This is a genomic window from Pseudomonas cannabina, assembly GCF_900100365.1.
GTDB classification, from domain to species: Bacteria; Pseudomonadota; Gammaproteobacteria; order Pseudomonadales; family Pseudomonadaceae; genus Aquipseudomonas; species Aquipseudomonas cannabina.
The window spans coordinates 1,605,129-2,527,874 of sequence record NZ_FNKU01000001.1; the positions used below are offsets into that span (position 1 = coordinate 1,605,129).

A 922,746-nucleotide genomic window follows, 5' to 3' on the forward strand; every position below is an offset into this window, starting at 1 on the left:
TTTTTGTTCAGCGCCTTGGCGATTTCAACCAGTTGTTGATAACCGCCGCCGTACTGCGACACCGGCAGCGCAACGTTCATGTCGGGGACTTTGAGCTCGCGCATCAGTGCTTCGGCACGGTGAATCATCGCCGGGTAGTTCATGCGACCGCCCGCCAGGGTCAGCTCGTGGCCCATGAAGATGTTTTCAGCCACCGACAGGTCCGGGACCAGCGTCAACTCCTGATGGATGATGACGATTCCGGCAGCCTCGGTTTCGCTGATCGATTGCGCCCTCAACGGCTGGCCTTCCCAGAGAATCTCGCCTTCCCAGGTGCCGTAGGGATAGACCGCCGAGAGAACCTTCATCAGGGTCGATTTACCGGCCCCGTTTTCGCCGCACAGACCGACGCATTCGCCGGGTCGAACCTTGATATCGATGCCGTTCAGGGCTTTGACGCCGTCAAAGGTTTTGACGATGCCGTTCATTTGCAGCAAATAGTCGGACATGGTGGTTAACTCGCACGCAGGCCACGGGCTGGCGCAGGCAGAGCACCTGCGGGGCCGGATTCAGCGGGTCCCGCAGGGCAGCGCTCAGGTTATCGGTCGATGCTGTTCAGCCCGACCGGTCATTTCCCGTCAATCTGTGCCTGAGTGTAAAAGCCGTCGGTGACCAGCAGGTCGATGTTGTCTTTGGTCAATGGCGTCGGTGCCAGCAGAATGGTGTCGACCTTTTTGCTACCGTTGTCGTACTGCGAACTGAAGGCCGGCTTTTCGCCGCGTGCCAGTTGTACCGAGAGTTTGGCGGCCTCGGTGGCAATCAGTTTCAATGGTTTGTAAACGGTCATGGTCTGCGTGCCATCTTTTACTCGCTTGATCGCCGCCAAGTCAGCGTCCTGCCCCGAGATGGGCACCTTGCCCGCCAGCTTTTGCGTGGCCAGCGCTTGTATGGCCCCTCCGGCAGTCGCGTCATTGGAGGCGACGATGCCAGCAATCTTGTTGTCATTGCGGGTCAGGGCGTTTTCCACAATGCTCAGCGCCTCGATTGGGTTCCATTCCTTCACCCACTGTTGCCCGACAATCTTGATGTCGCCCTTGTCGATGGCCGGCTGGAGCACTTTCATCTGACCTTCGCGCAGAATCTTCGCGTTGTTGTCTGTCGGCGCGCCACCGAGCAGGAAGTAATTGCCCTTGGGCGCGGCGGCGAGCACACCACTGGCCTGCATTTCGCCGACTTTTTCGTTATCGAAAGAGATGTAGGCGTCGACGTCAGCGTTCAGAATCAGCCGGTCATAAGACACGACCTTGATGTTGGCTTTCTTGGCTTCGGCAATGGCGTTGGTCAATACCGTGGCGTTGAACGGCACGATGACAATCACATCCACGCCTCGGGAAATCAGGTTCTCGATCTGCGAAATCTGCTTTTGCTCGTTGGCATCAGCTGATTGCACAAAGACCTTGGCGTCCAGCTTTTCGGCCGCTGCAACGAAGTAATCCCGGTCTCTTGCCCAGCGCTCCAGGCGCAAGTCGTCAATCGAAAAGCCGATCTTCGGGAGGGCAGAATCGGCCATGACCGGCAGGGACAGAAGTGCCAGTGCACTGGCCAACAGCGTGCGTTTCAGGGTGTTCATGAGGTGCGTCCTTTTATTGTTGTTGGAAGACACTGCCAGGCATCGGTGAGGATGCCGATAAAACGGTAGAGCGTTAACGGGCGCCGCGTGCGTGGCGTTGTCGCAAGAAGTCACGGCGACCCCCGGCCTGGCCTGTCATCAGGTATAGACAAACCGGTTGACCAAGCCTTCGAGCCATTCCTGTCGACCGCTGACCGCCTGTGGGTTCAGTTCATGGGCGAACGCATGCTCGGCCAGTGAAGCAAGACTGAATTCGCCCGCAAGCACCGATTGTCCGAACGGCTGCTGCCAACCGGCATAGCGCTGATCCTTGAACTGTTGCAACACGTCGTTCTGCAGCATGGCCGCAGCCCGCTCCAGCGACAGGGCGAGCACATCCATCGCTGCAACATGGCCGTAAAACAGATCGACTTCGTCGAGGCTTTGACGCCGCACCTTGGAATCGAAATTGTAGCCGCCATTGCCGAAACCACCGGCCTTCAGGATTTCATAGGTGGCAAGGGTCATTTCCTCGACGCTATTGGGAAACTGGTCGGTGTCCCAGCCGTTCTGCGGATCGCCACGATTGGCGTCGATGCTGCCGAAAATGCCCAGCGAGACGGCAGTGGCGATCTCGTGATGAAAGCTGTGTCCGGCCAGCGTGGCATGGTTGGCCTCGATGTTGACCTTGATCTCGTTTTCCAGGCCGTACTGCTGCAGAAATCCGAAAACCGTGGCGCTGTCGTAGTCGTACTGATGCTTGGTCGGCTCCTGTGGTTTAGGCTCGATCAGCAGGTCGCCTTTGAAACCGATCTTGTGCTTGTGCTCGACCACCATGCGCATGAATCGCCCCAGTTGTTCGCGTTCGTGCTTCAGGTCGGTGTTAAGCAGCGTTTCATAACCCTCGCGACCGCCCCACAGCACATAGTTGGCGCCTTTGAGACGCAGGGTCGCGTTCATGGCACTGAACACCTGGGCTGCGGCATAGGCGAACACCTCTGGGTCGGGATTACTGGCCGCACCTGCGGCAAAGCGCGGGTTGCTGAAACAATTGGCGGTGCCCCACAGCAGTTTGATCCCGCTCTGTTCCTGATGGCGCTCCAGATGATCGATCATCTGCGCGAAGTTGTGGCGGTATTCCTTGATCGAGCTGCCTTCTGGAGCAACGTCTGTGTCATGGAAGCTGTAATAGTCGATGCCCAGTTTGGAGAAGAACTCGAACGCCGCTTCAGCCTTGCCGATGGCCAGCTCCATCGGATCACCGACGCGCTGCCAGGGGCGCTTGAACGTGCCGACACCGAACATGTCCGCGCCTGGCCAGACGAAGGTGTGCCAATAGCAGGCAGCCATGCGCAAGTGTTCGCGCATGGGTTTGCCGAGGATCAGCTGGTCGGCGTTGTAATGGCGAAAGGCAAGGGGCGAGTCGCTGTCGGGGCCTTCGTAGATAACCTTGTCGACAGTGGGGAAGTACGTCATCTGCGTTTTCCTTGTTGTTATGGGCGATGCCTCGATACTAGGCTCTGTACGAAAAGTGGCTGCGCTCGGTGATGCTGCGTTAAAAACAGGCTCGGAATGCTCATTTACAACCCGTAGACTCCGCTTCCTCGCCTGTTTTTGCCTTGCCTGACCTTCGCTCGCCGACTTTTCATACAGAGCCTAGCAACGGCCCTGTGCCTGCTGATTATGAAAATCATCAACCGACAGTGCGATTTTGAGTATTGAGATTCGCCGTGCACGCGCCTAGGCTGTCGAAAAGCTTCGCGCTTCCGGATCGGTATAAAAACAATGAAAACCGTACCTCCTGTGCACCGTATCGCGCTGTTATTCAATGGCAGCAAAATCTACGATCGCGGCATTATCAGTGGCATTGGCAATTACCTCAGCAGCACTCGCGTATCCTGGGATCTGTTCCTCGAAGAAGATTTTCTCTGTCGCCTGAAAGGCATCGAGCGCTGGCAGGGCGACGGAATCATTGCCGACTTCGACGACCCGTTGATCGGCGAGGCACTGGCCGGCATCAGATTGCCGGTCGTGGCGGTCGGTGGCTCTTATCAGGATGCGCGTGCCTACCCGAAAGGCATTCCGTATGTCGCCACCGACAATCACGCGCTGATCGAGGCGGCTTACCAACACTTGATCGAAGCCGGGCTGACACGGTTTGCCTGCTTCAGCCTGCCTGAGGCGCAAGCCAATCGCTGGGCGCAGGAGCGGGAGACAGCCTTTCGCCGGTTGCTTCAGCGCGATGGGCTGCAGGTCGAGATCTATCGCGGCATGGGCACCAGCGCTCCGCTTTGGGACAGTGCCGTCGAGCAGCAGATCGCCTGGCTGCACAGCCTGCCTAAACCCGTCGGCATCATCGCCGTGACCGACGCGCGCGCCCGGCAATTGCTACAGGCCTGCCTGACCGCCGGGATTGCCGTGCCCGAGCAAGTGGCACTGATCGGCATCGATAACGACCCGCTGACCCGAACCCTCACCCGCGTACCCCTGAGTTCGGTGATTCAAGGCACCGAGACCATGGGCAGAACCGCTGCGCGCCTGCTTCACCAGATGTTGCACGGCATGCCGTCCACCGGCACACAGATCCTGATTCCACCGGATGCGGTTAACGTGCAGGCTTCAAGCTTGCATCAACCATTGGGTAATCCGTACGTGATGCAAGCCATGCTGTTCATCCGCCAGTACGCCTGTCAGGGCATCAAGACAGCGCAAGTCGCCGCGTATGTGGGCGTATCGCGCTCATCACTGGAATCACACTTTCGCAGGGCGCGCGGCTGCAGCGTGCATGACGAGATCCTGCGCTTCAAACTGGCCGCTGCCGCCAACGGCCTGGAAAGAACCGACTCGGCGATTGCAGAGATCGCCCGCGATTGTGGTTTCAAATCGGCGCAGTACCTGCATACCGTGTTTCGCCGTGAGTTTGGGTGCACGCCGAGGGAGTATCAGGTGAAGGGGAGTGTGGCGGAGCACCATTAGCCGAGCTCCACCCATCAAGCAGCCACCAGGCGTATTGTCCAGAAGTCAGACGACAGATTCGGGTCCATCAGGTAACTGTAGGGCATGGTGAAGTAGCCCTCCATGCCCCATGCGACACCCCATGAGTTACGTACTATGAAACGCTGGTGAGCATCGTCATAACCGACCACCAGCACGCAGTGCCCGCCGAGCATCTTTTCCGCATGGGCGGGCATCGGTGCGTGTCCGGTCTCGGCAACTTTCTTGCTTTCAAAGCTTTCGTACACCGCAAAACCAATGATGAACGGGTATCCCGACGCCAGACAGCCTTTCATTTGATTGAGGTGTTGCGCCACTTTCTGATAAGAAACGGCTTTGTATTTTCTGGCGTCTTTATAACAGGCGGGTGGAGGTTTGATTGCGAACTTGGCAATGTCGTAGGGCCACTCTTTTTCCGGGCAGTCGCCTTGGGCTGCAACCGTTTTGATGCCGTTTCGAATCATCGCACCGCTGTCCGACTTCACGGTATGTTGGATCACGCGTTCGTTGTAATAGATAAATAAACGCGATGGCTCGAAGGCGGGCTTCAGTTTCTGTTTCATCCGGTCAAACTGAATGGCTGCTGCAATGCCATTGGCCGTGCAACTGCCAAGTTGTCCCTGGTCATAGACGGGAGGGCAGTGTTTTCTCAGGTCAATCGAGTGCGGAAGTGCTGTCAGCGTAGCAATGGGGGCCGCGTATAAGTGGTCGCGATGATCCGGCAGGTCTCGAATCCAGCCATACTGCTTTACGGTATAGGTCATCATCTGTGTCCTGTTGAAAGGCGATGAAAACATCATTGAACGCAGGTGCGAACAATAAGGCCGCTGGCACCATGTAAGCAGGTTTGACTCAGTGAATCAGTGAAGATATTTTTAGTGCTTAGTGTGCTAAATGTCGCCCAGATAGCCATCATTGATGATGTTTTGCGATTGGCAATAAGGCTTCTTGATACGGATGTTTGATAGTGTATTTTGGCATCTACAGTGCGCGTCCAGCCCCACTCATAAACATCCTGACCGCCTGATCTACCAGTCTCTCCACCTCGGACATCGGCATGGGTGCAGGTTCCTGCTGGAACAGCCGCTCGCCGGTTTCGGCTGTTAATAGAGACAAGAATTGCCTGGCCCTCAATCCGGGGCAGGCGTCGGCCAGGTCTCCACTCGCCATTGCACGCGACATCAGGTCCGAAAGTACGTCGATGCACTGACTGGGGCCGCTGTCATGGAACAGCTTGCCGATGTCTGAACGACCGGATTCCGACAGAACCAGTCGGTAGACATTGATGGCTTTTGAGTCGTGGGTGAGCACGCTCATCATCTTGCGCCCGAAGCGGACCAGTGTTTCGTGCAGCGCACTGTCGTCCGATGCCTGCAGCAGAGAGGCCAGAGCATCATACAAATGGGAGGTTGCGTACATCTTCACCACGGCGCCGAACAGATCCTCTTTGCAGCGAAAGTATCCGTAGAGCGTCGCTTTCGACCCGCCCAAGCGTCGTGACACCTCGGTCATCGAGGCGCCGTCGTAGCCGAGTTCGAGAAATACATCGGCGGCGACTCCGACAATGGTCAGGTGACGTGCTTCGGTGCGTGCTTTCATCAGTCCTCCATAAGCGTACCGAATGGTACATTTAAATTGACAGCGCGTCAGCTCCGGGCTAAAACATACACCGCCGTACACTTATGAGTTTCCGGTGCCGGGAGGCAGCAGCTTTTCACTGCACAGCCTGTAATCGTCGAGTGTGTGCTCGACAGTGACGTTGCAAAACGGCGACGTTGCAAGAAGAGAGGTAGAGGCATGCAAACGATACAGTTACATGAAATGCTGACTGTCCATTTACACATCGACACGCCGCAATCACTATTCCAGCCTCGGCAAGGCCAACGCAGCAGCAGCAGCAGCAGCAGCAGCAGCAGCAGCAGCAGCGGGATACTGGGAGGTGAGTTTCAGGGCCAATGCCTGCGAGGCAAGGTTGTTCCGGGGGGCAGTCTTTTTCTGGTCGCGCAGGATGAAGAACTTGTGCGATTCAGCCTGTATTACACATTGTTGACCGACGACGGCGTCAGCATCGATGTCGTTGGCGAAGGGCTTACTGCCATTGATGGCACTCCCGGCAAGGAGCCGCAGGACAGCGTATTACGGATAGCGGCGTCCTTCAGTCGCTGTACCTGTAATATCCAGTTCAGCGTCCCGGCAGGTGACTATCAATACCTGCAAACACATCTTTACATAGGCCGGGTCCATGTCATGACCGGCAGCGACGAGATGACGATTAGTATCTTCCAGGTTGACGAGACCTGAGGCCTCGCCAACGCTTCACGCCTGATCATTACTTCGCGGCAAAGAAACTCAGCCCCTTACCGATCGCACAGGCATAACTTACCGCGTTGCCCACTGGCTGATACCCCGGAACACTCAGCGTCGTCATGCTGAAATCAGCGGTACCGTTGGAACGGATCTGATAGCGGATGAATTGCTCGATAGGCTTGTTATCGCGGTCCAGAGTGAAATGGGTATCGGAGAACGCCAACGTACCGTCCGCCGTGATGCGGTAGGTTTCTATGCGTTTGCCGCCTTTGGTCTTCGAGGGCTCTGCGCCTTCGACCGAGGATTTGCACTGCCCCAGGTCAATCACGACGGCTACCGATTCTCCGGTATTCAGCGCCTGGGTGATGGCGGGGTAGCTTTTGAGTTCTTCACCTGCATGGGCGAGGGTGGGCAGTGAGAGTGCGAGCAACAGCGCGAAGTGACGTTTCATGGCTTCTCCAGCAATGCAGACTGGCCAGGTGCGCCAGTCAAGTCCGGGGTAGGGTTAGGGGCAAGGGTAATAAAAGCAGGACCAACCCTAGCACAAGGTATTTCCCCGGTGGGCCGCAAATAACAGTGGCACCGCTCTGGCACGGTATTCTTCATCCTTTCTGATCGATGGCCGATAGCGTTGCAGGCGCTAATCTTATCGTCAACCACTGGAAGGGATTGAACATGCTGAGACAGCTGAAGATTGCCGCGCGGACGTCTGTCTGCTTTGCGCTGATGGTCGTTCTGGTAGTAGGGCTCGGTATTTTCAGCCTCGTGCAGCTCCACAGTATTCGTGAACAATCACTGGAGATTGAAAACGACTCGCTGCCGGGTATTGCACTGGGTGATGACATCGCTCTGGCATTCGAAAAAACCCGTACCGCCGTGGTCAAGATGCTGGCGATTCAGGACGCCGCTCAGGTGGCTGAAGCCCACGCAGATTTCATCGATAAAAAGGCCGGCTTTCAAAAAGCCATTCAGGCGTACAGCCCTGTCATCACCGCTGATGACGAAAAAATGCTCGTTACAGGGCTGGCAAACGATTATCAGACCTACACCGACAAGGCCGAGCAAAGCTACGAGCTGGGCAATGACAGCCAGGCGACTGCGGGCAGGCAGGCTGCATGGACCGACATGAGGAGGCTCGCTGACACGATTGAGGCGTCACTTGGCAAACTGGAAAAAATCAACGATGACTCCGAGGCTGACTCCAGCGCGGCCGCTTCGCAAGTCTTCGATAGTGCTCTGGTGGTGACCCAAGTGGTCATGCTGTTGACAGTGTTGATTACCGTGCTGCTTGCCTGGCGCCTGACAAAAAGCCTGGCGGTGCCCATCAGTCTGGCACTGCTGACCTCGGAAACCATTGCAGCCGGTGACCTGCGCCCGACCTCGATCAACCGGGAAGGCGTCGACGAGGCCGCCTTGCTGTTGCAGTCCATGGAGCGCATGCGCGGCAGCCTGAGCAAAACCCTGACCCAAGTGGGTGATGCCGCTCACCAACTGGCGTCTGCCACTGAGGAGATGAGCGCGCTGATGGTCAACAGCAATGCCGACCTGGTGGTGCAGAACAGCGAGATTGAAATGGCCGCCACCGCCGTGACCGAGATGAGCCAGGCGGTGGATGAAGTGGCACGTAATGCGGTGACGACTTCAGAGGAGTCGAAGGCCTCTTCGCTGTCCGCTCGCAAGGGGCAGGATGAGCTGGCCCAGACCGTTACCTCCATTCTCGAGTTGACCCGTAACGTCGGCACGGCATCGGTCGAAGCCCAGGCACTGGCGACCCGCACACTGGACATCAGCAAGGTGCTGGATGTCATTCGCGCTGTCTCCGAGCAGACCAACCTGCTGGCCCTTAACGCAGCGATCGAGGCGGCGCGAGCAGGCGAGGCAGGGCGTGGGTTTGCGGTGGTGGCAGACGAAGTGCGTGCTTTGGCACATCGCACCAGCGAATCGACCCGCGAGATCGAGACCATGGTCGGGCATATTCAGATGGGCACCAAAAGCACGCTGGCGGCGCTTGAAGTCAGTACCGAACAGGCACAGCGCACCAAGCAGCAGGCCGAATCGGCGAATGCCGTACTGGCGACCATTGCCAGCTCGGTCGTGATCATCGACGAGCGCAACACGATGATCGCCAGCGCCTCGGAGGAGCAGGCACTGGTTGCCAGAGAAGTGGACCGCAATCTGGTGCGGATTCGCGACCTGTCGACGCAATCGGCAGTCCGCACCGGGCAAACCGGCAGTGCCAGTCAGTCGCTGGCGGAGCTGGCCAGTGGCCTGACCACCACCTTGAGGCAGTTCAAACTCAGTTAACCGTAAGCGCGTCGTCGCTGTTGTCCAGGCAACAGCGAATCGACAATGTGTTCGGCACCTGCGCCCGCAAACTCCCGCTGATGCTCAGGTCTTGTGGGGCGAACTTGCTCGCGAAGCGGTCAGTCCCCCGAAAAATATGGCGTCTGGACCCTTGTTTTCATGAGCGATGCGGATTGCCGCCCCGGTCACTCCTGCAGGCGCCTTCGGTCACATCGCGACTGCAGCCAAAGCCCTGTTTTTCGGGTTCTTCAACCTTTGTGCAAAACAATAAGTGCGTAGCGCCAAGGCTTTGGGCATGACCTGTGCACTGCTGATCGGGATCGTTTTCCTGAGCCAGCGGAGCTACCCGAATGCCTGATGCCGTTCCTGTTGCCAAGCCAACCCCTTCCACGCCAACCCGCCTGTCTGCACTTTGGCGCACTATGGCGCTGACCCTGTTTGCCACCAGCCTCGCTGCAACGGCGCATGCCGATGACAGTGACGTGCCTTCGCTGGCGGGCAAACGCATTGCGATCAGCATGACTGGCACTAGTCACTACTTTGATATCAAGACGTTTCAGGCTCAGGTCGATGAGGTCAAACGCCTTGGCGGCACGCCGATCACGCTTGACGCAGGCCGCAATGACAAGAATCTGGTCAATCAATTACAGACCGTGGTCACGCAAAAACCGGATGCAGTCATCCAGACCCTGGGCACGCTCAGCGTTATCGATCCGTGGCTCAAACGCATCAGCAAGGCAGGCATTCCGCTATTCACCATCGATGCGCCGTCGCAGTACAGCCTCAACAACACCACGTCCGACAACGTCGCGACCGGCAAGGCGCTGGCCGGGCAGTTGATCAAGGACGCAGGCGGCAAGGGCAATATTCTGGTATTCAACGGTTTTTATGGCGTGCCGGTCTGCGCCATTCGTTATGACCAGCTCAAGCTGGCGCTCAAGGATCATCCGGAGCTGAAAATCATCGAGCCCGAACTGCGTGATGTGATTCCCAACACGGTTCAGGACGCTTACTCGCAAGTAACGGCGTTGCTCAACAAATACCCCAAAGGCAGCGTTACGGCGATCTGGGCAGCCTGGGACATTCCGCAACTGGGTGCCAGCAAGGCACTGATCGATGCCGGGCGTACCGAGATCAAGACCTATGGCGTCGATGGCACGCCGGAAGTGCTGGAACTGATGCGCCGTGACAACTCGCCAGTCGGTGCAGTGGTTGCGCAACAGCCTGCGCTGATCGGCAAGACCGCCGTGCAGAACGTCGCCCGTTATCTGGCCGGGCAGCGTGATCTGCCCAGGGAAACACAGGTTCCGACGTTGCTGACCACCGCGGCCAACCTGCCGGACGTACAAAAGCTGCGCGGCGACAACTGACGCGAGGGGGTTGATCATGGTTTCAGCGAAGATGCAGGCTGCAACGCTGCCTGCCTTGCACCTGACAGGCATCAGCAAACGCTTTGGCGCGACGCAGGCGCTGGACAGCGTCAATCTGCGCGTCGACCCGGGGACGATTCACGGTCTGGTCGGTGAGAACGGCGCAGGCAAGTCGACGCTGATCAAAGTGCTGGCCGGCATTCATCGTGCAGACGCAGGCAGCCTGAGCATTCACGGTCAGCGGTTCGATGCTGTCACGCCGCGCCAGGTCGAGGCCCTGGGGGTGCATTTCATCCACCAGGAGCGGCTGCTGCCGGGCAGTTTCACAGTGGGCGAGGCGCTGTTTTTTGGTCAGGAGATCAAGCGCGGTCTGTTCGTCGACCGGCGTGCCCAGGATCGCGAGGCGACCCGGCTGCTGGAGGATTACTTTGCCATGCGCCTGCCAGCGGGAGCACTGGTACGCGATCTGGACAGCGCTCAGCGGCAGGTCCTGCAGATCACCCGCGCGCTGCTGGCCAAACCCAGGGTGCTGGTGTTCGACGAGCCGAGCGTATCGCTGGTCAAGCAAGAGGTGGATCGGCTGCTGGCCATCGTGCGCCGTTTGCGCGATGAAGGCCTGACGATTCTGTACATCTCCCATTACCTTCAGGAAATCGAATCGCTCTGCGATCAGGTCACGGTGCTGCGCAATGGCCGCGATGTGGCCGTGGTCGATCCGGCAACCACCAGCACCGCGCAGATTGCCCGGTTGATGGTCAATCGCGATGTGGGCGAGCAGTACATTCGCGCACCGACTGTTCCCGGTACCGATGTCCTTCAACTGCGTGGGCTTGGGGCAGGGCGGTACTACGATGCTGTCGACCTCAGCATACGGCGTGGCGAAGTGGTCGGCCTGACCGGACTGGTCGGCTCGGGCGCCAAAGAGCTGCTGAAAAGCCTGTTCGGGCTGCTCAAGCCGGAGCGCGGCGAGCTGCTGTTGAATGGCCAGCCCTTGCAACTGAAATCGCCCCGCGATGCAGTGCGCCACGGCATTGCGCTGGTCCCCGAAGAGCGCCGCACTCATGGCGTGGCACCAGCCCTTTCCGTGCTGGAAAACATCACGCTGGCCAGCCTCGGACGATTCAGCCGCCGTGGCTTGCTTGATGGCCCTGCTCAGGCCCGAGAGAGTGAACGGCTGATCGCTGAACTGGCGATCAAGACGCCTGGTGCTGATGCCGCAGTACAGCTGCTCAGTGGCGGCAATCAGCAAAAAGTCGCGCTGGCCAAGTGGCTGAGTCGGCATTCTTCACTGTATTTGCTGGACGAGCCCAGCGTGGGTGTCGACATCGGTGCCAAGGTGGAAATTTACCGGCTGATCGCGCGGCTTGCCGAGGCTGGCGCAGCCGTACTGGTGCTGTCCTCTGACTTGCCGGAACTGATCGGCATCACCCATCGCATCGTGGTCCTGCACCGAGGGCGCATTGCCGGCGAGTTCGATTCTCAAGCGACCGACAGCGACCAATTGCTGGCCTGTGCCACCGGAGCCAGTGGTAGCGATGAAAACGTTGAACTGATGATTGAGGAGGTCAGGCATGTCCACGCTTGAAGTATTTGCCAGCCCGACCATTGATCCACCCCGGCGGCTGCTTGTGCGCGTGGCGCAGCGTGGTTCGCTGCTGGTGTTTCTGGTGATTCTGCTGGTATTCGCCCTCAGCGCGCCGGGTTTTCTCAGTGTCGGCAACATCAGCAATGTGTTCGCCCAGTCGGCCGTGCTCGGCATTCTGGCGCTGGGCCTGACTTGCGTGGTGATTGGCGGTGGCTCCAATGTGGTCAGCGGCGGGCTGGATCTGTCGCTGGCGGCCAATCTCGGGTTGTGTGCGGCGGTTTACAGCAGCCTGAACAACGCTGGTTTCGAGGCTTGGCAAGCCATATCCCTGACGTTGGCGTGTGGCCTGCTGGTCGGCGCGTTCAATGGTCTGGCGGTGGTGCTGTTACGCCTGCCGCCACTGTTGGCGACCCTCGCGAGCATGAACCTGATCGCCGGGCTGGAACTGGTGCTGACCCAGAACACGGTGCTGGCCACTGATTCCGGGCTGCTGGACAGTCTGGCTTCAGGGGGCTGGCTCGGCATTCCGGCGCTCGCCTGGGTGCTGCTAGGCGTCGCGGCATCATTGTGGTTTTTGATTCAGCACAGCGCCTTTGGCCTGCGCCTGTATGCCATCGGCGAATACCCGCAAGCCGCAAAGGCGGCGGGCCTGAACCTGCAACGCTATGTGTTTGCCAGCTACCTGATCGCCGGTGGCTGCGCGGCCATCGCAGCCTTTTGCTCCGCGGCATTTTTCAGCGGCAGCACCACGGGCTCTGGCGACCTGTTGCTGTCGGTGGTGGCTATCGCCTTTCTCGGGGTAGTGTTCTCGCGCCGTCTGACGGCGAACATTCCCGGCACGTTGCTGGCAACGTTGCTACTGGGTTTCCTGATCAATGGCTTTCAATTACTGAACATTTCCAACTTCTGGGTCAACGGCGTGCAAGGCGTGTTGATTCTGCTGGTGGTGGCATTTTCCGGAGCACTTGACAGACGGGACGGTGAACAATGAGTACCTTGACCCTGAATACGTCGTCGACACTGGTAAAGGTGCTGCCGCGTCTGCTGCCAGCGGTTCTGCCGTTGCTGGTGCTGATCATCCTGCTGTTTTTCGCCATCAATGCACCGGGGTTTCTCAGCTGGGGCAACCTGTCGAGTCTGGTGCTGAACAATTTCGTGCTGCTGGCCATCGTCGCTGTCGGCATGACTTGGGCAGTCGCCGCTGGCGGCATTGATCTGTCGGTGGGCACGGCACTGGATTTTGCCAGCCTTGGTTTTGTGGTGGCACTCAATGGCGGTTACGGTCTGACGGCTGCCATCGCAATTGCTGTGCTGGCGGGCGTTGCGGCCGGTGTGTTCAACGCGCTGCTGATTGCCGGGCTGCGTATTTCGCCGTTTCTGGCAACCCTGGGCACCTTGTTCATCGGCACCAGCGTGCAGCAATTGCTCTCCGACGGCGGCCAGCCGATCTATATCGCTCAAGGCGTGCTGCCGGGGATCAGCGGCGTGGCAATTGTCGGCGTGCCGTTGCCATTGGTGATCGTGGCACTGCTGGCGGGTGTCGACGGCCTGGTGCTGGCGCGCGGACGATTAGGGCGGGAGATTCTCGCCGTGGGGACTCAGCCGCAACTGGCGTACTACTCGGGCCTGTCCACCCGACGCATCGCCGCGCTGGTATTCATCGGCAGTGCGCTGGCCTGCTCGGTGGCAGGCATTCTGCTCAGCGCCACCGTTAACGCCTACGTGCCGATGTCCGGCAACGCCTATCTGATCAACGCGATTGGCGCAGTCTTTATCGGCACGACGCTGAGCCGTCAGGGGCGCCCCAACATTGTCGGCACGCTGCTGGGTGTGTTGTTCATCAACGTCATTGCCAACGGTTTGCTGTTGATTGGCTGGAATTTCTATTGGCAGCAAGTGGCGACCGGGGCGCTGATCTTCGTGGTGCTGGCTTTCAGCTTTGCCAGCCGCCACCTGCTGCGTAACGCGGCCTGAGTGACGTTTCAGGCGCTACCTGTGCCGCCGCCGATCTGCCAGACGAAAGGCGGCTCGGTGCCGTTGATACGCCAGTCACCGACAATCCGCGCCTTGTAAATCAGCGGATTGTGCGACGCCGCCGTTCGCGCATTTCGCCAGTGGCGATCCAGCGCCTTGGTGACGCTGACACCCGACGCGCCCAAGGCGTTGAACAGCTCGGTGGCGGAACGTAGCACCAGTTCCGAGACGATCACCTGTGCTTTGGCGGTCTCGATTTCAGCGGCGATGTTGGCGTTTTTTTCCTCCTGCGCATCGTTGCCGAAGCGCGCCACATAAGCGCGCTGCAAGGGCTCGGTGGAACGCAGGGTAGCGGCTTCTGCGGCATACACTTGCGCGGCGATCTGCCCGACCACCTGTTGCACCTGTGAATCCTGGCTGACGCTGCTGGCATTGCCGTGGCTGAAGATGCGTTTGCGATCGCGTACTTCCTGAGCGATGTCGCGCTCGACCGCCCGACCGATGCCCGCCAATACCGCCAGCAGCACCAATTGATAAAACGCGGTCTGGTACTTGAAGCGCTCTTCGAACGGGATGACATGGGTCGCAGGCAGCGGCACATTGTCGTAGACCGAGGTGCCGCTGCCGGTGGTGCGCTGGCCGAATCCGTCCCAGTCATCGCTGTGGCGCACGCCAGCGTGCCGGGCATTGACCACCGCAATCACATCGGCGCCGTTGTCGGCGCGCTGTGCGTAAACGTCGATCCAGTCGGCGAAGATGCTGCCGGTGCTGTAGAACTTGGTGCCGTTGAGCACAAAACCGTCGCCTTGAGGACTGACCTTGGTGATCACGTCACCGATTTTTACCGCGCCGACTTCGGTCCAGCGATTGCCGACCAGATCCCCTGCGATAAAGCGCGCAAACCACGTGTCACGGTCTGTACCCGGTGGCGCATTCAGGCGGTCTTCGACAAAGGCGAAATGCGCCCGCAAGGCCTGCGGAATGTTCGAGTCGGCTTCCGCCAGTTCTATCAACAGCTGAAAGAGCTGACCGACCGATGCACCTGCACCGCCATATTCGGAGGGGACACGCACGGCGCCGAACCCGGCTTTCTTCAGCCATTCAATTGGTTCGTAGGGCAGGGTACGGGCTTTTTCACGTTCAACGTTGCCCGCGCTGATCTCACGGAAGATCGGCCGGAAGCGGTTGGCCAGCGTTTCGTAATCGGTGCCCAGCGAGAGTGGGTTCGAGCCGGTTGATTGAGTCATGGAGTGCTCCTGAGCAGATCGGGCCCTTGAACAAGTCGGGCCGGTGAATGGATCGTTCAGCTCGGTGCATGCTTCGTGCCTGGAACTAAGTCATTGAATACAAGGTTTATTTTTCCAGCAGACAGGCTTGCCTGTTGCGAAGGCAACAGTTACGCAACAGCTTGCCAGCAAACCGCACATCAGAGCTGCGCCGCGCGGGCCGCTGTTCTTCCAGCAACAGTGTTCGGACATTTTGTCGGTTGTGATGCCGCCAGCTATTAAGACACTTACGTAACTATCTGTTTTTAATCATTAATATTTTCGGCACGTACTGTGCACTGTTCAAGGCCAAGCGTGTTGAGTGTCCTCAACCTGTCGCCAACGATCAGGAGCCAGTCCATGAGCAACCCAGTCGCAACTCCACTTGCCACACCGCCCCGAGCGCATGTAATTGCCTCTGACGCCGAAGCCATCGAGATCGCCAAAGCACTGGCCAGCCGCTTTGCCGAACAGGCTTCGTTACGTGACCGCGAACGCCGTCTGCCGGTTGCCGGTTGCCGAGCTGGATGAATTCTCGGCCAGCGGCCTGTGGGCTATCACCGTGCCCAAAGCTTATGGCGGTGCTGGCGTTTCCTACGTCACCGTTGCTGAGGTGATCAAGATCATCTCGGCCGCCGACTCTTCGCTCGGGCAAATCCCGCAAAACCATCTTGGTGTACTCGACGTTCTATTGCAGACCGGCACCGAGGAGCAAAAGCGCCATTACTTCGGCAAGGCGCTGGCGGGTTACCGCTTCGGCAACGCGTTCTCGGAGTCGAAAAGTAAAAACGCCGGAGCCTTCCAGACGCGCATTCGTTTTGAGGGCGAACACGCGGTGCTGGACGGCGAAAAGTTCTACTGCACCGGCGCATTGTTCGCGCATATCGTGCCGGTAGCCGGCGTCAACGAACAAAACCAGGCCTTCTTCGCCTTTGTCGAACGTGACAATCCGGGCCTGACCATTATCGATAACTGGGACGGCTTCGGGCAGCGCACCACAGCCAGCGGCGGCGCGGTGTTGAAGGATGTGCGCGTGCCATCCAGCGCGGTGATTCCGGCTCATCGGGCGTTCGATGAGCCGACCGCCGACGGGCCGATTTCGCAGATCATTCAGGCCGCAGTGGACACCGGCATCGCCCACGGCGCCTTCGAGGAAACCCTCAAACACGCCCGTCTGGCCCGGCCCTGGATCGACAGCAAGCAGGATTTCGGCTGGCAGGACCCGTTCAGCATTGCCACCATCGGTGATCTGCAATGGCGGCTGCATGGCACCGACGCGATTCTCGCCAAAGCCGGGCAGGCCATCGATCAGGCGCTGGCCGAGCCAAGCGAAAGCAGCGTTGCGCACGCTTCAGTGATTGTCGCTCAAGCCAAAGTGCTGTCGGCGCAGATCGCCTTGCTGGTCAGCAGCAAATTGTTCGAGCTGGCGGGCACCCGCTCGGTGTCGGGCACGCTCAACCTTGATCGCTACTGGCGCAATGCCCGTACCCACACGCTGCATGACCCCGCGCGCTGGAAATATCACCTGATCGGCAATCACGTACTCAACGGTATCGCGCCGCCGCGTCACGCCTGGAACTGATCAAGGAGCACACTCATGCCTCATCCCGCTGTCACCGCACAACTGGCGGTCGCCACCGAAGACCTCGGCCTTGCTCGTCACGGCCTGCAACTCATCCTCGATGACCTGCGTGAGCGCGGCCAGCCATGGCCGCTCAGCAATCTGCAACGCATTGTCGATGACCCCTACGTGATCAGCAAAATCGGCGATCTGCAGATTCGGCTGGACGTCGCCGCCGCATTGCTGGAGCGCGCCCAGGGCCTGGATGGCCCGCCCGAGCAGCGCCTGATCGCCAGCAGCGAGGCGGTGATTGCCAGTGCCGATGCGTTGCAGGCGGTCGGCAACGTTCACCGGACAACGCCTTGCGCTGCCAGCACAGGCCGGTCGCGAACCGTTGCGCTGGCACTATCAGGTCATCGGCAATCAACGCCTCAACGGCGTCGTACCGCCGCAGCTTCAGGAGTAAGTGTATGTCTCGTCAAATACGCCTTAACGCCTTCGACATGAATTGCGTGGGTCATCAATCGCCGGGGCTGTGGGCGCATCCGCGGGACCGTTCGTGGCAGTACAAGGACCTCGAATACTGGACCGATCTGGCCAGAATTCTTGAGCGCGGCAAGTTCGACGGGCTGTTTATCGCTGACGTGCTGGGCATTTACGACGTTTATCGCGGCAACGGTGAGGCGGCGATTCGCCAGGCTACGCAAGTGCCGGTCAATGACCCGTTGCAGTTGATCCCGCCCATGGCGCTGGTGACCGAGCACCTGGGCTTTGGCCTGACGGCGTCGCTGTCGTTCGAACACCCGTACCCGTTCGCCCGCCGTCTTTCGACGCTGGATCACCTGACCAAGGGCCGTGCGGGCTGGAATATCGTCACGTCTTATCTGGAAAGCGGCGCGAAGAACCTGGGGCAGAAAACCCTGACCGAGCACGATGCGCGCTACGACTATGCCGAGGAGTACCTGGAGGTTTGCTACAAACTCTGGGAAGGCAGCTGGGAGGACGGCGCGATTCTGCGTGACCGGGAGCGGCGGGTGTTCAGCGACCCGAGCAAAATCCACGAGATTCGTCACGTCGGCAAACACTTTCAGGTGCCCGGCATCCACTTGTGCGAGCCTTCGCCGCAACGCACGCCGGTGCTCTATCAGGCGGGCGCTTCGAGCCGGGGCAAGCAGTTTGCCGCCGAGCATGCCGAGTGCGTGTTCGTCGCGGCACCTTCCAAAGTCCTGTTGAAAAAGACTGTGGCCGATATCCGTCGTCGCACCGCCGAGGCGGGTCGCGACTCGTCCAAAGTGCTGATTTTCAATTTGCAGACGGTGATCCTCGGCGAGACTGACGCCAAGGCGAAAGCCAAATTCGAGGAGTACAAAAGCTGGGTCAGTTATGAGGGTGCAATGGCCCTGATTTCCGGCTGGACCGGCATCGACTTCAGCCAGTTCAAGCCCGATGAGCCACTGCGGCATGTGCACACCAACGCCATCCAGTCGGCGGTCGAGACCTTTTCCACTGCCGACCCGAACACCGTCTGGACGCCGCGGGCACTGGCTGACTGGGTCGGTATCGGCGGTTTCGGGCCCTTGTTTGTCGGCAGCCCGGAAACCGTGGCGGACCTGTTGCAGGAATGGGTTGAGGAGACGGACGTCGACGGTTTCAATCTGGCCTACGCGCTGACCCATGAAACCTTCATCGATGCGGTCGATTTGCTGGTCCCGGAGCTGCAGAAGCGCGGTGTTTACAAGAACGAATATGCCAAAGGCACTTTACGCGAGAAGTTGTTTGGCGACGGGCCGAGGTTGGAAACCGGGCATCCGGGTGCCGGCTTTCGGGACCTTGCTGCGCTGAATCGCAATCGCCAGACGGAGAGTGCCTGACGGCGCGCAGTCAAGATTGGACGCAGAGCGTCCAGAACGGCATGCCGACGCGGAGCGTCGCACGATAATCGCGACTATTGTTCCTCTCGCTCCGCGTCCGATTCTCAGCGCGGCCTGCCTCACAGCTCTAGTTTGTACCCCACGCCATAAAGCGACTGAATCGGGTCTTGCCCAGGGCAGGCCTGTTCCAGTTTGCGGCGCAGGTTGCGGATGTGGCTGTCGACGGTGCGGTCGGTCACTACGCGATGGTCCGAGTAGAGCCTGTCCAGCAGGTGGTCGCGGGAAAAGACCCGGCCCGGTGAGCGGGCGAAGGTGGCCAACAGGCGCAGCTCAACCGGGGGCAGGTCCAAAGCGACGCCGTTGAATGAGGCATGATAATGCGCTTCGTCAACCTGCAAGCCTTTGGCGGCCTGCGGATCGGCGGCTGACGTGCGACGCAGGATGGCTTTGACGCGGGCGACCATTTCACGCGGGCTGAAGGGCTTGCAGATGTAGTCATCCGCACCCAGATCCAGGCCCAGCAGACGGTCGATTTCCTCGACCCGTGCGGTGATCATGATGATCGGCACAGCGCTGAAACTGCGCAGCTCCTTGCAGATGTCCATGCCGTCGCGACCGGGCAGCATGATGTCGAGCAGAATCAGTTGCGGGTCATGAGGCAATTCGAGGCTTACATGCTCAAACAGCCGGAAGTCGATGCGTTGATCAGTATTTCCGGGCTCGGGATGGGAGGTAACAGTCAGAACACCGCCAGGGCGCTCATCAAGTTGAAGGACTGGAGCGAGCGAAGCGGTAAAGGGCAAAGTGCGGCGCAGGTTGCCCAACGGGCGACCATGGCCATGGCCAGCATCGGCGACGCCAGTGTGTTCGTCATGCAGCCGCCCGCTGTGCGTGGTCTGGGGCAGAGTTCGGGCTTCGACGTGCAACTCAAGGACCTGGGCGGCGTCGGGCACGAAGCGCTGGTCGAAGCCCGTGAAACGTTTATTGAAAAAGCACGAAAGGACCCGAACATGCTCGGCGTGCGCAGTAATGGTCTGGATGATACGCCGCAGTTGAAGGTGACGATCGATGACCGTAAAGCGGGTGCACTGAGTCTCTCGACCAGCGATATCAATTCGACCCTGTCCACGGCGCTGGGCGGCAGCTACGTCAATGATTTCCTCAATCAGGGACGTGTGAAGAAGGTCTATGTGCAGGGGGAGGCCGCTTCGCGCATGCAGTCGGCGGATCTGGACCATTGGTTCGTGCGCAACGCCAATGACGAAATGGTGCCGTTCTCATCGCTTGCCAGCAGTGGCTGGAGTTACGGCTCACCCTTGCTGGAGCGTTATAACGGCAACTCGTCGCTGGAAATCGTCGGCGACCCTGCGCCTGGCGTCAGTTCCGGCACCGCTATGGATGCGGTTGAAGCAATAATCAGGCAGTTGCCTGAAGGCATTGGTTACGAATGGACCGGGCAGTCTTATCAGTTGCGGCTGTCCGGCTCGCAGGCACCCATGCTCTATGCCATTTCTGTGCTGTTCGTGTTCCTGTGCCTGGCAGCGTTGTACGAAAGCTGGTCGGTGCCGTTCTCGGTCATGCTGGTGGTGCCACTGGGTATCGTCGGTGCGGTTCTGGCAACCAAGGCCAGTGGCCTGAGCAACGACGTGTACTTTCAGGTCGGGCTGCTGACCACCGTCGGCCTTGCGGCGAAGAACGCCATTCTGATCGTCGAGTTCGCCAGGCATCTGCAAGAGCAGGGCAAGACTTTGCACGAAGCCACCCTGATCGCTGCACGGCAGCGCTTGCGTCCGATTCTCATGACGTCGCTGGCGTTCATGTTCGGTGTGCTGCCGTTGGCGCTCAGCACTGGCGCGGGCTCCGCAGGGCGTCAGGCGATAGGTACGGGCGTACTGGGCGGCATGTTCAGCGCCACGCTGCTGGGGATTTTCCTGGCACCGCTGTTCTTCGTGGAAGTCCGTCGGCGCGTCAATCGTACGTCAGGCAGTGTTCCCGCAGCTCAACCCACTTCTAAAGGTGAAGCATGATGCGTCTTTTCTGGCTTTCGCTGGCAGTCATAGCGCTGCTTGCCGGCTGCGTGAACCTGGCCCCTGACTATCAGCGTCCGGAAGCACCGGTGCCTGAACAATGGCTGCCGGCGACAGCGCCTGAACCTGCCGCGTCGGCCGGTATGCCGACCGATATCGAATGGCAGGACTTTTTCATCGATAAACGTCTGGTACGCCTGCAAACCCTGGCGTTGACCAACAACCGCGACTTGCGGGTAGCGGCCCTCAACGTCGAAAAAGCACAGGCCCAGTACCGTATAGAGCGTGCGGCAAGCCTGCCGACCATTGATGCCAGTGGCAGCGGAACACGCACTCACACGCCAGCCTCCACCTCCGCGACCGGGCGTTCGTCAACCACTAACGAGTACAGCGCACAGCTTGGTTTGAGCAGCTACAAGCTGGACGTTTTCGGTCGCATAAAAAACCTTCAGGACGAAGCACTTGAAGACTATCTGGCGTTGACCGAAACACGGCGCAGCACGCAGATCAGCCTGATCGCGGAAGTCGCCACAGGCTGGCTGACGCTGGCCGCAGACAATCAACTCCTGAAACTGGCGCAAGACACGCTGACCAGCCAGCAGCAGAGCTATGACCTGACCCTGCGCAGCCATGGTCTGGGCGGTTCCTCCGGGCTGGAAGTGGCTCAGGCGCAAACCACGGTCGAATCGGCCCGTGGCGACGTGGCGCAGTATCGGAGCCAGGTTCTTCAGGACCGCAACGCGTTGCGCCTGCTGGTAGGCAGTGAGATCCCGGACGAGCTTTTGCCGGGTGCCGAAATGCAGACTGTCGCGCAATGGGTTCAGGTACCTGCCGAGCTGCCTTCCAGCCTGTTGCAACGTCGTCCTGATGTATTGAGCGCCGAGCACAGCCTGAAGTCAGCGAATATCGACATTGGTGCAGCGCGTGCAGCGTTTTTCCCCAGTATTACGCTGACGGCCAGTGCGGGCTCCAGCAGCACCAGCCTGTCCGGGCTATTCAAGTCCCGGACCGGAGCCTGGAGTTTTGCACCAGGCATCAGTGTGCCGATCTTCGACGGCGGGTCCAATCGGGCTACGCTGGACTCGGCCAAAATCGAAAGCAAAATCCAGATCGCGACGTATCAGCAGACGATTCAGACTGCTTTCAAGGAAGTCGCCGACGCGCTGGCGGTGCGCAGCACTCTGGATGAACGGGTCGCTGCACAACAGGCCTACACCGATGCCAGCCGCAAGCGCTACGAACTGGCTGATGCCCTGTATCGCGGTGGCTCGCAGAGTTACCTCGAAGCGCTGGAGTCGCAGCGCTCCCTGTATGCCGCCGAGCAGGATCTGATCTCATTGCGCCTGACCGAGCAGAGTAACCGGGTGACCCTCTATAAGGTCATGGGCGGAGGCTGGAATCGATAACGTTTTTCCGGATTACACCTGAATAACTATGCTGCTGGAACGTTTTACCCGTACCGAGTGTAAGGCCTTTGAAGCGGCGCACTGCGGTTTGATCCTTTGTGAACAGGAGTTCTCATGAAACCAGCCCTACCCAGATACACCGATGTCCTGATAATACTGGTCAGCTCAGTCATCTTTCAGGTTCAGGCTCAGGCCAGAACGTCGGTTTCGGCGGCTACCGGCAACATCGCTCAACTCGCAGTGGTCACGCCGGTCAAAACCTGTGCTGCGTTACGCGATGCAGACCTCAGTGATATTGGCGGGCAGGGTAGCCGCGTGGTGACAGCCAGCGAATCCACGCGCGATGGCATTGCAACGTGTGTGGTGGAGGGGCGGCTGGCACCGGAGATCGGTTTCAGGCTTGAACTGCCAACCGGCACTTGGGCGCAACGTTACCTGCAAGTCGGATGTGGCGGGCTGTGCGGCAACATCAACACCACCGTGCGTGCCGCCGAGCGTTGCAGGCCGCTGAACACCGGCGCGTTCGCGGTGGCAGCCACCGATATGGGGCATCAGGCAGCAGATGCCACCTTTGGCGATGATCCGCAAAAGCGCGTCGACTTCGCCCACCGCGCCGTTCACCTGACGGCGCTGGCGTCGAAGAGGCTCATCACAACCTTTTACGGGCAGAAGGCCGAATATGCCTATTTCAGCGGCTGTTCTGATGGCGGACGCGAAGCCCTGATCGAAGCTCAGCGTTACCCTGACGACTTCGACGGCATCATTGCCGGTGCCCCGGCGCTCAACTTTCAGGTGCAGAAAACGCTCTATCACGGCTGGATGACCCAAGCCAATACCGGACCGGACGGCAAACCCATCCTGCTGGCCTCAAGACTGCCGCTGCTGCACAAGGCGGTACTGACCAAGTGCGATGTGCTGGACGGGCAGATTGATGGCCTGATAGCAGACCCGCGTGTCTGTGATTTCGACCCTGCTGTAGTGCAATGCACGACAGCTGCGGACACCGCGCATTGCCTCAGCGAGGCGGAAGTCACTGCGGTCAAGCGTTTCTACGATGGGCCGAAAGACCCTGCCAGCGGTGAGCGCTTGACCCTCGGTGGCCCGCAGCCCGGCTCGGAGCTGGCCTGGGCAGGCGTGTTCATCCCGGTGACCGTCGACCAGACGGTCTATAGCGAAAAGGCTGCGTCCGAAGCCATTCGCAATGTGGTCTTCGAGAAAAACCCCGTAGCGGACTTCGATCTGCGCACGCTGAGCATCGACAAAAGCACCTTTGACAAGCTGCGCCCGTTGCACGCGCTGTACGACGCCACCAGCCCTGATCTGTCCTCATTTGCCAACCGTGGCGGCAAGCTAATCCTCTGGCACGGCTGGGCCGACCCGAACATATCGCCGATCAATACGCTGGCCTACCACGAAGCCGTCGAAGCGCAGATGGGCAAGGCCCGCACTGAATCTTTCGAGCGTCTGTACATGCTGCCCGGCGTTTACCACTGCGGCGGCGGGGAAGGGCCGAGCCTGGTCGACCTGCTGACACCGGTGATGGCCTGGGTCGAAAAAGGCTAGGCACCCGACGCCATCGTCGCTCGGCAGGCGACACCGGACAAGGCGAGCAACAGACAGATCCCGGCACCGCAGTCGGCGGCTGCGTCCCTGATCAAGGATGACGTCGCCAACCGGGGTCGCACTCGCCAGGTGTTCCCCTATCCGTACCTGGCCGAATATGACCACAAAGGCTATTCAAAGCGCGCCAGCAGCTATCAGCGTGCAGAGCCTCTGACCACAGTAAAAACACCGCAATGGATGGGTTCGGCATTTTTCCGGCCATATGCGCCCCTTGAACGCTATACCGACCGGTAATTATTTTCTCCTCGTTCTTGACATGGCCCGCGAAGCAGTAGAGAATTGCGTCCATTCCTGAACGCGGAATTGAAAAAAACCCTTTAGATTCAATGGGTTGGAAGCCAAAGAAATAGTGGTTTCCATGCAGTTCAAAATACGTTCAATGTTGAAGTGGAACATTTGACGTTTGAGGCCGAGTAGCAAAATGGTTATGCAGCGGATTGCAAATCCGCCTACGCCGGTTCGATTCCGACCTCGGCCTCCACTATTTGAAAGCCCCGCAGATTAACGTCTGCGGGGTTTTTTATTGGGCGGCGTTTTATATTTCCGATGTAAAAGGGCAATCCTGGGACACTGCCAAAGTTGATTCCCTCGCTAATACGGTGGCCTGCATCTCGTGAAGCTCCGCCTCATCTGTCTTCATATACCTGTCTGCTCGATGATGAGCTGCACGATTATTGCTAGTCAGGCCTGTCCAGCCCAATAAGCTCAATCGAGGTGATGTCCATGAGCAAGCCCCTTGTCCGGTGGCCGATCAATCCGCTTAGGGAGGCGCTGATTTATTCGATTTTTCGTCCCTGCAACGCTCTGGAGGCCTTGATTTATCTGGGGGCAACAGCTGGGTTTTAGAATAAATCAGCGTCTCCTTAGAACAGCCGTCATCGTGGTCGACATGCAAAAAGTCTTCTGCGAGCCCGCTGGTGCACTGTATGTAAAAAATACCGCTGACATTATCCGGCCTATCCAGACGTTGCTGGACGCTGCGCGCGCCGCTCAGGTGATGGTGATCTATCTGCGCCATACAGTGCGTGGCGATGGTTCGGATACCGGGCGTATGCGCGACCTGTATCCGAATGTGGACCAGATACTTGCGCGCCACGACCCTGATGTCGAAATCATTGATGCGCTTGCGCCCGAGTCGGGCGATGTGATCATCGACAAGCTGTTTTACAGCGGCTTCCATGACACTGATCTGGACACGGTACTGCGCGCCAGAGACGTCGATACAATCATTATTTGCGGGACGGTGACCAATGTGTGTTGCGAAACCACCATCAGGGATGGCGTGCACCGTGAATACAAGGTTATCGCGCTGAGTGACGCAAACGCGGCGATGGATTACCCGGACGTGGGGTTTGGCGCTGTTTCGGCGGAAGAGGTTCAGCGCATATCGTTGACAACCATTGCCTACGAGTTTGGCGAGGTCACTACCACGGTGGATGTCATCCGGCGTATCGAAGGCGCATAGCGGCAGCGGTGCGACCGTGCGCAGTTATGGCTCGTTTCGGGTGTTTACGCATTCAAACCATGCGCTCTGTTTCAGACCGTTTGATCTGATCATAACGCATGGTTTGGCTAACTCTTTGTATATCTGACAGATTCATCCGGTGGCACAGTTTCTGCTCTTGCCTCGCTGACCTTCACCCTCGCCGGTGAGCCTTGTCCGTGTTGTGTCAGCTAGAGGAATCAGCCGTATGACTCTGCACTATGTGCCCATCATCAACCTTGCACCCTATTTTTCAGGAACACCGGACGGCAAGGCAGCCGTGGCGCAGGCGGTCAATCAGGCGTGCAAGGACATCGGATTTCTGGTGATCACCGAACACCAGATTCCCACGGAATTGATTGAGCGAGTCTCGTGCCTGACCCGACAGTTCTTCGATTTGCCGCTCGCCGAAAAGCGCAAGGTCGACCGGCCAAGCCCGGAAATGGTGCGTGGCTACAGTGCAGTGGCCGAGGAAAGCCTGTCGTATTCGCTGGAAGAAAGCGCCCCGGGTGATTTGAAGGAGTCCTTTTCTATCGGGCCCAGTGACGTGCCCGATGAAGACTACTATCACAATGCCGTGGCCGGCCCGCACTTCGCGCCTAACGTCTGGCCTGCCGAGGAGCAGGTACCAGGCTTTCAACAGGCATACCGGGAGTATTTCGAGGCGATGAGCCAACTGGCGCAGTCATTGATGCGCCTTTTTGCCTTGGCGCTTGAACTGGACGAATGTTTCTTCGATGACAAGATCGACCGGCATATCAGCATGTTTCGCAGCCTGAGCTACCCGGACATCAAGACCGAAGTCGAGGCAGGGCAATTGCGTGCCAGTGCGCACACGGACTACGGCAGCCTGACCATCGTGCGCCCCGACAACGCGCTGGGTGGCCTGCAGGTCCGTAACCAGCAAGGCGAATGGGTCGATGTGCCCTAGGGTCTGTTCCCGTTTCACATTGGTAGCCACAGAAAAGCGCAGGCCATTGCTATGACGCTTTCATAGTTTCTCTTGAGTTTGTCAAATCGAGAAGCCACCGCCCGGAAATGCTTCAACCGGGCGAAGGCGTTTTCTACGAGATGTCGATTGCGATATAACCCTTTGTCCAGATCTGCGTTCCCTTTCAGAGAATTGCGCTTTCGTGGAATCACCACTTTGCTGCCTTGCTGCTCGACCTGAGCCCGTATCGCTTCAGTGTCGTAGCCCTTGTCCGCAATGATCACTTCTGCATCGGGCACCTTGGCAATCAACGAGGCCGCCTGCGAACAATCATTGGTCTGGCCTGCGGTCACGTCAAATGCAATAGGCAGCCCACAAGCGTCTACAGCCAGGTGAATCTTGCTGGTGTTACCGGCTCGGCTTTTTCCGATGGCCTGGTCCTGCGTGCTGGCAGCACCTGCGCTGTGCTGATGAGCCTTGGCATAGCTGCCATCAATGAAGACCCACTCCATGTCAGGATCAGTCATCAGCACCTCAAGCACCTTGACCCACTTGCCTGAAGCAGACCAGGCATTGAACCGCTTGTAGACCTTGCTCCAGTTTCCAAACGCTTTCGGCAGGTCTCGCCAAGGGCAACCCACACGCATGCGATACAGCATGCCTTCAACCGTGGTGCGCAAATCTCGCTTGTTGTAGATCGATTCGTGTAGCAAAATTTCTCGTAGCTTCGGCCAGTGCTCATCACTGAGCATTAATCGGGGCATTGCAGGCTCGTATTGGTGTTGTGTGAGAACTCCAACAATACGGGGCTGTTCTCATAAGGATCAATGGGTTACGTGCAAACGGGAACAGACCCTAGGTCGAGAACGGCTTCGTGGTCAATATCGGCGATCTGATGATGCAATGGACCAACGATCAGTGGATTTCCACACTGCATCGCGTGATCAACCCGCCCATGACCAGCGAGCAGGACAACCGCCGCCAATCGCTGGTGTTTTTTCACCAGCCCAACTACGACACGTTGATTCAGTGCCTGCCAGGCTGCCTGCAACCCGGCGCAACACCTCGGCACGCGCCGGTGACCTCGGGTGATCATCTGCTGGCCAAGTTCGTCAAGCAGACGACCTTCGGTGGCAGCAAGGTGGCCTGACATGAACACATTGTCTTACGTCAACGTGTTCGCGCAGGACATCGTCGCCCTGAGCGGTTTCTACTCGGAGCTGTTCGGCTTCAGCGAGGTAGAATCCATCCGCTCGCCGATCTTCCGCGGGCTGGACACCGGCAAGTCCTGCATTGGCTTCAACGCTGCGGATGCCTATGAACTGCTGGGGCTGGGTGAATTCGCTGGCAGCAGCGAGTGCAGATTTCTGCTCAACATCGACGTCGATGAGCAATCCGACGTCGACCGCCTGACGCCGCTGGCAGTGGCTTTGGGGGCAAAGTTGATCAAGGAACCGTATCTGACGTATTACAACTGGTATCAGGCGGTACTGCTGGATCCGGAGGGCAATATATTCCGGATTAACTTTATGCGTTGAGTGCAGCCTTTTCGGATTAACTGCGGGGGCAGGGCGCTGGTAAGTGCCCCCCGTTTCATGTTTTTATCGGAAAATCTACTGGCTGAACTGCTAGCTATCTCGTTCCTGAAAGCAGGTCTTCAATTGATAAACAGGCAAGGCATGCCTGACTCAACAATTGGGGATATGAACATGCATAAATATGATACAGAGCAAGCCAAGCACGGTATGGTGACCAGTCCTGCATCCCGTGGTTCTCACGCCATACTGAAAGAACTGTTGCTGGCATGGGAAGTGGTTGTCATGGAAGGGGGCAAAAATTTTCCGGACGAGAAAGCTGGGCTTGCACACGACTATGAAGGCGTCGATGAACCTAAAACACTCACTCCAATTCCTCCGCTACTGCCGCCTATTGATCCCCCGGCAGACGGGCTCATATTGAGCGGAGGGCAAATTCAGCGGTGGGAATGCGTGAACTTTACGGATGACGAGATTGTTGAAGAAATCAGGAAAAGAGGTAAGGGTGCGGCCGAAAGATGGCCTCGCTTGATCGTTACGCGTGGAACCGACTTTACAGTTGAATGGGCTTACCATGCTGAACATGTTACACGCGGTTATCGGTGGTTTATTACCAAAGAAGGTTGGGATGATACCAAGCGCATCACCCGAACTGCCTTTGAGGGGAAAAACTACGTCGGCGATAACCATTTTAAAATCGACGGCCATGAGGGTCTGATGTGGAGCGATATATCAGATCTGAGTCCTTTCGATAAACATCGGAATGAACTCGCGCCGAAAGATTTCACGTCCGCCAGACTGCCTGACGATAAGTACGGGCATCACGTCATTCTTCTTGTCTGGATCGTTGCCGAAACCGATAAAGGGTTTTATCAAGCGTTTGATGTTGATTTTGGACCGCAGCCTGTTTCTGCTTAGATCGGCAGCGTGACAGCTTGGCGTAACGAAGCTCAGGTTCAATCTGAGGCATGGCTGTAGAGTTGCTCAGGAACCGGCATTGTAGGGATGCCAAACGCATCAAGGGCCTACGCACATAAGCACGTAAGCCCTTGATCTATAAGTGGTGCCCCGAGCCGGGGTCGAACCGGCACGTCCAAAGGACGAGGGATTTTAAGTCCCTTGCGTCTACCAATTTCGCCATCGGGGCGGTAGCGCCAAGGCAGGGAATATATACACCCGGCCCCCATGAAGCAAGCTGGAAAACGACTCAAATGCCACAAGATGCGGCTTTCCTGCCGGTGAAAATTGCTTGGCAAATCATAAGGCTACACTTTCCTGCGGGAGCGAACGCTCAACTTGCCGCTCGACAAGGCTCAGGATTTGCCTTCTTTGGCCACGACGCCGACTTTGTCCGCCAGTAGTCGCAGGTAGCTGGCCAGCGCTACTTCTTCGAGGCGCAAGCCTTTGCGTTGTCTGGAGCGCGGGAGTTTGGCCAGGTTGCCGAGCAGGAAGCCTTCCAGCACTGCCGGATGAATGTAGCATTTGCGGCAGATGGCCGGGGTGTTGCCCAGTTGCTTGGAGACGGCCTTGACCATGTCGACGATGTGCCTCTTGGCGTCGGCTTCCGGCTCCCAATGCAGTTTTTGCAAGGTGGCCAGGGCCAGTGCGCTGGCGGCCCAGGTCCGGTAGTCCTTGGCGGTGAAGTCCGAGCCGGTGAGGCTCTGCAGGTACGCGTTGATGTCCGAAGAGGTCACGGCATGGCGCACGCCGTCTTCGTCCAGGTACTGAAACAGATTCTGCCCCGGCAGTTCCATGCAGCGCTTGATCACAGCGGCGAGCTTGCGGTCTTTTACGCTGACTTTGTGCTCGACGCCGCTTTTGCCGCGAAACTCGAAGAGGATCTGCCCACCTTTGACCGCCACATGCTTGTTGCGCAATGTAGTCAAGCCATACGAGCGGTTTTCCTTGGCGTACTGGCTGTTGCCGATGCGGATCAGCGTCGCGTCGAGCAGTGAAATAACCGTCGCCATGACTTTTTCCCGGCCCATGCCGGGCTGGGCCAGCTGCGCTTCGATCTGCCTGCGGACTTTGGGCAGCGCATGGCCGAACTCGATCAGGCGTGAATATTTGTCCTGATCCCTTATTTCGCGCCAGCGCGGATGATAGCGATACTGCTTGCGACCCCGCGCATCCCGCCCGGTGGCCTGCAAATGCCCCATCGGGTCGGCGCAGATCCACACGTCGGTGTAGGCGGGTGGCACAGCCAGCGCGTTGATGCGCTTGACCTCTGACTCATCCTTGATGCGCTGACCTTTGGTGTCGAAGTAGGCGAATTTTCCGCGCAGTATCTTGCGCGTAAAACCCGGCTGGGTGTCGTCTACGTAGTGCAGGTCACTGGCGGGCTGGCTGAGGGCAGTCGAGTCAGGCATGGCTAAATTCCGAAGGCAGTTAAAAACACTGACCGCGACGCTTGACCGTGGTGCCGTTTATTTCCGCGCAGTACCGGACCTGAGCTACGCCAGCACCGCGACCGCCTTGATCTGCGCCCACAGCGGCTGACCCCGATGCAGGTGCAATTGATCCCGTGAATACCGGGTGATACGGGCCAGCAGGGGCGTGCCGCCTGCGTCCAGTTTCACCAGAACATGCGCCGTGTTGTCGGCCGGCATTTCTTCCAGCACCGTGACCGGCAGTCGATTGAGAATGCTGCTGTGATCTTCGGGCTGCAGGTTCAGGCTGACATCGCGGGCCTGCACCTTGATGCGCAGCGCTGTGCCCGGCGGCATTTCGGCATGGGCGACGCGTATGCACAGCGTGCTGCCGGGCAGCGTGACGCTCAGCAAGTGATACTCGCGGTCATAGGCGCTGACCAGGCCTTCGATGACCACGCCCGCGTCGCCGCCCATGGCCAGTGGCAGGTCGAGTCGCGCCAGGGTTTCCTGAATGGGACCACTGGCCAGCACCTTGCCTTCTTCGAGCAGCACCAGATGGTCAGCCAGGCGTGCGACCTCGTCCTGAGCGTGGCTGACGTACAGCATCGGGATGTCCAGCTCGTGGTGCAGACGTTCCAGATACGGCAGGATTTCGTTTTTACGTCTCGCATCCAGCGCGGCCAGCGGCTCGTCGAGCAGCATCAGGCGGGGACTGGTGAGCAGGGCGCGCGCGATGCCGACGCGTTGACGCTCACCTCCGGACAACGTGTCGGGGCGACGTTCCAGCAGGTGATCGATGCCGAGCAACTCGGTCGCCTGTCGCATCTCAATGCGGCGTTGCGGGCGCAGGATGCGCTTCATCCCGAACTCAAGGTTTGCCCGTACCGACAGGTGCGCAAACAGGCTCGCCTCCTGAAACACGTAGCCGATGGCGCGCTTGTGCGGCGGCAGGAAGATACCTTTTGCGCTGTCCTGCCAGACTTCATCATGGACACGAACAAAGCCGTGTCCGGCTTTTTCCAGGCCGGCAATACAGCGCAGGCAGGTGGTCTTTCCCGAGCCGGAGGGCCCGAACAGTGCAGTGATACCGAAGCCGGGCAGGGTCAGGTCGGTGCTGACGGTGAACTCGGGGTATGCCATTTCCAGGCGCACTTCAATCGGCGAGACCATGACTCAACTCCATCCGGTTCTGGATTTGCTGCTGGAATAGAGCGCCAATAGCACCACAAAGGAAAACACCAGCATCGCGCCGGCCAGCCAGTGCGCCTGCAGATACTCCATAGATTCAACGTGATCGAAGATTTGTACGGATACCACGCGGGTTTTCTCGGGAATGTTGCCGCCGATCATCAGCACCACGCCGAACTCGCCGACGGTGTGAGCATACCCCAGAATCGCACCGGTGATGAAACCGGGCCTGGCCAATGGCAGGATTACAATGAAAAACGTGTCCCACGGCCCGGCGCGCAGGGTCGCTGCCACTTCCAGAGGGCGATTGCCGATCGCGGCGAAGGCGTTCTGCAACGGCTGCACCACGAACGGCATCGAATACAGCACCGAGCCGATCACCAGGCCGGTGAAGCTGAAGGTCAGCGTTCCCAGGCCCAGACTCTGGGTCAGTTGGCCGATTGGCCCGTTGGGACCGAGCAGCAACAGCAGGTAGAAGCCGATCACCGTCGGCGGCAACACTAGCGGCAAGGCGACCACCGCACCGATCGGCCCCTTGAGCCATGAGTCAGTACGCGCCAGCCATAAGGCGGTGGGCGTGCCGATGATCAGCAGGATGACCGTGGTCAGCGACGCCAGCTTGAGTGTCAGCCAGATCGCCGCGATGTCGGCACTTCCCAGTGGCATTTACAGCTGGTATCCGAAGGACTTGATGATCGCCGCGGCTTTCGGGCCCTTCAGGTACTCGACCAGCGCTTTGGCGGCGACGCTGTCCTTGCCCTTGGTGAGAATCACCGCATCCTGCTTGATCGGGTCATGCAGCGAGTCCGGCACGATCCACGCCGAGCCGCTGGTCAGTTTGCCGTCTTTGTAGACTTGCGACTGCGCTACAAAACCCAGCTCCGCATTGCCGGTGGAAACGAATTGATACGCCTGGGTGATGCTCTGTCCCTCGACAAGCTTCGCCTGGGTGGCTTCTGTCAGCCCCAGCTTGCTCAGCACTTGAGTTGCTGCCAGGCCATACGGTGCGGTCTTCGGGTTGGCGATGGACAAATGCTGATACTGATTGGCCTTGAGTACCTCACCCTTGTTGTCGACATAGCCTTCTTTGGCAGACCACAGCGCCAGCGTGCCCACTGCGTAGGTAAAGCGCGAGCCTTTGACGGTATCGCCTTCCTGCTCAAGTTTCGCAGGCGTGGTGTCGTCGGCCGAGAGGAAAACTTCGAACGGCGCGCCGTTCTTGATTTGCGTGTAGATCTGGCCCGTGGCACCGAACGCGGCAACCAGCGTGTGGCCCGTGTCTTTGTCGAAGTCTTTGGCAATCGCTTGAATCGGCGCGGTGAAGTTAGCCGCTACGGCAACCTGCACTTCATCGGCGAAAGCGGAGGAGGTCACCAACGCCGTCAGGGCCAGTGCAGAAAACGTCAGTGTGGCGCGCAGCGTGGTTGATCGCATGAAACAGCTCCTGGGTGACAAAAACGCACGCCATTGAATGAGGCGAATCGCTATATATTAAAATATATAGCGATTAAGCGCTGGTCCGAAAGCACTCTTTCAGCCGCTGCTGAGAATTTTCAGCGCGGTTTCAGCCAGTCGTCGTGTCAATTCGGTGGCTCCCAGGTATCCTCTGAAAAAGCCCATTTTTTTGGAGAGGAACCGGGCTGGAGCGCCTGTATTTACTGGCTTCGACTTTTGAAGAAAAGGCTTTTTCAGACCTTCCCCAGGTGATGCTCCAGCTTCTTCGACGGTGGAGGCTGAAGAAATGATTGTCGCGCCCGTCGCCCTGACCCGATCCAGCAATGCCTGCTTGGGCAGGCCAAAGTGAAAACTCACCACCTCCGGCCGCAGATTCTCGACCAGTGCGCAACTGTCACTGTCGAAAGGCGCACGACTGGATACGGGAGTGGGGGCATCGAAGTCGGCGCCCAACTCTTGGTAGTAAGGTTTGAGAGCCAGTTTCCAGCGTTCAGCGCGGGCATCGTCGCGGGGTGGCGGTTGATGGCAGAAGAAATTCAGATTCAGCGGGGCATTGCTGCTGTGCTGCCGGAAGATCGCCACTTCCTCGAGGATCTGGTCCGGGGTGAGCATGGCGCATGGCAACGAACCGAGGCCACCCGCGTTGGCGACGGCAATCGCCATAGCCGAGCCGGTCGCGCCAGCCATCGGAGCCTGGAGAATGGGCAATGCGATGTTGAATAACTCGAGAATTCGGGTGTCCGGCCAGCGGTTCATACCTGTCTCCGTCGATGGCGCGCGGCGTTAAGCGCCATTGAGCGTGAGGCCGTGACATTTGGCAACCGGCAACGTCGATTGACATAAGAGACGATCAGTCTACTATTGCCCTCATGACTGAATTACCCGTTAAGGCCAGGCGTCCAGGTCGGCCGCCCAAAGTAGACCGTGACAACCTCGAAACCCGCGAGGCGCTTTTGCGTCGCGGTCTGGAAGTGCTGACCGAACAAGGCTTCTCTGCCAGCGGGCTGGATTACATTCTCAAGGAAGTCGGGATACCCAAAGGGTCGTTCTATCACTATTTCGCCAACAAGGAAGCGTTCGGCAGGGCAGTACTGGATGAGTACGCCCGCTATTTTGCGCAACGCCTCGACCGCTGGCTACTCGACGAGTCGATGTCACCGCTTGAGCGTCTGGTCGGCTTCGTGCAAAGCGCCAAAGGCGGCATGGCCCGACACGATTACCGCCGTGGTTGCATGGTCGGCAATCTGGGACAGGAAATCTGCCTGTTGCCGGAAGGGTTTCGTGAGCGTCTGGAGCAGATTTTTCTTGATTGGCAGCTGAAACTTGCCTGCTGCCTGCGCGCCGCTCAAAGCAGTGGCGAGTTGTCCAGCGACGCCGATTGTAACGAACTGGCGGCTTTTTTCTGGATTGGCTGGGAAGGGGCGGTGCTTCGCGCACGGCTGATGAAAAGCGATGTTCCGTTGAATACATTCATCGCCGGTTACCTTCGCGGGTTGCCGCAGTGATTTTTCAGGGCTGATTAAAGACGATCGGTCTAAATTGGAGGCGCACATGTTCAAAGGCATTTTGATCGACAAGGGCGAAGCAGGGTATCGAGTCGACCTGAGCGATATCGACGACGCGCAACTGCCAGCCGGCGATGTAACCGTGCGGGTGTCGCACAGCACGCTCAACTACAAGGATGCGCTGGCGATCACCGGTCAGAGCCCGATCGTGCGCAGCTTTCCCATGGTGCCGGGCATTGATCTGGCGGGCACTGTGGAAGTCAGCGATTCTGACGAATTCAAGGTCGGCAACAAGGTCCTGCTCAACGGCTGGGACGTCGGCGAAATCCACTGGGGCGGCCTGGCGCAAAAGGCCCGCTTGAACAGCGCCTGGCTCATCCCGCTGCCGGATGCGTTCACTGCCGCGCAGTCCATGGCCATCGGCACGGCGGGTTATACGGCCATGCTCAGCGTCATCGCCCTGGAAAAGCATGGTTTGACGCCCGATCACGGCGAGGTGCTGGTGACCGGTGCCAATGGCGGCGTGGGCAGTTTTGCCATCGCTATTCTGGCCCGCTTGGGCTATCGGGTGATTGCTTCTACCGGGCGCGTCTCGGAAAGTGAATACCTGCACACGTTGGGCGCAGCGAAGGTCATCGACAGGGCAAGCCTGTCAAAACCAGGCCGGCCGTTGGGCAAGGAGCAGTGGGCGGCGGCGATTGACTCGGTGGGCAGCCACACGCTGGCCAATGTATGTGCCGGGATTCGTTATCGCGGAGTGGTGGCTGCGTGTGGTCTGGCGCAGGGCATGGAGTTTCCGGGTTCGGTCGCGCCCTTCATCCTGCGTGGCGTGACGCTGGCTGGCATCGACAGCGTTCACCGGCCACGGGCTGACCGGCTGCAAGCCTGGTCAAGGCTGGCGACCGATCTGGACCCCGCGCTGCTTCCTTTGATCAGCCGCGAAATCGGCTTGAGCGAGGTGATCGACATCGCCCCGCAACTGATCGCTGGTCAGGTGCGCGGGCGCGTGGTGGTAGATACCGGACGTTGACGCGACTGTTTGCCAGAGCTCAGGCAGATTCCAGTGCAGCCAGTGTTCTATGCGCCTGAGCGCTGCCGATTCCGGTCTCGCAGGCTTGCAGCGGAGTGTGGCCGGCGAGCGCTGCATTGGCCGTGATCATCCAGCGCCCGGCACACTCGGGCGTGACAAATATGCGCAAGGCATGACTGGCGAGCATCACTACGCGATCCAGACGCTCTGAGGCTACTGCGCCCACGGACTGCTGCTGGCGCTGGCGACGTTCCAGCGTCGAAGCCGACAGGTTGAACAGGCTTTCCATTTGCCGCGGACTCAGGGCGAATGCATCGCGCATCGTGCGCACCCAGGCGGGCGCGAAACCGGCCTGAATATGCGCCAGTCGTTGCGTTTCGCTGCGCTGGCTGAGCTGCGAGGCCAGTAACCAGAAACCGGCCGCTGCCTGGCGATGTTCGGATAGGTGGGTAGCAAAAGTCACAATCAGAAGGCCTGTTGAAAGTCGGCCCAAAAGCCTAACCCAGACGAGGTTGTGTTCAAGCGTCAGGATGTTACCGAGGATTGCTTTCAAGGCCGTGCTAAAGTCATGCGCTTGAATATCGCCGTCTAGGGTCTGTTCCCGTTTCATCGGCCGCGATGAAACCGGAACAGGCCCTGGAATGAATCAGAAGTGCAGGAGCCGCTCGCCTGCACGCGTACCGGAAAAGGCGTTGTTGCACATGCCGGAAGACCCCCACACCGACCTGCCGAAACCCGTCGTCAGCCCGTTTGCGCTGCCGGACGTCAACAAGCCGCTGCGGCTCTACCTCGACCGTCTTGCCCCTTCAAGCCGACTGACCATGACCTACGTGCTTCAGGATGCTGCCGACCGGTTGGGCATGGCCGATGTCGATATCCATGACATCCCTTGGCACACCTTGCAGCCGGGCCACGTGACGGCACTGGTCGCGACGCTGCGCCAGGATGATTACGCGCCCAACACCACTTCGTTGTACGTAAACGCTATTCGCGGCGTGATGAACGAAGCCTGGCGGCATGACCTGATCACCCATGACCAGTTGTTGAAAATCCGCTCGATCGAACCGGTCAGCGGCACACGGCTGGCCAAGGGACGCAATATCCGCCGCACTCTGATTCGTGAGCTCATGGAGACCTGTGCAGCTGACCCGCGCCCTCAAGGACGGCGCGACGCTGCGATCATCGCCATTCTGTATGGATCCGGCATGCGCAAGTCCGAGTCGGTGAACCTCGACCTGGCGCAGATCGATTTTGCCGAGCGCAGCCTGCGGGTGCTGGGCAAAGGCAACAAACAGTTGATCAAATACGCCCCGGAATGGGCGTTCAGGGCACTGAACGACTGGCTGGAGCTGCGCCGTTCGTGCCTGCAGCCGGGGCAGGGCGACGACCCGTTCCTGTTCAACCGGATCCGGCGCGGCAGCCACATCACCCGCGAACGCATCACCAAGCACGCCATTTACTTCATCGCCAAGCAGCGCGGGCGGGAAGTCGGGGTCAACATCATGCCCCACGACTTTCGTCGCTCGTTCATCACCCGCGTGATCGAAGAATACGATCTGTCGATTGCCCAGAAACTGGCGCACCACACGCATATTTCAACCACTGCCAGCTACGACATGCGCAGCGAGAATGAACGCAGAAATGTAGTGGACGGCTTTGAGCTGTAAGCCCAAAAAAAAGCCACCTCACGCAACGTGAGATGGCTTAAAGATCTAACCAAAGGAGTGATGAAGCAGAGCAGTGATTCACAGGCCTTGCGACGCGGATTCGCAGGGCCGGGAGACGTGTTCGTTTCATCGCCGCCAACGGTAACACCGTCGCCCTCGATTCGATTATTAGCGTTATCGATACCAGCCATTAGCGAAAAAAATGGCAAACCTGACGCTGTCGACGACCATCCGAAAATTCGATACCTCACCTCTGACCTATCCGCCGATCGGATAGCCAGCATCCCATAACGATTTCATGCTTTGCCGACCTGGAAATGTACGGAAAAGAGCATGGAAAAGTTCGAGATACACCGTAAAACCGCGTTCGATGCGCTGGTGCCCGAGTACGGGCTCGAGGGCAGCCGTCTATTGCCGTGGGACGGCTATCCAATGCCGTTCGCGGGCGGCTGGTGCGTGGTTCGTCCCGGCACCCGCAGCGAAGCGCATACGCAGATCGATCAAGAAATCTTCATTGCCATCAAAGGTAGCGCCCGGCTTGTGGTGGGTGACAGGCAGATGGATCTCAACGTCGGCGATATCGCTGCGATTCCAAAGCACACCAATCATTACATGATCAACGATTCTGCCGAAGACTTCCACTTTTACGTGGTGTGGTGGGATATGAACTACGTCAACGCCTTCGTCGCGCAGCACAGCGAGACCACGGGGTGCCTCGATGACTAAGTTCATTGTCACGATCACGCCGCCGACGCCCAACGGCGATCTGCACATTGGCCATATCGCCGGTCCGTTTCTGGCCGCCGACGTGTTCACCCGCGTGCAACGCCAGCGCGGTCACGAGTGTGTGCTGGTGTCCTACTCGGATGACTACCAATCCTACATGCTGCGCAAGGGCCGGGAACTGGACCTCGACCCGATGGCGCTGGCCCGTTGCAACTCGGACCGCATCGAAGCGTCGCTCGCAGCGATCAATATTCAGCCTGACAACTGGATGCGCCCCTACAACAATCCCTGGTTCGCCGAGGCGGCCGGCGAGGTGTTCAACACACTGCGCGAAGCAGGCTCGATCGAGTTTCGCGACGCCAGCGAGCCTTATTGCCCTGACTGCGAGGTCTGGGGCTACGAGGCGTTCGCTCGGGGTCGCTGCAATTACTGCGGCGCCGAGTCCGACGCCAGCCAATGCGAAAACTGCGCCCAGGCACCGGATGCCGAACTGATGACCGGGCTGCACTGCAAGCTGTGCAAGCAGCCTTCGCAGTGGAAAATCGCCCATCGCGCCTTTCTCAAACTGGCGACGTTCAAGCCGCTGCTGGGCGAACGGCTGCTGGGGCATCAGTGGCGCAAACCACTGAACGCCTGGCTGCGCGACACGCTTGAGCATGTACATGACTGGGGCGTGACGCGTCCGGGTGACGGCGGGCTGGATCTGCAAGCGGACGGCTCATGCCGCGTGCACACCTGGTTCATGGGACTGGCCGGGTACATGGCGGCCTTTCGTGAATACGCCGACAAGGTCGGGCGTCCTGAACTGTTTCGCCAGTACTGGCAGTCGGGGCAGGGCACGCTGGTGCATTTTCTCGGTTTTGATTGTGTGTTCAGTCACGCCGTGGTCTACCCGGCGCAATTGTCGGCGCTGCGTGGCATCAAGGTGCAGCAGCGCTTCATGCCGAACCGGTTTCTCAAACTCGATGGCCTGAACCTGTCCACCAGCCGTAATCACGCGATCTGGGTCGGTGATCTGGCACGCGAGGCCTGCGCCGACAGTGCGCGTTTATACCTGGCCAGCATTGCGCCTGAGGAAGACGAGGGCGATTTCCGCCTGCAACACTTTCAACACTGGCGCAAAAGCCTGTTCGAGGAGTTTTTCCCCGCCTTGCTGAAGGCTGGGGAAAACCACGATCACAGCTGGTGGAGCGGCATCTGCGGGGTGGATGCCGGGTTGCTTGAAGCGTTGCGCCTGCAATGGAACCGGGCTGCCGACCCCGCGCAGTTCTCCATGAAGCGCATGGCCCAAGTGCTGCTGGATGTGATTGCCATTACTCGCACGCGGCTCGCCGAAGACCGTCCGGTCAGTCATCTGACAGCGTTCATTGCGCTGGCGGGCAAAGCGCTGATCCCGGACATGTCAGCGCGCCTGGTCAGCGCATTCGAGCTGCCCGAAGCCCGGGTGAACGCCACGCTCATGAACGGCTCGGCCGCTGAATACTCCATCTGAACGGACCCACCACTATGTTGCTCGACTATGAGATTGCGGTGATTGGCGCCGGGATAACCGGTGCCAGTATCGCGGCAAAACTGTGCAGCGCGGGTGTGTCGGTAGTGCTTATCGACAAAGGAGCTGCCGCAAGTCTGGGTGCCAGCAGCTATTCCGGCGGGCTGGTGCGGCTGTACGACACCGACCCGTTGCTGATGGAACTGGCGGCCTTGTCCATCGACCAGATGAACGAGGGCGTGTTTGCCAGCACCTACGCCAGTGCGTTACAGCGTACCGGAATGATTTACCGCGCGGCTGCCGATCAGCGGGACGCGCTGTGCAACGCTATCGAGCAGCATGCCAGCGCGCGTTACCCGATGCGCCTGCTGGCCCGGCACGAGCTGGGCGGCGGCGGTTACCCGCGGTGCCCGGACGAAGAAAGAGTCAACCTGTTTGAGCCGAACGCGTGCGTCGGCAATGTGCGCCTGGCGGTCTCGGCGCTGTGCCAGGTGGTGCGTCAGCAAGGTGTAGTGCTGGAACACCGCGACATCAAGGCAATCGAGTGTCGAACTCCTGACCGGGTAGACATCGAGCTGGGTGACGCGACCTTGCGTTGCCGGGCGGTCGTGGTTGCAGCGGGCGCCTGGACCCGGCATTTGCTGCCGCAAGCGCGGCTTGACGTGCGTTCAATCCCCTTGGCGCGGGTACTGACTGACAACGATTGGTCGATGCCGATCATTGACTCGGTCGCCCAGAGCTATGCCATTCCACTGACCCGCAACCTCGTGCAGACCGGATGCGGGCCGCGGCACAATGCGCTGTGGCCGGAGCAACTGGCGCAGCCCGATGCGCGGCATGCCGAAGATGCTTGCCGGCGCATCGAGCAGTTGTGCGGCTCTGCAACCAACGCCCGCGTATTGGATGTGTTGCCGGGGTTCGACAGCTACAGCGCCGATGGCCGTCCGATGCTGGGGTTTTGTGCCGAGCAAAGCCCGGTCTATCTGGCTGCCGGCATGTCGGGGCTGGGTTTCAAGCTGGCGCCCGGCATTGCCCGGATTGCTTGCGATCAGTTGCTTGGCCGCTTGCTTGGCGGCGATCACCCGTGTTCCGACTGGTCGGCGCTGTCACCGCAGCGGTTCATGCCTGATATCAACTCGTCGAGCGTGCAGCCATGATGCGGCCGCTGGTGCCTGTGGCGAACGGGCTACGGGTCGGCGTCAGCGCGCTGTTCGACCCTGACGATACGCCGCATGCGCGAACCTTCATGCGCGCGCTGGCCGTGGCGCGCAACTTCACTGTGGAGCTGGCGCAGGTGCAGTGGCACTTTCTCGACGATGGCGCCAACGCTGCTCGCGGCGCCGACGTAGCGCAGCACATGATCGACTGGCAGGCCGATCTGGTGATCGGTCACTTTTCATCCGACGCCGCCGTCAGTGCCGCGCCGCGCTATGAAAAGGCCGGTATTGCGCTGCTGACCCCGGCGGCAACCCTCGACCGGCTGACGCTGGCGCATCGCAACGTCTTTCGTTTCTGCCCTTCAGACCGCCAATTGGCGGGCGATCTGGTGAATTGGCTGGCGGTTCGACAGTGGGCGACTGTGCATGTGGATGCGGACGGCAGCGCACACGGTCAGGCGCTGGCGGCGGCGATTGGCACAGCGCTCGCTGGCGCCGGCCTGCACCGGGTCAACGACCGGGACAGCGCTGATGTGGAGGTATTCGCCGGGCGTCTAAAGACCAGCCACGCGCATTGGCAGGCCCGACGCCAGGCAGGCAGTGTTCGGCCGCTGGTGCTGACCGACGACGCCGCGTCGCCGCATCTGGGCACTGCCCCGGCACACGACCGCAACACGTTCGTCATCGGTTTCGCCACGCCAGACCGTCACCACTGCCCGGCAAGCGTGTTGCACCGAACGTTGTTTGCGGCCGAGCCGCACACCTATTTCCGCGAAAGCCTGCTGATGCTCCAGGTGCTGGCTGTTCTGGCCTGCAACACCGCGCGCGGTCAGGCCCTGCTGGACACGCTGCATCACACCACGTTCAGCACCCGGCTCGGCATCGTCAGTTTTGATCAGGGCGAATGCCGAACCGCTGCGACCCGCGTCTGGACGCTCGGCCCCGCAGGGCTGAGCGCCGCCGCTGACTGAGCACTCACCGTTTCAAAACCATTCTAAGGACAGGAACCTCATGGGTAACTCGACGCCACATTCTTTTCATTCCGATGCCCTGTGTATCGGCTTTGGTCCCGCCGGGATCGCACTGGCCTGCGCCTTCGAAGACGCGCGCGAAGCGAACGACCCGCTTGGCAGGCTCTCCCTGCGTTATCTGGAAGCTGCCGCCGACACGCACTGGCACCGCGAGCTGCTGCTGACCGGGACGGACATCAATCACCATGTGTTTCGTGATCTGGTGACGCCGCGCAACCCGCGCAGCCGCTTTTCCTTCGCCATGTACCTCAAGGACAAGGGCCGAATGTTCGATTTCGGCCTGCTGGGTCGCCCGGCCAGTCGCCACGAGTGGTCGGATTACCTGGCCTGGGTGTCCAGCCAGGTAGACCGCCACACGCGGTTCAATGCGCCGGTCACCGAGATCGATCCGGTGGTCCGCAACGGCCGGTTACACGAATTGCGGGTTCGCACGCCAGATGCCAGCTTCACCACGCGCAATCTGGTGCTGTCCAGCGGCAGCGCAGCGCATATCCCTGAGCCGTTTCGGGCGTTGCTCGGCCCGAGGCTGTTTCACACGTCGCACTTTCTGACCCGCCTGAAAGCACTGGGTGAGCCACTGCCCAAACGCTGGCTGGTGCTGGGTTCAGGGCAAAGCGCCAGTGAGTCGGTGCTGGAACTGATCAGCCGTCGTTGCGACATCGAAGTGCATTCGGTGCACCGCTCGGCCGGTTTCAAGCTCACGCAACTGGGCCAGTTCCCCAACCGGGTGTTCGCGCCGGACCATGTCGATTACTTCCACAGCCTTGAACCCTTGGCGCGTCAGCGTTTTCTCGACCGGAGCCGCTCGACCAATTACGCCGGTATCGATCCGGACGAAAGCCAGAAGCTGTTTTCGCTGATCTACGAAGATGCCATCGCCGGGCGCAAACGCTTGCAGACCTACGCCTACAGCGAGATCACCGGTATTGAACACACCGGCGACGGCTATATGGTCACGTTGACCGACACCTTCAGCCAGCGCACTCAGGTGCTGGAAGTCGATGTGCTTGTGCTGGGCACCGGCTATCAGCAGTACCTGGTGCCGCCGCTGTTGAGCGGGTTACAGCCGTGGCTGAAGACCGCCACGGACGGCGGCTTGCTGATCGACCGCGACTACCGCGTTGCTACCGAAGGCGAGTGCGACGTGACTGTCTGGGTCAACGGCCTTTCCGAACGCAGTCACGGGATCAGCGACAGCCAGTCGTTCTCGCTGATGGCGCTGCGTGCCGAGCGCATCGTCAATGCCCTCGGGCAAGCCATCGAACCGGTAGCCGATACCCCCATGCTGGCACAGTGGAAGTGACCCTTATGCACAACGCTTCTGAATACCAGAGCCTCTGCGAGATCGTTCACGATCAGGCTTTTCTGAAAGTCACCGGCCTGGGGCACGACTTTTTCCTGAAAATGGAGTCGCTCAACCCGGCGGGCTCGATCAAGCTCAAGACAGCTGTCGGCCTGATCAATGACGTGCAGGCGCGCGGTCTGCTTGGTCCCGAGACGATTCTGGTCGAGTCGTCGTCAGGCAATCTCGGCGTGGCACTGGCGATGATCTGCGCCGAGCGCGGGATTCCGTTTACCTGCGTAGTCGATCCCAACAGCTCCAGCCACAACATCCGCATGATGCGCAGTTACGGCGCCGAGGTCATTCAGGTGGAAACCCCGGACGCCAATGGCGGTTTTCTCGGCACGCGCATCGCACTGATTCGTCACAAGGTGGCCAGTGATCGGCGTTACGTGTGGCTCAATCAGTATGAAAACCCTGCCAACCCGCGTGCCCACGCACGGACCACGGCGAGTTCGATCAGCCGGCATTTCGGTCATGTGGACTATCTGTTTGTCGGGGCGGGGACTACCGGGACGTTGATGGGCTGCATTCAGCATTTTCAGCGTCATCATCCGGCCACAAAAATCATTGCCGTGGACAGCGTAGGGTCGGTGACCTTCGACACCCCGGCCGGCCGCCGCTTCATACCGGGGCTGGGCACCAGTCAGCGTCCACCGATCTTCGATTCCGGCGGTATTCATGCGCTGGAAATGGTCCCGGAAGCGCGCACCGTCGCCATGTGCCGGATTCTGGCACGCAGCAAAGGCCTGCTGGTTGGCGGCTCGACCGCGACAGTGATTGCAGCGGTGCACGCATGGCGCGAGCGCATCGAACCCGGCTCGGTGGTCGTGGCATTGTCGCCGGACTGGGGCGAGCGTTATCTGGACACGCTGTATGACGATCACTGGGTCGAACAGCGTTTCGGCCGCGACGTGCTGAACATGTCCCTGGCAGACCTCTCTGACTCAGCCGCAATCCCTTGTGGGAGCGAGCCTGCGCAGGATTTTTCCTCGTGGACCGTCTGGCTAGCTGCCGAACGTCTGCAGAACGCGCCGTTTCATGTGGTTGACGGGGAGGTGGCAGCGCGTTTGCTGGCGGCTGATCCTCTGGCCTGTATCAATGACGTGCAGACGGCCTATCTGGAGCACGACGCCGGTCGCACGATCAATCCCGACAGCTATTTCCTGCGCTTTCCAGAGGCTCCGGCCAATCGCATCATTGCGCTGCCGGCCAGCCTGACGGGGGAGCAGCCGGTCAGTGGTATCAAGTGGATCTCCAGTTTTCCGGGCAATGTCGACAGGGGGCTGCAACGCGCCTCTGCGGTGCTGATCCTCAATGATCCGGCCACCGGCTACGCCGTCGCCTGCCTGGAAGCCTCGCGAATCAGTGCCATGCGCACCGCTGCGTCCGCCGTGCTGGGTGCGCGCTGGATGAATCGCCACCAGCGGCACGTCGGGCGCATGGCGTTTGTGGGCGCCGGTTTCATTGCGCGAACCATTCTCGACATGTTCGTCAGCGATGGCTGGACGATGGGCACCGTCAACGTCTTCGATCAGCACGAGGACTCGATGCGCGCCCTTGTCGAGCATGCGGCCAGAAGCCATCACTTGAACTGTGAAGCGGCGGATTTGCCGGGCTGCCTGCAAGCCGACGTGGTGGTGTTCGCCACCACTGCGCCCAGCCCGTATGTGCTGGAACCGCTCTTTCGGCCGGGGCAAGTGCTGCTGAATATTTCCCTGCGCGATCTGGGGCCGGAGGTTATTGCCCAGGCCAACAACATCCTGGATGACGTCGAGCACTGCCTCAAGGCGCAGACGTCTCCCGACCTCGCGGTTGAGCATTATCAGGACCGCTCGTTCATCACCGGCACGCTGGCACAACTGATTAACGGGCAGATCGAGTTGGCCCCGGATCGGCCTGCCATCTTCTCGCCATTCGGCCTCGGCGTGCTGGACCTTGCGCTGGGCCAGCGGCTGTATCGCCAGGCACTGGCGGAAGGCAGTGCATTGCCGGTGCCGCGATTTTTCTTCGAATCGAGTCGCTGGTGATGGCCGTGCCTACCATTGCGATCATCGGCATGGGCTCGCGAGGCCTGAGCATTCTGGAGCAGTTGATCTGCATGAGCCGCCACGCCACTCAGCAACCGCTGCATATCGAAGTCTTTGACCCGCAGCCGCCGGGCAGCGGGTTGCACCACGCGCAGCAGGCGGATTACCTGATGCTCAATACCATGGCGGGGCAACTGTCAGCGTTTTCTTCGGCATTTCCGGCCTGCGAGCCAGCAGGCTGGACGTTTCTGCAGTGGTGCGGCGCCCATGGCGTACGCCTTGACGAGCGTGGCCATGTTTGCGCTGAGGGGCAGGGCAGGCCTGTCGGTTTTGGGGATTTCGTGCCGCGTCGCTTACTCGGGCGCTACTTGCAGGACAGCTACCGCTTTGTGCTGCAACAGTGCCCGGCACACGTGCGGGTGCGTCACTACGCCGAGCGGGTCGACGCTTGCCGCGCGTTGCCCGACGCGAGCGGTTTCCGGCTGCGCGGCCAGCAGCGCCAGATGCAGGTTGACGCCGTGTTCCTGACCAGCGGGCACGCTGCAGACAGCGCTGAACAGCAGCCCTCTGGCGAAACGGTTGCTATCGAAGGACTTGGGCTAACGGCCATGGACACTCTCGCAAGCCTCACCCAGGGGCGTGGCGGGCGATACGTGCGCGATGGTGGCTTTGCAGGCTGGCGATACCTGCCATCAGGACGCGAACCCAAGGTGTTTTTGTACTCGCGTTCGGGTCTGCCGTTCCACGCGCGGCCGCAGTGGCACTCGCCAGGCGAGGCGCCGCTGCCCAGGCTGTTTCTTGGCGCAGAGGTGATCGCCGGGCTGCGCCAGCAACGGCCAGCCGGGCAGCTGGACTTTCGGCGCGACGTGCTGCCGCTGATCAAGGACGAAATGCGCGCCGTGTTCTATCAGGCCAGAGTGCGCCTGGTCGCGCCCCGGCAATTGCCGTCAGTCCAGCGTCTGCTGCGTGAAGCAACGTCGAGGCCCGCGCTGTTTGCTCTGCTGGCCGAACAGTGGGGCGAGTTCGAGCCTGATGAGTGGCTGGTGACCGAGCGCTGGTCAGGCTCGGCCGAGTCCTACGCGACCTGGTTCGTCGAGTGGATCGAGCGCGGTCTGGCGCTGAGCAGACTGGGTACTGCACGCAGCCCGATCCGTCTGGCGCTGGAAGTCTGGCGGGATTACCGCGACGTGCTGCGGTTGGTCGCCGGGCGCAATGGGCTGAGCGAGGCCTCGACCCTTGATTTTTATGGCACGTGGGCCGGGCTGTCGAACCGGCTGGTCGGCGGGCCACAAAAGGAACGGCATGAGGACCTGCTGGCGCTGATCAAGGCGGGCGTGGTGGCGGTGCTGCCGCCAATGGACGAGGCGCGACAGTTCGACTGCGTCATTCCGGCGCGGGTTGCCCATAACGGGCTGTCACGTCCTGCGCGGGGCCTGATCGGCGATTTGCTGGAGCAAGGGCTGATCCGCGCGGCACACGCCTGGCCCGCCGATGGCATCGAAACCGATCGGACGGGCCGTGCGCTGGGCCGTGACGGCTCGCCGCAACCCAGGCTCTGGGTGCTCGGCCCGGTCGTCGAAGGCTGTACGTTTTACAACCATTACATCCCCACGCCAGACCCCACCTGTCACGCGCTGATCGAAGCGCGGCGGGCCGTCGAGTCGTGCCTGGCAATGCTCGCAGAGCCTGACTCCAGATACCTCACGTGCTCATTTAAAAAAGTGCTGTAACTCACTCACCCAAAAGGAATCATTCATGTACGAACTGACGTTACTGACGGCGCTCGCCGGTGCATTCATTGTGCTGATCATCAGCCCTGGTCCGAACTTTCTGGTCATCACTCAATTGTCGTTCAGCCAGTCCCGGCAGCAGGGGGTTTGCGCCGGGCTGGGCGTGGCTTCAGGGAGCATTCTCTGGGCGTTGCTGGCGGCCACTGGCCTGGGGCTGATTTTTCAGCAGTTGCCCTGGCTGCAACCGGCCCTGCAACTGCTCGGCGGTGCTTACCTGACCTGGCTTGGCACTAAAAGCCTGCGCAGCGCGGGCAGCCAGCCCAAGCCACGGGACATCGGCGCGCTGGGCATCGGCAGCCTCGGGCGCGCCTATCGCTTCGGCCTGTTGACCAACCTGACCAATCCCAAGGCGCTGGCGTTTTACACCAGTGTCTTCACCACCGTCACCACGCCCGGCATGCCGATGTGGGTGCGCACAGCGGGGGTGTCGATCATTGCAGTACTGGCCATTTCCTGGTTCGTGCTGCTGGCCACGCTGTTTTCGATTCCTGCCGTGCAGGCTCGCTACCAGCGCATGAAAAAAGCCATCGACATTGTCACCGGGCTTTTCATGATCGCCTTCGGCCTGCGCCTGCTGATCGGGCTGCTGCCTGTCGGCTTGTTCAACTGAAGCGCTGACCTGATCGATTTTCAAAGGAATACACCTATGCACAGCAATGATTGGCACTATCCGACTTCAATCCGGGCCGGCGCAGGACGCGTCCGTGAGCTGGCCGACGCCTGTCGGGTGACGGGCATCAAACGGCCGCTACTGATCACCGACCACTTTCTCGGCGGCACTGACATGATCGCCAGTGCCGTAGAAGACTGCCGCCGCCAACTGGGCCACTGCGGGCTGTTCGACCGGGTCAAGGGCAACCCGACCGGAACCAATGTCGCCGACGGGCTGGAGGTTTATCGCACCGGTGGTTACGACGGCGTCATCGCATTCGGCGGCGGCTCGGCGCTGGATGCCGCCAAGGCCGTGGCATTAATGTCCGGCCAAAGCCGTCCACTGTGGGATTTTGAAGACATCGGCGAGAATCACCTGCGTGCCGATCCACAAGGCATCGCCCCGGTCATTGCGCTGCCGACCACTGCCGGGACGGGCTCCGAGGTGGGCCGGGCATCGGTGATCACGGATGAGCAAGCGTGCGTCAAACGCACCATCCTGCACCTGCGCATGATGCCGCGTATTGCGATTCTGGACGCCACGCTGACGGTCGATCTGCCGACGCAACTGACGGCCGCCACCGGAGCCGACGCCTTGACCCATTGCATGGAGTCCTGGTGCTCACCGGTCTGGCACCCGATGGCCGAAGCGCTGGCGGTCAAGGGCATGCAAATGATCAAGCAGTTTCTGCCGCGCGTGGTTGCCGACGGCCACGATCTGGAAGCGCGTCAGCAGATGCTGGTGGCGTCGAGCCTCGGTGCTGCGGCGTTTCAGCGGGGGCTGGGCGGCGTGCACGCGATTGCACAGAGCCTGGGCGCGCTTTATGACCAGCATCATGGCCTGGTGAATGCGATTTTGCTGCCTTACGTGCTGCACGCCAACCGCGCGTCGCTGCTGAGGCACATGGAGGAACTGGCGGTTTATCTACGCCTGCCGGAACCGGGCTTCAACGGCGTGATGGCGTGGGTGTTGGACCTGCGCGAGCAGATCGGCATTCCGCCGACACTGGCCGCTATCGGTATCGATGATCGCGATGCCGAACGGGTCGGCAGGATGGCATTTGCCGACTGCTGTTCGCACACCAACCCGATTCGTCATTCGGCGCAGGAGTACGCGCAGATCTTCCGCCGCGCGGTGCAGGGGCATTGAGGCATGGCGCACCTGGATGAAAGCGCCGTACAGCGCCTGGCGGAGGTCTGGCAGCAGTTCATCGATCAAGGCCGAATCGTTGGCGGCGTCATGCTGCTGGCTGAGCATGGAACGCTGCGTTATGCCTGCGCCAGAGGCTGGGCTGATCGGGAACGGCAACTCCCGGTCAGCCGCGACACACGCTTTCGTCTCGCCTCGCTGACCAAGCTGCTGACCTCGGTCACGGTCATGCGCCTGTGTGAGCTGGGCGTCGTAAGTCTGGACGCTGCCGTAAGCGACTGGCTGCCAGCCTTTCGCCCAAAGCTGGCAAACGGTCGGGAGCCGGTGATCAGCCTGCGGCATTTGCTGTCGCACACCTCGGGCCTGAGCTACGGTTTCGAACAACCGCCCGGCAATGCCTATCATCAGGCTGGCGTCTCGGACGGGCTGGACGGTGTCGCGTTCGATCTGCAGGAAAACCTGACCCGACTGGCACGCGTGCCACTGTTGTTCGAGCCTGGCAGCGCGTGGGGCTATTCGCTGGCCACCGATGTGCTGGGCGCGGTGATCGAACAGGCCAGCGGCCTTCGGCTGTCGGACGCCGTGGCCCGATGGGTCACTGAGCCTCTTCGGATGGGCAGGACATCGTTCAGTCACGCGTCGAGTCAGCCGCTGGCGGCTGCCTACAAAGACGGCGCTCGCGGGCCGCAACGTATCGGTGACAACGATGCAGTGATGCTCGACAGCGGACAGGCACGGCTGTCATCGGCTCGCGCGTTTGACCTGACAGCTTATGAGTCGGGCGGGGCGGGCATGTTGGGCACGGCGGATGACTATCTGCGCTTGCTGGAATGCTTGCGTCTGGGCGGCGCGCCGTTGCTGAGTCCGGCCAGTATCAGACTGCTGTTGAGCAACGCCATGGGGCAGCGCACGGTCGAGAACCGCGGGCCGGGCTGGAAATTCGGTCTGGGGCCGATGATTCTGACCGATCCGCTGGCTGCCGGGCAGCGACAGGGTGCGGGTAGCTGGTCGTGGTGCGGCGTGTATGGCAGCCATTATTGGGTGGATCCGGTTTCGGCCATCAGCCTGGTCACGGTGACCAACACCGCCGTCGCCGGGGCGTGGGGCGAGTTTGCCGAGGCGCTGGTCGACGCGCTGTACCTCAGACCCGGGCAAACTGCTTGCGGTAGCTGCTCGGACTGATCCCCACCAGGTTGCGAAAGTGGCGGCGAAAGGACTCTTCAGAACCGAAACCGGCCCGGTCGACCACCTCATTGAGGCGCAGCTTCGAGGACTCCAGCAGCTCCTTGGCGTAAGCCACCCGCTCGCCGAGCAGCCAGTCGTAAGGCGTCAGACCGGTGCTTTCCATGAAACTGCGGTGCAGGGTGCGGGTGCTGAGTGCTGCACGTGAGGCCATGTCCTTGATGGTGTGCGGGCGCTGCAGGTCGCTGCGAATCCAGTCCATCAGATTGGAAATCGGCCCGTCGCTGGCGGCAACCAGTTGCCGTGACGCGTACTGCGACTGACCACCTTCGCGATGCGGCGGGATCACCATGCGCTGCGCCACCATGTTGGCGACACGCGAGCCATGATCGTTGCGCACCAGGTGCAGCATCATGTCCAGCCCGGCAGCCGAGCCTGCAGCGGTGACAATCGTGCCTTGATCCACATACAACTCGTTAGGCTGGATGGTCAGGGCCGGATACATGCTGGCCAGCAGGTCGGTGTAACGCCAGTGGGTGGTGACTTTATGCCCGTCAAGCAGACCGGCCGCCGCCAGCACGAAGGCACCGGTGCAGATCGAGCAGATCCTCGCGCCCCGGGCGTGCGCCGCCTGAAGCTGTTCGATCAGGCGCGGTGGGACAGCAGATTCAACACCGCGCCAGCCTGGCACGATAATCGTGTCGGCATGTTCCAGCAGCACGTCGCCCGGCGTTGGCACGATGGTGATGCCGCCTGCGGCAGTGATCGGCCCATCGTCGACCGGGGAGGTCGCGAACTCGTACCAGTTGACCCCGAGCTCGGGCCGTTTGAGGGCGAATACCTCGACTGTGCAGCCAAATTCGAAGGTGCACAGCTGGTTATAGATAAGGGCGACGACGAGATGATTTTTCATGGCGCGATGTTACCGGATATTGGCATTTCAGCCAGTAGTTTGGCGCGATGCGACTGCGTAATCTGCAATCCAGGTGAAACATTAACATGCAAGCGGTCTGGCAAGCAGACCCTGGAGCCAACTCGTGCCACTCAATATCGGTATCTACGTCTACGACGACGTCGAAGTCCTCGACTTCGCTGGCCCCTACGAAGTATTCACCACTGCAACCCGCATGCACGCGCGCACCAGTCGCAGTGACCGGGCGCTGTTCAACGTCTTCACCATCGGTCGCAGCACCACGCCGGTGCGCGCGCGGGCCGGGCTGAAGGTCGACCCGGATTTTTCGATCAGCGATCACCCACCCATGGATTGCCTGATCGTGCCGGGCGGGGTGGTCAATGCCGAAATGGAAAAAGCCGACGTCATCCGCTGGATCAGTGACCAGTCAGAACCGGGTCGTGTCGTCGCTGCGGTCTGCACCGGTGCCTTCATGTTGGCCAAGACCGGCAAGCTGGCCGGCAAGCAGGTCACCACGCATTGGGAAGACATCGGCGACCTCAAGGAAATGTTCCCCTCGGTGGATGTACTCAGCACCCTGCGCTGGGTAGACGAAGGTTCATTCGTGACCTCGGCCGGTATCTCCGCCGGTATCGACATGAGCCTGCACCTGGTCGAGCGTTTGCACAGCCGTGAGCTGGCTGAGCGCACTGCGCTGCAAATGGATTTCGACTGGACCGAAAACGACTGATTCATTGCCGTGACCCGGTGTGCCTCGTTCCTTTTTTCGCGGCAGGCATCGGGTCCGATAGCCATAGCGACTCGATCCATAGCGGCCAGAAGACGCCCGTCTTGCCCTGGATGTCATTGATGACGGCGTGCGCCCGAAATCTGCATGACTGATCCCTTTCGGGAAGCTCAGTAGTTGCATTCCTCCGCCTGACCCATCACTGCCGACTGCCGATGACTTCGGCGATCTGGCGTGCCAGCCGGAAATTCCTGCATTCCGATCACTTTCCCGTCCAGAGACAGGCCGCACCCAACTTTTGCAAAACCAGAGTGCAGGACACATGAAAACCCACTTCTTCAAAGTCGTTCAAACGGTCGCACAGCACGGTTCGTTCTCCGAGGCTGCGGCCATCCTGGGGTGCAGCCAGTCAAACATCAGTTACGCGATCAAGGAGGTCGAGGATTTCTTTGAAAAGCGCCTGTTCATCCGCAGCCGCACGGGCTGCACCCTGACCCCGGAGGGCAAGGTCATTACCCAGACGCTCGGCAACATCATGGCGACGCTGGAGCAACTAAAAAAAATGGGGTCAGTGGTAGTGTAACCATTCACTACCACACGCATATTCGCGAGACCAGCCTGCCCGCAGCCCTGGATTTTCTGGCCCGCCATTATCCGGACATCCACCTGAACGTGCTGCACGGCAGCGAGCAGAATCCGTCACTCGACGCGTTGCGCAAAGACATTGCCGACATCGTGATCCTTCCGACAACCGTCCTCGGCGAGCATCATCTGCAACATCATCAGTGGTCGGATCATTACGTGCTGGTTGCTGCGCGCAGCGAACAGGCTGCACAGCGCAGTTTTGTCGAGCAGGTGCAGAGCGCCCGCTACGTGGCCTGGCGCCACTCGGGGGTCGAGCGTCTGCATCAGCAATTGGCGGCGGTGCAGGTGCGGCTGGTGCATCGTGGCGAACTCAGTTGCCTGGAGACGCTGCTGGACCTGGTTGCCAAGCGGCACTGCATTTCGATCCTGCCCAGCGCGCTGGTGAACGCTCACTCTGGCGAGTTCCAGCAGATCGCGCTGCCATTGACGGTGACGCGCCAGATCAGCATTGTGGCTCGCCCGACCTCACTGTTGTCCAACGCGGCCAACGCGGTGATTCAGGCGCTGAAGAAGCCGTCCGGCATGCTGGCTTCGCGCTATTGATCGCGCTGGCTTTCGACACTGATGCAACGTTTTCGGTCCAAAGGGCTCATACCCATAGGTAAAACATTCACAACGCTCCGCTCGCGGAGCGTTTCAGGTCGCCGATTCAAGAGGAAGACTGAACGCTATGACGATACCGGACAAGCAGTATGTGGAATGGCTGGTCGAGCAATCGATGCTGAACGCCGCCCGGCAGCGCGCCAAGACCTATTCGGGGCAGGGCAGGCTCTGGCAACGTCCGTTCGCTCTGGCCCGCCCGAGAGACGCCTCCGCTATCGCTTCGGTCTGGTTCACCGCCTACCCGGCGTCGATCGTCACCCGCGAAGGCGGCTCGGTGCTGGAAGCGCTGGGCGACGAAACCTTGTGGCATGCGCTGTCGGAAATCGGCATTCAGGGCATTCACAATGGCCCGCTCAAGCTTTCCGGCGGGCTGCAAGGGCGCACCCGCACGCCCAGTATCGACGGCAACTTCGACCGCATCAGCTTCGGCATCGACCCGGACCTGGGCACCGAGGCGCAATTGTTGAGCCTGACGCGCATCGCCGCAGCGCACAACGCGGTGATCATCGATGACATCATCCCGTCGCACACTGGCAAGGGCGCGGACTTCCGGCTCGCCGAACTGGCTTACGAGGATTATCCCGGCCTTTTTCACATGGTCGAGATTCGCGAGGAAGACTGGCAGCTGCTGCCCGACGTCCCGGCAGGCCGTGACGCCGTCAACCTGATGCCCGAGGTGGTCGATCAGTTGCGCGACAAGCATTACATCGTCGGCCAGTTGCAACGGGTGATTTTCTTCGAGCCCGGTGTCAAGGAAACCGACTGGAGCGCCACGGATGTGGTGCAGGGCGTTGATGGCAAAGCGCGGCGCTGGGTGTATCTGCACTATTTCAAGGACGGCCAGCCTTCACTGAACTGGCTGGACCCGAGTTTTGCGGCGCAGCAGATGATCATCGGCGACGCGTTGCACGCCATCGACGTCATGGGCGCACGCGTACTGCGTCTGGACGCCAACGGCTTCCTCGGCGTCGAGCGTCGCGCTGAAGGCACGGCCTGGTCGGAAAGCCATCCGTTGTCGATCACCGGCAACCAGTTGCTGGCGGGTGCAATTCGCAAAGCGGGCGGTTTCAGCTTCCAAGAATTGAACCTGACCATCGACGACATCGCCTCGATGGGCAACGGCGGCGCTGACCTGTCCTATGACTTCATTACCCGGCCGGCCTATCAGCATGCGTTGCTGACCGGCACCACGGAGTTCCTGCGCCTGATGCTGCGCCAGGTTCATGCCTATGGCATCGATCCGGCTTCGCTGATCCATGCCTTGCAGAACCATGACGAGTTGACGCTGGAGCTGGTGCATTTCTGGACGCTGCACGCCCACGACACGTTCCACTATCAGGGCCAGACCTTCCCGGGCAACATTTTGCGCGAGCACATTCGCGAAGAAATGTACGAGAAACTGTCGGGTGAACATGCGCCTTACAACCTCAAGTTCGTCACTAACGGCGTGTCCTGCACCACGGCCAGCATCATCACGGCCGCGCTGGGCATCCGCGATCTCGACACTATCACTGACGCCGATATCCAGCAGATCCAGCACATTCATTTGTTGCTGGTGATGTACAACGCCATGCAACCCGGCGTGTTTGCCTTGTCCGGCTGGGACATGGTGGGTGCTTTGACGCTACCAGCCGAGCAGGTCGAGCACCTCATGCAGGACGGCGACACCCGCTGGGTCCATCGGGGTGCCTACGACCTGGTCGATCTGGACCCGGAAGCCGAGTTCTCTGCGGGCAACATGCCGCGTCCAAGGTCGCTGTATGGCAGCCTCGTCAGCCAGCTGAAAAGGCCTGATTCGTTCGCCTCGCAGTTGAAGAAGATTCTGGCCGTGCGCCGCGCCTATGACATTGCCGCGAGCCGTCAGATTCTGATTCCGGACGTCGAGCATCCGGGCCTGCTGGTCATGGTGCATGAATTGCCGGCCGGCAAGGGGACGCAGATCACGGCACTCAACTTCAGCGCCGAGACCATCGTCGAGACCCTGCATCTGCCAGGCATTGCGCCCGGCCCGGTGGTCGACATCATCAACGAGCGTGTTGAAGGCGATTTGACCGAGCAGGGTGAGTTCACCATCACCCTCGACGCCTACGAAGGTCTGGCATTGCGCGTGGTCAGCACCCTGCCGATATAAGCGCGGCGCGCCGCCTTCCGGCTGCGCAACGCCGGGTGCCGTTCATGCCGTCTTGAACCGGTGCTTTTTCAGGCGATAGGCGAACTGGGCGCGACTCAGTCCCAACAAGCGAGAGGCCGCCGCCAGGTTGCCCTCGCTTTTTTGCAGGGCTTCATCGATCAAGCGTCGCTCGAGATCGTCGATGGAGAACGCGTTCTCCAATTCGCTCAGCGTATCCAGTAGCGGCTCGTCGACCTTCAATCGTGTAACGGCCCCTGTCGCCTGCGAAAGTGCGCCATCGTGGTTCAGCGAGTAGGAATCCACAGGCAGGGATTCGTTGCGGAAGATATGCACCAGATCGATAGCCTGGCCTTCATCGCTGGCGATCAGGCCGCGTTCGATCAGATTCTGCAATTCCCGCACGTTGCCGGCGAACTCATAGCGGACCAGAGTTTTCAGGGCGCGCATGGTCAAGCCAGCCGGGGTCCTGTCGTATTCCCGACAGAACCGTTTGAGAAATGCACTGATCAGCAGCGGAATGTCATCACGACGCTCGCGCAGCGGGGGCAGGGCGATGGGGTAGACGTTCAGCCGGTAGAACAAGTCTTCGCGAAAATCGCCGCTGGCCACGGCCTTGCGCAGGTCGACATTGGTCGCTGCCACCACGCGAACGTTGACCTTGATGCCGTGCCCGCCGCCGACGCGTTCGATCTCGCGCTCCTGCAAGGCGCGCAGCAGCTTGCTTTGCCCGGCCAGGCTCAGGGAAGTGATTTCATCGAGGAACAGCGTGCCGCCGTTTGCGCGCTCGAAGCGCCCAGGCCTTGAATGGGTCGCGCCGGTGTAGGCACCGCGCTCGACGCCGAACAGCTCCGCCTCGATCAGGTTGTCCGGAATGGCCGCGCAGTTCAGCGCAATGAAAGGCCCATTCTGCTGACGACTAAGCTGATGCAACTGGCGAGCGAACATTTCCTTGCCGACGCCCGACTCGCCGCTGATCAGCACCGTTGCCGGCGTCATCGCCACGCGCTGCAAGGCCTGAGTGGCCGCAGTGAATGCGGCGCTGGCGCCAATCAGGTTCTGGTCGGCAGGCGTGGCAGCACCTGCGTCGTCAGGAGCGCTGGCCAGCCCCCCTGTTTGCGCAGGACTGGTCGAGTTCACGACATTCAGGTAACTCAGGTCACGTTCGACATCCCCCCATTGCTCTGCGGTCTTGCCGACCACCCGGCAGTTGGCGTGGCCCATGCCACGGCACTCGATCTCCCGAAAGATCACCATCTGCCCGAACAGGCCGCTGACGAAGCCGATGGCATAGCCGATTTCGGTCCAGCAAACCGGGTCTTGCGCGATGCCATAGGCCGCTATGTGCTCGTCCGCTTCGCAGGAGTGATGCCAGAGAAATTCCCCTTCGTAAAACCCGGATTCAGCATCGAATTTGAAATGCAGTGGCTCGACCTTGGTCATGCCTTCGAGGGTGTGCAAGTGCGTTCCGGCGCGAAACGCCGAGGTGGCATCGGCCAGTGGCCAGCGCTCACGAATCAATCGTGCATCCCGCGCGCCGGACAGATAACCGGCCCGGGTAAACATTCCGCGTGCCGGCTCGCTGCCAAGACGTTCGATGATTTCGCGGCGCAGGTTGCCGAACGATGAGCTGTGGAGCAACAACATGCGCTGATCGTTAAGCCAGATGCGGCCGTCTTCGGGCGAGAAAAACAGGCAGTGGGTCAGCTCTTCGGCGGTAGGCGAACCGCTGACGTCCGGCTGTCTGCTGTCGCCTCGCGGCGAGAAGTGTTCGGTGGCAACGCTGTGATCGGGCAATTGGCAGTGCGGAGCGTTCATGGTCTGGCCTCGGACGGGCGATAGTATTCAAATGATCATGTGACGTGCAGTTCATTAAGCATGGCTTTATCAAATGAACAAGCCTGCAAGGCATTCTGCGGAGTCTTTTGGTCTTGTCAGCAGTTGGCATGCAGCGCAAAGGCCCGATCCAGAGCTGTCTAGCCTATATATGACAAAGTCGTTGCAATCCCGGCACAGGCTTTGCTCTTGATGAGGGACGGCGCGTGCTTTCCAATTGAACGGGTGCAGGCGATTAAAACCATAAAAACCGGAGTCTGAACATGTCAGCGTCTGATGCCACCCCTTTGCTGCAACGCGCCATTGAAGCCGAATGCGTCTTCAATGGCAGCTGGATTCCTTCTTCCGCACCTGGCTTGCCGGTCATCGAACCGGCCACCGGCGAGCTGCTGATGAACACTGCCATGGCCGATGCTGCCGATATTGCGGTTGCCTGCCGCGAGGCCGCACTGGCCCAGCCCGCATGGGCGGCGATGGGGCCGCGTGAGAAGGCCGAAATCTTTCTCCTCGCCGCTGATCATGCGGTCTGTGCCTACGATGAATTGTCGCTGTATGTGGCCCGCGAAACGGGCGGCAGCCTGCACAAGGGGCAGCATGAAGTGAACGAATGCATCGTGCTGCTGCGCCAGGCGGCGGGCATGCTGTCGCAGGCACAGGGTCACGGCCTGATGCTGCCCAGCGCGGCAGGCCGTCTGTCCTATGCACGCCGGGTGGCGCATGGCGTGGTCGGGGTCATCTCGCCGTTCAATTTCCCTCTGGTGTTGTCCCTGCGCTCGGTGGCCCCGGCGCTGGCCGCCGGCAATGCGGTGGTGCTCAAACCTGATCCGCAGACCCCGGTCAGCGGCGGGTTTCTGATTGCCCGGTTGTTCGAGGAAGCCGGTCTGCCCAAAGGCTTGCTGCATGTTCTGCCGGGTGCGGCGGACGCGGGCGAAGCGCTGTGTCGTGACGCCAATGTGCAAATGATCACTTTTACCGGCTCGACTGGCGCAGGCCGTAAAGTCGCCGAAGTCGCCGGGCGCAATCTGAAAAAGGTGTCGCTGGAACTGGGCGGTAAAAATCCGCTGATCATTCTCGAAGACGCCGACCTGGATCTGGCTGCCAGCAACGCAGCGTTCGGTGCCTGGCTGCATCAGGGGCAGATCTGCATGGCGACCGGTTTGATTCTGGTTCACGAATCAATCGCTGCCAGCCTGACTCGCAAGCTGGCGGACAAGGCACGCGCGCTGACGGTGGGCAATGCGGCGCGTGGCGAAGCCGCGCTGGGGCCGATGATTAACCAGCGTCAGTTGCAGCATGTTCAGCAGGTGATCAATGACAGCCTGCACGCCGGCGCTCAGTTGGAAACCGGCGGCGAATACGAAGGCCTGTTCTACCGGCCGACCGTGCTCAGCGGCGTGAAGCCGGGTATGCGCGCCTTCGACGAGGAAATATTCGGGCCGGTGGCCGTCGTCGCCAGCTTCGCCTCCGATGAAGAAGCCATCGAATTGGCCAATCGCTCTGAATACGGTCTGGCAGCCGCCGTCATCTCGCCTGATGTGGGGCGTGCCATGGCAATTGGCGACCGCCTCAGGTGCGGCATGCTGCACATCAATGACCAGACCGTGGCCGACGAATGCATCAACTCATTCGGCGGCCGTGGTGCGTCGGGCAATGGTGGCAGCGCCGGCAGCCCTTCGGACTGGGACGAGTACAGCCAGTGGCAGTGGGTGACGATCAAGCAGAAGGCTCCGACTTATCCGTTCTGAGCGCCATCGCAGCCCGTGTTTCAGAGAAGATGTTTCAAACAAGACGTGATTCAAAACAACAATAAGAGCGCGTGATTATGAACCTGAACAGCAAAACACTGATCATCACTGGCGTGTCATCCGGCATTGGCGCCGAGGTAGCGCGCCTGGCGCGCTTCCAGGGCGCCAAAGTCATTGGCATCGACCGTCACGAACCGCAGCTGACCGTGGACGGTTTCTTTCAGGCCGATCTCGGCGACCCGGACAGCATCGATGCGCTGATCGAGCGTCTGCCCAGGCAGATTGACGGGCTGTGCAACATTGCCGGCGTACCCGGCACCGCGCCGGTCAAGGCGGTGGCCGAGATCAACTACCTCGGCTTGCGGCATCTGACCCAACGCCTGCTGCCACGCATGGCGCCGGGCGGCAGCATCGTCAACGTCTCCTCGGTACTCGGTTCGCAATGGGCCGAGCGTCTCGAACTGCACAAGGCGCTGGCTGCCACTGCAAGCTACAGCGAGGGGCAGAAGTGGCTGGCGGCCAATCCTGTCGCGCAGGACAGTTGCTACCAGTATTTCAAAGAGGCGCTGATTGTCTGGAGCTTTCAGCAGGCGCAGGAGTGGTTTCGCGAACAGGACGTCAGGGTCAACTGCGTCGCACCGGGGCCGGTGTTCACGCCGATTCTGGGCGACTTTATGAGCATGGTCGGCGAAGCACGAATCGTACGCGACAGCCTGCACATAAAGCGACCGGCGCTGGCCGATGAAGTGGCGGCGGTGATCGCCTTTCTCTGCTCGGACGGGGCGCGCTGGATCAATGGTGTCAACTTGCCGGTAGACGGAGGGCTGGCCGCGTCCTACGTGTAATAACGATGTCGGTTGTCACCCCGGCGGCGCGGTCGCGACGCCGGGGCTCTGGAAAATAACAACAATAAATACAGGAATCACAAGATGCAGACGTCTATCTTGCGTACCGTTGCGACCGTTTCACTCGCCACCTTGTCAGCCACCGCTTTTGCCTATGACTTGCCTGGCCTTAACCTGGGCAGCACCAGTTTCTACGACGGATCGCCAGCCCCGGCGGGGCCGGGCTGGTATCTGGAGGAATACCTCGTTGCGTCCAGAGCCGACCGTTTCAACGACGTCAACGGCAATAAACTGCAACTTCCGAAACAAGACGTCGATGTTCTGGCAATGACGACGCAGATCATCTATGTCGGCCAGCCGCTGGCCAACGGCGCGATGCCGGGGATCACCGCGATCAACACCTCACTGGCCCATGTCGATGTGGACGATGGGCTGGACAATACGGTGTTGAGTTCGCGTGCCGGGTTTGGCGACGTGGTGATCGGCCCGTTTCTGCAACTGCCCACCCTGACGCGCGCCGACGGCAGCCCCTTGTTGGCCCAGCGGATCGAGGCGGATATTGCGGTGCCGGTGGGTGCTTATAACCGTAACCGTTCGATCAACCCTGGCAGCAACTTCTGGTCGTTTAACCCGTACTACGCCGCGACCTACTGGTTTTCGCCAAAATGGTCAGCCAGCGGTCGCTTCATGTACTTGTGGAACGGCAAGAACGATGACCCGCAGGCAGGTTTCGGTAACGTCTCCGACACCCAGGCCGGTCAGGCACTGCATGCCAACCTGACTTTGCAATATGCGGTAACCGAGCAATTGTCCCTGGGACTGAACAGCTACTGGCTCAAGCAGTTCACCGATACTCAGGTGGACGGCCATGACGTCAGCGGTCGCAAGGAAAAAGTCTGGGCCATCGGGCCGGGCTTTCTCTATTCGTTCAGCAAAGAGAACGTGCTGTCGGTCAACAGCTACTTCGAACAGGGTGCGCAAAACCGTACCGAAGGCAACAAACTGGTGCTGAACTTCCTGCACAGGTTGTAGCGGTCATGCAGGACTCTTCTGCCAACGCACGGTTGTACCTCTCGCGTCTCACGCCAGTGGCGCCTGTAATGCGCTGGCGCGAGAGGTATTCGGACTGTTTATGACTGGTAGACCTTTTTCAGCAGCCGGAGCAGGTCCTGGCGTTCCTGATCATTCAGCGCCGAGGTGGAATCCAGATCGCTGTCGATGGCGATCTGTTTCAGTTCGCGCAGCAACGTTTCGCCGGTCTTGCTGAGAAATATGCCGTATGAGCGTTTGTCTGGCTTGCAGCGTACCCGCACGGCCAGTGCGCGGCTTTCGAGCTTGTTGAGCAACGGCACGACTTGCGGCGGCTCGATCGCCAGCGCCTTGGCGAGGTCAGCCTGCATCAGGCCGGGGTTCTGTTCGATGATAGCCAATGCTGAAAACTGTGCAGGTCGCAGATCGTGCGCTGAAAGGCGCCCGATCAGGTTCTGGAAAAGCTTGAGTTGCGCCCGCCGCATGGCATAACCGATCAGGTCGTCCAGAGCAGAATCCGTGGGCGGCGAAGCCTCTTCAATCAGTGCGGTAGCCTGGCAGACGTCGTCGAGGTCGGATGGCTTGGCCATTGAGAAGCGGTCCTTTTGCTAAGTGTTTAACGGGTCAGCCGTGCAGTTTGCCGAGGTTGGCAGATGATGGCTATCGAACGTGCAGAAGTGTGACCGGGATATTTGGGCGGAGTGCCAAGAATTTACTTTACATGACTAATAGTTAATTGACATAACTATATTTGCCGCCTAATTTGAAGTCATCTCCACAATCAAGAATAAGAGAGCACTGCCATGAACCATTACGAAGGTCGCTGGACAACCGTCAGGGTCGAGATCGAACAGGGCATCGCGTGGGTCATTCTCAACCGGCCGGAAAACGCAACGCCATGAGCCCGACCCTCAACCGGGAAATGATCGATGTGCTGGAAACCCTCGAGCAGGACCCTGATGCAGGTGTTTTGGTATTGACCGGTGCGGGGGAGGCCTGGACTGCCGGAATGGACCTCAAAGAATACTTTCGGGAAGTGGACGCCGGTCCGGAAATCCTTCAGGAAAAGATCCGCCGCGAAGCTTCCCAATGGCAGTGGAAACTGCTGCGCATGTACGCCAAGCCGACCATCGCCATGGTCAACGGCTGGTGCTTCGGCGGTGGCTTCAGCCCGCTGGTTGCCTGTGACCTGGCGATCTGCGCCGATGAGGCAACCTTCGGCCTGTCGGAAATCAACTGGGGCATTCCGCCGGGCAATCTGGTGAGCAAGGCAATGGCCGACACCGTAGGGCATCGCCAGTCGTTGTACTACATCATGACCGGCAAGACCTTCGACGGTAAGAAAGCCGCCGAGATGGGGCTGGTCAATGAAAGCGTACCGCTTGCACAGTTGCGTCAGGTGACCATCGATCTGGCACTCAACCTGCTCGAAAAGAACCCGGTAGTGCTGCGTGCCGCCAAGCATGGCTTCAAACGTTGCCGCGAACTGACCTGGGAACAGAACGAAGATTACCTGTACGCCAAACTCGACCAGTCGCGCCTGCTGGACAAGGAAGGCGGTCGTGAACAAGGGATGAAGCAGTTCCTGGATGACAAAAGCATCAAGCCCGGGTTGGAGACCTATAAGCGGGAGCTTTGAGCTTTGAACTTTGAGCTTTTAGCTTTTAGCTTGCGGTTGCTTTTGAGCTTGCAGCTAGAGTCTTACCGCTGCTCCCAAAACAATAATGAGGAATCACCCATGCTGGATGTGCCCCTGTTGATTGGCGGCCGGTCGTGCCCGGCGCGTGACGGACGTACGTTTGACCGCTGTAACCCGGTAACCGGCGAGGTAGTGTCGCGGGTGGCGGCTGCGACGCTTGAGGATGCGGACGCTGCGGTGGCTGCGGCTCAGGCTGCATTTCCGGGCTGGGCGGCTCTGGCGCCCGGTGAGCGTCGTCACCGCTTGCTCAAGGCTGCCGAGCAATTGCATGCCCGCAGTGCCGATTTCATAGCCGCTGCTGGAGAAACCGGAGCGATGGCCAACTGGTACGCCTTCAACGTGCAGTTGGCGGCCAGTATGTTGCGTGAAGCGGCGTCGATGACCACCCAGATCGTCGGCGAGGTGATTCCTTCCAACGTTCCCGGCAGTTTTGCCATGGCTTTACGCCAACCCTGCGGCGTAGTGCTCGGCATCGCACCGTGGAATGCGCCGGTGATTCTTGCCACTCGGGCCATCGCCATGCCGTTGGCGTGTGGCAATACCGTGGTGCTCAAAGCCTCGGAGATGAGTCCGGCCGTGCATCGGCTGATTGGCCAGGTGTTGCAGGATGCCGGGCTCGGGGACGGGGTGGTCAACGTGATCAGCAACGCGCCGGCTGATGCTGCAGCGATTGTCGAAAGGTTGATCGCCAATCCTGCGGTGCGCCGGGTCAATTTCACCGGGTCCACCCATGCCGGGCGCATCGTTGGTGAACTGGCGGCCCGTCTTCTGAAGCCTGCACTGCTGGAACTGGGCGGCAAGGCACCCTTTCTGGTACTGGACGACGCCGATCTGGATGCAGCGGTCGAAGCGGCGGCATTCAGCGCTTATTTCAATCAGGGCCAGATCTGCATGTCGACCGAGCGCCTGATCGTCGATCAGAAGGTTGCGGACCGCTTTCTGGCCAAACTGGCAGCCAAGGTCGAAACCCTGCGGGCTGGCGATCCGCATGACAGTGATTCGGTACTGGGGTCGCTGGTGGATGTCGGCGCCGGCACGCGTATCAAGGCGCTTATCGACGATGCGGTCGGTCTGGGAGCCACGCTGGTGGCAGGCGGCCAGTTGCAGGGCAGCATTCTGCAACCGACGCTGCTCGACGGGGTAACGGATCGCATGCGCCTGTACCGCGAAGAATCGTTTGGGCCAGTCGCCGTCATGATTCGCGGGGAAGGGGACGAAGCGCTGCTGCGCCTGGCCAATGATTCGGAGTTCGGTCTGGCTGCGGCAATATTCAGCCGCGACACCGGCCGCGCACTGGCACTGGCCCAGCGGGTCGAGTCGGGCATTTGCCACATCAACGGGCCGACCGTCCACGACGAGGCGCACATGCCGTTCGGCGGGGTCAAGTCCAGCGGCTATGGCAGCTTTGGCGGCAAGGCCTCGATCGAGCAGTTCACCCAGTTGCGTTGGGTGACCTTGCAAAACGGCCCGCGACACTACCCGATCTGATATTCCCTGCACTGACAGCACGTCTTGTAGCCAATGCGTTATTGTCAGTGAGCCACGCATAACAATAACAAGGCCGCAGCCCGGCGCTGCTGCGCTCATCCCCCGACGGCCAGGTGTTGTCCGGCGAATGCGCGCCTTGATGGAGAGAACGCACGTGAGTTCCGAAATCAGATCATCATCCCGCGAGCCCCGTTACCGTGAGGTCGCCATCGGCCACCCGGCCATCGAGGTCCGCGAAGAGCAGGGTATTGTGCACATGCGCTCGCTTGAGCCGCTCGCCGAATACCCCGAGCGATTGCTCGAACGCCTGGTGCATTGGGCCAGCGTTCGCCCGCAACAGACCTTCATTGCCGCCCGCGACAGTTTCGGCGGATGGCGCAAGGTCAACTATGCCGACATGTTGATCGACGTCCGGGCCATTGCCCAGGGTTTGCTCACATACGGCCTGTCAGCCGAAAGACCGCTCGCGCTGCTGTCGGGCAACGACATCGAGCATTTACAGATTGCGCTGGGGGCGATGTACGCCGGGATTCCGTATTGCCCGATTTCACCGGCCTATTCGGTCCTTCTCAGGATTTTGCCAAATTACGCCACGTCTGCGATGTATTGCAGCCAGGCCTGATTTTCGTCAGCGATGCAGCGCCTTTCCAGCGCGCGATCGATGCGGTGATTCCAGCCGACACACCGATCATTACGGTGCGCGGCCGATTGAGCGGCCGGCGACAGGCGAGTTTCACCAGCCTGCTCGAAGAGGCGGGTGGCCCGGAAGCCGAGGCCGCTTTTCAGGCCTGCGGGCTGTTCAGCGCATCGTCGACGCTGCGCAGAATCACGTAGGCGCGATTGAGAAAGTGCCGGCCGGCTTCGGTCAGGCTCATGCCTTGCGCCGAGCGCTGAAACAACAGCGTGCCGAGCATGCCTTCCAGTTCCTTAATTGCCGTGGTGACGGCCGACTGGGAGATATTCAGGTGAATGGCCGCCTGCGAAATCTGCCCGATCTCGGCGGTTGCAACGAAATAGCGAACCTGGCGCAGGGTCAGGGACATAGTGACTCCAGTCAGCGTTATTACAGTTGGCGGAGTATCTGTTTTTCAGAAGACAGCGTATCTGTTAATAGATCTTCCCAAGGGGTGAGGGTGAATCTAACGTGGTTTCCATCAACTCGATAGCCTCAGGAGCAACGCCATGCAGGTGGATTTCAACTCGGACATGGGTGAAAGTTTTGGCGCATGGACCATTGGCGACGGCGTGGATACCGAACTGATGGCGTTCATCAGCTCGGCGAATATCGCCACCGGTTTCCATGCCGGCGACCCCGGCACCATGCGCCGCACGATCGAGCAGGCCAAGCGTCTGGGTGTCGCCATCGGTGCGCACCCCGGTTTCCGCGACCTGGTGGGTTTCGGTCGGCGGCACATCAATGCCCCGGCGCAGGAACTGGTCGACGACATGCTCTACCAGTTGGGCGCCCTGCGTGAACTGGCGCGGGTTCAGGGTGTGCCACTGCAACATTTCAAACCTCACGGCGCGCTCTATATGCACCTGGCCCGTGACGAAGAAGCAGCCCGGCTGCTGGTGGAAAACCTGCAACGACTGGAGCCTGATTTGCTGCTTTACTGCATGCCCGGCTCGGTAATCTGCAACATCGCTGAAGAACTGGGCCAGCCGGTGATCCGCGAGTTCTATGCAGATCGCGACTATGACCTGAGTGGTTCGATTGTGTTTACCCGCAATGTGCGTGCTCATGACCCGGCCGACGACGCGGCGCGTGTGGTTCGTGCCTGTCAGCAAGGGTTGGTGCGGACGGTCGAAGGGCAGGATCTGGCCATCGCGTTCGATTCCATCTGCCTGCACAGCGACACGCCTGGAGCCCTGGCACTCGCCGAAGCCACGCGGGCCGCGCTGGACCAGGCCGGCATCGAGGTGCGCGTGCCACGGTGAATCACGCACGTTGAATCCTGATGGCATCGTGCGCACAGACACACGAGCCCGTTGACCGATCTTTGCCTGCCTTTCTACAACGATTCCAAAAGGAACAGACATGGCTGATCCGATTCGCTACAGCTTTGGTGCCGACGAGCACTTGTTTGCCGAGGTCAGTGACAGCATGTCGCTGGAGGCTTTTTTCACCGGCATGGCCGTGACCCGCGCGGTCGAGCGTCTGGCGCTGGACGGCGTGCTGGACGTGTGCCTGGCAAACGCATCGTTTCAGATCCGCTTCGATCCGGACCGTATCGCCCCTCACGCATTGCTCGAGGCGGTACGCGAAGCCGAGGCCGGGGCGATCGCCGAGCGAACCCTGCAAACCCGGATCATCGAGATTCCGGTGCTCTACAACGATCCTTGGACTCACGAAACCCTGATGCGCTTTCGCGACCGCCATCAGGACCCGAGCGCCACGGATCTGGAGTACGCGGCACGGATCAACAACCTCGCCGATGTGGAGGCCTTCATCGCAGCGCACAGCGGCGCGCCGTGGTTCGTGTCGATGGTGGGTTTTGTCGCCGGTCTGCCGTTCATGTTTCAGATGGTCGAGCGTGAACGTCAGCTGCAGGTGCCCAAATACCTGCGTCCGCGCACTGACACGCCGAAATTGACGCTGGGCCACGGCGGGTGCTTCGGCTGTATCTACTCGGTACGCGGGGCGGGCGGTTATCAGATGTTCGGCGTCACCCCGGCCCCCATTTACGACCCGCAACAAAAACTGGCGTACCTGAAAGAGCACATGGTGTTTTTCCGGCCGGGCGATATCGTGCAATTCAAGCCGGTCGACCGTGAGGCTTATGATCGTGCCGTGGCCGAGGTGGAAGCGGGGCGCTTCGATCTGCGCATTCGTCCGGTCGAGTTTTCCCTGGATGCCTTTCTGGCCGATCCGGTCGGTTATCCCAAATCGTTGCAGGAGGTGCTGGCATGATCAAGGTCATCAAACCGGGCCTGGCCACGTCAGTTCAGGACCTTGGCCGCGAAGGCTATTACCACCTGGGCATTCCACCGTCGGGCGCGCTCGACCAGTACGCGCTCAGTGCGGCCAATCAACTGGTCGGCAATCCGCCAGGCGCCGCAGGGCTGGAGTGCACACTGGTCGGGCCGGAACTGGAATTTCAGTGCGACACGCTGGCAGCCGTCTGTGGTGCACACATGGCCGCGCGTCTGGACGGTGTGGAGATGCACCATGACACTGCTTTTTCGGTCAAGGCCGGGCAGGTATTACGTTTCGACTTCCCCAAGGACGGTGCGCGTACCTACCTTGCAGTCGCGGGCGGTATCGATGTGCCGCTGGTGCTGGGCAGCCGTTCAACCTACACACTGGGCGCGCTTGGCGGTATTCAGGGCCGCAGGCTGGAGGCTGACGACCAGTTGCCGATAGGCACTCCCAGCGGCAAGGGGCGGGTAGGGGCGAGCTTGCCCATGGCGCTGCGCCAGTCGCTGGGCGGCGAGGTCTACCTACGCGTGGTGCCGGGCCTGTATTACGAGCGTCTGACCGAGTTTGCCGCGACTAGCTTCTTCTCCGAGTCGTGGACGGTAGGTTCTGAAGCCGACCGCATCGGTTATCGCTTCAAGGGTGGCCGTGCATTGACCTTTCAGCCTCGCGAACAGCCGTTCGGCGCAGGCTCCGATCCCTCGAACATTGTCGACAGTTGCTACCCGATAGGTTCGATTCAGGTCCCGGCCGGACTGGAGCCGATCGTGTTGCACCGGGATGCCGTTTCGGGCGGCGGTTACGCCATGATCGGCACCGTGATCAGCGCCGACCTTGACCTGATCGGCCAGATGCAGCCGAACCAGAAAGCCCGCTTTGTTGCGGTCACTCTGGAAGATGCCTTGCTGGCGCGAAAATCCTACAAAAAGAAACTCGCCTGCCTGAGCAAGCTGTTTGCGTCCTGACGCGATCAGCGGGCAGGGCGCCAGGGTAGCGTCCTGCCAGCTGTTCTTCGCGAGCCCGTCAGTCGGCCTGCGCGGGCGTCAGTTGCTTGAGCAATCGGGTGCGGCAGACATCGAGTATCTCGTCCGCCAGCGGTGAGTCGTCCGGGCAACTGCGCGACAGCAGTACCGCGCCGAGCGCATGGGCGAATGTATCAATGGTGATTGCCCGTGCTCGCTGGCGTGTCGCGTCGTCAGCATCTGCGGGCGCAAAGGCCGCCAGCATCTGCTCGATGCCGTCCGCAAAGGTCTGTTTGACATCAACCGACTGTCGCGCTGCGTCGCCGCAGAGCGCAGCCATGGTGCAACCTGTTCCGGGGTTGTCGCGGTGTTCTCTGGACAGGTAGAAATCGATGAACTGCACCGGATCGATAGCCTTCGATTTCTCCGCCGTCTGCGAGATCGCGCAGGCCGCCGCCTCAGCCATCAGATCGGATTTTGAACCGAAGTGCTTGTAGAACCCGCCATGGGTAAAGCCTGCCGCTGCCATCAGATCCGCCACCCCGACACCGTCGTAGCCGTGCTCGCGAAACTGGACGGCTGCCGTCTCGACAATATGTGCCCGGTTCGCTTGAGCCTGCGCTTTGGTGACTCTCATGTGCGTTGCCTCTTTCGTCTGTTCCGTTCGACAGGCTGTCAATATAGCATTGATGTTGACCATCATTAAAGTGATTGACAGTTAAGATGTCGATCGTAATTATATTGACGGCCGCGGCGCTGCTTGCACCAGGCCGCTTCCCGATGACTTTACCGAGAGACAGCAAGCATGAACTATCAACTGTTCGGAAAAACCGGGCTCAGCGTTTCCCGGGTCGCACTGGGTACGGGAAACTTCGGCACTGGCTGGGGTTACGGCGCCGACCCGGACGCCAGCAAGGCGATCTTCAATGCTTACGCCGATGCGGGCGGCAATTTCATCGATACCGCGGACGTCTACCAGTTTGGTCAGTCGGAGGAGTTGCTCGGTACGTTGCTGCAAGGCCGGCGCGATGATTTCGTTCTGGCGAGCAAATTCACCAACAGCGCCGCACCTGCGCCCAACCGCCTGGCGACAGGCAACAGCCGCAAAGCGTTGGTGATCTCAGTGGAGGCAAGTCTCAAGCGCTTGAAGACCGACCGGATCGATCTCTACTGGGCGCATCACCCGGACGGCGTCACGCCCATGGAAGAGATTATTCGGGGCTTTGAAGACTTGGCTCGCGCCGGAAAGATTCTTTACGCCGGGCTTTCCAACTTCCCGGCATGGCGGCTGGCCCGCGCGGTGACGTTGGCCGAGATCAGTCGCACACTGCCTGTCGCGGCAGCGCAGTTCGAGCACAGCCTGGTGCACCGCGAGCCTGAAGCCGATCTTTTCCAGGCCTCGCATGCGCTGGGTCTTGGCGTCGTGACCTGGTCGCCGCTGGGCGGCGGCATGCTGACCGGCAAATACCGCCAGGGCGAGACAGGCCGGGCGGAAGGCTTTGGCGGCAAGGTCTTTCAGGCGGAAAACTCGGCGCAGCGTACGCTGATCCTTGATACCGTCCTTGAAATAGCCGCCGAGCTTGGCGTCAGCGCCAGTCAGGTTGCCATCGCCTGGGCGGGCACGCACGGCGCGGTGCCGATCATCGGGCCCCGTACGCACGAGCAGATTGTCGACAACCTCGGCGCCTTGTCACTGACTCTGGCCGACGAGCAGCTCAAGCGACTCGATGCATTCAGTGCTCTGGATCCATCGGTCCCGGCAAGGTCATTACCGGTAGCTGCTTGACCATCGATAGCGTACAGAGCCTAGGGAAAAGCCCGATCGTCGGGCTTTTTAGCGCTCAGGCAAGCCGACGAGCACGTATCTTCAATCTTTTGTTGAAAGTGTTAACGTATTCCCCGCGTTTTTCTTTGCGACCAGCAAGACCAAACTGTCCGCCGTCCTGTCTACCCCATCATGCTTGAGCAGCGTGTCCTGAGGAACGTCATTACACGCTGTGAGCACCAACCGTCCCAGACTGTGTAAAAACTACTGCGCTTGGCAATACTGCGTTAAAAACAGGCGAAAAATGCTCATTTAGAACACCTAGGGAGACGCTGATTTATTCTAAAACCCAGCTGTTGCCCCCAGATAAATCAAGGCCTCCAGAGCGTTGCAGGGACGAAAAATCGAATAAATCAGCGCCTCCCTAGACTCCGCTTTTTCGCCTGTTTTTGCCTTGTCTTACCTTCGCTCGTAACGTTTTTACACACTCTGGTCCTGTCGATGAACAGCCTGGCTGGCTCATCAGGAGAAAAAACATGCATCGAAAAACCCTGTCCGCAGCATTGGCGATCCTTTCGGCAACCAGTCTTGCAACCTCATTGGCCTATGGCATGACCGCCACCGCACTGCCTGAAAACGCGCCTGCGGACAAACACATTGGCACGCTTGAGCAGGTTCATGCCTTCTATGATGCGATGCCTACCGGCGTGACAGTGTCCGAAACCGGGCGAATCTTCGTCAACTTCCCTCGCTGGGGTGACAAGGTGCCGTTTACGGTGGGCGAGATTCGCGACGGCAACGTGTTGGCTTATCCGGATCAGGCCGTCAATCAGGAAAACCCGAAAGACCCCGGTGACGGTTTGATCAGCGTGCAAAGCGTGGTTGCCGATGGCAAGGGCCGCGTCTGGCTGCTCGACACCGCGGCACCGGAGTTTTCTTCTCCACGGCCACGTGGTGCCAAGCTGGTTGCGGTTGACCTGGCCAGCAATCGGATCGTCAAACGGCTGGTATTCCCGGACAACGTCATATTGCCTGGCACCTATGTCAACGACATGCGTTTCGACTTTCGCAAAGGCCCGGAGGGAACGGTCTACGTCACCGACTCGTCGGTGAGCGGTCCGGGAGCGATCATTGTCATGGACATTGCCAGCGGGCATGCGGTGCGGCGGTTGAGCGGGGCGAAAGCGACGTCCGCAGACCCTGATTTCGTGCCGGTCGTGGAAGGCGTGCAGGTGCTCGGTCAAGGCCCGGACGGAAAGCGCAAGCCTGTCACCGTAGCCTCTGACGGGATCGCGCTGTCGGCAGATGGCAAAACTTTATATTTCTCGCCCTTGTCCAGCCGTCATCTGTACTCGGTCGCCACCGATCTGCTGAATGATAGCCAGGTGACCGAGCCGCAACTGGCGGCAGCGGTCAAGGATCTGGGTGAAAAGGGCGCTTCCGACGGCCTTGAATCTGATGCAAACGGCGCTGTATACGCCGGTGATTACGAGCACAATGCCATTCGCAAGCGTCTGCCGAGCGGCGTCTGGCAGACCGTCGCGCACGATCCGCGCATGCTGTGGCCGGACACGCTGTCGGTGGGTCCGGACGGATACCTGTATTTCATCGTCAATCAGTTGCACCGTCAGGCGGGTTTTAATGCAGGCCAGGACAAACGTGAGAAACCGTACAGTCTGCTGCGCGTGAAAATCGACGCCAGGCCCGCGCCGACGCATTGATCGAACTGAATCAAAACTGAATCGAATAGCGGAGAGTGGATAATGAGCACGCCGACACAACAAGTGGTCTTGATCGCGGTACTGAAAGCCAAAGCGGGCAAAGAGTCCGCATTGAAAGACGCGTTATCGGCGCTGGTGCCACCCACCCGGACAGAGCCGGGAAATGTCGAATACGTGCTGTTCGAACAGCGTGACGAGCCGGGGACGTTCTACATGCGTGAATGTTTCAAGGATCAGGCCGCACTGAATGCCCATGTTGCAGCACCCCACTATCAACAGTTTGCCGCTGCCAGCAGCGAGTTGCTTGCAGAGCCGCCGCAACTTGTTTTTCTTGATCAGGTATCAGACTGAGTCCGTATCAGGGCCCGGCATGTTCGGGCCCGTCGGGCACTTCCAGCGCTTTGGCGGTATACCCGAACTGGCCGTGAAAACACCTTCGAACGTATGACGGGCAACATCTCTCAAGAGATAGGTATCATCGCCGATACACGTTTCAATCATTACTTGAGAGAGAACTTCCGTGCTTGCTATCAACCCCAATACCCGTACCGGGAATGAGCTGTCATTGCTCAAGGACGCCGCGAAAGCAGAACCGGCAGAACTGGCAGACCAGGCAATCACGTCTTCGACGAACTCGCAAACCGCCGTAGCGCCAGAAGGCGTGAAAGTTTCTCTGTCGACTGCCAGCCTCAACAAGTCTGCTGCCGAGAGCGACCCGAACCGTGATATCAAAGAAAGCAATCTGCCGGATAACGTCAAAAACACGCTGATCCGTATTCGTGAGTTAAAGCAGCAAATTGCTGAAAAAACCGCCGAGTTGCAAGCCGTGATGGCAGATAGCAGCCTCTCGCCTCAAGCAAAGCAGGCCAAGGCAGGTTCACTGCAAACGGTTCTGGCGACACTGAATGCAGGACTGATGACCGCCAGCGCTGCGCTGGAAAAAGCGTCGAACAGTGGCCAGATGACTGACGATCAGGTCAGTCAGACTGCCATGTTGTCGATGAAAGGCTGAGCACTTCGACGGTGATGTGGTTTCTATCAATGTCATTGTTTGCAGGTTTCTTCAAGCAGACAGGGCTTAGTACTGTCCGGGCCTTGTTTTCCGGACCAATGCTCAATACCTCGGTTTGACGGCCTTCCAGTCTGGCTGGTACTTCTGCATCTGTTTCACATCATCGCGCTGACGAATGCCGCAGCTGTGGTACTGGTCGTTGAGCTTGCCGAGCTGGTCGTAATCCAGTTCAAGGCCCAGGCCGGGCGCGCGGTTGATGCTGACGCAGCCGTCGACAATCGGCAGTTTGCCGCCTTTGATGACTTCTTCGTCCGCTTCCTGCCAGGGGTAATGTGTGTCGCAGGCGTAATCCAGGTTGGGCACCGATGCAGCCACATGAGCCATGGCCATAAGGCTGATACCCAGATGGGAGTTGGAGTGCATCGACACGCCCAGGCCAAAGGTGTCGCACATTTTTGCCAGCGTCTGGGTGTCGCGCAAACCGCCCCAGTAGTGGTGGTCGGCGAGGACGATCTGCACGCTGTCCAGCGCCACGCTGCGGCGGAACTCATCGAAATCGGTGACCACCATGTTGGTCGCCAGCGGCAGGCCGGTGCGTTTGTGCAGTGCTGACATGCCGTCCAGGCCTGTGGTCGGGTCTTCGTAGTACTGCAGGTCATCGCCGAGCAGTTCAGCCATGCGAATCGAAGTCTCCAGCGACCAGTTGCCGTTGGGGTCGATGCGCAGCGGGTAGCCGGGGAAGGCCTTCTTCAAGGCCTTGATGCACGAGACTTCGTGTTCCGGGTCCAGTGCGCCGGCCTTGAGCTTGATGCTTTTGAAGCCATAGGCCTCGATCATGCGCCGGGCCTGAGCGACGATCTGTTCCTCGTTCAGTGCTTCGCCCCAGCTGTCTGGTGTGTAGGGCGCGTCGACGTGTTGCGCGTACTTGAAGAACAGGTAGGCGCTGAACGGGATCTGATCACGAATCGCGCCGCCGAGCAGGTCCACCAGGGGCAGGTTCATCGAACGCGCCTGCACATCCATAAAGGCCACTTCGAATGCCGAGTAGGCGTTGCTCACTGCTTTGCTGGCATGCGAACCCAGCGCCAGTTCCGCACCGGCCAGGCTGGCAGGTTTGTGCGCTGCAACAGTCGCCTGAACGATGCTGCGCAATTGATTGAGGTTGAAGGGATCAAGGCCAATCAACTGGTGCTGCACCTGTTGTTGAATGGCCAATGCCGGAGCGTCGCCGTAGCTTTCGCCGAGGCCAATGTAACCGCTGTCGGTTTCTATTTCGATGATCGAGCGCAGCGCAAAAGGTTCATGAATGCCGCTGGCGTTGAGCAGTGGCGGGTCGCGAAAGGCGATGGGGGTCACGGTGACACGGATGATTTTCAAAAGGCGGTCTCCCAAGTGTTCAAGATTCAGGGTTTGAGGCTGGAAGGGGTGGCGAGCGGAACAGCTTTGTGCAGCCCGGCTGATTCGGCGTTTGGCGGGCGACGCGTGCCACTCCGCGGCGTGGTGCGGGCGAAGAAGATCACGATGGCGGCGAGCAGCGAGGTGGCGGCAAGCCCGTACAGACCGCCCTGAATCGAGCCGGTGGTCTGCTCCAGAAAGCCAAAGGTGGTGGGCGCGACGAAGCCGCCGAGGTTACCGATGGAGTTGATCAGCGCGATCACCGCAGCAGCGATGCGTGCGTCCAGATAGCCCTGCGGGATCGGCCAGAACAGCGCGGACGCGGCTTTGAAGCCAATCGCGGCGAAACAGATGGCAACGAACGCAAAGACCGGGCCGCCAACGGTCGACATGAACATGCCGACCGAAGCGATCACCAGTGTCACCGCAACCCATGCCTGTTGATGCTTGAAGTGTGCGGCGAGGGCGGCGAAGCCGTACATGGCGACAATCGAGATGATCCACGGCACCGAGTTGAACAGCCCGACCTCGAAGTCACTGAAACTGCCCATGTTGCGGATCATGCTCGGCAACCAGAAGGTTGCGCCGTAGATGGTCAGCGCTATCGAAAAATAGATGAAGCAGAACAGCATGATCTGCCGGTCCGTGAGCAGCCTGAGCAGGGTCGGCCGAACGGTTTGGGAGGCTTCGCGCAGCCGTTGTTCTTCGGCGATAGCGCTGGTCAGTGCGGCTTTTTCGTCATCGCTGAGCCAGGTCGCCTCGTGCGGATGCGACTGCAGCCAGAACCAGACGAAGCCGCAGAGCACGATGGAGGCGAAGCCTTCGATTAAAAACATCCACTGCCAGCCGTGCAGGTTCAGCCCTTCCACGCCCAGCAGCGCGCCCGACACCGGGCCGGAAATCACAGAAGCAATCGCCGAGCCGCTGAGAAACAGCGCCATGGCCTTGCCACGATCACTCGAAGGCAACCACTGGGTGAAGTAGTAAATAATCCCCGGAAAGAAGCCAGCCTCCGCTGCACCGAGTATAAAGCGCAGCACGTAGAAGCTGGTTTCGCCCTGCACGAAGGCCATCGCCATGGCGGCCGCGCCCCAGGTGAACATGATGCGGGTCAGCCAGGCGCGGGCGCCGTAACGTTGCAACAGCAGGTTGGACGGTACTTCAAACAGCGCGTAGCCGACGAAAAACAGGCCCGCGCCCAGCCCGTAGGCTGCAGCGCCGATGCCCAGATCGGTTTCCAGATGGCTGCGTACAAAGCCGATGTTGACCCGGTCGATATAGTTGACGATGAACATCACCACAAACAGCGGCAGTATGTGGCGTTTCACCTTGGACGCGGCGCGAGCAAGCACTGCGGTGTCTGTAGCGTGAGGGGCGGTATTCAAGAGGCGACTCCCATTCATTGTTTTTTTTGGGGATGAGCCGATCATGGACGCCCTGATTATTCCCGTCTAATCTAGTTTTTGACTTGATTGATACCTGGAATGAATCAATGTTCGAGCTTTCTCAGCTTCGATGTTTCACCACCGTTGCCACTGAGTTGAATTTCCGGCGCGCCGCTGAAAGGCTCAACATGACCCAGCCACCGTTGAGCCGACAGATTCAGTTACTGGAACACAACCTGGGCGTCGAACTGTTCACGCGCAGCACCCGCAGCGTGGCGCTGACCGCCGCAGGCCGGGCTTTTTTCATCGAGGCGCAGACCTTGCTGGAGCGCGCGCAGCAGGCAGCACTTTCCGCCCGGCGCTTTGCGGAAGGCGACATCGGTTCGGTGACCATCAGTTTTGTCGGCAGCGCGGTATACGAATTTCTGCCCAGAGTGATTGCCGAAGCGCGGCTCAAGCAGCCGCAGGTAAAGATTTCCCTGACTGAAATGAATACCTATCAGCAGCACGAAGCGCTCAGGGCGCGGCGTATTGATCTGGGTGTCGTGCGTGCGCCGCTTTTTCAACCGGGTTACGAGAGCGAGTGCCTGGTGCGCGAGCCCTTCGTGCTGGCGGTGCCGGGCAGTCATCCGCTGGCCCGTGCGCAGTCGGTCAGGGTTGAGGACCTCGATGGCGCGCCGTTTCTGATGTATTCGCATTCGGCCTATCCACCGTTCAACGAACTGCTGACCGGTATGTTTCGTTCCGCACGAGTTGCGCCGGAGTATGTCCAATGGCTTGGATCGTCACTGACCATTCTTGCCCTGGTCAACGCCGGGATGGGCCTGGCACTGGTTCCGCGTTGCGCTACCAATGTGGTGTTCAAAGATGTGGTGTTCCGCGACATCGATCTGGGCGAGGGCGTACAGAGCGAGCTGCACCTGGTCTGGCGCTCCGACAATGACAACCCGGCCTGCAGGATGCTGCTTGAAGCGATTCGCGCAGCGGTCAGGGCGGATGAAAGGTGAAGCGAAAGGCCATGCGCGGTGCTGGCATCAACTATCATTGGTCCAGTCGATAGTCATCATCAAGCAAGGCAAGTTCTGTTTTTCCGGCAAAGGAGGAGTATGGCGTCATAGCCACTTGCTCCAAAGGGAGACGATGCGATGAGAATGCTCAATCTGTTGACGCTTGCTGCCGTATTAAGCACAGGCTTTGCGGTCAGCGCGCCAGTCAATGCTGCCGTTTCTCCCGCGTTTGTCTCCGCCGGACAGTCCTGCCATTTCATGCCGGTGGCCGACAGCGCCGCGACGCTTCAGCACAGGCAGTCGGTAGGCGTGATGTACAGCGAAAACACGCTCAGCAATCTGCAATACTTGAACAATTACCACTCGGTTGCGCTACGCAGCGGTCAGAACGGCGCGCTGGATTCGCGCATTCGTAATGCATTCATCAACAGTTCTGATCCGAAGCTGGCGACTGACTGGCTGATTGGCTCACTGCAAAAAGAATTTGCCACGGTGACCGTCTACGACACGCTCGACGCGTTGATGCAAGCGCGCCCGGACGTGATCGTAATGCTCGACACTTACAACCGACTGGTGAGTAAACGCAACAGTCAGGTCGAAGCGCGCTTCATGGCCCGTTTCTACGATAACAACCTGCAATACATCGGCAAGGCAGAAGGTGAAGTGGTGCGGGAGCTGACGTCGGTCTGGGTGCAAGGCAAGGCTGCCCCGGAAATCGCTGCGCAGATCGACCAGCAACGCGAGTTGCAGGTGAATGCCTTGAAACAGTTCGATGCGTCGCTCAAAGCGCTGGTGGTGCAGGCGGATCGTGATCAGGTGGCGGCGAACTAGCTGGCACCTCTATCCCACTCGAGCACGCGCAATGAGTTGCGCCCGGATTTGCTGTTTATCCAGTCAAACCGATGCACGGCTACTTTTCACTGTAAAGAATAAGCCACACCCGCCGACAGTATGACGAGCAGCATGCCACTTGCGCGCCTTGAATGTGGTAATGAGAAGCCTTGCGATGCCGAAAAAAGTATTGGGTGCCTTGCGCACCTTGATGTCCGTGCCCCACGATAATCCCAGGCTGTTGGAGGCCCAATATGTAGCGCTGTCCCGTCAACTGCCGTTGATGTACTTCGTGCTGCTGGTCAATACCTGGGCGTTGGCTTTTACCCCTTGGTCGACTGCCCCGACATGGCTGACCCTGCTGATACCCGCGCTGCTGACGATTATCTGCGGTATCCGGGCGCGCAAATGGCTGCGCACGGTCAATAAACCACCGCCGTCGCCGCAGATCATCCTCAAGACACTGCGTGGCACCAATAGTCTGGCGGGCGTGATCGCGGCCGGATTCGCGGCATGGTCGCTGTCGCTTTACCCCTATGGCGATGCCTACGCTCAGGGACATGTCGCCTTTTTCATGGGCATCACCGTTATTGTGTGCATCTTCTGCATGATGCACCTGCGACCCGCAGCCCTGACGACTGCGGTAGTCGTCAATACCGCGTTCGTGATCTTCTTTGCCTCCACGCACAACCTGACGTTTATCGCCACTGCCGTGAACATTGTGTTGGTGTCGATCGGCATGTTGATCATTCTTCAATATCAGTACCGCGATTTCACCAGCCTGGTGGATGTACAGGTCAAGACCGAACAGCTCAGTAATGAAAACCTGCTTTTGGCCAATCAGGACAGCCTGACCGGCCTGCCTAACCGCAGGCAGTTTTTTCATACGCTGGACACGGCGATGCAGGAAGCCATGCAACAGCAGACAGGGCTGGCGGTGGGTGTTCTGGATCTGGACGGGTTCAAGCCGGTCAATGACTTGTACGGGCACCGCACCGGCGACCGGCTGCTGATACTGGTGGCCGAGCGCCTGATGACGGCGGCGAGCGACACGGTGCATGTGTCGCGCCTGGGCGGTGACGAGTTTGCGCTGGTCATAAAAGGGGATGTCGGCAAGGACGCACTGCTGAACTTCGGCAAGCATCTGTGCAGGCTCATGCACGACAGTTTCGAACTGTCGGACATGCCGATCCAGATTGGCGCGACGCTGGGCATCGCGACCTTTCCCGGCACTGCCGATAACGCGACGCAGTTGTTCGAATATGCCGACTACGCGCTGTATCAGGGCAAGAACCATAATCCCGGAGCGACCTGCCTGTTTTCCGCCGCTCACCGCGAGCAACTGCACGCCGATGGCGTCACCGAGCAGGCGTTGCGCCGGGCCAATCTCGACACCGAGTTCCACGTGCTGTTTCAGCCGATCATCGAGAGTTGCACCCGTGAAACCGTTGCGTTCGAAGCGCTGGCACGCTGGAACAGCCCGGAGCTGGGCTCGGTATCGCCTGCGCATTTCATCCCGATTGCCGAGCGCATCGGCATGATCAACAAGCTGACCGGGCCGTTGCTGACTCACGCGTTGCAAAAGGCGCTGTTCTGGCCGGCGCCGATCAGGTTGTCGTTCAATCTCTCGGCGCATGACTGCGCGACCTGCGAGAGCGTAAATCTGATTGTCGGGATCATCGAGAGCAGCGGCTTCGATGCCTCTCGCCTCGACCTGGAGATCACTGAAACGGCCATCATGCAGGACATCGCGCAGGTGCAGCAGGCGATTACCCAGTTTCGCCAGTTGGGCTGCGGTATTTCGCTGGATGACTTCGGCACGGGTTATTCCAGCCTCAGCCAATTGCACGCGCTGGCGCTGACCAAACTGAAGATCGACCGCAGTTTCGTGACCGGTGTACACAACAACCCGGCCAGCTACAAGATCGTCAAATCGCTGGTTGCGCTGAGTCTGGACATGTCTCTGGGCTGCGTGATCGAAGGTGTTGAAACCCAGCATGAGCTCAACGCGCTGACCTCGCTGGGCTGCACCATGGTGCAAGGCTTCTTCTACAGCCCGCCGATCAGTTTCGAAGAAACCCTGATCTGGCTCGACACACCGGACGAGGAGCGCACATTCGGTTATGCCGCGTCCTGTCGTATCTGATCGCTTCGCTTGCAGCATTCGCTCGCGTGTTCGTGGGTTAAGATGCGCCTTTCGACGCTCTGAGAATCCCGTTCATGACCAAGCCCGGACAGACTGTCCTTGTCGCGCTGCGCAAGATGATTGCCTCCGGCGAGCTGGCGGCTGGCGCACGATTGATGGAAGTGCCGACTGCCGAACTGTTTGGTGTTTCGCGTATGCCGGTGCGCATGGCGTTCCGCACGCTGGAGCAGGAGGGGTTGTTGGTGCCGTCTGGCGGCCGGGGCTTTCAGGTCCGTTCGCTCAGTGCGCAGGAAATTGCCGGGGCGGTGGACGTCCGTGGTGTGCTGGAAGGCCTGGCGGCGCGGCAGATGGCCGAGCGCGGGGTCACGCCGCAGGCCAGGGGCGAGCTGGAACGGTGCCTGGTGCAGGGTGATGAGTTGTTCGACAAGGGTCACGTCACCGAAGACGACCTTGAGGTGTATCACGACATGAACATACGTCTGCATCGGATCATCGTCGAGGGCAGTGGCAACCGGGCAATCGCGGACGCACTGGCCCGTAACGATCATCTGCCGTTTGCGTCGGTTACCGCGCTGGCGGTGGATCGGAACAATCTGATTCGCGAGTACCGCCGCTTCAATTTCGCGCACATGCAGCATCACGCCGTGGTCGATGCCCTGATCAATGGCGAGGGTGCGCGTGCCGAAGCGATCATGCGCGAGCATGCCAATGCGACGCTGCGCTACGCCGAGATTTTCGGCACCGGCCTGCATGAACGCATCAGGGTCATCCAGCGCGCCGAGTGATCAGAGGTCGATGACCAGCAATGGGGTCTTCGAGCGCGAGCAGCATGGCGTGAACTGATCGTTGAGCGCCTGTTCTTCCTCAGTCAGAAACAGGTCGCGGTGATCCGGGACGCCTTTCAAGACCCGTGTCAGACACGTCCCGCAGACACCTTGCTCACACGACAAAGGGATATCGATGCCCTGGCTTTCCAGCACTTGGGCGACGGTTTTGTTGGCCGGGATGGCAATGACCTGGCCGGTGCTGGCGATTTCGATCGAAAAGCTGCCGTCGGCACTGGTATCGATCGGCTCGGCAGTGAAGTACTCGCGGTGCAGCGTGTCTTCAGGCCAGCCAGCCGTGCGCGCGGTGTCGAGAATATGTTGCATGAAGCCGTTCGGTCCACAGACATACAGGTGGGTGCCGGGCTGCGGGGCGGCGAGCACGTTCAGGGCGTTCAGCGCAGTTTGCGGTTGCTCGTCCAGATGCAGTGTTACCCGTTCGGCGAACGTCGATTGCTGCAAGCGTTGAATGAAAGCACCTCGTTCGGCGGAACGAACGCAATAGTGCAGGTCGAAATCAGCGTGCTCCATGGCCAGTTGTTCAGCCATGCACAGGATCGGCGTAATGCCGATACCACCTGCGAACAGCACGCTGCGGCGCGCGTCTTGTGCAAGCGGGAACAGGTTGCGGGGTTCGCTGATGCGCAACCGCGCGCCGGGATAAATGTGCTGGTGCAGGCTTCTGGACCCGCCGCGAGAGGCCGGGTCGTTGAGGACTCCGATCAGATAGCGATGCCGCTCGCCGGGCGAGTTGCACAACGAATACTGCCGGATCAGGCCGTCAGGCAGGTGGACGTCGATGTGCGCACCGGCGGTGAAGGGCGGCAGTGGTTGGCCGTCGCTCTGCACCAGTTCATAGCTGCAGATATCCAGCGCTTCGTCATTACGCGATGACACGGTCACGTCAAGCATGGTGTTTCCTCGGGTGACCGCAGCAAGGGTCACTTCTGATTGTTCTATAGCCGTTTCGGCGTGACTGTTATTTGGTCGCCATCACCGGAATCTGTTCGCCAGTGGCATGCTGTTCGGCATCGATCAAGCGTTGCAGAATCTTGCGCGACTGTACGCCGCCCGCGTCGATATTGAGCTTGAGCAGATTGCGCTGCGGGTGCTGGAGCAGGTTCTGCTGCTGGCGCTCAAGCATTTCCAGGTCTTCGCTGAAAATCTTGTGTTGGCCTTCGCGGATGGTTGTGGTCAGCGCTTCATCGCTCGGGTTGAAGTTGCGCGCCATGCCCCAGAAGTACCAGATCGAGGTGTCGGTTTCCGGGGTGATGAAATCCACGACGATGCTCGAGGCCTTGACGTCGTTCGGCGCGTGATAGCCACCTTTGCCCGCGTGAGCCACACCGACTTCGATCATGACGTGGCTGGGCGGGGTGAAACGGCAGATCTGCCAGCGATCGACCGGCACGTCATCTGCCAGGTTGTTGCCACGTAGCGCCATTTTCCAGAACGGCGGCGGCATGATGTTTTCCATGTGCCGTGCGGTCACCACTTCCTCGCCTTCAACGGTGGTAACGGGCGGCGCTTCGTCGATTTCCTTCTGGCCAATGCTCGTTGCATGCACATAGGTTTCGTGGGTGAGGTCCATCAGGTTGTCGATCATCAGGCGATAGTCGCACTGAATATGAAACAGCCCGCCGCCATACGCCCAGTCATCGCTGACCGCCCAGTGCAGATGATGAATGAGTGCGGGATCGGCGTTTTCCCGGTCGCCCGGCCAGACCCAGATAAAGCCGTAGCGCTCGACCGCCGCGAACGTCTTGTTGCACGGAAAACCGCGCACGCGCTGTCCAGGCATAGAAGCCGTCTTGCCGTCGCTGCCCATCACCAGGCCGTGGTAGCCGCACACCAGTTGGCCGTTTTCGATATAACCCAGGGAGAGCGGCGCGCCGCGATGCGGGCAGAAGTCCTCGACGGCAGCGATCTGCTGATTCTCATCACGATAGAACACCATCTTTTCGTTGCAGATCTGGCGTCCCAATGGCTTGTCGGTGACTTCATCCGCTGTACAGGCGACGTACCAGGCGTTTTTCGGATGCATGAGGGTTCTCCACGGCTCGGTTATTAGTCTTATGGATCCACTGGTGAAAAGCTTTCTATGGCTCTGGTTTTATTAATGCCACAACAGAAGATTAAAGCCAATGATTAATTAAGTTAACTATTTTTAATGGATCCATCGACTCACTTATTGCGTGGAGCAATGCCGATTGGCAGGAGTGCTTCGCGGAGCAGCGGCGCTAGCGCCTCAAGCAGGGTCTGCACCGAGCGCAGTGCGCGGCAATCAGGGCGCGTCAGCAGCCAGAGGTCCGTGCGGCAGCCGATCAGTGGTTCACTGAGACGAACCACGCCCTCAAGCCCGCGAGCCGCGAAATCGGTGACGGCTGCGACGCCCAGTCCTGCGGCCACCAACTGCGAGACAGCTGACATGCTGCTGTAGCGATAGCGTGGCACGACCGCCGGGAACGCCTGTTTGCGCCAGATCACTGAGGTGTGTTCCGGCATCGAGTCGTCAGGGCTGATCCATGGTACAGACGCGGGGTTGTGCTCCAGCGCCTGGCGAAATTCTGGACGACCACAGATAACGTAGTCGGCGCTGCCCAGACAGCGGCCGATCAGGTGTTCGGGCGGTGTGTTGGTCAGGCGCAAGGCGATGTCGGCATCGCGACGACTGAGGTTGGCGAAAGCATTGGAGGTGGCCAGTTCCAGCGTGATGGCGGGGTAGTGCGGCATGAATCGCGCCAGCGCCGGTAACAGCAGGCTGTGCAGTACCGCGTCGGTACAGGTAAGGCGCACCGTGCCGCTGACCACCTGCTGACCTTGCTGCAAGGCCACACGCGCAGCGGCGAGTGCCAGTTCGGCGTGTTCAGCCTGCTCGGCCATCGCCTGCGCGGTGTCGGTGGGCATGTAACCGCGTCGGTTCTTTTCGAACAGCGCCGTGCCCAGTGCCGCTTCGAGGCGCCGGATCGAGCGAAATACCGTGGAAACATCGACCTGCAGCAGCCCGGCGGCGCGCGCCAGTGTACGACCGCGTACCAGTGCCAATACCAGCGCAAGGTCGGCGTGACTGATTTCATATTGCATCGCTGCACAGTTCCTTTGCCAGATTGCCTATGTAGATTGCGCTGACGACTATCCTAGACTGGTTTCACTCGTATCGGTTAGCAGCGCGTCTGCAGACCATTGACCAGATTTTTCAGACAGGGCCCAAGCATGTCGCGTCTCCCTTTGATCGGTGTCACCGCCTGCCGCCAGCAGCTAGGCAAGTATTCCTCCCACACCGCAGGCGATAAGTACGTTGAAGCCGCCGCGTTCGCAGGTGTGCCGGTGATTCTTCCGGCACGCACTGTGCCGAGCGAACCCGAGCAGCTGTTGGCGTCGCTCGACGGGTTGTTGTTCACCGGCTCGCCGTCCAACGTCGAGCCACGCCATTACGGCGGTACACCGAGCGCAGAGGGCACCGCGCATGACATGTTTCGGGATCGCACCACGCTGCCATTGCTCAAGGCCGCTATTGCGCAGGGCGTCCCGGTGTTCTGCATCTGCCGTGGTTTTCAGGAGCTGAACGTGGCTTTGGGGGGCAGCCTTCATCAGCGCGTGCAGGAATTGCCGGGCTATCTGGACCATCGCGAGCCGCAAAGCGAGTCGCTGGCCGTGCAATATGCCCCGCAACACGCCGTTTCAGTGCAGCCGGGTGGTGTGCTGGAGGCGCTGGGTCTTGCGCCGGGCTTCGAGGTCAACAGCCTGCACAGCCAGGGCATCGACCGGCTGGCGTCAGATCTGCGTGCCGAAGCATTGGCACCGGATGGCCTGGTGGAAGCGGTTTCGCTGCCGGGTGCGCCCGGGTTCGTACTGGGCGTGCAGTGGCATCCGGAGTGGGAATTTCTCGACAATCCGGTATCGCTGAGCCTGTTCACGGCGTTTCGTGCGGCCTGTCTGGCCTACGCCCAGCGCCCTCGGGGCGTGTGAAGCGATCATCTGCTGAGCGTTGTTGGCAAACGTGATTTAATATCTGCATCGAGGCTCCCGGCCAAGGGTCAAACCTTTGCCGGGCGCCTGCTCATTTCATCAGATACTTTTCGCATAAGGCAACTATGGATACGGGAGCACGACTGAAGCTGGTGCGTGAAAGCTACAAGCTGTCGCAACGCGAACTCGCCAGACGCAGTGGTGTGACCAATGCCACGATCTCCCTGATAGAACAGAATCGTGTAAGCCCTTCGATCAGTTCCCTCAAGAAACTGCTTGAGGGCATCCCCATGACACTGGCGGATTTTTTCACCTTCGACCAGCCGCCCGGTCAGGATCAATACGTTTTCCGCGCAGGCGATCAGCCCGATCTGGGCCGCAATGGGGTGCGTCTGCTATTGGTCGGTGCGACGCTGCCCAGTCGGCAGATGCGTTTTCTGCGCGAGCAGTACGCGCCGGGTGCCGATTCGGGTGAAGAACCGATTGTCCACAGTGAAGGCGAGGAGTGCGGGCTGGTGATCCGCGGCACTGTGGAATTGACCATCAATGGTCAGGTCAACATTCTTGGCCCCGGTGACGGTTACTATTTTCCGACCACGCTGCCGCATCGCTTCCGCAATATCGGCCAGGATGAGGCCGAGATTGTCAGTTCCAATACGCCTGCGAACTTTTAGGCCGCTTGATCGGTTTGCAACATTGCCTGTTTCATCCCTCCTTAGCCCGCCAAAGCCTTTTGCGCATAGCCTTGCGGGTTCATGCACTGCCAGCGCCAGGCATCGGTGAGCATTGAGTCCAGGTCATGACAGGCTCGCCAATCCAGCTCACGCGAGGCTTTTTCCGGATTGGCCCAGCAGGCTGCGATGTCACCCGGCCGCCGGGGCTCGAAGACCAGCGGCACGCTTTTCCCGGTGATACGTTCGAAGGCCCGCACCACTTCCAGCACCGAGTAGCCCTGGCCCGTGCCCAGATTCCATATGGATACACCGCGTTGGTCACGGATCCTGTTCAGCGCCTTGAGGTGACCTGCTGCCAGATCCAGCACATGGAGGTAATCGCGCACGCCCGTGCCGTCGTCAGTCGGATAGTCGTTGCCGAAAACATGCAGGGCAGGGCGCTGCCGGTTGGCTACTTGCAGCAGAAACGGCAGCAGGTTGTTGGGCGTATTACGCGGTGACTCGCCCAGCAGCCCGGTCGGATGGGCGCCAATCGGATTGAAGTAGCGCAACAGGCCGATCGCCCAGCGCGGGTCGGAGCGGGCCAGGCTCTTCATGACGTGCTCGGCCATCTGTTTGGAGTGCCCGTAGGGGTTGGTTGGCAGACCCAGAGGGCTGTCTTCGTCGAGCGGCATACGTTCGAACTCGCCGTAAACGGTTGCGGACGAGCTGAACAGCAAGTCGAACACACCTGCTTCGGCCATCGTCTGGCACAGGGTGACGCTGCCACTCACGTTGGTGTCGAAATAGCGCAGTGGCTCCCGGACGCTTTCACCGACCGCCTTGAGCCCGGCACAGTGCACCACCGCATTGATCGGGTAGTGGGCGAACAGCCTGTGCAATGTGGCCTTGCTGCGAATATCACCGTGGATGAAATCGAAATGCCGTCCGCTGATTTTCGCCACCCGCTCAAGCGTCTCTCGTGAGCTGTTGCAGAGGTTGTCGAGCACCAGCACGTCGCTGCCGTCTTCGAGCAGCTCCAGCACAATATGAGCGCCAATGTAGCCCGCACCACCGGTCACCAGAATCATGGTTGTCGTTCCTTTGATTTTCGCCATCTCGGAAGGAGACGGGCTAATGGCTCCCTGCCGCGTTTTATGAAAAACAGGCGGCATGGGGGCATTGCTTGCGAAAATCAGAACCAGATGACTTGTTGCAGGTACCAAAAAGCATTCGCTTGAGAATAGGGGCATTTCGTTCAGGCGAGTTCAACGATTGTTCTCAACGGCACAGACCCTTCATCGGAACCCTTGAACGGCGTGCCTGAAAAGACCCTCGATAGTTCTGCGAGCGTTGAAATTCGTCTATTTCATACATGACGGACGCTGCCGCTCTTCACTCATGAATGCAGTCGAAGCTCAGCCATCGATGGCGCCCTTCAGTTTCATCCGGGACTTTTTATAGAAGGGAAACTCCATGAACGGTCTACAAACGATCAATTCTGATGCACCGACTGCAACGAGAGTCGAGACTGCGATCCGCCCATTGCTTTTGTGCCTTTCCCATCTCCGGTGGGGATTTGTCTATCAGCGACCTCAGCACATCATGTCGCGGTTGGCAAAAGACTACGACGTACTGTTTTTCGAGGAACCGGTGCTGTCGGATTCACCTGACATCTGGCTGGAGCAATCGCAGCAGTCCTCCGGCGTCAGCGTGCTGGTCCCTCATTTACCCCGAAACCTTGCGCCTGAGGCTGTCAATGCGGCCCAGCGCAGGCTGATCGACGAGATGCTCGGAGAACGTCGATTCAGTGAGTTGATGCTCTGGTATTTCACGCCGATGAGCCTGGCGTTCACTGATCATCTCACTGCGCAGGTGACGATTTTCGACTGCATGGACGAACTGTCGGCCTTCAAAGGTGCACCGCCGGAACTGGTCGGGCAGGAACGTGAGCTGATGAAGCGCGCGGATGTAGTGTTTACCGGTGGTATCAGTCTGTGGGAGGTCAAGCGGTTGCAACACGCGAACGCGCACGCCATGCCCAGCAGCGTCGATATCGGGCACTTCGCCACGGCACGTCAAGGCCTGAGCGAACCGCTCGATCAGCAGCACATACCCCATCCACGTCTCGGTTTTTTCGGTGTCATCGACGAGCGCTTCGACATCGGGCTGATTCGCGAACTGGCTGAGTCACAGCCGCAATGGCATATCGTGCTGATCGGTCCGGTGGTCAAGATCGACCCGCAAAGTTTGCCGCAACTGGCCAATATTCATTATCTGGGCGGCAAACGCTATGAACAGTTGCCGGCTTATCTGTCTGGCTGGGACGTGGCATTGATGCCGTTCGCCCTGAATGAATCGACCCGTTTCATCAGCCCGACCAAAACCCCGGAATACCTGGCCGGCGGTTGCCCGGTGATCTCGACACCGATTACTGACGTGGTCAGGAGCTACGGCGCTTGCGGTGCAGTCCGCATCGCCGAGGATGCGCGAGGATTTGTGGTGGACATCAACGATGCGCTGGGGCAAAAAGGCACCGCCCGGTTCCTGCGTGAGGTCGACGCGGCGTTGGCTGGCATGTCGTGGGACAGCACCTGCGCCGCCATGAAAGCGCAAATCAGCCTGGTGGCTGTGCAGGAGCAGATCCAATGCCTCGGATAACGCTTGAATCAGCGTCTCAGACAGACGCGCGCTATGACTTTTTGATCGTCGGCGCAGGTTTTGCCGGCAGCGTGCTGGCCGAACGGCTGGCGGCAGGCCTGGGCAAACGCGTGCTGCTGATTGATCGACGCCCGCATATCGGCGGCAATGCCTACGATCAACTGGACAGCGCTGGCGTGATGGTTCATCAGTATGGACCGCACATCTTCCATACCAATGCCGAGCGCATTGTCGAGTACCTGTCGCGGTTTACCGAATGGCGCAACTACGAGCACCGGGTGTTGGCCAGGGTGGACGGTCAACTGGTGCCCATCCCGATCAACCTCGATACGCTCAACAGCCTGTACGGCCTGCAGATGAACGAGCAGCAAGCCGAAGCCTTTCTTGCCAGCCGTGCCGAGCCGGTGGAAACGATCCGCACGTCGGAAGATGTCGTGATCAATCAGGTCGGCCGCGAGTTGTATGAAAAGTTTTTCCGTGGCTATACCCGCAAGCAATGGGGGCTTGATCCCTCTCAGCTGGATAAGTCAGTCACGTCGAGAGTGCCGACCCGGACCACCACCGACAGTCGATATTTCACCGATACTTTTCAGAAAATGCCGCTGCACGGTTACACCCGCATGTTCGAACGGATGCTGGATCACGAACTTATCGATGTGCTGACAGGCGTCGACTTTGCTCAGGTTCGCGATGCGGTGAACTACCGGCATCTGGTGTATTGCGGGCCTATCGACGAGTACTTCAAGCACCGTTACGGAAAGCTGCCCTATCGGTCATTGCGTTTCGAGCACAAAACCGTTGATCAGGAACAGTTTCAATCGGTTGCGGTGGTCAATTATCCGGACGAAGCGACGCCGTACACGCGCATTACGGAATATAAACACCTGACCGGGCAACAACATGCCCGGACCAGCCTGACCTATGAGTTTCCGAGTGCCGAGGGCGACCCGTATTATCCCATCCCCCGGCAGGAGAACACCGAGTTGTACAAGCGCTACAAGGCGCTGGCCGACGAGTCTGATGAGGTGACGTTTCTCGGGCGGCTTGGCACGTACAAGTACTACAACATGGACCAGGTGGTGGGGCAGGCTTTGGCGCTCTATCAACGTTTGGTGGACGCTCAGACAGTCACCGTGTCTGAGCCAGCGCCGGGCGAGTCTGCCGAACAGCCTGTGCGGGGTTGAGCGTGCCTCGCGTGTTCAACAGTTTTGTCATGGGCGGCTTCGAATGCGCCAGTCAACGCCGTCGTGACGGCGTAAGACTGGACCTGCTGCACTCCACCGCGCATGACCGCTGGGCCGACGAGGACTATGCGGCCATGGCGGCCTGCGGAATACGCACCGTCCGTGACGGGCTGCGTTGGCATCTGATAGAAACGTCGCCTTACCACTACGACTGGAGCAGTTTTTTACCCATGTTGCGCGCCGCGCGGCGTCAAGGCACACAAGTGATCTGGGACCTGTGCCATTACGGCCTTCCTGATGACATCGACATCTGGAGGCCGCAGTTCGTGGAGCGCTTCGCGCACTTTGCTGCAGCGGTCGCGCAGTTGATCAAGGACGAAGGAGAGACGGCGCCGTTTTATTCGCCGATCAACGAAATCTCGTTCTGGAGCTGGGCCGGCGGTGAGGTTGCTTACTTCAACCCGTGCGCGACGAGTCGCGCGATGGAGCTCAAACAGCAACTGGTGCGGGCCAGTATCGCGGCAATCGAAGCCATCCGCGAGGTCGAGCCCAATGCGCGCTTTATCCAGGCCGAGCCGCTGATTCATGTGGTAGCGGCCAGCCGCCGTAGCAGTGACATCGAGGCTGCGGAACGTTATCGGCGGGCGCAGTTCGAAGCCTGGGATCTCTTGTCCGGGCGTCTCTGGCCCGGGTTGGGAGGGCAGCCGGACTACCTCGATGTGCTCGGGGTCAACTTCTACCCACACAACCAATGGGTGCTCAATGGCAGGCGCTTGACGCCTGATGAGCCGGAGTACCGACCCTTTCGGGGCATGCTCAGGGAACTGTCGACGCGCTATGGCAAACCGTTGTTGATTTCCGAGACAGGCGCCGAGGGCGACCAACGTTTACCCTGGTTGAGGTACGTCAGTGAAGAAGTCAGAAAAGTCATGATCAATGGCGTGCCGATAGAGGGCATGTGCTGGTATCCGATACTGGACTACCCCGGTTGGGACGATAACCGCCATTGCCCGGCCGGCTTGCTGGGTTATGCGGACAGCCAGGGGCAGCGCGCCGTGCTCCAGTCGTTGCAGGAGGGTTTGAACAACAGTGCGGAACTGTTTGGTGCGCTGATCCTTCCCGACTGAACCATTCCAAATGGATAGCTAAATTCTATGCAAACGGGTTGTTCTGATCTGTTTCGGCCGCGTAATGAATATATATTTGGCTTTTATCAGATAATTTAGAACCCTTTTGAGGGGCATCAGTCCTAGCTTCAAGAGTATTGGCTCTAATTTACCCAACATTTCTTGGAGTTTCTGGCGTGTCGGAAAATAAAGCCCGTGTCGACAATGATGCAACAGGGAACATTGAGCATCAGGGCCGGGATATCTTCTTCGCGGCGGTAGAAACGACGCGCATGCCGATGATCGTGACCGACCCCAATCGTCCGGATAACCCCATCATTTTTTCCAACCGTGCCTTTCTGGAAATGACCGGTTATTCGTCTGACGAAATCATCGGCACAAACTGCCGGTTTCTGCAGGGCCCGGAAACCGACCAGTCAGTGGTGCAATCGCTTCGTGATGCGATTCGGGAGCGCACGGACATCTCCGCAGAAATCCTCAATTACCGTAAGGACGGTTCGTCGTTCTGGAACGCGTTGTTTATTTCTCCGGTGTATAACGACGCGGGGAGTCTGATCTACTTTTTTGCCTCGCAGCTGGATATCAGCCGCCGCAAAGACGCCGAGGAAGCATTGCGCCAGGCTCAGAAGATGGAAGCGTTGGGGCAGCTCACTGGAGGCATCGCTCACGACTTCAATAACCTGCTTCAGGTTATGGGCGGTTATATCGATCTGATTGGCAGCGCCGCAGAGAAACCGAATATTGATGTGCAGCGCGTCCAGCGCAGTGTTCATCACGCCAAATCTGCGGTGGAGCGTGCCAGCACCTTGACCAAGCAATTGCTGGCGTTCGCTCGCAAACAAAAACTGCAGGGCAGGGTGTTGAACCTCAACGGTCTGGTTTCGACGACCGAATCATTGCTCGAACGCACGTTCGGGCCGGAAGTCCTGATCGAGACCGACCTTGAGCCGGCGCTCAAGAACTGCCGCATCGATCCTACCCAGGCGGAAGTTGCCCTGCTGAATATCTTCATCAACGCCCGTGATGCACTGATTGGCAGACCCAACCCCAAGGTATGCATCGAGACGCGTAATCTGGTGGTGGATGAACTGATCAATGTGTCTTATGACGGCTTGCTGCCGGGACGTTATGTCAGCATTGCGGTGACCGACAACGGTATCGGCATGCCCGCCAGCATTCGTGATCGGGTCATGGACCCGTTCTTCACCACCAAGGAAGAGGGCAAAGGCTCCGGGCTGGGCCTGTCTATGGTGTACGGCTTCGCCAAGCAGTCGGGTGGTGCCGCGCGTATTTACACTGAAGAAGGTGTCGGGACGACGCTGCGTCTGTATTTTCCGGTCGATGAAGCCGGGTTGACCCATACCGAGTTGCCACAGGCAACAGAAAGGCATCGCGCTAGCAGCGAACGCATTCTCATTGTGGAAGATCGCGCTGACGTCGCCGAGCTGGCAAAGATGGTGCTGGACGACTACGGCTATGTGTCCGATATCGTGCTGAATGCGCGTGAGGCGCTGAAGAAGTTCGAGTCCGGCAGCCATTATGACTTGCTGTTTACCGACTTGATCATGCCAGGCGGGATGAACGGAGTGATGCTGGCCCGTGAAGTCAAACGCCGTTATCCAAAGGTGAAGGTGCTGTTGACCACCGGTTATGCAGAAAGCTCGATTGAACGAACCGACCTCGGAGGTTCGGAGTTCGAAGTGATCTCCAAACCGTGTATGCCCCACGATCTCGCCCGGAAAGTTCGCCAGGTGCTGGACGGGCCGAACGGTATCGCCTGACGATTGTCCTTCGGTTAATTGAACAGCTATTAAACAGCCTGGGTTGCATGCGGCACAGGCTGTTTTTTAATACTGATTAACGGTCGAGTCAGCATGAGCGGATTGGCGTGTCCGTTTAAGTGCAGTTGATATCAACGGACAACAGACAACTCTCAGCGACGATACATATTGAATGGCCGGGCGCCTGAATTTCAGGCAAGTCTGGAACATCAATGAAGCGTTACGTTCCGTTAACAGTCAAGGTTGTCGTGCTTTTTTTTAACGGTCGAAAAAAAGTGAATAAAAGTTTTAAACTTCTTGAGTGGTGCTCGGGTCATTGAACTGTACGCCAAACAATTTCGCGTTCACTGCCAATGACTCAAAGGACTCTTATTATGATTCGCGACGACCGTATCGCCCCAGGTGCCTCCGTGTACCAAGAAACTAATGCAATGGCTCCGCTGCTTAAACGTATTTCCTGGAGTGCGATTCTGGCCGGTGTGGTACTGGCCATGGTTGTTTCGCTTTTACTGAATCTGTTGGGTACGGCCATTGGTAGCGCCAGTATCGATCCGATGCAGGAAGCCAATCCACTGTCCGGTATCGGCACCGGTGCAGGTATCTGGGTAGTGGTCAGCTCAGTGATCTCACTGTTTGTCGGTGGCTGGGCTGCCGGTCGTCTGGCTCAACGCGAAGGCGCTTTTCATGGTCTGCTGGTATGGGCCTCAGTGTCGCTGATCACCGTTTATCTGGTCTCTAGCGCAGTGACGGGTGTCGTTCGTGGTGGTCTCAACCTGGCCGGCAGCGGCATGTCGGCACTGGGCAGTGGTATTGCTCAGGTCGCTCCGGCAGTGGGCAGCAAGATTCAGGACCAATTGCGTGCTCAAGGCATCGACTTCAATCTGGATGATATCCAGGGCGAAATCGAAACTGCGATGCGTCAGACCGGCAAGCCTGAGCTGAACCCGGACAACGTCAAGCAAGAAGCACAAGCCACTCAGCAAGACGCCCAGAACACAGCCAGACAAAGCGCGCAAAACCCTCAGCAAGCCGACGAGCAGTTGGGCGGCCTGATGGATCGCATCAAAGCCAAAGGCGACCAGGCTTGGGACGCTGCTGACCGTCAGGCGCTGGTTAACCTGATCAAGGCACGTGGTAACAAAACCGATGCTGAAGCCAATCAGATCGTCGATCAGGCCCAAGCCAGTTATCGTCAGGCTTATGCCAAGTATCAAGAGCTGAAGGCTCAGGCAGAACAGAAAGCCCGTGAAGCGGCTGAAGTCACCGCCAAACGTGTTTCCCAAGGTGCCTGGATTCTGCTGATCACGCTGGTGATTTCGGGGCTGGTCGCTGCCGGTGCCGGTGTACTGGGTCGTCGCACTCAGCCGCCAGCCAAGGTTGTTGCTGCGATCTGATGTTCTGACACAATACAGTCAGACTTGAACTGATATATAAAAATGGGGAGCGTCTATCGCTCCCCGTTTTATTTCAGAACCCGCAGGGCTGATGCAGAAAGCGGTTGAGTTGCAATAGTTAAAGCGCGCTATCCACCTCATCGTGCGGCAGATGAAGTGTATGGCGCACATTGGCCACTGATGCAGTGGACTGTTCCGATCAAGGTTCCATTCCTTCACACCATCAATCTTCCACCCCCTCATCGTCCCGCTGCACGGCCTGCTCGATAAAAGAGCGTTCAAAGAGCAAGTGATCTGCCAAAGAGCTACCTGGAATATGACTGATCTCAAGAGTGGCCCCTGTGTCATCGATATGGCTGACAGTGATCCGTTTTCCCGACAATACGTCGTCTGCCGACGCACCTGGACGCAAAGGGGCGTCACTCATGCCATGTATACCTGTTGGCGTCGTGTCTACGAGCGTGTTGGAAACGGAGTTGCCACTAAATCGAGCTATTCTTACAATCACGCCATTGACGAATGGATCATCGGCGGGCCAGTTTTCAGAGCCCGGTGAAGGCGTGCGCAATTCCAGCGTAAGGTAACTGCCATCGCTACGAAACAAGCGTAAGCCTTTGACAACCGTGGCATTGGCTTTTTTAAACAACGGTGCAATTTCATAGGTGCCATTGTTTATCACTTCAGGGAATTGCTCATCAGTAAGCCAGCCTGCGTAATACAGATAAGGAATGGGGTAAAGACGTGAGCCTCCGCCATCAAGGTATCCGATGGATCATCCGCGGCAGTGACTGCGCACCCACTGCCACTGATTTGCACTACTTCTCGATTATCATTCGGGCAACGTTCCAGCGATTTCGCATGCGGTCCGCCGAGGCTATGACCGAATTCGTGTTGCCCCATCCATGGTTACCAACCCACACCGTTACCCATGGCCCACAGACCGGCATCGCAGCAAGGCCGCCCCAAGAACACGAAGTAGAAGGAATCTCGACGGCAACATAATCGTAAATTCCTGTCAAATCCCTTATCGCGTGCGAGGTCTCTCGCCTTGTTCCTCAACTCAGTTGAAGGGCAACCTGGAGGTTTTGGGCCCAGGTCAAGATCGGTTATCGCATCCCCTGTGAACTCCAGATGATCACCGGAGGAAAAAGTGACTGCGTTGACAAATAAATAATTGTCACGAGGCTCTCCGAAGAAGGCTTGCTTAACAGGATCGAAGCCGGTTTCCGGCTTATCACTGTACTGGGTATGCAGCAGTAGAACTTTTCTATCGCCAACGATGGGGCGCGTGGTGATCATAGGTACCGCTAATTCAAGGTTCCACGTCACTGCATTTGACCGTGACTCCGGCACCATCTGAACAGTGTTTCCTGAAAAGCCCAGAACCTCCTTGTCGCCAGCGAGGTCGTTGCGATATTTATTGGCCAGAATAAGACCTTGTGTGGACGGCACGAAGTTCCTGCTGTAGCTCCAGGAACGCTCTGAGGTATACCCGGTACCTTGACAGTTGATTCCTGAAATAAAAGTTCGCGGTTAACACAGGATTGACTGACGCGACCAGGTTATGACTGAGCATGACGTGCGTCAAGTTGGCTTATCTATCAGATTAGTAGACCTGCCCAGAGATTTATTTTGCCCGATTGCCGGTCGTATCCGAAATGTCGGACGCGTCCTTGGCCACGGCGGATCTGCGCCAAGTCAGGCGTTTTCGCGGAATTGTGAACCCTGAAGACTGGAAGCAACTGGCGCAACTGAACCTGCGTTGAACGGTTGCCTGATATGCCGGCGGTTAACAACTCTTCAACATTTGGCGACATATAATTCTTGTTAGACTGACTCGTTTCTTTGCTTGCCACCCCCCGTCAACCCGGTGCCTCCCTTGATGACTTCTCGTGTGCGTTCACCGTTGCTGTTGCTGCTGAGTGCCTTGTTGTTTTTCCTCGCGCTGGGCAATCATCAACTGCAAAATTCAACAGAACCGCGAGTTGCCGGTATTGCCATGGAGATGCACCTGAGTGACAACTGGGTAACGCCAAAGCTGAACGACCAACCCTTTCTTGAAAAGCCGCCGCTGAGTGTCTGGCTGGACGCGGCGGCTATTCTTGTATTCGGCGCTACACCGTGGGCGGTAAGACTGGCTTCCGCATTTGCCGGATTGTTCAGCGTGTTGTTGCTGTACAAGATGTTGCGACTGCTGGGGCGGCGCGCATCGCTGGCCTGGCTTGCCGCCTTCATGCTTGCCACGCAGGCCAGTTTCTGGAGCAACTCGCGGCAGGTGGGCGAAGACGCTCTGTTGGCGTTAGGCGTCAGCACTGCGCTGCTGGCGTTTTTTTATGCCAGTGCCGGTCACAAGGGCGCGCCGAGGATCGGCGTATGGCTGCTGTTTTCGCTTGGCATCGCAATCTCCACTCTCAGCAAAGGGGTGCTGGGGCTGGCCATGCCTGGCGTGGTGATTTTCGCCTGGCTTGTCTGGGACGCTGTGCAGCACAGGCGTCTGGTCATTGCCGACTGGCTGCGTCCTGCAATGTTTACTGCCCTGGCACTTCTACCGTTGTGTACCTGGCTTTATCTGCTGTACGGGCAGGGCGGAACTCAGTCGCTGAAAGACGTACTCTGGATCAATAGCGTCGGCCGGTTCAGTGGCTCTTTCGAGGAAGCGGGTCATTACGAACCTTTCTACTATTACCTGGCAAAACTGCCCGAAGCATTTTTGCCCTGGAATATCCTGGTGTATCTGGGGCTGTGGCATTTCCGTAAGCAACTGGCCGCCAATCGTTACCTGTTTTTTTTAGCCTGTGGCTGGTCGTTCAGTTTTTGCTGCTGACCCTCGCCTCCAGCAAGCGCGTGGTTTACTTGATGTCGCTGGCGCCTGCCGCCGCCGTGATCGCGGCAGAATACGCGTTCGTGCTGGGCGAGAAGTTGCGGGCACAGTCTGCTTTTCCCGGGGTTATCACGAAAAACCGCAGGGTACTGAGCGCCGCAGGCGTGTCGCTGATCGTGATCTGTTACCTGAGCGCAGCGCTGTGGCTGGTGCCGCGAGCGGATAGCCAGTATTCGTTCGTGCCGTTGACTGACAAAACCCGCGCCCTGCAGGTTCAAGGGCGTCACGTCGCGCTGTTCCGGCCCACTGAACGGTTGGCGGGAGCCAGCGTGTTCTATGGCCAGAGCGTGCTGGACGCCTTGATGTCCAGCGCTGATCTGAATACGTATCTTGATCGCTCAGTCGATAACGTCGCCATCCTGGAAAACCTGTCAGCCGCTGCGCCGCCGTTACGGGTCGTCGACCAGGTGAAAGTCGGCGAACGCACCTATTATTTCGTCAGCCGCTGACGAGGACGCGAACAATGCACCCTGAGCTGCCCGGCTACAGCATCAGGTACGCAGGGAAAAAGCTTATAGATGCTGGACGCCGGCCACGGGTTGGAAAGCAGTCCACTGCTTCTGTGGAATCGGCAAATCACAGGATTCACCCCGGCCGATGGGAAAGTAGTGAAAACCGTGTTTCGCAAGCCGTTCGGTGTCATACAGGTTTCGACCGTCGAAGATGACCGCTGCGCCCAGGCGCTGCTGGATCAGCTCGAAATCCGGAGCCTTGAACTGCTGCCACTCGGTGCAGATGATCAATGCATCGGCCTCGTCGAGCGCCGATTCCGGCGTGCCCATTAGAATCAGATCCTTGCGATGGCCATAAATACGCTGGGTCTCCTGCATGGCTTCTGGGTCAAATGCCCTGACCGTGGCACCGGCCTGCCAGAGTGCTTCCATCAGCACCCGGCTGGGCGCATCGCGCATGTCATCGGTGTTTGGCTTGAACGCCAGACCCCACAACGCAAAGGTCTTGCCGCGCAGATCGCCCTGATAGAAGGCATTGACCCGCTCGAACAGTTTGCTCTTCTGCCGTTCGTTGATGGCCTCGACCACCGACAGCAGGTCGTTGGAGCAGTTGGCTTCTTTCGCGCTGTGGATCAGCGCGCGGATATCCTTGCCAAAACACGAGCCGCCGTAGCCGCAACCAGGGTAGATGAAATCGTAGCCGATGCGTGAGTCGGCACCAATTCCCAGCCTGACGGATTCGACGTCCGCGCCGAGGTGTTCCGCCAGTTCGGCTATCTGGTTGATGAAGCTGATCTTGGTCGCCAGCATGCAGTTGGCGGCGTACTTGGTCAGCTCGGCGCTGCGCAGGTCCATGAACATGATGCGGTCATGGTTGCGGTTGAACGGCGCATACAGTTCGCGCATGACTTTCTGCACCGCCTCGTTTTCGCAGCCTATGACGATTCGGTCCGGACGCCGGCAGTCATTGACCGCCGAACCCTCTTTGAGAAATTCCGGGTTGGACACGATATCGAACTGCAGCAGACGACCGGCCTGGCGCAGGGCCTTGTCAATGTGTGCGCGCAGGGCGTCGCCGCTGCCGACCGGCACAGTGGACTTTTCGACGATGATCAGCGGTTCGCGGCGATGCCTCGCAATCGCATCGCCAACCGCAAAAAAACCGCTCAGATCGGCCGATCCATCGGCTCGGGAGGGCGTGCCGACGGCGATGAACAGCACTTCCGCGTGTTCCACGGCGACGTGTTCGTCGGTGGTGAAGTGCAGGCGTTCGTGATCCAGGTTTTCACGCACCAGGTTCGCCAGCCCCGGTTCGTAAATGTGCACCTGACCCTGACGCAGTTGCTCGATCTTTACTGGATCGATGTCCATGCAGACCACGTCGTGGCCCACCTCGGCAAGCACGGTCGCTTGTACCAGGCCAACATATCCACTACCGAAAACGCTGATTTTCATGGGAAACATCCTGAAGTTGGTGGCCCGGATTGCGCCGTAGGTTGATAATCAAGACACCTGCCACGATCAGCGTGACACCGACAGTTTTCGATACCGTGAACGTCTCGTGGAAAAATGGCAGGAGGGTGGCCAGCGCATACACCAGCGCATAGCTGAGGCTGAGCAGCGAATAGGCACGGCTCAGCGACAGGTCGCGAAGCGCCAGCAGCCAGGCGAACATGGAAAGTGCATAGGCCATCATCGAGGCGCCAATTACCGCGACGGCGCTTGCATCGATCTGGCTCCAGATCTGCATATCGAGCCACTGGCCGGGCGAGGGCAGGCGGCTCATGCCCCAACGCATGCCCAGTTGTGCCGAACTGACCAGTGCAACGCTGGTCATCGCCCGGCGTATGCCTTGGCGACGGCTCACGCCTGATACCCCAGCAGAAAGACGCCGATAATGATCAGCGCTACCCCTGTCCAGTGCCGCGCGTCTACGGGCTCGCTGAAAAGAAAGTGCCCCACCAGAGTGATCAGCACGAAGTTGATGCCCAGCATCGGGTAAGCAATGCCGACGTCCATTCGCTGCAAGACCACCAGCCAGCTCAGCAGCCCCAATGCCAGGCAAGTTACGGCCAGCCACAACCAGGCGGAACGAAGGGCCGCGAGCACGCCTGCGCTTTTCCAGCGTTCTGCCGTGTATTTCTGTGCAATCTGCCCCACGCAGGTGAGCAGGCACGTGGCTGCAAGCATCAACCAGGTCATGGCGCTGACTGTTCGTAGATGAGAATGACCAGATTGCCTTCGTCGTAGCGCTTACAATCGCTGGGCAATGACTCGAGTTCACGCAGTTCGTCGTCACTTTTGCCGCGCATGATCACGCCGACCTGACCTTCACGTCGGGCCCTGGTCATCCATTCGTCTATATCCTGAAGGCGGACTTCTCGCTTTTCGACGTCGGGATAACCAAGTCCGTACTCAAGTTCGCCCCAGGTATTGAAAAACGTAACGTCTGGCCGCTTCAGTTGCCAGGCTAGCGCCGAGGCCGCACCCAAGTCGTTACTCAGCAGAGACGTGCTGTCTGCCAACTCCGCCTGATGCCTGGCGATGAATGAATCGGGTGTTTTGTTGTACACCACGGCATTGGGCAACGCCGCTGGCAGCAGTGCGATCAGCAATCCGCTACCCGCAGCGGGCAAGGCCCAGAGGGTCAAGGGTCGTACGACCTGGAGGGCGTTGGCAAGAATCCATCCGCCAAGTAGTGCGATTGCCAGTAACAGATGCAGCGGTTCATCTTCATACACGGCGTGTTTCGATTGCAGATACAGCAACGTTGCCAGCCCGACGACAGCTGCGGCCACATTGAATAGCCCGTTCGCACGCAGCGCGGTAACGCGGCGATGCTCAAGACGCTGGACCAGGACATCGGCCATTAACAGCGCCAACGGCAACAGACAGGGCAATAGATAGGTCGGCAGCTTGCCCTTGCTCAGGCTCAAAAATGCCAGCGGTACCAGCAACCACAGCGCCAGAAAGGCCGTATCAGTTCGGTGTCTCTGAAGCCATATCTGCTTGAATGTAACTGGCAGCAATAGCGTCCACGGCACGCAGGCCGCGATCAGCAGCGGCGCATAGAACCACCAGGGTTCGGCGTGCTGAGCGTTCTCCGCGGCGAAGCGATGGATGTGCTCGTGCCAGAAGAAATAGCGCCAGTAGTCGGGCTCCTGGACATGCACCGCCAATGCCCAGGGCAGGCTGACTGCGACGGCGATGACCACCGCGAGCGGGCCGAACCGGAATAACTCCGTCAGGCGTCGTTGCCAGATCATGTAGGGCACAACAACGATTGCCGGCAGCACCCAGGCGAGTAAACCCTTGGTCAAAAATCCCATGCCGCAGGCCACGCCGATCAAGGCCCAGGCTGTGAGGCGGGCTCGACCGACACGGTGACTGGCATGCCAGAACGCTGCCAGTGTCAGGTTGGTCCACAGCGTGAACTGCGGATCAAGGTTGCTGTAACCCGCCTGGCCGGCCACAAAAGCAAAACTCATGAACAACAGCGCGCTGGCAATGCTCTTGCGCGGGTCGTTCCACATTTTTTCGGCCAGCCAGTAGGCGAGTGCGACGCTCAAGCCGGTGCTTAGCGCCGACGCGATCCGTACACCGAACAGGTTCTCCCCGAAAACCGCCTGCCCCAGGGCGATGAACCAGTAGCCGGCAGCCGGTTTTTCGAAGTAGCGCAGGCCCATGAAGTGAGGTACGACCCAATCGCCACGGTGGAGGATTTCCTGACTGATCTGTGCATAGCGGGTTTCATCGGGAATCCACAAGCCATGAAAACCGAGCGGTACAAGGCAGACGAGGGCAAAGGCCAGTAGCAACAGCGCGATATGAAGCGTTCTGCTGCCGTTCATCGCTGCACGCCCAGCCAGCCCTCGCGACCGGCGATGGTGCCACGAATAATCTGTCCGGCAGGCAGTTGTTCGATGGATTCAGGCAGCAAATCGCCCAACGGATTGAAATGAATGCCTCGGGCATTGGCCTGCTCTAACAACCGCCGGAACGCGTCGGCCATGACAATGCCTTCGACTTCGGCATGGATGGTGTAGATGTTGAGGTTCTGCTCAGCGAAACGCGCCAGGATGAAGTCGTTGAAAGTTTCCACCTTGAGGTGCGGCCCGGTTACTTCGTCGAAGGTTGGCAGATCCACCGGAATCTGCGGCGTGCCCAGACTGCCATCGGCCAGTAGGGGGCGGAACAGCGAAGTGCCGCGACAGTCACTGTTGTAACGCAGGTTGAAAGGCTGTTTGGCGCGCACGACATGCTCATCGGCGCGCCAGCCTGCAGCCGCGGAGCAGGTGACCGGGCAATCCAGAATAGTGCTCAGGCAGTCCAGACCGAGGCGTAGCTGTTCGCTCAACTGTGCGTTGCTCCAGCGCCCGGCGTTGGCTTGCCAGCGGTAATGATCCCAGGCATGCAGCCCGATCTCGTGCCCGGCATCGCGTGCGCGGCGTATCAGTGGCCCCAGATCACGACCAATCGGCCTGCCTGGCCAGGCAGTGCCCGCCAGCAAAATGTCCCAGCCATACAGACTGGCCGCGCGCGACCTGATCATCTTCCAGAAAAACCGGGGACGCGCGAGGCGCCATAGATGACGGCCCATGTTGTCGGGGCCGACGCTGAAAAAGAACGTTGCCTTGACCTGCGCTTCGTCGAGCATGTCCAACAGCCGTGGCACGCCTTCCCGGGTACCACGATAGGTGTCGACATCGATTCTCAGGCCTGCCTGCATCAGCACTGATCCGCTTTTTCAGCCATGGCTTCCCGGAGGAAGAAATCCAGTGTTTTGCCGATGGTTTCGCTCAGCGCAATGCCCGGGGCCCAGCCAATCAACTGACGCGCATTATCGATGCCAGGTTTGCGGTGGCTGACGTCCTGATAGCCCTTGCCGTAGAACGACTGACTTTCGACGTCGCGAAAGCCGGCAAAGGGAGGGAAGTTATCGCGCAGCGGATGGGCCTCGAACTGACGCAGCAATTCCTCACCCAATTGGCGAATACTGGCTTCGTTGTCCGGATTTCCGATGTTGATAATCTGACCATTACAGCGCCCATCGCGATTTTCAATGATTCGCGCCAGTGCCTCGATACCGTCGGCTACATCGGTGAAACAGCGCTTCTGGGCGCCGCCATCCGCCAGTCGAATCGGTGTGCCTTCTACCAGATGCAGAATCAATTGGGTGATCGCCCGGGAACTGCCAATGCGTGCAGAATCCAGCCGGTCCAGACGCGGGCCCATCCAGTTGAACGGCCGAAACAGGGTGAATTGCAGGCCTTTCTGCCCATACGCCCAGATCACGCGGTCCAGCAACTGCTTGGAAACCGAATAGATCCAGCGCTGTTTGTTGATCGGGCCGACCACCAGGTTCGACGTGTCTTCGTTAAAGCTTGCGTCCTGGCACATGCCATACACTTCGGACGTCGACGGGAAGATCACGCGCTTGTTGTATTTAACGCAGCAGCGAACGATTTTCAGATTTTCTTCAAAATCCAGCTCGAATACGCGAAGGGGATTGCGGGTGTACTCAATGGGTGTCGCAATCGCCACCAGCGGCAGGACCACGTCGCATTTCTTGATGTGGTATTCGATCCACTCGGTATGGATGCTGATGTCGCCTTCAATGAAGTGAAAGTTCGGCTTGGCGCGCAAGCGCTCTATGGCATCCGAGCCGATGTCCATACCGTAGATTTCGTAACGGTCGTCCTGCAACAGCCGTTCCGACAAATGATTGCCGATGAAGCCGTTGACGCCCAGAATCAACACACGCGTACGCCGAACCGGGCGCTGCATCTTCGCGTCGCGCAGCTGCGAACCTTGTACCAGGCCGAACTCGCGGGCCAGTTGCGCGCCGCTGAGGTACAAGCCTTCATTGCCGCGTTGTCCGGCATGGATGATCAGCGAACCCTCACCACACGCGATGCGTAACGGGTCGTGGCTGATGACCGTGCCCGGCGCGGCACCGTTATTCGACGGTTCGACACGGGCGGCCCAGATGATCAGCTTGTGATCGCCCACCGGGAAAAACGCGCCGGGGTAGGGCTGTGTGACCGCGCGAATCAGGTCGTACAGGCGAGCCGCCGGAAGTGACCAGTCGATCAGACCGTCAGCCGGAGTGCGCCGGCCGAAACAGGTTGCCAGAGACTCGTCCTGAGGCGTGCCTGACAGCTGATCCCGGGCGAGTGAAGGCAAGGCGTCCGAAAGCAGCGCGATGGCGGCTTCACGCAACTTGCCGTGAAGCGTCAAAGCAGTGTCAGTGGCGCTGATCGAGATGCGTTGCTGAGCGAAAACGGGGCCCGCGTCGGCGCGTTTGACCATCTTGTGCAAGGTCACACCGGTTTCGGTTTCGCCGTTGACCAGCACCCAGTTGACCGGTGCCCGACCGCGATAGCGCGGCAACAGCGAGCCGTGCAGATTGAACGCGCCTCTTTTTGCGCAGGCCAGCAGAGGTTCACTCAGAAGCGCGCGGTAATAGAAGGAAAAGATGAAATCCGGGGCCAGTTTACTGACACGTTCTATCCACAGCGGATGGTTGGGGTCTTCGGGCGCATGCACCGGAATATCATGCCGGGCACACAGTTGCGCCACAGAGCCAAAGAAGGTTTTTTCCTCTGGGTCATCGGCATGCGTGAATACCGCAGCGATTTCGTAATCCGCGTCCAGCTAATGCTTGCAGACCCGCGCAACCAATATCGTGATAAGCAAAAACGACCACTTTAGTGCTCATGGCGCAACCCTGTTCATATGGGGAGTTACAACGCTGTCGGTGGCAGTCTCGGACGAACTGCGCACGACTTTCTCGATGAAGAAACGCGGACGCGCACGGACATCGCTGTACATCCGGCCGAGGTATTCGCCCAGCAAACCCATGCCGATGAATTGTCCGCCGGTAAAGACAAACAGCACGGCGAACAGCACGAAGGTGCCATCACCGGCCCAGGATGCCCCGAACATCAGCCGCAGGACGATCAGCAAGACGGCGAACAGGCCACCCAGGAGCGCCATGCTGAAGCCGATAATGCTCAGTAACCGCAGAGGCGTGGTGGTCATGCAGGTGATAAGGTCAAACATCAGATTGACCAGCCGCATCGGGCTGTATTTGGAGTCGCCGTGCTCACGTTCGGCATGCTCGACCAACACTTCGGTCGTATGCCGCGCGAAGCTGTTGGCCAGAATCGGGATGAAGGTGCTGCGCTCCCGGCAGGCCAGCATCGCGTCGACGATCGTTCGGCGGTAGGCCCTGAGCATGCAGCCGTAATCGTTCATGGCCACGCCGGTAGAGCGCTGCACAGCCAGGTTGATGAGTTTCGATGGCCAGCGCCGCCAGGCCGAGTCCTGCCGATTGCTGCGCACAGTGCCGACTACGTCATATCCTTGCTCGGCAAGCGCTACCAGACGGGGGATTTCCTCGGGAGGATTTTGCAGGTCAGCGTCGAGGGTGATCACCACGCCACCGCTGCATTGCTCGAACCCGGCCATGATCGCGGCGTGCTGACCGTAGTTGCGGTTCAGGATCACCGCAACAAAAGGGCTGCCGCTCCGCTCGGCTGCGTGCTGCAGAATCTCCGCCGAGTCGTCACGGCTGCCATCATCCACCAGGACGATTTCGTACGCGTGACTCAGCTGTGCGCAGGCCGCTTCGGTCCTTCGCAGTAGCTCCGGCAAACTTTGCTGCTCGTTGTAAACCGGAATGACGACCGACACACAGTTGATTGGGTAAGGTTTCACTGGCGGGTTTCCAGAATGGATTCAATGGCACAGACCACCCGCTCGACATCATCGAGGGTCATGTCGGGGAACAGCGGAATGGAGCAAAGCCGCGACGAATTCCATTCGGTATCAGGCAAACGAACATCCGGAAATCGCTTGCGGTAGTAGCTGTGCAGGTGCGTTGCGATGAAATGGATGCCAGTGCCGATGTTTCGCGCCTGCAAGGCTTTCATGAACGCATCGCGATCCAGCCCGCAGCGCTCGGGATCGATGCGCAAAATGAACAGGTGCCAGGCGTGTTGTTGCGCGTAACGGGGCAGGGCGAGGGGCAGAACAGCGCTCTCGGCGAGACGCTGAAGGTAATGTCGGGCAAGCATCTGGCGTTTGGCGTTGATTGCATCCAGACGTTGCAACTGCACCCGCGCAATACTGGCATTAAGGTCTGCCAGGTTGTATTTGAAGCCAGGTTCGATGACCTCGGCCTGGGGTTTTCTGCCCAGTGTCAGACGGTCGTACGCATCGACACCTAAACCGTGAAACTTCAGCTGCCGAACGCGATCTGCCAACTGTGGGTCGTGGGTTACCAACATTGCGCCTTCGGCACAGGTCATGTTTTTGATCGCGTGAAACGAGAAAATCGCCGTGCCATGGCTTCCGATCGGACGGCCTTTGTAACCGGTGCCAACGGCGTGGGCGGCGTCCTCAATCACCGCAATCCCGTGCCGCTCGGCCAGCGTATAAAGCGGATCAAGATCGAACGCCGCGCCAGCGTAGTGAACCGGAACGATAGCTTTGGTACGCGGGGTTATGGCGTGTTCGATCTGCGCTGCGCTGGTCATCAGAGTGTCGCGATCTACATCGACGAACACAGGAGTGGCACCCAGCAGACAGATCATGTTTGCCGTCGACACCCAGGTTTGCGACGGCGTAATCACCTCATCACCGGGGCCGATACCGAGCGCAAGCAGCGCGACATGCATCGCTCCGGTGGCCGAAGACAGCGCAACAGCATGCCGGGCACCCACCCGTTCAGCGAATTGCTCTTCCAGTTTCTGACATTCAGGCCCGGTGGTGATCCAGCCGGAGCGCAGCACGCGAGTGACCGCGGCAATTTCTTCATCGCTCATGGAAGGGCGCGAAAAAGCCAGAAAAGCTTCGCTCATGTCGCTAGGGAGGCGCTGCAAAAATAGCCAACTGTCCCCACCCTTGGCACACTAAGTTCCTTCAACAGCCTCCCTCTCCGTGAGCGTTACGCGCGTGCAGAAGACCTTCTCCGAACTCGAATATACCGGCAAGAAAAAGCAGACTCGCCGAGATCGCTTCCTGGCTGACCTTGAACAGTTGGTGCCCTGGGCCCTGCTGGAGGCGCAAGTGGCGCCGTTTTATAGCAACACCGCAGGCAAGCGCGGACGCCCTGCGATAGGGGTGTCGCGCATGTTGCGCATGTACGTCGTGCAGCAGTGTTTCGGTTTCTCCGATGAAGGTTGCGAAGATGCCGTCTACGACAGCCAGGCCATCCGCGGTTTTATGGGTATCGACCTGGGTCGCGAGTCTGCACCGGATGCCACCACCTTGCTGCGTTTTCGCCGCTTGCTGGAAGTCCATCAGCTAACCCGGCTGCTGTTTGAAACGATTAACCAGCATCTGGCCAGCCGGGGGCTGCTGCTCAAGGAAGGCACTATCGTCGACGCTACTCTGATCGCCGCGCCGCCCTCGGTCAAGAACCGAGAAGGCAAGCGTGATCCTGAGATGCATCAGGCCAGGAAAGGCAATCAATGGCACTTTGGGATGAAGGCCCACATTGGTGTAGACGCCACGTCGGGGCTGGTGCACAGCGTAGTAGGGACGGCCGCTAACGTGGCGGATGTCACCCAGGTTGGCCAGTTGCTTCACGGTGACGAAACCTATGTTTCGGGTGACGCTGGATACACCGGTGCGGCCAAGCGACCGGAGCATGCTGAACGGGACGTTATCTGGTCGATTGCAGAACGGCCAAGCAGTTACAAGCAGCACGGCGAAGGCAGCGTGCTGTATCGGGTCAAGCGCAAAATTGAATATGCCAAGGCGCAACTGCGTGCCAAGGTCGAGCACCCCTTCCAGGTAATCAAGGTGCGCTTCAATCATCGCAAGGTTCGCTACCGTGGGCTGGAAAAGAATACAGCGCAGTTGTTCAGTTTGTTTGGGTTGGCCAATCTGATGCTGGCCAAGCGGTATTTACAACAGACGGCAGGATAAATCCGTCTGAAAGGCGGGACTGGCCCGCCTTTCAGCAAAATGAGGGCAGAAATCTGCTCGAGAAACGTAAAATAAGGCCGGCAGGTTGAAAAAAACCGGCTTGGAAATGGGGACGGTGCGAACGGGTTAATTGTTCAGCGTCTCCCTAGCCTTCCCCATTACAGGGTCGGCACCATTTGGCGCAATGGTCGCTGCATTTCTGACACCGAGCTCGACACCGAGAGGCTTGCGGTCAACTTCAATGCAGGGAAGTGGCGGACTACCTCACGCAGAGCGCTCATCGCTTCAGGTCAAGGGCACCTCTTTGCAGATGAGGAGTATCCGCTAATCTTGGGAAACGACGATCGCTGCAAACTTCTCAACTTCTCAACTTCTCGCTCGATGATGGTCGCAATCTGCTGATCCCGTGCACCGAATACTTTGTACGTGCCTATGCCAGAAACATGGAGATTTGCAGGGCTTTAGCCAATTTGCGCTGGAGCGATGTTTCTAACGTTCTTTTTCAGAACCCGGTAGCAGAACGTAATCTGCCAGTCTGGCTGGTTCGCCCCGGCCCGAGAATGCGTTTCTTCGATGCGGTGTTTCTGGCTCATATACTTTATGACCCACGCACAACCAGCGCTGTAAAGAGAGTGAATTCGCAGTTTATTTCCCAGTCACCGGGCAAGCCCATACTCCTCGAATGCCGACCCTGGCTCGAAGGCCCTGGTGAAATCCTCGCCCGGGGTAAATGGCTGAATGGCGGGAAAACGTTTTTGTGCTTGGATCTTATGGGAACGAACATGCCCAAAGGTCCGGAAGTTGAATTTCAGAAGCTAAGGAGACGCTGATTTATTCTAAAACCCAGCTGTTGCCCCCAGATAAATCAAGGCCTCCAGAGCGTTGCAGGGACGAAAAATCGAATAAATCAGCGCCTCCCTAAGAGGGTGTAGACAAAATCATGTAGTGAGTCGGCGCGCGAGTATTCGAGCCTCGGCCAACCAAACCCATGCCTCGCTTACCGCAAAAAGGCGATCATGATGCATGATCAGTCGCCGAGCTCTCTCATTCCAGGCATGAGTTCGCTCCACTACCCATCGCTTGGGCATGACCACAAATCCAGTCTGAACAGGCTCCACGGAAAATAGATCGCCTTGTTCAGAGTGCCATTGCCCTGTTCTTCTGTTATTCGGGCCACGGATCACTTGAACATCGATAGCGTGCAGTTGATGGGTGCGCTGTGCCCATTTTCCTGCGTACGCACTATCAACAAAAAGCGTGCTCAGTGACGGATATTTTTCCTTCGAGTACGCCACCGCATCATCCGCCGCGTCACGATCCTGCACGCTTGCAGCACTGATACTGACAGCCAGCAGCAGGCCCAATGTATCGACAATCAGACTTCGTTTACGCCCCTTCACTTTTTTGCCTGCGTCGTAGCCGCTGTCACCGCCTTGAGGAGAACTGCGGGTCGACTGTGAATCCAGGATCGCTGCTGACGGGCTGTCAGCGCGTTCTTCCCGCTCACGCCATTGAGCTCGCAAGCGATCATGCATTTGCTCGAACTTGCCTTGAGCGCTCCACCGGCGGAACGTTTTGTAGACATTGTCCCAATGAGGAAAATCGCGGGGTAGCATTCGCCATGAGCACCCCGTGCGTACGACATAGCAACAGGCTTCCAGCAACGTGCGCCGAGAGTGAAGCGGTGGCACTCCTCGTCCGCCCTGGCTTTCAAACAGGTCGGCGACCAGTGCCCACTCGGTATCTGTCAAGCAACTCGGATATAGCTGCTCCGGCAGTTGGCGGCGGTGGGTTTCATTGTAGCCATAGGCTTTATTAGGTTCAGGTGACTGAAAACTTCCCTTGGCCCGCTGCTTTACACGCGTAATCCCTGCCATTTTCAACGCTTTTGCAAAGGTGTCGGGATGCGCAGTGATACCGGTTTCGGCGAAGAATACGAGCGCCAATTCGGCCTGGCTGGAATAGGGCTGTGCATGAGCGAGTTTCACCAGCACGGGATAGTGCTCGGCGGCAATCGAGCGAGGACGTCCGGTTTTAGGCATGGCTTGAGGGCAAGGGAGTGAAAGTTTAATTTATTTTGTCTACACCCTCTAAGGAGACGCTGAACAATTAACCCGTTCGCACCGTCCCCATTTCCAAGCCGGTTTTTTTCAACCTGCCGGCCTTATTTTACGTTTCTCGAGCAGATTTCTGCCCTCATTTTGCTGAAAGGCGGGCCAGTCCCGCCTTTCAGACGGATTTATCCTGCCGTCTGTTGTAAATACCGCTTGGCCAGCATCAGATTGGCCAACCCAAACAAACTGAACAACTGCGCTGTATTCTTTTCCAGCCCACGGTAGCGAACCTTGCGATGATTGAAGCGCACCTTGATTACCTGGAAGGGGTGCTCGACCTTGGCACGCAGTTGCGCCTTGGCATATTCAATTTTGCGCTTGACCCGATACAGCACGCTGCCTTCGCCGTGCTGCTTGTAACTGCTTGGCCGTTCTGCAATCGACCAGATAACGTCCCGTTCAGCATGCTCCGGTCGCTTGGCCGCACCGGTGTATCCAGCGTCACCCGAAACATAGGTTTCGTCACCGTGAAGCAACTGGCCAACCTGGGTGACATCCGCCACGTTAGCGGCCGTCCCTACTACGCTGTGCACCAGCCCCGACGTGGCGTCTACACCAATGTGGGCCTTCATCCCAAAGTGCCATTGATTGCCTTTCCTGGCCTGATGCATCTCAGGATCACGCTTGCCTTCTCGGTTCTTGACCGAGGGCGGCGCGGCGATCAGAGTAGCGTCGACGATAGTGCCTTCCTTGAGCAGCAGCCCCCGGCTGGCCAGATGCTGGTTAATCGTTTCAAACAGCAGCCGGGTTAGCTGATGGACTTCCAGCAAGCGGCGAAAACGCAGCAAGGTGGTGGCATCCGGTGCAGACTCGCGACCCAGGTCGATACCCATAAAACCGCGGATGGCCTGGCTGTCGTAGACGGCATCTTCGCAACCTTCATCGGAGAAACCGAAACACTGCTGCACGACGTACATGCGCAACATGCGCGACACCCCTATCGCAGGGCGTCCGCGCTTGCCTGCGGTGTTGCTATAAAACGGCGCCACTTGCGCCTCCAGCAGGGCCCAGGGCACCAACTGTTCAAGGTCAGCCAGGAAGCGATCTCGGCGAGTCTGCTTTTTCTTGCCGGTATATTCGAGTTCGGAGAAGGTCTTCTGCACGCGCGTAACGCTCACGGAGAGGGAGGCTGTTGAAGGAACTTAGTGTGCCAAGGGTGGGGACAGTTGGCTATTTTTGCAGCGCCTCCCTAAAGTTCGACAGCAGCGAAGGTGTGGATGGCTTGGGAAGGCTCGTGCTGCCACGCCCAATCAAAAGCGCCGCTCTCGAAGAGTTTCTCCAAGAACGATCCACGGTTGAGCCGGATCGGCATGCCGAAATCTATGAGGCGAAAGCGGCGCCTTTTAAAGTACTCGGCGCAAAGCGCCCAGTGAAGAAAACAAAATCCGTGGTGAAGGCCAACAAAAGCCGCCTTGGGCCAGCACCACCTGAGGCAGATGGAGTTTCCGCAGGTACCGGCACGGGAAGTGGAAAGCAAGTTGGCAAGTTAGAGACGGTATCGGATGAGGAGCATGAGGCTGCGCTCGACGTGGTGCTCGAAACCCAAGGCTTTTTCATGGACATCTGGAAAGCGCTCAAGTCGATTGGCGCTGAAAATCCGAAACAGATTCTGCGCGTGGACTGGTACACACCCGTGGCGCGATTCAGCAGTAAGCCGCCCCTCGGTATTGTTGAACTCGCGGTCGAAAATGAAGAGGATCTGCCATCAGATGTGCGGTCCTGGCTGTATCTGGACCGGAGCGCTGGACTGCGACGAGGCATACTGATCGTGCGCATCAAAACCATCAAGGCAGACTGTGTGAAAACACACTGATGAAGGCCCAAGCAAACGCCCCGACTTGTTCGGGGCGTTTTTTTTGTATTGGCAGCAGACGAAAAAAATGTCCGCTCAGCCCATCAAAGCCATCAGATGGCGCACACCGAGCACTTTAATCGCTCGTTTCAGGTTATAGGCATTCACCGCCAAGGCCATTTCAGCTTTTGTACCCTCCAGTTGTCGCAGCAAGAAACGGCCATTACCAAATAGCCATTGCTTGAGGTTGCCGAAGGGGTGCTCAACGATGGATCTTCGGTTGGCCATCATCTCAGGATGCGCCTGCATTCTTTGCTCCATCCGCTCGAAAGCCTCTTCATGGGCATGTCGTGAGACATAACGGCGCCGGGCTCGAGTGCATTGCGTTTTCAGCGCGCAGTTGGCGCAGTCATCGACCTCAGCCTGATAGATCCGATCACCTTTGTTGTGCTGTTTTAGCGTTAACCATTTGCCTGCCGGACACTGGAAACGATCGTGTCCGGTCTCATAGATAAAGTCTTTTCGCTCAAAGAGCTGCTCTTCCTGACTGCCAGGGTTTTTCGAACGATTGGGCGGTACATAGGCCGTAATCGAAGCATCCTCGCAGGCCTGAAACTGCTTGCCATTGGAGTAGCCGGCATCGGCAGTGACCGTCAGATCATCTTGCTGTAACTCTGCTTTGGCGGCCTTGGCCATCGGCTCCAGTTGCTTTCGGTCATCGCCATCTTGGGTGACCTCATGATGCAAAATCAGGCAATGCTCGGCGTCCACGACGGTTTGCACGTTGTAGGCCACACGTGGCCCTTTGGCCGTGCGCATCATTCGGGCATCGCTTTCATGGGTGTTGAACTGCTCGATGCCCATCGAACGCATCAGTGCCTGGCAACTCTGATTATCCTGTTGTCGAGCCTCAAGCTGTGCCAGGGCTACCTTGATTGCGCTGCGATCAATTGAATCTGTGGTTTCAGCCTTGTCGGCCTCATCCAGCTCGGCCAGATACTGAGCGATGCGCTTATCCAGTTTTTCTTCCTGGCGCTTGAGCTGCTTCAAATTCACATGACGCCGTGAGGATGCGACCGCCTGAAACTTGCTGCCGTCGATGGCCACCAACTCACCGGCGATCAAGCCTGCCGTGCGACAAAACCGAACGAAAGCACGGCAGGTCGCGATGAAGGCGGGTTTATTGTTCTTGCGAAAATCGGCGATGGTCTTGAAGTCGGGCTTGAGCCGGTTGATCAGCCACATCACTTCGATGTTGCGCTGACACTCGGCTTCAAGACGTCGCGATGAGCGAATCCGCTGAAAATAGCCGTAGAGGTAGAGTTTTAGCTGATCGGCGGGATCATAAGCAGGGCGCCCCGTGCTTTTTGGAATCGCTTTATCGAAGCCCAGTTGCACCAGATCGAGCCTGGCAACGTACAGGTCAATGACACGAACGAGGTGATCCTCGGGGATCAACTCTTCCAGCGAGACCGGGAATAGGCTGGTCTGGCTGCGGGACTCACCTTGGATGTAGGCCATAACGAAAAATGCTCTGTATCTTTCGATACGGAGCATTTTCTTTGAGCGCTGCGCAGATTGCTAGGTTTTCACACAGTCTGAAGGGCAACTATTTTTGCGTCGAGGTTCAGCGCAAGGACGGCAAAAAAGGTGAAATACCCCCCGGATCTGCCGGACTGTTGATGAAATTCAGCGAAAATGAAGAGGCGTTCAAAAATTTCGTCAACGAGCTGTGCCGAAGAATCGTTGGCTACAGAGGGGTGTTCAGCAAGCTCAACAAGCTCTACCCAGCAGACTACGTCACCTTCAACCACGGCAAACACGATAAAGAAATTCTTTACCGGAGCATCCTCATCAACAAATTCAGCGAGCTTGGGATCACGCTCAGCTAACCTGGATCTCTGTCCCGTCACCACTAGTGTCCCGCGGTGGTCAAGCGCGAGAGGATTGAGGTTTCAGCAAGCTTTTTCCAAGGAAGACCGCCATGCCTGTAAATCTCCACGTGGCAGTCAGGTCGAAAGCAAACAGCAGGTCAGCCTCCATGACTCACCATCATTCTTCTATGGTTCGCTCATAGGTGCTCGCTGATGGCACCCAGAGCCCCCTTTGTGAGCATTCGATGTTGAATCCAGCAGTCCCCTGGTAGGTTGCCGGCGTATATACCAGCCCCTTGCGACTGACCCTGCCAATCCCATGGAAATAAGCCAAGGCTTTAACGATCCATCGTGACTCAAAATCGCTAGTCTCGTCGCGTTGTGGCAGCAATTCGACAAGCTCTCTCTCGCGCTTCGCTTGTTTCTGTTGCCTTGCCCACCTCGGATCCGGGCGAGAGTTCAGCCCTGCGTTGTAGACCTGATTCAAGTACCCGACGAACCCCGTGACACTTGCCACATGCCCCGGCGACTTACGCCAATAGCCGTCGAGTACTTTCTGGTCAATCATGGCGGCAGCCTTCAGTCGCGAATGATCCAGAAGGTCAGAAGCAGATCGCAAGGCGAGCCTGATGGACCGTAAACTGATGTCACCGGCCGCCAGCCGACTTTGCAACATACGGTGATAACCAGTGATCAACTGCTGAGGCCAAGACTCTCGGGGTTGCTCCATGATGCCCTGCACACGTCGGTGCTCCGAATCCTCCTCACGGGCTTGTTCGCACACCACTAATCCGTCGAACTCGCTCAGCCAGCTCATCGGCACACGAGAACGGCGCAATCCTTCGGCTGAGAAATGCCGCAGCAGCTGAGAGTACTGAGGCACACCCTGCCAGACGTTTTCGAGCTCTTTAAAGAACTTGTAATAGGTGTTGATTTTCAAGGCCGCAGCCTTGGGTCCGAGCTCAAGCAAAACCCAGTTTCCGAAACGCTCAAATCGCTGCGCCATAGATAGCACGCTTAAACCGCTGGTATTGATTGCCAGGCGCTTTTGGAAGGTTCGCTCCCAATAGCACCTCTCACATTCCTTGCCTCGCCCGGCTGGTGTGCTGACACCACAAGTCGCGCACGCAAGCACACCCTGCTCAATGCATACCTTGCAGCGCTTGCGACCATCAAGTTCCGAAATCAGTACGCGATGGCGCCGGCAATCAGGACAGGTTTCGGCAGCAGGGCCGCTGCATTTTGGGCAGAGCAATCTGCCGGTCAGCGAGTTCCTCGCTGTTCGCTGAGAAAGCGTTCCACAGGCGTCACAGATTGCCGGTTCACGAAAGTGCACTGCGCAGGGTTTGCATACAGGCCCATAGGGGGTGATCCGCCCTATCTTAAAATCGACTTTGTTGCATCGGGCACAAGAACCGCGTCTTAAACAGGCACTGCAGCGAGCGGTCTTATCGAATGTCGGGAGTCTGGCGAAATTGCCACAGGCAGGACATAGTCGACGCTTGAACAGCCGCGGGTAGCAGTTGCCGCAATAGCGCTTTTCTTGGTAAATCCTCTTAGGCTGCTCAATGGCACGGCCGCAGCCGTCGCATTCACAGCGAGCCAAATGTTCAACGGATACCACGTCGTCTGACCTTTCGTTTCAGTCGCAACCACATACGCAGCGTTTGCGCGGGGCTACTGGGATGTTCACGGTCAACACCGCTCACCAGATGATGCCTGGGCGACTGCAATGCGGCGACCAGATCCAGCAAAACTGGAGGAGAACCACTGGTGGGTAAATGCAGCGTCGAGGCTGGAAGTGACTCATGCCGTGCCGCTTCGATAAATCTTTGTGGCCCGGCTGACATTATCACCCACACGATGCTGAGCAGGACAGAGCGCTCAGCGGGAGACAGGTATTCAAGGGGCAACCCCAACGGAATCGGTTGAAGGGACTCAAGCGGTATACCTAGTGATTCGAAGAATCTTTCAGCCGCAGCGCTATGGCGACGCACTGCTGCCTGAGCAAAGCTCACCAAAGTTCGTGCAACAGTTAACCAATCGCGAAAGTCGAGTGGCGATGAGCCGTACAAGGGCCAGCGGCCAATGTTTTCGTCCACGTATATCTGGAAAGCCAGCGCAGCTTCTGCAGCGTCGCACCGAGCGCCATCGCTTAGCGCAGCACCGCACCTGTAGCAATCACTGAGCGAAGCACCGGCTCTCAGCAGCTCCGGTTGCATAGGCGCCAGACAATGCCCGCACCGCTCAATCAACTGCACCCCATGTATAGGGCAGCAGGTATGCCAGGCCAAACGCCACTGGATGAAAAAACGTGAATTGGATTGCGCAATGCAATCCGGGCAGCATTGCAGCCCTCCGCTATGATGACCGCCTCGACAACCCAGTACCGTCAGCCAAGGCCAGCTTGCGCGCAGTAATCTGTGCGGCTGACGCACAATCGAAGTCATAACATTTTTGAGGGTAGCAGACTGCAAGCTTGCGCAGGGCACACCCGACTGCTTACTCAGAACCGCAAGCCTACTCACTGAAACAGATCGATCCAAATCACTTGCCCAAGCCCTAGTGCCAGGCCATGCGATTGCTGTCAACGCTGCTGGTGAGCAGCCGTGAGCCAGAGCCATCCTGATAATCCAGGAAGTCAGAAGCTCGTCCGTAAGCAGCGGTTTACTAAGAGGCCAGACCGGGTTTACAGAGACTGCTCCCGGATGCCACGAGTAGGACGCAACCATGACATGCTCTCGATGAGTTCTATGTCAATGCATTCCTTGCCGGAGACTATGGCCTGCTTCGAGCACTCCATCAGAAGCCGGTGTACATTCCCAAGGTTACCGCCGGAAATCGCGTGTACACGCCGAGCCTTGTCTGGATGTGCCAGCCCAGAAGGCTTTTTCAAAGGCAGTATCGACTCAAAGCCTTTGAGCATGCGCTGAAATTCGGGATCGAGCTTCCATTGATCGAGCTTGATAACATCGAAGCGACTGGCATGTTGTGGATCATGATGGAGGATGCGAACAGCATCCGTGGTTCCAACACCAATGATTGGAATCACCAGCTCGTTGCAGAGGGACTTCAAAGCGTTCATCACCTCACGCTGCTTGATTGCAGAGCCTGTGAGCAATGAATGGAACTCATCAATGATCAGCATTCTGACCTTAAGCTCGCGGAAGGAGTGAATAACCTGGTAGCGCAACGCCAACTTGGTATCCGTGATCCTGTAAGGCATCCATAGCTGTTCCAAAAGAGCCACATACAGCGCCTTCTCGTCAGCAGTCGATGGGGCCTCTGCCAAAATCAGGGGGCGGACCGGATCATCATTTTCGTCGACGTACCCTTCGCCATGCGTTTTCTGAAATCGCCTGATAACGGTCGTCTTACCGTTATTGGAATCCCCCACGATCAGCAAATTAGGCATGCGGGCTCGCTTGGGCATGACAATCAGATCATTGAGCGTGTCGAGGATTGTGCGAGCCAATGCATAACCTATCCAACGTTCCTCTCCTATGAAGAGGATCCGTTCCCGGTCGCTCAACTGCAACACTGGTCGAAAATCAGGATGGATGTGGTCGTATGTGCTCATTCGACTTCACCTGTCGATTCGACTTCCGAAAGCATAAGCAGGTCAGAATCCTCCTGCACGAGATCCAGCACCAGCTTGGCTACGGGCTTTGTGGGTTGGGCCGGTGTACCTTTCTTGCTGTGGGTACGACTCTTCTGAGCGTCTTTGCGAGCTCTCTTGCTGGTCGCAGAAGCCTCCTCGACTAGCTTTCGGTTTTCGACGGCGTACTCGGCGATCAATGCATCGTCAATGTTCCCCCGCCCTTCGCTGACAGCTTTATCCTTGGCAGCGTGATATTCCCAAAGCGTCACCGCAGGGAATGCCTGGTATGAGGCCGGTACGCGAAAATACTGCTTCAGAACAGGGTCATAGAACCAAATGACGCTGACATCCCTCGGGTCACGCCTGAAGAGCAACTTGATTGCCTTCCCGGTCGCGGGATCCTTTTGATTGATCCAATGACGCAGCGCTTCGGAATAGTAGAACAGATCCCACTGCACACCGTACGTCTGCACAGTCCTGCGAACCGATGGTAGGAAATCCAACTGGACAGCCAAAGGATCGGTGGGCCGCGCCGGCACACTGACCAGAGGATCAACCTCCCGATTGCCGAAGAACGCCAACTGCCACTTGCGAGCAGGGCTCATGTGGATCTTTTTGTGATAGGTCTGGTGGTACTTCAAAATTGATCGAACCAGCCATACCTCGAATTCCGCCATCGTGAGAACGGCTTTAGCATCCGAATCATAGCCCTCGCGTTCCTGAGGGTTACTGAAGGTAGTGCCTGGCAGCTCATGCACCATTCTCATGAAAGTGCCAAGCACCCGCTCAATTCGACCACCGTATTTTGGAACTTTGGATGGCCGGAAGACGCTGTCTATCCCGTAGTTCTTACAGGAATCCACGATGTTCTGCGCCCGGAAGTCAGCACCGTTGTCAGTATGAATTGTTCGTGGAAACCCCCAAACAGGCCATTCACCACGAATGTCGTGAGCAGCCAGCCAAGCCTCCTTGGGAAGTATTGAATGTGCGATGCACATCGCCACAGATGTCTCGGAAGGCGCCTCGAACGCCAAGTAGTAACCAACGATCATGCAGGAGTAGACGTCGATGGCGAGGGTGAGCCAAGGCCGGCCAATTGGCTTACGATGTCGTTCGTCCACCACAATGAGGTTGACCGGGGTATGGTCGATCTGCACAACGGCCAGCGGATAGCCCTCATCCGGAAACTGTCCGACTGAAGGAGTGTGTCTGTTGTTCGCCTGCTCGGCATAACCACGCCGACGAAGCTTCACCACCTCGGGAATCTGCCTAATCCGCGCCCTGATAGCAGATGCGCCAGGAGGCTGGATATCGAGCGCTCGCGCTCTGCGCTCAATCTCCGAAATCGTGGACTGAACCGTGTACCTCTGCACCGTCAGGTAGTAATCATCCAGCACGTCCTGTACGAGCTTTTCTCCTTCGACAGAAAGACGTGTGCTGCCCTCGCGCCAACCGCGCTTGCGCGGAACAAGAGCCAGAACCTCATTCCATCGACTGTAACGATCCAGCCAACGATAAAGGGTTGCCGGGCTGATCCCGGTGGCCTTCGCACGCGCTGCCACTGTCTCTTTGGACAACACCGTGTTGCCCAATAAAGGCAGAATCGCGGAATAGCGCTTTTGCGCTATAGCCCAGGCATCCGAACTGATGCTGCTGATATCGTGGTTAACGTACAGCCCGTCCAGTTTCTCCGGATCTACAGCTCTGAGGTCGATAATTTGAAGGGCCGCACTGCGGCCCGTCTCGACCTCGGTCCCGATCACCGTTTGTAGATCTAGGATTTGAACGATCCGGTAAATTTCCTTGTCCCGGCGCACCATCGCGCCGACTTCAATGGCAACGCGTGACCGAGCAGGTTCAAACGGAACCAGGTGCTCGCTGGTGTCGTCTTCATACAGTTTCATTATCGGGGACCCACAGTTCGAGATCGTGGTTCAGAGGTTCGGTGATGTCGCAGTCGACCTGACGCGTGGCGATCAAGTGCCAAAGCAGCGACACGCCCCGGTCACGGAAAATACCATTGAAGTGCCGTGCCAGAAGGTAGTGCACTGGGGCGACTTCCATCTCACGCAGCGTCTTCAACACAGCAACGATGTCGCCTTGTTCAAAAATCATTCGCTCGAAACGTTCCAGGAACACAATGTTTTCGAGCGGGAGACCGCGAATGCGCGATTCATCATAAATGCGGAACTGCCACCCCTGGCTACGGGCCAACCGGCGAGCCTCCTTCCATTTACCTGACCAGTCTCGCCAATTTTCTACCCATTGCTCCCTCGGCTTGACCTCCACCAGCAGCGGTTGCATTGCGCCGAAATAGGGCAGGTGCTGCTGGTGATAGAAAACAAGGTAATCAGGAGTGTAGATCTGGGGACGGCCCAAAGAGTCGGTGAAAGGAACCTCAACCGGTTGGGAGATAACCGACTCGACCTGGTGAGAGAACCGCATCCGTTTCAAAAAATCCCTTTCCAACGACGATTCGAAAGCAACACCACCGAGCCCCTTGAAAGCCATCACTCCTGAAATGCTACGGCGAGTCGGCTTGATCTTCCGGACCGGTTTAATTTGGTCGCATTTATTTCCGATCATTTTTTATCTGGTCTCATTTATTACCGACATTCTTCTCAGTAATTTCAGAAGCGTTTTATGGCCAACAAAGGCCTCTAGCCTAGCCCTTTCTCAGTTATTTCGAAAGCCGACACTGGCATCAACAACAATGTTCAGGTCGAAATCATCGACGGTCTCGCCGAGGGCGACCGCGTAGTGATCGGTGATCCGGCTGCCGCCGTGGCGGGAGCCTGAGCATGAATCAGAAGGTAGACACTGCGGGCCTGCACGATACGCGGCTCGACAGCGACCGACCGCTGCCGCACCTGCAAGGCGTCAGCCGCAGCTTCATGGCGGGCGAGCGCGAGTTTCAGGTACTCAAAAACATTGATCTGGCCATTAATGCAGGCGAGCTGGTTGCGATCATCGGTGCGTCTGGCTCGGGCAAGTCGACGCTGATGAACATCCTCGGTTGCCTGGACCACGCCAGTACCGGCAGCTATCAGGTCAATGCTCAGGAAACGCGTGACCTCGATGACGATGCGCTGGCAGCACTGCGCCGTGACCATTTTGGCTTTATTTTCCAGCGTTACCATCTGCTGCCGCACCTGGACGCTGTGCGCAACGTGGAGATTCCGGCGGTTTACGCCGGCACGCCGCAGTCACAGCGTCATCAGCGCGCTCAGGCATTATTGACGCGTCTCGGGCTGGGCGGGCACCTGGAGCACCGGCCGAGCCAGATGTCCGGCGGTCAGCAGCAACGCGTGAGTATTGCCAGAGCCTTGATGAACGGCGGTCAGGTGATCCTCGCCGACGAACCGACCGGCGCGCTGGACACAGCCAGTGGGAAGGAGGTCATGCGCATCCTGCTGGAACTGCACGCCGCCGGGCATACGGTGATTCTGGTCACCCACGACCCCAAAGTCGCGGCCCACGCCGAGCGCATCATCGAGGTCAGCGATGGCGAAATCATCAGCGACCGGCGCACCGCCTTGCAAACGCTGAACGCCGCCGAGCCACAAGAGGCCACTCAGAAGAGCCTGGCGCCGAGACGGCTGGTCGCCGGTTTCGGGCTGTTTCGCGAAGCCTTCAATATGGCCTGGATCGCACTGATTTCGCACCGTATGCGCACGCTGCTGACCATGCTCGGTATCATCATCGGCATCACCTCGGTGGTGTCGATTTCGGCCATCGGCGAAGGCGCCAAACGCTACGTGCTCAAGGACATCCAGTCGATCGGCAGCAATACCATCGACATTTACGCCGGCAGCAACTTCGGCGACAGCCGGGCCAAGTCCATCGAGACCCTGCTGCCCGCCGACGTGGCGGCGCTCAATCAGCTGTATTACATCGACAGCGCGACCCCGGTCGTCGGGCGCAGCATGCTGGTGCGCTACCGCAATATCGACGTCGATGCGCAGCTCAACGGCGTCAGCAATCGCTATTTTCAGGTGCGCAACATCCAGCTGGCGGCAGGCATCACCTTCAGCGAACAGGATGCGCGGCGTCAGGCGCAGGTCGTGGTGCTGGATCACAACACCGCGCAACGCCTGTTCGGGGCGGGCGTGAATCCGCTGGGGCAAGTGATTCTGGTCGGCAAGCTGCCATGTACGGTGATCGGCGTGACCAGCGATCACAAAAACCTGTTCATCGCCGGTAACACCTTGAATATCTGGATGCCCTACGAAACAGCGGCGGGACGTCTGCTGGGCCAGCGCCATCTGGATAGCATCAGCGTGCGGGTCAAGGACGGCATGCCGAGCAAGGCCGTCGAAGAACAGATAAAAACGCTCATGCTGCAGCGCCACGGCACCAAGGACTTCTTCACCAATAACCTAGACAGCGTCATGCAGACCGTGCAGAAGACCAGCCGCTCACTGACCCTGCTGCTGTCACTGATCGCGGTGATATCACTGGTGGTCGGCGGCATAGGCGTGATGAACATCATGCTGGTGTCGGTCACCGAACGCACCCGCGAGATCGGTATACGCATGGCCGTGGGGGCACGCCAGTCGGATATTCGTCAGCAGTTTCTGGTGGAAGCAGTGATGGTGTGCCTGATCGGAGGGGTGATCGGCATCGGCCTGTCCTACGGCATCGGTTACCTGTTCACCCTGTTCGTAAAACAATGGGAAATGGTCTTCTCTCTGGCCTCGGTGGTCACGGCATTTGCCTGTTCGACCCTGATTGGCGTGCTGTTCGGCTTTGTACCGGCACGCAATGCCGCACGGCTGGACCCTATCGAAGCACTGGCGCGGGACTGATGGCGGCCGGCAGGTTTCCATGCCTGCCGCCCGGCGTGATCGTCAGGCCGAAAAGGCACCCTCGGAAGAAGCATACATTCAGCGCATCAATGCGTTTCGGCCGCTGATCCCCAGCTTGATCGCGGCCCGGCGCTGGTAGCTGCCGACCGTGTTGACCTTGAGCATCAGCCGCTCGGCCTGCTCAAGTGCGGTACGCCCGGCGAGCAGCCCGAGGCAGACCTGGGTTTCCCGTTCAGACAGTGTCTGACCGGTTTCGCGCAGCCGTTCGTGAAAGCGCTCCTCGAAACTGTCCGGTCTTATGATTTCAGCAGTGGGCATGGCCAGTTGCAGCGCATTGACGTGCTTTTCCAGTATCGAAAACAGCAGCGGCGCAATGTCGCTTAGTTGCCGACGCTCGCCGGGTGAAAACGCCTTGGCGGGCAGTGCGCGGAACACCGTGATCTTGCAGGCAAAACTTTCCGACGCCTGAACCGGATAAAGATGGATCGAGTCATTGAGCAGCAACGTGCCACGCGACGAGGTCACCGTTTCATTGAAAATCGGCACTTCCGAGCCGGCTGGCGATTGCCAGGGCTGTGGTAACGAGGACAGGTGCGTGGCGTCCACGGCGAGCTGCGTGTCGATCAAGGTGTGAAACAGGCTGGAAAACTGGCCGCTGCCAATGCTGGCAATGGCCCGCCCTATGTGCGGAAGTAGTGTATGTGGCATGAGGTCATCCATGAGATCAGGAACTGCTGACAAGAGTGTAGACGCGACAAAAGCAAGGCAGTCACATCAACTTAGTCATAAAAAACATTACGACTGAATATTGACGTTAGATGGACGCTTAGAGCGCGACTATTGCTCACTACAGCAAATCATAACGCCTCGATGTTACCTAAATACTTCATCATCACAAGCAGTGATTATTACTGGTAATTCTGCACAGAACTGCTAGCTGCCAAGCATCAGCCGGGTCACCAGCCGCGTCAGTCGCCCGTAGGGTGCCGAGACTTTGTCGGACAGGTTGAAGCGACTCAGGGTGAGCACGCTGCGCGCATGGGATAAGCGGACGAAACCCTCGTAGCCGTGATAGGCACCGGTGCCACTTTCGCCGACGCCGCCAAAAGGCAGGTCATCCTGAGTCGCATGCAGCATGGTGCCATTGACGGTCACACCGCCGGAGCGTGTCCGGCTCAGTACCTGATCCACGGACGCCTGCCGGTTGGAGAAACAGTAAAGGGCCAGCGGGGCCGGGCGGGCGTTGATGAAGGCAATGGCTTCAGCAAGTGTGTCGTAGGCGATGACAGGCAGCAGCGGACCAAAAATTTCCTCCTGCAGGATGAGCGCATCCGATGGCACCTGGGTGAAGGCCACAGGTGCAATCTTGCGCTCGCACGGCGTCACAGGCGCGTCGTGCTGCCAGGCCCTGGCACCGACTGCCACCGCCTGCATGACCATGGCCGACAGCCGCTCATGATGGCGCGGCGAAATGATCGAGGTGTAGTCCTGATTGCCTTCGAGGGTCGGATAGAGCTTTTTCGCGGCCGCCAGCCACTCGCTGGCAAAGCTGTCCACGAGGTCGCGCGGCACCAGCACATAGTCTGGTGCTACGCAGGTCTGACCGGCGTTGAACAGCTTACCGATCGCGATCATGCGCGCGGCCTTGCTGACCGGAAAGTCGGCGCAGACCACCACCGGTGATTTACCGCCCAGTTCCAGCGTCACCGGCGTCAGACTGCGCGCGGCGGCGGCCATGACCTGACGGCCGACGTGGGTCGAGCCGGTGAACAGCAGGTGATCGAAGGGCAGCTCGCTGAACTGGCTGGCCAGCGTGGCGTCGCCAGTGACCACCGCCACCTGATCGGCAGGAAAGGTTTCGCCGAGCAATTGCCTGAGCAGTTCTGATGTTCTTGGCGTCAGCTCCGAGGGTTTGATCATCACTCGATTACCCGCTGCCAGCGCTTCGATCAACGGCACCAGCGTCAGGGTCAGCGGGTAGTTCCAGGGCGCAAGAATACCGACCACACCCAGAGGCTGATAGATGACTTTGGCGCTGGCGGGCCTGAACACGATACCGGCCTTGCGACGCGCAGGGCGCATCCAGCGTTTCAGGTGCGAGCGGATGTGCTTGATGCCATTGATGATCGGCATCAGCTCGCCAAGCCGGGTTTCGGCGAAGGAGCGATTGCCGAAATCTGCACTGACGGCCTCGAGCAATCGATTCTGATTGCCACTCACCATGCGCATGACCGCGTCGAGGTCGGCGATCCGTTGGGCGTAAGCCGGCACGCCCTGCGCGAGAATCGCCGCTTGTTGTGCTGCGAACAGCGCGCGGAGCGCCTCGGCGGGAGACGTCGTGGGAGGCTGGACCTGTGCTGGCTGGCTCATGACGCTGTTCCTGAAAGGGGTTTGGCAAGGAGCATACCGAGCGAATCGATCAGAACGAAGCAGCTGTAGATCAACTGAGGCGGCTCAAACCCGGATGTACGCTGGCTGACATTGTTTTCTGGCACCGGCAGATTGTCTGCACGCGGCGCAGATCAATGCGTTGCGAGCCAGTGACCGCCGATTCGCGTAACGAAAACGGGCGTTTTACAAAAAAAGAGCATGGACTCGGGATATAACACTAATTAGAATCAGTCTCATTTGGCGCATCCATCGCTCAAGGCTCTTGTCATGATTGACACAGCGACCGTACCTTCGCAGACCCTGCATTCCCTGTACCGCGATCACCACGGCTGGCTTGAAAGCTTGCTGCGCAAGCGCATGGGCAATGCCTGGGATGCTGCCGACCTGAGTCAGGATACCTTCTTGCGCGTGCTGTCCAGCTCGCAACAAATCGCTGACATGCAGGAGCCACGGGCGTATCTGCTGACTGTGGGCAAGCGCCTGCTGAGCAATTTCTACACCCGTCGCAGCCTTGAACAGGCGTATCTGGAGGCGCTTTCCCGTTTACCTGAAGACAGCGTGCCGTCTCCCGAACAGCGCTGGTTGCTGCTGGAAACCCTGCAGGCACTCGACGAGTTGCTGGACGGTTTGCCGGCGGCGGTACGCCGGGCGTTTCTCTGGAGTCAGCTCGAAGGCCTGGGCTACCGTGACATCGCCGAGCGCTTGCAGGTGTCCGAACGCACTGTCAAACGCTACATGGCGCAGGCCTACGAGCACTGCCTGCTGGTGGATTGGTGATCCGCTCGGCACCTTCGAACGAAGAACGCGAGGTGGTCCGCCGGGCAGCTCAATGGCTGGCGTTGCTGGAATCTGGCGGTGCCAGTGAAGAAGACCACGCCATGCTTCAGCACTGGCGCGACAGTGCGGCGGGCAACGAACGGGCCTGGCAGAAGGCCCAGCAACTGCGCCAGCGCTTTTCGGCCGTGCCGGCGAATCTGGCGATGGCAACCCTGGACCGTCCCGACAAGGCCCGACGCGCCGCGCTGAAAAGGGTATTGGGCTTTGCCGCAGTAGCTCCGGCCGTGTGGCTGCTGGGGCGCCAGTTACCCCTTGATGTCTGGCGCGCCGACCTGCACACCGCCGTCGGCGAACACCAGCGCCTGACGCTGACTGATGGCAGCGTCCTGCAGCTGAATACGGACAGTGCCGTCAATGTCGACCTGGGTGCCCGACAGATAAAACTGCTTCGCGGAGAAATCGCACTCAAGGTGCCGGGCAGCGCGCCGCTGACCATCGAGGGGCCTTACGGTCGCATCGTCGTCAGTCAGAGTGAAGTCTGTGTGCGCCTCAATGAACGCGATTGCCGGGTTTCGGTGGTCAGCGGTGCGGTGCAGATCCATCCGTTGCAGGGCCCTGCGCTGATGTTACAGGCGCAACAGCAGATCAGCCTGCAAGCAAGCGGGGCGGGGCCTGTCGCAGCCTTTGATGCGATGCTGCCCGGCTGGCGTGACGACATATTGACCGCGCAGAACCAGCCGTTAGGCAACTTTCTGCGCGAACTCGGCCGATACCGGCCCGGCCTGCTGCGCTGGGAGCCCGAGCTTGAAGGCTTGCGTGTGACGGGCAGTTTCCGCCTCGACAATACCGACCGGATTCTGTCGCTGCTGGCAGCCAGCCTGCCGGTAGACGTCCACATGCGCACACGCTACTGGGTCACGCTGGCCCCTCGAAAAAGCACACCACAAAAAAATAATGCGTGAAGCCTGTCCCTTTTTTTCTTCTCACTGGTCATTCCAGGTAGTGAACAAAATTACGAGAGCTTCCCTTTATGCCTGCAGTTTCTCCTTACCGTTTGCGTCCGCTGTTGCGTTTCAGTCTGTTGCTGACCCTGAGCTCCAGTCCGCTGTTCGTGTCGACCAGTTGGGCCGACACCGCGAGCAGGCGCGCCTATGAAGTACCGGCTGGCACCCTGAGTGCCGCACTGACCCGCTTCGCCGGGCTGGCCGGGGTCAACCTGTCCGTCGACCCCTCGTTGGTGAACGGACGCAACAGCGCCGGGCTGTCGGGCGACTTCGCAGTCGAAGAAGGCTTTGCGCGGCTGCTGCAGGGCAGCGGTCTGCAACTGGTGTCGGTCGGCGATCAGGCCTATACGCTGATCCCCGCCGTGCAGAGCTCGAGCATGCAGTTGGCGCCGACTTCGATTGTCGGTGACGGCGGTTCGACTGACGGTCAGGAATACGCAGGTGGTCAGGTGGCACGCAAAGGCTCGCAAGGGATGCTTGGCTCGCGGGATTTCATGGAAACCCCGTTCAGCATGACCACCTACACCAAGGACGCCGTGAAAAACCAGCAGGCCCGGACGCTGGGAGACCTGATCGCCAGCGACCCCTCGGTGCGCTCTACCAACCCGGCGGGCGGGCGTTACGAACAGTTCACCATCCGTGGTTTCAGCCTGTTCAACAGCGACGTTTCCTACAACGGCCTTTACGGCATTCTGCCCACCTACACGATCGACATGGAAATGGCCGAGCGGGTGGACATCCTCAAAGGCCCGAGCCAGATGATCAATGGCATTTCGCCGCGTGGCAGTGTCGGCGGCGGGATCAACGTGGTGCCGAAACGGGCGACCGACAAGCCCATCACCGAATTCACCACCAGCTATGCCTCCAAAGGGCAGGTCGGTGCGGCGGTGGACGTGGCTCGCCGGTTCGGTGAGGACGACAAGTTCGGTATTCGCTTCAACGGCGTGAAGCAGTCTGGCGACACCGAATGGGATCATCAGAGCGTTGATCGTGACATGGCCGTGCTGGGCCTGGATTTCCGTGGTGAGCGCCTGCGCCTGTCGACCGATATCGGCCACACCGAACGCGACACCGATGCGCCGCAGGAACGCGTGCAGGTCGGTGCCAATGCCAAAGTGCCGAACGCCAACGATGTGCGCGACAACTACGCGCAGGCCTGGAGCAAGGCGCGCACCCGGGACACCTTCGGTGCGGTGAATGCCGAATACGACGTCAATGACTCGGTCATGCTCTACGGCGGTGTCGGCGCTCGTAAAAGCAACCATGATTTCCTGCGCCATGCGGTGTCGGTGACCAACAATGCCGGCGACTTCAGCGTCCAGCCGCGCGACTTTACCCGTGACGAAAACGTCCGCACGGCCAACGCCGGGGTGCGCAACTGGTTCCATACCGGACCGGTCAGCCACGAGGTCAATCTGGCCGCCAGCTATTTCTACATGGACTTCGAAAACGGCGGCGCGCGCTATGCGGCCTCGCCCAGCAACCTGTACGACCCGATCGAGACGCCGACACCCCGTAACCCGACTCGCCAGGACGCGGAGGTCTATACCGAGAATCGCTTCACCGGCCTGGCGCTGACCGACACCATGGGCTTCTTCGATGACCGCCTGTTGTTGACACTCGGCGCCCGCTGGCAGCGGGTCAAGGTTGATGACTGGACTGACAATGTCAAAGGCGACACGTCGTACGATGAGGAAAAGGTCTCGCCGTCAGGCGGCATTCTGTACAAGGTCACCGAAGACTTTTCGGTGTACGCCAACTACATGGAAGGCCTGAGCCAGGGCAAGATCGCGCCGTCGACCTCGGTCAACGAAGACGAGATTTTCCCGCCGTTTGTCAGCCGTCAGGTTGAAGTCGGGGCCAAGTATGACCTGGGATCGTATGCGTTCACTGCCAGCGTGTTCCGGATCAAACAACCGGCTTACGAGACCAATGTCACCTCGCGGGTCTTCGGACCGAACGGCAAGCGGCAGAACGACGGTGTCGAGCTGACCATGTTCGGCGAACCGCTCAAGGGCTTCCGTCTGCTGGGAGGGGTGATGTACATCGACAGCGAGCTGACGCAGACCGTCAACGGCGCGTTCGATGGCAACCGTGCACCGGCCACGCCCAAATACAACGTCAACCTCGGTGCCGAATGGGATGTGCCGCAGGTCAACGGCCTGACCCTGACCGGGCGGGGCATCTACACCAGTTCGCAGTACCTGGATCAAGCCAACAGTAAAAGTATCGATTCTTCCGAGCGTTTCGACGTAGGTGCGCGATATGCCTTCAAGGTCGATCAGAAGGACATCACGCTGCGGGCCAACATCGAGAATGTGATGGACAAGCGTTACTGGGCTTCCGCCGGAGCCTCGGATGACAGCGAGCCCGGCCTGACGCTGTCGCCCCCCAGAACCTATCTGCTGTCAGCGACCGTCGGTTTCTGAACACAGTTGATTGCCTGGCCCAGGGAAGGGCCGCTGACAAACGGATCAAAACCGGCCAATCCTGCATGAGGGATAACCTGTGTATCTGAATAGCTGAATAGCTGCGCACTACGCCACTTGATAAAAAGTAGCGGCAGAGGCTGTTACATACATTAAAGCGCCCATTTAGATAATGGCACTTTGAACAATCCCAATAAAACATTGGGGCTTTAGAGTGCCTGTACACTTATGGATTTCTTATTTTATTTTCATGTTTTTTTCGACGCAACAGGTTGCACTTTTGGCTAAATGATAATAGTTTGCATCTCGAACTTAGCGAGGGTTAACAGATGTTGAATGATGGCTTATTGCACTCTACTACGTCGCAGAAAACCAATGCCAATTATCTGGATCGACAGAGCAAGTTTGAATCCAATGTGCGAAGTTATCCGCGCAAGTTGCCACTGGCAATTGCCAAAGCTCATGGCGTCTGGGTAACCGATGTTGAAGGGACTACTTATCTCGACTGTCTGGCCGGTGCCGGCACGCTGGCATTGGGTCATAACCATGAAGCGATCATGGCCAGCCTCGACAGCTTTCTGACCTCGGGCATGCCGATGCATACCCTGGACCTGACCACCGCCGTCAAGGATGCCTTCAGTGAAACCCTGCTGAGTCTGTTGCCGGGGCAAGGGCGCGATTACTGCCTGCAATTCTGTGGCCCGTCCGGTGCCGATGCTGTCGAGGCCGCAATCAAACTGGCCAAGACCGCGACCGGTCGCCATAACGTCATCAGCTTTTCCGGCGCGTACCACGGCATGACCCACGGCGCGTTGGCGCTGACCGGCAACACCGCGCCGAAAGATGCCGTCGCCAACCTGATGCCCGGCGTGCAGTTCCTGCCGTACCCGCACGAATACCGTTGCCCATTGGGCATTGGCGGCGAGACTGGAATCGAAGCGCTGAGTTACTACTTCACGCAGTTCATCGAAGACGTCGAAAGCGGCGTGTCGCTGCCAGCGGCGGTTATTCTCGAGGCCGTGCAGGGCGAGGGTGGCGTCAACCCTGCGCCGACCGCGTGGTTGCAGCAAATACGCGAAGTAACCCGCAAGCACGGCATTTTGCTGATTCTCGATGAAGTGCAGGCCGGCTTCGGCCGCACCGGCAAGATGTTCGCTTTCGAGCACGCCGGGATCGAACCCGACATCATCGTCATGTCCAAAGCGGTCGGTGGTGGTCTGCCGCTGGCAGTGCTCGGCTTCAAACGCGAGTTCGACGCCTGGTCGCCGGGCAATCATGCGGGCACCTTCCGTGGCAATCAGATGGCGATGGCCACCGGTCTTGCGACGCTTGAAGTCTTGCAACGGCAGAACCTCGCCGGCCAGGCCGCGAAACGCGGGCAGTGGCTCAAGGAGCAGCTGCACGGCCTGCAACAGCGCTATCCGGCCATGGGTCAGGTGCGTGGACGCGGGCTGATGCTGGGTATCGAAATCGTCGACGAGCGCAAGCCAGCCGACCGCCTCGGCAGCTTCCCGACCGATCCGGAACTGGCGGTGGTCATTCAACAGCACTGCTTCAAACAGGGACTGTTGCTTGAGCGCGGTGGGCGCAACGGTAACGTGATCCGGCTGTTACCGCCACTGATCATTACCGAAGAGCAATGCCAACTGGTCGTTCAACGATTTGAAGAAGCACTCAAGGCCGCGTTGATTCAACTGCGCTGATTCAATTACGTCAATAAGTACGCCACCGCGTGATCAGCAAAGTGAAATTGAATCAGAACTTTCGATGAACAGACAGCGCGACTGCGCTGAGGGCTTATCGGCAATTTTTTGCCCGGCAACGCCCGCAGAAAGTTTGGCTGTTATGTGGCAGACATTGAAATCAGTACCTGTTACCGCGCCATTAAAACAGTAAGCGTATAGCGACTGTGGAGCAGACATGACTAATACCGATCGCACCGTTTTATCCAACATGGTGAGCGAGCTGGCGACGACACGTGCCTTACTCAATTGCCTGATCAAGGAATTCGCCCTGCCTGAAAACTGCCTCCAATACACGTGGCCGCAAGACACGCAGGGCATTGCGCCAGGCAGTTTTGTCGACGGCGGACACTGGAAAGGCATTCCACTGACCATCAGCCTGCCCAATCAACAGCAGTTCTTTGTGCTGGTGGATCGCCAGGACCGCCTGGGCAGTCACCGCTACCTTTCCGATGTCTACGCTCGCCATGGTCAGGGCACGTGGCGTTGCCTGGCATTTCCGGAGTTTGCCCGTCAGTTGCTGACGGCGTGTGAGCACATGACCCGCGCCAGCAACGACGAACTGCTGGATCAGGTGCTGCAAAGCCAGCACCTGACCGCTGCCATCGTCGCGCATAACATGACCGGTCAGCACCCGGCACCGCTGAGCGGCTATCTGGCCAGCGAGCAGGGCTTGTGGTTCGGCCACCCCAACCACCCGGCGCCCAAGGCACGTCTGTGGCCTGCTCACCTGGCTCAGGAAACCTACGCGCCGGAGTTTCAGGCGCAGACCGCGCTGCACCTGTTTGAAGTGCCGCTGGAGGGCTTGCGTATCACCGCCAATGGTTTGAGCGAAGCAGAGGTGATGGCCGGCTTCGCCGATCAGTCCCGGGCTCGACCCGGGTATGCGTTGATCTGTATGCACCCGGTGCAGGCGCAGTTGTTCATGCAGGATCGCCGCGTGCAGCGTCTGCTCGAACTGGGCGAGATCGCAGACCTGGGCGCCAGCGGCCTACTGGCCAGCCCGACAGCTTCGATGCGCACCTGGTACATCGAAGGTCACGACTATTTCATCAAGGGCTCGCTGAACGTGCGCATTACCAACTGTGTCAGGAAGAACGCCTGGTACGAGCTGGAAAGCACATTGATCATCGACGACCTGTTTCAGCGCTTGCAGCAGAACTGCCCGGAGACGCTCGGCGGCCTGTCGACGGTTGCCGAACCCGGCTCGATGAGCTGGGCCCCCAAAGGCGCCACTGAGGCAGACGGCCACTGGTTCCGTGAGCAGACCGGGGCGATTCTGCGGGAAAACTTCTGCCGCCGTTCCGGCGCTGATTGCAGCGTGATGGCCGGCACCCTGTTCGCACGTGATTTGCGTTCAAAGCCGCTGGTGCACGATTTCCTTCAGCGTTTCAAAGGCAGCGAGCTGGAAGACGACGACCTGATCGACTGGTTCGACGCGTATCAGGCCTTGCTGCTGCGCCCGGTCATGGCGCTGTTCTTCAACCACGGCATCGTGATGGAGCCGCACCTGCAGAACGCGGTAGTGATTCACGATAACGGCCAGCCACAGCAGTTGCTGTTGCGCGACTTCGAAGGCGTCAAGCTGACCGACGAGCTGGGTATCGACGCCATTCAGGTCGGCCTGCACCCTCGGGTGCGTCAGTCGCTACTCTACAGCCGCGAACAGGGCTGGAGCCGCATAACCTACTGCCTGCTGATCAACAACCTGTCCGAAGCCGTGCTGGCCCTGAGCTGGGAACGCCCGCATCTGGCAGCGCTGATGTGGCAAAAAGTCGAGCAGCAACTGCGGCGCATACGCGAAGAACTGGTGCTGTCTGCGCCAGAGCTGGACGCGCTGATTGCCGGCCAGCCGATTGCCTGCAAGACCAACCTCAAGGTGCGCCTGGCCGCCAAGGCCGACCGGGAGGCCAATTATGTGCGCCTGGCGTCACCGTGGAGCACGGAGGCGCGTTATGCATAAGGTGCCGGAAACCGTACTAGCGGCCATTCACGAGGCCCGTGCTCTTGAAAGCGATCCGCTGGCCGCGTTTATCTACGATCTGGACGCGCTGCAACAGCATGTGAGCGAAGTCATGGCGGCGCTGCCGGCTGGCGTGGAGCTGTATTACGCGATCAAGGCCAACAGCGAAGCGCTGATGCTGGAAACCCTGGCGCCGCTGGTCAGCGGCTTCGAAATCTCTTCAGGCGGCGAGATCGAACGGGTCATGGCCTGTCCGACGTGCAAGCCGTATGTGTTTTCCGGCCCCGGCAAACTCGACTCGGACCTGCGCTCGGCGCTGCTCAACAAGGTCGAAGCCGTTCACCTGGAAAGCCTCAACGAAATCCAGCGCCTGCAACATCTGGCGGAAGAAGCAGAACGCGTGCAGCCGGTGTTCATCCGCATCAATCCACAACTGCCGGCAGCACAATCGAGCAAGCTGGCAATGGCCGGCACCGCGACCCCGTTCGGCATCGATGAAGCAGATCTGGCCGACGCCCTGCGCCTTGTGGACAGCGCCACGCACCTGACGCTCAAAGGGTTCCATGTGCACGCCATGTCGCATCAGATGTCGGTGGAGCGCCACGAGCAACTGCTGGATTTTTACCTGCAACGCTGGCAGGCATGGAAAGCGCTGGCCCGTTACCCTGAGCAACTGACCCATTTCAACGTCGGCGGCGGCATTGGCGTCGATTACCTGAACAATCCGCAATTCGACTGGCAGCGCCTGTGTCGCTACCTGGAAAAACGCTTGGGCGAGCAGCCTGATGCGCCGATCCTGCGCTTCGAGCCGGGACGCTTCATCAGTGCGTATTGCGGCTATTACGTCATTGAGGTGCTGGACCGCAAAACCAGTCACGGCGAGCATTTTCTGGTCTGCCGGGGCGGTACGCACCAGTTCCGCCTGCCGGTTGCGCAGGGCCACGATCATCCGGTTATCCACTTGCCGAGCGTACCACCAATCGCTGCATCGCCGGAAAAGGCCTACACCGTTGTCGGTCAGTTGTGTACGCCCAAGGACGTGCTGAGCCGCCGTCAGCCCTTCAAAGACGTGAGCATCGGCGACCTGCTGGTCCTGCCAATGGCGGGTGCTTATGGCTACAACATCTCGCACGCCGACTTTCTGTGCCATCCCAGACCGGCACAGCACTTCGTGCGCAACGGCGAACGGGTCAGCCAATGAGTGTGAAGGTTCCACGCAGTTGGGTGGTGATCAACGTGCTGCTCGGCACGCTGACGGTCAGCCTCAGCAACAGTTCGCTCAACCCGGCGCTGCCGACGTTCATGGAGGCGTTTCAGATCGGCCCGCTGCTGGCCACCTGGATCGTTGCAGGCTTCATGACCAGCATGGGCATGACCATGCCGCTGACCAGTTTTCTCAGCCAGCGAATCGGCCGCAAACGCCTGTACCTGTGGGGTGTAGCGCTGTTTGTCGGCGGCTCGTTGCTGGGCGCGCTGGCCAGTTCCATCGCCTTGGTCATCACGGCGCGAGTGGTGCAGGGCGTGGCCAGCGGGCTGATGATCCCCCTGTCGCTGGCGATCATCTTCTCGGTGTACGAAAAGCATGAACGGGGCAGGGTGACCGGGTTGTGGAGCGCAGCAGTGATGCTCGCTCCGGCGCTGGGTCCGCTGTGCGGCAGCCTGTTGCTGGAGTGGTTCAGCTGGCGCTCGCTGTTCCTCATGAACGTGCCCATCGGCCTGCTGGCGTTGCTGCTGGGCATCGGCGTGCTGCCAGACTCGGAGCCTGCCGAGCGCAAGCCGTTCGACCTGATCGGCTACCTGCTGATTGCGTCGGGCATCGGCCTGCTGATGATTGCCATCAGCCGCATGCATCACGCCCAGGCGCTGCTCGATCCGTTCAATCAGGCCATGGTGCTGGTCGCCTTGGCCTGCCTGATCGCTTTTGTGCGGGTGGAACTGCGCCGTGAAGCGCCGCTGCTCAATCTGCGCCTGTTCAACCTGCGCGGTTACCGGTTAAGCGTGATCATCGCCGTGGTGCAATCGGTGGGTATGTTCGAGTGCCTGGTGCTACTGCCGCTGCTGGTCCAGACCGTGCTGGGTTACAACCCGATCTGGACCGGTCTGGCACTGCTGTGTACCGCTGCGTTTGCCAGCCTGTTCGGGCAGTGGGGCGGCAAGGCGCTGGACCGCCACGGCCCGCGCACGGTGGTGGCCATCGGTTTGTTGCTTACCGGGCTGGCCACGCTGGCACTGGGCATGCTCAACGCCCATGCATCGATCGGCGTGGTGTTCGTGCTGATGATGGTGCGTGGCGCAGGCCTCGGGCTTTCCTACATGCCGGTGACCACGGCGGGGCTGAATGCCTTGCCCGAACCGATGGTCACGCAGGGCGCCGCGATGAACAACATCTCCCGCCGTCTGGTCGCGTCGCTGGCCATTGTCATCGCCTCACTCTGGCTGGAATTTCGCCTCAATAGCGCAGGGCCGCTCGCCACGCCGTCGGCCATCAGCGAAGTATTTATCGTCACCGGCGTGCTAATCCTGCTGGCGTTGCCCTGTGCGTGGCGCTTCCCCCTTAACGACGAGCGCGCCGAGGCCCAGCCCGACGCGGTCGAACCCCGATAATTTCTCCTTCGAGGTATGAACATGGCGACTCCTTTACCGCTGCAACGTCACGCTGCTTCACCCACAACAGCCACCGGTGACTGGCTGGCTGCTATCGACATCGCGCGTTACGAAAAAGTACAGCGCCGGGTCATCGGGCAATTGCTGCAAACCCTGCTGTATGAAGCCGCGCTGCCTTACCGTTGTGAACCACTGGGCGAGCATCTGCATCGTTTCAGCGTGCCGCTCGGAGATGGCGTGGAGTACCGCTGCAATGGTCTGCTCAGCACCAGTTTCGAGCTGATCCGGCTGGATCACGCCAGCCTTGAACGCGTCGACAGCGCGGGCCAGCGCTCGACGCCGGACCTGCACCTGGCGTTGACCGAAGTGCTCGCGCCGTTCAAGGACAGTCCGCACTTGGCGCGCTTCATTCAGGAAATCGAGCAGACCCAGCTCAAGGACCTGCAAGCGCGCAATCAGGGTTATAAACCTGCCATGCCAGCCCACGAACTGGACGTGGATGCGCTGGAGCAGCACTTCATGGACGCCCACAGCTACCACCCGTGCTATAAGTCGCGAATCAGCTTTTCTCTGGCCGATAACCGCAACTACGGGCCGGAGTTTGCCACGCCCTTCGCGGTGGTCTGGCTGGCGGTCGCCAAATCGAGTGCTTCAGTGGGTCATTCGCGGAACATGGATGTGCAGGCATTTATCCGCGATGAGCTTGGCGCACAACGCTGGCAGGAATTTGCCGGCATCCTGGCTGCACAAGGCAAATCCATCGATGACTATCAGTTGATGCCGGTGCACCCGTGGCAGTGGGACAACGTCACGGTGTCGACCTTCTACCCCGAGCTGGCCAGCGGCGAGCTGGTGTATCTGGGCACCTCGGCAGATCATTACAAGGCGCAACAATCGATCCGCACGCTGGCCAACGCCAGCCAGCCGCAACGACCTTACGTCAAGCTGGCGATGAGCATGACCAACACCTCCAGCACGCGGATTCTGGCGCGGCATACGGTGCTCAACGGCCCGATCATCACCGACTGGCTGCACCAGCTGATTGCCACCGACAGCACCGCCAAAGCGCTGGATTTCGTGATTCTTGGCGAAGTGGCGGGGGTCAGTTACGACTACCGTCACCTGCCCGAATCCCGTTCGGTACAGACCTACGGCACGCTGGGTGCCATCTGGCGCGAAAGCCTGCATCAGTACCTCAAGGACGATGAGCAAGCCGTGCCGTTCAACGGCCTGAGCCACGTGGAAAACCGCTACGGCGACGGCGAGCAAGCACCGTTCATCGACGCCTGGATCGGCCAGTACGGCCTCGAGGCGTGGACCCGTCAGTTGTTGCAGGTGACCGTGCCGCCGATCATCCACATGCTCTACGCCGAAGGCATCGGCATGGAGTCCCACGGCCAGAACATTGTGCTGATCGTCAAACAGGGCTGGCCACAGCGCATTGCGCTCAAGGACTTCCATGACGGCGTGCGTTATTCGCCTGCCCACCTGGGGCGTCCCGAGCTGTGCCCGGAGCTGGTGCCGCTGCCTGAAAGCCACGCAAAACTCAACCGCAACTCGTTCATCATCACCGATGACGTGAACGCAGTACGCGATTTCTCCTGTGATTGTTTCTTCTTCATCTGCCTGGCGGAAATGGCGATCTTCCTGCGTCAGCAGTATCAGCTCGACGAGGCACTGTTCTGGCAGATGACCGCTGAGGTGATCCTCGACTACCAGCAGGCGCATCCGCAGCACCGCGACCGTTTCGGGCTGTTCGACGTGTTCGCGCCGACGTATGAAGTGGAAGAGCTGACCAAGCGCCGCCTGCTAGGTGACGGCGAGCGGCGCTTCCGTTCGGTGCCCAACCCGCTGCATGCCTACAGGCCGCAATGATGCTGAGGACCAACACACTCAAGGGCAAACTCGGCAGCGGGCAGCCGGTGTACGGGCTGATCAGTTCGATTCCGGCCCCGGCGGCCATCGAGCTGATCGCCGAGGCCGGGTTCGATTTCGTGATCATTGACATGGAACACGTGCTGATCAACCCGGAAACCGTGGAAAACATGATCCGCGTGGCAGAAAGCTATGGCCTGACGCCGCTGGTGCGGGTCGCCGATCTCAACCCGAAAACCCTGCTGCGCCTGCTTGATGGCGGCGCTCAGGGCATCGTTTTGCCGATGATCGAGTGCCCCGAACAACTGGCAAACGCCATTGCCGCCTGCAAGTACCACCCGCTGGGCCGCCGCAGCCTGAATGCCGGGCGACCCGGCTCGTTCGGCAAGCACAGTCTGGCGCAGTACGTCGAAGCCGCCAACCAGCAAATCATGGTCGTGGCGATGATCGAAAGCGCCGAAGGCGTGCGCCGCGCTGCCGAGATCGCCGCTGTGGCGGGGCTGGACATGATTCTCGAGGGCGCGGCCGATCTGTCGCAGTCGCTGGGCATGCCGTGGCAGATCGACCAGCCCGAGGTGCAACAAGCCTTGTCCGACACTTGGCAGGCTGCGCAGGCCGCAGGCGTTGCCTATTGCACCATCCCCCGGCAACCCGGCGATGCCGCCCGTTGGCAGGCGCGCGGGGTCAACGTTTTTGTTCTCGGGGATGAGCGCGGTATCGCTTTTCGTGCGCTGCAGGCCCGTTTGAACCACATTTCAGCAGAAGGAAAATAACCCGATGAACTTCACTTCACTCGCCGCTGAGCTGGTCATGCAGGATCTGGTCGATTGCCTGCTGGCCGAAGACTTTTTTGGCCAGCAGCCCTTGAGCCTGCAAGACACCGCTCACTGGCAAGCACGCCATCCGCAGGCGCCGCAACTGGCGGAGCAGAGCCCAGCGCAACAGGTCTGGGAATGGTGCTGCGATGCTGCGGAGCAGCGCTTCATCAGCATCGCGTTGCGCCCCGGCATCACCCAGCAATGGGAACAAGTGCCTGGCACGCCGGTGTTGGGCCGCCAGGACGAGCGCTGGACGCAGTTATCCCCGGAAGACTTCATGAAGTGGGTGTTTGCCGGCAAGGCAACCCAGCTTCAGGACAGCGAGCGCCAGGAAAACGAAAAAGGTATCGCGCTGTTTCTCGATGTTCTGCGCATCAGTGTCTGGCAAACCGCGCTGTCGCTGGATCACAAGGTTGACCATCAACACCTGATGGCGCAGGACGGCGCCACGTTCTTCCGCACCATGGAACAGTGGGCGTCGCTGCGTGACCGGCCTTATCACCCGCTGGCCAAGGCCAAGCAGGGTCTGAACGAGCAGGAATATCAGCAGTATCAGGCCGAGTTTGCCCAGCCGGTGGCGCTGAACTGGGTCGCCGTCGACAAGACCCTGCTGCAATGCGGGGGTGGCGTAGGGGACCTGAGCGCCTCGTTCCCGGCGCGTTACCTGCTGCCGAAAAACCTGCAGGCCGAGCTCGACCAGGAGCTGCAACAGCGCGGCATTGCCGACAGCCACGTGGCGCTGCCGGTCCATCCCTGGCAGTTCGAGCATGTTCTGGACGCACAACTGGGCGACGTATTCGCCAAAGGCGAGTGCCAGCGCCTAACGTTCAGCGCGGCCACGGTGTATGCCACCTCATCGCTGCGCTCGATGACGCCGTGCTTCAACAGCGCCGACTACCTCAAGCTGCCGATGGCGATCTATTCCCTTGGTGCGTCGCGTTACCTGCCTGCGGTCAAGATGATCAACGGCGAGCTGAGCGAGAAACTGCTGCGCGAGGTGGTCGGCAAGGACCCAACCCTGAGCCGTTCGCTGCACCTGTGCGACGAGGGCAAATGGTGGGCGTTCATGCCGCCGCAGGCCACGCTGTTTGACGAAGCGCCACGCCACCTGTCGGCGATGGTGCGCCAGTACCCTTCGGCCTTGCTGGATGATCCGGACTGCCGCCTGCTGCCGATGGCCGCCTTGGGCACACCGTTGCCAGGCAGCAATCGGCATTTCTTCGATGAATGGATGGACTACCGCGACCTGCCGCGCAATCAGGCTTCGGTACTGACTTTGTTCCGAGATCTGAGCCACAGCTTCTTCGACATCAACCTGCGCATGTTCCGCCTCGGCATGCTCGGCGAGGTACACGGTCAGAATGCGGTCATGGTCTGGAAAGCCGGTCAGGCACAAGGCCTACTGCTGCGCGATCACGACTCGCTGCGTATCTTCGTGCCCTGGCTGGAACGCAATGGCATGCACGACCCGGAATATCGAATCAAGAAAGGTCATGCCAATACCCTTTATCATGACCGCCCTGAGGATCTGCTGTTCTGGCTGCAAACCCTAGGTATTCAGGTCAACGTGCGGGCAATCATGAACACGCTGGCCCAGGTTTACCAGATGCCGGTCACAGCGTTGTGGACTGTGTTGCGCGATGTTCTGGATAATCTCATCACCACCATCGAATTCGACGACGAGGCACGTGCCATGATCCGGCATCAACTGTTCGACGCTCCGAACTGGCCACAAAAGCTGCTGCTCACGCCAATGATCGAGCGCGCTGGCGGGCCGGGCAGCATGCCGTTCGGCAAAGGCCAGGTGGTCAACCCGTTCCACAGGTTGCGCCGTGACACCTGACCGAACCCTGCAGCCATCGCGGCGCACCGTATTGCGCCTGTCGCTGGGGTTACTGGCGCTGCCCGGCATTGTCCGGGCGGCGTCATTGCGCTCAGACCCCTTGAGAGTCGTCACCCTGTTTCAGGGGGCTTCCGACAGCGCCGTGGCATTGGGGGTGACGCCGTGCGGTGTGGTCGACTCCTGGAGTGAAAAGCCGATGTACCGCTACCTGCGCCCGGCGCTGGTCGCGGTACCGCACGTGGGCCTGGAAACCCAGCCGAGTCTGGAAGAGATCGTGCTGCTCAAGCCGGATCTGATCGTCGCGTCACGCTTTCGCCACCAGCGCATTGCACCGTTGCTGGAACAAATCTGCCCGGTGTTGATGCTGGAAGAGGTGTTCGAGTTCAAGCGCACGCTGGCGATGATGGGCGCGGCAATGAATCGTCAGCAACAGGCCATGCAACTGCTCGGCGAATGGCAGCGCCGTGTGACTGAACTGCGCGGTCAGTTGCAGGCGAAATTCGCCGGGCGCTGGCCGATCACGGTGTCAGTGCTCGACATTCGCGAGGACCATATACGCAGCTATCTGCCTGCCAGCTTCGCCGGCTCGGTGCTTAGCGAACTGGGCTTTGCCTGGACACCCGCTGCCCGCGAAGCAACCGGCGTTTCCCTTAAACTCAGCAGTAAAGAGAGCTTGCCTGTGGTCGATGCCGACCTGTTCTTTATCTTTCAGCGTGCGGACAGTAAAGCCGCACAGCAAAACTACGACAAACTGATCCAGCACCCGTTCTGGCAACAATTGCGCGCCCCTCAGGACAAACAGGTCTTTCGCGTCGATGCGGTTGCCTGGAGCCTGTCGGGCGGCATTCTGGGCGCCAACCGCATGCTCGATGAAATCACCCGCGTGGCGATGGCGGACAACGCCTCATGACGGCAGCCATGAAACTGGGCCTGGGACTGTTGATGCTGGTGGCGTGTATGGGGTTGAGTCTGGCCACCGGGGCCAACTGGATCTCGCCGTCTGCGATTGTCGCAAGCCTGTGGCAGCCAGACGTGTTGAATCCTGTTCAGCATGTGTTGCTCGACACGCGGCTGACGCGGACCTGTATGGCCGTCGCCGTGGGTTCGAGTCTGGCCGTGGCCGGCGCGCTGATGCAGGCCCTGACGCGCAACACGCTGGCCTCGCCGGGGCTGTTCGGCATCAATGCCGGGGCGACATTTGCCATCATTGCCTGTTCTTCGCTGTTTGCCCTGACCTCAATGAGCCAATGGCTATGGTGCGCCTTTATCGGTGCGGCGGTGGCGGGGACGATTGTCTGGGTGATTGGCAACCGCGGACAGGGCAGTCTCAATCCGTTACGTATCGTGTTGGCCGGGGCTGCCATTACCGCGCTGTTCACGGCGTTCAGTCAGGCGCTGCTGGTGGTCAATCAGGACGGTCTGGACACCGTGCTGTTCTGGCTGGCGGGTTCTCTTTCGGAACGTGATCTGACCACCGCAGCACCGCTGTTGTTGTGCGTGGTGCTCGCCCTGTGCGGATCACTGTTGCTGGCCGGGCAGGTCAACGTGCTCAATACCGGCGAAGCCATCGCCACCGCGCTGGGCCAGCGGACCGGGCTGATTCGCCTGCTGATGAGCCTGGTGATCATCGTTCTGGCTGGCAGCGCCGTGGCGTTGGCGGGCAGCATCGGTTTCATCGGGCTGCTGGTGCCACACATGGTGCGTAAGACGCTGTCCATCGACCATCGCTGGCTGCTGCCCGGTTGCGCGGTGTTGGGCGCCACACTGTTGCTGCTCGCCGATACGCTGGCGCGCGTCGTGATCCTGCCTCAGGAGGTGCCGGTGGGCGTCATGACCGCGCTGTTCGGCGCGCCATTCTTCATTGCACTGGTCCGTCGCGGGGCGCGTTATGGATAAGCACCTGAGGCTGCGTTATCGCGGTTTTTCCCGGCAGTTCAGCCTGACCGTGCTGATGCGTCTTACCGTTGCCGTGGCGCTCACAGTGCTGGTGGCACTGGGTTCGCTGGCGGTGGGCAAGATCAAACTGTCGCCTGCGACGTTGATAAGCGTGTTTGCCGGTCATGCCGACGCCAGCCTGCTATTCATCGTCGAGCAACTGCGCCTGCCGCGCCTGGCGCTGGCCGCTTTGGTGGGGGCGGCATTGGCCATGTCCGGGCTGATTCTGCAAAGCATCATTCGCAACCCGCTGGCCTCGCCGGACCTGTTGGGCATCACCAGCGGTGCCAGCGCTGCGGCGGTGCTGTATCTGTCATTTTTCTCGGCCGCACTGGGCGCGCAGTTTTTGCCGCTGGCGGCCATTTCCGGGGCTGGCCTTGCTGCGCTGGTCATCTACCTGCTGGCCTGGAATCAGGGCGCTTCGCCCTTGCGCATGGTGTTGATCGGGGTCGGAGTATCGGCACTGCTGGCGGCTGTGACCACGTTCATTCTGGTGTTCAGCCCACTGACCACAACCTTGTCGGCCTACGTCTGGCTGACCGGGAGCGTGTATGGTGCCAGTTGGCCGGAACCTCGCGCGCTGGCCGGCTGGCTGTTGCTGACCCTGCCGCTGCTGGTGCTGCTCGCCCGTCAGGTGCGCATGCAACAACTGGATGACAATCTGGCCCAAGGCATTGGCGTGCGTGTCCAATGGCTGCGCGCCGGACTGCTGCTGGTCAGCGTTGCGCTGGCGGGGCTCGCGGTCGCCTGGGGCGGGGCAATTGCCTTTGTCGGGCTGATTGCGCCGCACATCGCCAAGCGCCTGATGCCTCCGGGGTTTACCGGTCAGGCAATAATGGCCGCATTGATCGGTGCCAATCTGGTGATGCTTGCCGATCTGGCCGGCCGCACGTTGTTCCTGCCGATGGATTTGCCCGCAGGGATTTTTGTCGCGGTGCTGGGCACGCCGTTTTTTCTGTATCTTTTGATCAACCAGCGGCATTAAGGAATTACCGATGGCGTCCATCGCAACCCATGATCTGACCTTGAGTTACCAGCGCCAGGTGATCATCGACAGCCTTGATCTGCAATTGCCCGAAGGTCAGGTAACCGTATTGATCGGCAGCAACGGCTGCGGCAAAAGCACCTTGCTCAAGTCGCTGGCACGGCTGCTCAAGCCACAGCAGGGCACTGTAGTGCTCAATGGTGCGGACATCCATCAGAAATCCACTGCCACGGTGGCCCGGGAACTGGCGATTCTGCCGCAGATGCCCAGCGCTCCGGAAGGCATCAGCGTGCGTCAGTTGGTGGCGCTGGGGCGTTACCCGTATCAGAACTGGATGCAGCAGTGGTCCGAGCAGGATGAAGCGATGGTCGAACGGGCCCTGGCGCAGACCGGCATGCAGGATTTGGCCGAGCGACCGGTGGATGCCTTGTCCGGTGGTCAGCGTCAACGCGCATGGATCGCCATGACTCTGGCGCAGGATACTGACATCGTATTGCTGGACGAGCCGACGACCTTTCTCGATCTGGCTCATCAGATCGAAGTGCTGGACCTGCTGCGCGATCTCAATCGTCAGGAAGGCAAAACCATCGTCATGGTTTTGCACGACCTGAACTTGGCCTGCCGTTATGCCGATCACATGGTCGCCGTGCACGAGCACACCGCGTTTGCTCAGGGGCGACCTGCCGACATCCTCAGCGAAGCGCTAGTCAGGCAGGTGTTCGGCCTCAACTGCCGGATCATCGCCGATCCCTTCTTCGGTACGCCGCTGTGCATTCCCTTTGGCCGGGAAATGCCGCAATGAGTGTCGCGCAGGCCTTCAGCGAGTCGGAGTGGGCGCTGTTATCCGGCGCGCTACAACTCAGACAATCCAATGCCCGCGACCCACGTTCATTGCCCGCAAGGGCATTGCTGGACGATCAGGTCTGCGAACAGTTGCTGGCAGCCTTGGGGCCGATCATCGGCTCCCCGACTGTAGCGATCACTGCGTCACTGCTGGCCAAGCGCTTTTCCTTCCTGAGCACGGGCGCTTGCCTGTACGCCATGTCGGTCTACGACAAGGGTCTGATCCTGTCGCTGGACAACAGCGTGGTCGAGTACGCACACGATGATGGCCTGTGGACCTCTTCCATGCCCCTGGTAGACGTGACGCCTGTGGGCTATGAGCCGGGTAAGCGCGAGGCGTGGCGTGACATAATCGTCGCCACCCTGTTTCGCGACCTGCTTCAGCCACTCTGGGAAACCTTCAATCGTGTCACCGGTATTTCCCGGCGCATTCTTTGGGAAAACACCGCCGTCCGCGTCTACTCGCTGTACGACAAACGCATGGACAAGGTCGAAGACCCGCTGGTTCGCCAGCGTTATGAGGCCGATTTCGACTGGCTGCTGAATCAGGCCGACCCGACACTGTTCGGGCTGAGCTACAACCCCTTGAAACACTTTCGGCGCCCGCCGACAGTGCTGGAAACCGAGGGCAAAAGCATCCGCTTTCGTCGCACCTGCTGTTTTTATTACGACGCCAGCAACCCTGTCGAATATTGCTCCACTTGTCCGCTGCTGAGGCCCAGAAAATGTCGATGAACAAACAGATTGCACACCGTCAGCAACAGCTCAGTGACGCCGTCATCGAGCAATTCCGTGGCATCGCCGCGTCTACCATCGGCCACCTGACCGACAGCGGCTACCTGCGCGGCATCAGGCCCTTGTTCGACGGCGCGCGACTGGTCGGCAACGTCGTCACCGTCAAAGTCCACCTGCCCGACGGCAGCATTCTGCGCGACGCGCTGCTCAACAGCCTGCCCGGCGACGTGCTGGTGATCGAATGCATAGGCGACGAGCACTGCGCCTGCTGGGGCGAACTGCGCACCCTGGCTGGACTCATCAAAGGCCTGGCCGGCGTAGTGGTGTCCGGCGCAGTCACCGACGTCGCCGCCTTGCGCGAACATCGCCTGCCGGTATTCAGCCGTGGCATCAGCGCCGTCACGACGCGCAGCCTCGGGGAAAGTGGTGAACTGAACGGGCAGGTCAATATAGGCGGGGTTGTTGTGAGTCCGGGCGACATTGCGATTGGTGATGACGATGGGGTGTTTATCTTGAGCCCGCAGCGGGCGAATGAATTGTTGCCCGGGTTGTTGGCGAAGGAGGGGGCGGATAAAGCGCGGAGAGAGGAATTATTGGAAAGGCTGACTGGAGAAAACACAAGTACCAGATGTCAGCATTAAAAATAAAAAATGTTTTTCAACGTGTAAGGTGCATGCTCGCAGAGCTCATAATAACATCACACATTTTTCAATCACTGAAACAGCACTTTGGGATCCCAAGTACTCATTAAACTGCTGAATCAGCCATTTTTATATTAAGTTTTACAGCGAAGCTCAAGATTGCTGTTGGGTGACCGATGAAGATCGCAAACCCAATCTGTTTCGGATAGCCGCAATGTTTAAGGAGACGCTGATTTATTCTAAAACCCAGCTGTTGCCCCCAGATAAATCAAGGCCTCCAGAGCGTTGCAGGGACGAAAAATCGAATAAATCAGCGCCTCCTTAGAGGGTGTAGACAAAATCATGTAGTGAGTCGGCGCGCGAGTATTCGAGCCTCGGCCAACCAAACCCATGCCTCGCTTACCGCAAAAAGGCGATCATGATGCATGATCAGTCGCCGAGCTCTCTCATTCCAGGCATGAGTTCGCTCCACTACCCATCGCTTGGGCATGACCACAAATCCAGTCTGAACAGGCTCCACGGAAAATAGATCGCCTTGTTCAGAGTGCCATTGCCCTGTTCTTCTGTTATTCGGGCCACGGATCACTTGAACATCGATAGCGTGCAGTTGATGGGTGCGCTGTGCCCATTTTCCTGCGTACGCACTATCAACAAAAAGCGTGCTCAGTGACGGATATTTTTCCTTCGAGTACGCCACCGCATCATCCGCCGCGTCACGATCCTGCACGCTTGCAGCACTGATACTGACAGCCAGCAGCAGGCCCAATGTATCGACAATCAGACTTCGTTTACGCCCCTTCACTTTTTTGCCTGCGTCGTAGCCGCTGTCACCGCCTTGAGGAGAACTGCGGGTCGACTGTGAATCCAGGATCGCTGCTGACGGGCTGTCAGCGCGTTCTTCCCGCTCACGCCATTGAGCTCGCAAGCGATCATGCATTTGCTCGAACTTGCCTTGAGCGCTCCACCGGCGGAACGTTTTGTAGACATTGTCCCAATGAGGAAAATCGCGGGGTAGCATTCGCCATGAGCACCCCGTGCGTACGACATAGCAACAGGCTTCCAGCAACGTGCGCCGAGAGTGAAGCGGTGGCACTCCTCGTCCGCCCTGGCTTTCAAACAGGTCGGCGACCAGTGCCCACTCGGTATCTGTCAAGCAACTCGGATATAGCTGCTCCGGCAGTTGGCGGCGATGGGTTTCATTGTAGCCATAGGCTTTATTAGGTTCAGGTGACTGAAAACTTCCCTTGGCCCGCTGCTTTACACGCGTAATCCCTGCCATTTTCAACGCTTTTGCAAAGGTGTCGGGATGCGCAGTGATACCGGTTTCGGCGAAGAATACGAGCGCCAATTCGGCCTGGCTGGAATAGGGCTGTGCATGAGCGAGTTTCACCAGCACGGGATAGTGCTCGGCGGCAATCGAGCGAGGACGTCCGGTTTTAGGCATGGCTTGAGGGCTATTCAGACAAGGGAGTGAAAGTTTAATTTATTTTGTCTACACCCTCTTAACTCTCAGTTGAAAAAGACCAACCAGGCATTGGAGCGCCGCCTCGCCATGCTTGAACAAGCCGGGCAAATCCTGAATCTGGAGACTGTTGCCGTCGTTCTCGACGGGTTGGGTAAAGTGCAGACCGTCAACGCCTTGTTCGAGACGGAGATGAGCTATTCACAGGGCGAGATTGCTGGTCGTAGTCTTTCCGAGCTGAGCCCGCCGGAGCTGAGCGGTGATACGCATCAGAAGCGCGCGCTGGCTGCGATCCGCGACGGCAAACACTTCAGTGGCACGTTGCGGTTGGTCAGCAAGACAGGCGCCAGGGTCTGGTTGAGGACCGTGGTCGTGCCTTTTAAAAATGAAACGGGCGGCGTCGAGCAGATCACGTTGTACTCCAGTGTCCTGACCCGAACGATTGAGGCCTCACGTGAAAATGAGGCGCTGGTCAATGCATTGCAGCGCTCCACCGCCGTTATCGACTTCACGCTGGAAGGGATTGTCATTGGCGCCAATGATAACTTCCTGAAAGCAATGGGTTATGAGCTGAATCAGATAAAGGGCAAACACCACAAGATCTTCTGTTTGCCGGAAGAGTCCGCCTGCGAAGCGTATAGCCACTTCTGGGAAAGGCTGCGTCGCGGTGAGTTCATCGTCGATCGCTTTCGACGGATTGACAAGTCCGGCCGCGATGTCTGGCTGGAGGCGTCCTACAACCCGATTACCGACGCAAACGGCAAACTCTATAAAATCGCAAAGTTTGCGACGGTTATTACTGAACAGGTCGAACGTGAAAAAGCCGTAGCCGAGGCGTCGGACATGGCCTATCAGACGTCTATTGATACTGACAGCAGTGCCCAACAAGGGCGCAAAGTGATCAAAGACACACTGCACACGTTAGGCCAACTGACGATCTCGATGGAGGAGGCCACACAAGGTATTCAGGCGCTGGACTCGCAAAGCCAGGTGATCGGCACGATTATAAAAACCATCAGCGGGATCGCCGAGCAAACCAATTTGCTCGCCTTGAACGCGGCCATTGAAGCGGCCAGAGCGGGCGAACAGGGCAGGGGGTTCGCGGTGGTGGCCGACGAAGTACGGCAGTTGGCTTCACGCACGACCAAGGCGGCAGAAGAAATTGTCAACGTGGTGAAAAAGAATCAAAGCCTGGCGTCAGAAGCCGTGGCGGTCATTGTCCGCAGCACCGAACAGGCTTCAGAAGCGCTGGTACTGGCCAACGACGCAGATCGTGTCATTCAGGAAATTCAACAGGGCGCGAATACGGTAGTCACGGCCGTCAGTCGTTTCGTTAATCAACGCTCGAGTTAATTGCACGTTATCAGACAGGTTTGACAGGAAGTCCATTTTAATCTCGTGCCAACGTGATCTGGGCACGAGGTAAGGGGCGACCGTCTGGTTTTTCGGGCTCATCAACAATTGAACCTGACATAAAGTTTAATGGACTGTTTTATAAACGTTGTGGAACAGCGACACACGGGTGCAGTGGACAACGTGGGTATTCGGAGCTATCTCTCTTAAAGCCTGACGCCTGACTACCGATAACCTGCCTATAGACGTAGCATCCGTAGTCATTCGAGCGTAAATCCATGTCATTCATCCGCAGCCCGCAAATGGTTCGTAAATACCTTTACACCGTGTTGTGGCTTTATTTCTTTTCTATCTTCCTGCTGGCGGTGGTATGGGAATTCAAGCTCGAATCCGTTGCCATGTACATGCTGAACTTACCTTATGACCCGGACTTCGAAGACGCCGAGCGCTGGCGGTTCGTGTTGACGTCGACCGGCTTTGCGCTGCTGTCGATGGTCGTACCGTTCATTCTGTTGATGCGCCTGATGCAACGGTTGCAAGGCAGCTACAACGATTTGCTCGCGGCGCAGGCGCTCAGTGACTCTCTGGCCCGTCACGATCCCTTGTCCGGGCTGCTCAATCGTCGCGTGTTTCACGAGCAACTGGTTGCACGCGTGCAGCAAGCTTCTGTGCAGACGGCTGTTTTCCTGATTGACCTGGATAAATTCAAACTCATCAACGACACCCACGGCCATGCGGTGGGCGATGCCGCTATTTGCGCCGTCGCGGACAGCCTGCGAGAGGCAACGATGGGCTGGCAGGCCTCAGTGGCAAGGCTGGGAGGAGACGAGTTCGGTCTGGCGGTCAGTGGTGACTTCAGTCAAATCGAACTCGCGACACTGGCGGAAAGTGTCTTGGCCAACATCGCAGCGTCCAGTGCCTGTTTGCCGCGCATGACCCTGACTGCGACCTTGGGCGTTGCCATCTCGCCACTTGATGGCTCCGACGCGGAAATACTGCTGCAACGTGCTGACAGCGCCATGTATCGCGGTAAAAACAGCGGCCGTGCCACGTTTCATTTCTATGAAGTCAGTTATGAGCGCGAACAACGCCAGCAAGAGTTATTCGCCCAGGAACTGAGGTACGCCATTGCAGAGAAACATATACAGCCGTTCTATCAGCCTATCGTCAGTCTTCCCGACCAGCGCCTTGCGGGGTTCGAACTGCTGGCGCGATGGTTGCACCCCGAGCGCGGTATCATCCTGCCGCTCGATTTCATCCCTGTGGCGGAACAGTTGGGGCTGATCAAGCAGCTCACTGAAAGCCTGTTGCTTCAGGCCTTTGATCAGGCGCGTGAGTGGCCGAGCGACTTTACCCTGTCGATCAACGTGACGTCGCTGATGATAGAGAGCCTCGACTTTCCCGACTGGCTGGAGCAGTTGGCACGCGAAGGCAACTTTCCGCTGAACCGGCTGGAAGTAGAAGTGACAGAGAATGCCCTTGTGGCCAACGTCGACAGTGCACGCTTGAACCTGGAACGTCTGCGCGCGATGGGGGTGAGTGTCGCTCTGGACGATTTCGGTACCGGCTATTCAGGGCTTTATCACTTGACCAAACTTGCTATCGATAAAATCAAGATTGATCGATCTTTTTTTGACACGTCGCTGGATAACCAGAACGAGATGATCAAGGCCATTCTTGCCCTGGGTAAAAGCCTGCGCATGAAAATCACCGCAGAGGGTGTGGAGCACGAGGAGCTGGCAGACTGGTTAGCCACTCATGAGTGCGACTTTGCTCAGGGTTACTTGTTTGGACGGCCTTTGCCGTTGGCTCAGGTGACAGCGCTGCTGGCAATGAACGAGCTTGCCGGGCCGGTCAGGGCGCAAGCCCGCGCTGGATAGCGCAATGATTTCAGGCAACTCTCTCGTAATGTTCCGGGCCGGTATGCATGTGAGGCGCTTATCCAGACCTGTGCATACCGACGAGTGCACAGCGTGGGCATGGCCACCGGCACCGTTCAAACCTTCTGATTTATAAACAGTTCCCTAACATCGATTACTCATGGACTATATGCGCATTTGGCTGCCTCTTTATGAGGTCAGCGCTCGCAGCTCCAGGAGCCCGTGGATGAACATCAAGATTGAGGCGCTGATCGCCCGGAAGATCGGTTTCGCCTCCCACCAGAACGCCGTGCCGCTGGTACGTGAATTGAGTATCTGGAACCTGGAAGAAACCAGCTTTGAAAACCTGACCCTGAGTTTAAGCACCGACCCGGATTTCGTTGAAAATCGTACCTGGCACATAGACCGCATCCATGCAGGTGATCGCCTCAGCATCTCTGAACGCGACATCAAGCTCAATGCGGGTTACTTGTCCGGGCTGACTGAAAGCCTCAGCGCCGATGTCACTATGCGCCTGTCCCAAGGCGACAACCTGCTAGTCGAGCAGCGCTTCCCGACCGAACTGCTGGCTCGCACTGAGTGGGGCGGCTTGAGCGCCATGCCGGAGTTGCTGGCAGCCTTTTGTATGCCCAATGATCCCGCAGTCGATCGCGTGCTCAAAGCCGCTTCACAGGTGTTACGGCGGGCGGGCAAGAAGGATGGCATTGACGGCTACGAAGGAAAATCGCGCACGCGTACCTGGGAGCTTGCCTCCGCCATCTGGTCCGGGGTGTGCAGCTTTCAGTTGAGCTACGCATTACCTCCCGCCAGCTTTGAGCAGCAGGGCCAGAAGGTCAGGCCTCCGAGTGTGATTCTGGAAAACGGTGTAGCGACCTGCCTGGACACCGCGCTGCTGTTTGCTGCTGCGTTGGAGCAGGCGGGATTGAATGCCCTGTTGATCATGACCAAAGGCCATGCCTTCGCAGGCGTCTGGTTGCAGCCTCAGGAATTTTCCCAACTGTTGACCGATGAAGCGTCGGCAGTGCGCAAGCGTCTGGATCTGAAGAAAATGGTGGTATTCGAAACCACGCTTGCCACACAGGCACCTGCGCCTGGTTTTTCTCAGGCCATTGCGGCGGCCGAGCGGCAACTCGATGATGAGCAGTTCATCATGGCTATCGATTTGCACCGTGCCCGGATGCAGAAGATCCGGCCGATGGCGCTCGTTTCAGTGGCGCAGGCACCCGATGCGACCGCCGATGCTGCGCCGGCTGTCGAAGGGTTGGAAGAAGCCCCGGCACTCCCGGGGTTCGATGTCGAGATCAATACGATTGACGAAGGCCACGCTGGCAAGCTGACGCTGTGGCAACGCAAATTGCTTGATCTGACGACTCGCAACCGCCTCCTGCACCTTCCGGACAGCGCCAAGGGCGTGCGTCTGCTGTGCCCGGACCCGGCAGCGCTGGAAGACCTTCTTTCCAGCGGTCAGCGCATTCGTGTGGTGCCAGTACCTGACCTGAACAGCAGTGGCCGCGATGTGGCGCTGTACGAGCAGCAGAATAATGAAAGCCTGATCGACGAGGTCGCTCGGCAGGCACTTGCACGGGGTGAAGTGCTCGCCAGCCTGGAAAAGGTCAAGCTTGAAGCAACGCTGATTGATCTGTTCCGAAAAGCACGCAGCGATCTGGAGGAGGGTGGGGCGAACACGCTATTTCTGGCCATTGGCTTTCTCAAATGGAAAAAAAGTGCAGAAGACCCGAAAACCTACTCTGCACCGTTGATCTTGCTGCCGGTAAAACTTGAACGCAAAAGTGCCTTGTCCGGGGTGACACTCAGCCTTCTTGATGAAGAGCCACGTTTCAACCTGACGCTGCTGGAACTGCTGCGGCATGATTTCGAATTGATGATTCCAGGGCTGGACGGCGAGTTACCCGGTGATGAAAGCGGCATTGATGTGCTAGGCATCTGGAACATCGTGCGGCGAGCGGTCCGCGACGTACCAGGATTCGAGGTGAGTAACGAGCTGGTGTTGGGCACTTTCTCGTTCGCCAAATACTTGATGTGGAAGGACCTGAACGCCAACGCCGCGCAGCTGTTGCAAAGTCCCTTGGTCAAGCATCTGTTGGAGCCGGGTGAAGCCGGTGAGGGGTTTTCCGGCTCAGACGAGTATCCACGGCCTGAATGCCTGGACTCATCGGTAACACCCGCGCAGCTTTTTGCCCCGCTGCCTGCCGACTCGTCACAGTTAGCTGCCGTGGTGGCATCTGCTGGCACTCGCAGCTTCGTCATGGATGGACCGCCGGGAACCGGTAAGTCACAGACCATCGCCAACATGATTGCCCACAACCTGGCGTTGGGCCGTCGGGTGCTGTTCGTGGCAGAGAAACGTGCGGCGCTGGACGTGGTTTATCGTCGTCTGGCAGAAAAGGGGCTGGGCGAATTTTGCCTCGAGCTGCATTCAAGCAAGGCGTCCAAAGTTGAAGTGCTCAAGCAACTGGACCGCGCCTGGGATGTCAGCGACGCATTGAGCGCCGAAGAATGGCAGCGCGAAGCCACTCGGTTGCAGGCCTTGCGCTCGAAACTCAACCAACTGGTTGATGTCTTGCATCGACGCTGGCCAAACGGCCTGTCCCTGCATCAGGCGATTGGTCGCGTGATTCGTGATCACGGCCCTCAAACGCCGAGACTGGTCTGGCCAGCGGGCACGGAGCATGATGCCGCAGCGTATGGCCAGTTGCTTGATCTGTCGCGTCGACTGGGTTTGAACGGTGCTGCCGCCCGTGACCTGTCAGACAGGTTTGGCGCTCTGGCACAGACTCAATGGTCGAACGCCTGGCAGGCGAACATTGCGAACGCCGCACGTGAGGTGCCGCAGGCTGTTGATGCGCTGAATACCGCAAGCGAAAGACTGCTTGGGCTGATGCACCTGAATTTGCCTGTGGCAGAAGTGGGGCAGGTCCGGCAGCTCAGCGAGCTGGCGACGCTGGTCCTGGAATCCTGCGGCCTGAACCTTTCATTTGCATTTGCCCCCGATGCTGTCGCGCGTATCGACGCCACCCGGCGCGCGTGTCAGTTGATCGAAAGTTATCGGGAGCTTGAGGAAAGCCTTTCGCTGGATTACGCAGATGAAGCATGCCGTCGCATTCCCGTTGAGGCCATGCGCGGCGAATGGCGTGAGGCCGAGGGCAAATTCTGGTTCATGGCAACGTTCGCCAAGAAAAAAGTGGCCAGGGAACTGGCCTCTTCAGGCGGCGCTGTCGGTCTTCCGGACACCCTCGGCGACCTCGCCATCTTCGAGCGTCTGCATTCGCAACTCACGGAGCTGGACGCGCTGGCCGGTGACCTGCAGTCGATCCCGGGCTGGCAAGGCCTGAGCAGCGATGTTTCGCGTCTGTTCAGTGCAGCCTCGCTGGCTGAAAAACTGCGCGGGCTGCTCAGCAGTCTGGCCGAATCACCGGACCATCTGGTTTCATTGCGCGCAGCGGTCGCGCGGCTGGTCATCGACGCAAATGAAATGTTGGCCCCCGGTGGGCAAATCAGCACAGCGTTATCAACGTTGCAACAGAGCCTGACTCGCTATGAAGAAGCCGCTCAACTGTTTGCCGGGCTGGCTGCAATGGGTACTGACGCGCATCCGGGCGTTGCAGCGTTGCGAGCGACTTCGCTTTCCATCCAGCAGCACGAAGAGCAACTGAAGGCTTGGTGCGACTGGTGCCGCGTGCGCGAGCAGGCGGGCGAAGCAGGTCTGACAAGTCTGGCATTGGCGCTTGAGGCCGGAAGGCTGGCGCCGTCTGCCAGCGAGGAGACGTTCGTCACGGCCTATGCCCACTGGTTCGCTACGCAGGGTATCGATGGCGAACCGCTCTTGAGGAATTTCGTGGCTGCCGAGCACATGAGTGACATCAGCGCTTTCGTTCGTCTCGACGACGAAATGGCGAAACTGACCGTACGCTATATTCGGGCAAAGCTCTGTGGCTTGATTCCTTCGAAAAATGACATTCCCAAAAGCAGCGGCTTCGCCATTCTCAAGCACGAATTGCAGAAGTCGCGCCGGCACAAACCTGTCCGGCAACTGGCTATTGAAATGGGCGATGCGTTGAATCGTCTGGCGCCGTGCATGCTCATGAGCCCGCTATCGATTGCGCAGTTCTTGCCCGCCGATCAACCTCCGTTCGATCTGGTCATTTTCGACGAGGCGTCGCAGATCGCGCCATGGGACGCAATCGGCTCGATAGCCCGGGGCCGGCAAGTGATTATCGCAGGTGATCCGCGTCAGATGCCGCCTACGAACTTTTTCAATCGCGGCCCGAATGCCAGCGACGACGACACCGCCGAAGACATGGAGAGCATTCTGGACGAATGCCTGGCAGCCGGGGTGCCGAGCCATAGTCTGAGCTGGCACTACCGCAGTCGCCATGAAAGCCTGATCGCGTTCTCCAATCACCGCTACTACGACAGTCATCTTATTACGTTCCCGGCCGCAGAGACTCGCGCAAGTGCTGTCGAGTGGCGCAGGGTCGATGGTGTCTATGCGAAAGGAAAAGGGCGTTACAACCAGGCTGAGGCCGAAGCTATTGTGAGCGAGACCGTCAAACGCCTGACCGATCCCGCGTTCGTGGCGGCGGGTCATTCGATCGGGATCATCACGCTCAATTCCGATCAGCAAAAGCTGATCAACGACCTGCTGGATATGGCTCGCAAACAATACCCGCAGATCGAACCGTTTTTCCAGGACACGCTGACCGAGCCCGTTGTCGTCAAGAACCTGGAAACAGTCCAGGGCGACGAGCGAGATCTCATTATGCTCGGGATCGGCTATGGCCCGACCGAGCCGGGTGCGCAGGTCATGTCCATGAACTTCGGGCCACTCAACAAGGACGGCGGATGGCGCAGACTGAACGTCGCGATCACGCGTTCCCGTCGGGAAATGCTGGTGTTCTCGTCCTTCGATCCGTCAATGATCGACCTGAACCGGACCAATGCTCGCGCGGTCCGGGATCTGAAGCATTTCATCGAGTTCGCTCAGCGGGGGCCAAAGGCCCTTGCAGAGGCCATCCAGGGCTCGGTTGGCGGTTATGACTCGCCGTTCGAAGAAGCCGTCGCTCAAGGGCTGAGGCGTCTTGGCTGGCAAGTCGTCCCGCAGATTGGCGTGTCGCGTTTCCGCATCGATCTGGGGGTCGTTCATCCTGACGGTCCAGGCGATTATCTGGCTGGCGTTGAATGCGATGGGGCGACTTATCACAGCGCTGCCACTGCCCGGGACCGGGATAAGGTCCGAGGCGCGATTCTGAATGGCCTCGGATGGAATCTAGTGCGCCTGTGGTCCACCGAATGGTGGGTCGACAAGGAGGGCGCATTACAGCGGCTGCACGCAGCGTTGAACGACCTTCTGGCTGAAACCCGGTTGGAGGCCGTCGACAGTCAGGCAAACGAGCAGCCTCCGGCAGTGCCGGTGGTCATCGATTTCTCGGCTGACTCCGGCATCAACGCATGAAGACCTGGCGCTCCGCTGCGGGGCGCTACGGCGCCCTTCGAAGCGTGATGCGCGTCAGTTCCGAGGGTTGGCCAAGGCGGATGGCGAATCCAGGCCAGAGTGCGGTGCCGTTATTGACGTACAACTGCATACCGTCGACATCGTAAAGCCCCGATACAAATCCCCCGTTTGCCAGGGCCAACAGTCGGTGGAGACCAAAGATCATTCCACCATGGGTGTGCCCTGAAAGTTGTAACGCCACCCCTTGGGTCGCTGTTTCCCGCGCATTTCTTGGCTGATGGTCGAGCAGGATGATCGGTATGTCCTTTGCGATGCCGTTTATGGCTTTCTGGACGTCAGGGGCGGGGAAGCCTGTTTTCGGTGCCGTTACATCCGTCACGCCAGCCAGTGCAATCCGCGCACCATCATGCTCGATCAACGTGTGGCTGTTCGCGAGTGGCACCATGCCCAACGAGACAAAGTGCTGCATCCACGCTTCGTTATCGAAGAAGTATTCGTGGTTGCCGGGGATAACATAAACGCCGTCCGGCGCACGCAGATCGCGCAGGGCATCAATGTCCTGCTTGCGGTCACTGAGCGAGCCATCGATCAGATCACCAGTGATAACGATCAGGTCGACACCCAAGGCATTCGATTCCTTGACGACCGCTTGCGTCCATGGCGCATCAAACAGGCGACTGATGTGCATGTCAGTCAGCTGCAAGACCTTGTAGCCGTCGAATTGCGGGGGCAGGTTTTTGATCGCAATCTCGAGATCTTTCACCGGCGGCACACGCACTGCCTGCTGAACACCGATTGCCGCCAGCAATAAGGCGGCTATGCCAATGGCATACCGCAGCTTCGCGGGAATGATCAGCCATCGCCGCCGGATCAGCATCGTCAGCAAAGTGCCCAGGTCGACAATGATTTGCAGCACAGCCAATAACAGAATCGCGCCGAACGCCCAGTTGAAGAGCATGACAATGTCGCGTGGAAACTCTGGCGAAAACACGCTGCCGGACGAAAATCGGCAATACAGGTGATATTGCGAAGCAAGGATAAGTAACACGCCCACGGCAATTTTGGTTCGTGGCATCCATGGCATGGGCCACAGATAGCGCACGATGACGTAAAGGCAGGGCAGGCTGAACATGACATGGAACATCAACTCACTCCCTTGAAAATTAACGCTCGCTGTTCCGTCACTGGTGTTCCCCGCGATTGCCTGCGATGCATTTGCCCTGTCCTTCATCAAATAGTCAGGTGCAATCACGCCACATAAGCAGGAGACTCACAAGCGCAAAATCGGTGGTGTCCGCAAAGTATGCCGAGGCAGGCTTGCCAAACAGTGGATCATGCCAGCACAGCCTTACTTTCAGCCCTTCATGCATGGCTTCATGGTGATGTAATACGTCCAGAAGCCCCCACTGCGCCTGAGTCGACTCGAACCAACGGGTGCCGCCAGCGCCGACATCGATTTTCAATGGATACTTAACAATGCCAGCACCTTTGATTTCTGTAGAAACCTCTCCCGAGCTACCGGCGGAGGCTGATGTGGTAGTTATTGGCGGCGGCATCATCGGGGCGTTTACAGCGTATTACTTGGCGAAACGCGGCATGAAGGTCGCGCTGGTGGAAAAGGGGCGTATTGGCGCTGAACAATCGAGTCGTAACTGGGGCTGGTGTCGTCAGCAGAATCGCGATGCGCGCGAGCTGCCGATGGCAACCAAAAGCCTGGACTTGTGGGAGCAATTCGGCGCAGATACAGGCGAACAGACGGGATTCACGCGTTGCGGCCTGCTGTACCTGAGCAATGACGAAAAAGAGCTCGCTGGGTGGGCGAGTTGGGGCGAATTCGCCCGGACCGTCAATGTCGAGACCCACATGCTCAGCGCAGAGCAAGCCGCCGAACGCGGCAAGGCGACCGGAAAACACTGGAAAGGCGGGGTGTTTTCACCTTCCGACGGCATTGCGGACCCATCCCGAGCTGCCCCCGCAGTGGCGCGCGCAATCATGGCATTGGGCAGCACCGTGCATCAGGGCTGCGCGGTTCGAGGTGTCGAAACCGAAGGGGGCCGGTTGTCTGCGGTGGTGACTGAAAAAGGCACCATCCGCACCCGGATTGCTGTGCTTTCCGCTGGCGCATGGGCCTCGTCCTTTTGCCGGCAGTACGGGATTCGCTTCCCGCAGGCCAGCATTCGCCAGACCGTGCTTTCTGTCTCGCCTCCGGATGGAGAGATACCCAGCGCGCTGCACACGGCGGGTGTGTCGATGACGCGCCGCTTCGACGGCAGCTACACGCTGGCCATCAGCGGCCGTGGACGTGTCGACGTCACGCCTCAACTGCTCGGTTTTGCCACGCAGTTTCTGCCCATGTTTCAGCGCAGATGGCGCAACCTTGCGCCAGGTGGGCTGGAGGGCTTGCGCTCGGGTCATGAAAGCTGGAAACGCTGGCGGCTGGACCAACCGACGCCGATGGAGAAGATGCGAATTCTCGACCCGAAACCAGATGCTTCTGCGGTCGAGCTGACCTACAAGCGCGCGGTTGAACTTATCCCGCTATTGAAAGCGACCTCGATAAAGGCTGCCTGGGCGGGCTACGTAGACAGCCCGCCTGATGGCGTGCCCGGGATCGGCGAAATGGCCAGTCTGCCGGGCCTGGTACTGGCAGCGGGGTTTAGCGGACATGGCTTTGGCATCGGTCCAGGCGCCGGTCATCTGATCGCTGATATCGTCAGCGGCGCAAAGCCTATCGTCGACCCGCGCCCTTACCACCCGGACCGTTTTCAATCGTCCGCTTGGGGCAAGGTTGCTGATTTTTGAATACGAAGAGGGCGCGTATAGCAAAAGGCTTACACGCAGTGGAGTGGATCCACTCTGTACCGCGCCTCGAACAAGGCGCAATCTACACCCATCAACCGCAGCGCAGGAAGCGCTACGGAGGTCAAGGATGATCACCATTGCCAAGATGGCTACCGACAGGATGTTGGAATGGTATTGATAGAAAAACGACCCGCTTCGGCGGGTTTTTTTATGGCTGCGGTTTGACTGGAGCGCATGAACATGCGGCGTAAAAAACGCGTCCTGACTTACGTATGTGTTGTTCTTGCCAGCGTTATCGGAACCGCGAACGCGACCATGCGCTGTGGTACGGCGTTAATCAGTGAAGGTGACTCTATGGCGACGGTGCTGGACAGGTGCGGTCCGCCACCCAAAAAGAGCAGCGAAGGCCCGGCCAGACGGGCCAATGGCGTTCCGAGACTGAACGCTGCGACCATAACGGTATTCGTTTATGGTCCAGATGGCGGCTCCTATCAATACCTTCGGTTTATAGATGAAAAGCTTGTCGAGATTGACATGAAGCGTGAATGAATCAGAAAACTCGAAATATCTTGAAACATTAGCCGAGCGACGCGAGTCAATGGAGTATCTATCTTCAAGGTTTTCCGATGAAAACGCCCCGACCCACCGCACGGCTTCAACCCCTGACCAACCTGCGTAATCTGAAGATGGCCCGCTCTGCGCATGCCTTCGTTCGAGGCAATACGGCGCAGTTCTACGAGTGGCTCAATAGCCAGCCCGGAAGACGCTTGCCGAGCGGCCCGCCGGTGTGGATTTGTGGGGACTGCCATGCTGGCAATCTAGGGCCTACCGGCGATTTGAAAGGGCGAATCGACATCCACATACGCGATCTGGATCAATCCGTGGTCGGAAATCCGGCCCACGACCTGGTAAGGCTCGGGTTGTCCCTGGCAACCGCTGCTCGGGGCTCCGATCTGCCGGGCGTCACCACCGCGCGAATGCTGGAAGAGATGATGCAGGGTTATGAACAGGCGTTCATGGACAACGGCGACGAAGAGCCTGATCGACCTGCACATGTGAAAGCCGGGATGCGCAGCGCCGTGCAGCGCACATGGAAGCACCTGGCCACGGAACGTATTGAAGACATGCGACCCACCATCCCGCTGGGCAAGCATTTCTGGGCACTGTCCCGTGCGGAACGCGATGCGATCAAAGCGCTGTGCGCCACGCCGGATATCCACGCTTTGGTGACATCGCTCAAAGGACGATCACCCGATGACAGCGTGCAGTTACTCGACTCAGCCTATTGGGTAAAGGGCTGCAGTTCTCTGGGGCTGCTTCGCTATGCAGTATTAATGGGCGTTGGCGACGACGATGATCAGGAATTCTGCCTGCTGGATATCAAGGAAGCCGTCGCAGCCGCCGCCCCGCGAACGGCCAGAGCGCGCATGCCGAGAGACAATGGCCGGCGAGTAGTGGAGGGCGCAAGGCATCTTTCGCCTGGCCTGGGAAGCAGAATGGTTGCGGTGCAGATGCTCGATCATTCGTTCTTCATCCGTGAGCTGCTTCCTCAAGACATGAAGCTGGAGCTCGATGAACTCACCCAGCCGGAAGCCATGCAGGCAGCGGCGTATCTTGCAAAAGTGGTTGGCATCGCCCACGCCAGGCAGATGGATCTGGCGACGCGTACGGCGTGGATCCGCGATCTGCAAACCAACCGCTCCCGAACGCTGGATGCACCTTCCTGGCTGTGGTCGAGTGTTGTTCAACTGGTGGGCAACCATGAGCAAAGCTATCTGGAGCATTGCCGGCGCTACGCGCTGTAGCATTGTTTCCGACCGGCCGCTTGAAACGCATAGGTACGCGTCCTGAGCGGCCGACCGGGGTGATCTCTGTCTGCAAGCTGCCTGAAATCGCGTCATTTATTGTGACGCCGAATGGAAAAGTTCAGCGCCGCTGCCACCGATAGCCACGCCAGATACGGCAATAAAATCAGCCCTGTGACCACGTCCAGCTGCAATGCCATCACAACCATCACGGCCACGACGATCCAGAGCATAGCAAGAATGACCATCGCCGCGAGGATGCGATGCGCTCCGAAAAACACCGGCGTCCATAGCGTATTCAACGCAATCTGAGCAGCCCACAAGGCCAGCAAGGTCTCGCTGCCTGGCAACAGGGTCAAGCGATAGCCAGCCCAGGCGAGAAGCAGATAGATCGTCGTCCATGCGACCGGAAACGCCCAGTCAGGTGGAGTGAACGCTGGTTTTTTGAGCGCTTGATACCATGCGTTGGCTTGAAGATGATGCCGGTAGCTCCGGCGGCGCAGCATGCTAGCAGGTAGATTAGGAAGGTCATGGGGGGTCCTGGGTTAAGGCGGTCTGAAGCTGGAGATTAGTGGCTGCCAAAAGTTTTGACGCCTTTGCGATAGAAAGGTCCTTTTTTCTGGTTCAGCCCAGATAAAAAGGATTCCATTGATGGGCCACTGCAGATTTTTTGTGCACGTAAAGGCTCGCTCTGCGTAAGAGGCGCTAACGCGTAGCAGTAGAGTTGTTGGTTTTGCATACAGAACTATTTGATGTCGCATTATACTGAACCACGATAGTTCTCTGGTAAGCTTAGGGAGACGCTGATTTATTCTAAAACCCAGCTGTTGCCCCCAGATAAATCAAGGCCTCCAGAGCGTTGCAGGGACGAAAAATCGAATAAATCAGCGCCTCCCTAGAAACTCAAAAAACAGCAAGTTATGGAGCAATGCTTGAAAAGGATTTTTTGATGAGTTTTTTACCAAGGTTGCTTGCCGAGTATGCTCAAGCCCAAGGGAATCAAGGGGTTGAGGAGATTGAGGGGTGTTTTCCACTCAAAACGCGACTGGCGCAACAGCATCGTATGCTTGTAATGGGTTATGAGTACCGGTGACACTAGAGTCACAGTCACAAATAGATACAATTTAACATAATATACATTATGCGTACCTTTGAATTCCCATCCTGCGTCGTTCTGCAGATCAATTGATCGTGCGCGGCGTGCGGCTGCTGTCAGCAACCACAGTGAAGCTAGCGCCTTTCGAGGCTGGCGTTTGTGTACCTGAACTTGTGGGCGGATGGGAAGATGAAGAAGTTGGTCCAGCGGCGGCGGCTCGTCGCTCTGCACCGAGCCACTTCTCGCCACCGCCGCTGGACGAAGAGCCAAGACAGGCAACGGTACGTTGCTCACCACGGTAATGCAGTTCAGCCACGCAGCCACCATGCGGAAAAATGGCGTAGCCGGCCGCGAGCATGTCACGGCTGGTCTGAGAGAAAGTGCGGTCGCCTTTGGAAAGCTCAAAAACAAATATGGTGCCGCGAGATTGGCTAGGGAGACGCTGATTTATTCTAAAACCCAGCTGTTGCCCCCAGATAAATCAAGGCCTCCAGAGCGTTGCAGGGACGAAAAATCGAATAAATCAGCGCCTCCCTAGTGATACTTCCTTTAATGACAATCTCGTAACTTCCAAATGGATCAGACGTCACGCTAGGAAGTGGCACAACTTGCTTATCAGGTAAAATATTAGGAGCCACGTTAGGAGTTTTAGCAGAACCTTGAGGAACAGGGTTTTGAGCAACAGGAGCAGCGGTTTTAGGAGAACCAACAGATAACGGATTGCTGAAAGCGCCAGTCCCATTACGCCAGTAAATAGTGCCGAAAATAATAACCAATACTGCGAGAAGAATAACAACGCGAGGCGACGCGAGCGCGTTTTTGCCCGCCATGGTGTCGCGGTGTTGACCGGTTGCGGTTGAGTCATAGAGTGTGAAGACTCGTTTGTCAATTTTTCTGAGTGCAACAATGTTTGATCCATCTGTAGGCGCCCTATTCTCTTGTGCTGAATGCATTGCCTCTTTGTAGTCTTTGGCTACGAGGAACTTTAACCACTTGCCGAGCAACATCAGGTTTGAATGCTGATATGCAGCCTCGGATGTTTGACGGATATCGGTGTGTACATACTTGATATTGGGAGTGGTAAGAATAATGTCCCAGTTCCAGTGCCTGTGACGTGTCCAGGCATCGAGGAAATTCATCGGACGGTCGGCTGCCTTGGCAGCGTCCATACCTTCGGGAAAATCGAAACGCTCGACGTATTTGTCCGTCCACTTCTGAGGAAAAAGAGTCTGGGCCTCGTCGAAGATCATAAAGGCGTTTCTAGGCACCCAATGGAACCAAGTTCTAATTCGGTCCATACCTTCTTGGGACTCGTGATCGATATATAGAAGATCAAAAGTATCAGGAAGATCAGGAAACAAGCTGTTGAACTTTTCACTCGACATACCCCGAATATTAGTGATGATCAATCGACCAGCTTTTGCAGCGGGAACAGCATCGTCCCAGACAGCACCGGAAGTTTTGTAGGAACCATTAGGGAGCCGCTGATTTATTCGATTTTTCGTCCCTGCAACGCTCTGGAGGCCTTGATTTATCAGGGGGCAACAGCTGTGCTTTAGAATAAATCAGCGTCTCCTTAGGGAAGGTCTGAAAAAGCCTTTTCTTCAAAAGTCGAAGCCAGTAAATACAGGCGCTCCAGCCCGGTTCCTCTCCAAAAAAATGGGCTTTTTCAGAGGATACTTAGAGGGTGTAGACAAAATCATGTAGTGAGTCGGCGCGCGAGTATTCGAGCCTCGGCCAACCAAACCCATGCCTCGCTTACCGCAAAAAGGCGATCATGATGCATGATCAGTCGCCGAGCTCTCTCATTCCAGGCATGAGTTCGCTCCACTACCCATCGCTTGGGCATGACCACAAATCCAGTCTGAACAGGCTCCACGGAAAATAGATCGCCTTGTTCAGAGTGCCATTGCCCTGTTCTTCTGTTATTCGGGCCACGGATCACTTGAACATCGATAGCGTGCAGTTGATGGGTGCGCTGTGCCCATTTTCCTGCGTACGCACTATCAACAAAAAGCGTGCTCAGTGACGGATATTTTTCCTTCGAGTACGCCACCGCATCATCCGCCGCGTCACGATCCTGCACGCTTGCAGCACTGATACTGACAGCCAGCAGCAGGCCCAATGTATCGACAATCAGACTTCGTTTACGCCCCTTCACTTTTTTGCCTGCGTCGTAGCCGCTGTCACCGCCTTGAGGAGAACTGCGGGTCGACTGTGAATCCAGGATCGCTGCTGACGGGCTGTCAGCGCGTTCTTCCCGCTCACGCCATTGAGCTCGCAAGCGATCATGCATTTGCTCGAACTTGCCTTGAGCGCTCCACCGGCGGAACGTTTTGTAGACATTGTCCCAATGAGGAAAATCGCGGGGTAGCATTCGCCATGAGCACCCCGTGCGTACGACATAGCAACAGGCTTCCAGCAACGTGCGCCGAGAGTGAAGCGGTGGCACTCCTCGTCCGCCCTGGCTTTCAAACAGGTCGGCGACCAGTGCCCACTCGGTATCTGTCAAGCAACTCGGATATAGCTGCTCCGGTAGTTGGCGGCGGTGGGTTTCATTGTAGCCATAGGCTTTATTAGGTTCAGGTGACTGAAAACTTCCCTTGGCCCGCTGCTTTACACGCGTAATCCCTGCCATTTTCAACGCTTTTGCAAAGGTGTCGGGATGCGCAGTGATACCGGTTTCGGCGAAGAATACGAGCGCCAATTCGGCCTGGCTGGAATAGGGCTGTGCATGAGCGAGTTTCACCAGCACGGGATAGTGCTCGGCGGCAATCGAGCGAGGACGTCCGGTTTTAGGCATGGCTTGAGGGCTATTCAGACAAGGGAGTGAAAGTTTAATTTATTTTGTCTACACCCTCTAAGGAGGCGCTGATTTATTCGATTTTTCGTCCCTGCAACGCTCTGGAGGCCTTGATTTATCTGGGGGCAACAGCTGGGTTTTAGAATAAATCAGCGTCTCCCTAGGGAGACGCTGAACAATTAACCCGTTCGCACCGTCCCCATTTCCAAGCCGGTTTTTTTCAACCTGCCGGCCTTATTTTACGTTTCTCGAGCAGATTTCTGCCCTCATTTTGCTGAAAGGCGGGCCAGTCCCGCCTTTCAGACGGATTTATCCTGCCGTCTGTTGTAAATACCGCTTGGCCAGCATCAGATTGGCCAACCCAAACAAACTGAACAACTGCGCTGTATTCTTTTCCAGCCCACGGTAGCGAACCTTGCGATGATTGAAGCGCACCTTGATTACCTGGAAGGGGTGCTCGACCTTGGCACGCAGTTGCGCCTTGGCATATTCAATTTTGCGCTTGACCCGATACAGCACGCTGCCTTCGCCGTGCTGCTTGTAACTGCTTGGCCGTTCTGCAATCGACCAGATAACGTCCCGTTCAGCATGCTCCGGTCGCTTGGCCGCACCGGTGTATCCAGCGTCACCCGAAACATAGGTTTCGTCACCGTGAAGCAACTGGCCAACCTGGGTGACATCCGCCACGTTAGCGGCCGTCCCTACTACGCTGTGCACCAGCCCCGACGTGGCGTCTACACCAATGTGGGCCTTCATCCCAAAGTGCCATTGATTGCCTTTCCTGGCCTGATGCATCTCAGGATCACGCTTGCCTTCTCGGTTCTTGACCGAGGGCGGCGCGGCGATCAGAGTAGCGTCGACGATAGTGCCTTCCTTGAGCAGCAGCCCCCGGCTGGCCAGATGCTGGTTAATCGTTTCAAACAGCAGCCGGGTTAGCTGATGGACTTCCAGCAAGCGGCGAAAACGCAGCAAGGTGGTGGCATCCGGTGCAGACTCGCGACCCAGGTCGATACCCATAAAACCGCGGATGGCCTGGCTGTCGTAGACGGCATCTTCGCAACCTTCATCGGAGAAACCGAAACACTGCTGCACGACGTACATGCGCAACATGCGCGACACCCCTATCGCAGGGCGTCCGCGCTTGCCTGCGGTGTTGCTATAAAACGGCGCCACTTGCGCCTCCAGCAGGGCCCAGGGCACCAACTGTTCAAGGTCAGCCAGGAAGCGATCTCGGCGAGTCTGCTTTTTCTTGCCGGTATATTCGAGTTCGGAGAAGGTCTTCTGCACGCGCGTAACGCTCACGGAGAGGGAGGCTGTTGAAGGAACTTAGTGTGCCAAGGGTGGGGACAGTTGGCTATTTTTGCAGCGCCTCCCTAGTGTGATGTTTTCGAAATAAGTTACTTATTGCCTGCGGTTTCAAGTGCTTCACGCGCCCGTTGAATTTTGTTCAGAATCTCCTCTCCCTTTGCGTTCCAAACGTATCGGGTCGGCTGAGCATTACGTAACGCCATGAACGCTGTAATGGAGCTCTCCAGCTCGCGAACCGAGGCAAAACTGCCGTCGCGAAGATACACCGTGATGTCTCGAAAGAAGCGTTCAACCATGTTCATCCAAGAGCTGGAGGTCGGCGTGAAATGAATATGAAAACGCGGATGCTTCGCCAGCCAGGCCTTCACTGCGGCATGCTTGTGGGTCGCGTAGTTATCGACGATCAGATGAAGCTGGAGGTGTTTGGGCGTTTCTTTATTGATCTTCTTGAGAAAGGCCAACCACTCTTGATGCCGGTGCTGACGCTCGATGCTGCTGATCAATTTTCCTTGGAGGTAATCCAGTGCGGCGAATAACGTGACCGTGCCATGACGGGTGTAATCATGGGATTTAGTCTGGATATGACCGATGCCCAAAGGCAAACCCGGCTGTGTTCGCTCCAACGCCTGAACCTGGCTTTTCTCATCACAGCACAACACTAAAGCCTTATCCGGTGGGGCCAGATAAAGCCCGATCACATCCCAGAATTTCTCCTCAAACTGCGGATCGTTGGACAACTTGAATGTGCGCGTCAGGTGGGGCTTTAAATCATTGGCAGCCCACAGCTTATGGACGGTGGTCGAGGAAATACCCGCCGCCTTTGCCATGCTCCGACAGCTCCAGCGTGGTTCTCCGATGCGAGGACGGGTGACCTGTTCCAGGACACGGCGAACTGTCTCGGCAGGCAAAGATGACTTGCGTCCACGCCCAGGTTCGTCGACCAGTCCGTCCAGTCGACGAGCCTGGAAACGCTGGCACCAGAGCGTGATCGTTGGGCAGGAAAAGCCCGTCAAACGTGCAATGTTGTCTCGGGTTTCACCTTCGGCAGCCAGCAGGATTATGCGTGCTCGACGACCCTCTCGCTGAGGTATGGTGGCAGAGCGAACGCGTCGTTTGAGTTCGATCGTTTCTTCAAGGCTAAGCGTGATGTCCAGAGCGCTCACGATAAGCTCTCCACGGCTGGGATGACATCTGAAGTGTAGCCGAAAATAACGAAAAGATATTTCGCGAACAGCACACTAGAATAGCCCTGAGCTCCAGATGGACCGCAAAATAGACGACTTCTTTAAGGAGGCGCTGATTTATTCGATTTTTCGTCCCTGCAACGCTCTGGAGGCCTTGATTTATCTGGGGGCAACAGCTGGGTTTTAGAATAAATCAGCGTCTCCTTAAGGCGATTAAAAACAGGGTGATTCGCCAGGTCCTCAGATAAATAATTGACATGAATGGAAAGGCATTTGTCCATGGTAAAAGCGATCAGCGACTCACGCATTTCCACTGGCAACTGCCCTTTCTTTTGCAGTATCAGAGCGCTGTCGCGCAACACGCAACTGTCATTAAGTCTGGATTCTGCCTCCATTACTTCAGCCAGCCAATGCCCTTTGATACGGTCCTGTAGTTTTTTTGTGGGCATGATCACTAATGCATTACCGCTTAAGGAGGCGCTGATTTATTCGATTTTTCGTCCCTGCAACGCTCTGGAGGCCTTGATTTATCTGGGGGCAACAGCTGGGTTTTAGAATAAATCAGCGTCTCCTTAATCGTGCGGTCATTAACCCTTGCGCTATCAGTACGTACTGCTCACTCAGATAGTAGGTGGTCCATAACCTGGAGTTACCCAGAATGGACAAATTATGTACCGCGCGGAGCTGCAGGCTTTCGGCGATTCGGTTACAGGTGTACCCCAGTCTTGCCCATGTGTAGCTCTGGATAAAGCTATAAATAAACACTTTACGTGCATCAGAGTCACCATCACTGCTATTCAATGCAATGGAAATATTAAAATATTCGCGCAATGAATCGGTAAAACGATGCATGTTGTGTTGATTTAGCGACACGCCGTCTTCAAAAATAAAATGCGGCAACTCCTTACGGCACCGAACCAGTCCTGCGTGCAATTTTTCAATGATCAGTCCCTGTACCTGTTCGGCACTTATCAGTCGGCGTAGCGCTGGAACGCGGTAAAGTAGTCGAGTCTGCCATGTCACGGGGCGCGGTTTTTTTATGGGTTGATCCAGAGCGATCATTGGATTGTGCAAAAAATCAATCAGTGAGGGATCTACGTTTTCATAAATCATGGAAAGAGTACCTGATAGTCCAGACACTATTTTCTCGCTGTTTACAGCTGATTTCTACCATTGGCCGCACAGCGGCGATACCCCTCATGAGAAAACCCAACTCATGAGTTGCGCTCATAAAACCATGTTGACAATAGCGTATTGTTGATGAAATCCCGATCCAATAAAGTGAGTCAGTATTGAAGTTGCTGCCTTACCGGCTTTCATCAAGGAATTGCTCATGAACAACCTCACTCAAGTCACCGTTGTCATCGGCGCCGGAGCCATAGGCCAAGCCATTGCCCGCAGGGTCAGCGCGGGCAAACACGTACTGCTCGCCGACCTGCGTCAGGATAATGCCGAGGCTGCGGCCAGTGTATTGCGGGACGCTGGCTTCAACGTCACAACCAGCGTCGTCGACGTGTCTTCGCGTGATTCGGTCGATGCGCTGGTGATTACGGCGACGGCACTGGGATCCGTGAGTGCAGTGATCCATGCCGCCGGGGTCTCACCTTCCCAGGCCCCGATTGCCACGATTCTCCGTGTCGACCTGTATGGCACGGCGCTGGTGCTGGATGCGTTCGGCGAGGTGATAACCGAGGGCGGGAGCGCCATTGTCATCGCCTCGCAATCGGGTCATCGCTTGCCGGCACTGAGTCCTGAGCAAAACAAGGCGCTGGCCTCCACACCGGTCGAGGCGTTACTCGCGTTGCCCATGCTTCAGGAAGCGCAGATTGCCGATCCGCTGCACGCCTATCAGTTGTCCAAACGCGGCAACTCGCTGCGCGTCATGGCCGAGGCCGTGCGCTGGGGCAAGCGCGGTGCGCGGGTCAATACCATCAGCCCCGGCATCATCTTCACACCGCTGGCCAAGGATGAGTTGAGCGGCCCGCGTGGTGAGGGCTACCGGCGAATGATCGAGCTTAGCCCGGCCGGACGCGGCGGCAGCCCCGATGAAGTCGGGGCGCTGGCAGCATTGTTGATGGGCCCGGAAGGCACGTTCATCACCGGCAGCGATTTCCTGATGGATGGCGGCGTAACGGCCTCTTACTGGTAAGGAGAACTGGCCCCGCAGTAGGCGCTATTCACCGCCAACCGTTGCGCCGTAGTCACTGTCCGAGACGTGCTCCATCCACTCGACCACTTTGCCCTCCAGCACTTCAGCGATGGCGATGTGGGTCATGGCGGTGGTTAAGGTCGCGCCGTGCCAGTGTTTGACGTTGGGTGGAATCCATACGGTGTCGCCCGGCTTGATCGAGCGGATCGGCTGCCCGACTTCCTGCACTAGGCCCGCGCCTGCGGTGACGATCAGCGTCTGGCCCAGCGGATGCGTGTGCCAGGCCGTGCGTGCGCCGGGCTCGAAGGTCACGGTGGCGCCGCTGACTCTGGCGTCTTCCGAGCCTTTGAATGGCGCGTCGACACGCACGGTACCGGTTAAGTAATCGGCCGGGCCGCTGGCCGAGGGCTGTGAGCCGCTGGTAGTGATGACAAGCATGAGTTTCCTCGAAGTGGTAGTGAACACCGGGTCAATCTACCCACGACGCACTACAACGACTATCCGCTATAATTCGAAAATACTTATCGACTGGGCTCATCAATGCTTCGGGAAACGCCACTGACTTGCTCGCCTTTCTGGCAGTTGCCAAGGAACGCAGCTTCACCAAGGCCGCGGCTCGACTGGGCGTGTCTCAATCCGCATTGAGCCATACGGTTCGCAGCCTTGAAGCCCGGCTGGGCCTGCGGTTGCTGACGCGCACCACGCGCAGCGTATCGCCCACGGAGGCCGGCGAACGACTGATCCAGAAGGTTGGCCCACACTTCGATGAAATCGAAATCGAGCTGGCCGGTCTGAGCGACCTGCGTGACACACCGACCGGCAAGATCCGCATCAACGCCATGGACCACGTGCTGGATGTCATCATCCGCCCGGTGCTGAATACGTTCCTGCCCAAGTACCCGGACATCAGCGTCGAAGTGTGCTGCGACTACAGTTTCGTCGACATCGCGGCCGAAGGCTTCGATGCCGGGGTGCGCCTGGGTGAAGCGGTGGCCGACGGCATGATCGCCACCCGCATCGGCCCGGACATGCGCCTCTCTGTGGTCGGCTCTCCCGCCTACTTCGAGGGGCGCAACAGGCCCGAAACGCCCCGAGACCTGACCTCCCATCGGTGCAACAACCTGCGTTTGCCCACCAATGGCGGGCTGTACACATGGGAATTCACCAAAGACGGCGAGACGCTGAACGTTCGTGTCACCGGCCAGGTCACGTTCAACGGTGTCTACCCCTTGCTGGACGCCGCGCTCGACGGTTTCGGGCTGAGTTACATCCCTCACGATCTGGTCGCGGCGCATATCGACACCGGGCGCCTGATTCATGTGCTGGAAGACTGGTCACCGACCTTTGCCGGCTTCCATCTCTATTACCCAAGCAGGCGACAGGCCTCGCCCGCGTTTGCGCTGTTGCTGGAGGCGTTGCGTTACCGCGCGGGTTAGCGTTATTCGAGATGAGTGTGCGGAGCTTCTGCCAAGGGCAGCTTCATGACCACTTCGAAACCGTCGACCAGGTTATTGAACAACAGCGTGCCATTGCAGCTCACGACAATAGCTTCAACGATTGCCAGTCCGAGTCCGCTTCCACCTGCGTGGCCCTTATGCCAGAAGCGCTTGGTCAGATCGGCCATCTCCGTAGCCGAAACACCATACCCATGGTCTCGGACGCGGAAGCTGGCCATGTCCTTGTCTCGCGTGATCGTCAGCTCGACATGAGTGTCCGGTCGTGTGTGGCGCAGCGCATTGTCCAGGAGATTGCGCAGTGCAGCTGTCGCGAGGACGGCCGGTACGCCGAGCGGTGATGAAGCCACCTGATCACCGATGACCATGATGACTGACTCATGCTGCGCCGAATCGGCCAGTGCCTGTCTTGCCACATCGCTCGGCAAGGTAGACATTCCGTCCTCGAACGACAATCGCCCTTCTACTCTGGCCAGCAACAACAGTTGTTCCAGTATGCGCTGCAGGCGATCGGCACCCTCTTCAGCCTTGCGCATCGCGTTCTTCGCGACTGCGCCGTCGGTGAGTTGAGCCACCTGAATGTGCGTCTTGATGGCTGTCAGCGGGCTGCGCAGTTCGTGAGCCGCGTCGCCGGTGAGCCTGCGCTCGCGTTCGATCGCTTGAGCGATGCGTGCCAGCAGGCTGTTCTGGCAGTCGACGAGCAGTTGGAGCTCGGCGGGCAGTTTGCCGATGCCGAGCGGATCCAGACAGTCGGCGTTGCGTCGAACCAGTGCTTCCTTGATCCGCAGCAGCGGCTCGAGGCCTTTACCAACGCCGATCCAGAGCAATACCAGGCTGCCGATCAGGGAAACCAGCACCGGTATGGCGGCCGCAAACAGGATCGAGTGTTTGAGTGTTCTCCGTTGATCGACCCGGTCGGCGGTACTGATCCGTACCCCGTCCACTTCAAGCGTGAATGTTCTCCATTCGACGCCATCGACGACTTGATTGTGATAACCCTCCCCCAGCCTGCCGAATGTCTGCCCCGGCGCATTGTGGCTTTGAACGAATATTTCTCCCCTGATTGAAGTCACTTGGCAGGCCATACCGGTCGACAGTGCGGATTTGGCAGCCTCGGACCGCTCGACATTCAACAAATCAAATTTTCGAATGGCGTCGGGAGATGAAGGGATAAGGCTGATGACCAGTCGGGCAGAAGCAGCCAGCCGCTCGTCAAACGACTGGCTGATATTGCGCTGCAGGTCAGACAGCATCCAGGCAGCCGCCAGCGTCCATAACACGATAAAACTCGCGCCCAATATCAGGGTCAGTCGGGATCTAAGGCTCATCGGATTCATCTGTCGCAGCGGAGCCTATTCGATAACCCAGCCCGCGAACCGTTTGCACGATATTGTTGCCCAGTTTGCGGCGCAGGTTGTGAATGTGCACATTCAGCGCATTGCTTTCCACATCGTCCGCAAAGCCATAGACCGTATCCTTCAACTGGTCAGCACTGACAATGCGTCCCTTGCTGTCCAGCAACGCTTTGAGCAAAGACTGCTCTCTCCGGGACAGATCGATGGGCTCGCCAGCAAGGAAGGTTTCGCGGGTCGTGGGGTCGATACCAAGGCTGCCATGCTGGATGAGGTTGGTACTCCTGCCTAAAAACCTGCGGTGCAGGGTGTGCAGCCTGGCCGCAAGTTCTCTGAGGTCGAAGGGTTTGAGCAAATAGTCATCGCCTCCTGCCTGTAACCCGGCAACCCGGTCAGCGATGGAGTCACGGGCCGTGAGGATAAGCACCGGCAGATGGAATGAGCGTTCGCGCAAAAGACGAAGCAGCGTCAAACCATCCTTGTCGGGCAATCCGAGGTCGAGAATCATGACTTCGAAGCGGGCGGCAAGCAGCATGGCTTCGGCGCCGGCGGCGTTCATGACATGTTCGACATTGAAACCCTAGGGAGGCGCTGATTTATTCGATTTTTCGTCCCTGCAACGCTCTGGAGGCCTTGATTTATCTGGGGGCAACAGCTGGGTTTTAGAATAAATCAGCGTCTCCCTAGGCGCCCAGTCCGGCGATTACGCCTTCGGCGATGAGTTTGTCATCTTCAACCAATAACACGTGCATGCCTGTGTCCCGCAAATATAAAAAGGGTAAGCCTTGTTGATTAAGGGAACATTAAGCATCACCGAAATAGCCAGAATCAATGTTCAGCACGCAACTTGATACTGCCATGACGCACCGGCTCAGAAGATTATTGGCAGACACTTAATACTCTCTTAATTCCAGGTCGACATGATGGGCGGGCTTTTCCGATCATCGTTCAACTCTTCTTGTGAGGTACTCATGAAATCCCTGTCCGTTATCAGTCTGCTTGTCGTACTGTCTGGGTGTGCTGCGGTTATTCCAAAACCGGACCAGGCCTCAAGTGTTGTCTATCTGTCTGCCGCCCCCAAAAATACGCTGCTTGCCGAAAGCATCGATGGTAGCACAGTCAATGACGGCCGCTATTTTACAGTGACTCCGGGCCATCACCTGCTCGAAGTGCTGGTTCTGACCGACAGCGATACAGACTCGACCACCCAAGACTTTGTCGACCTCGACGTGGCTGACTTCCAGTCTGACAGGAGCTACCGACTGGTGCTCACGCATAACACTATCAATCGTGACCTGAAGTTGCTGGATGAAGACGGCACGGTCATTAGAGAAATAAGCATTTAACGTCGAGCACCACAGTATCTGAACGATCACCGAGCCTTGTTCAGCTCACTTTTTATCATCCCGCCTGGAATAACCCACATGCACACTACGAAAGAAGATTACATATCTCTGGTCGCGCGCTTTCTGCTCAGCCTGCTGTTTTTGTACAGCGGTCTCGGCAAACTTATGGCGCCCGAGGCAACCTTGAATTATATCGACAGCGCTGGCATTCCTTTCGCTGTAGTCGCTTACATCGGCGCAGTGTTCGTGGAGTTAGGGAGACGCTGATTTATTCTAAAACCCAGCTGTTGCCCCCAGATAAATCAAGGCCTCCAGAGCGTTGCAGGGACGAAAAATCGAATAAATCAGCGCCTCCTTAGGCCTGGCCGCAGCGCTGGTGATCGGTTTTCGAACAACGCTTGCGGCGGCCATGATGGCTGTCTTCACGTTGATTACCGCGCTGGTTTTTCACCAGCATTTTGCGGAAAAATCGCAACTGACCAGTTTCCTGAAAAACATCGCGATCTGTGGTGGATTACTCCAGGTCATCGTGAGCGGCCCGGGCGCTCTCAGCCTTGATGAGACGTTCAAAAGAACCACCGAACGGCGTCGGGCGACAACACGAAATGGCGCGTGATGGTCAGCCTGACAGCGTTGCGCTGTCAGGCCCCTGTCTGTTCGAAAAACGTACCGCTATTCACTGTCCGTGAGCGTGCCAGTCAGACGGGAAACACTGGCTCCCCCAAGTTCAGCATCAGCCGGTTGGCCCAGGCAAAGATCGAGATGGCATGAATCAGGTCCAGAACCTGCACATCATCCAGCCCGTGCTGGCGCAGTGCCTGAATGTTTCCGGCATCGAGCGCAGCGGGTTCCAGGGTCAGGTCGATGGCAAACTGCACAATGGCTTTTTCGCGTGCCGTAGTGCCCGCCGTTGCCGGGTCGGCAAACACTTGGGCGATCACGTCATTGCGTTTGACCAGTTGTTCGAAACGTTGCGCGTGCACCGAAGCGCAATACACACAGCGGTTGATGCGTGACACCACGGTGCTCGCCAGCTCCCGCTCGGCGCGGGACAGGCCGCCCGGTGCGTACATGATGGCGTTGAAGGCCTGCGAGCGCTGGCGGAGGATGTCCGGGTGGTGCGCCAGCGTCAGGTAATAATCCGAGGTCTTGGCCTGCGGGTGGCTCTCTTCGAGCACGGCCAGTTGTTCGGCGCTGGCGTCATCGAGTTTCACGGTCGGCAGCCAGGCCTTCCAGCCCAGCACCTGATTGGTGAACCCTTCGATCTGGATAAGCTCGCTCATTGGGCTGCTCCGGCAGATTGCATGGCCGTCAGCCCGGCGGCCAGACGCACCTGATAGGACAGAAACGCGATCAATTGCGCCAACACCACGATTTCAGCGGTGCTCAACCCCTGAAGTTGCAGCGCCTGCAACGCACTTTGATCGCCATGCACTGGAGACTCGATCAAGGTGTGGGCAAACTTCAACATTGCCGCCAGGCGCGGGTCGTCCAGCCTGTCGATCTCGCCAGTGTCGACGTAAGTCACTGCCACGGCTTCAACGCCGGAGGCTTGCAATTGCGTCAGGTAATGCGCACTCAGGGTTGGTTGGCCACTCAGCCGCGTGGCGTAATAGGCAACCCACAGGCGTTCGCTCAACGAGAGGTTATCGTCCAGCGCGGGATCGAAAAACAGCTGCTGGCTGCCTTGGGTTGCCGATGCAACCTTTTCCCGTGCATGGCGCACGGTGTGCAACGGGCTGCCTGGCTCGATGCCCAGCAGCTCATCAAGCAGGTCCGGCGTCGTCTGATGTTCAGCAGTCGGTGTCATGAAATATCCTGCAAAGCTGTAGTGGCGTTCGCGCGGTCGGGGTTAGCAACGTTGCGCGAAGGGGGAAGATCAAGGCTGTTCGGTGACCATGGTCGCTGCCGTGCGGTCGCTGACCAGCGGCTCGACTTTCAGGCCTTTGCGCGCAGCCCAGATGTTCTGGTAATGGAACAGCGGAATGATGCCGACGTCGTCGCTGACCACTTTTACCGAGTCCTGAAGGATCTTGCGGCGTTTGGCTTCATCGAATTCAGCCGTCGAATCGGCCAGCGCCTTGTCCACCAGCGGGTTACTGTAGTGGCCCCAGTTGGATGCGCCCTGCCCTTTGCTGCTGTCGACCGTGGTCAGAATGTTGGTCAGGGCGTAAGCCGCTTCTCCCGTGCCATTACCCCAGGCGATCACGCTGATCGCCAGTTCATTCTTGTTCGCCTTGCCGGCGTAAACGGCCCATGGCAACACTTCCAACTGCACTTTGACGCCGATTCGTATCCAGAACTGCGCGACGGCCTGCATGACTTCGGGCGCTTGCGGGTAACGGTCACCCGGTACGTGTACGGTCAGTTGGAAGCCTTCGGGAAAACCTGCCTGTGCCAGCAGATCCTTGGCCTGTTTGACGTCATACGGGATGTTTTTGATGTCCGGGTTGTAACCGAAGGTGTTGGCCGGCATCCACTGATTGGCCTCAGTGACCGTGCCCTGCATGATCCGCTCGTCAATGGCCGGACGGTTGATCGCCAGAGACAGCGCCTTGCGCACTCTTACATCCAGCAGCGGGTTCTCGGCCAATGGCTTGCCCACGTTGTCACGGATGAACTCGTTCGGGCCAACGCGGAAGCTCGGCTGAATGATCAGCGCCCGCAAGCCCTGATAGGCGAAGACGTTGACGCCAGGCGTTTTGCGCAAGCGCTCGACGTCGGTTGGCGACACCTTGTCGATTACGTCCACATCACCCGCCAGCAAAGCCGCTGTGCGATTGGCTGCGTTGGCGATGAAGCGGAAATCGACCTTGTCCCAGGTTGGCTTCGCGCCCCAGTAACTGTCGTTACGGGCAAAGATCGTGCGGTCGCCCGGCACATAGGACACAAAGCGATAAGGTCCGGTGCCGATCATGGCTTTACCCGAATTGTAATCGGCGCTGCTGGCGGTGGCGCCCGCGTGGCGGCTGACGATGTAGATCGAGTCCACGTCTGGCAGCAGGTTGGCGTTGGGCTGGCGGGTTTTGATGATCAGCGTGTGATCATCCTTGGCGTTGACAGCTTCGACGGTGCGCATGGCGCCGGCGTAAGACGCGACGCTGCCGGGCACGCTGCGCGCGCGCTCGAAGGAGAACACCAGATCGTCGGCGGTCAGCGGCGTGCCGTCCTGCCATTTCACGTCATCACGCAGGGCAAATTCCCAGGTGGTGTCGTCGATGACTTTCCATCTTTTCGCGAGGCCTGGAAGGGTCTTGTCGTCGCGGCGGCTGACCAGCGATTCAAAGGCGTGCAGCGCCACCGAGCGGTCGCCGGCGTAGTTGTTCAGTTGCGGATCGAGCGACGAGACCGGGTCGGCATAACCGATGCGCAGGTCTTGCGCCGAAACACTGCCGGCGGCCAGCACGAGGGCCGAGGCCAGCAACGAGCGAACGAGTGGTTTCATGGGTGATTCCTTGTACGCAATGGCGATAATTGGCGAACTTTGGGCGATCGTTCAGCTTTGGTCGTTCAGCTCTGATCATTTAGGTGACATGCGCTCAGGTGGTTCGGCGAAACCTCTCTCAGCGCCGGTACTTCCTCGCGGCAGCGCGGCATGGCGTGTGCGGGCAGCGAGGGTGGAAATGACACCCGGCAGGCGGGTTCAGCGGGCTGGGGATTTCCCCTTTGATCGCGTCATAACGGGTACTGCGAATATCGAAACGCGGGATCTGCGCCAGCAGCGCCTGGGTATAAGGGTGATTGGTCCGCGCAAACAGGTCATCGACCGATGCGGTCTCGACCACCCGCCCCAGATACATCACCACCACGCGGTCACACAGGTGCTCGACCACACCCAGGTCGTGGCTGATGAACAGATAGGTCAGGCCCAGCTCATCGCGCAGGTCCATGAACAGGTTGAGGATCTGCGCCTGAATCGACACGTCCAGTGCCGCCACCGACTCGTCGCAGACCAGTAGTTCCGGCTGCACCGCCAGCGCCCGGGCGATGCCGATACGCTGCCGCTGACCGCCGCTGAACTGATGCGGGTAACGCTGGCGCAATTGCGGGCTGAGCCCGGCGCGTTGCAGTTGGGCACTGACGTAGTCGTCGGCACCTTTGCGGTCGGTCAGGCCATGCAGCAGTGCGCCCTCGCCAACGATCCGGTCGACCCGCAAACGCGGGTTGAGGCTCGACGACGGGTCCTGGAAAATCATCTGCACTTTAAGACGCAGTGCCTTGCGTTCCTGTGTGGTCAGGCTGTCGAGCGGCTTGCCGTCTACCAGCGCGCTGCCGGAGGACACCGGCAGCAGCCCGGCGACCATGCGCCCGAGGGTCGACTTGCCGCAGCCTGACTCGCCCACCAGCCCGACCACTTCGCCGCTCACGATACGCAGATCGACGCGATCCACCGCATGCGTCACCGGTTTCGGGCGGGTCAGGTGCAGGCGTTGCAGCAGCCCTGCAAACGAGTGCTCGTCCACGGCTTTACCGAACGTCTTGCTGACCTGTTGCAACTCGATGAGCGGGATCTGATCACTGGGCATCGGCAGCAGCTCCTGGATAAAAGCAGCGAACCGAATGGCCCGGCCGAATCTCGCGTGGTTCAGGGTCCTGCGCGCACGCTGCCGATGCTCTGGAGCAGCGCGCGGCAAATGCGCAGCCAACAGGCATAGACAGCAGATCCGGCGCCATGCCGGGAATCTGCCGCAAACGCTGCCCGCGCCGGTTGCGGCTTGGCAGGCTGTCGATCAAGCCTTGTGTGTAGGGATGTTGCGGGCTATCCAGCACATCAGCGACCGAGCCTTGCTCGACGATACGCCCGGCGTACATCACCGCCACATCGTCAGCCAGACCAGCCACCACCGACAGGTCGTGGGTGATCCAGATCAGAGAGGTGCCTTGCTCACGCACCAGCTTCTGCACTTCGCTGAGGATCTGCGCCTGAATGGTCACGTCCAGTGCGGTGGTCGGCTCGTCGGCGATGATCAGGTCCGGCGCATGCAGCAGCGCAATGGCAATCGCCACCCGCTGGCGCATGCCGCCGGACAGCTGATGCGGGTAGGCGCGCAGGCGCTCTTCGGGGCTGGCAATGCCCATCAACGCCAGCGTGCGGCTGGCGTGTTCACGGGCTTCGCGCTTGCCTAGCGTGCTGTGCGCGCGCACGGCTTCGATCATTTGCGTGTCGACCCGCAGCACCGGATTGAGGGTCATCATCGGGTCCTGAAAAATCATTGCGACCCGATTGCCCTGAATTTCGCGCAGTTGCCCGGCGGAGAGCTTTGTCAGGTCACGGCCCTTGAACAGCACCTGGCCACCACTGATGCGCCCCGGTTCATCCACCAGACCGAGGATCGAGAAGCCGGTGACCGATTTGCCCGACCCCGACTCACCGACCAGCCCGAGAATGCGCCCTGGCTGCACGCGCAACGACACATTGCGCACCGCAGGCAGCACACCGGCACGGGTATGAAACGACGTGCACAGATCGCGCACCTCCAGGGTCGGTTGCTCCACCGAGGCAGCCACGGACGACACTTCAGGCACACTCATCGCTGCAACCTCGGGTTCAGGACGTCGCGCAGGCGGTCGCCGACCAGATTGATCGCGACGATGGTAATCAGCAGCGCCAGCCCCGGAAACAGGCTGATCCAGTATTCATTGCTGAGCATGTATTGAAAGCCGTTGGCGATCAGCAGCCCCAGTGAGGGCTCGGTGACCGGCACACCCAGGCCGAGAAACGACAGGGTCGCTTCGAGGGTGATGGCGCGAGCGATCTGCAAGGCGCCAATCACGATCAGCGGCGGCAGGCAGTTGGGCAGGATGTGCCCGATCACGATACGCAACGGACCAACGCCCTGCCCGCGCGCTGCATCGACGTATTCGCGACGGCTTTCGGTGAGCGCCTGACCTCGGGCGGTGCGCGCGTAATAGGCCCATTCGAGCAGAATCAGGGTGAGCATCACGTTGCCGACGCCCTTGCCCAGCCAGGCCAGAATCATCAGCGCCATCAGAATCACCGGAAACGACAGCAGCAGGTCGACCAGACGCATCAACAACGCATCGACCCAGCCGCCGACATACGCGGACATCAGCCCCAGCAATGTGCCGATCACTGCCGCGATCAAAGCCGAGCCGATGCCGACCCACAGGCTGATGCGCAGGCCGTAGATAATCGCCGAGACCAGATCGCGGCCTTGCCCGTCGGTGCCCAGCCAATAGGTGTAGCCGCTGTCCATGTTCAGGCTGCCGGGCGGCATGCGCGCATCCATCACGTTGAGCTGCATCAGGTCATAAGGGTTCTGCACTACGATCCACGGTGCGAAGGCTGCGATCAGCACAATGACCAGTAACAGCAGCAAACCGATTACTGCGGTGGTAGAACTCATGAATTCAACAATCACCCGACGCCAGGGCGACTGAGCCTGCAACAGGGTATGGGCCGGCGCGAGCTTTACAGTGACGTTCATCGGGATGCCTCAATGCGGACGCGGGGGTCCAGCAGGTAATACAGGCCGTCGACGATCAGGTTGAGCACCACGAAAATCACCACAACCACCATCAGGTAAGCGACCACCACCGGCCGGTCGAGCATGTTGATGCTGTCGAGAATCAGCTTGCCGGCACCCGGCCAGGCAAAGATGCTTTCGGTAACCACGGCGTAGGCAATGGTCGAGCCGAGCTCCATGGCCAGCACGGTCACCACCGGGATCATGGTGTTGCGCATGACGTGCATGCACATCACGCGCATCGGCGACAGGCCTTTGGCGCGGGCGAACTTGACGAATTCCTGCGGCAGCACCTCGCGCACGCCGGCACGGGTCAGGCGCAATACCAGTGAAATCTTGAACAACGCCAGGTTAAGCGCGGGCAACAGCAGATGTTGCAAGCCGTCGAGGGTCAGCCAGGACCATTGCACACCAAGCCATTCACGGGTTTCGCCGCGACCGCTGGCCGGTAGCCAGCCCAGCGTGATCGAGAACAGCATGATCATCATCAACGCCACCCAGAACGCCGGCAGCGAAAAGCCAACGATGCTGGCAGCCATCATCAGACGGGACAGCGGATGATCGGGGTACAGCCCGGCGAACATGCCCAGCGGCACGCCGATCACCACCGCCAGAAACAGCGCGCTGAACGCCAGTTCGAAGGTCGCGGGCAGACGCTGGAGGATCAGGCGCATGGCGTCTTCGTGGTAAACGAAGCTCTGGCCCAGATTGCCGTGCACTGCGCCCTTGAGAAAGATCAGGTATTGCTGCCACAGCGGCTGGTCCAGCCCCAGGTGCGCGATGGCCTGCAGGCGTTCGGCCTGATTGAGGTCTTCGCCGACCAGAATGTCCATCGGGTTGCCAATGGCATTCAGGCCGACGAACACCACCACCGTCATCAGCAAAATGACCAACAACGACTGGGTCAAGCGGCGCAGCGCCCAGCCGATCATGGGCGTAGCTCTTCGGCGGCCGGCGCGCTGGCCACCCATTCATCGCCCAGCAATTCCGGTTCGGCATACTCGCGCATGGACTGGAAATGCAGCGCGATATCATCGTTGAACAGCAGCCCGACCAGCGCATGGGCCAAACGCTTCGAGCCTTCGCTGATGGCCGAAATGTCGCCGGATACTGCGCCGTAGCTCAGTGCTGCCGGGTAGCTGAAACAGTGAATGTGGTTCAGGCCCGGGCAAGCGCCGGGGGTCCTTTCCTGGAATTCGAAGCAGTTGCCCAGGTCAGGCAGTACGGCCAGTTCAGTGTCGGCTTCGCCGGGTGGTGCATTGAAGCGGTCTTGCCAGAGACGTATGTGCGACGAGAACGGCGAAAATTCCGGGCGTTGTTCGAAGTCGGTACGAAACCCGGTAGCGAAAACCACGAAATCCGCTTCGATGCGGGCGTTCGGGGTGTGCAGCCAGACTCCGCCCGCCGGGTTTGCTTCGACCGCAAGCACTGGATTATCCAGCAGAAAGCGCGCCCTGCCTGAATTGCAAACCCTGAGCGTACTGCCCCGTGGCGGAGGCACTTGCTGGGTGTTGAGGTAATGGCGGATGCGCCACTTCCAGATATCCGGCAAGCGCCAGTAGCCGTGAACCATGCCCGGATTACCAACGCCCTTGCCTTTGTTGACACGTGGCAGCTCGGCGCGACGAATCAACAAATCGACCCGCTGCGCACCGGCTTCCAGTGCAGTGGCCGCGCTGTCCATGGCCGACGCTCCGCCGCCAATCACGGCGACGCGCTTGCCTTCGAACCAGTCATCCTGCAAACCGGCGGCCGAGTGCGTCCATAAATGCTTCGGCAATTGCCGGGCGAAATCCGGTACCCAAGGACCACCCAGGCCATCACGTCCGGTCGCGAGCACGACGTGCCGAGCCAGCATGAACTGCGTCTGCACGGGTGTCGTGAGGTCCAGTTCAATGAGGCCGTCCGCTCTGGGCGCGACCCTGCTGACCCGGTTTTCATTGCGTACATCCAGCGCCAGCACCTTACGATACCAGCGCAGGTACTCGGCCCATTGCAAACGCGGAATCTTGTCCAGCGCGGCCCAGCCAGCAACACCTAACTGCGCTTCGTACCAAGCGCGAAAGGTCAGTGCCGGCAAACCCAGCGCCGGGCCGGTCAACTGTTTCGGCGAGCGCAGGGTTTCCATGCGCGCGGTAGTCGCCCAAGGCCCTTCGAACCCCGTCGGCGACTGATCGAAAATCACCGCCGACACGCCCAGATGCCGCAGCTCGGCAGCCAGCGCAAGGCCCGCCATGCCGCCGCCGATGATCGCTACATCGAGCACGGCCTGCCCGGCACTCTTTCTCGGTTTGACCCAAGGTTTTGCGGGCAGATCCAGCCACGCCAGATCCTGCTGCAGGCGAGCTTCCAGCGCCGCGAGACCGGCAGGTGCGTTTACATCGGACATTGATCGGTACCCGGAAAGATGATCAGGCGCAAAGCCCGAGCCTGATTCAAATCAATTCAAAAATCATTCCAATAACGCATTAAATGAATTCTTAAAGCCATTGAATGCTTAATCCGAATACTAAAAGCCATTCTTTATTCTCGCAACGCGCAAAAAAGCATATTTATATTCCTGAATGGATTTATAGAGGCGTTTAGAACGTTGGCTGAGGAGCAGTCCTGAAATCTGTTGCCTCGGGTGTGTCTGATGCACCGAGGTGCCGGGTTTTGCTGCCGATTCCCGGCAGTTCGCGGACAAGTCCGCTCCCACACAAGCGCAGCATCGGCCGGTCCGCTCACATGCATCAGCGCAGATCACTCTGCATTATTCACATATCCTGAGATGCCCGCAGAGTGGGCTTCTGCCCGGAGGGCGTGGGAGCTTCAGGAGGTTACGACGGCTGCGATGGGCTGCGAAGCAGTCCTGAAACGGGCCGACTTGGTTTTCCCTGATGTACCGTGTGCACCGGTTTTGCTGCCGGTTCCCGGCAGTTCGCGGACGAGCGAAGCGTCGCCCGGTCAGCTCCCACACAGTCTGTGCTTACGCGCGCTCACTCGGCATAAATGCTCTGCAACAGGGCGTCATGAGCACTGGCTTTGTGCATGACCATTTCGGGCAGGAGGATTTTTGCGGACGCGGCGATTTCATCGATCAATGCCCTCGCGACGTCCGATAGCGGACTGGCGAACGCCGATATCAAGCCGAAGAAGAACGGAATATTGCAGGCAATCGGCCTGACCACCACGCCTTGCACCGGTACGCCCATGGCCGTGAACGGGTCGACCAGTGCGATGCCGAGCCCGGCCCTGGCCATCTGCATGGCGATCAGCGAGGTATTGGTGTCCAGCATGCGCGGTGGCTCGCCGCCTGCATCGTGAAAAGCCTTATCGATCCGCCGCCGAAATCGATACGGATTGGCCATGGTGATCAGGGTCTGTTGGCGCAGCAGTTCTATCGACAGGATGTCATGGGCGGTCAGCTCGGAGTCGGCAGGCAGCACCGCCACGCAGGGTGCCTCGCCGATCCAGTGAATCTCCAACCCGCGATGTTCCAGCGGCAGGCTGACGGCGCCCAGGTCCATGGTCTTCGACAGCACAGCCTGAACGACATTTTCCGGGGACATGCTTTGCAGCTGAATCTGCTGCGGACGCAGCGCCTCCGGCAGTCGCGACAGTGCAGCGGGCAGCAGCCCTGCCGCCAGCGCCGAGATCGCCACCAGTTTGATCTGATGATTTTCTTCCTGAGCGATATGCTGCGCACGCTGGCGAATGTTACGGACGCTCAGCAAGGCGCTTTCGACCTCGCCATACATCATGAACGCCTTGTGAGTCGGCGTGACCTTCGGCCCGCTGCGCTCGAACAGGGCAAAACCCAGCTCCTGCTCCAGTTCCTGGATGACCCGGGTGACCGATGGCTGGGAGCGGCCCAGCATTTTCCCGGCAGCGGTGACACTGCCTGCCGACATCACTGCTGCAAACGCTTCGAGTTGACGCAAATCCATATACACGCCTTGATCATCACGGATACTTTGGGGGATCTTGCCGTGCAGGATTCCCCGGCTCAAAGCGCAAAAGTCTACACGCTGTCGGAGCACTTATCGCTCGGTACACACCCGCAAGCAGAAAGCCGGTCTGTAATCGAATAGAACACCGGCAGCCTTTGTGCAGTCACATGGCATGCAATTCACGAGGAAAACAACGCATGGCACTCAACGCACTGGTGTTTCTTGCCACGCTCATCGGCATGGAAGGTTTCGCACTCGTTGCTCACAAGTACGTGATGCACGGCTGGGGCTGGGGCTGGCATCGCTCGCACCATGAGCCTCGCAGCGGCTGGTTCGAAAAAAATGATTTGTATGCCGTGGTGTTTGCCGGCGTGGCCATTGTGCTGATCGCACTGGGCACGCAGGGTATGCACCCGCTGGAATGGATCGGTGCGGGCATGACGGGCTATGGTCTGCTGTATTTCATCGTGCATGACGGGCTGGTTCATAACCGCTGGCCATGGCGATGGGTGCCACGCGCGGGTTACGTCAAGCGCCTGTATCAGGCGCACTTGATGCACCACGCGGTGTCCGGCAAGGAGCGATGCGTGTCGTTCGGTTTTCTGTATGCGCCCGCACCTGCACGGCTCAAGGCGCAGTTGCGGGCCATGCACGGTGGCCCGCTCAACAAGCGTGACGAGGACGCTGCCACAGATCGGCAGGACGCTGCGCAAAGTGTCGCCCGCGAACGCTAGTCGCGCGCCACGCCGACGCCGTCACCAGACGGATTTTATCCAGTTTCGACGTCGACACTCGTGCATCCCACGCTGACGCGCCCGCCTTGCGAACCTTGACGCCAATCTCGCGGTACACCGCACTGGCAGTCGCAACCGCCCAGGCGGAGCGCCACGGCAGCGCCGCCATGCCGGCCTCGGCGCTGACATAGTAGGGTTCTGCCAGGTCGACCAGGCGCCCGGCCAGCACCGCCAGCCTGTCGCGGTACGCCGGGTCTGTCAGCCGGTCTGCGGGGATAGCCATCTCATCCAGCCAGTCAGCGGGCAGATAGCAACGGCCGATCCCGGCGTCCTCGACGATGTCCCGTGCAATGTTGGTCAGTTGAAAGGCCATGCCCAGATCGCAGGCCCTGTCCAGGGTCTGATCGTCACGCACGCCCATGACCTGCCCCATCATCAGCCCCACCACACCGGCAACGTGATAGCAGTATTCAAGGGTGTCCTGCAGGCAGCGATAATCGCGCTGCTGCACGTCCATGGCAAAACCGGCCAGATGATCAAGGGCATAGTCCTGACGCAGATTGTGACGTTTCACAACATCCTTGAACGCGGCGAACGCTGGATCGCTGACCGGCAAACCGGCGTACACGGCGTGCGTCTGCGCCAGCAGTCCTTGCAGACGCTGGTCGATCTGCGTGTCGCTGACCGTACTGGCCGGACGCCCGGCTTCCTGGCCGTCGATCACATCATCGCAATGACGGCACCAGGCATACAGCATGACCGCGCTGCGCCGGGTATGCGGGTCGAATAAGCGCGAGGCCGCCGCGAAGCTTTTCGAGCCCACGGTAATGCTTCGAATCGCATGGTCCAGCAGCGCCTGATCCTCTGTCTGCGCATCGGTCATGCGCCGAGGTCCTCGATCATCAGCCCGGCGGTGGCCTTGGCCGAACCAATCACCCCCGGCACACCTGCGCCGGGATGGGTGCCGGCCCCGACCAGATAGACATTATTCAGCTGCGCGTCGCGGTTATGTGGTCGGAACCAGGCGCTCTGCTGAAGAATCGGCTCCAGCGAAAACGCCGAACCCAAGTGCGCATTCAGCTCATCGCGAAAATCGTTGGGGGTGAAAATCCGGCAGGTGACCAGGTCTTCACGCAAGCCGGGCATGTAGTGCTTTTCCAGATATTCGAAGATACGATCCCGGTAGCGCGGCCCTTCCACCTTCCAGTCGATGGGCGCGTTGCCCAGATGCGGCACCGGCGAAAGCACGTAATGGCTGGAGCAGCCCGGCGGGGCAAGGCTCGGGTCAGTGATGCACGGCGCGTGCAGGTACAGGGAAAAGTCGTCGGCCAACGTGGCACCTTTGAAAATCTCCTGAATCAGCTCCCGGTAACGCGGCCCGAAGCAGACAGTGTGGTGCTGCAACTGCGGTTGGGGCCGTTTCAGCCCGAAATGGATGACGAACAGCGAATTGCTGAAACGCTTGCCTTGCAAGCGACGACCTTCTTTGACCCCGCGCGGATGATGTCCGAGCAGGTTGGTATAGGTGTGAATAACGTCGGCATTCGATGCCACGCAATCTGCCTTCAGTTGCCGACCATCATTCAAGTGCACGCCCGTGGCCCGCCCTGCGCTGACGTCGATGCTGGCCACCTCGGCATTCAGCTCGACCTTGCCGCCGATGTCCTCGAACAGCTTGACCATTGCCTGCACCAGCGCACTGGTGCCGCCTTTCGGAAACCACACGCCCCATTTACGCTCCAGCGCGTGAATCAGCGTATAGATCGAAGAGGTCGCGAACGGGTTGCCACCGACCAGCAGCGAATGAAACGAAAACGCCTGACGCAGCTTCTCGTTCTTGATGAACCCTGACACCTTCGAATACACACTGCGCCACGCTTCGAGACGCGCCAGTTGCGGCCCGGCCTGGACCATGTCGCGAAAGGACAGAAAGGGTACCGCGCCCAGTTTCAGATAGCCTTCTTCGAACACCGCTTTCGAATACGCCAGAAAACGCTGATAGCCCGCCACGTCTTTTGGATTGAGCTGGCCGATCTGGCGATCCAGTGCAGCCTGGTCATTGGCGTAATCGAACTGCGTGCCGTCTTCCCAGCACAAGCGATAGAACGGCGCGACCGGCAGTAACTCGACGTAATCGCCAATGGACTTGCCCGCCACCGTGAACAGCTCCTCTATGGCGGTGGGGTCGGTAATGACCGTCGGACCGGCGTCAAAGGTAAAACCCTGGTCGTGGTAGACGTAGGCACGACCGCCCGGTTTGTCGCGCTTTTCCAGCAGGGTCGTCTGTATGCCGGCTGCCTGCAGGCGAATCGCCAGTGCCAGGCCGCCAAAACCGGCCCCTATCACCACGGCGCTTTTTGCTTGAGTCATAAGGTGTTCTCGTAATGTCGAGGCGAATATCGGAGTGCAGCGCGCAGCGCTTGCGCGACCGGCACCGGTGGCTTGCCGACCAGTACCCGCAGTTTGTCGCGCGCCGGGCTGTCGCCTGCGTAAAAGCGGCTGATCAGGCCTTCAGGCAGGCCGTAAAAGCGCTGCATCACCTGCCAGCGGTCCTGCGGGCGTCCGGCCAGAAACAGCATGCGGTTGAGCAAACGGTAAAACCCCTGCTGCTGCCATTGATGGCGGGCAAAATCACGAATGCCTCGCGCCAGCGTGTCGGCGTTCAGAACGGGCTGTTCAGCGATCCAGTCGGCCAGGCGCACCGCATACGGCAGTGAATAACCCGTGGTGCAATGGAAAAGCCCGGCGCGCAGTCCGGACAGCGGCTGGCCCTCGGCTGCATCCCAAAACGACTCGAAATCCCCCGCCAGAGTAATCGGCAGCATGCCCTGCTCTTCGCGCAGACAGGCGTCCACTTGCCAGCCGCTGTGCTGCACATAATCAGCGATGTGCTTGCGCAGCTGTTCGACCGACGACGAATGCCGATCCACGTAATGGGTGTCTTCGATCAGCAGCGTGTCAGCCGAAAATGGCAGCACGTAGACAAACCGGTAGCCCTCACCCTGCGCGACCCGTGCATCCATGATGATCGGCGCATCAAGGCAATGAGGTGCTTTCAAACGCAGCAATTGGCCGAGAAACGCCTGGCGCCCTAGTATCAGGTGCTGACTTTCCCGGGCGCCACGGCCATCGATGACAGCGCGGGCCTGAATCTGTTGTCCGTCAAGCGCCACCGAGTCGGGACTGACGCGGGCAATGCGTCGATTTTTCCACAGGTCATCGCCCAGTACAGGCTCGATTACTGTAGAAAACCGGTCGGAGGTGATGCTCGCGTAGCCGCTGTTCATACGCCGCGAGCGGCCGGGGAAATGCACGTCGTAGGCGGGCCAGGTTTTCACTACCAACGGCCTGAGCCACTGACGCTGCGCCGCGTTGAGGTCGCCGTCGTGAAAGGACCAGGTATGATTGCCGCCCAGATGCGCCTGCTCTTCGATGCACAGCACGCGCAGTTGCGGCCGTAGCTGCTTGAGCCGCCAGGCAATCAGACCGTTGGCCAGCCCGCCTCCGGCCAGAATCAGGTCATAACTCATGAACCGTCCTCGCAAACACCGGTTGGCCGGTACTGAGCACTTGCTCAATGATATCCGCCGCCCTGGCCACGCCCCCGGCACCATGCAGTTCGCTTGCCAGGCGCAGCAACGGCTCTCGCGACTGGGCGAGCACACGCTGCAAATGGCTGCGGATTTTCGGCGCCCGCGCGCGTCGGCCGAGTTGCAGGCCTGCACCACGGTAGCTGACCCGCGCCGCCACGCCCGGCTGATCGAAAGCAATAGGCATTACCAGCATCGGCGTGTTCGCGGAGATGGCGTCCATCACTGTATTCAGGCCGCCATGGGTGATCACCGCGTCGGCATGCTGCAACACCCATTGCTGGGGCGCGAAATCGGTGACCCAGGTTGCGCCGAGGCGCAGCAGTTGCTGTTCCTGAGCGGCATCAAGACCGCCGCAATGCGCGATCAGCAACTGCGCATCCAGGGCACGGCAGGCCATCGCCATTTGCTTGAACATACCCAGGCGTGCGCCTTGCAAAGTGCCCAGGCTGGCGAAAACGAAGGGTCGGTCCGGGTCGATGCTCCAATCCCCTGGTGTGTTGACCGGCGGCGCCCGCAGCGGCCCTACCGTGTGAAAGTGGGCTGGCCGGTGCTCGCGTGGGAAGTCAAAGCCGTCGAGGGTCTGGCTGATCTGTGCGAACGGCGAAAGGTACTGGTGAAAGCCGTCGCGCGGCCTGACCGCCAGGCGCCGCGACGCATCATGCAACACAGTACGCAGCGGGCACATCAACCAGTCATAGACCTTGCAGCTGACGTCATACATGCGTTGGCTGCGCGGGTCGGTGCCGTAGGCAAAGGGCATCACCGGAAGTGGCAATCGTGGCTCGCGATTGACCGGCAGCGCGCAGGCCACGGACACGAACGGTAATTTCAGCGCTTCGGCGACCAGCCCGCCCGCAGCCTCCATCTGATCGCAGAGCAACGCATCGACCGCCTCGTGGGCCAGCGCAGCCGGCAGTTCGTTGCAGAACATTGCTGCGCTGCGACTGAGGTCCTTGATGACCCGGCGCAGGCCCAGCGGGTTGGTCGGCGCGGCGGCACGACGCAACACGGCGTCAAGACTTCCGGGCGGGTGAGTGTTGGCACCCAACGGGTAAAAACCGATACGCGGGTCACTCAGCCACTGGCGCGCATCCGCCTGATGAAAGAAGGTGACGCGGTGACCTCGCTCGATCAACGCCACGGCTAACGCCTGAAACGCCTGAAAATGACTGTAGAAAGCAGGCGTGACGACGCCGAAATGGCTCATGGCGGTGAACCATTGATCGCAAGCGGGAGGCTGAGCCGCGCCTTGCGCAGCGCCGCAAGGTCTGCGGATGCCGTGCAGAAGCAGGCGATGCGCAGTTGGCGAATTATTATTTCAAAATGTTCGATCACTGCACTGCTGGACAGCATCGCTTCGTTGAGCACACCTGCGGCTTGCCCCACCAGATCGGCGCCAAGGCGAATGGCTTTGGCCGCATCAACGCCATTGCGAATGCCGCCCGACGCGATCAGCGTGATATCGGGCAGAGCTTTGCGCACATTGATCAGGCTGGTGGCGGTGGCAATGCCCCAGTCAGCGAAGGCCATCGCCACCTCACGGTCGGCAGCACTGGTGGCCCGCCCGGCTTCGACCGCTGCCCAACTGGTGCCGCCCTTGCCAGCCACATCAATGACCCGGACGCCGACACCAGCGAGTAACGACGCCACCTCGGCAGACAGCCCTGCCCCAACCTCCTTGACGATCACCGGCACGCCGACGCTCTCGACGGTACGGGCAATCGTGTTCAGTACACCCTGCCATTGCCGGTCGCCTTCAGCCTGCACGGCTTCTTGCAATGGGTTGAGGTGGATGATCAGCGCATCGGCCTGTAGCGCATCGACGGCGCGCCTCGCCAGATCCAGGCCGTCAGCTTCCAGCAATTGCGCAGCGCCGATATTGCTCAGCAAGGGCACGCCCGGTGCCAGACGCCGCAACTCGCGCGTCAGGCCCTGATCATTCGGGCTGCGCAAGCCCACACGCTGCGAACCGACGCCCATGGCCATCCCCAGTTCCTGCGCCGCGATGGCCAGATTGCGGTTGATCACTGTCGAGCGCTCGGCGCCGCCGGTCATCGAACTGATCAGCAGTGGCGCACGCAATGGCATGTGCAGCAAGGCGCTGCGCAAGTCGATGTCATCCAGGTTCAGTTCAGGCAACGCACAGTGCTCGAACTGCACGGCATCCAGTCCTGTCACTGCGCCCGAACCTGCGCCGCGCTGTTCGAGGACGATGTCCAGATGATCATCCTTGCGTCGACCAAGGTCGCTGTTATCCATTTCTGCTCCGTAATCCTCTGGATCATTTCTCCACAGGTGTGGTCTCTAGTCACTTGAGGCACTCAAGAACGGAGGTCGTTCCGTTGGTTTGCTGCGCAAGGATTGAACCTGAGACAAGACAGCCGAGCTGTCGAGCCCAAACAGCCAAGGTATGCAAATGACTAATGTGGAACTGGACGCCCCCCTCGACAGTGGCCTGGCAGAGCATCTGGCAAGTGTGCGTGAGCAGATCGAGAAACGCCTGAATGACTTGCTGCCGGCGGGCGGCAACGAACGTGACCTGGTGGCCATTGCCATGCGCGAGGGCACCTTGGCACCGGGCAAACGGGTGCGCCCGATGCTGCTGATGCTGGCGGCCGATGGTCTGGGGCATGACAGCAGTGCGGCCCTGGAGCTGGGTTGCGCGGTGGAAATGATCCACGCGGCGTCGCTGGTACTCGACGATATGCCCTGCATGGATGACGCCCGTCTGCGACGAGGGCTGCCTACCGTGCACCTTAAATTCGGTCAGGATGTTGCGATCCTCGCCGCGGTTGCCCTGTTGAGTCGGGCGTTTGGTGTCGTCGCCGGCATCAGCGAGGTGCCGCCTGCGGTGCGCACGCAATTGGTCGGTGTGCTGGCCAACGCTGTCGGTATGCAAGGCCTGGTGCGTGGTCAGTTTCAGGACCTGCACGACGGCCTGCACAGCCGCGATGCCGAGCAGATCGCCACGACCAATCGGCTCAAGACCGGCGTGCTGTTCAGCGCGATCATGGACATGGCGTCGCTGGTGAGCGGTGCCGACGAAGGCACGCGTGCCGGTTTGCAGGATTTCGCCACCGAACTGGGTCAGGCCTTCCAGCTGTATGACGATTTGCAGGACAAATCCGCCGACAATGCGAAGGATCAAGGCAAGGACGAGGGAAAATCAACGTTCGTGGCGCTGTATGGCGAGCAGAAAGTCACCGAGCAGTTGCGCGCACACCTGAAAAAAGCCGATGGGCACCTCATGCGGCTTACGGCAGTGAACAGATTATCGGCGGTTACCTGCGGCTGATCTTCCAGAAGGCCGCAACAGTGCGTTGAGCCGATGCACAGTTGATGCTCATACGCCGACCATCAGCCGGTTGCGCCCCTGTTTCTTGCCCAGATAAAGCAGCGCATCTGCACGGCTGAGGGCAATCTCGAAACTCTCTTCGCGCTGAATGGCAACCATCGACAGCGTCGCCGTGACTTTCATGACCTGCGCCCGGCTCCAGCCTGATTCGTTGCCAATGCGGGTCCAGATCCGGTCGGCCACCCGTTGTGCATCTTCCTGCGTGGTATCGGGCATCAGCACCAGAAACTCCTCGCCACCCCAGCGTGCCGCCATATCGCTGCTGCGCACGCTGCTGACAATGATGTCTGCCACACGCTGCAGCACTACATCGCCGGTATCGTGGCCGTGCTGGTCATTGATCAGTTTGAAATGATCGATATCCAGCAGGATGAGCGATGCCGACAGCCCCTGGCGCCGCGCCTGCAACTGCCGCACCCGATCCAGAACCCTGCGCCGGGTGAACAGGTTGGTCAGGCTGTCACGATTGGCCAGATGAAACAGGCTGAGCTGGATAGACGACGTGAACCGCACGGAAAGCGCAGTGGCGTAGATCGCCAGCGTGGTCGCGGTGAACACGTTGATGACCCCGAACACATCCAGCATCGTGCTGCTCAGGCCGGAGTTGTGGCCCATGTGCCGGCGGAAAGCGAAGCAGGCCACCACCGCCAGCAGGATCGCCACGCTGAACACAACACGCTTGATCGTTACCAGCTGGAAGGTGAACGCGATGATCGGGATGACGCAGAACATATAAAAACTGAAATTGCTTTCCCAGCCCAGCACGCAGGTGGCCAGTACCGCATGGGCGATGATTTCCAGGCTCATCAGTTGCCCGGTCTGCCGGTAACGCTCTCCTCTGATCAGGTAGATGCAGTTGATGTAAATCAGGGTGCTGACGATGTTGGCCAGCCACAGAATTTCGACATGCAGGGCGAGAAACACCAGCAGAAATACACAATGAATGCCGAGGGCGACGTAAACGATAGGCGTGATGTGTTTCCAGAACTGGGCGGCCGTGTCCTTGTAAAGCTGGGATCGGTCTTCTGCCAGGAGGGTCATCATCACGTTTTCTCGAAAGTGCGGGCTGGGTATGACCATGAACACAGGACTGAATTCATCGACTGTATCGGCAAAACACCATAATGCTTGACACATTGTCTAACAATTTAACAAACCGTTATGTATCTGTCGTTTATGTGTCAACCCGACACGAGGCTGCTTTAATGCGCAGTGATCACCGGCCCGTGCATTTACGTGCGGCCTGTACGACTCAGAGGATGCATGCCGATGGAACGTCTCACCGCGAAAGACTTTGCCCCTGAACTGCTTGAGCTCTACGACTATTACGCCCATGGCAAGATCAACCGGCGTGAATTCCTCGACCGTGCCGCGCTGTTCACCCTGGGCGGGCTGACCGCCAGCGCGTTGCTTGCTTCGTTGAGCCCCAACTATGCACTGGCCACCCAGATCGAGTTTACCGATCCGGATATCATCGCCGAGTATGTGAATTACCCGTCCCCCAAGGGCCCTGGTCAGGTGCGCGGTTATCTGGTGCGCCCGGCGAAAGCCACCGGCAAGGTGGCTGCTGTGGTTGTCGCGCACGAGAATCGCGGCTTGAACCCGTACATCGAAGACGTGGCCCGGCGCGTGGCGAAAGCCGGGTTCATCGCGCTGGCACCCGACGGTCTTTCATCGGTCGGTGGCTATCCGGGCAATGACGACAAGGGCCGCGAGCTTCAGCAGAAGGTCGACCCGGAAAAACTCATGAACGACTTCTTCGCGGCCGTCGAGTGGCTGATGAAGCATGACGCAACCACCGGCAAGGTAGGGATCACCGGCTTCTGCTATGGCGGCGGCGTGGCTAACGCTGCGGCCGTTGCGTACCCCGAGCTGGGCGCGGCGGTCTCGTTCTACGGGCGTCAGCCTGACGCCAAAGACGTGGCGAAGATCAAGGCTCCGGTGATGATTCACTACGGCGAACTGGACACCCGCATCAATGAAGGCTGGCCTGCGTACGAGAAGGCATTGAAAGCAGCGGGTACGACCTACGAAACCTATATCTATCCGGGCGCCAACCACGGCTTCCACAACGACTCGACCCCGCGTTACGACGAAGCCGCCGCCAAACTGGCCTGGGAGCGCACAATGGGGTGGTTCAACAAGTATCTGGTGTGAGGGTTGATTTTGAAGGATGAGTGCTGATTAGTGAATTTCTTGCAAAAAGGCATTCATTTTTCCCTACCTTATCGGCCAAGGTGGTTAACGCTAACATCGCCCGTGATGTCGGTTCGATCCGGATTGTCAGGCCACAGGCTGATCGACCATCACTCAAGCGTCCGCCTTGAACTATCGGTACGCCGTCGCTCCGCTCATCCACATTGACCACATGCTCGGCTATTCGGATCCAGTGCACTGGCGGAGCATTTTCACCCCTGACAACCGGCAAACTGGCGCATGTGATTTCAAATCAAAAGAAGGAACTTGCCATGCTCAAGCACATGATAAAAGTGGCGCTCTGCGCAGCAGCACTGACTGCCGGAGTCGCATGTGCTGCAGGCGATGCGCCCATTGATCCGGGAGCGAAGCAGCACATCACACGAGTGGGCAGTCAGGCATCCATCGCGGGGCCGGCCGCTTATTTCACCGGTCAGGTGCGAATCGACATGGTCTGGCCCGCTGATGGTGGATTGAACACATCCGGGGCGCTGGTGACTTTCGAGCCAGGCGCACGCTCAGCGTGGCATACCCACCCCGCCGGGCAGCGGCTCGTGGTGTACTCCGGGGTCGGCCTGACTCAGGAGTGGGGCAAGCCTGTTCAGGAAATCCGCCCGGGAGATGTCGTGTATTGCCCTCCTGGCGTCAAACACTGGCACGGCGCAGCGCCCAAAACAGCGATGACTCATCTGGCGGTCACGGCGACGCAGGCTGACGGAGCCAACGTCAACTGGATGGAGAAAGTCAGTGATGATCAATACAGCGGGCGCTAAAAGCCCGATTCTTGCCCCACTGCTCGCAGCCCTCCTCAGCCTGGGCTCGGTCCTCTATCTGCCCGCAGCCGCCGCACAGGAATCCACCGACATGAACAACGCGCACGTATCCTCCACGGCACTGACAGCGCAACAGCGAGCGATCGTACCGGTCGCTGCGCTTGCCGCCGAAGGCAACATTACCAGGCTCAACAGTGCGTTGGAGCAGGCGCTCGACGCCGGAGTAACGGTGAATGAAGCCAAAGAAATTCTGGTACAGGTTTACGCCTACGCAGGTTTTCCAAGAAGCCTTAACGCGCTTGCCGAGTTAATGAAAGTCACCGAGGCACGAAAGTCACGCGGTCTGCACGATGAGCCAGGCCGCGAGCCGAGCAAGCCTGCTCCGAAAGGTACCGAGTTGCTGAATGCCGGAACGGCAAATCAGACCAGGCTGGTGGGTGCCCCTGTAAAGGGCCCGCTGTTCGAGTTCGCGCCCGCAGTCGATGAATACCTGAAGACGCATCTTTTCGGCGATATCTTCGAACGCGATAACGTCACCTGGCAGGTCCGTGAGTTGGCCACCGTGTCGATGCTGTCTGCCATTCCAGGCGCAGAGGCACAGTTGCAATCTCATATGCGCATCAGCATGAACGTGGGATTGACCGAAGGTCAATTGCGAGAACTTGCCCACACCTTGCACGAGCACGTCGACCCGCAGAACGCTGAACGTGCAAACGAGGCACTCACTGCTGCGCTGAGCGCGAACGCCAAAGCGTAAGGTGGCGGCTTGATCCGTTGAAAGGTGCGATGCGGTGCACTGACGTCGAGCACCGCATTCATTGGCGCGGGTGGCACGAGACGTGTTGAAAACACCTAACGTACCGATGCTCCGCCTGAACGCTCTGAGCCGTATTACAGCGCCCTCACCCGTTCCAGCAGCACTTGCAACGGATGCTGCACGACCTTGCCATCCTGGCGTTTGACCTGACTGCGGCATGAGTAGCCGTCGGCGAGCAGTCGGCCTTCGTCGCCATGGCTCGCCACCAGCGGTTGCCAGGACTGGCTGTAGATGATGTCGCTGGTTTTCGCGTTTCGGGTCTCGTGCCCGTAGGTGCCTGACATACCGCAGCAGCCGCTGGCCAGCACTTCCAGTTTGAGGCCGGCGCGGGCGAAGGCTTTCTGCCAGAGGCCGACGCTGCCCGGCTCGTTGGTTTTTTCGGTGCAGTGCGGCAAGAAGTAATACGTTTCCTCCGCCACCGCGTCACGCTGCGCCTCAGGCGCGGTCGCCAGCCATTCCTGCGGCAGCAGGACGGTCGGCACGTTTTCCTCGCCCAGCGTCTTACTGTACTCCTGGCGATAAACCAGAGTCATGGCCGGGTCGAGCCCGATCAGCGGAATGCCGTGCCCGGCCAGCTTGCCCAGCGACTGGCTGTTGAAGCTGGCGGCTTTTTCAAACGCGGCCAGAAAGCCCTGCACCTGCAATGGTTTGCCATTGGGGGCAAACGGCGCGAGGTAGACCTGATAGCCCAGGCGCGAAATCAGTTCCAGCCAGTCTGCGGCCAGCGGCGTTTCGAAATAGCGGGTAAACGCGTCCTGCACCAGCACCACCGTGCGCTTGCGCTCCTGCCCGGTCAGCGCGGCCAACCGCTGTGGCGTGGCAATGCCCACATTCCAGCGCGCGCAGGCAGCACGAAAGTCCGTCAGGCTCAGCAACGGGCTGTCGACCATTCCGGCCACGTGCTCAAGCAGGTAACGCACCGGTTTGGCGACCATGACCGCGTTGTACAACCTGGGAAAGCGCGCCAGATGCGGAATGCTGAATTCCAGCGAGCCGATCAGGTAATCCTTGAACGGACGCAGGTAGCGGCTGTGGTACAGCTCCAGAAAACGCGACCTGAACTCGGGCACGTTGACCTTGACCGGGCACTGCCCGGCGCAGGACTTGCAGGCCAGGCAACCGGCCATGGCGTCGTAGACTTCGTGAGAGAAATCCTTCTGCCCAGCCACTCTGGCCACGCTGTTGACGGTTCGCTCGGCCAGGCTTTTCAGCACATTGGCCGTGCGCGCCCTGGCGCTGGCGGTCAGCACATCGACATTCTGCTCGCCTTGCAGACGCAGCCATTCACGCACCAGCGACGCCCGCCCCTTGGGAGAGTGAACACGGTCGCGGGTGGCTTTCCACGATGGGCACATGGCGTCGTCGCTGTCGTAGTTGTAACAGGCACCATTGCCGTTGCAGTGCAGCGCACTGTCGTAACTCTTCCAGACCCGCTCGTCGATCGTGCGATCCAGATCGCCACGCAGCGTCACTTCATCCACCAGAGTCAGACGCGCCTCGGGCACGCTCGCCGGTGTGGCGATCTTGCCGGGGTTGAGCTGGTTGAACGGGTCGCAGGCAGCCTTGAGCGCCTGCAAGGCCGGATACAGTTCGCCGAAATACTCGGGCACGTATTGCGAACGCAGGCCTTTGCCGTGCTCGCCCCACAGCAAGCCGCCATAGCGCTTGGTCAGCGCCGCGACGGCGTCGGAAATTGGCCGAATCAGCGCTGCCTGCGCCGGGTCTTTCATGTCCAGAATCGGTCGCACATGCAACACGCCCGCGTCCACGTGGCCGAACATGCCGTATTGCAGGCCGTAGCTGTCCAGCAGCGCACGGAACTCCTGAATATAGTCAGCGAGATTTTCCGGGGGGACTGCGGTGTCTTCCACAAATGGCTGCGGCCGCGCTTCGCCTTGTACGTTACCGAGCAACCCTACCGAGCGCTTGCGCATGGCGTAGACCCGATTCACCGCCGCGCTGCCGATTGCCAGCGTGTGACCCAGGCGCACCACCGACGTGTCTGCCTGCAAGTGGCTGACGAAAGCATGCACGCGCTGCTCCACGTCGCTCAACTCATCGCTGCTGAACTCGATCAGGTTGATGCCCAGCGTCGGTGTCGCCGGGTCCTGCGGAAAGTACTCGGCCACGCCATGCCAGACGATGTCCTGCATCGCCAGCATCAGCACTTTGGAATCCACGGTTTCAATCGACAGCGGCTTGTGCGCCATTAAAGCCTTGGCGTCACGCAAGGCATCCATGAAGCCGGCGTAACGCACGTTGACCAGAATCGAGTGCTTGGGAATCGGCAGCACGTTGAGCCGGGCTTCGACAATAAAACCCAGCGAGCCTTCGGAGCCGCACAGCACGCTGTTCAGGTTGAAGCGCCCGTCTTCCTCGCGCAGGTGCGCCAGATCGTAACCGGTCAGGCAGCGATTCAGTGGCGGAAACACGTCCTTGATCAGCTGCGCCTGGGTGTCGGCAATCTGCTGTGCGCAGCGGTACACATCGCCAGCCCGATCAACACGCGCCTGCTCACTGGCCAGTTGCACCGGGCCCATCGCCTGGCTGTGGACGTAAGAGCCACCGAGCAACACGGTCGACAGTTCCAGCACATGGTCGCGGGTCTTGCCGTAGGTGCAACTGCCCTGCCCGCTGGCGTCGGTATTGATCATACCGCCGACCGTGGCGCGGTTGGAGGTTGATAACTCCGGCGCGAAAAACAGCCCGTGCGGCTTCAAGGCTGCGTTGAGCTGGTCCTTGACCACGCCAGTCTGCACCCGCACCCAACGCTCCTCGACGTTGATTTCAAGGATGTTATTCATGTGCCGCGACAGATCGACCACCACGCCATCGGTCAGCGACTGCCCGTTAGTGCCGGTGCCGCCACCACGTGGGGTCAGTACCACCTGTCGATGTTCGGGCCGCGCGGCCAGGCGAGCGACGATCGCTACATCATGGCTGTCCATTGGAAACACCGCCGCCTGCGGCAAGCGCTGATAGATGGAGTTGTCGGTGGCCATTACTGTGCGAGAGCTGTGATCCCTGGCGATTTCGCCGCGAAAGCCACCCTCGACCAGCGCATCGAGAAAACGATCGTAATGGCCGATCTGTTCGGAGGTCGGTTTCAGCAGCGCAATCATGGTGGGTTTCCTGGTTGGCTAGGCGTTTTCTATGCAAAGCACGTATGCTTCGAAACGCTCGTATGCAGGGTGTTATCAAGGGTTACCGCGATTCTCCCGCCTGTCGTGCTTCAGCGCAAACGTAAAACATGCCGCTTTTCCATGAGTTTTATGAATGAACACCAGAAGATTGACGCCTTCGATGTCGCTGCTGCTCGCCTTTGAAGCGGCTGCCCGGCATGGCAGCTTCACCAAGGCCGCCGACGAACTGGCCCTGACCCAGAGCGCGGTCAGCCGTCAGGTGCAGGCGCTGGAGGCACAATTGCAGGTCGAGTTGTTCAAACGCGACGGCAGGCGCATCGAACTGACCACCGCAGGCGCGTTGTATCAGCACGAGCTGGCCGCCGCACTGGGCCGCATCCGCAGCGCGACGTTGCAGACCATCGCCCATAAATCCGAGGGCGGCACCCTGCACCTGGCGGTGCTGCCGACCTTCGGTTCCAAGTGGCTGCTGCCGCGCATGAATGATTTCTACACTCGGCATCCGGGCTATGTGGTGCACATTCACTCGCGCATCGTGCACGCCGATCTGACGCCCGCAGCCAGCGAAATGAACGCCATTATCTGTGCGGGCCACGGTAACTGGCCGGGCTACATTGCGCACCCGCTGGTCAGCGAGAAACTGGTGGTCATTGCCAGCCCTGCCGCGCTCGCGGGCTACCAGTCGATGACCCCGGCGCAGGTTGCCCAGCAATCATTGCTGAGCGTGGTGTCGCGGCCCAATGCCTGGTCGGACTGGTTTGACAGCAATCATCTGTCCCATCACGTCATGCGTCCCGGCCCGAGCTTCGAGCTGACCTCGCACCTGATCCAGGCCGTAGCGGCCGGGATCGGCATTGCCTTGGTGCCGCGCATTCTGGTGCAGGACGAAATCAGCAACGGCGAGCTGGTGACGCTGTTCGAGCCTCTCGACAGCGGGCGAAATTACTACCTGGCCTACGCCACGCGCTTTCAGAATCTGCCGTCGCTGTGCGTATTCCGGGACTGGCTGTTATCGACGCCGTTCCCGGACAGTCTGTGAATCGAGCCTGCAAACAGGAGCCACCGTGCGTATCGAACCCCTTCCGCCCCTGCAGAACCTGATCGCCTTCGAGGCCACCGTACGGCACGGCAGCTTTACCCGCGCCGCGACCGAGTTGAATCTGACCCAAAGCGCGATCAGCCGCCAGGTCGCGCAACTCGAGGAATTCCTCGGCCGGGCATTGTTTCGCCGTGAGCACAAGCGCATCCACCTGACCGTCGCCGGGCAGATCTACGCCGAGCAGATTCAGCGAATGTTGACTCTGTGCGCCGAAGCGACTGCACAAGTCATCACCCACAGCGGCGATCAGCAACTGACACTGGCCTGCTCCAGTGGCGTCGCGGCCTTGTGGCTTGGCCCGCTGCTGGGGCGTTATCGCGACGCGTTTCCGGCGGTGGACATCCGCCTGCGGGTGGTCGACGGGCTGGACTCGCTGATCCGCGCCGAATTCGACCTGGCGTTGTATTTTCTGCGCGAAACGTCGCCGGCAGGCCTGGACAGTCGTCTACTGTTTGCCGAATCGGTCAACGCTTACTGCTCGCCCGACTACCTGCAAGGCCAGGTGCTGGAACCCGCGCAACTGCTGGATCATTGTCTGTTGATGCTCGAAGACGGGCAGCGTCAGTGGTTGTCGTGGTCCGACTGGTTCGGCCGTCAGGGTGTCGACGCCTCGCTGATCCGTCAGCGCATGACCGTCAACCTGTACCCGGTGCTGGTGGACCTGGCCATCGCCGGGCACGGCATCGTGCTTGGCTGGCAGCCGATGATCGATCGCCACGTACAGTCCGGTGCGCTGGTGCCGGCGTGCAACACCAGCGTCGGCGCAGTCGGCGGCTATTACCTGCTGACCCCCAGCGGCAAGATGCCCCGCCGCGCGGCACGTGCGTTCGAAAAATGGCTGAGTGAAGAAATAGCCGGTTAACCTCAAAATATGCATGCGCCCAGCGCATGCAAACCTGCGTAATAAGCGTTTTCTCAAAAGTTGCCCAGCGCCTACTCTCGAATCAAGCGGGCTAAAGACCTGACTCTGCTGCACCTCGCCAACTCTGCCCCCAATCAATGCAGCCAATGCAGGGGCTTCCCTGCGTGTATCGCATGCAGGAGCCAAACAGTGAGCACTACACAACAATCCGCCTCACGCAGCCACGAGCAGACCCACGATCAAAAAGCCCGCCGGGCGGTCACCGCGACTGTCATCGGCAACGGCCTCGAGTGGTTCGACTTCACGGGCTACAGCTTTTTCTCGGTGATCATCGCCAAAGTATTCTTCCCCACCGGCAGCGAGCTGACCTCATACCTGCTGGCACTGGCGACCTTCGGTGTCGGCTTTTTCATGCGCCCGGTCGGCGGTATCGTGCTCGGTATCTACAGCGACAAGCGCGGGCGCAAGGCCGCGTTGTCGCTGACTATCCTGCTCATGGCAATGGGCACGCTGATCATCGGCCTGACGCCGAGCTTCGCGCAGATTGGCTATCTGGCACCGGTGCTGATTGTGCTGGCGCGCCTGCTGCAGGGGTTCTCCGCCGGGGGTGAAATGGGCAGCGCTACGGCGTTTCTGACCGAGCACGCGCCCGAGGGCAAGAAAGCGTTCTATTCCAGCTGGATTCAGGCCAGCATCGGCGTTGCGGTGCTGCTCGGCTCGGCACTGGGCGCGATCCTGTCGACTTATCTGACCCAGGGCAGCTTGAAAGCTGGGGCTGGCGCGTGCCTTTTCTGATCGGCACGCTGATTGGCCCGGTCGGCTTCTACATCCGCAGCCGGGTCGATGAAACGCCTGCCTACACAGCGGCCAAACGCGTCGAATCGCCGCTGCGCGAAGTCATCAAGACCTATCCGCGCCAGACCCTGATCAGCTTTTCGCTGGTGGTGTTGTGGACGGTCTGCACCTACGCGATCCTGTTCTATATCCCGTCCTACGCGCAGCGCGTGCTCGGCCTGCCGTCATGGATGGGCTTCAGTGCCGGCATGATGGGCGGCGCAGTGCTGATCGTCGCCACACCGATTGTTGGCGCCCTGGCTGACCGCAGCGGGCATCGACCGTGGCTGCTGGGCTCGGCGATTGCCATCTTTTTCAGCGCTTACCCGATGTTTCTGTTCATCAACCAGGTGCCGGGGCTGTATTCACTGCTGATTTTCGAACTGGTGCTCGGCCTGCTGATCTCCGGTTATATCGGCTCGATCCTCGCCGCCTTCGGTGAGCTGTTGCCGACCCACGTGCTGTCCACCGGCCTTTCCGTGGCCTACAACTTTGCCGTGACGATCTTCGGTGGTTTCGCCACGTTCACGATTACCTGGCTGATTGCCACAACCGGCAGCAACCTGGCACCCGCCTTTTACATCATGTTCGCCGCTATTGTCAGCGGCATCGGCGCGCTGCTTTATCGTGATCGTGCGCCGACCGCTCATCGCCCTTTGTCTGGAGCTTACCCATGAGTACCGCTGAATCCCCGTGCCTGATCCTGCGCAACGGCCGCCTGCTGGACCTGAACCTGGGCGAGCTGATCACCGGCCAGGAAGTCGTGATCGAGGGCGAGCGTATCGTCGAGGTGCGCGCCGAAGATCAGCCTGCCCCGGCCAATGCTCAGGTGATCGATCTGGGCGGCAGAACCCTGATGCCGGGCCTGATCGATTGTCACGTCCACGTTCTGGCCTCCAACGCCAACCTGGGCATGAACGCGCTGCAACCCAATGCGATCATCATGTACCGCGCGCTGCCGATTCTGGCGGCGATGCTCGATCGTGGTTTCACCACCGTGCGCGATGCTGGCGGTGCCGACTGGGCGCTGGCGCGTTCAATCCAGATGGGCCTGATTCCCGGCCCGAGGATCTTCGCGTCCGGCAAGGCGCTGTCGCAGACCGGTGGCCATGGCGACATGCGTGCACGTGGCGAACTGCTGCTTAACGAGCCCTGCTCGTGCTGCTTCCGGGCCGGGGCCATCGCCCGCGTGGTGGATGGCGTCGACAACGTGCGCCTGGCGGTGCGCGAAGAACTGCAACAGGGCGCCAACCAGATCAAGATCATGGCCTCGGGTGGCGTTTCTTCGCCGACTGATCCGATTGCCAATACCCAGTACAGCGAGGCTGAAATCCGCGCCATCGTCGACGAAGCCGCGGCGGCCAACACCTACGTCATGGCCCACGCCTACACGGCCCGGGCGATTCGCCGGGCCATCGAGTGCGGCGTGCGGACCATCGAGCACGGCAATCTGGTGGATGCCGACACCGCTCGGCTGATGGCCGAAAAAGGTGCCTTTGCGGTGCCGACCCAGGTCACCTACGAAATGCTCGCCGAGTACGGCGAACGCTTCGGCCTGCCTGCTGACTCTGTGGCGAAGATCGAGGACGTGCGTCAGGCCGGACGCAACGCCTTGTTACTGTTCGCCGAAGCAGGCGTGCCGATGGGCTATGGCTCAGACCTGCTGGGAGAAATGCACGAGTATCAAACCCATGAGCTGAGAATTCGTGCAGAACTGCTGGGTAATCTGGCGGCGCTGCGCAGTGCCACCAGCGTTGCCGCACAGATTCTGCAACGCGAAGGTGAACTGGGGTGCATCGCTGCGGGCGCCATTGCCGACCTGCTGGTGGTGGATGGCGATCCGCTCAGCGATATCAACTGCCTGGTGGGCCAGGGCGAGCAACTGGCGATGATTGTTCAGGGCGGTCAGGTGCGCAAAAACACCCTGACTTGATTGGCCGTCAGTGAGCGTTGTGGTCCCAGATCCAGTTCCACACGCCGGGTAAGCGAACAGGCTGGTCGGCATTTTTGACCGTTCGGGCCAAGGCAGCGCGCTGTCATCGTAAAACGGCTTAGCGGCCAGCCGCACACCCGTCTGCGCGGCGCTGTCGACCAGTATCTGCACGTATTCCTGCGTATGCCGTGCGGTGTAGCGGTTCAGGTCATGGAAAGTCACCACCACCGGAATCACCCCGTCCACCACGGGCAACTCTCCGGCAGCGATACGTTCGCGCACTTGGGACAGCTGGCTGACCATGTTCGAGCGGCGGCGCAGGCTGAAGTTGTAACCCCATATTTTTCCGTCATTGGCGCTCAGGTCGGTCAGCAACACCTTCAGATCGTGCCGCTGATAGGCGCTGAACGTGCGTTTGTCATAGTTCCAGAATGGCGGCCGCAGCAAGAGGGTCGGTGAGCCGGTAATCGAAGCCAGGATGGCGCAGCCCTTGGTCAGCGATTGCTCCAGTGCTTCATCGGTCAGCGAACGATGATTGGTGTGGTGCGGCGTAGCGGTGTGAACCCCCGCAGATGGCCTTCCTCATGCTCGCGCTGCATGATTGCCCGCCCTTGCTCGCTGTTGCCTGCGCCCGTCGCGCCGGTCTGCACGAAAAATACCGCTTTGATGTTCGGCTGAACCGGGTTTTGCGCGAGGCTGTCGAGCACCGTGATGCTCGGGTTGTAAAACGTCGAGGCGCTCGGGCCATCGTCGAAGGTCAGCAAAAAGCGAACCGGCGGCTGCTGACGCAGCTTCTCTGTGGTAGCTGCCGTCAGCGGGACCGGCGCACTGATGCAGGCCGACAGGCTCAGGGCGATGGCAAGCATCCACAGGGCGTTGAAGACGGGTTTTATCTGAGGGCTGGAACCTTTGCGTGAGCTGCCGAAGCCTTGTGTAAAGCGGGCGCATGGTCATCCACCGACGCGGCAAACACAATCACTGCGGCTCTGAGTTTGTCGGCACCGAAACAGCTCATGCGGTTGAAATCAGCGTGGCTGACCGGCATGTGCTGACAGTCGATGGCCTGACGGTGCAGGCTGTGATCGATATCCGGATCATGCAGGTAGACAAAGTCACTGTCGCAGCCCGTCACCATCACCCAGTGCGGGGCCTTGGAGCGTGTCAGGCGATAGCTGCTGATCAACACCAACGGCCTGCCGCCCTCGGCCAGCAGGCGTGGCAGGCTCAACGAACGGTTGGGCAATGTCTGCACGCTGGACGCCGCCAATTCGCGACAGAATTGCTCGTGAACCAGACGAATCACCTGCTTTTTCCTGTCGCTGCGCACGCCGCCGAGAAACAGCGGGCCAGACACCGACACCAGCAGGTCCACGGCAAAGCCCCGTCGCCACGCCGCCAGCGCCAACCCCTGCGGGCTGCAACCGCCGTGGCCGGAGGTCATGAACACCGTGGTCGCTTCGCGCCAGATCTGCAACTCTTCGGCGCGGCTCATGGAGCGCTCGGGTTGCAGGGCTTTCATGGCCATCAACAGGCAGGCCGGGCCGCAGGTGAAGTCCAGCGTCTGCTGGTAGTAAGGCACCGGGCGGCTGTCTTGCCGAGCGTGCTCGACGATGCGTTTCTCGTAACGCAGCGCCGGAGCATGGTCCTGATAATAATCTTCAACCTGAGCGAAGCGCCGATACCCGCTGCGCTCGTACAGCGCGATGGCCGCCGTATTGTCAGGGCGCACTTCCAGCCGCAGGTAAGCGCAATCGCGCTCTACCGCCTGCTGTTCGGCGCGCAGCAACAACTGCCTGCCCAGCCCCTGCCCCCTTGCGGAGTCGGCAATCGCCAGCGAATACAGACGCCCCAGTGAAGTGCCGCGATGAAACAGCACCAGCGCATAGCCGTTGAGCTGGCCAGCGTGCTCGGCGACGATCAGACACGCGTTGGCGCGGCGAATCATCCAGTGAAAGCTGCGCGCCGTCAGCCGGTCGCCTTCAAAGCACTGGTTCTCCAGCACCAGCAACGCCTCGATATCGTCTGCCACGGCATCACGAAATATAAAGTCCATCTGCACCGCCGTAAAAGTTGTGTAACGAAACGGGACATTTCAAAAAGCACATGCTTAATAGAAAGGACTTGTTTCCCATCGGATCGATTACACATGTCAGCGGCACAGGTGAAGATGAACGAAGTATCGGCGCAACTTGCACTTTCGGCAACCAACAAATGTGCGAATCCAACGACCCCCTTTGCAACGCAGAGGCAACTGGTGATTATTGTCGAACGGCTTGAAGACTGGGCATCTTACTTCCCCAGCGAAGATTTGATCAGCGCTCAGGACTACCTGGAAAAACCGCTGAAAGCCAAGCCTGGCAAGCGTGTACACGTCATCAACCTGTGCCGCAGCTACAAATACCTGGGCCACGGCTATTACTGTTCGCTGCTGGCTGAAGCGCGCCAGCACACTGTAATCCCTTCGGTTAAAACCATCAGCGAGTTGACCCGCAAGTCACTTTACGGTCTGGCACTCGATGACCTGGACAAGTTGCTGGAAACCGCACTTGAGGATCATCCCTATGACGACACCGAAGGTTTCACCCTGACGCTGTATTTCGGCCAGACCACACTTGAACCGCTGAAAGACCTGGCCCGTCAGTTGTTTGAGGCATTTCCCTGCCCGATCCTCATGGTCGAGTTTCGCAAGCGCGACAATTGGCACATCGCCGGTATCAAGGCCGGCGCCCTGCCCCGTTTACGCGATGATCAGCAAGACGAGTTTGCCAGCGCGCTCGAAGGTTTCAGCCGCAAGATCTGGCGACAGCCCGGTTCGCGTCGTATGGCGCGCTATGACCTGGCAATTCTTCACAACCCGCAGGAGCAACTGCCGCCCTCCAATGCTCAGGCGTTGGCCAACTTCATTCGCGTCGGTCAGCGCCTGGGCATCGATGTCGAGCTGATCGAAAAGAAAGACTACGCCCGTCTGGCCGAATACGACGCGCTATTGATTCGTGAAACCACCAGCGTCGACAACCACACGTACCGGTTTGCCAAAAAAGCCGAAAGCGAGGGCCTGGTGGTCATGGACGATCCCACCTCGATTCTGCGCTGCACCAACAAGGTGTACCTGACCGACCTGCTGAAAAGCCATGACTTGGGCATGCCACGCACCGAAATTCTCTACAAGGATCGCCCCGAAGAACTGCAACACGTGGCGACACGACTGGGCTTCCCGCTGGTGCTGAAAATCCCTGACGGCTGTTTCTCCAGAGGCGTGATCAAGGTCAGTACGCCCGACGAAATGCACACTGCCACCACCCAATTGTTCGAGCATTCGGTCTTGCTGCTGGCGCAGGAGTTTTTCTACACCGAATACGACTGGCGCATCGGCATTCTCAATCGCAAACCGATCTTCGCTTGCCAGTACTTCATGTCCAAAGGCCATTGGCAGATTTACAACCATAAGGCGATGGGTGCCGAGGTAATTGGCGAGTGCCGGACGCTTGCCATTCACGAAGCGCCGAGCGCCGTGGTCGAACTGGCGCTCAAGACCGCCAACCTGAATGGTGACGGGCTTTACGGGGTGGATTTGAAACAGTCCGGCGAGCAGGTGGTGGTGATCGAGGTCAACGACAACCCGAATCTGGATGCCGGTATCGAAGACGCTTACTTACAGGACGACCTGTACAGCCTGGTGCTGGAAGAGTTTGTTCGCCGCCTGGAGCTCAAACGCCTCGGCCAGGCATGGTGACGCGATGATTCAGGGTCTGAAACTCGATGACGGCCGCTTGCACGCCTGTGATCCGCAGCGGGCTCAAGTGCTGTGGTTCAGCAAGCCCGACGCTGGTGAGCGCAGGCTGTTGCTGGAGCGGTTCCACCTTGATGAGCACGCCGTGGCCTCGGCGCTCGACCCGGACGAGATCTCGCGCATCGAGTTTCACCCCGATGCGCTGTTTCTGATCTGGAAACGTCCGGAAAACTACTCCGGCAAAGACAGTTTTTCGTTCGATGTCTCGTCATTCGGCGTGTTGTTGAGTGAGCATCACCTGGTGCTTATCTGCCCTGACGATCAGCCCCTGAGCGCGCTGGGGGCTCATCGTCCGCTGAACCAGCCGCTGGATATCCTCCTGGAATTGCTGTTCAACAACATTCATCACTACCTGGGCCACTTGAAGGTCATCAAGATGGTCGCGCGGGAATTGCAGCAGAAATTCAACTCGTCACTGGAAAACCGTCATCTGCTGCAGATGTTCAACCTCAGCGAAAGCCTAGTGTATTACATCAACGCCATCCACAGCAACGGCGCGGTGCTGACGCGCCTGCGCAATCACGCGCAAGGCAAGCAATACGGTGCAGCCAGCCTGGCGCTGATCGACGACATGATCATCGAGAACGACCAGTGCTACAAACAGACGGAAATCTACTCCACGGTGTTTGCCGGGCTGATGGACGCTCGGGGCAATCTGGTCAACAACAGCACCAATAACCTGTTGCGCAAACTGACCTTGATCAACGTGGTGTTTCTGCCCCTGAACCTGATTGCCGGAATCGGCGGCATGTCCGAATTCAGCATGATGACCGCCCCGCTGCACTGGTGGGTGGCTTACCCGGCGTTGCTGCTGGCAATGCTCGGGCTGGGGGCGGTGATGGTCTGGGGTTACGCAAAATGGCCCGTTCGGCCTGAGCCGTTACTTTTCCCAGTCAGCCTTGGCAATGTGCAAGCCATGCAGGCCCTTATACGCCGCACGCTCGGGCGACTGCCAGCCCTCAAGCAGCGAGGCGTCGAGGTCATAGATCTCGACACCCAATGGCCGACAGACACTTAGCGGGTCCTGCGCTTCCGGGCCCCACATTGGCAATGACAGGTCGCCACCCGGACAGGTCGACAGCGCGCACAGCAGGTCGATTTCCGCAAAAAACTCCAGGTAGTCACCCTTCTGCGCCGGGCAGGCTTTCATGAAATACATGTCGTCATGATTCAGGCCGGTGCACTGAAAGATATTCAGCACGTCATGCACATCAAACTCGGTCAAACCGTGCGGCAGCACTGCGCGGGTCAGATTCGAATGGCAGTGATGATGGAAGTCTTCGCCGGTCAGCATCTTGTTGACATAAGGGTCGCAGCGCGTGCCGAGCAAGTCATGCAGGCGGCCGCCGTGCTCGTCGATGCCATAGCTGGCCAGGCTGTCATCGGTGATGGTGACCAGCGGCCGCAAAAACGGCAGGTTCGACCACAGCCGGTCATGGGTGCTGACATGCGCGCCCTGCAACTGCCGCGTACGCGCCGCCCACAAGCGCTCACGAGGGTCATGGGCATTCCACACGTTGAAATCCCCCACTTGCGGCCCCACCGGTGTGGTGACTCGAAACACTTGCCCGGCCTTGACCTTCCAGGCGCGCCCGGTACGAATCGGCACTTCGAACTGCTCGACCAGCGTGCGCTGCGGCGCATTAGCCCGTATACGCTCGTAAAAAGCGGTGTCCACGTGCAACGCTGCGCCTTTGCTGACCTGGTAGGCGGCTGGGTAGTCTTTGTACATTCGCGGGTTCTCGTTGGCAGGATGTGCAGATTAATACTGCAAATTGCAGGCCTGATCACTGAAAATCCCGACTGCGCACATCCAGCCCGGTCAATAACGGCGTCAGGTCATACAGCCGCTGGGCGATCAGGTGGCGAACGCCGCTTTTCGATTCCAGTCGGCCAAACACTTGCAGCAGTTGCGAGCCGACCAATACCTTGCGCTGGCGCTCGGCCAGATCGCGCCAGACCACGACGTTGACCATGCCGAATTCGTCTTCCAGGGTCACGAAGGTCACGCCGCTGGCGGTGCCCGGTCGTTGGCGGCCGATGACCAGCCCCGCAAGGCTGAGGGTTCGGTCGTTCTCCAAGGTCAACAGGTCCTGCGAACTGCGAAAGCGTTTGGCAGCCAGTTGCCTGCGCAACAGGGCCAGTGGGTGCGGGCCGAGGGTGGTGCCCAGTGTCGCGTAATCGGCCATCAGGTCTTCGCCCACGGTCGGCAGCGGCAGCGTGACCTGGGTTTCTTCACTGGGCAGGTCATCGAACAACGGACGCTGGGCTTCGACCCCGGCCACTTCCCAGCGCGCCCGGTGCCGATGGCCGATCAGGCCGCGCAAGGCCCCGGAATCTGCCAGCGCTTCGGCGGCGCGCGAATCGAGCTCGGCGCGTACTGTCAGGTCGGTAGCATCGGCAAACGGCCTTTTCGAGCGAGCCGCTTCGATGCGCAGGGCATCGTCTTCACGAAAACTGCGCAGCATGCGCAACCCGAGGCGGATGGCCAGATTGCGCGTGCTGTCGGGGTGATCGACCGGTTCCAGCGTGCAGTCCCAGTGGCTGTAACGCACGTCCACCGGGCGGATTTCGATGTGATGGCGGCGAGCGTCCTGCAACAGCTGATCCGGGTTGTAAAAGCCCATCGGCCAACTGTTGATCAGCGCGCAGGTAAAGGCAGCCGGTTCGTGGCATTTGAGCCAGCAACTGGCGTAGGTCAGCAAGGCGAAGCTGGCGGCGTGGGATTCAGGAAAACCGTAGCTGCCAAAGCCTTTGATCTGTTCGAAGATGCGGTCGGCGAAATCCGCTTCGTAGCCGTTTTTCAGCATGCCGCTGCGCAAACGTTCACGGTGCGGGTCCAGCCCGCCGTGACGCTTCCAGGCCGCCATCGCGCGGCGCAGTTCGTCGGCCTCGCCGGGTGTGTAATCGGCAGCGATGATTGCCACTTCCATGACCTGTTCCTGAAACAACGGCACGCCCAAGGTGCGCTCAAAGACACTTTTCAGCTTGGGTGGATAGGTAATGGCCTCTTCACCATTGCGCCGACGCAGGTACGGGTGAACCATATCGCCCTGAATCGGCCCCGGTCGAACGATGGCGACTTCGATGACCAGATCGTAAAACTTTTCCGGCCTCAGGCGCGGCAACATGGCCATCTGCGCGCGGGACTCGATCTGGAACACGCCGATGGTGTCGGCGCGGCTGATCATTTCGTAGGTTTCTGGATCATCACCTGACATATCTGCCAGGGTCCATCGCTTGCCGCGATGCAGATGCACCAGGTCGAACGTCCTGCGCAGCGCGCTGAGCATGCCCAGGGCGAGGATGTCGACTTTCAGCAGGCCGACCAGGTCCAGATCGTCCTTGTCCCACTGGATGATGGTGCGCTCGGCCATCGCCGCATTCTCGACTGGCACCAGGGTGTCCAGCGGGTGCTCGGAAATCACGAACCCGCCCGGATGCTGCGACAGGTGCCGGGGGAAGCCGATCAGTTCGCCGGTCAGCGCGAGCACGCGCTTGAGGATCGGCGTGTCAGCATCGAACCCGTACTCGCGCAGGCGCTCGGGCGACGGCAGCGAATCGCTCCAGCGACTGAAGGCTTCGGCCAGGGTATTGATCTGGTCGGATGGCAAGCCCAGCACTTTGGCGACGTCGCGCATGGCGCCTGAACCGTGATAGGTGCTGGCCACGGCGGTCAGTGCTGCCCGGCCCCGGCCATAACGCCGAAATATGTACTGAATGACTTCTTCGCGGCGGTCATGCTCGAAATCCACGTCGATGTCCGGTGGCTCGTTGCGCTCTTTGGAAATGAAGCGCTCGAACAGCAGGTTGCTCTTTTCCGGGTTCAGCTCGGTGATCCCCAGCGCGTAACACACCGCCGAGTTGGCCGCCGACCCACGACCCTGACACAGAATGTGCTGGCTGCGGGCAAACTCGACGATGTCGTGGACCGTCAGAAAGTAGCTGTCGAACTTCTTTTCCGTGATCAGCGCCAGCTCCTTCTCGACCTGCGCCCGCGCCGCCGCACTCAACCCCTTTGGCCAGCGCCGGCAAATACCGCGCTCGGTCAGCTCGCGCAGCCATGATGTGGCGGTATGCCCCTTGGGGACCAGTTCGTGGGGATACTCATACTTCAATTGTTCAAAATCGAATGTGCAGCGCCGGGCAATGCGCACCGACTCGGCCAGCAGCCAGTCCGGGTAATGCTCGGCCAGCGCATCCAGAGGCCGTAAATGGCGCTCGCCGTTGGCGAATAGCAAATGCCCGGCCTCGGCCACCGTGGTGTGATAGCGGATGGCAGTCATGGTGTCCTGCAGGGCACGCCGCCCTCGGGCATGCATGTGCACGTCACCGCTGGCCACTGCCGGAATGCCCAGCGATTGCGCCAGCGCCAACAGATCGGCCAGGCGCTGCTCGTCATCCGCGCCGCGATGCAGTTCCACGCCCAGCCACAGGCGATCCGTAAAGTGCTCGCGCAACCAGTTGCCCTGTGACCGACAAGCCTGAGCGTCACCTTCGATGTCCGGTAGCCAGATGGCCAGCAAGCCACTGGATGACCGCTCGAAATCTTCACGCAACAGACGGTATTCACCCTTTTTGGCTCGCCGCCGCGCCACCGTGATCAATTTGCATAGGGCTTCATATCCCGCCTTGTCTTCCACCAGCAGGACGATTTTCGGGCCGTTTTCGATGTACATTTCGCTGCCGACGATCAGCGGCAGACCGGTTTTTCGTGACGCCTGCAAGGCACGGACGATGCCTGCCAGGGTGCACTCATCGGTGATCGCCAGCGCCGTATAGCCATGGCGCAAGGCGCGCTCGAACAATTCAAGGGCGCTCGAAGCGCCGCGCTGAAAGCTGAAATTGGACAGGCAGTGCAGTTCGGCATACTCAGTGCTCATGCGAACCAGCCATGCAGCAGCAGTTCACCCTGCTCGCCTACGCTGCGATAGGCCCAGGCGCGCTGGCCATTGATGGTTTCGACCAGATAGTAGTCACGGCGCACATCGCCACCGTCCCACCAGCCAGATTCAATTCGTTCGGGCCCGGCCAGAATGCGTGTGGTATGAACGGGCAACGGCTGCGGCTCCCGCAACAGCCAGCCCGGACGCGTGCAGCCTCGGGCTGGCAGAACCGGCTTTTGGGTACTTTGTGGCTGCCAGGCACATTCCGGGCGATGATCTGCCTGAGCGCGCAGGCCAGTGACCGACTCGTCGCCCAGCCGCGCGCGCAAGCGTTCGCGCAGTTGCTCCCAGGGCAAGGTCTGTTGCACGCGCTCATCGAACAGCTCGCGGTGCGCCGGAACGAAATCCGGCAAGTCCTGCGCCAGCAAACGCACCGCACGGACCGGCGAGGCCACCAGCACCTGCTCCAGCCTGCCGCGCGCCAGTTCGAAGAGCATCGAGGCATCGCGCTCGGCGCTGAGCAGCCCGACCGGAATCACCGTCTCCGGACCATCGACGTGCTCCAGATGCAGGGCAAAGCGCTGCACACCGCTGTCGCGCCCGGCCAGAAACAAGGACAGGTCGGCAATCAGTCGTTTGAGGGGGAACAGCAGGGCCTGATGCGATTCGACATCGAAATTCAGTTCGATACGCACATCGAAGAAGTCAGGCGGCGTGTAGCACTCCAGCGCTACCGGGCGCTCGCCGAGCAGTGTGTCGAGATGCTGCAGGACGCTGGCCGGAAAACGTCGCGCCAGGGTGTCGCGCGGCAAAGCCAGTACCTGCCGCACGCTGCGCAGGCCCATGCGCGTCAGGGCCGTCGCGACTTCGCGGCTCAGACCAATACGCTCCAGCGGCATCTGCTCCAGCGTCCGACGCAGTTCATGCGGGCAATCGATACTCAGGCCGTCGTGCATGTTGGCCAGCATCCGCGCCGCGATCGGGTTGGGCGCGACCACGATGCGATGCCGAAAGCCTTGCGCGGTCAGCTCTTCCCGCAGGCGCGCCTCGAACACCGGCCACGGGCCGAACAGCTTGAGGCTGGACTCGATTTCCATCAGCAACACGCGAGGGTATTTGAGGCTGACGTTGGAGCTGAAGCCGTAAGCCCAGGCGGCGAGCAGCTGTTGCAAGTGCTCGGTGTCGGCGGGGTCGTGGACGACCGTCGCGAAATTGGGCACCAGTGCCTGCGCCGCCGTCAGCGACTGCCCGGCCCTCAGGCCCAATGCCCGCGCAGCCGGATTGACGGTTTGCAGGACGCGCCGATGTGCACTGCCGCTGATCAGCGCCAGAGGTTCGTCGGAATCACTGCGACGACGCATGACGCCGTCGAGCGCCAGTTGTGGCAGTAAGACACAGGCCCACAGCATAAGAACCTCAAGCGTCAGTCGGGAATGGAATAGGGAAAGGCGGCGCCAGCCCGCCCCGGCACTTGAGCACCCGCAATTGTGCGGGACGGGTATCGATGACAACGCGCAGAGCGGCGGGCGACGGGTTGGCAGCCGCCTGCTGGGGGCGACAGGCAAAGGCCAGGGTCTGCCCGGTTTCGGCGGCCACTTGCAAACGCCGCAGCGCACGGTCATCGACCATGCCGGGCCAGCACACCACTGCACCGCAACTGCCGGAGCGCAGGCATTGTTCAGCGGCCCATAGCGCATCACGGGCACTGGCCTCGATCACTACCAGTTGACGCAGATCGACCCCGGCAGCCAGCCAGGCCTGCGGATAGGGAATGTAAGGCGGTGCGACCAGTACGATGCGCTCGCCGATACCCGAGAGCCGCGCCAGACTCGGCCACAGCAGGCGCAGTTCGCCACTGCCGTTGGCCGGGATGAGGATTTCGGTCAGCGCCGAAGCGGGCCAGCCGCCGGTGGGCAGGGCACTGTCCAGCGCCGCATGACCGCTAGAGTGCGGGCTGACCTGCGGCGTGCTCTGCTGACGCCCCTTCCAGACCCTGCGCTCGTCCAACAAGGCATCGAGGCTGACGACGGCGCCCATCATTCGCGCCGGACCAGCCCGCAGAACACGCCTTCGATGGCGAAGTCCTGATCGGGCGTGACGATGATCGGTTGATACGCCGGGTTGCGCGGCAGCAGGTGCAACTGATCGCCCCGGTGCTGCAAGCGCTTGATGGTGACCTCGCCGTCCAGACGGGCGACGACGATCTGCCCGTCGCTGGCCTGCGGGTTGCGGTGCACGCCCACCAGATCGCCATCGAATATGCCGTCTTCGATCATCGAATCGCCCTGCACACGCAGCAAGTAGTCCGGCACGCGGGTAAACGTGCCGCGATCCAGGTGCAATGTGCTGTGTATGTCCAGGTCCGGGCCAATCGGGGCGCCTGCCGCCACACGGCCCAGCACGGGGATTTCCAGCAGTTCGGGGCGCGGCTCGCTGTTCAGCAGGCGAATGCCGCGGGCCTGATGTGCTACGACCTCGATGAGTCCGGCTTCGGCAAGGGCCACGATGTGTTTGCGCGCCACGCTGCGCGAAGCAAAACCGAAGGCCTCGGAAATTTCCGCCAGGCTCGGCGATTGCCCTTGCTGCGCGATGCGATCGCGGATGAAGGTAAGGATTGCGCTACGACGGGGAGATAATGTGCTCATGGAGTACATTTGTACTCTTTTCGGTATTTTGTGGCTAGCGCAGTTGGTCGGATTGGAGGGGCAACACCTCAGTCTCGGATTATTCGAAAAACGGGGCTTCTGTCCGCGTTGGGACGCATTTCGTGACGCTTTGCGCCACACGACGGTTCTGCGATGTCAGTGATTTTGGTTTACGGCTCTGGTCACCATTGCGCCCTTACAGCGCCTTACTTTGAGGGACCAAAGTAGGCAAAGTCCCAGCTCCGTTTCCGGCCCGACTTCGTCGGGTTCCTTCGTCCTGACACTGATCCGGGGGGCGCCGCAACGGGCCATCCTTGGCCCGAATGCGGCTTGCTCGGCGTCCTGCCTCGCATCCCCCGGATCAGCGCCAGGACTCAGCCGTCACTTACGTCGCAATCTGCGTCGTCAGTGCCATCGCGATCGAAAAGCACATCTAGATCGTTTTTGTGGGAGCTCTGGACGTGAAGACTATTATTTAGAATTTCCCAACAGTGAAATCACAATCACCCGGTTTATTGAGCCAACCAAAGAGCAGAGACTCAACGGCTACTTAAAACGCCAGGAGAACTCACTGTGATTACGCGCCAACTGGGTAAAAACGGGCCGCAGGTTTCTGCCATCGGGCTGGGGTGCATGGGGATGTCGGACTTTTATACCACCGGCAGCGACGAGCAGGAGTCCATCGCGACGCTGCATCGCGCGCTGGAATTGGGTGTCACTTTTCTCGATACCGCCGACATGTATGGCCCGCACACCAATGAGGCTTTGCTGGGCCGTGCGCTGGAGGGCAAGCGTGAAGGTATTTATCTGGCCAGCAAGTTCGGCATCGTGCGCGGTGATGACCCGCATGCACGTGGCGTGAATGGCAGCCCTGACTACATTCGGCAGGCCATCGAAGGCAGTCTCAAGCGGCTGAATACCGATTACCTTGACCTGTATTACCAGCATCGCGTCGACCCTGCGGTGCCGATCGAAGACACCGTCGGTGCCATGGCCGAGCTGGTCAAAGCAGGCAAGGTTCGCCATATCGGCATCTGCGAAGCCAGTGCGGCAACCATCGAGCGGGCGTACAAGGTGCACCCGTTGGCCGCGGTGCAAAGTGAGTATTCATTGTGGTCGCGTGACCCGGAACACGATGATGTGCTCGCCACTTGCCGCCGTCTGGGCATTGCCTTCGTGGCTTACAGTCCGTTGGGCCGGGGCTTTCTGACCGGTGCGCTGCGCAGCCCGGATGACTTTGCCGCCGACGACTATCGCCGCTTCAGTCCACGTTTTCAGGGGGAAAACTTTTCCCGGAATCTGGCGCTGGTGGAAAAGGTCAAGGCGCTGGCCGCCGCCAAGGGCGTCAGTGCTTCGCAACTGGCGCTGGCCTGGGTGCTGGCTCAGGGAAATGACATCATTCCGATTCCTGGCACCAAACAGCGCAAGTACCTGGAAAGCAACGTTGCTGCCGCCACGCTGACCTTGAGCCAGGATGAGCTTGCCCAACTGGATGCAATTTTCCCCGCCCAAGGTGTCGTGGCAGGCGAACGTTACAGCCCGGAATCGATGAAAGCGCTCAACGGCTGACAGAGCGCTGCCATTTCAGGTCAGGTCGAGGTCGGGCACGTCTCGGTGCCGTTGTTGAGGTTCTGTTTGTGATTCTGATAGTCCAGCGTGGCCTTTCCGTCGACCCACTTGAGCGTCACCACCACCACTGAGTCGAAATCATCGTTGGTCCAGTCATCGACCAGATTCACGGCCTTGCCGGAGGCTTCTTCAGCAACCTTGTTGATCAGTTCCGGCAAGTAGCCGTGGGACCAGGCGGTGTAGATGATTGCGTTATGATATTTGTCGCGCATCAGCTCGTCAGCCAGGTCGCCGGTATCGTTGGCGCCATAGTCGATGTTGACGGGCAGCCCGAGCTTGATGGCACTGGGGCCTACTGTCATCAAAGGTCGCACGTAGCTGTAGGACAGATCGCCCTCACCTTCTTCCACATGCCGACTGGGATTTGCCGCAAAAATGTAATCGGCCTTGCCATACTTTTTCGGAAGCAGTTCGGACAGTTCGATTGCCCGGTTAAGCCCCTGACAGTTCAACTGCCCCAACCCCATGGCCGGCTTTTCCGCATGACGAAGAAACACCAGCGTCTGCGTGCCGTTCTTGGTCTCGGCGAGAGCACGGTAAGCAGCGTCAAGGCTGAAGCCACCATGAGTGCAGGAAAAAAGAGCCAGGCGAGGCGGCGCTGAAGTCGGGTGGTCAACGGTATTTTTGGAATATTCATCTGTCAAAGTCCGATGCGCATTTTTGGGGGGGCAGCCATCCGGCTGCTGCGAATACGCCTGCTTGGGCGGTTCGTCCCGAGAACTTCTTGCGGATCAGTCGAATCCGTGTCTCAGGTATTAACGCGCGATAGTTGTAACGACCTGCAATCGAAATGGCCCGGACCTGCAATCATCGCGTTTTTCGACCGGGATTAATTGCGTCTATCCGGCACCGCGAACCAGCATTGACTGCAAACGAACCTGCATCCACCCACTTCGACCTGCAATCGAGAGCGGCCGACCAGGATTAAATGCGACTGAAAACCGATGATTTTAGCGGGGTTTACGCGGATGCACTCGGCTTAGTGCACTTTCTGTTTCATTGCTCCGCACCCTGTACTGCGATCACACGATTCAGTCCGGTAGCCCGGTAGCGCTGCTGTTGGAAGCTCCAACCTCTTACCTCCGTAAGGTGCCATCGTCAAGTTTGTCTCTTTAGACTCTAGAATTTGTGAACGTACTGTATCAAAAAATTAAAAACCGCCCTATTGAGACGCAAAAAGCGTCTCGGCCATACGTCTCACAAGGGTGTGCTCAAATGAGACATAAGCGGCGAGCGATCACTCGCAAATAATTCCGGTTCATGACAATCGATTGCAGGTCGAACCAGATGAACGCAGGTTCATTCGCAAATAATCCCGGTTTGCTGGCTCGGATAGATGCAATCAATCCTGGTCGAAAAACGCGATGATTGCAGGTCCGGGCCATTTCGATTGCAGGCCGCTACAGATAGTAGTGTGCGCATGTGTCTGAATTAAGAATACGGACGATTAAGAACGTCAAAAAACGATTGTGTTGCACTCACAGGGAAAAATTCCGCTCAACGGGCTCATGATCTGTCAAAAAAACGCCAGAAACCGGCGTTGAAGCCTTACTGTTGCTCCAGCAACAGTCATTCGACAGGCTGTTGTCCAATCAACACCCGCACACCGGGATAAATCGCTCCAGCCCTTGGTTTTCAAAGCGTCCAGGCTTTTGGCACAGAGCATGCAATATTCCATTTGTGAATTTAACGCTCTGAAAACTGCTGATTTCGGAATATGGAAGCCGCAGTCTCGACCTGTTCTCCTGATCTGGACACCCACTATGCCAAGTCTTGCTGTTTCTTTTCGGTTGCAGACCCCGCGTGCCTGGTTTCGCTGGATGGCAACGACCTGCGCCTTGGCCATGAGTCTGCAGGGCGCAGCTCAGGCGGCGGAAACCGTGCCTGCTGAAGTCCGTCTGGATTATGCCTACTATTCGCCGGTCAGCCTGGCGCTCAAGCATTTTGGCTGGCTGGAAAAAGCACTGCCGGACGCCAAAGTCACTTGGGTGCTGAGTCAGGGCAGCAACCGTTCGCTGGAATACCTGAACAGCGGCAGTGTCGATTTTGCCTCTTCGGCCAGCCTGTCTGCGGTGCTGGCCCGGGCCAACGGCAGCCCGATCAAGTCGGTCTACGTTTACAGCCGGGCTGAATGGACCGCTCTGGTGGTGCGCAAGGATTCGTCGCTGCAATCGGTGGCCGAGCTGAAAGGCAAGAAAATCGCTGCAACCAAAGGCACCGACCCGTACCTGTTCACACTGCGGGCGCTGCAACAGGCCGGTTTGAAGAAGGATGATGTCGAGTTGCTGCACCTTCAGCATCCCGATGGTCGCACAGCGCTTGAAAAGGGCGATGTGGATGCCTGGGCAGGACTTGATCCGCACATGGCGGCCAGCGAAATTCAGTCCGGCTCACGCCTGCTCTACCGCAACAAGGATTTCAACAGCTATGGCGTGCTGAGCGTGACCGAAACCTATGCCAAGGAACACCCGCAAGCGATCAAGACAGTATTGACCGCTTATGAAAAAGCCCGCGATTGGGCCGTGAAAAACCCTGATGAGCTGGCAAAACTGCTGGCCACTGAATCCGGATTGCCGCTGGAAGTGGCCCGCTTGCAGTTGTCGCGTACCGACCTTGGCAACCCGCAACTGAGCGCAAAAGACGTGGCAGCCTCCAAGTCCGCCGCGCCGATCCTGGTCGCGGAAGATCTGGTGCGCAAAGGTGTCAATGTCGAGCAGGTGATTGACCAGTTGATCACCCCGGACTTCTCCAGTGCCGTGACCGCGACCCCATGAGTAGTCAGGAAAAATCTCTGCCCGCCCTGCCGCAGAGCACATCTACTCCCCGGCCGGAGCGCAATTTGTGGCAGCGCTCTGGCACACGGCTCAAAGGGCTGGTAGTCCCCGCGCTGGTCATCGTGTTGCTGGAAATCATCGTGCGCATCGGCTGGCTGCCGTCTTACCAGATGCCGGCGCCCAGTGAAATCCTGCTGACCCTGCGCGACCTGGCGGACGGTGCGCTGTGGAAGCACATCAGCGCCAGCCTGTTGCGGGTGCTCAGCGGCTTTCTGATCGGTGCCAGTCTGGCGCTGGTATTCGCAGCCTGGGTCGGGCTCAGTCGCGAGGCCGAGGCTTATCTGGAACCGACTTTCGCCGGGCTGCGTTCGATTCCCAGCCTCGCCTGGGTGCCGCTTCTGTTGCTGTGGCTGGGGATTGGCGAGACTTCAAAGATCGTTCTGATCGCCATCGGCGCGTTCTTCCCCGTGTACCTCAATGGCGTGGCCGCCATTCGCGGCATTGACCGCAAGTTGGTAGAGGTCGGTCAGATGTACGGCTTCAGTCGCTATCGCCTGACCCGACGCATCCTGCTGCCCGCCGCCCTGCCCGGCCTGTTCACCGGTTTGCGCAGCGGCATGAGCCTGGCGTGGATGTTTCTGGTGGCAGCCGAGCTGATCGCAGCCACCAAAGGCCTCGGTTATCTGCTCAGCGACGGACGCGAAACATCGCGCCCGGACATCGTATTGGCCGCCATTATCGTCCTCGCCACACTGGGCAAACTCAGCGACGGCCTGCTGGCGGGCCTGGAAAAACGCTTTCTGGCCTGGCGGGACACATTCAACGGTCAGAGCCGTGAGGGTTGATCGATGCCGGATTCGTTGATGGACATTCGGGTAGAGCACAAGGCTTTTGCCGGCAACACCGTGTTGCAGAATATTGACCTGTCGTTGCGGCCGGGGGAGATCGTCAGCCTGCTGGGACCCAGCGGTTGCGGTAAAAGTACGCTGCTGCGGATTGTCGCCGGGCTGGAGCAGGATTTTCGCGGCGCTGTGGCGCGAACCGGGGGCGACGTGGCGTTCGTGTTTCAGGAACCGAGGCTGATGCCCTGGCTGACGGTCGAGCAGAATATCGGTTTCAGTGACGATGAGCGTTATGACCGCGACTGGGTCGGTCAGTTGATCGAGGAAGTGGGTTTGTCCGGTTTTGCCGACGCATTACCAAAAGCGCTGTCCGGCGGCATGGCGCAACGCGTGGCGATTGCACGCGGCCTGTACTCGCGTCCGAGCGTATTGCTGCTGGATGAGCCGTTCAGTGCCGTGGATGCCTTCACCCGCATGAAACTTCAGGATCTGTTGCTGCAACTGGCGCAACGTCATGCGATCACTCTGCTACTGGTGACCCATGATGTCGATGAAGCGCTTTATCTGAGTGATCGGGTGCTGGTGATGGGCAGTCGGCCCGGCACCATCACGCATGAGTTGGCGGTCGGGCTGGTGACACCGAGAGACCGTCGTGACCCGCTGCTGGCCAGCCTCAAGGCTCAGGCGCTGACCGAACTGCATCAGGCCCACGTCATCTGACTGCAGGCAGCCGATGCCCGCCTTATTTGCCGGTCATGACCTTATTCCAGGTCCGCAGGCGCAGCGCTTCAATATCGACAGAGACCGGGGCCATCACAAACAACCGGCTGAGCATGTCAGCGTCGGGATAAATATTGGTATCCGACCATATGCCGGGATTGATCAGCGCATCCGCTTTTTCATTGCCGTTTGCGTAATGCACCGTGTTGGTGATGTTGGCGATCACCTCGGGGCGCAACAGGTAGTTCATGAATGCGTAAGCGCCTTTGACGTCAGGTGCATCGGCCGGGATGGCAATCATGTCGAACCACATGGGCGCGCCTTCCTTGGGCACGACGTAGTTGATTATGGCGCTGTTGCCCGCTTTCCTCGCCAGCTCCTGAGCCTGGGAAATATCCCCTGAATAGCCCACGGCCACGCAGATTTTTCCGGCAGCGAGGTCGTCAATGTAATCAGCCGCGCTGAAATTGCGTATGTAGGGCCGCACACTGTCCAGCAGTGCGGCGGCTTTGCCGTAATCGTCCGGCACTTCGCTGTGGGGCGGCAAACCGAGGTAATTCAACGTGATAGGAAATAACGCTGGCGCACTGTCGAGAAACGCGACGCCGCATTGGGCGAGCTTTTTCATGTTTTCCGGCTTCAGCACCAAGTCCCAGGAATCAACAGGCGCATCCTTCCCAAGCACGTCCTTGACCTTGGCCACGTCATAGCCGATTCCGGTGCTGCCCCACAGGTAGGGAAACCCGTGGCTGTTGCCCGGATCACTGGCTTCCAGCATCTTGAGCAAGACCGGGTTGAGGTTTTTCCAATTGGGCAACTGGCTCTTGTCGAGTGGCTTGAGCAAGCCCTTCTCGATTTGCCGGCCCATGAAATGAATGGACGGGAATACCAGGTCGTAGCCGGAATGGCCTGCCACCAGTTTTGCGTTCAGCGCTTCGTTGCTGTCGAAGGTGTCGTAGGCGGTTTTGTAACCGGTCTCGGCCTGGAACTTTGCCAACGTGTCCGGCGCAATGTAGTCGGTCCAGTTGAGGATATTGACCGTCTCCGCCGCATGGCTGGTCGAGGTCAGCAACATGAGCGCGGCAAGGTATTTTTTCAGCATGCGCGGTTCCTCGGGTCAATAGCGACAGCTTGCCCCAGACGCTGCGTGAAAACCACCTTCGTTCGGGGCAAATACAGTCCATGACAGCGATGAGTCTCTGCACAGAGCATGCCCATCAATACCTTTTAATGATGCATTTCATGTAATTGTTTTTTTCATTCAGCGTCATAAAAATTTTTTCCAGAAAATGCCCGGCGGGTGCTATTTTCAGTACTCGTCAGACCGCTCGGTCATCCTGCTGGAAAGCAGCGTCCCGACAGATGATCGGCCATGCCGTTCATCGTCAGGTCATCTCGGCTTTGCCAGACGCATACTGGTTGGTCTGCCACCCCATGGAGCATTGGAAGCTCGATTGACTCAGGTGGGCCATTGCCATGAATAAAGTCACATTCCCCAATGCCTGCCAGTTGATGCGCTGGCACTTCCACCCGACTGGCTTTGAAGCCTCCATGGACGCGCCCGGCAGCATGATTGCCCGGCTCTTCGATCGGGCCAGTGGCGAAACGGTGGTGGCCATAGCCGGGTTGCCGTGCTCTACCGTGATGAATGCGGCGGACGTCGAGCACATTATCGAAGCCATCGAAGATGAGCTGGAACTGTTCGGCGCGCACACGCAGCAACAGGTGGCCGGTTTTTCCTGAGCCCGCTTCAAGGCCGACTTGAACATGTTGATCAGGCTGAAGAGTCAGCCTGTCTGTGCTTGCCGCGCTGGTCATCAAAGAATGGCTTGTCCCCGGCAACCCGGTCCGACGCCTTGGGCATCTGCGGGCTGTCTGCGCTGCCGGCATTTTCATCGATGTACCAATAACAGTGCCGCGCCGAGCGTGTGATGGCGACATAGGCCAGACGCAACACCTCATCTTTCTGCGCGGTATCGAACGGCTGAAGATCGTTGGCATCGCCCAGCCCTGCCAGGCGGTAGACCTGATTTTTATAGGGCGATACCGTCAGGTGCTGACAGTCACCCAGCAAGAACACGGCATCAGCCTGCAAGCCCTTGGAACTATGATAAGTCAGCGTGCGGATCCGTCGGCCTTGTGCGCCCATCGCTGCATCGGCATCGATCAACGCCTGCAGACGCTCGGCAAACCGGGCTTTTTCGCTGCCTTTGCGGTACAGCAGCATGATCGAATCACCATCGTTGTAATGTTCGGCCACGCGCTCGGCGAGTTCGTCCTCGTTGCGGTCCAGCACGTTGACCGGCAACAACTCCTGAGGCGCGCCACTGGCACGGGCTTTCTTGCCGGGAATTGCCGGGGCCGCGCGAACGATGTGCTCCGCCGCGTCAATGATGTGCTGGTGGCTGCGGAAGTTCTCGCTGAGCATGACTTTGGTGGTGGCCGGGGACGAGAATTCCTTGGCAAACTCCATGAAGTACTTTGGCGAACTGCCGCGCCAGCCGTAGATCGATTGCCAGTCATCGCCCACGCAGAGCAGCGATGAGTGCTGGGCAATACGGCCCGTGTGCATCGCCGGGCCACGACGCCGGATCTCGCGCAGGCTGGCGCGAATCCACGAAACGATTTGCGGCGAAACGTCCTGAAATTCGTCGATCATCAAATGCGACAACGGCCTGAGCATCTCGTCGCTGACCTGCCTCAGGTTCTGCGGCGAGGTTTCGCCAAACAGGGCGAATATCCGGTTGTAGGTCATGACGGGCGGGGTCTGGGCCAGCAAGTGCGCTTCGAACGCTTTCCAGAACAGGCTCAGCCCTTCAAAGAAGAAGCGGTCCGGGTCATCGCTGGCAAAGCTCATTTCGGCCACCGCAGCTGGCACATCCAGCCCCAGGTTCTCGATAAAGCCGGCAGCAGTGACAAAGCAGTCCAGAAGCGGCGCCGCCCCCAGCTCGCCCTTGACCCGATAATCAAATCCAGGCCCGGCTACGGCAGTCCCGGAAAGCGACTGCAAAACCTTGCTCGCAGTGTTGTAGTTATCGAACCATATCAAAGGCTTATCGCAGAAAGCTTGAAACAGTGTGCGCTTGATGACGCCTTCTGCCCAGACGGGCAATTTGGCACCCGGACGCTTGAGTTGCTGGTCCTCACTCGCGTCCAGACCCAGAATCACCCATGCGTCGAGCTCGGCGATGTAACCGTGAAAGTGAAACGGAAAACCATTGATTTCAACGGTTTGGCGCATAGGCTCAATGCCTTTTATCGGCCAGGCGCCCGCACGAATCCACAGGTCCTCTACCGTGTCGCACCACTCTTCATCACGTTTCGAGGACAGTTCGGTCACCGCCACGCGTTTCTGTACATCGGGATGATCGCGGTCCAGTTCCTTGAGCTGTAACGCATGGCGATACAACGGCGCCATGACTTCACGAAAGCGCTCATTGCTGGCGTACAGGCCGCGGTAGCACAGGTTCAATTGCTGACGCTGAGCGTCGTTGATGCGTAAATCAAACGGGTTGCTGTCGGCGTCGTCCTGGCTTGATGAATGCTGGCCTGATGACTGATTGCCGAGGTTTTCGAAAGCACGCAGCTGTTTGAAGCCCGGTAAACTGCGCACCAGCGGCAGAATGCGCGAATGAAAGGTGCGTACCAGGTCCCTGGCCTGCTTCTGCTCCAGCGCATGGCCCCACAAGGCCATAACGTCGATCAGCTTGCCGATGAAGTCCTTGCGCGACTCGCGGGTGAAAGTCACCACCGTCATCGCGTTCAGCTCGTAGCCCAGATAGTGATGCAGCAGCAGAATGCGCAAAACCAGCGATGTCGATTTGCCTGCGCCAGCCCCCGCAATGACATAGGTCGACGGCGTGTCGCTGAAAATCATCTTCCATTGAGCAGCGCTGGGCTGGGCATGCGCGGGCAACTTCTCGGCAACATCTGCCTTGACACGTTTTTTCAGCTCGGGCGTCAGTGCCAGCCTCCAGTCATCGAACAAGTGGTCATCGACCTTCGGCCCGCGATGCCGGGTCGGGCGTGTGTCGCTGATCACCAGCACCTGACGTCCCTGCTCCTGCCCGTCGAGATAGCCCTCCGCGTAGCCTTCGCGCACGCCTTCGATGTGGCCGTTGAGATAACCGTCGGCGTGCCCTTGAAACCAGGATGGCGTGTGCTGCGAGCCCAGCCCGGTCAGGCTGCGCCCCATCAAACGCGCCAACTGGCGTTTGACCAGCGGCAATTGCCGGGGCGGTATGAGATCGACATCCAGGTCATGAGGAAGCTCGGAGGGCAGATCGTCGGGCACGCAGACTCCATGGGTGGCTTGCAGGCAGAATGGGCGCCTATGGTGGCCGGATTCGCCTGCAGGTTCCAGTGAAATGCTTTGCTGTCAGTGCGTTAGCCGATCAACTGCATGCACTCTGGCAGGTACTGTCAAACGGGCATGACCGCTTTCGGCACCAGCGCACCGGGGTGCTGAATGACCACACTGGCCAGGCGATGCCCGGCTTCGGCAGCCAGTCGCGGGTGTTCGCCACCGAGCCGGGCGGCCAGGTAGGCCGCACTGAACGAGTCTCCCGCCGCCGTAGTGTCGACCACGCGCTCGACCTTCTGCACAGCGATCTCGAAGCGCTCGCCGCCCGCGTCTATCAGGCAGCTCTGTGCACCGCGTTTGACCACAACTTCACCAATGCCGCGTTGCCGATAGGCACTCAATAACTGCTCGCTGTCGGCGTAACCATACAGCGCCTGTTCGTCGTCCTCAGTCAGCAATGCCAGGTCTACCTGTGGCAAAAAGGCCTGATAGACCTGCCGCGCCTCTTCGACGCTGGCCCACAGCCGTGGCCGATAATTGTTGTCGAACGCGATCTTTACCCCACGCGCTCTGGCCCGCACCAGTGCCTCCAGCAGCCGCGCACGGCCCTGTTCACCCAAGACCGCCAGGGTGATGCCGCTGAAATACAACACGTCGTAGCTGGCCAGCGCCGAGAGGATCGGTTCGGCAGCCGGCGTCATGAAGCAGTCACGCACAGCGGCCTCATTGCGCCAGTACAGAAAACGCCGTTCGCCATTGGCATCGGTCTGAATGCAATAAAGCCCCGGCAGACGCCCGGGCAAGCGTTGCACCTTGCCAAGGCCGATGCCCTCGTCGGCCCAGGCCCTGCACATGGCTTCGCTGAAGCTGTCGTCACCCAGCGCGGTCACGTAATCCACCTGGGCGCGGTAACCCAGCAGGCGGGACAGATACACCGCAGTATTCAGCGTGTCGCCGCCGAAACTCTGGCGCAGGCTGCCGTCGGCATGCTGCTGCAATTCGATCATGCATTCGCCGATCAGGGCGACGCGTGGAAGGCTCATGGGGCGATAACTCCTTCGAATACCTGACTAGAAAAACGTGCTGAAGGGCTCGATCACGCGTAAGTCATCATCCACCAGACAACCTGAACGCCACTTGTCGAAGGTCAGACACGGGTGCGAGGTGCCGAAGGAAATGATGTCGCCGACCTGTAACTGGCAACCGGGCGCGACTGTCATGAAGGCATGCTGATCCATGACAGCAGTGACCTTGCAGGCACTGACGTCATCACCCGAGGCGGGCAAAGCGCCTGCCTTGTAGCGCAGCAGCGGATTGGGCAGGCCGGCGTCGTAGGCAACGTCGCGCTTGCCCATGGCGATCACTGCAAAACCGGGCTCTGGCAAGGACTGCACATGTGCCCAGACTTCCAGCGCCGGGCGTAGCGCTTCGCTCAGTTCGGCGCGTCGATCCAGCACGCAGCATTGCGCATCCTTGTAGATGCCATGGTCGTGCACCACGTAACTGCCGGGGCGCAACACGCTGAGGAAGCGTTCGCGCACCGCCTGGGCATCGAACGCTTCTGCAATCAGGTCGTACCAGGCCGAGCCCGACGCCGTCACAATCGGTCGATCGAGAGCGAACGCGCCCTGCTCCTGCAAATCGACCGCCAAGCGTACCAGCGAGGCGGCAAATGCCTTGATGCCTGCGATGGCGTGCTCGCCATGAATAACCCCTTCGTAACCCTCGATACCGGTCAACGCCAGCGTTGGCTGGGCCTGAACGGCGTCGGCCAGCGCCAGCACCTGCGCTTCGCTACGACAGCCACAGCGGCCACCCGGCACGCCATATTCGATCATCACGTTCAAACGCAGACCACGGGCGGCAAAGAACTCGCCGAGTGCTGCAACGTTGTCCGGATGGTCGACCATGCAGTGAAACTCGAACATCGAATCAGCCAGCAGATCAGCGATCAGCGCCATGTTTGGCGCACCGACCAACTGATTGGCCATCAACACGCGCTTTACACCATGGGCATACGCGGCCTGAGTCTGCACGGCAGTCGCCAGGGTCATGCCCCAGGCGCCCGCATCCAGTTGGCGGCGAAACAGCGCGGGGACCATGCTGGTCTTGCCGTGGGGTGCCAGTTCCGCACCGCTGTCGGTGACAAAACGCTGCATCCAGCGAATATTGTGCTCCAGCGCCTGATTGTGGATGACCAGTGCAGGCAGGCTGACGTCGCGGGTCAGACTGTCACCCGGCTGTGCAGTGCCTTTTTCCATGACGGCGATGCTCATCGGTAATCTCCTGGTTATTCGTTGATTCGGCGAGCCAGGCCGTTGGCGCTGTCGATCAGCACCCGACGGTAGTCGCTGTAATGGGTTTTGGCATCGGCCCGTGGCGCGACGATGCACAGCGTTGCGATGCACTGGCCGTGCTCGTTCTTCACCGGGGCGGCAAAACAGTGGGTGAAGGTGTCGGCCACGCTGTCGAAAGAAAAGAAACCCTCCTCACCGGCCTTGCGGATTTCCTGCAGGAACCTCTCCAGCGGAAGGCGCTCGCCGCCCGGCAGGATGAAGTCGTCAGGATCGATCAGGTCTATGATTTGCTGATCGCTCAGATGGCTGAGCAGCAAGCGGCCGGAGGCTGTCCAGGGAATCGGCGCGTTTTCGCCGATATCCGAAGAAATCCGGAAATGCCGCTCGCCCTCTTTCATCAGCGCCACCGTGTACTTGCGGCCATTGAGCAGGCACATCTGCGCCGTTTCCCGGGTCTGGCTGACGATATCGCCCAGGCAGGCCTCCGCCTCGCGCGTGAAATCGAAATGCCGCAGGTGCGCCTGGCCGAGAAAATACAGCTGTCGGCCCAGATAGACATGCCCGTCCCTGCCGACCGTTTCCAGTATCCGCCGCTCCAGCAACGAGGCCACCAGTTCGTAGACCGTTGATTTGGGGCTGCCAATCCCGCTGGCAATTTCATTGGGGCGCATGGGCCTGGCCTTTTCCTTGAGAAAATCCAGAATATCGAACGCCCGGTCCAACCCACGCGCCCGGCGTTTGATCAAGTCTTCGGTCATGAAAGGTTCCTTGGAAAACTGCAGCTTCAAGCCAAAAGCCTCATTTGATCTGGCTTATAGCTTGCAGCTTGCAGCTGTTACTTGCGCTTATAAGCTATGCAGTCGATTTCGACCTTGCAGTCGACCATCATGCTGGCCTGCACGCAAGCCCTGGCCGGGGCGTGTTCGGGGCTGAAGTATTCGCCGAAGACTTTGTTGAAGCTCCAGAAGTCACGTGGATCTTCCAGCCATACGCCGACGCGAACCACGTCCTTGATGTCGTAACCGGCCTCTTCAAGAATGGCGATCAGGTTGCGCATGGTCTGGTGCGTCTGTTCGACGATGCCGCCGACGATGATCTCGCCGTCCTGCGCGGGAACCTGGCCGGATACGTGCAACCAGCCATCGGCTTCGACCGCGCGGGCGAATGGACGCGGCTGACCGCCACCTGCGGTGCTGCCTGCGCCGTAACGGGTAATAGTCATGAAGTTCTCCTGATGCTGAAAAATTGACAGTGTTGAAACATTAAAAACGGATGTTCTTGAGGAATTCGCTCAAACGCGCCGATTTCGGCTGTTCGAACAGGGTTTTCGGTGCGCCCTGCTCTTCGATACGGCCCTGATTCATGAACACGATCTGGTCCGACACCTCATACGCAAAGCGCATCTCGTGGGTGACCAGCAACATGGTCATGCCCTCCTCGGCCAGGTCCTTGATCACGCTCAGCACTTCGCCGACCAGCTCCGGATCGAGGGCCGAAGTGACTTCGTCGAACAGCATCAGGCTGGGGTTCATGGCAATCGCGCGGGCAATCGCCACGCGCTGTTGCTGACCGCCAGACAACTGGCCGGGGAAGTGATTGCGCCGCTCCAGCAGGCCGACACGGTCCAGCCATTTTTCGGCCAGCGCTATCGCCTGATCCTTGGGCATTTTCTTGACCTTGAGCAGGCCAAGGGTCACGTTCTGCAAGGCACTGAGGTGCGGAAACAGGTTGAATTGCTGGAACGCCATGCCGGTCATGGCGCGGTGTTGTGCGATCAGGCGCTCCGGATGGCGGACGCGCTTGCCGTCGACCTCGCTGTAGCCGATATCCTGCCCCTCAAGGCGGATGTGACCGCCCTGAAACTCTTCCAGCAGATTAACGCAACGAAGCAAGGTGGTCTTGCCCGAGCCGCTGGAACCGATCAGGGTGACGACGTTGCCTTTCTGCATGCGCAGGTCGACGCCCTTGAGCACGTCCACTTCACCATAGGATTTATGCAGGCCCTCAATGCTCAACAGCGCCGGGGCTGGGGTTGCGGTATGCGTCTGTGTCATGGCAAGGCCACCCGTTTTTCGATTTGTCGCCCAAGCAGCTCGATGGCGTAGTTGATGAGGAAGAACAGGAAACCTGCGAACAGGTAAAACTCCAGGGTCATGAACGTGCGCGCGATCACCTGCTGGGTACTCAGCAGCAACTCGGCGACACCGATCACCGACAACAGGGTCGAGGCCTTGACGATCTCGGTCGAGGAATTGACCCAGGTCGGCTGGATCTGGCGCATGGCCTGCGGCAGCAGCACGTAACGCAGGGTCTGATTGAAGCGCAGGCCAATCGCCTTGCCGGCTTCGATCTGGCCGCGGGGAATGGCCTGCAAGGCACCGCGCACGATCTCCGCAACGTGGGAGCCGCAAAACAGCGTCAGGCCTATCGCGCCCGCCTGAAACGCGCTGATCTGCCACCCCAGCGCCGGCACCATGTAGAAGACCGCCAGCACCAGCACGAACACCGGTGTGCCGCGAATCAGGTCGACATACAGGCGGACCGGCAAGCGGGCGAAGAATCCGCCATAGGTCAGGGTCAGGCCGGCGCACATGCCGATCAGGGTACCGAACAGAATCGCCAGCGCCGAGCACTGGATGCTGGTCAGGAAGCCGGACCAGAGCACTTCACGCGCGGTCCACACTTCGTGCAACCAGCCAGGGGGTTGGTACATGACAGCCTCCTAGCGGCGAATCGCCAGACGTTGTTCGAGGGCGCGCAAAAGCATGGCGATCACATAGCAGGCGACCACGTACAGCGCAGTGGTCACCAGCCAGGTTTCAATCACCCGATAGCTTTCGACGTTGATCTTGCGGGCGTAATAGGTCAGCTCCGGTACGGCAATTGCAGCCGCCAGCGAGGTGTCCTTGAACAGCGAAATGAAGTTGTTCGAAAGCGCTGGCAGCACGTTGCGCAACATCACCGGCACGATGATGTAAGCCCGCACTTGCCACTCGCCCAGGCCGATGGCCAGGCCCGCTTCGCGTTGCCCTTTGTGAATGCTCAACAACCCGGCACGGAACACCTCGGTCAGGTAAGCACCGGCATACAACGACAGGGTGACGATGAACGAGGCCAGCTTGTCCAGACGAATGCCCAGCCCTGGCAAGGCGAAGTAGATCAGCAGGATCAATACCAGAATCGGCGTGTTGCGCACCACGGTCACGTAGATCGACGCCACAATGCGTAACGCGCGGTAGCGTGACAGCAGTGCAAAGACGTTCATCAGGCCGATGACGCAACCGATGGCAATCGAGATCAGCGCCAGCTCCAGGCCGAGCCCCAGGCCGGCCAGCAGGCTGGGAAAGTCCCGCCAAACGGCATCAAAATTCAATTGATAGTTCATGTTCGCCCGTACATGACAAGGCTGGCCAAACGGCCCGCCCTGCCCTTGAAGGTCAAATTCGACTTATTTGTATTCCATCGGGAAACCGATCGCGGGTACCGGCAGGTCCACGCCGAACCATTGTTTGAACGATGCGGCATAGGCCGGAAACTCGACGCCGGTCATAGCTTCATGCAAGGCGGTGTTGACGAAATTCAGCCAGTCCTGATCACCACGCTTGACCGCGCAGGCATAGGTTTGCGGGCTCCAGGCAAAAGCTGGCGAGCGGTAACGACCAGGGTTTTGCACCATCAGGTATTTCACCGATGACTGATCGGTGGCGGCGGTATCGGCGCGGCCGGAGTTGATCGCCTGATACATCAGATCAACGCTGTCGTACTGATCGACTTTGGCCTTGGGCAGCGCCTGGTGGACCAGTTCTTCGGCGTACACATTTTGCAGCACGGCCACCGTCACACCATCGCCTGCGGCTTTCAGGTCATCGATTTCCTTGTACTTGCTGTTGGCCGGCAGCAGCAAGGCAACCCCTTCGCGGTAGTAAGGCAGCGTGAACGCTACCTGTTGCGCGCGGCTGGCGGTGACGGTGATGAACTGGCAGCTGATGTCGACCTTGTCGGTTAGCAGATTGGGAATCCGGGCGTCCGAGGACTGCACCACGAACTCGACCTTGCTCGGGTCGTTGAACAGGCCTTTGGCGATGATCCTGCCGATGTCGATATCGAACCCCTGCAGTTTCCCGTCAGCGCCCTGAAAGTGCCACGGCGCGTTGGTGCTGCCCGTGCCAACGATCAGGTTGCCACGTTTCAACACGGCATCCAGTTTACTGCCCTCGGCGGCCTGCGCCGCATTGGCCAGTGTGAATGAGGCTGCAAGAACAAACGCACAAGCTTTCAGAAAAGAAGGTCCGCGATGCATGGCATAAACTCCGCCGAGGTATTCATTATTCCGCTATAGCGGATACTGGTATGCTACAACGGAATAGACAGCAGAAAGTGTGCCACAGGCAGCGGGCAGAAAATACCTTGCGAAAAAGTCGAGGAAAATCAAGAGGCTGGGATGAGCGAACGGAACGGGAGCGCGAGGATGGATTCGGGAGGTAACGCTACTGATTGCCACAATTGAGTGGTATGGCCCCACTCTTGTGCGTGTGCGCTGTTATCGGGCGGTGAGTGTCAAGCCAGGCACCTCGGCTACGTCTGGTGAACCGGGGTGGCAGGTTTTGCTGCCGGTTCCCGGCAGTTCGCGGACAAGTCCGCTCCTACAGAAAGCGGTATATCGCGGACAAACGAGGCGTCGCCCGGTCCGCACTCATAACGGGCTTCTGCCCGGAGGGCGTGGGAGCTTCAGGAGGTTATGACGGTTGGGATGGGCTGCGACGCGGCCCTGGAACCGATGACCTCGGTTGTGTCTGGTGAACCGAGGTGGCAGGTTTTGCTGCCGGTTTCCGGCAGTTCGCGGACAAACGAAGCGTCGCCCGGACCGCTCCCACACAAGCGAAGCGTCGCCCGGTCCGATCCCACAGAAGCGAAGCGGCGCCCGGTTGATTACTTTCGCCACGAGCAGCTCATCCGGATTTGCATACAACGACCAGCGCCACTAGAGGCAGGTGGCAATCGCCGCCGAGCGCAACGCGGCCTGAGTATCGCCTTGCGGGGCATAGAACTCGACTGTGGTGGTCGGGCCTTTGCTCTGCACGTCGGCGAAGTATTTCGATTCTGTGGTGAACACGGTGAAGCCGCCGCCGGACAGGTCATGCAGGAACACGTCCGAAGACGTGCCGAACATCGCTTCGTTCTGCCAGGTCACCTGGATGCATTGGGCAACGGCAGCGTCCTGCTTGGCGCTGGACAGGATTTTCGAGGGCCCGGCCGAGCGCGCCGCACTGGAAGGCGCTGCGCATCCGACCAGGGTCGCCGCCGCAATCACCGCTGCACTCGTCAAAAACAGAAACTTCATGTCATGCCCACGCTGATAAAAAGCCGATTCTAGCATTGCAGTGATGTATCAGCTCTCGGCCAATTGCTCTTCGTATTCCTTGACGTACTCGCCAGCCAAGCTCTGCTTCTGCTTTTCGTTGAGCAGCTTGCCTGCCATCTGGAAGAACTTCTGCTCTTCTTCCTTCAAGTGGTGGTGGACTTTTTCCGATAGCTTTTTCGCGGTCGCGAGCCAGGCCGGGCTGGACATTTCGGTCTCGTCGAGTTCATCCATCATCTCGTCCATTTCATGGTGCTCGGAAATGGCATGCCGGCTCAGGTCCACGCCATTGTCGTGGGCCATCAACGGAATGTAGAAGAAACGCTCTTCGGCGGTCTCGTGAGCTTGCAGTTCTTCCTTGAGCTGCTTGTACGCTTTTGCGCGCTCTTCGCTGTCGCCATGGGTCTGAATCAGCGCATCGGCATAACCACGTTGACGATCATGACTCTCACGCAATGCTTCAAAAATATTCACGGTCTTGTCTCCAGGTCGGCTTCCGGGAGCTGGAAGCATTGTGGACTAGACCCTTGGCGTAGATCAGCAGTTCCAAAAAGCTGGCAAATGACTACCACCCATTTAGCGCACATCGACTTCACATCCATGAGCCTGCTCAGGCAAGCTCGAAAACCACGTCCTGAGCGCCTTCCCAGAGCGTTTTTACACCCAGTTTGCGCAAGTTTTCCTTGCCTTCGGTAATGGTCAGGAAATGATTGCCCGCCAACTTCCCCATCTTGCTGGCAAAACAACACGAGCCATAGGCGAGAATAATCTCGGTCTCGCTGTAACCGCCCGGATAGAAAAGAATATCGCCCATTGAAGGATGGCTGGTGGCGTTCTCGAAACCAATCAACGTGTCGTCGACTTTCAACTGGTAATCATCCAGCGGCACCCAACAGCCTTCACCACTCCAGCGCACGTGAATGAACTTCTGCCGATAAGGCAGCAACTTCAGAAACGCTTCGACCGTCTGCGGTGCATCCGGGTTGGCTTGCGCCAGAAATTCGTATCCGCCAGCGGTAATTTTAATGGTGGTCAACGCACGTGCTCCCCAAAAGCCTCAGGATTTGAAACGGTGCGCAAGAATAAACGCGCCTGCCGTGCGCCGTCATCCCTCACGTATTCAGCCCGTGCAGATAACGTCTTGTCAGACAGAGCGGCTTAAAACCTTGGCAAACAGGCTGTTGCCATGAATTTCGCCCTGAAACTCATAGTGGGGAAAGCCTTTTACTTCATAGCCTTTACGCGGATAAAAACGTAACGCGCGCTGATTATCCGACCAGACCGTAGCCCACAGCAATGACGCCTGTTTGCGAGCGGCCCATTGTTCGGCGGCTTCAAGTAATTGACCACCGGCACCGCGTCCGGTGAAGCGTTCCTGCACATAAAGCCGTTGCAGTTCGGCAGCGTCCGGATCTCTCACAATCGAGTGGTCGGTGCGCAAGGCAACTTGCGCGAAACCGATCAAATGACGTTGCACTTCGGCAACCCTGATCATGATGTTTACCGGTTCGGCAAGTAACGATGCAAACGCCTGAGGAGCAAACGCTTCGAGCGCTTCGCGGGCAATGGAATCACGAATGCCTTGCGTCGCATAAGTGTCCAGAAACACCTGCATGCCGAGGGCGCTCAGGCAACAAGCATCGTCGGGGGTTGCATCGCGCAGGGTGATTGCCAGTGAGGAAGTTGCGGTCATCAGTCCGTTGAATCCGAGAGTCAGGTGAGCGTAACGCTCATCATACCTGAGACTCGGGATGGCCCGACAACCGCGTCGGGCCGGGACCGCTGTTGTGCCTTAGCGGCCCGTTATGAGTGATTGCAAACGACCCTGCGCCTGCTGAGCATTCTTGCCCTGCTCATTCAACTCTTGCAGCAGTTTGTTGAGTTCAGCCTGCACCACCGGGTCTTTGACGGTAATGGCAGCGCCGGAAATATCGATCTGCGACTTATGCGCTTCTATGTAATCGGCCACTTTCAGGCCTGTCGCAAAAGTACCTTTGATTTGCGGCAATACTTCGCGGAAGGTATTCGCCGGCACGCTGACCGTCCGGTCGTAAGCCTTGTCATATACCACTTTCAAATCGTCCGGCTGCTTCAACTTCGCATGCGCAGCATCGGCCTTGCCCTGTTCGACGGTCAGTTGTTCACCGACCTTGTCCAGACCTGTCTGCACTGCCGCAAGGTCACCACGGCGCTGAACCACGTCACTCACCGAATGAAACGAACCCTTCTGCATCAGGCTGCTCAAGGGCTGTACCGCAGTGTCCATGCCCGCGCCGAAATCCGAAATTACCGCGTAATGTGAGCTGTAATCACCAAAGGTCTTTTTCTCGTCTTCCGTCAACTTGGGTACGTGCAGGCCTTGCTTGTCGATGATGCGGGTTTGCAGGAACTGAGTGAACGCGGCGCGTTGCTCAGGCTCCTTGTCGCCGCAGCCTGCCAGTAACAAGGGTAAAGCGACAGCCAGCAGCAAACCGGGACGGAAAAGGGACTTCATGTCATGGACCTCCGAGATCATAAGAATGCCTGTTCAGAGCAACGACAGCGCTGAATACGGCCATGCTTATAGTCTCGTGACGGGATGATCTAGTTCCGTGCTGGCTACCGGCCTGCAGGTAATAAACAAAACACGCGCATGTTTACGGTCAGGCCGGGGGCTTTACCCGCAAGCTGAGCCGCGCAAAAAGTTCCTTAAGGAGACGCTGATTTATTCTAAAACCCAGCTGTTGCCCCCAGATAAATCAAGGCCTCCAGAGCGTTGCAGGGACGAAAAATCGAATAAATCAGCGCCTCCTTAAGGAGACGCTGAACAATTAACCCGTTCGCACCGTCCCCATTTCCAAGCCGGTTTTTTTCAACCTGCCGGCCTTATTTTACGTTTCTCGAGCAGATTTCTGCCCTCATTTTGCTGAAAGGCGGGCCAGTCCCGCCTTTCAGACGGATTTATCCTGCCGTCTGTTGTAAATACCGCTTGGCCAGCATCAGATTGGCCAACCCAAACAAACTGAACAACTGCGCTGTATTCTTTTCCAGCCCACGGTAGCGAACCTTGCGATGATTGAAGCGCACCTTGATTACCTGGAAGGGGTGCTCGACCTTGGCACGCAGTTGCGCCTTGGCATATTCAATTTTGCGCTTGACCCGATACAGCACGCTGCCTTCGCCGTGCTGCTTGTAACTGCTTGGCCGTTCTGCAATCGACCAGATAACGTCCCGTTCAGCATGCTCCGGTCGCTTGGCCGCACCGGTGTATCCAGCGTCACCCGAAACATAGGTTTCGTCACCGTGAAGCAACTGGCCAACCTAGGTGACATCCGCCACGTTAGCGGCCGTCCCTACTACGCTGTGCACCAGCCCCGACGTGGCGTCTACACCAATGTGGGCCTTCATCCCAAAGTGCCATTGATTGCCTTTCCTGGCCTGATGCATCTCAGGATCACGCTTGCCTTCTCGGTTCTTGACCGAGGGCGGCGCGGCGATCAGAGTAGCGTCGACGATAGTGCCTTCCTTGAGCAGCAGCCCCCGGCTGGCCAGATGCTGGTTAATCGTTTCAAACAGCAGCCGGGTTAGCTGATGGACTTCCAGCAAGCGGCGAAAACGCAGCAAGGTGGTGGCATCCGGTGCAGACTCGCGACCCAGGTCGATACCCATAAAACCGCGGATGGCCTGGCTGTCGTAGACGGCATCTTCGCAACCTTCATCGGAGAAACCGAAACACTGCTGCACGACGTACATGCGCAACATGCGCGACACCCCTATCGCAGGGCGTCCGCGCTTGCCTGCGGTGTTGCTATAAAACGGCGCCACTTGCGCCTCCAGCAGGGCCCAGGGCACCAACTGTTCAAGGTCAGCCAGGAAGCGATCTCGGCGAGTCTGCTTTTTCTTGCCGGTATATTCGAGTTCGGAGAAGGTCTTCTGCACGCGCGTAACGCTCACGGAGAGGGAGGCTGTTGAAGGAACTTAGTGTGCCAAGGGTGGGGACAGTTGGCTATTTTTGCAGCGCCTCCTTAACAATTCTTCATGAGATGAAACGTTTCAGCGACTACCCTTTCCTCGACAAAGTGAACAACAGGAGTCAATCACGATGTTTGCACACGAGGCCATGGGCCTGATCATTATCACCATCGTCTTTCTGCTTGGAGCGATCGCGATGTTCATTCACCCCTTCCATGCACTGGGAAACTGGTTCAAAAAACGGAAGCATAAACGAGGCCGAGAGTAGTATCCCGCTGGACAGAAGCCGAGTGAATATCGCCCGCACGGGTGTCAAGTCGGCCTCTGTCCATTGCCTGTCAGGAACACCAGCCTGGTACCCGGCTCTGCTGTGGAAAAGAATCCCTGCGCTTTTTCAGCGGTAACATCCCCGCTTTCTCGACCAAATCCCGTCTCAATCCGACAGTCCCGCCATGTCACTGCCGCCCGACCTATGCGACAATGCGCGCCAATGTCTGGCATGAACCCCCACATTCATCTCCCGGCAACGCAGTCACGGCAGACTGCCGTTGCTGTCGACGCATGCCCGCTGGTTCAGTTGAGGCTCGGCCGGAACGGGCTGGACGACTACAGATGTGGCCAAAAATCGGTCCCAGCCCAAATAAGCGCACCATAAGCTATTGATAGGTAAAGTAATTGATCTCCACAGCTAACATCACGATGCAGTTCGGCGCCAAACCCCTGTTCGAGAACGTCTCGGTCAAGTTTGCTGCCGGTAACCGTTACGGCCTGATCGGCGCGAACGGCTGCGGGAAATCCACGTTCATGAAAATCCTCGGCGGCGATCTCGAGCCTTCGGGTGGCCAGGTGATGCTGGAGCCGAACGTGCGTCTGGGCAAGCTGCGCCAGGATCAGTTCGCCTACGAAGAATTCACCGTGCTCGACACCGTGATCATGGGCCACGAAGAGCTGTGGAAGGTCAAGGCCGAACGCGACCGTATCTACTCGCTGCCGGAAATGAGCGAAGACGACGGCATGGCTGTCGCCGAGCTGGAAACCGAGTTCGCTGAAATGGATGGTTATACCGCCGAGTCGCGTGCCGGTGAACTCCTGCTGGGCCTGGGCATCGGCATCGAACAGCACAACGGGCCGATGAGCGAAGTGTCGCCAGGCTGGAAGCTGCGTGTTCTGCTGGCGCAGGCGTTGTTCTCCGACCCGGAAGTGCTGTTGCTCGACGAACCGACCAACCACCTGGACATCAACACCATTCGCTGGCTGGAAAACATTCTGACCCAGCGTAACAGCCTGATGATCATCATCTCCCACGACCGTCACTTCCTGAATAGCGTGTGCACCCACATGGCTGACCTGGATTACGGCGAGTTGCGTCTGTTCCCGGGCAACTACGACGAGTACATGACCGTGGCGACCCAGTCGCGCGAGCAGTTGCTGTCCGACAACGCCAAGAAGAAAGCGCAGATTACCGAACTGCAATCGTTCGTCAGCCGCTTCTCGGCCAACGCCTCGAAAGCCAAGCAGGCCACGTCCCGCGCCAAGGCGATCGACAAGATCCAGCTGGCCGAGGTCAAGCCTTCAAGCCGCGTGAGCCCGTTCATTCGTTTCGAGCAAACCAAGAAGCTGCATCGTCAGGCGGTCATCGTCGAGCGCATGGCCAAAGGCTTCGATGGCAAGACGCTGTTCAAGGATTTCAGCTTCCAGGTCGAAGCGGGCGAGCGCGTTGCGATCATCGGCCCGAACGGCATCGGCAAGACCACTCTGTTGCGTACGCTGGTCAATGAGCTGCAACCGGATGCCGGCTCGGTCAAATGGACCGAAGCCGCAGAAATCGGTTACTACGCCCAGGACCACGCCCACGACTTCGAAGACGACAGCACCCTCTTCGACTGGATGGGTCAATGGACCCAGGGCGGCGAGCAGATCGTCCGTGGCACGCTGGGCCGCATGCTGTTCTCCAACGACGAAATTCTCAAGTCGGTCAAAGTGATTTCCGGTGGTGAGCAGGGTCGCATGCTGTTCGGCAAGCTGATTCTGCAAAAGCCGAACGTGCTGGTGATGGACGAACCGACCAACCACCTGGACATGGAATCCATCGAAGCGCTGAACCTGGCGCTGGAAAACTATCCAGGCACGCTGATCTTCGTCAGCCACGACCGGGAATTCGTATCTTCGCTGGCAACCCGCATCATCGAACTCAGCCCGAGTGGCGTGATCGACTTCAGCGGCACTTACGACGACTACCTGCGCAGCCAGGGCGTTGCCTTGTAAGCACCACGCTGACGGTACGGCCCTACTGAAAAGCCCTGTCTCATGACAGGGCTTTTTGTTAACCGGCTGTTTACGAGCCCGGCTGGCTGAGCATCTCGATCCACAGCGCACCCTTACCGGAAGGCGCCTCGCTGACGCGTTGCAAGGCACCGTCCGGCCCGATGGCGTAGCTGCCGACCGTGTCGCTTTTCTCTCCGCTGACCAGCAACCAGTGCCCGTTGGGCGACACGGCGATATTGCGCGGCTGTTTTTCCTGGACCGGGTAGTTTTCAGCGAACGTCAGTTTGCCAGTGGCCGGGGCGACCTTGAAGACCGACACACTGCTGCTGGTCCGCTCGCTGACGAACAGCCATTTGCCATCCGGCGCCAGGCGTATATCGGCTGCCCAGATGCGTGGCGTCGGGTCATCCTTGAGGTCGTTGTTGCGCGCATCGCGTGCCTGTCCGGGGGCCAGTTTCAGGCGCTCTGGAATGCCCTCGGCATGGCTGACCTGTTTCAGCGCGCCGGTCGTGTGATTGATCGCGAAAGCAGTGACCGTGCCGCTCATTTCACCTACCACGTACAAAAACCGGCCATCCGCTGAGAATGCCAAGTGGCGCGGCCCGCTGTTCTGGGCAAGCGTCACGTAGCCTTCGCCGATGGGCACCAGCTTGCCATCCTTGGGCTCGAGGCGGTATTGCAGCACGCGATCAACGCCTAGGTTTCCGGCGTACACATAGCGGTTGCTGGGGTCGGTACGCACTGAGTGCGCGTGCATGCCGGTCTTGTAGGTTGCAATGCTGTCGCTGGGACGGTGCTGCGCGTCAATCGGCTGAACGCTGAGCAGATCGGCGCCGTAGGATGCGCCGAACAGGAAACGTCCACTGCGATCCGTCGACAGATACGCCAGGCTTTCAGCGAGCGGCGCCTGGCTGAGCGGCTTGAGGTGCCCGGTCCCCGGTTCGATAGTGAAGCTCAGCACCCGATAGGGCTTGGCACGTAGGGCAGCGAACAAGGCCTTGCCGTCCGGGGAAATCGCCATCGGGTTGACCTGATCGCCCGCCTGGGTCTGTTCGACCAGGCTGAGCGCCCCGCTCGTCTCGTCCAGCCGGTACTGGGAGAGGAGTCCGTCTGCAGGACTGGAGATGTAAGCGAAGGTGGACGCCTGAACAGGCAGACCGAACGAACAGCCGACTGCAGCGGCCAGCAACAGGATTTTTCTCATGACAGACCTTTTTGTTATTGTGTTGTAGTCAGTCATCCTATGACTGATCCATGCCGCTCGGCAACAACCGGCTGAACGCACGAATCAAATCGTTAGCCTGCTTTCATTTATCCTCGGCGCACGCCATCATGGGAACACTCCCACCGCCTGCCAGCGAAGAGTCCAATGCCTGCCGCGCACATCGGTTCCATGACGATTACTCTGCAAATTGTCTCCATCGTTTTCTACACCTTCATCGCCTTCCTGTGCATCGGCTTGCCCATTGCCGTGTTGCCCGGCTATGTCCACGACCAGTTGGGTTTCAGCCCGTTGATTGCCGGGGTGGCCATCGCCTCGCAATACCTCGCCACTTTGCTCAGCCGCCCCTTTGCGGGCCGGGCGAGCCTGACGATCCTGATCGTGGCGCGACTGTTTCTCGGTGTGTCGCAAGGGCTCATCGGCGTCGGCACCATCAATTGGTGTATCGGCAAGGTCGGTGCAGAACACACCGCTCGTTCGATCTCCTGGAACGGCATTGCATCCTATGGCGCCATCGCCATTGGCGCACCGCTGGGCGTGCTGGTCATTGATGCGGTGGGTTTCAACAGCCTGGGCATCGCCTTGATGCTCATGGCAGGCGCGGCGCTGATGTTGATCCGCAACAAACCTTCGGTGCCGGTCATCGTCGGCGAACGCCTGCCGTACTGGTCGGTGTTCGGCCGGATCGCGCCATATGGCATGGGCCTGACCTTATCCTCCATCGGCTACGGCACGCTGACCACGTTCATCACCCTCTTCTACCTGAGCCGTGGCTGGGAAGGCGCGGCATACTGCCTGAGCATGTTTGGCGTGTGCTTCATCCTCGCGCGCCTGCTGTTCATCGGCGCCATCAACCGCTTCGGTGGCTACAACACCGCCATCGTGTGCATGGCGGTCGAAACCTGCGGGTTGTTGATGCTATGGCTTGCGCCGAATATCGGCTTCGCGCTCGCAGGGGCCGGGCTGACCGGGCTGGGCCTGTCGCTGGTCTACCCGGCGCTGGGGGTCGAAGCCATCAAAAGCGTGCCAACGCCCAGCCGTGGCGCAGGCCTGAGTGCGTACGCGGTGTTCTTCGATCTGGCGCTGGCCATTGCGGGCCCGGTCATGGGAGCCATCGCTTTGGGTCAGGGCTACGACTGGATTTTTTTCTACGCGTCGCTGCTGTCGATCGGCGCACTGGGGCTGACACTCTGGCTGGCCCGCCGAGCCCGTCTGCACGCCTGAAACCGGCTCTCTCATACCTTTCGTGCATAAGCTTTTTGCTGCTTGTTCCAACACTTAAGTCACTGCAACGAAAAGCTGCCGCCGGTCGGTCATTATCTTGACGCCAGTGGCAATGCCTTCTTGACTTGATGCTGCGGGCCTCGAACAGGCTGGCAAATCAGCCGTCGCCAAGTCTCTGTCGCGACGAGATTCGCGTGGCAGCCGGGCATCTGAAACCCTCAATTGCCTCTCCCTGACCACTTGATCGGGAGAGCAGTCATGAGCAACCGTGTTATTTCTCTTCGCTACACCCATAAAGTCCTGCCGTTCCTCATATTGATCATTGTGCCTCCCCATGCTGAAGGCGCATGCAACCCTGGCGCCCAGAACGAAAACGGCGTTTCGATCTGCGACAGCGGCACCAGCGCTGCCTTTACCGGCCTGACCGGTAACCACATACTGATATTCCCGGCCGGAGGAACCGGCATTGTCACAGGCAACATCATCTATGGACCGGGGGTCGACAGCATCGACATGCAGTCCGGCCGGATTCAGGGCAACATCACCCAGGCCGCTGGCGTCGACCGGTTCATCCTGACCGCAGGTGAAATCAGCGGCGACCTCAATCAAGGCAATGACCCGGACGACTTCGTCATGAGTGGCGGTACGCTGGGCTCGCTGGCACAGGGTGACGGGCTGGACACTTTCCTCATGAGCGGCGGCACGATCACCCGGGCTTTCGAAGACGGCGACCGCGCGGTGATGACCGGCGGCACCATCGGCCGGGTCGACATGAAGCTGGATAACAATGTCTTCGAGATGTCCGGCGGCAGCATTATCAACAATCTGGTGACCGGGTTTGGCAGGGACACGATCACCCTGTCGGGTGGCAGCATCGGGGGGGGCCGTCAGCGTCAGCGGTGGCGATGACCAGATAACCATCAGCGGTGGCGAAATCCGCGGCGGCATACGCGCCAGCTTCGGTAACGACAGCTTCAACTGGCTCAACGGTGGTTACGTACGCACCAGTGTGGCGATGGCCGACGGCAATGACACCGCGCGCCTGTACAACCTGAGCGAATATTTTCTGAGCGCCAGTTCGCTGCTCGATGGCGGGCCGGGCGATGACGTGCTGACCTTCGACAACACCCACTCCGCACGCCCGGAGCGTTACGCTAACTGGGAAACGGTCAGTCTGGAGAACAGCACGCAGCTGGATCTGGCCGGCAAGCTGATTCTGGGCGACAGCGTCAGCAATACCGGTGTCCTGAATGTGGGAGCCGGGAGCACCCTGACATCAGTGTCGTCGGGCAGTGTCGTTCCGTTCAATGCGACATCCCGTGCCACGCTCAATAACGCTGGCACGCTAGACCTGAGTGGCAGTCCGCTGACAAACACCCTGTTGATCAGAGGCAACTACACAGGCCAGGACGGGCGACTGCTGCTGCGCTCGGTGCTGGGCGATGAAACGTCGCCCAGCGACAGACTGGTGGTCGCGCAGGGTCATATTGGAGGTTCGACGTCCATGACCGTTAGCAACCTTGGTGGCCCGGGTGCGCTGACCCGGGGCAACGGGATCGAGGTGGTAGAGGCCAGCGAAGGTGCAACCAGCGACAGCGCGGCATTCCGGTTGCAAAACTCGCTGTCTGTGGGGGCTTATCAGTATTACCTGTTCAAAGGCGGCGCTACGGCGGGCTCCGAAAACAGCTGGTATCTGCGTTCGGCGGTCATTTCCCCTGCCGAGCCCGCCCCGGTCATTCCGCCAGAACCCGCCCCGGTAACGCCCCCTGCCCCTGAACCGGTACCAGAGCCGAATCCCGGGCCGGAGCCTGAACCTGAACCTGAACCTCAACCCGAACCTCAACCCGAACCCGCGCCGACTCCCATTCCCACTCCGACTCCTGAGCCCACACCAACGCCGACACCAAGCCCGACACCTGTGCCTGGCCCTACGCCGACACCCACCCCCATAGTTCCGCCTGCCAGCCCGCCACCGCAGCCGCCCGCGCTCGCCCTGCCCGTTCCGGCCCTGGGCACACCGCCCCTGCCCGCGCCTGTGCCCGGAGCGCCGCCCATCATCCTGTATCGCCCGGAAGTCGCCACTTACGCCGTAGTGTCGCCAGCGGCAGCGGCACTGGCGTCAAGTTCGCTGGGCACCTTTCATGAGCGTCAGGGCGATCAGCGTCTGCTTACCCAGTCAGGGGTAACCCCCGCAGGCTGGGCCCGAGTGTTCGGCAGTGACGTCAGACAGCAATGGGCCGGCGACGTCAGCCCGGCTCTCGACGCATCATCCAAGGGGTATCAGATCGGTCACGATCTGTACGCCTGGCAAATGGCCAACGAGTGGAGTCAGCGCGTGGGGCTGTTTGTCGCCCATAACCGTCTGGATGGCCGGGTCAAAGGCTTTGCCGGCGGCTTCGAAGAGTGCCGTACCGGTCGTAGGAAACTGACCGGCGACAGCCTTGGCGCTTACTGGACGCTGATCGCACCCAGTGGCGGATACGTCGATGCCTTAGCGATGGGCACACGCCTGGACGGTTACAGCCGCTCCGACCGTGGCCTGCGCATCGACACCGAAGGGCATGCCCTGAGCCTGTCTCTGGAAACGGGGTATCCACTGCCCCTGTCATCGCGCTGGGTGGTCGAGCCGCAGGCGCAAATCATCCATCAGCGCATCAGCGCTCGACGACCAGCACGATGGTATTTCCCGCATCGGGTTCGATAATCAGCGTCACACGACGCTGCGCATTGGCGCGCGTTTCAAAGGCAGCTATCAGATAAGAAAAATGCCGATCGAACCCTACCTTCGCGCCAATCTATGGCGCAACGCAGACGGTCATGATGCAGTGACTTTCGATCGGGTACAGCAGATCAGGACCGAGCATCGGTCAACGACGGCCAGTCTTGGCGGGGGGATGGTGGCAAAAATGTCCAGCGCAACAAGTCTGTACTGGGAGGCGAACTACAGCCGCGACCTGCACAATCACGATCGGAACGGTGTCAGCGCCAGCCTGGGAGCCAGGCTGGCGTGGTAACGGGAAAACCGTTTTGGCCTATGCCTCATCGGCCTTTTTAGGCTTGAGAATCAGCACGGCCAACGGTGGCAGGTTAAGGCTCAGCGAGGCAGGCATGCCATGCGCCTCGTCGCTCTGGGCGATGACTTCTCCGCCGTTGCCGAAGTTCGAACCGGCGTAAGTTTCGGCATCGCTGTTGAGCAACTCGACCCATGCGCCCTCGACCGGCGCGCCAATCCGATAATTCAGGCGCGGCACCGGGGTCATGTTGGCGACCACCAGCAAAGGCTCGCCATCCTTGCTCCGGCGCAGGTACGCGAAGACGCTGTTGGCCTGGTCGTCGCCGATCAGCCACTGGAAGCCCTGCGGGTCAGTGTCCAGCTCGTGCAACGCCTTCTCCTGACGGTAGATACGATTCAGGTCGCTGACCAGTTGCTTGACGCCGACGTGATCAGCGTATTGCAACAAGTACCAGTCCAGTTGCTGATCGTGATTCCACTCGCGCCATTGCCCGAACTCGCAGCCCATGAACAGCAGTTTCTTGCCCGGATGCGTCCACATGAACGACAGATACGCACGCAAGTTGGCAAACTTCTGCCAGCGGTCGCCCGGCATCTTGTCGATCAGCGAATGCTTGCCATGAACGACTTCATCATGGGAAATCGGCAGAACGAAGCGCTCGGAGTAGGCGTAAACCAGGCTGAACGTCAACTCGCCGTGGTGGTGCTCACGGTGAATCGGGTCCTGCTCCATGTAACGCAGCGAATCATTCATCCAGCCCATGTTCCACTTGTAACTGAAGCCGAGGCCACCCTTCTGGGTCGACTCGCTGACGCCGGGCCAGGCGGTGGATTCTTCGGCGATGACCATGGTGCCCGGAGCTTCCAGCGCGACTACATCATTGAGATGGCGCAGGAAGTCGATGGCTTCCAGGTTCTCGCGCCCGCCGTGCCGGTTGGGTACCCACTCGCCGGCCTTGCGCGAATAGTCGCGATACAGCATGGAGGCCACCGCATCCACGCGCAGACCGTCGATATGGTAATGCTTGAGCCAGTGCAGCGCCGACGCCAGCATGAAACCGTGAACCTCGGTGCGCCCCAGGTTGTAAATCAACGTGTCCCAATCCTGATGAAAGCCTTCCTTGGGATCGGCGTACCCATACAGTGCGGTGCCGTCGAATTGCGCCAGACCATGGGTGTCGGTAGGGAAATGCGCCGGTACCCAATCGAGAATGACGCCGATTTCTGCCTGGTGGCAGGCGTCGACGAATGCGGCAAAATCCTCGGGCGACCCGTAACGTGCTGTCGGTGCGAACTGCGCCAGCAGCTGGTAGCCCCATGAACCGCCGAACGGGTGTTCCATGATCGGCATCAGTTCGATGTGCGTGAAACCCAGCTCCTTGACGTAAGGGATCAGGCGATCAGCCAGCTCGCGCCAGTTGAACTGCCGCCACTGGCCTTCGTCGTTCTGTTCCATCTGCCACGAGCCTGCATGCAGCTCATAGATCGACAGCGGTGCGGAGGCGGCATGACGTTCGGCACGCGATTGCAGCCAGCTGTCGTCGTGCCATTCGAACTGCAACGGCGCGGAGATTTTCGACGCGGTGTCAGGCGGCAAAGTGGTCGCCAGCGCCATCGGATCGCTTTTCAGCGGCAGAATGCCATGCTGACCGAGGATCTCGTACTTGTAGACTTCACCGGGTTGCAGACGCGGGACGAATAGCTCCCAGACGCCCGTCGGGTGCCGCAGACGCATCGGATGGCGACGGCCATCCCAGTTATTGAAACTGCCGACCACGGACACACGTCGTGCATTTGGTGCCCAGACTGCGAAGCGCACGCCATCGACACCGTCGACGTTGGTCACTTGCGCGCCAAGGCAGCTGCTCAGGTCGCGGTGGTTGCCCTCGGCGAACAGATACAAGTCCATTTCGCCCAGTAGCGGGCCGAAGCTGTAAGGATCCTCAGTGATCTGCTCACCGCCGGCCCAGTTGATTTTCAACAGGTACGGCTGCGGCTGATCGAGGCGGCCGACGAAAAAGCCGGGCACTTCGCTCATTTCCATTTCGCCCAGCTCGCGGCCATCGTCTCTGGCCAAAAGGCGGACACTCAGGGCGCCGGGCAGGTAGGCGCGGACAAACTGTCCGCTGCCGCCATCGCCGTGCGGGCCGAGGATCGAAAACGGGTCACGATGTTCGGCTCGAATCAGCGCATCCAGATCCACAGCAGCGGGTATCGCTTGGCGGCCCGTGCCGACTTTGTCAGGCGCATTCATATTGACTCTCCATCAGACGATTGCAGCAATCCACGCAGGCCCTGCAACGGTACGGCCAGCCAGGCTGGGCGATTCTCGGCCTCGTAGATCACTTCATAAGCAGCTTTTTCAAGGGTGAACAGTTCCAGCGCAGCGTCCTCCCCTTTTGCATCTTTCCAGGCATGGGCCATTTCGGCAGTTGCCGAGCGATAGCCTTCGATAAAGGCTGCACGGGCCTGCGACAGATACGTCTCGGCGACGCGCTTGCGCGCAGTCGCAGCCTCTGGCGAGGTGTCGACGCTTTGTGCACTGCGCACAGCCATGGCTGCGGCGTAATCGAACGAGCGCAGTACCCCGCTGACATCCTTGAACGGGCTGTGCTTGGCGCGGCGTTCTTCCAGCGCACGAGCCGGCTCGCCCTCGAAATCGATCAGATAGGCATCGCCCTTGACCACCAGCACCTGCCCCAGGTGCAGGTCGCCATGCACGCGAATGCGCAGGCCACCCGCAGAACGCTTGGCAAGGCCGTCGACACGCTGCCGAATCTGCTTGCGATGCGCCAGCAAGTCATCGACCAGTTGCTGATCGTCTTCATCCAGATCGCCCTTGCGCTGCTCCAGCAATTGCAACGCACGATCAAGCTGCGCGTTGACGCTGGTCGCAGACGCCTTGCTGTCGGCAACGCTGGTGACTTCGACGGCGAAATCCGGATTTTCGGTCGGTGCCGCGAGTATCTGATGCATTTCACCCAAGCGCTGACCCAGGCTGCGCGAGAAATCCGCCAGTTCGAGCAGCGCGTTGAAGTGCTGCTCCTGACCGGATACACCGTGCGCCAGCTCGTCACGCACCGCGCGTTCAAGGTTGTTCTGCGTCCATTCCCAGGCGTCGCCCTGATTGCTCAGGTAGCCTTGTGCAATCATCAGCAGATTCGGCTTGCCGTCGTTGCCGACCCGCACCAGCGAGCCCAGCAATGGCGAAATGTTCTTGAAACCGGCCTGGGTCAGGAAAGCGCCCATCTCCAGTTCCGGGTGTGTCCCGGCGCTGACCTTGCGGATCAGCTTGAGCACCACGCTGCTGCCCACCACGACCGAACTGTTGGACTGCTCGGCGGACAGGTAGCGAACCTCCGACTCGTCGCTCAGGCCCAATGGCGCCAGTTGCGAACTCGGCTCGAAACGCAGCTCACCATCGGCGCACGGGATCACGGTCTGCGACTGCATGCCCTTGATGACCGCGCGGATAAAGGTTTCCAGAGTAAACGCATCGGTAATCAGGCCGACATCGCGGTTGCGACGAACCCTGGCAAGCGCCAGTTGTTGTGGCAGTGCGCTGCTGATGTCGTCTTCAGCCAGCAGGCCGAATGGCAACTGATAACGCTCGGTCTGCCCGTCTGCGGTGACTTCGATTTCACTGAGCAGGACCGGATGCGCCTCGTCGCCAAAGCGCACGGCGTAGGCAATCCGGACTTGCTCGATGGGCTTGTCCTTGCCACCGAACCAGCGGCGTTTCGGCAAATAGTTCGCCAGCGAGGTGTTTTCCATGGTGCCGCGCAGCGGTTCGTCGAGCAGTTCTTCAAGATGCTTTTTGAGCACCAGGGTCGGAAAGTCCGGCATGCTTTGCGCGGGTTCAACGTGCCAACTGGGCATTTGATTCTCCGAAGCCAGTAGAAACCAATAAAAACCATACGGCGGGAGCGTCAGCAGATAGCTCAACTGGCCGATGGGCGGAAATGCACTGCCGCCAAGCATTTCTACCGGGACAGTGCCCGCATACGCCGACAACTCAAGTTCGGCAGCCTGGGCAGCGCTGGAGACGTTGGCCACACACAAAACGATTTCATTGTGGCCATCGGGCGCTGTGTATTCACGGGTGTAAGCAAGAATGCGCCGGTTCGACGGCGAGAGCATTTTCAGCGTGCCGCGCCCGAAAGCTTTTTGCTGCTTGCGCACGGCCAGCATGCGTCGGTTCCAATTCAGCAGCGAATGCGGGTCGCGCTCCTGACTCTCGACGTTGACCGACTGGAAGCCGTACATCGGGTCCATGATCGGCGGCAGCACCAGGCTGGCCGGGTCAGCGCGTGAAAACCCGCCATTGCGGTCGATGGACCACTGCATCGGCGTGCGCACACCGTCCCGGTCGCCCAGGTAGATGTTATCGCCCATGCCGATTTCATCGCCGTAATACAGGGTTGGCGTGCCGGGCATCGACAGCAGCATGCTGTTCAGCAGTTCGACACGCCGGCGGTCGCGGGCGACCAAGGGCGCCAGACGGCGACGAATCCCCAGATTGATCCGCGCACGGCGGTCGGCAGCGTAGTAGTTCCACAGGTAATCACGCTCACGATCAGTGACCATTTCCAGGGTCAGCTCATCGTGGTTACGCAGGAAAATCGCCCATTGGCAATTGTCCGGAATGGCCGGGGTCTGACGCAGGATATCGGTGATCGGAAAACGGTCTTCCTGCGCCAGCGCCATGTACATGCGCGGCATCAGCGGGAAGTGAAAGGCCATGTGGCATTCGTCGCCGTCCGGCCCGTTGCTGTCACCGAAATACAGTTGCGTGTCCTCGGGCCATTGGTTGGCTTCGGCCAGCAGCATGCGGTCCGGGTAATTCGCGTCGATCTCGGCACGGATACGCTTGAGCACCTGATGGGTCTCAGGCAGGTTCTCGTTGTGGGTGCCGTCCCGTTCGATCAGGTAAGGGATGGCATCCAGACGCAGGCCGTCGATGCCCAGATCCAGCCAGAAGCGCATGACTTCGAGCACCGCTTCCAGCACGTGCGGGTTATCGAAGTTCAGGTCCGGCTGGTGAGAATAGAAGCGGTGCCAGAAGTACTGGCCGGCGACCGGGTCCCAGGTCCAGTTGGAGGTTTCGGTATCAAGAAAGATGATGCGCGTGCCGTCATACTTCTGATCAGTATCCGACCAGACATAGAAGTCCCGTGCCTTGGAGCCAGGCTTGGCATTACGTGCCTTCTGAAACCACGGGTGCTGGTCGGACGTGTGGTTGATGACCAGTTCGCTGATCACCCGCAAGCCACGCTTGTGCGCCTGGGCAATAAAGCGCTTGGCATCTGCCATGGTGCCGTAATCACTGTGCACATCGCGGTATTCCGAGATGTCATAGCCATCATCGCGACGGGGCGATGGATAGAACGGCAACAGCCAGATGGTATTGACTCCCAGCGCGGCAATGTAGTCGAGCTTCTCGATCAGCCCCGCAAAGTCGCCGATCCCGTCATTGTTGGCATCGAAGAACGACTTCACGTGAACCTGATAGATCACCGCATCCTTGTACCAGAGCGGGTCTTTGATAAATGTCGCTTCACCGGGTTTCTTAGCCATTGCTGACTCCTTGGGAGTGTTACTGCGAGGCCTGGATACGCCAGATTCCAAAAGGTTGCGACGGGTCGAGACGCGTATGCTGATACTTGCCGTACCAGGTCCAGCGGTGCCCGGTCATCAGGTCTTCGCCGGAAGTCGCGGCATCGTCCGGAAGGCCCATCTCCCACAGCGGCAGTTCGAAATCCGCTTCCTGCGCGTTATGCGGATCGAGATTGACTGCAACCAGAATGAAGTTGCTGCCATCTGCGCTGCGCTTGCCGAAGTACAGAATGTTGTCGTTCCACGCGTTGTACAGCTTCAGCCCCAGATGCGTCTGCAAGGCCGGGTTCTGACGGCGGATACGGTTGAGCTGGGCAATTTCGGCAATGATGTTGCCGGGTGCCGTGAAGTCGCGCACGCGGATCTCGTATTTCTCCGAATCCAGGTACTCTTCCTTGCCCGGAATCGGTGCCGCTTCGCACAGCTCGAAACCGGAATACATGCCCCACAGGCCTGAACCCATGGTCGCCAGTGCCGCACGAATCAGAAAGCCCGGGCGCCCCGATTCATGCAGGAACCGCGGGTTGATGTCCGGTGTGTTGACGAAGAAGTTCGGGCGGTAGCAGTCGCGCCATGGCACTTCGTTGAGCTCGGTGAAATATTCCGACAGCTCGGCCTTGGTGTTGCGCCAGGTGAAATAGGTGTAACTCTGGGTGTAACCGACCTTGCCCAGACGCGCCATCATGGCTGGCTTGGTGAACGCTTCGGCGAGGAACATCACTTCAGGATGCTGACCGCGTACTTCACCGATCATCCACTGCCAGAACGGCAGCGGCTTGGTGTGCGGATTATCGACGCGGAAAATCTTCACGCCTTCCTTGACCCAGCCCAGCACGATGTCACGCAGTTCCAGCCACAGGCCCGGAATGGCATCCGGCGCATAAAAGTCGACGTTAACGATGTCCTGGTACTTTTTCGGCGGATTCTCCGCATAGCGGATGGTGCCGTCCGGACGCCAGGAGAACCAGCCCGGGTGCTGCTTGAGCCATGGGTGGTCCTGCGAACACTGAATCGCAAAATCGAGTGCGATTTCGAGACCGTGGTCGGCAGCGGCTTTCACCAGGTTGCGGAAGTCTTCAAGACTGCCCAACTGCGGATGTATGGCGTCATGACCACCTTCCTCGCTGCCGATGGCATATGGGCTGCCCGGATCGTCCTGGCCAGCGGTCAATGAGTTGTTCGGGCCTTTGCGGTGTGCGCGACCGATAGGATGAATCGGCGGGAAATACAGCACGTCGAAACCCATGTCGCGAATCATCGGCAAGCGCGAATGGACGTCGTTGAAGGTGCCGTGGCGTGCTTTGTCATCGGTGATCGAGCGCGGAAACAACTCGTACCAACTGGCGAACTGGGCCAGTTCTCGCTCTACGTCCAGCGGGTATTCCAGGCTACGGCTGAGGAATGCATGGTTATCGGCCTGTTTCATCAGGCTCGCGGTGTCGCTGTGCAGCAACAGCGCGACCTTCTCGATGCTGTCGGCCTGATCCAGTCGCGCCAGCAGGTTTTCGATCTGCTCACGCTGCTGATCCTGACTGCGTTCGGCAGCCTTGGTCAGATGAATACGCCCTTCTTCCAGTTCCAGATCGATGGGCACGCCTGCAGAAAACTTCTTCTCCAGTTCATAGCAATAGCTGCCGAACTGATCGATCCAGGCTTCGAGTTGAAACACATAACGGCTGACCGAGGTCGGGGTGAACTCACCGACCCAACTGTCGTTGCCCAGTTCGTGCAGCGGTGCGCTCTGCCAGTGCTCTTCATCAGCAGCGCGCCAGCGAACATTGACGGCCATCTTGTCGTGGCCGTCCGCATAAATTTTGCTGGTGACGGTAACCGGTTGCCCGATGATTGCCTTGGCCGCAAACAATCCACCATCTATCACAGGCAGCGTGTCTTCGATCACGATGCGTGGCAGCTGCAGCGCCTGGGTCAGCGACAAGGGTTGGGTCGGGTGCGGTACATCGGTGGCCAGGGAATCCGGACCGTATGGCTGTTCATTCATCGAGCATCACTCCTCACGCCCCAGGGACGCTCCTGTGCATTCCATGCAATGGAAAAATTGACGGTATGGCAGCGCACGACCACAGAGCCCCGAGGACCCGTCTGTTTCGCTGCCTAGATTCCGAGCAGACATCGGGGGGAAAGTTCAAAGGTTTTATGCCCGACTGCAACGCGTGTCAGAGCATAGCCCAATCGAAAACAGTCGGGTTGAGCGCGTCAGACCAATCCCGTTTACGTGCAGGAATTGTCGCCTGAGGAGCCTTTGACGTATGGGCGAGCGGCGTTGCCGCACACTGTTTCGCAAGCAGAGGTTTGCCGGGGCATTCGGCACGGAGAAGACGCGTGATTTTGAAACACTGCAATTATGAAATATTGAATTTCAAGGTATGTAGCGATGAAATGAAGCGCTGCGAATCTGCCCGTGATTTGTTTTCTACAGCGGCGGCCGGCACCGCAAATCAATTGAATCATCACAAAACGCGGAAGGTCGAACACAATGCCAACAAGGAGGCTGAAACCATGACCCTTCCCACTCCGCCAGTAGCGCCCGATCCGAATATCGACAATCCTGTCTTGCCCGGGACACCGCCCAGACCCGATAACGAGCCGCCGCAGACGATGCCCCCGGTCATCGACCCGCCTGAGGACACCCCGCCAGTGGGTGATCCGCCAGCCCAAGAGCCACCCGTGGTGGTCTGACTGCGCGCCGGCACGACGCTGAAAATACCCGTGTCGCTACGGATATTTCAGCGTCCTCCCGCCACATCGATAAACGTACCCGTTGCATACGAAGCCTGATCCGACAATAACCAGATAATCGCCTCGGCCACTTCTTCCGGCGTGCCGCCACGGCCCATGGGCAGAGCGCCTTCAAGCTTGCTGACCCGCAGCGGGTCGCCACTCAGGGCATGAAAGTCGGTGAAAATGAAGCCAGGCCTTACGGCATTGACGCGAATGCCCTCCCCGGCCACTTCCTTGGAAAGCCCGATGGTGAAGGTGTCCAGTGCGCCCTTGGACGCTGCATAGTCCACGTACTCACCCGCCGAACCAAGCCGCGCTGCCAGCGAGGATACGTTGACGATGCTGCCGCCATGACCGCCATGTCGCGGCAACATGCGCAGCAGAGCGTGTTTGCTGCACAGCATGGGCCCGACCACGTTGTTCATCATCATCTTGAGCATGCGAAATTCCGACATGTCCTCGACCCTCGAAGCCTGGGCCAGCGTCCCCGCATTGTTGACCGGATGGATAACACGCCCCAGCTCGGTGTCAACCCGGGCGAACAGACGAATGATTTCGTCCTCGTTGCTGACATCGGCCTGCATCGTGATTGCGTGTGCGCCCAGTGCCCTGACCTGCGCGGCGGTCTTTTCCGCCGAGGTGCGATCGGACATGTAGTTGATGCAGATCCGGTAACCGTGCGTCGCCGCCAGACGCGCCGTCGCGGCGCCGATCCCGCGCGAACCGCCGGTGATGATGAGGACTTTTTCCATGATCAGTCTCGTAAATATGTCCGGAAGTCGGCAATCAGTCAGGCCTGACACCCGCAGGGCGGCCAGAGGTGACTGATCGTGCCAGCGTTTGCGATCCAGCGCCATCGAAGCGTTTCAGAAAGCGGACGCTTTGGCCTCCGATTCCTGCACATCAAACGCAATTCTTGACTCCGCAGCGCGGATATCCTCAAGGAATTGCTCTGCCGGCATTGGATGCCCGAGCAGAAACCCCTGCAGGGAATCGCACCCAAGGTGCGTCAGAAAGCGCTGTTGGAGCGTGGTTTCGACGCCCTCGGCGACGATCCGCAAATTCAGTGCCTGCCCCACCGCGACGATTGCCGACACAATGGCCGCATCGTCGGTGTCGTGCTCCAGATCGCGAACGAAACCGCGATCGATCTTGATTTCGTTGGCCGGCAGCCGCTTGAGGTACATCAAGCTAGAATAGCCGGTACCAAAGTCATCGATCGAAAGGTCCATGCCCATCTCCGACAGCCTGTTCAGCACGCCGAGACTGGCGTCTGCGTCATCCATCGCGGTGGTTTCAGTGATTTCCAGCGTCAGGCAGTTGGCCGGCAACTGATGCCGGGCCAGCGTATCAGCGACGGTCGCAACCAGACCGGAATGGCGGAACTGCAAGGCCGACAGGTTGACTGAAATACGCCAGTGCGAGTACCCCTCGGTGTACCACTCGCGCATCTGCCGACAGGCTTCGTCCAGTACCCATTCGCCAATCTGGATGATCAGCCCGGTTTTCTCGGCCATGGCAATGAACAGATCAGGCCCTAGCACCCCGCGTTCCGGGTGATTCCAGCGCAACAAAGCCTCGGCGCCTATCGGCAGCCCGCTCAGCGCGTCGAATTTAGGCTGGTAATAGAGGCAGAAGTGTTTGTGCCTGAGTGCGGTGCGTAAATCCTGCGACAACTGCAATTGATTGCGGGCGTTGCAGTTCATCGACACATCAAAAAAACTGTGGCCGTTCTTGCCGGCCGCTTTGGTGTGGTACATGGCCGCGTCGGCGTTGACCAGCAGTTCGTGCTGGGTTGCACCATGGCCGGGATAAATGCAAATGCCGATGCTCAGCGAAATCTGCAACTGATGTTCGCCAATCAGGAACGGATTGCTGATTTCACTGACCTGCCGTGTTGCCACAGTCAGCGCGTCCTGCTGATCGTCCAGTTCGATGAGCAGCACAAACTCGTCACCACCGACTCTGGCCAGCGTGTCGTGCCGATTGACGTTCTGCCGCAGACGCAAGGCAACCTGACGTAGCAACAGATCGCCGGTGTGATGGCCAAAGGCGTCGTTCACCGGCTTGAAGCCGTCCAGATCCATGAACATCAAGGCAAAACAGCCACCGGTTTCGTCGGCCCTGGCCATGGCTTGCTCGATGCGCTCCGTCAGCAGCACACGATTGGGCAGACCGGTGAGGTTGTCATGCATGGCCAGATGGGTCAGTTCCTGATTGGCCTGGCTCAGGGAAGTGACCAACACTGCCGTGCGGGCTTCGAGATGGGCGTCCAGAATACAGGCGAACAGGGTGAGGCTCAGGACCGTCAGGCTGGCGACCAGCACCACCCTGTCCAGCCCGTTGCTGCTCAGTCCGTTGATCAATGCGCCACAAAAACTGCCCTCGGCAAAGTTGGCCGCGGCCATGCCGGTGTAGTGCATGCCGACCACTGCCATGCCCACCAGCACCGAGGCACCCGCGCGAGCCAGGTACACACGAGGCCGGTGATGGCGCAGGTGGAACGCGATCCACAACCCCGCCGCCGATGCGGCAATGGCAATCAGCAGGGACAGCACGAACAGGAAGGGCGTGTACTCGATGCCGGGCTGCATGCGCATGGCCGCCATGCCGGTGTAATGCATGGCGCTGATACCCAGGCCCAGCAATACCGCGCCCAGCACCAGCTGCACTCTCGAAAGCTGCGGTTGCGCGACCAGCCACAAGGCAAATCCCGACGCTATAACGATCATCGCCAGCGAAAACAGCAGGAGCGGCACGTCATAGCCGAGGTCGATGGGCAAGACGAAGGCGAGCATGCCGATAAAATGCGTTGACCAGGTGCCGACTCCCATCGCAAACGCGCCGCCGACAATCCACACATACACGACCCGCCCTTTAGCCGAGATGATCCGCCCAGCGAGGTCGAACGCGGTATAGGACGCAAGGATCGCAACAAAAACGGAAAGAACGACAAGCGAGGGTATATAACTGCCAATCAACATAAACACACCTGAAGCCCAATGAGTGCGTCCATGCCGTTCTTGTGCGCTGATTGTACGCATTAGCTACCAAATGTCGCGGCACTTGGTCGAAAAAGCTGGCAGTACGCTATTAATTTTGCATGGATTAGCGATAGCTAAAGAAAACTTGCCTTTTGCCGCTTCTGCTGGCTACTCCTTCAACACCAGATCACGCTCCGACTCCCAGCCACCGCCCAGCGCGGCGATCAACTGCACGCTGGCCAGCAAGCGGCTCTGCAGTACATTGAGCACACTGCGCTCGTTACTCAACGCAGTCGCCTGCACGTTGACGACATCCAGATAGCCGATCAGGCCGGCCTTGTACTGATTGTTGGTCAGGCGCAACGAATCACGCGCGAACACCAGAGCCTCCTCACGCACCGCCGCTTCGTCTCCATAGACCTTGAGCTGGATGAGGTAGTTTTCGACCTCCTGAAAGCCGTTGAGCACCGTCTGACGGTATTGCGCGACCGTCTGATCATACAGGGCCTCGGTGCGCTCGACCTCTGCCGAACGGCGACCGCCGTCGAACAGGGTCAGGGCCAGTTGCGGCCCGACCGACCAGAAACGGTTCGGCAGGCTGATCCAGTTGGCGAAGGTACTGCTGTTATAGCCACCGCTCATGCTCAGCGTGAAATCGGGATAGTAGGCTGCCTTGGCAACCCCGATATTGGCGTTGGCGCCCATCACAGAGCGTTCCGCGGCGGCGATATCGGGCCTGCGCTCCAGCAGCTGCGAAGGCAGCCCTGGCGGAATATCCGGCAAATGCGGAATCGTGGCAATGGCTGGCAGGCTGAAGTCTGCCGGTGCCATGCCCATCAACACGGCAATAGCATTCTCGAATTGCGCACGCTGCCAGGCCAGATCGATCAGGTCGGCCTGCGTGCTTTTCAACTGGGTCTGCGCCTGAGCGACCGAATCACGCCCGGAAATACCGGCGCGGTATTGATTCTGGGTCAGGGTCAGAGAACGCTGATAGGCGTCGACGGTGGATTCCAGCAAGCGCTTCTGTTCGTCGATCACCCGCAGTTGCAGGTAATTCTGGACCAGCTCCGATTGCAGGCTCAGGCGCATTGCCGCCAGGTCGGCAAGGCTGGCCTGCGCGTTTGCAGTATCGGCTTCCAGGCCATGGCGCAATTTGCCCCAGACGTCGGCTTCCCAACTGACGCCCAACTGCGCGTTGTGGCTGTTACGGATCCCCGAAGCGCTGGTCCCGGTGCTTGACGTCCCGGTGCCCTGCCCTGAACGGGTCTTGCCAGTCGTCAGGTCCAGCGTCGGCAAGAACGCCGCTCGAGAGCTGCGCACCAGCGCCTGGGCTTGGCGATACTGGGCTTCATACTGAGCCACGGTCTGGTTGGAAGTGTTGAGGCGCTCGACCAGCGCGTTCAGGTCTTTGTCACTGTACACCTGCCACCAGGCGCCCTTGGCCATTGCATCGCCGGGGGTCGCCGCCCGCCAGCCCTGAACCGCCTTGAACTGTTGGGGTGCAGCCATGGTCGGCCGTTGATAATCCGGTCCGACCGCGCAGGCGCTGAGCAAAGCGATACAGACTGCCAGCCCGAGCGGGCGAATCAGCCATTCTGGACGGGATGTGAAAGCCGGGCGTTCGGTCATAGCGGAGTTTCCAGAGCAGCATCGGTGCGCACGCCACGCCATCTACTGAAACGATGGCGCAGACGGTCGAGATAAAGGTAAACCACAGGTGTGGTGTAGAGCGTCAGGATCTGACTGAAGATCAGGCCGCCAATGATGGTCAACCCCAGGGGTTTGCGCATTTCAGCACCTTCGGCGGTACTCAGCAGCAGTGGCAAGGCACCGAGAATCGCCGCCATGGTCGTCATCAGAATCGGCCGCAGACGTTGCAGGCAGGCATTACGGATCGACTCCTCAGGTGCCATGCCCTGATCGCGCTCGAGGTGCAATGCCAGGTCGATCATCATGATGGCGTTCTTTTTCACCACACCAATCAACAGAAACAGCCCCAACAGGGAGATCAGGCTGAACTCGCTGCCCACTACGTAGATCGTCAGCAAGGCACCGACACCCGCCGACGGCAAGGTCGACAGAATGGTCAACGGGTGAATGTAACTTTCATAGAGGATCCCCAGCACCAGATACACCGCCAGCAGCGCCCCGAGAATCATCCACGGTTGGCTCTTCTGGGTTGCGGCGAACGCGCTGGCGGTCCCTGCCGTCTTGGTAATGATGTCCTCTGGCAGCCCTATGGCAGCAATGGCCCGTTCGATGGCGACGTTGGCGTTGTCCAAAGTCGCGCCTTCTGCCAGATCGAAGGAGATGTTTTCAGCGGCGAACTGCCCGTCATGGGAAACCCGATCATTGGCCAGACTGCGCTCGTAGTGAGCGATGCTGGATAGCGGCACACGCTGACCGTCTGCGGTAATGACCTGAACCTGCTCGAGGGTCACCGGGTCCTGTGCGTATTTGGGATTGACCTCCATCACCACTTTGTACTGGTTGAGGCTGTCGTAGATGGTCGATACCTGGCGCTGACTGTAGGCATTGTTGAGTACCGAGGTCACCATGCTCATGTCGATGCCAAGCCGTTTGGCGGTGTCGCGGTTGACCACCAGTGTCACTTGCTGAGCGCCACGCCCTTCCCGGGCGTCGATGGCGGTCAGCTCGGGATCTGACTTGAGCGCTGCAACGATCTTCGGATACCACTGGCGCAGACTGGTCAGGTCAGCACTCTGGACGATGTATTGGTACTGCGAACTGGTCTGCTCACGGCCCCCACCCAATTGCAGGTCCTGATCCGGCGCCAGAAACAATCGTCCGCCTGGAACATGTGGCAACGTCTTGCGCAGACGCTCCACGACTTTTTCCGCTGACAGCTTGCGCTCGGCAATCGGCACCAGGCGGACGATCATGAACGCATTATTGGTGCCGCTGCTGCCGCCGATGAATCCGGCAACGCTTTCCACAGCGGGGTCTGCCAGCACGGCACGGCGAAACTGCTCCATCTTCGGCTGCATCACCGAGAACGACAGGCCGTCGTCGCCCCTGACAAACCCCATCAGTTGCCCGGTGTCCTGCTGCGGCAGGAACGTCTTGGGCACCACCACGTAAAGCGCGATATTGACCACGACGGTGATCAGCAGACTGATCAGCGTCAGACGCGGATGGCGCAGCACCCAGCCCAGCGAACGGTCGTAACCCTCCACCATGCGGTCATTGACCCGCTCGCTCCAGCGCTGAAAGGCATTTTCGCCGCTGGCTTCGCGGGGCTTCAGCCAACGGGCACAGAGCATGGGCGTCAGCGTGAGTGACACGATCAATGAAACGATGATCGCCACCGACAAGGTGATGGAAAACTCACGAAACAGACTTTCCACCAACCCGCCCATGAACAGGATGGAAATGAACACTGCCACCAGCGAGACGTTCATCGACAGCAACGTGAAACCGACCTCTTTGGCGCCCAGAAACGCCGCCTTCATTGGCTCCACGCCGTTATGAATGTGCCGGGAGATGTTTTCCAGCACCACAATGGCATCGTCTACCACCAGGCCGGTCGCAAGGATCAAGGCCATCAGCGACAGATTGTTCAGAGAGAAGCCGAACAGGTGCATGATGGCAAAAGTGCCCACCAGCGATACTGGCACCGCCAACGTAGGGATGAGCGACGCGAGACTGCCGAGAAACAGAAAGACCACCAGAATCACCAGAATCACCGCGATCAGCAAGGTCATTTCGGCTTCGTGCAGGGTCGCCTTGATCACTGGCGAGCGGTCCATGGCGATCTGCAGCTTGACGCTGGCAGGCAGCACGGCCCGCAAGGCAGGCAACTGCGCTTTTATCTGCGCCACCGTTTCGATGATGTTGGCGCCAGCCTGACGGTTGATGACCAGCAGCACCGCCTGATCATAATTGAAGAAGCCGCTGTTGTAGCGGTCTTCCACCGCATCACTGACCTTGGCAACGTCCTTCAGGCGCAGGGTCGCGCCATCCTTGTAGCGAATGATCAACGGCGCATAGTCGGCGGCTTTTTCCAGCTGGTCGTTGGCCTGAACCTGCCAGTTATGCAGGTCATCCTCGACAAGCCCCTTCGGTCTGCGCACGTTGCTGGCAGTAATCGCGGTGCGCACGTCATCCAGCGAGACGCCGTACTGGGAGAGCATCTGCGGTTCGAGCTCGATGCGCACTGCAGGCAGCGAACTGCCTCCGATCTGCACCTCGCCCACCCCCGACACCTGCGACAGGCTCTGGGACAGGATGGTCGAAGCCAGATCGTACAACTGGCCCTTTTCCAGCACGCTCGAGGTCATCGACAGCACCATGATCGGTGCCTGGGACGGGTTGACCTTTTTGTAGGTCGGCATGCTGCGCATCCCGCTGGGCAGCAGGTTGCGTGACGCGTTGATGGCCGCCTGCACTTCGCGCGCCGCGCCATTGATGTCGCGGTCGAGATCGAACTGCAGAATGATGCGAGTCGTGCCCTGGCTCGAATTGCTGGTCATGGTGTTGACCCCGGCGATGCTGCCCAGCGAGCGTTCGAGCGGCGTTGCCACGGTGGAGGCCATGATCTCCGGGCTGGCCCCGGCAAGGCTGGCGGAGACCACGATGACCGGGAAGTCCATGTTCGGCAACGGTGCTACCGGCAACAATCTGAAACTGACCGCGCCCAGCAGCATGATCGCCAGGCTCAGCAGGACCGTGGCAACGGGACGGCGGATGAAGGGCGCGGACAGGTTCATGCGTCTGCCTGTAGCGAACGGTCCGGAGCAGCGGGTTTACGACTCCAGCGCTGACCGAGACGGTCGAAATACAGGTAGATCACTGGCGTGGTAAACAGCGTCAGGACCTGACTGAGCAACAGCCCGCCGACCATCACCAGCCCCAGCGGCTGACGCAATTCGGCACCGGAACCGCTGGCCAGCATGAGCGGGATGGCGCCGAACAGCGCCGCCAGCGTGGTCATCAGAATCGGCCGAAAACGCAGTAACGCTGCCTCGTAGATCGCCGTTTCCGGATCGACGCCACGGTTGCGTTCGGCATCCAGAGCGAAGTCGATCATCATGATCGCGTTCTTCTTGACGATGCCGATCAGCAGAATGATGCCGATGATCGCGATCATTCCCAGGTCGTTGCCGCTGATCAACAGCGCCAGCAAGGCCCCGACCGCCGCCGAAGGCAGTGTCGAGAGAATGGTGATCGGGTGAATGTAACTCTCGTAGAGCACGCCCAGCACGATGTACATGGTCACCACTGCCGCCAGCACCAGCAACAACGTGCTGGACAGCGATGCCTGAAACGCTTCGGCTGCGCCCTGAAACTGGGTCTGCACGCCGATCGGCATGCCGATGTCCTTCTGCACCTGCTCGATGACCTCCACCGCCTTGCCCAAGGCCACGCCGGGCGCAAGGTTGAAGGACATCATCACGGCCGGAAACTGCCCGAGGTGCGCAATCGCCAACTGGGCCTGACGCTGCTCTACCCGGGCCAGACTCGACAGTTTTACCTGCGCGCCGTCGGTGGTCTTGACGTGAATCTGCTCAAGCGCCGCAGGACCAAGCTCACTGGCGGAAGCCGCCTGCAACACCACGCGGTACTGGCTGGCCTGAGTGTAGATGGTCGATATCTGCCGCTGGCCGAAGGCGTCATACAGCGCGTCGGTGATATTCGCCACCGTTACGCCGACCCGGCTGGCCGCATCGCGGTCGATATTCAGGAAAACCTGCAAGCCCTTGTCCTGCAGGTCACTGGCGACGTCGGTCAGCTCGGGGCGCTTGCTCAGCGCATCGACCAGCGTCTGGTTCCACTTGCTCAGCAGTTCGGCATCGGGGGATGACATGCTGAATTGGTACTGGGTGCGACTGACCCGGTCTTCGATGGTCAGGTCCTGCACCGGCTGCATGAACAGGCGGATGTCCGACAGCTTGTCGACTTGCGGCTGCAGACGCTGGATGACTTCGCTGGCGGTCAGATCACGCTCGCCGTGGGTTTTCAGGTTGATCAGCAGGCGTCCACTGTTGAGAGTTGCGTTGTCGCCGTCGACACCGATATACGAAGACAGGCTGACCACCGCCGGGTCCTTGAGAATAATGTCGGCCAACGCCTGCTGACGTTGACTCATGGCCGCGAACGAGACCGACTGCGGCGCTTCGGAAATGCCCTGGATAACGCCGGTGTCCTGTACCGGGAAAAACCCCTTGGGCACCACGATATACAACAGTACGGTCAGGGCCAGGGTGGCGATGGCAACCAGCAGCGTCACTGGCTGATGCTTGAGCACCCAGCGCAACCTGCCCGCATAGACATCGATCAGCCAGTCGATCCAGGCGCCGCTGGCTTTGTAGAAGCGGCTCTGGTCCTCTTCCTTCGGCTCGCGCTTGAGCAGGCGCGCGCACATCATCGGGGTCAGCGTCAGCGAGACCACCAGCGAGATCAGGATGGCCACCGCCAGGGTAATGGCAAACTCGCGAAACAGACGTCCGACCACATCTGCCATGAACAGCAGCGGAATGAGGACTGCAATCAGCGAAAGGGTCAAAGAAATCAGGGTAAACCCGATTTGCCTGGCGCCCTTTAGCGCGGCCTGCATGGGCGTTTCACCCTCCTCGATATGCCGGGAGATGTTTTCCAGCATGACGATGGCGTCGTCGACCACAAAGCCGGTGGCGATGGTCATCGCCATCAGCGTCAGGTTGTTGATCGAGAAACCGGCGAGGTACATGACGCCGAACGTGCCGACCAGCGACAACGGCACGGCAACGGAAGGAATGATGGTCGCGCTGAAACGACGCAGAAACAGGAACGTCACCAGCACCACCAACACGATGGCGATCAGCAGTTCGTGCTGAACATCGGTCACCGAGGCGCGGATGGTCTGGGTACGATCGGTCAATACCACAACGTCCAGACCTGCCGGGAGGTTGTTGGTGATGCTGGGTAGCAGGGCCTTGATCCGGTCGACGACCTCGATCACGTTGGCCCCCGGCTGGCGCTGAATGTTCAGCAGGACTGCCTGACTGCGGTTGGCCCAGGCGGCGAGCCGTTCGTTCTCCGCACCACCGACAATTTCCGCCACGTCCTTCAGACGCAGCGGTGCGCCGTCCTTGTAGGCCAGAATCAGGTCGGCATACTCCTCGGGAGACTTGAGCTGATCGTTGGCATCGAGCATCGATACCCGGGTCGGGCCGTCAAAGTTGCCTTTGGGCTGGTTGACGTTGGACGCACTGATGAGCGTGCGCACATCGGACAGATTGAGACTATTGGCAGCCAGCGCCTCGGGATTGACCTTGATCCGGACTGCCTGACGCTGCCCGCCGGCAATGCTGACCATGCCGACGCCGCTGATCTGCGAAATTTTCTGCGCCATGCGCGTATCGACCAGATCATTCAGGGTGGGCAACAGCATGGTTTTCGAAGTTATTGCCAAGGTCAGCACCGGCGTGTCGGCCGGATTCACCTTGTTGTAGACCGGAGGCGCCGGAAGATCGGTTGGCAGCAGGTTGGTGGCTGCGTTGATCGCTGCCTGCACTTGCTGCTCGGCCACGTCCATATTGATGTCGAGGCTGAAACGCAGGGTGATGACCGACGCGCCCCCCGAACTGGTGGACGCCATCTGGGTCAGCCCGGGCATCTGTCCGAACTGACGCTCCAGCGGCGCAGTCACCGAACTGGTCATTACCTGCGGGCTGGCACCGGGGTACAGCGTCATCACGCGAATGGTCGGATAGTCCATCTGCGGCAAGGCCGAAACCGGCAGCAAGGTGTAGGCGATGAGACCGGCCAGGACGATGGCCAGCATGCTCAGCGTGGTGGCTACCGGACGCAGGATGAACAGGCGTGACATGTTCATACGTTTGGTTTTTCCACCTTGCCAAGCGCTGCCGACTTGTCAGTGCCGCTGTCCGGCTTGCCGTGCAACTTCTGGCCCGGGCCTGCCGGTACGTCCTTGCTGTCGTTGACCACTTCCACTTCGGCGCCATCGCGCAGGCGATCGGTGCCCTCGAGCACCACCCGCTCGCCGACGGCAAGCCCTTCGGTGATCACCGTCGAGGTTTCGTCACTCGGACCGGTTTTCAACAGTTTGAGTTTGACCTTCTTGTCGCCGTCGAGCACATAGACGAATGTGCCGTCGGTGCCAAACTGCACGGCGGCGATCGGCACCAGAATCGCCTGTTTCAGCGTATCTGCGCGCAGTCGCACATTGACGAACTGGTTGGGGAACAGGATTTCGTTATCGTTATCGAAACGGGCTTTGAATTTCAGCGTGCCGGTTGCAACGTCGATCTGGTTGTCGAGGCTGGCGAGTACGCCGACAGCCTGCATTTTCGTGTCGCCGCGGTCCCATGCTTCGACGGGCAGCTTTTCGCCGGTGCGATAACGGGCGATGACCTTGGACAGGTCTTTTTCGGGCAGCGTGAAATTGACTGAGATGGGCCGAGTCTGGGTGATCACTGCCAGCGCAGTGGTGTCATTGGCGGCGACCAGATTGCCCACATCCAGTTGTTTGAGGCCCACACGACCGGCAATCGGAGAGCGGATGCGGGCGAAGTCCAGGTTCAGCTTCGCTTCCGCTACCGCGGCCTGATTGGTCTTGATCGTGCCCTGGTACTGATTCACCAGCGACTCGGCCGTGTCCAGCGTCTGCCTGGCGATGCTGTCTTCGGCAAATAGCCCACGGTAACGCTGCACATCGAGCTGAGCATTCTTGAGCAACGCCTGGTTGGTGGCCAGCGTACCTTCGGCCTGCTGCAAGGCGACCTGATAACTGCGCGGATCGATTTCTGCCAACAGGTCACCGGCCTTGACCGTCTGACCTTCCTGGAAATAGATCTTGACCAGCTCCCCCGCCACCCGACTGCGTACGTTGATGGTGTTCATCGCCGTCACGGTACCAAGCGCCTTGTAATAGATCGGAAAGTCGCCTTCGGTCGCAGGTGCCACGCGCACCGGCACCGCCGAAGCACCGAACCCGGGTCGGGCCACGCCACCGACGCCGGCTTTTTTGCTCTCGCCCCCCTTGCCGGACGTGGCTGCGGGCCAGAGCCACCAGCACAGGGCAACAATGACCATCAGGACCAACAAACTGATCAACCAGCGACGGGATTTACGAGGGCCAGACGATTGCATGAATAAATCAACCATTACGGTGGGGGGATCTTCGGAAGGCAGAACAATAGGCACAGATACGTGACAAGCACAGCGCCTTTACCAAGTGCTTACTTAATAAACGTACAAAGCACGAACAGAATAACGGCCTGAAGGGTTTCAGGCCGTCAACAGGTTGCAGAATGTTACTTCAATACAGCCAATGCAGCGTCGTAGTTCGGTTCTTCAGCGATTTCCTTGACCAGTTCGCTGTGCAGAACATTGTCGTTTTCGTCCAGCACGACCACTGCACGGGCGGTCAGGCCTTTCAACGGGCCGTCGGCAATGGCAACGCCATAGTTCTGGCTGAAATCGGCACTGCGGAACGAGGACAGGTTCTGTACGTTTTCCAGGCCTTCAGAGCCGCAGAAGCGCGCCTGGGCAAACGGCAGATCGGCGGAGATGCACAGCACGACTGCATTGCTCAGCTCGTTGGCCTGAGCGTTGAACTTGCGCACCGACGTGGCGCAGGTCGGGGTATCGACACTCGGGAAGATGTTCAGCACTTTACGCTTGCCGGCGAAGTCAGCCAGGGTCACGTCGGCGAGATTGGCAGCGGTCAGGGTGAAATCATGTGCTTTGTTACCAGTTGCAGGCAGCTCGCCATTGACTTGAACAGGGCCGCCTTTGAGGGTTACTTGAGCCATGAAACATATTCCTTTTTTAAAATGGGTAAAGAGCCGGAAGTTAAACACGAAAGTGCCGTTCGGCCTATATCGGAAAAGTCCGAATTTTCTCAGGAAACCAGTCTGTCCCGGATATCCGGGTGTTCACACAATTCAACCAGCCAATCAACGAAGACCCTCACCCGTCGCGACAATTGCCGATGCGGCGGATAAAGTGCGGTCAACGGCAAGGCGGGTGGGCGATATTCCCGCAACACCTCGACCAGTGCACCGCTGCGCAGTTGTGTCGCAATGTGATAACGAGGCACCTGCACGAGGCCAAACCCCGCCTCGCAGGCCGCTACATAACCGTCTGCGCTGTTGACTGAGACCGAGCAGGTCATGCCGTGATCACCGCCACAGCCATCGGTCATGAACTCCAGGCCATAACGTTTACTGGTGCTGGCCGAGAAATATTCGATCACCTGGTGCTGCGCGAGATCCTGCAGGTCCAAGGGCGTGCCATATCGGTCCAGATAGTCGCGACTGGCGCAGGTGATCTGGGTCAGACTGCCCAACGGCCGCGCAACCAGTGTGTCATCCAAGGCAGCGCCTGCGCGCAGCACACAATCAACGCCTTCGCGAATAAGGTCGACCGGCCTGTCGCTCATGCCGATTTCCAGACTGATTTGCGGGTAGCGCCGGGTGAATTCGGGCAGGGCCGGGATTACCACCATCCGGCCGAGGCTCACCGGCAAATCAATCCGCAGCAAGCCCTTGGGTTCGGCACCCTTGGCCGAAAATGCTGCTTCGGCGTCGTCCAGATCGGCGAGCAGGCTGACACAGCGCTGATAGTAGGCCTTGCCGTCCGGCGTGGTGCTGACCTGGCGCGTAGTGCGCTGCAGCAATTGCACGCCCAGATGCGCCTCAAGTTGCTTGATCAAAATTGTCACTGACGCACGCGGCAGGTGCAGGCTGTCAGCAGCTTTTGCGAAGCCGCCCAGCTCGACGATACGGGTGAATACGCGCATGGCGTTGAATCGATCCATGATTGCCGGAAGCCTGAGGACAAGGTGTGTAAAGGATCACACTGTTTTAACAGGGTAAACCGGTTGCGCAAAGGTTCAGGCATCACCAGGCGCCTGCCCCTCTTCAGAAGTCCCTTTTATAGAAAATATCCAGCGAACTGGCAACACCACTCGCCGCTTCGAGGTAAACCCGTTTACTGAGCAGGTAACGCAAGGCAATGGTGTTGGCCGGTTCGAAAACACCCACGCCATAGCGCAGGCTGAGCTTCTCGGTAATCTTGCCACTGGCCACGACGTTGGTCTTGTCGCCAGTGCCCGAGGTATCCAGCTCGAAATCCTTGATGCCCAGATTATCGGCAAGTTTGCCGGTGGTCGAGGAGCTGCCCGCCACGCCAAGTGCCAGCGCTGCCTGAGCGACCATGTTGTTGTCTTCGCCCGAGGTGCTCAACGGCCTGCCCATGACCAGATAGGACAAGGCCTGCTCCTAGCTCATGGCCGGTTCGGAGAACACCTCGGTGGTAGGCTGTTCGGCACTGCCGCTCAGACGAATGCCGGCAATCACATCATCGGTTTGCCGGATGGCTTCGATGTCCAGATACGGCTGATCGACAGGCCCGGCGAACAGCAGCCTTGCCTTGCGGATGGTCAAGCGCTGCCCATAGGCGCGGTAACGTCCGTCGTTAAGGTTCAGTTCGCCGCGAGTGTCCAGGTCATCGCCAATGTGGACACGTCCGGCCAGATTGGCGGTGAGTCCGAAGCCGCTGAAGCTGAGCTTGTCCTGCCCGACGATGACATCGATATCCATCCCCACCGCCAGCGGTGGTGCACCTTTCTCGGTCTGCTGACCGACGATCACCGTGTCACCCGACAGCTTGACCGTAGACGGCGGTAACTCGCGCACGGTAATCGTCCCCTTGGGCACCAGCACCTTGCCGGAAATCGCCAGCCGGTCGCCCTGCATGGATATTTTCAGATCAGGAGCGGCTTCCACCGCAGCATAGGGTTCGACATTGATCGGCAGTTGCGAACCCTTGAGGCTGACGTCCACCGTCAGGTTCTGCCCCCAGGCCACCTGACCGCCCAGGGTGCCGTGACCGGTACTGCCACTTTTCCAGCCACCGTTGATCTGCACGCTTTCGCCAGCGATCAGCGCCTGGACCTTGAGGTCATGCAACTCCATCGGCAATTCGGGCCCCACGACTTCACCGCCCTCCAGATTGACGCTGCCATTGACCAGAGGCGCCAGCAAACTGCCCGACAGACGCCCGTTACCGTTCAGGCGCCCGTTGAGTTTCTGCACCGTCGGCGCGAAGGGCCGTGCGACCGAGATATCCAGCCCGGAAAGGTTGAAGTCGCCTGATAGCGTCTTGTCTTTGGCTAAAGGATCGATTTGCGCATTCAGCAGCAATCGTCCCAGTTTGCCGCCCTCGAACTCCAGACGCGAGTCGATACGCTTGGGGGTCAGGGTGCTGCTGAGTTTCAGCGTCTGATACGGGAAGTCCAGCCATTGCTCGTTATTGGGCACCCGCAGGGTACCGCCGCCAGCGTCGACAGAAATCTGACCACTGGGACCGGCATCTGGAATGTCGAGCTGAACGTCGGCATTCAATGCGCCCTTCCAGGCAAAATCCTTGGGCATCCATTGCGCCAGGCTGTCGAGCGGAAAATTTTTCAGTTGATAACGCAGACGAGGTTCCGGCATCAGACGCTGATCGCCGCCACACAGGCTGGCAGACCCTGAAAGCCAGCAGTGCGCGCCGAAATTGAGCCTGCCGTCCGCCAGGCGCTCGATTTTTGCCGGCTGTTGCAAACGCCAGTTCTGACCGCCGCTCTGCACGCTGCCACTGGCCAGACGACCGCGCCAGTTGCCTTGATCGAGCCCGCCCTCCAGCGCCATTGCCAGCTTGAGCAGCGGGCCCTGCAAATCGAGCTTCATCTGCTGGGCTTTCAGCGTGCCCTGCCCGTCGACCAGCAAGGTGCCCAAGGCCGTGTCGCCCGCTTGAATGCCTGCGCCTTTGAGACTGATGGTTGCGCGCTGCGCCGGGTCAAGTCTGGCGTCGAGCGTCAGGCTTTGCAGGCGATTGTCCTGCAAGGCGAGCTGACTGCCCTGCAACGCCAGTTTGCCCTCTGGCGCGTGTAGCGTTCCCGCCAGGTCGAGCCGCCCTTTGACCTGCCCCTGCAAGCGCGTCCACAGTTGGGCCAGACGCGATAGATCAAGGTCAAACTGCCCCTTGAGACGCTGTTGCAGACTGCCTGCGCCCTGAATGCGGTTGTCGCCGAGGCGGATATTCAAGCTGCTGACATTCCACTGCTGGTCCCGGCCATCAGCCTTGGCTTGCAGCAAGGCGGGCTGGCCTCGCAGACGACCTTTCAAGTCCAGATCGGCGGTCAGTTCAAGCTGCTCGTTGCGGAACTGTCCCTGGCTGCGTAACGGACCGGCCAGCTTGCCGGGCAGCTCGGCGACCCAGAACGAAGGGTCAAGTGCGGTCAGGTCAAGTGCCGTGTCCCAACCAATGCCGTCAGCAAACTTCAGGTTCAGATGACCACCGGCCTTGCCCTGTCCTGCGACCAGTTCTAGTTGTGGCAGGTGAATTTCCTGCAGATTGCCGCTGAACGGGCTGACCAGCGTGAACGCACCGGCCGGTCCTTTCAGGCTGGCGTTGAAATTGCCCAGATAATTGCCATCAGTGTAAGAAATTTCGCCTTTGAAGCTGTGAAGTGACACTTGCGGCTCGGAGGGCAGCGGATAAAGCCGCTGCCAGGGGAAATCCAGCCAGTCGATGCTGGCATCTGCGGAAAACCCGCTTTGCCAATTCAGCGTGCCATTGATCGCCAGGCGCTGCTGGTCACTGGCGCTGAGATCCAGCGCGGCGATGGTGGCTCCCTTGGCATCTGCACGGCCTTGCAATGCCAGCGCAATCGGGCCTTTCTCCGCGGGCAGGTTCGCCGTGCCGTTGATCGCATAGCCCGTGTCGAGGTTACCCTCGGCCGTCAGCAGCAATTGGTCAAGCTGCAGCGTATCGGGCAGTGCGGAGCTGGGTTTGAAGTGCTCCGAGGTCAGTTTCAGCCGGGCGGGAAGGTGTTCGGTCAAGGGTTGCAGCTCGCCACTCAGGACGCCCGGCAAATAGCCGCTGCTGTCAGCCTTGAGTTGCAGGGTCTTGAGCACCTCGCCTTGAATATCCAGCGCCAGCGTCCAGGGCTGGCCATCCTGCGGCGGCAGTTGCAGTTGCCCTTTGACGCTCAACGGCCAGTCACCTTCGGGCTTGAGCAGACCGTTGAGATCGAGAATCAGCGCGTCGCGTTGCAGATGCGCGCTGTCGATCTGCAGGCCGTCGGCGGTCCAGTGGGCCACCAGCTTCAGATCACGTAACTGCTCGACGCCGTCCAGTTGCAGGCTACCCAGCTGTACATCGCCCAGTTGCAGCGACAACGGCAGATTGAGGGTCGGCAGATTGACAGGGCTGTCAGTAGCGGGCTCGGCATTCGGCGGGAAGTGCAACAGGACGTGTCCGGCATGCAGGCGATCAATGCACAGTGTCATTTTCAGCAGGCAGGCGACCATTCAAAATCGGCAGACTGAACCTCGACGCGGTCTTCGCCCTGCTGCCATAGCAATCGATCTGCGCGCCACTGCCCGCCCAGCCGGCCCTGAAAATTTTCCAGTTGCAGCCCGGGCACACGCGCCAGCGCCCAGCGGCTGCCGGATGAGGTGCCGAGCAGCAACCCGGCGCTGACAACGATCAGCACGAGCAGCGCGATCAGACTCAAACCAAGAACTTTCGCGCCGCGCTTCATGTTCACCCTGTTCAAAGTTCCGGTCCCATCGAAAAATGCAGGCGGATTCCACCGTCATCGTCCAGCCCGTGCGCCAGGTCGAGACGCAGCGGCCCTACCGGCGAAACCCAGCGCACACCGAAGCCGACCCCGGTTTTCAGATCGGGTCTGTCGAGGTTATTGAGCGAGTTGCCCTGATCGACAAAGGTCGCCAGCCGCCACTTCTCGGCAATCGAATACTGGTACTCGACACTGCCCGCGAACATGTATCGACCACCAATGCGATCACCGTCAGAGTTGGTCGGTGAGAGATTCTGGTAGTCGTAGCCGCGCACGCTCTGATCACCACCGGCAAAGAAGCGCAGCGAAGGCGGTATCGAGGTCTAACCGTCAGTGAGGTTGCCGCCCAATTGCACGCGGCCGAGGAGGCGATGGTTCTGGGCGACTGTCGTCAGGCCTTTGAGCAACACATTGGCATGCACCAGGTTGGCGTCCGACAACATGCCCTCCTTGGCCACCTGCGTCTCGAATTGCAGTCGATAGCCCTGGCTCGGGTCGATCCGATTGTCACTGCGCAAGTACGAGTAACTGATGCCGGGCATCAACAGCGTGCTGAGGCCCGAATCGTCACCCAGTCGATATTCTTCGCGTTGCCACTTCAGGGAAATGACCCGCTCCCAGCCGCTGGGCAGCTTGCTGTGCCATTCCGGCCCGGCAGTCAGCAGCTTGCTGAGGCTATCGGTGCCAGCGATCTCTTCGTACTGATAACCGCCGGCGTAGCGCATTTTGTCGGTCAACGGCGGATCGAGCGGCACGTCGTACCATAGGCCGACGTTCTGCCGTGGCGCGGAAATTTCCGACTCGAAGCCGTAGCTATGGCCCTGCGGGTTGGCCCAATGCCGGGTCCAGTTGGCTTTGCCGCGTGGCCCAACATCTGTGGAATAGCCCAGACCCAGGCCCAAGGTGCGCGGTTTGCGGGTCTCGAGCTGAACGGTGACCGGAATGACATCATTCACCGCCGCCGTTGGTACTGCGTCGACGCGGACGCCTTCGAAGTAGCCGCTGGCCTGCATGTCCTGAGTCAGTTCGGCAATCAATTGCGAGTCGTAAGGTGTGTTCTCCTTGAAGGGCACCATGCGCTTGAGCAGGTCTTCGTCGAAGGGCGTGTTACCGCTGAATTTCACTTGGCCAAGCGTGTAACGCGGGCCGCTGTCATAGACCAGCTCGATGTCGGCGACGCCCGCGCGCGGGTCGATGGCAAGCCTCTGGCGGGTGAAGTGACCGCTGAAGAAGCCAAAGCGCGATGCCTGATTCTGAATCAGGCGCTTGGCGTCTTCGTAATTGCCGTGGTTCAACACTGCACCGGTTTTCAGCGCGTCGCTTTTCGGCACTTTGAATGCAGCAAGGGACGCGGCGGGGCCATCGACCCGAATGACCACGTTACGCAGGTGAATCGGCTCGCCCGGCTTGATTTTGATGACCAGCCGCGGCTCGGGGCCGTCCTGGATTTCGCTGTCGATCTGCGCCTGATAATAGCCAAGCGCCTGGGCAGCCTTCTCTGCCTGTTGCTCGGCACCCAGGCTGAAATTGCGCAGGGCTTTGACGTCGCGCTCCCCCAGATCGCCCACATAGCCTTCCACGTTGGCCTTGAGTTGCGGATTGCCGGGCTCGACCCTGACGTCCAGGCGCGCCTCGGCCAGCGCCGTTGCACTCATGGACATCAGGACCAGGCTGCTGAAGAGTCTGAACATTTTCATGGCCGTGGATGCTATCACGATCGACAGGCCGCACTAGAAGCCCACGAATTGGCGGATATTCAAGCCACTGCGTCAGGAACCGGCAGTGAAACCTGAGGGTTCGGATGAAAGAACACATGTTCTCGGACCGGCCCTACAGCGATCTCGCCTATTTCCTCGTAGCCCTGTCGCTTGTAGAACTCGAAATAACGAGGGTTTCCGGTGTCGACGACGATACCCTGCGAGTTTTCGTCTACCGCGCACCAGTCGTGCAAGGCCGCCAACAATTGCTCGCTCAAGTCCTGACCGAGCTTCTGGCCCTGATATTCCGGATCTAGCCCGATCAGCGGCAGAACATGCGCGGTCTCGGTCGGCACACAGGCCAGTACCGCGTTGTAATACGCCAGATAGCGCTGAGTGCAGCCGAGGCCGGTGTCCATGACCATGCGCAAGCGCCAGGCCCAGCTTTCGGTAACGCCCAGACGACGCTGCGGCGGCGCGACCAAGGCTACGCCGACCAGGCGATCCTCGAGAAACAGACCCAGCGCAGGCTGGTTTTGCAGAAAATGCTGTTTGACCAGATGGCGAATGGTCGCCAGCACGCGTTGCTCGTACCCTTCGCGCTCGGCGTTGAACAGGTAGGCGAACGTCGGGTCATGCCGGTAAGCCCTGAACAACAAGGCGCGGGTTTCACGGGAATAACCGCTGTCGAGTTGGCGGATTTCGCCCGTGATGGCAACAGGTAGGGACATAAAGGGCCTCGTGTTAACGGAACTGCGTCTGGCGCAGCGGTTTTGGCAGCAGGCTTTCGAGTGATGGCAATTGAGAACAGTTCAAACGAATTGTCCGCCCCGCCGCTGCCATCATGCCCGACGACGCTGGTTCTCGATCGGCAGGTCAGCTAGCATCGCAGTTTGTTTTGCTCAGGACCGCTGTTTTATGAAAATCGTCTCGTTCAACATCAACGGGCTGCGCGCTCGACCGCATCAATTGGCGGCACTGATCGAAAAGCATCAGCCTGACGTGATAGGTCTTCAGGAAACCAAGGTGTCGGACGAGCAATTCCCCCATGCGGGCATTGAGGCGCTGGGTTATCACGTCCATTTTCATGGCCAGAAAGGCCATTACGGGGTCGCTCTGCTGTCGCGCAATGCACCACTGGAATTGCACAAAGGCTTCGAGGGCGATAATGAGGACTCCCAGAAGCGTTTCATTTGGGGCGCCTACGCAGACAGCAACGGTCAGCCAATCATCATCATGAACGGCTATTTTCCGCAGGGCGAAAGCCGCGATCATCCGACCAAATTTCCGGCCAAGCAGCGTTTTTATGAAGATCTCCAGCAACTGCTGGAGAGTCGCTTCAGCAACGAGCAGCCGCTGATCGTGATGGGGGATGTGAACATTTCACCGCAAGACTGCGACATCGGTATCGGCGCCGACAATGCCAAGCGCTGGCTGAAGACGGGCAAGTGCAGCTTCCTCCCGGAAGAACGCGAATGGATGGAGCGCCTGAAAAACTGGGGCCTGGTGGACAGTTTCCGTTACCTGCACCCTGAGGTCAGCGACCGCTTCAGCTGGTTCGACTACCGCAGCCGCGGCTTTGAAGACGAGCCCAAGCGTGGCCTGCGTATCGATCTGGTCATGACCTCGACCGGCTTGCAGCCGCGCATCAAAGCAGCGGGCGTCGACTACGATTTGCGCGGCATGGAAAAACCGTCGGATCATGCGCCTATCTGGCTCGAACTGACCTGATCCGGCATTCGCTTTCCGATCTGCCTGCCTGAACAGGCAGATCGACGTCTGACAGTGCATTAATCGCTTAACTGTCATATTCCAGCAACCTCCTTGTCTTAATCTCCCGTCACCCTTCCGTGATCCATGGTGACGCCGATGCTGCGCGCTCTGCTAACGGCGCTGATCCTGTCGAGCGCCACCCTGCCCTTCGCTGCATTGGCGGCGCTGCCCGTACCCACAGGCGACGCACCCACCTTGCGTATTCAAGGCTCCAACACCATCAATGCCGAACTCGGACCGGCTCTGGTCGAAGGCCTGCTGCGCCTACAAGGCCTGCAATCGGTGCAAACCTTGCCAGGTGCTGCGCTCAACGAACAACGAGTGACCGGCGTGGCCGCAACAGGTCAAACGGTCAGCATCGAGGTCGCCGCGCATGGCTCAGGCACAGGGTTCACGGCACTTAAGGCCGGTAAAGCAGACATCGCAGCCTCCTCGCGGCCCATCAAGGACCAGGAAGCCAAAGAGCTGGCCGGCCTTGGCGATCTCAAGAGCGCTGCCGGTGAACAAATCATCGCCATCGATGGCGTCGCGGTGATCGTGCACCCCGGCAACCCGTTGCGGCAGCTGGACACTCAGCAACTGGCACGCATTTTCAGCGGCGAAGTCAGGGACTGGAGCGAAGTGGGCGGCAATCCTGGTGCGATTCATCTGTATGTACGCGATGAAAAGTCCGGCACCTACGAAACCTTCAAGGAACTGGTACTGGCCAAATATGGCAAGAACCTGTCCAGCGCTGCGGTACGCTTCGAGTCCAGCGAGCAGCTCTCCGATGAGGTCAGCAAAGACCCCAATGGCGTAGGCTTTACCGGCCTGCCGTCAATCAGGCGCGCCAGAGCGGTAGCGATTGCCGACGGTGAATCGCGGCCCATGCTGCCGACCACCAGCCTGGTCGCTACCGAGGATTACCCGCTGTCGCGGCGGCTCTATCTGTACGTTCCGCCCGCTGCGCATCAACGCTGGGCGCAGGCACTGGTGCGCTTTGCGCAAAGCCCCGAAGGTCAGGCCATCGTCGCTCAGGAAGGGTTTGTCGCGCAAACCGTGCAGGCGCTCAAGGTTCAGCCGACGGCACAGATGCCGGCCGATTATCAGGCACTGACCCGCAAGGCCGAGCGACTCTCGGTCAACTTTCGCTTCGCCCAGGGCAGCGCCCGGCTCGACAACAAGGCCCAGCAGGACCTCAAGCGCGTCGTTGATTACCTGAAAGCCAATGACCGGCTCGACCAACATGTGACGCTGGTCGGCTTCGGTGACGCCAAGAGCGACCCGGCGCGTGCCGCCCTGCTTTCCCGGCTGCGGGCCATGGCCGTGCGCCGCGAACTGTTGAAGAGCGGCGTGACCTTCCGTGACATCCTCGGGCTGGGCGACGAGATGCCGGTGGCGACCAATGATATTGACGACGGCCGGATCAAGAATCGCCGCGTCGAAGTCTGGGTGCAGTAGTTCGCTCGCGGCTCAGGAACGGCTGCGCGACAGGTCCGCAGGCAAGTACTTGCCCAGTTCGAACTTGCCGACCGCCGCCCGGTGCACTTCATCCGGGCCATCGGCCAGCCGCAGGGTGCGCTGCATGGCGTACATATAAGCCAGCGGGAAATCACTGGAAACCCCGGCACCGCCATGCATCTGGATCGCCCGGTCGATCACTTTCAGAGCGACGTTGGGCGCAACCACTTTGATCTGTGCAATTTCGCTTCTGGCGACCTTGTTACCCGCAGTATCCATCATGTAAGCGGCCTTGAGGGTCAGCAGCCGGGCCATGTCGATTTCCATCCGCGAGTCAGCGATTTTATCGACATTGCCACCCAGCCTAGCCAGCGGCTTGCCGAACGCCACGCGGTCGATGGCACGCTTGCACATCAGCTCAAGCGCTCGCTCAGCCATGCCGATGGAGCGCATGCAATGGTGGATACGCCCAGGACCCAGCCGCCCCTGGGCGATCTCGAAACCCCGACCCTCGCCCAGCAGCACGTTCGCATAAGGCACGCGGACGTTGTCGAACAGCACTTCGGCGTGCCCGTGGGGTGCGTCGTCATATCCGAAGACCGGCAGTGACCGGACGATCTTCACGCCGGGCGTGTCGACCGGCACCAGAATCATCGAATGCTGCTGGTGACGCGGCCCGTCGGGATTGCTCAGGCCCATGAAAATCAGAATTTTGCAGCGCGGGTCACAGGCCCCGGAGGTCCACCACTTACGTCCGTTGATGACCCACTCCTCGCCGACACGTTCGGCGCGCGCGGCCATATTGGTGGCGTCCGACGACGCGACATCAGGCTCGGTCATGGCAAAGGCCGAGCGAATCTCGCCGCGCAACAGCGGTTCGAGCCAGCGTTGTTTCTGCTCCTCGCTGGCATAGCGCACCAGCACTTCCATGTTGCCGGTGTCAGGCGCAGAACAGTTGAATGGCTCCGACCCCAGCATGGAACGGCCCATGATTTCCGCCAGCGGTGCGTATTCCAGATTGCTCAGCCCGGCCCCTCGTTCGGACTCCGGCAAAAACAGATTCCACAACCCTTCGGCTTTGGCCCTGGCCTTGAGTTCTTCCATGATCGCAGTGGGCTGCCAGCGATCACCCTCGGCCACTTGCTGCTCGAAGACCGGCTCGGCGGGATAAACGTAAGCCTCCATGAACGCGGTGACGAGCTCACGCAGTGCCTGCACCTTCGGGGAGTATGCGAAATCCATGGGCCGCTACCTTTTCGATCAGAATGTCGATGTTGTGACGCGGATGCTAGAGAACCTCCAGTCATTTATCTAATCTATTCTCAGCGTGTATTAACATTCATAACCCATATATGATTCTTCAATGCTGTATCACGCCCAGTCCTGATCAACAGCGAACCACAATAACAGTACGAGGCGCCCAACCCATGAACCTGAGCAAGGTCGATCTCAACCTATTCATTGTCTTCGACGCCATCTACACCGAGGCCAACCTGACCCGCGCCGGGCAGATCGTCGGCATTACCCAGCCCGCCGTTTCCAACGCGCTGGCGCGCTTGCGCGAGACGTTCAACGACCCGCTGTTCGTGCGTACGGCACAGGGCATGGTGCCGACGCCGATGGCGCAGAACATCATCGGTCCGGTGCGCAATGCGCTTTCGCTGCTCAGGGTGTCGGTGCAGGAAAGCCGTATATTCAATCCGTTGCAGGCCAACAAGAACTACCGCATCAGCATGACCGACCTGACCGAGGCGGTGATCCTGCCTGTGCTGTTCCAGCGGCTGCGACGCCTGGCGCCTGCCGTCACTATCGAAAGTTTTCTGTTCAAGCGCCGTGAAACCACCAAGGAACTCGCAGCCGGTCGGCTGGACTTCGCCGTGGACGCGCCGCTCAATACCGACCCGCAGGTGCGTCACGTCAAGCTGATGGAAGACCGCTACGTGTGCAGCATGCGCAAGGGCCACCCGTTGGCGGGCAAGACCGCGCTGACGCTGGATGATTATCTGGCGCAGGCGCACATTCATATTTCCAGCCGCCGTAGCGGGCTGGGCCACGTGGACCTGGCACTGGGCAAGATGGGCATCCAGCGCAAGATTGCGCTACGCTCGCAGCACTACCTGATGGCCATTCAGGTATTGCAGCAGACCGACATGGTCATGACCGTACCGGAGCGCTTCGCCCGGCGTAACGATCTGCATTATGTGTACTTGCCGATCAATGATGTTCCCTCGGTTGAAACCCACCTCTACTGGCACGAAAGCACCGATCAGGACCCCGCCAACCGCTGGATGCGCGAGCAGATCATCGAGCTGGCCCAACGGGTCGTCGCCCAAGAAAAAGTGTGAGGAGCCAGGGCAAGCTTCAAGCTTCAAGCTCCTGACTTGTAGCTTGAGGCTTGTAGCTTGAGGCTTGTAGCTTGACGCATACGTCAAGCAACCGTACGTTAGAGCCGAAGTCCCGCCGAGCGTCGCCATGAGCAGTCACACCTACAGCATTTCCGAGCTCGCCCGCGAGCTTGACATCACTACCCGCGCCATCCGTTTCTATGAAGAGCAAGGCATGCTCAGCCCTGAGCGCAAGGGGCTGGAGCGCATCTACTCGGCGCGCGACAAAGTCACTCTGAAACTGATCCTGCGCGGCAAGCGGATCGGCTTCTCGCTGGCCGAATGCAAAGAGCTGATTTCGCTGTACGACCCAAGCGGCGGCAATCAAAAACAATTGCAGACCATGCTCGGCAAGATCACCGAGCGTCGTGCACAGCTGGAACAGCAACTGCTGGACATCCAGCAGATGCAGCTGGAACTGGACACCGCCGAAGAGCGCTGCCGCGCCGAACTCGATAAAACCGCTGCCACGCCAACCTGACCCTACGGGCACTGCCATGTCTCTCCCGCAAAAAGTGAATATCGTTGAAGTCGGCCCGCGTGACGGCCTGCAGAATGAAGCACTGCCGATCAGCATCGAGGACAAGGTGCGCCTGGTCGACGACTTGAGCGCAGCCGGGCTTGGCCACATTGAAGCCGGCAGTTTCGTGTCGTCTCGATGGGTGCCACAGATGGCAGGCTCGGCCCAGGTGTTGGCGCAAATCCAACGCCGCGAAGACGTGATTTACTCGGCCCTGACGCCGAATCTGCGCGGGTTCGAAGACGCGCTGGCGGCCGGCGCCGGAGAAGTTGCAGTGTTCGCGGCGGCAAGCGAAGCCTTCTCTCAACGCAACCTGAACTGCTCGATCAGCGAAAGCCTGGAGCGCTTCGCACCGATCATGGCAGCGGCGCGTCTGCATGGCTTGCGGGTCAGGGGTTATGTGTCCTGCGTGTTGGGCTGCCCGTATGAGGGCAATGTCTCCCCCGAACAGGTCGCCTCAGTGGCCAACGAACTGCATGCGATGGGCTGCTACGAAATCTCGCTGGGTGACACCATCGGCATCGGCACGCCCGGTGCTGCCCGCGCCCTGTTCAATGCAGTCGCGGCACACATCCCTCGCAGCAAGCTGGCCGGACATTTTCACGATACTTACGGCCAGGCGCTGGTGAATATCTATGCCGGTCTCGAAGAAGGCATCCAGGTTTTCGACAGCTCTGTCGCAGGCCTCGGCGGTTGCCCGTATGCCAAAGGCGCAAGCGGCAATGTCGCCACCGAAGACGTGCTGTACATGCTGCGCGGGCTGGGTATCGAGACAGGCGTCGATCTCGATCAGGTCATCTCGGCCGGTCAGCGTATTTGCGAGGTGCTGGGGCGCGACAATGGTTCGCGTGTGGCCAAAGCGCGGCTGTCAGCCTGACAACCGTCACCGGTCGGCAACAGGGTGCGACACATTGTCACGGAGTGTTACCCTGCCCGCGTCTTGTCGAGACAAATGGGTAACACGGAAACAAACGACACCAGAATCAGTTGATTCGATGCTCGGAAAATTCCTCAAACATCCGGTTTCCGGGGACTTTGAAAAACTGGCACGGGTCCTGCTATATCTTTCGTAGAACAAGAATAAAAGTACGCAACAACCCAATAAAAACAATACGTACCGGCTCTGACATAACAAGAACAACACGGACAGAGACGTAGCTAACAGATTTTTTTGGAGTGGATAGCTTTCTGAATGACCTGCCTTGCAGGACGTTCGCAGCCAGACAGAGAACAACAAAACTGCCCCGAGGCAGCTCCCGTATTGGTTGGATCAATGCGATGAAAGTGGCATCAGCGCTCAAAAAAATACGTTTGCTCTTGGTCCCGTTTGTGGATCGCTCAAAAAAGATGTGAAGGGCCAGGTCGCCAAAAACAACAACAGGCCTCCCGACAAACAAAAACGAGCATAGCAACATACCTTGAAGGGGAGCCCAGGCTCCCCTTCGTGCTTTCCGGGAGTTGCCTGTGCTGGCACGCAGGCCCCCATCTATAGTTTATCCCCCACCCACAGCTCTCGCCGCTTCCTGAAGCCCATGATCGCGTTAAACAGAACGTTGACAGCGCTCATCCGCAGGCTTACGTTAACGTAAAGGTCATAGCCAATCCGTTTAAAATCAATTCCAAGAATAAAACAGGAACGCTGCTCATGAGTTACCTCAGCCTGAACTTCGCCCTGGGCGAAACCATCGACATGCTCCGCGATCAGTTGCAATCATTCGTGGCCGCAGAGCTCTCCCCCCGTGCTGCGCAGATCGACAGGGATAATCTGTTTCCGGCCGACATGTGGCGCAAACTCGGTGAGATGGGCGTGCTGGGCATCACTGTCAGCGAAGAATACGGCGGCGCGGGCCTCGGGTATCTGGCGCATGTGGTCGCCATGGAAGAGATCAGTCGTGGCTCAGCATCGGTGGCGCTGTCCTACGGCGCGCATTCCAATCTGTGCGTCAACCAGATCAACCGTAACGGCAACCCCGAGCAGAAAGCCCGTTACCTGCCCCGGCTGGTCAGCGGCGAGCACGTTGGCGCGCTGGCAATGAGCGAACCCAATGCCGGCTCGGACGTGGTGTCGATGAAGCTGCGGGCAGACAAGCGCGGTGACCGTTACATTCTCAACGGCAGCAAAACCTGGATTACCAATGGTCCGGATGCCGACACTTATGTGATCTACGCCAAGACCGACCTGGCGAAAGCCGCGCATGGCATCAGTGCGTTTATCGTCGAGCGCGACTGGAAAGGCTTCTCGCGCGGCAGCAAGTTCGACAAGCTCGGCATGCGCGGCTCCAATACCTGCGAACTGTTTTTCGACGATGTCGAAGTGCCAGAAGAGAACCTGCTGGGCGCACTCGACGGTGGCGTTCGCGTGTTGATGAGCGGCCTGGATTACGAGCGTGTGGTCCTCTCCGGCGGGCCAACCGGCATCATGCAGGCCTGCATGGACGTGGTGGTTCCGTACATTCACGACCGCAAACAGTTTGGCCAGAGCATCGGTGAGTTTCAGCTGATTCAGGGCAAGGTTGCCGACATGTACACCCAGCTCAACGCCAGCCGGGCTTATCTGTACGCGGTTGCTCAGGCTTGCGATCGGGGCGAAACCACCCGCACGGACGCCGCAGGCGTGATCCTGTACAGCGCCGAGCGGGCGACCCAGATGGCACTGGACGCGATCCAGATTCTTGGCGGCAATGGCTACATCAACGAGTTTCCGGCCGGTCGACTGTTACGCGACGCCAAGCTGTACGAAATCGGTGCAGGCACCAGCGAAATCCGGCGCATGCTCATCGGTCGCGAACTGTTTAACGAAACCCGTTGATTCCGGAGCTCTCATGGCCATCCTGCACACCCGAATCAACCCGCGCTCCGACGAATTCTCGCGCAACCGCGCGGCGTTGCTATTGCAAGTCGAAGACTTGCGCAGCCAACTGAACAACGTCCAGCAAGGCGGCGGGCCAAAAGCCCAGGAACGTCATACCTCGCGCGGCAAGCTGCTGCCACGTGAGCGCATCAACCGCCTGCTGGACACCGGCTCGCCGTTCCTGGAAATCGGTCAACTGGCTGCGCACGAGGTGTATGGTGAAGACGTCCCGGCGGCCGGTGTGATTGCCGGCATTGGTCGGGTGGAAGGCGTCGAATGCATGATCATCGCCAATGACGCCACGGTGAAAGGCGGCTCCTACTACCCGCTGACCGTCAAAAAGCATCTGCGGGCGCAGACCATCGCCCAACAGAATCGCCTGCCATGCATTTATCTGGTGGATTCCGGCGGTGCCAACCTGCCGCGTCAGGACGAAGTGTTCCCGGATCGTGAACACTTCGGGCGGATCTTCTTCAATCAGGCCAACATGAGCGCTCAGGGCATTGCGCAGATTGCCGTGGTCATGGGCTCTTGCACCGCGGGTGGAGCTTATGTTCCGGCCATGGCCGACGAAGCGATCATGGTGCGCCAGCAAGCGACCATTTTTCTGGCTGGCCCGCCGCTGGTGAAAGCCGCCACGGGCGAAGTGGTGAGTGCCGAGGACCTCGGCGGTGCCGACGTGCATTGCCGCACGTCCGGGGTGGCCGATCACTATGCCGACAGCGACGAACACGCGTTGGCACTGGCACGGCGCAGTGTTGCCAACCTCAACTGGCGCAAGCAGGGTCAGTTGAACGTCATCACGCCCACCGCCCCGTTATACGCCAGTGACGAGCTGTACGGCATCATCCCGACCGACATCAAGCAACCGTCTGACGTGCGTGAAGTCATCGCCCGGCTGGTCGACGGGTCGGTGCTCGATGAATTCAAGGCGCTGTTCGGCACCACGCTGGTCTGCGGCTTCGCTCATCTGCACGGTTACCCGATAGCCATTCTGGCCAATAACGGCATTCTGTTTGCCGAGGCCGCCCAGAAAGGCGCGCATTTCATCGAACTGGCCTGCCAGCGCGGCATTCCGCTGCTGTTTCTGCAGAACATCACCGGTTTCATGGTCGGCCAGAAGTACGAAGCAGGCGGCATCGCCAAGCATGGCGCCAAACTGGTCACCGCCGTGGCCTGCGCCAAGGTGCCGAAATTCACAGTGATCATTGGCGGCAGTTTCGGCGCCGGTAACTACGGCATGTGTGGCCGCGCCTACGATCCGCGTTTTCTGTGGATGTGGCCCAACGCGCGCATCGGCGTGATGGGCGGCGAACAGGCCGCAGGCGTACTGGTGCAGGTCAAGTGCGAACAGGCTGAACGTGCCGGACAGGCATTCAGTGCGCAACAGCAGGCCGAGCTGAAACAGCCGATTCTCGATCAGTATGAACACCAGGGTCATCCGTATTACTCCAGCGCCCGTCTGTGGGACGACGGCGTCATCGACCCGGCACAGACCCGCGACCTCCTTGCGCTGGCTATCTCCGCCTCGCTCAACGCGCCCATCGAGCCGACGACCTTCGGCCTGTTCCGCATGTAAGCGGGGAAATAACCATGACCTCATTCGCTACCCTGGAACTGATTGACGATCCGCGAGGCTTCGCCACGCTCTGGCTGAATCGCCCGGACAAGAACAATGCGTTCAACGCGCAAATGATTCGCGAGCTGATCATTGCCCTGGATCAGCTGCAGGCCGATACCCGCCTGCGTTTTCTGGTGCTGCGTGGCCGCGGCCGGCATTTCAGCGCAGGCGCCGACCTGGCCTGGATGCAGCAGGCCGCCGATCTGGACTACAACACCAATCTGGACGATGCACGGGAGCTGGCCGAGTTGATGTACAACCTCGCCAGACTGAAACTCCCGACGCTGGCCGTGGTGCAGGGTGCAGCCTTTGGCGGCGCGCTGGGCCTGATCAGTTGTTGCGACATGGCCATCGCTGGTGAAGATGCGCAGTTCTGCCTCTCTGAAGTACGTATCGGCCTCGCCCCGGCGGTCATCAGCCCGTTCGTGGTGCAGGCCATTGGTGAGCGTGCGGCACGTCGCTATGCGCTGACCGCCGAACGCTTCGACGGCCAGCGTGCGCAGCAGATCGGCCTGATCGCCGAGTGCTATGCAAGCGCGGAACTGGAAGCCAAAACGACCGAATGGATCGATAACCTGCTGCTCAACAGCCCGCAGGCCATGCGTGTCAGCAAGGAATTGCTTCGTGAAGTGGGCAGTGGCGAGTTGACGCCTGCGCTGCGTCGTTACTGTGAAAGCGCCATATCCCGCATCCGCACCAGCGCCGAAGGCCAAGAAGGCCTGCGCGCTTTTCTGCAGAAGCGTGCGCCGGGCTGGCAGCGTGCGCCTGACGAACAGGCCAGCGAGCGCCCTGCCCCGACCGAACCCCACAAGGACTCGCAATCATGAGCACGCCACAGCTGAACACGCTGTTGATCGCCAATCGGGGCGAAATAGCCTGTCGCATCATGCGCAGCGCGAAAAACATGGGCCTGACCACGGTTGCCGTGCACAGCGCCATCGACCACGATGCGCGGCATAGCCGGGAAGCGGATATCCGCGTGGATCTGGGTGGAAGCAAAGCCGCAGACAGCTACCTGATGATCGACAAGCTGATCGACGCCGCACGGGCGAGCGGCGCGCAAGCGATCCATCCCGGTTATGGTTTTCTTTCCGAAAACGCCGATTTCGCGCGAGCTGTAGAAGACGCCGGGTTGATATTCCTCGGCCCACCCGCCTCGGCCATTGATGCCATGGGCAGCAAGTCGGCAGCCAAAACATTGATGGAAAACGCGGGGGTGCCTTTGGTGCCGGGCTATCACGGCGCTGCGCAAGACGGCGAAACATTCGCGGCGGCTGCCGAACGAATCGGCTACCCGGTCTTGCTCAAGGCCACCGCTGGCGGCGGTGGCAAAGGCATGAAAGTGGTCGAACAAGCCAGCGAACTGGCAGAAGCGCTGGCTTCGGCGCAGCGTGAGGCGCAGTCGTCGTTCGGCGATGCGCGAATGCTGGTGGAAAAATACGTGCTTTCACCGCGTCACGTCGAGATTCAGGTGTTTGCCGATCAGCACGGTCATTGCCTGTACCTCAATGAGCGCGACTGCTCGATTCAGCGCCGCCACCAGAAAGTGGTCGAAGAGGCGCCGGCACCGGGTCAGACGACTGAGTTGCGCAAAGCCATCGGTGAGGCGGCAGTCAAGGCGGCGCAGGCGATTGGCTACGTAGGCGCGGGCACTGTGGAATTCCTGCTGGACGCACGCGGCGAGTTCTTCTTCATGGAGATGAACACGCGCCTGCAAGTCGAGCACCCGGTGACCGAATACATTACCGGGCTGGATCTGGTCGAGTGGCAGATCCGCGTGGCGCGTGGTGAGCCGCTGCCGATCACTCAGGCGCAGGTTCCGCTGATCGGGCATGCCATCGAAGTGCGGCTCTACGCTGAAGACCCGGCCAACGACTTCCTGCCCGCGACCGGCACGCTGAACCTGTATCGCGAACCTGTCCAAGGCATCGGCAGACGTGTGGACAGCGGCGTGGCCGAGGGTGACAGTGTTTCCCCCTTCTACGATCCGATGCTCGGCAAGCTGATCGCCTGGGGCGAGACGCGTGAAGAAGCGCGTCTGCGCCTGCTGGCGATGCTCGACGAGTGTGCGGTCGGCGGAGTCAGGACCAATCTGGCGTTTCTGCGGCGCATTATCGCCCACCCGGCGTTTGCCGCCGCCGAACTGGACACCGGCTTCATTGCGCGCCATCAGTCTCAGCTGCTGCCCGGCACCATCGAACTCAGCGAGGTCTTCTGGCAGGTGGCTGGCGAAGCGTTCAGCCAAAGCGAACCGGCCCGGATCCACCCGGCTGACCCGCATTCACCCTGGTCATCCCCAAGCGGCTGGCGCGCAGGCATGCCAGCCGAGCGCGATCTGCAATTGAGTTGCAACGGCCAGACCCGCACCGTCCGCCTGCGCAACAGCAGCGCATCATTGTTCGCGCTGGATGGCGACTGGTTGAGCATTGAGTGCAACGGCGTGCGCCGTCACCACTTGGCGATCCGTCGCGGCGACACGCTTTATCTCAAATGGGAGGGAGACCTGCACACCCTCAGTAAAGCAGACCCGGTGGCCCAAGTGGACGCGGGCCAAAGCCAGCAAGGCGGCTTGATTGCGCCTATGAACGGCAGCATCGTGCGCGTATTGGTCGAGACGGGACAGGCAGTCGAGGCCGGAGCGCAATTGGTGGTACTGGAGGCGATGAAGATGGAACACAGCATCCGCGCAGCCAGCGCCGGCGTGATCACTGCGCTGTACTGCCGGGAGGGCGAAATGGTCGCTGAAGGTGCGGTACTGGTGGAGATGGCCTGAACCATCCGTGCGCGCAAAAACCTGGCCCAGCGCTTATCAAGCGTGGGAGCGAGCCGGGCGACGCTTCGCTGGCTCGCGAAGAGGCCAGTGCAGCAGCTTTATGACGCTAGCGCCACATTTTGCAGCGCAACCAAAAACGCCCCGGCCAGGCCAGAGCGTTTCTTTGCAGCAAAAACGACTCAGTAGTAAGCGTTTTCTTTCTGCGTATGGTCCGTCACATCGCGAACACCCGACAGCTCGGGAATACGCTCGAGCAACGTGCGCTCGATGCCCTCTTTGAGGGTCACATCGGCCTGACCACAGCCTTGGCAGCCACCGCCAAATTGCAGAACGGCGATATGCTTCGCCTCTTCTTCGACCACGTCGATCAGGCTAACCTGACCACCGTGGCTGGCAAGGCCCGGGTTGATTTCGGTTTGCAGGTAGTAGTTGATACGCTCGTTGATCGGGCTGTCGGCGTTGACCATCGGAACCTTGGCATTTGGTGCCTTGATGGTCAGTTGGCCGCCCATGCGATCGGTGGCGTAGTCAACGACCGCATCGTCCAGAAAAGCCTCACTGAAACCGTCGATCCAGGCCGTGAAACTCTTCAGGCCGATGGCCTTGTCTTCGGGCTTTTCTTCGCCCGGCTTGCAGTAGGCGATGCAGGTTTCGGCATATTGAGTGCCGGGCTGGGTGATAAACACGCGGATGCCGATGCCTGGGGTATTCTGCTTTTCCAGCAGATCGGCCAGATAATCGTGGGCGGCATCGGTAATAGTGATAGCGGTCATGAATATTCCTCGCAGACGTGCGTGCAGTTTACGCCAATCGGCCGCCGCACACAAAGTCCTAGTATTTTTGTCAGGTTAACGCCTGCGCTCGATTGACCTGCCGCCGCCCGTCCAGCCAGCCCTTGATGCGCTGATAAAGGCCCTTCTCTATCCACTCGTAGCTGACCCACGCGCCGATGGCGATGATCGGCACGCAGAATGCAAACACAACATAAGGACTCAGGCCGAAGCGTTGCGCCATCAGTAAACCGCCATATAACACCAGCACGTGCAGCAGATACACCGAGTAGGAGCAGTCCCCCAACACTTTGAGCAGGCGGCTGCCTCTGAAATACGGTTCCAGGGAGATACACGACAGCACGATCAACGCGCTAGGCAGGCCCCAGTTGAGTAACCGTTGCTCGTTGGTCAGGTTATTGATCGCATACAGCCCCACCGCGATGCCGGCCAATGGCAACCACAGGGCATTGCGAATCAGGCCACGGCGATAAAGGATGCCGATGCCAATACCCAGCAGGAACTCGTAAACAATGTCATTGCCGTAAAAGCGGCTGATCAGGCCAGCCTTCGCCAGCACCTCACAGACGGCGAACAGCGCAGCCGCAATGATCAGCGGTCGATGGCGCTGCTCGAACAGAAACACCATCGAAAACAACAGATAGAAGAACATTTCGTAGTTGAGCGTCCAGCCGACGTTCAGCGTCGGGTACAGGCCATAACCGCCGGGGTTTTCCGAGGGAATGAAGATCAGCGACAGAAGAAAGTTCTGCCAGCCGATGACCTGATGCGGCAGCATCGGTGCTGCAATCAACAGCAGCAAGCCCATGGCGACGGTATACAGCCAATAGGCCGGAACGATTCTGATCAGGCGGTGCAGAATGAAGCGCCGTGCAGGTATTTCCTTGTCTTGCGTGGACAGAAAGATCACCAGACCGCTGATGACGAAAAAGATATCGACGCCGACGGCGCCTTTGGAAACAAAAAACTCACCGATAGGACCACTGGCCTTAAAGTCGAAAAAAATCTGCATGAAGTGGTGGCATACCACAAACCATGCAGCAAATGCCCGCAGGGCCTGAACCGAAATCAACATCACTGAAACCTCTGCTGCCTGACTTTCAACCACTGCCCCAAAAAACCCGGTGGCACATGGCGCGCCCCATTTCCGACCCCGCTTTTGAAAAAAAGATCGCAAAAAAAGCCTCTCGTTCAGGAAACGACGATGGCCGCAGGCCATACCCCGCAATGCATGCAGCGCTAAAGTGCGCTGGTCCGATACCTGTGGCGCTGTTTGCCAAAGCGCAGAGCACTGTCATGTCAACCGCCCTCTTAACATGAATGAATTTCATGCAAAAGGCACATCTGCACCAAAAGCGTTCCGGTTTGTTATCATCGCGCTCTTTAAAGCATCGACCTTCTCAAGGTAGCCCCCATGTCTGACCGCAGCGCCCGCCATCAAGCCTTTCTCGACGCTCTCAAACAGAGGATTCTGATCCTCGATGGTGGCATGGGCACGATGATTCAGAGCTACCGGCTCGAAGAGCAGGACTACCGGGGCAAGCGTTTCGCCGACTGGCCGAGCGATGTCAAAGGCAACAACGACCTGTTGATCCTGACTCGCCCCGATGTGATCGGCGCGATTGAAAAAGCCTACCTCGATGCGGGCGCCGACATTCTCGAAACCAACACGTTCAACGCCACCCAAGTGTCCCAGGCCGATTACGGCATGGAATCGATCGTCTATGAGCTGAACGTCGAAGGCGCTCGTCTGGCGCGCAAGGTGGCAGACGCCAAGACCCTCGAAACCCCCGAAAAACCGCGGTTTGTCGCCGGTGTGCTGGGCCCGACCAGCCGGACCTGCTCGCTGTCACCGGACGTCAACAACCCCGGCTATCGCAACGTCACGTTCGATGAACTGGTGGAGAACTACACCGAAGCCACCAAGGGCCTGATCGAAGGCGGCGCTGACCTGATTCTGATCGAAACCATTTTCGACACATTGAACGCCAAAGCCGCGATTTTTGCCGTACAGGGCGTATTCGAAGAGCTGGGCGTCGAACTGCCGATCATGATTTCCGGCACCATCACCGACGCCTCGGGGCGCACGCTGTCCGGGCAGACCACCGAAGCGTTCTGGAATTCGATCAGCCACGCCAAACCGATCTCGGTTGGTTTGAACTGCGCATTGGGCGCGAGCGAGCTGCGTCCTTATCTGCAAGAGCTGGCCAACAAGGCCAATACGCATGTGTCTGCGCACCCCAACGCCGGCCTGCCCAATGCTTTCGGTGAATACGACGAATTACCGAGCCAGACCGCGAAGATCATTGAAGAATTCGCCCAAAGCGGCTTTCTGAACATCGTCGGCGGCTGCTGCGGCACCACGCCTGCGCACATCAAGGCGATTGCCGAAGCCGTTTCCGGCTACGCGCCGCGTGAGATTCCGGATATCCCGAAAGCCTGTCGCCTGTCAGGTCTCGAACCGTTCACCATCGATCGTCAGTCGCTGTTCGTCAACGTCGGCGAGCGCACCAACATCACCGGCTCTGCCCGCTTTGCCCGCCTGATTCGTGAAGACAACTACACCGAAGCGCTGGAAGTCGCCCTGCAGCAGGTCGAAGCCGGTGCCCAGGTGATCGACATCAACATGGACGAAGGGATGCTCGACTCGAAGAAGGCCATGGTGACCTTCCTCAACTTGATCGCAGGCGAGCCGGATATCTCTCGCGTGCCGATCATGATCGACTCCTCCAAATGGGAAGTGATCGAAGCCGGCCTGAAGTGCATTCAGGGCAAGGGCATCGTCAATTCGATCAGCATGAAAGAAGGCGTCGAGCAGTTCATCCATCATGCTCGCCTGTGCAAGCGTTATGGCGCTGCGGTGGTGGTCATGGCGTTCGATGAACAGGGCCAGGCCGATACCGAGGCGCGCAAGAAGGAAATCTGCAAACGTTCCTACGACATTCTGGTCGACGAAGTGGGCTTCCCGCCGGAAGACATCATTTTCGACCCGAACATCTTTGCCATCGCCACCGGCATCGAAGAGCACAACAACTACGCCGTCGACTTCATCAATGCCTGTGCCTACATCCGTGATGAACTGCCGTACGCCCTGACCTCGGGCGGTGTGTCCAACGTCTCCTTCTCGTTCCGCGGCAACAATCCGGTGCGCGAGGCGATTCACTCGGTGTTCCTGCTGCATGCGATCCGTAACGGCCTGAGCATGGGCATCGTCAATGCCGGGCAGCTGGAAATCTACGATCAGATCCCGGCCGAGTTGCGTGATTGCGTGGAAGACGTGGTGCTCAACCGCACGGCGGACGGCACCGACGCCCTGCTGGCGATTGCCGACAAGTACAAGGGCGACGGCAGCGTAAAAGAAGCCGAAACCGAGGAATGGCGCAGCTGGCCGGTCAATCAGCGGCTGGAACACGCGCTGGTCAAGGGCATCACCACGCACATCGTGCAGGACACCGAAGAATCGCGCCTGGGCTTCACCCGCCCCATCGAGGTAATCGAAGGCCCCCTGATGGCGGGCATGAACGTGGTGGGCGACCTGTTCGGCGCGGGCAAGATGTTCCTGCCGCAGGTGGTCAAATCGGCCCGCGTGATGAAGCAGGCGGTGGCGCACTTGATCCCGTTCATCGAACTGGAAAAAGGCGACAAGCCCGAAGCCAAGGGCAAGATCCTCATGGCCACGGTCAAGGGCGACGTTCACGACATCGGCAAGAACATTGTCGGCGTGGTGCTGGGCTGTAACGGTTATGACATTGTCGATCTGGGCGTGATGGTGCCTGCCGAGAAAATCCTGCAGGTGGCCCGCGACGAGAAGTGCGACATCATCGGTCTGTCCGGGCTGATCACCCCGTCGCTGGACGAAATGGTGCACGTTGCCCGTGAAATGCAGCGTCAGGACTTCCACCTGCCGTTGATGATCGGCGGCGCAACCACCTCCAAAGCGCACACGGCAGTCAAGATCGAGCCCAAGTACAGCAACGATGCAGTGATTTACGTCACCGACGCGTCCCGTGCCGTCGGCGTCGCGACGCAGTTGCTGTCCAAGGAGCTGAAACCGGCGTTCATCGAAAAGACCCGCCTGGAATACATCGAAGTGCGCGAGCGCACCTCGGCCCGCAGCGCGCGCACCGAACGCCTGAGCTATGGCGCAGCGGTGGCGAAAAAGCCGCAGTTCGACTGGGAAAACTACATCCCCGCCAAGCCGACCTTCACCGGCACTCGCGTTCTGCAGGACATCGACCTGAACGTGCTGGCCGAATATATCGACTGGACACCGTTTTTCATCTCGTGGGACCTGGCCGGCAAGTACCCGCGCATCCTGACCGACGAAGTGGTCGGTGAGGCCGCTACCGCGTTGTTTGAAGATGCTCGGCAGATGCTGCGCAAGCTGATCGACGAGAAGCTGATCAGCGCGCGTGCGGTGTTCGGTTTCTGGCCAGCCAATCAGGTCAACGATGACGATCTGCAAGTCTACGCTGATGACGGCAAACCGCTGGCAACACTTCATCACTTGCGTCAGCAGACCATCAAGCCTGACGGCAAGCCGAACTTATCGCTGGCCGACTTCGTCGCGCCCAAAGACAGCGGCCTGACCGACTACATTGGTGGCTTCATCACCACCGCCGGCATCGGTGCCGAAGAGATTGCCAAGGCCTATCAGGACAAAGGCGACGACTACAACTCGATCATGGTCAAAGCGCTGGCCGACCGCCTCGCCGAGGCCTGCGCCGAATGGCTGCACCAGCAGGTGCGCAAGGAATACTGGGGCTATGCCAAAGACGAAGCGCTGGACAACGAATCGCTGATCAAGGAGCAATACATGGGTATTCGCCCGGCTCCTGGCTATCCGGCATGCCCTGATCACACGGAAAAAGGCACTCTGTTCGCCCTGCTCGATCCGCTCCCCGAAGGCACCCCGGAGCATACGCCAGGTAAAAGTGGTGTATTCCTCACCGAGCATTACGCGATGTTCCCTGCGGCGGCAGTCAGCGGCTGGTATTTCGCTCATCCGCAGGCGCAGTATTTTGCAGTGGGCAAGGTCGACAAGGATCAGGTCGAAAGCTACACGGCGCGCAAAGGCCAGGACCTGAGCGTGACCGAGCGCTGGCTGGCACCCAACCTGGGCTACGACGAGTAATGCCCTCATAGGTGCAGCCGACACCCGTTCGGCTGCACCTGTGACACCAGCCGCCTACTGGCTGCCTTGCGCGGCCGGCGGCAACATGCCTTTCAGCGAAAACGGCGACTTCTCACCCGATGCCTGCGCGTCAAAGGCTCGTGTGTCGAGCTGGTAACGTTCGTTGCGGGCCGCCTCCAGAAAGCGCTGCGTATCCTGCGGCTCGACCAGGTGCACAACGTCGATGGTTCGCGCCCCCAATGGCTGACGAGCATGCAACTGGGTGGCATCGTAGCGATGCAGAAGAATGATGGCCCAGCCTCCCAGGGTGAAATGGCCGGTGGCAACCACGCTGAGGCTGCCATTCAATTGCGCTTGCAATGAAAGGGCCGTGCCGTTGATGGCGCTGAATACCATGTCCCTGCCCGGCAGACCGCCGCGCTCGCGCAAGGCTTCCATGGCGCCAAATGCCATCAGTTCATTGGCCGCCCATACCAGACGAATGTCCGGGTGGCGCTTGAACAGTACGCGGGCCTGCTCCAGCGCCCGATCACGCCGCCATCCGCTGAGGACGATTTGCCGCAGATGCACGTCGGGGTGTTCGGCAACAGCACGCAGCATGCCCTTTTCACGCAGCAGCGAAACGGCGGTGGTATTGGTTCCGGAAAAGGCCAGCATTTCAACGGTCGCCCCCTCGGTAGAACGAGGCGCGAGGCTGATGAGCCGCTTGGCGGTCAGGTAACCGCCCTCCTCGTCATTGCCGACCAGGCTGCCGATGAAATCCGGATAGCGAACCTGCAGATCGCCCAGAATGCGCATCTGGTCGGCGGTCAGCGTGTTATTGACCGCAAACAGCTTGACCCCGCTGCCGATGGACAGGCGCAGGATCTCCGGAGCCACGTTCAGCTCGTTGGAGAACAGCAGATAGTCCGGCCGCTCGTCGCCCTGCAAGGTTTTCCGTGCCATGGCGATCAAGGTTCGTGTGTCGCGATCGGTGTAGAGTATTTTAAGAGACATGCCGGTTGTGAGGGCAGCCGTCTGCATCACCCTTGAATAGCTCTGCCAGTAACCGTCGGTTTCCGAACCGGGGCTTATGAACACCACAGAAGCGGCACCTGAAGTAGCGGACCACAGCCAGCCGAGCACGATCAGCCATCGGAGACACGCCTTCATACCATTGAGCCTTGAGACACCAGCGATTAGTCGCTTTACAGGCGAGCTATCGGCCGCACCTGCAAGGTTCTGGAGGCAAGGGCAAATCTTTATCCGGAAGGTTACCGGCTGCTGACCCAGAACAGCGCGGCGGCAACGGCCAGAATGACAATGAAAAGAATAGCCCAGGCATCAACAGACTTGCTTGGCTTGGTTACTTTCGGGTGCTTGCTCATCGCATCGCCTCTTGTCGGTTTTGTAGGTGATTGCACATGAAAAATCAGGTCTGGCCACTTTCTTCACGGTAACAACCTCAGTTAAGTCGAGTCTTGACCACACGGCAAGCAGGGATATGAACCCGCGTCGAATTGCTTATCGCTTTTAGTGATTTGCATATATATAAACATCACTTTTATCGATATCTGCAAACTGCTATCGTCGCCTCCGCTCCCCGGGGAGTGCGCGGCCGTGCGCGCAGAATTGACCAGATGAAGCAGGCAGACAGCGAACGACAGGTGTTGCCGCCCGGACTTTCACGCGACTGACCTGCTTCATGACGAAGCCTGAGAACAGGACCTATATGTACGTATACGACGATTACGATCAGAGGATCATCGAGGACCGCGTCAAGCAGTTCCGGGATCAGACCCGCCGCTATCTGGCCGGGGAGCTGAGCGAGGAAGAGTTTCGACCGTTGCGCCTGCAAAACGGGCTGTATGTTCAGCGTTTCGCGCCGATGCTGCGCGTCGCCGTACCGTACGGCCAACTGACGTCGCGCCAGGCGCGCATGATGGCAAAGATCGCTCGCGATTATGACAAGGGCTACGCGCACATCAGCACCCGTCAGAATGTGCAGTTCAACTGGCCGGCGCTTGAAGACGTGCCGGATATTCTTGCCGAGCTGGCAACCGTGCAGATGCACGCCATCCAGACCAGCGGCAACTGCCTGCGCAACGTGACCACCGACCAGTTTGCCGGGGTTGCCGCCGATGAGCTGATCGACCCGCGCCCATGGTGCGAGATCGTTCGTCAGTGGACCACCTTTCACCCGGAGTTTGCCTACCTGCCGCGCAAATTCAAGATCGCCATCAACGGCTCGACCAGCGACCGCGCAGCGATCGAAGTTCATGACATCGGGCTTGAACCGGTGCATAACGACGCTGGCGAACTGGGCTTCCGGGTCCTGGTCGGTGGCGGGCTGGGCCGTACTCCGGTGGTCGGCGCGTTCATCAACGAGTTTCTGCCGTGGCAGGACCTGCTTAGCTACCTGGACGCCATTTTGCGGGTCTATAACCGCTACGGTCGTCGCGACAACAAGTACAAGGCGCGCATCAAGATTCTGGTCAAGGCATTGACCCCTGAAGTGTTCGCGGCGAAAGTCGAGGCGGAGATGGCCCACTTGCGTGGCGGCCAGACCACCCTGACCGAAGCCGAAGTGCAGCGCGTCTCGCGGCATTTCGTCGACCCGCAATACAAGGCTCTCAGCGATCAACACGCTGAACTGGCCGCGCTCGATGCCCAGCATCCGGGCTTCGCCCGCTGGCGTCAGCGCAATGTACTGGCTCACAAGAAGCCGGGCTACATTGCGGTGACCCTGTCGCTCAAGCCAACCGGCGTGGCGCCGGGCGACCTGACCGACAAACAGCTCGACGCCGTCGCCGATCTGGCCGACCGCTACAGCTTCGGTCAGCTGCGCACTTCCCACGAGCAGAACATCATCCTTGCCGATGTCGAGCAGGCCCAATTGTTCGCACTGTGGAACGAGCTGCGCGAAAACGGCTTTGCGACCCCTAACATCGGCTTGTTGACTGACATTATCTGCTGCCCGGGTGGTGATTTCTGCTCGCTGGCCAACGCCAAGTCGATCCCGATTGCCGAATCCATCCAGCGCCGCTTCGACGATCTGGATTACCTGTTCGATATCGGTGAGCTGGACCTGAATATTTCCGGCTGCATGAACGCCTGCGGTCACCACCACGTCGGCCACATCGGCATTCTGGGCGTCGACAAGAAAGGCGAAGAGTTCTACCAGGTTTCGCTCGGCGGCAGTGCCAGCCGTGATGCGAGCCTGGGCAAGATCCTTGGCCCTTCGTTCGCCCAGGACGCGATGCCGGACGTGATCGAGAAGCTGATCGACGTCTACGTCGAGAAGCGTAACGAAGACGAACGCTTCATCGACACCTTTCAGCGTATTGGCATTGACCCTTTCAAGGAGCGCGTCTATGCAGCGAATCATTAAGAACAACGAGGTCATCGACGAAACCTGGCATCTGCTGCCCAAGGAGACGACCTTTGACAGCCTGTCCAACTGCGACGATCTGATCGTTCCGCTGGCGCTGTGGCGCGAGCATTCGCACGCCCTCAAGGCACGCGACGGCGGCCTGGGTGTGTGGCTGGACAGCGACGAAGAAGCGGAAGAAATCGGTGCTGATGTCGACCAGTTTCAGGTCATTGCCCTGAACTTCCCTGCGTTCACCGACGGCCGCAGCTTCTCGAACGCGCGTCTGTTGCGTGAGCGTTATGGTTACAAGGGCGAGCTGCGGGCGATTGGCGATGTGTTGCGTGACCAGTTGTTCTACATGCGTCGCTGCGGCTTCGACGCTTTCGCGGTGCGTGCTGACAAAGATCCGTATGAAGCGCTGGAAGGCCTGAAGGATTTTTCGGTGACGTACCAAGCGGCAACTGACGAGCCATTGCCGTTGTTCCGCAGGCGCTGATTCTCGCCACCAGCTTACTCCGGATTATGACTAGCGTGCCGACGCTCTGCGTCCTCTTTTGTGGCGCTGCGCGTCACAAAAGGGCTCTGCGACGTCAGGTAGATTTAGATAAGACTCAAGTCACCTTTTCGCCCCTCGGCGAGTGACTTTGAAGGATCAAAGTAACCAAAATCCCGGCTCCGTTTCCGGCCCGACTTCGTCGAGTTCCTTCGTCCTGACACTGATCCGGGGGCCGCCGCAACGGGCCATCCATGGCCCGGTGCGGCTTGCTCGGCGTCCTGCCTCGCATCCCCCGGATCAGCGCCAGGACTCAGCCGTCACTTACGTCGCGATAGGCGTCGTCAGTCCCATCGTGATAAAAAAGCGCTTTTGTTTATATGCATAGTCGGGGGATATCGTTCAGCACGCTCCAGCGTGGAAACGCAGTTCTGGACGCTCTGCGTCCGATCTTGATGGGCGGCTCAGCGCAGGGTTGTGACGCAGAGCGTCACGACACTGCATGACGACGCGGAGCGTCGCACGATAGCTGAGGTTAACGCTTGCCCCCTGGCATCGGCACGACTCATCACGCCTTGAGAAGATCCTACCAAAACCGCTGCTGAGTCAAACGCCCCCACCACTTGCTAGCCACCTGATCCACTGACGTGGCTGCGGCCATGCCCATGCGCTCTTGCAGGCTTTTGCGCTGAACATAATGCAGGTGGAACACGTCGGCCTCTTTGGCACGTTCAGCCAGGTATTCGTCGCTGGTTTTCAGCTCGTCGACCAGCAATTTGTCGATGGCCGCCATGCCCAGCCACACTTCGCCGGTCGCTACTTCATCGATGGACAGTTGCGGGCGGTAGCTGGCGACGAAGGTCTTGAACAGGTCGTGGGTAATGTCCAGGTCTTGCTGAAATTTCTCGCGGCCCTTTTCGGTGTTTTCGCCAAATACGGTCAGCGTGCGCTTGTACTCGCCCGCTGTCAGCACCTCAAAATCGATATCGTGCTTTTTTAACAGTCGATTGACGTTCGGCAACTGCGCCACGACGCCGATGGAGCCCAGAATGGCGAAGGGTGCGCTGATGATCTTGTTACCGATGCACGCCATCATGTAACCGCCGCTCGCCGCGACCTTGTCGATGCACACGGTCAGCGGAATGCCTGCCTGCCGAATGCGCGCCAGTTGCGAGGATGCCAGGCCGTAGCTGTGCACCATGCCGCCGCCGCTTTCCAGACGCAGAACCACTTCGTCCTTATCGGTGGCGAGGGTCAACAATGCGGTGATCTCGTGGCGCATGCTTTCCGTGGCAGACGCCTTGATGTCACCGTCGAAGTCCAGCACGTAGACGCGTGACTTGGACTCGGCCAGCTTTTTCTCTTTCTTCAGCGCCTTGCCCTGCTCTTTGCGTAGCGCCTTGAGGCGATCCTTGTCCAGCAACGATTGCTCGAGGCGATCATGCAGGCCTTTATAGAAGTCATTGAGGCGCGTGACCTGCAATTGGCCAGCAGTTTTGCGGCGGCCCTTGCCGCGCATGGACGCAATGGCAACCAGCACCACGACGATGGCGATTACCAGCGTCACAGTCTTGGCCAGAAAACTTGCGTAATCGACAACAAAATCCACGATTGTTCCTCACTTGCGTTAAGCCCTTACCGATCAAGGGCTGCGATGAATGCAGCATACCGGCGCCCTGTACCGTTCACCAGCAGGCGACCCGTTACAAACCATTAAAACGATGATTTCAAACGAGCGTATGTTTTTTCATTGACAGCTCCCCGGCATCCCTCATAACCTCGCCAGACCTTCAACGTACCGAGACGACGGACGTGGGCAGCATCTACCTGATACGACATGGCCAGGCCTCATTTGGTGCAGACGATTACGACGTTCTGTCGCCGGTTGGCATTCGTCAGGCGCAGGTGCTGGGTGCGCACCTTGTTGACCTTGGGCTGAAATTCGACCGTTGCCTGTCAGGTGAGCTGTTGCGCCAGAAAGACACCGCCCGGCATGCACTGGCGCAATACGCCGAAGCCGGGCTGGAAGTACCGCTCATCGAGACTGACAGCGCCTTTGACGAATTCGACGCCGAAGGGGTGATTCGTGCGCTGATTCCGGCAGTGCTCGGCGAAGAACCCGACGCCCTGAACATTCTGCGCAACGCGGCAGAGGATCGCGTCGGGTTTCAGCGGCTGTTCACGCTGATCACCCAGCGCTGGCTGAGCGGTCGGCACGATACTCCGGAGCTGCAAAGTTGGGCGGCCTTCGTGGCTCGCGTGCAGGCCGGTCTGAGCAGAATTCTTGAGTCGGCAAGCGCGCATGAACGCATCGCCGTGTTCACGTCCGGTGGCACCATCACCGCCCTGCTGCATCTGATTACCGGCATGCCTGCCGCGCAAGCGGTCGAGCTGCACTGGCACATCGTCAATGCGTCGCTGCATCAGCTTAAATTCAAAGGCAACGAGGTTAGCCTGGTTTCTTTCAACAGTTATACGCATCTGCAATTGCTGAAGACTCCAGAACTCATCACGTACCGCTAGTTTCCGTACATTGCGTCCCTGCGGACGCAGCAATCACTCTAAAAGGATCACGAAATGACCTCAGTAGACGACGCCGTCAAAACCATGCAAGCCAAGTTCAACCCGGCAGCTGCGGCCGGCCTGGACCTAGTATTTGGCTTCAACATCACCGACGAAGACAAACATTACGCGCTGATCGTCAAGGACAGCACCTGCGAACTGCAGGAAGGTGAAAACCCGGACGCCAATGTGACGCTGGTCATGGACAGCGCGACCCTGAAGGGCATTGTCAGCGGCGAAACCGACGGCATGCAGGCATTCATGGGCGGCAAGCTGCGCGCCGAGGGCGACATGATGCTGGCCATGAAGCTCAGCGAGCTGTTTCCGGTATAACTGCCTGAAACGTGCACCCGAACCGAAGCTGACCGCTTCGGTTTTTTTTGGCCTGTCTGTACGGAATCAAGGCTGCTGATCGCCCGGCAACACGCTAGCCTATAACGCTTTAGCGCAGTTGCTGGCGGATGGATCAATCATTAAATTAGTCAATGATTCTAACGGACCATAATAAGCAAAAGGGATAAGCATGGCGCTGACCGATCAGTCCACCGAGATTCGTCCGGGCGAAGAACTGGACGTTTCCCTCATCGATCCCTATCTGAAGGCTCACCTCCCGACGCTCGAAGGCACCCCGAGCATCAGCCAGTTCCCCGGCGGCGCGTCGAACCTCACTTATTTGATCCAGTACCCCGGAAAAGAGCTGGTGCTGCGCCGCCCGCCTTTCGGCCACAAGGCCAGGTCAGCGCATGACATGGGGCGCGAATACCGGATACTCAACCAGCTCAAGGACGCGTTTCCTTACTGCCCTCAAGCCTATCTGCACTGCACCGATGCGTCGGTGATAGGCGCGGAGTTCTACGTCATGCAGCGCGTCGAAGGGATCATTCTGCGCTCTGACCTGCCACCGCAGCTGGGCCTGAACACGCAGCAGACCGAAAACCTGTGCAAGGGCTTCATCGACAAGCTGGTCGACCTGCACCAGGTCGACTATCAGGCGTGCGGGCTCGGCGATCTGGGAAAGCCGCAAGGTTATGTACAGCGGCAGATTGTCGGCTGGTCCGAACGCTACGAAAAAGCCATGACCCCGGACGCTCCGGCGTGGGAGCAGGTGAAGGCCTGGCTGGCGGCGAAAATGCCTGCCGACTCACCCACCTCAAGCATCGTGCACAACGACTATCGCTTCGACAACGTGATCCTCGACGCCGAGAACCCGATGCGCATCATCGGCGTGCTGGACTGGGAACTGACCACGCTGGGTGATCCGCTGATGGACCTGGGCAACAGCCTTGCTTACTGGATTCAGGCGGACGATCCTGCGCCCGTGCAGTTGATGCGCCGCCAGCCCAGCAACGCCCCTGGCATGCTGACCCGGCAGGCGTTCGTCGATTACTACGCCGAACGCGCTGGCATCCGTATCGACAACTTCGACTTTTACTACACCTACGGCCTGTTTCGTCTGGCCGGTATCGTGCAACAGATCTACTACCGTTTTTATCACGGCCAGACCCAGGACAAACGCTTCGATCAGTTCGTGCAGATGAACCGGCTGCTCGAGCAGATGAGCCTGGCGGTAATCGCCAAATCCAGCCTTTGATGGCGCCAAGACCAGGAACTGCAATGTCCAGAACCCAGCTTTTCGACCTTGATGGCAAGATCGCTTTCGTTTCCGGCGCCAGCCGTGGCATCGGCGAAGCGATTGCCAGACTGCTGGCCCAGCAAGGTGCACACGTCATTGTTTCAAGCCGCAAGCTCGACGGCTGCCAGGCGGTGGCCGACGCAATCGTTGCCGAAGGCGGCCAGGCCACGGCACTTGCCTGCCATATCGGTGAGATGGAACAGATCACTCATGTGTTTGCCCAGGTTCGCCAGCAATTCGGCCGCCTGGACATTCTGGTCAACAACGCCGCCACCAACCCGCAATTCTGCAACGTGCTGGACACTGACCTCAGTGCGTTCCAGAAAACCGTCGACGTGAACATTCGCGGTTATTTCTTCATGTCCGTGGAAGCAGGCAAGCTGATGCGGGAAAGTGGAGGCGGCAGCATCATCAATGTGGCATCGATCAACGCGGTGTCGCCAGGTGCTTATCAGGGTGTCTACTCGATGACCAAAGCGGCAGTGGTCAACATGACCAAGGTGTTTGCCAAGGAATGTGCGGAGTTCGGTATTCGCTGCAACGCCTTGTTGCCCGGCCTGACCGATACCAAATTTGCCTCGGCGCTGGTCAAGAACGATGCGATCCTCAACCTCGCGCTTTCGCAAATCCCGCTGAAACGTGTTGCAGCACCCAGTGAAATGGCTGGCGCAGTGCTGTACCTCGCGAGCGAAGCGTCCAGCTACACCACAGGCGTGGCATTGAATGTCGATGGCGGGTTTCTGTCCTGACCGATAGCCCGTCGAAACAATGAATTAATTTTCAATTTATTTTTTTTTGGAATATATTTTCCGCATAACAACAATCCTCTCTGGAGACTGTCATGCGGGAACACCACCCATCTGTTGCTTTACCGGAACTGGGCATCGGCCTGATCGGCACCGGTTTCATGGGACGTGCCCACGCGCTTGCGTTTGGCAATGCCAACGCGGCCCTGGAATTGCCGGCCCGCATTCGCCTCGTTGCCCTGGCCGACGCCGACCATCTGCGAGCCGAACAGTGCGCGCAGGCATGGGGCTTCGATCGCAGCCATGCCGACTGGCAACAGTTGATCCACGACCCGCAGGTGCAGATCGTCGCGATCACCACGCCCAACCACCTGCACTACCCCATGGCCATGGCCGCCATCGCTGCAGGCAAGGCGGTTTACTGTGAGAAGCCGCTGGCGGTCAGTCTGGCGCAGGCCGATGAAATGCACCGCAGTGCCAAAGCGGGCGGGGTGGTGACAAAGGTTGGTTATAACTATCAGCACAACCCGATGATCGGCCTGGCCAAAGACATGATCGATGCGGGCGAACTGGGCGATATCGTCAGCTTTCAGGGTGAATTCAGCGAAGACTTCATGGGCAACCCGGCATCACCCTGGTCATGGCGTTGCGATGCCGCGCACGCGGGCGGCGCCCTGGCTGATCTGGGCAGCCATCTATTGGGAATGGCGCGTTATCTGCTGGGCGATGTCGAGGCCGTCTGCGCCGATTGCAGCACCATACATCGGCAGCGTCCTGCCAGTTCGGGCAGCTCAGCAATGCGCGCCATCGCCGTCGACGATCAGACCCATGCGCTGCTGCGTTTCGCCAACGGCGCACGCGGGACCTTCAGCAGCAGCTGGCTCAAGCACGGCTACAAAAATCACCTGAGCTTCGAAATCAGCGGCACTCGAGGCACCCTGGCGTTTGACCAGGAGCGCTTGAACGAATTGCGCGTGTACCGGGCGGGCGCACCGGGTCGCGGTGGTTTTCAGCGGCTGCTGGCGGGTCCGGCCCAGCCGGGTTATGCCGCCTTCTGCCCGGCACCCGGTCATCAGCTGGGCTACAACGAGCTCAAGGCGCTTGAGGTACAGGCGTTGATTCAGGCGGTTTGTGGCTTGGGCAGCCATGGGCCGGACTTCGAAGAGGCGTGGCAAATCGAGCGCCTGGCAACGGCCATACGCCTTGCTGCGGCGGAGCAGCGTTGGGTCGCGCTGGCAGATATCTGACTTCCTGAGAGCGCTGACGAGGGGTAGAATGCGCGACATTCGGGCAGTCCTTCTGCCCTCTGCCGCTCTCTCTATAAGCCCTCTTGTCATGCCTTTTGAACTCAGCGTCGACCTGACCACCTTTGCCATCCTCGCGGTGGTGGCCTTTTTAGCGGGCTTCATCGACGCCATAGCCGGCGGCGGCGGATTGCTCACCACGCCCGCACTGATGACGGCCGGGCTGCCGCCGCACCTGGTGCTGGGGACCAACAAGCTCAGTTCGACCTTCGGTTCGGCAACGGCCAGCTTCACCTTCTACCGGCGCAAACTGTTTCATCCACGCCAGTGGCTGCATGCCGTGGTCGGTACTGCTGTCGGCGCAGCCATTGGCGCTGTCATTGCTCATTACCTGCCTGCCGAATGGCTGAACCAGATGCTCCCGGTGATTGTATTCGGCTGCGGCCTGTACCTGCTGTTTGGCGGCACGCCCAAGGCGCCACTGGACAGCGACGCACCTATCAAAAAGAAATGGCAGTTACCACAGGGGCTGGGGCTGGGCTTCTACGACGGCGTTGCCGGACCTGGCACCGGGGCGTTCTGGACGGTCAGTACCCTGCTGCTCTACCCGGTGGATCTGGTAAAAGCCAGCGGCGTGGCGCGCAGCATGAACTTCGTCAGCAATGCCGTGGCGCTGTCGGTGTTCATGTTTTCCGGTCAGGTGGATTACATCATCGGCCTCAGCATGGGCCTGGCCGTGATGCTCGGCGCGTACTTTGGCGCAGGGACCGCGATCAAGGGCGGCGCCAAATTCATCCGCCCGGTGTTCATCACCGTCGTGCTGGGGTTGACCGTGCGCCTAGCCTGGCAACACTGGTTCGGCGGCGCCTGAGCGCTGCGACAGATACGCTTCGATCAGGTAGCGAGCGATGGAGCGATTGGCCGGTAACGCTGGCAGGTCATTAATATGAAACCAGCGCGCGTCTTCGATCTCTTCCGCTTGCGGCACGATGTCGCCGCTGTCGTATTCCGCATGAAAGCCCAGCATCATTGAATGCGGGAACGGCCAGCACTGGCTGCCCAGGTATTTCAGGTTCTTGATTCTGACCTGCACCTCTTCCATCACTTCACGGTGTACGCAGTCTTCCGCTGTCTCGCCCGGCTCGACAAAACCGGCCAGCGCGCTGTACATGCCGGTGACGAAGCGCGGCGAACGCGCCAGCAGGATTTCATCACCGCGAGTCACCAGCACAATCATGCTCGGAGAAATACGTGGATACAGTCGTAGCGTGTCGTGCTCGCAGTACATCGCCCGCTCACCCGGGATCTGCACCGTTGGCCGACCGCAGGCACCGCAAAAGCGATGCTCTCTGGCCCAGGTGCTGACCTGCGCGGCGTAACCGAGCATCTGGAACACCGCAAAGTCGCCCTCCATCATGAACTGGCGCAGGCCCTGCCAGGTACAGCCCTCGACGTCGGCCGGCCCTTCCAGCACCAGCAGATAGACAGGTTCGCCGTCCAGATGGCCTATGCCGTGTTCACTCTGCACCGGCAGATCCAGACCGTTCAGCCAGGCTCTGGGGAACATCACACCGTTGCTGTCCAGCAGGAAGCCCTGATCGCTGTGGACCACGGCCAAGCCTCCTTCAGCCTCGATATCCAGAACCGCTGTTGTCCAACGCACCGGGCGCGTCATGGAAAAACTCCTTTGTCTGCGCACAAGCATCGTGCTGTATCAATTTTCGAATATCGGCTTCTGCTTGCTCATGTGCGCAACCATCGCCAGCTTCAGGTCGGGTGATTGCAACATGGCAGCGTTCCAGAGGGCAACGTGCTCAAGCCCGTCTTCGACCCGGTGATCACGCATATAGCTGATCATCTGCTTGGTGCCCTCAATGGCGATCGGCGACTTGCCCGCGATGTCCCGCGCCAGCGCAAACACACCTTCCAAGAGACTCGCAGGATCGTCGAAGGTGCGATTGACCAGCCCGATGCGCTGCGCTTCCTCGGCGCCGACCGTGCGTCCGGTGTAGGCCAGTTCGCGCAGCATGCCGTCACCGATGATTTTCGGCAGCCGCTGCAAAGTGCCTACATCGGCCGCCATGCCCATGTCGATTTCGCGAATCGCAAACTGCGCGTCGGCCGCCGCGTAGCGCATATCACACGCCGAAATCAGGTCAATGGCACCGCCCAGGCAATAGCCCTGAATGGCAGCCAGTACCGGCTTGCGACAACGGTCGACCGCGGTGAACGAGGCCTGCATGTCGAGAATCTTGCGTCTGAGCAGTCGCGCATTGCGGCCTGCGTCTTCGCCCATCTGACCAGCGACCGAGGCCAGCAACGCCAGGTCGATACCTGAGGAAAAATGCTTGCCCGCACCGCTCAGCACCACGACGCGCACCTCGTCGTTACGTTCTATCCAGTCGAATATCTCGATGATTTCCGACCAGAATGCCGCGTTCATGGCATTGATCTTATCGGGCCTGTTGATCTGCACATGGGCAATGCTGTCGGCCAGTTCGACCTTGAAGGCCTGGTACTTGGACACCGCGTGATCCTCAGACATGTTCAAAATCCGGAAGCCGAACTATAACAACAGATAAATAAATACCGTAAGCCGACTGAAACAACTTTTTCAGGACCCTGGGCCACTCATTTGGATGGATGTAATCGCAACACCCACCGCAAATAGTGTGAACCGCGAGATTGTGAGGCGGTCCAGTATCAGGCAGCATCAAAACCTACATGGGTTATCAGAGGGCGATACTTGAATACGTCAAAAGCGGCAACCGGGATTGAAGGTCTGGACGACATCCTTTCAGGTGGTCTTTCACGCAATCATGTTTTCCTTCTCGAAGGCGAACCCGGAACCGGCAAGACAACCGTAGCACTTCAGTTTCTCCAGGCAGGGGCAGACCTGGGTGAAGTGTCGCTGTACATCACCCTGTCCGAAACCGAGCACGAGCTCCGCGAAGGTGCGGCTTCGCACGGCTGGGAACTGGCGGACGAAATCAATATCTTCGAATTGACCCCGCCCGAGAACCTGCTCGACGGCGATCATCATCAAAGCCTGCTCTACTCCTCGGACCTGGAGCTTGGCGAAGCCACGCGCAACATCTTTCAGGTGGTCGAGCGCGTCAAACCATCGCGGGTGGTGATCGACAGCCTGTCGGAAATTCGCCTGCTGGCGCAAAGCTCCTTGCGTTATCGTCGGCAGATTCTGGCCATCAAGCATTACTTCACCCGCTACAACGCGACGGTACTGCTGCTGGATGATCTGACCACCGAAGCGCTCGACAAGACCGTGCACAGCGTCGCCCACGGTGTAATCCGCCTCGAATCGCTGACACCAACCTACGGCGCCGAGCGCAGGCGCGTGAAGATCGTCAAATACCGTGGCCAGAAGTACCGCGGCGGTTATCACGACTTCACCATTGCCGAAGACGGCATCCATGTGTTTCCGCGCCTGATCGCGGCCGAATACCGCTCTGACATCCCGCGTACGCAGATGAGCAGCGGGATCGAAGGGCTGGACAGCTTGCTGGGCGGTGGCATTGAAAGCAGCTCGAGCACCTTGATCCTCGGCCCGGCCGGTACCGGCAAATCGCTCATATCGCTGGTATTTGCAGTGCAGGCGGTGGCACGCGGCGAACGCGTCGGGCTGTTCATTTTCGATGAAGAAATGGGCCTGCTGTTCGAGCGCATGCTCAAGCTCGGCATTGACCTTCGTGCATTGCAGAATACTGGCAATCTGGTGATCGAGCAGATCGATGCAGCGGAGCTGTCGCCTGGCGAGTTCGCGCACCGCGTACGCCGTGCGGTGGATCTCAAGCAGATCAAAACCGTGATCATCGACAGCATCAATGGCTATCAGGCAGCCATGCCGGAAGAAAGCGCGCTGGTGCTGCACATGCATGAGCTGTTGCTCTACCTCAATCGTCAGGGCGCATCGACATTCATCACCGGCGCTCAGCACGGGCTGGTGGGCGACATGCGCTCGCCGGTCGATATCACCTACCTTGCCGACAGCGTCATCCTGCTGCGCTACTTCGAGGCACAGGGTCAGGTACGTCGCGCCGTTTCGATTATCAAGAAGCGAACCGGCACTCACGAATCGACCATTCGCGAATACCGCATCAGCTCGACCGGGCTGACCATCGGCGAGCCGCTGGATGCCTTCCAGGGCGTTTTGGGCGGCATCCCCACTTACCTGGGCGACAAAAAGCCACTTCTGGTGGATGAAGACTTGTGAGTATTCCGGGTCAACTGGCCGAGCGTGCAATCATTCTTGCCCCCAGAGGGCGAGACAATCAGATTGCCCGGCGGATACTCGACGAAGCGGGCTTCCCGGCAGCCGTAGTTCACGACCTGATAGAACTGGTCAGGGAACTGGCTGCCGGAGCGGGTCTTGCGATCATCGCCGACGAAGCACTGCAAAATGGCGATATCAACCCGTTGCTTGATCTGTTGGCGCAACAACCGGCGTGGTCTGACTTGCCCATCGTGCTGCTCACCCATCACGGCGGTCCGGAAAATAATCCGTCCGCTCGCCTGGGCAATCTTCTCGGCAACGTGACGTTCCTGGAGCGCCCGTTTCATCCGGTCACGCTGGTCAGCCTGGTGACGACCGCAGTGCGTGGCCGCAGGCGGCAGTATGAAGCCCGGGGGCGAATCGAGGATCTGCATGAAAGCGAGCGCAGCCTGCAGAACGCACTGAAAGCCAGACGTCTCGGCTCGTGGCAATTGCAGGCGGAAAATCTGAAACTCAACTGCTCCGCCATCACCAAGGCGCATTTTGGCCGGGATGAGCAGGAAGCGTTCGGTTATGACGACTGGTTGTCGGTGGTCTATTCCGAAGATCAGCCACGCATGCAATCGGCGCTGCAGCGCAGTCTCGATTCCGGTGTCGACTTCATCATCGAATACCGCAACGTGTGGCCTGACGGCTCACTCAATTGGGTGGATGTGCGTGCCCGTGCGATTCGCGATAACCACGGCATGGCCAGCTCGATGGCGGGCGTCACGTCAGACATCACCGAACGCAAGCAGGCCGAATCCCAGCTGCGCCGCCTCAACGAGACCCTTGAGCAACAAGTCGAAGAACGCACTGCTCAGCTGCGCCATAAGGAAGAAGTACTGCGCCAGTCGCAGAAAATGGAGGCGGTAGGTCAGTTGACCGGCGGCATCGCCCACGACTTCAACAACATGTTGACCGGCATCATTGGCAGTCTTGAGTTGATCAGAAGACGTGTGGCGCGCGGCCAGGTGCAGGAACTGGAAAGCCTGATCGATCTGGGCGTGACGTCCGCCAACCGCGCTGCCGCCCTCACCCATCGCTTGCTGGCATTCTCGCGTCGTCAGTCACTGGACTCCAAACCGGTGCACATGAACCACCTGGTCAACGCCATGGACGAGCTGTTGCGCCGCAGCGTCAACGAGAGCATTCGTTTGCAGGTGCGCTTGTCGCAGGACCTGTGGACCGCCGAAGCCGACCCCAACCAGCTGGAAAATGCGTTGCTCAACCTGGTGCTCAATGCCCGCGATGCAATGTCCGAAGGCGGCGGCGAGCTGGTGGTCGAGACGTACAACCAGCACCTGGACAAAAGCTTCACCAACGCCCATGAAAACCTGTTGCCGGGCGATTACGTGGTGCTGAGCGTCACTGACACCGGCTGCGGCATGCCGGAGGCAGTGATCAGCCGGGCATTCGATCCGTTTTTCACCACCAAACCGATTGGCCAGGGCACCGGCCTCGGTTTGTCGATGATCTATGGCTTCAGCAAACAATCACACGGCCATGTCTCGATCAGCAGCGAAGTCGGTCAAGGCACCACGGTGCAATTGTTTCTGCCGCGCTTTCAAGGCTTGCAGAACGATGATGAGCAGAGCTTCCAGAGCCATGCGATTCACGCTGAAGACGGCGAAACCGTGCTGATCGTCGAAGATGACTCGGCGGTTCGCGCGCTGGTCGGTGAGGTGCTGAGTGAACTGGGCTATTCCTTCATCGAAGCGAGTGATGCGCCGGGGGCAGTGCCTATTCTCGAGTCGGGGCAGCGCATCGATCTGCTGATCAGTGACGTGGGGCTACCGGGCATGAACGGCCGACAATTGGCCGAAATCGCCCGCCAGTTACGGCCCGAGCTGAAGGTGCTGTTCATTACCGGCTATGCCGAGCATGCCGCCGTGCGGGCAGGCTTTCTCGAAACCGGTATGCAATTGATCACCAAGCCATTCGCTTTTGACCACCTGACCTCGAAAGTCAGGGAAATGATCGAAGCCTGATATCAGGCTTCTTCATTTCAATGACCGCCGCACGCCCGGCGCTCGGGGCATCCGTTGCAGATTCGGCGTCAGGCCAGCAGGCTCTGGATCTTGGACTGCAAGGTTTCCATCGTGAACGGCTTGGCCAGAATGGGTGCCTTGGCAGCGATCGGACTGCCCGACTCGAGGATTTCTGCCGGGTAGCCGCTGATGAAAATCACTTTCAGCTCAGGACGCAGCATGACCGCAGGCTCGGCGATCTGCACACCCGAAATGCCGCCCGGCAGCCGGTAATCGGTGATCATCAGGTCCAGGTGAGGCTTGGTGGCCAGAATTTCGAAAGCCTGCTCACCGTTTTCCGCCTGAAGAACGCGATAGCCCACACCCGACAGATAATCGGCGAGCAACATCAGGATCAGCGGTTCGTCTTCGACAATTAGTACGACGTTTTCTGCATCAGCGCTCATTGAACTGCCTTCGATCTTATAAATAGCTGCCATTACGACCACGGCCGTTATGGGAGGTTGCGCCTGTGTGCGATTAAACTTGATTGCCATTGGCCCACCGCTGCAACAAGGTGCTACAGCGGCAGACGAATGCGGAACGTAGAGCCCACACCCTCCTCGCTTTCAACCTCGATGCGCCCACCGTGTGCCATCACGATCTGCTCGGAAATAAACAATCCGAGCCCCAGTCCGGCGACTGCGTGGTTGGTCGTGACGCGTTCGAACTGCTGGAAAATACGCTTCTGGTTTTCAGGCGTGATGCCGATGCCTTGATCCGTGACCTCGATGCAGGCATGGCCATCCTTGCCAAACACCCGCACCTCGACAGGCTTGCGTGCCCCGTAACGCAACGCATTGGTCAGCAGGTTGGCCACCACCTGCTCGATGCGAAACTCGTCCCAGACACCAATGACCGGCTCGTCAGCAAACAGCGTGATGCTGGAGTTGGCAGCGGCAATCTGCGCAGCGAAGCTTTCCAGCAACTGGCTGACCAGCTCGCTCAAGTCAAACGGGCTCGGCCTGATCGACAATTTACCGGTGCGAATTCTTGAAACGTCGAGCATGTCTTCGATCAGCCGGATCAGGCTCTGGATCTGTCGCTCGTCGCGGTCGACCATGGCCCGCAGCTTTTCCATGGTGAACGCGCCGGCGTTATCCTTGGCCAGGTGCAGCTTGCGCAACTGGGTTTCCAGAATCAGCCCGTTCAGCGGCGTGCGTACCTCATGCGAGACGATCGACATGAAGTCATCACGCATGCGGATGGCGTGCTCCAGCTCGCCCTGCGTGGACTGCAGGCGCATGAGCAGCAGCTCTTGCTCCTGGCGACTGCGCTCTAGCTCTTCAACCTGGAGTTTCATGGCCTTGCGCTGTCGGTACAGATCGACGAAGACATTGACCTTGCTCTTCACCGCATGAATATCCAGCGGCTTGTGCAGAAAATCCACCGCACCGCTTTCGTAGCCTTTGAACGCGTAATTCAGCTCTCGGCCGGCAGCACTGACGAAGACGATCGGGATGTTTTTGGTTTTTTCCGTGCTGCGCATCATTTCGGCCAGCTCGAAGCCGTTCATGCCGGGCATCTGCACATCGAGAATGGCCAGCGCGAATTCGTGCTGCAACAGTAGCGACAGCGCTTCGTCAGCCGAGAGGGCCTTGAAGACGATTCGATCCTCGCGCTTGATCAATGCCTCGAGGGCCAGCAGGTTTTCCGGCAGGTCGTCGACGATGAGCAGCTTGGCCTGAATTTCACTTAACATGCGGTTCGTTCCAGCTCGACCAGCAATCGGCCAATATCAGTCAAAGAAAGAAGGTAATCCGGCGAGTGCAGCGCCAGAGCGGCCTCGGGCATAGTCGACGCCTGGGCTTGCAAAGGGTCCTGGATTACCGTGAAACCACCGTGTTTCCTGATCTGCAGCAAACCTCGCGCACCATCATTATTGGCGCCGGTCAGCAGCACGCCTGCCAGCCGCGAGCCGTAGGCGTCCGCCGCCGAATCGAAGAGGATGTCGATGCTCGGACGCGAGTAAAACACGCGGTCCTCCTGACTCAACGACAGGCTGCGATCCGACTCCACCGAAAGGTGATAGCTCGAAGGGGCAAAATAAAGCGTACCGGGCACGATATCCTCCTTGTCATCGGCTTCCTTGACGGGCATCTGCAAGCGATTCTGGAACACGTGGGCCAGCTGGCTGCGTCGATCATCCGGCAAATGCAGCACCGTCAATACCGGCAAACTGAAACCGGGTCGCAGCGCACTGAATATTCTCAGCAACGCTTCAACCCCGCCGGCCGAGGCACCGACGACAATCGCATCGACAATGGGCAAATCGTTAACGGGCGAATCAGCGTCGAAATGGGTTTTCATAACTTGCGGTAGATCCGCTCAGGCTTGATCAATGTCTCGAACGCACCGCCGTAAGCGGAAAAGTCGAGCGTCTCCTTGCTGCCCAGCGCCAGAAAACCACGATGGCTCAAGGACTCGTGAAACAGTCCAAAGGCGCGTTCCTGCAATTTTTTATTGAAATAAATCAACACGTTACGACAAGAAATAAATTGTGTTTCGGAGAATACACTGTCCGTCGCCAGGCTGTGATCGGCAAAGGTCACATTCTCGCGAAGGGTCTTGTCGAAAATCGCGTAATCGTAGGCTGAGGTGTAGTAATCGGCGAAATTGCGCTGGCCGCCGGAGTTGCGGTAGTTCTCGGTATAGGTCCGCAGGTTTTCCATGGAGAAAATGCCCTGCTTGGCCTTTTCCAGCGAGTAAGGGTTGATATCGGTGGCGTAAATGATGGCCTTCTCCAGCAGACCTTCTTCGCGCAGCAAAATGGCCATGGAGTAAACCTCTTCTCCCGTACTGCACCCGGCGATCCAGACCTTGATCGACGGATACGTGCGCAGCAATGGCACGACTTCGGTGCGAATCGCCAGAAAGTGCGCAGGGTCGCGAAACATTTCGCTGACCGGGATGGTGAGAATCTGCAACATCTGCATGAACGCCGCCGGATCGTGAAGCACACGCTCCTGCAAGGCAGAAATGGTGCTGCATTCAAACTGACGCAAGGCATGCATCACCCGCCGCTTGACTGACGCGCCGGAATAATCGCGAAAGTCGTAACTGTACTTGAGGTAGATCGCCTCGATCAGCAGGCGCAGTTCGATATCGACGCTTCGATCAAGCTGCATGGGGACACTCCGCGCTGTCACGAATGCAGCCCGGCATGGCGGCATTCATTCAGATACGCTCCATTTTCGGCAGCCAGACACGAATCAGCGAAAACAGGCGATCCAGATCGATAGGTTTGGCGAGGTAATCGTTGGAACCGGCTTGCAGGCAGCGTTCCTGGTCGTCTTTCATGGCCTTGGCGGTCACCGCAATGATCGGCAACTTGCGCCAGCGCGGGTCCTTGCGGATCTCGACGGTGGCTTCATAACCGTCCATCTCGGGCATCATCACGTCCATCAGCACCAGATCGATATCCTCGACCTCGTTGAGCCTGGCAATCGCTTCGAACCCGTTTCGGGCGATTTCCACCACGGCGCCCTTATGCTCAAGCGCACTGGTCAGGGCGAAGATATTGCGCACATCGTCGTCGACCACCAGTATCTTGCGCGCTTCGAATACCTTGTCCCGGCTGCGTGCGGTCTTGAGCATCTTCTGCCGCTCGTTGGAGAGTTGCGATTCGACCTTGTGCAGAAACAGCGTGACTTCGTCCAGCAGCCGCTCGGGCGAGCGTGCACCCTTGATGATGATCGAGCGCGAATATTTCATCAGCTCGGTCTCTTCATCGCGGGTCATGTTGCGCCCGGTGTAGACAATGACCGGCGGGAAGGAACAGATATCTTCCGTCGACATGCGCTTGAGCAACTCGTTACCGAGCATGTCCGGCAGCTTGAGGTCGATGATCATGCAGTCGTAAACGTGGTCGCGCAGCAGGTCCAGCGCTTCCTGTGCAAAGCCTACCGCGGTGATTTCAATGTCATCGTCGCCGATCAGCCGCGCGATGCTGTCACGCTGCAACGCGTCGTCCTCGACCAGCAGGATGCGCTTGACCTTCTGGGTCAGTTTGGCTTCCAGCTTGGCAAACACATCCTTGAGTTCTTCGCGGGTGGTCGGCTTGACGGCGTAGCCGATGGCGCCCATGTGCAGTGCCGCTTCCTGACGGTCCTCGACCGAAATGACATGCACCGGGATGTGCCGGGTCGGCGCCAGTTCCTTGAGGCGCTGCAACACGGTCAGGCCGGAGTGATCCGGCAGGCGCATGTCGAGCAGAATGGCGTCAGGCGTATAGCGCGCGGCAAGGTTGAAGCCGTCATCGGCAGCGTGCGCAACCAGACAGTCGTAACCCAGTTCATGGGCCAGATCGAACAGGATCTGCGCGAATCGCACTTCGTCTTCGATGACCAGAATGCAGCGCCGCTCGAACGGTGCCTTGTCGCGGTCATCGGCAAATACCGGCGCCGCGGGCTCGACCGGTGCGGGCGGCTGAATGGCCGGTGCAGCGGGAACAGGCAGACGCGAAGCGATGGGGGCAGCGATTGCCGGGGCGATAACAGACTCGGGAGCGCCGTGCTCGGTGTAGTGCTCCGGCAGCACCAGCGTGAAGATGCTGCCCTGCCCTGGCGCACTGGTGACACTGATCGATCCGCCCAGCAATGCCGCCAGATCCCGGGAAATCGACAGGCCCAGCCCGGTGCCGCCATAACGCCGATTGGTCGTCCCGTCGGCCTGACGAAATGCCTCGAAAATGCCCTGCTGATGCTCTGGCGCGATGCCGATCCCCGAGTCGCGCACGCTGAACACGATGCCCGCGCCCGGCTGCCGGGAGACGATCATGCTGACCGCGCCCGCTTCGGTGAACTTGATCGCGTTGGACAGCAGGTTCTTGAGAATCTGCTCCAGGCGCTGGCGGTCGGTGAACAGCATGGTCGGCGCGCCCGCCTGTATATCGACGGTGAACGCCAGTTTCTTCTCGGTGGCCAACGGCTGGAACAAGGTGCGCAAGCCTTCGACGAGGCGCGGCACGCTGCTGTTTTCCGGGCGCACTTCAAGCTTGCCGGCTTCGACTTTGGAGATGTCCAGAATGTCGTTGATCAGGTTCAACAGGTCGTTGCCTGCCGAATAGATCGATTCGGCGAACTTGACCTGCTCGGCCGTCAGGTTCTCTTTAGGGTTCTCGGCCAGCAATTTGGCGAGAATCAACGAACTGTTGAGCGGCGTGCGCAATTCGTGAGACATGTTGGCGAGAAATTCGGATTTGTACTTGCTGGAGCGTTGCAGCTCGTCTGCCCGGGCCTGCAATTCCGCCTGAGCCATATTCAACTCTTCGTTTTTACGGTCCAGCGCGTCGCGCTGTTCAGCCAGAGCCTTGCTTTGTTCGGCTAGTTGCTCATTGGTCTGTTCCAGTTCGGCCTGCTGGGTTTCCAGGTGCGCCTGCGATTCCTTGAGAATACGCGACTGCTCTTCCAGTTCTTCGTTAGCGGTGCGCAACTCTTCTTGCTGCACCTGCAATTCTTCGTTGAGCTGCTGGGTTTCGGCGAGCACTTCCTGCAAACGCTGGCGATAACGAGCGGCTTCGATGGAGGTGCCGACGTTGTCGGACACCAGTTCGAGAAACTCGACGTCCTGCTCGGTCAAGGGCCGCAAAAAGCCCAGTTCGATAACCCCGTTGATCTGATCGTCGTTGCTGGTCGGCACCACGATCACGCTGCGGGGTGATCCCTCACCGAGACCGGAGGCCACCTTGAAATAGCTTTCCGGCAATTCGTCGAGGGTGATGATCCGTTTCTGGCGCGCAGCCTGACCGACAATGCCCTCATCGCTATGGATGATCTGCGCCTGCTGTTCCTGCTCGCGGGAAAACCCGTAGGACGCCACGCGCGCCAGACCGCCATGCTCCTGCCGGATGTAAACGGCAGCCACCGAAGCGCCGAGGTAGCGGGTCAGAAACTGCAATATATGATTGCCGAGCATGTTGAGGGTCAGTTGCCCAAGCACCTGCTCCGCCAGCTCGCTCTGACCATTGCGCAGCCAGGCGACTTTCTGCAGACGCTCGGCGTTGATTTCCTGCAACCGGAGGTTTTCACTGTAGGTGTTCGACAGCGACAGCAAGTCTCTGCGGCCTATATAAGCCAGGATACCGCTGACAATCACCACGAAGATCAGGTACAGCGAAACCGACAGCACCGTGCTGCGCGTGACCTCGGCGTTACGGGTCAGGCGAAGTTGCTGCTCCATTTCCACCGCTTGCTCATACTCGGTGCGGATCTGATCGGTGATGCGCTTGCCGCGCCCGGCCAGCACGGGCGTCTGGAAGTCGCCATTGTTGCGCCGTAGATCGATCATCTCCTGAGCAAACGCGTTCCACTCCTGCTGCAGGGTGGTCAGACGCCGGAATCGGTCCTGTTGCGTCGGGTTGTCTTCCACCAGCTTCTTCAGACCCTCCAGTTCGGCTGCGAGCAAAGGCTTGGCCACCTCGTAGGGGTCAAGGAAGTGCTGATCGCCGGTCAGCAGAAAACCGCGCATGCCGGTTTCCATGTCGATGGAGAGCTTCATCGAGCGGTTGGTGTTATTAATGACCCGGTCTGTGTGCTCGACCCACTGTATTGCCGACAGCAGATAACTGATCAACACAATGAAGAAGACTGCGCTCAGCACTCCCACACCCAATGGCAAGCCTACGTTACGTCCCAGTAACTTGCGAAAGCGCTGCTCGTCGACGACAGACGTCCGATTCATGAAATATCCCTGGCAAATGGATCAAAACGACAGAGTTTGCCGCAAACCTGCGAAAAACACTCTCATTTCTCACTTAGGGAGACGCTGATTTATTCTAAAACCCAGCTGTTGCCCCCAGATAAATCAAGGCCTCCAGAGCGTTGCAGGGACGAAAAATCGAATAAATCAGCGCCTCCTTAGAGGATTGAAATTTCACACATAAATCGGCGATAAGCTCGCGACCCTCCATGTGCGTGACGCATGGACCGTGAATTGTCGCCACGATTCCCGGTATTTGTTCAACGATTGAACTTCCTTGGCGTTTTTACTTACTGATACATAGACTGTAATGATCGCGTACAGAACAGGCTCGGTCATGCGGAGCCAACAGAGCAGAATGCCAGACACTCAGCGCTGGTTCAGTTCCAACCCCATTCAAGGCTTTAAGGAGTCAACCATGCCGGACGCAGCGAGCACCATTCTTGTGGTCGAGGACGACACCATTGTGCGCATGCTGATTGTCGACGTGCTCGAAGAGCTGGAATACACCGTGCTCGAGGCCGAAGATGCCACCTCCGCCCTGAAGCTGGTGATGGATTCCGGCAATCGCATCGATCTGCTGATGACCGATCAGGGGCTGCCCGACATGAAGGGCACTGCGCTGGCCAGAAAGGTCATCGAGCTGCGCCCGGAGCTGCCGGTCCTGTTTGCCAGCGGCTATTCCGAGAACATCGACGTTCCGCCCGGCATGCACTCCATTGGCAAGCCATTCTCCATCGACCAGTTGCGCGACAAGGTAAAAAGCATTCTTGTCTAGTCTCGACGCTGCCTCTGCCCTTCCCCGCGAAGACACAAAAAACCGGTTGCTGATCATCGGCTATGTCTGGCCCGAGCCGCGCTCGTCTGCCGCCAGCGGGCACATGATGCAGCTGATCCAGTGCTTTCTCGAGCACGACTGGCAGATTACGTTCGCCAGCCCGGCCACGGAAGGCGAGCACCGCGCCGATCTGGTCAGCCTGGGCATTCAGGAAGTTCGAATAGCCCTCAACAGCGGCTCGTTCGACACCTTTGTCGCCGGGTTGCAGCCCCACGTGGTGCTGTTCGATCAGTTCATGATCGAAGAGCAGTTCGGCTGGCGCGTCGAACAGCAATGCCCGGACGCCCTGCGCATTCTGGAGACTTCGGATTTCCAGAGCCTGCGTCATGCCCGGCATCAGATGCTCAAAGAGCGGCCCGACGATCTGAACGGTCTTTTCGAATCGTCCAACGCCGAGTTGTTCCGGCAGATCGCCGCCAGCGACCTGGCACAGCGCGAGGTCGCTTCGCTGTATCGCTGCGACCTCAACCTGATGACCTCAGACGTGGAGATCGACTTGCTGACCGCTCAGTTCGGGCTGCCGGAATCGTTGCTGCACTGGTGCCCGCTGATGATCGACGGCGTGCCTGACAACGCCAGGCCATTCGATGAGCGCGCACACTTTCTGAGCATCGGCAATTTCCGCCACGCGCCCAACTGGGACGCCGTGCTCTGGATGAAAACCGCCATCTGGCCGCTGATCAGGCACCAACTGCCCGACGCGCAACTGCACATCTACGGGGCTTACACGCCGCCCAAGGCCACTGCGCTGCACAATGCCGCGCAGGGTTTCCACATCATGCAGTGGGCCGAAGACGCATTGCAGGTCATGTCGCAAGCACGCGTCTGCCTGGCCCCGTTGCGCTTCGGCGCAGGCATCAAGGGCAAACTGATGGACGCCATGCTGTGCGGCACCCCGTCAGTGACCACGCCCATGGGTGCGGAAGCCATGAGTGGCGGGCTGCCATGGCCGGGGCTGATCGCCAGCGAACCGGCGCAGATCGCCGCGTCGGCCGTCAAGCTCTACCGCGATCGCAGGGCGTGGCTGGAAGCGCAACGCGCCGGCTGGGTACTGTTGCAGGCACGCTACCGGCACCAGCAGCACAGTGCCAGCCTGATCGAGCGCATCGAGGCGCTGCGCAGCAACCTGCCAGCCCATCGATTGGCCAACTTCACCGGCGCCATGCTTCGGCATCACCATCACAAAAGCACCAAATACATGGCGCAATGGATCGAAGCCAAGAATCGCCACAAGGATGAAAACAGCTAGACCGGCTTACGCAACAGGTACGTATCCATGATCCAGCCCTTGCGGCTGCGTGCTTCGGCCCGCAGCCGCTTGATCGGCTCACAGACATCGTCGAGCTTGCCAGCGACCAGTATTTCGTCAGGCGTGCCCAGGTAGGCGCCCCAATAGATATCCAGCCCCTGCCCGACGTACCGCTCGAAGCTGCAATGCGCGTCGAGCATCACCACCACATTGTCTGGCACGTTCTCTGGCAGGTCATCGCTCATTGCCGCCAGGCGTCGGCCAGTGGTGATATGGATCGACTCGCCAATCCGGTTGAGCGGTATCCGATGCTGGGCTACCAACGCCTGGACGCTGGTAATGCCGGGGATCACCTGATAGTCGAGCGTCTCCCTGCCCCGCGCCAGCACCCGGTCCAGAATACGCAGCGTGCTGTCGTACAACGACGGATCGCCCCATACCAGAAATGCGCCGACTTGCTGCTCGTTCAGCTCATCACCGATCAGCCGTTCGAATAACACTGCGCGTTGCTCATGCCAGTGCTCGATGCCCCGTGCGTAATGCGCTGAATCGTTTTCGCGCCGAGGGTCCTGAACCTGCACGATCCGGTAATGCTGATGAATGATATATCGCTCGCAAACAGCCTTGCGCAGTTGCAGCAACTGGTCGTCGACATAGCCCTTGTCGAGCACGAAAATCACCTCGGCGCGATTCAGGGCGTTGATCGCCTGCACGGTAATCTGCTCGGGGTCACCGGCGCCCATGCCGATCAGCAGAATCTGTTTCATCGAGCGGTACACTCCCGTGTGGCGAATCATGGCGAACGCCTGATCGCAGGCGATAGTTGGCTGACGATTGCGCATTGATGTAAAAAATCAGGCACATTATGGCCCTGGCACTTGCTGAACATGACGACGCCATGAATAAAACAACAAGAATTGCAGACCCTTCCTACGAGCTGATGGACGACCACAACGGCCTGTCGATCATCTATCGTGAGCACGGCTTCCCCTGTCCGCTGGTACGCTGGCATTTCCACAAGGAATACGAGCTGCACCTGATTGTCGCCAGTTCCGGCAAAGTCTTTGTCGGCGACTACATCGGTAATTTCAACCCTGCCAGCCTGTTTCTCACCGGCCCGAACCTGCCGCACAACTGGATCAGCCAGGTCGACGAAGGTCAGGTGGTGCCCAAGCGCGACATGCTGGTCAACTTTACCGATGAATTGCTGGACAGCGGCAATCAGGTGTTTGCCGAGCTCAGAACCCTCACGCCACTGCTGGAGCGCGCCCGCTACGGTATCGAATTCCGCTGCAAGCGCACGATTCGCCAGGCAATGAAGCAGATGCAGAAGATCGCTGATTCAAGCGGCGTCACGCGCCTGGGGCACTTTTTCATTCTGCTCGAGTTGCTGGCGGCCAGCGACGACTACCAGTTGCTGTCAGGCACGGCTGTCGCGCACACCGCAGACGAACACAGTGTCGACCGCACCAACCGCGCCGTGGACTACATTTTTGCCCATTACAGCCGCGAACTGCCACTGGAGGAAGTCGCGGACTATCTGGGCATGAAGCCGACCTACTTTTCCAGGGTGTTCAAACAGGCCACCGGGCGCTGCTTCGTGGAGTTCGTCAACCGGTTGCGTATCAGCAAGTCCTGTGAGCTGCTGGCCGATGGCGACAAACCCGTGACTGACGTGTGTTTCGAGTCGGGTTTCAACAACATTTCCAACTTCAACCGGCGCTTTCAGCAGCTCAAGGGCATGACACCCTCGCACTATCGCCGCCTCGCCGTGCAGCGTCTGACCGAACAAAACCTGTACTGATTTGCCCCTCGCCGCGCGATCTTCGTCTACGCTGCCATAGCCTCAAAGCGTGCCCGAGGGCGATTGCGCGGCATTGCCGCTCAATTCGCGTGTGCAAAATAGTATCAGTCGGAGTGCGGTGCAGGATTTGTCTTTCAGCCCGAACGCCGTTGTAATCAGTGCACATCTTCCTCACCTCCGGAAGAGAAAAAAACAATAACCAGCCTTCTACTGCTCACTGGGCGTGGAAGAGGAGTGATCAATGAAAACCTCAGCAAAACTTCTGCTCGCCAGTTCCGTCCTCAGTACCTGTTTCGTGTTCAGTGGCAGTGCCAAGGCCGGAACCGTGACCATCGCCACGGTCAATAACAGCGACATGATCCGCATGCAGCGCCTCTCCAAAACCTTTGAAGAACAGCACCCTGACATCAAGCTCAACTGGGTGGTGCTGGAAGAGAACGTTCTGCGTCAGCGTCTGACCACCGACATCGCCACCAAAGGCGGTCAGTTCGACGTGCTGACCATCGGCATGTACGAAGCTTCACTCTGGGGCCAGAAAGGCTGGTTGCAGGAGATGAAGGACTTGCCGGCCAGTTACGCGCTGGACGACGTCTTCCCGTCGGTGCGCGACGGTCTGTCAGTCGATGGCAAGCTGTTCGCCCTGCCGTTCTACGCCGAAGCGTCGATCACCTATTACCGCACCGACCTGTTCAAGACAGCCGGTCTGACCATGCCGGAACGCCCGACCTGGACACAGATTGCCGAGTTCGCCGGCAAACTGACCGACAAGTCCAAGGAACAGTACGGCCTCTGCCTGCGCGGCTAGGTCGGCTGGGGCGAGAACATGGCGCTGATTACCACGCTGGCCAACGCCTACGGTGGACGCTGGTTCGATGAGCAGTGGAAACCACAGTTCGATCAGCCGGAGTGGAAGGACGCGCTGAATTACTACGTCAACACCCTGAAACAATCCGGCCCGCCGGGCGCCTCGAGCAACGGCTTCAACGAAAACCTTGCGCTGTTCAACAGCGGCAAGTGCGCGATCTGGGTAGACGCCAGCGTCGCCGGCTCGTTCGTCACCGACAAGAAGCAAAGCAAAGTGGCTGACAACGTAGGCTTTACCTACGCACCGCATGAGGTGACCGACAAGGGCTCTTCCTGGCTGTATTCGTGGTCGCTGGCGATCCCGACCAGCGCCAAGAATGCAAAAGATGCTGCCGAGTTCACTCAGTGGGCGACCTCGAAAGAGTACGCCAGGCTGGTCGCAGATACCGACGGCGTGTCCAACGTACCGCCGGGCACCCGCGCCTCGACCTACACCGACGAGTACAAGAAAGCCGCACCGTTTGCCAACATCACCCTGGAATCGCTGAAGGTGGCCAATCCCAAGGCGCCAACGCTCAAACCCGTGCCTTATGTCGGGATTCAACTGGTCACCATCCCTGAGTTCCAGGCCATCGGTACCAGTGTCGGCCAGCAGTTCTCGGCCGCACTGATCGGCTAGGCCACGGTTGAAAAAGCCCTGGCAAATGCACAAACCGCTACCGAGCGGGACATGAAACGCGCGGGTTACCCGAAGAAGTAAACGCCCGGCATCAGGGCGCAGGCTGCGGCTTGCGTCCTGTCGCCCACTTGTGCATCACCTCGTGCAATCCGGTTCGGAGCCACCCATGAAGACCTCAGCCATCCCTGAACGCACGGACCTGTCCGGCGATCAGCCCCCACTCAAGCAACATCGATTCAAACCGGGCTGGTTTCTGGTCAGCCCCTCCGTTGCGTTGCTGCTGATCTGGATGATCGTGCCGCTGGGCATGACCATTTATTTTTCGCTGATTCGTTACAACCTGCTGTCGCCTGGCGAAAACGAGTTCGTCGGGCTGGAGAACTTTCAGTACTTCGTCACCGACAGCGGCTTTTTGCCCGGCGCCGGCAACACCCTGTTGCTGGTCGGCAGTGTGCTGGCGATCAGTGTGATCCTCGGCGTGCTGATTTCGGCGCTGCTCGAGGCCAGCGAGTTCTTTGGTCGCGGCATCGTGCGCGTCCTGCTGATCTCGCCGTTCTTCATCATGCCGACGGTCAGCGCCCTGATCTGGAAAAACCTGATCTTTCACCCGGTGTCCGGCGTGCTGGCTGCGGTATGGAAGTTCTTCGGTGCCGAGCCGATCGACTGGTTCGCGCATTATCCGATGCTGTCGATCATTATCATTGTGTCCTGGCAATGGCTGCCGTTCGCCATTCTGATCCTGATGACCGCCATGCAGTCGCTGGATCAGGAGCAGAAGGAAGCAGCGCGCCTGGACGGTGCCGGTCCCATTGCGATCTTCTGGCACCTGACCCTGCCGCATCTGGCTCGCCCTATCGCGGTCGTGGTGATGATCGAGACGATCTTCCTGCTCTCGGTGTTCGCTGAAATCTTTACCACCACCAATGGCGGGCCGGGTTTTGCCTCGACCAACCTCGCGTACCTGATCTACATCCAGGCGCTGCTGCAGTTCGACGTCGGCATGGCCTCGGCGGGCGGTCTTATCGCCGTGGTCATTGCCAACATCGCGGCGATCATCCTGATCCGGATGATAGGCAAAAACCTCACCGACAAGTCATGAGGACCTTGCCATGATGACCCTCAAGCAATCACGCCGCCTGCAAAGCCTGCTGCTCGGAACCCTGTCCTGGATTATCGCCGCGGTGGTGTTCTTCCCGATCTTCTGGATGGTGCTGACCAGCTTCAAAACCGAGATCGACGCCTTCGCCACGCCGCCGCAACTGCTCTTCACGCCGACGCTGGAGAACTACCTGCACATTCAGGAGCGCAGCGATTACTTTCACTTCGCCTGGAACTCGGTGCTGATTTCCTTCAGCGCCACCGCTCTGGCCATGTTGATCGCCATCCCGGCGGCTTACTCCATGGCGTTCTTCGAGACCAAACGCACCAAAAGCACGCTGCTGTGGATGCTCTCGACCAAAATGCTGCCACCCGTGGGCGTGCTGATGCCGATCTACCTGCTGGCCAAGACCTTCGGCCTGCTGGATTCGCGGCTGGCGCTGATCATCATCTACACGCTGATCAACCTGCCGATCGTGGTCTGGATGATCTACACCTACTTCAAGGATATTCCCGGTGAAATCCTCGAAGCGTCGCGACTGGACGGGGCCAGCACCCGCCAAGAGATCTTTCGGGTACTGATGCCGATCTGCAAGGGCGGCCTGGCGTCCACCGCGCTGCTGTCACTGATTCTGTGCTGGAACGAGGCGTTCTGGTCATTGAACCTCACTTCGTCCGCCGCCGCGCCGCTGACCGCCCTGATCGCTTCCTACTCCAGCCCCGAAGGGTTGTTCTGGGCCAAGCTGTCAGCGGTGTCAACCCTGGCGTGCGCACCCATCCTGATTTTCGGCTGGATCAGTCAGAAACAACTGGTTCGCGGCCTGTCGTTCGGCGCTGTCAAATAGCCCGGCCCAGAGAATAAAAAGGAGTTCACCATGGCTAACCTCAGCATCAGAAACCTGCAAAAAGGCTTTGACGGTCATCAGATCATCAAGGGCATCGATCTGGACGTGAAAGACCGGGAATTCGTGGTTTTCGTCGGCCCGTCAGGCTGCGGCAAGTCCACCCTGCTGCGGCTGATCGCCGGGCTCGAGGAAGTCACCTCCGGCACCATCGAACTCGATGGCCGCGACATCACTCAGGTCACCCCGGCCAAACGCGATCTGGCGATGGTGTTTCAGACCTACGCGCTGTATCCGCATATGACGGTCGGTAAGAACCTGTCGTTTGCACTGGACCTGGCCGGTGGCGACAAGGCCGAGATCAAGAAGAAAGTTGATGAGGCCGCGCGCATTCTGGAACTCGGCCCGCTGCTGGAGCGCAAGCCCAAGCAACTGTCCGGCGGGCAGCGCCAGCGTGTGGCGATTGGCCGGGCCATCGTGCGCAACCCGAAAATCTTCCTGTTCGACGAACCGTTGTCCAACCTCGATGCCGCGTTGCGCGTACAGACCCGACTCGAACTCTCACGGCTGCACAAGGAGTTGCAGGCGACGATGATCTACGTCACCCACGATCAGGTCGAAGCCATGACGCTGGCCGACAAAGTGGTGGTGCTCAATGGCGGCAAGGTCGAGCAGGTCGGCTCTCCGCTGGAGCTGTATCACCACCCGGCCAACCTGTTCGTCGCCGGTTTTCTCGGCACGCCGAAAATGGGCTTCCTCAAAGGCAAGATCAGCCGGGTGAGCGGCGCAGAGTGCGAAGTCGAACTGGACGCCGGCACGCGCATCAACCTGCCGGTCAACGGCGCAGGGCGAAGTGTCGGTGACGCGGTCACCCTGGGCATTCGTCCGGAACACCTGAACCTGGCGCAGGACGGCGATTGCCAGTTGCAGGTCATCGCCGATGTCAGCGAACGCCTGGGCAGTGATACGTATTGCCACGTGCGGACCCGCTCCGGTGAGCCGCTGACCCTGCGTATCCGTGGCGATCTGGCCAGTCAGTACGGCGAAACGCTGAACCTGCATCTGGATAGCGCCCATTGCCACTTGTTCAACGCACAAGGTCTGGTGATCGCCAAAGCCTTGCAGACAGTCGCTGCCTGAGTCCCGGAGAACCCTGTCATGTCCGCTCAACACATCAAGCTGAACAAAAACAATCTGTCACAGCTGGACGCTGATATCGCCCTGCCCGCCTACGCCGTCGACAACACTCGTCAGGGCATTGCCCACATAGGGGTCGGTGGTTTCCATCGTGCACATCAGGCGTTTTACACCGATGCGCTGATGAACAGCGGCGAAGGCCTGGACTGGAGCATCTGCGGGGTCGGCCTGCGACCTGAAGACCGCGCCGTGCGCGATGCCCTGGCCGAACAGGATTACCTGTACACGCTCTACGAACTGGGCGATACACCGGACACCAAAACCCGCATCATTGCCTCGATCAGCGGCATGTTGCTGGCCGAAGACAGCCCGCAGGCGCTGATCGATACGCTGTCCAGCCCAGAGATTCGCATCGTCTCGCTGACCATCACCGAAGGCGGCTATTGCATCGACGACAGCAACGGCCAGTTCATGGCCCACCTGCCGCAGATCCAGCACGACCTGGCCAACCCGCAACAGCCAAAAACCGTATTCGGTTTCCTCTGCGCAGCGCTGGCGCGTCGCCGTGACGAAGGTACGCTGGCGTTTACTGTCATGTCCTGCGATAACCTGCCGCACAACGGTGCAGTGGCGCGCAAGGCGCTGCTGACCTTCGCCGCCCTGCGCGACGCTGCGCTGCACGACTGGATCGCTGCCAACGTCACATTCCCCAATGCCATGGTCGATCGCATCACGCCAATGACCAGCACAGCCCATCGTCAGCAGTTAGCCGCCGACAAGCACATCGACGACGCCTGGCCGGTGGTTTGTGAACCCTTCGTGCAATGGGTGCTGGAAGACAAATTCGTCAGCGGCCGCCCTGCCTGGGAACACGTCGGCGTGCAGTTCACCGACGACGTCACGCCCTACGAAGAGATGAAGATCAAGCTGCTCAATGGCAGCCATCTGGCCCTGACCTACCTGGGCTTTCTGAAGGGCTATCGTTTTGTGCACGAGACCATGAACGACCCGCTGTTCGTGCGTTACATCCGCGCCTACATGGACCTGGATGTCACCCCGCAACTGGTTTCGGTGCCAGGTATCGATCTGGACGATTACAAGGACACGCTGATCAAGCGTTTCTCCAATCAGGCGATTGCCGACCAGTTGGAGCGGGTCTGTTCGGACGGCTCGTCAAAATTCCCGAAATTCACCATTCCGACCATCAACCGGCTGATCGTCGATCAGGGCAATCTCGAGCGCGCTTCGCTGGTCGTCGCGGCCTGGGCGCTGTACCTGAAGGGCGTCGACGAAAAGGGCGCGGTCTACACCATTCCCGACCCGCGCGCGGAGTTCTGTCAGGCACTGGTGGCTGATGACGCACTGATTACCGAGCGTTTGCTGGACGTCGAAGAGATCTTCGGCCTGGCTATTCCACACTCCGCCGAGTTCGTCGCGGCCTTCGAGCAGAACCTCCGTGATCTACGCGAACTGGGTGTGAGTGGCACACTGGAAAAACTGCTGGCCAAAAGCCTCTGAGGGACACGCCATGTTTCTTGGCATAGATTGCGGGACCCAAGGCAGCAAAGCGCTGGTACTGGATGCCGAAAACGGCAAGGTGCTGGGCGAAGGTTCGGCGCCGCATAGCCTGATCAGCGACCACAACGGTCGCCGCGAGCAAGACGTGCAGCAATGGCTGAATGCGCTGCAGCAGGCGGTCCGCGAAGCGTTGGCGCTGGCTGACGTCTCCGGGCAACAAATTCAGGGCATTGGCGTTTCCGGCCAGCAGCACGGGCTGGTGCTGCTTGACGATCAGGGCCAGGTACTGCGCCCGGCGAAACTCTGGTGCGACACCGAATCGGCCCCGGAAAACCAGCGTCTGCTGGATTATCTGGGCGGCGCACAGGGCTCTTTGCAGCGCCTGGGTCTGGTTATCGCGCCGGGCTATACCGTGTCCAAACTGCTGTGGACCAAAGAGCAGCACCCGCAGGTGTTCGAACGTATCGACAAGGTGCTGCTGCCGCATGATTACCTTAATTACTGGCTGACCGGGCGCGCCTGCACGGAATACGGCGACGCATCGGGCACCGGCTATTTCAACGTTCGCAGCCGCGAGTGGGACCTGCCACTGCTGGCCCACATCGACCCGAGCGGCAGACTGGGCAAGGCGTTGCCGGACTTGCTGAAAGCCGACGCGCCGGTTGGCACGCTGCTTCCCGAAATCGCCGCGCTGCTGGGCCTGAACCCTGCCGCGCGGGTGTCCAGCGGTGGCGGCGACAACATGATGGGCGCAATCGGCACCGGCAATATTCAGCCGGGGCTGATCACCATGAGCCTCGGCTCGTCGGGCACGGTATATGCCTATGCCGATGAGGCACGGGTCAGCGAGCATGAGTCGGTGGCGACGTTCTGCTCATCGACAGGCGGCTGGCTGCCGCTGATCTGCACCATGAACCTGACCAATGCGACTTCGGCCATTCGCGAGCTGTTCGCGCTGGATATCAAGGGCTTCAATCAGGCGGTCGCTCAGTCGCCCATTGGTGCTGAAGGCGTGCTGATGCTGCCCTTCCTCAACGGTGAACGCGTGCCCGCCCTGCCCGACGCCACCGGCAGCATCATCGGGCTGGACAGCACCAACCTGACGCAGGCCAACCTCAGCCGGGCGGTCGTCGAGGGCACTACATTCGGGCTGCGTTACGGGCTCGACCTGCTGCGGGACAGCGGTATCAGAAGCGAGAAAATCCGGCTGATCGGTGGCGGCTCGAAAAGCCCGGTGTGGCGGCAGATCGTTGCCGACATCATGGACACGCCGGTGATCTGTACCGATCATTCAGAGGCCGCAGCGCTGGGTGCGGCGATCCAGGCGGCCTGGTGCGTCGCGAAGAGCACTGGCGGGACGCTAAGCCTGCAACAACTCTGCGACCGTTGCGTCAGTCTCGATCAGGGCAGCGAAACCCGTCCGGTCAGGCAGAATGTGGAGGCTTATCAGCAGGTCTACCAGCGCTATCAGGCACAGCTACATCAGGCACAATAACGCGAAGTTTGAACCCGGTCTTTTCATGGAGCACTTATGTTTCTGGTTTGCGGCGAAGCACTGTTCGATATTTTCACCCGCCCTGACGACGGCGGCTCTCTCAACAGACTGGGGTTCGACGCGATTGCCGGTGGTTCGCCGTTCAACGTCGCCATCGGCCTGCGTCGTCTGGGCGTGCAGGCAGGCCTGTTCGCCGGGCTGTCCACCGACTACCTGGGCCGTCGTTTGCGGGCGGTGCTCGAGCAGGAAACGGTCGCGGTCGATCACCTGATCGATTTCGATGCACCCACCACGCTGGCCATGGTGGCGGTGGGCAGCGACGGCTCGCCCACCTATAGCTTTCGCGGTGACGGTTGCGCCGATCGACAACTGCGCCTTGAGCACCTGCCTGCGCTGGACGAGCAGGTCCGCGGGATTCACGTGGGCTCGTTCTCGCTGGTGGTGCAGCCGATTGCCGACACTTTGCTGGCACTGGTCGCACGGGAAAGCGCCAACCGACTGATCTCGCTCGACCCCAACGTGCGCCTCAACCCGGCGCCGGACATTCAGCGCTGGCGCACCCAGGTGGCGGCCTTTGCCGAACATGCTCATCTAATCAAGGTCAGCGACGAAGACCTGCACCTGCTGTATCCAGACAGTGATGCGCAGCAATTGGCAGAGGGCTGGTTAGGTAAGCAGACTCGACTGGTGATCGTGACCCGAGGCACACAGGGCGCCAGCGTGTTCACTCGCCAGCATGGCACCTGGTCGGTGCCCGCCAAAACCGTGGTGACGGCGGATACGGTGGGCGCTGGAGACACATTTCAGGCGGCGCTGTTGACGTTCCTGAGTGAACGTCAGTTGGACACGCCAGAGGCGCTGTCGACGCTGTCGAAAGAAACCCTGAACGAAATGCTGAATTTTGCCGTTGGCGCAGCGGCGCTGACCTGTACCAAGGTCGGCCCGGATCTGCCGTATCGGCATCAATTGGGGTAAAAAGCGTCAGAGACAGACAAGAGACCGTGCAGCTCCACTCCTGCTGTGCTGCATCGAGCGTAACCTTCGTGAGCAAGCTCACTCCCAAAATCGGAGTGTATTCCGATTGTGGGAGTGAGCTTGCTCACGAAGGGGCCATTACAGTCAACGAACAAACAACTGAATAGGCTACCTCGATCAGGCCACCATTCCGGCCTTGATCCCTCTGATGCGCGTATTGATATCATCCGCCACATCGTTCTGCTTGTCCTTGAGTGCGTCCTGGACTTTCTGGTCGATCGCCAATTGGTCCTGAGGCGCCATGGCGTCATAGGATTTCTGGCTGATGCCGGTCAGTTTCTCGCGCACTTTCTCTTCGGCTGTCTGCTTCAGAGCGTCCATGAATTTCTGTTCTACCGAACCTGTCGACCCGGTGTCAGTGGTGCTGGCAACGTTAGCCACCGAACCCGTAAAACCGTTGTCACGATCCCCCGTCTTCTCCGACAGCGACGTATCACCGGCAGATTTGAGGTTGATCATCATGCGGGCGAAAGATTCGTTGTAACCGCTGCTGTCTTGCGATGTCGAATTGCCGATTTGCTGAGTAACCGGGGCTGTACCTGAAGTCAGGCCAGCAGCGGCGACCGCGCTGAAAGCGTCCTGAGACACCTCGTCCACAGTCTTGCGCCCGCCAACCGCTCGGGACACCAACTGTTCAAGCGCATTTGTGCCAATAATCATCTTTCACCTCCCGATGAACATGCTGCGCAAGTTCAAAAGCAAGTCCAGTGCCAAGTGCGCGTTAAATGCCTAACCTGTTGATTTACATGGCGTCGCCTGAAAACGTCCGGCCAGCCACCGTCAAAAAACAGCCAGGCATTGCCGCCAGGGGCAGCGGCAAGCGGCAATCTAAAGGCTTCTGGCTTGAAGCTTGCCACTGGAAACGTGCAACTGCTCAATAGGCACCGGTGCCGAAAAATAGTAACCCTGTGCCTGCCCTGCGCCGATCTCGCGCAGCAGCTCCAGGGTTTCCAGGTCCTCGACGCCTTCGGCCACCACGGTCAGGTCCAGCGATTCGGCCATGCGCACAATCGCGCGGACGATGGCGCGACTGCGCACGCTGGAGGCCAGGCCGAGGATGAACGACTTATCGATCTTCAAGCCGCTGAAATGATACTGATGCACATAGCTGAGGGATGAAAAGCCGGCGCCGAAGTCATCGAGCATCACCGACATGCCCTGATCCGCCAGTTGCTTCATGGACAGCCGTGCCTGCTCGGGATCAGCGACCAGCGCGCCTTCGGTCAGTTCCAGACACAGGCGTCCGGGCGCAACGCCCTGTTCAGCGAGCATGGCCAGCACTTCGGCGGCAAAGGCCGGGCGGGTAATGCTGTAGCTGGAGCAGTTCACATGCACGGGCGGCCAGTCGCCGTTCTCGGGCTGAGCAAGAATGGTGATGACCTGCTTGAGCATGTACAGGTCGAGGCGGCCGATCAGTCGCAGCCCCTCCAGCGCCGGCAGGAAACTTTCCGGCGCGATGATGCGCCCGTCCGGCTGCCGCCAGCGGATCAGCGCTTCCAGTGCCAGCAACTCGCCCGTGGCGGTGCAGATCACCGGCTGGAAATACGGGATCAGTTGATCCGTGCATTTCAGGGCCGTGCGTAACGCGCCTTCCTGCTCGACCTGATCCAGCACTTCACGGCGCAACGCCTGGTTGAACACCGCGAAGCTGTCGCGCCCGCCATTCTTGACGCGATACATGGCAGTATCCGCGTCACGTAACAGGTCGGCAGGTTCTTGATGAAACTGGCGATCAGCGCCCACCACACCAATGCTGCACGACGAAAACACCGTGTGATCGTCGATCACAAACGGCTGTTCGAACGCGGTCAGTATCCGCTGGGCGATATCCACGCCTGTTTGCAGCGCAGCATTGATGCCCAGCACGGCAAACTCGTCGCCGCCCAGTCTGGCCAGCAGATCACCTTCGCACATGCAACTGCGCAATCGCTCGGCGGCCTGAACCAGCAAGATGTCGCCGCAGTGATGCCCGAGGCTGTCATTGATCATCTTGAAACGGTCCAGATCGATGAACATGACAATCAGTTGCCGGTCCTGAACGCAGAAATCCTGCCACGCCTGCTTCAGGCGTTGTTGCAACTGGCTGCGGTTCGGCAGCCCGGTCAACGAGTCGTGAGAGTTTTCGTATTGAAGCCGGGCATTGGCCTGGTCCAGCTCACGGGTGCGGTCGCGAACGCGGGCCTCGAGCCGCAGATTGGCGGTGTGGATCGCCTCGGCGGCGCTGCGCCGCGAGAGTGCGGTGTCGATGTGACGGGAAACGAAAGTCAGCAGCTCCTGGTCACGCAATGTGTAGCTGACCGATTTGGAATAACTCTGCACCACCAGCACGCCCCGTACATCGTCGCCGTCGAACAGCGGAATACCGAGCCAGGAAGAGGAGCGACTGGACTTTTTCTGCACCTCGATTTCACCCATGCGCTCGAGCTTGCGCGCGTTCTCGTAATCGATCAGGCACGGTCGGCGCTGACCGATCACATATTCGGTGAACCCCCGCTGCCCACGCCGTGAACGGGGCGATGTGAGCTGGTACTCATCGATGTAATACGGGAAGGTGACTTCACCCGTGGCATTATCGTAAAGCGCGATGTAGAAATTGAGCGCCACCAGCAGCTCGCCGACGATGGTATGCAGGCTGTGAAACAGCTCGTTCATGTCACCGGGCTGGCTGGAAAGCTCGGCGATGCGAAACAACGCACGCTGCAAGTGTTCGGCGCGCTCCCGGTCCTGCACCTCCTGCCGGAGCGCGTCATTGGCGGCCGACAGTTGCTGGGTGCGCAGCATCACGGTCTGTTCCAGATCGGTACGGCGTAACAGCCTGTCCAGCGCCATCGCCACATGCCGCGAAACCACCGAAAACAGGGCGCGGTCCGGCGAACTGTAAACCCGGGACACGTCGTAGACCTGCATCGCGACCATGCCGAACACCTCATCCGAGGCATTTTTCAGCGGCGCGCCCATCCAGAACTCGGGACGACGGCCGACGCAGAAAAAACGTCCCTGAGCCTGCGCCTGCTCGATACAAGAGGCTCCCAGAAATAATGTGTCCCCGGACAGCAACACATGGCCAGTGAGCGAAATTCGATTGACGTCGAGAAACTCGAACGCCTCCGGTGCCAGCGCCTCGTCATCGAAACGGTCGATGTAATAGGGATAGGTGATTCTGCTGCTTTGTCGATCATAGAGCGCGACGTAAAAGTTCTCGGCGTCAATCAATGTAGCCAACTGCTCGTGAATTCCTCGCAGAAAGGCACCCCTATCCAGCGTGGAGCTGGCCAGCAGGCTGATCTCGTAGAGTACCCGTTGGGTGCTCTGGGCCCTCACCAGCGCTGCCGTCTGCAACAGCGAACCCAGTTGGACAGCGAGGTCATTCAATAATGTGTTGTCTTGCTCGGCAACGGGAGCCAGAACCCATCCCAGCACGCCCTCGCCTTTTCCAGCCACTCTGCGGTGCAATTGCCTTTCCGCGCAAAACGGCTCGAAGTCCTCGAACGGGATATGGGCCGGCCAACGCGCCTGCCCATCGCCCTGCCCCAGCAGGCATTTCTGTTCACCGGCGGAGTAAGCAGCCCACGCAACACCCGGTATGAGCAAGCGCGTGGCGCTCAAAAGCGCATCAATGCCCACCTGATCGGAAAACCTGACATGACTGTCAACCGGAGCGACACGCGGATCGGATACGTCGCTCAGCGAGTGCGGGCCCGTGGCCAGATGATTGACTGTCATGAAAACACCAGGTGCGTGGGCCAGCGACGGTCATATTCAACGGCGATGACCAAAGGTTACAAGCGTGTCGCGGCATTGTTACAAAGTTCAATGTTTTTTGGCAGCGCCCTGTGGTGCCGCGATGCCCACATGTGACGCAGAACGCGTTGCGAAGCATAGATTGGCACACCCGCTGGTCGGATTTCGCTGTTGCACCCGCTTAAACACGAAAATGCGCGGCTCTACTATGCTGTCGCCCAGCGCTACACATGTCCAACCTTGAAGGAGACACCCATGGTCAAGACTTACAGCTACGCAGCCCAGTCCGCCAAGGACGTACTGAGGCCTTATCAGTTCGAGCGACGCGCCCCCGGCGCTGACGATGTGCAGATCGATATTCTTTATTGCGGCGTTTGCCACTCCGATCTGCATACGGCACGCAATGAATGGCACAACACGTTGTACCCGTCCGTCCCGGGCCACGAAATCGTCGGCCGCGTGACCGCTGTCGGTGCCAGCGTCAAGACCTTCAAAGTGGGCGACCTCGCCGGGGTCGGCTGCATGGTCGACAGTTGCCAGCACTGTGCGTCCTGCGCCGAAGGTGAAGAACAGTATTGCGAGAGCGGTTTTACCGGCACTTACAATGGCCCGGTATTCGGTGGCGAAAACACGTTCGGTGGCTATTCCGACACCATCGTGGTCAAGGAAAAGTTCGTTTTGCGCATCTCTCACGATGCCAATCTGGCCGCCGTAGCGCCGCTGCTGTGCGCGGGCATCACCACCTATTCGCCGCTGCGCCACTGGAAAGTCGGCCCCGGCAAGAAAGTGGGGATTGTCGGCCTCGGTGGGCTGGGCCACATGGGCGTCAAGATCGCCCACGCCATGGGCGCGCATGTGGTGCTGTTCACCACCTCGCCTGACAAACGCGAAGACGGCCTGCGTCTGGGCGCAGATGAAGTGGTGGTGTCGAAGGACCCGGCACAAATGGCCGCGCAGGCCAACAGCCTGGACTTCATCCTCAACACCGTAGCGGCACCCCACGACCTCGATGCCTTTCTGGCGCTGCTCAAGCGCGACGGCACCATGACGCTGGTCGGTGCCCCGGCAGAGCCGCACCCGTCTCCGACCGTCTTCAATCTGATTTTCAAGCGTCGCAGCCTGGCCGGGTCGCTGATCGGCGGCATCCAGGAAACTCAGGAAATGCTCGATTTCTGTGCCGAGCACGGCATCGTGTCCGACATTGAAGTGATTGCCATGCAGGACATCAACGAAGCCTATGAGCGGATGCTGAAAGGTGACGTCAAATACCGCTTCGTCATCGATATGGCCAGCCTCAAGCAGGAAGCTTCAGCGGCCTGAGTTCGTCAAGAACGCTTGAGAAAAACGTTGCCAGGGACGGCAACCTTGAAAAAAACCTTCCGTACGTCGCAACAGAGGAACTGAAACCCTGCATTTGGCCACTGACGCTCCATACTTCATCCATAAGCTGACGATTGCGCTGATCGACCGCAGGTCACAGGCGCTCTTGGCCCTGCTGACGTACCATCGGGCCTGAAGCTCGACAAAAATGAACTTTTTATTACAAATCAATGACTACAGCTGACTGCCCTTGGGTCTCAAGTTCACGAAGTCCTTGCAGATATTGATGGCAACGGACGTTTTAACAGGTGAACGAACTATGAAACAACGAGCGACAGTCATCTGCAAACGTGACGGCCAAATCCTCTACGTGCGCAAACCGAAGTCCAGGTGGGCATTGCCTGGCGGCAAGATCGAGTCTGGCGAAACGCCTGCCCAAGCCGCAATGCGCGAGCTGAGCGAAGAAACAGGGCTGGAAAACCTTGATCTCTCGTACCTTGCTGTCTACGAGAAAGATCAGGTGACTCACTATGTCTTCGTGACGCAGGTGCCCAGCTCCATCGAAGCATCGCCGCAGAATGAGATCTCCGCCTGCAAGTGGCTCGCGCCGAAGAACCTCGGTGATCTGAAAGCCAGCAAGGCAACCAAAACCATCGTCAAGTCACACGCCCGACAGGCCTGACTTGTTCAGAAACACGCGCTCACTCAAGGGATTATCTGAACGATTGGATTGAACCGTATGGCCTCAAGCTGTTCCTAGACGGCAAGACGGTTATTACATTCATCCCCGTCTCAGGAGAACCCCATGACTCAGACCGCCCTGGTTGTTGGCGCAAGTGGCATTGTCGGCAGCGCGATCACACAATTGTTGCTGGAAAACAATTGGCAAGTCGCCGCCCTCTCCCGTAACCCGTCTACCGTGCCCGGCGTGATTCCGGTGGCTGCGGATCTTCAGGACCCGGCGTCGGTGAATGCGGCGCTGGCTGACCTGAAACCCACCCATGTGTTCATTACCACCTGGTCACGTCAGGCTACCGAAGCCGAGAATATTCGCGTCAACTCGGCGATGGTGCGTCACGTACTGGACGCCGTGCGACCTGCCGGAAGCGTGCAGCACGTGGCACTGGTCACCGGCCTCAAGCATTACCTCGGCCCATTCGAGGCCTATGGCAAAGGCACATTGCCGCAAACGCCGTTCCGCGAAAACCAGCCACGCCTGGACATTGAAAACTTCTATTACGCGCAGGAAGATGAAGTCTTCGCCGCTGCGCAGAAAGACGGCTTCACCTGGAGTGTGCATCGCCCGCATACCGTGACCGGTGTCGCGGTTGGCAATGCGATGAACATGGCGACCACATTGGCCGTCTATGCGTCGATCTGCAAAGCCACCGGCCGACCTTTTGTGTTCCCCGGCTCACGTGTGCAGTGGGACAGCCTGACGGACATGACCGATGCGCGTCAGTTGGCCAAACAGCAGCTGTGGGCGGCCACCACTCCGGCGGCGGCCAATCAGGCCTTCAATATCACTAACGGTGATGTGTTCCGCTGGAGCTGGATGTGGGGTCAGATCGCCAAGTTTTTCGATCTGCAGCCGGCAGCGTTTCCGGACCGGCCGGCGCTGCTGGAAACGCAGATGGCCAATGATCAGGCGGCGTGGACTGAGATTGTCAGCAAGCATCAGCTCAAGGAAGCGGACATCAGCCGTTTGATTTCACCGTGGCACACTGATGCTGATTTGGGTCGTCCGATTGAAGTGGTCACGGATATGTCGAAAAGCCGCAAGTTGGGCTTTACGGCATTCGAGGCGAGCGATAATGCGTTTTTCAATGTGTTTGAGAAGTTGCGTCGGGATCGTTTGATTCCTTGAGGGGTGTGACGCTCCGCGTGACACAGCGGTTCTGCGGTGTCAGTGATGTTTGTTTGTGGCCCAGGTCACCTTTGCGCCCTTACGGCGCCCTACTTTGAGGGACCAAAGTAGGCAAAGTCCCAGCTCCGTTTCCGGCCCGACTTCGTCGGGTTCCTTCGCCCTGTCACTGATCCGGCGGCCGCCGCAACGGGCCATCCTTGGCCCGGATGCGGCTTGCTCGGCGTCCTGCCTCGCATCCCCCGGATCAGCGCCAGGACTCAGCCATCACTTACGTCGCACTCTGCGTTGTCAGTGCCATCGTGGTTGAAAAGCACATCAAAAGCATTTCGGTGGCAACTGCGTGGTGGCAAAACATGCACTATCGTGCCGATGCTCCGCGTCGGCATGCCTTTCGTGACGCTCCGTGTCACACGGCGATTCTGCGGTGTCAGTGATATTTGTTTCTGACTCAGGTCATCTTTGCGCCCTTACGGCGCCCTACTTTGAGGGACCAAAGTAGGCAAAGTTCCAGCTCCGTTTCCGGCCCGACTTCGTCGGGTTCCTCCGCCCTGACACTGATCCGGCGGCCGCCGCAACGGGCCATCCTTGGCCCGAATGCGGCTTGCTCGTCGTCCTGCCTCGCATCCCCCGGATCAGCGCCAAGACTCAGCCGTCACTTACGTCGCACTCTGCGTTGCCAGTGCCATCGCGACAAAAAAGCGCTTTTATCTATGTGCCGTGATTACGGGCACAGCATAACGTTGTACCGCGACGGCTATGTGACGCCGAGCGTCGCGGGATGCGTAGCAATGCAGGGTATCGGTACGAAAGTCGCCAACAAAAAAGGGCCAACCTTTCGGTTGACCCTTTTTGTTACCGCCCAGCAGAGCGGATTTTGTTTGGTAGGCGCGATTGGACTCGAACCAACGACCCCCACCATGTCAAGGTGGTGCTCTAACCAACTGAGCTACGTGCCTGCTGTGGGTCGGCATTCTACGGATATTCGATTACCTGTCAAATGCTTTTTTGCAGTAACTCTCTGAATACGCGAATTTTTTAGGCTCGACGTCAGAACTCTGCCTTGATCAGGCGGCGTCAGAAATCTCGTTGGTCCTTTCCGTACGCAAATCAAGCGACGCCCTGCGCACCCAGCTTTACGATGAGAATCTTACAAAACCCCAACCTAGCAAATTTACTAGTGTACTGTTTTCGAAAAAACCAGCTACTGACGAACGGAAAATTCAAATTTTATCAATAACTTAGTTTGTAGGTCATGGGTAAATAATTTCGCAAACAGTACACTAGTATCACTCATCGCCATGCAGTTCTAACCTGACTTACATACAAACACCTCGAACGTCCAACGCAGATATTTATGTTCGAGCACATTTATATTTAACAAACCACTCAGTTAAGCCATATGATAATTCACATACAACAATTCATAGGCGGAAAATTTCCGCTCGAAGTAGAAAACAGCGACACGATCGATAACGTGAAAGCCAGGATACAGGACGAGAAGGGTTTTTTGCCTGATAACCAACGACTTATATTTGCAGGTAAGCAGCTGGAAGATGGACGAACGCTGGCTGATTACAACATCCAGATCGGAAGTACGCTGCAGTTGGTTTTTAAACTCTGAGTTGGCCCCCTGTAAAGCTCATGTATTGAGCTATAGGGTGGGAGTTTATACGCCTTCGCGCCGGAGAAATCAGGCCTTGAAAAAACACGTCAACAAAAAAGGGCCAACCTTTCGGTTAGCCCTTTTTTCACCGCCCAGCAGAGCGGATTTTGTCTGGTAGGCGCGATTGGACTCGAACCAACGACCCCCACCATGTCAAGGTGGTGCTCTAACCAACTGAGCTACGTGCCTGCTGTGGGTCGGCATTTTACGGACATCCAACTGCCTGTCAATCTGTTTTTATCCTAAGCCCATGAATTACAGTCCTTTTTGTTAAAAGGCAGGTCAGTGCTGTTTTCGTGTGTGGCTGGCAGAGGCTTAGTATCTCGGGTACGATCAGCGCCATCGTCAAGAATATTAAACGGAGTCTCAGGATGGCGAACACGCCCTACCCGCAGTCCTATTACGCTGCCTCGGCCAATCCCGCGCCAGAACGGCCCGCTTTGCAGGGCGAGGTCGAGACGGACGTGTGCATCATTGGCGCTGGCTACACGGGTTTGTCCAGCGCGCTGTTCCTGCTGGAGAACGGATTCCGGGTCACGGTGCTGGAAGCCGCCAAAGTCGGCTTTGGCGCCTCGGGGCGTAATGGCGGGCAGATCGTCAACAGTTACAGCCGTGACATCGACGTGATCGAGCGCACGGTCGGCCCGCGTCAGGCGCAGCTGCTGGGGCAGATGGCATTTGAAGGTGCGGCCATCATTCGTGATCGGGTTTCCCGTTATGGCATTCAGTGCGACCTGAAGGACTGTGGCGTGTTTGCTGCGCTGACCAGCAAACAGCTGGCGCATCTGGAAGCGCAGCAGCGCCTCTGGGAGCGTTACGGCCACAGCAAGCTGGAGCTGATGGACAAACGCCGCATCAATGAGGTGGTGGCCTGCGATCAATACATCGGCGGTTTGCTGGACATGACCGGTGGCCACATCCACCCCCTCAATCTGGCGCTGGGCGAAGCGGCTGCCGTCGAGACACTGGGCGGCACGATCTACGAGCAATCTGCAGCGATCCGCATCGAGCGCGGCGCCAACCCGGTGGTCCATACCGCACAGGGCAAGGTCCGGGCGAAGTTCATCATTGTGGCGGGCAATGCCTACCTTGGTAATCTGGTCCCGGAGCTGGCGGCGAAATCGATGCCATGCGGTACTCAGGTGATCACCACTGAACCGTTGAGCGATGAGCTGGCGAAAACCCTTTTGCCGCAGGATTACTGCGTCGAAGACTGCAATTACCTGCTGGATTACTACCGCCTCAGCGCCGACAAGCGCCTGATCTTCGGCGGTGGTGTGGTCTATGGCGCAAGAGACCCGGCCAACATCGAGGCGATCATTCGACCGAAGATGCTCAAGGCGTTCCCGCAGCTCAAGAACGTGAAGATCGACTATGCATGGACCGGCAATTTCCTGCTGACCCTGTCGCGCCTGCCGCAGGTCGGACGGCTCGGCGAGAACATTTATTATTCACAGGGCTGCAGCGGCCACGGCGTCACCTACACGCACCTGGCCGGCAAGGTGCTGGCCGAAGCATTGCGCGGCCAGGCCGAGCGTTTCGATGCGTTCGCTGACCTGCCGCACTATCCGTTCCCTGGCGGCCAGATGCTGCGCACGCCGCTGACTGCGCTGGGCGCCTGGTATTACAGCCTGCGGGATAAACTGGGTTTCTGATCAACCTCATAACGGCACCTTCTCGGTGCCGTTTTTGTCAACGCTGCGTAGATTTCATTTAACGCCGCGTGCCAGGGTTTTCCTGGCTTCGCCTGCCGCCTGTTCCTGACCAGCCTTCGCCAGCGCATCAGCCGCCTGTGACCAGCGCTGCTGATCGACGTTGGCGGGCAGCTGGCGAGGTGACTGAACCAGTACCGCCCAACTGCCAGCGCCTTTCCAGGCAGAGGTAAAGCTGCTGAAGCTCATCGAATAGCGGCGGTCCATCCCGACGTTGAGCAATACCGTTTCTTTAACCCGGTTGTAACCGATCAACACGGCGTAACGCGACCCTTTCCAGAATGCGGAGCCTTGGGCAAGACGCAACATCACCGGATAACCGGCCGAGACCTGAGCCAGCAAGTCCTGCAATTCGCCATCGAGCGGATAGACCATGAAGCCATATTCGCGTGCAACTTTCGGCAGGTTCTGCTCCAGGCGATCTTCTGCACCCGGCAGTTGCAGCGGCTTGTCGAGCAAGCCAGGCGTGGTCTGCACCTGCTGATTGGCCAGCATGCTTGCCAGCACCATTGGGCCGCTTTGATAGGCATTACCCCGGAAGAACGGCACAGAGGTCAATTCGACCCGATCCGGAAGACGCTTGATGCCGGGCGTGACCATTGAAGTGCAACCGGCCAGACCAAGAACCAGCGCACCGGCAAGCCAGCAGCGTTTGAAGAGGTTGGAACTGGAAAAGACAGACAACGACAGCATGCTCACTCACTTGAACTGATGTCGGGCAACCCGCGACCCGATCCGGGCGTTGATCATAGAGCTGTCCGGCGTTCCGGTATAGCGTTGTTCAGCCGCCCGTTCGGCGGAAAACGAGCCAATCAGTCATAGCCCGATGCCATTGGTCAATTAAACCGAAACATGGCCCGTACTAGACTGTCAGTGATCAAGACCGTTACAAAAAGCAGGATGGGGAGGCACTTATGAGCCTGGAACTGACAATCGTGATGCTGACCGCTTCGTGGCTCGCCGTGTCGAGCGCCATGCTGTGGGGGGTCATGCGCGTTTCGCGGCGCCGCCATCCTCCGCGCAGCATCGAGCCCATTGCGGTGCAGAAGCCGGACCTGGAAAAGCCGGTCAACGGGCAACCTGCGGTAATCGGCTGAGCCACGTACGCCTGTTTCCATGCATGTGCACGATGCATTGAATGCAAAAAGGTCGACCCGGTTACCCGGGTCGACCTTTTTTCCAGCCTAGCGCGCTATCAGCTGGCTGATACTTTTGCGGCAGCAGCCTTCCTGCGACGTGCTCTGCGTACCAGCATGTTCAAGCCTTCGATGGCGGCCGAGAACGTCATGGCTGCGTAGATGTAGCCCTTCGGAACATGAGCGCCGAAGCCTTCGGCGATCAGCGTCATACCGATCATGATCAAGAAGCCCAGTGCCAGCATGACCACCGTCGGGTTGTCGTTGATGAACTTCGCCAACGGGTTGGCAGCTACCAGCATCACGATCACGGCGGTCACTACAGCGATGATCATGATCGGCAAGAGCTCGGTCATGCCCACGGCAGTGATGATACTGTCGATGGAGAACACCAGGTCCAGCATCAGGATCTGCACGATTGCCGCGCCCATGCTCAACGCAACCACCGAACCGAGCGCTTTCTCTTCGTCAGTCTTGACGTCCATGCTGTGGTGGATTTCCGTGGTCGCTTTCCAGACCAGGAACAGACCACCGGCGATCAGGATCATGTCTTTCCATGAGAACGCCTGACCAAACACTTCGAACACCGGCTCTGTCAGCTGCACGATGTAGGCCACCGTACTCAGCAGACCCAGGCGCATGACCAGCGCCATGCCGATACCCAGTTTCCGGGCTTTTTCCCGCTGATGTTCCGGCAGCTTGTTGGTGATGATCGAAATGAAGATCAGGTTATCGATACCCAGCACGACTTCCATCACCACCAGCGTCGCCAGGGCAATCCAGGCTGCCGGACTTGTCGCGAGTTCCAAAAGGTATTCCATAGATCACTGCCCCGCCTGAGCCAATAGTTATGCGTTAGATTTCTTTGTCGGACTTGCTTTCGGTTTCAGCCTTGCTTGGTGGCGTCTCAAGAATGGAAAGTTCCTGTTTGGCCTCATCCAGCGCCTTGGTCGCCGCCTGATGTGTATCTTCGATGGTCTGCTTTGCAGTCTCTGCTGCGGTATCGAGCGCCCGCTTGGTAGACGACTCTATCTGATCACATCCTGCCATTACCAGTAGCGAGCCGCTCAGCATTACCGCATAAATAGATGTCTTCATGAGTTTTCCTCAATGTGCGAGGCCGGATGCCCTCTCAGGTGTTCTGTCAGAACCGGCGTTGGCAACAACTCTATACATTTTGAAACATCAGGAAAATTCGATTTTACAAGGCGTATACTTCGGTTTTTACGAATCGGCAAAAAACCCATGCTCAACTATCGGCAGCTGCATTACTTCTGGGTCGTGGCCAAAACTGGCAGTATCGTGCGCGCGTGCGAGCAGCTGAACCTCACGGCCCAGACCGTCAGCGGACAAATCAGCCTGCTGGAGGCCTCGCTGGGCGTCGATCTGTTTCAGCGCGTAGGGCGACAACTGGAAATGACCGAAGCCGGTCGCATGGCCCTGCCCTACGCCGAGCAGATGTTTCAACTGGGCAACGAGCTGGAAAACCTGCTGCGTTCGCAGCCGGACGAACAACAGTTGCTGTTCCGTATCGGCGTGGCGGATGTGGTGCCCAAATCAATTGTGTATCGATTGATTTCACCGACCATGAATCTGCAGGAATCCATCCGGATTACCTGTCGCGAGGACAAGCTGGAACGGTTGCTGGCAGAGCTGGCAGTGCAGCGTCTGGACCTGGTGATCTCGGACAGCCCGATGCCGCCGCATCTGGATATCAAAGGTCACAGCCACAAACTGGGCGAATGCGGGATCAGTTTTTTCGCCACGCGCGAAGTGGCCGAACGCGTCGGGGCAGATTTCCCGCAGTGTCTGCACGGCGCGCCACTGCTGATTCCGGGGCCGGAAACCGTGGTGCGTGGCAGACTGACGCGCTGGTTTGCCGAGCTGAAAATCCAGCCGCGCATCATCGGCGAGTTCGACGACAGCGCCCTGATGAAAGCATTCGGGAAATCAGGCAGCGGCATTTTCGTAGCACCCAGCGTGATCGCCGATGAAGTGCAGAGCCAGTATGACGTGCAGCTCATCGGCCAGACGGACGCGGTGACCGAGTCGTTCTACGCCATTACCGTCGAGCGCAAGGTTCGGCACCCCGGCGTAGTGGCCATCGCCGAAAGCGCCCGAAACCAGTTATTTACCGACGCGGGCTAGGCGGCAAGCGGGCCTGGGTCACGCTTGATCAGCACCAGCGCCAGCACGATGGCCAGCACGATGATTCCGGCGGCGGCGAAACCGACGTTGCCCAGCCCCAGATGATCAATCACCCGGCCGCCGATGACTGCGCCTATGCCGATGCCCAGGTTCGCCCCGGCAATGTTCAGCGATGCGCCGAACGCAGGCGCTTCGGGTGCGGCCTTGATCAGGCGCACATGACTGACCAGAAACAGCGCGGCCTGCGTGATGCACCACACCGCCAGTGCCAGCGCCAGTGCAATGACCGAATGAATGCTTGGCACCACCGCCACCAGGCCGATCACCATAAACACGCAGAACAGCAGGCTGGCGATCAGCGGATGACGGTCGACCATGCGCCCGCCCAGCGAATTGCCAAGCAGACCGACCGCGCCAAAGCCCATCAGGCACCAGCCGACCAGATTGCTATCGAAACCGGCCAGGCGCTCCAGCATGTCTGCCAGGTAGGTGTATGCCGTGAACATGCCGCTGAACACCAACACTGAAAGCAGCACGTGCCCTTGCATCATCGGGCTGCGCAGAATGGCGAATTGCTTGAGGATTGAAACCGGATTTTTCTTCGCCGCCGTTCTGGGCAGGTAGACCACGAGCAACAGCGCCTTGGCGAGCGCCAGTATGGCCAGTACTGCAAATGCGCTGCGCCAGCCAAAGGCATCGGAAATCAGTGTTCCCACTGGAATGCCAAACACCGTGGCGCAGACGATTCCGAAACCGATTCTGGCAATCGCCCGCCCGGCAAACTCCGGCCCGACGATATCCACCGCCGTTTCACTGGCCAGCGCCCAGAACACCGGCAACCCCAGCGCAGGGATCAGGCGCGCTACACCCATCACCGCCATATTAGGGGCCAGTGCAGCGAGCGCATTGGAGAATCCGAACAGGATGAGGATGCTGATGAACAGACGCTTGCGCTCGAAACGCGAAAAGTAGGCGGTCAGGAAAGGACCGAAAGCGGCCACGGTAAACGCGAACAGGGTCACCAGCAGGCCTGCCTGAGAAACCGTGACATTCAGGTCACGGGCCACTGCGGGCAACAGGCCGACAATGACGAATTCTGTAGTCAGCACGGTAAAACCGGCGGCCGACAACAGAAGGATGGGCAACAACAAGAATACTCCAGAACAGCGATACAGGCCGATAGCCAGACACTACGACCTGCGGGGGATTTAAGCGGGATGTAATGCTGATCGCTCAGCGCGAGGGAGTGCGCTTGCTCACGAAGGCAGGGGCTCGACTACCCGGTTATCAGAGCATGCCGCCATTCGCGAGCAAGCGAAGCGTCGCCCGGCTCGCGCCCACAGGGCTTAGGCCTTGTAGGAGTGAGCCGGGCGCCTGATTTCAGATTTTAAAACTTGCCCATGAAGTCGCGTTTGCCGATCTCGACGCCATTGTGGCGCAGCAGGTTATAAGCGGTGGTTACGTGGAAGAAGAACTGCGGCAAGGCGTAGCTGAGCAGGTAAGCCTGACCATTCAGGCGCTTTTCCTTTTCAGTGCCAGGGCGCAGGACGATCTCGATGCCTTCCTTGCCGTCTACCTGTTCAGGCGTGATGCTGCCGATGAAGGCGAGGGTCTTGGCCAGCAATGCCTGCAGCTCTTCGAAGGTGGTCTCGGTGTCTTCGTATTGCGGGATCTCGACGCCAGCCAGACGCGCCGACGCGCCTTTGGCGAAGTCGACAGCGATCTGCACCTGACGGGTAAAAGGCAGCATGTCCGGGAACAAGCGGGCCTGTAGCAAGGCCGGGGGCTGGATTTTCTTCTCGTTCGCGTAGGTTTCAGCCTTGGTCAGCACATCGCTGAGCGCGTTGAGCATCTGCTGAAAGACAGGAATGGAGGCGGCGTACAGGGAAATAGACATGACGTATCCTGAGTGAGAAAGGCGCAATTATAGACCGCCCGGCTGCGAATCACCGTGATACTTTTCAGTCGATGCGTAGATGATCGCCTGAGCCACTGGCAATAATTCCTGCCACGCCCTACGCTGATCCACCGCCATCACTCAGGGAAGCTTCATGTCTAACGAACCCTCCTCCAGCGAATCGCCCGCGACCACCGAGGCATTGCAGCTCAACAGCACGGAAATCCGCATTCTTGGCTGCCTGATCGAGAAGCAGGCGACCAACCCCGAGACCTACCCGCTGACCCTTATCGCACTGGTGCTTGCCTGCAACCAGAAGACCAGCCGTGATCCGGTCATGAACCTGACCCAGGGCCAGGTCGGTCAAAGCCTGCGCGCGCTGGAAGGACACGGCCTGACGCGTCTGGTGATGGGCAGCCGTGCTGATCGCTGGGAGCACAAGGTCGACAAGGGTCTTGAGCTGGTTCCTGCACAAGTGATCCTCACCGGTCTGCTGTTGCTGCGCGGGCCGCAGACCGTCAGTGAACTGCTGACCCGCAGCAATCGCATGCACGACTTCGAGGACAGCGAGCAGATCGTTCACCAACTCGAACGCCTGATCAGCCGCGGGCTGGCGGTGCTGGTGCCACGCCAGTCCGGCCAGCGTGAAGACCGTGGTTCCTGCACAAGTGATCCTCACCGGTCTGCTGTTGCTGCGCGGGCCGCAGACCGTCAGTGAACTGCTGACCCGCAGCAATCGCATGCACGACTTCGAGGACAGCGAGCAGATCGTTCACCAACTCGAACGCCTGATCAGGCGCGGGCTGGCGGTGCTGGTGCCACGCCAGTCCGGCCAGCGTGAAGACCGCTACATGCACCTGTTGGGTGATCCGCAAGACAGGCAAGAGCTTCTCGCGACTCGCCAGCAACCGCCGGAACGCGGCGCAGCGAATCCGGTCGCCAGTCAACGCATCGATGAACTGGAAGCGCGGGTTGCCGCACTGGAAGAACGCCTCGCCAGGCTGGAGTGAAACGCACTGCCCTGCCCGCCTTGAGCGAACAGCAGCGTGTGGCTAGCCGGCTCTGGCGAAAGCCGCCGCTTGCTGGTACTGCTCATCGGTCGGGCGAACGCCTGTATAGAGCACGAATTGCTCCAGCGCCTGGATGGCCGCGACTTCATCGCCACTCACGACGCGCTTGCCCAGCCGACGGGCAGCCTGGATCAACGGTGTTTCAGCAGGCGTCGCCACGACGTCGAAAACAGTCTGCGCAGCTTCGATAGCCGGCAGGTCGAATGCCAGCTCATCGGCCTGCGCACCTTGCATGCCCAACGGGGTGACGTTGACCAGCAACGGAGGCCGCGCCGTTCCCGGTTCCGCCTGCCAGCGAAACCCGCAGGCCTCGGCCAGACGCTGCCCTGCCTGCCGATTGCGGGCCACGATCAGCCCATCGGTAAAGCCTGCATCCCGGAGTGCAAAGGCAACCGCCTTGGCCATGCCGCCGCTGCCGCGCAGGGCAAATGCGCTGCGTGGCACAGCGTGACTGTCCATCAACTGCGCCACGGCAATGTAGTCGGTATTGAACGCTTTCAGATGGCCGTCGGTATTGACGATCGTGTTGATCGACTGGATAGCGGCCGCCGACGCGTCCAGTTCATCGACCAGTTCGATGCAGGCCTCCTTGAACGGCATCGACACGGCGCTGCCGCGAATACCCAGCGAACGGATGCCCGCCACGGCAGCCGGCAGGTTATTCGGCGAGAAGGTCTTGTAATAGAAGTTGAGGCCCAATTGCTGAAAAAGATGATTATGAAAACGGACGCCGAAGTTTCCCGGGCGCGCGGCCATGGACATACACAACTGCGTGTCCCTGTTAGCTGTAATGGGCATGGTGTTTCCTCCAGACGGTAATGGCTTGCCACTTTGACAACAGCGTAAGCTACGCAATAGCCGATGCGGAAACGCACCTTACATAAAATTTACTCAGCGCTTTCGCAGATTCTTACAATTTCGATGTCATAGTGTTATCCCGTGGCAGTGCTTGAGAGTGATGCAGGCGCGCGACAACGGGTTGAGAGCGAGGAACAGTCATGATTCGTCAAATCCCCAAAATTGCCTTGTTTGTAGGTGCCTTGGCCCTTGCTGGCCAGGCGAATGCTGACCGTGGCTGGGGTGGCCCTGCCGTGGTAGGTGCTATCGTAGGCGCTGCCGTTGTCGGGGCGGCGGTATCTTCAGGCCGTGACAGAACGGTTTACGTGGAACGCGAGCCGGTCTACGTGCAACAGCAGCCGGTTTATTACGCACCACCGCCGGTCTACTACCAGCCGGCTCCGGTGTATCAGGTTGTCGAGCGCTACCCGCCGCCCCCACCGCCCGGCTACTACCATCGCTGGGGCCCGCCCCCAGGCCCCGGTTATTACTACGGCCCGCCACGTGGCCGTTGGTAACAGCACAAAAAACCCGCCTTTGCAGGCGGGTTTTTTAATGGGTGTGCGCATGACATGGCGCGCTCGCGCAATGCTGCGAACCCCTGTTGTCATCAATGACTACTATTGAGAACGTCGATTTTTAACGTTGCCGATTGCCCCCTACAGTAACGGCACGGTTCGAGGAGGCAGCGTTATGACCAAGGTAAACATCATGTCCGTCGTCGGCAGCGCAGTGCCAGCCACGCTGAGAGCAAAAGGCTTGCTGGCTTGCTGGTATCTGATTCAGGACGGCGATCCGGTCAGCGGCCCGCTCGCGTCGTTGCCGGTGGCCGAAGCGCTGTCCCGTCAACTGCAACGTCAACCCCTCAACAGCTGATCAGCACGCTGCTTTCACTCAGATACGTTCGGCCATTGCCGCGTTGACCTGGCAGCGATGAGCCAGTTTCTGCAGGCGCTTCTCCAGCGCCATGAACACCACGCGGTCAGTGCGGCCGCTGTCGAGTTCGTCGATCAGGTCATTGGCGACCTGCCGCAATTCATGCGCCAACACTACCCGGTCGTCATTCAGGTCCTGCTTGTGGGACTCGAACAGCCGGTGCAGGTAATCCTGCAACGTGTACTTCAGGCTATGGCGGTCACTGGCACGCAAATGCGTCAGGTTCAGGCTGATGCGTCCCTGCAACTCGCTCAGCTCGCCACACAGGTATTGCATGCGACGGGCATAGCCCACTTCCCGATCACGCAACTGCTTGTGCGCCAGCGCTGCGTCCTGTTTGCGCTGAATGGCCGGAACCGCCACGGCAACCATCAAGCCGACGATCAGGCCGATGGCCTGCATCCAGCCAGCCCAGTCGGCCGGACGCGAGGTCAAGCCTGCGCCCAGTAACAGCACGACAACCAGCGAAGCAGCGATCACCAGTAGCAGATAATCCTTGCCGATAAACCCCTTGAGCATTGCATGACTCCTTGAACCGCAGACCTGAATGCAGAGAATGCTAATCGGTGTGGGCCGCGCGCACCACGACTATTCAATGCCCGGGCCGTTTTAGCTAGCCCGCAAGCAGAAAGCCACTTAACAGTGACTTAACGGAATCCCGATTCCTGCATCTATTGATGAATCGCCCTGCATCACCCATCGACATACATTAAAGTCTGCTCATAAAATGCAGCGTTTTGACGCGATCCCTTCCATTACCACCCTTTATCGAGTGAGCCTTGCTCTTGAAAATTCGTCTGTCTGTTTTGGGCCTATTATGTGTACTTACAGGTCCGGTACTTTCCACTGCCACGTTTGCCAATGAAACCGCCGTCCTCAACCGCGACCCTTCCAACCTGCATCTCGCCTCCGGCAGCGCGATGGTCATCGATTTGCAGACCGACAAAGTGCTGTATTCCAGCAATCCGGATGTCATCGTACCGATTGCCTCGGTAACCAAACTGATGACCGCCATGGTCGTGCTCGACGCCAAACAGTCGATGGATGAAGTCATCCCGGTGAATATTTCCCAGACTCCGGAAATGAAAGGCGTGTTCTCCCGCGTCAAGCTCGGCAGCGAAATGAACCGTCGGGACATGCTACTGATCACGTTGATGTCGTCGGAAAACCGCGCTGCTGCCAGTCTGGCGCACAGCTATCCGGGCGGGTATCCGGCGTTCATCCTGGCCATGAACGCCAAGGCCAAGGCGCTGGGTATGAAACACACGGCGTATGTCGAACCTACCGGCCTGTCGGTGTACAACGTTTCGACCGCACGTGACCTGACAAAGCTGGTGATGGCCGCACGCAAATACCCGATGCTCAGCGAGCTGAGCACCACCGAGCAAAAGACGGTGACCTTCCGCAAACCGACTTACACCCTCGGTTTCAGCAACACAGACCATCTGGTGCGCAAGGATAACTGGGACATCAAACTGACCAAGACCGGCTTCACCAACCAGGCCGGTCACTGCCTGGTGCTGCTGACGACTATGGCCAACCGCCCGGTGTCGGTGGTGATTCTCGATGCTTTCGGCAAATACACCCACTTCGCCGACGCCAGCCGGATCCGCAAGTGGATGGAAACCGGCCAGAGCGGTCCGGCACCGGAAGTCGCGCTGCAATACAAGAAAGAGAAGAACCTGGTCATGAAGCAGACTGGTATTCAGGCCAAGGATTGATCATCCCTGCTGCGTAACGAAAAACGGTCGCGATGCTTGCACATCGCGACCGTTTTCATTTAACCGGCCAGCACTCAGTTGTACTGGGTCACCAGCTTGGTGTTCAGGTATGCCTCGATGGCCTCGGTACCGCCTTCGGAGCCGTAGCCGGAATCCCTGATCCCGCCGAACGGCACTTCCGGCAAGCCGATGCCCTGATGATTGATCGACAGCATGCCGGCTTCAATGTGGGTGCTCAGCGCCTGAGCAGTCTTCATCGACGTGGTGAATGCGTAGGACGCCAGCCCGAATGGCACACGATTGGATTCGGCGATGGCCTCCTCGACCGTGTCGAACGGCACCAGCAGCGCGACCGGACCAAAAGGCTCTTCGTTCATGATGCGCATGGCAGGCGTCAAGCCGCTCAGCACCGTTGGTTCGAAGAAGTAACCCGGCCCGTTCATGGCCTTGCCACCGGCTGACAGCGTTGCACCGGCGCCCACTGCATCTTCAATCAGGTCCACCAGTGCCGGAATACGTCGGTCATTGGCCACCGGCCCCATGGTCGTGCCCGACTCCAGACCGTTACCGACCTTGATTTCGCGGGTCAGACCGACGAATTTCTCGGTGAATGCGTCCAGCACCTTGCGCTGCACCAGAATACGCGTCGGTGATACGCAGACCTGCCCGGCGTTACGGAACTTGGCCGTGGCCAGTACGCGAGCAGCGAGGTCAATGTCAGCATCGTCGAACACCAGAGCTGGCGCGTGCCCGCCCAGCTCCATGGTCGCGCGTTTCATGTGCTTGCCAGCCAACGCCGCGAGCTGCTTGCCGACCGGCGTAGAACCGGTAAACGTCACTTTGCGAATCACCGGGTGCGGAATCAGATAACCGGAAATTTCCGCTGGATCGCCATAAACCAGACCAATAACGCCTGCTGGAACGCCAGCATCGGCAAACGCCCGAATCAACTCAGCAGGTGACGCAGGTGTCTCTTCCGGAGCCTTGACGATGATCGAGCAGCCGGCCGCCAGCGCCGAAGACAGTTTGCGCACCACCTGATTGATCGGGAAGTTCCACGGAGTGAACGCGGCGACCGGACCGACCGGTTCCTTGATGACCTTCTGCTCGATGGACACGCCACGCGACGGTACAAGGCGGCCATACGAGCGGCGGCCCTCTTCGGCCAGCCAGTCGACGACATCCGCAGCCGAAAGGGTTTCCATACGCGCTTCGGCGAGCGGCTTGCCCTGCTCTTGGGTCATGATCCGGGCAATGCTGTCGGCACGCTCGCGCAGCAGATTGGCGGCTTTTTGCATGATTTTGTAACGATCGTAGGCCGACGTGCTGCGCCAGGTGGCAAAGCCGCGCTCGGCTGCTGCAAGCGCTTCGTCAAGATCGGCGATACCGGCGTGCGCCACGCTGCCCAGCGACTCGCCAGTGGCAGGATTGATCACTGGCAGGCTGCGGTTATCGCGGCTGGCGCGCCATTGGCCGTCGATATAAAGCTGTACGTCTGGATACATCGGAATTCTCCATGATGATTAGGAGGAAATCGCTCGAAAAAGCGGTGTGGCATTTAGGAAGGTAATACATGTCGGGTCAAGCAACATCGGGGGCTTGCGGGGAGAGGCGCACCCTGTCAGGTGCCCGCGCTGGACACCGGACAGGTCATACCACATTACAGAATCGGTTTGCCGCCCGTCACACCATAACGCGAACCCGAGATGTAACTGGCTTCGTCGGAGGCCAGCAGCACATAGATCGGAGAAACCTCGACCGGCTGACCGGGGCGGCCCAGCGGGGTCTCGGCGCCGAAGCTTTTCACGTCTTCGTCGGTCATGGTTGCTGGAATCAGCGGGGTCCAGATCGGGCCGGGTGCCACGCTGTTCACGCGAATACCCTTGTCGCCCAGTAACTGCGCCAGGCCACCGGTGAAGTTGGCAATCGCACCTTTGGTGGTCGCGTAAGGCAACAGCGTCGGCTTGGGCATGTCCGAGTTGACCGAACTGGTGTTGATGATCGATCCGCCACGTGGCATGTGCGGAACCGCAGCCTTGCAGATCCGAAACATCGCGGTGATGTTGATATCGAAGGTTTTGACCCACTCTTCGTCGGAGATCTCTTCCAGCGTTTCGTGATTCATCTGGAACGCGGCGTTGTTGACCAGCACGTCGATACGGCCAAACTCGGCGACCGTCTTGCTGACGATGTCTTCGCATTGCTGTTTCTGCGCCAGATCGCCCGGCAACAACAGGCATTTTCTGCCAGCCTCTTCGACCCAACGCTTGGTTTCTTCAGCATCTTCGTGCTCGTCCAAGTACGAAATCGCGACCTGCGCACCTTCCCGAGCGAAGGCAATCGCCACGGCGCGGCCAATGCCGCTGTCAGCGCCGGTAATCAGTGCGATCTTGTCTTTGAGGCGGCCAGAGCCCTTGTAGCTCTTTTCGCCGCAATCCGGGTACGGGTCCATTTTGCCCTGCAGGCCTGGAACCTGTTGCGGCTGACTGGCAAACGGTGGTTTTGGGTAGTCTTCATTCATCTGGATACGTCTCCTTGAACGGTAACAACCCTTGTCGGCGGCACTGTGGCCGGGCCCGACAAGGGGGTTGGTGCAGGCTGCGACAATCAGGCGCCAGGCTTGAGCACGACTTTGGTCCAGCCCTCATCACGAGCATCGAAATGCCCATAGGCCGCCGGGCCTTCTTCCAGCTTCAGGCGGTGGGAAATGATCTGCGAAGGCTTGGCACGGTCGTGATGAATCAGCTCGGCCAACCGACGGTTGTAAGCCTTGACGTTGGCCTGGCCGGTGCGGATCTGCTGGCCCTTGAACCAGAACGAGCCGAAGTCGAAGGCCATCTTGCCTTCCTTCGCCAGGTCGTTGTGAACACCCGGATCCTGTGGCACGAACACGCCTACGACGCCGATTCCCCCGGTCGCCTTGGTCGAGGCCACGAGGTTGTTCATCGTGACGTGATTGGCTTCGTGACCATGCCGGTCACAGCACTGATAACCGACGCACTCGCAACCCCGATCGGTGCCTTTGCCATTGGTCAGGTCGAGAATCTGATCCACAGCGCCCTGCTCCAGCGAGTTGATCGGCGTCGCCCCCATCTTCGCCGCGAGGGCCAGACGGTCCGGGTGGCTATCGACCACAAACACTTGCGAAGCGCCCTTGATCATTGCCGAGTGCGCGGCCATCAGGCCAACCGGCCCAGCGCCGTAAATGGCCACGCTTTCACCCGGCAGCAAACCCGCCAGCTCGGTGGCATGCCAGCCGGTCGGGAAGATATCCGAGAGCATGACGTAATCGTCTTCGCGCTCGGACGCATCTTCTGGCAGCAGCAGGCAATTGAAGTCAGCGTACGGCACGCGCAGCAGCTCGGCCTGGCCGCCTTCATGGTCGCCCATGTCGGCAAAGCCATACGCTGCGCCAGCACTGCCCGGGTTGGCGGTCAGGCAATAACCGGTCAGGCCTTTCTCGCAGTTTTCGCAGAAACCACAACCGATGTTGAACGGCAGGCAGACCCAGTCCCCCACTTTGATGCGGTCAACACCTGCGCCGACCTCGATGACCTGGCCCATGTTCTCATGGCCAAAGATACGCCCGGTTTCGAACGAGGTCCGACCTTCGTACATGTGCAGGTCCGAACCACAGATATTGGTGGAAGTCACTCTGATCAGAGCGTCTGTCGGCTTCTCTATTTTCGCATCCGGTACGTTCTTGACACTGACGTCACGCGGACCGCTATAGACGATCGCTTTCATATCCGGCTCTCCTGAGCTTAAAAATTCGCTGCAGCTTTTTACGGCTCACCGAATGTCTGTCACAACGAGAACTGGCATGTTCAAAACGATTGCCCGCACACCTGACGAGCGGTCATGGACGACGAAGACGGAGTCCACACTTCACAGCGGTTCAAGAGCAATCAAGTTGACGGATACACGCGTAAATAAGCGTTTGCACGCCTAATCTTATGGTATACCATCATACGAAATACAAAGTAGCTGCTCCTGGAGTCGTTCATGAGCTTTGAAATTCGCAAGATCGTCAATTACACCGAAGAAACCCTCATAGAAGGCGGCAAAGCCACCGACAAGCCGGTCACCATGGTTGGCCTGGCGGTCGTGATCAAGAACCCATGGCTGGGCCGTGGCTTTGTCGAGGATCTCAAGCCGGAAATTCGCGCCAACTGCTCGGATCTGGGTGAACTGATGGTCAAACGCCTCACCGATGCCATCGGCGGTGCAGACCGGATCGAGGCCTACGGCAAGGCGGCGGTGGTTGGTACGGACGGCGAAATCGAACACGCCTCGGCGGTGATCCACACCCTGCGCTTCGGCAATCACTACCGCGAAGCGGTAAAAGCCAAGAGCTACCTGAGCTTCACCAACAAGCGCGGCGGCCCTGGCACTTCCATTCAGATCCCGATGATGCACAAGGACGATGAAGGCCTGCGTTCGCACTACATCACCCTGGAAATGCACATCGAAGACGCGCCGCGCGCCGACGAGATCATTGTCGTGCTGGGCGCTGCCAATGGCGGGCGTCTGCACCCGCGCATTGGCAATCGCTACCTCGATCTGGAAGAACTGGCTGCCGAAAAGGCGCAGTAATCGTCCCTATCACTTTCTGCGCAGGAGCGATCCATGACTCAGCTCACCGCTGAACGCACCCCGGCGGGTACCAGCTATCTGGCTACCGGCCAAGGTCACCCTGTGGTGTTGATTCACGGGGTGGGCCTGAATAAAGAGATGTGGGGCGGCCAGATCGTAGGGCTGGCGCCGCATTATCAGGTCATTGCCTACGACATGCTCGGGCATGGCGCCAGCCCGCGCCCCGATCCGGACACCGGCCTGCCAGGCTATGCCGAGCAATTGCGCGAGCTGCTGGCGCACCTTGGCCTGACGCAGGCAACGGTGATCGGCTTCTCGATGGGCGGGCTGGTGGCACGCGCATTCGCGCTGCAGTTTCCCCAGCACCTCTCGGGGCTGGTCATTCTCAACAGCGTCTTCAATCGCAGCCCGGAACAGCGCGCGCGCGTCGTCGAGCGCACCAGTCAAGCAGCCGAGCACGGTCCGGATGCCAACGCCGCCGAGGCCTTGTCACGCTGGTTCAGCCGCGAGTATCAGGCGGCCAATCCGGCGCAGATCGCGGCCATCCGGCAAAATCTTGCCAGCAACGACCCGCAGGGCTACCTGACCACGTACAAGCTGTTTGCCACTCAGGATATGTACCGCGCGGAGGATCTGGGCGATATTCGCGCACCGACATTGATCGCCACTGGCGAGCTGGACCCTGGCTCCACACCGGAAATGGCCCGTGAACTGGCCATGCGCATCCGCGGTGCCGAAGTTGCGATACTGCCTGATCAGCGCCACATGATGCCGGTGGAGTCTCCGCGCCTGGTCAACCAGGTGTTGCTCGACTTTCTGGACAAGTCGGCGTCCGTTCACAATTCGATAAAGGGGATCGTTGCATGAGCCTTACCCGCTTTCAGATGTGCATCGACGGCCAGTGGGTCGATGCGCTGTCCGGCAAGACCTTCGACAGCCTCAACCCGGCACTGGCCGAACCTTGGGCGCAATTGCCCGACGCCGATGAAGCGGACGTCGAACGCGCTGTGCAAGCGGCGCAAAAAGCCTTCGAAAGCCCGGCATGGCGCGGTCTGACGGGCACCGCACGCGGCAAGCTGCTGCGCAGGCTGGGTGACCTGATCGCCGAGAACAAGGAGCAACTGGCACAACTGGAAAGCCGCGACAACGGCAAGCTGATTCGTGAAACCCGTGGCCAGGTCAGTTACCTGCCAGAGTTCTTTCACTACACCGCCGGGCTGGCTGACAAACTCGAAGGCGGCACCCTGCCCCTCGACAAGCCTGACCTGTTTGCCTACACCGTGCACGAACCGATGGGTGTGGTGGCCGGGATAATTCCCTGGAACAGCCCGCTGTACCTGACCGCCATCAAGCTCGCTCCGGCGCTGGCGGCAGGCAACACCATCGTCCTCAAGCCTTCGGAACACGCCTCGGCCACCGTGCTGGAACTGGCGCGACTGGCGCTTGAAGCAGGCATTCCGCCCGGCGTGGTCAACGTCATCACCGGTTACGGCCCCACCACCGGCGCAGCCCTGACCCGCCACCCGCTGGTGCGCAAGATTGCCTTCACCGGCGGCGCTGCCACGGCACGTCACGTGGTGCGCAGCAGCGCCGAAAACTTTGCAAAGCTGTCGCTGGAACTGGGCGGCAAGTCACCCAACATCATTTTTGCCGACGCCGACCTGGACAGTGCCATCAACGGCGCAGTCGCCGGTATCTATGCCGCATCCGGGCAAAGCTGTGTGTCCGGCTCGCGCCTGTTGGTGCAGGATGACATCTACGACGAATTCGTAGAGCGCCTGGTCGAACGTGCGAGCCGGATCCGCATCGGCAACCCTCAGGACGAAACCACTGAAATGGGCCCGATGGCCACCGCTCAACAGCTGGCGGTAGTCGAAGGCCTGGTGGCCGACGCGCTAGCCGAAGGGGCGCGCCTGCGCCTGGGCGGCAAGCGGCCCGAACTGGACAGCAAAGGCTGGTTTTATGAGCCGACGCTGTTCGAGTGCGACCACAACTCGATGAAGATCATGCAGGAAGAAGTGTTCGGTCCTGTGGCATCAGTGATTAGGTTCAAGGACGAAGCCGAAGCACTGGCGATTGCCAACGACTCGCAGTTCGGCCTGGCCGCCGGAATCTGGACCCGCGACCTGGGCCGCGCCCACCGGCTGGCTCGGAATATTCGTTCCGGTATCATCTGGGTCAACACGTATCGCGCCGTATCGGCCATGGCGCCCATCGGCGGTTTCAAAAACAGCGGCTACGGCCGCGAGAGCGGGATAGACTCCGTGCTGGCCTACACCGAACTGAAAACGGTGTGGATCAACCTTTCGCAGGCGCCCATGCCTGATCCATTTGTCATGCGTTAACGAGGCCACTGCGATGATTGAACCGAGTATCTACAAAGAAGTCATGGCGTCATTCCCTTCTGGCGTGACGATTGTCACCACACTGGACCCCGAGGGCAATCTGGTCGGCATCACCGCCAGCGCGTTCAGTGCGCTGTCCATTGACCCGGCGCTGGTGCTGTTCTGCCCCAACTACGCGTCCGACACTTATCCGGTGCTGCGCGACAGCAAGAAGTTTGCGATTCACCTGTTGTCTGCCGATCAGCAAGTCGAGGCCTACGCGTTCGCCAGCAAGGGCAAAGACAAGACCAAGGGCATCGAATGGCAGTTGAGCGCGCTGGGCAACCCGTTGCTGGACAAGGCCACGGCGATCATCGAGTGCGAATTGTGGCGCGAATATGACGGCGGTGATCACGCGATCATCGTCGGCGCGGTGAAAAACCTGATTCTGCCGGCGATCCCGGTAACCCCGATGATCTATCACCGGGGCAAGATGGGGGCGCTTGCGCCGATCGTCTGAGGCTGCGGCGGGGGCTTTTGGTGGTGGCAGGCATCGGCGTGATAAACTCGGCCGCGACCCGGGTTCAAAGCTCCGGGGCATGCAGCAGCCCGCGCGTTTCGCGGGCTGACGACATGAGCAGGGCGTTGGTTACGATCATGTCTACCGTCATGTTTTTTACACCGCCAGCCTTTTTACATTGACAGCCCAATACCGAGCACACCCGATGAAACGCCTGCCACTCGACGACAACTTCAAGGTCAATCGCAACCCGATCACACTGCGGGAGATCGTGCTGGACAAACTGCGCAGCGCAATCATGAATTTCCAGTTGCTGCCGGGGGACCGTCTGGTCGAGCGGGACCTGTGTGATCGTCTGGGAGTCAGCCGCACCTCGGTACGCGAGGCGCTGCGCCATCTGGAATCCGAAGGCCTGGTCGAGTTTGCCGATGCCAAAGGTCCACGCGTCGCCATCATTACCCTCGAAGATGCCTGCGATATCTACGAACTGCGCTGCGTGCTGGAGGGCCTGATCGTTCAGTTGTTCACCCTGCGCGCCAAACCCAAGGACATTCGAGCGCTGGAGAAGGCGCTGGAAGAGAATCGTCAGTCGCTCAAGGAAGGCGAGTTGCAGCAGGTGATCGACTCGGTACAGGGCTTCTATGATGTGTTGCTGGAAGGTTCGGGCAATCAGGTTGCCGCCACTCAGTTGCGCCAGTTGCAGGCGCGCATCAGTTACCTGCGGGCGACCTCGGTTTCTCAGGAAAACCGTCGCGACGCCAGCAACAAGGAAATGGAACTGATCGTCGAAGCGATCAAAAGCGGCGACCCGCTGGCGGCGCATCAGGCCTCGGTCGATCACGTGCGCAACGCTGCGCGGGTGGCGCTGGAATACCTGAAATCCAAACAGGATGACGACGCAAAAGTCCGCGATATCGTTGCGCCTGTGGTCCTCAAAGAGCCTCGCATAGGTCGCTGACATGGCCACACCGCGTTTTTGTCCTCAATGCGGTGGCGCTGACCTGGCTCAGCGCATCCCAAGCGGCGACACCCATGCGCGATTGATCTGTGGCGGTTGTCAGTACGTTCACTACGTCAATCCGAAGATCATTGCGGGCTGCATCATCGAGCAGGAAGGCAAATATCTGCTCTGCCAGCGCGCCATCCCGCCACGTCCCGGCACCTGGACACTGCCAGCCGGGTTCATGGAAAGCGGCGAAACCACCGAGCAGGCGGCCTTGCGTGAAGTCTGGGAAGAGAGCGGCGTGCGCGCTGAAATCCTCTCGCCCTACTCGATTTTCAGCGTGCCACGCATCAGCGAGGTGTACATCGTGTTCCGCGCCTTTCTCTGGAAATCACTGGCCAGTTCGGCCCGGAAACCCTCGATTATAAATTCTTTGCCCCCGAAGACATCCCCTGGGACAGCATCTACTACCCCGCCATCCGCCAGATACTGGAACGCTACATTGAAGAGCGCCAGGCCGGTGTGTATGGCATCTACATCGGCAATGACGACACCGGCAAAGTCCACTTTATTCGCTGAGAGCAGCTTCAAGCGGTTGGCTGCAAGCGAAGCGGTCCGAGGCGTACGTACTTTTGCTTCTGGCTTGAGGCTTACGGCTGGCCCTCCACGATCACAATTTCGGCCTTCGCCGCGCCCTGCCGATGGCTCATGGCGTTCTGGTATTCGGATGACTGATAGCAGGCAACCGCCTGTTCATAGGACTCAAACTCGATAATCACCGTGCGTTGCGGCGTCGCTCGCCCCTCGATGGCTTCTGATCGACCGCCGCGAGCGAGAAATTTCCCACCATATAACTGGAAAGCGGCTGGCGCACGCTGGGTATATTCGCTGTACTGCTGAGGGTCGGTCACATCGACGTGCGCAATCCAATAGGCCTTCATCGCGATCTCACTGTTTCATTGATTGGGAATCTGTGAAATATTCTGTCTTATGGTATACCACGATTTAGTCATCCATTAAACCGGGATCCCGAGCATGGCATTCGATCGCATCGAAGACATTATTGAAGACTACCGCCAAGGCAAGATGGTCTTGCTGGTCGACGACGAAGACCGGGAGAACGAAGGTGATCTGCTGCTGGCCGCCGACTGCTGTTCGGCGCAGGCCATCAGCTTCATGGCCCGTGAGGCACGCGGGCTGATCTGCCTGACGCTGACCGATGAGCATTGCCAGCGTCTGGGCCTGGAACAGATGGTGCCGAGCAACGGCAGCGTATTCGCCACCGCCTTCACAGTGTCCATCGAGGCCACCACCGGCGTGACCACCGGCATCAGCGCTGCGGATCGCGCCCGCACGGTGCAGGCAGCGGTCAATCCGGCTGCAATTCCCGAAGACCTCGTGCAGCCAGGCCATATCTTCCCGTTGCGTGCGCGGGACGGCGGCGTCCTCACTCGCGCCGGTCACACCGAGGCAGGCTGCGATCTCGCAAGGCTGGCCGGTTTTACGCCCGCGTCGGTCATTGTCGAAGTCATGAACGACGACGGCAGCATGGCGCGGCGTCCGGACCTGGAGCGGTTCGCGGAAAAGCACGGTATTCGCATCGGCACCATTGCCGACCTGATTCACTACCGGCTGAGCACCGAACACACCATCGTCAGAATCGGTGAGCGCGAACTGCCCACGGTGCACGGCACCTTCCGCCTGTTCAGCTATGAAGACCGCATCGAAGGTGGCGTGCACATGGCCATGGTGATGGGCGAGATTCGCCGTGACAACCCCACGCTGGTGCGCGTGCATGTGGTCGATCCACTGCGTGACCTGGTCGGTGCAGAATACACCGGCCCCGCCAGCTGGACGTTATGGGCGGCTCTGCAACGGGTCGCCGAAGAAGGACGCGGCGTGGTCGTGGTGCTGGCCAATCACGAATCCTCCCAAGCCTTGCTGGAGCGCATTCCACAACTCACTCAGCCGCCCCGGCAATATACACGTTCGCAATCGCGCATCTATTCCGAAGTCGGTACCGGTGCGCAGATCTTGCAGGACCTGGGCGTCGGCAAGCTGCGTCACCTTGGCCCGCCGCTGAAATACGCCGGCCTGACCGGCTACGATCTGGAAGTGATTGAAAGCATTCCGTTTCCCGGCTGATGCAGTGACGAACGGCCTTTGACCCTCGGCTTTCACGCTTGAAAAGCATCGAATGAAGGCATTTTGACAGGGCAAAACCCTTGCAGAAAGTTTGGAATACCATAATATGACATTCCATAAACCGTAAGTTTTCGTCAGGTACACCCGGCACGGGACAGCATCAATAAAAGCACCTGACCGTTTCAAGTTTCGAGGCCCACTGGACCTACTGCTCCCGACTAAGCGGGCGACAAAAGCCCGCTCAAAAACACAACAAATGAGGGCGTGAACATGGTGTTTAACAAACGTGCAACGGCAGTCTTGGCAGCTGGGATGCTGGCTTTGTCGAGCGTTGCCGCCATCGCTGCCGAAAGCGTCAATTTCGTGAGCTGGGGCGGTTCCACGCAGGACTTCCAGAAACAAGCCTGGGCAGTACCCTTCAGCAAAACCAGCGGCATTACCGTGGTGCAGGATGGCCCGACTGACTACGGCAAACTCAAGGCCATGGTCGAAAGCGGTAACGTGCAGTGGGATGTGGTCGATGTCGAAGCCGACTTCGCCCTGCGCGCCGCCAGCGAAGGCCTGCTGGAGCCTCTCGATTTCAAGACCATCAAGCGCGACGAGATCGACAAGCGTTTTGTCACCGATCATGGCGCAGGCTCGTTCTTCTTCTCCTTCGTCCTCGGCTTCAACGAGAGCAAAGTAGGCGCCAAACCGCCTGCCGATTGGTCCGCCATGTTCGACACCAAGACCTGGCCCGGCAAACGCGCCCTGTACAAATGGCCTAGCCCCGGCGTACTCGAGCTGGCCCTGCTGGCAGATGGCGTAGCGCCCGACAAACTCTACCCGCTGGACCTGGACCGTGCCTTCAAGAAACTCGACACCATCAAGAAAGACATCGTCTGGTGGGGCGGCGGTGCGCAATCGCAGCAACTGCTGGCTTCTGGCGAAGTGTCGATGGGCCAGATGTGGAACGGCCGGGTCTACGCCCTGCAACAGGACGGCGCGCCGGTGGGCGTGAGCTGGAAGCAGAACCTGGTCATGGCTGATTTTCTGGTGGTGCCCAAAGGCGCAAAAAACAAGGACGCTGCGATGAAGTTCATCGCCAATGCGACCAGCGCCAAAGGTCAGGCCGACTTCTCCAACCTCAGCGCCTACGCGCCGGTCAACACCCAGAGCGTGGCGCGACTGGACTCCACGCTGGCGCCTAACCTGCCGACCGCGCATGTTGCCGACCAGATCACCCTCGACTTCGCCTATTGGGCCAAGAACGGTGCGGACATTGCGACACGGTGGAACGAATGGCTGGTCAAGTAAAAATGACGGCTGCCGTCCCTCGTCAACCCGACCCGGCCGGTGGTGCGCACAGCACTGCTGGCGCGGCCCACCACAAGGCGACGAGCATGCAGTCACCCCCATCCCTCGCACAGCGCTGGCGTGGCAGCCGCAACCTGCTGCCGGCGCTGCTGTTCCTAGGGCTGTTTTTCTTTGCGCCGCTGATTGGTTTGCTGCTGCGCGGTGTACTTGAACCCGTGCCCGGTCTGGGCAACTACGAGCAGTTGTTCGCTAACTCGGCCTACTCCAGAGTCTTGCTGAACACCTTCTCGGTTGCCGGGCTGGTCACGCTGTTCAGCCTGTTGCTGGGCTTCCCGCTGGCCTGGGTAATTACATTGGTGCCACGCGGCTGGGGACGCTGGATTCTCAATATCGTGCTGCTGTCGATGTGGACCAGCCTGCTGGCCCGCACCTATTCGTGGCTGGTATTGCTGCAGGCTTCCGGGGTCATCAACAAGGCGCTGATGGGCATGGGCCTCATTGATCAGCCGCTGGAAATGGTCCACAACCTGACCGGCGTGGTGATCGGCATGAGCTACATCATGATTCCGTTCATTGTCCTGCCGTTACAGGCGACCATGCAGGCCATCGACCCGATGGTGTTGCAAGCCGGTTCGATCTGCGGCGCAAGCCCGTGGAGCAATTTTTTCCGGGTGTTTCTGCCGCTGTGCCGTCCGGGGCTGTTTTCCGGAGGCCTGATGGTGTTTGTCATGTCGCTCGGTTACTACGTCACGCCCGCGCTGCTGGGCGGCGCACAGAACATGATGCTGCCTGAGTTCATCGTTCAGCAGGTGCAATCGTTCCTCAACTGGGGGCTGGCCAGTGCCGCCGCTGCGTTGCTGGTGCTGATCACGCTGGTGCTGTTCTACTTCTACCTGAAGCTCCAGCCGGAATCCCCGGTCGGCGCCAGTAACGCGAGGTAAACCGCCATGCTCCTCACACCCAATGCCATGAGCCCGGGGCTGCGTACGGGCCTGTACCTGACCACGGTGGTGATCGCACTGTTTCTGCTGCTGCCGATCCTGTTCATCATTCTGCTGTCGTTTGGCTCATCGCAGTGGCTGGTGTTTCCGCCGCCTGGCTGGACGTTGAAGTGGTATCAGCAGTTCTTTTCCAACCCGGACTGGATGGCGGCGGCGATGTCCAGCCTCAAAGTCGCGATACTGACCACCATCGCCTCGGTGGCACTGGGCCTGCCGACCGCCTTTGCCTTGGTGCGCGGCCGGTTTCCGGGGCGTGACATGCTGTACGGTGTGTTCACCCTGCCGATGATCGTGCCGTTGGTGATCATCGCCGTGGCGGTGTATGCGCTATTCCTCAAGCTCGGTTACACCGGCACGCTGTTCTCCTTCGTCGTCAGCCACGTGATCGTCGCCCTGCCGTTCACCATCATCTCGATCATCAACTCGCTGAAGCTCTTCGATCAGTCCATTGAGGATGCTGCGGTGATCTGCGGCGCATCGCGTTTGCAGGCGATCTACAAGGTAACCTTCCCCGGTATCCGGCCGGGCATGATGGCCGGCGCGCTTTTCGCGTTTCTGGTGTCGTGGGACGAAGTGGTGCTGAGCGTCATGATGGCCAGCCCGACCCTGCAGACCCTTCCCGTGAAAATGTGGACCACGCTGCGTCAGGACCTGACGCCCGTCATCGCTGTCGCCTCAACGCTGCTGATCGCGCTGTCGGTGGTGATCATGTTCATCGCTGCGACCCTGCGTCGTCGCAACGAAGCCAGGAGTATTTCATGAGTGCCGTGATCAAAGACCCCGCCCAGCCACAGCAAAAACCGCTGGTCGTGCTGTGCAACCTGAACAAGCATTACGGCAACTTCGCCGCCGTTGACGACATTTCTCTGGATATCCAGGAGGGCGAGTTTCTGACCTTTCTGGGCTCCAGTGGCTCGGGCAAAAGCACCACGCTGTCGATGCTGGCCGGTTTCGAAACCCCCAGTTCAGGCGAGATTCTGGTCGGCGGCAAGTCGCTGGTGAATGTGCCGCCGCACAAGCGTGATATCGGCATGGTGTTCCAGCGCTACTCGCTGTTTCCGCACCTGTCGGTTCGCGACAACATTGCCTTCCCGCTGGCGATCCGCAAGCTGCCGACGGCCGAGCGCGAGAAAAAGGTCGATGCGATGCTCAAGCTGGTTCAACTGGAAGAGTTCGCTCACCGCCGCCCTTCGCAATTGTCCGGCGGTCAGCAGCAACGGGTTGCCATTGCCCGAGCGCTGGTCTACGAACCGCGCATCCTGCTGATGGATGAACCACTCGGTGCACTGGACAAGAAACTGCGCGAAGACTTGCAGGATGAACTCCGTCAGTTGCACCGTCGGCTGGGCATCACCATTGTTTACGTGACCCACGATCAGGAAGAAGCCATGCGCCTGTCCCAGCGCATTGCGATTTTCAGCCACGGCAAGATCGTCGGTCTGGGCAGCGGTTACGACCTGTTTCAGAACCCGCCAAACGCCTTTGTGGCTTCGTTTCTCGGTAACTCCAACTTCCTCAAGCTCAAGGCACAGGGCAACGCCGTGGCCGCGTTCGAAGGCAGTTCGCTGGCGATACGCCTTACGTCGGGGCTCAATACCGATCAAGACGTGCTGCTGATGGTGCGTCCGGAGAAGGCTCAAGCGTTGAGCGTTTCCCAGGCGGCCGCCACGCCACTGGAAGCCGGCTGGAACGAAGTCAGCGCGAATGTCGCTGAAGTGCTGTTTCTCGGTGAGAGCCAGACCTGCTCGTTGGTGACCACCGGTGGCACGGCGATGACCGTCAAGGCCTTGTCGGCCACCGGCATGCCGCTCAAGGCCGGCGATCCGGTGCGGGTGCGCTGGGCCGCCGCCGATGCGTGTATCTACACCGAGTGGACCGACAGCGACCTGAACAAAGCAGCCGGGGCGCACTGATTCTGAGTCAGACGGGCGCGTGATGCACGGCGAAGTAATCGCGCAGGAATTCCACTGTGACGCGCATCTTCGCCGAGCTCATCAGCGGTGAGGTGTGCACCGCCCAGATATCCGCATCCTGCCGATACTCCGGCAGAACCTGAATCAGCCGACCTTCGGCCAGGTCGGTGCGCACATCCCAGAGCGAACGCAATAACAGCCCTCGCCCGTCCAGGCACCACTGGCGGGCAATTTCGCCATGGTTGGTCGACAGACTGCCGGTCACCTTCACGGTCTCTGCGCCTTGCGGCCCGTGCAGATGCCAGATGCCGAATGGCCGATCACGTTCCTTGATCACCAGGCAATCGTGGTTGGCCAGTTCACCCGGATTGACCGGCGTGCCCTGCCGTTGCAGATACGCCGGGCTCGCGCACAAGACCCGCCAGTTGCGGGCCAGATGACGGGCGCGCAGGTGCGGGGCGATCTGGTTGCCAACACGGATGTCCAGATCCACGCCTTCCTCGATCAGGTCGACCAGCCGATCCTGAATATCCAGCCGGATATCCAGCTTCGGGTAGCGCGCGGCCAGCTCTGACAAGGCCGGCGCAACAAAGCGCCGGCCGAAGCCCTGACTGCTGACCACACGCAACAGGCCGCTCGGTTCGCCGTGCAACGCCGCCACTTCATCACCCATCTGCTGCACGGACTCCAGAATGCCCTTGGCCCACTCGTAGACCCGCTCGCCGTCTTCAGTGATCGACACCTGCCGCGTGGAACGGTGCAGCAACACCACGCCCAGGTTCTGCTCCAGCAGCTTGACACGCTTGCTGACGTACGCAGCAGACATGCCCAGCTCATTGGCCGCCCCCACGAAGCTGGAACGCCGCGCAACGTGAATGAACACGTTCAGGTCATCAAGGTTTGGATAATTCACGATTCGTGTTTTCTCAATCCATTAATCGGCTGATTATCTTTGTATCGTGCGCTTATAGCATGGATAGCCTGTGCTACTCAGCCCTTACCTGCCGTTCAAAAAGAGTGCCCTGCCATGAACAACAAGAAACCGCGTATAGCGGCCATCGCCGGAGACGGCATCGGTCTTGAAGTCTTGCCCGAGGGAGTCAAGGTCGTTCAGGCAGTCGCTGCGAAACACGGGCTGGATCTGGAATTCGAGTACTTCGACTGGGCCAGCTGCGATTACTACCTAGAACACGGCAAGATGATGCCGGACGACTGGTTTGACCAGCTGAAAGGCTTCGACTCGATCTTTTTCGGCGCTGTGGGCTGGCCGGACAAAGTGCCTGACCACATTTCCCTGTGGGGCTCGCTGCTCAAGTTTCGACGCGAATTCGACCAGTACGCCAATATCCGCCCGGTGCGGTTGTTCCCCGGCGTACCCTGCCCGCTCGCCAATCGCAAACCGGGTGACATCGACTTCATCGTAGTGCGCGAAAACACCGAAGGCGAATACTCGTCGCTGGGCGGGATCATGTTCGAAAACACCGAAAACGAGTTTGTGCTGCAGGAATCGGTGTTCACTCGTCGCGGCGTCGACCGCATTCTCAAGTTCGCCTTTGAAATGGCCAGCAAACGCGAGCGCAAGCACGTCACTTCGGCGACCAAATCCAACGGCATGGCGATCAGCATGCCCTACTGGGATAAACGCACAGAGGCCATGGCGAGTCAGTACCCGGACGTCAGCTGGGACAAGCAGCATATCGACATCCTCTGTGCGCGCTTCGTGCTGCAACCCGAGCGCTTCGACGTGGTCGTCGCCTCCAACCTGTTCGGCGACATCCTCAGCGACCTCGGTCCGGCGTGCGCTGGCACTATCGGCATCGCGCCCTCGGCCAACCTCAACCCGGAACGCAACTTCCCGTCGCTGTTCGAACCGGTGCATGGCTCGGCACCGGATATCTTCGGCCAGAACATCGCCAACCCGATTGCGATGGTCTGGTCAGGTGCGTTGATGCTGGAATTCCTCGGTCAGGGCGATGAGCGATTCACAACGGCGCATGACGACATCATCACGGCTATCGAGCAGGTGATCGCCAATGGTGACGTGACGCCGGATCTAGGCGGCACGCTTTTGACTCAGCAGGTGGGCGCGGCGATTGTCGAGCGCGTTTCTGCGGCCCGTTAAGCGCTTTGCGTGACGCTGGCAGGCGTGCCGCGCTGCTCCAGCAACTCCACGAAGCGAGTCAGGCTGCGCGACACCGCGCCCCTGCGCCAGATCAGCCAGGTGTGCAGAAAGCGAAATTTCTCGGACAGCGGCCAGACGCTGACCGTGGCGCAGCCGGGCATGCTTTTCAGCATGCTGCGCGGCATCAACGCCAGCCCGGCACCGGCGCTGACGCAGGCCAGCATGCCGTGGTAGGACTCCATCTCATGGATCTTGCCCGGCACCGCGGCATCATCAGTGAACCAGCGCTCGAAATGGTGGCGGTACGAGCAGTTGGCACGAAACGCATAGATGCTTTCACCATTGACATCACGGCCACGCTTGACCGGGCTGTGGTTGAGCGGCGCAATAATAACCATCTCTTCTTCAAATACCGGGACGCCTTCCAGGGATGGATGCAGCACGGGCCCGTCGACGAACGCGGCCACCAGTCGTCCCGCCAGCACGCCATCGATCATCGTACCGGACGGTCCGGTGGACAGGTCCAGTTCGACCTTGGTGTTCTGCTGATTGTAGGCCGCCAGCAATGCCGGAATACGCACAGCGGCAGTGCTTTCCAGTGAACCCAGCGAAAAAGGCCCCTGTGGCTCGTCTCCGGAAACGGCCGCACGCGCCTCCTGCACCAGGTCCAGAATCCGTCGCGTGTAATCGAGAAAATTCCAGCCTGCGGGAGACAGACGCAGGCGATGTTTTTCGCGAATGAACAGGTCGACGCCAAGGTCCTGTTCGAGCTGCTTGATGCGCGTGGTCAGGTTTGAAGGCACGCGATGAATCTGCTGCGCGGCAGCACTGATGCTGCCGTGCTCGGCGACGGCCGTGAATATTTCCAGCTGGACCAGATCCACTTAATTCTCCAATCATGAACAATACGATCATTATTGTTCAGTTTTAGAGAGCATAGCACGCCGATAGACTGGTCCCACTCCCCACCTGGACAGGATGGCGCAATGACCACTATCAATAGTAATACCCATGCAATCTCGATCAACCCGGCCACCGGCGAGCAGATCGGCCACTATCCGTTTGAATCCGCAGCGGCGCAGGACATTACCCTCTCGCGTGCGGCCGCCGGTTTCGCAGGCTGGAAACGCAAGCCCGTGCAGGAGCGCGCACAGTTGATCGTCGCCATGGGCAAGGCGCTGCGCGACGACGCGGAAACCATCGCCCGGATGATCAGCGAAGAAATGGGCAAGCCCATCGCCCAGGCCAGAGGCGAGGTCGAAAAATGCGCGCAGTTGTGCGACTGGTACGCAGCACAGGGCCCGGCGATGCTAACGGCCGAATCGACTCAGGTCGAGGATGACAAGGCCCGTATCGAGTACCGCCCGCTGGGGCCGATTCTCGCGGTGATGCCGTGGAACTTCCCGATCTGGCAGGTGCTGCGCGGCGCCATCCCAACCTTGCTGGCTGGTAATACCTACGTGCTCAAGCATGCACCGAATGTGATGGGCTGTGCGTATCTGATGCGCGACGCGTTCCAGCGAGCAGGTTTTCCCGAGGGCGTGTTCGAAGTGCTTAACGTGTTGCCAGAGGGCGTTTCAAAGGCCATTGCTGACCCGCGCATTGCGGCGGTGACGCTGACCGGCAGCGTGCGTGCCGGCCAGGCGATTGGCGCTCAGGCCGGTGCCGCACTGAAGAAGTGTGTACTGGAACTGGGCGGCTCCGATCCGTTTATCGTGCTCGACGACGCCGATCTGGATCAGGCGGTGAAAGCGGCGGTGATTGGCCGCTTCCAGAACACCGGGCAGGTCTGTGCGGCGGCCAAGCGCCTGATCATCGAGCAAGGCGTGGTCGAGGAGTTCACCCGCAGATTCGTCGAGCAAACGCGTCAACTGGTGACAGGCGACCCCCTCTCCAGCGAAACCTACATTGGCCCCATGGCGCGCTTCGACCTGCGCGACGAACTGGATGCCCAGGTACAGGACACGCTCGCCGAAGGCGCCACGCTGTTGCTGGGCGGCCAAAAGGCTGAAGGCCAGGGCAATTATTATCAACCGACCGTGCTCGGTGACGTCACCGATAAGATGACCTCGTTCCGGCAGGAGCTGTTCGGCCCGGTAGCGTCGATCATCACCGCCAGAGACGCGCAGCACGCTCTGGAGCTGGCCAATGACAGTGACTTTGGCCTGACCACGACGATTTATACCCGTGACCTGCAACTGGCCGAGCACATGACCGAAGAACTGGAAACCGGCGGTGTGTTCATCAACGGCTACAGCGCTTCAGATCCACGCGTGACCTTCGGCGGCGTGAAAAAAAGCGGTTTTGGTCGTGAGCTGTCGCACTTCGGGGTACGCGAATTCTGCAATGCGCAGACCGTGTGGCGGGATCGTCACTGAGGGTTCAGCAGATACACAGCCGTTGCGGGAGTGACCGGGGCGGCGATCCGCGCTGCTCGCGAAGAGACTGATGCAGCCGCTGACTATTTGCTGAGCAGTTAGTCCGCCTTCGCGAGCAAGCTCGCTCCCACGGGAGTCATCTGTGGGAGCGATGAGTGTGCTTGTGTGGGAGTGAGCTTGCTCACGAATAGGCCCTTACGGTCGGCGAAGATCGTTAGAGCCAGACATCGCGATCATTCCTCGCCTGTTTCCACTACCGCAGGCTCGCCAATGGTATAGAAGTGCCCACCCGCCACGTAGTGCAGGCTGCGCCATTTCGGGTCGGCTGTTTCGAATTCCCAATGCCCGTCTTTAAACACCCGGGTATCGGCCCAGGCACCCACCACTTCGCCGATGAACAGGTCGTAGGCCTGCTGATTATGCGGCTCGGGAATCACCTTGCAGATCAGCCAGGCCGAACAGCCGACGACCAGCGGCGAGACGTGCCCCTCAATGCGAAACAGGTCCACGTTGGCCTTGTCCAGCTTGTCCGGGGTGAAAACCTTGCTCTGGGTGCCGACGTCAAAGGTCATCTGCAATTGATCCAGATTAGGCACCTGCAGCGCGAAATAACCGCTCTTCTCCACCAGCCCGCGGGTCTTGGTCATCTTGTCGATCACCAGCGTCGCCTTGGGCGGCGAGAAGTCCAGCGCACAGGCCCAGGCCGCAGCCATGACGTTATGAACGCCTTCGTGACTGGAAGACACCAGCACGGTCGGTCCGTGGCTGAGCAGACGGTAAGCTTTTTCCAGCTCGACAGGACGAATGTGATTGTCCACGTGTAACCCTCGGAAACATGATTCGTACCGCTACCGGCAGAGCAGCGAAATAAGGCATTCTGCATGCGCCACGCCGTGCGGCGTCGCGCGGCTGCAAGCGAACCTCCTCACCACTCATAAGGCATCGGATTGAGCAGCATAGACAGCCAGAACCCCGAAGTGTTCGCCCTGGTCCTCGCCGCAGGCCGCAGTCGGCGATTTGATGGAGACAAACGTCAGGCGCCGCTGCCCGGTGGGCATACGTTGCTGACTGCAAGTCTCGAAAATGCCAGCAAAGCCTTCGTGCATGTCGCCGTGATACTGCGTGCGGACGATGATGCCGAAGCGCTGAATATTCCCGCAGAGGTCAAGATCATTCGCAGCGAACACGCCGACCTCGGCATGGGCCACAGTCTGGCCAGCGGAGTCGCAGCAGTGATGAACTCGTCGGCCGACGCAGTCGCAGTTCTGCTGGCAGACATGCCCTGGATACAGCCACAGACCTTGCGCGACCTGGCCGTGCTGGCTGATCCTCTGCGCATTGCCCTGCCGATGCATGAAGGCCAGCGCGGCCATCCTGTAATCATCGGGCGCCGGTTCTGGCCCCAGTTGCTGACACTCGAAGGTGATCAGGGCGCAAAGGCGCTGATCGTCAATAATCCAGAGCGCTGCGACGTACTGCGATGCGACGATCCCGGCGTTTTGCGCGATGCAGACACGCGATCAGCGCTGGCCATGGCCTGCCAGCAACAGCTTAAAGATCGTCGCGACTGACACCGTTGGCAACCCGCAGAATATCGGCCATCACCGCAATCGCAATTTCTGCCGGCGTCTTGCTGCCAAGATTCAAACCGATAGGCGCGTGAATGCGCGCCAGCGCCGCGGCCTCCAGCCCGCCGATCCGCGCCAGACGCTCCAGACGCTTGCTGCTGGTGCGCATCGAGCCCATTGCGCCGATATAAAACGCCTCGGTACGTACGGCTTCAAGCATGCTCAGGTCGTCCAGTTTCGGATCGTGCGTCAACGCCAGTACCGCCGTCGAACTGTGGCAGCCGCCTTCGGCGATGAACACGGCAGGCAAGACCCCGCGCACTTCAACGCCCGGCATCGAGAAACCTGCCGTGACCTCGACACGCGGGTCACAGACAATCACTTCGTAGCCCATGGCGACGGCAAAACTGGCGCAGAACTCGGCCACGGGTGACAGACCGGCAAGCAGTACGCGATAGACCGCGCCCATGCGGATCCTGATGCGTTCACCGTCGACCTGTACCCGCGCCTCACCCAGCGCGGCAGGTCCCACGCTTCTCTGCATGCCACCCAGTTGCACTTCCCTGCTGACCAGCTCGCGTCCGGCCAGCGCCTGTTCGATAGCCGCCAGATGGGCGTCGGCTTCCGGGCTCGGTGCAATGCACTCGATCAATACGTCCAGCACGCCGCCACAAGGCAAGGCCCGCGTGGGCGCAAAACCACCATCACCATAACGAACCACCTGATTGACCGGCTGAAACTGTCCGGCGACGACGCGCTCCAGAAAGTCTTCTTCCACGCAACCACCCGACAGCGATCCGCGATGCTCGCCACTGCCCAGCGCCACCAGCATGGCCCCCGGCCCACGCGGGGCCGAGCCGAAGGTCGAGAGCACGGTGCACAGCCAGACCGGCTTGCCAGTGGCCAGCCAGTCACGCGCCTGTTGCACAACCTGCAAATCGAGTTGTTTCATCCTTACAGCCCTGCCATCAGTTTTTCCTTGGTGATCGGCAGACTGCGCACCCGTTTGCCCGTCGCGTGATAGACCGCATTGGCGACAGCCGCTGCCAGGCCGGTCACGCCGATTTCGCCGATGCCGCGCACACCGAACTCGCCGAGGTTGTAATCCGGGTAATCGAGCAACAGCACATCGATGTCAGGCTGGTCGGCATGCACCGGCACCACGTACTCGGCGTAGTTGTTATTGACCGGCATGCCGCTGCGCGGGTCGTACTCGGCTGCCTCGAACAGCGCCATGCCGATACCCATGACAATCGCGCCTTCAACCTGGTTGCGAGCCGCCAGCGGGTTGACCACCTTGCCCACGTCAATCGCGCTGACCACACGCGAAACCCGCAGGCTGGAAATGCCCGGGTCCAAGCGCACTTCGACAAAGTGCACACCGAATGAACGAAACGAGTGCTTGCCAGCTTCGGGCATGCCGCTCTGGAAATTACCCTCGGCCCGCGCCAGACGCTGGCCGTTTAGAACATCGACAAAACCGACGCGCTGCTCGCCCATCACCAGTTGACCGTTTTCGACCTTGATCGACTCGGCGTCCTGCCCGGCGAATACCGCACCCTTGCTCACCGCATACTGACGCAGCTTCTGCAAGGCTTCACGCGTTGCCCCGGCAATCGCCGGCATTACGCTGGCGGTGACCCATGAGCCACCGGAAACCGGGCCTGCCGGAAACGACGAACTGCCCAGCTCCACCTCGACACGCTCCATCGGGATACCGGTCAACTGGCTGACGGTCTGTGCAACGATGGTGTAAGTTCCGGTACCAATGTCCTGCAAGCCACACTGCGCCAGCGCCGTGCCATCGGCACGTAGAATGACGCGCGCATCGGTCGGTACTTGATAAGCCTCCCAATTGCACGCGCCCATGCCGTAACCAATGATTTCATCGCCTTCACGCATCGAGCCGACTTCAGCCTTGCGCGCCTGCCAGCCGAACCGTTCGGCGGCCTTGTCGATGGCTTCCGGCAAGTGATTGCTCGACCATGGCAAGCCCATGCTCTGATCTCTGTCGGACAGGTTCAGCTTGCGGAACGCCAGCGGGTCCATGCCGCTGGCGAGAGCCATTTCGTCGATAGCCGACTCCAGCGCGAACAGGCCCGGGGCCGCACCCGGGGCGCGCATCGATGTGGGCGTACCACGATTGATCGGGCTGATCTTGTGGCTGACCATCACGTTGTCACAGGCGTACAGGCTTTTCGTCACGCCACCGCAGTTTTCGGTGTAGTCATCGAGCATCGAGGTGTTGTTGAGCGACTCATGCCGAATCGATACCAGTTTGCCGCTGGCATCAGTGGCCAGACGCAGACGCTGGCGGGTTTCCGGGCGGTGGCCCACGGTGGTGAACATCTGCGCGCGCGGCAGCACCAGCTGCACCGATCGCCCGGTCGCTTTGGCGGCAGCGCAGGCGGCCACCGAATGCGGCCACGGCCAGAGTTTGCCGCCAAAGCCGGAGCCTATGAACGGTGCCCGCACTTCCACCCGGTCGGGCGGAAGGTCAAAAACGTTGGCCAGCAGGTTGCGATGGTTGACCACGCCCTGAGTGCTCTCGTAAACGAATAGCTTGCCGTCCTGCCACCACGCGGTACTGGCGTGCATTTCCATCGGGTTATGCACTTCGACCGGCGTGGTGTAAGTCTGATCGACCTGAGCCTTGGCGCTCTGAAATGCGCGGTCCGGGTTGCCACGGTTATGCCCCGCACCGCCATCGCGGACGCCATTGACGCGCATGCCTTCCTGCAGATCCTTGACCGTCGGGCGCTGCTGGTAATCGACGGTTACACGATGCGCGGCTGCCCTCGCCTGCTCGAAGCTTTCGGCGACCACCAGTGCGACGAACTGTCCTGGGTAGTAAACCTGATCATCTTCAAACGGCAGGCGGTGCTCGTCGGCTTTGCTCGCCGACAGCATCCTGGCGAAGCTCAGCTTGGTATTCGGGGTGCGGTGCAGCGCAGGAAAGTGGCCGTGATGGAAGACATCCACCACGCCCGGCATCGCTTTCGCCTGCTGGTCGTTGATGGCCACGATGCGCCCGTTGCCAATCGTGCTGTAGACGCCATAAGCGTAAAGCATCTCGCCCATGGGATGGTCCGCCGCGTAGCGCGCCTGACCACTGACTTTCTGGCCGCCGTGATGCGACGTTGCGGCGTGCCGATAATATTTTCGCTCATGAGAATTTCTTAGGCCGTGAGGTCGCGAAGATTGCGGACGATGACCTGCTGACCCAGCGGGATCTTGAAGGCATTGTGTTCGTAGGCGCGCGAGCCTTTCATCGCCAGCTCTGCGACCCTGGTGAAGGTGTTCATGTCGGCGCGCTGACCGATCAGCGCCCGTTCCGCCTCGACCGCACGCCATGGCTTGGTGCCCACGCCACCCAGTGCAAGGCGTGCATCGGCAATGCGCTTGCCGTCCATCACCAGAATCACCGCGCTTGACGCAAGGGCAAACTGGTAGGAGGTGCGATCACGCAGTTTCAGATAAGAGGATCGTCCGCCCGCCAGTGGCGCATCCAGGGTCACATGGGTGATCAGTTCGTGAGGGGCCAGCGCATGTTCATGCTGCGGCGTGTCACCGGGCAGCAGGTGAAAGTCGGCAAACGGAATATCCCGTGTTCCATTGGCACCTTGCACCGTGACCTGCGCACCAATCGCCGCCATGCCCACACACATGTCCGAAGGGTGCGTTGCAATGCAGTGATCGCTGCTACCCAGCACGGCGTGCACGCTGCGGTTCAGACCGCCGATGGCTGCGCAGCCCGAACCAGGCTGACGCTTGTTGCAGGCTGATACATTGTCGCGAAAATACGGGCAGCGCACGCGCTGCATGAGGTTGCCGGCTGTGGTGGCCTTGTTGCGCAACTGAGTCGATGCCCCGGCCAGCAACGCTTCGGACAATAGCGGGTAGCGCTGCTGTACCAATGGATGACTGGCCAGGTCGGTATTACTGACCAGAGCGCCAATGCGCAGACGCCCGTCGGGCAGCGATTCGACCTGTTTCAGCGCCAAGTGGTTGATGTCCACCAACTGTTCCGGCTGCATGACATCGAGCTTGACCAGATCGAGCAAGGTGGTGCCGCCCGCCAGATAAAAGCGCTGGCCCTGGCCCGACGCCGAAGTGACCGCCTGTGCAGGCGAAGCCGCGCGTGCGTAATCGAAAGTTCGCATCAGGCAGCTCCCCCCATTTTCGAACGCGCCGACTGCACGGCCGACAGAATGTTCTTGTAAGCACCACAACGGCAGATGTTGCCGCTCATGGCTTCGCGCACGCTGGCATCATCGGACGGGATGTTCGGGTCCTTGAGAATGGCGACGGCACTCATGATCTGCCCTGACGTGCAATAACCGCACTGGTAGGCGTCATGCTCCCAGAAGGCTTCCTGAACCGGATGCAACGTGCCGTTCTCGGCGAGCCCTTCGATGGTGGTGATGCTGTCGCCCTGGTGCTGCACCGCGATGGACAGGCAGGAGTTGATCGCCACGCCGTTGACCAGCAGCGTGCAGGCGCCGCACTGACCATGGTCGCAGCCTTTCTTGGTGCCGGTCAGTTGCAGGCGATCACGCAACACGTCGAGCAGCACCGCGTTGGCCGGCACGTTCAGGGTATGAACCTGACCGTTGACCTTGAGCTGGATACGGTGCTCGCCGGCTGCCGGTGCGTCATTGTCCTCGACCACTGGCGCCAGCGCTGCGGCGGGTGCGGCCTGCAGCATGCCGTCGGCGGGTATCCAGCTGGACAACGTGGCGGCAGCTATACCCGATGCGCCGAACTTCAGAAAGTTGCGGCGCGAGGGCTGCACGGCACTGCTGTCAGCAGCAGGTTCCTTGTGCTTTTTTGGTTCAGTCATCAGGATCACTCGGTCATAGCCGACGCTGCTATCAAGCGACGGGCGTTATTTTTGGTCAGCGGCCCGGACGTGCTGGTACTCACTGACCTGTTATTTCATCGGTCAAGAGAGTCAAAACGCTATCACCGGCATAAGTGTTTAACTGGCCAGCGCCGCTAAAGTTCCAACTCATTGACGGGCGTCTGTATCCGCAGGTTGGCCGCACGGCGCACGATCATCTGTTGACCCTAACAGCTGGTTCAGGCGCTGATTAGCCAGCCAGATTGACTAGCGGTCATGAAAAACATTCATGAATAGGCAGAGAGAGGGCCGAGTACGCTCAGCAACGCTTGCATCAGCGGGCGGGAAAGGCGTGGTCGATACAGGCACGGACGGTCCAGCGCCCGCTCAAGACTTGCTCGAAAATGACGATATAGAAGGTCAGGAAAGTCGTGAGGCGTCTAAATCGGGGCATTGACGACCGATTTGATGGTGGCACCTCGCAACCGGTACCCGGTTTATGCGAAAATGCCGCGTCTTCGCCGAATGGCACCATGGTTTTGCGCAGAGCGGGTAGAAAAATACGCCTCTAGCGTGCCTCCATGCCCCAGTGCGGCGTCTCAGACTCCGTGAGCAGGCTGACCCGGTGTGATTTGCCTGGGTGTAGCCGGATAGATTTCCGGACACCGCAACACACCGACAGAGCAAGAATGTCACTCATGACGCTGAGTCCAACGATGATAAGAAGCCAGCGCAGCAGGACATAAATTGAGGTCTCGAGCGGTATTATATTGGCCTTGTATGTCCACCTCTAGTCCCTGTGGGTGCGAGAGTTTGTCGCATGCATCGAAGCATGTGACAGGCCGCAGCTTCAGGAACAGTCGGCGGATGGCGTTTATCAAATGGATGGCAGAATGTTTAAGAAAGTGAATACGGCCCTTTTGGGTATGGCCATTTCCATGGGCATCATGCCCGTGCATGCAGCTGAAACCAAAAAAGTCGACGTACTGCTCGTCGGCGGCGGCATCATGAGTGCAACCCTGGCGGTCTGGCTCAACGAGCTGGAGCCAAGCTGGTCGATGGAAATGGTCGAGCGTCTCGACGGCGTCGCCGAAGAAAGCTCCAACGGCTGGAATAACGCCGGTACCGGTCACTCGGCACTGGCCGAACTGAACTACACCCCGGAAGACAAGAACGGCAACGTCGACATCTCCAAGGCGATCGAGATCAACGAAGCTTTCCAGATCTCCCGTCAGCTCTGGTCCTGGCAGGTCAAGACCGGTGTTCTGAAGAACCCGCGTTCGTTCATCAACTCCACGCCGCACATGAGCTTCGTATGGGGCGACAACAACATCCAGTTCCTGCGCAAGCGTTACGCGGCATTGCAAGCCAGCCCGCTGTTCAGCGGCATGCAGTACTCCGAGGACCATGAGCAGATCAAGAAGTGGGTCCCGCTGATGATGGAAGGTCGTGACCCGGCGCAGAAGCTGGCCGTGACCTGGAGCCCGATCGGCACCGACGTCAACTTCGGCGAGATCACTCGTCAGTTCGTCGCCAATCTGAAAGCCAAGCAGAATTTCAATCTGCAGTTGTCGAGTGAAGTCGAAGATATCAATCACAACGATGACGGCACCTGGCGCGTCAAGTACAAGAACCTGAAAGACGGCACTGTCACCGAAACCGATACCAAGTTCCTGTTCATCGGTGCCGGCGGTGCGGCTCTGCATCTGCTGCAAGAGTCGGGCATTCCTGAAGCCAAGGAATACGGCGGCTTCCCGGTCGGCGGTTCGTGGCTGGTGACCGAGAACCAGGACCTCGCCATGCAACACATGGGCAAGGCCTATGGCATCGCGTCGACCGGTGCGCCGCCCATGTCGGTTCCTCACCTGGACACCCGTGTCCTGGACGGCAAGCGCGTGATCCTGTTTGGCCCGTTCGCGACCTTCTCGACCAAGTTCCTGAAAAACGGCTCGTACTTCGATCTGCTGACCAGCACCACCATGCACAACGTGTGGCCGATGACCCGCGTCGGTATCGAACAGTACCCGCTGATCGAATACCTCGCAGGCCAGGTGATGATGTCTGACGACGATCGCTTCGCTGCTCTGAAAGAGTACTTCCCGAACGCCTAGAAAGAAGACTGGCGCCTGATGCAAGCCGGTCAGCGCGTACAGATCATCAAGCGTGATGAAGAGAAAGGCGGCGTTCTGAAGCTGGATACCGAAATCGTTGCTTCCAAGGACGGCTCGATTGCCGGTCTGCTGGGCGCATCGCCAGGTGCTTCGACTGCAGCGCCTATCATGCTGGGCGTGCTTGAGAAGGTCTTCAAGGACAAGGTAGCGACCCCGGCGTGGCAGGAAAAACTGCGCCAGATCGTGCCTAGCTACGGCACCAAGCTGAACAACAACCCGGATCGCGTTGCCGAGGAATGGGCTTACACCGCCGAAGTCCTGCAGCTGACTCCACCACCGCCGGTCAACAAGGCAGGCACCGCGCCAACGCCTGCTGCCCAGCCAGCGAAAAGCAATCCAGCCAGTGACATGGCGCTTTAAGGCCTACACCGCTTGAAGCGAAGCCCCGCCAGACCCTGTCTGGCGGGGCTTTTTTTTGGCGATTAGTGCGGCCAGCCGAAAATACATCGAACTCCCCCTTTCATACGTCCCTCCAATCCATACGATCCACTTGCGAGGAACTGCCATGAACGATCAGAACGACATCAGCAAAGACGCTCCTTACACGCCAACCGTTGACCACTCCGGCAAACCGGTTGAAGTCGTGCGTAAGGACATTGAACACGAACACGCCGACACAGAGGGCGTAGACAAGACTATTACGCCAACCTCGATCAAGGAAAAAGAGCAGGACGCCGAAACATTGCGTCAGAAAAACGCCGAAGTAGAGCGTATGCTGAATGGTCAGGGCTGACCACGCCTGAAACGCTGCGCAGGACTGAACACCAACAGCGTTATTTGTCATGGATGACCTGACACCCGCCTGGCAGTTACTGGCCAATCAGGCAACCGAATCGCGCTTGCCTTCGGCCTTTGTCATTGTGAGTGGCTGCAAGCGTCTGTTCATCACGTTTCGGCTCTGGTTCTTATCGACAGAGCTGTCTCATAAAAGCTCAACACCGCCATTTTGCGGCAGCCCCTCTGACATTTGCGCCGTTAATCCAGGCCGCTGAGCGCTTCAAGCATTGCCGCGGCCGACCACTATTTTCTCCACGTGTTCGCGACTGCGCGGCGACTGCCTGTTGCCTCAGCGCTGCATTTGGTCGTTACCGATTGAAATACTATTTGGAGCTCACACAATGAGCGAGCACACGCGGGACTCAGGTCCCGATGCAGCTCTCGAAGCGGCACTTGCCGAGTGCGCCCGTGAACCGATTCGTGTACCTGGCGCAATTCAGCCGCATGGCGTGCTTCTCACCGTTACCGGCGATCCCTTGTGTATCGAGCAAGTCAGCGCCAACTGCGCTGACAAACTGGGGCTTGAGGCCAGCGAACTCTTGGGCGTTCCGTTGTCGCAATGGGTCTCGCCCGAGCACGCACGGTTAATCACTCAGGCCTACCAGAAGCCCGGTGCAGCAGACATTGAGCCTTTGCGGCTCAGCTTTGCTGCCACCGATTACAGTGCAGTACTTCATCGGTCTGCTGATGTATTGATCATCGAACTGGAGCCCTACGTTGAACCCGCCCGGGAACAACCCGGCGTCATTACCCGGGTTTTGCGCAACCTGCATGCCGCCACAGACCTTGAAACCCTGTTTGATATCAGCGTGCATGAAATACAGGCGCTCACTGGCTACGACCGGGTCCTGATCTACCGGTTTGAGCCCCAGGGGCACGGTGAGGTAGTCGCCGAAGCACTGACAGGTACGCTGCCCAGCTACAGCGGCCTGCATTTTCCGGGTTCGGACATTCCTGCCCAGGCGCGCGAGCTGTATCGCTTGAACTGGATCAGGGTCATTCCCGATGCAGGCTACATACCGGTCCCGCTGATACCGACGTTGCGTCCTGACACCGGGCTGCCGCTGGACCTGAGCTTTTCGTCGTTGCGCAGCGTTTCGCCTGTTCACTGCGAGTACCTCAAAAACATGGGTATAGGTTCGTCGATGAGCATCTCGCTGCTGGACAACGGTGAATTGTGGGGGCTGATTGCCTGCGGTCACCCTGATCCGCTGCTGGTTTCAAGGGAGTATCGCGACGCCTGTGCCATGATCGGGCAGCTTTTGTCGGTAAAGATCTCTGCCATCGTTGCCACTCAGCTTCAGCGCGAACGGGAAGAGAAAGTTGCACTGCTCAGGCAACTGGCGGATGCCATGAGCCATGCCGACCATGAGATTCTGGACGGCCTGGTGGGTCGACCGGAGCTTCTTCAGTCGCTGACGCAAGCGCAGGGTGCCGCCGTTTTGATCGACGACCATCTTCATCTGTTCGGAGATTGTCCGGCACCTGAACAGGTACGAGCGTTACATCGCTGGATTCGCGACGAGGGCATGCTCGGTCAGCGTCGTCATGAGCATGCCAAGGGACTTCAAGGGCTGGGAATTTTCTACACGGACTCGATGCAGCAGCACTGTATCGACAGTAAAGCCTACCGCGACGTGGCGAGTGGCGTTATTGCGTTCACCCTGCCCAAGCCGGTGGACAACGCCGTCATGTGGTTCCGCCCGCAGCTCACTTCCACCATGAACTGGAGCGGCGATCCGGCCCAGCACCTGAGCGCCGGGCCGGCCGGAACGGCCAGTCATCGCCTGCATCCCCGGCAATCGTTCGACCTGTGGGAACAACAGGTCACCGGAATTGCACGGCCATGGTCAATGGGCGATCTCTATGCGGCTGAAGATATGCGGCGCTCTGCTCTGGAAAATGACCTGGAGCGTCAGGTCCAGCGTGAACAGGAGGCCGTGCGACTGCGTGACGAGCTGGTCGCGGTGGTATCTCATGACCTGCGCAACCCGATGTCAATCATCATCATGCAGTGCGGCATGATGCAGCGCTGGGCGGTTGACGATACCAGCGTTGAAAACCGCAATATCCGCCGTGCGCTGGCGACCATCGAAAAAGCGACAACGCGCATGAACAGCCTGCTGGAAGACCTGCTGGATACTGCAAAAATCGAAACAGGCCGTTACCCGTTGTCCTGCCTGCCCTTGAACGTCACCAGCCTGCTTGAAGAGGCGTGCAGTCTTCTGGTGATGCTGGCGACGGAAAAAGGTATCGAGCTCAATTGCACCGCAGCTGTTGGTCTGGTGATTGACGCTGACTCGGAGCGCGTCTTCCAGGTGCTTTCGAACCTGGTCGGCAACGCCATCAAGTTCACTGCCAAGGGTGGCAAGATCGATATCGACGCGGTCGCCAGCGGCGATGAGGTCCTGTTCAGAATCAGTGACAACGGCGTCGGCGTTCCGGCAGATCATTTACCCCACATTTTCCAGCGCTACTGGTCCGTCAAGGAAGGCAACCCGCACGGCAACGGCCTTTGACTCTACATCTCGCAGGGCATCATCAGCGCTCACGGTGGGCGTCTTTGGGTTGACAGCACACCCGGCTGCGGGAGCGTATTCTCGTTCAGTCTGCCAAGACATCAAGGGGCAGCGACATCCGGCGAAACGACTTTTTTGCAACAAGGCGGCAATACCGAGCGTCTGGCGCAATCAATATCAGCCAGGCTGGAGCGCCAGCAAATTGAAGACCGTGTCGCTCGGGCCGGGTTGTTGAATGAGCTCAACCACCGGGTCAAAAACACCTTGGCAACTGTTCAGGCGATGGCCGCACTTACCGCCAACAGCTCTGAATCACTCCCGGCGTTTCGCAGAAGTTTCGATGCACGTCTGCATGCCCTGAGCCATGCCCATGATGCCTTGACGCGTACTGAATGGGTGTCCACTCAGTTGGCTGACCTGGTCGAACAACTTCGGGAGCAGGACGCCGGGCTGCACAGGATCACCTTCAAGGGCGACCCGATCACCCTTGAGCCGCGAACGTCTCTGACATTTTCAATGGTGCTACATGAGTTGATGGCAAACGCTGTACAACACGGCGCGCTTTCGTCGGCAGCAGGTCGGGTCACTGTCACCTCCCGACTGAACACAGGGCCGCACTCCCCTGCCTTATCGGTTGAATGGACAGAAACAGGCGGCCCACCGGTCGTTGCGAGTACGGTGAAGGGCTTCGGTTTCAAATTGATCAGCCGCAGCGTCGAGCGCGAGCTCAAGGGCAAAGCCGAGGTTGAATTCCTCAATACCGGCATCGTCTGGTCGATGCTGATTCCCTGGCCAGACAAACCGGAGAGCGACTTATGAGCCACAAATCAGAGAGTGAACACCTGCCGCGCAGGGTTCTGCTGGTGGAAGACGAGACGATGGTCGCGATGCTGATGGAAGCCATGCTCGAAGACCTGGGGTTCACGACCGCAAGCCATGCCAGCACGCTTGAAGAAGGTATCGCCTGTGCGCGCGACGGTGATTACGACCTGGCGATACTGGATATCAACATTATCGGTGGCACTTCGTTTCCAGTCGCGGCCATCATCGCCCAGCGAGGTCTCCCGTTCATGTTCTGCTCAGGATACGGGCGACTGGCTCTCCCAGAGATATGGACAGAGCGGCAGTGCATCGCCAAACCGTTCAGTGCAGATCAGCTGGAGCGGGCTTTGCACCAACTGCTTCAGGCTTGACCCGCTTTTTCAACGGGCGTCGTTATTCGGCAACTGGAGGATGGATTATTGAATGCGCTTGAGAATGGGCGTGCGGTGCTGCCTATTGGCTCATGGTCTGAAGCAACAATGCATCGCCGACAGCGGCACCGCTGGCTGTATTATCGAATACGCACCATGTTTCAACGCCCTCTTCGACCGATGCCTGCACTTGTCGGGCCAACGATGCCAGTCGTTCAGCGCCATAGGCGCTGTGATAAATCTGCGGTGAGCCATGCAGCCGCCAGTAACGTGCTCCTTGCCATCCTGCGGGGATACCGCCCTGGCTTATCGGCGAAGGATCGGCTGCCACTTGTGCAATACGCTGCGCAATCAATAAAGCTTCGGCCTGGCGCCAGGACTCATGACGTGGTTCAAGAACCAGTGTGCCTGCATAACGATCACGCAGTGCGTCGAAAAAGCGTTCCGCAACATCCGGGACGTAGTCCAGAGAAGGCGGCAACTGGATAAGCAGGCAGCCCAGTTTTTCGCCCAGCTCGCAGCACTGAGCAAGAAACGTATCCAGCAACATTTCACAGCCCTGTAAACGTTGTTCATGGGTAATACGTTTGGGGATCTTGACCGAAAAGCGAAAGTCGGCAGGCACCGACTGCGCCCAGCGCCTGTAAGTCTGCGGCCGATGCGGCCTGTAAAAGGAGCTGTTGATTTCGACGGCGTTGAAGCGCGACGCATAACGCTGCAAATGGCTCCCTTGCTCAGGAAACGCAGGCCAGTGCTCGCGCCCGAGACTCCAGCCAGCGCAGCCGATACGTGATGCTTGCGCAATATTCAATACAACACCTTCCCTGCCTCACGCATGAATATTTCCACCGTCTTGGGGCCTACGCCGTCAAAGGCAGCCAGACAGGAATCAAAGCTTGCCGATTTCCCCGGTCGCCTCACCAATCGTGGCCAGCGTGGCCTCGATATCATCGAGCGCCTGATCAAGACCTACAAACGATTGCTGGATGGCTTCCCGGTCATCGACTGTCTGCCGACCACGCAAACTTTCGTCGCGTTCCAGTTCACTGAGCTGCAGGTTACGAACCTCTTCGCGTAACGTTTGCAGAGCCGTCCAGACCAGACGGTACTGTTGCTGGCTGCTGTGTCCCACCTTTTTATCCTCTCGATTCTCTTGAGCATACGGTTGAGACAGCCTGTAACCCGGATACTCCGTTTTATTCCTCGACAACGAGCTGAAAACACCGCCGGTCAGGGTCGCTGCCCATCGCTTTGAATTTACCTCCGCTATGACGATCACTTTTCTATACCTGCATCGACAGCAATCGGTGACAGCTTTTAAATCCCGCCGGAGGAACCGATGACTGCTGCAATCGACCGACAACGACGCGTGAAACTGTCTTTGCCTGCCTGCGCCATGCTGCGAATAACGTATTTCCTGCAGACAATCGCTTACGCGCTGCGTCCGGAGGCGCCGCGTCAACGTCTGCTCGACCGCTGTAGAACGCAGCGCAGGCGTTGAGCAAATCACGCGAAGACCCCTGACTGAACCACCACTCGATTACGCCCTCTCGCCGTGAGCCCAACCCCCGCAGCAGCGCTAATGAAAAAGGAATCTTTCACCATGGCCACTTCAGACACACCGTCGCTGCACCGGGCAATCACCGCCCCGATGTTGATGCTGTTCATCCTTGGCGACGTACTCGGCGCCGGGGTCTACGCATTGGCTGGCACAATCGCCGGCCGCGTCGGAGGCGCCATATGGGCGCCGTTGCTGATTGCCCTGTGCTTTGCGCTGTTGACCGCCGCTTCCTACGCTGAGCTGGTCACCAAATACCCGCGCGCGGGCGGTGCCGCCGTGTACGCCGAAAAGGCGTTCGGTAAACCGCTGCTGTCGTTTCTGGTGGGGTTTTCCATGGTCGCCGCTGGCGTCACCAGTGCCGCCGGGCTGGCGGTGGCATTTGCCGGCGACTACTTTCAGGCTCTGGTCAATTGGCCTGCGCAGTGGGTCTGTGTCGGGTTTCTGGTCATTGTCGGCCTGCTCAATGCGCGCGGTATCAAGGAGTCGCTGTCGGCTAATCTGGTCATGACAGTCATCGAATTGAGCGGCCTGCTGATGGTCATTGCCGCCGCTGCCTGGTTCGTCAGCCAGGGGCATGGCGTTGCGCAACGAGTGTTCGAGCTGGATACGGCCTCTCCGGCCACCGCGATTCTGGCCGCGTCGCTGCTGGCGTTCTATTCATTCGTGGGTTTTGAAACGTCGGCCAGATCAAGGATGTGCGCAGGGTCTACCCGCGCGCCCTGTTCGGCGCGCTGCTGATCGCCGGTGCGATCTACATGCTGGTCGGCGTGGGCGCGGCAATGGTGTTGCCCGTTGAACAGTTGAAGGATTCGCACGCGCCACTGATGGACGTGGTCAGTGCCTCGGGCCTCAGAATACCCGCCCCCTGGTTCGCAGTCATGGCGTTGATTGCGGTCGCCAATGGCGCGCTGTTGACCATGATCATGGCCAGCAGACTGACCTTCGGCATGGCCCGCGAAGGCCTACTGCCCGCGGCGATGGGCTCGGTGCTGCCCAAGCGGCGCACACCGGGCCTGGCGATTCTGGCAACCACACTGGTGGCCATCGCCCTGTCGTTTACCAGCACCCTGACCATCCTCGCTGAAACCGTGGTGCTGTTGCTGCTCTTCGTGTTTCTCAGCGTGAACATCGCTGTGCTGGTTCTCAAGCGTGACAAGGTCGAAGCCGACCACTTCGAGGTTCACTGGGTGATCCCGGCCCTGGGCATTCTCTCCTGCCTGCTGCTGCTCACTCAGCAAGGTCCGGAAACCTGGCTGCGCGCAGGCATCATGCTGGTGGTCGGAGCAGTGCTGTACGGGCTGACTCGACTGAGCGGCTCGGCCCTGGCTTCGCCTACTCGCTGAGCTTCGCCTGCTTGATGAGCCGGGCCGCAATTGCCTCAGCGCTTGCCGGTGCCCCGCAGGGCCTCGGCAAGCGCCAGGTTCAGCCCGTCGATGATCAGCTTCAAGCCGAACCTGAACTCATCCTCCACAGAAATACCGGGCAGATGGCGTCCGGCGGCGGCAATCGCCGGGTATTCGCTCGCATCGAGTGCAGCGAAAAACCCGATCAGATCCTCGCCTTCCGCGGCCTCGTTTGAAACGTTTGAATGCTGCTGGATGGCAAAACCCAACACATAGTGGGCGACTGACGTGTAGGCACGAGCAGCCAGTTCGGCAGGAAAGCCGTTGGCCAGAAACAGCGCAATGCCCTGCTCGCGACGCTTGAGCCCATTAGGCCCGATGGGTATTTGCGACACCAGCAACGGCAAGATACCTTGATGCTTGCGCAACACGCCATAAAGGCGCTCGGCCCCGGCTGCGCAGGCTTTTTGCCAGGAATTCCCTTCGCTGCCCTGCCCGTGCAGCGCGCGTTCAGCCATCTCGGGTTGATCCGTACTCATTTCGCCAAGCACTCTGTCGACCACGTAAATCAGTATCTCGTCCTTGCTGGCGAAATGCCGATAGAGCGTCGCCGTCCCGGACCCGAGACGCTCGGCAAGCATGCGCATATTGAACGCCTGCGCACCCACCTCATCGACCGTCTCAAGTGCCGTGGCAATGATCCGCTCGACCGACAGCGAAGGACGGCCCCGCCCTGCAACTTTTTCCAAGCGGGGTTGGCGGCTCATCCACCAGCGAGGGCTTCCGGGAACGGTTTGGCACTTCAGGTCTTCAGTCATGCGCGGATTATAAGCTCAACGTGATCGCTTGCGGCGAGCACTGTGATGCATCGAGCCTTATCGCCGTTCGTCTGTTCACTTGCCTGGCGAGGCATTTGATTCGTTGACAGAAACCCATTATGGATACATCGTATCCGAAATAGGAGAATGAACGATCAGCCGCTGGAAGTGGCTCCCACACATGCGGAGTTCTGACATGTCAGAAGGCGGTATTTATCTCGATACCCATTCACAATTCCTTTCCCTCGACGGCATGCAAGTACACTTCAGGCGGCAAGGCTCAGGCCCCGCAGTGGTGCTGCTGCACGGCAGCGGCTCATCACTGCATTGTTTCGACGAAGTGGTCGCACAGCTAGCCCGGAATCATGAGCTGATACGTCTAGACCTACCGGGCTTTGGCTTTACCGGCCCGCGCCCGGATGGCGATTACCGCATCGACACCTATGTGCGCTTTCTCAAACAATTCACGTCAGCGTTGTCCGTCGGTGCCTTCAGCCTGGCCGGTAATTCCCTGGGTGGGAATATCGCCTGGAACTACGCGCTGGACTACCCGCAGGACGTCGAACAGTTGATTCTGATGAATGCTACTGGCTACCCCGAGAAATCGCTGCCGATGATCATGCAACTGGCGAAAAACCCGGTGGGTCGAGCGCTGCTTGAAAAGAGCTTTTCGCGTGATGCCATTGCCAAAAGTCTGAGCAAACTGGTCGGTGCCAGGATGTCCTGGCCAAACGAGGTGCTTATTGAGCGGGTATTCAAGCTTTCAAATCTGCCCGGTAATCTCCAGGCATTCATCGATTTTGCCGCAACGGATCAGCGTGATCGCTCGGCTGAAATCCGCACTATCCAGACACCTACGCTGGTCTTGCGCGGCGAACATATCGACAGTCAGTACTTCACTCGGGATATCGCAAACAGCATAGAAACGGTGTGTCCCGAAGTCGGCCATCTACTGCCTGACGAGGCGCCGGACTATGTGGTCGCAGCAATAAGGCAGCGCACAGCCCTCGCCGAACACCAGACAGCGCAGGTTTGAAGACTGTTTCATCGCTCAACAAAACCATTATCAAAATAGTTTCGCTCCCTGACAGCGGTGAAAGCAGCGCCGGACTTCACCACGCCCTGAACCTACAGACAGGCATTATCAAATGAATACACATCAGCATATCGAACAGGACATTTGCGACGTCCTGATTATCGGCTCCGGACCCACCGGACTGACCCTGGCCTGCGACTTGGCCCAGCGTGGTATCAACGTCAGAATCATTGAAAAAGCGGCGGAGCCGTTCAATGGCTCGCGCGGCAAAGGCATACAACCGCGCACCATAGAAGTGTTCGATAGCCTTGGCGTCGCAGCGCCTCTATTGCGCGCCGGGCAGTTGTATCCACCCATGAAGTTTCATGTTTCTTTGTTAAGCCTCAAATGGAACATGATGAAGTACCAGAAACAGACAGCGGATATCCCCTACCCGAACGTATGGCTCGTGCCGCAATGGCGCACCGAACAGGTGTTGCGTGACCGACTGGCCGAATGGGGCATTCAGGTCGAATGGGCCACTGAAGCCCTCGACATCAAACAGAATGCCGAAGGTGTCACTGTGCAGCTCGATTGCCGAGGGCAGACTCGTAGCGTGCACGCGCGCTATCTGGTCGGCGCTGACGGCGGCAAGAGTTTCGTGCGCAAGCAACTGGGCGTTAACTTTGCGGGCGTCACGTCTCAGGAAGGCCGGATGATCGTCGGCGACCTGGAGGTGGACGGGCTTTCACGGGATGCATGGCACGTATGGCCGATGCGCAAAGGCGCAATGATCGGCCTGTGTCCAATGCCGCATTCAAACCTGTTCCAGTTGATGATGCGTCTTGACGCCGACGAACCCGTCCCGGAGCTGTCGGAGCACACTCTTCAGACCCGCTGGCTGGCAGCCACCGGCGAGAAGAAGATTCGCCTGCACAGTCCGACCTGGCTTTCAGTGTTCCGGCCCAATGTGCGCCTGGCCGAGCGCTATCGGGTCGAACGGGTGTTTCTCGCGGGCGACGCTGCCCACGAGCACACCCCGGCAGGCGCACAAGGCCTCAACACCGGCGTGCAGGATGCCTGGAACCTGGGCTGGAAACTCGCAGCGGTGCTGGGTGGCGCGCCCGAAACACTGCTCGACACTTACGAAGAAGAACGTAGACCGGTGGCGGCGGCAGTGCTGGAGTTGTCCAGCGAACTGTTTAATAACACCACCGGGGCCGGTATCCCAAAACTCAGGCGTGGCGACAAGGAGCGGCAATTGTTGCTCAACTACCGCGGCAGTTCACTTTCGGTGAACAGTGCCGACAACGTCGACGGCAAGGTCCAGGCAGGCGATCGCGCGCCGGATGCCACCTGCTCGCAGCAGCGTTGCGGGAGCACACAGTTGTTCGACATCTTCCGGGGCGAGCACTTCACACTGCTGGCATTTGGTAAGCATGCCATCGCGGCGATGCAGGCGTTCGACAGCCACGACAAGCGATGCCTGCGGGCCTTTGCCGTGCGGCCCGCGCACATCAGCAATGACCGCGACGGTCTGGTCGATGAAGCCGGTCAGGCGTGCCAAGCCTATGGCGTGAGCGCTGAGGAAAACATCATCTTTCTGGTGCGGCCCGACGGGTATGTCGGGCTGGTGGCCGGGGACGATTACGCAGCGGCAATCGAGCGTTATCTGGCCAGGGTGACCGGTGCGCCCGGCCATGTCGACGGCAGCGACGTGCAAACGACACGCGCCCTTGCACACTGATGTACGTCAGCAAGATCACTCAGAGAGCCCTCTTCATGAAACACTTTTTCCTCCCCGCACTGACCGTCGTTGCCTTGCCTGCCCTGTCGTTGCAGTTCGCCCATGCAGAACCCGGCGATTTCAGCCTGGGCCTGGGCGCGGCAATCAGCGAGAGCCCTTATTCGGGCGTCGGCACACAGGTCAACCCGATACCGTTGATCAAATATGAAGGCGAACGTTTTTATGTGAACGGTGTAACCGCAGGTTATCACCTGATCAACACCGAATCGTTCTCTCTCGATGCCATTGTTGCCCTGCAGATGGACGGCATCGATCGTGACGACTTCGGTCGCCGCGAACTGGCCAGAAACGGCATCGACCGCGACCTGCTGGAAGACCGCGACAACGGCATCGACGCAGGATTGGCCGCCAAACTGCGCGGCGCTGCCGGCCAGCTTGAAGTGGTCGCCAAAAACGACATCAGCGGTGCCAGCGATGGCTACTCGCTGAACCTTGAATACGCGTACCCCTTCACCTGGGGCAACACCCGCTTCAAGCCCAACGTCGGTGCCACCCATATGTCTGGCAACCTGGTGGATTACTACTACGGTATGCTGAAAGAAGAAGAGCAACGCGGCATTGCCCAGTACCGTCCAGGCAGCGCCACGGTGTCCTATGTCGGTCTCGGTTTTTCCCAGCCCATCGGCAAACAGTGGGAAGTCTCGGGCAACCTGCGCTACAGCGCACTGCCGAATGAACTGAGCGACAGCCCGCTGGTAGAGCGTGACACAGACAGTTCCACGTCGATGTTCATCGGCATTTCGCGCAAGTTCTGATACCCGTTACGGCCAGCGCCGGGGTTACATTCGAGACGTCAACATGACCGTTCTAATAGTCGCGCTCATTTATACCGCAGGGTCCATCTATTACGTTTATCGTTTCAGGGGACGTATGCGTTATGAACGCTTTTCTCAGTACCTGCGCAAAAGCTGGCCGGTCTTTGCGCCCTTCAACTGTTTCCTGTACGCCTTCACGCATGCCCATGCTCGCAAGTCCGTGACCGATACCCTGCACTTTCCGGGCACGAACCTGCTTCGGGAGAACTGGCAGATCATCCGCAACGAGGCCTTGGCGCTCGATAAACAAGGCGTTTTTGAAAGCATCGTAAAAGAGGGTTCGCCGGGCTTCTACGACGTCGGATTCAGAACATTTTACAAACATGGCTGGAGCAAGTTTTACCTGACCTGGTACGGGTATAACCATCCGTCAGCACAGCGTCTATGCCCACAAACCACCGCACTGCTGGAAAAAGTGCCCGGTATCAAAGGAGCCATGTTTTCACTGCTGCCCGCCGGGGCAAGCCTGACGCTACACGCAGATCCATTGGCGTGTTCATTGCGCTATCACCTGGGCCTGAAGACGCCGCAAAGCGACAGCTGTTTTATCAACGTCGACGGCGTAACGACAACCTGGCGTGACGGAGAGGATTTCATCTTCGACGAGACTCGCCCGCACTATGTCCACAACCACAGTGAAGCGCCACGACTGATTCTGATGTGTGACATCGAGCGCCCGATGTATCTGCCTGGCAGACTGTTCAACCGGCTCTACAATCAGTTGGCCAACCTGACAGTAGTCGCCAATACCGAAGAAGATGCCCGCGGGGCAGCGAGCGCACTGTTCGACAGGCTGAACCCGGTGCTCAAACGCGGCAAGCGTCTGAAGAGCACCAACAAGGCGCTCTACAACACCTTGAAATGGGCGATCAATGGCAGCCTGCTGATGTTCATCTTCGGCAGCCTGTTCACGGTAAGCGCCGCCGTGGATTACCTGACGTTCAATTGAGCGACCCTCGCTCTCTTCACCCTCGGCAGAGTGCTATCCCATCATGATCGAACGATCACTGAGTGTTTTAATCGTCGAAGACAATCTGGCGCTGGCCGCCAACATGTTCGACTACCTGGAAGCCTGCGGCCATACGCTGGATGCGGCGCCCGACGGCAAGTCCGCGATGCGCCTGATCAGCGAAAACCACTACGACGTCATCGTGCTGGACTGGATGATGCCGCGCATGGACGGCATCAGCCTCCTGCGTCACCTGCGCACCGAATTGCGCAATCCGGTGCCGGTGATGCTGCTGACCGCCAAGGACCAACTGGACGACAAGCTGCTGGGCTTTGAGTCGGGTGCGGACGATTACATCGTCAAACCGCTGGCCCTGCCTGAGCTGGAAATTCGTTTGCGGGTGCTGGCTGCGCGCAGTCATAAGCGCTCGGATGTTCGGCAGGTGCTGGAAGTCGCCGATCTGTGTTTCGACCTGGGCACACAAACCATCATGCGCGGCGGTGTCCAGCTGCCCTTTTCGCCGATCAGACGAACCCTGCTGGAGGTTCTGATGCGCAACTCGCCGCACGTTGTTACGCGCACGCAGCTGGAGCTGCTCATCTGGGGCGACAGCGTGCCCGACGGCGACCTGCTGCGCTCGCACATGCATTTGCTCAGAAAGACCATCGATGGCGAGCGGGTCGCCGAGCAAAAGCTGCTCCATACAGTACCGGGTATCGGTTTTCGCCTGTGCGTGTGCCCATGATCAATCTTCCCGGCCGCCGGGGCAGCCTGCATCGCCTGATCAGTGCAATTCTGCTCGGCTTCGGGCTACTGATGACCACCGGCCTGACCACTCAGGCATTCATGAGCCAGGAACTCGTCGATCACCCGATCTGGAAAGAATTGCTTGAAACCGCGACAGCCAATGCACTTGCAGACACGCCACAGCCCAAACCACAGAAAGGCGACAGAATTCAGATATGGAAACTGTCGAACGACACCCGCACTGATACTGCCGCGACCGGCATGCCGCCTTTTCTCGCGTCACTTGCACCAGGTTTCTACAGCGAGGGCGATCTGGACCGAAGATCTTCAGGCTTCTCCGACCCCGACTACGCCGTGCTGGTCACCTCGCTGGGCAAGGAGCGTTTGATAGCGGCTATCGACATCAGCGATCTGGAGCGGGAGCAGAACCTCATCGCTTTGATCGGGGCGGTGTTTCTGCTACTCAATCTGATCCTGATTATTGCCGTGATCGCCTGGCTGTACGTTCGCCTGCATCGTCCGGTTCAGGCGCTTGCGCGGGGCATGAAGCAACTCGACCCGGAACGACCCGCGCAACGGTTGCCCGTGCAGTACGCTCAGGAAGAGCTCAAGGACATTGCCTGCGGCATCAATGCGCATCTGGAGCGGGTCGAACACTTCATAGGCCGTGAACGTGCGCTGCTGGATCAGGCCAGCCATGAGTTCCGCACGCCGATTGCGGTAATCAGCGGTGCGCTGGATGTGCTGGCCAGGCAAAAACTGCCGCCGTGCGCAAAGCCGCCGCTGCAACGCATGCGCGCCACCGTGGAAAACCTTACGGAAATCATGGTTGCGCTGCTGTATCTGTCACGCGAGCCGTTGACCTCGCATCAGGATGACCCGCTCGAAGTCGATCGCCTGCTGCCCGCTCTGGTCAAGGATCACGAGCATCTGCTCGACGGCAAACCGGTGCAGTTCTCGGTGCAGGTTCACCAGTCGCTCACCCTATACGTGCCGGAAGCGATGTTACGCATCGCCGTTGGTAACCTGCTGCGTAATGCGGCGGAAAACACCTATGACGGCACCATCGCTGTGCGGCTCAAGGAGGGTGTGTTGAGCGTGACCGACTCGGGCGAAGGCTTCGACACCGAGCAGGCTTCCCGGCACTACCTGTCACTGCTGCGAAACCCGATCAGGGCAGGCAGCGGGAAAGGCTTGGGGCTGTTTCTGGTGCGACGTATCTGCGAACGCTTTCAATGGACACTGACGCTGGAGTCGATGCCGACACTGGGCACCCGGGCAGGACTGGACTTCCGGTTACAGCCCTCATCGGCCTCGGAAAAAACCTGAATGCTGCGGCAGCACCACTACCGCTTCATTGCTTGTGTCGCGCCCGGCCTACGCCCATAAAAAACCCCTGCCACTGTACCGGCAAGGGTTATTTCCATAACGGAGCCAGATGTCTAGCGGCGCTTCATCCGGTCGATGATCACCGCCAGCAGCAGAATCGTGCCGCGAATCACGTACTGATAAAACGTATCGATGTTCTTCAGGTTCATCGCGTTTTCGATGATTGCCAGAATCAATACGCCAGCAATGACGTGACGAATCATGCCAATCCCGCCACTCAGCGACACCCCGCCCAGCACACAGGCTGAAATCACCGTCAGCTCGAAGCCCTGACCGATCATTGGTTGACCCGAAGTCATGCGCGAGGCTAGAACGACCCCCGCCAACGCGCCAATCAGGCCGTGTACAGCGAAGATGATGATCTTGGTGCGATCGACGTGCACGCCGGCCAGCAAGGCGGCTTCCTGGTTGCCACCAATGGCCATGGTGTTGCGCCCGTAAGTGGTGTAATTGAGCAACCAGCCGAAGAAGATAAAGCAGGCAATGGTGATCAGGATCGGCACCGGCACGCCGTACACCTGGCCGTTACCGAAGATGAAGAAGTCCTCATTGGAGACGCCGACAGCCTTGCCGTTGGAAAAGATGTAAGCCAGGCCGCGCACGATCTGCATGGTCGCCAGCGTCGCGATCAAGGCATTGATGCGCAGTTTGGCGATCACGATGCCGTTGATCAGGCCGACCACCAGGCCCAGCGCCAGTGCGGCAGACACGCCCAGAAACACGCTGTCGGTGTCGCGGATCACAATGCTGGCGATAACCCCGGAACAGGCCAGCACCGACCCGATCGACAGGTCGAAATGCCCGGACGCCAGGCAATACAGCATGGTGCAGGCCGCGATACCCACAGTTGAAATGGCCAGGCCAAGGCCGCGCATGTTCAGTGGCGACATGAAGTTGTCGATAAACACGGCGCAGAGCAGGAAGATTCCCACGGCCGCCAGGAGCATCACCCAGTCATCGACAAAACGACGCAGGTTCATGGCCTGACGGGGAGCCTGCAGGCTGGATTCGGTAGACATACGCACCTCTTTTTTATTGTTCATGGTCAGGGACCGATTGTCAGCCGCGCGTGCGTGGCAGAGCCAATTGCAGGAGTCGCGACTCGTCAGCCTCGTCGCGGTTGAGTTCGCCGGTGATTGCGCCTTCGCTCATCACCAGAATGCGGTCTGAAATACCCATGACTTCCATCAGATCGCTGGACACCACAATCACCGCAATCCCGTCAGCAGCGAGGTTGTGAATGATTTCGTAGATTTCAGATTTGGCACCGACGTCGATGCCGCGAGTCGGCTCGTCCAGCAGCAGGACTTTCATCGGCATCGACAGCCAGCGACCGAGAATCGCCTTCTGCTGGTTGCCCCCGGACAGAAACATGATTTGCTGGTCAGGCGATGGCGTCTTGACGTTCATCGATTTGATCTGACTGCGCGCGTTATCCCGCTCCCAACTGCCCTGGATCAGGCAGCCAAGGTTCACGTGCCGCGGCCGGGCACCGATGTTGATGTTTTCTGCAACGCTGGACAGCGGCACGATGCCTTCTTTCTTGCGATCCTCGGGGCACAGCAGAATCCCCGCCTCGATGGCATCACGCGGCGACCGCAGGGTCAGCGGCTGGCCATCCAGTTGCAGACTAGCCGCCGTGCTGCGCGTCAGCCCGGACAACATCCGAAACAACTCGGTGCGCCCGGCGCCCACCAGACCGAAAAAGCCCAGCACCTCGCCCTTTTGCACCGCAAAGGTAACCGGCTCGTGCAGCCCTGGCCCCATCAGCCCGGTCACGCGCAGGCTCGGGCCTTGATGCTGGCGGGGCCGGTAATTGTAGATATTCTGGATATCGCGACCGACCATGCAGGTCACCAGCCGGTCGTGATCGAGGTCGGCCATCTGCTCGAAGGTTTTGACGAAACGGCCGTCCTTGAACACCGTCACGGCATCGCAAACGCGGAAGATTTCTTCCATGCGATGGGACACGTAAAGAATCACCCGGCCTTCGTCACGCAGCCGCACGATGATTGCCATCAAGCGGTCAATCTCACGCGCCGACAGGCTGCTGGTCGGTTCGTCGAAGGCGATGACATGAGCGTTGCGCGACATGGCCTTGGCGATTTCGACCAGTTGCCGCTGGCCCAGCGAAAGATCGCCCAGCCGGGTGTGCGGATCAATTTCGTCGGCCAGCCCCTTGAGCAGCTCAGCGGCCTGGCGGTACATCGCGCGACGATTGATCAGACCGAAGCGGTTGGGCATGTGCCCGAGCAGCAGGTTCTCGGCAACGGTCATTTCCGGCACCAGATGCAGCTCCTGGTGAATCACCGCGACACCCGCTGCAATACTGTCGGCAGTGGACCTGAACTGGTGAGTCTGGTCGCCGATCTGCAGGCTGCCACTGTTGGGCTGATACGACCCGCCAAGGATTTTCAGCAGCGTCGACTTGCCTGCGCCGTTTTCGCCCATCAGCGCATGAACGCTGCCGGGACGGGCTTCGAAGGTGATATCAGACAGCGCCTTGACGCCCGGAAACACCTTGCCGATGCCATTGAAACGCAGGGCGCCGCCTATGGGTTGAAGCTCGACAGCCTGTTGCATGAAACCAACCTCCTCGCATGTGTGAGGGGCCTGAAAATCAGGCCCCTCGCTCAGCTCACTTCCACAGACCGATTTTGGTCAGTTCAGCCTGGAAGTTTTCGCGAGTGATCAGTGTCACGTCATCCATAGCGGTGTACTTCGGCGGCTCCACACCTTTGGTGACCCAGTTGAACACGTACTCGGCCGTCTTGTAGCCTTCCTTGTCCGGGCTTGGCAGCATCGAGCCGAAGAATCCACTCTCTTTCTTCTTCAATTCATCGATCGCGTCGGTACCGTTGATACCGATCCCCAGCACGTTCTTGGCGCTGAAGCCATTACTGGCGGTGGCGCGTACACCGCCCAGTACGGTGTTGTCGTTCATGCCACCGATGATCAGGTTTTTAGCGTCGCCCGGCAGCTTTGGCAGCGCCGAGTTGGTAGCGTCCATTCCGCCCGGCACATCAAGCGTCTTCTGTGCAGAGAACAGAATGTGATCCGCTGGCAAACCGGCTTTTTTCAACGCGTCCACCGAGCCGTCGGTGCGTTTCTTGCCGGTATCGAGTTCGCTGTAAGTGTTAATGATTGCGTAAGTGCCTTTCCACTCGCTTTCATCCCACTTGCGAATCTTCGCCTCGTTCGCCATGGCGGCGCCCTGCTTCTGGCCCACTTCGAAGGCCGCCATACCCAGATATGGCACGTCTTCCATAGTTTTGCCCTTGGCGTCGACGAAGCGGTCATCCACTGCCATGACTTTCATGTCGTAGGACTTGGCCTTGGCGACGATTGCAGGACCGAGGGAAACATCAGGCGGGCAGATCACGAAACCTTTGACGCCGTTGGCAGCCAGGTTGTCGATGGCTGACAGGGTCTTCTCGCCGTCGGGTACGGCAATCTTGATGACGGTAAAGCCAAGGTCCTTGCCGGCTTTCTCGGCAAATTGCCACTCGGTCTGAAACCAAGGCTCTTCAGCCTGCTTGACCAGGAAACCGATTTTGACTTCTTCAGCGGCAGAAGTGACGCCACTCATGCCCAGGATGGCGGTGGCAACAGCGGCACAGCACAGGGAACGAATCCCGTGACGACTCAACATAGCTAACTCCTTATTTTTATTGAATAGCTACAACGTTCAGCGAAGTGGCGGTGACGAGCGCGGAGACGTCCGGCACCGATTAAATAGTCATACCATATAATGAATGACCGCTATGTAACCTAATGTCACTCTGCCGCCGCGCTCCTGCTGGAGTGCGCCGGCCGCGAAAAACCTTAGCCGGCGAAGCGCTGGCACCGTGTTCCCGTGACGCCTACATGCGCCATCAGCACCGCGCCGTCGAACTGACCATGAGCGTCGGCGGGCGCAGCACTGGTGATGTACAGCGTGTCCAGGTCAGGACCGCCGAACACACAACTGGTGGGATGGCTGACAGGCAATTCGACGATCCGGTCGACGCTGCCATCCGGCGCAAAGCGGATCAGGCAATTGCCGCCCCAGCGTGCGTTCCAGACATAACCCTCGGCGTCCATTGCCGAGCCGTCGGGCGAACCGCGACTGTGCTCGGCGGCCCAGATCTGGCGGGGGCCCAGCGCACCGTCGTCCCGCACCGGGTAGTGATAAATGACGTCATCGAGGGTATCGGCGCTGTACAACACGCTGCCATCAGCGTTCCAGAGCAAGGTGTTGACGATGCCCTGCCCGTCCAGCAAGCGAGTCACGCGCGCGTCGGCATCGACGCGAAACAACCCGCCCGAACGACGAACCAGCGGCACATCACCGCCTTCAGCGTCGATATTGTTTTGCATGCTGCCCAGCCACAGGCGGCCACTTGCGTCGCAACGGGCCTCGTTGGCGCGATTGCCGGGCGTCGGGTCAGCCACGCAGAACAACGCCAACGAGGTTTTTTCGGAGGTCAGATCCAGGCGATATACGCCGCTGGCCAATGTCACCAGTGCGTCGCCATGGGTGGTCGGAATGAACGCGGAAACAGGCTCGGGCATACGCCATTGGCGGTACTGCCCGGCAACCAGCCGGCAGGCGAGAAAGCCGGCGATATCGACCCAGTACAGGGCCTGCGTTTCGGCATCCCAGAAGGAGCCCTCGGCCAGCTTGAAACGGTGCTCGGAAACGGGCAGCCAGTTCATGAAAAATGTCCTTTGTTATTGTTGTAAAGGCACTTTTTAAATAGGGGTACCGCTCAATGGTCGTGTCGCGCACCTGGCCAGCCTGTCCGTCGCTGATCAGACAAGCCCGTCCGGCACGAAATATTGCCGGATCGGCTAAAGTGACGCACGCCGCTTCGCTGACACGTGCACTACTAAATAGTATTACAATTTATTTTTCAAGCGGCATTTTATCGGCTATAACCCCATGCATCGGATGAAATCCGATCAAATAGTCTTACCAATAACAATAAAAGTGGGTAGATCAGATGAAAACGCATGCTCTTCTCAGCACCCTTGGACTGTCTTTGATGATCAGCACCTTGACTGCACAGGCTGCAGCACTCTCCAGCGAACACAGCACCTTTGGCCAACTGCCGGACGGCACCGCCGTCGAGAAATACACCCTGCGCAACAGCCACGGCGTGCAGGCCAGCATCATCACCTACGGCGCCACCCTGCAATCGCTGCTGGTGCCGGACAAGGCTGGCAAGGTCGAAGACATCGTGCTGGGCTTCGATGATGTACAGGGGTACCAGAACAACGGCACGGTTTATTTCGGCGCGACCATTGGCCGCTTCGGCAACCGCCTCGCAGGTGGCAAATTCACACTCGATGGCAAGACCTGGCAGGTTCCGCTCAACGACAAGACCAACGCCTTGCACGGCGGTGACAAGGGCTTCGATAAGCGCCTGTGGAAAGCCGAGGAAACCAAAACCGGTGATTCGGTCGGCGTGAAACTCACGTACGTGTCACCCGATGGCGAAATGGGCTTCCCCGGCACCCTGCAGACCGAAGTCACGTACAGCCTGAACGACAAGAACGAGCTGAAAATCGACTACCGGGCCACCACCGACAAGCCGACGGTGCTGAACCTGACCAACCACAGCTATTTCAATCTGGCGGGCGCAGGCAGCGGCGATGTGCTCAAGCAGGTCGCCACCCTGCACGCTTCGCATTACACGCCGGTCAACGACAAACTGATCCCGACCGGCGAATTGCCCGCCGTGGCCGGCACACCGATGGACTTCCTCAAACCCACGGCCTTCGGCAAGCACATCAAGGATGATCATCCGCAGCTCAAGTACGCTGAACCCAAGCAAGGCGGCTTTGACTTCAACTGGGTTCTGGACACCAAAGGCGATGTGAAGAAACTGGCCGCCGAGGTCAGCGACCCGCAGTCCGGGCGCAAACTGCAGTTGTTCACCACCGAACCCGGCGTGCAGCTGTACACCGGCAACTTCCTGGATGGCAGCATCCACGGCAAGGGCGGCAAGGTCTACCCGCACTGGGGTGCGTTCACGCTTGAAACCCAGCATTACCCTGACGCGCCCAACCAGCCGACATTCCCCAGCACTCGACTGGACCCGGGCAAAGCCTACACCCAGACCACTGTGTTCAAATTCCTCACTGACTGAGGCATGACCTCGCGCAGCCCTGCTCGCAAGGGCTGCGCGTGTTCGGGTTTACTGATTGCGCTTCATCGCTGCCGTCAGCGTATCGACGTTGTAGCGAAACATCTTCGCGTACGTTGGCGCGGGGCCATCGGCTGGCGACAGTGATTCAACGTACAGCTCGCCGCCCGGATGGGCACCACTGGCCTGGGCGATCTGCTTGACCAGACGCGGATCACTGGAGTTCTCGAAGAAATACGCGCTGACGTGTTCGGCCTTGATCTGCCGGATCAGCTTCGAAACATCGGCTGCCGACGCCTCGGACTCGGTAGACAGACCCAGCGGCGACAGGAACGTCACGCCGTAGGCATCACCGAAATAACCGAACGCATCGTGAGAAGTCAGGATCTTGCGGCTGGCCGCCGGGACCGAGTTAATCTGATCACGGGCGTACTGATCGAGCTGTTGCAAGTCAGCGATGTAGCGGTCGCCATTGGCCTGGTATTCGCTGGCACCTTCGGGGTCGGCTTTCTTCAATGCAGCGATGATGTTGCGCACATAAATCACCCCATTGGCAGCGCTGTTCCAGGCATGTGGATCGACGATGCGTTTGCCATCTTCATCCATGCTGCGCGTCTTGATGCCTTGCGAAAGCACCACCGGCTGGCCTTTGTAGCCTGAGGCCTTGATCAACCGATCCATCCAGCCTTCCAGATGCAGGCCGCTGACAAAAGCCAGATCGGCATTTTTCAGTGCCTGAGCATCACTTGGCGTTGGCTCGTAGACGTGCGGGTCGCCATTCGGGCCGATCAGGGATTTGACGTGAACACGCTCGCCGCCGACCGTGCTGACCATATCGGCGATCACCGTAAACGATGCCACCGTCTCAAGTGGTTTGGCCTGGGCCAGACTGGCGAACGCGGACAACGCCAGTGCAGCCATCGAACTCAACAGCATCAATCGTTTCATGACATACCTTTTCAGTGGGCCAGGTGAGGTTTGGGAAACAGCCGACGCACAATGCCTGTGCGTCCGAACAGCAGGGAAAATGCGTAAAACGCACTCGCGGTCAATACGATGGCGGGCCCCGAGGCCACGCCAAGGTGATAGGAAACGATCAGGCCGATCAGCCCGGACAAGGTGGCGAGCAGCGTCGAAATCAACATCAGGCCGCTCAGCGAATTGCTCCAGAATCGCGCAGCCGTTGCGGGCAGCATCATCATGCCGACCGCCATCAACGTGCCCAGCGCCTGAAAACCTGCGACCAGATTGAGCACGACAAGCAGCAGGAACAACACGTGATACAGCGATCCACGCCCGCCCTCGGCGCGCAAGAAACCCGGATCGAAGCACTCCAGCACCAGTGGGCGGTAGATCACCGCCAACAGCACCAGCGTGAACGAAGCAATGCTGCCGACCATGTAGATCGACGCGTCATCGATGGCCAGAATGGTGCCGAACAGCACATGCAGCAGGTCGACGCTGGAGCCGTGCAGCGACACGATCAGCACCCCGGCTGCCAGCGAGGTCAGGTAGAAACTGGCGAAACTGGCATCCTCGCGCAGTGACGTCAGGCGGCTGACCAGCCCGGACAGCAACGCCACCGCCAACCCGGCGATCAGGCCGCCAAAGCCCATGGCGGGCAGTGAAAGGCCGGCGACCATGAAGCCTACCGCAGCCCCCGGCAGCACCGCATGACTCATGGCGTCGCCCACCAGGCTCATGCGTCGCAGCATCAGCAACACGCCCACCGGGCCCGAACCGATACCCAGGGCCAGGCACGCTACCAGCGCGCGACGCATGAAACCGAATTCGATAAACGGCTCGACGATCAGGCTGTAGAGCATCATGTGCGCTCGTCCTCGACATCACACAACAGTGCGTCGGGGCTCCAGTATTCCGCCATGTTGCGCGCCTTGCGCAGGTTGGCAACGCTGAGCACATCCGCTGTGTCACCCCAGGCGATGGCTTCGCGGGCCATCAACAGCGTTTGCGGAAAGTGCTGACGAACCTGATCGATGTCGTGCAACACCGCGATCACGGTCCGCCCCTGGCCGTGCCAGGCCCGCACCAATTCCAGCAAATCGCGAGTGGTGCGTGCATCAATGGCGGTGAACGGCTCGTCCAGCAAAATCACCGAAGCGTCCTGCAGCAACAGCCGGGCAAACAGCACGCGCTGGAACTGGCCGGACGACAGCGAACCCACGCTGCGACCTTCGAACCCTTCCAGCCCGACGGTGCGTAGCGCCTCTGCGGTGAGCCGGGCATGATTGCGCGTCAGGCCACGAAACGGCCCGATGCTGTGCCACGCGCCCATGGCCACGGTATCCGCCACGCTCAACGGAAAGCTGCGATCGATTTCGGCGGCCTGAGGCAGATAGCCGATGGTGCGGGTTGCCAGACGCCCGCGATCGACACGCCCCTGCGCAGGCTTCATGGTCCCGGCGATGGCCTTGATCAGGGTCGACTTGCCGGCACCGTTCGGTCCGACAATCGCCGTCAGGCTGCCCGCTTCGAATCGACCGTTGAGGTGATGCACAGCGGGGCGGCGCTCGTAAGCCACCGTAAGGTTTTCGAGGCTGATCGCGGCACTCACGGAATGGCCACCGACCAGCCGATCGCCGCCCACAACAGCGCCAGTACCGCAAGCGAGAACAGCACTCGTTTCCAGGCCGACTGGGCCAGAACGGAAGCCGGGATCGAAGAAGATTGAGAAGATTTCACGCGCCAGTAACCTGCAATTATTCGTTACAGTATTACATATCAAAGACACACTTCGTTATAAAATAACATTTAAGAATGCAAGCTGTTGCTGTGACCACGCCTGCCGACCTTCGGTCTGATCGCGTTTGCGTTGCTTGAGTCTGTACTGGCAAACCTATACTGTACATCCAAACAGTCAAGGGTCTTTCCATGGAGCTCATCGACAAGCTCAGCATCCTCGCAGACGCCGCCAAGTACGATGCGTCGTGCGCCAGCAGTGGAGCCCCCAAGCGCAGCTCGCAGAACAAATCCGGGCTGGGTTCCACCAACGGCATGGGCATTTGCCACAGCTATACGCCCGATGGACGTTGCGTCTCGTTGCTGAAAATCCTGCTGACCAACTTCTGCCTGTATGACTGCCAGTATTGCGTCAACCGCCGCTCCAGTGATGTGCCGCGCGCGCGCTTCACGCCCGAAGAAGTGGTCACCCTGACTCTGGACTTCTATCGTCGCAATTGCGTCAGCGGGCTGTTTTTGAGTTCCGGGATCATTCGCTCGGCCGATTACACCATGGAGCAGTTGGTCGAGGTGGCGCGGTTGCTGCGCGAAGTGCACGAGTTCCGCGGCTACGTCCACCTCAAGACCATTCCCGATGCCGATCCGGCGCTCATCGAAAAGGCCGGGCGCTATGCCGACCGCCTGAGCGTCAATATCGAGCTGCCGACCGATCTCAGCCTGCAAACCCTTGCGCCGGAAAAAGACGTCGCGTCCATCAAGCAGGCCATGCAGACCATCTACACCGGCGAACAGACTGTGCGCAACGAACCGCGCTCGCCGCGTTTTGCGCCAGCCGGGCAAAGTACGCAAATGATCGTTGGCGCTGACGCCACCGATGACAGCACCATCCTGCACAGCGCGCAGTCACTGTACAGTGACTTCAAGCTGCGCCGGGTCTACTACTCGGCGTTCAGCCCGATCCCGAACAGCCCCAACAGCGTGCCGCTGGCCGCCCCGCCGCTGATGCGCGAGCACCGCCTGTATCAGGCCGACTTTCTGCTGCGCGGGTATGGTTTCACTGCAGGCGAACTGCTCAGCGGCCCCGGCGATCTTGCCCTGGATATCGGCCCCAAGCTGGCATGGGCATTGGGCAATCGGCAAGTGTTTCCACTGGACTTGAACAACGCCGACCCGGCGCTGATCGCCCGGGTGCCGGGCATCGGCATTCGTACCACCCAGCGGCTGGTCGAGCTGCGCAAGCAGCGGCGCATTCGTTACGAAGACCTGACCCGCATGCGTTGTGTGCTGGCCAAAGCCAAACCGTTCATCATCACCAGCGACTATCACCCGCCACATGCCGAGACCACCAGCGAGTTCCTGCATCATCAGTTGCGCGACCGGCCGCAGCCCCAGCAAATGGGGCTCTGGGGATGATCTGTCTCGATTGTGATGATCTGTTCGAAACGTGGCGAACTCAGGCACGCTGGCTATTGAGCCACGAGATCGACCCCAGCCAGGTCAGCTGGAAATCCCCTGATGCAGCCGACCTGTTTGGCAGCGAGGAACAATACCCCGAAGAATACGGCCCGTTTCAAGCGCGGGTTCCGCTGGAGTTGTTGAAACTGCTGGAAAGCACGTCGCGCTATCGCGGCGAGCAGCGCTGGAGCTTGCTGTATGAAGTGCTGTGGCGCGTTACGCATGGTGATCGAACGGCCATGATGGCGGGCGACAAACTGGGCAGCGAGCTGCATCGACGTCTCAAATCGGTACGGCGCGAGGCGCACCATCTGCATGCCTTTCTGCGTTTTGTGGCGCTGCCGCCTGCCGACAACGAAGCAGCGATCATGCGCCCGCAGTATGTAGCCTGGCATGAGCCGGCCCACGATATTCTGCTGAGTGCCAGTGAACACTTCATAGGGCGAATGGGCCAGCATCGCTGGATGATTGCCACGCCACATGACGGTGTCTATTACGACGGCAATGAGCTGATTCACGAACGCCGCTGCCCGGAAGCATGGAAGACCATGGCGAGGCAGGTGGAGGACCCGCACGGTGAGCTTTGGCTGACGTATTACAGTCACATCTTCAATCCCGCCCGGCTGAACCCCAAGGTCATGGAGGGTCACTTCCCTTCGCGCTTCTGGAAAAACCTGCCGGAAGGCCCGCTGATCCCGGCACTCATCACTCAGGCCCGCACCGGCAAACAGCGCGACGGCCAGGCCAGTGACATCGCCGCCCGACGCGGCAAGAAGATTGCGCTGAAGGATTGAGTCTTTGACGTTGCGACGCTCGTGCCCTGGCTGATGCATCCAGGATCGGACGCAGAGCGTCCGGAACGGCATGCGACGCGGAGCGTCGCACGATAGTTGAGATTATCGGGAATGCCTGGGTTGATGTATAACGCCCGGTGCCTAAAACGAAACCCGCCCTTCGATACAGGTCACGGTCGAGCCACCCACCCAGATATCGTCACCCACTCGCTGAATGGACACCCGCCCCTTGCGTCCGAGTGCGGTGCCCTGGCTGACAACGTAACGCTCGGGCGCGAGGCCCTCTTCCAGAAACCAGCGGGCGATACCGGCGTTGAGGCTGCCGGTCACCGGGTCTTCGGCCATGCCGTCACCGGGCACGAAAGCGCGCACTTCAAACTGCGCCTCGTCACCCTCCACCGCAGGGTCCCATGGCGCGACAACGCCGAGCTTCAGGCCGCTCAGTTGCGCGTAGTCAGGCTGCAAATTGAGCACACTGGCGCGATCTGCCAGCCTGAAAGCGACCCAGCCGGGGCCGTTATCCACCCAGCGCGCATCCAGAATGTCCCCCGTACCGAGCTTCATGCCAAGGCGAATCCGCTCGATCAGCTCCGGTTCTACCGCGCCCGAACGCAGCAACGGGGGCGCAGTGAATGCCAGCCCACTGCCCTCGCGGCGAATGCGCACCAGCCCGATGCCGCACTCCTGAATGATTTCCTCACCCTGCGCCACGCCGCCGCTCTCCAGCCAAGCGTGACAGCTGCCCAAGGTGGGATGGCCAGCGAACGGCAGCTCGACAAGGGTCGTGAAGATACGCACGCGATAGTCGGCACGCGGATCTGTCGGTTTGAGCAGAAAGGTGGTTTCACTGAGGTTGGTCCAGCGCGCGAACGCTGCCATCTGCTCGTCGGTCAGGCCATCCGCGCCCAGCACCACGGCCAGCGGATTGCCGAGTAGCGGTTGATCGCTGAACACGTCCAGTTGTTTGAAATCGAACGATCGCATCAGGCTTCCTTGGCATAGAGACAAAGAACCAAGGTTGCCATGACTGTGGCGCAATCAACAACGGATATTGAACCAACCTTGGACCTGGCCGCTCACAGCTCGAAGGCTGCTGCTAATCTCGCGGCCTTGTGGTTTGAACAGGCAACGCACGTCACCCGAGGTTTGAAGATGCTGGACAGCACAACTCACCGTCAGCTCGAAACGCTTTGCAATGCAATGGCCGAAAAGTCGTTTCTGGTCGTGACCGGTGCGGGTATCAGCACCGCGTCAGGCATCCCGGACTACCGTGACAAGGACGGCGTGCGGCGCGGCAAGCAGCCGATGATGTATCAGGAATTTCTCGGCAACCCGGCTGCGCGCCAGCGCTATTGGGCGCGGGCGATGCTCGGCTGGCCGCGTATCCGCGCCGCGCAGCCCAACGCCGCGCACCGGGCACTGGCCGAGCTGCAAGGCAAAAGAGCCATTACCGGGTTGATCACCCAGAACGTTGACGCGCTGCACAGCCAGGCCGGCAGCCATGATGTGATCGAGCTGCATGGCAGCCTGCATCGGGTGTTGTGCCTTGGCTGCCAGCAACGCAGCGACCGGGCACTCATTCAAGAACGAATGATCGCTCAGAATCCGTATCTGGTCGGGGTGCACGCGTTGCAGGCACCCGACGGCGACACGCTGCTGGCCCCGGCCTTCGAAGCCGCCTTCAAGGTTCCCGAATGTCCGCACTGTGAAGGCGACAGGCTAAAACCGGACGTGGTGTTCTTCGGTGAAAACGTCGCCGCGCAAACCGCTGCCAATGCGACATCAAGTGTCGCGCAGGCAGAAGGTCTCCTGGTGGTAGGCACTTCATTGATGGCCTGGTCAGCGTTCCGCCTGTGCAAAGCCATGGTTGAACAGGGCAAGCCGGTCATTGCGATCAACCACGGCAAGACCCGCGCAGACGAGTTGCTGAGCATGAAGATCGAAGCGCCCTGCGAGCAGGTGTTGCCGTGGATTGCCGAGCACCGGGTCTAGCGCTAGAAAAGCCCGAGCTGGCCACCGACCAGTTTGCTGAAGTCATCGTCCACGAAGGGCAGAATCGCGTCGGCCAGCGGCTGCAACTGGCGCGTCACGTAGTGATCGTAGTCGATCGGCGCGAGACGAATCTCCAGCGGTTCCGGCCCGGCGGTGGTCATCACGTAGCTGATCCAGCCACCGCTCTGATACTGCTTCGGCCGCCCCTGCTGGTCGTTGTATTCGTCGGCCAGACGCGCTGCGCGAACATGCGGCGGGACGTTGCGCTGGTAGTCGTCGAGCTTGCGGCGCAGTCGCTTGCGGTAAATCAGCAAGTCATCCAGTTCGCCTGACAGCGTGCGCTGCACGTAGTCGCGCACATAGTCCTGGTACGGCTGGCGCTTGAAAATACGCAGATACAATTCCTGCTGGAAACGCTGAGCCAGTGGCGACCAGTCGGTGCGCACTGTTTCCAGACCTTTGTAGATCATTTCTTCGGTGCCGTCCGCGCGTGCGACCAGCCCGGCATAGCGCTTCTTGCTGCCCTCCTCGGCGCCGCGCACGGTCGGCATCAGAAAGCGTCGAAAGTGCGTTTCATATTGCAGTTCCAGCGCACTGTGCAGGCCATATTCATTATGCAAATGCTCACGCCACCACTGGTTGACCTGTTCCACCAGCGCCTTGCCGATGGTTGCTGCCTCTTGCTGCCCGTGCGGGCGGCCCAGCCAGACGAAGGTCGAGTCGGTGTCGCCGTAGATCACTGTATAACCCTGGGCCTCAATGAGGTCGCGAGTCTTGAGCATGATTTCATGCCCGCGCAGGGTGATCGACGATGCCAGCCGCGGATCGAAGAAACGGCAGCCGCTGGAACCCAGCACGCCGTAGAAGGCATTCATGATGATTTTCAGGGCCTGAGACAGCGGCGCGTTGTGTTCGCGCTTGGCGGTTTCGCGTCCTTGCCAGACGCGCTCGACGATGGCTGGCAGGCTATGTCGCGTGCGGGAAAAACGCGCGCCGCGAAAACCCGGCACCGAGGCGCTGTCCTCAGGGTGACGCATGCCCTCGATCAGGCCCACCGGATCGATGAGAAACGTGCGGATGATCGACGGATACAAGCTTTTGTAGTCCAACACCAGCACCGATTCGTACAGCCCGGGTTGCGAATCCATGACGAAACCGCCGGGGCTGGCTTCCGGTAAGCGTTCGCCCAGATTAGGCGCGACGAAACCCTGACGATGCATCAGCGGAATGTACAGATGACAGAACGCAGCAACCGAGCCACCGCTGCGGTCAGCCGGCAAACCGGTCACTGTGGCGCGTTCCAGCAAGAAGGTCAGCAGCTCGGTCTTGGCGAAAATGCGCGTTACCAGTTCGCAGTCCTTGATGTTGTATCGTGCCAGCGCGGGCTTGTCCTCGGCGAACATGCGGTTGATTTCGTCCATGCGCTGGTAAGGCGTATCGATGGCCTTGCCTTCACCCAGAAGCGTTTGCGCCACGTATTCCAGGCTGAATGAAGGGAAACTCCAGGTCGCGGAGCGTAATGCCTCGATACCGTCGATCACCAGTCGCCCGCTGATTTCGGCAAAAAAGTGATTGTTACGGCTGCCATGTTCGCGCCAGCCCATAGCCTCTCCGCCGCGCCCGAGGCGCAGGGGCACCTGCAAACGCTGCGCATGCTCATGCAGCACACGCAGGTCGAACTGCACCACGTTCCAGCCGATGATCGCGTCCGGGTCATGCAGCGCCAGCCAGTCGTTCAGGCGCTCCAGCAACTGCGCGCGGGTGTCGCAATAATCGAGCTGGAAATCCAGCGCCTCGTTGCCGCCGTTGGGCGGGCCGAGCATATAAACCTGACGCTGTCCGCAGCCTTCCAGCGCAATGGAATACAACTCGCCGCGCGCCGTGGTTTCAATGTCCAGCGAGACCAGTTTCAGGCCGGGCCGATAATCGGGGGCCGGCCTGATCTGCGCGTCACACAGCACACCCTCGGCATTCGGTGTGCCCGTGAACTGCACCGGGGCCGTGATGAAACGCTCCATCAGGTAACGCTCGGGCGGACGGATGTCTGCTTCGTAGACGTCGACATTACCTCGGCGCAGCAATTTTTCGATGTTCATCAATTGCCGATGCTGCTGGCAGTACACGCCCAGCACCGGACGATGGCGAAAGTCGCAGAGCTCCAGAGGGCGCAGCTCAACGCCACGTTCGCTGCGCAACAAGGCGCGGGCCCGCTCGCCCTGCTCGGCCGGAATGAAGGCCACCGAGGGCTGACAAGGCAGGCGGATGTGACGAGGCCCCTGGTCGGTGGCCAACCAGAAGTCGACCTCGGTCCCGGCGGGCGTATCTTGCCAGTGCCGACTCAGGATAAAGCCCTGCGGTAAATCCAACGCTGCACCCTCGACGCTATTATCAAGGGGCTGATTCTACTTGGCCCAGAGGGTAAAGACGCGGTTGGCGGTCGATTTCAAGGCATATTCAACAGATGCTGACCATTGATTTCCGTCTATGCCGCTTATCCTGATTTAAATCTTGCTCGATTCCGCGCACTGCACGATTCTGTAGTGGCCATGAACATGCACTACAGTCATTCAGGTCCTTATCCCGGAGAGCGTCATGAAAACCGTTGCCCAGCTGCTGAAATTGAAGGACCTGCACAATCAGCAGGTGCACACCATCGGCCCGGATCAGATGGTGCTGGAGGCCCTCAGGCTGATGGCCGAGAAAAACATCGGCGCATTGCCCGTGGTCAACGACGGCGTGGTGGTCGGCGTGGTCAGTGAACGCGATTACGCGCGCAAGGTGGTGCTCAAGGGGCGCTCATCAGTGGGTACGCCGGTCAGCGAGATCATGAGCAGCAAGGTCATCACCGTTGATTCGCAACAAACCGTGGAGACGTGCATGGGCATCATGACCGACAGCCACCTGCGTCACTTGCCCGTCGTGGAAAACGGGCAGTTGCTGGGCCTGCTGTCCATCGGCGACCTGGTAAAGGAAGCGATAGCCGAGCAGGCCAGCCTCATTCAGCAACTTGAACAGTACATTCGCGGCGAGTGATCAACACGCTGCATGGACCAAGCGCGCGGTGAACCGCGCGCAACGGCATCACTCAGTCATCCAGCGTCTTGCCGGGTGCCGCACCTTTGACTGGTTTGCCTGGCTTTTCGGCTGGCGCCGGCTTCGCTTCAGGCACTGGTGCGGGTGCAGCAGCTTCTTTTTCGCGCATCGGCATCTGATCGATCGTGGCAAAGATCTCTTTGGGGTCAATCGACTCTGACTTTTCGATCTTCTTCTCGCCGTCCTTGCCCACCACAATGACCCGGGTCTTCACCCCCGCCCCCAGCTTCAGCTCACGGATCAAGGCCATGGTCGACTGCGGGTCCAGCGCTTTGCCATCGCGCTCACCGATGGTATTGACCACCGTGTACAGCACCATGTTGCGCTGCACGAACGCCTCGCGGTTGGCAGGCTCTTCCAGCGCTTTCTTGAGACTGACCAGCGTGGGATCAAGCGTACTGGGAGCGATGATGATCAAGGGACGCGACTTGCCGCGCTCCTGTGCCAAAGGGCCGTCGCTGTCAGCAGCCAGCGCTGTACCGGCAGCGACAAGCAGGGTGGCGAGGGTCAGGGACCGGATTAACATGGTGGGCTCCTTTCAAATCCATTGGGTAGCCATCGCGCAGACACACGCGATGCTTGTCTCTTCTACCGCATATGGGTCGTTGCGGTACAGCCCGGCGTAGTCCTTTTCCTAAATCCGTTTCATCAGGCCATACGCTTGAGCGACCGCTGGCCGACACTGTCGAACGTTGCCGCCAGCCGCTGAACGACCTGCTCCACCTCGGCGGCCTCCAGCACCAATGGCGGCAGCAGGCGAATGACCTTGCTGCGCGTCACGTTGATCAACAAGCCGTGCTGCTCGGCGGCAATCCGGGTCAGGTCAGGAATGACGTGCTGCAACTCGATACCGATCATCAGCCCCTGCCCCCGAATCTCTTGAACGCAAGGGTGATCGCCGAGCACGTCGCGCAGCCGGTCGAGCAGATGCTGCCCTTGCACGCGGGCATTTTCCACCAGCCCCTGCTGCTCGATGATGTCGATCACCGTGCACCCCACCCGACAGGCCAGCGGGTTACCGCCGAACGTGCTGCCGTGACTGCCGGGCGTGAACAGACCGGCCGCCTTGCCCCGCGCCAGGCAGGCACCGATCGGCACGCCATTGCCCAGGCCTTTGGCGAGGGTCATGACGTCCGGCACAATGCCTTCATGTTGAAAGGCAAACCACTTGCCGGTACGCCCCATGCCGGTCTGGATTTCGTCGAGCATCAGCAGCCAGTCGCGCCGCGTGCAGCGTTCCCTCAACGCTTTGAGATACCCGGCAGGTGCCAGTTGAGCGCCGCCCTCGCCCTGAATCGGCTCGACCAGTACCGATGCGATACGATGTCCGTGGGTGGCGCAAACCTTATCGAACGCCGTCAGATCGCCAAAGGGCACTTTGATGTAATCCCCCGGCAACTGACTGAACCCCAGACGCACCGCCGGCCCGTCGCTGGCTGACAGCGTGCCCAGCGTACGACCGTGAAAGGCGTTCTCCATTACCACGACCAAGGGCTGCTCGATGTACTTGTGCCAGCCATGCAGGCGCGCCAGCTTGAGTGCGGTTTCGTTGGCCTCGGCACCGGAGTTGTTGAAAAACACTCGATCAAGCCCTGACAGGGCATTCAGCTTCTGCGCCAGACGCTGCTGCCAGTCAATGCTGTACAGGTTGGACGTGTGCAGCAACAGGCCCGCCTGCTCGCGAATCGCCTCGACCAGCACGGGGTGCGAGTGCCCTACCCCGGTCACCGCCACACCGGCCACCGCATCCAGGTACTCGCGCCCGTCCTGATCCCACAGTTGGGTGCCCAATCCATGAGTGAAACTCAACGCGAGCGGTTGGTAGGTGGTCATCAGGCAGGTGGCGGTCATGACGTGAAGCTCCTTGGGTATGTTTCGATTTTTTGCAGTATCGTTAACCACCTGTTCTGGATAAACAGCGAAATACTTCAATCATTTTAAAGCAAGGATTGATAATGGATTTATTTCAGGCGATGCGGGTGTATGTAAAGGTCGTCGAAGCGGGCAGCCTGACCGGCGCGGCCCAGGCGTGTTCGATTTCTACCACCATGGTCGGCAATCACCTGCGCGCACTGGAACAGCGCCTGGGCGTCAGCCTGCTGCAGCGCACCACTCGCCGCCAGCGTCTGACGGAGTTTGGCACCGCGTATTATCAGCGCTGCCTGGAAGTACTCGGGCTGGTGGCCGAGTCCGAGCAACTGGCCGAGCAGGCGCAGGGCGACCCGACCGGTACTCTGCGCATGACTGCACCGCTGACGTTTGGTTCGGAATTGCTGGCCCCTGCCCTGGTCGAGTTCTCGCGGCGCTTTCCCGAGGTCAAACTCGATCTGGTGCTGACCAATCAGCGTCTGGACATGATCGACAATGGTTTTGACGTCGCCATTCGCCTGGGTAACATCGCGCAATCATCGCCATTGATCGCCCGCCCCCTGCAGGACTACACACTGACCATATGCGCTGCACCAGACTACCTTGCTCGTCATGGTGCACCCGTCCGCCCCGAAGACCTTCGCTCGCACAATTGCCTGGCGTTCGCCTACCCGGCAGGCGATGAGTGGCGCACCGCTGGCACCCAGTGGCGTATGACCGGGCCTGAAGGCGAAGTGCTGGTGGATATAGACGGCTCGATGGTGGCCAACACGTCAGCGGGGCTGTATCAGGCGGCCCGTGCCGGACTGGGCGTGGTGATGCTTCCAGATGCACTGGTCCAGCGAGACTTGCAGGAGGGCCGACTGGTCGCGCTGCTGCCGGGCTATCATCTGCCCAGACGGCCGATGAACCTGCTGTACGTGCAGGACCGTTATCGGCTGCCCAAACTGAGAAGTTTTGTGGAGTTTGCGCTGGGGCTTTGGGGGCGATAACGGCTGGCGAGGGCTAAACGCAATGTTGCAGCCGGTGCGAGGCATTGCGCCCGCACCGGATGTTTCAGGTTGAATACTCAGACCTTGAAGCGGCTGACCATGTTCTGCAAATGAACCCCCAGACGGGCAAGTTCGACGCTCGACGCGGCGGTCTGCTCACTCGCCGACGCGGTCTGCTCGGAAATATCCCGGACATTCAGCACACTACGGTTGATCTCCTCGGCCACCGCACTCTGCTCTTCTGCTGCCGCAGCGATCTGATGGTTCATCGTCTCGATGGTCGAGATTGCCTGGGTGATGTTGCCGATGGAGACACCCGCGTTGCGCGTCAGCTCGACACTGTTGGTGGTCAGGGCCTGACTGTTGTCGAGGATGGTCGCCACTTGCGTGGTACGGCTGTGCAGCCCGCTGATCAGCGCTGCAATTTCCTCGGTCGAGGTTTGCGTACGCTGGGCCAGGCTTCGCACTTCGTCAGCAACGACGGCGAAGCCACGTCCGGCCTCGCCTGCGCGTGCGGCTTCGATGGCGGCATTGAGCGCCAGCAGATTGGTCTGTTCGGCAACGGCCTTGATCACATCAAGCACGCCACCGATCTTGTTGCTCTCGGTCTTGAGATCATCCATCGCCGATTTGGAGAGCTGAACTTCAGTGGCCAGCTTTTCAATCTGAGTAACGGCTCTCGACACCACGCCATCACCTTCCCGCGCTTCTTTCGACGCGTTGACCGCCGCATGAGAGGCCTGCTCTGCATTTCTCGCCACTTCCTGAACGGTTGCGGACATCTCGTGCATGGCCGTCGCGACCTGGTCCGTCTCGCTTTTCTGACTGTTCACCCCGGCACTGGTCTGTTCGGTAACGGCCGACAACTGTTCGGCAGCGCTGGCGATCTGCGTCACGCCATCGCGCAGGCCGCCGATCAGCTCGCGCAAATTGGTGGTCATGCGCAACATGCTGCCTTGCAACCTTCCCAACTCATCCTTGCGCGTCACGGCGGCGTTATGCGTCAAATCACCATCGGCCACGCGCTCAGCCAGTTTCAATGTTTCAAGCAACGGCCCGACGATCAGGCGGGTGATGATCCACGCTGCGAGGAAACTCACTACCAGCGCTGCAACCAGCCACATCGCAAGCATGGTCTTGGCCTGACCCACATCTTCGATTCTCAGCTTGACCTGATTGGCGGAAAGCTGGTCAGCGGACGTGAACAGGATATTGATGTCTTTATCGATGCCAGCCTGAGCCAGCTCGATCCTGGCCTGCGCAGCGGTGAACTCGTTCAGGGTGCTCTGATAGCGGATCAACGAGTCTTCAAGGCTCTTGGTAATCGCGGACTGGCTGTCGAAGCCAGGCAGATTTTTAACGTAGGCAATAACCGTGTTCATGGAGGCTTCTGCTGGCGCCTTGTTCTCGGCTTTCAGCGAATAGGTGTAGCCGCGCAGATCGAAGCGCATTTTCTGGAACAACACCATCGCCTGAGTGATGGCATCACGATCCTGAGCATTGCCATTTTCCGATCGCGCGTACGCATTCAGCGTTTTCAATGCCTCAGCGCCGGCATCGGCATACTGGCCGAACACGCCACGGGTCGCTTCGCGGGCGGCTGTAGCCTGTATCACGTTCTCGTACTGGATGCGATAATCTTTCAGCGCGTCGGAGGACGCATTCACCAACGGTATGTTCAGCGGAGAGTCGAACACTTCCTGCGCGTACTTGACGTGGTCTTCCAGCGCCTCAAGTGTTTTCTTCCATTTGGCGGCTCGATCGGCATCGTAGTTGATGATGTAGGCAAGCCGCGCTATTCGCACATCACGGGTCAGCGTGCTCATCTTGCCGATGTCGGCAATCCGTTCGCTTCGCTCACTCAGCGAGGTGATACCGGCCCAGCCCGTGAAGGCAATCAGCACCGTCAGCACGATGACCAGAGCAAACCCCAGCGCTAGCTTGGACCTGACAGAAATATTGCTCAGAGTGTTTTTCAACGTGGGTCGCTCTTGTTAAGTCATCGGGTGAATAAACGCGGCTGATCCTTGCCATCCATACAACAAACAGATGTCGGCAGCGCGGCGGTAAACTTTAAAGTTGGCGTCAATAATTCTTGCTCACAAATAATTCGCGAGTTGCTCTGATGCATATGGCTTTTTCAACCGGGTCAGTTAGCATGCAACGCTGCGTGCACATTAAGTATTCCGGAGAATTGCATGAGTTTGGAATTGACGGCTTCAAGGGGTGGCCTGACCACTGAGGAGCGCTCTGCAATTGCCGAGATCGAAGCCACAACCAACGTGCTGCGACTCGTCACTCGCCTGACAGGCATGCGCTTCGCTGGCATCGCGAAGTTTACCGATTCGGACTGGATAGCCTGCTCGGTCTATGACCCGAATGACCTTGGCATCGACGACGGTGACGTGTTCGCACTGGAAACCACCCTGTGCAGCGAGTTCTGCGTCAATCCCCAGGCACTGTTCGTGCCGCAGATCAGCCAGAACGGCAGATACGCAAGTCTTCCAGTTGTAAAAAGGTATGCCATCGAGAGTTACGCGGGCGTGCCGATCTTTCTTCCGGACGGGCAACTGTATGGCGCGCTATGCGCCCTGGATTCACGCACAACGCTGTTTGACGACCCCGATCTGGCCGAAACGCTAACCCTGTTTGCGCGACTGATCGGCTGTATTTTCTTCGCCAATATTGCCGAACCCGGCCCTCACGGCCGTTGACTGACCGCTGAGCGCAGCTTGCATCCGGTCAGAGCGGGTTCGGCTGCTCTATAGCCGCGTACATGTGCACGGGTTCGAGCATTGCGCTGCTGAACTGGCTGTCATCGAGTGGCGGCGAGTGCCGGGGCAAAATCTGTCTGGATGAGTTTTCCCGGTGCGCGGGAGTGTCCAGCGTCAGATCAATCCCGAAATGAGGAAATGGCTCTTGGGCCACCCAGCCTCCGGCAGCCAGAACCAACAATAAAAACACACCCGCAATAGGCTCTTTAGGTCCGCACATGACTGCATCTCCTGTCCGGTAAACGATTCGTTTCAAAATGAGCGGCTCAGTATGGACGCCGGGAAGTCGCTCGCATGTCGCATGTCGCATGTCGCAGGCCGACGGGTCACTCGAACGGCTCTTCGCCTTGCAACTTGGTGCGATGCATCATCCGCCCGCATGCCGGATCGTAAGCTTCCGCGCGGTGCAGGGTGCCCGTGTTGTCCCAGATCACCAGATCACCGACCTGCCATTCATGGCTGTAACTGAACGCCTCAGCCGTGGCCCATTCGCGCAAGCCCACCAGAATCTGCGCACTTTGCTCCAGGCTGACACCCAGCACCTGCTGTGCGGTACAGCCCAGAATCAGCGATTTGCGACCGGAGCGATGTTTCCACACCAACGGCAGCTCCTTCTCGCCAATGGCCTGCATGGCAGTGAGCATCGCGAGGCTGGGCTCGGGATTGTAATAGAGTAACGATGCCCAGGGTGCATGAATGACCCGGAGGTATTCGTAACGTTGTTTGTCAGCGCTCGACAGGCCTTCGTAAGCGGCGTAGGTGTTGCAGAACCCCGTATTCCCGCCCCAGGTCGCTGTCGCCTTGCAGGACAACAGCGACGCCAGAATCGGCGTATCGCTGCTGGTGCCGTCGATATGCCAGTAAAGCGAACCCTTGAGAAATTCCGCGCCCGCCGGATTTTCTTTCGCATCCAGAGTGATTTTGGTGATGTTTTGCCCGTCACTTGCTTCCGGGGCAAAGGTGCCAAGCGTGCGAGTGAAGGCGATCTGCTCAGCGTCTGTGAAGTGAATCTGCGGAAACACCAGCACACCCCGCTGCTCCAGCAATTCACGAATTTCCCCGGCGTATTCACCTGACAGCAACGCCTGCTTGCCGGCGAAGATGCGCGTGCCGATGCCTGGCTTGATGGGTTCCTGAAATGATCGAGTATTCGAAGTGGCTAACATGATGCGACCCCCTTCATAAGTGAACACAACGGTACACTTATGAAAGATCGCGCGCAACATCTTATTGCGCATGCTGGCCGTAACCAATGCTTGAGCTTTAAACTCCTCAGCCCGTTTCAATTCAAGGAATGAATCCACGTGCACATGCCCGCGCCGCAAGTCCTCATCCAGCGCCTGACCGACGCCAATCTGGAAGGTGTGACCGCCTTGTACAACCAGCCGGCTGTCTGTCGCCAAGTACTGCAGATGCCCTACCAGTCAATTGATGTGTGGCGCAAAAGGCTGGCGGACAGCACTGATCGCCATCTGAAACTGGTCGCTCTGAATGGCGGCGAAGTGATCGGCAACATAGGCCTTGAGCAGTACGCACGCAGCCGACAGAGCCATGTGGGCTCGATCGGCATGGGCGTCGCGTCAGCCTGGCACGGCAAGGGCATTGGCTCAATGTTGCTGGCAGCGGCGCTGGATGTGGCGGACAACTGGATGAATCTGCATCGCGTTGAGCTCACGGTGTATGCCGACAACGAAGCCGCGCAAGGTCTCTATCGCAAGTTTGGTTTCGAAGTCGAGGGTCGCCTGCGCGACTACGCCGTACGCGATGGTGTGTTCGTCGATGCCTTGAGCATGGCACGACTGAGATAAGCCTGCGCTCGACTGCGCTTGAACCACGACTGAAAGCGTGCAAGGATCAGCCCATGAACCAGATTCCTCGAAGCAATCGACATCACCCTCACGGCCCCTTTCCAAGGTGCTGCGGTTGCTTGTGCTCATCGATTGATCAGACTTAGATCCATGTTCTGACCCATCAGTGAAACAGACCAAGGCGCCTCACAGACTGTGTGAAAACACACTGATGAAGGCCCAAGCAAACGCCCCGACTTGTTCGGGGCGTTTTTTTTGTATTGGCAGCAGACGAAAAAAATGTCCGCTCAGCCCATCAAAGCCATCAGATGGCGCACACCGAGCACTTTAATCGCTCGTTTCAGGTTATAGGCATTCACCGCCAAGGCCATTTCAGCTTTTGTACCCTCCAGTTGTCGCAGCAAGAAACGGCCATTACCAAATAGCCATTGCTTGAGGTTGCCGAAGGGGTGCTCAACGATGGATCTTCGGTTGGCCATCATCTCAGGATGCGCCTGCATTCTTTGCTCCATCCGCTCGAAAGCCTCTTCATGGGCATGTCGTGAGACATAACGGCGCCGGGCTCGAGTGCATTGCGTTTTCAGCGCGCAGTTGGCGCAGTCATCGACCTCAGCCTGATAGATCCGATCACCTTTGTTGTGCTGTTTTAGCGTTAACCATTTGCCTGCCGGACACTGGAAACGATCGTGTCCGGTCTCATAGATAAAGTCTTTTCGCTCAAAGAGCTGCTCTTCCTGACTGCCAGGGTTTTTCGAACGATTGGGCGGTACATAGGCCGTAATCGAAGCATCCTCGCAGGCCTGAAACTGCTTGCCATTGGAGTAGCCGGCATCGGCAGTGACCGTCAGATCATCTTGCTGTAACTCTGCTTTGGCGGCCTTGGCCATCGGCTCCAGTTGCTTTCGGTCATCGCCATCTTGGGTGACCTCATGATGCAAAATCAGGCAATGCTCGGCGTCCACGACGGTTTGCACGTTGTAGGCCACACGTGGCCCTTTGGCCGTGCGCATCATTCGGGCATCGCTTTCATGGGTGTTGAACTGCTCGATGCCCATCGAACGCATCAGTGCCTGGCAACTCTGATTATCCTGTTGTCGAGCCTCAAGCTGTGCCAGGGCTACCTTGATTGCGCTGCGATCAATTGAATCTGTGGTTTCAGCCTTGTCGGCCTCATCCAGCTCGGCCAGATACTGAGCGATGCGCTTATCCAGTTTTTCTTCCTGGCGCTTGAGCTGCTTCAAATTCACATGACGCCGTGAGGATGCGACCGCCTGAAACTTGCTGCCGTCGATGGCCACCAACTCACCGGCGATCAAGCCTGCCGTGCGACAAAACCGAACGAAAGCACGGCAGGTCGCGATGAAGGCGGGTTTATTGTTCTTGCGAAAATCGGCGATGGTCTTGAAGTCGGGCTTGAGCCGGTTGATCAGCCACATCACTTCGATGTTGCGCTGACACTCGGCTTCAAGACGTCGCGATGAGCGAATCCGCTGAAAATAGCCGTAGAGGTAGAGTTTTAGCTGATCGGCGGGATCATAAGCAGGGCGCCCCGTGCTTTTTGGAATCGCTTTATCGAAGCCCAGTTGCACCAGATCGAGCCTGGCAACGTACAGGTCAATGACACGAACGAGGTGATCCTCGGGGATCAACTCTTCCAGCGAGACCGGGAATAGGCTGGTCTGGCTGCGGGACTCACCTTGGATGTAGGCCATAACGAAAAATGCTCTGTATCTTTCGATACGGAGCATTTTCTTTGAGCGCTGCGCAGATTGCTAGGTTTTCACACAGTCTGCTCAGGCGCCTTTTTTATTGCCTGTAGATTTGTCACCTGAAAACCGATTCATCACCTTAAAAACAACGGAGATCACCCTTATGACCATGTTACGTGGAACCCGTATCGTGACCGGACCAGAAGCCGCCATCCTGCGTGAAACGGAAAATCGTTTCCGGAGCTGCCTTCATCGAAGCGGGTGCTGAAGAAGCCATCGTCCCGGCATTGTGGGGCCAGGACACCTTTATCGAAAAAGCCGGCGGCAGTGAAATCATCGGTCAGATGTGGGCCTTCAATGATAAGGCCGGGCGCGCCTGCTGCCTGATCCCGGAGGCGACTGCGCTGTTTCAGGAGCGCAGCGAAATACTTCTGAATGGACGCAGCGAAGCGCTGTTTTTCTATGTAGCACGCTGTTACCGCTACGAACGACCGCAGGCCGGGCGTTATCGGGAATTCACTCAGCTGGGACTGGAAATTCTTGGCCCGTTACCGCAACAGGCATTGCAGCGCAGTCAGGCGATCTGCACGGGTTTTCTCGACTCGCTGGGGCTGGATTACGAACTGAATGTCGCCGTCAAACGCGGCCTGAGTTACTACTTGGAAGGCAACGGTTTCGAGATGCGCTGTCCGGGCCTGGGTGCGCAGCAGCAAGTGGTCGGTGGCGGCGCCTATCGTGAAGGGGCCGGGTTCGGCGTCGGACTTGAGCGGCTGGTGCTGGCGCTTGGGCTTGATTGACGTGACCTGATAGCAGCGCCTTTGTCCGGGGGCGCTTTCCTAGTGAACGTCGAACCAGCGAGGATGAAGTTGCGGGAAATGTGCCCGCAGCCACTCGACAAATGCCTGCAGTTGCGGCGCAAGATGAGTCCGGCTCGGATACAGCACAGAGACCGGACGCGGTAACGGGCGAAACGCCTCAAGGACTTCAACCAGCTCCCCGCTGGCCAGAAATGACTCAACGGTAATGCCTGGCGCTTGCAGAATTCCGAAACCGGCGAGCCCGCACTGCACGTAGGCATTGGACTCGTTGACGGTAATTCCTCCGCGCGCAGGGTACGGCAGATCCTCGCCGTTCAATGAAAAGTGCCAGGGCAAAGGCCGATGGTTGTGACCGGACAGAAAGCTCACCCCGCAATGACGTTTCAGATCGTCCAGCGTTTGCGGTGTCCCGAAGGCATGCAAATAGGAAGGTGCGGCACAGGTCACCATTGTGGCCTTGCCGATTTTTCTGACCACCAGACTCGAATCAGGCAGCTCGCCAATGCGCAACGCGCAATCAATGCCCTCCGCCACCAGATCCACGGTCCGGTCGGTAACACCCAGCACGACTTCAATATCCGGAAAAGCCTGGGTAAAGCTCCTCAGCGTTTCCATGAAACTGCGCTGGCTGAACGCTGCCGGAATATCGATTCGCAGCCGCCCACGCAGCGCCGAACCGTTTCGATCAAACATCGACGTGGTTTCAGCGAGATCCGCCAGATTGCCTTTCACGCGCTCATAGAAACGCTGACCTTCGGCGGTGAGCTTCACGCTGCGGGTTGTGCGCTGGAACAGCCGGACGTCCAGCGATGCTTCAAGATCCTGAATGGTCCGCGTCAGGTGCGGCCGACCGACCTGCATGGCCTCGGCCACTTTGGTAAAACTGCCCAGTTCAGCGAGTTTTACAAACACCTGCATCGACTGTAAAAGGTCCATCTGGCCATCTCCCCTGAAGATCCGCCGCACGATTGTTGCGTTGCAGGATAACAATCCTGTCGATTTTCGCGCATTTATCTGCAACAGCGTTTTACCGACAATGCCCCCAGCGCCCACACCTCTGTGTGCACCCTATGATCGCTGGAGGCTTCAAAATGAAAGCATGGCTGTTAAACGACTTCGGGCTCGACAACCTGGTGCTGGGAGAAACCGATACGCCGGTTCCCAAAGCCCGAGAACTGCTGGTCAAAGTCGGCGCGGTGTCGCTCAACTTTCGCGACAAAGCCATTGTCGACGGTATCTACGAGCCGCATCGGGTGCCGAAGCCTCTTATCCCGGTGAGCGATGCTGCAGGCACTGTCGTCGCTGTCGGCGAAGGGGTCAGCCGTTTCGCGGTAGGTGATCGTGTCAATTCGCACCTCTATTCGCGCTGGCTGGACGGCCCGCCAGGCCCGGACGAACCCGACTACTGCTTTGGCTCGCCTTTGCCGGGCGGGCTGGCCGAATACATGATCATCCACGAACAAAGCGCGGTGCGCGCACCGGATGCCATGTCGGACGAAGAGGCCGCCACATTGCCGATTGCCGCCCTGACCGCCTGGTACGCACTGGTCGATTTCGGCCAGATCGAGGCCGGGCAAACCGTTCTGGTGCAGGGCTCGGGCGGCGTGTCGATCTTCGCCGCGCAGATTGCAACGGCGCTCGGCGCGAAAGTCATCGCCACCTCCAGCAAAGACGAAAATCTGCAACGAGTGAAAGCGCTGGGTGCCGTGGCCGGGGTCAACTATCGAACCCACCCCGAGTGGGCAGATGAGGTATTGAAACTCACTGACGGCAAGGGCGTCGACCTGCTGCTGGACGTGGCGGGTGGCGACGGCATCAACCAATCGATTGCCGCCACCAAAGCCGGAGGACGCATCGCGCAGATCGGTTTTCTGACCGGCCAGACTTCGGCGCTGAACCTAATGCCGATGATCTTCCGCCAGACCACCTTTCGTGGCATTGCCGTAGCACCCCGCTCGTCATTCGACCGGATGAACACATTCCTCAACGAACACAGGATTCGCCCGGTCATCGATCACGTCTACCCTTTCGAACAGGCGCGTGAGGCCTATGAACACCTCGCCAGAGGTGCGTTCGGCAAAGTAGTGATCAAGGTCGGTCAGGCCTGATCCGAGTGGATCGAAACGGGCTACCGCCAATGGCTTCAAGCAGGCTGGGCGCGCACAACGGGTTACACTGCGCGTCCACCCTGCCCTTACCGAGAATCTGCATGAAAGTTGGCGTGATTTCCGACACCCATGGACTGCTCCGTCCTGAAGCCGTTGCTGCGCTTGAAGGCTGCGAAGCCATCATCCATCCCGGCGATATCGGCAGTCAGGATATTGTCGAGCAACTCAGCGCCATCGCCCCACTGCACATCGTGCGTGGCAACAACGACATGGCCGCAGCCTGGGCAACGACCATCGCCGATCACCTGCGCTTCGCCATCGAAGGCTGGCACATCCTGCTGGTCCACGACATCGCCGATGTTCCGGCGTTGCTGGATGACCGTGTGAAACTGGTCATCACCGGGCACTCGCATAAACCCCGCATCGAATGGCGCGGGGACACGCTGTATCTGAACCCGGGCAGTGCCGGCAGAAGACGCTTCAAACTGCCGGTGACGCTGGCGCTGCTTGAAATGAGTGCGGATTCGATGGAGCCAAGTCTCGTCAGGCTGGTCGACTGACGCTTGCTAGAACGGGGCGCCAGGCAGGACCGTCCTCAAAGGCACAAATGCTGCCGTGCAGTCGACCGGTGTGCCCTCGCCTGGAGTACCGGACACCGTGACGTCATCTTTTATCGAAGGCACTAATTTGTTGGCAAAACTGACCGGTCCTGGTCCCAGTATGAAGTGGGTGGCAGTCAGCGCTGTGAAGCCGGGTTGAGTGCCGTCGAAGACAACATTATCCAGCGTGATGGCAATCGGTCGTTTCTGACCGTTATCGTCGTAGCCGGCAAACGTCATCTTGCCGCCACCGAATCGTGGGCTGTTCAGGTAATGAAAGCCCTTCACCGTGATGCCGCTGAAATCAGGGTACGACGTGCCACTGGTGTTACCGTAATTGGTGTTGAACACCATCGGAAACTTGACGTTGCGCATGCACACATTCTCGTAGCTGATGCCGTCTACCGTCCCACCGTTTTTTGCCCCCGACTTGATTCTGAGTCCAATGCCGTCCTGGCTGTCTCCACCGTCGGCGCTCAAATCCACAACGCTGACATTGTGTACGCCGCCATTGGTTTCACTGCCAATGGACAGGCCGTGACCGTAATAAAAATGATTGTGTGCAAACATCAGATCACGGCTGCCAGACGTTCTGCTGGACTTGATCGCGACATTGTCATCGCCCGTGCTGATATAGGAGTAAGCCAGAAGGACCTTGTTTGACTGGCCGGGATCGAAGCCGTCCGTGTTCTTCACGGTTTCCGGAGTGAAGCAGGTGCCGGGGGTCTTCTGGTCGGGCGTCGAACCGGTCGGGCAGTGGTAACCCTCTACGCTGTAAACCCGGCTGGGGGTCAGAATCTTGATTCCCCAGACCGTCACGCCGGTCACGCCGTCAGTCACAATGTTGAAGTCCGGCGCGTTTTGCAGCGTCAGCCCCTGAATAACGAAGTCGGTCCCGCCACTGACTTGTATTAGGCGCGGCTTTTGCTGATAAATGTTCGACAAGGTCTTCTGGTAAACAAGGTCCCACCAGCTGCGCAGGTTGGCATTTGCACCGGCGGTCAGCAGGCTGCCGCCCCGTCCATCAATGACGCCTTTGCCAATGACACCGCTGGCGTGGGTGTTTTTTGCCGAAATCAGTGAGCTGCAGGCGTCCTGATTGGCGACCGTCGTTACGCCGCAAGTGCCCTTGCCGTTGTCGTAGTCCTTGGGGTTGCGTGACGCGAAGAGCGTAACGCCCTCATCGATCCAGAGCGTAACGCCTGATTTCAACTGCAAAGGACCGCTGAGAAACGCCGAGTTGTTGTCTGCACCTTTGACCAACTGGACAGCTTGCCCCGCTGCGCAGCCATTGATTGCACTCTGGATTCTGTCCTGGTCAGGCCGAGAGTCGAGCGCTGCGTTGTCAACACTGTCCAGCGAGCCATCCTTGGGAGTCAAGGTGGCGGGTAATTGTTTGCAGACTGGCGGGCTGGGCGGCTCGTTTATCGTGCCCCAAGGTGTTACCACGGCAGGATCGCCGGCTGCTTGCGCGGGCAGGATGCCGGTCAACGAAACAGCCACGGACGTGGCTATCCACGAGGCCTGCCGAAATGTGCGGGCACCGTTTTTCTGCACGGCCGCGATGAACGATTGCATGCTCATTGAAACTTTTCCTGTTTTATCGATTGTCTGGACGCAGAGATGGGGTCGTTCGATTAAGCGGTCTGGCAACCGGGCGCAGCCAATGAGGCGTTTCATGCAGCGTCAGATGGGTATTTTCGGTGCGAAAGTCGAGTGTTCTAACGAACCCGGCCCCGCACGTTGCGAGGCCAGGCCTTATAGAGCCAAATTCCCAGGCGCTGCATACCGCGCGGTAGCCATTTGCCACGCCATGGTATCAACCGCCGCTGGATGAGCTTGGCCAATTTGTCTTAAATTTAATTCATCTTCGTTGAGAGGTTTTACGCCCAAGCCCATGATTTTTCTGGCCTGTCTCTCATCCCCCCTCCCGCCATCAAAGCTGCGCGGGCATCCGAAAGGCGCGTAGCGCACTCATGTCGAACGGGTTCGGCGCACGCTGGCTCGACAACAGATAGTGGGCACGCATACCGCCAACATCCGCCTTGAGCATCAGAACATCGCGCCCTCTCAGCGACTCGACCTGCATCAGATCAATGAGCCGGAACAACGACCAAGGCCCGGTATTCTTTTCGATGCCCAGCGGCCGACCGACCATGCCCTCCATGACCAGACTCGCACGCCCATCTTCGACATCGACAGGCCAGCTGAACGGCATCGGCACAATCGGACCGTGGCGATACTCCAGCGACTGATCACCCAGCGTAAACTCTGCGCGGCGCACGCCGGGGTCAAGAGTGTGAGGTTCCAGGGTGAATTGCACCTGCGGTTCCTGCATCTGTTCGGCAAAGAAACCTTTGCGGATTTTATGCACGCTTGCCATCTGATCCAGATAGGCACGGCTCATCGGCAAACTGAAGCCATCGATGGTTCGCAAGCGATAGCGCCCGGGGTCACCGCTGACAAACGGCTTCAGGTAGCTATCGAAGAAGCGCTCGGCAATCCCCTGCGCTTTGAAGAACTCGCGAAAATCGTTAAGCGCCACATCGCTGCTGTTGTGTGCGTGAAACGGGTAACGCTTGTCGCGAGACTGCTCGTAGAACCCATACAACTCTGCCTTGTAGCGCTGATTGAGGTAGTGGTGAGACTGATACAGCACAAAGCTCCAGGTGTCTTCCGCCAGCGCATTGAACCAGCCACCAACCGGCTGAGGGAGCATCGTGGCGGCATTACGCAATTTGCTCAGCGCGTCCTGCTGTCCCGACATTCGTCCCTTGGCCATCTCGTAGGCAGCCAGATCTGGCTGACCCGAGCGGCCCAGGGTGGCCATTTGCATCTGCAATTCATTGATGGCAGTCAGTCCTGTCACCAGATCGGCAGCGGGACCGTTATCATCATCCAGCAATCGATGCAGCGGATCGAAACGTCGCTGCAAGGATCTCTTTGCCGTCTCGGGCAGACTGCTGGCAGCCGACTGCTGCAACTGCTCGCCAATTGCAGCGACCTGCGTGAGCGCAACGGGTGCAGAGACGGCTTTATCAGCTTCGGCTTTCAGTGTGTCGAGACTGTCTGCAAGAAACGCAAAGCGCGTATTGTCACGGACCTCAATCAATAACTGCACCAGCGGCGAATGGGCTGCGGTCAATCCGGCCATCTGCGCTGCGCCCTGCACAGGTCCTTCGAAAGGTTGCAGTGAAACGCGCCCGATCGCCTCGGCCCAGTGATCGGCATAATCACGGAAATACAGTTTTTCCAGATCGATCATCAGCGCACGCAAGCGAGTCGCGCTGAACGGGGTGCTTTCACCCAGCACCCAGTTATCCCGCATGATCTCAGTCACCACGCCAGTGCCGTGAGTCACAAAATATCGCTCGTAGCCCTGCCGGGTATAAAGCCCGGGAATCCGATAATCCGCCCCTGCCAGCACTGTTCCCTGAGGACCAACGTGGTTGGTCAGGCTGTAATCCGGCAATACACGGGCTTTATCACGCAGCACCCGATAGACCACGTGGGCAAAAGATTCATTACGCAACGTCTGGCGCGCCTGTGCAACCAGCGCATCGTTGACAGGATGGGTGAAAGGCAACGTCAGCAAGCGCCCGAAATGCTGGTTCAACTCGCGCTGCGCCTGCGCGTGGCCGGCATAACGAATTGACCAGTCGGCTGCGGTCCACGCCTCCAGCGCGGACGGTATCCGGTGCTCGCGCTGAACCAGCATCAAATAGGCGCGCAGGTTATTGAGCAACTGCTCTCGATTTTGCAGGCTGTCCACTATCCGGGCTTCGAACATACGGACCACACGTGGCAGCAACTGCGTCTGCAGGTCAGCATGGTAAGCGCGTAACAGCACGTCGTTGGCGGGTTCTCCCTGATAGAGCCCGACACGTTCGTGTAGAGCGACGTCGCTGCTGTCCGGAAACACCCGAGCGGCGGCGTAGCGGGTATTCAATAGTTCGAGGACTGCCAGCAAGTCATCCTGAGCCGTCAACGATGAACGTTGCTGCACCAGTTGCTGCCCCAGGATACGCAGCTGTTCCAGCCGGTCGTGGTTGGCGCTGAAACCGGTTGCCCACAGCACGCCCGATACAGTCAGAAACAGCAACGCCGCACCGTACACGCCCCTCTGACGCCAACGGATCACTCGCCGCGTTTGTTTGTCGAGCATGGCCAGATCGGCTTCGGGGAAAATCACATGACGCAGCACATCATGAATGAACCGGGCCTGCCCGGCATGCCGCACGGGCAGGCCGCTCCCCTCTTCACCGCCAGACGGCTGATCGCCCTGGATCAGATGCGGTGCGCGCGTCAGGTAAACCCCACGCAGGTGACTGGCCCGCTGATAGCGGTTACCGGAAAACGCCAGCTCGACGAAAATGCTCAGCTGGCGCCTGATTTTTCCAAGGTGATCGGGAAACTCGAGCATCTTCCCCCTGCGCTGGCTGTCGCGTTCCTGGTGAATCCGGGTAATAACCTGACTGCCGAGGCGCTGCAGCAAGGTTTCGAACTCCAGACCGAGTACATCGTTATCATCGTCTCGTTGCCCGCTTCGAAAAGTTGCCCCCAAGACCTGCGCGCTTTCCTCTCGGGACAACTGGTCAAAAAACTCATCGAAACCGAAGATCGAGTCGGCCTTGGTCAGTACCAGATAAACCGGGACCTCAACATGCAGCTGCTGAAAGACCTCGTCCAGGCGAGCCCGCACGTCGCTTGCGGTTTTCTCCAGACGCTCGTCGAGCCGATCAAGCAGAATGTCCATCGGTAGCGTCACCAGAACACCGTTGAGCGGATGGGTCCGGTGACGGCCTCGCACCAGTTCCAGCAGTGTCATCCAGGCACTTCGGTCGACCTCAGGCTCAGGCTGGTCCAAGTAGCGACCCGAGGTGTCCAGCAGAACCGCCTGCTCGGTAAAATGCCATTCGCAGCTGCTGGTGCTGCGTGTGTCGCGGGTCAACCTGCGACCGGGTCTGTCAAGGGGGAAGTCGAGGCCGGAAAAATCCAGCAGACTGGTCTTGCCGCTGCCACTTGGGCCAATCAGCACATACCAAGGCAATTCGTTCCGGTGGCGCGTGCTCAAGTCGCCATACACAGCTGATTCTTTGAGCACCCGCTGGGCATCCTTGAAGCGGCTAACGAGCTCCACACACTCTTTGTCCATGGCCACAGACTGACGCAGCCGCTCCTGACCGGTTTGACTGTCTTCCATCCGCTTCTTTTGCACAGCGGCGCGCCAGTTGGCGAAAACGATCCCGAGTCCCCAGGCCAGAAACAACACGCTGATCGTTACCAGACGCGCAATCGGACTTTCCCAGAACCGCTTGTCCGCCACTGCCAGCAATGGGCCGACGGTCCAGATCAGAGTCGCTGAACCCACTACCAACAGCAGCGACCAGAACCAGGTGCGGCACAGCAACGTGAGGAGTTTTTTGAACAGGCTTTTCATGACTTTTCTCATTTCAGGACCGGCGCTCGAGCACCGCCAGATCCGCCGACTGGAAGGGCTTGAGGACAGCTTCACGTTGCTCGCCGAGTACCCAGGCGAACCCCGAATACAGCACGCTCAGGCTGATAAAGGTGAACAGCACGATCAACCACAGCGGGGCGATGCGCAGTTGATCGACGCTCGACGATCCTGCGCCCTGCCAGTGGGGTGAGAGTGTTCGCGACACATCGCCTCTCAAGTGCCGTATCTGTCGGTAAAGGGCGTCGCGGATGTCCTCCAGCTCGTTGCCGCCCCGGCGATTCGAGCGGTATTTGCCCTCGAACCCAAGTGCCAGGCACAGGTACATCAGTTCGAGCATCGGCAAGTGCCTGATTGGATTGGCGGACAGCTTTTCAAGGAGCTGAAAGAATTTCTCGCCGCCGAATGTTTCCTTGTGAAAGCGACTCAGCAGACTGATCTTCGACCAGTCGCTCGTGCTGCCCCAGGTGGTGTTCAATACAGCCTCATCCACCACTGTGCACAACACATAACGAGCGGCCAGCAGATGATCATTCTCTATCGAGTGCCGCCTGGCTTCGGCCTCGAAATGCTTCACCTGTTCTGATAGCTTGACGTTCAAGAGGTGGATATCGCCGACGCCATCCATCACAGCCAGCCTTGACACATGAGCAAGCAATTCACTCGCCGCGGCAACAAGCGGATTGACGTGCACAATGAGCGGTTTCTCAGGTGTCTGTGCAGCGCTGTAAAGCAGTCGTTCCTGCAAACCCTCAAACAGGTTCGTTTCATTAATGTCTGTGAATCCGTCGCTTTCCGGACGGGTCGTGTTCCGTCCATAGACAATCGGGTTTTCACCGCGAGTGTTCTGCTTATCGGTCGCTCTGTTCAATTTCTGATCGCCCAGAACTGCAATTCAAGCCCGGAAAACTCGCCTGAGACGTGGAAGGCAAACCCTCCGGATGTATTGATTTCGGCTTGCTCGTGCTCATCCATGTCGAGAATGAAATAGGTCTTGCCGGCATGAAACGGAATCTGCCGTGGTGCTACCGGCAAGGGCCTCAAGCGGATCCCCGGCAGATGCAGTGCAACCAGCTCGCGGATACTTTCCACAGACCCGACCTTGAGGTGCGAAGGCAGCCGCAGGCGTAGCTCTTCCGCATCGCACTGCGCGCGGGCTGCAAGCACAAACGAGGCGGCACCCAACAGCTCGCGGTCAACCCGCGGGGAAACCAGAACGCCATACTGTCTGACTTGCAGCTCGAGTTCCTGGGCATGCTGCTCAAGCACCATGGACAGCATCTGTCGAATGGCGAGCATGACGTTGAGGAACGTCGCACCCTGGTCACTGTGCTGGTAGTCGCCGTCAAGCCGGGGTCGTCTGCTGTTATCGGCAAATGTAGACAATTCACCCAACAAGCACAGCAAGACCCTGTACAGTTTTTCGGGGTGGACATGCCTGATATTGAGGTAGTGCTGAAGCAGCGGCGCGCTGCGATTGATCAATTGCAGCATCATGAAGTCGCCTACTTGCGCCCCGCTTGCCTGACCCTGCGCACCGATACGTTCGGCTATTACGTCCCCTCGATGGCGAAGCAGGCTGACCACCTCTTGAGGCAGGACATCAGGTAGCGAGAACCGCCCGCACTGATGAATGTGGGGGAAAAATCCGTGTCCAGCGTTATTGCCTTGTCCGGGCTGCAACTCAAAACATGGCACAACTTGAGCATCGCGTAAGCGTGCTCGCCACAGGGTTCACCGAGCAGCAAGCGAAATTCCGGACGCGCACAAAAGACCGGCGTGGCACTCTCTTCCCCCGCATTTGAGTCCAGAATGCTGACGGTATAAGCGCTGAAACGCGCCACGACATCAGCCTGTTCCTGACTGCGCGCCTCGATGCAGTTGCCAGCCACGATCGGCAACGCAACGTACACTGACATGCATGAAGTATTGGCAGGAATATCCAGCGCCAGCGGCCTGTCACGGTCGCGTATGTCGAAGATGCTGCCATCCGGCAATATGCCCGAAGCCTGAGCAAGCACGATCTGTCCCGAACTCAGAAACTGCGGATCAATTTCCAGCGCGGTAAAACCCCAGTTATAGGGCCCTGCGAGTTGTGTACGCACTCTTAGTTGATGGTCGTAATAACGATCATTGTGCTGAAAGTGCTGCGGACGCAGCAGCATGCCTTCCTGCCAGATAACCTTGTGTGAATTCATGTCGGATTCCCTGCGCTGGCCTTATTGTTTGCCTGATACAGACCAGACTCACCCAGCACGAACACGGCCCGATTCTGCTGCCTGGGGAGTATTTTAATTATTTGACGCCACTGGGTGTGCGGCAAGTTTCGATACGCGGCCAGCACACCGATATAATGGCTGCCATCGGCCAGTTTCAATTTCAACTCACGCACTTCACCAGGACGAAGTTCAAACTCTTCAGTGGCCACCAGGTCATCGCTCAGTACCTGATCGGCGCGTTGATAAAGAGAAAAGAAATCCATGTTCCCGAACGTCACAGGACGTTTGAGTTCAAGCAGCTTTAGTACAATCGGCGAAGGCCTGCCATTCAAATCAGGATTAAGCTGATGGTCGGCATCCAGGCTGATGTCCAGACGGGTTTGCGTGGAATAAGGCGAAAGCGTCGAACACCCGGCCATCGAGAGCAATAGCAGCAGCCCGATTAACCGAGCGAAATAAATAATCATGGAGGTCATTACTTTACATCCTGGTGAAAAGAGACGATCAGACGAAACTGTTGTTGATAAGCCGGCGCGAAGTTGTGGGCAAGCAGGTGTTCATCCCACTGGCCGCTCCGCTGCAGATCGTGATGGTGTCGTGCATAGTCACGCCACTGGCGGCCATCGGTCAGCAGCCACGGCCTGCCACGGTCACGCTCGAATTGCCAGCCAAGCTGGCGCGGTGAAAAATGCTCGAGCGCTGCCTGCGCCATCACACGACAACCTGCCAGCATCGCGGTCTCATGGGCCTGAAGCTCACGAAAGGCGCGAGTAATGGTTACTTCAGTCAGGAGATGACGTGGCGCCTCGTTCAGCAGGCCGTTGATCAGTGTTTCGCCCGTCGCAGACTCGACACCGCTGACATCAGGGTGAGTAACGTCGGAGAGGTCCGCGTACAGTTCATGCGTAATCTCGTTGCGTATTTTCAAACTCTGCTGCAGACCGTCCAGACAACGCTTGAACAGGCGGGCAACTTTTATAGCGCTCGCTTCGCGAGTGGCCAGATCAACCGACGTGAGTTCGATACCCAGCGCATCGCCGAACTGCCCCCAGAACACGTCCATATGTTCCTCACGCTGATGAGCTACAGCGTGTATGGGTGGAGTAATGAGTTGCGGCAAGCATAAATAATCACCTTCAACACCTGCGCAGTCTTGAAGTTGCCGGGCATCAGGGCCATCGACACTAAAAGCGGCAAAATCACCGACTGTCCCACACGCCTGTTCCAGTCCTGTCGGACTGCCTGTATTGAATGGCCGATCCACGGCAAGATTCCTTTATAGTTATTGTCATCGCTATCGGTTGCGACTGACCGGTTCCGGGTTCCCCAAGGCTCGATACTGATCGTCGCTGAATTTGAAATGGCCACTGCATCCGACCAGGCATACCAGCATCGCGAGCACAGAAAACAAAATGCGCCACCCATGAACATTCATTGCAAAAGCCTCCAGAAAAAGAACCAGACAAGCAGTGTCAATCAACAGTTAATGGCGCCGTCCATAGTGGGCAGCGACCTTCAAATGCGCCAGGCGATAAAGCAGAGTGCGTCGCGATACACCTAAGGAGACGCTGATTTATTCTAAAGCACAGCTGTTGCCCCCTGATAAATCAAGGCCTCCAGAGCGTTGCAGGGACGAAAAATCGAATAAATCAGCGGCTCCCTAAGTATCCTCTGAAAAAGCCCATTTTTTTGGAGAGGAACCGGGCTGGAGCGCCTGTATTTACTGGCTTCGACTTTTGAAGAAAAGGCTTTTTCAGACCTTCCCTAAAGTATGAGCTGCACGAGTTCGGTTGCCTCCGCTGTCGCTCAGGCACTCGAGCAGCACGCTGCGCTCGAATTGCTCCATACGCTCACGCAGCGTCAAGCGCACGGGGTCGCTGACAGTGGCGGGTACAGGAAAGTGTTCCGGTGTCAACTCGCCGTTCTCACACAACAGTACTGCGCGCTCGACAAACCCTTTCAGCTCGCGAACATTACCGGGGAAGGCATAGTTGGACAGCGCTTGTAACGCGGCCTCTGACCAGTGCACCGCAGCACGATTTGAATGAAGGCAGGTCTCATCGGCAAAGTGCCGGGCCAGTACCTCAATGTCTTCGTTACGTTGACGTAGCGGAGGAAGCTCAATGGGAAACTGAGCAAGCCGGTAGTAAAGATCTTCACGAAATCGCCCTTCTGCAACCAGCGTCGGCAGATCCCGATGGGTAGCCGCAATGATTCGCACATCGACTTTGCGTACAGTGTTAGAGCCCAGCGGACGAATCTCTCCCTCCTGCAGTACGCGCAGAAGCTTGGCTTGCAAAAGCATGGGCATATCGCCAATTTCGTCGAGCAGAAGCGTACCGCCATCGGCCGCGTCGAACAGACCGTGTCGATCTCGATCGGCCCCGGTAAACGCGCCTTTGCGGTAGCCGAACAGCTCACTTTCCAGAAGCGCCTCTGGAAACGCTGCGCAGTTCTGCGCAACGAACGCGTTCTCGCGACGAGGTCCGTGCTCATGGATCGCGCGTGACACGATTTCCTTGCCTGTCCCGGTCTCGCCGGTCAGCAACACAGTACAGGTGCTGTCCAGAATCTTGCTCAGCAGATAGGTGGTGCGGCTCAGCGCGGCGCTGTTTCCTATAAGACCGTACTGTGCCGTCTGTGAACGGCGCCTGCGCGAGGGGCGCGAGGGGTCTGTCGGCTTGTCCGATAGCTCGAGCAGGGACAATTGCGAGATGACAAACGAGCCCAACGCACCTACCGCTTCGGCATAACCGCGCAGTTCCTTGTGATGTCGGCTCACACAGATCAGCAGCCCTTGAGGCAACTGATCGCCATCAAGCAACGGCAAGCACAGCAGTGATTTCCATTTCTTTACATGGGCTGGCAAAAACCCGGTGTCATAAAGGCTGTCATCGATGTGCGCAATGCTGACAATCTCTTTCTGAAGCAGGCTGAACTGTAAAAAAGGCTGATCGCCGTAGTCATCCGAAGGACTCTTTTGTGTTCCGTTCCGAACGACGCCGTCCATCACTTCAGCCGCAAGACCGAGGCGTTTGCGGCCAGCATCGAACAGGAAAAGCTGAATCGCTTCACAGTGACAAAGTTCAGCAGCGGACATCGCGAAATCATGCAGCAGCGACTGGCTGTCGGCTGACTGCGCCAGGCGTGAATAATACGAAATCAGTGTCTGCGCTTCACTCAGCGGATCCTGCCGTGTATTCAGGGACGACACCATTTTATTCGAACTCACAGACAATTCCGCCCGAGCCATCCAGCGTTGCATGAACGACGGAAACGACAGCGCCAGTGCTCATGGCACTGAGCAGACGATTTGTGATGAGCGGTGTCAGGCACGACTCCAGCAAACGATCAAACAGCCTGGCGCCGCTATCGCCCTAGGTACAACGTTCCAGCAGATGACTGACCAGCTCCTTCGAGTAACTGAACGTCAGTCCACGGTTTTCGAGCCTTTCCCCAAGGCGCTTCAACTTCAGCTCAAGCAATTCCTGCAGCACTGCACCTTCAACGGGGTAATAAGGCACGACACGCATTCTGGCCAGCAATGCGGGCTTGAAATGTGCAGTGAGTATCGGCTTGATGACTGCTTCCAGCTCTGTTGCATCCGGGCGGCGTCCGTTTCGGCAACTCGCATGAATCACATCACTGCCCAGGTTGGATGTCATCAGGATAAGGGTATTGCGAAAGTTGATTTCCCTGCCCTCCCCGTCATTAGCCATGCCTTTGTCGAAGATCTGATAAAACAGGTTCATTACATCCGGATCTGCCTTTTCTACCTCATCGAGCAGAACCACCGAGTAGGGCTTTTGTCGAACCGCATCCGTCAACATGCCGCCTTCGCCATAGCCAACATAGCCGGGAGGCGCACCGATCAAGCGGGAGACAGTATGTTTCTCCTGAAACTCGGACATGTTAATGGTGGTCAGAAAGCGCTCGCCGCCATACAACAGATCAGCCAGCGCGATAGCCGTTTCGGTCTTGCCCACACCACTGGGCCCGACCAGAAGAAATACACCTGTCGGCGCTCCGGGCGCATTCAAACCCGCGGCCGACGCTTTTACGGATCGTTCGATGGCCTGCATCGCCTGCTCTTGACCCCGGATGCGCGAACGCAGTCCGGATGAGAAACCGGCAATGCTGAGACTGTGCTCCTGCACCAGCTGAGATAACGGGATACCCGTCCAGGCGTGCACAACTTCCGCGATCAGCCGTGGACAAACTTCGTAACTCACAAGACGGTCGTTGACCTGAGCGCTGACCAGCGCCTGTTGAACCTCGGCCAACGCTGACTGCAGTGCCTGCGTGCACTTGCTGGCCCGGGCAGGCCCGGCGTGCTGCTGCACTGTTAGGCTGGCCAATTGCCGACGCAGATCAAGCAGCCGATTAGCCAGTGCCTGTTGGTCAGCCCACGCGCACTCGAGCCCGGCTGCGCGGGTCTTTATCCCTGAGATAGTCGAAGACAACGTCTTCAAAACATTGGCATCAACCCGCATGCCGGCATCGACATCACGCTGTATTGCATCAAAGTGTCTCTGCCGCTCAGCCAGTTCGCCTCGCAGACACTCAAGTCGCTCGGGCACCGCGACCAGACTGATGCGCACCCGGGCGCAGGCGGTATCAAGCAGATCGACAGCCTTGTCAGGCAACTGTCGTCCGGACAAGTAACGCGCCGATAGCCGGGCAGCGGCAACGACTGCGTCATCACGTAAATAGATACCATGGCTGCGCTCATAGGTCGGGGCGAGCCCGCGCAGGATGGTGACGGCCTGATCCACGGTGGGCTCCAGCACACGAATCGGCTGGAAACGACGTGCAAGCGCAGGATCTTTTTCGAAATATTGCCGGTACTCGGCCCAGGTAGTGGCTGCAATCGTGCGCAGCTCGCCACGCGCCAGCGCCGGCTTCAAAAGATTGGCTGCGTCCGCCGTGCCTACCTGGGCGCCGGCCCCGATAAGGGTGTGGGCTTCATCGATGAACAGAATGATCGGCGTCGACGATGACTTGACCTCGTCAATGACACCTTTCAGACGGCGCTCGAACTCACCCTTGATGCTGGCCCCCGCCTGAAGCAATCCCATATCCAGCGACAACAGCTCGACGTCTTTCAAAAGATCAGGGACTTCTCCCTGCACGATTCTCAGCGCCAGTCCTTCGACAATCGCAGTCTTGCCGACACCCGCATCGCCAACCACGATCGGATTGTTCTTACGCCTTCGAGCCAGTATGTCGATCATCTGGCGTATGCAGTCATCGCGACACAACACCGGGTCCAGCAACCCGCCTCTGGCCTGCTGTGTCAGGTTATGAGTGAAGCGTTCGAGCAGGGACTCACCTTGATCAACCGTTTGCCTCGCCAAGCCGGACACCTGTTCAGCAAGCGCATAATCGCGAAAACGTTCAATGTTGATCTTCGCCAACAATGGCTGGTACGGCCGATCTGTGTACCGCAATGGATTACGCAGCAAAGCAAGTATCAGCGCCGCCTGATCAATATGGCTTTGCCCCAGGTCCAGCGTAGAAATCAACAGGGCATCCTGAAGCCACTGAACAAGTTCGCTGGAAAATACCGGATTACAGTCTGCACATTGCTCGATGGGCGGAAACAGCAAACCTGCAAACTCCGCAGCTGAAACACTTGCGTCAAGCAGAGCACGGGCAAGCATTCCTTCTGGGCGTTCAAGGAGGGCAAACAGCAAATCATCTACCAGAATCTTGCTGCTGCCTCTGGACACGCAGTGTTCTGCGGTGCTCTCAAGTTCTTTGCGGGTGGGTAAATCAAGGGCATTAACGAGTTGCTGCAAATCTGGATTAATCATGAGGGATCCTTAATGACTCGGTCTGTTGAGCGTTACCAGGCCCGACGAATACTCGCGTCCCAGCCAACTGGTCCAACCCAGCCGACAGGTGTTCGATTGACCGATGCGTAGATCTCTGATGTCTTCATTGAGAAGTTCCAGACAGATGTCGTAATCTAGCGGGTCGCGTAATGTGAACCGCACCAGAGCACCCAACGGCGGATAGCCCGGGCCGATGGGCAGGAACTCGTGGAAGCGGTCCCAGTCGAGCTGCTTTATATGGATACGGAACTTGCCGGCCCGGTCAGGCACCCGACTACCCAGCAACGCATTTCGCCCTAGCTGACTGTTCGCTTTTCCAAGGCGATTGAGCTGAGGGGCGTTGATGTCCACCGCTCGCTCGACACATTGCTCGATGAATAACCGGGCATGCTTGAAGTAATAACGAAGCACTGACTCGATCAGCGCTGCCGAGTGCGCGCGCAGGCTCAGCAGCCCCAGATAGGGTAATAACCGCTTCCAGTTCAATTCGGTCGTTTCGCGGAGACGCTCGCCATGCAAACCGATCAACGCGAACAATTGTTCGGAAAAAGGATCCGTCGCGCCGCTGCTGAAAACGGCGTGGTAGCGATACTTTCGCCAGGCGGGCACCATCAGTTTCTGCAGACGATGATTAAAAACGTCCAGAAAATCGCGGGTCGCATTAGGCTTGCCTCGCTCTCCCAGCGCTTGCTCGACATAAAAAGCCGGCAAGGGAGAATCTGCTCCTGCCAGACTCATCATATTCAGGCGCAGGCGGACATACAGGCACCCGTGCTCCTCGAAACACTCCATGTCCTCTATATCGCTACCTGGAAATCCGAGTCCGGTATTTGCTCGTAATTCGAGAAAGTCATGAAGCTGTTCATCGTCGGCGTGCGGATGAAGATCACGTAAAATCCCGAGGATCAGAGGTATCGCCTGATAAATCGAATACTCGCGAATACTCAGGCTCAGAGCTATCAAAGCAGCGGTTGCTGTCCCATGCGTGGCGTCCATCCGTAACCACCTCCCTGAGCGGTTTTCACGTGCAGTTCATGGAAAGAATTCAAGCTGGCATACAGCGCAAAGAATTCGTTGAGGACCGAGGCGAACAGAAACAGACTGGCCTCATCTGCGAACTCGCCAGGTGCGATAAGCAGTTCGGTTTTTACGCCACGCAGCGGTCGACCATTGTGTAGACGATCAACGTGCTGATGACTGATGGCCCTGAGTCCGCCCAGCAAGTGCTGACTGACTTTTTCCGCGCGTTTGTCGTAGTAACGCGGCAGGTCATACGTTTCGAGAATGACTTTCAGGGCTTCCACACTCGCCAGAGAAAGATAATTCAGCGACATGTTGCTAATGACGCGCCATAGAAAATCCCGGGTGATGGGCGGCGCATAGCTTTTGGTGGCGGGTGTGATATTGCTGAATCGCAAGAAGTCCGGCGTGTCATCGCACGGCTTGCATATCCCGCCAGCCCTGATCTGCTGGGGAAGGTTATGGTTGGTACAAGTCAATTCGATCGAGATGGTTTCATTTTTTCGGTCGCCACGAAGGTCGAAGCTTAAAAACGTATCAAAGCCGTCGTGGAGCATGGAATGACGGTGACGAACGCTGTAATACGGCGAGTTGCTTTGCACATCGACAGCGGGATCATGCTCGAATGATTCGAATGGCACATAGTTTTGATAGCCCTTGCCTCCTGGCTGCCAGCCAGTGACTTTATCCACCGAATAGATACCGCAGTTGCCTTCCCCTGGGTAATCGGGAATCAACAGGTATTCGTCCAGACGCGCATCCGCCTGGATCGGTACGGCATCCTGTTTGAACAGATTCACCACGGGCGTGCGGTACAGCCTGATATGTTCAAGGGTGGGTCTGAGACGCTGCATATCCTCGCAACGCATATCGAACACCAATTCAAAACCACGAGCCGTCGTCAACAGCGCGTGGTTGATTGACTTGATAGCCTCCAGACCCTTTACATCGACAAATAGAAACTTTTCCGGAAAGCAAAAATACTCTTGCAGGTAGCGGTAGCCGCGGAAGGTATTCAGGGGATAGGGAATCAGCGCCTCGTCCTCGGCAAAACCGACGGGGCAGACGTGATCTGCAGGGATGCTGAACTCGGCGGGATGCCCGTCTTCCGTCATCAAAGGATTGCCGTGGCTGTCAAACGGCAACAGTTTGATACCTTGCAACTTGCGCACGAAACAGAGATAGAGCGCCTGACTGATGTGACGATCACCTGCAAGATGCAGGCGTAACTGACTTAGTTCCAGTTCGCCCAGATGCCCCTCGCCCGTCATGCTCAGGCGCAACGTCAGTATCACTGTGCCTCCGCTGGCCGAGCAGGAAACACCTGCCATCTTCAATGGCAATACTTCAGTAGCAAAGCAAGTGCGAAACTGACAGGTCAGGCCCTTCACAGGTTCACTTTCCACCTGGGTATCACGTTCGACGATAAGGCCGGGGCCCACAGTAGCCAAAGGCTCGAATTGCAACATGCTCATGGCAGGCATGGCCCGCATGTAGTTCGGCCACAACAACTGCATGAGCGAGTGAGTCAACTCGGGTAAATCGTCATCCAGTTTCTGACGTAAACGGCCCGTTAAAAAAGCGAAGCCCTCCAGTAACCGCTCGACGTCCGGATCCTGACTGCCCTGCCCCAGAAACGGCGCCAATGCAGGATTGCGATCGGCAAAGCGTCGCCCTGATTGACGAAGAGCCATCAGCTCGTCTTGATAATAGTGATTGAATGACAACGGCTACCTACCCGACCGAATTGTAAACGGCCACAAAACCAACGCCCAAAAACATACGGCATTAATAAAAATCTGTTGATATCGATTTACTCGATACGCACTTGACCATTGCCACTCAGGGTTGCCAAAAACCTGACCGACTTTCTGATTCCGTTTATCTCCACACAGGCGCCAATAGAGAACCGTCGCTTTAGCGGGCAATCTCTACTCTCGTCAGGCATGACATGCACGTCGAAAAGACGCGGCTCATAAGTGCGGATAACCTCTTCGATGGCTGCCCGTGACTGTCTTGATGCCTCATGCGAACTCAGGCTTATGTCGTTAAGGTCAGGCAACCCATAATCTGGCAGCATTTTCACGCTGCCTGCGCGGGTACCCAGCATTTCCGACACATGAGCGGCTATCGAACTCATCAATCGCTGTTCATTGTCAATATCAGGCATTGTCTGACCGGCGAGGCGTTCAAAAAGGCTACCGCGGGCGTTCATGGTGTGGTCTCGTCAGTCCTTGTCCATCTTGCCAACCAAAGACAGCGTAAAGTCAGCACCCATGTATTTGAAATGAGGACGAACATTCAAACTGACGCGGTACCAGCCCGGATCACCTTCAACATCGCTGACAATGATCTGCGCATTGCGCAACGGCCGTCTGCCACGAACGTCGGCACTTGGATTGTCCTGATCGGCAATGTACTGACGAATCCACTTATTGAGCTGGACCTCCAGGTCTGTGCGCTCTTTCCACGAGCCGATCTGTTCGCGCTGCAATACCTTGAGATAGTGAGCCAGCCGGTTGACAATCATCATGTAAGGCAACTGTGTGCCCAGCTTGTAATTAAGTTCGGCTGTCTTGCCTTCCGGGCTATTGCCGAAAAACTTCGGTTTCTGCACCGAGCTTGCGGAAAAGAAGGCGGCGTTGTCGCTCCCTTTGCGCATAGTCAATGCGATGAACCCCTCGTCAGCCAGCTCGTATTCACGGCGGTCGGAGACGAGTACTTCGGTCGGGATCTTGGTTTCGATTTCACCCATGCTGTGGAAGTGATGCAACGGCAGGTCTTCGACAGCACCGCCACTCAACGGACCAATGATGTTGGGACACCAGCGGAACTTCGCAAAGCTGTCTGTCAGCTTTGTCGCAAACGCGTACGCTGTATTACCCCACAGGTAATGCTCGTGATCGTTAGCGACATTTTCTCTGTAGGCAAACGTTTTTACCGGGTTTTCCTCGGGCTCGTACGGAGCACGCAGCAGGAAGCGCGGCACTGTCAGTGCGAAATACCGGGCGTCCTCCTGCTGACGGAAGCTCTGCCATTTGGCGAACTGAGGCCCCTCGAAATGATCTCTCAGATCCTTGATATCAGGCAGACCGGTAAACTGCTCCAGACCGAAGAAGCCTGGCCCCGCAGCCGCAATGAAAGGCGCATGCGCCATGCAGGCGACGCTGGAGACGTATTGCATCGTTTTGACGTCGGGAGCACTTGGGGAGAAAAAATAATCGGCGATGATGGCACCGACAGGATTGCCGCCGAACTGCCCGTACTCAGCGGTGTAGACATGCTTGTAAAGGCCCGACTGGACCACTTCAGGCGAGTCCTCGAAATCTTCCAGCAAGTCCTGCTTGGAAATACTCAACAGCTCGACTTTGATATTTTCGCGGAAATCGGTTCGTTCGATCAGCAACTGCAATCCGCGCCAGGACGCCTCCAGCGCACGAAAGTCAGCGTGATGGAGGATTTCATCCATCTGGCGACTGAGCTTGCTGTCGATATCCGTAATCATCCGGTCGACCAACGCCTTTTTTACCGGCTCGGCACTGTTATGGGGTTTCAACAGTTCTTCGATGAATGCAGCAACACCGCGCTTGGCAATGTCATAGGCGTCATCACCGGGGCTCAGCCTGGTTTCTGCAATAATCTGGTCGAGAATCCCGTACTGAGACTCGCCAACATTGGCTTGCGGTGAAGCTTTCATGGTCATGCTCTAATCCCCCTGCAATAAATTAAAACGCACTACTGCGCTCCGGCACTCAGACCCAACTCAGTCAGCACGCTGTTACGTGAGTCCGTATCGGCCAAGACGCTATCGATCGCTTTGCGAAAAGCGGGCGTATTGCCCAGCGGACCTTTGAGCGCCATCAGTGCATTGCGTAATTCCATCAATTTTTTCAGTTCAGGAATTTGCTCCACCAGACTGGCCGGGTTGAAGTCTTTCATTGAGGCGATCCTGATACTGACGGGCAGATCATCAATCTCGCTATCAGGCTGCAGACGGTTAGGGAGGCGCTGATTTATTCGATTTTTCGTCCCTGCAACGCTCTGGAGGCCTTGATTTATCTGGGGGCAACAGCTGGGTTTTAGAATAAATCAGCGTCTCCTTAGGGACACTCATAACAAGTTCCAGCTCTTGCTTGGCCATCACATCGTTAAAATTATTCTTGTCGATGCTGATCGCTTTACGATTTTCAAGCTTGCGCTCGTCAACTCGTTGTGTAAAGTCGCCTAATACCAGCAGTTTAAGCGGCAGTTCTATTTCTTCCTGTGCCCCTGCAATAGCGGGCTTGAACGTAATGTTAATGCGTTCTTTGGGTGCTACCGAGCCTTCTTTGGCCATTACCCTTTTCTCCAGGCTGTTTCAGTTGGACGTTGCTACGCGATTAGTCTTTCGATGTCGTAATGACACAGTCTTTGATAAAGATCTTCTTTACGACTTATTGACTTGTCACTCTGAGGCAGCCGTTCGTAGCAGTCATACAGCAAGCGTGATACGTCAAGAAAAACCGCTGGTTCTCACTCATGCAAACTGGAGGACTGAAGTTGCCCATCGAGAAACTCAAGCTGAATTTTTGCCAACGTGTACTCTTTCGCCTGATGACATAAACGAGCGAGACACAGCCTCCAGAAAAATCGTTCTCTTCCGCCTTTGGCAATGTGCAAGTGCTGGTTCAGAATCTGCACGGCAGGCTTGAACCCGCCCGCCTGCAAACCGGATACAAGTTCCTCATAAACAGCCTCCCATTCAGGCAGCCCGGATATTCCGTCTGTCTCACATCGGTGTTGAACGGAGACCACCGGGGGCATAATATGAGCGTCTATCCACGCTAGCGTTTCGGTATCTGCGAAGGGTGTGCCATCGTGAAAACGCAACTCAGTGACTTCCGGAATTCGTTTCAGCAGTGACGCCAAGTGCGCCTCAACTTCATGTAGAGCCGCGGTCGCATCCAGAGCCTTCAGACAGCCCCAGATCAAACGCTGGCCATCAAACCAGAAAGGGGCGGACATCAAACTCGCTTCAACATCCACGATCAAATCTGCGTAAAAGCCCTGCTCGAATCGCTCTTGGTAATGTCTTGGTTTTTCTACAGGCAGCCCACGTAACTGCGTTATTTTTTGTGCATTGCACTCGGGAGTACTGTCGATGGCGAGCCATGCGATTGCCCGAGCAAGGCGAATTGCGCGCGGGTCAGTCGTTTTTTGTTTCAGCCACCATTTGCAGAGATCACGCGCAGTTTCATACAGGGAGTTTGACGCACGCTGGGCGTCTTTCTCGTTTTCAACAGAAGGACTGCTTGAAAACAGCTGGGCAGCCACCTTTTTAACTTGCTCGACCACGGTGACGGGCTCTTTTTCAGCGTGCAGCGCAAGCTCGATCATGCGTGCCAGCCTTCTGCGCAAAGGCAGCAGCAATGGCGCATCGTCGCCCAAATGGCCACCCAATATTTCGTCCAGCTGGTCCAGATACTTTGCCAGCTGTTGAAAGACGGTAAGCTGGTTGGCGATAGACACATCTTCTGCCAACACCTTTTCGAGCCTGAGCACCAGCCATGCGATGGCAGCAGACCGGGTTCGCAACTTCCTTGGGTGCAACACCTGCCAGTGACGTTCGCAGAGATGATGGATAAGCCCCAAACCTGCCACTAGCCCCGCAAAAGACTCACACTCATATAATGCCCAGGCAAGCCAGCTGGCGACCCGCAGATCCTTGGATTGACTGACAAGAATAGACTCACTGCCTTCTCTGATTTTGGGCCAGTCAATAGTTAAAGCCCCCAAAATTGACTGCGCACCGCCCAATGCTTGCTCCAAGGATTCAAACAGGGTCGAGAAGCGTATGTCCTGGCCTGAATAATCTTGATCTGATACTGGATGCCGGGCGACTTCCTGATAGTGGATGGTCAGATTATCTAGAAAAGCCATCAAACACCCTCCGACATCAGCAGTTAAACGTTTAGATTGGCAGACCTGATAAAGAAGCCGGGCCAACTTTATCCACCCCCCTCAGAACAAACAAGTCGAAAATTGGCACGCCGCAATCTTTCAGAAATTTCCTACGCGCATCCAGTTAGAAATGTAGGACGCACTAGGGAGACGCTGATTTATTCGATTTTTCGTCCCGGCAACGCTCTGGAGGCCTTGATTTATCTGGGGGCAACAGCTGGATTTTAGAATAAATCAGCGGCTACTTAAGTATCCTCTGAAAAAGCCCATTTTTTTGGAGAGGAACCGGGCTGGAGCGCCTGTATTTACTGGCTTCGACTTTTGAAGAAAAGGCTTTTTCAGACCTTCCTTAATGGAAAATCTAAGCGCACCGGAAACAGTACTCAAACCCTTCTGCGCAGAAAATGGATTTCAGCTGAGCAAGTAGCTGCGCAATTTTCTCATGAAAATCTGTAAAACCTGGTGGCGAGACGACGACCAAACTTTAAACCCTCGCAAACCTTGGCCCAGCGCAAAGCTGGCACGTTATTTGTTAAAGGATTACGGTACTGCGCATCAACATCACGTTGCGTAGTGCTTACCAATCTTCAGGAGAATGTTCATGTCAATACTTGCTTACCTGACAGTCAAAGGAAAAATTCAAGGCCTTATAACCAAGGATGCCTCTGCCAAAGAATCTGTGGGGGGTGATTATCAGGAAGATCATCGAGACGAATCGACCCTTCATGATTACCATCACGAAATGACGGTTCCTCACGATCCTCATTCAGGCAACAGCACAGGTCTACGCGTGCACAACCCCGTGCGCATCACAAAATCTTTTGACAAGGCATCACCATTGTTATTACAGGCTTTCGTCCAGGAAGAAGAGTTAGAAGAAGTGAAAATAGCCTTTTATCGCATGGCTAACGGTATCAAACAACATTATTATACGACCACCCTGAAAGACGCTAGGATTGTTGCCATTAATAAGCACACCCCTACTCGCCAAGCCGCTGAAAGATTACACCTTGAACATTTGCAAGATGTACATTTCAGTTATCGTGACATCGTAGAAACTCATGTAACTTCTAACACAGAAGGTTCCGACAAGTGGGGCAAATCAGCCCGCGGTTGATCTGTAGCTTTACCCCATCGATCTGCAGACCGATGGGGTACCCTCTTCGCCTGACAGACAGAGAAACTCATGCAGTCCGAAACGAGTCACTCGATTCGCTTTAACTTCAGCCTCGATGATATAAACCAAGACTTTCAAGTCCTTGCCTTCTCCGGCCATGAAGCCATCAACCAGCCCTTCTGCTTCACGCTGGAACTGGTCAGCGAGCGCCTGTCACTGGACCTCGAAAGCCTGCTGGGACTACCGGCTTTTTTGCAATTCGGACCCAACGACCGGGGCGTCCACGGGCTGATCGATCGTATCGCCCAAGGCGATTCCGGCACCCGTCTGATGCATTATTCGGTCACCCTGCGCCCGCGCCTGGCCCGACTTGAGCATCGCACCAACCAGCGTATTTTTCAGCACAAAACAGTGCCGCAGATCATTGCTCTAGTGCTGAAAGATCACCGATTACTGGCCGACAGTTATCAATTCCATCTCCGCGCAACTTATCCAGAACGCGAATACTGCGTGCAGTACAACGAGTCGGACCTGCACTTCCTCCAGAGATTGTGTGAAGAAGAAGGCGTGCACTATCACTTTGAACACAGCTCTTCAGCGCATAAATTAATCTTCGGCGATGACCAAACGGTGTTTCCTGAACTGGCGCCCGTGCGCTATCAGCAAAGCTCGGGGCTGGTGGAAGGTGAGCCCGTGGTCAACCACTTCCTGGAGAGACTGGAAACCCGGACCAGCCAGACCGTGCGCCGCGACTATCATTTTGAACGTCCGCGCGTGGACATGCAGGGCGCAACTTACAATGACGAAAACAACCCGCTCGAAGACTACGCTTATCCCGGCGGCTTCACCGATAAAGATCGCGGCATTCACCTGGCTAAACGGGCCCAGGAGCGCCATCGCCACGACTACCGTCAGGCCGAAGGTCAAAGCAACCAGCACAGGCTGGCCAGCGGTCATATCATGCCGTTCAGCCACCATCCCAACACAGACTGGAACGACCTCTAGCTGCTGACCGAAGTACGCCATGAAGGCCGTCAGCCGCAGGTATTGGAGGAATCTCTAGTGCCCGGCCAGCACGAGGGGAACGCTCAACAAGGCTACCGCAACACCTTTCTGGCCACACCCAAGAAGGCGCCCTACCGCCCGCCTCTGCGCCACCCAAAACCAAAGATCTTCGGCAGTCAGACCGCCGTCGTCACCGGCCTGAAAGGCCAGGAAATTCACTGCGACAGACATGGCCGAATCAAGGTGCAGTTCCATTGGGATCGCGAAGGCGCGGGCAATGACCGCAGCAGTTGCTGGCTGCGGGTCTCGTCCAGTTGGGCAGGTAATGGTTACGGCGGCATGGTCGTCCCGCGAGTCGGCATGGAAGTGCTGGTGACCTTTCTGGAAGGCGACCCCGACCGGCCATTGGTCAGCGGCTGTCTGTACCATGCAGAGCACCTGCAGCCCGGCAAATTGCCTGCGAATCAGACGCAAAGTGTCTTCAAGACCTTGAGCAGTCCGGGCGGTGGAGGATCGAACGAACTGCGTATCGAAGACCGCGCCGGGCAGGAGCATATCTATCTGCATGCCCAGCGCGACTGGAAACAGATCGTCAAGCACGACCAGACAATCAACGTCGGCCATGAGCGCCATGACCGGGTCGAAGCCAACAGCTACAGCGAATTCGGAGCTGAGGAGCACCGGACCGTTAAAGGTGCCCGGCTGACTGAAGTGAAAATGAGCGATCACCTGACGGTGGGAGGAACACGGCACATCAAGGCAACTGATGGCCTGCTGGCAGAAGCCGGGCAGGAAGTTCATATAAAAGCCGGGAACAAACTGGTCATCGAAGCAGGGCTGGAAATCACCATCAAAGTAGGTGGCACTTTTATCAAGCTGGATGCCAGTGGCGTCAAGATGATCGAGCCACAACCGGCAGGCTGCCCGGGGAACGGTTCCGGCGCCGCCCCACTGCTGCCTGGCGTGGTAACACTTGTGGATGCAGACGAACCCGGGGACCTGCTGACTCCTGCACAAACACAGACGATGAAACGCAAACCTTTTTGCGCGCGGTGCGAGCAAGTAGCTGAGGGCGGCTGACAATGAATCAGGCCAATTATCTGCTGATTGACGGCGTGTTACGACCTGATGCGATCAAACAGTTGTATCACCGCGCCGAGTCTCTCGAGATCATGCCGCTGTACCTGGGAACGCATTGGTCAGCGATCATGAATCAGGGTCCGGTGCTGGTGAAAGTCCCGGCAGAATCATCGCTGATTCGCGAATGGCTGGAGTCCGCCGCTTCACGAACTGACACCAGTATATTTTCCAGCCGTGCCGCCCTGAAAACAGTTGTCGAGCACCTGTGCCGTTTTCTGTGCCCGTTCGACCATCTCGGCAACTCAAGCCTGCTGCGCTTCGCGGATCCACTGGTGATGCATTACTGGCTATCCAGTTACAGCAATGAGCACTTGAGCCGGATATTGGGTCCCGTCGATCAACTTTGGGTGCAGCCCCCTGCTCATGCATGGCAGCACACTTCCTCCTCACTCCCGGTACCTTTTATCAACGCTCACCCGCAAAGCCCCTGGCAGCAGAATTTCGCTTTGCTGGGTGAACCGCAGTTGCACGCGCTTGACGAGTGCTATTGGTGGCTCCTCGAAGAACGTATTCATGACTGGCTTCAGACGGAGGATGCACACGCGTTCGCAAACCAGACCGAAGCTCAGATAAGCATGTGGCTCAAGCAAGCTATGAACAGCGGCCGTGATTGGGGGCTGGTCAGCGAGTACGCACTAGCGACGTGGGTAGACATCTGCCACGAATGGGGCCTGGATTTCGTAAATCTGCCGCAAAACCCTTATCAGTCATGGCAGATCAAGCACCCAGAGCTCCAGCACCTGCCTGCGGAACTGCGCATCAGCGCGTTAGCTGAATACCGTCAAAAACCCTATAAAAATAAAGGCGCCCCTGTATGACCGAAAAACACGGCACCCGCCAACAGCGACTGGCGACCCTTTTCCCCAAAACACCCGCCACGGCCACCAGCCTGTGCCCCTTCCGAGGACCCAACATCGCCATCGTGCCGGTGCGCTATGCGCTGGATCGTTCGCGTTACGACGTCGCGCCCGAAAAGCTCAAGCCACTGCCGAAAGACGGCAAGTGGACACGCCTGCCAACCTTGAAAACACGCAGCTACACCCTGCGCCAACTGTACGACGGTTACGTTTACGTGTTCGACGAAACGGCTGATACGCTGCATGAATACGCGGTCTCAGCCATCGACGGCCATCTGAGCCGCATCGTCTGGACCGACGCGCACATCGGCAGCGACCAGCGAAACGGTGCCAGCGGTGGTCAGCCCTTTCTGCTTTACCCACGCGATAACCGCCTGCACATCGCTTTTTCGCCCGTGCAGTGGACGTGGCGTCTTTGCGAGCACATGCGCTCCAACCCGCCAAGCCGCGCGCTGTGGATGAAAGCGCTGGACCTGAAACGCTACTGCATCAGCATGGCCGAGCCCGACACCCTGCCGCTGAACCGCATCGCCGAAGCAGTCGCGGATATTGACGAAGGCAAGGTGGCTGACGATGGCCGTTTTGCAGATTCGGCGATTCCGACTGTACAACCCTCATCAAGCGATGAGGTCGCGTCAGTGTTCTCACCGCTCGGCGCAGACGTTTTCTGGCGGGGCAGCGTCGACGATCAGGACAGTTCGCTGCTTATCGCCCTCGACGACCCGCTCGCGGTTTTCAACGACCTGGGCATGCAACTGGCCGCCGATCAGGCGGCTTTTCGGGAATGGCAAAGCGCGCACGAACACAAGATCCAGATCGCCCAGACCGTCACCACGCTGTGCGGCGCAGAAGGCGAACCGGAGAAACTGCCCGCCTCGGTGCGTGGCGATGCGCTGCTCACACACCAGTATTTGAGCGAGATTGAAGCTTACTTTGAGCAATGCGATTTTGAAGAGGCGCAGATCGGCGGCAACACCGTCCCCGGAGGCCTGCTGTTGCTGCCGGACGTGTTCAAGAGCCCGGACATGCGCAGGACGATTCAGGCGCGTTACGGCACAGCACGCCGACCGATCAGGGCGCGCAGGCCTGGAAAGATCGCCACAAATGGCGGCGCGAGGTCGATCTGAGCGGTGCGCGTCAGTACCTTTTGCAGCACCTGCCGACCGGAGACACACTCCTGCAACAGGTGCGCGATACGCAAAGCGATTTCCAGCACTGGGCGACCCAACTGGGCACCGAACCGCTCAAACTGTTCATCGACACCACAAATCCGAAAAGCCTGCTGTATTTGCAGTTGATCATGCTCAACCTGCAGATCATCTACGCCCAGGATGACGCGGCCACGGCCTGGCTCGCCGAGCAGGAAACCAACACCAGCAGCATGTTCGGCACCTTGCGCTATGGTTTCTCGCCCGCGCTGAAACACGCCCTGCATCAAGAAGCCGATGCACTGCTGAACGGCTTGGGCGACGTCACCAATCTGGCCACCCGGATCGGCGAACTCAACGGCGCGCTGAATCATCAGGGCTTTGCCGACAAGCCGTGGATGAAAGCGCTGAAACAGCCGGTTCAAGACACCTTCAAAGCCCTCGGCGAACTGGCTCGCGGCGCAGGCAAAGCGACACTCGAAAGCATCCTGCTGGCCTGGGTGCCCATCGACAGCCGCCTCGCGGTGGGCAAACAGCAAAACATCGTCGCACTGATTCGTACGCTGCTGATCGGCCAGGTGCTGCTCGACTCGCTGGCGCACATCGCGATCAATCAACACGTCATTACCCAATTGAAACAGTGGCTACGCCAGTGGCGGGTGCTCGACCAACAGATCCGTGATACGCGCCGCAGCTGGCAGTACCCAACTGCCTACAAATCCCGAAAAAGCATCGCGCGCGACCTGGCGGCCCATCAACAGAAACTGCGCGCGCACGAACTGAGCCTGCCCGCCCTGCTCGACTTCCAGAACAACGAGTACGCAAAACAGTTGCAGAACGAGATTCGCCAATACACCCAGACCGGCAAAGCGATAACCAAAGACTGGCTCGCCCAGGCCAAACGCTGGCTCGACAACCTGGGCGGTATTGCAGGCTCGATCACCTGGGGCGTGATCATGCTCAACTTCATCAACACTGCCCTGACGTATCGTGATCTGACCACGGATGGCGATTTCAGTGTGAAGGATATCGGCAAGGTTACTTACGGTTTGGGGTACAGCTTCAACCTGTTGATGGCGGTGTTTGTCGAGGCACCGTGGAACGTGATCAAGGATGCGAAGCCGGTACTGATCGATGGCAAGAATGTCGGGATTCTCGACAAGTCGGCGGGGTACTGGAAGGCGAAGGGCAATGTTGTATGGGGCGAAGCGATAAGTGGGTTCAGGGTTTCGATGGTGGCGATGGGGGCGTTTGGAGTGGCGGCGGCTGCGCTGGAGTTAGAAGACATTTCTGGGGACTTTGACGCCGCTAGAACATTAGAAGATAAAACCGCAATTGCTGTAAAGGGCGTCTCTGTGTTTGCAATGGGGGCAGGTTCAACAATTCAGCTGTTTGCAGGGATATTTCCTGCCAACAAACTTGCAATCACTGCAATGAGCTCATGGTTCAGTGTCGCTTTGCTGGTGGCCGGTGTTATTTATCTTATTGCTACCATGGCCTTGAATCATTTCAAGCAAGACAGTATCGGCTGGTGGTTACGTAGGTGCTGCTGGTCGAGAACTTTAGATTATCGCTACCCCGACTCTGCCAAGGGGGAGTATGAAGAAACCCGCGCACTGCTGGAGATTCAACTATCGCCTCAAGTTTATGCAAAAAGCACCGTACACTATGAAGACCGATATCTTGGTAAAGGCGATTACATGAGCGTGGCTGTGCAAAATGGCGCCGGGATACAAATACGTTTGCCGAATTTTGTACGAGGGCATTCCATACATTTCAACGTCATCAGCAGCAAACGACCATGGGGTGTATTGTCTGTAGAAAAGATAGACCGCCCACTACACGAAGACTTTCTGGACCGCGGACAATTCAAGCAGTTTGAACAGTTCGGGACGCTCACCAACACGCCGGCGGGCCTCGCGAGTGAAGACTTCACATTCCCCCGAATGCCACCTGAAAACGAAGACCTCATCTGGGAAACCTGGGTGCCGCTCGGCAAGGACGCGACGTATCTGGAGTTGCAAATCTGGTACCCGAACGCGCTGATAAATCCTGGCGAGGATGATCGAGGCTATCTGTTTCAGATGGAGCTGAGCCCAAGAGGTGATACTGAAATTGATGGTCTGGCTGCCGTGGAACTTGAAGTTAAAGCGTCCAGCAGGATGGGCACTCTGACCCTGGAAGTCGCAGAGAGTACACCGGTATGACTCAGCAAGAAAAAGCTCCGATTCTGCCGAAAGGCAAAGACATTCTGAACTGGAAAATCAAAACACTCGCAAGGTCGCCTAAGGAGACGCTGATTTATTCTAAAACCCAGCTGTTGCCCCCAGATAAATCAAGGCCTCCAGAGCGTTGCAGGGACGAAAAATCGAATAAATCAGCGCCTCCCTAAGGAGACGCTGAACAATTAACCCGTTCGCACCGTCCCCATTTCCAAGCCGGTTTTTTTCAACCTGCCGGCCTTATTTTACGTTTCTCGAGCAGATTTCTGCCCTCATTTTGCTGAAAGGCGGGCCAGTCCCGCCTTTCAGACGGATTTATCCTGCCGTCTGTTGTAAATACCGCTTGGCCAGCATCAGATTGGCCAACCCAAACAAACTGAACAACTGCGCTGTATTCTTTTCCAGCCCACGGTAGCGAACCTTGCGATGATTGAAGCGCACCTTGATTACCTGGAAGGGGTGCTCGACCTTGGCACGCAGTTGCGCCTTGGCATATTCAATTTTGCGCTTGACCCGATACAGCACGCTGCCTTCGCCGTGCTGCTTGTAACTGCTTGGCCGTTCTGCAATCGACCAGATAACGTCCCGTTCAGCATGCTCCGGTCGCTTGGCCGCACCGGTGTATCCAGCGTCACCCGAAACATAGGTTTCGTCACCGTGAAGCAACTGGCCAACCTGGGTGACATCCGCCACGTTAGCGGCCGTCCCTACTACGCTGTGCACCAGCCCCGACGTGGCGTCTACACCAATGTGGGCCTTCATCCCAAAGTGCCATTGATTGCCTTTCCTGGCCTGATGCATCTCAGGATCACGCTTGCCTTCTCGGTTCTTGACCGAGGGCGGCGCGGCGATCAGAGTAGCGTCGACGATAGTGCCTTCCTTGAGCAGCAGCCCCCGGCTGGCCAGATGCTGGTTAATCGTTTCAAACAGCAGCCGGGTTAGCTGATGGACTTCCAGCAAGCGGCGAAAACGCAGCAAGGTGGTGGCATCCGGTGCAGACTCGCGACCCAGGTCGATACCCATAAAACCGCGGATGGCCTGGCTGTCGTAGACGGCATCTTCGCAACCTTCATCGGAGAAACCGAAACACTGCTGCACGACGTACATGCGCAACATGCGCGACACCCCTATCGCAGGGCGTCCGCGCTTGCCTGCGGTGTTGCTATAAAACGGCGCCACTTGCGCCTCCAGCAGGGCCCAGGGCACCAACTGTTCAAGGTCAGCCAGGAAGCGATCTCGGCGAGTCTGCTTTTTCTTGCCGGTATATTCGAGTTCGGAGAAGGTCTTCTGCACGCGCGTAACGCTCAAGGAGAGGGAGGCTGTTGAAGGAACTTAGTGTGCCAAGGGTGGGGACAGTTGGCTATTTTTGCAGCGCCTCCCTAAAGAAATCATGATTACGCAGCTTGTATTTACCGCCCTCTATCTAATCGCGAGTTCGCTTTATATCTGGGGCGGCTGGAAACCTTTTTCAGAAACACCCCATTTGCTAGTGGGCACGCTATTAGCGCTTGCCGGTATTCTTGCCTACTTCGTAGGCCTGCTCATTCGCCAAAAAACCATCTACCACTACACCATCAAAACCGACCGAGCCTCGGTCGAGTACTACCTCCACTACCCCGACTTCGCGTCCGGCCTGTTCAAAGGCATCGCCCTGTTCGTCATCATGCTGTTCGTCTTCGTCGCCCTTCTCACCGGCTCGCTACTCTTCCTGATCGGCCCGGTCGCCATCGCGTTCATCGCCGCGCTCAAGCTACTGAACTGGGAAAACCCGATCCACCACGAACACAGCCTGCCATGGGGCGAGTACAACTTTGTCACCATCGACCGCAAGCGTATGATGATCGTCACTCACCGCACCGACATCACGCTGGGTTTCGAGGCTCGATTCAAGCACGAAGTGCTGTTCAACAAGTACTTGAATTTCCTCCACACCGTACTCCCCCAACGGCCGAATTTACCGAAAAGCCTTGGAAGTGATAACACGCTCACGCTAACGTACGGTCCATTGTTCAAGCCCACTTTCACCCAGGCCCCTCATGATCCAGATCCGCCCCATGACCCCGGAAGACTTCGACCGCTTCTGGCCCACCTTTCAGGCCATCGTCATTGCTCAGGAAACTTACGCTTACGATCCTGCGCTCACTCGCGAGCAGGCGCGTAATCTGTGGCTGACGCTGCCGCTGCACACGCTGGTTGCCGAGGAAGACGGTCAGTTGCTGGGAAGTTATTACCTCAAAGCCAATGCGGCAGGTCCGGGGGATCATGTCTGCAACTGCGGTTACATGGTGACGGACGCAGCGCGCGGTCGCGGCGTGGCACAGTTGATGTGCGAGCACTCGCAGCAACTGGCGCGGGACAGCGGCTTTCTGGCGATGCAATTCAATTCGGTGGTGGCCAGCAACGAAGTCGCGGTTGCACTGTGGGCCAAGCTGGGTTTCGAAACGGTCGGGCGCTTGCCCAAGGCTTATCGTCATGCCCGATTCGGGCTGGTGGACTGCCTGGTGATGTTCAAATGGCTGGTTGAAGCCCCCGTGGCTGCTGAACCTGCCCAAGCCAGGCTGATCGGTCGCAAGAATATCGAGTCGGTGGTGTCGCGCCCACGCCGAAAATAAGGCTGGCGCTCACATGAAAACGGGGCCTGCTCACAACACACAGGCCCCGCTTTTTTACAGCTCAGCGCTTACTTACCAGCGCTCACTTCGGGCTGTTTTTGCAGCACGACCCGTGTCACGCGGCGCTCTTCCACACCGACCACTCTCAGGTTCCAGCCCTGCCAGCTCAAGCTGTCGCCGGTAGACGGCAGGCGGTCGAGCAGGCTCATGACCAGCCCGGCGAGGGTCTGGTAATCCTCGGTCGCCTTGGCTTGGAAGCCGGTGCGCTCGCGAATCAGGCTCAGGTTCAAGGCACCCGAGACCACGAATTCATCACCCTGCACGACGATGTCGGGGCCTTCCACTTCGCTGGCATCCGGCAGCTGACCGGCGATGGATTCCAGAATGTCGGTCATGCTCAGCACGCCGATGAAATCACCGAATTCGTTGACCACAAACGCAATGTGGGTCGACTCCTTGCGCATCTGTTCCAGGGCATTGAGGATCGTGAAGCTTTCCAGCAGGTTGATCGCCTTGCGTGACATCAGCTTCAAGTCGGGCTCGTTGCCGGACAACAGCTCTTTGAACAGCTCCTTTTTGTGCACGAAACCCAGTGGCTCATCGATGCCGCGTTCGCCGATCAGGGGCAGTCGCGAGTACGACGAATGCATCAGTTTCAGGCGGATCTTCTCGGCATCGTCGTTCAGGTCGATGTAGTCGATCTCTGCCCTCGGCGTCATGACCGTGCGAATCTGACGCTCAGCCAGTTGCAGCACGCCGCTGATCATCACCCGCTCACGACGGTCGAATACCGGCTCGTTGCTTTCGCCTTCAAGCATGTCGGTGATTTCCTCATCGACATCACCGGATTCCAGTCTACGGCCACCCAACAGACGCATGACCGCATGCGCCGCACGCTCGCGGCGCGGCAGATGGCCGTGCGCCGACTTCTTGCTGCGCTTGCGGGCGATCTGGTTGAACACTTCGATGAGAATCGAGAAGCCGATCGCCGCATACAGATAGCCCTTGGGAATGTGAAAACCCAGGCCTTCGGCGGTCAGGCTGAAACCGATCATCATCAGGAAGCCCAGGCACAGCATGATCACCGTCGGGCGACTGTTGACGAACTTGGTCAGCGGCTTGCTGGCGATCATCATCAGGCCGATGGAGAAGATCACCGCGATCATCATCACCGACAGGTGTTCAACCATGCCCACCGCCGTAATCACAGCGTCCAGCGAAAACACTGCATCCAGTACGACGATCTGCGCCACGATGGGCCAGAACAGCGCATAAGCTGCGTTGCCGGCGCGCTGCGCCACATGGCCTTCGAGCCGTTCGTGCAATTCCATGGTGGCCTTGAACAACAGGAACACACCACCGAACAGCATGATCAGGTCACGCCCGGAGAAGGTTTTTTCGAAAATCTCGAACAGCGGTTCGGTCAGCGTCACCATCCACGAGATGCTCGCCAGCAGGCCAAGACGCATGATCAATGCCAGCGTAAGGCCGATAACGCGCGCCTTGTCGCGTTGTGCAGGCGGCAGTTTGTCGGCGAGGATGGCGATGAACACCAGGTTGTCGATACCCAGCACCAGTTCCAGCACGATGAGGGTCAGCAGGCCAAGCCATGCCGTAGGGTCAGCGATCCATTCCATGGCAGTTATGCAGCCTCACGGGAAAAATGGCAGAAAGTGGCTTGGGTCACTGTAGACCAGACGCTACGGCGCAACGCCAGATACGGCGTTGCAACACTGGAACGTGAGGGCCTGCCGGAATCGGTACAGTGCAAGGGACGGGGTAAATCAACGTTCGAATGAAATGGCCTGCTCAGCGAAGGGGACATCATCGGCCGGTCATAAACGATAGAAGGAGGACAACTCGGAGGCTCCTGGAGGGTATTCATACAGTCCTGAAAATCAATACGGGCACTGATCGTACAATAAGCCGATCGGTTTCGCACTTGACATAAGTATTACAAGAATTGACTGGGTCAGCGCTGTTGCTGAACGCCCCATTCACCCGCAGAGCAATCATGCAGCGACGTTTTGCCGCACGGCTAACGGCGACCAGTTGTCTGATAACAGCCTGTTTCGGGTAGAAGCGAAAAATCATTTGTTTTAAAATGTTGCCATAATGTCATGCAAGCGCAACGTCCGAGACGACCTTGAACCTCGGTTCATTTGCCCTGCCGACACGAACCATAAAAAGAAAGCTCGTCAATAGACGGGCTTTTTTCGTTTTCAGCTTTTGCATCCGATGCCATCAATGGCATCCGGGCAACCCGATTTCTTGATCTATGAGGTGACCTCCCCATGCTGCGTATCGTTGTCGTTCATTTTTTCCAGTGGCTCAAGCGCCTGTCGTCCGCGCTGTTCTTGCGCAATGCAGAGGACAACTATTCCCGCAGCTTCACACGGGAAAACGAGGACGAAGGCCGCTGGACCTTCGTGTCGATCGTCATCGTCCTGACCCTCAGCCTCTACTGCCTGGCGGGCCTGGGTTATTACGCCAAGACCAACATCTGGGACGGCTTCACCCAGGAGCAGAAAGAAAACATCGCTCAGGCCATGGTCGTCAGTTCGCAGAACCTCTGAACCGACAGTTTGTGCAGACCGAACGGGGAAGCGAACGCTTCCCCGTTTTCGTTCCGGCAACTTGTCACGGACGGTTATTTCTGCGAAAAAGCCAGCCCGTCAACCGCACTGGATAATCCGGCATGAGCAATGATCTACAGGTCGTCGATGTACACATCGGTGCTGGCAAAGCAGTGGTCAAGGGTGCGCTGATCACCACGCATTACACCGGCACGCTGCAAAACGGCACGGTGTTCGACTCTTCGCACGAGCGTGGCAAGCAGTTTCAGTGCGTGATCGGCACTGGACGCGTCATCAAAGGTTGGGACCTGGGCCTGATGGGCATGCAGGTGGGCGGCAAACGGCGGTTGTTCGTACCCGCCCATCTGGCGTATGGCGACCGCAGCATCGGGGCTCATATCAAGCCCGGTGCCGACCTGAGATTCGAAATAGAACTGCTGGAAGTGTTGACCCGCGACGACTGAATACCGTATGCGAACTAAACCTGACCGGAAAAACGCCGATATCTCTATCAATGCGCGTATCAATGCGCGGTCAGCCCGCAAGCCCGATTGCTTGTTATCGCGGAAAAAGCCATGCTCCGGGCATGGAACTTCAGGTCTTCGCACAGGAACACGTATGGCGCTCAATAAGTCGACTCAAGAGCTGAAAAAGCACTTGAATGGCACCGCAACAAACCTTGAGAACACGGCTGAAGAAATCCTCAAGCTCGCTTCGCAGATGAAAGACGTCGACGTCACGGCCATCCTGCAGATGGTCAACCGACTGTACAGCGACGCCGATCAGCTCAAAGCCTATGCCGATGAAGTCCGCGCGAAAAGAATCGTGCGCGCCAAGCCGCTCTGAACGACTGGCAATACCAGACAGCAGCACTGACAGGGTCGCCGGTGTGGATGACCCGAGTGGCGGGTGCGCAATCGCGTTTCGGCCTTAACTGAAATACGTTTACCATACGCCGCCTTTCATCACCGACCGCTGTCATGACCCCTGAAGCACTCGCGACCCTGCAACACCATCTGCTCGATGCCCTGAGCCATGTGCCGAACGAAACCCGCCGACTGTTTCACGGTCGCGGCCGCGTGTGGCCAGGGCTGGAGCACGTCACCGTCGACTGGATGCAGGGCGTGCTGCTGGTCTGCGTATTCAAGGAACCGCAGGCGTCCGAGCTGGAAGCGTTGACGCAGGTGCTGACCGGGCTGATCGACACGCCTCAGTGGCAGCATAGTCAGGCCCACACCTTGCTGTTGCAACAGCGTTATCTGCCGCAGAGCACCACGCAATGGCTGGCTGGCGAGGTCATGGACGAATGGGTGATCACTGAAAACGGCCTGCGCTACAAGGTCGATTTCGGCAAAAAGCAGAACAGCGGCCTGTTTCTCGACATGCGCTACGGGCGGGACTGGGTGCGAGCTCAGGCCAAGGGCAAGCGCATCCTCAATCTGTTCGCCTACACCTGCGGTTTCTCGGTTGCGGCCATTGCCGGGGGCGCCGACCATGTGGTGAACCTGGATATGGCGCGCGCCGCGCTGAATCGCGGTCGCGAAAACCATCGGCTCAACGATCACGATCTGAGCTGCGTGACGTTTTTAGGCCACGACCTGTTCAAATCGTGGGCCAAAGTGACTCGCTCCGGGCCGTATGACCTGATCATCATTGACCCGCCCTCCTTCCAGAAAGGCAGCTTCATGCTCGACAAGGATTACCAGCGCGTTCTGCGTCGCTTGCCGGAGCTGCTCGACGAAGACGGTACTGTGCTGGCGTGCATGAACGACCCCGCTCTGGGGCCGGATTTTCTGATCGGGCACACGGCAATCGAAGCGCCCTGCCTGCGCTTTCAGGAACGTCTGGAAAACCCTCCGGAATTCCCCGACGCCCGCGTCGACGGTGGTCTGAAAGCGCTGGTGTTCAAGGCCGAAGGCTTGAGCCGCACAGGCTGGGCGTAAACACCTGAATCTGACCGGCTCGTCGCTGACGAAGAGCCGGTCGGATTCATCAGGCACTCAGGCGCGAGATGACGTCGGTGAGACCTGCCGAAAGACCTTTCAGGTCATGACTGGCGCTCTGGGTACGTTTGACGTTGTCCTGATTGGTCACGGCGATGGCCGTGATTTCAGTCAGATTGCGCGAAATGTCTTCAGCCACGGAGGTCTGCTCCTCGGCGGCGGTCGCGATCTGCCGGTTCATGTCGCGGATGTTTTCCACCGCCACGGTGATGCGTTGCAGGGTCGCTCCGGCGTGCGTGACTTGCTCGACGCTTTCCTCGCTGCGCGCCTGACCGCCCTGAATGGCCTGCACCGCATCAGAAGCACCGGTCTGCACTGAACTGATGATCTGGTTGATCTCGGCGGTGGAGACGGCGGTACGCTGCGCCAGCGTACGGACTTCATCGGCCACTACGGCAAAGCCACGCCCAGCTTCACCCGCACGTGCCGCTTCGATGGCCGCGTTGAGCGCCAGCAGATTGGTCTGATCAGCGATGCCGCGGATCACTTCCAGTACCTTGCCGATGCGCCCGCTGTCGGTTTCCAGCCGCTGAATGACATCGGCCGTCGAAGAAATCTCGTTGCGCATGCGGGTGATGGTGGCGATGGTCGATTGCATGACCTTCTCGCCATCCTGAGCGCTCTGATCAGCTTCATCTGCCGCGCGTGCGGCGTGTGCCGCATGTCGGGCAACTTCCTGAGCCGTGGCGGACATTTCGGTCATGGCAGTGGCCACCTGGTCGGTACGTTCAAACTGCTCATGAGTGCCCTGCGCCATCAGCTCGGCAATCGCATTCAACTCGCCGCCCGCAGTGTCCAGGTCGCTGGTGCTGCGCTTCAAGCGACTGAACGTATCAGCCAGGAAATCACGCAGGGTATTGGCGGCAACCGCCAGACGCCCGAGTTCGTCCTGCCGGATGACCTCGACACGCGCGCCGAACTTGCCTTCACTCAGCTGGGCGACGTATTCGATAAGCATGCGGATCGGCGCGATCAGGTTGCGGTTGACCATCCACAGCGCCAGCAGCCCTACCAGCAGCGCAGACACCAGCATCACCACAGCGCCGATCAGGACAGTCCGTTCAGCTTCATTGCTGATCACAATGGATTGCGCGTCGCTGGACGTGTGTAACTGGTCAACCAGACCGGCCATCTGCTCACTGGTCGGACGGTCGACGCCTTTGACCGCTGCGTCACCTGCGGCAGCATCGCCGCCTGCCGCGATAAAGGCATCACGGCCGGTGCGGTAAGCCGTGCCCAGCGTCAGATGCGCCTGTTGCAGCGTCTGCACCTGGCTTTTCAGCGATGCATCAGTGCCTTTCATATCGGCGAGCTGGCCCAGCGTGCCCTGCACTTTGCGCTCCTGCTCTTCGAACTGCCCCCAGTATTTGTCGCGCTCGGCAGGCGTCTTTCCGCGCAGCAAGACGTTTTTCCATTCCTGAACCTGGATCTTGAATTGCAGATTGGCGTCGTCGACCAACTGAGACGCGCGAACCGGGCCGCTCAGAAGGCTGCGGTAGGCTTGCACGTTATCGGAGAGGAAGTTGAATCAGGCCAGTGCAATGATCAACACAAGCACCAGACTACCGCCAAGCAAACCAAGAATTTGGAGCCTAAGGGATTTGAACATCACGACGATCTCTGAAGACAAAGAGGTATGCGTCAGCGCGCATAACATGACAGGCCTCATCCCTTACGATCGTTCTGGAAACCGGAGTCGTATGGCCCAATGAGATCATCATCGGCTTATACAAATTTATCTTTAAAAACAGCGACGACCGGTCAGCAAGGCAATCAGGCGTCAAGATAACGCCGGACGCCGGAGGCCGATTTACTCCGCCTGCCCGAACACTTGGCTGGGGCGCCGCAGCGTCGGGTCGAAGGGGTTGATTCGGGCGCTGATGCTCGCCGCTTCGCGCTTGAGCAACTCCACCACCGTCATCAACCGGTCAGGGCCCAGGCGGTCGCTGATGGTTGCCACACTGAGCGCCGCGACCGAACGCCCGTTGCGGTCCAGAATCGGCACGGCCAGCCCGGCCATGCCTGGCAGCGCGCCGGTGTTGCGGGCGGCGTAGCCAAGGCGGCGCACGTTAGCGACCTCCGAGCGGAGAAACACTTCGTCATACAGATGGAAGTCCTTGAGGCGTGGCAGGTTGTAGGCAATCACCGTTTCCCGTTCGTCTTCAGGCAGAAATGCAAGGATCGCCAGACTGCCCTGCCCCACACCCAGCGCTACCCGGCCACCAATATCGCCGGTGAATGTGCGGATCGGGTAAGGGCCTTCGCTGCGATCCAGACAGATCGCGTCGAAGCCGCTACGCGCCAGCAAGAACAGCGAGTCGCCCAGTGATGCAGACAGGCGCAACAGGCTTGGGCGTACCAGGTCACGCAGGTTGCCACTGTTGCCGGCTTTGGCCGCCAGCGCGAAGAATTCGATACTCAGCCGGTAACGCTTGCTGAGCACATCCTGTTCGACCATGCCTTCGTCCATCAGGCTGCGCAGCAGGCGGTGAGTGGTCGGTTGCGACAAGCCGACACGCTGCGCCAATTGGGTCACGCGCTCCCCGCTTTCATCGCAGTCGCCCAGACAACGCAGGACGGCGAACAACCTGGACACTGCGCCGACACCAACGTCACGACCCTCAGCATTCCGATCACTGGAATTACTCATGGTTAATTCTCTATTGATGATCACTGAATGAATTAATTGAAAAAAACAGGTCATTCAGTGAAATTGCCATTGAGCGCATCCTAGCCTTCGTCCTACTCTCAGTCCACAGGGGCGATTTGAACAATCATCGGTAGCCGACTCAGAGCGAGCGCCAACGTCCACAGAATTGCATGACTTCATTTCGCATCTGCCCATGACAAACGCGCGCCTCGGCGCGCCCGTATCCAGGTGGAAGCAGGCATGGCATTTCTGCAGCTCGAAGGTCTCTCCAAACGCTACGGCTCCATAGACGCCGTGGTTGCAACGAACCTCTCCGTGGACAAGGGCGAATTCGTTTCGCTGCTCGGTCCCTCCGGCTGCGGCAAAACCACCACCTTGCAAATGATCGCGGGCTTCGTTGACGTCAGCGACGGGCGCATCGTGCTCGACGGTCGGGACATCACCCACGCCAAACCCAGCAGCCGGGGTCTGGGCGTGGTGTTTCAGAGCTATGCGCTGTTTCCGCACATGACTGTGGCCGATAACGTTGCGTTCGGCCTGCGAATGCGCAAAGTGCCCGCTGCCGAACTGCAACAGCGGGTCACCCGGGTACTGGAACTGGTTCGCCTCGGCCAGCACGCCGCGCGCTACCCACGCGAGTTGTCCGGCGGCCAGCGGCAGCGGGTTGCACTGGCCCGGGCACTGGTGATCGAGCCGCCGGTGCTGCTGCTCGATGAGCCGCTGTCGAACCTGGACGCCAATCTGCGCGAAGAAATGCAGTTCGAAATCCGCCGCATCCAGAAAGAAGTCGGTATCACCACATTGATGGTCACCCACGATCAGGCGGAAGCCTTGTCGATCAGTGACCGAGTGGTGGTCATGCAGGCCGGACGCATCACCCAGATCGACGAGCCGTATAAACTCTATGAGCATCCACGCACTCGCTTTATTTCCGGTTTCGTCGGCAAGGCCAATATGTTGCCGGGTGACCTCGACAGTGACGGCTGCCCGCAAATTCGACAACTGCCCGGCGACGGCGCACTGACCTTCAGCCTGCGCCCGGAAAAAATCGATCTGGTTGCCCCCGGCTGCGGTCGCCTGTCAGGACGCATCAGCACGCGCTATTTTCTCGGCAGTCAGTGGCTGTATCGCATCCAGACCGGCATCGGCGAAATAACCGTGGTTCGCCGCAACGACGGGCAAGCGCCGCTTGAAGAAGGTGCGCCGGTCGGCATGGACTGGCCAAACGAGTTGCTGCGTGTGCTGGCTGCCGACGAGGTGCGCGCATGAGCCTGTTGACCGGGATGCGTCAGGGCAGACGCGGCTACTGGCTGTCAGCCCCGGCGCTGGCGCTGTATATCGGTTTACTGGTGCTGCCGCTGGGCCTGACCCTGATGCTGTCGTTCAACGTGTTCGATTATCAGGTCGGCGTAAAAAGTGACAGCTACACGCTGGCCAACTACGCGGCCGTGCTCAGCGACTCGTATTTCTATGAAATCTTCCTGCGCACCTTCTGGATCAGTGCGCTGGTAACCCTTCTGTGCGTGCTGATCGGCGTGCCGGAAGCTTACATTCTGAGCCGCATGGGCACGCCGTGGCGCTCGATCTTCCTGATTCTGATCCTCACGCCGCTGCTGATCTCGGTGGTCGTGCGGGCCTATGGCTGGAGCCTGCTGCTGGGCGCAGACGGCCTGATCAATCAGGCGATCCAGTTCATGGGCGGGCGACCGGTGAAACTGCTGTACACCCCGTTTGCCGTGATCATCGCGCTGGTGCACGTCATGTTGCCGTTCATGATCATCCCGGTCTGGACCTCTTTGCAGAAGCTCGATCCCACCGCCGAACAGGCCGCGCTGTCGCTGGGTGCCAGTCAGGCAAAAGTGATGCGCCTGATCGTTCTGCCGCAAGTCATGCCCGGCGTGTTGTCCGGCTCGCTGATCGTGTTCGGCCTTGCCGCCAGTTCATTCGCCATTCCCGGCCTGCTTGGCGGACGCCGCCTGAAGATGGTCGCCACGGTGATCTACGACCAGTACCTCTCGGAACTGAACTGGCCGATGGGCGCGACCCTCGCGGTGGCGCTGCTGCTGGTCAATCTGCTGGTGATGCTGTCGTGGAACCGGATGATCGAAAGCCGTTACAAGAAAACTCTGGGGGAATGATTCATGTCCAGGAACGGTCCGTTGGCCCTGTCGTTTCACGCATTGGTGGTGATTTTCATGATGGCCCCGCTGGTGGTGGTGTGCCTGGTGGCCTTCACCCCGGAAAACACCCTGAGCCTGCCCACCACTGACTTCTCGTTACGCTGGTTCAAGGCGGTGTTCGAACGCGCCGATTTCATCGACTCGTTCTACAACAGCCTGGTGCTGGCGTTCATCTCGGCGACCCTCGCGACGCTGATCGCAGTCCCGGCCGCCCTGGCAATCACCCGACACACATTCCCGGGCCGCAACTTTTTCAACGCGCTGTTTCTCTCGCCGATCATCATTCCGCATCTGGTGCTGGGCGTGGCGATGCTGCGCCTGTTTGCACTGATGGGGGTGAACGGCAGCTTTACCTGGCTGATTTTCGCCCATGTGCTGGTGATTACTCCGTATGTGCTGCGTCTGGTGCTGGCTGCGGCAATCGGTATCGACCGCAGCGCCGAGCACGCCGCCGAGTCATTGGGCGCAAGCCGTTTCACGCTGTTTCGCCAGATCACTCTGCCGATGATCCTGCCCGGCGTTGCAGGCGGCTGGCTGCTGGCCTTCATCAACAGTTTCGACGAGGTCACGCTGTCGATCTTCGTCACCTCGCCTGCCACCCAGACCCTGCCGGTACGCATGTACGTCTACGCCACCGAATCCATCGACCCGATGATGGCCGCTGTATCAGCGCTGGTCATCGCCCTGACCGCCATCACCATGATCCTGCTGGACCGGGTCTACGGGCTGGATCGCGTGCTGGTCGGCAAACATTAACCCGGAGCTTTCACGTTATGGCACTGCTCAAGCGACTGGTCGAACGCGACCGCCCGGCCCTTTCGTTCACCTTGGATGGCGAGCCGGCCAGCGGCTTATTGGGCGATACCCTGTTGACAGCGGTGCTGACCGCCAGTGAGCACTTGCGCGGCAGCGATTTCAGCGCCGAGCCACGCGCCGGCTTCTGCATGATGGGCGCGTGCCAGGATTGTTGGGTGCGTCTGGGCGATGGGCAGCGAGTGCGCGCCTGCTCGACGCTGCTGGAAACCGGTCAAACGGTGCATCGCGAACCGGGGCGGCGGACATGAACGAGCGCAACGTCGTCGTCATCGGCGCCGGCCCGGCAGGCATTCGCGCCGCGCAGACGCTGCTGGCCCACGGCATCAAGGCGTACCTGATCGACGAAGGCCTGCGCGGCGGCGGGCAGGTCTATCGTCGCCAGCCGGAAAACTTCCAGCGCTCGGCCAAGTCGCTGTACGGTTTTGAAAGCGGCAAGGCGGTGGCGCTGCATCAAACCCTCGACACGCTGACACACCAGATCGACTACCGCCCGCAGACGCTGGTCTGGAACGCCGAGAACGGACAGCTCGACACCCTGCAAAACGGTAAGACAGCGACCGTCGATTACGCTCAGTTGATCGTCGCCACGGGGGCCACCGACCGCATTCTACCGGTGCCCGGCTGGACACTGCCCGGCGTCTACAGCCTCGGTGCTGCGCAAATCGCCCTGAAATATCAGGGCTGTGCGATTGTCGAACAGTGGTCTTTGCCGGCAGCGGGCCGCTGTTGTACCTAGTGGCCTATCAATACGCCAAGGCGGGTGCACAAGTGGTCGCGGTGCTGGACAGCGCACCCTTCTCCGCCCAGTGCAAAGCGCTGCCCGCACTGCTCGGCCAGCCGGGCACGCTCGCCAAGGGCCTGTATTACCGCGCCTGGCTGACGGCTCGAGGCATCCCGGTGCATCAAGGCGCGCAGCTTTTGCGCATCGACGGCGAACAGCGGGTCAGCGGCGTGCAGTGGACGCGCAGTGATCAACCCGCTGATCTGCCTTGCGATGCGGTGGCCTTCGCCCATGCCTTGCGCAGCGAAACGCAACTGGCAGACCTGCTGGGCTGCGATTTCGCCTGGAGCCCGTTGAATCGCGCCTGGTTGCCTGCGCGCGATGACTGCGGGCGCAGCAGCGTATCAGACGTGTACCTGGCAGGCGATGGTGCGGGAATCATGGGCGCCGACGCGGCGGAAATGGCCGGCGAACTGGCCGCCCTGAGCCTGTTGCAGGACCGTGGTATCGACGTCGACGCCCTGCGTGTCAGCGATTTGAAAACCGGCTTGCAGCGCATCGAGCGCTTTCGTCACGGGCTGGAAACGGCTTTTCCGTTCCCCGAGGACTGGGCTGTCAACGTGCCGGACGAAACCCTGGTGTGTCGTTGCGAAGAAGTCGCGGCGGGCGACATTCGCAGCACTGTGCAGGAAGGTCATTGGGAGATCAATCGGGTCAAGGCCATGTGCCGGGTCGGCATGGGGCGCTGCCAAGGCCGAATGTGCGGCTTGGCGGCGGCCGAGATCGTCGCGCACGAAAGCGGACGTTCGATCGAGCAGGTCGGCCGTCTGCGCGGCCAGGCGCCCATCAAGCCCATTCCGTTCGGCGTCGAGCCACACTCGGCGGAGCAGCTACCATGAGCGCGCTGATTGAAACCGAGGCGATTGTCATCGGCGGCGGCATCGTCGGCGCATCGGCCGCCCTGGCGCTCGCCCGCAAAGGCACGCGCGTCGCCCTGCTGGAGCGCGACTTCTGCGGCTCGCACTCCAGCGGCGTCAACTATGGCGGCGTCCGACGTCAAGGCCGCCCTTTGTCCCAATTGCCGCTGTCACAACGTGCGCACCAGATCTGGGGCAGCCTGCGTGAGCTGATCGGCATCGACGGTGAATACCAGCGCTCCGGCCATCTCAAACTGGCGCGCAGCGAGCAGCGAGCAGGACATGAATGCCTTGCGCGCCTACGCCGAGGCCAGTCGCGAATTTGGCCTGAACCTGCAATTGCTCGACCGCGAACAATTGCGCGCTCGTTATCCGTGGTCGGGCGATGTCGCAGTCGGTGCTTCCTTGTGCGCCGAGGACGGGCATGCCAATCCACGCCTGGTATCACCGGCCTTCGCACGCGCCGCTCGCCAGGCGGGTGCGCAGGTGTTCGAACAGGCGGCTGTCAGCGACGTCAGCCATGACGGCCAGGCCTTCATGGTCAGCACCATCAGCGGCCTGACCCTGCGCGCGCCGTGGCTACTCAATTGCGCAGGTGCATGGGCCGGGCAACTGGCGGCACAGTTCAGCGAACCGGTGCCGATGTATTCCGGGCATCCGGCGATGCTGGTGACCGAGCCGCTGCCGATGTTCATGGACGTCAGCACGGGCGTCGAAGGCGGCGGGATCTATGCCCGGCAGGTGGCACGCGGCAATTGTGTGCTCGGCGGCGGCCAGGGGTTTGCCCTCGACCCGGCGCGCGCCAGACCGGGACAAGCGGCGCTGCTGGATATCCTGCGCAACGCCGCCGAACTCTATCCGCCACTCGCCGGTGCCCAGGCGATCCGCACCTGGAGCGGCACCGAAGGTTATCTGCCGGATCGCGAGCCGGTATTGGGCCCGAGCCTGACCCGGCCGGGCCTGTTGCATGGTTTCGGCTTTGCCGGGGCCGGTTTCCAGATTGGCCCGGCGGCGGGCGAAGCGCTGGCCGAATGGGTCTGCGCGGGATCTTCGTCGATCTCGCTCGACGCCTTTTCCATTGGCCGTTTTCAGCAATCTCCCGCTCAGCCTGACCCCGTTACGAACGTCATCCCATTGCACAGAGGAAGGTCGTCCCTATGAAAAACCCCCACCATTTCGTCCGCACCGGCCTGTCATGCCTGCCTCTGGCAGCGGCGCTGTTTTGCCTGCCTGCGCAAGCGCAAACCACGCTGTATCTGGGCATGAACGGCGGGACCATGGAGCGGCTGTATGCCGATCAGGTCCTGCCTGCGTTCGAGAAAGCCAATAACGTCAAAGTGGTGATTGTGCCGGGCACCTCGGCAGACATCCTCGCCAAGGCGCAGGCCAGCAAAGACAACCCGCAGATGCACGTGATCTTCCTCGACGACGGCATCATGTATCGGGCGATTTCCATGGGCCTGTGCGACACCCTGCAACCGAGCAGCGGGCTGAGTGATCTGCCAGCCAAGGCGAAAATCAAGCAACAGGCAGCGGCGGTCAGCCTCGGCGTCACCGGTCTGGCATACAACACGCGAATGTTCAAGGAGAACGGCTGGAGCGCACCGACTTCGTGGATGGACCTGGCCGACAAGCGCTTCAAGGACAAGGTGGTGTTCCAGTCGCTGGCCTCGTCGACCTTCGGCCTGCACGGTTTTCTGATGTTCAACCGCATTCAGGGGGGCAGCGAGAAAGACGTCGAGCCCGGCTTCAAGGCCTGGCCGAAAACCATCGGCCCCAACGTGCTGGAATACATCGCCAGTTCGGCGAAGATTTCCGAGATGGTGCAAACCGACGAAGCTGCGCTGTTTCCGCTGACACCTACTCAGGTGACCGCATTGAAGATCAAGGGCGTGCCGGTGGAGTATGCGTCGCCCAAAGAAGGCGGCGTAGTGCTGAACGTGGCGGAATGTACGCTGGCCAACAACAACCAGCCGGAACTGACACAGAAGCTCGCCGCGTATCTGCTCACACCTGAAGCGCAGGCTCCGGCGCTGGAGTTCGGCGATCAGATCCCGTCCAACCCGAAAACCCCGACCAGTGACAAGACGCGCGCTCAGGTCGAGGCGATGGAAAAATACCTGGAGACCGCGGTGACCATCGATTGGGATCAGGTCAACCTCATCCGCCCTGAATGGAACGCCCGCTGGAGCCGCAGCATCGAGCGCTAGCGCACCGCCCGCCTGGCCGCTGACCATCAGCGGCAGGCGTTTTTTACCACCCGGCAAATTATTTCAACTTATTGCCGCATAGCGCAGTCCCACCGTTACGCCCACTTCTCAAGGCGCATTCAACGATGGTTCTTTGTCTATGAGTTTTATTGTCTGCATGAGCGTGCTCGGCGTCCTGTTGATGCTGCTGGCGCTCACCTCTTCCTATCTGCGCTGGATGCCCGTCACCACGTCGGCGGTGTGCCTGGCATTCGGTTTCGGCATCGGCCCGATGGGCCTCGATGTGGTGAATCTGGATTTCAAGGAATCCCACGAATGGCTGGAGCGCCTGACCGAAGTGGCGGTGCTGTTCTCGCTGTTCGGCACCGGCATCAAGCTGCGCCTGCCGTTGAGCGGCAAGGCCTGGCATTCGGCTTACTGGCTGGCCGGGCCAGTAATGCTGGCGACCATTGCGGGGGTCAGCGTCGCGGCGCATTACCTCATCGGGCTGGACTGGGGCGTCTCGGTGTTGCTCGGTGCCATGCTCTCGCCGACCGATCCGGTGCTGGCGGGGATGGTCCAGGTCAACAGCGCGCAGGATCAGGATCGGCTGCGCTTCGGTCTGTCCGGCGAGGCCGGGCTCAACGATGGCACGGCTTTTCCTTTCGTGATCTTCGCGTTGCTGTACCTGACCTCCGGTGGCGGCATGGCCAACTGGATAGAGGACTGGCTGCTCAAGGATTTGATCTGGGCCGTCCCGGCGGGCTTGCTGATTGGCTACTTCATGGGACGCGGCGTCGGGCATCTGATGATTTTTCTGCGCATCAAAAATGCCGACAGCACCACGTCGCCCAACGATTTTCTGGCCCTGGCGTTGATCGCGCTGGCGTATGTGGTCGCGCAGAGTGTGGGCGCGTTCGGTTTTCTGTCGGTATTCGCCGCAGGTTTCGGCTTGCGTCAGGCCGAAGTCCGCACCACCCGCTCGGACGTGCCGTCGGAACACGTGGCACAGCCCGTGCTCGGGCATATGACGGCTTCGCTGGAAAAAGGCACGGTGGCCGACACCAACGACTTGAGCGAATCCCAATTGGCCGCCGGCGTCATGATGGGCGACATGCTGGTGTTCGGCAACCTGGTAGAGCGAGCCATGGAAGTGCTGCTGATCACCTTGTTGGGCGCCGCACTGGCGTCGTATTGGGACTGGCGCGCCATCGGCCTTGGGCTGGCGCTGTTTTGCGTCATCCGCCCGGCGAGCGTCTGGCTGCTGGTCAGTCGGCGTCTGCTCAACCCACGGCAGAAGGCACTGGTCGGCTGGTTCGGCATTCGCGGCATTGGCAGCCTTGCGGATGACGTCGGCCACGTCGTCATCGGCATGACGTTGTCGGTGGTGGCGTTGAGTATTCTGGTGCACGGCATCAGCATCCAGCCGTTGCTCGAACGCTATGAACGCAGTACAGCGGCGAATTCTGACTGAACAGCGCGTGCCAGCGCCGTTGCCATAGAGCCTGTCGATGAGCGTATCGGAACAAGCAATTGGACTGCGGCAATTCGTCTCGGTTAGCGTGGCGGCATACAGCCTGTGCAATCTGCGCCTTGTATGGCTACTATGAAGACAAAACAAGGCACTCTGCCAGCCTGTCCGCCGGTGCAACCCGGCGTTCAGTGTGCAAAAGACCTGAACCCCTGCAACGCGCTGGCCTCCAAACGGAATACAGCTTTATCAATCAGTCAGAAGGTGAAATGTCAGAATCCGTCCTGATGGACCGCTTTGCCCGCAAAGTCGATTATCTGCGCATGTCGGTCACCGACCGTTGCGATTTCCGCTGCGTGTACTGCATGGCCGAAGAGATGACATTTCTGCCTCGGCAACAGATCCTGTCACTGGAAGAAATCCTCCAGGTGGCCGAGCGCTTCGTCGCGCTGGGCACCCGCAAGATCCGTCTGACCGGTGGCGAGCCGCTGGTGCGTGCCGGCGTGGTCGGGCTTTGCGAACGAATCGCCGCGCTGCCCGGCCTGCGCGAACTGTGCATGACCACCAATGGCTCGCAACTGGATAAACTCGCAGCGCCACTGTTTGATGCGGGCGTCACGCGCCTGAACATCAGCCTCGACAGCCTCGACCCGCAGCGCTTTCGCGAGCTGACCCGCACGGGTGATCTGCACAAGGTCATCGCCGGCATCGACGCCGCCAACGCCGCCGGTTTCGTGCACACCAAACTCAACTGCGTGGTCATGCATGGCCGCAACGATCACGAGATCAACGACCTGCTGGCGTTCGCCATCGATCGCAATCTGGATATCTCGTTCATTGAAGAGATGCCGCTGGGCATCATCAGCGAGCACAGTCGCGCCGAGTCCTTCTACTCCAGCGATCAGGTCCGCGAGAGGATTGCCGAGCGCTACACGCTGGTGCCGTCTACCGATTCGACGCAAGGCCCGTCGCGCTACTGGCGTCTGGCAGAAGCGCCGGGGATTCGCGTCGGCTTCATTTCTCCGCACAGCCATAACTTTTGCGGCACCTGCAACCGCGTACGGCTGACCGTCGAAGGCCGACTGCTGCTGTGCCTGGGTAACGAGCATTCGGTGGATTTGAAAGCGGTATTGCGCGCCAACCCCGGTCAGCCGCAGAAACTCGAGAAAGCCATTATCGACGCGATGCAGTTGAAGCCTTGGAGCCACAACTTCACCCATGATGACGGTGTACAGGTGGTGCGCTTCATGAACATGACCGGCGGCTGACCGGCGCGCCTTGTCCGCCCGCCCGGTTATATGCCGGTCTTGCGAAAGAACAGCGTGATCTGCCCGACTTCAACACCCAGTTTGCTCATGGACGAACGATTGGCCATGGTCTGCTCGTCGATCAGGTACATCCAGTCGTCGAGACTGACGTCGTATTCGGTACCGTCCACCGGCAGCCTGAGCACGTAATTCCAGTGGAAGCTGTTGCCCGCCACTTCGCCATACGCCTCGCCGACCACGTCTCCCGCGGTACCCTTCCAACGGCCAGGGCCATTGGGGCGCAGGCGCCATTCGCGAACCTGCTTAGTGCCATCGCTGTAACTGAAGGCCTCGTGCATGACCAGCACTTCGCCCTCACTGTGGCCATCGATCACCACGGTAAAGCGCTTGGTCACCTCGCCTGAACGCTTCTGAAACATGCCCCAGGCTTCAACGCGTCCGGTGAAATATTTGCGCAGATCGAGCTTCGGCGCTTCCTGACTGTAATGACTGACCGGCACGCCGCCGCAACCGCTCAGCGCCAGGCCCAGACACAGCAACACCATCCATTTTTTGAGCATGCGCCCTCCGTGATTGATCATGAGCCGGTACTTCCGAGCAGTTCTTCACGCAGCTCCGGGTTGCGGGTTTTCGGGTCAAGCCAGATGGAGAAAAAAGCCTTGGCGAACTGGCTGTCGGGGACTACGTGCTGCAGTTTAGTGCCCACATAGAAGCGCGCCTCACGACCAGGCAGATAAACGCCGGTAATCTTCATGCCGGGCTGCACATCGACGAACGATTGCTGCATGTGCTGGCGCCACGCGGTCAGTTGATCAGCACTGACAGCGGCTCCGGAAATACGCTTGATTTCATCGATGCTGGCATCGACCAGGTCTTCACGGTCGATGGCGCGGTGATACGTGAGTTCGAGTGCCAGCGGCGCGTCGGCCGTGAAAGGCTTTGCCGGGCTGGACAGCCTCGCGGTGTAGATGCGGAACCCGAACAGGGTGAGTTCGCCACTGCCTACCACTTGCGCGTTGGGTAGCGCTTCACGCCAGTCTGCCAGGGCGCTGCCGCTGAGCAGAATCAGGAACCATAACCATCGTGGCGCACGCGTGGGCATCGACAACCTCTGGAGATGTACCGCCGGGTCAGGGACCGACGGCCAGAAAGTCATGAGAGCCAGCGGTGTGGTCTATACCGAAACCGGGAAAAACAGCGCCATACACGCTGACTCGTGAGCGGAATCTATACCACTCATTTGGTTTTGTACAACAATAAGACAATGATTCAGGGTTAAAGCTGAAACGGTTCTGTTATCTGGCTGATACAGCCTGCTCCCTTCCGGGGTCGGGAGCAGACTCCGCTTAGTCGGCCGCTAGCTCAGGCCACCTGCGAATGCGAATGGCGCTGGGTCTTCTGCCATTCGCTTTTCAAGGCTTGCAGCGTGTTTTCCATGAACGTGCGATCCGCAGCGGCCTTCTTGCCAACGTAGCCCTGTCCACGGCGGAACATCTTCAGTGCAACACGCATCTGTGGATGGGCGTCGCGGAACTCGCACTCCCGGGTATGCGGCGCCATGGCATCGACATGCACTTCACCGGACTCGGCGATCCATACAATGTGATCGTACAGCGTGTCTTTGCGCGCGGCAAACAGGCCAGCCAATTGATCGATAGTCGGCTGTTTGTTGATATTCATGTTGATGCTCCTTCACTCGCAGACTGTTCAATAGTTGATACATCAAGTTCATGTGCCGGACGGTCATCCACGAACCCTGATGGAGTGTTCGTCGAATACAGTTCCAGCCCCTCAAGGACATGCAGGTAGCCTTGATGAGAAGCCGCTACACAGCGGCGTCAACGTTGCAGAGAAGAAGTCACGAAACCCAAAGACCCGGCCCGGAATCGACAAGCGATCCGCTACAAGCATCATGAGGACGTTTCGCCAGCTTCCCGCCTTTATCGACGACGATGCCAGGTCAGCTTCATCAATCTGCCTTGTGGGCAGCCTACATCCGGGAACATCTCGACGGCTTGTCGAGCCTGCTCAGTACCGTTTTGCTGCGCTCCCGATCAGGGAGACAGCTGCATAATGCAAGGGCAAAAGAAGCGCGTCAACGATTATGTAGTGATTATTTTTAATCACTACATAATTTGATTGCGGGCGTGCAGTTACGTGAAAAGCTGACTGAATAGTCACCGCAGCGGCACGGTCCCGCACCGTGCCACACTGAATCGCTGATGGGTGTCTCTAATGGTTTTAAGCCACCTGACTTCAACTGCCCGTGCGGATCAAAACGCAAAACATGAGCAACCAAACGCGCCCCAGAACCCCTGGAAGTCGCTGACCGGTGCTCTGGAAAAACGCGCTTTATCATGACTGTGGGCATGCACGGCGCACGGGCCGCTGCAATGATGGACCTGAGACGCCAAAGGTGCCGCCGGACGCCAGTGACCCGGTACGCTGGCAACCGGCGACCAGTCCGGCAACACGGGTACGCCGGGCGGCGCGAGGGTTTCGAAGTCGCCTGCGCCGAACACCACCTTGCCGTTGACGACGGTCAGCACCGATTCGATCCATTTGATGGCTTCCGGCTCGATGCTGAAGTAATCCGCCGAGAGCACCGCCAGATCGGCAAGCTGCCCGACCTTGACCTGGCCTTTGTTGCCCTGCTCGGACGAAAACCACGCGCTGCCATGGGTGAACAGTTCCAGCGCGGTCGCGCGCGGTAAACCTTCGGGATACAGCTCGAGCCCGCCCACGGTGCGACCGCTGACCATCCAGTACAGCGAGGTTCAGGGATTGTAACTGGACACCCGCGTGGCGTCGGTGCCTGCGCCGACCGGCACGCCTTCGGAAAGCATGCGCTGAATGGGCGGCGTCAGTTCAGCGGCCTTGGCACCGTAACGCTCGACGAAGTATTCGCCCTGAAACGCCATGCGGTCCTGAATCGCGATACCGCCACCCAGCGCTTTGACGCGTTCGATATTCTTCGGCGTGATGGTCTCGCAGTGATCAAAAAACCACGGCAGACCTTCGAACGGAATGTCGCGATTGACCTTTTCAAACACGTCGAGCATGCGACTGATCGATTCGTCATACGTCGCGTGCAGACGAAACGGCCAGCGCTGTTCGACCAGATGACGGACGACTGGCTCCAGATCGTCCTCCATGCCCGACGGCAGATCCGGACGCGGTTCGAGGAAATCCTCGAAGTCGGCGGCGGAAAAAGTCAGCATCTCCCCTGCCCCGTTGTGCCGCAGAAAATCGTCCCCCTGATGTAACTGCACGGTGTTTGTCCAGTTCTTGAAATCGGTCAGTTCTTCCTTTGGCTTTTGAGTGAACAGGTTGTAAGCGATGCGCACCGTCAGTTACTGTTCGCGGGCCAGTTGCTCGATCACCGCGTAATCGTCAGGGTAATTCTGGAAGCCGCCACCGGCATCGATCGCGCTGGTCAGGCCCAACCGGTTGAGCTCGCGCATGAACTGGCGGGTTGAGTTGACCTGATACTCCAGCGGCAGCTTCGGGCCTTTGGCCAGCGTCGAATAGAGAATCATCGCATTGGGCCGGGCGACCAGCATGCCGGTCGGGTGGCCCTGCGCGTCCCGCACAATCTCGCCGCCCGGCGGGTTCGGCGTATCGCGGGTGTAGCCGACAACGCGCAAAGCGGCGCGGTTGAGCAGCGCACGGTCATAAAGGTGCAGCACGAACACGGGCGTATCCGGCGCGGCCTGATTGAGCTCTTCCAGCGTCGGCATGCGCTTTTCCGCGAACTGGAATTCATTCCAGCCGCCCACCACCCGCACCCACTGCGGCGTGGGTGTGCGGTCGGCCTGATCCTTGAGCAGGCGCAAGGCGTCGGCCAGCGACGGCACGCCCTCCCAGCGCAGTTCCAGGTTGTAATTCAAGCCGCCACGGATCAAGTGCAGATGCGAGTCGTTGAGGCCCGGAATCGCCGTGCGTTTTTGCAGGTCGATCACCTGTGTCGCGCCGCCGCGCAGCGCCATCACCTCGGCGTCGCCGCCCACTGCAACAAAACGACCCTCGCTGATCGCCACCGCAGTGGCTTCAGGCTTTGCACGGTCAACCGTATGAAACTTACCGTTGAACAGAATCAACTCGACACTCATGGCGATACCTTTGGCGGAAGATTTAAAGGCACTGGCAGGACAGGAGAAGTACAAAGAGGGAAACATCGTTTTGGCGCGGGCTGGCTTTATCGTCAGTCATCAGATCACTTTCCCTGTGAGTATTTCGCGGAAGCATTCAACCAGGGCGCCAGTAAACGGGTCGCCGCGGGCATCAGAACGTACACCACCAGCAAAACGATGGTCACCGTCACCAGCGCTGTGCTGATGAAATAGCCCGACAGCCAGGAGACCTGCGTAAACACCGGCCGCCACACCTGCGGAATCAGCAAGGTCAACGGCAGAATGACCATGTACGACACGCATGCCTGCTTCCAGCGCGGCGGTGGACTGCGATCTTCGGTCGGTGGCGTAAACCAGAACTCGTTGTGAGGTTTGACCTGCGTCTGATCGCCATCGGCAAGCATAGGCGCAGCCTCCGCCACAAGCTGGCGCCGCTCGTCGGAGTCCAGCCATTGCTGCATCACCAACGTCGATTGAAAACGCAGCACACTGGTGAACATCTGTAAGCCAGCGTCCTTGCTGCGAATTACATCAACGCCCAGATGCCCCGGCTGCTGACCGGCAATGGTCACAATACGCCGCAGCCAGCTCTCGTAATCAGCTTCACGCCCGGCCGTGACCCGGTGCTTGATGACCAGTGTCACCACTTCGTTCAGTGAGGGGTTGTCAGGGGTGTGGAGTGTTGCAGGAGGCGGGACTGAATCGGACATGGTCTGGGCTCTGGTTGGGGAAGTGAGAGCCGGTTTGCACATGGCATGCGTACTGCATCGGCGGCCCGACCTACACGATAGTGCATGGTCAGCCATACGCCAGAACGGTTCACTGACAAAAAAGGCCCGGAAGCTCACGCTCCCGGGCCTCTAAACCCCCTTTTCTATCCTCAGCTCACCCTGAACCGCCCCACCAGCCCCTGCTGCTGTTCAGCCAGTCGAGCCAGTTCGCGGCTGGTGACGGCTGTCTGCTCGGCACCGGCGCTGACCTGGATGACCAGTGCGTTGATATCGTGAACATTGCGGTGGATTTCTTCGGCTACCAGGCTTTGTTCTTCGGCGGCCGAGGCCACTTGAATGTTGCGGTCGCTGATGCTGGCGATGCCTTCGGCGATTTCTTCGAGCAATTCGCCCGCGCGCACGACGTTGGTTGCGCCTTGCTGGGCCTTGCCGAGGGTTTCCTGCATGGAGCTTGCGGCGCGGTCAGAACCGGATTGCAGGTTGGCGATCATGTTCTGGATGCTGACGGTCGATTCCTGCGTTTTCTTGGCAAGATTTCTCACTTCGTCGGCCACCACTGCGAAGCCGCGGCCCTGCTCGCCGGCGCGTGCGGCTTCGATGGCGGCGTTGAGTGCCAGCAGGTTGGTCTGGTCGGCCACACCGCGAATGACGTCGAGGACCGAGGAGATCGAATCGCTCTCGCCTTTGAGTTCGTCAATGATCCGTGACGTCTGTTCAGCCTGGACCGAGAGGCCTTTGATCAGGGTGACGGTGTTGTCGATCTCGATTTTTCCTTGCATCGTGCTGGCGTTGACGCGTTGCGACATGGCCGATGCGTCGGTGGTGCTGCGCGCCACGTCCTTGACCGTCGAGCTCATCTGGCTGATGGCCGTGGCGACCTGATCCGTCCCCTGACGCTGCTGTGCCACGTTCTGGCTGGTCTGCAAGGCGACGGCTGAAGACTGCTCGGCCGCGGTGGCCACCTGTGCGGTGGCGCTGCCGATTTCGCGAATGACTTCGCTGATCTGTTGCGCCATATTGTCCAGATTGCGCGAGATCTCGCCAAACTCGTCCTTGCCGGTGTAACAGGTTCTGGCGGTCAGGTCGCGGGTGGACAGTGCAATCAGGGTGCGATTCACGTCGACGACGGCGATCTTGATGTTGCGGATGATCACCGACGCCAGCCAGAGTACGGCGATCAGCATGACGACGACGGTGCCGATTGCCATGTACAGGCTGTTTTCAGCGGCACTGCGCGCATCGCTGGCCAGGCCCGTGACGGTCTGCCCCAGCTCTGCTTCTACCTGAGCCATCATGTCGATACGCTGGGTGGAGAGGTTGAACCAGTCTTCCGGTTTGACGTTCAGCGGGTCGCCCAGCGGGGTATCGAAACCCAAGCGTTGCAGGCGCGCCACTTCCAGTGCTTCCGGCTTCTGCAGGACAGCATTCAGTTTGCTCTTGAACACGTCCGGAGCCCAGCGCTGGAAGGCTTCGTAGTAGCCGGAGAACTCGCCCAGGTTGCGGCTGAAACGTGACAACAGCGCAGAATCGAAACGGTTCTGATTGAAGGCAAGGCCGAGCAATACGCGCTCGCGGCCTGCTCGCTCTTTCATGTCGACGAATTGATTGAGCGAACTCAGTGCGCGGAGAATTTCCGGGTCTTCGATACTGGCTTCCAACGAATAATTGAAACCGATAAGGGTTTTGATGATGTCAGTGAAGCGCGCGCCGGATTCAGTGTTATTGATTGCCAGTGAATCCACTTTGCCACGCAACGCAAGCATCTCCTCCAGCGCCCGCCTTACGCTTTCCAGCCCGGGAATACCGTCGGTCGACTGAGTGCGCATCTCACTGATCGCCTTGTCGGTTTCCTGACGAAGGGTCTTCAGCTTGTCTTGCATCGACTTGCCGCCACTGCCCAGGAACACGCCGCTGGCGCCGCGCTCGCGCTGCAGGGTGGTGACTACGTCACTGAGTTTGCGGGCGGCGCTGGTGGCGGTGACGGTTCGACCGTTATCGGTGAACGTCTCGCTTTTGTCGGCGACGAAAATACCCGCGAATGCCAGGAAGCCCAGCAGGGGAAACATCAGAATAAGCAGCAGTTTCATACTCAAAGGAGCATTTCTAAGCATTACAGACCTCATGACTCACAGACTTTCTATAAAAACGATCTATGGCCCAACGCTCTTTCAACAGTGACGTTTTTTATAACCAGAGATGATTCGGTATTCAGCCTGCCGTAGCTGGTCTTGCCTCCGTTTAACTGTTTCGGCGGTGAAGTGCCAAGCTTTACCTGATGGTCTGCTTTAATTTGCAGTGACACACGATTGTTCTGCGTTTGTGCTGGCTGATAACACGCACAGGAAATAACTCATGATCAAGCAAGTCGGTTCTACTGACATCAAACCCGTCCACCAGGCGTCCTGCCATTGCGGCGCGATCATGCTCGAGCTGGATTTACCGAATGGTATTGTCGATCCGCGACGCTGCGACTGCTCGCTGTGCAGGCGCAGAGGCGCAATCGTCGCGTCGGTCGCAAAGGATGGGGTTCGAGTGATTCACGGGCAGAGCATGCTCAAGCTGTATCAATTCAATACGCGTACCGCCGAGCATTACTTCTGCGGCAGGTGCGGGATTCACACCCACCATCAGCGACGCTCCAACCCCAATGAATACGGGTACAACGTCGCTTGTCTGGAAGGTGTGAATCCTTTCGAGCTGGGCAAGGTAAAGATCAATGACGGGGTCAATCATCCCGCTGATTGCCCCGCCGTTGACGCGCCTGAGAGCGACTAGCGCAAGTTGGTCTTCGCCAGTTCCAACACTTCACTGCCGCGCCCGCTCATGATCGCGCGCATCATGTACAGGCTGAAGCCTTTGGCCTGCGCCAGCTTGATCTTCGGCGGAATGCCCAGTTCCTGCTTGGCAGTCACCACGTCGAGCAGCACCGGGCCGGGGTGATCGAAAGCCTTGCGCAGGGCGGCAGGCAGCTCTTCGGCGTTTTCTACGCGCAATCCGAGAATGCCGGCGCCCAGCGCGATACCGGCGAAATTGGTCTCGTGCAGATCGGTGCCATGGGGCACGTAACCGCCGGCTTTCATTTCCATGTCTACGAAGCCCAGCGAGCTGTTGTTGAACACCACCATTTTGATCGGCAGGTTCAACTGGCGAATGCTCAACAGGTCGCCCAGCAGCATCGACAGGCCGCCATCGCCGCATAACGCGACAACCTGGCGGTCCGGGTGCTCGGCCTTGGCGCCCAGCGCCTGAGGCAAGGCGTTGGCCATCGAGCCGTGATTGAACGAGCCCAGCAGGCTGCGTTTGCCGTTCATGTGCAAGTAGCGCGCGGCCCACAGGGTGGGCGTGCCGACATCAACGGTAAAAATCGCATCGGCGTCGGCCTGCTCGTCGACCAAACGGGTCAGGTACTGCGGGTGAATCGGTGTACCGTCCGGCGTCGGCGTGGCCAGTTCGTCCAGTTCTTCACGGGCCTTGGCGTAGTGCTTGAGGGCCTTGTCGAGGAAGCGGCGGTCGTTGTGCGGGGTAAGTTTGGGCAGCAGCGCATCCAGCGTTTCACGCACCCCGCCGACCAGTCCGAGGGCCAACGGCGTGCGCCGACCGAGCTGAGTCGGGTCGAGGTCGATCTGAATGATGTTTGCTTTCTCGGGATAGAAATTGCGGTACGGAAAGCTGCTGCCGAGGATCACCAGCGTGTCGCAGGACAGCATGGCGTGATAGCCGGAGCTGAAACCGATCAGGCCGGTCATGCCGACGTCGAACGGGTTGTCGTACTCGACGTGCTGCTTGCCACGCAACGCATGAACAATCGGTGCGCCCAACGTGTCGGCCAGCGCAAGGATCTGCTGGTGCGCACCGGCGCACCCGGCGCCACACAACAGCGTGACCGCCTTGGAATCGTTGAGCATGTCGGCCATCGACTGCAAATCATTGTCGGCCGGGACAACGGTGGGCGGACTCGCTTCGACCCATTTCGCAGGCACATCCGGTGACTCACTCAGCGCCACATCGCCGGGTATTACGATAACCGCCACGCCTTTCTGGCTGATGGCCGCCCGCATGGCACGCTCCAGCACGCGCGGGAACTGTTCGGGGTTGCTGACCAGTTCGACAAAATGACTGCACTCTTTGAACAGTTCCTGCGGATGGGTTTCCTGGAAGTAATCCAGGCCAATTTCGGCGGACGGAATGTGCGCGGCAATCGCCAGCACTGGCACCCGGTTGCGATGGCAGTCGTACAGGCCGTTGATCAGGTGCAGATTGCCCGGTCCGCAGCTGCCTGCGCAAACCGCCAGCTTGCCGCTGGATGCCGCCTGGGCACCCGCCGCGAAGGCCGCCACCTCTTCGTGACGGGTGTGCATCCAGCGAATCGAATCGGTGCGTTCCAGGCTGTCGGTCAGGCCGTTGAGGCTGTCACCGGACACCCCCCAGATGTGGGAAACACCTGCCGCTGCGAGGGTTTGCGCAAGATGGTCGGCGATGGTCTTGGACATTAGGGGTTCCTTGTCGAGGCAATTAAGGATTCAGATAAACACGCGCAGCGCTCTGCCACGCCTGTTGTGGTCGACCCGATGCATTCTCGACAGTTCAGAAAACCTGAGCCCTGTTCAGGGCTCGGTCAGGCAGCCTGCCAGCAGGCGGCTCAGGCGTGCGGATTGCCCGGCGCCTTGGCGGGCACTGCGTATTGCGGCTTGAGCTTGCCGTCGCTGTCGAGCAGCCAGGCGTCGAGAATTTCCCGCACGACCGGGCCCGCAACCCGACCGCCCGCCTCGCCGTTCTCGATGGTCACCGACACCACGATCTTCGGGTGATCGGCCGGGGCGAAGCCGACGAACAAGGCGTTGTCGCGGTTGCGCTCCAGGGTCTTGAGACGGTTGTAGCGCTCGCCCTGCTTGATTGCCACCACCTGCGCTGTACCACTCTTGCCAGCGATGCGGTATTGCGCGCCCTTCGCCGCATCACGCGCAATACCGCGCGGATCGTGCATGACCATCTGCATCCCGGTATTGACCTGATTCCATTCGTTGGGATCACGCAGCACGATGTTCGGCATCGGGTGCTCATCGACCGGCACCTCATGGCCCACTTCCATTGCCAGGTGCGGACGATGCCAGACTCCCTTGCTGGCGATCAGCGAGGTGGCCTGCGCCAGTTGCAACGGTGTGACCTGCATGTAGCCCTGACCAATGCCGAGGATCACCGTCTCGCCGGGGAACCAGGCCTGGCGGCGCGTGGCGCGTTTCCACTCGCGGGACGGCATCAGGCCGGCAGATTCCTCGAACATGTCCAGCGAGACCTTCTGGCCAATGCCGAACATGGTCATGTAGTCATGCAGCCGGTCGATCCCCAGCTTGTGCGCCAGGGTATAGAAGTAGGTGTCATTGGAACGCATGATCGCCGTGTCCATGTCCACCCAACCGTCGCCGCTATGGTTCCAGTTGCGGTACTTGTGGTCGAAGTCCGGCAACTGGAAGTAACCCGGATCAAAAACCTTGGTCGAGGCGTTGACCACCCCGCTGTCGAGCCCGGCAATCGCGACTTCAGGTTTGACGGTGGAACCCGGCGCGTACAGGCCGCGCAATACGCGGTTGAACAGCGGCCGGTCGATGGAGTCGCGCAACAAGGCGTACTGCTTGAAGCTGATCCCGGTCACGAACAGGTTGGGGTCGAAACTCGGCTTGCTGACCATCGCCAGCACTTCGCCGGTTTCCGGGTCAAGTGCGACCACCGAACCACGCCGGTCACCCAGCGCGTTCTCGGCCGCTTCCTGCAAATGCGCATCCAGGCTCAGGGTGATGTTCTTGCCCGGTATCGGATCGGTGTGTTTCAACACCCGCAGCACACGTCCCTGAGCGTTGGTTTCAACTTCTTCGTAGCCAACCCGACCATGCAGTTCTGACTCGTAAAAACGTTCGATACCGGTCTTGCCGATCGACTGAGTGCCGCGATAGTCATTATCGAGCTGGGCAGCTTCCTTTTCGTTGATGCGCCCGACATAGCCAATCGAATGGGCAAAGTGCGCGCCCAACGGATAATGACGAACGAACTGCGCCGCGACATCCACCCCCGGCAACAAGTATTGATTGACCGCCACGATGGCGATCTGCTCTTCAGTCAGTTCGTACAGCAACGTTGCAGGCTCGAACGGATGGCGCACCTGCTTCAGCTCCTTATCGAACAGGATGCGATCCTCGTCAGGCAGCTGCAGCAGCGTCATCAGCTCATCGATAACCTTGTGCCAGTCCCCGGCGCGCTCACGGGTCAGGGTCAGGTTGAAGCTGGGCCGGTTATCGGCAAGCACTTCGCCATTGCGGTCGAATATCAGGCCGCGCTCGGGCGGAATAGGCAGTACGTGCACCCGGTTGTTTTCAGAAATGGTCGAGTGGTATTCGAACTCGGTGACTTGCAGGAAATACATCCTCGCAACCAGACAGATCGCCAGCAGCCCGACCAGCACAGCACAGGCAATCAGGCGCTGGTTGACCAGTCGCGTCTCTTTCTCGTGGTCTTTCAGGGGGATTGGATTGGGCATTTCTACAGCTTCTCGGTGAAGGGCAAACGGCGACTTGACGTGTAAATGAATATTTCGGCGCGCACCATAGCAAGAAGTGCCCGATGGCAGGCAGTCGAGCCGACCCTGGATAGATGAAAAATCTGTCAGAAATACTTCAAGAAAGCTTCACCTGCGCCTCGGCAGACGCTTCGCGGGCCTGCATGATGCGTGGCAGATTGGTTTCGATCCAGGTCGCAAGCGTCTCGACCTGCAAGGCCACTTCTTCACCCATTGGCGTCAACCGGTACTCGACATGCGGCGGCACCACGGGCAGCGATTTGCGGCTGACAAAGCCGTCCTGCTCCAGATGCTGAAGCGTCTGCGCGAGCATTTTTTCACTGACCCCGCCGATTTTGCGCCGCACTTCGCTGAAGCGGTGCATACCGCCACGCAATACCACCAACACCAGCACACCCCAACGGCTGCAGACATGGTTGAGCACAACCCTCGACGGGCAGTCAGTTGCCAGCACTTGCCCTTGGCGAACGAAGGCCAGCATGGATTCGGCCGTCTCGGAGTAGGGACGCGTGGCGGATTCACTCATGACACTTACCTTTTTGTACGTACTTACGAAAAGAAAGCATCATGACTATGCTGGCGCTTTCCATCAACCTGAATCGAGAACTCCAACATGATCGTTGTCACCGGTGCCACTGGCCAGCTTGGCCGTCTCGTCATTGAACAGTTGCTAACTCGCATACCTGCCTCGCAAATCATCGCGGCCGTGCGCAGCCCGGAAAAAGCCGCAGACCTCTCGGCACTGGGCGTTCAGGTTCGTCAGGCCGATTACTCGCAACCGTCGACGCTGAACAGCGCATTTGCCGGTGCAGAAAAGCTGCTGCTGATTTCTTCCAGCGAAGTGGGCCAGCGTCTGCCGCAGCATAAAGCGGTGATCGATGCGGCGAAGAGTGCCGGGGTTCGATTGCTTGCGTACACCAGCGTGTTGCACGCCGACACCTCGGCGTTGGGCCTGGCCAAAGAACACCGTGAGACGGAAGATTACTTGCGGTCAAGTGGCTTGCCATTCGTGTTGTTACGTAATGGCTGGTACACCGAAAACTATGTGGCAGGTGCTCAAGGGGCTTTGGCCCACGGCGCAGTACTGGGCAGCGCTGGCGACGGGCGAATCAGCTCGGCTTCGCGGCTGGATTACGCCGAAGCTGCCGCCGTGGCCCTGACATCCGCAGAGGATCAGGCCGGTCGAGTCTAGGAATTGGCGGGCGATGAGCCTTATACCCTGGCCGACTACGCCGCCGAACTGTCAAAACAGAGCGGCAAGGCACTGGCGTATGTTGACCTGCCGCAGGCTGAATTTGCAGCGGCGCTCATCGAGGCCGGCCTGCCGGACTACGTGGCCAACCTGTTGGCAGACTCGGACGCAGCGGCCGCCAAAGGCGCACTGTTCGACGACAGTCGCCAACTGAGCGAACTGATCGGGCGCCCTGCCACACCGCTTGCCGTGACCCTTGCTGAAACACTCAACGCCTGAGCATCGTGAAACCGATCGAATGATTTGTAACCGTGAAGGTCCCAGTTCTGACGAAGGCATTATGCCGTCGACTGTTAATCAGACTGGGAGTCTTCACATGAATAGCAAATCGTTGATCGCCTGCATGACCCTGCTAGGCTGCTTCTCGGCCGTTACCCTGCCGGTTCACGCAGCAGAGACGCCCGACCCAAAGATCGCCAAGTCCAAAGACAACGTTCATGAACTGGAACTGGGCTCTCGCGTACCGGAGAAGTACCGTCGCAGCGATCTTGAAGTCAAGGACTGGAAGAGCAAGGGCCTGGAAGAGCCAGCCAAGGAAAGCGAATGGGTGAAGATCAATGACAAGTATGTGCGCTTCCAGAAAGTGAACGGCAACATCATGGATATCGTACCGGTCAAGAAGTAAGTCATGAGCAGTCCGGGCTCTGCGCTCATTGCCACACAGAGGGTTTGTGAGCGCAGCCGGGACGGCGCCTTGCGAAGAGGCCGGTACAGCCCAGAAAAACGGGGCGCTTGTACCCTTGCCTTCGTTAGCCACTCTGATCGCCGCTCCGGTCACTTCTACTAGATACATTTCATGGTGCTGCGCGTCATACAGCGATTCCGTGACGTCAGTGCTGTGCATCAATCACTTGCCAGATATCACCTAAAACCATTGCTTTTTTGTCCGCATGCCTTACAAATGCAGACTTGTCGCATGCAACTCACCGCGTCACCACCATTGCCACCCTTTCCGCGAGCTCGCTCCATGTCCAGAACCGTTGCCCTTGCCTTCGCCTTCCTGCTTTCATTCACCGCACAGGCTGCCTGCCCTGCTGCAACGCCGGTCGATACGGCACGCTGGATCTATGAGAAGCATCAGGACTTCTACCTCAAGAACAAGGGTGGTGCGGAATACCTGTCCAAATCGCTACTGAGCCTGTTGAAGAAAGACTGGGCCTGCCAGAACGGCGATCAGTGTGCCGTCAGCGCCAACCCCTGGACCGACGCACAGGATGGCGATGTGCAGAAGCCGATCGAGTGGAAGCTGGTGTCCACGTCCGACAAACAGGCGGTGGTCGAGATGACGTACAACCTGGGTTACAAGGACGCTCCTCAGCAGCCCGTCAGCAGCCAGACCACGCGCCTGCTGCTGGCAAAAAATGCCAACAAATGCTGGGTGCTGGACAACCTGCAAGGCCCGCAGGGCGTAGCGTTGGGCCAGGCGCTCGAAGAATTCCCCTACGAAGGTGACTGATCGACCTTGAAACCATTCGCCGTTGGCGGTATCACAGGCACATGAACTTCAAGAGCGAGCACCATGAATACCTTTGAGCAATCGATTATTGAGGCTGCGCAGGCCGCCACGCCCAATAACACCGATGCCGAACGCGAAGCTGCCAGGGTGGCCGCCACACAGGCGGTGGCTGAAATCGTGGCGAGCAAAAGCGGGCTGAGCCGCACTCTGGCCCTGGCCGAACTGCTGGATTCCTATTCCGGGCAGGACGATCAGGAAGACGAATAAACAGCCGGGACAGCGGCGAGAACTTTATTTGATCGTGCGCCTAAAGAAGCGATTGCGGTTGCCGAAAACTTTCTTGGGCGGACTCATGAGAGCGGCCCTTTGGTGTTAGTGCGCTCGGATGCGACCTATGAGGAAGCATTCTTGCAAATCGAGCGACTGGAAGACATTCAGGCTTATGTACGCCGCACTGCCGACGATCTCGAGCGCGTGTCGCGCAACATGGCCGGGCACATGCTGTACCTTGAGCTTTCCGCGCGCCCGCACGAAGCTCAGGAAGTCAGCGAACGCATTTTCGGCTTGCAGGCCTCGGTCCACAGCCTGCGCGGTGTGTTCGGCAACTGATCGCTAGTGGCTATCCGCCTGCGATAGCGGTCGCGCCACCTCCTCCAGCGATTTCCGTTCGGCGGCCATGCCCCAGATCGACTGCACCAGTGCAGCGAACAGCATCAACCCTGCCCCGATCAGATAGCCGATCAGCACGTTGCTGCGATCACCGGTTTCGATCAGTTCACCAAACAGCGTCGGCCCGATAATGCCGCCCAGCCCCGTGCCGAATGCATAGAACACGGCAATCGCCAGCGCGCGTATCTCCAGCGGAAAGGTTTCGGCCACGGTCAGGTAAGCCGAGCTTGCCGCCGCCGACGCGAAGAAAAAGATCACCATCCAGGCGATGGCCTGCTGTGTCACATCCAGCAAGCCCTGCTGGAACAGATAACCGCTGATTGCCAGCAGAACCCCGGACACGCCATAGGTCAGGCTGATCATCACCCGCCGACCGACCACGTCAAACAGCCTGCCCAATAGCAGCGGCCCGCAGAAATTGCCCAGTGCCAGCGGCAACACGTACCAGCCCACCCGCTCGGCGGGCACATCGTAGAAATCCGTCAGCACTAACGCGTAAGTGAAGAAAATCGCGTTATAGAAGAACGCCTGAGCGGTCAGCAGCGTCAGGCCCACCAGCGAACGCTGGCGGAACGTGACCAGCAGCGTTCTGGCGACCTCGCCGAGCGGCGTGTGGTCTCGGGCATGCAGCCGCAACGGTTTACCCTCGACGGCAGGCAATACGTGCCCGCGGCGTTGCATGTCCGCTTCGATCTGCTCGACGATGCGGGTCGCCTCTGCCGACTGGCCATGAATCAACAGCCACCGCGGGCTCTCCGGCAGCCACAAGCGCATCAGCAGCACCAACAAGCCCAACACCGCGCCGATCCCGAAGCACAAACGCCAGCCGAGTTCGGCCCCGATCCATTGCGGGTCCAGCAAGACAATCGAGCCGACCGCGCCCAATGCCGCGCCCAGCCAGAATGTGCCGTTGATGGTCAGATCAACCCAGCCACGATAACGGGCCGGCGTGAATTCCTGGATGGTCGAATTGATCGCCGTGTACTCGCCGCCGATGCCCATTCCGGTCAGAAAGCGGAACAGCATGAAGCTCCACACGCTGAACGAGAATGCCGTGGCAGCGGTGGCGCCGACATACAGCAGCAAGGTGATGAAGAACAGCTTACGACGCCCCAGGCGGTCCGCCAGCCAGCCGAAGAACAGCGCACCCAACACGGCACCAGCGATGTACGCAGCGCCCGCCAGGCCAATATCGCTGTTGCTGAGGTTAAGCGCCGGACTGGCTTTGAGGGCGCCCGCCACCGAACCTGCGAGGGTGACTTCCAGGCCATCGAGCAACCAGGTGATGCCCAGCGCAACGACCAGCAAGGTATGAAAACGCCCCCAGGGCAGGCGATCCAGCCGGGCAGGCAAATCAGTTTCGAACACGGTTCCATTGGCACGATTGGTGTTCATCTCCGAGCTCTCCACGTCTGACGTTGTTACGTGACTATCGTGCGACGCTCTGCGTCGACATGCCGTTCTGGACGCTCTGCGTCCGATCTTGACTGTGCGGTGCTGCGCAGACCTGTGACGCGGAGCGTCACGAAATGTATGTCCACGCGGAGCCAATCATGTCAGGCCCTCCACGGCTGACGCTAATGTCAGGATTGAGATTCGCTGAAATCACCCGAGTTCAGGTGATCCAGAACCACATCAGCGTCAGGTTGGCTGCCGAAATCAGGCCGAACAGACCCCACGCGACGGCTTTCACCAGCCGACTGTTGACGAATGGCCCCATCAGTTGCGAGTCACTGGTGAAGCGGATCAGCGGCCACAGCGCGAACGGCAGTTGCAGGCTCAAGACCACCTGACTGAGCACCAGCATCTTGCCCACTGAGCTGTCGCCGAGCCAGATCACGCCGATCAAGGCGGGGATCAGTGCCAGCGCGCGGGTGATGAAACGCCGCTGCCAGCAAGGAATCTTCGCCTGCAAAAAGCCCTCGAGCACCACTTGCCCGGCAATCGTGCCGGTGAACGTCGAGCTCTGCCCGGCCGCCAGCAAGGCGACACCGAACAGCACGCTGGCGATAGCCCCGCCGACCAACGGATCGAGCAGGTGATAGGCGTCCTGAATCTCGACCACTTCGGTGTGTCCGGTCTTGTGGAACGCCGCCGCCGCGAGAATCAGAATCGCGGCGTTGATCAACAGCGCCAAGCTCAATGAGCCGATGGTGTCGAGGCGCGCGAAGCGAATCGCGCTGGCTTTGCTCGCCAGGTCTGAGCCGTTGACTCGCGTTTGTACCACCGAGGAATGCAGATACAGGTTATGCGGCATGACCGTGGCACCCAGTATGCCGATCGCGATGTACAGCGGCTCCTGATTGCTCAGCACATCCCAACTCGGTTTCAGCCCGGCAAAAACGTCCGGCCAGAACGGCTTGATCAGGATCAATTCGACGGCGAAGCAGGCCGCGATGGTGGCGATCAGCCCCAGCACAATCGCTTCCAGACGGCGGAAGTTGGCACCCTGCAAGGCCAGCACAATCAGCGTATCGAAAGCCGTCAGCGCCACCCCGGTGGTGATCGACACTCCCAGCAGCAGGTGAAACGCCAGCGCCGCACCCAGCACTTCAGCCAGATCGGTGGCAATGATCGACAGTTCTGCCAGCAGCCACTGCCCTTTTGCCACGTTACGGCTGTAGTGGCTGGCGGACAGTTGCGCCAGATCCCGCCCGGTGGCGATGCCCAGGCGCGAACAGAGATTCTGCAACACCATGCCGGAAAGACTGGCCAGCACGACCACGAACAGCAACGAATAACCGAAGCGCGAGCCGGCCTCGATAGCCGTCGCCCAGTTGCCAGGGTCCATGTAGCCGATGGAGATCAGCAATCCGGGGCCGACGAACAGCATCATCTTGCGCAGCAGCGAGGCGTTTGGCGGGATGACAATGCTGTCACTGGTTGCCGAGGGGCAGAACGGAGCAGTCGCGGTGGTGGGCAGTTTGTACGTCACAGGATCCCTGTTGGGCAGAAGAATGAAGAGCCTCATCCTAAAGTTTTGTGACACATGTTGATACATCCATACTGACTCAACGCGCCGGACGGACGCGGCATATGCCCGGACTCAAGAAATCATGAGCTTGTGGACAACCATTATCTGATCAGCGTCATACAGTGCCGAAATGAAATAAACAGTCAACAAAGTAACCTGTTAAACAATTATTCATCCTGAATGGACCCAAAAACGCACACAGCGCTAATCCATTACCAATTGTAAAAGCGTACTATCCGGCTTCAAACAAGAACTCAGGATGGCATTGATGAATCCTTCGCGGAAGACAGGCACTGCGGGCAACGAACCGCTGCGTGCCGCTCAAATCTCGGCGCGTATCGACCGGCTCCCTGCGGTTGCGACTCTCTGGCGACTGGTTGCGCTGCTGTCCATTGCCGGATTCTTCGAACTCTATGACCTGTTCCAAACCGCCTATATCAGCCCCGGCCTGATCCGCGAAGGCATCTTTGCCACCGGCAGCCAGGGCCTGTTCGGCTTTTCCGATCAGGCAGCCTTTGCTTCAGCGACGTTTCTCGGCCTGTTCTTCGGTGCCAGCCTGCTGAGTCCGATTGCCGATCGCTTCGGTCGTCGCGCGATTTTTACCTTTGCGCTGATCTGGTACACCGTCGCCACTGTGATCATGGGCCTGCAAACCTCGGCAATGGGCGTGATCGGCATGCGCTTCGTGGTCGGTATCGGTCTGGGTGTCGAACTGGTGACCATCGACACTTACCTGTCGGAACTGGTGCCCAAGCGCATCCGCAGTTCGGCCTTCGCTTTCGCCTTTTTCATCCAGTTTCTGTCGGTGCCCTGCGTCGCACTGATGTCGTGGTGGCTGGTGCCGCAAGACCCGCTGGGCTTTGCCGGCTGGCGCTGGGTGGTGATCAGCAGCGCGGTATTTGCGCTATTCGTCTGGTGGCTGCGTGCAGCACTTCCCGAGTCGCCGCGCTGGCTGGCGCAACAGGGGCGCTTCGATGAGGCCGAACGAATCATGGATAACATCGAGGCACGTTGCCTGAAAGAGCATGGCAAGCCGCTGGACGAACCACAGCCAGAGGCGGTTGCCGTCGAAAGCAAGGGACGCTTTGCCGACTTGTGGCAACCGCCCTACCGCCGTCGCACCTTGATGCTGGTGGTGTTTCACATTTTTCAGGCGATCGGTTTTTTCGGCTTTGGCAACTGGCTGCCCGCGCTGCTTTCTGGGCAAGGCGTCAGTGTCACCCACAGCCTGAGCTATGCCTTCGTGATTACGCTGGCGTACCCGTTGGGGCCGTTGCTGTTCGTAAAGTTTGCCAATCGCTTCGAAAACAAATGGCAAATTGTCGGTTCGGCATTAGGTGCAATGATCTTCGGCAGCCTGTTCGCGTTTCAAACCAGCGCAGCCGGGCTGATCCTCTGCGGGGTCATGATCACGTTCTGCAACGCCTGGCTGAGCTTCAGCTACCACTCTTATCAGGGAGAGCTGTTTCCGACCAACATTCGCGCTCGCGCGGTGGGGTTCTGCTATTCGTTCAGCCGTCTGTCAACGGTATTCAGCAGTTTGCTGATCGGAATATTTCTCGATCACTTCGGCACACCCGGAGTGCTGGCGTTCATTGTCAGCAGTATGCTGATCGTGATCATCGTCATCGGCCGCTTCGGGCCGCGCACCCGCAATCTGGCGCTGGAACAGATCACCCATCGCTGAGACCGCAAGTGCCATGGCAGTAATCAGCGATTGGTGCGGGTCACGCCTGGGCCCACTCCACGTTGGTCACACCGAAGTGTTCGGCGTAAGGCTTCGAGACCCGTGGGACCTTCTCCAATCGGTATTTAGGTATGCGCGCCAAGCCTGCATCGACACTTGCGTAATGCCAGGCCTCTGCGTTGTCCATGCTCTCGGTGCGTATGTAGAAACTCTTGAACGAACCGTTTAATAAATAATCAATGCGGTAGTGTTTTGGAAGCGCCATTGAAAACCTGATCCTTTTTTCAGCAGTGGCTTGAAGTATAGGTGACCTTATCCACTGCAAAAAAATTCAGTCTTTTTTCAATATCCGCGACCAATGAACGTTGTCAGACGCTCTATCAGCGAATACCCAGCCGCTTGGCCAAACGATTGAGATTGTCTCTGTCCAGGGCCAACTCTCGAGCCACTTGCGTCCATCGGCCATTATGCCGGGCAAGGCATTCGCTGGTGAGGCGATGATAGAGATCGGCACGGAAGCGCCCCGAACGAACCTCCTCGGCGAGGTCCCGATTGGTTGCAGCGATGATGCGCACGTCCACGCGATGCTCGCGATCCGAACCGACCCGCTGCAACTGACCGCTTTGCAGCACACGCAGCAGCTTGGACTGCACCGCCAATGCCAACTCGTCCACCTCGTCGAGAAACAGCGTGCCACCGTTGGCCAGTTCGAACTTGCCGCTGCGATCGCTGACAGCGCCGGAAAAAGCGCCTTTGACGTGCCCGAACAGTTCGCTCTCGACCAGCATTTCTGGCAGCGCTGCACAGTTGGGGCTAATCAGTGGTTGATGCGCCCTGGGGGAATGCAGATGGATCGACTCGGCCACCAATTCCTTGATGTCTCCCCGGAAAAACAGGTGATTCAATAAATGCAACTGCACGTCAGCGTTCTGGCGCTCAATAACGTTACAACACTGACGTTATCAGCCCTGAATAAAGTTCATAGTTGAAACAATAGCGACCCTGCATCATAAGCGCGGAACCGCTGCGTTTTCTGACGCCACGCCTCTGGCGAGATTGTCGAGGCTGTTTAACTTTATTGAAGTGGCGATTGTCCGTTTTCGTTCCATAGTGCGCTCACTTTCAAAGGAGCGACTGTTCATGCACGGCATTCAGGGAAGAGTTCTTGAGGCCCCTCCTCCGCTGGTCGTTGATCTGGATGGCACATTGTTGCGTTCGGATCTTTTATTTGAAACAGCAGTGGCGTTTATTCGACATCACCCGCTGCAGGTGTTCAGACTGGTCGTCTGGTTGTTTCAGGGCAAGGCGGCGCTCAAACAACATCTGGCACTTGCAACACCGATCGACGTCGCCTGGCTGCCTTATAACGCGCAGGTCGTCGACTACATCAAGGCCGAGCGCCAGACCGGGCGCCTGATCATTCTGGCAACAGCCGCCCATGGCAGCATTGCCGAACGTATCGCACAGCATCTTCAGTTGTTCGACCAGGTGTGGGCCTCGGACGGAGCAACCAATCTGTCTGCTCATCGAAAACGCGACCTGCTGGTCAGCCACTACGGTGAGGGTGGCTTCGACTACATGGGCAACTCTCGGGATGACCTGTGTGTCTGGGCGGTGTCCCGCAACGCCATCGTCGCCCGACCGCTGGCGGGCGTCGAACGGCAGGCACGTGCGCAAGGCAATGTCGCGCAGGTGATCAACTCGACCAGCCACCCCTGGCGCGACTGGCGCAAAGCCCTGCGCCTGCACCAATGGCTGAAAAATGCGCTGCTGTTTGTGCCTCTGCTGGCGGCGCATCAGGTGCAGCAATCGCAGCAGTTGCTCGATGGCCTGTGGGCATTCCTGTGTTTTGGCCTGTGCGCGTCGAGCGTCTATGTGCTCAACGATTTGCTGGACCTGGCAGACGACCGCCATCACCGCAGCAAACGCGAGCGGCCCTTCGCCAGCGGGCAACTGTCGATCAAGGCCGGGCTGATCGCCTTACCGCTGCTGCTGATTGCCGCCTTCGCTGGCGCAGCGGCCTTGTTGCCCTGGCCGTTTTCAGCCGTGCTGGCGGCCTACTACCTGCTCACGCTGGTGTACTCGCTTTATCTCAAGCGCCATATGGCGGTGGACGTCATCGTCCTGGCCATGCTCTACACCACGCGCATTCTGGCAGGCGCGGCGGCGTTTCAACTGCCGCTGACCTTCTGGATTCTGGCGTTCTCGATGTTTCTGTTCCTCAGCCTGGCGCTGGTCAAGCGCTACGCCGAGTTGCGCGACGCCCGACTGCGCGAGGTGGACAGCAAGACCCGTGGCCGTGGCTATTACCCCGGTGATCTGAACATGATCGCCTCACTGGGGGCGTCGTCCGGCAACCTGTCCGTCATGGTCCTCGCGCTGTACATCCACGAAGGCACCACAGTGGCGCTGTACGAGCATCCCCATGTGATCTGGCTGGCCTGCCCGCTGCTGCTGTTCTGGATCACCCGGGTCTGGATGCTCACCCATCGCGGCATGATGAACGAGGACCCGGTCGTGTTTGCCCTTCGCGACCGGGTCAGTCAAGGCGTAGGGGCGCTGTTCCTGCTGGTGTTCTGGATCGCCGCATGAGCGCGCCACTTTATTCATGGGGACGTTATCCGCTGATCGCCCAGCAGGGCCATGCCTGTGAAAGCATCGACGCGCTGCCGGACCATCTCGCTGGCGTCGTTGCCCGCCATCAAAGCAGCCTGCCGTTCGGCAACGGGCGCAGCTACGGCGACAGTTGTCTGGCCGCCAGTGATCATGTGCTGGCTATGCGCACGCTGGATCGCTTCATCGACGCCGACTGGCACAGCGGCCTGGTGCGGCTGGAAGCGGGAATGACCCTCGCGCAGCTACTCACGGCCGCCGTTCCGAAGGGCTGGTTTCTGCCGGTGACGCCAGGCACGCAACTGGCAACCGTCGGCGGCGCAGTCGCCAATGACGTGCACGGCAAGAACCATCACCTGCGTGGCACCTTTGGCTGTCATGTGCGGCGTTTCGGCCTGGTCCGCCACGACGAAGCGCCAAGGGTCTGCTCGGCGGAAGAAAATCCCCGGCTGTTCGCCGCCAGCATTGGCGGCTTGGGGCTGACGGGCGTCATCAGTTGGGTGGAGCTGCAACTGCTGTCGATCCGCGCCAGCCAGATCGACAGCACGGTGGTGCGTTTCGCCAATCTGGCCGAGTTTTTCACGCTGTCACAGGAACTGGACGCTCATCACGAGTACAGCGTGGCGTGGATCGACTGCCTGGCCCGCGGTCGTCACAGCGGCCGCGGCGTGTACATCGTCGGCGATCATGCGCGTTACGGATCATTATCGGTCAATCCGCGTGCCAGCCTGAGCGTGCCGGTCACTCCACCGGTGTCGCTGGTCAACAACCTCTCACTGCGTGCATTCAACGCTCTTTACTGGCATGCCCATCCGCGCAAACCTGCGCCACAACGCAGTGCCTACGAAACGTTTTTCTACCCACTGGACCGGGTTCTGCACTGGAACCGCCTGTATGGGCGCAAAGGGTTTCAGCAGTACCAATGCGTGATTCCCGAGCAATCCGCGCCGCATGCCATACAGCTTCTGCTCGACGTCATTGCGGCCTCAGGCCAAGGCTCGTTTCTCGCGGTGCTCAAGCGCTGTGGCGATGTCGTTTCGCCGGGGCTGCTTTCGTTTCCGCTGCCCGGTACCTCGCTGGCGCTGGACTTTCCCCACACCCGTGACCTGACCGAATCGCTGTTTCCGCGTCTGGACGCCATCGTTCGTGAAGCGGGCGGACGTCTGTATCCGGCCAAGGACGCGCACATGTCCGGTAGCGATTTCCGTCAGGCCTACCCGGCCTGGGAGCAGGTTGAAGCCCTGCGCGACCCCACTTTGATGTCCCGCTTCTGGAAACGAGTGATGCCATGAAAAAAATCCTGATCATCGGAGCAACATCGACCATTGCCCACGCCTGCGCGCGTCTTTGGGCCGCAGAGGGCGGCACGTTTTTTCTGGTGGCGCGCAATATCGAAAAGCTTGAGCGCAACGCGGCAGACCTCAAAGCGCTTGGTGCAGGGTTCATTACCCTGCACCAGATGGACGCGACGCATTTCGCGGAACACCCGGCGATGCTGGCCGACTGCCTGATCGCCCTCGGGCAGATCGATATCGTGCTGGTCGCTCACGGCACGCTGCCTGATCAGCGGGCCTGTGAGCAGGATGTGGGCCTGGCGATGCAGGCGTTCATCACCAACGGCGCGTCGGTGATTGCGTTGCTGACCCTGCTCGCCAGGCAATTCGAAGTCCAGCGCTGCGGCACGCTGGCGGTGATCTCTTCGGTGGCCGGCGAGCGCGGACGCCCGTCCAATTACCTGTACGGCTCGGCCAAGGCGGCGGTTTCGACGTTTTGTGACGGTTTGCAAGCGCGCCTGTTCAAGCTCGGCGTGCACGTCGTGACGATCAAGCCCGGCTTCGTCGATACGCCCATGACCCAAGGCCAGGCGATGCCCGCCGCCCTGCTGTCGCAACCGTCAGTGGTGGCAGAGCGGATCGTCCGCGGTATCGCGCGCCAGTCCACCAGCCTGTATGCGCCGGGCTTCTGGGCATGGATCATGTGGGTGATTCGCTCGATTCCGCAGCCGCTGTTCAAAAGGCTCGACCTGTGACCGGCCAGCCTCTGTTGTCAGGCTGGCGCTACCGCATGGTGGTGCTGTCGGTGATCGGTTCAGCGCTGGGCTACTTGGGGTTTTCCCTGTGGGGCGGCTGGCAGGCGGTTTGCGCGGCGACGGCCAGGGTCGGACTGTTCGGAATCGGTGTGACGCTGCTGATGTCAGCGATCAATTACGCACTGCGTTTCGGACGCTGGCAACTCTACCTTGGCGCCTTGGGACACCCGCTCGCCTGGCAGCCAAGCCTGCGCATCTACTTGGCCGGCTTCGCTCTGACCACCACGCCTGGCAAGGCCGGTGAAGCGCTGCGCGGTGTGCTGCTCAAACCGCTGGGCGTGCCTTACCCGCAGAGTTTTGCAGCGTTTGTCAGCGAGCGCCTGTCCGACCTGCTGGCCATCGTGTTGCTGACCCTGTTCGGCCTGTCATGGTATCCGCAGGCGCAGCCGCTGATCATCGTCGGCCTGCTGCTGGTGCTGTCCGGCCTGCTGGTGCTCTCGCAGCGCCAGCTTCTGCTGCGTCTGCGACAACTGACCCGCACAGACCGCCCCGCGCGCTGGCGCACGCTGTTACAGCAGCTGTTCGATGTTCTGCTCGCCGCCCGACAGTGTCAGCAATGGCACCTGTTGTTGCCCGCGAGCCTGCTCAGCCTGATCGCCTGGAGCGCCGAGGCGCTGGCGTTCTACTGGATTCTTGGCTGGATGGACGCACAGATTCCGCTGACCTTTGCGGTGTTCACCTATGCGCTGGCGATGCTCGCCGGGGCGCTGAGTTTCATGCCGGGCGGGCTCGGTGGTGCCGAAGCGGTGATGATCGGGCTGTTGATGTTCAAAGGCATGCCGGGCGCTGATGCGATTGCGGCCACGCTGCTGATCCGCCTGGCAACCCTGTGGTTCGCGGTGGCCATTGGCGCAGCGATGCTGTCCCGCTACAAAAACGCCACTGCAAGGCCAGAGCATCTGCTGTAAACGCCCTTTCACTCATCTAACGGAGGAGACGCCGCATGTCATCCCATCTATTTCGCGCCTCAACTGTCGTGCCGCTGTTGCTACTGGGCGCAGCCATCATCGCAAGTTTCATGGCGTCCAGCGGTCCGGTTCAGTGGATGGACAACGGCATGCTTCTCGCCAGTGCCAGCGAGGGGCCGTACTTCAGCCAGTCGCTGGGCCCGCTCGAGCATCCGTTTTATCAGTTGATCAACGCGGTGGTGTTTACCCTGTTCGGTGCACGACCGCTCAGTTTGCTGAACTCGATACTGCTGCTGCCGCTGGCCTGGATCATTTACCGGCTGGCGCGGAACGTCGGTGCCAGCGCGCGGCAGGCAGTGCTGGCAGGCGTGGCGACCATTCTGGCGCACGGCGTGTTCTGGGTGTCGACCAAGGCTGAGGTCTATCTGCTGCACACGCTGTTCGTGCTGCTGGCGTATGCCCTGTATTTCAGTGCGGACACTCGCTTGGGCGCGCTTAAAAAACTGCTCGTGATCGGCATACTGACCGGGCTCGCGGCCTCGATTCATCAATTGACGTTTGTGGTCCTGTTGCCGCTGTACCTGCACATGCTTTATCAGCATAAAGCGCGGGTTCTGATCACCCTGCCCGGCTTCGTGCTCGGCTTCGCGGCAGCGGCTGTTGCGGTGATCAACGACCTCAACGCCGGGTTGGGTCTGCTGGACATTGCTCGCCGTTACCTGACCGGCGCGTCGGCAACCGTCGCGGGCCCGGAATGGGAGAGCAGCCTGCTGCGCTTCGACGCTGTCTGGCGGGAGAAGAATGCAGTGGCGCTGTTGCTGCTGTCGCTGATCGGCCCGCAACTGATCGGCCTTGTGATGTTTCCGCGGGACAACCGGCTGCGACTGCTGTGGAGCGCAGCGTTGCTGAATCTGCTGTTCGCGCTTTCCTATAACGTCACCGACCGTTTCACGTTCTTTCTGCCCGGTGTGGCGTTATTGAGTGTCATCGGCATGATTCAGTTACGAACACTGTTGCCACGCCATGCTGCGCGCGGTGCCGTGCTCAACCTCTCTGTGCTGTCTTCGCCATTGGTCATGCTGCTGGCCTATTCGCTGTACGCCAATGGCGTGATCCGTTTGCCTTTACACAAGGAAGCGCTGCCGCTGCGTGATGACATCCATTACTTCATGGTGCCTTACTTGCGCGACCGCTCTGCCGAACAATTTGTGCGCGCGTATCAAGAATTCGTGCCCGACGGGGCGCTGATCATCGCCGACTGGACGCCCATGGGCGCATTACGCTCGGCTCAGACTGTCGGCCTGTTGCGTGGCCGCAGGCTGGCCACTTGCGACGAAAGCGTCGATGTGCGCACTGATACGGGCGTCTATCTGGTGCGGCTGAGCTATTGCGCAACGATTGCCGGAGATTTCCGGCTGGAAGAACAACCTGTCGGTTACGCCCTGCACAGCAAATGAACAGGCAACGCACGAATGAGCGCCTGACACCCACTCGTGCAGGCTCCGTTCTCGTCTGCACGCTCGTCTGTGCTGTCAGGGCTGCCAGAGTGCCTGACCGCCACCCAGCTTGCGGTCGAGAAAACTGGCCGCGCTGATCAGTGCCAGGTGACTCAAAGCCTGCGGCGTGTTGCCCAGGTGGCGGGCATGGCCATCGAACTCTTCGGCGTACAGCCCCAGCGGATTGGCATAACGCAACAGTTGCTCGAATTCCAGATGCGCCTGCTCAACCCGCCCGGCACGCGCCAGACATTCGACGTACCAGAACGAGCAGGCAACGAAGGCGCCCTCGTCACCGGCAAGACCGTCATCATGGTCATCGTCGTTGCGATAGCGGAACACCATGCCGTCACGCACCAGCGTCGCTTCGATGGCATCCAGAGTCGCCAGCCATTTGGGATCGTTGGCACCGACGAAGCGCACCAACGGCATCAGCAGCATGGACGCATCCAGGTTACGGCTGCCCTTGTACTGCACGAAATGGCCGAGTTCCTCGTTCCAGAAGTTCTCCCAGATGTCGTTCTGAATCTCTTCGCGCACCTTGTTCCAGCGCTCGAACGGTCCCGACAGCGAGCGCTTGAAGGCCAGACGCAGGGCCCGGTCCAGCGCAACCCAGCACATCAGCCGCGAATGCAGAAAGTGCTGGTCGCCACCGCGCATCTCCCAGATGCCCACATCGCGGTCGCTCCAGTGCTCGCACACGTAATCGACCTGACGCACCACATGTTTCCAGCCGTCATGGGAGATCGCGTCGCCGTACTTGTTGGCCAGGTAAACGGCATCCATCAGCTCGCCGTAGATATCCAGTTGCACCTGCTCGTACGCCTCGTTGCCGATCCGCACCGGCTGGGCCCCGCCATAACCGGACAAGTGATCGAGATGCTCCTCAGGCAGTTCCGGGTGACCGTCGAGCGCGTACAGAATGCCCAGACGTTCGCCCTGCTTGCAGGCATCATCCAGCCTGCCGCGCACCCAGCTCATGAACGCGTTGGCTTCATCGGTGTAACCCAGGCGCATGAAGGCGTAGACAGTGAACGAGGCATCCCGTATCCAGGTGTAACGATAATCCCAGTTACGTTCGCCGCCTTCGGTTTCCGGCAAGCCATACGTCGCCGCTGCAACGATGCCGCCGTGCTTGCGCGAGGTCAGCAGCTTGAGCGCCAGCGCCGAACGGGTGACCATTTCACGCCAGCGGCCTTTGTATTGTGACTGCCCGGCCCAGCGCCGCCAGAACTTCAGGGTGTCGTCGAAATAGCGCGAGCACTTGCCGGCCGCGACATTCGGGTCGTCGATGCCGCCGAGGATGAACTCGATGGTCTGGCCTTTCTGCATGTGGAACTCGGCCACGGCGTCGTGCTGCTCAAGGTGCAGCGGCGTGGCAGCCGATAAACGCATGCCGGGCTGGCCTTCTGCTTCGAAACAGACATCCTCGCCGTCAAAACGCGCAGTGGTTTCAGCGCGGCTGTAATCCATCCGCACCCGGCAACGCATGCGAATCCGCGCCTCGCCAAAGCGCACCTGAACCCGGCGCACAATGCGCGGCAGGTCGTCCTGGTCTTCGCCGATCGGCATCAGGTCAGTGACTTCCACCACCGCCTGCTCGGAAATCCAGCGGGTTTGCAGAACGTTGGTGTCAGGCAGGTAAATCTGCAGCCGCCGCGCGTCCGGCAGATCGGGGGCCAGCTGAAAGATCCCGGCGTCGGTGGTGTCCAGCAGCGCAGTGAAAATCGACGGGCTGTCGAAATCCGGCCAGCAGCAGAAGTCGATGCTGCCGGTGTCGGCAATCAGCGCTGCACTGCGCATGTCGCCGATGATGCCGTGGTCTTCGATACGGTTTTGCGCTTCTTCCGGGAAATCAGCCATTGCCACGAAACTCCGGATAGAGGGTCATGCCCCCGTCGATGAACAGCGTAGTGCCATGCACGTAATCCGACGCGTCCGACGCCAGCCACAGCACGGCGTTGGCCACATCTTCCGGCTCGCCGATGCGGCCGTACGGAATCAGTTTGAGCATTTCCTTCTCTGCATCGCCCTGGCGCGCATCGGCGTTGATCGGGGTGCGAATGGCACCCGGTGCAACGCTGTTGACGCGAATTTTCAGCTCGCCGACTTCCTGAGCAATGCTGCGCATCAACAGATCGACGCCGCCCTTGGAGGCCGCGTAATTGACATGCCCTGCCCAAGGGATCAACTGGTGCACCGAGCTCATGTGGATGATCTTGCCCATCGCGCGCGAAACGTCCGGACGCATGCCCTGCTTGATGAACTGGCGCAACGCGGCTCGGGCGCAGAGAAACTGCCCGGTCAGGTTGACGTTGATCACGGTGTTCCAGTCTTCAAGGGTCATGTCGACGATAGACGCGTCTTTTTGCAGGCCCGAGTTGGCGACCAGAATGTCCAGCGCGCCAAAATGTTCGATGGTTTCGGCAAACAGCCGTTCGACGTCCTCTTCTTTCGACACATCGGCGCCAACGGCCAGGGCGCGGCCGCCAGCGGCACGAATGTCTTCAGCCAGCTTCTCGGCAGGTTCAGCCTTGGAGTTGTAATTGATGACGACTGCAGCACCGGCGTCGGCCAGCGCCCGGGCGGCACCGGCACCCAGACCGGAACTGGCCCCGGTGACGATTGCAACTTGTTGCTTGAGTGAGATATGCATGAAATTCAGCCTCGTAGTGAGCAACCTAAATGCTGACTGGCGAGGCTGAAAGTAAGTTCAGTGCAGGTTATTCATGGTTCAGGTTATGGCGCAGGGTTTGGCTGTGAGGTGTGAATGGCTTCGATCCCGGCGATCACCTCGTCGGACAAGGTGACGTCAATGCTCTTCAGGTTGATCGCCAGTTGATCCAGCTTGGTGGCACCAATGATGTTGCTGGTCACGAACGGCCGACTGGTGACGTAGGCGAGTGCCATCTGTGAGGGGTCCAGACCGTGCTCGCGGGCCAGCGCGACGTATTTGGCGGTAGCGCTGACGGCCTGCGGGTTGTTGTAACGCTGGAAGCGCTCGAACAGGGTCAGGCGGCCATCGGCCGGGCGTGCGCCATCCAGGTATTTACCCGCCAGCACACCGAACGCCAGTGGCGAATACGCCAGCAGGCCGATCTGTTCGCGAATGGCGATTTCCGCAAGACCGACTTCAAAGGTCCGATTGAGCAGGTTGTAGGGGTTCTGGATCGACACCGCACGCGGCAGATTCAGGGTGTCGGCGAGGTGCAGAAAACGCTGAGTGCCCCATGGCGTTTCGTTGGACAGGCCGAAATGGCGAATTTTGCCAGCCTTGACCAGATCGCCCAGCACAGACAGGGTTTCTTCGATCTCGACGGCCTGATCATCCGGGTCGTGGGTGTAGCCCAGCACGCCGAAGAAATTGGTCTTGCGATCCGGCCAGTGCAACTGGTACAGGTCCAGATAATCAGTGTTCAGGCGTTTGAGGCTGGCTTCCAGCGCGGCCGTGATGTTCTTGCGGTCAAGACGCGGATTGCCGTCGCGAATGTGCTCCATGCGGCCGGGGCCTGCGACCTTGCTGGCCAGTACCCAGTCACTGCGGTCGCCGTACTTCTTGAAGTACTCGCCAATGATGCTTTCAGTCTTGGTGTAGGTTTCGCCGCGTGGCGGCACCGGGTACATCTCGGCGGTATCAAGAAAGTTGACCTTGGCGTCTTTGGCCATACGAATCTGTTCGAATGCTTCATCCTGGGTGTTCTGCTCGCCCCAGGTCATGGTGCCCAGACAGATCGCGCTGACCGACAGGTCGGTTTTGCCCAATTTACGAAATTGCATCGATGTCTCCGTTTGATTAAAAAAATACGGCGTGAAACAGAGCTCCCATAAAACGCCGACTGGTCATTCACTGCAACACTTTTATCTAGGGTGTGCTCCCGTTTCGTAGCGAGCGATGAAACGGGAACAGACCCTAGCGATAGCCCTGCGCCTGAAGATCGAACAACGCGGCGTAGCGCCCTGCGGCGGCGATCAGGCTGTCATGGTCACCGCGTTCCAGCACCCGACCGTGCTCCAGCACGACGATGTGTTCGGCATTGCGCACGCTGGAAAAGCGGTGCGATATGAGCAGTGTCATGCGGCCCTTGGCGTATTCGCGAAAATGGTCGAACACGGCGGCTTCTGCGCCTGCGTCCAGCGCGGCGGTCGGCTCGTCGAGGATCAGGATGTCGGCGTCGCGGCGCATATAGGCGCGTGACAAGGCAATCTTTTGCCATTGCCCGCCAGACAGTTCCTGACCTCCTGCGAACCAGCGGCCCAATTGTGTGGCGTAACCCTTGTCGAGCTGCTCGATGAACTGCGCAGCCATGCCCTGCGCTGCGGCTTCGCGCCAGCGGGTTTCATCGTGAAACGCGTGAGTGTCGCCAACCCCCAGGTTTTCGCCGACCAGAAACTGATAGCGAATGAAATCCTGAAAAATCACGCCGATCCGCGAGCGCAGAGCGTCTTCGTCCCATTCCTGCAAGTCGCTGCCATCGAGCAGGATGCGCCCCTGATCAGGGCGGTACAGGCGGGTCAGCAGTTTGATCAACGTGGTCTTGCCCGAACCGTTTTCGCCGACCAGCGCCACACTGCGACCGGGCGCCAGGTGCAGGTCGATATGCTCGAGAGCCGGGCGGCTGGTGCCTGGATAAGTGAAGCTGACATTCTCGAAGCGCATGCCGTCGCCAGGCAACGCGCCCTGCGTCAGGCTGCCGGTCGGTGGCGTGACCGGCTGGCCTAGATAGACGTACAAGTCGGCGAGGTACAGCCCGTCCTCATACAGCCCGCTGATCGCGCTGAGGCTGCTGCTGACGGCAGCCTGACCCTGCTTGAACAGCACCAGGTACATGGTCATCTGACCGAGGGTGATTCGGCCGTGCACCGCATCGACCACCACCCACGCATAAGCCAGATAGAACGAGGCCGTGCCCAGCAGCCCTAGCAGAAATCCCCAGCCGTCGCGGCGCAGAGTCAGGCGGCGGTCCTCGGCGTAGAGTCGCTCGAAGGTCTCGCGATAGCGTTGAAGCAGCAGCGGCGCGAAGCCGAACAGCTTGACCTCCTTGATGTAACCCTCGTGGGAAAGCAGCGTTTCGATGTAATTCTGCCGACGGGTTTCCGGTGCGCGGCGCGTGAACAGGCGGAACGCATCCCCGGAGAAATGCGCCTCGGCGAAAAACACCGGCAACGCCCCCACCACCAGAATCAGCAACGCCCAAGGCGAAAAATGCACCAGCAGCACGGCGAAGCTGATCAACGAAATGAGGTTTTGCAGCAGGCCCAGTGATTTGGTCACCAGCGCCAGCGGTCGGGTCGACGCTTCGCGGCGGACGCGCACCAGCTTGTCGTAGAACTCCGAGTCCTCGAACTGCGACAGCGAGAGCGTCTGGGCTTTCTCCAGAATCAAGGTATTGACCTTCTGCCCCAACAGCACTCGCAGCAACGCCTGTTGTACCGACAAGGCGCGCTGAGCCCCGGCCAGCAAGGCCAATACGCCCGCTTCGAACAGGACGTAACGCAGCACCGGCCACAACGGTGCTTCACCGGCGCTGGCATGCAATTGCATCGCCGCGACCACGGCGTCGACGATGCGCTGCCCGAGCCAGGCGGCCAGCGCGGGCAACAGGCCAGCAACGAGCGTGGCCAGGATCAAGCCGACGGACAGCGCGCGGGAGGTGGTCCAGACCAGGTGCATGGACCGCAGGGCCTGCTGCATGAAAACGGTGAAGCGCTTGAAGACGGGCATACGCAAAAAACTCTGGAGACAGGTCGAACCCCCGTGTCGGGTGGCCATCATACGACCACAGGTTCGTTAAAAAACAGGAAGCTCATCATGAACGATGTTTACAACCTGCAACGCTTTGTCACCGCTCAGCAGCCGGTGTTCCAACAGGTGTTGACGGAGCTTGAGGCCGGGCTTAAACGCAGCCATTGGATGTGGTTCGTGTTTCCGCAGATTCAGGGGCTGGGCCACAGTGATATGGCGCAACGTTTTGCCATCAGCGATCTTGATGAAGCGCGGGCCTATCTGCAACATCCGTTGCTCGGCGCCCGTCTGGAGCAGTGCGCCGGTGTCATCGCGCCTCAGGTAGAACGTACTGCGCAGCAGATGTTCGGTTCGCCGGATGATATGAAGTTGCGCTCGAGTATGACTCTGTTCGCCATCGCTGCGCCTGACAGGTCGATGTTTCAGGAGGTGCTGGACAGGTTTTTCGAGGGTGAGCGGGATGCGATGACGGTGAGGCTCCTTTCGTGACATTGCGTGTCACACAGCGGTTCTGCGATGTCAGCACCATAGTGGTTGAAAAAGCACATCAAAAGCATTGATTATCGTGCCGACGCTCCGCGTGGGCATGCAGTTCGTGACGCTGTGCGTCACACAGCGGTTTTGCGATGTCAGTGATGCTTGTTTCTGGCTCAGGTCACCTTTGCGCCCCCCGGGCGAACAGCATCAGGCGGAATATCGATACTTGTGGGAGTGAGCTTGCTCACGAAGACGCTGGTCCAAACATCCTATTCTTGGACTGTACCGAACTTTTCTCCGCATCACACGGCGGCTCTGCGGTGGAAGTGATGTTTGTTTCTGACTCAGGTCACCTTTGCGCCCTTACGGCGCCCTACTTTGAGGGACCAAAGTAGGCAAAGTCCCGGCTCCGTTTCCGGCCCGACTTCGTCGGGTTCCTTCGCCCTGACACTGATCCGGGGGCCGCCGCAACGGGCCATCCATGGCCCGAATGCGGCTTGCTCGGCGTCCTGCCTCGCATCCCCCGGATCAGTGTCAGGACTCAGCCGTCACTTACGTCGCAATCTGCGTTGTCAGTGCCATCGTGATAAAAAGCGCTTCGATTATCGTGCGACGCTCCGCGTCGCATGCAGTTCTGGACGCTCTGCGTCCGATCTTGAGTGTGCGGTGCAGGTCGGGGATGTTCCGCGTCACTCAGCAGTTCTGCGATGTCAGTGATGGTTGTTTACGGCTCAGGTCACCTTTGCGCCCTTACGGCGCCCTACTTTGAGGGACCAAAGTAGGCAAAGTCCCAGCTCCGTTTCCGGCCCGACTTCGTCGGGTTCCTTCGCCCTGACACTGATCCGGGGGCCGCCGCAACGGGCCATCCATGGCCCGAATGCGGCTTGCTCGGCGTCCTGCCTCGCATCCCCCGGATCAGTGTCAGGACTCAGCCATCACTTACGTCGCAATCTGCGTTGTCAGTGCCATCGTGATAAAAAGCGCTTCGATTATCGTGCGACGCTCTGCGTCGCATGCAGTTCTGGACGCTCTGCGTCCGATCTTGAGTGTGCGGTGCAGATCGGGGACGTTCCGCGTCACTCAGCGGTTCTGCGATGTCAGTGATGGTTGTTTACGGCTCAGGTCACCTTTGCGCCCTTACGGCACCCTACTTTGAGGGACCAAAGTAGGCAAAGTCCCAGCTCCGTTTCCGGCCCGACTTCGTCGGGTTCCTTCGCCCTGACACCGATCCGGGGGTCGCTGCAACGGGCCATCCATGGCCCGGTGCAGCTTGCTCGGCGTCCTGCCTCGCATCCCCCGGATCAGCGCCAGGACTCAGCCGTCACTTACGTCGCAATCTGCGTTGTCAGTGCCATCGTGATAAAAAGCGCTTCGATTATCGTGCGACGCTCCGCGTCGCATGCAGTTCTGGACGCTCTGCGTCCGATCTTGAGTGTGCGGTGCAGGTCGGTGACGCTCTGCGTCACACAGCGGTTCTGCGATGTCAGTGGTGTTGCATTCCGACGCTGAAGCGAGAGAGGGCAGCATCTGCGCTCACTCAAACGCCCTTCGGCGCACGCAGTACGCAGCGTTCGCGACGGTCGTCCACGCGTTCGGCGAACCAGGCGGTGGTGAGGTTGCGGGTGATTTTCGGGCTTTTCAGGGTGATGCCGGGCAGGATGGCGCGTGGCAAAGGCTTGCCCGCTGTTTTGTCGGCCATCGCAAACACTTTGCGGTACAGATCGGTTTCCTCGAATTCCAGCGTGTCGCCTTGCTTGAGCTGGTTCCATATCTGCGATTTGTTCATGCCCAGCCGGTCAGCCAGCGTGCGCACGGCGAGCTCGGTGGCGCCGGGTGAGGTGGAGTCGAAACGGATCAGGTCGCCATCAAGTGCCAACTCGATGCCGGTCGCGCGGCTCACGGCTTGTTGAAACGCCGCATTGCGGCTGGCGTACCAACCGGCGTTGAAGTCGGCAAAGCGGTACAGCGACTGGGTATAACTCACCGGGTAGCCCAACAAGTGGGCGATGCCGAAATACATGCCGCCGCGACGGGTAAACACTTCGCGTCGGATGGAGCCATCAACCGGGTAGGGATAATCCTCGGCGTGCTTTTCGGCGAAGGCAATCGCAACCTGCATCGGCCCGCCGGTCTGGACCGGGTTGAAGTTGCCGAACAACACCTGGCCCAGAGGCACCATGCCGATGAAGTCGTCGAAAATGGCGCTCAGGTCTTTCTCGGTGTGGGCCGAGTCGAGTCGTTTGCCGTAGGTTTTGCCGTCCGGCGAACGCACTCGCAGCGCGGTGGCGATGAGCGCGTTGGGGATGTGCAGTCGCGCAGCACGCCGATCAATTTCCGCGCGGGCGATCCGGCCCATGTTCGGCACTGCCGGATCGACCTGAAAGGTGGATTCCTGCTCGGTCACGGCCAGCACCGAACAGATGTTTTCAGTGGTCAACGGAATTTTCTGCGCGGCAAACGCGGCCTGAATATCGGTTGCCCACGCCTGCCGGTCACTGACATCGGCCGGCATCAGCCGCACGATCTGTGCGCGCGCCTGCTGCGGGCTCAGTTCAGGCTCTTCGAAGCGCTGGCTTGCACAACCTGCAAGCAACAGCAGCCCGACGCTCATCATGAGTGACCTGCACACCCTGCTCTTCAATCCGTGACTCCTGATCATCTGCGCTCCAGAGCACTTCTTACTTCAAAAGACTGACCAGTCAATCCTCGCACTGAGTTTTTCCAGCGCAGCCATACCGACCAGAGAATTACCGGCCGCGTTCAACTCCGGGGACCATACACATACCGAAAAACGCTCCGGAACGATAGCCACAATTCCGCCGCCTACCCCACTCTTGCCGGGCAGACCGACCCGATAGGCGAAGTTGCCGGCCTCGTCGTAGAGACCACTGGTGGCCATGATCGAATTGACCTGGGTCGTCTGGCGAGCGCTGAGAATCTGCTCGCCACTGTGGGCGCAAAAACCCTGATTGGCCAGAAAGCCGAAGGCACGAGCCAGATCGATGCAGCTCATGCTCAATGCGCAATGGTGGAAATAGCTGCGCAGCACGTCTTCCACATCGCCATGGAAATTGTCGAAAGACTTCATCAGATAGGCTGCCGCGGCGTTGCGGGAGCGATGCTGGTATTCGGACTCGGCGACTTTGGAATCGGAAGTGATGCCAGGGTTGCCACACAGGCGCCTGACGAAATCGCGCATCGACAACGAAGGTGCGGCAAAACGTGCCTGGTTGATGTCGCAGATCACCAGCGCGCCGGCATTGATGAACGGGTTGCGCGGCCTGCCCCGCTCGAACTCGAGCTGCACCAGCGAATTGAACGGCTGGCCGGAAGGCTCGTGACCGAGACGCTGCCAGATGTCCTCACCGGAATGGCCGATGGCCTGCACCAGGCTGAATACCTTGGAAATACTCTGGATGGAAAACAGCGTTTCGGCATCCCCGGCACTGAACATCTGGCCGTCGTTGCCATAGACGGCGATGCCCAGTTGATCGGGCCTGACGCCGCCCAGCGCCGGTATGTAATCGGCCACTTTGCCCTGACCGATCAAAGGCCTTACTTCATCGAGGATTTCGTTCAGCAGGTCTTGCATGTATGCGCCCCTTGTTTTGGGTGCGCACACTACACCAACCTTTGCTGCCTCGCATCACTGCATTGCAGACTCAGTCCCGGTAATCGGTGCCGTTGCGCTCCAGCTCGCGAATCAACGCATTCCAGTGCCGTGCGACACCCGGACCGTGTCCGTCCTTGATGACTTTGGCCTGTTCCTCGACTTTGGCGATCACTTCCTGCGGAGGAAACACCAGCTCGGCATTGCCCGCTGATTGCGCGGCGATCTGGATATTGCAGGCATATTCAAGTGCGTGAAGTTGCTGAAAGGCATGCTCTACGCTCACGCCACCGGTCAGCAAGCCATGATTGCGCAGGATCATCACGCTCTTGTCACCCAGGTCGGCGACCAGTCGTTCGCGCTCGCTCAGGTCCAGCGCGATGTCTTCGTAGCCGTGATAGGCCACGCGCCCGGAAAAGGCAATGGAATGCTGGGAAATCGGCAGCAAGCCGTTTTTCTGTGCCGACACGGCAATGCCGTCGCGCGTGTGCGTGTGCAACACGGCTTGCAGGTCGTGGCGCGCAGCGTGAATGGCGCTGTGAATCACGTACCCGGCGTAGTTGATACCCAGCCCGGTGGGGTCATCGACAATCGTGCCGTCGATATCGACCTTGACCAGATTCGACGCGGTGATTTCATCGAACAGCAGCCCGAACGCATTAATCAGAAAATGCTCGTCCGGCCCCGGCACGCGTGCCGAGAAGTGCGTGTAGATGTGATCGGTCCAGCGCTTGAGCGCGGCCAGTCGATAAGCCGCTGCCAGTTTGACCCGGACTTCCCATTCTTGCGGCGAAACCCGGTCGCGCACACTGCCGCCACCTGACGGCGTGATATCGGGCTGGATCGGCAAAGCGCTGACGTTGCTCATGGTGTTGCTCCTGAAAGACTGCAAACGATCAACAAGACTAGGCGCATCACAAATCAATTAAAAAGCACATTTACTTCTAAGCTAATTATAAAAAACAAGAATATTAGGATGGCTTGGCGTCGCGTTACTTGAAATTTGCCGCAGCTAAACTGTGCGGCGATAAGGAATATGCCCGGCTGGACATGTTCACCTTGAGCCTGCCGCACATGGATAAGGACATCGGCGTCGCGGCCGACATTTACCTGCGTGTCACCAAGGCAAAGATCGTCCGTGCCGAACGGCTCAAGATCATCGATCAGCCAGAGTTCCAGTTCACTATCACGCCGAAGAATACTTACCCGCTGACGGAGTTCCTGCATCGCGTGAGTGCTATCAAGAACAAGCCGGCCTCGTGGAGGGATTACTTCTTTCAGGATGCCACGCCGCTGCAGGGCAGTTGAGAAGGAAACACAGAGCCTAGCGTCACAAAGCTCTCCGATTCAGTGAGCTTCCGGCCCGACTTGAGTCACCTTTTCGCCCCTCGGCGACCTACTTTGATGAGGCCAAAGCAGGCAAAGCCCGCAGCTCCGTTTCCGGCCCGACTTCGTCGGGTTCCTTCGTCCTGAAACTGATCCGGGGGTCGCCGCAACGGGCCATCCATGGCCCGAATGCGGCTTGCTCGGCGTCCTGCCGAGCATCCCCCGGATCAGCGCCAGGACTCAGCCGTCACTTACGTCGCAATCTGCGTCGTCAGTGCCATCGCGACAAAAAAGCGCTTTCATTTATGTGCAGCAACTATGAGCAAGGCATGCCGTTGTATTGCAGCACATAGGTGATGCGGAGCGTCACGAGCTGTAGGCCGACACGGAATGGAAATGACGTCAGCGGCAAATCAAATTACCAGTTATACGTCACTTTCCCATAGTAAAACGCCCCGCTGTAGCCGTAAGGCGAGAAGGTGCTGTACGCCAGGTTGCCGCCGCTGGAGGCGAAGGCGTTGAGTTTCTCCGGGTATTTGTCGGTGACGTTGTCGCCACCGAGGGTGAAGACCCAGTTCTTGAGTTTGTAATCCGCTGCGAGGTCGAGCAGCCAGGCAGCGCTGAAGGTCTGGTCGTTGACCTTGTCGGCCTGGTAGCTGGTGAACTCGCCGTAGCGCACCAGGTTGGAATGCAGCGCCCAGTTACCGAACGTAAGATCGTTGCCCAACGTCAGTTTGTGCTGCGGAGTGGTGTCGCCCAGCAGACCGATACGCTCGCGGCGATCCACCCGAACCAGATTCACCCCCAACTGATCGAGAATTGCCGGGTTGGCTTTCACGTCGGTGACTTTGGTGTGGTTGTAGTTGTAGCCCACCATGCTGTTCCAGCGCACACCGTTGTCGAACTGGTAGCGATAATTGACGACCAGATCGACGCCATCGGTGCTGGTATCGGTAGCGTTAGTGAAGTAGCGGGCGCTGGTGTAGTTGATATCGCCTACGCCGTTACTGCGCAGGTAATTGATGGCCGCATTATTGAGCACCAGATTGGACGACAGCGAAATACGGTCGCGGATGTCGATGTGATAAACGTCGGCGGTCACGGTCAGGCTGTCCAGTGGTTGCAACACCAGCCCCAGGCTGTAGTTGCGCGACTTTTCGGGTTTCAGGTCGTCTGCGCCCAACAACTGCGCGACGTTGCTGCCAGCCGGGAATGTCCCCGCTTCCTGAATGGTGCTGCCAATCAACTGTGACGAGGTAAAGGTAAAGTTCTGCTGCGCCAGCGATGGCGCGCGAAAGCCCGTCGATACGCTGCCGCGCAAGGCCACCTGCGGGGTGAAATCATAGCGCGCCGACAGCGAACCGCTGAGGTTTGAGCCGAAATCGCTGTAGTCCTCATGGCGAACGGCCGCCGACACACCAAGCTTGTCAGTCAGGTTGGTTTCCACGTCCAGATACTGGGCGAAGTTATGCCTCGAGTAACTGCCCGCGTCGGCAGCGCGAAAACCGCCCAGCCCCGGAACTGCCGGTCTGGAAGTACGACTCCGCCTGCCCTGCCTCGATCTGATAACCCTGGCGCAGGTATTCAGCCCCGAACGCGACCGACAGCGGATAAGGCAGCCACGTTGCGTTGAACTCCCGCGACAGGTCCAGGCTCAGTTGCTTCTGATCGTTGGTCAGCGTGCCGTTATCGAACGAGCGCGGCGTGTTCAGGCCCAATGACGTATTAATGGTTTTGGTGCGCAACTCATAAGAGTTCTTGCCATAGTTGGCGGACAGGTCGTAATGCCAGTCATCCGCCAGCTCACCGCGCAGTCCGGCAACAAATGTAGTGTCTTCCAGCGTGCCGTGAATCAGCGGCAGGTAACCGTTTGGATAAATCGCCGCAATGTTGTTGGACGCATTGCTCGGCCGATAAAACGCAGCGGTCTCGCCACGACGCTTGCTGTAGCCACCGAAGCTGTAGAACTCCGCCGCCTCATTGAAGCTGTACTCGGCGTTGTACTGCAACTTGCCCTCTTCGGTTTGCGGTTCGCCTTGCCGAAATACCTGCTGACCATAGGTCGTGGAGCCCACGCTGGACGCTCTGAAATCATCACCGGCACGGTTGGTGTAATCGTTATTGGCGCCTTCACCCGATAGGTTCAACGTGCCATTGTCGCCCAGCGCGAAACCGGTATTACCCGCGACCTGACGCTGAATGCCATCGCCCTTCTTGTATTGCCCGTATTTGCTGGAGACCGAACCGCCATGATCGGCGCTTTTGAGGATGATGTTGATCACCCCGGCAATCGCATCCGACCCGTAGCGTGCCGAAGCACCGTCGCGCAGCACTTCGATGTGGTCAATCGCCGAGAGTGGAATCGCATTCAGGTCGGCGGGTGCCGAACCGCGCCCCACGGCGCCACCGAGGTTGACGAAGGCCGAGGTGTGGCGGCGCTTGCCATTGACCAGCACCAGCACCTGATCCGGCGACAAGCCGCGCAATTGTGCCGGTCGGGTCAGTTCGGCACCGTCCACCAGGCTCGGGCGGGGAAAGTTGATCGACGGGATGAGCCGCGCCAGCACCGTGCCCAGTTCGCTGGAGCCGGAACTGCGCAGGCTGTCACCGGAGATCACATCGATGGGCGACAGTGACGCGCTGGCAGTGCGTTCCTGTGCGCGGGTGCCAGTGACGATCACCGTGCCCAGTGTGGACGCGCCCTGATCGCTTCGTTCATCTGCTGCTTCTGCTGCGTATGCGCTTGCACTGATACCGGCAATGCTCAGCAAATTGGCTGAAAAAATCGCCGTTGCCAGTGCGTTTCGTTTGAAGTTCCCCATACCACTACCCCTTGAAAATCCCTGATCCAGAAACTGATGTTCTGGTTACAACGAGCGATCCGTGCGGCGGACGGTGGCGATCATTACAGTGTGTGATTGGTAGTCCGGTAGCCCGATGCAATATAGCTTAATGGCATTGATTAAAAGATTTAAATACTAATAAGGCATAAGCATCTACATTTGTGTCACGCCGGAAACACCCTCGAAGGTCACACAAAAAAAGGCCGCACCTGCCTGAGGATGCGGCCCAAAACGGTTGATACGGTATGAGTGTAAAAGCCGGTTATTTAGCGGTGATCACCGACAACTTAGTGATACCCGCGCGTTCGATCGACGCCATGGCTCGCGCCACTTCGCCGTAGTTCACGCCATTGTCCGCCTGCAATTGCACGCGTACATCCGGGGCTTTTTGCTTGGCCGCCTTGAGGTTGGTCTCCAGCAGGTCCGGCTGGATTTCATCCTTGTTGATGAACAGCTTGCCCTGCCCGTCGATACTCACCACCAGAGGGTCTTTCTGCTCTACCGGTGCGACGGACTCGGTCTTGGGCAGGTTGATCGGGATCGAGTTGGTGAGCAGCGGCGCGGTAACGATGAACACCACCAGCAGCACCAGCATTACGTCCACCAGCGGCGTGACGTTGATCTCGCTCAGCACTTCATCCGTGTCTTGAGTAGAAAAGGCCATTTCAGGACGCCTCCTTCACTTTCTGACCGGCCTGCGCGCCGGCAGCAGTGGATTTCAGAACCGGATGCAACAGCACGCGGAATGCACTCTTCTGCGCCAGGCTGTAGAAATCATGGGCAAAGTCATCCAGATCGGCGGCGGTCAGTTTCAGGCGCCGCAGGAAATAGTTGTAGACCAGCACCGCAGGCACCGCGACGGCAATACCGACACCGGTAGCGACCAGCGCAGCGCCGATGGGGCTCGCCACTGTTTCAAGGCTTGCTGAACCGGCGGCGCTGATTCCCTTGAGTGCTGACATGATGCCCCAGACCGTGCCGAACAGGCCGATGAAGGGCGAGGTGCTGCCGATACTTGCGAGGATCGCCAGACCGGTTTCCAGCGAACGGCGCTCGCGAACAATCTGTTGGCGCAGGGCACGTTCAAGACGGTCCTGATGATTGATCGACTGGCTGAGGTCGTTGGCCTGGGCACCATCCGGTACCTGAATCGCAGCGTAACCGGCCAACGCAACCCGTGCAGCCGCGCCCGGTTGTTCATGAGCCAACTGGGCGGCGGAATCGAGGCTTGATGCCGCCCAGAATTGCTTGTGGAACTTACGGTCCTGAGCTTTCAGGCGTGAGAACTGCACCCCCTTGAGCAGCGCAAGACCCCAGGTGGCAACGGAGAAGATCACCAGCAGCCAGATGACTGCGTGTTCGATGGATTCAAAAGGCGAAGCAATCAGGTTCATGGCGCAGCTCTCTCTATGAACAAAGTCTGAACGGGGCGTTGGGTGTGTCGCGATGCGCCTTTTGTTCAGGTAGCTCGCCGGTTCAATCGAATGTCGTGGTTATCGGAACTTGAAGCGTTATTTGATTTTGAAAGCTTATTTGATCTTGAAATCAATCGGCACACTGACCCAGCCATCCTGGGCGACATCGCCCTGTTTGGCGGGGATAAAACTCCAGCGTTTCACCGCGGCCAGCGCGGCCTCATCCAGTTGATCGCGCCCGCTGCTTTTCTGTATCTGAATCTCGCCGGGTTTGCCGCTGGCCAGCACGTGAACGCGTAACAACACAGTGCCTTCCCAGCCGCGACGCATCGCCAGCGACGGGTATTCCGGTGCCGGATTGCGCAGGTAGCCCGCGCTGGCCGATGCCGGGGTCACCGGTTTCGGCGCAGGCGGTGCGGGTGGCGCCGGGGCCGCAACCGGTGGTGCAGGGACAGGAGGAGCCGGTGGCTGCTCAACGGGCTTGACGACAGGCTTGACCACCGGTTTAGGCGGCTGGGGCTTGGGTTTGGGAATCGGTTTGGGCGGTGGCGGCTTGACGGCCAGCTCGTCCTCGACAGGAGGCGGCGGCTCGACCACCGGCGGCACGACAGGCTCGGGCGGTGGTGGCGGTGTTTCCACAACGGGCGGCGCGGGCTGGGAAAACTCGATGGTCATCGGCGGAATTTCCGGCGGCACGACCGGCAGTGCAGGCGTCGGGTTCTGGCTCAGCCAGTAGATAACCGCGCCGTGGAACACCAGTGCCAGCGCCCCGAACAGAACGGCTTCGCGTCGCCCGAGGATCGGTTTGGGGGTGCTGTGCAAGCGCGACAACGCCAACGGCCCATGGAAAGGACGCCCCAGATCAACCAGCTCGCCGCTCGGCGTCTGGCGCCGTTGCACGTCATATGCGCTGGCTGCGGTCTGGACATTGCCCATTGATACACTCCTGCATTTTCATGATAAAAATCCAGGTTCTGTTGGTATCAGTCATCTTTCCAAATTTGATATGGCAAGGCATGATGGCGGAAAAATGCTTGCTCCCGAAAAGAATATTTAGTTCTTCTTTTAGATCAATAGTGAATATGCAAGACAAGCGAATGAGGAGCGAATGAGGAGCGAGACCTTAACTATCGTACGACGTTCTGCGTCCGGTCTTGATGCACGGTGCGACGTAGATCTGTGGCGCGGAGCGTCACCCAATGCATTCCAACGCTGGAGCGTGCGGAACGATAATCTCAACTATCGTGCGACGCTCTGCGTCAATCCATCAATGACCGCTATGATCACCGTGCCCGGCGTGCTCGTCAGTGGTCAGCGATCTGGCCACGGCGGTGACCTGAATCGACTCTTTGACGCCTTTGGCATCTTCCACGGTCAGGGTCAGTGGCACGTTGTCGCCCTCTTTGACCTGCGCCGCCAGGCCCATGAACATGACGTGGTAGCCGTTGGCATCGAACACCACCGGCTTGCCCGCAGGCAAGTCGACAGCAGTAACGCGCTGCATGCTCATCACATCGTCTTTCATGCTCATCTGGTGGATCTGCACAGTCTTCGCGACAGGCGATGCAACATCGATCAGTTTACTGTCGGTTGTTGAAGTGATGTGCATGAACGCACCAGTGGCTGACTGGCCCGGCACAGTGGCACGTACCCAGGCGTCATCGACTTTGGTGTCGGCCAGTGCCTGAGCGCTCAGGCCCAACAGCGAAAGGGTCAACAACAGCGGCTTTACGGCGTGACGAATCAGAACGGTCATCAGCATACTTCCATCAAAGTGAGCAGGTCTTCAGTGCATTGTTGGGCGGACAGCCGGTGCGACAGGCCCAGGCGCAGGACGCCACGCGTGTCATACACGTAACTGGTGGACGTGTGGGAGATCGTATAGGTGTCGCCCAACGGGATTTTCTCGAAAAACACGCCGAACTCTTTGGCAGTGGCAGCCGTTTCTTCAAGGGTGCCAGACAGCGCGACGAAGGTTGGATCGAAGGCCTTGACGTAGGCATCGATCACTTCGGGCGTATCGCGCTCGGGGTCCAGGGTAATGAACACCACCTGCAGCGTCTTGCCCTCCTCGCCCATCAGTTTCCTGATTTGCGCAGCACGCGCCAGCGTCGTCGGGCAAATCGCCGGGCACTGGGTAAAGCCAAAGAAAATCATCGGCATCAAGCCGCGAAAGCTCGAGAGGGTCTTGACGTTGCCCTGCGTGTCCTTGAGCCGGAAGTTGCGGCCGACGATCTCGTTACTCATGTCCTTGCCGTGCTTGAACGGCAGGGCATTGGAATTGCCACAGCCAGCCAGCAGGCCAAGGCTCAGCAGGGAAAGGCCCGTGACCACCTCACGGCGGGTCGGTTGGTACGTCATGTCTTACTTCCCCTAGAGGGTTAGGCGCGTGGGTTCGGACAAATTCAAAGGCGGCGAATTTACCACTCAAGGGCGGTCGGGAATACCGACAATCCTGTATCAAACCGTGAGCAGACGTCCAGAAGTTGATCTGAAGGGGTGCCGGGCCGGGTGCGACAAAACAGCACGGGGGCAGCTCGTGCAAAGCCATTGTCACTTAACGGACGTCGCGCCTTGCATGAACATCTGCAGCAACACCGCATCCATTCCCGTGCGCGCAACCCGGCCGCGGCGCTCTGCGTCGACCAGGCCGAACAGCAGCGAGGCGAAGGTTTCGGTCAGCACCGGGGCGCTGATGTCGATGCGGAACAGACCTTCGCGCTGGCCGCGCAGAAAGAACGCATCCAGCGCGTCGGAATACGGTAACCAGCGCAGGCCGCCGCAGCTTTCGTCCATGGTGTCAGGACGCCATTGAAAAACCAGAAACACCAGCATTTCACGGTGGGTCAGGTGGTTGTCGACCAGACGCTGCAACGCCTCAAGCGGTGGCGCGTTCTGTAGATCGGCGTCGGCAATCATTTTGTTCATCAGCTCGGACGCATGGATCAACAGCATTTCGATCAGGTTGGCGCGGGTGCCGCAGAAGCGATTGAGCGTGGCTTTACTCACGCCCGCCGCTTCGGCAATGTCTTTGAATGTCCCGTTGGAATGGTCGACCAGCGCCACGGCCAGCGCTTTCAGGAATTTTTCGTCAGCAGCAGGTACGTCCATCAGGTGCGTCTTTACCTCGTTATAGAGTGGGTGCGGCGCATTGTGCAGAACGCCTGTTTATTCGCAAAGCATATACACAATTAGTCACGAAAGTCTCATATGAGTCAATATTGACTCATAGCTGTACAAAAGTGGATCATTCGCGCCTTTAGCGTCTGATGGGCTGCGGCCGGGTGAATGATGAGTAATTTCAGCAACTGGCGTGTTCTGCCTGCGATAGCCCTGTTGGGCGCATTTGGCCTGGCCGGTTGCGAGCAAAAATCGCAGCAGGAGCAAGCAGCGGTTGCGGCCCCCAAAGAAGTGGAAGCGCTTGCCGTCAAAACCGAGTCATTCACCGTTATCGACGAATTGCCCGGCCGTATCGAGCCGGTGCGTGTCGCACAGGTGCGCGCCCGCGTGGCCGGCATCGTGCTGACGCGCAACTTCGAAGAAGGCGCTGACGTGAAAGCGGGCGCGGTGCTGTTCCAGATCGACCCGGCGCCGTTCAAGGCGGCGCTGGCCAAGGCGCAGGGTGATCTGGCGCGCACCGAAGCCACGCTGTTTGAAACGCAGGCCACGGTCAAACGTTACGAGTCGCTGGTGGAGATCGAAGCGGTCAGCCGCCAGACGTTCGACACCGCCCGCTCTGCACTGCTAAACGCCGCCGCTGCCAGAAAATCAGCTCAGGCTGACGTGGAAACGGCTCGGCTGAACCTGGGCTACGCCACGGTCACAGCGCCGATTTCAGGGCGCATCGGTCGCGCGATGGTCACCGAAGGCGCGCTGGTCGGTCAGGGCGAAACCACGCTGCTGGCGACCATCCAGCAACTGGACCCGGTCTATGCCGACTTCACCCAGCCAGCGGCCGAGGCTTTACAGATGCGCGCAGCCATTCAGGACGGCCGACTGCCAAAGGGCGGTGAAGATGCCTTGTCGCTGAGCGTCGACGGCACCGATTACCAAAGCACCGGCACCCTGTTGTTTACCGACGTCGCCGTCGACCGGAGCACCGGCCAGGTCTCGCTGCGCGCCCGCTTTGCCAACCCCAGAGGCGTGTTGCTGCCGGGCATGTATGTCCGTGTGCGTACGCCCCAGCGGGTCGACGCTAACGCCATTCTGGTGCCGCAACGGGCCGTGCAGCGTTCCAGTGATGGCGCAGCCCGCGTACTGCTGATCGGTCAGGACGGCGCAGTCGAAGCCCGTCCGGTCAAGACAGGCACCATGCAGGACGCGCGCTGGCAGATCACCGAGGGGCTGAAAGCAGGCGAACAGGTGATCGTCGGCAACATGACCGGGCTCAATCCGGGCGACAAGGTCATCGCCAAATCGCCAGCTGCCCAGCAGCAGGCCAAGGCTCAATAACGCCGCCTTCAGCGCGATCGAGGATCACTGTCCATGTCCCTGTTCTTTATCAAGCGGCCCAACTTTGCCTGGGTGCTGGCCCTGTTCATTCTGCTGGCCGGGCTGATGGCCCTGCCCGCCTTGCCGGTGGCGCAATACCCGAACGTGGCGCCACCGCAAGTCACCATCACTGCCACCTACCCCGGCGCATCGGCCAAAGTGTTGGTGGATTCGGTGACCAGCGTCATTGAAGAAGAGCTCAACGGTGCCAAGGGCATGCTGTATTACGAGTCGACCAGCAACTCGACCGGCAGCGCCGAAATCAATGTCACCTTCGTGCCCGGCACCAACCCGGACATGGCGCAGGTCGAAGTGCAGAACCGCATCAAGAAAGCCGAAGCGCGCTTGCCGCAGACCGTGCTCAGCCAGGGTTTGCAAGTCGAGCAGGCCAGCTCCGGCTTCCTGATGATCTTCACCCTGAACTACAGCGGCGATTCGGCCAACAAGGACACGGTCGCTCTGGCCGACTACGCAGCACGTAACGTCAACAATGAAATCAGCCGGGTGAACGGCGTCGGCAGGCTGCAGTTCTTTGCGGCCGAAGCCGCCATGCGGGTCTGGATCGATCCGCAGAAACTGGTCGGTTTCGGGCTGTCCATCGACGATGTCAACGCAGCGATTCGCGCCCAGAACGTGCAGGTTCCTGCGGGCAGCTTCGGCAGCAGTCCGGGTACATCGTTACAAGAGTTGACTGCAACCCTGGCGGTCAAGGGCACCCTGGACAACCCCGAAGAATTCGGGCGCATCGTTTTGCGTGCCAATCAAGACGGTTCTGCGGTGCACCTTTCCGACGTCGCGCGGGTTGCCATCGGCAGTCAGGATTACAGTTTCGAATCACGCCTGGACGGCAAGCGTGCGGTGGCCGGTGCGGTTCAGCTGTCACCAGGCGCCAACGCGATCGAAACCGTGAAGGCAGTCAAGCAGCGGCTCACCGAGCTGTCGGTGAACTTCCCGGAAGGCGTCGAATTTTCCGTGCCGTATGACACTTCGCGGTTTGTCGACGTGGCCATCGACAAGGTGATCTACACCCTGATCGAAGCCATGGTTCTGGTGTTTCTGGTGATGTACCTGTTCCTGCAGAACATCCGCTACACGCTGATTCCGACCATCGTGGTGCCGGTGTGTCTGGCCGGTACGCTGGCGATCATGTACCTGCTGGGTTTCTCGGTGAACATGATGACCATGTTCGGCATGGTGCTGGCCATCGGCATTCTGGTCGACGACGCGATTGTAGTGGTCGAGAACGTCGAGCGGATCATGGCCGAAGAAGGCCTCTCCCCGACCGCTGCGACAATCAAGGCGATGCAACAGGTGTCCGGGGCGATTTTCGGCATCACGCTGGTGCTGGCTGCGGTGTTTCTGCCGCTGGCCTTCATGGGTGGCTCGGTCGGGGTGATCTACCAGCAGTTTTCGCTGTCGCTGGCGGTGTCGATTCTGTTCTCTGGCTTTCTGGCCCTGACCTTCACCCCGGCGCTGTGCGCAACCCTGCTCAAGCCGATCCCCGCCGGTCAGCACGAAAAGCGCGGGTTTTTCGGCGGGTTCAATCGTCTGTTCGGTCGCTTTACCGACCGCTACGAACGGGTCAGTTCCAGCATGATCAAGCGCGCCGGTCGCTACATGTTGCTGTACGTCGGCATCGTCGGCCTGCTGGGCTTTTTCTACCTGCGCTTGCCGGAGTCATTCGTGCCGGTCGAAGATCAGGGCTATCTGATCATCGACGTGCAACTGCCGCCCGGAGCGACGCGGGCGCGTACCGACGCCACCGCGCAGTTGCTGGAAAACTACATGCTGTCCCGCGAAGCCACGGGTGCCGTGACCATGCTGCTGGGGTTCAGCTTCTCCGGCATGGGCGAAAACGCCGGTCTGGCATTCCCGACTCTCAAAGACTGGTCAGTGCGTGGCGACGGACAATCGGCCGGTGAAGAAGCCGCCGCGTTCAATCAGCACTTTGCCGGCCTGAGCGACGGTACGGTCATGGCCGTGACGCCGCCGCCCATCGAGGGTTTGGGCACCTCCGGCGGTTTCGCGTTGCGCCTGCAGGACCGTGCAGGTCTGGGCCGCGAAGCGCTGCTGGCGGCGCGCAACGAGCTGCTGGGCAAAGCCAACGGTAATCCGAAAATCCTTTACGCCATGATGGAAGGCCTGGCCGAAGCGCCGCAGTTACGCTTGAATATCGACCGCGAAAAGGCGCGCGCGCTGGGGGTCAGCTTCGAGTCGATCAGCAGCGCCCTGTCCACCGCATTCGGCTCCTCGGTGATCAGCGACTTCGCCAATGCCGGGCGTCAGCAGCGGGTCGTGGTGCAGGCCGAACAAGGTGCGCGGATGACGCCGGAAAGCGTGCTCAAGCTGTATGTGCCCAACAGCAGCGGCACACTGGTGCCACTGGGCGCATTCGTTTCGACGCACTGGGAAGAAGGCCCGGTGCAGATCGCCCGTTATAACGGCTACCCCACGTTCCGCATCGCAGGCGACGCACCGCCCGGGGTCAGTACCGGCGAGGCCATGGCCGAGATCGAACGCATTGTTTCCGAATTGCCTGCGGGCATCGGCTATGAATGGACCGGCCTGTCGTATCAGGAAAAAGTCGCCAGCGGTCAGGCCGCCGGGCTGTTCGCACTCGCCCTGGTGGTGGTGTTTCTGTTGCTGGTCGCGTTGTACGAAAGCTGGGCGATTCCACTGGTGGTGATGCTGATCGTCCCGGTGGGCGCGCTGGGTTCGGTGCTGGCGGTCACGGCGGTGGGCATGCCCAACGATGTGTATTTCAAAGTCGGGCTGATCACCATCATCGGGCTGGCCGCGAAAAACGCGATTCTCATCGTCGAATTCGCCAAGGAACTGTGGGATCAGGGCCATTCACTGCGTGATGCGGCGCTGCAGGCGGCAAGGCTGCGCTTCCGGCCGATTGTCATGACCTCGCTGGCGTTCATCCTCGGCGTCGTGCCGCTTACACTGGCCACCGGCGCAGGCGCTGCCAGCCAGCGGGCTCTCGGCACCGGAGTGATCGGCGGCATGCTCAGCGCGACATTGCTGGGGGTGATTCTGGTGCCGATCTTCTTTGTCTGGGTGCTGTCGGTGCTGCGCCGCAAGCCGCACAACGCGCAGCATAATGCCGACGCAGAGCAACTGCCGGGCAAAGAATGAACGACCGACCCGCGGGGTTCGCGCCCCGCGGTCAGTCACTTGGGCAATCCGGACTCCTGATCAGCCCGGGTCTTGACCTGAGTCCAGGCCGGCAGCGTACCAATGGCGGTTTCTGACGCCACGTTGACCCTATTGCGGCCTTGAGACTTGGCGGCATACAGCGCCCGGTCGGCGAGTTCGATCAGGCCGCGCTGATCCTGCTGTCGATCCGTGCCGATAAAGGTCGCCACGCCGAGGCTCACCGTGACAATCCCGTAAGGGCTGTCAGGATGCTCTATCCGCTCGTTCTGAATGGATTTCAAAATGCTCTCGGCCACCTGGCGCGCGCTGGACTCGTCAGTATCGGGCAGTACCACCGCCATCTCCTCACCGCCATAACGGGCAGCGACATCACACGGCCTGCGAATGCATTGCTCGACCAGCCGGGCCAGAGCCACCAGGCATTCGTCGCCAGCCAGATGACCGTAATGGTCGTTGTAGCGCTTGAAATGGTCGGCATCGATCAGAATCAACGACAGCATGCTGCGCTCGCGCCGGGCACGCTTGAATTCCACATCGAGAAACTGATCGAAGCGCCTGCGATTGGCCAGCCCGGTGAGCTTGTCTTCAGAGGCGATCAATTCCAGATGCTGGTTAAGCTGGATGAGCGCTGCCTGAGAATCCAGCAACTGGTCCTCGGCGCGTATGCGGCTGTGGATGTGCCTGATCAGCCGGACGCCCAGCCCGACCACCAGGCCCAGCAGCAACAGCATGACCACCAGCGACTGACGGGTCTGACCCAGCCAGGCCAGCATGGTTTCCTTCTGTCCGACCGCAACAACGGTCACGATTGGGTACACTTCGCTACGCTTGAACGCATAGAAACGCGCTACACCATCAATTCTGGAGACAAAATGCGCGGTGCCGGACGACTCGTTACGCCGAGTGGTAAACACTGGCGTCGATGACAGATCACGACCGATTTCTGCCTCTAGGTGGGGATACCTTACGCGCAGGTGCCCCGCCGGTGTGGTCAGACTGATGACACCGGTATCTCCGACCTGAATGCCCGAGTAGAACTTCAACAGATGGTTGATACCTATGGTCGCGACCATGATCCCGGCAAAACTCGAGTCGGGATTATTCAGACGCCGACTGACCGAGATCACCCACTCACCGGAGACGCGACTGCGAATCGTCGGGCCAATATACGTCGCCCGGCTGGGGTCTTCGGGGTGATGTTTGAAAAACTCACGCCCGGCGCTGTTGACCCCCACGGCTTTGGGATTGGTCGAAAAGATCGAAATGCCGTCCGCGTTAAACAGTGTGACCGTATCGATCTGCGGTAACGCGCCCATTTCGCGGGCAATGACCCACCTGAGCCGCTCGATCTGCTCAGGCCCGACGCCGTCCTTTTCGACACGCTCGGTCAGGCCGATCAGCATCAACTCGCTCTGCTTAAAGATACCGTCGGTGTAAGTGCTCAGCGCCGCAGCCAGATTCACTGTGCTGGTCTGAATATTCTCCAGCGTGTTACGGCGCGCGGTCCATGCCTGCCAGACCATCAGCATCACCACGCAGGCGCACACTACGAAGATCAGCCATGACGCAAGCCGAAGGTCGCGTTTCAAAACCTTCCTCCACAACAATTGAGAACCAGTGTCTCTGGTTTTCTGAAAACCGGACCCGATTGCTCAGGGACCCTCGACAACCCTTTTTGCCATCCACTGTCGCTTTCGGCAGGGCACACGGCCTTGCCTGAATGTCGAGCACCCAGCGGTATGGAAGAATGCACGCCAGATAGTGGCATTACAATGCCACTTATGAATGACAGTTGCTTGTTCGGGGCTCAACGTACGCGCGCAGAGGCACTCTGGATCACCGCGGCAGCTGATTTTCTGAATCGGGCCGTGAGCAACAAGTGCTCACGGCGATCAAGGCAGGGGTTGGGGAGGTTTTATGGAGGGTCAGGCGACAGCGGCAGCGGGTTTGCGTTGGGCGCCGCTTTCCAGCTCACGGACCAGCGGCAACACCCGCTCGCCGAAATAAGCGACCTCTTCCTGAAAATGCAGGAACGCAGACAGCACCAGATCGACGCCGACTGACTTCAGCTCGACGATGCGCTCGGCAATCTGCCGTGGCGTACCGATCAAGTTGGTCTTGAAACCGTCGTTGTATTGCACGAGATCCTGAAAAGTCGATTTGGCCCAGTTACCCTCGCCTTCCGGGCTGGCTTTGCCGGCCTGTTTTGCTGCATCACCGAACGCGTTGACCGCTTCCGGGTCGGCCTTGTCGATGATCTCGGCCAGCACGGCGCGCGCCTCTTCCTCGGTATCCCGGGCGATGATGAACGCGTTGACACCCACTTTTACCGAATGGCCATTGGCAGCGGCCTTGGCGCGGATGTCGTCGACCTGCGCCTTGATGCCTTCGACGGTATTGCCATTGGTGAAGTACCAGTCCGAGACTCGTGCCGCCATGTCGCGCGCAGCTCGCGAACTGCCGCCCTGAAAGATTTCCGGATGCGGGCGCTGAATCGGTTTGGGTTTGAGGGTGTAATCGTGAAAACGATAGAAATCGCCCTTGAACGTGAAGTTATCGGTGGTCCAGATGCCCTTGAGGGCGCGAATGAACTCTTCCGAGCGGCGATATCGCTCGTCGTGCTCCAGCCAGGGCTCGCCAATGGCCTGGAACTCGCCCTTGAACCAGCCACTGACGATGTTGACCGCCACGCGCCCAGCGGTGAGCTGATCGATGGTTGCCAACTGCTTGGCCGCGACGGACGGCGTCCACGGTCCCGGCAGAATCGCGGCAATGACCTTGAGCTTTTCGGTTGCGGCGAGCAAGGCGTGGCTGAACGCTACCGATTCATGCTGATATTCAGCACCGTAGCCCGCCGTGAAGCGGATCTGCGTCAGTGCGTATTCGAATCCGGACTGTTCGGCAATCTGCGCCAGCTTGCGGTTGTAATCGATCGTCCAGCTGGTGCGCTGTTCGATCTTGCTGACGACCAGTCCACCGCTGACGTTCGGCACCCAGTACGCAAATTTGATGGACGGCTGACTCATATCAGTACTCCTCTGACGACGGAATTCCCGAGCGCAGGAATCGAACGGGTTTGCATTCTCGATAGAGCAGCAACCGTGCCAGCCGGATAAAATCAGCACTATCAATCAGTTAGAAAGCCTGCTCATCTCGTCAACTGTCTGCACGCTGGCAAGCTGTCGAGCCGCTGTTGCCGGGGCAACAGTCAGTACGGAAAACAGGCCGACGAAAGGCTGCCCATAGTGGCTATTCAGAAGTACGTGACTGGAGTAGATTCGGATCCAATATATCTGCATTCATCCGCAGGAGCACCGATGAAGCTTAATGCCTGTCTTTTGGCCTTGTGGATTCCCACCCTGGCGGCACACGCCGAAGGGAAAACCATTACGGTTCCGCTGGACCCTGCCGCCCAGCACGCCTTGCTGGAAAAAAGCGGCAGCGCAGACTTGCGGGTGGTGGTGACCCGTCGGGAAGGTCTGCTCGGTGTGATCTATTCCAAGCGCCTCTATAACTGTGAAAAACACACGGTGAATCTGGTCGGCACCGGTTCAACGCTGGAGATCATGGAACAAGCCCATGCGGTCCGAGGCATGGCGCCGATCATTCAAGATTCCACCGATGACTACATCGGTTCCGAAGCCTGCAGCTGACCTGCCACCGCTACCTGACCCCTCCTCCAGAAAGCGCCCGCACCGGGCGCTTTTTCGTGACTGGCCATTACCCGTTGCGTCCTTTGCGGCCGCCTGCAAAAAAGACTTGCGCCATGAATATTACGGTATACCATCAGACAGATAAAACCCGCACGCCGGTTCAGCCTGCGCAAGCGCCACGATTTGAACGAGGTAAGTGTCATGAAGTTTTCATTGTTCGTGCACATGGAGCGTTGGGATGAAAGCGTCAGTCATCGCCATCTTTTCGAAGGCCTGACCGAACTGACCCTGATGGCCGAGCAAGGCGGTTTCAGCACGGTCTGGATCGGCGAACACCACGCGATGGAATACACCATCTCGCCTAGCCCGATGCCGCTGCTGGCTTATCTGGCTGCCAGAACCACCCGCATTCATCTGGGCGCAGGCACTATCATTGCGCCGTTCTGGCACCCGCTGCGGGTGGCCGGCGAATGCGCACTGCTGGATGTGATCAGCAACGGGCGCATGGAGGTCGGTCTGGCACGCGGTGCCTATCAGGTGGAGTTCGACCGGATGGCAGGCGGCATGCCGGCCTCTGAAGGCGGCAAGGCGCTGCGCGAGATGGTGCCGGTGGTGCGTGCCTTGTGGCAGGGTGACTATGCGCATGATGGCGATATCTGGAAATTCCCCACGTCGACCTGCGTGCCCAAACCGATCAGCACTCCGCCGATGTGGATCGCCGCACGCGACCCGGATTCGCATAACTTCGCGGTGCAGAACGGCTGTAATGTGATGGTCACGCCTTTGATGAAGGGCGACGAGGAAGTCGTCGATCTGAAGAACAAGTTCGAAGCCGCGCTGGCCAATAACCCTGACGTGCCTCGCCCGCAATTGATGGTACTGCGCCACACGCATGTGCATGCAGCGGACAATCCTGAGGGCTGGAAAGTCGGTGCCAGCGCCATCGCGAAGTTCTACCGCACGTTTGACGCATGGTTTGGCAATAAGCAGACGCCGGTGAACGGCTTTCTGGCGCCGAGCCCGGAGGAGAAGTTCAAGGATCGTCCAGAGTTCGAGCTGGAGAATATCCGCAAGAACACGATGATCGGTACCCCGGAAGAGATCATTCCACGTATCCGTTATTACCAGGAGCTGGGGGTCGACGAGTTCAGTTTCTGGTGCGACAACAGCCTGCCGCACGCGGAGAAAAAGAAGTCGCTTGAGTTGTTTATCAAGCACGTGGTGCCGGCGTTTCGTTGAGTGTTCAGATTGTTTGATGTCAGTACGCGCAAGTCCTGTTTTCTTTGTCAGCTGGATTGAGGTTGAACTATCGTGCCGATGCTCCGCGTCGGCATGCCTTTCTGAACGCTTTGCGTCCTCTTTGTGTTCGTGACGCTCCGCGTCACACAGCGGTTCTGCGATGTCAGTGATGTCTGTTTCTGACTCAGGTCACCTTTGCGCCCTTACGGCGCCCTACTTTGAGGGACCAAAGTAGGCAAAGTCCCAGCTCCGTTTCCGGCCCGACTTCGTCGGGTTCCTTCGTCCTGACACTGATCCGGGGGCCGCCGCAACGGGCCATCCATGGCCCGGTGCGGCTTGCTCGGCGTCCTGCCTCGCATCCCCCGGATCAGTGTCAGGACTCAGCCGTCACTTACGTCGCAATCTGCGTCGTCAGTAATATCGCGGTAAAAAGACGTTTCTTTTGCAGGGGCTACGGGTAAGGCATGACGTTATGTCGCATCGAAGATTAATGACGCAAAGCGGCGCGACCGTCATCTCAATGGTTATAAGCCCGCTCATTATGTTCGGCCAGGTCCAGGCCCATTTCTTCTACTGACTCGTGCGCCCGCAGACCAATCAGTGCGTTGACCACTTTGAGGATGATCCAGCTGACCGCGAAGCAGTACACGGTGGTGAACAGTACGCCTTTGATCTGTGCAATGACTTGCGCGCCCATGGTCACGTCCGGCACCAGGCCGCCAAGTGCGGGCACGCAGAAGACGCCGGTGAGCACCGCGCCGATCATGCCGCCGATGCCGTGCAGGCCGAAGACGTCGAGGCTGTCGTCGTAGCCCAGGCGTTTTTTCAGGACGGTCACGCTCAGGTAGCAGAACACGCCGCACAGCACGCCAATGGCCAGCGCGCCGCCCACGCCGACGTAGGCACAGGCTGGCGTGATGCCGACCAGACCGGCCAGCGCACCACTGGCCAGGCCCAGTGCGCTCGGTTTGCCGACCTTGAACCATTCGGTGAACATCCAGCCAAGAATCCCGGCGCAGGCCCCGACCTGGGTATTGAGCATGATGATGCCTGAGGTGCCGCTCAAACCACCGCCAGAACCGATGTTGAAGCCGAACCAACCGACCCAGAGCATCGCTGCACCCGCCATGGTCAGGCTCAGGTTATGCGCAGGCATCGGAGTGTTCTGGTAACCCTTTCGCTTGCCCAGCACCAGACACGCGGCCAGTGCCGCAACACCGGCGTTGATGTGCACGGCCGTGCCACCGGCAAAGTCCAGTACGCCCCAATTGTGCATCAGTGCGCCCGCCCCGCCCCAGACCATGTGCGCCACCGGCGCGTACACCAGCGTGAACCACAGCGCCATGAACAGCAGCGCAGCAGAGAATTTCATGCGCTCGGCAAAGGCCCCGGCGATCAGCGCAGGTGTGATGATGGCGAAGGTCATCTGGAAGGTCACGAACACGCCTTCCGGGATATCGCCGACCAGGCTGTCGGGGGTCATGCCGGCCAGAAATGCGCGACTCAGGCCACCGACGAAGCTGTTGAACGTTACCTGCCCTTCGACCATGTTGCTGGTGTCGACCACCATGCTGTAGCCGTAAATGACCCACAGCACGCCGACCACCCCGGCGATGCCGAAGCATTGGGTGAACAGCGAGAGCATGTTTTTGGCTCTTACCAGCCCGCCGTAGAACAGTGCCAGCCCCGGAAGGCACATGAACAGCACCAGCACTGCGGCGGTGATCATCCATACGGTGCTGCCGGTGTTCAGGACAGGGGTTTCCGCCGCCTGCGCCCATGGTGAGATGGCGCTGAGGCTCAGTAAAGCCAGTAGGAATGTGCCGTTTAGACGATTGACCATGTTCAAAGCTCCCGCGAATGAATGGAAAGTGTCTGGCAGCAAGGAAGGTTGTGCAGTAAGCGGGGCTCTTTGGCCTCTTGAGGGTTGGTGTGTCGTTGTGCGAACGGTGTTACACGGGGCTGAAACCACAGACGTTCTCGTTCCCACGCTCTGCAATCATCGTCATACACAAGTATGCTTTTGATTCTGGCCAAAGGCCGTGGGAGTGGACTTGTCCACGATCTGCCGGGAACCGTTAGTAAAACCGGTGCATAGGGTGTATCAGGCACAACCAGGATGGCCTGTTTATCGTTCCCACGCTATGAAGTGATGCCCTGCGTCACACAGCGGTTCTGCGATGTCAGTGATGTTCGGTTACGGCTCAAGTCACCTTTTCGCCCCGGACTATCGTGCCGGCGCTCCGCGTCGGCATGCAGTTCGTGACGCTCCGCGTCACACGGCGGTTCTGCGATGTCAGTAATGCTTGTTTCTGACTCAGGTCACCTTTGCGCCCTTACGGCGCCCTACTTTGAGGACCAAAGTAGGCAAAGTCCCAGCTCCGTTTCCGGCCCGACTTCGTCGGGTTCCTTCGCCCTGACACTGATCCGGGGGTCGCTGCAACGGGCCATCCTTGGCCCGGTGCAGCTAACTCGGCATCCTTGCCGAGTTCCCCCCGGATCAGCGCCAGGGCTCAGCCGTCACTTACGTCGCAATCTGCGTCGTCAGTGCCATCGTGGTAAAAAAGCACATCCAAAGCGGTTTGGTTGCAGCGGCTACGGGTAAGGCACAACATCGGCGCATGTATGGTTACGGCTCAAGTCACCTTTTCGCCCCGGACTATCGTGCCGGCGCTCCGCGTCGGCATGCAGTTCGTGACGCTCCGCGTCACACGGCGGTTCTGCGATGTCAGTAATGCTTGTTTCTGACTCAGGTCACCTTTGCGCCCTTACGGCGCTCTACTTTGAGGGACCAAAGTAGGCAAAGTCCCAGCTCCGTTTCCGGCCCGACTTCGTCGGGTTCCTTCGCCCTGACACTGATCCGGGGGTCGCTGCAACGGGCCATCCTTGGCCCGGTGCAGCTAACTCGGCATCCTTGCCGAGTTCCCCCCGGATCAGCGCCAGGACTCAGCCGTCACTTACGTCGCAATCGGCATCGTCAGTGCCATCGCGATAAAAAGCACATCCAAAGCAAATACGTGCCAATTCACATGACGATCAATACCCAGAACCCGAACCCGGTATCCACGACGTTCCGGCCAGTGGCACGCGCGCCATCGCGGCGGATTCGACGGTCAGCGCCACGAGGTCTTCCGGGTCGAGGTTGTGCAGGTGTGATTTGCCGCAGGCACGGGCCATGGTCTGGGCTTCGAGGACCAGTACGCGCAGGTAGTTGGCCAAGCGTCGCCCGCCTTCGACCGGGTCGAGACGTTTGGACAGTTCCGGGTCCTGGGTGGTGATGCCGGCCGGGTCACGGCCGTTCTGCCAGTCGTCGTAGAAACCGGCAGCCGAGCCGATTTTTTTCAGTTCTTCGTCCAGGCGTGGATGGTTGTCGCCCAGCGCGATGAGCGCCGCTGTACCGATCGCCACCGCATCCGCGCCCAGTGCCATAGCTTTGGCGACGTCGGCACCGTTGCGGATCCCGCCGGAGACGATCAGTTGCACTTTGCGGTGCATGCCCATCTCTTGCAGCGCTTGAACGGCTTGCGGGATGGCGGGCAGAATCGGGATGCCGACGTGTTCGATGAAGACTTCCTGAGTCGCCGCCGTACCGCCCTGCATGCCGTCGAGCACGATCACGTCTGCACCGGCTTTCACCGCCAGCTTGACGTCGTAGTAAGGACGGCTGGCACCGATCTTCACGTAGATCGGTTTTTCCCAGTCGGTGATCTCACGAATCTCGGCAATTTTGATCGCCAGGTCATCAGGGCCGGTCCAGTCCGGGTGACGGCACGCCGAACGCTGATCGACGCCGACCGGCAAGGTGCGCATGCCAGCCACGCGCTCGGTGACTTTCATGCCCAGCAACATGCCGCCGCCACCGGGTTTGGCGCCCTGCCCCAGGACAATTTCGATGGCATCGGCCTTGCGCAGATCATCCGGGTTCATGCCGTAACGCGACGGCAGGTACTGATAGACCAGATGATGTGACTGGCCGCGCTCTTCCGGGGTCATGCCGCCGTCACCCGTGGTGGTGCTGGTGCCCGCGATGGTCGCACCCCGGCCCAGCGCTTCTTTGGCGTTGGCCGACAAGGCACCGAAGCTCATACCCGCGATGGTCACCGGGATTTTCAGGTGCAGAGGCTTTTTGGCAAAGCGATTACCGAGCACCACGTCAGTCCCGCACTTCTCGCGATAACCTTCCAGCGGGTAGCGCGACACGCTGGCACCGAGCAGCAGCAGGTCGTCGAAATGCGGCAGTTTACGTTTGGTGCCGCCGCCACGAATGTCGTAGATACCGGTTTCCGCAGCGCGCTGGATTTCCTGAATGGTCAGGCGATCGAAGGTGGCCGACTCGCGCAGGACTGGAGCTGGTTTGTTGCTTGTAGGGTCGCTCATGGTAGTGCTCCTGGATCAGTACGCGGAGGCGTTATCGACTTTGAAGTTGTACAGCTGACGGGCCGAGCCGTAGCGCTTGAAATCTGCAGCGTTCTCATTGAAGCCTACGCGATTGAGCAATTCCTGCAACTCGTGCAGATGCTCGTCGCGCATCTCCTTGGCGATACAATCGGAGCCCAGCGATTCAACCTTGCCTTTGACGTAGATCCGCGTTTCGTACAGCGAGTCGCCCAGCGCATCGCCTGCATCGCCGCAGACGACAAGCCGACCAGCCTGGCCCATGAAGCAGCTCATGTGGCCGATACTGCCGCCGACCACGATGTCGATACCCTTCATGGAAATCCCGCAGCGGGCACCGGCATCGCCCTCGATCACCAGCAAACCGCCATGTGCCGTGGCACCTGCGGCCTGCGACGCGCTGCCTTTGACCCGCACTGCGCCGGACATCATGTTTTCCGCGCAGCCGACGCCGACGTTGCCGTGCACGGTGATCGAGGCTTTCTGGTTCATGCCCGCGCAGTAGTAGCCCGCGTGGCCCTGGATATCAATGGAGATGGCTTCGTTGACGCCGACCGCCAGGTTATGCGCGCCACCGGGATGGGTCACCAGCCACTCGCGATCCTGCAGGTCCTTGACCTGATCGTGCAGCGCCTGATTGAGATCGCGCACGCTGGCGCTGGAAAGATCGACAGTTTTCATGGACGTGCTCCCTGCGCGGGTTCGCGCTCCCAGATGTACATGGTGGCCGGAACCGGCTCCCAGACTTTGGCGTTTTCGATCCCCGGCAGGCTGGACAGCGCCTGATATTCCGAGGCCATGGCGACGTAATCGTCAGTTTCGGCAAGAATGGCCGGCTTGCAGGCAATCGGGTCGCGAATCACCGCAAAACCGTTGCGTGTGCCGATGGCAAAGGTGAAGAAGCCATCAAGGTCTTCCAGCGACTTGTCGAGCGCCTGTTTGAGGCTGTCGCCCTGTTGCAGACGCCAGGCCAGATAACCTGCGGCCACTTCGGTGTCGTTGTCGGTTTCGAAATGAATGCCTTCGCGGCGCAGGTTCTGGCGCAGGCGAAAATGATTGGACAGCGAGCCGTTGTGTACCAGGCACAGGTCGGAGCCGGTGGAAAACGGGTGACTGCCTTCCATGGTCACCGCGCTTTCAGTAGCCATGCGGGTGTGGCCAATAATGTGGCTGCCCTTCATCGACGCGAGGCCGAAGCGGGTGGAAATCTCCCTCGGCAGGCCCATGCCCTTGAGAATCTCGATGCTCTGCCCGGCGCTCATGATGCGCACGCTCGGTGCCAGTTCGGCCAGCGCAGCGCGCACCGGAGCTTCGTCTGCCTGAATCTTCAGCACCACGGCGCTGGCATTCTGAAACCAGTCCAGCGGTGCATTCAACTTGCCTTCCAGCGCCGCTATCAGCGCCTTGAAATCATACGGTTCAGTAGTGGCCTGCAAGGTCAGCTTGACCCAGCCATCCGCCACTTCATCGCCATAAATCGCAAACCCGGCACTGTCTGGTCCACGGTCCGTCATGGCCTCAAGCATCGGCTCGAACAGCTTGCCGAGCTGCGACTCCAGCGCCGGGTTTTTCAGGTACAAACCAACGATTCCGCACATAAGCCTCACCTTTCGGAGCGGCAAGTTTCAAGCTGCAAGCCGCAAGCTAAAAAACCAACCGCATAGACAGAAAAATTTAAGTACGCCGCAATCCAGCTTCTGCTTGCAGCTTGAAAACTTGCAGCTGCTCCACTAAAAGAATTCGATATAGCGCTTCACTTCCCAGTCGCTCACGTGGCGGCTGTATTCCACCCATTCCATGCGTTTGAGGCGGATAAACTCGCTGACAATTTCATCACCCAGCACTTCGGCGAACAACGGGTCGGCTTCCAGCGCATCGCAGGCTTCCTTGAGCGATTGCGGCAGGGTCTTGATGCCCCGTGCGGCGATTTCTTCCAGACTCAGTTTGTAAAGGTTCTCGTTGCAGACGTGATCGATTTCCAGCTGTCGGTCGATGCCGTCCAGCCCCGCGGCGATGATTGCGGCTCTGACCAGATACGGATTGCAGCCGGCGTCCGGCAGACGGAATTCCAGGCGGCCATACGGCACACGAACCATCGCCGAGCGATTGTTCGCGCCAAAGGCAATGAAGGCCGGTGCCCATGTCGCGCCGGACAGCGAATTGCCGACCACCAGGCGTTTGTAGGAATTGACCGTGGGCGCGGCGAAGGCACACAGCGCAGGGCCGTGGGCCAGCAGTCCGGCCGCGAAGTGATAGGCCATTTTCGACAGGCCCATGCCGCTCGGGTCGCTGGCGTCGTGGAACAGATTCTTGTTGCTGGCGCTGGCAATCGACAGGTGAAAGTGCATGCCATTGCCGGCACGCTTGGGGTCTGGCATGGGCATGAACGAGCAGATCATGCCCATGTCATTGGCGATCTCGCCGGCAGCCATGCGGAAGAACGTGAAGCGGTCCGCCGATTCCATGGCGTCGCTGTAGGTGTAATTGATCTCGAACTGGCCGTTGGCGTCTTCGTGATCGATCTGATAGATGTCGAAACCCACTGGCTGCAAGGCTTCAGTCAGGCGCTCGAGGAATTCCCGCGAGCGCGACAGGCCTTTGTAGTCGTAGCACGGTTTGTCGAGGGTATCGCTGGCGTCGACCATTTGCAGGCTGCCGACAGCATCGCGCTTGAACAGGCTGAACTCGGGCTCCAGCCCAGTGTTCAGGGTCCAGCCTCGCTGGCTGAGGCGTTCGACCTGCTTTTGCAATACATAACGGCTGTCATAGGGCCAGGGTTTGCCCTCCACATGGCCGATGCACACCACCCGCCCATAGCCCGGCTGCCACGGCACCGGGGTCAGCGAAGCCAGATCGCCCTTGGCCATGAAATCAGGGCCATGAGGTTCCATGCCCATGCCACAAATGGCGAACCCGGCAAAACCGGCACCGTCTTCGGCAACCATCTCCAGGCCGGACACAGGGACCGATTTGGTCTTCGACGAGCCATGAATATCTACGAACTGAGCCAGCACGTACTTGATGCCGTGCTGTTCGATCAGACGCTGTGTTTCGGGTGGCAACATGAGCTTGTCTCCTGGCATGGGCAAAACGTTTCAGGGAGGAACCGCGGTTTCACCGCCTGCCGAGTTATATTCCGAACAGGAAAGTTACCTTCCCATTAGGAATGCAAAGCGCTTGCCAATCCACGATCCCAGCCACTTCGAAATGCGCAGCTAGCGCAATCCCGCTGCCTGCATGGGTTATTTTTGTGGGAAGCTTGTTTCCTTCAGGGAATAATCCGTAACGCCAGCTACGCTTGCAGAGATAGAACGCACATTCCCAGTGCGAAATAAAAATTATTGAACGGAAACCGTGCACAGTCGATGAATATGCCGAACGAACCCCATCCCAAATTGAAGCTCGAGCAGTACCTGGGCATTCAGATCAAGCGCCAGCGCCAGGCGCAGGAGCTGAAACTGGCCGATGTCGCGCGTATCGCCGGGATCAGTCAGGGCATGTTGAGCAAGATCGAGAACGCGCAGGTGTCCACCAGCCTCGACAACCTCAGCCGCCTGTGCGACGTGCTGGGCATGCCCATGTCAAAGCTGTTCAGCCAGTACGACCAGCAAGGCAGCAGCGCGCTGCTGGTCAAGGCCGATGAAGGGCTGGAGGTGGTCCGGCGCGGCACCGAGAAAGGCCACACCTATCACCTGCTCAACCACACCCGTGGGCCGAAGAAGAGTTTCGAGGCATACATGGTGACGATGGACGATGCCAGCGAGGAGTTTCCGACCTTCTCGCACCCCGGCACCGAGTTTCTGCACTTGCTGGAAGGCGAGCTGATTTACCGGCACGGCAATCAGCTGTACCCGATGCAGGCCGGTGACAGCCTGACCTTCGACGGCGACATCCCGCACGGCCCCGAGCAACTGGTGCAAGTGCCGATCAAGCTGCTGTCGATCATGAACTACGGTGCGCAGGGGGATTGAACTCAGGCGGGAGGCGGCACACCTTTCAGCATGCCGCCTGTGCAGCAGTTACAAATACTTCAGCCAGCTGATATCCCGGCGACGCGCCTTGAGTGCGGAGAACCAGCGCACGGCCGGAAACAGCACCACGGCCAATATGACCGACGTCAACCAGACGCCCCACATGTGGTCGAAGCCGAAGTATTTGCCCTGATTCGCACCCCAGATAGCCAGCGCGATCAGGTACAGAATCTTCAGCACGTACAGATGCAGCAAGTAGAAAAACATCGGTGCTGAACCGAGTACCACCAGCGGCCGCAACCAGCTTTTCTCTTGACTGCGCTCGAATGCGATCAGGATCAGCATGCCGATGCCCAGCGTCAGGCTGATGAACAGCAGCGATGGCGGGTACTTGGTGATGTTGAAAAAGCTCATGACCGTTTGCATGGTCGTCTCGCCAACGCTCCACGGCTTTTCGCCATAGCCATTGATCATGCGCAGCACCAGGAAGCCCAGCAGCGCACCCAGCCCGCAGGCCCACAGATTTTTCCGACGCTTTGCCGCGTCAAAACCCGCCACAAACCAAGGCCCGGCCGCGTAGCCCAGCGCGATGATGCCGATCCACGGCAACAACGGGTAGGACGTGCGGAAGCGCAGGTTATCGGACACCTCGATCCAGCCACGATCATGCAGAATCGCCCACGGAATGTGCATGGCCGACTCGACGCCGAAATGCAGTGAGTCCAGCAGGTTGTGCCCGGCAATGATCACTACACCGATGACCACCAGCGCCCAGCGCGGCAGGTACACCATCAGCGACAGCGCCACCATGCTCAGGCCGATAGCCCAGATCACCTGCAGGTAGATGACGGTTGGCGGGAACTCGAAGGTCCAGGCGAAGCTCACCAGGGTGAATTCCAGCGCGATCAGAAACAGCCCGCGCTTGAGCAGGAACGCCGAAACGTCGCTTTTACCCTGGTACTTCTCGCCATACAGATACGCCGAAAGCCCGGTCAACAGCACGAACAGCGGCGCACACAAATGCGCCAGCGTGCGGCTGAAGAACAGCGCCGGCTCAGTGGCCGTGATGTCCATGGGGTCCAGCACCTGCCGGTGCAGAAAGAACGTTTCCCGCACATGGTCCAGCAACATGAAAAGGATAATCAGCCCGCGCAGAGCATCAATCGAGCGAAGCCGGGAGGCCGGCGCCCGGGTGGGTTGAACAGCTGTTGTCATGAAAGATTCAGGTCCATTGTTGGGGGTTGCCGATTGTTTGGAGCGGCAAGCCTCAAGCTTTTAGCTTGTAACTTGCCGCTAAGCTGCTTCAAAACTCGTTCTGCAAGGCCTTGTAGCCGCGCACCAGGTCGATGTTGGTGTGCGCCACGTCTTCGGAAAACTCCGACGCCGAAATGCTCACCGGCGGAAATTGCGAGAGATCGGTAGTGGGCCCTATCCGGGTGGTGGACGGCACGTAGAAATTCTCCGGCAAATCACGCCCGTCGACCACCGAGTTGTGGCGCACCACGCTGTCGTTGCCGACCTGGCAGTTGAACACCACACTGTTGAAGCCGATGAACACGTGATCACCGACCATGCAAGGTCCGTGCACGATGGAGCGGTGGGCAATCGAGGTGAACTCGCCAATGGTCACCGCAGCCCCGGATTTGGAATGAATGACCACGCCGTCCTGGATGTTGGAATTGGCACCGATGACAATCGGCTCCATGTCGCCACTGGCATCGACTTCGTCGGCGCGGATCACCGCGTACGGGCCGACGAACACGTTGTCCTTGATGATCACCTTGCCGCAGATGATCGCGGTGTTGTCGATGTAGGCAGACTCGGCGATAACCGGCAAATGGCCAGACGGATTTTTACGGATCACGGTAGGAAGCCTCAGGACAGGTAGTTGGAGGTCTGCGCGGCTGCATCGTGGGGATGCAGGCTTTCGAAGTGACGCACACTGACGCTGGAGGCTGCGTAGTGGCCCTCAAGCGCCTGCTGGATCTTGCGTGCAGCATCTTCGACGTACATCAGGTTCTGGCCATTGAGCCGGGCGAAAGCCTGCTCGTCGGCGCGCTTGACGGCGGTCTGCACCGGCGTACCCAGCGCCTGCTCGACGGCATCGATCAGCGCCATCAGGCCCAGTTCGCTGGCCTGCTCGGCCGCCCGCACGCGCACCGTTGCCACACTGCGCTGGCTGTGCGGTGTGGCGTACGAAGCGTTTTCCCGCAGCCAGGCCGCGACCTGCATCCGGTCGACAAACGACTGCCGGCCAAAGCGTGCGGCAAATGCCTCTTCCAGCAGTTGTCGAGACAGCGCCGCCGAGCACGGGCAAGTGGACGAATAGGTGATGTCGGCAGAGACGTCGAGACACAAACGCCCTGCCCGCCAGATGGCCTCAAGCCTGACCGGATAGGACTTCCAGCCGCTCAGCCCTTCGGTGATCAGCGCCGGACGACGGCACAACAGATTGAAGGTCAGCGTGATGCGTGCGCCGCTGGAGTGGCAATCGGCGTGGCTCTCGACCATCGCCTCCAGCAGCGCAGACAAGGAGTCGGGCGTGAGTAATTGATGCTCGGCAAAACCGTCAAGCAGTCGGTAGAGCCGCGACATGTGAATGCCCTTGACGCTCGGATCGGCCAGGTCGACCTGCAGGTCCGCGTAGGCATGCACTGGATGTGTAGCACCCGGCTCGCCCAGCATCAGCGGCACTTCGACGCCTTGCATGCCGACCCAGTCGAGTGCGATCAGGGCCGAGGACACTTCCGTCAGGGCAACGTCTGGGAGGGGGCTGTTCATGGTGTCGGTCGTCTCGCTGGCAAACTTCGCCGCAGGGGGCGAAGCGTAATGTTGGCGGCATGACAACGCAGAGCGCGCAACCGCTAATTCGTTACACTATAACATCATAGTCGCCAACATCATCAAGCCTACATGCAGGGCGTTGTTGCCTGCCCGTTTACGTGAGAGACACTTCAGGTCTTTGCCAGCTCGTCGATCAGAAAATCCCGGAACGCCGCGACCGCTGCCGGCAGGTTGCGCCCCGCCATGCTTTGCAGCTCGATACGCCGCGCTTTCATGCCTTCATCGCTGATCGGCAGGGATTTGAGCTGCTTTTCGTGCACGCGCTTGTCCAGGGTCATTTCGCTGGACAGGCTGATCCCGCCCTCCTCGCTGACGAATCTGAGTAGCGAACCGATGTAGTTGCTGGTCAGCACCGGGTCGAACATCAGGCCCTGCACGCCGCAGCAGATGTCGAACAACTGGCGCAACGTCGTGTCGGTGTTGGTCAGCGCGATGGCGTAAGGCTGCAACTCGGCCAGGGTGACCTCTTTGCGCGACGCCAGCGGGTGATTGTGGCTGACCACCGCGCAGATGGCGCCGCTGTGAATGTGCTCGACCTTGATTTCGTTCTGCGGCGTCAGGCTGAACGTCAGGCACAGGTCGGCATCGCCCGAGCGCACCCGTTCGGTGGCTTGGGCCGGGGCGCAGACCTCCATCGAGAAATGAATGCCCTGATACACCTGCCGGAACCGCGCGATGCACTGCGGCAGGAAATCCAGCGCGAAACCCTCCGAGCAGGCGATGCGCACATGGCCGCGCTGCAAGCCTTGCAATTCGGTGATTTCCAGCACCACCTGCTCGGCCTCCAGCTGGGATTTGCGCGCATAGGCCGCCAGACGAATGCCCGCTTCGCTGAGCATCATGCCCCGCGCCTGGCGCTCGAACAGCAGCGCATCCAGCTCGCGTTCCAGCTTGCTGATCTGCCGACTGACCGCCGACGACGCCACATTGAGGCGGATCGACGCCTCGCTGATCGATCCGCAACGTGCCACTTCGAGGAAATAGCGCAAAGCCGTGGATTGCACGCCGTAAAGTTGCATCGATGCTCCTGCGTTGCCTTTTCAGCAATGAAAGGTTCGAAATATTGTGCTTGTGGCATTGATACGCTTTGCCTAGAGTCGTGTCGAGGCCCGCTACCCGATCAGCAAAAAGTTCTGATCAGAAAAAAACCAGAGCCTCGCTAGTCATTCCCTTTTCGCATTTGCGCCCCACTGCCCTTTGATATATCCACTTTGCCTTAGGGAGACGACGGCATGGGCATCAAGGGTTTCGCTCGCAGCATCGCGCTATTGAGCCTGTTCAGCAGTTTTTCCGCCCTGGCAGGCAAGGCCGACGACACGCTGGTCTACGCCTCCGACAGTGAGCCGGAAAACATCAGCCCCTATCACAACGACTTGCGCGAAGGCGTGATTCTCGGTCGCCTGATCTGGGACAATCTGGTCTATCGCAACCCTGACAACGGCCACTATGAACCCATGCTGGCCACCCGCTGGAAACAGGTCGACGACACCACTATCGATTTCCAGCTGCGCGAGGGCGTGAAGTTTCACAATGGCGACCCGTTCACCGCCGATGACGTGGTGTTCACCCTTAATTACGTCGTGTCGCCCGACGCCAAAGTGGTCACGGTACAGAACGTCGACTGGATCAAGAGCGCCGAAAAGCTCGGTGACTACAGCGTCCGCCTGCACCTGAAAAAGCCTTTCCCGCCTGCGCTGGAATACCTGTCCAACGCCGTACCGATGTTTCCGAAAAAGTATTTCGAACAGTTCGGAATCGCCGGGTTCAGCCGTAAGCCGATTGGCACCGGGCCTTATAAGGTCACGGCCATCGCCACCGGCGAAGGCGTGAAGATGGACAAGAACCCCGACTACTTCAAGGACAGCCCGCAGGGCCAGCCGAAGATTGGTCATATCAACTTCCGGGTCATCGCCGACGCCGAAACGCGCCTGGCCGAGCTGATGACTGGCGGCATCGACTGGACCTGGCGCGTAGCCCCCGATCAGGCGGAAAACCTCAAGGCCATGCCCAACCTGGTGGTCACCAGCGGCGCGACCATGCGCATCGGCTTTCTGATTCTCGACGCGCGCGGCACCTCCAGCGCCGATTCGCCGATGAAACACCTGAAAGTGCGTCAGGCGATCAATTACGCGATCAACCGCGACGGCCTTGCCTCGCAACTGGTCGGCGGCGAGAGCAAGCCGTTACAGGTCGCCTGCTACCCCGGCCAGTTCGGCTGTGACACCACGGCCGCCACGGTCTACAACTACGACCCGGCCAAGGCCAAAGCGCTGCTTGCCGAAGCCGGTTACCCGAACGGCTTCGAGACCGAAATCTTCGCTTATCGGGACCGGGACTACGTGGAAGCGATCATCGGCAACCTGCGCGCCGTGGGCATCAACGCCAAGCTGCGTTACCTGAAATACGCGGCCCTGCGTGACCAGCAGCGTGGCGGCAAGGTGCCGATGTCGTTCCAGGCCTGGGGCTCGTTCTCGATCCTCGACACCTCGGCCTCGGCCGGCACCTGGTTCAAGGGCAACCCCGACGACAACATCAAAGACCCGCAGGTCCAGGGCTGGCTGCAGACCGCCGACAACGCGCTGGACCCGCAAGTGCGCAAGGACAACTACCGCAAGGCCTTGCAGCGCATCAGCGAGCAGGCGTACTGGGCACCGTTGTTCAACTACTCGATGAACTACGCCTACGTCTCGGACCTGAACTTCAAGCCGTACCCGGACGAGCTGCCGCGCTTCGTGCTGTCGAGCTGGAAATAGGCTGATCGCGACGTCAATCGGTGACACCGGCTGCGATGCATCTGAAGTGCCTTGCAGCGCCGGCCACCCACCCGTTACCCCTCGGACACAAGGTCACTTGCCATGTTCGGATTTCTCTTGCGGCGCCTGGGCATTGCCTTGTGCGTAGCGATTACCGTGTCGGTGATCAGCTTTTCCCTGTTGCACCTGTCCGGCGACCTGGCCACGGCCATCGGCGGGCCGGAAGCCAGCAGCGAGCAGATCGAACAGATCCGTGTGCAATACGGCCTCAACAAACCGTTGGTCACGCAGTATTTCGAATGGCTGGCCGACGTGGTGCGCCTTGATTTTGGCGACTCGTTCTTCTTTCAGGAGTCGGTCTACAACCTGATCGCCTCGCGCCTGACGATCACCCTCGGGCTGGGCGCGATGGCGTTGAGTATCGCGCTGTTGATCGCCATTCCGCTGGGTGTGCTGGCAGCGGTGAAGCGTGACACCTGGGTGGACCGGCTGGCGCTGAGCATCGCGGTGCTGGGCCAGGCGATGCCGAGTTTCTGGTTTGCGCTGATGCTGATCGTGGTGTTCTCGGTCACTCTGAAATGGCTGCCGGTGTCAGGCAACTCGACCTGGGCGCACTTCGTCATGCCCGCCATTGCACTGGGGTATTACGCCACGCCCGCAATCATGCGCCTGACCCGTGCCGGCATGCTCGATGTGCTCAATTCCGACTACATCCGCACCGCCCGCGCCAAGGGCCTGCGCCCCGCCACCGTGCTGTTCAAACACGCGCTGCGCAACGCGCTGATTCCGGTGGTGGCACTGGCCGCTGTGGAATTCGGCTTCATGCTCGGCGGTTCGGTGGTCATCGAAACGGTCTTCTCGCTGCAGGGCATCGGCCAGCTGGCCTGGGATGCGATTGCCCGTGATGACTTTCCGGTGGCGCAGGCAGTCGTGCTGCTGATCGCGGTGATCTACATCGTCCTCACGCTGCTGGCCGACGTGCTCAATGCACTGCTCGACCCGCGCATCCGCGTGAAATAGGAGGCCCCATGAGCACAACCACCTCATCGCCGCTGGTCATCAACGACTACCAGCCGCCAGCACGTAGCGTCTGGCGCACGCTGCGCAACAGCTTCGGTCATCGCGGTTTTGCAATCGGCGCGGTGCTGCTGTTGATCATCCTGTTCGGCGCGCTGTTCGCCCCTTGGCTGGCTCCCTACGACCCTTACGCACAAGACGTGATGCTGCGCATGAAACCGCCCGTGTGGATGGCCAACGGCACCTGGGATTACGTGCTCGGCACCGACAAACTGGGCCGCGATTACCTGTCGCGCCTGCTGTACGGTGCGCGCATTTCACTGTTCATCGGCTTCTCGGCAGCGCTGATCTCTGGCGTCATCGGCACCATCATGGGCTTGTTGGCGGGCTACTTCGGCGGCAAGACCGACGCGCTGATCAGCTACCTGATCACCACGCGCCTGGCGATGCCGGTAGTAATGGTCGCACTGGCCTCCGCATCGTTGATCGGCGGATCGCTGAAAGTTGTGATCATCCTGCTCGGCTGTCTGCTCTGGGACCGTTTCGCCGTGGTGGTGCGCGCTGCCGTGCAACAAATTCGCGACGCCGAATACGTCGCCTCGGCGCAGGCACTGGGTTGCTCGACGCTACGCATTCTGGCAAGCGAAATCCTGCCCAATCTGGTCGGCGCGCTGATCGTCGTCGCCACGCTGGAGATGGCTCACGCGATACTTCTGGAATCAGCACTGTCGTTCCTCGGCGTCGGCGTGCAGCCACCGATTCCGTCCTGGGGCCTGATGATCGCCGAGGGCAAACCGTACATGTTTTTTTCACCGTGGGTCATCGCCATTCCCGGCGTCGCCCTGATGGTGCTGGTGCTGGGCATCAATCTGGTCGGTGACGGCCTGCGCGACCTGATTCTGCCCGACGGGCGCAACTGACAGAGGAGATCCGCACATGGCGCTGTTGCATGTTGAAAACCTGCGTGTCGAGATCCCGCTCGGGCAAGACACGCTCCACGCAGTGCGCGGCCTGGACTTTGAAGTCGAGCGCGGCGAAATGCTGTGCATCGTCGGCGAGTCGGGTTGCGGCAAATCCCTGACTTCGCTGGCACTCATGGACCTGCTGCCGCGCAAGGCCCGGCGCACCGCGACCACCCTGAGCCTGGACGGCATCGACATGCTGACCCAGAGCGAACGGCAGATGTGCGACCTGCGCGGCAATCGTCTGGCGATGATCTTTCAGGAACCCATGACCTCACTGAACCCGGCGTACAGCATCGGCGATCAGCTCAGCGAAGTGCTGACCCGGCACCGCAAGGTATCGCGCAAGGAAGCCCTGCAACGTGCGGCGCAGATGCTCGAAAAAGTCGGCATCAGCAACGCCGGCGAGCGCCTGCGCCAGTACCCGCATCAGTTGTCGGGCGGCCTGCGTCAGCGGGTGATCATTGCCATGGCGCTAATGTGCGAACCGGACGTGATCATTGCCGACGAGCCCACGACCGCGCTGGACGTGACCATTCAGGCGCAAATCCTGCGCCTGATACGCGACATCCAGAAAGAGTTCGGTCTGGCGGTGATTTTCATCACCCACGATTTGGGGCTGGTGGCGCGGATAGCCGACCGGGTGGCGGTGATGTACGCCGGGCAGATCGTCGAAACCGCCCCGGCGGTCGAGCTGTTCGAGAACCCGCAACATCCGTACACGCGTGGCCTGCTGGCGAGCATTCCGATCCCCGGACGCACTCAGCCGGGCCAACCGCTGGGTTCGATTCCGGGGCTGGTGCCCAGCCTGGTCGGTGAACAACACGGCTGCGCCTTCCGCAACCGTTGCCCGCAGGCGATAACAGCCTGCGCCGATGAAGTACCGCCCGTTCACAGCCATAACCACATGACCCGCTGCCTGTTTGCCTCGGCGGGCGCCGAACCTGTGTTGCAGCGTGAGGGCATGACGTCATGACTAATCAAGCCCTGAACACCAGCGTCAAAAAAGACATTGCTCTGGAGCTGTGTGACATCCGTCGCGAATTCAGCATCAGCCGTGGCTTTTTCAAACCCAATGCCACCTTGAAAGCAGTCGATGGCGTGTCACTGCGTCTGATGCGCGGCGAAACCCTCGGGCTGGTCGGCGAATCAGGCTGCGGCAGAAGCACTCTGGCGAAGATGCTGCTCGGCCTGCTCGCACCCAGCAGCGGCGATGTGCTGGTCAACGGCAAGCATCTGGCCAGCACCGACCGCAAGGAAATGGCAAGGCGCATCCAGCCAATCTTTCAGGACCCCTACTCGTCGCTGAACCCGCGCAAAACCCTGCGCGAAATCGTCACCCTGCCGCTGATCGTGCATGACATCGGCACCAACGCCGAACGCCGCCAGCGTGTCGAAGCGATGATGGACGTGGTCGGCTTGCCGAAAAGAGTCATCGACAGCTACCCCAGCCAGCTTTCCGGTGGGGCAGCGCCAGCGTGTGGCGATTGCCCGGGCACTGGTAATGCGCCCGGACGTGTTGATCTGCGACGAACCGACTTCGGCGCTGGACGTTTCGGTGCAGGCACAGATTCTCAACCTGTTGCAGGACCTGAAACAGGAATTCGGCCTGACCTACCTGCTGATCAGCCACAACTTGGCGGTCATCGAGCATCTGGCCGACCGGGTGGCGGTGATGTATCTGGGCCGCATCGTCGAAGAGCGCAGCCGCGAATCACTGTTCGCGAGACCCGGCCACCCCTACACCCAAGCGCTGCTGGACTCGGTACTGACCCCGGACCCGCACCTGGGCATTCCCGATCTGGGCCTGCACGGCACTTTCCCCAACCCCATGTCGCCGCCGTCCGGCTGCGCTTTTCATCCGCGCTGCCCCGGCTGCATGGCGGTGTGCAAAGAATATTATCCGGCCACTGGGCGCATGGAAGGCGGAACCGTCCGTTGCCACTTGCGCGACACTTCGAAAACCCTGGAGCTGATGCCCTCATGAGTAGCCGTTCACATGCCATCGAAAACGCCACCGAGCAGTTCGACAACGGCACCTTTTTCGCCCTGCTTGGCGACAGCGTCGCGTACTCCACTCAAAGCCAGGAGGCCGCGAGCCTGCCGGAGCTTTACCATTATCTGAACGAGTTCATCACCCCGCATGTCGAGCGGCTTGGTTTCAGCGTCCAGGTGCACGACAACCCGGTAGCCGGGCGCGGGCCGCTGATGATCGCCACCCGCCTCGAAGACCCGGCGCTGCCGACCCTGCTCAGCTACGGCCATGGTGACGTGGTGCGCGGTTACGATGCGCAGTGGCAAGCGGGCCTGTCACCGTGGAAGGTAACCGAGCGCGGTGATCGCTGGTACGGCCGTGGCACGGCGGACAACAAAGGCCAGCATCTGATCAATCTGACCGCGCTCGAACAAACCCTCAAGGCGCGCGACGGCACGCTGGGTTTCAACGTCAAACTGCTGCTGGAAATGGGCGAAGAAGACGGCTCGCCGGGCCTCAGTGCGTTCTGCCAGGCGCATGCCGAAGAGCTTGCGGCGGATATTTTCATCGCCTCCGACGGCCCGCGTCTGGCCGCCGCGCGCCCTACCCTGTTTCTCGGCTCGCGCGGGGTGTTCAACTTCGAGCTGACGGTGAACCTGCGCGAAGGCGCGCACCATTCCGGCAACTGGGGCGGGCTGCTGGCCAACCCCGGCATCATTCTGGCCAATGCGATTGCCAGCATGGTCGATGAGCACGGCCGGGTGAAAGTCGCGGGGCTCATGCCCGCAGCCATTCCCGAGGCGGTCAAAACGGCGCTGGCGGATATCGAGGTCGGTGGCGGTCCCGGTGATCCGGACATCGACCCTAATTGGGGCGACCCGGCGCTGTCGCTCAGCGAAAAAGTCTTCGGCTGGAACACCTTGGATATCCTCGCCTTCAAGACCGGCAACCCGGACGCACCGGTACACGCCATCCCCGGCAAGGCCCACGCGCTGTGCCACATCCGCTTTGTGGTCGACAGCGACTACAACGCCTTTATCCCTGCGGTACGTGCGCATCTGGACGCACACGGTTTCACTCAGGTCGAGGTCCGGCAGACGCGCATGGACGTGATGCACGCCACGCGCCTGTCACCGGACAGCCCGTGGGTCGGCTGGGCGCTGGAGTCGCTGGCCACCACCACCGGCAAGAAGCCCGCGCTGCTGCCCAATCTGGGTGGTTCGCTGCCCAACGACGTGTTCGCTGAAGTGCTGGGCCTGCCGACGGTCTGGGTGCCACACTCGTACCCGGCGTGCTCGCAGCATGCCCCCGACGAGCATTTGCTGGCGCCGGTGGTCAAAGAAAGTCTGCAAATCATGGCCGGGCTGTTCTGGGACCTTGGCACCGACGGCGCACGGCTGACCCGCGAGCATCGGGCACAGGAGCTGCGTGAATGAATGACGCCCAACGGCAGGCAACCGACTGGCTGAGCGGGCAGTACGAGGCGATGGAGTCGCTGCTGCAACGCCTGGTGGATACCGATTCCAACAGCTACGACAAGGCCGGGGTCGATGCGGTCGGCGATTTGCTCAGCGCACAATTGCAGGCCGACGGGATCAGCGTCGAGCGCATCCCCGTCGAGGGTTTCGGTGACGTGCTGTTGGCTGAACTGCCCGGCGGCCCCGGCAAGCCCGTGTTACTGCTCGGCCATCGCGACACGGTGTTCCCGAAAGGCACGACCGCTACACGCGGCTACACAAACGACAGCGAACTGGCCTATGGCCCCGGTGTGGCGGACATGAAAGGCGGACTGGTGCTGAACTGCTTTGCCCTTAAAGCGCTGAAACGCCTCGGCCCGCTGCCGTTTCCGGTGCAGATTCTGTACACCGGCGACGAAGAAATCGGCTCCACCAGTGCTCGTGTTCACATCGAAAAATACGCCCGACAAGCGCGCGCGGTACTCAACCCGGAACCGGGACGCGCCAGCGGTAATGTGGTCAGCGCCCGTAAAGGCGGTGCAACGCTGATCATCGAAGTCAGCGGTCGTGCGGCGCATTCAGGGGTCAACCACGCCGATGGCGCCAGCGCCATTCAGGCCTTGGCGCACAAGGTGATCAAACTGCATGCGCTGACGGATTATGCAGCGGGCATCACCACCAACGTCGGGCTGATCTCGGGCGGCACCTCCAGCAATACCGTCGCCCCCAGCGCCACGGCCAAGCTCGATGTGCGCTTTGTCGAACTCAGGCAGTGGGATGACATTCTCGCGGCGGTCCAGACCATCGTCGCCGAAGAGGAACTGCCTGGCACATCGGCCAGGCTGCTGGAAGCCACGACCTTTCTGCCGATGGAAGCCCGGCACAGCACCGAACTACTGAGTCTCTATCAGGGCCTCGCGCAGGAACTGGGTTTCAGCGTGCAAGGCGAATTCACCGGCGGCTGCGCCGATTCGGGTTTCACCGCCAGCCTCGGCATCCCGACCCTGTGCGGCCTCGGCCCGGTGGGCGGCAAGGTGCACACCGACGGCGAGTATCTGGAGCTGAACACATTGGTGCCCAGAGGTCAGGCGCTGGTGGCGACGATACTGGCGCTGGGGGATGTTTGAAGATGTATCGCGGACCGGGCGTCGCTTCGCTTGTCCGCGAACCGTGATTTTGTAGGAGCGGACTTGTCCGCGAACTGCCGGGAACCGGCAGCACAACCAGCCGCATCGGTCTACCAGACACAGCCAAGGTGGCTGAATTCAGGGCCGCTTCGCGCCCCATCGCAGCCGTCCTAACCTCCTGAATCTCCCACGGCCTCCGGCCAGAATCAAAAGCAGATTCGTGCATAGCCGTAAATGTGGAGCGTGAGTACTATCACCACTATGAGGAACCCCATGCAAAATCCATCCGAACTGCTCGGCAAATCCGCCGCTGAATTACGTGCGCTGATCGGCAACAAACAGATCTCGCCAGTGGAATTGCTCGACGCCTGTATCGAGCGTATCGAAAGCTTTAATCCAAAAATCAACGCTTTCGCCGCGACCTGCTTCGAGCGCGCCCGGGATGAGGCTGTGATCGCCGAGCAGGCGGTCCTGCAAGGCAAACCGCTGGGGTTGCTGCACGGCCTGCCGATCGGCATCAAGGACCTGGAAGAAACCGCCGGCGTGCTCACCACCTACGGCTCGCAACTGTTTCGCGACAACCTACCCGCGCAGGACAACCTGTTCGTGGCCCGTCTGCGCGCGGCCGGGGCGATCATGGTCGGCAAGACCAATGTTCCAGAACTCGGCGCAGGCGCCAACACCCGCAACGTGGTGTGGGGCGCGACGGGCAACCCGTTCAACCCCGAGCTGAATGCCGGCGGTTCCTCGGGGGGCTCGGCCGCCGCGCTGGCGGTGGACATGGTGCCGTTATGCAGCGGCTCGGACACCGGTGGCTCACTGCGCATTCCAGCCGCGCTGTGCGGCATCGTCGGCCTGCGCCCTTCGCCGGGGCTGATGCCGAGCGAGCGCAAGAAACTCGGCTGGACGCCGATTTCCGTGGTCGGCCCGATGGGCCGTACTGTCGCTGACACCCTGCTGCAGCTGCGCGCCAGCGCCGGGCTGGGGCAGTCCGACCCATTGAGCTACGCCGTTGCCGATGACGAGTTCGCGCCACGCACGGTCGACCTCAGCCAGTTACGGGTCGGTTACAGCGAAGATTTCGGTACGTGCGCGGTGGACACCCCGATCCGCGCAGTCTTCCGCGACAAGATCAACGCCCTGAGACCGCTGTTCAAGTCCTGCGAAGCCATCGACCTGAACCTGACCAGCGCCCACCGCACCTTCGACGTGTTGCGCGCAGAAGCCTTTGTCGCCGGCTTGCAGGACGCCCACGACCGCGACCCGGACGCATTGGGCCCCAACACCCGTGCCAACTTCGAGATGGGCGCGGCGATGTCGCTGCAAGACTGCGTCAAGGCGCATGGCGAGCAGAGCCGGATTTTTCGCGGGTTCCAGAAACAGTTTGAGCACTACGACCTGATCCTTGCACCGACCACACCCGTGTCGCCCTTCCCCTGGAGCGAACTGTACCTGCGCGAAGTCAACGGCGTGCAACTGGACAATTACTACCGCTGGCTGGCGCTGTGCTACACCATCACCCTGACCACCAACCCGGCGTTGTCCTTGCCCTGCGGCACCGACCACAACGGCATGCCATTCGGGCTACAAGTGATTGGCAGCTTTCGGGGCGATGCGAAGCTGCTGGCCTGCGCCGAGGCGCTTGAGCAAGCAACGGCAAATAACCCACGCTTGTCCCGACCACGCCCGGACCTGCAGAAACTGCTGGCGTCGGCGGTCGATCTGACACACATCGTCACCCATCCACCGATTTATGGCGGGACGAAAACCGGCACGCCGGAGATTGGTGCGATGTGAGGACGGTACAGAAATCGAGGGGCAAAGCTGCCCCTCGACGGTGATAGGCGTTACTTGGGCAACGCGTACGCGATAACGTAATCACCACGATCAGGCGATTGGCGGGCGCCGCCGGCGGTCAGCAGAATGTACTGCCTGCCGGTCTTGGGTGACACGTAAGTCATCGGACCGGACTGGCTGCCTACTGGCAGACGCGCCTTCCAGATTTCGTTGCCATTGCCGCTGTCGAAGGCGCGCAGGTAGAAGTCCTGCGTACCGGCGAAGAACAGCAAACCCGACTGCGTGGACAACGAAGCGCCCAGCGTCGGCATACCAATCGGAATCGGCAGGCCCATGCGAATACCCATCGGCCCGGTGTCTTTGACCGTGCCGACCGGAACCTGCCACATCAGTTTTTTGGTCTTCAGGTCAATCGCCGACATGGTGCCGAACGGCGGTGCCTGGCACGGGATGCCGACCGCAGACAGGAAGCGCTGACGCATGGCACCGAATGGCGTGCCGGTCTGTGGCACGACGCCCATTTCGATACCACTGGCACCGGCGGCGATCTTGTCACGCGGGATCATGTAGTTGGCCAGGCCCAGGCGCATGTCGTTGACGAACATGTAACTGTTGGTCGGGTCGACCGAGACACTGCCCCAGTTCATGCCGCCCAGCGAACCGGGGAACTGCAACGCAGGGTCCAGACCCGGCGGGGTGTAAACGCCCTCATGACGCAGGCCCTTGAAGGCAATACGGCACATCAACTGGTCGAACGCCGTGGCGCCCCACATATCGGACTCTTTCAGGGTCTGGTTGCCAATCGACGGCATGTCCACCGAGAACGGCTGAGTCGGCGAATAGCGTTCGCCCGGCACGTTACCTTGTGGCACCGGTCGCTCTTCGACACGCGAAATCGGCACGCCGGTTTCGCGGTTGAGGAGGAAGATTTCGCCTTGCTTGGTCACCTGTGCCAGCGCAGGCTGCGTACCGCCCTTGCCGTCCGGAATGTCATACAGCAGCGGCTGACCCGGAATGTCGAAGTCCCACAGGTCGTGGTGGGTCATCTGGAAGTGCCAGCGCACCTGGCCGGTCTTGACGTCTACGGCGACCACTGACGACGACCATTTGTCGTCCTGTTCGGTGCGCGTACCACCAAAGAAGTCAGGCGTGGCGTTGCCGGTCGGCAGGTAGATCAGGCCGAGTTTGTCGTCGTAGGACATTGCCGACCAGACATTCGGCGTGCCGCGCGTGTAGGTTTCCCCGGCTGGCGGACGCTTGCTGGTGTTCGGGTTGCCCGGATCCCAGGCCCAGATCAGCTCGCCGCTGTGCACGTCGAAAGCACGCACGACGCCCGGCGGTTCGCCGGTGGAGAAGTTGTCGGCGACCCGGCCGCCCACCACCACCAGATTGCCCGCCACCAGCGGCGTCGAGGTTTGCTGGTAGTAGCCTTCCTTGACTTCGCCCATGTCGGTTTTCAGATCGACGACGCCCTGATCGCCGAAGTCCTTGCAGGTCTCGCCGGTTTGGGCATCCAGGGCGATCAGGCGCGCGTCGCCGGTTGGCAGAAACACGCGAGTGGCGCACGCGGCTGCCGCTGGCTGAGCAGAAGCTTGAGTGACGGGTGCCGAAAAGTAACCCAGGCCTCGGCAGCGCTGCCAGTTGGGTCCGCTGCCCTGCGGGTCGAACTTCCAGCGTTGCGTGCCGGTATCGGCATCCAGTGCGAAGACTTTGCCGTACGCGGTGCAGGTATACACCGTGTCACCGATCTGCAACGGCGTGTTCTGGTCTTCGGCACCTGCGCCGGTGCTCTGCGGAATGTCGCCAGTGTGGAAGGTCCAGGCCACTTGCAGCGTGTCGACGTTGTTTTTGTTGATCTGATCCAGCGCTGCGAACCGATTGCCGGCCGGGGTGTTGCCCCAGTGCGCCCAGTCTTTCTGCTCGGCACCCGGTGCCACCGGAACGACCGACGGCACGCTGCTGGCGCTGACCACATGGCTGGGCACGAACATGTAACCGATGGTTGCCACCACGCCGATAGCCAGCACGCCCGCCAGGCCGTAAGCGCCGCGTCCGGCCTGAGCCCCCGACGCGCGAACCAGTGTCGGGTAAATCAGCGCAACCACCAAGCCGATCACGGCAAAGGTCAATACGCGGGACACCAGCGGCCAATAGTTCAACCCTGCATCCCAGACCGCCCAGATCGCAGTCAATATCAAGGCGATGCCATACAGCACTGCGCCTTTGGGTTGCCGGACTGCGATCAATACGCCACTGATCAGCATCGCCAGCCCCATCAGCAGGAAGAACCAGCTCCCGCCCAATGTCACCAGATAGCCGCCGCCACCTGCCAGACCGAGCCCGATCAGCGCGATCAATACACCCAGCCCGAGCAACAGCCACGTGCTGCCGGCCCCTGTGCCTTGTTTGTCTGTCATTTTTCGAACCTGTCGGATTTTTACAGCCGAACAGAATGTACCAAACGGTTCATAATGACAAATTGTCGCAGGCTTACAGGCGTCTGGAACGGGCGTTTTCGGGCGATCAGCGCACAGTTTTTTGCGCTACAGACTCTGTTTACATCACCATTGCGTCTCGTCCGACCACAACGTGATTCGGCAATCGTTGCGGCCGCTCCATCAGCCAGGCATCCAGCGTGTGGCCGATGTGCGTCAACACTGCTTTGTCCGGTCGCAGTTGGTCGATGGTTTCCAGCGCCTGGGTCAGGTCATTGTGATTGCGCGGCGGCTGGGGCTGCGGCGGCATGGAGCAGTCGAGAATCACCAGGTCCAGCGGTTGGCGTTGCAGGAATTCACGTGTGGCATCTGGCAGGCCGACGGTGTCGGTCAGATAAGCGATGCGCTGCCCTTCACCCTCCAGCAGATAACCGAAGGTGAGCCTTGAGTGCATCAGCGGCAGCGCGGTGACCTGCAACGCGCCCAGCGCGCGCGTCTCGAAGGCGGCAAACGGCTGGCTGAAATCCAGAATGCCGGGGTGTTTGTACAGGTCGGCCAGCCCTTCCGGGTCCGCCGGGCCGTGGACCGGAATCACCAGCCCCTGGCCCCAGCGCAAATGCAGCAGGCCTTGCGCATGGTCGGCGTGGTAGTGAGTTTGCAGAATGCCGCTCAAGCTGTGCGGCGGAAAACGTTCGGTGAGGTCGGTCAGGCCGCTGTCGATCAGCCAGCGCTGGTCGGCGCACTCGATCAGCGCGCTGCACGGCAACCGCCGCAGGGCCTGATCGGCGCGCGCCGCCAGACACGCCACGCACTGGCAGCCGTAGACCGGCACTTGTCGGGCATCGCCAGTGCCCAGCAGCGTCAGGCGCATGCGTGACGCTTGTCCAGTACACCAATCAGGGTGGCAACGGTCTGTTGCAAATCGCCGGAATTATCCAGGGAAAAAACCTGCGGATCGTTGGCCAGTACGTCTCCGGCAAAACGTGCGTTGCGCTCCAGGCGCTCCTCGATTTCCCCCAGAGTTTCGCGATTCCGTGCCAGCAGGCGCTGACGCAACACGTCCTGATTGACCGTCAGCAGCACCGCCAGCAGGTTCGGGTAACGCATCTGCGCTTTCTGCAAATGCGCCCGCGAGCCATTGATCAGCACATCATGGCCTTCCAGCAACCATTGATCGATTTCGATGGGAATCCCATAGTGCAAGCCATTGGCCTGCCAGCACAGGGCAAACGCGCCGCGCTCGCGCATCTGCTCGAACTGTTCGACCGTCACTGCCTGCGCCGCCTCGCCCACCGCTTCTGCGGAACGGGTGATCACCCGGCGCACCACCCGGCAATCGCGTCGCGCCAGCGTTTCCCGAGCGGCATCCAGCACGCTGTCTTTGCCGGAACCCGACGGCCCGATCAGATAAATCAACCTGCCAACCATCAAAACACCCTCTTGCCCTGTCGCCATACCTTGTCGATTACCGGCAAGCCGCCATGACTGCGCGCCTGGATAAGGTCCGCGCGCAGACCGACGCGAATTTCACCGCGATCCGCCAGACCGGCGGCAAGCGCCGGGGTGCGACTGACCATGTTTATCGCCTGCGGCAGCTCGCACTCGTTGTCCTGCTCGACCAGCATGAATGCGGCCTGCAGAAGGCTGGCGGGATAATAGTCGCTGGACAGAATGTCCAGAAGCCCTTGCCTGGCCAATGATGCCGCCGCCACGTTACCGGAGTGCGAGCCGCCGCGCACGATGTTCGGCGCGCCCATCAAGACACTCATGCCCAGGCGCCGGCAACCCTGGGCCGCCTCCAGCGTGGTCGGGAACTCGGCGATGTTCATGCCGAAGCCCGCCGACTCCTCGACATGCGCCATGGTCGCGTCGTCATGGCTGGCAATCGACAGGCCACGCGCCAGGCACAACTCGACAATCGCCCGGCGATAACGGTCAGCGTATTCGGTGGAATTAGCTACTTGATCGACGATGAAGCGATCCATCTCTTCGTGGCTCATGTGGTATTTGCCCATGTAGTACTCGCGGTACTTGGACTCCAGCGCGAACTGACGCTGGCCGGGCGCATGGTCCATCACCGACACCAGTTGCACCAACGGCTGGTCCACCAGATCACGGAACACATTCAGGGTGTCCGGGTGGCTGACTTCGCAACGCAGGTGCAGCAAATGTTCAGCGCGAGTCAGGCCTGCCGCGTTGGCGTCGGCAATCGCCTGCAACATCGCGGGCAGTTGCTGCATCCGTTTGCCCTTGGGGTTGATATCACCAATCGACAGCGCATCGAACACGGTGGTAATGCCAGCCGCGACGATCTGCGCGTCGTGACTGATCACCGCTGAAGTCGATGGCCAATCGACACCTGGCCGTGGCGACAGATGCTTTTCCAGATTGTCGGTGTGCAGTTCCACCAACCCCGGCAGCAGGTAATCACCTTGCAGATCCTGAGCCTGACTCAACTGGCTGCGCCCGGTCTGTACCTCGGCAATCAGCCCATCGCGAACCACCACGGTGCCGGTGAACACCTGTTCGGCGTTCACCACGCGGGCATTACTGAAAATCTGTTCGGTCAGCATTGCAGCAACTCCTTGGCGGTGAGGTCCACCGGGGTCATGTCCAGTTGACGGTTGGCGACCGACTCGCGGGCGTCACGGTCATGAAAGATCCCAATCAACGCAGCGCCGGCCTGCTTGGCCTCATCGACCAGTTCCAGCACCACGGTGCGGTTGGCGTCGTCCAGCGAGGCAGTCGGTTCATCGAGCAACAGCACCGGCCACGGCACCATGAAGGCCCGGGCAATGTTGATGCGTTGCTGTTCACCGCCGGAGAACGTGCTGGGTGCCAACGGCCACAAGCGTTGCGGAATGTTCAGCCGGGTCAGCAACAGCTGCGCACGCTCCAGTGCCTGCTCGCGCGACCAGCCTCTTGCCAGCGCAGGCTCCATCAGCACATCCAGGCTCGACACCCGCGGGATGACGCGCAGAAACTGGCTGACGTAGCCCAGCGTCCTGCGCCGTACCTCAAGCACCTGGCGCGGATTCGCACCGACCAGTTCGACCCATTCACCCTCGTGCTGCACTCGAATGCTCCCGCCCGCAGGCAAATAGTTGCCGTACAAGGTGCGCAACAGCGTGCTTTTGCCCGCACCGGACTGGCCACTGAGCACCAGGCATTCGCCGCTGCGCACCGAGAAATTCAAGCCGCGCAGCACATTGAGGACCACGCCGTTGTGCTGATGCAGGGTGAAGGTTTTCGACAGGTCGCGAACCTCGATCAGGGTTGTCATCGGTTTCACCTTTTCTACGTGGGATGTGCGGCTCATGGCTGCAACACCGAGGACACCAGCAGCTGCGAATACGGGTGCTGCGGGTCATCGAGAATCTGATCGGTCAGGCCGCTTTCCACCACTTCCGAGCGGCGCATGACCATCAGCCGGTCGGCCAGCAGACGCGCGACGGCCAGGTCGTGGGTAACGATCACCACTGCCAGGTCGAGCTCGCGGACCAGCCCGCGCAACAGGTCGAGCAAACGCGCCTGAACCGACACGTCCAGCCCGCCAGTGGGCTCGTCCATGAACACCAGTCTCGGGCTGGAGACCAGATTGCGGGCAATCTGCAAACGCTGCTGCATGCCACCGGAAAAGGTACGCGGCAGGTCATCGATGCGCAGCGGATCGATTTCCACCTGGGTCAGCCAGTCCAGCGCTGCGCCGCGCAGTTGCTGATAGTTGCGCACGCCCTGGGCCATCAGCCGCTCGCCGATGTTGGCCCCGGCCGACACGCCCATGCGCAAACCGTCACGCGGGTTCTGTTCGACAAAGCCCCACTCGGTGCGTAACAGCGTGCGGCGCTGCGCCTCGCTGGCGCTGTACAGGTCGAGCCAGTCGCCGTGCTTGCCGCGATAGCCGATGCTGCCGCGATCCGGCGGGCAGCGGCCACTCAACAGCGACAGCAAGGTGGACTTGCCCGATCCGGACTCGCCGACAATGCCCAGCACTTCGCCGGGGTACAGGTCGAAACTGACGTCCTGACAGCCCTTCTGCACGCCATACAGGCGGATCAGGCCACGCACCTTGAGCAGCGGCTGCGCAGGTTCGGCGTGGCGCATGCCCTCGGGATTCACTGAAAGGCCACTGATCATCGAGCGTTCTCCTGCTGTTTGACGCGCTGTGCGCAGTAGTCGGTGTCGGAACAGACAAAGCTCTGGGTCCCGGCGTCATCGAGAATCAGTTCGTCGAGGAACGAGTCGTGGCTGCCGCAGATGGCACAGCACTGCTCCCAGCGCTGCACTTCAAACGGGTGGTCTTCAAAGTCGAGGCTCACCACCTGGGTGAACGGCGGCACGGCGTACAGACGTTTTTCGCGTCCGGCACCGAACAGCATCAGCGCCGGGCTCATGTGCAGCTTGGGGTTGTCGAATTTCGGAATCGGCGATGGGTCCATCACGTAACGCTCATCGACCATCACCGGGTAGGCGTAGCTGGTGGCGATATGGCCGAAGGTCGCGATGTCCTCGTAGAGTTTGACGTGCATGACGCCGTAATCATCCAGCGCGTGCATGGTGCGGGTTTCGGTTTCCGAGGGTTCGATGAACCGCAGCGGCTCGGGGATCGGCACCTGATAAACCATGATCTGATCGGCGTGCAAGGGTGTTTCCGGAATCCGGTGACGGGTCTGGATCACCGTGGCTTCCGGGGTACGCTCGGTGGTGGCAACGCCTGCGGTGCGGGCGAAAAAACGCCGGATCGACACCGCATTGGTAGTGTCGTCAGCGCCCTGGTCGATGACTTTCAACACGTCATCGTCAACCAGAATCGTGGCGGTCAGTTGCATGCCACCCGTCCCCCAGCCATAAGGCAGCGGCATTTCACGCCCGCCGAATGGCACCTGGTAACCGGGAATCGCGACCGCTTTGAGCAGCGCGCGGCGAATCATGCGTTTGGTCTGTTCGTCCAGATAAGCGAAGTTGTAGGCCTCATCCCGTGCAGGCCGTTGCGGTGCGGTGCTCGTGGGTGCAGTACTCATTGGTCGCTCTCCGGATTCGTTGCGGACTTGCGCAGCTTGCGGATCAGTTCGAGTTCAGACTGAAAGTCGACGTAATGCGGCAGTTTCAGGTGCGAGACAAAGCCCGCGGCCTCGACGTTGTCGCAGTGCGCCAGCACGAATTCTTCCTGTTGGGCTGGCGAGCGGATTTCTTCGTTGAATTCCTCGGCGCGCAATGAGCGGTCTACCAGCGCCATGCCCATCGCCTTGCGCTCCGCGTTGCCGAACGCCAGGCCGTAACCACGGGTGAACTGCGCCGGTTCGCTGGCCGAGCCGACGAACTGGTTGACCATCTCGCATTCGGTGATTTCGATGTCGCCAATCAGGATCGGAAAGCCCAGCTCTTCGGGCTCGATCCAGACCTCGACCTCGCCGATACGGATTTCCCCGGCGAACGGGTGATTGCGGCCATAGCCGCGCTGAGTCGAGTAGCCCAGCGCCAGCAGAAAGCCCTCGTCTCCCCGCGCCAGTGCCTGCAAGCGCTGGGCACGACTGGCCGGATATTCCAGCGGCTCGCGGGTGATGTCCGCCACGCGCTCGCCATCATCGACTTCGGGCTTCATCAGCCTTTCGTTGGCCAGCAAACCCAACACGCGCGGGCACGGCTCCAGCGTGGCCTGCGGATCGACAGTCGGGCCGGGATGCTCGCCTTCGGCCAGCAAGGTGAAATCCAGCAGGCGGTGGGTGTAGTCGAACGTCGGGCCCAGCAACTGGCCGCCGGGCAAGTCCTTGAAGGTGGCTGACAAGCGTCGATTGAGCTGCATGTTCGAGGTGTCGATCGGTCGGCTGGCGCAGAAGCGCGTCAGGGTCGTGCGATAGGCGCGCAGCAGGAAGATCGCCTCGACCAGATCGCCTGCCGACTGCTTGATCGCCAGCGCGGCCAGTTGCGGGTCGTACAGCGAGCCTTCGCTCATGACCCGGGCGACGGCGAGTGGTAACTGCTGGCGGATCTGCTCGACGTCGAGTTCAGCGATGTCCGAATCGCCTCGGCGCCTGTTGGCCAGCAGTCGGTGGGCGTTATCGATGGCCTGTTCACCACCTTTGACGGCAACGTACATCAGACACACTCCTTCACGCGGGTACTGCGTGGCAGGCCGAGCAACCGATTGCCCGACACAAAGAACATGTCCAGACCGCACGGAAACGGGTTACGCGATTCACGCTCACTCCAGAAGCTGTTCTCCAAGGGCAATGCCACGTTGTTTTCTCGTTCGATACCGGGACCGCTCCAGCTCAGTGCCCGCCCGCTTTCGAGGCTCGGCAGCTGGATCAACAGGGTGCAGGACTGATCCGGGTAACGGTCGTTGCCGACGTCAAAACCGTCCAGACTCTGGGCCGTCGGCGCATCGAGCAAGGCAAAGCGCGCGGCGTTGCGATCAGCCACAATCGGGCTGCCGCAATGAAAGGCAATATTGGCGCGAATCGCTGGCGTGTCGAACGCAGGTGCCAGCCAGACGGGTGTGTCGAGGTCCAGCAATGCCAGGCACAGCGCATGGGTTGCGCTGTCCAGCCCCTGCAACGCCGGTGGCTGATGCCCGGCGGGCAGGGTCTGGATCACGCCGGGGCCGGCCAGCGCCTTGAGCGCCACACGAAAACTGCGTTGCGCGTCCAGTACAGGATCGGTGAAAGCAGGTTGCAGAAGAGCGGCGTTCATCAGTCTTCTCCTCGGACCAGAGTAAAGAATTCCACTTTGGTGGCAGCGGTTTCGGCATCCTTGTGGGCCCGGCGCCCGGCTTGCGCACGCGCCAGCGGTTCGATCAGTTCGCTCAGCCACCAGGCCTGTTGCGCGCCCTGCAGGTGGGCGTCAGCCAGCGCGGCCAGTTCGGCGTGGCGCTTGTCACGACCGGCCAGATAGCTGTAGCCGGTGCGGCCGTCGGCCAGGCGCACCACGCAGCGCGTGACACTCATCTCGCCCAGATTGAACGCAGAGCCGGTGCCGCCCATACGGCCGCGCACCAGGGTCATGCCGATTTCCGGGGCGCGGATCATCTGGTACTCGGTATCACGCAGCACGACCTCATGGCGGTTCAACTGCTCGCGGCTCGGCTGATCGACGTGAGCGCGGGCCAGTACGCCCATCCAGTGCTGGCGCGCGGCGATTTCGGGAGTTGTCTGCATGGCACACCTCAGGGTCAGGTCGTCTTGATCGGGGTCGCTAAAGGGGTCTTTACTTGATACTGGAAGCGGTCGGCGCGGCTGACCGAGCGCGAAAGCTCCACCGGCTGCCCCGCCGCGTCGCAGGACACGGTCAGCACGGTCAGCGCCGGCATGTGCCGCGGCATCAACAGCCAGCCGGCTTCCTCACGGGACGGCAGTCGCGCCCCGATCAGGCTTTGCACCCGGCTCAGCGGCAGCTCGCGCTCGGCCAGGTACTGGCGCACCGAGCCGCCTTTGTAATCGGCCAGCAACTCGCTGTAACGGGCGCTGTAGCGATGGAAGATCAGGCTCACTGCCTGGCCATCCAGTTTGCGCAGGGTCTGCAACTCGATCAGCGGCGCCTGCTCTTCCAGCCCCAGATGCAGGGCATCTTCACGAGTGGCCTCACAGTCGCGACGGCGCAGCAGAATCGCTTCCACACCCAGCCCTTGCGCCGACCACGATTTGCTGTAGGCGCTGTCGGCCTGCATCGGATAAATCAGCGGGCGTTCCAGCACCTGAGTGCCCTTGCCCTGGCGACGCAACACACTGCCCTCACGCACCAGCTCATCGACAGCGCGGCGGATGGTGTGGCGATTGACGCTGAAACGCTCGGCCAGTTGAAACTCGGCCGGCAGAAAGTCGCCAGGCTGGTAAGTGGCCAGTTCCTCACGCAAGGTGTTGGCCAGTTCGCGGTACATCGGGCTGGCTTGTCTAGACAACTGCATGGTTAAAAAAAGTGTTCATCGGAACACCTCCTCTTCGATCAGATGAATTGCTTGCGTAGGCGCTGCGACACAATGTCGATCACGCTCACCACAACGATGATGACCAACAGCACGGCGCTGGTCTGGACGAAGGCAAAGGAGCGGATGTTTTCCCAGAGAATCACCCCGATCCCGCCTGCCCCGACCATGCCCACCACGGTTGCCGAGCGCACGTTCGATTCGAAACGGTATAGAGCATAGGAGATCCACAGCGGCATGACCTGCGGAACCACGCCGTAGATCACTTCCTGTAACGCGCTGGCTCCGGTGGCACGCACGCCCTCGACCGGTCCGGGTTCGATCGCCTCGACGGCTTCGGCAAACAGCTTGGCCAGTACGCCGGTGGTGCTGATCCACAGCGCCAGCACCCCGGCGAACGGCCCGAGACCGACCGCGACCACAAACAGCATGGCGAAGACCATCTCATTGATCGAGCGAAACGCATCCATGCAGCGCCGCAGCGGCAGGTGAATCCACCACGGTGTGATGTTCTCGGCGCAGAGAATGCCCAGCGGTATCGAGCAGACAATCGCCAGCGCCGTGCCCCACAGAGCGATCTGGATCGTTACCAGCATTTCCTTGAGGTAGCTGCGCCATTCGCGAAAGTCCGGCGGGAAGAAGTCCGAGGCGAAAGTCGCCATGTTCGACGAGTCGCGCACCAGCGCCATCGGGTTCATTTCCGCGCCCTGCCAGGCCCAGGCCAGGGCGGCCAGCAACAGCCCCCAGCCCAGATAGCGCGGCCAGTTGTGCTTGCCCGCGACGTGCGCGTATGCAGCTTGAGTGGTCATGAAGACCTCCTGTCGGAGACTGCGATCAGCCGGCGGCGCTGGCTGCGGTTTTCGGGTTCAGCTCGGTCATGCGTTCTTGCAACTTGCTCAGGCTGGCGTCGATGTCCTTGAGACGAGTGGCTTTTTCCTGAGCATCGAGGGTCGTGCTGGCGGCGACTTCAGTGCGCTGCTTGAACAGTTCGAGCTGGCGAATCGGCAATAACTGGTCATCACTGGAGGTGAGGAACTTGCCCAGTTGCATGTTCTTCAGCACGGTTTTCTCTTCGTCGGTATTGCCGTAAGTAGCGAAGAACTCACGAATCTTTGCCTTGTTCTCGTCCGACAGGGCCTTGCTCCAGACCATCGGGTCTGACGGAATGAGCGGCGACTTCCAGATCACTTTCAGTTCTTTGACCTTGTCCGGCTGGGTCACCGCCAGGCGATCCCAGCTTTCGGTGTTGAAAGTCGCGACATCGAGCTGGCCCTTGGCGACGCTCAGTGCGTTGACTTCATGGCTGGAGTTCAGCGTGCGCTTGAATGCGGTGGACGCATCGACGTGGTTCTTGGCGAATACGTAGTAGCCGGGCACCAGATACCCCGAGGTGGAGTTCGGATCGCCATTGCCGAACGTGAGGTTTTTGGCGTTCTTGAGCATGTCTTCAACCGAATTGATCGGGCTGTCCTTGCGCACGATCAGCAGGCTCCAGTAACCCGGCGCACCGTCGGCCGCGGCGGTCTGAGCGAAGACTTCGCCGTTGGAGCGATCCACGGCTTCTATTGCGGCTTTGTTGCCGACCCAGGCCACATCGACCTTGTTGAAGCGCATGCCCTGAATCAGACCGGCGTAGTCCGATGCGAAGGTGGCGTTGACCTTGAGGCCGGTTTTCTTGCTCATGTCGTCGAGAAACGGCTGCCAGATACTTTTCAGGTTCTGCGACGATTCGGTGGACATGATGCCGAAATTGATGACTTTCTCTTCTGCGTGGGCAGTGCCCAACGCACAGGCGGTCAGCAAAGCGGCAGACGCGAGGACGCGACCGATACGGTTGAACATGCAAGCTCTCCTGATAATGAGGTGGATGCAACGGCAGTGAAGGTTGAATCGTCAGACTTTCGCCAGCGTCAGACGCGACGGCTGGCGGACCCGGCGGCTGCGTTCGGTGATCATCAGGCTGGCATCCTCGTCTGCGCCGTACAGGTCATTGAGGAACTGCTTGCTGAGGTCTTTTGCCAGGCCGTCGTAGTGAATGCGCCCGCCTTTGAGGGCGACGGCACGTGGGCAATAACGCACGGCGTAATCGACTTGGTGCAAGGTCACCACGACCGTCTTGCCGTCGCGGCGGTTGATGTCGGCGAGGATTTCCATGACTCGGCGAGCCGATTCGGGGTCGAGCGAGGCAATCGGTTCGTCGGCGAGAATGACTTCGGCGCGCTGGGTCAGCGCCCGGGCGATGGCCACACGTTGTTGCTGGCCGCCCGACAGCGTCGAAGCGCGTTGAGTGGCAAGGTCGGCCAGCCCGACGCGATCCAGTGCGGCCATGGCACGCTGTTTTTCTTCACGGTTGAACAACGCCAGGCTGCCGCGCCAGCGTGGCATGCGGCCCAGACAGCCAAGCAGCACGTTATCCATGACGCTGAGGCGATTGACCAGATTGAACTGCTGGAAGATGTAGCCGATGTCGGCGCGCAGGCGTCGCACCTGGCTATTGAGGCGCCCTGCCGCCTGAACCTCGCGACCCAGCACCTGAACGTGTCCGCCATTGCCACGATCACAACAGGCAAGGCCCGCGAGGTGGCGCAGCAAGGTGGACTTGCCGGAGCCGGAGGCGCCGATCAAGGCAACCATTTCTCCCGGTTGTATAGACAATGCGAGGTCGACGAGCGCACTTTTGTGCGAAAAGGTCTTGTTCAGGCCCTGGACATGAATGGCTGCGTTCATGAGGCTTCTCGGTCTGGGCACGACCCGGGACAGGTCGTATTCGGTTGTCAGCCAGACTGGCCCCGCGGTGTTGCAACCGCATGAACCGCAAATGACGGGGGGATAACAGTTTGTCGCAGGTGTTGTTGCAATGCGCACATGGGATTCTTGTCTGCTGGACGGAGTGGCGCGACGAGGGGAGTTGCTATCGTGCCGGCGCTCTGCGTCGGTATGCAGTTCGTGACGCTCTGCGTCACACAGCGGTTCTGCGATGTCAGTGCTGTTTGTTTCTGACTCAGGTCACCTTTGCGCCCCCCGGCGAACAGCATTAGACGGAGCATAGATACTTGTGGGAGTGAGCTTGCTCACGAAGACGCTGGTCCAAACACCCTATTCCTGAAGGCTGTAACGAACTCTTCTCCGCGTCACGCAGCGGTTCTGCGATGGCAGTGATGTTTGTTTCTGACTCAGGTCACCTTTGCGCCCTTACGGCACCCTACTTTGAGGGACCAAAGTAGGCAAAGTCCCGGCTCCGTTTCCGGCCCGACTTCGTCGGGTTCCTTCGTCCTGACACTGATCCGGGGGCCGCCGCAACGGGCCATCCATGGCCCGGTGCAGCTTGCTCGGCGTCCTGCCTCGCATCCCCCGGATCAGCGCCAGGACTCAGCCGTCACTTACGTCGCAATCGGCGTCGTCAGTGACATCGTGATAAAAAAGCGCTTTGACTATCGTGCGACGCTCTGCGTCGCATGCCGTTCTGGACGCTCTGCGTCCGATCTTTAGTGTGCGATGCAGATGGGGGACGTTTCGCGTCACTCAGCGGTTCTGCGATTTCAGTGATGTTTGTTTACGGCTCAAGGCACCTTTTCGCCCCTCTGCGAGTGACTTTGATGGGGCCAAAGTAACCAAAGCCCCTGGCTCCGTTTCCGGCCCGACTTCTTCGCACTCTGCGTCGCCAGTGCTATCGCGTACGTTGGCAGCGACGCAGAGGTGCAGGATCAGATCCTGAAGCTGCCGACCAGTTGTTGCAGTCGGGCGGCTTGTTCTTCGAGGGAGTTGCAGGCTTCCAGGGTCTGGCGCAGGTTGTCGACGCCCAGTTGGTTGAGGGTGTTGATGTGGGTGATGTCGACGTTGATCGACTCGACCACCGAGGTCTGCTCTTCGGTTGCCGCCGCGACCGACTGGTTCATGCCGTTGATCTCTTCAATGCGGCGGGTCACGCTGCTCAGGCGCTCACCGGCAAGGTTGGCGATACCGACGCTGTCCTCGCTCTGACGCTGGCTTTCGGTCATGTTGGTCACCGCTTCACGGGCTCCAACCTGCAACTCTTCGATCATCTTCTGCACTTGCTGAGCTGAATCCTGGGTGCGATGCGCCAAATTACGCACTTCGTCCGCGACCACCGCAAAGCCGCGCCCGGCCTCACCGGCGCGCGCCGCTTCGATGGCTGCGTTGAGCGCCAGCAGGTTGGTTTGCTGGGAAATGCTGGTGATCACCTCAAGAATCTGCCCGATGTTGGCCGTCTTGCCATTCAGGCTCTCGATGTTCACGCACGACTCACTGATCTTGCCGGACAGCTCGTTCATTGCCTTGATGGTCTGCTGCACCACGTTCTGACCATCACTGGCCAGGCCGCTGGCATCACTCGACTGCTGCGACGTGCGCGCAGCGTTTTGCGCGATTTCCTGGGCCGCCGCGCCCAGTTCATTGATCGCCGCGGCCACGCTTTCGGTGCGGTTGGCCTGCTGGTCGGAGTTACCCATCGACGCGTTGGAGACCTTGACCACGCGTGTGGCCACTTCGCCCAGTTGCGCCGCTGTCGAGGCCACTTCGCGAATCGAGGTGTGAATACGCTCGACGAAATGGTTGAACGACTCGGCCAATGCGCCAAATTCATCCTGTGACGTGATGGCCAGACGCTTGGTCAGGTCACCTTCACCGTCGGCAATATCGCGCATCGCACGGCCCATCTGGTGCAACGGCTGCATCAGCACGCGGATCAGCAGGCCCAGCAGCAGAATGATCACCATCACCACAACCACCATTGCGGTGATGGCAGAGGTGCGGAACTCGCTCAGCATGGCGTAGGCAGAATCCTGCTCCAGCACCAGCGCCACGTACCAGTTGGCAGTCGAAACGCCCTGAACCGGGGTGAAGGAAATGATTTCGGGCTGTTTGCCGGAGTCGATTTCGGTCACACCCGTGGCAATTTTCGGCGTGTTGCCCGGGTAGGCCTCGCTGATGTTCTTGAGCACCAGTTTACTGTCCGGATGCACCAGAATCTTGCCGACGGCACTGACCAGAAACGCATAACCGTGGCCATCGAAGTTCAGCGAGTTAATGATTTTCGTGACGTTATCCAGCGATATATCGGCACCGGCTACCCCGGCGAACTGATTCTGGATCTTGACCGGCGTGGCAAGGGTCATGACCAGTTTGCCGGACGATGCGGCAATGTACGGTTCGGTCACAATGGTGCCCGGCGCATTTTGCGCGGCTTTATACCAGCCACGCGCACGCGGGTCATAATCAGCTGGACGATTGCCGGCCGGGACCGAGAACATCACGCCTTCGGTACTGCCGAAATAGCTCAGCTGGAAGTTGTCGCTGTAAGTTGCCAGACCAATTGCACGCTGCAATTGCGGTAATTCCTTGCCGTCCACGGCGATTTGTTGCGACATCGATTGCAGCAATTGAATACGACTTTCCAGCCACGTCTGAATATTCTGCGTGGTCAATGTCCCCAATTGTTGCAACTCGGCCTTGACACTGGATTTGAGCGACTGACGTTGTCGATAGTCATTGACGACAATGAACACACTGAACGCAACGACCACAATCAGTGCAGCGGCGAGAAGGATTTTTTTGCTGAAACCCAGACTTTTCATAGCGGTTACTTCCACGGCAAAAACCAATTAGGACGATCTCTGGATCGTCAATCAAACGTCACAACTGCACTGTCTTTTCAACAGCGCAAACTACTGGCCGTTCAGCAACCGGGGTCGACAGGCGTGATGGCTATTTTGAAACCAGCAGCCAGGATCAGGCATCGACACTTTACGGAATCGCTTGCGTCGTCATATCGGCAGCGACCGACAAGTCTTTGATTATTTTTTTGTGACGCGTGAGATACCTGTCCCACAAACGATTGCAAAACGTGCAGAGCCTAAAAAACTGGCTATGGTGAAATCATCCCCGCCCTGCAGAGGATGGCCATGCCATGCTGAGTATCGAAAAGCTTTTTGACGATTTGCATAGTCTCCCGAGCATTCCCAAAGTGGCTCAGGACTTGATGCTGCAGTTCGACAACCCCTCCTCCAATCTGGAAAGCATTGCCCGCAATATAGAGAAGGACCCGGTGATTGCCGCCAAAGTGTTACGCCTCGCCAACTCGGCCAGGTTTCGTGGTTCGCGGGATTCTGCCAGTATCGAAGACGCCGCCATGCGCTTGGGTTTCAACACCCTGCGCACGCTGGTCATGGCCTCGGCGGTGACCGGCGCGTTCAAGGCCGGGCCGAGTTTTGACCTCAAAGGTTTCTGGCTGAAGAGCTTTCAGGTAGCAGGTATCTGCCGGATGCTGGCCCGGCAGGGCACTGTCGATCCGGAAATTGCCTTCACCTGCGGTGTGATGCACAACATCGGCGAGCTGCTGATCCAGACCGGCGCCCCTGAGGTTGCAGAGCGTCTGAACAATGCCGCCAACTCCAATACACCGGGACGCGGTGCCGGAGAAACCCTGCAACTGGGTTTCAGCTATCCGGAAGTCGGCGCTGAACTGGCCCGCCGCTGGCAACTCCCGCACGTGATTCTGCAGGCCATCGCTTATCAGGCCAAACCGATGCAGGCGCCCGACAATGCACCGTTACCGCGGATCGTTGCCCAGGCGATCACCATTTCGGACGCCCTGGAAACCCACGGCGGTGCCACGCCCGCAGCGCAAACAGCATCTGGCGGACCACTGATGGAAGGTATTGATCTGGACCTTCTGTTTGCCGGGCTGCCCGCCGTGCTGGAGGCCGACAAGGCGTTTTCGGAGCTGCTGAGCTGAACGAGACTGGCTGATCGCGCATGAAACACGGTCCTCGATCTGCAGCGCTGTCGTGCCTGTGGCAACCCGCATGACAGCGCTTGAAACCTTTTTATCTGTATATCCATACAGATAAAACTTGCTCCGCGTCCGTTCAAAGTCCATCCTTGCAGCCTCACACCGGTACTCGACGACGGTAGTCATGCGGCTGTTTCTTTGCGAAAAACCTTCCCAGGCCAAGGACATTGCGGCTGCGCTCGGCGCTACCCGACGTGGCGACGGCTGCTGGGTGGGGGCCCATGCGACCGTGACCTGGTGCATTGGCCACCTGCTGGAAACTGCCCCGCCGGATGCCTATGACGCGCGTTACAAACGCTGGGTCCTCGAAGACCTGCCCATCGTCCCGGAAAAGTGGAAGATGCTGGTCAAACCCCGCACCGCCAGCCAGTTCAAGGCTGTCAAGCGATTGCTGGGCGAGGCTCAGGAACTGGTGATCGCCACAGACGCGGACCGCGAAGGCGAAATGATCGCCCGCGAGCTGGTCGAGCACTGCCGCTATCGCGGCCCGATCCAGCGGCTGTGGTTGTCGGCGCTCGATGACGCCTCGATTCGCAAGGCGCTGGCGGCGCTCAAGCCAGGGGCCGACACTTTCAGCCTGTATCACTCGGCGCTGGGTCGCTCCCGCGCCGACTGGCTGATCGGCATGAACATGAGCCGTCTGTTCACGTTGCTGGGCCGACAATCCGGTTATCAGGGCGTGCTGCCGGTCGGCCGCGTACAAACCCCGACCCTGCGGCTGGTGGTGGACCGGGATCGCAGCATCGCCGACTTCGTGCCGGCGCCCTTCTGGGCCATCGACGTCAAACTGCTGCACGACGATCAGGCGTTCATCGCCCAGTGGCGCGCGCCGTCGGATGCCTGTGACGATCAGGACCGCTGCCTGAATCAGCCACTGGCGCAACAGGCCGCCGAGGCCATGCGCGCTGCTGCCAGCGCCAGGCTGGTCAAGCTGCGCACCGAGCGGATACGTGAGGCCGCACCACTGCCGTTCGACCTTGGCACCCTGCAGGAAATCTGCTCGAAAAAGCTCGGGCTCGGTGCACAGGAAACCCTCGATATCGCCCAGTCGCTGTATGAAACCCACAAGGTCATCACATACCCGCGCAGTGATTGCGGCTATTTGCCGAACAGTCAGCATGGCGAAGCAGCGGGCATCATTGCCGCACTGGCCAAGGCGGACTCTGCGCTGGCCGGTCTGTTGCCACACCTTGATCCGCAACGCCGTTCGCGCGCCTGGAACGACGCCAAGGTCACCGCCCACCACGGCATCATTCCGACTGCCGCCGTGCGCGGCGTCGAGCGCCTGAGCGGCAAACCCCGGGCGGTCTATACCCTGATCAGGGCGCGCTATCTGGCGCAGTTTCTGCCCAACCATGAATACGACCGAACCCAGGCCGACTTCGACTGCGCAGGACATGCCCTGCGCGCGGTCGGCAAACAGATCGTCGAGCCGGGCTGGAAACGCGCCATGCCCGAAGCGCTCGCCCCGGCCAAAGGTCGCGAAGCGCCTGCACCGCAGCCCCTGCCAACGTTGTTTCAAGGCTGCGAGTGCGGCGTGGCCGAAGTCATGCTCAAGGACCTCTGGACCCAGCCACCCAAGCCATTCACCGAAGGCGACCTGATCAAAGCGATGAAGAACGTCGCCAAACTGGTGGAGGACCCGCTGCTCAAGCAAAAGCTCAAGGACACCACCGGCATCGGCACCGAAGCCACTCGCGCCGGGATCATTCAGGGTCTGCTGGACCGGGGTTATCTAACCAAGCAAGGCAAGGCCCTGTGTGCCACACCGGCAGCCTTCAGCCTGATCGACGCGGTGCCTCGCGCCATCGCCGACCCGGGCACTACAGCGATCTGGGAACAGGCGCTGGACATGGTGCAAAGCGGCGAAATGAGCCTCGAGGAGTTCGTCGCCAAGCAGGCAGCGTGGATGAGCAAACAGGTCAGTCGCTGCGTCGGCATGCGCATGACCATCAGCGGCCCGGCCAGCCCGGCAGGCGTTGCGCCGCCCTGGAAGAAAAAACGCAAGACCGCCAAGCGCAGCACTACGGCAGTTGCTGCGTCTGCGGGCGGTACGGTGAAGAAACCGCGTCGTGCGGCCAAACCCGCCGCCAAGAACTGAACATCGCGGTCATTGACTCGCAGAACAAAAGGCGCTGCACGTTTCACATGCCACACGCCTGGAAACTACAGACTTGAACGTTACACACAGGTGCTACACATGTCAGATCGCGAAATCATCGTCCCGCCCACCCTGCAATCAATCATGGACCGTGCAGGCTATGCACCGGCCGTCAGAGTGGGTGACACGCTCTATTGTGCCGGGCAAGTGGGACGCACACGGGATATGGAAGTCATCCTCAACCCGGAGGCGCAGTTCGTCGCCTGTTGGGAGAACCTGCGCACCGTACTGGCTGAAGGCGGCTGCACGTTCGACGACATCGTCGACATGACCACCTATCACGTCGCCATGAGCGAACACATGCCGGTATTCCGCGAAGTTAAGAACCGTATCTTCCCGCGCGGGCAATGTGCATGGACCTGCATAGGCGTCGCAGAACTGGCCCATCCCGGCCTGCTGCTGGAGATCAAATGCATCGCGGTCAGGCGCAGCGCCTGACCCCGCGATCAAAGGCTCGAGCGCAGCAGAATCTCATGACGCGAGGATTCGGGCTGAACGCTGTCCAGCCCGACCATCTCGTCGTGAGCCACAGCCTGGGCCATAAAAAGTTTCACATCCGGTACCGAAGACAGCACCTTGCGTGCCTCTTCTACCGAGGCAATGTGCAAGGTCTTGCCGGTTGAATCTTCTATCGGTACAGACTTGCCGTCCACTAAAGCGTGGAGCACGTAAGATCCGCCTTCCATGGAGATCAGATCGAGTTCGTGAACCTTGCTGTCTTTCACATGTTTTGTCAGGTCTTGAATGTTCAAAGTCACACCTCCGAGGGCGATCTGGAAATCAGCGCCTTGTAGAAATTGAGCCTTTGCCTGCGTGAACGTTCAGTTGTTTCAAGTCCGTCCGGCGCAATCCTCCTGCATGACTGCAGAATAAAGCGCCACGGCCGATGCTATTCTGAGCCGCCACCGGGCGCATGCTCCGCACCCCGACTAAAAACGAACACTCAAGGATAGACAGATGATTGATTTCAATAACAAGGGCTTCTTCAAACTCAAACAGAATGACGAATATGCCGACCGGGTCAAGGATCTGTTGCTGGATAACGAAGAAGTGATTGACTCTTACAAGTCCATGCGCGACGGCGTGGTGTTTACCACCAAACGCATCATTTCGGTCAACGTGCAGGGTTTGACCGGTAGCAAGAAAGATTTTACTTCCCTGCCGTACAAAAACATCGTGGCCTGGTCGGTTGAAACCTCGGGCACCTTCGACCTGGACTCCGAGCTGGAAATTTACTTTTCGGCAATCGGCAAGGTGAAATTCGAATTCACCGGTAAAACGTCGGTTGTCCAGATCTCCAGGTACATTTCGCAACACCTGCTGGGCTAACCGCTGGCACGAGATGCTTGTGTAGGCGCTTCAGGAGATTTCGCCGGCTTCGATGGGCTGTGGAGCGGCCCTTAAACCGGTGGCTACGGTTGTGTCAGGTACACCGAAGCGGTCGGTTTTACTGCCGGTTCCCGATAGCTCGCGGACAAGCGAAGCGTCGCCCGGTCCGCGCCCACGTCACGGGGCCCGTCACTTGCCCAACAGCAGCGCCGCATCGAACCCCATCCGCAAGTTACCCCAGTGGCGCCCCTCGAAAAAGAACGGCACATCGATTTCGGTCATGATTTCACCAGTGTCACGCAAGTAAGTCTGTAACAGGAAACGCTGCTTGTTACCTGCCGCGCGCAAGCCGATCGGGTCGGAGAACATGCGTTTGTTACGGCAGACTGGCAGGTCTATTTCACGGTTGCCGGTCGGCTTCTGCGAGACCCAGCTGTTGTTGACCGGGCAATAACCCTTGCTGTCGACGATAAACGTCACCTTCCCGCCCCGCGTCCCTTTGGTCAACTTGTCACATTCTTCCTGGCAGACTTGCGCAAAACGCTCGCTGTAACTGGTGCTGTATTGCTTGGGGTCGGTGCCTGGAATCAGCTTGTAGCTCTGGTCGAACAGGTTGACGCCCTGCTTGTGCAGCTCAGCCAGACGTACCTGCAGAATGTCCCGGCACTGACTGGCCCGGGTGATCGCCGCGTCCAGCTCGCCATGGCCGAGCACGAAGCGCCCGAGCAGCGCCTGCACTTGCTCGGCGACACCGGACAGATCGCGGGTCGCCGTTGCGGAATGCTGCATGCGCTGGTCGATGGCCTGGCTGTCGGAGTAGATCCGTGTGACCCGCTCGTTGATGCCCGTGTTGGTGGAGGCAAACTGCTGGATATGCTCAGCGATGTCGGCCAGCTTGTCGTTAGTGGACTCGAAGTCGCCAATCATGCTTTCGAAGTGACCAGACGCGCGTTCTACCACCAGCTGGGTTTCCCGGGCGCTGTGGCTGATCTGAATGGTCTGCTGGTGAGTGGAACTGACCTCATCGAGCATCGCGTCGATGTTACGGGAAATGTCCTCAGTCGCCCGGCTTACATTCTGCGCCAGGGTACGCACCTCATCCGCCACCACGGCAAAACCACGACCGCTCTCCCCGGCCCGCGCTGCCTCGATGGCCGCATTGAGCGCCAACAGATTGGTTTGTGCCGAAATTTGCTGAATCAGCCCGACAATGGATTTGATGCTGGAGGAGCGTTGATTCAGCCCCGATACCAGCGTGCCGAATTCGTTGAGACTGCTGGATATCTGGCTAATATTGCCAGTCACTTCCAACAGTTCGGCGTATGAGTCACGGGCCATGCTCAGGTTTTGCGCGGTGGTGCTGGAAATACCCTGAGTCTGCTGCGACACGTCCTCGATGCTGCCCACGGCCATGTTGCTCTGGTCCATGACCTCTCGGGCGAAACGCGCCTGATCGGTGGCGCTGTCACTGGAATCGCTGATGTTTTTCAGCGAACGCGCCGACTCGACGGCGATCTGCACGGTCAGCCCCTGAATACTGCTGATGACCTCGCGCTGTTTGGCCAGAAAGCGATTGCAGGTACTGGCCAGCACGCGAATCTCGTCATGGGTGAGCAACGGCAAATCCCTGGACAGGTCACCCTCGCCGCTGGCGACTTCCTCGAGTGCACGGGTCATGGAAAGGACCGGGCGCACAATCAAGTGACGAAAGTACCAGACCATGAAACTGACCACGACCAGCGTGAACAGCGTACTCAGCAAAATCGCGTTGCTCAGCAGGTCGAGCCGGCTCTGGATCTGGCCCAGCGCGACAGCGTCAATTTGCGTGCCGCGCAATTGCAGCATGATGTCGGCCCGAATGTTCAAGGCCACCCAATACAGCAGTGCGCTGACCACAACCAGCAGGAAAAGACTTGAGAGCTTCTTGGTCAGTGTGTCGAAAAACTGTTTTTCGACTGACTCGTACAAAGCCTTTAACGTCTGCATTCAGCTGCTCCTGGGGTGGAAGGTGATTCACTTGCGATGGTTAACGTCTGTTAACGCCAAAGCTTTAGCGTATGAGCCTGTGCATTTGTCCTCCCTGACGCCGGCCTGTAACGCGTCTATGGTGAACTGTAACAAAACTCACGCCTACCGAAGGAGCAAGTACAGTGCCTGACAAGAAGTTAACCGCCGACTTGGCTTATCGTCCCCGTCTTGCCGACCTCAAACCTCTGACCGCCTCAACCGCTCTGCTCGAGCCTCAGGCGTTGGCCGCACCCCGCATCACACCGGCAAGCGAGCTGAAAAAGCGTACGGGCTACGCCGACAACTTCCTCGGTGATTTCATCGTGCCATGGCCTGCTGTGGACGAAGAACTGGCGCCGGATGTATATCCGCTGAACAACGCTGGCGATCGCCTCGATTACACGCATTTTTCCATCACCATGTCGCGCAGCCGACGCCTGGCGCTGTATGTCGGCGTCAACATCGACGGTGCCAGCAGCGTTGAGGTCAAACGCAGCAAGGATTCCTGGTCATTCGACGGTCGCCTGCCTGCCGAGGCGCAGATCGGTGAAAGTGTGTACGCCGACAATCTGCTCGACCGCGGTCATTTGGTCAGGCGTCAGGACCCTAACTGGGGCAAGGAAGCCGAGGTGGCCAACAGCGACACGTTTCATTTCACTAACTGCTCGCCGCAGATGGGTGCGTTCAATCAGAAAACCTGGCTGGAACTTGAGGATTACATTCTCGAGAACACGCGACGCTGGAAATCGCGGGTGACTGTGTTTACCGGGCCGGTGCTGCGCGACGACGACCGCAGTTACCGGAATATCCGGATTCCGTCGGCATTCTGGAAGGTTGTGGCGTTTCTCGGTGATGACGGCAAGCCGTCGGCCAGTGCCTACATGATTGATCAGACTAGCGAGCTGGGTAAGCTGGACATCATGTTCGGCCCGCTCAGGACCTGGCAACGCAGCGTCGCGCAGATCGAGCAGCTCACCGGTATCCGCTTTGGCGACTTGTCCAGCTACGATGGCTTTTCTAACGAAGAGCGCCTGACCGGTACACGGATCGAAGCGCAGATCCGTGGGCCGCAGGATATTCGGGTCTAGTGCGTCATACGTAAATGGCTGAAGCGCCCGTTTAGCGACTTCTGCCCTGAGGGAACGGGAGCTTCAGGAGGCTACGACGGCTGCGAAGCGGCTCTGAAACGGGCGCATCTCGATTGCGACTTTCGTGCTGACGCACCGCGTGAGCATGCAGTTCGTGACGCTCTGCGTCACACAGCTGTTCTGCGGTGTCAGTGATGGTTGTTTACGGCTCAGGTCACCTTTGCGCCCTTACGGCGCCCTACTTTGAGGGACCAAAGTAGGCAAAGTCCCAGCTCCGTTTCCGGCCCGACTTCGTCGGGTTCCTTCGTCCTGGCACTGATCCGGGGGTCGCCGCAACGGGCCATCCATGGCCCGATGCGGCTTGCTCGGCGTCCTGCCTCGCATCCCCCGGATCAGTGTCAGGACTCAGCCGTCACTTACGTCGCAATCGGCGTCGTCAGTGCCATCGCGATAAAAAAGCGCTTTGACTAACGTGACGCTCCGCGTCGCATGCCGTTCTGGACGCTCTGCGTCCGATCTTGAGTATGCGGTGCAGATCTGTGACGCTGGTTAAGGCTCTAGACACCTTTGCCATCGCCGTTGAAAAGCACATCAAAAGCATTTCGGTGGTAACTGCCTGGTGACCAAACATTCACTATCGTGTCGGCGCTCCGCGTCGGCACAATAGTCAGCAGCATGACTCGATTTCAACTGAGAGCGCAAATCCTTACTCAAACTCCTGACGATTCTCCGGAGTAATCAGTCTGAACGGGACCCAGATCACCGGAGAGGCCAAGGGTTCGCCACGGGCCATGCTCAGCGCTGCGTCTACTGCGCCGTTGGCCTGGCCGACGGCGTCCTGGAACACACTCACGGCCATTTTGCCTTCGGCCATAAGTTTCAAGCCGTCCGGGGTGCCGTCGATGCCGCCCACCAGGTAGTTTTTGGCATTTTTTCCGGCTTTTTCCAGCCCCATGATCGCGCCAATTGCCATCTCATCGTTGTTGGCCGCGACGATAGAGAAGTCCACGCCCTGCTTGATCCAGTCAATCACGATAGTCGCGGCCTGACTGCGCTCCCAGTTGCCGATTTTCTTTTGCACCACTTTCATGTTCGGGTATTTGGCGACCACTTTTTCCACGTCCTCGGTGCGCATGACCGATGACTTGTTGCTCGGATCGCCAACAAGGATCACCACATTGCCTTTGTAATCGGCCCGCCGTGCCAGTTCCTCCATTTGCAACGTGCCGGACTCGAGTTCGTCGGATCCCACGAATGCCGTCTGCGCAGGCCATTTGGCCGGCTCGGGGTTACGGTTGACGAATACCAGCGGAATTTTCGCCTCGCCGGCCAGACGCATCATTTCAGGCGCACTCTTGCCGTTGACCATGGCGACAACGATTGCATCGACCTTCGAGTTGACCAGATTGCGGAACTGGCGCATCTGCAGTTCTACGTCGTCCTGCCCGTTTTCAATGAAGATGTCGGCGTCCATCAACGCCACCTGTTTCTCCACCCCATGACGCAGGATGGTCTGAAAGTTGTCGTTGAATTTGGCCATGCCCACGCCCACCAAGGGTGTGCTGGCATGAGTCAAGCCGACGAAGAGCAGACCGGCGCCCAGGGAAATCGTTAACCATTGCTTCATGTTCTGACTCCCGAGCGTCAAACGCTGAAATGATGGAGCAGCTCGCGCTGATCCCTGGCCATTTTCGACAATTCCTGGCTGCTGCTGGCAGACTGTACGGCACCATCGGCCGCCTGCTGGGCAGAGTCATTGATATGCGTGACCATGCGGCTGGTTTCCTGCACGGTTGCGCTTTGCTGCTCGGTGGCAGCGGCAATCTGGATATTCATGTCGCGAATCGTGCCCACAGCCTCACCCATTTCCACCAGTAATTCGTCTGCACCCGACGCCAGCGTCACGCAGTGGTCGGACTGGATCTGACTCTCGTTCATCACCTGTACCGCCGAGTGAATCCTGCTTTGCATCTGGCCGATCATTTCCTGAATCTCGCTGGTAGACGTCTGCGTGCGACTGGCCAGCGAGCGCACTTCGTCGGCAACCACCGCAAAGCCCCTGCCCTGCTCGCCGGCACGCGCGGCCTCGATGGCGGCATTGAGCGCCAACAGATTGGTCTGCTCGGCAATGGTACGAATCGCGTCGACAATACCGTCGATGTTCTGCCCGTATTTCTGCAGCTCGTCAGTCACCGCCGACGCCTTGTTGACCTGCTCGGCCTGCTGGCGAATGTTGACGATGGTTTCCGCTACCCGCTTCTGCACTTTGTCGGTCAGTTCGCTGGTGTTGTCGACCGCGCTGCGCGTGTCCTGAGCGCGACGGGCGACTTCCTCCACCGTGCTTTCCATCTCGTTCATCGCCGATGCAGCTGAATGCAGGCGGTCTTTCTGCTCGTCCACCACGCGGGTGGTCTGCTCACTGATCTGCGCGTTCTGGCTGGCGGTCAGGGCGAGGGAGTCGGCAGAGCCGATCAGCTCGCGGAAGGTCTGCTGCAACGATTGGGTGAATTCGTTCAGATAACCGCCCAGCTCGCCAAATTCGTCCCGCCGGCTGACATCGAAGCGCACGCGCATGTCACCCGTGCTGAGGGTCTTGAGCACTTCGCGGAAAGCGGCCAGCGTACGTCGCAGGCTGAAAGCGACCCAGGTGCCGATGATTGCCGCAGCCAGTACCGCCAGCAGACAGGCGATCAGCAGCAGGCTAAGGCTGGTAGCAATGGTCGAATCAGCCCCCGCCTTGGCCTCATTAGCGACTGCCAGTGACTGATTGCCGAACTCACCGATCTTGTCCAGCGTTGCCTGAAGACGGGCATCTGCGGCCTGACGCTGTTTGCCGACCTGCTCGGCCAGCGCTGCCTCCTGACGGTAGGCCTGATAGACACCGTCACTCCCGGTCAGGTCGTTGAGCAGACGGTTGACCATCACACCGGCAATACGCCCGGCGCGCGGGTCGACCGCCGTCAGCTCACGCGCCCGGGAGCTGATCACCTCGTCCTGAAGGTTGAGCAACCGCTGCAACGTCTGGATATCCGGCGTGGCAGCGTGAGCAGCCAGGCCTTCGTAGGATTTGCCGACTTCCAGCAACAGCTTTTCCGCCGCCGCCACGTTATCGAGAGAACCGGCGCTGCGTTCACGGGCAATATAATTCCGAAGGTAGCCGGTCAGCTGTGCGCCCTGGCTGCTGCTGTAGCCCTGCAGCGTTCTGGCCTGAAGCACCTGCAATACGTGCTGGCGGTGACTGGCAATCAGTGTCTGCGCCTGTTCGGCATAAGCCGCACTCAACTGGCGCTCCTGATTCAGGTTATCGCGCAGTCCGGCACGCTCACCTATATAAGCAGGCACACTGTCCAGCAGTTGATTGAACCGCGCCATGCTGTCGTTGAAGGGCTGTTTGCCATCGTCGATCTGTTTGGGATCGGTGCTGACCAGCACACCAAGCAGTGCCTGGTTGGCGCGCAGCACATGCACGTAAAGCTCACTCGCGGCCCGGCTCAGGGGCGCAGATTGACCCGTGATGATGCTGATGCGTTCGCTGATCGAATGCGTGCTCTGATAGCTGATACCTGCCATGGCAAGCAGCAACACAACCAGCACGGCAAATCCACCAATCACTCGCTGAAGAATGGTCATGGCTGTCCTCTTTTGTTTTTATTGCGCCGAAGCTGATCCAGAACCGCTCGGGGTCCTGAAAATGATCGGAGCTCAAATGAGGATGTCGGCCATACCGGAGGCGACTTGAGGCAGGGTTCACACTATTTTGTACGATTTTTTATATGAAACAGCCGCCCGTAAAAAGGGCTGCCCGACCCGACGGTCATGCAGCCCTCTGTTTACAGGCAATCAGTGGAAATGACGGGTGACCGCGTCGGGCGCGTCTGGCACATCCATGTTGATCTTGCGCCACGCTGCCTGAGCGAAGCTGTACACCGAAAAGGCGATCAGCCCCAGCGCCACGATCAGCAAAACCAGCCCGCCAGCAGGCAGCTCCTGCAAACCGTTGAGCGCGTCTTTCATACCCGGCGGGTGCATGGCCTGATAGCTGGAACCGCTGACGGCCAGCAATACGGCGATTTCAATGAATGCCACACCGCGAGCGATAAGACCGAAGCGTGATACCGGGCGCACGTACTTCATGACGTCTTCGTCAGCCTCGAAATATTTCTCGAACGACGCCTTATAACCCTTGATGATGTGCACGATACCCAGCCCCAGTGGCACCAGAGCAACCACATAGACCAGCAGGTTGGAGTGATCCCACGACAGAATCGAGGCCAGCAGGTCTTGGGTCTGACTACCGCCCGAGCCACCCGAGCTTTTCAGCCCGCTGATCAGCAGGCCGAGCGCGAAAAACGCCAGCGCGCCGTAAGTGAAACCGCCCACCAGCAGACCGCCACGAATCACCAGGCCCTTGAGCTCGCGGCCGTGATGGTCGACATCCCGCGTGGCTTGCAGCACCCGCCAGGCCGCGAAGGCCAGCAGCCCGACAACCACCAGCCCTACCAGCACGTTGCCGAACGGCTGGCTCAGCAACGCCTCGAGGCTGCTGTGACTGTCAGCCGGTTGCGATGAGCCCTGCGCGGCCAGAACGGCAAACAGGCCAATAATCAGATAAACCACACCACGCGCGGCATAACCGCCTCGTGCAAGTAATACCAGTCCACGTTGCGCCGACATAAATAAAGATCCCTGAAAGTAATTACAAGCAACAGACCGGGCACGTTCTCAGGGGTTCGACTCAATTGACGGTGCGCACGCTGCACGTCGTCAATTGACGTTCTCGTTCGGGCGAGTGTCGCCACACACTCTGCTGGCGACACGGGGCAAATTGAAAGGCGTGTCTTTGAGCCTGTCGGCTGATTGACCGGTTTTCGCCTTGGGGCCCGAATCGACAATCAGGTATCGTACGCGGCCATCCTCACAAGCAAAGGTCTCCGATGCCCACGAGCAAACGCGAGCAGGCCCACACCGAGCGCCGCCTTGTTACCGCGCTGACCCAGGCCTGCGAAACCGCCAAGTCTGAACTGCCCGGCTTCTGCTGGCTGACTCATGAGGTCGATTACGCCGCCTTCCCGGCCAGCCTGCAGGTGGTCTGGGTGTTCGATACGCTGGCAAACAAGCATGCAGCGCTGGCCTGCGTGATGGGTGAGCGCATGATCGAGCTGACCCGCGAGGCATTTGACGAGGCGCAGGTGAGTGTCGCGAATGTGTCGGCACATGTGCATGTCGATTCTGAACAGGAATGCCTGCACGAGAATGGCGGCGACTGGCAGCAACGCATCAGGCGCAAATACTCGAAACGAGGTTGACCATGGCGAAAGACATCGAAAACCCGTGCATTTCCGTGTGCCAGCTCAGCGGGGACCTGTGTGTCAGTTGCGGGCGCACCAAGGATGACATCCGCAAATGGAAGCGCATGAAACGTCCGGAGAAAATGGCCGCCGTGCAACGCGCCAGCCAGCGTATGAAAAGCCTGCAGAAAAAGAATGTCTGAGACCTTAAAGTTTCATCTCTGGCGGGAAACTTCTCGAAAACGGCCCGGGTCAGACATGTCGTGACTCGGTTGCCTGGAGTCTGACGAATTACGGGAATATCGCTCTTGGCCAGTCATGCCGATCGCCGCAATACCCTTTCACTGGACAGCCTGAATTTCTTCCTCGCCGACGTGCGCGATGGTTTGGGTCCTTACCTGGCGATCTACCTGCTAGCGGTTCATAAATGGGACCCGGCCAGCATCGGCGTGGTCATGACCATTGCGGGCATCGCGGGGCTGCTGACCCAGACGCCCGCAGGAGCCTTGATCGACCGCACACCTTACAAGCGCGCGATGATCGGCGTTGCGGCGTTGCTGGTGACCCTGAGCTGCCTGATCCTGCCGTTCACCTCCTCATTTACCCTCGTTGCCCTGACCCAGGCGCTGAGCAGCGTCGCGGCCTCGGTATTCGCACCCGCTATCGCCGCCATTTCATTGGGCATTACCGGACCCAAGGCATTTACCCGACGCACCGGGCGCAACGAGACCTTCAATCATGCGGGCAACGCTTGCGCAGCCTTGCTGGCGGGCGGATTTGCCTACCTGTTCGGCCCGATCGCAGTGTTTTATCTCATGGCCGCGATGGCGCTGGCGAGCGTGGTAGCGATCAGCTTTGTCTCCGCCGACGCGATCGATCATGACGTTGCCCGAGGCTTCGATGCCAGTCACGACGCCAGCGGTCATCAACCGTCCGGGTTCGCGGCGCTGCTGAGCAACAAGCCGTTGCTGATGTTCGGTATCTGCTGCGCGCTGTTCCACCTGGCCAACGCAGCGATGCTGCCGCTGGTGAGCCAGAAGCTGTCGCAGATCAACATGCAAATGGCGACGCCGCTGACCTCGGCGTGCATTGTCGCTGCGCAGCTGGTCATGGTTCCGGCGGCGCTGCTGGTAGGGATGAAAGCCGATGTCTGGGGGCGCAAGCCGTTGCTGCTGGCCGGTTTTCTGTTTCTGCCGATTCGCGGCGTGCTCTATACCCTGTCCGATGACCCATACTGGCTGGTGGCGGTGCAGATGCTCGACGGCATCGGCGCAGGTCTGTTCGGCGCTTTGTTTCCGTTGGTGGTCAAGGACCTGACCCAGGGCAGCGGACGCTTCAACGTCAGCCTTGGCGCGCTGTCGACGATGTTCGGACTGGGCGCGGCGTTGAGCAACAGCCTGGCCGGGTTCGTGGTGCATGCGGCGGGCTACAGCGCGGCGTTCCTGACCCTGGCGGGGCTTGCGGCCGCTGCTTTCGTGCTGTTGTGGGTCGCGGTGCCGGAGACGCTTTCGCTGAGCAATCCTGCGCCTGATCCGAAGCCTGAACAGGCCCTGAGCACTTGAGCTGAACTACTCCGACATCACCACCCGAACCTGCCAGCCCTCGCGCTGGCAGGTCGCAATCACCAAACCGTCGCCAGCCCCCTCCGTTCCGCCGACCCAACACCCCGCTTCATCCCACAAACCGCTGCGCCCCGCCGACGCCCAGCCGCCAGTCGGCCCGCCATGATTGGCCATCAGCACAGGCAGCGAATGGCGCCGGGCGTGCCCTGCGAGTAGCTTGGCATCGTGCTCATAACCTCCCGGCGAGATCAGCACACTGGCGGCGTACAGCCAGGCATCACCGTCTGCGATGCGCTGCACATGCTCGGGATGACTGAAGTCTGCGCAGACACACAGGCCGATGCGATGCGCACCAAGCTTTAGATAGCCATCTTCGCGCCCCGCACTGAATACCGCGTCTTCACCGGGGTGCAGGTATTGTTTGGCGTAGGCAATGACATCACCTTCGGTCGTGAACGTCAGCGCGCCGATCTTGATGCTGCCATCCGCGCCTTTGAGCGGGACGCCTAGGGTGGTCACCAGCTGCAATTGCACCGCCAGCGCCCGAATCGGCTCCAGGCAGGCATCGCGTGGGTCAAGGGCCAGTTCAAGGGCGAGATCAGGCTCGTAGCCAGTCAGTGACAGCTCGGGAAACAGCAGGTAATCCGCGCCCAGATCAGCAGCGCGCTGCATGAACGTCAGGTGCCCGGCGAGATTGTGTTTGAGCTCGCCTCTGATCGAACAGAATTGCGCAGCGGCCAGTGTCGGTGAGGTCATCGAATTGTTCATAGGCCATTAAGCTCGGTGGGGTGTGCATCATAGGGGGTTTGATGATTCGTGCGGATCGGAATGTGCTGATAACGGACACGACAGTTACACATTCTCGTTCCGACGCGTTGCGTTTGTAGGCGATTCAAGAGGTTACGATGGCTGCGATGGGCTGCGAAGCGGCGCTCCTCGGTTGCGTTTGATGTACCGTGTGTGATTATCGTGCGACGCTCCGCGCCGCATGCCGTTCTGGACGCTCTGCGTCCGATCTTGAGTGTGCGGTGCAGATCGCGTGACGCTCTGCGTCACACAGCGGTTTTGCAATGTCAGTGATGGTTGTTTCTGACTCAGGTCACCTTTGCGCCCTTACGGCGCCCTACTTTGAGGGACCAAAGTAGGCAAAGTCCCAGCTCCGTTTCCGGCCCGACTTCGTCGGGTTCCTTCGCCCTGTCACTGATCCGGGGGCCGCCGCAACGGGCCATCCTTGGCCCGGTGCGGCTTGCTCGGCGTCTTGCCTCGCATCCCCCGGATCAGTGTCAGGACTCAGCCGTCACTTACGTCGCAATCGGCGTCGTCAGTGCCATCGCGATAAAAAAGCGCTTTGACTATAGTGCGACGCTCCGCGTCGCATGCCGTTCTGGACGCTCTGCGTCCGATCTTGAGTGTACGGCGCAGATCGCGTGACGCTCTGCGTCACACAGCGGTTTTGCAATGTCAGTGATGGTTGTTTCTGACTCAGGTCACCTTTGCGCCCTTACGGCGCCCTACTTTGAGGGACCAAAGTAGGCAAAGTCCCGGCTCCGTTTCCGGCCCGACTTCGTCGGGTTCCTTCGTCCTGACGCTGATCCGGGGGCCGCCGCAACGGGCCATCCATGGCCCGGTGCAGCTTGCTCGGCGTCCTGCCTCGCATCCCCCGGATCAGCGCCAGGACTCAGCCGTCACTTACGTCGCAATCTGCGTTGTCAGTGCCATCGCGATAAAAAAGCGCTTTGACTATAGTGCGACGCTCCGAGTCGCATGCCGTTCTGGACGCTCTGCGTCCGATCTTGAGTGTACGGCGCAGATCGCGTAACGCTCTGCGTCACACAGCGGTTCAGCGATGCCAGTGATGGTTGGTTACGGCTTAAGGCACCTTTCGCCCCTCGGCGAGTGACTTTGAAGGATCAAAGTAACCAAAATCGTGGCTCCGTTTCCGGCCCGACTTCGTCAGGTTTCGTCGTCCTGACACTGATCCGCCACTTACGTAGCACTCTGCGTCGTCAGTGCTACCGCGATAAAAAAGCGCTTTCGTTTATGCAGTGGCTACGGGCAGGGCATGACGTTGTGGTGCAGCATAGATGTGAAGCAGAGCGTCACCCAACGCGAGCATCACTGTGGGAATCAATCAGATCATTATCGTGCATTAACAACAGACGCAGAAACCACACCTCATCCATAAAACACCCTTACACATAGTTACATTTGAATTTCCACACCCGTTGTACGACGTCTTATCTTGTCCGGAAATGAGTCACGTCTCACTACAATAACAATGGAGATAGAACGCATGTCTGGCACACCTACGCTTGAAGAAAAGGCTGCGCCCGCAGCCGAACCCCGCCTCAAAAAACTGGCAAAGCTACTCGGCCCTGGCATTATTGCGGTGCTTTCGTGGTTGGGCGCCGGTGACCTGATCACCTCTTCGGTGGCAGGTGCCAGCTACGGCTACGCCATGATGTGGGTGCTGGCGATATCACTGCTGCTCAGGTTCCTGATCGTCAACATCATTGCCAGGTTCCAGTTGTGTAACAACCAGGGCATGACCATTCTTCAGGGTTACGCGCAACTGCATCCGCTTTTCGCGTGGTTCATGCTTGGCTACGCGTTGCTGATGGGACATTTGATCAACGCCTACATGATCAAGGGCGCCGGTGAAGCGCTGGCGATGTTGCTGCACATCAATCAGCCGCTGCTCTGCTCAGCGGCTGTAGTGATTGCCGTCTGGCTGCTGGTCGGTCGTAATATCTACACCATGATCGAAGGCGTCATGAAGGTGTTGCTGGCGATCATGACGCTGGCGTTCCTCACTCTGGCGATCATGTCCGGCCCCGATGTCAGCGGTATCATCAAGGGCACTATCGGCTTCAGCATTCCACCCGATGAAGGCGTACATGGTGCGCTACTGGTGGCGGTGTCGGTGATCGGCGCAGTCGCCGGTTCCATTGCCAATTTCGTCCACCCCTACGTCATGCGCGAAAAAGGCTGGACGGGCCCGCAGCACAAGCGCATCCAGCGTAACGATCTGTTGTTTGCAGTCATCGTCGGTATCGTCATCAACCTGGCCATCTGGGTGGTGGGCGTCGAAATCCTGCGGCCCAATGGCATTCAGGTGAATACACTGGCTGATCTGGGCAAAGCGCTGGAAATATTCTTCGGTCCGTTGGGCTGGTACATTTTTTTCATCGGCGTATTCGCCACGCTGTTCGCCAGCATTTCCGGCAAGACCACCGCCTTTCCGATGCTGATCACCGATGCGTTCCAGCACATCCGTCCGAAGCGCCGCGAACGCTACGGCAAGGTCTTCCACAACGACCCGATGCACAAGTGGTTCATGCTGTTCATTCTGGTCACCCCGCTGATCTGGTCACTGCCCGGCATGCCCGACTTCGTGACCCTGACACTGGGCGTCAACGCGTTGAACATCATTGGTTTGCCGATTATCTCGCTCGGGCTGCTGATCATGTCCAATCAGAAGTCGCTGTTGAGCAAGGAATACCGCAACAACAGGTTCGAGAACATCGCGCTGACCTTCGCGACCGGCCTGGCGCTGTGGGTGGCGTTTCAGTTGGGGACGGAGTTGATGGCCTGAACCCCATAGATCACTATATTTCCATCAAATAAAACGTTCGCGAGCCCGTGCCCGTCGCTGGGCATGGACTCGGTTTGCCATGATCGAATGCCCTCCAGAACCTCAACCCTGCTCTCGTGCTTCAGCCCCCCCTGCCGGTTGATACAACTGTTACATCCCCGCCGAACAACAAACAGCAATAATTCTCAATGGAGATGTTATATTGTATCTATAACTATCAGGAAGTCTCACATGTCGTCTCGTAGAATCGCGTCTCTGGCAGGCTTGGCAATCGGGGTATTGGGCAGCAACAGCTATGCGCAGGAGGTGCCGCAAACCATTGAACTGGAGAGCGTCAACGTCACCTCCGACTATCAGTACGAGACCGCCACCAGCCCGGTTCAGGGCTATCGCGCCACCCGCTCGGCCACCGCCACCAAAACCGATAGCGCGATCAGGGACATCCCGCAGTCGATCAGCGTGGTGCCCGCGTCAGTGCTCAAGGATCTGGGCAGCAACAGTGTCGAGCGTGCGCTGGACTTTGCCGGTGGCGTGTCGAAGCAAAACAATTTCGGCGGCCTGACACTTTACGAATACAGCATCCGCGGCTTCACCACTTCCGAGTTTTACAAGGACGGTTTCAGCGCCAACCGCGGCTACCCGACCACACCGGACGCCGCAAACATCGAGCGCATCGAAGTGCTGAAAGGCCCGGCTGCCAGCCTGTACGGCCGTGGCGACCCTGGTGGTACGGTCAATATCGTGACCAAGAAGCCGCAACGCGAAGCCTTCACCACCCTGCAGACCAGTGCGGGCAGTTGGGATCGCTATCGCACCGCGCTGGACGTCAACACGCCGCTGGATGAACAGGGCAACCTGCTGTCGCGGGTCAATCTGGCTGTCGAAGACAACAACAGCTTTCGCGACCATGTCGAGAGCAAGCGGGTGTTCGTCGCCCCGTCCTTCAGTTGGCAGCTGAACCCTGACACCAGCCTGCTGGTGGAAACCGAGTTCGTCCGGCACACCTCCACCTTCGACCGCGGCGTGGTCGCGCCCAACAACAAATGGAGCGGTGTGTCGCGCTCGACCTTTCTGGGCGAGCCGGACGATGACATCGATAACGACAACAACATGGTCCAGTTCGCACTTGACCATCAGCTCAATGACGTGTGGTCGCTGCGCCTCGCCAGTCATTACAAGCAGGGTGAGATGTCGGGCTTTGCCAGTGAGGCGCGCCCGCTGAATGCCGACGGCCGTACCGTCAACCGTCGTTACCGGGAACGCGACAACAATTGGCATGACAGCATCACCCAGCTCGAACTGCGCGGCCGTTTCGACGGCCTTGGCGTCGAGCATGAAGTGCTGATCGGCACCGAGTACGAAAATTACCGCAAGAACGAACGGGTCACGACCATCGCCGGCAGCCCTTACGCCATCGATATCTACAACCCGGTGTACGGCCAGCCGAAACCTAATGGCGCGCGCTCGGGGACCGACTTCTACGAGCACATCGAAAGCCGTGCATTGAACCTGCAAGACCAGATCATCTTTACCGACAAGCTGCGCGGCATGATCGGCGCGCGCTATGAACACTTTGATCAGCAGGTGGATGATTTCACCACCAACGCCACTTCCGGCCAGCGTCAGGACGCCTTCACCCAGCGTGCCGGGCTGCTTTATCAGCTCACTCCGCAAGTCGGTCTGTTCGCCAACGCATCCACTTCGTTCAAACCCAACAACGGGCTGGACGCTGCGGGTCAGACCTTCGACCCGGAAGAAGGCGTCGGCTACGAAGTCGGGATCAAGAGCGAGCTGTTCGACGACCGCCTGAGCACCACCCTCGCCGCTTTCCATATCGAAAAGGAAAACGTGCTGGCACTGGACCCGGGCACCGACACAAACCGCGCAGTGGGCAAGGCACGCAGCCAGGGGTTCGACCTGCAATTCACCGGGCAAGTCACCTACGCGGTGCGAATTATCGGGGCGTTCGCCTACATCGATGCCGAAGTGACCAAGGGCGACCGGACCATCCCGTCAGGCAGCCGCATTCTTGGTGTAGCCAAACACAGCGGCAGCCTGCTGAGCGTCTATGAGTTTCAGGAAGGCGTGCTGCGTGGCTCGGACGTCGGAGCTGCGTACACCTACGTCGGTGATCGTTCGGGGCAGTCCGGTGGTGATTTCGAGCTGCCCGCTTATCAAACCGTGGACGTGCTGGCACATTACAAGGCCAGCGACAACGTCACGGTGGGTTTGAACCTGAACAACATCTTCGATGAAAAATACTACGAGCGCTCCTACAGCAACTACTGGGTCGCGCCCGGCGAACCGCGTAATTTCACGGTCAGCCTGACACTCAGCCTTTGACGCAGACAACCTTCGACTCACACCCATAAGGATGCACCATGCTTGCAGCAAAATCGTTACTGGCCCTGAGCCTGCTCGGCGCACTGTTCGCCACCCAGGTTAGCGCCCACGGGCTGTGGACCGAGCAGCGACGTGGCAATATCGAAGTGGTTTACGGCCATGGCGCGGAAGACAACGCCTTCAAGGCCCCAAAAGTCAGCGCCGCCTGGGCTTATGATCGTCAGGGCAAAATGATCCCGGTGACGGTACAACGCTTTGAAGACCATGCTCGACTGATCCCGCTGAAGCCGCCTGCCGTGATGTCAGTGGCGCTGGATAACGGCATGTGGACGCGCAACGCCGAAAAAAAGTGGATCAACGAAGGCCGCAGCAAAGTGCCCAACGGCACCGACTCGATTCACACCTTTAAATACAGCGTCGCGATCTATGAAGAAGGCGCGCATCTGCCAACCTTCGAGAAGCTGAACTTCGTCATTGTGCCGCAGGCTGATCCGTTGCATGTCGGCGTCGGCAAACCGTTGCCGGTGCGCGTGCTGATCGACGGCAAGCCAGCCGCCGGTATCAAACTGATCGGCGATTATCGCAGCGCACCCGACGTGGTCAGTGCCGAGACCGACGCCCAGGGCCTGGCGAATGTGATCGTGCGCAACGAGGGGCTGAATATCATCGCGGCCGAGGTCAGCCTGCCAGTCAAGGACAACGCCGATATTGCCGAACGAGGCCTGTTCACCTCGCTGACGTTCGTGGGTGAGGCACACCACGACTGACGTTGTCATAAGGTCGAGAAACGCCTGGTTCAGGCGTTTCTTTACCTGAATACGGTTGCACTGAACGCACAACGTCCTTCAAACCAGCTCCAGACACCCTTCATATTCCCTCAAGTAAACAAAGTTTCCAGAAACCTCTGGACGCTGCATTTTCTTTCGCCTATAAAACAGCATAAAGAATATTAAATTCCTGTAGAGAATTTTATTCTGCACGAACAGACCTCTGTATCTGACCTTTTTCGCCCTTGTACCGAGCTGCCGCCACCCTCCAGAGGACACGCCATGCAACACGAGAAGAACCATTTCATCCTGAAGATCAGCTGCCCGGCAACCTCCGGCATTGTCGCGGCAGTGACTTCGTACCTGGCTGGCAACAGCTGCTACATCGGTGAAATGGCCCAGTTCGATGACGAGTTCAGCGGCACCTTTTTCATGCGCGCGGTGTTTCGCTTCAACGATGGTCACGACGGCGATATACAGCAGTTGAAAGCCGGATTCGAAGCCGCCGTGGCCAGGGATTTCGCAATGCAATGGGAGCTGCACGACACACGTCGGCCCATGCGCGTGCTGTTGATGGTGAGCAAGTTCGACCATTGTCTGACTGACCTGCTGTATCGCCATCACAAGGGCGAAATGGACATGACCATTACCGCCATCGTGTCCAACCACCTCGACCTGCGACCGATGGCCGAGCGCGAGGGCATTCGCTTCATTTACCTGCCGGTAACCAAGGACACCAAAGCCGCGCAGGAAGCTGCGCTGATGAAGGTGGTCGATGAAACCGGCACCGAGCTGGTGGTGCTGGCGCGCTACATGCAGATTCTTTCCGATGAGCTGTGCAAGCAGTTGGCAGGCCGGGCGATCAATATTCATCACTCGTTTCTGCCAGGTTTCAAGGGCGCCAAGCCTTATCACCAGGCATACGAGCGCGGCGTGAAGCTGATTGGCGCCACCGCGCATTACGTCACCAGCGACCTGGACGAAGGCCCGATCATCGAACAGGAAGTACAGCGTGTCGATCATGTGTACTTGCCCGACGATCTGGTTGCCGCAGGCCGTAACAACGAAACCATCGCGCTTTCCCGAGCAGTGAAATATCACCTGGAACATCGGGTGTTTCTGAATACCGACCGAACGGTGATTTTCCGATGAGCGCGCGCATCATCGACGGCAAGGCCGCGGCGGCTCGCGTTCTGGAGCAGGTCAGACAGGACGTGCACGGCTTGAAAGCCGAGGGCATCGAACCGGCACTCGCGGTCATTCTGGTGGGCGCCGACACCGCCAGCGAGGTGTACGTGCGCAACAAGATCCTGCGCGCCGAGGAAGTCGGCATCCGCTCGCTGGAACACCGGCTGCCTGCCGACAGCAGCCAAGCGCGCGTGCTGGCGTTGATTGCCGAACTGAACGCCGACAACAGCGTTAACGGCATTCTGCTGCAACTGCCCTTGCCCGCCCACATCGAAGAAACAAGGGCCTTGCAGGCCATTGACCCAGGCAAAGATGTCGACGGTTTCCACAGTGAAAACGACGGCGGCCTCAGCCAGGGACGCCGCGTGCTGACCCCCTGCACGCCCAGCGGCTGCATGCACTTGCTCAACGAGACCTGCGGTGACCTGACCGGCAAGCATGCGGTGGTGATCGGCCGCTCGAATATCGTTGGCAAACCCATGGCCGCCCTGCTATTGCAGGCGCACTGCTCGGTCACCGTGGTGCATTCGCGCAGCAGCGATGCCAAAGCCTTGTGCCAATTGGCGGACATCGTGGTCGCCGCCGTCGGTCGGCCGCATCTGATCGATGCCAGTTGGCTGAAGCCCGGCGCGGTGGTGATCGACGTCGGCATCAATCGCATCGACGATCAGGGCCGCAGCCGTTTGGTGGGTGACGTCGATTTCGACAATGTTCTCGATGTGGTTTCCGCCATCACCCCGGTGCCCGGCGGCGTCGGGCCGATGACCATCGCATTTCTGATGCAAAACACAGTGACCGCTGCCAGACAGCAAGCCCACGCGCAACGCAGCCAATCGGAGGCCGTATGCCTTTCAATCTACTGAAATACGGGCTCAGCTCGGAGTACCCGGTCGAGGTGGATCTGCCGGCGCCCAAGGAACTCAAATCCTCTTATGACGTGGTCATCATCGGCGGCGGCGGTCATGGGCTGGCGACGGCTTACTACCTGTCGAAATACCACGGCATCAGCAATATCGCGGTGCTGGAAAAAGGCTACCTGGGCGGCGGCAACACCGCGCGTAACACCGCTGTGATCCGCTCCAACTACCTGACCAGCGAGGGCGTGAAGTTCTATGCCGAGTCAGTGAAGATGTTTCAGGGCCTGTCCAACGAATTCGACTTCAACATCATGTATTCCGAACGGGGCCAACTGACCCTGGCGCACACCGATGCCACGGTACGTTCATTTCGCCAGCGTGCGGAGGTCAACAAGCATTTCGGCGGCCGTACCGAGATGATCGACCGCCAGCAGATCCGCGAACTGGTGCCAAGCCTGAATCTGGACCCCGGCCATCTGCCGGTACTGGCAGGTTTGTGGCACATGGACGGTGGCACCGCGCGCCACGATGCGGTCGCCTGGGGTTACGCCAAGCAGGCCGCCAAGCGTGGCGTGGAAATTCATCAGTTGACCGAAGTGCAGGAACTGGTGATCGAGAACGGCAGCATCACGGCGGTGAAAACCAATCGCGGCACCATTCAGTGCGGTTGCGCCGTACAAGCGGTTGCGGGCATGAGCTCGCAAATGATGAAAAAGGCCGGAATACGTTCGCCGATCCAGACTTTCCCGCTGCAAGCCATGGTCACCCAGCCGTTCAAGCCTTTTCTCGACCCGCTGGTGAGTTCCTCGGCCCTGCACTGCTACGTGCAACAGACCAGCCGTGGCGAAGTGGTGTTCGGTGGCGGTTCCGATCCATACCCGTTGTTCAACAGCCGCTCGACGCTGGGCCTCAAGGAAAGCCTGCTGGCCCACGCCATAGAGATGTTTCCGTTTCTGGCCAACGCCAAATTGATGCGCCAGTGGGCCGGGATCACCGACATGACCCCGGATTACAGCCCGATCATGGGCCTGTCACCGGTGAAGAATTACTACCTGGACGCAGGCTGGGGCACTTGGGGTTTCAAGGCCACGCCGATTTGCGGCAAGACCATGGCCGAACTGGTGGCCAGCGGCGGCACAGTGCCGGAGCTGATCAGGCCGTTCGGGCTGGAACGTTTCTCGACCTTTCAGCAAGTCAACGAAATGGGCGCGACAGCGGCCAGCCACTGACGGAGAGCGACACATGAAAATCATGACCTGCCCGCTCAACGGGCCGCGCAATATCAGCGAGTTCACCTACGGCGGCGAATTCAAACCCATGCCCGACCCGCAGACTTGCAGCGACGCCGAATGGGCCGATTACGTGTTCAACAGTGAAGACGCCCTGGGCGTGGTCCGCGAATGGTGGATGCACAACCCGTCCAGCTACTGGTTTCTGGCCGAACGCCATACCGGCAGCGACGAGATCATTCGCACCTTCGACCCGCGCGAAGTATTCAGCACCCGCGTCGACTTCACGTCCGCGCCTGCCAAGGAGATCGCAGGATGACCCGCCCCGCCCGCCTGCCCGCCCCCATGGGCCTGCTGATCGATCGCAACCAGCCGCTGACGTTCAGTTTCGATGGCCGAACCTATCAGGGCCTGCAAGGCGACAGCATTGCCAGCGCATTAGTGGCCAACGGTCGCTTCCTGCTGTCGCGCTCGTTCAAATACCACCGCCCGCGTGGCCCGCTGACCATGGCTGGCCAGGACGCCAACAGCTTGATCCAGTTGCCCCACGAGCCCAACGTGCTGGCCGACACCTTTGCTTTGCAAGAAGGCCTGCAGGCCAGCGGACAGAACTTCAACGGTTCGCTGGACAACGACAGGGACGCGTACCTGGGCAAGTTCTCCAGGTTCATGCCGGTGGGCTTCTACTATCGCTCGTTCTACAAGCCCAAAGGCATGTGGAAAGTCTGGGAACCGATCATTCGCAAAAAGGCCGGGCTGGGCGTGCTGGACCTGAATTTCCAGCCTGAGTATTACGACAAGGCTTATCTGTTCACGGACCTAGCCGTCATCGGTGCGGGGCCTGCCGGGTTGCAGGCAGCGCTGATTGCCGCCAACGCCGGGGCCAAGGTATTGCTGATCGAGCAGCAACCGATTCTCGGCGGCTCGCTGACCTACGCGCGTTTCGATATCGACGGCCAGCGTGCCGAGCAACTGCGCCGCGAGCTGGTCGCTGCGGTAGACGCACATGGCAATATTCAGGTCCTCAAACAGGCGACCTGCAATGCCTGGTTCACCGACAACTACCTGCCGGTGATTCAGGGCAAGCGCTTGTACAAAGTGCGCGCCACGCAGTGTCTGGTGTGCAGCGGCTCGCTGGATCAGCCGGTGATTTTTCGTAACAACGATTTGCCCGGCGTGATGCTGACCAGCGCCGTGCAGCGCCTGATGAAGCTGTACGCAGTCAAGCCCGGCAGACGCGCGGTGGTGCTGACCGGCAACGAAGACGGTTACCTCGCCGCACTGGACCTGCACGATCAGGGCGTGGAAGTGATCGCCGTTGCCGACATGCGCTCCCAGCCTGCCGACCGACAGTTGCAGCTCGCACTGGAAAAACGCGGCATTACTTGCCACATGAGCACGACGGTCTACGAAGCGCTGCACGAAAAAGGCATGCGCCATGTCAGCGGTGCCGAACTGCGCAAGATCACCGGTCAAGGCCAAGTGGCGGACAGCGGCTTCACGGTCGACTGCGATCTGCTGTGTATGTCGGGCGGTTACATGCCGGTCTACCAATTGCTCTGCCAGGCGGGCGGCAAACTCGCCTACGACGATCAACAGGCCGAATTTGCCCTCAGCGGCCTGCCGCAGAACCTGAGCATCGCCGGTTCAGTGAACGGCTATCACGCGCTGGACAATGTGCTGGCTGATGCAGCCAACGCAGCGAACAACGCGGTTTCGGCACTGGGTCTGAAGGCCGCTGACAAACCGGCCGCCCTGCGCGGTGAAGCCCAGGTCAATTTCAGTTGGCCGATCTTTCCTCACCCCAAGGGCAAGGATTTCGTCGATTTCGACGAAGATTTGCAGGTACGTGACATCGTCAACGCCACGCGCATCGGCTACCGCGATATCCAGCTGGTGAAACGCTACTCCACGGTCGGCATGGGTCCGTCGCAAGGCCGCCACTCGGTGCTGCCGACCGCACGTCTGGTAGCGGCATCGACCCAGCGCAGCGTCAGCGAAACCGGTGTCACTACGGCTCGTCCGCCCTTCGAGGCCGAGAAGCTGGCGCACGTGGCAGGTCGTGCCTTTGACCCGTACCGCCAGACACCCATGCATCAGCGCCATGTGCAGGCAGGCGCAAAAATGATGCCTGCCGGAATCTGGCAGCGCCCGGCGTTCTACGGCAAGCCGTCGCAACGTGACGCCTGTATGCAGCAGGAAGCCCTGCATGTGCGCAACAAGGTCGGCATCATCGATGTCTCGACCCTCGGAGGTCTGGACGTGCGTGGCCCGGATGCCGCCGAACTGCTCAATCGTATGTACACCTTTGCGTTTCTCAAACAACCGATCGGCCGCTCGCGCTATGCGCTGATGACCAACGAACAGGGCGTGGTGATCGATGACGGAGTGTGCGCACGGTTTACCGAACAGCATTTCTACGTCACCGCCACCACCAGCGGCGTGGACCGTATTTACCAGCAGATGCTCAAGTGGAACGCGCAGTGGCGTCTGAACGTGGACATCACCAACGTGACGGCGGCGATCGCGGCGGTCAACGTGGCAGGCCCGGATTCGCGCAAGGTGCTGGCGCAGGTGTGCAGCGATCTCGACCTGTCCGCCGAGGGCTTTCCCTATCTTGGCGTGCGGCAAGGCACCATTGCGGGCATAAAAGCGCGACTGCTGCGGGTCGGTTTCGTCGGCGAACTCGGTTACGAGATCCACGTTGCGGCGCGGCATGCCCTCAGGCTGTGGGACGCGCTGACAGAAGCGGGCAAGGCATTCGACATGCGCCCGTTCGGCGTCGAGACCCAGCGCCTGTTACGTCTGGAAAAAGGCCATGTGATCATCAGCCAGGACACCGATGGCATGACCCACCCCGGCGAGATCGATATGGGCTGGGCGGTCAGTCGCACCAAACCGTTCTTCGTCGGCCGTGGCTCGGTGGACATCCTTGAGGCTCTGCCGCAAAAGCGCAAACTGGTGGGCTTCACCCTGCCCAAGGCCAGCCCGCTACCGCTGGAAGGCCATTTGGTGCTCAGGGGCGCCGATATCAGCGGTAACGTGACCTCCTGCGAGTACTCGCAAACCCTTGGCATGATCATCGGCATGGCGTACGCCGCGTTCGATCAGAGCACACTCGGCCAGCAGATTCCGATCCGCGTCGAAGATGGCGTGGTGGTGCAGGCCACCGTGGTGAAACTGCCTTTCTTCGATCCTGAAAACCAGCGCCAGGAGCTCTGAACCATGACCAGTATCACCACAGACCGCCCTGTCGAACTTGACGCCACCTCCCTGTGCACGCTGGAAGACCTGACCGACCTGCCGCGCGTGGGTTTTCGCGGTTCGCAAACGGCGGACTACCTGACAGCACGCGGCTTCAGCCTGCCCGAGGCGCCGAATCGCGCCTTCACTCAGCCGGATGGCAGTCATGTCGCTCGCCTGTCGCAGAGCGAATACCTGTTGCTGGGCAGTCGGCTCGATCAAGGGCAGCGCATTGCCGATGAAGAAGCCCGCTGGGAGCTGGACCACAGCGCCAATTACCTGCTGCCCCGCGAAGACAGCCACGCCTGGCTGCAACTGAGTGGCGCGTGCGTTGCGCAGGTGATGGCCAAAGTGTGCGGTGTGGACCTGCGCCCGCAGGCGTTCGGCCCCGGCTCGGTGGCGCAGACTTCGGCAGCGCGGATCAACGTGATCGTGATCAACGTTGGCGCGCAGACCGAGCCCTGTTTCCAGATTCTCTTTGATCGCGCTTCGCTGGCGTATTTCAAGGACGCCATGCTGGACGCCATGGCCGAGTTCGATGGGCGCAGCCTGTAGGAAATGAATAGCTGTGTCAGGGCGTCCAATGCGTCCCTGACTCAGAAACGACAAACATGCCCGTTACCGCCATCCCGCCTAAAGAATACCGGAAACAAGCCGTTGCACTCTTGATAGACCATAGGCTCTGTACGAAAAGTCGGCGAGCGAAGGTCAGGCAAGGCAAAAACAGGCAAGGAAGCGGAGTCTACGGGTTGTAAATGAGCATTCCGCGCCTGTTTTTAACGCAGCATCACCGAGCGCAGCCACTTTTCGTACAGAGCCTAAGACAACGCTCCGGGCAAAGGTCCGGCGCGACAGACTGCAATCATGCAGCGCCCAACACGTGCGGCAGCACTGGACACTCCGGAGCTCAAATGAATATCAAACAGAAACTGACGTGGGCGTTCGCAGTGATTGCGTGCTTGCCCATCGTGGTCGTGGCTGCAATCGTGATCGTGAACCTGCGTGACAAGGCGACCAGCGACTTTGTCGACAGCAGCGGACGGGAGATTCGCCAGGTTGACAATGCCATGCAGTTGTTCTTTGACGGCATCACGCAGAACGTCAATTACATCGCGGCGCACCCGCTGATTGCCGGCGCAGGCGACGATTTCCGTAACTACATGGGCGCAGCCGCCACTGCGCAGTCGGAAAACGACAGGCAGGCCACCGAGCTGTTCGCCAGCATCGCCAAGGCCCATCCGGCCTACTCTTATGTCTCTTATGGTCTGATCAACGGCAGCTACATCATGACGCCGGAAGACCCGAAAATGAGCAACTACGACCCGCGTGTGCGGCCGTGGTACAAAACCGCAATGGCCAACGCTGGCAAGACCGTGCGCAGTGACGCGTATTACTGGGCCAACGACGATGCGGTGCTGGTCAGCACCATCCGGGCCATCCCCAACAAGCTGGGCAACCCCGGTGGCGTGGTCAACATCGACGTGTCACTCAAGCAACTGACCAATATCGTCAAACAGATCAAGCTGGGTGAAAGCGGCTACCTGATGCTGATGGAAAAGAACGGCACGGTGCTGGTCGATCCCAAACAGCCGGAGCACAACTTCAAGAAACTGGGTGAACTGGGCGATGGTTTCGCCGAGCTGGCGAAAACCGGCAGCGGGCTGGTGGAACTGACGCTTAACGGCGAACGTTACATGGCCAACGTCTACCCGTCCGAGCAACTGGGCTGGAACTTCATCGGCCTGATCAAGCAGGACGAAGTGATGGCCTCGGCCACCCGCCTGACCTGGCTGATCGGCATTATCGCTGCGGTGCTGGCGCTGGTGTTCGCGATTGTCGGGGCCAGTTTTGCCAGTGTCATCGTGCGGCCTATCCACAGTGTTTCCAGCGGGCTGGAAGGCATTGCCGGTGGCGAGGGCGACCTGACCCAGAACCTCACCGTGCGCGGCACCGACGAAACCGCGCAGCTGGCGGGCTGGTTCAACAAGTTCCTCACCGCGATTCGCAGCCTGATCCAGCATATCGGTCAGGCCGCCGGGAAGATTCTCGAGGCCTCACACAGCTCCACCCGCGTCTCCAATGACATGGCCGAAGCGGCCGGGCGTCAGCGTGAAGCGGTGGACATGGTGTCGACCGCCTTCCACGAGATGGTCGCCACCTCCAACGAGGTCGCCCGCTCCTGCAGCCAGGCCGCCGATTCCGCCGACAGTGGGCAACAGCAGGCCCGCGAAGGCCAGCGGCAGATCGATGAGGCGGTGCGCAGTGTCGATCAGCTCAGCGAAGAACTGGCCCGCTCGGCCAAGGATATGAGCCAACTGGAAAAAGATAGCACGGGTATTCAGTCGATCCTGAACACCATCCGTTCCATCGCCGAACAGACCAACCTGCTGGCACTCAACGCGGCCATTGAAGCCGCCCGTGCGGGTGAACAGGGTCGCGGCTTTGCCGTGGTGGCCGACGAAGTCCGCGCGCTGGCCAAGCGCACCGCCGACTCGACTGCCGAGATCGACAGCCTGCTGGGCAATCTGGCCAGAGGCACTGCCTCGGTGGCGCAACAGATGCACGCCAGTCTGGATGTTTCGCAGCAGTCCGTGACCAAGATCGGCCAGGCACGCAGCAGCTTCGGGCAGATCCGTGAGTCGGTGGATGTGATTCGTGACATGAACACTCAGATCGCGACCGCCGCCGAAGAGCAGCATCAGGTGGCGGAAGACATCAACCGGCACATCAGCCAGATCCATGGCGATGCACAGTTGATCGCCAACCTCTCGGACTCGGCCCGCGCCGACTCCAGAAGCCTGGAAATACTGTCCAGCGAACTGGACGGCCTGGTGCGCAAGTTCAAGACCTGACGCGTAGCGGCGACAAGACCAACTATCGTGCGACGCAGAACGTAGAGAACTACATTCCCATGAGCGCTCAGCGTTACATCCATCTCGTGGGAGCGAGCCGGGCGACGCTTCGCTTGCTCGCGAAGGCGGACTGACAGTGAACATAAATCTTCGGCGGTCATCCAGGCCTCTTCGTGAGCAAGCTCACTCCCACAGGGATCTGTACTCCGCCTGATGCTGCGGATTTGGCCACATCTGCCATGCGTTTCAGGACTTGTGTATAACTTCGAGCGCTGGAGCAGAGGGAGCGTAGGGAGCGATAACTTCAACTATCACGACGCATCACACTCTCGCAAACCACTCAGCCAGGAAATCCAGCATCGTGCGCAAGGTCGCTGACTGGTGATGCCGTGAGGTGTAGATCGCGTGTATGCCCATTGCTTTCGGCTGGTAGTCAGGCATCAAAGCAATCAGCTGGCCGCTGGCTATCAACGGCGCAGCCGAGTGCACCGGCTGCAAGGCAATACCTGCGCCTGCCGCTGCGGCTTCCAGCAATACCACTGAATCGTTGGCGCTGAGGTTGCCGCCCACCGGCACGCTGAGTTGCGTGTGTTGATGGGTGAATTCCCACAGGCTTTTACCGAAGTAGGAATAGGTCAGGCAGTTATGAGCGCTCAATTCCTGCGGCCTGGACGGCGTGCCGTGCGCGGCGAGGTACGCTGGCGCAGCGCAGACGACCGAGTTGCAATGCCCAAGAGGCCGGGCGATCAGGTTGGGGTCCAGTTGATTGGTGATGCGAATCGCCAGATCAATTCGCTCACTGACCAGGTCCACTGTTTCATTGCCGATGTGCAGGTCCACTGAAGTGCCCGGGTAACGTTGCAGGTACGCCGTCACCGCCGGCGCCAGGACCGCCTGTGCCAGTGACTGGGAACAGGCGATGCGCAACATGCCGCGAGGTTCGTCGACCTGCGTGTCGGCGGCCAGAGGCACCGCATCGGCCAGTTCAAGCAGTTGCTGACAGCGCAGCAAGGTCACTTGCCCGGACGCGGTCAGCCCCAGCTTGCGCGTTGTACGGTGCAACAGTCGCGCTCCCGCCCAGCTCTCCATCTGCGCCAGATAGCGGGTCACCATCGCCCGTGACATGTCCAGCGCTTCAGCGGCAGCGATCAGGCTGCCCCGTTCGTTGATGGCGCTAAACACTCGCGCCGCCATGATTCGGTCCATGATTCGTCCGATTTACGCAACCCATAATTGCCGATACTGAGGCTTTTGTTTCACTTGAAGCAACCTAAGATAGCGCCATTGTCTCTGCCCACTGAAAAGGTCGTGCCCGATGTTGCGCAACTCCCTGCTTGCCCTGTCCCTCTCCGTCCTGTTTCCTCTGGTTGCCAACGCCGCTGCTCCGCTGGCGATCGACGTTTATAATCCGGCCGAAAAAGCCATTTTCCCGGTGTCTTCCGAACTGATCACCGGCAAGCACGATGCGGTGCTGATCGACGCGCAGTTCCAGCGCAATGATGCTCAGGCACTGGTCGAGAAGATCAAGGCCAGCGGCAAGAAACTCACCACGGTCTACATCAGCCACAGCGACCCGGACTATTACTTTGGTCTGGACGTGATCCAGACCGCGTTCCCGGACGCGAAGATCGTCGCCAGCGCACCGACGGTCAAAGCGATCAAAGCGTCCATGCAGGGCAAACTCGCTTACTGGGGCCCGATTCTCAAGGACAACGCCCCGGCCAGGCTGGTCCTGCCCGACGTGCTTGAAGGCGATCACTTGACGGTTGAGGGTCAGCCGTTGCAAATCAAAGGCCTGAACGGCCCGGCCCCGGAGCGCAGTTACCTGTGGATTCCATCGCTCAAGGCCGTGGTTGGCGGCGTCGTGGTCTCCAGCGGCATTCACGTCTGGATCGCAGACACCCAGACCCCGAAATCCCGTCAGGACTGGCTCGCCACACTCAAAGGCATCGAAGCGCTGAAGCCGACCACCGTCATTCCAGGCCACTATATCGGGCAAATCCCTCAAGGCACCAAAGCTGTTGCCTTCACCGCCGACTACCTGAAATCCTTTGAACAACAAGCCGCCAAAGCAAAGGATTCCAAGGCACTGATCGACGCCATGCAGAAAGCCTGGCCGCAACTGGCCGAGCCGAGTTCGCTGGAACTGAGCGCCAAGGTCATCAAGGTCGAGATGAAGTGGCCTAATTGATCTGCTTCAGGTAAAACCCGTCCCCGCAGCGTCATGAGTCGGCGCTGACCTGCCTGAAAACGGCGTGAAAGCGCCACACGGGTATGGCCAGACGCCCTCGTCAATCGCTATGCTGCGTCCATGAATGCCCCCGTCAAAATCCGTAACCCCTGCCCGCCCGGCGCTTGCGATTGCAAGCGCGAACGGCTGGACGCGGAAGAAGCCGACCTGCGGGTCCTGCTGCTGACCCGTGACGCCGAAAAAAGCCTGATCGAACGCCTGCAGCGCATCGAAAGCCTGGAAGACCTGGCGCACATGCAGCGCAAGATTTACGAGCAACTGGGCGTGCGCGTCGACGTCGCGCCGGGCTTCAATGAGGTCCGCACCATGCGCGGCATCAGCATTGTCGTCGAGGAGAAAGTCGGGCTGTGTCGCAAGACCCGTCAATCGATCCCCGCCGCCATCCGTCGCGCCCTTGAAGCGCGTCCGCAGATTGCCTACCAGTTGCTTAACGCCAACGACCTGCTGCGCGACGCGTGATACGGCGACTGACAATGCCCGGCCTGAAAGGCCGAGCGCTTTGCAACGTACACTCAAGCTCGGTCAGCAGGCCCCTGGCGGGATGCCGTCCTTGTTGAAGTCTTTCAGGCGTTCCTTTTCTTCCGGCGTGGAATGCGCGGGCACGTCGCTTGCCGGTTCTGGTTGCTTCTCGTCTTTTTTCTCGGTCATGACTGGGTACTCCGTGTGTGGATATTTCGTAAGGCCACACGCGACGCATTCAGTTCAGACCGATTGCAAGGCTGCCTTGCGTCGCGCGACGCTGCACTCCAGTTGCCTGGCCAGCCCCTGCAAATCGAGCAGAGTCGCGCGCCAGCTGCGTTCCTGACTGCCCACACTGACCAGCGAACGAACTCGGTCGTTGACCGAAATGCCCTTGCCGACATTAGCCTGCCAGCCCTGATCGAGCATGGACGGGTCGAACTGGTTGAACGCATCGATGGCGTCGACACGGCTCACCGCGAAACCGAAACACAGGCGCTCGCCGCGCACGATCAGCACCCGCGACGCTTCGTCCTGAGACTGCGTGCCTTCGCCCAACAGGCTGCTGAGGCAGATCAGCGGTACTTGCTCGCCACGCAGGTTGAACTGCCCCAGCAGATGAGTCTCGGGTTGCGCCAGACCAATCAACTGCGTGGGCACGCTCATGATTTCCACGATCTGACTCAACGGCGCGACAAAGCGTGTCGGCGCATCGAACAGCAGACAGGCATGACGCAACATGGCCTTGGTGACATCGTGTGAAGCCTGGACCGGCTTGACGTCATACTGGTAGACCTGGGTGTAACTCTTGACTTCCGGACGCTGCAATAGCGTCGGGTGGTCAAGCAACAACGCCTGCTTGCCCTCTTCCAGGTTCATCACCCCGGCGAATAATTCAGGGTGCGGCAAGCCGTAGGCAGGCGCCTCCAGCAGGCTGCCCGGGTCTTGGCGTTGAATAGCCACCATGCGGTCATAGCCGAAGCCGCACACCCGACCATCCGGAGCGGTCAGCAGTAGCAATTGCGGCTTGGACATCTGACGCGGGTGGTCCAGCCCCAGTACTTGCGACAAATTGAGCGCCGGGACCCTGGTGCCACGTACCGACGTGACCCCGAAGCAACAGTCACTGGCAAAATCCGATGGCGATATCTCGGGGTTGTCCACCAGTTCGGTCACAACGCTGGCATCGATGCAGAAATGACGGCTGTCGCACTCGAACACCAGATAATGCAGCAGGCGGCTTTTGGCAGCCTGGGCCTGATCATTCAGCACTTGCGCGCCAGGGTCGGCGGCGAACAGCACGCCCGGCAAACGGGTCAGCACATCGAGGTCCAGCTTGTCGATCATCCGCGCATCTTCTGCGCTCAGCAGCACCGACGGCAGCAGCCCGGCGCTGGTGCCACCCGGCCCCAACGGGCTGAACTGCGAATCTCGGGCCTTGAGAATGTCGCACACCGCGTCAATCGCCAGCCCCAGATAGCCACCGCTGTATTTGAGGATTGCTACCAGCGGAGTCGGCGAAGAAACCTCGTCGTTCTGCGCCAGCTCGCCACGCAAATCCACCAGCGGCACCGGCTTGCCACGCAAGGTAAACACCCCCAACAGCGCGCCACGGGTCAACGGGTGCGGCTGCAGGTTTTCCGGCCAGTGTACCGCCTCCATCAACGCGTCTGCGACAACGGCGAGATGGACGCCGTTGATCTGCACCACACCATAAGCAGTCAGGCTGCTCATGCAGGTTGTCCGACGGACACCTTGTCCAGTGTTTCGGTGTAACCGGTCAGGTTGGCCTGGTGCAACTCGGTGATCAGAGTTTCGACTTGCTGCGCCGACAAGCGCTGTTTTTCGGTCGCGCTATTGATGCCGTCGATGGCCTGGGTGGTCTGCATGACGCCGTCCACGATGTGCTCGAACGCTTCACCGGCCGTCAGCGAGATCTCGTTGCCCGACTCGATACGGCTGACCGTTTCCAGAATCAGCTTGTTGATTTCCTTGGTCGCCCGCGAGGACTTTTCAGCCAGCTTGCGCACTTCGTCGGCGACGACCGAGAACCCCAGCCCGTGCTCACCGGCGCGTGCAGCCTCGATCGCGGCGTTGAACGCCAACATGTTGGTCTGACTGGCGATCTCGCTGATCACCTGAATGATGTCCTGAATACCTTCAGCCGACTTGGCGATCATGCTCATCGCATCGGATGCCTTGACCAGCGTCTGCGAGCCACGGCTGGCTTGCTCGCGGGTCAGGCGGGCCAGTTCGGTGGCGGTGTCGGTGCTCTGCGCAACATAGGAAATTGCACTCATCAGCGCTTTGACCGATTCACGCATGGCGAGGGTCTTGGCTTCGATGGCTTGCTCCATCTCGACCTGGCGGGTGATGTCGGTGGCAAACTTCACGACTTTGAACGGCAGGCCGTCGTGGTCGAAAATCGGGCTGTAGGTGGCCTGAATCCAGATCTTCTGCCCGTATTTACTCACCCGCATTAAGCGCCCGGAGTAGAACTCGCCCTGCCCCAGCCCATGCCAAAACTCGCGATAGGCCGTGCCGCGCACATACTCCTCCTCGCAGAAGATCCGGTGGTGCTGGCCTTTGATTTCCTGCAAGCCGTAACCCAGCGCTTTGAGGAAGTTGGCGTTGGCCGCAAGGATGTTGCCAGCCATGTCAAACTCGATGACCGCCTGGGCACGATCGATCGCGTTCACCTTGCCTTTGTCCTCGACGCTGGTTTCCTTGGCCTCGGTCACGTCGAGGGCAAACTTGACGATTTTATAGGGCTTGCCCTGCGCATCGAAGATCGGGTTGTAGGTCGCCTGAATCCAGATTTCCTTGCCGTCCTTGCGTTTGCGCTTGTACTCGTTGGCGTCGTATTCGCCACGACCCAGCTTTTCCCAGAGCTCACGGTACTGCAAAGTGCTGACGAATTCCTCGGAGCAGAACATGCGGTGATGCTCGCCGACCACTTCATCCAGTTCATAACCGAACACCGCCAGAAAGTTGCGGTTGGCTGTCAGTACCTTGCCGGTCAGGTCGAACTCGATGACGGCCTGAGAACGCTCGATCGCCCTGACCTTGCCCGCGAACTCGGCCTGACGCGCACGGCTTTCAGTGACGTCGTTGGCGAACTTGACGATTTTATACGGGCGGCCGTCCGGGTCGAAGATCGGGTTATAGGTGGCGCTGATCCATAGTTCGCGACCATTCTTGCCGACGCGCTTGTATTCCCCGGAATCATATTCGCCGCGTTCCAGCTTGGCCCAGAACGCGCGATAAGCCGGGCTGTTCAGGTAATCGTCGTCGCAGAACATGCGGTGATGCTGGCCCTGGATCTCATCGAGGCGATAACCCAGAACTTTGAGAAAGTTTTCATTGGCATTGAGCACCCGACCGTTCAGATCGAACTCAATGACGCCCTGTGAGCGGTCAATCGCGGCAACCTTGCCCTCGTACTCGGCATTGGTCTTGCGCTGCTGTGTCACGTCAGCAGCGAACTTCACCACTTTGAACGGGTTACCTTCTTTGTCGAAGATCGGGTTGTAGGTGGCTTGCAACCAGATCTCGCGACCATTCTTGCCCAGGCGCTTGTATTGCCCTTCGTCGAAGTTGCCTTTGCCGAGTTTTTCCCAAAACGTCGAATACTCGACGCTGGACGCATATTCAGGCGTGCAGAACATGCGGTGATGGCGACCCTGGACCTCTTCCAGCCGATAGCCGACGCAGTCGAGGAAGTTGGCATTGGCGCGCAGGATATTGCCTTCGAGATCGAACTCGATCATCGCCTGCGAGCGGTCGATGGCGTTCATCAGCGAGTGAAGGTCCAGTTGTACCCCGGCGTCATCAAGGGTGTTCTCTATTATTGTGGTCGACATATAAATTACTCGGCAGAGGACATCTATGGAGTGTTTGGGACGGAGCGCCGGTGGATACAGATCAGGTCAAAAGTTCGCGTTGCCTGAATGTGGAGCCTGCCGGTCAAACCGCATAATCGTGTTTCTCAATGCCCTCCATAGCGCAAACTGCAAGTGCCGACAGTTAGCTCGGCACCAAAGCGACTCTATTATTGCCGTGACCACAACCGATCTTTTTACTGCCCGACAGGCATGCCAATGCTGTCTGGCACGACAGCGATATAACGCCCTGACGCGCCTGAAAACGTGTGCTTGCTTCAGGCGAAATACCAGATGACCAAAATAACGGCACCCGTCCATCCCAACGTGAGCAAAAATGAAAGTCCGGCCAGACGCGGATCCATGAAACTCCTGTTTTAGAAGGCTTGAACAAGCAGATCGCAGCTTACGTACGGTTATATCGGCTGGATCACAGATAAATAAATTATTTTCTTCGTCGGCGTGAGCGTCCAATGAATGTTTCACATCGGGCTTTATCTGTTAACTTCCATATCTGGTAACTTCCATTTTGCAAACACTCCGCCACAGGCTCCCGATGATGAGGCAAGCATGGCCGTGATCTTTCCCGTTGACTCGCCGCCAGCCAGAGAGCGCTTCGACCATTGGCAGGATGTCGTGAGTTCGACCTATGGCCTGGTGGCAAGCCAGCCCCTTGACGACAGGCCTTTCAACGGACAGCTCAGCGTCAAGGAGCATGGCGACGTCACGTTTACCCGTATTCAGTCCTCGCCAATCCGCTACCGGCGCTTGCGCCGCGATCGACAAAGCGATCACTTTCTCATCTCACTCTCGTTCTGCCCCGACGCGTTTGTCGTGCAAAACGACAGGGAGTCACGCCAGGGCACAGGCGATATCGTCCTTTACGACAGCGCGCGACCTTACGCCTGCGGGTATCCCGAAGGTGATGATCAGATCGTGCTGACTGTGCCGCGCGAGTTAATGCTGCAACACATGCCGAACGCCGACACGCTGGTGTGCCGAACCCTGCCGGCCCAGTCCCCGCTGGGCACTATCGCCCGCACCCTGCTGACAGAAGCCTGCAACAGCCCGTCCTTGCCGCAGTCGCTGGGCGAGCGGCTCAGCGCATCGTTACTCGACGTGCTGTCCACCGCGTACGACTCGGCTTTCGCGGACACTGATGTCAGGCGCCAGTCTCATCAGGCGCAACTGTTGCAGCGCATCAAACAGTATCTGCTGAAGCATCTGCCCGACCCCGGGTTGACCGTCGAAAGCATCGCGCAGGCAAACCATGTGTCACCACGCACCCTGAACAGGCTGTTTGCCTCGCAAGGGACGACGGTCATTCGCTGGCTGTGGCAACAACGGCTCTCGGCCTGCCATAACGCGATGCTCAAGGGCCATGTGCGTCAGGTCAGCGAGGCGGCACTGAGCTTCGGTTTTACCAATCTTTCGCATTTCAGTCGCGCTTTCAAAAACGCCTATGGCGTGTCACCCCGGCAACTGCTGGCCTCACGCTGAGCCCATTGGCGTTCTCGGCACAATGACTGGCTGCCTGAGCAAAGCGGATCGGACTTTTCCCACTCAGTATGGAAGCCGTGCCGGACGCACGTTCGCGTCCCTGCAACGTTCAAGCTGATGAAGGAAATCGTTGATGAGACCCCATTCCGATAAAACCCTGCGCCTGCTGTTCCCCCAGTGGCAAGGCGGTAATAACGCGCCCTACCATTTCGGTGCGCAATTGCTCGCGTGGCTGGCGCCTGACACCTGCGGGCCAGTGGAACAGGTCCGCGTGGCCGCACCGGACGGAACGCCCCTTGCGGCTGAAGACGGCATCGTTGCCCGACGTGCGCTGCTCGAGCAGCTTGAGCATGCCCGCCAGCTGATCGACCGCCATCAGCCGGATCGGCTGGTGGTGCTGGGCGGCGACTGCCTGGTCGACCTTGCGCCATTCGCCTACCTGAACGAACGGTACGACGGAGACCTCGCCGTGCTCTGGGTCGACGCCCATCCGGATGTCATGACCCCGAAGGAGTTTCAACATGCCCATGCCATGGTCATGGGCAATCTGCTCGGCGAAGGCGACGCTGATTTCGTCGCCGCCGTGAAGCGTCCGATCAAACCGGCCAACGTGATGTATGCGGGGCTGCAGGAAACCCAGACGATGGAAACCGCGTTCATCCAGCGCCTCGGGCTGCGCAGTGCCGGGCCGCAAGCCCTGGCGCATTCCAGCGCACCGGTGCTGAACTGGCTCAAGGAGACGGGTGCCCGGCACCTGGCAATCCATCTGGACCTGGATGTGCTGGACCCGGCGCTGTTCCGCTCGTTGCTGTTCGCACAACCCGGCATTCCGACGGACAGTTTCGACGGCGTGGCACAGGGCAGCATGACGATCGAACAGATCGTTCGCCTGTTGACCGATGTGGCGGGCGTAGTGGATGTGGTCGGGCTTGGCATCGCTGAACACATGCCGTGGGATGCGTTGGCGCTGAGGAATATGCTGGCGAAGCTGCCGTTGCTGGGAAAGCCTGACGGTCAGTAAGAACCGGATCGCGGCAGGCGCATCATGCGTCGGGAACAGGGGGCTGTTTTCAGCGTCCAGCGCCCCTGATCTTCACGCGATGTATTCAGCCACGCGGTGGCCTTGGGAACACGCCGCGAACCTGCTCGTACGCCTGCGCCACGCGCAATGCCAAGGCATCCTGGAAGCGCGGCGCAACGATCATCATCGCGACTGGCAGGCCGTCGGCAAGACCGGCCGGGATCGATGTTGCCGGGTGTCCGGTCAGGTCGAACGGTGCGGTGTTGGCAAGCATGTTCAGCGCGCTGTGCACGTACTCTTCAATCGGCGCATCGGCGGCGGTCAACGGGGTCGCCACGAACGGCATGGTCGGCATCACCAGTACGTCGAAATCCTTGAACGCTTCGTCGTATTGGCGGGTGAGTTCCGGCACCAGCATGCGCGCCTTGGCGTAAGACGCGCCGTGCAGGTTTTTCAGGCTGTAATGCCCGGTCAGCGCCACGGCGCGCACGCTGCTGGACAACGTATTGGCGTGCTCGCGACGCTTGGCGCCGAAGTAGCTCATGATCTCGGGGTCATAATAGCCGTCGACGTTCATGCCGTAGCCATTGCCTTGCAGCATCTGGTACGCCGCGCCGTCAGTGGCGATGACGTTCCACATGTCCAGCGCCACCCCGTGATGCCACGGCACGCTTGCCTCACCGACCGTAGCGCCGAGACTTTCCAGTTGCGCCACGGCAGCTTTGACCAGCGCGTCCACCTGCGGCTCGGACATGCCGGGAATGGCGAAACCTTCGCGCAACAAGCCGATTTTCAGGCCTGCAACGCCTTGATCCAGGGTCGCGACACAACTGACCGCTGGCGGATTCTTCTGCCTTGAGTCGAGACCGTCAGCACCGGCAATCACGTCGAGCATCACCGCGCAGTCGCGCACGTTGTTGGCCATCGGGCCGACATGGTCGATGGTGCGTTCAATCGGAAAAGCGCCGGTGTAAGGCACCAGGCTGTACGTCGGCTTGTGCCCGACGATACCGCTCCATGCCGAGGGCATGCGGATTGAGCCGCCCTGATCGCCGCCAATGGCCATATCGACCTCTTGCAGCGAAACCAGCACGGCACTGCCGCTGGACGAGCCGCCGGCATTACGGGTCAGGTCCCACGGGTTTTTCACCGCGCCGCTGGCCGAGGTAAAGCTGGCACCGGAGAAGCACAGGTCTTCGCATACCGACTTGCCGACCACCGTTGCGCCAGCCGCCAATAAGCGTTTAACCACTGTGGCGTCTTCGGAGGGCATGTAGCCATCCAGGCTCAAAGAGCCATTAGCCATCGGTACGCCGGCCACCGAGACGTTGTCCTTGATGACCACTGTTCTGCCCGCCAAAGGACCACTGGCTGCGCCGGCAATGTGCGTTTTCACGTACCAGGCGCCATACAGGTTGTCGGCGTTTGCCGGTTTGCTGTGCTCGCGTACCGGCGTGGGCTGTGCGACGTGGGCGGCGTACAAGGCATCAATGGCTTCGTAGGAGCCCAGGGTTTCGTCGGCAAGGCTCAGAAACGATTCTATCTGGCTGTCGGACAGGTCGTAACCGTGGTCTTGGGCGGCGATCAGAAAGTCGGCTTTGACGGGGCGTTTTACAGACATGATGTTCTCCAGATAACGGTAAGGGCCACCCGAGGTCGGGCGGTCATTGACTGGAGCCGCCGGTGCAGACTGCACAGGCCTTGGCTCGATCCGGAGGACGTCGTTGTCCATGCCGGTCGCCACGCGGTGTTCCATACCTGCCGGTTCAGGGCGTATGGCAAACGTCCGAGCAGAAGAGGATCGGGCGACAGGCCCGACACTCGTAGCTCGTCACATCAACGCCTGCTCAGGAGCAGGCTTTTTGAAACAATTCATGGGCCTTGACCAGTGCTTCGGCGATCTTTTCTACCGGCTCGCGTTTGGCCATGGCCTGGTCACGCAACGCGTTGTAAGCGTCTATTTCCGAGAGCCCCTTGGTTTCCATCAAGATGATTTTCGCCTGCTGCACAGTCCGCATCACCGCCATGCGCCCTTCCAGACGCTTGACGTGTTTTTCCCGCTCGCGGGTTTTGCGCGCCTGGCTCAAGGTGATCGCCAGCGCCGTCAGCAAGCCGAACGACCTGACCGGCGAAGGAATCACCGAGCAGGCGTTGAGCTGCACCAGTGCCTCGACGATGATCGGGTTTTCATAGGCAATCACCGGGATGATCGGCGGCGTCGCGCTGTGCAACAGCCACGGCGTGTTGGTCGAAAGACTCTCCGGTGACACCGCCAATACGATCACGTCGGCCTCGCTGTGCAGGCGCTCCGGAATCGGCCATTGCACGCGCACCTGACAGCCGATGCGTTGCAACTGGGCGATCAGGTTGCGACCGTCTTCATCGTCCGGGTGCATCACCAGCACGCTGATGTCGCGCAGGTCCTTGATGCCGCCTGCGCTGTCGTTGCGCAGGCGCTTTTTTGCGGCACGCAGGGTCATGGACGCCTCCCGCTCTGGCTGGACCAGCCGCTGAAGTCCGGCGCAATGGCGTAGGGATCGGGTTTCAGCGCGTTCTGGCTTTCGTAGAGAATGTCGAACTGCCCTTCGGCGTTGGCCCGGCCGATCCGCGAATACAGGTAGGTGTGGTGATTGTGTTCATCGATGCGCACTCGCCCCTGCGGCGCGTCGTATTCCAGACCGCGCATGGTCTGCAACACGTCTTCCACTTCGGTGCTGCCCGCTCGGGCTATCGCCTTGGCCAGCAGATGAACCTGAAAGTAAGCGGCTTCCCAGCAGCGGTCGGTGACCTGATGCTGGCCAAACATTTCCCGGTATTGCGCAATGCACTGGCGATTGAGCGGCGTGTCGATCGACTGGAAATAGGTGGCCGCCGAGATGTGCCCGGTGCCCAGATGAACGCCCATCTGCTGGATGTCGGTTTCGCTGGTGGTCACGCTGGCAATCGGCATGACGGTCGGGTCAAGGCCTGCCTCGGCATAAGCCTGATACAAATGAGCCATGGTTTCACCGACCACCGTGGAGAAGATAAACGACGGTTGCAACTCTCGGGCCTTGACCATCAGCCTGGCGAAGTCTTCAGCCCGGGCGTTTTTCAGCGGCAGGTAATACTCGCCCAGCTTGCTGCCCCCGCGCTCATACAGCAGGTCGCTCATCAGCCGATTGGTTTCGTAGGGGTAAACGTACTCGGAGCCGATCATCAGCACGCGGCTGCCGAAGTGGTCGAACATGTAATTACCCAGCGGCACGGCGTTGTGGTTCGGCGTGGCGCCGGTGTAAATGATGTTGCGTGAATACTCGAAGCCCTCGTAGTACACAGGATACAGCAGCAACGCGTTGTAACGTTCAACCACCGGCAGTACAGCCTTGCGCGCTGCCGAGGTGTAGCAGCCAAAGAAAAACCGCAGGTTTTCGTCGCGGATCAATGACTCGACATGCATGGCAAACAGCGCAGGCGTCGAATCGGGATTGCGGGTAATCAATTCCAGAGGACGCCCATTCACGCCACCGGCTGCGTTGATCTGATGGATAGCAAACTGCGCGCCGCGCATTGTTGAACACTCACCGGCAGCGGTAACGCCGGTATTGGAAAACAGACCTCCTATGCGGATCGGGTCAACCATGCCTATAAACCTTGTTCAACGTGAGGTGAGACGCCCGCCATTGGCCGGGATCTGGAAGAGTGCTGAGCGAAAAGCCGTGGATTCAACGGTGGCTCTCAGGCGGTTGTGCCTGGGGCTGGCGTGACGACAGTGTCAGGACCAGTCATGCGAGGGGCCTTCCACACCTGCCGAGAATGGGCGTGTGGCAAGGGACCCTGCGAGGGTGTTGATCAGGCTCATGCAGGTAGCGGGCCATTCGTGATGTGTGGGGGTTGATGATTCATACGTCTGCTGGCTGGAGTGCTCCCTGGGTAACAGGCTTTTGTTGGCAGAGATGGGCGTACATTTGCAGGGGTCGTGTCGCTCATCACATCGCTTTCGCGAACAAGTTCGCTCCCACAAAAGCCCACTGCAGTTGACCCTTTCGCGAGCACGCAAAGTGCCCGGTTCGTACAAAGAGTGCGCCCCAAGTACGGATGCGCAGTGGTGGTGAAAGGAAATGATCGCTAACTGATCGATTGAAATGCGTACCTGTGGGAGCGAACTTGTTCGCGAAGGGGCCGGTACATCCACTGAGGATGTATCGTAAGGAATAAAGCCTTCGCGGACAAGCGAAGTGTCGCCCGGTTCGCTCCCACAAAAGCATCGTATTTCAGCCATTGAAAGCGCGCGCGTTACGGAAAAAGCGTGCGCAGCCTCACGTTTTTGGTGCGCAAAAGTCTGGTTCGCGCCAAAGCGGCGCATGGCGGGTTATTCGTGCAATAGATGAAGGGACGCTCTGCGCCCGACCTCGACTTCCGGGGTAAAAGGCGGTTTCTGCACTTGGCACTGCCCTTGCTAAGTCTCTTCTGAGACATCGCGCCAGCTGTTTGCCCTACGCCCCCTTGGCAAGTAGGGAGACACCTCGCGTACGACTGGATCGGACACAGTTTGTCCCGCCAGATTCGGCACAGAAGCCTGACCTCCCGCCCATTGATTTGGCCGGGACGTCGGGCTTTTTTTATTCCTGGGAGAAAGTGAATGCATAACGACAAACGCCGTTTGATCAAGCATGCCCTGTTGCTGGGCGCGATCAGCCTGCTGCCGTTTTCCCTGCTCAGTCAGGCGCAGGCGGCCGACGCTGTGAAGGTCGGGATTATTCACTCGCTGACCGGCACCATGGCCATCAGTGAAGCGTCGGTGGTCGACGCCGAAAAGCTCGCCATCGAGGAGATCAACGCCAGTGGCGGTGTGATGGGTAAAACCATCGAGCCGATCATCGAGGACGGTGCCAGAGACTGGCCAACCTTCGCCGAAAAAGCGCGCAAACTGCTGGAGAACGACCACGTTGCGGTGACCTTTGGCGCCTTCACCTCGGCGTCGCGCAAAGCGGTGCTGCCGGTCTTCGAGCGCAACAAAGGCCTGCTCTACTACCCGACTTTCTATGAAGGGCTGGAAAAATCCCCGGCCATCATCTACACCGGCGCGGAAGCCTCGCAGCAAACCCTCGCCGCCGTGACCTGGCTGATGGCCAACAAAGGCAAAAGCGTCTATCTGGTCGGCTCCGACTACATCTGGCCGCGCACCACCAACAAGCTGGCGCGAGCCTCAGTGAGCAAACAGGGCGGCTCGATTGTCGGCGAGGATTACCTGCCGCTGGGGGCCATCGAGTTTTCCTCGGTGATCAACAAAATCAAGGTCGCCAAACCGGACATCGTGCTGTCGACCATCGTCGGCGGCTCCAACGTGGCGTTCTACAAACAGCTCAAGGCCGCCGGGATCGACAGCAGTAGCCAGACGCTCATGGCGCTGGCCGTCACCGAGGAAGAAGTCACCGGCATCGGTGCGGAAAACCTCGTCGGCTTTCTGACCTGCATGAGCTACTTCCAGAGCCTGAAAAATCCGGTCAACGAGAAATTCGTCCAGGCCTTCAAAAACCGCTACGGCCAGCAGCGCGTGGTCGGCGACCCGATGGCCGCGGCCTACACGGCGGTGTACCTGTGGAAGAAAGCGGTCGAGAAAGCCGGCAGCTTTGATGTACCGGCGGTCATTGCCGCGTCTTCGGAAATGACCCTCGACGCCCCCGAGGGCGAAATCAAGGTGCACAAGGACAACCACCACCTGTGGAAACGTGCGCGCATCGGCACCCTCAATGCGCAGGGCCAGGTGGACGTGATCTACGAGTCCGCGCCCATCGAGCCCAACCCGTTTCCAAAACTCTGATACCGGGCCGGGCGCGATTCGCTTCGCGCCCGCTTTCGTCAATGTGCAGCCACAGGTAACGACGGCATGACTCTCGATACGCTGGTAATGCAAGTCTTCAGCGGCTTCTCGCTGTTTTCGGTGCTGGTGCTGATGGCACTCGGGCTGACCATCGTGTTCGGCCTGATGGGGGTGATCAACATGGCCCACGGTGAACTGATGGCAATGGGCTCATACGCGACCTACGTCACTTCGGTGGTGTTTCAGCGCTACTTCCCCGAGCTCATAGGCTGGTACTTCATCATCGGCATCGGGGTGGCCTTCGTGGTGACGTTTGCCTTCGGCTTTCTGCTGGAGCGCTGTTTCATTCGCTTCATGTACAACCGCCCGCTGGACACGCTGCTGGCCACCTGGGGCCTGTCGCTGGTGTTGCAACAACTGTTTCGTCAGGTGTTCGGCCCCAAGGAAGTCAGCGTGCCCACCGTGCAATGGCTGCAGGGCGCGTGGAAAGTCAGCGAGGGGCTGGAACTGCCGCTGAACCGGATTTTCATCATCGGCCTGACCTTTGTCATCGCCGCTGCCGTGTTTCTGTTTTTGTACCGCAGTCGCTGGGGCCTGCGTATCCGGGCCGTGACCCAGAACCGGGCGATGGCCGGTGCCGCCGGGATCAACACCGCGCGGGTCGATTCAGTGACCTTCGCGCTGGGTTGCGGCCTGGCGGGCATCGCCGGCAGCTCGTTCACCATGCTCGCCTCCACCGGTCCGGTGAGCGGCCAGCAGTATCTGGTCGACACCTTCATCGTCGTCGTGTTCGGCGGCGTCGAAAGCCTGCTCGGCACGTTCCTCTCGGCCTTCGCCATCGGCCAGACGCAGATTTCGCTGGAATACCTCACCACCGGCTCCATGGCCAAGGCGATCACCTTGCTGGTGGTCATCGTGCTGCTGTTCTTCCGCCCCAACGGCCTGTTCACCACGAAAGTGAGACGTTGAGATGAACAACATGACTGAAAAGCCGCTGGCCGCAACGCCGATCAAAGCGGCCCGAACGAGCTGGTTGAGCGCTGGCTGGTTACCGCTGATCGAACGTTACAGCCTGATCTGGCTGTCGCTGTTATTGCTGGTGGTACTGCCACTGCTGCTGGGCGATTTTCGGCTCGGCCTGGCGGGCAAATACCTGAGCCTGGCGTTCTGCGCCGTGGGCATGGTGATGATCTGGGGTTACGGCGGCATTCTCAGCCTCGGCCAGGGGATTTTCTTCGGCCTGGGCAGCTACATGATGGCGATGTACCTGAAGCTTGAAGCCACCGCCACGGACGAAGCCGCCAGCGCCCTCGCCGCGTTCTATGGCTCGGCACTGCCGGACTTCATGATCTGGAACAGCGTCGAAGCCCTGCCCTGGTGGTGGAAGCCATTCGAATCGGCAACCTTCACCCTGGCCGCGATTCTGATCCTGCCTGCGCTGCTGGCGTTTCTGTTCAGCTACGCGTACTTCAAGAAGCGCGTCGGCGGCGTGTACTTCTCGATCATCACCCTGTCGCTGGCTTCGATCATGTCGATCATGATCATCGGCCAGCAGGGCTACACCGGCGGCGTCAACGGCCTGACCGACTTCAAGACCGTGTTCGGCCTGAGCCTGAAAACGCAGCAGACCCCGTGGATTCTCTACCTGATCACCACGCTGTTGCTGCTGGCCAGCGTAGCGATGTGCGGGTTCATCCTGCGCAGCCGCCTGGGCAAGGTGATCGTGGCGATCCGCGACCGCGAAGACCGGGTGCGTTTTTCTGGCTACAACACCGCGCTGTTCAAGGCGTTCATCTTTGCCGTAGCAGCGCTGATCTCGGCGCTGGGTGGCGTGATGTTCACCTTGCAGGTCGGCCTGGCCTCGCCGTCACTGGTGGGCATCATTCCGTCCACCGAAATCGTCATCTACGCCGCGCTGGGCGGTCGCCTGTCACTGGTCGGCGCGGTGTACGGCACGCTGCTGATCGGCGCGGCCAAAACCTACCTGTCAGAGAACTTCGTCAGTTTCTGGCAGTACTTCATCGGCTTTCTGTTCATGGGCGTGGTGCTGTTCCTGCCGACCGGGCTGGCCGGCTTGCTGCAACGCCTGAGCAACAAGGAGGTGCAGTCATGAGCGCGATGTTACTGAGTGTCGAAGACCTGACCGTGTCATTCGACGGCTTCAAGGCGGTCGACAGCCTCAACTTCTATGTCGAGGAAAACCAGGTGCATGTGGTGATCGGCCCCAACGGCGCGGGCAAGACCACCCTGCTCGACATGATCTGCGGCAAGACCCGCCCCAGCGCAGGCCGGATTCGTTTCAAGGACCTGCAGCTGGAAAGCATGATCGAGTACCAGATCACCCGCGCAGGCGTGGGGCGCAAGTTTCAGAACCCGTCGGTGTACGAAGACCTCACCGTGCGCGAAAACCTCGATATTTCCTCGCCGGACAAACGCGGCATCTTCAATTGCCTGTTCGCTGGCAAGAATGCCGCGCTGAACAGCGAGATCGAACAGACCGCCGAAATGATCTTTCTCAAGGACCAGTTGGGGCGCAAGGCCGGGCTGCTGTCCCATGGCCAGAAGCAGTGGCTGGAGATCGGCATGCTGCTGATGCAGCGCCCGGAGTTACTGCTGCTGGACGAACCGGTGGCCGGCATGAGCGCAGGCGAACGGGAGAAAACCGCCGGCCTGCTCAAGCTCATCGCCAAGGGCCGGGCAATGGTGATCATCGAGCACGACATGGAGTTCGTGAAATCGGTGGCCGACAAGGTCACCGTCCTGCATCAGGGCAAGACCCTGGCCTACGGCTCGATGGATCAGGTGCAGAAAGATCCTCGCGTCATCGACGTCTATCTGGGGCACTGAACATGCTGAATGTTTCCAACCTCAACGTGTATTACGGCGATAGCCATGTGCTGCGCGACCTCAGTCTGGAACTGGCGCCGGGCGAATCGCTGGCGATCATGGGCCGCAATGGCATGGGCAAGACCACGCTGTTGCGCAGCCTGGTGGGCATGCTGCCGACCCGCAGCGGCAGCATCACGCTGGCCGGGCAGGAATTGACCGGCAGCAAGAGCTACGACCGCGTCGCTGCCGGCGTCGGCTTTGTGCCGCAAGGGCGGATGATCTTTCCCTACCTGAGCGTCGAGGAAAACATCCTCAGCGGCATGCAGGGCGCCCCCGCCGCGTCCATTCCCGACTACATCTTCGAATACTTCCCGGTGCTGTTCGAGATGCGCCGACGCAAGGGCGGCAACCTCTCCGGTGGCCAGCAGCAACAGTTGGCCATCGCGCGGGCGCTGGTTTCCAACCCCAAGGTGCTGGTGCTCGACGAGCCCACCGAAGGCATTCAGCCCTCGATCATCAAGGACATCGCCAAGGCGCTCAACCTGCTGAAAAAGGAGCGCGGCTTTTCGCTGATTGTTTCCGAGCAGGTGCTGTCGTTCGCCATGGCCGTGGCGGACCGCTACCTGATCATCGAAAAAGGCGAATTCGTGCACAGCGAAGTCCGCGAAACCGTCGATCGCGAGCGCATTTTGCGCTACCTGACCATCTGAGCCAAACACCGGAGCCATCGCCATGCTGATACTCGACCGCATTCTCGGCCAGGCCAGCGACCCTGCCCTCGCCGACCGCCTGCACGACCTGAACCACGCCGGCCAGGTGGAAACCCTGAGCCTGTCGGGCAGTGACATTCAGCGTCATCGCCTGCGCCTGGCCAGCGACCGGGGCACAGACTGCGCCATACGCCTGGAGCGCCATCAGCAATTGCGTAACGGCTCGGTGCTGATGCTCGACAGTCAGCGCGCCATCGTCGTGCAGATGCAGGATCAGCAATACCTCGACCTGCTGCCACGGGACTCGGCGGCGGCGCTGGAACTGGGCTATTTCGCCGGCAACATGCACTGGGCGGTGCGCTTTGCCGGCGACACCCTGCAACTCCCGCTCAATGGTCCTGAAGCCGATTACCTTGAGCGCCTGGCGCCGATGCTCGCCGACGGCCGGGTACGGCGCGCATGAATGCCTTGGGCAGCCTGCTGCTGGCCCTGCAACAGGCCGACAGTTTCTTTCCAAGCGGCGCGGTCGCTTGGTCGTGGGGGCTGGAAACCTTGGTAGCCGATGGGCGACTGGGGGCAGGCGAAAGGGTCACCGCGCGACGTCGTCAACGCGCCGCTCGCCTCGACCGCAGCGCCGAGGTGCGCGGTTTTGTCGAAGGCCAGTTGCGCCATCGCTGGAACAGTTTTGACCGAGTGTTTCTGCTCGCGGCACGGAATGCTGCCGATAACGTTTCTGCGCTGATAGACATGGACGCGCAAATCGAAGCCCTGACCCTCGCCGAGGAATTGCGCCAAGGTTCCCGCCGTGTCGGCCAGGCCTTACTGGGCGTGCACGTCGCGCTGGGTACGCCGGGGGCGGCGGCTTATCAGCAACAGGTGCTGGCGGGCAACGCGCCGGGGCATTTGCCGGTGGTGCAAGGCCTGCTCTGGAACCGCTTGGGCATGCACCGCGAGCACTGCCAGTTGGCTGCCGCGCACGGGTTGTGTACCGGGCTGGTCAGCGCTGCCGTACGTCTCGGGGTGATGGGCCACATCGATGCGCAGCGCGTGCTGACCGATATCCAGCCGCTGATTACTGAACTGCTGGCGCTGGAACCGCCGGACCCGGACGACGCCTGCGGCTTCACGCCCCTGGCCGAAATCGCCGTGATGCGCCACGAAACCCAGGACTTGCGCCTGTTTGCCAACTGAACCGGGAATCTTCTTATGCTGCTGACCCCGACCGAGCTTGAACGGCTCACGCTATACACCGCTGCCGAGCTGTCACGCAAACGCCGTGGCAAAGGCCTGCGCCTGAATTTTCCGGAAGCCTCGGCGCTGATCGCCGACGAAATTCTTGAGGGCGCACGCGAAGGTCGCAGCGTCGCCGAGCTGATCGGTTTCGGTTCGACCATCCTCAACACCGACGACGTCATGCCGGGCGTGGCCGACTTGCTGCCGGTGCTGCAAGTCGAAGGCACCTTTCCGGACGGCACCAAGCTGGTCACCGTGCACCAGCCGATCAGGCCGGGCAAACTGCCGCTCGCGATCATGCCGACACCTGGCGAAATACTTTCGCCGGACAGCGACATCCAGCTCAACAGTGGCCGCCCGACCGCGACGCTGCGCGCGATCAACACCGGTGACCGGCCGGTGCAGATCGGCAGCCACTACCACTTCTTCGAGGTCAACAAAGCGCTGGACTTCCCCCGCGAAACAGCCTTCGGCATGCACCTGGACATCCCCGCTGGCACAGCGGTGCGCTTCGAGCCGGGCGAATTGCGCGAGGTGCAACTGGTGCAGTTCGGCGGGACTGGCGACATCCACGGCTTCAGCGGCCTGACCAACGGCAACCTGCACGACCCGGCCTGCAAACAGGCAGCGCTGGAACGTGCTCGCGCCCAACATTTCAAGGGAGCCTGAAGCATGGCGACGATGACCCGCAAGGAATACGCCGCCATGTACGGCCCCACCACGGGCGATGCGGTGCGCCTGGGCGACACCTCGTTGCTGGCCGAGGTCGAATTCGACCACTCGGTGCCTGGCGATGAATGCCTGCACGGCGGCGGCAAGACCCTGCGCGACGGCATGGGCCTGATGCTCGGTCACGACAGCGCCGACGGAGCGCTCGACATGCTGATCTGCAACGCGCTGATCATCGACCCGGTGATCGGCATCGTCAAAGGCGACATCGGCATCAAGGACGGCAAGATCGTCGCCATCGGCAAGGCGGGCAATCCGCAGATCATGGACGGCGTACACCCGCAATTGATCTGCGGCGTCGCCACCACCGTGCGCGATGCCGAGGGCCTGATCGTCACCCCCGGCGGCATCGACGTGCATGTGCACTTCGACTCCGCGCAGCTCTGCGATCACGCACTGGCGGCGGGCCTGACCACGCTGATCGGTGGCTCGCTGGGGCCAATCACCGTGGGCATCGACTGCGGCGGCGAATGGAATGTCGGCAAAATGTTACAGGCCGCCGAAGCGTGGCCGATCAACTTCGGCTTTCTCGGGCGCGGCAATTCCAGCAAGCCCGAATCGCTGCTCGGGCAACTGCGCGGCGGCTGTCTGGGGCTGAAGATTCATGAAGACTGGGGCGCTATGCCGGCGGTGATCGACACCTGCCTGAACGTCGCCGACGAGTACGATCTTCAGGTCCAGTTGCACACCGACACGCTGAATGAGTCCGGGTTTCTCGAAGACACTCTGGCGGCCATCGGCGACCGCACCATCCACATGTACCACACCGAAGGCGCAGGCGGCGGGCATGCGCCGGACATCATCAGCGTGGCCGGCAAAAGCAACTGCATTCCCTCCTCGACCAACCCGACCAACCCTTACACGGTGAACACCTTCGACGAACACTTGGACATGATCATGGTCTGCCACCACCTCAATCCGGACGTACCGGAAGATGTGGCGTTCGCTGAATCGCGGGTGCGCCCGCAGACCATCGCCGCTGAAGACATTCTTCATGACACGGGTGCCATTTCGATTCTCGGCTCTGACAGCCAGGGCATGGGGCGCATCAACGAAGTCATCTGCCGCACCTGGCAACTGGCGTCGAAAATGAAGGATCAGCGCGGCAGTCTGCCGGAAGAAGCCACGGCACTGGGCGACAACGAACGGATCAAGCGTTACATCGCCAAATACACCATCAACGCCGCGCGGGTGTTCGGCATCGACAGCTACATCGGCTCGCTGGAGCCCGGCAAACTGGCCGATCTGGTGCTGTGGCGCCCCGCGTTCTTTGGCATCAAGCCGGAACTGGTGGTCAAGGGCGGCTTCATTGTGCACGGCGTGATGGGCGATTCTGCGGCCTCGCTGTACACCTGCGAACCCTTGGTGATGCGCCCGCAATGGGGCGCGTTCGGCGAAGCGAAACAGGCGCTGTCGGTCAATTTCGTCAACCGCCTGGCCGTCGAGGCCGACACTGCGGCCCGGCTGGGGCTCAAGAAAAAACTGCTGCCTGCGTTCGGCACCCGCACGTTGCGCAAGTCCGACATGCTGCACAACGACGCCTGCCCGGACATCCGCGTTGATCCACAAACTTTCGATGTGTATGCCGACGGCGAGCGTCTTTATTGCGAACCGGTCAGCGAAGTGCCCCTCGCGCAGCGCTACATGCTGCGCTGAAACCCCACCGCACAGGAAACCTGACCATGAGCCTGGCTATGAACCCGACTATGAATACGCCCATCCAGCACACCGACGCACAACCCCACCCCGGTGCTGCGCGCGTCGGAATCGGCGGCCCGGTCGGCTCGGGCAAGACCCGTTTGCTGGAGCAACTGATTCCACGTTTTATCGCGCGAGGCATCGAACTGGCGATCATCACCAATGACCTCGCTACCCGCGAAGACGCCGAGCGGGTGCAGCGCAGCGGTCTGATCGACCCGCAGCGGGTACGCGCCGTGGAAACCGGTGCCTGCCCGCACACCGCGATCCGCGAAGACCCGACCCTTAACCTGCAAATGGCTGACGAACTGGAAGCCCGTTTCGGCAATCTCGACCTGGTGCTGATCGAATCCGGCGGCGATAACCTGGCTTCGACCTTTTCGCTGGACCTGGTGGACTACTGGATCTTCGTTATCGACGTTGCCGGTGGCGATGACATTCCGCGCAAACGTGGCCCCGGCGTCTTGAATTGTGACCTGCTGGTGGTCAACAAGTATGACCTGGCACCTTACGTCGGCGTCGACCTGCCGCGCATGCGTCGCGAATCTGCTGACGCGCGCAACGGCAGAGCGGTGCTGTTCACCAACTGCGCCACCGGTGAAGGCGTGGATGAAGTGGTCGAAGCCATCAGCCGCGCCGTGCTGTTTGATCGCCCATGAACGCCCATTCAGCATTGCTGCCCGTCTGTAAAAAAACCACGGCACACATTGCCTTCAGCAAAGCGCCTTCGGGTGCCAGTTATGTGTCTCATCAGGAGGTCGGCTACCCCTTCCACCTCGGGCGCACGCTGAAGCTGCCGCAAGACCCGCCCGGCATGGCGGCGATTTATCTGCAATCGTGCTCGGGCGGCCTGTTTGCCGGGGAAACGCTGCACCTGCAACTGCACGCCGGACCGCACACGCAGGTGCATGTCAGCACCGGCGCGGCAACGGTTGCGCACAGCATGCTTGAACAGCCCGCCCGGCAGAGCGTCATGCTGACCGCCGAAACCGGCGCGCTGCTGGAATACCTGCCGATGGCGACCATTCTGTTCCCGCAGGCACGGCTGCACAGTGTGGTCAACGTCACGCTGCACCCGAACGCACGCGTGATGCTCTGCGATGCATTCTGCTTGCACGTCCCGCTAGGCAGCGCAGGCTTACCCGGTTTTTATCGCGCCGATCTGCACATCCACTGCCCGACCGGAAAGTTGCTGGCCGGTGACCGACTGGCGTTGACCGGCGCAGACCTGCACCGTCGCTTGCCGGGGGTCAGCGCAGAGCTGCAGGCCTTGGCGACTTTCATGCTGGTGGGTCAGGGTTTGCCTGTGGAGGATGTGAAACGGGCCTTGCGCGACGCATTGCGCGTCGTTCCCGAGAGCTACCTGGGCGTCAGCGCCCTGCCGAACGATTGCGGCGTGTCGGTACGCATCATGACCGTCGATGCCGTGGCACTGCGCAGCGCCCTGCACCTGGCCTGGGCGTGCGCTCGCCAGCAACTGACCGGCATTGCGCCGCGGGTGCGGCGCAAATAAAGCTTACTGATCAGGTTCCTTGCATCAATATCCTGTCAGACCCGGATAAAGTTCTGCGCAGCGAGCGAACCGAACGGAAGCGATGCCAACGGGCCGCCCATATCAAGGGTGCCCAGATCGACCGGAACGAAGCCGGTGTCCTCGATGATCTTGCGCACTTCTGCTTTTGCCGCTGCATCATCACCCGAGTAGAAGAGCACGCGCTTGCCGCCTGCTACGTCAGGCGCCGAGAACACATTGGCATCAAGGTGGTTGAACGCCTTGACGACCCGCGCGCCCGGAACGAACTGACGAAAGATTTCGCTTGAATACTTGCCGTGCAAATCTACCGCCTTGATGCCATAGGCCGCGAGCGGGTTGGTCGGGTCCTTTGCATCAGGGGAGTCTGGAGCGATGAATTCCACCGGGTTGGTTGCATCGATCACGATGCGCCCTTCCCAGGCCGGCAGGCTGCGCAATACTTTTTCTGCATCCACCCAGCGCACCGCGGCGAAGACGATATCTGCACGTGCGGCCTCTTCCACAGTGCCTGCCTTGATGGATTCGCCCAGCTCCTTGACCAGCGAGGCGAGTGACTCCGGGCCGCGACTGTTAGAAATAATGGCCGAAATGCCTTTGCTGGCAAGGATACGAGCAATGCCTGAGCCCAGCGCGCCAGAACCGATAATACCAATAGTCATGATGTGTTCCTGATTGTGTGAAGGGTTGGAAAAAGGTAAATCGTCTTGAAACGAACAGCGTTGTAAGTGAATCCGGACCGGCAAAACTTTAAGTGACGATATGTTTGCGTCACACCGACATTTATTATCAAAACTGTCACCAGGTTAACGGGACAGTGAATTTACCAAGGCGCGCAACTTCTGCTGCGATGTCAGCAACAGTGACTTTCGCAAGCTCATCCTCAAGTGCAGAGCGAGCACGAACCAGCGTAGGTGCGAGGGCTTCCAGGATATTGCCCCCGACAGCACATTTTTCGCAGGGCGCCACCCGGTGTGACGAGAACAGCTCGGTGTCCTCGACAGCTTCGTAAACGTCCAGCAACCGTATCTTCTCTGCGGGCCTGGCCAGCAAGGCACCGCCACCAGCACCCAATTGCGAACGTGTCAGCCCCGCCGTACTCAGCCGGGACAACAGCCCACGAATCACCACAGCCCCGGTGTTCGCTGAGTAGGCAAGGTCTTCGGAACGTAGCGGCCTGCCATCGCTGACGGCCAGAGCAGCCAGCGTATGGACGGCAACCACAAAACGACTGCTGGTTGGCATGGGGAGGAATCCGTTAAAACTTAATGTGTCGACGACAGTATTACACTTAATTTCGACTGTCAACATTCTGTTTCAGATAGTTTCGGTTCACGTACGGATGGCTGCCCCAAATGCCGGGCTGGCACCGATTAACGATGCCGCCCGGTCGTCGCTATGCCTTAGCGATAACGCTCAAGCCAATGCGCGTAAGGCGCAGGCAAGGTCCAGGCCGATTTTTCGACGCCCAGTTCTTTCGCTGCAAAGTACGCCCAATGCGGGTCGGCCAAGTGCGCACGGCCTATCGAGACCAGGTCGAGCTGACCGGCTTTAACCGCTTCTTCGGCCAGTTTCGGCTCGCCAAAACCCCAGGCGCTGGTGACCGGAATACCCGCTTCACGGCGTACACGCTCGGCAATCGGCCCCATGAACGCCGGGCCCCACGGAATGTTGGCGTCCGGCGTGCTGAAACCGACGCTGACACTCAGCAGGTCCAGACCGCCGGCTTTGAAGCGACGCGCCAGTTCAATCGACTCGGTGAGGGTCTGTTCGTCACGGCCGTCGTATTCGATCACGCCGAAACGCGCCGTCAACGGCAGGTTTTCTGGCCAGACTTCACGAACGGCGGCGAGCGTTTCAAGCAGGAAACGGCTGCGGTTATCGAAGCTGCCGCCGTACTCGTCGGTACGCTGGTTGGAATGTTCGGAGAAGAAGCTCTGCCCCAGATAACCGTGGGCAAAGTGCAACTCGATCCACTCAAAGCCGGCGTCGCGGGCACGACGTGCCGCGTCGACAAAGTTCTGACGAACGCGGGCAATGTCTTCCAGGGTCATGGCGCGCGGCACTTTCGGCAGGTTGGCACCGAACGCAATGGCCGACGGAGCGATGGTGTCCCAGCCACGCGAATCGGAAGCGACAATGTGGTCATCGCCTTCCCACGGACGGTTGGCGCTGGCCTTGCGGCCTGCGTGGGCGATCTGGATGCCCGGCACGCAGCCGGCGTCCTTGATGGCTTTGACGATCGGCACGAATGCTTGCGCCTGCTCGTCATTCCAGATACCGGTGCAGCCTGGCGTAATGCGCCCTTCCGGCGCAACGGCGGTGGCTTAAACCACCAGCAAACCCGCACCACCCCTTGCCATGCTTGCCAGGTGAACGTGGTGCCAGTCATTGACGACGCCGTCGATTGCCGAGTATTGGCACATCGGCGGAATGGCGATTCGGTTGCGCAGCGTGACGTCTTTCAGTTTGAAGGGTTCGAACAATGCAGACATTGGAAAGCTCCCGTAGGCCAGATGACTTTGGATTTCACTTGTTCGATGGTAATCGAACTATGGCAATGAACGGAAGCCTTGATATCATGCACCCCATGCGAACCTTCCAACATCCTGAACCTGAAGACCTCACCCTCGAACGCGTGCTGTACGCCTTGAGCGACCCTGTACGCATGGGCATTGTGCGCTGCCTGGCGGGTGTGACCGAAGCCACCTGCGGCGAACTGGACGGTGGCCGACCGAAATCCAGCATGTCCCACCACTTCCGCGTGTTGCGCGATGCCGGGCTCGTGCACACGCGCAACATCGGCACCACGCACATGAACTCGCTGCGCACGCAGGTGCTGGAGAGCCGTTTTCCGGGGTTGCTGGCGAGTATTCTGGCGCAGCGGTGAGCACCACCGTTTCGATTCGCCAGCTCAGCAGAGCATCGGGATAACTTCAGGCATCCTGCAAAATCAGATCAGCCCCCTTCTCCGCCACCATCAGCACCGCCGCGTGGGTATTACCGCTGGTGACGTTCGGAAAGACCGAGGCATCGATGATCCGCAGCCCTTGCAGCCCGTGGACTTGAAGGTGTTTGTCCACCACTGATGTCTGTGGGTCTGTGCCCATCGCGCAGGAGCCGCACAGGTGGTAGATCGAGCCGCAGTTCTCGCGGAAATACTGCAACATCTGCTCATCGGTCTCGACGGCTGGCCCTGGCAGCACCTCAGCGACGATGATGCTTTTGAGCGCGGGAGCCTGCATGATTTTGCGCATCAGTCGGCTGCCCTGAATCACTTCGTCGATGTCTTTTTGCGTGCTCAAGTAGTTGGGGTCGATCAGCGCCGCTTCGCGCGGGTTGTTCGAGGCAATCTCGATGCTTCCACGGCTGGTGGGGCGGCACGGGTTGAAGCACAGCAGGAAGCCTGAGCACGGTTCGGGTTTGAGGCTGGCCTTGTTGTTTTTCGGGATCTGGTACGACAACGGGTTGAAGTACAGTTGCAGGTTCGGATGGGCCTGGGCGTCGGTGCCACGGAAAAAGCCGCCGGCCTGGTTGACGCTCATGGCCAACGCGCCTTTGCGGGTCAGCAGGTATTCAAGACCGAGCTTGAATTGCCCCAACAATGAGCCGAGCTGATCATTCAGGGTCGGGATGCTGGCCTTGTAGTAGTAGCTCACGCACAGGTGGTCTTGCAGGTTCTGCCCTACCGCTGGCAGGTGTTTGACCAGTGGTATCTGGTGCCTGGCCAATAATTGCTGATCCGCCACGCCGGACAGTTGCAGTATCTTCGGCGTGTCGACCGCTCCGGCACACAGGATCACTTCCTTGCGGGCACTGAAGGTGCGAACCACCCCGCGCTGGGTCACGGAAATACCCGTTGCCCGCTGGTTGTCGAAGATGACCTTGTCGACCAGTGCGTAGTGCTCGACCGTCAGGTTCGGTCGGCTCAGGGCCGGGTGCAGATAGGCGAAACTGCTGGAACTGCGCTGGCCGTTTTTGGTGTTGACGTCATAGATACCCGAGCCCTCGAAGGTCGGGCCGTTGAAGTCGTCACTGTGCGGATAACCCAACTGGTCGCACCCTTTCAGGAACACGTCACAGATGGGGTGGGTATGGCCCTTCATCGGGGTGATGCCAATCGGCCCGCTTCCGCCATGGTATTCACTCTCGCCCAGCGGGTGGTTTTCCAGCTTGCGAAAGTACGGTAACACGTCCTTGAAACTCCAGCCGTCGTTGCCGTTGGCCGCCCAGTCATCGAAGTCGTGGGCCTGCCCGCGAACGTAGACCATGGCGTTGATCGAGCCCGAGCCACCCTGCACCTTGCCACGCGGTGCGTAGATCTCGCGGTTGTTCAGTTGCTTTTGCGGCTGGCTGTAATACATCCAGTTGAAGGTCGGGTTGTAATACATTTTGGCGAAACCGACCGGAATCCTGAACCACAGCGAACTGTCCTTGCCGCCCGCTTCCAGCAGCAACACGCTGTACTGCCCGGAGGCCGAGAGCCGATTGGCGATGATGCAACCGGCCGAGCCTGCGCCAGCGATGATGTAGTCGTATGTCATGCACGGTTACCGCATAAGTCTGTTATCGAACCCGCCCGACACCGGACGGGCAATCCCGTCAGCCTCTGGCTGGCGATGTGTCTTTCACATCAGCCGGGGTCGCGGCCATTTGCAGATGCAGGCGCTCGCCGGTGTACGGCGAATGCTTGCGCACCACGTCCATGTTCAGCTCCACCCCAAGGCCCGGCTCGGTGGGCGGGATGATGTAGCCGTCCTCCCATTGCAGCGGTCGGGTCAGCACTTGGGCATGGAAACCGCCCCAGGTCATGATGCTTTCCTGAATCAGGAAGTTCGGCGTACAGGTCGCCAGCTGAAAACTTGCCGCAGCGCCAATAGGCCCGTTGTAGAGGTGTGGGGCAATCTGCGCGTAGTAGGCCTCAGCCATGCTCGCGATCTTCTTGGCCTCCAGCAGGCCGCCACAGCGGGCGACGTTCATCTGCAGGATCGAAGCGCCGCCTGCCTGCAACAATTAGAAGAATTCGTACTTGGTGGTCAGTCGCTCGCCCGTGGCAATCGGGATGGTGGTCTTGGCCGCAACCTGCGCCATGGCCTCTTCCTGGCCGGGCGGCACCGGTTCTTCAAACCACAGCGGGTCGTACTTCTCAAGGCGCTTTGCCAGGCGAATAGCCGAGGACGGCACCATTTGCCCGTGCGTGCCAAACAGCAGGTCGCACTTGTCACCGACGGCCTCGCGGATCTTGCGACAGAACGTTTCGCAGCGCTCCAGCACTTCCAGCGACAGCTGGTGCCCGGAGTACGCGGTGTAAGGCCCGGCCGGGTCGAATTTGACGGCGGTGAAGCCTTTGTTCATGTTTTCAATCGCGCACTCGGCAGCCAGGTCCGGGTCGTCGTAGTCGTACTCGCCCCGGCTGTTCACCGGGTACAGATAGGTTTAGGAACGCAGGCGCTCATTAACCTTGCCGCCCAGCAGTTCGTACACCGGCTTGTTTGCCGCCTTGCCGATGATGTCCCAGCAGGCCATCTCCAGGCCGCTGACCACGCCCATCATGGTCAGGTCCGGGCGCTGGGTGAAGCCGCTGGAATAGGCCTGCCGAAAAAAGCGCTCGATGTGATGCGGATCATGGTTGAGCAGATAACGCTCGAACACGTCCTCAATGATCGGCAGCATGGCTTTCGGGCCGAACGTGGCGGCGTAGATTTCGCCCACGCCTTCAATGCCGCAATCGGTCTTGAGTTTGACGAACAGCCAGTACATACCACCGATATGGGGAGGCGGAACGGCAACAATGTGCGTTTCAAGGGCGACGACTTTCATCTCAGGCACCTGTCTTGATTAAACATTCTGTAGCAAGGATTTACGGTTGATGCGGGCACGCAGGCTCAGGGCAGCAAGAATCCCGAGCAGGCCGACAAAGGCGATGTAGCCGAAATACAGGCGGTAACCGGGGGCACCGGGAAAGTGCTCGGTCAGGTAGCCGTTGATCAACGGAATGAAGGCGTCCGGCAAGTAGCCGATCACCGAGACAATGCCAATGGCCAGTCCGGTGATGCGCAGCGGGATGTTGCAAGTGTCGAGGATCGCCCAGTACAGGCCGCGAATCGCATACGCCATCAGGCCGATGAAAATCACGGTGCCGATCAGTAGCCCCAGGCTGTTGATCGCCGGGAAGACGATCAGGCCGAACATGGCCAGAGTGGCGAGGGTCAGCGCGACGATCAGCACCGATATGTTCGAGGACCGGTCACCCAGAAAACCGCCGCCCAGGCCGCCAATCGGCCGCATCCACAACTTGAGGGTGGTAATGGTGCCCGCCATGATCGCGGTCATGCCATTGCCTTGCAGGTAATCGGAGAAGCTGTATGTGGCCCAGAACAGGTGATAGCCGCAGAACACAATCGCCGTCACCAGCCACAGCTCAGGGATTTTCGCCAGCGTCATCAGGTCGCTGAGCAGGTTGTATTTGCCCTTCTCCACCGCGGCGGTGTCTTGCAGGGACGCAGGGTCTTTGACCAGCACCAGCACACAACCGATGGCGATGCAGGTGAAGGCATACAGGTAGACCACCTGTTTGAAGCCTTCGCTGGACGACTGGCCACGGCTTTCGGTGGCAAACGCGAACAGCGCCAGGGCCACCGTTGCCAACAAGGCTTCGACCAGACCGCGACCGCCGTCGAGGATGCCGAAGAAGCGGCCTTGTTCAGTGTGATGGGCGATCATCTTCACCCGCTTGAGCACTGAGGCCCAGAAGGTCAGCCCAGTGGTCAGCCCCCAACAGCCGAAGATGATCATCAGCCCGGTCATCGACGGCACCGTGGAATACCAGAGCCCCAGCACACCGGTGGCCACCAGCGAAAAGAAGATCAGAAAGCGCGGCGCAATCCGGTCTGCCAGCCAACCGCTGGGCAAGTAGCTGAGCAGGAAGATCGTCCCCAGCATCGAGTACAGATAGCCCAGCTGGCTGTGGTCGATCTGAAACACCTCAAGCATGGTGGTCTGATAGACCTGACGCAGGTACAGGATCGGGTAGATCGCACCTGCGGCCAGCACCAGTAACATCAGTTGGAAATAACGACGTCCGGTGTCGCTTTGATTTTTTGGGCCCGGGCTCGAACCCTGAATGGCGGCAACGGTGGTTGCAGGCTTGGACATGTATGCGACCTCGGGCTGCCCGATGAAACGGGCGCCCTTGATAGTTATTTTTATTGGATGAGTGCGTGTGGCTGCCGCGCTAGTACTTCATGACCACCAGGCGGGTCTGGGTGTATTCGAGCATGCCGTGCTTGCCGTCATCGCCGCCCAGGCCCGAGCGTTTCCAGCCGGCATGAAAACCCTGATACGGGTCCGCCGGGGTGCGATTGACGTACAACTCGCCGGCCTCGATGGCGTTGGCCACTTTCAGGGTGGTGCGGTAGCGCTCGGTGAAGAGCACCGATGACAGGCCAAACTGGTGATCGTTGGCCATCGCCAGTGCTTCGTCGATGTCGCGGTACTTGAGCACCGGCAGCACCGGGCCGAAGATTTCTTCCTGAATGATTTCCATGTCCTGACGGCAGTTGCCAAGCAGCGTCGGCGGGTAAAAATGGCCACTGCCCTGCGGGATAAAACCACCGGCTTCCAGCACCGCACCGTCGGCTATCGCTCGCTCGACCATGGCGTGAATGTTCTGTTGCGCGCTGGCGCTGACCAGAGGGCCCATCAGGCTGGCGTCGCTGGAACGGTCGCCGAACTGCACTGCGCTGATCTTGCTTTTGAGCAGCGCAAGGAATGCGTCGTAAACGCTTTCCTGCACATATACCCGCTCTACCGCCGTACACAACTGGCCGCAATGGGTGGTCTTGGACGCCACGATGGCAGTGGCAGCGGCTTCCAGGTCGGCGTCGGCTTCGATGATTGCCGGGGTCTTGCCGCCCAGTTCCAGCGAGGGTTTGGCGATGTTGGTCTTGCAGTAATCCAGCACGACCCGACCGGCATTGACGCTGCCGGTCAGGGTGATCATGCCGACCGCCTTGTGGGTGCACAGCGCAGCCGCAGTGGCGTGGTCCATGGTCAGAATGTTCACCACCCCCACAGGCAGGCCCGATTGCTGCACAGCCCTGGCGATCTCGAAGGCCGAGATCGGCGTGTTGTTGCTCGGCCGCACAACCACCGTGTTGCCGGCAATCAGCGCCGGGGCGATTTTGCGCAACAAGGTATATACAGGGTAGTTGAACGGAATCAGGCAGGCGACAACGCCCATCGGCGCGCGCTGCAGAAGCAGATTTTCGTCCGGGGTATCGCTGGGGATGATCTTGCCTTCGATGCGTCGCGCCCACTCGGCGTGATAGCGGGTGATCTGCGCGGCGTAACGCGCTTCATTGCTGGCGTCCTCGACGCTTTTGCCGGACTCGGCAGCCAGCGCCTCCCCGATGTTTTCCGCACAGTCATCAAGTGCATCGGCCAAAGCCCGCAGGTGTTCGGCGCGCTCGATACTGGTCAGCTGGCCCCAGGCTTTCTGGGCTACGGCGGCAGCGGCTACCGCAGCAGAGGCTTGTGCGGTGGTGGCCGCCGAAACGTACCCCACCAGCGCTTCGGTTGCCGGGTTGTAAACTGCTATCAGCGCCTCGCTGGCAGACTCGATGAATTGACCGTTTACAAAATTTCGTTCGGATCGCATGTGCATTCGCCCATCGTTGTTTTTATCCAGTCCCTACAGTCTTGGTATCCCGAGGGCGTTGAACAAACGATTTATTGAGCGGTGAAACATTCGAAAAATGCAGGTTACATCTATCCAGCCCCCTTCAACTCGCGGCAGTGGACGGCTCCAGTTGCCGCTGCGCCAACCAGATTTCCTCCTGCAGCCAGCGGCTGAACACCTGCAACTGTGGCATTGACGTTTGCTCCGGCCGGGTCACCAGCCAGTAGGACTGATGGCCCTCCACATGCACGTTGAGCATCTGGGTCAACTGCCCGCTGGCCAGCTCCGACGCCACCATGTGCCAGTCGGCAATGGTGATGCCCAGGCCCTCGATGGCGCCGCGAATGGCAAGGTCAAGCAGGTCGAATTCATAGCCGCCCTGGGTGTCGACGCCACTGATCTTTGCCGCATCCAGCCAGTGTTTCCAAGTCAGGTAGCGCTGGTCTTCACGGGCCAGCACGTGCAGCAATGTCAGGCGGTTGAGGTCGATGGCGCCTTCACTCGATTCGCGTGCATACAAGGAAGGCGCACACACCGCGATATGCCGTTCCTGTATCAGCAACGAGCTGTCCAGACCGTCCCATTCGCCATCGCCAAAACGGATAGCACAATCCAGCGTAGCGGTTTCCGCCAGGCTGTCCTGCAGTTGGGTGGTGATGCTCAACTCCAGTTCCGGGTGCTTCTCGCGCAGGCGTCCCAGGCGCGGCATCAACCAGCGGCTGGTGAAGGTCGGCGGCGCATTGATGTGCAGCCGGTTGACATGGGATTTTGCTGGATGCTGCGCACCGTCAGCTCGATCTTGTCGAAGGACTGGTGCAGCGCGCGTAGCAATACGCGGCCCGCGCTGCTCAATTCAAGGTGATGATGACGCCGTTCCAACAGGTTTTCGCCAAGCTGCTCTTCCAACTGACGCACCTGTCGGCTGACCGCGCTCTGGGTGACATTGAGCAGTTCTGCTGCGCGGGTAAAGCTGCCGGTGCTGCCAGCCACTTCGAAAGCCTTGAGCGCGTTGAGCGCGGGCATTTTGCGTTTCATGAAGGTTACTCGCGCAGGTGCTGATCAGCGCCAAGCATCCCACGCGCTACAGGAAATATCCCGAGCAACGTGCATTTTTGTGTTGCTCTAGATGACTGACAGGCAGCTGGAAAAACTGAAACGTGTGCTGTTCGAATTGCTCTCCGGGGTGTTATGAGGGATTCGCGCTCAACTGACGACAGAGAACGGGCTTCTGCCCGGAGGGCGTAGGAGATTCCGGAGGTTACGACGGCTGCGATGGGCTGCGGAGCGGCCCTGAAACAGACGACCTCGGCTGTGTCTGATACACCGAGGCGGATGATTTTGCTGCCGGTTCCCGGCAGCTCGCGGACAAGTCCGCTCCCACATTAACGCAGTTCGCGGACAAGCGAAGCGTCGCCCGGTCTGCTCTTAAACCTGACAAGATCACGGACGATCGACGCACACGAACCAAAAAAGCACGGCAGCCTGCCCCTGGGATGAAGTCAGCCGAAACGTTGTGCATGCTTGGGTATTAACACACCACCCGCCTCAGAGCCTTCTGCCATTCCTGATACAGGCCATCCAGATTCAGGCCAGGAACGGGGTCGAAGCGTTCGCGTTGTCTTTCCAGCGCTTGCAGGTCGGCGGCGTCATTCCAGAGGCCGAGGGCTTTACCTGCCAGGTGTGCAGCGCCCAGTGCCGAGACTTCCGGTGACAGGCTGCGGATGACCGGGCGTTGCAGCAGGTCGGCGAGAAATTGCATGAGCCAGCGGTTGCGGGTTGCGCCGCCGTCGACCCAGAGTTCCTTGAGCGGGCTGCCGATGTCGGCCTGCATCGCGTCGAACACGTCGCGAATCTGATAGCCGATGGATTCAAGCGCCGCGCGCATGATGTGTGCACCAGAACTGCCTTCCGTCAGGCCGCAAATCAGCCCTCGGGCATCGGCCTGCCAGTGTGGCGCGCCGAGACCGGACAGCGCCGGCACAAAGTACACGCCGCCATTGTCAGCCAGTTGCGCGGCCTGTTCGCTGAGGGCATGGATAGACTCACCGGCCACCAGCCGCGCAGCCCACTGAACGGCCGCGCCGGTGTGAACGATGTTGCCTTCCATGGCGTAGGTCGGTATCGCGCCGTCGTGCCAGGCCAGTGTCGTCGACAGACCGTGGCGAGAGGCGATGGGCCCGGCCATTGGCGTCATTAATGAAGAACCGGTCCCGAGCGTCGCCTTGACCAGTCCGGGGGCAAAACCGCCCTGCCCGTACAGCGCCGCATGCGAATCGCCGATCATCGACAGAATCGGAATACCGGCATCGAGCCCGTCGACTGCCACGGTATGAGCAAACAGGCCTGAGCTGGGTTGGATAGCGGCCAGAGCAGCGGCAGGGATCGAAAACAGCTCAAGCAATTGCGGGTCCCATTCGCAGCTTTGCAGATTGAACAGCTGGGTGCGGGCTGCATTGGAATAGTCGGTGGCAAATACATGTCCGCCGCTGAGTTTCCAGAGCAACCAACTGTCGAGTGTCCCCAGGCAGATGTCGCCTGCCGCTGCGCGAGCGTGACCGTCGTCCAGATGATCAAGAATCCAGCGCATTTTGCCTGCGGAAAACATCGGGTCGAGGGCCAGTCCGGTTTTGTCCAGAATCATGGCTTCGTGGCCCTGAGCGTGCAGTTCATTGCACAGCGGCAACGAACGGCGGCACTGCCAACTGATGCACGGCGACACGGGTGCCCCGCTGGCCCGGTTCCACGCCACCACCGACTCGCGCTGATTGCTGATGGCCAGCGCGCTGATCGGACGCTGTAAACCAGTCATGCAGTCTGCTATCGCCTCAAGCGTGGCCTGCCAGATCAGCAGCGGGTCCTGCTCCGAGTAACCGGCTTGCGGGTGGCTGATGCTCAAGGGCCGCGAGCCACGGGCGACGACTTGCCCCAGTTGGTTGACCAGCACGGCCTTGGCGTTGCTGGTGCCTTCATCGATGGCCAGAATCAGCGGGGAGTGTTCGTTCATGTTCTGAGTACCCGACATGCAGAAATGCCCCTAACGCAAACGTGCAGCGGCCGCAACAATGCCGTCCGCATCGATGCCATGCAAAGCACGCGTCGGCTCACGGGCACCCGCTGCTGCGTATTCGCCATCACCAATGCCGAGGCGAATCAGGCTGATGCCCAATGCGTTCTCGGCCAGCAATTCAGCCACCAGGCTGCCGAGCCCGCCGTTGATATTATGTTCTTCGACGGTAATCACCCCACGGCTGCCGCTCAGGGCGCTGACCAGCGCATCACGTTGCAGCGGACGAATCGAAGACAGGTTGATGACTTGCGCGTCGAGCCCCTGCTCCGCCAGCCGCGCCGCAGCGTCGACCGCCTCATGCACCACCGAACCGAGTGCGACGATGGTCAGGTCTGAACCACGGCGCAGGATATCGACGTTTCCGGGCGCGAAGCGATAGCTGGAATCATGCAGTTCACGCAGTGGCTTGCCGTCGAGGCGGACGTACACCGGGCTGTGATAACGCAGGGCGTAATCGATGATCTGTCGGCACTCGAGCGGGTCCGACGGGGCGAAAATCTGCACGTTGCCGAAACCGCGCATCACCGAGATGTCATCCAGACAGTGATGGGTGCTGGCCAGCGGCCCATAACTGGTGCCTGAATTGAGACCGAACATTTTGACGTTGGCCTGGTTGTAGCAAACATCGACCTTGACCTGTTCGTTGGCACGGGAAATCAGGAACGGCGCGGCGTTGCAGGTGGCGGCGATCTTGCCACCCAGCGCCAGGCCGGCGGCGACGCCCACCAGCGACTGCTCGGCAATCCCGACGTTGATGACCCGCTCCGGGAAACGCTGCATGAACGGGGCTATCTTGGCGGTGGATGTCGAGTCGCTGACCACCGGCACGAGGTCTAGGCCTTCTTCGACGGCAGCGATAAAAGCTTCCACCATGACAGTGGCAAAATGTTCACTCGCCATGATTCAACTCCTCCAGCGCTGCGCTGACTTCGTCACCTTTTGGCACCCGATGGTGCCATTCCGGCCGAGCTTCGATGAACGAAACGCCTTTGCCCTTGATGGTGTGGGCAATCAGCACCTGAGGCGCGCCCTTGCGCACCTGCATCTGCTCCAGGGTGCTGACCAGTTGTTCGACGTCGTTACCGTCGCACTCGCTGACCGCAAAGCCGAACGCGGCCCATTTCACGTCGAGCGGGTCCAGCGGCATGATCTCTGCGGTCAAACCCGCCAGTTGCAGCTTGTTCTTGTCGACGATCACGAACAGGTTGTCCAGGCCGTACTTGGCGGCGGCCATGGCCGCTTCCCAGTTGGACCCTTCGGCCAGTTCGCCGTCGCCGGTCAGCACGTAGATGCGCTTGTTACTCCCAGACATTCTGGCCGCCAGCGCCAGGCCCACCGCAACCGGCAGGCCGTGACCCAGCGCGCCGGTGTTGAGTTCGATGCCTGGCGTCTTCTGCCGCACCGGGTGGCCCGGCAGGCGCGAATTGAAATGCTGATAGTCCGCCAGCCATGCCTCGGGAATGTATCCCGCCTGCGCCAGACAGCAATACAACCCGCCGACCCCGTGGCCCTTGCTCTGAATGTAGATATCGCGTTCCGGGTCTTCGATACGCTCGGGGCCTGTATCGAGAATCCGGAAATACAACGTGGCGAGGATGTCGGTTTCTGAAAGATCAGCCCCCGTATGCCCGCCTGCTGGCGACGCGGCGTTCAGGGTGATGACATTGCGTCTGATCAGGCGGGCCTGTTCTTTGATCTGCTGGGCGTCGTAGCGGAAGGCATTCATGGAGCGGCTCCTGTGGGGCTGGCCACGCGGCGAATATTTATTGTTCTGTGAAATGCTTGAATATTTATTCAGCACTGAAAATATATTTATATTTAGACGCTGATCGTCTTGCAGGTCAAGCAGGCCCGACGCGGAAACACAAAAAAGAATGGCGAAAGGCTTTTTGAAGAACGTATGGAATTACCAACGCAGGGCTCTGCCTTGGGGTTTTCAGGGTAGAAAAACGTCTGCTGATCGAAAACGAAGAAAATTAAACCGCTTGACTTTATCGCGCCACGGCTGGAATCTGAATTAACAGTCAGGCATGCATATATATTCAAGCAGCCCGAAAAACTCCTACAAGAATAAGTCCGGAGAACCCTATGGACGCCAAAGCGCCAGTGCATCAGGCCGTCAAGCCGCAGAGCCGTGGGGGGTTGCTCAAGCTGCTGCCCAATAACATTGGTGGCCCGCTGATCGGCCTCGCGTTGCTGGTGCTGGTCTTCTCCTTCAGCTCCGAATTCTTTTTCACTCTGCGCAACGGCCTGAATATTCTCGATCAGGTGACCGTGCTGGGCATTCTCGCCATCGGCATGACCGCCGTGATTGTCATCGGCGGCATTGACCTGTCAGTCGGTTCGGTGCTGGCCTTCTCGATGATGATGCTCGGCTGGCTTTATCAGGATCAGGGCATGACGCTGGGGCTGGCGATTCCCGTGGCGATTGCAACCGGCATGCTCGCCGGGCTGGTGTCCGGCCTGCTGATTACTTACGCCAGACTGCCCGCGTTCATCGCCACGCTGACCATGATGTCGGTCGCCCGTGGGCTGGCGAACATTCTCACCGAAGGCCGGCAGATCGTCGGTTATCCGGAGTGGTTCACCAACCTGGCCACCGTGCGTCATTTCGGCTTCCTGTCAGCCACCGTCGGGCTGTTTCTGATCATGCTGGTGCTGGCCTGGGTATTTCTGCGTTTCCGCGCGGGCGGCCGCAACCTGTACGCGATTGGCGGCAGCCCGGAAGTGGCGCGGCTGTCGGGGATCAAGGTGCGGGCCATCACGCTTTGGGTGTACGCCATCAGCGGCGCACTGGCCGGCATCGCTGCCGTGACCATGGCTGCGCGCCTTGACTCCTCGCAACCCAGCGCCGGGCTGACTCTGGAACTCGACGCCATCGCCGCCGTGGTGATCGGCGGTGCCAGCCTCAGCGGCGGCGTCGGCAGTGTCGGTGGCACGCTGGTCGGTGTGCTGATCATCGGCGTACTGCGCAACGGCCTCAATCTGCTGGGGGTTTCCCCGTTCATTCAACAAGTGGTCATAGGCGTGGTCATCGCCCTTGCTGTGACCATCGATACCTTGCGTCGCCGTTCCAACAGTGCTCATTAAGACGCTGTGCCGTTTTGCGCTTGACCGATGCTGACATCCCCAACAATAAAATCAGGAGTCACCGCCATGTTCATGACCAAGAAACTGCTGCTCGCCACGGCTCTGGCCGCCGCCACCCTCACCACGGCCGGTTCGACCTGGGCCAAGGAGCTGACCATCGGCCTGGCCGTGGCCAACCTGCAGGCCGACTTCTTCAACCAGATCAAACAGTCGGTCGAGGCCGAGGGCAAAGCTCGCGGGGTGAAGATCATCACGGTTGACGCCCAGGGTAATTCCTCGACTCAGGTCAGCCAGATCGAAGACCTGATCACCCGCCAGATCGACGCGCTGATCTACATTCCGGCTGGCGCCACTGCCGCCGGGGTGCCGGTCAAAGCCGCCAAGGCGGCGGGAATTCCGGTGATTGCCGTGGACCGCAACGCGCCTGACGCACCCGGCGATACGTTTATTGCCAGCGACAGCGTTGCCGGTGCACGCATGCTTGCCGAATACGTCGGCAAGGTAACGGGCGGCAAAGGCCGCATCGCCATCCTTCAAGGGCAGTTGGGCACCACGCCGGAAAACGACCGCGCCAGAGGTTTCAAGGAAGGCCTGAAAGGCTTCCCCGACCTGAAAATCGTCGCCGAACAGCCTGCCGAGTGGGCGCAGGACAAAGGCTTCGCGGTCGCCCAGGACCTGTTGCAGCGTGACCCGAACATCACCGTGTTCTTCGGCCGCGCCGACGCCATGGCGCTGGGTGCCGCGCAGGCAGTGAAAGTCGCCAATCTGGATCATCCGGTGGTGGTGGTCGGCTTCGACGGTGACGTGGCGGGTCTCAAGGCCGTGAACAGCGGCGTGCTACAAGCGACCATGACCCAGCAGACCCAAAAAATGGGCCGCATGGCCGTCGCCTCTGCGCTGGACCTCAAGGCAGGCAAAGCCGTACCCAAGGAGCAACTGCTGGAAACCGTGCTGACCACCAAAGACAACGTCGCGCCTTTCCTGCAACAGCATCCTTGAGCCAGGGAGTTCGCCATGCACGCTGTTCTGGATAACCCGACGCTCCACAACTCTGAGGTCACACCTGAGGCGGTGCTGTGCCTGCGCAACATCATCGGCAAGTCCTACGGCCCGGTGCAGGTGCTGTCGCAGATCAATGTCGATGTCCGGCCGGGCGAAGTGCTTGCCCTGCTTGGCGAGAACGGCGCGGGCAAATCGACGCTGTCCTCGATCATCGCCGGCCTGGTGCAGCCCGAAGCGGGCGGTTCCATGACCTGGCTCGGTCAGGACTACGCGCCCGCCTCGCCGGGTGCGGCGCTGGGGGCCGGTATCGGCCTGATCCATCAGGAGATCCGCCTGCTGGCGCAGTTGTCGATTGCCGAAAATATCTTCGTCGGTCGTCTGCCCATGCGTCACGGCAAGGTCGACCGCGACTACATGCAAGCGCAGGCGCAAAAACAGCTCGAGCGTCTGGGCCTGAATGTACCGGCGTCGCGCAAGGTCGAGGGCCTGAGCGTGGCCGCGCAGCAACTGGTCGAGATAGCCAAAGCCCTGACCCTGAACGCACGTCTGCTGATTCTTGACGAACCCACTGCCGCGCTCGGCGGTGAAGAAACCGAGCTGCTGTTTCAGCAGGTCGAGCGCCTTAAAGCGCAGAGCGTGTCGTTCATCTACATCAGCCATCGTCTGGAAGAAATCGCGCGCATCGCCGACCGTATTCTGGTGCTGCGCGATGGTCGCCAGATCGCGCTGCATGCCACGGCTCAAGTGCCGGTGCGTGAACTGGTCGAGCAAATGGTCGGGCGCAGTCTGGAGCGCATATTCCCTGCCCTTCAGGCCCCGCAGGACCGGGTGATGCTGCAGGTCAAGGACCTGACCTGCCGGGAGTTTGCCCTGCACGGCATCGACTTCAGCGTGCGCGCCGGAGAAGTAATCGGCATCGCCGGCGTGGTCGGCGCAGGCCGTACCGAACTGATCCGCGTGATTGCCGGCGCAGCCCGGGATATTCAGGGCCACATGCAGCTGGATGGCGAAACCGTCCACCTGCGCTCACCCTCGCAAGCGATTCAGGCAGGCGTGGTGCTGGTGCCGGAAGACCGCAAACAGCAAGGCGTGGTGGTCGAACACCGCATCGAGGACAACCTCGTTTACGGCAACACCGACCTGCTGCACAGCGGCAACTGGGTGTTGCCAAAAAGCTTGCACGAGTTTGCCCGCAACGCCATTTCGCGCCTCGGCGTGAAAGGTGCGCCCGAGCAGCGCATCGACAGCCTGTCCGGTGGCAATCAGCAGAAAGTCATCATCGCCAAATGGCTGGCCCGCAACCCCAAAGTGTTCATTCTCGACGAGCCGACCCGAGGCATCGACGTCGGTGCGCGGGCGGCGATCTACGAGGTGATCGCCGAACTGGCGGCTACCGGCATGGCCGTGATCGTGGTCAGTTCCGACCTCGATGAAGTATTGGGCCTGTCGCACCGGGTCATGGTCATGAGCCGTGGCAGGCAGATGGGCATTCTCGAACGTGGCGAAGCAACGCCGGTGTCAGTCATGGAAATGGCCACCGCCTGAATGCAAACACACTGATTACGTGGAGAGCGACATGCGACTTTTTCGACTTGATGGTCAGGTGGCTTTTGTGACCGGCGCCGGCAGCGGCATTGGTCAGGCCATCGCAGTAGGCCTCGCTGAAGCCGGGGCTGACGTAGCGTGCTTCGATTTGCCGGGCAGCGCGGGCATCGGCAGCACCGTGGAACGCATCGCCGCACTGGGCCGCCGCGCCCTTGCGCTGGAAGGCACCGTCACCGACCGCGCCGCGCTGGATGCCGCCATCGCGCGCAGCGAGGCAGAACTGGGCGCGCTCAGCGTCGCCGTCAACTGCGCCGGGATCGCCAACGCCCAGGCTGCCGAAGAGCTGGAGTTGCAACGCTGGCAGACCATGCTCGACATCAACCTGACCGGCATCTTCCTCAGTTGCCAGGCCCAAGCGGCAGTCATGCTGCCGCGCGGCAAAGGCGCCATCGTCAACATTGCCTCGATGTCCGGCAGCATCGTCAATCGCGGGCTGCTGCAAGCCCACTACAACGCCTCGAAAGCCGGCGTCATCCACCTCAGCAAAAGCCTGGCCATGGAGTGGGCGGACAAGGGCTTGCGGGTCAACTGTATCAGCCCCGGCTACACCGCCACGCCGATGAACTCGCGTCCGGAAGTGGCCGAGCAAGTGAAAATTTTCGAGCAGACCACGCCCATGGGGCGCATGGCCAGCGTCGACGAAATGGTCGGCCCGGCGATCTTTCTGGCCAGTCAGGCCTCTTCATTCTGTACCGGCGTCGACCTGCTGGTGGACGGCGGATTCGTCTGCTGGTGAATCTGCCCTGCCCATCACTGGAGCATCCCATGTATCAACGTTTTAGCGGCAAAACCGTGGTCATCACCGGTGCCTGCCGAGGCATCGGCGCAGGCATTGCCGAGCGCTTCGCTCAGGAAGGCGCCAACCTGGTGCTGGCTTCCAGCGACCTCGAACGCGTGACGTTTACCTCCGAGCAACTGGCCAGCGAATACGCGGTCAACAGCATCGCGGTGGGCCTGGACGTGACCGACGAAGCCGACATCCAGCGCCTCTACCAGAGCGCCCACGAGCGCTTCGGCAGCATCGATGTGTCAGTGCAAAACGCCGGCATCATCACCATCGACCATTGCGAAAGCATGCCCCGCGCAGACTTCGACAAGGTCCTGCAGGTCAACACTACCGGCGTCTGGCTCGGCTGCCGAGAAGCCGCCCGCTACATGGTCAAACAAGGCAGCGGGCGGCTGATCAACACCTCGTCAGGCCAGGGCCGCCAGGGCTTCATCTACACTCCACATTACGCCGCGAGCAAGATGGGCGTGATCGGCATCACTCAGAGCCTGGCGCTGGAACTGGCGCGGCATAACATCACGGTGAACGCGTTCTGCCCCGGCATCATCGAAAGTGAAATGTGGGACTACAACGACCGCGTCTGGGGCGAAATCCTCAGCACCGACGAAAAACGCTACGCCAAGGGCGAACTGATGGCCGAGTGGGTGCGCAACATACCCATGCGCCGCGCCGGCAAACCCTCGGACGTCGCCGGGCTGGTCGCCTTTCTGGCCTCGGACGACGCCGCCTACCTGACCGGCCAGGCGATCAACATCGACGGCGGGCTGATCATGTCCTGACCGCGATGGCAGGCACGACCCGCTGCCAGTTTGGTATCCTCGCCGCCACTTGGGATATCGCTATCATTTTTTGGGGCCTGCATGAGCCAGATTGAAGAACAACGGCTGATGAGCAAAATCGCCAGCCTCTACTATGAAGAAGGACTCAAACAGTCCGAGATTTCCACCCGGCTCGATCTTTCACAGTCCTTCATCAGCCGCGCCCTGCGCCGCGCCTTGCAGGAAGGCGTGGTGAAAATCACCGTCATGCGCCCGCAAGGCCTGCACCTGGAGCTGGAAACCCGGCTACAAAAGATGTACGGCATTCGCCAGGTGATCGTCGTCGAAGCCACCGAGCCGGACGACGAAGAAAGCATTAAACAAGCCATCGGCTCCGCCGCCGCGCACTACCTGGAAACCAGCCTCAGCGCTCAGGACCACATCGGCATCTCCTCCTGGAGCAGCACCATCCGCGCGATGGTCAGCCACATGCACCCGCAACCCGGCAAACAAAGTGCCCAGGAAGTTGTGCAACTGCTCGGCGGCGTCGGCAACAAAGGCGCCTTCGAAGCCACCTTGCTGACCCAACGCCTGGCCACCCTCCTCAACTGCCCCGCTTTCCTACTGCCATCGCAAAGCATCGAGCAGTCGGTGGAAAGCAAACAGCGCATCGTCGAAATGGAAGAAGTCAAAGAAGTCCTCCACCGCTTCGACAGCATCACCCTCGCCATCGTCGGCATCGGCGAACTCGAACCCTCACAACTGCTACGCAACAGCGGCAATTACTACACCGAAGACATGTTGCGCGTGCTGGCTGAGCGGGGAGCGGTTGGGGATATTTGCTTGCGGTACTTTGATGCGCATGGGAAACCGGTGCTTGAGGAGGATGAAGAGTTTGTGGTGTCGATGGGGTTGGGTAAGTTGCGGTCGATTAATAGGGTGCTGGGGTTGGCTGGGGGGGTGAGGAAGGTGCAGGCGATAAGGGGGGCGCTGTTGGGGGGGTATCTGGATGTGTTGATTACGGATGTGGGGACTGCGCGGGGGTTGGGGGGGTGAAGAACCCGCTTCGGCGGGTTCTCTTGGTGCTGAGTGTTTATGTCACTGCTAAGCTAAGCGCCTGGTCGAGGATGTAAATGACAAGGGACTGCAAAGCCGTCGGTGAAGATTCTGAAGCCCAACGACCCGCCGGGCAGGTTAGTCCATTATGACTTGAATCTCGTACCCCTTCCCCGAGGTCCACTCTTCCCGAACAACTTCAACCGCTCCGCTACCTATATTCACCTTGGCGCTACGCCCCCAGTCAATTGCGGTGACTATGGATTTAGGCAGTTTCGCGCCGAGATATCTCAGCGCAAGCTTCTCTGACGCTGAGATGAGTGCTTTAGTAGCAGCTTCTGACGCGACTGCGGAGTCAGGTTGATTGTAATTGAGCACCAGCTTTACATTGTTAACAGTCTCTCCTTGACCGTTCGCATAAAACGCTAGATTGTTAGCCAATGGCAGTCCACCACCTATCTCTTTGTAACTGCTGGCACAACCCGACGTGCCGTCACCATAGTGTGTCCATTTTCTGCCTTTAAGGCCTTGATCCGTGAGTAATGAGCAGACTTTACCAGGATCGCTAAGCTTCAGATCGGCGAAAGCGGGAGTGGCAAATATTAATACAAGAGGCAACACGAGCGCTTTCAACATATTGGTGATTCTTCCATGGTTGCCCGGAAAAATGCCGGACTGACTATCAATACCCTATGAATAAAACTAATGCCAGCCAGACGCAGGTTTACCTTGCCCGTATTGAGCTTTCCAAGACTGTGGCATTGGGTGCATAGCACGCGATGGATTGCAGCACAGTTTCACGATCTTCACGGCTGATGCAGGACCCCAAGGTTACTGTAATATGGTTAAGCACCAGGGTATCAATTAAGTATGGGATAGAGTGATGCTCATGCATGCGTACCTGCTCAAAGCAGTTTGCGCACTAACGCCCAAGAGCGAAACCCGCATTAGCAGCCAATTTTCAGATGTTTTCGCGATCAAGCCAAGGCAGCTATCAGCCTTTGCCACCATGTGGTGTCAATCCGGAACGACGCCAACCCCCTCTCAACTACAGAATCGTTGTAAGCAGTTACTCTCAGGGCTTCTATGGCTGGTGCATCAGCTTCTCTAAGGAGGCGCTGATTTATTCGATTTTTCGTCCCTGCAACGCTCTGGAGGCCTTGATTTATCTGGGGGCAACAGCTGGGTTTTAGAATAAATCAGCGTCTCCCTAAGTCGCCATATATCCTCGTCAAGCTCCTCAAGTGTGAGCTTCTTGCTTTTTCGATCTAGCTCTGTATAACGCTTGGCAAGCTCCGAACAAATCAAGCGTTTTGAGCCTGGCGACCATACAATGTCCAGCGCGGTTACTGCGGCCGTCACAAGCCCCGCAACCCCAGCGAGCTGCTGGCTGCCAGTCAGAAAGCCCGCGAAAGAAGAGCTGCCAGCGATTACGTAAATCAGTTTGAATAGACCGTCAACTTTCCCAAAAAGCCGGCTTTGGAGATGAAAGTACCTCACGGAGTATCGAATATCTCCGACTGCTTCAAAGTGAGATCGCTCATCAAATCTGTCCATAGGCTCAGCGCTTTTCCTGCGAAGGTGCCGGAGAACTTGGCGGTGTCGCCGGAGCTTGGGGAGCCGGAGGAGTTCTTGCTGGGGGAACGTGGCTTTTAAACAAATCTTCCCTAGTCATGTTTGTCTCCTGATGCAGATGAGGTAGCAATTTAGCACTACTGCGAAACCTATGCTATAGGCCTAAGCACCCTATATCCCCCAGGTATGTACTGAGCCGCGCCCTGCAAAACAATCAATACCAAAGGGATTTTCCTAGGAGGGTGTAGACAAAATCATGTAGTGAGTCGGCGCGCGAGTATTCGAGCCTCGGCCAACCAAACCCATGCCTCGCTTACCGCAAAAAGGCGATCATGATGCATGATCAGTCGCCGAGCTCTCTCATTCCAGGCATGAGTTCGCTCCACTACCCATCGCTTGGGCATGACCACAAATCCAGTCTGAACAGGCTCCACGGAAAATAGATCGCCTTGTTCAGAGTGCCATTGCCCTGTTCTTCTGTTATTCGGGCCACGGATCACTTGAACATCGATAGCGTGCAGTTGATGGGTGCGCTGTGCCCATTTTCCTGCGTACGCACTATCAACAAAAAGCGTGCTCAGTGACGGATATTTTTCCTTCGAGTACGCCACCGCATCATCCGCCGCGTCACGATCCTGCACGCTTGCAGCACTGATACTGACAGCCAGCAGCAGGCCCAATGTATCGACAATCAGACTTCGTTTACGCCCCTTCACTTTTTTGCCTGCGTCGTAGCCGCTGTCACCGCCTTGAGGAGAACTGCGGGTCGACTGTGAATCCAGGATCGCTGCTGACGGGCTGTCAGCGCGTTCTTCCCGCTCACGCCATTGAGCTCGCAAGCGATCATGCATTTGCTCGAACTTGCCTTGAGCGCTCCACCGGCGGAACGTTTTGTAGACATTGTCCCAATGAGGAAAATCGCGGGGTAGCATTCGCCATGAGCACCCCGTGCGTACGACATAGCAACAGGCTTCCAGCAACGTGCGCCGAGAGTGAAGCGGTGGCACTCCTCGTCCGCCCTGGCTTTCAAACAGGTCGGCGACCAGTGCCCACTCGGTATCTGTCAAGCAACTCGGATATAGCTGCTCCGGCAGTTGGCGGCGGTGGGTTTCATTGTAGCCATAGGCTTTATTAGGTTCAGGTGACTGAAAACTTCCCTTGGCCCGCTGCTTTACACGCGTAATCCCTGCCATTTTCAACGCTTTTGCAAAGGTGTCGGGATGCGCAGTGATACCGGTTTCGGCGAAGAATACGAGCGCCAATTCGGCCTGGCTGGAATAGGGCTGTGCATGAGCGAGTTTCACCAGCACGGGATAGTGCTCGGCGGCAATCGAGCGAGGACGTCCGGTTTTAGGCATGGCTTGAGGGCTATTCAGACAAGGGAGTGAAAGTTTAATTTATTTTGTCTACACCCTCTAGGGAGACGCTGAACAATTAACCCGTTCGCACCGTCCCCATTTCCAAGCCGGTTTTTTTCAACCTGCCGGCCTTATTTTACGTTTCTCGAGCAGATTTCTGCCCTCATTTTGCTGAAAGGCGGGCCAGTCCCGCCTTTCAGACGGATTTATCCTGCCGTCTGTTGTAAATACCGCTTGGCCAGCATCAGATTGGCCAACCCAAACAAACTGAACAACTGCGCTGTATTCTTTTCCAGCCCACGGTAGCGAACCTTGCGATGATTGAAGCGCACCTTGATTACCTGGAAGGGGTGCTCGACCTTGGCACGCAGTTGCGCCTTGGCATATTCAATTTTGCGCTTGACCCGATACAGCACGCTGCCTTCGCCGTGCTGCTTGTAACTGCTTGGCCGTTCTGCAATCGACCAGATAACGTCCCGTTCAGCATGCTCCGGTCGCTTGGCCGCACCGGTGTATCCAGCGTCACCCGAAACATAGGTTTCGTCACCGTGAAGCAACTGGCCAACCTGGGTGACATCCGCCACGTTAGCGGCCGTCCCTACTACGCTGTGCACCAGCCCCGACGTGGCGTCTACACCAATGTGGGCCTTCATCCCAAAGTGCCATTGATTGCCTTTCCTGGCCTGATGCATCTCAGGATCACGCTTGCCTTCTCGGTTCTTGACCGAGGGCGGCGCGGCGATCAGAGTAGCGTCGACGATAGTGCCTTCCTTGAGCAGCAGCCCCCGGCTGGCCAGATGCTGGTTAATCGTTTCAAACAGCAGCCGGGTTAGCTGATGGACTTCCAGCAAGCGGCGAAAACGCAGCAAGGTGGTGGCATCCGGTGCAGACTCGCGACCCAGGTCGATACCCATAAAACCGCGGATGGCCTGGCTGTCGTAGACGGCATCTTCGCAACCTTCATCGGAGAAACCGAAACACTGCTGCACGACGTACATGCGCAACATGCGCGACACCCCTATCGCAGGGCGTCCGCGCTTGCCTGCGGTGTTGCTATAAAACGGCGCCACTTGCGCCTCCAGCAGGGCCCAGGGCACCAACTGTTCAAGGTCAGCCAGGAAGCGATCTCGGCGAGTCTGCTTTTTCTTGCCGGTATATTCGAGTTCGGAGAAGGTCTTCTGCACGCGCGTAACGCTCACGGAGAGGGAGGCTGTTGAAGGAACTTAGTGTGCCAAGGGTGGGGACAGTTGGCTATTTTTGCAGCGCCTCCCTAGGTATCCTCTGAAAAAGCCCATTTTTTTGGAGAGGAACCGGGCTGGAGCGCCTGTATTTACTGGCTTCGACTTTTGAAGAAAAGGCTTTTTCAGACCTTCCCTAGAGGGTGTAGACAAAATAAATTAAACTTTCACTCCCTTGTCTGAATAGCCCTCAAGCCATGCCTAAAACCGGACGTCCTCGCTCGATTGCCGCCGAGCACTATCCCGTGCTGGTGAAACTCGCTCATGCACAGCCCTATTCCAGCCAGGCCGAATTGGCGCTCGTATTCTTCGCCGAAACCGGTATCACTGCGCATCCCGACACCTTTGCAAAAGCGTTGAAAATGGCAGGGATTACGCGTGTAAAGCAGCGGGCCAAGGGAAGTTTTCAGTCACCTGAACCTAATAAAGCCTATGGCTACAATGAAACCCACCGCCGCCAACTGCCGGAGCAGCTATATCCGAGTTGCTTGACAGATACCGAGTGGGCACTGGTCGCCGACCTGTTTGAAAGCCAGGGCGGACGAGGAGTGCCACCGCTTCACTCTCGGCGCACGTTGCTGGAAGCCTGTTGCTATGTCGTACGCACGGGGTGCTCATGGCGAATGCTACCCCGCGATTTTCCTCATTGGGACAATGTCTACAAAACGTTCCGCCGGTGGAGCGCTCAAGGCAAGTTCGAGCAAATGCATGATCGCTTGCGAGCTCAATGGCGTGAGCGGGAAGAACGCGCTGACAGCCCGTCAGCAGCGATCCTGGATTCACAGTCGACCCGCAGTTCTCCTCAAGGCGGTGACAGCGGCTACGACGCAGGCAAAAAAGTGAAGGGGCGTAAACGAAGTCTGATTGTCGATACATTGGGCCTGCTGCTGGCTGTCAGTATCAGTGCTGCAAGCGTGCAGGATCGTGACGCGGCGGATGATGCGGTGGCGTACTCGAAGGAAAAATATCCGTCACTGAGCACGCTTTTTGTTGATAGTGCGTACGCAGGAAAATGGGCACAGCGCACCCATCAACTGCACGCTATCGATGTTCAAGTGATCCGTGGCCCGAATAACAGAAGAACAGGGCAATGGCACTCTGAACAAGGCGATCTATTTTCCGTGGAGCCTGTTCAGACTGGATTTGTGGTCATGCCCAAGCGATGGGTAGTGGAGCGAACTCATGCCTGGAATGAGAGAGCTCGGCGACTGATCATGCATCATGATCGCCTTTTTGCGGTAAGCGAGGCATGGGTTTGGTTGGCCGAGGCTCGAATACTCGCGCGCCGACTCACTACATGATTTTGTCTACACCCTCCTAGGTAGCTCGGTCGCCTCAACCATCACTAGGTCCCGCGAACAGAAACCAGCGAGGAAAGCCGTTGAATGGGATTCCTAGCTAGGACCCAAACACGCGTTCGGCTGTGTGTCAAAGTGGCATCTCAAACATCAAATCTAGCTGTCTATCGGCTGCCCATCCTTTTATCAACATGCGGGCCGGCATAGGCGCAGCTCGGCTCCGACGCCCACCATATACGACATAACGGAAGTGGCGGAGCAATCGAAGTCGGAAGCAACTGAATATAGATAGTCGCCAGCGCAACTATCCCCGTTCAAAGGTACAGCAATTTACTAAGGTGCGGAGCTTGGCAAGCTGGAGGCTGCGAACATGTTATTCACTACCGACTCGCTTGAGCTGATATTGACGATTTTGAAGAGTGAATCGAATGATGTTCCGCGAAAGTACCCACATCCAAAAATGAAAAAGCCACCCGAAGGTGGCTAAATCATTGAAAAATATGGTCGGGACGGAGTGATTCGAACACTCGACCCCTAGCACCCCATGCCTGTGGCACCCCAGCAAACACACAGCCTATGGCTGTTTTCTATGGCGCTCGCTGCAATCGAATAGCTATAGATCATCATAGGTGTACGAGAAGTCACGCAAAAGTCACGCACCCTTCCCCGGCGTCCTGCCGACGAACAAACCAAACCCCTCAGCTTCAGCCAGTTCTATCTCAACCCAAATCTTGGCGCAGTCGAGCAGCTCGAGCATTTCGCCGAACTCTTCGCTGCACACCTGGCCGCCGTCCAGTGCAGCTTTAGCCAGGTCGATCAGTCGTTGCCGGTGCTGGTCATGCTCAGCCAGGAACGACCCGCGGTCATCAATGCACCGATTCCACTCGGCCAGCGGGTCAGTCTTGTCCAAGCACCACCTCCCGGCACCACCACGACTGCCAATAGAAGGCATCACCGACCTGCTCAATACCGGTCAGGTTCTTTCCGTTGGTTGCCATGCTGGTGATCGTGACATCGATGAGTGGCGGTATCACGTCCGGCAGATGAGGTGATGACTTGTACAGGAAGGCGCTGATAGCGATGCGGCCCAGCGCCTCGATCTTGTACTCGGCAATCTGGATATCACCACGGACCGGCTCAATCCGGTGAAGCTCCTTGCGGTCGATGGCGATGCCAAGATGACGCCGCCTGAGGATGAGATAGTGCATTTTACGCTACCGAATTACTGTATATGCAGCCAGTAGAATCGATATGGGGTTTGCCGGGCAATACTGTATGAGTAGATTTTCGACAGGTGGCGGCAGCCTAAACCTTGCGGATGCCGAACTGCGCGACCTTCACCGTGGTGTTCTGCGCCACGCCGACGGCCAGGTACAGACCCATGCGCGAGGTGATCACCGTCTCGGTCAGATCAACAGTACCGCGCTGCGTCTCAAGTTGCCCGATGAAGCTGGCGGGTAGCGTGAACGGTTCCTGGTACTTGTCCATCGACCGAAAGTAGATTGTTGTGGACGTGCCGCTGACGGGCTTGGTGAATGTCAGCTCAGCCTCCCAGCCCAGAATTCCGCGCGATGAACCAGCAATCTCCACGGCCGATACCATCTCGATGACGTCGCCGGCTGCCAGATTGCCCATTGTGACGTTGGCGATCGGCTGCACATACACATAGCCACCCGCCGCCGCCAGGGTTCCGCCCAGTTCGATGCACTGCGCCTCGCCGTAGGCGGCAGGCTCCTTGTACCACCGCGTGGTGATACCGGTCAGGCCAGAGCCAACTGCCTTGTAGCCGTCCGCCAGCACAGACCCAGCCACAGCGCTCACGCCAGCCGGAAGCGTGCCGCCAGTGCCCGTCAGCAACGGGTTGGCATTGAGGCAGCCATAGGGCCTGATAGTCGAATAAATGTCGCCGGCGTCCGTCGGCAGCGGGATGCCGGGGAATTCGAAGTTGGCATTGATGATCGGCACGATACGTGAGCTGAGGAAGTCCGCGCCCAAGATGTTCGGGTGCAGACCCTCCACGGTCATATCTTCGGTGAAGCCGTCCCAGATGTTCACCACTGGTACAAACTGGCTGACGTAGCTCAACACCCAGTCTTTGTAGGCGATCGCATCAGCCAGCGCCTGCCCGGTCAGCGCCTTGCTGCCGAAGCGCGGAGTTCCGGTGCCCACGATCAGGTACTTGCCCGGAGTGTTCAGGAACGCGGTGACGATCTTCATCACGTTGGCTTTGGAGTCCGCCAGCGTCATGCCCGACGTTGTGCTGTCGTTGGTGCGGGACAGCAGCATCCACAGATCGGCGGTGGACGACGCGATGCAGGCCGGCAGCTTGGCAAGGAACTGGCCGGTGTGGTCACCGACCTTTCCCTGGTTGTCGAGGTAGCTGGGGAACAGGCCGGTGCGCGCCGCAATCATCGCCGCATAGCCGTAGGCCTCGGTTCCGTAAACGGTCGGGCCTACGGTGTGGCAGTTGCCGGAGAAGCTGTCACCGAGCAGGCCCAGGCCACGGCGGATTGGCTGACGGCGTGGAGCCGGATTAACCAGAAGGCTCATCGCGTCACCTCGAAATAAGCGCCGGCAGTCGGGGTGATCCGGGTATAGGAGCTACCCAGCTCCAGAAGATATCCGCCGTCCTTGGCAAGCGTATCGGTCACAACCCAGTTATCGCCGGCCTTTTTCTCGACCGTCACCGTGCCGCCGTTTGCTTTGACGATCAGCATCGTCCGCCCCATGTCTCTTTGAATCAGCTGGGTATTTGCCATTTTATTGTTCCGTTACTCGGAGGTAATCAGGGGTCTTGGGAGCGCATCAACAAGGCGGTTACACGCCTGCCCTGCTATTTGGGACTGGTCATAAGCCTTAGCCAGCTCTCTCGCTCGCGCGTCAGCCCTGCCGAGCAGGTCGGAGAGCACCATAGCGGCGCGGGTGGCTGCCTTGCCTCGTTCGGCAGCTCCGGTATCGCTGGGCACGCAACTTGCCGTTGCTGCCATTTTTCCGGCTTCGATGCGCATGAGCTCACCAGAAGCATCATCGACAGAGCCATCAGTAAGCGCAGCGGTCTGGTTTTGTCTTGCATCGTTTGCCACCTGGTTGGCCGCTTTCTGGCGGCGTTGTTCTTCGGTTCGGTAGTCGGTGGTCGTGGTGGCCACCGCTTCGGATTGGGCACTGACCTGCTTTGCCCACTTCGCCTGCCAGGCCAGATCGGTAACGGTCACGCCGTGCCGGTATGCCCCGTACAACGCACCTGCCAGCGCAAGCAGAATCAGCAGCAAACCCACCGCCCTCCACGGCAAGGCCTTCACGCCAGCACCTCAAGCGCTCGGGCGTACAGCGCCTGACGGTCAGCCAGTCCATTGGTGCCGCCGTTGATGCGTTTGGTGATGGTCAGGAAGTCGCCCTTGTCGGCCAGCGTGTTGAGCGCGGCCCGGTGCCAGAACCAAGCCGCCGACATTGCGGCGTACTGCGGCAGCTCGAGCAGTTCGGGATGGCTGATCAGGTCCAGCCCCAGCGCTTCGCCGCAAGCCTCGTAGTTCGCCCTTCCGGTCACCTGAATCAGGCCCCGCCCACGGTAGAGCTGGCCATCGCCGTCCGCCTCTGGCGTGTTGCCCAGGCGTTCAGCCAGCTTGCCGGTGTCGTACTTCGACAGGTACGCGCTGCCGCCCAGTTCGCGCACGTAACGCAGTTGGCCGGACTCATGACCGACCTGGGCGATGAAAGCTGCGATGCGCAACGGCGTCACGATCTGGTACTTGCTCATCGCCGTGTTGAGGACGGGTGCAAAAACGCCGGCTTTCTGGCCGGCGTTCGGGAGTGTCTGCAGTAGTTGCTGCGCGGTGATCGGCATCGGTGTTTCTCCAGGCAAAAAAATACCCGCTCGATGGCGGGGTGCGGGTGTTGCTGTGCAGGTGTTACGCGGCGGCAGGTTCGGCCGTTGGCTGTGCAGCGGCCTTCAGCGCCATCACTTCGGCGTGAAGCTCTTTCACGGCCCCCATCAGGTCGGTGATCAAGGCCATCGGGTCGAGCTGCTGGATACGTGCGTTGCCTTGTTCGTCGACGCCGTCCTTCTCGCCAGTCACGGCCAAGGGGTTAACCGCCTGCGCCTCATGCGCAATCAAACCTTGATAGGTGGTGCCGTCGCCACTAAAAACTGCGCCGAACACCTTGCGCTGGTAGGTGACGATTCTGTAAGCGTCGATCCGATCAAGGTACGACGACACTTTCGCGTCGCTGATGTACTTTTTGAACCGATAGTCAGAACCGAACAGCGTCATGGTCCCGACGTAGGTGTTGTCGATCCAGACGTCAACGTTGGAACCGGTCCAGTTGTAGTTGTAAACCGTGCCCCCACGGCCTGCGCTCAGGCCTGCTCTGCACCAAGTACCAGCTGAAGATACCCGTCCAGTAATTTCAAGCGCACCCGCGACTGTAAGAATTCCGGGGTTTTGGTTGATGATCCTGACGTCATAGTCTGCTGCGGTTTTGTTGTAGTGGAAGTCGATGTAGGGACTGGTGTTGCTGAGTTCCAAGCCCGCAAACGTGGGAGCAGAGTCTGGGCCGACACCTAGCGCATTCCGCGCTGTGCCCTGAGTGTTACCGCCAGTGCCGCCGGAAGCAATTGCGATAGGCGCAGCCGTCACAGTGATTGATGGGACCGACAACAACCCGTCGTAGCTGTAGCTCATGCTGGGCCCGGTCGCAGTATTGGTCCCGTTGACCGAGCGCCACGTGAATCCACCAGCGCCACCGCCGCGGTTCACGATGAAGTGACCTTCTCCCAAGCCAGATGAGTTCCACCCCACGTACAGCCCCTGAGATCCATAAAGAGCAGCGGCCTGCTGAACTCCCACCTCAGATAACAGCGCCTTTCCGTCCGTGCGACCCGTGCCACCCTTCGCGACCGGGACTGTGTTCTCAACGGCCACCGAGCCCAAGCCGAGTCCGGTACGGGCATCCTTTGGGTTAGCTCCGCCAGTGCCGCCCTTGTCTACAGGAAGCGTGTCGTAGTTGCCAGTGGTGCCGAGTGCGGCCATCTTGTCGCCGAACTGTACTCGCAGCTGGTTGAAAGCGTCGCGCAGCATTTTATCGTAGCCTTGCACAGGCATGATTGCGTATGCGGCACCGCTGACTGTCGCGCCCTTATAGGGTGGCAGAATCGAGATAACCGTGGGGCTGGCCACGTTGGCGATCTCGTAATTAAGTCCGTCCGGACCTATGAATGCATCACCCACTCGCGAGTTAGCGTCAAACGCTACGTTCACGCCAGTTACAGCTGTTGATCCGTTTGTCACCGACACAGTACCGTTTCTAAGCCAAGGCATATTTGTTACTCACTAAATGGATTTCAGACATTCATCTTTGCGAAGACTGCCGGTAGGAAAAATGCTGTTGGGTTAGCGGCGGCAATAGTGATTGCGTAAAGTTTGGCGTTCGGAAAGTCCCACCAGCAATACAGTGCCCGCGATATGGCGCTACCCGAGTTCAAACCCATACCGAACGAATTGATAAGCAGATATTCATTTTCGGGAAAGTTAAATGGCACTGAGTAGTAACAACGAACCAGATTTTGCGATGAATAATCAAATCTCTCGTAGGTCCAATTTTGAAACGCGCGAGTAAAGTTTGCGCTAGGGAGACGCTGATTTATTCTAAAACCCAGCTGTTGCCCCCAGATAAATCAAGGCCTCCAGAGCGTTGCAGGGACGAAAAATCGAATAAATCAGCGCCTCCCTAGGGGTCCCGGAATCGAAAAGCAAATTGGTCGACCCATCCCATAGTCGCATCCCAAAGTCAGCCACCGGCTGGGCAGCAAATTGAGCAACGAAATAGCGGCCGTTGGGTTGAGCAGTGTTCACGTCATACGCCCGCACATAGAAACCCGTCCAGTTACCGGCCGATCCGACAAGACGCATCATGCAAAGCCCTGCAACCGCATTCACAGTGTCGGGCCGAACAAACACCAAGGGCGGTTCTTGTGATGTAACAGGCCGAGGAAAGTAGGTGGTTGAGCCAAGGCCGCTTTCCTCGGTGGGCTGATAGCGTCCCGAAGCAATCACCATCAGACGCGCATATTGCGAATCGAGAATTACCACATTGCTGTTATTGGAAAACTCCAGGCCATATGCTTCCGCCATTATGAAAACCTCATGACAAGCAGCCGCATGGTGCCGTTTGAAACCGTGCTTGAGCCGTAAGTTCTGGTGTGGTTGTAAACCCTCGCTATACCGTCAACGAGCTCCGTTTCGTGCTGCCTCTGATTGCCGTCGTAAACGCCTGCCGGTATCACGATTGCAACACCGTTACCCGGCCCGACACCCGGCACAGCAAAGTCCTGGCTGGTCTTTGTGGTGCCGGAGAAGGTAACGAGCGTCGACAACACCACCCGGATCGTGAACGAATTCTCGTCCAGCTGAAGCGCAGCATCTGCGCCCCATACCCTCATTCCGTAGCTCATTCGCTTAGATCTCCAAGCTGCACGCGCTTGTTGTTGTTGACGTCGTACACGCGTATCGATCGGTTGGTGACCACCAGCCTGCCGCCAGCAGCGCCTGATCCGTTGATCTCTAGCGTCCCATCCTTGCGCAAGATCCATCCACGCTGCCCGGCCACGTAGTCGGTAGAGCTGATGAAGCTGCCGATTTTCGCGTTGGTGATCGTGCCGTCCATGATGAAGGTCGGACCGAGGAACAGCTGCCCGTTCTGGGCAACGAACGGAGTCGATATCGCGCCGCCCGCCAGCGTGTTTACCAGCGCGAACCGGTCGGCAGTCATGAGGATCTGGCTCTGCAGCACCCCGCCAACGTTCTCAATCCCTGCGCCTATCCCCGCCATGACGTACTGGCCGTTGGAGTTGACTTGCAATTTGACGGTGTACATCGCTGTGAGCTTGCCGTCCGTGGTCGCCTGGGCCGAGCTGACCGTCTGAACGGCTGCGCTCGCGCCGTTGGCCGTAGCCTGCACTTGGTCCAGCTTTGTGGACAGCGCACCGTCGGCACTCGCTCTGGCGGTAGCCTCGGACTGAATGGCAGCCTGAACCGTTGACTGGTTTGTGGTAACCGTCGCCGTCAGGTTAGTGATCTGCTGGGTGGTAGCCTCCCTGTCCGTGGCTTGAGCAGTTTCAACGATGCTGATTTTCGACTCAGCGCCGCCCACTCGGGCATCCAGCACCGTCGTGCGCTGCGCCAGTGCAAAGTCCTGCTCCGTCCTGACCTTCACTTCCTGTGCCACACTGGCAGTGCTGTCCCATCCCTTGATAGCGTCCAGCAGATCGCCTTCTCCGCTGTCAGCCCGGTACTGAGCCTGCACCGCCTGTAGCTGGCTGGCGGTAACGCTGGTCTTGCCGTCCACCGTGGTGATGTCTGCGGTGTTCTTCGTTACCTGGGCTGCCAGAGCGTTGGCCGTGCGGATCGACTGACCACTGTTCACCCAGTACGCCGGGTTCGGCGGACCGTTGGAGCCATCGGCAGCCGCAGGAACCGCAGCAATGGCCGTCCAGAGGTTGTCGCCCACGCGCACGGTGTTGTCCCGCACGTAGGCATCGGTGGGCACGTAGACCAGCGCGTCGGTGATTTCTCCGATGTTGGCCTTCAGCTCTTCCAGGCGCTCATTGACTGAGCCAGCTCCGTCGCCATCGATGAGGTCGATCCGGTCCAGCAGCTGCTTGGCCAGCTCCGTCTCCGAAATCTGGTCGGCAATCATTTCAAGGATCGCTCCAGCATTACTGCTGGTCTGCCCCATGACACCCACGCCGGTCGGATACCACGGACCCACATTGCCGGTACGATCCACCAGCCGCGCCCAGAAAAAGAACGTCACACCCGCCAGCAGCCCCTGCATGACGTGTTCCGACTGCGGGTAGGCCAGGTCGCTGAGCTTCGTGGCCTTGGCCAGGTCGGTCGTCGGCCCGTACCAGATTTCCGTGCGCTGTGTGTCCTCCGCACCAAGTGGGAAAGTCCACTTGAGCGCGATCCCAAATATCAGCGAGGTGGCTGTCAGTGAGGTTACGGCAGGCGGCAGGCCCTCTTTACCCTTGAGCTGGGTCAGCATCGAATTCCGCCAGCTCGACGAAATGTCATACGCGCTGACGGCACGCACGCGGGCGAGATAGGCGCCGGCATAGATGCCAGTGATGTCAACGCTGGTGGAGCCGGTACGCTGCACCTTGATCCAGTTGCCGCTGTCCCTTCTCCATTCGACGTCATAGGCAACCGCGCCGGCCACGGCGGGCCAGCTGATGGTCATTGTTGTAACTGCCAGCCCCTGGGCGATAGCCGTCGTCGACGTCAGCGAAACGCTGGCAGGCGACGGGACAACGGTGATCGGGATTACACTGATTGGTCGCTCTTCCAGGCGAGCTCCGGTATCAATGAAGGCGAACTTGCTCGGGTTGTACTGGAGCGCCGTGATCGCGTACTGACCTTCAGCGCTGCGCTTGGTGCTCAACACCCGGTACAGCGGGATAGACAGGTCGTCCGCATCGAGCGCCCACTGCAGCTGGGGGGCTGGCTCCTCACTGTAAGAGGTCGTAACAGTGACTGCTCTGCCCATTACTGATTGGACGGTGCGCCCCTCTGCCTTACCGCTGGGCAAGTTGATGATCAGTCGGTCGCCAGACTTCGCCAGTGTGTCCCGATCTAGAGTCACAACGCGGCCGGCAGCCGAAGTTATACGGCCACCGATCTCGCGACCAGCCAGAAGCGAGTCCGCAATAGGGATGATGTAGCCCGGCATCGGGATAGCGCCTTCAAGGCCGGTCGTGAAGCTGACCGTTCTATCCTGGCTGTTGCTTAGCACAACCCATTTACCGCGCCGCTGTGCCTCAGATGCCCGAGTGCAACCAATGGCCGTCAGCTCAGTTGGCTTGTCACCGTATCTACGCTGTAAATCCAGATCGGCATAAGGTATGACGTCGGTGTCGTAGTTGTTGTCTGGATTGTCGTAGCTGACGATTGCGCGAGTGTACCGGGTCTTTGCCGAGGCGCTGCCGTAGCTGAACTTCCCGTCAATCACGTTTGCGCGCGTGAAAACGTAGTCGAAGTCTTGAGCGCGCGGCATATCGGCCTGCATCACCAGTTGGCCTTGAGCCCAATACGTCATGCCCCGGTAAATCCCGGCAATATCGCGCAGCAGGGACCATGCTTCGGCCTTGCCTTGCAGATTTATGTCGCACAGGAACCGCGGCTCCATGCCGCCGACACCGTTCGGTACCGCCTGATCGCAGTACTGGGAAATCCGGTAGAGCTCCCATTTGTCAACCATCCACGGCTTGATGCGCTTACCCAGGCCGAATCTATCCTCAGTGCAGATGCCGAAAGTGATCCAGGCCGGGTTGTTGGTCCACGCCAGCTTCATGGTGCCGTCCCATACGCCTGAGTAGGTATGGGCGACCGGGTCGTAGTTGCTCGGCACCTGCCATCTGCGGGCCTTGCACTTCACAGTCACGGCTGGGATGTTTGTGAACTGCTCGGCGTCGAACTCGATGTAAAGGAGCGCTGTGTTCGGATAGCGCAGCTTTGCGTCGATGACCTCTGTCAGCCCGGCAATGAACATCGCGTCGGAAATCTTGTTGGTGTTCTGGTTTGGTGTCAGACGGCGTACGCGTATCTGCCAACCGGACGTGGCGGCCGGCAAGTCGATGCGGCGCGATCGCTCGTACCGGGTGGTAGTCTTGCCGTCCACGGCTTCGCTCAGCACCTGCTGATAGCTGCCCCCGTCGGTGGACACGTCAATGGCGTACTCAATGCGATAGCCGCCGACGTTGCCCTCGTCGTCCTGTTGCTGAAGTACGGGCCATGCCAGGCGCACGCGCACAGCTGAAAGCTGGGTGTTCGTGATGGAGCGCACCCAGGGCGAGTCGTTGCGTAGTTCAACGTTGACGGTTGTCTCGTTGTCTACTGATGGAATGCCCGGGATGTATGACTGGTCCACAGACCCGGTACGCCACTCCCACTTCACGTTCTCGAAATTGACGTTGCCGCTCGCATCATTGATTGGCGTGTTGTCGAGATAGATGTCCGCAGCAGTCGGGGTGCCTTCGAATTCACCCTCACCAACCGCGATCAGCAGCTTTGCCAGGTTGGTCGAGCGCAGGCTGTCTGATGCTTCGGTGGGCGCTTTTGGGCTGGCGCTGCCGCCTTTCTCGCCGTGGATGTCGATCTTGCGTGCTGCGCCCATGCTTTTCTCCAGGCATAAAAAAACCGCCTCTCGGGCGGCCTGTTGGATTCGTGGTGATTACGTCTTGTCTTCGGCGTAGATTGATGCAGAGATGATCGCCCCACCCCAGCGCCGCTCACCGATGCAGATCGGCACTGGGTTGCCGCTGGCAGTGGTGTTCTTGGCGCTGCCGAATGCGTACGACGGCTGGTTCTCTGGCGCTGCGCTCTGCTTGACACCTGCGGCTTGCGGGCTGAGCATTTGGATCACGCCGCCAGCCAGCAAAGCAATACCAGCGGGCGCCGTGGGGGCTCCGAAGAAGCTTGCTGCAATCAGGACAACGCCAAGGACAGTCTGTATCAGGCCTCCCCGCTTGCTACCCTGCAACACCGGCACCACCCTGACCTCGCGCGAACCTCCAAGCCCGAAGCCTTCCTCTCCGACGTTCTGGCCGTTGCGGAATATCGCGAAACGCATGCCCAGCCGATCAAGTCGGCGAATCTCTTCAGCAAACCCTTCCAGAGTTGCCTTGAGGGCCTTGAATACCTCCCAGGTCTGACCTGAGTCGATCTGCCTGCGATGGACGCGGCCGAACTTTCGGGCCAGCGATCCCGACAGCTTGATCGTGGTCATAGGCGAGTATTGAATGGCTGCCATGGGGTTTCTCCGGGCATGAAAAAGCCGCCCGTAGGCGGCACGCAATTAATTCGACTTTACTGAAATTCGTGACTACAGAATCTTCACAGGGATGTTGCTGGTCCCCATATCCCAGCCACCAACTAAGCGGTCGTTCCTAAGCAAAAATCTGTAATTTCTGGCGCCTACGTAACCGCCAAAACTATTTCTGGCGTTTACCGCAACCTCAAGCAGATAGCCGCCCTCGACCTTTCTACCCTCAAACACGCTACCAACCACATAGCCCCTATACACAGAGCCGAAACTGTATCTGGCCGAGTCAGGGTCTTTCAGGTAAACCTGGAAAAAGCTCTTAACAGCTTTCTCTGCGTCAGCTTGATAAACCGAAGCGCCATAGTCGGCGCTTTGGATCTGCTCAGGCGTGGGTTTTGAAGCGCACCCTGAAAGAGAAAGAACCAGAACAAAGAACATCAATAAAACGCGCATAAATTACTCTCCATGTGTAACGCGAGAATATCAATTTTTTTGGTTCTGCATAGGTATTTTGGCCTGGACTTGATCAGCATATATTGAGGCCCATGCCCAAGGCATTCAAACACCAGCTGGTCTTAGGTGCCTGAGGATCAGCCGCGTTCGATCAAGCCAAGGGCCACCGAACACGATGATCTCCGACTGCCTTCCGTACAGGTGATGCAACAGGAAAGGACCCGTCCCGAATACCCCGCTTTCTTCACCTGTCAGCGAAGCGTCAGCGCCGAGATAGATGCCAGCGTGGTTCGGATGCTTCGTCCGGCCGACCTCCATCACGATCATGTCGCCGCGCTGCGGCTGATCAACCCTGAAAAAGCCAGCCGCCTCGTAATTGGTTTCGTAAAGGCTCTCCGCGTCAGCACTCTCCCACCAGCCATCCTTGCGCTTGAATGCTTCGAACTCCAGGCCGAACTCGCGCGCGTACCAATCGGCGCAGACCTGCCAACAGTCCCAAGCGCCGTGCACGAACGCTCGCTTCAGAAGCGGCGTGTTGCCAGTAGGCACAATGGTGCGCAAATCACCCTCAGGCCAGCTCAAGATATGCCAGGGCAGCTCCGTAGCTTCGCACATCGCCAAGTCTCGCGGTGAAGGTCGACTGGTCGCATCAGGGTGCGAGTGGACAACTCCGATCACGGTGCCCGCATCTTCTGCTGCGGCGTAATCCTCGGGGCTGATGCGAAACTCTTCGTTCGGATCGGTCGCAGTGTTGGAGCATGGAAAGTACTGCTGCTTTCGCCCAACGCTCAGAAGCAGCCCGCAGCACTCGCGCGGGTACTCAGCCGCCGCATGCGCCTGCACGGCCGCCAGGATGTATTTCAGCATGGTCAGCTCCGCGCGATCAGGGATACGGCGGGGAAACCGCCAAAGGGTACTTCGTTGCCAGCCCCGAAGCGCGGCGTGCAGCCGCGCGTCAACGTGGCATCGCAGACATCAAGTTCAGGGTTATCGGTGGGCTGCCCGTCCTTGTCGACGTATGGCCCGGTGTAGCCGCAGTTTGGCCCGCGATATCCGCCGGTGAGGCACCAGTGACAAAGCGTGGTCATCTGCCGGCCAATCGATTCGCCGCCCACGTCTCCCGGGCTGGCCAACTCCCAGCTGACCGTTTCGCCGTCCTCATTGGTTTTCTGGTCCAGATACCAGACTTCAATCGTCTCCTGCGACGGATCCGCATCAGGATTGCCGCCGGGGAAATTCTGGGCATCCAGGTACTGGCCCAACGTGTGTCGCATGGTCAGCTTGAATTCCAGAAGATCCTCGAAGGCCAGGCACAGCGCAGTGATGCGACCCGTGACGTTCCCGGCCGAGAACACCGGGCGCACCGCCGTGCCATCGCCATTGGCTTCTATGCCATCAAGCTGGATAGGCCAAGCGCTGTATTCATTGCCCTGCCACCAGATTGACTTGGCAGGGATCTGGTCAGCGTTCAAGCCATCCGCGATCAGCTCGGCAGGGCTATGTGGGATAGCGTGCCCGTGAAAGCGCAGCACTTCCGCCCCATAGTCCGATCCGTCCAGCTCGAATAGCAGCAATTCACTGCCAGGCTCAAGAGCCTGGATGTCAGCAATCAGGGGCATGATCAATCCTTATGAATGAAAAGCCCGCTCGAACGTGGCCGTCAGTTTGAATATTCGTCCGCCCATTGGGGTTGGAACTGGGTTTTTGCAGGTGAACAGGCCTACTTGGCCAAGGGGAGTAGCCCACAGAAACGCCTTGGCACCCGCATGCCTATCGAGGAATGCCATGATCGCCAAAACCCTTTCCTGGTTGCCGCTGAACGTGACCGGGTAGGAGTCAAGCTTGTTGTTCAAGCCATCACCGACCTGCTGCTTATAGCCGTCCCCAAACTGGGAGGTGCGCACCCGATAACTGATATCAGGCGCGTCTCCGTGCTGGGTAGGCCAAGTGAAGGTTTCAATCGCCATTACTGCCTGCCATTTGTGAGCCGCCAGATTGACCCGCCCGGCTGCACCGCGCGGGCAATAGCCGTTTCAGCCTCAACTTTCGCTGCACGCTGTATGCCTTTGCCAAGCTCCGTTGATACCTGCTGAGATTCACCAGCAGATTCACCGGATGTCTGCACCGAGACGGAGACAGGGAAGTTGTAGGTGTTGCTGGAGCCGCCACCGCCGCCCAGCGCGCGAACGCCAAGCTGACCGCCTGCGGTTCTGGTTAGAGGCATGATAGCCTCATCCCCTGCCTCACCCATGACACCGTAACCACCCCCAGCGATACCAAATGCAGTGGGCTTGCTGACGATGCTGTTGGTGAATGCGCCACCATTGGCGAACATCTGCACACCGCCAGACCACGCCCCGCCTTTGGCCTGTCCAATTCCAGACCATCCGCTTAGAGCTGCATCGCTGTAGCCAGCGGCTGTAGAGCCCGCGGTAGAACCAAAGGAGGTAGCTGCTGATGCTCCACCGCCAAAGTAGCTTGTAGCTGCCCCGAAAAGGCTTCCGAGCAGAGCGGAACTTGCCTGGCGCGTTGCGATTCGAGCCATGTCGGACAAAACGGACTTTGTGAAATCAGAAAACGAAAATTTCCCCGATATTACAAAATTCGCCAAAGAGTCATCCATGCTGTCAAAGGCATTCGTGAATAGCGTTTTTGTTTGTCCAGCGACATCTCTGGCCTGTTCTAGATAGTCCTGAAACGCAGACGATGCTCCCGAACTCCAGCCGTTTTGGGCGGTGGTCATGTCGTCGTAATTGGCCTGAACCGTGTCGCGCAGATCCTGCTGGTTCTTATTGAGCGCTGCCAGTTTCAGGTTGTACTCGTCAAGGCTCATACCCCGAGAGCCATCACCGTATTGGTTGGCAAGCTCGACCTTCTGCTGGTTGATCCTGTCATCTACGGAGTTCTGCTGGTCCGTCAGTCCGCGCTGGCGATCACCCATGCCGAGAGTGGCCGCAGAGCGCTGCCCTTGCTGGCGCAGCGTTTTGACCTGCTGCTCAAGTGCACTGGTGTATGTCGATACAGCCAGCTCCTGCTTCTTGAGCCTACCGGCCTCACTGGTGGCTAAAACAGAAAGCTCGCTGTCAGCCTTTTTCTGCGCCTCCACCATAGAGGTGCGAGCGTCAGCGATCTTCTGATCAAGCTGGATGCGCTGCTCGGCGCTGGTAGAAGCCTTTGCGCGCGCAGCCTCAAGTGCCGCTATCTCTGCCTCATAGGCGGATGTCACATCCCCCTTCTGCTGCTCAATGATCGCCGCGCGCTGACTGGCATAGGACTCTGCAGATACCAGCCCAGCTTTCTGCGATGCCTCCAGCTCCTTCTGGACGCCGTCGTAATAACCGGTAATCGACTTCAGTTGGTTTTGTGCGGCGTTAAATGCTGTGAGGTCAACTGCTCCAGGCGATGCAGCTTTAGGATCCTTGTATTTGTCCTTGATGTTCTGAATGTCTTGAGCAATCTTCTTTTCATCAAGCAATGCGCTTTGGGAATTGTTTTTCCTCAGCTCATCTACATTCCTCCGGTAATCAGCGATCTCCTTCTCTCGCTTTTGTTCGTTGCTCTGGAATTCCGCTCGCACCTTGCCGATGTGCTCTGCGGCAGACAAAGCCTTCTGCTGGGACTCTTGCGCCGCTCCTCTTGCGGCCGCTCGACGGTCTTGCTCTCCTTTTTCAATGAGCAGCTGCGTCTTCTCTGCCTCCAACTTGGCGATCGCATTGCTCGACAAAGATGCGCCGAACGATCCGCCAATTGATTCGCCCTGAGCTTTGAAATCAGCAATTCGGAGCTCAAGGTCTGACATTTTATCGGCGAAAGATTTCTCTCTGCCGACGTTGAGCATCGCATCCCAGGCACCTTTTGCTCCGTCCGCAACGTCCTTCCATGCGGATTCGATAGTCCCGAGATTGGCTTTCACCTTGGCGGATACTGAGTTCAGTGATTCAGCGTAAGCCGTGCTCGCAACAGTAGCTGCTTCCTGGGTTTTACCCTGACGCTCCAGCGACGTGATCTGCTCATATGTGCTGGCAGTAAGAAAGTTGAGAGAGTCATTAAGCGCGAGCGTTGCCTTTACAGGGTCCTTGGCTATTTTCTCGAAGTTTGAGACAGTTTCTGACGTGGCTTTGTTGGTAGCATCCTCGAAATTTGCCGCAGCTTTCGCAATCATCTCGAAGGACGTGACCGGGATGCGCGTCGATGCCGAGAGCTGCGCCAAGCTCGCAGAGGCTTCGTGAATCGTACCGTTTGATCCGGATACGGCTTTCGCCATTACGCTCAGTTGGGCGGCCGTTGTCCCTGCGGTGTTACCCGTCATGGCAAGAGAAGTATTGTAGGCGGTCGTCTCTGAGCTTCCCTGCTTGTAGGCGATACCTAGAGCTACTAGGGCCGCGGTAGTTGCAACGACGCCGCCAAGGATAAGGCCAAAACCAGCAGCCGTGGCGGGCGCCGCTGATCTCAAGGCATCAGCAGCTTCTTTTGCGTTCTTGCCTGCATCAGCAGCCGTATTAGCACCCTCTGCGAGACTACCTATGCCAGCACCTGCGGCTTCTGCCCCCTCTGCGGCGGCTTTGCCTCCGCTCCCAACTGCTTGCAGGGCATCACCAAGAGACCCAATCCCGCCGCCAATCCCAAGAATCGACTTTACTTTGTTGCCAAAAACATCAAGCGTCGGACCGATACCGCCGAACGAGTCCTTGATCTGTCCGCCCTGCTGGATCAAAACCAGCAGTGGGTTCTGCCCGCCGGCAAGGCTGGTGAAGATGTCCGAAAACTGCGCGGGCAATTGGCGCAGCGCCGCCTGGGTCTGGGCAGTCGATACGCCGGTGCTTTTTACAGTGTCACTGAATTCGCCCAGCTTCTGCCGGGAGGCATCAATGCGCGTGGAATATTCGCGGAACGTCTCGGCATCGATCAGTCCCGAATTTTTGTACTTCTGAAGCTCGGCCTGCTGCTGGTCCAACTTGTCGAGCGCGGCAACGGCCGGGTTGATCCTGCCGAGAAGCGCCGACAATCCTTCAGCCTGGACGCCAGTAGCGGCGGCAGCCTGCTTGGTGGATGTGGTCAGCTGGTCAGTGGAGCCTACCAGCGCATCAGATTCAGCCTGAAGACGACGCCGAAGCGCTGCAAGGCTTTCTGCCGAAGACGCGGAACCGTCCACAGCAGCAGTATTGGCGGTGACGCTGGTGGTCAGTCGCTGGTAGTACTCGCTGGAGTCCAGAGAGGCCTTTGCCATTGCCGTAAGGCGTGCGATAGCCTGATCCGTTGTCTCGTTGAGCTTGCTCTCGGCCGAATTCAGTCCCGACGCGGAGCCGGACGCCTTTTCAAATCCTGCCGATACCGCGTCTGCTGCCTTCTCGGCCCGCCCGCCCGCTGCGGCGAGCTTGTCCAGTTCCGTGGTCGCTTGTGCGGCATCGCTGGAATCAACCTTGATGCCGAGTTCAGCAATGTTCGTCATGAGCGCTCCGTTATTTCGATTCGCTCATCACGAGCAGTGCTTCGACTTCCAGCGTGCGGAGGTCGGAAAAGATGCCAGGCAGTTCGCTGCGTTTCATGCCGGTCATCTGGGCGGTTGCTGGGATGGCGGCGTAATCAAGCCCGGACGCGCCGCCCGGACCTGTGCGCCACTGAGTAGACAGAGACTCGAACAGTCGGAAGGCACGCCATGCATCCGGCCATACCTCGACCTCCTCATCGGGGATGTCGGCCTTGGTCATCCCGAAGGCCGCAAGCTGCTGATCGGACGGCCCAGGCTCGTACAGCGCCCGAGCCGCCGCCCTCAGTTTCCCAGGCGGGCCGGATCGTACGCGCCCTGGTATGCCTCGATGACTGCCTGAGGCGCTCCGACGCAGGTGGTGACCAGTGCAGTGATTGACTCGTCGCTGAACTTGTCGTCGAAGCCCCAGCCCGTCACCACGTCTTTGATCTGCTGAACCTGCAGCAGGATCTCGGCCGCCGTCACTTCTTGCCAGGTCATGCCGTCTTCGTTGGTTTTGGCGTTCAAGTCCTTGCGGCCCTTGTTCCACGACTCGAACATCTCGGCCAGGGCCTTGCGGTCCATGTACTTGAATTCGAAGTCGACCTTCACCGGCGACTCACCGATGCGAGGGATCATCACCGGCGCTTTGAAAGTCGGGTTGTGAGCGATCTTGATCTTGGCCATGAGTTACGCCACCACTGCCGAGTAACGGGTTGGGCGGCCTGCCAGAGACAGCGTGATGACGCGGGTCATCAGGTTGTTGCGGGACAGGGCGGGGGTGGACGTGATGGTCACGTACGCGTTGTAGAGGATGCTGTCGCCGTTTGGCAGGTTCAGGCGCAATACGCGCGCGACCTTGTCCTCGTCGGCAGCCTCAACCACAGCCACGTACGGCAGATCAGGGTCGTCTGCGACCGTCACCGCCATGCTGATCGGGTTCTTGGTGGTCGGCAGCTGTCGATCGTCATCGTCGGCCAAGAAGCCGAAGGTCAGAAACTGCTGGTCGCCGCCGCTTGTGGCCACATCGGTGATCTGCGAGATTTCGGTGAATGCTGTCACCTCGCGCACCGAGCCAGCGCCCGAACCTACCGGGTAAGGCTGGATATTCAGGGTATTGATGCGCTCCAGTGCGAACGTGCCAGTCAGGCTGTTCGCCACGCGTGCGGCGCGATCATTTAGTCGAGTCCAGCCGGAGGTTACGGCAATGATGTCGCCGTCACTCAGGCCGTGCGCAGCGGCAGTCGCCACCGCGGGGTTTGCATTGCTCAGCGCCGTCACCGGGATGGCCGCGCCGTAGGCGGAAGCGATCTGGAGGGTTGCGCCGTTGGGGAGTCTGAAGCCCATTTAATTTTCCTCTTTGCAGAAATGACAAAACCCGCTCACTGGCGGGTTCTGAGTTTGCCCAGCGGGCGAATCAGTTGGTGTCGGACCGGTACTGGAAGGAAGCCGGTATGGTGAATGCGTTTTCGTCTTGGATGCCGGGGCCTGGTGCAACGGGCGTCATGACCAGAGCAACCAGCCCTGCCCGAGGTATGCGCAGGTTAAGGGCGAACAGCGCCGCCAGTTCGTCCACGATGCCGCTGGCTTCGGTCCGGTATTTACCGGACGCGGTGATGATATTGACCTGAAACACGCCGACGTAGACCCGGTGGTCGCCGCTGAGCGTATTGCTGCCGGTCACCGCTGGAAGCGTGAAGGCCCGCAGGTACGTCTCTCCTGTCGCCGGGCTGTAGGTTTCGTTTTCGACGACCACTTTCAGCGGTTTGGCGCGAGCCTTTGCCTAGGCCAGCAGGCGCGACTCGAAGGCCGCCGAAATTATGTTGTGGCTCATGCCTGAGTATTCCTGATGGCTTCTTCGACGATCTGCTGGAAGCGTGCCAGGGTGATCTGCACCATTCCCGCAGGAGCCTGATCCGAGTGGCCGTACTCCAGCGGGATGCCGTAGACGAGGTTGTTCACGATGTACGCTACCTGCCCCGCCTCCAGCTGGTTTGCTTGGGCGACCAATTCAGCGATGGTTTCGTGGCCCGCCTTGTCGTACTTATCCAGGCTTTGCGATGAAGGCTGGTCAATGGTGAGCTGCCAGTTGCCCTTGAATCGCCCTGTATCCACCGGTGAAAGGACCACAACGGACGTGCCGATCTCGATTACGACTGAACGAAACACCTCGTCGATCACTGCCTTGGTGCTCTCGGAGAACGCGGCAAGGGTCTCAGCGAAGCTGCCCTCCTGGCCCCCGTAGCGGCTGGTCATGTGATTGGCCATTACTTGCGCACCTGCAGTTCGTAGCCAACCGCCAGGCCGGCGTAATTCCATGGGCCGACAGCAATAACGGTATAGGTGGTGCCGTCGAACCCGATTCGGTCATTGCTCAGCGGTAGGGGCATATCCGATCCGTCGAGCTGCACAGGAGAAACAAGCAGCTTCACGTCGCCTCTGATGATCAGCGTCCCGTCGATATACTTGCTTTCGTACTCTTCGCGAAAGCCAGAGCCATTCACAACCAATTCGGTCGGAACTGAAGGTGCATCTGGGTCGTAATCGCCAACAGTTTCTCGGCGCAGAACCAGTTCAAGCCCCTTCCCGCCCTTGCTGCGCGGCGAAAGCATCCGAGTGGCCAGGGCTTTTGCGCGATCGTAGATATCTGGCATCACTTGCGCCTTATTCGGTAGATGGCTGAACACCGGCACCCAGCTCGGTCACTCCAGCCAGCGCCCATCGATGAGTCGCCCGGATATCGAAGCAATGCACCGGTAGGGCTTTGGAATGGCTGATCCTTCTGAACCACCTGGCCGCCAAGAACAACGTGTGCGTGTCGCACCTTGTTGTCACGACGATCACGCCACTCTTTCTCGACCAGATTCCGGTCCAGGCCTTTGGCAATCATTTGCTCGTAGACCTGGTCACGGCCAGCCCCGAATGACTCCAGCGCCTCGGCCTTGGCGAGCATCTCCGCATAGGTCTTCATGAGTCGCTCAGCGTATCGCCCTGCGATCTTGTCGACGTCTTCCTTGGCTACCGGCTTTCCGGCCTTGATCGCGCGGTTCACGATGCCGTCGAAGCGACGGTCACGCCGGATGCGCTGCAGATACTTGCGCATCTCATCAGGGTTGCCGCCAAGCAACTGCTCGCGAGCATTGATGACGAACTGCGCATAATTTCCAGGAAGGCCGACAACGCCGCCAGATCGCGCGCCGGTTTGTGCGCTTTTTCGTCCAATAAGGTCGAGAGCAGCCTGCCGAGTAGTGCGTACCATCGGAGTGGCAGTTACCTCGACACCTACACCCACCTGCGAAGGGGTCCCGCCAACCGGGTAAACCCTGCGGCGACTGGCAACCACTTCTCGGATGGCTGCGCGCACATCGATCTCTGACTTGGCCCGGATCTCTTCGGCCTTCGCCGATACCCAGCGCTCTGCGACCGGCTCGCGCGCATCGAACTCGAATCGTCCGATATTACGTGGGATAACGATCGCCTTGATTTCAAACTTGGCACCAGCGAGGAATGCTGAGCGTGCCAGCTCCAGGAATACGGAAAGCGCACCCAAGCTCAGCAGCGCCACAAGACCATCCTCGTCCTCTTCGGTGATGAGTCGCTCAACTTCCGCTACCGTAACGGTGCCAACAACAGACTCAACCTGTGCCAGATAGGCCTGCTGCATCGATGGCTCCAATCCTTCAATGGCTTGGATGATCTGCTCGGGCGTCATACCGTAAACACCGCTGGCAGCGTGTAACGAGCCGCCAGAACCGGTGCAATCATCTCGTCGATGACGCTGATCACCGGTCGGACAGAGCTGGCGGCGTCTGCGCCCACCGACACGGCGAACTCAGTTTCAAGCGGCCCGACCTTCTCGCGCTTGACCATTGAGGCGGAGACGAAGTCAGGGCTGAGGCTGCCGGGATCGACAAGCTCACGCAGCGCGGCTTCGTAAGTAGCCTGCTCAACCTCGACGGGCACCTGGTCAGCTGGTATTGGGTTGCCTTCATAATCATAGGCGCCTGTGCGCGGCCATTCCCTGGCTTGCCCTCTGCCCTCGGTCTTCACGCCGGGGAACAATGACTGCCACACGCCAGACGCAAGAAGCTTCCGGTAGCGGCCGTCGATGTAGACCGATGCCCGGATCAGCGCGGCCTGCTTCGCCATGTCTTCGCCAGTCCAGGCGGTGTTCGCGCGGACCTCATGGTATTGGTCTGCTTCTGATATTGAGCCGTAGAATTCAGGCATTTATGCCACCTTTACGGCTCGTCGCCGCCCATTTTTTATGTCGCTGACCAGTGATGCGCTGATACCGAAACTTCTGGCCACTTCTACTCCCGAAACGCCTGATGACAGCATCGCGCGAAGCTCTTCGGTTTGTAGATCGCTCAGCTTTGACTGGCTATTGCGCTCTCCAGATCGAGCCAGATGCTTTATGGCTCCACGCGGACGAAGGCCAGTACTGTAGCTGTGCAGGCAGTTCTCGCTTCCAGTACACCACTCAAGATTGCCAGCTGCGTTGTTGCTCTTGTCGCCATCAATGTGATTGACCTGAGCTCCATCGAAGTAGCCTTTAACAAATGCGCCAGCCACCAGCCTATGGACGTTCGAGCACTTTTGTTCCGCGGCCCGATAAAGCATGACGAACTTGTATCCGGCGGGCTTGGTACCCTGCCGCAACACGATGCCACCGCATTGCCGAGTGGACGATCCAAATTCCACCACTCTAGGCAATGAGCGAACGCGACCAAGACTGGAAACCTCATAGATTCCCTCGTAATCGGGCACGGCTCTCCACTGCTCGGCAATTGCAGTACTGTCTGGCATCGGGATTTCTCAAATAGGTGGAGCGACGTGCGCTCCGGGTTTTGCGGGGGTTACGCTTTGGCTGCAGCCAGTGCGGCCTGCAGGGCTTCCAGGTTCGCTTCCTTGTCGAACTCGACTTGCAGTTCGGTCAGCTCGTCGATGACCTTCTGCTTTTCAGCAGCGTCCTCGGCTTCTGCCAGACGCTTCTGCAGGGTCTCGATGCCAGAGTTCTTGCCGGCTTCGATACCCAGTGCTTTGAGGCGCGCCAGAAGCTCTTCCTTGCTCGGTTGCGGCTGCTCGTCGTCGCCTTCAACTACGAGCACACCAGTATCGACGTAGAACGCCAGATTCTGGCGATCACGGTAGTCAGCCCAATGTGGGACATCCAGTTCGCCGCGCGGAGGAACAACAGAGCCGTCAGGAAGGCCAATCGGGGTCTTTCTGTGCGTGTTTTTTACCAGAGCCATGCGACCCCCTTAGATGCCGTCGGTGTAGCGGACTTCGGCCGGGCGACGGATGTCAACGCCACCCAAACGGAAGATGCCAGGAACTTCCCAGCGAATCGGACCAGCCTGATACACCGGCAGGAATCGATGCGGCATCGGAATGTGCATTTTCAGCACGCTTGGATCGCGGCGATAGCTGATCATGCGAGCGGTGTTGCCAGCGCCTGCGGCATCCAGTCCGTTCAGGCCTTTCAGCAGCAGAGGGCGACCGGTGGTTGCTGTGTAAACGTTGTTCTTTTGCAGATAGGTCAGGATCGATTCCAGACCTTGGTCGTTCACCTTGCGCGTTGCCAGCAGCAGGAACTTGCTGTAAGGCAGCAAAAGAGTGTCGGAGAATGCGGTGAACATCGTTCCTGCCGCTTGCACGGTCAGCGAGGTGTTCACGTCGGCCAGGATCTGGTCGGCAGAAGCAGTCGACCAGTTGCCAGTAACTGCGCTGCCCGCAGTAACGCCCGGGAAGCTAAAAAGTCCCGAGAAGCCTTTCGATGCGTCGCCCGCCAGCGCTACACGGTCGACCATTTCTTCGTAGGCACGACGAGCGGCGTTCGCATCGTCAGCGGTCAGTGCAATACCCATAATCTGGGCCTGACTGATCTCTTCCAGACCGTAGCCGTAACCGATACCTGCCATATGCACGGAGGTCTCAAACCTCGAGCGCTCAGTGCTTGCAAGGGGGATGTCGTCGGAGTTGCCGTTGATCCAGTCAGCCTTGCCAATCTTGTCCGAAGAGTAGTAGGTGACGCTCTTGATCCATTCAGGAGCGGACGTGTCTACCGGGATGAGGCCGGGATACTGGATGTCTGGGTAGACAACCTCGTTCACCTGACGCTCGATGTACGAGGTCTGCGAGGTGACGAAACCCAACGCCGCTTGAGCGTCGAGAAGTTGAAGGTGGCGCATGTGTTCTCCTTAGCCCAGGCGGACTTGAGCGATTTGATTGGTGCCTGCGGTACTGGTGTCAAAACGAGCACCAGCTACCAGCACGTTGTCCGTAGCGACGTTGGTCCACAGCCCTGTCGCCGGAACGAAGTAGACCGAATCACCGGCTGCGACCTGCACAGAAGCAGTGACCCAGATCGCGCCCTTGGTCATGACGCGAGCCGATTCGTATTGGCTGTAGGCATTCCCCTCAGCTTTCACTGAGCGGTCACGAACGCTGATGCCGACGAACTTTGCCGCGGTATCGCCTGCTGCCGAAGCGCGGCCAGCCTTGTCGGCAGTGCCTTGGATGACCGGGACACCGAACGCCAAGCCAGCGGCCGCCTGAACGGTGCGGGAGATCAGCGTTTTGGGGATCATGTCGACAATCATGCCCGGCAGTCCGGCGCGAATGTTTGCGCTGTAGCTGGATTGAATAGCCATCAGTTGGTCACCCCTTTCCAAGCATCATTGAGACGCTGCTCGTAGGCCTGCTGGCCGTTATCGTTCGGGTTCTTTGGCTTGCCGTCCTGAGCCTGGAAATGCTTGCGCACAGGATCTTTGGCGGCATCCTCGACGAGGATCTCGAAGCGCGCGTCGATATATGCGTCTGCCTTGCCAACTACAGCAGCATCGCCCAATTTCGCGACGACGACGGCCTTGCGAATGTCGGCATCGGTCTTACCGGTGTAGTCGGCGTCGGCGATGGATTTGGCTTTGCTGATCAGATCAGCGCGCGCGGTGACGCGCTTGTCGATGTCCGAATCATTGAGCTGCTTGCCCTTCAGATCGTCGATCTCGGCATCTTTCTTCGCCAGTTCGGTGTCTTTCGAGGCAATAGCGGCAAGGTGCGCGGCGGCGCTGTCGGTCAGCTGCTTGCCGGAATCGACCAAGCGCTGTTGCAGGGTGGCAATGACAATGGCGCCCTGGTCGGTTACTTCAACCGGGATGCCGTCGACGGTAACCGTCTTCAGGGTCATGTGATTTTCCTTCGTGGGTTTGTGGTCAGTGATCGGGGCTGCGCCCCAAGCGTCGCCGATGCGCGCTTTCGTTCCGGCCCGGCCGCGCTGCACGATCGCAACATGGTCAGCCGTGATTTCGGTCTGCTTGGCCTGATAGGCCGTACCGTCTGGTGCGATACCGTCTTCCCATACCAGTGAGCAGCTGTAACCAACGCTCAGCTCGCGCTTGCCGTCGTTCACAGCCTTGACTGCGTTTGCATCAGTGATCTTGATGCCGATCTTCAGGTACTCACCGTCACGCAGAACATCGTCGCCCGTGGTGCCAACGGCGACGTCTTTCCAGTTCTCGGCGGTAACCGGCTGCCCCGGGTGATCGTTCGTGACAGGTATCTTTGAGAAGGTCTGCAGCGATCGCTTAGAGAAAACGTCAGCTTGGTCGCGGTAGACATTCACCACGGCGAGATCGGGACGGCCAAGCTCGGAGCCAAGGTATTGCTGGATACCTGTTCTTGCTGTCCGGGCAAATGCCTCCAGATAGCCGGACTCACTCAGCGAGGTATCGCTGAGTACGACTGAATCAGTAATTTTCATGGATACCTCAGATGGGCGGGTCTTTCTGATCTGGATCAGCCAGAGGATCGATGTCCTCGTCCTCTTCATCCAGCCCTGCGCCGAACTCATCAATGGCTGCTTCGAGACCGGGCATGATGCTCAGCTCGACCAACAGGTTCACCGAGGCCTTGGAAAGGGCATCAGGCGGGAACAGGCCGGAATCCTTCAGCGACTTGATGGTGTCAGCCGTTGTCTTGCCGATGTCGGCTTTGTCCTTGGCCGTGGCCTGCCACAGTGGCGACCAGGCGTAATGGACTTCCTTTGGCCTGCTGCCCAGCGCGGAACGAATCAGGCACTCGTCCAGCACGCTCATTGCTGGCTTGATCTCCAGCTTCTGGCGCGATGCGACATTGTCGTAGTAGTTGCGGGTGTTCTCTTCGCCGTTGGCACCCAGACCGGTCGAGGACTGGCCGAACATGCGCGTACCGGGGATATCGAACGCGCCACAGACACCCTGCTCGGTCTTGGCGATCACGTCTGGTAGGGTGCCGAAGCTGGCAGATTTGGACGAGTGAGTTTCGGTGCCGTCGAGGATCAGTGTTCCGTTGATGCCCTTGGCGGTCGCTGCCAGCCTCAGGCGCTCCAGTAGGTTCTTCTCGTAATTCTTGTCCTGCAGGCTGGTCATCAGGTTGGGGATGTTGATGACGTCGATCTTGGCCTCGTAGACCAGGCTCACGACGTTGGCTACGGTCTCGTCGTAGTGCTTGACCGCGGGCATGGCCGACAGCAGCACAGAGTCGCCCCAGCCGAAAGCCGTGCCCATGGCCAGCTCAGGATCGGGGTGACGCACGCCGATGAAGATCACCAAGCGAGATGGGTGAATCTCTACAGTTGAGCCTGGCAGCCGGTAAGCCTTGGGCCATCCGAATCGATCGCTCTGAGGGTCCTGTTCGATCTCAGTGGCAGCAAGCTGACGGCGAGTCATCACAGTCAGGTACTTGATGCCACCCTTACCCAAGCGATCAGGGTTCAGCGCAGACGACGTGTCCCGCTCACCAGTACCGATGAACACAGCAGCACCACCGAACAGACGGGCCTTCAATAGGGCCTCAAGAATCTTGCCTTGTACGTTCAGGCGGGCCTCTTCGGCCTCTATTAGCTCGATTTCACTCTTGGAGGCCTGCCAGGCTCGCCAGTTGCGACACGCGTCCACAGCAGGGATTGTGACGCCCTTCTGGGCTGTCCATGAGCTGCGGAAGGCGTTCAGCAGCTGCTGGTCGTCAAGTTCAGTGGCGATGTAGTGCGAGTGTGAAGCCTTGTCGCGCGCAGTACCCAGTCCAGCGACGAGGTTCTGCAGGCTGTCCTTTAGGTAGCTTATTGCGCTCATGAGTCGCTCACGTTTGCGAGTGTGTAGCCGCCCGCAATCGGGAAGCGCTGGACAATGAAGTATCCCAATGAGTCGATTGGGTCTTCAGTGCCGTCTTTGTTGGGCTGGCCTTTGTCGTCATAGGCCTGCTGCTCGAGCACCTGGGTGGTGATCGGGCAGTTGTCGGTGTTGATCCGGTATCGGCGCTGACCCTCGCCATTCAGGAGCATGGCGTTCACGGCCAGCACCCGGTCACGCACTTCGGGGTTGGATGGGTTGACCATCACCATGAAGCCCGCAGCCCGAAGCAGGCTGTGATCTGATTCGCTGCCGTTGACCGACTTGCGGTTCTTGCCGCTGGCGTCCGGATAGACAGTGATGCTGTGGCCAGGGAATCGGCGCTTCAGCTCGATGATCATGGCCGGCGTATCGAACAGTGATGTCGCCTCCTCCAGCAGTCGAGGCAGGCCGTCGCGGATAACGTGAATCGTTGCTGCCATCCGGTTGATGTTGAAGTCCATGCCGATGTGCAGCTGCTCGCCCGGGCGGATCGTCTCGTCCGTGTGGCATAGGCGTCGGTCGAAGTTCGGATACACGCTGCCGGACGTCAGGTTGACGAACAGGCCGTCGATGTATGCATCCACCAGGTTGGCCGGGTAGGACTTGCGCAGTGACGGTATGTAGTCCTTTGGCAGGTTCTTGGCGTTCTGCCGCGTGGAAGCGTGCACGATGCCGTAAAACTGGCGTTGCGTAGGATCGGATGCCAGCTCCTTGACGAACTTGCGATAGACCCAGTTGAAGCCCTCGGGCGTTGTGGTCACGTCGATGGTGTTCATGTCGCGGCCAGGCCAAACCGTGGACATCCGCGCAATGATCTTCTTCCAGGCGCTGTCTGCCTTTTTGATCGGCATACAGTCGATTTCGTCGACCAGTGCGTGCGCGATGTTGAAGCCGACGATGCGGTGCGGGTGCTCCATGCTCTTGCAGATAATCGTCGAAAGGCACCTACCCTTCTTGTCTCGCAGGTACACGCGCTTGTTGCTGGCAACGATATCGGCGAACAGACCGAACGCCTCAGCGACCCCTGGCAGGGTGTCGTAGAAGATGTCAGTGATCTGCGGGTAGGTCGGAGCGAAATAGCCCTGAGGTATGCCGGGGAACTCCAGCGCGTTGATGCACATCCGCACACAGCCAACGAAGGTCTTGCCGCTGCGGTAGCCCCCGACGAAGGCCATGAACTTGTTGTGGCTTTTGATGAACTCGAATTGAGGCTTATTCAGCATCAGGATCGGTTGCATCTTCCACCCCGATGATCACTTGTTTCGGCTCGGGGAGCCCCTTGTCCGGGTCTTCCAGTTCGCGCTGAAGCTTTTGAATGTTGAGGCGCTTGATCTCGTCGTCCAGCGACTTATCAGGCTCTACGCGACGATTCACGTATGCGTCGCCAGTTTCCTTTGCCGCCTGCTCAAGCACCTGTAGTGCGAGAGACAGGTTCTTCATGCTCTCGGCCTTCTCGATGATCCTCCCCATAGCCCGAAGCCTGTAGGCCCGGTTAGCAATGGGGATGTCAATCGTCTGGTGGCGGAACCTCTCTCGCGCGTCGTGGAACATGTCCACCCAACGCTTGGCCAGGGTTTTACTGCATCGCTTGGTGGGGTCGTGTGACTCCACCTGCTGACGGCTCACCTCGATGTTGAATTCTCGCTTGACGGCCTCTGCCACCTGTGAGGGTGTATCGAAGCAGGCAAGAGCCTGAACGATGAAGGCCTTCACCTCGCTGCTCAGGGCTGCCATAGGGTAGGGTTCCGTCTATTGCTGTCTATCCTCAGGCCAGCTTGAGAAGACAGGTTCCGCAAGCCCTTGAAATATTGAGTTTGCCGACTTCGGCAGGTTTGTTTGCAGCGTCGACCAGTCTCTGAACGTCTGGGCTTGCCCCATAGCGACGGACCACACCGACGAACTCTTCGACGTCATGGCCGCGCATCTCAAGCTTTGGTAATCCGTCTTGCGTGAACTTGGGCGCGCCGTACTGATCGGCTGCCTGGGCGATGTGGTAGAGCTCATGTTCAACCAGTGCGCAGAAGTCTGCATCGCTGCACTGTGAGCAGTAATCGGCGGCCAAGGTGATGATGTAACTCGGCACATAACCGAACCAGTCACGCATCTGCTGTTCCATCCGTGCCTTCTGCCAACCACCGGCACGGAACGCTACCTGTTCGGCTTGGCCCAGCACTGTGCGCCCTTGCTTCGTGAAGGCAGATGAGGCCCACATGATGCAGATGTCAGCATCGATCAAATGGGCATGGTCTTCGTTGTGGATGCTGCCGGTATCGGCAAGGATCTCGCTTTGAATCCATCCCCAGACGTCCTTGGCGGGCACCAGGCGCATGAACACATATGACTCTTCCGACTCCATCAGCAGTTCGGCTGGCGGCGTCGGACGAATCATTGCTCTACTCCACTGTGCAGCGCGGCCAGATGGACCGGGCAAAGGTAAGTGCACCATCGTGATCGAGGGCGCACTCAAGAAGGATCATCGGGAAGGGTTTGTAGCCGGGCGTGGTAACCATCCAGTTCTTTTTGGTCACATGTTCTCCATGCCCCGGAAGGCCTCTTGAACTCGCGCTGACCATTCAGGCTTCGGGAACGAGTGCGCATAAAGGAAAGCAATCAGCTCGCCCGAGCCAAAACCGCCGCGACACCCACCAGTGACCATTGCCTCCTGGCCGCCATACATGTGGCAATAGACCTCATATGCACGCATGGTCACCGACTTAGGAGCGCGGGCCTTTCCCTTGCAGCTCGTCTGTACGGGATGAGTTTCGACTTCCATTGCTGACCCCGCGCCACAAAATGGCAGTGCCTGAATATGTGGCGCGTTACGGCGTCTGCCGCTCTACCGCCTCGTTGACCTTGTCGGCGGCCTTGCTGGCTGCCTCTGCCGCTTCGGTGGCCTTTCCGGCTGCGCCCTCAACCTTTACAGCTGCATCGGTCGCGGTCTTGGCCAGCTTGTTCAGGCGCATGTCGCGCTGCACGGTGGCCTCGTCATAACCACGGCGTACTTCGGCGACCTGGGCGCTATACCAGCTTGCCAGCGACCACTGAGAAGCACCGAAGCCCAGCGCGAACGAGCCAGTAACCAGCAGCGAGGCAATAACCCACACCTCGACTCGACGCCACCAACGGCGTGCAATGAAATCAATTGCGCATCTTTCCATCAGTTGAGCCCTCCCAACTTGGTGCGCAGGCGGGCAATCTCTGCGCTCTGCGATGTGACCTTGTCAGTGAGTTGAGTGATCTGGCTGGTCAGGGCTTCGATCTTCCCCTCCATCCGACCGACAGCAGCAGCGAGTTCGTTGCGCTCTTTAGCGAACTGATCAGATCGGGCCTCGGCCTCTTTGCGAGCCAGGCGCTCAGAGTCGAGCAGTTCGTTGAGCCGTCGGACGGTGCCGATATCGGCGTTGTCCATAGCGCGGTCGGTCGCGTCCCTGGAGAGGAATTTCCTCAACCACAGGAAGCCACCCAGCAGGATTGTGCCCGTACCGCCCAGCTAGGTAGCTGTGCCTGGGCCGAGGTCGGTTGGGTCCATCTTTACTCCGGAATAAAAAGGGCCGTCAGGGCGGCCAATGAGGAACGAGGTACGAATGAGGCCCTCGCTGAACTTGGCGATCAGAGGTTCCGAGGGGTTTGGGTAACTGGTTGCGAGGGGTGGATTCGAACCACCGACCTTCGGGATATGAGCCCGACGAGCTGACCGCTGCTCCACCACGCAAATTTCAGGCACAAAAAAAGCCCGACGGTTAAGCCGGGCTTTTTGTGGTCAATCCCCTATGTGCGCAGGAATGACAGGATGGGTGAATAATGCGACATGGCGACATGACATTGCAAGCACTTTTGAGGGACTATTTCAGGCCGCCTCGTTTTCCAGCACTCCAGCCACCTCAAGCAGGTGCTGAGCCTCTGTCAGCGCCTCGTTTACAATGCCTTCCAGTCCATCCCTGATTGCCTTGTTCCAGCGCTGATAAGTCCGCTCGGTCAGGCCCTGGCTGTCCCAACTGGTCATGTCGTAGTTGGACGCAGCCAGCACGATCATTTCACCCGATCGCGTTTCGGCGATTGACCTGGCGTGTCGGTTGGCGCGCTCTGTTGAGTCCTGTGCTGCCTTGTTTCGCCAATCCCACTTACCGGTGCCCTCCTCGTCGGTACGCGACTCTGGTGCGGCAACCTCGCGCACCTGGCGCTGGATACCCTTCGACTGCTGTGGCACTGCCCAGACCAGAACCGCTTGCTGGGTGAACCGCTGGGGTGCTGAACTCTTCACCACAGCAACCAGCCGACCGATCGAATCGATCTTGCGCCCCTTGTGGGTGCTGTACTTGGCCACCAGTGCGTTCCACTGACGCGGGCTGAGCTGTGCGTGCAACAGCTTGTGCACGATGCAGTCAGCCAGCAATGCAGCCTCCTTGCCGACGATCTCGCCCTTCTGCTTGGCGCATTGGACCTTGGGTTCAAAATCGCACCCGCCCGCCGAATTGATGGTCTCCGCGGCCAGAGCCCGGACCACTGCTGCTACAACGTTCCGATACATCATGCCGCTTCTCCTTTCTTCAATTCTCTGGTCAGTGCCCGGTACTTGGCTGTCAGGGCTTTCAGTTCTTCGATGGTGTACTTCTGGGGCTCATGCGGTCCTTCGAGCCATTCCACATTCGCAATGCCGATGCGACGTACAAGCTCGGCCCGGTAATTCACCAGATCGCCGGACTTGTGCGTGTTGCACGGAGCGCACTGCCTCCACACGTTGAGCGGTTCGAATCTCAGGGCCGGGTGCCCACCGACGGACCGGTAGTGCCCAGCGTGCCACTGACCGTTGTGATGCCGTCCGCAGCTCACGCATGGCTCGCCCATGTCACGATGACGGACCCACTCGTTGAAAGCTTGCTGGGTATCCTTCATGTGTTCGCTGCGGGACTTCAGCTTCTCCTTGCGAACCTTGATCTCGGAGCGTTCAGCCTGGACCAGCGCCTTGCGGGCCTTGGCCTGATTCCTCGGCGCGTCTTTGATTGCGCAGGCAGGGCTGCATACGGCCTGCCCGAGCTTCTGCGGGACGAATGAGGCCCCGCACTCAGGTACGCGGCATTTCTTCGCCCGTGGAGCTTTTGCGGGGCTTGGGGCTGAACGTTTCAATATCTGCCCTCCCACAAATCTTTCTGGCTCCACCGAACATCGTGCTCAGCGCCAAACGCGGCGATCCATTCCAGCAGGCTTGCGCACTGCGCAACGGTTAGCTTGCTTGTGCGCTCGTACACGACGTCAAAGCCGTGGCCGTCTACCGCTGGTATCAGTTGCGGCTGATCGCCAGCCTCACGAAGCCACGCAGCGGTCAGCAGGCGTTTCCAGATGAGCACGTCCCACTTTCGTCCTGCGTGCTCGACCTGATTGGCGATATCGGTCAGCGAGGCGTGGAGTTTCTTGTTCTGCTCCCCGCTTCGGTCCTGATCCTTGATCACGATCTTTTTCGGCTTGGTGAAGTCGGTGCCGTGGAGGATTCCGAGCAGCCGGCTGGTGTCGTCGAGGCTACGCATGATCATTTCAGTCATGAACCACCCCCAAGAACGAATACGCTTCACGGCCGTTATGCAGAACCTTGGCGGTGTTGAGCAGGGTTAGGAGTTGCTCCCAGGTGAGGATCATTGGGTGGCCTCCTTGCTCATTTCCAAAGCCACTTCTAGAGCTTCTGATACTTGCTCGCCGAGATGCCCCTCTCCACTTAACTCGTGCTCACAACCATCGCCGTCCAAAAGCGATACCCAACCAGCATGGCGCTCTACGGATACGTCGATGCTCCATGAGTCCGGCAGCTCACCTGCAGCCCGCTGGAGATTTGTGTGAAGGGAAGCATCCTTGCGCAGCGCCTCGCACTCGGCCTTGAGCTGCTTGTCAGCTTCATGGGCGAGCCTCAGCATTTCGCTTTGTCGCTCTACTTGGCCCTTCCACATGTCGCGGTTACGCTTGAGCTGATCGCACTCAGCCCTCAACTCAGCATTCACCCGCTCGTAAGCTTCGTAGCCGGTCTTGAGGCCTGCGTTCTCGGCTTTTAGGTCGCGCATCTCGCGCGCTTCAGTCTGCTTGTGCATCTGGTACAGGCCGCGCAATGCTTCGTTGTCGCTGCACAGTTCCAGCAGCACGGCAGGCGTGGCGAACTCGTACAGTTCAACCAGCATGCCCTCAGCCGTGTACATGCGCTCGGTGTCGATATTCAGATCCGACCACTCTGCACCACCTGATTTTGCGGCTTTAGCCAGCGCTTCCAGCTTTTCGATATCGACGGTCATACCGAAGCCTCCATTACCACAATAGGGTCGTACCACTCGGCGCAGAACAGGACACGGGCGCGCTTGAAATCGCCGACCATGTTTTGAGCGGCAGCACCCTGAGCGCGATGCTTGTCCTTGAAATCTCCGCCGACCTGAGTCCAGCGGCGCTCGAACAGGCGGCGCACCTGGGCGATATAAATGCCCTTCGGCGCGTGGATATGCAGCACTACTCCGTTAGGAAGGATGCTCATGCCAGTCTCTCCGCTGATTCCGCGATCAATGCTATGCGCTCAAGGCGCTGCTGGGCCTGACTGTTCAGGTTCATGCCGTCTGCCTCGTCTACCACTGGCATGCATACGAATCGGATGCCGGCCTTGGTGTAGGTGTTGGCCAGTTCGAGCGCCTGGCGCAGTTGTGCTGGTTTGGCGCGGTTCATGGCTTCACCATCCGGCAGACCAGCTGCATGTCGTTGAATTGAGCGTGGAACTGGCGGGCCTTGTCTCGCTGCTCGAACGTGAACTGCAGCAGGATGAACATCGCCCAGAAGCCGATACCGAATACCCAAAGCATTAGTCTTTCCGTTTTCATTGCCCCGCCCTCCTGCCAATTCTCGCCAACAGCAGAGCGCGCGCTGAGGCTGCGTCTACCGGGATTCCTTGTTGAATGATTCGTGCCTGTACCGCCTGCTCGGCCTGCTCTTCGGCGAGTTCCAGCTCGGTCTTCTGGCTGTCATGGCCAATGCCGGTCAGGATCTTTCCGTCCAGCGGCTGCCCGGACTGGGCGCGGCGGATCACGATCGTGTAGTTGTGGTCGAAGCGCTGGCGCAGGCCCTTGTCTTCCTGCTTGGCTGAACGCAGGTCGAACAGGCCAGTGGCAATGGCCGCGATCTTCACGCCTTCGTGGCTGTACAAGCCCATCAATGCCTCCATCCATGCGTCAGCGCTCGCTGGCAGGCCAAACGCCTCTGGCCCAGGCGTACACCAGCCTATGAACTGGCCGACGCTTGGAGCGAATGGTGAGCCGCTCTTGCGGCACTGCTCGATTCCGAAACGGATCTGCTCAAGCGTGCGGATGCCAGCGGCCATGAAGCCCATCGTCCAGTTGCGCATTGCGGCAGCCTTGGCCTTATCGTCCGGCCATGCCTGTTTGTGCGCCGGGAATATGGCCTGCAGTTGGCGGAACAGGCGCTCAACGACTTCGCCAGTGGCGTCATCCACAACGCCCAGCTGCGTGCCGGCCTGCGCCGGGGCCTGATAAGGGGCGGCGGTGCCCAGCGCCCGTGCAGCACCGGGGATCATCTGAGTGACGTCCTTCATAGGTCGTCACTCGTATCGGTGCGCCACGACTTGTCGTAGAAGTCAGGGCCGGTCTGACGCTGGGCAGACGCCTTGGTGCCCGGCAGGACCTTCTCAGGGAACAGGCCGGTCCAGCCGTTGCTGATGGACTGGTTGATCACTGCGTCAGCGTCGTGGTGGCCTGCAAGGGTCTTGGCTTGGCGTGCGCACGTAGTGGCGGTCAGGGTCTTGCGGATCTCCTTGCGGTGCTGACACCAGTCCGCCCATGCAGCGGAGCTGACATTGGCTGGCTTGGCAGTCATCGGGTCGAACTTCACAGCCTTCGCTTTTTTGCGAGAGGGAGCGTCAGCGACCGGCTCTTTTACTGGTTCAATGACTGGTTCAAAAGAGTGACTGGTTCTGGGGGCAGCTCCTGCCCCACCCCCTGGGTTATCTCCTGCCCCAGGTAGGGCAGCTCCTGCCCCACTATTCAAAGAAAGATGGAAGAGATTCGACTGATTCAATTCACCCCTGCGACGGAACTCACGGCGCAGCAGTCCGCACCTTTCCAGCTCCCGGATGTGAACCTTCACAGTGGAACGACCGATCTCGCACTGATCAGCGATGTGTTGGTATGAAGGCCAGCATTCGCCCATATCGTTAGCGTTGTCGGCCAGCTTGATCAGGACGAGCTTGCGCAATGGGTTGCCCACTCTGGTCTTCATGGCCTTGACCATCAGTTCCATGCTCATTGCCGCAGCTCCAGCTGGTACTGAGCCCACAGGCCGGCAATCCAGGTGACTCCCTTGGCGGTGAATTTGGCTTGATTGAATGCATGGCCCGCGTCACTGGTTCCGGTCTTAACCTGGAAGCGGCCAGCGTCGACGTGGCTCTGGTAGGCCTGCCATTCGCCGCCCATGCGGTACATGATCCGGCGATCAAGCAGGAACTCTCGGAACCGGGCCTCATTAGCACCCAGCAGCTTTGCGGTTTGGCGGAAGCCCTTTAGGCCGGTGGACTCGACGTACTTGTCGACGAACTCGACCTTAGGCGCAGCGATGGCGAGGGCCTGATTGGCTGCCTGCTGGAGTTCGAACTGTTCCGCCCAGGCGCGCGCAGCTGCTGCGGGGTTGGAGAAGTCGGGTAGCGTGGCAATGACGCGCGGGCCTTCAATGTCCTTCAGTTTTTGCAGGACAGATCGGCGCACCGCCTTGGACTCTCGCATCCCTACGAGCATGCATTGGTCAATGGTAAGGTCGTAGGAATCCATCGGCACGCGGGTTTGGGGGTGTGCAATTTTTTTGCACCTCCCCAGCTCTTCGCCGATCTCATCCTCGACCCTGGCGATGAACTGATCATTGCGTACTTTTGATTCGCCTGCGGCTTCACGCTCACCATTTATGATTTCGCGCAGATCGATGCTGGACATCGTGCGCGCCACGTTTTGCGAAGGTGCAATTTCGTGGCGCGGACGGTCAGAGTTGACGACGTGTTGGGAAATGGGCATTATTCGCTCCAGAACGTTGTGTTGAATGCAGTTGAAAGAGCCGGGATTGCGCCCCGGCTTTTTTGTGCCTGCGATTTGGGGTTGCTGTTAGTCACGTTTGAGGCCCTCTTTAGGGGCTAATTGGTACACTTTCGCTTTCGGTCGCCCCATCTGAGACGGGCCTCCCATGGCCAAGAACTCAATGGCAATTGCCTCGAGTGCCTCGGCAATGCTCAGGCCCTTGCTCAATGCAAAGGCCGAAACCTGCCGTTTCGCACCATCACTCAGGTGCTCGTAATCAATTTCAGTCACCAGTCACCTCCAAAGGGCCTCTATGCGGCGCTAGACTTCTTGTCTTCCTTGCTCAGCGCTTCGATTGCCCCGTTTTCAACAGCCCACTCAATCATTTCGTAGAGATAGGTGGCGTGCTGCATCTCGGCCCGCTCGGCAGCGCGATGCAGGATTCGGTCAAGGGTTTTGTTGAAACGCACCTTCCGTGGTGTGTCGCGTTTGTGGGATTGATCGGCGTACATGTTTTTCTCCAGTGGCTGATGAATGGGTTTAAGCGGCGGTTAACGTTTCTGTTTCCGGGGGGAATGCGTCATCCAGAGCGCAAGCCGCGCCCAGCTGATTAAGCGCAAGGACAATAAGTCGCGCTTCGCTAAGGCCTGGGCTGCGAAGACCTGACTCGTAGTTCGCGAGACGTGATTGATTCCAGCCGAGCGCCCGACGCAGCGCTGCCTGGGTCACGCCAGCTTTCTCTCGGATCATTCGGACGTGGTTCATCGGGTTTCCTCCATAATTGACCGAAGGATAAACACGTATCGTGTTAAAGGCAAACACAATAAGTGAGAACGGGCATTTCATATCGTGATTAGAATTCCACGCTATGAATGAATCTCTCGGACAAAGGCTGCAGCGCTTGCGCAATGCGGCAGGAAAATCGCAAGCCGCGCTGGCCAAGCTGTGCGGCTGGAGCTCTCAATCACGCGTGGGTAACTACGAATCAGGCACGCGCGAGCCGACGCTCGGCGACATCGAGTTGATGGCTAAGGCGCTGGGAGTTCCTTACGGGGTTTTACTTATCGGAGAAGATTTCGAGGCATCTAAAGCTCAAATACCAGAACCATCCAACGTAGCGATGATCGCCCAGCAAGAGCGGATGTACCGTTACCCGGTCCTGAGCTGGGTTGCTGCTGGAGATTGGTCCGAGGCGATCGAGCCTGGTGGCTCTGAGGAATACGAGCTCACGGACTACAAGGCCAAAGGCCCGGCGTTCTGGCTGGCGGTCAAGGGAGACTCAATGACGGCACCTACGGCCCCATCAGTTCCAGAGGGCTCGCTCATCCTTGTTGATACTCGCGCAGATGTGCGCCCAGGCAAGCTTGTTATTGCGAAGCTGGCCGGCAGCAATGAGGCGACGTTCAAGAAGCTGGTAGAAGACGGCGGGGTCAGATACCTGAAGCCGCTGAACCCGGCATACCCCACTGTGCAGTGCTCGGATGACTGCAAGATCATTGGTGTGGTGGTCAGGTCGCTAACGAAATTTGCATGAAAGCCGAGCCATATGGCGCGGCGGGAATTTGTAGGAGTACCAGTCATGGGATTGACGAAGCCGAATCAACAACTCGCACGCGACCTACAGGGCCTCGCCTCTGACTTGAAGTGGTCGGCCGTGGAGTTGCTGCGGATCGTCGAGCGATTGAGCCTAGCGGGTAACGAGCCTGATGCTCAGGCCATCCTGAAGATGATCATTCTGTTCCAAGCCGACGAGGACAAGCTGGCTGGGTATGTAGATGAGGTAAGGGCAGGAAGGATTGTACGGGAACGATCTGAGTAGCCGTATCATCTGGCGCGGCGGGGATTTGTAGGAATGACAAAGCCCGCACCGGCAGGGTGACGGCCGGAATATTGTGCGGTAGCGGGAGTTAGTCGGCATCAGTTTTCGGCATCTAAAGGAATGACTTCGTGATTTTCAGTGAAGAGTTGATATGTGAATTGCTTTCGATGCCGAAGGTGGTGATGAACCCGAATGCGAAAGCCAAGGTCCAAAAGAAATCCGAGCGCATCACGTATCAAATTGAGTCTGCTGACGGCGAAAAGTCATTTGAGATGTACACCCGACAGAACCAGATAGACCCTGATGCTTATTCCTGCGGACTGATCTACCACCCAAAGCGCGGCGAAAAGGTGACGCTGGTTCGCTACAACGGAAGCAACCATGTTCACTTGAACCCGCTGGAGGATGGTGAGCTTATCGTGAATCGGTGCCACATTCACCGAGCTACTCAGCGATACATGGAGATGGGAGAGAAGGCAGAAAAATATGCTGAGACCACGGATCGCTACGATCACCTATCTGGGGCTATGCTATGTATGCTAGAGGACTGCAATATTACCGGCCTCGACCTACCGAACGACGATCCTGCCCCCCCCTATGAACCACAAATGAGCCTTGGACTGTGAATGAGGTTGCTGCAATTAAAGAGACCCTATGTGCCGCATTCTGTGAGGATGTGGCTGTCTCTGTGCGCGGTAATTTACTGACTGTTTCGCTGCCTATGGTGGCAAGGGATGGTGACTCGTTCACGACATATCTCAGCAGGGTTTCTGGCGGCTGGAGGATATCCGACGCCGCCAACACCATGATGCGGCTTAGCTATGAAAATGACCTGGCCAAGCTGCTGACCGGCCCAAGGGCAAGACTTTTTGAAACGATACTTTCTGAGAACGGACTTCAGGAGGATGACGGAGAGATATTTCTGGAAGTCCCTGCCGATCGCCTTGTGCGCGGAATATTTCAGCTGGGACAGGGCCTAAGCCGCGTAGAGGATATATCTCTGTGGTCTAGAACCCGGGTCGAGTCGACTTTCTATCACGACCTCCGCGAGGTGCTTTATGCGACCCTTCCAGCGGATCGCATCGAGGAATCGTATGCTCCCGAAATACCTTCAGGAGAAGACTATTCGATTGATTACCGAATAAAGACGGACGCTCGCCGCCCCTTATTCATCTTCGGGGTTAACGGTAAGGATAAGGCTCGCCTTACCACCATCACCCTTCTGCACTTGAAACATCAAGGGCTGAAGTTTGATTCAATGGTGGTGTGCAGCGACTTTAACGAACTGCCAAAGCAGGACGCCTCCCGCCTGATGACCGCGGCGAATGACATTGTGCCAAATGTTGCAGATATTCAGACCATCCGAGACAAAATACTCGACAGAGTATCCTGACCCAAGCCCGGCCCAGCGCCGGGCTTTTTCGTTCCTGGACACCCCCTCCCGACCTGACACAGCCCGCCACTGAGCGGGCTTTTTTGTGGGTGCGTGAAAATAAATCACAAAACGTGTTGACTGAATAAACACAATACGTGATAGCTCACCCATCGAGACGCGAAACAGCCCCTCAACAGGCCCAGCGGATCGAACCGCTCTTTAACAGTCTGCGCAACAAACAACAGACCGCATTGCCTCTACCGGCGACCGGCGATCAGACAGCCCCGAAAGGCTGCCCACGACAGGGAGAACCCTGTACGGCTGACGATGGTGAAACGCCAGAACCGAGTGAATGACCCGGCAAGCAATGCGCACCGCGAATCCCAGCGGCAGAAGGGAGAGACAACTACCGCTTACGCAGCAAGCCGCGACCGACGCCAGTAGCGGGTCGCGGTGCAACACCAGATTTCACTGGCTGGCCTTGGCGACAGGGCCAGACGGGAAATCAACCGGAGAAACACAATGGAAACCGAATTCGTGGACCTTGAGCCAGAAGATCAAGAAGTCATCAGCGATGCATTGGGTCGAGCGATCGCCACCTTTCAGGATGTGGGATTGCCTGTTGAAAACCTTGATCACGATGAACTGCTGACCGCACTGGTCAACTTGTATATGCAGGCGAGCGGTGAACAACCAGCGCCAGCGTCAGCCTGACGAAAACTGCCCGATCCCTGTCATAGCGCCAGGCTGCATCGGAGTGTGATTTGTTTGCCCTGCAATGGACGGCCCCCGTGATGGGAACCGGAGCGGCGGAATGTGGGAGGCGAAAGCCAGTAAGCCGGGCAGCCCAGACCGGACGACAGATCACACCCCGATGCGGATGAGTACATACCGCGAAAGCGGCCCCCTGCATCACCGCAACAAATGCAGAAGCGGCGTGGGAAGCCAGACACGCTAACGTGGCACGGGTGTCCCGGCTAAATGTCCGGGCGGTAAGGGTGAGAGTCCCTTTGGGCAGCGTCAGCCGATGATTGGCCTCGTCTCAATCGCACCGTGTATCGACCGTATGGCCGGGGTAGCGTCCGGCCTTCTGCACCGGCTGACGAGACTCTCTCGCAGCTTAAACGTAACTCGGAGATATAGCCATGTAGTACGACAGCGCGCCGGGGCCTTCCAACTGCGGCACCGCCTCAGATGCACCCACAAAGCCCGACACGTTCGGGCTTTTCTACGCCCCGAACCTCTCCGACTGAACCCTCTCTGGTGCCTGTATGGCCTCTATCCGTTCTTGAGTGTTCAGTCGAAGGGGTTCACCAACACCATCCGCCTCGGAGGCGAACATGAACTTTCAGCCACCAGATCCTCCAGAGTTCGGGCACTGCCTGAGCTGCAAGCGTCACATTCACCTCAATGACGAGCGCGGCGACCAATGCATGGACTGCTGCGAAACAGAATCCACCGCTGGTGCTGACGAAAACGGGATTCGACCCGCAATCTCTGAGGATGGCGCCTATCGGTTCAACCCGTGGACCGGGCAACACGAATAACCCTGCCCTGGAGGCAATCATGAACGCAGCAGCAAAGGTGTTGCCTCCTACAGGCACGCCGAATATCCCGCTTACCAATCCCCAGCGACTCTGGATCGAGAACAGTTCAGACCTGCTGATTCAGGGTGCTGACATCAAGTTCAAGCGACGCGGACACCCCGAGCGGTCGGTGACTCACGCAGAGTACCTGACCGCCCTGCAAGACCATCTGAACCAACGCCAGATCGACGGTGAGGACCGGGAAGACCTGTTTGCACAGTTGGTGCTGGGCAACTTCTTCGGCAGGGCCAGCGGCTCTCTGGCGGGCTACCTGATCGGCACCAGGCATCCGCGCGGCAAGCTTTTTGAGATTGCAGAGGGCCTTTTGCGGCCCCTTGCTGCAGACGGTGTCATTGCTGACTTCGAGGACGCCGAACTGTGACCATCAGCGCGCACGTCCTCATCGACAAGTTCATTGATGTCATCGGTGATTACGACAGCCCCGATCCTCTCGGTATTGAAGCGCTGCGCCGGATCACTGCTTTCTGGCTCGACAACGCCATCACCCTCGAAGAATTCAACCATTACTGCGCCCGTCAGCGGAAAGCTGTTCTGTGTGCGCCAAGGAGAGCGGCATGAGCACACCGATTGTTCCGTCGTTGATCGACGAGCAGCTGGCCGAGGTCGCTGGAACTGATCCTGCTGATGTGATTAAGCGCGCCGAACGGTTGGGATTTATTGGCTGGCCGATAAAGTCATACCGTGAGCCACGGGGCCTGTGGGTCCATCGCTACTGTAAGGATCAACGCAATGCGAATTCCTGACCCGATACAAATTTCCATGAGTCGCGCAGACCGACTGGCTGATCAGTACGTCGACGAGAACACCTGTATGGAGTGTGGCAAGAAGGTCGACTACGAGCTGCTATGCCCGTCACAAACCGGCGATGGACCAGCCGTCTGCGTCGAATGTCTTGGTTTCGACCCTTTCGCACAGCAGTAACCCCTTCCCTATTCAATCGTAGCGCCCCGGCAACGTCATGGCGCAAGGAGCAACTATGTCCGCTACTCAGAAAGTCGTCACTATTGACGACATCAGCGCCGACAACGCCCCGGTTATCTATGTCACTGGCGGCCTGAACCAGTTCCTCAAGGCTGTTACCGCAGAGGTCACTGCCGAAGTACCGGACCTGACCACCCGCAAAGGTCGTGACCGCATCGCCTCGCTGGCAGCCAAGGTCAGCAAGTCGAAAACCGCCGTCGAGAAGCCGGGCCGAGATTACCTGAAGCGCCTGAAGGAAATGCCCAAGGTCGTCGAGACCGAGCTGCGAGAGTTCGTCACCAAAATGGATGCGCTGCGTGACGCTACTCGCAAGCCCCTGACCGACTGGGAAGAGGCGAACGACAGGCGGATTGACTCCCACAACGACGGCATCCAGCGCATCAAGGACCTGGCGGTGTTCGCCGAGACGCCGACCGCCGCGCACGTCGCCCAGATCATTGCCGATCTGGAGCTGGTAGTGATCGACGAAAGCTGGGAAGAGTTTTTGGCAGAAGCGGCGCAAGCCAAAGACCGGTCGCTGGCAGTCCTACGCGCCCTTTTGTCTGACCGCACCAAGCACGAAGCAGAGCTGGCAGAGATTGCCAAGTTCAACGCGGAGAAGGCCGAGCGCGAGCAGAAAGAGCGTGACGCCGAGATCGCCCGCCAAGCCGTTGAGCGTGCGCAGCGTGAAGCCGAACAGAAAGCACAGGCCGAACGCGAAGCCGCTGCACGCCGTGAGCAGGAATTGAAAGATCAGGCCGAAACCCAAAAGCGCGCCGCCGATCAGAAGCTCCGCGATGCTGAGGCAGAAGCCGAGCGCCAGCGCTTACAGATAAAGCTGCAGGCAGAGCAGGCTGAGCGCCAGAAGCTTCAGGCCGAACAGGATCGGATTGCAGACCTTCAGCGTGCCGAGAGCGAGCGCGTCGCCGCCGAGCAGCGTCAGGCCGAAGCTGTAGAGCGTGCGCGCCTGGCCGAGGTGCAGCGGCAAGAAGACGCCAAAGCCGAAGAGATGCGCCAGCAGAAAGCGCGCGAAGACGACAAGGCGCACAAAGGTGCGATCTACAAGGCCGCAAAGGAAGCGTTCATGGATAACAACATGACCGAAGAATGTGCTCGCCTCGCTGTGAAGTTAATCGCCAGCGGCATGATCCCGAACATCAAAGTCACTTACTGAGGCGGACCTCATGTCTACCGAAATCATCATGCCCGAGCAGCGTCGCCAAGCAGTGACGCCGATCAGTTCGGACACAAGCATCATGGCGGTGATCAGTCGCGCAGCCTCCGACCCAGCCTGCGACATCAACAAGCTTGAGCGACTGATGGAAATGCATGAGCGCATGCAGGCTCAGACAGCAAAACAGCTGTACGACGAAGCGCTGTCGCAGATGCAGGAAGAAATGCCGATGATCGGCGAGCGCGGCGGGATCAAAGACAAAAACGGCCGAATTCAAAGCACCTACGCGCTTTGGGAGGACGTTAACGAAATGATCAAGCCGGTGATGGCCAAGCATGGTTTCGCCATCACCTTCCGCACGCCGCGTAACGAGCGAGGCATCGAAGTCGAAGGCGTGCTGAGTCATCGCGCCGGACACCGAGAGAGCACGTCCATCGTTCTGCCTGTAGATGCGACTGGCAGCAAGAACGGCGTTCAAGCTGTTGCATCGAGCGTCAGTTACGGCAAGCGCTACACCGCCGGGCTTCTACTGAACATCACCACCACCGGAGAGGATGATGACGGCAATGGCCCGGCCGCCCAGCTCACTCCGCGAGTCACATCCGTTCAGGCTGCCCAGCTGGCAACTCTGCTGGAAAAGTGCAGCGAAAAGGCCAAGGAAGCGTTCAAAAAAATCCACGGTGCTCCGGCCTCTGTCGAGAAAGCGGTATTCGACAACGTGCTGGGCATGCTGACCAAGTCAGCTGCACAAAACTCCGCAGCACAAGGGGGCGCTGATGAAAATAATCACTGATATCGAGCAAGGCACGACGGAATGGCTGGCATTGCGCCTGGGCATCATCACCGCGTCGGAGTTGGAATGCTTGCTGGTCAACGGCAAGGGTCAGGCCGGTTTCGGGGTGGCGGCATTCACCTACATGGACCAGCTGATTGGTGAGCGCATAACCGAGGAGGCGGCAGAGCTGCCTTTCCAGACCAAGGCGACAATTCGCGGCCATGAGCAGGAGCAGACAGCTCGAAGCCTGTATGAGGCTCGCGAGGAAGTCACCAGTCGCGAGGTCGGCATCATCCTCAACCACGGCATCGGGTATTCGCCGGACGCGTTGATCGGCGATTCTGGGCTGATCGAGATCAAGACGAAGCTTCCAAAGTTTCAGGTGGGCGTGATCCTGTCCGGCGAGGTCCCGAAAGAACACGTCGCCCAGTGCCAGGGCGGCCTGTGGGTGTCCGAGCGCGAGTGGATCGACTTCATCAGCTACTGGCCGGGCATGCCACTGTTCGTCAAGCGCCTGTACCGGGACGAGGCGCTGATTCGGAAGATCAGTGAGCGCGTCCAAACCTTTTACGAAATCCTCGACGAGCGCATGAATCGTGTTCTCGGCATCGCCGCATAGGAGGGCTCATGGCTCGCGGAGTAAACAAAGTCATATTGGTCGGCACATGCGGCCAAGACCCAGAAGTTCGCTACCTGCCCAACGGCAACGCGGTAACCAACCTGAGTCTGGCCACCAGCGAACAGTGGACCGACAAGCAGACCGGCCAAAAGGTCGAAAAAACCGAATGGCATAGGGTTTCGCTTTTCGGGAAAGTGGCGGAAATCGCCGGGGAGTACCTGCGCAAGGGCTCGCAGGTCTACATCGAAGGCAAACTGCAAACCCGCGAATGGGAGAAGGACGGCATCAAGCGCTACACCACTGAGATTGTAGTGGATATGCAGGGCACGATGCAGCTCTTGGGCGGAAGGCCCCAGGAAGGCCAGCAGCAGGGCCAGCGCCCAGCGCAGCAATCACGGCCAGGCAATCAGGACAGCGCGGCGCGGCAACAGCCACGGCAGCAGCAGGCGGCGCCGCAGCCTGCCGCCGACTTCGATAGCTTTGATACCGATATACCATTCTGAGGGGTAACCCATGATTTCACTGGAACTGAGCATGGTGCGGCACAACAGCGCCGCATCCGCCCGCCTAGCTGAAGCGACCGAGGCGTACATGCGCAGCGGTGGTGTGATTCACGAACTGAGCATCACCCGCGGCGTGTCCCTCACCTTCAATGCCGAGACAATCGCCTACGGATACAAGGCCAGCACGGCCGATCACGAACGCAAGGCTCGGGAAGCGCTGGAACTTGAGCTTCGAACCGCAGAAAGGTTGAGGGCCTATGTAGGGCTCGGCTTGAAGCAGGCGTCGGCCGATCTGGGTATCAGCGCCAAGCGACTGGGGCATATCGCGGCGGATCACGGAATTGTCTTTGCCGTCGCCAAACCTTCATCAGCTCTGGCAGAAAAGCGAGCGGCCGAGGCATTGATTGCGCCGGATATCGTCCGTCGATTTGCCGAGAAAGCAACTCAGCAGGATGTCATCCGGGAGTTCGGGCTGTCGCCTGATCGGCTGCGCAGGATCGCCAAGGAACACTCTATTGCACTGCCTGGAGCAGTGAGCGTGGAGGCTGACCGACAGCTGATTCCGCGCATTGAAGCGTTCCGGGATCTGGGCATCCCGCGCACGACATGCGCCAAACGACTCGGGATCAACCAGAAGACCCTGCTGCGAATCCTCGATACCTACGGCGTCAGCTATCCGGTGCGCTCTTGATCAGGCGGCTGTCTGCAAAGGTCCGCCGCAACAGGCGCGCCGAACAATTTCACTTGCCGCCCAGCGGCTACACGGAGCTGATAAATGGCCCTTAACCAGAAACAGCGGAACGAGCGGACGGCGCTCAAGCGGCAGAAGGCCGGGGAAGAGGAATTGCGGCTCAGAGTGCGGCCCGGCACGAAGCAGGCACTGAGTGAGCTGATGGCATGGGCTGGCATCGAGGAACAGGGCGAGGCGCTGACTCTGATGATTCACCACCTGCACAACCTCGGACCGGGCGGAGCGCTGCCGATGCTTGAAATCCCGCGCCACGAAATCACCGTATCGCCAACTGTGGAGCACAAGCTTCAGCTCGCCTACAACCGCGAAGCGCTGCGCATCTGCAGCGACGATTGAACCCCAACCCTCACCTATTGCGCTGAACGCCTCGGCAGGCGGGCGGCGGTCCTTACCCAATTAAACGACTCACGCCACCCCGGCGAGGATGAACCATGCATTCGAAAAATATCGCCATCTTCCTTTGCGACCTCACCGGCGTGATGGCCAAGCCGTGGGTTGAGGCTGGATACCATGCCATCTTGGTGGATCCACAGCACCCGGCCGGCGTTAATACCGAGGGGCTGATAACTCGGGTTGGTCACATCATCGATCACCCGGAAACATGGCTGGTACTGAGAGATGCGATTTCGTCGGGCTGCGTCCGCTTCGTGGCCGGGTTCCCGCCATGTACTGATGTCGCGGTGTCCGGAACGCCTCATTTTGCAGCCAAGGCTGCCAAAGACAAGTTCTTCCAGGCTAAGGCCGCGCTGATCGCTGAGCAGTGCCGGGTGATCGGTCAGCTGTCAGGTGCGCCATGGTTTTTTGAGAATCCAGTGAGCGTCTTCAGTTCGATTTTCGGAAAGCCAAATCACACCTTTCACCCGTACCACTTTACCGAGCTCAACATCGACGACAACTATACGAAGAACACTTGTCTTTGGTCAGGGGGGGGTTCGTGATGCCCGAGCGCAGCATTGATGATCGGGTGTTGGCGTCGATCGAGCACTGCAAGGAATGGCTGGGCAAGTTCATGCCAAAGCCAAAGGCCATGGCCCTGATGCCGATGCATGCAGCGGAGCTGAAGTGGCTTCCTGACGACAGGATTCACAAAGCCCCGCCCGGCCCTGACAGGGCGAACTTTCGCAGCACTACTCCCGAGGGCTTTGCCCGCGCTGTATTTGCTACCAACCACCGGCACTCGGAAAAGATGGTGAAGGCAGCATGACCTCAGCCCACCAACCCACAACGCTACAGCCCACCCCTGCCCCGTGGTTCGCCGCAAAGAGTGGCGGCGATATCTGCGGCAAGTGCCGCTCCCACGGAAACCACAAGGCCTGCTCCAAAGCGCGTCAGGCCCGTTATGCGCAGAGCGCGAAGGAATCGAAATCATGAAAACCGAATTCAAGCTGGTGCCGGTTGAGCCGACCGATGAAATGACGATCGCAGGAGGGATGGCTTGCCAATACGTGCCGGATTGGGAGGCGTCACTGGTCTACGAGGCAATGCTCGCCGCAGCCCCTCAGCCTCCAGCGCTCGGCGGGGAGCTTGGAGCTTTACTTGACCAATTGGATGACTACATCGCCCGTATCAACGGTGACGATAGAGGCTCAGACGGCTCCGTGAACGAGTTACGCGCCCTACTCGCCCAGCCAGCCGATCAGCAGGGCGAGCCTTTTGGGTACTGGTGCGAACCGCATGGCCTGCCGCTTCTTGGCATATTCAATAAAACGGTAGAGCCGAACAGTGGTTCGCACTGCAATGTAATCGCACTATACCGCCACGCCCAGCCCGCCACGGCGAAGGTGGTGCTGCCGGAGCGCCTTGACCTACCGCATCGTGACGAGTTTGAAAGCGCCGACCAGCATGCAGCTGCGACTGGCGAGACCAAGGTTTGGAACGCCTGCCTCGATGAAGTCGCCAAGCTGAACGGCGGCCAGACATGACCCGCCAGACAATCTGCTGGCGCGCAGCGGCCCAGGCGGTGCCGAAACAACCGAGTATCACCGCCGAAAGGCCGATACTTGAACTCATAAAGCGCTTCTCCAAGGGTTTGACAGGGCCTCACTTTTGCCCGGTGCGACCGAACACCCCGCAGTAACCACCCCCTCTCAATCAATTCAATGTCAGCCGCGTGTGCGGCAAGGACGAAGTCATGCCCGAAGAAAAGCAAAAGCTTGGCCCGGACCACTACCGATATGTCGATGAGCTTGACCCAAAAGGCCTGGAGGTTACCTGCAAGCGCTACGTGGTCATCGGTGAGACTGATCAGTGCTGGTACATCATCTCCGAATTCCACGACAAACTTTTCGGCGGGTCGCAACGCGAATCCCTGCTGAAACAGTATCGCAAGCGAGTGCTCAAGGATGGCGGCGAACACGGCCGGCGATTCGCTTACATCACCAAGGAATTGGCTCTGCGCTCTTACAAGCAACGCAAGTCCTGGCAGGTTCGCCATGCCCAGCTTTCCCTTGAGCGCGCCAAGGCCGCAATTGCATATTTCGGCGATGTAAGGACCGAAAGCACCACACCACCCGACAGCTTGTTGATCCCCTGCGAATACATCCAGGACATGAACTGGAGCGAGTACTGATGATCAGCCACACCAAGGAAAAATGGCTCGTAGACCGTCAGGACTACTGCATCTGCGTCGAGCGCGACGGTGAGCCGCTGGAAATCGCCACTATCGGCGCGATGGACCATAACGGCATCAAGCATGTGATCGGCGACGAAAGCTGGGCGAACGCATATCTGATGCGCACCGCACCAGAGCTCTTGAAGGCTCTCGAAGCGATGCTCGCCAAAGCCTACAAGCAGAACTGGAACGATCAGTACCCGGAGCTGCTTGAGCAGGCAGAAAAAGTAATTGCGCTCGCGAAGGCTGGATCAGCGCCCGGCGATGGCGGTGAGTCAGAGGATATGGAGCTTTGATTTTTCGTAAAGGCTGGCTGCGCAGAAAGCTGGAGGCAGGGCTGATCCGGATCGCAGCCCGAATCCTTGAAGGCCGCAATGTCGCCCGCTCTGCTGTTGTCTCACGCCGAGACAATAACGACATGAGTTACATGGCCGAGAAGCTGGAAGCCATCGCCGACCGAATCTCCCGCCAGTACCCATAACCCCCTTCCCTACAGAGCCTGCCGGTGATCGGCGGGCGAGGTGTGCTCATGCTCGAAACAATAGAGGTGGTGCGCATTAAGCGCTTCGCCGAAAACACGGCTGGCCGCGATTTCGCGGTTGGCGACATACATGGGCACTTCACTCGGCTGCAGGCCGCGCTAGATGCTGCCGGTTTCAACCCTGCCGTAGATCGGTTGTTCAGTGTTGGCGATCTGGTTGACCGTGGGCCGGAGTGCGAAGACGTGATCAAGTGGCTGAACAGGCCCTGGTTTCACCCGGTGCGCGGCAACCATGACGATTATGTCTGCCGTTTCGATACCTGCGACATCGGCAACTGGATGTACAACGGCGGCACCTGGTTCGTGGGCCTACCACTTGACGAACAGAAAAACTATCAAGTCATGTTCGACGAGCTGCCAATCGCCATTGAGGTGGAGGCCGCGGACGGCTTGGTCGGCATCGTCCACGCTGATTGCCCCTTCCCGTCATGGGATGAGCTGCGCGCGGAGCTGGAGAGTCCGCTGACGCGAAAGCGCCTGAAGCTGGTTCACAACACCTGCATGTGGTCGCGCAACCGGATTCAAGATGCTGACGCCTCTGGCGTGTCAGGCATCAAGGCGCTGGTCGTGGGTCATACCCCGCTTCGGCAGCCGGCCATCTTGGGAAACGTTTACCACATCGATACAGCAGGCTGGATGGATGGTCATTTCACGCTGCTGGACCTGGCAACGCTTCAGTGCAACCCGCCGATCAACCCTTTGCTCAGTCACGACTGGGAATAACCCCTTCCGCCGCCCAGCGCGGCCCGGAGCAGTACCTCTATGGCAAATAAATCTGCCGCCAAGCTCCCGCTCGCGCCGCGCTTCATTCGAGCGGGAGAAGCACCCGCTTACCTGAGCATGAACCTTGCCCTTTTCAACACAATCGTCCGGCCCTTCGTGAACGAGTTCCCTATCGGTGAGCGCGGTGTCGGCTTCGACCGGCAGGAGCTTGATGAATGGGCATCGTCCTACGTGGCAGCCAAAGCGATTGATAAAAAAGGCGCGCCGGAGCAACAATTGCCCCGCAGCGAGCGCCAGAAAGGAGATACACAATGGCGCGAAAAACGATCACCGGGCTCTCCCAAAGGAAAGGGCTCTGGCATATCGATAAGAAAATCAACGGCGAGCGACTTTACGAATCTACTGGCACAGCTGACCGACAAGAAGCAGAACGCTACCTGATTCACCGACTTGAGCAGATCCGGCAGCAGAAGGTCTACGGGGTTCGCCAAGTTAGGACCTGGCGTGATGCTGCAATGAAATTTCTGGTGGAGATCAAGGACCAGCCGTCTTTCAAGTTGTCAGCGCATCACCTCTCTCAGCTTGATCCATTCATTGGCGACATGCCGTTGACCCATATCGATGATCAGGCTCTTGAGCCATTCATCAAGGATCGGCTGGCGACCAAGAAGCTTGCGGACGGCAAGGTGAAAAAGGGAGTGAGCAATCGCACGGTGAACATCTCGATTGAGCGCGTGGTTCGGGTTTTGTCGTTGTGTGCCAGGAAGTGGCGAGACAGTGAGCGAAGGCCATGGCTGGATAGCGTGCCGATGCTCTCGAAGCTGGAAGAGAGGAAATCAAGCCGAAAGCCCTACCCGATGTCATGGGAAGAGCAGTCGATTCTTTTCGGGGAATTGCCAGCTCACCTGCAGACGATGGCTTTATTCAAAGTGAACACTGGCTGTCGCGAGCAGGAGGTCTGCAAATTGAGATGGGAGTGGGAGATCGCGGTGCCGGAACTCAACACCAGCGTATTTCTAATCCCGGCCGACTTCGGCGGACGTCATGCGAGATCAGGCGTGAAGAATGGCGACGAACGCTTGGTGGTGCTCAATAGCGTGGCAAAGTCGATCATCGAGAAGCAGCGCGGCGTGAGCAAGGACTGGGTGTTCCCATTCAATGACACGGCAATGCATCGGATGAACGATTCTGCCTGGAAAAAGGCACGGGTTCGCGCGGCGAAACTCTGGCAGGAGAAAAACCTTCGCCCCGCACACCCAGGCTACCTATCGATCAGGATTCACGATTTGAAGCATACCTTCGGCCGTCGCCTGCGCGCGGCAGGCGTTACCGAGGAAGATAGGAAGGCCTTGCTCGGCCACAAGAACGGCAGCATCACCAGTCATTACTCAGGCGCTGAGCTTGGGCATCTGATTGAAGCTGCGAACATGGTATCAGCTACCGATTCACGCGGACCGGTGCTGACTATTTTGAAGAGGAGGCAGGCATGAAAAACCAACGAGTCACGCAAAAGTCACGCGCATGAAAAAGCCCAACCTTCTCAGATTGGGCTAAATCATTGAATTATATGGTCGGGACGGAGTGATTCGAACACTCGACCCCTAGCACCCCATGCTAGTGCGCTACCGGACTGCGCTACGCCCCGACTAGGCGTGTATCTGTTTTGCAACCTGCGAAAACGTTGAGAAATATACCCTAAGCATTTGAATTTTGGAAGTATCTTGCTCGATTACGCCTTGAGCATGACCAGTACGTCTTCCAGTTCGGCAATCATCTCCCGAATCATTTGCTTGTACTGCTGGGTATCGTCCTTCGGTTCGCCGGCGGTGAGACGCAGGCGGGCTCCGCCGATGGTGAAGCCCTGATCGTAGAGCAAACCGCGGATCTGGCGGATCATCAGCACGTCAAGGCGCTGATAATACCGGCGGTTTCCGCGTCGCTTGACGGGGTTGAGCTGAGGAAATTCCTGTTCCCAATAACGCAGAACGTGCGGTTTTACCGCGCAGAGCTCGCTGACCTCACCGATGGTGAAGTAGCGTTTGCCAGGGATCGGCGGCAGCTCGTCGTTATGACTTGGTTCCAGCATATGCCTCAACTCGGGCCTTCAACTTCTGCCCTGGACGAAAGGTGACAACACGGCGCGCCGTGATCGGAATTTCTTCTCCGGTCTTGGGATTTCTCCCAGGCCGTTGGCGCTTGTCTCGCAGATCAAAGTTGCCGAAACCTGACAACTTCACCTGCTCGTTATCTTCCAGAGCGTGCCTGATTTCTTCAAAAAACAGTTCGACCAGTTCCTTGGCTTCCCGTTTGTTCAGGCCCAGCTCTTCGTACAGACGTTCGGCCATCTCAGCTTTCGTCAGAGCCCCCATACGCTACTTCCTTAACGTGGCGTTTAACCTCTCCTCAAGCGAGGTGAGGATAGCAAGTGTCGTTGCGTTTACCTCATCGTCATTAAGAGTGCGCGATGGATGCTGCCAGGTCAAGCCGACTGCAAGGCTTTTTCTATGTGGATCAATGCCTTTACCCTGGTAAACATCAAATAACCTGAGGTCCGTGAGCCACTCGCCTGCATTTTCACGGATTACGTCCAGAACGGCACTGGCTGAAACGTCACGATCGGCCAGCAACGCCAGGTCGCGGCGCACTTCAGGAAAGCGCGACAGCTCGTGGAATTTCGGCAAACGACCTGTAGCAACTTCGGCCAGCACCAGCTCGAAAACGAACACCGGACGATCCAGACCCAGGGTTTTCGACAATTCCGGATGGATGGCGCCCAGAAAGCCGACTTCACGACCGTCGCGCAAAATGCGCGCAGTCTGGCCAGGGTGCAAGGCTGGATGCTGACCCGGCGTGAAGGTGAATTCACCCAACGCACCGGCAAAACCCAGAACCGCTTCGACATCGGCTTTGACGTCGAAGAAGTCGACGGCATCGCGACCTTGCGCCCAGCCTTCCGGCAGGCGGCTGCCGCATACCACGCCGGCGAGCATCGGCTCTTGCTTCAAACCATCGAGTTGGCCGACGAAGCGCAGGCCGCTTTCGAACATGCGCACGCGATCCTGCTGACGGTTGAGGTTGTGCTGCAAGGCTTTGACCAGCCCCGGCCACAACGAGGCGCGCATGGCGGCCATGTCGTTGGAGATCGGGTTGGCCAGCAGCAGTGGCTTGGCGCCCGGCGTGAACAGTTCGAACCACTTCGGGTCGATGAAGCTGTAAGTGATGGCTTCCTGATAACCGCGCGCAACCAGCAGACGACGCAGCTCTGGCAGATCGCCTTTGGCTTCGGCCTTGGCTTGTGGAGCGAGACGTGCTTGCGGGTAACGAACCGGCAGACGGTTGTAGCCGTATAGACGCGCCAGCTCTTCGATCAGATCGACTTCAAGGCTGATGTCGAAACGATGACTTGGCACGTCTACACGCCACTGGCCGTCGGCTTCGGCAGACACTGTCAGGCCAAGGCCTGTCAGCAGACGCTCGATCTCGGCGTTCTCGATGACCAGACCGAGCATTTGCTCGACACGGCTGGCACGCAGCGTAACCGGCGCAATCGACGGCAGGTGCTGCTCGCTGACCACTTCTATGACCGGACCGGCTTCGCCACCGGTGATTTCCAACAACAAGCCAGTGGCCCGCTCCATCGCTTCACGGGCCAATTGCCAGTCCACACCACGCTCGAAACGGTGTGAGGCATCTGTGTGCAGGCCGTAGGAGCGAGCCTTGCCCGCCACCGAGATGGTGTCGAAGAACGCGCTTTCGAGGAAGATATCGCGAGTACCAGCCGTGACGCCGCTGTGCTCGCCGCCTATCACGCCGGCGATGGCCAGTGCGCGCTGGTGGTCGGCGATGACCAGTGTGTCGGCACGCAGGCTGACTTCCTGGCCGTCGAGCAGAACGAGCTTCTCGCCCTCCTCGGCCATGCGCACACGGATGCCGCCGTTGATTTCGGACAGATCGAACGCATGCAGTGGTTGACCCAGCTCGAGCATCACGTAGTTGGTGATGTCGACAGCGGCATCGATGCTGCGCACATCGGACCGACGCAGGCGCTCGACCATCCACAGCGGAGTCGGACGCGACAGGTCGACATTGCGGATTACGCGGCCCAGGTAACGCGGGCACGCCGCAGGAGCCAGCACTTCAACCGGACGCACTTCGTCGTGCACCGCGCTGACCGCTGCAATCTGCGGGCGGGTGACTTCGGCGGCATACAGCGCGCCGACTTCACGGGCAAGACCAGCCACTGACAGGCAATCGCCACGGTTCGGGGTCAGGTCGACCTCGATGCTGGCGTCGTCCAGGCCCAGATAGACACGAATGTCCTGACCGACCGGCGCATCAGCCGCCAGCTCCATCAGGCCATCGTTGCCCTCACCGGCCTGTAGTTCGGCAGCGGAACACAGCATGCCGTTGGACTCGACGCCGCGCAGTTTGGCTTTCTTGATCTTGAAGTCGCCCGGCAGCTCGGCACCGATCATGGCGAACGGAATTTTCAGGCCCGGACGCACATTCGGCGCACCGCAGACGACCTGAAAGGTCTCGCTGCCATTGCTGACCTGGCACACACGAAGCTTGTCGGCATCAGGGTGTTGCTCGGTGCTCAGCACCTCGCCCACCACGACACCGGTGAAAACGCCGGCGGCCAGCGTCACGCTGTCAACCTCAAGACCGGCCATCGACAGACGAGCAACCAGCTCGTCGCGGGAAACCTGCGGGCTTACCCAGCCACGCAGCCATTGTTCACTGAATTTCATCCTGCTCTCCTGAAAGGTTCGTTACGACTTAGCGAAATTGCGCGAGGAACCGCAAATCGTTGTCGAAGAACAGGCGCAAATCATTGACGCCGTAACGCAGCATGGCCAGACGTTCTACGCCCATGCCGAACGCGAAGCCCTGAAACTCTTCAGGATCGATGCCGGACATGCGCAGCACGTTCGGGTGAACCATGCCGCAGCCCATGACCTCCAGCCAGCCGGTCTGTTTGCAGACGCGGCAGCCTTTGCCACTGCACATCACGCATTCCATATCCACTTCCGCCGACGGCTCGGTGAACGGGAAATACGAAGGACGGAAGCGCACGGCCAGTTCCTTCTCGAAGAACACCCGCAGGAACTCTTCGATGGTACCTTTCAGATCGGCAAAATTGATGTCGCGATCGACCAGCAGACCTTCGATCTGGTGGAACATTGGCGAGTGGGTGATATCGGAGTCGCTGCGGTACACACGGCCTGGGCAGACGATGCGGATCGGCGGCTGCTGCGATTCCATCGTGCGGACCTGTACCGGCGAGGTATGGGTGCGCAACAGCATGTTCGCATTGAAATAGAAGGTGTCATGCATCGACCGGGCCGGGTGATGGCCTGGGATGTTGAGCGCCTCGAAATTGTGGTAGTCGTCTTCGACTTCCGGGCCTTCGGCGATGCCGTAGCCAATCTGCGTGAAGAACTGTTCGATACGTTCCAGAGTGCGGGTAATCGGGTGCAGACCACCCGAGGTCTGGCCACGGCCCGGCAAGGTCACGTCGATGCATTCGGCGGCAAGCCTGGCAGTCAGTTCTGCCTGCTCGAACGAAGCCTTGCGTGCATTGAGGACCTCTGTGACACGCTCCTTGGCAACGTTGATCAGCGCGCCGACGTGCGGACGCTCTTCAGCCGGCAGGTTCCCCAGGGTCTTCATCACCTGAGTCAACTCGCCTTTCTTGCCGAGGTAGTGAACCCGGATTTGCTCCAGGGCATTGATATCTTCGGCGCTTTGCACAGCCTCAAGAGCTTGAGAGACCAGCGCGTCCAGGTTTTCCATGTACAGACTCCAGATACAAAATAGGGGAAGAGCTGAAGGCTCTTCCCCTATTTATGACGTTTAACACCGACCCCGGAAAACCGGGGCCAGTGATTGTCGGGGACTTAGGCCAAAGTGGCTTTAGCTTTCTCGACAATCGCAGCAAACGCCGCTTTTTCGTTCACTGCCAGATCAGCCAGAACCTTACGGTCGATCTCGATGGACGCTTTTTTCAGGCCGGCAATGAAACGGCTGTAGGACAGACCGTTAACACGAGCACCAGCGTTGATACGAGCGATCCACAGAGCGCGGAACTGACGTTTTTTCTGACGACGGTCACGGTAGGCGTATTGGCCTGCCTTGATTACCGCTTGCTTGGCAACACGGAATACGCGTGAACGCGCGCCGTAGTAGCCTTTTGCAAGTTTCAGAATTTTTTTGTGACGCTTACGGGCAATGACGCCACGCTTTACACGAGCCATGAGTTACTTCCTCTATATCTTGATCAAAATTAACGAAGGCGCAGCATGCGCTCGACTTTTGCCACGTCAGACGGATGCAGCAAGCTGCTACCGCGCAGTTGACGCTTACGCTTTGTCGACATTTTGGTCAGGATGTGGCTCTTGAAAGCGTGTTTGTGCTTGATGCCGTTAGCAGTTTTCAAAAACCGCTTAGCTGCACCACTTTTAGTCTTCATCTTTGGCATGTTCGGATACTCCGCATTCAGTTGATAAATATAACCACAAGGCCTGCCGTGCCCTGGTGGTTATTTCTTCTTTTTCGGGGCGATGACCATGATCAGCTGGCGTCCTTCCATCTTAGGATGCTGTTCGACGGAACCGTATTCGAGCAGGTCACCTTCAACCCGCTTCAACAGCTCCATACCCAGCTCCTGGTGGGCCATCTCACGACCGCGGAATCTCAACGATACCTTGGCCCTGTCCCCGTCACTCAGGAAACGTACCAGGTTGCGTAGTTTTACCTGGTAATCCCCTTCCTCCGTCCCTGGACGAAACTTGATTTCTTTAACCTGGATCTGCTTCTGGTTTTTCTTCGCTGCAGCAACCTGTTTCTTCTTCTCGAAGATCGATTTGCCGTAATCCATCACACGGCAGACCGGAGGTACTGCGTCGGCAGAAATCTCTACCAGATCCAGCTTCGCCTCTTCGGCTATACGAAGCGCTTCATCAATCGAGACGATGCCAATCTGCTCGCCGTCAGCGCCAATTAAACGAACCTCGCGGGCCGAGATATTCTCATTGATCGGGGCCTTGGGTGCAGCTCGTTTATCTTGTCTCATTTCACGCTTAATAATAATTACTCCGTATCTTGGCGACCACGCCGGGAAACCGCTTGTGCGAGGAATTCAGCGAACTGGGCGACCGGCATCGAGCCAAGGTCAGCGCCTTCACGTGTACGCACAGCGACAGTTTGCATTTCAACTTCCCGATCTCCGATGACGAGGAGATAAGGAACCTTGAGCAAAGTATGCTCGCGGATTTTAAAGCCGATCTTTTCATTTCTCAAGTTGGACTTGGCACGAAACCCGCTTTCGGCCAGAGTTTTTTCCACTTCAAGGGCAAAATCGGCCTGTTTGTCAGTGATATTCATGATCACAGCCTGCGTCGGCGCCAGCCAGGCTGGAAACGCGCCTTCGTAATGCTCGATCAGAATTCCGATGAAACGCTCGAACGACCCAAGAATGGCACGATGCAACATGACCGGATTCTTGCGACTGTTGTCTTCCGAAACGTACTCGGCACTCAAACGGATCGGCAGATTGAAGTCCAGCTGCAAAGTGCCGCACTGCCATACCCGGCCGAGACAGTCCTTGAGGGAAAACTCGATTTTCGGCCCGTAAAACGCGCCTTCGCCCGGCTGCAGATCATAAGGCAGACCTGCGCTGTCGAGCGCCGAGGCCAGTGCCGATTCGGCACGATCCCAAAGCTCGTCGGAGCCTACACGCTTTTCAGGGCGAGTGGACAATTTGAGTTCGATATCCTTGAAACCGAAATCGGCGTAGACAGCCAGCGTCAGCTTGATGAACGCGGCGGACTCGGCCTGCATCTGATCTTCGGTGCAGAAGATATGCGCGTCATCCTGCGTGAAACCACGTACACGCATGATGCCGTGCAGCGCACCCGACGGCTCGTTACGGTGGCAGGCGCCGAACTCGGCCAGACGCATCGGCAGCTCGCGGTAGCTTTTAAGGCCCTGATTGAACACCTGCACGTGGCACGGGCAGTTCATCGGCTTGATGGCGTAGTCGCGACTTTCGGACTCGGTGGTGAACATGTTGTCAGCGTAGTTGGCCCAGTGCCCGGATTTTTCCCACAGCGAGCGATCGACCACTTGCGGGGTCTTGATCTCAAGGTAGCCGTTTTCACGCTGCACTTTGCGCATGTACTGCTCGAGCACCTGATACAGGGTCCAGCCCTGCGGGTGCCAGAACACCATACCCGGCGCTTCTTCCTGGGTGTGGAACAGACCAAGACGCTTGCCGATCTTGCGATGGTCGCGTTTTTCGGCTTCTTCGATCCGCTGGATGTAGGCAGCCAGTTGCTTCTTGTCCGCCCAGGCGGTGCCGTAAACGCGCTGCAACTGCTCGTTCTTAGCATCACCGCGCCAGTAGGCGCCCGACAACTTGGTCAATTTGAAGGATTTCAGGAAGCGGGTATTCGGCACGTGCGGACCGCGGCACATGTCGACGTATTCTTCGTGATAGTACAGGCCCATGGCCTGCTCGTTCGGCATGTCTTCGACCAGGCGCAGCTTGTAGTCTTCGTGACGGGCGGTGAACACCTCGATCACTTCGGCGCGCGGGGTGACTTTCTTGATGACGTCGTAATCTTTTTCGATCAGCTGCTGCATGCGCTGCTCGATCGCCGCCATGTCGTCAGGCGTGAACGGGCGCTCGAAGGCGATATCGTAATAGAAGCCGTCGTCGATCACCGGGCCGATGACCATTTTTGCAGTAGGATACAACTGCTTGACCGCATGCCCTACCAGGTGAGCGCAAGAGTGACGGATGATTTCCAGTCCTTCCTGATCCTTGGGGGTGATGATCTGCAGGCTGGCATCGTTTTCGATCAGGTCGCAGGCGTCGACGAGCTTGCCGTTGACTTTACCGGCGACGGTGGCCTTGGCCAGACCGGCACCGATTGAAAGCGCGACATCGGCTACGGAAACCGCATGATCGAATGAACGTTGACTGCCGTCGGGAAGAGTAATAGTTGGCATGGCGCCTCCTCTCCTAGTGGTGACCCCTACCAAAGGTCACGTGGGTTGGGATGAGCCAGTACGTGACTCGGTGGTGTGCCTGCCTCACAGTGGCAGGAGCCTTGCGGCAAACCTTGAACCGAACCAGATGACTGGAGTGTACGAAAATCTGCCTGCGTCGCACCCAAAGCCATCAGCGCTGGGGACACTTGAAAATAACAGGACGCGCATCCTAGCACAGCCGACTCGCCACCGGTCGAACATCAACGCAAATCAGGCCAAATAACACACCCTCTGAACTGACGGGCAGCCTGAACATCTGAACCAGTCGAGATTCGCTACGTTTCTTTATCAATGAAAGTCAGCAAAAGGAGAACACCATGAAGTTTTCTCGTCTGTCCGCCCTCCTCGCCTGCGCCACTGTTCTGGCCCCATGGGGTGCCCAGGCTGCCATGGATAAACCTGCGCACGACAAATTCACACAAGAGTGCGTCGCCGCTGCCAAACAACAGAACCTGAATACCAAAACCGCCGCGGCTCATTGCGAGTGCAGCGCCAAGGTGGTGAATGAGAAATTCACTCCGGCAGAAATCGCGTCCCTCAGCGACACCAAGACTGCGCCAGCCCCTGGACTGACTCAAAAACTGCAGAAACTGGTCACCGAAAACTGCACCCAGGCAAAATAATCAAATTTTTTAACGGGAGTGAAAAGCTCGCTTGAACCGCTGACAGCAGCACGCCCCCGCTCGCCTGAAAGCCATATGAAACGTGGCTTTCAGGGCGCCTTACAGTGACTGAAAATCGCTCAGACCGAGATATCACTTAGCCAGCTTTCGCGTATGACGCCTTGCATACATACGACCTTTGGGTAAAGAGATCACCTTAGTAGCTGTCTTTTTGCACATTTCGACTATGATAGGCCGGTGTGCCCAGTTGGCCTGAGCAGCACGTTACTGAAAATTATGTTTCTGGAGATACACCATGTCTAATCGCCAAACCGGCACCGTAAAATGGTTCAACGATGAAAAAGGCTTCGGCTTTATCACCCCACAGGGTGGCGGTGACGACCTTTTCGTACACTTCAAAGCAATCGAAAGCGACGGTTTCAAAAGCCTGAAAGAAGGCCAGACCGTTTCTTTTGTTGCTGCTAAAGGCCAGAAAGGCATGCAAGCAGAACAAGTTCGGGTTGACTGATTCACCTGATGTAAAAAAACCCCGTCACTGACGGGGTTTTTTTATGCGTGAAGCAAAAGCGCTGCCTCAGCCGCAGTTGATGCGCGTGACTTTTCCAGAGGCGTCGGTGTTGACGTTGACACGCTCGGAGCGGTACTCAAGCGTGACCATGTCGTCAGGCCCGAGGATGCGTGCGTCTTGCGAGCCCGAGCGAGTGCGTACTTGCTGCAAGAGCTCGATGGAGGCCGGTTTGCCGATTGCGAACTGGGCGAGCGCTGCATCACAGCGACCCGGTACGACATTGCTGGCTGGCGCGTCGGCTTTGACAGGTGCCGCTTCAGCGCTGGAATCGGAACCAGTACTGCTGCATCCGGCCAACAGCGATGTCACGACCACAAAACCCAATGTTGCGAACTTCAGGGGCATACACCCTCCTGTGCCAATAAATATTTCCAGACCTGGTCCGACCGCGTCAAAACGCGTTGGTTGCAAACCCGGCGCCACAGGCCGCCTGTAACCTGTTGATCTGTCAGGCGCGAGAGTCTGCCTTGGGATGACGTGCGATGCGCGGGTAAATCGTCACAAAACGTTTATCGGCAGCGTCATTGAAAACGCTCATCGACGTGATGCGTAAGTAGAAGTGTCAAACGGTGTAGGGGATGGTTTACTACATGCGACGCGAACGCCTTGAAGCGGATAGCGTCATGCGTGACCTTTCACTGGAGACAGACATGACAGCCATCGCCATCGAAGCAGACATCAAGGCCAAATGGCCTCAGGGCCACTGCTCGCACAGCCCGGCAAACCCGGAAGAATTGATGATTATTGCCGTTGACCTGCTGATCAAGGAGCTGGGCACCGATGGCGCCCGCACCTTCATCAGCCAGGTGCTCAGCCGGTATACGCCAGCCAGGCTGCCTGCCTGATGCTCTGGATCAAGGCTATATGATCACTTCAAACGCGCCAGACGCTCGGTCAGCAGATCGAAGAACCCCTGAGCGTCGCCATTCTCGACCCAGAAGACATTCTGCGGTTGCTTGAGCGTGCCGTTCCAGTCGGCAACAGTCTGACCGAAACCGATACCTTCACGGGTGTCGACTGCGACATTGATCTGCCGACCGCTGAACAGCTCGGGCTTGAGCAACCAGGCAATGACGCTGGCGTCGTGCACCGGCCCACCCGGCAAACCGTAATGCTCCATGTCCAGTTTGACGTATTCGTTGAGAATCCCGTCCACCAGCTTGCCTGCGTTGTTGTTCAAGGCGCCGATCTGCTTGAGGCGCTGTTCACTGGTGAGGATCTTGTGGGTGACGTCCAGCGGCACGTAGGTCAGCTTGACGCCACTGCTCAACACGATCTGCGCAGCATGCGGGTCGGCGAACAGGTTGAATTCAGCGACCGGCGTGATGTTGCCGCCATTGAAATGCGCGCCTCCCATGACCACCACTTCCTTGATGCCCTGAGTGATTTCCGGGGCCTGCACCAGCGCCAACGCGAGGTTGGTCTGCGGACCGAGCATGGCGATGGTGATGCTGTGCGGCTTGGCCTTGCTCAGTGTGCGGATCAGGTAGTCGACTGCATTGCCTTCGGCCAGACCTTTCGCCGGCTCGTGGATCGGCACACCCGGCAGACCTTCCTTACCATGGACGTTTTCGGCATAAATCGGCGTGCGCACCAGCGGCTTGGGCGCACCGGCATACACCGGCACTTCTTCACGACCCGCCCACTCGCGCGCCAGTCGGGCGTTGCGCGAGGTCTTGTCGAGGCGCACGTTGCCAGCCACGGTAGTGATGGCCATGACGTTCAGCTCTTCCGGAGAAGCCAGCGCCAGCAGCAACGCGACGACGTCGTCTGCGCCCGGGTCGGTGTCGATGATCAGGTCACGCTTTTCGGCCGCCTGAACGGCAGCCGCGCCAAGAATGGACAAGAGCAGTGCTCCCCGGATGAGTTGTCTGGAAAACTGTATCAATGTCATATGAAACTCCCTTTCTTAACGAGCTAGAACACCACCCCGGCCACCAGCGCCACATTGCTGTAAGGCTGGCACTCTCCGGTGCGGATAATGGCCTTGGCCTGACGGCTCAAGACCTTGAGATCTTCGTGACTCATCCAGCGCTGCTGGCCCAACTGATCGTCGAGATTCAGGCCCTCGATGACCTGCAAGGCAGGCGGTTTGACCTGAGCCATCTCGCTGGCCAGTACGTGGCTTTCAACCTGCATTTCGCTGAGCACGACATCCAGCACACTGACGAAATCCGGCACACCGCGGGTCAGCGCCAGGTCGATCAGTTCGACCCCGGCCGGCACCGGCATTCCGGCGTCGACAATCATCAGGATGTCACCATGCCCCAGCGACGCGATCACGCGCGAGATGGCGATATTGAGCAGCGGTGTTTTTTTCATAGCGAATTGAATTCCTTTACTTCCTCGAACGTCGGGATGGACGGCTGGGCACCGGCACGGGTGACGGAGATGGCTGCCGCGGCCTGACCGAAGCGAATCGCCTCGGATTCGCCCTGCCCTGCGGCAAGCGCCGCCGCAAAACCGCCGACAAAGGTATCACCTGCGGCGGTGGTGTCCACGGCTTGTACATGACGCGCGGCAATATGTTCCACGCCAGCGGCACTGGCGAACAGGGTTCCGCGCTCGCCCAAGGTGATAATGACGTTGCGCGCGCCAGCTGCCAGCATCGCAGCCGCTGCTTGCTCAGCCGAGGCCGATGAGTCGACGTTGACGCCGGTGAGGGTCTGAGCCTCGCTCTCGTTGGGAATCAGGTAGTCGATCAGGCCGTACCAGTTTGCCGGTAACGGTGCGCTGGCCGGGGCCGGATTAAGAATGACGGTCTTGCCCAGCGCATGGGCACGAGCCAGGGTGTGAAAAACCGTCTCGGTCGGCACTTCCAGCTGGCAGATGACGATCTCGGAGCCGGCCAGCAGCGCATCGAAACGATCGATCAGGGCCGTATCGAGCCGGCCATTGCCACCGGCAACGATGACGATCGCGTTCTGACTGTTGGCGTCGACCACGATCGAAGCGATTCCGGTGGCCACGCCCTCGACGACGGTCACCGCCTGGCAGTCGATGCGCTCGGCCAGCAGCGCGTCACGCAATTGCTCGCCATAAGCATCAGCTCCCACGCAGCCGATCATCGCCACACTGGCACCGAGGCGCGCTGCGGCCACCGCCTGATTGGCGCCTTTGCCGCCGGGCACGGTATCGAAGGTTTCGCCGTTGAGCGTTTCACCTGGGCGCGGCAAACGCTGGGCGCGGATGACCAGGTCCATGTTCAGACTGCCCACTATCACTATTTTTGCTTGCATGGCTTATTGATCCGTTGCTGTGCGTGCGCGTCATTCGTTGGACAAAGTGTGCGGCGCTGCCGTGGACTCGCGCACCACGACGCAGGGCGTCACGAGTCGCTTTTCGACAGGACCGGCATGAGGTGCAGCGATTCTGCTTAACAGCATTTCAGCGGCGGTTTCGCCCAGTTGCGTGATCGACTGCCCCACGGTGGTCAACGCTGGATAAACGTAGCGACTCATCTGGATATCATCGAAACCGATGACCGACAGGTCTTGAGGCACGCGAATCGAGCGCTCGGCGGCGGCCCGCAACACACCGATGGCAATGACGTCGTTGCCGGCGAAAATCGCGGTCGGCGGATGCCCGGCCAGTAGCTGGCACGCCGCCTCGTAACCGGCAGAGCTGGTGAATTCGCTGTGCAGCGCCCATTCGGGGCCGACCTCGACAGATGAGTCCTGCATGGCGCGCCGATAGCCCGCCAGGCGCATTTCGGCCACCGTGCTTTTGAGCGGCCCACCGATGCAGGCAATGTGCCGATGCCCCAGCGCCAGCAGATGCCGGGTCGCCAGCCACGCGCCCTGTTCGTGGTCGATACGAACCATGTCGGCGTCGATGCCGTCCAGCTCGCGGTCGACGATCACCAGTGGCGTGCGTACGTCGGCAAGACCGCCTGCAATACCCGCGTCGCCGCCCACCGAAGAGACAATCAGACCGTCTACGCGCTTTTCCAGCAACACACGCAGATAGCCACGCTGTTTCTCCGGGTTGTCATCGGAGTTACAGAGGATCACGCAAAAGCCGTTACGTTCGCAGTAATCCTCGATGCCCCGCGCCAGTTCGGCGAAGTACGGGTTCATGCCATTGGGAATCAACAGGCCAATGGTCGAGGTGGTCTTGGCCTTGAGCGACCGCGCAACCGCACTGGGAACGTAATCCAGCTGCGCAATGGCCGCTTCGACCTTGAGCCGGACCGGTTCGCTGACCGGCCGGGTCTTGTTCAGCACGTGGGAAACCGTGGTGTAGGAAATCCCCGCCAGTGCCGCGACGTCCTTGATGGTTGCCATATCAGCCCTGGCGCCGCGCCCGGTGACTGCGATAGGTGTCCAGCACCACCGCGATCACGATCACCGCACCGGTGATGATGCGTTTGGTGGGCTCGGTCGCCCCGATCTGTGCCAGACCTGCCGCGAGCACCGAGATGATCAGCACGCCGAAGAAGGTGCTGATGATCGAACCGCGCCCGCCCATCAGGCTGGTGCCACCGATCACTACCGCGGCGATGACTTGCAACTCCAGACCGGCGCCGGCGTTTGGATCAGCGGCTTCCAGACGCGAGATCTGGAACAGCGCCGCCACACCGGCCAGCATGCCCATCAGCGAAAACACCAGAATCTTGTACGGCTTGGGGTTGATGCCCGCCAGGCGCACCGCTTCTTCGTTGGTGCCGATGCCGATCAGGTAACGACCGAACACCGTGCGCGTCAGTACCGCCTGGGCAATGAAGATCACCAGCAGCGCAATGATGAAGGAAGGCGAGATACCGAACGCAATCGGGTTGGACAGCCAGGCAAACGAATCGCCGATGTAAGCGGTACGCGAGTTGGTCATCTGGTAGGCCGCGCCTCGCGCCATCTCCAGCACACCGAGGGAGACGATGAACGATGGAATACGCCAGGCCACAGTGATGGAACCGGTGATCGTACCGGCCAGCGTGGCACAGGCGATGCCCAGCAGTGCCGCCGGAAACACGCTCCAGCCCCAACCGAGAATGGCCACGCTGACAGCTGAAGCGGCCAGCGCCAGTACCGACCCGACTGAAAGGTCAATACCGCCGATGATAAGAATCAGCGTCATGCCGACCGACAACACCATCAGATCGGGGATCTGGTTGGCCAGCATGCTGAACGTCTGATAGGACAGGAAGTGATCACTGAGCAATGAGAACAGCACAATCATGACCAGCAATGCGCCCGCCAGCCCGATATAGGTGCCGAGGCCGAAGTAGTTGGCGCTGCGGCGGGACGGCACGGTCAGCATCGGAGAAGGCGTATTTTTCATGAGTCGTTCCTGGGCGCTGCATCATTGAGCAGCGCATCACGCTTCTGGTAACCGGCGAAGGCAGCGGCCAGCAATTGGTCCTGGGTCCAGCTGTCGCGCTCGAAGGTGTCGATCAGACGCCCGGCTGACAGCACGCCAATCCGGTCACAGATCAGCATCAATTCGCGCAGATCACTGGACACCACCACCAACGCCCTGCCCTGACGGGTCAATTCGGCCAGCAGCGCGTAGATATCGAATTTGGCACCGACGTCGATGCCTCGGGTCGGCTCGTCGAACAGCATGACCGGGCAGTCGCGCTCCAGCCAGCGGCCGATCACCACTTTCTGCTGATTGCCGCCGGACAGCTCGGACACCAGTTGAGTCGGACTCGAGCTGCGAATGCGCATGGCTGCCACCTGGCGCTCTGCCAGTTTCAGCTCCAGGTCAGCGTTGACCACGCCGGCTTTGGCGATGGAATGCATGTTGCCCAGCGCGATGTTGGCGCTGATCGATTGCGACATCAGCAGCCCTTCGCTCTTGCGGTCTTCGGTGATCAGGGCGATGCCATGCTCTACCGCATCGGCAGGTGAACGGATGGTAACGGCTTGCAACGGCTGACCGACCTCGATGACCCCGCTGTCGGCACTGTCTGCACCATAAATCAGGCGTAACAATTCGGTTCGCCCGGCACCGATCAGCCCGGAAATACCGAAGATCTCGCCGCGCCGTACGTCGAACGAAACATCCTGAACCTTGCCTGCGCGGCTGAGCCCTTTGACCGACAGCGCCACTTCACCAATCTGGCGGGCGCCCATGTCCATGTGCTCGCCCAGCTCCCGGCCAACCATGAGGGTGACCAGTTGCTCGCTGCTATAGCGGGAAATCGGTTCGACACACACCAGCTTGCCGTCACGCAGCACAGCGATGCGCTGAGACACCCGGGCAATTTCTTCAAGCCGGTGAGAAATGTAGATGATCGAGACGCCACGCGCCTGCAGGCGTGTGATCTGCTCGAACAGCATTTCAACCTCGCGCGAGGTCAGCATGGCAGTGGGTTCGTCGAGGATCAGCACATGACAGTCGCCGACCAGGTTGCGGGCGATCTCGACCATCTGCTGATGACCGATACCCAGTTCACCGACCAGCGTGTCGGGATCGATGGCGTCCAGTCCCACTTGGGCCATGGCTTTGATCGCGTTTTCGCGCAGGCGCTTGCGGTCGATCCAGCCAGCCCTGCGTGGCAGATCGTCGAGAAACAGGTTTTCGGCAACGGTCAGCGTCGGCAGCAGGTTCAGCTCCTGCATGACCATGCGAATGCCGAGCTTTTCCGCCTGCGTGCGACTGGCAGGCTGATAAGGCTGGCCCTGAAATTCCATGTGTCCGGTGGTGGGCGTTACCAGCCCGCCGATGATTTTCGACAAGGTGCTTTTACCGGCACCGTTTTCCCCGGTCAGGGCCAGCACTTCGCCACGCATCAATGTCAGGTCGACATCGCCAAGCACGGGTTGAGCGTAGGTTTTGCCAATGCCGCTAACCGAAAGAACAGCTGTCTGAGCAGACGCTGACATACATTTCTCCCAGCGCCCGTCCTCTGCGGACGGGCGCTTTTTCACTCAGCGTGGATCAGGGTTTGGTAACGAGTTCTACTGGCGTTTCGATAACGCCTTTTTCGTTGGTATCGACCTTTTCACCCTTGACCGCTTTCAGCGCAGCTTCAATGCCGAAGACTGCCTGTTTGGCTGCGTACTGGTCAGCCGTGGCCAGAACACGGCCATCTTTGAGCATCGGCTTGATCGCATTGATGTTGTCGTAACCCACCACCATGACCTTGCCGGCCTTGCCCGCCGCGCGCACTGCCGAAACGGCACCCAGCGCCATGCTGTCGTTGCCGGCCAGCAGTGCTTTCAGGTTCGGGTATTCATTGAGCATCGCCGACGCCACGGCATTGCCCTTATCGATTTCCCAGTTGCCGGACTGCGTGGACACGACCTTCATTTGCGCTTTGTCCATGGCGTCCTTGAACCCGGCGGTGCGCTGCTGAGCGTTGGTGGTGGTCGACACACCTTCGATGATGCCCACTTCGTCGCCGGCCTTGAGCTGCTTGGCCAGATAGTCGCCTACCAGTTCAGCACCCTTGCGGTTGTCAGGCCCTACGAACGGGATTTGCAGGTTTTTGCTTTTGAGCACATCGGGATCGAGCTGGTTGTCGATGTTGACGACCTTGATCCCGGCGTCGGTGGCTTTCTTGAGCACCGGCACCAGCGCTTTCGAGTCAGCAGGCGCAATCACCAGCGCGTCGACTCTGGACACGATCATCTGCTCGACGATACGAATCTGCGCCGAGGTGTCGGATTCGTCTTTGATCCCGTTGGAGACCAGGTCGAATTCGTTGGCGTGTTCTTTCTGATAGGCCTTGGCGCCATCTTCCATGGTCAGGAAGAATTCGTTGGCCAGTGATTTCATGACCAGCGCGACTTTGGGTTTTTCCGGGGTCTGGGCAACTGCAGCAGAGAGGGGCATGACTGCCGTAACGGCAGCAAACATGGCGACAGCGAGAAGGCGTCCAGCAAATGGCAGCTTCATGAGTTCATCTCCGATCTTGTGATTATTGTTCGGGCGAACGACGCAGGTTCGATGCGGGGCATCGACGCGCAAACGTTTGCGAGGAGCGAACTATGGAAAAAGCTGTAGGGTTTGTCAATCGGCTGAAGGCGAAATCTGTGTGCCGTGATCGTTCATACGCACGCCCTTTCGGGAGCAAGGCTGCTCGCTCCCGAAAGGGCTTCCTGTTAATCCTCAGGCTTGACCGTGGCCACTTCGGCGGCTTTGATCCTGATCGTCTTGCCCGATACATCCTCGAACTCGTAGAAACCATCACGCGTTTTGGTTTTGGGCATGTCTTGGGTGACGTACTGCGTGCCGTCCTGCAGCGTCACCACCGTGGGTGTGGAACAGCCTGCCAACAGCACGGCGGCAGCGGCCAGCATCGGGAAAGTCAGTGACTTGATATTCATACGCGACTCCAGAAGCATTAGTTTTTGTTCGACAGGATAGTGTGCCACTTCGGGCATTTTTCCTACATAGATGTTGCGAAAGATCCCACTCTGAAATACTGTATGCCCGTACAGCAGACTCTGGGATCATTTCCGTGGCAAAACAAACCGCAGCGACCCCCTCCACTCCGGGCCCTTACGAGCGTATGGGTATTCGGGTGCAGAAGATCATCAACTCGCCCACTGCGCAGAAGTCCAGAGCGGCTCTGCTCTTTCGTCAACCTGACGAATCCGAGGACGACTGGGCGCAGCTCCTTGAAGAGATCGCCGAGAACGATAACGTCACCCTCGCCTGGCGCGACGACGGTGGCGTGCAAATATTCTGGACGTTGCCGAAGGAAGACTGACGGCATGATGTCTGGATTTTCTGCCCTGCTCTGCACCACCCTGCTCATCACCGCCTCATTTACCGCACACGCCGACGCTCCGCGCACCTTCAGTGAAGCCAAGAAAGTCGGCTGGGGCCTGTATGCGCCGCAATCCACCGAATTCTATTGCGGCTGCAAGTACACCGGCAAACGGGTCGATCTGGCCGGTTGTGGCTACGTTCCGCGCAAGAACGCCAAACGCGCCAGCCGTATCGAATGGGAACACATCGTACCGGCCTGGCAGATAGGTCATCAGCGTCAGTGCTGGCAAAAAGGCGGCCGCAAGAACTGCACGAAAACCGATGATGTCTACAAACACGCTGAAGCTGATCTGCATAATCTGGTGCCCAGCATCGGCGAGGTTAACGGTGATCGCAGCAACTTCAGTTATGGCTGGATTCCCGAGCAAAAAGGCCAATACGGTTCGTGCCTGACGCAAGTGGACTTCAAAGCCAGGAAGGTCATGCCTCGCCCCTCGATTCGCGGCATGATTGCCCGGACTTATTTCTACATGAGCAAACACTACAACCTGAGACTGTCCCGCCAGGATCTGCAACTCTATCAGGCCTGGGACAAGACCTACCCGACCCAGGCCTGGGAGCTCCAGCGTAACCAACGAGTGGCGTGCGTGATGGGTCACGGCAATGAATTTGTAGGGCCGGTCGACATGAAGTCGTGCAAATGACTCGTTCAGGGGATAGAAACTCCCGCTTGAATCAATGAGAACGAAAAATTCACGCGTTTGAATGAGTCTTTCGCCCACTCATCGGACAACCGATGATTGGATCCAGATATGGCTGATTGTCGTTCTACGCTGCAGGCACAGCAGTACGATCGAGGCCATGTAACGTGGTGAAGCCTGAATCGATCTCAAAATGACAGGCCAGCCCGGCGCTTTCACGTCGGGCCGCCAAAACCTCGCTGTATCATTTTAAGACGGCGCCATGTTGCGCCCCTTCAGGCAGGCCACCATGACCCATCAACTGGAGTTTGAGATTCACTATCAATTCGAGGGGCAGCCACGCACCTTTCTGCATCAGACACCCCTCCTGTGCCAAAGCGACGCGCTGCATTGCGCGACGCTGCATGCAGGCGTGGGAGCTGTCAGCGGCAAGATCTCTGGAGGGCCGATACGAGAAGCCATTTTGCAGGCTCAGGGCTTTGGCATCACCAATGTGCACTGGAAAAGATGCATGCCTTAGCCTGATTGTGGCGGACAAAAATGGCCTTTCGACAAGGCCATTTTCGCGCTCGAAGGAGATAAACTCGGTAAGATAGCCGGGTAATCACCCGTGCCATCGGGCCAGGGCGTCAGCAATTCGAACCCGGTTGAAGTGACAGCGACCATGTGCTCCCACTGAGCCGACAAGGAAAGGTCGCTGGTCAGCACCGTCCAGCCGTCCGGCAACGTCTTGGTGCCCGCCTTGCCGGCGTTGATCATGGGCTCGATGGTAAACACCATGCCTTCTTTCAGCCGCAGACCTTTGCCTTGCGTACCGTAGTGAAGAACTTGAGGCTCTTCGTGGTACTTGCGCCCGATCCCGTGCCCACAGTATTCGCGTACCACACTGAAGCCTTCACGGTGGGCAACGCTCTGGATGGCATGGCCGATATCACCCAGCGTGGCGCCTGGACGCACCGCGTGAATACCGGCGCGGGTCGCCTCGTAGGTGGTGTCGACCAGACGCCTGGCCAAGGGGCTGACCTCCCCGACCAGATACATGCGACTGGTATCGCCATACCAGCCATCCTTGATCACCGCGACATCGATATTGACGATATCGCCGTCCTTCAAGATATCGTTGGCTGACGGAATCCCATGGCAAACCACCGCATTGGGTGAAATACAGGTGGTTTTGGTGAAACCGTGATAGCCGACGTTGGCCGGGATCACCTTCAGCTCTTTGACGATGTATTCGTTACAAATGTCGTCCAGCGCTTCGGTGCTGACGCCAGCCTTGACGTAGGGCTTGATCATCGCCAACACGTCGGCAGCGAGCCTGCCCGCAACGCGCAGTTGCACGAGGTCCTGTTCGGTCTTGAGACCGATAGCACTGCTCATGAAGCCGCCTTGGCAAGCGCAGGCTCTGAAACGCTGAAGGTTTGCGTCGTCAGCACTGTGTCGCCTGCGCTCTCGATACGGATCAGCATCTGGCAGATTTCGCTGTAATCCAGCGTCGGGTGCAATTCGGCAAGCATGCCGATGCGCATCCAGTGTTCAGCCTGAGCATTGATGGATCGACTAAGCGCAACGCTGGCGGAACGCAGGTTGGCGTGCATGTGTTCGGAAATTTTGACCAGACCCATTATTCACCTCAATCAGAATATACGAAGCATATACGTTCCATATATTCTCAATCAACACGAAATGTTCGGGGCTGATGGCTGGCCGGTTACTCCATCGCACTCGCCTACCGAAATTCATTGCCCGACCGGGCTGCGGCGATGGCCATGGAGACGTCCGGCTCATAGGCATTGAACTGGCGCAATGCAGCCGCCATTCTGAGGAAATCTTCTCGCTGCATCTCATTGACGGTTGAAAGCGTGCGAGAGTATTGAACAACCGGGTTTTGCGCTGACTGGTTTTGCACTGACTCAAGGGACATGACCGACCTCATTCATTCGCACTGTTCATGCATACAGTATTTATATCCGAGCTTCTGCACAAGGCCGGTAGCGACGAATGGTCAGAGAATGTGTAAACGGTTCAATTTCCCGCCAGCGCCTGCAAGCGTTCAAAATCATGCTGAGCGATGGCGATCCCCTGCGCCATGGAGCGCGCCCGCTCGCTGTAGCGCCGCTCACCTGGCAGGCGTTGCTGACCTGCGCCATGCAGTTGGCGCACCAGTTCCTCGCTACGCTGCGCAAACGGCTGGCCGCTGCCCTTGTCAGGATCGATCACAATCACCAATTGGCCTGTCCACGGGGTCTGCGCACCGGGATGCTTCGACCAGTCGAATTCGAACGAGAAGTTACCACCGGTCAACCCCGCCGCCAGCAGTTCGACCATCATCGACAGCGCAGAGCCTTTATGCCCGCCAAACGGCAACAGCGCGCCGCCGTCGAGAATCGCGCGTGGATCCTCTGTCGGCTGGCCGTCACGATCAACGCCCATACCCATTGGCAGTGATCGCCCCTCACGAGCGGCGATCTGCACGTCGCCATGGGCAATGGCGCTGGTGGCCAGGTCGAACACCATCGGCTCGCCGCCTGCGCGCGGTGCGGCGAACGCGATCGGGTTGGTGCCAAACAGCGGGCGACTTGCGCCATGAGGCACCACGCAGGTCATGCTGTTGACCATGCTCAGGGCAACCAGACCTTGCTCTGCGAACGGTTCGACATCGGGCCAAAGCGCTGCGAAATGATGAGAACTGCGGATCGCCAGAATGGCAATCCCTGCGCTGCGTGCCTTGTCGATCAGCAGCGATCTGGCGGCCGCCAGTGCAGGCTGGGCAAAACCGTTGCACGCGTCGACCCTGACAAACGCAGCCCCCACGTCCTCGACCACCGGCACGGCCTTGCCATCGACCCAGCCGCTGGCCAGCGAGGACAGATAGCCCGGGATGCGAAAGATGCCATGGCTGTGCGCCCCGTCGCGCTGGGCGCTGGGCGCTGGCGCAGTTTTCGGCCAGCACATCCGCGACGTCCGGTGACGTGCCATGGGTCAGAAAGATCTGCCGCAACAGCGCTGACAGTTGCTGAAACGAAAGGCTCCGGGTCTGCTGGTCACTTTCTATGTCACGCATCTGAAACTCCCTTTGGCGGCAACAAGACGAAAAATCGTGGACCCCGAGAGTAGCGCTCTCATCCTTGAAGGACTACTCCGGCATCAATGAGAGGCGCTTACATTCACGAAGAAATACGCAACACATTGTCAGACAAGCACTTGCGAATGTTCTCTCTGCGCGAGTTCCGGGGGTAGAATGCGTGAACGGTAATGGCCGGAGCGCCCATGAGCGACCCTCTCTTCAGCAAGGCAGAACGCGATTCGATCACCGATGCTGCCGCGCAGTGGTGCGTGCGGCTGCAGGCTGACGACTGCACGGACGCCGAGCGCAAAGCTTTCGAGCAGTGGCTGACCGCGCACCCGCTGCATGCGGCCGAGTACCAGGCAATGGTGGAAGTCTGGGACATTACCGGGCAGATCGAGCCGCTGCACCCTGCGCCTGCCATCGCCATCGACTCACTGCAAGCCAGCCCGGCCGTTCCTCGCCGCACGCGTCGCTGGGCACCGCATGCTGCGGCGGCTGCCGTGATTGCGCTGGCCATACCGGTTGCCGCTTATGTCGGCTGGAATCAGGGCTGGCTGCCGGACACCTATCACTCCTACAGCGCTGGCAACGCCACACGCCTGGTGGTACTGGCCGACGGCAGCCGTGTAGAACTCAATCTGGACACCGAGCTGACCTACGCCAACTACCGAGATCGACGCAGTGTCACGTTGAAGGCTGGCGAAGCCTTCTTTGAAGTCAGCCACGACAACACGCACCCGTTCGTCGTCGATGCCGGTCAGGGCAGCATCAAAGTGACGGGCACGCGCTTCAATGTGTGGATGTATCAGGATCAGGTGCGCGTCACGCTGGTCGACGGCTCGGTTCAGGTCAACAGCGACCGTGCGCATCACACCGCTGGTCAGCGCCTGGAACCGGGCATGCAGGCAAGCTACAAAGCAGGTGACGAAGCGCCGTCAATCCGCCAGACCGACGCTCGGGACACCAGCCTGGCATGGCGCAATGGCAAGCTGATCTTCAATGACCTGCCCCTTAGTCAGGCGCTGCCGTTGATCAATCGTTACTTGTCGACGCCTATCCTGCTCGCGGATACCGCGACCGGGGCGATGCGCATTGGCGGCAGCTATAACACCCGCGATCTGTCGAACCTGCTGGCTTCGCTGCCCAAGGTGCTGCCGGTGTATGTCACCCAGAATCAGAATGGCAACCCCGTGCTTAACCGGCGCGTGCCCGACGCACCGAAAGGCTGACAGACAGGCCTGTTCAGAGCGTATTTCAACATCCGCACACAACCGGATGAATCGCCTCATCTCCCGCAGATCTTCATCTACCCTGAACCTCACCATCACCGCAGCGCGAATGTGTGCGCCGGGCCGGGCATTTTTTTTCGTTCGGAACTGAGGTTTTGCCAAGCTCGTTCGTCTTAGTAAATGAGAGTGTCGAAAACGCACGATTTGTTAAGAAAGCCTGAAAAGGAGCTGTGGATGTTCAATCGCCAAGGAGTCACGACTCGCACCCTGCTGCGGCAAACCGCGCTGGCTGCACAGGCACAGGCGCCTGCCACCGAACCCGAGCGGCCGGGCAACGAGCACATTCGCTTGCTGCTCAAGAGTTTCGGCCTGCGCACCAGCCTGGTCAGGCTCAAGGTGCTCGACGCGCTTCTGGTCTCCAGCGAGGAAGGCCAGCCGCTGGGGGTGCGGGGCGTTCACAGTCAGTTGCTCAGGCTGGACGTGCCGTTATCGTTTCTGAGCGTGCGCGAAGTGCTCAAACGCTTGTGCGATGAAGGTGTGATTCATCTCAATGACGACAAGACCTACAGCCTGCATCCTCGCGCGGCGCAATGGCTGGGCGACGCCAGCAAGGGCCTCGCCCAGTGACACCGGCGAGGACAATCGGTCGGGCCTGGCTTAACGCTTGACCTTGCGGCGCATGATCCCGTTAAGGATCACGACCAGCACCGCCACGCTGATGGCGATGTACTGAAAGGTTTTTTCGGTAATCGCACCGCTGTTCTGCAAGTGCGACAAGCCCAGCATGATCGCCAGCACGCCGAGGGCGATCAGTACCGAGTAAATCAAACGCTGCTTGTTGGTCATAACGTTTCCTGAATGCTCATGAACGGGCAGTGGCGCTGCCTGAATGCGCACATATCTTACGCCGATGCGCAACGAATCGCACTGCCAGCCCTGAACATGCCGCTCCTCCTTCATACGCCCCTCAGTCAAACATTAACCGTGTTGATTATCGTCATGCCCAATCGAAATTGCCGTGCCAGACTCACGTGCTTTAGGCTCTGTACGAAAAGTGGCTGCGCTCGGTGATGCTGCGTTAAAAACAGGTTCGGATGCGAGTCCAATCGGAATGCTCATTTACAACACGTATAGTCGAACGCGACCCCGGCCGTTCCTCGCCTGTTTTTGCCTTGCCTGACCTTCGCTCGGCGACTTCTCGTACAGAGCCTAATACCGCCCTGCTTCAACAGTGCGTTCAATTATTACCAAGGAGTTTTACATGCCCCATGAAGGCAGCCTGCTGCAGGCCGTAGTGGTGTTTTTACTGGCCGCCGTCCTGACCGTGCCGCTGGCCAAGCGTCTGCAACTGGGCGCGGTCATCGGCTATCTGTTCGCTGGCGTGATCATTGGCCCTTCGGTGCTCGGGCTGATCGGCGACACGGAGAGTGTCAGCCACATCTCCGAACTCGGCGTGTTGTTGTTGCTGTTCATCATCGGCCTCGAACTGTCACCGAAACGCCTGTGGGTGATGCGCAAGGCGGTGTTCGGCGTTGGCATGGCGCAGGTGGTGTTGACCGGGCTGGTGATTGGCGGCATTGCGCTGTTCGCCTTCGGCCAGTCATTGAATACCGCCGTCATTCTCGGCCTGGGCCTGGCCTTGTCGTCCACCGCCTTTGGCTTGCAGAGTCTGGCGGAACGTAAACAACTGAACAGCCCGCACGGCCGGATGGCGTTCGCCATTCTGTTGTTTCAGGACATTGCCGCGATCCCGCTGATCGCCATGGTGCCGTTCCTCGCCGGGGCCGACCAAGCGATGACGACCGGCGACAGCCTGAACCACGGCCTGCGCGTATTGGGCAGCATTGCCATCGTGGTGATTGGCGGACGTTATCTGCTGCGTCCGGTGTTCCGGATTGTCGCCAAGACCAGGATTCAGGAAGTGTCCACCGCCACGGCCCTGCTGGTGGTCATCGGCACCGCCTGGCTGATGGAGCTGGTGGGCGTTTCCATGGCGCAGGGCGCGTTTCTGGCCGGTCTGCTACTGGCCGATTCGGAATACCGTCATGAGCTGGAAGCGCAGATCGAGCCGTTCAAAGGCTTGCTGCTGGGCCTGTTCTTCATCAGCGTCGGCATGGGTGCCAACCTCGGTTTGCTGCTCAGTTCGCCGCTGACCGTTCTGGCCCTGACCCTGCTGCTGATCGGCATCAAGCTGCCCATGCTGTTCCTGATCGGCCGCACCGCAGGCGGTCTGAACAACCGCAGCGCGCTGCAACTGGGGCTGGTGCTCGCCGCAGACGGTGAGTTCGCTTTCGTGGTGTTCAAGATTGGCAGCGCGCAAGGGCTGTTCGAAGCCGGGCTGTATGACATGCTGGTGCTGACCATCACCCTGTCGATGGCGATCACACCGTTGCTGTTCATAGCGCTGGCGCGCTGGATCAAACCCAGGGTCAAGCCGGTGGAAGTGCCGGAGGAATACCGCGATATCCAGACCGACAAACCCCGGGTGGTGATCGCTGCCATGGGCCGTATGGGGCAAATCGTGGCGCGGATTCTGCGCGCACAGAAAATCCCTTTCATCGCGCTGGACACCGCCGTCGAGTCCATCGAGTTTTCGCGCAGCTTCGGTAACGTGCCGGTGTTCTATGGCGACCCGCTGCGTCCGGAAATCCTGCGTGCCGCCAAGGTCGATGAAGCCGAATACTTCGTCATCGCGACCGACGATCCCGACACCAATATCAAGACCGCCGAGCTGATCCGCAAACTGTACCCGCACATGAAAATCATCGCTCGCGCACGTAACCGCCAGCACGTCCATCGCCTGATGGACCTCGGCGCTCACGCGGTGCGTGAAACGTTCTATTCGAGTCTGGAAATGAGCCGTCAGACGCTCATGGGGCTGGGCCTGAGCGAAGAGCAGGCCAATGCGCGCATCAGTCGCTTCAAGCGTCATGACGAACAAGTGCTGGCCGCTCAGCACGAGGTCTATGACGACGACGCCAAAGTATTGCAGACCGCCCGTGAAGCCAGGGCCGACCTCGCCCAATTGTTCTAGTCCGACCGACTGGATGAAGAAGCGGCGAAGAGCTGAGCCACGTTGAGCCGCCGGGACAGTCAGGCGTAAGGGCTGTCCCAGTAACGTTTGTACATCCCGAGCTTTTTCTTCACGCCCTTGGGCAGGCGGCTTTCCTGCTTGCTCAGCTTGTAGGCCAGTAACTTCAGCGCGTTGCGCACGAACGACATGGGCCACCAGAGCAAACGGCGCGGGCCGAGGAAGGTCAGTTCGGATTTCACGTAGCGCATGCCCTCGCCCGCGATGCCACCGAAGGTTTCGTAGATCCATGCCTCACGGGACTGGAATACGCCGATGTCGAAATAGCGGCAGAACTCCTCGCGCAGCGTGTAATTGTGCGAGTGACGGCATACCGCAGAGCCTTCATAGGCGACTTTCCAGCCGTCGATCAGCATCTTGGCGGTAACGTACATGTCTTCGGACAGGATCACATGCCGAGGAAAGCCGCCCACAGCCTGCAGCGCCTCGCCGCGATAGGCCGCAAAGGAGTTGGACATGAATGGCGTCTTGATACCCAGCGTGCCGGCGTCGGCCAGTGTTTTGATCTGCGAGGTCGGCGGATAATTGAACAGCCGCGCGTGCTGGGCCAGCAGATTGGCGTCTTTGTGCGGCAACTGGCGGCCGCAGACCGCCCCGACTTTCGGGTCGGCGAAGGGCAGTAATATATTGGCAATGGCGTCGACATCTTCGACATAGGCGTCCTGGGTCATGTAGACGTAGACGTCATAGTCGGGGTGCACATCGACCATCATCTGCCGGGTGCCACCGTGGTTGAAATCCTTGCTGTCGATGCGCATGACATTGGCGCAGCGCGCCTGGGCCAGTTCCAGCGTGCCGTCCGACGAGCTGGAGTCGACGATCAGCGTGTCGAAGGTTGCGGTCTGTGTCGCCAGCGAATCCAGCAGGCGATCAAGATCCTTGCGACCGTTGTAGGTCGGGATAACACAAGCCACTCTCAGTGACGCCATAACAATACTCCAGGGCGAAGTCCGGTTGCCCAACTTGTCAGCGTTGTTGAGGGTAGCTCATGTGTCCCCGACCCACCATTCGAATGCACTCAGCCGAGCACTTCACTCAGCGGGATGAAATTGACCCAGTCACCTTCGGCGACGGTTTTGCCTTCGCGCACCTCGATCAATCCATCGGCCCACGCCGCGCTGCGCAGTACACCAGAGCTCTGATTGCGGTAGATCACCGCCTTGCCCTGCTCCAGACGACCACGCAGATACTCGCGACGATTACCGGGACGTGTCCAGACGAAGCCGGCCGGCACCGGAAACTGCAACGGCGCAACGTCAAGCACACCCTGACGACGCAGCAGGTAAGCGCGAGCCAATAAAGCGAACGTGACCAGCGTGGACGCAGGATTGCCAGGCAGACCGATAACCGGCACACCACGGAAGTGCCCGCAGGTCAGTGGTTTGCCGGGTTTGATCGCCAGTTTCCAGAGCGCCAGCTCGCCGTCTTCACGCAACGCATGGCCGAGAAAGTCAGCCTCGCCCACCGAAACGCCGCCGGTGGAAAGAATCAGATCGACGTCGTGCAGGTTCGCCAGCGCCGCACGCGTCTGCGGCAGATCGTCCGGCAGGATGCCCGCATCGATAACCTCGCATTGCAGGCGTTTCAACCAGGCGCACAGCAACACCCGGTTGCTGTTGTAGATCTGCCCCGGCCCCAGCGCCTGACCGGGCTCGATCAGCTCATCGCCAGTGGACAGCACTGCGACGCGCACGCGACGAATCACGTCCAGTTCAGCAAGCCCTAACGAGGCAGCGAGGCCCAGCTCGATGGGGCCGAGGCGTGTGCCAGCCGCCAGAACGGTGTCACCGACGCGGGTTTCCTGACCTTGCGGACGGATATTCTGACCGATGCCGAGCGGCTCGCTGAAGCGTACCCGCTGGTCCGCCAGCACCTCGGCGTTTTCCTGCATCTCGACGCAATCGGCGCCCTCTGGCATCGGCGCGCCGGTGAAGATTCGCGCGCAGGTGCCCGGGGCCAGTGGCTCGGGCGCCTGACCGGCAAAAATGCTTTGGCTGACAGCCAGCGGCTCGCCGGTCCAGTCTGCCACCCGCAGGGCGTAGCCATCCATGGCGCTGTTCGGCCACGGCGGCAAATCCAGTGTGGACACCAGGTCCACTGCCAGCACCCGGCCTTCGGCATCGCCCAGCGAAACGTGTTGGCGCTCGGTGATCCGTGTCGCATCCGCCATCGCCAACAGGCGGGCGATGGCCTCTTCAACCGGCAACAAGGCTTTCGGCTCGTGACTCATACGCGCTCAACCACGGGTCGCGCAGGGTTCGGCCTGCTTGAGGTGCGGCACGAAGTTGCACGGCCTGAAACGCGAATCGAGCTGCTCGGCAAGAATCCCGTCCCAGCCAGTGCGCACGGCGTTGGTCGAGCCCGGCAAGCAGCACACCAGCGTGCCGTTGGACAGCCCGGCCAGCGCGCGGGACTGAATGGTCGAGGTGCCGATGTCCGGCAGCGAAATCTGCCGGAACAACTCGCCAAACCCATCGACTTGCTTGTCCAGCAGGCAGCCTACCGCTTCAGGGGTGCTGTCTCGGCCGGTAAAGCCGGTCCCGCCGGTAATCAGCACGACTTGCACCTGATCGTCGGCAATCCAGGTCGCGACCTGGGCGCGGATTTTGTACAAGTCATCCTTGAGCAACACGCGCTCGATCAGGCCGTGACCGGCTGCGGTCAGGCGGTCGACGAACATCTGGCCCGAGGTATCGGTTTCGCGGGTGCGGGTATCGCTGACGGTCAATACAGCGATATTCAGGGGTACGAAAGGTGTGTCAGCCTTGGCTTTCATGGCCTCATCCGGTTGTTAAGGAAACAGGCCGGTGTTATATCACAGCACTCCTTTTGCCTGCCCGCCGAGTGTTTGATGAATGTCCGAGCCACACTGCCGCCTTGCTCGATCCTGCTGCTGGCCGGAGGCCGCGGGCAACGCATGGGCGGGCGCGACAAAGGTTTGATCGAATGGCGGGGCAAACCGCTGATCGATCACCTGCATCAGGTGGTCCGGCCATTGACCGACGACCTGATCATCTCCTGTAACCGCAATACCGAACGCTACGCGGGTTATGCCGATCAGCTGGTGCAGGATGACGACACCGAGTTCAACGGCCCGCTGGCCGGAATTCGTGCCGCGCTGCCACAGGCACGGCACGGCTGGCTACTGGTGTTGCCCTGTGACGTGCCACAGGTCGATGAGCCTCTGCTGCAAGCGCTTCGGGAAAAATCGTTTGAATACCCGCTGCGCCCGGTGATGGTGCGTGAAGGTCAGCACTGGCAGCCGCTTTTATGTATCATCCCGGTCGCCCACGCTGCAACGCTGGAAGCCGCATGGCAGGCCGGCGAACGCAGCCCGCGGCGGGCCATGGCGTCACTGCAACCGGTTGCCCTGCAACTGCAAGCCGATGATCCGCGCCTCGCCAACCTGAACACGCCCTGCCTGCTGGCCGGAATTGGCGAAAATGATGGCCAGTGACTGTTAATCGAACTTGCTGGCGTGTATACGGAACTTGCTGACGGTGAATCCGTCTGAGAGTTCAAGTAATCAAGAATCCATCTGGAGACACAGTAATGAAACAACGGACCCTCCCCGCTGCCTTCCTGCTTGCACTGAGCATCGCCTCCCTCGCCGGTTGCGCATCGCCCACTGTGATCACTCTGAACGATGGTCGTGAAATCCAGGCTGTCGATACTCCGAAGTACGATGAAGACTCGGGCTTCTACGAGTTCAAACAGCTCGACGGTAAAGAAACCCGCATCAACAAGGACCAGGTACGTACCGTCAAGGATCTGTGATCCGGGCGTCGCGTGACTGATTCGAAAAACCCGCCAAGTGCGGGTTTTTTTGGGCCTGAACGTAAGACGCCGTGGGCTACCAGCCCAGTTTCAGCAGGCTTTCGAACTGACGCGCTTCGCCGCTGAGCGGGTCGACAAACCGCAGGCCCTTGGCCAACAGTTTCAGCGGGTTCTGGTAATTGTCGACTGGATTTTTCAGCGCATCGGGATAAAACGGATCGTTGCAGATCGCCGCGCCCAGTGCAGCCATGTGCACGCGCAATTGATGCTTTTTGCCAGTCACCGGGTAAAGTCCGTAACGCCATAAGTGCTCTTGCCGCTCGAGCACCTCGATGCACGTCTGCGTGTTGCTGGCTCCTGGCCCTTCCTGCATGCGGAAAAACGGTTCGCCCTCGACCAGACGGCTTTCATGCACACGCGGAAACTCCAGCCCCGGCAGCGCGGGCGCAATCGCTTCGTAGAACTTGTCGATGCGCCGGGTCGGAAACAGCGCCTGATAGGCCGAGCGCGTCTGCCGGTTGGCGGAAAACAGCACCAGCCCGGCGGTATGCCGGTCGATGCGGTGCAGCGGCACCAGATCGGGATTGTCCAGACGATGAATCAGGCGGCGCAACAGCGTTTGCTCGACGTATTCACCTGCCGGGGTGACCGGTAGAAAATGCGGCTTGTCGGCAACCACCAGGTGCTCGTCGGCGTACAGGATTGTCTCCACCACCGGGATCGGCGTCTCGTTGGGCACTTCGCGAAAATAGTGGATTTTCAGCCCTTCGCGGTACGCCAGGTCTGGCGCGATAGTGTTGCCATCAGCATCCAGCACGCGGCCACGGGCAATACGGTCCAGCCATTGTTCGCGACTGATCGCCGAGAATTTCGCGCACAGGCAATCCAGCACAGTGGTCCAGGGACCGGGTGGCAGGTACAGGGTGCTGGCTTGTTGCTGGGTGGCACTGAACGCGGAATCGGACATGCGGGGGCTCTGACTCTCTTGGATCTGAAACGGCTGGCCGGAGATTATCGCTGATTGGGGCGATCACCGCACAACATCGCTGCATGGCAATCGCCTGCCACCTGCAGCACTATTAACCATCTGGTACATTCCATTCAACACCTGCCTGCAATCCCGGCAGCGTCACAAAAACAAGAGACATATTCTATGAATCAAGCTGCGACCCCCTCCGTTCTCGCCGGCCTGATCGGCTCGGGCATTCAAGCCTCGCGCACGCCTGCAATGCACGAGCATGAAGGCGATGCACAAGGCATGCGCTATCTGTATCGGCTGATCGATATCGACGTGCTGGATCTGGACATCAACGCCCTGCCCCGCCTGCTTGAAGGCGCGCAGCAATGTGGCTTTACCGGCCTGAATATCACCTTCCCCTGCAAGCAAGCAGTCATCCCGCTGCTCGACGAGCTGTCCGATGAAGCGCGTGGCATCGGGGCGGTGAACACAGTGGTTTTCAAGGACGGGAAACGCATCGGCCACAACACCGATTGCCTGGGTTTTGCCGAAGGCTTCCAGCGCGGCCTGGACCAGGCCCCGCGCCGAAAAGTGGTGCAGATGGGTGCCGGGGGCGCCGGTGCAGCCGTGGCTCATGCGCTGTTGAGCGCGGGCGTCGAGTGCTTGACGGTGTTTGAGGTGGACCCGCAACGCGCGCAAGGGCTGGTGGACAACCTGAATAGCCACTTCGGAGCCGGGCGTGCTCTGGTCGGTCTCGATCTGCCGGCTGCGATGGCTGAGGCCGATGGGCTGGTGAACACCACGCCGGTCGGCATGGCCAAACTGCCGGGCACGCCCTTGCCGGTCGAGTTGCTGCGCGCCGAGCTATGGGTCGCGGAAATCATCTACTTTCCGCTGGAAACCGAATTGCTCAAGCACGCCCGCGCGCTGGGCTGCCGGACGCTGGATGGCAGCACCATGGCGGTGTTTCAGGCGGTCAAGGCGTTCGAGCTGTTCAGCGGCCAGTTAGCTGATGCGCAACGGATGATGGCGCACTTCCACACCCTGTAAGCCTCAGCGCTTGAGATAACGCAGCACAGCGTCGCAGATCATCGCTTTGTGACGCTGTTTGACGTCATCGCTCCACAGCTCGATCTGGAAGATCTCGCTGAACGTGTGGCGGTTGGAGATGCGGTAGAAGCAGAACGAGCTGATCATCAAGTGCAGGTCCACTGGGTGAACGCCGTCGCGGAACAGGCCGCTGGACTCACCGCGACGCAGGATCCCGTCCAGCGCCTTGATGACCGTCTGGCTCTGGGCTTGAATCGTGTCGGACTGCTTGACGTTCTCGCCGTAATGAATGTTCTCGATGCACACGATGCGCACGAAATCGACGTTGTTGTCGTGGTGATCGAAGGTGAACTCCACCACTCGCTGAATGGCCTCGACCGGTTCCAGTTCGCCCAGATTCAGCTCGCTCTCGGTGTTGCGAATCGCGCCGTAGAGTTTTTCCAGCACTTCGACGTACAACTGTTCCTTGCTGCCAAAGTAGTAATAGATCATCCGCTTCGAGGTTTTGGTGCGCTCGGCAATGACGTCGACGCGAGCCCCGGTCAGTCCGTGGGCGACGAATTCGGCGACTGCGGACTTGAGAATGTCTTCGCGGGTTTTCTCCGGATTGTTCTTGCGCCCCTTCGGCACAGCGGCGGCAGGTCGGGTGGCAACGGAGTCGTCGGTTGTTTTCATTGTTGGCTCATGACCACGAGTGATACGCGGAGTATGAAGCCGACCGGCGACAGAGGAAAGCCGCAGGGGCACTGAACCCGCACAGCGTCCTTGGCGCCGGCCCTGGCTCAGAGCCGGGTCTGGCGTGCAGCCACATTGCGCGCCTTGGCCATCGCCGCGAGGCGCACCGGGACGTTGGCAGCGCCGTAACCCACGTAATCATTCTTGCGTTGCAGTATCTCGAAGAAGAAGCGCCCGTCGAATGCGTCGGTGTAAACGTGGAACAGCTCGCCGCCTTGTGCGTCACGGTCATACAACACGTTGAAATACGCCAGTTCGCTGAGAAACTCGTCGTCGAAATCGAAGCGTGCCGCTAGGTCGTCGTAGTAGTTGAGCGGGATATCCAGCAACGGCACGCCGGCTTCCTTGGCGCGGCTGACTTCGGCAAAAATGTCTTCGCAGGAGAACGCGATGTGGTGCACGCCGGAACCGCGATAACTCGACAGCGCGTGGGAAATAGCCGTGTTACGGTTTTCGGAAATGTTCAGCGGCAGGCGCACAGTGCTGCAGCGGCTGCGCAAGGCGCGGCTTTTGACCAGCCCGTAAGGGTCGGGCAACACGACTTCGTCGTCGGCTTCGAAATCCAGAATGCTCTTGTAGAACAGCACCCAGCTGTCCAGGCTGTCGGCCGGCAGCGCCATGGCCATGTGGTCGATGCGCTGCAAGCCGCCTTTGGCGACTGCCTGAGGATCGACGACAAAGTCGCTGTCGTAGATCGAATTGCCGGGCACCGCCGTGTCGACCAGATAAATCAGGCTGCCATCCGGCGCACGCACCGACGGAATCTCCCGCTCATTGGGACCGACCAGCCCGCGATAGGGCTGCCCCTTGAACGCAAGCGCCCGCTCCAGTGACTGATGACCGTCATTAACACGCAAGGCGGTGGCACACAACGACGGCCCGTGCGACTCGAAGAAGCTGTGTGCAAAAGAATACGGCTCGGCATTCAGCACGATCCTGATATCACCCTGCCCTAACAGGCTGACCGCTTTGGAACGGTGTTGGCCCAGCTTGGCGAAACCCAATCGTTGCAGCCAGCCGGACAAGCGAGCGCCGTGGCTTTCGTCGACAGCGAACTCAAGAAACTCGACACCGTTGTACGTGCTGGCTGGCGGTGGGCTGAACAGCACATCGGGCACCGTCGCAGGCTCGTCACGCGCCAGCAGCTGGCGGGTTTTCTCTTCCAGATAAAGCAGCGAGCGCAAGCCGTCGGCGGCGTTGGCGCGGGTCGGCGCGGCACGGAAACCGTCGTTGAACACTTCCAGCGACAACGGGCCGGTGTAACCGCTGCGCAGGATCGGCGCAAGGAAACCGGCCAGATCGAACTCGCCCTGGCCGGGGAAGCAACGGAAATGGCGGCTCCACTCCAGCACGTCCATCGCCAGAATGGGCGCATCGGCCATCTGCACGAAGAAAATCTTGTCGCCCGGAATCTGCGCAATCGCGCTTGGGTCGCCCTTGAGCGACAACGTGTGGAAACTGTCGAGCAGCACGCCCAGCGCCGGATGATCGACCTGACGCACGAGGTTCCAGACCTGCTGCCAGGTGTTGACGTGCCTGCCCCAGGCCAGTGCCTCGTAACCGACCCGCAGATTGCGGGCGCCCGCACGTTCGGCGAGCAGGCTCAGGTCGTCGAGCAGAATGTTTTCATCGCCCACCGAATCGGCAGACGCATTGCTGCAGACCAGCACCAGATCGGTGCCCAGTTCCTGCATCAGGTCGAATTTGCGTTCAGCGCGGTCCACGTTGCGTTGCAGGCGGTCGCGACGGCAGCCTTCGAAATCGCGAAATGGCTGGAACAGGGTGATGGCGATCCCCAAGTCGGCGCAGATCTGCCTGACGTTGCGTGGGCTGCCGTCGTAATACAACAAGTCGTTTTCGAAAATCTCGACGCCGTCAAAGCCGGCTGCGGCGATGGCTTCGAGCTTTTCGGGCAGAGTACCGCTCAAGGATACGGTAGCAATTGAACGCTGCAGGCTTTTCAGCTCCTGAATGAACGTGACCGGCTTGGATCACGACGGGATCGCACCGTATTCCTGGCCTTTTATGGCTTATTCAGAGGTGCGCATAAAGTATTTGCCTGTCAAAATCCTACAGCAACCTAAAGTGTACGAACTGGTTAGTTTTACGTTCGATTATCGAACAGAAGCCGTTTTAGTCAATTGACGCTGTATCGCGCAATGCGCAACATCAGCGTCACATTGCAGGATAGACCCGCAGTCGGACGTTTTGCTTTTTCGCTTCATCAGCAGCAACCCATAACAATTCAAACAACAGGAACATTGCTCATGTGCTCCCACTTCGCTCCGCCACAACACCCGCTCGTCCGTCTAGCCAGACGTCATGCCCGACGAACCTGCCCGGCCTCAGGCCCGGTTCCGGTTCGCGCCGCCTGAAACAATCCAACACACTTGCGCGGCCCAACCTGTAAATTGTCGGCCCGACGAATCGTTTCGCTGAAAGCCTGAGTCAATCGGCCAGTCGAATCACGGTTCTACGACTTCACTTTACCTGCACAACGCCTGCATCGAGTGGACTTCTCAGTCCGACTGTTGCCAGCAGCACAGTCCTGGAACGGATGGTTAGATCATCATGCTCAATCCTCAGAACACCCCCGTCGTCCATGCCGGGATGGGCGAAAAGATTCGCGGCGCACTCGCCGTGGGCAAGACTCGCTGGGGCATGCTTGCTCTGGTGTTTTTCGCCACGACACTGAACTACATCGACCGGGCAGCGCTCGGGGTCATGCAGCCGATTCTGGCCAAGGAAATGAGCTGGACGGCGATGGACTACGCCAACATCAACTTCTGGTTTCAGGTCGGTTACGCCGTGGGCTTCGTGCTGCAAGGCCGGTTTATCGACAAGGTTGGCGTCAAGCGCGCGTTCTTTCTCGCCGTGCTGTTGTGGAGCCTGGCAACCGGCGCGCATGGTCTGGCGACATCTGCCGTCGGCTTCATGGTCTGCCGTTTCATTCTGGGCCTGACCGAGGCGGCCAACTACCCGGCCTGCGTGAAGACGACCCGCCTGTGGTTCCCGGCCGGTGAGCGCGCAGTGGCGACCGGCATTTTCAATGCCGGCACCAACGTCGGTGCCATGCTGACCCCGGCCTTGCTGCCATTGATACTGACGGTGTGGGGCTGGCAGGCGGCGTTCGTGGCGATGGGTTCGCTGGGAATAATCTGGGTCATCATGTGGCGCTTGAAGTACTACAACCCGGAAGAACACCCGACCGTCAGCAAAACCGAGCTGGACTACATCAATCAGGAGGTCGAACCCGAGCCGGTGAAAGTGCCGTTCTCCGGCATTCTGAAGATGCGCGGCACCTGGGCGTTCGCGCTGGCGTATGCGATCACGGCACCGGTGTTCTGGTTTTACCTGTACTGGCTGCCGCCGTTTCTCAATCAGCAATACAACTTGGGGATCAGTGTGACGCAGATGGGCATCCCGCTGATTCTTATCTGGCTGACCGCCGACTTTGGCAGTGTGGGTGGCGGCATTCTGTCATCGTGGCTGATAGGTCGCGGCATGCGGGCGACCAAAGCGCGCCTGCTGTCGATGCTGGTGTTCGCCATCACCATTTGCAGCGTGGTCTTCGCCGCCAATGCCAGCGGTCTGTGGGTGGCGGTGCTGGCCATCTCTGTAGCGGTCGGCGCGCATCAGGCCTGGACGGCGAACATCTGGAGCCTGGTGATGGATTACACGCCCAAGCACATGATGAGCACGGTGTTCGGCTTTGGCGGAATGTGCGCGGCGATTGGCGGCATGTTCATGACCCAGATCGTCGGTGCGGTGCTGACGGCCACCAACAACAACTACAACGTGCTGTTCACCATGATCCCGGCGATGTATTTCATCGCACTGACGTGGCTGTACTTCATGGCCCCGCGCAAAGTCCCGACGCTCAAGGAATAATTGCGTCATACCGTGTGTCACCCGCCCTTGCGCCGCTGTTGCCACGCCGCCGCCAGACCGCTCAGGCAGATAATCGCGATGCCGGCCTGCGCGGTCGGTGATGGCATGTGGTCGAAGACCAGAAACCCCAACAGCCCGGCGAAGACGATCTGGCAATAGCTGAACGGCGCGAGCATGGCGGGCGCGGCGAAGCGGAAGGCCTGGATCAGCAGCAGGTGCGCGGACATGCCGCACGCACCCAGCGCGAGCAAAAACGGCAGGTGCTTGAGCGCGGGCACTTCCCAGAAAAACGGCACCAGCGCGCTCATCAACAGCGTGTTGAACAGACCGGCAAAGAAGTTGCTGATGGTCGGGCTGTCGAACGGGCTCACCAGTCGGGTCAGCAGTTGATACAGCGCAAAGCACAGGGCCGACGACAACGGCAGCAGAATCGCTGGCGTGAACAGCTCGCCGCCCGGATGAATGATGATCATCACCCCGACGAACCCCACCACCACCGCGATCCATTGCCCGCGCGTCACCCGCTCATGCAGCAGCGGCACCGACAAGGCGGTGACCAGCAGCGGCGCGAGAAAGTTGACTGCCGTGGCCTCTGCCTGCGGGATGAACATCAGGCTGCTGGTGAACAAGAGGCTGGTGCCCAACAGCGCCAGCGCGCGCAACGCCTGCAAGCCAGGCCGTTTGGTGCGCAGCACGCGTAGCCCGGCAGACGGCATGAAGATGCAGGCCATGAGCAATGTATGCACCAGATAACGCGCCCAGACCACCAGAATGATCGGATAAAAACCAGACAGGTATTTGGACAGTGTGTCGTGACTGGCAAACAGAAAAGTAGCCAGAAGAATGAAGCCAATCCCTTTAAGAGGTTGATTGACGCCGGACAGTGGCGTGCTGGCAGTGCTCATCGGGCTTCCCTGTTCAAGTGTTGTCGACCTGTATCTGTCACAAAAAAAGACAGCGTGCGCTTCGGCTGTCCATAGACCAGAGCCATAAAACAGCGAACATCGCAGCAAGCCTTTTCAGCGTCTCGCATAAAATGTTCGAACCGGTTCATTAAGGAGACGCTGAACAATTAACCCGTTCGCACCGTCCCCATTTCCAAGCCGGTTTTTTTCAACCTGCCGGCCTTATTTTACGTTTCTCGAGCAGATTTCTGCCCTCATTTTGCTGAAAGGCGGGCCAGTCCCGCCTTTCAGACGGATTTATCCTGCCGTCTGTTGTAAATACCGCTTGGCCAGCATCAGATTGGCCAACCCAAACAAACTGAACAACTGCGCTGTATTCTTTTCCAGCCCACGGTAGCGAACCTTGCGATGATTGAAGCGCACCTTGATTACCTGGAAGGGGTGCTCGACCTTGGCACGCAGTTGCGCCTTGGCATATTCAATTTTGCGCTTGACCCGATACAGCACGCTGCCTTCGCCGTGCTGCTTGTAACTGCTTGGCCGTTCTGCAATCGACCAGATAACGTCCCGTTCAGCATGCTCCGGTCGCTTGGCCGCACCGGTGTATCCAGCGTCACCCGAAACATAGGTTTCGTCACCGTGAAGCAACTGGCCAACCTGGGTGACATCCGCCACGTTAGCGGCCGTCCCTACTACGCTGTGCACCAGCCCCGACGTGGCGTCTACACCAATGTGGGCCTTCATCCCAAAGTGCCATTGATTGCCTTTCCTGGCCTGATGCATCTCAGGATCACGCTTGCCTTCTCGGTTCTTGACCGAGGGCGGCGCGGCGATCAGAGTAGCGTCGACGATAGTGCCTTCCTTGAGCAGCAGCCCCCGGCTGGCCAGATGCTGGTTAATCGTTTCAAACAGCAGCCGGGTTAGCTGATGGACTTCCAGCAAGCGGCGAAAACGCAGCAAGGTGGTGGCATCCGGTGCAGACTCGCGACCCAGGTCGATACCCATAAAACCGCGGATGGCCTGGCTGTCGTAGACGGCATCTTCGCAACCTTCATCGGAGAAACCGAAACACTGCTGCACGACGTACATGCGCAACATGCGCGACACCCCTATCGCAGGGCGTCCGCGCTTGCCTGCGGTGTTGCTATAAAACGGCGCCACTTGCGCCTCCAGCAGGGCCCAGGGCACCAACTGTTCAAGGTCAGCCAGGAAGCGATCTCGGCGAGTCTGCTTTTTCTTGCCGGTATATTCGAGTTCGGAGAAGGTCTTCTGCACGCGCGTAACGCTCACGGAGAGGGAGGCTGTTGAAGGAACTTAGTGTGCCAAGGGTGGGGACAGTTGGCTATTTTTGCAGCGCCTCCTTAACGTTCGATTATCGCCCCAAACAACGCTTTCACAATTGCGGACAACGCTTCGGCATTTCAATATCGCAGCCAGCTACAACGACTCGATAATTACAAAAAAGGTCAGTTCCATGCGCTCGAATCCCTCCTGCAAAATCGTTTGCGGCCTTTCTGCGGCCGTCGCTGTGGCCCTCTCGGCAACCACCAGCTACGCCGACGGCTTCGTCGACGATGCCAAGGTCAATCTGAACCTACGCAACTTCTACATCAACCGCAACTTCGTGGACCCGGCCAATGCGCAGAATTACGCCGAAGAGTGGACGCAGAACTTCATCCTCGACGCCCGCTCCGGCTTTACCCAGGGCACCGTGGGTTTCGGCGTCGATGCGCTGGGCCTGTAATCGCTGAAACTGGACGGCGGCAAAGGCACTGGCGGCACACAATTGCTGCCGATTCACAGCGATGGAAGCCCGGCCGACGACTTTGGCCGGCTGGCCGTGGCAGGCAAGGCGCGCTTCTCGAAAAGCGAATTGAAGGTGGGCGAATGGATGCCGGTGCTGCCGATCCTGCGCTCGGATGACGGCCGCTCACTGCCGCAAACCTTCCAGGGCGCACAGATTACCTCGAAGGAGATCGACAACCTGACGCTGTATGGCGGCCAGTTCCGCGGCAACAGCCCGCGCAACGACGCCAGCATGCAAGACATGTCCCTGAATGGCCGCGCAGCGTTCACCTCCGACCGTTTCAATTTTGGCGGCGGCGAATATGTGTTCAACGAAAAACGTACCCAGGTCGGGGTGTGGTACGCCGAGCTCGAAGACATCTATCACCAGCAATACTTCAACCTGCTGCACAGTCAACCGCTGGGCAGCTGGAGCCTGGGCGCCAACCTCGGTTACTTCCAGGGCAAGGATGACGGGCAGGCGCTGGCCGGCGATCTGGACAACAAGACCTGGTCCGCCCTGCTCTCCGCACGACACGGCGGCAACACGTTTTACGTGGGTTTGCAGAAGGTCAGCGGCGACAGCGCCTGGATGCGCGTCAACGGCACCAGCGGCGGCACGCTGGCCAACGACAGTTACAACTCCAGCTTCGACAATGCCAGAGAGAAATCCTGGCAGTTGCGTCACGATTACGACTTCGCAGCGCTGGGCGCACCGGGCCTGACGCTGATGAACCGCTACATCAGCGGCGAAAACGTGCACACAGGTGCCATCACCGATGGCGAAGAATGGGCACGGGAAACCGAGCTGGTCTATGTGTTTCAAAGCGGCGCGTTCAAAAGCCTGTCGCTCAAGTGGCGCAATTCGACCATGCGCCGTGATTACAACACCAACCAGTTCGACGAGAACCGGGTGATCGTCAGCTATCCGCTGTCGCTGCTCTAAAAAACCTGAGTAACGTTGCGGCGTTGACTATCGTGGCGCTCTGCGTCACACAGCGGTTCTGCGATGTCAGTTGGATATGTTTGACTATCGTGCTGACGCTCCGCGTCGGCATGCAGTTCGTGACGCTCTGCGTCACACGGCGGTTCCGCGATGTCAGTGATGTATGGTTACGACTCAGATCACCTTTTCGCCCCTCGGCGAGTGACTTTGAAGGATCAAAGTAACCAAAATTCCGGCTCCGTTTCCGGCCCGACTTCGTCGGGTTCCTTCGCCCTGACACTGATCCGGGGGCCGCCGCAACGGGCCATCCTTGGCCCGGTGCGGCTTGCTCGGCGTCCTGCCTCGCATCCCCCGGATCAGCGCCAGGACTCAGCCGTCACTTACGTCGCATTCTGCGTCGCCAGTGCCATCGCGATAAAAAAGCGCTTTGGTTTATGGGCAGTGATTGCGGGTAAGGCATGAAGCCGCGCTGCAGCACTGATCGTTATGCGACTTCTCAGTCCTCCTTCAACGACTCCACGCCCATCTCGTCCCACACCGCTTCGGCCAAGTGAAACGTCGCGTTCGCCGCCGGAATGCCGCAGTAGATTGCGCTTTGCATCAGCACTTCCTTGATTTCTTCTCGGGTCACGCCGTTGTTTTTTGCGGCCTTGAGGTGCAGACGCAATTCGCCCTCACGGTTCATGCCGATCAGCATGGCGATGGTGATCAAGCTTCGGGTGTGGCGTGGCAGCCCCGGGCGGGTCCAGATGTCGCCCCAGGCGTGTCGGGTGATCATCTCCTGAAACTCTTCGTTGAACGGCGTCAGTTTGCTCAGGCTGTTATCGACATGTGCATCGCCCAGCACCGCGCGGCGCACTTGCATGCCGGCCTGGTAACGTTCGTCTTCGGTCATCGGGAAATCCTTGTGTGTTCAGCCACGGCGCGTTCGACCCACAGTCGGGCCTGGCCAAGGTAATGAGCCGGATCCAGCAAGCGATCCAGTTCGGCAGATGAAAGCTGCTCGCTGACCTGCGGGTTTTCGCCGAGCACCTGACGCAGATGCGCGCCCTGCTCCACCGCACGACGGCAACATTGTTCGATCAGGTGATGCGCGGCGTCACGACCGATACGCAGGGCCAGCGCGATGCTCACGGCTTCGGCCAGCACCAGGCCTTGAGTGGACTCCAGATTGAAGCGCATGCGCTCAGCGTCGACCTGCAAGCCGGGCACGGCCTGCAACGCCTGTTGCAGCGAACCGGAGACTAGGCAGCACAGCTCCGGCAGGGTTTCCCACTCGGCATGCCACAGCCCGAGGCTGCGCTCATGCTCCTGCGGCATCGCCGTCAGCAGGGTGGCGACCAGCCCCGGCGCCCGCGTGGCCGCGCTGATCATCACCGCAGCACCGACCGGATTACGCTTGTGCGGCATGGTTGAAGAACCGCCCTTGCCCGGCGCGGAGGGCTCGAACACTTCGCCCACTTCGGTCTGCATCAACAGGCTGAGGTCACGCCCCAGCTTGCCGAGGCTGCCGGCGATCATGCCCAGCAGGCTGGCGAACTCTACCAGCCGGTCGCGCTGGGTGTGCCAGGGCTGCTCGGGCAGTTGCAGCTGTAATTCACTCGCCAGTGCTTCTGCGACCGGAAACGCCTGATCACCCAGCGCCGCGAGGCTGCCGGAAGCACCGCCGAATTGCAGGCACAACAGGCGCGGTTTGAGCTCGGCCAGGCGTTGCCGATGGCGAGTGACCGCGCCCAGCCAGCCGGCGATTTTCATCCCCAGGGTGACGGGCGTGGCTTGTTGTAACCAGGTGCGTCCGGCCAGCGGCGTACCCGCATGACGCTGCGCCTGCTCTGCCAGCGCCTCGGCCAGTTGCGCAAGATCGCGCTCGAGCAATACGGTCGCCTGACGCAGTTGCAGCACCAGCCCGCTGTCCATCACATCCTGGCTGGTCGCGCCCATGTGCACGTAGCGCTCGGCTTCCGGGCTGTGTGCGGCAATCTGCCTGCCCAGCGCCTTGACCAGCGGAATCGCCGAGTTGCCAGCGCTGCCGATGGCGATCGCCAGCTCATCGAAATCGAACAGTTCGGCCGACAGCACTGTTCGATATCGGCCACGACACTGGCCGGAATCAGGCCGACCCGCGCCTGAGCCCGAGCCAGCGCGGCCTCGAAGTCGAGCATGCCCTGCACCCGGCCCTGGTCCGAGAAAATTTCACGCATGTCTGCCTGAGTGAAATAGGCGTCGAAAAGTTGGTTACCCGGTCTGCTCACATCAGCGCTCCAGATTGAATGGTTTCAGGTGGCGTCGGCATGGCTGACCCAGCCCTTGATCAGAATCGCCAGCGCGGCCACGGCGGCCGGGACCACCAGCGCCGTGAGCACCTGCTCGAAGCTCCAGCCCAGGCCGAGCAGCGTAGCACCGGCCCATGCGCCAAGGATCGCACCGAAACGCCCGATCCCGAGCATCCATGACACGCCTGTGGCGCGGCCCTGCGTGGGGTAGAAACGCGCCGCCAACGACGGCATCGCCGACTGCGCACCATTGATGCACATGCCCGCGACCAGCACCAGCGTGGCCAGCACCGCAACATTGCCCAGACTTTGTCCGACCAGATACGCAAACACACCCGCCAGCGCGTAGGCGATGCCAATCACCTTATGCGGGTTGTAACGGTCCATCGCCCAGCCGACACCCACGGCGCTCAACACCCCGCCGAACTGGAACAACGCACCGATGAACGCCGACTGCTGCATGCTTGCGCCGCTGTCACGCATCAGCGTCGGCAGCCAGCTGGTCAGCAGGTAGACGATCACCAGGCCCATGAAATAGGTCAGCCACAACAACAGCGTGCCCGCACTGTAAGTGCCGGAAAAGATCACTTTCAGCACATTGCGGCTGCTCACGGTTTTCTGCTCGGGCACGGTAAACGCCGTGACGCTTGCCACCACCTTCGGAGCAATCGGCGCCAGCACCTTGCGTACCTGCTCGGCGCCACGGTTGCGCACCACCAGAAAGCGCGCCGACTCTGGCAGCCAGACCATCAGCACCAGCGCCAGTATCAATGGCAGGATTCCGCCGAGCATCAGCAAGCTGTGCCAGCCCATGCTCGGGATCAGCTTGGCTGACACAAAGCCGCCGCACGCCATGCCCAGATTGAAACCGCAGAACATGCTGGTCACCAGCAACGATTTGAGCCGCTCCGGGGTGTATTCCGACAGCAGCGTGGTGGCGTTGGGCATCGCTGCACCCAGCCCCAACCCGGTCAACAGGCGCAGCACCAGCAACTGATCGATGTTGCTGCTGTAGGCAGATGCCAGGCTGAAAATACCGAACAGGAACACCGCGACCACCAGCACCCATTTGCGCCCGAAACGGTCAGCCAGCGGGCCGGAACCCAATGCGCCAAAGACCATGCCGATCAGTGCCGCACTCATCACCGGGCCCAGACTGGCGCGGTCGATCCCCCAGTCCTGACTGAGCGCCGGGGCGATGAAGCCCATCGCGGCCGTGTCGAGACCGTCAAGAAAGACAATCAGAAAACACAGGGCGACCACCCGCCACTGATACCCGGACAGCGGTTGTGCGTTGATGAAAGCCTGAACGTCGAGCGTACCCGATGCAGGCCCGCTGGCTGAAAGCGTCATGTCGGTGTCCTTTTATTTTTATAAGGTCGCCTGCCGATGCAGGCGCCATGAAACGCATGCACACTGCTTCAGAAATCGAAAAACACCGTCTCGTCTTCTCCCTGCACGCAAATATCGAAACGATAGGCCAACCGGCCGTCATGCGTGCAGCGACGCGCGATCAGGGTTTCGCGACGCGGCGGCTGCTCGATCAGGTTCAGCACCGGGTCGATGGAATTGGCCTGCGCTTCGTCGTCGAAATACAGCCGCGTCTGCAGATGAATATTGATGCCACGGGCGAACAGCGAGACGTTGACGTGCGCCGCCATCGGCACGCCCGCTGCATTGCGCACCGAGCCCGGTTTTATGGTTTTCAACAACCACTGGCCGTCGTCGGTGGTCGCCGTGCGGCCGAAGCCATTGAACGGCCGCTCCGGGTGAAACTCGGTGTCATACACGCCTTGGTGATCGGCCTGCCAGAACTCCAGATACGCATCGCGGATCAAGTGGCCGTTGCCGTCGAAGACGTTGCCCAGCAGCACGATGTGCTCGCCCGGCGCGTCAGGTTTGGCCAGCTCGTTCCAGATCTCCAGCTCGCGGGGCGGATTGCCGGCCACTTGCGGAGCGAGACCGATGTGCACGTAAGGGCCAGCGGTTTGCGAAGGGGTTTCTTGCAGCAGTTGTACGGGCATGGCGAACCTCCTCAGCCGTTTTCGAAGTGCGTCTTGCGCTGGCCGCGCAACACGATGTCAAAGCGATACGCCAGGCAATCCATCGGGTTGCCCAACGCCAGATCGAGCCGGGCGATCAGGCTTTGCACCGCATCCGGGTTGGTGATCGACTTGACGATCGGGCAGATCGGAATCAGCGGATCGCCTTCGAAATACAACTGCGTGATCAAGCGTGTGGCGATCGACGGGCCGCTGATCGACACATGCACATGGGCCGGACGCCAGTCGTTGGGGCCGTTGCGCCACGGGTACGGGCCAGGCTTGACGGTCCGGAAGCTGTAGTTGCCTTCGCTGTCGGTCAGTGCGCGCCCGACGCCGCCGAAATTGGGGTCGATAGGTGCCAGGTAGGCATCGCGCTTATGACGGTAGCGACCGCCCGCATTGGCCTGCCAGATTTCCACCAGCGTATGGGGGATCGGCTTGCCGTACTGATCGCAGACCCGACCGGCAATCAGGATGCGCTCGCCGATCGGCAAGCCACCGTGATTGAAATTGAGCAACAGGTCGTTGTCGTGCGGGCCGAACTGCAAATGCGAAAAGTCCGGGCCTGAGGTCTCGGAAATGGATTGCGGAATACTGACCAGCGCCTGGCGCGGCGAGCGCAGGATCGAAGTCTTGTAGTCCGGGGTCAGGGCTTTCGGGTGCCAGTTTCGGTCACGAATGACGAAGCGGCTGTTGTCCGCGGCAGACATGGCGTTCTCCTTGTTTTTCTTGTGCGCGCGCAGGCATCGATCACCTACGCTACAGGCTGCGGCAAAGTGTCGCGCAACTCATGCTTACGGAGAACTGAAATAAACCCATTCATCCATAACCATATGATTATGGATGCTGCACCTGGCGGTACGCTGCCCCGATACTGCGCAACTCATCGACACACCAGTGCGCCGCGCGGCTCAACGGCAGCGCCGGGTTACTGCACAACCCGACCGAACCGCCCGGTTCACGAATGCCCATGTCCAGCTCAACCAGCGTGCCGCCTTGCAACTCCAGCGAAACCGCATCCAGCGGCGCGATCCAGATGGCGTTGCTGCATTGCACGTAACGACGGCTCAGGCTGAGTGAAAGCGTTTCCAGACGCTGGCGCGGCATCTGGATTCCGCACTGCACGAACAGGCTGTCGGCAAACTTGCGGATGGTGGTGCCAGCAAGCGGCAGCACCAGTGGGAACCGCTCCAGGCTTTCACGCTTGAGCGGCGCGTCCAGCAACGGGTGGTCGTTACGCACCACCAGCGTCATCGACTCGCTGTACAGGTGTTCGAAGGTCAGGCCCTGAATCTGCGGGCTGTCGGTCATTCGCCCGACCACCAGATCCAGCTCGCCCACCCGCAATTGCGACAACAGATAGGCGCTGGGCCCGGTCATCACACTGACGATCAGCGCCGGGTGCTTCGCATGCAGGCGACTGACCACCTCAGGAACCAGCAGGCTTTCGGCCGTCGACAGCACACCCAGCCGCGCGGTCACCGTTTCATGCTCGCCGGAACGCAGGCTGTTGACCCCTTCACGAAGAGCCTGAACGCTCGGCCCGGCGAAGCGCATGAAGGCCACGCCGGCTTCGGTGAGCGCGGCACCACTCTTGCTGCGCACGAACAGCGTGGTCGCCAGCAGGGTTTCCAGCTCCTTGATGCTTTTGGACAAAGCGGGCTGGCTGATCGACAACGCATCCGAGGCGCGCGCCAGACTGCCCTGACGCGCCACTTCGAGGAAGCACACCAGATGGCGGAATTTGATCCGGGTATCGATATTCAAAGCGCGGCAGGTCCAGAGTAATGAAGAAAAATGCAGTGCAAGGATGGAATCAACGGCTCAGGAACGACACCACCTGCGGCTCGTCGAACGGCCACTCCAGCTCTTCTCCGGTATCGATGCGACGCAATACCGGGATGCACAGCTCGTAGCGCTCGAACAGCTGTTCATCTTCGCTGATATCTATCAGCTCAACCATCAAACCGTGCTCAATCGCCAGCGGCAGCAATACCGACTCGGCAACCTCGCACAGGTGGCACCCCGGGGTTCCGAACAGCTGGCATTCGGGTGGCATGCGTGCATCCTCGCAATAAATACGTCTGACCGGGAATCATTCTAGGCCGGGTGCCGGGCAACGTCGAGGTGCCGGGCTAGGCTGCTTCTTTAGTCGAATGCGTCCTGAAATGTCGCTTGCTGAAGGCGTTGGCGCGGTCCAGTACAGGTTTCTCGAAGCCGCGATAACCGACCCAGCCGTAGCAGATCGCTGCCGCCATCATCAGCAGGGCGAACAACAGATTATCCAGATAACTTTGCGGCCACGCGCCCACCAGACTCCAGACCCGGCCGATCACGCCGAGTACAAGCAGGTGAGACAGATAGACGGTGTAGGACATATCACCCACGACCACCAGAAAGCTCGGCACCGAAAGCCGCTTGCGGCGCTCCAGCAAGGCCAGGGTCAGCACCAGCAAGCCGAATGTGCCGCCCACCAGTAACATGCGCGACAAGCCCTGGCTGTCATACAGCCGGTAGTGCCCGATCAGCGCCATGCCCGGCAGCAAAGCCACGCCCAACAAGGCGTACACCGCGGCCGTCAGCAAGCGCGCGCTGTGATGACCATAAAAGAACAGCGCCAGCGCTGCGCCGATGATGAATTCCAGTGAGTAAGGGTGCAGGATGATTTTCAGCGCGGACGAATAGTCCTGCCAGTCCGCCAGCGCGTTGAAGACCATGATGATCAGCGCCCAACTGCCCAGCAGCAGCGGCAAGAGGCGTTCGCGCAACAGCAGCAAGGCGCAGAACACCACGTAGAACCACAATTCGAACAGCAGCGACCATGCCACCATCACCAACAGCACCTTGTCGTTGGGCAGCAACAGGAACGACATGAGCAGGTTGGACGAACCATGCCCGCTGTTGACCATCCCTGGCTGCACCAGATAAACCGCCAGGGTGATGAAGAAGTACAGCCAGTATGTCGGGTAGATGCGCGACAGCCGGTTGAACAGAAAACGTTGTGCTTCTACACCGCTCTGAAAGCGACCGCGGCTGACAATCACCATCACGAACCCGCTGATGACGAAGAACAGGTCGACACCCAACTGAAAAAAATCGAGCCACGGCGGCAACAGGATATCGCCACCGGAAAACTTGCTCTCTACCGACATCATGTGAAACAGCACCACGCCAAGGACTGCAACGCCCCTGAGCCCTTGCAGGGAATACAGCCGCTCCATGCCTTTCTCCATCCTCTCGGTATTTTCAAAACCCTGTTATTGCCGCGCCCGGCGCGCTTTTATGCCCTTGTACAGGGTGACGCGTGTGGAGCATAGCCAAAGGCGAGAAATACGGAACCCTCAAATCTTCCTTCACTGCCGGTTTTTCCTGACGGGCGGTTTTGGAGTAAGGTGCAGCGGCAGCAGGCTGCCTGATGAAACACGATGCGCCAATCGAAGTGAACCTTCAGGAATCGCCTGCACTCGAACCATCCATACGCCACCTAAACGGAGAAAATCATGGCCAGTCAAACCGCACAGAATGCTCAGGAAATCCTGAGAGCAGACTTCCAGACCCTGGTTGCCGACACCGAAAAACTGCTGGCGCACACCGCGTCGCTGGCTGGTGAGCAAGCCGATGAACTGCGTGGCCAGATTCGCGAAAGCCTGTTGCGTGCCAAGGAAACCCTGAAAACCACCGAAGACTCGTTGCGCGAGCGCGGTGAAGCGGCAGTGATCGCGACAGAAGACTACGTACAAAACAACCCATGGCAGTCGGTCGGCATCGCCGCAGGCGTCGGCTTTCTGATCGGTCTGCTGGCTACAAGGCGCTAACATCATGACTCTTGGAACGGAATCAGCACCGCCCGAGGGGACTCCGGGCTCTTCACCGCGGCGCCTCGGCGCTGCTTTCCTTGGCCTGCTGCACACCCATGTGGAACTGTTCGGCATCGAGTTGCAGGAGCAGAAAGCACGCACCGTCAGCCTGCTGCTGTTCGCAGGGCTGGCACTGGTCTTCGGCCTGCTGCTGCTGACCGGGCTCTCGGCCTTGCTGCTGATCGTTCTATGGGACAGCTACCGACTGGCCGGAATCATTGGCCTGTGTACGTTCTACTTCCTGGCCGCCATCTTTTGCGGATTGCGCCTGAAGTCAGCTATTTTCGATGAGTCGTCACCCTTTCACGCGACCCTCGAAGAACTGGCCAATGACCGTGAGCGATTGATGCCATGAGTGAACCCAAGTCGCACCAGAGCAACACCCGACGTGAATTGCGCAAGGCACTGATCCGCCTGCGCATGGAGATGCACCGTCAGGAAATCCGCCACGAATCCACGCAACTGTTGCAGCCGCTGCAACGCTTCCGTGGCATTCGGCACGACTGGAAAAGCGCGCTGGGTTTCCGCCACGCGCCGCTCTGGGGTGTGGGCTCGGTCGCCCTGCTCGGTTTTCTGAGCGGCAAGCGGGCCAAGACCGGACGCACCAGCCTGCTGGGCCGCCTGTTGAAACTGGGCATCACCCTGACGCCGCTGATCAAGGTGGCCATGCAAAGCCGTGCCATTCAGAATCGCAACAGAAGACTCTGATTACTGCGGCGCGCTGTGTGAATCAAGCCTGAACGTACTTGCCCGCCCCGGATTTCCGGGGCGGGCATTTGCTTTTTCATGTGGCCTGTTTCGGTGTATACCGCCTCAAGCCCTTGCGGCGGGCGTGGCGAACCGGGAAGCTAGGCAACGACTTTCGACGGAGTGACCGCCTTGGATTGGCAAACCCTGCTTAACCGCGAACGACTTGGCAAACCCCTGCACAGCCCCGAAGAACTGGGGCGCAGTCCGTTTCACAAGGACCACGACCGTATCATCTTCTCCGGCGCCTTTCGCCGTCTGGGTCGCAAGACTCAGGTGCACCCGGTGTCCAGCAATGATCACATTCACACGCGCCTGACCCATTCGCTGGAAGTCAGCTGCGTCGGCCGTTCGCTGGGCATGCGCGTGGGTGAAACCCTGCGTTCTGCCCTGCCCGACTGGTGCGACCCCAGCGACCTGGGCATGGTGGTGCAATCTGCCTGCCTGGCGCATGACATCGGCAACCCGCCGTTCGGCCACTCGGGCGAGGACGCGATTCGCAACTGGTTCAATCAGGCGGCCGGGCGCGGCTGGCTCGACGCGATGAGCGAGACCGAGCGCAACGACTTTCTCAATTTCGAAGGCAATGCGCAGGGCTTTCGGGTCCTGACCCAGCTTGAGTATCACCAGTTCGACGGCGGCACGCGCCTGACCTACGCCACGCTGGGCACCTACCTCAAATACCCGTGGACCGCCCGCCATGCCGACTCGCTGGGGTACAAAAAGCACAAGTTCGGCTGTTATCAGAGCGAATTGCCGATCCTTGAGCAGATCGCTGGCAAGCTCGGTCTGCCGCAGCTTGAAGACGAGCGCTGGGCCCGGCATCCGCTGGTTTATCTGATGGAAGCCGCCGACGATATCTGCTACGCGCTGATCGACCTGGAAGACGGTCTGGAGATGGACCTGCTGGACTACGCGGAAGTGGAGTCACTGCTGCTCGGGCTGGTCGGCGATGATCTGCCGGAAACCTATCGCCAGCTCGGCCCGGGCGACTCGCGACGCCGCAAACTGGCAATCCTGCGCGGCAAGGCCATCGAGCACCTGACCAACGCCGCCGCGAGGGCATTTGTCGAACAGCAAGACGCGCTGCTCGCGGGCACCCTGCCCGGTGATCTGGTCGAGCACATGCACGGGCCCGCCAAACGTTGCGTCTTGAGCGCCAAGGACATGGCTCGCAAGAAAATATTCCAGGACAAGCGCAAGACGCTGCATGAAATCGGGGCCTACACCACGCTGGAAATACTGCTCAACGCGTTCTGCGGTGCAGCGCTCGAACAGTTTGGCGGTAAAACCCCCTCGTTCAAGCATCGGCGGATTCTCGACCTGCTGGGCAACAGCGCGCCCGACCCCAAAGCGCCGCTGCACGCCTCTTTTCTGCGCATGATCGACTTCATCGCTGGAATGACCGACAGCTACGCAAGTGAAATGGCCAGAGAAATGACCGGACGCTCGGGTCAAATCTAGTCCTCATCGACAGCCCGAACGCCCGCGCGCTTGCCGACGGGCGTTCGGTCGCTTTTGCTCGACCCTCTGGCAACCCCCGAAAATACGGATGCGCCCTACACGTTTGTCAGACGAATCCTATCGCAGCTTTTCTTGCATCCCTCAATAATTCCCGCCACTTCACTGCCCTGTCGGCACTCATCCACCTGCCTGCGATGCTTACGGGTTCGCATGACGCCTGACGATGCGTAGCGGCATCGCCAACGCCTTTCCGGAAAAATCATGTCCAGAAACAATCTGCGCATCCTGCTGGTCGAGGATCATCCCTTTCAACTGATCGCCACCCAGGTCTTGCTCAACAATCAGGGCTACTTTCTGCTGACACCGGCGCTCACTGCAGCGGAAGCGCTGGCCGCCATGCAGCGCAGCCCCGAGCCCTATGACCTTTTGCTGTGCGACCAGTGCCTGCCCGACCTGAGCGGTTTCGAACTCATCGGCCAGGCCTTCCGCCACGGTCTGGCGCGCTGCGCCATCTTGCTCAGCGGCTTGCCCGATGCGCAACTCGAAGACCTGCAACAGTGCGCCGTGAAGCGCAACCTGCCACTGCTCGGCTACCTGAGCAAGCCCCTGCACGGGCCCGACCTGAGTCGCCTGCTCGACACGCTGTCCGGTCAGGAATAAGCCGCAGCCTCTGCCCGACTCGGCAGCACACAGCGACATTGTGATTGATCGGGGCTTACAGGCCGGGCGATAAAGGGACGACCCGGTCCTGAATCCACTTTCCGCACTGTAGGAAAGCAACACTCAACATGAATGATGATTCCAGACGGTTATAAACAGGTTGTGAATCAGCAACGGATACATACAGAAACACGCTTTGAGTTTTAAACGCAGCGCGGTTCAACGTAGGCGTTTACGTACTCCTATACGTTAATTACTGTAGGACTTTTCCTATATATGCCTGCCGACCAAGTCTCTTCATGTGCCTGCACGATCATCTGAGCTAAGGTGCGCGCTTTCTTCGCTGCTTGTATGGAATAAAATATGAACTCAGTTTTTATCATCGACGACCACCCTGTTATTCGGCTAGGGAAGGTCTGAAGTAGCCGGATGTTTTCCGGCTACCGAGTCCTCAGCACTTTTCAAAAAACGATGCATGTCGAAATTTGCTCAATTATCTTCGCTTTTTAGCTCTTTCGGCCGCTGCAAAGCCTTTTGCGGTAACCATTTCCTGCATTACACGCGCACCTCTCCTGCGCTCGCCAACAAATGTCGGCGGGCCATCCACAGGTTTGACAGGGCGAACAACGTCACCATCTGCGCGGTGTTCTTGGCCAAGCCCCGAAAGCGCACTTTTTCATAGCCAAACTGGCGTTTGATGACCCGAAACGGATGCTCGACCTTGGCGCGAACCTGGGCCTTGGCCTTCTCGATTTTGCGGATCGCCTTGTACAAAATACTGCGTTTTCCGTGCTTTTTGTAAGTGCTGCGGCGGGCGGCAATCTGCCAAATGACCTTGCGCCCAGCGTGTTCTTCGCGCTTCTCGACCCCGGTGTAACCTGCGTCGGCGCAGACTACGTTTTCCTCGCCGTGCAGCAGTTTGGCAACCTGCGTGACGTCTGCCACATTGGCCGCTGTTACTACCACGCTGTGCACCAGGCCTGACTCGTCGTCGGCGCCGATGTGAGCCTTGGCGCCGAAATAGTACTGGTTACCTTTCTTGGTTTGATGCATCTCAGGATCGCGTTTGCCATCCTTGTTCTTGGTCGAACTGGGCGCGTGAATCAGCGTGGCATCGACGATGGTGCCTTGACGCAACGACAAGCCACGGTCGCCCAGATAACCATTAATTACGCCGAGAATCCCGGTCGCCAACTCGTGCTTTTCCAGCAGACGACGGAAGTTGAGAATGGTGGTTTCGTCTGGAATTCGCTCCAGGCTCAGGCCTGAAAACTGACGCAGGATGGTCGTCTCATACAGCGCTTCTTCCATCGCCGGATCGCTGTAGCCGAACCAGTTCTGCATCAGATGAACACGCAGCATCGCCATCAGTGGGTAGGCGGGCCGGCCACCTTCTCCTTTTGGATAATAGGGCTCAATCAGGGCAATCAAACCTTTCCAGGGCACCACCTGATCCATCTCGATCAGGAACAATTCCTTACGGGTCTGCTTGCGCTTGCCGGCATACTCGGCGTCGGCGAAGGTCATCTGTTTCATCATCGAAAAGCTCGGCGACTGGTGTCCGGAGATTTTGCCAAATTAGGAAGTCTTTTTCAGAGTTTCCCTAGAGGGTGTAGACAAAATAAATTAAACTTTCACTCCCTTGTCTGAATAGCCCTCAAGCCATGCCTAAAACCGGACGTCCTCGCTCGATTGCCGCCGAGCACTATCCCGTGCTGGTGAAACTCGCTCATGCACAGCCCTATTCCAGCCAGGCCGAATTGGCGCTCGTATTCTTCGCCGAAACCGGTATCACTGCGCATCCCGACACCTTTGCAAAAGCGTTGAAAATGGCAGGGATTACGCGTGTAAAGCAGCGGGCCAAGGGAAGTTTTCAGTCACCTGAACCTAATAAAGCCTATGGCTACAATGAAACCCACCGCCGCCAACTGCCGGAGCAGCTATATCCGAGTTGCTTGACAGATACCGAGTGGGCACTGGTCGCCGACCTGTTTGAAAGCCAGGGCGGACGAGGAGTGCCACCGCTTCACTCTCGGCGCACGTTGCTGGAAGCCTGTTGCTATGTCGTACGCACGGGGTGCTCATGGCGAATGCTACCCCGCGATTTTCCTCATTGGGACAATGTCTACAAAACGTTCCGCCGGTGGAGCGCTCAAGGCAAGTTCGAGCAAATGCATGATCGCTTGCGAGCTCAATGGCGTGAGCGGGAAGAACGCGCTGACAGCCCGTCAGCAGCGATCCTGGATTCACAGTCGACCCGCAGTTCTCCTCAAGGCGGTGACAGCGGCTACGACGCAGGCAAAAAAGTGAAGGGGCGTAAACGAAGTCTGATTGTCGATACATTGGGCCTGCTGCTGGCTGTCAGTATCAGTGCTGCAAGCGTGCAGGATCGTGACGCGGCGGATGATGCGGTGGCGTACTCGAAGGAAAAATATCCGTCACTGAGCACGCTTTTTGTTGATAGTGCGTACGCAGGAAAATGGGCACAGCGCACCCATCAACTGCACGCTATCGATGTTCAAGTGATCCGTGGCCCGAATAACAGAAGAACAGGGCAATGGCACTCTGAACAAGGCGATCTATTTTCCGTGGAGCCTGTTCAGACTGGATTTGTGGTCATGCCCAAGCGATGGGTAGTGGAGCGAACTCATGCCTGGAATGAGAGAGCTCGGCGACTGATCATGCATCATGATCGCCTTTTTGCGGTAAGCGAGGCATGGGTTTGGTTGGCCGAGGCTCGAATACTCGCGCGCCGACTCACTACATGATTTTGTCTACACCCTCCTAGGGAGACACTGATTTATTCTAAAACCCAGCTGTTGCCCCCCCAGATAAATCAAGGCCTCCAGAGCGTTGCCGGGACGAAAAATCGAATAAATCAGCGACTCCCTAGGGAGACGCTGATTTATTCTAAAACCCAGCTGTTGCCCCCAGATAAATCAAGGCCTCCAGAGCGTTGCAGGGGCGAAAAATCGAATAAATCAGCGCCTCCCTAGCTGTAAGAATGCTGCTGGAGAACGAAAATTATGAAGTGGTGGGTGAGACCGACAACGGTGTCGATGCAATGCAAATGGTTCGCGAATGCATGCCCGACCTGATCATCCTCGACATCAGCATCCCCAAGCTCGACGGGCTTGAAGTGCTGGCCCGCTTCAACACCATGGGCCTGCCCTCGAAAATTCTGGTGCTGACCTCGCAGACCCCCAATCTGTTCGCGATTCGCTGCATGCAGTCAGGAGCGTCTGGCTACGTGTGCAAACAGGAAGACCTGAGCGAACTGCTCAGTTCGGTGAAGGCAGTATTAACCGGCTACAATTACTTTCCCAGCCAGGCATTGACCTGTGCCGTTCGTGAAGATGGAAATCCGAGCGAGCTGGAGTTATTCAAGTTGGTCAACGATCGCGAATTGATGGTCTTGCAGTTGTTCGCGCAGGGACGCTCCAACAAGGAAATAGCCAAGGGCATGTTTCTGAGCAACAAGACGGTGAGTACTTACAAAACCCGTCTTATGCAAAAACTGAAAACCAAAACCTTGGTAGAACTTATCGAGATGGCAAAACGTAACGCGCTAGTGTGCTGTTCGCGAAATATCTTTTCGTTATTTTCGGCTACACTTCAGATGTCATCCCAGCCGTGGAGAGCTTATCGTGAGCGCTCTGGACATCACGCTTAGCCTTGAAGAAACGATCGAACTCAAACGACGCGTTCGCTCTGCCACCATACCTCAGCGAGAGGGTCGTCGAGCACGCATAATCCTGCTGGCTGCCGAAGGTGAAACCCGAGACAACATTGCACGTTTGACGGGCTTTTCCTGCCCAACGATCACGCTCTGGTGCCAGCGTTTCCAGGCTCGTCGACTGGACGGACTGGTCGACGAACCTGGGCGTGGACGCAAGTCATCTTTGCCTGCCGAGACAGTTCGCCGTGTCCTGGAACAGGTCACCCGTCCTCGCATCGGAGAACCACGCTGGAGCTGTCGGAGCATGGCAAAGGCGGCGGGTATTTCCTCGACCACCGTCCATAAGCTGTGGGCTGCCAATGATTTAAAGCCCCACCTGACGCGCACATTCAAGTTGTCCAACGATCCGCAGTTTGAGGAGAAATTCTGGGATGTGATCGGGCTTTATCTGGCCCCACCGGATAAGGCTTTAGTGTTGTGCTGTGATGAGAAAAGCCAGGTTCAGGCGTTGGAGCGAACACAGCCGGGTTTGCCTTTGGGCATCGGTCATATCCAGACTAAATCCCATGATTACACCCGTCATGGCACGGTCACGTTATTCGCCGCACTGGATTACCTCCAAGGAAAATTGATCAGCAGCATCGAGCGTCAGCACCGGCATCAAGAGTGGTTGGCCTTTCTCAAGAAGATCAATAAAGAAACGCCCAAACACCTCCAGCTTCATCTGATCGTCGATAACTACGCGACCCACAAGCATGCCGCAGTGAAGGCCTGGCTGGCGAAGCATCCGCGTTTTCATATTCATTTCACGCCGACCTCCAGCTCTTGGATGAACATGGTTGAACGCTTCTTTCGAGACATCACGGTGTATCTTCGCGACGGCAGTTTTGCCTCGGTTCGCGAGCTGGAGAGCTCCATTACAGCGTTCATGGCGTTACGTAATGCTCAGCCGACCCGATACGTTTGGAACGCAAAGGGAGAGGAGATTCTGAACAAAATTCAACGGGCGCGTGAAGCACTTGAAACCGCAGGCAATAAGTAACTTATTTCGAAAACATCACACTAGTGTGAGATAACGGATGTCCAAGCGCTTGAGACAATTATTAATACTGGCCAAAAGCCTGTGCCTGGCCTGCGCTGTCCAGGCCAGCCCCGAGGCGGCCGACCATTACACCCTGCTCGGTCGCTCGAGCCCGGCTCACATGGACGTGAAGCTGGACAGCGGCCAGTGGCAGTGGGTGCGAGGGCGACGCGAGCTGATCCTCGGTACGTCGACGCCTGATTACCCACCGTTCGACATCACCATTTCCGGCAACGATTACGAGGGTATAACTGCCGATTACGCTGGCATCATCTCAGGTGCTCTGGACCTGCCGATCAGGGTGCAGCGCTTTGAAAACCGCGACGCCGCGATCAAAGCACTGGTCGACGGCAGGATTGATCTGCTGGGCACCGCCAATGGCTTCGAGGTGAGGGAGCGCAATATCCGGCTGTCACAGCCCTATTCGGTGGATCAGCCGGTGCTGGTGACGCGGATCGGCGAAACACGTCCGCTGAACGATGGCCTGAAAGGCATGCGCCTGAGCATGGTCTACCACTATTTGCCGCCAGCCGATATCGAAGCCACGTACCCCGGCGCCAATCTCAAGACCTACCCGTCCTTTCAGAATGCGATCAACGCGGTCGCTTTCAATCAGGCCGACGTCTTTGTCGGCGACACGATTTCAACGCAATACATCATCAACAAGGGCTATCTGAATAACGTACAGATGGCCAGTTTCGGCAAACACGAAGCCAATGGCTTCAGTTTTGCCGTGCGCGACGACAACACGCGATTGCTGGACGTCATCAATCAGACGCTCAAAGCGATTCCGGTCGATGAACGCATCGACATATCCCGGCGCTGGAGTGCCGGCAACGATCTGATGCTCACCGACCAGAAGCTGCAACTGACGCAACGCGAAGAACGCTGGATCGCCCAGCACCCCACTGTCCGGGTAGTGGTCAACGAGGCTTACGCTCCGCTGACCTTTTTCGACGCCAAGGGCAACTTTCGCGGGATCACCGCCGACCTGCTCGAACTGGTGCGCCTGCGTACCGGGCTGAAATTCGACGTCAAGCGCTCGCCGAGCCTGACCGACATGCAAAACCAGGTCAGTCAGGGCCAGGCGGACATGATCGGTGCGCTGGTCTCCAGCGACGAACGCGAGGACCGCCTGAGCTTCACCCGCCCCTACATCGACAATTCATTCGTGCTGGTCACTCGCAAAGGCCAGGGCTCACCGAGTTATCTGGAACAAATGGATGGCAAGCGTCTGGCCATTACCCAGGGCAGCCCGATGCTTGAATGGCTGCGACGCAAATACCCCAAGGTCGTGCCGCTGGAAATAGACAACCCGTTTCAGGCGCTGGACATGCTTGCAGTGGGCAGGACCGAAGGAGCGGTCACGTCACTGCTCAGCGCAAACTACTTTCTGTCGTCCGGCATCTTCGAAGAGCGCCTGCACATGAGCGCCACCATTGGCGAAGAACCGGCGCTGATCTCAATGGCAACCTCACGCGACGCGATCGAGCTGAGCTCGATTCTCGACAAGGCGCTGGCCAGCATCGCGCCTCAGGACCTGGCTGCAATCAACAATCGCTGGCGCGCCTACACACCGTCCAGCGCCAAATGGCACGATTATCAGCGCCTGATCTATCAGATTGTGATCGGTGCCGGCTTGCTGCTGATCGGCCTGCTGGCCTGGAACGCCTGGATGCGCCAGCAGATCCGCCAGCGCGAAGCCGCCGAGCGAGCGCTAAGCGATCAGTTCGAATTCATGAGTGCGCTGGTCGACGGCACGCCCCACCCGATCTACGTGCGCGATCGCGATGGTTTGCTGCGCATGTGCAACGACAGTTACCTCACCACCTTTTCAGCGCGGCGTGAAGACATTATCGGCAAGAGCGCCACCGAAGGCGTACTGGGCAATGCTTTCGAAGCGCGGGAATACGCTGCCGACTATCAGCGGGTCATGGCCAGCAACACGGCGCTGATCCTTGACCGGCCGATGCGCATCGGCGACCGTCAGCTGACCATCTACCACTGGATTCTGCCGTTTCGTGACTCGCTGGGCGAAGTACAAGGCATTATCGGCGGCTGGATCGATATCAGCGAGCGTCGCCAGCTCATTGAAGAACTGCAGGCGGCCAAGGAGCAGGCGGACGCCGCCAGCCGCGCGAAAAGCACCTTTCTCGCCACCATGAGCCATGAAATCCGCACGCCCATGAACGCAAAGAAATCTGCAGCTTGGGGAATTGGTAGAATTGAGGACAGGTGCAGCATCGTGTGGTTCGCCAAGACATCGAAGCTCACCGAGAGCTGAACACTGCATTGCAACCCGCTGCTGCTCTGTTTCGTGACCTCGACGCCGCTATGACCAAAGCCCAGTCTGCCATGATTAGGTTCTCAATCGGCCTTAACCTTGACGGTACTAAAAAGACCGAACAAGAGCAGATGCAAGATCGTATGTCCACCCAAGACCTGCCACTGTCTACGAGCATGGTGGGAACACCAGACTATTCTAATATTGACTCAGGTAGACGCCGCCAAACCGGTCCAATCGGAGAGTTTTGGAACTGGGCATTGGGTATTAAAGACAAAGCTAAGGAGCCGCTGATTTATTCGATTTTTCGTCCCTGCAACGCTCTGGAGGCCTTGATTTATCTGGGGGCAACAGCTGGGTTTTAGAATAAATCAGCGTCTCCCTAAGAATGTGGAGCCTGTGCTGGGCGAGCCAGTTCTACCGGATATCAATCTCGGCTCCCAGACCTTCAATAGTCATAGTGACAAGAATCTAAACTATCAAGCGATGGCATCCCGCATGCCAACCCTGTTTGACACGCTGAGTTCTATGCAAGGTTTAGTGGGAGACAGCAGCCAGATGCATCAAGCCGTCCAAACCACTCAGACTATCAATACTCCTATTACAGTAGAGGGTGCGAACGTAAATGTCACTATCAACGGTAGTGCGACTGAGAAGGATCGCAATGACATGATGGACTTTATCAACAACTCTATGCGTGAGCAGCAATTAAAGGTTCCAGGCATTGCCAAAGATGCTATTCGTGACGCTTTAGGTCAAGTCAGATCACAGCAAGCTGAACGCATGTAAGGACTGATAAAACCAATAACCATGGCATACATTAAAAATCTAATAAGGGCTGTTGTTGTGTCGCTTGCCCTTTTCATCCCACTCTATACACTGAAATCTGAATATGCTTTTGAAACAAGGGTAGAGACAATACTTTTACAAAATCGCAAAAATACTAACGCTCAGATCCTTGAGTCACAGGCCAAAGTACTCAGCACCGTTAACGAAGTGTCTAAAGCTACTCGAATGCTCGCTATCATCCTGTGCCAACAGCAGGCTGACCCCAATATCTGTATCAACCCAGACGGAGAACCCCACAAATGAAAACACGGTACAACCAGATTCTTAATCAGTACGACCGTTATGAAGCTGCCTACAAATACCTTGAGGATCACTACGGCGCTCATGTTCCTTATATGCACCATGAGTTAGTGTCCCATTTGGTGCGTTGTTTAGGGAAGGTCTGAAAAAGCCTTTTCTTCAAAAGTCGAAGCCAGTAAATACAGGCGCTCCAGCCCGGTTCCTCTCCAAAAAAATGTGCTTTTTCAGAGGATACTTAGGGAGACGCTGATTTATTCTAAAACCCAGCTGTTGCCCCCAGATAAATCAAGGCCTCCAGAGCGTTGCAGGGACGAAAAATCGAATAAATCAGCGCCTCCTTAGAGGGTGGCGTATCCGAGCAACTTGAGTTGAGAGAGCAAATACTCCTTGACAAAAGTTGTCTTTTGTATAACACTGCGTGTCCACACGCGGTGTACGCTCCAACCGGAATTGCGTCTGCGAAGCAAACGATCTTCGCACCACTGCAGACCTACCTGATACCCCTCTACTAATACAATAGTGTCCATACAAAACTAAAAGCTCTTGCTTCTACTCTGTCGGGACGACAACAATTAACACCGCTTCCAACTGGTAGCATCTACCAATGACTGAATAGTTATCTATTCAAGAGTTTACCCCCAGTCGTCGACGACTGAGCATTACACTTTTTCTTTGGGTAATTGGTATTCACCAATTTATGTTACCCAACTACTCTTTCCATCTCTCTGACTTTCAAGCACTCCTTATCGCAAGCGATGGAGTATTGTCTCTTTGTTTGAGTGCAGATCGGCCATACTGCCAACAACTCTCTGTCCGATAGGACAACCTACAATTACAAGGAAATTAAAAATGACTTTTCAAGCTCCAAATAATGTAACCGCCAATGTTCTCTATGACGCTTTAACCCGCTTTGGCATTGATCAAGCTGCACAGATGGACTACTTCAATAACTTGGTAGTGTCTGGCTCTAACGCCGCTGGCATTCCTGCCTTCGTTGCAAGCGTTAAAGCTCCAGCAGACACAGGAAGCCTGCCACCAACTTATGGTGATACGGTAATTAACCTAACCAAGTATTCGCTACCTGAAGCGTTCGCGCTTACTGGAAATGTGGTGAATGGGACCACTGGCGTTCTATACGATGTCAGTTTCCGTGATGTAACTTCGACAAGCGCTACAGTCCATGTCGCATCGTACAACTCGACAGGTGGTGAAGTCCCAAGCCTTGACGTCAAGGTGGCTGTTAAGATCTCTGTGTAGGCCGGAGGGAAATTTTCTTCTCGCCCGCCCAACGGCTTGCCGTCCGTCAAACCACTGTTGATCCATACAGTGTGCCGAGCTAGGCTCTGGAAAAATCGCATTTCCAAAGGCCACCTCCAATGACTACTGACCTGACCAACGATGAGGGTTTCGACTGCTTCTTCTCCCGTGAAGAGATGCTTGAACAGCAATGCAGACTCTTAATCGAAGAGACAGGCCAGTCATGGCTTGAGATAAAGCGTGCTCGCCAGAGTATCGCCAAGCTGGTGCAGATGAACGCACAGCTCTACTCAGACCTTACCTCACTCAAGAAAGAGCACCACCGCTTGAGATGGGAACTGTCCGAGCACCTTCGCCTCGGAGGCAAGGAAGCTGGTAAACAGAGCAATGCCTATCTGGGTGCATATGGTCGTACAGAATAACCCTATAAAACCAATGGAAAACCCTTGACAGCCCCTAATTACGTAGGGGCTTTCTTGTATCTGTCGCATTTTCCCTTAATAAGTCGCCACTGAACGGTGTAAGGCTTCAGGTTGGTAGCACTTCCTCCAAGCCCCCGTTTTCATTGGTCCAAACCCTTGTGTGAAGATTCTTTTTCAAGGGATTGTGGCACTTGGCGAGCTTTGACAGGCATCAGTATTACTAAGCAAATTGCTATCGCTCTCTCTCTTTTACTATAAAAACGCAAGAACTGACAGATTTCGACAAGGACCTGCTGGTTAGACTCAGTTTTTTGAAATCCTGTCAATTCTTTTTCACCATGCATCCAAATAAGAAATATTCCTATTTTCTCATTAATTCCAATCAATCTTATAAATTCAAAAGTCAAGAAAATTACTAAGGATTCGGTAGATATCCAGTTGTCCGAGGTCAGCCGTGTGCTTTAGGGCAGGGTCTACGGCATACGCTCCGTGCATACGCCAGAACTCACAGAGTCGTGTGCATTAGGGTTGAATTTAGCAATGCATACAGATAAACTGATCGCATCTAGAGTCATAAGCATACAGAGACCCTGACATGACCAACATTGCATACATCCGAGTTTCGACAGTTGATCAGAACACTGATCGTCAACTTGACGGCATGACCTTCGACAAGGTGTTCACTGACAAACTGTCAGGCTCCGACACAAACCGTCCTCAGTTGCTCGCCATGATCGATTGGGCACGCGCAGGAGATGTTGTTCATGTGCATTCGATTGACCGTCTAGCACGCTCTATGGCTGACCTTCTCAAGATCGTTGCCGACTTCAACGCAAAGGGCGTACACGTCCACTTCCATAAAGAATCTATGGTGTTCACTGGTGACGACTCACCTATGCAGAAACTCATGTTGAACATGATGGGCAGCTTTGCCCAGTTTGAAAGAGAGGTGATGAAAGAGCGCCAGCGGGAAGGTATCGCGAAGGCCAAGGAGAAAGGAGTTTACAAAGGTCGAGTGAAGACCGTGGATGATGCTGCGATCCTGGCCCTGCTGAGTGCTGGTAAGTCTGTCCGTGTTGTCGCCGCTGAACTCGGCGTCAACCCCTCCACAGTTCAACGTGCAAAGAATGCCTCAAAAGGTTGAGAAAGCCCCCACAGGTAGGTGTGTACGTGATACCGAGATTAAAGAGTAGTTTATCTACAGGCCACGTCCTGTAAGGGCTTCAGCCTACACCTGAGTGCAAGTTAACCGTGTTCTACCCTCAAGGCGAGCAGCCTATGAGCATCCACCCTTCAAGAATCCTTGCCCGCCACGGTGCGGCACCCTCTGTGCCTGAGCACAGGGTGCTATCCCTTCTAAGGTGCTCCAACAATCAACACCCCACAGTTGACTGGTCCACCCTTGAACAGACATGAGGACACCATCATCTGATTGGCTGATCTGAGCCTCATGCCCACCTGCGTCCGAGTCAGCCACCCTATTTCAAGCAACCCCTTTGGTTATTTTAAAATTAATAAAGAGAACTATTCTCACCCTCGTCAGCTGTTAAGAGGGTGTCTCTTAAACTCCAGCTTCAGGCGAGCCACATTATTTTTCCCTGAGCTGAATCAGAGAACACCCTCAAGTGCATGACTCTCGCGGCGCGGGGGTGGGAATTCGTCAGAAAATCGACCCTGAGTGCATATTCACTGTAGGAGCCCGGCAAGCGGGGCGTGTAGAATCAATGCCCCCCCCCGCAAGAACCAGAATCCAGCACTGAAGCACCCAATACCAAACCCAGCAATCGCCCCCAAAATTTCATGTCCGGACGCACTGCCCAAGCCAAAGCCCACTAAGTATCCTCTGAAAAAGCCCATTTTTTTGGAGAGGAACCGGGCTGGAGCGCCTGTATTTACTGGCTTCGACTTTTGAAGAAAAGGCTTTTTCAGACCTTCCCTAATGTCGAGATTATCAGCATTAGCCATACGAAAAAGCTGACTACAGAGATTACGATACCCTTCATTCTTGTTGCTCCATGTTGTTTTGCGTCAATTTGCCACTACCGAGGTGGCGGTGCAAGTAGCTTTGCTACAAGCGATAAATCTCTCGTTTCAGCTCACCAGACTCGTAACGAGCCTCTTGCTTCAGAAACTTTGCGTATTCATCTTGCTGCACCTTAGAATCAAGATTAGGCAGGTGATGGAGCACTTCATCGTTAGCAGTCACTTTATAAGTACCAGTGACACGGTCCGCACCAAGGTATCTATAAGTTTGACTTTGAAGCGTGCTGAATACGCTGGCTTCGCACACGACGATTGTACGATCATCCACAACCATCTCGTAGCCTACGCCTTGCAAAAGCGCATTCAGCTTCACGATATCATCATCAAGTAGGTCATTCTCCACGTCTATCATGTCGTCAAGCGTTGCTGGGGCTGGCACTGCCTGGAGCATTACACGCTCTTTCTCCAACCGGTCAATCTGGTCTGTGACACGATCAAGAACATCCGTGATTTCCTTCACCATCCCATAGCGCACCAAACCTTCAGCCGCATGGGATGACTGCTTACGCAACTCGATTAGCTCTCCATCGATTTCAATCTGACGCTTTTCACTTGCTGTCAAATTCTGGCTTTGTGATGCCCTTACTAATGCGGCATGTGCCGTCTGTGACCTGATGAAGTCAAACACGGCGTAGGGGATGGATCGTTTATTCGTGCAACCACCTGCGTTAGAACCAAACCTGTGGCGGCTCACACAGAGCATCGTCAATGCTCCTTTTTGTCCGCCAACACAGTAGTTTTTACCGCACCGAGCACACTTAACCAGACCTGATAGCAAATATTTGGATGAGGCAGCTTTGGGTTTAACGCCATCAGTCAGTCGCTTCTGTACACGAAACCAAAGCTCTTTACTCACCACGGCGGGCCACACGTCTTCAATGTCATTCCAGCGTCCAACGGCCACAGGGTTTCTCAGCCAGCGGCGGAAGGTCGAAGGACTGATCGTTTCGAATTCTGGATGTTGTCCTTTGAGCCTTCCAAGAATTCGACGCTCACCAATACCCGCCGCATAGTCTTCAAAAACCTGAGTGACGAATGGTGCGATATCGTCACGCAGTTTCCCGTCCCGGATCCAGAGTGGCATACGTCTGGTAGCACCTTCCCCAGCAGCGGCTTTAGCTCGCTTGGTCTGATAGGCAGCTCTAAGGCGACGGCTTAGGGAGTCAGAATACTGGTGTGCCTGCTGTACCTTGGCGACGAGCAGGAACAAGTGGTTGCTGTTCACTGATGCTCTGTCATATGTGATTCCGTCGTCCAGTGTCACAAGGTCAACACCAGCGTTCACAATGCGGGAGAGTAGAGGGAGCATTTCCATTGGCTCCATACGTCCTGCACGGTCTATCTGTTCAATCAGGATGGCAGAGCCTTTAGGGATAGCGCCGTTTTCTATCGCTGCTAAAAGACGACCGAAAGCATTGTCGAGGTGCGCACCACTAAAGCCTGATTTGCCTAGGGAGGCGCTGATTTATTCGATTTTTCGTCCCTGCAACGCTCTGGAGGCCTTGATTTATCTGGGGGCAACAGCTGGGTTTTAGAATAAATCAGCGTCTCCCTAGGTCTTGGTAGCTAGTCTCTCCGCTTAACTTGTATTCAGGGTTTGCCAGTAGCCAATTTGCAACCATGTCCGTCTGACGCTTGAGGCTATCGCCATGGCGTTGCTTAAGACTGGAAAACCGAACGTAAGAAAAAGCCAATTTCTGCACTGACACCGCCCCCTGATAGATTTTCAAATCATAATACTGTGCCTATCATAGCGGTGATCGGCATGCTTGAACTGGCACTCAAACGCGCTGATCACGGCGAGCTGGATCGCCCCGCCATTGAAGTGGCCAACGGCTCGGCCAACGAGCTGCTGGACCTGATCGGCGATATTCTCGACATCGCACGCATCGAATCCGGGCGGCTGGCGCTGAATCCGGAACGCGCCAACCTGCGCCAGCTGGCGGAGTCAGTGGTGCGGGTGTTCGACGGCCTGTCGCGCCAGAAAGACCTCGACCTGGTGCTGGAACTGGACAGCCGGATCAACACCGACGTGCTGATCGACCCGCTGCGGTTCAAGCAGATCCTGTCTAACCTGGTCAGCAACGCGATCAAATTTACCCGCTGCGGGCAGGTGAAGATCAGTCTGCAGGCCCCCGACACGCCTGATCCACAACAACTGCATGTGCATCTCACCGTGCAGGACAGCGGCATCGGTATCAGCGTCGAGGATCAGCGACGCCTGTTCGAACCCTTCGCCCAGGCTGACAACACCGGTCAGATGGCCAGAACCGGCGCCGGCCTGGGGCTGGTGATCTGCCGCAGCTTGTGCACGATGATGGGCGGCAGCCTGTCACTCGACAGTGAGCCGGGAATCGGTACTCGAATCAATATGCAGTTGATGCTGACCACGCTCGAGCCACTGGCCAGTCAGCCTGCCGCCCTGCCTGCCGTGCAGCAGGCGCAGCAGGTTCTGAACATCCTCGTCGTGGATGACCACCCTGCCAACCGACTGCTGCTGTGCGAGCAACTCGGTTTCCTCGGTCATCACTGCGAAATGGCCGAAAATGGCGCCCAAGGGCTGCAACGCTGGTTGGCCGGGGACTTCGATCTGGTGGTCGCCGATTGCAATATGCCGGTCGTGAATGGCTACGACCTGACGCGCGCGATCCGCGCCCGCGAGCTTGCCGACAGCCTGCCACGCTGCCGAGTGCTTGGTTTTACCGCCAATGCCCAGCACGAGGAAACCCAGCGCTGCCTGGACGCCGGCATGGATGATTGCCTGTTCAAACCCATCAGCCTGAAGACCCTCAACGAGCAACTGGCGCAATTGACGCCGCTGCCGCGCAAAGCAAAGCCGTTCAGCCTGCAAAGTATCAGCAGTCTGACCGGTGATCGTCCGGAAATGGTCGAGCGGCTGATCGCTCAGTTGCTGTCCAGCAACAAGGATGATCAATTGACGCTTGCCGACCTGCTGCGCGATGGCGATCGCAGAAAAATCAGTGAAATGGCCCACAGGATCAAAGGCGCTGCACGGATTATCAATGCCGACAAAGTCAGTCAGGCCTGTGATGACCTTGAACACGCATGCGAGCAGGAAGGGTCAGAGACGCAACTGAAGGCCTGCCATGAAGCGCTGGACCTGGCGATGAGCGAGCTTGAGAAGGCACTGAAAGCGCAACAGCGCTGAGGGCGGCATCAGGCTGACACAGCACAAACAGCAAAGAGAAGAGAACAGCGGAAGGCGTAGCGAAAGAAGCGTAAAAACGAAAGGGAGCAGGCACGGGCCTGCTCCCTCTTGCATCAGGCGGCCGGGTTGATTTCTTTTTCCGGGTACCAGACGTCGATCAGCGGGCTGACAGTGACTTCTGTCAGTTCGCTGCGGCCTTTCAGCCAGGCTTCGACAGCAGCACGCTGCTCTTCGCTCACCGAGCCACGCTTGCTCAGGCAAACCAGACCGAAGTCGCCGCCGCCCACATAACCAAGACCGTTGGCTTCCATCGCTTCTTTCAGGAAAGCGTCGAGGAAAGCGTCGATTGCCTTGTCATCCAGCTCTTGCTTGAAGTCCAGGTTCAGTTCGAAACCCAATTCCTGGAACTCGTCTACACACAGTTTTTTGCGCAGACGGCGGGAGCGGTTAGTGGCCATGGGACAATCCTCATCAATAAATACCGGGCGGCACTTTACCAGCTTGACGACTTAAATGCCCGACAATTGCTGCGGGTTGCAGATGCAGCATGTTCTGACCGGCACCTGAGCAAGGGTGCGCAAAAAAATTCTCACTTGAGCACCTGCCCCCATCACACGCCTGCCCCGCTTGGGGCATAATGCCGCTCGTTCGCCGCGCATTCTCACTTATCACGAACATTTCCTGCGCGTTCACTATAGTCATCGAACAGCATTATCGAGTTATAGAATAGTTACCGGGGGAATTCATCCATGCCCTCTTTTTTATTTCCCTCTTTACGGTAGGGTTTTATTCAATGATCAAGTCGCTCCGTCCACTGCTGCTCGCTTCGCTGCTTTTGCCACTGGCGCTCCCCGCCCACGCTGCCGTCATCAACACCACCCTGCCACCCAAGGTTCAACAGGCCCTGAAAGCTAGCAAACTCGGCGATGATGCGCTCTCGCTGGTCATGCTGCCGCTCAACGGTCCGGGTACACCCACCGTATTCAATGCCGATGTGTCGGTGAATCCGGCTTCCACCATGAAGCTGATCACCACCTACGCCGCGCTGGAAATGCTCGGCCCGACCCACCAGTGGAAAACCGAATTCTTCACCGACGGCACTCTGAGCAACGGCGTCTTGCGTGGCAACCTGTACCTCAAGGGCGGTGGCGACCCCAAGCTGAACATGGAAAAACTCTGGCTGCTGATGCGTGATCTGCGGGCCAACGGTGTGCAGCAGGTGACGGGCGATCTGGTACTGGATCGCAGCCACTTCGTCCAGCCGCAACTGCCGGTGTTCAACGATGACGGCAACGATGACAACAAGCCGTTTCTGGTCAAGCCCGACGCGCTGATGGTCAACCTCAAGGCCCTGCGTTTCGTGACGCGCAACGATGACGGCCGAATTCTGGTGTCGGTCGAGCCGCCGATTGCCACCATTCGCATCGACAACCAGGTCAAGGCGGTTGCCTCGAAACAATGCACCGGCGACGTGCGCTACAACCCGGTGACGCAACCGGACGGCAGCGTCAATGTGACCGTGACCGGTCAGTTGGGCAACGGCTGCAACTCGCAGACTTACCTGTCCCTGCTCGATCACCCGACCTACGCAGCAGGCGCAGTTCGCGCCATCTGGCAGGAACTGGGCGGCACCATTCTGGGCAAGGACCGCGTCGGCGTATTGCCTGGCAACGCCAAGCTGCTCGCCAAAGCATTTTCACCCGATCTGGTGGAAGTCATCCGTGACATCAATAAATTCAGTAACAACACCATGGCCCAGCAGCTGTTCCTCAGCCTCGGCGAAGAGTTTCGCAACGAAGCCGACGGTGACGACGGCAAAGCTGCACAACGCGTGATCCGTCAGTGGCTGGCGAAAAAAGGCATCACTGCGCCGCATCTGGTCATGGAAAACGGTTCCGGGCTGTCTCGCGCAGAACGCGTCAGTGCCCGCGAAATGGCGGTCATCCTGCAAGCCGCATGGCGCAGCCCATATGCCGCCGAATTCATGAGTTCGATGCCGCTGGCCGGGCTCGATGGCACGATGCGTAAACGCCTCAAGCGTACTCCGCTGCTCGGCGAAGCCCACATCAAGACCGGCACGTTGAACACAGTACGCGCCATCGCCGGCTTCAGCCGCGACAGCAACGGCAATACCTGGGCGGTCGTGGCGATTCTCAACGACCCGCGCCCTTTCGGTGCCTCGTCGATTCTGGACGAAGTGCTGATCGACCTGTACCGCCAGCCCAAACTGGCCAACACCACGGTTTCGATCCAGCAACAGTAGAATCGCAACACCCGAACAGGTCCGCCGTGCAGCGGGCCTGTTCATGTCGGATCAGCCTGTTTCAAATTCTGCCGGGCTCAGCCATCCAGTCAAAGCTGCTCCGGCTCGACGCGATCACGACCGCCCTGCTTCGCTGCATAGACGCCCGAGTCGGCGCGCAGCAGCATGGCGTCGATGCCCTCGCCCGCACGCCTGCTCGCGATCCCGAAGCTGGCCGTCACCACATGATCGACGCCTTCGATAACCTGATTGCGCAATGCCTCACGCAGGCTCAAGGCCAGTTGATAAGCCTGTGCGCTTCGCGTGCCCGGGCACACCACCATGAACTCTTCGCCACCCAGACGACAGAACACGTCGTCGCTGCGCAGTCGCTGGCTGATCTTTTCCGAAATCGACCTGAGCACCTGGTCGCCTGCAGCATGCCCGAAACGGTCATTGATACGCTTGAAGTGATCGACGTCGAGCATGATGATCGAAAGGTCACCCCCATGCCGGTCGATCCTTTTCAGCTCGGCCTGCATGCGATCCTGAAAAAAGCGCCGGTTATAGGCGCCGGTCAGTACGTCGGTGACCGACAGCGCTCGCAACTCCTGCTCGACGCGCTTGAGGTCGGTGATATCGGACACAAACCCGTGCCACAACACGCTGCCATCGGCCAGCCGCTCCGGCGTGGAGGCCGCGCTCAGCCAGCGCAGCCCCTTGCGTGGCAGCTCGACCCGGTACTCCTCGCTCCAGGCAGTGAGGTGCCTTGCGCTGGCAAGAATCGAGGTCCTGACCCGGGCAAGGTCGGCCGGCTCAATACGGCGCATCACTGCATCGGCGTCGCCGAGCAGTTGAGCCTCGCCCACCTCGAACAGTTCGCACATGCCCGCACTGGCGTACCTGAAACGCGCACTGCCATCGGTCGCCAAGTGGTATTGATAGATACCGCCAGGCACCTGAGAACCCAGCTTTTTCAGTAACTGTCCTTGCTCGGCAAGGGCCTGGTTGACGCGCTTGTGCTCGGTGACGTCGATGCACACGGCCAGATAGCCGGTCCACAGCCCCTGGTCGTCACGCACCGCAGTGACCAGCATATCCACCACCAGCGTGCTGCCGTCACTGCGTTGCAGCGTCCACTCCTGCGACGGATGCGTTCCATCCTGTACCGCGTCGAGGAACATCAGTTGGGCGGCGCTGATCGGCTGCCCGCGCTCCCGACTCAGGCTGCTGGCGCGGGCTTCGAGCTCGGCGGACTGATAGAGGTCCATGAGGTGGAACTTGCCCAGGATCTGTTCCTGAGGGTAACCGAGCATCTTCTCCGCGCCGACGTTGAACATGTTGATCAACCCGTCCAGATCGGTAGCGATGATCGCCACTTCGGTCGCGGCGTCGAGCACGTTGCGCAACTGCCCGTGCGCAGCGCGCAGTTGCAATTCACGCTGGCGCAGCTCGCGGGTACGTTGCGCAACACGCTGCAAGGCGCGCTGACGCTGGCTGATCAGGGTGTACAGCAAGGCGCTGAGCATCAGGCTCAACAGCCCGCCCAGCCACAGGACCCGGCCCGGCATCATGATCTGATTGCTGAGGTTGAAAATCTGCGTCGGGCGAACCTCGATCAGGTAATCCCTGTCGCCCAGGCTCAGCAGGCTGCTGGCGTACAGCCTGTTGTGGATGGCAGCCACCGGCGACTGGTAGACCGGCTCGGGTCTGGCCGGCGAACTGAGGTCCTGCATGGTCACCGCCAGGTTGTCCTGCTCTGCGGTGCCCACATTCATCAATTGCGCCAGGCTGATGACCGCCGTCACATACCCGTTCAGCTGCGCTGGGGTCCGGCCAGACGAGAACACTGGCGCCACCAGCAAAATACCGTAGGCGTCGGGCGGATCCAGCAAGCGAATGCGCGGCGTGGCGACAATTCGCTTGAGCAGGCGCGCACGTTCCAGCGCAGAGCGGCGCACCTGCTCCGAAGCAATATCGAACCCCAATGGCGATGGCGTTTTGCTAACGGTTTGCAGGAAGCGCACCGGGAAGTACTCATTGCGCACACCGGCAATTTTCAGCGCGCCGCTGTCGGTCATCTCGCGTATGGCGTAATCGGTAATACCGTCCGCATGCGCCTGCTCCTCGAACGCAGCCCGCTCTTCTCTGGTGACGCGAGGGGTCCAGGCATACGCCTGGGTGCCCAGCAGTAATGGCGCGACGAAGCCGTCGAACTCCGATTGCTCGACTCGCTGGGAAAAGATGAAAAAGCGGCTCAGGGTGTCCAGCCGGGTAACCTGCCGGTCCAGACGCTCCTGAAGACGGCTGAAGCGCTCTGCTGCAAGCATGTCGAAACGCTGGTGGACCTGACGCTGATACAGCTCGTTGTCCGCCAGCGCCAGCATGACGGTCAGTGCAATGCCGATCAGAAAAGCCAGAACCGCTACCAGCCATGCAGAGCGCTGACCATTGATAAAACTCAGAATTCTGAGTCTGAAACGTTTAGCGGTCATAGACAGAAACTCATGACGCCAACGAACTGAAGCGTCAAGCTGGCTATTGATCTTTTATAGCTACTCGCCAGTAGTTTGCCTAGTGGACGATGAACAAACTTGTACAAAGGCACGACAAATCAGTTCACCGCCCGGTTTTTCCGGATCAAGCGCGCGCCATGATTTTCCAGGCGCGGTGAATCTTGCCGTTGCGGGCAAAGTCCGGGTCGATGGTCTGCGCGGTGATGTCTTCGACCGCATAGCGCTGGCTGAGGTTTTCATCGAGCACGAACTTGCGGAAGTTGTTGGAGAAATACAACACACCGCCCGGGGCCAGACGCGCCATCGCCAGATCGATCAGTTCGACCTGATCACGCTGCACATCGAAAATACCTTCCATGCGCTTGGAGTTGGAGAACGTCGGCGGATCGATGAAGATCAGCTCGTACTCGTCGCGATTGGCCTGCAGCCAGGCCATCACGTCCCCCTGCTCCAGACGGTTCTTGTCGGAAAAACCGTTGAGCGACAGGTTGCGCCGTGCCCAGTCCAGATAGGTGCGTGACAGGTCGACGCTGGTGGTGCTGCGTGCACCGCCCTTGGCGGCATGCACACTGGCCGTAGCCGTGTAGGCAAACAGGTTCAGGAAGCGCTTGCCCGCGGCCTCGCGCTGGATACGCATGCGCATCGGGCGGTGATCGAGAAACAGGCCGGTGTCCAGGTAATCCGTCAGGTTGACCAGCAACTTGACGCCGCCTTCGCTGACTTCCAGAAACTGCCCCTGCGCACTCTGACGTTCGTACTGTTTGGTGCCGCTCTGGCGCTCGCGACGCTTGATCACCACACGACTCTTGTCGATGTTCAGCGCCTGCGGAATGGCTGCCAGCGCGTCGAACAGTCGGGCCGAGGCTTTTTCCGGATCGATGGTCTTGGGCGCGGCGTATTCCTGAACGTGCACCCAGTCGTGGTACAGGTCGATCGCCAGCGAATACTCGGGCATGTCGGCATCGTAGACGCGGTAGCAGTCGATGCCTTCACGGCGCACCCACTTGCCCATCAGCTTGAGGTTCTTTTGCAGGCGGTTGGCAAACATCTGCCCGCCTTCGCTCAGGCGCGCCTGCTCGACCACCACCGGTTCCGGCTTGATCGGGTTGCCGTTCTTGTTAAGTTTACGCTCCACCACCTCGGCTTCGACCGGGTTCTCACGCTCGACCTGACGCTGCTCGGGGGTCCGGCGCTCGCCGGTGACGAACTGGTCAGGCGTGACCTTGATCAGCAACAATTTGCACGGCAAGGCGCCGTTCCAGAACGAATACTGTTTGTGGCTGCGAATGCCCATGCGCTTGCCCAGATCAGGCGCGCCGGTGAACACGGCCGCTTCCCAGTTAAGACACGCCTGACGCAGACGCTCGCCCAGATTCTGGTAGAGGTACAGCAGGCTGGCTTCATCACCCAGACGCTCGCCATACGGAGGGTTGCAGATGACTAGACCTTTCTGGTTCTGATCCGGACGCGGCTCGAAGGTCGCGACTTCGCCCTGATAAACCTTGATCCAGTCGCTCAGGCCAGCGCGCTCGATGTTGTTGCGGCCTGGCTGGATCAGGCGCGGGTCGGCTTCGTAACCGCGAATCCACGAAGGGGTTTTCGCCAGGCCGGCCTCGGCACGCGCCAGCGCTTCGTCGTGCAGCTTGCGCCACAGCGCCGGCACGTGGCCGAGCCAGGCAGAGAAGCCCCAGCGCTCGCGCTTGATATTGGGCGCGATGTCGGCGGCGATCAGGCCTGCCTCGACCAGGAATGTGCCGACACCGCACATCGGGTCAGCCAGCGCGCCGCCTTCGGCAGCAATTCGCGGCCAGCCGGCGCGGATCAGGATCGCCGCTGCCAGGTTTTCCTTGAGTGGCGCTGCGCCCTGCTGCAGGCGATAGCCACGCTGGTGCAGGCTGTGACCGGAAAGGTCCAGCGACAGAATCGCTTCGCCGCGATCCAGGCGCAGATGGACACGCAGGTCCGGGTTGATCTTGTCCACCGACGGGCGCTCGCCTTCGGGCGTGCGCAACTTGTCGACGATCGCGTCCTTGACCTTCAATGCACCAAAGTGGGTGTTGTCGATGCCCGAGCCATGCCCGCTGAATTCCACCGCGATGGTGCCTTCCGGTTCGAGATGGTCGTGCCACTCGACATCGAGTACGCCGTGGTAAAGGTCTTCGGCGTCCTTCATCGGGAACCGCTTGAGCACCAGCAGCACGCGGTTAGCCAGACGCGACCACAGGCAAAGCCGATAAGCGGTCTCCATGTCGGCCGAGCCGCGAATGGCCGAGGTGTGCTCGCGGGTTTCTTGCAGGCCAAGCGCGGTGGCTTCCTCGGCAAGCAGACCTTCAAGGCCTTTGGGGCAAGTGAGGAAAAGTTCGTAGCGATCCGACATGTGTATTCCAGGGCCTGAGCCGTCAGCGGCGGGCAACGCATTGCCCTGCCAGATTTGAACAGGCGTCTTTCGTGGAGAACGCCTGCGTGGCACGTGAGTGCCGGTCCACCGCATGATCCTGTCATGGCATATCAATGCGGCAGTGAAGGTGCACATTAAACCAGATATCGAGGTCCGCAATGGCGGCAATAAAGGCACCGCTAAAAAGCCCGCCTCGGAAAGTCACATTTTACAGAGCGATTGATGACCCTTCGTCGCTTATGCAGGTAAGGCAAACAGCCACTACCTGAGGTTGATAAGCGATCTCAATTCGCCCGCAAAACCGCGTTTCAACAGGGCTGAGTAAAAAATCACCTTTGAGACACCCCGCTGCTTATTGCTCGACAGATCATAATGTGACGCGCTTATGACAAAACGATCATTCCCAGCGACCTGCGGTTTGGTTAGAAATCAACTCAGGCCATCACTGCAACGGTGACGGCATCAAGGCCCGCCACGCCGGCAGCGGGCACCAACGGCAGAAGATTCTGCCCGACCTCATCACGGGGTCTCAGGGATATTACAGTCAACAGTCGAGGGCATTACCCTATGAGAAGACTTAAGCGTGATCCGTTGGAAAGAGCATTTTTACGCGGATATCAATACGGCGTTCATGGTAAATCCCGTGAGCTTTGCCCTTTTACTCTACCGTCAGTACGCCAGGCATGGATCAATGGCTGGCGCGAAGGACGCGGCGACAACTGGGACGGTATGACCGGCACTGCGGGCATCCACAGACTCAACGAACTTCACGCGGTCGGATGAGGCGATTCACATCAAAGACTGTCAGGCCCTTGTCGGGGCCATCAACATGATTGACTGATTCACACCTGCACCATGCACGCCCGACCCGGGCGGCGGGCTAACGCCCAGGGGCTCTTTCGCAGAGCCCCTTTTTTTGCCCTGGATTCAGCCCGCTGTGCGCGGCATGGCCGCAATGGCGTCGACCGACTGGCGAATCAGCGCCGGGCCCTTGTAGATGAAGCCCGAATAAATCTGCACCAGACTGGCACCGGCAGCGATTTTCTCGGCCGCATGCCGGCCTTCGGTGATGCCGCCTGCGGCGATGATCGGCATGCGACCGGCCAGTTCGCCGGCCAGCACCTTGACGATATGCGTGCTTTTTTCCCGAACCGGCGCGCCTGACAAACCACCGGCCTGATCGGCATGCGGCAGGCCATCGACGCCCTGACGGCTGAGCGTGGTGTTGGTGGCAATCACCGCGTCCATTCCCGACTCGATCAGCGCAGCCGCGACCAGCACGGTTTCTTCATCGGTCATGTCCGGAGCGATCTTGATCGCGAGCGGCACACGCTTGCCGTGCACTTGCGTGAGTTCCTGCTGGCGCAGGCTCAGGGCTTCGAGCAACTGTTTGAGCGAATCGCCAAACTGCAAACTGCGCAAACCCGCTGTGTTGGGTGAGCTGATGTTGATGGTGACGTAGCTGGCGTGCGCGTAAACCTTGTCCAGGCAGATCAGGTAATCATCCACCGCGCGCTCGACCGGCGTGTCGAAGTTCTTGCCGATATTGATGCCCAGAATGCCACGGTACCTGGCCGCCTGAACCCTCGACACCAGATTGTCGACACCCAGGTTGTTGAAACCCATGCGGTTGATGATCGCCTCGGCATGCGGCAGGCGAAAGATTCGCGGCTTGGGATTGCCCGGCTGCGGACGCGGCGTCACAGTGCCGATCTCGACGAAGCCGAAACCCAGCTGCGCAAAACCGTCGATGGCTGCGCCGTTCTTGTCCAGACCGGCCGCCAGGCCCACCGGGTTCGGAAACTCCAGGCCCATGACGCTGACCGGCAGGTTCGCCGGTGACTTGCTCAGCAGGCCGTTGAGCCCCAGCCGCCCGCCTGCGCCGATCAGGTCCAGCGACAGGTCGTGCGAGGTTTCCGGGGATAGTTTGAACAGTAACTGGCGGGCCAGGTTATACATGGCGGAATGGGCTCGTGAGCAGCTGAATTCAGGGTGGCGATTATAGACGTGTGCGGGCGGCGCAGGCGAGGTGCGCGATAAACTTCTTGTCATGTGACGCTGGCATATGCCTTGCTTGAATCAGCGGCAGGCACTCGCTGCGACGAAGGAGCAGTGCATCGACAATGGCGTCGCTTCAGCCCCTTGCATTGGCATCGGGTCGGGCGACGCCTTTTTTTTGGATGGGCCTTTTATGAAGTGCGCGGTATGACTGAAAGAACCAGCAATGCTCTGGACTGGGTAACCGGCAGCGACGCGCCGGAAATGAACAGCCTCGACATCGGCTTCATGGCGTTGACCGACTGCGCCCCGCTGGTCGTCGCCGCGACACAAGGTTTTGCCCAGCCTTACGGGCTGAGCCTCAACCTCAAGCGCCAGACCTCATGGGCCGGGCTGCGCGACAGGCTGGTCAGCGGGCAGTTACACGCGGCACACAGCCTGTACGGCCTGATCTACGCCGTAGAACTGGGGATCGGCGGCGGCCCGGCGACTGATATGGCGATCCTGATGGGCCTCAATCAGAACGGACAGTGCATCAATCTGTCCCGCGAATTGCAGCAAGCGGGGGTGATCACTCCTGAGGCGCTCGACCACCGCGCGCACCAAAACGGCACAAGGCTGACCTTCGCGCAGACATTTCCGACTGGCAACCACGCCATGTGGCTGTATTACTGGCTCGCTAGCCAGGGTATCCACCCGCTCGACGACGTGAACAGTGTCGTGGTGCCGCCCACGCAAATGGCGCAACACCTGCGGGCCGGGCGCATCGACGGTTTTTGTGTCGGTGAGCCATGGGGCGCCAGCGCAGTGCAGCAACAACTGGGGTTCACGATGGCCACTAGTCAGGCGATCTGGCCGGACCATCCGGGCAAGGTGCTCGGCTGCACGCGCGAATTCGTCGAGCGCAATCCCAATACGGCAAGGGCGCTGATCATGGCAGTGCTGGAAGCCAGCCGCTTCATCGAGCAGAACCCGCACAATCTTTACAGCACGGCGCAATTGCTCAGCAGCGCAGATTATCTGGACACTTCGCTGGACTGCATCGAGCCGCGCCTGCTTGGCCATTACAGTGACGGCCTGGGCAATCATTGGCAGGACCCGCACCCCGTCAGGTTCCACAATCAAGGCCAGGTCAATTACCCATGGCTGTCCGATGGCATGTGGTTCATGACCCAGTTCCGCCGTTGGGGCCTGTTGCGCGAAGACCCGGACTACCTGACCGTCGCCAGCCGCGTCCAGCAACTGGCACTGTACCGTCAGGCGGCCACTGCGCTGGGCATCGACGTGCCGGCTGGCAACCTGCGCAGCAGTCAGTTGATCGACGGCAAAGTGTGGGATGGCAGCGATCCGGCCGGTTATGCACGCAGCTTCAAACTTCACTCGCTGGCCGATTCCGCGCCAGCGGTTGCCAGTCGTTGACGGAGAACGTGAGCATGCTGCGTATTCTGCTGATCAACGACACAGCCCGAAAAGTCGGCCGTCTCAAATCTGCACTGACTGAAGCCGGGTTCGATGTGATCGATGAGTCAGGGCTGACCATCGACCTGCCCGCCCGCGTCGAAGCGGTGCGCCCGGACGTGATCCTCATCGACACCGAATCGCCCGGTCGCGACGTGTTGGAACAGGTGGTGCTGGTCAGTCGCGACCAGCCTCGCCCGATCGTGATGTTTACTGACGAGCATGATCCGGGCGTGATGCGTCAGGCAATCAAATCCGGCGTCAGTGCTTATATCGTCGAGGGTATTCAGGCGCAACGGCTGCAACCGATTCTGGACGTGGCGATGGCCCGTTTCGAGAGTGATCAGGCGCTGCGTGCCCAGTTGCATGCCCGCGATCAGCAACTGGCCGAGCGCAAGCGCATCGAACTGGCCAAGGGGCTGCTGATGAAGATGAAGGATTGCAACGAGGAAGAGGCCTACACCCTGATGCGGCGTCAGGCGATGAGTCGTCAGCAAAAGCTGATTCAGGTGGCTGAGCAGATCATCGCGATGAGTGAGCTACTGGGTTGATTCAACGAAGAACGCCTGCACAGGCAGGCGTTCTTGATGCCGAAGCGACGGGTGATCGGTCAGCTCAGCGTGACGTCCTTCATGGCAGGGATGTAACCGTAGTCGTATTCCTCCTGCACGAACGAGCGGTCTCCTTTCAGCAGGATTCTCACTGTCGGCGCTTCGGTTCCGCCAATACGGTAATCCTCGCCTTCGGTCGGCACGCTGTCGATGAACGAGGTCACCAGACCATTCGGCATGACACAGTGCGAGTACGTCTGGAAGGGCTGCTCGGGCGGATTGCCCAGCACCAGACCGGAGGCATTCATTGGCCGGTACGGACCGAACAGGTGCTCGCCGACAAAACCATAGACCCCATCCGGCCCGGTCACGCCATCCGCGTAGGTAAACTTGTGGCTGATGGTGAACAGGTAATATTTACCGTCCTGAAAAACATAATGGGGCCGTTCGGTCTGATCATTGACGCCCACCGCAGTGACCAGCGGCGGAAGTATTTCCCATTCTTCACCGCTAAGGTCTTTTGCAACGGCCAGGCCGATGCAGCCTACTTGAAATCTGGCACCGCCCACGTCTTCATGCCCCGGCGGTACAGGGCCAAGTTCGGTGACACCCACAGTATGCGAACCGCGCTCGCCCGCCACATTACCCTCGAAGACCATGTACAACTTGCCATCATTGGGATCAATGAATGGACTCGGGTCACGAAAGTTCCAGGTCGAGTTTTGTGCTTCGGTTTGATAGTACGTACCGTCAGCGTCAAACAGAATCTTGACGTCGGTAAAGTCTTTCAATTCCACGCCCTTGTCGGACGTCACGATACGACCCCGAACTTTGGCAATTGATGCACCTGGCGTCACGCACGTGTAATAAAGATCGATATCGCCCTGGTCATTCAGAAGTATCGGTGTGCCTGCCCACTCTCGCGTGGTTGGCGATACGCCTTCGGCCATCACCCGGCCACCGAAAATCCAGTCCTTGCCGGTACGTGAATACCAGTAGCACATGCGCGCCCGGCCATGCCGGTCTTCCCAGTCGCGTTTGATGTCATAGCGACCGTTGGCGCCGAGGTACTGAGGATCATCGGGATGACGGTCGGCGGTCAGGGTCAGGATCACCGACCAGCCGTTGACCGAGACGACAGTGCCGTCCAGCTCGCGCAGCGGCATGGTGTCCCAGATGAATACGGTATCGCTCATGACCGGAAAGTCCGGACTGACCAGCGGCTGCGTGGTGGTCGGGTCGTTTTCGTTGACCTTCAGCGCATCGGCGCGGGACCAGACAGTCGGTGCGTAATTGATATTACTCATGATGATGTATCCTTTATTGGCGCCCTTCGGAGCAGCGCGGAGAGGAAGACAACACGGCCTGTACATTTGCATTGCCGAGTTGTATCTGAATGCAGGCTTCGCATTAGTGCCCGCACAGTGCAGGCATCAGGAAGCCGAGAAAAGAGCGAGTAACCGATTACTTTTTGCAAAGTAAGCATTTATCGAAATTGACAGACGACCTTGAACTTCAGGCACGCTGATGAAGTAGTGCATCACCTTCTAATTGACGGATCGTGTCATTGACGGCAGAACGGATGCTGTCAGAGTTGCGACACAAAGTAAATTAAATATTCACCGCGCCGTCGTACGACAATATACGTAATACGCGAATTAATAAATATTCATACTTGTTGTATTATCGATATTAAGACCCACCTCGAACAACATCGAAACAGCATCATAGTGACAGCAATTAATACCACCAATGGTGGCACATGAAATAATAACCCCCGCATTGAACTTTAATAACATCTCAATAAAGCGACGCCGTATCGGCTCATTACCAACTCGGTGGAGGTGCTGAAGGGGGCAAAACTCTGGCTTGCCAGCACGCCCTTTTTTGCAGCGCCTTGACAGACCACCGCTCGATCCAGGGTCATGGTTCAGCACGCTTCCGCTGCCTGGAAATCACTCAAAGCCGCTTGCAGCGTGCGGCTAACCCGCGTGCAGCTGGCTTGGCCCGTCTATTGCTAGGGCAATGGCACCGGTAGCCAACGGCGGCTACCACCGATTACGACAAAGACGTCGCTCATCTCTTTTCGCCTCAGCGGACAGAGAGGCGGCGTTTTTTGCGTTTGGCCCCGGCGATGGGGCCGGTGGAGTCGCCCGACACACTCCACCACAACGTCTGGAATAACCGTGTCGCGGCCATGGCCCGACTGACCCCTAGCAGATGATGAGGTGTGCCAATGGATACAAGCTTCTGGAAGGCCGGCCATAAACCGACCCTGTTCGCAGCCTTTCTGTACTTCGACCTGAGCTTCATGGTCTGGTACCTGCTTGGCCCGATGGCGGTACAGATCGCCACCGACCTGCAACTGACCACCCAACAGCGCGGCCTGATGGTGGCCACGCCGATTCTGGCGGGTGCCGTGTTGCGCTTCTTCATGGGGCTGTTGGCCGACCAGCTGTCGCCCAAGACCGCGGGTATCATCGGCCAGGTGATCGTCATCGGTGCGCTGTTCGCGGCTTGGCAACTGGGTATTCACACCTACGGCCAGGTTCTGCTGCTGGGCCTGTTTCTCGGTATGGCCGGTGCGTCGTTTGCCGTGGCGTTGCCGCTGGCATCGCAATGGTATCCGCCCCAGCACCAGGGTAAAGCGATGGGCATCGCCGGTGCAGGTAATTCGGGCACCGTGCTGGCCGCGTTGATCGCGCCTGTGCTGGCCGCCAGTTTCGGTTGGGGCAACGTGTTCGGCCTGGCATTGATCCCGCTGGTGCTGACCCTGATTGCTTTCAGTCTGATGGCCCGCAACGCTCCGGAGCGCAGCAAGCCCAAGTCGGTGGCGGACTACCTCAAGGCACTGGGTGACAAGGACAGCTGGTGGTTCATGTTTTTCTACAGTGTGACGTTCGGCGGTTTTATCGGCCTGGCCAGCGCCCTGCCCGGCTATTTCAACGACCAGTATGGCCTGAGCCCGATCACTGCCGGTTACTACACCGCAGCCTGCGTGTTCGGCGGCAGCCTGATGCGCCCGCTGGGCGGCGCGCTGGCCGACCGTTTCGGCGGGATTCGCACACTGACCGTGATGTACGCGGTGGCGGCGATCGGCATCGCTGCGGTGGGTTTCAATCTGCCCAGTTCGTGGGCCGCATTGGCGCTGTTCGTCGCAGCTATGCTTGGCCTGGGTGCCGGCAACGGTGCCGTCTTCCAGTTGGTGCCGCAACGCTTTCGCAAGGAAATTGGCGTCATGACCGGGCTAATCGGCATGGCCGGTGGCATCGGCGGCTTTTTGCTGGCAGCCGGGCTGGGCACCATCAAGCAGAACACCGGCGATTACCAGTTGGGCCTCTGGCTGTTCGCGGGGCTGGCCGTGCTGGCCTGGTTCGGCCTGCTGAACGTCAAGCGTCGCTGGAGAACCACCTGGGGTTCGGCAGCGGTGACGGCGGCGCGGGTCTGAGGCACCGATGACGCTGCAACTGCGTTTTGCCGAGTTCAGTGCCAGCGGGCCGCGCGCGGAGAATCAGGACGCGCTGCGGCTGGTCACACCGGTGGCGGCGCTAGCGGCCAGCAAGGGCTATCTGTTCGCCCTTGCCGACGGCGTCAGCCAGTGTGCCGACGGTGCACTGGCGGCCCAATCCACGCTGCAAGCGCTGGCGCTGGATTACTACGCCACACCGGAAACCTGGGGCGTGGCTCAGTCGCTTGACCGGCTGCTGCTGGCGCAGAATCGCTGGTTGCTGGCCAACGGCCTGATGACCACTCTCAGCGCCCTGGTGCTGCGCGGTCGACGCTTCACCCTCGCGCATGTCGGTGACTGTCGGGTTTATCGCTGGACTGCCGGAACGCTCACGCGCATCAGCGAAGATCACGTCTGGGAACAGGCCGACATGCAGCACGTGCTCAAGCGCGCGCTGGGCCTCGATCAATACGTGGTCATGGATTACCTGAACGGCGAACTGTGCGCGGGCGAGCGGCTGTTACTGGTCAGCGACGGTGTCTGGGCAACGCTGGGCGATGCCAGCATTCGCTCGATTCTTGGCGAGCACGACGACCTCGATGCGGCGGTGAAAACCCTGGTCAGCGCGGCCCATCTGGCGGGCAGTCAGGACAACGCCAGCGCGCTGCTGATCCAGGTCGACAGCCTCGGCGAAGATGACTTGGGCGATGCGTTGTTACAGTTGCAACAGTGGCCGCTGCCGCCTGCGCTCAAGCACGGCCAGATGTTTGAAGGCTGGAGCGTCGGCAGCGTCGTGGCGCAATCCCGGCAGTCGATGCTTTATCGGGTCAACGACGCACATGGCCAGCCCTGGCTACTGAAAACCCTGCCTGCCAGTCGCCATGACGAAGCCGGGGCTGGCCAGGGGCTGCTGCTCGAAGAGTGGTTTTTGCGCCGGGTTGCCGGGCGCTTCTTCCCCGAGCTGCACCCGCTCGCAGAGCGCCAGCACCTGTATTACGTGATGCGCGAACATTCCGGGCGCACCCTGGCCGAGCTGTTCGTCGCCGCTGGCCCTTTGCCGCTCGCGCAATGGCAGGACCTCTCGACGCGGCTGTTGCGCGCCAGCGGTCTGCTGCATCGACGCAATATCATTCATCGCGACATAAAACCGGACAACCTGCTGCTGGGTGACGATGGCGAACTGCGTCTGCTGGATTTCGGTCTGGCATTTTGCCCCGGCCTGTCAGCCGTCAATCCCGACGACTTGCCCGGCACACCGAGCTACATCGCGCCGGAAGCCTTCAACGGTGCCGAGCCTGCCCCGCAACAAGACCTTTACGCCGTCGGTGTCACGCTGTATTACCTGCTGACCGGCCATTACCCCTACGGCGAAATTGAGGCGTTTCAACATCGTCGCTTCGCTACGCCGATCCCCGCCAGCCGCTACCGCCCCGATCTGCCGCAATGGCTGAGCCAAAACCTCGACAAGGCACTGCAAGCCGATCCGCAACATCGCTATGAAACCGCCGAGCAATGGCTGCTGGAACTGGAACAGGCCGAACTGCGCCCGGTCGCTGCACGGCCCCGGCCGCTGCTGGAACGCGAACCGCTGAAAGTCTGGCGCAGCGTGGCACTGGTTTCGCTGCTGCTCAATCTGCTCGTGGTGATCTGGCTCATGGGCCGTCATTGATTCACGACTTGCCAACCGGCAACCGCCCCGCTTCTGTGCGACCCGCCTCAACCCGGTGCAGAAACACACCTGACCGGCCATGTGATCCCCCGTCACACGGCCGATTGCGAGTTGGCACAAGCGCTGCATGACCTGTTTCAGATCATTCATAACGCGCAGCCCTCAACGATGAAGGCTGCGCCTCCCGAGATAACGGGACCGGACAAAGGCGTCCCTATCAGGCAACTGACGGGACGCCTTTTTTTGTTTGCACGTACTGTGTCGAGCCCGCTATCTGGCGACTCGGAGGCAAGATGAAAAAACTCAAACTGGTGATGATTGGCAACGGCATGGCCGGCGTGCGCACACTCGAAGAGTTGCTGAAACTAAGCGAAGACCTGTACGACATCACGGTCTTCGGTGCCGAGCCGCACCCCAACTACAACCGTATTCTGCTGTCCCCGGTGCTGGCAGGCGAGCAGGACTTCGCGGACATCGTGCTCAACGATCTGGCCTGGTACGACACCCACAGTATTCAGTTGTTGCTCAACCGTCGGGTGGTGAAAATCGATCGGATCAAACGCCTGGTCATTGCCGATGACGGCACCGAGGCGCATTACGACCGCTTGCTGATCGCCACCGGCTCGCGCCCGTTCATATTGCCGATCCCCGGCAACACACTGGAAGGCGTGATCGGCTACCGCGACATAAGCCACACCCGGCAGATGATCGATACCGCCACCACGCACAAGCGTGCGGTGGTCATCGGCGGCGGCCTGCTTGGGCTGGAAGCGGCCAATGGCCTGAGCTTGCGTGGCATGCAGGTCACGGTGGTGCATAACGGTCAGACGCTGCTGGAACGTCAACTGGACAAGACCAGCGGCCTGATGCTGCAAGCAGCACTGGAACAGCGCGGCCTGAGTTTTCGTCTCAATGAACAGACCGAAGCCTTGCTCGGCGATGACCGCGGGCGCGTGCGAGCGGTGCAATTCAAGAACGGCGACGTCATCGACGCTGATCTGGTGGTCATGGCCGCCGGCATCCGCCCCAACACCGAGCTGGCCGAAGAGGCTGGCCTGCCTTGCAACCGTGGCGTCCTGGTCAACGACACGTTGCAGACCTACGACCCGCGCATCTATGCCATCGGTGAATGCGTCAGTCATCGCGGCATCGCCTATGGCCTGGTCGCACCGCTTTTCGAACAGGCACGGGTCTGCGCCAATCACCTTGCGCAACTGGGTTTTGCCCGTTATCCGGGCTCGATCACCTCGACCAAACTGAAAGTCACCGGCATCGACCTGTTCTCCGCCGGCGACTTTCTCGGCGGCGAAGGCACGGAAAGCATCACCTTTTCCGACCCGTTCAGCGGGGTCTACAAGAAGCTGGTGATCAAGAACGACGTGCTGGTCGGTGTCTGCCTGTACGGCGACACCGCAGACGGCAGCTGGTATTTGCAGCAGATCCGCGACGGTCAGGGCATTGCAGCGATCCGCAACCAGTTGATGTTCGGCGAACCGGCCGCTGACGAGGTCGCCTGCGCATGACCAGCCTGGCCATCAATCCTACACAGGTTACCGCCTCCACCTGCTGTTATTGCGGGGTCGGTTGCGGCGTGCTGATCGAACACGACGGGCAGAACATTCTGGGTGTCAGCGGCGACCCGGCGCACCCGGCCAACTTCGGCAAACTGTGCAGCAAGGGCTCAAGCCTGCACCTGACCGGCGATGTCGACGCGCGTGCGTTGTACCCGGAGCTGCGCCTCAGCAAAGGACTGGCGCGCAGCGTCACCGATTGGGATACCGCGCTAGAGCACGCTGCCAATGTGTTCGCCGACAGCATTCGCGAGCACGGCCCGGACAGCGTGGCGTTCTACATCTCCGGCCAGTTGCTGACCGAGGATTACTACGCGCTCAACAAGCTGGCGCGGGCGCTGGTCGGCACCAACAATATCGACAGCAATTCCCGACTGTGCATGTCGTCGGCCGTAGCCGGTTACAAACGCAGCCTGGGCGCAGACGCACCGCCGTGCAATTATCAGGACATCGAGCTGAGCGACTGCGTGCTGATCGTCGGTAGCAACATGGCTTACGCGCACCCCGTCCTGTTCCGGCGGCTGGAAGAGGCAAAAAGCCACCGCCCGCAGATGAAAATCATCGTCATCGATCCGCGGCGCACCGACACCTGCGAACTGGCAGACCTGCACCTGGCCGTCCAGCCGGGAACCGACGTAGCCCTGTTCCACGGCCTGTTGCATCTGTTGATACGCGACAAGCAAGTCGATCCGGATTTCATCGCCGCCCACACCCAGGGCTATGCAGAACTGAGCGCGCTGGCAGATAACTACCCGCCTGACTACGTGGCGACGCTCTGCGGTATTTCTGCGCAGCAGTTACACACCTGCGCGCGCTGGATCGGTGAGTCACCGAGCGTTCTATCGCTGTGGTGCATGGGCTTGAATCAATCCAGCGCAGGCAGCGCCAAGAACAGCGCGCTGATCAATCTGCACCTTGCCACCGGCCAGATCGGCCGTCCTGGCGCAGGGCCCTTCTCGCTCACGGGTCAGCCGAACGCCATGGGCGGACGCGAAACCGGCAGCCTGTCTAACCTGCTGCCCGGCCATCGCGATGCCGGCAATGCCGAACACCGTGCCCAAGTGGCTGACTATTGGGGCGTCGACAGCTTGCCGGCCAACCCCGGCCTGTCGGCCATAGAACTGTTCGAGCAATTGCAGCGCGGCACGATCAAGGCGCTGTGGATCGCGTGCACCAACCCGGCACAATCACTGCCTGATCAGAACCGCGTCAGACAGGCGCTGGAAAGCTGCCCGTTCGTGGTGCTTCAGGAGGCCTTCAAGACCACCGAAACCGCACGCTTTGCCGATCTGCTGCTGCCTGCCGCCAGCTGGGGCGAGAAGGAAGGAACGGTGACCAACTCGGAGCGACGTATCTCCAATGTGCGCAAAGCCATCGCGCCCCCCGGTGAAGCGCGCGCAGACTGGGCAATCACTGTGGATTTCGCTCAGCGGCTGCAAAAACGCTTGCAGCCAGAAGCGCCTGCGCTGTTCGATTTCCAGACCCCTGACGCCTTGTTCGATGAATTCAAAGGCCTTACCGCCGGACGCGATCTGGACATGTCCGGCATCGACCGCGCGCTCATCGACCGACAAGGCCCACAGCAATGGCCGTTTCCAGCGGGTGCGACAGCAGGCACGCCACGCCTCTACGCGGACGCTGTATTCCCGACGGCTTCCGGGCGGGCGCAGTTCCTGTGCGACGCCTATGTCCCGGCCAGAGAACTGCGGGACACCGAGTACCCGCTCACGCTCAACACTGGACGTTTGCGTGATCAATGGCACGGCATGAGCCGCACCGGTACCGCAGCCCGTCTGTTCGGGCATGTCAGCGAGGCGGTGTTGAGCCTCGATCCGCAGGAAATGCAGCATCACGACCTGCTAAACGGCGATTTGGTGCGCTTGATCAGCCGCCGTGGCGCGCTTGTCGTACCGGTGAGCAGTGACGACAGCGTAGCGCCCGGCCAGGCATTTTTGCCGATGCATTGGGGTGACCGGTTCCTCAAGGGTGGTGTGAACAGCCTGACCCAGGCAGCGTTCGATCCGGTCTCCAAACAACCCGAGCTCAAGCATTCCGGGGTGAGAATCGAAAAAGCTCATTTACCCTGGCAGTTTTTTGCGCTGATCGAAGGCGATGTGCAGCAACGCATTGAAAAACTGCGCCCGCTGTGCGACGCATTCGATTACCTGAGCATGAACCTCAGCGGTCGCGAGCACTCGGCACTGATCATCAACGCCGCCAGTACGCAAGCGCCCGCTCCACAGCTGTTGCGCGACATCGACCGCCTGCTGGGCCTTGATGAAGGGCCGGTGATGGCGTACGACGACCCTGCGCGTTCGATTGGCAAACGGGTGCGCATCGATGAGGGACGCATTACCGCTGTCCGTCTGGCGGGTGAAACCGTCGCCCGGCACTGGCTGCACACGCTGTGGCAGGCAGAGCACTTCGATGCGTCTCTGCGTCGCTGGTTACTGGCGCCGCTAAGCAGCGAGCCGGGCAAAGCCTCGGCGCAGCATCGGGACAAGACGTTGTGCAACTGCATGAACGTCAGCCAACGTGCCGTCATGAGCGGTATCGAACGCGGCCTGGACCTGAATCAACTCAAGACTCAATTAGGCTGCGGGACCCAGTGCGGTTCCTGTGTGCCGGAAATAAAAAGACTGATCAACACCGTGGCGGTCACTGAATGAGGAATACGGCATGAGCGCAAAAGTCTGGCTGGTAGGCGCGGGGCCCGGTGATCCGGAATTGTTGACCCTCAAGGCGGTACGCGCCCTGCGTGAAGCCGACGTGGTATTGATCGACGATCTAGTCAACCCAGCAGTGCTTGAATATTGCCCGGCTGCGCGCGTCATCGCCGTCGGCAAACGCGGAGGTTGCCGCTCGACACCGCAGGCCTTTATCCATCGCCTGATGCTGCGTTATGTCCGTCAGGGCAAATGCGTGGTGCGCCTCAAAGGCGGCGATCCGTGTATTTTCGGACGTGGCGGCGAAGAGGCGCAGTGGTTGCAGGCGCACGGGGTTGCGGTAGAACTGGTCAACGGCATCACGGCGGGTCTGGCCGGCGCGACCCAATGCGGTATTTCGCTGACCCTGCGCGGCGTCAGCCGGGGCGTCACGCTGGTCACTGCGCACACTCAAGACGACAGCAGCCTCAACTGGCAGGCGCTGGCACAAGGCGGCACGACACTGGTGGTGTACATGGGCGTGGCGAAGCTGGCGGAGATTCGCAAGCAGCTGTTGGCGGGAGGAATGAACGGCGAAATGCCGGTGGCGATGATTGAAAATGCCTCGCTGCCTTGGCAACGCGAGTGCTGGAGCAATCTGAACACCATGCAGCAGGATGCGGCTGCGTTCGAGCTGAAAAGCCCTGCCATTCTGGTCATCGGTGCAGTCGCTGCTTTCAGCAACGAGCAGCGTCAGTCACTTGTCGACCAACTGGGGCCGCAGGCGGGCTGAAACCACTTTACGCGGCATGGCTGTTCAAATCGCAGACAAAGAAAAGCCCGGCCTGAGCCGGGCTTTTCAGTACAAGCGGGCTAATTACTTAGCTTGAGCTTCTACTTGTGCTTCTACGCGACGGTTAACTGCGCGGCCAGCTTCAGTTGCGTTGTCAGCAACTGGGCGGGATTCGCCGTAACCAACCGAGTTTACGCGGCCAGCGCCAACACCGTACTGGTTAACCAGAACCTGTTTAACGGCGTTTGCACGACGCTCGGACAGTTTTTGGTTGTAAGCGTCAGGACCGACGGAGTCAGTGTGACCTTCAACAGTGGTGGTGGTGGATGGGTACTGCTGCATGAAGTCAGCAAGGTTCTTGATGTCGCCGTAGCTGTTAGGCTTGACGACCGACTTGTTGAAGTCGAACTTGACGTCCAGCTCAACACGAACCACTTCAGCAACTGCCGGGCAGCCATCAGCGTCAACAGTTACGTTGGCTGGGGTGTCTGGGCACTTGTCGACGTTGTCGCACACGCCGTCGTTATCGCTGTCGGAGCACACTTCAGCTACTGGAGCCGGTGCTGCTTCTACTTTCTTGCTGCCGCCACCGAAGTTTACGCCGATACCGACGCTTGGCGCCCACTCGGTGTCACCTTGGTCGATGTTGTACTGAGCTTCAACGCCTGCACGGGCATAGAAGTTGTCAGTGAAGTACAGCTTGGCGCCGCCGCCGACGTTGGCGAAGGTCGAACCGTTACGACCGCTGCGAGCGTCTTGACCGATGCTTTGATCGGAGAAACCAGCAGACAGGTACGGACGCAGCATGTCGCCTGGGTTGTTGAAGTGGTACAGAGCGTCCAGAGCGGTGTTCGCGCCCTTGATGTTCTTGCCACTGTCGCTACGGACGTTGTGAACTTCGTCGTAGCCCAGACGCAGTTCAACGTCGTCGGTCAGGAAGTAACCAACGGAGCCGCCGAACAGGTTGCCGTCGTTTTTGAAATTACGAGCGCTGTCGTAATACTCTTTCTTGGCGAAGCCTTCGATTTCGACTGCGCCTTGGCCTTGAGCCAGAGCGCCGAACGATGTTGCGGCAACAATAGTACCAATGGCCAAGCCCAAGGTGTTTTTCAGTTTCATCCGTTAAATCCCCATCTGATGATTATAAAGCAGTCCCACACAATGGGGACAACTCGTCGGCTAGTCTACCAGACCTTGCCAGTTCGTAAGAGATATTTGCACCGTATTAAGTTTCGGCGATTCCCGCAAATTTCTCTCGTAATTTATCTAACGCCCGCTTGTAACGCATTTTCGTTGCGCTCAAGCCCATGTGCATGATGTCTGCGATCTCCTGGAACTCCAGTTCTGCAACAAAACGCAGGACCAGAATTTCCCGATCAATCGGGTTCACATACACAAGCAAGCGATCGAGTCCGCCCCGCTCTTCAGGTTTGGGCGTCTTGTCTTCCGACGCTTCCTCAAGTGGATCCAGACTCAATGCGTCCATCAAGCGACGCTTACGCCGTTCCTTCCTGTACTGCGTGATGCACTCATTGTAGGTGATGCTGTAAAGCCAGGTTTTAAATTTAGATTTACCTTCAAAATTTTTCAACCCGTACAGCACCTTAAGCATCACCTCCTGACAGACATCGTCAGCGTCGCGATCGTTCCCTAAATAACGTGCACAGACGTTAAAAAGTGTTCGCTGATAACGACGCATCAATTCTTCATACGCCCGCGTCACATTGAACAGCTCAACATGGGCTCGCGCGACCAGCTCCTCATCAGAGAGCTCGCGTGGGTCGTAGCGCGTCGAAAACGGTTGAGGTTTATTCAAAACAAATCTTGCCGACAGTCAGGTCAATGTCCGCCATGGCCTGTATCGGCAGCGTGGCGGCATAGATTAGCAGGTTAGCCACTTATCGGCTGCTTACTCTCTGCTCAAGAAGGATGCGATTGGAAAACGACACCAGCTCCCCCTCTTCTGTCAGCAATGTTGTCTTGACCGTACCGATCTCTTCAATCTGCCCTTCCGTATCGCCTATCTGTACCTGCTGGCCAACCTGAAACAGTTCGCGAACATAAATTCCGGCAATGATCTGCCCGGCGATTTCCCGACTCCCGAGGCCCAAGGCAAGCGCCACTGTCAGACCAACGGTAATCAAGGCAATCACGATAACGTGGTTGAGCAGGTCGGTCTTGACCTCAAGCTGGCTGATCGCGACCGAGATGCTGATGATTATGACCAGCCCCTGAGCAATTCGTCCCAAGCCTGCGGAATAATCTATTCCGACCCCTTCGGCAGCGCCGCGCACCAGCCCGTTGACCAGTTGCGCCAGCAATACGCCGACCAGCAAGACCAGTGCGGCACCGAAAACTTTCGGCAAATACAGCGCCAACATGTCCAGCGTAGCCGACACTCGCTGCAAACCAAGCGACTCTGCTGCCGATACAAGAAAGATCAACAGCACGAACCAGTAAACGATCTTGCCGATCAGCGTCGAGACCGGCACTTTCACACCGGCCCGGCCAATGAGCTTGGTCAATCCGGTACCACTGACCAGACGATCCAGCCCCAGCTTGGCGAGCAATTTGGACAGCAGCGCGTCAAGCAGCTTGGCCACGACGAAACCCAGCAGTACCACGACCAGCGCGCCGAACAGGTTAGGGATGAAGTTGGCGACTTTGGTCCACAATGCAGTCATTGCAGCAAGAAGGCTCTGGGTCCAGAGATTCAATTCCACGCTCAATCAGCCTTATCGGTAGAACGCGCACCGGCCACGGTGCGGCGAGAAACAGGAGAAACGTGCGACGAACCGTTGTTCACGGCGATCATCAAGGCCTCTGACCAACGGCCCAGCAACCCGAACAACACACCGGCACCGACCTGGCGGTTGGCGGTCTTCAGGACACGTCCCAGACATGCATCGTCATCCCGGCTGGAGGATGAAGAATTGAGCATGTCGCGTAAAGATTCTTCAAACGGATCGTGCATCAGGCACCTCACGTAATGTCAGTCAAAGACGCGACGCGAAAACAACAAGTCACACAGGCTCGGCAAAAAACCACGCGTTCGCGCTACTCCCGACCACTTCATACCCAGCGCAAACGCCTGAACAGCCACCACTGCCCCGCAGCCAGGGCAACGATGAGCAAGCACGCCACCAGAAAGCCATACGAGCTGTCCGAACCTGGAATGCCACCGACGTTGATGCCCAGCAAACCGGAGAGAAAGCTCATCGGCAGGAAGATACCGGTAATGATGCCGAAGCGGTACATCGTGCGGTTCATGTGCTCGCGCAGGCGCCGGTCCTCGGACTCCAGCAGCAGGCCCACCCGCTCACGGGTCAATTCCAGCTCTTCGAGATAACGGGTCAGGCTGTTGTTCAGTTCGTTCCAGTAATCCGCGTCTTCATCCGCAAACCACGACAATTTGATACGCGAAAGCTGACCATAAATATCCCGCTGCGGCCCGAGAAAGCGACGCAGGCCCGCGGCGCGACGGCGAATATGCAACAGTTTGCCGTGCTCAGGGTTATACCGTTCGTCGGCGTCGGTCTTTTCTTCCTCTTCGTCGACCGATTCCGTCAGTTCACCGACCAGATCCTGAACCTTGTCGGTGAGGTATTGCGCCAGATAAAGAATCAGCTCCGCCGCGTTCTTTGGCCCCTTGCCCTGCGCCAACAGGTCGATCAACTCTTCAGTGGCCCGTAGCGGCCGCAATCGCAACGAGATGACTCGCTGTGCGGCGGCAAAGATGCGCACCGAGACCATGTCTTCCGGCTCTGCACCGGGGTTGAGATTCACCCCGCGCAGAAACAGCAGCAGTTCCTGATCCGGCAACGGCAGCATCCGCGGGCGGGTGTTTTCTTCGAGCAACAGGTCGCAGGCAAATTCGCTCAGGCCACTGGCCGTGCGCAGCCAGCCATGCGTCTGCGGGTGACTGCGATCCCAATGCAGCCAAAGACTTTCCTGCGGCTGCAACTGGAGTTCCTGCAGTTCGGTTCGAGCAATGAAACGCGCCCCGCCTTTACCGTCCAGAACGAGGGCATGAACCAGCCCCCACTGCGCGTTTGCTTCATCGAACATGGATACTTCGCTTATTCCGGCATCGTCAGAGGAGAGGGGGAAATAATAACGCCATTGTTGTCGGCGTAAAGGTACTCGCCGGGGCGGAAGGTCACGCCGCCGAAGGTCACCGGCAGATCGAGCTGCCCCACGCCGCGTTTTTCCGAGCGTTTGGGGTAGCTGGCCAGCGCCTGAACGCCCAGATCGGTCTGGGCCAGCATGTCCACATCGCGCACGCAGCCGTAGATCACCAGGCCTTCCCAGCCATTTCTGGCCGCTTTTTCAGCCAGCATGTCGCCCAGCAACGCACAACGCAGCGAACCGCCACCATCGACGACCAGCACTTTGCCCTTGCCGTCGAGCTCGACCTGTTCCCTGACCAGCGAGTTGTCTTCGAAGCACTTGAGCGTCACGATCTGGCCGCCAAATGAATCGCGTCCGCCAAAGTTGCTGAACATCGGCTCGACGACTTGCACCTGTTCCGGGTAGGCGTCGCACAGATCGGGGGTGATGTAGTGCATGAGGTTAACTCCTGTCAGGGCTGAGGCATGAAATCGCGAACAGAATGAAACCGACGCGACCGAATGACGCTAACCATAGCGACTTTAACCGCTAACTGCCCACTGCCGTCCGAAACTCTGCGACCTGTTCAGGAACAGACTGCTCATTGAGCCAGCCAAGCACCCGCGGCCAGACCTGTTGCTGTGCGGCTTTGCTGATCAGCATCTGCACATGATTGAAATCTTCGCTGAAGCCGTGTTCGCGCCCCAGGCAGAGGAATTGCTTGTGCTGGTCACCGCCGATCTGGTCGAACAGCATGCGGCAGGCCCATACCGGGTCCTGATGATCGCCCACGGCTGCAACCGCGAGAACCGGCACTTGTACCGCCTTCAGCCCGTCCCACCAGTGATTGTCGTGTTCGCCAAACCGCCCGAACAGGCCATGCCAGCGCAGACTTTCGAGTACCATACCGATCGGCTCGTCTTCCGGTCCACTTTTGAAACGCGGCCCGGAGATATGTTCGAAAGACCTGAGCAGCAAACGGGCCAACCATTGCAATGGCGGAATTTTCAGCGGCCAGTACGTGCGGCTGATCTGGCTGCCGAACAGTGCAACCGACGCCACGGCTTCCGTTCCCAGATAGTGGCCGCCCAGCGCCGCAGCCAACGTGGTGCCACCCAGTGAATGGCCGATCCAGTGCGGCACCTGGGCGCTTTGCTCGACAACGAACGCAGCGATGGCGGGCAAGTCAAACCGAGCGTACTGCGCGACGCAGTTGGCGCGGTAGCTCTGGTTGCGTGACGACAGGCCGTGCCCGCGCATCTCCGGAATCCACACGTCGTAACCGGCGCGGGCCAGATAAGCGCCCAGCCCGAAGCCTTTGGGTGAATACCAGAAGCGCCGGTTGGAAAAGCTGCCATGCAGCAGAATCACGGGCACACCACGCACGTCGGGCTGATCGGCCCGCCCCAGACGGGTCACCACCAGTTCGACGCTCAGGTCAGGGCTGTTGGCGGGCTTCAGACGGTAAACGTCCTCGACCAGATCGCCACAACGTTCGGCACTGATCAAGGCAACGGGGAAAAGCTGGCTGCTGCTCTGCATATCACTCTTTATCTGGCTGGACAGACGGAATGGATCAAGGCGTTCGGGCACTCTCAATACACGCGCATAAAAAAAGCGGCTTCCGAAGAAACCGCCTCGTTCAAACACCTGATCCACATGACGGCTCAGGTGTTCTTTACGTCACATCGCCTGCACGGGTGATGCGTCAGATCAGACCGGCGCCTGCGCTTCGGCCAGGAAGAACCAGGTTTCCAGCACCGAATCCGGGTTGAGCGACACGCTCTCGATCCCCTGATCCATCAGCCAGCGTGCCAGATCCGGGTGATCGGAAGGCCCCTGACCGCAGATGCCGATGTATTTGCCCGCCTTGTTGCACGCCTGAATGGCGTTGGACAGCAACTTCTTGACCGCTGGGTTACGCTCGTCGAACAGGTGGGCAATGACGCCGGAGTCGCGGTCCAGACCGAGCGTCAGCTGGGTCAGGTCGTTGGAGCCGATGGAGAAACCGTCGAAGTACTCAAGGAACTCTTCCGCCAGAATCGCGTTGGACGGCAACTCACACATCATGATGATGCGCAGGCCGTTCTCGCCGCGTTTCAGGCCGTTGGCCGCCAGCAGGTCGATAACCTGACTCGCCTCACCCAGCGTGCGCACGAACGGCACCATGATCTCGACGTTGGTCAGGCCCATTTCTTCGCGCACACGCTTGAGCGCACGGCATTCCAGTTCGAAGCAGTCGCGGAAGTTTTCGCTGATGTAACGCGACGCCCCGCGAAAGCCGAGCATCGGGTTTTCTTCTTCAGGCTCGTACAGCTTGCCGCCGATCAGGTTGGCGTATTCGTTGGACTTGAAGTCCGACAGGCGCACGATGACCTTTTTCGGTGTGAACGCGGCAGCCAGGGTACTGATGCCTTCGACCAGCTTCTCGACATAGAAGCCGACCGGGTCGTTGTAACCGGCAATCCGCTTGTCGACGCTGTCCTTGATTTCAGGCGGCAGCAAAGAGTAGTTGAGCAGTGCCTTGGGGTGCACGCCGATCATGCGGTTGATGATGAATTCCAGACGCGCCAGGCCGACACCGGCGTTGGGCAATTGGGCGAAATCGAAGGCCCGGTCCGGGTTGCCGACGTTCATCATGATCTTGAACGGCAGGTCGGGCATGGCATCGACCGAGTTGGTCTTGATGTCGAAACCCAGTTCGCCTTCGAAGATGTAACCGGTGTCGCCCTCGGCACACGAGACTGTCACGCCCTGCCCGTCCTGCAAGGTGTGCGTGGCGTTGCCGCAGCCCACCACTGCCGGGATGCCCAACTCGCGGGCAATGATCGCCGCGTGGCAGGTCCGCCCGCCGCGGTTGGTGACGATTGCGCTGGCACGCTTCATGACCGGCTCCCAGTCCGGGTCGGTCATGTCGGACACCAGTACGTCGCCAGGCTGGACCTTGTCCATTTCGGACACGTCCTTGATGATCCGCACTTTGCCGGCACCGATGCGCTGACCGATGGCACGACCTTCGACCAGCACCTTGCCGGTCTCTTTGAGCAGATAACGTTCCATGACGTTGGCCGAAGCGCGACTCTTCACGGTTTCCGGACGCGCCTGCACGATGTACAGCTTGCCGTCGTCACCGTCTTTGGCCCACTCGATGTCCATCGGGCACTTGTAGTGCTTTTCGATGATCATCGCCTGTTTGGCCAGCTCGGAGACTTCGGCGTCGGTCAGGCAGAAACGCGCACGATCAGCAGGCTCGACGTCGATCACCTTGACCGACTTGCCAGCCTTGGCCTCTTCGCCGTAGATCATCTTGATCGCCTTGCTGCCCAGGTTGCGACGCAGAATCGCCGGACGGCCAGCGGCCAGCGTGTCCTTGTGCACGTAGAACTCGTCCGGGTTGACCGCGCCCTGCACGACAGTCTCGCCCAGGCCGTAGGCACCGGTGATGAACACCACATCACGGAAGCCGGATTCGGTATCCAGGGTAAACATCACCCCCGCCGTACCGGTTTCGGAACGTACCATGCGCTGCACGCCCGCCGACAACGCCACCAGCTTGTGGTCGAAGCCCTGATGCACACGGTAGGAAATCGCCCGGTCGTTGAACAACGAGGCAAACACTTCCTTGGCGGCGCGAATCACGTTCTCGACACCGCGAATGTTCAGGAAGGTTTCTTGCTGACCGGCAAACGAGGCATCCGGCAGGTCTTCGGCGGTGGCGGAAGAACGCACGGCCACGGCCAGATTAGGGTTGCCTGCCGACAATTCGGCAAACGCAGTGCGAATCTCGGCGTTGAGCTTTTCGGGGAACTCGGCCTCCATGATCCACTGACGGATCTGCGCACCGGTGCGGGCCAGCGCATTGACGTCATCGACATCCAGGGCGTCGAGTGCCGCGTGGATCTGATCGTTCAGGCCGCTGAGTTCGAGAAAATCACGATAAGCCTGGGCCGTAGTCGCGAAGCCACCCGGCACTGAAACACCAGCGCCTGCGAGGTTGCTGATCATCTCGCCGAGGGACGAGTTTTTGCCCCCCACATGCTCCACATCATGGACGCCGAGCTTATCGAGGGAAACTACGTACTCTACCAAGGTGATCTCTCCACTAACTGTGTTTGTTGTTGGGAAAAGCTCATTCGCCCGGGCGCGTGTAGAGAGGCCTCGGGCGTGTGGGGTCGGGCAAAAGCCTGAACCTTGAAAAAAGCTGTACCTGCTGGCCCTCAGGGTCAACAAGCACGCCTATGATATCCAGAAATCGTCAACGGCTTAAGATCAAGGACAAAAATGAAACGATCTGCTTTCTTCATCTCCGACGGCACCGGCATTACCGCCGAAACCCTGGGACAAAGCCTGTTGGCACAATTTGAAAACATTACCTTCAACAAGTTCACCAGGCCCTATATCGACAGCGTCGAGAAAGCGCGGGCGATGGTACAACAAATCAATAATGCCGCCGACAAGGACGATGTTCGCCCGATCATCTTCGACACCATCGTCAATCAGGACATCCGCGAGATTCTGGCGACGTCCAACGGCCTCATGATCGACATCTTCTCGACCTTCCTCGCGCCGCTGGAGCAGGAGCTTAGTTCACACTCCTCGTATTCGGTGGGCAAATCGCATTCCATCGGGCACAACTCCAACTATATGGAGCGCATCGAAGCGGTCAATTTCGCACTGGACAACGACGACGGCGCGCGTACGCACTATTACGACAAGGCCGACATCATCCTGGTCGGCGTATCGCGTTGCGGCAAAACCCCGACCTGCCTGTACATGGCCATGCAATTCGGCATTCGTGCGGCCAACTATCCGCTGACCGAAGACGACATGGAACGCCTGCAATTGCCTGCTGCGCTCAAGCAGCATCGTGAAAAGCTGTTCGGCCTGACCATCGACCCCGACCGCCTGACCGCCATTCGTCACGAGCGCAAGCCCAACAGCCGCTATTCAAGCTACGCACAGTGCGAATTCGAAGTGCGTGAGGTGGAAAGCCTGTTTCGCCGCGAGAACATTCCGCACATCAACTCCACGCATTTTTCGGTGGAAGAAATCTCCGCCAAGGTGCTGGTGGAAAAAGGCGTGGAGCGGCGTTTCAAGTAGAGGGTTCAGTCGCCCAGTGGCGGCACACGCACCCATCCTTCCATCAGGGTTCGCGCGCTGCGGCTCATGATCGCCTTGGTGACTGTCCATTCGCCGCCCTTCTGAAGAGCCTGAGCCCCGACCCGCAGCGTGCCGGACGGGTGACCGAAGCGCACCGCACTGCGCGGCTCGCCACCGGCGGCCAGACTGACCAGCGTTCCAGGGATCGCCGCCGCAGTACCTATCGCCACGGCAGCGGTGCCCATCATGGCGTGATGCAGTTTGCCCATCGATACGGCGCGCACCAGCAGGTCGATATCCTGCGCGGCGACAGGCTTGCCACTGGAGGAAACATAATCGGCAGGCGCGGCGACAAAGGCGACCTTGGGTGTGTGCTGGCGCGTGGCAGCTTCATCGATGCTGCCGATCAGCCCCATGCGCACGGCACCATAGGCGCGAAGGGTCTCCAGCCGGGCAAGTGCGAGCGGATCGGCGTTGATATCACCCTGCAACTCGGTGCCGGTGTAGCCGATATCAGCGGCGTTGACGAAGATGGTCGGGATACCAGCGTTGATCAGGGTGGCTTTCAATGTGCCGAGACCGGGCACGTGCAGGTCATCCACCAGGTTGCCGGTGGGAAACATCGAGCCGCCGGCGCCGTCTTCATCCGCCGCAGGGTCAAGAAACTCGAGCTGCACCTCCGCTGCGGGGAACGTCACGCCATCCAGCTCGAAATCACCGGCTTCCTGTACCTCGCCATTGCTGATCGGCACATGAGCGATGATGGTCTTGCCGATGTTGGCCTGCCAGATGCGCACGACAGCAATGCCGTTCTGTGGCACGCGGCTGGCGTCGATCAGCGCATTGGTGATAGCGAACGAGCCCACGGCCGCAGACAGATTGCCGCAATTGCCGCTCCAGTCGATGAACGGCTTGTCGATCGACACCTGACCGAACAGGTAATCGACATCGTGATCGGGCTTGCTGCTGCGCGACACGATCACCGTCTTGCTGGTGCTTGACGTCGCCCCGCCCATGCCATCGATCTGCTTTTCGTAGGGGTCGGGGCTGCCGATGATTCGCAAGAGCAGCGCATCCCTTGCCGGGCCGGGCGTCTGCGCGGCTGCCGGCAGGTCAGTCAGCCTGAAGAAAACCCCCTTGCTGGTGCCCCCGCGCATGTAGGTGGCGGGGATTCGGATCTGTGGTGAGTGAGCCATGAATTCGTTGTCCTGTTCAACGCTTGGGACCGAGGCGGCGATCTGCATTGCTCGCGAAGAGGCCATCACAGTCTCCAGACATGCGGTGTTTGAACCATTGCCTTCGTGAGCAAGCTCACTCCCACAAGGGACAATGCCCAGCCTGTAATTTCGTGGGACTAAAACTGCAGTATCAGGCGCAATAAAGATCCCTGTGGGAGTGAGCTTGCTCACGAAGACGTTGGACCAAACGCACTGTTTCTGGGCACTGTGCCAACGTCTTCGTGCCTGTACCAGCCTCTTCGCGAGCAATGCGGGTCGCCGCCCCGATCGCTCCCGCGAGACTTATATATAACGATCAAGTCACGGTCGTAGCCTCCAGAAAATCCTGGGCAAAGCGCTGCAACACGCCGCCAGCCTCATAAATGGAGAGTTCTTCAGCGGTGTCCAGACGGCAGGTCACCGGCACTTCAATCCGTTCTCCATTCTTGCGCCGGATCACCAGCGTCAACGTGGCGCGCGGGGTGCGCTGGCCGATCACGTCGAAGGTCTCGCTGCCATCGATGCCCAGGGTCAGGCGACTGGTACCCGGCTTGAACTCCAGTGGCAAGACGCCCATGCCGACCAGATTGGTCCGGTGAATGCGCTCGAAACCTTCTGCTGCAATCGCCTCGACGCCCGCCAGCCTGACGCCTTTGGCCGCCCAGTCGCGGGACGAGCCCTGACCGTAGTCGGCACCGGCAATGATGATCAACGGCTGCTTGCGCGCCATGTAGGTTTCGATGGCTTCCCACATGCGCGTGACCTGACCGTCCGGCTCCATGCGGGTCAGCGAACCTTTTTTCACCTTGCCATCGACTACCGCCATTTCATTGAGCAACTGCGGGTTGGCAAACGTCGCGCGCTGGGCGGTCAGGTGATCGCCGCGGTGGGTGGCGTAGGAATTTAAATCTTCCTCCGGCAGGCCCATTTTCGCCAGGTATTCACCCGCTGCGCTGTCAAGCATGATGGCGTTGGACGGCGACAGGTGATCGGTGGTGATGTTGTCCGGCAGCACCGCCAGCGGGCGCATGCCCGTGAGCGTGCGCTCGCCGGCCAGCGCGCCTTCCCAGTAAGGCGGGCGACGAATGTAGGTACTCATCGGGCGCCAGTCATACAGCGGCTCGACCTTCGGCCCGGTGTGTTCGTCGATGGCAAACATCGGAATGTACACCTGACGAAACTGCTCAGGCTTGACCGACGCCTGCACCACGGCGTCGATTTCTTCGTCGCTGGGCCAGATGTCCTTGAGGCGGATTTCCTTGCCATCGGCGACGCCCAGCACATCGTTTTCGATATCGAAACGAATGGTCCCGGCAATGGCATAAGCCACCACCAGTGGCGGCGAAGCCAGAAACGCCTGCCTGGCGTAGGGATGAATTCGCCCGTCGAAGTTGCGATTGCCGGACAGTACCGCCGTGGCGTACAGGTCACGGTCGATGATTTCCTGCTGGATCTGCGGATCGAGTGCGCCAGACATCCCATTGCAAGTGGTACAGGCAAACGCCACCACGCCGAACCCCAGCTGCTCCAACTCGGACGTCAGCCCCGCAGCATCCAGATACAACGCCACGGTTTTCGAGCCGGGTGCCAGCGAGGATTTCACCCAAGGTTTGCGGGTCAGCCCCAGGCGGTTGGCATTACGCGCCAGCAAACCTGCCGAAATCACGTTGCGCGGGTTACTGGTGTTGGTGCAACTGGTGATCGCCGCGATAATCACTGCGCCATCCGGCATCTGCCCCGGCACCTCGTCCCACTGCCCGGCGATGCCTCTGGCCGCCAGGTCGGCAGTCGCCACCCGTGCATGCGGGTTGGACGGCCCGGCCATGTTGCGCACCACGCTGGACAGATCGAAACTCAGCACGCGCTCGTAGTGCACCTCGCTCAGGCTGTCCGACCACAAGCCCGTATGCCGGGCGTACAGCTCGACCAGCTTGATCTGCTCGTCTTCGCGGCCGGTCAGGCGCAAATAATCGATGGTTTGCGCGTCAATGGAGAACATCGCTGCGGTCGCGCCGTATTCCGGTGCCATGTTGGAAATGGTCGCCCGGTCGCCGAGGGTCAGGCTCGACGCCCCCGCGCCGTAGAATTCCAGATACGCGCCGACGACTTTCTGCTGGCGCAGGTATTCGGTCAGAGCCAGCACCACATCGGTTGCGGTAATACCCGGCTGGCGGCGGCCGGTCAGCTCGACGCCGATAATGTCCGGCAAACGCATCCACGAAGCCCGTCCGAGCATGACGTTTTCGGCTTCAAGCCCGCCGACGCCGATGGCAATCACACCCAATGCGTCCACATGCGGGGTGTGGCTGTCGGTACCGACCAATGTGTCCGGGAAAGCCACGCCATCGAGCACCTGCACCACCGGCGACATTTTCTCCAGATTGATCTGGTGCATGATGCCATTGCCGGGCGGAATCACTTCGACGTTCTTGAATGCGCGCTTGGTCCAGTCAATGAAGTGAAAACGGTCCTCGTTGCGGCGATCTTCAATGGCCCGGTTCTTGGCCAGCGCCTGCGGATCGTTGCCGTCAGCCTCGACAGCCAGCGAATGATCGACAATCAGCTGTACCGGCACCACCGGGTTGACCAGCGCCGGATCGCCGCCCTGCGAGGCAATCGCGTCGCGCAGCCCGGCGAGGTCCACCAGTGCGGTCTGGCCAAGAATGTCATGGCACACGACCCGCGCCGGAAACCACGGAAAATCCAGGTCGCGCTTGCGCTCGATGAGTTGTGTCAGCGACGCCGTCAGGGTTGCCGGATCGCAACGGCGCACTAGGTTTTCGGCCAGCACCCGCGAGGTATACGGCAATGTGGCATAGGCGCCGGGCCTGATCGCCTCGACAGCCGCACGGGCGTCGAAATAATCCAGTCGGGTACCGGGAAGCGGTTTGCGGAATTCACTGTTCATTGCGGGACTCGATCACGGAGTGTTCGGAATACGGGCGGGGAGCTCGTCAGCGGCTCCCCTGCCCCTTCCAGCGCTGTTCGATGGGCACGAAGCGGCGCTGTTCGACGCCGATGTATTCGGCGCTCGGGCGAATGATGCGGTTATTGGCGCGCTGCTCGAAAACGTGCGCGGCCCAGCCGGTCAGCCGCGAACAGACAAAGATCGGCGTGAACAGTTTGGTCGGGATACCCATGAAGTGGTACGCCGAGGCGTGGTAGAAATCGGCATTGGGAAACAGCTTCTTCTGCTCCCACATGACCTTGTCGATGGCTTCCGAAACCGGAAACAGCACGCTATCACCGACTTCATCTGCGAGTTTTTTCGACCAGCCCTTGATGACCTCATTGCGCGGGTCGGACTCTTTATAGATGGCGTGACCGAAGCCCATGATCTTTTCCTTGCGCTCCAGCATGCCCAGCGTGCCTTGAGTCGCCTCGTCTGCCGAGGCAAAACGCCGGATCATTTCCATCGCCGCCTCGTTGGCGCCGCCGTGCAACGGGCCGCGCAGGGTGCCAATGGCTGCCGTGACGCAAGAGAACAGGTCCGACAGAGTCGATGCGCACACCCGGGCAGTGAAGGTCGACGCATTGAATTCGTGCTCGGCGTACAGAATCAGCGACACATCCATGACCTTGCGATGCAGTTCGCTGGGGGGCTTGTCCAGCAGCAGGTGCAGAAAATGCCCGCCGATGGAGTCTTCATCTGTGGTGCAGTCGATGCGCTTGCTGTCGTGGCTGAAGCGATACCAGTAACACATGATCGCCGGGAAGGCGGCGAGCAAGCGGTCAGTGGCGTCGCGCTGCTGATCAAAGCTCAGCTCGGGCTCCAGCGTGCCAAGCATCGACGCGCCGGTGCGCATGACGTCCATCGGGTGGGTGTCGGCGGGAATGCGCTCCAGCACTTCTTTCAAGGCCTGTGGCAGATCGCGCAGGCTTTTGAGTCTGTGCATATAGGCGGACAACTGGCTTTGCGTTGGCAGTTCGCCATACAGCAACAGGTAGGCGACTTCCTCGAACCGGGCCTCGGCGGCCAGTTCGCGAACGTCATAGCCGCGATACGTCAGCCCCGCACCGGCCATGCCCACCGTCGACAGCGCCGTCTGCCCGGCCACTTGCCCGCGAAGCCCGGCACCACTCAATATTTTTGCTTCAGCCATGGTGTTCTCCACTATTGTTTTTGTGTGATGGGACGCAGAGCGTCACGAGATAAATTCACACCTTAAGCGCTCATCGCTTGCATCAATCCCACTGGGCCCGGAAACGGGGCTCAAACCACTCCGCGTGGTAATGCATTTCGTGACGCTCCGCGTCACACATTGGAGCCTTGACACCTGATTCAGGCATACGAATGCGGGCCTGAGTTTCGATTACGTTTGCTTTCTCGCCAGGCTGGAGAATTGTGACGCAGAGCGTCACGAACTGCATGCCAACGCGGAGCATTGGCACGATAGTCATCTCAAGACCTGTGCATGACGTAGAAGAGGGAGCGACCCTCGCTTTCTATGCGCATCAGCCCTTCTTCTGCGCAAACAACGCGTCCAGTTTCTGCTCGAATGTGTGGTAATCGATGGCGTCGTATAGCTCCATGCGGGTCTGCATGGTGTCGATCACGTTTTTCTGGCTGCCGTCGCGACGGATCGCGCCGTAGACGTTTTCCGCGGCCTTGTTCATGGCCCGGAAAGCAGAAAGAGGATAGAGCACCAGCGACACATCGGCCTCGCGCAGCTCATCCACGGTAAACAGCAGCGTCGCACCAAATTCCGTGATATTGGCCAGAATCGGCACGCCCGCGCGGTTGGCAAACTGCTTGTACATCGCCAGTTCGGTGATCGCTTCCGGAAAGACCATGTCGGCGCCCGCTTCGATACACGCCGCAGCCCGCTCCAGCGCCGATTCCAGGCCTTCGACCGCCAGCGCATCGGTGCGCGCCATGATCACGAAGCTGTCATCGGTTCGCGCATCGACAGCCGCTTTGATGCGGTCGACCATTTCCTGCTGCGAAACGATTTCCTTGTTCGGGCGATGGCCGCAGCGCTTGGCACCGACCTGATCTTCAATATGAATCGCCGCGGCGCCGGCCTTGATCATCGAACGCACGGTGCGCGCCACGTTGAAGGCCGACGAACCGAAACCGGTGTCGACATCCACCAGCAGCGGCAGATCGCACACATCGGTGATGCGCCGCACATCGATCAGCACATCTTCCAGCCCGGTGATCCCCAGATCCGGAATCCCCAGCGAACCCGCCGCCACCCCCCCACCCGACAGGTAAATAGCCTTGAACCCGGCGCGTTTGGCGAGCAGCGCGTGATTGGCATTGATCGCGCCAACCACTTGCAACGGCTGCTCGCTGGTGACTGCATCGCGGAAACGCTGGCCGGGAGTAGTGTTGTTGGAACTCATTGTTGACCTCGGTCGGAAGTTGCCTGGGAAGCCGCCTGATAATGGCGCTCGATGTTGCGCCTGGACGCGCCGATGTGGCGGCGCATCAACAATTCGGCCAGTTCGCCGTCGCGCTCGGCAATGGCGTCGAGAATCCGGTGGTGTTCGGCAAAGGCCTGACGCGGCCGGTTGGGCGTGGTGGAAAACTGGATTCGGTACATGCGCACCAGTTGATAAAGCTCGCCGCAGAGCATCTGGCTGAGGGTGCGATTGCCGCTGCCCTGAATGATCCGGTAATGAAAGTCGAAGTCGCCTTCCTGCTGGTAATAGCCGATGCCCGCCTGAAACGCCGCGTCGCGCTCATGGGTGTCGAGCACGCTGCGCAGCTCATCTATTTCCGCCTGGGTCATGCGCTCGGCGGCCAGCCGACAGGCCATGCCTTCCAGCGATTCGCGAATTTCGTAAAGCTCGATCAGTTCGGCATGACTGAGCGCGACCACACGAGCGCCGACGTGCGGCACACGCACCACCAGCCGCTGCCCCTCAAGCCGATGGATCGCTTCGCGCAACGGACCGCGACTGATGCCGTAGGTACGCGCCAGCTCGGGCTCGGAAATCTTGCTGCCCGGAGCGATTTCACCTTTGACGATGGCCGACTGAATGCGTCGGAAAACGTTCTCGGAAAGGGTTTCCGGATCGTCTTCGCTTGTCGCTGTTTTTTCGACTGCCTTTAGCATTGTCGACACTCTTTAGCTGCATAAGCGCAAATCTAGTCATAAACATCGTTCCAGTCAAAGACAAACCCATGATTGTCGACAATTTCCTGATAACGCCCGAGCCTTTGCCCTGAATCAAGCTGAACAGACACACCGGTAGATCACTGGCAGCCACAAGGCTTCATGCTAGACTGCGCGTCGCGTCTGTACAGCGCGATCCGTGCGGGAGCCCGCGTTTGCGAGCTGCCTGCCTCACGTTTATCAGGCCCGTCCCGTTTGCGCCCTGACTCCCAAGGTTTTTTGCTCATCGCGCCAGGATTTATGAGACTGACAACCCTTCCCGCCTGCTTCTACCTGCTGTTTCTGCCCGCCGTGACCCTGGCCGCCAGCAAAACGGTGTACGGCCTCAATGAATACGCCAGGCTTAGCGATATCGACGTCGAAGTTCCGGCAAAACTCGACACCGGCGCCAAGACCGCATCACTGAGCGCCCGCGACATCAAGCATTTCAAGCGCAACGGCGAGAGCTGGGTGCGCTTTTATCTGGCCATCGACAGCAAACATATCCACCCTATCGAACGACCGCTCGCCCGGGTCAGCAAAATCAAACGGCGCGCCGACGATCTCGACCCGGACGATGACAACAAGTACTCGTCACGTCCGGTGATCAGCCTGGCTATTTGCATGGGTGAAGTTTTACGCACCATAGAAGTGAACTTGACCGACCGAAGTGCATTCCAATATCCGCTTTTGATCGGCTCCGAAGCCTTGAAACACTTTGATGCGCTGGTCGATCCAAGTCTTAAATACTCGGCAGGGAAGCCCGGCTGCGCTTCCGTCGCTCTAAACGCAGAGTAAATTCATGCGCTCTCTAACACTCCATCTGAAGATCCTGATCACTGCCCTGGTGACGCTGGGCATTGCGATCACGGCCTATCAGATACTGGCGCTCGGCATTCCGGTGACCGAAGACGAAACCGACGACCTGTGGAATATCGACGCCAAGGTCGAATTTGTCGCCAGCCCCAAGGATTCGGTGAAAATCCAGATGTTCGTGCCGCCGCTGGCCCACGATTACATCAGCCTGAACGAAAGCTTCATTTCGAATAATTACGGGGTCAGCGTCAATCGCGCAGACGGCAACCGTCGTGTCACCTGGTCGACCCGCCGCGCCAACGGCAACCAGACACTTTATTACCGGCTGGTGCTGACCAAACGCTACAGCGGCGAAAAACCCAAAGTCAAAGGCCCGATCTTCCGCGACAGCCTGCCCGTCGGCGGGCCTGAGAAAATTGCGGCCGAAGCGCTGCTTGCGCCCATTCGCCAGCACTCGGCAGATGTCGAGACCTTCATCACCGAGGCAATCAAACGCGTCAACAACCTCAACGATGACAACGTCAAGCTGCTGATGGCGGGCGATACCTCGGCGGCAAAGAAAGCCCAGATCACCGAACTGCTGTTGTCGATCGCGCACGTGCCGATGGAAAAAGCCCACACCATTCGTTTACAGGCAGAGCAGCCGCAGACCCCGGAGCTCTGGCTGCGCAGCTTCAATGGCAAGGAATGGCTGTATTTCAACCCGGACACCGGTGAAGCGGGTCTGCCGGAGGATCGCCTGCTGTGGTGGACCGGCGATGAAAATCTGGTCACGGCCGAGGGCGGCAAGAAAGTGCAGGTCACGTTCAGCCTGAACAACAGTGAAATGAACGCCATGCGCCTGGCCAAACTCACCGATGCCAGTACCGACTCGGACTTCCTGGCCTATTCGCTGTACGGCTTGCCGCTGCAAACCCAGCAGACCTTCATGATCATGGTCATGATCCCGATTGGCGTACTGGTCATTCTGATCCTGCGCAACCTGATCGGCCTGCAGACACTGGGTACCTTTACCCCGGTGCTGATCGCCCTGGCATTCCGCGAGACGCAACTGGGCTTTGGTATTGCGCTGTTCACCGTGATTACCGCGCTGGGGCTGTCGCTGCGGTCTTATCTGGAGCATCTGAAACTGCAGATGCTGCCGCGCCTGTCGGTGGTGCTGACCTTTGTCGTGGTGCTGATTGCCGCGATCAGCCTGTTCAGCCATAAGCTCGGGCTGGAGCGAGGCCTCTCGGTGGCGCTGTTCCCGATGGTGATTCTGACCATGACCATCGAACGCCTGTCGATCACCTGGGAAGAGCGCGGTGGCAGCCACGCTATGAAAGTCGCCGTCGGCACGCTGTTCGCGGCGTCGCTGGCCCACCTGATCATGAGCGTGCCGGAACTGACCTACTTCGTCTTCACATTCCCGGCCGTGTTGCTGGTGCTGGTCGGTTTCATGCTGGCGATGGGCAGATACCGTGGTTATCGCCTGACCGAGCTGATTCGCTTCAAGGCCTTCCTCAAAGAGGAGAAAGTCAAGTGATCGGCTGGTGGAAGACCTGGAAGGCGCTGGAGGCCCGCGGCATCATGGGCATCAACCGGCGCAACGCCGACTATGTGCTCAAGTACAACAAGCGCAGCCTGTACCAGATCGTCGATGACAAGATCATCACCAAGGAACGGGCGATCGCGGCGGGCATTCACGTGCCGGAGATGTACGGTGTCATCTCTACGGAAAAGGAAATTGACAGCCTTGACGAGATCATCGCAGGCCGTAGCGACTTCGTGATCAAGCCCGCTCAGGGCGCTGGCGGCGATGGCATTCTGGTCATTGCCGACCGCTTCGAGGAGCGCTTTCGCACGGTGTCCGGCCGGATCATCAGCCACTCGGAAATCGAGCATCAGGTGTCGAGCATTCTGACAGGCCTGTATTCGCTGGGCGGCCATCGCGACCGCGCGCTGATCGAATACCGGGTCGTGCCAGACCCGATCTTCAAAAGCATCAGTTACGAAGGCGTGCCCGACATCCGTATCATCGTGCTGATGGGCTACCCGGTCATGGCCATGTTGCGCCTGCCGACCCGTCAGTCGGGCGGCAAGGCCAACCTGCATCAGGGCGCCATCGGCGTCGGCGTCGATCCGGCGACGGGGATCACCCTGCAAGGCACCTGGCTGAACAGCATCATCAGCAAACATCCGGACACCGATCAGCAAGTGAATGGCGTGCAGTTGCCGAACTGGAATGGTTTCATGAAGCTCGCAGCCGAGTGTTACGAGCTGTGTGGCCTGGGCTATATCGGTGTGGACATGGTGCTGGACAAGGACAAAGGCCCGCTGATTCTGGAACTCAACGCCCGCCCCGGCCTGAATATCCAGATCGCCAATGATTATGGCCTGACGCTTCGTACGCAAGCCGTCGAAACACGACTGGAACAACTGGCCAGCGAGGGGCGTGTCGAGTCCGCCGAAGAAAGAGTCAGTTTCGTCCAGGAACTGTTCGGCCACATAGCTCAGAGCGTGAGTTCTGCTGACGCCCGGCAAACCTCCAGGACAGACTCGCCACCAACACCACAATCCACGGCCACGCCCTCAAAACCTGAACGTCGATAATGCCCACCTGCTCGATACACCCCCTGCCCTACAGCGCCGACCCGGCCGTGTTCTTTTCGCGGATCTGTGCGGCGCCGGGCGCGGTTCTGCTCGACAGTGGCAGACCGGTTGCCGAGCGCGGACGGCATGACCTGCTCAGCGCCTGGCCCTTGCAGAGCTTGACGGCGGCTGAAGGCGAAAGCGGCACTGCCTGTCTTCAGCGCCTGCGCGACAGCCTGGCATCGCTGGGGCATGCTGACTTGCCTGCCGACTGTACGCTGCCCTTTGCCGGCGGCCTGATCGGCTACCTGAGTTACGACTTTGGCCGACGTCTGGAGCCATTGCCCGACCGCGCCAGCGATGACCTGCATCTGCCTGAAGCGCAGCTGGGGCTCTACGCCTGGGCACTGGTCAGTAATCATCAGGAAAAAACCAGCCAGTTGGTCTTCCACCCGGCGCTGGCCGACGCCGAACGTCTACGGCTGATCGACCTGTTCACGGCTGGTCATGTGCAGCCACACGCGTCTTTTTCGCTGAACCAGCCATTTCAGGCCAGTATCAGCGCGGCTGACTATCGCCTGGCTTTCGAGCGGATTCAGGCTTACATACAGGCGGGCGATTGCTATCAGGTCAACTTCGCGCAACGTTTTCAGGCGCAGTGTGCTGGCGATCCATGGGCGGCTTATTGCGCGTTACGGGCAGCCTGCCCGACGCCGTTTGCCGGGTATCTGGCGCTGTCGGGAGCCGATGCGATTCTGAGCCTGTCCCCGGAGCGCTTCGTGAAGGTCAGTTCAGGGCAGGTGGAAACCCGCCCCATCAAAGGCACCCGGCCGCGCGGTGCCGACAGCGCGCAGGACGCGGCATTCGCCGAAGCGCTGCTCGCCAGCGAAAAAGACCGCGCGGAAAACCTGATGATCGTCGACTTGCTGCGCAATGACCTGGGCCGCAGTTGCAGGATTGGCTCGGTGCGGGTGCCGGAACTGTTCAGCCTGGAAAGCTACCCCAACGTGCACCATCTGGTGAGCAGCGTGACCGGCGAACTGGCCTCGGGCAACGATGCGCTGGACCTGATCGCCGGCAGTTTTCCGGGCGGTTCGATCACCGGCGCGCCGAAGATCCGCGCCATGCAGATCATCGACGAGCTGGAACCGACCCGCCGCAGCCTGTACTGCGGGTCATTGGTGTACCTGGATGTGCGCGGCGAGATGGACAGCTCGATTGCCATCCGCAGCCTGCTGGTCAAGGACGGACAAATCTCCTGCTGGGGCGGCGGCGGCATCGTCGCCGACTCGGACTGCGAAGCCGAGTACCAGGAAACCTTTACCAAGGTCCGGGTGCTGCTGGAGACGCTTGAGGCGCTTTGAACTGCGTCACTCGCTTGCAGCACTGTGCGCGTCTAAAGCACCAGATCCCGATTCGAGGCCTTGATGAATTCCTTCTTCAAATCCTCAAAGGTATGCACCGCCGGAAACTGCGGAAACTCGCGAATCACGTTGTCAGGCGCGTGAAACAGGATGCCCGCGTCGGCTTCGCCCAGCATGGTGGTGTCGTTGTACGAGTCACCCGCTGCGATGATTCGATAGTAGAGGCTCTTGAAAGCCAGTACTGACTGACGCTTCGGGTCCTTCTGACGCAATTGGTAACTGACCACGCGGTCGGTTTCATCGGTGATCAGCCGATGGCACAGCAGCGTCGGAAACCCCAGTTGACGCATCAGCGGCTGGGAGAATTCATAAAACGTGTCCGACAGAATCACTACCTGGAAGCGCTCGCGCAACCAGTCGACAAACTCCGCAGCGCCGTCCAGCGGCTTGAGGGTGCTGATCACTTGCTGAATGTCCGACAGCTTCAGACCGTGCTCGTCGAGAATGCGCAGGCGTTGCTTCATCAACACATCGTAGTCGGGAATATCTCGGGTGGAGGCGCGCAGGGATTCGATACCGGTTTTTTCGGCAAAGGCGATCCAGATTTCCGGGACCAGCACACCTTCCAGGTCAAGACAGGCAATTTCCACAGCACGCTCCTCACGAGTATTCACCCTCAAACGATGCGGCACTCTAGCCTTTGGCGACGGCCACTGAACAGTAGATTTTGTTACCATTGCCCTCATTACGAGCGCTTAAGCGCCACCTCTGGATTCAAGGAAGCCGCCTGATGAGCCAACCTTTCGATGTCGCCGAACTGGCGACGACTTATGCGAACAAATCTGCGCAGGACATTCTGAAGCTGGCCTTCGAGCATTTCGGTGATGAGCTGTGGATCTCGTTCAGCGGCGCTGAAGACGTCGTGCTGGTGGACATGGCCTGGAAACTGAACAAGAACGTCAAGGTCTTCAGCCTCGACACGGGGCGTCTGCATCCTGAAACCTACCGGTTCATCGAGCAGGTCCGCGACCACTACAAGATCGAGATTGAAATCATCTCGCCGGACCAGAGCAAGCTGGAGCCCTTCGTCAAGCAAAAGGGGCTGTTCAGCTTCTATCGGGACGGCCATGGCGAGTGCTGCGGGATTCGCAAGATCGAGCCGTTGCGTCGCAAACTGTCTGACGTCAAGGCCTGGGCCACCGGTCAGCGCCGCGACCAGAGCCCCGGCACCCGCAGCGCCGTCGCTGCACTGGAAATCGACACCGCGTTTTCGACCGCCGAACGCACGCTGTACAAGTTCAACCCGCTGGCGCAGATGAGCAGTGAAGAAATCTGGGGTTACATCCGGATGCTCGAACTGCCCTACAACAGCCTGCACGAGCGCGGGTTCATCAGCATCGGCTGTGAACCCTGCACGCGCCCGGTCCTGCCAAACCAACACGAACGTGAAGGCCGCTGGTGGTGGGAAGAAGCCACACAAAAAGAATGCGGCCTGCACGCCGGCAACCTGATAGCGCGCGACTGAGGTCGCGAGCTGCAAGCTGGAGTCTGCGGGCGCCTACTTGCAGCTTACAACCCGAAACTTAAAGCTGCCTCTCACGCTTTTACTTGCAGCTTGCAGCTCAAGGCTGCCCCTAATGCACCGGCAGCTCGACATTGGCAAACAGTTCTTCCATTTCCTGTTTGTTATGGCACTGGATCGCCTTGGCCATGACTTCGCGGGTCAGGTGCGGGGCGAATTTCTCGATGAAGTCGCACATGAAACCGCGCAGGAAAGTGCCGCGCCGGAAGGCAATTTTGGTTACGCTGGATTCGAACAGATCACTGGCGTCGAGCACCACCAGATCGCTGTCCACTTCCTCATCGACCGCCATTCTGGCAACGATGCCCACGCCCAGATTCAGCCTGACGTACGTCTTGATCACGTCGGCGTCCGCTGCAGTAAACACGACCTTGGGCACCAGGCCGCGGTGGCTGAAGGCTTCGTCCAGCTTGGAGCGGCCGGTAAAACCGAACACGTACGTCACAATCGGGTATTCCGCCAGCAACTCCAGGGTCAGCTTCGGCACTTTGGTCAACGGGTGGCCCTGCGGCACCACCACACAGCGGTTCCAGCGATAGCACGGCATCATCACCAGATCGCTGAACTGCTCGAGTGCTTCGGTGGCGATAGCGAAATCAACCGTACCGTCAGCCGCCATTTCAGCGATCTGCATCGGCGAGCCCTGATGCATGTGCAGCGCCACATCCGGATACTGCTTGATGAAGTTGCTGATCACCGGCGGCAACGCATAACGGGCCTGGGTGTGCGTGGTGGCGATCGACAGCGTGCCCTTCTTCTCGTTGGAGAATTCCTGGGCAATCTGCTTGATGCTTTCGACCTTGCGCAGAATTTCGCCAGCGGTCGTGATGATCCGTTCGCCAGCCGGTGTCACACGCGTCAGGTGCTTGCCGCTGCGGGCAAAGACTTCGACGCCCAATTCGTCTTCAAGCAGACGGATCTGTTTACTGATGCCGGGTTGAGAGGTGTAAAGGCTCTGGGCCGTCGCGGAAACATTGAGGTCGTGGTGCGCCACTTCCCAAATGTAGCGCAGTTGTTGAAGCTTCATATGTATCCCTCAAAGCAGATAAGCCCTATGGGCATCAGCGACGGTATATAACTGGATTAATGGTAGACGAATAATTCTAGAACTTTTTATCACCTTTGTGAGGTGATCGCACGCTCGAATTCAACAAAACACCAAATTGACCTTCCTTACCTTCGCCCTTTGTTCAGCATGATAGGCACCATGTAGATCGGCACCTCGGAAAGCTGCAAAACCCTGGCAGCCGTACGACCAATCGCCCCCCCTTCCTCCACCCTGCGGCTGTGACTGCCGACCACCAGCAGGTCCACATCCAGTTTCTGCGCCTGTTCAAGAATCACGCTGGAGGGCTCCCCCTGCATGACGCGCACGGTGCGGATGAAAGACAGGTCCTGATGACCCTCCCCCAGTTCCTCACGAAAGCCGTCAAGCATCCGTTGCTCTATCGCCTCCATGAAAGCACCCACGCCCTGGCTGTGCAGCTCAAGCAACGCATCCTTACCCAGATAACTCTGCAACACCGATTCGGCGAACAGCCCCATAGGCTCCACAACATGGATAACGTAAAGTCCGGCGTTGAAAGTCCGAGCCAGCGCCAACGCATGCTGCGTCACGTAAGGCGCGTAAAGACCGAGGTCTGTGGCATATAACATCGATCGAACCATACAACCTCCAAGACAACCGGAATGGCGGAGATTGAATCAGCTTAGCAGTGCATCCGCCGCTGCGATGGCGGCCTTCAGCGCTCGCCCGTCTCCAGCCTGACTTCGTTACTGATGCCGTGCGGAACATGCCCGGTCGCGACGACGTCACGAGCCTGTTCGCAATGACCGGGCTGGTCATCGAAAAACACATCGGCAGCAAAGGCTTCCAGAAATGCCGACTTCTGCAAACCGCCCAGAAACAGTGACTCGTCCAGACGGATGTCCCATTCACGCAGCGTACGAATGACCCGCTCATGGGCGGGTGCCGAGCGAGCCGTGACCAGCGCGGTACGAATCGGGCAACTGGCGTCGGGAAACTCGCGCTGTAACCGATTCAGCGCGGCAAGGAACGGTTTGAACGGTCCACCGCGTAGCGGTTCGCGGGCCGACTCGCGTTCACTGGCCTGAAACGCCGCCAGCCCGCCCGTCTGGTAGACGCGCTCCGATTCATCGGAAAACAGTACCGCATCACCATCGAAGGCGATGCGCAATTCAGCGCTGGCCGCACGTCGCGCACCGCCCGACAGAATGGTTGCGGCGGCAAATCCGGCATCCAGCGCGCTGCGCACGTCTTCTGCGTGTGTCGACAGGAACAGATGACAACCAAACGCCGCGAGATAGGGGTACGGACTGCGCCCGCCCGCGAACGCAGCGCGCGTGATGTCCAGCCCGTAATGCTGAATCGAATTGAATACCCGCAGGCCGGTGTCGGCACTGTTGCGCGAGACCAGCACCACCTCGACCCGCGCCTGGCCGAGACTGGCGTTGAGGCTCAGCAGTTTTTCCACCAGCGGGAACGCATCGCCCTGCTCGAGCACTTCGTCCTCGTGCTCGATCTGATACTTGCGGTAGGCCTCGACGCCGTCAGCCATGTAAACCGCGTGGCTGTCGCGCAGATCGAACAGCGCCCGCGATGAAATAGCCAGCACCAGCTTGTGGTCGTTACTTTCCGCCATGAACTTTCCCTCTTTATATTCAGCGACGACTGCGATCGATAAATCCCAGCGCCTGATACAACGTGCGCACCCGCGGCATGTAGCAACCCGCCGCAAGCGCTGCGGCCAGCGGCCGGGCGTAGATGGCTTGCAGCTCCAGCGGGCGGCGCTCGACCAGATCGTGGTACATGCTCGGTCTGTAGTCCGGCATGCTTTCGGTCACCGAAAACAGCTGTTCCGCGAAGCCTGCCGGCAATGCATGGCCACAGGCTTCGGCGCCTTGCACTACCTCATCCATCAAGGCCCTGACCAGCGCCCGGCTGTCGGGATCGGCCATCAGCTCGCGGGTACCCGTCTGCAACAACGCGGCCAGCCCGTTGTAGGGCACGTTCCAGACCAGCTTGCGCCAACGCGCCTGTTGCAGATTTTCCATGGTATGCGCTTCGACATCAGAGGCCCGGAACAACTCGGCACAGGCCTCGACAATGGCCAGACGTCCGGCGTCATCGGCCGCCGGACCGCTGTGATAACCCACGCTGACCGCGCCAAAGGCCTGATGCACCACGTTGCCGGGAGCGACCCGGTGCACGCAAATGAAACACAATCCGCCTAATATATGCAGGCTGTCGGGCAGTACCGCACGCAACTCGTCTTCGACAGCCAGACCGTTCTGCAACAGCAGCACCTTTGCATCTGGCGCGGCTGCTTGCTGGATGATCGGCCCCAATGCCGCATTGCCGGTGCTTTTGGTGCCGACCAGCAACCAGTCGCACGGCGGCATGTCGGCGGCGGCGGAATAGGCTTTGACGGGCTTGAGGTGCAGTTCGCCATGTACGGCGCTGCTGATCTGTAGCCCGTCGCTTGCTACCGCTTCGAACTCGCTGCGCAACAGAAAATGCACGTCGAACCCGGCGCGCGCCAGCATCAGGCCGTAAAAACCGCCGATGGCACCGGTACCGATGATGCCGATTCGTGGCTGCTCTGGATGGACACTCATAACGTCTCTCTCGGCTGTCTGTGTGTTTCAGGGTGCGGCGTACACTATCCGTCGCAGCGCATCGTGTTGCAAATACCGATGCGCACAATGGCCGTCGACTCGTTTACTTATTGTCGAACAGCGCGATAACGCGCTAAGGTTCGGCTCCCCGCTGCGCTCAAACCTGCTGGGCCCCGCCGCACGGGGGACCGTTGGCGGCCAGTACCCGCGACCTGATGAGTAACACGATGGCTGATTTACCGATTAATGACCTCAACGTTGCGTCCAACGAGACACTGATCACGCCGGATCAGCTCAAGCGCGACATCCCGCTGACCGATGCTGCCCTGCGCACCGTCAGCCAGGGCCGCGAAGTGATTCGCAACATTCTTGATGGCAACGACCACCGCCTGTTCATCGTGATCGGCCCCTGCTCGATCCATGATCTCAAGGCTGCCAAAGAATACGCCGAGCGCCTCAAAACGCTGGCGGCTGAAGTCTCCGACACCCTGTATCTGGTCATGCGCGTCTACTTCGAAAAGCCCCGCACCACGGTTGGCTGGAAGGGCCTGATCAACGATCCGTATCTGGACGACTCGTTCAAGATCCAGGACGGCCTGCACATCGGTCGTCAATTGCTGCTGGACCTCGCGGAAATGGGCCTGCCTACCGCAACCGAAGCGCTGGACCCGATTTCGCCACAGTACCTGCAAGACCTGATCAGCTGGTCGGCCATCGGCGCGCGCACCACCGAATCCCAGACCCACCGCGAAATGGCCTCCGGCCTGTCCTCGGCAGTCGGTTTCAAGAACGGCACCGATGGCGGCCTGACCGTTGCGATCAATGCCTTGCAGTCGGTCTCCAGCCCGCATCGTTTCCTGGGTATCAATCAGGAAGGCGGCGTATCGATCGTGACCACCAAAGGCAATGCCTATGGTCACGTGGTGTTGCGCGGCGGCAATGGCAAGCCCAACTACGACTCGGTCAGCGTTGCGCTCTGCGAACAGGCCTTGAACAAGGCAGGTATTCGCCCGAACATCATGGTCGATTGCAGCCACGCCAACTCCAACAAGGACCCGGCCCTGCAACCGCTGGTGATGGAAAACGTCGCCAACCAGATTCTGGAAGGTAACGAGTCGATCATCGGTCTGATGGTCGAGAGCCATTTGAACTGGGGTTGTCAGTCGATTCCGAAGGACCTGTCGGAGTTGCAGTACGGAGTATCGATTACCGATGCCTGCATCGACTGGGAAAGCACGGAAAAAACCCTGCGCAGCATGCACGCCAAGCTCAAGGGCGTGCTGCCGGCGCGCAAGCGCAGGTAATGGCTTGATCGGGCATCGCGCAGTCACGAAAACGCCGGGCAATTGCCCGGCGTTTTTCATGTTGCTGGTGTTAGCGACCCATCAGAGTTTGGCAGCCTGTGACTGCAAGTCATGCAGCTCCATGTAGCGTTCGACATAAGAGCAGGATGGAATGACGGAATAGCCCATGGTGTCGGCGTAGTCCAGCGCTTCCTTGGTCAGGGCGGCGGCAATTCCGCGACCGCGCAAGGCGTCGGGCACGAAAGTTCGGTAGAAGTCCAGGGTCTGCTTGCCGAGATCCATGTACGTCAGGTAGGCACGGTGGCCATCGATAATAATTTCGAAATGGTGGCCGGTTTCATCATGGTGGATGGACAACGCCTCGCTCATTGCGACTCCTAGCGGGTCTTGGAATTTGACCCCTACCTTACCGATCTTTTTCCGGCGAAGGAACATCTACGCCACCCGTATCTGTTTATCGCCGGAAAGAGCATTGCCGATCTCGACAAACAGCACGGATGGATAGTAGGCACCAATACTGAATATGCTCAAGCGCAGTCAGGGTAAAAACCATGAAATTGTCCGTCGGCCGACCGACAGTCGGGCACTTCAAGTGCCTGTGCCTGCTGCGCGAGAGAGGACCAGGAACCCCGGATTCAGTCGGCGGCTCGATAAAAGTGGATAGTTTTCGTACAGAACTCACAAGAAGTAACGCAGAACACTTTTAAAGCCGGGATTTTTAGCGGCTTCTTGCGCTGGGTCCGTTTACTTACTACAAACAATGGGTACTATGTACGCCGGTCGTTTTCTCATTCTCGAGAGATGACTAATTTGAACAAAACTCCTTGAAGGTGAACACGATGAACAACGTTCTGAAATTCTCTGCTCTGGCTCTGGCCGCAGTTCTGGCTACCGGTTGCAGCAGCGTATCCAAAGAAACCGAAGCTCGTCTGACAGCTACCGAAGACGCAGCAGCTCGTTCGCAAGCTCGTGCCGACGAAGCCTATCGCAAGGCTGACGAAGCTCTGGCTGCTGCTCAAAAAGCTCAGCAAACTGCTGACGAAGCCAACGAGCGCGCTCTGCGCATGTTGGACAAAGCTAGCCGCAAGTAATAATCCTTCGGGGTTGTTGAAAGCCGATCCGGCAACGGGTCGGCTTTTTTTTGTGTGTTTTTTGAGGTGGTTGCTCGCGTAATGGGCGACGCTTCGCTTGAGCGATCTATCGGGACTGTGATTCTCGTTCCCACGCTCCGCGTGGAAATGCATTTCGTGACGCTCTGCGTCACACGGCGGCTCTGCGATTTCAGTGAAATTTCGGTTCGCCTTGAGGCACCTTTTCGCCCCTCGGCGAGTGACTTTGAAGGATCAAAGTAACCAAAATCCTGGCTCCGTTTCCGGCCCGACTTCGTCGGGTTCCTTCGTCCTGACACTGATCCGGGGGCCGCCGCAACGGGCCATCCATGGCCCGAATGCGGCTTGCTCGGCGTCCTGCCTCGCATCCCCCGGATCAGCGCCAGGCCTCAGCCGTCACTTACGTCGCAACCGGTGTCGTCAGTGATATCGCGGTAAAAAAAGCGCTTTGATTATCAACTATCGTGCGACGCTCCGCGTCGCATGCCGTTCTGGACGCTCTGCGTCCGACCGACTGCCAACACGCGCTGGCACGAGAGGCAATTGGCCGCTCTACTGAAAAATCACCGGTTCTTCCGCGCTCGCAGAAGCAACCCCCGGCACTGCGATCTCGACCGGCATGCCGTCTTCGGCTGCTACCACGTCGCGGACTCGATCCCAGTTCATGCGCAGGTTGTTGGCGAGGTCGTCGCGTTTGAGCAGGGCGTTGATGACGGCGGTGTGTTTGTCGACCACCGATGGATTGCCCAGGTCGTCGACCGGCGTGTGCGCTTCAAGGTAGACCTTGCCGCCACTGATGCCGAATTTGTAGGGTTCGCTGATGATGCGCACGGTGGTGCCGACCGGGGCCATGTCGGCCAGTTCCAGTACGTTGTCGTTGTACATGCGGAAGCAGCCGTGGCTGGTGCGCATGCCGATGCCGAATTTCTTGTTCGAGCCGTGGATCAGGTAGCCGGACATCCCCAGACCGAATTTGAACGGCCCCAGCGGGTTGTCCGGGCCGGCAGGTACCACGTCGGGCAGCGGATCGCCATCAGCAGCATGCTCGGCCTTGATGGAAGCCGGTGGCGTCCAGGTCGGGTTTGGCGTCTTGGCGGTCACTTTGGTCACGCCAATGGGCGAGCCCCAGCCTTCACGGCCGACACCCAGCGGATAGGTGTGCACCACATTCTGCCCTTTGGGGTAGTAATACATGCGGTATTCGGCCAGATTGATGACGATACCTTCGCGCGGACCCGGCGGCAGGATGAAACGGGTCGGCAGCACAATATCCTTGCCTGCGCCCGGCAACCAGGGGTCTACACCCGGATTGGCGGCGATCATTTCCAGATAGCCCAGATCGTATTTCGTGCCCAGGTCGGCGAAGGTATCTTCATACCTGGCCTTGATCACCTGCACTTCACCGACGATGTCCTCACCGGGCGGCGGCAATGGAAACTCAAGTGCATGGACGGAGCTCGCCGCGCAGAGAGCAGCAAGTGACAGACAGCGGGTAACGGCTGGAATGCGCGACAACATCCGGAAAGATCCTTCGAGTAACGACGATAGAGACAAGTCTGGAAGTGTACACCTGCGCTCGCGGGATCGGTGATATCTGCGGTGAGCCTGCAGCCGATGATGACGCTAGAGTTCAGGCCAGATCGGATTCATCCCCCTGCGCTGCGCATCCATGATGGCCTTGCACAGAGGGCACAGACGCTCGTCGCGCATGGCCTGCAGTTCGACCGCAGACATTTGCGGCTGGGCAGGCAGCAACGTGCCGCACAATGTCCGGTCGATGGAGCCGCCCAGTTCAAGCTGGCGCGCAATCAAATGCACCCGCACTTCCTGGCAGGCGAACAGATCCAGTTGTTCATGGGGTTCAAGCATTTGGTAGGCATACAAGGACCAGGCGGGACGCGGCATGGGGGGCTCCAGATCGGGGGCGCCACATTAGCCGAAAGCCCCCGCACAGGAAAGCCTCAAAGCAGCGGTTTCAGGCTCGGCCAGACATTTTCCAGCAGCTTGCCCTGCGCTGCCGCTGCGGGATGCAGGCCATCAGCCTGCATCAACTCGGGCACCCCGCCCACGCCTTCCAGAAAAAACGGCACGAACGGGACTTTTTTCTCCTCGGCCAGGCTGCTGTAAACCTCTTTGAACGCGTTGGTGTAACGCGGCCCGTAGTTGGGCGGTATCTGCATGCCCAGCAATAACACTTTTGCACCGGCTGCCCGAGAGCTGTCGATCATCGATGAAAGGTTTTGTTGCAATTGAGCGGGCTGCTGGCCGCGCAGCCCGTCGTTACCACCCAGTTCGAGAATAACCAGCTCGGGCTTATGCTCTGCAAGCAGCGCAGGCAAACGCGCCTGGCCTCCTGCGCTGGTGTCGCCGCTAATGGACGCATTGACCACCTTGTCGTCGTATCCTTCCCTCGCCAGTCGTTGTTCCAGCAGGCTCACCCACCCCACGCGGGTATCCAGGCCGAAAGCCGCACTGATACTATCGCCAACGATCAACACCGTGCCCGCCATTGCGCCCTGTGACAGCAGCAACGACCCCAGGCCAGCACTTAAAAACCACGCACGCATCGGATTCTCCATGAGTGAAAGTATTCTCAGTGCCCAAAGCCTCAGCAAAGTGGTCCCCAGCACCGAAGGTGACCTGACTATCCTGCACGAACTCTCCCTGGAACTAAACAAGGGCGACACGCTGGCAATCGTCGGCGCCTCCGGTTCGGGCAAATCCACCCTGCTCGGCCTGCTCGCCGGGCTGGACCTGCCCAGTGCCGGCTCGGTGATTCTCTCGGGCCGCAACCTCAGCGAACTGGACGAAGACCAGCGCGCCAGAGTCCGCGCCGAGCACGTCGGTTTTGTCTTTCAGTCGTTCCAGTTGCTCGACAGCCTGAACGCGCTGGAAAACGTCATGCTGCCGATGGAGCTGGAAGGCCGCAAGGACGCCCGTGAAAAAGCCCGCAACCTGCTGGAACGAGTCGGGCTTGGCCAACGCCTGACCCATACGCCACGGCAATTGTCCGGTGGCGAGCAGCAACGGGTTGCGATTGCCCGCGCCTTTGCGGCCGACCCGGACGTGCTGTTTGCCGACGAACCCACCGGTAACCTCGACAGTCACACCGGCGAGCGTATCAGCGACCTGCTGTTCGAGCTGAACAAAGAGCGCAATACCACGCTGGTGCTGGTGACCCACGATGAGCGTCTGGCCCATCGCTGTCGCCGTCTGATCCGTCTCGAAGGGGGCCGTCTGGTCGCCCCGCTGGAGCCTTGATGGCACGTTTGCCTTTTACCCGACTGCTGAGCCTTGCGGCCCGTCAATTGCTGCGCGATGCCCGCGCCGGAGAATTGCGGGTCTTGTTTTTTGCCCTGCTGGTCGCCGTGGCCGCCAGCACCGCCATCGGTTACTTCGGTGCGCGCCTGAATGGCGCGATGCTGTTGCGGGCGACCGAGTTCCTGGGCGCTGATCTGATTCTCGAAGGTTCGAGCCCGGCGCGTGCCGAGCAAGTCGAGGAAGGTAAACAGTTACAACTCAAGCACGCGCAGATTGTGGTGTTTTCCAGCGTGATCGCTACCGACGCCGGTATCCAGCTGTCGAGCATCAAGGCGGTGGATGACGTTTACCCGTTGCGCGGTGAACTGAAAAGCGCCCCCGACCTGTACCAGCCCGAGCAGGCTGGCAGTGGCCCGAAACCCGGCGAAGCCTGGGCCGAGGCACGGCTGCTTCCGGCGGTCGACCTGAAGGTGGGCGACGACATCGATGTCGGCTCCAAAACCCTGAAACTGACCCGCATTCTGACTTATGAGCCGGACCGGGCCGGCAATTTCTATAGCCTGACGCCCAGGGTGATGATCAATCTGCAAGACCTGGCCGCCACCGGTGTGGTTCAGCCTGGCAGCCGGGTCACCTACCGGGAAATGTGGAGTGGCCCGCCCGAAGCGCTGGCCGCTTACCGCAAGGCCATCCAGCCGGGCCTTGAACCGCATCAGGAAATCAAGGACGCCCGCGACGGCAGCCAGCAGATTGGCGGTGCGCTGGGCAAGGCCGAGCGTTACCTGAACATGGCCAGTCTGGTGGCTGTGCTGCTGGTCGGCGTGGCCGTGGCGCTCTCGGCGTCGCGCTTTGCCGCGCGACGCTTCGATGCCAGCGCCCTGCTTCGCTGCCTGGGCCTGTCGCGTGGCGAGACCATGGCACTGTTCAGCCTGCAATTGGCAATCATCGGCCTGCTCGCCAGCCTCAGCGGCGCATTGCTGGGCTGGCTTGCACAACTCGGGCTGTTCGCCCTGCTGCAAAACCTGCTTCCGGCCACTGTGCCAGCGGGCGGGCTGGTGCCGGCGATGGCAGGCATGGGCACCGGGCTGGTGGCGCTGGCCGGTTTTGCCCTGCCGCCACTGGCTGCTCTGGGCCGCGTACCGCCGTTGCGCGTGTTGCGCCGCGACATGCTGCCGATCCCCGCCAGTTCATGGCTGGTGTATGGCGCAGCGCTAATGGCGCTCGGTCTGATCATGTGGCGGCTGAGCCTGGACCTGGTCCTCACGTTTGCTCTGCTGGGCGGCGGCATTGTGGCGGCGCTGGTATTGGGCAGCCTGTTATTGCTGGTGCTCAACAGCTTGCGCCGCCTGCTGGCCGGGGCGTCGCTGCCATGGCGGCTGGGTCTTGGGCAACTGCTGCGTTATCCGCTGGCCGCCGCCGGTCAGTCACTGGCCCTCGGCCTGATCCTGCTATCGATGGGCCTGATCGCGCTGCTGCGTGGCGAATTGCTCGACACCTGGCAGAACCAGTTGCCCAAGGACGCACCGAATTATTTCGTGCTCAATGTGTTGCCTGCCGACAAAGACAACTTCGCCCAGACCCTGAGCAAGCTTTCCCCTCACGCTGCGCCGCTCTATCCAGTGGTGCCGGGACGTTTGACCAGCATCAATGGCGAACCGGTGAGCAACTTTGTCACCAAGGACTCGCGCGGCGAAAATGCAACGCGCCGTGACCTGAGCCTGACCTGGGCGGCTGACTTGCCCGAGGGCAACGCCTTGACCGCTGGCAACTGGTGGAAAGACCTGCCCGCCTCCGGTCAGAGCGAAGCAACGCCCGGTGTGTCGATTGAGACCAAGCTGGCAGAGAGTCTGAACATCCACGTAGGTGATCGTCTGAGTTTCATTGTCGGCGGCCTGACACGTGACGCGGTGGTCACCAGCCTGAGGACGGTGAACTGGGACACCTTCCAGCCCAACTTCTTCATGATCTTCCAGCCCGGCACATTGGCCGACCTGCCCACCACTTATTTGACCAGCTTCTATCTGCCTCCTGGCCAGGACAAGCAGATCGTCGAACTGTCGCGCGCCTATCCATCGATCAGCATTCTGGGCGTCGAAGCCTTGCTGGCGCAGGTACGCAGCATTCTCGATCAGGTCACCCTGGCGGTGCAGTTCGTGCTGCTGTTCGTGCTGGCGGCGGGCATCGCCGTACTGTTTTCGGGATTGCAGGCAACGCTGGACGAGCGCATCCGGCAAGGCGCGCTGCTGCGTGCGCTGGGTGCCGAGCGAGCACTGCTGATCAAGTCGCGGCGTATCGAGTTCGGTTTGCTGGGCGCCGCCAGCGGCGTGCTGGCGGCACTGGGCTGCGAGCTGGTGAGCTTCGTGCTGTATCGCTATGCATTTTCACTCGACTGGCAGCCCCACCCGTGGCTGTTGCTGCTGCCGGTGATCGGCGCGTTGCTGGTCGGTGGCGCCGGCGTATTCGGCACCCGCCGCGCGCTGAACGTCAGCCCGCTGACCGTGCTCCGCGAGGGTTGAGGCTAGAATCTGCTCAGCGTCATGCACAACGCCTCAAGAGTCAGAAATACGGGGCTTCTGCCCGGAGGGCGTGGGAACAACCGGGCGACACTTAGCTTGTGTGGGAGCGGACTTGTCCGCGAAGGCTATGGTGGGAGCAACAAATTTTTTGCGGATGTACCATCCTCTTCGCGGACAAGTCCGCTCCTACAAAAACCGAGAAATCACGGACAAGCGAAGCGTCGCCCGGTCCTCTCCTGTATCGCGGCAAATCCGCTGCGTTCAAGGTTTACTATTCATAAACAATCGAGTTCACGAACCAGAGTTTCTCGCCCTCCGGTGTGTTGACCAGCACTTCGTCGCCGACTTCTTTCTTCAACAAGGCGCGAGCCATGGGCGAATCGATGGAGATGTAGTCGTTGCGGCCGTATATCTCGTCGTATCCGACAATCCGAAACTTTTTCAGATCACCCGCCTCGTTTTCGATTTCGACCCAGGCCCCGAAAAACACCCGCCCTTCTTGCTCCGGCGAATAGCTGACCACGCGCATGTCTTCGAGCCGCTTGCGCAGGTAACGTACGCGGCGGTCGATCTCGCGCAGCAGTTTTTTGTTGTACTGGTAATCAGCGTTCTCGCTACGATCACCCAGCGAGGCCGCCCAGGCGACCTTCTGGGTGATGTCAGGCCGGTGCTCTCGCCACAGGTAGTCGAGTTCTTTCTTCAGGGCCTCATGCCCGTCCCTGGTGATGATCTTTGTACTCAAGACATTTCTCCGACCCTGCAAAAATCAATGCAACAGCATCAAGGGTTATCGACGCGCGACCTCATGCTGGATGCAGCCTTCGTAGTACACCTTGCTGACCGCGTCCGGCTTCAGGCGCGATTCGCTGTCGTACGTCTGCTCGGTGATGCGCAAGGCCATCGGGCGCATCCACTGCTTGGCGAATTTGCGCGCCTGAAGCTTCTGCCGCGCCCCATAGCGAGTGACCCCCGACAGTTTGGAAGCCTGCGCACCACCTGCAATGGTCGAGCCCCAGCGGCACAGGTAACGCTCGTTTTCCGTGGCGTTTCTGGCCTGCGCGGAAAAAGCCAGCCCCGAGAGCGTCAGGCAAGCCAGAGCACAATAAACCAAACGCATGCGATCACCACCTAATCCTTTGATAAGGCGGCGATTTTGCCTGCCGGATGGAACGCCGGGGGCCAGCACTGTGCCTTCTACTACAACGTTATGTCGCGTGGGGGTCAACCCAGCGTGATCAGCCCCTGACGGGCAATGCGGGTCAGGTCGCGAATGACCTGATCGACATCACCCGCTTGTGGTGACTGCACCACGGCGAGGTCAAACTGATCGTTGGCAAAATGGCTCAATGACTGATGGGGATCGACAAACTGGATCAGAAACGCACAGGAGCCGCCGCGTCGGCGAGGCCAGCCGTCCAGATAGCGCAGCAACGTGGGCTGGTGAGCACCGCTGAGCAGGATTTTCGGGTTCTTGCGGGACAAGACCGTGCTGATCGGGGAAAGACGAATGAGGGGGCGCAGGTTGTTCATGGTTTTTCTCTGCCTCAGAAGCTTCGCTGGGCAGCGGTGAGAGGCAACACCGAACCAACGTTTTAGCGGTATTTCGACAAGGTTTCAGCCCTGCCAGGCGCCCCGCAAGTAGTTGTTAAATCGGCGCTTGAGCTCGCATCCTAGGGAAGGTCTGAAAAAGCCTTTTCTTCAAAAGTCGAAGCCAGTAAATACAGGCGCTCCAGCCCGGTTCCTCTCCAAAAAAATGGGCTTTTTCAGAGGATACCTAGAGAAACGTCCCATTCATTGTCAATTGTCATCCATGCCGGCGCCTTCACGCACAAGGCCCGCAGGGTAGCGGGCCTTGTGCGTGAAGCGTAGACGGTTATCGGGCGATGGCGCGATCCAGCGACAGCTTGCCGGCGCCTTCGATAAGGACCGCCAGCGCACCGCCGAGTAACGCCAATGCATATTCATAGCCGTTGTTGGCCATGAAAAAACCGTTATGGATATGCACCGTGAAGATCGCTACCAGCAACAGCAGGATCACCACCACTGCGGCCGGACGCGCCAGCAGCCCGAGCAGCAAGCCAAGGCCGCCGAAGAATTCGGCGCTGCCAGACATCAACGCCATCAGATAGCCCGGTGTCAGGCCGAGGCTTTCCATGTACTGCGCGGTGCCTTCCAGACCATAACCGCCAAACGCTCCGAACAGTTTTTGACTGCCGTGGGCGACGAATGCGATACCGACAATGACGCGCAGAACAGTCAGGCCATAACCGGCGCGCGTGGTGAGAAGTGACTTGATCATTGTGTTCATGAGGCGACGTTCCATGACGAATTAAGTGGGAGTGCCGCCATCATAATCAAATTTCCTCATGTAAAAATTCCAAATAACCGCCTATTCGCATCAACATATTCGATCATTAGCGCATAAGCGGTTTTTTCGGGCCCTGCTTTTCCAGCGCATCACGCTCGCGATCAAACGCCAGATAGTATTTGTTCACGCTGTTCACAAAAGCGACAACGTTGGCACCACCCTGCTCCATGGCCACTCGTTCGGTCTGAAAGAACCACTGATCGGGATTGAGCCCGCGCCGCCGTGCTTCTTCGCGCATGCCTTGTACGCGTTCCGGCCCGAGATTGTAGGCTGCCATGACGAACGCCATTCGCTCACGCTCGTTGACTTTTTTGCTGGCGAAGTATTTGCGCTGGATCAGCGCCATGTACCGCGAGCCGGCACGAACGTTGTCGTCGGCGCTCTGGATACTCGCTACACCGACACGTTTCGCCGCCGACGGGGTAATCTGCAGCAACCCGGTAGCGCCGCCGCTGCCCTTGGCCGACGGGTCGAGTTTCGACTCCTTGAACGCCAGCGCGGCAAGGTCCAGCCAGTCCATGCCCTGCGCATCGGCATGGCGTTGCAGCATGGGGCGCAGTTGTTCAAGGCGTTGCAGATTGTTGCGTACCAGCGGATTGTTGACTTGGTAGGTGTTCTTGTAAGCCTTCTCGAACGCCAGATCCTGCTGCGCCGACGGCTTGTAACCCTTGAGAAAATCATCGGCGCTAGCGCGCAGCACGGGCGCCTTGTCACTGACGAACCAACTGACGTCGCCCTGAGTCTGCAAGGTCAGGCCACGGTCAATTCGCAGCCTGGGCATGACCTTCGCCCAGCGCTCGGCAATGGGTTGCTCGACCAGGGTCATCGGGTAAATTCCGGCCTGGACCATTTCCAGCACGTCTTCGACTGCCAGGCTCGGGTCAACCCAGTCGATTTTCACCGGCGCCAGCTTGCGCAGTTCCAGTTGCCGATTGACCTGATGCAGCGCTTCGTCGGCGGCGCTGCCGGTAGGCAGGCTCAAGGTGCGCCCGGACAACTGATCGAAACGTCGCAGGCTGCGGTGACCGCGCACGCCGACCAGCACCAGCGGCACATCATGAATGATCGGCGCCCTGGCCTGAATGCCTTTGGCGGCCCTGGCATCGAGCAACTCACCGGGCGCGATCAGATCACCCTCGCCGCGCTGTAACGCCGTCAGCAACTGATTCTTGACTTTGGGGATGATCTTGAAGGTCACTTTCTGCCCGTCGCGGGCATGGCTGTTCAGGTACTGCTCGAACGCCTGCAAACGGTGATACTCGACGCCGATTTCCTGGCCTTTGACGTCGCCGGAGCTGTTGCGGCTCTGGTTGACCAGCACGCGCAGCACTTTGCTGCTGCGAATCGCCGCCAGATCACGCGCCTGCGTGGCGTGCTGCACAGCCTCGGGACCGGCCTGGCGAGCAGCCGCGTGCAGCGGTGACAGTGACAGCAGACAGATGAAAGACACAAGCGTGGATCGGATCATTCACTTCCCCGGGGCAAATGCCGGAAAGAAACAGGAAAAAGGAAATCTTGAGGTCACGCAGCAGCGTCGAACAGCGAGGAAATCGTCGAGCCTTCTGGCTCAATCGCTTGAATACTCAGCCTTTTCTTATTGTGGCCGCCGCTCTGGTATGCTCGGCAGCCTGCAGCTGGAGGTAGCACCATGCAACTCATCGACATCGGCGTCAATCTGACCAACGCAAGCTTTGCCTCGCAGCGACAGGCGGTACTCGACCGCGCCTACGCTGCAGGCGTCGCACAACTGGTGGTGACCGGCACCAGCGTCGAGGGCAGCGAACAGGCCTTGCAGTTGTGCCACGAGCTTGATGAAAGCGCGCAACGGCTGTTCTGCACAGCGGGCATCCATCCGCACTCGGCGAGCGGTTGGACCGGTGACACCGAGCAACAGTTGCATGCCCTGCTCAAGGAAAATCGCGTTCGCGCGGTGGGTGAATGCGGGCTGGATTTCAACCGCGACTTCTCGCCTCGCCCACAGCAGGAAAAGGTGCTGGAAGCGCATCTGGCCATGGCGGTAGAACTGCACTTGCCGGTATTTCTGCACGAGCGGGACGCCAACCAGCGCCTGCTGGAGATCCTGCGCGACTACCGTGATCGTTTGCCCGCCGCGGTGGTGCACTGTTTCACCGGCGAACGCACCGCGCTGTTCAGCTACCTCGACCTGGACCTGCACATCGGTATTACCGGCTGGATCTGCGACGAACGACGCGGCACCCACCTGCACCCGCTGGTGGGCAATATCCCTCGCGGCCGGCTGATGCTGGAAAGCGACGCACCCTATCTTCTGCCGCGCAGCTTGCGTCCCAAGCCGAAAAACGGTCGTAACGAACCCGCTTACTTACCGGAAGTGTTGCGCGAAGTGGCCTTGCACCGTGGCGAAAGTGAGGATGATCTGGCGCGGCACAGCACCGCCTGCGCCCGAGCGTTTTTCGCGTTGCCGACGCTGGACCAGCCAGCGGGGTCTTGAAGGATCGTTTTCTGCACCCGGCCATGAAGGTCTTGGCATCTGGCGGGCTATCGAGCCGATAGAAAGGCTTGCCTCGCGGGTACTCAGGCTCGGGCTTACTCTTCAGTCACCACAACGGCACAAGGAAGGAAGCCACTGAATGCCCTGAATGAAGAGGAAAGCTGTATGCACAAGCCACGTCCCGACCTGCAATTGAACAAATGGCCCGAAAATGCCGACCGTGAAGATCAATCCGTCAGCCTGACCCTGTATCTGATCGCGGTGCCCCTGTTTATTCTGGCAACCCTGCTGATCCTCAACGGGCTGTTCTCTGAAAGCCTTTCGTCGACCGCCATTGGCGTGATCGGGGTCGTCGCAGCGCTGGTGATTCCGCGTATCACAGCGGACCAGTGAGACACATCAACCAAACACGGTGACCGTCTGCCGACTGATCGCGATCAGCTCGCCATGCGGGCTCCACAGTGCGGCGGCGGTATGGCCATAGCCATCGCGGGCGTGCTCGATGACCGCACGATAGCTGCACCATTGCAGAGTATCGAGCGCAGGCTGCGGCTGAACGAACTCGATGGTCCAGGTCAGCGAACTGCCGGGTGCCGGGGTGTCCAAGTGCGGTAATACCGCAGGTGGCCAGGTGTCGACCAATGCCAGAATGTGCGCTTCGCTCATCGGTCTGGCGTGTTGCTCATCGCGCAACCGCACGTAGCCACCAATAGCCGGTGACCGGGTATTACTGAACGGCATACCGCCCAGCGCCCAGCGAATGTCCATGAAACGCAAATAGTCAGGCATCACGCCGCTGACAAACGGCAGTTCCGGGCAGTCCTCGACGGGCTTGAGGTCTGGCGCAGGTTCTGCAGCGACAGCGATCACCGACTCCCGAGGCGCACCGAAACTGCCCTGAATCAGGGTCATGACCTCGCCATTCTGCACGGCGCGCCCCACTACCTGACTGACCGCCTTGCCATGGCGCAAAACCTCGACCTCGAACGCAATCGGCACGCCGGGCGCTGCCGGTCCGACGAAGGTAATGGCCAGCGAACGCACCGGCCGCCCTTCCGGCACCTGGGCACGCATTGCTTCATACGTCAGCGCAGCCATCAGCCCGCCAAAACAGGCTCGCCCCTGTGACCATTCAGCAGGAATGGTCACAGAGCGCGGATGGTCACGGCCCGCATCGATCAGTTCGGAAAAGGTCATGGTTACTCCAACGGCTTGAACACCAATGAATGGATGATAACCATCCTCTTACTCGAGTGCATGCACCATAACGGCCATTATTGCGGCCTGAATGACGCCTTTCAGTGAAAAACTTCGAGATTCTGTCGGCTCAGAAGCAGGCCTTGGCCAGTCGCTTGAGCGACGCCTCGGCTTTGCGTTCTGCGCGCACAATGCCGACCTGCCAACCGGCAACGCACGGTGCCAGATCGGCCTCTACTTCCGCTTGCGCCAGCCATTGCAAATGGTCATGCCAGTCGCCCAGTTCGCCTTGTGCAGATTTAAGGCGCGCCTGCATGTTTTTTGGTTGATGACTGAGTTCCGGGTAGGCCTCGGCGGCGTAGCGTACGCGCTTGATCAGCAGACGCAGGTCGTGTCGATCATGACCCGGTTCGGCGATGGCAACGCGCAGTTTTTGCCATTGCTTGTCCATGCGCTTTTCGATGGTTTTGCGCAGGCCACTCAGCATGCCCTGACGCTGCTGCACGCGAAGCATGGTCGGGAACTGGTCGAGCAGGGTCAGCAAGCGATTCAGTTCGGGAGAGGTCGCGACCTTGGGGCAAGCGCTGCTCAAATACTGATTACGCTTGAGTGCGGCCTCGTGCAGGCTCGCGTTCTCCACACTTTTCTGCTCCAGCAGCGCAGCAAGCACCTGCATGTCACGCAGCGGCGTGGTCACCTGGCCGACGGCCTTGGCCGCGTCTTCCAGTTGCGCCGCCCCGGAAATCTCGCGCAACGGCCTCAACACACTGCGCAGGCGGCGCACCGTGGTTCGCAAATCACGCAGCGCTTCGCTGTCGGTTGACGCCGCAAGGCGCGCCTGACAGGCAAGCAATTTGACATCCAGTGACAGCACTTCAGCGACCAGATGATCGACCATTGACGACATGCAATTCCCCTTCGACAAAACCATTCATGAATGCCTGTCCCTGACAGCCGATAACCTCCATGGCAGACGCCGACGCAGTACGCGCAATGCACTCCGCAGACGGCCGGGCGACGTCAGCCGTCCAGCGTAACGCTGTGCCTGAAACTCCCGGACAAAGGCGCTGATCGCTTCGGCATACTGCGGAAAATACAGCACTGCACGCTTGCAGAACGCATCCGCACCTTCACCCGGCATACGACGCAGACCATGCCGGGCCAGCAAGCGTTCAAAGGCGTTGAACAGTCGCAACTGCGAATCGCTTTCGCGCAACCAGGGCTTGAACAGCCATAAGGCGACCAGGCCCAGTGAAAGCACGATGCCGGTCACGAAAACAGGCGCCTGAAACCCGGAAAACCAGCGTCCGAGAATTTGTAACTGCTGTTGTCCCTGATAGCCCAGGACCCAGCGTTGCCAGCCGTAGTTGAGGTTGTCCCAGCTCAGGCGCAGCGTGTTGATCCAGGCCACATTGCGATAGCGCAGCGCTGAAAGGGGTGAGTCCTGCAAAAAGGCCTCGTCTGCCGCCAGTGCCTGCTCCAGCCCTTGCTCGATACGTTGCGGTGCCACGGCAGCGGTCGGGTCGACACTGCGCCAGCCGATTCCCGGCTGCCAGTATTCGACCCAGGCGTGAGCGTCAAATTGACGTACGGTCAGGTACTGCCCGTCGGGGTTGAGTTCGCCGCCCTGATACCCGGCCACCACCCGCGCCGGAATCCCTGCGGCGCGCAATACGAAGGTCATGGCCCCGGCATAGTGGGCGCAGAAACCCTGACGGCTGACAAACAGAAACTCATCGATGCTGTCATTGCCCAGCGTGGTCGGCTTGAGCGTGTAGTGAAAGGGCTGGTCGCTGAAATAAGCGAGCATGCCGGCGACCAGGTCTTGCGGTGTGGAATAACGCCGACGCAGTTCATCGGCCCATTGTCGGGCCTGCGGGTTACCCTTTACGGGCAGTTGCAGGTCCTGACGCTGGATCTGCTCGCCGGGTTGAGGATCACGAATGCTTTGCGGCCAGGACTGCACGGCATACAACAGCGATTGCTCGACCGGCCGCCTGCGCTGCAAGCGAAAATCACTCATCTGGCGCACGTCCGGCAGCTGGGTTTCAGCGACGTCGAGGCTCGGCAGCCAAGGCCGCCCGCTCGCCTCCATGACGATGCTGTAGGCCAGCGGATCGCCACGCTTTTGCCATTGCGGGATCTGCACCGTCTGCGCCCGTGCAGACTGCGACCAGCGACGGCCGTCGAACTGCTCAAGGGTCAGGCCGCGCCAGTACAGTTGATTGCGGGCCGGTATCAGTCCCTCGAAACTGGCCCGAAACACCAGCGCTGGCGACTTGCTCAGCTCGGCCATGTCGCCGGGGGCCATGTTGTCGGATAGACCGGTAACGCCTTTGTTGCTCGGCTGTGGCAACGACCAGAGCGGGTCCAGGCGCGGAAAGAACAGAAACAACAGCAGCATCAGCGGCACGGCCTGCGCCATCAGCTTGAAGGCCAGTTTGAGCGTGTCTGATGATTTGCTGGCCAGGTCCGACTGTTGCAGCCCGATCAGCGCTGCCAGCAATGCAGCGATGGGCAACAGGCTGAACAGCGCCCATAACAGGTTGTCTTCGAACAGGTAGCCGACGGCGACGCAAAAGAAACCGAGAAAGATCAGCACCCGTGCATCCCGACGGTTGTTCATTTCCAGCATTTTCAGAACGAAGGCGGCTACCAGCAGCGCAGCCCCGGCATCCAGCCCGACCAGGCTGCCACGCGCCAGATAAACGCCAGCGGCGGTGCTTACCAGCAAGCCGGCCTTGACCCAGTTGCCCGGCAAACGGGCACGCATGCGGAACACTTGCAGGCGCCAGAGTGTGCAGCCCAGCCACAGCATCATGATCGAGACCGGCACATGCAGCGCGAACGGCAACACCACCAGCGCCTGAGCGAGCAGCAGCCAAGTGAGGCTGACACGCGGAATCGGCGCGCTGACCACGACCTTGCTACTCACGAGCGCTGACCGTACAGGGCCAGCGCGCGCAGGCAAGCTTCGCGGTGCGCGTCGCCGCTGTCCACCGACGACAGAAAACCCGGCAGCCGCAAGGCAAAGGGTTGACGTCGTTGCGACAGTTCCAATACCCAGTAACACAGGCGCGAGAGTCGTTCTTCGATGTCGCCGCCCAGGGCCATGAAATCCAGGCACAGGTCATGGCCGCTCAGGTCAGTGAAATCCTTGACCAGCAGACCCTGACCACGGGAATAGGCTTTCCAGTGCAGACGGCCGCGGTTGTCACCCGGCTGATAAGCGCGCAACCCCTGGTAATCATCGACGCCAGCGCCCCGGGTCGCCTGCCCGTCATCTTCAGCGTGAGGCTGCACGCCCTTGAGCAACGGCATGGCTCCGGCCAATGGCCGGGGATAGATCAGGGCGCTCTGCTCTAAATCCAGCCAGCTCCAGGCGCGGAAGATGCCCAGCGGGAAGGCACTTTCGATACGTAAGCGGGGGGCGTGCAGCCAGCCGCGCTTTTCGGCGGGCAGGGTCAGTTCCACGTCCGTCAGCCCACGCGGCAAAACATCGCCCGTTTGCAGCGCGGCCGCGGTCCAGCCCAGACCCAAGGCATTATGCGCCTGCCCGGCGCTTTCCAGACGCAGACGCAGCTGCACCGGTTCGCCAACGAACACCGAACGCGCCACACTGGCACTGAGGATCAGGCCGCTGATGTTGCGGTAGGTGTGCAGGATGGCCAGTACGCCCACCGACATCATCAGAAAGGTCAGCCCGTAAGCCAGGCTGTTCTGGTAATTGATGGCGACCAGCAGCATGAGCAGCAACACCAGCACGAACATCATGCCGGTGCGCGTCGGCATGATGAAAATGCGCCGGTGGTCGAGCGCAATCCGCGACGCTGGCGGGATGCGTTTGGCCAGCCAGCGTTGCCAGAGCGGTCTGAACGACTGGATCAAAGTACCGGCACCTCGCGCAACAGCCATTGCACCAGCGCCCCGCCACCATGCCCGGTCGGATCGCTGCGCTCGCGCAACCGGTGGCCGACCACCGAGGGCAGCACCGCCTGCACGTCCTCGGGAATCACGTAATCGCGGCCCAGCAACATGGCCCAGGCACGCGCCGCCGCCAGAATCGCCAGGCTCGCTCTGGGTGACAGCCCATAGGCAAACTGCGGCTGGCTGCGCGTTGCGTCCGCCAGCCGCAGCACGTAATCGACCAGCGCGTCACTGGCCCGCACCTGACGTGCCTCGGCCTGCAATTGCCCGAGCAGTGCGTGATCCAGAATCGGTTGCAGGCGCGGCAACAGTTCGCGACGCGACTCACCGAGCAGCAGGGCCTTTTCTGCGGCTCTGGCCGGATAACCCATGGAAATGCGCATCAGGAAGCGGTCGAGCTGTGACTCGGGCAACGCGAAGGTGCCGCCGGAACTGAACGGGTTCTGGGTCGCAATCACGAAGAAAGGATCAGGCAGCAGACGGGTCGCACCTTCGATGGACACTTGGCCCTCTTCCATGGCCTCCAGCAATGCGCTCTGGCTTTTCGGGGTGGCGCGATTGATTTCATCGGCGAGCACCAGTTCGGCGAAGATCGGCCCCGGATGAAAGGTGAATTGCCCGCTGTCACGGTCGAACACCGAGGTGCCGAGAATGTCGCCGGGCAACAGATCGGACGTGAACTGGATACGCTGATAACTCAGGCCAAGAATCTTCGCCAACGCGTGACTGAGGGTGGTTTTGCCCATCCCCGGCAAGTCCTCGATCAGCAGATGCCCGCCGCCAATCAGGCAGGTCATGGCCAGCCGCACCTGCGCTTCCTTGCCCAGAATCACTTCATTGATGGCGCTCAGGCACGCATCGAGTTTTCTACCCATCGAAAGCCCCTTCCGAAACTGCTGCATGACTGCGGGACTGCAAGCGATGCAAAACGTCTGAACACTCTACGGTGAGCGTAGGCCGTTTCGCTAGAGTCGGTAGGGATTTGATGTCAGGCGGGTCAGTGACGCAGGCGTGCTGAACGATTGCAACTGTCGTGCGACGCTCCGCGTCGCATGCCGTTCTGGACGCTCCGCGTCCGATCTTGAGTGTGCGGCGCAGGTCTGTGACGTGGAGCGTCGCACAGCAGTTCTTCGATGTCAGTTGGATGTGTTTACGATTCAAGGCACCTTTTCGCCCCTCGGCGACCTACTTTGATGAGGCCAAAGTAGGCACCCCCCCTGGCTCCGTTTCCGGCCCGACTTCGTCGGGTTCCTTCGTCCTGACGCTGATCCGGGGGCCGCCGCAACCGGCCATCCATGGCCCGAATGCGGCTTGCTCGGCGTCCTGCCTCGCATCCCCCGGATCAGCGCCAGGCCTCAGCTGTCACTTACGTCGCACTCTGCGTCGCCAGTGATATCGCTGTAAAAAGCCCTCTGATTATCAACTATCGTGCGACGCTCCGCGTCGCCATGCCGTTGCGACGCGGTGCAGGCTCAGCTATCAGCTATCAGCGGCCAGCGCGGGATTCGCGGATGTAAAAGCGGGCTTTTTCGGCTTTTTCGGTGCAGCCTTCAAAAGCTTCGAACTGTTGCTGGGTCTTGGCGCCGGTCAGCAGCGACAGGGCTTTGGAGTAGCTGACGGTTCCGGCGAAGCCTTCAGCCTTGGCCAGGTCCAGTTCGTGCCAGGCGGCGTCCAGTTGGGTGGCGCAGCTGTCGCGATACCCGGTCTTGCCGGCACAACCTGCAAGAACCAGGACCAGCAATGGCAGACAGATCAGGGCTTTCATGGGGTGTTACCTCAAGCATAAATAGGAAGTGTGCGGCTTTGACGATCTGCCTTGGCAAAAGTGCCGTGCCCCCGGCGCCGAAACCGTCCTTTTCATCTTCGTGTCATCAACTGTCGGCAAGTAATCGATAGCCGATCCCTGGCTCGGTGATGATGAACCTCGGCGCGGTCGGGTCATCGCCCAGTTTCTGGCGCAAATGCCCGACCACAATGCGCAGGTAGTGGCTGTCTTCGGTATGCGTCGGCCCCCAGATATCCTTGAGCAGTTGCTGCTGGGTGATGACCCGCCCCGGATGCCGCGCCAGTTGCGCCAGCACCGCGTATTCCTTGCGGGTCAGCGCCACCTCCTGCTCATCGAGCAGCACACGACGGTAGGCGAGGTCCACGATCAACGGGCCGAAGCGCAACGCCGATTCGGGCTTGTCGCTGCCCGACACCTGCCTGAGCAAAGCCCGAATCCTCGCCAGAAATTCCTGAATACCAAACGGCTTGGTCACGTAATCATTGGCCCCGGCGTCCAGCGCCTGGACCTTCTGCGCTTCGCTGGCGCGCACCGAAAGGACCAGCACCGGCACCGCCGACCATTCGCGAAACTCGCTCAGCACCTGCTGGCCGTCCATGTCTGGCAGGCCGAGGTCGAGGACCAGCAAGTCCGGCTTGTTCAACGCCGCCTGAGTCAGCCCCTCGGCCCCGGTTGCAGCCTCCAGTACCTTGTAACCCTGCGAGACAAGGCTGATGCGCAGGAACTTGCGAATCTGCGGCTCGTCGTCGATCACCAGAATGGTTGCCGTCTGACTCAAGCGGGCTCCTCCATTTCAGCATCCGGCTGTGCCTGCAACGGCAGAAACAAGGTGATACGTGTCCCCAGCCCGTCGATGCCTTCCTCGACCGAGAGCCGACCGCCATGCGCGCCGATCATGCCCTGACAGATCGCCAGCCCAAGCCCGGTGCCCTGGCCGCCGCGATCACCGCGTGCGGCGGTGTAAAACATGTCGAAAATCTTCGCCCGCTCATCCTCGGGAATGCCTGGCCCTTCGTCACTGACCGAAAAGAACAGCTCGCTGTCGACCACGCCCGCTGCCACTTGCAGGCGACCGCCGAGAGGTGAAAACCGGGCCGCGTTCTCCAGCACGTTGACCAGCGCCTGCTCGATCAACGCGGCGTGGACGTACAGTAACGGCAACTCGCCAGTAACCTGCGTGCTGACCTGCAACGGCGTCAGCACCGCCCGCAGGCGGTTCAGCGCGCTGCCGACGATATCGGCTGGCGACACCCAATCGCGCGCCAGTTTCAGCGCGCCGTGCCCCAGGCGCGTCATGTCCAGCAGGTTCTGGATATAGCGGTCCAGGCGCTCGGCCTCGTCACGAGTGCCTTCCAGCAGCTCGCGGCGATCCTCCAGCGGAATGGCTTCGCCCAGCGCCAGCAGGCTGTCGATACTGCCGCGCATCGAGGTCAGCGGGGTGCGCAGATCATGGGACACCGAGGCCAGCAAGGCGCTGCGCAGTTGCTCGGTTTCGCCGTGCAGACGCGCCGCCTCAAGCTCTTGCGCCAGTTGCGCACGGGCCAGCGCCTGCGCCAGCGGTTGCGTCAGCGCGGCCAGCAGACGTCGATGCTGCGCAGTGAACGACTGACCTTCTCGCGCACTGACGCCGAGCAACGCCAACGGTCCTTCTTCCGCCGTGATCGGCCACCACCACCAGCGACCCGACGGCAAGGTGCCGGTGCCACTGCCAGCTGGCTGATCATGCTGCCACGCCCAGTCAGCCGCTGCCCGTTCGGCTTCCGAAAAAACCAGTGGCCCGCCGGTTTCGACCACCAGGCCGCTCTGCGCATCGCGATCCACCAGGCACAGGTACAGCTCCTTCCAGCCGGAAAAATGCTGTTCGGCGGCGTTGAGTACCGCCTTGCGGTCCGTGGCGGCGGTCAGCTTGCGCGACAGGTCGAGCAGCTCGCTGGTCTGCTCCTGGGTATCGCGCAGTGCCTGCAACTGCCTGCGTTGGCGCGCCGCCAGCTTGCCGGTCAGCGCCGACATCAGCAGGAAGAACAACAGCGTCAGCACGTCTTCTTCACGCTGGATATTCAGGGAAAAACTCGGCGGGATGAACAGAAAGTCATAGGCCAGAAACGACAGCCCGGCACACGCCAGCGCCGGCCCCATGCTGCTGCGCACCGCAACCAGCAGCACTGCGGCGAGAAAGATCAGGGAAATATTGGGCAACGCCAGCACCCCCGACACTCCCCAGGCCACCAGGCTGGCGATCAGCGTGGCCGCAAAGGCCAGGCCGTAATCGAACCACACCACTTCGCGCGCCGGACGCGCACGCGGCGGCTGATCGGGCAGTTCTTCGCTGTCGTCGAGCACCGAGATTTCCAGCCCGTGCCCTTCGCGCAGCAAACGTGCCGCCACGCCGCCACCAAACAACCGACGCCGCCAGTGCCGGCGCGACTGACCGACCAGCACCACGCTGGCACGCCGCTCGATGGCATGTTGCACCAGCGTTCTGGCAACCTCTCCGGCACGCAGCGACACGGCTTCGCCGCCCAGTCGCTCGGCCAGTTGCTGAGCGTTCTGCAAACGCGCGCGCGACTGTTCGTCCAGCGTCTGCCCGTCATCCACATGCACCGCGCTCCACGGCAGATGACGACGCTGGGCCACCCGGCTGGCGTGGCGCACCAGACGCTCGGCATGCATGTCGCCATCGATGCCCACCAACATGCGTCCGCGCACCGCCGGTGCCGCCTGGCCCAACTGTCGATAGCCTTGCGCCAAGTCGTTGTCGACCTGCGCCGCCGCGGTCTGCATGGCCATTTCGCGCAGTGCGGTGAGGTTGGTCTGGGTGAAGAACGCGTCGATGGCCGCCCGCGCCTGCTCCGGCACGTAGACCTTGCCGTCGCGCAGGCGCTCCAGCAATTCGCGCGGCGGCAGGTCGATCAACACCAGGTCGAAGGCCTCCTGCAACACCCAGTCCGGCAGGGTTTCACGCACCTGCACGCCGGTGATGCCGCGCACCTGATCGTTGAGGCTTTCCAGATGCTGGACGTTGACCGTGGTGTAGACGTCGATACCGGCAGCGAGCAGCTCCTGAATGTCCTGCCAGCGTTTGGTGTGGCGGCTGCCGGGCGCATTGGTGTGCGCCAGTTCGTCGACCAGCACCAGGCTCGGCGCCGCTTTGAGCAGCGCATCGAGGTCCATTTCTTCGAGGGTCATGCCGCGGTATTCGGTGCGCAGCAAGGGCTGTTGCGGCAGGCCGTTGAGCAACGCCTCGGTTTCTGCGCGGCCATGGGTTTCCACCACGCCCGCCAGCACCTTTACACCCTGGCGCAATTGCGCATGGGCTGCCTGGAGCATGGCGTAGGTCTTGCCGACGCCAGGCGCAGCGCCGAGAAAAACTTTCAGCCGCCCGCGCCCTTCGCGGGGCAACTGGGCCAACAATGCGTCAGCTCGACCGGAATCACTCAAGTTGGTTACCACCCTCTCTTTATTACTGACAGCTTAGTTAAGCGATTGCAGGCACGGCGCAATTTGTTACAACTGCGCGTTGCGCGGTGCAGAAGGTAACTGATTCAGGCTCATATTCAAGGTCAACACGTTGACCACCGGTGGGCCGATCAGTGGACGCCGGGTGTTGGCGTCGATCAGCGCCTGCACTTTATCCAGCGGCAACTGCCGGGCCGCCGCCACGCGACTGGCCTGCCAGGCAATGGCTTCAGGCGACAAATGTGGGTCCAGACCGCTGCCGGACGTGGTCAGCAAGGCCAGTGGCACGGGCCCTTGCGCGGCATTCGCCAACCTGGCGACATCCTCCGTGACGCGGGTCGCCAGCGCCGGATTGCTCGGTGCGAAGTTGCTTGCGCCACTGGCCACGGTGGCAAACGCGCCCGCCGAGGGGCGCGACTGGAACCACTCATCGCCGCTGAACGACTGGGCGATCAAGGTCGAGCCGCGCACCTTGCCCGCCTCGTCATACAGCAGGCTGCCATTGGCCTGCGTGGGAAACGCGACCTGCGCCACGCCGGTGACCAGCAGCGGATACGCCACGCCGGTTATCAGGCTCATCAACACAATCAGGCTCAGGGCCGGACGCAATACACTGGACATCTGCACATCCTCAATCAGGTAAGGCTGCACGCCGACCGGCATGCAGCACTGGCTTCACACAAGGCCGAGACCGACCAGCAGCATGTCGATCAGCTTGATACCGATAAACGGCACCACGATGCCGCCCAGGCCATAGATCAACAGGTTACGACGCAGCAGATGCGCCGCGCTGGCGGCCTGCACACGCACGCCACGCAGGGCCAGCGGGATCAGCACGACGATGATCAGCGCGTTGAACACGATGGCCGAGAGAATCGCGCTCTGCGGGCTGGCCAGGTGCATGATGTTGAGCACACCGAGTTGCGGGTAAATGGCCGCGAACAGGGCGGGCAAGACGGCGAAGTATTTAGCCACGTCGTTAGCGATGGAGAACGTGGTCAGCGCCCCGCGCGTGACCAGCAATTGCTTGCCGATCTGCACTACGTCCAGCAACTTGGTGGGGTCGCTGTCGAGGTCGACCATGTTGGCCGCCTCGCGCGCCGCCTGGGTGCCGTCGTTCATCGCCATGCCGACGTCCGCCTGGGCCAGCGCAGGCGCATCGTTGGCACCGTCGCCGCACATCGCCACCAGCCGCCCTTCACCCTGTTCCTGACGAATGCGCTCCAGCTTCTTCTCCGGTGTGGCTTCTGCCAGCACATCATCAACACCCGCTTCGGCCGCAATCGCCGCGGCGGTCAGCGGGTTATCGCCGGTGACCATCACGGTCCGAATGCCCAGCTTGCGCAGCTCTTCAAAACGCTCGCGAATGCCCGACTTGACCACGTCCTTGAGGTGAATCGCGCCCAGCAGCCGGCCATTGGCACACACCAGCAACGGCGTGCCACCGGTCTTGGCGATCTTGTCGACTTCGCGCGCCAGTGCCGGCGGCAGCTCGCTGCGTTGCATGTTGATGAACGCCAGCAGCGAATCCACTGCGCCCTTGCGGTACACATGGCCCTGATAGTCCACGCCGGACAGACGTGTATCAGCGCTGAACGGTACGGCCGTCACCGAACCCAGGGTCGGTTCGTTCATCGGGTGCTGCTCGCGCAAGAACTCGACGATGGATTTGCCTTCCGCCGTATCGTCGGCCAGCGACGCCAGCAACGCGCCCTCGCCAAGTTCTTTGGGGGGCACGCCAGGTGCCGCGTAGACGGCAGCGCAACGGCGGTTACCGAACGTGATGGTGCCGGTCTTGTCCAGCAGCAGCACATGCACATCGCCTGCGGCCTCCACGGCACGACCGGACTTGGCGATCACGTTGAGGCGCACCAGACGGTCCATACCGGCGATGCCGATGGCCGACAGCAGGCCGCCGATGGTGGTCGGGATCAGCGTCACCAGCAGCGCCACCAGAAACACCAGCGGCAGGCTGCCCCCGGCAAAATGGGCGAACGGTTGCAAGGTGATGACCACCAGAAGGAAGATCAGCGTCAGGCCGATCAGCAGGATGTCCAGCGCCACCTCGTTGGGGGTCTTCTGGCGTTTGGCGCCTTCGACCAGTGCGATCATGCGGTCCAGTGTCGATTCGCCGGGGTTGCTGCTGATGCGGATCAGCAGCCAGTCGGACACCAGCCGGGTGTTGCCGGTCACCGCCGAGCGGTCGCCGCCGGACTCGCGAATCACCGGCGCGGATTCACCGGTAATCGCGGCTTCGTTGACAGCTGCAATACCTTCGATGACTTCGCCGTCACCGGGAATCATTTCCCCGATTTCGACGCGCACTACATCACCCTTGCGCAACTCGCTGGCATTGATCGTGCGCAGGCTGCCGTTCTCATCACGGATACGCGCCTTGAGCCCTTCGCTACCGGCCTTGAGGCTGTCAGCGCGTGCCTTGCCACGGCCTTCGGCCAGTGCTTCGGCAAAGTTGGCGAACAGCACGGTAAACCACAGCCACAGCGCGATCTGCACGCAGACCGAGGTCGGCACTTGTGGGTCGGGGATGACACACAGCACGGTGGTCAGGATGGCGGTCAGTTCTACCACGAGCATGACCGGCGAACGCTTGAGCTGGCGCGGGTCGAGCTTGACGAACGCCTGCACCAGCGCCGGGCGCCACAGGGCGGCAATTCCGGTCTTGGCTGACTCGTTTACCTGCGGTTCGGTGGGTTTCGCAGCAGCACTTTTTGCAGCATCAATAGGTAAGTTCATGATCGGTTCCTCAGAAACCCAGGCTCAGGTGTTCGGCAATCGGCCCAAGTGCCAGGGTCGGCAGGAAGGTCAAGCCGCCCACCAGCAGAATCGTGACGGTCAGCAAGGTGACGAACAGCAGACCGTGGGTCGGGAAGCTGTTCTGGCCTTGCGGCGCGGTCTTCTTCATCGCCAGGCTGCCAGCCAGTGCCAGCACCGGCAGGATGTAACCGAAGCGGCCGATAAAGATCGCCAGGCTGAGCATCAGGTTGTGGAACACCGTGTTGGCACTGAAACCGCCGAACGCCGAGCCGTTGTTGGCCGTGGCCGAGGTGTAGGCGTAGAGCAACTGACTGAAACCGTGCGGGCCGGGGTTACTGATGGCACCGGCCGGGCCTGGCAGGCTGGCGGCAATCGCGCCCAGCACCAGCACGCCGACCGGCATCACCAGCAGGGTGGCGACCAGCAGCCGCACTTCCTGGGCCTGAAGCTTCTTGCCCAGGTATTCCGGGGTACGGCCAATCATCAGACCTGCGAGGAACACAGCGATCAGCACGTTGAGCAGCATGCCGTTGAGGCCGACACCGACGCCGCCGAAGATCACTTCGCCGACCATCATGTTGACCAGCGCGACCATGCCGGTCAGCGAGTTGAGGCTGTCGTGCATGCCGTTGACCGAGCCGTTGGAGGCCGCAGTGGTAGCGACTGACCACAGCACCGTGCCGGTGGTGCCGAAGCGGGTTTCCTTGCCTTCGAGCGGTGCGGTCTGCTCGACACCGGCAATGTTCAGCGTCGGGTTGGGCTGGTACTCGGCCCACAGCGAGACCGCGCCGCCGATCAACAGCAAGGCCAGCATGCAGCCGAGAATGGCGCGGCTCTGGCGCATGTCCTTGACGTAGTGGCCAAAAGTGAACACCAGCGCTGCCGGGATCAGCAGGATCGACACCAGTTCGAACAGGTTGCTCCACGCCGTCGGGTTCTCGAACGGATGCGCCGAGTTGACGCCGAAGAAACCGCCGCCATTGGTGCCCAACTGCTTGATCGATATCTGGCTGGCCGCAGGGCCCATCGGCAAGCTCTGGTCAGCGCCTTGCAGGGTCAGCGCGTCGATGTAGTGACCAAAGTTCTGTGGCACGCCCTGCCAGACCAGAAACACTGCCAGCACGAGGCTTATCGGCAGCAGAGCGTAAAGCGTGGCGCGGGTCATGTCGGCCCAGAAATTACCCAGGCTGTGCGAAGAGCGACGACTGATACCGCGACACAACGCGACCAGTACGGCGAGGCCGGTGGCGGCGCTGACAAAATTCTGCACGGTCAGGCCGACCATCTGGCTCAGGTAGCTGAGCGACGCTTCGCCGCTGTAGGCCTGCCAGTTGGTGTTGGTGACGAAACTCATCGCGGTGTTGAAAGCCAGCGACCACTCCATGCCCGGCAATTGCTGCGGGTTGAGGGGCAACGCACCTTGCAGCATCAAGATGGCGAACAACACGGCAAAGCCCGCCAGGTTGAACGCCAGCAAGGCCCACGCGTATTGCTTCCAGGATTGCTCTGTTTTGGGGTCTATGCCGGAAATCCGGTAGCAGGCCCGCTCCACCGGCCCCAGCACCGGGCTGAGCAAGGTGCGCTCGCCCTCCATGACCCGATAAAAGAAACGCCCCAGCCACGGCGCAGGCGCCAGCAGCAGGACCAGAAAGGCCAGGATCAACAGATAATCGTAACTGTGCATGATCACTCCTGACTCTGGTCGGCGCGCAACAGCGCCACCAGCAGATAGATGAACAGCCCGACTCCCATCAGCAGAGAGATACTATCCATAACGCTCATTGAAATTTTCCCCATCAGGCAACAACCGGATACGGCGCAGGCCGCGTGGGGGGATTGTCCGCAGGCAGGGTGTAAAGACGCGAGATCGACAGACTGGCCGGGGCGTAAAGAAGCTGTAAAGAAGCTGTAAAGAAGCGCTACAAGCCATACGGCGCAACGCGTACACAGCATTCAGCGCTGTCATTTATGTCAGGTTCGCGGGGAGGCTCTCGGGGGTATCGTGGTGCGGCAATCTTCAAGGAAGGACTTCACCATGCTTCACGACAAGGGAAAAAAGTGCGGCGCCACACCGCCCTCCCCGGCCACGCCACCCGTTGTCCAGTTGACCGTCAAGGAACGACAGATCCTGGAATGGGTGGCAATCGGTAAAACGGCGTGGGAGATATCACGCATCCAGGAGTGTTCGGAGGCAACGGTTCACTTTCACACCAGCAACATCCGCAGGAAGTTCGGGGTGACGTCGTTGAGGGCGGCGCTGGTGATGGCGATCAGGCAGGGGGGGATTTTGGTGGAGTGATTAATTTCTTGAATACCCCAGAAAGCTCATTGACCTATCGCGAACACAATAGAAGGAAACTAATGTATTCGCTTGTGCTGGCAGTCAGCGATCTTTTCGGTCGCGGGATGCGCAAGAGGGCACAAAAAACTTGCGCCCCTTGCCATATTGCTAGCTGAATCGGATACCAATGCTAACGCGTTGGATCTTATTTACAACGGTGCCCTGAGGTTCCGCTGATATATCTGTTAACCATGCCTGAACCCTGTCTGGATCATAATTTGACGCAGGATTCAATATTGATCCCGACCTTGTGCTTGAAGAAGACCTTGAACTTGCTAATGCAGGACCAGCAGCATTGTCAGGTGCAGTCCACCCCCCGCCTTTAGAGGTTTCTGGAAGTAAAATGGCATGTCTACGCGCCTTACTTGCATTCGCTGTTTCGATAACAGGCTCACTACGCGCTGCATGAGAGAATGCATTGCGCTTGCCTGGAAACCGCGAGGGGCCTGCTGAAGACTGTCTATACCAATCACCTTCAAAAACTGCATCTGCCTCGAAAAAATAGAAACCCACTGCTTCAGATTGCGACTGACTAGCTAGCGGCCTGACAGAGGTCGACGGACTAGCAGTTAGATTGGCAGACGTTGTCTTGACAGGCGGTTTTTTAGGAGTTTTGCTTACAGCATTTCGAAGCCACCTAAACAGAGAAAATAGATAGCCTTTATGCCCCGTCGGATCCCGCTTACCCACCGGGTCCCCCTCGACATACGCATACCCATTCACCCCCCCTTCGCCAAACGGACTCCAGCTATCGGGACTGTTGAAGCGCATCAACACCGGGCTGTAGGCCCGATAACCATTGCCCAGCATTTGCCAGCCGGTATCGGCCTCGGCCAGTTCGCCGTTGAACCCCAGCTTGCCGAGTGGTAGAGCTTCACCGCTGGCATGGCCGTAGGCTGTATACCTCCTCCGGTTGAACCCATTGCCACCCATCTCGCCCAGCACACTATTGCTGCCGTCGGTGGCGAGCAGCAGCGTGTGGTCACTCTGCTGTTCAGCCAGCAGGTAGTCGTCGCCACGCATGAAGGTGCTCTGGACCTGGTTGCCGAGTTGATTGGCCAGCTCTCCGTCGCGATAGAAGCGCAGGTCCCTGTCGCCGCCACGGGTCTCCCCGGTCAGTTGGTCCTGGGGGTCATACTGGTAGTGAATGCCGGCTGAGGGCGTGCCTACTTCGATCAGGCGGCCGAGGGGGACGTATTTAAGCGTGCGCCCGGCTTCGTCGATGTCCAGATTGCCGTCCAGGTCATAGTGAAGCTTGATTTCAGGCGGGTAGTATTCTTCATTGCTGTTCTCGACCCGGCTCAATTGCACGGGATCGTCACCTTCGTAAAAATACCGGGCATTGTTGGTACCGCCATCGAAGCGGGTCGTGACGACCGTCAGGTTGTTCGCGCCATCGAAAATGAAATTCTGCGCGAGCAGGGTCCTGCCATAGGGGTCCACCGGCCGTTGAGTTCCCGTGCATTGGTATTGAATCAGGCGACCGGACGTATCGTAGCGGTAGGTTTCGTCACGGAGTATTTCCGTGCCCTGGCTCAGGGTACGCTGGACCATGTCATCCACATCGTCATAGACCTGAACCATCTGTTGCTCGACACCGTCGAGGTCAAACGTACGCGTTACTTCCCGACCCAGGTCATCATATTCAAGGCTGATCGCGACGGTTCTCTCGCGGCTGCCGTCGGTCTTGTCGGTGGTGGTGATTTTTGCGAGGCGACCAAAGACAGTGTCGTAGTCGAACGTTGAATAGACCTCACCCAGCGAGGTTTCGTAAAGACGACCGAAGTTGTCATAGCGATTGACCTGCTCCTGTCCCAGTACGTCGGTGTAAGACAGCAGCAGACCCTGTCGGCTGTAGCTGTAGAACATGTCGTAGGTTTTGCCTGCCGAGGTACGCTTCTCGCTTTTCAGCGATCCGGTACTGTAATACGTGCGATCCAGTGTCTCGCCCTGCTCCGAGGAATGAATCAGACGAGCATTCTGCTCATCGTAAGTGTAATCGGCAGCCACACCCGGCTCCGCAATCCGGGCCGGCCCCGACTCTTTCAGCGGATCGACTTCGCGGGTGGTTTCAGGGTCAGGCACAGCTTCGGACTGCACCCTGCGCCACGGCTCATCGCCGACCTGGGGCTTGTATTCATAGTCGATTTTCCGCTTGCTGGGCAGGGTTACCGTTTTGAGTTGCAGCAGACCAGGGTCGTAAACAAGCGTACGTTTACGCCCCCCCGTGACAGAACTGACCAGACGATCCAGCCCATCGAACTCCTGCTCTCCCAGCACAATGCTTTTGCCGTTGTGCTCGATGCCGATACTGACGGGCAGGTCTTCGCTGCTGTAGGTTGCATAGCTGCGACGCACGATGGCCCGGCTTGGCAATGTAGACTCGATCACCCGATCGAAGACGTCGTAAACAGAGGTGGTGCGTCGCCCGCCGTTTGCCTCTCCGACAATTTCCTCGACACGGCGGCCAAGGCCGTCGTAATGGTACTGGCTCAGACTGACCGAGTTTTCAGCCTTATCCTTTCGCTCACTACGGGTCGGCTGTTCGAACAGGTTCATCCAGGTCTCGGTGAACTCGCTCTTCCCGCCACAGTTACCTTCGATCCAGCTACGCTGAATCGGACCCTGCGATTGCACCGTGCCAATGGGGTCGGTCTCTTCGAACGTCTTGACGTTATCCGGGCCGGTGACGCAGCGCTGTTCGCCCCAATCGTCGTATTCGAAGACGCTCTTGAGCGCCAGATCCTGCTGGCCCAGCCAGTCGAACTCGGTTTCACTGACCATGAGCCCCCACGCATCGTAAACAGCCGCGTAGGTCTGGCGAGGCTTGTCGGCGCGCGCAGGGTTATCTGCGTCATCCCGCTCCTCATAGACGACTCGGTTGAGGCCATCGAAGTGGCTGGAGGTTTTTACCCCCTTGACGTCGATGAGCGTCTGCATGGCTTGATCAGTCGCCCTGGCACACAGCTGATACTCGTAACTTCTGGTCGCCTTGTAGGTTTCATCATTTGGCGCCACGGTTTCACTCAGTACACGCCGCAGGCTGTCGTAGACATAACGGATTTCCACGTTGTTGTCGTCGCGATTGAGCAAGGGTTCGCCATTGAGCAGAGAATCCTCCAGCGTAATGACCTTCATCGCGCCATCGAAGCCGGTCACGGTCTGTACGGTTTGCAGCACCGTCGCGGTGTAACGATTGATCTGCGGGGCACTTTCAGTGGTGCTCTCGAGGGGGCGCACAGGAATGCTGTAGGCATACGCTGTGCTGGTCTTCTTCCCGCCCATGATCACTTGCTGCAGTTTGAGCCGACCGTGCAGGGCTGCGTTGTTCGGCTCATCGAAGTATTCATAGGTCGTGCGTTGCTGTTCCTGCTCACCCTCAGGGGCCTGTATCAATAAGGTCTCGCTTTGCGGTGCAAGCCATTCCTGTCGCTGGCCGCCATCCACCGCAGGCAACGCCAGGTAGCGATAGCGGGTGACAAGGACCGGTGCCTTGCCGTAGCAGGACACTGCCGGGATGACCTTGCTGCTTTTCATCCAGCGGACGAAGCCTTCAGGGTCTGGCGGGCATCCGTCCTCGCCGGCGGATGGATACCACTCACTGACCTCGACCACACCGTTGGCCTGAGTCTGAGTGAGCAGATTACCGTGCTTGTCATAAGTGCTGCTGACAGTCTCGCTGCGCGGCACACTGCCGTCTAACGACAGCCGCCAGGTGGTCTCTACCTCTTTGGGTAACTGACAGTAGGCAGGCTGAGTCAAAAAGGGTTGTCCCGGCTCGATGTAGTAACGAGTGTCCACCTGCATGACGGTGAGGTTCTTGCGCGTGGTTTCTCGAGTGAGCAGGTGAAACTGGTTGAAGGTCCGTTCGATGCTGCGCTCGGCATCGGCCTTGCCCGCGACCTGCAAACGCAGTGTCTCGGTCGACGAATACTCGTACGGCTCCGCCCCGAGGTATCGATACAGATTGTCCAGACCATTGTCTTCCCAGGCGATATCCAGCCCCGCGCCCAGAAAGTTGCGCTCGCGCCCGGCGCTGTCCTGGTAAGTGTAATAAACGTCCATTTGCGCCTGACCCAGGCCGGGCGTCGTGCGATGGCGCGTGACTCTGGGCAGAGCGGGACGTGCCGCCCTCGCAGGAAACTGATGGCCGCTGTCGGTATAAAAGATCTCTTCCCGACCGCCAACGGGTGTTTCCACCGACGTGATGCATAAATGCTCACGGATCGTGCTGTATGCAAAACGCCAGGAAGCAGCATTGTCAGTCGGCAATTCGATACGGTTGACATGGTGATTCGATCCGGCCAGCACCATCACGAAGGTCGCATCCGGGCCATCGCCAGTGGTCATGCGCAGCTTCACCGACGTTGCGTCGCGGCTGATGCCGAGCAGGAGCTGACCCGAGTCATCCTTGATTTCGCTGAGCATCTGATGCACGCCGAAAGAGGCATAACCCAGCGTGACACTGTGACCTTCAGGGGCGAATACGCGCACCGGCAGCGCGACTCTGTTGGTGCCGCTGCCGCGCATTTCGAGCTGCTCCACCAGACCGGACTTGTGCATCACCCGGTAGTGGCTATCGTCCTCCTTGTACAAGTGGAAGCTGTCGATTTTCTTTTCCGACATCAGCATCTGGCCGTTGCCGGTTTCATCGACCTTGAATGTCTCGCCGCTGCTCAGCGATACGATCTGGTTACCCGGATCGTACTGCGACAATTGCAGGTTCCAGCCGAGACCAAAGCCGCTGTCCTGGCGGTTGAGAGGGTTATAACTGAGCGCCAGCGGCATGCCCGGGCCACGCAATCCGTTGGTTTTGACATCGGGCAGGGTGATCGCCACCGTGTATTGCCCGGTGCGGGGGTCAACGCCGCTCTGTACATAACTGAGAAAGTTGAACGCGTTGGAGTGTACGGAAGTCGATGCTGTCATGTTCCATGAACCTCGAACTTTATGTATTAAGATAACCGCCGCCCACGGGGCGACGGTTAAGCAGGCCTGACAAGTCCAGTTGTACTAACGGCTAACTCGATACATCGACACGGACGCAGGATAACTTGCCCTTTATATTTTCATCACCGTCATACGACTTGATCACAACAACGCCGCGACTGACGATGGTGCCGACCGGTTTGCTTCTGAGCTGGTCGAGGGATATCCATTTTGTTGTCAAGGGGTCGATATACGTCTCGAGTCCAAATACCCAGCCTCCTGAATCATCACAATCTCTGGATTCCAGGTATATCCTCATGGCTGAGCGCACGTTATCCAGTTTGATGAAACTCATCTGATCGTTCGTGCACGAATGATCGCCCTTGTTGAGGTAAACCGTGTCGTCCTGGGCGGTAAAGGTGCAGTTCTTGCCTCCGCCATCGGCGTTTTCTGCAAGCATGATCAGTCGAATCGCCTGTGCCTGGGGCTTTGGCACGGGGCTGTGGGACGGGACGAGCGTACAGCCTGTCAAACCCGTAAGCGCCATGCAGGCCAAGGTTTTACTTAACGCATTCATGATAATGACTCCCTGTCAGTGTGTTACGTCCATGGCTCATTCGGGCTTCTATACCGAATAGAAGGTATGCATGAGACGGTTGCGCCTACCGACGCCGTCGGCCAGAAAACCGATTCGCCGTTTATGGGCATTGCCTTGCTTATCGACCAACAGAACTACCAGTTCCCCCATCAATTTGTCGCGTGCGGGGTCACCTTCCGGGATGTATTGAAGGCCCCGGAGGCGGTGCAGGCTGATGACCAGTTTGCCGGTCTCGAATACGGACATCTTGACGTCAATGTCCAACGACTTAATATCGCCCATCACGTCCTGGAGCGCTTCGTCGAAGTGCACTTTGCTTACATCACCGATAACCGCCGGGTCGTCAAAGATAACCCCCGTCCAGCTGAACATGACTTCTGCTTCCAGCTCGCTTTCCCAGAGAATGATCGACGTATTGATCACATCACTGTCAGGCTTGGAGGGCAGAAACTTCAGCGTTTCGAAATTCACCCATTGCTGGGTATCGGGGTTAATGACAGCCAGCGTCCAGTAATCAGTGGTCTCGAACTGGTAATCGAAATGCACATCCTCACCAAAGTCCGGAGGCCCACCCGCCGGCGGCTCAACCGGAGGATCTCCGCCATCCCCATGAGCACGCCGCGGAATGAAGGTGTAATTGCGGGTGTCGAACGTGGGCAAGCGTCGCGGGGTGATTTCAACCTTGCTGTTCACGTCTTCATACAGCACAGATGTCCACCAAAAGCCGGTCGCGTCAGCCTGAAAGGTCGCGTAGAAGACGCCGACGAAACCGGATTCCGCCCGACTGTGAAGGTAGAAGTCCTGCGCGACTGGCCGTGGCGCATCCAGGCCCGATTCAGTGCCGAAGACGCCGGCCCCGGACAGCTCGAAACGGTTATGTTGACTGCGCACGCGCCACGCCTGCTTATCGCCCTCGGACATGCCGTCGAGAGGGGGGAGTACTGACTCGATATTTTGGCTGGTTTCATCGTCTACCAGACGCATGGAGGCCCTTTCGGTGGGACTCAGCTCGTACTCGATTCCGTTGTCCGGCATCACCTGGGTCTTGACCTGCAGCCTGATTTGCTGATAACCGTTGGGGTACAGATTACCCTTGGTATTGTCAGGCGATGGCGAGCCAGGGACCGTGATGGTAAACGTCGACATTTCGGTCCAACTGCCTGCATCGATGACTTCGGATAATTCGATGACGCTATAGCCGCACGCCAGAACCACCCCGTTGTTCACCACTTCACAGCTCACCACGCTACTGGCGACAAGCGCCTGGTCGGGCGGCATGAAAAGCCCCTGCCGATCGACGGTGCCAGGCCCGCCCACCACCTTCCAGCGTCGCTCAAGCCCGGTCAGCAGTGCGCTGTCATCCTGTAACTGCACCGCGACCTTTGGCCGTGCTCTGGGCACGAAAGCCGGCTCGATGCGCAGCATTTGCTGCCCGTTGGCGATAAGTACTGTGGCGATGCCAAGGTCATTGCCCAACGCCTCTATCTGTTGCACGGCCAGCGCTCTTTTCCCGGACCTGGCATCCGGACTGAAGAGCGCGCCCTGACCGGCCTCACTCAACCTGCCAAGCTCGGTGCCCAGCAACGCCCAGCTCACCGGGCTGCCGTCGAGTGTGGAAGCCGCCAGCGAGACCGTTTGCAGCGCAGCCCCCCCTGACACCACCGTTACCCGCGGCGCCAACTCCATGCTGCGTGATACCACACCCACCAGCGCCGAGACCTTGACGACAGCGCCTGACTCTTCATACGTGGCTGTGATGACCACGCGCAGCGCGTCATGGCCGATCGCCTCAATACCCGCCGCCGTGTAGACGCCGCTGGAAGAGATGCTGCCGCTTCCGGCAGTCAGGTGGCTTTGAATGCTTAACGCACTCCAACTGGTGGCCGGTATTTCTTCGCCTTGCGGGTTGTACAGGACAAAACGCTGGGTCTGCCCGGCCGTCAGGGTCGAGAACAGGGGTGTAATACTGGCCTGTGTCGACCGAAGGCCGCCAAACAACAGCAGGTCATCCGGGCGGTGCTGCTCAAGTGGTTCGAATACGCGTCCACCGGTGAACTTCAGGCTGTCCGCCACCTGCAGGCGTTCACGCTCGATCATCGACTGAGTCTCCTGCGAGAGCATCAGTACCGTGCCGTAGGTTGGCTGACCGTCTGCCCCACGATCATCAGGTATCGGATAAACGAAATCATCTGTCGGCGGAAACACGCCTTCGGCGTCGCTATCCTGCGCGTGCATGAACAGCACAAGCGCGCCATCACCGGTCGTGTCCATGCGCGCATCGCTTGAACGCGGCGCGGCGTGGGTAACAAGCCGCAAGCTGCCTGGAGTCTGAACATGATAGCGATTGAGCTGTGCCTGCAGCACTGAGAAAACCCGGCGATGAAGCGCAATTTCCTTGAACGCCTCAGCAAAGAAATCCGCCAGTCGCTGGTTGATCGCATCATCGACGCCCCCCAGATTACAGGTAACGCCAGCCCCGCCGGCCAGATCGAGCAGCACATGCCCCTCCTCATCCACGAAGAGGTCGACAGTCATCGCCAGCCTGAAGCCCATGGGCTCGCTGATGATGAAGCTGCCGGACACGGTGGTCGCGCTGCCCTGCGGCTGATGCAAGCCGCTGTAGCGGCCAGACACGATATTCATCGTGACGAGAACACTGCTGTAACCCGGTGCGTCAGCCACGAACGAGAGTACCGGCACGCCCAGTTCGACCTGCTTCAGACGAACAGTGTCGCCTTGTCGCTCACCCGCCACGATGTCGCCGTTGAACAACGGCAGGAAGGCCAGATACTGATAGCGCTCGATGTACTGTTGCTCGATATGCCGGTTGAGTTCACTGCGACTGACCGCCGCGACAGCTCCCCAGCCCTGGGTCAGGGTACCTGCACCCGCGCGCTGCACAATACCGCTCAATGAACGGGGCATTGCATTGTCTGCCACGCTCGCCGCTGGCCCGGTCAATGCCTGCAACACACCGGAGGAGCCACTCAATGGCAGCGGCAGAATCAGGTGCCCGGCCAACACGCCAAGGATGTCCGTAAGCTCTGCAAACACCACAACGTAGCGTTCGGGTGCTTCTGAGTCGCTGCTGTACACACCCGCGCCGTCTATGGAGCCCGGCCCTTTAATACTCCAGGTGACTGGAAGGTCGCGGCCATTGACGATGACTTTCAGCTCGGCACGCTGATCATTGACGCTGACAAGCGTGATGGACAGCATCGGAGGGTGGCGAACGACCAGTACCTGAATTGACTGGGTGTGCTGATCGTCGCTGACCGTTATTGTGTCCAGGACATAGGTGTTCCCTTCCCCACCCGCACCGGCGACGTAAACCTGCTCATGCGGCGCATCGACACTCTCCTCAAGCGTCCCGCTTTCTCCGGCTACCGGATCGACCACCGTCCATTTCAGGGCACTTGCACGCGAACTGCGTGCTGTAAGCGCTACCCGCTGACCGTGATTACACACCTGAATCAACGGGCTGACGCTGACGCTGCTGGTGAGCACCGTCACCACAGCGGTACTGTCATGCCCCGACACCGGGTCCATCGCCTTGATCAGTACACGCTGAAAACCCTGCTTTGCGGGCAGCGCTGCGGGCGCCGTATACCGACCCTGCTTATCGATTTCTCCCAAACCTTCAGTACCGCCATCCGATGGATCTTCCAGGGTCCAGACGATGCCCGACCGCGCAGGCTGGGTGGTCAATTGCAGCGCTTCTCCGGTAGCGATCAATGCCTGGTGCCCGGCGATACTGAACGTCGACGCACCGGGATCGATGCGACCGAACACGGCCAGGTCATAAGGCAGACGCTTGAGTACGGGTTGCAACACTTGCTCGTCAGGCAATAACCAGCCGCCCAGAAAACGCTCGGCGCCGGTGGCATCCAGCGTTTTGCTCAACCCTTGAAGCAAAGCGTGTTTGACGGTGTAGGCCACGAAACCAATGACCTGCTCCAGCTCCCCGGAACTCAGGCTGTCCAGTGTTCCTGGAACGGCGCTGACTTCATGGTCGAACAGGTAAGGTGTATAAAGATGCCCTTCCACTGCCTGATCATCCGACCCACCTTCGGTCAGATGAAACTCATGCCTGAGGCTGATGTTGAAGGTAGCGTTGTGCGATTGCCATTCATCGCTGTCCAGCGCTCTGTAGCGAAAGCCCAGCGTGCAGGGAAATTCCCAGGTCTGCGTGGTCTGGGCGTATTCGAAGTCAATGGTCAGGGGATGCTGGGCGTTGAAAGCCTGAACGCTGAACGGTTCCGATTCAAAGACGAATTCCGCGCTGCGATATTCTCCAGCCGGAACTGCAAACGTGCCCGCCTGAGCGACCATCCGCTGCAGCGGTTTATCGTCCGGAACGCTGAAACTGAAGTCAGGCGCTTGCAGCATCTGTATCGCCGCATGGCCAAAGGCAGCACGATGCAGTGCGTGGGAGGAAAACACGGCGGTCGCCGAGTACGACTGCTGAGCATCGTTGGGAATCAGGTAACGAAAGTCGGAATCGTCACCCGGAATCCCGCCCGTCACACCGTATTCCATGGTCATGAACAGCAACAAGGCACCTTTTTTATGGATCGATGCAGCATCGGGGCTTTCAAGCTGTGACCGCACATCGATTCTGCGTACATTGAGCAATTCGTTGCTTTGCCCGTTGAAAAGACCCAGCCTGAACTGCTGCTCATGATTTTCCGGGTTGCTGAACCAACCCTGAAAAAAGTCGCCGATCTTCTCTCGTTCAGTAGAGCCGCCCGGAAAATCCAGCGAAAGGTTTTCAGCCAGACCAAGATCCACCACCAGATCCGCGCTTTGACTATTCAGTTCCAGGTCGAAGTCCAGGCCCGGCGCGTTCAGCGGATCGTAGACAGCGATTCTTTTAACATGGTGCTGTCCTTGGGCGCTCTCTACCAAGGTGTGCAAACCGGCGATAACCGGAATGCGCCAGGCCAGCAGGGAATGCTCCAGAGCACTGTGCTTGAACGACAAGGCTGGCGCCCCGAGAACACAGCCCGAGAAAAAATGGGAATCATGCGTATCGGGAATCGTGATACTTCCGTCCGGCACCGGATGCGACAGCCCCTGAGCCAGGCCCTGTTGGTAAACACGCTCGATAAGCTCGTTGACCTTGTCGCCATCCAGAGCAACGATCGCGTCCCAGCCTCTGAGACGCGTGGTATTTTTCATCCATGCCAGCAGACTTTCCGCTGAATAACCAGCCATGACATCACCTCCTGTGATGTTGATATACATAAAACCGATGTGCGTTCGGTTATGACGCCTGTACTTCTTGGCCCTTCATCAATTGCAGCTCCGTGGCAAACCGGTCCACTGGTAGCGGCAATATGATATGCCCCGCTATGACATCAAAGATTGAATGAGGGGCCTCGGCAAAAATCAGCACAAACCGGTCAGTCGACGAGATGTCGGGGGTGTACAGGCCTTCACTGATGCTCCCGCTCCCGGCGCCTATTCTCCATTTGACGCCGGCCGGCGTAATGCCATTGGCAAACGCTTGCAGTTGAACCTGATCGGCACGAATGGTCACAACGTCCACACGCGTCCCGATTTTCAAAACTTTTACAATGCGCACGACTTTCACAGTTCTCACCACTTGCAGAACTTCAGAAACCTCCACGGTTTTTACGACTCTCACCGTTATCAATGGGGTTTGATGCTTTACCAATACCCACGACGAAACACTCGCCTGCCCGCTGGTCACGACTATCTGATCCAGGACATAGTTTTTGCCGGGCACCTTGTGCGCCGCGACGTAACGGTGATCACCATCAGCCAGTGCACTGCCCTCCAGAACACCGCTTTCGCCGGGAACCGGATCCTTGAGCGACCAGTGCTTTTCTTCTGTGCCGAGCGAACCCGCCTCGAGTTCCACAATCTGCCCGGCGTCACACACCTGAATCAACGGATTGACGGTGATCGGGTTGGTCACGATCGTGACCAGTGCCGAACTTTGATAGTTCGAGTTCATGTCAGTGGCCGTCACCCGAACACGCGTGAACGCAAGCTCGGTCAAAGAGGCTTCTGGCGCGTAATACCGGCCGGTGCCATTGATGGCACCGAAGTTCTGCGCATCGCCCTGCAGACGTTCGACACTCCAGGTCACATTCGCACCCGGCGGTTGAATGGAGAAAGTGGTGGAACTGTCGACCACCATCAGATGCTCCGCGGGGCTGACGACAAAGTCTGCCCCGGAACTGTTGATGCGGCCGAAGGCGGCTATGTCTCTGGGCGCACGCAGTACATCAGGCACAATGGCTTCGTTGAAATTGAGATCGATACTGTCCCGGATGAACGAACTGATCGGCACACGAGTAGCGAGTTTGCGTGCCAGTGCGGCTTTGATGTCGGACTCGAACGGGTCCTTGTTCAGCTTCTCAAAATTGCTTTTTACCGACGCTATTAAAAACAGTAATGAAAAGCTGTTTGCTGGTGGAGGGTTCTCCACGAAATTCAGGTCATCAATGGTGGTGTTTATCGTGAGACTGGGCGTCAGAACGAGGTCGTTGTTTTCTTCGGCGAAGGTATAAATGCACCGTACATCGACCGTGACGACCTTGCTCATGACCAGTAGCGCCCCATGGCCTGGCAACGTAAGCACAACGTTGGGGGTGGCTTTGGACTTCCAGGTCAGTGCCACCGTGCCATCGCCAATAAGCTCAACAGACAAAGGCGTGCTCCCTGACGCATCAAGCCAGGTCCCGGCTTTGTAAACATTTGCGAAGACAGCCGTGCCATTGATTTCAATTCCGACATCCTGGCTGCTCGATTCGGACGTTGTCAGGCTGCCAGACGTGGCCGTCGCCTTGATCAAGCGGCCGTCGCCATCATGAACAGTGCTGAACACCACATTGTCAATAACCGAAGCAAGGGTCTTGGTCACTTCACCTATGAACAGTGCCGCCTTGAACGTACGCTCCGCACTGAACAACACCGTGGCCGAATAATCTTTCCCGACATCATCCGGTATCAGGTATTGGTACTCTACCGGGATGTCGCCGCCTTCCTGACTGCCCTCCAGGCGAATGAACACCAGCACGGCCCCGTCGCCGTAGTTGGCGGCATGCGGGTCGAGAGGTGCAGCAGGATTGGTCTGGGTGCGCAGTTTAAAAGACTGTGGGTGAATCAGGTTATTGGTGCCACGCTTGATCACGCCAAGCGTCCATATGCGCTCCTCGTCCGGCAAAGCGTTGAACAGGGCTTTGAAAAAAGCTCCGCCGAGTACCCGGTCAGCCCTGTCAGCCGCGAAGGTCAGAATGAAATTGTCACTGTCCTTGAGGTCGAGCCTTACCCGGCCATCACTCTGGACAATGCCCGGCACCCTTTCCAGCGCAAGATCCAGTGTAAGCTTCGGCCCCTGCAGCGCATCGATATGGATAACCCTGTAGGCTTCCCAATTGTCGACGTTATTCTTCATCGTCAATTGAGTTCCGCCCAGGATCGAACAGGTCAATGTCGCATGCGACTGACCGAGGTTATCGTTCGAGAACGCCAGCCTGGGCGCATCCAGAATGAAGTTGTGAATATTTTCTTTAAACCCGTCGCTCAGTATCACCTCTCCGCTCACAGGCTTCAGATAGGCGTTCGAGGAAAAACGCGCGATGTACTCCTGAAGCAACAGGTTATTCACCTTGCCTCGGGCCATGGCAGCGATGGAATCCCAACCCCACATAACATTATTGTCGGGGTCTTTCATCCACTCGGTCAGGTGGTTCAGCGTGTTATTGGCCATGGGGTTACGTCCGTGTATGTGTGGGTCATGCCGGTGGCCGTTGCGTCCTGCGCCAGCCCGTCGGCCTGTAGAGAGTGACCGTCCAGTACGATGAAATCGATAGACGGAAACTGTATGTAATTCGCCCCGTCATCAAAGCTGACTTCAACCGTGACGACGTTGGTCAGACTGTTTCTTTGTAGACTTTCCAGGAAATCCCTCGGGATGATCACCGACACCTGCATGGCATCGTATTCCGCCTTACTGAGCGGTTCGGCTGCGCCGGTACGTAGCCCGAGCGCTTGTGGCGAACCCGACTGAGACAAGCCCGTGGCCTTGATTCGTACCCGTTGTCCGGGTGCCATGTAGGCCCAGGATGCCAGTTCAAGAAGCGCACCTTCTGGTGGCACACAGCCGAGGTAAAGCAGGGTATCGGCAACGCGTGGTCGCATGATCTGGATATATGGCCAAACAGCGCCCAGGCCTCTGACTTCCAGCTTGAAGACTGGCGAAGTGCCTGATTGCAACGGTGAAACAACGCTGTAATAGACGCTCACCCACTTGCCCATATTGGCCGGGACCGCTGTGGACGGGATGATGAACAGGCGCGGATTGTCTGGCGAAGGATCGGCGATAAAGCTGCCCGTGCCTGTATTGCCCTCCCAGTGCATCTGTATCGTGTAGTCGTCGCCGATGAACACATCTTTCGGTATGCGAATTTTCACCCCGCTCAGCAGCAACGAGGCATAGATATAGCCCACTACTCCCCAGTCTTCAGAGCTCTCGATGTGGGCGTCGTCGATAACGGGCGCAGGAAGATCGAGCTGAGGGCTCAGCGTAACCTTGAGCGGCAACGAGCTGGCGGCATGGCCCGGTCGCGCGTACTGATACATCAGCTCGATGTTCTTGCCGTTATTGGCAGAAAGCCAGGCCTTCGCCAGCGAGAACTGCAGTACGCCACTGTCGATATTGGATATGTCGGCCCTCAAAGTCTGCACCAGCTGATTGCCGCTGGAGATGTAAACCACGACATCGTCATCAATCTGCATGCCGAAAGGATCGATCAGCAGGGTGATGCCGCCAGGGAAGGTTTCCGGGTCCAGTGAGCCACCGCTGAAATCCTTGATCTTCAAGGCCGGCAGTAATGCCAAGGAGGGTGCGATCATGGCCAGCGACTGGGTGACCGAAACCGTTGTCAATGCGGGATCGCCGTACTCGATGAGGTAGCTCATCAGCGCGAAGCCACCCGTTTCAATTGGCACCAGTTCGTTAGTCGGTATCGACCACTGCAAAGGCTGGCCCACCTCTTCCACGGCCAATACCCGGGACAGGATAATAGGGAGCGCGAAACTGCCGTCACTGTAATAAAGATCCAGTGTGAGGGTCACTTTGTCGCCCTCGCGCATGGCCAGATACGGCGGCGTCACGATCGACAGCTCATAAAGTTTCCACAGCAGGCCGGGGTCAAGCTTCAGATCGTGAGACTCTTTGCATTGCGGCACCCCCAGCCCGGCGGCGGCTGACGGACGTTTGCCGACATAGAAGAACAGACGCAGGGATTCCTCCATGCTGCCTTCGACTATGTACGAGTAAAACACCCAGCCATTGTCAAGCCTCATCAGCAACGGGTTACTGATCATCAGCAGCATGCCTTCAGGCTGCAGCCCCACGACCTCGATCAAATCGTTGACGTAGTCGTCCACTTCGCCCAGGGCGCCGCAACCTCGCCAGTTGGGCATGAACCGATCGCCGTTCTTGATCCCTGGATAATCGATCCAGGTGGTCAGGTCGGCACTGCCCAACTGATCCAGATCGAGGTAGTTCCCGGGCTGCTGCAGGTCGGGCACCTTGGGGGTGGGGAAATTCAGCGCCATGAGTGAGACTCCTTTCTCGTTTCCGCTGAAATGGGTAGGTCGCAAGGGTTGACCCTGCAAGTGCGGATAGGACTTTTTTACGCCGATGCCCATCGGTTGCCCACTAGCACTAACGCTAGGTTGTTGCCCGGGTAAGGGCTGTTAGGGTTAGGCAAGACCTCCAGCCACACGGACGCCTCAGGGAGTTCAGGCTTGGCGGTCGTCAATGACCAGAGCGCAAGGACTGCACAATCGTCAGACACCGCTGCGCTTGGCACGCATCAATCAGCGAGGTCCGCTCCATGGCTGCTTCCACTTCCGTGCACTCCAACGCGCTCAATTTCATGAGTTGTCTGAAAAGCGGCGTCGACCCACGCACCGGGCTGTACAACGTATCAATCAGCATGCCCGATCTGCAGAGCAATGACCTGCGCGGGCCAGGGTTCCGACTCGACCTGTCCTACAGTCAGCTCAATACGCTGGACAGCGGCTATGGCCTGGGCTGGAATCTGCAGGTATCGCAATACAACCCCGCCACTCAAATCCTGTCGCTCAGTACAGGCGAGACCTTCCGAGTTGACGGCACGGGCAGCAACGGTCTACTGACGATGACCGAGAAGAAAATTGACACCTTCCACTTCTACAAACAGGACGATACGTCTTACCGGGTGGTGCACAAATCAGGTCTGGTGGAAATCCTCAAGCTGCACAGCAGCGGTAATAAAAAAATGGCCTGGGCGGTAAGGATCATCGCCCCGTCGGGACACAGCATCGCGCTCGAGCACACGGTGTTCAACAGCAGCACATACAGGCTTGCTTCGATCACTGACGACCTGGGTCAGACGCTGTTGGCAATTGCACGCAGCAGCACATCCGTCGAGCTGAAACTGCACCCGTACGCGGGCACTGGCGGTACTCCACTGGCGCGCTTTTTGATGACCCTCACCGGCAGTGCAAAACACGTATCGCGCATCACCCTGCCCACCGAGAACAATGCGTCGTGGCGCTTCGAATATGGCCTGGAGAACGGCAATCAATCATGTATCAAGCATGTAGAGACGCCCTCTGGAAGCAGCGAAGACATTTACTACCAGGATGAAGGCCATGCGTTTCCATCCAGCGCCAGTCGCCAACCCATACCCAGAGTGACAAGGCATGTCATTGATCCCGGCCTCAATCAGCCAAAGGTCGATGTGCGATACACCTACAAGGACGGCCAGCAGCGCTCACGAAATTTTCTCGGTGCAGGGCTGCCCATCGCCTGGGAGGACAACGGCCTGGACAATCTTTACAAATATTTGCAGGACTACAGCTATGTCTGTACCGAAAGCCTGTGGGTCGACGACAAGGCCGTGCGCAGCATAGAACGGACCTTCAACCGCTTTCACTTGCAGACCCTTGAAGTCACCACCCAAAACAAAAACCAGCAAACGGTCACCACCGCCTACAACATTCTGCCGGGCGTGCATTACTCCAGGCAGCCCAACGATTGTCAGCTGCCCAGCGAAGTCACCACCCGTTGGCAACGGCTGGACGAGCCTGAGCGCACGCGCACAGAAACCGTCACCGATACCTATGACCGTTACGGCAATCTGCTGGTGCACACACGCGCCGACGGGATCGAAGAAGTCAGCAGTTGGTACCCGGCCGCCGGTGGCGACGGTTGCCCGGCCGATACGGAAGGGTTTGTATCCCGGCTGAAAGAAAAAGTGGTCAAACCCGCCCCATCGTCGCAGCTTGGGGCCCCTACCCTGGCCACACGTTATCGCTACCGCACATTGCCTGCACTGACCGGTAGCGAGTTACCCGACTGGATCGTGCCGGAAATCGAAACACTGCTGCAGCTTGAAAGCAATGGCACCTCTGTGGAGTTGCAAAAGATCCTGCTGGAGTACATCAACCAGCCGGATACGCCTTTCCAGCATGGTCGAACCATGAAAAATACCGAGTCCCTGAATGGAAAGGACACCGTTACCGTCTACGAGTACAGAAATAGCGAAAGCAAACAACTGGAGGTCCCGGTACAACGTGTAGACATCACCACGATCGGCTTCGACAACACCCGCATAAGCAAGCAGCAACAGCAGTCGTTGTTGACCGGCCAGGTGCTGCTGACCCTGGAAGAAGGCGTGGAGATCCGCTATGTCTATGACGCGCTCAACCAAGTTACCAAGGAAACGATCGCACCGAATTCAAGTGCTGGCCATGAAGCCAGTCGCGAGTACGAGTACACCCTGTGTTCCGCTCCGGGGCAGCAGGCAGAGCAGGTGCTGGTCGACGCCCGCAAGGTCAAGACCCGCTCTGTCATGGACGGCCTGGGCAGGGCAATACTCGAGGAACGGGACCACATCGACAGCAATGATCTGCAAGCGATGCGCATGATCCATACAGCGCAATACAACGCCTGGAACAATGTGCAATACGAAACGGATTACGACTGGTTCGACAACCAGCAACTGTTCACTACGCGAAACACCTACAGCTACGACGACTGGAACCGCCAATCTGTCATTACCTCGGATCACGGCGTGCAGACCCACCAGTACTACGCCCCCATCGGCAGTGCAGAACATAACGGTCCGGTTCAGAGGACGTGGTTGCAAAGCGGTGACGCAGACCCTCTGATCAGTGGTCGTAGCGAGACCTGGCTGAACATGTTCGGCAAACCGGACAGGATCAAGAGCCAGAACGCAGCAGGAGAAGATCAGGGCTCACAAACCTTTCTCTACGACGGAATGGGGCGCTGCACGCAGCAGACTGACGAGTCAGACGACACAACCCTGTTCAGCTATGACGCCTGGTCGCGCATGGTCAGAACACACTTGCCGGATAGCAGCGAGGCACATCGTGAATATGAACCGTTCAGCACCACCGAGCTGCCGATCAGCCTGAACGTGATTCGTCGGGACGGTATTACCAAAACCCTGACAGGCGAACAGAAGTTCGACGGGCTGGGGCGTCTGACACGGACGCAGGCAGGGCAACGTGTCGAGCACTACGAGTACGAGGATGGTCAAATGCAGGTCAAAACCCGCACGACGGCCATGGGTGATGCCATCAGCTACACCTACAAGCGGGAGCTCACCGACCAGATCGCCTCCAGTACTTCACCGGATGACGCTGCCCGTTTCGACTATGACAAGGTCAGTGCCCGCCTGGTCTCTGCCACCAATCAGCAGGGCAAGCGCGCTTACGCTTATGACGCGCATAACCAGTTGACCGAAGAGACCTGGGAAGATCTGCAAGGCCGTACCTGGCAGACCCTTCATCGGACATCCTTGCAGGGCCGTACGATGTATCGCACCGATGTCGAACAAAAAGAGGTCAAAAACACGGTTAAAGACGTAGTCAAGGGCCGGGTCAGAGGCGGCGTCAAAAACAGTGTCAAAGGCGTGGAAACGATTTACCGGTATGACACGTTCGGCCGACTCGAAAGTGCCGTTCAGGGCAACGTGGAAGTGACCACCCGATATGACACACTGGGTCAGCCCTGCGAGATGACAACCCATGACATCGTCGCCGGGACCCGCCTGGTAAACCGTATGGAATATGACGACCAAGGGCAGGAAGTGCTCAGGACGCAGATTGCCGGCAATCACCCTGTACGTACGCTGGAACAGCAATGGCAACCCGACGGGCTCATGCGAAGCCGCCACTTGCGGGAAACGGGCAACACGCTAATGCTGGAAGAGTTCAGGTATGACACCCGAGCCCGGCTGACCGGCATCACCTATTCAGGCAGTAAGTTGCCAGTGCACGCTTCCGACAAGGCGATGCTCAGCCAGACGTTCACCTTCGACGAGCTGGACAACATGACCCTGAGCTATACCAAATTTGCCGACGGCAACACTGAAACAGCTACTTTCCGCTATGGCAAAGAGGGTGACCCCGACTCCGAGGACCGATGCCAGTTACTGGGCATCACCTACAGGCCTCCACGGGGCACGCCGGACCCGACGTTCAGCTATGACGCCAACGGCAATCAGTCCGCTGACGAGCATGGCAACCAGTTGTACTACGACAGTCAAAGCCGCCTTTTACGGGTGGAAAAACCGACAGGTGAGACGATCAACGCATACGCTTACGACAGCCATGATCATCTGGCCACCACCCGCAACGGAAGTGACAGCGAAATACTGCGCTTTTATCAGGGCCAGCAGTTGAGCAGCACGGTGCAGGACGACCGACGGACTCAATTTCTGCACATTGACGAGCAACCCGTAGGCCAGCAGACCATCGGAGAACCTGCCGAAACCCTGCTGTTGCTGACGGATGCGAACCGGAGCGTTCTCGCTGAGTTCCAGCAGAACACATTGCGAGCAGCTGTCTACAGCGCCTACGGAGAACGCCACAGCGACGAAGCGTTGCTCAGCGTTGCCGGGTTCAACGGCGAGGTATGCGAAAAAGACACGGGCTGGTATCTGCTGGGTAACGGCTACAGAGCCTACAACCCGGGCATGATGCGTTTTCACAGCCCCGATTCCTTGAGCCCCTTTGGCGCAGGCGGGGTCAACCCCTATACCTATTGCCTGGGCAATCCAATTGCCTGGCGCGACCCCACCGGTCATGACGCCAGCTCCCAGAGCGGCAGGCTGCGACGGCCCGATGAGGATGCGATACCTGCAGAGATGCAGGGGGGCATTGGATTAATGACCTGGGTCATGCTCGCGGTTGGCGTGGTGTTCACGGCAGCGGGTGCCTACGCGACCTATGCATCGTTTGGATTGGCCGCGCCCGCTTAGGTTCCTGTAACGGTCCTGGGTATCACGATGACCTCACAGGCGGCGGCCTACGTCGCAACGGGGGTGTTGGCGGCAGGGACCGTTCTGGGTGCTGCCTCAACGGCTTCCACTGCTTATGGTGCGGTGAAAGGAGACGACACAGCCCTTCGGGTAGGGGAATACCTAGGGAGGCGCTGATTTATTCGATTTTTCGTCCCTGCAACGCTCTGGAGGCCTTGATTTATCTGGGGGCAACAGCTGGGTTTTAGAATAAATCAGCGTCTCCCTAGGCTATGCCGCGATACCTGTGGACATCGCTGGGGGTTTATTGAGAAGTGCGGTTAAAAGCGCGATCAAGGCTGCGACCAAGGCGTTAGACCAAGGAAACAAGATAATGAGGAGCTCATCACTCAGGGCACTTGACGGTTTGCAGGCCGCGCCTGGAACAGCTACGCGACGTGGGTCTGCTCCAGCGAATTTGGCCGTACCCGGATTGGTTGGGGATGGGGGGATTCCAAGAGCGTCCATCTCAAGGCCTGCGCCACCTCCACCGAACCCGCGGCCACCGACAGGGCCTAACGCCAGGATCAACCAGCAATCGACAACTAATACAGCATCATCCAGCGGCCCTTCATCGCTTCTAAAGCGGACGGCTTTTTTTGAACGGGTTCCCGGCTTAGGGCGAAACGTATTCAAGGTTACATACAATACTCGCATGTAATAAAGCTGAACTTCCCGCCGCCGAAAAAAACTCGTGGCTGTCGGCGGCATTTCAGTCATCGCCTCTAATTCTATACCGTTACATTTGCCCGTTCGGATTCTCTGCCCGAACAAACAAGCACAGGCCCATGAAAGACCCGGAACAACATAAAACTCAAGATTTTAAATGTATGACACTAATTTAGGAAATATCCTACACCTCCCGCCGTTAACCAAAGCCCTTCAGAGACTCCGCAACCAGCATACCTCCTGTAGACTCCCGCCCCGTCATGACGCACAACACAAACTGTCTACCAAGACACCATAAATAGTTACATTTTTAACCCTGCAACTTTAATTCCTATAAGGTTTTAATCGTGAACAAAATGCTATCCGTACTGGGCTTTGCTCTGGCGACTACACTGACCGGCACTGTCGCATTCGCCAACCCCGGCCCCGGCACCATCCGTTTCGAAGGCAAGATCACCGCCACCACCTGCCCTATCGAAGTGGTCAATCCAGGCGATGGCTCCATCGGCAACCTGGTGAACATGGGCTCTATCGAGGCCAGCCGCTTTACCGGCGCCGATCAGGAACTCTCTGGCAAGAGCTTTGCCCTGCGCGTCAATGACGACGGCAGCTGCGGCCTGACGGCTGGCGGCCCGAATGCGGCCAAAGTCACCTTCATCGGTGACGCGGACAGCAGCGGCGACTACTTCGGCGTCACCCCTACAGTCGACGGGGCAAAGGGCGTTGCGATTGTCATCAAGGACCAGACCGGGGCCTCCATCAAACCAGGCGACTCGTCGGCGCCCTATACACTGGTCGAAGGTGGTGTCACCGACATGGTGTTCAACGCCTACTACCGTTCGACACTGCCTACCGTTCAAGCCGGTGCCGCTTCGGCAGATGTACAGTTTGTTGTCGCGATCAACTGATACATCGACCCATTCGCTCACCGTGTAAGGATCAATAGTCTTTTCACGTGAAGCATCTTCAATACGTTCAGGTCCGTTTCGGGTCTGAACGTACAAGGTAACTTTCCATGATTTGCCAACAGGCTTTTAAAAGACCTGCCCTCGCGGGGTGCATGATGTTATTCATGTGCGCAGCTTATATACCAGCCAGCCAGGCTGCGCTGACCGTCAACGCAACTCGCATCGTGTTCGACGGCGACAAGCGCAGTGCATCGGTGGTCATATCCAATCCAAGTGATCGACCGTTCGCAGTACAGACCTGGGTAAACACGGAGGCAGATGACACTGTCACCGTCGTTCCATTCGCACCTTCGCCGCCACTTTTCCGCCTTAATCCGGGCAAGGAACAACAGGTACAGATCAATGGCCTGCCCCACGACCTGCCCTCTGATCGTGAGTCATTGTTCTACTTTAACGTGCAGGAAATACCTCAAGCCGACTCTTCGCAAGGCAATGTACTGAATATTGCCCTGCGTACCCGTATCAAACTGTTTTATCGCCCGGTTCTGCTGACTGACAACCCCATTGCCCGCCTCAAGGACCTGCAATGGTCGGTCCGGCAGATTGCCGGCAAGGCAGAGCTGACCGCCATGAATCCGACGCCCTTTCTTGTGTCGTTCATTCGCCTCGACGTCTCCGGCGGTGGCAGGACTGAAAAGGTCAGTGAAGTCGCCATGCTTGGCCCGTTCAGCTCTCGCCATTACAAGCTCAACGAAACGAAAGCGGTACCGGGCCTGCAGGTGGTGTTTGCCGCGATCAACGATTACGGCGGCTACAGCCAGCCGCTGACAGCTACGGCCACGCTGACTGACTGAAACAGCGCTGGCACGCTTCATCCCCAGGACATTGAACATGACCCTATTACCCGATTCCGGGTTCATACCGGTGCGCCTGCGTTTTATGCAGGTGCTGATTGTGTGCGGCAGCGTGACCGTTCCGCTGGAACTGACCAAGGCGGCAACCCCTGTCAATTTCCAGTCCGGCTTCCTGCGTCAGGGCCAGGACTATGACAGTGCGGCCGCGGCCAGCGTGCTGAACCAGTTGTCAGTTGTCGAGAGCCTCGGGCCAGGCGACCATTGGGTAGAAATCCACGTTAATATGCGCTATTTCGGCCAACGGCAGATCCGTTTCGATGCCGACCCGCAAGGCAACGGCCTCCTGCCCTGCCTGTCGCCGGAATTGCTGGAGCAGATCGGCGTACGTCTCGACAGTCTGGCCGACCCGGCCTTGTTGCAAGTAGCCTGTGTCGCGCTGGGGCATTTGATTCCGGACGCCAGGGTCGTACTCGACGGCGGCAGACTGCAACTGTCGATCTCGATACCGCAGATCGCCATGCGCCGCGATGCCAACGGGCGAGTGGACCCGGCGCTTTGGGATTACGGCATCAACGCCGCCTTCATCAATTACCAGACCTCGGCGCAACAGACGACCCACAGGGAGACAGGCACCAGCAGCAGCGCAGACCTGTACCTCAACACCGGTATCAACCTGGGATCATGGCGATTGCGCAGCAATCAAAGCGTGCGTCAGGATGCACAGGGACATCGCGAGTGGACCAGAGCCTACGCTTATGCACAGCGCGACCTGCCCGGCACGCACGCTAACCTGACCCTGGGTGAAACCTACACCGGCGGCGATGTATTCCGGAGCGTGCCGATCAAGGGCGGGTTGATCAAAACCGATCAGGAGATGCTCCCCGATTCCCTGCAGGGTTACGCACCGGTGATTCGTGGCGTGGCGCAAAGCAGGGCCAAACTGGAAGTGCTGCAGAACGGATACCCGATCTACTCCACGTATGTCAGTGCCGGCCCCTATGAAATAGATGACCTGAACACAGCGGGCAGCGGCGAACTGGAGATCGTGCTGACCGAGGCCGATGGTCAGGTCCGGCGCTTTACCCAACCCTACTCGACCATCAGCAACCTGTTGCGCGAAGGCGTCTGGAAATACAGCGCAGCCCTGGGCCGCTTCAACGGTGCCTACGCCACCGAGCATCCCTGGCTGTGGCAAGGCACGCTGGCCGTTGGAACAGGCTGGAACTCGACCCTTTATGGCGGACTGATGACCAGCGACTTCTACCACGCCGCTGCACTGGGCGTGTCAAGGGACATGGGCCTGCTGGGGGCGATGGCGTTCGATGTGACCCGGTCACGCGCCAGTATCGATCAAACAGGTCGGTCCAGCGTGCAGGGCATGAGTTACGCCATCAAGTATGGCAAGGCGTTCACTACCCATACCAGTCTGCGCTTCGCAGGTTATCGCTACTCCACCGAAGGCTATCGGGATTTCGACGAAGCCGTCAGTCAGCGCAGCAACGACGCTACGTTCACAGGCAGCCGCCGAAGCCGTCTGGAAGCTTCGGTTCATCAGAGAATCGGCGCACGTAGCAGCGTGGGCCTGACGCTGTCGCAACAGGATTACTGGGGCAGCGATATCGAGCAGCGCCAATTTCAATTCAACTTCAACACCCATCGTGCCGGGATCACCTACAACTTCTATGCCTCACAGTCACTGAGCGTAGCCAGTAGCCGCGGCAACGACCGGCAGTTTGGCCTGAGCATCTCGATGCCCCTCGACACCGGCCATTCTAGCAATGCCACACTCGACCTGCAGAGCAGCGCCAATCGCCACAGTCAACGGGGCAGCCTGAGCGGCAGCCTCTATGAAAACCGCGTCAATTATCACGTCAGTCTGAGCAACGATGACGGCAAACAGCAAAGTGCAGGCTTCGCGGCAGGCTATCAGGCGCCCTTCGCCAGCCTCGGCGCCGGCGTGACCCAGGGCAATGATTATCGAAGTGCATCAGTCAACGTCAGTGGCGCCTTGTTGCTGCATGAGGACGGCATCGAGTTCGGCCCGAATCTGGGCGACACCATCGCCCTGATCGAAGTACCCGATACACCCGGCGTTGGCATACAGAACGCTACCGGTGTCAGGACCAATAGTCGCGGCTACGCATTGATGCCCTATCTGCGCCCCTACCGCTATAACCCGATCACCTTGCAAACCGACCGACTGGGGCCCGAGGTGGAAATCGATAACGCCAGTACTCAAGTGGTACCTGCCAGGGGGGCCCTGATCAAGACCACCTTCGCTGCGCGCAAGGTGACACGCCTGGTCATCAATGCAACCACTGACAGTGGCAAGCCGCTGCCATTCGGCGCCCAGGTCAGCGATGCGCAGGGCAACATCCTGGGCATCGCAGGGCAAGGCGGGCAGATTTTGCTGTCTACCGGCATGCAGGCCCAAACCCTCGATGTCCGCTGGGGAGAGAAAAGCGACCCTCAGTGTCGTCTGCACATAGACCCCGCCGGCATGCCTCTGGCCAAGGGCTACCGAATGCAAGACATGACGTGTACCCAGTGACATCAGATCTGAGCCATCCGCGACATTGTTATTTCAGGAATCACCCCATGAACACTGCATTGAATGCCCTGCTCCCCAGTCTGATCCTGTTGGGAACCAGCTATAGCGCTGCGGCTTACTCCGAAGAACCGGACGACACACCGAGCAACGATTGTTATTGGGTTTCCTCACCGGGAATAAAGGATTACCGGCGCGACATCGGCACGCTCTACGTCCCGAAAGACGCCGCAGTGGGTACATTTATCGGCAGCATCGACATGCTTAACGCCACACCAGACCAGGCAGGCCTGGAAGCGGCGTGCAAAAATGACGGCACGGCGCTTCTGGAATTCAACGCAACGGCAACGGCTCCGATCTTTTCTGGCACGGTGGAGCCTATAAACGGGGAAGACCTCACAGGCAAGATACTGCAAACCAATATTCCGGGCGTCGGGGTGCGGGTAAGACTGGAGTTTCCGTATGACAGGAACTGCCCCAATTGCTTCACGCCTGTAGGTGGCAGCGCCTCCGTTCCGTTCATCGGCCTCAACGACCACGAGAAAATGCTCACGAGCCTGCGTTTCCTTCATCTGAACAACTACGTCACGCTGGTCAAGACCGGACCGATTCCCTCCGGACCCAATGTGCTCAATGGCAGTGAACTGTTCTCCGCAAGCGTGACAACGCTTGGCAGGATCATGAAGTTCGGGCTAACCGGCACAATACTTCAGGCACAGTGCAGCGTCGGTGCAGATCCGATCAGTGCCGACCCGGTGCAGTTGGGTGAATGGGACAGCGCTGACTTCACCGGTCCCGGCTTCACCACACCTGCGGTACCCTTCAGTATTGCACTGAGTAACTGCGAGACGTACACGGGAGCGGGCTTCGTGGCAACGGCGCATATCCAGCTCGACGGTGTCGAAGGCTCGGTCCCCGAGGGCCCTGTCGGCAACGGGGTTTTCACCCTGACCAGCGATTCGGACGCCAAGGGCATGGGGATTCAGGTTCTCAAAGGTGATGGAGTCACGCCCATGGAGTTGCAGACCGAAGTGCCAATCATGGCGATCACACCCGGTAACGTTGTGCTGAACTTCTACGCCCGCTTCTATCAGACACAGGCCAGCAGCGCGATCCGGCCGGGCAAGGCCAAAGGGGCTCTCAGCTTCACGATGACCTACAAGTAGCAATGCGCCGTGGACTGCCAACCTGGCGGTCCATGACATCCTCAGGCATACAACGTGGGTCTGAGCGCAGGGAAAGGCTGCCAGGAGAGCGTCTGGTCGAAACTCACACGCACCCGGATATCCAGCTGAGTGCCGATCTTGAATGCCTGCAAATCCGTTTTGCTGATAACACCTGCGTCGATTTTATCGTCCACCCGCGGCACCGGGTATTCATCCAGAACGCCAATGATCAACAACTCATTATCAGCACTGCTGACACCCTGCACCTCGATGGTGAGGAACTGGTCAGTGCCCATGAATGACCAACTGTCGAGTGTGAACCGTGCGTAGCCTCCCTCGGCAATGTCCTGCAGGCTCAGACGCCCCCCGGAGACCTTGTCACACTGCACGACCGGAAAGCCTGTCATGCCCATGATACTCAGCGTATGCCGGTCCGAAAGATAAGGCGGGTCGGCGCTTTTTTCGAATACCTCATAATAAACGGGGATCGACTTGCCGAAATGCTGGGCAATCTGTGTGGAAGGAATGTTGAACAGTCTCGAGTCTGCTACCTCCGTAAGAAAGGACCCCACACTGCCGGGCTCGGCCCATTGGACGCGGACGGTGTCACCGGGAACAATCACGGCAGTCTCAGGTACCAATACCACGGCGCCCTGATAGGCATCCAACGGATCGAGCGTACTGGCGCTTGCCGAGCCTGAGGCCTTCTGAACCCGCGGGGGGGGGGGGCAGCACACGCGGTACTGGCTGAGCACACACCAGCAGCGAAACAGCCAGCGCACGGGGCCCGGCATTCCCCGAGCGATCCTTCAACCTGTAGGACACATAACGAATGCCATCGCCACTCTCGAGAACCACTTGCTTGTCGAAGGCAATATTGATCGCGCTACCGATATCGGACGCTTCAAGTGTCAGGGTTCCGGTGTGCTCCGCTCCCGTCGGCGTACTGCTCCAGTACCAGATAATGAGATCCCCGGCGCTCGGCGAAAAATATGCGGGCACTTCGGCCAGCACGGTGTTGCCATGAGTGTCCAGCCAGGCCGCGGTAAGACCGTCCCTGATGATTTCTTCCGGAAAAATCAGTGCCCCTTCGTCTTCGAATACCGGTGCCGTTTTATCAATGACAAAGGCCAGTGTTTCGGATTCGGTCTGCACCTGATTGGCGGTCTCGACGCTATAACGCAGTCGATGCTGGCCTTCGCCAAGGTAATGCTGCTCGATCATAATGAACAGATCGACAGGCTGTACAGGTTCGGTCCAGACCTTCTCCTCCAGCAGCACGTCATTCCAGTACACGCGCAAATACTCAGGGCTTACCGGGGTGGGCTCGGAGTTTTGCCACATGAGAAAATCGACCCGCAACGGTACGAGCCACGCACTGCTGGGAAGCAGATTGGGTTCACCGCCGGGCACGTCAGGCAGGAGTTCGGCGATCACAGGCGGCGCAAGGAGCATGCTCTTGCGTCTTGAAGCCGGCCAGAAGAGGATTCTGATCCGTTCGATCCACTTTGAAATGACAGACATGAGCCAGGCCTCCAACAGGAGAAAGCGGTGGCCGACCCGTTTGCCGACCGCCATGCCCGTCAGTTAACACCCTGTTTTTTTTTGCGGATACTGGCACAAGTGATAGGACCGTTGGCGCATCAGCGCCATCGATCAAGCATCAGCCCCCCCGCTTCGCTGTCGCTACCAGCTGTAACGCAAGCCTGCACTGGCGCCCCAAGGCTGCTCGATGGCATCGCCATTGCTGTAATCGAAATCAGCATGCAACTGCAGGTTGTCAGACAACGACACCGAAACGCCCGCCCCCAACTCGCCACGGGAACCGGAGAGGTCGTTATTGAAGACGTTGTCGTTGACCTTGACCTCGTTCCTGTTGACGAATTCGTGAGCCACGGCAACCCGCACGTAAGGTTGCAGCGTACGCCCCTGGCCCAGATCGAAACTGCGCCCCGCCGTCGTACCGACCTTGCCGAGCAGCGACCGGCTGCGGTCACCCTCAGCGCGCATACCGTTGTCCAGTGCGTAGTCCTTGCCCTGAACGACCAGGCCCGCCAGCTGGGTGTAGGGTTCGAGAAAGTAGCCGTTGTCCAGTTTGATGTGCCGACCCAGCTCCAGCGATGCACCAACACCCAGATTGTCGTAGTTGCCGCGCGTGCGGGAACCATCGCTGAGATTGACTCTGGCCTTGTTTTTGAACTGATTGAGTTTGATAACGCCATCGACGTAGTAGCCACTCTCGCTGTCCAGCCATGTGCTGTAAGCGCCCAGCGAGTAGCTGTCGACCTTGCCACTGGCACCGTGATCCAGGCTGAGGTCGGACGAGCTCTGCCCGATCATGACACCCGCCAGCCATTGTCCCGACCCCACAGGCAGCTTGCCATCTGCGCCGAGAGCAACACCGTTCTGAACCTGCTGATATCCGAAGCCCGAGGCGTCGGCCACATTGAATTTGTTGCCGTAGGTCCTTATCCAGCCGCCGGAACGGGCCTCGTCCATGCGCAACTCACCCATGCGCGAACGCAACGTGCTCAACTCCCCATACCAGACCGTAGGCGCCGTGTTGAACAATGCCATGACAGTCTGGGCGCCCGGGCTGATGGTCCGGGTGGCGGTATCCAGATACCAGTCGTTGTCGCCCTGTTTGATCAGGTCATAGGACCAGGCGCCCAGATCCACTGCGCCGCCTGCGAGCGAAAAGCTGGCATCGCCAGCTGCCGCATGGACGATGTGCAAGCTGGTATCGCTGAGCGGATCGACACCCGTGCTACCGATGAGCACGGTATGACTGCCGGTCGCGCTGCCCGTGATGTCAAGAAAGTCAGTGGCCTTGCCACCGAAATTCACGTCCATCATGAATGTACCGTTCCCTGACAGGCTTGCAAGTGACAAGGTGTAAAACGAGGCTGCGTCGCCAAACCTGACCGACCCGCCGTCCATAAACACTTCATTCACCTGACCGTTCTCGACCATCACCCACTGGCCTCGGCTACTGAGCGACAGTCTGGATACGTTCTCCAGGCGCCCGGTCAGGGTCGCGTCATTTTGCAGTGACAGACTGGCGGTACTGCCCGCACCCGCAGATACGTCACCCACCAGATGGCTGTTGTCCACGGTCATGCTGGCCGTTGAACCGTTGATCAACTCCAGTATCTTGCCGTTGCCGCCAATCAGCGTAGAACCATTGTTGACCCGAATATCGGCAGTCGCTGGCGCGCCGGTGGGCGTGCCGACGATCAGCGCCGACCCGGTGATACCTTCGACCCGGGTTGCTTCCAGGGTCAACAGATTGCTTGAAGGCACGCCCGGGTCAGCGCGCAAGCGCACGCCATATTGCTGCCCGGTGATGGTGCTGCCGGAGGCCTTCACCGTGGAGTCCCACATCTCCATGCCTCTGCCATTGGTGCCGGTGGCCGTTACTGAAGTGCCTTCCAGAGTCAGGTTACTGAGCGAGCCGGCATTTATCCCGCGATTCGTCGCCGTGATCGTGCTGCCGATGACGGTGGCCGTGGAACCGACCAGTCGCGCACTTTCATTGCCCATCCCCAGGCCATCCGCGCCACCTGTCAGCACACTGCCGACAATCAACGCATCTGCCCCGGTTAACGATACGGCTGACGAGCTTCTGCCCGCACTGACCTGACTGCCAGTGAGCGTCAGCTGCGCCCCGGTGATCGTGGATATTTGCAGGGTGGTCGCGCCGTTGGCTGTCAGATTTCCGGTGCTCACAACCCGATAGCTGTCCAGCGGGCCTGTTGCATCGATGGTCTGCGGTGCATTGACAAGGATTTGCGCAAAGGCATGGCTGCCGGGCAGCAGAGGAGAGAGAAAAATAACGGTCTTCAATGTCCATGAAAGCGGACGCAGCACGGATGGAGCATTCATGACGATGCATTACCTTGAGGTAAACCTGGTTGAACCCCGTGACGACTGCCCGAAAGCGGTCTCGGGAGAGAGGCCGAAAGACTACGGGGATCCAACCGAATGCTCTGTAGGACGTTTCCTATGTAAACGTAGGGAGGTTCTGACAGCAGAGGATCGTCGGGAAAAATACCAATAAGCGTAGGTCACATGACCCGGTACGCGCCGGCCTTCCTAAACCGTTTGGGAGCAACCTGAGCCTGCTTATACCCGACAGGGTGCCTGCGGCGTACCGCAGGCACCCTGAACCGGCGACCTTCCTTACTTTTTCTTCGGTTTACGTGACTTGAGCACGATAGGACACGCCCCAACTGCGTCGTACATCCCTACCCGGGCAGTGGTCTCCAATGAGGTAACGGTTTCGCCTCCCATGATGAAGGAGTACTTGATCCTCGCGCTACCGTTCGTGCCGTGGCCTGAAGGATCATAGGTGGGCAGGATATGTACATCGTAGGGCGTGACCAGCCAGGTGAAACCGGTAGCCGGATGGTCGGCTCCCAGCACGATAGCCTCGTCTTTTTGAGTGCCCGGAATAAGAGCGTCGCCTGTAGTTCCTGTAGAGGCGTACCAGTGCAAAGTAACAGTCTCACCGTCCGACAGATATTCCGAAAGATCCGGAACGCGGACCCGTATCCCCGGCTCACCCGTGGCCGGATTTCCGATGCCGTTGGCGAAAAGTGAATCGCAGTTCAGCCAGCCACTTGCACTGGTGCCCTCGAAGAGCGGTGCGTCCGGGGTGATGACAATGGCGCTTACGTCGACCAGAGTCTCCTTCGAGTGCTGAGTGTTTGCTGAACCGGGCGCATGGATGCGGTAATGAACCGGCAAATCAACGCGATTACCTTCCGCAAAGATATCATCCCAGGGTATTTCAACCTCACGATCGGAACCCTCTGCGTCTGAAGGCAGTACGGTGTAGGTGGCCGATGAAGTGAGCCTTGTGCCCCAGTAGAAATCGATCATTTCATCCGGCTGAAGATCGCTATACAGCTTGAAAAGGACCCTGGCAGCCTCGCCTTTATCCGCTGCTGTCAGGACGTTCGCTGAATCGGAAGTCTTGCCACGGACCTCGACCAGCGGCAACGCATCGTTGACCGGATCCGGCTATACAGGATCGATTATGGGATCAGGTCCGATAGTGGAGAAATTGACATTGACGCTGATGCTTTTCACTGCGGAAGGGAGAATGCCACGCAGGATTCGATAACTCACATTAGTAGCCTGGTCACCGCCAGTCGCTAAATTGTATTGAGCACGCAGAACCTCATCAGGGACCCTGATCAAAATCGGAAACTCTGGATAGCTGCCGACTTCCTCGGATCTCAGCACTTCTGCGCCCCAGGTGACTTCGATACGGTCGGTCGGCTTCCAGTTATCGAACGACTTGATCGATACCTGGACCCCGATTCCTGCGTCAGGCAGGTCGATCAAGGTATCCTTTTCTGCCAATGGCACGACGGGGTCTTGCAGGTTGTCGGGCAACAGTCCTAGCGCTACGTCTATGCGCTTGTAGTTGGAGAGCGGAGTGCGGTTGGTGGCCTTGTCCATCAGAAAGTAGGCAACGTAGTAGGCATCGTCCCTGGATGCTTCAATGACCGTAACCGGGAATGCCACCGTATTGTTCGTCGAGCTGGCCAGGTGAACGACGCCGACCGGATCCGGCAGATCTTCGGGTTTTTCGGGCAACGGAGTGCCAACATAATAGTAAGCTACCCTGTGATCAGGCGCCCAGTCGTCATAGTCAGGCAGCGTGCCGACCAGGCCGCCTGGATGTGCATCCAGATAATCCTGGGTCAACTGATCTGTATCCAGCATCATCTGCCCTGGCTCAGAATGCCCGCCCGGCGGCGTGGTATCGACGATCAGGTTGATCGACGGGCTGGTGGTCTGTTGATCATTCGGTTGTCTGATCCGGTAGCGCAAACTGTAAGTACCGTCTGCAGGCTTTTCCAGGCCTTGCATTAAACTGCTCAACGGAATCTGGATTTTCTTGGGAAAGGTGCCAGGAGCCACCGGTGCGGTAACGATATCGCTAAACACCTCGTTAAACGCGTCGTTATCCGCCGCTGCACCGATAGCCCAATCGATGAAAAAAGTATCGGAGTCGCCCGCATCAGTGACCAGTCCTGCCCACTGAAGCAAGGTGACCTCAAGAAACTCACCGAGCAAGACATCCTTGTTCAGCGTTCCATCGGCAAGGTCCACAACGCCCGTCACCTCTGCCAGAGCAAGGTCTGCGTCGAGCTCTGAATCGGCTCCACTGCCCGCCAGCCCATGGGCGATACGCTCTTTTTGATTGCCATCTAAAGCCGCTGTTGTTTTTGAATCGACCATCATAAGCACTCCTTTGCTATCCGATTGCCGCCCTTGTTTGTGCAGAAAACGTAAGGGCGGATTGATCATGCACCCAGGGTCTGTTGCCGTTGCATCGCGAGCCGATGCAACGGCAACAGACCCTGGCCTTCTCAACGAGAATTTGTCTGCCAGCACCGGCCATCCAGGCCAGTAGCCCGTTCGATTAAACGGCAGTTGCGCCACACGGGATACTGTCAGAACTACCAGGGCGCTTCGCAGGGCACACTCGATAAGCGACTCGTATCAATCCCGATACATTTATGACATGCCCCCGACATTCGTTCACGCCACCCTACCGCCGAGCCTCCCGGCGAAGTAGCATGAGGGGCAGCGTTGATCTTCAACAGCGGCCAGTCCATGGCGGCACAAGCAGGCGACAGACGTATTATGCAAGCACTTCCCGACACCACCCTTGATGCCACATCGACCGATCAGCGCTGGAGCGTTCGCGCGCTGATTGTCGATGACGATGTGGCCATTCGAGAACTGCTTTGCGACTACTTGACGCGCTTCAACATCAACGCTCGCGGCGTGACCGACGGTACACAGATGCGTCAGGCACTCACCGATGAAACCTTCGACGTGGTGGTGCTGGACCTGATGCTACCCGGTGAAGACGGCCTGTCGCTGTGCCGCTGGCTGCGCAGCACCTCGGACATCCCGATCCTCATGCTGACCGCCCGCTGCGAACCGACTGACCGGATCATCGGCCTGGAACTGGGTGCTGACGATTACATGGCCAAGCCGTTCGAGCCGCGCGAGCTGGTTGCGCGTATCCAGACCATCCTGCGCCGGGTACGCGACGAACGCAGTGATCAGCGCACGACCATTCGCTTCGACGCCTGGCGCCTGAACAGTGTGTTGCGTCAACTGACAGCTGCCGATGGTCTGGTGGTGCCGCTATCCAACGCCGAGTTTCGCCTGTTGCGCGTGTTTCTCGAACGACCGCACAGGGTACTGAGCCGCGAGCAGTTGCTCGATGCTGCCCGCGGCCGCTCGATAGAGGCGTTCGACCGCAGTATTGACTTGCTGGTGTCGCGCTTGCGTCAGAAACTGGGTGACGACCCGAAGAATCCGCAGTTGATCAAGACCGTGCGCGGTGAAGGCTATCTGTTCGATGCCAGGGAGCTGGGTTGATTCGCAGGTTCGACACACTGTTTGCGCGGCTGTTTGGCGGCGCACTGTTGGCCATTCTGCTGGCGCACCTGCTGGCCTTCATCTGGTTCACGCAGTACGGCATGCGCCCCATGCCACCGCCCAGGCCTGACTTCGACCCTGCGCACAGCCAGTTCGATGACAGACCGATGCACAGGCCACCGATTCTGGGGGGGCCGGCGATCGTGCTGCTCTTTCAGTTCATTACCATGATCATCGCCGCGTGGTATGGCGCCAAGGCACTCAGCCGTCCGATACAGCGACTCAGTGAAGCTGCCGAGCGCCTGAGTGAAGACCTCGACAGCCCGCCACTGGAAATCAGCGGCCCCAGGGAGGCGCGTCAGGCCGCGCAGACGTTCAACCTGATGCAAAGCAAAGTGCGCGAACAGATGCAGCAACGCGGACGCATGCTGGCGGCAGTCTCGCATGACCTGCGTACCCCGCTGTCGCGGCTCAAACTGCGCGTCGAGCAGATCGAGGAGCCAAAACTTCATGGGCAGATGACCCAAGACCTTAACGACATGATCAGCATGCTCGATGCCACGCTCGCCTACCTCAATGAACATCGGCGAACCGAAGGCTTGCAGCAGTTTGATCTGCAGGCGCTGATCGAGTCGCAGGCCGAAAATGCCCAGGACAACGGCGACGACGTGCAGTACGAAGGGCAGTGCAAACCCCTTAGGACACAACCGATGGCGCTGCGCTCGTGCCTGCAGAATCTGGTCGACAATTCGCTGCGCTATGCAGGCAGCGCGCACATCGTGATTGAGGACAGCGCAGACCGCGTGCGCGTGTCGGTGGTTGACCACGGACCGGGCATTGCACCCGAGTTTCACGAGACGGTGTTTGAACCGTTCTATCGCATGGAGAGTTCGCGCAATCGCAACTCCGGCGGCATCGGCATGGGCATGAGTATCGCCCGCGAGGCTGCGCGACGCATCGGCGGGGAGTTGTCGCTTGCGCAGACCCCAGGCGGCGGTCTGACGGCAATCCTTGACCTGCCGCGCCTTTGACCCCTGTGTACCGCGACTCGTACATGTACCCGATGTCCGTGTGGGAGTGAGCTTGCTCACGAGGAAGTTGGTGCAGACGCTGAAGATCTACTGATGACTATTGTGCCGATGCTCCGCGTCGGCATGCCGTTCAATCAGTGTCGTCAGTGCCATCGTGATAAAAAAAGCGCTTTCGTTTATGGGCAGTGATTATGAACGAGGCATGACGTTGTGTTGCAGCGTAGATCTGACGCAGCGCGTCCAGAACGCATGCCGGCTCGAAGCATCGGCATAATAGTGAGTCAGGTTTGTGTATTAACGATAAGTGCTCAACGCGAGTTACGCGCCCGTTCACTGCCCACCCAGTCCGTCAACAGGCTGTATGCCACCGCCAGCAAGGTCGGGCCGATGAACAGGCCGATGAAGCCGAAGGCCAGCAGCCCGCCAAACACGCCGAGCAAGACAATCACCAGCGGCAGGTTACCGCCTCGGCTGATCAGGTAAGGCTTGAGCACGTTGTCGACACCGCTGATGACGAACATGCCCCAGATCCCCATGAACACCGCCATGCCGTACTCGCCCTGCCAGACCAGCCAGGCGGTGGCAGGCAGCCAGACCAATGGCGGCCCCATCGGAATCAGGCTGAACAGGAAAGTCAGAATACCCAGCACCAGTGCGCCGGGAATGCCCGCGACCAGGAAGCCGATCAGTGCCAGCACGGCTTGCGCCGCTGCAGTGCCAATGACGCCATTGACGACCCGCTGCACCGTACCCGCCACCAGATCCAGATAATACTGCGCGCGATCGCCGATCAGGCGTTCGAGCAGGCTGAGCACAAAGGCCGCCAGACGCGGGCCGTCGCGGTAGAAAAAGAAGGCGAAGACGATGCTCAGGGTCAGTTCCAGAATGCCGCCGCCAATCTGTGCACTGCGCGCCAGCAACCAGTTGCCCACCTCGCCCAGGTACGGCTTGACCGTGGTCATGAACGCCGCGCCCTGCTGATCGATGGTGGTCCAGAGCGCCACCAGCCGCTCACCCACCAGCGGAATCCCCGCCAGCCATTGCGGTGGATCGGGCAACCCGTCGACCTGAATGTTCTTGATCAATCCAGTGGCATCGCGCACGTGGTCGGCGAGATTGAAGCCCAGCCAGACCAGTGGTGCAGCCACCAGCAGCATCCAGCACAGGCTCATCACCAGCGCGGCCAGCGACTCACGGCCCTTGAACCAGCGCGTCAGCAGGCGCATCAGCGGCCAACTGGCAAAGGCCAGCACCGCGCCCCAGACCAGCGCCGACCAGAACGGCGCCATCACCCAGAGACAGGCACCAAACAGCGCCAGCAGCAGAATCTGCACCAACAGACGATCATTGTTGAACATGCGGCATCCACTAAAGAGGGTCGGAGCGTGCGAGCATAATAGCGAAGCTGTTTATTCGCTATGGTCGCTAGCGGATAACCTCGATCTTGAGCCCCTTGCCCTCGGCAACCCCGGTCTCCAGCCGGGCAGCACGCACGCCCTTGGTGATCAACGCGTCCAGCCAGGCACTGGCGCTGGGCCCGGACACTATTGCGCGCAAGCTGCTGTCCAGATTCAGGGCGCGGGACACAAGCGTGACCCAGGCATCCTGTGGCTCGCCGACCAGCCTGGGCAGTTCCAGCTTGCCGGTGCTTTTGAGTTGGCGCAGCAGTGTGGCCGAGGTCGGCAACAGTTCGCCCAGCGGCGCGGCGGATTCGAATTGCTCGACATGCAGGTAGGCCCGACGGTTACCTCGGGTGATGCTGTAAAGCGCTACCAGCGTGTCATTTCGAGGCTCGGCCATGCGCAGCAGCAGGTAGGCCTGGCGGTCATCGGCACCATACAGCTTGGCGTTGCCGAACACTTCATTGGCCCACAGGCTGCTTTCTCCGCAATCGCGTGCCTGACACCAGAACAGCAGCTCCGCGCCCTGCTGCTGCAACGCTTCGCGGGCCGCGGTGAAGGCATCGTCGGACGTTCGCTCGGCAGGCAGTTGATACGTGACCGAGGTTAGCTTGCCGCGCGCGTTGACCTGTCCATCGAAACGCAACTGGCCACTGATCTTGCGGATCGAGCCGAGCGGGTAGACCCGTTCAAGCTCGGCAGCCGGCCGATAGTCGACAATTTCCGTATCGGCCAGACGCGGCAGGATATCGAGGTCGCTGCTGCCCGGCAGATCGGCCGCGCACAACGCAGCGCTGAACATCGCCGTGCACACCACAACGACGGAAATACGTGGTAAACGCATGAGGACTCTCATTGGCGGGCAGAACAGTAACAAGAATAGAAAGAATCGCCAGCAAGGCGGTCACGAGAGACTGCGGATTGATCCATCACGGTTGACTCCTGTTTCATCCTGTCCAGCGTCGACAGTTGCCGCTTGCAAGTCAAGGCGCAGCGAAAAAGCGATTGATACAGTGTGCAACAGAACGTGCGCCCTGCTCGTCGTCGAGGTGCAGATGATGACCGCCGTCGAGCTGTTCGATTTCGATGGGCAGCCCGGACAGCACCTGCTGATTTTTTGCCAGCATGCCGTCCGCTGCGACCAGCAACTGTATCGGACACCGGATGCCGTGGACGAAAGCCATGGCCTGCTGCTGTGTGAGACGGGTCGCCGATGGCAGGGTCAGGCGGCTGTCGCTGCGCCAGGTATAGCCCCCGGGCACCGGCATCAGACCGCGTTGCGCCAACAACTCCGCCGCTTCGCGACTGACCGCGACCACCCCGTTCATACGCGCCTGAATCGCCCGTTCCTGATCCGCATAGACCGGTTTCTGTTTGCCCGCCAACCGGAGTTGCGCCTGCAGCGCCGCGCCCATGCGCTCGGCGGCCGAATCGGCATCGCCAGTCAAAGGAATCAGACCATCGATCAGTGCCAGCCGCGTCACACGCTCCGGCAACGACCCGGCAAGCAACACCGAAATGATGGCCCCCAGCGAATGCCCTAACAGAGCAAAACGCTGCCAGCCCAATTGCTCCGCCACCTGCAACACATCAAACACATAGTCGGCCAGTGCATAGGAAGAACCGGCGGGCCGATGACCGGAGTGACCATGCCCGGCCAGATCGAGCGCAACAATGCGCAGCCCGGTCAGACGCGGTGCCAGCCGGGCAAAACTGTTGGCATTGTCGAGCCAGCCATGCAGCGCGATCACCGGCTGACCGTCTTCCGAGCCGAACAGACGGGCAGCCAGCTCGATGTGGCCAAGATTCAGGCGCACTTCCTCGACCGGCCACCTCACGCGTGCGCCCCTTGCAGACGTCGAGCCTCCCAGCGAGTGAACAGCGATTTGAGTAGCTGCGCCGTTTCATCAGGACGCTCCAGTGGAAACATATGCCCTCCCGGCATGGACAGGTATTCGCCTTCGCGCATGCGTCTGGCCAGATAGCCATGATGCGGCATGATCACCCGGCTGTGGCGCCCGCGCACCATGGCCAGCGGCACTTTGAGCTGCCGGGACGGTAGCGGGCTGGTGTGCGGAATGCTGCGGTAGATACTGATCTCGGTCGCCGGGTCGAAGCGCAGGCGCAACTGCTCGCCATCCTGCCGCAGTCCGTGTTGCAGATAGGCCGTCAGGCAGTCGGGATCGAAGCGGCGAAACAGGGTCTTGCCCGCGAAGTAAGCGCGCGCCGAATCCAGGTCGTCAAAGGCTTCGCGCCGCCCCAGCGTGCGCCCCGCCGGAGTGATGCGATCAATGAAACCCAGGCGCTTGGCGGCGCGTATGAACCATTGATCAGCCAGCCCCAATACCGGTGAGTCCAGCATCACCACGCCCCGATAGAGTTCCGGACAGCGCAGCGCCGCATGCAGATGCAGCACGCCGCCCAGCGAATGTCCAACCCCCCATACAGGCCCGGTCTGCTGACGAAGATGGTGGATCAGCTCATCGACGAGATTGAGCCAGTTATCGTCCACCGGAAAGCGCGGGTCATGGGCGTGCTGCTCAAGATGAGCTACCGAATATTCCGGTGTCAGTGCAGAAAACAGCTTGCCGTAGGTCGCTGAAGGAAAGCCATTGGCGTGAGCGAAAAACAAGGGTTGCGACATGCCGATACTTCCATGGGCGGGCGAGTCACGATTGTGCGCAGGCGCCCTGAAAAACGGCAATGACCGGAACTGCCATCGCAGGTGACACTCCGGCCATCGGATACGTTGCTCGCGTGGAATATTCGGCAACCCGCAGAAACCGGCCTATTCAACAGTCCCGTCCAGACCTGCGATACCGCCCGTAATAGCTGAAAACACTTAACTAACGGGTGGCTCCTTGCCATGCGCCACCACTACCACCGTCAGGCGTGAGATACAGCTCAGCTTGCCTTCCTCGTTACTGATGCGGATGTCCCAGACGTGAGTGGTCCGGCCTATATGCACGGGCCTGACCACCCCGGTGACGCGTCCGGCGCGCACGCCACGCAGATGGTTGGCGTTGACTTCAAGACCCACACAAAAGTATTTGCTCGAATCGACGAGCAGGTAACTGGCCATCGAACCCAGCGATTCGGCCAGCACCACCGAAGCGCCGCCGTGCAGCAGCCCGAACGGCTGATGGGTTCGCGCATCGACCACCATGCTGGCGGTGAGTGAGTCGTCGGTGAATGACTCGAAGCGAATATCCAGCACTTCGCCAATGGTGTTTTTCTGAGCCGCCATGAGGGCTTCGATATCGGGAGCCTGACGCCATATGCTCATGTTCAGTCCTTTTCCAGAGTGGTGCCGGCGCTTGGGGAGCGCTGGCGTTTGATGGCCGGATGTCTGCAACTACCTGCGACGGCGAAACATACTTCAAGCCATCGTTCAGACATGCCGAACGCTATTGAGCGTCATGCCGCCGGCGATGGCAAATTCGCCTTGCAGTTCTGCCAGACTGGCAGTGCTCATCGGCTGCGCCTGCTGCGCGCTGCCGTGTGCCAGCACACCGATCAGTTCGCCCACCAGCGGCTGATGACTGACCAGCAGCACCTCATCGACGCCCAATTTATCGAGCTGCGCCAGCACCTGACGCGGGGTACTGTCGGGCGTCAGCCAGGGTACGGTGGTGACCGGCTCGCTGAAACCCAATGCCTGGCGCACCAGCTCCGCCGTCTGCTGCGCGCGCACATACGGGCTGGCAATGATCCGCTGCACGGCCTTGTCACTCAGGTGAACCGCGCTCTTGAGCACTTCCTCACGGCCATGCGCGGTCAGTTCCCGCTCGGCATCGCTGCGCGCCCGGGACTGGGCTTCGCCATGGCGCAACACCCAGACCTTCACAGTTTTGGCTCTTCATCACGCACCGGGTGCGGCGCTGGCGCGACCTGATGCGCTGCCTCGCCTTCTGGTGCGCGGGGTATTGGCCAGTCGGCAAACGGCCAAGGCTTCTGGTCACTGTGAAAGGTGCCGAAGCGCCCGATCTGCGCCAGGTACTGGCTCAGGCTGTCGCCAAAATCCATCAGGCTGCCACTGGGCGCCGCATAAATCAGACGATAGCCCAACTGCACCAGCACCACGACCGCCAATACGATCTGCGCCACGTGCCACACGCCCAGAAACAGCAGCATCCATAAAATGCGCAGCAGGATCGACTCGTTGTTGTGGATTTTCGACTCGTTCAAGAGGTTCTCCCTGATCAGACTGGATTCAATTAAAGCCGGTAATCGAGATGAAATCGACGTCCGTCTTCGGCTCGGCACGCATCAGCGCTTCGATGACCTGACTGAGCGTACGGCCTTCGAAAAGGATCGCATGCAGCCCGGCGACCAGCGGCATATACACCTGCACTTCCTGCGCCTTGACCTTGAGAACCTTGAGCGTGTTCACGCCCTCTGCCACTTCGCCCAGACGGGTCACCGCCTCGTCGAGCGTCAACCCCTGGCCCAGCGCGAAGCCGACCTGATAATTGCGGCTTTTGGGTGAGGAGCAGGTAACGATCAGATCGCCCACCCCTGCCAGCCCGAAAAACGTCATCGGGTTGGCGCCCTGGCTGACCGCAAAGCGTGTCATTTCCGCCAGCGCCCGGGTGATCAGCATGCTCTTGGTGTTTTCACCCATCTCCAGCGCCACTGCCATGCCGGCAATGATCGCGTAGACGTTCTTCAGCGCCCCACCCAGCTCGACGCCGAAACGGTCAGTGCTGGCATAGACGCGAAACGTGCGACCGTGCAACGCCGCCTGAACCTGCTGGCAGAGCGCCTCGTCTTCGCTGGCGACCACGGTGGCGGTCAGCGCGTGCTCGGCGATCTCGCGGGCCAGATTGGGGCCGGACAGGACGCCGATTCGCGCTTGCGGAACGATTTCTTCAAGGATCTGGCTCATCAGCTTGAAGCTCTGCGCCTCAATGCCCTTGGTCAGACTGACCAGCATTTTGCCGTTCAGGCGCTCGACGTGCGGCGACAGCACAGCGCGCAGGGCACTCGAGGGCAAGGCGACGAAAATCAGTTCGCTGCCGCCGATCACAGCGGTCAGGTCAGTGGCCGGCTCGACTTCCGGACGGACTTTGATGCCCTTCAGGTAACGAGGATTTTCGCGATTCACTCGAATGGCCTCCGCCTGCTCGGGATCGCGCATCCACTGGCGGACCTGGTGACCATTTTCGGCCAGCAGATTTGCGATGGCAGTGCCGAAGCTGCCACCACCAAGAACCGCGACAGGTTGCTGTGTGGTCATAAAAACTATCCATCCAGAGCCATTGAAAGGCGATGCAGGCATTATACGGAGCGCCACGCTATCAGCCAGCGACAAAGGTAATTGCTGCGTACCCGCAGCGTGTCTGACCACGTGGCGGCTGGAAACCCGGGCGATCTCGGTTAACATGCGCGCAACCCGCATGAACCCTCGCGACAGTCGGCGCCCGTTCTGGTCCGGCATTACCGATACGCGAATACCGAGCACACTGGCATGGAAGCAGCAATCGAATGGCAGGCGTATCGCCTTGTGCGCAAGGCTTGCAGCCTATGACGTTTCGTCATTGGGACATCAATACCCGCACCCAGATCATCAGCCTCGGCCCGGCCCTGTTGCTGACGGTGCTGTTGATCGGCTTCTTCACCTTTGTGCGTATTCAGGATTTACGCCAGGAGCTCAATCACACCGGGCAACTGATCGCCAATCAACTGGCTCCGGCCGCAGAACCTGGCGTGGCAGCCGATGATATCGACGGCCTTAAAGTGCTGATGCGTGCCACCCTGTCGATGCCCAACGTCCGCTACGTGGAAATTCAGGACAGCTCCAACACAGTCATGGTCTACATCGATCAACCCCGTGAAGACGAGCAGCAGACTCGCCAGATGGAAATCTTTCAGGCCCCGATCTATCCGCAGCACGCGGCACCTCATGGTGCTCGTGCGACCAGGTCGAAGATGCCGGACAGCGCCTCGCATGACCCTCTGGGGCGGGTGCTGATAGGCATGTCCAGCGAGGCCTTCAGCCAGCGCCAGCAAGAGATACTGCTCAAAGCGGCGATCCTCGCGCTGTGTGCCTTGCTGTTTACCTTCCTGTTTGCACGGCGTCTGGCATTGAGCCTGTCCCGCCCCATCAGTGACATGGCCGGCGCCCTCGAGGCCATTCAACAAGGCGACTACCACACCCCCCTGCCCGTCAGCGACGATGCGGAACTGGGTGCACTGGCGCGGCATATCAATGACCTGGCAGACAACCTGCACCGGACCAGCCTCGAACAGCAGCGCTCGGTGGCACAACTGATTCAGATGCGTGAAGAAGCCGAACAGGCCAACCGCGCAAAATCGGATTTTCTGGCCATGATGAGCCACGAACTGCGCACCCCTATGAATGGCGTGCTGGGCATGTTGCAGCTCATGGAAACCACGCGCATGACCGATGAGCAAAGCGAGTACACAACACTGGCAACCGAGTCCACGGAACATTTACTGCGGGTCATCAATGACATCCTCGACTTCTCGCGAATCGAACGCGACGCCCTGCAGATGGAAGGCATCGCATTCAACCTCGCAGAGCTCGTCAGTGCGTCGACCCACGCCTTCAATCACAGCGCACTGCAACGCAAGCTGCTACTCAAGCTGCATATTCAGCCAGGGCTGGAAGCGCTGACGGTAGTCGGCGATCCGACCCGGATTCGGCAGATTCTGGTCAACCTGATCGGCAACGCGCTCAAGTTCACCGAGCAGGGAACTGTCAGCGTGGATGCCGAATGGGCAATGCTCGACCACGACCACCTGCGCTTCACCTGCACCGTGCATGACAGCGGCATCGGCATCGAGGCCGACCGGCTGGAGTCGATGTTCGATGCATTCCGGCAGGCCGACAGTTCGATCTCCAGGCGCTATGGCGGAACCGGGCTCGGCTTGCCGATTGCCCGCACGCTGGCCGAACGCATGGGCGGCACTCTGCGGGCACAGAGCGAAGAAGGCTCAGGCTCGGTGTTCACCCTGCAAATCCCGCTGGCTGTTTCGCGCGACGTGCCCGTCGACGTCAGCGAGCAGCCTTCTGCGCTCGGCGCGCACGACGGGCAGCGCAAAATATTGCTGGTCGAAGACAATCCGGTAAATCGCACCGTGGTCCAGGCCATGCTCCACCAAATGGGTTGCGAAGTTGACGTGGCAGTCGATGGCGCCGAGGCCGTGCTCAAGGCGGGCACGGGATATTACGCGCTGATTCTGATGGATTGCCGACTGCCGGTCATGGACGGCTACGAGGCGACCCGACGAATCAGGCAACTTTCCGGGCTCGATCGAATCCCAATCATTGCCTTGACCGCCAATGCATTGCAGGGTGACCGGGATGCCTGTTTACAGGCTGGCATGGATGACTACCTCGCCAAACCGTTCAAACACGCTGATTTACAGAAGGTTTTGCTGCGCTGGTTGTCCTTTCGGGTAACTGCGACTGGCGATTGATGTAGAATTGCGGCAGTCTTGGCAGCCGGATAGGCCAGCAAATACGGCCGGACGACAAAATTCAGTGCACAGGTGTACTTTGATTTCGCCTGAGCTGTGACTTTCATTACAACGCAACAGTCTATGAGTAGGCTGCCGGACAGGGTTCTGACGAATCAGTCCCCCGGGACCGGCTTCGGGCCACTGGCTTTGGAACCTGCCGAACAAGATTATTGAGGAGCTCGCATGACCAAACAACACGCCTTTACCCGGGAAGACTTGCTGCGCTGCAGTCGCGGCGAGCTGTTCGGCCCAGGTAACGCGCAACTGCCCGCCCCCAACATGCTGATGGTTGATCGCATTACGCACATCAGCGAAGAAGGCGGCAAGTTCGGCAAGGGTGAGTTGGTCGCTGAACTGGATATCAACCCTGATCTCTGGTTCTTTGCCTGCCACTTTGAAGGCGATCCTGTCATGCCTGGCTGCCTGGGCCTCGACGCCATGTGGCAACTGGTCGGTTTTTACCTCGGCTGGCAGGGCAATCCCGGTCGTGGCCGCGCCCTGGGATCAGGCGAAGTGAAGTTTTTTGGCCAGGTTCTTCCGACTGCCCGGAAAGTCACTTATAACATTCATATCAAACGCGTCCTTAAGGGCAAGCTGAACCTGGCTATTGCCGACGGCTCGGTGAGTGTCGACGGTCGCGAAATCTATACCGCCGAAGGCCTTCGGGTTGGCGTATTCACTTCCACTGAAAATTTCTAAGGGTACTCGCATGCGCCGCGTCGTTATCACTGGTCTGGGTATTGTTTCCTGCTTGGGCAATGACAAAGAAACCGTCACCGCCAACCTGCGTGCTAACCGCCCTGGCATCCGCTTCAACCCGGAATATGCTGAGATGGGTCTGCGCAGCCAGGTGTCCGGCTCTATCGACCTGAACCTGGAAGAACTGATCGATCGCAAGATCTTCCGTTTTGTCGGCCATGCGGCTGCCTACGCCTATCTGGCGATGCAGGACGCCATCACCGACTCGGGCCTGACCGACGAGCAGGTTTCCAATGTACGTACCGGCCTGATTGCCGGTAGCGGCGGCGCGTCGACCCTGAACCAGATGGAAGCGCTTGATATCCTGCGTGAGAAAGGCGTCAAGCGCGTCGGCCCATACCGCGTCACGCGGACCATGGGTAGCACCGTTTCGGCGTGCCTGGCCACGCCGTTCAAGATCAAAGGTGTGAACTACTCCATCTCGTCCGCCTGCGCTACCAGCGCACACTGCATTGGCACTGCTGTCGAGCAGATTCAGCTGGGCAAGCAGGACATCGTGTTTGCCGGTGGCGGTGAAGAAGAGCACTGGAGCCAGTCGTTCCTGTTCGACGCCATGGGTGCACTGTCGACCCAGTACAACGAAACCCCGGAAAAAGCTTCCCGCGCCTACGACGCCAAACGTGACGGTTTCGTCATTGCCGGTGGCGGCGGTATGGTCGTTGTCGAAGAGCTGGAACACGCACTGGCGCGCGGCGCGAAAATCTATGCTGAAATCGTCGGCTACGGTGCTACCTCCGACGGCTACGACATGGTTGCGCCGAGCGGTGAAGGTGCGATTCGCTGCATGCAGATGGCGCTGGCCGGTCTCGACAAGAAAGACGTCGACTACATCAACACCCACGGCACATCGACCCCGGTCGGCGACGCCAAGGAAATGGAAGGTGTGCGCGAAGTGTTTGGTCGCGACGCCCCGGCCATCAGTTCGACCAAAAGCCTGTCCGGTCACTCGCTGGGCGCTGCCGGCGTTCACGAAGCGATCTACTGCCTGCTGATGATGGAAAACAACTTCATCGCGGGCTCGGCCAACATCGACGAGCTGGATCCGGCGATTGCCGACATGCCGATCCTGCTCAAGACGCGTGAAGACGCGAAGATCGATCTGGTCATGAGCAACAGCTTCGGCTTTGGCGGCACCAACGCTACCTTGGTACTGAAGCGCTGGGCGGGCAAGTAACACCGCCCTTTGTCTAGTCCTGAAATAGGTTTACACCTGTTTCACGCTCAAAAACGCCCGATGCACCGCATCGGGCTTTTTGTATTTCAGGGATAGGTGCGGTCGCTCCCCATTATAGATCTGCACCGATTCATCCACCATTTTCACTGCATCTGCCAAGTCTTTAGGCCGATGGAGTAGAAACTCGGTCTTCAAAATTCCGTTTATTCGCTCGGCCATAGCGTTCTGGTAACAGTCATAACCATCAGTCATCGAGCACCGGATTTCATGCCTGGTATGCAGCCGCTGATAGAGGTCGGAACAGTACTGGGCACCGCGATCTGAATGATGAATCAGCATCTGATCGGTTTTTCGCTCTCCTACCGCTTTTTCCAGTGCCTTTATCACCGACTGTGTATGCAGGCTCTCATGCACATGATGACCAACAATCTTGCGTGAGTACGCATCTGTCACAAGGCTCACATAGGCCACGCTTTCCTGTGTAGGCAGATAGGTGATGTCTGCAACCCAGACCTGTTCGGGTCCATTGGCCACGACTTGTTCAGGACCTGCTTTGAGCAGGTTGGGGTGGCGGCGAAAGCGATGATGACTATGAGTGGTCTTGTGATAAGCCCGTTTGCGCGGAACCAGCTCGCGCGCATCACGAAGGATGGTAAACAGACGGTCTCTACCCACGCACAACGACGCAGGAGCTTCGACGCTCATCAAGTAGTGCAGCTTGCGCGTTCCCAGCCTGGGCTGGCGACGCCGCTTTTCCAGGACGAAGTCCACCACCTCTTGGTCTTGGCGGACCTTCGCGTCAAAAGCGCGATTACGCTTGTAATACGCTTGACGCGAAATACCCATGAACAGGCAAGCCCTGGTAATGCTCAGGTCTTGGATTTGCCCTTGCGAGAGGACTTGCCGGGTCGCTTTTTTACGATGGAAACACCGTAGTCATTTTTCAAGACGTTCACGACAGCTTCAAAGAACTGGGCCTTCTGATTGCTCAGCACCAGCTGTTCTTCAAGCTCTTTAATCCGCTGCTCAGGTGTCGGCGGGAGTGTTGGTTCGGTCATGGACCTGCTCCTCGGCTCTCGAATTGATGCGCCTTGGCTCCAATCCTGTCGACCGTGCTTTCGTAACCAGACCAGCACCGTCGACCGGCCTTGGATGCCATAGCGTCGCTGGGCTTCTTTATAACTCAACTCGCCTTTTTCAACCTGATCTACGACCGATAATTTAAAGGCTAGCGTGTAATCGCGCAGGCTGCGCCTTTTGCCCGAATTCATTGAGTCCTCCTGAGGAAAGGTCAAAAGGTGTAAACCTTATTCAGGACGGGACACTTGCAAGATAAAAAGGCGCCTTTCGAAGGCGCCTTTTTTATGGTGATTCCGGCCCGACCTGGCTCACTTTTCAACTATCTTCGCCCTGACGCTGATCCGGGGGCCGCCGCAACGGGCCATCCTTGGCCCGAATGCGGCTTGCTCGGCGTCCTGCCTCGCACCCCCCGGATCAGCGCCAGGACTCAGCCGTCACTTACGTCGCACTCTGCGTCGTCAATGCCATCGCGATAAAAAAGCATTTATGTGCAATGACTGCGGGCAAGCCATGACGCGGTGCTGAGGCATAGATGTGACTCACCGCGCACTAAAGACCGCACGCAGAACATCCGGCTTTAACCGAACACTTCACCCAGCAAATCATGCATCGACTTGAACGCACGCGCGGACACTTTGGCGTCGTACATCATCATGCCTGGCACATTGGCGTGCGGGTCGGTGAATGAGTGGAATGCTCCACCGTAGCTGTACAACTGCCAGTCCACACCAGCGGCGTTCATTTCGTCTTCGAAAGCAGGCAACTGCTCTTTCGGCACCAATGGGTCGGAAGCACCGTGCAGGACCAGCACCGAGCCCTTGATGTTTTTTGCATCGTCCGGGTTCGGCGTATCCAGCGTGCCGTGGAAGGATATGGCGGCTTTCAGTTCGGCACCGGTGCGCGCCAGTTCCAGCGAGCAGCAACCACCAAAGCAGAAGCCGAAGGTAGCGATGTTGCCGGTATCCAGCGACACGTCTGCCTGACTCAACAACTGGTCCAGACCTGCCTGCATACGCTTGCGCAGCAGCGCGCGATCCTCCTTGAGCGGCGTCATGGCGGCGCCCGCCTCGTCATTGTTACTCGGGCGAATCTGCTGACCGTAAAGATCGGCCAGCAGCACCACATAGCCCTTCTCGGCCACAGCCTTGGCAATGTCCTCGGCGCCCTCGCTGACGCCCATCCAGTTGGGCGCCATCAGCAGACCCGGTTGCGGCGCAGTCGCGTTAGCGTCGTACACCAGACGGCTTTCATAAGGCTGGCTATCAATCTGATAAACCACAGAACGTACATTGATAGTGCTGCTCATTGCTGACTCCTGATCACTGAAAGGATGGAAAAACGTGTCACGGGCATTTGAAACAAAAAACCCGCCGAAGCGGGTTTCTTTTCAATCGGCTATCAAACCGACAGTTCTACCAACAACTTGTTCAGACGGCGCACGTAAGCGGCCGGATCCTTGAGGCTGTCGCCCGCAGCCAGCGCTGCCTGATCGAACAGGATGTGCGACAGATCTCCGAAGCGCTCTTCGCTCTGCTCCGCATCCAGCTTGCCGATCAGCGGATGGGCCGGATTGAATTCGAAGATCGGCTTCGACTCCGGAACTTTCTGCCCGCTGGCTTCCAGAATCTGACGCATCTGCAGCCCCATGTCCTGCTCGCCGATGGCCAGAATCGCTGGAGAATCGGTCAGACGATGGGAGACCCGAACTTCACTTACCGCGTCACCGAGCGAGGCTTTCAGGCGCTCGATCAGGCCTTCTTTGTCTTTGGCGATCTCTTCCTGTGCTTTCTTGTCCTCTTCGGAGTCAAGATTGCCCAGGTCCAGGTCACCGCGCGCGACGTCGACAAAACTCTTGCCGTCGAAATCGCTCAGGTAGCTCATCAGCCACTCATCGATACGGTCGGTGAGCAACAGCACTTCGATGCCTTTCTTGCGGAAGACCTCAAGGTGCGGGCTGTTCTTGACCTGCGCGTAGGATTCGCCAGTGAGGTAATAGATCTTGTCCTGACCTTCCTTGGCACGCGCCAGGTACTCGGCCAAAGACACGCTCTGCTCGCCGCTGTCGTCTGACGTCGATGCGAAACGCAGCAGACCAGCGATTTTTTCCTTGTTGGCAAAGTCTTCTGCCGGGCCTTCCTTGAGGACCTGACCGAAGTTTTTCCAGAAACCCTTGTACTTTTCCGGCTCGTTTTTCGCCAGTTTTTCCAGCATGTCCAGCACGCGCTTGGTCAGCGCCGATTTCATCGAATCGATAATCGGGTCTTTCTGCAGGATTTCGCGGGAAACGTTCAGCGACAGGTCATTGGAATCGACCACGCCTTTGACGAAGCGCATGTACAGCGGCAAGAACGACTCGGCCTGATCCATGACAAACACGCGTTGCACGTACAGCTTCAGGCCACGCGGCGCTTCACGCTGATACAGATCGAACGGCGCGCGGGCTGGCACGTACAGCAGCGAGGTGTATTCCAGCTTGCCTTCGACCTTGTTATGGCTCCAGCTCAGCGGGTTCTCGTAATCGTGCGCGACGTGCTTGTAGAACTCCTGGTATTCCTCGTCCTTCACCTCGGTGCGCGGACGGGTCCAGAGTGCGCTGGCGCGATTGACGGTCTCCCATTCAAGCGCCGGCGCTTCCTCGCCCTCGGCTGCCGGAGCCTGCTCTTTGGGCAGCTCGATCGGCAAGGCGATGTGGTCGGAATATTTCTTGATAATGTTGCGCAGACGATAGCCATCTGCGAACTCGTCCTCACCGTTTTTCAGGTGCAGCACGATACGGGTACCGCGATCGGCTTTCTCGACGTTGGCGACTTCGAACTCGCCCTCGCCTTTGGACGACCAGTGCACGCCTTCGCTGGCTGGCAGGCCGGCACGACGGCTAAACACTTCGACCTGATCGGCCACAATGAATGCCGAATAGAAACCCACGCCGAACTGACCGATCAGGTGCGAGTCCTTCTTCTGGTCGCCCGACAGATTTTTCATGAAATCAGCGGTGCCGGACTTGGCGATGGTGCCCAGATGGGTGATCACATCTTCACGGCTCATACCGATGCCGTTGTCTTCAAGGGTAACGGTCTTCGCGTCCTTGTCGAAGCTCACGCGGATCTTCAGCTCGGCGCCACCTTCCAGTAGCTCAGGCCTGGACAACGCTTCAAAACGCAATTTGTCGACCGCGTCAGACGCGTTCGAGATCAATTCGCGAAGGAAGATTTCCTTGTTGGAATACAGCGAATGGATCATGAGGTGCAGCAGCTGCTTTACCTCGGTCTGGAAGCCCAGGGTTTCCTTTTGAGTTTCCACACTCATAATCATCAAACTCCGATCTGGATGGCATAAGCCGTCAGGTTCAGGCATCGGCCTGCATGACAGCGGGTAGTCATCAAGGTGGGGGCTGGCTTGAGGATTTCAAGAGCAAAAAATACCTGCGCGCTGTTTCATGGGTCGAAAAACGCGGTCAAACAGATGGATCGACGCGTTGCCGCGAGGGTTGTATTTCTGACCGTCTGCCTGGCCTGTAACGCCCATGGCACAGACGTCTCGTATATTCTGCGCGCGTCTGGAACTTAACGGCCTGGCGCACGCTCTTAGGCACGTGAATAATCAATAAGGAGACACACCCCATGCGTAAAACTTTAGCCTATGCCTTGATGCTTTCTGCCACCCTCGGCCTCGCCGCTTGTGACAAAAAATCCGAAAACACTCAGCAAGATGCCAACAAGGCTGCTCAAGAGTCCCAAGAGTCGATGGCCAAGGCTCAGGACAAAGTGAATGATGCAGCCAAGGAAAGCCAGGAAGCTGCTCAGAAAAACGCGGAAGCCGCACAACAGCGCGCCGCTGAAAACGCCGACAAGGCGCTAGAAGCAGCTCCAGCCACCAAATAAGGCTGGCAAGCTCGCAGAACTAAAAAGGCCCGCGTTGAGCGGGCCTTTCCATTGGGGGCGTTTTAACAATCAATCGAGTGTCATAGGTATTTTGTTCCCGCCTCTCAAGCCAGCGCCTCGTTGCGCTTGCCCATCAGCCTGTCGATGACTACAGCACCCGCCAGCGTGACGACCGAAGGCACCAGCCACGCAAGGCCCTGATCGCTCAGCGGCATGGTTGTCAGGGCATTCGGAAGGTGCTCACCGAATCCAGCCCCCTTGATCGCGTCAATGAGGCCGAAAACGAGCGACACCAGCATCACCGGTGCGACAACCCTGCCCTGACTCTGCCATAGCCCTTTGCAGAAACTCAGCGCGACCAGAACAATGCACGGCGGGTAAATAGCCGTCAGTACCGGAATCGAAAACTGGATCAGCTTGGTCAGCCCCAGATTGGAGACCAGCAACGAGAACACTGCCAGCATCACCACCAGCGTTCTATAGGACAGCGGCAACACCTTGGCGAAGTATTCGGCGCACGCGCAGGTCAGGCCTACCGCCGTCACCAGACACGCCAAAGAAATCAGCACGGCAAGAAACCCGCTGCCCAGAGAACCGAACGTATGCTGGACGTAGGCATGCAGCACGGCTGCGCCATTGCTTGCACCCGCCGCCACTGTATGACTGCCGGAACCAAGACGGAACAGGCTGATATAGACCAGCGCCAACCCAACGCCCGCAATCAACCCGGCAATGATCGCGTAACGAGTAATCAGCCGTGGTGACTCGACGCCGCGCGAGCGAATGGCGTTAACGATGACGATCCCAAAAACCAGCGCTCCCAGCGTATCCATCGTCAGGTAACCATTGATAAAGCCTTGGGAAAACGGCGCAGCGGCATAGGCTGGCTCGGCGTCCCCTATGCTGCCTGCCGGCAAGGCAAATGCAGCGATGCCCAGGACCGCCAGCGCGATGATCTTGAGCGGCGCCAGGAAACGTCCGACGGTATCGAGCAGACGACCGGGGTACAGCGAGACCCAGAACACCACCAGGAAATACACCAGGCTGTACAGGAACAGTGCCATCGGGCTGTCACCGGTCAGCGGTGCCAAGCCGACTTCGAATGAGACCGTCGCTGTACGCGGCGTCGCGAACAGCGGGCCGACCGCCAGGTAGCAGACCGCAGCCAGAGCGCCCCCGGCAACCTTGCCGATCGGACTGCTCAATGCGTCCATAGCGCCGCCGACTTTGGCCAGGGCGATCACCGTGATGACCGGCAGACCGACTGCCGTGACCAAAAACCCGAGCGCGGCTATCCACACATGCGGCCCGGCCTGCAGCCCTACGATAGGCGGGAAAATAATGTTACCCGCCCCGACAAACAGCGCGAATGTCATAAAACCGAGTGCCAGGATGTCCTGACCTTTTAAAACTTTCATTACGAGGGACCACACGAAATCGAAATAAGGGAGGGGGCGCCACCCATGAATGGGGCAGACGCAGCCCGTCGGCGTAAGACGTGGCAGTACCTTGCGAAACGCCCCTCGTGAGGGCACCGCAAAAACTGCGGACAGAGTAGCCAACTTCGACCAAAAATGCACTGTCTCAGGGCGTATCAGCCGACGACGCACCTTTAAACGGCAGTCGAACAAACCGCTGGATATCCGGAAATATCCGACAGACCGCCCGTTGGTTGATCGGTAGATTGGCGGGCATCTCTGCTGCCGATGACTGATGTCCATGCCCGAAACGAAAACCCGGCCTGTGGTTCTCACCCCGACCCTGCACACGCCACGCCTGCTCCTGCTGCCGCTGCAACTCGAAGACGCGCCCGCCATGCAAAGCCTGTTCAACCACTGGGAGGTTGTGCGCTACCTGACCCATCACGTGCCTTGGCCTTATCCCGAAGGTGAAGCACTGCGCTACCTGCGCGAAGATGCTCTGCCTGCGATGCAGGACGGGGAAGAATGGCATTGGTCGATTCGTCTGCGCGGCCAGCAAGAGCGGTTGATCGGCAGTGCCTGCATGATGGACGAGCAAGATAACAACCGTGGCTTCTGGCTTTCACCGGCCTATCAGGGGCTGGGGCTTATGTCGGAGGTCTGCGTGGCGATTGACCGCTTCTGGTTTGAAACACTCAAACGCTCTGTGCTGCGCGTGGCCAAGTCCGCCTTGAATGAAGCATCCTGCCGCCTGTCGCAGCGCGAAGGCAGGCGCCTTGTGACCGTTCAGGAATCACAGTTTGTCTGTGGCACGACCCAGGAACAGCTATGGGAATTGACGCGGGACGAATGGCGGGCGAATAACGGAGGGTAGCCAAGCTGGCCCGGGCATGCCCGACATGACTTTTCATGCACTCAAACAAAAGCCACCCGAACAGACTGTGTGAAAACACACTAATGAAGGCCCAAGCAAACGCCCCGACTTGTTCGGGGCGTTTTTTTTGTATTGGCAGCAGACGAAAAAAATGTCCGCTCAGCCCATCAAAGCCATCAGATGGCGCACACCGAGCACTTTAATCGCTCGTTTCAGGTTATAGGCATTCACCGCCAAGGCCATTTCAGCTTTTGTACCCTCCAGTTGTCGCAGCAAGAAACGGCCATTACCAAATAGCCATTGCTTGAGGTTGCCGAAGGGGTGCTCAACGATGGATCTTCGGTTGGCCATCATCTCAGGATGCGCCTGCATTCTTTGCTCCATCCGCTCGAAAGCCTCTTCATGGGCATGTCGTGAGACATAACGGCGCCGGGCTCGAGTGCATTGCGTTTTCAGCGCGCAGTTGGCGCAGTCATCGACCTCAGCCTGATAGATCCGATCACCTTTGTTGTGCTGTTTTAGCGTTAACCATTTGCCTGCCGGACACTGGAAACGATCGTGTCCGGTCTCATAGATAAAGTCTTTTCGCTCAAAGAGCTGCTCTTCCTGACTGCCAGGGTTTTTCGAACGATTGGGCGGTACATAGGCCGTAATCGAAGCATCCTCGCAGGCCTGAAACTGCTTGCCATTGGAGTAGCCGGCATCGGCAGTGACCGTCAGATCATCTTGCTGTAACTCTGCTTTGGCGGCCTTGGCCATCGGCTCCAGTTGCTTTCGGTCATCGCCATCTTGGGTGACCTCATGATGCAAAATCAGGCAATGCTCGGCGTCCACGACGGTTTGCACGTTGTAGGCCACACGTGGCCCTTTGGCCGTGCGCATCATTCGGGCATCGCTTTCATGGGTGTTGAACTGCTCGATGCCCATCGAACGCATCAGTGCCTGGCAACTCTGATTATCCTGTTGTCGAGCCTCAAGCTGTGCCAGGGCTACCTTGATTGCGCTGCGATCAATTGAATCTGTGGTTTCAGCCTTGTCGGCCTCATCCAGCTCGGCCAGATACTGAGCGATGCGCTTATCCAGTTTTTCTTCCTGGCGCTTGAGCTGCTTCAAATTCACATGACGCCGTGAGGATGCGACCGCCTGAAACTTGCTGCCGTCGATGGCCACCAACTCACCGGCGATCAAGCCTGCCGTGCGACAAAACCGAACGAAAGCACGGCAGGTCGCGATGAAGGCGGGTTTATTGTTCTTGCGAAAATCGGCGATGGTCTTGAAGTCGGGCTTGAGCCGGTTGATCAGCCACATCACTTCGATGTTGCGCTGACACTCGGCTTCAAGACGTCGCGATGAGCGAATCCGCTGAAAATAGCCGTAGAGGTAGAGTTTTAGCTGATCGGCGGGATCATAAGCAGGGCGCCCCGTGCTTTTTGGAATCGCTTTATCGAAGCCCAGTTGCACCAGATCGAGCCTGGCAACGTACAGGTCAATGACACGAACGAGGTGATCCTCGGGGATCAACTCTTCCAGCGAGACCGGGAATAGGCTGGTCTGGCTGCGGGACTCACCTTGGATGTAGGCCATAACGAAAAATGCTCTGTATCTTTCGATACGGAGCATTTTCTTTGAGCGCTGCGCAGATTGCTAGGTTTTCACACAGTCTGCGAAGGTGGCTTTTGTCGATTGCTCGAATCAGTAAGCGAAGCTTACTTGGTCGGCCAACCGGTCAGCTCGGCCAGAGCCTTGCCGATGTCTGCCAGGGAGCGCACGGTTTTTACGCCGGCGTCCTGCAGGGCAGCGAATTTCTCGTCTGCAGTACCTTTACCACCGGAGATGATTGCACCGGCATGGCCCATGCGCTTGCCCGGAGGAGCAGTCACACCAGCGATGTAGGAAACAACCGGCTTGGTCACGTGTGCCTTGATATAGGCAGCCGCTTCTTCTTCAGCCGAACCGCCGATCTCGCCGATCATGACGATCGCTTCGGTCTGCGGGTCTTCCTGGAACAGCTTCAGGATGTCGATGAAGTTCGAACCAGGGATCGGGTCACCGCCGATGCCGACGCAGGTGGACTGACCGAAACCGGCATCAGTGGTCTGCTTCACAGCTTCGTAGGTCAGGGTGCCGGAACGCGACACGATGCCTACTTTGCCTGGCAAGTGGATGTGGCCTGGCATGATGCCGATCTTGCACTCGCCCGGAGTGATAACGCCTGGGCAGTTAGGGCCGATCAGGATCACACCCAGCTCGTCGCACTTGACCTTGGCTTCCAGCATGTCGATGGTCGGGATGCCTTCGGTGATGCAGACGATCAGCTTGATGCCGCCGAACGCTGCTTCAAGGATGGAATCCTTGCAGAAAGGAGCCGGAACGTAGATCACGCTGGCGGTTGCGCCAGTGGTTTCTACCGCTTCTTTCACGGTGTTGAACACTGGCAGGTTCAGGTGCGTGGTGCCGCCTTTGCCTGGTGTTACGCCGCCGACCATTTTAGTGCCGTAGGCAATGGCTTGTTCGGAGTGAAAGGTACCTTGCGAACCAGTGAAACCCTGGCAGATAACCTTGGTGTCTTTATTGATCAGGACGCTCATTACTTGCCCTCCGCGGCTTTGACGACTTGTTGAGCAGCGTCGGTCAGGCTGGTAGCAGCGATGATGTTCAAACCGCTTTCTGCCAGTACTTTAGCGCCCAGTTCAGCGTTGTTGCCTTCAAGGCGCACAACAACCGGGATTTTCACGCCGACTTCTTTCACTGCGCCGATGATGCCTTCGGCAATCATGTCGCAACGAACGATGCCGCCGAAGATGTTGACCAGTACTGCAGCGACATTGGTGTCGGACAGGATGATCTTGAACGCTTCGGTAACGCGTTCCTTGGTGGCACCGCCGCCAACGTCAAGGAAGTTTGCAGGCTTGCCGCCATGCAGGTTGACGATGTCCATGGTACCCATGGCCAAGCCAGCACCGTTGACCATGCAGCCAATGTTACCTTCCAGCGCTACGTAGTTCAGTTCGAACTTGGCAGCGTGAGCTTCGCGAGGATCGTCCTGCGAAGGATCGTGGAAGCCCTTCAGCTTGGGCTGACGGTACATGGCGTTGGCGTCGATGTTGATCTTGGCGTCCAGGCAGTGCAAATCGCCATCATCCTTGATCACCAGCGGGTTCACTTCCAGCAGAGCCAGATCGTGGTCCTGGAACAGCTTGGCCAGACCGGTGAAGATTTTGGCGAACTGAGTGACCTGCTTGCCTTCCAGACCCAGCTGGAAAGCCAGATCGCGACCCTGGAATGGCTGAGCGCCAACCAGTGGATCGATAGTAGCCTTGAGAATTTTTTCAGGAGTGTCGTGCGCGATTTTCTCGATGTCCACGCCACCTTCGGTGGAAGCCATGAACACGATACGACGGCTGGAGCGATCCACCACAGCGCCCAGATACAGCTCTTTGGCGATATTGGTGCAGGACTCGACCAGGATCTTGGTCACTGGCTGACCGTTGGCGTCAGTCTGGTAAGTGACCAGACGTTTGCCCAGCCATTGTTGAGCGAAGGCTGCTGCATCTTCCTTGCTGCGAACCAGCTTGACGCCGCCCGCTTTACCACGACCACCTGCGTGAACCTGGGCTTTGACAACCCACTCGGTCCCGCCGATCTTGTCGCAGGCTTCTGCTGCTGCTTCCGGGGTGTCTACCGCGTAACCTTTGGATACTGGCAGGCCGTACTCAGCGAACAGCTGCTTACCCTGATACTCGTGAAGATTCATGCTTATTACCGTCTTCGTTTAGGTACTGCGCATTCGGTGCTGCACGTCAGCGTGCCGCACCACCTGTGACCGCTACTTCCGGACGACCCGCAAGTGTCACTGGACACTCATGAAGCCGCCTGAGAGGTCGAGTCCGGCGCAGATTCCGCGGTAAGCCCTGCTGGCAAGGCTCACGACGGGCACTGCGTCGTGGTTTCTCTTGTTGTCTTAGCGTTTCTTGCGATTCTGAATGTGGATGGCGCCGCCATTCACAGCCAGTGCCGCTTCGTGCAGCGCTTCGGAGAGCGTCGGGTGCGAGAAGACCATCATGCCGATGTCCTCTGCACTGCTGCCGAATTCCATCGCGATGGCGCCCTGCTGTACCAGTTCGGCAGCGCTCGGGCCAATAACGTGAACGCCCAGAACGCGGTCGGTCTTGGCATCGGCAATGATCTTGACGAAACCACCGGTGTCGTTGGCTGCCATGGCACGGCCACTGGCTGCGAACGGGAACGTACCGACATTGACTTCAACGCCTTCGGCCTTGAGGGTCTGTTCAGTCTTGCCAACCCAGGCGATTTCCGGGTGGGTGTAGATAACCGACGGGATCAGGTTGTAGTTCATCTGAGCCTTGTGGCCCTTGATGCGCTCGACCACCATGATGCCTTCTTCCGACGCCTTGTGGGCCAGCATCAGGCCACGCACCACGTCACCGATGGCGTAAACGCCCGGTACGCTGGTGGTGCAGTAGTCATCGACATAGATGAAGCCGCGCTCGTCCAGATCGACGCCGCTGTCAGCAGCCAACAGGTCGGTGGTCACCGGGCGACGGCCAACGGCAACGATCAGGCGATCAAAAGTGATCGACTGCTCGCCGGCAGCGTCGGTGTAGCTGACAACCACTTCTTCGCCGTTAACCTTGGAACCGGTCACGCGAGCGCCGAGCTTGATGTCCAGGCCCTGCTTGGTGAAGGTTTTCAGCGCTTCCTTGGAAACGGCTTCGTCAGCGGCCGGGATGAACTTGTCCAGCGCTTCCAGAACGGTGACCTGAGCGCCCAGGCGAGCCCAGACCGAACCCAGTTCCAGACCGATCACACCAGCGCCGATCACGCCCAGACGCTGTGGAACCTGTTGGAATTCCAGGGCACCGGTGGAATCGACGATGACTTTCTGATCGACCGGAGCCGGTGGAATGTCGATCGGACGCGAACCCGATGCCAGGATCACGTGGTCCGCTTCGATGATTTCAACAGTGCCGTCGGCAGCCGTCAGTTCGACTTTCTTGCCGGCCAGCAGTTTGCCGTGACCCTGCAGAGTGGTCACGCCGTTGGCTTTGAACAGGCTGGAAACACCGCCGGTCAGGCCTTTGACGATGGTCGACTTGCGGCCGATCATTGCCGGTACGTCCATGGTGACGTCAGACGTCGAAATGCCATGCACGCTGAAGCCGTTCTTGGCTTCGTAGAATTTCCACGAGCTGTCGAGCAGTGCCTTGGAAGGAATGCAACCGACGTTCAGGCAGGTACCGCCGAGGGCCAGTTTGCCCTCCTTGTCCTGATATTTCTCGATGCAGGCAGTCTTGAGACCAAGTTGCGCAGCCTTGATGGCGGCAACATAGCCGCCAGGGCCTGCGCCAATCACTACCACGTCGAATTTCTGGGACATAACAAAGAGTTCCTCTTTAGCTGCTAGCTTTAAGCTGCAAGCTGCAAGTCAGTCCGCGTTTAAGCGCGAGGCCGACTTGCGACCTATTGATTAGGTAAAACACATCAGCCCCGATCGCACGCTCTTTCGCTTCCGACTTGAAGCTCGAAGCTTGCGACTCGAGGCTACTCCATCAGATATCCAGCAACAGACGCGCTGGATCTTCCAGCAGGTTCTTGATGGTAACGAGGAAAGTGACGGCTTCTTTACCATCGATCAGACGGTGATCGTACGACAGCGCCAGATACATCATCGGGCGAATCACCACCTGACCGTTGATTGCCATCGGGCGCTGCAGAATGTTGTGCATGCCCAGAATGGCGGCCTGTGGCGGGTTGACGATCGGCGTCGACATCATCGAACCGAAAGTACCACCGTTGGTGATGGTGAACGTACCGCCGGTCATCTCGTCGATGGACAGCTTACCGTCACGGGCCTTCTTGCCAAAGGTAGCGATCCCGCCTTCGATCTCAGCCAGGCTCATGTGCTCTGCGTTACGCAGAACCGGGACAACCAGACCGCGATCGCTGGAAACTGCTACACCAACGTCGGCATAACCATGGTAAACGATGTCGGAACCGTCGATCGAAGCGTTGACTGCCGGGAAGCGTTTCAGCGCTTCGGTAGCCGCTTTGACGAAGAAGGACATGAAGCCCAGACGCACGCCATTGTGCGATTTCTCGAACAGATCCTTGTACTTCGAACGCAGCGCCATGACTTCGGTCATGTCGACTTCGTTGAACGTGGTCAGCATCGCCATGTTCGACTGAGCCTCGACCAGACGCTTGGCAACGGTCGCACGAACGCGGGTCATCGGCACGCGCTTCTCGGTACGATCACCCGCAGCGACGACAGGCGCAGCGGCCGCGGCAGGCTTGGCAGCAGGCGCAGCAGCTGGAGCGGACTTCTTCGCTTCAACGGCAGCAACGATGTCTTCCTTGGTGATACGGCCGTCTTTACCGGTGCCTTTGACGCTGGCCAGGTTGATGCCGTTTTCTTCAGCCAGTTGACGCGCAGCAGGCGCGGCAATCGGGTCTTCTTCGCCAGCGGCAGCCGGTGCAGCGGCAGGCGCCGAGGCAGGCGCAGCAGCAGGTGCTGGAGCAGCAGATGCCGTGGCACCATCATTCAAAGAGCCAAGCACTTCGTTGGAAAGGACAATAGCGCCCTCTTCCTTGGTGATTGCGCCCATCACGCCGTCAGCTTCGGCCAGCACTTCCAGGACAACCTTGTCAGTCTCGATGTCAACCAGCATCTCGTCGCGTTTTACCGCATCACCCTCTTTTTTGTACCACTTGGAAATGGTGCCATCGGCAACGGATTCCGGGAAAGAGGGGGCTTTGATATCGATAGCCATTATCTGTAATTCCTTAATTCGGTTTCTAATGCTCGAAGGCGTTAAACAGTGAAGGCATCGCGCAGGAGTTTTTCCTGCTGCTCGGCGTGCATCGAAGCGTAGCCACAGGCTGGCGCGGCGGAGGCATCACGACCGGCGTACTCAAGAACGAGTTCGCGTTTGTGGTTGCCCATGCTACGGCGCAGATGGTGCTGACTGCTGTACCAGGCGCCCTGGTTCATCGGTTCTTCCTGACACCAGACCACATGCTGCAGATTGGTATAAGGCGCGATGGTTTCCATCAAATCATCTTCAGGGAACGGGTACAGCTGCTCCAGACGCACGATGGCAATGTCTTCACGACCTTCGGCACGGCGTTTTTCCAGCAGATCGTAGTAGACCTTGCCGCTGCACAGTACGAGACGCGTGACCTTGGTCGGATCGAGGGTATCGATTTCCGGAATGACGGTCTGGAACGAGCCTTCGGCCAGATCTTCAAGGGTCGAAACGGCGAGCTTGTGACGCAGCAGCGATTTCGGCGTCAGCACGATCAGCGGCTTGCGCAGCGGACGGATAACCTGACGACGGAGCAAGTGGTAGATCTGCGCTGGCGTCGTCGGTACGCACACCTGAATGTTGTGCTCGGCACACAATTGCAGGTAACGCTCGAGACGTGCCGAAGAGTGCTCCGGCCCCTGCCCTTCATAGCCGTGAGGCAAGAGCATGGTCAGACCGCACAGACGGCCCCACTTGTGCTCGCCGCTGGTAATGAACTGATCGACAACCACCTGGGCACCGTTGGCGAAATCGCCGAACTGCGCTTCCCAGATAACCAGTGCATCAGGCTGGGTGGTCGAGTAACCGTATTCAAACGCCAGCACCGCTTCTTCCGACAGAAACGAGTCGTACAGGTCGAAACGCGGCTGACCGGAATACAGGTTCTGCAACGGAATGTAAGTGGTTGCGTCTTTCTGGTTGTGCAGAACAGCGTGACGGTGCGAGAACGTACCGCGGCCAATGTCCTGACCGGTCATGCGGATCGGGTGACCTTCGAATGCCAGCGTGGCGTAAGCCATGGTTTCGGCGTAACCCCAGTTGATCGGCAAGCCACCGGCCTGCATCTTCTGACGGTCTTCGTAGATCTTCTGTACCTGACGCTGCACGACGAAACCTTCCGGCAGTTCCATCAGCTTGGCCGACAGTTCCTGCAGGGTTTTCAGATCGAAGCGGGTGTCATGACGCGCAGTCCAGGCGTGGCCCAGATACGGACGCCAGTCGACGAACAATTCCTTGTTCGGCTCCTTGACCAGGCTTTTCACCACGTGCAGGCCGTTATCCAGCGCACTGCGGTAGTCGTCGACCTTGGCCTGAACGCGGCCTTCGTCGAGGACGCCGGTCTTGATCAGATGCTCGGCATACAGCTCACGGGTGGTGCGCTGCTTGGTGATCTGCTGGTACATCAGAGGCTGAGTGCCGCTAGGCTCGTCGGCTTCGTTGTGACCGCGACGACGGTAGCAGACCAGATCGATGACGATGTCCCGCTTGAACTGCATGCGGTAATCGATCGCCAGCTGGGTAACGAACATCACGGCTTCCGGATCATCACCATTTACATGAAGAATCGGCGCCTGAATCATCTTGGCAACGTCGGTGGCGTACTCAGTGGAGCGCGAGTCCAACGGGTTGCTGATGGTGAAACCCACCTGGTTGTTGATGACGATGTGGATCGTGCCGCCCGTCTTGAAGCCGCGAGTCTGCGACATCTGGAAGGTTTCCATGACCACGCCCTGGCCGGCAAACGCCGCGTCGCCGTGGAGGGAAATAGGCAGAACCTTGTCGCCATTCGGATCGTTGCGACGATCCTGACGCGCACGTACCGAACCCTCGACCACAGGAGAAACGATCTCCAGGTGAGACGGGTTGAAGGCCATGGCCAGGTGAACTTCACCGCCTGCGGTCATGACGTTGGAAGAGAAGCCCTGGTGGTATTTGACGTCACCGGAACCCAGTTCCACTTTCTTCTTGCCTTCGAACTCGTCGAACAGGTCGCGCGGGTTCTTGCCGAAGGTGTTGACCAGCACGTTCAGACGGCCACGGTGGGCCATGCCGATCACGACTTCCTTGGTGCCATAGGACCCGGAACGCTGAATCAGCTCGTCGAGCATCGGAATCAGGCTTTCGCCGCCTTCCAGACCAAAACGCTTGGTACCCGGGTATTTGGTGCCCAGGTATTTCTCGAGACCTTCCGCCGCGGTGACGCGCTCCAGCAGGTGGCTCTGGATGTCAGCCGAAAACGTCGGACGGCCGCGAACACTTTCCAGACGCTGCATGAACCAGTTGCGCTGCTCGGAATCCACGATGTGCGTGAACTCGGAGCCGATGGTGCGACAATATGTCTGCTGCAACGCTTCATGAATTTCGCGTAGGCTCGCTTCCTCTTTGCCAATGAACAAGTCACCGGCGCGGAAAGTCGTGTCCAGATCGGCATTGGTCAAGCCGTAATGGTTTATCGACAGGTCAGCAGGCGCAGGTCGCTGCCACAGGCCCAGCGGATCGAGCTGAGCAGCCTGGTGGCCACGCATCCGATAAGCCTGGATCAGTCGCAGCACTTCAACCTGCTTCTTTTCGTGCTCGCTGCTCACACTACCGGCGGAGACCGGCTGAGCGCGGCGCTGGTTTTTGGCCAGCAACACGAAATGATCGCGAATAGTCGAGTGCGATACATCAGTGGCAGAGCTGCCGTCTGCTGGCAACTTCTGAAAGTAGGTGCGCCATTCTTCTGGCACAGCGTTAGGGTCGTGCAGGTAGAGCTCATAGAGCTCTTCCACATAGGCAGCGTTACCACCGGATAGGTGGGCACTGTTCCACATGCGCTGCATCACGCTTTCTTGCATGCTTGGTCACCCTCGGTAAGGGGACACCACCGGCGCAGACACCAGAGCAAATCCTGAAATAGTCGTGTGCAGCGACTGTATCAAGTCACCAGGGATCACGCAGATAGTCCGGGTACCAGCCCGGATGCCCCTGCTGGTCTCATTTCTTCAAAATAAGAGCCGCAGCTTTGCAAGCTACTGCTCAGGTTAAAACTACGGCGCCGGTTGAAGCCTGCGCCGCAGCCACTTCAGTGCAACGGTGTAACAGATAAAGCGATAAATCAGACGCCGTTTTGCAACAACATGTTGCGCACGTGACCGATAGCCTTGGTTGGGTTAAGGCCTTTCGGGCAAACGTTGACGCAGTTCATGATGCCGCGGCAGCGGAATACGCTGAACGGATCGTCGAGCGAAGCCAGACGTTCACTGGTGCGGGTGTCACGACTGTCAGCCAGAAAACGATAGGCTTGCAGCAGAGCAGCCGGGCCCAGGAACTTGTCGGGGTTCCACCAGAAGGACGGGCAGGAAGTCGAGCAGCAAGCGCACAGGATGCACTCGTATAGACCATCGAGCTTTTCGCGCTCTTCCGGCGTTTGCAGACGTTCGATGGCCGGGGCCGGCGTGTCATTCTGCAGGAACGGCTTCACCTTCTCGTACTGCTTGTAGAAGATGCTCATATCGACGACCAGGTCACGAATGACTGGCAAGCCCGGCAACGGACGTACGATCAGCTTGCCCTTGGCAACCACGGCAGACAGCGGCGTGATGCAGGCCAAGCCGTTCTTGCCGTTGATGTTCATGCCATCGGAACCGCACACACCTTCACGGCATGAGCGACGGTACGAGAACCCTTGATCCTGTTCTTTGACCAGGGCCAGCACGTCCAGCACCATCAGGTCCTTGCCGCCGGTATCGACCTGAAACTCCTGCATGAACGGCGCAGCGTCCTGCTCGGGGTTGTAACGATAAACACTGACTTGCAACATATCGGCCACCCTTAATAAGTCCGAATCTTGGGTTCAAAAGTCGGGACGGTTTTCGGCGAGAAGTTCACGGCACGCTTGGTTACGCGCTTGTCACCCGGGAAATACAGGGTGTGGCACAACCAGTTTTCGTCGTCGCGATCTTCAAAGTCTTCACGGGCGTGAGCGCCGCGGGACTCTTTACGATGTTCTGCTGCGATTGCCGTCGCTTCGGCAACCTCCAGCAGGTTTTGCAGTTCAAGCGCTTCGATACGGGCAGTGTTGAATGCCTGACTCTTGTCGTTGATCTTGACGTTGGCGATGCGACCACGCAGGTCGGCCAGCTGGGCAATACCCTTCTGCATGTATTCGCCAGTACGGAACACACCGAAGTAGTTCTGCATGCAGCTCTGCAGCTCTTTGCGCAGCGATGCAACATCTTCACCGGTGGTGCGCTCGTTCAGACCGGCAAGGCGTGCGAGAGCAGCATCGATGTCGGACTGGGAAGCGCGGGCATAATCAACACCCTCGCGCAACGCCTGCTCCAGGTGGATACCGGCGGCACGGCCGAACACCACCAGATCGAGCAACGAATTGCCGCCCAGACGGTTGGCACCGTGAACCGATACGCAAGCCACTTCACCTACCGCGAACAGACCCGGGATGATCTGGTCGATGCCAGCCGCATCCTGAGTGATCGCCTGACCATGAATGTTGGTAGCGACACCACCCATCATGTAGTGGCAGGTAGGTACGACCGGAATCGGCGCGGTGGCCGGGTCGACGTGGGCGAAGGTCTTGGACAGTTCCATGATGCCTGGCAGGCGGCTGTGCAGGACTTCCTCACCCAGGTGATCGAGTTTGAGCATCACGTGGTCGCCATCAGGACCACAACCGTTACCGGCAATGATTTCCTTGACCATGGAGCGCGCAACCACGTCACGACCGGCAAGGTCCTTGGCGTTCGGAGCATAACGCTCCATGAAACGCTCGCCGTGCTTGTTGATCAGGTAACCGCCTTCACCGCGGCAACCTTCGGTGACCAGTACACCTGCGCCAGCGATGCCGGTCGGGTGGAACTGCCACATCTCGATGTCCTGAACCGGCACGCCAGCCCGCAGCGCCATGCCGATACCATCGCCGGTGTTGATCAGGGCGTTGGTGGTGGACGAGTAGATGCGACCTGCACCGCCGGTTGCCAGCACGGTAGCGTTGGCGCGGATGTAGGAGGTTTCACCGGTTTCAATGCAGATGGCGATGATGCCGACGAAGGCGCCATCCTGGTTCTTGACCAGATCCACTGCGTAGTATTCGTTGAGGAATACGGTGCCGGCCTTGAGGTTGGCCTGGTACAGCGTGTGCAGCAGCGCGTGACCGGTACGGTCGGCGGCAGCACAGGTACGTGCAGCCTGACCGCCCTTGCCGAAGTCCTTGGACTGACCACCGAACGGACGCTGATAGATGCGACCCTGCTCGGTACGGGAAAACGGCAGGCCCATATGCTCGAGCTCGAAGACCGCTTCCGGACCTACGGAGCACATGTACTCGATAGCGTCCTGGTCACCGATATAGTCGGAACCCTTGACGGTATCGTACATGTGCCAGCGCCAGTCATCGTTCGGATCGGCCGAAGCGATTGCGCAGGTGATGCCACCTTGAGCTGATACTGTGTGCGAACGGGTCGGGAAAACCTTGGTGACCACGGCAGTCCTGTGACCGCCTTGAGCCAGTTGCAGCGCAGCGCGCATGCCGGCACCGCCACCACCAATGATGATGGCGTCGTAAGAAAGCGCATTAATATTAGCCATGGATCAGATACCCCAAAGAATCTGCACGCCCCAGACGAAGTAAGCGAACATCAGAACGCCGCATACTGCCTGGAACAGGAAACGTACTACAGTGGCGGACTTACCTAGCGCCATTGGCGTCAGGTAGTCGGTCGCGATGGTCCACATGCCGACCCAGGCGTGAGCGCCAAGGGCAACGAGTGCCAGCAGACTGAAGATACGCATTCCGTTGTGGGCGAACAGATCATGCCATTGGGCGTAACTCAGACCCGGATGAAAGACCATGTATCCGATCAGGAATATGAAATAAGCCGCGAGCACGACGGCGGAAACGCGTTGCGCCATCCAGTCGTAGAGACCCGAACGCGACAGGTTCGTGACGTTGGTTACCATATCCATACTCCCGCCAGAAGAATCAGTACCACGGAAACCGCGATAACGATTTTGGAGCCCAGCTTGCCGCCTTCGAGCGTCTCGCCTACCCCGGTGTCCATGATCAGGTGACGGATACCGGCCACCATGTGGTACAGCAGGGCAGACAGAAGTCCCCAGATGATCAGCTTGGCCAGCGGGCTGGTCATGTACGCCTTGACTTCACCAAACCCTTCTTCGGAGGCCAGCGACTTGTCCATTGCATACAGCATGATTGCAATACCGACAAAGAGGATGACACCGGAGATGCGGTGAAGGATGGACGTGTAAGCGGTGACTGGGAGCTTGATGGTCCTTAGGTCTAGATTTACAGGTCGTTGGCTATTCACGGCTTTTTTTCACACTGAAGAGCCCCTAACAATCAGGGCAAGTTGTTGGGAAGTGCACTGGTCAGGTACCCACCACCCAGGAAGTGACGACCCCCTTGAAACAGGCCAAAAAGCCTCTGGCGGTCGGACGCCGAGTATAGACAGTTAGGGCGCTAATGACAACGCGCAGACTTACCGCCAATGGCGCATTGCGCTACCGGGACAAAAGGCGTAAACGGCAGGAAACGGCTTCGAAAATCCACGGCCAGGGCCTTGCGGAACACGACTTTAGGCAAATTGACTTTAGAATTTATCTCACTATAGTGATGCGGGCCCTGCGTGGGGGGCCTGTCTGATGATTTGAAGCATAAATAGGAGGCCACATGGCTGACAAAAAAGCGCAGTTGATCATCGAGGGCGCTGCCCCCGTCGAGCTGCCAATTCTGACGGGTACAGTCGGTCCGGACGTGATCGACGTACGCGGTCTTACCGCCACCGGCCGCTTCACATTTGACCCTGGCTTCATGTCCACGGCATCTTGCGAGTCGAAGATCACCTACATCGATGGTGATAACGGAATCCTGCTTCATCGCGGCTACCCGATCGAACAACTGGCCGAGCAGTCCGACTACCTGGAAACCTGCTACCTGCTGCTCAATGGCGAACTGCCAACTGCCGAGCAGAAAGCCCAGTTCGTCGCCGTGGTCAAGAACCACACGATGGTCCACGAACAGCTCAAGACCTTTTTCAACGGTTTTCGCCGTGATGCCCACCCGATGGCCGTCATGTGTGGCGTCGTCGGCGCCCTGTCGGCGTTCTATCACGACTCGCTGGACATCAATAACCCGCAACACCGCGAAATCTCCGCCGTGCGCCTGGTTGCCAAGATGCCGACCCTGGCAGCGATGGTTTACAAGTACTCCATGGGCCAGCCCATGATGTACCCGCGTAATGACCTCAGCTACGCCGAAAACTTCCTGCACATGATGTTCAACACCCCGTGCGAGATCAAACCGATCAGCCCGGTGCTGGCCAAGGCGATGGACAAGATCTTCATCCTCCACGCCGATCACGAACAGAATGCGTCGACTTCCACCGTGCGCATGGCAGGCTCCTCGGGTGCCAACCCGTTCGCCTGCATCGCCGCCGGTATCGCAGCGCTCTGGGGCCCTGCTCACGGCGGCGCCAACGAGGCCGTGCTGACCATGCTCGATGAAATTGGCGATGTGTCGAACATCGACACGTTCATCGCCAAGGCCAAGGACAAGAACGATCCGTTCAAGCTAATGGGCTTTGGCCATCGCGTTTACAAGAATCGCGACCCACGTGCCACTGTGATGAAGCAGACCTGCGACGAAGTACTCAAGGAACTGGGCATCACCAACGATCCTCAGCTCGAACTGGCCATGCGCCTCGAGGAGATCGCCCTCACCGACCCGTACTTCATCGAACGTTCGCTGTACCCGAACGTCGACTTCTACTCGGGCATCATTCTCAAAGCGATCGGCATCCCGACCAGCATGTTCACCGTGATCTTCGCCCTGGCGCGGACTGTCGGCTGGATTTCGCACTGGAAGGAAATGCTCTCCAGCCCCTACAAGATCGGTCGCCCGCGCCAGCTCTACACCGGCGATGTACAGCGTGACATCGTCCCGCTGCAAGATCGCAAGTAAGCGACACGCAAAAACCAGGTAAGCGACACACAAAAAAGGGCTGCCCATCAGGCAGCCCTTTTTTTGTACCGTGTCGAATTACTGCGCAGCCCGCTCTCTGAGCGCCTTCAGCGTATTGAACGGCGCATCGACGACAAACTTGTTGGCAATCATCGACGGCACGCTGCCACCTGGCTCGGTGTGGGCCTGATAGGTCACTTCAGTCTGATTCGGGCCTTTGGGCACCATTTTCCAAAAGCCTTTCACCTCGGCAACACGCACAAAGCCTTTTTCTTCAGGAAGGTATTTGGGCTGCCCTTCGAGATTTCGGGTCACACTGCCATCAGCGCCTTCCTGGGTCGTGATCAGCAGCACGGAATCACGCGGCGTTACCGGCCACGGGGTGTTGAACTGACTGTAGGTCCAGGTCTTGTCACCTTCATGCTTGAGCACTTTCTGCAATTTGCACTCATGAATCCAGGCACAGGCGCCTGTCACATCCTCTTGCAGCGCGCGCAACTTGCCGACGCTGGCATTAATCGTGGCGACGCCGCGATAGGCCTTGTAATCGGACCCGGGTATATCGCTCAACGAAACCTTGATACCGTCCTCGTCCTTGGCGACCTTCCAGTCTTCAGCCTGCGCCACCCCGGCAAGCATTACGGTCAATCCACAAGCAATGGCAGTGCGATACAGCGAACTCATTGTTTTATTCCTTGTTTGAAGTTCCGACAAATGATGCTCCGACAAAACGCTTGCGCTCAAAATCACCTTTTCAGACTACCGCAGTAGCTTTTTCCCACCAGCCAATCAGGCGAATCGCATCAGCCTGATCAGCGCCACAAACATCAGCCGCGGCCTTGAATTGACTGCAGACCGCGGGGCGCTCAGGCTTGCCGAACAAGGCACACAACAACTCGAGCGACAGGTGCAGGCAACGCTCTCCTGCAGGCTTTCCGTGCGGCATACCGGGGATGGCAGACGTGATGGAAGGCGCGATGCAACACGCACCACACTCTGAACGGCAGTCCATGACCCGACACCTTTGAAGAGAAAATGAAAAAGAGCACGGATATTAACCGCGGAAATACTCGTTTGAAAATGCCGTATCGGACGATCAGCAGGGCTTACTGCTTGAACTTGAAATCCAGAGCAGCACCCTCGACATCGCGACGATTGTCGTTGCGCATCTGCAGTTGCATTTCATTGGTCAGCAATCGACCTTCAAGCTCGAACGGACTGCCACCGGGCGAATCGCCAAACATCTGTGGCAACAATGGCTTGTGCTTATTGGTGATAACCTTGGCTGGCGGGTCCAGCTCCTTGACCAGTTCAGGCGGCAGACTCAGGTCCAGTCTGGGCGATTTTATCCGCACATCCTTGGCGCTGGGCTCCTTGGCGGCCTTGCGATTGCTGGCGCTGGTCTCGCGTTTGCTCGCGGCAGTCTTCGCCAAAGTCGCTTTGGACGTCGGCTTGGCAGCACTGGAGGCTGGCGCCTTGTTGATCTGAGCGGCTGAAGGGGCGTTCTGCTCTTTGCCGACCACCACAGGCACCACAGGGACACCCGGCATCAGCTCATGCATGGAGTCGGGCACTTTCGGCAACACTGTCTCGGCTACGGACGTCTGGACAGCAGGCTCAACCTCTTTCACCGCCGCCTTGGGTAACACAGGCGCAGGCGCGACAGCCTCGGTTTTAGGCTTGGGCACGGGCGTCTGCTGAGCATCACAACCGCTCAGCACAACGAGGACCAACAATCCGAAACAACGAAACGCATTCATAGGCAGACATCAGACAAGACAGTGGCAAAGCCGGGAAGAAACATATGCTGTCCTTTTGAGGCCACGCTGACAAGGCAAGAGTTCCGATTAATTGACAAAAAAGCGCGTTCCGCTCAGTAGACCGGAACGGTGTCATGACACAGCTGTTTCGCCAGCATGCCCAGCGTCATCAGCGCGCGCTCCGCCTCCTTGTTCCACGGCATGCCGCAGTTCAGGCGAATGCAGTGGTTGAACTGCTCGGTATTACTGAAAATAAGGCCTGGCGCGATGCTGATGCCTTGCTCCAGCGCGCGAACATGCAGCTCTTGGGTGTTTACCCTGCCCGGCAGACTCACCCACAGAATGAAGCCTCCTGCCGGGCGGCTCATCTGCGTACCTTCAGGAAAGAACTGCTGCACGGCGAGCTGATAGGCGCTGAGGTTCTTGCGGTATTCCAGACGTATGAAGCGCAGATGCCGATCATAGCCACCGTTCTCAAGGTACGCAGCAACCCCCATCTGCGTGACGCTGCACGCGGAGTGCGTGCTGAAGGTCTGCAAACGCTGAATCTCGGCCTGGTATTTGCCCGCGATTATCCAGCCGACGCGCACGCCCGGCGAGAGAGTCTTGGAGAAGCTGGAGCAATAGATCACCCTCCCCAGCCGATCAAACGCCTTGAGCGCCTTGGTGCGTCCGACCTCGAACATCAGTTCGCCGTAAACGTCGTCTTCAACCACCTGAATATCGAAATCTGAAGCCAGACGCAGCAGGTTTTTCTGCCGCTCCTCGGGCATGGTGCCGCCCAGAGGATTACTGAGCCGCGAGGTCAGCACCAAGGCCTTGATCGACCACTGATTAGCCGCCAGTTGCAGGGCCTCAAGACTAGTACCGGAGGCCGGATCACTGGGTATCTCGATGACTTTCAGGCCCAGCAGATCGGCGAGCTGCAACAAACCGTAATACGCCGGGGATTCGGCTGCGATCAGGTCGCCGGGCCGGGTCAGCACCCGCAGGGCCATTTGCAGCGCATCGACACAGCCATGCGTAATCACCACCTCCGACGGATCGACCACCACGCCTGCATCGCGCATGCGAATCGCAACCTGCCTGCGCAGCGGCTCGAAACCTGGACTGAACATATAGCTGAACGCGCGCGGACTTTGAAAACGCGTCACCTTGGCGAGTTGCTGATGCAGCGCACGCACCGGCAGATAATCCACATGCGGCACCGCCGCGCCCAAGGCGAACACCCCATCACGGCGCGATTCTTCGAGCACTTGCTGGATGATACTGCTGCGCGTGACCAGCCCGGGCCGCTCGACGCGTGCGATGTCTGGCGTGGAGGCGGTCAACGCAGGCGTCTGGTGAACGTAATAACCGGACTGCGGACGCGCCCGGATCAGGCCCTGATCTTCGAGATTGGCATACGCCTGCAACACCGTGGCATGACTGACATTGAGCTGCGAGCTCATCTTGCGAACCGACGGCACTCGCTCCCCGGGCTGATAGACGCCGCGACGAATGTCTTCAGCCAGTTGCTGAGCAATGCGCTGATAAAGCAAAAGATTGGTCATGGCACAGCCTCGAAAAGACCGGTAATTTTTTATTTTTAAAAATACAGATCGATAATAACCGGTGCAGTCCAGAAGTGTACGGGAACAGTTTGCGATCAAGCCAGTGATCGCCACCGCTGCACGAAAAATAAACGCGGCCATACACGCCATATACGCGCCGTTTAAAGCCAAAAAAGCCCGAGGCCGTTACCGGCGTCGGGCTTCTTTACAGGCGATTGACGCTAACGAGCGGCGCCCAGCTGACCTTTTTCATCCGAAAACACAATTTCGACACGGCGGTTCTGTGCTCTGCCACGCTCGGAGGCATTGCCGTCTACCGGAAACTGCTGGCCGTAACCCTGAACCTGAATACGTTTTTCGTCGATACCCAGATCCATGAGCATGTCCGCGACCGCTTGCGCCCGATCCTTCGACAGATTCAGATTTTCCTGACGATCACCGGTGCTGTCGGTGTAGCCCTCGATCCGCACCACGCGGCGCGGATTGATCTGCAAAAACTGCACGACCTTGAGAATGGTGCGACTGGCGGAGTTCTTCAGCTCGGCATGCCCGGCGTCGAACAGTACGTCGCCCAAGGTCATGACCAGACCGCGATCGGTCTGTGTGGTTGCCAGACTGAGTATCTGATCTTCCAGCCAGCGCCCCTGTTGCTGCGCGCTGGCCAGTTTGGCTTCACGCAACGCCAGTTGCATGCGCTGGCGCTCCAGGTCCATTTTCGCCAGACGCTCCTGACTGAGCAGCAAATTGCTGTGCTCTCGGGCGATTTCGCTATAGCGGCTGCTCAGGTACGCGTAATGACTGACATCCGCGCCACTGCCCAGATAGCTGGACAATCGCTCGGCGCGGGCCAGGGATTCACCGGCACGAATGACATCCTTCGGCGCGCTGGGCAACACGTCAGTGTCTTCCTTGACCTTCTGGAAATCGGCATTGGCCTGCTGCAGGGCCTGCGCGCTGTCCTGGTGACCGGCACAGCCGTAAAGACCCGCCGAGCCCAACAACAGGCAAACACTAAATACACGTGGAATACGCTTCATTGCGCCTCCCCCAGTTGCTTGCGCAAGCGATTGAGACGGGTATTCAATTGATTGACCTGCTCCTGACTCTTGAGCGTGAGTACTCGCGCTTCCGCCAACCGCGCATCCAGCTCGGCCCGCTCCGCGCTCATGCGTGCTTGCTTGTAGGACTGCGCCGCCATTGCCGCACGTGCTTCAGCGAACGAGGACAGGGCGGTTTCCATTTCCGGCTGATCATCAGCGGCACCGACGGCCTTGGCCTGTTGCAGGGCCTGCTCGGTCAGCTTGAATTGCTCGGTCGGGACAGGATCACTGGCACAACCGACCAGCATGGCGATTGCGGTGACGGCAATTGAAAAACGAATACTCACAAAAACATTCCTACTTGTTTGAGGCGCTGGCACCGGCGGGCTGCAACAACTGGGCTTTCCATAACTCCAGATTGTGCCTGATGACTTCGCTCGCAAGGCCGGAGGCCGCAGATTCTGTCATCTTTTTCGCCAGCTGTCCGCGCAACCATGGATCGTTGCAGGCCGAGTTGAACGACAATGCCAGATAAAAACCCGGTGTATCGACCGGAACAGGCTGAGCAATCAGGTCCGAAGACAGGCCCAGGGTCTGCACCATGACCATCCCGGCATAACGCCCGGCAAGCACATAATCCGCTTCGCCCAGCGCCAGTTTCTGAAAGGCCGGAGTCAAACCTGGCACCCGCTCCAGCGTCAGATGTTGCCTGGTCAGCGCTTCAAATGACGGCGTCAGGCGAGTCTTTTCCGACATGACGCCCGGATGCCCGTGCAGCTCGCCCAGCGTACTGAACGGCACAGCATGATCGCGACGAGTCCAGACAACGATGTCGTTCCGCACGATCGGCGGATGAATATAATCGAGGAATTCGAGCTGAGCATCATTCAACGGTGCATCCGCCAGCATGTCCATGCGCCCGCTGCGCACTTCTTCAAGCGCCTGACTGCGCTTGCCGCCGTACAGAAACTCGACCTTGATACCCAGCGTACCTGCTGCTTGACTCAGCAGATCGGCATTTGCGCCCATCAGGTGGCGAGGGTCCTGGGGATCACGCCATAGGTATGGCGGTGCATCCGGGCTGCCGGTCACGATCAGACGCTCGCATTTACCGGCGGCGAGGGCCAGCGAAGGCAGCAGTAGCACACCCGCCAGCAGCGAAGTCAGCAGTCTGTTGCGGCCCATGATGAAGTCCTTCTGAAATCGATAAAAAAACCCGTTCAATCCGGGCAAGCGTACCGCAGACTTGCTGCGGGCACACACACCACGGACGGAACGGGTTCTCTTTATAGTGGAAGAGCAAGGCTTGAACCAGACGTGGTTTAAACCAGCTTCTCCAGCTCAGGAATGGCTTCGAACAGATCAGCCACCAGACCGTAATCGGCCACCTGGAAGATTGGCGCCTCTTCATCCTTGTTGATCGCGACGATCACCTTGGAATCCTTCATGCCGGCCAGATGCTGAATCGCGCCAGAAATACCGACCGCAATGTAGAGCTGTGGCGCAACGATCTTGCCGGTCTGACCGACCTGCATGTCGTTGGGCACAAAACCGGCGTCGACCGCCGCGCGGGAAGCACCGACTGCCGCGCCGAGCTTGTCGGCCAGGGTATACAGGTGCTTGAAGTTGTCGCCGTTCTGCATGCCGCGACCGCCGGAAACGACGATTTTGGCTGCGGTCAGCTCTGGACGATCGGACTTGGCCAGCTCTTCGCCAACGAAGCTCGATTTGCCCGCATCGTGAACCGCCGAAACCGCTTCGACAGCCGCCGAGCCACCTTCGGCAGACACCGGATCGAAACCGGTAGCACGCACGGTGATGACCTTGACCGAGGCCGTGGACTGCACAGTGGCAATTGCGTTACCGGCATAGATCGGGCGAGTGAACGTGTCAGCCGACTCTACTGAAACGATCTCGGAGATCTGATCCACATCCAGCTGCGCGGCAACACGAGGCAGAATGTTTTTGCCATTCGACGTGGCTGCAGCCAGCACATGGCTGTAACCGGAAGCCAGCTCGACCACCAGCGGCGCGACGTTTTCCGGCAGCTGATGCGCGTACGCCGCGTTATCAGCCACCAGCACCTTCGTCACACCGGCAATTTTCGCAGCCGCTTCGGCAATTGTGCTGATGCCCGAGCCAGCGACCAGCAGGTGAATGTCACCGCCGATCTTCTGCGCGGCAGCAACGGTATTGAGCGTAGCCGGGGCTACGGTCGCATTGTCGTGTTCAGCGATAACCAGGATCGTCATTTAGATTACCTTCGCTTCGTTTTTCAGTTTCTCGACCAGTTCAGCCACCGACTTGACCTTGATGCCTGCGCTGCGTGCGGCAGGCGCTTCAACCTTGACGGTCTTGTTGGTCGAGGCCGTGGAAACACCCAGTGCATCAGGCGTCAGCACTTCGAGCGGCTTCTTCTTGGCTTTCATGATGTTGGGCAGCGAAGCGTAACGTGGCTCGTTCAGACGCAGGTCTGTGGTCACGATGGCGGGCAGGCTCAGGGAAACGGTCTGCAGACCGCCGTCGATTTCGCGGGTCACGGCAACCTTGTCGCCGGTCACTTCGACTTTCGACGCAAACGTACCTTGCGGATAGCCGCTCAGCGCCGCGAGCATCTGACCGGTCTGGTTGTTGTCGCTGTCGATCGCCTGTTTGCCGAGGATCACCAGTTGTGGCTGCTCCTTGTCGACAACGACCTTGAGCAGCTTGGCCACGGCCAGGGAAGTCAGTTCTTCGGCGGATTCGACCAGCACGGCACGATCGGCACCCAATGCCAGAGCAGTGCGCAACTGTTCCTGAGCAGTGGTCGGGCCGATGGTAACCACCACGATTTCGCTCGCAACGCCCTTCTCTTTCAAGCGCACCGCTTCTTCAACAGCGATTTCGCAGAAAGGGTTCATGGACATTTTGACGTTGGCCAGATCGACGCCGGAGTTGTCCGCCTTGACGCGAACCTTGACGTTGTAGTCGACCACTCGTTTGACAGCTACAAGAACCTTCATGGATTCCTCACTCTCCGGTGAAAAGAAGTCGCCCGGCAGCGCCAGGCGATCGATATGTGTCCTCAACAAGCAATCGTATGGGTGCAGGCCAGCGTCAAACGGCCCTATAAAAGCTGGAAGCCACCCGTCAAGCACCGGCAGGATGTGTAAAATGCGCCGGGCGACATCGAGCCATTGCCTGCACCGCGTTCGCCTGATGCCTTTTGGGAGATTCGGTCGAACCTCGTTTCAGCCTACGGCAAACGCAAAACCGCCCGTATCTTGACCGCAACGCCTTTTCCGGTCAATACGCCAAATCGGCCAGTTCCGGGTCTGGTCTCTTTGATTTATCTGGCCTGCGGCCGATTCAAACAAACGTTTGTATTGGACCCGTGCAGTGGTGTAGATATAATGCGTGCCATTGAAAGACTGGCGGTGTCCAACACCTCCATAGGCCTGCAGCAGCACATAAAGCAGCGCCCCATAAAAACACCGTGAGCCTTGAGAGTAGGAGATAGCCTGTGGAACGCGAATACATGGAATTCGACGTCGTTATCGTCGGAGCCGGCCCTTCCGGGCTTTCTGCCGCTTGCCGCCTTAAACAGAAGGCCGCTGAAGCCGGAAAGGAAATCAGCGTCTGCGTGGTGGAAAAAGGCTCTGAAGTGGGTGCTCACATTCTTTCTGGCGCAGTGTTCGAACCCCGCGCGCTGAACGAACTGTTCCCGAACTGGCAGGAACTGGGCGCGCCGCTCAATACGCCGGTCAAGCGCGACGACATCTATATGCTGCGCGACGCCGAAAAAGCCCAGAAAATTCCGGACTTTTTCGTGCCCAGGACCATGCACAACCAGGGCAACTACATCATCTCTCTGGGCAATCTGTGCCGCTGGCTCGCTCAGCAGGCTGAAAACCTCGGCGTGGAAATCTATCCGGGCTTTGCCGCTCAGGAAGCGCTGTTCGACGAAAACGGCGTGGTGCGCGGAATTGTCACCGGAGATCTCGGCGTCGACCGCGAGGGCAATCCGAAAGAAGGTCTGTACACGCCCGGCATGGAACTGCGCGCCAAATACACGCTGTTCGCCGAAGGCTGCCGTGGCCATATCGGCAAGCAATTGCTCAAACGCTTCAACCTCGACGACGAAGCCGATGTGCAGCATTACGCCATCGGCCTGAAGGAAATCTGGGAAGTCGACCCGGCCAGACACGAACAAGGCCTTGTGGTGCATACCGCAGGCTGGCCACTGGACGATGCCAATCCGGGCGGCTCGTTCCTGTATCACCTGGAAAACAATCAGGTGGTGGTCGGCTTGATCGTCGACTTGTCCTACAGCAACCCGTATCTGTCGCCATTCGACGAATTCCAGCGCTACAAGCATCACCCGGTCATCAAACAATACCTGGAAGGCGGCAAGCGCATCAGCTACGGTGCCCGCGCCATTGCCAAGGGCGGCCTGAACTCGCTGCCGAAGATGGTCTTCCCGGGCGGCGCACTGATCGGTTGCGATCTCGGCACGCTGAACTTCGCCAAGATCAAGGGCAGCCACACCGCCATGAAGTCCGGCATGCTCGCGGCCGATTCAGTGGCAGACGCACTGTTCGCCGGCAAGGAAGGTGGCGACGTGCTGACCTCCTATGTCGACGCTTTCAAGGCCAGCTGGCTGCATGCAGAGCTGTTTGCCAGCCGCAACTTTGGCGTGGCAATCCACAAATACGGCGCGATCAAGGGTGGCGCATTCAACTTCATCGATCAGAACATCTTCGGCGGCAAGCTGCCGTTCACTCTGCACGACACCAAGCCTGATTATGCCTGCCTCAAACTGGCGGCAGACTCGAAGAAAATCGATTACCCGAAACCCGACGGCAAGCTCAGTTTCGACAAGCTCAGTTCGGTATTCCTCTCCAGCACCAATCATGAAGAGGAACAACCCTGCCACCTGAAGCTGACCGATCCGAGCATCCCGATCAGCAAGAACCTGCCGCTGTACGACGAACCGGCCCAGCGCTACTGCCCGGCAGGCGTGTACGAAGTCATTACCAAGGAGGATGGCGAGAAACGCTTCCAGATCAACGCGCAGAACTGCGTGCACTGCAAGACCTGCGACATCAAGGACCCTTCGCAGAACATCACCTGGGTAGCACCGGAAGGCGCTGGCGGTCCAACTTACCCCAATATGTGAGGTGCAGCAGCGGCAAGAAGCAGCTGCACGTTGTAAGCGGCAAGCCTAAAGCTTAGAGCTTGCAGCTTATGGCTTATGGCTTATGGCTTATGGCTTGCAGCTAGCCTCTCCAGGACTCCGCTCAAAGTAACGTTTGTATTCCCGACTGAACTGCGACGCACTTTGATAGCCGACCTTGAGCGCGACCTGGGCCACGTTCAGGCCTTCGGCGACCAGCAGTTGTTGGGCTTTGAGCAGGCGCAGGCGTTTCAGGTACTGCACTGGCGACAACAACGTGCTGCGCTTGAAGTGTTCGTGAAAGGTCGAGGTGCTCATGTTTGCGCAGCGCGCCAGGGTGTCGACGTTAAGCGCGTGATCGTAATGATCATGCAGATACGTCACCGCCGAGGCGATCCGCGCAAACTGGCCCTGCTGCTCGACCAGCGCGCGCAACACGCCCGACTGCGGCCCGCGCAGCGCGCTGTACAACACGTCACGGACCCGTGACTGGCCCATCGCCTGACATTCCAGCGGATCGTGCAGACAGCGCAGCAGCCGCTCGACGCTGTCACGCATTGCGTGGTCGATCACCACAGAGGTCATGGATTCCGGGGTCTGCAACTCGCTTTCGCGCACGCTTGCCGGGCCCAGCGCCTGCACCAGTTCGCCAAGCAGCACGCGGTCGATGGCCACCGACACGCCATACAGCGGCTTGTCCGGGGTGGCGAAGGTCTCGCATTTGAATGGCACCGACAGCGCCTGAATCAGGTAATGCCCGGTGCCGTACTCGAAGGTGCGCGGTCCAAGACAAGCGACCTTGCTGCCCTGCACCACGATCATCAGGCTGGGCTCGTAGATCTGCGGGCTGCTGGCCACGTAACCGAAGGCCGACAGAACGCGCACTTCAGGCAGGTGCGTGGCAACAAAGCCGGGGCGAACGGCCAAGGGCTTGATCAGGGAAACCAGTGTGGCGTTGCCATCAACGGGAAAAGCGAGCGACATGGGAAACGGGCCGACAGAGAAATTGACAGCTGCATCATCGCAGATTTAAGCCTTGCAGCCGACCCTCGATCATCCATCCGGAGAAATAGGCATGAAACACGGAGGATTCACCATAGCCGGGGCTGGCGTGAATCCGGACAATGGTTCGCCTCTATTCCGTTACACTTTACGAGGTTATTCATGTACACAGCTATCGGTTACGCCGCTCAGTCAGCCACCGCTCCCCTCGCCCCGATGACCTTCGAACGTCGCGCTCCGCGTGCTGACGACGTTGCCATCGAAATCCTCTACTGTGGTGTTTGCCACTCCGACATTCACCAGGCGCGCAACGAATGGGGCATCGCTGTTTACCCGCTGATGCCCGGCCACGAGATCGTCGGTCGCGTCACCGCCACCGGCGCCAACGCCACCAAATACAAGGTCGGTGATCTGGTCGGTGTTGGCTGCATGGTCGACTCGTGCCGCGAATGCTCGGCCTGCAAATCGGACCTCGAGCAGTATTGCCTGGAAGGCCCGACCATGACCTACGCCACGCCAGACCGCGTGGACGGCAGCAACACCATGGGCGGCTACTCGAACAGCATCGTGGTCGCCGAGCACTTCGTCGTTCGCGTTCCAGGGAAGCTTGACCCGGCCGCCGCCGCGCCTATTCTCTGCGCTGGCATCACCACCTATTCGCCGCTCAAGCACTACGGTGTCAAGGCTGGCGACAAGGTCGGCATTCTGGGCATGGGCGGTCTGGGCCACATGGGCATCAAGTTCGCCAAAGCCATGGGCGCTGAAGTCACCCTGTTCACCCGCTCCGCCGCCAAGGCTCAGGAAGCACGTCGTCAGGGCGCCGACCATGTGATCGTCTCCACCGACTCCGAACAGATGAAAGCCGCTGCCGGGCATTTCGACTTCCTGCTCGACACCATTCCGGTGCAACACGACCTGAACCCCTACCTGGAAACGCTGCGCTTTGACGGCGTGCACATTCTGGTCGGTCTGATCGAGCCAATCGAGCCGCCTGTCCATGCAGCACACTTGGTGATGAGCCGTCGCGTGCTGGCCGGCTCGCTGATCGGCGGCATCGCCGAAACTCAGGAAGTGCTGGATTTCTGCGCCGAAAACGACATCACCTGCGACATCGAAATGCTCGATATCCGCAACATCAACGAAGCCTACGAGCGCATGCTGGCCGGTGACGTGAAATACCGCTTTGTGATCGACATGGCCACATTGAAAGCCTGATTCGGTCCGAATCAGCCGCCGAGATCGGCCGAGAGTTCCGCTGCTATTTGTTTGATCAGCGGAACCAGCTCGGCCATTTTCTCCAGCGGCATGTAAGGCACGGTACTGGCAACACTGATGCCGGCAACAATCTGTTTGCTGGCATCCCGTACCGGCGCTGCCACACAGCGGATTGACGGTTCGTTGTCCTCCAGATCGAACGCATAACCGCCCTGCACGTACTCCTCCCTTCGCGCTTTCAGCTGCTCCCAGGTTTGCTGCTCATGCGCAGGCCACAACGGGTTCCTGCCTGAGGCTGGCATGCTGACCTCGTACAGCCGCTGCCACTCCGCTTGCGCACTGTCCAGCAACAACGCCTTGCCGATCCCGGTCCGCACCAGCGGCATGCGGTGCCCGACCCGCGAGCGCATTTCCGGTCCGTTGCGGCCGGGGTTCTTGTGCAGGTACAGTACGTCGTCGCCCTCCCGAACCGCCAGATGCACGGTATCGCCGGTCAGTTCCGACAATCGATCCAGATACGGGCGGGCGAGAATGGCCAATGGCACTTCTTCACGGGCCTGAAACCCCAGCTCGATCAGTTTCGGCCCGAGCAGATAACCCACCTGCGGCACCACGCGAAGGTAGCGCTCTTCGACCAGGCAACTGGCCAGCCGATGCGTGGTGCTGCGCGTGGTGCCGATCAGCCGGGCAATCTCTTTCAGGTCACGTGCACCACCGGCCACCGCCTGCACCACGCCCAGACCGCGCAACAGGGTCTGAGTGCCGGTCGGTGCCGGTTCCTTGCGGGTGATAGTTGCAGAGAGGAGTACGTCGTTTTGCATCACAGGTCATCTTCAGAAAAAGTTCAGATCGAAAAACTGGCGACATTATCGTCGCCAGCGTCCGCACGCGTCGACCTCAGAGCTCGATACGCTCGACTTTTCCTACCAGCAGGATGTAAGACAGCGCACCCAGCAGCGCCAGCGCCGAGATGTAGGTGATGGCGGGCGCAAACGAGTCGCCGGTTGCCAGAAAGCCGATCACGATCGGCGTGGCGATGGCCGCCAGGTTGCCGATGAAATTGAACGTGCCACCGGTCAGGCCCAGCAGGCGCGCCGGAGCCAAGGTCGAGACCAGCGACCAGGTGATCGACGCAAGGCCGTTGCCAAAGAACGCCAAGGCCAGAAAGGTAATGACCAGCGGCGTGGAATCGACAAAGTTGGCGCCGATGATCGACGTTGAAATCAGCAGCCCGGCAATGATCGGCAATTTGCGGGCAAAGCCTACACTGTGGCCGCGGCGGATCAGCCAGTCGGAGAAGAATCCCGAGCACAACACGCCGACGAAGGCCGCCAGAAACGGCAGCGAAGCCAACAGTCCGGACTTGATGAAGTCCATACCCCGGTATTTCACCAGGTAGGTCGGGAACCAGGTCAGGAAGAACCACAGCGTGGAGTTCAGGCAGAATTGCCCCAGGTAGATCCCCCACAGCTTGCGCTTGCTCAGCACGATGCCCAAGTCCAGCCAGCTGAAACCCTGCTTCTGCTTTTCAGCATCAGTCTGGATATCCACCAGCCCGCCGCCCTCTTTGATGAGGTCGATCTCCTGCTGGTTGACGCCTTTGAAGTCACGTGGCTCGCGGTACACCATGTACCAGATCAACGCCCACAACGCCCCAACGCCACCCGTTGCGACAAACACCATGTGCCAGCCGTAGTGCGCCTGCAACCAGGCCAGCACCGGCGTCAGAAAGGCCAGGCCGACGAACTGCCCGGAAGTGTAAACGCCAATGGCCGTGGCGCGCTCGCGCTCGGGAAACCAGGTGGTCACCACGCGGCTGTTGATTGGATAAGCCGGCGCCTCCAGCGCGCCGACGGCCATGCGCAGCACGAACAGCGCGATGAAGCTGGCGGCAAAGCCGAGCATGATGGTCGCGAGGGACCACAGCAGCAGCGCAGCGGTGTAAAGGATGCGCGGCGGCACGCGGTCGACCAGCCAGCCACCGGGCAACTGCATGGCGGCGTAGGTCCAGCCGAACGCCGAGAAGATCAGCCCGACGTGCACCGTATCAAGGCCCAGTTCGGCGGTCAGTGCCGGGGCGGCGATCGACAGGTTGCTGCGGTCCAGATAATTGATCACCACGGTGATGAAAAGCAACACCATGATAAAGAAACGCTTGCGGCTCGGCCTCGGCGTCACCAGCGACGCCGCACCTTCCATAGCTCGAGTGCGCATGGCTTGTAGCCTCTTGTTGGATTTATATACGGAAAGTTCTAGCTCCCACGCTCCGCGCTCAATGCGCTATACAAATCCGCTTTTGATTCTGGCCGAAGACCGTGGGAACGATGATCACGGAGATTTACTGCGCCCTACCACTCCGCAAAACTGCCATCCGCATGACGCCAGATCGGGTTGCGCCAGCGGTGGCCGATGGCGGCGCGTTCGATGACGTATTCTTCGTTGATTTCGATGCCCAGACCCGGCCCGTTGGGGATCTTGACCATGCCTTTGTCGTAGTCGAACACTTCCGGATGCTTGATGTAATCCAGCAGGTCGTTGCTTTCGTTGTAGTGAATACCGAGGCTTTGTTCCTGGATGAAGGCGTTGTAGCAAACCGCGTCCAGTTGCAGGCACGCCGCCAGCGCAATCGGCCCCAGCGGGCAATGCAGCGCCAGCGCGACGTCGTAAGCTTCGGCCATGTTGGCGATCTTGCGGGTTTCGGTGATACCGCCCGCATGCGACGCATCCGGCTGGATGATGTCGACATAACCTTCGCTCAGCACGCGCTTGAAGTCCCAGCGCGAGAACAGCCGTTCGCCCAAGGCAATCGGCGTACTGGTCAGCGGTGCCAGTTCTTTTAGCGCCTCGTAGTTTTCGCTGAGCACCGGCTCTTCGATGAACATCAGCTTGTACGCGTCCAGCTCTTTCATCAGCACTTTGGCCATCGGCTTGTGAACACGGCCGTGGAAGTCCACGCCGATGCCGACATTCGGCCCCACCGCGTCACGCACGGCAGCGACGTTGGCCAGCGCCAGATCGACCTTGTCAAAAGTATCGAGAAATTGCAGCTCCTCGGTGCCGTTCATTTTCACCGCCGTAAAACCGCGCTCGACCGCCTCTTTGGCCGCCCGCGCCGTATCGGCAGGGCGATCGCCGCCGATCCACGAGTACACACGAATCTTGTCGCGCACCTGACCACCCAGCAGGTCACTCACCGAAACACCCAGCGCCTTGCCCTTGATGTCCCACAACGCCTGATCGATACCGGCCAGTGCACTCATGTGGATCGCGCCGCCGCGGTAGAAGCCGCCGCGATACAGCACGGTCCAGATGTCTTCGATGTTGCGCGGGTCCTTGCCAATCAGGTAATCGGACAGCTCTTCCACGGCAGCGGCCACGGTATGCGCGCGGCCTTCGACCACCGGCTCGCCCCAGCCGACAACGCCCTCGTCAGTCTCGACCTTGAGGAAGCACCAGCGCGGCGGAACGATGAACGTGGTGAGTTTGGTGATTTTCATGGGTGTGGTTTCTCTTGTTGATTCTCTTATTAGATAGCGACTATCGAACAGCGATGCCGATCAGTCTGCGAGCCCTGCGGTGTGTTGCTTCCAGGCAGCTACGTAAGCCTTGGCCCGCTCGGCAACGTCAGCAGCGCTCATGCCCGGCTTGAACAGCCCGGAGCCGAGGCCGAAGCCTTTTACGCCCGCATCAAGGAACACCTTCATGTTGTCCGGCGAAATACCCCCGACCGGCAGCAGGATCGTGCCTTTCGGCAATACCGCCAGCCACGCCTTGACCACCGCAGGCGACATCTGCTCGGCCGGAAACAGCTTGAGCACATCGGCCCCCTCGGCCAGTGCAGCGAAGGCCTCGGTCGGTGTTGCCACGCCCGGTGACAGGAACAGCCCGGCAGCCTTGGCGGCGCGCAAAACTTTCGCATCGCTGTGCGGCATGACGATCACCTGCCCTCCGGCATCCTTGACCTGCGTCACCTGCTCCGGGGTCAGCACCGTGCCCGCGCCGATCAGGCAATCGGCAGGCAGTTGCTGACGCAGCAAGCGAATGCTGTCGAACGGCTGCGGAGAATTGAGCGGCACTTCGATAACCCGAAAACCGGCTTCGTACAGCACGTCGCCCATCGCCGGTGCTTCTTCGGGTCGCAGCCCGCGCAGAATCGCGACCAGACCGTTTTCCTTCAATGCTTGCTTGAGCATGTCAAACCTCTCGAATGTGTTGGGATGACCGGCGCGCAATCAGGCCCGCCTGAACCGCGACCTGCCACAGGCCGCGCTCGGTGGCCTGTTCGGCAAGGGTGACCTTGGGAAAGCCGCAGACCGCCAGCCCCCGCTGGTAACGCGCGCACAGCGCTTCGCTGCCGATGAGGATCACCGCAGGCAAGTGTTCATGGGTATGCAAATGCAGCCTGGCAATGCTGCCCAGCTCATGGCCGATCAGCAGGCCGGACAGGTAGTCAGGCTGCGCGCTGGCGCCCAGTTGCCCGGTCAGGCCGAGCGTTCGGGTGCTGAATATGGTGGAGAGCGGTCCGGCAGCACCCGCATCTGACAGGGCAATCGACAAGCCGCGATCGAACGCCTGATCATCGAACGCATCGGCGGGTTGCATGGTGCGCCCAAGAAGGGTGTGCGCACACAAGGCGGCGTAGACCTCCCCGGTCATGAAGGTATCGAAGTGAACGATACGCCCGCGGGTCACCTGCACCCATTTCGAATGGCTGCCCGGCAGCCCGATCAGCAGCGGCTGGCCGTCGACCTGGGCGTCGAGCCCGGCCAGCACGCCAAGTACCTGGGTTTCTTCGCCACGCATGACGTTGGGCAGGGTCGCGCGTTGCAGCACGCCCGGAATGATATGCACGGTCACGCCACTCTGGCTGCGCACCGTTTGCAGCGCCGCGCTCAGCTCGTTGACGCTGGCCGGGGTTTCCCGATACGCCGCCTCGCGCCACCCCTGCGCGCTGCCGACCATGCCGCAGGCAATTACCGGCAGGCCCGGCTCGGCGTCAAGCCAGTCGCCGCAAGCCTGATCGAACGCCAGTTCAAAGCCATCGCTGCACAGTTGCCCGGAAATCAGGCGCGGCGTGGTTGGTAGCTGCATGATGCCCGCGCTAAGCGCGCGCTGTTCCAGCACCTGGCCATGTTCGCCAAGTCGATAAGCACGAAGGGAGGTGGTCCCCCAATCGAGTGCGATCAATTGCGCCTGCATTGCGTCACCTGTTGTTTTATTGGAAGTGAGTGCAGGACGACTATAAACCTGTTTTTAAGCACATCTCAATATGTAAATTTATATCCCATATATAGGGACGACTATGTGGAGCTAAAAATCAGCAGCCATAAAAAACCCGCGGCCCTTTCGGGAAGCGGGTTTCAGGTACAACCGAAGCCTCAACGCTCCAGCAGAATCCTCAGCATGCGACGCAACGGTTCAGCCGCGCCCCACAACAGTTGGTCGCCGACGGTGAACGCGCCCAGGTACTGCGAACCCATGTTCAACTTGCGCAGACGGCCTACCGGCACACTCATGGTGCCGGTCACAGCGGTCGGGCTGAGTTCTTGCGCGCTGGCTTCGCGCGTGTTCGGCACCAGCTTGACCCACGGGTTGTGCTGGCTGATCAAGCCTTCGATGTCCGCAATCGGCACATCCTTGTTCAGCTTGATGGTCAGCGCCTGGCTGTGACAGCGCATGGCGCCGATGCGCACGCAGATGCCGTCGACAGGGATCGGGCTCTTGAAGCGACCGAGAATCTTGTTGGTCTCAGCCTGCCCTTTCCACTCTTCGCGGCTCTGGCCATTCGGCAAGGCCTTGTCGATCCATGGGATCAGGCTGCCGGCCAGCGGCACACCGAAGTTTTCGGTCGGGAACGATTCGCTGCGCATGGCTTCCGCCACCTTGCGGTCGATATCCAGAATGGCGCTGGCCGGGTTGGCCAGTTCGTCAGCCACCGAAGCGTGCACCGCGCCCATTTGCTTGATCAGTTCACGCATGTTCTGCGCACCGGCACCAGAGGCCGCCTGATAGGTCATGACGTTCATCCATTCGACCAGCCCGGCATCGAACAGACCGCCCAGGCCCATCAGCATCAGGCTGACCGTGCAGTTACCGCCGATGTAGTTCTTGGTGCCGGCGTCCAGTTGCTGGTCGATGACCTTGCGGTTGACCGGATCGAGCACGATAACCGCGTCATCCTGCATGCGCAGGCTGGAGGCCGCGTCGATCCAGTAGCCCTGCCAGCCAGCTTCGCGCAGCTTGGGGAATACTTCGTTGGTGTAGTCGCCGCCCTGACAGGTCAGCACCACGTCCAGGGTTTTCAGCTCGTCGATGCTGTAGGCATCTTTCAGCGGGGCAACGTCCTTGCCCACCGAAGGCGCCTGGCCACCGACATTGGAGGTAGTGAAGAACACCGGCTCAATGAGATCGAAGTCCTGCTCTTCCCGCATCCGCTGCATGAGCACGGAACCGACCATGCCACGCCAACCGATCAGACCTACACGTTTCATCGCAACTACACCTTGAAAAAAAGTGGGACCGCCGCTCTGCGCATCAGCAGCAGGCGGCGGGCCAGAGAGATTACAGATTCCGCAGCGCGGAGACTACTGCATCGCCCATTTCCTGGGTACCGACTTTGACTTTGCCCTCGGACCAGATGTCGCCGGTGCGCAGACCCTGATCCAGCACCAGGCTGACCGCCTGTTCGATGGCGTCTGCGGCGTCGCTCAGATTGAAGCTGTAACGCAGCATCATCGACACCGACAGAATGGTCGCCAGCGGGTTGGCGATGCCTTTACCGGCGATGTCCGGTGCCGAACCGTGGCAAGGCTCGTACATGCCCTTGTTGGCAGTATCAAGCGACGCCGATGGCAGCATGCCGATGGAGCCGGTGAGCATCGACGCCTGATCGGACAGAATGTCGCCGAACAGGTTATCAGTGACGATCACATCGAACTGCTTGGGCGCACGCACCAGTTGCATGGCAGCGTTATCGACGTACATATGGCTCAGTTCGACTTCAGGGTACTCCTTGGCCACCTGCTCGACGATTACGCGCCACAGCTGGCTGGACGCCAGCACGTTAGCCTTGTCCACCGAACACAGCTTCTTGCCACGCACCATGGCCATGTCGAAACCGACTTTGGCAATGCGGCGGATTTCGCTTTCGCTGTACGGCAGCGTGTCGTAGGCCTGGCGCTCGCCATTATCCAGCACACGAGTACCGCGTGGCGCGCCGAAGTAGATTCCACCGGTCAGCTCACGAACGATCAGAATGTCCAGGCCGGCAACGATTTCCGGCTTGAGGCTCGACGCGTCAGCCAGTTGTGGATAAAGAATCGCCGGACGCAGGTTGCCGAACAGGCCCAGTTGCGAACGGATTTTCAGCAGGCCGCGCTCAGGACGGATATCGCGTTCGATGGTGTCCCATTTCGGGCCGCCCACCGCGCCTAGCAGCACCGCATCGGCTGCACGGGCACGATCCAGAGTTTCATCGGCCAGCGGCACGCCGTGCTTGTCGATGGCTGCGCCGCCGATCACGTCGTGGGTCAACTCAAAGCCCAGTTGATACTTTTCGCTGGCCAGTTCCAGCACCTTGACCGCTTCGGTCATGATTTCCGGACCGATACCGTCACCCGGGAGAATCAGAATCTGCTTGCTCATAACATCCTCGATGTGTGCAGCGGCGCTTCAGACAACGCCTGTTGATAACGCTGAATACGGCAAAAAATTTACCGCTCGGCCAAAATGCCTTCGCGAGCAAGACGAATGAACGTCTTGCTCGCGAATCAAGTTGTCACCGTTGCCCGACGCTCAGTCGCGAAACAACCACGGCTGACTGGCGCGGTGCTTGCTCTCGAAGCTGGCGATGGCGTCGGCATCCATCAAGGTCAGGCCGATGTCGTCCAGGCCATTGAGCAGGCAGTGCTTGCGGAACGCATCGATTTCAAAGCTCAGCACCTTGCCATCAGGGCGGGTCACGGTCTGCGCTTGCAGGTCGATGCTCAACTGGTAGCCGGGGCTGGCTTCGACCTGCCGGAACAGCTCGTCGACCTCGGCTTCGGCCAGAATGATCGGCAGCAGACCGTTCTTGAAACTGTTGTTGAAGAAGATATCGGCATAGCTCGGCGCAATAATGGCGCAGAAACCGTACTCTTCCAGTGCCCACGGCGCGTGCTCGCGGCTGGAACCGCAGCCAAAGTTTTCCCGCGCCAATAGCACGCTGGCACCTTGATAGCGTTCGTGGTTGAGCACGAAATCATGGTTCAGCGGGCGTTTGGAGTTGTCCTGATACGGCTGACCGACGTCCAGATAACGCCACTCGTCGAACAGGTTCGGACCGAAGCCCGTGCGCTTGATCGACTTGAGAAACTGCTTGGGGATGATCTGGTCAGTGTCGACGTTGGCGCGATCCAGAGGCGCGACCAGGCCAGTATGCTGGGTAAAGGCTTTCATGCTGGATTCCTCAGTTCGCGAACATCGATGAAACGGCCAGTCACCGCTGCGGCGGCAGCCATCGCCGGGCTGACCAGGTGCGTGCGGCCACCGGCACCTTGACGGCCTTCGAAGTTACGGTTGGACGTAGAAGCACAGTGCTCGCCGGAGCCGAGGCGATCCGGGTTCATGGCCAGGCACATCGAGCAGCCCGGCTCGCGCCATTCAAAACCTGCGTCAATGAACACCTTGTCCAGCCCTTCTTTCTCGGCCTGCTCTTTGATCAGGCCCGAGCCCGGCACCACGATGGCCTGCTTGATGGTCGCGGCCACCTTGCGGCCCTTGGCAACGTCCGCCGCAGCGCGCAAATCTTCGATCCGCGAGTTGGTGCAAGAGCCGATGAACACCCGATCCAGCTGGATATCGGTAATCGGCTGATTGGCTTTCAGGCCCATATATTTCAGGGCGCGCTCGATGGAGCCACGCTTGACCAGATCCGGTTCTTGCGCCGGGTCCGGCACGTTCTGATCGACCGCCAGAACCATTTCCGGCGAAGTGCCCCAGCTGACCTGCGGCTTGATCTGCGCAGCATCCAGCCTGACCACAGTGTCGAACACCGCGTCCGGGTCGGACACCAGGTCCTTCCAGGCTTCGACGGCGAGGTCCCATTCTGCGCCTTTCGGTGCGAACGGACGGCCCTTGACGTACTCGACGGTCTTCTCGTCGGTAGCCACCATGCCCACCCGCGCACCGGCCTCGATGGACATGTTGCAGATGGTCATGCGGCCTTCGATCGACAGGTCGCGAATCGCGCTGCCCGCGAACTCGATGGCGTAACCGTTACCGCCTGCGGTGCCGATCTTGCCAATCACTGCCAGCACGATGTCCTTGGCCGTCACGCCGAACGGCAATTGCCCTTCGACCGACACCAGCATGTTCTTCATCTTCTTGGCCACAAGGCACTGGGTCGCCAGCACATGCTCGACCTCGGAGGTGCCGATACCATGGGCCAGCGCGCCAAAGGCGCCGTGGGTCGAGGTGTGCGAGTCGCCGCAGACCACGCTCATTCCCGGCAGGGTTGCGCCCTGCTCCGGGCCGATGACGTGGACGATGCCCTGACGCGGGTCATTCATCTTGAATTCGGTGATGCCGTACTCGTCGCAGTTGTCGTCGAGGGTCTGCACTTGCAGACGCGAGACATGATCTTCGATGGCCTCGATCCCGCCCTTGCGCTCCGGCGTGGTCGGCACGTTATGGTCGGGGGTGGCGATGATCGAATCGATCCGCCACGGCTTGCGCCTGGCCAGGCGCAGGCCTTCGAACGCTTGCGGCGAGGTCACTTCATGGATGATATGCCGATCAATGTAGATCAGCGCCGAACCGTCGTCGCGCTGTTTGACCAAATGTGAATCCCAGAGCTTGTCGTAAAGCGTTTTTCCGGCCATCGGACGTACTTCCTCATCAGCTTCTTTCTATGCCTTGGGCAATCGTGACGATGACCCTTTGGCTTGTGCGGTCATCCTAGGGAATGTGCTTAAATAACTCAAATTCATAATTTTCATGCTTTGGATAACCAATTGGAATCCGACTATGGACCTCGCCAATCTCAATGCTTTTATCGCCATCGCCGAGACCGGCAGTTTCTCGGGTGCCGGTGAGCGGCTGTACCTCACCCAGCCGGCCATCAGCAAGCGCATCGCCGGCCTGGAGCAGCAACTCAACGTGCGCCTGTTCGACCGACTGGGCCGTGAAGTCAGCCTGACCGAAGCCGGTCGCGCCCTGCTACCACGTGCCTATCAGATCCTCAACGTGCTGGATGACACGCGCCGCGCGCTGACCAACCTGACCGGCGAAGTCACCGGACGCCTCACTCTGGCGACCAGCCACCACATTGGCCTGCATCGCCTGCCGCCGGTGCTGCGGGCGTTTACCCGCGCCTACCCGAAAGTCGCACTGGACATTCAGTTTCTCGATTCGGAAGTGGCGTATGAAGAAATTCTTCACGGGCGCGCCGAGCTGGCAGTGATTACTCTTGCACCCGAGCCGCATTCGCTGATCCGCGCCATGCCGGTGTGGGACGACCCGCTGGATTTCGTCGCCGCGCCGGAGCATCCGTTAGCCAACAGCGGCCCGATGAAGCTGGAAGATATCGTGCGCTACCCGGCCGTGTTCCCGGGCAGCAACACGTTCACTCACCACATTGTCAGCAAGCTGTGCGAAGCCCAGGGCCTCAAACCCAATATTGCGATGAGCACCAATTACATGGAAACCATCAAGATGATGGTCTCCATCGGCCTGGCCTGGAGCGTGCTGCCGCGCACCATGCTGGACGAACAGGTGGCGCGCATTCCATTGCCGGGCGTGCAGCTCAATCGCCAGCTAGGCTACATCCTGCACACCGAACGCACACTGTCGAATGCCGCCAGGGCATTCATGAAATTGCTCGATGCGCAGACACAGTAGATAGACCCCGCAGCAGGACGCGGACCAATTGTTTTACCGGCTTCACTTATCGAAGGCTCGTGAACCCATGCCCAACCCGCCGCACACCGTCTCATCGCCAGCCGGGCTGACGCACGCTGATGCGCTGCGCCTGCTCAAGGAGACCGGTGAGCGCCTGGAACTGGCGCTGGAGCTGGCGCAGATGGGCACCTGGGATCTGGACGTTACCTGCAACAGGCTGCAAGCCTCGGCACAGGCGGCGTTTCTGCATGGCATGGACGCGCAGCCCTTCGATGATGACGCCGAGCAGTTTTTCGGCAGGTTACCTATTGAAGAGCGCCACCGGATGCGTGAGGCCTACCATGCAGCAATCGAAAATTGTGACGACTACTTGCAGCTCATCTACCGGTTTCAACTGAAAAACGGCACCTCGCGCCTGCTCGAAAGCCGTGCGCGAATTTATCGGGATGATCAGGGTCAACTGTCGAGGCTGGCGGGCACGCTGATGGACATCACCCAGAAACGTGCCCAGGTGGCGCTGGAGGCCAGCGAGGAGAAGTTTGCCAAAGCGTTTCACTCAAGCCCGGACTCGATCACCATCACCGAGATCGAGTCGGGCCGCTATGTCGAGGTCAATGACGGCTTCTGCCGCCTGACCGGCTTCAGTGCTCAGGAAGTGGTCGGCCGCACAGCCCATGAAATCGGTATCTGGACCGACACCCAGCAACGCGAATTCATGGTCGATGAGCTGCGTCAGAAAGGTCGCGTTCATCACCGGGAGATGAGCGGTCGCGACAAGAATGGCGACCCGCTGGTGCTGGATATCTCGGTCGATTTCATCACCCTCAACGACACTGCCTGCCTGCTAATGAACGCCCGCGACATCGGCCAGTTGAAGAATGCGCAGGCGCAGATCCATCATCTGGCCTATCACGACCCGCTGACCGGGCTACCCAATCGCGCCCTGCTGATGGACCGCCTCAGCCAGCAGCTGTCCCTGCTCCAGCACCAGAACCTGCGCGGCGCACTACTGTTCCTCGATCTCGATCATTTCAAGCATATCAACGACTCGCTCGGCCATCCGGTGGGTGACAGCGTGCTGAACGTCGTGGCTGCGCGCCTTGAAGCCAGCGTGCGGCAGGAAGACACGGTGGCCCGCCTGGGTGGCGATGAGTTTGTGGTATTGATCTGCGGGCTGGACGGCTCTCTCGACGAAGTCACACACAAGGTGCGGGTACTGTCCGACAACCTGCGTGATCTGTTGGCCGAACCGATGTTCCTCGACGGCCATCGCCTGCAGGTGACGCCGAGCATCGGTATCGTGCTGATTCCGGACGACGGACTCACTCCGGCCGACCTGCTCAAGCGCGCCGATATCGCCTTGTATCGGGCCAAGGATTCCGGACGCAACACCGCGCAGTTTTTTCACTCGTCCATGCAGCAAGCCGTCAGCCAGCGGCTGCGTCTGGAGAATGACCTGCGCCTGGCGCTGGCACGCAACGAATTTCACCTGCACTTTCAGGCACAGGTCGACTGTCGCACCAATCAGATCACCGGCGCGGAAGCTTTGCTGCGCTGGCAGCACCCCGAGTACGGCCTGCTGCCTCCCGACCAGTTCGTCCAGATACTCGAAGAAAGCGGCATGATTCTGGAAGTCGGCAGCCGGATTCTCGACGATGCCTGTAAAATCGGCGGGCTGCTGCTGAGTCAGGGGCTGGTCTCGAAAGACCGTTTCCTGATGGGCGTCAACATCAGCCCACGTCAGTTTCGCCAGAGCGACTTTGTCGAGCGCGTGGAACACAGTCTGAAACAGCATCAACTGCCGGCGACCATGCTCAAGCTGGAAATCACTGAAGGCATTGTCATCCAGAATCTGGACGACACCATTCTCAAGATGCGCAAGCTCAGAGACCTGGGCGTAGGGTTTGCCATGGACGACTTCGGCACCGGCTATTCATCGCTCACCTACCTCAAGCGCTTGCCGGTGGATACGCTGAAGATCGATCAGTCATTCGTTCAGGATGCTACCAGCGACCCTAACGATGCAGAAATCATCCGTGCCATCGTCGCCATGGCGCAGAGCCTCAACCTGCACGTCATTGCCGAAGGCGTCGAAACCCCGGAGCAACTGGCGTTTCTTGAGCGAGTGGGTTGTTACAACTATCAGGGCTATCTGTTCAGCGAACCATTGCCCGGCCCGCAGTTCGAGTCTTTGCTGCAACTCAGGCGGCCTGCGCAGGCAACGGCCTCACAGGACTGAAAAAAAGGAAAGGCACCGAGGGTGCCTTTCCTGTCACTTACTTGCTGTTTACGTGCCGCTGTATTCACTTCACCTGACGGATCAGTTTTCCAGCGCTTTCTGGCTATTGAGCGGAATGCGTTTTGGTTTCGCTTCTTCCGGCACGTTTCGCACCAGGTCAATATTCAGCAGGCCGTGAGACAGATCGGCTCCTTTGACTTCGATATTGTCCGCCAGCCTGAACGACAGCTTGAATTCACGCCGGGCAATACCCTGATGCAGATACGTCACGTTTTCGGCCTCTTGCTCGCGCTTGCTGCCGATCACGGTCAGCACACCTTTTTCGACCTGCAACTCCAGATCCTGCTCTTGCATGCCTGCTGCAGCGATCACGATGCGATAATGGTCATCGGTGTGCCGCTCCACGTTGTAGGGAGGGTAGCCGCTGGTTGTCTCATTTCGTGCCGCCGACTCGAACAGATCGTTGAAGCGGTCGAATCCCACTGAGTTGCGAAACAGTGGAGCCAGAGAAAATGCAGTAGCCATAACAATTCTCCTGTTTATCAGCGAGTGGTTAGAGCGACCCGTCTTCGGCATCGCCTGATCACCAAAATAGGGACGGCGGTTTGCTTTTCAAGAGATTATTTTCAGATTTTTTTCGACCGTTCGTCGGGGTCAGCTTTTGGGTAAGCAACCGGGTGGGCAACCGAGTAATACGCTGATGCGAGCGCAGTCGGTTTCGCGACGCAGCGTGTTGAACATCAAGGTCGCTTCGGGATAGCTCTTGGTCAGCAGCACCAGCCATTGCTTGAGGCGGCCCGGGGCCTGGATGAGCGTCATTTTGACCAGGCAGGCTTGTCAAAAGGTACGCAGGATCGGCTGCAACTCAGCCCAGGTCATCGGCACCACCTCTTCGCCCTTCTGCGCCGCAGCAATCTGCCGGGCCAGATCGGGGCGCGCTACCAGCCCGCAACCAATCATGATGTCCCGCGCGCCGCAGATTTCGCGGCAGCGACGCCAATCCTCAACGGTCCAGATTTCACCGTTGGCCACCACCGGGACCTTGACCACTTCCTGAATCCGCGCAATCCACTCCCAGTGCGCGGGCGGCTTGTAGCCGTCGACCTTGGTGCGGGCGTGGACGACGATTTGCGCTGCGCCGCCGTCGGCCAGTGCTCTGGCGCAATCCAGCGCCAGATCAGTGTTTTTGTAGCCCAAGCGCATCTCGGCGGTGACCGGTATGTCTTTGGGCACAGCACGGCGCACCTGACTGACGATGGTGTGCAGCAGCTCCGGCTCCTTGAGCAGGACTGCGCCGCCTCGCGAGCGGTTGACGGTCTTGGCCGGGCAACCGAAGTTCAGGTCCAGCACCGGTGCACCCAGTTCGCAGGCGAACGCCGCGTTCTCGGCCAGACACACCGGGTCTGAGCCCAACAGCTGGAGCCGTAACGGCGTGCCGGCATCAGTCTTCGCGCCCTTGTGAAACTCCGAAGCGTATTTATAAAAGTAGTGCGCTGGCATCAAACGCTCGGACACCCGAATGAATTCGGTCACACACCAGTCGATGCCACCCACTTTCGTCAGGGCATCGCGCAGGATGTCGTCAACCAGCCCCTCCATGGGCGCCAGAGCAATTTGCATGGGTCATACTCGAAAAAAGTCCGGCAGTTTACTGCCCGGCGCGCAGATTGGGAATGTCACTGTCGGCAATGGCCGCGCCGTAGCCTTCGATGAACTCGGTGGGCATGCGCTTAGGCCGACCACTGGACAGTTCGATGCAGACAAAGGTGGTTTGTGCGCGCAGCAGTGTCAGATTGTCGGCAGGCCGCTTGAGTTTAAAGCAGCGGGTCATTTTCAAGCGGCGGTCCCAGTCAGTGATCCAGGTTGCCAATTGCAGTTCGTCGTTTTCGTAGGCGCTGGCCAGGTAGTCGATCTCGTGCCGGACCACCGCCATGGCCCGGTCCAGACGCCGATATTCGGTCAGGTCCAGGCCCAGGAACTGCGAATGCCGCCAGGCGCAGCGCTCCAGCCAGGAGACGTATACGGCGTTGTTGGCATGCCCCAGCCCGTCGATGTCTTCTGCGCCGACGTTCAGGTCAATGACGAAAGGCGTTGTCCTGTCCCAGACCATGCGTGCTCCTGCTTGAGTGAATGCTGTTGGCGGGAGTGTAGCGAAGTCAGGATCCGTGGGAGCGAACTTGTTCGCGAAATGGACCGTACAGTCGCAGAAATCGGGTCGCCTGAAACACAGTCTTCGCGAACAATACGGATCGCCGCCTCAGTCGTCTCCGGCCCTTCGGGCAGAAGCAGGCTTGTGCATGACTATCGTGCCGATGCTCCGCGTCGGCATGCAGTTCTGGACGCTCTGCGTCCTCTTTGTGTTTGTGGCGCTCTGCGTCGCACGGCGGTTTTGCGATGTCAGCGGTATTTGCGTCTGACTCAGGTCACCTTTGCGCCCTTACGGCACCCTACTTTGAGGAACCAAAGTAGGCAAAGTCCTGGCTCCGTTTCCGGCCCGACTTCGTCGGGTTCCTTCGCCCTGACACTGATCCGGGGGTCGCCGCACCGGGCCATCCCTGGCCCGGTGCAGCTTGCTCGGCGTCCTGCCTCGCATCCCCCGGATCAGTGTCAGGGCTCAGCCGTCACTTACGTCGCACTCTGCGTCGTCAGTGATATCGCGATGAAAAGCGCTTTCTTTTATGTGCAGTGGCTACGTGCAAGGCATGGCTTTGTGCTGCAGCACAGATGTGACAAAGGGCGTTACTTAATGCGGGTCAGCGGCATTGGCGCAAAGCCAGCCGGGTTTGTATATGGCGATAGATAACAATCAGGACGGAACAGAGAGGAAGAAAGGCTTTTCAAACCCCGAAAAAACAAAAGGGCCATTCAATAATCGAATGACCCTTGGTCCCGCAGAGCGGGAAATCGTGGCGTCCCCTAGGGGACTCGAACCCCTGTTACCGCCGTGAAAGGGCGGTGTCCTAGGCCACTAGACGAAGGGGACGCAAACCTTCAGTCAGGATCACCGAGCGGTGAACCCTAGCAAATTGGTGGAGCTTAGCGGGATCGAACCGCTGACCTCCTGCATGCCATGCAGGCGCTCTCCCAGCTGAGCTAAAGCCCCGGATTTATCGCCTCGCGGCGGAGATCAACGTTAAAGTATCACCCGGTGAAACTGGCGTCCCCTAGGGGACTCGAACCCCTGTTACCGCCGTGAAAGGGCGGTGTCCTAGGCCACTAGACGAAGGGGACAAAACCTTCTTCTTTGCAGATAACCGGTCGCTGGATCCGGCTGTCTCGCATCGCCTCAGAACAGTGTAGCTGCGTTTTGAAACGCTAAATTTGGTGGAGCTTAGCGGGATCGAACCGCTGACCTCCTGCATGCCATGCAGGCGCTCTCCCAGCTGAGCTAAAGCCCCACATCAGTGGACGGGGCGCATACTAAGCGTGAGCCGCTGACCTGTCAAATTTATTTTTTACAATTTCCAAAGTTTTTTGTCGGTAATACAACCACTTACCTTTCAAGCCCCGAAAAACCGGGGGCGATTCAGACGTGCGGGCGTGTGCCTCAGGCAATGGCACCCAGCAGCTTTTCCCATTCCTTGTTTTCTTTCTTCGAGACGCCACCCAGCAAATCCAGTGCCTGACGCAGACGGAAACGTGTCAGGTCCGGCCCGAGGATCTCCATCGCGTCGGTCACCGAGACCGAGTTGGCCTGACCGATGATCGCTGCGAACATCAGCGGCATGGCGTCACGCAACTTGAGTTCGAGGTGCTCGACCACTGCCTGGATGCAGCCCATGATCCGCTCTTTCTCCCATTGACGCAGCGATTCGAGTTTCCACAGGATCAACTGCATGACCTGACGCACCTGGTCCGGCGACAGCTTCTTGTGCTCGAACAGCTTCACATCAGGCGTAACGCCGCCTGCGAAGAAGAAGCCCGCCAGCGGCGCGACCTGGCTGAAGGTCTCTACCCTGCCCTGCACATGCGGCGCGATCTTCATCATGTACTCGGGGTTCAGCGCCCACGTCTGCAGACGCGAGGCGAACTCCTCGACCGGCAGTTCACGCAGCCACTGGCCGTTGAGCCAGGAGAGCTTCTCGATGTCGAAGATCGGCCCGCCCAGCGAGACGCGGGACAGGTCGAAGTGGTCGACCATTTCCTGCAGCGAGAACTTCTCGCGCTCATCCGGCATCGACCAACCCATGCGGCCCAGGTAGTTGAGCATCGCTTCAGGCATGAAGCCCATGCGCTCGTAGAACGTCACCGAAGTCGGGTTCTTGCGCTTGGACAGCTTGCTCTTGTCCGGGTTACGCAGCAGCGGCATGTAGCACAGCTGCGGCTTGTCCCAGCCAAAATACTCGTAAAGCAGGATCAGTTTTGGTGCCGATGGCAGCCATTCTTCACCACGCAGCACGTGGGTAATCCCCATCAGGTGGTCATCGACCACATTGGCGAGGAA

At 59.2% G+C, this 922,746-nt stretch carries 754 protein-coding genes, 10 tRNA genes and 75 pseudogenes (2 of these 839 running past the window's edge); 374 read left to right on the forward strand and 465 right to left on the reverse strand.

Annotated elements, in window-relative coordinates; genetic code table 11:
- From xylG to xylA, 3 genes are all read right to left on the reverse strand, one after another.
- Positions 1 to 488: the 5' end (the start) of a D-xylose ABC transporter ATP-binding protein gene (xylG, locus tag BLT55_RS07560; RefSeq protein WP_054998845.1), read on the reverse strand. Its footprint begins 1,084 nt before the window's first position; 488 of the gene's 1,572 nt are visible here — the first part of the coding sequence; its start codon is at positions 486 to 488; its stop codon lies beyond the left edge, outside the window.
- 119 nt (positions 489 to 607) lie between these two features.
- Positions 608 to 1,609, reverse strand: a complete 1,002-nt coding sequence (gene xylF / locus BLT55_RS07565) for a D-xylose ABC transporter substrate-binding protein (protein WP_054998844.1) — start codon at positions 1,607 to 1,609, stop codon at positions 608 to 610.
- Positions 1,610 to 1,747: 138 nt separating this feature from the next.
- Positions 1,748 to 3,064 carry a xylose isomerase gene (gene xylA / locus BLT55_RS07570; protein ID WP_054998843.1) on the reverse strand — a complete coding sequence of 439 codons (1,317 nt, stop codon included), beginning with the start codon at positions 3,062 to 3,064 and terminating at the stop codon, positions 1,748 to 1,750.
- Between the two features lie 309 nt (positions 3,065 to 3,373).
- Between xylA and BLT55_RS07575 the strand changes: the two genes are divergently transcribed.
- Complete coding sequence (locus BLT55_RS07575; protein WP_054998842.1) at positions 3,374 to 4,564, forward strand: XylR family transcriptional regulator; 1,191 nt, start codon at positions 3,374 to 3,376, stop codon at positions 4,562 to 4,564.
- Positions 4,565 to 4,578: 14 nt separating this feature from the next.
- On the opposite strand, the gene BLT55_RS07580 is transcribed toward BLT55_RS07575, so the two are convergent.
- The gene (locus BLT55_RS07580) at positions 4,579 to 5,346 is read right to left on the reverse strand and encodes a C1 family peptidase (protein WP_054998841.1); all 768 of its coding nucleotides are present in this window, start codon (positions 5,344 to 5,346) and stop codon (positions 4,579 to 4,581) included.
- Between the two features lie 217 nt (positions 5,347 to 5,563).
- Positions 5,564 to 6,181: a TetR/AcrR family transcriptional regulator gene (locus BLT55_RS07585; protein WP_054998840.1), complete on the reverse strand. Its 618-nt coding sequence runs from the start codon at positions 6,179 to 6,181 to the stop codon at positions 5,564 to 5,566.
- Between the two features lie 198 nt (positions 6,182 to 6,379).
- Here BLT55_RS07585 and BLT55_RS07590 point away from each other — a divergent pair, with 198 nt between their 5' ends.
- Entirely contained in the window at positions 6,380 to 6,883 is a 504-nt protein-coding gene (locus tag BLT55_RS07590) for a DUF3237 family protein (RefSeq protein WP_074800238.1), read from the forward strand.
- 28 nt (positions 6,884 to 6,911) lie between these two features.
- On the opposite strand, the gene BLT55_RS07595 is transcribed toward BLT55_RS07590, so the two are convergent.
- Positions 6,912 to 7,340, reverse strand: coding sequence for a VirK family protein (locus BLT55_RS07595; protein WP_054998838.1), 429 nt, complete (start codon positions 7,338 to 7,340; stop codon positions 6,912 to 6,914).
- Positions 7,341 to 7,564: 224 nt separating this feature from the next.
- On the opposite strand from BLT55_RS07595, the gene BLT55_RS07600 reads away from it, so the two are divergent.
- The 5 genes from BLT55_RS07600 (at position 7,565) to BLT55_RS07620 (ending at position 14,122) form a co-directional block, all read left to right on the forward strand.
- Positions 7,565 to 9,193 (forward strand): methyl-accepting chemotaxis protein, encoded by a 1,629-nt coding sequence (locus BLT55_RS07600; protein WP_054998837.1) that lies wholly within the window; start codon positions 7,565 to 7,567, stop codon positions 9,191 to 9,193.
- Between the two features lie 350 nt (positions 9,194 to 9,543).
- Positions 9,544 to 10,563: a sugar ABC transporter substrate-binding protein gene (locus BLT55_RS07605; protein ID WP_054998836.1), complete on the forward strand. Its 1,020-nt coding sequence runs from the start codon at positions 9,544 to 9,546 to the stop codon at positions 10,561 to 10,563.
- Positions 10,564 to 10,579: 16 nt separating this feature from the next.
- Positions 10,580 to 12,148 (forward strand): sugar ABC transporter ATP-binding protein, encoded by a 1,569-nt coding sequence (locus tag BLT55_RS07610; RefSeq protein ID WP_054998852.1) that lies wholly within the window; start codon positions 10,580 to 10,582, stop codon positions 12,146 to 12,148.
- Positions 12,135 to 13,139 carry an ABC transporter permease gene (locus tag BLT55_RS07615; RefSeq protein ID WP_054998835.1) on the forward strand — a complete coding sequence of 335 codons (1,005 nt, stop codon included), beginning with the start codon at positions 12,135 to 12,137 and terminating at the stop codon, positions 13,137 to 13,139. The genes BLT55_RS07610 and BLT55_RS07615 overlap by 14 nt, the downstream gene beginning before the upstream one ends.
- Positions 13,136 to 14,122, forward strand: coding sequence for an ABC transporter permease (locus BLT55_RS07620; protein ID WP_054998834.1), 987 nt, complete (start codon positions 13,136 to 13,138; stop codon positions 14,120 to 14,122). The genes BLT55_RS07615 and BLT55_RS07620 overlap by 4 nt, the downstream gene beginning before the upstream one ends.
- A gap of 8 nt (positions 14,123 to 14,130) precedes the next feature.
- Here the strand turns inward: BLT55_RS07620 and BLT55_RS07625 are convergent, their stop codons facing one another.
- The gene (locus BLT55_RS07625) at positions 14,131 to 15,369 is read right to left on the reverse strand and encodes an acyl-CoA dehydrogenase family protein (protein WP_054998833.1); all 1,239 of its coding nucleotides are present in this window, start codon (positions 15,367 to 15,369) and stop codon (positions 14,131 to 14,133) included.
- A 378-nt stretch (positions 15,370 to 15,747) separates the two neighbouring features.
- Here BLT55_RS07625 and BLT55_RS07630 point away from each other — a divergent pair.
- The 3 genes and pseudogenes from BLT55_RS07630 (at position 15,748) to BLT55_RS07640 (ending at position 18,819) form a co-directional block, all read left to right on the forward strand.
- Positions 15,748 to 16,969: pseudogene (locus BLT55_RS07630) on the forward strand (SfnB family sulfur acquisition oxidoreductase).
- A gap of 15 nt (positions 16,970 to 16,984) precedes the next feature.
- A pseudogene (locus BLT55_RS07635) lies at positions 16,985 to 17,414 on the forward strand (acyl-CoA dehydrogenase family protein).
- Positions 17,415 to 17,418: 4 nt separating this feature from the next.
- Positions 17,419 to 18,819 carry an LLM class flavin-dependent oxidoreductase gene (locus BLT55_RS07640; RefSeq protein ID WP_054998831.1) on the forward strand — a complete coding sequence of 467 codons (1,401 nt, stop codon included), beginning with the start codon at positions 17,419 to 17,421 and terminating at the stop codon, positions 18,817 to 18,819.
- 119 nt (positions 18,820 to 18,938) lie between these two features.
- On the opposite strand, the pseudogene BLT55_RS07645 reads toward BLT55_RS07640, so the two are convergent.
- A pseudogene (locus BLT55_RS07645) lies at positions 18,939 to 19,469 on the reverse strand (winged helix-turn-helix domain-containing protein); the annotation flags it as partial.
- On the opposite strand from BLT55_RS07645, the pseudogene BLT55_RS07650 reads away from it, so the two are divergent.
- The 6 genes and pseudogenes from BLT55_RS07650 to BLT55_RS07675 all read left to right on the forward strand — a co-directional run.
- Positions 19,470 to 20,846: pseudogene (locus tag BLT55_RS07650) on the forward strand (efflux RND transporter permease subunit); the annotation flags it as partial.
- Positions 20,846 to 22,252 (forward strand): efflux transporter outer membrane subunit, encoded by a 1,407-nt coding sequence (locus tag BLT55_RS07655; RefSeq protein WP_054998830.1) that lies wholly within the window; start codon positions 20,846 to 20,848, stop codon positions 22,250 to 22,252. The pseudogene BLT55_RS07650 and the gene BLT55_RS07655, both read left to right, overlap by 1 nt.
- Positions 22,253 to 22,366: 114 nt before the next feature.
- Positions 22,367 to 24,109: pseudogene (locus tag BLT55_RS07660) on the forward strand (tannase/feruloyl esterase family alpha/beta hydrolase).
- 173 nt (positions 24,110 to 24,282) lie between these two features.
- Positions 24,283 to 24,356: transfer RNA gene (locus BLT55_RS07665), tRNA-Cys, on the forward strand.
- A 339-nt stretch (positions 24,357 to 24,695) separates the two neighbouring features.
- Entirely contained in the window at positions 24,696 to 25,340 is a 645-nt protein-coding gene (locus tag BLT55_RS07670; protein WP_054998829.1) for a cysteine hydrolase family protein, read from the forward strand.
- A gap of 226 nt (positions 25,341 to 25,566) precedes the next feature.
- Positions 25,567 to 26,286: pseudogene (locus BLT55_RS07675) on the forward strand (isopenicillin N synthase family dioxygenase); the annotation flags it as partial.
- A 17-nt stretch (positions 26,287 to 26,303) separates the two neighbouring features.
- Here BLT55_RS07675 and BLT55_RS07680 read toward each other — a convergent pair.
- Positions 26,304 to 27,053 (reverse strand): IS5 family transposase, encoded by a 750-nt coding sequence (locus tag BLT55_RS07680; RefSeq protein WP_082438194.1) that lies wholly within the window; start codon positions 27,051 to 27,053, stop codon positions 26,304 to 26,306.
- 95 nt (positions 27,054 to 27,148) lie between these two features.
- Between BLT55_RS07680 and BLT55_RS07685 the strand changes: the two are divergent.
- From BLT55_RS07685 to BLT55_RS07695, 3 genes and pseudogenes are all read left to right on the forward strand, one after another.
- Positions 27,149 to 27,439 (forward strand): annotated as a pseudogene (locus BLT55_RS07685) (2OG-Fe(II) oxygenase family protein); the annotation flags it as partial.
- 1 nt (position 27,440) lies between these two features.
- Positions 27,441 to 27,827, forward strand: a complete 387-nt coding sequence (locus BLT55_RS07690; RefSeq protein ID WP_054999975.1) for a VOC family protein — start codon at positions 27,441 to 27,443, stop codon at positions 27,825 to 27,827.
- Positions 27,828 to 27,968: 141 nt separating this feature from the next.
- Entirely contained in the window at positions 27,969 to 28,742 is a 774-nt protein-coding gene (locus tag BLT55_RS07695) for a lytic polysaccharide monooxygenase auxiliary activity family 9 protein (RefSeq protein WP_054999980.1), read from the forward strand.
- A 143-nt stretch (positions 28,743 to 28,885) separates the two neighbouring features.
- Here the strand turns inward: BLT55_RS07695 and BLT55_RS07700 are convergent.
- The 6 genes and pseudogenes from BLT55_RS07700 to BLT55_RS07725 all read right to left on the reverse strand — a co-directional run.
- Positions 28,886 to 28,971, reverse strand: a tRNA-Leu gene (locus BLT55_RS07700).
- 166 nt (positions 28,972 to 29,137) lie between these two features.
- Complete coding sequence (locus tag BLT55_RS07705; protein WP_054999976.1) at positions 29,138 to 30,193, reverse strand: DNA topoisomerase IB; 1,056 nt, start codon at positions 30,191 to 30,193, stop codon at positions 29,138 to 29,140.
- An 84-nt stretch (positions 30,194 to 30,277) separates the two neighbouring features.
- Positions 30,278 to 31,366, reverse strand: coding sequence for a molybdenum ABC transporter ATP-binding protein (modC, locus tag BLT55_RS07710; protein ID WP_054999977.1), 1,089 nt, complete (start codon positions 31,364 to 31,366; stop codon positions 30,278 to 30,280).
- Between the two features lie 3 nt (positions 31,367 to 31,369).
- Positions 31,370 to 32,050: a molybdate ABC transporter permease subunit gene (gene modB, locus BLT55_RS07715; RefSeq protein WP_054999978.1), complete on the reverse strand. Its 681-nt coding sequence runs from the start codon at positions 32,048 to 32,050 to the stop codon at positions 31,370 to 31,372.
- Positions 32,051 to 32,818 (reverse strand): molybdate ABC transporter substrate-binding protein, encoded by a 768-nt coding sequence (gene modA, locus BLT55_RS07720; RefSeq protein WP_054999979.1) that lies wholly within the window; start codon positions 32,816 to 32,818, stop codon positions 32,051 to 32,053.
- Between the two features lie 279 nt (positions 32,819 to 33,097).
- Positions 33,098 to 33,595: pseudogene (locus BLT55_RS07725) on the reverse strand (NAD(P)H-dependent flavin oxidoreductase); the annotation flags it as partial.
- A gap of 113 nt (positions 33,596 to 33,708) precedes the next feature.
- On the opposite strand from BLT55_RS07725, the gene acuR reads away from it, so the two are divergent.
- Together acuR and acuI are read left to right on the forward strand one after the other, a co-directional pair.
- Complete coding sequence (gene acuR / locus BLT55_RS07730; RefSeq protein ID WP_055001447.1) at positions 33,709 to 34,344, forward strand: acrylate utilization transcriptional regulator AcuR; 636 nt, start codon at positions 33,709 to 33,711, stop codon at positions 34,342 to 34,344.
- Positions 34,345 to 34,390: 46 nt separating this feature from the next.
- Positions 34,391 to 35,374 carry an acrylyl-CoA reductase (NADPH) gene (acuI, locus tag BLT55_RS07735; protein ID WP_055001448.1) on the forward strand — a complete coding sequence of 328 codons (984 nt, stop codon included), beginning with the start codon at positions 34,391 to 34,393 and terminating at the stop codon, positions 35,372 to 35,374.
- A 19-nt stretch (positions 35,375 to 35,393) separates the two neighbouring features.
- Here the strand turns inward: acuI and BLT55_RS07740 are convergent, their stop codons facing one another.
- A complete protein-coding gene (locus BLT55_RS07740) occupies positions 35,394 to 35,837 on the reverse strand; it encodes an antitoxin Xre-like helix-turn-helix domain-containing protein (protein ID WP_055001449.1) in 444 nt (147 codons plus the stop codon).
- Positions 35,838 to 36,075: 238 nt separating this feature from the next.
- On the opposite strand from BLT55_RS07740, the gene BLT55_RS07745 reads away from it, so the two are divergent.
- The 11 genes from BLT55_RS07745 (at position 36,076) to BLT55_RS07795 (ending at position 49,589) form a co-directional block, all read left to right on the forward strand.
- The gene (locus BLT55_RS07745; RefSeq protein WP_055001496.1) at positions 36,076 to 37,041 is read left to right on the forward strand and encodes a site-specific integrase; all 966 of its coding nucleotides are present in this window, start codon (positions 36,076 to 36,078) and stop codon (positions 37,039 to 37,041) included.
- Between the two features lie 333 nt (positions 37,042 to 37,374).
- Complete coding sequence (locus BLT55_RS07750) at positions 37,375 to 37,767, forward strand: cupin domain-containing protein (RefSeq protein WP_055001450.1); 393 nt, start codon at positions 37,375 to 37,377, stop codon at positions 37,765 to 37,767.
- Entirely contained in the window at positions 37,760 to 39,259 is a 1,500-nt protein-coding gene (locus tag BLT55_RS07755) for a methionine--tRNA ligase (RefSeq protein WP_055001451.1), read from the forward strand. Before BLT55_RS07750 ends, BLT55_RS07755 begins: the two co-directional genes overlap by 8 nt.
- Positions 39,260 to 39,273: 14 nt before the next feature.
- A complete protein-coding gene (locus BLT55_RS07760; RefSeq protein ID WP_055001452.1) occupies positions 39,274 to 40,413 on the forward strand; it encodes an NAD(P)/FAD-dependent oxidoreductase in 1,140 nt (379 codons plus the stop codon).
- Positions 40,410 to 41,384 carry an ABC transporter substrate-binding protein gene (locus tag BLT55_RS07765; protein ID WP_082438197.1) on the forward strand — a complete coding sequence of 325 codons (975 nt, stop codon included), beginning with the start codon at positions 40,410 to 40,412 and terminating at the stop codon, positions 41,382 to 41,384. Before BLT55_RS07760 ends, BLT55_RS07765 begins: the two co-directional genes overlap by 4 nt.
- A gap of 40 nt (positions 41,385 to 41,424) precedes the next feature.
- A complete protein-coding gene (locus BLT55_RS07770) occupies positions 41,425 to 42,747 on the forward strand; it encodes a lysine N(6)-hydroxylase/L-ornithine N(5)-oxygenase family protein (RefSeq protein ID WP_055001453.1) in 1,323 nt (440 codons plus the stop codon).
- Between the two features lie 5 nt (positions 42,748 to 42,752).
- Positions 42,753 to 44,816 carry a 2,3-diaminopropionate biosynthesis protein SbnA gene (sbnA, locus tag BLT55_RS07775; protein WP_162234988.1) on the forward strand — a complete coding sequence of 688 codons (2,064 nt, stop codon included), beginning with the start codon at positions 42,753 to 42,755 and terminating at the stop codon, positions 44,814 to 44,816.
- Positions 44,810 to 46,546 (forward strand): FAD/NAD(P)-binding protein, encoded by a 1,737-nt coding sequence (locus tag BLT55_RS07780; protein WP_375233512.1) that lies wholly within the window; start codon positions 44,810 to 44,812, stop codon positions 46,544 to 46,546. The genes sbnA and BLT55_RS07780 overlap by 7 nt, the downstream gene beginning before the upstream one ends.
- Positions 46,547 to 46,571: 25 nt before the next feature.
- A complete protein-coding gene (locus BLT55_RS07785; protein ID WP_055001455.1) occupies positions 46,572 to 47,216 on the forward strand; it encodes a LysE family transporter in 645 nt (214 codons plus the stop codon).
- Positions 47,217 to 47,252: 36 nt separating this feature from the next.
- Entirely contained in the window at positions 47,253 to 48,407 is a 1,155-nt protein-coding gene (locus BLT55_RS07790) for an iron-containing alcohol dehydrogenase (protein WP_055001456.1), read from the forward strand.
- A gap of 3 nt (positions 48,408 to 48,410) precedes the next feature.
- Positions 48,411 to 49,589, forward strand: coding sequence for a serine hydrolase domain-containing protein (locus BLT55_RS07795; RefSeq protein WP_055001457.1), 1,179 nt, complete (start codon positions 48,411 to 48,413; stop codon positions 49,587 to 49,589).
- On the opposite strand, the gene ftrA is transcribed toward BLT55_RS07795, so the two are convergent.
- Positions 49,549 to 50,502, reverse strand: a complete 954-nt coding sequence (ftrA, locus tag BLT55_RS07800; RefSeq protein ID WP_055001458.1) for a transcriptional regulator FtrA — start codon at positions 50,500 to 50,502, stop codon at positions 49,549 to 49,551. The two genes, BLT55_RS07795 and ftrA, sit on opposite strands and share 41 nt — an antisense overlap.
- A 124-nt stretch (positions 50,503 to 50,626) precedes the next feature.
- Here ftrA and BLT55_RS07805 point away from each other — a divergent pair, with 124 nt between their 5' ends.
- The 4 genes from BLT55_RS07805 (at position 50,627) to treS (BLT55_RS07820) (ending at position 54,608) form a co-directional block, all read left to right on the forward strand.
- Positions 50,627 to 51,232 (forward strand): DJ-1/PfpI family protein, encoded by a 606-nt coding sequence (locus BLT55_RS07805; protein WP_007249491.1) that lies wholly within the window; start codon positions 50,627 to 50,629, stop codon positions 51,230 to 51,232.
- A 319-nt stretch (positions 51,233 to 51,551) separates the two neighbouring features.
- Positions 51,552 to 51,812, forward strand: coding sequence for a helix-turn-helix domain-containing protein (locus BLT55_RS07810; RefSeq protein ID WP_055001459.1), 261 nt, complete (start codon positions 51,552 to 51,554; stop codon positions 51,810 to 51,812).
- Positions 51,813 to 51,847: 35 nt separating this feature from the next.
- On the forward strand, positions 51,848 to 52,417 hold the full coding sequence (locus tag BLT55_RS07815; protein ID WP_235810191.1) for a substrate-binding domain-containing protein: 570 nt from the start codon (positions 51,848 to 51,850) through the stop codon (positions 52,415 to 52,417).
- A 127-nt stretch (positions 52,418 to 52,544) separates the two neighbouring features.
- Positions 52,545 to 54,608: a maltose alpha-D-glucosyltransferase gene (treS, locus tag BLT55_RS07820; protein WP_055001461.1), complete on the forward strand. Its 2,064-nt coding sequence runs from the start codon at positions 52,545 to 52,547 to the stop codon at positions 54,606 to 54,608.
- A gap of 42 nt (positions 54,609 to 54,650) precedes the next feature.
- Here treS (BLT55_RS07820) and BLT55_RS07825 read toward each other — a convergent pair whose 3' ends face one another.
- Entirely contained in the window at positions 54,651 to 56,423 is a 1,773-nt protein-coding gene (locus tag BLT55_RS07825) for a sigma-54-dependent Fis family transcriptional regulator (RefSeq protein ID WP_055001462.1), read from the reverse strand.
- Between the two features lie 281 nt (positions 56,424 to 56,704).
- Between BLT55_RS07825 and BLT55_RS07830 the strand changes: the two genes are divergently transcribed.
- The 3 genes from BLT55_RS07830 (at position 56,705) to BLT55_RS07840 (ending at position 60,063) form a co-directional block, all read left to right on the forward strand.
- A complete protein-coding gene (locus BLT55_RS07830) occupies positions 56,705 to 58,186 on the forward strand; it encodes a benzaldehyde dehydrogenase (RefSeq protein WP_055001463.1) in 1,482 nt (493 codons plus the stop codon).
- A 77-nt stretch (positions 58,187 to 58,263) separates the two neighbouring features.
- Positions 58,264 to 59,031, forward strand: a complete 768-nt coding sequence (locus BLT55_RS07835; RefSeq protein ID WP_055001464.1) for a coniferyl-alcohol dehydrogenase — start codon at positions 58,264 to 58,266, stop codon at positions 59,029 to 59,031.
- A gap of 84 nt (positions 59,032 to 59,115) precedes the next feature.
- Positions 59,116 to 60,063 carry a SphA family protein gene (locus BLT55_RS07840; RefSeq protein ID WP_055001465.1) on the forward strand — a complete coding sequence of 316 codons (948 nt, stop codon included), beginning with the start codon at positions 59,116 to 59,118 and terminating at the stop codon, positions 60,061 to 60,063.
- A gap of 98 nt (positions 60,064 to 60,161) precedes the next feature.
- Here the strand turns inward: BLT55_RS07840 and BLT55_RS07845 are convergent, their stop codons facing one another.
- Positions 60,162 to 60,650 (reverse strand): MarR family winged helix-turn-helix transcriptional regulator, encoded by a 489-nt coding sequence (locus tag BLT55_RS07845; RefSeq protein WP_007249498.1) that lies wholly within the window; start codon positions 60,648 to 60,650, stop codon positions 60,162 to 60,164.
- Between the two features lie 213 nt (positions 60,651 to 60,863).
- Here BLT55_RS07845 and BLT55_RS07850 point away from each other — a divergent pair.
- The 3 genes and pseudogenes from BLT55_RS07850 to BLT55_RS07860 all read left to right on the forward strand — a co-directional run.
- A pseudogene (locus BLT55_RS07850) lies at positions 60,864 to 61,699 on the forward strand (p-hydroxycinnamoyl CoA hydratase/lyase).
- 99 nt (positions 61,700 to 61,798) lie between these two features.
- A complete protein-coding gene (locus BLT55_RS07855; protein ID WP_055001466.1) occupies positions 61,799 to 63,247 on the forward strand; it encodes an aldehyde dehydrogenase in 1,449 nt (482 codons plus the stop codon).
- Between the two features lie 154 nt (positions 63,248 to 63,401).
- A pseudogene (locus tag BLT55_RS07860) lies at positions 63,402 to 64,063 on the forward strand (AMP-binding protein); the annotation flags it as partial.
- On the opposite strand, the pseudogene BLT55_RS07865 reads toward BLT55_RS07860, so the two are convergent.
- Positions 64,036 to 64,290 (reverse strand): annotated as a pseudogene (locus BLT55_RS07865) (LysR family transcriptional regulator); the annotation flags it as partial. The pseudogenes BLT55_RS07860 and BLT55_RS07865 overlap by 28 nt on opposite strands.
- A gap of 139 nt (positions 64,291 to 64,429) precedes the next feature.
- Between BLT55_RS07865 and BLT55_RS07870 the strand changes: the two are divergent.
- The 3 genes from BLT55_RS07870 to BLT55_RS07880 all read left to right on the forward strand — a co-directional run bounded on the left by BLT55_RS07870 (position 64,430) and on the right by BLT55_RS07880 (position 67,129).
- Positions 64,430 to 65,185 carry a 5-oxoprolinase subunit PxpA gene (locus BLT55_RS07870; RefSeq protein WP_055001468.1) on the forward strand — a complete coding sequence of 252 codons (756 nt, stop codon included), beginning with the start codon at positions 64,430 to 64,432 and terminating at the stop codon, positions 65,183 to 65,185.
- A gap of 100 nt (positions 65,186 to 65,285) precedes the next feature.
- On the forward strand, positions 65,286 to 66,158 hold the full coding sequence (locus tag BLT55_RS07875) for a 5-oxoprolinase subunit B family protein (RefSeq protein WP_055001469.1): 873 nt from the start codon (positions 65,286 to 65,288) through the stop codon (positions 66,156 to 66,158).
- Positions 66,155 to 67,129 carry a 5-oxoprolinase subunit C family protein gene (locus BLT55_RS07880; RefSeq protein ID WP_055001470.1) on the forward strand — a complete coding sequence of 325 codons (975 nt, stop codon included), beginning with the start codon at positions 66,155 to 66,157 and terminating at the stop codon, positions 67,127 to 67,129. Before BLT55_RS07875 ends, BLT55_RS07880 begins: the two co-directional genes overlap by 4 nt.
- A 58-nt stretch (positions 67,130 to 67,187) precedes the next feature.
- Here the strand turns inward: BLT55_RS07880 and BLT55_RS07885 are convergent, their stop codons facing one another.
- A complete protein-coding gene (locus tag BLT55_RS07885; protein WP_055001471.1) occupies positions 67,188 to 67,763 on the reverse strand; it encodes a TetR/AcrR family transcriptional regulator in 576 nt (191 codons plus the stop codon).
- 168 nt (positions 67,764 to 67,931) lie between these two features.
- Between BLT55_RS07885 and BLT55_RS07890 the strand changes: the two genes are divergently transcribed.
- The 4 genes from BLT55_RS07890 (at position 67,932) to BLT55_RS07905 (ending at position 71,624) form a co-directional block, all read left to right on the forward strand.
- Complete coding sequence (locus BLT55_RS07890; RefSeq protein WP_055001472.1) at positions 67,932 to 68,912, forward strand: aldo/keto reductase; 981 nt, start codon at positions 67,932 to 67,934, stop codon at positions 68,910 to 68,912.
- A gap of 515 nt (positions 68,913 to 69,427) precedes the next feature.
- Entirely contained in the window at positions 69,428 to 70,612 is a 1,185-nt protein-coding gene (locus BLT55_RS07895; protein WP_055001473.1) for an L-dopachrome tautomerase-related protein, read from the forward strand.
- A 42-nt stretch (positions 70,613 to 70,654) separates the two neighbouring features.
- Complete coding sequence (locus BLT55_RS07900; protein WP_055001474.1) at positions 70,655 to 70,963, forward strand: putative quinol monooxygenase; 309 nt, start codon at positions 70,655 to 70,657, stop codon at positions 70,961 to 70,963.
- 169 nt (positions 70,964 to 71,132) lie between these two features.
- The gene (locus BLT55_RS07905; protein ID WP_223862751.1) at positions 71,133 to 71,624 is read left to right on the forward strand and encodes a hypothetical protein; all 492 of its coding nucleotides are present in this window, start codon (positions 71,133 to 71,135) and stop codon (positions 71,622 to 71,624) included.
- A gap of 102 nt (positions 71,625 to 71,726) precedes the next feature.
- Here BLT55_RS07905 and BLT55_RS07910 read toward each other — a convergent pair whose 3' ends face one another.
- On the reverse strand, positions 71,727 to 73,001 hold the full coding sequence (locus BLT55_RS07910; protein WP_055001475.1) for a glucarate dehydratase family protein: 1,275 nt from the start codon (positions 72,999 to 73,001) through the stop codon (positions 71,727 to 71,729).
- Positions 73,002 to 73,027: 26 nt separating this feature from the next.
- The gene (locus tag BLT55_RS07915) at positions 73,028 to 74,371 is read right to left on the reverse strand and encodes an MFS transporter (RefSeq protein ID WP_174518639.1); all 1,344 of its coding nucleotides are present in this window, start codon (positions 74,369 to 74,371) and stop codon (positions 73,028 to 73,030) included.
- Positions 74,372 to 74,511: 140 nt separating this feature from the next.
- Here BLT55_RS07915 and BLT55_RS07920 point away from each other — a divergent pair, with 140 nt between their 5' ends.
- The 4 genes from BLT55_RS07920 to BLT55_RS07935 all read left to right on the forward strand — a co-directional run bounded on the left by BLT55_RS07920 (position 74,512) and on the right by BLT55_RS07935 (position 79,173).
- Positions 74,512 to 75,411: a LysR family transcriptional regulator gene (locus tag BLT55_RS07920; RefSeq protein WP_055001477.1), complete on the forward strand. Its 900-nt coding sequence runs from the start codon at positions 74,512 to 74,514 to the stop codon at positions 75,409 to 75,411.
- A gap of 138 nt (positions 75,412 to 75,549) precedes the next feature.
- On the forward strand, positions 75,550 to 76,242 hold the full coding sequence (locus BLT55_RS07925; RefSeq protein ID WP_055001478.1) for a hypothetical protein: 693 nt from the start codon (positions 75,550 to 75,552) through the stop codon (positions 76,240 to 76,242).
- Positions 76,243 to 76,417: 175 nt separating this feature from the next.
- Positions 76,418 to 78,388 (forward strand): putative bifunctional diguanylate cyclase/phosphodiesterase, encoded by a 1,971-nt coding sequence (locus BLT55_RS07930; protein WP_055001479.1) that lies wholly within the window; start codon positions 76,418 to 76,420, stop codon positions 78,386 to 78,388.
- 74 nt (positions 78,389 to 78,462) lie between these two features.
- Positions 78,463 to 79,173: a GntR family transcriptional regulator gene (locus BLT55_RS07935; RefSeq protein WP_055001480.1), complete on the forward strand. Its 711-nt coding sequence runs from the start codon at positions 78,463 to 78,465 to the stop codon at positions 79,171 to 79,173.
- On the opposite strand, the gene BLT55_RS07940 is transcribed toward BLT55_RS07935, so the two are convergent.
- The 3 genes from BLT55_RS07940 to BLT55_RS07950 all read right to left on the reverse strand — a co-directional run bounded on the left by BLT55_RS07940 (position 79,174) and on the right by BLT55_RS07950 (position 82,296).
- On the reverse strand, positions 79,174 to 80,124 hold the full coding sequence (locus tag BLT55_RS07940) for a PDR/VanB family oxidoreductase (RefSeq protein WP_055001481.1): 951 nt from the start codon (positions 80,122 to 80,124) through the stop codon (positions 79,174 to 79,176).
- Positions 80,125 to 80,191: 67 nt separating this feature from the next.
- Complete coding sequence (locus tag BLT55_RS07945; RefSeq protein WP_055001482.1) at positions 80,192 to 81,256, reverse strand: aromatic ring-hydroxylating oxygenase subunit alpha; 1,065 nt, start codon at positions 81,254 to 81,256, stop codon at positions 80,192 to 80,194.
- 140 nt (positions 81,257 to 81,396) lie between these two features.
- Entirely contained in the window at positions 81,397 to 82,296 is a 900-nt protein-coding gene (locus tag BLT55_RS07950; protein WP_055001483.1) for a LysR family transcriptional regulator, read from the reverse strand.
- 129 nt (positions 82,297 to 82,425) lie between these two features.
- On the opposite strand from BLT55_RS07950, the gene BLT55_RS07955 reads away from it, so the two are divergent.
- Entirely contained in the window at positions 82,426 to 83,181 is a 756-nt protein-coding gene (locus tag BLT55_RS07955) for a gamma-glutamyl-gamma-aminobutyrate hydrolase family protein (protein WP_007249526.1), read from the forward strand.
- A gap of 125 nt (positions 83,182 to 83,306) precedes the next feature.
- On the forward strand, positions 83,307 to 83,855 hold the full coding sequence (locus tag BLT55_RS07960) for a cupin domain-containing protein (protein ID WP_055001484.1): 549 nt from the start codon (positions 83,307 to 83,309) through the stop codon (positions 83,853 to 83,855).
- Between the two features lie 41 nt (positions 83,856 to 83,896).
- On the opposite strand, the gene galE is transcribed toward BLT55_RS07960, so the two are convergent.
- Positions 83,897 to 84,925 carry a UDP-glucose 4-epimerase GalE gene (galE, locus tag BLT55_RS07965; RefSeq protein ID WP_055001485.1) on the reverse strand — a complete coding sequence of 343 codons (1,029 nt, stop codon included), beginning with the start codon at positions 84,923 to 84,925 and terminating at the stop codon, positions 83,897 to 83,899.
- A 385-nt stretch (positions 84,926 to 85,310) separates the two neighbouring features.
- On the opposite strand from galE, the gene BLT55_RS07970 reads away from it, so the two are divergent.
- From BLT55_RS07970 to BLT55_RS07990, 5 genes are all read left to right on the forward strand, one after another.
- Positions 85,311 to 86,495 carry a glycosyltransferase family 1 protein gene (locus BLT55_RS07970; RefSeq protein ID WP_055001486.1) on the forward strand — a complete coding sequence of 395 codons (1,185 nt, stop codon included), beginning with the start codon at positions 85,311 to 85,313 and terminating at the stop codon, positions 86,493 to 86,495.
- A complete protein-coding gene (gene glf, locus BLT55_RS07975) occupies positions 86,483 to 87,679 on the forward strand; it encodes a UDP-galactopyranose mutase (protein WP_055001487.1) in 1,197 nt (398 codons plus the stop codon). Before BLT55_RS07970 ends, glf begins: the two co-directional genes overlap by 13 nt.
- A gap of 2 nt (positions 87,680 to 87,681) precedes the next feature.
- Complete coding sequence (locus BLT55_RS07980) at positions 87,682 to 88,806, forward strand: glycoside hydrolase family 1 protein (protein ID WP_104442756.1); 1,125 nt, start codon at positions 87,682 to 87,684, stop codon at positions 88,804 to 88,806.
- Between the two features lie 176 nt (positions 88,807 to 88,982).
- Positions 88,983 to 90,587 (forward strand): hybrid sensor histidine kinase/response regulator, encoded by a 1,605-nt coding sequence (locus tag BLT55_RS07985; RefSeq protein WP_055001488.1) that lies wholly within the window; start codon positions 88,983 to 88,985, stop codon positions 90,585 to 90,587.
- Between the two features lie 374 nt (positions 90,588 to 90,961).
- Positions 90,962 to 91,981: a hypothetical protein gene (locus BLT55_RS07990; protein ID WP_055001489.1), complete on the forward strand. Its 1,020-nt coding sequence runs from the start codon at positions 90,962 to 90,964 to the stop codon at positions 91,979 to 91,981.
- 223 nt (positions 91,982 to 92,204) lie between these two features.
- Here the strand turns inward: BLT55_RS07990 and BLT55_RS31785 are convergent.
- A pseudogene (locus BLT55_RS31785) lies at positions 92,205 to 93,493 on the reverse strand (lectin); the annotation flags it as partial.
- Between the two features lie 370 nt (positions 93,494 to 93,863).
- On the opposite strand from BLT55_RS31785, the pseudogene BLT55_RS08000 reads away from it, so the two are divergent.
- Positions 93,864 to 95,311: pseudogene (locus tag BLT55_RS08000) on the forward strand (ArnT family glycosyltransferase).
- 63 nt (positions 95,312 to 95,374) lie between these two features.
- On the opposite strand, the gene BLT55_RS08005 reads toward BLT55_RS08000, so the two are convergent.
- The 8 genes and pseudogenes from BLT55_RS08005 to arnB form a co-directional block, all read right to left on the reverse strand.
- On the reverse strand, positions 95,375 to 96,769 hold the full coding sequence (locus tag BLT55_RS08005) for a UDP-glucose dehydrogenase family protein (RefSeq protein WP_055001490.1): 1,395 nt from the start codon (positions 96,767 to 96,769) through the stop codon (positions 95,375 to 95,377).
- Entirely contained in the window at positions 96,747 to 97,151 is a 405-nt protein-coding gene (arnF, locus tag BLT55_RS08010; RefSeq protein WP_055001491.1) for a 4-amino-4-deoxy-L-arabinose-phosphoundecaprenol flippase subunit ArnF, read from the reverse strand. The genes BLT55_RS08005 and arnF overlap by 23 nt, the downstream gene beginning before the upstream one ends.
- 26 nt (positions 97,152 to 97,177) lie before the next feature.
- Complete coding sequence (arnE, locus tag BLT55_RS08015) at positions 97,178 to 97,516, reverse strand: 4-amino-4-deoxy-L-arabinose-phosphoundecaprenol flippase subunit ArnE (protein ID WP_055001492.1); 339 nt, start codon at positions 97,514 to 97,516, stop codon at positions 97,178 to 97,180.
- On the reverse strand, positions 97,513 to 99,165 hold the full coding sequence (gene arnT, locus BLT55_RS08020; protein ID WP_055001493.1) for a lipid IV(A) 4-amino-4-deoxy-L-arabinosyltransferase: 1,653 nt from the start codon (positions 99,163 to 99,165) through the stop codon (positions 97,513 to 97,515). The genes arnE and arnT overlap by 4 nt, the downstream gene beginning before the upstream one ends.
- Positions 99,162 to 100,043: a 4-deoxy-4-formamido-L-arabinose-phosphoundecaprenol deformylase gene (gene arnD, locus BLT55_RS08025; RefSeq protein ID WP_055001500.1), complete on the reverse strand. Its 882-nt coding sequence runs from the start codon at positions 100,041 to 100,043 to the stop codon at positions 99,162 to 99,164. The genes arnT and arnD overlap by 4 nt, the downstream gene beginning before the upstream one ends.
- A pseudogene (gene arnA, locus BLT55_RS08030) lies at positions 100,043 to 102,035 on the reverse strand (bifunctional UDP-4-amino-4-deoxy-L-arabinose formyltransferase/UDP-glucuronic acid oxidase ArnA). The gene arnD and the pseudogene arnA overlap by 1 nt, the downstream one beginning before the upstream one ends.
- The gene (gene arnC, locus BLT55_RS08035) at positions 102,032 to 103,036 is read right to left on the reverse strand and encodes an undecaprenyl-phosphate 4-deoxy-4-formamido-L-arabinose transferase (protein WP_055001494.1); all 1,005 of its coding nucleotides are present in this window, start codon (positions 103,034 to 103,036) and stop codon (positions 102,032 to 102,034) included. The pseudogene arnA and the gene arnC overlap by 4 nt, the downstream one beginning before the upstream one ends.
- A complete protein-coding gene (arnB, locus tag BLT55_RS08040; protein WP_055001495.1) occupies positions 103,033 to 104,181 on the reverse strand; it encodes a UDP-4-amino-4-deoxy-L-arabinose aminotransferase in 1,149 nt (382 codons plus the stop codon). The genes arnC and arnB overlap by 4 nt, the downstream gene beginning before the upstream one ends.
- Before the next feature lie 94 nt (positions 104,182 to 104,275).
- Here arnB and BLT55_RS08045 point away from each other — a divergent pair, with 94 nt between their 5' ends.
- A complete protein-coding gene (locus BLT55_RS08045; protein ID WP_007247761.1) occupies positions 104,276 to 105,253 on the forward strand; it encodes an IS5 family transposase in 978 nt (325 codons plus the stop codon).
- A gap of 938 nt (positions 105,254 to 106,191) precedes the next feature.
- Here the strand turns inward: BLT55_RS08045 and BLT55_RS08055 are convergent.
- Positions 106,192 to 107,295, reverse strand: coding sequence for an IS5-like element ISPsy19 family transposase (locus BLT55_RS08055; protein ID WP_004663854.1), 1,104 nt, complete (start codon positions 107,293 to 107,295; stop codon positions 106,192 to 106,194).
- Positions 107,296 to 107,492: 197 nt separating this feature from the next.
- Positions 107,493 to 108,470 carry an IS5 family transposase gene (locus BLT55_RS08060; protein WP_007247761.1) on the reverse strand — a complete coding sequence of 326 codons (978 nt, stop codon included), beginning with the start codon at positions 108,468 to 108,470 and terminating at the stop codon, positions 107,493 to 107,495.
- 29 nt (positions 108,471 to 108,499) lie between these two features.
- Here BLT55_RS08060 and BLT55_RS08065 point away from each other — a divergent pair, with 29 nt between their 5' ends.
- A complete protein-coding gene (locus BLT55_RS08065; RefSeq protein ID WP_244158998.1) occupies positions 108,500 to 109,180 on the forward strand; it encodes a hypothetical protein in 681 nt (226 codons plus the stop codon).
- 75 nt (positions 109,181 to 109,255) lie between these two features.
- Here the strand turns inward: BLT55_RS08065 and BLT55_RS08070 are convergent, their stop codons facing one another.
- On the reverse strand, positions 109,256 to 110,680 hold the full coding sequence (locus tag BLT55_RS08070) for an IS1182-like element ISPsy6 family transposase (protein ID WP_055001182.1): 1,425 nt from the start codon (positions 110,678 to 110,680) through the stop codon (positions 109,256 to 109,258).
- A 41-nt stretch (positions 110,681 to 110,721) separates the two neighbouring features.
- Here BLT55_RS08070 and BLT55_RS08075 point away from each other — a divergent pair, with 41 nt between their 5' ends.
- Complete coding sequence (locus tag BLT55_RS08075) at positions 110,722 to 111,051, forward strand: hypothetical protein (RefSeq protein ID WP_074800247.1); 330 nt, start codon at positions 110,722 to 110,724, stop codon at positions 111,049 to 111,051.
- 160 nt (positions 111,052 to 111,211) lie between these two features.
- On the opposite strand, the gene BLT55_RS33425 is transcribed toward BLT55_RS08075, so the two are convergent.
- From BLT55_RS33425 to BLT55_RS08100, 5 genes are all read right to left on the reverse strand, one after another.
- On the reverse strand, positions 111,212 to 112,039 hold the full coding sequence (locus BLT55_RS33425) for a hypothetical protein (RefSeq protein WP_054999439.1): 828 nt from the start codon (positions 112,037 to 112,039) through the stop codon (positions 111,212 to 111,214).
- 604 nt (positions 112,040 to 112,643) lie between these two features.
- Positions 112,644 to 113,765, reverse strand: coding sequence for a TniQ family protein (locus BLT55_RS34725; RefSeq protein WP_074800258.1), 1,122 nt, complete (start codon positions 113,763 to 113,765; stop codon positions 112,644 to 112,646).
- Positions 113,723 to 114,613 (reverse strand): TniB family NTP-binding protein, encoded by an 891-nt coding sequence (locus BLT55_RS08090; protein WP_011102975.1) that lies wholly within the window; start codon positions 114,611 to 114,613, stop codon positions 113,723 to 113,725. The genes BLT55_RS34725 and BLT55_RS08090 overlap by 43 nt, the downstream gene beginning before the upstream one ends.
- Positions 114,610 to 116,538 carry a Mu transposase C-terminal domain-containing protein gene (locus tag BLT55_RS08095; RefSeq protein ID WP_054999438.1) on the reverse strand — a complete coding sequence of 643 codons (1,929 nt, stop codon included), beginning with the start codon at positions 116,536 to 116,538 and terminating at the stop codon, positions 114,610 to 114,612. Before BLT55_RS08095 ends, BLT55_RS08090 begins: the two co-directional genes overlap by 4 nt.
- Positions 116,525 to 117,079, reverse strand: coding sequence for a heteromeric transposase endonuclease subunit TnsA (locus BLT55_RS08100; protein WP_044392676.1), 555 nt, complete (start codon positions 117,077 to 117,079; stop codon positions 116,525 to 116,527). Before BLT55_RS08100 ends, BLT55_RS08095 begins: the two co-directional genes overlap by 14 nt.
- Positions 117,080 to 117,331: 252 nt before the next feature.
- On the opposite strand from BLT55_RS08100, the pseudogene BLT55_RS35095 reads away from it, so the two are divergent.
- Positions 117,332 to 117,433, forward strand: a pseudogene (locus BLT55_RS35095) (permuted SH3 domain-containing protein); the annotation flags it as partial.
- Between the two features lie 2 nt (positions 117,434 to 117,435).
- On the forward strand, positions 117,436 to 119,442 hold the full coding sequence (locus BLT55_RS08105; protein WP_055000275.1) for a MacB family efflux pump subunit: 2,007 nt from the start codon (positions 117,436 to 117,438) through the stop codon (positions 119,440 to 119,442).
- Positions 119,443 to 119,520: 78 nt separating this feature from the next.
- Here BLT55_RS08105 and BLT55_RS08110 read toward each other — a convergent pair whose 3' ends face one another.
- Positions 119,521 to 120,150 carry a helix-turn-helix transcriptional regulator gene (locus tag BLT55_RS08110; protein ID WP_055000293.1) on the reverse strand — a complete coding sequence of 210 codons (630 nt, stop codon included), beginning with the start codon at positions 120,148 to 120,150 and terminating at the stop codon, positions 119,521 to 119,523.
- A 225-nt stretch (positions 120,151 to 120,375) separates the two neighbouring features.
- Positions 120,376 to 121,812: a coniferyl aldehyde dehydrogenase gene (locus BLT55_RS08115; RefSeq protein ID WP_055000276.1), complete on the reverse strand. Its 1,437-nt coding sequence runs from the start codon at positions 121,810 to 121,812 to the stop codon at positions 120,376 to 120,378.
- A 288-nt stretch (positions 121,813 to 122,100) separates the two neighbouring features.
- On the opposite strand from BLT55_RS08115, the gene BLT55_RS08120 reads away from it, so the two are divergent.
- The 16 genes from BLT55_RS08120 (at position 122,101) to BLT55_RS08195 (ending at position 142,027) form a co-directional block, all read left to right on the forward strand.
- Entirely contained in the window at positions 122,101 to 122,610 is a 510-nt protein-coding gene (locus BLT55_RS08120) for a sigma-70 family RNA polymerase sigma factor (protein ID WP_055000277.1), read from the forward strand.
- Positions 122,607 to 123,572: a FecR domain-containing protein gene (locus BLT55_RS08125; protein WP_055000278.1), complete on the forward strand. Its 966-nt coding sequence runs from the start codon at positions 122,607 to 122,609 to the stop codon at positions 123,570 to 123,572. The genes BLT55_RS08120 and BLT55_RS08125 overlap by 4 nt, the downstream gene beginning before the upstream one ends.
- 68 nt (positions 123,573 to 123,640) lie before the next feature.
- Positions 123,641 to 126,043 (forward strand): TonB-dependent receptor, encoded by a 2,403-nt coding sequence (locus tag BLT55_RS08130; protein WP_055000279.1) that lies wholly within the window; start codon positions 123,641 to 123,643, stop codon positions 126,041 to 126,043.
- Positions 126,044 to 126,372: 329 nt separating this feature from the next.
- Positions 126,373 to 127,746 (forward strand): diaminobutyrate--2-oxoglutarate transaminase, encoded by a 1,374-nt coding sequence (locus BLT55_RS08135; protein ID WP_055000280.1) that lies wholly within the window; start codon positions 126,373 to 126,375, stop codon positions 127,744 to 127,746.
- Between the two features lie 217 nt (positions 127,747 to 127,963).
- Complete coding sequence (locus BLT55_RS08140; protein ID WP_055000281.1) at positions 127,964 to 129,748, forward strand: IucA/IucC family protein; 1,785 nt, start codon at positions 127,964 to 127,966, stop codon at positions 129,746 to 129,748.
- Positions 129,741 to 130,949, forward strand: a complete 1,209-nt coding sequence (locus tag BLT55_RS08145) for a type III PLP-dependent enzyme (RefSeq protein WP_055000282.1) — start codon at positions 129,741 to 129,743, stop codon at positions 130,947 to 130,949. Before BLT55_RS08140 ends, BLT55_RS08145 begins: the two co-directional genes overlap by 8 nt.
- The gene (locus BLT55_RS08150; RefSeq protein WP_055000283.1) at positions 130,946 to 132,352 is read left to right on the forward strand and encodes a DHA2 family efflux MFS transporter permease subunit; all 1,407 of its coding nucleotides are present in this window, start codon (positions 130,946 to 130,948) and stop codon (positions 132,350 to 132,352) included. The genes BLT55_RS08145 and BLT55_RS08150 overlap by 4 nt, the downstream gene beginning before the upstream one ends.
- Before the next feature lie 21 nt (positions 132,353 to 132,373).
- Positions 132,374 to 134,227, forward strand: a complete 1,854-nt coding sequence (locus tag BLT55_RS08155) for an IucA/IucC family protein (RefSeq protein ID WP_055000284.1) — start codon at positions 132,374 to 132,376, stop codon at positions 134,225 to 134,227.
- Positions 134,227 to 135,000, forward strand: a complete 774-nt coding sequence (locus BLT55_RS08160; RefSeq protein WP_055000285.1) for an HpcH/HpaI aldolase family protein — start codon at positions 134,227 to 134,229, stop codon at positions 134,998 to 135,000. The genes BLT55_RS08155 and BLT55_RS08160 overlap by 1 nt, the downstream gene beginning before the upstream one ends.
- Before the next feature lie 4 nt (positions 135,001 to 135,004).
- The gene (locus tag BLT55_RS08165) at positions 135,005 to 136,888 is read left to right on the forward strand and encodes an IucA/IucC family protein (protein WP_055000286.1); all 1,884 of its coding nucleotides are present in this window, start codon (positions 135,005 to 135,007) and stop codon (positions 136,886 to 136,888) included.
- Positions 136,878 to 137,798 carry an ABC transporter substrate-binding protein gene (locus BLT55_RS08170; RefSeq protein WP_055000287.1) on the forward strand — a complete coding sequence of 307 codons (921 nt, stop codon included), beginning with the start codon at positions 136,878 to 136,880 and terminating at the stop codon, positions 137,796 to 137,798. The genes BLT55_RS08165 and BLT55_RS08170 overlap by 11 nt, the downstream gene beginning before the upstream one ends.
- A complete protein-coding gene (locus tag BLT55_RS08175) occupies positions 137,795 to 138,784 on the forward strand; it encodes a FecCD family ABC transporter permease (RefSeq protein WP_055000288.1) in 990 nt (329 codons plus the stop codon). The genes BLT55_RS08170 and BLT55_RS08175 overlap by 4 nt, the downstream gene beginning before the upstream one ends.
- Positions 138,777 to 139,808 carry a FecCD family ABC transporter permease gene (locus tag BLT55_RS08180; protein ID WP_055000289.1) on the forward strand — a complete coding sequence of 344 codons (1,032 nt, stop codon included), beginning with the start codon at positions 138,777 to 138,779 and terminating at the stop codon, positions 139,806 to 139,808. The genes BLT55_RS08175 and BLT55_RS08180 overlap by 8 nt, the downstream gene beginning before the upstream one ends.
- A gap of 10 nt (positions 139,809 to 139,818) precedes the next feature.
- The gene (locus tag BLT55_RS08185) at positions 139,819 to 140,610 is read left to right on the forward strand and encodes an ABC transporter ATP-binding protein (RefSeq protein ID WP_055000290.1); all 792 of its coding nucleotides are present in this window, start codon (positions 139,819 to 139,821) and stop codon (positions 140,608 to 140,610) included.
- A complete protein-coding gene (locus tag BLT55_RS08190; RefSeq protein WP_055000291.1) occupies positions 140,607 to 141,386 on the forward strand; it encodes an IucA/IucC family C-terminal-domain containing protein in 780 nt (259 codons plus the stop codon). The genes BLT55_RS08185 and BLT55_RS08190 overlap by 4 nt, the downstream gene beginning before the upstream one ends.
- The gene (locus BLT55_RS08195) at positions 141,383 to 142,027 is read left to right on the forward strand and encodes an RraA family protein (protein WP_055000292.1); all 645 of its coding nucleotides are present in this window, start codon (positions 141,383 to 141,385) and stop codon (positions 142,025 to 142,027) included. The genes BLT55_RS08190 and BLT55_RS08195 overlap by 4 nt, the downstream gene beginning before the upstream one ends.
- Positions 142,028 to 142,367: 340 nt before the next feature.
- Here the strand turns inward: BLT55_RS08195 and BLT55_RS08200 are convergent, their stop codons facing one another.
- Positions 142,368 to 143,471 (reverse strand): IS5-like element ISPsy19 family transposase, encoded by a 1,104-nt coding sequence (locus tag BLT55_RS08200; RefSeq protein ID WP_004663854.1) that lies wholly within the window; start codon positions 143,469 to 143,471, stop codon positions 142,368 to 142,370.
- A gap of 108 nt (positions 143,472 to 143,579) precedes the next feature.
- On the opposite strand from BLT55_RS08200, the pseudogene BLT55_RS34730 reads away from it, so the two are divergent.
- From BLT55_RS34730 to BLT55_RS08215, 4 genes and pseudogenes are all read left to right on the forward strand, one after another.
- Positions 143,580 to 144,302, forward strand: a pseudogene (locus BLT55_RS34730) (PAS domain-containing protein); the annotation flags it as partial.
- Positions 144,303 to 144,413: 111 nt separating this feature from the next.
- Positions 144,414 to 144,842: pseudogene (locus BLT55_RS34735) on the forward strand (methyl-accepting chemotaxis protein); the annotation flags it as partial.
- 398 nt (positions 144,843 to 145,240) lie between these two features.
- Positions 145,241 to 146,722: a putative bifunctional diguanylate cyclase/phosphodiesterase gene (locus tag BLT55_RS08210; RefSeq protein ID WP_054998605.1), complete on the forward strand. Its 1,482-nt coding sequence runs from the start codon at positions 145,241 to 145,243 to the stop codon at positions 146,720 to 146,722.
- A gap of 226 nt (positions 146,723 to 146,948) precedes the next feature.
- Positions 146,949 to 152,195 carry a DUF4011 domain-containing protein gene (locus tag BLT55_RS08215; protein ID WP_054998603.1) on the forward strand — a complete coding sequence of 1,749 codons (5,247 nt, stop codon included), beginning with the start codon at positions 146,949 to 146,951 and terminating at the stop codon, positions 152,193 to 152,195.
- Between the two features lie 25 nt (positions 152,196 to 152,220).
- On the opposite strand, the gene BLT55_RS08220 is transcribed toward BLT55_RS08215, so the two are convergent.
- A complete protein-coding gene (locus BLT55_RS08220; protein WP_054998602.1) occupies positions 152,221 to 153,339 on the reverse strand; it encodes a metallophosphoesterase in 1,119 nt (372 codons plus the stop codon).
- 332 nt (positions 153,340 to 153,671) lie between these two features.
- Between BLT55_RS08220 and BLT55_RS08230 the strand changes: the two genes are divergently transcribed.
- The 3 genes from BLT55_RS08230 to BLT55_RS08245 all read left to right on the forward strand — a co-directional run bounded on the left by BLT55_RS08230 (position 153,672) and on the right by BLT55_RS08245 (position 156,802).
- Positions 153,672 to 154,997, forward strand: coding sequence for an NAD(P)/FAD-dependent oxidoreductase (locus BLT55_RS08230; protein ID WP_054998601.1), 1,326 nt, complete (start codon positions 153,672 to 153,674; stop codon positions 154,995 to 154,997).
- Positions 154,998 to 155,237: 240 nt separating this feature from the next.
- A complete protein-coding gene (locus BLT55_RS08235) occupies positions 155,238 to 155,546 on the forward strand; it encodes a DUF2845 domain-containing protein (RefSeq protein WP_007249591.1) in 309 nt (102 codons plus the stop codon).
- A 77-nt stretch (positions 155,547 to 155,623) separates the two neighbouring features.
- Complete coding sequence (locus tag BLT55_RS08245) at positions 155,624 to 156,802, forward strand: DUF2252 domain-containing protein (protein ID WP_007249590.1); 1,179 nt, start codon at positions 155,624 to 155,626, stop codon at positions 156,800 to 156,802.
- A gap of 92 nt (positions 156,803 to 156,894) precedes the next feature.
- Here BLT55_RS08245 and tspO read toward each other — a convergent pair.
- Positions 156,895 to 157,334 (reverse strand): annotated as a pseudogene (gene tspO, locus BLT55_RS08250) (tryptophan-rich sensory protein TspO).
- 396 nt (positions 157,335 to 157,730) lie between these two features.
- Between tspO and BLT55_RS33430 the strand changes: the two are divergent.
- Positions 157,731 to 157,895, forward strand: coding sequence for a hypothetical protein (locus BLT55_RS33430; RefSeq protein WP_156357492.1), 165 nt, complete (start codon positions 157,731 to 157,733; stop codon positions 157,893 to 157,895).
- Between the two features lie 455 nt (positions 157,896 to 158,350).
- Here the strand turns inward: BLT55_RS33430 and BLT55_RS08260 are convergent, their stop codons facing one another.
- From BLT55_RS08260 to BLT55_RS08280, 6 genes are all read right to left on the reverse strand, one after another.
- A complete protein-coding gene (locus BLT55_RS08260) occupies positions 158,351 to 159,460 on the reverse strand; it encodes a zonular occludens toxin domain-containing protein (RefSeq protein WP_181133751.1) in 1,110 nt (369 codons plus the stop codon).
- 137 nt (positions 159,461 to 159,597) lie between these two features.
- Entirely contained in the window at positions 159,598 to 160,701 is a 1,104-nt protein-coding gene (locus BLT55_RS08265; protein ID WP_004663854.1) for an IS5-like element ISPsy19 family transposase, read from the reverse strand.
- A gap of 309 nt (positions 160,702 to 161,010) precedes the next feature.
- Positions 161,011 to 161,988 carry an IS5 family transposase gene (locus BLT55_RS08270; RefSeq protein ID WP_007247761.1) on the reverse strand — a complete coding sequence of 326 codons (978 nt, stop codon included), beginning with the start codon at positions 161,986 to 161,988 and terminating at the stop codon, positions 161,011 to 161,013.
- Positions 161,989 to 162,098: 110 nt separating this feature from the next.
- Positions 162,099 to 163,172, reverse strand: coding sequence for an IS630 family transposase (locus tag BLT55_RS08275; RefSeq protein ID WP_004663932.1), 1,074 nt, complete (start codon positions 163,170 to 163,172; stop codon positions 162,099 to 162,101).
- A 122-nt stretch (positions 163,173 to 163,294) separates the two neighbouring features.
- The gene (locus BLT55_RS33910) at positions 163,295 to 163,642 is read right to left on the reverse strand and encodes a hypothetical protein (RefSeq protein ID WP_054998647.1); all 348 of its coding nucleotides are present in this window, start codon (positions 163,640 to 163,642) and stop codon (positions 163,295 to 163,297) included.
- Positions 163,643 to 163,754: 112 nt separating this feature from the next.
- Positions 163,755 to 164,306 carry a hypothetical protein gene (locus tag BLT55_RS08280; protein ID WP_054998648.1) on the reverse strand — a complete coding sequence of 184 codons (552 nt, stop codon included), beginning with the start codon at positions 164,304 to 164,306 and terminating at the stop codon, positions 163,755 to 163,757.
- 220 nt (positions 164,307 to 164,526) lie between these two features.
- On the opposite strand from BLT55_RS08280, the gene BLT55_RS08285 reads away from it, so the two are divergent.
- Positions 164,527 to 165,342 carry an SDR family oxidoreductase gene (locus BLT55_RS08285; RefSeq protein ID WP_054998649.1) on the forward strand — a complete coding sequence of 272 codons (816 nt, stop codon included), beginning with the start codon at positions 164,527 to 164,529 and terminating at the stop codon, positions 165,340 to 165,342.
- 24 nt (positions 165,343 to 165,366) lie between these two features.
- Here BLT55_RS08285 and BLT55_RS08290 read toward each other — a convergent pair whose 3' ends face one another.
- Positions 165,367 to 165,780 (reverse strand): (R)-mandelonitrile lyase, encoded by a 414-nt coding sequence (locus BLT55_RS08290; RefSeq protein ID WP_054998650.1) that lies wholly within the window; start codon positions 165,778 to 165,780, stop codon positions 165,367 to 165,369.
- Positions 165,781 to 165,905: 125 nt separating this feature from the next.
- Here BLT55_RS08290 and BLT55_RS08295 point away from each other — a divergent pair, with 125 nt between their 5' ends.
- Positions 165,906 to 166,778, forward strand: a complete 873-nt coding sequence (locus BLT55_RS08295) for a LysR family transcriptional regulator (protein WP_235810132.1) — start codon at positions 165,906 to 165,908, stop codon at positions 166,776 to 166,778.
- A 2-nt stretch (positions 166,779 to 166,780) separates the two neighbouring features.
- Here the strand turns inward: BLT55_RS08295 and BLT55_RS08300 are convergent, their stop codons facing one another.
- Together BLT55_RS08300 and BLT55_RS08305 are read right to left on the reverse strand one after the other, a co-directional pair.
- A complete protein-coding gene (locus BLT55_RS08300) occupies positions 166,781 to 168,124 on the reverse strand; it encodes an ATP-binding protein (RefSeq protein WP_054998652.1) in 1,344 nt (447 codons plus the stop codon).
- Positions 168,114 to 168,728: pseudogene (locus BLT55_RS08305) on the reverse strand (winged helix-turn-helix domain-containing protein); the annotation flags it as partial. The pseudogene BLT55_RS08305 and the gene BLT55_RS08300, both read right to left, overlap by 11 nt.
- A gap of 391 nt (positions 168,729 to 169,119) precedes the next feature.
- On the opposite strand from BLT55_RS08305, the gene BLT55_RS08310 reads away from it, so the two are divergent.
- The 3 genes from BLT55_RS08310 to BLT55_RS08320 all read left to right on the forward strand — a co-directional run bounded on the left by BLT55_RS08310 (position 169,120) and on the right by BLT55_RS08320 (position 170,110).
- Complete coding sequence (locus tag BLT55_RS08310) at positions 169,120 to 169,494, forward strand: PA0061/PA0062 family lipoprotein (protein ID WP_054998653.1); 375 nt, start codon at positions 169,120 to 169,122, stop codon at positions 169,492 to 169,494.
- 78 nt (positions 169,495 to 169,572) lie between these two features.
- On the forward strand, positions 169,573 to 169,761 hold the full coding sequence (locus tag BLT55_RS08315; RefSeq protein ID WP_082438090.1) for a DoxX family membrane protein: 189 nt from the start codon (positions 169,573 to 169,575) through the stop codon (positions 169,759 to 169,761).
- A 109-nt stretch (positions 169,762 to 169,870) separates the two neighbouring features.
- Entirely contained in the window at positions 169,871 to 170,110 is a 240-nt protein-coding gene (locus tag BLT55_RS08320; RefSeq protein WP_235810133.1) for a DoxX family protein, read from the forward strand.
- Positions 170,111 to 170,192: 82 nt separating this feature from the next.
- On the opposite strand, the gene BLT55_RS08325 is transcribed toward BLT55_RS08320, so the two are convergent.
- The 9 genes and pseudogenes from BLT55_RS08325 to BLT55_RS08370 form a co-directional block, all read right to left on the reverse strand.
- Positions 170,193 to 170,777: a peroxidase-related enzyme gene (locus tag BLT55_RS08325; protein ID WP_054998654.1), complete on the reverse strand. Its 585-nt coding sequence runs from the start codon at positions 170,775 to 170,777 to the stop codon at positions 170,193 to 170,195.
- Positions 170,774 to 171,304, reverse strand: a complete 531-nt coding sequence (locus BLT55_RS08330) for a CMD domain protein (RefSeq protein ID WP_054998655.1) — start codon at positions 171,302 to 171,304, stop codon at positions 170,774 to 170,776. The genes BLT55_RS08325 and BLT55_RS08330 overlap by 4 nt, the downstream gene beginning before the upstream one ends.
- A 69-nt stretch (positions 171,305 to 171,373) precedes the next feature.
- Positions 171,374 to 172,939, reverse strand: coding sequence for an ABC transporter substrate-binding protein (locus BLT55_RS08335; RefSeq protein WP_074800276.1), 1,566 nt, complete (start codon positions 172,937 to 172,939; stop codon positions 171,374 to 171,376).
- Positions 172,940 to 173,004: 65 nt separating this feature from the next.
- Positions 173,005 to 174,020: pseudogene (locus BLT55_RS08340) on the reverse strand (ABC transporter ATP-binding protein).
- Positions 174,010 to 175,026 carry an ABC transporter ATP-binding protein gene (locus tag BLT55_RS08345; protein ID WP_055000444.1) on the reverse strand — a complete coding sequence of 339 codons (1,017 nt, stop codon included), beginning with the start codon at positions 175,024 to 175,026 and terminating at the stop codon, positions 174,010 to 174,012. The pseudogene BLT55_RS08340 and the gene BLT55_RS08345 overlap by 11 nt, the downstream one beginning before the upstream one ends.
- Positions 175,023 to 175,943, reverse strand: a complete 921-nt coding sequence (locus BLT55_RS08350) for an ABC transporter permease (RefSeq protein WP_055000445.1) — start codon at positions 175,941 to 175,943, stop codon at positions 175,023 to 175,025. The genes BLT55_RS08345 and BLT55_RS08350 overlap by 4 nt, the downstream gene beginning before the upstream one ends.
- A complete protein-coding gene (locus tag BLT55_RS08355) occupies positions 175,940 to 176,914 on the reverse strand; it encodes an ABC transporter permease (protein ID WP_007253240.1) in 975 nt (324 codons plus the stop codon). Before BLT55_RS08355 ends, BLT55_RS08350 begins: the two co-directional genes overlap by 4 nt.
- Entirely contained in the window at positions 176,911 to 178,371 is a 1,461-nt protein-coding gene (locus BLT55_RS08360) for an NAD(P)-binding domain-containing protein (protein WP_055000446.1), read from the reverse strand. Before BLT55_RS08360 ends, BLT55_RS08355 begins: the two co-directional genes overlap by 4 nt.
- Before the next feature lie 589 nt (positions 178,372 to 178,960).
- Positions 178,961 to 179,911 (reverse strand): LysR family transcriptional regulator, encoded by a 951-nt coding sequence (locus BLT55_RS08370; protein ID WP_054999778.1) that lies wholly within the window; start codon positions 179,909 to 179,911, stop codon positions 178,961 to 178,963.
- Between the two features lie 200 nt (positions 179,912 to 180,111).
- Between BLT55_RS08370 and BLT55_RS08375 the strand changes: the two genes are divergently transcribed.
- Positions 180,112 to 180,648, forward strand: coding sequence for a sterol desaturase family protein (locus BLT55_RS08375; RefSeq protein ID WP_054999779.1), 537 nt, complete (start codon positions 180,112 to 180,114; stop codon positions 180,646 to 180,648).
- On the opposite strand, the gene BLT55_RS08380 is transcribed toward BLT55_RS08375, so the two are convergent.
- From BLT55_RS08380 to fni, 5 genes are read right to left on the reverse strand one after another with little or no spacing between them, the layout of a single operon-like run.
- Complete coding sequence (locus BLT55_RS08380) at positions 180,578 to 181,531, reverse strand: phytoene/squalene synthase family protein (protein ID WP_074800279.1); 954 nt, start codon at positions 181,529 to 181,531, stop codon at positions 180,578 to 180,580. The two genes, BLT55_RS08375 and BLT55_RS08380, sit on opposite strands and share 71 nt — an antisense overlap.
- Complete coding sequence (locus BLT55_RS08385) at positions 181,528 to 183,018, reverse strand: phytoene desaturase (RefSeq protein ID WP_055001578.1); 1,491 nt, start codon at positions 183,016 to 183,018, stop codon at positions 181,528 to 181,530. Before BLT55_RS08385 ends, BLT55_RS08380 begins: the two co-directional genes overlap by 4 nt.
- Positions 183,015 to 184,178 (reverse strand): lycopene beta-cyclase CrtY, encoded by a 1,164-nt coding sequence (gene crtY / locus BLT55_RS08390; protein ID WP_074800281.1) that lies wholly within the window; start codon positions 184,176 to 184,178, stop codon positions 183,015 to 183,017. The genes BLT55_RS08385 and crtY overlap by 4 nt, the downstream gene beginning before the upstream one ends.
- Entirely contained in the window at positions 184,168 to 185,448 is a 1,281-nt protein-coding gene (locus BLT55_RS08395; protein ID WP_074800284.1) for a glycosyltransferase, read from the reverse strand. The genes crtY and BLT55_RS08395 overlap by 11 nt, the downstream gene beginning before the upstream one ends.
- The gene (gene fni / locus BLT55_RS08400; protein WP_054998944.1) at positions 185,445 to 186,500 is read right to left on the reverse strand and encodes a type 2 isopentenyl-diphosphate Delta-isomerase; all 1,056 of its coding nucleotides are present in this window, start codon (positions 186,498 to 186,500) and stop codon (positions 185,445 to 185,447) included. The genes BLT55_RS08395 and fni overlap by 4 nt, the downstream gene beginning before the upstream one ends.
- Positions 186,501 to 186,657: 157 nt before the next feature.
- Here fni and BLT55_RS08405 point away from each other — a divergent pair, with 157 nt between their 5' ends.
- Positions 186,658 to 187,536 (forward strand): polyprenyl synthetase family protein, encoded by an 879-nt coding sequence (locus tag BLT55_RS08405; RefSeq protein ID WP_223862765.1) that lies wholly within the window; start codon positions 186,658 to 186,660, stop codon positions 187,534 to 187,536.
- Positions 187,537 to 187,584: 48 nt separating this feature from the next.
- Here the strand turns inward: BLT55_RS08405 and BLT55_RS08410 are convergent, their stop codons facing one another.
- Positions 187,585 to 188,676, reverse strand: coding sequence for a GGDEF domain-containing protein (locus tag BLT55_RS08410; RefSeq protein WP_054998945.1), 1,092 nt, complete (start codon positions 188,674 to 188,676; stop codon positions 187,585 to 187,587).
- Between the two features lie 189 nt (positions 188,677 to 188,865).
- Here BLT55_RS08410 and yghX point away from each other — a divergent pair, with 189 nt between their 5' ends.
- The 3 genes from yghX to BLT55_RS08425 all read left to right on the forward strand — a co-directional run bounded on the left by yghX (position 188,866) and on the right by BLT55_RS08425 (position 191,322).
- Entirely contained in the window at positions 188,866 to 189,753 is an 888-nt protein-coding gene (gene yghX, locus BLT55_RS08415) for a YghX family hydrolase (protein WP_054998943.1), read from the forward strand.
- A gap of 311 nt (positions 189,754 to 190,064) precedes the next feature.
- Entirely contained in the window at positions 190,065 to 190,565 is a 501-nt protein-coding gene (locus BLT55_RS30880) for a (R)-mandelonitrile lyase (RefSeq protein ID WP_054998942.1), read from the forward strand.
- Positions 190,543 to 191,322, forward strand: coding sequence for a carboxymuconolactone decarboxylase family protein (locus BLT55_RS08425; RefSeq protein WP_054998941.1), 780 nt, complete (start codon positions 190,543 to 190,545; stop codon positions 191,320 to 191,322). Before BLT55_RS30880 ends, BLT55_RS08425 begins: the two co-directional genes overlap by 23 nt.
- Before the next feature lie 134 nt (positions 191,323 to 191,456).
- Here the strand turns inward: BLT55_RS08425 and ydiJ are convergent, their stop codons facing one another.
- Positions 191,457 to 194,504, reverse strand: coding sequence for a D-2-hydroxyglutarate dehydrogenase YdiJ (ydiJ, locus tag BLT55_RS08430; protein WP_054998940.1), 3,048 nt, complete (start codon positions 194,502 to 194,504; stop codon positions 191,457 to 191,459).
- A 154-nt stretch (positions 194,505 to 194,658) separates the two neighbouring features.
- On the opposite strand from ydiJ, the gene BLT55_RS08435 reads away from it, so the two are divergent.
- The 4 genes and pseudogenes from BLT55_RS08435 (at position 194,659) to BLT55_RS08450 (ending at position 199,253) form a co-directional block, all read left to right on the forward strand.
- On the forward strand, positions 194,659 to 195,564 hold the full coding sequence (locus BLT55_RS08435; protein ID WP_074800288.1) for a LysR substrate-binding domain-containing protein: 906 nt from the start codon (positions 194,659 to 194,661) through the stop codon (positions 195,562 to 195,564).
- A 25-nt stretch (positions 195,565 to 195,589) separates the two neighbouring features.
- Positions 195,590 to 196,486: a LysR substrate-binding domain-containing protein gene (locus BLT55_RS08440; RefSeq protein ID WP_054998938.1), complete on the forward strand. Its 897-nt coding sequence runs from the start codon at positions 195,590 to 195,592 to the stop codon at positions 196,484 to 196,486.
- Positions 196,487 to 196,675: 189 nt separating this feature from the next.
- Positions 196,676 to 197,997: pseudogene (locus tag BLT55_RS08445) on the forward strand (MFS transporter).
- Positions 197,994 to 199,253 (forward strand): metal-dependent hydrolase family protein, encoded by a 1,260-nt coding sequence (locus BLT55_RS08450; protein WP_054998937.1) that lies wholly within the window; start codon positions 197,994 to 197,996, stop codon positions 199,251 to 199,253. Before BLT55_RS08445 ends, BLT55_RS08450 begins: the two are co-directional and overlap by 4 nt.
- Positions 199,254 to 199,260: 7 nt before the next feature.
- On the opposite strand, the pseudogene BLT55_RS08455 reads toward BLT55_RS08450, so the two are convergent.
- Together BLT55_RS08455 and BLT55_RS08460 are read right to left on the reverse strand one after the other, a co-directional pair.
- A pseudogene (locus BLT55_RS08455) lies at positions 199,261 to 200,119 on the reverse strand (polysaccharide deacetylase family protein).
- Positions 200,120 to 200,142: 23 nt separating this feature from the next.
- A complete protein-coding gene (locus BLT55_RS08460) occupies positions 200,143 to 201,306 on the reverse strand; it encodes a GNAT family N-acetyltransferase/peptidase C39 family protein (RefSeq protein ID WP_054998936.1) in 1,164 nt (387 codons plus the stop codon).
- 93 nt (positions 201,307 to 201,399) lie between these two features.
- Here BLT55_RS08460 and BLT55_RS08465 point away from each other — a divergent pair, with 93 nt between their 5' ends.
- Together BLT55_RS08465 and BLT55_RS08470 are read left to right on the forward strand one after the other, a co-directional pair.
- Positions 201,400 to 202,986: a RimK family protein gene (locus BLT55_RS08465; RefSeq protein WP_054998935.1), complete on the forward strand. Its 1,587-nt coding sequence runs from the start codon at positions 201,400 to 201,402 to the stop codon at positions 202,984 to 202,986.
- Between the two features lie 4 nt (positions 202,987 to 202,990).
- Positions 202,991 to 203,919, forward strand: a pseudogene (locus BLT55_RS08470) (magnesium transporter CorA family protein).
- Between the two features lie 4 nt (positions 203,920 to 203,923).
- Here BLT55_RS08470 and BLT55_RS08475 read toward each other — a convergent pair.
- From BLT55_RS08475 to lexA, 5 genes are read right to left on the reverse strand one after another with little or no spacing between them, the layout of a single operon-like run.
- Entirely contained in the window at positions 203,924 to 204,775 is an 852-nt protein-coding gene (locus BLT55_RS08475) for an urea carboxylase-associated family protein (RefSeq protein ID WP_054998934.1), read from the reverse strand.
- Positions 204,776 to 204,830: 55 nt separating this feature from the next.
- A complete protein-coding gene (locus BLT55_RS08480; RefSeq protein WP_054998933.1) occupies positions 204,831 to 207,926 on the reverse strand; it encodes an error-prone DNA polymerase in 3,096 nt (1,031 codons plus the stop codon).
- Positions 207,923 to 209,338, reverse strand: coding sequence for a Y-family DNA polymerase (locus BLT55_RS08485; protein WP_054998932.1), 1,416 nt, complete (start codon positions 209,336 to 209,338; stop codon positions 207,923 to 207,925). The genes BLT55_RS08480 and BLT55_RS08485 overlap by 4 nt, the downstream gene beginning before the upstream one ends.
- A 7-nt stretch (positions 209,339 to 209,345) precedes the next feature.
- On the reverse strand, positions 209,346 to 209,966 hold the full coding sequence (imuA, locus tag BLT55_RS08490; RefSeq protein WP_054998931.1) for a translesion DNA synthesis-associated protein ImuA: 621 nt from the start codon (positions 209,964 to 209,966) through the stop codon (positions 209,346 to 209,348).
- Positions 209,966 to 210,583: a transcriptional repressor LexA gene (gene lexA, locus BLT55_RS08495; protein ID WP_054998930.1), complete on the reverse strand. Its 618-nt coding sequence runs from the start codon at positions 210,581 to 210,583 to the stop codon at positions 209,966 to 209,968. The genes imuA and lexA overlap by 1 nt, the downstream gene beginning before the upstream one ends.
- A gap of 564 nt (positions 210,584 to 211,147) precedes the next feature.
- Between lexA and BLT55_RS08505 the strand changes: the two genes are divergently transcribed.
- Entirely contained in the window at positions 211,148 to 212,143 is a 996-nt protein-coding gene (locus tag BLT55_RS08505) for an aldo/keto reductase (RefSeq protein WP_054999587.1), read from the forward strand.
- A 20-nt stretch (positions 212,144 to 212,163) separates the two neighbouring features.
- On the opposite strand, the pseudogene BLT55_RS08510 reads toward BLT55_RS08505, so the two are convergent.
- Positions 212,164 to 212,840 (reverse strand): annotated as a pseudogene (locus tag BLT55_RS08510) (hypothetical protein).
- 1,126 nt (positions 212,841 to 213,966) lie between these two features.
- Here BLT55_RS08510 and BLT55_RS08520 point away from each other — a divergent pair.
- From BLT55_RS08520 to BLT55_RS08530, 3 genes are read left to right on the forward strand one after another with little or no spacing between them, the layout of a single operon-like run.
- Entirely contained in the window at positions 213,967 to 214,977 is a 1,011-nt protein-coding gene (locus tag BLT55_RS08520; protein WP_055000738.1) for an aliphatic sulfonate ABC transporter substrate-binding protein, read from the forward strand.
- Positions 214,974 to 215,822 (forward strand): ABC transporter permease, encoded by an 849-nt coding sequence (locus BLT55_RS08525; RefSeq protein WP_055000739.1) that lies wholly within the window; start codon positions 214,974 to 214,976, stop codon positions 215,820 to 215,822. The genes BLT55_RS08520 and BLT55_RS08525 overlap by 4 nt, the downstream gene beginning before the upstream one ends.
- A gap of 3 nt (positions 215,823 to 215,825) precedes the next feature.
- Entirely contained in the window at positions 215,826 to 216,539 is a 714-nt protein-coding gene (locus BLT55_RS08530) for an ABC transporter ATP-binding protein (RefSeq protein ID WP_054079481.1), read from the forward strand.
- Between the two features lie 22 nt (positions 216,540 to 216,561).
- Here the strand turns inward: BLT55_RS08530 and BLT55_RS08535 are convergent, their stop codons facing one another.
- Positions 216,562 to 217,641 (reverse strand): polyamine ABC transporter substrate-binding protein, encoded by a 1,080-nt coding sequence (locus BLT55_RS08535; protein WP_055000740.1) that lies wholly within the window; start codon positions 217,639 to 217,641, stop codon positions 216,562 to 216,564.
- A 374-nt stretch (positions 217,642 to 218,015) separates the two neighbouring features.
- On the opposite strand from BLT55_RS08535, the gene BLT55_RS08540 reads away from it, so the two are divergent.
- On the forward strand, positions 218,016 to 218,282 hold the full coding sequence (locus tag BLT55_RS08540; RefSeq protein WP_055000741.1) for a DUF1652 domain-containing protein: 267 nt from the start codon (positions 218,016 to 218,018) through the stop codon (positions 218,280 to 218,282).
- 31 nt (positions 218,283 to 218,313) lie between these two features.
- On the opposite strand, the gene BLT55_RS08545 is transcribed toward BLT55_RS08540, so the two are convergent.
- The 15 genes and pseudogenes from BLT55_RS08545 to BLT55_RS08620 all read right to left on the reverse strand — a co-directional run bounded on the left by BLT55_RS08545 (position 218,314) and on the right by BLT55_RS08620 (position 232,416).
- Positions 218,314 to 220,833, reverse strand: a complete 2,520-nt coding sequence (locus BLT55_RS08545) for a UvrD-helicase domain-containing protein (protein WP_055000742.1) — start codon at positions 220,831 to 220,833, stop codon at positions 218,314 to 218,316.
- A gap of 128 nt (positions 220,834 to 220,961) precedes the next feature.
- The gene (gene kdgK / locus BLT55_RS08550) at positions 220,962 to 221,885 is read right to left on the reverse strand and encodes a 2-dehydro-3-deoxygluconokinase (RefSeq protein ID WP_055000743.1); all 924 of its coding nucleotides are present in this window, start codon (positions 221,883 to 221,885) and stop codon (positions 220,962 to 220,964) included.
- Positions 221,886 to 221,912: 27 nt separating this feature from the next.
- Positions 221,913 to 223,118, reverse strand: a complete 1,206-nt coding sequence (locus BLT55_RS08555; protein ID WP_055000744.1) for an amino acid deaminase — start codon at positions 223,116 to 223,118, stop codon at positions 221,913 to 221,915.
- Between the two features lie 14 nt (positions 223,119 to 223,132).
- Complete coding sequence (locus tag BLT55_RS08560; protein WP_054079478.1) at positions 223,133 to 223,897, reverse strand: IclR family transcriptional regulator; 765 nt, start codon at positions 223,895 to 223,897, stop codon at positions 223,133 to 223,135.
- A gap of 77 nt (positions 223,898 to 223,974) precedes the next feature.
- A complete protein-coding gene (locus BLT55_RS08565; protein ID WP_005892869.1) occupies positions 223,975 to 224,361 on the reverse strand; it encodes a RidA family protein in 387 nt (128 codons plus the stop codon).
- 40 nt (positions 224,362 to 224,401) lie between these two features.
- Complete coding sequence (locus tag BLT55_RS08570; protein WP_055000745.1) at positions 224,402 to 225,193, reverse strand: amino acid ABC transporter ATP-binding protein; 792 nt, start codon at positions 225,191 to 225,193, stop codon at positions 224,402 to 224,404.
- The gene (locus BLT55_RS08575; protein ID WP_055000746.1) at positions 225,190 to 225,852 is read right to left on the reverse strand and encodes an amino acid ABC transporter permease; all 663 of its coding nucleotides are present in this window, start codon (positions 225,850 to 225,852) and stop codon (positions 225,190 to 225,192) included. The genes BLT55_RS08570 and BLT55_RS08575 overlap by 4 nt, the downstream gene beginning before the upstream one ends.
- 9 nt (positions 225,853 to 225,861) lie before the next feature.
- A complete protein-coding gene (locus BLT55_RS08580; RefSeq protein ID WP_055000747.1) occupies positions 225,862 to 226,524 on the reverse strand; it encodes an amino acid ABC transporter permease in 663 nt (220 codons plus the stop codon).
- 63 nt (positions 226,525 to 226,587) lie between these two features.
- Entirely contained in the window at positions 226,588 to 227,439 is an 852-nt protein-coding gene (locus tag BLT55_RS08585; RefSeq protein WP_024646991.1) for a transporter substrate-binding domain-containing protein, read from the reverse strand.
- A gap of 681 nt (positions 227,440 to 228,120) precedes the next feature.
- Entirely contained in the window at positions 228,121 to 228,480 is a 360-nt protein-coding gene (locus BLT55_RS34500) for a hypothetical protein (protein WP_055000748.1), read from the reverse strand.
- A 48-nt stretch (positions 228,481 to 228,528) separates the two neighbouring features.
- The gene (locus BLT55_RS08595; protein WP_055000749.1) at positions 228,529 to 228,972 is read right to left on the reverse strand and encodes a hemerythrin domain-containing protein; all 444 of its coding nucleotides are present in this window, start codon (positions 228,970 to 228,972) and stop codon (positions 228,529 to 228,531) included.
- A 136-nt stretch (positions 228,973 to 229,108) separates the two neighbouring features.
- Positions 229,109 to 229,534 (reverse strand): DUF3830 family protein, encoded by a 426-nt coding sequence (locus tag BLT55_RS08600; RefSeq protein ID WP_055000750.1) that lies wholly within the window; start codon positions 229,532 to 229,534, stop codon positions 229,109 to 229,111.
- 108 nt (positions 229,535 to 229,642) lie between these two features.
- Positions 229,643 to 230,191, reverse strand: a complete 549-nt coding sequence (locus BLT55_RS08605; protein WP_055000751.1) for a GNAT family N-acetyltransferase — start codon at positions 230,189 to 230,191, stop codon at positions 229,643 to 229,645.
- A gap of 99 nt (positions 230,192 to 230,290) precedes the next feature.
- Positions 230,291 to 230,992 carry a DUF3053 domain-containing protein gene (locus tag BLT55_RS08610; protein ID WP_055000752.1) on the reverse strand — a complete coding sequence of 234 codons (702 nt, stop codon included), beginning with the start codon at positions 230,990 to 230,992 and terminating at the stop codon, positions 230,291 to 230,293.
- Positions 230,993 to 231,438: 446 nt separating this feature from the next.
- Positions 231,439 to 232,416 (reverse strand): annotated as a pseudogene (locus BLT55_RS08620) (IS5 family transposase).
- Between the two features lie 708 nt (positions 232,417 to 233,124).
- Here BLT55_RS08620 and BLT55_RS08630 point away from each other — a divergent pair.
- A complete protein-coding gene (locus tag BLT55_RS08630; protein ID WP_007251865.1) occupies positions 233,125 to 234,714 on the forward strand; it encodes an ABC-F family ATPase in 1,590 nt (529 codons plus the stop codon).
- Between the two features lie 70 nt (positions 234,715 to 234,784).
- On the opposite strand, the gene BLT55_RS08635 is transcribed toward BLT55_RS08630, so the two are convergent.
- Positions 234,785 to 235,918: a lactonase family protein gene (locus BLT55_RS08635; protein ID WP_055001946.1), complete on the reverse strand. Its 1,134-nt coding sequence runs from the start codon at positions 235,916 to 235,918 to the stop codon at positions 234,785 to 234,787.
- A 165-nt stretch (positions 235,919 to 236,083) separates the two neighbouring features.
- On the opposite strand from BLT55_RS08635, the gene BLT55_RS08640 reads away from it, so the two are divergent.
- Both BLT55_RS08640 and BLT55_RS08645 read left to right on the forward strand, forming a co-directional pair.
- Positions 236,084 to 237,160, forward strand: a complete 1,077-nt coding sequence (locus tag BLT55_RS08640; RefSeq protein ID WP_055001945.1) for an MFS transporter — start codon at positions 236,084 to 236,086, stop codon at positions 237,158 to 237,160.
- A gap of 258 nt (positions 237,161 to 237,418) precedes the next feature.
- Positions 237,419 to 240,174 (forward strand): annotated as a pseudogene (locus BLT55_RS08645) (autotransporter family protein).
- Positions 240,175 to 240,192: 18 nt separating this feature from the next.
- Here BLT55_RS08645 and glgB read toward each other — a convergent pair.
- Genes glgB through BLT55_RS08660 form a run of 3 tightly spaced genes read right to left on the reverse strand, consistent with a single transcriptional unit; the run spans position 240,193 to position 247,788 of the window.
- Positions 240,193 to 242,427, reverse strand: coding sequence for a 1,4-alpha-glucan branching protein GlgB (gene glgB / locus BLT55_RS08650; RefSeq protein ID WP_055000532.1), 2,235 nt, complete (start codon positions 242,425 to 242,427; stop codon positions 240,193 to 240,195).
- Entirely contained in the window at positions 242,424 to 245,750 is a 3,327-nt protein-coding gene (gene treS / locus BLT55_RS08655; RefSeq protein ID WP_055000531.1) for a maltose alpha-D-glucosyltransferase, read from the reverse strand. Before treS (BLT55_RS08655) ends, glgB begins: the two co-directional genes overlap by 4 nt.
- 19 nt (positions 245,751 to 245,769) lie before the next feature.
- Positions 245,770 to 247,788, reverse strand: coding sequence for an alpha-1,4-glucan--maltose-1-phosphate maltosyltransferase (locus BLT55_RS08660; RefSeq protein WP_055000530.1), 2,019 nt, complete (start codon positions 247,786 to 247,788; stop codon positions 245,770 to 245,772).
- A 341-nt stretch (positions 247,789 to 248,129) separates the two neighbouring features.
- Between BLT55_RS08660 and BLT55_RS34740 the strand changes: the two genes are divergently transcribed.
- A complete protein-coding gene (locus BLT55_RS34740) occupies positions 248,130 to 248,486 on the forward strand; it encodes a hypothetical protein (protein WP_375233510.1) in 357 nt (118 codons plus the stop codon).
- A 47-nt stretch (positions 248,487 to 248,533) separates the two neighbouring features.
- On the opposite strand, the gene BLT55_RS08670 is transcribed toward BLT55_RS34740, so the two are convergent.
- The 11 genes and pseudogenes from BLT55_RS08670 to BLT55_RS08720 all read right to left on the reverse strand — a co-directional run bounded on the left by BLT55_RS08670 (position 248,534) and on the right by BLT55_RS08720 (position 268,542).
- Complete coding sequence (locus BLT55_RS08670; protein WP_055000536.1) at positions 248,534 to 249,280, reverse strand: SDR family oxidoreductase; 747 nt, start codon at positions 249,278 to 249,280, stop codon at positions 248,534 to 248,536.
- Positions 249,281 to 249,394: 114 nt separating this feature from the next.
- A complete protein-coding gene (locus BLT55_RS08675; RefSeq protein ID WP_074800304.1) occupies positions 249,395 to 251,512 on the reverse strand; it encodes a putative bifunctional diguanylate cyclase/phosphodiesterase in 2,118 nt (705 codons plus the stop codon).
- Positions 251,513 to 251,680: 168 nt separating this feature from the next.
- Complete coding sequence (locus BLT55_RS08680) at positions 251,681 to 253,144, reverse strand: efflux transporter outer membrane subunit (protein WP_055000529.1); 1,464 nt, start codon at positions 253,142 to 253,144, stop codon at positions 251,681 to 251,683.
- Positions 253,141 to 256,245, reverse strand: a complete 3,105-nt coding sequence (locus tag BLT55_RS08685) for an efflux RND transporter permease subunit (RefSeq protein ID WP_055000528.1) — start codon at positions 256,243 to 256,245, stop codon at positions 253,141 to 253,143. The genes BLT55_RS08680 and BLT55_RS08685 overlap by 4 nt, the downstream gene beginning before the upstream one ends.
- Positions 256,242 to 259,352 (reverse strand): MdtB/MuxB family multidrug efflux RND transporter permease subunit, encoded by a 3,111-nt coding sequence (locus tag BLT55_RS08690; protein ID WP_055000527.1) that lies wholly within the window; start codon positions 259,350 to 259,352, stop codon positions 256,242 to 256,244. Before BLT55_RS08690 ends, BLT55_RS08685 begins: the two co-directional genes overlap by 4 nt.
- A complete protein-coding gene (locus tag BLT55_RS08695) occupies positions 259,349 to 260,644 on the reverse strand; it encodes an MdtA/MuxA family multidrug efflux RND transporter periplasmic adaptor subunit (protein WP_055000526.1) in 1,296 nt (431 codons plus the stop codon). The genes BLT55_RS08690 and BLT55_RS08695 overlap by 4 nt, the downstream gene beginning before the upstream one ends.
- Before the next feature lie 149 nt (positions 260,645 to 260,793).
- Positions 260,794 to 261,294: a thiol peroxidase gene (gene tpx, locus BLT55_RS08700; protein ID WP_007251850.1), complete on the reverse strand. Its 501-nt coding sequence runs from the start codon at positions 261,292 to 261,294 to the stop codon at positions 260,794 to 260,796.
- An 89-nt stretch (positions 261,295 to 261,383) separates the two neighbouring features.
- Positions 261,384 to 262,301, reverse strand: coding sequence for a LysR family transcriptional regulator (locus BLT55_RS08705; RefSeq protein ID WP_055000525.1), 918 nt, complete (start codon positions 262,299 to 262,301; stop codon positions 261,384 to 261,386).
- 103 nt (positions 262,302 to 262,404) lie between these two features.
- Positions 262,405 to 266,081, reverse strand: a pseudogene (locus tag BLT55_RS08710) (translocation/assembly module TamB domain-containing protein).
- Positions 266,082 to 266,086: 5 nt separating this feature from the next.
- Positions 266,087 to 267,811 (reverse strand): annotated as a pseudogene (locus BLT55_RS08715) (autotransporter assembly complex protein TamA).
- Positions 267,812 to 267,870: 59 nt separating this feature from the next.
- A complete protein-coding gene (locus BLT55_RS08720; RefSeq protein WP_007251846.1) occupies positions 267,871 to 268,542 on the reverse strand; it encodes a GNAT family N-acetyltransferase in 672 nt (223 codons plus the stop codon).
- A 187-nt stretch (positions 268,543 to 268,729) separates the two neighbouring features.
- Here BLT55_RS08720 and xthA point away from each other — a divergent pair, with 187 nt between their 5' ends.
- Both xthA and BLT55_RS08730 read left to right on the forward strand, forming a co-directional pair.
- A complete protein-coding gene (gene xthA / locus BLT55_RS08725; protein WP_055000524.1) occupies positions 268,730 to 269,542 on the forward strand; it encodes an exodeoxyribonuclease III in 813 nt (270 codons plus the stop codon).
- Positions 269,543 to 269,680: 138 nt separating this feature from the next.
- Complete coding sequence (locus BLT55_RS08730; RefSeq protein WP_055000535.1) at positions 269,681 to 271,024, forward strand: substrate-binding domain-containing protein; 1,344 nt, start codon at positions 269,681 to 269,683, stop codon at positions 271,022 to 271,024.
- Between the two features lie 12 nt (positions 271,025 to 271,036).
- On the opposite strand, the gene BLT55_RS08735 is transcribed toward BLT55_RS08730, so the two are convergent.
- Entirely contained in the window at positions 271,037 to 272,266 is a 1,230-nt protein-coding gene (locus BLT55_RS08735; RefSeq protein ID WP_055000523.1) for an acyl-CoA dehydrogenase, read from the reverse strand.
- Positions 272,267 to 272,451: 185 nt separating this feature from the next.
- Here BLT55_RS08735 and BLT55_RS08740 point away from each other — a divergent pair, with 185 nt between their 5' ends.
- The 3 genes from BLT55_RS08740 (at position 272,452) to BLT55_RS08750 (ending at position 274,805) form a co-directional block, all read left to right on the forward strand.
- Positions 272,452 to 273,369 carry a LysR family transcriptional regulator gene (locus BLT55_RS08740; RefSeq protein WP_055000522.1) on the forward strand — a complete coding sequence of 306 codons (918 nt, stop codon included), beginning with the start codon at positions 272,452 to 272,454 and terminating at the stop codon, positions 273,367 to 273,369.
- 127 nt (positions 273,370 to 273,496) lie between these two features.
- Positions 273,497 to 273,889: a MerR family transcriptional regulator gene (locus BLT55_RS08745; protein WP_007251841.1), complete on the forward strand. Its 393-nt coding sequence runs from the start codon at positions 273,497 to 273,499 to the stop codon at positions 273,887 to 273,889.
- A 16-nt stretch (positions 273,890 to 273,905) separates the two neighbouring features.
- A complete protein-coding gene (locus BLT55_RS08750) occupies positions 273,906 to 274,805 on the forward strand; it encodes a hydroxymethylglutaryl-CoA lyase (RefSeq protein WP_055000521.1) in 900 nt (299 codons plus the stop codon).
- 281 nt (positions 274,806 to 275,086) lie between these two features.
- Here the strand turns inward: BLT55_RS08750 and BLT55_RS33920 are convergent.
- A pseudogene (locus BLT55_RS33920) lies at positions 275,087 to 275,343 on the reverse strand (hypothetical protein).
- A 230-nt stretch (positions 275,344 to 275,573) separates the two neighbouring features.
- On the opposite strand from BLT55_RS33920, the gene BLT55_RS08760 reads away from it, so the two are divergent.
- The 4 genes from BLT55_RS08760 to BLT55_RS08775 are packed head-to-tail and all read left to right on the forward strand — an operon-like array spanning position 275,574 to position 281,173.
- Positions 275,574 to 276,737, forward strand: a complete 1,164-nt coding sequence (locus tag BLT55_RS08760) for an isovaleryl-CoA dehydrogenase (protein WP_074800309.1) — start codon at positions 275,574 to 275,576, stop codon at positions 276,735 to 276,737.
- Between the two features lie 13 nt (positions 276,738 to 276,750).
- The gene (locus BLT55_RS08765) at positions 276,751 to 278,358 is read left to right on the forward strand and encodes a carboxyl transferase domain-containing protein (RefSeq protein ID WP_054999343.1); all 1,608 of its coding nucleotides are present in this window, start codon (positions 276,751 to 276,753) and stop codon (positions 278,356 to 278,358) included.
- Positions 278,359 to 278,366: 8 nt separating this feature from the next.
- Positions 278,367 to 279,227: a gamma-carboxygeranoyl-CoA hydratase gene (locus BLT55_RS08770; RefSeq protein ID WP_054999344.1), complete on the forward strand. Its 861-nt coding sequence runs from the start codon at positions 278,367 to 278,369 to the stop codon at positions 279,225 to 279,227.
- Positions 279,224 to 281,173 (forward strand): acetyl/propionyl/methylcrotonyl-CoA carboxylase subunit alpha, encoded by a 1,950-nt coding sequence (locus BLT55_RS08775; RefSeq protein WP_054999342.1) that lies wholly within the window; start codon positions 279,224 to 279,226, stop codon positions 281,171 to 281,173. The genes BLT55_RS08770 and BLT55_RS08775 overlap by 4 nt, the downstream gene beginning before the upstream one ends.
- A 179-nt stretch (positions 281,174 to 281,352) precedes the next feature.
- Here BLT55_RS08775 and nfuA read toward each other — a convergent pair whose 3' ends face one another.
- Together nfuA and BLT55_RS08785 are read right to left on the reverse strand one after the other, a co-directional pair.
- Positions 281,353 to 281,946 (reverse strand): Fe-S biogenesis protein NfuA, encoded by a 594-nt coding sequence (nfuA, locus tag BLT55_RS08780; protein WP_007251835.1) that lies wholly within the window; start codon positions 281,944 to 281,946, stop codon positions 281,353 to 281,355.
- A gap of 70 nt (positions 281,947 to 282,016) precedes the next feature.
- Positions 282,017 to 283,039: an acyltransferase family protein gene (locus BLT55_RS08785; RefSeq protein ID WP_054999341.1), complete on the reverse strand. Its 1,023-nt coding sequence runs from the start codon at positions 283,037 to 283,039 to the stop codon at positions 282,017 to 282,019.
- A gap of 339 nt (positions 283,040 to 283,378) precedes the next feature.
- Between BLT55_RS08785 and metH the strand changes: the two genes are divergently transcribed.
- Positions 283,379 to 287,098, forward strand: a complete 3,720-nt coding sequence (gene metH / locus BLT55_RS08790; RefSeq protein ID WP_054999340.1) for a methionine synthase — start codon at positions 283,379 to 283,381, stop codon at positions 287,096 to 287,098.
- 54 nt (positions 287,099 to 287,152) lie between these two features.
- On the opposite strand, the gene BLT55_RS08795 is transcribed toward metH, so the two are convergent.
- Positions 287,153 to 288,250, reverse strand: a complete 1,098-nt coding sequence (locus BLT55_RS08795) for an ABC transporter substrate-binding protein (protein ID WP_054999339.1) — start codon at positions 288,248 to 288,250, stop codon at positions 287,153 to 287,155.
- Positions 288,251 to 288,809: 559 nt separating this feature from the next.
- Here BLT55_RS08795 and BLT55_RS08800 point away from each other — a divergent pair.
- Together BLT55_RS08800 and BLT55_RS08805 are read left to right on the forward strand one after the other, a co-directional pair.
- A complete protein-coding gene (locus BLT55_RS08800; protein ID WP_054999338.1) occupies positions 288,810 to 290,468 on the forward strand; it encodes a nitrite/sulfite reductase in 1,659 nt (552 codons plus the stop codon).
- Positions 290,452 to 290,946 (forward strand): DUF934 domain-containing protein, encoded by a 495-nt coding sequence (locus BLT55_RS08805; RefSeq protein ID WP_007251828.1) that lies wholly within the window; start codon positions 290,452 to 290,454, stop codon positions 290,944 to 290,946. The genes BLT55_RS08800 and BLT55_RS08805 overlap by 17 nt, the downstream gene beginning before the upstream one ends.
- A gap of 583 nt (positions 290,947 to 291,529) precedes the next feature.
- On the opposite strand, the gene sohB is transcribed toward BLT55_RS08805, so the two are convergent.
- On the reverse strand, positions 291,530 to 292,552 hold the full coding sequence (gene sohB, locus BLT55_RS08815) for a protease SohB (protein WP_055000032.1): 1,023 nt from the start codon (positions 292,550 to 292,552) through the stop codon (positions 291,530 to 291,532).
- Positions 292,553 to 292,755: 203 nt separating this feature from the next.
- Here sohB and BLT55_RS08820 point away from each other — a divergent pair, with 203 nt between their 5' ends.
- The 6 genes from BLT55_RS08820 to BLT55_RS08845 all read left to right on the forward strand — a co-directional run bounded on the left by BLT55_RS08820 (position 292,756) and on the right by BLT55_RS08845 (position 297,999).
- Positions 292,756 to 293,466, forward strand: coding sequence for a histidine phosphatase family protein (locus BLT55_RS08820; protein WP_055000031.1), 711 nt, complete (start codon positions 292,756 to 292,758; stop codon positions 293,464 to 293,466).
- 54 nt (positions 293,467 to 293,520) lie between these two features.
- Positions 293,521 to 293,838, forward strand: a complete 318-nt coding sequence (locus BLT55_RS08825; RefSeq protein WP_007251825.1) for an SCP2 sterol-binding domain-containing protein — start codon at positions 293,521 to 293,523, stop codon at positions 293,836 to 293,838.
- Between the two features lie 190 nt (positions 293,839 to 294,028).
- On the forward strand, positions 294,029 to 295,096 hold the full coding sequence (locus tag BLT55_RS08830; protein WP_055000030.1) for a phosphotransferase family protein: 1,068 nt from the start codon (positions 294,029 to 294,031) through the stop codon (positions 295,094 to 295,096).
- A 23-nt stretch (positions 295,097 to 295,119) separates the two neighbouring features.
- Entirely contained in the window at positions 295,120 to 295,887 is a 768-nt protein-coding gene (locus BLT55_RS08835) for an SDR family oxidoreductase (RefSeq protein ID WP_055000029.1), read from the forward strand.
- Positions 295,888 to 295,979: 92 nt separating this feature from the next.
- A complete protein-coding gene (locus BLT55_RS08840) occupies positions 295,980 to 297,131 on the forward strand; it encodes a Gfo/Idh/MocA family protein (RefSeq protein WP_055000028.1) in 1,152 nt (383 codons plus the stop codon).
- A gap of 88 nt (positions 297,132 to 297,219) precedes the next feature.
- Positions 297,220 to 297,999, forward strand: coding sequence for a TSUP family transporter (locus BLT55_RS08845; protein ID WP_055000027.1), 780 nt, complete (start codon positions 297,220 to 297,222; stop codon positions 297,997 to 297,999).
- Here BLT55_RS08845 and nudC read toward each other — a convergent pair.
- Both nudC and BLT55_RS08855 read right to left on the reverse strand, forming a co-directional pair.
- Positions 297,967 to 298,803 (reverse strand): NAD(+) diphosphatase, encoded by an 837-nt coding sequence (nudC, locus tag BLT55_RS08850; protein WP_055000026.1) that lies wholly within the window; start codon positions 298,801 to 298,803, stop codon positions 297,967 to 297,969. The genes BLT55_RS08845 and nudC overlap by 33 nt on opposite strands.
- A 39-nt stretch (positions 298,804 to 298,842) precedes the next feature.
- Positions 298,843 to 299,655, reverse strand: coding sequence for a crotonase/enoyl-CoA hydratase family protein (locus BLT55_RS08855; protein ID WP_055000033.1), 813 nt, complete (start codon positions 299,653 to 299,655; stop codon positions 298,843 to 298,845).
- Positions 299,656 to 299,874: 219 nt separating this feature from the next.
- On the opposite strand from BLT55_RS08855, the gene BLT55_RS08860 reads away from it, so the two are divergent.
- Together BLT55_RS08860 and BLT55_RS08865 are read left to right on the forward strand one after the other, a co-directional pair.
- The gene (locus BLT55_RS08860) at positions 299,875 to 301,359 is read left to right on the forward strand and encodes an ATPase domain-containing protein (RefSeq protein WP_055000025.1); all 1,485 of its coding nucleotides are present in this window, start codon (positions 299,875 to 299,877) and stop codon (positions 301,357 to 301,359) included.
- Complete coding sequence (locus BLT55_RS08865) at positions 301,356 to 303,389, forward strand: response regulator (protein ID WP_055000024.1); 2,034 nt, start codon at positions 301,356 to 301,358, stop codon at positions 303,387 to 303,389. Before BLT55_RS08860 ends, BLT55_RS08865 begins: the two co-directional genes overlap by 4 nt.
- A gap of 68 nt (positions 303,390 to 303,457) precedes the next feature.
- On the opposite strand, the gene BLT55_RS08870 is transcribed toward BLT55_RS08865, so the two are convergent.
- From BLT55_RS08870 to BLT55_RS08890, 5 genes are all read right to left on the reverse strand, one after another.
- Entirely contained in the window at positions 303,458 to 303,835 is a 378-nt protein-coding gene (locus BLT55_RS08870; protein WP_007251816.1) for a response regulator, read from the reverse strand.
- A gap of 113 nt (positions 303,836 to 303,948) precedes the next feature.
- Positions 303,949 to 305,130: a hybrid sensor histidine kinase/response regulator gene (locus BLT55_RS08875; protein WP_055000023.1), complete on the reverse strand. Its 1,182-nt coding sequence runs from the start codon at positions 305,128 to 305,130 to the stop codon at positions 303,949 to 303,951.
- Positions 305,124 to 305,738 carry a chemotaxis protein CheB gene (locus BLT55_RS08880; RefSeq protein WP_055000022.1) on the reverse strand — a complete coding sequence of 205 codons (615 nt, stop codon included), beginning with the start codon at positions 305,736 to 305,738 and terminating at the stop codon, positions 305,124 to 305,126. The genes BLT55_RS08875 and BLT55_RS08880 overlap by 7 nt, the downstream gene beginning before the upstream one ends.
- Positions 305,735 to 306,556: a CheR family methyltransferase gene (locus tag BLT55_RS08885; protein ID WP_055000021.1), complete on the reverse strand. Its 822-nt coding sequence runs from the start codon at positions 306,554 to 306,556 to the stop codon at positions 305,735 to 305,737. The genes BLT55_RS08880 and BLT55_RS08885 overlap by 4 nt, the downstream gene beginning before the upstream one ends.
- A gap of 49 nt (positions 306,557 to 306,605) precedes the next feature.
- Positions 306,606 to 310,109 carry a response regulator gene (locus BLT55_RS08890; RefSeq protein ID WP_055000020.1) on the reverse strand — a complete coding sequence of 1,168 codons (3,504 nt, stop codon included), beginning with the start codon at positions 310,107 to 310,109 and terminating at the stop codon, positions 306,606 to 306,608.
- Between the two features lie 436 nt (positions 310,110 to 310,545).
- Here BLT55_RS08890 and BLT55_RS08895 point away from each other — a divergent pair, with 436 nt between their 5' ends.
- Positions 310,546 to 310,905: a response regulator gene (locus BLT55_RS08895; RefSeq protein WP_055001156.1), complete on the forward strand. Its 360-nt coding sequence runs from the start codon at positions 310,546 to 310,548 to the stop codon at positions 310,903 to 310,905.
- The gene (locus BLT55_RS08900; protein ID WP_055001155.1) at positions 310,898 to 312,214 is read left to right on the forward strand and encodes a glycosyltransferase; all 1,317 of its coding nucleotides are present in this window, start codon (positions 310,898 to 310,900) and stop codon (positions 312,212 to 312,214) included. The genes BLT55_RS08895 and BLT55_RS08900 overlap by 8 nt, the downstream gene beginning before the upstream one ends.
- Here BLT55_RS08900 and cobF read toward each other — a convergent pair.
- Positions 312,211 to 312,981 carry a precorrin-6A synthase (deacetylating) gene (gene cobF, locus BLT55_RS08905; RefSeq protein WP_055001158.1) on the reverse strand — a complete coding sequence of 257 codons (771 nt, stop codon included), beginning with the start codon at positions 312,979 to 312,981 and terminating at the stop codon, positions 312,211 to 312,213. The two genes, BLT55_RS08900 and cobF, sit on opposite strands and share 4 nt — an antisense overlap.
- 131 nt (positions 312,982 to 313,112) lie before the next feature.
- Between cobF and BLT55_RS08910 the strand changes: the two genes are divergently transcribed.
- The 8 genes and pseudogenes from BLT55_RS08910 to BLT55_RS08945 all read left to right on the forward strand — a co-directional run bounded on the left by BLT55_RS08910 (position 313,113) and on the right by BLT55_RS08945 (position 322,566).
- Positions 313,113 to 314,018, forward strand: coding sequence for an AraC family transcriptional regulator (locus BLT55_RS08910; protein ID WP_007251808.1), 906 nt, complete (start codon positions 313,113 to 313,115; stop codon positions 314,016 to 314,018).
- Positions 314,019 to 314,259: 241 nt separating this feature from the next.
- Positions 314,260 to 315,582 (forward strand): annotated as a pseudogene (locus tag BLT55_RS08915) (ABC transporter substrate-binding protein).
- Positions 315,583 to 315,667: 85 nt separating this feature from the next.
- The gene (locus BLT55_RS08920) at positions 315,668 to 316,600 is read left to right on the forward strand and encodes a carbohydrate ABC transporter permease (protein ID WP_055001154.1); all 933 of its coding nucleotides are present in this window, start codon (positions 315,668 to 315,670) and stop codon (positions 316,598 to 316,600) included.
- Positions 316,601 to 316,610: 10 nt separating this feature from the next.
- The gene (locus BLT55_RS08925) at positions 316,611 to 317,444 is read left to right on the forward strand and encodes a carbohydrate ABC transporter permease (protein WP_055001153.1); all 834 of its coding nucleotides are present in this window, start codon (positions 316,611 to 316,613) and stop codon (positions 317,442 to 317,444) included.
- A gap of 30 nt (positions 317,445 to 317,474) precedes the next feature.
- Positions 317,475 to 318,581: an ABC transporter ATP-binding protein gene (locus BLT55_RS08930; RefSeq protein ID WP_055001152.1), complete on the forward strand. Its 1,107-nt coding sequence runs from the start codon at positions 317,475 to 317,477 to the stop codon at positions 318,579 to 318,581.
- 33 nt (positions 318,582 to 318,614) lie between these two features.
- A complete protein-coding gene (locus BLT55_RS08935; protein ID WP_055001157.1) occupies positions 318,615 to 320,096 on the forward strand; it encodes a mannitol dehydrogenase family protein in 1,482 nt (493 codons plus the stop codon).
- Between the two features lie 10 nt (positions 320,097 to 320,106).
- Positions 320,107 to 321,591, forward strand: coding sequence for a xylulokinase (xylB, locus tag BLT55_RS08940; protein ID WP_055001151.1), 1,485 nt, complete (start codon positions 320,107 to 320,109; stop codon positions 321,589 to 321,591).
- A gap of 36 nt (positions 321,592 to 321,627) precedes the next feature.
- Positions 321,628 to 322,566 (forward strand): carbohydrate kinase family protein, encoded by a 939-nt coding sequence (locus BLT55_RS08945; protein WP_007251800.1) that lies wholly within the window; start codon positions 321,628 to 321,630, stop codon positions 322,564 to 322,566.
- Positions 322,567 to 322,743: 177 nt separating this feature from the next.
- Here BLT55_RS08945 and BLT55_RS08950 read toward each other — a convergent pair whose 3' ends face one another.
- Together BLT55_RS08950 and BLT55_RS08955 are read right to left on the reverse strand one after the other, a co-directional pair.
- Complete coding sequence (locus BLT55_RS08950) at positions 322,744 to 323,286, reverse strand: hypothetical protein (RefSeq protein WP_055001150.1); 543 nt, start codon at positions 323,284 to 323,286, stop codon at positions 322,744 to 322,746.
- A gap of 168 nt (positions 323,287 to 323,454) precedes the next feature.
- Positions 323,455 to 326,349 carry a sensor domain-containing phosphodiesterase gene (locus tag BLT55_RS08955; protein ID WP_055001149.1) on the reverse strand — a complete coding sequence of 965 codons (2,895 nt, stop codon included), beginning with the start codon at positions 326,347 to 326,349 and terminating at the stop codon, positions 323,455 to 323,457.
- Between the two features lie 273 nt (positions 326,350 to 326,622).
- On the opposite strand from BLT55_RS08955, the gene BLT55_RS08960 reads away from it, so the two are divergent.
- From BLT55_RS08960 to BLT55_RS08970, 3 genes are all read left to right on the forward strand, one after another.
- Positions 326,623 to 327,687, forward strand: coding sequence for an NAD(P)-dependent alcohol dehydrogenase (locus tag BLT55_RS08960; RefSeq protein ID WP_055001148.1), 1,065 nt, complete (start codon positions 326,623 to 326,625; stop codon positions 327,685 to 327,687).
- Positions 327,688 to 328,006: 319 nt separating this feature from the next.
- Entirely contained in the window at positions 328,007 to 328,369 is a 363-nt protein-coding gene (locus BLT55_RS08965; protein WP_007251796.1) for an NUDIX hydrolase, read from the forward strand.
- A 123-nt stretch (positions 328,370 to 328,492) separates the two neighbouring features.
- Positions 328,493 to 329,554, forward strand: a complete 1,062-nt coding sequence (locus tag BLT55_RS08970) for an SDR family oxidoreductase (protein WP_055001147.1) — start codon at positions 328,493 to 328,495, stop codon at positions 329,552 to 329,554.
- Positions 329,555 to 330,433: 879 nt separating this feature from the next.
- Here the strand turns inward: BLT55_RS08970 and BLT55_RS08985 are convergent.
- Positions 330,434 to 330,510: transfer RNA gene (locus tag BLT55_RS08985), tRNA-Val, on the reverse strand.
- 443 nt (positions 330,511 to 330,953) lie between these two features.
- On the opposite strand from BLT55_RS08985, the gene BLT55_RS34745 reads away from it, so the two are divergent.
- Positions 330,954 to 331,175 carry a ubiquitin-like protein gene (locus tag BLT55_RS34745; RefSeq protein WP_055000296.1) on the forward strand — a complete coding sequence of 74 codons (222 nt, stop codon included), beginning with the start codon at positions 330,954 to 330,956 and terminating at the stop codon, positions 331,173 to 331,175.
- 154 nt (positions 331,176 to 331,329) lie between these two features.
- On the opposite strand, the gene BLT55_RS08995 is transcribed toward BLT55_RS34745, so the two are convergent.
- Positions 331,330 to 331,406: transfer RNA gene (locus BLT55_RS08995), tRNA-Val, on the reverse strand.
- Between the two features lie 182 nt (positions 331,407 to 331,588).
- Here BLT55_RS08995 and BLT55_RS09000 point away from each other — a divergent pair.
- A complete protein-coding gene (locus BLT55_RS09000; protein WP_055000297.1) occupies positions 331,589 to 332,872 on the forward strand; it encodes an NAD(P)/FAD-dependent oxidoreductase in 1,284 nt (427 codons plus the stop codon).
- 54 nt (positions 332,873 to 332,926) lie between these two features.
- Here BLT55_RS09000 and BLT55_RS09005 read toward each other — a convergent pair whose 3' ends face one another.
- A complete protein-coding gene (locus tag BLT55_RS09005) occupies positions 332,927 to 333,622 on the reverse strand; it encodes a peptidase C39 family protein (RefSeq protein ID WP_055000298.1) in 696 nt (231 codons plus the stop codon).
- A 221-nt stretch (positions 333,623 to 333,843) separates the two neighbouring features.
- Here BLT55_RS09005 and BLT55_RS09010 point away from each other — a divergent pair, with 221 nt between their 5' ends.
- On the forward strand, positions 333,844 to 334,026 hold the full coding sequence (locus BLT55_RS09010) for a hypothetical protein (RefSeq protein ID WP_055000299.1): 183 nt from the start codon (positions 333,844 to 333,846) through the stop codon (positions 334,024 to 334,026).
- A gap of 98 nt (positions 334,027 to 334,124) precedes the next feature.
- Here BLT55_RS09010 and BLT55_RS09015 read toward each other — a convergent pair whose 3' ends face one another.
- The gene (locus BLT55_RS09015; RefSeq protein ID WP_055000300.1) at positions 334,125 to 334,886 is read right to left on the reverse strand and encodes a TerC family protein; all 762 of its coding nucleotides are present in this window, start codon (positions 334,884 to 334,886) and stop codon (positions 334,125 to 334,127) included.
- 34 nt (positions 334,887 to 334,920) lie between these two features.
- Positions 334,921 to 335,163 (reverse strand): hypothetical protein, encoded by a 243-nt coding sequence (locus tag BLT55_RS09020; RefSeq protein WP_007251790.1) that lies wholly within the window; start codon positions 335,161 to 335,163, stop codon positions 334,921 to 334,923.
- Positions 335,164 to 335,310: 147 nt separating this feature from the next.
- Between BLT55_RS09020 and nhaR the strand changes: the two genes are divergently transcribed.
- Positions 335,311 to 336,213, forward strand: a complete 903-nt coding sequence (gene nhaR, locus BLT55_RS09025) for a transcriptional activator NhaR (protein ID WP_007251789.1) — start codon at positions 335,311 to 335,313, stop codon at positions 336,211 to 336,213.
- On the opposite strand, the gene BLT55_RS09030 is transcribed toward nhaR, so the two are convergent.
- Together BLT55_RS09030 and BLT55_RS09035 are read right to left on the reverse strand one after the other, a co-directional pair.
- Positions 336,210 to 337,364 carry an MFS transporter gene (locus tag BLT55_RS09030; RefSeq protein WP_055000301.1) on the reverse strand — a complete coding sequence of 385 codons (1,155 nt, stop codon included), beginning with the start codon at positions 337,362 to 337,364 and terminating at the stop codon, positions 336,210 to 336,212. The genes nhaR and BLT55_RS09030 overlap by 4 nt on opposite strands.
- Before the next feature lie 236 nt (positions 337,365 to 337,600).
- Entirely contained in the window at positions 337,601 to 338,110 is a 510-nt protein-coding gene (locus BLT55_RS09035; RefSeq protein ID WP_007251787.1) for a DUF1993 domain-containing protein, read from the reverse strand.
- A 154-nt stretch (positions 338,111 to 338,264) separates the two neighbouring features.
- On the opposite strand from BLT55_RS09035, the pseudogene BLT55_RS09040 reads away from it, so the two are divergent.
- A pseudogene (locus BLT55_RS09040) lies at positions 338,265 to 338,765 on the forward strand (YceH family protein); the annotation flags it as partial.
- Positions 338,764 to 339,120, forward strand: a pseudogene (locus BLT55_RS09045) (DUF480 domain-containing protein); the annotation flags it as partial. The pseudogenes BLT55_RS09040 and BLT55_RS09045, both read left to right, overlap by 2 nt.
- A 42-nt stretch (positions 339,121 to 339,162) precedes the next feature.
- Here the strand turns inward: BLT55_RS09045 and BLT55_RS09050 are convergent.
- Positions 339,163 to 339,978 carry a shikimate 5-dehydrogenase gene (locus tag BLT55_RS09050; protein WP_055001514.1) on the reverse strand — a complete coding sequence of 272 codons (816 nt, stop codon included), beginning with the start codon at positions 339,976 to 339,978 and terminating at the stop codon, positions 339,163 to 339,165.
- 200 nt (positions 339,979 to 340,178) lie between these two features.
- On the opposite strand from BLT55_RS09050, the gene BLT55_RS09055 reads away from it, so the two are divergent.
- Both BLT55_RS09055 and BLT55_RS09060 read left to right on the forward strand, forming a co-directional pair.
- The gene (locus BLT55_RS09055; protein WP_074800321.1) at positions 340,179 to 340,535 is read left to right on the forward strand and encodes a hypothetical protein; all 357 of its coding nucleotides are present in this window, start codon (positions 340,179 to 340,181) and stop codon (positions 340,533 to 340,535) included.
- A 175-nt stretch (positions 340,536 to 340,710) separates the two neighbouring features.
- Entirely contained in the window at positions 340,711 to 340,893 is a 183-nt protein-coding gene (locus tag BLT55_RS09060; RefSeq protein WP_055001516.1) for a hypothetical protein, read from the forward strand.
- Between the two features lie 18 nt (positions 340,894 to 340,911).
- On the opposite strand, the gene BLT55_RS09065 is transcribed toward BLT55_RS09060, so the two are convergent.
- The gene (locus BLT55_RS09065; RefSeq protein ID WP_007251782.1) at positions 340,912 to 341,472 is read right to left on the reverse strand and encodes a hypothetical protein; all 561 of its coding nucleotides are present in this window, start codon (positions 341,470 to 341,472) and stop codon (positions 340,912 to 340,914) included.
- A gap of 260 nt (positions 341,473 to 341,732) precedes the next feature.
- Here BLT55_RS09065 and pbpG point away from each other — a divergent pair, with 260 nt between their 5' ends.
- The gene (pbpG, locus tag BLT55_RS09070; RefSeq protein ID WP_055001517.1) at positions 341,733 to 342,674 is read left to right on the forward strand and encodes a D-alanyl-D-alanine endopeptidase; all 942 of its coding nucleotides are present in this window, start codon (positions 341,733 to 341,735) and stop codon (positions 342,672 to 342,674) included.
- A gap of 74 nt (positions 342,675 to 342,748) precedes the next feature.
- Here pbpG and BLT55_RS09075 read toward each other — a convergent pair whose 3' ends face one another.
- From BLT55_RS09075 to BLT55_RS09085, 3 genes are all read right to left on the reverse strand, one after another.
- Positions 342,749 to 344,179: an NAD-dependent succinate-semialdehyde dehydrogenase gene (locus BLT55_RS09075; RefSeq protein WP_055001518.1), complete on the reverse strand. Its 1,431-nt coding sequence runs from the start codon at positions 344,177 to 344,179 to the stop codon at positions 342,749 to 342,751.
- A 155-nt stretch (positions 344,180 to 344,334) separates the two neighbouring features.
- Positions 344,335 to 345,195, reverse strand: a complete 861-nt coding sequence (locus BLT55_RS09080; protein ID WP_055001519.1) for an SDR family oxidoreductase — start codon at positions 345,193 to 345,195, stop codon at positions 344,335 to 344,337.
- Between the two features lie 86 nt (positions 345,196 to 345,281).
- The gene (locus tag BLT55_RS09085; RefSeq protein ID WP_055001520.1) at positions 345,282 to 346,421 is read right to left on the reverse strand and encodes a glutathione-independent formaldehyde dehydrogenase; all 1,140 of its coding nucleotides are present in this window, start codon (positions 346,419 to 346,421) and stop codon (positions 345,282 to 345,284) included.
- Between the two features lie 258 nt (positions 346,422 to 346,679).
- Here BLT55_RS09085 and BLT55_RS09090 point away from each other — a divergent pair, with 258 nt between their 5' ends.
- The 6 genes and pseudogenes from BLT55_RS09090 (at position 346,680) to BLT55_RS09115 (ending at position 351,636) form a co-directional block, all read left to right on the forward strand.
- Entirely contained in the window at positions 346,680 to 347,270 is a 591-nt protein-coding gene (locus BLT55_RS09090) for an amino acid synthesis family protein (protein WP_007251777.1), read from the forward strand.
- Positions 347,271 to 347,303: 33 nt separating this feature from the next.
- A complete protein-coding gene (locus tag BLT55_RS09095; protein WP_055001521.1) occupies positions 347,304 to 348,137 on the forward strand; it encodes an alpha/beta fold hydrolase in 834 nt (277 codons plus the stop codon).
- A complete protein-coding gene (locus BLT55_RS09100; protein WP_074800324.1) occupies positions 348,134 to 349,615 on the forward strand; it encodes an aldehyde dehydrogenase in 1,482 nt (493 codons plus the stop codon). Before BLT55_RS09095 ends, BLT55_RS09100 begins: the two co-directional genes overlap by 4 nt.
- A gap of 13 nt (positions 349,616 to 349,628) precedes the next feature.
- Complete coding sequence (locus BLT55_RS09105; protein ID WP_054087566.1) at positions 349,629 to 350,114, forward strand: flavin reductase family protein; 486 nt, start codon at positions 349,629 to 349,631, stop codon at positions 350,112 to 350,114.
- Positions 350,115 to 350,319: 205 nt separating this feature from the next.
- Complete coding sequence (locus BLT55_RS09110) at positions 350,320 to 351,072, forward strand: GntR family transcriptional regulator (protein WP_055001369.1); 753 nt, start codon at positions 350,320 to 350,322, stop codon at positions 351,070 to 351,072.
- A 1-nt stretch (position 351,073) separates the two neighbouring features.
- Positions 351,074 to 351,636, forward strand: a pseudogene (locus BLT55_RS09115) (NUDIX hydrolase).
- Between the two features lie 71 nt (positions 351,637 to 351,707).
- On the opposite strand, the gene BLT55_RS09120 reads toward BLT55_RS09115, so the two are convergent.
- Positions 351,708 to 351,998 (reverse strand): DUF1330 domain-containing protein, encoded by a 291-nt coding sequence (locus BLT55_RS09120; RefSeq protein ID WP_007251771.1) that lies wholly within the window; start codon positions 351,996 to 351,998, stop codon positions 351,708 to 351,710.
- A gap of 94 nt (positions 351,999 to 352,092) precedes the next feature.
- On the opposite strand from BLT55_RS09120, the gene ribBA reads away from it, so the two are divergent.
- The 5 genes from ribBA (at position 352,093) to BLT55_RS09145 (ending at position 357,412) form a co-directional block, all read left to right on the forward strand.
- On the forward strand, positions 352,093 to 353,202 hold the full coding sequence (gene ribBA, locus BLT55_RS09125; protein ID WP_055001367.1) for a bifunctional 3,4-dihydroxy-2-butanone-4-phosphate synthase/GTP cyclohydrolase II: 1,110 nt from the start codon (positions 352,093 to 352,095) through the stop codon (positions 353,200 to 353,202).
- A 270-nt stretch (positions 353,203 to 353,472) separates the two neighbouring features.
- Entirely contained in the window at positions 353,473 to 354,498 is a 1,026-nt protein-coding gene (locus BLT55_RS09130; RefSeq protein ID WP_055001366.1) for an ABC transporter substrate-binding protein, read from the forward strand.
- The gene (locus BLT55_RS09135) at positions 354,483 to 355,439 is read left to right on the forward strand and encodes an ABC transporter permease (RefSeq protein WP_074800327.1); all 957 of its coding nucleotides are present in this window, start codon (positions 354,483 to 354,485) and stop codon (positions 355,437 to 355,439) included. Before BLT55_RS09130 ends, BLT55_RS09135 begins: the two co-directional genes overlap by 16 nt.
- 6 nt (positions 355,440 to 355,445) lie before the next feature.
- A complete protein-coding gene (locus BLT55_RS09140; protein WP_055001364.1) occupies positions 355,446 to 356,261 on the forward strand; it encodes an ABC transporter permease in 816 nt (271 codons plus the stop codon).
- Positions 356,258 to 357,412 (forward strand): ABC transporter ATP-binding protein, encoded by a 1,155-nt coding sequence (locus tag BLT55_RS09145; protein ID WP_055001363.1) that lies wholly within the window; start codon positions 356,258 to 356,260, stop codon positions 357,410 to 357,412. The genes BLT55_RS09140 and BLT55_RS09145 overlap by 4 nt, the downstream gene beginning before the upstream one ends.
- 7 nt (positions 357,413 to 357,419) lie before the next feature.
- Here the strand turns inward: BLT55_RS09145 and BLT55_RS09150 are convergent, their stop codons facing one another.
- A complete protein-coding gene (locus tag BLT55_RS09150) occupies positions 357,420 to 358,325 on the reverse strand; it encodes a LysR substrate-binding domain-containing protein (RefSeq protein ID WP_055001362.1) in 906 nt (301 codons plus the stop codon).
- A 114-nt stretch (positions 358,326 to 358,439) separates the two neighbouring features.
- Between BLT55_RS09150 and BLT55_RS09155 the strand changes: the two genes are divergently transcribed.
- Positions 358,440 to 359,534 (forward strand): tartrate dehydrogenase, encoded by a 1,095-nt coding sequence (locus BLT55_RS09155; protein WP_055001361.1) that lies wholly within the window; start codon positions 358,440 to 358,442, stop codon positions 359,532 to 359,534.
- Here the strand turns inward: BLT55_RS09155 and ptrR are convergent.
- Entirely contained in the window at positions 359,531 to 360,418 is an 888-nt protein-coding gene (gene ptrR / locus BLT55_RS09160; protein WP_055001360.1) for a putrescine utilization regulator PtrR, read from the reverse strand. The two genes, BLT55_RS09155 and ptrR, sit on opposite strands and share 4 nt — an antisense overlap.
- A 102-nt stretch (positions 360,419 to 360,520) precedes the next feature.
- Between ptrR and BLT55_RS09165 the strand changes: the two genes are divergently transcribed.
- A complete protein-coding gene (locus BLT55_RS09165) occupies positions 360,521 to 361,912 on the forward strand; it encodes an aldehyde dehydrogenase family protein (protein WP_055001359.1) in 1,392 nt (463 codons plus the stop codon).
- A 233-nt stretch (positions 361,913 to 362,145) separates the two neighbouring features.
- On the opposite strand, the gene BLT55_RS09170 is transcribed toward BLT55_RS09165, so the two are convergent.
- Positions 362,146 to 362,730: a flavin reductase family protein gene (locus tag BLT55_RS09170; RefSeq protein ID WP_055001358.1), complete on the reverse strand. Its 585-nt coding sequence runs from the start codon at positions 362,728 to 362,730 to the stop codon at positions 362,146 to 362,148.
- Between the two features lie 129 nt (positions 362,731 to 362,859).
- Here BLT55_RS09170 and BLT55_RS09175 point away from each other — a divergent pair, with 129 nt between their 5' ends.
- Entirely contained in the window at positions 362,860 to 363,483 is a 624-nt protein-coding gene (locus tag BLT55_RS09175) for a nucleotidyltransferase family protein (protein WP_055001357.1), read from the forward strand.
- On the opposite strand, the gene BLT55_RS09180 is transcribed toward BLT55_RS09175, so the two are convergent.
- From BLT55_RS09180 to BLT55_RS09195, 4 genes and pseudogenes are all read right to left on the reverse strand, one after another.
- Entirely contained in the window at positions 363,464 to 364,432 is a 969-nt protein-coding gene (locus tag BLT55_RS09180) for an XdhC family protein (RefSeq protein WP_055001356.1), read from the reverse strand. The two genes, BLT55_RS09175 and BLT55_RS09180, sit on opposite strands and share 20 nt — an antisense overlap.
- Positions 364,433 to 364,434: 2 nt before the next feature.
- Positions 364,435 to 366,650 (reverse strand): annotated as a pseudogene (locus tag BLT55_RS09185) (xanthine dehydrogenase family protein molybdopterin-binding subunit).
- Positions 366,651 to 366,659: 9 nt separating this feature from the next.
- Positions 366,660 to 367,643 carry an FAD binding domain-containing protein gene (locus tag BLT55_RS09190; protein ID WP_055001355.1) on the reverse strand — a complete coding sequence of 328 codons (984 nt, stop codon included), beginning with the start codon at positions 367,641 to 367,643 and terminating at the stop codon, positions 366,660 to 366,662.
- Positions 367,643 to 368,323, reverse strand: coding sequence for a (2Fe-2S)-binding protein (locus tag BLT55_RS09195; protein ID WP_055001354.1), 681 nt, complete (start codon positions 368,321 to 368,323; stop codon positions 367,643 to 367,645). The genes BLT55_RS09190 and BLT55_RS09195 overlap by 1 nt, the downstream gene beginning before the upstream one ends.
- An 893-nt stretch (positions 368,324 to 369,216) precedes the next feature.
- On the opposite strand from BLT55_RS09195, the pseudogene mqo reads away from it, so the two are divergent.
- The 4 genes and pseudogenes from mqo (at position 369,217) to BLT55_RS09215 (ending at position 374,983) form a co-directional block, all read left to right on the forward strand.
- A pseudogene (gene mqo, locus BLT55_RS09200) lies at positions 369,217 to 370,854 on the forward strand (malate dehydrogenase (quinone)).
- A gap of 145 nt (positions 370,855 to 370,999) precedes the next feature.
- On the forward strand, positions 371,000 to 371,227 hold the full coding sequence (locus BLT55_RS09205) for a hypothetical protein (protein WP_007251755.1): 228 nt from the start codon (positions 371,000 to 371,002) through the stop codon (positions 371,225 to 371,227).
- Between the two features lie 385 nt (positions 371,228 to 371,612).
- Positions 371,613 to 374,609: pseudogene (locus BLT55_RS09210) on the forward strand (ATP-binding protein).
- On the forward strand, positions 374,606 to 374,983 hold the full coding sequence (locus BLT55_RS09215) for a response regulator (RefSeq protein ID WP_055001353.1): 378 nt from the start codon (positions 374,606 to 374,608) through the stop codon (positions 374,981 to 374,983). Before BLT55_RS09210 ends, BLT55_RS09215 begins: the two are co-directional and overlap by 4 nt.
- 82 nt (positions 374,984 to 375,065) lie before the next feature.
- Here BLT55_RS09215 and BLT55_RS09220 read toward each other — a convergent pair whose 3' ends face one another.
- The 3 genes and pseudogenes from BLT55_RS09220 to BLT55_RS09230 all read right to left on the reverse strand — a co-directional run bounded on the left by BLT55_RS09220 (position 375,066) and on the right by BLT55_RS09230 (position 376,115).
- Positions 375,066 to 375,794 carry a DUF72 domain-containing protein gene (locus BLT55_RS09220; protein WP_055001352.1) on the reverse strand — a complete coding sequence of 243 codons (729 nt, stop codon included), beginning with the start codon at positions 375,792 to 375,794 and terminating at the stop codon, positions 375,066 to 375,068.
- Positions 375,791 to 375,877: pseudogene (locus tag BLT55_RS34505) on the reverse strand (DNA methylase); the annotation flags it as partial. The pseudogene BLT55_RS34505 and the gene BLT55_RS09220, both read right to left, overlap by 4 nt.
- Positions 375,873 to 376,115 (reverse strand): hypothetical protein, encoded by a 243-nt coding sequence (locus BLT55_RS09230; RefSeq protein ID WP_055001351.1) that lies wholly within the window; start codon positions 376,113 to 376,115, stop codon positions 375,873 to 375,875. The gene BLT55_RS09230 and the pseudogene BLT55_RS34505, both read right to left, overlap by 5 nt.
- Positions 376,116 to 376,586: 471 nt before the next feature.
- On the opposite strand from BLT55_RS09230, the pseudogene BLT55_RS09235 reads away from it, so the two are divergent.
- Positions 376,587 to 377,887 (forward strand): annotated as a pseudogene (locus BLT55_RS09235) (APC family permease).
- A 35-nt stretch (positions 377,888 to 377,922) separates the two neighbouring features.
- On the opposite strand, the gene BLT55_RS09240 reads toward BLT55_RS09235, so the two are convergent.
- A complete protein-coding gene (locus BLT55_RS09240) occupies positions 377,923 to 378,654 on the reverse strand; it encodes a TetR/AcrR family transcriptional regulator (RefSeq protein ID WP_055001350.1) in 732 nt (243 codons plus the stop codon).
- 247 nt (positions 378,655 to 378,901) lie between these two features.
- On the opposite strand from BLT55_RS09240, the gene BLT55_RS09245 reads away from it, so the two are divergent.
- The 6 genes from BLT55_RS09245 (at position 378,902) to BLT55_RS09270 (ending at position 385,367) form a co-directional block, all read left to right on the forward strand.
- A complete protein-coding gene (locus tag BLT55_RS09245) occupies positions 378,902 to 379,741 on the forward strand; it encodes an alpha/beta fold hydrolase (protein WP_208601278.1) in 840 nt (279 codons plus the stop codon).
- 112 nt (positions 379,742 to 379,853) lie between these two features.
- The gene (locus BLT55_RS09250) at positions 379,854 to 381,467 is read left to right on the forward strand and encodes an FAD-dependent oxidoreductase (protein WP_074800330.1); all 1,614 of its coding nucleotides are present in this window, start codon (positions 379,854 to 379,856) and stop codon (positions 381,465 to 381,467) included.
- 35 nt (positions 381,468 to 381,502) lie between these two features.
- A complete protein-coding gene (locus BLT55_RS09255) occupies positions 381,503 to 382,282 on the forward strand; it encodes a MipA/OmpV family protein (protein ID WP_055001860.1) in 780 nt (259 codons plus the stop codon).
- Positions 382,283 to 382,397: 115 nt separating this feature from the next.
- Positions 382,398 to 383,291 (forward strand): aspartyl/asparaginyl beta-hydroxylase domain-containing protein, encoded by an 894-nt coding sequence (locus BLT55_RS09260; protein ID WP_223862756.1) that lies wholly within the window; start codon positions 382,398 to 382,400, stop codon positions 383,289 to 383,291.
- A 43-nt stretch (positions 383,292 to 383,334) separates the two neighbouring features.
- Positions 383,335 to 384,036 carry a response regulator transcription factor gene (locus BLT55_RS09265; protein WP_055001857.1) on the forward strand — a complete coding sequence of 234 codons (702 nt, stop codon included), beginning with the start codon at positions 383,335 to 383,337 and terminating at the stop codon, positions 384,034 to 384,036.
- Entirely contained in the window at positions 384,033 to 385,367 is a 1,335-nt protein-coding gene (locus BLT55_RS09270) for a sensor histidine kinase (RefSeq protein ID WP_055001856.1), read from the forward strand. Before BLT55_RS09265 ends, BLT55_RS09270 begins: the two co-directional genes overlap by 4 nt.
- Positions 385,368 to 385,480: 113 nt before the next feature.
- Here BLT55_RS09270 and araH read toward each other — a convergent pair whose 3' ends face one another.
- The 4 genes from araH to BLT55_RS09290 form a co-directional block, all read right to left on the reverse strand.
- Positions 385,481 to 386,446: an L-arabinose ABC transporter permease AraH gene (gene araH, locus BLT55_RS09275; protein ID WP_055001855.1), complete on the reverse strand. Its 966-nt coding sequence runs from the start codon at positions 386,444 to 386,446 to the stop codon at positions 385,481 to 385,483.
- 40 nt (positions 386,447 to 386,486) lie between these two features.
- Positions 386,487 to 388,010 (reverse strand): L-arabinose ABC transporter ATP-binding protein AraG, encoded by a 1,524-nt coding sequence (araG, locus tag BLT55_RS09280; RefSeq protein WP_055001854.1) that lies wholly within the window; start codon positions 388,008 to 388,010, stop codon positions 386,487 to 386,489.
- A 55-nt stretch (positions 388,011 to 388,065) separates the two neighbouring features.
- A complete protein-coding gene (locus BLT55_RS09285; protein ID WP_055001853.1) occupies positions 388,066 to 389,079 on the reverse strand; it encodes a substrate-binding domain-containing protein in 1,014 nt (337 codons plus the stop codon).
- Between the two features lie 173 nt (positions 389,080 to 389,252).
- Positions 389,253 to 390,125, reverse strand: a complete 873-nt coding sequence (locus BLT55_RS09290) for an SMP-30/gluconolactonase/LRE family protein (RefSeq protein ID WP_055001852.1) — start codon at positions 390,123 to 390,125, stop codon at positions 389,253 to 389,255.
- A 287-nt stretch (positions 390,126 to 390,412) separates the two neighbouring features.
- On the opposite strand from BLT55_RS09290, the gene BLT55_RS09295 reads away from it, so the two are divergent.
- Positions 390,413 to 391,561, forward strand: a complete 1,149-nt coding sequence (locus BLT55_RS09295) for an aldose epimerase family protein (protein WP_055001851.1) — start codon at positions 390,413 to 390,415, stop codon at positions 391,559 to 391,561.
- A gap of 48 nt (positions 391,562 to 391,609) precedes the next feature.
- On the opposite strand, the gene BLT55_RS09300 is transcribed toward BLT55_RS09295, so the two are convergent.
- The 4 genes from BLT55_RS09300 to BLT55_RS34395 are packed head-to-tail and all read right to left on the reverse strand — an operon-like array spanning position 391,610 to position 394,261.
- The gene (locus BLT55_RS09300) at positions 391,610 to 392,506 is read right to left on the reverse strand and encodes a metal ABC transporter substrate-binding protein (RefSeq protein WP_055001850.1); all 897 of its coding nucleotides are present in this window, start codon (positions 392,504 to 392,506) and stop codon (positions 391,610 to 391,612) included.
- Between the two features lie 11 nt (positions 392,507 to 392,517).
- Positions 392,518 to 393,387 (reverse strand): metal ABC transporter permease, encoded by an 870-nt coding sequence (locus BLT55_RS09305; RefSeq protein WP_055001849.1) that lies wholly within the window; start codon positions 393,385 to 393,387, stop codon positions 392,518 to 392,520.
- A complete protein-coding gene (gene aztA / locus BLT55_RS09310) occupies positions 393,384 to 394,133 on the reverse strand; it encodes a zinc ABC transporter ATP-binding protein AztA (RefSeq protein WP_055001859.1) in 750 nt (249 codons plus the stop codon). The genes BLT55_RS09305 and aztA overlap by 4 nt, the downstream gene beginning before the upstream one ends.
- Positions 394,130 to 394,261: a hypothetical protein gene (locus BLT55_RS34395; protein WP_259469606.1), complete on the reverse strand. Its 132-nt coding sequence runs from the start codon at positions 394,259 to 394,261 to the stop codon at positions 394,130 to 394,132. Before BLT55_RS34395 ends, aztA begins: the two co-directional genes overlap by 4 nt.
- A gap of 189 nt (positions 394,262 to 394,450) precedes the next feature.
- Between BLT55_RS34395 and BLT55_RS09315 the strand changes: the two genes are divergently transcribed.
- A complete protein-coding gene (locus BLT55_RS09315) occupies positions 394,451 to 395,671 on the forward strand; it encodes a putative DNA modification/repair radical SAM protein (protein WP_055001848.1) in 1,221 nt (406 codons plus the stop codon).
- The gene (locus tag BLT55_RS09320) at positions 395,668 to 396,507 is read left to right on the forward strand and encodes a TIGR03915 family putative DNA repair protein (RefSeq protein WP_055001847.1); all 840 of its coding nucleotides are present in this window, start codon (positions 395,668 to 395,670) and stop codon (positions 396,505 to 396,507) included. The genes BLT55_RS09315 and BLT55_RS09320 overlap by 4 nt, the downstream gene beginning before the upstream one ends.
- A 141-nt stretch (positions 396,508 to 396,648) precedes the next feature.
- Here the strand turns inward: BLT55_RS09320 and BLT55_RS09325 are convergent, their stop codons facing one another.
- The gene (locus tag BLT55_RS09325; RefSeq protein WP_054999008.1) at positions 396,649 to 397,491 is read right to left on the reverse strand and encodes a PhzF family phenazine biosynthesis protein; all 843 of its coding nucleotides are present in this window, start codon (positions 397,489 to 397,491) and stop codon (positions 396,649 to 396,651) included.
- Between the two features lie 168 nt (positions 397,492 to 397,659).
- Between BLT55_RS09325 and BLT55_RS09330 the strand changes: the two genes are divergently transcribed.
- Positions 397,660 to 398,499: an NAD-dependent protein deacetylase gene (locus BLT55_RS09330; protein WP_054999018.1), complete on the forward strand. Its 840-nt coding sequence runs from the start codon at positions 397,660 to 397,662 to the stop codon at positions 398,497 to 398,499.
- A gap of 2 nt (positions 398,500 to 398,501) precedes the next feature.
- On the opposite strand, the gene BLT55_RS09335 is transcribed toward BLT55_RS09330, so the two are convergent.
- The gene (locus tag BLT55_RS09335; protein WP_054999009.1) at positions 398,502 to 400,865 is read right to left on the reverse strand and encodes a DNA polymerase II; all 2,364 of its coding nucleotides are present in this window, start codon (positions 400,863 to 400,865) and stop codon (positions 398,502 to 398,504) included.
- Positions 400,866 to 401,091: 226 nt separating this feature from the next.
- Here BLT55_RS09335 and BLT55_RS09340 point away from each other — a divergent pair, with 226 nt between their 5' ends.
- Positions 401,092 to 401,532, forward strand: coding sequence for a CBS domain-containing protein (locus BLT55_RS09340; RefSeq protein WP_054999010.1), 441 nt, complete (start codon positions 401,092 to 401,094; stop codon positions 401,530 to 401,532).
- A gap of 52 nt (positions 401,533 to 401,584) precedes the next feature.
- Here the strand turns inward: BLT55_RS09340 and BLT55_RS09345 are convergent, their stop codons facing one another.
- Together BLT55_RS09345 and BLT55_RS09350 are read right to left on the reverse strand one after the other, a co-directional pair.
- The gene (locus BLT55_RS09345; protein WP_054999011.1) at positions 401,585 to 402,118 is read right to left on the reverse strand and encodes a DUF4174 domain-containing protein; all 534 of its coding nucleotides are present in this window, start codon (positions 402,116 to 402,118) and stop codon (positions 401,585 to 401,587) included.
- Positions 402,119 to 402,240: 122 nt separating this feature from the next.
- Entirely contained in the window at positions 402,241 to 403,443 is a 1,203-nt protein-coding gene (locus tag BLT55_RS09350) for an aspartate aminotransferase family protein (protein WP_054999012.1), read from the reverse strand.
- A 104-nt stretch (positions 403,444 to 403,547) separates the two neighbouring features.
- On the opposite strand from BLT55_RS09350, the gene BLT55_RS09355 reads away from it, so the two are divergent.
- Positions 403,548 to 404,453 carry a LysR family transcriptional regulator gene (locus tag BLT55_RS09355; protein WP_054999013.1) on the forward strand — a complete coding sequence of 302 codons (906 nt, stop codon included), beginning with the start codon at positions 403,548 to 403,550 and terminating at the stop codon, positions 404,451 to 404,453.
- A gap of 77 nt (positions 404,454 to 404,530) precedes the next feature.
- Here the strand turns inward: BLT55_RS09355 and BLT55_RS34750 are convergent, their stop codons facing one another.
- On the reverse strand, positions 404,531 to 405,403 hold the full coding sequence (locus BLT55_RS34750; RefSeq protein WP_375233513.1) for a methyl-accepting chemotaxis protein: 873 nt from the start codon (positions 405,401 to 405,403) through the stop codon (positions 404,531 to 404,533).
- A pseudogene (locus BLT55_RS34755) lies at positions 405,386 to 406,432 on the reverse strand (methyl-accepting chemotaxis protein); the annotation flags it as partial. The gene BLT55_RS34750 and the pseudogene BLT55_RS34755, both read right to left, overlap by 18 nt.
- Positions 406,433 to 406,651: 219 nt before the next feature.
- On the opposite strand from BLT55_RS34755, the gene BLT55_RS09365 reads away from it, so the two are divergent.
- On the forward strand, positions 406,652 to 407,167 hold the full coding sequence (locus BLT55_RS09365) for a GAF domain-containing protein (RefSeq protein ID WP_054999015.1): 516 nt from the start codon (positions 406,652 to 406,654) through the stop codon (positions 407,165 to 407,167).
- Positions 407,168 to 407,195: 28 nt separating this feature from the next.
- On the opposite strand, the gene BLT55_RS09370 is transcribed toward BLT55_RS09365, so the two are convergent.
- The gene (locus BLT55_RS09370; RefSeq protein ID WP_054999016.1) at positions 407,196 to 407,447 is read right to left on the reverse strand and encodes a hypothetical protein; all 252 of its coding nucleotides are present in this window, start codon (positions 407,445 to 407,447) and stop codon (positions 407,196 to 407,198) included.
- 106 nt (positions 407,448 to 407,553) lie between these two features.
- Positions 407,554 to 408,393: a TauD/TfdA dioxygenase family protein gene (locus BLT55_RS09375; RefSeq protein ID WP_054999019.1), complete on the reverse strand. Its 840-nt coding sequence runs from the start codon at positions 408,391 to 408,393 to the stop codon at positions 407,554 to 407,556.
- Positions 408,394 to 408,531: 138 nt separating this feature from the next.
- Between BLT55_RS09375 and BLT55_RS09380 the strand changes: the two genes are divergently transcribed.
- On the forward strand, positions 408,532 to 409,035 hold the full coding sequence (locus tag BLT55_RS09380; RefSeq protein WP_054999017.1) for a GNAT family N-acetyltransferase: 504 nt from the start codon (positions 408,532 to 408,534) through the stop codon (positions 409,033 to 409,035).
- A 287-nt stretch (positions 409,036 to 409,322) separates the two neighbouring features.
- On the opposite strand, the gene BLT55_RS09385 is transcribed toward BLT55_RS09380, so the two are convergent.
- Positions 409,323 to 410,747, reverse strand: coding sequence for an IS1182-like element ISPsy6 family transposase (locus BLT55_RS09385; protein WP_055001182.1), 1,425 nt, complete (start codon positions 410,745 to 410,747; stop codon positions 409,323 to 409,325).
- A gap of 215 nt (positions 410,748 to 410,962) precedes the next feature.
- On the opposite strand from BLT55_RS09385, the gene BLT55_RS09390 reads away from it, so the two are divergent.
- Positions 410,963 to 411,541, forward strand: coding sequence for an ATP phosphoribosyltransferase regulatory subunit (locus BLT55_RS09390; protein WP_055001253.1), 579 nt, complete (start codon positions 410,963 to 410,965; stop codon positions 411,539 to 411,541).
- A gap of 39 nt (positions 411,542 to 411,580) precedes the next feature.
- Here the strand turns inward: BLT55_RS09390 and BLT55_RS09395 are convergent, their stop codons facing one another.
- Positions 411,581 to 412,480, reverse strand: coding sequence for a LysR family transcriptional regulator (locus BLT55_RS09395; protein WP_055001252.1), 900 nt, complete (start codon positions 412,478 to 412,480; stop codon positions 411,581 to 411,583).
- Between the two features lie 173 nt (positions 412,481 to 412,653).
- Between BLT55_RS09395 and BLT55_RS09400 the strand changes: the two genes are divergently transcribed.
- Both BLT55_RS09400 and BLT55_RS09405 read left to right on the forward strand, forming a co-directional pair.
- Positions 412,654 to 413,670 (forward strand): zinc-dependent alcohol dehydrogenase family protein, encoded by a 1,017-nt coding sequence (locus BLT55_RS09400; protein ID WP_055001251.1) that lies wholly within the window; start codon positions 412,654 to 412,656, stop codon positions 413,668 to 413,670.
- A gap of 101 nt (positions 413,671 to 413,771) precedes the next feature.
- Positions 413,772 to 414,230 carry a metallophosphoesterase family protein gene (locus tag BLT55_RS09405; protein WP_055001250.1) on the forward strand — a complete coding sequence of 153 codons (459 nt, stop codon included), beginning with the start codon at positions 413,772 to 413,774 and terminating at the stop codon, positions 414,228 to 414,230.
- Between the two features lie 6 nt (positions 414,231 to 414,236).
- Here the strand turns inward: BLT55_RS09405 and BLT55_RS09410 are convergent, their stop codons facing one another.
- The 15 genes and pseudogenes from BLT55_RS09410 to tssA all read right to left on the reverse strand — a co-directional run bounded on the left by BLT55_RS09410 (position 414,237) and on the right by tssA (position 434,722).
- Positions 414,237 to 415,853, reverse strand: a complete 1,617-nt coding sequence (locus tag BLT55_RS09410; RefSeq protein WP_055001249.1) for a glycoside hydrolase family 28 protein — start codon at positions 415,851 to 415,853, stop codon at positions 414,237 to 414,239.
- 352 nt (positions 415,854 to 416,205) lie between these two features.
- Positions 416,206 to 419,709: a type VI secretion system membrane subunit TssM gene (gene tssM, locus BLT55_RS09415; protein WP_055001248.1), complete on the reverse strand. Its 3,504-nt coding sequence runs from the start codon at positions 419,707 to 419,709 to the stop codon at positions 416,206 to 416,208.
- 13 nt (positions 419,710 to 419,722) lie between these two features.
- Positions 419,723 to 420,613, reverse strand: a complete 891-nt coding sequence (gene icmH, locus BLT55_RS09420; RefSeq protein ID WP_055001247.1) for a type IVB secretion system protein IcmH/DotU — start codon at positions 420,611 to 420,613, stop codon at positions 419,723 to 419,725.
- A pseudogene (gene tssK, locus BLT55_RS34760) lies at positions 420,595 to 421,925 on the reverse strand (type VI secretion system baseplate subunit TssK). The gene icmH and the pseudogene tssK overlap by 19 nt, the downstream one beginning before the upstream one ends.
- Positions 421,922 to 422,413 (reverse strand): type VI secretion system lipoprotein TssJ, encoded by a 492-nt coding sequence (gene tssJ, locus BLT55_RS09430; protein WP_055001254.1) that lies wholly within the window; start codon positions 422,411 to 422,413, stop codon positions 421,922 to 421,924. The pseudogene tssK and the gene tssJ overlap by 4 nt, the downstream one beginning before the upstream one ends.
- Positions 422,414 to 422,421: 8 nt before the next feature.
- Positions 422,422 to 423,210 (reverse strand): type VI secretion system-associated FHA domain protein, encoded by a 789-nt coding sequence (locus BLT55_RS09435; protein ID WP_223862784.1) that lies wholly within the window; start codon positions 423,208 to 423,210, stop codon positions 422,422 to 422,424.
- Between the two features lie 489 nt (positions 423,211 to 423,699).
- Positions 423,700 to 425,163, reverse strand: coding sequence for a sigma-54 interaction domain-containing protein (locus BLT55_RS09445; RefSeq protein ID WP_054999948.1), 1,464 nt, complete (start codon positions 425,161 to 425,163; stop codon positions 423,700 to 423,702).
- Position 425,164: 1 nt separating this feature from the next.
- A pseudogene (tssH, locus tag BLT55_RS09450) lies at positions 425,165 to 427,762 on the reverse strand (type VI secretion system ATPase TssH).
- 9 nt (positions 427,763 to 427,771) lie between these two features.
- The gene (gene tssG, locus BLT55_RS09455) at positions 427,772 to 428,779 is read right to left on the reverse strand and encodes a type VI secretion system baseplate subunit TssG (protein ID WP_054999947.1); all 1,008 of its coding nucleotides are present in this window, start codon (positions 428,777 to 428,779) and stop codon (positions 427,772 to 427,774) included.
- Positions 428,743 to 430,530, reverse strand: a complete 1,788-nt coding sequence (gene tssF, locus BLT55_RS09460) for a type VI secretion system baseplate subunit TssF (RefSeq protein ID WP_054999946.1) — start codon at positions 430,528 to 430,530, stop codon at positions 428,743 to 428,745. Before tssF ends, tssG begins: the two co-directional genes overlap by 37 nt.
- Positions 430,531 to 430,616: 86 nt before the next feature.
- Complete coding sequence (gene tssE / locus BLT55_RS09465; protein ID WP_054999945.1) at positions 430,617 to 431,018, reverse strand: type VI secretion system baseplate subunit TssE; 402 nt, start codon at positions 431,016 to 431,018, stop codon at positions 430,617 to 430,619.
- 12 nt (positions 431,019 to 431,030) lie between these two features.
- Positions 431,031 to 432,506, reverse strand: coding sequence for a type VI secretion system contractile sheath large subunit (tssC, locus tag BLT55_RS09470; protein WP_054999944.1), 1,476 nt, complete (start codon positions 432,504 to 432,506; stop codon positions 431,031 to 431,033).
- A 32-nt stretch (positions 432,507 to 432,538) separates the two neighbouring features.
- A pseudogene (locus tag BLT55_RS09475) lies at positions 432,539 to 432,805 on the reverse strand (type VI secretion system contractile sheath small subunit); the annotation flags it as partial.
- Between the two features lie 103 nt (positions 432,806 to 432,908).
- Positions 432,909 to 433,139, reverse strand: a pseudogene (locus tag BLT55_RS09480) (type VI secretion system contractile sheath small subunit); the annotation flags it as partial.
- Between the two features lie 35 nt (positions 433,140 to 433,174).
- Positions 433,175 to 434,722 (reverse strand): annotated as a pseudogene (gene tssA, locus BLT55_RS09485) (type VI secretion system protein TssA).
- Positions 434,723 to 435,344: 622 nt separating this feature from the next.
- Between tssA and BLT55_RS09490 the strand changes: the two are divergent.
- The 5 genes and pseudogenes from BLT55_RS09490 to BLT55_RS33935 all read left to right on the forward strand — a co-directional run.
- Entirely contained in the window at positions 435,345 to 435,860 is a 516-nt protein-coding gene (locus tag BLT55_RS09490) for an Hcp family type VI secretion system effector (RefSeq protein ID WP_055000713.1), read from the forward strand.
- 69 nt (positions 435,861 to 435,929) lie between these two features.
- Positions 435,930 to 437,945: pseudogene (locus BLT55_RS09495) on the forward strand (type VI secretion system Vgr family protein).
- A 2-nt stretch (positions 437,946 to 437,947) separates the two neighbouring features.
- Positions 437,948 to 438,823 (forward strand): DUF4123 domain-containing protein, encoded by an 876-nt coding sequence (locus BLT55_RS09500; RefSeq protein WP_055000794.1) that lies wholly within the window; start codon positions 437,948 to 437,950, stop codon positions 438,821 to 438,823.
- Positions 438,820 to 442,217 (forward strand): annotated as a pseudogene (locus BLT55_RS09505) (toxin VasX). Before BLT55_RS09500 ends, BLT55_RS09505 begins: the two are co-directional and overlap by 4 nt.
- A pseudogene (locus BLT55_RS33935) lies at positions 442,214 to 442,312 on the forward strand (permease); the annotation flags it as partial. The pseudogenes BLT55_RS09505 and BLT55_RS33935, both read left to right, overlap by 4 nt.
- A gap of 235 nt (positions 442,313 to 442,547) precedes the next feature.
- Here BLT55_RS33935 and BLT55_RS09515 read toward each other — a convergent pair.
- Complete coding sequence (locus tag BLT55_RS09515) at positions 442,548 to 443,525, reverse strand: IS5 family transposase (RefSeq protein WP_007247761.1); 978 nt, start codon at positions 443,523 to 443,525, stop codon at positions 442,548 to 442,550.
- Positions 443,526 to 443,598: 73 nt separating this feature from the next.
- On the opposite strand from BLT55_RS09515, the pseudogene BLT55_RS33940 reads away from it, so the two are divergent.
- Together BLT55_RS33940 and BLT55_RS09525 are read left to right on the forward strand one after the other, a co-directional pair.
- Positions 443,599 to 444,209, forward strand: a pseudogene (locus BLT55_RS33940) (permease); the annotation flags it as partial.
- 59 nt (positions 444,210 to 444,268) lie between these two features.
- Positions 444,269 to 444,844 carry a GNAT family N-acetyltransferase gene (locus tag BLT55_RS09525; RefSeq protein ID WP_054999798.1) on the forward strand — a complete coding sequence of 192 codons (576 nt, stop codon included), beginning with the start codon at positions 444,269 to 444,271 and terminating at the stop codon, positions 444,842 to 444,844.
- Positions 444,845 to 444,912: 68 nt separating this feature from the next.
- Here BLT55_RS09525 and BLT55_RS09530 read toward each other — a convergent pair whose 3' ends face one another.
- Positions 444,913 to 446,481, reverse strand: coding sequence for a TerC family protein (locus BLT55_RS09530; RefSeq protein WP_054999797.1), 1,569 nt, complete (start codon positions 446,479 to 446,481; stop codon positions 444,913 to 444,915).
- A 657-nt stretch (positions 446,482 to 447,138) separates the two neighbouring features.
- Here BLT55_RS09530 and BLT55_RS09535 point away from each other — a divergent pair.
- From BLT55_RS09535 to BLT55_RS09550, 4 genes are all read left to right on the forward strand, one after another.
- Positions 447,139 to 447,420 carry a hypothetical protein gene (locus tag BLT55_RS09535; RefSeq protein WP_054999796.1) on the forward strand — a complete coding sequence of 94 codons (282 nt, stop codon included), beginning with the start codon at positions 447,139 to 447,141 and terminating at the stop codon, positions 447,418 to 447,420.
- A 122-nt stretch (positions 447,421 to 447,542) separates the two neighbouring features.
- Positions 447,543 to 447,884 (forward strand): FKBP-type peptidyl-prolyl cis-trans isomerase, encoded by a 342-nt coding sequence (locus BLT55_RS09540; RefSeq protein WP_054999795.1) that lies wholly within the window; start codon positions 447,543 to 447,545, stop codon positions 447,882 to 447,884.
- Between the two features lie 154 nt (positions 447,885 to 448,038).
- A complete protein-coding gene (locus BLT55_RS09545) occupies positions 448,039 to 448,266 on the forward strand; it encodes a hypothetical protein (protein WP_054999794.1) in 228 nt (75 codons plus the stop codon).
- Positions 448,267 to 448,400: 134 nt separating this feature from the next.
- The gene (locus BLT55_RS09550; protein WP_054999793.1) at positions 448,401 to 449,363 is read left to right on the forward strand and encodes a class I SAM-dependent methyltransferase; all 963 of its coding nucleotides are present in this window, start codon (positions 448,401 to 448,403) and stop codon (positions 449,361 to 449,363) included.
- Positions 449,364 to 449,412: 49 nt separating this feature from the next.
- Here the strand turns inward: BLT55_RS09550 and BLT55_RS09555 are convergent.
- Positions 449,413 to 451,032 (reverse strand): annotated as a pseudogene (locus BLT55_RS09555) (methyl-accepting chemotaxis protein).
- 201 nt (positions 451,033 to 451,233) lie between these two features.
- Positions 451,234 to 452,073, reverse strand: a complete 840-nt coding sequence (locus tag BLT55_RS09560; protein WP_054999792.1) for an IclR family transcriptional regulator — start codon at positions 452,071 to 452,073, stop codon at positions 451,234 to 451,236.
- Positions 452,074 to 452,313: 240 nt separating this feature from the next.
- Here BLT55_RS09560 and BLT55_RS09565 point away from each other — a divergent pair, with 240 nt between their 5' ends.
- From BLT55_RS09565 to moaA, 9 genes and pseudogenes are all read left to right on the forward strand, one after another.
- On the forward strand, positions 452,314 to 453,342 hold the full coding sequence (locus BLT55_RS09565) for an ABC transporter ATP-binding protein (protein ID WP_054999791.1): 1,029 nt from the start codon (positions 452,314 to 452,316) through the stop codon (positions 453,340 to 453,342).
- Positions 453,339 to 454,211, forward strand: coding sequence for an ABC transporter permease (locus tag BLT55_RS09570; protein WP_054999790.1), 873 nt, complete (start codon positions 453,339 to 453,341; stop codon positions 454,209 to 454,211). Before BLT55_RS09565 ends, BLT55_RS09570 begins: the two co-directional genes overlap by 4 nt.
- Before the next feature lie 3 nt (positions 454,212 to 454,214).
- On the forward strand, positions 454,215 to 455,009 hold the full coding sequence (locus tag BLT55_RS09575; RefSeq protein WP_054999789.1) for an ABC transporter permease: 795 nt from the start codon (positions 454,215 to 454,217) through the stop codon (positions 455,007 to 455,009).
- Between the two features lie 17 nt (positions 455,010 to 455,026).
- Positions 455,027 to 455,317 (forward strand): (2Fe-2S)-binding protein, encoded by a 291-nt coding sequence (locus BLT55_RS09580; protein WP_054999788.1) that lies wholly within the window; start codon positions 455,027 to 455,029, stop codon positions 455,315 to 455,317.
- A pseudogene (locus BLT55_RS09585) lies at positions 455,314 to 456,689 on the forward strand (FAD/NAD(P)-dependent oxidoreductase). Before BLT55_RS09580 ends, BLT55_RS09585 begins: the two are co-directional and overlap by 4 nt.
- A pseudogene (locus tag BLT55_RS09590) lies at positions 456,686 to 457,868 on the forward strand (NAD(P)/FAD-dependent oxidoreductase). The pseudogenes BLT55_RS09585 and BLT55_RS09590 overlap by 4 nt, the downstream one beginning before the upstream one ends.
- Positions 457,865 to 458,917 (forward strand): ABC transporter substrate-binding protein, encoded by a 1,053-nt coding sequence (locus BLT55_RS09595; protein ID WP_054999787.1) that lies wholly within the window; start codon positions 457,865 to 457,867, stop codon positions 458,915 to 458,917. Before BLT55_RS09590 ends, BLT55_RS09595 begins: the two are co-directional and overlap by 4 nt.
- A 139-nt stretch (positions 458,918 to 459,056) precedes the next feature.
- Positions 459,057 to 460,370: a cation:proton antiporter gene (locus BLT55_RS09600; protein WP_054999786.1), complete on the forward strand. Its 1,314-nt coding sequence runs from the start codon at positions 459,057 to 459,059 to the stop codon at positions 460,368 to 460,370.
- A gap of 266 nt (positions 460,371 to 460,636) precedes the next feature.
- Positions 460,637 to 461,635: a GTP 3',8-cyclase MoaA gene (gene moaA, locus BLT55_RS09605; protein ID WP_054999785.1), complete on the forward strand. Its 999-nt coding sequence runs from the start codon at positions 460,637 to 460,639 to the stop codon at positions 461,633 to 461,635.
- 26 nt (positions 461,636 to 461,661) lie between these two features.
- Here moaA and BLT55_RS09610 read toward each other — a convergent pair whose 3' ends face one another.
- The 6 genes and pseudogenes from BLT55_RS09610 to BLT55_RS09635 form a co-directional block, all read right to left on the reverse strand.
- Positions 461,662 to 462,195 carry a DUF3833 domain-containing protein gene (locus tag BLT55_RS09610; RefSeq protein ID WP_054999801.1) on the reverse strand — a complete coding sequence of 178 codons (534 nt, stop codon included), beginning with the start codon at positions 462,193 to 462,195 and terminating at the stop codon, positions 461,662 to 461,664.
- 17 nt (positions 462,196 to 462,212) lie between these two features.
- Positions 462,213 to 462,737 carry a chalcone isomerase family protein gene (locus BLT55_RS09615; RefSeq protein WP_054999784.1) on the reverse strand — a complete coding sequence of 175 codons (525 nt, stop codon included), beginning with the start codon at positions 462,735 to 462,737 and terminating at the stop codon, positions 462,213 to 462,215.
- Between the two features lie 260 nt (positions 462,738 to 462,997).
- Entirely contained in the window at positions 462,998 to 463,315 is a 318-nt protein-coding gene (locus BLT55_RS09620) for a hypothetical protein (RefSeq protein WP_054999783.1), read from the reverse strand.
- A gap of 593 nt (positions 463,316 to 463,908) precedes the next feature.
- Positions 463,909 to 465,747 (reverse strand): annotated as a pseudogene (locus BLT55_RS09625) (amidohydrolase).
- A 104-nt stretch (positions 465,748 to 465,851) separates the two neighbouring features.
- Positions 465,852 to 466,478 carry an antibiotic biosynthesis monooxygenase gene (locus tag BLT55_RS09630; protein ID WP_054999782.1) on the reverse strand — a complete coding sequence of 209 codons (627 nt, stop codon included), beginning with the start codon at positions 466,476 to 466,478 and terminating at the stop codon, positions 465,852 to 465,854.
- Between the two features lie 170 nt (positions 466,479 to 466,648).
- A complete protein-coding gene (locus tag BLT55_RS09635) occupies positions 466,649 to 468,565 on the reverse strand; it encodes a methyl-accepting chemotaxis protein (RefSeq protein WP_054999800.1) in 1,917 nt (638 codons plus the stop codon).
- 286 nt (positions 468,566 to 468,851) lie between these two features.
- Here BLT55_RS09635 and BLT55_RS09640 point away from each other — a divergent pair, with 286 nt between their 5' ends.
- Positions 468,852 to 469,274, forward strand: coding sequence for a GFA family protein (locus BLT55_RS09640; protein WP_054999781.1), 423 nt, complete (start codon positions 468,852 to 468,854; stop codon positions 469,272 to 469,274).
- Here BLT55_RS09640 and poxB read toward each other — a convergent pair.
- The 3 genes from poxB to BLT55_RS09655 form a co-directional block, all read right to left on the reverse strand.
- On the reverse strand, positions 469,271 to 470,989 hold the full coding sequence (gene poxB / locus BLT55_RS09645; RefSeq protein ID WP_074800345.1) for a ubiquinone-dependent pyruvate dehydrogenase: 1,719 nt from the start codon (positions 470,987 to 470,989) through the stop codon (positions 469,271 to 469,273). The two genes, BLT55_RS09640 and poxB, sit on opposite strands and share 4 nt — an antisense overlap.
- A gap of 149 nt (positions 470,990 to 471,138) precedes the next feature.
- Positions 471,139 to 473,028 (reverse strand): penicillin-binding protein 2, encoded by a 1,890-nt coding sequence (mrdA, locus tag BLT55_RS09650; RefSeq protein WP_055002007.1) that lies wholly within the window; start codon positions 473,026 to 473,028, stop codon positions 471,139 to 471,141.
- 136 nt (positions 473,029 to 473,164) lie between these two features.
- A complete protein-coding gene (locus BLT55_RS09655; RefSeq protein ID WP_007249637.1) occupies positions 473,165 to 473,593 on the reverse strand; it encodes a winged helix-turn-helix transcriptional regulator in 429 nt (142 codons plus the stop codon).
- An 87-nt stretch (positions 473,594 to 473,680) separates the two neighbouring features.
- Between BLT55_RS09655 and BLT55_RS09660 the strand changes: the two are divergent.
- The 5 genes and pseudogenes from BLT55_RS09660 (at position 473,681) to BLT55_RS09680 (ending at position 476,384) form a co-directional block, all read left to right on the forward strand.
- Positions 473,681 to 474,538, forward strand: a pseudogene (locus BLT55_RS09660) (SDR family oxidoreductase).
- A 97-nt stretch (positions 474,539 to 474,635) separates the two neighbouring features.
- Positions 474,636 to 474,944 carry an RcnB family protein gene (locus BLT55_RS09665; protein ID WP_055002006.1) on the forward strand — a complete coding sequence of 103 codons (309 nt, stop codon included), beginning with the start codon at positions 474,636 to 474,638 and terminating at the stop codon, positions 474,942 to 474,944.
- Positions 474,945 to 475,286: 342 nt separating this feature from the next.
- Positions 475,287 to 475,775, forward strand: coding sequence for a DUF3828 domain-containing protein (locus tag BLT55_RS09670; RefSeq protein ID WP_055002005.1), 489 nt, complete (start codon positions 475,287 to 475,289; stop codon positions 475,773 to 475,775).
- Between the two features lie 63 nt (positions 475,776 to 475,838).
- Positions 475,839 to 476,042 (forward strand): hypothetical protein, encoded by a 204-nt coding sequence (locus BLT55_RS09675; protein ID WP_054087043.1) that lies wholly within the window; start codon positions 475,839 to 475,841, stop codon positions 476,040 to 476,042.
- Between the two features lie 141 nt (positions 476,043 to 476,183).
- A complete protein-coding gene (locus BLT55_RS09680) occupies positions 476,184 to 476,384 on the forward strand; it encodes a hypothetical protein (RefSeq protein ID WP_055002010.1) in 201 nt (66 codons plus the stop codon).
- Positions 476,385 to 476,387: 3 nt separating this feature from the next.
- Here BLT55_RS09680 and BLT55_RS09685 read toward each other — a convergent pair whose 3' ends face one another.
- Both BLT55_RS09685 and BLT55_RS09690 read right to left on the reverse strand, forming a co-directional pair.
- Positions 476,388 to 477,839, reverse strand: coding sequence for an MFS transporter (locus tag BLT55_RS09685; RefSeq protein ID WP_055002004.1), 1,452 nt, complete (start codon positions 477,837 to 477,839; stop codon positions 476,388 to 476,390).
- Positions 477,840 to 478,059: 220 nt separating this feature from the next.
- Positions 478,060 to 479,379, reverse strand: a complete 1,320-nt coding sequence (locus BLT55_RS09690) for an Nramp family divalent metal transporter (protein WP_055002009.1) — start codon at positions 479,377 to 479,379, stop codon at positions 478,060 to 478,062.
- Positions 479,380 to 479,686: 307 nt separating this feature from the next.
- Here BLT55_RS09690 and BLT55_RS09695 point away from each other — a divergent pair, with 307 nt between their 5' ends.
- Positions 479,687 to 481,105, forward strand: coding sequence for an MFS transporter (locus BLT55_RS09695; protein ID WP_055002008.1), 1,419 nt, complete (start codon positions 479,687 to 479,689; stop codon positions 481,103 to 481,105).
- Between the two features lie 40 nt (positions 481,106 to 481,145).
- On the opposite strand, the gene BLT55_RS09700 is transcribed toward BLT55_RS09695, so the two are convergent.
- Both BLT55_RS09700 and BLT55_RS09705 read right to left on the reverse strand, forming a co-directional pair.
- On the reverse strand, positions 481,146 to 481,370 hold the full coding sequence (locus tag BLT55_RS09700; RefSeq protein WP_007247833.1) for a DUF6555 family protein: 225 nt from the start codon (positions 481,368 to 481,370) through the stop codon (positions 481,146 to 481,148).
- Positions 481,371 to 481,485: 115 nt separating this feature from the next.
- Positions 481,486 to 481,980, reverse strand: a pseudogene (locus BLT55_RS09705) (sigma 54-interacting transcriptional regulator); the annotation flags it as partial.
- Between the two features lie 265 nt (positions 481,981 to 482,245).
- On the opposite strand from BLT55_RS09705, the gene BLT55_RS09710 reads away from it, so the two are divergent.
- Genes BLT55_RS09710 through BLT55_RS09730 form a run of 5 tightly spaced genes read left to right on the forward strand, consistent with a single transcriptional unit; the run spans position 482,246 to position 488,172 of the window.
- On the forward strand, positions 482,246 to 483,697 hold the full coding sequence (locus BLT55_RS09710; RefSeq protein ID WP_055002002.1) for a UbiA family prenyltransferase: 1,452 nt from the start codon (positions 482,246 to 482,248) through the stop codon (positions 483,695 to 483,697).
- Entirely contained in the window at positions 483,694 to 485,010 is a 1,317-nt protein-coding gene (locus BLT55_RS09715; RefSeq protein WP_055002001.1) for an FAD-binding oxidoreductase, read from the forward strand. Before BLT55_RS09710 ends, BLT55_RS09715 begins: the two co-directional genes overlap by 4 nt.
- Positions 485,007 to 485,747 (forward strand): SDR family oxidoreductase, encoded by a 741-nt coding sequence (locus BLT55_RS09720; protein ID WP_055002000.1) that lies wholly within the window; start codon positions 485,007 to 485,009, stop codon positions 485,745 to 485,747. The genes BLT55_RS09715 and BLT55_RS09720 overlap by 4 nt, the downstream gene beginning before the upstream one ends.
- The gene (locus tag BLT55_RS09725; protein WP_055001999.1) at positions 485,744 to 486,715 is read left to right on the forward strand and encodes a lysylphosphatidylglycerol synthase transmembrane domain-containing protein; all 972 of its coding nucleotides are present in this window, start codon (positions 485,744 to 485,746) and stop codon (positions 486,713 to 486,715) included. Before BLT55_RS09720 ends, BLT55_RS09725 begins: the two co-directional genes overlap by 4 nt.
- Before the next feature lie 35 nt (positions 486,716 to 486,750).
- Positions 486,751 to 488,172 carry a glycosyltransferase family 39 protein gene (locus BLT55_RS09730; RefSeq protein WP_055001998.1) on the forward strand — a complete coding sequence of 474 codons (1,422 nt, stop codon included), beginning with the start codon at positions 486,751 to 486,753 and terminating at the stop codon, positions 488,170 to 488,172.
- A gap of 75 nt (positions 488,173 to 488,247) precedes the next feature.
- On the opposite strand, the gene BLT55_RS09735 is transcribed toward BLT55_RS09730, so the two are convergent.
- From BLT55_RS09735 to BLT55_RS09750, 4 genes are all read right to left on the reverse strand, one after another.
- On the reverse strand, positions 488,248 to 490,074 hold the full coding sequence (locus BLT55_RS09735; RefSeq protein ID WP_055001997.1) for a glycoside hydrolase family 15 protein: 1,827 nt from the start codon (positions 490,072 to 490,074) through the stop codon (positions 488,248 to 488,250).
- A complete protein-coding gene (locus tag BLT55_RS09740; protein ID WP_007249651.1) occupies positions 490,067 to 490,867 on the reverse strand; it encodes an SDR family oxidoreductase in 801 nt (266 codons plus the stop codon). Before BLT55_RS09740 ends, BLT55_RS09735 begins: the two co-directional genes overlap by 8 nt.
- Positions 490,868 to 490,950: 83 nt before the next feature.
- Complete coding sequence (locus BLT55_RS09745) at positions 490,951 to 491,988, reverse strand: NADP(H)-dependent aldo-keto reductase (RefSeq protein ID WP_054079626.1); 1,038 nt, start codon at positions 491,986 to 491,988, stop codon at positions 490,951 to 490,953.
- A gap of 133 nt (positions 491,989 to 492,121) precedes the next feature.
- Positions 492,122 to 493,933: an ABC transporter ATP-binding protein gene (locus BLT55_RS09750; protein ID WP_055001996.1), complete on the reverse strand. Its 1,812-nt coding sequence runs from the start codon at positions 493,931 to 493,933 to the stop codon at positions 492,122 to 492,124.
- Between the two features lie 87 nt (positions 493,934 to 494,020).
- Between BLT55_RS09750 and BLT55_RS09755 the strand changes: the two genes are divergently transcribed.
- The gene (locus tag BLT55_RS09755) at positions 494,021 to 494,443 is read left to right on the forward strand and encodes a DUF1810 domain-containing protein (RefSeq protein WP_055001995.1); all 423 of its coding nucleotides are present in this window, start codon (positions 494,021 to 494,023) and stop codon (positions 494,441 to 494,443) included.
- 1,525 nt (positions 494,444 to 495,968) lie between these two features.
- On the opposite strand, the gene BLT55_RS09770 is transcribed toward BLT55_RS09755, so the two are convergent.
- The 3 genes from BLT55_RS09770 to BLT55_RS09780 form a co-directional block, all read right to left on the reverse strand.
- Positions 495,969 to 497,045 (reverse strand): DUF1615 domain-containing protein, encoded by a 1,077-nt coding sequence (locus BLT55_RS09770; RefSeq protein WP_055001385.1) that lies wholly within the window; start codon positions 497,043 to 497,045, stop codon positions 495,969 to 495,971.
- A gap of 69 nt (positions 497,046 to 497,114) precedes the next feature.
- Positions 497,115 to 498,023, reverse strand: a complete 909-nt coding sequence (gene glsB, locus BLT55_RS09775) for a glutaminase B (protein WP_007249656.1) — start codon at positions 498,021 to 498,023, stop codon at positions 497,115 to 497,117.
- A 70-nt stretch (positions 498,024 to 498,093) separates the two neighbouring features.
- On the reverse strand, positions 498,094 to 498,909 hold the full coding sequence (locus BLT55_RS09780; protein WP_055001384.1) for a class II aldolase/adducin family protein: 816 nt from the start codon (positions 498,907 to 498,909) through the stop codon (positions 498,094 to 498,096).
- 119 nt (positions 498,910 to 499,028) lie between these two features.
- Between BLT55_RS09780 and BLT55_RS09785 the strand changes: the two are divergent.
- Positions 499,029 to 499,349 (forward strand): annotated as a pseudogene (locus tag BLT55_RS09785) (ABC transporter substrate-binding protein); the annotation flags it as partial.
- 436 nt (positions 499,350 to 499,785) lie between these two features.
- Here the strand turns inward: BLT55_RS09785 and BLT55_RS09795 are convergent.
- From BLT55_RS09795 to BLT55_RS09825, 7 genes and pseudogenes are all read right to left on the reverse strand, one after another.
- Positions 499,786 to 502,189 (reverse strand): annotated as a pseudogene (locus BLT55_RS09795) (TonB-dependent receptor plug domain-containing protein).
- A 283-nt stretch (positions 502,190 to 502,472) separates the two neighbouring features.
- Positions 502,473 to 502,874, reverse strand: a complete 402-nt coding sequence (locus BLT55_RS09800) for an ExbD/TolR family protein (RefSeq protein WP_017709122.1) — start codon at positions 502,872 to 502,874, stop codon at positions 502,473 to 502,475.
- A gap of 1 nt (position 502,875) precedes the next feature.
- Entirely contained in the window at positions 502,876 to 503,604 is a 729-nt protein-coding gene (locus BLT55_RS09805; protein WP_055001647.1) for a MotA/TolQ/ExbB proton channel family protein, read from the reverse strand.
- A gap of 135 nt (positions 503,605 to 503,739) precedes the next feature.
- Positions 503,740 to 504,561, reverse strand: coding sequence for an energy transducer TonB (locus tag BLT55_RS09810; protein WP_055001648.1), 822 nt, complete (start codon positions 504,559 to 504,561; stop codon positions 503,740 to 503,742).
- 331 nt (positions 504,562 to 504,892) lie between these two features.
- Complete coding sequence (locus tag BLT55_RS09815) at positions 504,893 to 505,387, reverse strand: copper chaperone PCu(A)C (protein ID WP_074800354.1); 495 nt, start codon at positions 505,385 to 505,387, stop codon at positions 504,893 to 504,895.
- Positions 505,381 to 505,986 (reverse strand): SCO family protein, encoded by a 606-nt coding sequence (locus BLT55_RS09820; protein ID WP_055001650.1) that lies wholly within the window; start codon positions 505,984 to 505,986, stop codon positions 505,381 to 505,383. Before BLT55_RS09820 ends, BLT55_RS09815 begins: the two co-directional genes overlap by 7 nt.
- Before the next feature lie 192 nt (positions 505,987 to 506,178).
- Entirely contained in the window at positions 506,179 to 506,736 is a 558-nt protein-coding gene (locus BLT55_RS09825; protein ID WP_055001651.1) for a TetR/AcrR family transcriptional regulator, read from the reverse strand.
- Positions 506,737 to 506,916: 180 nt separating this feature from the next.
- On the opposite strand from BLT55_RS09825, the gene BLT55_RS09830 reads away from it, so the two are divergent.
- Together BLT55_RS09830 and BLT55_RS09835 are read left to right on the forward strand one after the other, a co-directional pair.
- Positions 506,917 to 508,077, forward strand: a complete 1,161-nt coding sequence (locus BLT55_RS09830) for an efflux RND transporter periplasmic adaptor subunit (RefSeq protein ID WP_055001658.1) — start codon at positions 506,917 to 506,919, stop codon at positions 508,075 to 508,077.
- A gap of 33 nt (positions 508,078 to 508,110) precedes the next feature.
- On the forward strand, positions 508,111 to 511,257 hold the full coding sequence (locus tag BLT55_RS09835) for an efflux RND transporter permease subunit (RefSeq protein WP_055001652.1): 3,147 nt from the start codon (positions 508,111 to 508,113) through the stop codon (positions 511,255 to 511,257).
- Between the two features lie 35 nt (positions 511,258 to 511,292).
- Here BLT55_RS09835 and BLT55_RS09840 read toward each other — a convergent pair whose 3' ends face one another.
- Positions 511,293 to 512,867, reverse strand: coding sequence for a sensor domain-containing diguanylate cyclase (locus BLT55_RS09840; RefSeq protein WP_055001653.1), 1,575 nt, complete (start codon positions 512,865 to 512,867; stop codon positions 511,293 to 511,295).
- A gap of 336 nt (positions 512,868 to 513,203) precedes the next feature.
- Positions 513,204 to 514,304, reverse strand: a complete 1,101-nt coding sequence (gene sfnG, locus BLT55_RS09845) for a dimethylsulfone monooxygenase SfnG (RefSeq protein ID WP_055001654.1) — start codon at positions 514,302 to 514,304, stop codon at positions 513,204 to 513,206.
- Between the two features lie 291 nt (positions 514,305 to 514,595).
- On the opposite strand from sfnG, the gene BLT55_RS09850 reads away from it, so the two are divergent.
- Complete coding sequence (locus BLT55_RS09850) at positions 514,596 to 514,931, forward strand: hypothetical protein (RefSeq protein WP_055001655.1); 336 nt, start codon at positions 514,596 to 514,598, stop codon at positions 514,929 to 514,931.
- A 201-nt stretch (positions 514,932 to 515,132) separates the two neighbouring features.
- Positions 515,133 to 516,170 carry an LLM class flavin-dependent oxidoreductase gene (locus BLT55_RS09855; protein ID WP_055001656.1) on the forward strand — a complete coding sequence of 346 codons (1,038 nt, stop codon included), beginning with the start codon at positions 515,133 to 515,135 and terminating at the stop codon, positions 516,168 to 516,170.
- A 517-nt stretch (positions 516,171 to 516,687) separates the two neighbouring features.
- Here BLT55_RS09855 and BLT55_RS09865 read toward each other — a convergent pair.
- The 5 genes from BLT55_RS09865 to glnT all read right to left on the reverse strand — a co-directional run bounded on the left by BLT55_RS09865 (position 516,688) and on the right by glnT (position 523,630).
- A complete protein-coding gene (locus tag BLT55_RS09865; RefSeq protein ID WP_055001657.1) occupies positions 516,688 to 518,013 on the reverse strand; it encodes an ammonium transporter in 1,326 nt (441 codons plus the stop codon).
- Positions 518,014 to 519,206: 1,193 nt separating this feature from the next.
- Positions 519,207 to 520,547 carry an FMN-binding glutamate synthase family protein gene (locus BLT55_RS09870; RefSeq protein WP_054998946.1) on the reverse strand — a complete coding sequence of 447 codons (1,341 nt, stop codon included), beginning with the start codon at positions 520,545 to 520,547 and terminating at the stop codon, positions 519,207 to 519,209.
- Positions 520,548 to 520,562: 15 nt separating this feature from the next.
- Positions 520,563 to 521,246: a GltB/FmdC/FwdC-like GXGXG domain-containing protein gene (locus tag BLT55_RS09875; protein ID WP_054998947.1), complete on the reverse strand. Its 684-nt coding sequence runs from the start codon at positions 521,244 to 521,246 to the stop codon at positions 520,563 to 520,565.
- A complete protein-coding gene (locus tag BLT55_RS09880) occupies positions 521,243 to 522,163 on the reverse strand; it encodes a class II glutamine amidotransferase (protein ID WP_054998948.1) in 921 nt (306 codons plus the stop codon). Before BLT55_RS09880 ends, BLT55_RS09875 begins: the two co-directional genes overlap by 4 nt.
- Positions 522,164 to 522,295: 132 nt before the next feature.
- Positions 522,296 to 523,630: a type III glutamate--ammonia ligase gene (gene glnT / locus BLT55_RS09885; protein ID WP_054998949.1), complete on the reverse strand. Its 1,335-nt coding sequence runs from the start codon at positions 523,628 to 523,630 to the stop codon at positions 522,296 to 522,298.
- 300 nt (positions 523,631 to 523,930) lie between these two features.
- Between glnT and BLT55_RS09890 the strand changes: the two genes are divergently transcribed.
- On the forward strand, positions 523,931 to 524,536 hold the full coding sequence (locus BLT55_RS09890; protein ID WP_003381958.1) for a helix-turn-helix domain-containing protein: 606 nt from the start codon (positions 523,931 to 523,933) through the stop codon (positions 524,534 to 524,536).
- 48 nt (positions 524,537 to 524,584) lie between these two features.
- Here the strand turns inward: BLT55_RS09890 and BLT55_RS09895 are convergent, their stop codons facing one another.
- From BLT55_RS09895 to BLT55_RS09910, 4 genes are all read right to left on the reverse strand, one after another.
- Entirely contained in the window at positions 524,585 to 525,751 is a 1,167-nt protein-coding gene (locus BLT55_RS09895) for an acetyltransferase domain-containing protein (RefSeq protein ID WP_054998950.1), read from the reverse strand.
- An 88-nt stretch (positions 525,752 to 525,839) separates the two neighbouring features.
- Entirely contained in the window at positions 525,840 to 526,400 is a 561-nt protein-coding gene (locus tag BLT55_RS09900) for a gamma carbonic anhydrase family protein (protein ID WP_054998951.1), read from the reverse strand.
- 11 nt (positions 526,401 to 526,411) lie between these two features.
- The gene (folE2, locus tag BLT55_RS09905) at positions 526,412 to 527,317 is read right to left on the reverse strand and encodes a GTP cyclohydrolase FolE2 (protein ID WP_054998952.1); all 906 of its coding nucleotides are present in this window, start codon (positions 527,315 to 527,317) and stop codon (positions 526,412 to 526,414) included.
- Between the two features lie 173 nt (positions 527,318 to 527,490).
- Positions 527,491 to 528,399 carry a LysR substrate-binding domain-containing protein gene (locus BLT55_RS09910; RefSeq protein ID WP_007249679.1) on the reverse strand — a complete coding sequence of 303 codons (909 nt, stop codon included), beginning with the start codon at positions 528,397 to 528,399 and terminating at the stop codon, positions 527,491 to 527,493.
- Between the two features lie 213 nt (positions 528,400 to 528,612).
- On the opposite strand from BLT55_RS09910, the gene BLT55_RS09915 reads away from it, so the two are divergent.
- The 8 genes and pseudogenes from BLT55_RS09915 to BLT55_RS09955 all read left to right on the forward strand — a co-directional run bounded on the left by BLT55_RS09915 (position 528,613) and on the right by BLT55_RS09955 (position 538,468).
- Entirely contained in the window at positions 528,613 to 530,133 is a 1,521-nt protein-coding gene (locus tag BLT55_RS09915) for an ABC transporter substrate-binding protein (RefSeq protein ID WP_054998953.1), read from the forward strand.
- Between the two features lie 102 nt (positions 530,134 to 530,235).
- Entirely contained in the window at positions 530,236 to 531,153 is a 918-nt protein-coding gene (locus BLT55_RS09920; RefSeq protein ID WP_054998954.1) for an ABC transporter permease, read from the forward strand.
- An 8-nt stretch (positions 531,154 to 531,161) separates the two neighbouring features.
- Positions 531,162 to 532,070, forward strand: a complete 909-nt coding sequence (locus tag BLT55_RS09925) for an ABC transporter permease (RefSeq protein WP_017708101.1) — start codon at positions 531,162 to 531,164, stop codon at positions 532,068 to 532,070.
- A gap of 16 nt (positions 532,071 to 532,086) precedes the next feature.
- On the forward strand, positions 532,087 to 533,088 hold the full coding sequence (locus tag BLT55_RS09930; protein ID WP_054998955.1) for an ABC transporter ATP-binding protein: 1,002 nt from the start codon (positions 532,087 to 532,089) through the stop codon (positions 533,086 to 533,088).
- Positions 533,085 to 534,099 (forward strand): annotated as a pseudogene (locus tag BLT55_RS34400) (ABC transporter ATP-binding protein). Before BLT55_RS09930 ends, BLT55_RS34400 begins: the two are co-directional and overlap by 4 nt.
- Positions 534,096 to 535,523, forward strand: a complete 1,428-nt coding sequence (locus BLT55_RS09940; protein WP_054998956.1) for a M20 family metallopeptidase — start codon at positions 534,096 to 534,098, stop codon at positions 535,521 to 535,523. The pseudogene BLT55_RS34400 and the gene BLT55_RS09940 overlap by 4 nt, the downstream one beginning before the upstream one ends.
- Entirely contained in the window at positions 535,520 to 536,671 is a 1,152-nt protein-coding gene (locus BLT55_RS09945; RefSeq protein ID WP_054998957.1) for a M20 family metallopeptidase, read from the forward strand. The genes BLT55_RS09940 and BLT55_RS09945 overlap by 4 nt, the downstream gene beginning before the upstream one ends.
- Before the next feature lie 273 nt (positions 536,672 to 536,944).
- Positions 536,945 to 538,468, forward strand: coding sequence for an amidase (locus BLT55_RS09955; RefSeq protein WP_054998958.1), 1,524 nt, complete (start codon positions 536,945 to 536,947; stop codon positions 538,466 to 538,468).
- A 50-nt stretch (positions 538,469 to 538,518) separates the two neighbouring features.
- On the opposite strand, the gene BLT55_RS09960 is transcribed toward BLT55_RS09955, so the two are convergent.
- The 16 genes and pseudogenes from BLT55_RS09960 to BLT55_RS34770 form a co-directional block, all read right to left on the reverse strand.
- The gene (locus BLT55_RS09960) at positions 538,519 to 540,885 is read right to left on the reverse strand and encodes a glucose/quinate/shikimate family membrane-bound PQQ-dependent dehydrogenase (protein ID WP_054998959.1); all 2,367 of its coding nucleotides are present in this window, start codon (positions 540,883 to 540,885) and stop codon (positions 538,519 to 538,521) included.
- Between the two features lie 139 nt (positions 540,886 to 541,024).
- Positions 541,025 to 541,774, reverse strand: a complete 750-nt coding sequence (gene phnP, locus BLT55_RS09965; protein ID WP_054998960.1) for a phosphonate metabolism protein PhnP — start codon at positions 541,772 to 541,774, stop codon at positions 541,025 to 541,027.
- Positions 541,765 to 542,331 (reverse strand): phosphonate metabolism protein/1,5-bisphosphokinase (PRPP-forming) PhnN, encoded by a 567-nt coding sequence (phnN, locus tag BLT55_RS09970; RefSeq protein WP_054998961.1) that lies wholly within the window; start codon positions 542,329 to 542,331, stop codon positions 541,765 to 541,767. The genes phnP and phnN overlap by 10 nt, the downstream gene beginning before the upstream one ends.
- A complete protein-coding gene (locus BLT55_RS09975; RefSeq protein WP_054998962.1) occupies positions 542,331 to 543,476 on the reverse strand; it encodes an alpha-D-ribose 1-methylphosphonate 5-triphosphate diphosphatase in 1,146 nt (381 codons plus the stop codon). Before BLT55_RS09975 ends, phnN begins: the two co-directional genes overlap by 1 nt.
- The gene (phnL, locus tag BLT55_RS09980; protein WP_054998963.1) at positions 543,470 to 544,186 is read right to left on the reverse strand and encodes a phosphonate C-P lyase system protein PhnL; all 717 of its coding nucleotides are present in this window, start codon (positions 544,184 to 544,186) and stop codon (positions 543,470 to 543,472) included. Before phnL ends, BLT55_RS09975 begins: the two co-directional genes overlap by 7 nt.
- Before the next feature lie 32 nt (positions 544,187 to 544,218).
- A complete protein-coding gene (gene phnK, locus BLT55_RS09985; protein ID WP_074800360.1) occupies positions 544,219 to 545,040 on the reverse strand; it encodes a phosphonate C-P lyase system protein PhnK in 822 nt (273 codons plus the stop codon).
- Positions 545,037 to 545,924, reverse strand: coding sequence for an alpha-D-ribose 1-methylphosphonate 5-phosphate C-P-lyase PhnJ (locus tag BLT55_RS09990; protein ID WP_054998964.1), 888 nt, complete (start codon positions 545,922 to 545,924; stop codon positions 545,037 to 545,039). Before BLT55_RS09990 ends, phnK begins: the two co-directional genes overlap by 4 nt.
- Entirely contained in the window at positions 545,921 to 547,000 is a 1,080-nt protein-coding gene (locus BLT55_RS09995; protein ID WP_054998965.1) for a carbon-phosphorus lyase complex subunit, read from the reverse strand. Before BLT55_RS09995 ends, BLT55_RS09990 begins: the two co-directional genes overlap by 4 nt.
- On the reverse strand, positions 547,000 to 547,596 hold the full coding sequence (gene phnH, locus BLT55_RS10000; protein ID WP_054998966.1) for a phosphonate C-P lyase system protein PhnH: 597 nt from the start codon (positions 547,594 to 547,596) through the stop codon (positions 547,000 to 547,002). The genes BLT55_RS09995 and phnH overlap by 1 nt, the downstream gene beginning before the upstream one ends.
- Positions 547,596 to 548,060, reverse strand: coding sequence for a phosphonate C-P lyase system protein PhnG (phnG, locus tag BLT55_RS10005; RefSeq protein WP_054998967.1), 465 nt, complete (start codon positions 548,058 to 548,060; stop codon positions 547,596 to 547,598). The genes phnH and phnG overlap by 1 nt, the downstream gene beginning before the upstream one ends.
- A 14-nt stretch (positions 548,061 to 548,074) precedes the next feature.
- Positions 548,075 to 548,806: a phosphonate metabolism transcriptional regulator PhnF gene (phnF, locus tag BLT55_RS10010; RefSeq protein WP_042912918.1), complete on the reverse strand. Its 732-nt coding sequence runs from the start codon at positions 548,804 to 548,806 to the stop codon at positions 548,075 to 548,077.
- A 38-nt stretch (positions 548,807 to 548,844) separates the two neighbouring features.
- Complete coding sequence (phnE, locus tag BLT55_RS10015; RefSeq protein ID WP_054998968.1) at positions 548,845 to 549,633, reverse strand: phosphonate ABC transporter, permease protein PhnE; 789 nt, start codon at positions 549,631 to 549,633, stop codon at positions 548,845 to 548,847.
- Between the two features lie 25 nt (positions 549,634 to 549,658).
- A complete protein-coding gene (phnD, locus tag BLT55_RS10020; protein WP_007249702.1) occupies positions 549,659 to 550,666 on the reverse strand; it encodes a phosphonate ABC transporter substrate-binding protein in 1,008 nt (335 codons plus the stop codon).
- 51 nt (positions 550,667 to 550,717) lie between these two features.
- Positions 550,718 to 551,551, reverse strand: coding sequence for a phosphonate ABC transporter ATP-binding protein (gene phnC / locus BLT55_RS10025; RefSeq protein WP_054079906.1), 834 nt, complete (start codon positions 551,549 to 551,551; stop codon positions 550,718 to 550,720).
- Between the two features lie 977 nt (positions 551,552 to 552,528).
- Positions 552,529 to 553,293, reverse strand: a complete 765-nt coding sequence (locus BLT55_RS34765) for a methyl-accepting chemotaxis protein (RefSeq protein ID WP_375233507.1) — start codon at positions 553,291 to 553,293, stop codon at positions 552,529 to 552,531.
- Between the two features lie 93 nt (positions 553,294 to 553,386).
- A pseudogene (locus tag BLT55_RS34770) lies at positions 553,387 to 554,418 on the reverse strand (HAMP domain-containing protein); the annotation flags it as partial.
- Between the two features lie 332 nt (positions 554,419 to 554,750).
- Here BLT55_RS34770 and BLT55_RS10040 point away from each other — a divergent pair.
- From BLT55_RS10040 to BLT55_RS10050, 3 genes are all read left to right on the forward strand, one after another.
- Positions 554,751 to 555,578: an HDOD domain-containing protein gene (locus tag BLT55_RS10040; protein WP_007249705.1), complete on the forward strand. Its 828-nt coding sequence runs from the start codon at positions 554,751 to 554,753 to the stop codon at positions 555,576 to 555,578.
- Positions 555,579 to 555,759: 181 nt separating this feature from the next.
- Positions 555,760 to 557,736: a DNA topoisomerase III gene (locus BLT55_RS10045; protein WP_055002096.1), complete on the forward strand. Its 1,977-nt coding sequence runs from the start codon at positions 555,760 to 555,762 to the stop codon at positions 557,734 to 557,736.
- Positions 557,737 to 557,835: 99 nt separating this feature from the next.
- Positions 557,836 to 558,234, forward strand: coding sequence for a RidA family protein (locus BLT55_RS10050; protein ID WP_055002097.1), 399 nt, complete (start codon positions 557,836 to 557,838; stop codon positions 558,232 to 558,234).
- 8 nt (positions 558,235 to 558,242) lie between these two features.
- Here BLT55_RS10050 and BLT55_RS10055 read toward each other — a convergent pair whose 3' ends face one another.
- Positions 558,243 to 558,554 (reverse strand): DUF6482 family protein, encoded by a 312-nt coding sequence (locus BLT55_RS10055; RefSeq protein WP_042912923.1) that lies wholly within the window; start codon positions 558,552 to 558,554, stop codon positions 558,243 to 558,245.
- A gap of 199 nt (positions 558,555 to 558,753) precedes the next feature.
- Here BLT55_RS10055 and BLT55_RS10060 point away from each other — a divergent pair, with 199 nt between their 5' ends.
- Positions 558,754 to 559,125, forward strand: a complete 372-nt coding sequence (locus tag BLT55_RS10060) for a PH domain-containing protein (protein ID WP_007249709.1) — start codon at positions 558,754 to 558,756, stop codon at positions 559,123 to 559,125.
- Positions 559,126 to 559,314: 189 nt separating this feature from the next.
- On the opposite strand, the gene BLT55_RS10065 is transcribed toward BLT55_RS10060, so the two are convergent.
- A complete protein-coding gene (locus tag BLT55_RS10065) occupies positions 559,315 to 561,111 on the reverse strand; it encodes a methyl-accepting chemotaxis protein (protein WP_055002098.1) in 1,797 nt (598 codons plus the stop codon).
- 164 nt (positions 561,112 to 561,275) lie between these two features.
- Here BLT55_RS10065 and BLT55_RS10070 point away from each other — a divergent pair, with 164 nt between their 5' ends.
- Positions 561,276 to 562,220 (forward strand): DNA/RNA non-specific endonuclease, encoded by a 945-nt coding sequence (locus BLT55_RS10070; RefSeq protein ID WP_055002099.1) that lies wholly within the window; start codon positions 561,276 to 561,278, stop codon positions 562,218 to 562,220.
- Positions 562,221 to 562,926: 706 nt separating this feature from the next.
- Here BLT55_RS10070 and BLT55_RS10080 read toward each other — a convergent pair.
- The 3 genes from BLT55_RS10080 to BLT55_RS10090 all read right to left on the reverse strand — a co-directional run bounded on the left by BLT55_RS10080 (position 562,927) and on the right by BLT55_RS10090 (position 566,894).
- Positions 562,927 to 563,847, reverse strand: a complete 921-nt coding sequence (locus BLT55_RS10080) for a substrate-binding domain-containing protein (RefSeq protein WP_055000336.1) — start codon at positions 563,845 to 563,847, stop codon at positions 562,927 to 562,929.
- A 17-nt stretch (positions 563,848 to 563,864) separates the two neighbouring features.
- The gene (locus BLT55_RS10085; protein ID WP_055000335.1) at positions 563,865 to 565,850 is read right to left on the reverse strand and encodes a methyl-accepting chemotaxis protein; all 1,986 of its coding nucleotides are present in this window, start codon (positions 565,848 to 565,850) and stop codon (positions 563,865 to 563,867) included.
- A 210-nt stretch (positions 565,851 to 566,060) separates the two neighbouring features.
- Positions 566,061 to 566,894, reverse strand: a complete 834-nt coding sequence (locus tag BLT55_RS10090; RefSeq protein ID WP_055000334.1) for a DUF1206 domain-containing protein — start codon at positions 566,892 to 566,894, stop codon at positions 566,061 to 566,063.
- 260 nt (positions 566,895 to 567,154) lie between these two features.
- Here BLT55_RS10090 and BLT55_RS10095 point away from each other — a divergent pair, with 260 nt between their 5' ends.
- The 3 genes from BLT55_RS10095 to BLT55_RS10105 all read left to right on the forward strand — a co-directional run bounded on the left by BLT55_RS10095 (position 567,155) and on the right by BLT55_RS10105 (position 569,070).
- Entirely contained in the window at positions 567,155 to 567,526 is a 372-nt protein-coding gene (locus BLT55_RS10095) for a hypothetical protein (protein ID WP_055000333.1), read from the forward strand.
- 2 nt (positions 567,527 to 567,528) lie between these two features.
- Positions 567,529 to 567,711 (forward strand): DUF1289 domain-containing protein, encoded by a 183-nt coding sequence (locus tag BLT55_RS10100; protein WP_007249718.1) that lies wholly within the window; start codon positions 567,529 to 567,531, stop codon positions 567,709 to 567,711.
- A 105-nt stretch (positions 567,712 to 567,816) separates the two neighbouring features.
- Complete coding sequence (locus tag BLT55_RS10105; RefSeq protein ID WP_055000332.1) at positions 567,817 to 569,070, forward strand: MFS transporter; 1,254 nt, start codon at positions 567,817 to 567,819, stop codon at positions 569,068 to 569,070.
- 6 nt (positions 569,071 to 569,076) lie between these two features.
- Here BLT55_RS10105 and BLT55_RS10110 read toward each other — a convergent pair whose 3' ends face one another.
- Positions 569,077 to 569,826: a carbon-nitrogen hydrolase family protein gene (locus tag BLT55_RS10110; protein WP_055000331.1), complete on the reverse strand. Its 750-nt coding sequence runs from the start codon at positions 569,824 to 569,826 to the stop codon at positions 569,077 to 569,079.
- A gap of 1,537 nt (positions 569,827 to 571,363) precedes the next feature.
- Here BLT55_RS10110 and BLT55_RS10125 point away from each other — a divergent pair.
- From BLT55_RS10125 to BLT55_RS10170, 10 genes are all read left to right on the forward strand, one after another.
- Complete coding sequence (locus tag BLT55_RS10125) at positions 571,364 to 572,665, forward strand: Nramp family divalent metal transporter (protein ID WP_055000592.1); 1,302 nt, start codon at positions 571,364 to 571,366, stop codon at positions 572,663 to 572,665.
- 231 nt (positions 572,666 to 572,896) lie between these two features.
- Entirely contained in the window at positions 572,897 to 575,008 is a 2,112-nt protein-coding gene (locus tag BLT55_RS10130) for a TonB-dependent siderophore receptor (protein ID WP_055000591.1), read from the forward strand.
- A gap of 38 nt (positions 575,009 to 575,046) precedes the next feature.
- The gene (locus BLT55_RS10135; RefSeq protein ID WP_055000590.1) at positions 575,047 to 575,775 is read left to right on the forward strand and encodes a DUF4198 domain-containing protein; all 729 of its coding nucleotides are present in this window, start codon (positions 575,047 to 575,049) and stop codon (positions 575,773 to 575,775) included.
- A 282-nt stretch (positions 575,776 to 576,057) separates the two neighbouring features.
- On the forward strand, positions 576,058 to 576,927 hold the full coding sequence (gene purU / locus BLT55_RS10140; protein WP_055000588.1) for a formyltetrahydrofolate deformylase: 870 nt from the start codon (positions 576,058 to 576,060) through the stop codon (positions 576,925 to 576,927).
- On the forward strand, positions 576,924 to 577,826 hold the full coding sequence (gene folD / locus BLT55_RS10145) for a bifunctional methylenetetrahydrofolate dehydrogenase/methenyltetrahydrofolate cyclohydrolase FolD (RefSeq protein ID WP_055000587.1): 903 nt from the start codon (positions 576,924 to 576,926) through the stop codon (positions 577,824 to 577,826). Before purU ends, folD begins: the two co-directional genes overlap by 4 nt.
- The gene (locus tag BLT55_RS10150) at positions 577,808 to 579,049 is read left to right on the forward strand and encodes an FAD-dependent oxidoreductase (RefSeq protein WP_055000586.1); all 1,242 of its coding nucleotides are present in this window, start codon (positions 577,808 to 577,810) and stop codon (positions 579,047 to 579,049) included. The genes folD and BLT55_RS10150 overlap by 19 nt, the downstream gene beginning before the upstream one ends.
- Before the next feature lie 13 nt (positions 579,050 to 579,062).
- A complete protein-coding gene (locus BLT55_RS10155; protein ID WP_007249727.1) occupies positions 579,063 to 579,368 on the forward strand; it encodes a sarcosine oxidase subunit delta in 306 nt (101 codons plus the stop codon).
- Entirely contained in the window at positions 579,365 to 582,271 is a 2,907-nt protein-coding gene (locus tag BLT55_RS10160) for a 2Fe-2S iron-sulfur cluster-binding protein (RefSeq protein WP_074800363.1), read from the forward strand. The genes BLT55_RS10155 and BLT55_RS10160 overlap by 4 nt, the downstream gene beginning before the upstream one ends.
- 3 nt (positions 582,272 to 582,274) lie before the next feature.
- A complete protein-coding gene (locus BLT55_RS10165) occupies positions 582,275 to 582,847 on the forward strand; it encodes a sarcosine oxidase subunit gamma (protein ID WP_054999913.1) in 573 nt (190 codons plus the stop codon).
- Between the two features lie 356 nt (positions 582,848 to 583,203).
- Entirely contained in the window at positions 583,204 to 585,144 is a 1,941-nt protein-coding gene (locus BLT55_RS10170; protein WP_054999914.1) for a methyl-accepting chemotaxis protein, read from the forward strand.
- 321 nt (positions 585,145 to 585,465) lie between these two features.
- Here BLT55_RS10170 and BLT55_RS10175 read toward each other — a convergent pair whose 3' ends face one another.
- Positions 585,466 to 586,350 carry a LysR family transcriptional regulator gene (locus BLT55_RS10175; protein WP_054999915.1) on the reverse strand — a complete coding sequence of 295 codons (885 nt, stop codon included), beginning with the start codon at positions 586,348 to 586,350 and terminating at the stop codon, positions 585,466 to 585,468.
- Positions 586,351 to 586,459: 109 nt separating this feature from the next.
- Between BLT55_RS10175 and BLT55_RS10180 the strand changes: the two genes are divergently transcribed.
- Positions 586,460 to 587,335 carry an MBL fold metallo-hydrolase gene (locus BLT55_RS10180; RefSeq protein WP_054999916.1) on the forward strand — a complete coding sequence of 292 codons (876 nt, stop codon included), beginning with the start codon at positions 586,460 to 586,462 and terminating at the stop codon, positions 587,333 to 587,335.
- A 120-nt stretch (positions 587,336 to 587,455) separates the two neighbouring features.
- Complete coding sequence (locus BLT55_RS10185; protein WP_054999917.1) at positions 587,456 to 587,854, forward strand: hypothetical protein; 399 nt, start codon at positions 587,456 to 587,458, stop codon at positions 587,852 to 587,854.
- 63 nt (positions 587,855 to 587,917) lie between these two features.
- Here the strand turns inward: BLT55_RS10185 and BLT55_RS34405 are convergent, their stop codons facing one another.
- The 3 genes from BLT55_RS34405 to BLT55_RS10200 are packed head-to-tail and all read right to left on the reverse strand — an operon-like array spanning position 587,918 to position 591,717.
- Positions 587,918 to 588,043, reverse strand: a complete 126-nt coding sequence (locus BLT55_RS34405) for a hypothetical protein (RefSeq protein ID WP_007249734.1) — start codon at positions 588,041 to 588,043, stop codon at positions 587,918 to 587,920.
- A 54-nt stretch (positions 588,044 to 588,097) separates the two neighbouring features.
- The gene (locus tag BLT55_RS10195; RefSeq protein ID WP_054999918.1) at positions 588,098 to 589,588 is read right to left on the reverse strand and encodes a chemotaxis protein CheW; all 1,491 of its coding nucleotides are present in this window, start codon (positions 589,586 to 589,588) and stop codon (positions 588,098 to 588,100) included.
- The gene (locus BLT55_RS10200) at positions 589,585 to 591,717 is read right to left on the reverse strand and encodes a methyl-accepting chemotaxis protein (protein ID WP_054999919.1); all 2,133 of its coding nucleotides are present in this window, start codon (positions 591,715 to 591,717) and stop codon (positions 589,585 to 589,587) included. The genes BLT55_RS10195 and BLT55_RS10200 overlap by 4 nt, the downstream gene beginning before the upstream one ends.
- Before the next feature lie 588 nt (positions 591,718 to 592,305).
- On the opposite strand from BLT55_RS10200, the gene BLT55_RS10205 reads away from it, so the two are divergent.
- Both BLT55_RS10205 and BLT55_RS10210 read left to right on the forward strand, forming a co-directional pair.
- On the forward strand, positions 592,306 to 593,235 hold the full coding sequence (locus tag BLT55_RS10205) for an AraC-like ligand-binding domain-containing protein (protein ID WP_054999920.1): 930 nt from the start codon (positions 592,306 to 592,308) through the stop codon (positions 593,233 to 593,235).
- A gap of 133 nt (positions 593,236 to 593,368) precedes the next feature.
- Positions 593,369 to 594,256 carry an arginase family protein gene (locus BLT55_RS10210; RefSeq protein ID WP_054999921.1) on the forward strand — a complete coding sequence of 296 codons (888 nt, stop codon included), beginning with the start codon at positions 593,369 to 593,371 and terminating at the stop codon, positions 594,254 to 594,256.
- An 85-nt stretch (positions 594,257 to 594,341) separates the two neighbouring features.
- On the opposite strand, the gene BLT55_RS10215 is transcribed toward BLT55_RS10210, so the two are convergent.
- The 3 genes from BLT55_RS10215 to BLT55_RS10225 all read right to left on the reverse strand — a co-directional run bounded on the left by BLT55_RS10215 (position 594,342) and on the right by BLT55_RS10225 (position 597,878).
- A complete protein-coding gene (locus BLT55_RS10215) occupies positions 594,342 to 596,012 on the reverse strand; it encodes an amidase (protein ID WP_174518614.1) in 1,671 nt (556 codons plus the stop codon).
- 91 nt (positions 596,013 to 596,103) lie between these two features.
- Entirely contained in the window at positions 596,104 to 596,736 is a 633-nt protein-coding gene (locus tag BLT55_RS10220; RefSeq protein ID WP_054079901.1) for an ANTAR domain-containing response regulator, read from the reverse strand.
- Entirely contained in the window at positions 596,733 to 597,878 is a 1,146-nt protein-coding gene (locus BLT55_RS10225; RefSeq protein WP_054999922.1) for a transporter substrate-binding domain-containing protein, read from the reverse strand. The genes BLT55_RS10220 and BLT55_RS10225 overlap by 4 nt, the downstream gene beginning before the upstream one ends.
- 999 nt (positions 597,879 to 598,877) lie before the next feature.
- Between BLT55_RS10225 and urtA the strand changes: the two genes are divergently transcribed.
- From urtA to BLT55_RS10285, 11 genes are all read left to right on the forward strand, one after another.
- Positions 598,878 to 600,059, forward strand: a complete 1,182-nt coding sequence (gene urtA / locus BLT55_RS10235) for an urea ABC transporter substrate-binding protein (protein WP_054999923.1) — start codon at positions 598,878 to 598,880, stop codon at positions 600,057 to 600,059.
- A 66-nt stretch (positions 600,060 to 600,125) separates the two neighbouring features.
- Positions 600,126 to 601,028 carry an urea ABC transporter permease subunit UrtB gene (urtB, locus tag BLT55_RS10240; protein WP_054999924.1) on the forward strand — a complete coding sequence of 301 codons (903 nt, stop codon included), beginning with the start codon at positions 600,126 to 600,128 and terminating at the stop codon, positions 601,026 to 601,028.
- A 1-nt stretch (position 601,029) separates the two neighbouring features.
- Entirely contained in the window at positions 601,030 to 602,172 is a 1,143-nt protein-coding gene (gene urtC, locus BLT55_RS10245) for an urea ABC transporter permease subunit UrtC (RefSeq protein ID WP_054999925.1), read from the forward strand.
- Entirely contained in the window at positions 602,169 to 602,906 is a 738-nt protein-coding gene (gene urtD, locus BLT55_RS10250) for an urea ABC transporter ATP-binding protein UrtD (RefSeq protein WP_054999926.1), read from the forward strand. The genes urtC and urtD overlap by 4 nt, the downstream gene beginning before the upstream one ends.
- Before the next feature lie 2 nt (positions 602,907 to 602,908).
- The gene (gene urtE, locus BLT55_RS10255; RefSeq protein ID WP_054999927.1) at positions 602,909 to 603,598 is read left to right on the forward strand and encodes an urea ABC transporter ATP-binding subunit UrtE; all 690 of its coding nucleotides are present in this window, start codon (positions 602,909 to 602,911) and stop codon (positions 603,596 to 603,598) included.
- A gap of 22 nt (positions 603,599 to 603,620) precedes the next feature.
- Positions 603,621 to 604,061 (forward strand): urease accessory protein UreE, encoded by a 441-nt coding sequence (gene ureE / locus BLT55_RS10260; RefSeq protein ID WP_074800369.1) that lies wholly within the window; start codon positions 603,621 to 603,623, stop codon positions 604,059 to 604,061.
- Positions 604,058 to 604,789, forward strand: a complete 732-nt coding sequence (locus BLT55_RS10265; RefSeq protein ID WP_055002145.1) for an urease accessory protein UreF — start codon at positions 604,058 to 604,060, stop codon at positions 604,787 to 604,789. The genes ureE and BLT55_RS10265 overlap by 4 nt, the downstream gene beginning before the upstream one ends.
- 15 nt (positions 604,790 to 604,804) lie before the next feature.
- Positions 604,805 to 605,500, forward strand: a complete 696-nt coding sequence (locus tag BLT55_RS10270) for an urease subunit beta (protein ID WP_055002146.1) — start codon at positions 604,805 to 604,807, stop codon at positions 605,498 to 605,500.
- 3 nt (positions 605,501 to 605,503) lie between these two features.
- Positions 605,504 to 607,216 (forward strand): urease subunit alpha, encoded by a 1,713-nt coding sequence (ureC, locus tag BLT55_RS10275; RefSeq protein ID WP_055002147.1) that lies wholly within the window; start codon positions 605,504 to 605,506, stop codon positions 607,214 to 607,216.
- Positions 607,217 to 607,254: 38 nt separating this feature from the next.
- A complete protein-coding gene (ureG, locus tag BLT55_RS10280; protein WP_074801352.1) occupies positions 607,255 to 607,917 on the forward strand; it encodes an urease accessory protein UreG in 663 nt (220 codons plus the stop codon).
- Entirely contained in the window at positions 607,914 to 608,771 is an 858-nt protein-coding gene (locus BLT55_RS10285; protein ID WP_055002148.1) for an urease accessory protein UreD, read from the forward strand. The genes ureG and BLT55_RS10285 overlap by 4 nt, the downstream gene beginning before the upstream one ends.
- Positions 608,772 to 608,806: 35 nt before the next feature.
- Here BLT55_RS10285 and BLT55_RS10290 read toward each other — a convergent pair whose 3' ends face one another.
- The 3 genes and pseudogenes from BLT55_RS10290 to BLT55_RS10300 all read right to left on the reverse strand — a co-directional run bounded on the left by BLT55_RS10290 (position 608,807) and on the right by BLT55_RS10300 (position 611,284).
- Positions 608,807 to 609,451, reverse strand: coding sequence for an NADPH-dependent F420 reductase (locus BLT55_RS10290; RefSeq protein WP_055002149.1), 645 nt, complete (start codon positions 609,449 to 609,451; stop codon positions 608,807 to 608,809).
- Between the two features lie 136 nt (positions 609,452 to 609,587).
- On the reverse strand, positions 609,588 to 610,034 hold the full coding sequence (locus BLT55_RS10295) for an Rrf2 family transcriptional regulator (RefSeq protein ID WP_007249751.1): 447 nt from the start codon (positions 610,032 to 610,034) through the stop codon (positions 609,588 to 609,590).
- Positions 610,035 to 610,192: 158 nt separating this feature from the next.
- Positions 610,193 to 611,284: pseudogene (locus tag BLT55_RS10300) on the reverse strand (NADH:flavin oxidoreductase/NADH oxidase).
- A 59-nt stretch (positions 611,285 to 611,343) separates the two neighbouring features.
- Here BLT55_RS10300 and BLT55_RS10305 point away from each other — a divergent pair.
- Complete coding sequence (locus tag BLT55_RS10305; protein WP_007249753.1) at positions 611,344 to 611,679, forward strand: ArsR/SmtB family transcription factor; 336 nt, start codon at positions 611,344 to 611,346, stop codon at positions 611,677 to 611,679.
- 46 nt (positions 611,680 to 611,725) lie between these two features.
- Here the strand turns inward: BLT55_RS10305 and BLT55_RS10310 are convergent, their stop codons facing one another.
- The 8 genes and pseudogenes from BLT55_RS10310 to BLT55_RS10345 all read right to left on the reverse strand — a co-directional run bounded on the left by BLT55_RS10310 (position 611,726) and on the right by BLT55_RS10345 (position 622,262).
- Positions 611,726 to 613,333, reverse strand: coding sequence for a GMC family oxidoreductase (locus BLT55_RS10310; RefSeq protein ID WP_055002150.1), 1,608 nt, complete (start codon positions 613,331 to 613,333; stop codon positions 611,726 to 611,728).
- A 58-nt stretch (positions 613,334 to 613,391) separates the two neighbouring features.
- Positions 613,392 to 614,609 (reverse strand): annotated as a pseudogene (locus BLT55_RS10315) (mandelate racemase/muconate lactonizing enzyme family protein).
- An 18-nt stretch (positions 614,610 to 614,627) separates the two neighbouring features.
- Positions 614,628 to 615,944, reverse strand: coding sequence for an MFS transporter (locus tag BLT55_RS10320; RefSeq protein WP_055002151.1), 1,317 nt, complete (start codon positions 615,942 to 615,944; stop codon positions 614,628 to 614,630).
- 79 nt (positions 615,945 to 616,023) lie between these two features.
- Positions 616,024 to 617,448, reverse strand: coding sequence for an aldehyde dehydrogenase (aldA, locus tag BLT55_RS10325; protein WP_055002152.1), 1,425 nt, complete (start codon positions 617,446 to 617,448; stop codon positions 616,024 to 616,026).
- A 124-nt stretch (positions 617,449 to 617,572) separates the two neighbouring features.
- A pseudogene (locus tag BLT55_RS10330) lies at positions 617,573 to 618,504 on the reverse strand (LysR substrate-binding domain-containing protein).
- Positions 618,505 to 618,997: 493 nt separating this feature from the next.
- Positions 618,998 to 620,473 (reverse strand): FGGY family carbohydrate kinase, encoded by a 1,476-nt coding sequence (locus tag BLT55_RS10335; protein WP_055001393.1) that lies wholly within the window; start codon positions 620,471 to 620,473, stop codon positions 618,998 to 619,000.
- A 30-nt stretch (positions 620,474 to 620,503) separates the two neighbouring features.
- Positions 620,504 to 621,436, reverse strand: coding sequence for a transketolase family protein (locus BLT55_RS10340; protein WP_055001386.1), 933 nt, complete (start codon positions 621,434 to 621,436; stop codon positions 620,504 to 620,506).
- Complete coding sequence (locus BLT55_RS10345; RefSeq protein WP_055001387.1) at positions 621,426 to 622,262, reverse strand: transketolase; 837 nt, start codon at positions 622,260 to 622,262, stop codon at positions 621,426 to 621,428. Before BLT55_RS10345 ends, BLT55_RS10340 begins: the two co-directional genes overlap by 11 nt.
- Before the next feature lie 362 nt (positions 622,263 to 622,624).
- On the opposite strand from BLT55_RS10345, the gene BLT55_RS10350 reads away from it, so the two are divergent.
- From BLT55_RS10350 to BLT55_RS10375, 6 genes are all read left to right on the forward strand, one after another.
- Positions 622,625 to 623,626, forward strand: coding sequence for an ABC transporter permease (locus BLT55_RS10350; RefSeq protein WP_055001388.1), 1,002 nt, complete (start codon positions 622,625 to 622,627; stop codon positions 623,624 to 623,626).
- Between the two features lie 66 nt (positions 623,627 to 623,692).
- Positions 623,693 to 624,625 carry a sugar ABC transporter substrate-binding protein gene (locus tag BLT55_RS10355; protein WP_055001389.1) on the forward strand — a complete coding sequence of 311 codons (933 nt, stop codon included), beginning with the start codon at positions 623,693 to 623,695 and terminating at the stop codon, positions 624,623 to 624,625.
- A 15-nt stretch (positions 624,626 to 624,640) separates the two neighbouring features.
- Positions 624,641 to 626,173 carry a sugar ABC transporter ATP-binding protein gene (locus BLT55_RS10360; protein ID WP_055001390.1) on the forward strand — a complete coding sequence of 511 codons (1,533 nt, stop codon included), beginning with the start codon at positions 624,641 to 624,643 and terminating at the stop codon, positions 626,171 to 626,173.
- Positions 626,174 to 626,204: 31 nt separating this feature from the next.
- Positions 626,205 to 626,969 carry an SDR family oxidoreductase gene (locus tag BLT55_RS10365; protein WP_055001391.1) on the forward strand — a complete coding sequence of 255 codons (765 nt, stop codon included), beginning with the start codon at positions 626,205 to 626,207 and terminating at the stop codon, positions 626,967 to 626,969.
- A 29-nt stretch (positions 626,970 to 626,998) separates the two neighbouring features.
- Entirely contained in the window at positions 626,999 to 627,799 is an 801-nt protein-coding gene (locus BLT55_RS10370; RefSeq protein WP_055001392.1) for an SDR family oxidoreductase, read from the forward strand.
- Positions 627,800 to 627,880: 81 nt separating this feature from the next.
- Positions 627,881 to 628,834 (forward strand): sugar-binding transcriptional regulator, encoded by a 954-nt coding sequence (locus BLT55_RS10375; RefSeq protein ID WP_074800372.1) that lies wholly within the window; start codon positions 627,881 to 627,883, stop codon positions 628,832 to 628,834.
- 138 nt (positions 628,835 to 628,972) lie between these two features.
- On the opposite strand, the gene BLT55_RS33955 is transcribed toward BLT55_RS10375, so the two are convergent.
- The 4 genes from BLT55_RS33955 to BLT55_RS10395 form a co-directional block, all read right to left on the reverse strand.
- Positions 628,973 to 629,470: a hypothetical protein gene (locus tag BLT55_RS33955; RefSeq protein WP_223862719.1), complete on the reverse strand. Its 498-nt coding sequence runs from the start codon at positions 629,468 to 629,470 to the stop codon at positions 628,973 to 628,975.
- Positions 629,471 to 629,941: 471 nt separating this feature from the next.
- Positions 629,942 to 630,391: a hypothetical protein gene (locus BLT55_RS33725; protein WP_055000630.1), complete on the reverse strand. Its 450-nt coding sequence runs from the start codon at positions 630,389 to 630,391 to the stop codon at positions 629,942 to 629,944.
- 272 nt (positions 630,392 to 630,663) lie between these two features.
- Positions 630,664 to 631,767, reverse strand: coding sequence for an IS5-like element ISPsy19 family transposase (locus BLT55_RS10390; RefSeq protein ID WP_004663854.1), 1,104 nt, complete (start codon positions 631,765 to 631,767; stop codon positions 630,664 to 630,666).
- Positions 631,768 to 631,973: 206 nt separating this feature from the next.
- Positions 631,974 to 632,951 carry an IS5 family transposase gene (locus tag BLT55_RS10395; RefSeq protein ID WP_007247761.1) on the reverse strand — a complete coding sequence of 326 codons (978 nt, stop codon included), beginning with the start codon at positions 632,949 to 632,951 and terminating at the stop codon, positions 631,974 to 631,976.
- Between the two features lie 251 nt (positions 632,952 to 633,202).
- Here BLT55_RS10395 and BLT55_RS10400 point away from each other — a divergent pair, with 251 nt between their 5' ends.
- The gene (locus BLT55_RS10400; RefSeq protein ID WP_004663854.1) at positions 633,203 to 634,306 is read left to right on the forward strand and encodes an IS5-like element ISPsy19 family transposase; all 1,104 of its coding nucleotides are present in this window, start codon (positions 633,203 to 633,205) and stop codon (positions 634,304 to 634,306) included.
- A gap of 649 nt (positions 634,307 to 634,955) precedes the next feature.
- Here the strand turns inward: BLT55_RS10400 and BLT55_RS10405 are convergent.
- The 50 genes and pseudogenes from BLT55_RS10405 to BLT55_RS10650 form a co-directional block, all read right to left on the reverse strand.
- Complete coding sequence (locus BLT55_RS10405) at positions 634,956 to 635,213, reverse strand: hypothetical protein (protein WP_104442746.1); 258 nt, start codon at positions 635,211 to 635,213, stop codon at positions 634,956 to 634,958.
- Complete coding sequence (locus BLT55_RS10410; RefSeq protein ID WP_054999314.1) at positions 635,200 to 635,511, reverse strand: hypothetical protein; 312 nt, start codon at positions 635,509 to 635,511, stop codon at positions 635,200 to 635,202. The genes BLT55_RS10405 and BLT55_RS10410 overlap by 14 nt, the downstream gene beginning before the upstream one ends.
- A gap of 97 nt (positions 635,512 to 635,608) precedes the next feature.
- Positions 635,609 to 636,853, reverse strand: coding sequence for an SGNH/GDSL hydrolase family protein (locus BLT55_RS10415; RefSeq protein ID WP_054999313.1), 1,245 nt, complete (start codon positions 636,851 to 636,853; stop codon positions 635,609 to 635,611).
- A complete protein-coding gene (locus tag BLT55_RS10420; RefSeq protein WP_054999312.1) occupies positions 636,850 to 637,062 on the reverse strand; it encodes a hypothetical protein in 213 nt (70 codons plus the stop codon). The genes BLT55_RS10415 and BLT55_RS10420 overlap by 4 nt, the downstream gene beginning before the upstream one ends.
- 12 nt (positions 637,063 to 637,074) lie before the next feature.
- Positions 637,075 to 637,602: a DUF2514 domain-containing protein gene (locus BLT55_RS10425; protein ID WP_054999311.1), complete on the reverse strand. Its 528-nt coding sequence runs from the start codon at positions 637,600 to 637,602 to the stop codon at positions 637,075 to 637,077.
- A complete protein-coding gene (locus BLT55_RS10430; protein WP_054999310.1) occupies positions 637,599 to 638,144 on the reverse strand; it encodes a glycoside hydrolase family 19 protein in 546 nt (181 codons plus the stop codon). Before BLT55_RS10430 ends, BLT55_RS10425 begins: the two co-directional genes overlap by 4 nt.
- 64 nt (positions 638,145 to 638,208) lie before the next feature.
- Entirely contained in the window at positions 638,209 to 639,618 is a 1,410-nt protein-coding gene (locus BLT55_RS10435) for a tail fiber domain-containing protein (RefSeq protein WP_054999309.1), read from the reverse strand.
- Between the two features lie 23 nt (positions 639,619 to 639,641).
- Positions 639,642 to 640,431: pseudogene (locus tag BLT55_RS34775) on the reverse strand (hypothetical protein).
- Positions 640,431 to 640,739 carry a hypothetical protein gene (locus tag BLT55_RS10450; RefSeq protein WP_054999308.1) on the reverse strand — a complete coding sequence of 103 codons (309 nt, stop codon included), beginning with the start codon at positions 640,737 to 640,739 and terminating at the stop codon, positions 640,431 to 640,433. Before BLT55_RS10450 ends, BLT55_RS34775 begins: the two are co-directional and overlap by 1 nt.
- 8 nt (positions 640,740 to 640,747) lie before the next feature.
- Positions 640,748 to 644,470: a TipJ family phage tail tip protein gene (locus BLT55_RS10455; protein WP_054999307.1), complete on the reverse strand. Its 3,723-nt coding sequence runs from the start codon at positions 644,468 to 644,470 to the stop codon at positions 640,748 to 640,750.
- A gap of 57 nt (positions 644,471 to 644,527) precedes the next feature.
- Complete coding sequence (locus BLT55_RS10460; protein ID WP_054999306.1) at positions 644,528 to 645,106, reverse strand: tail assembly protein; 579 nt, start codon at positions 645,104 to 645,106, stop codon at positions 644,528 to 644,530.
- A 72-nt stretch (positions 645,107 to 645,178) separates the two neighbouring features.
- Positions 645,179 to 645,571 (reverse strand): hypothetical protein, encoded by a 393-nt coding sequence (locus BLT55_RS10465; RefSeq protein WP_054999305.1) that lies wholly within the window; start codon positions 645,569 to 645,571, stop codon positions 645,179 to 645,181.
- 105 nt (positions 645,572 to 645,676) lie between these two features.
- Complete coding sequence (locus BLT55_RS10470) at positions 645,677 to 646,438, reverse strand: C40 family peptidase (protein WP_054999304.1); 762 nt, start codon at positions 646,436 to 646,438, stop codon at positions 645,677 to 645,679.
- 2 nt (positions 646,439 to 646,440) lie between these two features.
- Positions 646,441 to 647,190 (reverse strand): phage minor tail protein L, encoded by a 750-nt coding sequence (locus tag BLT55_RS10475; protein WP_054999303.1) that lies wholly within the window; start codon positions 647,188 to 647,190, stop codon positions 646,441 to 646,443.
- A 9-nt stretch (positions 647,191 to 647,199) separates the two neighbouring features.
- Entirely contained in the window at positions 647,200 to 647,538 is a 339-nt protein-coding gene (locus BLT55_RS10480) for a phage tail protein (RefSeq protein ID WP_054999302.1), read from the reverse strand.
- Positions 647,538 to 651,020, reverse strand: a complete 3,483-nt coding sequence (locus BLT55_RS10485) for a phage tail tape measure protein (RefSeq protein ID WP_054999301.1) — start codon at positions 651,018 to 651,020, stop codon at positions 647,538 to 647,540. Before BLT55_RS10485 ends, BLT55_RS10480 begins: the two co-directional genes overlap by 1 nt.
- Positions 651,021 to 651,030: 10 nt before the next feature.
- Complete coding sequence (locus tag BLT55_RS10490; RefSeq protein WP_054999300.1) at positions 651,031 to 651,279, reverse strand: DUF1799 domain-containing protein; 249 nt, start codon at positions 651,277 to 651,279, stop codon at positions 651,031 to 651,033.
- Between the two features lie 62 nt (positions 651,280 to 651,341).
- On the reverse strand, positions 651,342 to 651,725 hold the full coding sequence (locus BLT55_RS10495; protein ID WP_054999299.1) for a phage tail assembly chaperone: 384 nt from the start codon (positions 651,723 to 651,725) through the stop codon (positions 651,342 to 651,344).
- Between the two features lie 3 nt (positions 651,726 to 651,728).
- Complete coding sequence (locus tag BLT55_RS10500; RefSeq protein ID WP_054999298.1) at positions 651,729 to 652,385, reverse strand: phage tail protein; 657 nt, start codon at positions 652,383 to 652,385, stop codon at positions 651,729 to 651,731.
- Between the two features lie 70 nt (positions 652,386 to 652,455).
- A pseudogene (locus tag BLT55_RS10505) lies at positions 652,456 to 652,872 on the reverse strand (phage tail terminator-like protein).
- Positions 652,869 to 653,306 (reverse strand): hypothetical protein, encoded by a 438-nt coding sequence (locus tag BLT55_RS10510; protein WP_104442747.1) that lies wholly within the window; start codon positions 653,304 to 653,306, stop codon positions 652,869 to 652,871. The pseudogene BLT55_RS10505 and the gene BLT55_RS10510 overlap by 4 nt, the downstream one beginning before the upstream one ends.
- Positions 653,306 to 653,692 carry a hypothetical protein gene (locus BLT55_RS10515; protein ID WP_054999297.1) on the reverse strand — a complete coding sequence of 129 codons (387 nt, stop codon included), beginning with the start codon at positions 653,690 to 653,692 and terminating at the stop codon, positions 653,306 to 653,308. The genes BLT55_RS10510 and BLT55_RS10515 overlap by 1 nt, the downstream gene beginning before the upstream one ends.
- Entirely contained in the window at positions 653,692 to 654,750 is a 1,059-nt protein-coding gene (locus BLT55_RS10520) for a structural protein (RefSeq protein WP_054999296.1), read from the reverse strand. Before BLT55_RS10520 ends, BLT55_RS10515 begins: the two co-directional genes overlap by 1 nt.
- Positions 654,747 to 655,268 carry a DnaT-like ssDNA-binding protein gene (locus tag BLT55_RS10525; protein WP_054999295.1) on the reverse strand — a complete coding sequence of 174 codons (522 nt, stop codon included), beginning with the start codon at positions 655,266 to 655,268 and terminating at the stop codon, positions 654,747 to 654,749. Before BLT55_RS10525 ends, BLT55_RS10520 begins: the two co-directional genes overlap by 4 nt.
- On the reverse strand, positions 655,269 to 655,847 hold the full coding sequence (locus BLT55_RS10530; RefSeq protein WP_054999294.1) for an NUMOD4 domain-containing protein: 579 nt from the start codon (positions 655,845 to 655,847) through the stop codon (positions 655,269 to 655,271).
- 50 nt (positions 655,848 to 655,897) lie between these two features.
- Entirely contained in the window at positions 655,898 to 656,293 is a 396-nt protein-coding gene (locus tag BLT55_RS10535; RefSeq protein ID WP_054999293.1) for a hypothetical protein, read from the reverse strand.
- A gap of 9 nt (positions 656,294 to 656,302) precedes the next feature.
- Complete coding sequence (locus BLT55_RS10540) at positions 656,303 to 657,232, reverse strand: DUF2184 domain-containing protein (protein WP_054999292.1); 930 nt, start codon at positions 657,230 to 657,232, stop codon at positions 656,303 to 656,305.
- A 9-nt stretch (positions 657,233 to 657,241) separates the two neighbouring features.
- Positions 657,242 to 657,694 (reverse strand): structural cement protein Gp24, encoded by a 453-nt coding sequence (locus tag BLT55_RS10545; protein ID WP_169790195.1) that lies wholly within the window; start codon positions 657,692 to 657,694, stop codon positions 657,242 to 657,244.
- Entirely contained in the window at positions 657,694 to 658,803 is a 1,110-nt protein-coding gene (locus tag BLT55_RS10550; protein ID WP_054999291.1) for a DUF2213 domain-containing protein, read from the reverse strand. Before BLT55_RS10550 ends, BLT55_RS10545 begins: the two co-directional genes overlap by 1 nt.
- Positions 658,804 to 658,810: 7 nt before the next feature.
- The gene (locus BLT55_RS10555; protein WP_054999290.1) at positions 658,811 to 660,151 is read right to left on the reverse strand and encodes a DUF1073 domain-containing protein; all 1,341 of its coding nucleotides are present in this window, start codon (positions 660,149 to 660,151) and stop codon (positions 658,811 to 658,813) included.
- Positions 660,148 to 661,413 carry a terminase large subunit domain-containing protein gene (locus BLT55_RS10560; protein ID WP_074800375.1) on the reverse strand — a complete coding sequence of 422 codons (1,266 nt, stop codon included), beginning with the start codon at positions 661,411 to 661,413 and terminating at the stop codon, positions 660,148 to 660,150. Before BLT55_RS10560 ends, BLT55_RS10555 begins: the two co-directional genes overlap by 4 nt.
- A complete protein-coding gene (locus BLT55_RS10565) occupies positions 661,403 to 661,924 on the reverse strand; it encodes a DUF2280 domain-containing protein (RefSeq protein WP_054999288.1) in 522 nt (173 codons plus the stop codon). Before BLT55_RS10565 ends, BLT55_RS10560 begins: the two co-directional genes overlap by 11 nt.
- 31 nt (positions 661,925 to 661,955) lie before the next feature.
- Complete coding sequence (locus BLT55_RS10570) at positions 661,956 to 662,579, reverse strand: putative metallopeptidase (protein ID WP_054999287.1); 624 nt, start codon at positions 662,577 to 662,579, stop codon at positions 661,956 to 661,958.
- 135 nt (positions 662,580 to 662,714) lie between these two features.
- The gene (locus BLT55_RS10575; RefSeq protein WP_054999286.1) at positions 662,715 to 662,963 is read right to left on the reverse strand and encodes a hypothetical protein; all 249 of its coding nucleotides are present in this window, start codon (positions 662,961 to 662,963) and stop codon (positions 662,715 to 662,717) included.
- Positions 662,964 to 663,009: 46 nt separating this feature from the next.
- A complete protein-coding gene (locus BLT55_RS10580) occupies positions 663,010 to 663,348 on the reverse strand; it encodes a hypothetical protein (protein WP_054999285.1) in 339 nt (112 codons plus the stop codon).
- Positions 663,348 to 663,680 (reverse strand): DUF3450 domain-containing protein, encoded by a 333-nt coding sequence (locus tag BLT55_RS10585; RefSeq protein ID WP_057407080.1) that lies wholly within the window; start codon positions 663,678 to 663,680, stop codon positions 663,348 to 663,350. Before BLT55_RS10585 ends, BLT55_RS10580 begins: the two co-directional genes overlap by 1 nt.
- A gap of 146 nt (positions 663,681 to 663,826) precedes the next feature.
- Positions 663,827 to 663,902: transfer RNA gene (locus BLT55_RS10590), tRNA-Met, on the reverse strand.
- A gap of 135 nt (positions 663,903 to 664,037) precedes the next feature.
- Positions 664,038 to 664,721, reverse strand: coding sequence for a hypothetical protein (locus BLT55_RS10595; protein WP_054999284.1), 684 nt, complete (start codon positions 664,719 to 664,721; stop codon positions 664,038 to 664,040).
- Positions 664,718 to 665,314: a recombination protein NinG gene (locus BLT55_RS10600; RefSeq protein WP_054999318.1), complete on the reverse strand. Its 597-nt coding sequence runs from the start codon at positions 665,312 to 665,314 to the stop codon at positions 664,718 to 664,720. The genes BLT55_RS10595 and BLT55_RS10600 overlap by 4 nt, the downstream gene beginning before the upstream one ends.
- The gene (locus BLT55_RS10605; RefSeq protein WP_054999283.1) at positions 665,311 to 665,727 is read right to left on the reverse strand and encodes a recombination protein NinB; all 417 of its coding nucleotides are present in this window, start codon (positions 665,725 to 665,727) and stop codon (positions 665,311 to 665,313) included. Before BLT55_RS10605 ends, BLT55_RS10600 begins: the two co-directional genes overlap by 4 nt.
- Before the next feature lie 90 nt (positions 665,728 to 665,817).
- The gene (locus BLT55_RS10610; RefSeq protein ID WP_054999282.1) at positions 665,818 to 666,462 is read right to left on the reverse strand and encodes a hypothetical protein; all 645 of its coding nucleotides are present in this window, start codon (positions 666,460 to 666,462) and stop codon (positions 665,818 to 665,820) included.
- Positions 666,459 to 666,695, reverse strand: a complete 237-nt coding sequence (locus BLT55_RS10615) for a hypothetical protein (RefSeq protein WP_074800378.1) — start codon at positions 666,693 to 666,695, stop codon at positions 666,459 to 666,461. The genes BLT55_RS10610 and BLT55_RS10615 overlap by 4 nt, the downstream gene beginning before the upstream one ends.
- The gene (locus tag BLT55_RS10620) at positions 666,692 to 666,880 is read right to left on the reverse strand and encodes a DUF1382 family protein (protein ID WP_054999281.1); all 189 of its coding nucleotides are present in this window, start codon (positions 666,878 to 666,880) and stop codon (positions 666,692 to 666,694) included. Before BLT55_RS10620 ends, BLT55_RS10615 begins: the two co-directional genes overlap by 4 nt.
- Positions 666,877 to 667,032, reverse strand: coding sequence for a hypothetical protein (locus BLT55_RS33435; RefSeq protein ID WP_156357511.1), 156 nt, complete (start codon positions 667,030 to 667,032; stop codon positions 666,877 to 666,879). The genes BLT55_RS10620 and BLT55_RS33435 overlap by 4 nt, the downstream gene beginning before the upstream one ends.
- Positions 667,029 to 667,760, reverse strand: coding sequence for a replication protein P (locus BLT55_RS10625; RefSeq protein WP_054999280.1), 732 nt, complete (start codon positions 667,758 to 667,760; stop codon positions 667,029 to 667,031). The genes BLT55_RS33435 and BLT55_RS10625 overlap by 4 nt, the downstream gene beginning before the upstream one ends.
- A complete protein-coding gene (locus BLT55_RS10630; RefSeq protein WP_054999279.1) occupies positions 667,757 to 668,470 on the reverse strand; it encodes a helix-turn-helix domain-containing protein in 714 nt (237 codons plus the stop codon). Before BLT55_RS10630 ends, BLT55_RS10625 begins: the two co-directional genes overlap by 4 nt.
- Positions 668,467 to 669,225: a phage antirepressor KilAC domain-containing protein gene (locus tag BLT55_RS10635; RefSeq protein ID WP_054999278.1), complete on the reverse strand. Its 759-nt coding sequence runs from the start codon at positions 669,223 to 669,225 to the stop codon at positions 668,467 to 668,469. The genes BLT55_RS10630 and BLT55_RS10635 overlap by 4 nt, the downstream gene beginning before the upstream one ends.
- Positions 669,226 to 669,312: 87 nt before the next feature.
- Positions 669,313 to 669,516, reverse strand: a complete 204-nt coding sequence (locus tag BLT55_RS10640; protein ID WP_005747101.1) for a hypothetical protein — start codon at positions 669,514 to 669,516, stop codon at positions 669,313 to 669,315.
- A 20-nt stretch (positions 669,517 to 669,536) separates the two neighbouring features.
- The gene (locus BLT55_RS10645) at positions 669,537 to 669,737 is read right to left on the reverse strand and encodes a hypothetical protein (RefSeq protein ID WP_005747099.1); all 201 of its coding nucleotides are present in this window, start codon (positions 669,735 to 669,737) and stop codon (positions 669,537 to 669,539) included.
- Positions 669,738 to 669,765: 28 nt separating this feature from the next.
- A complete protein-coding gene (locus tag BLT55_RS10650; protein ID WP_054999277.1) occupies positions 669,766 to 669,990 on the reverse strand; it encodes a helix-turn-helix transcriptional regulator in 225 nt (74 codons plus the stop codon).
- Positions 669,991 to 670,093: 103 nt separating this feature from the next.
- Here BLT55_RS10650 and BLT55_RS10655 point away from each other — a divergent pair, with 103 nt between their 5' ends.
- From BLT55_RS10655 to BLT55_RS10770, 24 genes are all read left to right on the forward strand, one after another.
- A complete protein-coding gene (locus BLT55_RS10655) occupies positions 670,094 to 670,759 on the forward strand; it encodes a helix-turn-helix domain-containing protein (RefSeq protein WP_054999276.1) in 666 nt (221 codons plus the stop codon).
- 45 nt (positions 670,760 to 670,804) lie between these two features.
- Positions 670,805 to 671,044, forward strand: coding sequence for a hypothetical protein (locus BLT55_RS10660; RefSeq protein ID WP_020304839.1), 240 nt, complete (start codon positions 670,805 to 670,807; stop codon positions 671,042 to 671,044).
- 128 nt (positions 671,045 to 671,172) lie between these two features.
- Entirely contained in the window at positions 671,173 to 671,670 is a 498-nt protein-coding gene (locus BLT55_RS10665) for a DUF6978 family protein (RefSeq protein WP_082438111.1), read from the forward strand.
- Positions 671,667 to 672,437 carry a DUF1828 domain-containing protein gene (locus BLT55_RS10670; protein WP_054999275.1) on the forward strand — a complete coding sequence of 257 codons (771 nt, stop codon included), beginning with the start codon at positions 671,667 to 671,669 and terminating at the stop codon, positions 672,435 to 672,437. Before BLT55_RS10665 ends, BLT55_RS10670 begins: the two co-directional genes overlap by 4 nt.
- 504 nt (positions 672,438 to 672,941) lie before the next feature.
- Positions 672,942 to 673,133, forward strand: a complete 192-nt coding sequence (locus tag BLT55_RS10675) for a hypothetical protein (RefSeq protein ID WP_054999274.1) — start codon at positions 672,942 to 672,944, stop codon at positions 673,131 to 673,133.
- Positions 673,134 to 673,985: 852 nt separating this feature from the next.
- Positions 673,986 to 674,387, forward strand: coding sequence for a hypothetical protein (locus tag BLT55_RS10685; protein ID WP_054999272.1), 402 nt, complete (start codon positions 673,986 to 673,988; stop codon positions 674,385 to 674,387).
- Positions 674,384 to 674,584: a hypothetical protein gene (locus BLT55_RS10690; protein WP_054999271.1), complete on the forward strand. Its 201-nt coding sequence runs from the start codon at positions 674,384 to 674,386 to the stop codon at positions 674,582 to 674,584. The genes BLT55_RS10685 and BLT55_RS10690 overlap by 4 nt, the downstream gene beginning before the upstream one ends.
- A complete protein-coding gene (locus tag BLT55_RS10695; protein ID WP_054999270.1) occupies positions 674,581 to 674,769 on the forward strand; it encodes a hypothetical protein in 189 nt (62 codons plus the stop codon). Before BLT55_RS10690 ends, BLT55_RS10695 begins: the two co-directional genes overlap by 4 nt.
- 16 nt (positions 674,770 to 674,785) lie before the next feature.
- Positions 674,786 to 674,947: a hypothetical protein gene (locus BLT55_RS33440; protein ID WP_167359956.1), complete on the forward strand. Its 162-nt coding sequence runs from the start codon at positions 674,786 to 674,788 to the stop codon at positions 674,945 to 674,947.
- Between the two features lie 55 nt (positions 674,948 to 675,002).
- The gene (locus BLT55_RS10705) at positions 675,003 to 676,160 is read left to right on the forward strand and encodes a hypothetical protein (RefSeq protein ID WP_054999268.1); all 1,158 of its coding nucleotides are present in this window, start codon (positions 675,003 to 675,005) and stop codon (positions 676,158 to 676,160) included.
- A 10-nt stretch (positions 676,161 to 676,170) separates the two neighbouring features.
- Positions 676,171 to 676,953: an ERF family protein gene (locus BLT55_RS10710; protein ID WP_054999267.1), complete on the forward strand. Its 783-nt coding sequence runs from the start codon at positions 676,171 to 676,173 to the stop codon at positions 676,951 to 676,953.
- Complete coding sequence (locus BLT55_RS10715) at positions 676,937 to 677,554, forward strand: lambda exonuclease family protein (protein ID WP_054999266.1); 618 nt, start codon at positions 676,937 to 676,939, stop codon at positions 677,552 to 677,554. Before BLT55_RS10710 ends, BLT55_RS10715 begins: the two co-directional genes overlap by 17 nt.
- Before the next feature lie 8 nt (positions 677,555 to 677,562).
- Positions 677,563 to 678,057, forward strand: coding sequence for a single-stranded DNA-binding protein (locus BLT55_RS10720; RefSeq protein ID WP_054999265.1), 495 nt, complete (start codon positions 677,563 to 677,565; stop codon positions 678,055 to 678,057).
- Between the two features lie 10 nt (positions 678,058 to 678,067).
- Positions 678,068 to 678,748, forward strand: a complete 681-nt coding sequence (locus BLT55_RS10725; RefSeq protein WP_054999264.1) for a hypothetical protein — start codon at positions 678,068 to 678,070, stop codon at positions 678,746 to 678,748.
- Between the two features lie 84 nt (positions 678,749 to 678,832).
- Positions 678,833 to 679,144 carry a hypothetical protein gene (locus BLT55_RS10730; protein WP_054999263.1) on the forward strand — a complete coding sequence of 104 codons (312 nt, stop codon included), beginning with the start codon at positions 678,833 to 678,835 and terminating at the stop codon, positions 679,142 to 679,144.
- 95 nt (positions 679,145 to 679,239) lie between these two features.
- A complete protein-coding gene (locus BLT55_RS10735; protein ID WP_208601279.1) occupies positions 679,240 to 679,746 on the forward strand; it encodes a hypothetical protein in 507 nt (168 codons plus the stop codon).
- On the forward strand, positions 679,743 to 680,012 hold the full coding sequence (locus tag BLT55_RS33730; RefSeq protein WP_208601280.1) for a hypothetical protein: 270 nt from the start codon (positions 679,743 to 679,745) through the stop codon (positions 680,010 to 680,012). Before BLT55_RS10735 ends, BLT55_RS33730 begins: the two co-directional genes overlap by 4 nt.
- Before the next feature lie 163 nt (positions 680,013 to 680,175).
- Positions 680,176 to 680,730: a hypothetical protein gene (locus BLT55_RS10740; protein WP_054999261.1), complete on the forward strand. Its 555-nt coding sequence runs from the start codon at positions 680,176 to 680,178 to the stop codon at positions 680,728 to 680,730.
- 209 nt (positions 680,731 to 680,939) lie between these two features.
- Positions 680,940 to 681,377 carry a hypothetical protein gene (locus BLT55_RS10750; protein ID WP_054999260.1) on the forward strand — a complete coding sequence of 146 codons (438 nt, stop codon included), beginning with the start codon at positions 680,940 to 680,942 and terminating at the stop codon, positions 681,375 to 681,377.
- A complete protein-coding gene (locus tag BLT55_RS10755; protein WP_054999259.1) occupies positions 681,377 to 681,715 on the forward strand; it encodes a hypothetical protein in 339 nt (112 codons plus the stop codon). The genes BLT55_RS10750 and BLT55_RS10755 overlap by 1 nt, the downstream gene beginning before the upstream one ends.
- Positions 681,712 to 681,900, forward strand: a complete 189-nt coding sequence (locus tag BLT55_RS10760; protein WP_054999258.1) for a hypothetical protein — start codon at positions 681,712 to 681,714, stop codon at positions 681,898 to 681,900. The genes BLT55_RS10755 and BLT55_RS10760 overlap by 4 nt, the downstream gene beginning before the upstream one ends.
- A gap of 48 nt (positions 681,901 to 681,948) precedes the next feature.
- Complete coding sequence (locus BLT55_RS10765) at positions 681,949 to 682,683, forward strand: metallophosphoesterase (protein WP_054999316.1); 735 nt, start codon at positions 681,949 to 681,951, stop codon at positions 682,681 to 682,683.
- A gap of 39 nt (positions 682,684 to 682,722) precedes the next feature.
- A complete protein-coding gene (locus BLT55_RS33965) occupies positions 682,723 to 683,124 on the forward strand; it encodes a hypothetical protein (protein WP_223862743.1) in 402 nt (133 codons plus the stop codon).
- Positions 683,010 to 684,173: a tyrosine-type recombinase/integrase gene (locus BLT55_RS10770; RefSeq protein ID WP_223862744.1), complete on the forward strand. Its 1,164-nt coding sequence runs from the start codon at positions 683,010 to 683,012 to the stop codon at positions 684,171 to 684,173. The genes BLT55_RS33965 and BLT55_RS10770 overlap by 115 nt, the downstream gene beginning before the upstream one ends.
- Positions 684,174 to 684,251: 78 nt before the next feature.
- On the opposite strand, the gene BLT55_RS10775 is transcribed toward BLT55_RS10770, so the two are convergent.
- The 9 genes from BLT55_RS10775 to thrS all read right to left on the reverse strand — a co-directional run bounded on the left by BLT55_RS10775 (position 684,252) and on the right by thrS (position 691,698).
- A tRNA-Pro gene (locus BLT55_RS10775) sits at positions 684,252 to 684,328 on the reverse strand.
- An 84-nt stretch (positions 684,329 to 684,412) separates the two neighbouring features.
- A complete protein-coding gene (locus BLT55_RS10780) occupies positions 684,413 to 684,769 on the reverse strand; it encodes a MerR family transcriptional regulator (RefSeq protein WP_003382396.1) in 357 nt (118 codons plus the stop codon).
- Positions 684,750 to 685,052 carry an integration host factor subunit alpha gene (gene ihfA, locus BLT55_RS10785; RefSeq protein ID WP_002553164.1) on the reverse strand — a complete coding sequence of 101 codons (303 nt, stop codon included), beginning with the start codon at positions 685,050 to 685,052 and terminating at the stop codon, positions 684,750 to 684,752. The genes BLT55_RS10780 and ihfA overlap by 20 nt, the downstream gene beginning before the upstream one ends.
- A 3-nt stretch (positions 685,053 to 685,055) precedes the next feature.
- Positions 685,056 to 687,434, reverse strand: a complete 2,379-nt coding sequence (gene pheT, locus BLT55_RS10790; RefSeq protein WP_054999256.1) for a phenylalanine--tRNA ligase subunit beta — start codon at positions 687,432 to 687,434, stop codon at positions 685,056 to 685,058.
- A 28-nt stretch (positions 687,435 to 687,462) separates the two neighbouring features.
- Positions 687,463 to 688,479, reverse strand: a complete 1,017-nt coding sequence (pheS, locus tag BLT55_RS10795) for a phenylalanine--tRNA ligase subunit alpha (RefSeq protein ID WP_054999255.1) — start codon at positions 688,477 to 688,479, stop codon at positions 687,463 to 687,465.
- A 104-nt stretch (positions 688,480 to 688,583) separates the two neighbouring features.
- Complete coding sequence (rplT, locus tag BLT55_RS10800) at positions 688,584 to 688,940, reverse strand: 50S ribosomal protein L20 (protein WP_002553161.1); 357 nt, start codon at positions 688,938 to 688,940, stop codon at positions 688,584 to 688,586.
- 29 nt (positions 688,941 to 688,969) lie between these two features.
- Complete coding sequence (gene rpmI, locus BLT55_RS10805) at positions 688,970 to 689,164, reverse strand: 50S ribosomal protein L35 (protein WP_002553160.1); 195 nt, start codon at positions 689,162 to 689,164, stop codon at positions 688,970 to 688,972.
- A gap of 60 nt (positions 689,165 to 689,224) precedes the next feature.
- Positions 689,225 to 689,776, reverse strand: coding sequence for a translation initiation factor IF-3 (gene infC / locus BLT55_RS10810; RefSeq protein WP_170846037.1), 552 nt, complete (start codon positions 689,774 to 689,776; stop codon positions 689,225 to 689,227).
- Positions 689,776 to 691,698 carry a threonine--tRNA ligase gene (gene thrS, locus BLT55_RS10815; RefSeq protein WP_054999254.1) on the reverse strand — a complete coding sequence of 641 codons (1,923 nt, stop codon included), beginning with the start codon at positions 691,696 to 691,698 and terminating at the stop codon, positions 689,776 to 689,778. The genes infC and thrS overlap by 1 nt, the downstream gene beginning before the upstream one ends.
- Before the next feature lie 359 nt (positions 691,699 to 692,057).
- Here thrS and BLT55_RS10820 point away from each other — a divergent pair, with 359 nt between their 5' ends.
- Positions 692,058 to 692,363 carry a hypothetical protein gene (locus tag BLT55_RS10820; RefSeq protein WP_054999253.1) on the forward strand — a complete coding sequence of 102 codons (306 nt, stop codon included), beginning with the start codon at positions 692,058 to 692,060 and terminating at the stop codon, positions 692,361 to 692,363.
- A 295-nt stretch (positions 692,364 to 692,658) separates the two neighbouring features.
- A complete protein-coding gene (locus BLT55_RS10825; RefSeq protein ID WP_002553156.1) occupies positions 692,659 to 692,871 on the forward strand; it encodes a cold-shock protein in 213 nt (70 codons plus the stop codon).
- A gap of 66 nt (positions 692,872 to 692,937) precedes the next feature.
- Here BLT55_RS10825 and BLT55_RS10830 read toward each other — a convergent pair whose 3' ends face one another.
- Positions 692,938 to 693,276, reverse strand: coding sequence for an I78 family peptidase inhibitor (locus BLT55_RS10830; RefSeq protein ID WP_007249858.1), 339 nt, complete (start codon positions 693,274 to 693,276; stop codon positions 692,938 to 692,940).
- A gap of 305 nt (positions 693,277 to 693,581) precedes the next feature.
- Here BLT55_RS10830 and BLT55_RS10835 point away from each other — a divergent pair, with 305 nt between their 5' ends.
- The gene (locus BLT55_RS10835; protein ID WP_042913058.1) at positions 693,582 to 693,776 is read left to right on the forward strand and encodes a hypothetical protein; all 195 of its coding nucleotides are present in this window, start codon (positions 693,582 to 693,584) and stop codon (positions 693,774 to 693,776) included.
- 23 nt (positions 693,777 to 693,799) lie between these two features.
- Here BLT55_RS10835 and BLT55_RS10840 read toward each other — a convergent pair whose 3' ends face one another.
- The 8 genes from BLT55_RS10840 to BLT55_RS10875 form a co-directional block, all read right to left on the reverse strand.
- Positions 693,800 to 694,825 carry a nucleoside hydrolase gene (locus BLT55_RS10840; RefSeq protein WP_054999252.1) on the reverse strand — a complete coding sequence of 342 codons (1,026 nt, stop codon included), beginning with the start codon at positions 694,823 to 694,825 and terminating at the stop codon, positions 693,800 to 693,802.
- A gap of 23 nt (positions 694,826 to 694,848) precedes the next feature.
- The gene (gene rbsD / locus BLT55_RS10845; protein WP_054999251.1) at positions 694,849 to 695,253 is read right to left on the reverse strand and encodes a D-ribose pyranase; all 405 of its coding nucleotides are present in this window, start codon (positions 695,251 to 695,253) and stop codon (positions 694,849 to 694,851) included.
- The gene (gene rbsK / locus BLT55_RS10850; RefSeq protein ID WP_054999250.1) at positions 695,250 to 696,170 is read right to left on the reverse strand and encodes a ribokinase; all 921 of its coding nucleotides are present in this window, start codon (positions 696,168 to 696,170) and stop codon (positions 695,250 to 695,252) included. Before rbsK ends, rbsD begins: the two co-directional genes overlap by 4 nt.
- 30 nt (positions 696,171 to 696,200) lie before the next feature.
- Positions 696,201 to 697,217, reverse strand: coding sequence for a LacI family DNA-binding transcriptional regulator (locus BLT55_RS10855; protein ID WP_007249863.1), 1,017 nt, complete (start codon positions 697,215 to 697,217; stop codon positions 696,201 to 696,203).
- A gap of 1 nt (position 697,218) precedes the next feature.
- The gene (locus tag BLT55_RS10860) at positions 697,219 to 698,211 is read right to left on the reverse strand and encodes an ABC transporter permease (protein ID WP_054999249.1); all 993 of its coding nucleotides are present in this window, start codon (positions 698,209 to 698,211) and stop codon (positions 697,219 to 697,221) included.
- Positions 698,208 to 699,761, reverse strand: coding sequence for a sugar ABC transporter ATP-binding protein (locus BLT55_RS10865; protein WP_054079418.1), 1,554 nt, complete (start codon positions 699,759 to 699,761; stop codon positions 698,208 to 698,210). The genes BLT55_RS10860 and BLT55_RS10865 overlap by 4 nt, the downstream gene beginning before the upstream one ends.
- Positions 699,762 to 699,816: 55 nt before the next feature.
- Positions 699,817 to 700,737 carry a sugar ABC transporter substrate-binding protein gene (locus BLT55_RS10870; RefSeq protein WP_371745352.1) on the reverse strand — a complete coding sequence of 307 codons (921 nt, stop codon included), beginning with the start codon at positions 700,735 to 700,737 and terminating at the stop codon, positions 699,817 to 699,819.
- Positions 700,738 to 700,982: 245 nt separating this feature from the next.
- Positions 700,983 to 701,207: a YgdI/YgdR family lipoprotein gene (locus tag BLT55_RS10875; protein ID WP_007249868.1), complete on the reverse strand. Its 225-nt coding sequence runs from the start codon at positions 701,205 to 701,207 to the stop codon at positions 700,983 to 700,985.
- Between the two features lie 134 nt (positions 701,208 to 701,341).
- On the opposite strand from BLT55_RS10875, the gene BLT55_RS10880 reads away from it, so the two are divergent.
- From BLT55_RS10880 to BLT55_RS10890, 3 genes are all read left to right on the forward strand, one after another.
- On the forward strand, positions 701,342 to 701,593 hold the full coding sequence (locus BLT55_RS10880) for a DUF1654 domain-containing protein (RefSeq protein ID WP_042912973.1): 252 nt from the start codon (positions 701,342 to 701,344) through the stop codon (positions 701,591 to 701,593).
- 4 nt (positions 701,594 to 701,597) lie between these two features.
- Positions 701,598 to 702,299: an endonuclease gene (locus BLT55_RS10885; RefSeq protein ID WP_054999248.1), complete on the forward strand. Its 702-nt coding sequence runs from the start codon at positions 701,598 to 701,600 to the stop codon at positions 702,297 to 702,299.
- Positions 702,300 to 702,585: 286 nt separating this feature from the next.
- Positions 702,586 to 702,816 (forward strand): DUF6555 family protein, encoded by a 231-nt coding sequence (locus tag BLT55_RS10890; protein ID WP_054999247.1) that lies wholly within the window; start codon positions 702,586 to 702,588, stop codon positions 702,814 to 702,816.
- Positions 702,817 to 702,887: 71 nt separating this feature from the next.
- On the opposite strand, the pseudogene map reads toward BLT55_RS10890, so the two are convergent.
- The 4 genes and pseudogenes from map to BLT55_RS10910 form a co-directional block, all read right to left on the reverse strand.
- Positions 702,888 to 703,676: pseudogene (gene map, locus BLT55_RS10895) on the reverse strand (type I methionyl aminopeptidase); the annotation flags it as partial.
- Positions 703,673 to 703,921, reverse strand: coding sequence for a ParD-like family protein (locus BLT55_RS10900; RefSeq protein WP_007249872.1), 249 nt, complete (start codon positions 703,919 to 703,921; stop codon positions 703,673 to 703,675). The pseudogene map and the gene BLT55_RS10900, both read right to left, overlap by 4 nt.
- A 104-nt stretch (positions 703,922 to 704,025) precedes the next feature.
- The gene (locus BLT55_RS10905; RefSeq protein ID WP_162234939.1) at positions 704,026 to 704,205 is read right to left on the reverse strand and encodes a hypothetical protein; all 180 of its coding nucleotides are present in this window, start codon (positions 704,203 to 704,205) and stop codon (positions 704,026 to 704,028) included.
- A 116-nt stretch (positions 704,206 to 704,321) separates the two neighbouring features.
- A pseudogene (locus tag BLT55_RS10910) lies at positions 704,322 to 705,360 on the reverse strand (Ldh family oxidoreductase).
- A 206-nt stretch (positions 705,361 to 705,566) separates the two neighbouring features.
- On the opposite strand from BLT55_RS10910, the gene BLT55_RS10915 reads away from it, so the two are divergent.
- Positions 705,567 to 706,595 carry a FecR family protein gene (locus tag BLT55_RS10915; protein WP_054999245.1) on the forward strand — a complete coding sequence of 343 codons (1,029 nt, stop codon included), beginning with the start codon at positions 705,567 to 705,569 and terminating at the stop codon, positions 706,593 to 706,595.
- Between the two features lie 234 nt (positions 706,596 to 706,829).
- Complete coding sequence (locus BLT55_RS10920; RefSeq protein WP_054999244.1) at positions 706,830 to 707,222, forward strand: hypothetical protein; 393 nt, start codon at positions 706,830 to 706,832, stop codon at positions 707,220 to 707,222.
- A 30-nt stretch (positions 707,223 to 707,252) separates the two neighbouring features.
- On the opposite strand, the gene BLT55_RS10925 is transcribed toward BLT55_RS10920, so the two are convergent.
- Positions 707,253 to 707,441, reverse strand: a complete 189-nt coding sequence (locus BLT55_RS10925) for a hypothetical protein (RefSeq protein ID WP_042911721.1) — start codon at positions 707,439 to 707,441, stop codon at positions 707,253 to 707,255.
- A gap of 415 nt (positions 707,442 to 707,856) precedes the next feature.
- On the opposite strand from BLT55_RS10925, the gene BLT55_RS10930 reads away from it, so the two are divergent.
- On the forward strand, positions 707,857 to 709,629 hold the full coding sequence (locus BLT55_RS10930; protein ID WP_054999243.1) for a monovalent cation:proton antiporter-2 (CPA2) family protein: 1,773 nt from the start codon (positions 707,857 to 707,859) through the stop codon (positions 709,627 to 709,629).
- Positions 709,630 to 709,688: 59 nt separating this feature from the next.
- Here BLT55_RS10930 and BLT55_RS10935 read toward each other — a convergent pair whose 3' ends face one another.
- From BLT55_RS10935 to moaB, 3 genes are all read right to left on the reverse strand, one after another.
- A complete protein-coding gene (locus BLT55_RS10935) occupies positions 709,689 to 710,615 on the reverse strand; it encodes a glycosyltransferase family 2 protein (protein WP_054999242.1) in 927 nt (308 codons plus the stop codon).
- 89 nt (positions 710,616 to 710,704) lie between these two features.
- Positions 710,705 to 711,916: a molybdopterin molybdotransferase MoeA gene (locus BLT55_RS10940; RefSeq protein ID WP_054999241.1), complete on the reverse strand. Its 1,212-nt coding sequence runs from the start codon at positions 711,914 to 711,916 to the stop codon at positions 710,705 to 710,707.
- A 6-nt stretch (positions 711,917 to 711,922) separates the two neighbouring features.
- Entirely contained in the window at positions 711,923 to 712,462 is a 540-nt protein-coding gene (gene moaB / locus BLT55_RS10945) for a molybdenum cofactor biosynthesis protein B (protein ID WP_054086900.1), read from the reverse strand.
- Between the two features lie 75 nt (positions 712,463 to 712,537).
- Between moaB and mobA the strand changes: the two genes are divergently transcribed.
- Together mobA and BLT55_RS10955 are read left to right on the forward strand one after the other, a co-directional pair.
- The gene (mobA, locus tag BLT55_RS10950; protein ID WP_054999240.1) at positions 712,538 to 713,143 is read left to right on the forward strand and encodes a molybdenum cofactor guanylyltransferase MobA; all 606 of its coding nucleotides are present in this window, start codon (positions 712,538 to 712,540) and stop codon (positions 713,141 to 713,143) included.
- Between the two features lie 95 nt (positions 713,144 to 713,238).
- Positions 713,239 to 713,463, forward strand: a complete 225-nt coding sequence (locus tag BLT55_RS10955) for a YgdI/YgdR family lipoprotein (protein WP_007249882.1) — start codon at positions 713,239 to 713,241, stop codon at positions 713,461 to 713,463.
- 76 nt (positions 713,464 to 713,539) lie between these two features.
- On the opposite strand, the gene BLT55_RS10960 is transcribed toward BLT55_RS10955, so the two are convergent.
- Positions 713,540 to 714,430, reverse strand: a complete 891-nt coding sequence (locus tag BLT55_RS10960; protein ID WP_054999239.1) for a pseudouridine synthase — start codon at positions 714,428 to 714,430, stop codon at positions 713,540 to 713,542.
- A gap of 186 nt (positions 714,431 to 714,616) precedes the next feature.
- Here BLT55_RS10960 and BLT55_RS10965 point away from each other — a divergent pair, with 186 nt between their 5' ends.
- A complete protein-coding gene (locus BLT55_RS10965) occupies positions 714,617 to 715,471 on the forward strand; it encodes a shikimate dehydrogenase (protein ID WP_054999238.1) in 855 nt (284 codons plus the stop codon).
- 3 nt (positions 715,472 to 715,474) lie between these two features.
- Here the strand turns inward: BLT55_RS10965 and BLT55_RS10970 are convergent, their stop codons facing one another.
- On the reverse strand, positions 715,475 to 716,146 hold the full coding sequence (locus tag BLT55_RS10970) for a TetR/AcrR family transcriptional regulator (protein ID WP_054999237.1): 672 nt from the start codon (positions 716,144 to 716,146) through the stop codon (positions 715,475 to 715,477).
- Between the two features lie 107 nt (positions 716,147 to 716,253).
- Positions 716,254 to 718,161 carry a 3-dehydroshikimate dehydratase QuiC gene (gene quiC, locus BLT55_RS10975; protein ID WP_054999236.1) on the reverse strand — a complete coding sequence of 636 codons (1,908 nt, stop codon included), beginning with the start codon at positions 718,159 to 718,161 and terminating at the stop codon, positions 716,254 to 716,256.
- 616 nt (positions 718,162 to 718,777) lie between these two features.
- On the opposite strand from quiC, the gene BLT55_RS10980 reads away from it, so the two are divergent.
- Positions 718,778 to 720,097, forward strand: a complete 1,320-nt coding sequence (locus tag BLT55_RS10980) for an MFS transporter (RefSeq protein ID WP_054999235.1) — start codon at positions 718,778 to 718,780, stop codon at positions 720,095 to 720,097.
- A gap of 17 nt (positions 720,098 to 720,114) precedes the next feature.
- Here the strand turns inward: BLT55_RS10980 and BLT55_RS10985 are convergent, their stop codons facing one another.
- Positions 720,115 to 721,002, reverse strand: coding sequence for a DMT family transporter (locus BLT55_RS10985; protein ID WP_054999234.1), 888 nt, complete (start codon positions 721,000 to 721,002; stop codon positions 720,115 to 720,117).
- 297 nt (positions 721,003 to 721,299) lie between these two features.
- Entirely contained in the window at positions 721,300 to 722,277 is a 978-nt protein-coding gene (locus tag BLT55_RS10990; protein WP_007247761.1) for an IS5 family transposase, read from the reverse strand.
- 199 nt (positions 722,278 to 722,476) lie between these two features.
- On the opposite strand from BLT55_RS10990, the pseudogene BLT55_RS10995 reads away from it, so the two are divergent.
- A pseudogene (locus BLT55_RS10995) lies at positions 722,477 to 723,733 on the forward strand (OprD family porin).
- A 496-nt stretch (positions 723,734 to 724,229) separates the two neighbouring features.
- Here BLT55_RS10995 and pcaC read toward each other — a convergent pair.
- The 8 genes and pseudogenes from pcaC to BLT55_RS11045 all read right to left on the reverse strand — a co-directional run bounded on the left by pcaC (position 724,230) and on the right by BLT55_RS11045 (position 731,272).
- The gene (gene pcaC / locus BLT55_RS11010; RefSeq protein WP_055001807.1) at positions 724,230 to 724,628 is read right to left on the reverse strand and encodes a 4-carboxymuconolactone decarboxylase; all 399 of its coding nucleotides are present in this window, start codon (positions 724,626 to 724,628) and stop codon (positions 724,230 to 724,232) included.
- A pseudogene (locus BLT55_RS11015) lies at positions 724,625 to 725,934 on the reverse strand (3-carboxy-cis,cis-muconate cycloisomerase). The gene pcaC and the pseudogene BLT55_RS11015 overlap by 4 nt, the downstream one beginning before the upstream one ends.
- A 75-nt stretch (positions 725,935 to 726,009) precedes the next feature.
- Positions 726,010 to 727,359: a 4-hydroxybenzoate transporter PcaK gene (gene pcaK / locus BLT55_RS11020; RefSeq protein ID WP_055001808.1), complete on the reverse strand. Its 1,350-nt coding sequence runs from the start codon at positions 727,357 to 727,359 to the stop codon at positions 726,010 to 726,012.
- Positions 727,360 to 727,427: 68 nt separating this feature from the next.
- The gene (gene pcaG / locus BLT55_RS11025; RefSeq protein ID WP_055001809.1) at positions 727,428 to 728,030 is read right to left on the reverse strand and encodes a protocatechuate 3,4-dioxygenase subunit alpha; all 603 of its coding nucleotides are present in this window, start codon (positions 728,028 to 728,030) and stop codon (positions 727,428 to 727,430) included.
- Between the two features lie 11 nt (positions 728,031 to 728,041).
- Positions 728,042 to 728,761 (reverse strand): protocatechuate 3,4-dioxygenase subunit beta, encoded by a 720-nt coding sequence (gene pcaH / locus BLT55_RS11030; protein WP_007249894.1) that lies wholly within the window; start codon positions 728,759 to 728,761, stop codon positions 728,042 to 728,044.
- A 127-nt stretch (positions 728,762 to 728,888) separates the two neighbouring features.
- Positions 728,889 to 729,818 carry a pca operon transcription factor PcaQ gene (gene pcaQ, locus BLT55_RS11035; RefSeq protein WP_055001810.1) on the reverse strand — a complete coding sequence of 310 codons (930 nt, stop codon included), beginning with the start codon at positions 729,816 to 729,818 and terminating at the stop codon, positions 728,889 to 728,891.
- A 49-nt stretch (positions 729,819 to 729,867) separates the two neighbouring features.
- Positions 729,868 to 730,110 (reverse strand): glutaredoxin family protein, encoded by a 243-nt coding sequence (locus BLT55_RS11040; protein WP_055001811.1) that lies wholly within the window; start codon positions 730,108 to 730,110, stop codon positions 729,868 to 729,870.
- A gap of 76 nt (positions 730,111 to 730,186) precedes the next feature.
- Positions 730,187 to 731,272, reverse strand: coding sequence for an acyltransferase family protein (locus BLT55_RS11045; protein ID WP_055001812.1), 1,086 nt, complete (start codon positions 731,270 to 731,272; stop codon positions 730,187 to 730,189).
- 279 nt (positions 731,273 to 731,551) lie between these two features.
- Between BLT55_RS11045 and BLT55_RS11050 the strand changes: the two genes are divergently transcribed.
- The 5 genes from BLT55_RS11050 (at position 731,552) to BLT55_RS11070 (ending at position 734,779) form a co-directional block, all read left to right on the forward strand.
- On the forward strand, positions 731,552 to 731,866 hold the full coding sequence (locus BLT55_RS11050; RefSeq protein ID WP_007249898.1) for an ElaB/YgaM/YqjD family protein: 315 nt from the start codon (positions 731,552 to 731,554) through the stop codon (positions 731,864 to 731,866).
- A 4-nt stretch (positions 731,867 to 731,870) separates the two neighbouring features.
- Positions 731,871 to 732,263, forward strand: a complete 393-nt coding sequence (locus BLT55_RS11055; RefSeq protein WP_024644896.1) for a phage holin family protein — start codon at positions 731,871 to 731,873, stop codon at positions 732,261 to 732,263.
- On the forward strand, positions 732,260 to 732,616 hold the full coding sequence (locus tag BLT55_RS11060) for a hypothetical protein (protein ID WP_002553116.1): 357 nt from the start codon (positions 732,260 to 732,262) through the stop codon (positions 732,614 to 732,616). Before BLT55_RS11055 ends, BLT55_RS11060 begins: the two co-directional genes overlap by 4 nt.
- A 171-nt stretch (positions 732,617 to 732,787) precedes the next feature.
- Entirely contained in the window at positions 732,788 to 734,119 is a 1,332-nt protein-coding gene (locus tag BLT55_RS11065; RefSeq protein ID WP_007249900.1) for a deoxyguanosinetriphosphate triphosphohydrolase, read from the forward strand.
- A gap of 261 nt (positions 734,120 to 734,380) precedes the next feature.
- Positions 734,381 to 734,779 carry a response regulator gene (locus BLT55_RS11070; RefSeq protein ID WP_055001813.1) on the forward strand — a complete coding sequence of 133 codons (399 nt, stop codon included), beginning with the start codon at positions 734,381 to 734,383 and terminating at the stop codon, positions 734,777 to 734,779.
- A gap of 555 nt (positions 734,780 to 735,334) precedes the next feature.
- On the opposite strand, the gene BLT55_RS11075 is transcribed toward BLT55_RS11070, so the two are convergent.
- Positions 735,335 to 736,315, reverse strand: a complete 981-nt coding sequence (locus BLT55_RS11075) for an IS5-like element ISPsy2 family transposase (protein ID WP_054078085.1) — start codon at positions 736,313 to 736,315, stop codon at positions 735,335 to 735,337.
- Between the two features lie 128 nt (positions 736,316 to 736,443).
- Here BLT55_RS11075 and BLT55_RS11080 point away from each other — a divergent pair, with 128 nt between their 5' ends.
- The 9 genes and pseudogenes from BLT55_RS11080 (at position 736,444) to BLT55_RS11120 (ending at position 744,591) form a co-directional block, all read left to right on the forward strand.
- The gene (locus BLT55_RS11080) at positions 736,444 to 737,547 is read left to right on the forward strand and encodes an IS5-like element ISPsy19 family transposase (RefSeq protein WP_004663854.1); all 1,104 of its coding nucleotides are present in this window, start codon (positions 736,444 to 736,446) and stop codon (positions 737,545 to 737,547) included.
- 236 nt (positions 737,548 to 737,783) lie between these two features.
- Positions 737,784 to 738,353, forward strand: a pseudogene (locus BLT55_RS11085) (response regulator); the annotation flags it as partial.
- A gap of 73 nt (positions 738,354 to 738,426) precedes the next feature.
- Positions 738,427 to 739,500: an IS630 family transposase gene (locus tag BLT55_RS11090; protein ID WP_004663932.1), complete on the forward strand. Its 1,074-nt coding sequence runs from the start codon at positions 738,427 to 738,429 to the stop codon at positions 739,498 to 739,500.
- Positions 739,501 to 739,537: 37 nt separating this feature from the next.
- Positions 739,538 to 741,733 (forward strand): annotated as a pseudogene (locus BLT55_RS11095) (transporter substrate-binding domain-containing protein); the annotation flags it as partial.
- 140 nt (positions 741,734 to 741,873) lie between these two features.
- Entirely contained in the window at positions 741,874 to 742,188 is a 315-nt protein-coding gene (locus BLT55_RS33445) for a hypothetical protein (protein ID WP_167359957.1), read from the forward strand.
- Between the two features lie 34 nt (positions 742,189 to 742,222).
- A complete protein-coding gene (locus BLT55_RS33450) occupies positions 742,223 to 742,612 on the forward strand; it encodes a hypothetical protein (RefSeq protein ID WP_074800398.1) in 390 nt (129 codons plus the stop codon).
- A gap of 21 nt (positions 742,613 to 742,633) precedes the next feature.
- Positions 742,634 to 742,915 (forward strand): hypothetical protein, encoded by a 282-nt coding sequence (locus BLT55_RS11110; RefSeq protein ID WP_055001861.1) that lies wholly within the window; start codon positions 742,634 to 742,636, stop codon positions 742,913 to 742,915.
- Between the two features lie 846 nt (positions 742,916 to 743,761).
- On the forward strand, positions 743,762 to 744,169 hold the full coding sequence (locus BLT55_RS11115) for a hypothetical protein (protein ID WP_054999588.1): 408 nt from the start codon (positions 743,762 to 743,764) through the stop codon (positions 744,167 to 744,169).
- Between the two features lie 119 nt (positions 744,170 to 744,288).
- The gene (locus BLT55_RS11120) at positions 744,289 to 744,591 is read left to right on the forward strand and encodes a hypothetical protein (RefSeq protein WP_054999589.1); all 303 of its coding nucleotides are present in this window, start codon (positions 744,289 to 744,291) and stop codon (positions 744,589 to 744,591) included.
- A 140-nt stretch (positions 744,592 to 744,731) separates the two neighbouring features.
- Here the strand turns inward: BLT55_RS11120 and BLT55_RS31975 are convergent, their stop codons facing one another.
- Positions 744,732 to 744,998 carry a hypothetical protein gene (locus BLT55_RS31975; RefSeq protein WP_139206386.1) on the reverse strand — a complete coding sequence of 89 codons (267 nt, stop codon included), beginning with the start codon at positions 744,996 to 744,998 and terminating at the stop codon, positions 744,732 to 744,734.
- A 188-nt stretch (positions 744,999 to 745,186) separates the two neighbouring features.
- On the opposite strand from BLT55_RS31975, the gene BLT55_RS11125 reads away from it, so the two are divergent.
- Positions 745,187 to 745,735 (forward strand): recombinase family protein, encoded by a 549-nt coding sequence (locus BLT55_RS11125; RefSeq protein WP_053486452.1) that lies wholly within the window; start codon positions 745,187 to 745,189, stop codon positions 745,733 to 745,735.
- A gap of 924 nt (positions 745,736 to 746,659) precedes the next feature.
- On the opposite strand, the gene BLT55_RS11135 is transcribed toward BLT55_RS11125, so the two are convergent.
- Positions 746,660 to 748,099 carry a recombinase family protein gene (locus BLT55_RS11135; protein WP_223862732.1) on the reverse strand — a complete coding sequence of 480 codons (1,440 nt, stop codon included), beginning with the start codon at positions 748,097 to 748,099 and terminating at the stop codon, positions 746,660 to 746,662.
- A 261-nt stretch (positions 748,100 to 748,360) separates the two neighbouring features.
- On the opposite strand from BLT55_RS11135, the pseudogene BLT55_RS11140 reads away from it, so the two are divergent.
- Positions 748,361 to 749,803: pseudogene (locus tag BLT55_RS11140) on the forward strand (ATP-binding protein); the annotation flags it as partial.
- 113 nt (positions 749,804 to 749,916) lie between these two features.
- Here BLT55_RS11140 and BLT55_RS11145 read toward each other — a convergent pair.
- Positions 749,917 to 750,261, reverse strand: a complete 345-nt coding sequence (locus tag BLT55_RS11145) for a YggL family protein (RefSeq protein WP_054999549.1) — start codon at positions 750,259 to 750,261, stop codon at positions 749,917 to 749,919.
- A gap of 335 nt (positions 750,262 to 750,596) precedes the next feature.
- On the opposite strand from BLT55_RS11145, the gene dacB reads away from it, so the two are divergent.
- Positions 750,597 to 752,066 (forward strand): D-alanyl-D-alanine carboxypeptidase/D-alanyl-D-alanine endopeptidase, encoded by a 1,470-nt coding sequence (dacB, locus tag BLT55_RS11150; protein WP_054999550.1) that lies wholly within the window; start codon positions 750,597 to 750,599, stop codon positions 752,064 to 752,066.
- Positions 752,067 to 752,155: 89 nt separating this feature from the next.
- On the opposite strand, the gene BLT55_RS11155 is transcribed toward dacB, so the two are convergent.
- Positions 752,156 to 754,540, reverse strand: a complete 2,385-nt coding sequence (locus tag BLT55_RS11155) for a sensor domain-containing diguanylate cyclase (RefSeq protein ID WP_054999551.1) — start codon at positions 754,538 to 754,540, stop codon at positions 752,156 to 752,158.
- A gap of 145 nt (positions 754,541 to 754,685) precedes the next feature.
- Positions 754,686 to 756,938 carry a bifunctional 23S rRNA (guanine(2069)-N(7))-methyltransferase RlmK/23S rRNA (guanine(2445)-N(2))-methyltransferase RlmL gene (gene rlmKL / locus BLT55_RS11160; RefSeq protein WP_054079413.1) on the reverse strand — a complete coding sequence of 751 codons (2,253 nt, stop codon included), beginning with the start codon at positions 756,936 to 756,938 and terminating at the stop codon, positions 754,686 to 754,688.
- A 588-nt stretch (positions 756,939 to 757,526) separates the two neighbouring features.
- On the opposite strand from rlmKL, the gene rmf reads away from it, so the two are divergent.
- The gene (gene rmf / locus BLT55_RS11165; protein WP_002553055.1) at positions 757,527 to 757,742 is read left to right on the forward strand and encodes a ribosome modulation factor; all 216 of its coding nucleotides are present in this window, start codon (positions 757,527 to 757,529) and stop codon (positions 757,740 to 757,742) included.
- Between the two features lie 144 nt (positions 757,743 to 757,886).
- On the opposite strand, the gene BLT55_RS11170 is transcribed toward rmf, so the two are convergent.
- Entirely contained in the window at positions 757,887 to 758,918 is a 1,032-nt protein-coding gene (locus BLT55_RS11170) for a quinone-dependent dihydroorotate dehydrogenase (protein WP_054999552.1), read from the reverse strand.
- A gap of 246 nt (positions 758,919 to 759,164) precedes the next feature.
- Between BLT55_RS11170 and BLT55_RS11180 the strand changes: the two genes are divergently transcribed.
- Complete coding sequence (locus BLT55_RS11180; RefSeq protein ID WP_054999553.1) at positions 759,165 to 760,376, forward strand: CmpA/NrtA family ABC transporter substrate-binding protein; 1,212 nt, start codon at positions 759,165 to 759,167, stop codon at positions 760,374 to 760,376.
- Between the two features lie 14 nt (positions 760,377 to 760,390).
- Positions 760,391 to 760,966: an ANTAR domain-containing response regulator gene (locus tag BLT55_RS11185; RefSeq protein ID WP_054999554.1), complete on the forward strand. Its 576-nt coding sequence runs from the start codon at positions 760,391 to 760,393 to the stop codon at positions 760,964 to 760,966.
- A gap of 59 nt (positions 760,967 to 761,025) precedes the next feature.
- Here the strand turns inward: BLT55_RS11185 and BLT55_RS11190 are convergent, their stop codons facing one another.
- Positions 761,026 to 762,273: a glycoside hydrolase family 68 protein gene (locus BLT55_RS11190; protein WP_054999555.1), complete on the reverse strand. Its 1,248-nt coding sequence runs from the start codon at positions 762,271 to 762,273 to the stop codon at positions 761,026 to 761,028.
- Between the two features lie 929 nt (positions 762,274 to 763,202).
- Here BLT55_RS11190 and BLT55_RS11195 point away from each other — a divergent pair.
- The 5 genes and pseudogenes from BLT55_RS11195 (at position 763,203) to cobA (ending at position 771,092) form a co-directional block, all read left to right on the forward strand.
- Positions 763,203 to 764,414: a nitrate/nitrite transporter gene (locus BLT55_RS11195; protein WP_054087232.1), complete on the forward strand. Its 1,212-nt coding sequence runs from the start codon at positions 763,203 to 763,205 to the stop codon at positions 764,412 to 764,414.
- 7 nt (positions 764,415 to 764,421) lie between these two features.
- Positions 764,422 to 766,083: a bifunctional protein-serine/threonine kinase/phosphatase gene (locus tag BLT55_RS11200; RefSeq protein ID WP_054999556.1), complete on the forward strand. Its 1,662-nt coding sequence runs from the start codon at positions 764,422 to 764,424 to the stop codon at positions 766,081 to 766,083.
- A gap of 293 nt (positions 766,084 to 766,376) precedes the next feature.
- A pseudogene (locus BLT55_RS11205) lies at positions 766,377 to 767,594 on the forward strand (NAD(P)/FAD-dependent oxidoreductase); the annotation flags it as partial.
- Between the two features lie 8 nt (positions 767,595 to 767,602).
- A complete protein-coding gene (locus tag BLT55_RS11210; protein ID WP_054999557.1) occupies positions 767,603 to 770,323 on the forward strand; it encodes a nitrate reductase in 2,721 nt (906 codons plus the stop codon).
- Positions 770,324 to 770,333: 10 nt separating this feature from the next.
- Positions 770,334 to 771,092, forward strand: a complete 759-nt coding sequence (gene cobA / locus BLT55_RS11215) for a uroporphyrinogen-III C-methyltransferase (RefSeq protein WP_054999558.1) — start codon at positions 770,334 to 770,336, stop codon at positions 771,090 to 771,092.
- A gap of 84 nt (positions 771,093 to 771,176) precedes the next feature.
- Here the strand turns inward: cobA and BLT55_RS11220 are convergent, their stop codons facing one another.
- The 8 genes from BLT55_RS11220 to ppsA form a co-directional block, all read right to left on the reverse strand.
- Positions 771,177 to 772,211: an OmpA family protein gene (locus tag BLT55_RS11220; RefSeq protein ID WP_007249919.1), complete on the reverse strand. Its 1,035-nt coding sequence runs from the start codon at positions 772,209 to 772,211 to the stop codon at positions 771,177 to 771,179.
- Between the two features lie 106 nt (positions 772,212 to 772,317).
- Positions 772,318 to 772,908 carry an RNA polymerase sigma factor SigX gene (sigX, locus tag BLT55_RS11225; RefSeq protein WP_054999559.1) on the reverse strand — a complete coding sequence of 197 codons (591 nt, stop codon included), beginning with the start codon at positions 772,906 to 772,908 and terminating at the stop codon, positions 772,318 to 772,320.
- 82 nt (positions 772,909 to 772,990) lie between these two features.
- A complete protein-coding gene (locus BLT55_RS11230; RefSeq protein WP_375233474.1) occupies positions 772,991 to 773,776 on the reverse strand; it encodes a mechanosensitive ion channel family protein in 786 nt (261 codons plus the stop codon).
- Positions 773,777 to 773,817: 41 nt separating this feature from the next.
- Entirely contained in the window at positions 773,818 to 774,066 is a 249-nt protein-coding gene (locus BLT55_RS11235; protein ID WP_054999560.1) for a hypothetical protein, read from the reverse strand.
- A gap of 98 nt (positions 774,067 to 774,164) precedes the next feature.
- Positions 774,165 to 775,160, reverse strand: coding sequence for a zinc transporter ZntB (locus BLT55_RS11240; protein WP_054999561.1), 996 nt, complete (start codon positions 775,158 to 775,160; stop codon positions 774,165 to 774,167).
- A gap of 11 nt (positions 775,161 to 775,171) precedes the next feature.
- The gene (rraA, locus tag BLT55_RS11245) at positions 775,172 to 775,660 is read right to left on the reverse strand and encodes a ribonuclease E activity regulator RraA (RefSeq protein WP_054999562.1); all 489 of its coding nucleotides are present in this window, start codon (positions 775,658 to 775,660) and stop codon (positions 775,172 to 775,174) included.
- A 91-nt stretch (positions 775,661 to 775,751) separates the two neighbouring features.
- A complete protein-coding gene (locus BLT55_RS11250; protein ID WP_054999563.1) occupies positions 775,752 to 776,744 on the reverse strand; it encodes an alpha/beta fold hydrolase in 993 nt (330 codons plus the stop codon).
- A gap of 171 nt (positions 776,745 to 776,915) precedes the next feature.
- On the reverse strand, positions 776,916 to 779,291 hold the full coding sequence (gene ppsA / locus BLT55_RS11255; RefSeq protein ID WP_007249926.1) for a phosphoenolpyruvate synthase: 2,376 nt from the start codon (positions 779,289 to 779,291) through the stop codon (positions 776,916 to 776,918).
- A gap of 192 nt (positions 779,292 to 779,483) precedes the next feature.
- Between ppsA and ppsR the strand changes: the two genes are divergently transcribed.
- Complete coding sequence (gene ppsR, locus BLT55_RS11260; RefSeq protein WP_054998799.1) at positions 779,484 to 780,302, forward strand: posphoenolpyruvate synthetase regulatory kinase/phosphorylase PpsR; 819 nt, start codon at positions 779,484 to 779,486, stop codon at positions 780,300 to 780,302.
- A gap of 5 nt (positions 780,303 to 780,307) precedes the next feature.
- Here the strand turns inward: ppsR and prpF are convergent, their stop codons facing one another.
- The 5 genes from prpF to BLT55_RS11290 all read right to left on the reverse strand — a co-directional run bounded on the left by prpF (position 780,308) and on the right by BLT55_RS11290 (position 787,584).
- Positions 780,308 to 781,498 carry a 2-methylaconitate cis-trans isomerase PrpF gene (prpF, locus tag BLT55_RS11265; RefSeq protein WP_054998800.1) on the reverse strand — a complete coding sequence of 397 codons (1,191 nt, stop codon included), beginning with the start codon at positions 781,496 to 781,498 and terminating at the stop codon, positions 780,308 to 780,310.
- A 337-nt stretch (positions 781,499 to 781,835) separates the two neighbouring features.
- Complete coding sequence (gene acnD / locus BLT55_RS11270) at positions 781,836 to 784,427, reverse strand: Fe/S-dependent 2-methylisocitrate dehydratase AcnD (RefSeq protein WP_054998798.1); 2,592 nt, start codon at positions 784,425 to 784,427, stop codon at positions 781,836 to 781,838.
- A gap of 46 nt (positions 784,428 to 784,473) precedes the next feature.
- A complete protein-coding gene (gene prpC / locus BLT55_RS11275) occupies positions 784,474 to 785,622 on the reverse strand; it encodes a bifunctional 2-methylcitrate synthase/citrate synthase (protein ID WP_054998797.1) in 1,149 nt (382 codons plus the stop codon).
- 352 nt (positions 785,623 to 785,974) lie between these two features.
- Positions 785,975 to 786,868, reverse strand: a complete 894-nt coding sequence (gene prpB, locus BLT55_RS11285; RefSeq protein WP_054998795.1) for a methylisocitrate lyase — start codon at positions 786,866 to 786,868, stop codon at positions 785,975 to 785,977.
- On the reverse strand, positions 786,865 to 787,584 hold the full coding sequence (locus tag BLT55_RS11290) for a GntR family transcriptional regulator (RefSeq protein ID WP_054998794.1): 720 nt from the start codon (positions 787,582 to 787,584) through the stop codon (positions 786,865 to 786,867). The genes prpB and BLT55_RS11290 overlap by 4 nt, the downstream gene beginning before the upstream one ends.
- 300 nt (positions 787,585 to 787,884) lie before the next feature.
- On the opposite strand from BLT55_RS11290, the gene rloA reads away from it, so the two are divergent.
- The 4 genes from rloA to pabB are packed head-to-tail and all read left to right on the forward strand — an operon-like array spanning position 787,885 to position 792,374.
- A complete protein-coding gene (gene rloA / locus BLT55_RS11295) occupies positions 787,885 to 788,421 on the forward strand; it encodes a retropepsin-like aspartic peptidase RloA (RefSeq protein WP_054998793.1) in 537 nt (178 codons plus the stop codon).
- A gap of 4 nt (positions 788,422 to 788,425) precedes the next feature.
- A complete protein-coding gene (rloB, locus tag BLT55_RS11300; protein ID WP_054998792.1) occupies positions 788,426 to 789,964 on the forward strand; it encodes an osmotic stress tolerance membrane protein RloB in 1,539 nt (512 codons plus the stop codon).
- Positions 789,961 to 791,031, forward strand: coding sequence for an alpha-L-glutamate ligase-like protein (locus BLT55_RS11305; RefSeq protein ID WP_054998791.1), 1,071 nt, complete (start codon positions 789,961 to 789,963; stop codon positions 791,029 to 791,031). The genes rloB and BLT55_RS11305 overlap by 4 nt, the downstream gene beginning before the upstream one ends.
- Positions 791,031 to 792,374, forward strand: a complete 1,344-nt coding sequence (gene pabB, locus BLT55_RS11310) for an aminodeoxychorismate synthase component I (RefSeq protein ID WP_054998790.1) — start codon at positions 791,031 to 791,033, stop codon at positions 792,372 to 792,374. Before BLT55_RS11305 ends, pabB begins: the two co-directional genes overlap by 1 nt.
- Positions 792,375 to 792,406: 32 nt before the next feature.
- Here the strand turns inward: pabB and thrH are convergent, their stop codons facing one another.
- Positions 792,407 to 793,024: a bifunctional phosphoserine phosphatase/homoserine phosphotransferase ThrH gene (gene thrH / locus BLT55_RS11315; RefSeq protein ID WP_054998789.1), complete on the reverse strand. Its 618-nt coding sequence runs from the start codon at positions 793,022 to 793,024 to the stop codon at positions 792,407 to 792,409.
- Between the two features lie 140 nt (positions 793,025 to 793,164).
- Here thrH and BLT55_RS11320 point away from each other — a divergent pair, with 140 nt between their 5' ends.
- On the forward strand, positions 793,165 to 793,899 hold the full coding sequence (locus tag BLT55_RS11320; RefSeq protein ID WP_007249938.1) for a phosphoadenylyl-sulfate reductase: 735 nt from the start codon (positions 793,165 to 793,167) through the stop codon (positions 793,897 to 793,899).
- A gap of 109 nt (positions 793,900 to 794,008) precedes the next feature.
- Here the strand turns inward: BLT55_RS11320 and cysB are convergent, their stop codons facing one another.
- From cysB to BLT55_RS11340, 4 genes are all read right to left on the reverse strand, one after another.
- Complete coding sequence (cysB, locus tag BLT55_RS11325; RefSeq protein ID WP_003382487.1) at positions 794,009 to 794,983, reverse strand: HTH-type transcriptional regulator CysB; 975 nt, start codon at positions 794,981 to 794,983, stop codon at positions 794,009 to 794,011.
- Positions 794,984 to 795,129: 146 nt separating this feature from the next.
- On the reverse strand, positions 795,130 to 795,624 hold the full coding sequence (locus BLT55_RS11330) for a universal stress protein (protein ID WP_054998788.1): 495 nt from the start codon (positions 795,622 to 795,624) through the stop codon (positions 795,130 to 795,132).
- 74 nt (positions 795,625 to 795,698) lie between these two features.
- Positions 795,699 to 796,619 (reverse strand): 5'-nucleotidase, encoded by a 921-nt coding sequence (locus tag BLT55_RS11335; RefSeq protein ID WP_054998787.1) that lies wholly within the window; start codon positions 796,617 to 796,619, stop codon positions 795,699 to 795,701.
- Positions 796,620 to 796,638: 19 nt separating this feature from the next.
- Complete coding sequence (locus BLT55_RS11340; protein ID WP_054998786.1) at positions 796,639 to 797,595, reverse strand: putative 2-dehydropantoate 2-reductase; 957 nt, start codon at positions 797,593 to 797,595, stop codon at positions 796,639 to 796,641.
- 227 nt (positions 797,596 to 797,822) lie between these two features.
- On the opposite strand from BLT55_RS11340, the gene BLT55_RS11345 reads away from it, so the two are divergent.
- Positions 797,823 to 798,899 (forward strand): 3-deoxy-7-phosphoheptulonate synthase, encoded by a 1,077-nt coding sequence (locus tag BLT55_RS11345; RefSeq protein ID WP_054998785.1) that lies wholly within the window; start codon positions 797,823 to 797,825, stop codon positions 798,897 to 798,899.
- 81 nt (positions 798,900 to 798,980) lie between these two features.
- On the opposite strand, the gene BLT55_RS11350 is transcribed toward BLT55_RS11345, so the two are convergent.
- Entirely contained in the window at positions 798,981 to 799,268 is a 288-nt protein-coding gene (locus BLT55_RS11350; RefSeq protein WP_007249944.1) for a GNAT family N-acetyltransferase, read from the reverse strand.
- 470 nt (positions 799,269 to 799,738) lie between these two features.
- On the opposite strand from BLT55_RS11350, the gene oprI reads away from it, so the two are divergent.
- A complete protein-coding gene (gene oprI, locus BLT55_RS11355) occupies positions 799,739 to 799,990 on the forward strand; it encodes an outer membrane lipoprotei OprI (RefSeq protein ID WP_002553018.1) in 252 nt (83 codons plus the stop codon).
- Between the two features lie 570 nt (positions 799,991 to 800,560).
- Here oprI and BLT55_RS11370 read toward each other — a convergent pair.
- From BLT55_RS11370 to BLT55_RS11380, 3 genes are all read right to left on the reverse strand, one after another.
- A complete protein-coding gene (locus BLT55_RS11370) occupies positions 800,561 to 801,526 on the reverse strand; it encodes a L,D-transpeptidase family protein (RefSeq protein WP_007249945.1) in 966 nt (321 codons plus the stop codon).
- A gap of 105 nt (positions 801,527 to 801,631) precedes the next feature.
- Positions 801,632 to 801,913: a hypothetical protein gene (locus BLT55_RS11375; RefSeq protein ID WP_007249946.1), complete on the reverse strand. Its 282-nt coding sequence runs from the start codon at positions 801,911 to 801,913 to the stop codon at positions 801,632 to 801,634.
- Between the two features lie 56 nt (positions 801,914 to 801,969).
- The gene (locus BLT55_RS11380; protein ID WP_054999127.1) at positions 801,970 to 802,575 is read right to left on the reverse strand and encodes an arylesterase; all 606 of its coding nucleotides are present in this window, start codon (positions 802,573 to 802,575) and stop codon (positions 801,970 to 801,972) included.
- A gap of 10 nt (positions 802,576 to 802,585) precedes the next feature.
- Between BLT55_RS11380 and BLT55_RS11385 the strand changes: the two genes are divergently transcribed.
- Positions 802,586 to 803,269 carry an ABC transporter ATP-binding protein gene (locus BLT55_RS11385; RefSeq protein WP_007249948.1) on the forward strand — a complete coding sequence of 228 codons (684 nt, stop codon included), beginning with the start codon at positions 802,586 to 802,588 and terminating at the stop codon, positions 803,267 to 803,269.
- Positions 803,269 to 805,785, forward strand: coding sequence for an ABC transporter permease (locus BLT55_RS11390; RefSeq protein ID WP_054999128.1), 2,517 nt, complete (start codon positions 803,269 to 803,271; stop codon positions 805,783 to 805,785). Before BLT55_RS11385 ends, BLT55_RS11390 begins: the two co-directional genes overlap by 1 nt.
- A 271-nt stretch (positions 805,786 to 806,056) precedes the next feature.
- Here BLT55_RS11390 and greB read toward each other — a convergent pair whose 3' ends face one another.
- The 5 genes from greB to BLT55_RS11420 all read right to left on the reverse strand — a co-directional run bounded on the left by greB (position 806,057) and on the right by BLT55_RS11420 (position 809,621).
- A complete protein-coding gene (gene greB, locus BLT55_RS11395) occupies positions 806,057 to 806,527 on the reverse strand; it encodes a transcription elongation factor GreB (protein ID WP_055000337.1) in 471 nt (156 codons plus the stop codon).
- A gap of 45 nt (positions 806,528 to 806,572) precedes the next feature.
- The gene (locus BLT55_RS11400) at positions 806,573 to 806,902 is read right to left on the reverse strand and encodes a hypothetical protein (protein WP_007249951.1); all 330 of its coding nucleotides are present in this window, start codon (positions 806,900 to 806,902) and stop codon (positions 806,573 to 806,575) included.
- A 104-nt stretch (positions 806,903 to 807,006) separates the two neighbouring features.
- Positions 807,007 to 807,315, reverse strand: coding sequence for a hypothetical protein (locus BLT55_RS11405; RefSeq protein WP_054999059.1), 309 nt, complete (start codon positions 807,313 to 807,315; stop codon positions 807,007 to 807,009).
- A 343-nt stretch (positions 807,316 to 807,658) separates the two neighbouring features.
- Positions 807,659 to 808,093 carry a DoxX family protein gene (locus BLT55_RS11415; RefSeq protein WP_054999058.1) on the reverse strand — a complete coding sequence of 145 codons (435 nt, stop codon included), beginning with the start codon at positions 808,091 to 808,093 and terminating at the stop codon, positions 807,659 to 807,661.
- Positions 808,094 to 808,199: 106 nt separating this feature from the next.
- On the reverse strand, positions 808,200 to 809,621 hold the full coding sequence (locus tag BLT55_RS11420) for an MltF family protein (protein ID WP_054999057.1): 1,422 nt from the start codon (positions 809,619 to 809,621) through the stop codon (positions 808,200 to 808,202).
- 180 nt (positions 809,622 to 809,801) lie between these two features.
- Here BLT55_RS11420 and BLT55_RS11425 point away from each other — a divergent pair, with 180 nt between their 5' ends.
- Positions 809,802 to 810,623, forward strand: a complete 822-nt coding sequence (locus tag BLT55_RS11425; RefSeq protein ID WP_074800419.1) for a TatD family hydrolase — start codon at positions 809,802 to 809,804, stop codon at positions 810,621 to 810,623.
- Between the two features lie 165 nt (positions 810,624 to 810,788).
- Complete coding sequence (locus BLT55_RS11430; RefSeq protein ID WP_055001379.1) at positions 810,789 to 811,016, forward strand: hypothetical protein; 228 nt, start codon at positions 810,789 to 810,791, stop codon at positions 811,014 to 811,016.
- Positions 811,017 to 811,022: 6 nt separating this feature from the next.
- Here BLT55_RS11430 and BLT55_RS11435 read toward each other — a convergent pair whose 3' ends face one another.
- From BLT55_RS11435 to kdpF, 12 genes are all read right to left on the reverse strand, one after another.
- The gene (locus tag BLT55_RS11435) at positions 811,023 to 811,820 is read right to left on the reverse strand and encodes an acyl-CoA thioesterase (protein ID WP_055001378.1); all 798 of its coding nucleotides are present in this window, start codon (positions 811,818 to 811,820) and stop codon (positions 811,023 to 811,025) included.
- A 130-nt stretch (positions 811,821 to 811,950) separates the two neighbouring features.
- A complete protein-coding gene (locus BLT55_RS11440; protein WP_074800422.1) occupies positions 811,951 to 812,727 on the reverse strand; it encodes a CHAD domain-containing protein in 777 nt (258 codons plus the stop codon).
- A 24-nt stretch (positions 812,728 to 812,751) separates the two neighbouring features.
- Positions 812,752 to 814,755, reverse strand: coding sequence for a transglutaminase TgpA family protein (locus BLT55_RS11445; RefSeq protein ID WP_074800425.1), 2,004 nt, complete (start codon positions 814,753 to 814,755; stop codon positions 812,752 to 812,754).
- Positions 814,752 to 815,735: a DUF58 domain-containing protein gene (locus tag BLT55_RS11450; protein WP_074800428.1), complete on the reverse strand. Its 984-nt coding sequence runs from the start codon at positions 815,733 to 815,735 to the stop codon at positions 814,752 to 814,754. The genes BLT55_RS11445 and BLT55_RS11450 overlap by 4 nt, the downstream gene beginning before the upstream one ends.
- A complete protein-coding gene (locus BLT55_RS11455) occupies positions 815,705 to 816,622 on the reverse strand; it encodes an AAA family ATPase (RefSeq protein WP_007249961.1) in 918 nt (305 codons plus the stop codon). The genes BLT55_RS11450 and BLT55_RS11455 overlap by 31 nt, the downstream gene beginning before the upstream one ends.
- A gap of 611 nt (positions 816,623 to 817,233) precedes the next feature.
- The gene (locus BLT55_RS11465) at positions 817,234 to 817,512 is read right to left on the reverse strand and encodes a hypothetical protein (protein ID WP_054087194.1); all 279 of its coding nucleotides are present in this window, start codon (positions 817,510 to 817,512) and stop codon (positions 817,234 to 817,236) included.
- Between the two features lie 106 nt (positions 817,513 to 817,618).
- Complete coding sequence (locus tag BLT55_RS11470) at positions 817,619 to 818,311, reverse strand: response regulator (RefSeq protein ID WP_055000819.1); 693 nt, start codon at positions 818,309 to 818,311, stop codon at positions 817,619 to 817,621.
- Positions 818,308 to 820,971 (reverse strand): sensor histidine kinase, encoded by a 2,664-nt coding sequence (locus BLT55_RS11475; RefSeq protein ID WP_055000821.1) that lies wholly within the window; start codon positions 820,969 to 820,971, stop codon positions 818,308 to 818,310. The genes BLT55_RS11470 and BLT55_RS11475 overlap by 4 nt, the downstream gene beginning before the upstream one ends.
- A gap of 66 nt (positions 820,972 to 821,037) precedes the next feature.
- Positions 821,038 to 821,610 carry a potassium-transporting ATPase subunit KdpC gene (gene kdpC, locus BLT55_RS11480; protein WP_055000820.1) on the reverse strand — a complete coding sequence of 191 codons (573 nt, stop codon included), beginning with the start codon at positions 821,608 to 821,610 and terminating at the stop codon, positions 821,038 to 821,040.
- 54 nt (positions 821,611 to 821,664) lie between these two features.
- The gene (gene kdpB / locus BLT55_RS11485; RefSeq protein ID WP_055000818.1) at positions 821,665 to 823,743 is read right to left on the reverse strand and encodes a potassium-transporting ATPase subunit KdpB; all 2,079 of its coding nucleotides are present in this window, start codon (positions 823,741 to 823,743) and stop codon (positions 821,665 to 821,667) included.
- Positions 823,744 to 823,753: 10 nt separating this feature from the next.
- Positions 823,754 to 825,448, reverse strand: a complete 1,695-nt coding sequence (kdpA, locus tag BLT55_RS11490) for a potassium-transporting ATPase subunit KdpA (RefSeq protein ID WP_055000817.1) — start codon at positions 825,446 to 825,448, stop codon at positions 823,754 to 823,756.
- A gap of 2 nt (positions 825,449 to 825,450) precedes the next feature.
- Positions 825,451 to 825,546, reverse strand: a complete 96-nt coding sequence (gene kdpF / locus BLT55_RS11495; protein WP_020357697.1) for a K(+)-transporting ATPase subunit F — start codon at positions 825,544 to 825,546, stop codon at positions 825,451 to 825,453.
- Between the two features lie 253 nt (positions 825,547 to 825,799).
- On the opposite strand from kdpF, the gene BLT55_RS11500 reads away from it, so the two are divergent.
- Complete coding sequence (locus BLT55_RS11500) at positions 825,800 to 826,063, forward strand: LuxR family transcriptional regulator (RefSeq protein WP_055000816.1); 264 nt, start codon at positions 825,800 to 825,802, stop codon at positions 826,061 to 826,063.
- A 150-nt stretch (positions 826,064 to 826,213) separates the two neighbouring features.
- Here BLT55_RS11500 and BLT55_RS11505 read toward each other — a convergent pair whose 3' ends face one another.
- The 5 genes from BLT55_RS11505 to BLT55_RS11525 all read right to left on the reverse strand — a co-directional run bounded on the left by BLT55_RS11505 (position 826,214) and on the right by BLT55_RS11525 (position 841,229).
- Positions 826,214 to 831,034, reverse strand: coding sequence for an RHS repeat domain-containing protein (locus BLT55_RS11505; RefSeq protein WP_223862730.1), 4,821 nt, complete (start codon positions 831,032 to 831,034; stop codon positions 826,214 to 826,216).
- A 91-nt stretch (positions 831,035 to 831,125) separates the two neighbouring features.
- Entirely contained in the window at positions 831,126 to 831,611 is a 486-nt protein-coding gene (locus BLT55_RS11510; protein ID WP_055000815.1) for a hypothetical protein, read from the reverse strand.
- A 48-nt stretch (positions 831,612 to 831,659) separates the two neighbouring features.
- On the reverse strand, positions 831,660 to 836,849 hold the full coding sequence (locus BLT55_RS11515; protein ID WP_055000814.1) for a hypothetical protein: 5,190 nt from the start codon (positions 836,847 to 836,849) through the stop codon (positions 831,660 to 831,662).
- A gap of 49 nt (positions 836,850 to 836,898) precedes the next feature.
- Entirely contained in the window at positions 836,899 to 839,376 is a 2,478-nt protein-coding gene (locus tag BLT55_RS11520) for a hypothetical protein (protein ID WP_074800436.1), read from the reverse strand.
- Positions 839,358 to 841,229, reverse strand: coding sequence for a hypothetical protein (locus tag BLT55_RS11525; protein WP_054999875.1), 1,872 nt, complete (start codon positions 841,227 to 841,229; stop codon positions 839,358 to 839,360). The genes BLT55_RS11520 and BLT55_RS11525 overlap by 19 nt, the downstream gene beginning before the upstream one ends.
- A gap of 281 nt (positions 841,230 to 841,510) precedes the next feature.
- On the opposite strand from BLT55_RS11525, the pseudogene BLT55_RS11530 reads away from it, so the two are divergent.
- The 5 genes and pseudogenes from BLT55_RS11530 to BLT55_RS11550 form a co-directional block, all read left to right on the forward strand.
- Positions 841,511 to 846,115, forward strand: a pseudogene (locus BLT55_RS11530) (RHS repeat-associated core domain-containing protein); the annotation flags it as partial.
- Between the two features lie 890 nt (positions 846,116 to 847,005).
- Positions 847,006 to 847,566, forward strand: coding sequence for a fimbrial protein (locus BLT55_RS11535; protein ID WP_054999874.1), 561 nt, complete (start codon positions 847,006 to 847,008; stop codon positions 847,564 to 847,566).
- Between the two features lie 107 nt (positions 847,567 to 847,673).
- Positions 847,674 to 848,420, forward strand: a complete 747-nt coding sequence (locus BLT55_RS11540) for a fimbrial biogenesis chaperone (protein WP_054999873.1) — start codon at positions 847,674 to 847,676, stop codon at positions 848,418 to 848,420.
- Between the two features lie 37 nt (positions 848,421 to 848,457).
- The gene (locus BLT55_RS11545) at positions 848,458 to 850,971 is read left to right on the forward strand and encodes a fimbria/pilus outer membrane usher protein (RefSeq protein WP_054999872.1); all 2,514 of its coding nucleotides are present in this window, start codon (positions 848,458 to 848,460) and stop codon (positions 850,969 to 850,971) included.
- A 47-nt stretch (positions 850,972 to 851,018) separates the two neighbouring features.
- Positions 851,019 to 852,134 carry a fimbrial protein gene (locus BLT55_RS11550; protein WP_054999871.1) on the forward strand — a complete coding sequence of 372 codons (1,116 nt, stop codon included), beginning with the start codon at positions 851,019 to 851,021 and terminating at the stop codon, positions 852,132 to 852,134.
- A gap of 41 nt (positions 852,135 to 852,175) precedes the next feature.
- On the opposite strand, the pseudogene BLT55_RS11555 reads toward BLT55_RS11550, so the two are convergent.
- The 3 genes and pseudogenes from BLT55_RS11555 to BLT55_RS11565 form a co-directional block, all read right to left on the reverse strand.
- A pseudogene (locus tag BLT55_RS11555) lies at positions 852,176 to 853,712 on the reverse strand (hypothetical protein).
- Positions 853,713 to 853,820: 108 nt separating this feature from the next.
- Complete coding sequence (locus tag BLT55_RS11560; protein ID WP_054999870.1) at positions 853,821 to 856,019, reverse strand: autotransporter outer membrane beta-barrel domain-containing protein; 2,199 nt, start codon at positions 856,017 to 856,019, stop codon at positions 853,821 to 853,823.
- A gap of 297 nt (positions 856,020 to 856,316) precedes the next feature.
- A pseudogene (locus tag BLT55_RS11565) lies at positions 856,317 to 858,392 on the reverse strand (hypothetical protein).
- A gap of 405 nt (positions 858,393 to 858,797) precedes the next feature.
- Here BLT55_RS11565 and BLT55_RS11570 point away from each other — a divergent pair.
- Together BLT55_RS11570 and BLT55_RS11575 are read left to right on the forward strand one after the other, a co-directional pair.
- Positions 858,798 to 859,547: a response regulator gene (locus BLT55_RS11570; protein WP_024640732.1), complete on the forward strand. Its 750-nt coding sequence runs from the start codon at positions 858,798 to 858,800 to the stop codon at positions 859,545 to 859,547.
- Entirely contained in the window at positions 859,544 to 860,578 is a 1,035-nt protein-coding gene (locus tag BLT55_RS11575) for a sensor histidine kinase (protein WP_055000483.1), read from the forward strand. The genes BLT55_RS11570 and BLT55_RS11575 overlap by 4 nt, the downstream gene beginning before the upstream one ends.
- Positions 860,579 to 860,886: 308 nt before the next feature.
- On the opposite strand, the gene BLT55_RS11580 is transcribed toward BLT55_RS11575, so the two are convergent.
- From BLT55_RS11580 to BLT55_RS11615, 8 genes are all read right to left on the reverse strand, one after another.
- Positions 860,887 to 861,936, reverse strand: a complete 1,050-nt coding sequence (locus BLT55_RS11580; protein WP_055000484.1) for an AI-2E family transporter — start codon at positions 861,934 to 861,936, stop codon at positions 860,887 to 860,889.
- Between the two features lie 67 nt (positions 861,937 to 862,003).
- Entirely contained in the window at positions 862,004 to 862,834 is an 831-nt protein-coding gene (locus BLT55_RS11585) for a DUF4892 domain-containing protein (protein WP_042913003.1), read from the reverse strand.
- Between the two features lie 127 nt (positions 862,835 to 862,961).
- Positions 862,962 to 863,816: an alpha/beta hydrolase gene (locus tag BLT55_RS11590; protein WP_055000485.1), complete on the reverse strand. Its 855-nt coding sequence runs from the start codon at positions 863,814 to 863,816 to the stop codon at positions 862,962 to 862,964.
- A complete protein-coding gene (locus BLT55_RS11595) occupies positions 863,813 to 864,622 on the reverse strand; it encodes an alpha/beta fold hydrolase (protein ID WP_055000486.1) in 810 nt (269 codons plus the stop codon). Before BLT55_RS11595 ends, BLT55_RS11590 begins: the two co-directional genes overlap by 4 nt.
- A gap of 198 nt (positions 864,623 to 864,820) precedes the next feature.
- Positions 864,821 to 865,264 carry a hotdog fold thioesterase gene (locus BLT55_RS11600; protein WP_055000487.1) on the reverse strand — a complete coding sequence of 148 codons (444 nt, stop codon included), beginning with the start codon at positions 865,262 to 865,264 and terminating at the stop codon, positions 864,821 to 864,823.
- 105 nt (positions 865,265 to 865,369) lie between these two features.
- A complete protein-coding gene (gene sixA, locus BLT55_RS11605) occupies positions 865,370 to 865,825 on the reverse strand; it encodes a phosphohistidine phosphatase SixA (RefSeq protein ID WP_055000488.1) in 456 nt (151 codons plus the stop codon).
- Positions 865,822 to 866,166: a DUF4389 domain-containing protein gene (locus BLT55_RS11610; protein WP_055000489.1), complete on the reverse strand. Its 345-nt coding sequence runs from the start codon at positions 866,164 to 866,166 to the stop codon at positions 865,822 to 865,824. The genes sixA and BLT55_RS11610 overlap by 4 nt, the downstream gene beginning before the upstream one ends.
- A 25-nt stretch (positions 866,167 to 866,191) precedes the next feature.
- On the reverse strand, positions 866,192 to 867,217 hold the full coding sequence (locus BLT55_RS11615) for an NAD(P)H-dependent glycerol-3-phosphate dehydrogenase (protein WP_055000490.1): 1,026 nt from the start codon (positions 867,215 to 867,217) through the stop codon (positions 866,192 to 866,194).
- Positions 867,218 to 867,504: 287 nt separating this feature from the next.
- Between BLT55_RS11615 and BLT55_RS11620 the strand changes: the two genes are divergently transcribed.
- The 3 genes from BLT55_RS11620 to fabB all read left to right on the forward strand — a co-directional run bounded on the left by BLT55_RS11620 (position 867,505) and on the right by fabB (position 871,399).
- A complete protein-coding gene (locus BLT55_RS11620; RefSeq protein WP_055000492.1) occupies positions 867,505 to 869,424 on the forward strand; it encodes an ATP-binding protein in 1,920 nt (639 codons plus the stop codon).
- 225 nt (positions 869,425 to 869,649) lie between these two features.
- Positions 869,650 to 870,165, forward strand: a complete 516-nt coding sequence (gene fabA, locus BLT55_RS11630; protein ID WP_007249998.1) for a 3-hydroxyacyl-[acyl-carrier-protein] dehydratase FabA — start codon at positions 869,650 to 869,652, stop codon at positions 870,163 to 870,165.
- Between the two features lie 10 nt (positions 870,166 to 870,175).
- Positions 870,176 to 871,399 carry a beta-ketoacyl-ACP synthase I gene (fabB, locus tag BLT55_RS11635; protein WP_055000491.1) on the forward strand — a complete coding sequence of 408 codons (1,224 nt, stop codon included), beginning with the start codon at positions 870,176 to 870,178 and terminating at the stop codon, positions 871,397 to 871,399.
- A 30-nt stretch (positions 871,400 to 871,429) separates the two neighbouring features.
- Here fabB and BLT55_RS11640 read toward each other — a convergent pair.
- From BLT55_RS11640 to htpG, 3 genes are all read right to left on the reverse strand, one after another.
- Positions 871,430 to 872,670, reverse strand: a protein-coding gene (locus tag BLT55_RS11640) for an IS3 family transposase (protein ID WP_244159003.1) whose coding sequence is annotated in 2 segments (ribosomal slippage) — positions 871,430 to 872,319 and positions 872,319 to 872,670 — 1,242 coding nt in all. Because the reading frame shifts where the segments join, the coding sequence is not laid out codon by codon here.
- A 386-nt stretch (positions 872,671 to 873,056) separates the two neighbouring features.
- A complete protein-coding gene (locus tag BLT55_RS11655) occupies positions 873,057 to 873,785 on the reverse strand; it encodes a dienelactone hydrolase family protein (RefSeq protein WP_054999877.1) in 729 nt (242 codons plus the stop codon).
- 92 nt (positions 873,786 to 873,877) lie between these two features.
- Entirely contained in the window at positions 873,878 to 875,785 is a 1,908-nt protein-coding gene (gene htpG, locus BLT55_RS11660) for a molecular chaperone HtpG (protein ID WP_007250001.1), read from the reverse strand.
- 314 nt (positions 875,786 to 876,099) lie between these two features.
- On the opposite strand from htpG, the gene BLT55_RS11665 reads away from it, so the two are divergent.
- A complete protein-coding gene (locus BLT55_RS11665) occupies positions 876,100 to 876,360 on the forward strand; it encodes a hypothetical protein (protein WP_054999878.1) in 261 nt (86 codons plus the stop codon).
- A gap of 104 nt (positions 876,361 to 876,464) precedes the next feature.
- Here the strand turns inward: BLT55_RS11665 and brnQ are convergent, their stop codons facing one another.
- Complete coding sequence (brnQ, locus tag BLT55_RS11670) at positions 876,465 to 877,778, reverse strand: branched-chain amino acid transport system II carrier protein (protein WP_054999879.1); 1,314 nt, start codon at positions 877,776 to 877,778, stop codon at positions 876,465 to 876,467.
- 301 nt (positions 877,779 to 878,079) lie between these two features.
- Between brnQ and BLT55_RS11675 the strand changes: the two genes are divergently transcribed.
- On the forward strand, positions 878,080 to 878,655 hold the full coding sequence (locus tag BLT55_RS11675) for a GNAT family N-acetyltransferase (RefSeq protein WP_054999880.1): 576 nt from the start codon (positions 878,080 to 878,082) through the stop codon (positions 878,653 to 878,655).
- A 159-nt stretch (positions 878,656 to 878,814) separates the two neighbouring features.
- Here the strand turns inward: BLT55_RS11675 and BLT55_RS11680 are convergent, their stop codons facing one another.
- The 10 genes from BLT55_RS11680 to sdhC all read right to left on the reverse strand — a co-directional run bounded on the left by BLT55_RS11680 (position 878,815) and on the right by sdhC (position 891,808).
- The gene (locus tag BLT55_RS11680) at positions 878,815 to 880,239 is read right to left on the reverse strand and encodes an IS1182-like element ISPsy6 family transposase (RefSeq protein WP_055001182.1); all 1,425 of its coding nucleotides are present in this window, start codon (positions 880,237 to 880,239) and stop codon (positions 878,815 to 878,817) included.
- Between the two features lie 122 nt (positions 880,240 to 880,361).
- Positions 880,362 to 881,243 carry a succinate--CoA ligase subunit alpha gene (gene sucD, locus BLT55_RS11685; protein ID WP_024646007.1) on the reverse strand — a complete coding sequence of 294 codons (882 nt, stop codon included), beginning with the start codon at positions 881,241 to 881,243 and terminating at the stop codon, positions 880,362 to 880,364.
- Positions 881,243 to 882,409: an ADP-forming succinate--CoA ligase subunit beta gene (gene sucC, locus BLT55_RS11690; protein WP_007250006.1), complete on the reverse strand. Its 1,167-nt coding sequence runs from the start codon at positions 882,407 to 882,409 to the stop codon at positions 881,243 to 881,245. The genes sucD and sucC overlap by 1 nt, the downstream gene beginning before the upstream one ends.
- 207 nt (positions 882,410 to 882,616) lie before the next feature.
- Positions 882,617 to 884,053: a dihydrolipoyl dehydrogenase gene (gene lpdA / locus BLT55_RS11695; protein WP_007250007.1), complete on the reverse strand. Its 1,437-nt coding sequence runs from the start codon at positions 884,051 to 884,053 to the stop codon at positions 882,617 to 882,619.
- A 172-nt stretch (positions 884,054 to 884,225) separates the two neighbouring features.
- Positions 884,226 to 885,446, reverse strand: coding sequence for a 2-oxoglutarate dehydrogenase complex dihydrolipoyllysine-residue succinyltransferase (gene odhB / locus BLT55_RS11700; protein ID WP_055001896.1), 1,221 nt, complete (start codon positions 885,444 to 885,446; stop codon positions 884,226 to 884,228).
- Positions 885,447 to 885,487: 41 nt separating this feature from the next.
- Entirely contained in the window at positions 885,488 to 888,319 is a 2,832-nt protein-coding gene (locus BLT55_RS11705; RefSeq protein ID WP_055001895.1) for a 2-oxoglutarate dehydrogenase E1 component, read from the reverse strand.
- 260 nt (positions 888,320 to 888,579) lie between these two features.
- On the reverse strand, positions 888,580 to 889,284 hold the full coding sequence (locus BLT55_RS11710; protein WP_007250010.1) for a succinate dehydrogenase iron-sulfur subunit: 705 nt from the start codon (positions 889,282 to 889,284) through the stop codon (positions 888,580 to 888,582).
- 11 nt (positions 889,285 to 889,295) lie between these two features.
- Positions 889,296 to 891,068 (reverse strand): succinate dehydrogenase flavoprotein subunit, encoded by a 1,773-nt coding sequence (gene sdhA / locus BLT55_RS11715; protein WP_055001894.1) that lies wholly within the window; start codon positions 891,066 to 891,068, stop codon positions 889,296 to 889,298.
- Between the two features lie 3 nt (positions 891,069 to 891,071).
- Complete coding sequence (sdhD, locus tag BLT55_RS11720; RefSeq protein ID WP_007250012.1) at positions 891,072 to 891,440, reverse strand: succinate dehydrogenase, hydrophobic membrane anchor protein; 369 nt, start codon at positions 891,438 to 891,440, stop codon at positions 891,072 to 891,074.
- A complete protein-coding gene (gene sdhC / locus BLT55_RS11725) occupies positions 891,434 to 891,808 on the reverse strand; it encodes a succinate dehydrogenase, cytochrome b556 subunit (RefSeq protein ID WP_042913010.1) in 375 nt (124 codons plus the stop codon). Before sdhC ends, sdhD begins: the two co-directional genes overlap by 7 nt.
- 362 nt (positions 891,809 to 892,170) lie before the next feature.
- On the opposite strand from sdhC, the gene gltA reads away from it, so the two are divergent.
- Positions 892,171 to 893,460 (forward strand): citrate synthase, encoded by a 1,290-nt coding sequence (gltA, locus tag BLT55_RS11730; RefSeq protein ID WP_007250014.1) that lies wholly within the window; start codon positions 892,171 to 892,173, stop codon positions 893,458 to 893,460.
- Positions 893,461 to 893,538: 78 nt separating this feature from the next.
- On the opposite strand, the gene BLT55_RS11735 is transcribed toward gltA, so the two are convergent.
- The 9 genes from BLT55_RS11735 to BLT55_RS11775 form a co-directional block, all read right to left on the reverse strand.
- Positions 893,539 to 894,144 (reverse strand): START domain-containing protein, encoded by a 606-nt coding sequence (locus tag BLT55_RS11735; RefSeq protein WP_055001893.1) that lies wholly within the window; start codon positions 894,142 to 894,144, stop codon positions 893,539 to 893,541.
- A 70-nt stretch (positions 894,145 to 894,214) separates the two neighbouring features.
- Positions 894,215 to 894,472: a YkgJ family cysteine cluster protein gene (locus BLT55_RS11740; RefSeq protein ID WP_055001892.1), complete on the reverse strand. Its 258-nt coding sequence runs from the start codon at positions 894,470 to 894,472 to the stop codon at positions 894,215 to 894,217.
- A gap of 94 nt (positions 894,473 to 894,566) precedes the next feature.
- A complete protein-coding gene (locus BLT55_RS11745) occupies positions 894,567 to 895,220 on the reverse strand; it encodes a hypothetical protein (RefSeq protein WP_055001891.1) in 654 nt (217 codons plus the stop codon).
- 113 nt (positions 895,221 to 895,333) lie between these two features.
- Entirely contained in the window at positions 895,334 to 896,773 is a 1,440-nt protein-coding gene (locus BLT55_RS11750; RefSeq protein ID WP_055001890.1) for an aminotransferase-like domain-containing protein, read from the reverse strand.
- A 221-nt stretch (positions 896,774 to 896,994) separates the two neighbouring features.
- The gene (locus BLT55_RS11755; RefSeq protein WP_055001889.1) at positions 896,995 to 897,810 is read right to left on the reverse strand and encodes an OmpA family protein; all 816 of its coding nucleotides are present in this window, start codon (positions 897,808 to 897,810) and stop codon (positions 896,995 to 896,997) included.
- The gene (locus tag BLT55_RS11760; protein WP_007250020.1) at positions 897,807 to 898,160 is read right to left on the reverse strand and encodes a DUF4398 domain-containing protein; all 354 of its coding nucleotides are present in this window, start codon (positions 898,158 to 898,160) and stop codon (positions 897,807 to 897,809) included. The genes BLT55_RS11755 and BLT55_RS11760 overlap by 4 nt, the downstream gene beginning before the upstream one ends.
- A gap of 10 nt (positions 898,161 to 898,170) precedes the next feature.
- The gene (locus BLT55_RS11765; protein ID WP_055001888.1) at positions 898,171 to 898,998 is read right to left on the reverse strand and encodes a substrate-binding periplasmic protein; all 828 of its coding nucleotides are present in this window, start codon (positions 898,996 to 898,998) and stop codon (positions 898,171 to 898,173) included.
- 137 nt (positions 898,999 to 899,135) lie between these two features.
- On the reverse strand, positions 899,136 to 900,065 hold the full coding sequence (locus tag BLT55_RS11770; RefSeq protein WP_055001887.1) for an electron transfer flavoprotein subunit alpha/FixB family protein: 930 nt from the start codon (positions 900,063 to 900,065) through the stop codon (positions 899,136 to 899,138).
- Positions 900,066 to 900,815 carry an electron transfer flavoprotein subunit beta/FixA family protein gene (locus BLT55_RS11775; protein ID WP_055001886.1) on the reverse strand — a complete coding sequence of 250 codons (750 nt, stop codon included), beginning with the start codon at positions 900,813 to 900,815 and terminating at the stop codon, positions 900,066 to 900,068.
- Positions 900,816 to 901,315: 500 nt separating this feature from the next.
- Between BLT55_RS11775 and BLT55_RS11780 the strand changes: the two genes are divergently transcribed.
- Positions 901,316 to 902,971, forward strand: a complete 1,656-nt coding sequence (locus BLT55_RS11780) for an electron transfer flavoprotein-ubiquinone oxidoreductase (RefSeq protein ID WP_055001885.1) — start codon at positions 901,316 to 901,318, stop codon at positions 902,969 to 902,971.
- 87 nt (positions 902,972 to 903,058) lie between these two features.
- On the opposite strand, the gene BLT55_RS11785 is transcribed toward BLT55_RS11780, so the two are convergent.
- Positions 903,059 to 903,952 carry an AraC family transcriptional regulator gene (locus BLT55_RS11785; RefSeq protein ID WP_055001884.1) on the reverse strand — a complete coding sequence of 298 codons (894 nt, stop codon included), beginning with the start codon at positions 903,950 to 903,952 and terminating at the stop codon, positions 903,059 to 903,061.
- A 180-nt stretch (positions 903,953 to 904,132) separates the two neighbouring features.
- On the opposite strand from BLT55_RS11785, the gene BLT55_RS11790 reads away from it, so the two are divergent.
- Positions 904,133 to 905,185, forward strand: a complete 1,053-nt coding sequence (locus tag BLT55_RS11790; RefSeq protein ID WP_055001883.1) for an NAD(P)-dependent alcohol dehydrogenase — start codon at positions 904,133 to 904,135, stop codon at positions 905,183 to 905,185.
- A gap of 11 nt (positions 905,186 to 905,196) precedes the next feature.
- Here the strand turns inward: BLT55_RS11790 and BLT55_RS11795 are convergent, their stop codons facing one another.
- The 9 genes from BLT55_RS11795 to leuC all read right to left on the reverse strand — a co-directional run bounded on the left by BLT55_RS11795 (position 905,197) and on the right by leuC (position 915,045).
- Complete coding sequence (locus tag BLT55_RS11795; RefSeq protein WP_054079402.1) at positions 905,197 to 906,006, reverse strand: IclR family transcriptional regulator; 810 nt, start codon at positions 906,004 to 906,006, stop codon at positions 905,197 to 905,199.
- Positions 906,007 to 906,082: 76 nt separating this feature from the next.
- Positions 906,083 to 907,399, reverse strand: coding sequence for an MFS transporter (locus tag BLT55_RS11800; RefSeq protein ID WP_055001882.1), 1,317 nt, complete (start codon positions 907,397 to 907,399; stop codon positions 906,083 to 906,085).
- 134 nt (positions 907,400 to 907,533) lie between these two features.
- The gene (gene dgoD, locus BLT55_RS11805; RefSeq protein ID WP_259641203.1) at positions 907,534 to 908,712 is read right to left on the reverse strand and encodes a galactonate dehydratase; all 1,179 of its coding nucleotides are present in this window, start codon (positions 908,710 to 908,712) and stop codon (positions 907,534 to 907,536) included.
- A gap of 30 nt (positions 908,713 to 908,742) precedes the next feature.
- Complete coding sequence (locus BLT55_RS11810) at positions 908,743 to 909,378, reverse strand: 2-dehydro-3-deoxy-6-phosphogalactonate aldolase (RefSeq protein ID WP_055001881.1); 636 nt, start codon at positions 909,376 to 909,378, stop codon at positions 908,743 to 908,745.
- Position 909,379: 1 nt separating this feature from the next.
- The gene (locus tag BLT55_RS11815) at positions 909,380 to 910,384 is read right to left on the reverse strand and encodes a 2-dehydro-3-deoxygalactonokinase (RefSeq protein ID WP_055001880.1); all 1,005 of its coding nucleotides are present in this window, start codon (positions 910,382 to 910,384) and stop codon (positions 909,380 to 909,382) included.
- A 179-nt stretch (positions 910,385 to 910,563) separates the two neighbouring features.
- A complete protein-coding gene (gene asd, locus BLT55_RS11820; RefSeq protein ID WP_007244780.1) occupies positions 910,564 to 911,676 on the reverse strand; it encodes an aspartate-semialdehyde dehydrogenase in 1,113 nt (370 codons plus the stop codon).
- A gap of 70 nt (positions 911,677 to 911,746) precedes the next feature.
- A complete protein-coding gene (gene leuB, locus BLT55_RS11825; protein WP_055001879.1) occupies positions 911,747 to 912,829 on the reverse strand; it encodes a 3-isopropylmalate dehydrogenase in 1,083 nt (360 codons plus the stop codon).
- Between the two features lie 150 nt (positions 912,830 to 912,979).
- Entirely contained in the window at positions 912,980 to 913,621 is a 642-nt protein-coding gene (leuD, locus tag BLT55_RS11830; protein ID WP_054079400.1) for a 3-isopropylmalate dehydratase small subunit, read from the reverse strand.
- Positions 913,618 to 915,045 carry a 3-isopropylmalate dehydratase large subunit gene (leuC, locus tag BLT55_RS11835; protein ID WP_055001878.1) on the reverse strand — a complete coding sequence of 476 codons (1,428 nt, stop codon included), beginning with the start codon at positions 915,043 to 915,045 and terminating at the stop codon, positions 913,618 to 913,620. The genes leuD and leuC overlap by 4 nt, the downstream gene beginning before the upstream one ends.
- A gap of 145 nt (positions 915,046 to 915,190) precedes the next feature.
- Between leuC and BLT55_RS11840 the strand changes: the two genes are divergently transcribed.
- Both BLT55_RS11840 and BLT55_RS11845 read left to right on the forward strand, forming a co-directional pair.
- A complete protein-coding gene (locus BLT55_RS11840; RefSeq protein WP_055001877.1) occupies positions 915,191 to 916,063 on the forward strand; it encodes a LysR family transcriptional regulator in 873 nt (290 codons plus the stop codon).
- A 67-nt stretch (positions 916,064 to 916,130) separates the two neighbouring features.
- The gene (locus BLT55_RS11845; protein WP_055001876.1) at positions 916,131 to 918,302 is read left to right on the forward strand and encodes a putative bifunctional diguanylate cyclase/phosphodiesterase; all 2,172 of its coding nucleotides are present in this window, start codon (positions 916,131 to 916,133) and stop codon (positions 918,300 to 918,302) included.
- Between the two features lie 81 nt (positions 918,303 to 918,383).
- Here BLT55_RS11845 and BLT55_RS11850 read toward each other — a convergent pair whose 3' ends face one another.
- From BLT55_RS11850 to gltX, 8 genes and pseudogenes are all read right to left on the reverse strand, one after another.
- Positions 918,384 to 918,827, reverse strand: coding sequence for an Hsp20 family protein (locus BLT55_RS11850; RefSeq protein ID WP_005893722.1), 444 nt, complete (start codon positions 918,825 to 918,827; stop codon positions 918,384 to 918,386).
- A gap of 129 nt (positions 918,828 to 918,956) precedes the next feature.
- Positions 918,957 to 919,922, reverse strand: a pseudogene (locus tag BLT55_RS11855) (tRNA dihydrouridine synthase).
- A 28-nt stretch (positions 919,923 to 919,950) separates the two neighbouring features.
- Positions 919,951 to 920,412, reverse strand: coding sequence for an acyl-CoA thioesterase (locus BLT55_RS11860; protein ID WP_055001875.1), 462 nt, complete (start codon positions 920,410 to 920,412; stop codon positions 919,951 to 919,953).
- 797 nt (positions 920,413 to 921,209) lie between these two features.
- Positions 921,210 to 921,285, reverse strand: a tRNA-Glu gene (locus BLT55_RS11870).
- Positions 921,286 to 921,329: 44 nt separating this feature from the next.
- Positions 921,330 to 921,405, reverse strand: a tRNA-Ala gene (locus BLT55_RS11875).
- A gap of 52 nt (positions 921,406 to 921,457) precedes the next feature.
- Positions 921,458 to 921,533: transfer RNA gene (locus tag BLT55_RS11880), tRNA-Glu, on the reverse strand.
- Positions 921,534 to 921,624: 91 nt separating this feature from the next.
- Positions 921,625 to 921,700, reverse strand: a tRNA-Ala gene (locus BLT55_RS11885).
- A gap of 149 nt (positions 921,701 to 921,849) precedes the next feature.
- Positions 921,850 to 922,746, reverse strand: partial view of a glutamate--tRNA ligase gene (gltX, locus tag BLT55_RS11890; protein WP_074800461.1) — the 3' portion only. It continues 585 nt past the right edge of the window; the window shows 897 of its 1,482 coding nt (coding positions 586-1,482); its start codon lies off the right edge, out of view; the stop codon is at positions 921,850 to 921,852.

Coding starts and splice junctions, on each gene's coding strand:
- BLT55_RS09995 (WP_054998965.1), bottom strand. CDS start 547,000: ATGTACGTTGCCGTCAAAGGTGGTGAACAGGCCATCGATAACGCCCAC.
- crtY (WP_074800281.1), bottom strand. CDS start 184,178: ATGAGTTATGACCTGATTCTGGCCGGAGGCGGGCTGGCCAACGGTCTG.
- BLT55_RS08485 (WP_054998932.1), bottom strand. CDS start 209,338: ATGCTGTGGGCCTGTGTCTTACTGCCACAACTGGCGCTCGACGGCGTC.
- dacB (WP_054999550.1), top strand. CDS start 750,597: ATGATCAAGTCGCTCCGTCCACTGCTGCTCGCTTCGCTGCTTTTGCCA.
- arnB (WP_055001495.1), bottom strand. CDS start 104,181: ATGAGCGAAGCTTTTCTGGCTTTTTCGCGCCCTTCCATGAGCGATGAA.
- BLT55_RS07765 (WP_082438197.1), top strand. CDS start 40,410: ATGATGCGGCCGCTGGTGCCTGTGGCGAACGGGCTACGGGTCGGCGTC.
- BLT55_RS10435 (WP_054999309.1), bottom strand. CDS start 639,618: ATGCCTTGGCTTAGAAACGGTACTGTGTCGGTGACAAACGGATCAACA.
- BLT55_RS09105 (WP_054087566.1), top strand. CDS start 349,629: ATGATTGAACCGAGTATCTACAAAGAAGTCATGGCGTCATTCCCTTCT.
- BLT55_RS11710 (WP_007250010.1), bottom strand. CDS start 889,284: ATGTTGCAAGTCAGTGTTTATCGTTACAACCCCGAGCAGGACGCTGCG.
- BLT55_RS07825 (WP_055001462.1), bottom strand. CDS start 56,423: ATGAACGCTCCGCACTGCCAATTGCCCGATCACAGCGTTGCCACCGAA.
- BLT55_RS09500 (WP_055000794.1), top strand. CDS start 437,948: ATGAATCAGGCCAATTATCTGCTGATTGACGGCGTGTTACGACCTGAT.
- BLT55_RS08830 (WP_055000030.1), top strand. CDS start 294,029: ATGGCGCTGACCGATCAGTCCACCGAGATTCGTCCGGGCGAAGAACTG.
- BLT55_RS10780 (WP_003382396.1), bottom strand. CDS start 684,769: ATGCTGGAACCAAGTCATAACGACGAGCTGCCGCCGATCCCTGGCAAA.
- BLT55_RS10915 (WP_054999245.1), top strand. CDS start 705,567: ATGAGCGACCCTCTCTTCAGCAAGGCAGAACGCGATTCGATCACCGAT.
- BLT55_RS11765 (WP_055001888.1), bottom strand. CDS start 898,998: ATGGGCCGCAACAGACTGCTGACTTCGCTGCTGGCGGGTGTGCTACTG.
- BLT55_RS08310 (WP_054998653.1), top strand. CDS start 169,120: ATGAAATCCCTGTCCGTTATCAGTCTGCTTGTCGTACTGTCTGGGTGT.
- BLT55_RS10570 (WP_054999287.1), bottom strand. CDS start 662,579: ATGATTCGTCCGACGCCGCCAGCCGAACTGCTGATGGAGTCGGAAGAG.
- BLT55_RS09155 (WP_055001361.1), top strand. CDS start 358,440: ATGAACAACAAGAAACCGCGTATAGCGGCCATCGCCGGAGACGGCATC.
- BLT55_RS09405 (WP_055001250.1), top strand. CDS start 413,772: ATGAAAGTTGGCGTGATTTCCGACACCCATGGACTGCTCCGTCCTGAA.
- BLT55_RS08690 (WP_055000527.1), bottom strand. CDS start 259,352: ATGAACATGTCACGCCTGTTCATCCTGCGTCCGGTAGCCACCACGCTG.
- BLT55_RS08945 (WP_007251800.1), top strand. CDS start 321,628: ATGTTTCTGGTTTGCGGCGAAGCACTGTTCGATATTTTCACCCGCCCT.
- BLT55_RS11785 (WP_055001884.1), bottom strand. CDS start 903,952: ATGTCGCTCGCTTTTCCCGTTGATGGCAACGCCACACTGGTTTCCCTG.
- BLT55_RS07580 (WP_054998841.1), bottom strand. CDS start 5,346: ATGACCTATACCGTAAAGCAGTATGGCTGGATTCGAGACCTGCCGGAT.
- BLT55_RS09675 (WP_054087043.1), top strand. CDS start 475,839: ATGAATACCTTTGAGCAATCGATTATTGAGGCTGCGCAGGCCGCCACG.
- araG (WP_055001854.1), bottom strand. CDS start 388,010: ATGCAACAGGCTGTCGAGCTTCAACCCATAGGCGGCGCCCTGCGTTTC.
- BLT55_RS11385 (WP_007249948.1), top strand. CDS start 802,586: ATGAGTGAAAGTATTCTCAGTGCCCAAAGCCTCAGCAAAGTGGTCCCC.
- BLT55_RS33955 (WP_223862719.1), bottom strand. CDS start 629,470: ATGTTGAAAGCGCTCGTGTTGCCTCTTGTATTAATATTTGCCACTCCC.
- BLT55_RS08435 (WP_074800288.1), top strand. CDS start 194,659: ATGAACACCAGAAGATTGACGCCTTCGATGTCGCTGCTGCTCGCCTTT.
- BLT55_RS10340 (WP_055001386.1), bottom strand. CDS start 621,436: ATGGCGAGTGAACATTTTGCCACTGTCATGGTGGAAGCTTTTATCGCT.
- BLT55_RS08540 (WP_055000741.1), top strand. CDS start 218,016: ATGAATAAAGTCACATTCCCCAATGCCTGCCAGTTGATGCGCTGGCAC.
- BLT55_RS11390 (WP_054999128.1), top strand. CDS start 803,269: ATGGCACGTTTGCCTTTTACCCGACTGCTGAGCCTTGCGGCCCGTCAA.
- BLT55_RS10575 (WP_054999286.1), bottom strand. CDS start 662,963: ATGGAAGTCGAAACTCATCCCGTACAGACGAGCTGCAAGGGAAAGGCC.
- BLT55_RS08480 (WP_054998933.1), bottom strand. CDS start 207,926: ATGAGCACTGAGTATGCCGAACTGCACTGCCTGTCCAATTTCAGCTTT.
- BLT55_RS07695 (WP_054999980.1), top strand. CDS start 27,969: ATGCCTGACTCAACAATTGGGGATATGAACATGCATAAATATGATACA.
- BLT55_RS11210 (WP_054999557.1), top strand. CDS start 767,603: ATGACCAGCCTGGCCATCAATCCTACACAGGTTACCGCCTCCACCTGC.
- lexA (WP_054998930.1), bottom strand. CDS start 210,583: ATGTACTCCATGAGCACATTATCTCCCCGTCGTAGCGCAATCCTTACC.
- BLT55_RS08825 (WP_007251825.1), top strand. CDS start 293,521: ATGACCTCAGTAGACGACGCCGTCAAAACCATGCAAGCCAAGTTCAAC.
- BLT55_RS08805 (WP_007251828.1), top strand. CDS start 290,452: ATGCAGCGAATCATTAAGAACAACGAGGTCATCGACGAAACCTGGCAT.
- BLT55_RS08145 (WP_055000282.1), top strand. CDS start 129,741: ATGCATAAGGTGCCGGAAACCGTACTAGCGGCCATTCACGAGGCCCGT.
- BLT55_RS10930 (WP_054999243.1), top strand. CDS start 707,857: ATGCCCCATGAAGGCAGCCTGCTGCAGGCCGTAGTGGTGTTTTTACTG.
- BLT55_RS09940 (WP_054998956.1), top strand. CDS start 534,096: ATGAGTAGCCGTTCACATGCCATCGAAAACGCCACCGAGCAGTTCGAC.
- BLT55_RS07615 (WP_054998835.1), top strand. CDS start 12,135: ATGTCCACGCTTGAAGTATTTGCCAGCCCGACCATTGATCCACCCCGG.
- BLT55_RS11455 (WP_007249961.1), bottom strand. CDS start 816,622: ATGGGTAGAAAACTCGATGCGTGCCTGAGCGCCATCAATGAAGTGATT.
- BLT55_RS09400 (WP_055001251.1), top strand. CDS start 412,654: ATGAAAGCATGGCTGTTAAACGACTTCGGGCTCGACAACCTGGTGCTG.
- pcaH (WP_007249894.1), bottom strand. CDS start 728,761: ATGTCTGCCGCGGACAACAGCCGCTTCGTCATTCGTGACCGAAACTGG.
- BLT55_RS07855 (WP_055001466.1), top strand. CDS start 61,799: ATGCTGGATGTGCCCCTGTTGATTGGCGGCCGGTCGTGCCCGGCGCGT.
- BLT55_RS09825 (WP_055001651.1), bottom strand. CDS start 506,736: ATGGACGTACCTGCTGCTGACGAAAAATTCCTGAAAGCGCTGGCCGTG.
- BLT55_RS09095 (WP_055001521.1), top strand. CDS start 347,304: ATGACTCAGCTCACCGCTGAACGCACCCCGGCGGGTACCAGCTATCTG.
- BLT55_RS08185 (WP_055000290.1), top strand. CDS start 139,819: ATGGCGTCCATCGCAACCCATGATCTGACCTTGAGTTACCAGCGCCAG.
- BLT55_RS11050 (WP_007249898.1), top strand. CDS start 731,552: ATGGCCAGTCAAACCGCACAGAATGCTCAGGAAATCCTGAGAGCAGAC.
- BLT55_RS11810 (WP_055001881.1), bottom strand. CDS start 909,378: ATGCTCAAGCAAGCATTGAAGGAAAACGGTCTGGTCGCGATTCTGCGC.
- BLT55_RS10060 (WP_007249709.1), top strand. CDS start 558,754: ATGATTGATTTCAATAACAAGGGCTTCTTCAAACTCAAACAGAATGAC.
- BLT55_RS08610 (WP_055000752.1), bottom strand. CDS start 230,992: ATGAAGTCCCTTTTCCGTCCCGGTTTGCTGCTGGCTGTCGCTTTACCC.
- BLT55_RS10205 (WP_054999920.1), top strand. CDS start 592,306: ATGGCCGTGATCTTTCCCGTTGACTCGCCGCCAGCCAGAGAGCGCTTC.
- rpmI (WP_002553160.1), bottom strand. CDS start 689,164: ATGCCAAAGATGAAGACTAAAAGTGGTGCAGCTAAGCGGTTTTTGAAA.
- BLT55_RS08245 (WP_007249590.1), top strand. CDS start 155,624: ATGAAAACGCCCCGACCCACCGCACGGCTTCAACCCCTGACCAACCTG.
- BLT55_RS07930 (WP_055001479.1), top strand. CDS start 76,418: ATGCCGAAAAAAGTATTGGGTGCCTTGCGCACCTTGATGTCCGTGCCC.
- BLT55_RS10755 (WP_054999259.1), top strand. CDS start 681,377: ATGATCAGCCACACCAAGGAAAAATGGCTCGTAGACCGTCAGGACTAC.
- BLT55_RS11415 (WP_054999058.1), bottom strand. CDS start 808,093: ATGAACACAATGATCAAGTCACTTCTCACCACGCGCGCCGGTTATGGC.
- BLT55_RS11520 (WP_074800436.1), bottom strand. CDS start 839,376: ATGGCCAATAACACGCTGAACCACCTGACCGAGTGGATGAAAGACCCC.
- BLT55_RS07655 (WP_054998830.1), top strand. CDS start 20,846: ATGCGTCTTTTCTGGCTTTCGCTGGCAGTCATAGCGCTGCTTGCCGGC.
- BLT55_RS09545 (WP_054999794.1), top strand. CDS start 448,039: ATGGCGCTCAATAAGTCGACTCAAGAGCTGAAAAAGCACTTGAATGGC.
- BLT55_RS11655 (WP_054999877.1), bottom strand. CDS start 873,785: ATGAGCAGCACTATCAATGTACGTTCTGTGGTTTATCAGATTGATAGC.
- BLT55_RS07785 (WP_055001455.1), top strand. CDS start 46,572: ATGTACGAACTGACGTTACTGACGGCGCTCGCCGGTGCATTCATTGTG.
- BLT55_RS10490 (WP_054999300.1), bottom strand. CDS start 651,279: ATGACCAAGGCCGACATCCCCGATGAGGAGGTCGAGGTATGGCCGGAT.
- BLT55_RS10410 (WP_054999314.1), bottom strand. CDS start 635,511: ATGCACTATCTCATCCTCAGGCGGCGTCATCTTGGCATCGCCATCGAC.
- BLT55_RS10765 (WP_054999316.1), top strand. CDS start 681,949: ATGCTCGAAACAATAGAGGTGGTGCGCATTAAGCGCTTCGCCGAAAAC.
- BLT55_RS08930 (WP_055001152.1), top strand. CDS start 317,475: ATGGCTAACCTCAGCATCAGAAACCTGCAAAAAGGCTTTGACGGTCAT.
- moaB (WP_054086900.1), bottom strand. CDS start 712,462: ATGAAAGCCAAGGCTGACACACCTTTCGTACCCCTGAATATCGCTGTA.
- BLT55_RS11060 (WP_002553116.1), top strand. CDS start 732,260: ATGAGTGAACCCAAGTCGCACCAGAGCAACACCCGACGTGAATTGCGC.
- prpC (WP_054998797.1), bottom strand. CDS start 785,622: ATGGCTGAAGCAAAAATATTGAGTGGTGCCGGGCTTCGCGGGCAAGTG.
- BLT55_RS07885 (WP_055001471.1), bottom strand. CDS start 67,763: ATGAGAGTCACCAAAGCGCAGGCTCAAGCGAACCGGGCACATATTGTC.
- BLT55_RS09720 (WP_055002000.1), top strand. CDS start 485,007: ATGAAAAAAATCCTGATCATCGGAGCAACATCGACCATTGCCCACGCC.
- BLT55_RS10370 (WP_055001392.1), top strand. CDS start 626,999: ATGTATCAACGTTTTAGCGGCAAAACCGTGGTCATCACCGGTGCCTGC.
- BLT55_RS09075 (WP_055001518.1), bottom strand. CDS start 344,179: ATGTATCCAGACGTACAGCTTTATATCGACGGCCAATGGCGCGCCAGC.
- BLT55_RS11775 (WP_055001886.1), bottom strand. CDS start 900,815: ATGAAGGTTCTTGTAGCTGTCAAACGAGTGGTCGACTACAACGTCAAG.
- BLT55_RS07875 (WP_055001469.1), top strand. CDS start 65,286: ATGGCTGATCCGATTCGCTACAGCTTTGGTGCCGACGAGCACTTGTTT.
- BLT55_RS09820 (WP_055001650.1), bottom strand. CDS start 505,986: ATGACGTACCAACCGACCCGCCGTGAGGTGGTCACGGGCCTTTCCCTG.
- BLT55_RS09535 (WP_054999796.1), top strand. CDS start 447,139: ATGCTGCGTATCGTTGTCGTTCATTTTTTCCAGTGGCTCAAGCGCCTG.
- BLT55_RS08095 (WP_054999438.1), bottom strand. CDS start 116,538: ATGAAACTGTATGAAGACGACACCAGCGAGCACCTGGTTCCGTTTGAA.
- sdhA (WP_055001894.1), bottom strand. CDS start 891,068: ATGGCTAATATTAATGCGCTTTCTTACGACGCCATCATCATTGGTGGT.
- BLT55_RS10345 (WP_055001387.1), bottom strand. CDS start 622,262: ATGAATGCCTTCCGCTACGACGCCCAGCAGATCAAAGAACAGGCCCGC.
- rmf (WP_002553055.1), top strand. CDS start 757,527: ATGAGAAGACTTAAGCGTGATCCGTTGGAAAGAGCATTTTTACGCGGA.
- BLT55_RS11070 (WP_055001813.1), top strand. CDS start 734,381: ATGTCCAGAAACAATCTGCGCATCCTGCTGGTCGAGGATCATCCCTTT.
- BLT55_RS11840 (WP_055001877.1), top strand. CDS start 915,191: ATGGACCTCGCCAATCTCAATGCTTTTATCGCCATCGCCGAGACCGGC.
- BLT55_RS09750 (WP_055001996.1), bottom strand. CDS start 493,933: ATGCCCGTCTTCAAGCGCTTCACCGTTTTCATGCAGCAGGCCCTGCGG.
- BLT55_RS07830 (WP_055001463.1), top strand. CDS start 56,705: ATGTCAGCGTCTGATGCCACCCCTTTGCTGCAACGCGCCATTGAAGCC.
- BLT55_RS11750 (WP_055001890.1), bottom strand. CDS start 896,773: ATGACCAATCTTTTGCTTTATCAGCGCATTGCTCAGCAACTGGCTGAA.
- sfnG (WP_055001654.1), bottom strand. CDS start 514,304: ATGAGTCAGCCGTCCATCAAATTTGCGTACTGGGTGCCGAACGTCAGC.
- BLT55_RS11045 (WP_055001812.1), bottom strand. CDS start 731,272: ATGGAGCGGCTGTATTCCCTGCAAGGGCTCAGGGGCGTTGCAGTCCTT.
- BLT55_RS07945 (WP_055001482.1), bottom strand. CDS start 81,256: ATGCATCCGAAAAACGCCTGGTACGTCGCCTGTACAGCGGATGAAGTC.
- BLT55_RS08775 (WP_054999342.1), top strand. CDS start 279,224: ATGAGCACGCCACAGCTGAACACGCTGTTGATCGCCAATCGGGGCGAA.
- BLT55_RS10605 (WP_054999283.1), bottom strand. CDS start 665,727: ATGACTGAAATGATCATGCGTAGCCTCGACGACACCAGCCGGCTGCTC.
- BLT55_RS07795 (WP_055001457.1), top strand. CDS start 48,411: ATGGCGCACCTGGATGAAAGCGCCGTACAGCGCCTGGCGGAGGTCTGG.
- BLT55_RS08870 (WP_007251816.1), bottom strand. CDS start 303,835: ATGAGCGCTGATGCAGAAAACGTCGTACTAATTGTCGAAGACGAACCG.
- BLT55_RS10645 (WP_005747099.1), bottom strand. CDS start 669,737: ATGTACGCCGATCAATCCCACAAACGCGACACACCACGGAAGGTGCGT.
- nfuA (WP_007251835.1), bottom strand. CDS start 281,946: ATGACCGCTATCACTATTACCGATGCCGCCCACGATTATCTGGCCGAT.
- BLT55_RS10210 (WP_054999921.1), top strand. CDS start 593,369: ATGAGACCCCATTCCGATAAAACCCTGCGCCTGCTGTTCCCCCAGTGG.
- folE2 (WP_054998952.1), bottom strand. CDS start 527,317: ATGAACAGCCCCCTCCCAGACGTTGCCCTGACGGAAGTGTCCTCGGCC.
- BLT55_RS08840 (WP_055000028.1), top strand. CDS start 295,980: ATGCGGGAACACCACCCATCTGTTGCTTTACCGGAACTGGGCATCGGC.
- BLT55_RS09710 (WP_055002002.1), top strand. CDS start 482,246: ATGCACGGCATTCAGGGAAGAGTTCTTGAGGCCCCTCCTCCGCTGGTC.
- BLT55_RS09695 (WP_055002008.1), top strand. CDS start 479,687: ATGAATCCTTCGCGGAAGACAGGCACTGCGGGCAACGAACCGCTGCGT.
- BLT55_RS08135 (WP_055000280.1), top strand. CDS start 126,373: ATGTTGAATGATGGCTTATTGCACTCTACTACGTCGCAGAAAACCAAT.
- BLT55_RS10920 (WP_054999244.1), top strand. CDS start 706,830: ATGTTCAATCGCCAAGGAGTCACGACTCGCACCCTGCTGCGGCAAACC.
- BLT55_RS08605 (WP_055000751.1), bottom strand. CDS start 230,191: ATGACCGCAACTTCCTCACTGGCAATCACCCTGCGCGATGCAACCCCC.
- BLT55_RS11340 (WP_054998786.1), bottom strand. CDS start 797,595: ATGAGTGTCCATCCAGAGCAGCCACGAATCGGCATCATCGGTACCGGT.
- BLT55_RS10885 (WP_054999248.1), top strand. CDS start 701,598: ATGATGTCTGGATTTTCTGCCCTGCTCTGCACCACCCTGCTCATCACC.
- BLT55_RS08190 (WP_055000291.1), top strand. CDS start 140,607: ATGAGTGTCGCGCAGGCCTTCAGCGAGTCGGAGTGGGCGCTGTTATCC.
- mrdA (WP_055002007.1), bottom strand. CDS start 473,028: ATGCCCAATCCAATCCCCCTGAAAGACCACGAGAAAGAGACGCGACTG.
- BLT55_RS07935 (WP_055001480.1), top strand. CDS start 78,463: ATGACCAAGCCCGGACAGACTGTCCTTGTCGCGCTGCGCAAGATGATT.
- BLT55_RS08425 (WP_054998941.1), top strand. CDS start 190,543: ATGATCAATACAGCGGGCGCTAAAAGCCCGATTCTTGCCCCACTGCTC.
- leuC (WP_055001878.1), bottom strand. CDS start 915,045: ATGGCCGGAAAAACGCTTTACGACAAGCTCTGGGATTCACATTTGGTC.
- BLT55_RS08735 (WP_055000523.1), bottom strand. CDS start 272,266: ATGGATTTCGCATACTCCCCGAAGGTGCAGGCACTGCGTGAGCTCGTC.
- BLT55_RS10650 (WP_054999277.1), bottom strand. CDS start 669,990: ATGAACCACGTCCGAATGATCCGAGAGAAAGCTGGCGTGACCCAGGCA.
- BLT55_RS09715 (WP_055002001.1), top strand. CDS start 483,694: ATGAGCGCGCCACTTTATTCATGGGGACGTTATCCGCTGATCGCCCAG.
- BLT55_RS09205 (WP_007251755.1), top strand. CDS start 371,000: ATGAACGATCAGAACGACATCAGCAAAGACGCTCCTTACACGCCAACC.
- BLT55_RS10525 (WP_054999295.1), bottom strand. CDS start 655,268: ATGCCTGAATTCTACGGCTCAATATCAGAAGCAGACCAATACCATGAG.
- BLT55_RS07960 (WP_055001484.1), top strand. CDS start 83,307: ATGGATACGGGAGCACGACTGAAGCTGGTGCGTGAAAGCTACAAGCTG.
- BLT55_RS08160 (WP_055000285.1), top strand. CDS start 134,227: ATGCTGAGGACCAACACACTCAAGGGCAAACTCGGCAGCGGGCAGCCG.
- BLT55_RS11450 (WP_074800428.1), bottom strand. CDS start 815,735: ATGGCTGTTGCGCGAGGTGCCGGTACTTTGATCCAGTCGTTCAGACCG.
- BLT55_RS07680 (WP_082438194.1), bottom strand. CDS start 27,053: ATGCCCCGATTAATGCTCAGTGATGAGCACTGGCCGAAGCTACGAGAA.
- BLT55_RS11110 (WP_055001861.1), top strand. CDS start 742,634: ATGGCATACATTAAAAATCTAATAAGGGCTGTTGTTGTGTCGCTTGCC.
- tssE (WP_054999945.1), bottom strand. CDS start 431,018: ATGAACGCCCGCGGTAGCCTTTTTGAACGCCTCGCCGGTCAGACAATG.
- BLT55_RS10160 (WP_074800363.1), top strand. CDS start 579,365: ATGACCCGCCCCGCCCGCCTGCCCGCCCCCATGGGCCTGCTGATCGAT.
- phnK (WP_074800360.1), bottom strand. CDS start 545,040: ATGATCAGTGGCCTTTCAGTGAATCCCGAGGGCATGCGCCACGCCGAA.
- BLT55_RS10080 (WP_055000336.1), bottom strand. CDS start 563,847: ATGAAGCAATGGTTAACGATTTCCCTGGGCGCCGGTCTGCTCTTCGTC.
- ihfA (WP_002553164.1), bottom strand. CDS start 685,052: ATGGGGGCTCTGACGAAAGCTGAGATGGCCGAACGTCTGTACGAAGAG.
- BLT55_RS09100 (WP_074800324.1), top strand. CDS start 348,134: ATGAGCCTTACCCGCTTTCAGATGTGCATCGACGGCCAGTGGGTCGAT.
- BLT55_RS33440 (WP_167359956.1), top strand. CDS start 674,786: ATGAGTCGCGCAGACCGACTGGCTGATCAGTACGTCGACGAGAACACC.
- BLT55_RS09975 (WP_054998962.1), bottom strand. CDS start 543,476: ATGCTGACCGAACAGATTTTCAGTAATGCCCGCGTGGTGAACGCCGAA.
- BLT55_RS07690 (WP_054999975.1), top strand. CDS start 27,441: ATGAACACATTGTCTTACGTCAACGTGTTCGCGCAGGACATCGTCGCC.
- BLT55_RS11200 (WP_054999556.1), top strand. CDS start 764,422: ATGACGCTGCAACTGCGTTTTGCCGAGTTCAGTGCCAGCGGGCCGCGC.
- BLT55_RS10450 (WP_054999308.1), bottom strand. CDS start 640,739: ATGAGGGTATGGGGCGCAGATGCTGCGCTTCAGCTGGACGAGAATTCG.
- BLT55_RS08195 (WP_055000292.1), top strand. CDS start 141,383: ATGAACAAACAGATTGCACACCGTCAGCAACAGCTCAGTGACGCCGTC.
- BLT55_RS11320 (WP_007249938.1), top strand. CDS start 793,165: ATGAGCCAACCTTTCGATGTCGCCGAACTGGCGACGACTTATGCGAAC.
- xylF (WP_054998844.1), bottom strand. CDS start 1,609: ATGAACACCCTGAAACGCACGCTGTTGGCCAGTGCACTGGCACTTCTG.
- BLT55_RS08800 (WP_054999338.1), top strand. CDS start 288,810: ATGTACGTATACGACGATTACGATCAGAGGATCATCGAGGACCGCGTC.
- BLT55_RS10730 (WP_054999263.1), top strand. CDS start 678,833: ATGGCCCTTAACCAGAAACAGCGGAACGAGCGGACGGCGCTCAAGCGG.
- BLT55_RS09110 (WP_055001369.1), top strand. CDS start 350,320: ATGAAACGCCTGCCACTCGACGACAACTTCAAGGTCAATCGCAACCCG.
- BLT55_RS34750 (WP_375233513.1), bottom strand. CDS start 405,403: ATGTTGCGCATGACCACCAATTTGCGCGAGCTGATCGGCGGCCTGCGC.
- BLT55_RS11375 (WP_007249946.1), bottom strand. CDS start 801,913: ATGCCGCGTCCCGCCTGGTCCTTGTATGCCTACCAAATGCTTGAACCC.
- BLT55_RS08475 (WP_054998934.1), bottom strand. CDS start 204,775: ATGTACAAAGACTACCCAGCCGCCTACCAGGTCAGCAAAGGCGCAGCG.
- BLT55_RS08525 (WP_055000739.1), top strand. CDS start 214,974: ATGAGTAGTCAGGAAAAATCTCTGCCCGCCCTGCCGCAGAGCACATCT.
- BLT55_RS09340 (WP_054999010.1), top strand. CDS start 401,092: ATGAAAACCGTTGCCCAGCTGCTGAAATTGAAGGACCTGCACAATCAG.
- BLT55_RS09890 (WP_003381958.1), top strand. CDS start 523,931: ATGAATATGCCGAACGAACCCCATCCCAAATTGAAGCTCGAGCAGTAC.
- BLT55_RS11585 (WP_042913003.1), bottom strand. CDS start 862,834: ATGAGAGTCCTCATGCGTTTACCACGTATTTCCGTCGTTGTGGTGTGC.
- glnT (WP_054998949.1), bottom strand. CDS start 523,630: ATGTTGCCACCCGAAACACAGCGTCTGATCGAACAGCACGGCATCAAG.
- tssJ (WP_055001254.1), bottom strand. CDS start 422,413: ATGATTATTTATTTCGCTCGGTTAATCGGGCTGCTGCTATTGCTCTCG.
- BLT55_RS09165 (WP_055001359.1), top strand. CDS start 360,521: ATGACCACTATCAATAGTAATACCCATGCAATCTCGATCAACCCGGCC.
- BLT55_RS11595 (WP_055000486.1), bottom strand. CDS start 864,622: ATGTCGCAACCCTTGTTTTTCGCTCACGCCAATGGCTTTCCTTCAGCG.
- BLT55_RS09755 (WP_055001995.1), top strand. CDS start 494,021: ATGAACGATGTTTACAACCTGCAACGCTTTGTCACCGCTCAGCAGCCG.
- BLT55_RS11755 (WP_055001889.1), bottom strand. CDS start 897,810: ATGAAGCGTATTCCACGTGTATTTAGTGTTTGCCTGTTGTTGGGCTCG.
- phnH (WP_054998966.1), bottom strand. CDS start 547,596: ATGAACGCCGCTCTTCTGCAACCTGCTTTCACCGATCCTGTACTGGAC.
- BLT55_RS07610 (WP_054998852.1), top strand. CDS start 10,580: ATGGTTTCAGCGAAGATGCAGGCTGCAACGCTGCCTGCCTTGCACCTG.
- BLT55_RS34500 (WP_055000748.1), bottom strand. CDS start 228,480: ATGAAGTTTCTGTTTTTGACGAGTGCAGCGGTGATTGCGGCGGCGACC.
- BLT55_RS11345 (WP_054998785.1), top strand. CDS start 797,823: ATGGCTGATTTACCGATTAATGACCTCAACGTTGCGTCCAACGAGACA.
- BLT55_RS09880 (WP_054998948.1), bottom strand. CDS start 522,163: ATGTGCGGAATCGTTGGTTTGTACCTGAAAAACCCGGCGCTGGAGTCG.
- BLT55_RS10825 (WP_002553156.1), top strand. CDS start 692,659: ATGTCTAATCGCCAAACCGGCACCGTAAAATGGTTCAACGATGAAAAA.
- BLT55_RS09325 (WP_054999008.1), bottom strand. CDS start 397,491: ATGCGATCGTTCGATTTCAAACAACTGGACGTGTTCAGCGATCAACCG.
- BLT55_RS10835 (WP_042913058.1), top strand. CDS start 693,582: ATGACAGCCATCGCCATCGAAGCAGACATCAAGGCCAAATGGCCTCAG.
- BLT55_RS09735 (WP_055001997.1), bottom strand. CDS start 490,074: ATGGCTGATTTCCCGGAAGAAGCGCAAAACCGTATCGAAGACCACGGC.
- BLT55_RS07600 (WP_054998837.1), top strand. CDS start 7,565: ATGCTGAGACAGCTGAAGATTGCCGCGCGGACGTCTGTCTGCTTTGCG.
- BLT55_RS10285 (WP_055002148.1), top strand. CDS start 607,914: ATGAACGCCCATTCAGCATTGCTGCCCGTCTGTAAAAAAACCACGGCA.
- BLT55_RS11155 (WP_054999551.1), bottom strand. CDS start 754,540: ATGACCGCTAAACGTTTCAGACTCAGAATTCTGAGTTTTATCAATGGT.
- BLT55_RS10970 (WP_054999237.1), bottom strand. CDS start 716,146: ATGAAAACAACCGACGACTCCGTTGCCACCCGACCTGCCGCCGCTGTG.
- BLT55_RS10335 (WP_055001393.1), bottom strand. CDS start 620,473: ATGAACGAACACTCCCCGCTGATTCTGGCCATCGATGAAGGCACCAGC.
- nhaR (WP_007251789.1), top strand. CDS start 335,311: ATGCTCAACTATCGGCAGCTGCATTACTTCTGGGTCGTGGCCAAAACT.
- pheT (WP_054999256.1), bottom strand. CDS start 687,434: ATGAAATTCAGTGAACAATGGCTGCGTGGCTGGGTAAGCCCGCAGGTT.
- BLT55_RS09865 (WP_055001657.1), bottom strand. CDS start 518,013: ATGGTCAATCGTCTAAACGGCACATTCCTACTGGCTTTACTGAGCCTC.
- glsB (WP_007249656.1), bottom strand. CDS start 498,023: ATGCAAGACCTGCTGAACGAAATCCTCGATGAAGTAAGGCCTTTGATC.
- BLT55_RS10660 (WP_020304839.1), top strand. CDS start 670,805: ATGGGATTGACGAAGCCGAATCAACAACTCGCACGCGACCTACAGGGC.
- purU (WP_055000588.1), top strand. CDS start 576,058: ATGCAACACGAGAAGAACCATTTCATCCTGAAGATCAGCTGCCCGGCA.
- BLT55_RS10350 (WP_055001388.1), top strand. CDS start 622,625: ATGGACGCCAAAGCGCCAGTGCATCAGGCCGTCAAGCCGCAGAGCCGT.
- BLT55_RS07620 (WP_054998834.1), top strand. CDS start 13,136: ATGAGTACCTTGACCCTGAATACGTCGTCGACACTGGTAAAGGTGCTG.
- acuI (WP_055001448.1), top strand. CDS start 34,391: ATGTTCAAAGGCATTTTGATCGACAAGGGCGAAGCAGGGTATCGAGTC.
- BLT55_RS08535 (WP_055000740.1), bottom strand. CDS start 217,641: ATGCTGAAAAAATACCTTGCCGCGCTCATGTTGCTGACCTCGACCAGC.
- BLT55_RS09700 (WP_007247833.1), bottom strand. CDS start 481,370: ATGGCGCTTCCAAAACACTACCGCATTGATTATTTATTAAACGGTTCG.
- BLT55_RS08465 (WP_054998935.1), top strand. CDS start 201,400: ATGTCAGCGGCACAGGTGAAGATGAACGAAGTATCGGCGCAACTTGCA.
- BLT55_RS09250 (WP_074800330.1), top strand. CDS start 379,854: ATGAATACACATCAGCATATCGAACAGGACATTTGCGACGTCCTGATT.
- BLT55_RS11180 (WP_054999553.1), top strand. CDS start 759,165: ATGACTGAAAGAACCAGCAATGCTCTGGACTGGGTAACCGGCAGCGAC.
- araH (WP_055001855.1), bottom strand. CDS start 386,446: ATGTCTACCGAATCCAGCCTGCAGGCTCCCCGTCAGGCCATGAACCTG.
- cobA (WP_054999558.1), top strand. CDS start 770,334: ATGAGCGCAAAAGTCTGGCTGGTAGGCGCGGGGCCCGGTGATCCGGAA.
- BLT55_RS10170 (WP_054999914.1), top strand. CDS start 583,204: ATGAATATCAAACAGAAACTGACGTGGGCGTTCGCAGTGATTGCGTGC.
- yghX (WP_054998943.1), top strand. CDS start 188,866: ATGGAACGTCTCACCGCGAAAGACTTTGCCCCTGAACTGCTTGAGCTC.
- xthA (WP_055000524.1), top strand. CDS start 268,730: ATGAAAATCGTCTCGTTCAACATCAACGGGCTGCGCGCTCGACCGCAT.
- BLT55_RS10480 (WP_054999302.1), bottom strand. CDS start 647,538: ATGGCGATTGAAACCTTCACTTGGCCTACCCAGCACGGAGACGCGCCT.
- BLT55_RS08370 (WP_054999778.1), bottom strand. CDS start 179,911: ATGGATTTGCGTCAACTCGAAGCGTTTGCAGCAGTGATGTCGGCAGGC.
- BLT55_RS10470 (WP_054999304.1), bottom strand. CDS start 646,438: ATGCTGAAATACATCCTGGCGGCCGTGCAGGCGCATGCGGCGGCTGAG.
- BLT55_RS08210 (WP_054998605.1), top strand. CDS start 145,241: ATGTACATGCTGAACTTACCTTATGACCCGGACTTCGAAGACGCCGAG.
- BLT55_RS11435 (WP_055001378.1), bottom strand. CDS start 811,820: ATGACCTTTTCCGAACTGATCGATGCGGGCCGTGACCATCCGCGCTCT.
- BLT55_RS07895 (WP_055001473.1), top strand. CDS start 69,428: ATGCATCGAAAAACCCTGTCCGCAGCATTGGCGATCCTTTCGGCAACC.
- BLT55_RS09910 (WP_007249679.1), bottom strand. CDS start 528,399: ATGCAACTTTACGGCGTGCAATCCACGGCTTTGCGCTATTTCCTCGAA.
- BLT55_RS09595 (WP_054999787.1), top strand. CDS start 457,865: ATGAAAAACCCCCACCATTTCGTCCGCACCGGCCTGTCATGCCTGCCT.
- BLT55_RS09640 (WP_054999781.1), top strand. CDS start 468,852: ATGATCAAGCAAGTCGGTTCTACTGACATCAAACCCGTCCACCAGGCG.
- treS (WP_055001461.1), top strand. CDS start 52,545: ATGACGATACCGGACAAGCAGTATGTGGAATGGCTGGTCGAGCAATCG.
- BLT55_RS10355 (WP_055001389.1), top strand. CDS start 623,693: ATGTTCATGACCAAGAAACTGCTGCTCGCCACGGCTCTGGCCGCCGCC.
- BLT55_RS08955 (WP_055001149.1), bottom strand. CDS start 326,349: ATGACAGTCAATCATCTGGCCACGGGCCCGCACTCGCTGAGCGACGTA.
- acnD (WP_054998798.1), bottom strand. CDS start 784,427: ATGAACAGTGAATTCCGCAAACCGCTTCCCGGTACCCGACTGGATTAT.
- BLT55_RS08885 (WP_055000021.1), bottom strand. CDS start 306,556: ATGCAGCTTGATCGAAGCGTCGATATCGAACTGCGCCTGCTGATCGAG.
- BLT55_RS09560 (WP_054999792.1), bottom strand. CDS start 452,073: ATGAGTAATTCCAGTGATCGGAATGCTGAGGGTCGTGACGTTGGTGTC.
- sbnA (WP_162234988.1), top strand. CDS start 42,753: ATGCACAACGCTTCTGAATACCAGAGCCTCTGCGAGATCGTTCACGAT.
- BLT55_RS11845 (WP_055001876.1), top strand. CDS start 916,131: ATGCCCAACCCGCCGCACACCGTCTCATCGCCAGCCGGGCTGACGCAC.
- BLT55_RS10620 (WP_054999281.1), bottom strand. CDS start 666,880: ATGAACCGCGCCAAACCAGCACAACTGCGCCAGGCGCTCGAACTGGCC.
- urtD (WP_054999926.1), top strand. CDS start 602,169: ATGAGCGCGATGTTACTGAGTGTCGAAGACCTGACCGTGTCATTCGAC.
- BLT55_RS10980 (WP_054999235.1), top strand. CDS start 718,778: ATGCTCAATCCTCAGAACACCCCCGTCGTCCATGCCGGGATGGGCGAA.
- BLT55_RS10135 (WP_055000590.1), top strand. CDS start 575,047: ATGCTTGCAGCAAAATCGTTACTGGCCCTGAGCCTGCTCGGCGCACTG.
- BLT55_RS10400 (WP_004663854.1), top strand. CDS start 633,203: ATGCCTAAAACCGGACGTCCTCGCTCGATTGCCGCCGAGCACTATCCC.
- BLT55_RS11615 (WP_055000490.1), bottom strand. CDS start 867,217: ATGACCACACAGCAACCTGTCGCGGTTCTTGGTGGTGGCAGCTTCGGC.
- BLT55_RS09875 (WP_054998947.1), bottom strand. CDS start 521,246: ATGAAAACTGTCGATCTTTCCAGCGCCAGCGTGCGCGATCTCAATCAG.
- BLT55_RS08155 (WP_055000284.1), top strand. CDS start 132,374: ATGGCGACTCCTTTACCGCTGCAACGTCACGCTGCTTCACCCACAACA.
- BLT55_RS09855 (WP_055001656.1), top strand. CDS start 515,133: ATGAAGTTTTCATTGTTCGTGCACATGGAGCGTTGGGATGAAAGCGTC.
- BLT55_RS07940 (WP_055001481.1), bottom strand. CDS start 80,124: ATGCTTGACGTGACCGTGTCATCGCGTAATGACGAAGCGCTGGATATC.
- rloB (WP_054998792.1), top strand. CDS start 788,426: ATGCGCTCTCTAACACTCCATCTGAAGATCCTGATCACTGCCCTGGTG.
- BLT55_RS10180 (WP_054999916.1), top strand. CDS start 586,460: ATGTTGCGCAACTCCCTGCTTGCCCTGTCCCTCTCCGTCCTGTTTCCT.
- ydiJ (WP_054998940.1), bottom strand. CDS start 194,504: ATGATTGCGCTGCTGAAACCGACCTCCGAACAGATCGGCCATTACGAT.
- BLT55_RS10875 (WP_007249868.1), bottom strand. CDS start 701,207: ATGAATATCAAGTCACTGACTTTCCCGATGCTGGCCGCTGCCGCCGTG.
- BLT55_RS10465 (WP_054999305.1), bottom strand. CDS start 645,571: ATGCGCGTTTTATTGATGTTCTTTGTTCTGGTTCTTTCTCTTTCAGGG.
- pabB (WP_054998790.1), top strand. CDS start 791,031: ATGCCCACCTGCTCGATACACCCCCTGCCCTACAGCGCCGACCCGGCC.
- ureC (WP_055002147.1), top strand. CDS start 605,504: ATGGCGACGATGACCCGCAAGGAATACGCCGCCATGTACGGCCCCACC.
- phnD (WP_007249702.1), bottom strand. CDS start 550,666: ATGTTCAACCGTATCGGTCGCGTCCTCGCGTCTGCCGCTTTGCTGACC.
- BLT55_RS11675 (WP_054999880.1), top strand. CDS start 878,080: ATGCCCGAAACGAAAACCCGGCCTGTGGTTCTCACCCCGACCCTGCAC.
- BLT55_RS11665 (WP_054999878.1), top strand. CDS start 876,100: ATGCGTAAAACTTTAGCCTATGCCTTGATGCTTTCTGCCACCCTCGGC.
- BLT55_RS09395 (WP_055001252.1), bottom strand. CDS start 412,480: ATGCAGGTGTTTGTAAAACTCGCTGAACTGGGCAGTTTTACCAAAGTG.
- asd (WP_007244780.1), bottom strand. CDS start 911,676: ATGAAACGTGTAGGTCTGATCGGTTGGCGTGGCATGGTCGGTTCCGTG.
- BLT55_RS07840 (WP_055001465.1), top strand. CDS start 59,116: ATGCAGACGTCTATCTTGCGTACCGTTGCGACCGTTTCACTCGCCACC.
- BLT55_RS11570 (WP_024640732.1), top strand. CDS start 858,798: ATGCAAGCACTTCCCGACACCACCCTTGATGCCACATCGACCGATCAG.
- BLT55_RS10535 (WP_054999293.1), bottom strand. CDS start 656,293: ATGGCTCTGGTAAAAAACACGCACAGAAAGACCCCGATTGGCCTTCCT.
- BLT55_RS11580 (WP_055000484.1), bottom strand. CDS start 861,936: ATGTTCAACAATGATCGTCTGTTGGTGCAGATTCTGCTGCTGGCGCTG.
- BLT55_RS08410 (WP_054998945.1), bottom strand. CDS start 188,676: ATGGTCATACCCAGCCCGCACTTTCGAGAAAACGTGATGATGACCCTC.
- BLT55_RS11745 (WP_055001891.1), bottom strand. CDS start 895,220: ATGAATGCGTTTCGTTGTTTCGGATTGTTGGTCCTCGTTGTGCTGAGC.
- BLT55_RS10310 (WP_055002150.1), bottom strand. CDS start 613,333: ATGACATACGACTACATCATCGCTGGCGCAGGCTCGGCCGGTTGCATC.
- BLT55_RS07640 (WP_054998831.1), top strand. CDS start 17,419: ATGTCTCGTCAAATACGCCTTAACGCCTTCGACATGAATTGCGTGGGT.
- BLT55_RS10960 (WP_054999239.1), bottom strand. CDS start 714,430: ATGTCCGATTCCGCGTTCAGTGCCACCCAGCAACAAGCCAGCACCCTG.
- rbsD (WP_054999251.1), bottom strand. CDS start 695,253: ATGAAAAAAACACCGCTGCTCAATATCGCCATCTCGCGCGTGATCGCG.
- phnP (WP_054998960.1), bottom strand. CDS start 541,774: ATGCGCCTGACGCTGCTGGGCACTGGCGATGCCCGACAAGTGCCGGTC.
- BLT55_RS10150 (WP_055000586.1), top strand. CDS start 577,808: ATGCCTTTCAATCTACTGAAATACGGGCTCAGCTCGGAGTACCCGGTC.
- oprI (WP_002553018.1), top strand. CDS start 799,739: ATGAACAACGTTCTGAAATTCTCTGCTCTGGCTCTGGCCGCAGTTCTG.
- BLT55_RS11335 (WP_054998787.1), bottom strand. CDS start 796,619: ATGGCGGAAAGTAACGACCACAAGCTGGTGCTGGCTATTTCATCGCGG.
- BLT55_RS09365 (WP_054999015.1), top strand. CDS start 406,652: ATGAGTTTGGAATTGACGGCTTCAAGGGGTGGCCTGACCACTGAGGAG.
- BLT55_RS09180 (WP_055001356.1), bottom strand. CDS start 364,432: ATGAAACAACTCGATTTGCAGGTTGTGCAACAGGCGCGTGACTGGCTG.
- BLT55_RS10175 (WP_054999915.1), bottom strand. CDS start 586,350: ATGGACCGAATCATGGCGGCGCGAGTGTTTAGCGCCATCAACGAACGG.
- BLT55_RS10195 (WP_054999918.1), bottom strand. CDS start 589,588: ATGAGCAGCCTGACTGCTTATGGTGTGGTGCAGATCAACGGCGTCCAT.
- BLT55_RS10520 (WP_054999296.1), bottom strand. CDS start 654,750: ATGACGCCCGAGCAGATCATCCAAGCCATTGAAGGATTGGAGCCATCG.
- BLT55_RS09580 (WP_054999788.1), top strand. CDS start 455,027: ATGGCACTGCTCAAGCGACTGGTCGAACGCGACCGCCCGGCCCTTTCG.
- rplT (WP_002553161.1), bottom strand. CDS start 688,940: ATGGCTCGTGTAAAGCGTGGCGTCATTGCCCGTAAGCGTCACAAAAAA.
- glf (WP_055001487.1), top strand. CDS start 86,483: ATGCCTCGGATAACGCTTGAATCAGCGTCTCAGACAGACGCGCGCTAT.
- BLT55_RS10580 (WP_054999285.1), bottom strand. CDS start 663,348: ATGGAAAGATGCGCAATTGATTTCATTGCACGCCGTTGGTGGCGTCGA.
- nudC (WP_055000026.1), bottom strand. CDS start 298,803: ATGACGCGCCCGGTGCGTTGGACAACAGCGGTTCTGGATATCGAGGCT.
- BLT55_RS10860 (WP_054999249.1), bottom strand. CDS start 698,211: ATGAAAAATACGCCTTCTCCGATGCTGACCGTGCCGTCCCGCCGCAGC.
- BLT55_RS11190 (WP_054999555.1), bottom strand. CDS start 762,273: ATGAGTAATATCAATTACGCACCGACTGTCTGGTCCCGCGCCGATGCG.
- BLT55_RS07585 (WP_054998840.1), bottom strand. CDS start 6,181: ATGAAAGCACGCACCGAAGCACGTCACCTGACCATTGTCGGAGTCGCC.
- BLT55_RS10100 (WP_007249718.1), top strand. CDS start 567,529: ATGGCGAAAGACATCGAAAACCCGTGCATTTCCGTGTGCCAGCTCAGC.
- BLT55_RS08290 (WP_054998650.1), bottom strand. CDS start 165,780: ATGCTTGTCATCACTACCAGCGGCTCACAGCCCTCGGCCAGCGGCCCG.
- BLT55_RS09240 (WP_055001350.1), bottom strand. CDS start 378,654: ATGAGCCGCCAACCCCGCTTGGAAAAAGTTGCAGGGCGGGGCCGTCCT.
- BLT55_RS07990 (WP_055001489.1), top strand. CDS start 90,962: ATGATTCGCGACGACCGTATCGCCCCAGGTGCCTCCGTGTACCAAGAA.
- BLT55_RS09320 (WP_055001847.1), top strand. CDS start 395,668: ATGATCTGTCTCGATTGTGATGATCTGTTCGAAACGTGGCGAACTCAG.
- BLT55_RS08745 (WP_007251841.1), top strand. CDS start 273,497: ATGAGCAGTCACACCTACAGCATTTCCGAGCTCGCCCGCGAGCTTGAC.
- BLT55_RS11795 (WP_054079402.1), bottom strand. CDS start 906,006: ATGCAAAACGACGTACTCCTCTCTGCAACTATCACCCGCAAGGAACCG.
- BLT55_RS09135 (WP_074800327.1), top strand. CDS start 354,483: ATGGCTGGTCAAGTAAAAATGACGGCTGCCGTCCCTCGTCAACCCGAC.
- BLT55_RS10830 (WP_007249858.1), bottom strand. CDS start 693,276: ATGCCCCTGAAGTTCGCAACATTGGGTTTTGTGGTCGTGACATCGCTG.
- BLT55_RS08950 (WP_055001150.1), bottom strand. CDS start 323,286: ATGATTATTGGCACAAATGCGCTTGAACAGTTGGTGTCCCGAGCGGTT.
- BLT55_RS10595 (WP_054999284.1), bottom strand. CDS start 664,721: ATGATGTATCGGAACGTTGTAGCAGCAGTGGTCCGGGCTCTGGCCGCG.
- BLT55_RS11040 (WP_055001811.1), bottom strand. CDS start 730,110: ATGCCACCCGAATGCCAGCTGTTCGGAACCCCGGGGTGCCACCTGTGC.
- BLT55_RS34405 (WP_007249734.1), bottom strand. CDS start 588,043: ATGACCGAGAAAAAAGACGAGAAGCAACCAGAACCGGCAAGCGACGTG.
- BLT55_RS08005 (WP_055001490.1), bottom strand. CDS start 96,769: ATGAAAATCAGCGTTTTCGGTAGTGGATATGTTGGCCTGGTACAAGCG.
- BLT55_RS09195 (WP_055001354.1), bottom strand. CDS start 368,323: ATGACTGAACCAAAAAAGCACAAGGAACCTGCTGCTGACAGCAGTGCC.
- BLT55_RS11705 (WP_055001895.1), bottom strand. CDS start 888,319: ATGCAAGAAAGCGTGATGCAGCGCATGTGGAACAGTGCCCACCTATCC.
- kdpB (WP_055000818.1), bottom strand. CDS start 823,743: ATGAACTTACCTATTGATGCTGCAAAAAGTGCTGCTGCGAAACCCACC.
- ureG (WP_074801352.1), top strand. CDS start 607,255: ATGAACCCGACTATGAATACGCCCATCCAGCACACCGACGCACAACCC.
- pheS (WP_054999255.1), bottom strand. CDS start 688,479: ATGGAAAACCTGGACGCGCTGGTCTCTCAAGCTCTTGAGGCTGTGCAA.
- BLT55_RS09445 (WP_054999948.1), bottom strand. CDS start 425,163: ATGGTGTCGTCCCTGAATACACGGCAGGATCCGCTGAGTGAAGCGCAG.
- BLT55_RS09945 (WP_054998957.1), top strand. CDS start 535,520: ATGAATGACGCCCAACGGCAGGCAACCGACTGGCTGAGCGGGCAGTAC.
- rbsK (WP_054999250.1), bottom strand. CDS start 696,170: ATGCAAGCAAAAATAGTGATAGTGGGCAGTCTGAACATGGACCTGGTC.
- BLT55_RS10965 (WP_054999238.1), top strand. CDS start 714,617: ATGAATCAAGCTGCGACCCCCTCCGTTCTCGCCGGCCTGATCGGCTCG.
- BLT55_RS07870 (WP_055001468.1), top strand. CDS start 64,430: ATGCAGGTGGATTTCAACTCGGACATGGGTGAAAGTTTTGGCGCATGG.
- fabA (WP_007249998.1), top strand. CDS start 869,650: ATGACCAAACAACACGCCTTTACCCGGGAAGACTTGCTGCGCTGCAGT.
- BLT55_RS10630 (WP_054999279.1), bottom strand. CDS start 668,470: ATGAGCATGGAACTGATGGTCAAGGCCATGAAGACCAGAGTGGGCAAC.
- phnL (WP_054998963.1), bottom strand. CDS start 544,186: ATGACAACCCTGATCGAGGTTCGCGACCTGTCGAAAACCTTCACCCTG.
- rlmKL (WP_054079413.1), bottom strand. CDS start 756,938: ATGTCGGATCGCTACGAACTTTTCCTCACTTGCCCCAAAGGCCTTGAA.
- BLT55_RS11075 (WP_054078085.1), bottom strand. CDS start 736,315: ATGAAACAGATGACCTTCGCCGACGCCGAGTATGCCGGCAAGCGCAAG.
- BLT55_RS08450 (WP_054998937.1), top strand. CDS start 197,994: ATGAGTACCGCTGAATCCCCGTGCCTGATCCTGCGCAACGGCCGCCTG.
- xylB (WP_055001151.1), top strand. CDS start 320,107: ATGTTTCTTGGCATAGATTGCGGGACCCAAGGCAGCAAAGCGCTGGTA.
- BLT55_RS09285 (WP_055001853.1), bottom strand. CDS start 389,079: ATGTTGAGTCGTCACGGGATTCGTTCCCTGTGCTGTGCCGCTGTTGCC.
- BLT55_RS10500 (WP_054999298.1), bottom strand. CDS start 652,385: ATGGGCTTCAGACTCCCCAACGGCGCAACCCTCCAGATCGCTTCCGCC.
- BLT55_RS10545 (WP_169790195.1), bottom strand. CDS start 657,694: ATGGCTATTCAATCCAGCTACAGCGCAAACATTCGCGCCGGACTGCCG.
- BLT55_RS09245 (WP_208601278.1), top strand. CDS start 378,902: ATGTCAGAAGGCGGTATTTATCTCGATACCCATTCACAATTCCTTTCC.
- BLT55_RS08695 (WP_055000526.1), bottom strand. CDS start 260,644: ATGGTTGATTTATTCATGCAATCGTCTGGCCCTCGTAAATCCCGTCGC.
- BLT55_RS08575 (WP_055000746.1), bottom strand. CDS start 225,852: ATGTACCAACCCCCTGGCTGGTTGCACGAAGTGTGGACCGCGCGTGAA.
- BLT55_RS10390 (WP_004663854.1), bottom strand. CDS start 631,767: ATGCCTAAAACCGGACGTCCTCGCTCGATTGCCGCCGAGCACTATCCC.
- BLT55_RS08280 (WP_054998648.1), bottom strand. CDS start 164,306: ATGATTTATGAAAACGTAGATCCCTCACTGATTGATTTTTTGCACAAT.
- BLT55_RS10045 (WP_055002096.1), top strand. CDS start 555,760: ATGCGGCTGTTTCTTTGCGAAAAACCTTCCCAGGCCAAGGACATTGCG.
- BLT55_RS11440 (WP_074800422.1), bottom strand. CDS start 812,727: ATGTCGTCAATGGTCGATCATCTGGTCGCTGAAGTGCTGTCACTGGAT.
- BLT55_RS09730 (WP_055001998.1), top strand. CDS start 486,751: ATGTCATCCCATCTATTTCGCGCCTCAACTGTCGTGCCGCTGTTGCTA.
- BLT55_RS10550 (WP_054999291.1), bottom strand. CDS start 658,803: ATGAAAATTACTGATTCAGTCGTACTCAGCGATACCTCGCTGAGTGAG.
- BLT55_RS09385 (WP_055001182.1), bottom strand. CDS start 410,747: ATGGCCTACATCCAAGGTGAGTCCCGCAGCCAGACCAGCCTATTCCCG.
- BLT55_RS10540 (WP_054999292.1), bottom strand. CDS start 657,232: ATGCGCCACCTTCAACTTCTCGACGCTCAAGCGGCGTTGGGTTTCGTC.
- BLT55_RS10320 (WP_055002151.1), bottom strand. CDS start 615,944: ATGTCCAAGCCTGCAACCACCGTTGCCGCCATTCAGGGTTCGAGCCCG.
- gltA (WP_007250014.1), top strand. CDS start 892,171: ATGGCTGACAAAAAAGCGCAGTTGATCATCGAGGGCGCTGCCCCCGTC.
- BLT55_RS09490 (WP_055000713.1), top strand. CDS start 435,345: ATGTCAATACTTGCTTACCTGACAGTCAAAGGAAAAATTCAAGGCCTT.
- arnT (WP_055001493.1), bottom strand. CDS start 99,165: ATGAACGGCAGCAGAACGCTTCATATCGCGCTGTTGCTACTGGCCTTT.
- BLT55_RS07705 (WP_054999976.1), bottom strand. CDS start 30,193: ATGCCTGACTCGACTGCCCTCAGCCAGCCCGCCAGTGACCTGCACTAC.
- BLT55_RS09370 (WP_054999016.1), bottom strand. CDS start 407,447: ATGTGCGGACCTAAAGAGCCTATTGCGGGTGTGTTTTTATTGTTGGTT.
- thrS (WP_054999254.1), bottom strand. CDS start 691,698: ATGCCAACTATTACTCTTCCCGACGGCAGTCAACGTTCATTCGATCAT.
- BLT55_RS10065 (WP_055002098.1), bottom strand. CDS start 561,111: ATGCAGACGTTAAAGGCTTTGTACGAGTCAGTCGAAAAACAGTTTTTC.
- BLT55_RS10095 (WP_055000333.1), top strand. CDS start 567,155: ATGCCCACGAGCAAACGCGAGCAGGCCCACACCGAGCGCCGCCTTGTT.
- BLT55_RS08530 (WP_054079481.1), top strand. CDS start 215,826: ATGCCGGATTCGTTGATGGACATTCGGGTAGAGCACAAGGCTTTTGCC.
- BLT55_RS09550 (WP_054999793.1), top strand. CDS start 448,401: ATGACCCCTGAAGCACTCGCGACCCTGCAACACCATCTGCTCGATGCC.
- BLT55_RS33445 (WP_167359957.1), top strand. CDS start 741,874: ATGACCAAAGCCCAGTCTGCCATGATTAGGTTCTCAATCGGCCTTAAC.
- BLT55_RS11125 (WP_053486452.1), top strand. CDS start 745,187: ATGACCAACATTGCATACATCCGAGTTTCGACAGTTGATCAGAACACT.
- BLT55_RS10940 (WP_054999241.1), bottom strand. CDS start 711,916: ATGAGTCACGAGCCGAAAGCCTTGTTGCCGGTTGAAGAGGCCATCGCC.
- BLT55_RS09955 (WP_054998958.1), top strand. CDS start 536,945: ATGCAAAATCCATCCGAACTGCTCGGCAAATCCGCCGCTGAATTACGT.
- BLT55_RS08660 (WP_055000530.1), bottom strand. CDS start 247,788: ATGAATGAACAGCCATACGGTCCGGATTCCCTGGCCACCGATGTACCG.
- BLT55_RS11525 (WP_054999875.1), bottom strand. CDS start 841,229: ATGGCGCTGAATTTCCCCACCCCCAAGGTGCCCGACCTGCAGCAGCCC.
- BLT55_RS08765 (WP_054999343.1), top strand. CDS start 276,751: ATGGCCATCCTGCACACCCGAATCAACCCGCGCTCCGACGAATTCTCG.
- BLT55_RS10725 (WP_054999264.1), top strand. CDS start 678,068: ATGATTTCACTGGAACTGAGCATGGTGCGGCACAACAGCGCCGCATCC.
- BLT55_RS08285 (WP_054998649.1), top strand. CDS start 164,527: ATGAACAACCTCACTCAAGTCACCGTTGTCATCGGCGCCGGAGCCATA.
- tssM (WP_055001248.1), bottom strand. CDS start 419,709: ATGAAAAGCCTGTTCAAAAAACTCCTCACGTTGCTGTGCCGCACCTGG.
- BLT55_RS33725 (WP_055000630.1), bottom strand. CDS start 630,391: ATGGACAGATTTGATGAGCGATCTCACTTTGAAGCAGTCGGAGATATT.
- BLT55_RS08150 (WP_055000283.1), top strand. CDS start 130,946: ATGAGTGTGAAGGTTCCACGCAGTTGGGTGGTGATCAACGTGCTGCTC.
- kdpC (WP_055000820.1), bottom strand. CDS start 821,610: ATGTCCAGTGTATTGCGTCCGGCCCTGAGCCTGATTGTGTTGATGAGC.
- BLT55_RS08835 (WP_055000029.1), top strand. CDS start 295,120: ATGTCCAGAACCCAGCTTTTCGACCTTGATGGCAAGATCGCTTTCGTT.
- BLT55_RS10720 (WP_054999265.1), top strand. CDS start 677,563: ATGGCTCGCGGAGTAAACAAAGTCATATTGGTCGGCACATGCGGCCAA.
- urtB (WP_054999924.1), top strand. CDS start 600,126: ATGACTCTCGATACGCTGGTAATGCAAGTCTTCAGCGGCTTCTCGCTG.
- BLT55_RS07590 (WP_074800238.1), top strand. CDS start 6,380: ATGCAAACGATACAGTTACATGAAATGCTGACTGTCCATTTACACATC.
- BLT55_RS11195 (WP_054087232.1), top strand. CDS start 763,203: ATGGATACAAGCTTCTGGAAGGCCGGCCATAAACCGACCCTGTTCGCA.
- tssC (WP_054999944.1), bottom strand. CDS start 432,506: ATGACCATGAAAGCTTCACCGCAAGCCAATGTTGGCGAGTCTCAGTAC.
- BLT55_RS10420 (WP_054999312.1), bottom strand. CDS start 637,062: ATGGCAAATACCCAGCTGATTCAAAGAGACATGGGGCGGACGATGCTG.
- BLT55_RS09895 (WP_054998950.1), bottom strand. CDS start 525,751: ATGACAACAGCTGTTCAACCCACCCGGGCGCCGGCCTCCCGGCTTCGC.
- BLT55_RS08970 (WP_055001147.1), top strand. CDS start 328,493: ATGACTCAGACCGCCCTGGTTGTTGGCGCAAGTGGCATTGTCGGCAGC.
- BLT55_RS10090 (WP_055000334.1), bottom strand. CDS start 566,894: ATGTCGGCGCAACGTGGACTGGTATTACTTGCACGAGGCGGTTATGCC.
- BLT55_RS08215 (WP_054998603.1), top strand. CDS start 146,949: ATGAACATCAAGATTGAGGCGCTGATCGCCCGGAAGATCGGTTTCGCC.
- BLT55_RS09300 (WP_055001850.1), bottom strand. CDS start 392,506: ATGAAACGATTGATGCTGTTGAGTTCGATGGCTGCACTGGCGTTGTCC.
- BLT55_RS10430 (WP_054999310.1), bottom strand. CDS start 638,144: ATGCCGATCACCGCGCAGCAACTACTGCAGACACTCCCGAACGCCGGC.
- BLT55_RS08315 (WP_082438090.1), top strand. CDS start 169,573: ATGCACACTACGAAAGAAGATTACATATCTCTGGTCGCGCGCTTTCTG.
- BLT55_RS10740 (WP_054999261.1), top strand. CDS start 680,176: ATGAAAACCGAATTCAAGCTGGTGCCGGTTGAGCCGACCGATGAAATG.
- BLT55_RS09090 (WP_007251777.1), top strand. CDS start 346,680: ATGAGCTTTGAAATTCGCAAGATCGTCAATTACACCGAAGAAACCCTC.
- BLT55_RS07920 (WP_055001477.1), top strand. CDS start 74,512: ATGTTCGAGCTTTCTCAGCTTCGATGTTTCACCACCGTTGCCACTGAG.
- BLT55_RS11505 (WP_223862730.1), bottom strand. CDS start 831,034: ATGACAGCATCGACTTCCGTACACTCCAACGCGTTCAACTTTCTCAGT.
- BLT55_RS34765 (WP_375233507.1), bottom strand. CDS start 553,293: ATGGGTAACTCCGACCAGCAGGCCAACCGCACCGAAAGCGTGGCCGCG.
- sucC (WP_007250006.1), bottom strand. CDS start 882,409: ATGAATCTTCACGAGTATCAGGGTAAGCAGCTGTTCGCTGAGTACGGC.
- BLT55_RS07605 (WP_054998836.1), top strand. CDS start 9,544: ATGCCTGATGCCGTTCCTGTTGCCAAGCCAACCCCTTCCACGCCAACC.
- BLT55_RS09915 (WP_054998953.1), top strand. CDS start 528,613: ATGGGCATCAAGGGTTTCGCTCGCAGCATCGCGCTATTGAGCCTGTTC.
- BLT55_RS07810 (WP_055001459.1), top strand. CDS start 51,552: ATGAAAACCCACTTCTTCAAAGTCGTTCAAACGGTCGCACAGCACGGT.
- BLT55_RS08460 (WP_054998936.1), bottom strand. CDS start 201,306: ATGGACTTTATATTTCGTGATGCCGTGGCAGACGATATCGAGGCGTTG.
- BLT55_RS10185 (WP_054999917.1), top strand. CDS start 587,456: ATGAATGCCCCCGTCAAAATCCGTAACCCCTGCCCGCCCGGCGCTTGC.
- BLT55_RS11465 (WP_054087194.1), bottom strand. CDS start 817,512: ATGAAAGCCCTGATCTGTCTGCCATTGCTGGTCCTGGTTCTTGCAGGT.
- BLT55_RS10495 (WP_054999299.1), bottom strand. CDS start 651,725: ATGGCCAAGATCAAGATCGCTCACAACCCGACTTTCAAAGCGCCGGTG.
- ribBA (WP_055001367.1), top strand. CDS start 352,093: ATGGCATTCGATCGCATCGAAGACATTATTGAAGACTACCGCCAAGGC.
- BLT55_RS10685 (WP_054999272.1), top strand. CDS start 673,986: ATGAACGCAGCAGCAAAGGTGTTGCCTCCTACAGGCACGCCGAATATC.
- BLT55_RS09120 (WP_007251771.1), bottom strand. CDS start 351,998: ATGAAGGCCTATTGGATTGCGCACGTCGATGTGACCGACCCTCAGCAG.
- arnE (WP_055001492.1), bottom strand. CDS start 97,516: ATGACCTGGTTGATGCTTGCAGCCACGTGCCTGCTCACCTGCGTGGGG.
- BLT55_RS11145 (WP_054999549.1), bottom strand. CDS start 750,261: ATGGCCACTAACCGCTCCCGCCGTCTGCGCAAAAAACTGTGTGTAGAC.
- BLT55_RS10615 (WP_074800378.1), bottom strand. CDS start 666,695: ATGAGCATCCTTCCTAACGGAGTAGTGCTGCATATCCACGCGCCGAAG.
- prpF (WP_054998800.1), bottom strand. CDS start 781,498: ATGGCTCACTCACCACAGATCCGAATCCCCGCCACCTACATGCGCGGG.
- BLT55_RS09780 (WP_055001384.1), bottom strand. CDS start 498,909: ATGAGCAACGTCAGCGCTTTGCCGATCCAGCCCGATATCACGCCGTCA.
- BLT55_RS10935 (WP_054999242.1), bottom strand. CDS start 710,615: ATGGCGTCACTGAGAGTGGCTTGTGTTATCCCGACCTACAACGGTCGC.
- BLT55_RS08350 (WP_055000445.1), bottom strand. CDS start 175,943: ATGAACGTCACTGTAAAGCTCGCGCCGGCCCATACCCTGTTGCAGGCT.
- BLT55_RS11740 (WP_055001892.1), bottom strand. CDS start 894,472: ATGGACTGCCGTTCAGAGTGTGGTGCGTGTTGCATCGCGCCTTCCATC.
- BLT55_RS09145 (WP_055001363.1), top strand. CDS start 356,258: ATGAGTGCCGTGATCAAAGACCCCGCCCAGCCACAGCAAAAACCGCTG.
- BLT55_RS08675 (WP_074800304.1), bottom strand. CDS start 251,512: ATGTTGATTGGCAGTTATATACCCTCGCTTGTCGTTCTTTCCGTTTTT.
- modB (WP_054999978.1), bottom strand. CDS start 32,050: ATGCCACTGGGAAGTGCCGACATCGCGGCGATCTGGCTGACACTCAAG.
- BLT55_RS08110 (WP_055000293.1), bottom strand. CDS start 120,150: ATGCCACATACACTACTTCCGCACATAGGGCGGGCCATTGCCAGCATT.
- pcaC (WP_055001807.1), bottom strand. CDS start 724,628: ATGACCGAAGACGAACGTTACCAGGCCGGCATGCAAGTGCGCCGCGCG.
- BLT55_RS10290 (WP_055002149.1), bottom strand. CDS start 609,451: ATGACTATTGGTATTATCGGTTCTGGCGCGCTGGGCTCAGGCATTGCT.
- ureE (WP_074800369.1), top strand. CDS start 603,621: ATGCTGATACTCGACCGCATTCTCGGCCAGGCCAGCGACCCTGCCCTC.
- BLT55_RS11815 (WP_055001880.1), bottom strand. CDS start 910,384: ATGCAGGCGCAATTGATCGCACTCGATTGGGGGACCACCTCCCTTCGT.
- BLT55_RS11800 (WP_055001882.1), bottom strand. CDS start 907,399: ATGCGCACTCGAGCTATGGAAGGTGCGGCGTCGCTGGTGACGCCGAGG.
- BLT55_RS09530 (WP_054999797.1), bottom strand. CDS start 446,481: ATGGAATGGATCGCTGACCCTACGGCATGGCTTGGCCTGCTGACCCTC.
- BLT55_RS08355 (WP_007253240.1), bottom strand. CDS start 176,914: ATGATCGGCTGGGCGCTGCGCCGCTTGACCCAGTCGTTGTTGGTCATT.
- BLT55_RS10165 (WP_054999913.1), top strand. CDS start 582,275: ATGACCAGTATCACCACAGACCGCCCTGTCGAACTTGACGCCACCTCC.
- BLT55_RS10530 (WP_054999294.1), bottom strand. CDS start 655,847: ATGCCAGACAGTACTGCAATTGCCGAGCAGTGGAGAGCCGTGCCCGAT.
- BLT55_RS09140 (WP_055001364.1), top strand. CDS start 355,446: ATGCTCCTCACACCCAATGCCATGAGCCCGGGGCTGCGTACGGGCCTG.
- BLT55_RS09295 (WP_055001851.1), top strand. CDS start 390,413: ATGAAAACGCATGCTCTTCTCAGCACCCTTGGACTGTCTTTGATGATC.
- leuB (WP_055001879.1), bottom strand. CDS start 912,829: ATGAGCAAGCAGATTCTGATTCTCCCGGGTGACGGTATCGGTCCGGAA.
- BLT55_RS09345 (WP_054999011.1), bottom strand. CDS start 402,118: ATGTTAATCCGGTCCCTGACCCTCGCCACCCTGCTTGTCGCTGCCGGT.
- BLT55_RS09810 (WP_055001648.1), bottom strand. CDS start 504,561: ATGGGCAATGTCCAGACCGCAGCCAGCGCATATGACGTGCAACGGCGC.
- BLT55_RS08580 (WP_055000747.1), bottom strand. CDS start 226,524: ATGAACTATCAATTGAATTTTGATGCCGTTTGGCGGGACTTTCCCAGC.
- brnQ (WP_054999879.1), bottom strand. CDS start 877,778: ATGAAAGTTTTAAAAGGTCAGGACATCCTGGCACTCGGTTTTATGACA.
- cobF (WP_055001158.1), bottom strand. CDS start 312,981: ATGAAACAGATTCTGCTGATCGGCATGGGCGCCGGTGACCCCGAGCAG.
- ftrA (WP_055001458.1), bottom strand. CDS start 50,502: ATGAAAAATCATCTCGTCGTCGCCCTTATCTATAACCAGCTGTGCACC.
- BLT55_RS11560 (WP_054999870.1), bottom strand. CDS start 856,019: ATGAATGCTCCATCCGTGCTGCGTCCGCTTTCATGGACATTGAAGACC.
- BLT55_RS08105 (WP_055000275.1), top strand. CDS start 117,436: ATGAATCAGAAGGTAGACACTGCGGGCCTGCACGATACGCGGCTCGAC.
- BLT55_RS09655 (WP_007249637.1), bottom strand. CDS start 473,593: ATGAGTGAATCCGCCACGCGTCCCTACTCCGAGACGGCCGAATCCATG.
- BLT55_RS11230 (WP_375233474.1), bottom strand. CDS start 773,776: ATGACTGCATTGTGGACCAAAGTCGCCAACTTCATCCCTAACCTGTTC.
- BLT55_RS10085 (WP_055000335.1), bottom strand. CDS start 565,850: ATGACCATTCTTCAGCGAGTGATTGGTGGATTTGCCGTGCTGGTTGTG.
- kdgK (WP_055000743.1), bottom strand. CDS start 221,885: ATGAGCCTTCCACGCGTCGCCCTGATCGGCGAATGCATGATCGAATTG.
- BLT55_RS09000 (WP_055000297.1), top strand. CDS start 331,589: ATGGCGAACACGCCCTACCCGCAGTCCTATTACGCTGCCTCGGCCAAT.
- BLT55_RS08875 (WP_055000023.1), bottom strand. CDS start 305,130: ATGTTAAGTGAAATTCAGGCCAAGCTGCTCATCGTCGACGACCTGCCG.
- pcaK (WP_055001808.1), bottom strand. CDS start 727,359: ATGACGCTTTCAGCCAGCGGGCCTGCATCGGGTACGCTCGACGTTCAG.
- BLT55_RS08960 (WP_055001148.1), top strand. CDS start 326,623: ATGGTCAAGACTTACAGCTACGCAGCCCAGTCCGCCAAGGACGTACTG.
- BLT55_RS11405 (WP_054999059.1), bottom strand. CDS start 807,315: ATGAACAACCTGCGCCCCCTCATTCGTCTTTCCCCGATCAGCACGGTC.
- lpdA (WP_007250007.1), bottom strand. CDS start 884,053: ATGTCCCAGAAATTCGACGTGGTAGTGATTGGCGCAGGCCCTGGCGGC.
- BLT55_RS11545 (WP_054999872.1), top strand. CDS start 848,458: ATGACCCTATTACCCGATTCCGGGTTCATACCGGTGCGCCTGCGTTTT.
- BLT55_RS10820 (WP_054999253.1), top strand. CDS start 692,058: ATGAAGTTTTCTCGTCTGTCCGCCCTCCTCGCCTGCGCCACTGTTCTG.
- BLT55_RS08115 (WP_055000276.1), bottom strand. CDS start 121,812: ATGAGCCAGCCAGCACAGGTCCAGCCTCCCACGACGTCTCCCGCCGAG.
- BLT55_RS10870 (WP_371745352.1), bottom strand. CDS start 700,737: ATGTTTGCTGCCGTTACGGCAGTCATGCCCCTCTCTGCTGCAGTTGCC.
- BLT55_RS08585 (WP_024646991.1), bottom strand. CDS start 227,439: ATGCATCGCGGACCTTCTTTTCTGAAAGCTTGTGCGTTTGTTCTTGCA.
- BLT55_RS08200 (WP_004663854.1), bottom strand. CDS start 143,471: ATGCCTAAAACCGGACGTCCTCGCTCGATTGCCGCCGAGCACTATCCC.
- BLT55_RS10130 (WP_055000591.1), top strand. CDS start 572,897: ATGTCGTCTCGTAGAATCGCGTCTCTGGCAGGCTTGGCAATCGGGGTA.
- BLT55_RS10865 (WP_054079418.1), bottom strand. CDS start 699,761: ATGTCAGCGTCTGCTCAGACAGCTGTTCTTTCGGTTAGCGGCATTGGC.
- BLT55_RS07760 (WP_055001452.1), top strand. CDS start 39,274: ATGTTGCTCGACTATGAGATTGCGGTGATTGGCGCCGGGATAACCGGT.
- BLT55_RS10125 (WP_055000592.1), top strand. CDS start 571,364: ATGTCTGGCACACCTACGCTTGAAGAAAAGGCTGCGCCCGCAGCCGAA.
- BLT55_RS08965 (WP_007251796.1), top strand. CDS start 328,007: ATGAAACAACGAGCGACAGTCATCTGCAAACGTGACGGCCAAATCCTC.
- BLT55_RS09925 (WP_017708101.1), top strand. CDS start 531,162: ATGAGCACAACCACCTCATCGCCGCTGGTCATCAACGACTACCAGCCG.
- htpG (WP_007250001.1), bottom strand. CDS start 875,785: ATGAGTGTGGAAACTCAAAAGGAAACCCTGGGCTTCCAGACCGAGGTA.
- BLT55_RS10710 (WP_054999267.1), top strand. CDS start 676,171: ATGTCTACCGAAATCATCATGCCCGAGCAGCGTCGCCAAGCAGTGACG.
- BLT55_RS07880 (WP_055001470.1), top strand. CDS start 66,155: ATGATCAAGGTCATCAAACCGGGCCTGGCCACGTCAGTTCAGGACCTT.
- BLT55_RS10840 (WP_054999252.1), bottom strand. CDS start 694,825: ATGACATTGATACAGTTTTCCAGACAACTCATCCGGGGAGCACTGCTC.
- BLT55_RS08220 (WP_054998602.1), bottom strand. CDS start 153,339: ATGTTCCATGTCATGTTCAGCCTGCCCTGCCTTTACGTCATCGTGCGC.
- BLT55_RS08895 (WP_055001156.1), top strand. CDS start 310,546: ATGCCGGACGCAGCGAGCACCATTCTTGTGGTCGAGGACGACACCATT.
- BLT55_RS10225 (WP_054999922.1), bottom strand. CDS start 597,878: ATGGTTGACCCGATCCGCATAGGAGGTCTGTTTTCCAATACCGGCGTT.
- BLT55_RS10485 (WP_054999301.1), bottom strand. CDS start 651,020: ATGACGAACATTGCTGAACTCGGCATCAAGGTTGATTCCAGCGATGCC.
- metH (WP_054999340.1), top strand. CDS start 283,379: ATGTCTGACCGCAGCGCCCGCCATCAAGCCTTTCTCGACGCTCTCAAA.
- BLT55_RS10555 (WP_054999290.1), bottom strand. CDS start 660,151: ATGAGCGCAATAAGCTACCTAAAGGACAGCCTGCAGAACCTCGTCGCT.
- BLT55_RS09610 (WP_054999801.1), bottom strand. CDS start 462,195: ATGCTCAAAAAATGGATGGTGTTGCTGTGTCTGGGCCTGGCGCTGAGC.
- BLT55_RS09350 (WP_054999012.1), bottom strand. CDS start 403,443: ATGACCGCCACCTGCCTGATGACCACCTACCAACCGCTCGCGTTGAGT.
- BLT55_RS08165 (WP_055000286.1), top strand. CDS start 135,005: ATGAACTTCACTTCACTCGCCGCTGAGCTGGTCATGCAGGATCTGGTC.
- BLT55_RS11770 (WP_055001887.1), bottom strand. CDS start 900,065: ATGACGATCCTGGTTATCGCTGAACACGACAATGCGACCGTAGCCCCG.
- BLT55_RS09305 (WP_055001849.1), bottom strand. CDS start 393,387: ATGATGCTCTACAGCCTGATCGTCGAGCCGTTTATCGAATTCGGTTTC.
- BLT55_RS08070 (WP_055001182.1), bottom strand. CDS start 110,680: ATGGCCTACATCCAAGGTGAGTCCCGCAGCCAGACCAGCCTATTCCCG.
- BLT55_RS10200 (WP_054999919.1), bottom strand. CDS start 591,717: ATGTCGACCACAATAATAGAGAACACCCTTGATGACGCCGGGGTACAA.
- BLT55_RS10050 (WP_055002097.1), top strand. CDS start 557,836: ATGTCAGATCGCGAAATCATCGTCCCGCCCACCCTGCAATCAATCATG.
- BLT55_RS11235 (WP_054999560.1), bottom strand. CDS start 774,066: ATGCACGATCCGTTTGAAGAATCTTTACGCGACATGCTCAATTCTTCA.
- BLT55_RS09805 (WP_055001647.1), bottom strand. CDS start 503,604: ATGAACCTGATTGCTTCGCCTTTTGAATCCATCGAACACGCAGTCATC.
- BLT55_RS10475 (WP_054999303.1), bottom strand. CDS start 647,190: ATGCCCCTGATTGCTGACATCCAGGCTCTTGAGCCTGGCAGTGAATTG.
- BLT55_RS10635 (WP_054999278.1), bottom strand. CDS start 669,225: ATGCCCATTTCCCAACACGTCGTCAACTCTGACCGTCCGCGCCACGAA.
- BLT55_RS10625 (WP_054999280.1), bottom strand. CDS start 667,760: ATGAAGGACGTCACTCAGATGATCCCCGGTGCTGCACGGGCGCTGGGC.
- BLT55_RS08705 (WP_055000525.1), bottom strand. CDS start 262,301: ATGGATCGATTCAACGCCATGCGCGTATTCACCCGTATCGTCGAGCTG.
- BLT55_RS08235 (WP_007249591.1), top strand. CDS start 155,238: ATGCGGCGTAAAAAACGCGTCCTGACTTACGTATGTGTTGTTCTTGCC.
- BLT55_RS07595 (WP_054998838.1), bottom strand. CDS start 7,340: ATGAAACGTCACTTCGCGCTGTTGCTCGCACTCTCACTGCCCACCCTC.
- BLT55_RS10925 (WP_042911721.1), bottom strand. CDS start 707,441: ATGACCAACAAGCAGCGTTTGATTTACTCGGTACTGATCGCCCTCGGC.
- BLT55_RS11080 (WP_004663854.1), top strand. CDS start 736,444: ATGCCTAAAACCGGACGTCCTCGCTCGATTGCCGCCGAGCACTATCCC.
- BLT55_RS09020 (WP_007251790.1), bottom strand. CDS start 335,163: ATGAAGACATCTATTTATGCGGTAATGCTGAGCGGCTCGCTACTGGTA.
- glgB (WP_055000532.1), bottom strand. CDS start 242,427: ATGAATGCGCCTGACAAAGTCGGCACGGGCCGCCAAGCGATACCCGCT.
- BLT55_RS09015 (WP_055000300.1), bottom strand. CDS start 334,886: ATGGAATACCTTTTGGAACTCGCGACAAGTCCGGCAGCCTGGATTGCC.
- BLT55_RS09540 (WP_054999795.1), top strand. CDS start 447,543: ATGAGCAATGATCTACAGGTCGTCGATGTACACATCGGTGCTGGCAAA.
- BLT55_RS09010 (WP_055000299.1), top strand. CDS start 333,844: ATGAGCCTGGAACTGACAATCGTGATGCTGACCGCTTCGTGGCTCGCC.
- BLT55_RS08175 (WP_055000288.1), top strand. CDS start 137,795: ATGACGGCAGCCATGAAACTGGGCCTGGGACTGTTGATGCTGGTGGCG.
- BLT55_RS08640 (WP_055001945.1), top strand. CDS start 236,084: ATGCCTGCCGCGCACATCGGTTCCATGACGATTACTCTGCAAATTGTC.
- BLT55_RS33965 (WP_223862743.1), top strand. CDS start 682,723: ATGGCAAATAAATCTGCCGCCAAGCTCCCGCTCGCGCCGCGCTTCATT.
- BLT55_RS09375 (WP_054999019.1), bottom strand. CDS start 408,393: ATGTTAGCCACTTCGAATACTCGATCATTTCAGGAACCCATCAAGCCA.
- BLT55_RS10735 (WP_208601279.1), top strand. CDS start 679,240: ATGCATTCGAAAAATATCGCCATCTTCCTTTGCGACCTCACCGGCGTG.
- BLT55_RS33430 (WP_156357492.1), top strand. CDS start 157,731: ATGCTTGAAAAGGATTTTTTGATGAGTTTTTTACCAAGGTTGCTTGCC.
- BLT55_RS08925 (WP_055001153.1), top strand. CDS start 316,611: ATGATGACCCTCAAGCAATCACGCCGCCTGCAAAGCCTGCTGCTCGGA.
- BLT55_RS09575 (WP_054999789.1), top strand. CDS start 454,215: ATGTCCAGGAACGGTCCGTTGGCCCTGTCGTTTCACGCATTGGTGGTG.
- BLT55_RS07955 (WP_007249526.1), top strand. CDS start 82,426: ATGTCGCGTCTCCCTTTGATCGGTGTCACCGCCTGCCGCCAGCAGCTA.
- BLT55_RS08140 (WP_055000281.1), top strand. CDS start 127,964: ATGACTAATACCGATCGCACCGTTTTATCCAACATGGTGAGCGAGCTG.
- folD (WP_055000587.1), top strand. CDS start 576,924: ATGAGCGCGCGCATCATCGACGGCAAGGCCGCGGCGGCTCGCGTTCTG.
- BLT55_RS08325 (WP_054998654.1), bottom strand. CDS start 170,777: ATGAGCGAGCTTATCCAGATCGAAGGGTTCACCAATCAGGTGCTGGGC.
- BLT55_RS11400 (WP_007249951.1), bottom strand. CDS start 806,902: ATGCGTTTGGTTTATTGTGCTCTGGCTTGCCTGACGCTCTCGGGGCTG.
- galE (WP_055001485.1), bottom strand. CDS start 84,925: ATGATTCTGGTGACCGGTGGTGCGGGCTACATTGGCGCTCATATTGTG.
- BLT55_RS09270 (WP_055001856.1), top strand. CDS start 384,033: ATGATCAATCTTCCCGGCCGCCGGGGCAGCCTGCATCGCCTGATCAGT.
- BLT55_RS07770 (WP_055001453.1), top strand. CDS start 41,425: ATGGGTAACTCGACGCCACATTCTTTTCATTCCGATGCCCTGTGTATC.
- BLT55_RS08920 (WP_055001154.1), top strand. CDS start 315,668: ATGAAGACCTCAGCCATCCCTGAACGCACGGACCTGTCCGGCGATCAG.
- arnD (WP_055001500.1), bottom strand. CDS start 100,043: ATGCAGGCAGGCCTGAGAATCGATGTCGACACCTATCGTGGTACCCGG.
- ppsR (WP_054998799.1), top strand. CDS start 779,484: ATGAAACGATCTGCTTTCTTCATCTCCGACGGCACCGGCATTACCGCC.
- BLT55_RS09565 (WP_054999791.1), top strand. CDS start 452,314: ATGGCATTTCTGCAGCTCGAAGGTCTCTCCAAACGCTACGGCTCCATA.
- phnN (WP_054998961.1), bottom strand. CDS start 542,331: ATGGTTGGCAGGTTGATTTATCTGATCGGGCCGTCGGGTTCCGGCAAA.
- fni (WP_054998944.1), bottom strand. CDS start 186,500: ATGGATAACAGCGACCTTGGTCGACGCAAGGATGATCATCTGGACATC.
- BLT55_RS09745 (WP_054079626.1), bottom strand. CDS start 491,988: ATGCAATTTCGTAAATTGGGCAAAACCGACCTGTCGGTCAGCGCGATC.
- BLT55_RS10360 (WP_055001390.1), top strand. CDS start 624,641: ATGCACGCTGTTCTGGATAACCCGACGCTCCACAACTCTGAGGTCACA.
- BLT55_RS08795 (WP_054999339.1), bottom strand. CDS start 288,250: ATGAAGGCGTGTCTCCGATGGCTGATCGTGCTCGGCTGGCTGTGGTCC.
- BLT55_RS09635 (WP_054999800.1), bottom strand. CDS start 468,565: ATGTTTCCCCTGCTGGGCTTCCTGGCATTCGCGGGTATTTTCGTCGCC.
- BLT55_RS11170 (WP_054999552.1), bottom strand. CDS start 758,918: ATGTATAACCTGGCCCGCCAGTTACTGTTCAAACTATCCCCGGAAACC.
- BLT55_RS09740 (WP_007249651.1), bottom strand. CDS start 490,867: ATGCATATCTCACTCAAGCAACAAGTTGCAATCGTCACCGGGGCCAGT.
- BLT55_RS11860 (WP_055001875.1), bottom strand. CDS start 920,412: ATGGTCTGGGACAGGACAACGCCTTTCGTCATTGACCTGAACGTCGGC.
- BLT55_RS07745 (WP_055001496.1), top strand. CDS start 36,076: ATGCCGGAAGACCCCCACACCGACCTGCCGAAACCCGTCGTCAGCCCG.
- BLT55_RS11380 (WP_054999127.1), bottom strand. CDS start 802,575: ATGCGTGCGTGGTTTTTAAGTGCTGGCCTGGGGTCGTTGCTGCTGTCA.
- BLT55_RS10750 (WP_054999260.1), top strand. CDS start 680,940: ATGCCCGAAGAAAAGCAAAAGCTTGGCCCGGACCACTACCGATATGTC.
- BLT55_RS11735 (WP_055001893.1), bottom strand. CDS start 894,144: ATGAGTTCGCTGTATCGCACTGCCATTGCTTGTGGATTGACCGTAATG.
- BLT55_RS08570 (WP_055000745.1), bottom strand. CDS start 225,193: ATGACACAGACGCATACCGCAACCCCAGCCCCGGCGCTGTTGAGCATT.
- BLT55_RS08560 (WP_054079478.1), bottom strand. CDS start 223,897: ATGACCGAAGACTTGATCAAACGCCGGGCGCGTGGGTTGGACCGGGCG.
- BLT55_RS09290 (WP_055001852.1), bottom strand. CDS start 390,125: ATGAACTGGCTGCCCGTTTCCGAGCACCGTTTCAAGCTGGCCGAGGGC.
- moaA (WP_054999785.1), top strand. CDS start 460,637: ATGTCAGAATCCGTCCTGATGGACCGCTTTGCCCGCAAAGTCGATTAT.
- BLT55_RS33910 (WP_054998647.1), bottom strand. CDS start 163,642: ATGCCCACAAAAAAACTACAGGACCGTATCAAAGGGCATTGGCTGGCT.
- BLT55_RS09800 (WP_017709122.1), bottom strand. CDS start 502,874: ATGGCCTTTTCTACTCAAGACACGGATGAAGTGCTGAGCGAGATCAAC.
- cysB (WP_003382487.1), bottom strand. CDS start 794,983: ATGAAGCTTCAACAACTGCGCTACATTTGGGAAGTGGCGCACCACGAC.
- BLT55_RS08670 (WP_055000536.1), bottom strand. CDS start 249,280: ATGGAAAAAGTCCTCATCATCACCGGCGGTTCGCGCGGGATCGGCGCC.
- acuR (WP_055001447.1), top strand. CDS start 33,709: ATGACTGAATTACCCGTTAAGGCCAGGCGTCCAGGTCGGCCGCCCAAA.
- BLT55_RS11425 (WP_074800419.1), top strand. CDS start 809,802: ATGCAACTCATCGACATCGGCGTCAATCTGACCAACGCAAGCTTTGCC.
- BLT55_RS09355 (WP_054999013.1), top strand. CDS start 403,548: ATGGATTTATTTCAGGCGATGCGGGTGTATGTAAAGGTCGTCGAAGCG.
- BLT55_RS10705 (WP_054999268.1), top strand. CDS start 675,003: ATGTCCGCTACTCAGAAAGTCGTCACTATTGACGACATCAGCGCCGAC.
- BLT55_RS08520 (WP_055000738.1), top strand. CDS start 213,967: ATGCCAAGTCTTGCTGTTTCTTTTCGGTTGCAGACCCCGCGTGCCTGG.
- BLT55_RS08750 (WP_055000521.1), top strand. CDS start 273,906: ATGTCTCTCCCGCAAAAAGTGAATATCGTTGAAGTCGGCCCGCGTGAC.
- BLT55_RS08090 (WP_011102975.1), bottom strand. CDS start 114,613: ATGAGCACATACGACCACATCCATCCTGATTTTCGACCAGTGTTGCAG.
- BLT55_RS08380 (WP_074800279.1), bottom strand. CDS start 181,531: ATGACCGATGCGCAGACAGAGGATCAGGCGCTGCTGGACCATGCGATT.
- BLT55_RS09850 (WP_055001655.1), top strand. CDS start 514,596: ATGAAGCTTAATGCCTGTCTTTTGGCCTTGTGGATTCCCACCCTGGCG.
- urtA (WP_054999923.1), top strand. CDS start 598,878: ATGCATAACGACAAACGCCGTTTGATCAAGCATGCCCTGTTGCTGGGC.
- BLT55_RS09035 (WP_007251787.1), bottom strand. CDS start 338,110: ATGTCTATTTCCCTGTACGCCGCCTCCATTCCTGTCTTTCAGCAGATG.
- BLT55_RS08555 (WP_055000744.1), bottom strand. CDS start 223,118: ATGAGCATCGCCGTCATGGAAAAAGGCACTGCACAGCCGGGTGACAGT.
- BLT55_RS10510 (WP_104442747.1), bottom strand. CDS start 653,306: ATGGCCAATCACATGACCAGCCGCTACGGGGGCCAGGAGGGCAGCTTC.
- BLT55_RS34745 (WP_055000296.1), top strand. CDS start 330,954: ATGATAATTCACATACAACAATTCATAGGCGGAAAATTTCCGCTCGAA.
- BLT55_RS10215 (WP_174518614.1), bottom strand. CDS start 596,012: ATGGAACACCGCGTGGCGACCGGCATGGACAACGACGTCCTCCGGATC.
- BLT55_RS08230 (WP_054998601.1), top strand. CDS start 153,672: ATGCCAGCACCTTTGATTTCTGTAGAAACCTCTCCCGAGCTACCGGCG.
- BLT55_RS09080 (WP_055001519.1), bottom strand. CDS start 345,195: ATGAATGAAGACTACCCAAAACCACCGTTTGCCAGTCAGCCGCAACAG.
- prpB (WP_054998795.1), bottom strand. CDS start 786,868: ATGAGTTCCAACAACACTACTCCCGGCCAGCGTTTCCGCGATGCAGTC.
- BLT55_RS09815 (WP_074800354.1), bottom strand. CDS start 505,387: ATGCTGATGACCGTTCTGATTCGTCACGCCGTAAAGCCGCTGTTGTTG.
- BLT55_RS08685 (WP_055000528.1), bottom strand. CDS start 256,245: ATGAACCTGTCCGCGCCCTTCATCCGCCGTCCCGTTGCCACGGTCCTG.
- BLT55_RS08265 (WP_004663854.1), bottom strand. CDS start 160,701: ATGCCTAAAACCGGACGTCCTCGCTCGATTGCCGCCGAGCACTATCCC.
- BLT55_RS08720 (WP_007251846.1), bottom strand. CDS start 268,542: ATGTCCCTACCTGTTGCCATCACGGGCGAAATCCGCCAACTCGACAGC.
- BLT55_RS09315 (WP_055001848.1), top strand. CDS start 394,451: ATGGAGCTCATCGACAAGCTCAGCATCCTCGCAGACGCCGCCAAGTAC.
- BLT55_RS10365 (WP_055001391.1), top strand. CDS start 626,205: ATGCGACTTTTTCGACTTGATGGTCAGGTGGCTTTTGTGACCGGCGCC.
- BLT55_RS11680 (WP_055001182.1), bottom strand. CDS start 880,239: ATGGCCTACATCCAAGGTGAGTCCCGCAGCCAGACCAGCCTATTCCCG.
- BLT55_RS11115 (WP_054999588.1), top strand. CDS start 743,762: ATGACTTTTCAAGCTCCAAATAATGTAACCGCCAATGTTCTCTATGAC.
- BLT55_RS10515 (WP_054999297.1), bottom strand. CDS start 653,692: ATGCCAGATATCTACGATCGCGCAAAAGCCCTGGCCACTCGGATGCTT.
- BLT55_RS09930 (WP_054998955.1), top strand. CDS start 532,087: ATGGCGCTGTTGCATGTTGAAAACCTGCGTGTCGAGATCCCGCTCGGG.
- BLT55_RS11290 (WP_054998794.1), bottom strand. CDS start 787,584: ATGCTAAAGGCAGTCGAAAAAACAGCGACAAGCGAAGACGATCCGGAA.
- leuD (WP_054079400.1), bottom strand. CDS start 913,621: ATGAAAGCCTTTACCCAGCATACTGGCCTGGTCGCGCCTCTGGATCGC.
- BLT55_RS11220 (WP_007249919.1), bottom strand. CDS start 772,211: ATGAAACTGAAAAACACCTTGGGCTTGGCCATTGGTACTATTGTTGCC.
- BLT55_RS10955 (WP_007249882.1), top strand. CDS start 713,239: ATGAAACAACGGACCCTCCCCGCTGCCTTCCTGCTTGCACTGAGCATC.
- treS (WP_055000531.1), bottom strand. CDS start 245,750: ATGGCTAAGAAACCCGGTGAAGCGACATTTATCAAAGACCCGCTCTGG.
- odhB (WP_055001896.1), bottom strand. CDS start 885,446: ATGGCTATCGATATCAAAGCCCCCTCTTTCCCGGAATCCGTTGCCGAT.
- BLT55_RS09920 (WP_054998954.1), top strand. CDS start 530,236: ATGTTCGGATTTCTCTTGCGGCGCCTGGGCATTGCCTTGTGCGTAGCG.
- BLT55_RS11370 (WP_007249945.1), bottom strand. CDS start 801,526: ATGTTGTCGCGCATTCCAGCCGTTACCCGCTGTCTGTCACTTGCTGCT.
- mobA (WP_054999240.1), top strand. CDS start 712,538: ATGAATGTCCGAGCCACACTGCCGCCTTGCTCGATCCTGCTGCTGGCC.
- BLT55_RS09215 (WP_055001353.1), top strand. CDS start 374,606: ATGAGCCACAAATCAGAGAGTGAACACCTGCCGCGCAGGGTTCTGCTG.
- BLT55_RS09190 (WP_055001355.1), bottom strand. CDS start 367,643: ATGCGAACTTTCGATTACGCACGCGCGGCTTCGCCTGCACAGGCGGTC.
- modC (WP_054999977.1), bottom strand. CDS start 31,366: ATGGTCTCGCCGATTGAAGTGCGCCTGGAAATGGCATACCCCGAGTTC.
- BLT55_RS10415 (WP_054999313.1), bottom strand. CDS start 636,853: ATGAGCCTTCTGGTTAATCCGGCTCCACGCCGTCAGCCAATCCGCCGT.
- BLT55_RS10295 (WP_007249751.1), bottom strand. CDS start 610,034: ATGCCAACCAGCAGTCGTTTTGTGGTTGCCGTCCATACGCTGGCTGCT.
- BLT55_RS10655 (WP_054999276.1), top strand. CDS start 670,094: ATGAATGAATCTCTCGGACAAAGGCTGCAGCGCTTGCGCAATGCGGCA.
- aldA (WP_055002152.1), bottom strand. CDS start 617,448: ATGCGATCCGAACGAAATTTTGTAAACGGTCAATTCATCGAGTCTGCC.
- BLT55_RS09130 (WP_055001366.1), top strand. CDS start 353,473: ATGGTGTTTAACAAACGTGCAACGGCAGTCTTGGCAGCTGGGATGCTG.
- BLT55_RS08680 (WP_055000529.1), bottom strand. CDS start 253,144: ATGACCGAACGCCCGGCTTTCACATCCCGTCCAGAATGGCTGATTCGC.
- BLT55_RS08890 (WP_055000020.1), bottom strand. CDS start 310,109: ATGAATCGGACGTCTGTCGTCGACGAGCAGCGCTTTCGCAAGTTACTG.
- BLT55_RS10890 (WP_054999247.1), top strand. CDS start 702,586: ATGACCCATCAACTGGAGTTTGAGATTCACTATCAATTCGAGGGGCAG.
- tssG (WP_054999947.1), bottom strand. CDS start 428,779: ATGGACGCCACGCATGGGACAGCAACCGCTGCTTTGATAGCTCTGAGC.
- phnF (WP_042912918.1), bottom strand. CDS start 548,806: ATGCAGTTGTCTAGACAAGCCAGCCCGATGTACCGCGAACTGGCCAAC.
- kdpF (WP_020357697.1), bottom strand. CDS start 825,546: ATGAGCGTTATGGATAGTATCTCTCTGCTGATGGGAGTCGGGCTGTTC.
- BLT55_RS11500 (WP_055000816.1), top strand. CDS start 825,800: ATGCTTCACGACAAGGGAAAAAAGTGCGGCGCCACACCGCCCTCCCCG.
- BLT55_RS11850 (WP_005893722.1), bottom strand. CDS start 918,827: ATGGCTACTGCATTTTCTCTGGCTCCACTGTTTCGCAACTCAGTGGGA.
- BLT55_RS10110 (WP_055000331.1), bottom strand. CDS start 569,826: ATGACCTCACCGACACTGGCCGCTGCGCAATTCTGTTCGATCAGAGGC.
- BLT55_RS08910 (WP_007251808.1), top strand. CDS start 313,113: ATGAATAAAACAACAAGAATTGCAGACCCTTCCTACGAGCTGATGGAC.
- BLT55_RS11055 (WP_024644896.1), top strand. CDS start 731,871: ATGACTCTTGGAACGGAATCAGCACCGCCCGAGGGGACTCCGGGCTCT.
- BLT55_RS09410 (WP_055001249.1), bottom strand. CDS start 415,853: ATGAGCATGCAATCGTTCATCGCGGCCGTGCAGAAAAACGGTGCCCGC.
- BLT55_RS11430 (WP_055001379.1), top strand. CDS start 810,789: ATGCACAAGCCACGTCCCGACCTGCAATTGAACAAATGGCCCGAAAAT.
- BLT55_RS30880 (WP_054998942.1), top strand. CDS start 190,065: ATGCTCAAGCACATGATAAAAGTGGCGCTCTGCGCAGCAGCACTGACT.
- BLT55_RS07900 (WP_055001474.1), top strand. CDS start 70,655: ATGAGCACGCCGACACAACAAGTGGTCTTGATCGCGGTACTGAAAGCC.
- BLT55_RS09830 (WP_055001658.1), top strand. CDS start 506,917: ATGAGTAATTTCAGCAACTGGCGTGTTCTGCCTGCGATAGCCCTGTTG.
- BLT55_RS10715 (WP_054999266.1), top strand. CDS start 676,937: ATGAAAATAATCACTGATATCGAGCAAGGCACGACGGAATGGCTGGCA.
- BLT55_RS10455 (WP_054999307.1), bottom strand. CDS start 644,470: ATGGGCGCAGCACGCAAGATCGACATCCACGGCGAGAAAGGCGGCAGC.
- BLT55_RS10040 (WP_007249705.1), top strand. CDS start 554,751: ATGCTGAGTATCGAAAAGCTTTTTGACGATTTGCATAGTCTCCCGAGC.
- BLT55_RS08760 (WP_074800309.1), top strand. CDS start 275,574: ATGAGTTACCTCAGCCTGAACTTCGCCCTGGGCGAAACCATCGACATG.
- BLT55_RS09615 (WP_054999784.1), bottom strand. CDS start 462,737: ATGCCCACGCGTGCGCCACGATGGTTATGGTTCCTGATTCTGCTCAGC.
- BLT55_RS07925 (WP_055001478.1), top strand. CDS start 75,550: ATGAGAATGCTCAATCTGTTGACGCTTGCTGCCGTATTAAGCACAGGC.
- BLT55_RS09065 (WP_007251782.1), bottom strand. CDS start 341,472: ATGCTCAAGGGGTTTATCGGCAAGGATTATCTGCTACTGGTGATCGCT.
- imuA (WP_054998931.1), bottom strand. CDS start 209,966: ATGGGCGCCGTCGTCAGCCTCGATGCCTTGTTGGACGAGCGCAGGGTC.
- BLT55_RS08375 (WP_054999779.1), top strand. CDS start 180,112: ATGGCACTCAACGCACTGGTGTTTCTTGCCACGCTCATCGGCATGGAA.
- BLT55_RS11540 (WP_054999873.1), top strand. CDS start 847,674: ATGATTTGCCAACAGGCTTTTAAAAGACCTGCCCTCGCGGGGTGCATG.
- BLT55_RS10985 (WP_054999234.1), bottom strand. CDS start 721,002: ATGAGCACTGCCAGCACGCCACTGTCCGGCGTCAATCAACCTCTTAAA.
- BLT55_RS07970 (WP_055001486.1), top strand. CDS start 85,311: ATGAACGGTCTACAAACGATCAATTCTGATGCACCGACTGCAACGAGA.
- BLT55_RS11120 (WP_054999589.1), top strand. CDS start 744,289: ATGACTACTGACCTGACCAACGATGAGGGTTTCGACTGCTTCTTCTCC.
- fabB (WP_055000491.1), top strand. CDS start 870,176: ATGCGCCGCGTCGTTATCACTGGTCTGGGTATTGTTTCCTGCTTGGGC.
- BLT55_RS10220 (WP_054079901.1), bottom strand. CDS start 596,736: ATGACCCTGCGTGCCGCAAAAAAGCGCCTGCGCAACGACAGCGCAGGC.
- BLT55_RS33425 (WP_054999439.1), bottom strand. CDS start 112,039: ATGGCGCAGCGATTTGAGCGTTTCGGAAACTGGGTTTTGCTTGAGCTC.
- BLT55_RS09960 (WP_054998959.1), bottom strand. CDS start 540,885: ATGACAGACAAACAAGGCACAGGGGCCGGCAGCACGTGGCTGTTGCTC.
- BLT55_RS09050 (WP_055001514.1), bottom strand. CDS start 339,978: ATGCCCATTACAGCTAACAGGGACACGCAGTTGTGTATGTCCATGGCC.
- BLT55_RS08565 (WP_005892869.1), bottom strand. CDS start 224,361: ATGACTATTACCCGTTACGGCGCAGGCAGCACCGCAGGTGGCGGTCAG.
- BLT55_RS10610 (WP_054999282.1), bottom strand. CDS start 666,462: ATGACCGTCGATATCGAAAAGCTGGAAGCGCTGGCTAAAGCCGCAAAA.
- BLT55_RS08360 (WP_055000446.1), bottom strand. CDS start 178,371: ATGTCCGATGTAAACGCACCTGCCGGTCTCGCGGCGCTGGAAGCTCGC.
- BLT55_RS10695 (WP_054999270.1), top strand. CDS start 674,581: ATGAGCACACCGATTGTTCCGTCGTTGATCGACGAGCAGCTGGCCGAG.
- BLT55_RS08335 (WP_074800276.1), bottom strand. CDS start 172,939: ATGAAACCACTCGTTCGCTCGTTGCTGGCCTCGGCCCTCGTGCTGGCC.
- BLT55_RS11550 (WP_054999871.1), top strand. CDS start 851,019: ATGAACACTGCATTGAATGCCCTGCTCCCCAGTCTGATCCTGTTGGGA.
- BLT55_RS07790 (WP_055001456.1), top strand. CDS start 47,253: ATGCACAGCAATGATTGGCACTATCCGACTTCAATCCGGGCCGGCGCA.
- modA (WP_054999979.1), bottom strand. CDS start 32,818: ATGCGATCAACCACGCTGCGCGCCACACTGACGTTTTCTGCACTGGCC.
- BLT55_RS11790 (WP_055001883.1), top strand. CDS start 904,133: ATGTACACAGCTATCGGTTACGCCGCTCAGTCAGCCACCGCTCCCCTC.
- BLT55_RS08345 (WP_055000444.1), bottom strand. CDS start 175,026: ATGAGTGTGCCTGAAGTGTCGTCCGTGGCTGCCTCGGTGGAGCAACCG.
- BLT55_RS08180 (WP_055000289.1), top strand. CDS start 138,777: ATGGATAAGCACCTGAGGCTGCGTTATCGCGGTTTTTCCCGGCAGTTC.
- BLT55_RS07890 (WP_055001472.1), top strand. CDS start 67,932: ATGAACTATCAACTGTTCGGAAAAACCGGGCTCAGCGTTTCCCGGGTC.
- BLT55_RS08880 (WP_055000022.1), bottom strand. CDS start 305,738: ATGAAAACCCATTTCGACGCTGATTCGCCCGTTAACGATTTGCCCATT.
- BLT55_RS08120 (WP_055000277.1), top strand. CDS start 122,101: ATGATTGACACAGCGACCGTACCTTCGCAGACCCTGCATTCCCTGTAC.
- BLT55_RS08100 (WP_044392676.1), bottom strand. CDS start 117,079: ATGCGGTTCTCTCACCAGGTCGAGTCGGTTATCTCCCAACCGGTTGAG.
- BLT55_RS10155 (WP_007249727.1), top strand. CDS start 579,063: ATGAAAATCATGACCTGCCCGCTCAACGGGCCGCGCAATATCAGCGAG.
- BLT55_RS10460 (WP_054999306.1), bottom strand. CDS start 645,106: ATGGCAGCCATTCAATACTCGCCTATGACCACGATCAAGCTGTCGGGA.
- phnC (WP_054079906.1), bottom strand. CDS start 551,551: ATGAACGCAGCCATTCATGTCCAGGGCCTGAACAAGACCTTTTCGCAC.
- sucD (WP_024646007.1), bottom strand. CDS start 881,243: ATGAGCGTCCTGATCAATAAAGACACCAAGGTTATCTGCCAGGGTTTC.
- BLT55_RS09525 (WP_054999798.1), top strand. CDS start 444,269: ATGATCCAGATCCGCCCCATGACCCCGGAAGACTTCGACCGCTTCTGG.
- BLT55_RS08635 (WP_055001946.1), bottom strand. CDS start 235,918: ATGAGAAAAATCCTGTTGCTGGCCGCTGCAGTCGGCTGTTCGTTCGGT.
- BLT55_RS10375 (WP_074800372.1), top strand. CDS start 627,881: ATGAGCCAGATTGAAGAACAACGGCTGATGAGCAAAATCGCCAGCCTC.
- BLT55_RS07625 (WP_054998833.1), bottom strand. CDS start 15,369: ATGACTCAATCAACCGGCTCGAACCCACTCTCGCTGGGCACCGATTAC.
- BLT55_RS10305 (WP_007249753.1), top strand. CDS start 611,344: ATGGCAATGAACGGAAGCCTTGATATCATGCACCCCATGCGAACCTTC.
- BLT55_RS10565 (WP_054999288.1), bottom strand. CDS start 661,924: ATGGCAGCCCTGAGCAGCGAGGTGAAGGCCTTCATCGTTCAGGCTCTT.
- BLT55_RS09570 (WP_054999790.1), top strand. CDS start 453,339: ATGAGCCTGTTGACCGGGATGCGTCAGGGCAGACGCGGCTACTGGCTG.
- BLT55_RS10855 (WP_007249863.1), bottom strand. CDS start 697,217: ATGGCAACCATCAAGGACGTCGCGGCACTGGCGGGGATTTCCTACACC.
- BLT55_RS09005 (WP_055000298.1), bottom strand. CDS start 333,622: ATGCTGTCGTTGTCTGTCTTTTCCAGTTCCAACCTCTTCAAACGCTGC.
- BLT55_RS07845 (WP_007249498.1), bottom strand. CDS start 60,650: ATGGCCAAGCCATCCGACCTCGACGACGTCTGCCAGGCTACCGCACTG.
- BLT55_RS09630 (WP_054999782.1), bottom strand. CDS start 466,478: ATGTCCGATTCAGTCCCGCCTCCTGCAACACTCCACACCCCTGACAAC.
- BLT55_RS11330 (WP_054998788.1), bottom strand. CDS start 795,624: ATGGTTCGATCGATGTTATATGCCACAGACCTCGGTCTTTACGCGCCT.
- BLT55_RS08845 (WP_055000027.1), top strand. CDS start 297,220: ATGCCTTTTGAACTCAGCGTCGACCTGACCACCTTTGCCATCCTCGCG.
- BLT55_RS08330 (WP_054998655.1), bottom strand. CDS start 171,304: ATGACACCGACTGCTGAACATCAGACGACGCCGGACCTGCTTGATGAG.
- BLT55_RS08740 (WP_055000522.1), top strand. CDS start 272,452: ATGAACCTGAGCAAGGTCGATCTCAACCTATTCATTGTCTTCGACGCC.
- BLT55_RS09600 (WP_054999786.1), top strand. CDS start 459,057: ATGAGTTTTATTGTCTGCATGAGCGTGCTCGGCGTCCTGTTGATGCTG.
- BLT55_RS09330 (WP_054999018.1), top strand. CDS start 397,660: ATGCTGGACAGCACAACTCACCGTCAGCTCGAAACGCTTTGCAATGCA.
- BLT55_RS09685 (WP_055002004.1), bottom strand. CDS start 477,839: ATGAACACCAATCGTGCCAATGGAACCGTGTTCGAAACTGATTTGCCT.
- BLT55_RS11240 (WP_054999561.1), bottom strand. CDS start 775,160: ATGTTCGATGAAGCAAACGCGCAGTGGGGGCTGGTTCATGCCCTCGTT.
- BLT55_RS08730 (WP_055000535.1), top strand. CDS start 269,681: ATGCTGCGCGCTCTGCTAACGGCGCTGATCCTGTCGAGCGCCACCCTG.
- BLT55_RS11250 (WP_054999563.1), bottom strand. CDS start 776,744: ATGCAGAGCAGCAGCCAGCTTTTCCCCGTTGCCTTGATCAGTGCCGAA.
- BLT55_RS08055 (WP_004663854.1), bottom strand. CDS start 107,295: ATGCCTAAAACCGGACGTCCTCGCTCGATTGCCGCCGAGCACTATCCC.
- BLT55_RS09060 (WP_055001516.1), top strand. CDS start 340,711: ATGACCAAGGTAAACATCATGTCCGTCGTCGGCAGCGCAGTGCCAGCC.
- BLT55_RS10675 (WP_054999274.1), top strand. CDS start 672,942: ATGGAAACCGAATTCGTGGACCTTGAGCCAGAAGATCAAGAAGTCATC.
- sdhD (WP_007250012.1), bottom strand. CDS start 891,440: ATGGTAACCAACGTCACGAACCTGTCGCGTTCGGGTCTCTACGACTGG.
- BLT55_RS08395 (WP_074800284.1), bottom strand. CDS start 185,448: ATGAGCCATTTCGGCGTCGTCACGCCTGCTTTCTACAGTCATTTTCAG.
- tpx (WP_007251850.1), bottom strand. CDS start 261,294: ATGGCTCAAGTAACCCTCAAAGGCGGCCCTGTTCAAGTCAATGGCGAG.
- BLT55_RS09670 (WP_055002005.1), top strand. CDS start 475,287: ATGTCCAGAACCGTTGCCCTTGCCTTCGCCTTCCTGCTTTCATTCACC.
- BLT55_RS11350 (WP_007249944.1), bottom strand. CDS start 799,268: ATGAGCGAGGCGTTGTCCATCCACCATGATGAAACCGGCCACCATTTC.
- BLT55_RS11620 (WP_055000492.1), top strand. CDS start 867,505: ATGACGTTTCGTCATTGGGACATCAATACCCGCACCCAGATCATCAGC.
- BLT55_RS34725 (WP_074800258.1), bottom strand. CDS start 113,765: ATGGTTGCGTCCTACTCGTGGCATCCGGGAGCAGTCTCTGTAAACCCG.
- BLT55_RS09990 (WP_054998964.1), bottom strand. CDS start 545,924: ATGAGTACTGCACCCACGAGCACCGCACCGCAACGGCCTGCACGGGAT.
- BLT55_RS09835 (WP_055001652.1), top strand. CDS start 508,111: ATGTCCCTGTTCTTTATCAAGCGGCCCAACTTTGCCTGGGTGCTGGCC.
- BLT55_RS09870 (WP_054998946.1), bottom strand. CDS start 520,547: ATGAGCGACCCTACAAGCAACAAACCAGCTCCAGTCCTGCGCGAGTCG.
- rraA (WP_054999562.1), bottom strand. CDS start 775,660: ATGCACTACATCACCCCCGATCTGTGCGACGCCTACCCGGAACAGGTG.
- BLT55_RS07575 (WP_054998842.1), top strand. CDS start 3,374: ATGAAAACCGTACCTCCTGTGCACCGTATCGCGCTGTTATTCAATGGC.
- BLT55_RS33435 (WP_156357511.1), bottom strand. CDS start 667,032: ATGAAAACGGAAAGACTAATGCTTTGGGTATTCGGTATCGGCTTCTGG.
- poxB (WP_074800345.1), bottom strand. CDS start 470,989: ATGTCCAAGACCATCGCCGACCATCTTGCGCAAACCCTCGCAGCGGCA.
- BLT55_RS09260 (WP_223862756.1), top strand. CDS start 382,398: ATGCGTTATGAACGCTTTTCTCAGTACCTGCGCAAAAGCTGGCCGGTC.
- BLT55_RS09620 (WP_054999783.1), bottom strand. CDS start 463,315: ATGAATATCAACAAACAGCCGACTATCGATCAATTGGCTGGCCTGTTT.
- kdpA (WP_055000817.1), bottom strand. CDS start 825,448: ATGCACAGTTACGATTATCTGTTGATCCTGGCCTTTCTGGTCCTGCTG.
- BLT55_RS10900 (WP_007249872.1), bottom strand. CDS start 703,921: ATGGGTCTGGTCAAAATTTCCGAACACATGCACGCCAACCTGCGTTCC.
- phnG (WP_054998967.1), bottom strand. CDS start 548,060: ATGCAGACAACTCCCGAAATCGCCGCGCGCCAGCACTGGATGGGCGTA.
- BLT55_RS08130 (WP_055000279.1), top strand. CDS start 123,641: ATGCCTGCAGTTTCTCCTTACCGTTTGCGTCCGCTGTTGCGTTTCAGT.
- BLT55_RS10560 (WP_074800375.1), bottom strand. CDS start 661,413: ATGCTGAATAAGCCTCAATTCGAGTTCATCAAAAGCCACAACAAGTTC.
- urtE (WP_054999927.1), top strand. CDS start 602,909: ATGCTGAATGTTTCCAACCTCAACGTGTATTACGGCGATAGCCATGTG.
- BLT55_RS09265 (WP_055001857.1), top strand. CDS start 383,335: ATGATCGAACGATCACTGAGTGTTTTAATCGTCGAAGACAATCTGGCG.
- BLT55_RS08785 (WP_054999341.1), bottom strand. CDS start 283,039: ATGTTGATTTCGGTTCAGGCCCTGCGGGCATTTGCTGCATGGTTTGTG.
- BLT55_RS09665 (WP_055002006.1), top strand. CDS start 474,636: ATGAATAGCAAATCGTTGATCGCCTGCATGACCCTGCTAGGCTGCTTC.
- BLT55_RS07750 (WP_055001450.1), top strand. CDS start 37,375: ATGGAAAAGTTCGAGATACACCGTAAAACCGCGTTCGATGCGCTGGTG.
- BLT55_RS08300 (WP_054998652.1), bottom strand. CDS start 168,124: ATGAGCCTTAGATCCCGACTGACCCTGATATTGGGCGCGAGTTTTATC.
- urtC (WP_054999925.1), top strand. CDS start 601,030: ATGAACAACATGACTGAAAAGCCGCTGGCCGCAACGCCGATCAAAGCG.
- BLT55_RS11510 (WP_055000815.1), bottom strand. CDS start 831,611: ATGAATGCGTTAAGTAAAACCTTGGCCTGCATGGCGCTTACGGGTTTG.
- BLT55_RS11185 (WP_054999554.1), top strand. CDS start 760,391: ATGCTGCGTATTCTGCTGATCAACGACACAGCCCGAAAAGTCGGCCGT.
- xylA (WP_054998843.1), bottom strand. CDS start 3,064: ATGACGTACTTCCCCACTGTCGACAAGGTTATCTACGAAGGCCCCGAC.
- pcaG (WP_055001809.1), bottom strand. CDS start 728,030: ATGCCCGTACAACTGCTGCAAGAAACCCCTTCGCAAACCGCTGGCCCT.
- BLT55_RS07755 (WP_055001451.1), top strand. CDS start 37,760: ATGACTAAGTTCATTGTCACGATCACGCCGCCGACGCCCAACGGCGAT.
- BLT55_RS09770 (WP_055001385.1), bottom strand. CDS start 497,045: ATGATGAGCGTCGGGCTGCTGTTGCTTGCAGGTTGTGCAAGCCAGCGC.
- BLT55_RS07950 (WP_055001483.1), bottom strand. CDS start 82,296: ATGCAATATGAAATCAGTCACGCCGACCTTGCGCTGGTATTGGCACTG.
- BLT55_RS09255 (WP_055001860.1), top strand. CDS start 381,503: ATGAAACACTTTTTCCTCCCCGCACTGACCGTCGTTGCCTTGCCTGCC.
- BLT55_RS09055 (WP_074800321.1), top strand. CDS start 340,179: ATGATTCGTCAAATCCCCAAAATTGCCTTGTTTGTAGGTGCCTTGGCC.
- BLT55_RS11515 (WP_055000814.1), bottom strand. CDS start 836,849: ATGGCTGGTTATTCAGCGGAAAGTCTGCTGGCATGGATGAAAAATACC.
- rloA (WP_054998793.1), top strand. CDS start 787,885: ATGAGACTGACAACCCTTCCCGCCTGCTTCTACCTGCTGTTTCTGCCC.
- BLT55_RS11420 (WP_054999057.1), bottom strand. CDS start 809,621: ATGATCCGATCCACGCTTGTGTCTTTCATCTGTCTGCTGTCACTGTCA.
- BLT55_RS10270 (WP_055002146.1), top strand. CDS start 604,805: ATGCTGCTGACCCCGACCGAGCTTGAACGGCTCACGCTATACACCGCT.
- BLT55_RS11600 (WP_055000487.1), bottom strand. CDS start 865,264: ATGAGCATATGGCGTCAGGCTCCCGATATCGAAGCCCTCATGGCGGCT.
- BLT55_RS08385 (WP_055001578.1), bottom strand. CDS start 183,018: ATGACTCAAGCAAAAAGCGCCGTGGTGATAGGGGCCGGTTTTGGCGGC.
- BLT55_RS09085 (WP_055001520.1), bottom strand. CDS start 346,421: ATGAAAGCGATCGTCTATAGCGGTCCGCGTGACGTCAGTGTCAAGAAC.
- BLT55_RS10265 (WP_055002145.1), top strand. CDS start 604,058: ATGAATGCCTTGGGCAGCCTGCTGCTGGCCCTGCAACAGGCCGACAGT.
- arnF (WP_055001491.1), bottom strand. CDS start 97,151: ATGACCAGCGTTGCACTGGTCAGTTCGGCACAACTGGGCATGCGTTGG.
- phnE (WP_054998968.1), bottom strand. CDS start 549,633: ATGACCACTCAAGCTGCATACGCGCACGTCGCGGGCAAGCACAACTGG.
- BLT55_RS08405 (WP_223862765.1), top strand. CDS start 186,658: ATGACTAATGTGGAACTGGACGCCCCCCTCGACAGTGGCCTGGCAGAG.
- BLT55_RS07835 (WP_055001464.1), top strand. CDS start 58,264: ATGAACCTGAACAGCAAAACACTGATCATCACTGGCGTGTCATCCGGC.